Annotated in this window: 772 protein-coding genes, 23 tRNA genes, 6 rRNA genes, 1 other RNA gene and 1 pseudogene (2 of these 803 only partly in view); 457 read left to right on the top strand and 346 right to left on the bottom strand. The window is 52.6% G+C overall.

Annotated elements, in window-relative coordinates; genetic code table 11:
- Nucleotides 1–531, top strand: partial view of an NAD(P)/FAD-dependent oxidoreductase gene (locus tag ACQ66Q_RS11130; RefSeq protein WP_430456868.1) — the end only. 732 nt of this gene lie to the left of the window's left edge; only the last 531 of its 1263 coding nucleotides appear in the window; the start codon falls outside the window, past its left edge; the stop codon is at nucleotides 529–531.
- 4 nt (nucleotides 532–535) lie between these two features.
- On the opposite strand, the gene rarD is transcribed toward ACQ66Q_RS11130, so the two are convergent.
- A complete protein-coding gene (gene rarD / locus ACQ66Q_RS11125; protein ID WP_430456867.1) occupies nucleotides 536–1426 on the bottom strand; it encodes an EamA family transporter RarD in 891 nt (296 codons plus the stop codon).
- A 279-nt stretch (nucleotides 1427–1705) separates the two neighbouring features.
- Entirely contained in the window at nucleotides 1706–2161 is a 456-nt protein-coding gene (locus tag ACQ66Q_RS11120; RefSeq protein ID WP_430456866.1) for a thioesterase family protein, read from the bottom strand.
- Nucleotides 2162–2399: 238 nt separating this feature from the next.
- Here ACQ66Q_RS11120 and ACQ66Q_RS11115 point away from each other — a divergent pair, with 238 nt between their 5' ends.
- The 3 genes from ACQ66Q_RS11115 to ACQ66Q_RS11105 all read left to right on the top strand — a co-directional run bounded on the left by ACQ66Q_RS11115 (nucleotide 2400) and on the right by ACQ66Q_RS11105 (nucleotide 5647).
- Nucleotides 2400–3089 carry a heavy metal response regulator transcription factor gene (locus ACQ66Q_RS11115; protein ID WP_430456865.1) on the top strand — a complete coding sequence of 230 codons (690 nt, stop codon included), beginning with the start codon at nucleotides 2400–2402 and terminating at the stop codon, nucleotides 3087–3089.
- Nucleotides 3073–4497 (top strand): heavy metal sensor histidine kinase, encoded by a 1425-nt coding sequence (locus tag ACQ66Q_RS11110; protein WP_430456864.1) that lies wholly within the window; start codon nucleotides 3073–3075, stop codon nucleotides 4495–4497. Before ACQ66Q_RS11115 ends, ACQ66Q_RS11110 begins: the two co-directional genes overlap by 17 nt.
- Nucleotides 4498–4687: 190 nt before the next feature.
- Nucleotides 4688–5647: an aspartyl/asparaginyl beta-hydroxylase domain-containing protein gene (locus tag ACQ66Q_RS11105; RefSeq protein WP_430456863.1), complete on the top strand. Its 960-nt coding sequence runs from the start codon at nucleotides 4688–4690 to the stop codon at nucleotides 5645–5647.
- 62 nt (nucleotides 5648–5709) lie between these two features.
- Here the strand turns inward: ACQ66Q_RS11105 and ACQ66Q_RS11100 are convergent, their stop codons facing one another.
- The gene (locus tag ACQ66Q_RS11100; protein ID WP_430456862.1) at nucleotides 5710–7521 is read right to left on the bottom strand and encodes a M61 family metallopeptidase; all 1812 of its coding nucleotides are present in this window, start codon (nucleotides 7519–7521) and stop codon (nucleotides 5710–5712) included.
- 300 nt (nucleotides 7522–7821) lie between these two features.
- Here ACQ66Q_RS11100 and ACQ66Q_RS11095 point away from each other — a divergent pair, with 300 nt between their 5' ends.
- Entirely contained in the window at nucleotides 7822–8337 is a 516-nt protein-coding gene (locus tag ACQ66Q_RS11095) for a PAS domain-containing protein (protein WP_430456861.1), read from the top strand.
- Nucleotides 8312–9787 (top strand): methyl-accepting chemotaxis protein, encoded by a 1476-nt coding sequence (locus tag ACQ66Q_RS11090; protein WP_430456860.1) that lies wholly within the window; start codon nucleotides 8312–8314, stop codon nucleotides 9785–9787. Before ACQ66Q_RS11095 ends, ACQ66Q_RS11090 begins: the two co-directional genes overlap by 26 nt.
- Nucleotides 9788–9848: 61 nt before the next feature.
- Here ACQ66Q_RS11090 and ACQ66Q_RS11085 read toward each other — a convergent pair whose 3' ends face one another.
- From ACQ66Q_RS11085 to ACQ66Q_RS11045, 9 genes are all read right to left on the bottom strand, one after another.
- Entirely contained in the window at nucleotides 9849–16595 is a 6747-nt protein-coding gene (locus ACQ66Q_RS11085; protein WP_430456859.1) for an Ig-like domain-containing protein, read from the bottom strand.
- Between the two features lie 701 nt (nucleotides 16596–17296).
- Nucleotides 17297–19003 carry an ATP-binding cassette domain-containing protein gene (locus ACQ66Q_RS11080; protein WP_430456858.1) on the bottom strand — a complete coding sequence of 569 codons (1707 nt, stop codon included), beginning with the start codon at nucleotides 19001–19003 and terminating at the stop codon, nucleotides 17297–17299.
- Nucleotides 19000–20799 (bottom strand): thiol reductant ABC exporter subunit CydD, encoded by a 1800-nt coding sequence (gene cydD, locus ACQ66Q_RS11075; protein WP_430456856.1) that lies wholly within the window; start codon nucleotides 20797–20799, stop codon nucleotides 19000–19002. Before cydD ends, ACQ66Q_RS11080 begins: the two co-directional genes overlap by 4 nt.
- A complete protein-coding gene (cydX, locus tag ACQ66Q_RS11070; protein WP_208933096.1) occupies nucleotides 20765–20878 on the bottom strand; it encodes a cytochrome bd-I oxidase subunit CydX in 114 nt (37 codons plus the stop codon). The genes cydD and cydX overlap by 35 nt, the downstream gene beginning before the upstream one ends.
- A 15-nt stretch (nucleotides 20879–20893) precedes the next feature.
- Nucleotides 20894–22030, bottom strand: coding sequence for a cytochrome d ubiquinol oxidase subunit II (gene cydB / locus ACQ66Q_RS11065; protein WP_430456855.1), 1137 nt, complete (start codon nucleotides 22028–22030; stop codon nucleotides 20894–20896).
- A gap of 1 nt (nucleotide 22031) precedes the next feature.
- Nucleotides 22032–23588, bottom strand: coding sequence for a cytochrome ubiquinol oxidase subunit I (locus ACQ66Q_RS11060; RefSeq protein ID WP_430456854.1), 1557 nt, complete (start codon nucleotides 23586–23588; stop codon nucleotides 22032–22034).
- A 434-nt stretch (nucleotides 23589–24022) separates the two neighbouring features.
- Nucleotides 24023–26428 carry a GH36-type glycosyl hydrolase domain-containing protein gene (locus ACQ66Q_RS11055; RefSeq protein WP_430456853.1) on the bottom strand — a complete coding sequence of 802 codons (2406 nt, stop codon included), beginning with the start codon at nucleotides 26426–26428 and terminating at the stop codon, nucleotides 24023–24025.
- A complete protein-coding gene (locus ACQ66Q_RS11050; protein WP_430456852.1) occupies nucleotides 26428–27861 on the bottom strand; it encodes an MFS transporter in 1434 nt (477 codons plus the stop codon). Before ACQ66Q_RS11050 ends, ACQ66Q_RS11055 begins: the two co-directional genes overlap by 1 nt.
- Before the next feature lie 73 nt (nucleotides 27862–27934).
- Nucleotides 27935–28465: a gluconokinase gene (locus ACQ66Q_RS11045; protein ID WP_430456851.1), complete on the bottom strand. Its 531-nt coding sequence runs from the start codon at nucleotides 28463–28465 to the stop codon at nucleotides 27935–27937.
- 177 nt (nucleotides 28466–28642) lie between these two features.
- On the opposite strand from ACQ66Q_RS11045, the gene ACQ66Q_RS11040 reads away from it, so the two are divergent.
- The 8 genes from ACQ66Q_RS11040 (at nucleotide 28643) to ACQ66Q_RS11005 (ending at nucleotide 34571) form a co-directional block, all read left to right on the top strand.
- Nucleotides 28643–29686: a LacI family DNA-binding transcriptional regulator gene (locus ACQ66Q_RS11040; protein ID WP_430456850.1), complete on the top strand. Its 1044-nt coding sequence runs from the start codon at nucleotides 28643–28645 to the stop codon at nucleotides 29684–29686.
- A 112-nt stretch (nucleotides 29687–29798) separates the two neighbouring features.
- Nucleotides 29799–31298, top strand: a complete 1500-nt coding sequence (locus tag ACQ66Q_RS11035; RefSeq protein WP_430456849.1) for a serine hydrolase — start codon at nucleotides 29799–29801, stop codon at nucleotides 31296–31298.
- 9 nt (nucleotides 31299–31307) lie between these two features.
- On the top strand, nucleotides 31308–31700 hold the full coding sequence (locus tag ACQ66Q_RS11030) for a DUF6249 domain-containing protein (protein ID WP_430456848.1): 393 nt from the start codon (nucleotides 31308–31310) through the stop codon (nucleotides 31698–31700).
- Between the two features lie 9 nt (nucleotides 31701–31709).
- Entirely contained in the window at nucleotides 31710–32270 is a 561-nt protein-coding gene (locus ACQ66Q_RS11025) for an RNA polymerase sigma factor (protein ID WP_430456847.1), read from the top strand.
- Nucleotides 32270–32500, top strand: a complete 231-nt coding sequence (locus ACQ66Q_RS11020) for a hypothetical protein (protein WP_430456846.1) — start codon at nucleotides 32270–32272, stop codon at nucleotides 32498–32500. Before ACQ66Q_RS11025 ends, ACQ66Q_RS11020 begins: the two co-directional genes overlap by 1 nt.
- Nucleotides 32501–32595: 95 nt before the next feature.
- Nucleotides 32596–33462, top strand: a complete 867-nt coding sequence (locus ACQ66Q_RS11015; protein WP_430456845.1) for a hypothetical protein — start codon at nucleotides 32596–32598, stop codon at nucleotides 33460–33462.
- A 39-nt stretch (nucleotides 33463–33501) separates the two neighbouring features.
- Complete coding sequence (locus ACQ66Q_RS11010) at nucleotides 33502–33723, top strand: hypothetical protein (protein WP_430456844.1); 222 nt, start codon at nucleotides 33502–33504, stop codon at nucleotides 33721–33723.
- A 62-nt stretch (nucleotides 33724–33785) separates the two neighbouring features.
- Nucleotides 33786–34571, top strand: coding sequence for an alpha/beta hydrolase family protein (locus ACQ66Q_RS11005; protein ID WP_430456843.1), 786 nt, complete (start codon nucleotides 33786–33788; stop codon nucleotides 34569–34571).
- A gap of 28 nt (nucleotides 34572–34599) precedes the next feature.
- Here the strand turns inward: ACQ66Q_RS11005 and ACQ66Q_RS11000 are convergent, their stop codons facing one another.
- The 17 genes from ACQ66Q_RS11000 to ACQ66Q_RS10920 form a co-directional block, all read right to left on the bottom strand.
- Nucleotides 34600–35784, bottom strand: a complete 1185-nt coding sequence (locus ACQ66Q_RS11000; protein ID WP_430456842.1) for a metallophosphoesterase — start codon at nucleotides 35782–35784, stop codon at nucleotides 34600–34602.
- A gap of 22 nt (nucleotides 35785–35806) precedes the next feature.
- Nucleotides 35807–36376 carry an HAAS signaling domain-containing protein gene (locus tag ACQ66Q_RS10995; RefSeq protein ID WP_430456841.1) on the bottom strand — a complete coding sequence of 190 codons (570 nt, stop codon included), beginning with the start codon at nucleotides 36374–36376 and terminating at the stop codon, nucleotides 35807–35809.
- A gap of 1 nt (nucleotide 36377) precedes the next feature.
- Complete coding sequence (locus ACQ66Q_RS10990) at nucleotides 36378–36755, bottom strand: PadR family transcriptional regulator (RefSeq protein WP_430456840.1); 378 nt, start codon at nucleotides 36753–36755, stop codon at nucleotides 36378–36380.
- A gap of 199 nt (nucleotides 36756–36954) precedes the next feature.
- Entirely contained in the window at nucleotides 36955–39777 is a 2823-nt protein-coding gene (locus ACQ66Q_RS10985; protein WP_430456839.1) for a DUF2339 domain-containing protein, read from the bottom strand.
- Between the two features lie 137 nt (nucleotides 39778–39914).
- Nucleotides 39915–41744, bottom strand: a complete 1830-nt coding sequence (gene glmS / locus ACQ66Q_RS10980; RefSeq protein WP_430456838.1) for a glutamine--fructose-6-phosphate transaminase (isomerizing) — start codon at nucleotides 41742–41744, stop codon at nucleotides 39915–39917.
- Nucleotides 41745–41746: 2 nt separating this feature from the next.
- Nucleotides 41747–42538, bottom strand: coding sequence for a DeoR/GlpR family DNA-binding transcription regulator (locus tag ACQ66Q_RS10975; RefSeq protein ID WP_377245261.1), 792 nt, complete (start codon nucleotides 42536–42538; stop codon nucleotides 41747–41749).
- Nucleotides 42539–42632: 94 nt separating this feature from the next.
- Entirely contained in the window at nucleotides 42633–46490 is a 3858-nt protein-coding gene (locus tag ACQ66Q_RS10970; RefSeq protein ID WP_430456837.1) for a two-component regulator propeller domain-containing protein, read from the bottom strand.
- Between the two features lie 122 nt (nucleotides 46491–46612).
- On the bottom strand, nucleotides 46613–46765 hold the full coding sequence (locus tag ACQ66Q_RS10965) for a hypothetical protein (RefSeq protein ID WP_430456836.1): 153 nt from the start codon (nucleotides 46763–46765) through the stop codon (nucleotides 46613–46615).
- A gap of 221 nt (nucleotides 46766–46986) precedes the next feature.
- Nucleotides 46987–48399 carry an HDOD domain-containing protein gene (locus ACQ66Q_RS10960; RefSeq protein ID WP_430456835.1) on the bottom strand — a complete coding sequence of 471 codons (1413 nt, stop codon included), beginning with the start codon at nucleotides 48397–48399 and terminating at the stop codon, nucleotides 46987–46989.
- Between the two features lie 143 nt (nucleotides 48400–48542).
- Nucleotides 48543–48860, bottom strand: coding sequence for a DUF2288 domain-containing protein (locus tag ACQ66Q_RS10955; RefSeq protein ID WP_430456834.1), 318 nt, complete (start codon nucleotides 48858–48860; stop codon nucleotides 48543–48545).
- A 35-nt stretch (nucleotides 48861–48895) separates the two neighbouring features.
- Nucleotides 48896–50260 (bottom strand): sigma 54-interacting transcriptional regulator, encoded by a 1365-nt coding sequence (locus ACQ66Q_RS10950; protein WP_430456833.1) that lies wholly within the window; start codon nucleotides 50258–50260, stop codon nucleotides 48896–48898.
- A gap of 1 nt (nucleotide 50261) precedes the next feature.
- The gene (locus ACQ66Q_RS10945; protein ID WP_430456832.1) at nucleotides 50262–50840 is read right to left on the bottom strand and encodes a hypothetical protein; all 579 of its coding nucleotides are present in this window, start codon (nucleotides 50838–50840) and stop codon (nucleotides 50262–50264) included.
- Nucleotides 50841–50842: 2 nt separating this feature from the next.
- The gene (locus ACQ66Q_RS10940) at nucleotides 50843–52255 is read right to left on the bottom strand and encodes a sensor histidine kinase (protein WP_430456831.1); all 1413 of its coding nucleotides are present in this window, start codon (nucleotides 52253–52255) and stop codon (nucleotides 50843–50845) included.
- 127 nt (nucleotides 52256–52382) lie between these two features.
- A complete protein-coding gene (locus tag ACQ66Q_RS10935; protein ID WP_430456830.1) occupies nucleotides 52383–52850 on the bottom strand; it encodes a hypothetical protein in 468 nt (155 codons plus the stop codon).
- Nucleotides 52834–54849 (bottom strand): M64 family metallopeptidase, encoded by a 2016-nt coding sequence (locus ACQ66Q_RS10930; protein ID WP_430456829.1) that lies wholly within the window; start codon nucleotides 54847–54849, stop codon nucleotides 52834–52836. Before ACQ66Q_RS10930 ends, ACQ66Q_RS10935 begins: the two co-directional genes overlap by 17 nt.
- Before the next feature lie 178 nt (nucleotides 54850–55027).
- Nucleotides 55028–55222, bottom strand: a complete 195-nt coding sequence (locus tag ACQ66Q_RS10925) for a hypothetical protein (protein ID WP_430456828.1) — start codon at nucleotides 55220–55222, stop codon at nucleotides 55028–55030.
- A 512-nt stretch (nucleotides 55223–55734) separates the two neighbouring features.
- Nucleotides 55735–56964 carry an adenosine deaminase family protein gene (locus ACQ66Q_RS10920; RefSeq protein WP_430456827.1) on the bottom strand — a complete coding sequence of 410 codons (1230 nt, stop codon included), beginning with the start codon at nucleotides 56962–56964 and terminating at the stop codon, nucleotides 55735–55737.
- 405 nt (nucleotides 56965–57369) lie between these two features.
- Here ACQ66Q_RS10920 and ACQ66Q_RS10915 point away from each other — a divergent pair, with 405 nt between their 5' ends.
- The 5 genes from ACQ66Q_RS10915 (at nucleotide 57370) to ACQ66Q_RS10895 (ending at nucleotide 63639) form a co-directional block, all read left to right on the top strand.
- Complete coding sequence (locus tag ACQ66Q_RS10915) at nucleotides 57370–58281, top strand: ABC transporter substrate binding protein (protein ID WP_430456826.1); 912 nt, start codon at nucleotides 57370–57372, stop codon at nucleotides 58279–58281.
- Between the two features lie 14 nt (nucleotides 58282–58295).
- Nucleotides 58296–59831 carry a sensor histidine kinase gene (locus ACQ66Q_RS10910; protein ID WP_430456825.1) on the top strand — a complete coding sequence of 512 codons (1536 nt, stop codon included), beginning with the start codon at nucleotides 58296–58298 and terminating at the stop codon, nucleotides 59829–59831.
- A gap of 95 nt (nucleotides 59832–59926) precedes the next feature.
- Nucleotides 59927–62065, top strand: a complete 2139-nt coding sequence (locus ACQ66Q_RS10905) for a TonB-dependent receptor plug domain-containing protein (protein ID WP_430456824.1) — start codon at nucleotides 59927–59929, stop codon at nucleotides 62063–62065.
- 1 nt (nucleotide 62066) lies between these two features.
- Nucleotides 62067–62825: a citrate/2-methylcitrate synthase gene (locus ACQ66Q_RS10900; protein WP_430456823.1), complete on the top strand. Its 759-nt coding sequence runs from the start codon at nucleotides 62067–62069 to the stop codon at nucleotides 62823–62825.
- Complete coding sequence (locus ACQ66Q_RS10895; protein ID WP_430456822.1) at nucleotides 62803–63639, top strand: hypothetical protein; 837 nt, start codon at nucleotides 62803–62805, stop codon at nucleotides 63637–63639. Before ACQ66Q_RS10900 ends, ACQ66Q_RS10895 begins: the two co-directional genes overlap by 23 nt.
- Nucleotides 63640–63737: 98 nt before the next feature.
- On the opposite strand, the gene ACQ66Q_RS10890 is transcribed toward ACQ66Q_RS10895, so the two are convergent.
- The 9 genes from ACQ66Q_RS10890 to ACQ66Q_RS10850 all read right to left on the bottom strand — a co-directional run bounded on the left by ACQ66Q_RS10890 (nucleotide 63738) and on the right by ACQ66Q_RS10850 (nucleotide 75086).
- On the bottom strand, nucleotides 63738–65522 hold the full coding sequence (locus tag ACQ66Q_RS10890) for a thiamine pyrophosphate-binding protein (protein WP_430456821.1): 1785 nt from the start codon (nucleotides 65520–65522) through the stop codon (nucleotides 63738–63740).
- 103 nt (nucleotides 65523–65625) lie between these two features.
- Nucleotides 65626–68079, bottom strand: a complete 2454-nt coding sequence (locus ACQ66Q_RS10885; protein ID WP_430456820.1) for a two-component system response regulator — start codon at nucleotides 68077–68079, stop codon at nucleotides 65626–65628.
- 371 nt (nucleotides 68080–68450) lie between these two features.
- Complete coding sequence (locus ACQ66Q_RS10880; protein WP_430456819.1) at nucleotides 68451–69296, bottom strand: alpha/beta fold hydrolase; 846 nt, start codon at nucleotides 69294–69296, stop codon at nucleotides 68451–68453.
- A 191-nt stretch (nucleotides 69297–69487) separates the two neighbouring features.
- Nucleotides 69488–70456, bottom strand: a complete 969-nt coding sequence (locus ACQ66Q_RS10875; protein ID WP_430456818.1) for an extracellular catalytic domain type 1 short-chain-length polyhydroxyalkanoate depolymerase — start codon at nucleotides 70454–70456, stop codon at nucleotides 69488–69490.
- Nucleotides 70457–70548: 92 nt separating this feature from the next.
- Entirely contained in the window at nucleotides 70549–70983 is a 435-nt protein-coding gene (locus tag ACQ66Q_RS10870) for a hypothetical protein (RefSeq protein WP_430456817.1), read from the bottom strand.
- Nucleotides 70984–71025: 42 nt separating this feature from the next.
- Nucleotides 71026–72084: a tetratricopeptide repeat protein gene (locus tag ACQ66Q_RS10865; RefSeq protein ID WP_430456816.1), complete on the bottom strand. Its 1059-nt coding sequence runs from the start codon at nucleotides 72082–72084 to the stop codon at nucleotides 71026–71028.
- Between the two features lie 391 nt (nucleotides 72085–72475).
- A complete protein-coding gene (locus tag ACQ66Q_RS10860; RefSeq protein WP_430458550.1) occupies nucleotides 72476–73084 on the bottom strand; it encodes a LysE family translocator in 609 nt (202 codons plus the stop codon).
- Nucleotides 73085–73297: 213 nt separating this feature from the next.
- Nucleotides 73298–74083, bottom strand: coding sequence for a LytR/AlgR family response regulator transcription factor (locus tag ACQ66Q_RS10855; RefSeq protein WP_430456815.1), 786 nt, complete (start codon nucleotides 74081–74083; stop codon nucleotides 73298–73300).
- A complete protein-coding gene (locus ACQ66Q_RS10850) occupies nucleotides 74070–75086 on the bottom strand; it encodes a sensor histidine kinase (protein ID WP_430456814.1) in 1017 nt (338 codons plus the stop codon). The genes ACQ66Q_RS10855 and ACQ66Q_RS10850 overlap by 14 nt, the downstream gene beginning before the upstream one ends.
- Before the next feature lie 503 nt (nucleotides 75087–75589).
- Between ACQ66Q_RS10850 and ACQ66Q_RS10845 the strand changes: the two genes are divergently transcribed.
- Nucleotides 75590–76270: a hypothetical protein gene (locus tag ACQ66Q_RS10845; RefSeq protein ID WP_430456813.1), complete on the top strand. Its 681-nt coding sequence runs from the start codon at nucleotides 75590–75592 to the stop codon at nucleotides 76268–76270.
- A 422-nt stretch (nucleotides 76271–76692) separates the two neighbouring features.
- Here ACQ66Q_RS10845 and ACQ66Q_RS10840 read toward each other — a convergent pair whose 3' ends face one another.
- On the bottom strand, nucleotides 76693–83892 hold the full coding sequence (locus tag ACQ66Q_RS10840) for an Ig-like domain-containing protein (protein WP_430456812.1): 7200 nt from the start codon (nucleotides 83890–83892) through the stop codon (nucleotides 76693–76695).
- Between the two features lie 671 nt (nucleotides 83893–84563).
- A tRNA-Leu gene (locus tag ACQ66Q_RS10835) sits at nucleotides 84564–84650 on the bottom strand.
- A gap of 552 nt (nucleotides 84651–85202) precedes the next feature.
- Between ACQ66Q_RS10835 and leuA the strand changes: the two genes are divergently transcribed.
- From leuA to ACQ66Q_RS10805, 6 genes are all read left to right on the top strand, one after another.
- Complete coding sequence (gene leuA, locus ACQ66Q_RS10830; protein ID WP_430456811.1) at nucleotides 85203–86774, top strand: 2-isopropylmalate synthase; 1572 nt, start codon at nucleotides 85203–85205, stop codon at nucleotides 86772–86774.
- A gap of 24 nt (nucleotides 86775–86798) precedes the next feature.
- A complete protein-coding gene (leuB, locus tag ACQ66Q_RS10825; protein ID WP_430456810.1) occupies nucleotides 86799–87869 on the top strand; it encodes a 3-isopropylmalate dehydrogenase in 1071 nt (356 codons plus the stop codon).
- 10 nt (nucleotides 87870–87879) lie between these two features.
- A complete protein-coding gene (leuC, locus tag ACQ66Q_RS10820; RefSeq protein WP_430456809.1) occupies nucleotides 87880–89295 on the top strand; it encodes a 3-isopropylmalate dehydratase large subunit in 1416 nt (471 codons plus the stop codon).
- Nucleotides 89292–89894, top strand: coding sequence for a 3-isopropylmalate dehydratase small subunit (gene leuD, locus ACQ66Q_RS10815; protein ID WP_430456808.1), 603 nt, complete (start codon nucleotides 89292–89294; stop codon nucleotides 89892–89894). Before leuC ends, leuD begins: the two co-directional genes overlap by 4 nt.
- Before the next feature lie 264 nt (nucleotides 89895–90158).
- Complete coding sequence (locus tag ACQ66Q_RS10810; protein ID WP_430456807.1) at nucleotides 90159–92360, top strand: tetratricopeptide repeat protein; 2202 nt, start codon at nucleotides 90159–90161, stop codon at nucleotides 92358–92360.
- The gene (locus ACQ66Q_RS10805; RefSeq protein WP_430456806.1) at nucleotides 92357–92857 is read left to right on the top strand and encodes a hypothetical protein; all 501 of its coding nucleotides are present in this window, start codon (nucleotides 92357–92359) and stop codon (nucleotides 92855–92857) included. Before ACQ66Q_RS10810 ends, ACQ66Q_RS10805 begins: the two co-directional genes overlap by 4 nt.
- A gap of 38 nt (nucleotides 92858–92895) precedes the next feature.
- Here the strand turns inward: ACQ66Q_RS10805 and ACQ66Q_RS10800 are convergent, their stop codons facing one another.
- On the bottom strand, nucleotides 92896–94536 hold the full coding sequence (locus ACQ66Q_RS10800) for a S41 family peptidase (RefSeq protein ID WP_430456805.1): 1641 nt from the start codon (nucleotides 94534–94536) through the stop codon (nucleotides 92896–92898).
- 176 nt (nucleotides 94537–94712) lie between these two features.
- Between ACQ66Q_RS10800 and ACQ66Q_RS10795 the strand changes: the two genes are divergently transcribed.
- Nucleotides 94713–95870 (top strand): HD domain-containing phosphohydrolase, encoded by a 1158-nt coding sequence (locus ACQ66Q_RS10795; RefSeq protein ID WP_430456804.1) that lies wholly within the window; start codon nucleotides 94713–94715, stop codon nucleotides 95868–95870.
- A gap of 7 nt (nucleotides 95871–95877) precedes the next feature.
- Here the strand turns inward: ACQ66Q_RS10795 and ACQ66Q_RS10790 are convergent, their stop codons facing one another.
- On the bottom strand, nucleotides 95878–98883 hold the full coding sequence (locus ACQ66Q_RS10790; protein WP_430456803.1) for an EAL domain-containing protein: 3006 nt from the start codon (nucleotides 98881–98883) through the stop codon (nucleotides 95878–95880).
- Nucleotides 98884–99084: 201 nt separating this feature from the next.
- On the opposite strand from ACQ66Q_RS10790, the gene ACQ66Q_RS10785 reads away from it, so the two are divergent.
- A complete protein-coding gene (locus tag ACQ66Q_RS10785) occupies nucleotides 99085–100437 on the top strand; it encodes a DUF2252 family protein (protein ID WP_430456802.1) in 1353 nt (450 codons plus the stop codon).
- Here ACQ66Q_RS10785 and ACQ66Q_RS10780 read toward each other — a convergent pair.
- From ACQ66Q_RS10780 to ACQ66Q_RS10770, 3 genes are all read right to left on the bottom strand, one after another.
- Complete coding sequence (locus ACQ66Q_RS10780) at nucleotides 100411–101004, bottom strand: DUF1826 domain-containing protein (protein WP_430456801.1); 594 nt, start codon at nucleotides 101002–101004, stop codon at nucleotides 100411–100413. The two genes, ACQ66Q_RS10785 and ACQ66Q_RS10780, sit on opposite strands and share 27 nt — an antisense overlap.
- Nucleotides 100970–102178, bottom strand: a complete 1209-nt coding sequence (gene zigA / locus ACQ66Q_RS10775) for a zinc metallochaperone GTPase ZigA (protein WP_430456800.1) — start codon at nucleotides 102176–102178, stop codon at nucleotides 100970–100972. The genes ACQ66Q_RS10780 and zigA overlap by 35 nt, the downstream gene beginning before the upstream one ends.
- A 153-nt stretch (nucleotides 102179–102331) precedes the next feature.
- Nucleotides 102332–104161: a M4 family metallopeptidase gene (locus ACQ66Q_RS10770; protein ID WP_430456799.1), complete on the bottom strand. Its 1830-nt coding sequence runs from the start codon at nucleotides 104159–104161 to the stop codon at nucleotides 102332–102334.
- Nucleotides 104162–104399: 238 nt separating this feature from the next.
- On the opposite strand from ACQ66Q_RS10770, the gene ACQ66Q_RS10765 reads away from it, so the two are divergent.
- Entirely contained in the window at nucleotides 104400–105026 is a 627-nt protein-coding gene (locus ACQ66Q_RS10765) for a trimeric intracellular cation channel family protein (protein WP_430456798.1), read from the top strand.
- An 87-nt stretch (nucleotides 105027–105113) separates the two neighbouring features.
- Here ACQ66Q_RS10765 and ACQ66Q_RS10760 read toward each other — a convergent pair whose 3' ends face one another.
- The 7 genes from ACQ66Q_RS10760 to ACQ66Q_RS10730 form a co-directional block, all read right to left on the bottom strand.
- Nucleotides 105114–105857, bottom strand: coding sequence for a TerC family protein (locus ACQ66Q_RS10760; protein ID WP_377245384.1), 744 nt, complete (start codon nucleotides 105855–105857; stop codon nucleotides 105114–105116).
- A gap of 171 nt (nucleotides 105858–106028) precedes the next feature.
- Complete coding sequence (locus ACQ66Q_RS10755) at nucleotides 106029–106781, bottom strand: substrate-binding periplasmic protein (RefSeq protein ID WP_430456797.1); 753 nt, start codon at nucleotides 106779–106781, stop codon at nucleotides 106029–106031.
- Between the two features lie 19 nt (nucleotides 106782–106800).
- Nucleotides 106801–108567, bottom strand: a complete 1767-nt coding sequence (locus ACQ66Q_RS10750; RefSeq protein WP_430456796.1) for a FimV/HubP family polar landmark protein — start codon at nucleotides 108565–108567, stop codon at nucleotides 106801–106803.
- A 135-nt stretch (nucleotides 108568–108702) separates the two neighbouring features.
- Nucleotides 108703–109533 carry an outer membrane lipoprotein-sorting protein gene (locus ACQ66Q_RS10745; protein WP_430456795.1) on the bottom strand — a complete coding sequence of 277 codons (831 nt, stop codon included), beginning with the start codon at nucleotides 109531–109533 and terminating at the stop codon, nucleotides 108703–108705.
- A gap of 1 nt (nucleotide 109534) precedes the next feature.
- Entirely contained in the window at nucleotides 109535–111850 is a 2316-nt protein-coding gene (locus tag ACQ66Q_RS10740; RefSeq protein ID WP_377245396.1) for an efflux RND transporter permease subunit, read from the bottom strand.
- Nucleotides 111847–112653: a TetR/AcrR family transcriptional regulator gene (locus ACQ66Q_RS10735; protein WP_430456794.1), complete on the bottom strand. Its 807-nt coding sequence runs from the start codon at nucleotides 112651–112653 to the stop codon at nucleotides 111847–111849. The genes ACQ66Q_RS10740 and ACQ66Q_RS10735 overlap by 4 nt, the downstream gene beginning before the upstream one ends.
- 97 nt (nucleotides 112654–112750) lie before the next feature.
- The gene (locus tag ACQ66Q_RS10730) at nucleotides 112751–114208 is read right to left on the bottom strand and encodes a TrkH family potassium uptake protein (RefSeq protein WP_430456793.1); all 1458 of its coding nucleotides are present in this window, start codon (nucleotides 114206–114208) and stop codon (nucleotides 112751–112753) included.
- A gap of 188 nt (nucleotides 114209–114396) precedes the next feature.
- Between ACQ66Q_RS10730 and ACQ66Q_RS10725 the strand changes: the two genes are divergently transcribed.
- The 6 genes from ACQ66Q_RS10725 (at nucleotide 114397) to ACQ66Q_RS10700 (ending at nucleotide 121768) form a co-directional block, all read left to right on the top strand.
- The gene (locus ACQ66Q_RS10725) at nucleotides 114397–115896 is read left to right on the top strand and encodes a YifB family Mg chelatase-like AAA ATPase (RefSeq protein WP_430456792.1); all 1500 of its coding nucleotides are present in this window, start codon (nucleotides 114397–114399) and stop codon (nucleotides 115894–115896) included.
- A gap of 180 nt (nucleotides 115897–116076) precedes the next feature.
- Nucleotides 116077–117114 carry a sensor histidine kinase gene (locus ACQ66Q_RS10720; RefSeq protein ID WP_430456791.1) on the top strand — a complete coding sequence of 346 codons (1038 nt, stop codon included), beginning with the start codon at nucleotides 116077–116079 and terminating at the stop codon, nucleotides 117112–117114.
- Nucleotides 117111–118238, top strand: coding sequence for a sensor histidine kinase (locus ACQ66Q_RS10715; RefSeq protein ID WP_430456790.1), 1128 nt, complete (start codon nucleotides 117111–117113; stop codon nucleotides 118236–118238). Before ACQ66Q_RS10720 ends, ACQ66Q_RS10715 begins: the two co-directional genes overlap by 4 nt.
- Entirely contained in the window at nucleotides 118204–118932 is a 729-nt protein-coding gene (locus tag ACQ66Q_RS10710) for a LytR/AlgR family response regulator transcription factor (protein ID WP_430456789.1), read from the top strand. Before ACQ66Q_RS10715 ends, ACQ66Q_RS10710 begins: the two co-directional genes overlap by 35 nt.
- Nucleotides 118933–119225: 293 nt before the next feature.
- Nucleotides 119226–121199 carry a M6 family metalloprotease domain-containing protein gene (locus ACQ66Q_RS10705; protein WP_430456788.1) on the top strand — a complete coding sequence of 658 codons (1974 nt, stop codon included), beginning with the start codon at nucleotides 119226–119228 and terminating at the stop codon, nucleotides 121197–121199.
- A 224-nt stretch (nucleotides 121200–121423) separates the two neighbouring features.
- The gene (locus tag ACQ66Q_RS10700) at nucleotides 121424–121768 is read left to right on the top strand and encodes a DUF3718 domain-containing protein (RefSeq protein ID WP_430456787.1); all 345 of its coding nucleotides are present in this window, start codon (nucleotides 121424–121426) and stop codon (nucleotides 121766–121768) included.
- Between the two features lie 196 nt (nucleotides 121769–121964).
- Here ACQ66Q_RS10700 and ACQ66Q_RS10695 read toward each other — a convergent pair whose 3' ends face one another.
- Together ACQ66Q_RS10695 and ACQ66Q_RS10690 are read right to left on the bottom strand one after the other, a co-directional pair.
- Nucleotides 121965–122552 carry a PEP-CTERM sorting domain-containing protein gene (locus ACQ66Q_RS10695; protein WP_430456786.1) on the bottom strand — a complete coding sequence of 196 codons (588 nt, stop codon included), beginning with the start codon at nucleotides 122550–122552 and terminating at the stop codon, nucleotides 121965–121967.
- Between the two features lie 188 nt (nucleotides 122553–122740).
- The gene (locus ACQ66Q_RS10690; protein ID WP_430456785.1) at nucleotides 122741–125908 is read right to left on the bottom strand and encodes an SNF2-related protein; all 3168 of its coding nucleotides are present in this window, start codon (nucleotides 125906–125908) and stop codon (nucleotides 122741–122743) included.
- A gap of 235 nt (nucleotides 125909–126143) precedes the next feature.
- Between ACQ66Q_RS10690 and ACQ66Q_RS10685 the strand changes: the two genes are divergently transcribed.
- Nucleotides 126144–128240 (top strand): amidohydrolase family protein, encoded by a 2097-nt coding sequence (locus ACQ66Q_RS10685; RefSeq protein WP_430456784.1) that lies wholly within the window; start codon nucleotides 126144–126146, stop codon nucleotides 128238–128240.
- 111 nt (nucleotides 128241–128351) lie between these two features.
- Here ACQ66Q_RS10685 and ACQ66Q_RS10680 read toward each other — a convergent pair whose 3' ends face one another.
- The 3 genes from ACQ66Q_RS10680 to ACQ66Q_RS10670 all read right to left on the bottom strand — a co-directional run bounded on the left by ACQ66Q_RS10680 (nucleotide 128352) and on the right by ACQ66Q_RS10670 (nucleotide 130289).
- Nucleotides 128352–128786: a DUF3429 domain-containing protein gene (locus ACQ66Q_RS10680; RefSeq protein ID WP_430456783.1), complete on the bottom strand. Its 435-nt coding sequence runs from the start codon at nucleotides 128784–128786 to the stop codon at nucleotides 128352–128354.
- A 112-nt stretch (nucleotides 128787–128898) separates the two neighbouring features.
- Complete coding sequence (ubiA, locus tag ACQ66Q_RS10675) at nucleotides 128899–129759, bottom strand: 4-hydroxybenzoate octaprenyltransferase (protein WP_430456782.1); 861 nt, start codon at nucleotides 129757–129759, stop codon at nucleotides 128899–128901.
- Nucleotides 129756–130289: a chorismate--pyruvate lyase family protein gene (locus ACQ66Q_RS10670; protein ID WP_430456781.1), complete on the bottom strand. Its 534-nt coding sequence runs from the start codon at nucleotides 130287–130289 to the stop codon at nucleotides 129756–129758. Before ACQ66Q_RS10670 ends, ubiA begins: the two co-directional genes overlap by 4 nt.
- 246 nt (nucleotides 130290–130535) lie before the next feature.
- Here ACQ66Q_RS10670 and ACQ66Q_RS10665 point away from each other — a divergent pair, with 246 nt between their 5' ends.
- Complete coding sequence (locus ACQ66Q_RS10665) at nucleotides 130536–130958, top strand: flagellar basal body-associated FliL family protein (RefSeq protein ID WP_430456780.1); 423 nt, start codon at nucleotides 130536–130538, stop codon at nucleotides 130956–130958.
- A gap of 12 nt (nucleotides 130959–130970) precedes the next feature.
- Here the strand turns inward: ACQ66Q_RS10665 and ACQ66Q_RS10660 are convergent, their stop codons facing one another.
- Both ACQ66Q_RS10660 and glpE read right to left on the bottom strand, forming a co-directional pair.
- Complete coding sequence (locus tag ACQ66Q_RS10660) at nucleotides 130971–131795, bottom strand: rhomboid family intramembrane serine protease (RefSeq protein ID WP_430456779.1); 825 nt, start codon at nucleotides 131793–131795, stop codon at nucleotides 130971–130973.
- Nucleotides 131796–131800: 5 nt separating this feature from the next.
- Entirely contained in the window at nucleotides 131801–132124 is a 324-nt protein-coding gene (gene glpE, locus ACQ66Q_RS10655) for a thiosulfate sulfurtransferase GlpE (RefSeq protein ID WP_430456778.1), read from the bottom strand.
- Between the two features lie 160 nt (nucleotides 132125–132284).
- Here glpE and ACQ66Q_RS10650 point away from each other — a divergent pair, with 160 nt between their 5' ends.
- The 6 genes from ACQ66Q_RS10650 to ACQ66Q_RS10625 all read left to right on the top strand — a co-directional run bounded on the left by ACQ66Q_RS10650 (nucleotide 132285) and on the right by ACQ66Q_RS10625 (nucleotide 139453).
- Nucleotides 132285–132749, top strand: coding sequence for a hypothetical protein (locus ACQ66Q_RS10650; protein WP_208933034.1), 465 nt, complete (start codon nucleotides 132285–132287; stop codon nucleotides 132747–132749).
- A gap of 114 nt (nucleotides 132750–132863) precedes the next feature.
- The gene (locus tag ACQ66Q_RS10645; protein WP_430456777.1) at nucleotides 132864–133061 is read left to right on the top strand and encodes a DUF2256 domain-containing protein; all 198 of its coding nucleotides are present in this window, start codon (nucleotides 132864–132866) and stop codon (nucleotides 133059–133061) included.
- A gap of 72 nt (nucleotides 133062–133133) precedes the next feature.
- Nucleotides 133134–134129, top strand: a complete 996-nt coding sequence (locus ACQ66Q_RS10640; RefSeq protein ID WP_430456776.1) for a hypothetical protein — start codon at nucleotides 133134–133136, stop codon at nucleotides 134127–134129.
- Nucleotides 134130–134260: 131 nt separating this feature from the next.
- Nucleotides 134261–135133: an HDOD domain-containing protein gene (locus tag ACQ66Q_RS10635; protein WP_430456775.1), complete on the top strand. Its 873-nt coding sequence runs from the start codon at nucleotides 134261–134263 to the stop codon at nucleotides 135131–135133.
- 397 nt (nucleotides 135134–135530) lie between these two features.
- The gene (locus tag ACQ66Q_RS10630) at nucleotides 135531–137012 is read left to right on the top strand and encodes an MFS transporter (protein ID WP_430456774.1); all 1482 of its coding nucleotides are present in this window, start codon (nucleotides 135531–135533) and stop codon (nucleotides 137010–137012) included.
- A 23-nt stretch (nucleotides 137013–137035) separates the two neighbouring features.
- Entirely contained in the window at nucleotides 137036–139453 is a 2418-nt protein-coding gene (locus tag ACQ66Q_RS10625) for a glycoside hydrolase family 15 protein (protein ID WP_430456773.1), read from the top strand.
- Between the two features lie 127 nt (nucleotides 139454–139580).
- Here ACQ66Q_RS10625 and rlmF read toward each other — a convergent pair whose 3' ends face one another.
- From rlmF to ACQ66Q_RS10610, 3 genes are read right to left on the bottom strand one after another with little or no spacing between them, the layout of a single operon-like run.
- Entirely contained in the window at nucleotides 139581–140522 is a 942-nt protein-coding gene (gene rlmF / locus ACQ66Q_RS10620; RefSeq protein WP_430456772.1) for a 23S rRNA (adenine(1618)-N(6))-methyltransferase RlmF, read from the bottom strand.
- A complete protein-coding gene (locus ACQ66Q_RS10615; RefSeq protein ID WP_430456771.1) occupies nucleotides 140522–141184 on the bottom strand; it encodes a substrate-binding domain-containing protein in 663 nt (220 codons plus the stop codon). The genes rlmF and ACQ66Q_RS10615 overlap by 1 nt, the downstream gene beginning before the upstream one ends.
- Nucleotides 141130–141654, bottom strand: coding sequence for a LacI family DNA-binding transcriptional regulator (locus tag ACQ66Q_RS10610; protein ID WP_430456770.1), 525 nt, complete (start codon nucleotides 141652–141654; stop codon nucleotides 141130–141132). The genes ACQ66Q_RS10615 and ACQ66Q_RS10610 overlap by 55 nt, the downstream gene beginning before the upstream one ends.
- Before the next feature lie 427 nt (nucleotides 141655–142081).
- Here ACQ66Q_RS10610 and ACQ66Q_RS10605 point away from each other — a divergent pair, with 427 nt between their 5' ends.
- The 4 genes from ACQ66Q_RS10605 to ACQ66Q_RS10590 are packed head-to-tail and all read left to right on the top strand — an operon-like array spanning nucleotide 142082 to nucleotide 145309.
- Entirely contained in the window at nucleotides 142082–142969 is an 888-nt protein-coding gene (locus ACQ66Q_RS10605; RefSeq protein WP_430456769.1) for a MipA/OmpV family protein, read from the top strand.
- On the top strand, nucleotides 142969–143355 hold the full coding sequence (locus ACQ66Q_RS10600; protein WP_430456768.1) for a DUF3019 domain-containing protein: 387 nt from the start codon (nucleotides 142969–142971) through the stop codon (nucleotides 143353–143355). Before ACQ66Q_RS10605 ends, ACQ66Q_RS10600 begins: the two co-directional genes overlap by 1 nt.
- Nucleotides 143355–144047: a response regulator gene (locus tag ACQ66Q_RS10595; RefSeq protein ID WP_430456767.1), complete on the top strand. Its 693-nt coding sequence runs from the start codon at nucleotides 143355–143357 to the stop codon at nucleotides 144045–144047. Before ACQ66Q_RS10600 ends, ACQ66Q_RS10595 begins: the two co-directional genes overlap by 1 nt.
- Nucleotides 144048–144049: 2 nt before the next feature.
- On the top strand, nucleotides 144050–145309 hold the full coding sequence (locus ACQ66Q_RS10590) for an ATP-binding protein (protein WP_430456766.1): 1260 nt from the start codon (nucleotides 144050–144052) through the stop codon (nucleotides 145307–145309).
- Between the two features lie 36 nt (nucleotides 145310–145345).
- Here ACQ66Q_RS10590 and ACQ66Q_RS10585 read toward each other — a convergent pair whose 3' ends face one another.
- On the bottom strand, nucleotides 145346–146023 hold the full coding sequence (locus ACQ66Q_RS10585) for a DUF3334 family protein (protein WP_430456765.1): 678 nt from the start codon (nucleotides 146021–146023) through the stop codon (nucleotides 145346–145348).
- Between the two features lie 310 nt (nucleotides 146024–146333).
- Between ACQ66Q_RS10585 and ACQ66Q_RS10580 the strand changes: the two genes are divergently transcribed.
- The 3 genes from ACQ66Q_RS10580 to ACQ66Q_RS10570 all read left to right on the top strand — a co-directional run bounded on the left by ACQ66Q_RS10580 (nucleotide 146334) and on the right by ACQ66Q_RS10570 (nucleotide 149710).
- A complete protein-coding gene (locus ACQ66Q_RS10580; protein ID WP_430456764.1) occupies nucleotides 146334–147815 on the top strand; it encodes a hypothetical protein in 1482 nt (493 codons plus the stop codon).
- A gap of 23 nt (nucleotides 147816–147838) precedes the next feature.
- Nucleotides 147839–148396 (top strand): sugar O-acetyltransferase, encoded by a 558-nt coding sequence (locus ACQ66Q_RS10575; RefSeq protein ID WP_430456763.1) that lies wholly within the window; start codon nucleotides 147839–147841, stop codon nucleotides 148394–148396.
- A gap of 135 nt (nucleotides 148397–148531) precedes the next feature.
- Nucleotides 148532–149710: a multidrug effflux MFS transporter gene (locus tag ACQ66Q_RS10570; RefSeq protein ID WP_430456762.1), complete on the top strand. Its 1179-nt coding sequence runs from the start codon at nucleotides 148532–148534 to the stop codon at nucleotides 149708–149710.
- Here the strand turns inward: ACQ66Q_RS10570 and dusC are convergent.
- Complete coding sequence (gene dusC, locus ACQ66Q_RS10565; RefSeq protein ID WP_430456761.1) at nucleotides 149694–150638, bottom strand: tRNA dihydrouridine(16) synthase DusC; 945 nt, start codon at nucleotides 150636–150638, stop codon at nucleotides 149694–149696. The genes ACQ66Q_RS10570 and dusC overlap by 17 nt on opposite strands.
- 91 nt (nucleotides 150639–150729) lie before the next feature.
- Between dusC and ACQ66Q_RS10560 the strand changes: the two genes are divergently transcribed.
- Nucleotides 150730–151644: a substrate-binding periplasmic protein gene (locus ACQ66Q_RS10560; RefSeq protein ID WP_430456760.1), complete on the top strand. Its 915-nt coding sequence runs from the start codon at nucleotides 150730–150732 to the stop codon at nucleotides 151642–151644.
- Nucleotides 151645–151680: 36 nt separating this feature from the next.
- Complete coding sequence (locus ACQ66Q_RS10555) at nucleotides 151681–151878, top strand: hypothetical protein (protein ID WP_430456759.1); 198 nt, start codon at nucleotides 151681–151683, stop codon at nucleotides 151876–151878.
- Here ACQ66Q_RS10555 and ACQ66Q_RS10550 read toward each other — a convergent pair.
- The 8 genes from ACQ66Q_RS10550 to ACQ66Q_RS10515 all read right to left on the bottom strand — a co-directional run bounded on the left by ACQ66Q_RS10550 (nucleotide 151853) and on the right by ACQ66Q_RS10515 (nucleotide 166259).
- Nucleotides 151853–152779 (bottom strand): endonuclease/exonuclease/phosphatase family protein, encoded by a 927-nt coding sequence (locus tag ACQ66Q_RS10550; protein WP_430456758.1) that lies wholly within the window; start codon nucleotides 152777–152779, stop codon nucleotides 151853–151855. The genes ACQ66Q_RS10555 and ACQ66Q_RS10550 overlap by 26 nt on opposite strands.
- A 70-nt stretch (nucleotides 152780–152849) precedes the next feature.
- The gene (locus tag ACQ66Q_RS10545; protein ID WP_430456757.1) at nucleotides 152850–153074 is read right to left on the bottom strand and encodes a hypothetical protein; all 225 of its coding nucleotides are present in this window, start codon (nucleotides 153072–153074) and stop codon (nucleotides 152850–152852) included.
- A gap of 83 nt (nucleotides 153075–153157) precedes the next feature.
- Entirely contained in the window at nucleotides 153158–155788 is a 2631-nt protein-coding gene (locus tag ACQ66Q_RS10540; protein ID WP_430456756.1) for an alpha-amylase family glycosyl hydrolase, read from the bottom strand.
- A gap of 7 nt (nucleotides 155789–155795) precedes the next feature.
- Nucleotides 155796–157295, bottom strand: coding sequence for a tryptophan halogenase family protein (locus ACQ66Q_RS10535; RefSeq protein WP_430456755.1), 1500 nt, complete (start codon nucleotides 157293–157295; stop codon nucleotides 155796–155798).
- Between the two features lie 269 nt (nucleotides 157296–157564).
- Nucleotides 157565–160378 carry a TonB-dependent receptor gene (locus tag ACQ66Q_RS10530; protein ID WP_430456754.1) on the bottom strand — a complete coding sequence of 938 codons (2814 nt, stop codon included), beginning with the start codon at nucleotides 160376–160378 and terminating at the stop codon, nucleotides 157565–157567.
- Between the two features lie 448 nt (nucleotides 160379–160826).
- Nucleotides 160827–162266 carry a capsule assembly Wzi family protein gene (locus ACQ66Q_RS10525; RefSeq protein WP_430456753.1) on the bottom strand — a complete coding sequence of 480 codons (1440 nt, stop codon included), beginning with the start codon at nucleotides 162264–162266 and terminating at the stop codon, nucleotides 160827–160829.
- 166 nt (nucleotides 162267–162432) lie between these two features.
- Complete coding sequence (locus ACQ66Q_RS10520) at nucleotides 162433–164505, bottom strand: M13 family metallopeptidase (protein WP_430456752.1); 2073 nt, start codon at nucleotides 164503–164505, stop codon at nucleotides 162433–162435.
- Between the two features lie 128 nt (nucleotides 164506–164633).
- Nucleotides 164634–166259, bottom strand: coding sequence for a methyl-accepting chemotaxis protein (locus ACQ66Q_RS10515; RefSeq protein WP_430456751.1), 1626 nt, complete (start codon nucleotides 166257–166259; stop codon nucleotides 164634–164636).
- 153 nt (nucleotides 166260–166412) lie between these two features.
- Here ACQ66Q_RS10515 and ACQ66Q_RS10510 point away from each other — a divergent pair, with 153 nt between their 5' ends.
- The 6 genes from ACQ66Q_RS10510 to argA all read left to right on the top strand — a co-directional run bounded on the left by ACQ66Q_RS10510 (nucleotide 166413) and on the right by argA (nucleotide 174927).
- Nucleotides 166413–166826: a DUF350 domain-containing protein gene (locus ACQ66Q_RS10510; RefSeq protein ID WP_430456750.1), complete on the top strand. Its 414-nt coding sequence runs from the start codon at nucleotides 166413–166415 to the stop codon at nucleotides 166824–166826.
- Between the two features lie 10 nt (nucleotides 166827–166836).
- Nucleotides 166837–167430 carry a DUF1190 domain-containing protein gene (locus tag ACQ66Q_RS10505; protein ID WP_430456749.1) on the top strand — a complete coding sequence of 198 codons (594 nt, stop codon included), beginning with the start codon at nucleotides 166837–166839 and terminating at the stop codon, nucleotides 167428–167430.
- An 11-nt stretch (nucleotides 167431–167441) separates the two neighbouring features.
- Nucleotides 167442–168596, top strand: coding sequence for a glutathionylspermidine synthase family protein (locus tag ACQ66Q_RS10500; protein ID WP_430456748.1), 1155 nt, complete (start codon nucleotides 167442–167444; stop codon nucleotides 168594–168596).
- A 298-nt stretch (nucleotides 168597–168894) separates the two neighbouring features.
- Nucleotides 168895–171978, top strand: a complete 3084-nt coding sequence (locus ACQ66Q_RS10495; RefSeq protein WP_430456747.1) for a glycosyl hydrolase family 18 protein — start codon at nucleotides 168895–168897, stop codon at nucleotides 171976–171978.
- Nucleotides 171979–172041: 63 nt separating this feature from the next.
- Complete coding sequence (locus tag ACQ66Q_RS10490; RefSeq protein WP_430456746.1) at nucleotides 172042–173241, top strand: lytic polysaccharide monooxygenase; 1200 nt, start codon at nucleotides 172042–172044, stop codon at nucleotides 173239–173241.
- A gap of 363 nt (nucleotides 173242–173604) precedes the next feature.
- Complete coding sequence (gene argA, locus ACQ66Q_RS10485; protein WP_430456745.1) at nucleotides 173605–174927, top strand: amino-acid N-acetyltransferase; 1323 nt, start codon at nucleotides 173605–173607, stop codon at nucleotides 174925–174927.
- Nucleotides 174928–174960: 33 nt separating this feature from the next.
- On the opposite strand, the gene ACQ66Q_RS10480 is transcribed toward argA, so the two are convergent.
- Nucleotides 174961–176037, bottom strand: coding sequence for an FAD-dependent oxidoreductase (locus ACQ66Q_RS10480; protein WP_430456744.1), 1077 nt, complete (start codon nucleotides 176035–176037; stop codon nucleotides 174961–174963).
- 170 nt (nucleotides 176038–176207) lie between these two features.
- Between ACQ66Q_RS10480 and ACQ66Q_RS10475 the strand changes: the two genes are divergently transcribed.
- Nucleotides 176208–177665, top strand: coding sequence for a hypothetical protein (locus tag ACQ66Q_RS10475; protein WP_430456743.1), 1458 nt, complete (start codon nucleotides 176208–176210; stop codon nucleotides 177663–177665).
- Between the two features lie 52 nt (nucleotides 177666–177717).
- Here ACQ66Q_RS10475 and ACQ66Q_RS10470 read toward each other — a convergent pair whose 3' ends face one another.
- Together ACQ66Q_RS10470 and proB are read right to left on the bottom strand one after the other, a co-directional pair.
- The gene (locus ACQ66Q_RS10470; RefSeq protein WP_430456742.1) at nucleotides 177718–178989 is read right to left on the bottom strand and encodes a glutamate-5-semialdehyde dehydrogenase; all 1272 of its coding nucleotides are present in this window, start codon (nucleotides 178987–178989) and stop codon (nucleotides 177718–177720) included.
- 1 nt (nucleotide 178990) lies between these two features.
- The gene (gene proB / locus ACQ66Q_RS10465; RefSeq protein ID WP_430456741.1) at nucleotides 178991–180103 is read right to left on the bottom strand and encodes a glutamate 5-kinase; all 1113 of its coding nucleotides are present in this window, start codon (nucleotides 180101–180103) and stop codon (nucleotides 178991–178993) included.
- Between the two features lie 219 nt (nucleotides 180104–180322).
- Here proB and ACQ66Q_RS10460 point away from each other — a divergent pair, with 219 nt between their 5' ends.
- Nucleotides 180323–180964, top strand: coding sequence for an OmpA family protein (locus tag ACQ66Q_RS10460; RefSeq protein ID WP_430456740.1), 642 nt, complete (start codon nucleotides 180323–180325; stop codon nucleotides 180962–180964).
- A gap of 252 nt (nucleotides 180965–181216) precedes the next feature.
- On the opposite strand, the gene speE is transcribed toward ACQ66Q_RS10460, so the two are convergent.
- Nucleotides 181217–182077, bottom strand: coding sequence for a polyamine aminopropyltransferase (gene speE, locus ACQ66Q_RS10455; protein ID WP_430456739.1), 861 nt, complete (start codon nucleotides 182075–182077; stop codon nucleotides 181217–181219).
- Nucleotides 182078–182206: 129 nt separating this feature from the next.
- On the opposite strand from speE, the gene speA reads away from it, so the two are divergent.
- From speA to ACQ66Q_RS10440, 3 genes are all read left to right on the top strand, one after another.
- The gene (speA, locus tag ACQ66Q_RS10450) at nucleotides 182207–184090 is read left to right on the top strand and encodes a biosynthetic arginine decarboxylase (protein WP_430456738.1); all 1884 of its coding nucleotides are present in this window, start codon (nucleotides 182207–182209) and stop codon (nucleotides 184088–184090) included.
- A gap of 242 nt (nucleotides 184091–184332) precedes the next feature.
- A complete protein-coding gene (locus ACQ66Q_RS10445) occupies nucleotides 184333–185223 on the top strand; it encodes an acyltransferase (protein WP_430456737.1) in 891 nt (296 codons plus the stop codon).
- Complete coding sequence (locus tag ACQ66Q_RS10440) at nucleotides 185223–186173, top strand: acyltransferase (protein WP_430456736.1); 951 nt, start codon at nucleotides 185223–185225, stop codon at nucleotides 186171–186173. Before ACQ66Q_RS10445 ends, ACQ66Q_RS10440 begins: the two co-directional genes overlap by 1 nt.
- Here the strand turns inward: ACQ66Q_RS10440 and ACQ66Q_RS10435 are convergent.
- Complete coding sequence (locus ACQ66Q_RS10435) at nucleotides 186170–187354, bottom strand: methyltransferase (RefSeq protein ID WP_430456735.1); 1185 nt, start codon at nucleotides 187352–187354, stop codon at nucleotides 186170–186172. The genes ACQ66Q_RS10440 and ACQ66Q_RS10435 overlap by 4 nt on opposite strands.
- 89 nt (nucleotides 187355–187443) lie before the next feature.
- Between ACQ66Q_RS10435 and ACQ66Q_RS10430 the strand changes: the two genes are divergently transcribed.
- The gene (locus tag ACQ66Q_RS10430) at nucleotides 187444–187830 is read left to right on the top strand and encodes a response regulator (RefSeq protein ID WP_430456734.1); all 387 of its coding nucleotides are present in this window, start codon (nucleotides 187444–187446) and stop codon (nucleotides 187828–187830) included.
- Nucleotides 187831–187863: 33 nt separating this feature from the next.
- Here ACQ66Q_RS10430 and ACQ66Q_RS10425 read toward each other — a convergent pair whose 3' ends face one another.
- The 3 genes from ACQ66Q_RS10425 to ACQ66Q_RS10415 all read right to left on the bottom strand — a co-directional run bounded on the left by ACQ66Q_RS10425 (nucleotide 187864) and on the right by ACQ66Q_RS10415 (nucleotide 191008).
- Nucleotides 187864–188841 (bottom strand): FHA domain-containing protein, encoded by a 978-nt coding sequence (locus ACQ66Q_RS10425; protein ID WP_430456733.1) that lies wholly within the window; start codon nucleotides 188839–188841, stop codon nucleotides 187864–187866.
- The gene (locus ACQ66Q_RS10420) at nucleotides 188832–190097 is read right to left on the bottom strand and encodes a S1 family peptidase (protein WP_430456732.1); all 1266 of its coding nucleotides are present in this window, start codon (nucleotides 190095–190097) and stop codon (nucleotides 188832–188834) included. Before ACQ66Q_RS10420 ends, ACQ66Q_RS10425 begins: the two co-directional genes overlap by 10 nt.
- Before the next feature lie 65 nt (nucleotides 190098–190162).
- A complete protein-coding gene (locus ACQ66Q_RS10415) occupies nucleotides 190163–191008 on the bottom strand; it encodes a tetratricopeptide repeat protein (protein ID WP_430456731.1) in 846 nt (281 codons plus the stop codon).
- Between the two features lie 376 nt (nucleotides 191009–191384).
- Between ACQ66Q_RS10415 and ACQ66Q_RS10410 the strand changes: the two genes are divergently transcribed.
- Both ACQ66Q_RS10410 and ilvN read left to right on the top strand, forming a co-directional pair.
- A complete protein-coding gene (locus ACQ66Q_RS10410; protein ID WP_430456730.1) occupies nucleotides 191385–193121 on the top strand; it encodes an acetolactate synthase 3 large subunit in 1737 nt (578 codons plus the stop codon).
- Nucleotide 193122: 1 nt separating this feature from the next.
- Nucleotides 193123–193614 (top strand): acetolactate synthase small subunit, encoded by a 492-nt coding sequence (gene ilvN / locus ACQ66Q_RS10405; RefSeq protein ID WP_377245611.1) that lies wholly within the window; start codon nucleotides 193123–193125, stop codon nucleotides 193612–193614.
- Between the two features lie 66 nt (nucleotides 193615–193680).
- Here the strand turns inward: ilvN and ACQ66Q_RS10400 are convergent, their stop codons facing one another.
- A complete protein-coding gene (locus tag ACQ66Q_RS10400; RefSeq protein ID WP_430456729.1) occupies nucleotides 193681–194967 on the bottom strand; it encodes a cation:proton antiporter in 1287 nt (428 codons plus the stop codon).
- A 332-nt stretch (nucleotides 194968–195299) separates the two neighbouring features.
- Between ACQ66Q_RS10400 and ACQ66Q_RS10395 the strand changes: the two genes are divergently transcribed.
- The 3 genes from ACQ66Q_RS10395 (at nucleotide 195300) to ACQ66Q_RS10385 (ending at nucleotide 198451) form a co-directional block, all read left to right on the top strand.
- Nucleotides 195300–195572 (top strand): hypothetical protein, encoded by a 273-nt coding sequence (locus ACQ66Q_RS10395; protein ID WP_430456728.1) that lies wholly within the window; start codon nucleotides 195300–195302, stop codon nucleotides 195570–195572.
- Nucleotides 195573–195583: 11 nt separating this feature from the next.
- Nucleotides 195584–197533, top strand: a complete 1950-nt coding sequence (locus ACQ66Q_RS10390) for a hypothetical protein (protein ID WP_430456727.1) — start codon at nucleotides 195584–195586, stop codon at nucleotides 197531–197533.
- 135 nt (nucleotides 197534–197668) lie between these two features.
- Complete coding sequence (locus ACQ66Q_RS10385; protein ID WP_430456726.1) at nucleotides 197669–198451, top strand: peptidylprolyl isomerase; 783 nt, start codon at nucleotides 197669–197671, stop codon at nucleotides 198449–198451.
- Here the strand turns inward: ACQ66Q_RS10385 and ACQ66Q_RS10380 are convergent.
- The 4 genes from ACQ66Q_RS10380 to ACQ66Q_RS10365 form a co-directional block, all read right to left on the bottom strand.
- Nucleotides 198383–198628, bottom strand: a complete 246-nt coding sequence (locus tag ACQ66Q_RS10380; RefSeq protein ID WP_430456725.1) for a cysteine-rich CWC family protein — start codon at nucleotides 198626–198628, stop codon at nucleotides 198383–198385. The two genes, ACQ66Q_RS10385 and ACQ66Q_RS10380, sit on opposite strands and share 69 nt — an antisense overlap.
- A gap of 14 nt (nucleotides 198629–198642) precedes the next feature.
- Entirely contained in the window at nucleotides 198643–199269 is a 627-nt protein-coding gene (locus ACQ66Q_RS10375) for a GntR family transcriptional regulator (protein WP_430456724.1), read from the bottom strand.
- Nucleotides 199266–200486, bottom strand: a complete 1221-nt coding sequence (locus tag ACQ66Q_RS10370; RefSeq protein WP_430456723.1) for a benzoate/H(+) symporter BenE family transporter — start codon at nucleotides 200484–200486, stop codon at nucleotides 199266–199268. Before ACQ66Q_RS10370 ends, ACQ66Q_RS10375 begins: the two co-directional genes overlap by 4 nt.
- Nucleotides 200487–200555: 69 nt before the next feature.
- On the bottom strand, nucleotides 200556–200804 hold the full coding sequence (locus ACQ66Q_RS10365) for a GNAT family N-acetyltransferase (protein ID WP_430456722.1): 249 nt from the start codon (nucleotides 200802–200804) through the stop codon (nucleotides 200556–200558).
- A gap of 105 nt (nucleotides 200805–200909) precedes the next feature.
- Here ACQ66Q_RS10365 and ACQ66Q_RS10360 point away from each other — a divergent pair, with 105 nt between their 5' ends.
- The 5 genes from ACQ66Q_RS10360 to ACQ66Q_RS10340 all read left to right on the top strand — a co-directional run bounded on the left by ACQ66Q_RS10360 (nucleotide 200910) and on the right by ACQ66Q_RS10340 (nucleotide 207524).
- Nucleotides 200910–203669, top strand: a complete 2760-nt coding sequence (locus tag ACQ66Q_RS10360; RefSeq protein WP_430456721.1) for a tetratricopeptide repeat protein — start codon at nucleotides 200910–200912, stop codon at nucleotides 203667–203669.
- A gap of 250 nt (nucleotides 203670–203919) precedes the next feature.
- Nucleotides 203920–204984, top strand: a complete 1065-nt coding sequence (locus ACQ66Q_RS10355; protein WP_430456720.1) for a collagen-binding domain-containing protein — start codon at nucleotides 203920–203922, stop codon at nucleotides 204982–204984.
- A gap of 218 nt (nucleotides 204985–205202) precedes the next feature.
- A complete protein-coding gene (purT, locus tag ACQ66Q_RS10350) occupies nucleotides 205203–206387 on the top strand; it encodes a formate-dependent phosphoribosylglycinamide formyltransferase (RefSeq protein WP_430456719.1) in 1185 nt (394 codons plus the stop codon).
- Between the two features lie 134 nt (nucleotides 206388–206521).
- Complete coding sequence (locus tag ACQ66Q_RS10345) at nucleotides 206522–207220, top strand: AAA family ATPase (RefSeq protein ID WP_208932955.1); 699 nt, start codon at nucleotides 206522–206524, stop codon at nucleotides 207218–207220.
- Nucleotides 207177–207524 carry a ribbon-helix-helix domain-containing protein gene (locus ACQ66Q_RS10340; protein WP_430456718.1) on the top strand — a complete coding sequence of 116 codons (348 nt, stop codon included), beginning with the start codon at nucleotides 207177–207179 and terminating at the stop codon, nucleotides 207522–207524. Before ACQ66Q_RS10345 ends, ACQ66Q_RS10340 begins: the two co-directional genes overlap by 44 nt.
- 149 nt (nucleotides 207525–207673) lie before the next feature.
- Here the strand turns inward: ACQ66Q_RS10340 and ACQ66Q_RS10335 are convergent, their stop codons facing one another.
- Nucleotides 207674–208033, bottom strand: a complete 360-nt coding sequence (locus ACQ66Q_RS10335) for a hypothetical protein (protein ID WP_430456717.1) — start codon at nucleotides 208031–208033, stop codon at nucleotides 207674–207676.
- A 329-nt stretch (nucleotides 208034–208362) separates the two neighbouring features.
- Here ACQ66Q_RS10335 and ccoG point away from each other — a divergent pair, with 329 nt between their 5' ends.
- The 8 genes from ccoG (at nucleotide 208363) to ACQ66Q_RS10295 (ending at nucleotide 215093) form a co-directional block, all read left to right on the top strand.
- Nucleotides 208363–209772: a cytochrome c oxidase accessory protein CcoG gene (gene ccoG / locus ACQ66Q_RS10330; RefSeq protein WP_430456716.1), complete on the top strand. Its 1410-nt coding sequence runs from the start codon at nucleotides 208363–208365 to the stop codon at nucleotides 209770–209772.
- A 125-nt stretch (nucleotides 209773–209897) separates the two neighbouring features.
- The gene (locus ACQ66Q_RS10325; protein WP_430456715.1) at nucleotides 209898–210884 is read left to right on the top strand and encodes a serine/threonine protein kinase; all 987 of its coding nucleotides are present in this window, start codon (nucleotides 209898–209900) and stop codon (nucleotides 210882–210884) included.
- A 93-nt stretch (nucleotides 210885–210977) separates the two neighbouring features.
- Nucleotides 210978–211616 (top strand): thiol:disulfide interchange protein DsbA/DsbL, encoded by a 639-nt coding sequence (locus ACQ66Q_RS10320; protein WP_377245665.1) that lies wholly within the window; start codon nucleotides 210978–210980, stop codon nucleotides 211614–211616.
- A gap of 18 nt (nucleotides 211617–211634) precedes the next feature.
- Nucleotides 211635–212282 carry a thiol:disulfide interchange protein DsbA/DsbL gene (locus ACQ66Q_RS10315; RefSeq protein WP_430456714.1) on the top strand — a complete coding sequence of 216 codons (648 nt, stop codon included), beginning with the start codon at nucleotides 211635–211637 and terminating at the stop codon, nucleotides 212280–212282.
- Nucleotides 212283–212301: 19 nt separating this feature from the next.
- A complete protein-coding gene (locus ACQ66Q_RS10310; protein WP_430456713.1) occupies nucleotides 212302–212949 on the top strand; it encodes a thiol:disulfide interchange protein DsbA/DsbL in 648 nt (215 codons plus the stop codon).
- Between the two features lie 156 nt (nucleotides 212950–213105).
- A complete protein-coding gene (locus ACQ66Q_RS10305; RefSeq protein WP_430456712.1) occupies nucleotides 213106–213711 on the top strand; it encodes a hypothetical protein in 606 nt (201 codons plus the stop codon).
- 600 nt (nucleotides 213712–214311) lie between these two features.
- Nucleotides 214312–214812: a hypothetical protein gene (locus ACQ66Q_RS10300; protein WP_430456711.1), complete on the top strand. Its 501-nt coding sequence runs from the start codon at nucleotides 214312–214314 to the stop codon at nucleotides 214810–214812.
- A complete protein-coding gene (locus ACQ66Q_RS10295; RefSeq protein WP_430456710.1) occupies nucleotides 214809–215093 on the top strand; it encodes a hypothetical protein in 285 nt (94 codons plus the stop codon). Before ACQ66Q_RS10300 ends, ACQ66Q_RS10295 begins: the two co-directional genes overlap by 4 nt.
- A 98-nt stretch (nucleotides 215094–215191) precedes the next feature.
- Here ACQ66Q_RS10295 and ACQ66Q_RS10290 read toward each other — a convergent pair whose 3' ends face one another.
- The 4 genes from ACQ66Q_RS10290 to ACQ66Q_RS10275 are packed head-to-tail and all read right to left on the bottom strand — an operon-like array spanning nucleotide 215192 to nucleotide 219096.
- Nucleotides 215192–216127, bottom strand: a complete 936-nt coding sequence (locus tag ACQ66Q_RS10290; RefSeq protein ID WP_430456709.1) for an alpha/beta hydrolase — start codon at nucleotides 216125–216127, stop codon at nucleotides 215192–215194.
- Entirely contained in the window at nucleotides 216127–217314 is a 1188-nt protein-coding gene (locus ACQ66Q_RS10285) for a serine hydrolase domain-containing protein (RefSeq protein ID WP_430456708.1), read from the bottom strand. The genes ACQ66Q_RS10290 and ACQ66Q_RS10285 overlap by 1 nt, the downstream gene beginning before the upstream one ends.
- The gene (locus ACQ66Q_RS10280; RefSeq protein WP_430456707.1) at nucleotides 217307–218725 is read right to left on the bottom strand and encodes a peptidoglycan DD-metalloendopeptidase family protein; all 1419 of its coding nucleotides are present in this window, start codon (nucleotides 218723–218725) and stop codon (nucleotides 217307–217309) included. The genes ACQ66Q_RS10285 and ACQ66Q_RS10280 overlap by 8 nt, the downstream gene beginning before the upstream one ends.
- The gene (locus ACQ66Q_RS10275) at nucleotides 218719–219096 is read right to left on the bottom strand and encodes a BlaI/MecI/CopY family transcriptional regulator (protein ID WP_430456706.1); all 378 of its coding nucleotides are present in this window, start codon (nucleotides 219094–219096) and stop codon (nucleotides 218719–218721) included. Before ACQ66Q_RS10275 ends, ACQ66Q_RS10280 begins: the two co-directional genes overlap by 7 nt.
- A gap of 246 nt (nucleotides 219097–219342) precedes the next feature.
- Here ACQ66Q_RS10275 and ACQ66Q_RS10270 point away from each other — a divergent pair, with 246 nt between their 5' ends.
- From ACQ66Q_RS10270 to ACQ66Q_RS10260, 3 genes are read left to right on the top strand one after another with little or no spacing between them, the layout of a single operon-like run.
- Complete coding sequence (locus tag ACQ66Q_RS10270; protein WP_430456705.1) at nucleotides 219343–220053, top strand: response regulator transcription factor; 711 nt, start codon at nucleotides 219343–219345, stop codon at nucleotides 220051–220053.
- A complete protein-coding gene (locus ACQ66Q_RS10265; RefSeq protein WP_430456704.1) occupies nucleotides 220050–221303 on the top strand; it encodes a sensor histidine kinase in 1254 nt (417 codons plus the stop codon). Before ACQ66Q_RS10270 ends, ACQ66Q_RS10265 begins: the two co-directional genes overlap by 4 nt.
- Nucleotides 221304–221363: 60 nt before the next feature.
- On the top strand, nucleotides 221364–222917 hold the full coding sequence (locus ACQ66Q_RS10260; RefSeq protein WP_430456703.1) for an amidohydrolase family protein: 1554 nt from the start codon (nucleotides 221364–221366) through the stop codon (nucleotides 222915–222917).
- 6 nt (nucleotides 222918–222923) lie between these two features.
- Here ACQ66Q_RS10260 and ACQ66Q_RS10255 read toward each other — a convergent pair whose 3' ends face one another.
- On the bottom strand, nucleotides 222924–223772 hold the full coding sequence (locus tag ACQ66Q_RS10255; RefSeq protein WP_430456702.1) for a M23 family metallopeptidase: 849 nt from the start codon (nucleotides 223770–223772) through the stop codon (nucleotides 222924–222926).
- A 627-nt stretch (nucleotides 223773–224399) separates the two neighbouring features.
- Between ACQ66Q_RS10255 and ACQ66Q_RS10250 the strand changes: the two genes are divergently transcribed.
- Nucleotides 224400–227024, top strand: a complete 2625-nt coding sequence (locus ACQ66Q_RS10250) for a TonB-dependent receptor plug domain-containing protein (protein ID WP_430456701.1) — start codon at nucleotides 224400–224402, stop codon at nucleotides 227022–227024.
- A gap of 765 nt (nucleotides 227025–227789) precedes the next feature.
- On the opposite strand, the gene rrf (ACQ66Q_RS10245) is transcribed toward ACQ66Q_RS10250, so the two are convergent.
- The 5 genes from rrf (ACQ66Q_RS10245) to ACQ66Q_RS10225 all read right to left on the bottom strand — a co-directional run bounded on the left by rrf (ACQ66Q_RS10245) (nucleotide 227790) and on the right by ACQ66Q_RS10225 (nucleotide 232848).
- Nucleotides 227790–227904 (bottom strand): 5S ribosomal RNA (gene rrf / locus ACQ66Q_RS10245).
- An 82-nt stretch (nucleotides 227905–227986) separates the two neighbouring features.
- Nucleotides 227987–230869, bottom strand: a 23S ribosomal RNA gene (locus ACQ66Q_RS10240).
- A 202-nt stretch (nucleotides 230870–231071) separates the two neighbouring features.
- Nucleotides 231072–231147, bottom strand: a tRNA-Ala gene (locus ACQ66Q_RS10235).
- Nucleotides 231148–231160: 13 nt separating this feature from the next.
- A tRNA-Ile gene (locus ACQ66Q_RS10230) sits at nucleotides 231161–231237 on the bottom strand.
- A gap of 86 nt (nucleotides 231238–231323) precedes the next feature.
- Nucleotides 231324–232848 (bottom strand): 16S ribosomal RNA (locus ACQ66Q_RS10225).
- Nucleotides 232849–233399: 551 nt separating this feature from the next.
- Here ACQ66Q_RS10225 and ACQ66Q_RS10220 point away from each other — a divergent pair.
- The gene (locus ACQ66Q_RS10220; RefSeq protein WP_430456700.1) at nucleotides 233400–233936 is read left to right on the top strand and encodes a gamma carbonic anhydrase family protein; all 537 of its coding nucleotides are present in this window, start codon (nucleotides 233400–233402) and stop codon (nucleotides 233934–233936) included.
- A gap of 68 nt (nucleotides 233937–234004) precedes the next feature.
- On the opposite strand, the gene ACQ66Q_RS10215 is transcribed toward ACQ66Q_RS10220, so the two are convergent.
- The gene (locus ACQ66Q_RS10215) at nucleotides 234005–234253 is read right to left on the bottom strand and encodes a DUF1488 family protein (protein WP_430456699.1); all 249 of its coding nucleotides are present in this window, start codon (nucleotides 234251–234253) and stop codon (nucleotides 234005–234007) included.
- Nucleotides 234250–235065 carry a shikimate dehydrogenase gene (aroE, locus tag ACQ66Q_RS10210; RefSeq protein WP_430456698.1) on the bottom strand — a complete coding sequence of 272 codons (816 nt, stop codon included), beginning with the start codon at nucleotides 235063–235065 and terminating at the stop codon, nucleotides 234250–234252. The genes ACQ66Q_RS10215 and aroE overlap by 4 nt, the downstream gene beginning before the upstream one ends.
- Before the next feature lie 15 nt (nucleotides 235066–235080).
- On the opposite strand from aroE, the gene ACQ66Q_RS10205 reads away from it, so the two are divergent.
- Nucleotides 235081–235533 carry a group II truncated hemoglobin gene (locus ACQ66Q_RS10205; RefSeq protein WP_430456697.1) on the top strand — a complete coding sequence of 151 codons (453 nt, stop codon included), beginning with the start codon at nucleotides 235081–235083 and terminating at the stop codon, nucleotides 235531–235533.
- 6 nt (nucleotides 235534–235539) lie between these two features.
- On the opposite strand, the gene hemF is transcribed toward ACQ66Q_RS10205, so the two are convergent.
- Nucleotides 235540–236457: an oxygen-dependent coproporphyrinogen oxidase gene (gene hemF, locus ACQ66Q_RS10200; RefSeq protein ID WP_430456696.1), complete on the bottom strand. Its 918-nt coding sequence runs from the start codon at nucleotides 236455–236457 to the stop codon at nucleotides 235540–235542.
- A gap of 119 nt (nucleotides 236458–236576) precedes the next feature.
- On the opposite strand from hemF, the gene purE reads away from it, so the two are divergent.
- On the top strand, nucleotides 236577–237065 hold the full coding sequence (purE, locus tag ACQ66Q_RS10195; RefSeq protein ID WP_430456695.1) for a 5-(carboxyamino)imidazole ribonucleotide mutase: 489 nt from the start codon (nucleotides 236577–236579) through the stop codon (nucleotides 237063–237065).
- Nucleotides 237065–238219: a 5-(carboxyamino)imidazole ribonucleotide synthase gene (locus tag ACQ66Q_RS10190; RefSeq protein WP_430456694.1), complete on the top strand. Its 1155-nt coding sequence runs from the start codon at nucleotides 237065–237067 to the stop codon at nucleotides 238217–238219. The genes purE and ACQ66Q_RS10190 overlap by 1 nt, the downstream gene beginning before the upstream one ends.
- Before the next feature lie 44 nt (nucleotides 238220–238263).
- Here the strand turns inward: ACQ66Q_RS10190 and ACQ66Q_RS10185 are convergent, their stop codons facing one another.
- From ACQ66Q_RS10185 to ACQ66Q_RS10165, 5 genes are all read right to left on the bottom strand, one after another.
- On the bottom strand, nucleotides 238264–238803 hold the full coding sequence (locus tag ACQ66Q_RS10185; RefSeq protein ID WP_430456693.1) for a topoisomerase DNA-binding C4 zinc finger domain-containing protein: 540 nt from the start codon (nucleotides 238801–238803) through the stop codon (nucleotides 238264–238266).
- Nucleotides 238804–238914: 111 nt separating this feature from the next.
- Nucleotides 238915–239388: a DUF494 family protein gene (locus tag ACQ66Q_RS10180; protein ID WP_430456692.1), complete on the bottom strand. Its 474-nt coding sequence runs from the start codon at nucleotides 239386–239388 to the stop codon at nucleotides 238915–238917.
- Nucleotides 239381–240478: a DNA-processing protein DprA gene (gene dprA, locus ACQ66Q_RS10175; RefSeq protein ID WP_430456691.1), complete on the bottom strand. Its 1098-nt coding sequence runs from the start codon at nucleotides 240476–240478 to the stop codon at nucleotides 239381–239383. Before dprA ends, ACQ66Q_RS10180 begins: the two co-directional genes overlap by 8 nt.
- 67 nt (nucleotides 240479–240545) lie before the next feature.
- Entirely contained in the window at nucleotides 240546–241001 is a 456-nt protein-coding gene (locus ACQ66Q_RS10170) for a hypothetical protein (RefSeq protein ID WP_430456690.1), read from the bottom strand.
- Between the two features lie 144 nt (nucleotides 241002–241145).
- Entirely contained in the window at nucleotides 241146–241691 is a 546-nt protein-coding gene (locus ACQ66Q_RS10165; protein WP_430456689.1) for a LysM peptidoglycan-binding domain-containing protein, read from the bottom strand.
- 132 nt (nucleotides 241692–241823) lie between these two features.
- Between ACQ66Q_RS10165 and def the strand changes: the two genes are divergently transcribed.
- From def to trkA, 4 genes are read left to right on the top strand one after another with little or no spacing between them, the layout of a single operon-like run.
- Nucleotides 241824–242330 (top strand): peptide deformylase, encoded by a 507-nt coding sequence (gene def / locus ACQ66Q_RS10160; protein ID WP_377245778.1) that lies wholly within the window; start codon nucleotides 241824–241826, stop codon nucleotides 242328–242330.
- Between the two features lie 11 nt (nucleotides 242331–242341).
- Entirely contained in the window at nucleotides 242342–243304 is a 963-nt protein-coding gene (gene fmt / locus ACQ66Q_RS10155; protein WP_430456688.1) for a methionyl-tRNA formyltransferase, read from the top strand.
- Nucleotides 243301–244602, top strand: a complete 1302-nt coding sequence (gene rsmB, locus ACQ66Q_RS10150) for a 16S rRNA (cytosine(967)-C(5))-methyltransferase RsmB (protein WP_430456687.1) — start codon at nucleotides 243301–243303, stop codon at nucleotides 244600–244602. Before fmt ends, rsmB begins: the two co-directional genes overlap by 4 nt.
- Nucleotides 244599–245975 carry a Trk system potassium transporter TrkA gene (gene trkA, locus ACQ66Q_RS10145; RefSeq protein ID WP_430456686.1) on the top strand — a complete coding sequence of 459 codons (1377 nt, stop codon included), beginning with the start codon at nucleotides 244599–244601 and terminating at the stop codon, nucleotides 245973–245975. The genes rsmB and trkA overlap by 4 nt, the downstream gene beginning before the upstream one ends.
- Before the next feature lie 153 nt (nucleotides 245976–246128).
- On the opposite strand, the gene pepQ is transcribed toward trkA, so the two are convergent.
- Entirely contained in the window at nucleotides 246129–247451 is a 1323-nt protein-coding gene (gene pepQ, locus ACQ66Q_RS10140) for a Xaa-Pro dipeptidase (protein WP_430456685.1), read from the bottom strand.
- A 66-nt stretch (nucleotides 247452–247517) separates the two neighbouring features.
- Nucleotides 247518–249434 carry a transglycosylase SLT domain-containing protein gene (locus tag ACQ66Q_RS10135; protein ID WP_430456684.1) on the bottom strand — a complete coding sequence of 639 codons (1917 nt, stop codon included), beginning with the start codon at nucleotides 249432–249434 and terminating at the stop codon, nucleotides 247518–247520.
- A gap of 174 nt (nucleotides 249435–249608) precedes the next feature.
- Here ACQ66Q_RS10135 and fadB point away from each other — a divergent pair, with 174 nt between their 5' ends.
- The 5 genes from fadB (at nucleotide 249609) to ACQ66Q_RS10110 (ending at nucleotide 255290) form a co-directional block, all read left to right on the top strand.
- Nucleotides 249609–251762, top strand: coding sequence for a fatty acid oxidation complex subunit alpha FadB (fadB, locus tag ACQ66Q_RS10130; RefSeq protein ID WP_430456683.1), 2154 nt, complete (start codon nucleotides 249609–249611; stop codon nucleotides 251760–251762).
- A 17-nt stretch (nucleotides 251763–251779) separates the two neighbouring features.
- Nucleotides 251780–252946 carry an acetyl-CoA C-acyltransferase FadA gene (fadA, locus tag ACQ66Q_RS10125; protein WP_208932514.1) on the top strand — a complete coding sequence of 389 codons (1167 nt, stop codon included), beginning with the start codon at nucleotides 251780–251782 and terminating at the stop codon, nucleotides 252944–252946.
- A gap of 123 nt (nucleotides 252947–253069) precedes the next feature.
- A complete protein-coding gene (gene tusA / locus ACQ66Q_RS10120) occupies nucleotides 253070–253327 on the top strand; it encodes a sulfurtransferase TusA (RefSeq protein ID WP_377245809.1) in 258 nt (85 codons plus the stop codon).
- A gap of 63 nt (nucleotides 253328–253390) precedes the next feature.
- Nucleotides 253391–254440, top strand: a complete 1050-nt coding sequence (locus tag ACQ66Q_RS10115; protein ID WP_377245812.1) for a GGDEF domain-containing protein — start codon at nucleotides 253391–253393, stop codon at nucleotides 254438–254440.
- Between the two features lie 103 nt (nucleotides 254441–254543).
- On the top strand, nucleotides 254544–255290 hold the full coding sequence (locus ACQ66Q_RS10110) for a MerR family transcriptional regulator (RefSeq protein ID WP_430456682.1): 747 nt from the start codon (nucleotides 254544–254546) through the stop codon (nucleotides 255288–255290).
- Nucleotides 255291–255336: 46 nt separating this feature from the next.
- Here ACQ66Q_RS10110 and ACQ66Q_RS10105 read toward each other — a convergent pair whose 3' ends face one another.
- The 5 genes from ACQ66Q_RS10105 to ACQ66Q_RS10085 all read right to left on the bottom strand — a co-directional run bounded on the left by ACQ66Q_RS10105 (nucleotide 255337) and on the right by ACQ66Q_RS10085 (nucleotide 262928).
- Nucleotides 255337–258015 carry a M14 family zinc carboxypeptidase gene (locus tag ACQ66Q_RS10105; protein ID WP_430456681.1) on the bottom strand — a complete coding sequence of 893 codons (2679 nt, stop codon included), beginning with the start codon at nucleotides 258013–258015 and terminating at the stop codon, nucleotides 255337–255339.
- A 171-nt stretch (nucleotides 258016–258186) separates the two neighbouring features.
- Nucleotides 258187–260241, bottom strand: coding sequence for a glycine--tRNA ligase subunit beta (glyS, locus tag ACQ66Q_RS10100; RefSeq protein WP_430456680.1), 2055 nt, complete (start codon nucleotides 260239–260241; stop codon nucleotides 258187–258189).
- A gap of 2 nt (nucleotides 260242–260243) precedes the next feature.
- A complete protein-coding gene (glyQ, locus tag ACQ66Q_RS10095; protein ID WP_430456679.1) occupies nucleotides 260244–261158 on the bottom strand; it encodes a glycine--tRNA ligase subunit alpha in 915 nt (304 codons plus the stop codon).
- Between the two features lie 190 nt (nucleotides 261159–261348).
- A complete protein-coding gene (locus tag ACQ66Q_RS10090; RefSeq protein ID WP_430456678.1) occupies nucleotides 261349–262554 on the bottom strand; it encodes a M56 family metallopeptidase in 1206 nt (401 codons plus the stop codon).
- Nucleotides 262554–262928: a BlaI/MecI/CopY family transcriptional regulator gene (locus ACQ66Q_RS10085; RefSeq protein WP_430456677.1), complete on the bottom strand. Its 375-nt coding sequence runs from the start codon at nucleotides 262926–262928 to the stop codon at nucleotides 262554–262556. The genes ACQ66Q_RS10090 and ACQ66Q_RS10085 overlap by 1 nt, the downstream gene beginning before the upstream one ends.
- A 531-nt stretch (nucleotides 262929–263459) precedes the next feature.
- Here ACQ66Q_RS10085 and ACQ66Q_RS10080 point away from each other — a divergent pair.
- Entirely contained in the window at nucleotides 263460–264347 is an 888-nt protein-coding gene (locus ACQ66Q_RS10080) for a hypothetical protein (RefSeq protein WP_430456676.1), read from the top strand.
- A 101-nt stretch (nucleotides 264348–264448) separates the two neighbouring features.
- On the opposite strand, the gene gyrB is transcribed toward ACQ66Q_RS10080, so the two are convergent.
- From gyrB to dnaA, 4 genes are read right to left on the bottom strand one after another with little or no spacing between them, the layout of a single operon-like run.
- Nucleotides 264449–266866 carry a DNA topoisomerase (ATP-hydrolyzing) subunit B gene (gyrB, locus tag ACQ66Q_RS10075; protein WP_430458549.1) on the bottom strand — a complete coding sequence of 806 codons (2418 nt, stop codon included), beginning with the start codon at nucleotides 266864–266866 and terminating at the stop codon, nucleotides 264449–264451.
- Nucleotides 266850–267962 carry a DNA replication/repair protein RecF gene (recF, locus tag ACQ66Q_RS10070; protein WP_430456675.1) on the bottom strand — a complete coding sequence of 371 codons (1113 nt, stop codon included), beginning with the start codon at nucleotides 267960–267962 and terminating at the stop codon, nucleotides 266850–266852. The genes gyrB and recF overlap by 17 nt, the downstream gene beginning before the upstream one ends.
- A gap of 3 nt (nucleotides 267963–267965) precedes the next feature.
- On the bottom strand, nucleotides 267966–269069 hold the full coding sequence (dnaN, locus tag ACQ66Q_RS10065; RefSeq protein ID WP_430456674.1) for a DNA polymerase III subunit beta: 1104 nt from the start codon (nucleotides 269067–269069) through the stop codon (nucleotides 267966–267968).
- A 12-nt stretch (nucleotides 269070–269081) separates the two neighbouring features.
- A complete protein-coding gene (dnaA, locus tag ACQ66Q_RS10060) occupies nucleotides 269082–270452 on the bottom strand; it encodes a chromosomal replication initiator protein DnaA (RefSeq protein ID WP_430458548.1) in 1371 nt (456 codons plus the stop codon).
- Nucleotides 270453–270889: 437 nt separating this feature from the next.
- Between dnaA and rpmH the strand changes: the two genes are divergently transcribed.
- From rpmH to mnmE, 5 genes are all read left to right on the top strand, one after another.
- The gene (rpmH, locus tag ACQ66Q_RS10055; RefSeq protein WP_084164225.1) at nucleotides 270890–271027 is read left to right on the top strand and encodes a 50S ribosomal protein L34; all 138 of its coding nucleotides are present in this window, start codon (nucleotides 270890–270892) and stop codon (nucleotides 271025–271027) included.
- Nucleotides 271028–271080: 53 nt separating this feature from the next.
- A complete protein-coding gene (rnpA, locus tag ACQ66Q_RS10050; RefSeq protein WP_430456673.1) occupies nucleotides 271081–271419 on the top strand; it encodes a ribonuclease P protein component in 339 nt (112 codons plus the stop codon).
- Nucleotides 271371–271628 (top strand): membrane protein insertion efficiency factor YidD, encoded by a 258-nt coding sequence (gene yidD / locus ACQ66Q_RS10045; protein WP_208932530.1) that lies wholly within the window; start codon nucleotides 271371–271373, stop codon nucleotides 271626–271628. Before rnpA ends, yidD begins: the two co-directional genes overlap by 49 nt.
- An 8-nt stretch (nucleotides 271629–271636) precedes the next feature.
- The gene (yidC, locus tag ACQ66Q_RS10040; RefSeq protein ID WP_430456672.1) at nucleotides 271637–273277 is read left to right on the top strand and encodes a membrane protein insertase YidC; all 1641 of its coding nucleotides are present in this window, start codon (nucleotides 271637–271639) and stop codon (nucleotides 273275–273277) included.
- Nucleotides 273278–273353: 76 nt separating this feature from the next.
- Nucleotides 273354–274718, top strand: coding sequence for a tRNA uridine-5-carboxymethylaminomethyl(34) synthesis GTPase MnmE (mnmE, locus tag ACQ66Q_RS10035; protein ID WP_430456671.1), 1365 nt, complete (start codon nucleotides 273354–273356; stop codon nucleotides 274716–274718).
- 45 nt (nucleotides 274719–274763) lie between these two features.
- On the opposite strand, the gene ACQ66Q_RS10030 is transcribed toward mnmE, so the two are convergent.
- The 3 genes from ACQ66Q_RS10030 to ACQ66Q_RS10020 form a co-directional block, all read right to left on the bottom strand.
- Nucleotides 274764–275315, bottom strand: coding sequence for a YbhB/YbcL family Raf kinase inhibitor-like protein (locus ACQ66Q_RS10030; RefSeq protein WP_430456670.1), 552 nt, complete (start codon nucleotides 275313–275315; stop codon nucleotides 274764–274766).
- A gap of 80 nt (nucleotides 275316–275395) precedes the next feature.
- The gene (gene trxC, locus ACQ66Q_RS10025; protein WP_430456669.1) at nucleotides 275396–275845 is read right to left on the bottom strand and encodes a thioredoxin TrxC; all 450 of its coding nucleotides are present in this window, start codon (nucleotides 275843–275845) and stop codon (nucleotides 275396–275398) included.
- A 130-nt stretch (nucleotides 275846–275975) separates the two neighbouring features.
- The gene (locus ACQ66Q_RS10020) at nucleotides 275976–277829 is read right to left on the bottom strand and encodes a DEAD/DEAH box helicase (protein WP_430456668.1); all 1854 of its coding nucleotides are present in this window, start codon (nucleotides 277827–277829) and stop codon (nucleotides 275976–275978) included.
- A 167-nt stretch (nucleotides 277830–277996) separates the two neighbouring features.
- On the opposite strand from ACQ66Q_RS10020, the gene mioC reads away from it, so the two are divergent.
- The 17 genes from mioC (at nucleotide 277997) to ACQ66Q_RS09935 (ending at nucleotide 293422) form a co-directional block, all read left to right on the top strand.
- A complete protein-coding gene (mioC, locus tag ACQ66Q_RS10015; RefSeq protein WP_430456667.1) occupies nucleotides 277997–278449 on the top strand; it encodes an FMN-binding protein MioC in 453 nt (150 codons plus the stop codon).
- Nucleotides 278450–279041: 592 nt separating this feature from the next.
- A complete protein-coding gene (gene mnmG, locus ACQ66Q_RS10010; protein WP_430456666.1) occupies nucleotides 279042–280931 on the top strand; it encodes a tRNA uridine-5-carboxymethylaminomethyl(34) synthesis enzyme MnmG in 1890 nt (629 codons plus the stop codon).
- 23 nt (nucleotides 280932–280954) lie between these two features.
- Nucleotides 280955–281572, top strand: coding sequence for a 16S rRNA (guanine(527)-N(7))-methyltransferase RsmG (gene rsmG, locus ACQ66Q_RS10005; RefSeq protein ID WP_430456665.1), 618 nt, complete (start codon nucleotides 280955–280957; stop codon nucleotides 281570–281572).
- 19 nt (nucleotides 281573–281591) lie between these two features.
- Nucleotides 281592–282386, top strand: coding sequence for a ParA family protein (locus ACQ66Q_RS10000; RefSeq protein ID WP_430456664.1), 795 nt, complete (start codon nucleotides 281592–281594; stop codon nucleotides 282384–282386).
- 20 nt (nucleotides 282387–282406) lie between these two features.
- Complete coding sequence (locus ACQ66Q_RS09995) at nucleotides 282407–283294, top strand: ParB/RepB/Spo0J family partition protein (RefSeq protein WP_430456663.1); 888 nt, start codon at nucleotides 282407–282409, stop codon at nucleotides 283292–283294.
- A 47-nt stretch (nucleotides 283295–283341) separates the two neighbouring features.
- Nucleotides 283342–283815, top strand: coding sequence for an ATP synthase subunit I (locus ACQ66Q_RS09990; protein WP_377245880.1), 474 nt, complete (start codon nucleotides 283342–283344; stop codon nucleotides 283813–283815).
- 2 nt (nucleotides 283816–283817) lie between these two features.
- Nucleotides 283818–284609 (top strand): F0F1 ATP synthase subunit A, encoded by a 792-nt coding sequence (atpB, locus tag ACQ66Q_RS09985; RefSeq protein ID WP_377245883.1) that lies wholly within the window; start codon nucleotides 283818–283820, stop codon nucleotides 284607–284609.
- A 52-nt stretch (nucleotides 284610–284661) separates the two neighbouring features.
- Nucleotides 284662–284895: a F0F1 ATP synthase subunit C gene (gene atpE, locus ACQ66Q_RS09980; protein WP_208932544.1), complete on the top strand. Its 234-nt coding sequence runs from the start codon at nucleotides 284662–284664 to the stop codon at nucleotides 284893–284895.
- Between the two features lie 49 nt (nucleotides 284896–284944).
- Nucleotides 284945–285415 carry a F0F1 ATP synthase subunit B gene (atpF, locus tag ACQ66Q_RS09975; RefSeq protein WP_208932545.1) on the top strand — a complete coding sequence of 157 codons (471 nt, stop codon included), beginning with the start codon at nucleotides 284945–284947 and terminating at the stop codon, nucleotides 285413–285415.
- A gap of 12 nt (nucleotides 285416–285427) precedes the next feature.
- Nucleotides 285428–285961, top strand: a complete 534-nt coding sequence (gene atpH, locus ACQ66Q_RS09970; protein WP_208932546.1) for a F0F1 ATP synthase subunit delta — start codon at nucleotides 285428–285430, stop codon at nucleotides 285959–285961.
- 14 nt (nucleotides 285962–285975) lie between these two features.
- Nucleotides 285976–287517 carry a F0F1 ATP synthase subunit alpha gene (gene atpA, locus ACQ66Q_RS09965; protein WP_430456662.1) on the top strand — a complete coding sequence of 514 codons (1542 nt, stop codon included), beginning with the start codon at nucleotides 285976–285978 and terminating at the stop codon, nucleotides 287515–287517.
- A 55-nt stretch (nucleotides 287518–287572) separates the two neighbouring features.
- Entirely contained in the window at nucleotides 287573–288433 is an 861-nt protein-coding gene (atpG, locus tag ACQ66Q_RS09960) for a F0F1 ATP synthase subunit gamma (protein ID WP_377245889.1), read from the top strand.
- A gap of 38 nt (nucleotides 288434–288471) precedes the next feature.
- The gene (gene atpD, locus ACQ66Q_RS09955; RefSeq protein WP_208932549.1) at nucleotides 288472–289857 is read left to right on the top strand and encodes a F0F1 ATP synthase subunit beta; all 1386 of its coding nucleotides are present in this window, start codon (nucleotides 288472–288474) and stop codon (nucleotides 289855–289857) included.
- Nucleotides 289858–289880: 23 nt separating this feature from the next.
- Nucleotides 289881–290297 carry a F0F1 ATP synthase subunit epsilon gene (locus tag ACQ66Q_RS09950; RefSeq protein ID WP_208932550.1) on the top strand — a complete coding sequence of 139 codons (417 nt, stop codon included), beginning with the start codon at nucleotides 289881–289883 and terminating at the stop codon, nucleotides 290295–290297.
- Nucleotides 290298–290496: 199 nt separating this feature from the next.
- A complete protein-coding gene (locus ACQ66Q_RS09945; protein ID WP_430456661.1) occupies nucleotides 290497–291018 on the top strand; it encodes a hypothetical protein in 522 nt (173 codons plus the stop codon).
- 88 nt (nucleotides 291019–291106) lie between these two features.
- The gene (gene glmU, locus ACQ66Q_RS09940; RefSeq protein WP_430456660.1) at nucleotides 291107–292471 is read left to right on the top strand and encodes a bifunctional UDP-N-acetylglucosamine diphosphorylase/glucosamine-1-phosphate N-acetyltransferase GlmU; all 1365 of its coding nucleotides are present in this window, start codon (nucleotides 291107–291109) and stop codon (nucleotides 292469–292471) included.
- Between the two features lie 60 nt (nucleotides 292472–292531).
- On the top strand, nucleotides 292532–293422 hold the full coding sequence (locus ACQ66Q_RS09935) for a TraB/GumN family protein (protein ID WP_430456659.1): 891 nt from the start codon (nucleotides 292532–292534) through the stop codon (nucleotides 293420–293422).
- Here the strand turns inward: ACQ66Q_RS09935 and ACQ66Q_RS09930 are convergent.
- Nucleotides 293385–293603, bottom strand: a complete 219-nt coding sequence (locus ACQ66Q_RS09930) for a hypothetical protein (protein ID WP_430456658.1) — start codon at nucleotides 293601–293603, stop codon at nucleotides 293385–293387. The two genes, ACQ66Q_RS09935 and ACQ66Q_RS09930, sit on opposite strands and share 38 nt — an antisense overlap.
- A gap of 131 nt (nucleotides 293604–293734) precedes the next feature.
- Here ACQ66Q_RS09930 and ACQ66Q_RS09925 point away from each other — a divergent pair, with 131 nt between their 5' ends.
- Entirely contained in the window at nucleotides 293735–294154 is a 420-nt protein-coding gene (locus ACQ66Q_RS09925; RefSeq protein WP_430456657.1) for a VanZ family protein, read from the top strand.
- Nucleotides 294155–294162: 8 nt separating this feature from the next.
- On the opposite strand, the gene ACQ66Q_RS09920 is transcribed toward ACQ66Q_RS09925, so the two are convergent.
- Nucleotides 294163–295551 carry a sigma-54-dependent transcriptional regulator gene (locus ACQ66Q_RS09920; protein ID WP_430456656.1) on the bottom strand — a complete coding sequence of 463 codons (1389 nt, stop codon included), beginning with the start codon at nucleotides 295549–295551 and terminating at the stop codon, nucleotides 294163–294165.
- A complete protein-coding gene (locus ACQ66Q_RS09915; protein ID WP_430456655.1) occupies nucleotides 295548–296966 on the bottom strand; it encodes a sensor histidine kinase in 1419 nt (472 codons plus the stop codon). The genes ACQ66Q_RS09920 and ACQ66Q_RS09915 overlap by 4 nt, the downstream gene beginning before the upstream one ends.
- 311 nt (nucleotides 296967–297277) lie before the next feature.
- On the opposite strand from ACQ66Q_RS09915, the gene ACQ66Q_RS09910 reads away from it, so the two are divergent.
- Nucleotides 297278–297754, top strand: coding sequence for a hypothetical protein (locus ACQ66Q_RS09910; protein WP_430456654.1), 477 nt, complete (start codon nucleotides 297278–297280; stop codon nucleotides 297752–297754).
- Nucleotides 297755–297876: 122 nt separating this feature from the next.
- Here the strand turns inward: ACQ66Q_RS09910 and ACQ66Q_RS09905 are convergent, their stop codons facing one another.
- The 5 genes from ACQ66Q_RS09905 to ACQ66Q_RS09885 form a co-directional block, all read right to left on the bottom strand.
- Complete coding sequence (locus ACQ66Q_RS09905) at nucleotides 297877–299733, bottom strand: M2 family metallopeptidase (protein ID WP_430456653.1); 1857 nt, start codon at nucleotides 299731–299733, stop codon at nucleotides 297877–297879.
- A gap of 177 nt (nucleotides 299734–299910) precedes the next feature.
- Nucleotides 299911–301074, bottom strand: coding sequence for a trans-sulfuration enzyme family protein (locus ACQ66Q_RS09900; RefSeq protein ID WP_430456652.1), 1164 nt, complete (start codon nucleotides 301072–301074; stop codon nucleotides 299911–299913).
- A gap of 172 nt (nucleotides 301075–301246) precedes the next feature.
- Nucleotides 301247–302263, bottom strand: a complete 1017-nt coding sequence (locus tag ACQ66Q_RS09895) for an isopenicillin N synthase family dioxygenase (RefSeq protein WP_430456651.1) — start codon at nucleotides 302261–302263, stop codon at nucleotides 301247–301249.
- Nucleotides 302264–302740: 477 nt separating this feature from the next.
- Complete coding sequence (locus tag ACQ66Q_RS09890; RefSeq protein ID WP_430456650.1) at nucleotides 302741–305620, bottom strand: TonB-dependent receptor domain-containing protein; 2880 nt, start codon at nucleotides 305618–305620, stop codon at nucleotides 302741–302743.
- Nucleotides 305621–305857: 237 nt separating this feature from the next.
- A complete protein-coding gene (locus ACQ66Q_RS09885; protein ID WP_430456649.1) occupies nucleotides 305858–306004 on the bottom strand; it encodes a hypothetical protein in 147 nt (48 codons plus the stop codon).
- A 155-nt stretch (nucleotides 306005–306159) separates the two neighbouring features.
- Here ACQ66Q_RS09885 and ACQ66Q_RS09880 point away from each other — a divergent pair, with 155 nt between their 5' ends.
- Nucleotides 306160–307113, top strand: a complete 954-nt coding sequence (locus tag ACQ66Q_RS09880; protein ID WP_430456648.1) for a LysR family transcriptional regulator — start codon at nucleotides 306160–306162, stop codon at nucleotides 307111–307113.
- Nucleotides 307114–307365: 252 nt separating this feature from the next.
- On the opposite strand, the gene ACQ66Q_RS09875 is transcribed toward ACQ66Q_RS09880, so the two are convergent.
- Complete coding sequence (locus ACQ66Q_RS09875) at nucleotides 307366–307950, bottom strand: GNAT family N-acetyltransferase (protein WP_430456647.1); 585 nt, start codon at nucleotides 307948–307950, stop codon at nucleotides 307366–307368.
- A 77-nt stretch (nucleotides 307951–308027) separates the two neighbouring features.
- Here ACQ66Q_RS09875 and ACQ66Q_RS09870 point away from each other — a divergent pair, with 77 nt between their 5' ends.
- The 4 genes from ACQ66Q_RS09870 (at nucleotide 308028) to ACQ66Q_RS09855 (ending at nucleotide 311558) form a co-directional block, all read left to right on the top strand.
- A complete protein-coding gene (locus tag ACQ66Q_RS09870) occupies nucleotides 308028–309368 on the top strand; it encodes an NAD(P)/FAD-dependent oxidoreductase (protein WP_430456646.1) in 1341 nt (446 codons plus the stop codon).
- 94 nt (nucleotides 309369–309462) lie between these two features.
- Nucleotides 309463–309666, top strand: coding sequence for a hypothetical protein (locus ACQ66Q_RS09865; RefSeq protein WP_430456645.1), 204 nt, complete (start codon nucleotides 309463–309465; stop codon nucleotides 309664–309666).
- A gap of 144 nt (nucleotides 309667–309810) precedes the next feature.
- On the top strand, nucleotides 309811–310641 hold the full coding sequence (locus ACQ66Q_RS09860; RefSeq protein WP_430456644.1) for an ABC transporter permease subunit: 831 nt from the start codon (nucleotides 309811–309813) through the stop codon (nucleotides 310639–310641).
- On the top strand, nucleotides 310638–311558 hold the full coding sequence (locus ACQ66Q_RS09855) for an ABC transporter ATP-binding protein (protein WP_430456643.1): 921 nt from the start codon (nucleotides 310638–310640) through the stop codon (nucleotides 311556–311558). The genes ACQ66Q_RS09860 and ACQ66Q_RS09855 overlap by 4 nt, the downstream gene beginning before the upstream one ends.
- A 22-nt stretch (nucleotides 311559–311580) precedes the next feature.
- On the opposite strand, the gene fdxA is transcribed toward ACQ66Q_RS09855, so the two are convergent.
- A complete protein-coding gene (gene fdxA / locus ACQ66Q_RS09850) occupies nucleotides 311581–311904 on the bottom strand; it encodes a ferredoxin FdxA (RefSeq protein ID WP_430456642.1) in 324 nt (107 codons plus the stop codon).
- Between the two features lie 190 nt (nucleotides 311905–312094).
- Here fdxA and ACQ66Q_RS09845 point away from each other — a divergent pair, with 190 nt between their 5' ends.
- The gene (locus ACQ66Q_RS09845; protein WP_430456641.1) at nucleotides 312095–313720 is read left to right on the top strand and encodes an NAD(P)/FAD-dependent oxidoreductase; all 1626 of its coding nucleotides are present in this window, start codon (nucleotides 312095–312097) and stop codon (nucleotides 313718–313720) included.
- Nucleotides 313721–313783: 63 nt separating this feature from the next.
- Complete coding sequence (locus tag ACQ66Q_RS09840) at nucleotides 313784–315499, top strand: hypothetical protein (protein ID WP_430456640.1); 1716 nt, start codon at nucleotides 313784–313786, stop codon at nucleotides 315497–315499.
- A gap of 62 nt (nucleotides 315500–315561) precedes the next feature.
- Here the strand turns inward: ACQ66Q_RS09840 and ACQ66Q_RS09835 are convergent, their stop codons facing one another.
- Entirely contained in the window at nucleotides 315562–316014 is a 453-nt protein-coding gene (locus ACQ66Q_RS09835) for an Lrp/AsnC family transcriptional regulator (RefSeq protein ID WP_430456639.1), read from the bottom strand.
- Nucleotides 316015–316132: 118 nt separating this feature from the next.
- On the opposite strand from ACQ66Q_RS09835, the gene yjeH reads away from it, so the two are divergent.
- Together yjeH and ACQ66Q_RS09825 are read left to right on the top strand one after the other, a co-directional pair.
- On the top strand, nucleotides 316133–317362 hold the full coding sequence (gene yjeH / locus ACQ66Q_RS09830; protein ID WP_430456638.1) for an L-methionine/branched-chain amino acid transporter: 1230 nt from the start codon (nucleotides 316133–316135) through the stop codon (nucleotides 317360–317362).
- A gap of 220 nt (nucleotides 317363–317582) precedes the next feature.
- On the top strand, nucleotides 317583–319496 hold the full coding sequence (locus ACQ66Q_RS09825) for a prolyl oligopeptidase family serine peptidase (RefSeq protein ID WP_430456637.1): 1914 nt from the start codon (nucleotides 317583–317585) through the stop codon (nucleotides 319494–319496).
- 77 nt (nucleotides 319497–319573) lie between these two features.
- On the opposite strand, the gene ACQ66Q_RS09820 is transcribed toward ACQ66Q_RS09825, so the two are convergent.
- The gene (locus ACQ66Q_RS09820) at nucleotides 319574–320200 is read right to left on the bottom strand and encodes a LysE family translocator (RefSeq protein ID WP_430456636.1); all 627 of its coding nucleotides are present in this window, start codon (nucleotides 320198–320200) and stop codon (nucleotides 319574–319576) included.
- A gap of 158 nt (nucleotides 320201–320358) precedes the next feature.
- Between ACQ66Q_RS09820 and ACQ66Q_RS09815 the strand changes: the two genes are divergently transcribed.
- Both ACQ66Q_RS09815 and ACQ66Q_RS09810 read left to right on the top strand, forming a co-directional pair.
- Nucleotides 320359–320874, top strand: a complete 516-nt coding sequence (locus ACQ66Q_RS09815) for a DUF1993 domain-containing protein (protein WP_430456635.1) — start codon at nucleotides 320359–320361, stop codon at nucleotides 320872–320874.
- A gap of 115 nt (nucleotides 320875–320989) precedes the next feature.
- Nucleotides 320990–322225, top strand: a complete 1236-nt coding sequence (locus ACQ66Q_RS09810) for an MFS transporter (RefSeq protein WP_430456634.1) — start codon at nucleotides 320990–320992, stop codon at nucleotides 322223–322225.
- A 26-nt stretch (nucleotides 322226–322251) separates the two neighbouring features.
- On the opposite strand, the gene ACQ66Q_RS09805 is transcribed toward ACQ66Q_RS09810, so the two are convergent.
- A complete protein-coding gene (locus ACQ66Q_RS09805; protein ID WP_377245986.1) occupies nucleotides 322252–322482 on the bottom strand; it encodes a hypothetical protein in 231 nt (76 codons plus the stop codon).
- 164 nt (nucleotides 322483–322646) lie between these two features.
- On the opposite strand from ACQ66Q_RS09805, the gene ACQ66Q_RS09800 reads away from it, so the two are divergent.
- The gene (locus ACQ66Q_RS09800) at nucleotides 322647–324074 is read left to right on the top strand and encodes a diguanylate cyclase (RefSeq protein WP_430456633.1); all 1428 of its coding nucleotides are present in this window, start codon (nucleotides 322647–322649) and stop codon (nucleotides 324072–324074) included.
- Nucleotides 324075–324234: 160 nt separating this feature from the next.
- The gene (locus ACQ66Q_RS09795; RefSeq protein WP_430456632.1) at nucleotides 324235–325860 is read left to right on the top strand and encodes a methyl-accepting chemotaxis protein; all 1626 of its coding nucleotides are present in this window, start codon (nucleotides 324235–324237) and stop codon (nucleotides 325858–325860) included.
- 27 nt (nucleotides 325861–325887) lie between these two features.
- On the opposite strand, the gene ACQ66Q_RS09790 is transcribed toward ACQ66Q_RS09795, so the two are convergent.
- The 4 genes from ACQ66Q_RS09790 to ACQ66Q_RS09775 form a co-directional block, all read right to left on the bottom strand.
- The gene (locus tag ACQ66Q_RS09790) at nucleotides 325888–326973 is read right to left on the bottom strand and encodes a metal-dependent hydrolase (protein ID WP_430456631.1); all 1086 of its coding nucleotides are present in this window, start codon (nucleotides 326971–326973) and stop codon (nucleotides 325888–325890) included.
- A gap of 62 nt (nucleotides 326974–327035) precedes the next feature.
- Nucleotides 327036–327764, bottom strand: a complete 729-nt coding sequence (locus ACQ66Q_RS09785) for a substrate-binding periplasmic protein (protein ID WP_430456630.1) — start codon at nucleotides 327762–327764, stop codon at nucleotides 327036–327038.
- A gap of 182 nt (nucleotides 327765–327946) precedes the next feature.
- Nucleotides 327947–328777, bottom strand: a complete 831-nt coding sequence (locus tag ACQ66Q_RS09780; protein ID WP_430456629.1) for a hypothetical protein — start codon at nucleotides 328775–328777, stop codon at nucleotides 327947–327949.
- A 45-nt stretch (nucleotides 328778–328822) separates the two neighbouring features.
- Nucleotides 328823–329173, bottom strand: coding sequence for a hypothetical protein (locus tag ACQ66Q_RS09775; RefSeq protein ID WP_430456628.1), 351 nt, complete (start codon nucleotides 329171–329173; stop codon nucleotides 328823–328825).
- Between the two features lie 110 nt (nucleotides 329174–329283).
- Between ACQ66Q_RS09775 and ACQ66Q_RS09770 the strand changes: the two genes are divergently transcribed.
- Nucleotides 329284–329592 (top strand): hypothetical protein, encoded by a 309-nt coding sequence (locus ACQ66Q_RS09770; RefSeq protein ID WP_430456627.1) that lies wholly within the window; start codon nucleotides 329284–329286, stop codon nucleotides 329590–329592.
- A 45-nt stretch (nucleotides 329593–329637) separates the two neighbouring features.
- On the opposite strand, the gene ACQ66Q_RS09765 is transcribed toward ACQ66Q_RS09770, so the two are convergent.
- Nucleotides 329638–329952, bottom strand: coding sequence for a helix-turn-helix domain-containing protein (locus ACQ66Q_RS09765; RefSeq protein WP_430456626.1), 315 nt, complete (start codon nucleotides 329950–329952; stop codon nucleotides 329638–329640).
- 7 nt (nucleotides 329953–329959) lie between these two features.
- Entirely contained in the window at nucleotides 329960–330358 is a 399-nt protein-coding gene (locus ACQ66Q_RS09760; RefSeq protein WP_430456625.1) for a hypothetical protein, read from the bottom strand.
- A gap of 301 nt (nucleotides 330359–330659) precedes the next feature.
- Here ACQ66Q_RS09760 and ACQ66Q_RS09755 point away from each other — a divergent pair, with 301 nt between their 5' ends.
- The 4 genes from ACQ66Q_RS09755 (at nucleotide 330660) to ACQ66Q_RS09740 (ending at nucleotide 335687) form a co-directional block, all read left to right on the top strand.
- Nucleotides 330660–331622 (top strand): M14 family metallopeptidase, encoded by a 963-nt coding sequence (locus tag ACQ66Q_RS09755; RefSeq protein WP_430456624.1) that lies wholly within the window; start codon nucleotides 330660–330662, stop codon nucleotides 331620–331622.
- On the top strand, nucleotides 331619–332299 hold the full coding sequence (locus tag ACQ66Q_RS09750; protein WP_430456623.1) for a DsbA family oxidoreductase: 681 nt from the start codon (nucleotides 331619–331621) through the stop codon (nucleotides 332297–332299). The genes ACQ66Q_RS09755 and ACQ66Q_RS09750 overlap by 4 nt, the downstream gene beginning before the upstream one ends.
- Nucleotides 332300–332490: 191 nt before the next feature.
- Entirely contained in the window at nucleotides 332491–335124 is a 2634-nt protein-coding gene (locus ACQ66Q_RS09745; RefSeq protein ID WP_430456622.1) for a M1 family metallopeptidase, read from the top strand.
- Complete coding sequence (locus tag ACQ66Q_RS09740; protein WP_430456621.1) at nucleotides 335121–335687, top strand: DUF6942 family protein; 567 nt, start codon at nucleotides 335121–335123, stop codon at nucleotides 335685–335687. Before ACQ66Q_RS09745 ends, ACQ66Q_RS09740 begins: the two co-directional genes overlap by 4 nt.
- On the opposite strand, the gene ACQ66Q_RS09735 is transcribed toward ACQ66Q_RS09740, so the two are convergent.
- The 4 genes from ACQ66Q_RS09735 to ACQ66Q_RS09720 form a co-directional block, all read right to left on the bottom strand.
- The gene (locus tag ACQ66Q_RS09735; protein ID WP_430456620.1) at nucleotides 335684–335884 is read right to left on the bottom strand and encodes an alternative ribosome-rescue factor A; all 201 of its coding nucleotides are present in this window, start codon (nucleotides 335882–335884) and stop codon (nucleotides 335684–335686) included. The two genes, ACQ66Q_RS09740 and ACQ66Q_RS09735, sit on opposite strands and share 4 nt — an antisense overlap.
- Before the next feature lie 194 nt (nucleotides 335885–336078).
- Complete coding sequence (locus tag ACQ66Q_RS09730; protein WP_430456619.1) at nucleotides 336079–337422, bottom strand: serine hydrolase domain-containing protein; 1344 nt, start codon at nucleotides 337420–337422, stop codon at nucleotides 336079–336081.
- A 237-nt stretch (nucleotides 337423–337659) separates the two neighbouring features.
- Nucleotides 337660–340965, bottom strand: a complete 3306-nt coding sequence (locus ACQ66Q_RS09725; protein WP_430456618.1) for a M1 family aminopeptidase — start codon at nucleotides 340963–340965, stop codon at nucleotides 337660–337662.
- Nucleotides 340962–341837, bottom strand: coding sequence for an ATP-binding cassette domain-containing protein (locus ACQ66Q_RS09720; RefSeq protein WP_430456617.1), 876 nt, complete (start codon nucleotides 341835–341837; stop codon nucleotides 340962–340964). Before ACQ66Q_RS09720 ends, ACQ66Q_RS09725 begins: the two co-directional genes overlap by 4 nt.
- 217 nt (nucleotides 341838–342054) lie before the next feature.
- Between ACQ66Q_RS09720 and ACQ66Q_RS09715 the strand changes: the two genes are divergently transcribed.
- Both ACQ66Q_RS09715 and ACQ66Q_RS09710 read left to right on the top strand, forming a co-directional pair.
- Complete coding sequence (locus ACQ66Q_RS09715) at nucleotides 342055–343632, top strand: sensor histidine kinase (RefSeq protein WP_430456616.1); 1578 nt, start codon at nucleotides 342055–342057, stop codon at nucleotides 343630–343632.
- Nucleotides 343629–344354, top strand: coding sequence for a LytR/AlgR family response regulator transcription factor (locus ACQ66Q_RS09710; protein WP_430456615.1), 726 nt, complete (start codon nucleotides 343629–343631; stop codon nucleotides 344352–344354). Before ACQ66Q_RS09715 ends, ACQ66Q_RS09710 begins: the two co-directional genes overlap by 4 nt.
- Before the next feature lie 81 nt (nucleotides 344355–344435).
- Here ACQ66Q_RS09710 and ACQ66Q_RS09705 read toward each other — a convergent pair whose 3' ends face one another.
- Both ACQ66Q_RS09705 and uvrA read right to left on the bottom strand, forming a co-directional pair.
- Nucleotides 344436–346550 carry a hypothetical protein gene (locus ACQ66Q_RS09705; protein ID WP_430456614.1) on the bottom strand — a complete coding sequence of 705 codons (2115 nt, stop codon included), beginning with the start codon at nucleotides 346548–346550 and terminating at the stop codon, nucleotides 344436–344438.
- Nucleotides 346551–346726: 176 nt separating this feature from the next.
- A complete protein-coding gene (gene uvrA / locus ACQ66Q_RS09700) occupies nucleotides 346727–349558 on the bottom strand; it encodes an excinuclease ABC subunit UvrA (protein WP_430456613.1) in 2832 nt (943 codons plus the stop codon).
- 260 nt (nucleotides 349559–349818) lie between these two features.
- Between uvrA and ACQ66Q_RS09695 the strand changes: the two genes are divergently transcribed.
- From ACQ66Q_RS09695 to ssb, 3 genes are all read left to right on the top strand, one after another.
- On the top strand, nucleotides 349819–350955 hold the full coding sequence (locus tag ACQ66Q_RS09695; protein ID WP_430456612.1) for a diguanylate cyclase: 1137 nt from the start codon (nucleotides 349819–349821) through the stop codon (nucleotides 350953–350955).
- A gap of 89 nt (nucleotides 350956–351044) precedes the next feature.
- Nucleotides 351045–352403 carry an MFS transporter gene (locus ACQ66Q_RS09690; RefSeq protein ID WP_430456611.1) on the top strand — a complete coding sequence of 453 codons (1359 nt, stop codon included), beginning with the start codon at nucleotides 351045–351047 and terminating at the stop codon, nucleotides 352401–352403.
- Between the two features lie 14 nt (nucleotides 352404–352417).
- On the top strand, nucleotides 352418–353092 hold the full coding sequence (ssb, locus tag ACQ66Q_RS09685) for a single-stranded DNA-binding protein (RefSeq protein WP_430456610.1): 675 nt from the start codon (nucleotides 352418–352420) through the stop codon (nucleotides 353090–353092).
- Nucleotides 353093–353479: 387 nt separating this feature from the next.
- On the opposite strand, the gene tpiA is transcribed toward ssb, so the two are convergent.
- Nucleotides 353480–354262 (bottom strand): triose-phosphate isomerase, encoded by a 783-nt coding sequence (gene tpiA, locus ACQ66Q_RS09680; protein ID WP_430456609.1) that lies wholly within the window; start codon nucleotides 354260–354262, stop codon nucleotides 353480–353482.
- Between the two features lie 81 nt (nucleotides 354263–354343).
- Here tpiA and ACQ66Q_RS09675 point away from each other — a divergent pair, with 81 nt between their 5' ends.
- The 6 genes from ACQ66Q_RS09675 to ACQ66Q_RS09650 all read left to right on the top strand — a co-directional run bounded on the left by ACQ66Q_RS09675 (nucleotide 354344) and on the right by ACQ66Q_RS09650 (nucleotide 363438).
- The gene (locus ACQ66Q_RS09675) at nucleotides 354344–355294 is read left to right on the top strand and encodes an aldose epimerase family protein (RefSeq protein ID WP_430456608.1); all 951 of its coding nucleotides are present in this window, start codon (nucleotides 354344–354346) and stop codon (nucleotides 355292–355294) included.
- Nucleotides 355295–355403: 109 nt separating this feature from the next.
- Nucleotides 355404–358166 carry a TonB-dependent receptor gene (locus ACQ66Q_RS09670; RefSeq protein ID WP_430456607.1) on the top strand — a complete coding sequence of 921 codons (2763 nt, stop codon included), beginning with the start codon at nucleotides 355404–355406 and terminating at the stop codon, nucleotides 358164–358166.
- 129 nt (nucleotides 358167–358295) lie between these two features.
- Entirely contained in the window at nucleotides 358296–359825 is a 1530-nt protein-coding gene (locus tag ACQ66Q_RS09665) for a tryptophan halogenase family protein (RefSeq protein WP_430456606.1), read from the top strand.
- Nucleotides 359822–360589 carry a SapC family protein gene (locus tag ACQ66Q_RS09660; RefSeq protein WP_430456605.1) on the top strand — a complete coding sequence of 256 codons (768 nt, stop codon included), beginning with the start codon at nucleotides 359822–359824 and terminating at the stop codon, nucleotides 360587–360589. Before ACQ66Q_RS09665 ends, ACQ66Q_RS09660 begins: the two co-directional genes overlap by 4 nt.
- Nucleotides 360590–360640: 51 nt before the next feature.
- Nucleotides 360641–362098 carry an SLC5 family protein gene (locus tag ACQ66Q_RS09655; RefSeq protein ID WP_430456604.1) on the top strand — a complete coding sequence of 486 codons (1458 nt, stop codon included), beginning with the start codon at nucleotides 360641–360643 and terminating at the stop codon, nucleotides 362096–362098.
- Between the two features lie 455 nt (nucleotides 362099–362553).
- Complete coding sequence (locus ACQ66Q_RS09650) at nucleotides 362554–363438, top strand: hypothetical protein (protein WP_430456603.1); 885 nt, start codon at nucleotides 362554–362556, stop codon at nucleotides 363436–363438.
- A 60-nt stretch (nucleotides 363439–363498) separates the two neighbouring features.
- Here ACQ66Q_RS09650 and ACQ66Q_RS09645 read toward each other — a convergent pair whose 3' ends face one another.
- On the bottom strand, nucleotides 363499–365457 hold the full coding sequence (locus ACQ66Q_RS09645; RefSeq protein WP_430456602.1) for a beta-galactosidase: 1959 nt from the start codon (nucleotides 365455–365457) through the stop codon (nucleotides 363499–363501).
- Between the two features lie 158 nt (nucleotides 365458–365615).
- Here ACQ66Q_RS09645 and ACQ66Q_RS09640 point away from each other — a divergent pair, with 158 nt between their 5' ends.
- Complete coding sequence (locus tag ACQ66Q_RS09640; RefSeq protein WP_430456601.1) at nucleotides 365616–367763, top strand: alpha-galactosidase; 2148 nt, start codon at nucleotides 365616–365618, stop codon at nucleotides 367761–367763.
- A 69-nt stretch (nucleotides 367764–367832) separates the two neighbouring features.
- Here ACQ66Q_RS09640 and ACQ66Q_RS09635 read toward each other — a convergent pair whose 3' ends face one another.
- A complete protein-coding gene (locus ACQ66Q_RS09635) occupies nucleotides 367833–368534 on the bottom strand; it encodes a FadR/GntR family transcriptional regulator (RefSeq protein ID WP_430456600.1) in 702 nt (233 codons plus the stop codon).
- A gap of 169 nt (nucleotides 368535–368703) precedes the next feature.
- Between ACQ66Q_RS09635 and ACQ66Q_RS09630 the strand changes: the two genes are divergently transcribed.
- Nucleotides 368704–369465, top strand: coding sequence for an SDR family NAD(P)-dependent oxidoreductase (locus ACQ66Q_RS09630; RefSeq protein WP_430456599.1), 762 nt, complete (start codon nucleotides 368704–368706; stop codon nucleotides 369463–369465).
- Nucleotides 369466–369530: 65 nt separating this feature from the next.
- On the top strand, nucleotides 369531–370439 hold the full coding sequence (locus ACQ66Q_RS09625) for a 2-dehydro-3-deoxygalactonokinase (protein WP_430456598.1): 909 nt from the start codon (nucleotides 369531–369533) through the stop codon (nucleotides 370437–370439).
- Nucleotides 370440–370492: 53 nt separating this feature from the next.
- On the opposite strand, the gene glpD is transcribed toward ACQ66Q_RS09625, so the two are convergent.
- Entirely contained in the window at nucleotides 370493–372010 is a 1518-nt protein-coding gene (gene glpD / locus ACQ66Q_RS09620; protein ID WP_430456597.1) for a glycerol-3-phosphate dehydrogenase, read from the bottom strand.
- Between the two features lie 112 nt (nucleotides 372011–372122).
- Nucleotides 372123–373601: a glycerol kinase GlpK gene (gene glpK, locus ACQ66Q_RS09615; RefSeq protein ID WP_430456596.1), complete on the bottom strand. Its 1479-nt coding sequence runs from the start codon at nucleotides 373599–373601 to the stop codon at nucleotides 372123–372125.
- 188 nt (nucleotides 373602–373789) lie between these two features.
- Here glpK and ACQ66Q_RS09610 point away from each other — a divergent pair, with 188 nt between their 5' ends.
- Nucleotides 373790–374743 carry an SMP-30/gluconolactonase/LRE family protein gene (locus ACQ66Q_RS09610; RefSeq protein WP_430456595.1) on the top strand — a complete coding sequence of 318 codons (954 nt, stop codon included), beginning with the start codon at nucleotides 373790–373792 and terminating at the stop codon, nucleotides 374741–374743.
- Here ACQ66Q_RS09610 and ACQ66Q_RS09605 read toward each other — a convergent pair.
- From ACQ66Q_RS09605 to ACQ66Q_RS09580, 6 genes are all read right to left on the bottom strand, one after another.
- A complete protein-coding gene (locus ACQ66Q_RS09605; protein ID WP_430456594.1) occupies nucleotides 374686–375963 on the bottom strand; it encodes an alpha/beta hydrolase family protein in 1278 nt (425 codons plus the stop codon). The two genes, ACQ66Q_RS09610 and ACQ66Q_RS09605, sit on opposite strands and share 58 nt — an antisense overlap.
- Nucleotides 375964–376023: 60 nt before the next feature.
- Nucleotides 376024–377175 (bottom strand): galactokinase, encoded by a 1152-nt coding sequence (galK, locus tag ACQ66Q_RS09600; RefSeq protein ID WP_430456593.1) that lies wholly within the window; start codon nucleotides 377173–377175, stop codon nucleotides 376024–376026.
- A 13-nt stretch (nucleotides 377176–377188) separates the two neighbouring features.
- Entirely contained in the window at nucleotides 377189–378214 is a 1026-nt protein-coding gene (locus ACQ66Q_RS09595) for a UDP-glucose--hexose-1-phosphate uridylyltransferase (protein ID WP_430456592.1), read from the bottom strand.
- Nucleotides 378201–379229 carry a UDP-glucose 4-epimerase GalE gene (gene galE, locus ACQ66Q_RS09590; RefSeq protein WP_430456591.1) on the bottom strand — a complete coding sequence of 343 codons (1029 nt, stop codon included), beginning with the start codon at nucleotides 379227–379229 and terminating at the stop codon, nucleotides 378201–378203. The genes ACQ66Q_RS09595 and galE overlap by 14 nt, the downstream gene beginning before the upstream one ends.
- An 802-nt stretch (nucleotides 379230–380031) precedes the next feature.
- Nucleotides 380032–381438 (bottom strand): sensor histidine kinase, encoded by a 1407-nt coding sequence (locus tag ACQ66Q_RS09585; protein ID WP_430456590.1) that lies wholly within the window; start codon nucleotides 381436–381438, stop codon nucleotides 380032–380034.
- Nucleotides 381428–382870 (bottom strand): sigma-54-dependent transcriptional regulator, encoded by a 1443-nt coding sequence (locus ACQ66Q_RS09580; RefSeq protein WP_430456589.1) that lies wholly within the window; start codon nucleotides 382868–382870, stop codon nucleotides 381428–381430. Before ACQ66Q_RS09580 ends, ACQ66Q_RS09585 begins: the two co-directional genes overlap by 11 nt.
- Before the next feature lie 201 nt (nucleotides 382871–383071).
- Here ACQ66Q_RS09580 and ACQ66Q_RS09575 point away from each other — a divergent pair, with 201 nt between their 5' ends.
- The 10 genes from ACQ66Q_RS09575 (at nucleotide 383072) to ACQ66Q_RS09530 (ending at nucleotide 397646) form a co-directional block, all read left to right on the top strand.
- On the top strand, nucleotides 383072–384328 hold the full coding sequence (locus ACQ66Q_RS09575) for an efflux RND transporter periplasmic adaptor subunit (protein ID WP_430456588.1): 1257 nt from the start codon (nucleotides 383072–383074) through the stop codon (nucleotides 384326–384328).
- Nucleotides 384329–384356: 28 nt separating this feature from the next.
- Nucleotides 384357–385058: an ABC transporter ATP-binding protein gene (locus ACQ66Q_RS09570; protein ID WP_430456587.1), complete on the top strand. Its 702-nt coding sequence runs from the start codon at nucleotides 384357–384359 to the stop codon at nucleotides 385056–385058.
- 1 nt (nucleotide 385059) lies between these two features.
- The gene (locus ACQ66Q_RS09565; protein ID WP_430456586.1) at nucleotides 385060–387474 is read left to right on the top strand and encodes an FtsX-like permease family protein; all 2415 of its coding nucleotides are present in this window, start codon (nucleotides 385060–385062) and stop codon (nucleotides 387472–387474) included.
- A 417-nt stretch (nucleotides 387475–387891) separates the two neighbouring features.
- Nucleotides 387892–391089 carry a TonB-dependent receptor gene (locus tag ACQ66Q_RS09560; protein ID WP_430456585.1) on the top strand — a complete coding sequence of 1066 codons (3198 nt, stop codon included), beginning with the start codon at nucleotides 387892–387894 and terminating at the stop codon, nucleotides 391087–391089.
- Between the two features lie 125 nt (nucleotides 391090–391214).
- Complete coding sequence (locus ACQ66Q_RS09555) at nucleotides 391215–392813, top strand: tryptophan halogenase family protein (RefSeq protein ID WP_430456584.1); 1599 nt, start codon at nucleotides 391215–391217, stop codon at nucleotides 392811–392813.
- A gap of 18 nt (nucleotides 392814–392831) precedes the next feature.
- A complete protein-coding gene (locus ACQ66Q_RS09550) occupies nucleotides 392832–393560 on the top strand; it encodes a SapC family protein (protein ID WP_430456583.1) in 729 nt (242 codons plus the stop codon).
- Nucleotides 393561–393564: 4 nt separating this feature from the next.
- A complete protein-coding gene (locus tag ACQ66Q_RS09545; RefSeq protein WP_430456582.1) occupies nucleotides 393565–394269 on the top strand; it encodes a DUF6445 family protein in 705 nt (234 codons plus the stop codon).
- A gap of 132 nt (nucleotides 394270–394401) precedes the next feature.
- The gene (locus ACQ66Q_RS09540) at nucleotides 394402–394977 is read left to right on the top strand and encodes an RNA polymerase sigma factor (protein ID WP_208932658.1); all 576 of its coding nucleotides are present in this window, start codon (nucleotides 394402–394404) and stop codon (nucleotides 394975–394977) included.
- Entirely contained in the window at nucleotides 394970–396058 is a 1089-nt protein-coding gene (locus ACQ66Q_RS09535) for a FecR family protein (RefSeq protein WP_430456581.1), read from the top strand. Before ACQ66Q_RS09540 ends, ACQ66Q_RS09535 begins: the two co-directional genes overlap by 8 nt.
- 100 nt (nucleotides 396059–396158) lie before the next feature.
- Complete coding sequence (locus ACQ66Q_RS09530) at nucleotides 396159–397646, top strand: sugar porter family MFS transporter (protein WP_430456580.1); 1488 nt, start codon at nucleotides 396159–396161, stop codon at nucleotides 397644–397646.
- Nucleotides 397647–397701: 55 nt separating this feature from the next.
- On the opposite strand, the gene ACQ66Q_RS09525 is transcribed toward ACQ66Q_RS09530, so the two are convergent.
- A complete protein-coding gene (locus ACQ66Q_RS09525; RefSeq protein ID WP_430456579.1) occupies nucleotides 397702–398859 on the bottom strand; it encodes an MbnH family di-heme enzyme in 1158 nt (385 codons plus the stop codon).
- Nucleotides 398850–399560, bottom strand: a complete 711-nt coding sequence (locus ACQ66Q_RS09520) for an MbnP family copper-binding protein (protein ID WP_430456578.1) — start codon at nucleotides 399558–399560, stop codon at nucleotides 398850–398852. Before ACQ66Q_RS09520 ends, ACQ66Q_RS09525 begins: the two co-directional genes overlap by 10 nt.
- A gap of 119 nt (nucleotides 399561–399679) precedes the next feature.
- Here ACQ66Q_RS09520 and ACQ66Q_RS09515 point away from each other — a divergent pair, with 119 nt between their 5' ends.
- Nucleotides 399680–402370, top strand: a complete 2691-nt coding sequence (locus ACQ66Q_RS09515) for a choice-of-anchor B family protein (RefSeq protein WP_430456577.1) — start codon at nucleotides 399680–399682, stop codon at nucleotides 402368–402370.
- 124 nt (nucleotides 402371–402494) lie between these two features.
- Nucleotides 402495–403370, top strand: coding sequence for a DMT family transporter (locus tag ACQ66Q_RS09510; RefSeq protein ID WP_430456576.1), 876 nt, complete (start codon nucleotides 402495–402497; stop codon nucleotides 403368–403370).
- Nucleotides 403371–403429: 59 nt separating this feature from the next.
- Here ACQ66Q_RS09510 and ACQ66Q_RS09505 read toward each other — a convergent pair whose 3' ends face one another.
- From ACQ66Q_RS09505 to ACQ66Q_RS09485, 5 genes are all read right to left on the bottom strand, one after another.
- Entirely contained in the window at nucleotides 403430–404515 is a 1086-nt protein-coding gene (locus tag ACQ66Q_RS09505; protein WP_430456575.1) for an acyltransferase family protein, read from the bottom strand.
- Entirely contained in the window at nucleotides 404512–405192 is a 681-nt protein-coding gene (locus tag ACQ66Q_RS09500; protein ID WP_430456574.1) for a glutathione S-transferase family protein, read from the bottom strand. The genes ACQ66Q_RS09505 and ACQ66Q_RS09500 overlap by 4 nt, the downstream gene beginning before the upstream one ends.
- 71 nt (nucleotides 405193–405263) lie before the next feature.
- Nucleotides 405264–406007: a hypothetical protein gene (locus ACQ66Q_RS09495; RefSeq protein ID WP_430456573.1), complete on the bottom strand. Its 744-nt coding sequence runs from the start codon at nucleotides 406005–406007 to the stop codon at nucleotides 405264–405266.
- A gap of 80 nt (nucleotides 406008–406087) precedes the next feature.
- On the bottom strand, nucleotides 406088–406594 hold the full coding sequence (locus tag ACQ66Q_RS09490; protein WP_430456572.1) for a DUF2059 domain-containing protein: 507 nt from the start codon (nucleotides 406592–406594) through the stop codon (nucleotides 406088–406090).
- A gap of 66 nt (nucleotides 406595–406660) precedes the next feature.
- Complete coding sequence (locus ACQ66Q_RS09485; RefSeq protein ID WP_430456571.1) at nucleotides 406661–407548, bottom strand: LysR family transcriptional regulator; 888 nt, start codon at nucleotides 407546–407548, stop codon at nucleotides 406661–406663.
- Between the two features lie 154 nt (nucleotides 407549–407702).
- Between ACQ66Q_RS09485 and ACQ66Q_RS09480 the strand changes: the two genes are divergently transcribed.
- The 4 genes from ACQ66Q_RS09480 to ACQ66Q_RS09465 all read left to right on the top strand — a co-directional run bounded on the left by ACQ66Q_RS09480 (nucleotide 407703) and on the right by ACQ66Q_RS09465 (nucleotide 411190).
- Nucleotides 407703–408356 carry an NAD(P)-dependent oxidoreductase gene (locus ACQ66Q_RS09480; RefSeq protein ID WP_430456570.1) on the top strand — a complete coding sequence of 218 codons (654 nt, stop codon included), beginning with the start codon at nucleotides 407703–407705 and terminating at the stop codon, nucleotides 408354–408356.
- Between the two features lie 148 nt (nucleotides 408357–408504).
- Nucleotides 408505–409995, top strand: a complete 1491-nt coding sequence (locus ACQ66Q_RS09475) for a methyl-accepting chemotaxis protein (RefSeq protein WP_430456569.1) — start codon at nucleotides 408505–408507, stop codon at nucleotides 409993–409995.
- Nucleotides 409979–410464, top strand: coding sequence for a DUF6436 domain-containing protein (locus ACQ66Q_RS09470; protein ID WP_430456568.1), 486 nt, complete (start codon nucleotides 409979–409981; stop codon nucleotides 410462–410464). The genes ACQ66Q_RS09475 and ACQ66Q_RS09470 overlap by 17 nt, the downstream gene beginning before the upstream one ends.
- Before the next feature lie 105 nt (nucleotides 410465–410569).
- Nucleotides 410570–411190: a glutathione S-transferase family protein gene (locus ACQ66Q_RS09465; RefSeq protein WP_430456567.1), complete on the top strand. Its 621-nt coding sequence runs from the start codon at nucleotides 410570–410572 to the stop codon at nucleotides 411188–411190.
- 29 nt (nucleotides 411191–411219) lie between these two features.
- Here the strand turns inward: ACQ66Q_RS09465 and ACQ66Q_RS09460 are convergent, their stop codons facing one another.
- Entirely contained in the window at nucleotides 411220–411567 is a 348-nt protein-coding gene (locus tag ACQ66Q_RS09460) for a putative quinol monooxygenase (RefSeq protein ID WP_430456566.1), read from the bottom strand.
- Between the two features lie 83 nt (nucleotides 411568–411650).
- Here ACQ66Q_RS09460 and ACQ66Q_RS09455 point away from each other — a divergent pair, with 83 nt between their 5' ends.
- The 4 genes from ACQ66Q_RS09455 to sbcC all read left to right on the top strand — a co-directional run bounded on the left by ACQ66Q_RS09455 (nucleotide 411651) and on the right by sbcC (nucleotide 418049).
- Complete coding sequence (locus ACQ66Q_RS09455; protein ID WP_430456565.1) at nucleotides 411651–412442, top strand: acyl-CoA thioesterase; 792 nt, start codon at nucleotides 411651–411653, stop codon at nucleotides 412440–412442.
- Between the two features lie 61 nt (nucleotides 412443–412503).
- The gene (locus ACQ66Q_RS09450) at nucleotides 412504–413382 is read left to right on the top strand and encodes a CPBP family intramembrane glutamic endopeptidase (protein WP_430456564.1); all 879 of its coding nucleotides are present in this window, start codon (nucleotides 412504–412506) and stop codon (nucleotides 413380–413382) included.
- A gap of 60 nt (nucleotides 413383–413442) precedes the next feature.
- Complete coding sequence (sbcD, locus tag ACQ66Q_RS09445) at nucleotides 413443–414711, top strand: exonuclease subunit SbcD (protein ID WP_430456563.1); 1269 nt, start codon at nucleotides 413443–413445, stop codon at nucleotides 414709–414711.
- Nucleotides 414711–418049, top strand: a complete 3339-nt coding sequence (gene sbcC / locus ACQ66Q_RS09440; protein WP_430456562.1) for an exonuclease subunit SbcC — start codon at nucleotides 414711–414713, stop codon at nucleotides 418047–418049. Before sbcD ends, sbcC begins: the two co-directional genes overlap by 1 nt.
- Before the next feature lie 23 nt (nucleotides 418050–418072).
- Here sbcC and ACQ66Q_RS09435 read toward each other — a convergent pair whose 3' ends face one another.
- Nucleotides 418073–418432: a hypothetical protein gene (locus tag ACQ66Q_RS09435; protein WP_430456561.1), complete on the bottom strand. Its 360-nt coding sequence runs from the start codon at nucleotides 418430–418432 to the stop codon at nucleotides 418073–418075.
- A gap of 160 nt (nucleotides 418433–418592) precedes the next feature.
- Here ACQ66Q_RS09435 and ACQ66Q_RS09430 point away from each other — a divergent pair, with 160 nt between their 5' ends.
- The 5 genes from ACQ66Q_RS09430 to ACQ66Q_RS09410 all read left to right on the top strand — a co-directional run bounded on the left by ACQ66Q_RS09430 (nucleotide 418593) and on the right by ACQ66Q_RS09410 (nucleotide 422659).
- Nucleotides 418593–419330, top strand: coding sequence for a sporulation protein (locus tag ACQ66Q_RS09430; protein ID WP_430456560.1), 738 nt, complete (start codon nucleotides 418593–418595; stop codon nucleotides 419328–419330).
- Between the two features lie 141 nt (nucleotides 419331–419471).
- Entirely contained in the window at nucleotides 419472–419831 is a 360-nt protein-coding gene (locus ACQ66Q_RS09425; RefSeq protein ID WP_430456559.1) for a DUF3019 domain-containing protein, read from the top strand.
- Nucleotides 419828–420529: a response regulator transcription factor gene (locus tag ACQ66Q_RS09420; RefSeq protein ID WP_430456558.1), complete on the top strand. Its 702-nt coding sequence runs from the start codon at nucleotides 419828–419830 to the stop codon at nucleotides 420527–420529. The genes ACQ66Q_RS09425 and ACQ66Q_RS09420 overlap by 4 nt, the downstream gene beginning before the upstream one ends.
- Nucleotides 420526–421755, top strand: coding sequence for a sensor histidine kinase (locus tag ACQ66Q_RS09415; RefSeq protein WP_430456557.1), 1230 nt, complete (start codon nucleotides 420526–420528; stop codon nucleotides 421753–421755). Before ACQ66Q_RS09420 ends, ACQ66Q_RS09415 begins: the two co-directional genes overlap by 4 nt.
- A 58-nt stretch (nucleotides 421756–421813) precedes the next feature.
- A complete protein-coding gene (locus ACQ66Q_RS09410) occupies nucleotides 421814–422659 on the top strand; it encodes a substrate-binding periplasmic protein (protein WP_430456556.1) in 846 nt (281 codons plus the stop codon).
- A 36-nt stretch (nucleotides 422660–422695) separates the two neighbouring features.
- Here ACQ66Q_RS09410 and ACQ66Q_RS09405 read toward each other — a convergent pair whose 3' ends face one another.
- Nucleotides 422696–423784: a sugar-transfer associated ATP-grasp domain-containing protein gene (locus tag ACQ66Q_RS09405; protein ID WP_430456555.1), complete on the bottom strand. Its 1089-nt coding sequence runs from the start codon at nucleotides 423782–423784 to the stop codon at nucleotides 422696–422698.
- A 271-nt stretch (nucleotides 423785–424055) separates the two neighbouring features.
- On the opposite strand from ACQ66Q_RS09405, the gene ACQ66Q_RS09400 reads away from it, so the two are divergent.
- The 3 genes from ACQ66Q_RS09400 to ACQ66Q_RS09390 are packed head-to-tail and all read left to right on the top strand — an operon-like array spanning nucleotide 424056 to nucleotide 428055.
- On the top strand, nucleotides 424056–425138 hold the full coding sequence (locus tag ACQ66Q_RS09400) for a sensor histidine kinase (RefSeq protein WP_430456554.1): 1083 nt from the start codon (nucleotides 424056–424058) through the stop codon (nucleotides 425136–425138).
- Entirely contained in the window at nucleotides 425119–425715 is a 597-nt protein-coding gene (locus ACQ66Q_RS09395) for a response regulator (protein ID WP_377246233.1), read from the top strand. Before ACQ66Q_RS09400 ends, ACQ66Q_RS09395 begins: the two co-directional genes overlap by 20 nt.
- A gap of 60 nt (nucleotides 425716–425775) precedes the next feature.
- Nucleotides 425776–428055 carry a M14 family zinc carboxypeptidase gene (locus ACQ66Q_RS09390; RefSeq protein WP_430456553.1) on the top strand — a complete coding sequence of 760 codons (2280 nt, stop codon included), beginning with the start codon at nucleotides 425776–425778 and terminating at the stop codon, nucleotides 428053–428055.
- A gap of 52 nt (nucleotides 428056–428107) precedes the next feature.
- On the opposite strand, the gene ACQ66Q_RS09385 is transcribed toward ACQ66Q_RS09390, so the two are convergent.
- The 4 genes from ACQ66Q_RS09385 to ACQ66Q_RS09370 form a co-directional block, all read right to left on the bottom strand.
- Entirely contained in the window at nucleotides 428108–429406 is a 1299-nt protein-coding gene (locus ACQ66Q_RS09385; protein ID WP_430458547.1) for a putative bifunctional diguanylate cyclase/phosphodiesterase, read from the bottom strand.
- A 9-nt stretch (nucleotides 429407–429415) separates the two neighbouring features.
- Nucleotides 429416–432067, bottom strand: coding sequence for a PAS domain S-box protein (locus tag ACQ66Q_RS09380; protein WP_430456552.1), 2652 nt, complete (start codon nucleotides 432065–432067; stop codon nucleotides 429416–429418).
- A 193-nt stretch (nucleotides 432068–432260) separates the two neighbouring features.
- On the bottom strand, nucleotides 432261–433001 hold the full coding sequence (locus ACQ66Q_RS09375) for a DUF481 domain-containing protein (RefSeq protein WP_430456551.1): 741 nt from the start codon (nucleotides 432999–433001) through the stop codon (nucleotides 432261–432263).
- Complete coding sequence (locus ACQ66Q_RS09370; RefSeq protein ID WP_430456550.1) at nucleotides 432998–433846, bottom strand: mechanosensitive ion channel domain-containing protein; 849 nt, start codon at nucleotides 433844–433846, stop codon at nucleotides 432998–433000. Before ACQ66Q_RS09370 ends, ACQ66Q_RS09375 begins: the two co-directional genes overlap by 4 nt.
- 93 nt (nucleotides 433847–433939) lie before the next feature.
- Between ACQ66Q_RS09370 and ACQ66Q_RS09365 the strand changes: the two genes are divergently transcribed.
- Nucleotides 433940–434467: a DUF1285 domain-containing protein gene (locus ACQ66Q_RS09365; protein ID WP_430456549.1), complete on the top strand. Its 528-nt coding sequence runs from the start codon at nucleotides 433940–433942 to the stop codon at nucleotides 434465–434467.
- Nucleotides 434468–434488: 21 nt separating this feature from the next.
- Here the strand turns inward: ACQ66Q_RS09365 and hemN are convergent, their stop codons facing one another.
- Complete coding sequence (hemN, locus tag ACQ66Q_RS09360; protein ID WP_430456548.1) at nucleotides 434489–435850, bottom strand: oxygen-independent coproporphyrinogen III oxidase; 1362 nt, start codon at nucleotides 435848–435850, stop codon at nucleotides 434489–434491.
- A 119-nt stretch (nucleotides 435851–435969) separates the two neighbouring features.
- On the opposite strand from hemN, the gene ACQ66Q_RS09355 reads away from it, so the two are divergent.
- A complete protein-coding gene (locus ACQ66Q_RS09355; protein ID WP_430456547.1) occupies nucleotides 435970–437250 on the top strand; it encodes an amidohydrolase family protein in 1281 nt (426 codons plus the stop codon).
- 69 nt (nucleotides 437251–437319) lie between these two features.
- Here ACQ66Q_RS09355 and ACQ66Q_RS09350 read toward each other — a convergent pair whose 3' ends face one another.
- The 4 genes from ACQ66Q_RS09350 to ACQ66Q_RS09335 form a co-directional block, all read right to left on the bottom strand.
- Nucleotides 437320–438627, bottom strand: coding sequence for a M20 metallopeptidase family protein (locus tag ACQ66Q_RS09350; RefSeq protein ID WP_430456546.1), 1308 nt, complete (start codon nucleotides 438625–438627; stop codon nucleotides 437320–437322).
- A 240-nt stretch (nucleotides 438628–438867) separates the two neighbouring features.
- Nucleotides 438868–439338: a DUF2489 domain-containing protein gene (locus tag ACQ66Q_RS09345; RefSeq protein ID WP_430456545.1), complete on the bottom strand. Its 471-nt coding sequence runs from the start codon at nucleotides 439336–439338 to the stop codon at nucleotides 438868–438870.
- A 6-nt stretch (nucleotides 439339–439344) separates the two neighbouring features.
- On the bottom strand, nucleotides 439345–439914 hold the full coding sequence (yihI, locus tag ACQ66Q_RS09340; protein ID WP_430456544.1) for a Der GTPase-activating protein YihI: 570 nt from the start codon (nucleotides 439912–439914) through the stop codon (nucleotides 439345–439347).
- Nucleotides 439915–440608: 694 nt separating this feature from the next.
- Nucleotides 440609–441235 carry a c-type cytochrome gene (locus ACQ66Q_RS09335; protein ID WP_430456543.1) on the bottom strand — a complete coding sequence of 209 codons (627 nt, stop codon included), beginning with the start codon at nucleotides 441233–441235 and terminating at the stop codon, nucleotides 440609–440611.
- Between the two features lie 171 nt (nucleotides 441236–441406).
- Here ACQ66Q_RS09335 and yihA point away from each other — a divergent pair, with 171 nt between their 5' ends.
- On the top strand, nucleotides 441407–442048 hold the full coding sequence (gene yihA, locus ACQ66Q_RS09330) for a ribosome biogenesis GTP-binding protein YihA/YsxC (RefSeq protein ID WP_430456542.1): 642 nt from the start codon (nucleotides 441407–441409) through the stop codon (nucleotides 442046–442048).
- Between the two features lie 755 nt (nucleotides 442049–442803).
- Here the strand turns inward: yihA and polA are convergent.
- Nucleotides 442804–445599, bottom strand: coding sequence for a DNA polymerase I (gene polA, locus ACQ66Q_RS09325; RefSeq protein WP_430456541.1), 2796 nt, complete (start codon nucleotides 445597–445599; stop codon nucleotides 442804–442806).
- Nucleotides 445600–446154: 555 nt separating this feature from the next.
- Here polA and ACQ66Q_RS09320 point away from each other — a divergent pair.
- Together ACQ66Q_RS09320 and ACQ66Q_RS09315 are read left to right on the top strand one after the other, a co-directional pair.
- Entirely contained in the window at nucleotides 446155–446553 is a 399-nt protein-coding gene (locus ACQ66Q_RS09320) for a c-type cytochrome (RefSeq protein WP_430456540.1), read from the top strand.
- Between the two features lie 278 nt (nucleotides 446554–446831).
- Nucleotides 446832–449429: a sensor domain-containing phosphodiesterase gene (locus ACQ66Q_RS09315; protein WP_430456539.1), complete on the top strand. Its 2598-nt coding sequence runs from the start codon at nucleotides 446832–446834 to the stop codon at nucleotides 449427–449429.
- Here the strand turns inward: ACQ66Q_RS09315 and rep are convergent.
- Both rep and ACQ66Q_RS09305 read right to left on the bottom strand, forming a co-directional pair.
- Complete coding sequence (gene rep / locus ACQ66Q_RS09310; RefSeq protein ID WP_430456538.1) at nucleotides 449403–451418, bottom strand: DNA helicase Rep; 2016 nt, start codon at nucleotides 451416–451418, stop codon at nucleotides 449403–449405. The genes ACQ66Q_RS09315 and rep overlap by 27 nt on opposite strands.
- On the bottom strand, nucleotides 451393–451557 hold the full coding sequence (locus ACQ66Q_RS09305; RefSeq protein ID WP_430456537.1) for a hypothetical protein: 165 nt from the start codon (nucleotides 451555–451557) through the stop codon (nucleotides 451393–451395). The genes rep and ACQ66Q_RS09305 overlap by 26 nt, the downstream gene beginning before the upstream one ends.
- Before the next feature lie 113 nt (nucleotides 451558–451670).
- On the opposite strand from ACQ66Q_RS09305, the gene ubiK reads away from it, so the two are divergent.
- The 5 genes from ubiK to ACQ66Q_RS09280 all read left to right on the top strand — a co-directional run bounded on the left by ubiK (nucleotide 451671) and on the right by ACQ66Q_RS09280 (nucleotide 455233).
- Nucleotides 451671–451931: a ubiquinone biosynthesis accessory factor UbiK gene (gene ubiK / locus ACQ66Q_RS09300; protein WP_430456536.1), complete on the top strand. Its 261-nt coding sequence runs from the start codon at nucleotides 451671–451673 to the stop codon at nucleotides 451929–451931.
- A gap of 9 nt (nucleotides 451932–451940) precedes the next feature.
- Nucleotides 451941–452093: a hypothetical protein gene (locus ACQ66Q_RS09295; protein ID WP_208932701.1), complete on the top strand. Its 153-nt coding sequence runs from the start codon at nucleotides 451941–451943 to the stop codon at nucleotides 452091–452093.
- The gene (locus ACQ66Q_RS09290) at nucleotides 452077–452871 is read left to right on the top strand and encodes an alpha/beta hydrolase (protein ID WP_430456535.1); all 795 of its coding nucleotides are present in this window, start codon (nucleotides 452077–452079) and stop codon (nucleotides 452869–452871) included. The genes ACQ66Q_RS09295 and ACQ66Q_RS09290 overlap by 17 nt, the downstream gene beginning before the upstream one ends.
- A 106-nt stretch (nucleotides 452872–452977) precedes the next feature.
- A complete protein-coding gene (locus ACQ66Q_RS09285; RefSeq protein ID WP_430456534.1) occupies nucleotides 452978–454498 on the top strand; it encodes a catalase in 1521 nt (506 codons plus the stop codon).
- Between the two features lie 141 nt (nucleotides 454499–454639).
- Nucleotides 454640–455233, top strand: coding sequence for an ankyrin repeat domain-containing protein (locus ACQ66Q_RS09280; protein WP_430456533.1), 594 nt, complete (start codon nucleotides 454640–454642; stop codon nucleotides 455231–455233).
- 12 nt (nucleotides 455234–455245) lie between these two features.
- Here the strand turns inward: ACQ66Q_RS09280 and ACQ66Q_RS09275 are convergent, their stop codons facing one another.
- Nucleotides 455246–455593, bottom strand: coding sequence for a RidA family protein (locus ACQ66Q_RS09275; protein ID WP_430456532.1), 348 nt, complete (start codon nucleotides 455591–455593; stop codon nucleotides 455246–455248).
- A gap of 217 nt (nucleotides 455594–455810) precedes the next feature.
- Here ACQ66Q_RS09275 and ACQ66Q_RS09270 point away from each other — a divergent pair, with 217 nt between their 5' ends.
- On the top strand, nucleotides 455811–456251 hold the full coding sequence (locus tag ACQ66Q_RS09270) for a hypothetical protein (RefSeq protein ID WP_430456531.1): 441 nt from the start codon (nucleotides 455811–455813) through the stop codon (nucleotides 456249–456251).
- Between the two features lie 108 nt (nucleotides 456252–456359).
- On the opposite strand, the gene ACQ66Q_RS09265 is transcribed toward ACQ66Q_RS09270, so the two are convergent.
- Nucleotides 456360–457175: a DUF2884 family protein gene (locus ACQ66Q_RS09265; protein ID WP_430456530.1), complete on the bottom strand. Its 816-nt coding sequence runs from the start codon at nucleotides 457173–457175 to the stop codon at nucleotides 456360–456362.
- Between the two features lie 316 nt (nucleotides 457176–457491).
- On the opposite strand from ACQ66Q_RS09265, the gene ACQ66Q_RS09260 reads away from it, so the two are divergent.
- The 3 genes from ACQ66Q_RS09260 to ACQ66Q_RS09250 all read left to right on the top strand — a co-directional run bounded on the left by ACQ66Q_RS09260 (nucleotide 457492) and on the right by ACQ66Q_RS09250 (nucleotide 461978).
- On the top strand, nucleotides 457492–459303 hold the full coding sequence (locus tag ACQ66Q_RS09260; protein ID WP_430456529.1) for an assimilatory sulfite reductase (NADPH) flavoprotein subunit: 1812 nt from the start codon (nucleotides 457492–457494) through the stop codon (nucleotides 459301–459303).
- Nucleotides 459303–461021: an assimilatory sulfite reductase (NADPH) hemoprotein subunit gene (gene cysI, locus ACQ66Q_RS09255; RefSeq protein ID WP_430456528.1), complete on the top strand. Its 1719-nt coding sequence runs from the start codon at nucleotides 459303–459305 to the stop codon at nucleotides 461019–461021. Before ACQ66Q_RS09260 ends, cysI begins: the two co-directional genes overlap by 1 nt.
- Before the next feature lie 222 nt (nucleotides 461022–461243).
- Nucleotides 461244–461978 carry a phosphoadenylyl-sulfate reductase gene (locus tag ACQ66Q_RS09250; protein ID WP_430456527.1) on the top strand — a complete coding sequence of 245 codons (735 nt, stop codon included), beginning with the start codon at nucleotides 461244–461246 and terminating at the stop codon, nucleotides 461976–461978.
- 54 nt (nucleotides 461979–462032) lie between these two features.
- Here ACQ66Q_RS09250 and ACQ66Q_RS09245 read toward each other — a convergent pair whose 3' ends face one another.
- The 4 genes from ACQ66Q_RS09245 to ACQ66Q_RS09230 all read right to left on the bottom strand — a co-directional run bounded on the left by ACQ66Q_RS09245 (nucleotide 462033) and on the right by ACQ66Q_RS09230 (nucleotide 465426).
- Nucleotides 462033–462779, bottom strand: a complete 747-nt coding sequence (locus ACQ66Q_RS09245) for an outer membrane lipoprotein-sorting protein (protein WP_430456526.1) — start codon at nucleotides 462777–462779, stop codon at nucleotides 462033–462035.
- A 128-nt stretch (nucleotides 462780–462907) separates the two neighbouring features.
- Complete coding sequence (locus ACQ66Q_RS09240; protein WP_430456525.1) at nucleotides 462908–464125, bottom strand: FtsX-like permease family protein; 1218 nt, start codon at nucleotides 464123–464125, stop codon at nucleotides 462908–462910.
- 14 nt (nucleotides 464126–464139) lie between these two features.
- The gene (locus ACQ66Q_RS09235; protein WP_430456524.1) at nucleotides 464140–464841 is read right to left on the bottom strand and encodes an ABC transporter ATP-binding protein; all 702 of its coding nucleotides are present in this window, start codon (nucleotides 464839–464841) and stop codon (nucleotides 464140–464142) included.
- Between the two features lie 24 nt (nucleotides 464842–464865).
- Nucleotides 464866–465426, bottom strand: a complete 561-nt coding sequence (locus ACQ66Q_RS09230; RefSeq protein WP_430456523.1) for a hypothetical protein — start codon at nucleotides 465424–465426, stop codon at nucleotides 464866–464868.
- A 277-nt stretch (nucleotides 465427–465703) separates the two neighbouring features.
- Between ACQ66Q_RS09230 and ACQ66Q_RS09225 the strand changes: the two genes are divergently transcribed.
- Nucleotides 465704–467176, top strand: a complete 1473-nt coding sequence (locus ACQ66Q_RS09225; RefSeq protein ID WP_430456522.1) for a S41 family peptidase — start codon at nucleotides 465704–465706, stop codon at nucleotides 467174–467176.
- Here ACQ66Q_RS09225 and ACQ66Q_RS09220 read toward each other — a convergent pair.
- Nucleotides 467173–469425 carry a winged helix-turn-helix domain-containing protein gene (locus ACQ66Q_RS09220; RefSeq protein ID WP_430456521.1) on the bottom strand — a complete coding sequence of 751 codons (2253 nt, stop codon included), beginning with the start codon at nucleotides 469423–469425 and terminating at the stop codon, nucleotides 467173–467175. The genes ACQ66Q_RS09225 and ACQ66Q_RS09220 overlap by 4 nt on opposite strands.
- Nucleotides 469426–469582: 157 nt before the next feature.
- Here ACQ66Q_RS09220 and ACQ66Q_RS09215 point away from each other — a divergent pair, with 157 nt between their 5' ends.
- The gene (locus ACQ66Q_RS09215; protein ID WP_430456520.1) at nucleotides 469583–471061 is read left to right on the top strand and encodes a serine hydrolase domain-containing protein; all 1479 of its coding nucleotides are present in this window, start codon (nucleotides 469583–469585) and stop codon (nucleotides 471059–471061) included.
- Nucleotides 471062–471080: 19 nt separating this feature from the next.
- On the opposite strand, the gene ACQ66Q_RS09210 is transcribed toward ACQ66Q_RS09215, so the two are convergent.
- The 4 genes from ACQ66Q_RS09210 to ACQ66Q_RS09195 all read right to left on the bottom strand — a co-directional run bounded on the left by ACQ66Q_RS09210 (nucleotide 471081) and on the right by ACQ66Q_RS09195 (nucleotide 475513).
- Nucleotides 471081–471932 carry a LytR/AlgR family response regulator transcription factor gene (locus tag ACQ66Q_RS09210; protein WP_430456519.1) on the bottom strand — a complete coding sequence of 284 codons (852 nt, stop codon included), beginning with the start codon at nucleotides 471930–471932 and terminating at the stop codon, nucleotides 471081–471083.
- A complete protein-coding gene (locus ACQ66Q_RS09205) occupies nucleotides 471929–472987 on the bottom strand; it encodes a sensor histidine kinase (RefSeq protein ID WP_430456518.1) in 1059 nt (352 codons plus the stop codon). Before ACQ66Q_RS09205 ends, ACQ66Q_RS09210 begins: the two co-directional genes overlap by 4 nt.
- Nucleotides 472977–474215 (bottom strand): hypothetical protein, encoded by a 1239-nt coding sequence (locus ACQ66Q_RS09200; RefSeq protein ID WP_430456517.1) that lies wholly within the window; start codon nucleotides 474213–474215, stop codon nucleotides 472977–472979. The genes ACQ66Q_RS09205 and ACQ66Q_RS09200 overlap by 11 nt, the downstream gene beginning before the upstream one ends.
- A 131-nt stretch (nucleotides 474216–474346) precedes the next feature.
- Nucleotides 474347–475513 carry a tetratricopeptide repeat protein gene (locus ACQ66Q_RS09195; protein ID WP_430456516.1) on the bottom strand — a complete coding sequence of 389 codons (1167 nt, stop codon included), beginning with the start codon at nucleotides 475511–475513 and terminating at the stop codon, nucleotides 474347–474349.
- Nucleotides 475514–475693: 180 nt separating this feature from the next.
- Between ACQ66Q_RS09195 and sstT the strand changes: the two genes are divergently transcribed.
- From sstT to cysQ, 6 genes are all read left to right on the top strand, one after another.
- Nucleotides 475694–476926, top strand: a complete 1233-nt coding sequence (sstT, locus tag ACQ66Q_RS09190; RefSeq protein WP_430456515.1) for a serine/threonine transporter SstT — start codon at nucleotides 475694–475696, stop codon at nucleotides 476924–476926.
- Nucleotides 476927–477189: 263 nt separating this feature from the next.
- Nucleotides 477190–478599, top strand: coding sequence for a siroheme synthase CysG (gene cysG / locus ACQ66Q_RS09185; protein ID WP_430456514.1), 1410 nt, complete (start codon nucleotides 477190–477192; stop codon nucleotides 478597–478599).
- A gap of 84 nt (nucleotides 478600–478683) precedes the next feature.
- The gene (cysD, locus tag ACQ66Q_RS09180; protein ID WP_430456513.1) at nucleotides 478684–479586 is read left to right on the top strand and encodes a sulfate adenylyltransferase subunit CysD; all 903 of its coding nucleotides are present in this window, start codon (nucleotides 478684–478686) and stop codon (nucleotides 479584–479586) included.
- Nucleotides 479586–480995 carry a sulfate adenylyltransferase subunit CysN gene (gene cysN, locus ACQ66Q_RS09175; RefSeq protein ID WP_430456512.1) on the top strand — a complete coding sequence of 470 codons (1410 nt, stop codon included), beginning with the start codon at nucleotides 479586–479588 and terminating at the stop codon, nucleotides 480993–480995. The genes cysD and cysN overlap by 1 nt, the downstream gene beginning before the upstream one ends.
- A 17-nt stretch (nucleotides 480996–481012) precedes the next feature.
- Nucleotides 481013–481642 carry an adenylyl-sulfate kinase gene (gene cysC, locus ACQ66Q_RS09170; RefSeq protein ID WP_430456511.1) on the top strand — a complete coding sequence of 210 codons (630 nt, stop codon included), beginning with the start codon at nucleotides 481013–481015 and terminating at the stop codon, nucleotides 481640–481642.
- Nucleotides 481643–481657: 15 nt separating this feature from the next.
- Nucleotides 481658–482440: a 3'(2'),5'-bisphosphate nucleotidase CysQ gene (gene cysQ, locus ACQ66Q_RS09165; RefSeq protein WP_430456510.1), complete on the top strand. Its 783-nt coding sequence runs from the start codon at nucleotides 481658–481660 to the stop codon at nucleotides 482438–482440.
- A gap of 11 nt (nucleotides 482441–482451) precedes the next feature.
- On the opposite strand, the gene ACQ66Q_RS09160 is transcribed toward cysQ, so the two are convergent.
- The gene (locus tag ACQ66Q_RS09160) at nucleotides 482452–483843 is read right to left on the bottom strand and encodes an erythromycin esterase family protein (RefSeq protein ID WP_430456509.1); all 1392 of its coding nucleotides are present in this window, start codon (nucleotides 483841–483843) and stop codon (nucleotides 482452–482454) included.
- 288 nt (nucleotides 483844–484131) lie between these two features.
- Between ACQ66Q_RS09160 and ACQ66Q_RS09155 the strand changes: the two genes are divergently transcribed.
- Nucleotides 484132–484560 carry a hypothetical protein gene (locus ACQ66Q_RS09155; protein ID WP_430456508.1) on the top strand — a complete coding sequence of 143 codons (429 nt, stop codon included), beginning with the start codon at nucleotides 484132–484134 and terminating at the stop codon, nucleotides 484558–484560.
- Nucleotides 484561–484672: 112 nt separating this feature from the next.
- Here ACQ66Q_RS09155 and ACQ66Q_RS09150 read toward each other — a convergent pair whose 3' ends face one another.
- On the bottom strand, nucleotides 484673–486019 hold the full coding sequence (locus tag ACQ66Q_RS09150; protein WP_430456507.1) for a sodium-dependent transporter: 1347 nt from the start codon (nucleotides 486017–486019) through the stop codon (nucleotides 484673–484675).
- A 335-nt stretch (nucleotides 486020–486354) separates the two neighbouring features.
- On the opposite strand from ACQ66Q_RS09150, the gene ACQ66Q_RS09145 reads away from it, so the two are divergent.
- The 4 genes from ACQ66Q_RS09145 (at nucleotide 486355) to ACQ66Q_RS09130 (ending at nucleotide 492456) form a co-directional block, all read left to right on the top strand.
- Entirely contained in the window at nucleotides 486355–487098 is a 744-nt protein-coding gene (locus ACQ66Q_RS09145; RefSeq protein WP_430456506.1) for a substrate-binding periplasmic protein, read from the top strand.
- Between the two features lie 76 nt (nucleotides 487099–487174).
- On the top strand, nucleotides 487175–487867 hold the full coding sequence (rsuA, locus tag ACQ66Q_RS09140) for a 16S rRNA pseudouridine(516) synthase RsuA (protein WP_430456505.1): 693 nt from the start codon (nucleotides 487175–487177) through the stop codon (nucleotides 487865–487867).
- Between the two features lie 309 nt (nucleotides 487868–488176).
- Complete coding sequence (locus ACQ66Q_RS09135) at nucleotides 488177–489262, top strand: efflux RND transporter periplasmic adaptor subunit (RefSeq protein WP_430456504.1); 1086 nt, start codon at nucleotides 488177–488179, stop codon at nucleotides 489260–489262.
- Nucleotides 489262–492456: an efflux RND transporter permease subunit gene (locus tag ACQ66Q_RS09130; protein WP_430456503.1), complete on the top strand. Its 3195-nt coding sequence runs from the start codon at nucleotides 489262–489264 to the stop codon at nucleotides 492454–492456. The genes ACQ66Q_RS09135 and ACQ66Q_RS09130 overlap by 1 nt, the downstream gene beginning before the upstream one ends.
- 6 nt (nucleotides 492457–492462) lie before the next feature.
- Here ACQ66Q_RS09130 and ACQ66Q_RS09125 read toward each other — a convergent pair whose 3' ends face one another.
- Nucleotides 492463–492927: a GNAT family N-acetyltransferase gene (locus ACQ66Q_RS09125; RefSeq protein WP_430456502.1), complete on the bottom strand. Its 465-nt coding sequence runs from the start codon at nucleotides 492925–492927 to the stop codon at nucleotides 492463–492465.
- Nucleotides 492928–493104: 177 nt separating this feature from the next.
- On the opposite strand from ACQ66Q_RS09125, the gene ACQ66Q_RS09120 reads away from it, so the two are divergent.
- The 4 genes from ACQ66Q_RS09120 to ACQ66Q_RS09105 all read left to right on the top strand — a co-directional run bounded on the left by ACQ66Q_RS09120 (nucleotide 493105) and on the right by ACQ66Q_RS09105 (nucleotide 498712).
- On the top strand, nucleotides 493105–493779 hold the full coding sequence (locus ACQ66Q_RS09120) for a putative 2OG-Fe(II) oxygenase (RefSeq protein WP_430456501.1): 675 nt from the start codon (nucleotides 493105–493107) through the stop codon (nucleotides 493777–493779).
- Nucleotides 493780–493919: 140 nt separating this feature from the next.
- Nucleotides 493920–494912: a catalase family peroxidase gene (locus ACQ66Q_RS09115; protein ID WP_430456500.1), complete on the top strand. Its 993-nt coding sequence runs from the start codon at nucleotides 493920–493922 to the stop codon at nucleotides 494910–494912.
- A 130-nt stretch (nucleotides 494913–495042) separates the two neighbouring features.
- Nucleotides 495043–496836 (top strand): alpha-amylase family glycosyl hydrolase, encoded by a 1794-nt coding sequence (locus ACQ66Q_RS09110; protein WP_430456499.1) that lies wholly within the window; start codon nucleotides 495043–495045, stop codon nucleotides 496834–496836.
- Nucleotides 496837–497077: 241 nt separating this feature from the next.
- Complete coding sequence (locus ACQ66Q_RS09105) at nucleotides 497078–498712, top strand: sensor histidine kinase (protein ID WP_430456498.1); 1635 nt, start codon at nucleotides 497078–497080, stop codon at nucleotides 498710–498712.
- A gap of 22 nt (nucleotides 498713–498734) precedes the next feature.
- Here the strand turns inward: ACQ66Q_RS09105 and ACQ66Q_RS09100 are convergent, their stop codons facing one another.
- Entirely contained in the window at nucleotides 498735–498998 is a 264-nt protein-coding gene (locus ACQ66Q_RS09100; RefSeq protein WP_377246390.1) for a DUF1289 domain-containing protein, read from the bottom strand.
- A gap of 520 nt (nucleotides 498999–499518) precedes the next feature.
- Here ACQ66Q_RS09100 and ilvG point away from each other — a divergent pair.
- From ilvG to ilvA, 4 genes are all read left to right on the top strand, one after another.
- Nucleotides 499519–501201 (top strand): acetolactate synthase 2 catalytic subunit, encoded by a 1683-nt coding sequence (gene ilvG / locus ACQ66Q_RS09095; RefSeq protein WP_430456497.1) that lies wholly within the window; start codon nucleotides 499519–499521, stop codon nucleotides 501199–501201.
- A 2-nt stretch (nucleotides 501202–501203) separates the two neighbouring features.
- Nucleotides 501204–501479 carry an acetolactate synthase 2 small subunit gene (gene ilvM, locus ACQ66Q_RS09090; protein WP_208932749.1) on the top strand — a complete coding sequence of 92 codons (276 nt, stop codon included), beginning with the start codon at nucleotides 501204–501206 and terminating at the stop codon, nucleotides 501477–501479.
- 246 nt (nucleotides 501480–501725) lie between these two features.
- Complete coding sequence (ilvD, locus tag ACQ66Q_RS09085) at nucleotides 501726–503576, top strand: dihydroxy-acid dehydratase (RefSeq protein WP_430456496.1); 1851 nt, start codon at nucleotides 501726–501728, stop codon at nucleotides 503574–503576.
- Between the two features lie 150 nt (nucleotides 503577–503726).
- On the top strand, nucleotides 503727–505271 hold the full coding sequence (gene ilvA / locus ACQ66Q_RS09080; protein ID WP_430458546.1) for a threonine ammonia-lyase, biosynthetic: 1545 nt from the start codon (nucleotides 503727–503729) through the stop codon (nucleotides 505269–505271).
- Between the two features lie 208 nt (nucleotides 505272–505479).
- Here ilvA and ACQ66Q_RS09075 read toward each other — a convergent pair whose 3' ends face one another.
- Nucleotides 505480–506043 carry a hypothetical protein gene (locus tag ACQ66Q_RS09075; protein WP_430456495.1) on the bottom strand — a complete coding sequence of 188 codons (564 nt, stop codon included), beginning with the start codon at nucleotides 506041–506043 and terminating at the stop codon, nucleotides 505480–505482.
- A gap of 302 nt (nucleotides 506044–506345) precedes the next feature.
- On the opposite strand from ACQ66Q_RS09075, the gene ACQ66Q_RS09070 reads away from it, so the two are divergent.
- Nucleotides 506346–506546, top strand: a complete 201-nt coding sequence (locus tag ACQ66Q_RS09070; RefSeq protein WP_430456494.1) for a hypothetical protein — start codon at nucleotides 506346–506348, stop codon at nucleotides 506544–506546.
- 60 nt (nucleotides 506547–506606) lie between these two features.
- Here ACQ66Q_RS09070 and ACQ66Q_RS09065 read toward each other — a convergent pair whose 3' ends face one another.
- From ACQ66Q_RS09065 to ACQ66Q_RS09045, 5 genes are all read right to left on the bottom strand, one after another.
- A complete protein-coding gene (locus ACQ66Q_RS09065) occupies nucleotides 506607–509255 on the bottom strand; it encodes a type I restriction endonuclease (RefSeq protein WP_430456493.1) in 2649 nt (882 codons plus the stop codon).
- Nucleotides 509256–509759: 504 nt separating this feature from the next.
- Nucleotides 509760–510374 carry a HEPN domain-containing protein gene (locus tag ACQ66Q_RS09060; RefSeq protein ID WP_430456492.1) on the bottom strand — a complete coding sequence of 205 codons (615 nt, stop codon included), beginning with the start codon at nucleotides 510372–510374 and terminating at the stop codon, nucleotides 509760–509762.
- A 166-nt stretch (nucleotides 510375–510540) separates the two neighbouring features.
- Nucleotides 510541–511011 (bottom strand): hypothetical protein, encoded by a 471-nt coding sequence (locus ACQ66Q_RS09055; RefSeq protein WP_430456491.1) that lies wholly within the window; start codon nucleotides 511009–511011, stop codon nucleotides 510541–510543.
- A 116-nt stretch (nucleotides 511012–511127) separates the two neighbouring features.
- The gene (locus ACQ66Q_RS09050) at nucleotides 511128–512504 is read right to left on the bottom strand and encodes a flavin monoamine oxidase family protein (RefSeq protein WP_430456490.1); all 1377 of its coding nucleotides are present in this window, start codon (nucleotides 512502–512504) and stop codon (nucleotides 511128–511130) included.
- Between the two features lie 55 nt (nucleotides 512505–512559).
- On the bottom strand, nucleotides 512560–515748 hold the full coding sequence (locus ACQ66Q_RS09045) for a hypothetical protein (RefSeq protein ID WP_430456489.1): 3189 nt from the start codon (nucleotides 515746–515748) through the stop codon (nucleotides 512560–512562).
- Nucleotides 515749–516142: 394 nt separating this feature from the next.
- On the opposite strand from ACQ66Q_RS09045, the gene ACQ66Q_RS09040 reads away from it, so the two are divergent.
- Nucleotides 516143–516484, top strand: coding sequence for a hypothetical protein (locus ACQ66Q_RS09040; RefSeq protein ID WP_430456488.1), 342 nt, complete (start codon nucleotides 516143–516145; stop codon nucleotides 516482–516484).
- A gap of 29 nt (nucleotides 516485–516513) precedes the next feature.
- Here the strand turns inward: ACQ66Q_RS09040 and ACQ66Q_RS09035 are convergent, their stop codons facing one another.
- The 3 genes from ACQ66Q_RS09035 to ACQ66Q_RS09025 form a co-directional block, all read right to left on the bottom strand.
- Nucleotides 516514–517551, bottom strand: coding sequence for a methionine synthase (locus tag ACQ66Q_RS09035; protein WP_430456487.1), 1038 nt, complete (start codon nucleotides 517549–517551; stop codon nucleotides 516514–516516).
- A gap of 38 nt (nucleotides 517552–517589) precedes the next feature.
- Nucleotides 517590–518609: a DUF1852 domain-containing protein gene (locus ACQ66Q_RS09030; protein WP_430456486.1), complete on the bottom strand. Its 1020-nt coding sequence runs from the start codon at nucleotides 518607–518609 to the stop codon at nucleotides 517590–517592.
- 318 nt (nucleotides 518610–518927) lie between these two features.
- A complete protein-coding gene (locus ACQ66Q_RS09025) occupies nucleotides 518928–519095 on the bottom strand; it encodes a hypothetical protein (RefSeq protein ID WP_430456485.1) in 168 nt (55 codons plus the stop codon).
- 550 nt (nucleotides 519096–519645) lie between these two features.
- On the opposite strand from ACQ66Q_RS09025, the gene ACQ66Q_RS09020 reads away from it, so the two are divergent.
- Together ACQ66Q_RS09020 and ACQ66Q_RS09015 are read left to right on the top strand one after the other, a co-directional pair.
- Nucleotides 519646–519981 carry a hypothetical protein gene (locus ACQ66Q_RS09020; RefSeq protein ID WP_430456484.1) on the top strand — a complete coding sequence of 112 codons (336 nt, stop codon included), beginning with the start codon at nucleotides 519646–519648 and terminating at the stop codon, nucleotides 519979–519981.
- Nucleotides 519982–520069: 88 nt separating this feature from the next.
- Nucleotides 520070–520900 (top strand): substrate-binding periplasmic protein, encoded by an 831-nt coding sequence (locus ACQ66Q_RS09015; protein ID WP_430456483.1) that lies wholly within the window; start codon nucleotides 520070–520072, stop codon nucleotides 520898–520900.
- A gap of 19 nt (nucleotides 520901–520919) precedes the next feature.
- Here ACQ66Q_RS09015 and ACQ66Q_RS09010 read toward each other — a convergent pair whose 3' ends face one another.
- The 4 genes from ACQ66Q_RS09010 to ACQ66Q_RS08995 form a co-directional block, all read right to left on the bottom strand.
- Nucleotides 520920–521390, bottom strand: coding sequence for an FKBP-type peptidyl-prolyl cis-trans isomerase (locus ACQ66Q_RS09010; protein ID WP_430456482.1), 471 nt, complete (start codon nucleotides 521388–521390; stop codon nucleotides 520920–520922).
- Nucleotides 521391–521526: 136 nt separating this feature from the next.
- Nucleotides 521527–522168, bottom strand: a complete 642-nt coding sequence (locus tag ACQ66Q_RS09005; RefSeq protein WP_430456481.1) for a hypothetical protein — start codon at nucleotides 522166–522168, stop codon at nucleotides 521527–521529.
- A 90-nt stretch (nucleotides 522169–522258) separates the two neighbouring features.
- Nucleotides 522259–523779, bottom strand: coding sequence for a serine hydrolase domain-containing protein (locus ACQ66Q_RS09000; RefSeq protein ID WP_430456480.1), 1521 nt, complete (start codon nucleotides 523777–523779; stop codon nucleotides 522259–522261).
- On the bottom strand, nucleotides 523776–524672 hold the full coding sequence (locus ACQ66Q_RS08995; protein WP_430456479.1) for a TrmB family transcriptional regulator: 897 nt from the start codon (nucleotides 524670–524672) through the stop codon (nucleotides 523776–523778). The genes ACQ66Q_RS09000 and ACQ66Q_RS08995 overlap by 4 nt, the downstream gene beginning before the upstream one ends.
- 214 nt (nucleotides 524673–524886) lie before the next feature.
- On the opposite strand from ACQ66Q_RS08995, the gene ACQ66Q_RS08990 reads away from it, so the two are divergent.
- The 3 genes from ACQ66Q_RS08990 (at nucleotide 524887) to ACQ66Q_RS08980 (ending at nucleotide 527605) form a co-directional block, all read left to right on the top strand.
- Nucleotides 524887–525420, top strand: a complete 534-nt coding sequence (locus ACQ66Q_RS08990; RefSeq protein ID WP_430456478.1) for a PH domain-containing protein — start codon at nucleotides 524887–524889, stop codon at nucleotides 525418–525420.
- A complete protein-coding gene (locus ACQ66Q_RS08985) occupies nucleotides 525410–526828 on the top strand; it encodes a PH domain-containing protein (RefSeq protein ID WP_430456477.1) in 1419 nt (472 codons plus the stop codon). The genes ACQ66Q_RS08990 and ACQ66Q_RS08985 overlap by 11 nt, the downstream gene beginning before the upstream one ends.
- Nucleotides 526829–526933: 105 nt before the next feature.
- A complete protein-coding gene (locus tag ACQ66Q_RS08980; protein WP_430456476.1) occupies nucleotides 526934–527605 on the top strand; it encodes a hypothetical protein in 672 nt (223 codons plus the stop codon).
- Nucleotides 527606–527739: 134 nt separating this feature from the next.
- Here the strand turns inward: ACQ66Q_RS08980 and ACQ66Q_RS08975 are convergent, their stop codons facing one another.
- Nucleotides 527740–528498, bottom strand: a complete 759-nt coding sequence (locus tag ACQ66Q_RS08975; protein WP_430456475.1) for an SDR family oxidoreductase — start codon at nucleotides 528496–528498, stop codon at nucleotides 527740–527742.
- Between the two features lie 119 nt (nucleotides 528499–528617).
- On the opposite strand from ACQ66Q_RS08975, the gene ACQ66Q_RS08970 reads away from it, so the two are divergent.
- Both ACQ66Q_RS08970 and ACQ66Q_RS08965 read left to right on the top strand, forming a co-directional pair.
- Complete coding sequence (locus ACQ66Q_RS08970) at nucleotides 528618–529505, top strand: LysR family transcriptional regulator (RefSeq protein WP_430456474.1); 888 nt, start codon at nucleotides 528618–528620, stop codon at nucleotides 529503–529505.
- 99 nt (nucleotides 529506–529604) lie between these two features.
- Nucleotides 529605–530465 carry a hypothetical protein gene (locus ACQ66Q_RS08965; protein WP_430456473.1) on the top strand — a complete coding sequence of 287 codons (861 nt, stop codon included), beginning with the start codon at nucleotides 529605–529607 and terminating at the stop codon, nucleotides 530463–530465.
- 45 nt (nucleotides 530466–530510) lie between these two features.
- Here ACQ66Q_RS08965 and ACQ66Q_RS08960 read toward each other — a convergent pair whose 3' ends face one another.
- The 4 genes from ACQ66Q_RS08960 to bla all read right to left on the bottom strand — a co-directional run bounded on the left by ACQ66Q_RS08960 (nucleotide 530511) and on the right by bla (nucleotide 533966).
- Entirely contained in the window at nucleotides 530511–530825 is a 315-nt protein-coding gene (locus ACQ66Q_RS08960; RefSeq protein ID WP_430456472.1) for a hypothetical protein, read from the bottom strand.
- A 318-nt stretch (nucleotides 530826–531143) separates the two neighbouring features.
- The gene (locus tag ACQ66Q_RS08955; RefSeq protein ID WP_430456471.1) at nucleotides 531144–532136 is read right to left on the bottom strand and encodes a branched-chain amino acid aminotransferase; all 993 of its coding nucleotides are present in this window, start codon (nucleotides 532134–532136) and stop codon (nucleotides 531144–531146) included.
- Between the two features lie 248 nt (nucleotides 532137–532384).
- On the bottom strand, nucleotides 532385–533086 hold the full coding sequence (locus ACQ66Q_RS08950) for a substrate-binding periplasmic protein (RefSeq protein ID WP_430456470.1): 702 nt from the start codon (nucleotides 533084–533086) through the stop codon (nucleotides 532385–532387).
- A gap of 115 nt (nucleotides 533087–533201) precedes the next feature.
- Nucleotides 533202–533966, bottom strand: coding sequence for a subclass B1 metallo-beta-lactamase (gene bla, locus ACQ66Q_RS08945; RefSeq protein ID WP_430456469.1), 765 nt, complete (start codon nucleotides 533964–533966; stop codon nucleotides 533202–533204).
- A 200-nt stretch (nucleotides 533967–534166) separates the two neighbouring features.
- Here bla and ACQ66Q_RS08940 point away from each other — a divergent pair, with 200 nt between their 5' ends.
- Nucleotides 534167–534676 (top strand): hypothetical protein, encoded by a 510-nt coding sequence (locus ACQ66Q_RS08940; protein WP_430456468.1) that lies wholly within the window; start codon nucleotides 534167–534169, stop codon nucleotides 534674–534676.
- Nucleotides 534677–534906: 230 nt separating this feature from the next.
- Here the strand turns inward: ACQ66Q_RS08940 and ACQ66Q_RS08935 are convergent, their stop codons facing one another.
- On the bottom strand, nucleotides 534907–537477 hold the full coding sequence (locus tag ACQ66Q_RS08935) for a serine hydrolase (protein WP_430456467.1): 2571 nt from the start codon (nucleotides 537475–537477) through the stop codon (nucleotides 534907–534909).
- Between the two features lie 235 nt (nucleotides 537478–537712).
- On the opposite strand from ACQ66Q_RS08935, the gene ACQ66Q_RS08930 reads away from it, so the two are divergent.
- The 5 genes from ACQ66Q_RS08930 to ACQ66Q_RS08910 all read left to right on the top strand — a co-directional run bounded on the left by ACQ66Q_RS08930 (nucleotide 537713) and on the right by ACQ66Q_RS08910 (nucleotide 541570).
- Nucleotides 537713–538156 (top strand): YybH family protein, encoded by a 444-nt coding sequence (locus ACQ66Q_RS08930; protein ID WP_430456466.1) that lies wholly within the window; start codon nucleotides 537713–537715, stop codon nucleotides 538154–538156.
- An 11-nt stretch (nucleotides 538157–538167) separates the two neighbouring features.
- Complete coding sequence (locus tag ACQ66Q_RS08925; RefSeq protein WP_430456465.1) at nucleotides 538168–538512, top strand: YciI family protein; 345 nt, start codon at nucleotides 538168–538170, stop codon at nucleotides 538510–538512.
- A gap of 30 nt (nucleotides 538513–538542) precedes the next feature.
- Complete coding sequence (locus ACQ66Q_RS08920) at nucleotides 538543–539799, top strand: RNA polymerase sigma factor (protein WP_430456464.1); 1257 nt, start codon at nucleotides 538543–538545, stop codon at nucleotides 539797–539799.
- 79 nt (nucleotides 539800–539878) lie between these two features.
- On the top strand, nucleotides 539879–540916 hold the full coding sequence (locus ACQ66Q_RS08915) for an alpha/beta hydrolase family protein (protein ID WP_430456463.1): 1038 nt from the start codon (nucleotides 539879–539881) through the stop codon (nucleotides 540914–540916).
- Between the two features lie 96 nt (nucleotides 540917–541012).
- Entirely contained in the window at nucleotides 541013–541570 is a 558-nt protein-coding gene (locus tag ACQ66Q_RS08910) for a TlpA family protein disulfide reductase (RefSeq protein ID WP_430456462.1), read from the top strand.
- A gap of 21 nt (nucleotides 541571–541591) precedes the next feature.
- On the opposite strand, the gene ACQ66Q_RS08905 is transcribed toward ACQ66Q_RS08910, so the two are convergent.
- Nucleotides 541592–542284, bottom strand: coding sequence for an aspartate/glutamate racemase family protein (locus ACQ66Q_RS08905; RefSeq protein WP_430456461.1), 693 nt, complete (start codon nucleotides 542282–542284; stop codon nucleotides 541592–541594).
- A gap of 132 nt (nucleotides 542285–542416) precedes the next feature.
- Between ACQ66Q_RS08905 and ACQ66Q_RS08900 the strand changes: the two genes are divergently transcribed.
- Complete coding sequence (locus tag ACQ66Q_RS08900; RefSeq protein ID WP_430456460.1) at nucleotides 542417–542764, top strand: FKBP-type peptidyl-prolyl cis-trans isomerase; 348 nt, start codon at nucleotides 542417–542419, stop codon at nucleotides 542762–542764.
- Nucleotides 542765–542780: 16 nt separating this feature from the next.
- Here ACQ66Q_RS08900 and ACQ66Q_RS08895 read toward each other — a convergent pair whose 3' ends face one another.
- The gene (locus ACQ66Q_RS08895) at nucleotides 542781–543428 is read right to left on the bottom strand and encodes an RDD family protein (protein ID WP_430456459.1); all 648 of its coding nucleotides are present in this window, start codon (nucleotides 543426–543428) and stop codon (nucleotides 542781–542783) included.
- 139 nt (nucleotides 543429–543567) lie between these two features.
- Between ACQ66Q_RS08895 and ACQ66Q_RS08890 the strand changes: the two genes are divergently transcribed.
- The gene (locus ACQ66Q_RS08890; RefSeq protein WP_430456458.1) at nucleotides 543568–544911 is read left to right on the top strand and encodes an MATE family efflux transporter; all 1344 of its coding nucleotides are present in this window, start codon (nucleotides 543568–543570) and stop codon (nucleotides 544909–544911) included.
- Between the two features lie 96 nt (nucleotides 544912–545007).
- On the top strand, nucleotides 545008–545658 hold the full coding sequence (locus ACQ66Q_RS08885; protein WP_430456457.1) for a LysE family translocator: 651 nt from the start codon (nucleotides 545008–545010) through the stop codon (nucleotides 545656–545658).
- 95 nt (nucleotides 545659–545753) lie between these two features.
- Here ACQ66Q_RS08885 and ACQ66Q_RS08880 read toward each other — a convergent pair whose 3' ends face one another.
- Genes ACQ66Q_RS08880 through ACQ66Q_RS08865 form a run of 4 tightly spaced genes read right to left on the bottom strand, consistent with a single transcriptional unit; the run spans nucleotide 545754 to nucleotide 553403 of the window.
- Nucleotides 545754–547997 carry a CHASE2 domain-containing protein gene (locus ACQ66Q_RS08880; protein WP_430456456.1) on the bottom strand — a complete coding sequence of 748 codons (2244 nt, stop codon included), beginning with the start codon at nucleotides 547995–547997 and terminating at the stop codon, nucleotides 545754–545756.
- A 9-nt stretch (nucleotides 547998–548006) separates the two neighbouring features.
- Nucleotides 548007–550880 carry an Ig-like domain-containing protein gene (locus ACQ66Q_RS08875; protein WP_430456455.1) on the bottom strand — a complete coding sequence of 958 codons (2874 nt, stop codon included), beginning with the start codon at nucleotides 550878–550880 and terminating at the stop codon, nucleotides 548007–548009.
- Between the two features lie 11 nt (nucleotides 550881–550891).
- Nucleotides 550892–552091, bottom strand: a complete 1200-nt coding sequence (locus ACQ66Q_RS08870) for a FecR family protein (protein ID WP_430456454.1) — start codon at nucleotides 552089–552091, stop codon at nucleotides 550892–550894.
- Nucleotides 552081–553403, bottom strand: a complete 1323-nt coding sequence (locus ACQ66Q_RS08865; protein WP_430456453.1) for a tetratricopeptide repeat protein — start codon at nucleotides 553401–553403, stop codon at nucleotides 552081–552083. The genes ACQ66Q_RS08870 and ACQ66Q_RS08865 overlap by 11 nt, the downstream gene beginning before the upstream one ends.
- A gap of 494 nt (nucleotides 553404–553897) precedes the next feature.
- Here ACQ66Q_RS08865 and ACQ66Q_RS08860 point away from each other — a divergent pair.
- The 6 genes from ACQ66Q_RS08860 to ACQ66Q_RS08835 all read left to right on the top strand — a co-directional run bounded on the left by ACQ66Q_RS08860 (nucleotide 553898) and on the right by ACQ66Q_RS08835 (nucleotide 560499).
- Nucleotides 553898–555422: ribosomal RNA gene (locus tag ACQ66Q_RS08860) — 16S ribosomal RNA — on the top strand.
- Between the two features lie 86 nt (nucleotides 555423–555508).
- Nucleotides 555509–555585, top strand: a tRNA-Ile gene (locus ACQ66Q_RS08855).
- Nucleotides 555586–555598: 13 nt separating this feature from the next.
- Nucleotides 555599–555674: transfer RNA gene (locus tag ACQ66Q_RS08850), tRNA-Ala, on the top strand.
- Between the two features lie 202 nt (nucleotides 555675–555876).
- Nucleotides 555877–558759: ribosomal RNA gene (locus tag ACQ66Q_RS08845) — 23S ribosomal RNA — on the top strand.
- Between the two features lie 82 nt (nucleotides 558760–558841).
- Nucleotides 558842–558956, top strand: a 5S ribosomal RNA gene (rrf, locus tag ACQ66Q_RS08840).
- 907 nt (nucleotides 558957–559863) lie between these two features.
- Nucleotides 559864–560499 carry a hypothetical protein gene (locus ACQ66Q_RS08835; RefSeq protein ID WP_430456452.1) on the top strand — a complete coding sequence of 212 codons (636 nt, stop codon included), beginning with the start codon at nucleotides 559864–559866 and terminating at the stop codon, nucleotides 560497–560499.
- Between the two features lie 251 nt (nucleotides 560500–560750).
- On the opposite strand, the gene ACQ66Q_RS08830 is transcribed toward ACQ66Q_RS08835, so the two are convergent.
- Both ACQ66Q_RS08830 and ACQ66Q_RS08825 read right to left on the bottom strand, forming a co-directional pair.
- Nucleotides 560751–560942 carry a hypothetical protein gene (locus tag ACQ66Q_RS08830; protein WP_430456451.1) on the bottom strand — a complete coding sequence of 64 codons (192 nt, stop codon included), beginning with the start codon at nucleotides 560940–560942 and terminating at the stop codon, nucleotides 560751–560753.
- A gap of 204 nt (nucleotides 560943–561146) precedes the next feature.
- Complete coding sequence (locus ACQ66Q_RS08825) at nucleotides 561147–561839, bottom strand: DUF2726 domain-containing protein (protein ID WP_430456450.1); 693 nt, start codon at nucleotides 561837–561839, stop codon at nucleotides 561147–561149.
- 178 nt (nucleotides 561840–562017) lie between these two features.
- Here ACQ66Q_RS08825 and aceB point away from each other — a divergent pair, with 178 nt between their 5' ends.
- Entirely contained in the window at nucleotides 562018–563610 is a 1593-nt protein-coding gene (gene aceB, locus ACQ66Q_RS08820; protein ID WP_430456449.1) for a malate synthase A, read from the top strand.
- A 101-nt stretch (nucleotides 563611–563711) separates the two neighbouring features.
- Here aceB and ACQ66Q_RS08815 read toward each other — a convergent pair whose 3' ends face one another.
- Nucleotides 563712–564650, bottom strand: coding sequence for a LysR family transcriptional regulator (locus ACQ66Q_RS08815; RefSeq protein WP_430456448.1), 939 nt, complete (start codon nucleotides 564648–564650; stop codon nucleotides 563712–563714).
- A gap of 204 nt (nucleotides 564651–564854) precedes the next feature.
- Between ACQ66Q_RS08815 and ACQ66Q_RS08810 the strand changes: the two genes are divergently transcribed.
- Nucleotides 564855–566450, top strand: a complete 1596-nt coding sequence (locus ACQ66Q_RS08810) for an isocitrate lyase (protein WP_430456447.1) — start codon at nucleotides 564855–564857, stop codon at nucleotides 566448–566450.
- Nucleotides 566451–566716: 266 nt separating this feature from the next.
- Here the strand turns inward: ACQ66Q_RS08810 and ACQ66Q_RS08805 are convergent, their stop codons facing one another.
- Entirely contained in the window at nucleotides 566717–566950 is a 234-nt protein-coding gene (locus ACQ66Q_RS08805; RefSeq protein WP_430456446.1) for a hypothetical protein, read from the bottom strand.
- A gap of 131 nt (nucleotides 566951–567081) precedes the next feature.
- On the bottom strand, nucleotides 567082–567966 hold the full coding sequence (locus ACQ66Q_RS08800) for a TIGR00730 family Rossman fold protein (protein ID WP_430456445.1): 885 nt from the start codon (nucleotides 567964–567966) through the stop codon (nucleotides 567082–567084).
- Nucleotides 567967–568094: 128 nt separating this feature from the next.
- On the opposite strand from ACQ66Q_RS08800, the gene ACQ66Q_RS08795 reads away from it, so the two are divergent.
- The gene (locus ACQ66Q_RS08795; protein WP_430456444.1) at nucleotides 568095–569501 is read left to right on the top strand and encodes an MBL fold metallo-hydrolase RNA specificity domain-containing protein; all 1407 of its coding nucleotides are present in this window, start codon (nucleotides 568095–568097) and stop codon (nucleotides 569499–569501) included.
- Between the two features lie 43 nt (nucleotides 569502–569544).
- Here the strand turns inward: ACQ66Q_RS08795 and ACQ66Q_RS08790 are convergent, their stop codons facing one another.
- Nucleotides 569545–570030, bottom strand: a complete 486-nt coding sequence (locus tag ACQ66Q_RS08790; protein WP_430458545.1) for a prephenate dehydratase domain-containing protein — start codon at nucleotides 570028–570030, stop codon at nucleotides 569545–569547.
- A gap of 74 nt (nucleotides 570031–570104) precedes the next feature.
- Here ACQ66Q_RS08790 and ACQ66Q_RS08785 point away from each other — a divergent pair, with 74 nt between their 5' ends.
- Genes ACQ66Q_RS08785 through ACQ66Q_RS08775 form a run of 3 tightly spaced genes read left to right on the top strand, consistent with a single transcriptional unit; the run spans nucleotide 570105 to nucleotide 577517 of the window.
- Nucleotides 570105–573047, top strand: a complete 2943-nt coding sequence (locus ACQ66Q_RS08785; protein WP_430456443.1) for a bifunctional diguanylate cyclase/phosphodiesterase — start codon at nucleotides 570105–570107, stop codon at nucleotides 573045–573047.
- A gap of 15 nt (nucleotides 573048–573062) precedes the next feature.
- Nucleotides 573063–576203, top strand: a complete 3141-nt coding sequence (locus tag ACQ66Q_RS08780) for an amidohydrolase family protein (protein WP_430456442.1) — start codon at nucleotides 573063–573065, stop codon at nucleotides 576201–576203.
- Between the two features lie 15 nt (nucleotides 576204–576218).
- The gene (locus ACQ66Q_RS08775; RefSeq protein ID WP_430456441.1) at nucleotides 576219–577517 is read left to right on the top strand and encodes an amidohydrolase family protein; all 1299 of its coding nucleotides are present in this window, start codon (nucleotides 576219–576221) and stop codon (nucleotides 577515–577517) included.
- Between the two features lie 146 nt (nucleotides 577518–577663).
- Here the strand turns inward: ACQ66Q_RS08775 and ACQ66Q_RS08770 are convergent, their stop codons facing one another.
- Nucleotides 577664–578068: a translation initiation factor gene (locus ACQ66Q_RS08770; protein ID WP_430456440.1), complete on the bottom strand. Its 405-nt coding sequence runs from the start codon at nucleotides 578066–578068 to the stop codon at nucleotides 577664–577666.
- A gap of 191 nt (nucleotides 578069–578259) precedes the next feature.
- Here ACQ66Q_RS08770 and ACQ66Q_RS08765 point away from each other — a divergent pair, with 191 nt between their 5' ends.
- The 3 genes from ACQ66Q_RS08765 to ACQ66Q_RS08755 all read left to right on the top strand — a co-directional run bounded on the left by ACQ66Q_RS08765 (nucleotide 578260) and on the right by ACQ66Q_RS08755 (nucleotide 581110).
- Nucleotides 578260–578937, top strand: a complete 678-nt coding sequence (locus ACQ66Q_RS08765) for a GAF domain-containing protein (protein ID WP_430456439.1) — start codon at nucleotides 578260–578262, stop codon at nucleotides 578935–578937.
- A gap of 90 nt (nucleotides 578938–579027) precedes the next feature.
- Nucleotides 579028–580218 (top strand): aromatic amino acid transaminase, encoded by a 1191-nt coding sequence (locus ACQ66Q_RS08760; protein ID WP_430456438.1) that lies wholly within the window; start codon nucleotides 579028–579030, stop codon nucleotides 580216–580218.
- Between the two features lie 115 nt (nucleotides 580219–580333).
- Nucleotides 580334–581110 carry a substrate-binding periplasmic protein gene (locus tag ACQ66Q_RS08755; RefSeq protein ID WP_430456437.1) on the top strand — a complete coding sequence of 259 codons (777 nt, stop codon included), beginning with the start codon at nucleotides 580334–580336 and terminating at the stop codon, nucleotides 581108–581110.
- A gap of 78 nt (nucleotides 581111–581188) precedes the next feature.
- Here the strand turns inward: ACQ66Q_RS08755 and ettA are convergent, their stop codons facing one another.
- On the bottom strand, nucleotides 581189–582850 hold the full coding sequence (ettA, locus tag ACQ66Q_RS08750) for an energy-dependent translational throttle protein EttA (protein WP_208932469.1): 1662 nt from the start codon (nucleotides 582848–582850) through the stop codon (nucleotides 581189–581191).
- Nucleotides 582851–583040: 190 nt separating this feature from the next.
- On the opposite strand from ettA, the gene ACQ66Q_RS08745 reads away from it, so the two are divergent.
- Nucleotides 583041–583394: a DUF2750 domain-containing protein gene (locus tag ACQ66Q_RS08745; RefSeq protein WP_430456436.1), complete on the top strand. Its 354-nt coding sequence runs from the start codon at nucleotides 583041–583043 to the stop codon at nucleotides 583392–583394.
- A 65-nt stretch (nucleotides 583395–583459) separates the two neighbouring features.
- Here the strand turns inward: ACQ66Q_RS08745 and ACQ66Q_RS08740 are convergent, their stop codons facing one another.
- Complete coding sequence (locus ACQ66Q_RS08740) at nucleotides 583460–584236, bottom strand: polyphosphate kinase 2 family protein (protein WP_430456435.1); 777 nt, start codon at nucleotides 584234–584236, stop codon at nucleotides 583460–583462.
- A 141-nt stretch (nucleotides 584237–584377) separates the two neighbouring features.
- On the opposite strand from ACQ66Q_RS08740, the gene ACQ66Q_RS08735 reads away from it, so the two are divergent.
- From ACQ66Q_RS08735 to ACQ66Q_RS08725, 3 genes are read left to right on the top strand one after another with little or no spacing between them, the layout of a single operon-like run.
- The gene (locus ACQ66Q_RS08735; protein ID WP_430456434.1) at nucleotides 584378–584977 is read left to right on the top strand and encodes a PepSY-associated TM helix domain-containing protein; all 600 of its coding nucleotides are present in this window, start codon (nucleotides 584378–584380) and stop codon (nucleotides 584975–584977) included.
- Nucleotides 584978–585009: 32 nt separating this feature from the next.
- Nucleotides 585010–585504, top strand: a complete 495-nt coding sequence (locus ACQ66Q_RS08730) for a DUF2271 domain-containing protein (RefSeq protein WP_430456433.1) — start codon at nucleotides 585010–585012, stop codon at nucleotides 585502–585504.
- A 31-nt stretch (nucleotides 585505–585535) separates the two neighbouring features.
- Entirely contained in the window at nucleotides 585536–586336 is an 801-nt protein-coding gene (locus ACQ66Q_RS08725) for a DUF4198 domain-containing protein (RefSeq protein ID WP_430456432.1), read from the top strand.
- A gap of 89 nt (nucleotides 586337–586425) precedes the next feature.
- Here ACQ66Q_RS08725 and ACQ66Q_RS08720 read toward each other — a convergent pair whose 3' ends face one another.
- Complete coding sequence (locus ACQ66Q_RS08720) at nucleotides 586426–586629, bottom strand: PA3496 family putative envelope integrity protein (RefSeq protein WP_208932464.1); 204 nt, start codon at nucleotides 586627–586629, stop codon at nucleotides 586426–586428.
- Between the two features lie 268 nt (nucleotides 586630–586897).
- On the opposite strand from ACQ66Q_RS08720, the gene ACQ66Q_RS08715 reads away from it, so the two are divergent.
- The gene (locus ACQ66Q_RS08715; RefSeq protein ID WP_430456431.1) at nucleotides 586898–587455 is read left to right on the top strand and encodes a glutathione peroxidase; all 558 of its coding nucleotides are present in this window, start codon (nucleotides 586898–586900) and stop codon (nucleotides 587453–587455) included.
- Nucleotides 587456–587561: 106 nt separating this feature from the next.
- On the opposite strand, the gene ACQ66Q_RS08710 is transcribed toward ACQ66Q_RS08715, so the two are convergent.
- Nucleotides 587562–588326, bottom strand: a complete 765-nt coding sequence (locus tag ACQ66Q_RS08710; RefSeq protein ID WP_430456430.1) for a glycosyltransferase family 25 protein — start codon at nucleotides 588324–588326, stop codon at nucleotides 587562–587564.
- Between the two features lie 165 nt (nucleotides 588327–588491).
- Here ACQ66Q_RS08710 and ACQ66Q_RS08705 point away from each other — a divergent pair, with 165 nt between their 5' ends.
- Both ACQ66Q_RS08705 and ACQ66Q_RS08700 read left to right on the top strand, forming a co-directional pair.
- Nucleotides 588492–589235 carry a sulfite exporter TauE/SafE family protein gene (locus ACQ66Q_RS08705; protein WP_430456429.1) on the top strand — a complete coding sequence of 248 codons (744 nt, stop codon included), beginning with the start codon at nucleotides 588492–588494 and terminating at the stop codon, nucleotides 589233–589235.
- A gap of 73 nt (nucleotides 589236–589308) precedes the next feature.
- Nucleotides 589309–589524: a YgaP family membrane protein gene (locus ACQ66Q_RS08700; protein ID WP_430456428.1), complete on the top strand. Its 216-nt coding sequence runs from the start codon at nucleotides 589309–589311 to the stop codon at nucleotides 589522–589524.
- Nucleotides 589525–589591: 67 nt separating this feature from the next.
- On the opposite strand, the gene rnhA is transcribed toward ACQ66Q_RS08700, so the two are convergent.
- The gene (rnhA, locus tag ACQ66Q_RS08695; protein ID WP_430456427.1) at nucleotides 589592–590059 is read right to left on the bottom strand and encodes a ribonuclease HI; all 468 of its coding nucleotides are present in this window, start codon (nucleotides 590057–590059) and stop codon (nucleotides 589592–589594) included.
- Nucleotides 590060–590124: 65 nt separating this feature from the next.
- Here rnhA and dnaQ point away from each other — a divergent pair, with 65 nt between their 5' ends.
- The 6 genes from dnaQ (at nucleotide 590125) to ACQ66Q_RS08665 (ending at nucleotide 592813) form a co-directional block, all read left to right on the top strand.
- Nucleotides 590125–590826 (top strand): DNA polymerase III subunit epsilon, encoded by a 702-nt coding sequence (dnaQ, locus tag ACQ66Q_RS08690; RefSeq protein WP_430456426.1) that lies wholly within the window; start codon nucleotides 590125–590127, stop codon nucleotides 590824–590826.
- Nucleotides 590814–592316 (top strand): TIGR03503 family protein, encoded by a 1503-nt coding sequence (locus tag ACQ66Q_RS08685; protein WP_430456425.1) that lies wholly within the window; start codon nucleotides 590814–590816, stop codon nucleotides 592314–592316. Before dnaQ ends, ACQ66Q_RS08685 begins: the two co-directional genes overlap by 13 nt.
- Before the next feature lie 106 nt (nucleotides 592317–592422).
- Nucleotides 592423–592499: transfer RNA gene (locus ACQ66Q_RS08680), tRNA-Asp, on the top strand.
- A 17-nt stretch (nucleotides 592500–592516) separates the two neighbouring features.
- A tRNA-Asp gene (locus ACQ66Q_RS08675) sits at nucleotides 592517–592593 on the top strand.
- 24 nt (nucleotides 592594–592617) lie between these two features.
- Nucleotides 592618–592694 (top strand) — tRNA-Asp (locus ACQ66Q_RS08670).
- Nucleotides 592695–592736: 42 nt separating this feature from the next.
- Nucleotides 592737–592813 (top strand) — tRNA-Asp (locus ACQ66Q_RS08665).
- Between the two features lie 129 nt (nucleotides 592814–592942).
- On the opposite strand, the gene hmpA is transcribed toward ACQ66Q_RS08665, so the two are convergent.
- Genes hmpA through ACQ66Q_RS08650 form a run of 3 tightly spaced genes read right to left on the bottom strand, consistent with a single transcriptional unit; the run spans nucleotide 592943 to nucleotide 595641 of the window.
- Complete coding sequence (gene hmpA / locus ACQ66Q_RS08660) at nucleotides 592943–594142, bottom strand: NO-inducible flavohemoprotein (RefSeq protein WP_430456424.1); 1200 nt, start codon at nucleotides 594140–594142, stop codon at nucleotides 592943–592945.
- Between the two features lie 25 nt (nucleotides 594143–594167).
- Nucleotides 594168–595334 carry an NnrS family protein gene (locus tag ACQ66Q_RS08655; RefSeq protein WP_430456423.1) on the bottom strand — a complete coding sequence of 389 codons (1167 nt, stop codon included), beginning with the start codon at nucleotides 595332–595334 and terminating at the stop codon, nucleotides 594168–594170.
- A 55-nt stretch (nucleotides 595335–595389) separates the two neighbouring features.
- Nucleotides 595390–595641, bottom strand: a complete 252-nt coding sequence (locus ACQ66Q_RS08650) for a hypothetical protein (RefSeq protein ID WP_430456422.1) — start codon at nucleotides 595639–595641, stop codon at nucleotides 595390–595392.
- A 187-nt stretch (nucleotides 595642–595828) separates the two neighbouring features.
- Between ACQ66Q_RS08650 and norR the strand changes: the two genes are divergently transcribed.
- Entirely contained in the window at nucleotides 595829–597415 is a 1587-nt protein-coding gene (gene norR, locus ACQ66Q_RS08645) for a nitric oxide reductase transcriptional regulator NorR (RefSeq protein WP_430456421.1), read from the top strand.
- A 114-nt stretch (nucleotides 597416–597529) separates the two neighbouring features.
- Nucleotides 597530–598468: a chemotaxis protein CheV gene (locus ACQ66Q_RS08640; RefSeq protein ID WP_430456420.1), complete on the top strand. Its 939-nt coding sequence runs from the start codon at nucleotides 597530–597532 to the stop codon at nucleotides 598466–598468.
- A 69-nt stretch (nucleotides 598469–598537) separates the two neighbouring features.
- Here the strand turns inward: ACQ66Q_RS08640 and iadA are convergent, their stop codons facing one another.
- The 6 genes from iadA to ACQ66Q_RS08610 form a co-directional block, all read right to left on the bottom strand.
- Complete coding sequence (iadA, locus tag ACQ66Q_RS08635; protein WP_430456419.1) at nucleotides 598538–599713, bottom strand: beta-aspartyl-peptidase; 1176 nt, start codon at nucleotides 599711–599713, stop codon at nucleotides 598538–598540.
- 12 nt (nucleotides 599714–599725) lie between these two features.
- A complete protein-coding gene (gene yfcC, locus ACQ66Q_RS08630) occupies nucleotides 599726–601189 on the bottom strand; it encodes a putative basic amino acid antiporter YfcC (protein ID WP_430456418.1) in 1464 nt (487 codons plus the stop codon).
- A gap of 4 nt (nucleotides 601190–601193) precedes the next feature.
- Complete coding sequence (locus tag ACQ66Q_RS08625; RefSeq protein ID WP_430456417.1) at nucleotides 601194–602999, bottom strand: cyanophycinase; 1806 nt, start codon at nucleotides 602997–602999, stop codon at nucleotides 601194–601196.
- A 61-nt stretch (nucleotides 603000–603060) separates the two neighbouring features.
- The gene (locus tag ACQ66Q_RS08620; protein ID WP_430456416.1) at nucleotides 603061–606036 is read right to left on the bottom strand and encodes a TonB-dependent receptor; all 2976 of its coding nucleotides are present in this window, start codon (nucleotides 606034–606036) and stop codon (nucleotides 603061–603063) included.
- A gap of 218 nt (nucleotides 606037–606254) precedes the next feature.
- Nucleotides 606255–607160, bottom strand: a complete 906-nt coding sequence (locus ACQ66Q_RS08615) for a response regulator transcription factor (RefSeq protein WP_430456415.1) — start codon at nucleotides 607158–607160, stop codon at nucleotides 606255–606257.
- A 242-nt stretch (nucleotides 607161–607402) separates the two neighbouring features.
- Entirely contained in the window at nucleotides 607403–609961 is a 2559-nt protein-coding gene (locus ACQ66Q_RS08610) for a glycoside hydrolase family 3 protein (protein WP_430456414.1), read from the bottom strand.
- Between the two features lie 394 nt (nucleotides 609962–610355).
- On the opposite strand from ACQ66Q_RS08610, the gene ACQ66Q_RS08605 reads away from it, so the two are divergent.
- The 16 genes from ACQ66Q_RS08605 to ACQ66Q_RS08530 all read left to right on the top strand — a co-directional run bounded on the left by ACQ66Q_RS08605 (nucleotide 610356) and on the right by ACQ66Q_RS08530 (nucleotide 629310).
- On the top strand, nucleotides 610356–613322 hold the full coding sequence (locus ACQ66Q_RS08605) for a TonB-dependent receptor (RefSeq protein ID WP_430456413.1): 2967 nt from the start codon (nucleotides 610356–610358) through the stop codon (nucleotides 613320–613322).
- 177 nt (nucleotides 613323–613499) lie between these two features.
- A complete protein-coding gene (locus tag ACQ66Q_RS08600; RefSeq protein WP_430456412.1) occupies nucleotides 613500–615071 on the top strand; it encodes a tryptophan halogenase family protein in 1572 nt (523 codons plus the stop codon).
- Between the two features lie 28 nt (nucleotides 615072–615099).
- Complete coding sequence (locus ACQ66Q_RS08595; protein ID WP_430456411.1) at nucleotides 615100–615837, top strand: SapC family protein; 738 nt, start codon at nucleotides 615100–615102, stop codon at nucleotides 615835–615837.
- Between the two features lie 3 nt (nucleotides 615838–615840).
- Nucleotides 615841–616902 (top strand): cupin-like domain-containing protein, encoded by a 1062-nt coding sequence (locus tag ACQ66Q_RS08590; RefSeq protein WP_430456410.1) that lies wholly within the window; start codon nucleotides 615841–615843, stop codon nucleotides 616900–616902.
- Between the two features lie 53 nt (nucleotides 616903–616955).
- Nucleotides 616956–618461, top strand: coding sequence for a tryptophan halogenase family protein (locus ACQ66Q_RS08585; RefSeq protein ID WP_430456409.1), 1506 nt, complete (start codon nucleotides 616956–616958; stop codon nucleotides 618459–618461).
- A 1-nt stretch (nucleotide 618462) separates the two neighbouring features.
- Entirely contained in the window at nucleotides 618463–619170 is a 708-nt protein-coding gene (locus ACQ66Q_RS08580) for a DUF6445 family protein (protein ID WP_430456408.1), read from the top strand.
- 246 nt (nucleotides 619171–619416) lie between these two features.
- Nucleotides 619417–620751, top strand: a complete 1335-nt coding sequence (locus tag ACQ66Q_RS08575; RefSeq protein ID WP_430456407.1) for a GH1 family beta-glucosidase — start codon at nucleotides 619417–619419, stop codon at nucleotides 620749–620751.
- Between the two features lie 87 nt (nucleotides 620752–620838).
- A complete protein-coding gene (locus tag ACQ66Q_RS08570) occupies nucleotides 620839–622167 on the top strand; it encodes a glycoside-pentoside-hexuronide (GPH):cation symporter (protein WP_430456406.1) in 1329 nt (442 codons plus the stop codon).
- A gap of 76 nt (nucleotides 622168–622243) precedes the next feature.
- Entirely contained in the window at nucleotides 622244–623245 is a 1002-nt protein-coding gene (locus ACQ66Q_RS08565; protein ID WP_430456405.1) for a LacI family DNA-binding transcriptional regulator, read from the top strand.
- A 22-nt stretch (nucleotides 623246–623267) separates the two neighbouring features.
- The gene (locus tag ACQ66Q_RS08560; protein WP_430456404.1) at nucleotides 623268–624299 is read left to right on the top strand and encodes an SMP-30/gluconolactonase/LRE family protein; all 1032 of its coding nucleotides are present in this window, start codon (nucleotides 623268–623270) and stop codon (nucleotides 624297–624299) included.
- 47 nt (nucleotides 624300–624346) lie between these two features.
- Complete coding sequence (locus ACQ66Q_RS08555) at nucleotides 624347–625156, top strand: substrate-binding periplasmic protein (RefSeq protein ID WP_430456403.1); 810 nt, start codon at nucleotides 624347–624349, stop codon at nucleotides 625154–625156.
- A 192-nt stretch (nucleotides 625157–625348) separates the two neighbouring features.
- On the top strand, nucleotides 625349–626383 hold the full coding sequence (gene hppD, locus ACQ66Q_RS08550) for a 4-hydroxyphenylpyruvate dioxygenase (protein ID WP_430456402.1): 1035 nt from the start codon (nucleotides 625349–625351) through the stop codon (nucleotides 626381–626383).
- Nucleotides 626380–626949: a VOC family protein gene (locus tag ACQ66Q_RS08545; protein WP_430456401.1), complete on the top strand. Its 570-nt coding sequence runs from the start codon at nucleotides 626380–626382 to the stop codon at nucleotides 626947–626949. The genes hppD and ACQ66Q_RS08545 overlap by 4 nt, the downstream gene beginning before the upstream one ends.
- Nucleotides 626950–627208: 259 nt before the next feature.
- Nucleotides 627209–627499, top strand: coding sequence for a high-potential iron-sulfur protein (locus ACQ66Q_RS08540; RefSeq protein ID WP_430456400.1), 291 nt, complete (start codon nucleotides 627209–627211; stop codon nucleotides 627497–627499).
- A 221-nt stretch (nucleotides 627500–627720) separates the two neighbouring features.
- A complete protein-coding gene (folM, locus tag ACQ66Q_RS08535) occupies nucleotides 627721–628485 on the top strand; it encodes a dihydromonapterin reductase (RefSeq protein ID WP_430456399.1) in 765 nt (254 codons plus the stop codon).
- Between the two features lie 24 nt (nucleotides 628486–628509).
- Nucleotides 628510–629310, top strand: a complete 801-nt coding sequence (locus tag ACQ66Q_RS08530; RefSeq protein ID WP_430456398.1) for a CLCA_X family protein — start codon at nucleotides 628510–628512, stop codon at nucleotides 629308–629310.
- A 15-nt stretch (nucleotides 629311–629325) separates the two neighbouring features.
- Here the strand turns inward: ACQ66Q_RS08530 and ACQ66Q_RS08525 are convergent, their stop codons facing one another.
- The 4 genes from ACQ66Q_RS08525 to ACQ66Q_RS08510 all read right to left on the bottom strand — a co-directional run bounded on the left by ACQ66Q_RS08525 (nucleotide 629326) and on the right by ACQ66Q_RS08510 (nucleotide 634583).
- Nucleotides 629326–631086 (bottom strand): lipase family protein, encoded by a 1761-nt coding sequence (locus tag ACQ66Q_RS08525; protein WP_430456397.1) that lies wholly within the window; start codon nucleotides 631084–631086, stop codon nucleotides 629326–629328.
- Between the two features lie 126 nt (nucleotides 631087–631212).
- Nucleotides 631213–632580, bottom strand: coding sequence for an ATP-dependent RNA helicase DbpA (dbpA, locus tag ACQ66Q_RS08520; protein WP_430456396.1), 1368 nt, complete (start codon nucleotides 632578–632580; stop codon nucleotides 631213–631215).
- Between the two features lie 108 nt (nucleotides 632581–632688).
- Nucleotides 632689–633630, bottom strand: a complete 942-nt coding sequence (locus ACQ66Q_RS08515) for an alpha/beta fold hydrolase (protein WP_430456395.1) — start codon at nucleotides 633628–633630, stop codon at nucleotides 632689–632691.
- A gap of 284 nt (nucleotides 633631–633914) precedes the next feature.
- Entirely contained in the window at nucleotides 633915–634583 is a 669-nt protein-coding gene (locus ACQ66Q_RS08510) for a Bax inhibitor-1/YccA family protein (RefSeq protein WP_377248266.1), read from the bottom strand.
- Between the two features lie 129 nt (nucleotides 634584–634712).
- Between ACQ66Q_RS08510 and nhaR the strand changes: the two genes are divergently transcribed.
- A complete protein-coding gene (gene nhaR, locus ACQ66Q_RS08505) occupies nucleotides 634713–635612 on the top strand; it encodes a transcriptional activator NhaR (RefSeq protein WP_430456394.1) in 900 nt (299 codons plus the stop codon).
- An 11-nt stretch (nucleotides 635613–635623) separates the two neighbouring features.
- Here nhaR and ACQ66Q_RS08500 read toward each other — a convergent pair whose 3' ends face one another.
- From ACQ66Q_RS08500 to ACQ66Q_RS08475, 6 genes are all read right to left on the bottom strand, one after another.
- Entirely contained in the window at nucleotides 635624–636835 is a 1212-nt protein-coding gene (locus ACQ66Q_RS08500; protein ID WP_430456393.1) for a methyl-accepting chemotaxis protein, read from the bottom strand.
- Nucleotides 636836–636986: 151 nt separating this feature from the next.
- Nucleotides 636987–637994: an isocitrate dehydrogenase gene (locus ACQ66Q_RS08495; RefSeq protein WP_430456392.1), complete on the bottom strand. Its 1008-nt coding sequence runs from the start codon at nucleotides 637992–637994 to the stop codon at nucleotides 636987–636989.
- A 195-nt stretch (nucleotides 637995–638189) separates the two neighbouring features.
- Nucleotides 638190–639869, bottom strand: coding sequence for a hypothetical protein (locus ACQ66Q_RS08490; protein WP_430456391.1), 1680 nt, complete (start codon nucleotides 639867–639869; stop codon nucleotides 638190–638192).
- A 5-nt stretch (nucleotides 639870–639874) separates the two neighbouring features.
- On the bottom strand, nucleotides 639875–640276 hold the full coding sequence (locus tag ACQ66Q_RS08485; protein ID WP_430456390.1) for a DUF3192 domain-containing protein: 402 nt from the start codon (nucleotides 640274–640276) through the stop codon (nucleotides 639875–639877).
- 195 nt (nucleotides 640277–640471) lie between these two features.
- Entirely contained in the window at nucleotides 640472–641830 is a 1359-nt protein-coding gene (gene ppnN, locus ACQ66Q_RS08480; RefSeq protein WP_430456389.1) for a nucleotide 5'-monophosphate nucleosidase PpnN, read from the bottom strand.
- A gap of 43 nt (nucleotides 641831–641873) precedes the next feature.
- Complete coding sequence (locus tag ACQ66Q_RS08475; protein WP_430456388.1) at nucleotides 641874–643424, bottom strand: GGDEF domain-containing protein; 1551 nt, start codon at nucleotides 643422–643424, stop codon at nucleotides 641874–641876.
- Between the two features lie 558 nt (nucleotides 643425–643982).
- On the opposite strand from ACQ66Q_RS08475, the gene ACQ66Q_RS08470 reads away from it, so the two are divergent.
- Entirely contained in the window at nucleotides 643983–645746 is a 1764-nt protein-coding gene (locus ACQ66Q_RS08470; protein ID WP_430456387.1) for a M61 family metallopeptidase, read from the top strand.
- A 52-nt stretch (nucleotides 645747–645798) separates the two neighbouring features.
- On the opposite strand, the gene queF is transcribed toward ACQ66Q_RS08470, so the two are convergent.
- Complete coding sequence (queF, locus tag ACQ66Q_RS08465; protein WP_430456385.1) at nucleotides 645799–646644, bottom strand: NADPH-dependent 7-cyano-7-deazaguanine reductase QueF; 846 nt, start codon at nucleotides 646642–646644, stop codon at nucleotides 645799–645801.
- A 69-nt stretch (nucleotides 646645–646713) separates the two neighbouring features.
- On the opposite strand from queF, the gene syd reads away from it, so the two are divergent.
- Nucleotides 646714–647253 carry a SecY-interacting protein gene (syd, locus tag ACQ66Q_RS08460; protein ID WP_430456384.1) on the top strand — a complete coding sequence of 180 codons (540 nt, stop codon included), beginning with the start codon at nucleotides 646714–646716 and terminating at the stop codon, nucleotides 647251–647253.
- Between the two features lie 19 nt (nucleotides 647254–647272).
- On the opposite strand, the gene ACQ66Q_RS08455 is transcribed toward syd, so the two are convergent.
- Together ACQ66Q_RS08455 and ACQ66Q_RS08450 are read right to left on the bottom strand one after the other, a co-directional pair.
- Nucleotides 647273–648043 (bottom strand): DUF2310 family Zn-ribbon-containing protein, encoded by a 771-nt coding sequence (locus ACQ66Q_RS08455; RefSeq protein ID WP_430456383.1) that lies wholly within the window; start codon nucleotides 648041–648043, stop codon nucleotides 647273–647275.
- Nucleotides 648043–648351: a hypothetical protein gene (locus ACQ66Q_RS08450; RefSeq protein WP_430456382.1), complete on the bottom strand. Its 309-nt coding sequence runs from the start codon at nucleotides 648349–648351 to the stop codon at nucleotides 648043–648045. The genes ACQ66Q_RS08455 and ACQ66Q_RS08450 overlap by 1 nt, the downstream gene beginning before the upstream one ends.
- 173 nt (nucleotides 648352–648524) lie before the next feature.
- Here ACQ66Q_RS08450 and ACQ66Q_RS08445 point away from each other — a divergent pair, with 173 nt between their 5' ends.
- The 3 genes from ACQ66Q_RS08445 (at nucleotide 648525) to ACQ66Q_RS08435 (ending at nucleotide 650014) form a co-directional block, all read left to right on the top strand.
- Nucleotides 648525–648896: a DUF3192 domain-containing protein gene (locus tag ACQ66Q_RS08445; RefSeq protein WP_430456381.1), complete on the top strand. Its 372-nt coding sequence runs from the start codon at nucleotides 648525–648527 to the stop codon at nucleotides 648894–648896.
- Nucleotides 648897–649025: 129 nt separating this feature from the next.
- The gene (locus ACQ66Q_RS08440) at nucleotides 649026–649676 is read left to right on the top strand and encodes a GNAT family N-acetyltransferase (protein ID WP_430456380.1); all 651 of its coding nucleotides are present in this window, start codon (nucleotides 649026–649028) and stop codon (nucleotides 649674–649676) included.
- The gene (locus ACQ66Q_RS08435; protein ID WP_430456379.1) at nucleotides 649676–650014 is read left to right on the top strand and encodes an Mpo1-like protein; all 339 of its coding nucleotides are present in this window, start codon (nucleotides 649676–649678) and stop codon (nucleotides 650012–650014) included. The genes ACQ66Q_RS08440 and ACQ66Q_RS08435 overlap by 1 nt, the downstream gene beginning before the upstream one ends.
- Here ACQ66Q_RS08435 and ACQ66Q_RS08430 read toward each other — a convergent pair.
- The gene (locus tag ACQ66Q_RS08430) at nucleotides 649994–650290 is read right to left on the bottom strand and encodes a DUF3301 domain-containing protein (protein ID WP_208932346.1); all 297 of its coding nucleotides are present in this window, start codon (nucleotides 650288–650290) and stop codon (nucleotides 649994–649996) included. The two genes, ACQ66Q_RS08435 and ACQ66Q_RS08430, sit on opposite strands and share 21 nt — an antisense overlap.
- A 92-nt stretch (nucleotides 650291–650382) precedes the next feature.
- Here ACQ66Q_RS08430 and ACQ66Q_RS08425 point away from each other — a divergent pair, with 92 nt between their 5' ends.
- From ACQ66Q_RS08425 to ACQ66Q_RS08410, 4 genes are all read left to right on the top strand, one after another.
- Nucleotides 650383–650727 (top strand): YqcC family protein, encoded by a 345-nt coding sequence (locus ACQ66Q_RS08425; RefSeq protein WP_430456378.1) that lies wholly within the window; start codon nucleotides 650383–650385, stop codon nucleotides 650725–650727.
- Nucleotides 650714–651511 carry a tRNA pseudouridine(65) synthase TruC gene (truC, locus tag ACQ66Q_RS08420; RefSeq protein WP_430456377.1) on the top strand — a complete coding sequence of 266 codons (798 nt, stop codon included), beginning with the start codon at nucleotides 650714–650716 and terminating at the stop codon, nucleotides 651509–651511. Before ACQ66Q_RS08425 ends, truC begins: the two co-directional genes overlap by 14 nt.
- Before the next feature lie 470 nt (nucleotides 651512–651981).
- Nucleotides 651982–652500, top strand: coding sequence for a carboxypeptidase-like regulatory domain-containing protein (locus ACQ66Q_RS08415; RefSeq protein WP_430456376.1), 519 nt, complete (start codon nucleotides 651982–651984; stop codon nucleotides 652498–652500).
- A gap of 63 nt (nucleotides 652501–652563) precedes the next feature.
- Nucleotides 652564–654924 carry a TonB-dependent receptor plug domain-containing protein gene (locus tag ACQ66Q_RS08410; protein WP_430456375.1) on the top strand — a complete coding sequence of 787 codons (2361 nt, stop codon included), beginning with the start codon at nucleotides 652564–652566 and terminating at the stop codon, nucleotides 654922–654924.
- A 229-nt stretch (nucleotides 654925–655153) separates the two neighbouring features.
- On the opposite strand, the gene dapD is transcribed toward ACQ66Q_RS08410, so the two are convergent.
- The 3 genes from dapD to map are packed head-to-tail and all read right to left on the bottom strand — an operon-like array spanning nucleotide 655154 to nucleotide 659439.
- A complete protein-coding gene (gene dapD / locus ACQ66Q_RS08405; RefSeq protein ID WP_430456374.1) occupies nucleotides 655154–655978 on the bottom strand; it encodes a 2,3,4,5-tetrahydropyridine-2,6-dicarboxylate N-succinyltransferase in 825 nt (274 codons plus the stop codon).
- Between the two features lie 9 nt (nucleotides 655979–655987).
- Nucleotides 655988–658612, bottom strand: a complete 2625-nt coding sequence (gene glnD, locus ACQ66Q_RS08400) for a bifunctional uridylyltransferase/uridylyl-removing protein GlnD (protein WP_430456373.1) — start codon at nucleotides 658610–658612, stop codon at nucleotides 655988–655990.
- A 32-nt stretch (nucleotides 658613–658644) separates the two neighbouring features.
- On the bottom strand, nucleotides 658645–659439 hold the full coding sequence (map, locus tag ACQ66Q_RS08395) for a type I methionyl aminopeptidase (protein WP_430456372.1): 795 nt from the start codon (nucleotides 659437–659439) through the stop codon (nucleotides 658645–658647).
- A gap of 248 nt (nucleotides 659440–659687) precedes the next feature.
- On the opposite strand from map, the gene rpsB reads away from it, so the two are divergent.
- The 18 genes from rpsB to tilS all read left to right on the top strand — a co-directional run bounded on the left by rpsB (nucleotide 659688) and on the right by tilS (nucleotide 680311).
- Nucleotides 659688–660416 (top strand): 30S ribosomal protein S2, encoded by a 729-nt coding sequence (rpsB, locus tag ACQ66Q_RS08390; protein WP_430456371.1) that lies wholly within the window; start codon nucleotides 659688–659690, stop codon nucleotides 660414–660416.
- Nucleotides 660417–660519: 103 nt separating this feature from the next.
- Nucleotides 660520–661392, top strand: a complete 873-nt coding sequence (gene tsf, locus ACQ66Q_RS08385; RefSeq protein WP_430456370.1) for a translation elongation factor Ts — start codon at nucleotides 660520–660522, stop codon at nucleotides 661390–661392.
- 166 nt (nucleotides 661393–661558) lie between these two features.
- A complete protein-coding gene (pyrH, locus tag ACQ66Q_RS08380; RefSeq protein ID WP_208932338.1) occupies nucleotides 661559–662299 on the top strand; it encodes a UMP kinase in 741 nt (246 codons plus the stop codon).
- A gap of 83 nt (nucleotides 662300–662382) precedes the next feature.
- Nucleotides 662383–662904 (top strand): ribosome recycling factor, encoded by a 522-nt coding sequence (frr, locus tag ACQ66Q_RS08375; protein WP_377248479.1) that lies wholly within the window; start codon nucleotides 662383–662385, stop codon nucleotides 662902–662904.
- Between the two features lie 93 nt (nucleotides 662905–662997).
- The gene (uppS, locus tag ACQ66Q_RS08370; protein WP_430456369.1) at nucleotides 662998–663765 is read left to right on the top strand and encodes a polyprenyl diphosphate synthase; all 768 of its coding nucleotides are present in this window, start codon (nucleotides 662998–663000) and stop codon (nucleotides 663763–663765) included.
- A 5-nt stretch (nucleotides 663766–663770) separates the two neighbouring features.
- A complete protein-coding gene (locus tag ACQ66Q_RS08365; protein WP_430456368.1) occupies nucleotides 663771–664631 on the top strand; it encodes a phosphatidate cytidylyltransferase in 861 nt (286 codons plus the stop codon).
- Nucleotides 664631–665827, top strand: a complete 1197-nt coding sequence (gene ispC, locus ACQ66Q_RS08360; protein WP_430456367.1) for a 1-deoxy-D-xylulose-5-phosphate reductoisomerase — start codon at nucleotides 664631–664633, stop codon at nucleotides 665825–665827. The genes ACQ66Q_RS08365 and ispC overlap by 1 nt, the downstream gene beginning before the upstream one ends.
- Nucleotides 665827–667179, top strand: a complete 1353-nt coding sequence (gene rseP / locus ACQ66Q_RS08355) for a sigma E protease regulator RseP (RefSeq protein ID WP_430456366.1) — start codon at nucleotides 665827–665829, stop codon at nucleotides 667177–667179. The genes ispC and rseP overlap by 1 nt, the downstream gene beginning before the upstream one ends.
- A gap of 26 nt (nucleotides 667180–667205) precedes the next feature.
- Nucleotides 667206–669698, top strand: a complete 2493-nt coding sequence (bamA, locus tag ACQ66Q_RS08350; protein WP_430456365.1) for an outer membrane protein assembly factor BamA — start codon at nucleotides 667206–667208, stop codon at nucleotides 669696–669698.
- A 25-nt stretch (nucleotides 669699–669723) separates the two neighbouring features.
- A complete protein-coding gene (locus ACQ66Q_RS08345) occupies nucleotides 669724–670239 on the top strand; it encodes an OmpH family outer membrane protein (RefSeq protein WP_208932332.1) in 516 nt (171 codons plus the stop codon).
- Nucleotides 670239–671288, top strand: coding sequence for a UDP-3-O-(3-hydroxymyristoyl)glucosamine N-acyltransferase (lpxD, locus tag ACQ66Q_RS08340; RefSeq protein ID WP_430456364.1), 1050 nt, complete (start codon nucleotides 670239–670241; stop codon nucleotides 671286–671288). Before ACQ66Q_RS08345 ends, lpxD begins: the two co-directional genes overlap by 1 nt.
- A gap of 41 nt (nucleotides 671289–671329) precedes the next feature.
- A complete protein-coding gene (fabZ, locus tag ACQ66Q_RS08335) occupies nucleotides 671330–671782 on the top strand; it encodes a 3-hydroxyacyl-ACP dehydratase FabZ (RefSeq protein WP_208932330.1) in 453 nt (150 codons plus the stop codon).
- Nucleotide 671783: 1 nt separating this feature from the next.
- Nucleotides 671784–672554 carry an acyl-ACP--UDP-N-acetylglucosamine O-acyltransferase gene (gene lpxA, locus ACQ66Q_RS08330; protein WP_430456363.1) on the top strand — a complete coding sequence of 257 codons (771 nt, stop codon included), beginning with the start codon at nucleotides 671784–671786 and terminating at the stop codon, nucleotides 672552–672554.
- 69 nt (nucleotides 672555–672623) lie between these two features.
- Complete coding sequence (lpxB, locus tag ACQ66Q_RS08325; protein WP_430456362.1) at nucleotides 672624–673784, top strand: lipid-A-disaccharide synthase; 1161 nt, start codon at nucleotides 672624–672626, stop codon at nucleotides 673782–673784.
- On the top strand, nucleotides 673781–674371 hold the full coding sequence (rnhB, locus tag ACQ66Q_RS08320) for a ribonuclease HII (RefSeq protein WP_430456361.1): 591 nt from the start codon (nucleotides 673781–673783) through the stop codon (nucleotides 674369–674371). Before lpxB ends, rnhB begins: the two co-directional genes overlap by 4 nt.
- 30 nt (nucleotides 674372–674401) lie before the next feature.
- Complete coding sequence (gene dnaE / locus ACQ66Q_RS08315; RefSeq protein ID WP_430456360.1) at nucleotides 674402–677869, top strand: DNA polymerase III subunit alpha; 3468 nt, start codon at nucleotides 674402–674404, stop codon at nucleotides 677867–677869.
- A gap of 17 nt (nucleotides 677870–677886) precedes the next feature.
- A complete protein-coding gene (gene accA, locus ACQ66Q_RS08310) occupies nucleotides 677887–678843 on the top strand; it encodes an acetyl-CoA carboxylase carboxyl transferase subunit alpha (RefSeq protein ID WP_430456359.1) in 957 nt (318 codons plus the stop codon).
- A gap of 46 nt (nucleotides 678844–678889) precedes the next feature.
- The gene (gene tilS / locus ACQ66Q_RS08305) at nucleotides 678890–680311 is read left to right on the top strand and encodes a tRNA lysidine(34) synthetase TilS (RefSeq protein ID WP_430456358.1); all 1422 of its coding nucleotides are present in this window, start codon (nucleotides 678890–678892) and stop codon (nucleotides 680309–680311) included.
- Between the two features lies 1 nt (nucleotide 680312).
- Here tilS and ACQ66Q_RS08300 read toward each other — a convergent pair whose 3' ends face one another.
- Both ACQ66Q_RS08300 and ACQ66Q_RS08295 read right to left on the bottom strand, forming a co-directional pair.
- The gene (locus ACQ66Q_RS08300) at nucleotides 680313–681251 is read right to left on the bottom strand and encodes a GGDEF domain-containing protein (RefSeq protein ID WP_430456356.1); all 939 of its coding nucleotides are present in this window, start codon (nucleotides 681249–681251) and stop codon (nucleotides 680313–680315) included.
- A gap of 139 nt (nucleotides 681252–681390) precedes the next feature.
- Nucleotides 681391–682530 (bottom strand): patatin-like phospholipase family protein, encoded by a 1140-nt coding sequence (locus ACQ66Q_RS08295; RefSeq protein WP_430456355.1) that lies wholly within the window; start codon nucleotides 682528–682530, stop codon nucleotides 681391–681393.
- A 185-nt stretch (nucleotides 682531–682715) separates the two neighbouring features.
- Here ACQ66Q_RS08295 and ACQ66Q_RS08290 point away from each other — a divergent pair, with 185 nt between their 5' ends.
- The 3 genes from ACQ66Q_RS08290 (at nucleotide 682716) to ffs (ending at nucleotide 684410) form a co-directional block, all read left to right on the top strand.
- Nucleotides 682716–683579, top strand: a complete 864-nt coding sequence (locus ACQ66Q_RS08290) for a DUF3014 domain-containing protein (protein WP_430456354.1) — start codon at nucleotides 682716–682718, stop codon at nucleotides 683577–683579.
- The gene (locus tag ACQ66Q_RS08285) at nucleotides 683576–684166 is read left to right on the top strand and encodes a lysophospholipid acyltransferase family protein (RefSeq protein ID WP_430456353.1); all 591 of its coding nucleotides are present in this window, start codon (nucleotides 683576–683578) and stop codon (nucleotides 684164–684166) included. Before ACQ66Q_RS08290 ends, ACQ66Q_RS08285 begins: the two co-directional genes overlap by 4 nt.
- A 147-nt stretch (nucleotides 684167–684313) precedes the next feature.
- An RNA gene (gene ffs / locus ACQ66Q_RS08280) (signal recognition particle sRNA small type) lies at nucleotides 684314–684410 on the top strand.
- 48 nt (nucleotides 684411–684458) lie between these two features.
- Here the strand turns inward: ffs and rsmS are convergent.
- Nucleotides 684459–684662 carry a pleiotropic regulatory protein RsmS gene (gene rsmS, locus ACQ66Q_RS08275; protein ID WP_430456352.1) on the bottom strand — a complete coding sequence of 68 codons (204 nt, stop codon included), beginning with the start codon at nucleotides 684660–684662 and terminating at the stop codon, nucleotides 684459–684461.
- Nucleotides 684659–684955 carry a late competence development ComFB family protein gene (locus ACQ66Q_RS08270; protein WP_430456351.1) on the bottom strand — a complete coding sequence of 99 codons (297 nt, stop codon included), beginning with the start codon at nucleotides 684953–684955 and terminating at the stop codon, nucleotides 684659–684661. Before ACQ66Q_RS08270 ends, rsmS begins: the two co-directional genes overlap by 4 nt.
- A gap of 186 nt (nucleotides 684956–685141) precedes the next feature.
- On the opposite strand from ACQ66Q_RS08270, the gene ACQ66Q_RS08265 reads away from it, so the two are divergent.
- The gene (locus tag ACQ66Q_RS08265) at nucleotides 685142–686242 is read left to right on the top strand and encodes a tryptophan 2,3-dioxygenase family protein (protein WP_430456350.1); all 1101 of its coding nucleotides are present in this window, start codon (nucleotides 685142–685144) and stop codon (nucleotides 686240–686242) included.
- Here ACQ66Q_RS08265 and ACQ66Q_RS08260 read toward each other — a convergent pair.
- The 4 genes from ACQ66Q_RS08260 to dinG are packed head-to-tail and all read right to left on the bottom strand — an operon-like array spanning nucleotide 686239 to nucleotide 690582.
- On the bottom strand, nucleotides 686239–687165 hold the full coding sequence (locus tag ACQ66Q_RS08260) for a histone deacetylase family protein (RefSeq protein WP_430456349.1): 927 nt from the start codon (nucleotides 687163–687165) through the stop codon (nucleotides 686239–686241). The genes ACQ66Q_RS08265 and ACQ66Q_RS08260 overlap by 4 nt on opposite strands.
- A complete protein-coding gene (priC, locus tag ACQ66Q_RS08255) occupies nucleotides 687165–687770 on the bottom strand; it encodes a primosomal replication protein PriC (RefSeq protein WP_430456347.1) in 606 nt (201 codons plus the stop codon). The genes ACQ66Q_RS08260 and priC overlap by 1 nt, the downstream gene beginning before the upstream one ends.
- Nucleotides 687770–688549: a sulfite exporter TauE/SafE family protein gene (locus ACQ66Q_RS08250; protein WP_430456346.1), complete on the bottom strand. Its 780-nt coding sequence runs from the start codon at nucleotides 688547–688549 to the stop codon at nucleotides 687770–687772. The genes priC and ACQ66Q_RS08250 overlap by 1 nt, the downstream gene beginning before the upstream one ends.
- Nucleotides 688550–688551: 2 nt before the next feature.
- Nucleotides 688552–690582 (bottom strand): ATP-dependent DNA helicase DinG, encoded by a 2031-nt coding sequence (gene dinG, locus ACQ66Q_RS08245; protein WP_430456345.1) that lies wholly within the window; start codon nucleotides 690580–690582, stop codon nucleotides 688552–688554.
- Between the two features lie 421 nt (nucleotides 690583–691003).
- Between dinG and ACQ66Q_RS08240 the strand changes: the two genes are divergently transcribed.
- The 3 genes from ACQ66Q_RS08240 (at nucleotide 691004) to ACQ66Q_RS08230 (ending at nucleotide 699124) form a co-directional block, all read left to right on the top strand.
- Nucleotides 691004–693943, top strand: coding sequence for a TonB-dependent receptor domain-containing protein (locus ACQ66Q_RS08240; RefSeq protein WP_430456344.1), 2940 nt, complete (start codon nucleotides 691004–691006; stop codon nucleotides 693941–693943).
- 605 nt (nucleotides 693944–694548) lie between these two features.
- On the top strand, nucleotides 694549–697413 hold the full coding sequence (locus tag ACQ66Q_RS08235) for a TonB-dependent receptor domain-containing protein (protein WP_430456343.1): 2865 nt from the start codon (nucleotides 694549–694551) through the stop codon (nucleotides 697411–697413).
- Nucleotides 697414–697519: 106 nt separating this feature from the next.
- Nucleotides 697520–699124: a sulfotransferase gene (locus ACQ66Q_RS08230; protein ID WP_430456342.1), complete on the top strand. Its 1605-nt coding sequence runs from the start codon at nucleotides 697520–697522 to the stop codon at nucleotides 699122–699124.
- A 21-nt stretch (nucleotides 699125–699145) separates the two neighbouring features.
- On the opposite strand, the gene ACQ66Q_RS08225 is transcribed toward ACQ66Q_RS08230, so the two are convergent.
- Nucleotides 699146–700984: a tetratricopeptide repeat protein gene (locus tag ACQ66Q_RS08225; protein WP_430456341.1), complete on the bottom strand. Its 1839-nt coding sequence runs from the start codon at nucleotides 700982–700984 to the stop codon at nucleotides 699146–699148.
- Between the two features lie 81 nt (nucleotides 700985–701065).
- Entirely contained in the window at nucleotides 701066–701443 is a 378-nt protein-coding gene (locus ACQ66Q_RS08220) for a hypothetical protein (protein ID WP_430456340.1), read from the bottom strand.
- Between the two features lie 281 nt (nucleotides 701444–701724).
- On the opposite strand from ACQ66Q_RS08220, the gene ACQ66Q_RS08215 reads away from it, so the two are divergent.
- The 11 genes from ACQ66Q_RS08215 (at nucleotide 701725) to ACQ66Q_RS08165 (ending at nucleotide 712289) form a co-directional block, all read left to right on the top strand.
- On the top strand, nucleotides 701725–702093 hold the full coding sequence (locus ACQ66Q_RS08215; RefSeq protein ID WP_430456339.1) for an HvfA family oxazolone/thioamide-modified RiPP metallophore: 369 nt from the start codon (nucleotides 701725–701727) through the stop codon (nucleotides 702091–702093).
- A 1-nt stretch (nucleotide 702094) separates the two neighbouring features.
- Entirely contained in the window at nucleotides 702095–702928 is an 834-nt protein-coding gene (locus tag ACQ66Q_RS08210) for an HvfB family MNIO-type RiPP peptide maturase (RefSeq protein WP_430456338.1), read from the top strand.
- Complete coding sequence (locus ACQ66Q_RS08205; RefSeq protein ID WP_430456337.1) at nucleotides 702928–703662, top strand: HvfC family RiPP maturation protein; 735 nt, start codon at nucleotides 702928–702930, stop codon at nucleotides 703660–703662. Before ACQ66Q_RS08210 ends, ACQ66Q_RS08205 begins: the two co-directional genes overlap by 1 nt.
- A gap of 331 nt (nucleotides 703663–703993) precedes the next feature.
- On the top strand, nucleotides 703994–704542 hold the full coding sequence (apt, locus tag ACQ66Q_RS08200) for an adenine phosphoribosyltransferase (RefSeq protein WP_208932306.1): 549 nt from the start codon (nucleotides 703994–703996) through the stop codon (nucleotides 704540–704542).
- Nucleotides 704543–704595: 53 nt separating this feature from the next.
- Nucleotides 704596–706887 carry a DNA polymerase III subunit gamma/tau gene (gene dnaX / locus ACQ66Q_RS08195; protein WP_430456336.1) on the top strand — a complete coding sequence of 764 codons (2292 nt, stop codon included), beginning with the start codon at nucleotides 704596–704598 and terminating at the stop codon, nucleotides 706885–706887.
- 98 nt (nucleotides 706888–706985) lie between these two features.
- Nucleotides 706986–707312, top strand: a complete 327-nt coding sequence (locus ACQ66Q_RS08190) for a YbaB/EbfC family nucleoid-associated protein (protein ID WP_208932304.1) — start codon at nucleotides 706986–706988, stop codon at nucleotides 707310–707312.
- 24 nt (nucleotides 707313–707336) lie between these two features.
- Nucleotides 707337–707939, top strand: a complete 603-nt coding sequence (recR, locus tag ACQ66Q_RS08185; protein ID WP_430456335.1) for a recombination mediator RecR — start codon at nucleotides 707337–707339, stop codon at nucleotides 707937–707939.
- Between the two features lie 177 nt (nucleotides 707940–708116).
- Complete coding sequence (gene htpG / locus ACQ66Q_RS08180; RefSeq protein ID WP_430456334.1) at nucleotides 708117–710039, top strand: molecular chaperone HtpG; 1923 nt, start codon at nucleotides 708117–708119, stop codon at nucleotides 710037–710039.
- Between the two features lie 259 nt (nucleotides 710040–710298).
- Nucleotides 710299–710943 carry an adenylate kinase gene (gene adk / locus ACQ66Q_RS08175; protein WP_430456333.1) on the top strand — a complete coding sequence of 215 codons (645 nt, stop codon included), beginning with the start codon at nucleotides 710299–710301 and terminating at the stop codon, nucleotides 710941–710943.
- Between the two features lie 207 nt (nucleotides 710944–711150).
- A complete protein-coding gene (locus ACQ66Q_RS08170; protein ID WP_430456332.1) occupies nucleotides 711151–711528 on the top strand; it encodes an MAPEG family protein in 378 nt (125 codons plus the stop codon).
- Nucleotides 711522–712289 carry an alpha/beta fold hydrolase gene (locus tag ACQ66Q_RS08165; protein WP_430456331.1) on the top strand — a complete coding sequence of 256 codons (768 nt, stop codon included), beginning with the start codon at nucleotides 711522–711524 and terminating at the stop codon, nucleotides 712287–712289. The genes ACQ66Q_RS08170 and ACQ66Q_RS08165 overlap by 7 nt, the downstream gene beginning before the upstream one ends.
- A 57-nt stretch (nucleotides 712290–712346) precedes the next feature.
- Here ACQ66Q_RS08165 and ACQ66Q_RS08160 read toward each other — a convergent pair whose 3' ends face one another.
- On the bottom strand, nucleotides 712347–712853 hold the full coding sequence (locus ACQ66Q_RS08160; protein ID WP_430456330.1) for an Hsp20 family protein: 507 nt from the start codon (nucleotides 712851–712853) through the stop codon (nucleotides 712347–712349).
- A 145-nt stretch (nucleotides 712854–712998) separates the two neighbouring features.
- Nucleotides 712999–713601 carry a thiol peroxidase gene (gene tpx, locus ACQ66Q_RS08155; protein WP_430456329.1) on the bottom strand — a complete coding sequence of 201 codons (603 nt, stop codon included), beginning with the start codon at nucleotides 713599–713601 and terminating at the stop codon, nucleotides 712999–713001.
- Between the two features lie 136 nt (nucleotides 713602–713737).
- Here tpx and ACQ66Q_RS08150 point away from each other — a divergent pair, with 136 nt between their 5' ends.
- Both ACQ66Q_RS08150 and ACQ66Q_RS08145 read left to right on the top strand, forming a co-directional pair.
- Nucleotides 713738–714772 (top strand): response regulator, encoded by a 1035-nt coding sequence (locus tag ACQ66Q_RS08150; protein WP_208932295.1) that lies wholly within the window; start codon nucleotides 713738–713740, stop codon nucleotides 714770–714772.
- A 2-nt stretch (nucleotides 714773–714774) separates the two neighbouring features.
- A complete protein-coding gene (locus ACQ66Q_RS08145) occupies nucleotides 714775–715734 on the top strand; it encodes a sensor domain-containing diguanylate cyclase (RefSeq protein ID WP_430456328.1) in 960 nt (319 codons plus the stop codon).
- A gap of 50 nt (nucleotides 715735–715784) precedes the next feature.
- On the opposite strand, the gene ACQ66Q_RS08140 is transcribed toward ACQ66Q_RS08145, so the two are convergent.
- The 4 genes from ACQ66Q_RS08140 to ACQ66Q_RS08125 form a co-directional block, all read right to left on the bottom strand.
- Nucleotides 715785–717290, bottom strand: coding sequence for a SpoVR family protein (locus ACQ66Q_RS08140; RefSeq protein WP_430456327.1), 1506 nt, complete (start codon nucleotides 717288–717290; stop codon nucleotides 715785–715787).
- A 16-nt stretch (nucleotides 717291–717306) separates the two neighbouring features.
- Complete coding sequence (locus tag ACQ66Q_RS08135) at nucleotides 717307–718575, bottom strand: YeaH/YhbH family protein (protein WP_430456326.1); 1269 nt, start codon at nucleotides 718573–718575, stop codon at nucleotides 717307–717309.
- A gap of 24 nt (nucleotides 718576–718599) precedes the next feature.
- Nucleotides 718600–720522: a PrkA family serine protein kinase gene (locus tag ACQ66Q_RS08130; RefSeq protein WP_430456325.1), complete on the bottom strand. Its 1923-nt coding sequence runs from the start codon at nucleotides 720520–720522 to the stop codon at nucleotides 718600–718602.
- 232 nt (nucleotides 720523–720754) lie between these two features.
- The gene (locus tag ACQ66Q_RS08125; RefSeq protein ID WP_430456324.1) at nucleotides 720755–721339 is read right to left on the bottom strand and encodes a Fe-Mn family superoxide dismutase; all 585 of its coding nucleotides are present in this window, start codon (nucleotides 721337–721339) and stop codon (nucleotides 720755–720757) included.
- A gap of 238 nt (nucleotides 721340–721577) precedes the next feature.
- On the opposite strand from ACQ66Q_RS08125, the gene ACQ66Q_RS08120 reads away from it, so the two are divergent.
- Nucleotides 721578–721919 (top strand): Grx4 family monothiol glutaredoxin, encoded by a 342-nt coding sequence (locus ACQ66Q_RS08120; RefSeq protein WP_430456323.1) that lies wholly within the window; start codon nucleotides 721578–721580, stop codon nucleotides 721917–721919.
- A 53-nt stretch (nucleotides 721920–721972) separates the two neighbouring features.
- On the opposite strand, the gene rnt is transcribed toward ACQ66Q_RS08120, so the two are convergent.
- Entirely contained in the window at nucleotides 721973–722641 is a 669-nt protein-coding gene (gene rnt, locus ACQ66Q_RS08115) for a ribonuclease T (protein ID WP_430456322.1), read from the bottom strand.
- A gap of 208 nt (nucleotides 722642–722849) precedes the next feature.
- On the opposite strand from rnt, the gene ACQ66Q_RS08110 reads away from it, so the two are divergent.
- The gene (locus ACQ66Q_RS08110; protein WP_430456321.1) at nucleotides 722850–723755 is read left to right on the top strand and encodes a flagellar protein MotY; all 906 of its coding nucleotides are present in this window, start codon (nucleotides 722850–722852) and stop codon (nucleotides 723753–723755) included.
- Nucleotides 723756–723807: 52 nt separating this feature from the next.
- Here ACQ66Q_RS08110 and mnmC read toward each other — a convergent pair whose 3' ends face one another.
- Nucleotides 723808–725691 carry a bifunctional tRNA (5-methylaminomethyl-2-thiouridine)(34)-methyltransferase MnmD/FAD-dependent 5-carboxymethylaminomethyl-2-thiouridine(34) oxidoreductase MnmC gene (gene mnmC / locus ACQ66Q_RS08105; RefSeq protein ID WP_430456320.1) on the bottom strand — a complete coding sequence of 628 codons (1884 nt, stop codon included), beginning with the start codon at nucleotides 725689–725691 and terminating at the stop codon, nucleotides 723808–723810.
- Nucleotides 725692–725867: 176 nt separating this feature from the next.
- On the opposite strand from mnmC, the gene fabB reads away from it, so the two are divergent.
- From fabB to purF, 10 genes are all read left to right on the top strand, one after another.
- On the top strand, nucleotides 725868–727082 hold the full coding sequence (gene fabB / locus ACQ66Q_RS08100; protein WP_377248043.1) for a beta-ketoacyl-ACP synthase I: 1215 nt from the start codon (nucleotides 725868–725870) through the stop codon (nucleotides 727080–727082).
- A gap of 176 nt (nucleotides 727083–727258) precedes the next feature.
- A complete protein-coding gene (locus tag ACQ66Q_RS08095; RefSeq protein ID WP_430456319.1) occupies nucleotides 727259–728368 on the top strand; it encodes a 4-phosphoerythronate dehydrogenase in 1110 nt (369 codons plus the stop codon).
- A 15-nt stretch (nucleotides 728369–728383) separates the two neighbouring features.
- Nucleotides 728384–729403 (top strand): aspartate-semialdehyde dehydrogenase, encoded by a 1020-nt coding sequence (locus ACQ66Q_RS08090; protein ID WP_430456318.1) that lies wholly within the window; start codon nucleotides 728384–728386, stop codon nucleotides 729401–729403.
- A 327-nt stretch (nucleotides 729404–729730) separates the two neighbouring features.
- Nucleotides 729731–732778 carry a FimV/HubP family polar landmark protein gene (locus ACQ66Q_RS08085; protein WP_430456317.1) on the top strand — a complete coding sequence of 1016 codons (3048 nt, stop codon included), beginning with the start codon at nucleotides 729731–729733 and terminating at the stop codon, nucleotides 732776–732778.
- A 255-nt stretch (nucleotides 732779–733033) separates the two neighbouring features.
- The gene (gene truA / locus ACQ66Q_RS08080) at nucleotides 733034–733807 is read left to right on the top strand and encodes a tRNA pseudouridine(38-40) synthase TruA (RefSeq protein WP_430458544.1); all 774 of its coding nucleotides are present in this window, start codon (nucleotides 733034–733036) and stop codon (nucleotides 733805–733807) included.
- A gap of 200 nt (nucleotides 733808–734007) precedes the next feature.
- Nucleotides 734008–734880, top strand: coding sequence for an acetyl-CoA carboxylase, carboxyltransferase subunit beta (gene accD / locus ACQ66Q_RS08075; RefSeq protein WP_377248028.1), 873 nt, complete (start codon nucleotides 734008–734010; stop codon nucleotides 734878–734880).
- A gap of 6 nt (nucleotides 734881–734886) precedes the next feature.
- Nucleotides 734887–736164, top strand: coding sequence for a bifunctional tetrahydrofolate synthase/dihydrofolate synthase (folC, locus tag ACQ66Q_RS08070; RefSeq protein ID WP_430456316.1), 1278 nt, complete (start codon nucleotides 734887–734889; stop codon nucleotides 736162–736164).
- On the top strand, nucleotides 736161–736958 hold the full coding sequence (locus tag ACQ66Q_RS08065; RefSeq protein ID WP_430456315.1) for an SPOR domain-containing protein: 798 nt from the start codon (nucleotides 736161–736163) through the stop codon (nucleotides 736956–736958). Before folC ends, ACQ66Q_RS08065 begins: the two co-directional genes overlap by 4 nt.
- A gap of 61 nt (nucleotides 736959–737019) precedes the next feature.
- Nucleotides 737020–737523 (top strand): CvpA family protein, encoded by a 504-nt coding sequence (locus tag ACQ66Q_RS08060; RefSeq protein WP_208932279.1) that lies wholly within the window; start codon nucleotides 737020–737022, stop codon nucleotides 737521–737523.
- A 6-nt stretch (nucleotides 737524–737529) separates the two neighbouring features.
- Nucleotides 737530–739041 carry an amidophosphoribosyltransferase gene (gene purF, locus ACQ66Q_RS08055; protein WP_430456314.1) on the top strand — a complete coding sequence of 504 codons (1512 nt, stop codon included), beginning with the start codon at nucleotides 737530–737532 and terminating at the stop codon, nucleotides 739039–739041.
- Nucleotides 739042–739096: 55 nt separating this feature from the next.
- On the opposite strand, the gene ACQ66Q_RS08050 is transcribed toward purF, so the two are convergent.
- From ACQ66Q_RS08050 to ACQ66Q_RS08035, 4 genes are all read right to left on the bottom strand, one after another.
- On the bottom strand, nucleotides 739097–739696 hold the full coding sequence (locus ACQ66Q_RS08050) for a Yip1 family protein (protein WP_430456313.1): 600 nt from the start codon (nucleotides 739694–739696) through the stop codon (nucleotides 739097–739099).
- A gap of 134 nt (nucleotides 739697–739830) precedes the next feature.
- Nucleotides 739831–740589 carry a tRNA isopentenyl-2-thiomethyl-A-37 hydroxylase MiaE gene (miaE, locus tag ACQ66Q_RS08045; RefSeq protein WP_430456312.1) on the bottom strand — a complete coding sequence of 253 codons (759 nt, stop codon included), beginning with the start codon at nucleotides 740587–740589 and terminating at the stop codon, nucleotides 739831–739833.
- Nucleotides 740590–740600: 11 nt separating this feature from the next.
- Nucleotides 740601–741359 (bottom strand): UDP-2,3-diacylglucosamine diphosphatase, encoded by a 759-nt coding sequence (gene lpxH / locus ACQ66Q_RS08040; protein WP_430456311.1) that lies wholly within the window; start codon nucleotides 741357–741359, stop codon nucleotides 740601–740603.
- The gene (locus ACQ66Q_RS08035) at nucleotides 741352–741846 is read right to left on the bottom strand and encodes a peptidylprolyl isomerase (RefSeq protein WP_430456310.1); all 495 of its coding nucleotides are present in this window, start codon (nucleotides 741844–741846) and stop codon (nucleotides 741352–741354) included. The genes lpxH and ACQ66Q_RS08035 overlap by 8 nt, the downstream gene beginning before the upstream one ends.
- A 149-nt stretch (nucleotides 741847–741995) precedes the next feature.
- Between ACQ66Q_RS08035 and cysS the strand changes: the two genes are divergently transcribed.
- On the top strand, nucleotides 741996–743375 hold the full coding sequence (gene cysS / locus ACQ66Q_RS08030) for a cysteine--tRNA ligase (protein ID WP_430456309.1): 1380 nt from the start codon (nucleotides 741996–741998) through the stop codon (nucleotides 743373–743375).
- Between the two features lie 111 nt (nucleotides 743376–743486).
- On the opposite strand, the gene folD is transcribed toward cysS, so the two are convergent.
- The gene (gene folD / locus ACQ66Q_RS08025; protein WP_031571740.1) at nucleotides 743487–744344 is read right to left on the bottom strand and encodes a bifunctional methylenetetrahydrofolate dehydrogenase/methenyltetrahydrofolate cyclohydrolase FolD; all 858 of its coding nucleotides are present in this window, start codon (nucleotides 744342–744344) and stop codon (nucleotides 743487–743489) included.
- A 244-nt stretch (nucleotides 744345–744588) separates the two neighbouring features.
- On the opposite strand from folD, the gene ACQ66Q_RS08020 reads away from it, so the two are divergent.
- The 4 genes from ACQ66Q_RS08020 (at nucleotide 744589) to ACQ66Q_RS08005 (ending at nucleotide 744995) form a co-directional block, all read left to right on the top strand.
- Nucleotides 744589–744665: transfer RNA gene (locus tag ACQ66Q_RS08020), tRNA-Pro, on the top strand.
- Between the two features lie 35 nt (nucleotides 744666–744700).
- A tRNA-Arg gene (locus ACQ66Q_RS08015) sits at nucleotides 744701–744777 on the top strand.
- 29 nt (nucleotides 744778–744806) lie between these two features.
- Nucleotides 744807–744882: transfer RNA gene (locus tag ACQ66Q_RS08010), tRNA-His, on the top strand.
- 36 nt (nucleotides 744883–744918) lie between these two features.
- A tRNA-Pro gene (locus ACQ66Q_RS08005) sits at nucleotides 744919–744995 on the top strand.
- A gap of 238 nt (nucleotides 744996–745233) precedes the next feature.
- Here the strand turns inward: ACQ66Q_RS08005 and fadE are convergent.
- Nucleotides 745234–747696 (bottom strand): acyl-CoA dehydrogenase FadE, encoded by a 2463-nt coding sequence (fadE, locus tag ACQ66Q_RS08000; RefSeq protein ID WP_430456308.1) that lies wholly within the window; start codon nucleotides 747694–747696, stop codon nucleotides 745234–745236.
- A 225-nt stretch (nucleotides 747697–747921) separates the two neighbouring features.
- Here fadE and ACQ66Q_RS07995 point away from each other — a divergent pair, with 225 nt between their 5' ends.
- Nucleotides 747922–748695: a class II glutamine amidotransferase gene (locus tag ACQ66Q_RS07995; protein ID WP_430456307.1), complete on the top strand. Its 774-nt coding sequence runs from the start codon at nucleotides 747922–747924 to the stop codon at nucleotides 748693–748695.
- Nucleotides 748696–748716: 21 nt separating this feature from the next.
- On the opposite strand, the gene ACQ66Q_RS07990 is transcribed toward ACQ66Q_RS07995, so the two are convergent.
- The 8 genes from ACQ66Q_RS07990 to ACQ66Q_RS07955 all read right to left on the bottom strand — a co-directional run bounded on the left by ACQ66Q_RS07990 (nucleotide 748717) and on the right by ACQ66Q_RS07955 (nucleotide 755253).
- A complete protein-coding gene (locus tag ACQ66Q_RS07990) occupies nucleotides 748717–749487 on the bottom strand; it encodes a DUF3108 domain-containing protein (protein WP_430456306.1) in 771 nt (256 codons plus the stop codon).
- A complete protein-coding gene (gene purN / locus ACQ66Q_RS07985) occupies nucleotides 749474–750118 on the bottom strand; it encodes a phosphoribosylglycinamide formyltransferase (protein WP_430456305.1) in 645 nt (214 codons plus the stop codon). The genes ACQ66Q_RS07990 and purN overlap by 14 nt, the downstream gene beginning before the upstream one ends.
- Before the next feature lie 2 nt (nucleotides 750119–750120).
- Nucleotides 750121–751173, bottom strand: coding sequence for a phosphoribosylformylglycinamidine cyclo-ligase (gene purM / locus ACQ66Q_RS07980; protein WP_430456304.1), 1053 nt, complete (start codon nucleotides 751171–751173; stop codon nucleotides 750121–750123).
- A 126-nt stretch (nucleotides 751174–751299) separates the two neighbouring features.
- Nucleotides 751300–751707: a hypothetical protein gene (locus ACQ66Q_RS07975; protein ID WP_430456303.1), complete on the bottom strand. Its 408-nt coding sequence runs from the start codon at nucleotides 751705–751707 to the stop codon at nucleotides 751300–751302.
- Nucleotides 751708–751709: 2 nt separating this feature from the next.
- Nucleotides 751710–752612 (bottom strand): LysR family transcriptional regulator, encoded by a 903-nt coding sequence (locus ACQ66Q_RS07970; protein WP_430456302.1) that lies wholly within the window; start codon nucleotides 752610–752612, stop codon nucleotides 751710–751712.
- Nucleotides 752613–752629: 17 nt separating this feature from the next.
- Nucleotides 752630–753595, bottom strand: a complete 966-nt coding sequence (gene cmoB / locus ACQ66Q_RS07965) for a tRNA 5-methoxyuridine(34)/uridine 5-oxyacetic acid(34) synthase CmoB (RefSeq protein WP_430456301.1) — start codon at nucleotides 753593–753595, stop codon at nucleotides 752630–752632.
- Nucleotides 753582–754343 carry a carboxy-S-adenosyl-L-methionine synthase CmoA gene (gene cmoA, locus ACQ66Q_RS07960; RefSeq protein ID WP_430456300.1) on the bottom strand — a complete coding sequence of 254 codons (762 nt, stop codon included), beginning with the start codon at nucleotides 754341–754343 and terminating at the stop codon, nucleotides 753582–753584. The genes cmoB and cmoA overlap by 14 nt, the downstream gene beginning before the upstream one ends.
- Nucleotides 754344–754413: 70 nt before the next feature.
- Nucleotides 754414–755253 (bottom strand): DUF72 domain-containing protein, encoded by an 840-nt coding sequence (locus ACQ66Q_RS07955; protein WP_430456299.1) that lies wholly within the window; start codon nucleotides 755251–755253, stop codon nucleotides 754414–754416.
- A gap of 98 nt (nucleotides 755254–755351) precedes the next feature.
- On the opposite strand from ACQ66Q_RS07955, the gene ACQ66Q_RS07950 reads away from it, so the two are divergent.
- The 19 genes from ACQ66Q_RS07950 to rlmC all read left to right on the top strand — a co-directional run bounded on the left by ACQ66Q_RS07950 (nucleotide 755352) and on the right by rlmC (nucleotide 771932).
- The gene (locus tag ACQ66Q_RS07950) at nucleotides 755352–758141 is read left to right on the top strand and encodes a transporter substrate-binding domain-containing protein (RefSeq protein WP_430456298.1); all 2790 of its coding nucleotides are present in this window, start codon (nucleotides 755352–755354) and stop codon (nucleotides 758139–758141) included.
- A 133-nt stretch (nucleotides 758142–758274) separates the two neighbouring features.
- On the top strand, nucleotides 758275–760056 hold the full coding sequence (gene aspS, locus ACQ66Q_RS07945) for an aspartate--tRNA ligase (protein WP_430456297.1): 1782 nt from the start codon (nucleotides 758275–758277) through the stop codon (nucleotides 760054–760056).
- Between the two features lie 114 nt (nucleotides 760057–760170).
- Nucleotides 760171–760914, top strand: a complete 744-nt coding sequence (locus tag ACQ66Q_RS07940) for a YebC/PmpR family DNA-binding transcriptional regulator (RefSeq protein WP_377248476.1) — start codon at nucleotides 760171–760173, stop codon at nucleotides 760912–760914.
- Nucleotides 760914–761435: a crossover junction endodeoxyribonuclease RuvC gene (gene ruvC / locus ACQ66Q_RS07935; RefSeq protein ID WP_377247962.1), complete on the top strand. Its 522-nt coding sequence runs from the start codon at nucleotides 760914–760916 to the stop codon at nucleotides 761433–761435. The genes ACQ66Q_RS07940 and ruvC overlap by 1 nt, the downstream gene beginning before the upstream one ends.
- A gap of 47 nt (nucleotides 761436–761482) precedes the next feature.
- Nucleotides 761483–762106 carry a Holliday junction branch migration protein RuvA gene (gene ruvA, locus ACQ66Q_RS07930; RefSeq protein ID WP_430456296.1) on the top strand — a complete coding sequence of 208 codons (624 nt, stop codon included), beginning with the start codon at nucleotides 761483–761485 and terminating at the stop codon, nucleotides 762104–762106.
- Between the two features lie 15 nt (nucleotides 762107–762121).
- The gene (ruvB, locus tag ACQ66Q_RS07925) at nucleotides 762122–763135 is read left to right on the top strand and encodes a Holliday junction branch migration DNA helicase RuvB (RefSeq protein ID WP_430458543.1); all 1014 of its coding nucleotides are present in this window, start codon (nucleotides 762122–762124) and stop codon (nucleotides 763133–763135) included.
- Between the two features lie 664 nt (nucleotides 763136–763799).
- Entirely contained in the window at nucleotides 763800–764486 is a 687-nt protein-coding gene (tolQ, locus tag ACQ66Q_RS07920; RefSeq protein ID WP_430456295.1) for a protein TolQ, read from the top strand.
- The gene (gene tolR, locus ACQ66Q_RS07915) at nucleotides 764486–764917 is read left to right on the top strand and encodes a protein TolR (RefSeq protein WP_208932258.1); all 432 of its coding nucleotides are present in this window, start codon (nucleotides 764486–764488) and stop codon (nucleotides 764915–764917) included. Before tolQ ends, tolR begins: the two co-directional genes overlap by 1 nt.
- 1 nt (nucleotide 764918) lies before the next feature.
- Nucleotides 764919–765863, top strand: a complete 945-nt coding sequence (gene tolA / locus ACQ66Q_RS07910) for a cell envelope integrity protein TolA (protein ID WP_430456294.1) — start codon at nucleotides 764919–764921, stop codon at nucleotides 765861–765863.
- Between the two features lie 17 nt (nucleotides 765864–765880).
- The gene (gene tolB / locus ACQ66Q_RS07905) at nucleotides 765881–767236 is read left to right on the top strand and encodes a Tol-Pal system beta propeller repeat protein TolB (RefSeq protein WP_430456293.1); all 1356 of its coding nucleotides are present in this window, start codon (nucleotides 765881–765883) and stop codon (nucleotides 767234–767236) included.
- A gap of 42 nt (nucleotides 767237–767278) precedes the next feature.
- Entirely contained in the window at nucleotides 767279–767785 is a 507-nt protein-coding gene (gene pal, locus ACQ66Q_RS07900; RefSeq protein WP_208932255.1) for a peptidoglycan-associated lipoprotein Pal, read from the top strand.
- A gap of 18 nt (nucleotides 767786–767803) precedes the next feature.
- Nucleotides 767804–768673 (top strand): tol-pal system protein YbgF, encoded by an 870-nt coding sequence (gene ybgF, locus ACQ66Q_RS07895; RefSeq protein ID WP_430456292.1) that lies wholly within the window; start codon nucleotides 767804–767806, stop codon nucleotides 768671–768673.
- A gap of 260 nt (nucleotides 768674–768933) precedes the next feature.
- Nucleotides 768934–769009, top strand: a tRNA-Lys gene (locus ACQ66Q_RS07890).
- 23 nt (nucleotides 769010–769032) lie between these two features.
- A tRNA-Lys gene (locus tag ACQ66Q_RS07885) sits at nucleotides 769033–769108 on the top strand.
- 17 nt (nucleotides 769109–769125) lie between these two features.
- A tRNA-Lys gene (locus ACQ66Q_RS07880) sits at nucleotides 769126–769201 on the top strand.
- 20 nt (nucleotides 769202–769221) lie between these two features.
- Nucleotides 769222–769297 (top strand) — tRNA-Lys (locus ACQ66Q_RS07875).
- Nucleotides 769298–769391: 94 nt separating this feature from the next.
- Nucleotides 769392–770450 carry a quinolinate synthase NadA gene (gene nadA, locus ACQ66Q_RS07870; protein WP_430456291.1) on the top strand — a complete coding sequence of 353 codons (1059 nt, stop codon included), beginning with the start codon at nucleotides 769392–769394 and terminating at the stop codon, nucleotides 770448–770450.
- A 118-nt stretch (nucleotides 770451–770568) separates the two neighbouring features.
- Nucleotides 770569–770658, top strand: a tRNA-Ser gene (locus ACQ66Q_RS07865).
- 158 nt (nucleotides 770659–770816) lie between these two features.
- Nucleotides 770817–771932, top strand: coding sequence for a 23S rRNA (uracil(747)-C(5))-methyltransferase RlmC (gene rlmC / locus ACQ66Q_RS07860; RefSeq protein ID WP_430456290.1), 1116 nt, complete (start codon nucleotides 770817–770819; stop codon nucleotides 771930–771932).
- Between the two features lie 6 nt (nucleotides 771933–771938).
- Here the strand turns inward: rlmC and ACQ66Q_RS07855 are convergent, their stop codons facing one another.
- Nucleotides 771939–772463: a SixA phosphatase family protein gene (locus tag ACQ66Q_RS07855; RefSeq protein WP_430456289.1), complete on the bottom strand. Its 525-nt coding sequence runs from the start codon at nucleotides 772461–772463 to the stop codon at nucleotides 771939–771941.
- Nucleotides 772464–772559: 96 nt separating this feature from the next.
- Here ACQ66Q_RS07855 and ACQ66Q_RS07850 point away from each other — a divergent pair, with 96 nt between their 5' ends.
- The 6 genes from ACQ66Q_RS07850 to ACQ66Q_RS07825 all read left to right on the top strand — a co-directional run bounded on the left by ACQ66Q_RS07850 (nucleotide 772560) and on the right by ACQ66Q_RS07825 (nucleotide 777028).
- The gene (locus ACQ66Q_RS07850; RefSeq protein ID WP_430456288.1) at nucleotides 772560–773258 is read left to right on the top strand and encodes an energy transducer TonB; all 699 of its coding nucleotides are present in this window, start codon (nucleotides 772560–772562) and stop codon (nucleotides 773256–773258) included.
- A 66-nt stretch (nucleotides 773259–773324) separates the two neighbouring features.
- Nucleotides 773325–773939: an RNA polymerase sigma factor gene (locus tag ACQ66Q_RS07845; RefSeq protein WP_430456287.1), complete on the top strand. Its 615-nt coding sequence runs from the start codon at nucleotides 773325–773327 to the stop codon at nucleotides 773937–773939.
- Nucleotides 773926–774624 (top strand): hypothetical protein, encoded by a 699-nt coding sequence (locus ACQ66Q_RS07840; protein ID WP_430456286.1) that lies wholly within the window; start codon nucleotides 773926–773928, stop codon nucleotides 774622–774624. The genes ACQ66Q_RS07845 and ACQ66Q_RS07840 overlap by 14 nt, the downstream gene beginning before the upstream one ends.
- Nucleotides 774625–774722: 98 nt before the next feature.
- On the top strand, nucleotides 774723–775238 hold the full coding sequence (locus ACQ66Q_RS07835; RefSeq protein WP_430456285.1) for a M48 metallopeptidase family protein: 516 nt from the start codon (nucleotides 774723–774725) through the stop codon (nucleotides 775236–775238).
- Nucleotides 775225–775683 (top strand): gamma-glutamylcyclotransferase family protein, encoded by a 459-nt coding sequence (locus ACQ66Q_RS07830; RefSeq protein ID WP_430456284.1) that lies wholly within the window; start codon nucleotides 775225–775227, stop codon nucleotides 775681–775683. Before ACQ66Q_RS07835 ends, ACQ66Q_RS07830 begins: the two co-directional genes overlap by 14 nt.
- 70 nt (nucleotides 775684–775753) lie before the next feature.
- Nucleotides 775754–777028 carry a serine hydrolase domain-containing protein gene (locus ACQ66Q_RS07825; protein WP_430456283.1) on the top strand — a complete coding sequence of 425 codons (1275 nt, stop codon included), beginning with the start codon at nucleotides 775754–775756 and terminating at the stop codon, nucleotides 777026–777028.
- Nucleotides 777029–777103: 75 nt separating this feature from the next.
- Here the strand turns inward: ACQ66Q_RS07825 and rlmA are convergent, their stop codons facing one another.
- From rlmA to ACQ66Q_RS07800, 5 genes are all read right to left on the bottom strand, one after another.
- Nucleotides 777104–777919: a 23S rRNA (guanine(745)-N(1))-methyltransferase gene (gene rlmA, locus ACQ66Q_RS07820; protein ID WP_430456282.1), complete on the bottom strand. Its 816-nt coding sequence runs from the start codon at nucleotides 777917–777919 to the stop codon at nucleotides 777104–777106.
- 60 nt (nucleotides 777920–777979) lie between these two features.
- Nucleotides 777980–778453: an SRPBCC family protein gene (locus ACQ66Q_RS07815; protein ID WP_430456281.1), complete on the bottom strand. Its 474-nt coding sequence runs from the start codon at nucleotides 778451–778453 to the stop codon at nucleotides 777980–777982.
- Between the two features lie 110 nt (nucleotides 778454–778563).
- Nucleotides 778564–778956 carry a VOC family protein gene (locus ACQ66Q_RS07810; protein WP_377247906.1) on the bottom strand — a complete coding sequence of 131 codons (393 nt, stop codon included), beginning with the start codon at nucleotides 778954–778956 and terminating at the stop codon, nucleotides 778564–778566.
- 21 nt (nucleotides 778957–778977) lie between these two features.
- A complete protein-coding gene (locus ACQ66Q_RS07805) occupies nucleotides 778978–779613 on the bottom strand; it encodes a response regulator (protein WP_430456280.1) in 636 nt (211 codons plus the stop codon).
- Complete coding sequence (locus tag ACQ66Q_RS07800) at nucleotides 779610–780803, bottom strand: sensor histidine kinase (RefSeq protein WP_430456279.1); 1194 nt, start codon at nucleotides 780801–780803, stop codon at nucleotides 779610–779612. Before ACQ66Q_RS07800 ends, ACQ66Q_RS07805 begins: the two co-directional genes overlap by 4 nt.
- Before the next feature lie 172 nt (nucleotides 780804–780975).
- On the opposite strand from ACQ66Q_RS07800, the gene ACQ66Q_RS07795 reads away from it, so the two are divergent.
- From ACQ66Q_RS07795 to ACQ66Q_RS07780, 4 genes are all read left to right on the top strand, one after another.
- Nucleotides 780976–781725 (top strand): hypothetical protein, encoded by a 750-nt coding sequence (locus ACQ66Q_RS07795; RefSeq protein WP_430456278.1) that lies wholly within the window; start codon nucleotides 780976–780978, stop codon nucleotides 781723–781725.
- A 37-nt stretch (nucleotides 781726–781762) separates the two neighbouring features.
- On the top strand, nucleotides 781763–782089 hold the full coding sequence (locus tag ACQ66Q_RS07790; RefSeq protein WP_430456277.1) for a DUF440 family protein: 327 nt from the start codon (nucleotides 781763–781765) through the stop codon (nucleotides 782087–782089).
- Nucleotides 782090–782141: 52 nt separating this feature from the next.
- Nucleotides 782142–782759: a HutD/Ves family protein gene (locus ACQ66Q_RS07785; RefSeq protein ID WP_430456276.1), complete on the top strand. Its 618-nt coding sequence runs from the start codon at nucleotides 782142–782144 to the stop codon at nucleotides 782757–782759.
- A gap of 94 nt (nucleotides 782760–782853) precedes the next feature.
- Entirely contained in the window at nucleotides 782854–784110 is a 1257-nt protein-coding gene (locus ACQ66Q_RS07780) for a dienelactone hydrolase family protein (protein WP_430456275.1), read from the top strand.
- Here the strand turns inward: ACQ66Q_RS07780 and ACQ66Q_RS07775 are convergent.
- Nucleotides 784080–784880, bottom strand: a complete 801-nt coding sequence (locus tag ACQ66Q_RS07775) for a S1/P1 nuclease (RefSeq protein ID WP_430456274.1) — start codon at nucleotides 784878–784880, stop codon at nucleotides 784080–784082. The two genes, ACQ66Q_RS07780 and ACQ66Q_RS07775, sit on opposite strands and share 31 nt — an antisense overlap.
- Nucleotides 784880–785716 (bottom strand): 23S rRNA (adenine(2030)-N(6))-methyltransferase RlmJ, encoded by an 837-nt coding sequence (locus ACQ66Q_RS07770; protein ID WP_430456273.1) that lies wholly within the window; start codon nucleotides 785714–785716, stop codon nucleotides 784880–784882. The genes ACQ66Q_RS07775 and ACQ66Q_RS07770 overlap by 1 nt, the downstream gene beginning before the upstream one ends.
- Before the next feature lie 141 nt (nucleotides 785717–785857).
- Between ACQ66Q_RS07770 and ACQ66Q_RS07765 the strand changes: the two genes are divergently transcribed.
- Nucleotides 785858–786838 (top strand): tRNA/rRNA methyltransferase, encoded by a 981-nt coding sequence (locus ACQ66Q_RS07765; RefSeq protein WP_430456272.1) that lies wholly within the window; start codon nucleotides 785858–785860, stop codon nucleotides 786836–786838.
- Between the two features lie 109 nt (nucleotides 786839–786947).
- Nucleotides 786948–787475, top strand: a complete 528-nt coding sequence (locus tag ACQ66Q_RS07760; RefSeq protein WP_430456271.1) for a GAF domain-containing protein — start codon at nucleotides 786948–786950, stop codon at nucleotides 787473–787475.
- A gap of 67 nt (nucleotides 787476–787542) precedes the next feature.
- Here ACQ66Q_RS07760 and ACQ66Q_RS07755 read toward each other — a convergent pair whose 3' ends face one another.
- The 3 genes from ACQ66Q_RS07755 to ACQ66Q_RS07745 all read right to left on the bottom strand — a co-directional run bounded on the left by ACQ66Q_RS07755 (nucleotide 787543) and on the right by ACQ66Q_RS07745 (nucleotide 789739).
- Complete coding sequence (locus ACQ66Q_RS07755) at nucleotides 787543–788310, bottom strand: DUF4097 family beta strand repeat-containing protein (protein WP_430456270.1); 768 nt, start codon at nucleotides 788308–788310, stop codon at nucleotides 787543–787545.
- A 221-nt stretch (nucleotides 788311–788531) separates the two neighbouring features.
- Nucleotides 788532–789164: a lytic transglycosylase domain-containing protein gene (locus ACQ66Q_RS07750; protein WP_430456269.1), complete on the bottom strand. Its 633-nt coding sequence runs from the start codon at nucleotides 789162–789164 to the stop codon at nucleotides 788532–788534.
- A 5-nt stretch (nucleotides 789165–789169) separates the two neighbouring features.
- On the bottom strand, nucleotides 789170–789739 hold the full coding sequence (locus tag ACQ66Q_RS07745) for a YkvA family protein (RefSeq protein WP_430456268.1): 570 nt from the start codon (nucleotides 789737–789739) through the stop codon (nucleotides 789170–789172).
- A 177-nt stretch (nucleotides 789740–789916) separates the two neighbouring features.
- On the opposite strand from ACQ66Q_RS07745, the gene ACQ66Q_RS07740 reads away from it, so the two are divergent.
- Nucleotides 789917–790579, top strand: coding sequence for a M24 family metallopeptidase (locus ACQ66Q_RS07740; RefSeq protein ID WP_430456267.1), 663 nt, complete (start codon nucleotides 789917–789919; stop codon nucleotides 790577–790579).
- A 10-nt stretch (nucleotides 790580–790589) separates the two neighbouring features.
- On the opposite strand, the gene ACQ66Q_RS07735 is transcribed toward ACQ66Q_RS07740, so the two are convergent.
- Nucleotides 790590–792233, bottom strand: a complete 1644-nt coding sequence (locus ACQ66Q_RS07735; protein ID WP_430456266.1) for a hypothetical protein — start codon at nucleotides 792231–792233, stop codon at nucleotides 790590–790592.
- A gap of 275 nt (nucleotides 792234–792508) precedes the next feature.
- Between ACQ66Q_RS07735 and ahpC the strand changes: the two genes are divergently transcribed.
- Nucleotides 792509–793072 carry an alkyl hydroperoxide reductase subunit C gene (gene ahpC / locus ACQ66Q_RS07730; protein WP_430456265.1) on the top strand — a complete coding sequence of 188 codons (564 nt, stop codon included), beginning with the start codon at nucleotides 792509–792511 and terminating at the stop codon, nucleotides 793070–793072.
- 241 nt (nucleotides 793073–793313) lie between these two features.
- On the top strand, nucleotides 793314–794858 hold the full coding sequence (gene ahpF, locus ACQ66Q_RS07725) for an alkyl hydroperoxide reductase subunit F (RefSeq protein ID WP_430456264.1): 1545 nt from the start codon (nucleotides 793314–793316) through the stop codon (nucleotides 794856–794858).
- A gap of 125 nt (nucleotides 794859–794983) precedes the next feature.
- On the opposite strand, the gene ACQ66Q_RS07720 is transcribed toward ahpF, so the two are convergent.
- Nucleotides 794984–796048: an MBL fold metallo-hydrolase gene (locus ACQ66Q_RS07720; RefSeq protein ID WP_430456263.1), complete on the bottom strand. Its 1065-nt coding sequence runs from the start codon at nucleotides 796046–796048 to the stop codon at nucleotides 794984–794986.
- Nucleotides 796049–796217: 169 nt separating this feature from the next.
- On the opposite strand from ACQ66Q_RS07720, the gene ACQ66Q_RS07715 reads away from it, so the two are divergent.
- Nucleotides 796218–796820: a TetR/AcrR family transcriptional regulator gene (locus tag ACQ66Q_RS07715; protein ID WP_430456262.1), complete on the top strand. Its 603-nt coding sequence runs from the start codon at nucleotides 796218–796220 to the stop codon at nucleotides 796818–796820.
- 9 nt (nucleotides 796821–796829) lie between these two features.
- Here ACQ66Q_RS07715 and ACQ66Q_RS07710 read toward each other — a convergent pair whose 3' ends face one another.
- The 12 genes from ACQ66Q_RS07710 to hisG all read right to left on the bottom strand — a co-directional run bounded on the left by ACQ66Q_RS07710 (nucleotide 796830) and on the right by hisG (nucleotide 809546).
- Nucleotides 796830–798746, bottom strand: a complete 1917-nt coding sequence (locus tag ACQ66Q_RS07710; RefSeq protein WP_430456261.1) for a hypothetical protein — start codon at nucleotides 798744–798746, stop codon at nucleotides 796830–796832.
- Nucleotides 798739–800598, bottom strand: coding sequence for a hypothetical protein (locus ACQ66Q_RS07705; RefSeq protein WP_430456260.1), 1860 nt, complete (start codon nucleotides 800596–800598; stop codon nucleotides 798739–798741). Before ACQ66Q_RS07705 ends, ACQ66Q_RS07710 begins: the two co-directional genes overlap by 8 nt.
- 75 nt (nucleotides 800599–800673) lie before the next feature.
- Complete coding sequence (locus tag ACQ66Q_RS07700; RefSeq protein WP_430456259.1) at nucleotides 800674–801288, bottom strand: PH domain-containing protein; 615 nt, start codon at nucleotides 801286–801288, stop codon at nucleotides 800674–800676.
- 142 nt (nucleotides 801289–801430) lie between these two features.
- Nucleotides 801431–802111, bottom strand: coding sequence for an NAD-dependent epimerase/dehydratase family protein (locus ACQ66Q_RS07695; RefSeq protein WP_430456258.1), 681 nt, complete (start codon nucleotides 802109–802111; stop codon nucleotides 801431–801433).
- A 150-nt stretch (nucleotides 802112–802261) separates the two neighbouring features.
- Nucleotides 802262–802906, bottom strand: coding sequence for a bifunctional phosphoribosyl-AMP cyclohydrolase/phosphoribosyl-ATP diphosphatase HisIE (hisIE, locus tag ACQ66Q_RS07690; protein ID WP_430456257.1), 645 nt, complete (start codon nucleotides 802904–802906; stop codon nucleotides 802262–802264).
- Nucleotides 802903–803676: an imidazole glycerol phosphate synthase subunit HisF gene (hisF, locus tag ACQ66Q_RS07685; protein WP_377247831.1), complete on the bottom strand. Its 774-nt coding sequence runs from the start codon at nucleotides 803674–803676 to the stop codon at nucleotides 802903–802905. The genes hisIE and hisF overlap by 4 nt, the downstream gene beginning before the upstream one ends.
- Nucleotides 803658–804410: a 1-(5-phosphoribosyl)-5-[(5-phosphoribosylamino)methylideneamino] imidazole-4-carboxamide isomerase gene (locus ACQ66Q_RS07680; protein ID WP_430456256.1), complete on the bottom strand. Its 753-nt coding sequence runs from the start codon at nucleotides 804408–804410 to the stop codon at nucleotides 803658–803660. The genes hisF and ACQ66Q_RS07680 overlap by 19 nt, the downstream gene beginning before the upstream one ends.
- Nucleotides 804411–804424: 14 nt before the next feature.
- The gene (gene hisH / locus ACQ66Q_RS07675) at nucleotides 804425–805075 is read right to left on the bottom strand and encodes an imidazole glycerol phosphate synthase subunit HisH (RefSeq protein ID WP_430456255.1); all 651 of its coding nucleotides are present in this window, start codon (nucleotides 805073–805075) and stop codon (nucleotides 804425–804427) included.
- 2 nt (nucleotides 805076–805077) lie between these two features.
- Nucleotides 805078–806148, bottom strand: a complete 1071-nt coding sequence (hisB, locus tag ACQ66Q_RS07670) for a bifunctional histidinol-phosphatase/imidazoleglycerol-phosphate dehydratase HisB (protein ID WP_430456254.1) — start codon at nucleotides 806146–806148, stop codon at nucleotides 805078–805080.
- Nucleotides 806148–807269, bottom strand: coding sequence for a histidinol-phosphate transaminase (gene hisC / locus ACQ66Q_RS07665; protein WP_430456253.1), 1122 nt, complete (start codon nucleotides 807267–807269; stop codon nucleotides 806148–806150). Before hisC ends, hisB begins: the two co-directional genes overlap by 1 nt.
- On the bottom strand, nucleotides 807270–808634 hold the full coding sequence (hisD, locus tag ACQ66Q_RS07660) for a histidinol dehydrogenase (RefSeq protein WP_430456252.1): 1365 nt from the start codon (nucleotides 808632–808634) through the stop codon (nucleotides 807270–807272). It abuts the gene before it with no gap.
- A 3-nt stretch (nucleotides 808635–808637) separates the two neighbouring features.
- Nucleotides 808638–809546 carry an ATP phosphoribosyltransferase gene (gene hisG, locus ACQ66Q_RS07655; protein WP_430456251.1) on the bottom strand — a complete coding sequence of 303 codons (909 nt, stop codon included), beginning with the start codon at nucleotides 809544–809546 and terminating at the stop codon, nucleotides 808638–808640.
- Nucleotides 809547–810079: 533 nt separating this feature from the next.
- On the opposite strand from hisG, the gene ACQ66Q_RS07650 reads away from it, so the two are divergent.
- From ACQ66Q_RS07650 to tsaB, 3 genes are all read left to right on the top strand, one after another.
- Nucleotides 810080–810415: a hypothetical protein gene (locus ACQ66Q_RS07650; RefSeq protein ID WP_430456250.1), complete on the top strand. Its 336-nt coding sequence runs from the start codon at nucleotides 810080–810082 to the stop codon at nucleotides 810413–810415.
- A gap of 148 nt (nucleotides 810416–810563) precedes the next feature.
- Nucleotides 810564–812504: an ATP-dependent DNA helicase gene (locus ACQ66Q_RS07645; RefSeq protein ID WP_430456249.1), complete on the top strand. Its 1941-nt coding sequence runs from the start codon at nucleotides 810564–810566 to the stop codon at nucleotides 812502–812504.
- 18 nt (nucleotides 812505–812522) lie between these two features.
- Complete coding sequence (gene tsaB / locus ACQ66Q_RS07640) at nucleotides 812523–813218, top strand: tRNA (adenosine(37)-N6)-threonylcarbamoyltransferase complex dimerization subunit type 1 TsaB (RefSeq protein WP_430456248.1); 696 nt, start codon at nucleotides 812523–812525, stop codon at nucleotides 813216–813218.
- 14 nt (nucleotides 813219–813232) lie between these two features.
- On the opposite strand, the gene ACQ66Q_RS07635 is transcribed toward tsaB, so the two are convergent.
- On the bottom strand, nucleotides 813233–813391 hold the full coding sequence (locus tag ACQ66Q_RS07635) for a hypothetical protein (protein ID WP_430456247.1): 159 nt from the start codon (nucleotides 813389–813391) through the stop codon (nucleotides 813233–813235).
- Between ACQ66Q_RS07635 and ACQ66Q_RS07630 the strand changes: the two genes are divergently transcribed.
- From ACQ66Q_RS07630 to ACQ66Q_RS07615, 4 genes are all read left to right on the top strand, one after another.
- Complete coding sequence (locus ACQ66Q_RS07630) at nucleotides 813390–813716, top strand: hypothetical protein (protein WP_430456246.1); 327 nt, start codon at nucleotides 813390–813392, stop codon at nucleotides 813714–813716. The genes ACQ66Q_RS07635 and ACQ66Q_RS07630 overlap by 2 nt on opposite strands.
- A gap of 115 nt (nucleotides 813717–813831) precedes the next feature.
- The gene (locus ACQ66Q_RS07625) at nucleotides 813832–814602 is read left to right on the top strand and encodes an SDR family NAD(P)-dependent oxidoreductase (protein WP_430456245.1); all 771 of its coding nucleotides are present in this window, start codon (nucleotides 813832–813834) and stop codon (nucleotides 814600–814602) included.
- Nucleotides 814599–815141 carry a DUF2878 family protein gene (locus ACQ66Q_RS07620; protein ID WP_430456244.1) on the top strand — a complete coding sequence of 181 codons (543 nt, stop codon included), beginning with the start codon at nucleotides 814599–814601 and terminating at the stop codon, nucleotides 815139–815141. The genes ACQ66Q_RS07625 and ACQ66Q_RS07620 overlap by 4 nt, the downstream gene beginning before the upstream one ends.
- Nucleotides 815131–815661: a chalcone isomerase family protein gene (locus ACQ66Q_RS07615; RefSeq protein ID WP_430456243.1), complete on the top strand. Its 531-nt coding sequence runs from the start codon at nucleotides 815131–815133 to the stop codon at nucleotides 815659–815661. Before ACQ66Q_RS07620 ends, ACQ66Q_RS07615 begins: the two co-directional genes overlap by 11 nt.
- Before the next feature lie 34 nt (nucleotides 815662–815695).
- Here the strand turns inward: ACQ66Q_RS07615 and ACQ66Q_RS07610 are convergent, their stop codons facing one another.
- Nucleotides 815696–817054 carry an alkaline phosphatase gene (locus tag ACQ66Q_RS07610; protein WP_430456242.1) on the bottom strand — a complete coding sequence of 453 codons (1359 nt, stop codon included), beginning with the start codon at nucleotides 817052–817054 and terminating at the stop codon, nucleotides 815696–815698.
- 363 nt (nucleotides 817055–817417) lie between these two features.
- Between ACQ66Q_RS07610 and ACQ66Q_RS07605 the strand changes: the two genes are divergently transcribed.
- The 6 genes from ACQ66Q_RS07605 to ACQ66Q_RS07580 all read left to right on the top strand — a co-directional run bounded on the left by ACQ66Q_RS07605 (nucleotide 817418) and on the right by ACQ66Q_RS07580 (nucleotide 824353).
- Entirely contained in the window at nucleotides 817418–818017 is a 600-nt protein-coding gene (locus ACQ66Q_RS07605; RefSeq protein WP_430456241.1) for a Slp family lipoprotein, read from the top strand.
- Nucleotides 818018–818078: 61 nt separating this feature from the next.
- The gene (locus ACQ66Q_RS07600) at nucleotides 818079–818840 is read left to right on the top strand and encodes a class I SAM-dependent methyltransferase (RefSeq protein ID WP_430456240.1); all 762 of its coding nucleotides are present in this window, start codon (nucleotides 818079–818081) and stop codon (nucleotides 818838–818840) included.
- Nucleotides 818841–818850: 10 nt separating this feature from the next.
- Complete coding sequence (locus tag ACQ66Q_RS07595) at nucleotides 818851–819708, top strand: alpha/beta fold hydrolase (protein WP_430456239.1); 858 nt, start codon at nucleotides 818851–818853, stop codon at nucleotides 819706–819708.
- Between the two features lie 198 nt (nucleotides 819709–819906).
- Nucleotides 819907–821559 carry a long-chain-fatty-acid--CoA ligase FadD gene (fadD, locus tag ACQ66Q_RS07590; RefSeq protein ID WP_430456238.1) on the top strand — a complete coding sequence of 551 codons (1653 nt, stop codon included), beginning with the start codon at nucleotides 819907–819909 and terminating at the stop codon, nucleotides 821557–821559.
- 122 nt (nucleotides 821560–821681) lie between these two features.
- Nucleotides 821682–822827, top strand: a complete 1146-nt coding sequence (gene rnd, locus ACQ66Q_RS07585) for a ribonuclease D (RefSeq protein ID WP_430456237.1) — start codon at nucleotides 821682–821684, stop codon at nucleotides 822825–822827.
- A 167-nt stretch (nucleotides 822828–822994) separates the two neighbouring features.
- Nucleotides 822995–824353 carry a DUF4397 domain-containing protein gene (locus ACQ66Q_RS07580; RefSeq protein WP_430456236.1) on the top strand — a complete coding sequence of 453 codons (1359 nt, stop codon included), beginning with the start codon at nucleotides 822995–822997 and terminating at the stop codon, nucleotides 824351–824353.
- Between the two features lie 69 nt (nucleotides 824354–824422).
- Here the strand turns inward: ACQ66Q_RS07580 and minE are convergent, their stop codons facing one another.
- The 3 genes from minE to minC are packed head-to-tail and all read right to left on the bottom strand — an operon-like array spanning nucleotide 824423 to nucleotide 826209.
- On the bottom strand, nucleotides 824423–824686 hold the full coding sequence (minE, locus tag ACQ66Q_RS07575) for a cell division topological specificity factor MinE (protein WP_430456235.1): 264 nt from the start codon (nucleotides 824684–824686) through the stop codon (nucleotides 824423–824425).
- 2 nt (nucleotides 824687–824688) lie between these two features.
- Nucleotides 824689–825498 carry a septum site-determining protein MinD gene (minD, locus tag ACQ66Q_RS07570; protein ID WP_208932199.1) on the bottom strand — a complete coding sequence of 270 codons (810 nt, stop codon included), beginning with the start codon at nucleotides 825496–825498 and terminating at the stop codon, nucleotides 824689–824691.
- A 12-nt stretch (nucleotides 825499–825510) separates the two neighbouring features.
- Nucleotides 825511–826209, bottom strand: coding sequence for a septum site-determining protein MinC (minC, locus tag ACQ66Q_RS07565; protein WP_430456234.1), 699 nt, complete (start codon nucleotides 826207–826209; stop codon nucleotides 825511–825513).
- A gap of 167 nt (nucleotides 826210–826376) precedes the next feature.
- Here minC and ACQ66Q_RS07560 point away from each other — a divergent pair, with 167 nt between their 5' ends.
- The 5 genes from ACQ66Q_RS07560 to ACQ66Q_RS07540 are packed head-to-tail and all read left to right on the top strand — an operon-like array spanning nucleotide 826377 to nucleotide 829731.
- Nucleotides 826377–826658 carry a YcgL domain-containing protein gene (locus ACQ66Q_RS07560; protein WP_430456233.1) on the top strand — a complete coding sequence of 94 codons (282 nt, stop codon included), beginning with the start codon at nucleotides 826377–826379 and terminating at the stop codon, nucleotides 826656–826658.
- A gap of 33 nt (nucleotides 826659–826691) precedes the next feature.
- Nucleotides 826692–827855, top strand: coding sequence for a lytic murein transglycosylase (locus ACQ66Q_RS07555; RefSeq protein ID WP_430456232.1), 1164 nt, complete (start codon nucleotides 826692–826694; stop codon nucleotides 827853–827855).
- A 10-nt stretch (nucleotides 827856–827865) separates the two neighbouring features.
- Nucleotides 827866–828561, top strand: a complete 696-nt coding sequence (locus tag ACQ66Q_RS07550; protein ID WP_430456231.1) for a fumarylacetoacetate hydrolase family protein — start codon at nucleotides 827866–827868, stop codon at nucleotides 828559–828561.
- The gene (locus ACQ66Q_RS07545; RefSeq protein WP_430456230.1) at nucleotides 828558–829058 is read left to right on the top strand and encodes a YcgN family cysteine cluster protein; all 501 of its coding nucleotides are present in this window, start codon (nucleotides 828558–828560) and stop codon (nucleotides 829056–829058) included. Before ACQ66Q_RS07550 ends, ACQ66Q_RS07545 begins: the two co-directional genes overlap by 4 nt.
- A gap of 31 nt (nucleotides 829059–829089) precedes the next feature.
- Complete coding sequence (locus ACQ66Q_RS07540) at nucleotides 829090–829731, top strand: mechanosensitive ion channel domain-containing protein (protein WP_430458542.1); 642 nt, start codon at nucleotides 829090–829092, stop codon at nucleotides 829729–829731.
- A gap of 88 nt (nucleotides 829732–829819) precedes the next feature.
- Here the strand turns inward: ACQ66Q_RS07540 and ACQ66Q_RS07535 are convergent, their stop codons facing one another.
- On the bottom strand, nucleotides 829820–830779 hold the full coding sequence (locus ACQ66Q_RS07535) for an L-threonylcarbamoyladenylate synthase (RefSeq protein WP_430456229.1): 960 nt from the start codon (nucleotides 830777–830779) through the stop codon (nucleotides 829820–829822).
- Between the two features lie 156 nt (nucleotides 830780–830935).
- Complete coding sequence (cysZ, locus tag ACQ66Q_RS07530; protein ID WP_430456228.1) at nucleotides 830936–831652, bottom strand: sulfate transporter CysZ; 717 nt, start codon at nucleotides 831650–831652, stop codon at nucleotides 830936–830938.
- 144 nt (nucleotides 831653–831796) lie between these two features.
- Between cysZ and smc the strand changes: the two genes are divergently transcribed.
- The 6 genes from smc (at nucleotide 831797) to ACQ66Q_RS07500 (ending at nucleotide 844477) form a co-directional block, all read left to right on the top strand.
- A complete protein-coding gene (smc, locus tag ACQ66Q_RS07525) occupies nucleotides 831797–835252 on the top strand; it encodes a chromosome segregation protein SMC (RefSeq protein WP_430456227.1) in 3456 nt (1151 codons plus the stop codon).
- 21 nt (nucleotides 835253–835273) lie between these two features.
- Nucleotides 835274–836083, top strand: a complete 810-nt coding sequence (gene zipA, locus ACQ66Q_RS07520; RefSeq protein ID WP_430456226.1) for a cell division protein ZipA — start codon at nucleotides 835274–835276, stop codon at nucleotides 836081–836083.
- A 462-nt stretch (nucleotides 836084–836545) separates the two neighbouring features.
- Nucleotides 836546–838063, top strand: a complete 1518-nt coding sequence (locus tag ACQ66Q_RS07515) for a M20/M25/M40 family metallo-hydrolase (RefSeq protein ID WP_430456225.1) — start codon at nucleotides 836546–836548, stop codon at nucleotides 838061–838063.
- Nucleotides 838064–838559: 496 nt separating this feature from the next.
- Complete coding sequence (locus ACQ66Q_RS07510; RefSeq protein WP_430456224.1) at nucleotides 838560–841793, top strand: TonB-dependent receptor; 3234 nt, start codon at nucleotides 838560–838562, stop codon at nucleotides 841791–841793.
- A 156-nt stretch (nucleotides 841794–841949) separates the two neighbouring features.
- Nucleotides 841950–843977 carry an NAD-dependent DNA ligase LigA gene (gene ligA / locus ACQ66Q_RS07505; protein WP_430456223.1) on the top strand — a complete coding sequence of 676 codons (2028 nt, stop codon included), beginning with the start codon at nucleotides 841950–841952 and terminating at the stop codon, nucleotides 843975–843977.
- Entirely contained in the window at nucleotides 843977–844477 is a 501-nt protein-coding gene (locus ACQ66Q_RS07500) for a DUF2919 family protein (RefSeq protein WP_430456222.1), read from the top strand. Before ligA ends, ACQ66Q_RS07500 begins: the two co-directional genes overlap by 1 nt.
- 16 nt (nucleotides 844478–844493) lie before the next feature.
- Here the strand turns inward: ACQ66Q_RS07500 and ACQ66Q_RS07495 are convergent, their stop codons facing one another.
- Nucleotides 844494–846113 (bottom strand): response regulator, encoded by a 1620-nt coding sequence (locus tag ACQ66Q_RS07495; RefSeq protein WP_430456221.1) that lies wholly within the window; start codon nucleotides 846111–846113, stop codon nucleotides 844494–844496.
- A gap of 172 nt (nucleotides 846114–846285) precedes the next feature.
- On the opposite strand from ACQ66Q_RS07495, the gene ACQ66Q_RS07490 reads away from it, so the two are divergent.
- On the top strand, nucleotides 846286–846984 hold the full coding sequence (locus ACQ66Q_RS07490; protein ID WP_430456220.1) for a hypothetical protein: 699 nt from the start codon (nucleotides 846286–846288) through the stop codon (nucleotides 846982–846984).
- A gap of 175 nt (nucleotides 846985–847159) precedes the next feature.
- Here the strand turns inward: ACQ66Q_RS07490 and ACQ66Q_RS07485 are convergent.
- The 4 genes from ACQ66Q_RS07485 to ACQ66Q_RS07470 form a co-directional block, all read right to left on the bottom strand.
- Nucleotides 847160–847235: transfer RNA gene (locus ACQ66Q_RS07485), tRNA-Val, on the bottom strand.
- A 20-nt stretch (nucleotides 847236–847255) separates the two neighbouring features.
- Nucleotides 847256–847331: transfer RNA gene (locus tag ACQ66Q_RS07480), tRNA-Val, on the bottom strand.
- Between the two features lie 22 nt (nucleotides 847332–847353).
- Nucleotides 847354–847429, bottom strand: a tRNA-Val gene (locus ACQ66Q_RS07475).
- A gap of 24 nt (nucleotides 847430–847453) precedes the next feature.
- A tRNA-Val gene (locus tag ACQ66Q_RS07470) sits at nucleotides 847454–847529 on the bottom strand.
- A gap of 252 nt (nucleotides 847530–847781) precedes the next feature.
- On the opposite strand from ACQ66Q_RS07470, the gene gltX reads away from it, so the two are divergent.
- The 3 genes from gltX to ACQ66Q_RS07455 all read left to right on the top strand — a co-directional run bounded on the left by gltX (nucleotide 847782) and on the right by ACQ66Q_RS07455 (nucleotide 850745).
- On the top strand, nucleotides 847782–849194 hold the full coding sequence (gene gltX / locus ACQ66Q_RS07465) for a glutamate--tRNA ligase (RefSeq protein WP_430456219.1): 1413 nt from the start codon (nucleotides 847782–847784) through the stop codon (nucleotides 849192–849194).
- A 106-nt stretch (nucleotides 849195–849300) separates the two neighbouring features.
- Nucleotides 849301–850206 (top strand): DUF481 domain-containing protein, encoded by a 906-nt coding sequence (locus tag ACQ66Q_RS07460; protein WP_430456218.1) that lies wholly within the window; start codon nucleotides 849301–849303, stop codon nucleotides 850204–850206.
- Nucleotides 850206–850745 (top strand): hypothetical protein, encoded by a 540-nt coding sequence (locus ACQ66Q_RS07455; RefSeq protein WP_430456217.1) that lies wholly within the window; start codon nucleotides 850206–850208, stop codon nucleotides 850743–850745. The genes ACQ66Q_RS07460 and ACQ66Q_RS07455 overlap by 1 nt, the downstream gene beginning before the upstream one ends.
- Before the next feature lie 179 nt (nucleotides 850746–850924).
- Here ACQ66Q_RS07455 and serA read toward each other — a convergent pair whose 3' ends face one another.
- The 6 genes from serA to ACQ66Q_RS07425 all read right to left on the bottom strand — a co-directional run bounded on the left by serA (nucleotide 850925) and on the right by ACQ66Q_RS07425 (nucleotide 858165).
- Nucleotides 850925–852151: a phosphoglycerate dehydrogenase gene (gene serA / locus ACQ66Q_RS07450; protein ID WP_430456216.1), complete on the bottom strand. Its 1227-nt coding sequence runs from the start codon at nucleotides 852149–852151 to the stop codon at nucleotides 850925–850927.
- Between the two features lie 74 nt (nucleotides 852152–852225).
- Nucleotides 852226–852882 carry a ribose-5-phosphate isomerase RpiA gene (rpiA, locus tag ACQ66Q_RS07445; protein WP_430458541.1) on the bottom strand — a complete coding sequence of 219 codons (657 nt, stop codon included), beginning with the start codon at nucleotides 852880–852882 and terminating at the stop codon, nucleotides 852226–852228.
- A gap of 275 nt (nucleotides 852883–853157) precedes the next feature.
- On the bottom strand, nucleotides 853158–854246 hold the full coding sequence (locus tag ACQ66Q_RS07440; RefSeq protein WP_430456215.1) for a calcium/sodium antiporter: 1089 nt from the start codon (nucleotides 854244–854246) through the stop codon (nucleotides 853158–853160).
- A gap of 196 nt (nucleotides 854247–854442) precedes the next feature.
- A complete protein-coding gene (locus ACQ66Q_RS07435; RefSeq protein WP_430456214.1) occupies nucleotides 854443–855801 on the bottom strand; it encodes a hypothetical protein in 1359 nt (452 codons plus the stop codon).
- A 127-nt stretch (nucleotides 855802–855928) separates the two neighbouring features.
- Entirely contained in the window at nucleotides 855929–857743 is a 1815-nt protein-coding gene (locus ACQ66Q_RS07430) for an ABCB family ABC transporter ATP-binding protein/permease (protein ID WP_430456213.1), read from the bottom strand.
- A 137-nt stretch (nucleotides 857744–857880) separates the two neighbouring features.
- Entirely contained in the window at nucleotides 857881–858165 is a 285-nt protein-coding gene (locus ACQ66Q_RS07425) for a pyrimidine/purine nucleoside phosphorylase (RefSeq protein ID WP_377247700.1), read from the bottom strand.
- A 249-nt stretch (nucleotides 858166–858414) separates the two neighbouring features.
- Between ACQ66Q_RS07425 and ACQ66Q_RS07420 the strand changes: the two genes are divergently transcribed.
- Nucleotides 858415–859746: a diguanylate cyclase domain-containing protein gene (locus tag ACQ66Q_RS07420; RefSeq protein WP_430456212.1), complete on the top strand. Its 1332-nt coding sequence runs from the start codon at nucleotides 858415–858417 to the stop codon at nucleotides 859744–859746.
- Nucleotides 859747–859840: 94 nt separating this feature from the next.
- Here the strand turns inward: ACQ66Q_RS07420 and ACQ66Q_RS07415 are convergent, their stop codons facing one another.
- Nucleotides 859841–862105 carry an Orn/Lys/Arg decarboxylase N-terminal domain-containing protein gene (locus ACQ66Q_RS07415; RefSeq protein ID WP_430456211.1) on the bottom strand — a complete coding sequence of 755 codons (2265 nt, stop codon included), beginning with the start codon at nucleotides 862103–862105 and terminating at the stop codon, nucleotides 859841–859843.
- A 410-nt stretch (nucleotides 862106–862515) separates the two neighbouring features.
- On the opposite strand from ACQ66Q_RS07415, the gene ACQ66Q_RS07410 reads away from it, so the two are divergent.
- Nucleotides 862516–863628 carry a type 1 glutamine amidotransferase domain-containing protein gene (locus ACQ66Q_RS07410; RefSeq protein ID WP_430456210.1) on the top strand — a complete coding sequence of 371 codons (1113 nt, stop codon included), beginning with the start codon at nucleotides 862516–862518 and terminating at the stop codon, nucleotides 863626–863628.
- Complete coding sequence (locus tag ACQ66Q_RS07405; protein WP_430456209.1) at nucleotides 863625–864848, top strand: retropepsin-like aspartic protease; 1224 nt, start codon at nucleotides 863625–863627, stop codon at nucleotides 864846–864848. Before ACQ66Q_RS07410 ends, ACQ66Q_RS07405 begins: the two co-directional genes overlap by 4 nt.
- 7 nt (nucleotides 864849–864855) lie before the next feature.
- Here ACQ66Q_RS07405 and ACQ66Q_RS07400 read toward each other — a convergent pair whose 3' ends face one another.
- From ACQ66Q_RS07400 to ACQ66Q_RS07385, 4 genes are all read right to left on the bottom strand, one after another.
- Entirely contained in the window at nucleotides 864856–865605 is a 750-nt protein-coding gene (locus tag ACQ66Q_RS07400) for a DUF3307 domain-containing protein (RefSeq protein WP_430456208.1), read from the bottom strand.
- On the bottom strand, nucleotides 865598–866236 hold the full coding sequence (locus ACQ66Q_RS07395; RefSeq protein ID WP_430456207.1) for a hypothetical protein: 639 nt from the start codon (nucleotides 866234–866236) through the stop codon (nucleotides 865598–865600). Before ACQ66Q_RS07395 ends, ACQ66Q_RS07400 begins: the two co-directional genes overlap by 8 nt.
- A 287-nt stretch (nucleotides 866237–866523) precedes the next feature.
- Nucleotides 866524–868425 (bottom strand): alpha-amylase family protein, encoded by a 1902-nt coding sequence (locus ACQ66Q_RS07390; protein ID WP_430456206.1) that lies wholly within the window; start codon nucleotides 868423–868425, stop codon nucleotides 866524–866526.
- Nucleotides 868426–868542: 117 nt separating this feature from the next.
- Entirely contained in the window at nucleotides 868543–868818 is a 276-nt protein-coding gene (locus ACQ66Q_RS07385; protein WP_430456205.1) for a hypothetical protein, read from the bottom strand.
- Nucleotides 868819–869078: 260 nt separating this feature from the next.
- On the opposite strand from ACQ66Q_RS07385, the gene ACQ66Q_RS07380 reads away from it, so the two are divergent.
- From ACQ66Q_RS07380 to ACQ66Q_RS07370, 3 genes are all read left to right on the top strand, one after another.
- On the top strand, nucleotides 869079–869246 hold the full coding sequence (locus tag ACQ66Q_RS07380) for a hypothetical protein (RefSeq protein WP_430456204.1): 168 nt from the start codon (nucleotides 869079–869081) through the stop codon (nucleotides 869244–869246).
- Nucleotides 869247–869294: 48 nt separating this feature from the next.
- The gene (locus ACQ66Q_RS07375) at nucleotides 869295–869669 is read left to right on the top strand and encodes a hypothetical protein (protein WP_430456203.1); all 375 of its coding nucleotides are present in this window, start codon (nucleotides 869295–869297) and stop codon (nucleotides 869667–869669) included.
- Nucleotides 869670–869807: 138 nt separating this feature from the next.
- Complete coding sequence (locus ACQ66Q_RS07370) at nucleotides 869808–871523, top strand: M28 family metallopeptidase (RefSeq protein ID WP_430456202.1); 1716 nt, start codon at nucleotides 869808–869810, stop codon at nucleotides 871521–871523.
- 106 nt (nucleotides 871524–871629) lie between these two features.
- Here the strand turns inward: ACQ66Q_RS07370 and ACQ66Q_RS07365 are convergent, their stop codons facing one another.
- From ACQ66Q_RS07365 to ACQ66Q_RS07355, 3 genes are all read right to left on the bottom strand, one after another.
- Nucleotides 871630–872358: a hypothetical protein gene (locus ACQ66Q_RS07365; protein WP_430456201.1), complete on the bottom strand. Its 729-nt coding sequence runs from the start codon at nucleotides 872356–872358 to the stop codon at nucleotides 871630–871632.
- Nucleotides 872359–872466: 108 nt separating this feature from the next.
- The gene (locus tag ACQ66Q_RS07360) at nucleotides 872467–875325 is read right to left on the bottom strand and encodes a M16 family metallopeptidase (protein ID WP_430456200.1); all 2859 of its coding nucleotides are present in this window, start codon (nucleotides 875323–875325) and stop codon (nucleotides 872467–872469) included.
- Nucleotides 875326–875445: 120 nt separating this feature from the next.
- Nucleotides 875446–875775 carry a YciI-like protein gene (locus tag ACQ66Q_RS07355; protein WP_430456199.1) on the bottom strand — a complete coding sequence of 110 codons (330 nt, stop codon included), beginning with the start codon at nucleotides 875773–875775 and terminating at the stop codon, nucleotides 875446–875448.
- Between the two features lie 223 nt (nucleotides 875776–875998).
- Between ACQ66Q_RS07355 and ACQ66Q_RS07350 the strand changes: the two genes are divergently transcribed.
- The 9 genes from ACQ66Q_RS07350 (at nucleotide 875999) to ACQ66Q_RS07310 (ending at nucleotide 887551) form a co-directional block, all read left to right on the top strand.
- Entirely contained in the window at nucleotides 875999–877267 is a 1269-nt protein-coding gene (locus ACQ66Q_RS07350; protein WP_430456198.1) for an efflux RND transporter periplasmic adaptor subunit, read from the top strand.
- 20 nt (nucleotides 877268–877287) lie between these two features.
- Nucleotides 877288–877998: an ABC transporter ATP-binding protein gene (locus ACQ66Q_RS07345; protein WP_430456197.1), complete on the top strand. Its 711-nt coding sequence runs from the start codon at nucleotides 877288–877290 to the stop codon at nucleotides 877996–877998.
- A gap of 10 nt (nucleotides 877999–878008) precedes the next feature.
- Nucleotides 878009–879307: an ABC transporter permease gene (locus tag ACQ66Q_RS07340; RefSeq protein WP_430456196.1), complete on the top strand. Its 1299-nt coding sequence runs from the start codon at nucleotides 878009–878011 to the stop codon at nucleotides 879305–879307.
- A 3-nt stretch (nucleotides 879308–879310) separates the two neighbouring features.
- Nucleotides 879311–880504 (top strand): FtsX-like permease family protein, encoded by a 1194-nt coding sequence (locus tag ACQ66Q_RS07335; RefSeq protein ID WP_430456195.1) that lies wholly within the window; start codon nucleotides 879311–879313, stop codon nucleotides 880502–880504.
- Nucleotides 880505–880507: 3 nt separating this feature from the next.
- On the top strand, nucleotides 880508–881842 hold the full coding sequence (locus ACQ66Q_RS07330; protein ID WP_430456194.1) for a sigma-54-dependent transcriptional regulator: 1335 nt from the start codon (nucleotides 880508–880510) through the stop codon (nucleotides 881840–881842).
- The gene (locus tag ACQ66Q_RS07325; RefSeq protein WP_430456193.1) at nucleotides 881832–883157 is read left to right on the top strand and encodes a sensor histidine kinase; all 1326 of its coding nucleotides are present in this window, start codon (nucleotides 881832–881834) and stop codon (nucleotides 883155–883157) included. The genes ACQ66Q_RS07330 and ACQ66Q_RS07325 overlap by 11 nt, the downstream gene beginning before the upstream one ends.
- Nucleotides 883158–883237: 80 nt before the next feature.
- On the top strand, nucleotides 883238–883969 hold the full coding sequence (locus ACQ66Q_RS07320) for a dienelactone hydrolase family protein (protein WP_430456192.1): 732 nt from the start codon (nucleotides 883238–883240) through the stop codon (nucleotides 883967–883969).
- A 101-nt stretch (nucleotides 883970–884070) separates the two neighbouring features.
- A complete protein-coding gene (locus ACQ66Q_RS07315) occupies nucleotides 884071–886041 on the top strand; it encodes an alpha/beta fold hydrolase (RefSeq protein ID WP_430456191.1) in 1971 nt (656 codons plus the stop codon).
- 211 nt (nucleotides 886042–886252) lie between these two features.
- Nucleotides 886253–887551, top strand: a complete 1299-nt coding sequence (locus tag ACQ66Q_RS07310) for a hemolysin family protein (protein ID WP_430456190.1) — start codon at nucleotides 886253–886255, stop codon at nucleotides 887549–887551.
- A 37-nt stretch (nucleotides 887552–887588) separates the two neighbouring features.
- Here the strand turns inward: ACQ66Q_RS07310 and ACQ66Q_RS07305 are convergent, their stop codons facing one another.
- On the bottom strand, nucleotides 887589–887987 hold the full coding sequence (locus tag ACQ66Q_RS07305) for a hypothetical protein (protein WP_430456189.1): 399 nt from the start codon (nucleotides 887985–887987) through the stop codon (nucleotides 887589–887591).
- A 65-nt stretch (nucleotides 887988–888052) separates the two neighbouring features.
- Nucleotides 888053–889933: a DUF885 domain-containing protein gene (locus ACQ66Q_RS07300; RefSeq protein WP_430456188.1), complete on the bottom strand. Its 1881-nt coding sequence runs from the start codon at nucleotides 889931–889933 to the stop codon at nucleotides 888053–888055.
- Between the two features lie 122 nt (nucleotides 889934–890055).
- Here ACQ66Q_RS07300 and ACQ66Q_RS07295 point away from each other — a divergent pair, with 122 nt between their 5' ends.
- Complete coding sequence (locus tag ACQ66Q_RS07295) at nucleotides 890056–891291, top strand: MFS transporter (protein ID WP_430456187.1); 1236 nt, start codon at nucleotides 890056–890058, stop codon at nucleotides 891289–891291.
- Here the strand turns inward: ACQ66Q_RS07295 and ACQ66Q_RS07290 are convergent.
- The 3 genes from ACQ66Q_RS07290 to yegD all read right to left on the bottom strand — a co-directional run bounded on the left by ACQ66Q_RS07290 (nucleotide 891254) and on the right by yegD (nucleotide 894836).
- Complete coding sequence (locus ACQ66Q_RS07290; RefSeq protein WP_430456186.1) at nucleotides 891254–891979, bottom strand: pseudouridine synthase; 726 nt, start codon at nucleotides 891977–891979, stop codon at nucleotides 891254–891256. The two genes, ACQ66Q_RS07295 and ACQ66Q_RS07290, sit on opposite strands and share 38 nt — an antisense overlap.
- A gap of 6 nt (nucleotides 891980–891985) precedes the next feature.
- Nucleotides 891986–893404, bottom strand: a complete 1419-nt coding sequence (locus ACQ66Q_RS07285) for a DEAD/DEAH box helicase (RefSeq protein ID WP_430456185.1) — start codon at nucleotides 893402–893404, stop codon at nucleotides 891986–891988.
- 124 nt (nucleotides 893405–893528) lie between these two features.
- Nucleotides 893529–894836: a molecular chaperone gene (gene yegD, locus ACQ66Q_RS07280; protein ID WP_430456184.1), complete on the bottom strand. Its 1308-nt coding sequence runs from the start codon at nucleotides 894834–894836 to the stop codon at nucleotides 893529–893531.
- Nucleotides 894837–895001: 165 nt separating this feature from the next.
- On the opposite strand from yegD, the gene ACQ66Q_RS07275 reads away from it, so the two are divergent.
- From ACQ66Q_RS07275 to ACQ66Q_RS07260, 4 genes are all read left to right on the top strand, one after another.
- Complete coding sequence (locus tag ACQ66Q_RS07275) at nucleotides 895002–895595, top strand: FlgO family outer membrane protein (protein WP_430456183.1); 594 nt, start codon at nucleotides 895002–895004, stop codon at nucleotides 895593–895595.
- 27 nt (nucleotides 895596–895622) lie between these two features.
- Complete coding sequence (locus ACQ66Q_RS07270; protein WP_430456182.1) at nucleotides 895623–896339, top strand: FlgO family outer membrane protein; 717 nt, start codon at nucleotides 895623–895625, stop codon at nucleotides 896337–896339.
- A gap of 1 nt (nucleotide 896340) precedes the next feature.
- Nucleotides 896341–897141: a FlgO family outer membrane protein gene (locus tag ACQ66Q_RS07265; RefSeq protein WP_430456181.1), complete on the top strand. Its 801-nt coding sequence runs from the start codon at nucleotides 896341–896343 to the stop codon at nucleotides 897139–897141.
- A gap of 117 nt (nucleotides 897142–897258) precedes the next feature.
- A tRNA-Arg gene (locus ACQ66Q_RS07260) sits at nucleotides 897259–897334 on the top strand.
- Between the two features lie 2 nt (nucleotides 897335–897336).
- On the opposite strand, the gene ACQ66Q_RS07255 is transcribed toward ACQ66Q_RS07260, so the two are convergent.
- The gene (locus tag ACQ66Q_RS07255; protein WP_430456180.1) at nucleotides 897337–898530 is read right to left on the bottom strand and encodes a flagellar assembly protein T N-terminal domain-containing protein; all 1194 of its coding nucleotides are present in this window, start codon (nucleotides 898528–898530) and stop codon (nucleotides 897337–897339) included.
- A 158-nt stretch (nucleotides 898531–898688) separates the two neighbouring features.
- Here ACQ66Q_RS07255 and ACQ66Q_RS07250 point away from each other — a divergent pair, with 158 nt between their 5' ends.
- The gene (locus tag ACQ66Q_RS07250; RefSeq protein ID WP_430456179.1) at nucleotides 898689–899141 is read left to right on the top strand and encodes an LPP20 family lipoprotein; all 453 of its coding nucleotides are present in this window, start codon (nucleotides 898689–898691) and stop codon (nucleotides 899139–899141) included.
- A gap of 57 nt (nucleotides 899142–899198) precedes the next feature.
- Here the strand turns inward: ACQ66Q_RS07250 and flgN are convergent, their stop codons facing one another.
- The 3 genes from flgN to flgA all read right to left on the bottom strand — a co-directional run bounded on the left by flgN (nucleotide 899199) and on the right by flgA (nucleotide 900511).
- Nucleotides 899199–899630 carry a flagellar export chaperone FlgN gene (flgN, locus tag ACQ66Q_RS07245; protein WP_430456178.1) on the bottom strand — a complete coding sequence of 144 codons (432 nt, stop codon included), beginning with the start codon at nucleotides 899628–899630 and terminating at the stop codon, nucleotides 899199–899201.
- Complete coding sequence (flgM, locus tag ACQ66Q_RS07240) at nucleotides 899627–899953, bottom strand: flagellar biosynthesis anti-sigma factor FlgM (RefSeq protein WP_430456177.1); 327 nt, start codon at nucleotides 899951–899953, stop codon at nucleotides 899627–899629. The genes flgN and flgM overlap by 4 nt, the downstream gene beginning before the upstream one ends.
- 75 nt (nucleotides 899954–900028) lie before the next feature.
- Nucleotides 900029–900511 carry a flagellar basal body P-ring formation chaperone FlgA gene (flgA, locus tag ACQ66Q_RS07235; protein WP_430456176.1) on the bottom strand — a complete coding sequence of 161 codons (483 nt, stop codon included), beginning with the start codon at nucleotides 900509–900511 and terminating at the stop codon, nucleotides 900029–900031.
- A 352-nt stretch (nucleotides 900512–900863) separates the two neighbouring features.
- Here flgA and ACQ66Q_RS07230 point away from each other — a divergent pair, with 352 nt between their 5' ends.
- The 23 genes and pseudogenes from ACQ66Q_RS07230 to ACQ66Q_RS07120 all read left to right on the top strand — a co-directional run.
- Nucleotides 900864–901793: a chemotaxis protein CheV gene (locus ACQ66Q_RS07230; RefSeq protein ID WP_377247592.1), complete on the top strand. Its 930-nt coding sequence runs from the start codon at nucleotides 900864–900866 to the stop codon at nucleotides 901791–901793.
- A 17-nt stretch (nucleotides 901794–901810) separates the two neighbouring features.
- Nucleotides 901811–902641, top strand: a complete 831-nt coding sequence (locus ACQ66Q_RS07225) for a CheR family methyltransferase (protein ID WP_430456175.1) — start codon at nucleotides 901811–901813, stop codon at nucleotides 902639–902641.
- A gap of 110 nt (nucleotides 902642–902751) precedes the next feature.
- Nucleotides 902752–903150, top strand: a complete 399-nt coding sequence (flgB, locus tag ACQ66Q_RS07220) for a flagellar basal body rod protein FlgB (RefSeq protein WP_430456174.1) — start codon at nucleotides 902752–902754, stop codon at nucleotides 903148–903150.
- Complete coding sequence (flgC, locus tag ACQ66Q_RS07215; RefSeq protein WP_208932143.1) at nucleotides 903150–903563, top strand: flagellar basal body rod protein FlgC; 414 nt, start codon at nucleotides 903150–903152, stop codon at nucleotides 903561–903563. Before flgB ends, flgC begins: the two co-directional genes overlap by 1 nt.
- A 10-nt stretch (nucleotides 903564–903573) precedes the next feature.
- Nucleotides 903574–904266, top strand: coding sequence for a flagellar hook assembly protein FlgD (locus tag ACQ66Q_RS07210; RefSeq protein WP_430456173.1), 693 nt, complete (start codon nucleotides 903574–903576; stop codon nucleotides 904264–904266).
- Between the two features lie 22 nt (nucleotides 904267–904288).
- Complete coding sequence (gene flgE, locus ACQ66Q_RS07205) at nucleotides 904289–905629, top strand: flagellar hook protein FlgE (protein WP_377247580.1); 1341 nt, start codon at nucleotides 904289–904291, stop codon at nucleotides 905627–905629.
- Nucleotides 905630–905782: 153 nt separating this feature from the next.
- Nucleotides 905783–906526, top strand: coding sequence for a flagellar basal-body rod protein FlgF (gene flgF, locus ACQ66Q_RS07200; protein WP_430456172.1), 744 nt, complete (start codon nucleotides 905783–905785; stop codon nucleotides 906524–906526).
- Nucleotides 906527–906549: 23 nt separating this feature from the next.
- Complete coding sequence (gene flgG, locus ACQ66Q_RS07195; protein WP_377247574.1) at nucleotides 906550–907338, top strand: flagellar basal-body rod protein FlgG; 789 nt, start codon at nucleotides 906550–906552, stop codon at nucleotides 907336–907338.
- A gap of 15 nt (nucleotides 907339–907353) precedes the next feature.
- The gene (flgH, locus tag ACQ66Q_RS07190) at nucleotides 907354–908031 is read left to right on the top strand and encodes a flagellar basal body L-ring protein FlgH (RefSeq protein ID WP_430456171.1); all 678 of its coding nucleotides are present in this window, start codon (nucleotides 907354–907356) and stop codon (nucleotides 908029–908031) included.
- A 15-nt stretch (nucleotides 908032–908046) separates the two neighbouring features.
- A complete protein-coding gene (locus tag ACQ66Q_RS07185; protein WP_430456170.1) occupies nucleotides 908047–909135 on the top strand; it encodes a flagellar basal body P-ring protein FlgI in 1089 nt (362 codons plus the stop codon).
- Nucleotide 909136: 1 nt separating this feature from the next.
- Entirely contained in the window at nucleotides 909137–910351 is a 1215-nt protein-coding gene (locus ACQ66Q_RS07180; protein WP_430456169.1) for a glucosaminidase domain-containing protein, read from the top strand.
- Between the two features lie 32 nt (nucleotides 910352–910383).
- Complete coding sequence (flgK, locus tag ACQ66Q_RS07175; RefSeq protein ID WP_430456168.1) at nucleotides 910384–912414, top strand: flagellar hook-associated protein FlgK; 2031 nt, start codon at nucleotides 910384–910386, stop codon at nucleotides 912412–912414.
- 6 nt (nucleotides 912415–912420) lie between these two features.
- On the top strand, nucleotides 912421–913647 hold the full coding sequence (flgL, locus tag ACQ66Q_RS07170) for a flagellar hook-associated protein FlgL (RefSeq protein ID WP_430456167.1): 1227 nt from the start codon (nucleotides 912421–912423) through the stop codon (nucleotides 913645–913647).
- Between the two features lie 395 nt (nucleotides 913648–914042).
- A pseudogene (locus tag ACQ66Q_RS07165) lies at nucleotides 914043–914855 on the top strand (flagellin).
- 239 nt (nucleotides 914856–915094) lie between these two features.
- Nucleotides 915095–915925 carry a flagellin gene (locus tag ACQ66Q_RS07160; protein ID WP_430456166.1) on the top strand — a complete coding sequence of 277 codons (831 nt, stop codon included), beginning with the start codon at nucleotides 915095–915097 and terminating at the stop codon, nucleotides 915923–915925.
- A 223-nt stretch (nucleotides 915926–916148) separates the two neighbouring features.
- Nucleotides 916149–916979, top strand: a complete 831-nt coding sequence (locus tag ACQ66Q_RS07155; protein ID WP_377247553.1) for a flagellin — start codon at nucleotides 916149–916151, stop codon at nucleotides 916977–916979.
- A 186-nt stretch (nucleotides 916980–917165) separates the two neighbouring features.
- Entirely contained in the window at nucleotides 917166–917987 is an 822-nt protein-coding gene (locus tag ACQ66Q_RS07150) for a flagellin (protein WP_430456165.1), read from the top strand.
- A gap of 657 nt (nucleotides 917988–918644) precedes the next feature.
- Nucleotides 918645–919469, top strand: a complete 825-nt coding sequence (locus ACQ66Q_RS07145) for a flagellin (protein ID WP_430456164.1) — start codon at nucleotides 918645–918647, stop codon at nucleotides 919467–919469.
- A gap of 133 nt (nucleotides 919470–919602) precedes the next feature.
- The gene (locus tag ACQ66Q_RS07140; RefSeq protein WP_430456163.1) at nucleotides 919603–919959 is read left to right on the top strand and encodes a flagellar protein FlaG; all 357 of its coding nucleotides are present in this window, start codon (nucleotides 919603–919605) and stop codon (nucleotides 919957–919959) included.
- 17 nt (nucleotides 919960–919976) lie between these two features.
- Nucleotides 919977–921422, top strand: a complete 1446-nt coding sequence (gene fliD, locus ACQ66Q_RS07135) for a flagellar filament capping protein FliD (RefSeq protein ID WP_430456162.1) — start codon at nucleotides 919977–919979, stop codon at nucleotides 921420–921422.
- A gap of 15 nt (nucleotides 921423–921437) precedes the next feature.
- A complete protein-coding gene (gene fliS / locus ACQ66Q_RS07130) occupies nucleotides 921438–921878 on the top strand; it encodes a flagellar export chaperone FliS (protein ID WP_430456161.1) in 441 nt (146 codons plus the stop codon).
- Complete coding sequence (locus ACQ66Q_RS07125; RefSeq protein ID WP_430456160.1) at nucleotides 921875–922174, top strand: hypothetical protein; 300 nt, start codon at nucleotides 921875–921877, stop codon at nucleotides 922172–922174. The genes fliS and ACQ66Q_RS07125 overlap by 4 nt, the downstream gene beginning before the upstream one ends.
- A 396-nt stretch (nucleotides 922175–922570) precedes the next feature.
- A protein-coding gene (locus ACQ66Q_RS07120) for a 6-hydroxymethylpterin diphosphokinase MptE-like protein (protein ID WP_430456159.1) crosses the window boundary here: on the top strand, nucleotides 922571–922746 show its start. It continues 2626 nt past the right edge of the window; the window shows 176 of its 2802 coding nt (coding positions 1–176); its start codon is at nucleotides 922571–922573; its stop codon lies beyond the right edge, outside the window.

Genomic DNA, 922746 nt, shown 5'->3' with positions numbered 1-922746 from the left:
CAGATGGCGCAGCAAATCCGCACACCGCAGCTGGTGATCAGCGCCGGCGCCTGGTCGCATCAGCTGTGCCGGCAACTGGGCTGGAAAGTGCCGCTGGAAGCGGAGCGTGGTTATCATCTGATGACCCAAAGCCGGCCGCTGCAATGTCCGGTCAGTTCGCTGGAACGCAAGTTCATTATGACGCCGATGCAGCAGGGACTGCGGCTGGCCGGTACTGTCGAATTTGCCGGGCGCAACAGCAAACCGGATTACCGCCGCGCAAAGGTGTTATTGCGCCACGCCAATCAACTGTTGGCTGAACCAACGGCGGCCGATCCGCAGGCTGAACCCTGGGCAGGTAACCGACCCTCGTTACCGGATTCATTACCGGTGCTCGGCGCCTGTCCGAAGCTCCCGGGCGTGTTTTACAACTTCGGCCATCAGCATCTGGGGCTGACCTGGGCGGCCTGTAGTGCAGAGATATTGCTGGCCACCATCCGTGGTGACAAGCCGGCGGTGGCGGTCACGCCCTACCGCATTAACCGGTTCTGAAGCTTTAGCGCGGGCGGCGCAAATGCCGCCAGGCGTCGAATGAATACAAGCCTAACGCCGCCCAGATAAAACCAAAGGTCAGCAGTTTGCTTGGATCCAACGCTTCGTTGTACAGAAACACGCCAAATACAAACATAAAACTCGGGCCTATGTACTGGAAAAATCCCATCGTTGACAGCTGCAGCCGTTTCGCCGCCGCGATAAAACACAGCAAGGGCAATGTGGTCACGACACCGGCGGCAATCAGCCACAGATTCAGACTGAGCGGGTTTTGTGTCAGATTGGCATAAGGACTGTCGGCAAACTGCCACCAATAGCACAGCGCCAGGGGCATCAGCAGTAGCGATTCAATAAAGAGCCCGCTGATAGCATCGGTCGCCAGTTTTTTCCGGAACAGGCCATACAACGCAAAGCTACCGGCCAGCACTAAGGCGATCCATGGCAAAGAGCCAAAATGGATCAGCTGCAGCACGACACCACCAAACGCCAGCGCCACCGCGGTCCACTGCAGTGGCCGCAGGCGCTCGCCGAGAAACACCATACCCAGCAGCACATTCAGCAACGGATTGATGTAATAACCAAGACTGGCGTCGAGCATATGCTGATTGTTGACGGCCCAGATAAACAAGCCCCAGTTGCCAGCCAGCAATAACGCGGTCCCCAGCATCGCTGCCACCATTTTGGGTTGCCGTAACACTGCCGCCACTTTTGGCCACTGTTGCAGCACCGTCAGCACAATGGCCAGTAGCAGGAAAGACCAAACAATACGGTGTAACAAAATTTCCAGGGCCGGTACTTCGTCGATCTGTTTGAAATACAAAGGGGCTATGCCCCAGAGGGTATAAGCGGTCGCAGCAAAAGCGCCGCCGATTTTTTGTTCGCGTGTCAGTGACATTCGGGGGTTCGCCTTGCACCCGCCCTGCGCTGAATTATCCGATATAAAACGGCGGGCCGGCAAAGCAGGTATTTTAGCGGATGTCAGAACACACCGATACCAAAGCCGGGGCAACGGACTGTTTATTGTGGGCAACAATAAAATGGCGTGGGAGCCCGGATTCGCTGTGATGTCGGCGGCAAGCCAAATTTTTGGCTTGCCGAAATCCCTCCCCCGGCCTTCGCCAGAGGCGAAGGCGTAAAAACGGCAACAGGCAACGCAGGTTGCCTTTTGCCGTTTTTACCCCACCAGATAGGTCCCGGTGCCGAGGGCGATGTGTAGACCTTCGTTGTTGTGCAGTTCCATCCGGCAGACACAGACTTTATTACCGGAGCGGATCACCTGTGCTGTGGCGATAAACTCGTCGCCACGGCCGGGACGCAGATAGTCGGTGCGGATGTCGATGGTGCTCATCTTACCGAGCTTGGCTGCGAGCTGACTGTGATCAGTCGTATCAAGCCGCACCAGCGCACTGGACACCGCCATGATGCCACCGACCACATCTAGCACTGAGGCAATGACGCCGCCGTGCAGAATCTGCTGCAGCGGATTGCCGACCAACTCAGATTTCCACTGAAACCGGACTTCAGCGCGCTCCGCCGAGAACTCAGTCACGCGCAAACCCAATAGCTGATTAAACGGCATTTGCTCGAATACCGAAGCGATAAAAGGCAGTAAATCGTTGGTTTGCATCATCAGACTCCACATTGGCCTGCACGCAAGCCCGACACACTTTCACTGGTACGAGCAGTTAAATTACTGTGCGGCAACGTCGCTGTAAAGCGCTCAGTCAGAGACCATCCCTCTTATCGCAGTAGCAAGATGACAATATTGTCATCCGGCAGTCATCTGGTTGTCGGCTGCATCAGGCCATCTTAAGCTGTTATGCTGAGCTGTAACTGGTGGCCGCTGCCATTGTCTGAAGAGAGTCACAATGCGTTTATTGATCGTCGAAGATGAAATGAAAACCGGTGATTACCTGAAACAGGGGTTTATCGAAGCTGGTTTTAATCCCACGTTGTGCCGTAATGGCCTCGATGGCCATCATCTGGCGATGACGGAAGACTTTGACCTGATTATTCTCGACGTGATGCTGCCGGATGTTGATGGTTTGCGCATCGTCAAAGCATTGCGTCAGGCAGGTCGCCACACGCCGGTCTTGCTGCTGAGCGCGCTCGATACGGTCGATGACCGCGTGCGCGGACTGGAACTTGGCGCTGACGACTATCTGGTCAAGCCATTTGCATTTAACGAATTGCTGGCCAGAGCGCGCACTTTGCTGCGACGCGGCCAACTGGCGCCACAGTCTGACCGGCTGCAAGCTGCGGACTTAGTGCTGGAAGTGGCTAAACGCCGTGCCAGCCGGGCCGGCAAAAAACTTAATCTGACGCCCAAAGAATTCGCCTTACTGGAATTATTGCTGCGCCGTGCCGGTGAAGTACTGCCACGCACCCTCATCGCTAGCCAGGTTTGGGATATGAACTTTGATTCAGACACCAACGTCATCGATGTCGCAGTACGCCGATTGCGCAGCAAAGTGGACGATGACCATGCGCTGAAGCTCATTCATACGGTGCGAGGCATGGGCTACAAGCTGGAGGTGCCGGATGACGACGCCTGCTGAACAGCAAACATCAACGCCAACACGGCCATTATCAATGGCCACCCGGGTGCTGCTATTTGTCGCGCTGGCCGTGCTGCTTTGCGCCGCGCTACTGGCAACGATGCTACAAAATTCAATTGAAGCGCATTTTTCCGAACAGGATGCCGGTGAACTGCAGGCTGTCGCACACTCCGTCTTGCATACGTTGCAGGACCCAACGTTAGGCCCGCAGCAACATCATGCCAGCCTGCATCAGGTATTGACTGGTCATCATCAAACTTATTACCTGGTGCTGGATGCCAATGAAAAACCGGCCCTCAGTGCCGACGGTGCCGATCTGACACCGTTATTTAACCTGACCAGTGCGGTCGAACAAATCACTCCCGCCGATTTAGTCAGCTGGCAACAAGCAGAACACACTTATCGCGGTGCCATTTTGCAGGGACCAAACGGCATCCGCATCGCGGTTGCTATGGAAATGGAATTTCACCTGCACTACCTGCATCTGCTGCGTTGGACTTTATGGCTGACTATCGCCGGTGCCGTCGCGTTGATTTTACTCGCTGCCTGGTTTGGTGTACGCCAGGGCCTGTTACCGCTGCGTCGCCTCAGCAGTGATATCCGTCAAATCAGCGCTGAAGACTTACATGTGCGGCTGGAACCTGGTCAGGTTCCGGTGGAACTGGCCGAACTGGTACAGAGTTTTAATCAGATGATTGAAAACCTGCAGCAAGGGTTTGCCCGCTTGTCGGAGTTTTCTGCCGATATCGCCCATGAACTGCGCACGCCACTGAGTAACCTGATCACCCAGACGCAGGTCAGCTTGAGCAAAGAACGTACGCTCGACGAATACCGCGAATTGTTGTATTCGAACCTGGAAGAACAGGAACGGCTGGCCCGAATGGTCAGTGACATGCTGTGGCTGGCGAAAACCGAGCATGGTTTGCATAAACTGCAGCTGGAGCCGGTTGCACTGGCATCACTGTGCCAGCAGCTATTTGAGTTTTTTGAAGTGATCGCCGATGAAAAAAACGTGCAGCTGCACTATGAAGGTCCGGCGCTGACCATAAACGCAGACAAGCTGATGCTGCAACGCGCGTTGTCGAACTTGTTATCCAACGCCATCCGTCACGCCGCAGCGCACAGCACTGTCCGGATCAAGGTGACCTCTGGGATCACTCAGGTAGACATTCGAGTTATTAATCAGGGGCTTGTCATCGCAGCTGAACACTTGCCGCGTCTATTTGAACGTTTTTACCGCGCCGATCCATCCCGACAACGCCACAGTGAAGGCGCCGGTCTTGGTCTCGCGATGGTGAAATCCATTGTCGAACTGCATGGCGCCCAAATTAACGCCTGTTCCGTTTTAAAAAACAGTCAGGAACCCAATCAGGCACAAACCGAATTTGTGCTGCACTGGCCACAATGAATCATGCTGGACAGATGGCCCTGCTTGCGGCAAAGTTAAGGCTATCGGGCCTTTGTCCAACGCTGTCATTACAATACAACAGCTTTGTGCTGAACTGAAAGGCCAGATCCACCACGAAAATAAATCCGGACGATCCGCCTGCCAGCGCTGCACGTATCGTCACAAATAAGAATAACAACAGGGATTTTTTATGCTATTCACGCTATTTATCGTCTGCTGGTTTTCCGCTTCCATGTTCTATGTGTACCAGCTGCGCGGCGATGCCCGTTATCAAAGTTTTAGTCAGTATTTACGCAAGAGCTGGCCTATTTTCGCGCCATTTAACTGCGTGTTGTATCTGTTTACCAAACGCAAAGCGCAAGGTGCTTACATTGACCCCGCCCAATATAAAAATCTGCATCTAATCCAACAGAATTACCCGGTCATTCTGGCGGAAGCCAAAGCGCTGTTTGAAAACAAAGCCTTTTGCCAGACCAATGAACCTGGTAGCCCAGGTTATTACGACGTTGGTTTTCGTACCTTTTTCAAGTACGGCTGGAGTAAGTTTTATCTGTGCTGGTACGGCTATCAGCATGAAAGTGCAAAAAAGAGCTGTCCACAAACGCTGGCTATTCTGCAGCAAGTACCAGAAATTAAAGGCGCGATGTTTTCAATTCTGCCGCCGAATTCCCAGCTCACTATTCATTCGGACCCGCTCGCCTGTTCATTGCGTTATCACTTTGGTCTGATGGTGCCGAATTCACCGGACTGTTTTATCAATGTGGACGGCAAAGCCGCGCACTGGCGCGATGGAGAAGCCTTTATTTTTGATGAAACTTTCCCGCATTTTGTCCGGAACGACACCGACCAGTATCGTTTGATCCTGATGTGTGACATCGAACGCCCCATGTACTGGCCAGGCCGGTTGTTCAATTTCTTTTATGGTTTTCTGGTGCGTACCACCGTCGTGCCGAACACGGCAGAAGATAAAGTGGGTAAAGCCAGTGCCTTGTTTGCCAAAGTGTCGCCACTGCTGGGCCAAGGCAAAACCATGAAAAAAACCAATCCACGCTTATACAAAGTAGTGAAATACAGCCTGAACACCACACTGCTGGTGCTGTTTTATCTGCTGCTGCATGGTATTTATCAGGTGGTTGCCAGCGTGATTTGACCCCGTCGAATCTCAGCGACAAAAAGGCCGGTTTTAAACCGGCCTTTTGTCATTAATACGCCCTAAAGCTTTTTCGTGCCCAGCCAGGCATCGCGTCGCTTCACACTGGCGCGGCTGGCTTTATTGTCTAGGCTCAGCTGTAACGTTGGATCGGCAGCGACTGTGATATTGACGCTATGGTCCTGGTCAAAGCGACGGAACTTCAGTGCCAGCACATCACCGGGCCGAGCTGCTTTCAACGCCGTATCAATATCCTCTCCCGTGCGCAACCGGACAGCTCCCAACTGCAACAACAAATCGCCATCGGTGATACCAGCACTGGCCCAGGGGCTGCCATCACGTGACACAGATTGCACCTGCACCGCATCACCAAATGTATTCAGCGTCAGTGGCCCTAACCAGGCTTTATCCGGATGCGCCGGGCTCAGCGTTAAGCCCATTTGCGCAAACAACGCGGTAAAGTCCGGTAAGGCCGGTCCCTGAATACTGTCACGGAAAAATGCGGCGGCAAAGTCAGCATCACCGCTGACTTCAGCCAATGCCTGCTGAATATCGGCCAGCTGATACGGCTGTTCCGGTTTGCCAAAACGTTGCCACATCAGTTGCATCAGCGCATCAAGATCGCTGTTGTACTGCGTGCGTAACGTTAAATCCAGTGCCAGCGCCACGACTTCGCCATAGGTGTAATACGACAGGAAATGATTGCCATAGTTGGTTTTATCGACGGCGACACCGGCATCAACAAACACCGCTTGCTGACTCACTGCCGCAGGCCCGGACCAGCGCCGCGCCGGCGTTTGCAACGTCTGGTTGAGTGGCTTTTGCACTTTTTCCAGATAGGTATCCAAATCAAAGTGACTGCTGCGTTTGAGCGCCAGCTTGCCGTAATAGTTAGTGAAACCTTCGGCAAACCAGAGAGCATCGCTCATATTGGTCTGGCTGTAGTCAAACGGCTCCAGGTTTTTTGGCCGGATCCGTTCCACATTCCAGGCATGGAAAAATTCGTGAGAGATGGTTTCAATCTGGCTGAACTCGGCCTGCGCCAGCGAGCTTTCGCTGGTCACTACTGTTGAATTACGATGTTCCATGCCATCGCCATCCACACCCGGCAGGTAGTCGGCGATAAAGGTGTAACGCTGATTGGCAAAATCCGGCAGCTCGCCAAAAATCGCCTGCTGCTGACGCACCACCGCCTGAGTTTTTTCTAACAACACTTTGGCCTCGTCGGCAGTACCGGCATGATGCAGCGCCAGTTCAATCTGATAGGTTTTGCCGGCGGAGGGCTGGCTAAAACTCAGCAGCTGATGCTCACTGATCTCGAGCGGACTATCCATCAGATAGTCCAATTGCGGTGCCGTAAAAGTGCCATCCGGCTGCGGATACAGCTGCGTGGCCGCACGCCAGCCGGCCGGCAGCGATTTGAGACTGACTGTGGCCGGTTTTGCCCGCAGCGACGGCGCAAACAACAGCGATGCCGGTATATTCAGGTGCGCATGGCGGCTGTCGATCTGGTTGTAAGTGCCGTCGGCATGATTGCCAAACAACAGATAACTGACCTGGACTTCGCCCTGATGGCCACTGACTTGCCAGCTGGTCGGCGACAGCCGCTGCAGCGTCAACGGATTACCCTGACCATCCAGCGCTTTGAGCGCATAGATATTTTTGGCAAAGTCATGCCGGGCATAACGGCCTGGTGACGCGGAAGACATCTGCAGCAGCAAAGGCGACGCATCTGGCGCGACAAAACGCGCGCTGATTGCCACCTGATGGCGATCGTGCCCAGCCAAATCCAGCTGATAATGACTGTCGGCCAGCGCTGAACCCGTCAGGCCCGCCAGTAACAATGCCAGCGTACAACGATTCAATAACAACATGATGCTCCTTGTTCAGCAATCAGGCATTGGTTGCCGGATGTTGCCCTGCAATGACACCAGTTAATCACAGCGCGGGCCTGTGCCGCAAAGCATTTAAACGGCCTGAGCTGTGATTGGTCGCAACGAAGAAAATGTTTGAAGCCCTTGATCTGCATCAGATCTTTGGGGAATAGCACCCAACTCAGAATTTAATTCCTCTACAATTTCGGCACAAACTGCACCACCACAACACAGATCATCGCTTTGGCAGGCTGAGAAGCGCAGCCGTCATGGCATGCAATGCAGGGAGAACCACCATTTATGCATCAAAAATCGCCATTGACCGGACGGGAGGTCAGTCTGGACGACGAGTCCTTTATCGTCACCAAAACAGACCTGAACGGAATTATCGGCTACGCCAACCGTACCTTCATGCAGATATCCGGCTACCGTGAAGCAGAACTGTTGGGGCAGCCACAGAATATTGTGCGCCATCCCGACATGCCCAAAGGCTTGTTTAAATTCATGTGGCAGCAAATCGCGGCCGGTGAAGAATGCTTTGCCTACGTCAACAACAGAGCCAAAAACGGTGACAACTATTGGGTCTTCGCCAATGTGTCACCGGTATTTAACGGACAACGCCGCCATACCGGTTATTTTTCCTGCCGCCGCAAACCCAAACGGGCCGCGGTCGACAAGGTGATGCCGATTTACCAGCAAATGCGACAAATCGAACAACATAACCCGTCAGACCGCGGCGAACAATCGATGCGGTGGTTAATTCAAATGATTGAACAGGACTTTGGCAGTTATGAAAAATTTGTTCTGGGGCTCTAAGTTTGCATTGCTGCTGGCCAGCTTTAATCTGATTTTACTCCTGATCCTGGCGCTCAACAGTATCCCGGCTGTGCCGTGGTTTGTGTCCTGGGGTCTGTACGGACTGACGGTCATTGCCAGTCTGCTGGCATTCCGGCGAGTCGCGGTACCGCTGCGGGTTCTGCAGCAAATTCGTGATATTTTGAAAAATGCCCGCGACGGCGATTTCAGCGCCCGCATCACGCAAGTGCCGAACATGGGCGAAGTCGGCCAGGTGGCATGGGAAGTTAATGAGATGTTTGACCAACTGGAGACTTATTTCCGTGAAGTCGGCACTACTTTTGCCCGGGTCGAACAGGAACGTTTTGGCCGGCCAGCGCAGTCAGACGGTATGTGTGGCGGTTTCCATCAGTCGTTAATCGATATCAACAAAGCCATTGAGCACGTCGAACAGAATTACCGCAATGTGGTGAAAAACCGGTTGTTGTCCTCGATGCAGTCGATGAATGCTGTGAATACCAAAGGCAATTTGCAGATGACCCAGCAGGATTTGTCACAAATCACTGACCAAATTGTGCAGATAGGCCAGATCGCAACCGCGACTGCAGAACGGGCAACCGATAGCAGCAACACGATCCAGCAAGTGCTGGTGAGCTTTGCGGCGAACAAACAACGGACTGAACAAAGCCGTGATGCCGTGATAGCGCTCAACGCAATGGGCGCGCAAATTAATGGCATCCTGGATCTGATTGGCAATATTGCCGACCAAACCAATCTGCTGGCGCTCAATGCCGCCATTGAAGCCGCGCGCGCTGGCGAGCATGGCCGCGGTTTTGCCGTGGTGGCGCAGGAAGTAAAAACTCTGGCCGAACATACTAAAAAAGCGACTGGTGATATTAATCAGGTGGTTGGTCAGTTCCAACGCCAAAGTGAAGGTATTTTGCATCATCAGCAACAACTCAATGACAGTGCCGGCGTCATGATGCAGCAACTGGATTCACTGCAGCAAAGCTTTGTTGCCTTGGCCGCAAACGCCGAACAAGCGCAGCAACAAGTGCAAAAAGCCCGCATTACCACCTTCACTTCGCTGGTCAAAGTCGACCATATTGTCTACAAACAAAATGCCTATGCCGCCTTTAATGCCGGGACTCAGAGCCAGGAAGCCACCGCCGTGAAAGTCGACCACCAACACTGCCGGATGGGTAAATGGTATCAGGGGGACGGCCTTGCTTTATTTGGTCATCTCCCAAGCTACCGTGCGCTGGAGCAACCTCACCAGCAAGTCCATCACAGCGTACATCAGATGCTTGATTCAATTGATTTGGACTGGCAACGCGAGTCCGCAGTGCAGGAACATATTCTGAGCTGTTACAGCAATATGGAAAGTGCCAGTCAGGCGGTGTTTGTTGGTTTGAATGCACTGCAGCAGGAAGCACAGGCTGAATTTGACGCCAGTCCGGCGCATAACTAGCCCTAGTTCTGCCAGAAAAAAGCCGCTGACTACAGCGGCTTTTTTGTCAGACACTGTTGTGTCAAAACCGATAACTGAGCGTGAACTGCAGCACACGCACGTCTTCAGGCGCCAGCGCGATCTGCTGCCAGCCAACACCGGTCACCCAATGCGCATTGGGCAGATATTGCAGCGCCAGTCCGTAATACAGATCTGTACCATCGGTTTTACTGTGCAGCGTCGAGCCGTTCATACTGCTGTCAATATCACTTTGCCAGGCCATCAGACCGAGTGGCAGTTGTAAGCGCCAGTGTTGTTGCTGCCACAGCCCAATCCGCACGCCGGTAAACAGGCCATCGCCTAACACCGGGGTCAGACTTTGTACGGCCTGATGATATTGCGCCGGCGTCAGGGTTTGTGTGCTGAGCTCGACACTGGCATCGCCCAAATCCTGATACCCCAGTTCCAAATCCAGTCTCTCCAGCCAGCGCCATTGCAGGCTCAGACTCAGCGCGGTATCGCTGTCATCCAGATTTCGCAGCGTGCCGGAAGGTAGCCCTGCCAACACACTGTGGTCAGCCTGACTGGCTTTGCTCTGCCCCACGCCCAGCTGAAGTCCGAAATCGGCCGCCTGCGCCGCACCGCCGCATAACAGCAGTGCCAGCAGCCGATATCGGCGGCCAAGTCCCAGCACTAACAACAAGCCAGCCCCGAGCACTGACATTGCGCCCCCTGAGGATTTGTTACTGACCGTGACAGCCTGATAGGCCGTTACCGTGATACTGACCTGGCCGGTCGCCTCACCGCCAAAGCCATCGCTGATGCGGTAACTGACAACATCGACGCCTGCGAAGCCGGCTTTCGGCGTGTAACGCAGCCGGTTTTCACTGTCGATGGCCACGCTGCCGCTGGTCGCAGTGGCGCTCAGTACTTTCAATGGATCGCTGTCTGCATCGCTGTCGTTACTCAGCACATTGATGCTGATTGCGGTGCGATCATCGGTCGCGGCACTGTCGTTGACTGCCGATGGCAGGTTATTGAGTCGAACCGTGATGGTCAGTTCACTGCTGCCAGTCCCGCCTTTGCCGTCGGTAACGCTATATACCACCACATCAGTACCGATAAAATCCGGCGCCGGTGTGTAAGTCAGTTTGCCGTCGGCTTCGATTTTCACGCTGCCGAAGTTAGCCACCGCCTGACTGACGCTGAGTTTGTCATTGTCAGCATCGGTATCATTACTAAGGACATTCACGCTAACCAGCTGATTCATCCGCGTGGTCGCCGTATCCGCTTTTGCCTGAGGCAGCTTGTTACTGCTCAGTAATACTGCAACTCCGCCAGGATCGACAATCGCGGCATTGGCGATACCGTCAGCATCATTTGGTCCACCATCTTCAACAGTGACCAGCACACACCAATGGCCTTCGGTCAGGCCGGCTGTATAGACGGCATCCCCCGGCGGCGGACAGAAGCCACGCTCACCCGGCGCAGATCTGACATGGTTTTTACTGTTGCTGACGAACTCTTTCCAGCCAGTCTCGTCGCTGAATTTGCGATACACCGCATTGGCCGGTACCGGCAAGCGTTGTGGCAGCACCAGCTGGTAACTCTGACCGATTTGCGGCAGGCCATAGGCGATAAAATCATAGATCCCGCCAATATTCACCGCAGCAGTGTCGGTTTCCACCTCCAGCAGCCCTAACTCGAGCCCGCCACTACTGGCCAGAATCGATTGCTGACCGCGGCGCAGACAGGCCCCCGGTTCACCTTCGGCCAAAAATGCAGCTTGCTGTGTATCAGCTTCCGGCACCACATTACATTCACTGATACTATCTTTGTAATCCGGAATGCCGTCACGATCAACATCGGCGAAACCTTCCTGATTATCCGGAATTAAATCGCCGTCAGTGTCCGTGTTACCTAACACCGGCAAGCTCGCCTGCACGACCAGATAGAGCTGTGCGGTGGTGCTGCGAACTGGCGTGCCGTTGTCACTGACCTTCAGGCTGATCGGATATACACCAGGCGTTACTGTGGCCGGATCAAAGCTACGACTGGTAGTAATGTCACCGCTTAGTGTCAGATCAGACTGCCAGCTCAGCGTTAACTGATCACTGGTATTGGCATCAGTTGCATTGGCCGTTAAGGTCACCAGCCCGCCATTTTTGCTGACCGTCAGACGCGCTTCGCCTTGCTGGCTTGCATTCAGACTGACTACCGGCGCCACATTGGCTTCGGTGATACGGATGGTACTGCTACGTTGCGCGCCGCGATTCACACTATCGTTCAGCGTGATTGTCAGGTTTTCATTGTCGTCGGCCAGACCATCGTCAAGTACGTCAAACTGCAGGACAGTGCTCTGACCGCTACTGATCGTGGCAACGCCGCTGACCAGGGTATGGTCATTACCGCCGGCCGTCCCTGAGACGGTATAAGGTACCTCTACCGGATATTGCGGCGCAGGGCCATTTAGTATGACTTCTACATTGACACTGCTGCCTTCAACCACCGTCTGATCTTTGCTGAGCGACACCAGCGGCTGGACGCGCACCTGTTGCATTTTGGTCGCGGTATTGCCTGCCGCATCAGTGGCCTGCCAGTACACCTGATGTAGCCCTGGTGCATAGAACAAGGAGCCATTAATCAACGCGACGCGCAAACGCCGGCCAGCATTGTCAACAGCTGTCGCGGTCCCCAGTGGCACCCGGGTAAACAGTGCTGTGGCATTGATGGCGATATCAGCCGGTACCGTGATCACCGGCAATACGGATCCTGGCGTGCCGGTGATGGTCAGGTTCACCGTGGCAGTTGCCAAACCTTTTTTGCCGTCACTGACACTGTACTGCAGGGTCACAGGCCCGACGTACTGCGCAGGAGCGGTGAAGTTCAGGTTGTTGCCGGCGATAGTTACAGTCCCAAGCCCGGTGGAAGCACCGGCCAGCTGCAATGTATCGCCATCGGCATCAGTGTCATTGCCAAGTACACTCAGACTGTATTGATCATTAGTGCTGCGTGCGATGGTCAGATTGTCATCGATAGCCAGTGGCGCATCATTGACCGGTGTGACGGTCAGACGATAGGTCGCAGGTTCGGAGCTTAACCCAGCATCTTTGACCACAAAGCTCAGACTGTCTTCGCCGCTGAAATCTTTTTGCGGTGTATACAGCCACTCTTCACCACTCTGTTGCAAGCTGCCGTGTTTCGGCTGGGTCTGGATTTGGACTGTCAGCGGGTCACCATCGGCATCGGTGCCTCCCAAATCAATACTGGCCGGCTCATCTTCGTTCAGCGTGCTGCTGCCTGGTGTCGCGACTGGCGCCGTATTGGCAATCACCTGCAGATTAAACGCCGGCAGGCTGGTGCTGACTTTGCCGTCGCTGACACTGATCACAATACCGCTGGTCGTCCCGGCATCCGTTTGCGCCGGCGTGCCGCTCAGACTGCCGTTACTGGTACTGAAACTGGCCCAGCCGGGTTTGTTGTTAATACTAAAGCTCAAGGTGTCATTGGCGTCCGCATCACTGGCTGACGGCGTGAAGCTATACGCCGTTCCCGCTTTGACACTGGTCGCAGGCGTGCCGCCAATCACCGGCGCTTTGTTGCCTGTTTGCACTGTAATACTGAATGCCGGCAAGCTGGCACTGGCTTCACCGTCACTGACACTAATGACAATACTGCCACTGCTGCCCACATCCGTTTCAGCAGGAGTTCCGCTCAAGGTGCCGGTACTGCTGCTGAAACTTGCCCAGGCCGGCACATTGCTGGCGCTGAACGTCAGGGTTGTGCCGGTATCGGCATCACTGGCTGTTGGTGTAAATGCATAAGCCACATTTGCCGTTGCCGTTGTGGCCGGACTGCCGGAAATCACCGGCGCGACATTCAGACTGGCCGGGACCACCGCGTTGGATGCTGCTGAGGCACTGCTTATGCCGGCTGCATTCGTTGCTGTGACGGTAAAGGTATAACTTTGACCTGTGGTCAGGCCGCTAATAGTCGCCGGAGAAGCCGCGATATTCACCGGCGTGCTGGCTGGTGTGCTGTTGACGGTGTATCCGGTAATAACGGCACCGCCATTTGACGCCGGCGCAGTGAATGTCAGACTGGCACTGGTTGCTCCTGTCACTGTGGCAATCCCAATCACCGGCGCCCCCGCTACCACCGCATTCACCGTAAAGCTACGGCTGACCTGAGTGGCCGCCAGATAGCTGCCATTGCCCGCCTGGTCGGCGTTAATAGTACAAGTGCCGGCAGTGACAAAGGTCAGAGCGCCGCCACTGGTGCTAGTACAAACCCCGGTAGTACTGGATGTGAAAGCCACAGTCAGGCCGGAATTTGAAGTGGCCGTCAGCGTGGGCGTAGTGCCAAAGTTCTGCGCGCCCGGATTATTAAAGGTGATGGTTTGCGCTGCTTTTGGCGTAACGCTGTTCGAAGCCACGGACGCAGCCCCAGTGCCAGCGCTGTTCGTTGCTGTCACAGTGAAGGTATAAGCCTGACCATTGGTCAGCCCGGTGACGATAATCGGTGATGTCGCACCTGTGCCGGTCAGTCCGCCGGGATTGGCGGTCACTGTATATCCACTAATCGTCGCGCCACCGGTATTCACCGGCGCGGTAAAGGCGATACTGGCCTGTGTATCACCCGCAGTGGCCGTTGCCGCTGTAGGCGCCCCTGCCACGACCGCCGTCACAGTAAAGCTTCGACTGACCTGAGGCGCAGCCAGGAAGCTGCTGTCACCCGCCTGGTCCGCGTTGATAGTACAAGTCCCTGCCGTGACAAAATTCAGCAAGCCACCCGAGGTGATAGTACAAACCCCGGTGGTAGATGAGGTGAAAGTGACGGTCAGACCGGAGGTTGAAGTCGCCGTCAGTGTTGGTGCTGTACCAAAGTTCTGCGCGCCGGGATTATTGAAAGTTATGGTTTGTGGCGATGCCGGCGTAATAGCGTTTGATGCCGCAGACGCGCTGCTCGTCCCGGCACTGTTCGTCGCTGTCACACTAAAAGTATAAGCCACGCCATTGGTCAGCCCGGTCACGGTAATGGGCGAGCCGGCGCCCGTGCCAGTCAAACCTCCCGGGTTCGACGTCACAGTGTAACCGCTGATATTGGCACCGCCATTGCTGGCTGGTGCGCTGAATGCCACTGACGCTTGTGTATTGCCAGCTGTGGCGCTGCCGATAGTGGGTGCACCAGGCACTATGGCATTGACGGTAAAAGTCTGAGGCACTGTTGGCGCGGCATTAAAACTGCCATTGCCGGCCTGTTCGGCGTCAATTGTACAGCTACCCGCAGTAACAAAAGTCAAAGCGCCGCCAGATGTAATAGTACAAACACCTGTGGTACTGGAGGTGAACGTCACCGTCAGGCCAGAATCTGAGGTCGCTGTCAGCGTTGGCGTTGTGCCGAAGGTCTGACTTCCCGGATTGGCGAACGTAATCGTTTGGTTTGCCTTCGGCGTCGCTGAATTAGATGCTGCGGAGGTCACGCTGGTACCAATCGCATTAGTCGCCACCACGGTGAACGTGTAAGCGGTTCCGTTGGTCAACCCGGTGACCGTGATGGGTGATGTGGTAAAACCATTGCCGCCGGCCGTGATACCCCCGGGGTTCGACGTGACGGTATAGCCGGTAATGGCTGAACCACCATTATTGCCCGGTGCGGTAAAGGCCACCGAAACCTGCCCATCACCCGCTGTGGCAGCACCAATAGTCGGTGCATCCGGCGCTGTTGGAATGGCCACTGTGTGTGTGGTGCCGCTGGTATAAGCGGCGGGACCAGAATTACCGGCAGCATCGCTGATATTGGTTGAACCGTTCAGATTGATTTTAATAGTGCCGTTGCCACTAATGCTGCTAACGGTCACTGTGACACTGGAACCACTGTTAGCTGAGACACTCGCGATAGTGCCGGTGGCTCCACCTGTAGTGCCGAGCGCAAAGTCATCGGTCGAAATGCCCGTCACCGATTCACTGAAATTCACCGTAAAATCGACGCTGGTATCAGTCGATACTGCACCACCGACTGGGGCAGTACTGGTAACTGCTGGCGTTACACCATCAATGACCAGCGCTTTGTTATTACCTAATGAATTGGCTGCACCGGGCGAGGCCAGTGTCAGCGTGGCGTTATTACCAGCCGCGTCACGGATGGTGCCACTATTCAATGCCAGCGCATTGGTTGCGACGTAATCAAGGTCGCTGCTGTTATCAGCGCTTTGTACTGTGTAGTTGAAAGTTAATGTCGAGCTGCCGCTGCCACTGCTGTAATTGATAGTGCGGTCTGTCGCACCGGTTTCCAGTGTCAATTGCGGCGTGCCTGTCACTGTGACCGACTCATCAAAATTAACTTGGACACTGATGCTGTCACCGGTTTTGTAGGTGCCATTGGCAGTGCTGGCAGTGACACCACCGACTGTAGGTGCAACACCATCGACCACAATACTTTTGTTAGCACCCAATGAATTGGCAGCGCCGGGGCTTGCCAGCGTCAGCGTCGCATTATTTGCCGATGCATCTTCAATGTCGCCGCCATTTAACGTCAGCGAGTTGGTGGCGACATAATCCAAATCCAGACTGGTATCGCCGGCCTGAACAGTATAATTGAACGTCAATGTTGAGGTACCGCTGCCGCTACTGTAATTGACAGTCCGATCGGAGGTGCCGGTTTCCAGCGTTAATTGCGGAGTACCAGTCACCGTCACGTTCTCATCAAAGTTCACCTGAATACTGATGCTGTCACCGGTTTTATAGGTGCCATTGGCGGTGGAAGCGGAAACGGAAGTTACTGTTGGAGATGTGACGTCTACTTCGGCGAAATTAAGCTCGTCCAACATCACTGTTAAATATTTACCATCGGCAATGGTAAAGCGAACTTCATCGATATTTGTCCAACCACTGCCAAAGGTTAGTAAACCAGCGTTGGCCGAATTTGATGAACTTGATTCTTCGGCAGGGGTTGTTTGCCGATCATAAACAATCGCAGAACTACCAGAACCATAAGTTCCGTCAGCTGTAAAATTTACGACTGCTGAAACAACTAAACTGCCATCATTGTAACCACCAATGGTATATAGTTCAGAGGTGTTGGACCCCCCTCCCCATATTTCTGCCCGCAACGATACCATTTTGAAATCATCGACATTGTTAACGGATGCAAACTTGAAAAAAGTTGTTGACGGATCACCCACCCAGGCTGAAGTAATGCCGTTACCAGAGCCCAACGTCGGTAAATTGGCTGTTATAGCTGCTATAGAGTCAACACGGAGCTCGTCACTAGATGCGTCTGTCGAATACACAATACTGTCAAATGTAATAGAAGGATTCGACGTGTTGGCTGAAGATTGTGGAGTTATCGCATCGAAGTTTTGATCTGGTGGGGCGGCTGCCCAAGCTGTAGCACAAAATAAACCGAGGCAAAACGATAAGATTCTACAGAAGTCCATTACGTGTGGTCCTGTCGCTGTCCAAAGAACTTACAGTGTAGCTATTGCCTAAAAATTAGCATGCCAAAATTAAACAAGTATCGGTACATGCTTCAGCACTGGCAAGTCGTGGCTTGATCCACTCTGTGATGCAGGGACCACTCTCTGTTAAACACCTGATCCTGCTGTTGCTGATGGCTGGCGATGATCAAAATGCCATGCTGTTGAAAGGCCGCCAGTCGCTGCAACAGTTGTTGTGCCAGCTGCTGTTGCAAGCCGGCGAAGGGTTCGTCGAGCAGCAATACCGCTGGTTTTTGTAGCAGTAAGCGCGCTAAGGCAAACCGCTTTAATTCGCCGCCGGACAAACCGACGCCATAGTCGCCGAGCACGGTCAATAAGCCCTGATTTTGCCGCGCCAGCCAGCCATCTAAGCCAACCGATGTCAGCACCTGTAGTAGTTCTTCGTCCGATGCGGACGGTTTAGCGAGGCGCAAGTCTGCCGCCACCGACAAGCCAAACAGATAAGGCCGCTGCGGCAGATAACCAAGCTGTTGATACAACGCTGCGGTGGGCCATTGCTCAAGTGCCAGCCCCTGCAACAATATGGACCCTGTTAAAGCCGGTATTTCCGCCGCCAGCGTTTGCAGCAAACAACTTTTGCCGCTGCCAGACGGGCCTTTTAACAGCACCACGTCACCTTGTTGAAAGCTTGCACTGACCTCGCCGAGCGGTTGTTGAAAGCCAAACTGCAGCTGCCGGATGTCCAGCGTCACGCCATGACTTAAATCTGGCGCCGCTGCCGCAGCGACATCCGACGATGAACAGACCGGCGCTGCCAGTGCATTGCAACGCTGCTGCGCAGCGCGGAGCTGACCATAGCTTTGTGGCAGCAGTAGCAATGAAAACAATAGCTCGGACAGCCCCAGCCATGCGAGCACCAGGCCAAGCCATAGCGGCACCGCAAGCGGAAATGGTTGCTGTGCGAGCAGTGCCGTCAACATCGGCCAGCATAAAGCTGCGAGGCCCGCCAAGATCAGCAGCTGCAATAACCACTGCGCTGCCAGCTGGCCATATTGCTGCCGTTGTTGTAATTGCAGCACCTGTTGATCGAGCTGGATAAACTGCTGTTGACGCTGCTGCCAATGGCCCGTGGTTAATAAAGTGGTCAGCAATTGCAGATTTTCCAGCAGCAAGCCACGCCGTTGCCCCTGCAACTGCACTTCGGTAGCCGCTTGTTGCACCGGCCCGCTTGTGCCTTTTTGGGAGACAACCACAATCGACAGCGCCAGAACCAGCAACAGCGCTGCGACCGGCCAAAAGGCGTCGGGTAACAGCACCAATAGCAGAAACAAAAAAGCCGCGCTCAGTAAGCTGGCATAACCCAATGGATTCAATAACCGCAACGGCAGCTGGTCCAGCACATCGATATCAGCAATCAGTCGCTGCAAACGGTCACCGCCGGCCAACACGGTATCGCCACTTTGCTGCGTCCCGTTTTGCTGAGCCAGAGAGACAAACACCTGCACCCGCAGCGCTGCCAGCAAACGCAGCACCAAGGCATGCGACAACACCCGTTCGCCATAACGACCGGCGGTGCGCATGATGGCAAACAGCCGGATCAAAGCGCCGGGTCTTAAATAGTTAAAACTGGCGCCAACGCCGGCTGCCGCGGCGGCGCTGATAAACCAACCGGACCAGGCCAGCAGTGCCACAGTGGCAAATACTGTCAGCACGCCCAGACTGAAACTTAAGCTCCAGCCGGCTTTGTGGGTCCGCCACAGATCCCGTAAGCGGATCTGTCCGTGTTTGTGTTGCTTCATCCGACCTCCCCGAGCGGTTGTCGGCCGATGATCTGCCCTTGTTGTAACAACAAAGCGCCGTCCAGGAAGCTCAGCTGCTGCCACTGATGGCTGGCGATCAGCAGCGTACGGCCCAAACTGAGTTGCGCCAGCAACACCGCCAACTCAGCGGCAGTGTCCTGGTCCAGCTCGGCAAAAGGCTCATCCAGCAACCATAAGGCCCGATCCGCCAGCAACAGCCGCGCCAGACACAGCCGCTGCTGCTGTCCCCCGGATAAGCCCTGCCCGGCTTCGCCTAATAGATAGTTAAGCGCAGTAGCCGCGCCCAGTTCCACCAGCAACCCTACCTGTTGCAGCGCAGCGGTCAACACAGTATCAGTGGCGCCAGGCAAGGCCATTCGCAAATTCTCAGCCACAGTGCCGGCGAACAATTCCGGTGTTTGGGTTAAATAACTCAGTTGCGACCAAAGCTGTGGTCTGTTGTTGGCTGCAAACTGCTGACCGGCAAACTGATAGTCGCCGTCAAAGTCGGCAAAACCGGCCAGTAATTGTAATAACGAAGATTTGCCACTGCCGCTGTCGCCCTGCAGCAGCAAGCGCTCACCCGCCCTGATGTGTAATTGTGGGATCACTAAGCGCGGCTTGGCCTCTGTGCCAAGCCGGATCTGCTGCAATTGGATCAGTGGCGTGTTTTCGCTGGGTAAACTGACGGAGAACTCACGCTCAGTTGCTGGACTGTCGACTTGTAGCGATTTCATCGGTAATGACGGCAGCAACCAAAGCGGTTTAAGCGCCAGCGCCGCGGCTTCAGCCTGCGCTTTGGCATGATAATCAGCGCCGAGCTGGCGCAGCGGCTGATAAAACTCCGGCGCCAGCAACAAAATAAACAACGCCGGCGCAAAAGCCACCGGCACTTCACCTTTAGCCCAGGGCAATTCGCCCAAAAGTCCAAGGCCTAAATACAACGCCACCAGCGCGATGGCGAGCGAGGCAAACAATTCCAGTACTGCCGTCGACAAAAATGCCAGCCGCAACACCTGTAATGAACTTTGCCGATAGCGCTCTGTGGCATGCTCCAGCTGCGCGGTCGCCTGTGGGATCGCATTGAGCCGGCGCAGCAGCGACAACCCCTGCAAAAATTGCCAGAGCCGGGCGCCCATCCGGCCTAATTCTGCCAGTTTTTCACTGCTGGCTTTGCTGGCCTCACGCCCCACCAGAATCATAAAAAGTGGCACCAGCGGTGCAGTGATCAGTAATAACATCCCGGCTAACAGGCTGTGCCAACATACGACGATGGCAATACACAGTGGCGTCCAGATCACCTGAAACAATTGGGGCCAATAGCGGCTGATATAACCGTCCAACGCATCGATTTGTTCGGTCAATAAGGTCGACAACAAGCCGTCACTGCCAAAGCGTTGCCGCGCCGGGCCTTGCGCCGCCAGCCGGTTGAGCAATTGTTGGCGCAGGTCAGCCCGTAACAAACGACTGCTTTGTTGCGTCAGCCCATCGCGCAGCAGCAGACACAGCTGGCGCAGCACAAAAGCCAGCGCAAACTGCCACAATAATGAAAAAGGAAATTCCGGCGCAGGCGTTGCCGTTAAAAGTGCTGCCGCCGGCAGAGCAGCAGCCAGCATGGCATCGGCCAGCAGCGCCAGACACCACATCTGCCAAAGCAACAGCGGCACTGACAGTGCCGCTGCAAACACAGCCAGCAGTAGCCTGGGCCGATGAGGCTTCAGCCACTGCTGTAATAAAGGCAGCGCGCTATTCAGAACGGGCTTATTCAGAACCCTGATCCTCTTCGGCGTAGCCATTTAATTCCAGCCACATCGCATTGATGATGCCAAAAGAACAGGCCAGTAATACTCCTAAAATCCAGGCGAAATACCACATGATGTTGTCCTTTTTTTAATATAAAGAATGGCTGTTGTCACGGATCTGCTGCTCATTGAGCCGGCCAAACATCTTGATGTAACTCCAGATGGTATAACCGAGCACAATAGGCACAAACACACAGGCAACAAAGAACATAATTTTTAATGTCAGCTCACTGGATGTTGCATCCCACATGGTCAGACTGTGGTTCGGCATCGAGCTGGATGGCATGACAAAGGGGAACATCGAGATGCCACAGGTCAGGATCACGCCGGCCTGACCTAATGAAGTCAGCAGGAATGCCAGCGCGCCTTTACCAGCTTTGCTTAGCAGGCCGCTCAGCGCAAATGCAGCAACACCTAATGCCGGTGCCAGCCACAACAGTGGATAACTGGCATAGTTCTGCAACCAGGCGCCACTGCGCACTTCCACGGTTTTGCTGACGGCGTTATTAATCGCATTGCTATCCAAAGCGCTGGTAACGACATAACCATCAATGCCGGCATTGAGCCAAACCCCGGCCAGCACAAACAAAGCTGCTGCACCCAAACCGGCAATTAACCCCACGGTTTGACTGCGTTTCAGGATGTCGCCTTCAGTTTTCATCTGCAGGTAAGCCGCGCCTTGGCTGACAAACATCAGTAAGCTCAGCACGCCCACCAACAACGCAAATGGGTTTAACAGCGCAAAGAAGCTACCGGTATATTTGATACGCAGCAGTTCGTCAAAATGGAACGGCACGCCTTGTAACAAATTACCAAAGGCCACGCCAAAAATGATTGGTGGCACGGCCGAGCCAAAGGTCAGCGCCCAGTCCCAGTTGCTGCGCCAGGCCGGATTTTCCAGCTTCGAGCGGTAGTCAAAGCCAATCGGACGCATAAAAAGTGCAGCAAGCGTCAGCATCATCGCCAGATAAAAACCACTGAATGCGGTGGCATAGACCGGCGGCCAGGCAGCAAACAAGGCGCCACCAGCGGTGATGAGCCAGACTTGATTACCGTCCCAGTGCGGCGCGACGGCATTAATCATCACCCGCCGCTCCATGTCGTTTTTACCGACCACTTTTAACAAAGCGCCGACGCCCATATCAAAACCGTCGGTAATGGCAAAGCCGATAAACAGCACGCCAATCAATAACCACCAGATAAATCTTAAAAATTCGTAATCCATGTTACACCTCAGTCGCTTTGCCGGTTTCGAAATCGTATTTGCCGGTATGCAGGCTGGACGGGCCTTTGCGGGCAAAATGCTGCATCAGCCAGACTTCGATAATCAGGAAAATGGTATAGAGCACAGTGATCAGGATCAGACTGGTCCAGATCTCGGCCGGGGTTAAACCAGACGCCGCCATATGGGTTGGCAGCACTTCACCGACCGCCCAAGGCTGACGACCGTATTCCGCCACAAACCAGCCGGCTTCACAGGCGATCCACGGCAATGGCAGACCAAACAGGGCAGCTTTTAATAACCAGGTTGGTTTACGTTCCAGTCGTTTGGCGCTGTAGTAGAAACTCAGGGCAAAAATTACCAGCATGGCAAAACCGGCCGCGACCATGATGCGGAAGCTCCAGAACATCGGTGCCACCTGCGGAATACTGCCATCAACTGCCGCCTGAATTTGCTCTGGCGTGGCTTTACTTGGGTCTTCAGCATAAGCGGTGACTAACAGGCCATAGCCTAAGTCTTTTTTCACGCTGTCAAACGCGGCTTTGGTCTCGGCAGAAGTATCGCCGCCGCGCAGCAGGCGCAATAAGCGGTAGGCTTCGATGCCATTGATGATACGGGCGCGGTGCTGCTCTTTTAAGTCTTTCAGACCACTAACCGGTTCATCCAGTGAGCGGGTCGCAATCAGACCGAGTGCATAAGGAATTTTCACGGCATAGTCAGTGGTTTGCGTTTCGCTGTTTGGCACGCCAATCACGGTAAAAGACGCCGGCGCCGGATGGGTCTCCCATTCCGCTTCCACCGCTGCCAGTTTCACCCGCTGCACGTCGCCGAGCTCATAACCGGATTCATCACCGAGCACAATCACCGACACAGACGCCGCCAGACCAAAGGCCGAGGCAATAGCAAAACTGCGGCGGGCAAAGGCTAAATCGCGGCCTTTAAGCATGTACCAGGCCGAAATGGCCAGCACAAACATCGCGCCTGTGACATAACCAGCCGACACGGTATGGACAAATTTGACCTGCGCCACCGGGTTAAAGATGACTTCGCTGAAGCTGGTCATTTCCATCCGCATCGTTACATAGTTAAATTCGGCACCGACCGGGTTTTGCATCCAGCCGTTGGCAATCAGAATCCACAGCGCCGACAGGTTAGAGCCTAAGGCCACCAGCCAGGTCACAGCTAAATGCTGCACCTTGCTTAACCGGTCCCAGCCGAAGAAAAACAGGCCAACCAGCGTCGATTCAAGGAAAAACGCCATCAGGCCTTCAATCGCCAGCGGCGCGCCAAAAATATCGCCGACATAATGCGAGTAATAAGACCAGTTGGTACCGAACTGGAATTCCATCGCGATACCGGTAGTGACCCCCAGCGCGAAGTTAATGGCAAACAACTTGCCCCAGAACTTGGTCATATCGCGGTAAATTTCTTTGCCGGTCATCACATAAACCGATTCCATGATCGCCAGTAAAAACGTCATACCGAGCGTCAGCGGCACAAATAGGAAGTGGTACATTGCCGTAAAGGCAAACTGCAAGCGCGAGAGTTCGACGATATCCATCCACCGTCTCCTGTGGGGTTAATTTACTTAATCATTTACTAATGTAAGCGCTGTCTTGCAAAACGGCGACGCTTAACTGCCGGGTTATTGATCAACATCAAATTTGCCATCACAACAGCGCTGGCACCGCGAGGTTCTGTCGCAACAAAGCTCTGTTGCAACACGGCGGCGTGCTGTACTTCAGCGCCAGACTATTGTCCGCCGCTTGCAGGGTTTAAACCTTGATTAGAATCAAACATGAGGGGTAAAAGCACATGCTGCGACAATTTGCCACAGCAGCGCTGCATCCCTGCGAACTGTGGCTAAGTATTGGAACAGCTTCAGATTTTTGCAAACTTGCATGGAAAACAATAGGTATCAGTCTGCAGGATTGCAGACCTTGCTCTGGCAAAGCAGCTGGAATGAAGTGCTGCTGTCGGACCTGTTGCGCCTAATCACAGCGGCAGTAACACCCGCAGCCGGTAAATCCGGCCGGAATGGATCTCTGGCAGTAAATTGTCGGCCAGCAGCTGGTTCTGCAGATAAACCTGTTGCGCAGCGATGCCCGTCTGGCGGCTAAAACTGCACTCGATCACCGCGCCACGAAAACGCCGCGTGACGGTCGCCTGTGGCCAATGCGCTGGCAATTGCGGTGCGATACGCAGGCCCTTGCCTTCGCCTTTGAGGCCAAACAGATGTTCAATCAGGCAACGATACAGCCAATGCACAGTGCCGGTATTCAGCAGCTGACTGGAACGGCCGGCGGTACGCGGGTATTGCGTAAAAGCCCCCCGATAATAATTCGGCAAAAACACCGGCAACTGACCGCGCTGACGCTGATCGGCCTCATCATCAGATGGCAGCATCTGGCGCAGCACCTGAAACGCGCGGTCCGCGATGCTCTGATCCGAATCGCCCACCTGATATAAGGCATACAAATAAAAGGCGGCGGCGTGGTTATAGACAGAACCATTTTCGGCCGAACCGGGGAATTTTTGCGTGACCCGGCCGACATCGTCGCGCATTGCGGTATAAGCTGGCGCCAGCATTTGCACGCCGTACGGCGTTTGTAGCTGGGCTTCGACCGCCTGCAGCATTGCCTGCTGTTGCGCCGGATTGGCCGCGCCGCTCAGTAGCGCCCAGCTTTGTGGATTTAAGAAAATGCGGCCTTCCGCATCTTTGCTGATGCCAAACACCACATCATCATCGGTGATGCCACGGCCATACCACTGGCCGTCCCACAGATACTGATTCACTGCCTGATTAAAGGCAGTCGCCTTGACCCGGTATGCTGCTGACAGCTCGGTTTCGCCCTGGGTCTCACATAGATCGGCCCAGGTATTCAGCGCATAAGCGGCCGCCAGACTGAGCCAGCCCGACACCCCATGGCCTTTGTAGCCGACCATATTCATCGGGTCGCACCAGTCGCCCTGTTCAATGTAACTTAAACAGCGGTCGTCTTTTTTCTGCCAGAGCCAGGCCATGGCGCGGTGCAGGTGTTCACGCACAGTGGTCGTGCCGGCAGCGGTTTCCTTATAGCCGACTTGTTCGTCCAGCAAGGACCAGTCGTTGGTTTCATCGAGATAAGCGCGCAGGAATAGCGGCAACCAGACACATTGGTCAGTATGCGGCACCTGATTGATGTATTTGAGCTGGGCGTCAGGGTGCAGCAAAATCCCGTCCGGCATTTCACCGCTCTGATGCTGTTGCGACAATGCGGTCAGCAAGGCGGCTCTGGCCACGTCCGGCGCCAGATAGGTCATGCCCATGTGGTCCTGCAGATAATTACGCGTCTGCGGATCTGTGGTCAGCCGGTTTACATCGCCGTGGTAATAGACCTGGCGCGGTAACCACTGATTGACGAAGTTATCCAGCCCGCTGTCCGGTGTACTGATCTGAATGGCCGGGGTGATGGCCGCCTGCTGCGCCCGATACGCCTGCACTGCCGCGGTAAAACCGTCCGCGGCCCCTGAAACAGCAGGGCCAAAAAAACGCTGCCGGATGGCGGCGATCTCGGCATGATCTCGCGCCGGACCAAAGACAAAGCGGTACAACTCGGTCGCGCCGGGCGACAGCACCACATCATATTGCAGCGCACAGGCCGGCGTTTCATAGTCGGCGCAGCCGTTCCTGAGCATCGCCGCTGCAACCCCGTCTGGTGCCGCCAGCCCACCTTCGCCTTCAAACTGTTGCTGATTAGCTTCCCACGCCAAAGGCGCGCGTTCTGCCAGTAAAAAGGTCTGATCTTTAAAGTCTTTTTGTTTGAAATAATCCGGATATTTCTGATACGGCGTCACGCTGCTGCACACCACCGCCTGCAATGCCGGCTCATAACGCCCGCCCTGATTCATCCAGGACATATAACCGACCGGAAAATAAGGATACAGGCTGAGCCGGCGCGTCGCGGTCCCCAGATTCCGCACTCTGAGTTGCCACAACTCCAGTGGTGCATCCGGCGCCAGGCTCAGTCGCCACTCCAGCCGCAAGTCATCACTGAGTTCCAGCTGCCAGCAGATATCCGCCGCGCCGGCAGAAAAAACAAAACTCGCGACCGGCTTGCGCACCGGTTCATAAGGTACAGACCACAGCGCGCCGCTGTCTTTGTCTTTGACATAAACAAAACGGCCCGGATGATGCGCGTAATACGGCTGCTCTGGCTGCATAAAAGTCTTGGCTTCCAGATTCGGCGCATGGGCATATTTGGCAGGCTCCGGCTGCATAAACTGCGCGGTGGCGTAACCGCGACAGTTCAGTTGCACCAGCATGTGTTTATTCCACAAAAAAGCCGTGGCCTGTGGCATGGCGGTGGCACTGAATAACTGATAACGCTGCCCCGCAGCGTCCGGACTCATCAAAGGCATCAGGATTTACTCATTACATCATCTGCATCGACAGCAGGCAGCCCGCGTCGCGCCGAGAGCTCCGCCTGGATCTGGCGCAGCTGCGCTTCGGTCAACGGATAAAACCACATCACAGCGGCAGCGACGAGCGCAACCACACCGGGGATCACCGACATCAGCCACAAAATACCTTGTTGCGAGCCGGCATTTTGTGTCGTATTTGCCACGTATCCGAGTAACGCCAATAACCAACCGATACAGGCTGACGCCAGCGCACCGCCAAGTTTTTGCGAAAAAGTCGCGGCGGAAAACGTCATCGCCGTGGCCCGCCGGCCGGTGCGCCATTCATTGTAGTCGGCGCTGTCGGCATACATCGAAAACGCCAGCGGCGACTTGGGCCCCAGCACAAAACCAATCGCCAGATTCAGCGCAAACACCGCACTGATATTATCCGGTGGCACAAAATACAGCGCCAGCGACAACAGGCCAGCCAGACTCATCAGGCCCATCATCAGCGTTTTTTTATCGAAAAACCGCGTCAGCAGCGGCGTCGATGCCGCACCCAGCGCCAATGCCAGCATATAACTGGACAGGAATTCACCGACCAGCTGCGGCTGCTGCAGATAATATTTGAAGTAATACACAGCGCTGCTGGCGCGCATCGTAATGGTGATCATGATCACCAACGCCAGACAAAACAGCACCAGCCAGGGTTTGTTGCCGGCCAAATCACGGATATCCTGCCACACCGGCACCGGGGCGCTGCTGACCGGCTGGATGCGTTCGCGGGTACTGGCAAAAGTGCACAAAAATAGCAAAGCTGCGGCGAGGCCAAACAAACCCATCGTCAGTTGCCAGCCCAGCACGTCATCGCCTTGCCCCAACCAGGGCACCAGCTTCGGCGTCAGATAAGTCACCAGAATGCCGCCGGTAAAACCACCGATAAAACGGAAACTGACTAGCGTGGTGCGCTGCTGGCTGTCCGCAGTGATCACACCGGACAGCGCGGAATACGGAATATTGATGCCGGTGTAAATCAGCATCAGCAGACTATAAGTGCAATAAGCCCAGATTAACTTGCCGTCAGCATCGAGGTCCGGCGTGGTATAGGTCAAGACGCCGGCACCGGCCAGTGGCAACGCCAGCCATAATAAATAAGGCCGGAATTTACCAAAACGGCTGCGGGTCCGGTCAGCAATGGCGCCCATCATCGGGTCGGTAAAGGCATCAATAATTTTGGTGATCAGCATCATTGTGCCGGCGGCCGCTGCCGAAATGCCAAATACATCAGTGTAGAAAATCAGCAGAAACGCTGAGATATTGGCCCAATAGAAGTTAAAACCGATATCGCCGACACCATAACCGGCTTTTTCCCAAAAGCGCAGCGGCTGGGCCGCAGGACTGTATGGCTGGGATTGCGAGTCGCTGACTATGTTGTCCGGTGTGGCAGTCATGACAAAAAACCTGATGTGCTGGGCATGGTTAGAACTCCGTTATTTTGTTAGCGCAATCATTCATTTTTTCTGCCTACCCCAGCGCAAGACCAATTCGCTTTAACTGGTCTGAAAGCGGCAATTGCAGGTCCAGCCACAACACATCGGGTTCCAGCGCTGGTACCTGCATGGTCCTGAGCTGGCTTTGTAACATCGAGGCCGGCATAAAATGCGCCGATCTTTGGCTTAAGCGCTCTGCCAATACCGCCGCAGGGCCATGCAGATAAACAAAAAGCGGGGCCGCAGCGGCAGCACGGATCTGCGCCCGTTGCTGTTGAATAAGGCCCGAGTAACTCAGTACGGTCTGCAGGCCTTGATTTTTCTGCTGCTGCAGCTGCTGACACAACAGTTCGACCCATTGCTGGCGCAGCGCCGGCGACAACGGCTGACCGGCCGCCATCATCTGTTTGCCGGCATCGCTATGAAAATCATCGCCTTCCAGATAGGTCCAGCCGAGCGCGTTGGCACAATGTTGTGCCAGCGTAGATTTGCCGCTACCGGCCACGCCCATCAGGATCAGCGTCTGAATTTTCGCTGTATCGACCATCTCTGTTCTGCCTGCCATACCGCCGGGTTTGCCACTGTCTAACCAGTGCTCACCGGTCGCATTGAAGATTGTTGAAACGCTGTTCAGCAGCTTAAATCAGGCAAAATGTTAGCGCAACCATTTTGCTTGCAAGTGGAATTTCTATTAAGGTGTGCAGAGATTTGTTGACCATGTAGCGCAAGCAGGCCCACGCCGATGAACCGTAAACCCAATTTAAAAGATGTGGCTGAACTGGCCGGTGTCAGCGCGATTACGGTGTCACGGGTGTTAACGCATCCGGATAAAGTAGCAGCCAAGTCACGGCAAAAAGTCGAACAGGCAATTGCTGAGCTGGGTTATATCCGCAACCACGCCGCCAGCGCACTGGCGTCTAACCGCTCCGGCGTGCTGGCCGTGATCATCCCGTCGTTGTCGAATATTGTGTTTAACGAAGTGCTGCAGGGTATCTACAGTGCGGTCAAACCGCACCAGTTGCAGGTCATTCTGGGTGATTGTCATTATTCGCCGCTGGAAGAAGAAAAGCTGATCGCCACCTTGTTAAGTCAGGCACCGGAAGGGCTGATCCTGACCGGCACCGATCAGACCGACTATGCCCGAAAACTGCTGCAAAACGCTGGTATTCCGGTGGTTCAGCTGATGGAGCTGACGGATAACCCGATTGATATCAATATCGGTTTTTCCCATTTTGCCGCCGGCCAAGCGATGACTGAACATTTGTTGGCGCGCGGGTATCGTCGCATCGGCTTTCTTGGTGCCCGGATGGACCCACGTACTCAGCATCGGCTGGCAGGCTTTCGCAAGGCAATCGAGGACTGGAACACCGCAAACAACGCTGAAAACTCAGGCGCTGAGCCTAGTTCCGCATGCTGCGAGCCGTATGTCGTCACGACCAGCCAGTCATCGTCGATAAAACTCGGCGGCCAACTGCTGCAGTCTGTGATGGCCGAATCTGCCGGCCAGTGTGATGCCGTTTTTTGTTGTAATGACGATTTGGCGCTGGGTGCTTTGTTTGCGGCGCGGCAAATGAACCTGCGGATCCCGGCAGACCTTGCCATCGCCGGTTTTAACGACCTCGAAGCCTCAGCGTTAGTCGACCCCGGCATTACCAGCGTCGCTTCCCCCCGTTTCGCCATGGGCCAGCAGGCAGTAGAACTCATCCTGCAAAAAGCCAGCGGCGCTCAGACAGAATTCTCCCCGCTCGACGTGGGTTTTAGCATTATGGTACGCGGCTCGACCTGAGCGCGCCGAGCACAAGCCCTGCATCTTTTTCGCAAAAATATTCACCAAAGTGAAATCCAAAGCCAATCCGGCGTGCATCTAAGTTTCAGCATATTTAACCGGAGAACCCAAGATGCTGAAACTCACTTTATCCCTGCTCACAGCGGCAGTATTCAGCCTGTGCTGTAAAACCGCAGAAGCGGCACAGACGTCATATACCGCAGAATCGCTGCATCAAGCACTGAGCGATAAAGACGCAGAATTTTTCCAGCGCGGTTTTAATCAATGTGATCTGGCATACCTGGAAACTACGGTCAGCGCGCAGCTGAAGTTCTACCACGACCGCGGCGGCTTTCAGGATAAACCGCTGTTTATGCAAAGTGTGCGGCAAAACCTCTGCAGCGACCCGGCGCATAAGCCTATCCGCAAATTGGTTGCCGGCAGCTTAAAGACTTTTCCGTTATACAAAGATCAACAACTCTATGGCGCTATCCAGCATGGCGAACATGAGTTCTATCTGCGCGAGCCAGGCAAAGCCGACCGGCTGACCGGCACTGCCCGCTTTACTTCGGTCTGGCTGCAACAAGGCGACAATTGGATACTCAGCGATGTGCTGAGTTATGACCATCAAGACCCTGTAGCTGAGGCCCCGAACACTGGTAAAACAGTTACAGAACCGTCCGCCGCCTTGATCGAAACCTTATTAAAACAACATCAGGTGCCGGCGCTTGGGCTTGGTGTGATTAGCCAGGGCAAATTGCAGTCGGTGCGCGTGTTTGGTGAATTACAACAGGGCGTGCCCGCACCGGCCAATACGGTGTTTAAAGTGGCGTCGCTGACCAAACCTATTGTCAGCCTGTTAACCTTACGACTGGTGGCAGCTGGCAAACTGAGCCTCGATGAACCGCTGGCGCGTTATTGGGTAGACCCGGATGTCAAAGCCGACCCACGCCATCTGTTGTTAACGCCACGGCTGGTGCTGACGCATCAGAGCGGTTTTGCTAACTGGCGTTACCTTGAGCCCAACAAAAAACTGCAATTTCAGTTTCAGCCCGGTACGCAACATCAGTATTCCGGCGAAGGCTTTGAATATCTGCGCAAGGCACTGGAAGCGAAATTTGGTCAACCGCTGGAGCAACTGGCGACACAATATGTATTTAAACCGGCCGGCATGACCGATACGCATTTTTACTGGACCGCCGATGTCGACGAGCAGCGCTATGCCCGCAATCACGATGCCAAAGGCCAGCTGCTGCCGCTGGAAAAATACAGCACTGCCAATGCGGCGGCGAACTTGCTGACCACTGTCGAAGACTACAGCAAGTTCCTCGTGTTTGTGCTGGCGCAGCAACAAGAGATGCCGGCCTTGTACCAGCAGATGCAGACTATCCAGGTGAAGCTAAAACCCAATAATGGCGTTGGCCTTGGCTGGGAAATCTTCTCCGGCTTCCCCGCTGGAGAATCTCTGCTGCTGCATACCGGCAAAGATCCGGGTGTATCCACCGCCGCGATGCTGTTTCCGCGCAGCGGCAACGGTTATGTGATTTTTATGAATGGCGACAACAATGCCCCGGTGCTTGAACAACTGCTGCCGCAGTTGTACCTTGGCGCTGAACTGTGGCAACGAAAGTAAGTACAACAAATGAACGGACAAGAATGGGCCGAGATCCTGGTACCTTTAATTTCCTTCAGCGCACTGGTGGCGCTACTGGCGTTGTTATTGTTGTACAAGTACAAGAAAAAGAAGCTGTTTCTGCAGATGGTCGAACGCACTCTGCATCAGCAAGCGCCGCTGCCGCCGGAGACTATCCGCGAAGTCGCCAACCACTTTTTCTCTGCTAACCGCGACTTACGCAAAGGTATTTTTTTACTGGTGCTGGCGCTGGCCATTCTGGCCTTTTCTGCGCTTGCCGATTTTCCGCAGCGCGGCAATCTGGATTTAAATGACGCCCTGAACGGCATCGCCATGTTGCCGGGGCTGCTGGGTCTGGCGTTTTTACTGCTGGCATGGCTTGACCGCCAGCGGCCGCATTAAGCCAGCGCTGTGGCAAAACCGCCATCCAACCGACCAGCGCTGCAACAGGCGTCGGTCGAACAGCTGGTCGCTATCGTGCAAGTCGCCGGCGACAGCGCGGCGTTTAACGAATTATTTGGCCGGTTTGAGCGCAAACTGCGGGCGTTTTTATTGTATAAATCCAGCGACAGCAAGTTTGAAGTCGATGATTTAATGCAGGAAACTTATGTGAAGGCCTTCCTGCATATCGGCCAGTATCAGCAACAAGCCGAGTTCTCGACCTGGCTGTTACGCATTGCCATCAATGAGTTATTGCAGGCCAAACGGGCACAAGGCATTTTTGCCCGGCTGAAGCAGCGTTGGTTTCACAGTGAACCAGAAACACAGAGCCATACCGATCTCAGCGCTGAACAGCGCGATGCGGCATCTTTGCTGGCATACCTCAGCGATGTACAGCAGCAAGTGTTTGTCTGTGCTGAATTTTATGGTTACTCACAAAGCGAAATTGCCGAAAAATTGCAATTGCCACTCGGCAGCGTTAAAACCTATATGAAACAGGCGCGTGAAGCGCTCGACAGGATAAACCGCTGATGTTGAAACTGAAATGGCAACAACGACTGCGCCTTGTGCTCTGGCAACAACGGCGCCTGCTGATCCTGAGCAGTGCCAGTCTGCTGGCTGGGCTGCTAATGCTGGCCGGCAACGCCATATTGCTGTCGTTGGCACCGGCATTACCGACCATCGCAGCACCGCTGCTGACGCTGGGTCAGCTGGGCATTGCCGGGCTTTTAGTCACACTGATACTGATTGCGGCAGATTAGTCGGTCTACCGCCGCTAGCACGATGAGAAAAAACTGCCGTGATTTGCCGGTTTGCAGTACCATCAGATTTTTAACGGTATCGTCGGGGAATGGATATGACTCTCTCTCGCTGCTGGCTGCTGTTTTTATTGATTGGCGCTGCGCCGGTGTGGGCCAATACCCCTGCCACTGCTGCCGTTGAGTTGCACCATTATGATACTGAATCTATCGCGCGACTGAATGGCGGCGACAGCGACGGCTCCGCCGATATCGACACAAACCTGTTGTTGTTTAAAGCCTTAGGCGATGTACCTGCCGTGCGTGAAATGCCACTTGCCCGTACTGACCACATGATGGAGCAGGGTTTGCGGGTCTGTTCACTGAACCGGGTGAAGAACAAATCGCGGGATGCCAAATTTCTGTTTTCACTGCCGGTCAATTTTTATCTGGGTTATCAGCTATACCAGCATGCCACTACCGACCCCTTGCCGGCATCGCTGCTAAACGGCAAAAATCAGATCCGCAGTCTAAAACAGCTGATGCAGCATTATCCGCACAATCAAATTGTCATCCCGAAAGCCTATTCATTTGGTGATGCACTGGACCAGGCGGTCGCTGAAATTCCGGCCCGCCAGATCACGGCCATTTCGACGTCACATTACTACCAGCATTTTGTTGCGATGTTTGAGGCCGGGCGCGCTGATTTTATTCTGCTCTATCCAACTGAAATCCAGGCTTATCTGCAAATGACTCCGGCGCTGCAAGTCCGGCATTATCCGCTCGCGCAGGCGCAGCAGTACACCACAGGCCACATGATGTGTGCGGATACCATACAAACCCGCGAGTTTGTCCGCCGCGTCGATGCCGCCCTGCGTAAACTCTATCGCGACCCGTTATTTATCGAAGCAAACAGCCGCACGCTAGCGGCAGCAGAAGCAGCACAAATTCGCCGGGCGATTCGGGCACAAGCAGCGGCCAAATAAACCTTGTACTTGGTTGGCGCCGCTGCAAAGGACGCGAATATGTTAGCATTGCCGGTAAAAGACCATGTTGCTTACACCTCGAGTCTGGCAAGAAGGTCTATTTTGGCAACTCGAAAAATGAAATCCCAAGCTGATCGCCCTCATCTTTCCAAAGATGTCGTCGTACAGCAGACGTATATCCCTGATCTGACCGGCACAGCACAGAGCCACTCCCCCTGTGATTTGCTTATTTTGGCGACTCATCACGATGGAACCCTATGAAAAAAATTAACTTCACTGTGCCTGCGTTTATTTGCGCTTTATTGCTGCTGAGCGGATCCTGCATGGCTGAACCAACGGAATACGACACCAAAAAAGTCGAATATAAAAATCTGATTGCCAAGTTATACCTGCCAAAGACCAGCAAAAAAGTACCTGTCGTCATCGCCTTTGGCGGCTCAGATCCAAGCTGGGGCATGGCGGATGCGAACGGAGAAATGATGGCCAGGAATGGCATAGCAGTGATTGGGTTGGTGTATTTCAAAATGGATCCGTCGTTGCCACCAACGCTGGATCATATTCCGCTGGAATACTTTATCGACGCCATCAACTATGCAGAAACAGTCCCGCAAATTGATGCAGCTAAAATTGGCGTTGTCAGTGGCTCCCGCGGTTCTGAACCCGGCTTTTTAATCTCAATCCTCGACCAACGCGTCAAATCAGTAGTGATCACGACCCCAAGTCATGTCGCCTGGGGTGGCATGACCACAGCCAGTTCTGCCTGGACCTATCAGGGCAAAGATATCCCGTCGATGCGCTTGCCGGATATCGCAAACGTGCCGCAATTGCAGCGTTTTGCCAAAGCGTTGGAAGACCAGGAACAGGTGCGCAAAGCGATGTTTGCCTTTGAAAAAATCAATGGCCCGCTGTTGTTAGTATCGGCTTCCAATGACCAGATTTGGCCTTCGACCCTGATGTCGAAGCAGATTGTCGATTATTTAAAGGCGAAGCAATTTCCCCATCAGGTAGACCACAAAATCTACCCAACCGGCCACGGGTTCAGCAGCAAAACCGCACCGGAAATTAAGCAGATGATCATTGACCATTTTGTCCGGACGCTGAAAAACTAAACTGTGGTGCAAACTCATCAGCCTTAAATCACAAAGCCTCAGCGCTGCCATCGTCCAGCAAGCGGAAATATTGGCCGTCACGGATTAATAATCCTTCGCTGCTACGCGGTGGGATACTGCCGCGATAATCGCGTGGCTGGCGCACATTAATCGCCAGCACTTTGCCTTCGAACAAACTCTGCACCCGACGCTGTGGTGTATGACCCACCACCACAGCACTGGCGCCGAATGTTGCCAGCGTCTTTTCAACTTCAGCCTGTGTGAGATCCGCTTCGAAATAACCGCGATACCAGGATGGGCCATACCGCGTCGACAGCAAATATTCAGTATCACCGGCCGCAGGCGCCGGAAAATAGGCAATGCGATAATGCGCCCGCACTATGCGATTCACATCTTCCAGCCGGTAATTCAGCGATGCCAACTTTGGATGCAGACCGCCATGCACAAACAGATGACCATTAATCAGTTCAGCGCTGTTTTTGCTGGCAAGCCAGCGGCCGAGCAGACTGTTTTCGCCATATAAATCAATTTGTTGTTTACCCAGCACTGTGGCGACAAACTGGTATTTTTTGTCAGCCGTCTGAAAGTTACCCTGCAGGTTTTTAATCTCATGATTGCCCAGAATGTAATGCACAGTGCCACCCTGCGCCCGCGCCGCCTGTTCCAGCTGATAAATCAGCCACAACACCAGCGTGGTGGAAGGTCCGCGGTCGGTCATATCACCGAGTAAAACCAAGTGGCCTTTGCCGAAGGTCCAGTTCAGTTTTGCATCGATAACCCGGTGTGCCTGCAAAAAATCCCGCAGTGTTTTATAGGCACTTTCGATATCAGAAATGGCCAGAATGGCTTCACCATCCTGATAACGCTGTGGCGGTGGGATAAAGCTGCCGTCGGGGCGCCGGTCCGGACTACTGCCGTCGATGGTCAGGGCAAAATGTTGATCTTCCAGCGGAAAATACACCTGGGTCTGTACCTTTGCCGCCAGCGGCAAACTTCGCTGCTCCAGAAAAAAGCCAGTTTCGCCATCGCCGCGGATAAAGTTCAGCTGCATCTGGTCGCCGGCGAAAAAAACGTGCGGGCCTTCGCCGCCGACCTTATAAGCCCGGCGGTCGTCACCGTAGTCAATGTCGATACTGAATACCACTGCAAGGCCGAGCGCCAGACACAATAGGACAAGGCTGTTGTGCGGCTTGTTGCAGCGCAGTTTCATCATTAATTCCTTTTAAGTCATGCACTCACATATGCTGTTTCAGCACGCTCAGCACTTTGCGGGTCAAGAGCGCAACACCAATCGCAAGCGCCGTAGCCACCGGCACTATCCACCAGCCCATCACCTCTGGCGTGGCCATCGGCGGCACAGAGACAAATCCTACGACGATGCTGTTGCCGTGCGGCGTCGACCAGACCCCGACCGATTCTGGCAGCAGAAATTTCGCCCCGGCGACAAACAACAAAGCGAACGCCATGCTGAAACCAAATACCGCCATGGCGAAATACAGACTGGCGGTGACGCTTTTTTTCACGCTTTGGATAGCTCTGAAGCCCAGCGGCGGTGGTGCACCTTCTTCGATGTGCGCGACATATAACGCCGCCAGCTGTCTCGCATTGCCAAAACCGCTCAGGATCGCAGCAACATCAGCGGTTTGCCCGGCCGCGGTCTGTTGATCCATCACATCAAATAAATGGCTTTCAATTTCACGGATCACTTCCTGCGCTTCATGTGGTGCCAGCCGCACCAGATAGCGGCGTAACTCATTGAGATAGCTGTGGATCATCTCGTTATGATTCAATTCTGACTGGTGCATCTCAGGCTCCTGTTTTTTGCAGCGGTTGCGGGCCTGGGTTGGCCAGCAGAAATTCAATGTCGGTGACAGACTGGCGCCAAAGCCGGGTCAGATCGGTCAGTTTTTGCGTACCCAGTGGAGTCAGCTGGTAATACTTGCGCGGTCGGCTGTCGCCTTCCTGCACCCACTGTGCATCAACCAATTCGTCGCGTTTCAGCCGATCCAGCAGCGGATACAAAGTGCCTTCCGTGATCGTCGTCGACGGCAGACTTTGCAGTAATTTCAGCAGTTCCAACCCATACAAAGTGCGTTGCTGTAACGCCGCCAGAATGGCCAGTTCCAGCGTGCCTTTGCGCAGCTGCACTTCCCATTTCTCCATCAGAGCTTCAGTCGCTTGCATATTTCACCTGTATCAGACCGGCGCGCCGGCTTGGCTATGTATTCAATCATACCTTGCACTACAAGGTATGATGCTGAGCATACTCTCGCTATCAATAAAGATCAAGAGTGTAAAAAATCAGTGATAACAGAGGGATGGACAGGCAAAAAGTCAGTCACAGCAACACTGCAACTGACTTTTGTTTGGGATGGATTCAGGTTTAATTGGCGGCTGAAGTGGCAGCTGCAGCCTTCGGCATCGGCGCTTTAATGCCAATCAATACGGTCAGGCCACCGACGGTGATAAAAGATACGATCCGGCTCAGTGAACCGGCATCGGCCAGGTCCACCAGAAACAGCTTCACCAGCACGACGGCGAGCAAGCCGGCGCCGGATTGCCAGCGCAGCCGGTGCGCCAGTAAATGACCACGCAACATCAACACCAGTGCCAGCAACGTCCAGCCGACTGACAAGCCCAGCTGCACTTCACTGCTGTGCCAAAGCGGGTCAAATTGCCAGGGTAATTGCAAAGACAGCTGGATCGCGCGCACCAACAGCGTGGTTGCGCTGAGAAACGCCAGCGCGGCCAATAGCTTGGCCGAAAACTGTGATTTGGCTGTGGACTGTGGCATTGCCACACTTTGAATTGCCCGCCATTGCAACACGGCCACCGCTACCGCGCCCAACATCACCAGATCTGGCAGATTCAGCAGTGGCCAACCGGTCGCCGGCTCGAGCAGACTCCAACTCCACAGCAGTAGCAACCCGCCAAGCCAGGGCAAAGGCAGCCGCGTTAAAAACAGCTTCGGCGCTGCCGGATGCGGCCAGCGCTGCTGCACCGATAACCACAGGCATAACAACATCGGCAGAGCGACGGCAACAAAAAACAGCGCCAACATCTGCTGATTATCCAGTTGCCAGCTGTTCGCGAGATACCGCGCCTGCCACACCACTAAAGCCCCGACCAGCCAGGGCATCGCCAGTAAATACAGTGGCTTCGGTGTTTTGACAGACAATAACCAGCGATAATGACTAAACAGTACTAAGGCCAATGCCACCATACCGGTCAAAGACAGCACCGGCTGCCAGCTGGTGGCGTCAAGCTGACGGACGAATTCGGCGCCATACCAGCAATACAGTAGTGGTAACAACAACCAACCAAAGCGCTGAAACGTCGGTAAAGGCCAGCGCTGATAAAGAAATGACGCCAACCCCAACGACAAGGCCGCCGCGATAATTTGCCACAGATGCGGCTGAACCAGATGACCATCCAGTTCGGCAAAAAATGCCAGATGCCAGCACAACCAACCGAGGCCAAACCACAGCAACGTCAGGTTGTTTTCGCCAGGCAACAGAGGTGTTGCCGCCGGTTTACGATCGTGACTCAGCGACAGCAACAATAGCGACACTGCCAGCACCAGGATGTTGATAAAATCGCCGTTGAGCAGCCACAAATTACCGGTCTGTACCGGCAATTCGCTGGCAAAAGCCAACAGCGCGCCGGTCATCAGCAAATAAGCGCCGGCACGGCTGGCACGGCTTTGTTGCTGAAACCCCAGCCAGCATAAACCCGCCGCTTCCAGCGCCCAGCCAAACGCGGTCCAGCTGGCACCTTGGGAAAATGGCAATACTAACGAGGCGAACATCAGCGCGAGACCAAGCTGGATCTGGCCAAAGCGGCGTAAATCCTCGCGTTGCTGACGGCGCACCAGTCCATACATAGCGGCATAAATCAACGCATACACGGCGGCACTGAGGCTGTCGCCCTGACTCCAGTGCTGGGTCAGCAACAGCTGCTGACTAAAAGATAACAACGGCAGGCCAAACACCAAACTGCCATCGATAAAACCCCGGCTCTGATGCCCCTGGCGCAATGTAAACCAGTAGCCAATCAGCAGATACATCAGGAAATAAGCAGCGAAAAACGGCTGCACCAGCGCATAGTCAGCACTGTGGTAATTAAGTAGCTGCCAGCTCAGCGCGATGGCGAAAGTCGCAATAAAACCGGTCCAGTTCAGCCAGCGCCATTGCCGCAACCAGGCCATCAGCAACACGCCGACGTTTAGCAGCCCGTAATAACTAAACAGCGCAACAAAGCGGTTAGAGCCGTCCGACGTCAGTAGTGGCACCAAAAAACCACCGGCTGTGGCCAGGATCGCCAGCGCCTGCGATTGTTGCAGCAGCGCCAGGCCGCTACCGGCCAGTACCGTCAGCAACATCAGCGCAAAGGCCGTGCTGGAATCGATCATCGGGTAATATTTGCAAGCCGCAAACAAAGTCAGGTACACCACAGCAAAACCGGCGCCCTGCAGCAGCGCTGCATTATTGCCAAGGCGGCCGCGTTTCCACCAGCCAACGCCAACCAGCCCAACCCCGCACAGGCCAATAAACCCCAGCCGCAGCTCCATCGACAACAAACCTTGATGGGCAAAATAGGTAGCGAGAAAACTGAGTCCTAAAAACAACACCGCAAGGCCGGCCAGCACCAGCGGACTGACATTGCGGAACAAATCAAACAGTGGCTGTAAAACTGACGGTGAGGACATTGTTGCAATCTGCTGTTGCCAGGCGGCCGCATTCCGGGCGCCCTCCTCCTCGCTGTCGGCCGGTTGAGGACGGTGGCGGGCCAGGTCCGTCGAAGGCGCGGTTTCTGTTGAGCTCGTTGATACAGAGGTCACTGCGGTTTGCGGAGCAGCGTGCACCGCAAGATCTGGCGTCAATACGCCCTTTGGATCGGCCCAGGTACCGGACACTGCGTCGCGGCTGGTGCTGGCTGACGCTGTTGCAGCAGATGAAGTCGCTTGGTCAGGCTCGTGAGGCTCTGGTTGCTGTACTACCGTCGCATTTGGACTGGAGCCCGTCAGCTGACGGTGCAGTGAAGCCACTTGCAGCTGCAAGGCTTCAAGCTGGCGCTGTAATTCAGCCGTCTTGCGCCAGGCATCTAACGCCAGGCCCAGCGCCAGACCAAGGGCCGCACCGCTGAAAGTATCCCCCTCCAGTGCGCCCAGGCTATAACCCGCGATCAAGCCAATCAATGCCCACATACTGTGACGTCCTTGCTACTGACCCGTGGATCCCTACCATAGCACCGGACTTTCCGGTTCAACAAGTAGTCTGGCCGCTGAATTCAAACAATAAAAAACCCGGCACTAAGCCGGGTTTTTTACAATAAATCAGTAACTTACTCTACAGTCACCGACTTCGCCAGGTTCCGTGGCTGGTCGACGTCTGTGCCTTTGATGATGGCGACGTAGTAGCTCAGCAGCTGCAGCGGGATGGTGTAGATGATTGGTGCGATCAGTGGGTGCACGTGTGGCACGTTGACGACACGCTGCGTGGCGTCTGACTTAAAGTGTGCGTCAGCATCGGCGAACACATACAAAATACCGCCACGGGCACGCACTTCTTCAACGTTCGACTGCAGCTTTTCCAGCAGTTCGTTGTTTGGTGCAACCACGATGATTGGCATTTGTGCGTCAATCAGCGCCAGTGGGCCATGCTTCAGTTCACCGGCAGCATAAGCTTCAGCGTGGATGTATGAAATCTCTTTGAGTTTCAGTGCACCTTCCATCGCGATTGGATATTGATCGCCGCGGCCTAAGAACAGTGAATTGTGCTTGTCAGCAAACTCTTCTGCCAGCTTTTCAATGCTGCCAGCCAGTTCCAGCGTTTGTTCTAACTTGACTGGTAATGAGCGCAGCGCTGCGACCATTTCTTGTTGCTGTGCTGCGGTTAAACCATTGTATTTACCAATCGCCAGCGTCAGCATCGCGAGGCCAACTAACTGCGTCGTAAAGGCTTTTGTAGACGCCACGCCAATCTCAGCACCGGCACGGGTCATAAAGGCTAAATCAGATTCGCGCACCAACGAAGAACCGGCCACGTTACAGATAGTTAAACTGCCAACATAACCTGCTTCTTTGGCCAGACGCAGCGCCGCTAAGGTGTCGGCTGTTTCGCCAGATTGAGAAATACTGACTAACAAGCTGTTTGGCTGCACAAAAGATTTGCGGTAACGGAATTCAGAAGCGATTTCGACGTTACAGGAAATGCCACCTAACGATTCCAGCCAATAACGCGCCACCATGCCAGAGTGGTAAGAAGTACCACAGGCAACGATTTGCACGTGTTTTACTTTCTTAAACAACTCAGCCGCGCCGTTACCAAAGGTTTCATCCAGCACCGATTCATTGCTTAAGCGGCCTTCCAGCGTGTTGTTGATGGCATGCGGCTGCTCGTAGATTTCTTTCAGCATAAAATGGCGGTATTGGCCTTTGTCACCGGCGTCATATGTTGCGCTCGATTCAGTGACAGCGCGTTCTACTTTTTCACCATTTTTGTCATAGACCGCGACGCTGAAACGGGTAATTTCCGCCACGTCGCCTTCTTCTAAAAACATAAACCGACGAGTAACAGGCAATAAAGCCAGCTGATCAGAAGCGATAAAGTTTTCGCCGATACCCAGGCCAATCACCAGCGGGCTGCCTGAGCGCGCGACCACTAAATGCGATGGGTCGGTTTTGTCCATCAGCACGGTGCCGTAGGCGCCGCTGAACTGTTTCACCGATTTTTGTACCGCAGCCAATAAAGAACCAGCAGTTTTGAATTCTTCTTCCACTAAGTGCGCAATGACTTCAGTATCAGTATCGGAATTAAATACATAGCCTTTGCTTTTCAGCATTTCGCGCAGCGGGCCGTGGTTTTCGATGATGCCGTTATGCACCACAGAGATTTTGTCGGAGACGTGTGGATGCGCGTTACGCTCAGATGGTTCACCGTGGGTGGCCCAGCGCGTGTGCGCGATCCCGGTGCCGCCAACAGTCGGGTTTAACTTCACCGCGTCGGACAGTTCTTTCACTTTGCCTAAACGGCGGATGCGCTGCAGCTCACCGGTTGGGCTCACGACGGCAACGCCGGCTGAGTCATAACCACGGTATTCCAGACGACGTAAACCTTCGACCAGAATGTCGACGACGTCACGTTGCGCTACTGCGCCTACTATTCCACACATATTTACTCCGATGTCGTTTGTTCAGTTGAAACAGGGGCACAGATCACCCGGACGCCCTGCTGTTCTATTTGCCTTTTTGCCGTGTCGGGTAACTTGTCGTCTGTTACCAGGATTTTTATCGACGTCCACGGTAGTTCGAGATTATGAATTTTGCGGCCGATCTTATCCGATTCCACCATCACGACCACTTCACGCGCCACTTCCGCCATCACCCGGCTTAAGCTGGTCAGTTCATTAAAGGTCGTGGTGCCGCGTTGTAAATCGATGCCATCGGCACCAATAAACAGCTGGTCAAAATCGTAGGCCCTCAGCACCTGTTCCGCCAGCTGGCCCTGAAAAGACTCAGACTGTGCGTCCCAGCTGCCGCCGGTCATTAATAACTTGGGTTCGTGTTCGAGTTCACGCAGGCTATTGGCGATGTACAGCGAATTGGTCATCACCACCAGGCCTTGTTTGGCCGACAGCTCCGGTAGCAAGGCGGCGGTGGTGCTGCCACTGTCGAGAATAATCCGGTAATGGTCTTTAATCAGCGCAGCTGCTGCTTTTGCCAGCGCCTGTTTGCGGGCAGAAATGGTTGAAGGGCCCGCTTCACTGATCAGCTCATGCGGCAACTGCACGGCACCGCCGTAGCGGCGTAACAACAAGCCATTATCTTCGAGCGCAGTTAAATCTTTGCGGATAGTCACTTCTGATGTTTCAAACCGCAGTGCCAAATCATCGACACTGACTTCGCCCTGTTCGGCCAGCAAATCGAGGATACTGCGGCGTCTTTGTTGGGTATTGCGTTTATTCATCAGTGTGAGTGCGCTTAAATTTCGGTTTAAGTTTCGTTTCGAAAGATATTCTATCCATTCGAAATATTATTGCAAGCTTTTCGCCTTGCAGGCGCTAATCTGGCCGGCGCAGCATTGGCAGCAAGATGCGGTAGCTCAGACCCTGACCGGCTTCACTGCGCGCCTGAATACTGCCGTGCAGTTCGACCGTCACCAGATTGTAAATAATGTGGCTACCCAGCCCACTGTAGCCCTGATGACGCTTGGTCGTAAAGAAGGGTTCAAACAATCTTGGTAACAGCTCTGCAGGCATGCCCTGACCGTTGTCCTGGTATTGAATCAAAATCTGGGATCCCTGTTGGCTGAGCTGTAACCGTACCTGACGATCTGCTTGTTGCGGTAAAAACGCATGCTGCAGCGAATTCATCAGCAGATGTTCCAGTAACCGCGCCAGAATGCCGGCGTCAGCCACCAACACCAGACCGGGTTGTGGCTGATAATCGACGGTACATAAGGCTTTTTTCAACTCTGGTTCCAGCGCCATCAGCACTTCAGCAAAATAGCTGCTGAGTTCCAGCTCACGCACACTGATCGCCGCTCGGTCGACCGCAACCTGTTTAAAACTCTGCACTAGTGCTGCAACGCGCTGCGTGTTATTCACCAGCATCTGGCAGGTGGCGGTGGCCCCTTCCAGATAGTCGTTAAACGCTTGTACTGTCAGTCGTTTATCTTGCTGCAGCTGGTTAATCTGCGTCAATTCATGCTGCAGATGGCTGGCGGCGGTGACGCAAATGCCAAGCGGTGTGTTGATTTCATGTGCCACACCGGCCACCAGACCACCCAGCGACGCCATTTTTTCCTGCATCACCAGTTGTTCACGAGTTTGTTGCAGCCGGTGCACGACATTGGCGTTAGCGACCGCAATGGCAATGGTGCTGCATAAGGTGCGCAGCAAATCGGTTTGCTCATTTAAAAACGCATATTGTTGCGGGCTTTGTACGGTCAGACAGCCTATTTGTTCGCCTTTGACACTGAGTGGGAAATACAACACCGACTGCATCGCTGCCCCGACCAGCGGCGTCGGCAGCTCACGCAGATACAATAAAAAATCTTGCCGTGTGCGCGTCTGGACCTCGCGTTGCTGGGCAAAACAGACGGCAGCCAGGTTGGACTGGCCCTGCAACATCAGCTCAAACGGCGGCATCAACTGACCATTCTCCACCCAATGGCCGAACTCCAGCACCTGTTGCTCATCTTTGTACACGCCGATCGCCAGCACATGCACATCCATCAGGTCATTCAGACTGCGGTGCACCAGCAACAATATTTCCTGCAAATCCAAAGACGCGGTAATTTGCCGCGCCACCGTTTGCAGTAATGATAAATCGCGATATGAGTTACTGAGCGCCTGATGCTGACTTTTCAGTTCGCTGGTGCGCTGGTCTACGACTTTCTCCAGCCACATCCGAGTTTTGCGCTCGTGCCGCAGCCGGTATTGCATCACAAACCAGATCAGACTCAATGTCAGTAGTACCATCAGACCTTTAAACCACCAGGTCAGCCACCAGGGCGGCAGAATGTCGATGTTGATCTGATTGGCAGATTGGTCGGCCCAGCTCTGGCCCGGCGAACGCGCCATCACTTCAAATTGGTAACGACCCGGCGCCAGCCGTGTATAGGTGGCCACCGGATTAACCGCATCGGTTTCGATCCAGTCCCGATCAAAACCAAGCAACCGGTAGCGGTATTGCATCGACAACGGATCGACAAAATTCAGTGCCGAAAAATGCAGACTGAACATGTCCTGCTCGTAACGTAGCTGAATTTGCTCGGCAAATCCCGGCGCCCTTTGTAGCATCGTATCAGGACTCCCAACCTGCACCTTACGGTTAAACAGGCTAAATCCGGTTAACCGTACCGGCAAAGCAGTATCTGGCTCCAGCAGTTTTTTGGTTGGGTAAATATCCAGTCCCTGACTACCACCGCGATATTGCCGCTGCTGCGGGTCAATAAACCAGGACCCAATCCAGGTTGTACTTTGAAAGCCATGCATCTCGCCGAATTGCACCAGACCACCCGGTAGCAGTTTATTGCGATACAACATTAAAAACTGCGGCGCTGCTTCCAGGTATTTGTCATGGTCGGCCGGACTCAGATACGCCTTAAAACCTTCAACGCGGTCGGCCTGCTGCGACTGATATAACACGCGGTGGTTAATATTGCCGGCGCGGATCCACAGGTGGCCACCTTCCGGATAAATCAGCTGAATGCCATCAAACCTCAGACCAGAACCGTCAGAAGCCTGCCAGCTCTGCAGCTGGCCGGTATTTTTGTGCAGCCGGACCAGCCCTTGATCCGCCAGGCCAATCCAGAGGAAATCCTGTGCATCGCTGGCCAGAATAGAAACCACGGCATTATTGAGCGCAACGCCGGGTCTGACTGTCTGCTGAAAATGCCGGACCTGCCCCTGCTCCAGCAAAAACAAGCCTTCACCCCGGCTGCCAATCCACAACCGATCAGCGCTGTCCAGATGCAGGTTACCGATATGCGGCTGCGGCCCGTCGCGTAACGACTGCAACTGCCACTGCCGGGTCGCTGGCTCAAAGCTGAACAAACCGGCATCGGTACCGATATAGACCAGACCGTTCTTAGCCTGCACCACTTGCCGCGCCAATGTCGGTTGTTTACTCAGTCCCGGCAACACCGGCAGTGGCCAGCGTTGCACCACATAACGTTGCAGATCAAGTTCAGCCAAACCGGCATCACGATTGGCCAGCCAGATTTGCTGATCAGAGAAATACCAGATGCCAAAGACATCGCCATGTGCCAGCAACTTGTTGTCACCCGGGCCAAGCGGAATGTTGCGCACCTGCTGCGCCTGCGCCGACAAACCAAACACACCCACCGGGGTTTTCAGCCACAGTGTGTGTTGTTGATCAAACAACATACCGGTCAGGTTGTTACTCGGTAACTGATAACTCACCAGCGGATTGGCTTTAAACAACTGCCAGCGGTCACTGCCGGCAGGTGCGTACCACAGCCCTTTGTCATAACTACTGACCCAGCGCCCGCCGGTCCGGTCAAAACCGATATCGGTCAATAAGCCATGTTGCAGCAAAGCTGGCTGATTGCGCTCGGGTCGTAAAATGCCGCTGGCGCTATCGAACTGATACAAACCGCCGCCATAGCTGGTCAGCCAGATCTGGCCTTGGGCATCGGCAGCAATTGCTGTCACTGCGGCTGTAGTTAATGCGGAACTATGCACACTCAGCAGTTGTTTGTGGCCTTGCTGCGGATGCCAGCGGATCGCACCGCCTTGCAACACACTGCGGTTACGCAGTGGCGCATTGCCGGTGCCAATCCATAAATAGCCGCTGCTGTCGCGAAACAACGCATTGATATACAAGCTATCCAGTTCATTTAACGGCAACGGCAGCGCCACAGTTTCCAAACGGGCATTGTCTGGATCCCAGCGTAATAGACCACCGCCATAGGTACCGACCCATAACTCGCCGGTAGGGTCCTGATACACCACTGAAGTTTCAACTTGTTGTTGCTCGCCGGGTAAGGTCGGTAACGGCACCCGGTTGAATTGTTCAGTCGCCGGATTAAAACGATTCAGCCCGCCATAACGGGTGCCAATCCATAGGATCCCCTGCCGGTCGACCAATAGACTGGATACCCAATCTGCTGACATTGTGTTGGTTTTGGCCGGATCGGCCTGATAAGCTTTGATTTGCTGGCCGTCAAACCGATACAACCCATGTTGTGTACCGACCCACAAAAAGCCTTGTTGGTCCTGCGCCAGCGCTGTCGCTTGGGCAAGTTTTGGTGAAACCCGGGTTAGATTCAGAAAACGGCTATACACCTCTGAATGCTCAATGCTGATACTGCCAGTGGTCGGTGCCGCGGCCAATCGCAGTGAAACGCTGTATAACAATATGATCAGGCAGTAAATCCGCCAGTTCAGCATCAGTATCTATCCGGATTAAAAGCAACTTTGACCAGTATTGTTGCTTTTTCCTGCGTGCGCAATCAAAGATGCACCTGACACTGCCTGCGCGGCTCATCCTCACATAATGAGCTAGCGCGCAGTCACATTCGGATCGTCGCTACAAACAGCAGCATCAACAGGATCCAACCTGTTACCAGCACCAGACTGCGCAGATCCAGCCGGCGAAACAACCACCAGTCTAGCCCGCACAGTAACAACGCAGGCCAAATCACCCATAAACTTAATCCCAGCATTTTGCCCGCTCCTGTGGCTAAATCCTGCGATCAAAATAATTTAAATGAGAATTATTTGCAATTAGAAAAAAGACCAGTTAAGGTATGCAACGTCAGGATGACACACCGATTCTTGCCCGGTGCATGGAGGGATCCACTCCACGGTAGTCCCAGTCTCTGATTGGGTGTTTGCTGTTCTGCAGTGACTTTGCGGGGGACGTTTGCGCCGTCCCCCGTTTTTTTTATTCGCTGGTTTTGGCTTCACTTTGCTGCAATAACAACGTCAACAATTGCGCTGTCAGTTCAAATTCTGTTTGCTGACGCTCATCCAGACTTTTGCCGGCGGCGTCGGCATATAACAAGCCAAATAAGCGTTTATCCACGCGCACAGACGCGACAAAACAATCGCCGTCATAAGGCAGAAACTGTTGCAAGGCTCCCAGCGCCGGCGCGCATTGTTGCTTTTTATGCCAACACATCTGGTCCTGCCGCAGCAAGTCGTACAACACTTCGCCTTTGTGCAATTGTTCCAGCGAAATAGCGGCCTGATTACGCCACAGCTGGGTGTCCCGGCCGGCAACATAACTAGGCGCAAAACTTTTACTCTGATAATCCATCAGTAGCAGCGCTACTCGCGGCAAGCCGACGCCTTCCTGCAGACAAATCACGGTGGCATGCAGCAGCCGCGACAAGCTGTCGTTGACCCGTTGTAATTTCAGCAAAGTATTCAGCTGGGTACTGAATTCATAGCCGGTGCGCTCCGGCTCTTCACTGTGCGCCAGAATTTGCGCCCGATTTGGCAACAACGGCACCAGGCCTTCAGCGTTGTATTGATTGGCAGTCAGCGCAGCTTCTTCGGCCATCAGCAACACCTGCTGCTGACTTTCTTCGAGCGTCAGCTGGCAGATCTGAGCCACTTGCGCCCAATTTTCCAGCATTTTGGCGCTTTGCAGGCCAGCACTGAGGTGCACGCTGATACTGTCGGCCAGATTAACCAGTGCACCAACAGAACCGCTTGGCACACTTTGTTGCACCGCTTCCAGGATAAAGTCGCCGAGTTTCCATTCTTTCACCAGTTCCCGGCTCAGATGGTCGATGCCAACACCCAAAAACTTCATCGCAATGGCATGTTCATCGTCAGGATATTCGCGGCATTCACGGACAAAATTCTCTGCCACCGGTTCGCGTGTGGCCAGCAAGGCCAATTTACCGATATGACGCAATAAAGCGGCAATAAAGACCAATTCACGCTTCGCTGCATCGGCCCGCGGTACCAGCGCCCGGGCCTGAACAGCGGCGTGAAATGACTGACTGAGTTGTTGCAGCAACAATTGGCGCGGCTTGCCTTGTAAAAAGCTGTCGATCAGGCTGCTGGCCAAAGTGATGTTTTTGATTTCGAGAAAACCCACCTGGATAATAGCGCGGGATACGGTTTGGATCGGCTTGCCCGACCTGTTGTAATGCACGGCATTGGCGACACGTAACACTTTGGTGGTCAGGCCGGCATCCCGCAGCACAATCTTTGCCAGATCATCGGCATTGCCTTCGTTGCGTTCATCCAGCTGACAAACTTGCTGCACCACCAAATCCAGTGCCGGCATTTGCTGGTTCAGGATTAATTTCAGCCAGGCTTGCAGGCCCCTGATCTCACTCATCGCGAACGTCTCTCCCAACACCGATACTGCTGATATTGCAGTGTAGTTGGAAATACTACCGGCCGGCCATCGCCCCAGTTGGACAAAGCGCAGACACCAGAGGCCTGTTGATCTAAAACCACATCAGCAAAGCACAACAAACCCTAATGAATATGTTTGTCCTGCACCAACACCCAGGGCGATACCACCACGGCCCATAATTCGGCGCTCTGCTGATGCCAGTGGCTGGCACGGGCGTCCTCAACGCGTTGCACCTGACCTGATTGTAACCAGCCTCCTACCAACGCTTTGTCATCAATGGCAAAGGCATAGGCCACTTCGACTAAATCAAGGCCGGCGACCACTTCAATCACTGCGCCGGCGGCATAAAACTTCTGCAATTCATGCCAGTGGATCCGCGCCGTTTCGCCGGTAATTTTGGCCTTGAGGACGGCGGGTTCGGTTTCAAAATTGTCGTGCATCTTTCTGTCTCACTACGTGATTACTTATCACTGCGTTATTCCGGATCGTCGCCTTGCTCGGATACCTGTGCAGCACTTAATTCATGTTTTTTCAGTAACTTGTGGAAGTCGGTCCGGTTACGGCCAGCCAATTCTGCCGCCCGGGTGACATTGCCTTCGGCCATTTTCAGTACCCGCACCAGATATTGCCGCTCAAACTGGTCACGGGCTTCGCTCAGCGTTGGCCAGAAACTGCGGTTTTGTTCCAGCGCCTGGCTGACCAGTGCCAGGCTGACCACCGGATTGCTGGTCAGTGCCACGCATTGTTCAACCACGTTCACCAGCTGGCGCACGTTACCCGGCCACTGTGCAGTGACCAGTGCCTGCATCGCATCTTCGGAAAACCGGTTGACCTGCACGCCATGACGTTCTGCGCTTTGCTGTAACACATGGCGCGCCAGCAAGGGGATATCTTCAGCCCGCTCACGTAACGTCGGCAATTGCAGGTTCACCACATTGAGCCGGTAATACAAATCTTCGCGGAAACTCTGTTCCTGCATCGCCTGCTTTAAATCGCGATGCGTGGCAGAAATCACCCGCACATCAATCGGAATAGACTTGGCACTACCAACCGGCCGAATTTGTCGTTCCTGCAAAGCCCGCAGTAATTTCACCTGCAGCGGCAATGGCATATCACCGATTTCATCGAGAAACAAAGTGCCGCCGTCGGCTTCACGGAATAAGCCGGCATGTTCGGTCACTGCACCGGTAAAGGCGCCTTTGGCATGACCAAATAACTCGGATTCCAATAAATGTTCTGGCAAGGCGCCGCAGTTAATCGCGACAAAATTGCGCCGGGCGCGGGGACTGGCCTGGTGGATCGCATTCGCCAGCAACTCTTTACCAGTACCGCTGGCGCCGGTGATCAGCACACTGACATCCCGTTGCGCTACCCGATACGCCTGGTCCAGCACCTGTTCCATCGTTTTGCTGCGCGTAACAATGGCCTGGCGCCAGCTGTCTTTGCTTGGCACATGGGATTGATTCACCGCTTTTTGCAGAATATCGCGCAGCTCGACGTTGTTCAGTGGCTTGGTCAGAAAACCAAACACACCGCGCTGTGTTGCGGCGACCGCTTCCGGAATTGAACCATGCGCCGTCATCAACACAACCGGCAGCCCTGGACTACGCTTGGCGATTTCATCAAACAGCGCCATACCGTCGAGGCCCGGCATGCGCAAATCACTGAGCACCACATCGACCGGATGTTTTGCCAGCAACGTTAGTGCGGTTTCGGCGCAGTCGGCGGAAATGACCTGATAACCTTCACCTTCAAGGCGCAGTGTCATCAGCCGTAATAAACTCGGGTCATCATCAACCAGCAATAAACGGGCATTGTTACCTGTGTTGGTGCCTGTCACGTTAACCTCCGCCTGACTGGTTCAGCTTGGCTTCGATTTGGGTCAACGCCTCAATTTTCTTCTGTAAATCGGCATTTTGTTTTTGCAGCTTATCCAGATTGTCCTGCTGCTGACCATTCAGCCGGCTCAGCGCTTTGACTGCAGATTCTGACTCCAGCAGTTTCTGGTTAAAGGCGTAGTCCCAGCGCAGCAATGCTGCGAGTCCGGCCGGCAGCCGGCTCAGCTGTTCACTAAGCTGATTTTGCGCCCGAAACCGCACGGCATAAGGTGTGTCGGGATGAATGCGTAACAGCAGGCTCTGTAACTCGCCCACCGGCGTTTTTTCCAGAGTTTTGGCTACAGCGTCGCGCTGTGCACCGTTCATCTGCAACACATCTCCGCGATAACTTTGCCAGGCACCCAGTGTCGCTGCGTCATCTAACAACGCCAGCTGCGGCTTCACCGGTGCCGGTTGTTCTTTTGGCAGTTCCACTACTTTTTCTGGCGCCGGTTTTGGTTTTAAGATCACCGGCAATGGCGCCGGCACACCCTGACAACCGACCAGCAGTAGACTCACCCCAAACAGGGTCCACTTATTCATACTTATTCCTCAACCATAGGCAGGCGGACACGAATACAGACGTCGGCATAATTCACATCGACAATCTCAGCCATGCCCCCCAATAATCGCGCGCAATCGGACACAATCGACAGCCCCAGACCGGAGCCCTGCACCGCGTCAAAACGGGGTGCTTTACCGCGTTGAAACGGTTCAAACAGCTTGGCTCTGAGCTCTGCCGGGATTGGCGTACCGTTATTCGCCACATCCAATAACATAAATTTTTCGTGTGGCCGCAAGATCACCCACACCGGGCTACCCTCGCCACCATAGGCCTGCGCGTTATTAATCAGATTATCCAGAATACGCCGAAATAACATCGCGTCGGTATAAATCCGCGGCAGCTGACAGTCCAGCTGGATAAATTGCTGGCGCTGTTGCAACGACAGAGCATGATCGGCAAAACAACTGTCCAATAACTGCGTGCTGTCATGCCAGCCAAATTCAGGTTTTGCTTGCTGTAACAACCGGTTGTAATCCAGCAATTGTTCCGTCAGCTGACTCAGCCGGTCCGCACTGCCATTGAGCAGAGTCACCACTTCCATCTGCTGCGCGTTCAGCGGGCCCACCAGCTGTTCACTCAGTAAAGCACAGCCTTCTCTGATACTGGACAACGGTGTTTTCAGTTCATGTGAGGCATGACGCAGCAAAATAAGCCGCAACGCTTCCAGCTGCTGTAACCGCGAAGCCAGCCAGCGCAGCTGCTCGCCAAGCTCGGTCAGCTCGCGTGGCCCGACGACTTGTTCATGCGGAAAATGATGACTGGCCTGACCGATAGAGCGGATCATCGTATCCAGTTGTTTGATTGGTGAGGCGATCCGCGCTTGCGCCCACAGCACTAACAACAGGGTCAATACCACCAGCGTCACCGATTGCCAGGCCAACTGATTTTGCGCATCCACGACAAAGTTTTGCTGCGTTTGCAGCCGTTGCTCCAGCCGCTGCCAGATCTGCTCTGTCAGCTGCTGCTGTTGTTGCCTGAGCGTCAGCAAGGTCGGTGATAATTCTTCATTACTGGCATGCAGAAAATTCTGCAATAACGTAGTGACTTGCGCGGCCTGGGCCTGACACAGCAATGGCGCGTCCAGATCCAGACAAACCTGCTGCAGCATTTGCTGATAATTCATTAAATGTGTGGTTGCCAGCCGGCTTAAAGAATCGGTGCGTAAAATACCGAACTGGCGCACCGCCCGTTCGATATCAATCACCAGGTTTTGCATATTCTCGGCGCGTTTCACACTGTCGACCGAAGACTCCGCCTCGGCCACAGCAAACCGGCTGACATCCGACAAGGCGCTGTTACTCTGCCATAACAATACCGCCAGCGGGATCAACGCCAGGAAAAAACTTAATAAGATAAATTGCCGCAATGAGGCCGGCTGGATAGGACTTCGCATGCCGAAGGCTCCGCATCAATCAGGCGCAACAGGCGCCGGTCTGGGACTCTGGCGCCTATCATAGCGGATTTGTATGCGACAACTCACGGTCAATTCTGTAGTTTTGTCGGCACGACCTGACAACGGCTTATTTTAACTGCAGTTCAGTGGCAAATTGCTGTAACGACAGCTGTTGTTGCGGGCTGCTTGCCTGAACCGGCTGGCCCGGCGTTTCTGCCCATTGCAGATGCAACAAACTGGCATCCGGTTGGGCCGGCAGCACCAGCATGAAATCACCTTTATCACGCACGACAAACTGATGACCTTGCGCCGACCCCGGCAGCATCGGCACCCGGATGATGCGCGGATCATCCATCGACACTTGCTGCAGCACTTTGCCGTCAGCATTTTTCAGACTGACCGTCACAGCGCCGGTTTGGCTCAGTTGGCTGGTCCGGCGTTGCCCATCCGGGATCTGTACCCGTTGTATTTGTTGAATTTCGCTGCCATTGGCATCAAAAGCCACTTTGACCACCCAAAACTCAGCAGCGCTTAACGGTGCAGCAACGCAGAGATAGAGGCCCAGCACACTGACGAACTTATTGGATTTGAACATTCCATTGAACCTCTTTGCTAACCAGCGCTGGCGCTTTGATTAAACCGCTGATATCGGTGATCACGGCGGTTATCTGGTAATTCTGTTGTTGGTCCTGACAGCAGCTGATGTCGGTTTTGTTCTCAAACTGCGGCATGACCTGACCATTTAAGTACCACTGCACTTTTTGCTGAGCGCTGCCAACGGACAGCGCAAACGAAAACTGCTGATTCTGGCCGCGCGCCTGCACGACTTGTTGCTGTTGCGGCTGCCGGCTGTGATACATGCCAATGTTCTGGTACAGCTGATTGACCCAGGCTTCACCGTTCACTTCACCAATCGGCTGGCCAAGCGCCAGCATAAAACTGTTATCTTTGGGCCGGTAAAAACCTTTGCTGCTGTAATAACCGCCTTCAAACAATCCAACACCGGTCTGGCCGGGCTGTGTGGGTACTTTTGAAGGATCACTGAACCAGTGCCGCCATTTCACCTGAGTTAAATCAGTTAGTTGCGTGATATTGGCATAGCAGTTTTCGCAATAACCCGGTAAATACAAATGCGCAGTGGCGTCGTCGACGTACTCATCGGCGAGACGGGCAAAGGTGTGCCCCAGTTCATGGATAGCAACGTCCACAGCGCTGTCATGCAGTGTATAAGTTGAAAGCCGGCCGCCAGCGCCACCATATTTTGTGCTGTTGCCAACCACCAGTACAAAATCAAACTGTGGATAGTGCTGCAAGACGTAGCTGAAAACTTTGCTGTCATTGACACAATACAACCGGTCTATACCGGCGCAGCCAAAGTTGCCATCAAATAGCGTATCAACGCTAGTATTTGTCGACGGATCATCAGCGCCGCTTTGCGCAGAGACCGCATCCAGCACGTGCAGGCTCCAGCCATCACGGTGGGTGCCTATTTCTTTACTGTTGAAGAATATCTGGCTGAATTTAACCGCGGCCTCCCGCAGTTTTTGTTGCTCTGCGGCGGTGAACCCGTCGCCGACAATGACCAGATTTAACCGGTTGCTTTGCACCGGTCCGACTAAGGTACGCCCCGTGTTATTGCCATTGGGGATCGCGAGCAGGACCTTTTGTTTGAATTGTGTCGTGGCACCTTGTGAGTCCGTTGCCTGCAGGAGTAACTCGGTGTCAAGTGCCGTGGTGCGCGCAAGCACCTGTAATGCTGCGCCTGTCGCAGTAGTATTCAGCCGGAATAACTCTGGTTGCGTATTACTCAGTACTACAGCATCTCCATCGACATCTTCGATGCTGTACTGCAGTGGGTAACTACGTCCTGCATCCAAAGGTGTAGGAAGTGCTGTCATCGTTAATGTTGGGGCATCATTGACCGGCGCCAGCGTGATCTCCGCCTGAAATGGCACTGCAGCACCTTTGGCATCAGAGACCTGTATTTGTAGCGCGATTTTGCCGTGGAAATTTGCTGTCGGTTTCAGACTGATGGCACCGGCGGGACTGACAGTGACACCAGCATTGGCGGGCGTGGTACTTTGCAAAGCGAATGTCAGCGGGTCTTGGTCCGCATCAGTCGCCTTGAGCTGAAAATTCGCAGCCACATCTTCCTGGCCGGAAAACTGCTGCAGCAGAGCCACTGGCAGGTCATTGACGTTTTGGATACTGAGCCTTGCAGTGGCAGCGACTGGCGTATTTTTACCGTCGCTGACAGTGAATGAGAAACTGGCTTCGCCGGCAAAATCAGCGGTCGGCTGGTACGTAAAGCGGCCATCCGGTTGCAGTGTCACCAGGCCTTGCGCCTGACTCTGGCTGGTCAGCTGATAACTCAACGCGTCATTGTCAGCATCGCTGGCACTAAGCTGCGCTTGCAGGCTGCTGTCTTCGTTCAGTTGGAATGTATTTGTCCCCGGTACAGGCGCAACATTTTGTGGTGTGGGCGGTGTTGTGGGCTTGCTGTCTGCTCCGCCCCCGCCACAGGCCGCCAGAATGCTCAGACTTAACAGGCAAAATCCAAATTGCCAGCGCAAGCGGAACGAAGATCGTTGCATGCAAAACCCTCCATGTCTGTTTCAAAATTGTTATCAGAATAGCCTATCACAGTTCATCGTCGCCCGATCACAGGTCTGAGTAGTTCTTGCTTTGTGCGTTGCAGTTTATGTGAAAGCAGCAAACTGCGGACGAAAAAAAACCGGTCAGTTGACCGGTTCTTTCTGAAAGCGCTGCCGCTTATGCGTTTGCTGTCACACCAGCTGTACGTGCTTTACGCACTTTTGCTGCCTGACGGTTATATGCGTCTGTGAATTGCGCCTTTTCCAGTTTACGTACGGCTTCACCGTTGACGTCGATTTTGCGCAGATAAGTTACAAACACAAAGGCATTAACCACGAAGAAAGCTGCTGCTGCGATTAAAAATGTGTCCATCTTACACCTCATTACATCACCGGATTCTGACCGGTTTTAAGACTGTGATTACCGTTGGTTTCAGGTAAAAAACGGAAGTGGAACTCGCTGTATCACTTGCGTTATTTACCTGCTTGATAATCTATATGCAGACGGCGTGCCAACTTAAAAACAAATATATATGTTATTGTTTTAAAACACTTTTATTAGGTTTAACTCCATAAGATCGCTGGGGCGGCGCTGTGGGGATCTGAGGATCTGTTGCTAATTAGCGACAGCAAAAAGCAGACAAATATTTTTCACATATAAATCAATAACTTACCATGTATCTTTTTTGCGACAGTTTTACCATCGCAAGGAAAATCAGGATAATTGTCATTAATTTCAATGATTTAAACATCATCACTTTCCACGAAATATACACATTCCGGCCTGAACTACCGCTTATCGGCTAAACCAGACAGCAGCAGCGTTGGTGATGAGAAAGCACAAAAGCGCCGGATGGCGCTTTTGTATTGTGCGAAAAAGCAGACTTAATTGATAAAACCGTACTTGCGTGACACCACATCAAAGTAATTCAGGCACTGCTTGGCATATTCACGTTTTTCCACATAACTGCCCGGAAAAAAACTCTTTTTGAAACCATATGCCACCATGTCTTTGAGGCGTTTCAGCGGAATATCAAAATTATCGACGGCCAGCTGATACTCGCGGCTGACGGTGGTATTCGACACCAGCCGGTTGTCAGTACAAATCACCGTCGCAATGCGGTTTTCCAGCATATCTTTAAACTTATGTTGTTTGATGTCGGTGATCGCCGGATTGGTTTGCAGGTTTGACGTCAGGCAGACTTCAATCGCAATACGTTTATCGGCAATGTATGAGGCCAACTCTTTGATATATTTCTGTTTATCGACGATTGTCGGATCTTTGATCATTTCCGGGATAAACATGGAATAACCGTGGCCTATCCGATCGGCATAACATTCAGTAATAGCTTCAAACACCGATTCTGCGCCGTAAGCTTCACCGGCATGCAAAGTTTTCAGCAAAAAATGCTGGTGAGCATATTCATACACTTCTTTAAAATTGTGCGCCGGAAAACCGGACTCCTGTCCGGCCAAATCCAGTGCCACTATCGGGATCCCCGCTTCATCGCGTAAACGCACACTGGCACGTACCAGTTCCATCGCCGCCAGTTTAATCACCTGCATCGGCTCAAAATCACGCATCAACTGAAACAGGTTGGTGTAATAAGGTGAAAAGCCTTTGCCGCTGAACATGCGCATCGCGCAATTGATAATCCCATAAGCAAAAGGCGGTCTGTGGCCATGCTGAACCTGATCATGTGCATTGTATTCATGCATGGCCCGTTTCAGCCCATTATTGACCGTATGCATGATGCGGTCGAAATCTATCCCGATTGCCGGATCCATCAATAACTGTGGCGCAAACCGGACTTCAATGTAGTTCACGCCTTCGGCCTGGTTATCCAGCGCCAGTTCGTAGGCCGCTTGCTCCAGATTTTCCAGATCGCGCAGCACACCGCAGGTGTATTGGAAACCATGCAGGTATTCACCTAAATTGTTATAGCGCTCTTTAAACACCAGGGCTTTCATCCCTTCTACCGTATTCGAAGGCAGGATTAGTTTGCTGCGCTGCGCCATCTCAATCAGCGACTCCAGACGTAGACTGCCATCCAGATGCAGATGTAAATCAGACTTTGGCATTTCTTTAATAAAATCAGCGGAATAAAAAGGCATGGCTGTTCCTGGAGCTAAAAATACGACTGGTTCTCATTATAATAGTTTGAACTGACGACTTCGCAGAAACAATGAAAAAAGTAGTAAAACGGCAAAGACGCCGCTGAGACATCAAGCTTTTCCGCTGACCCCTGCGACAAAACCTGGCGACAAAGCCGGGCCACATCTGCTGGGCGTGAGTCTGCTTAGGCGCCAGACTTTTGCGCGAAGCGCAGGCAAGCTGAATCCAGAAGTTTCACGCAAAGCTAAGTAGCTAATATTTCAGATAAAGTTGGAACTAGTCGCGATCTTGCAGGATTTTTTGACAAATGGATACTTTCTGGCCCAATATTGGCTGTTAAGTTCAAAATGACACTTTAATCATGCTCGATTGGCGTGTGAAAATTGCTGAGTCAAAAGGATTTTATGCGTCGTAAGGCTGCCTATACCATCAGCATTTTGATATCAGCGATGATGGCTGTGGCCAAACCGCTCGCTGCTGATTTGACGGTGGTCTATACGCAAGTCAAAGCGCCCTACAATGAAATTTTTGAGCAAATCATCCGCGGCATTGAACATCAACAACAAGATGGGCTGCAGCTCTATCCGCTTGATGGCAAATCACCTTTAGAAAACACTGCAAAAGAATTGTCGCGGGATCCGACCAATCTGGTCATTGCCTTGGGTAAAAGTGGCTATCAAGTCGCACAACAAATTCAACAAACCAATAATGTCGTCGTCAGTGCTCTGCCTTTGCAACCTGCCGGCATCGCAGGCATCAGCTTGTTGACCGACCCGAAAGTTTTGTTCACCTCGTTAAAAATGCTTGCTCCGGCCATTAAAAAAGTCCATGTGGTGCACACCGACTCCAGTCGCTGGCTGATCCAAATCGCGGTGGCGCAAGCCTCTGATTTTGGTATCGAAGTCATCGCGGACGAAGTAAAAGACCTGAAAGATGCGGTTAAAACTTATCAGGACCTATTGCAAAGTATCGATCCGGCCAGCAACGCAGTTTGGTTACCGTTCGATGCTATCACCGCGAATGAACAAGTTATTTTGCCCCAAGTGCTTGAATTAGCATGGGAGCGCAACATCGTCTTGTTTTCTAGCAAACCAGAACACGCCAAGCGCGGCGCTCTTTTCTCAACTTTTCCCGACCATTTTGAGTTAGGCCGTGAACTGGTCATCTTGGTGCAACAACTGCAGCAAGGAAAAGCTGCAGCGACCGTAATACCGCTGCAACAGGTGCAGCTAGCAGTCAATCTGCGCACCGCAGCGCATATTGGCATGGAGTATAAACAGGAAGTTTTACGCCAAATTCCGATTACATTCAGATGACCGTTAAGTAGACAATGCCACACACTGTTAAACCAACCCTGATGCGCCAATTACTGCGCCTGCTGCTGCCAAGCATGTTGGTGTTGGTTGGCACGCTCGGCGTGCTATTTGTGTTGCTGACTTCACGGTTTTCCAACCAGCAGATGCTGTCGAATACTGAACAACTGGCGCGTTCTTTTGCCGAACAATCGGTGTTAGCCATGTTAACCGGCAGTACTGTAAATGCTGAGCCAGTGCTGCAGCAAATGAAGACATTTCCCGACTTTGTCGGCGCGGGCCTTTGGAGCAAAGAAAACCAGTTGCTGGTATGGCATGGTGACACAAAAACAGCCGACACTTTCAAGCGTCTGTTGGCAGAGCCAGCCACAGATGAGATACGGATTTGGCAACTTGATCAGCTGGTATTTCTGGCCGCCGCTGTCAAGGTACAGGCAGGTGCCGAGCATGCGGAAGCTGAGCTGTCACTGGATGCCCCTTCAAGTTTGCCATTGGGCTATGCCTTACTGGTATTCAGCAAAGCACGTTTGCAACAGCAAATTGGCAATAGTCTGTTGATTAGCCTCGGGGCTGTTGCTCTGGCTGCCCTGATCATTTTATGGTTTATCAGCAATTGGGTGCAAAAAACCACTTTGCCGCTCAGGCAGTTATCAGAGCGGATGCAAAGTGATGATTTCTTACGCCAGGCCAGCTCGCCAGTCAGCGGCGGTAGCTCAGAGATCCAGCATATCAGTCAGGCCTATCAGCAGATGGCGGCAGCTATTATTGAACGCGATGAAGCACTTCGAATACACCAGCACAAACTTGAGACGCTGGTTGAGATCAGGACCCGGGAGCTTACCACTGCGCGGGATGCAGCATTGACCGCCAGCCGGCACAAATCTGAATTTCTGGCCAATATTACTCATGAACTACGCACGCCACTGCAATCAGTTATTGGCTATATTGATTTGGTCAACGAACAGCTTGAGTTTACTGACTACGCAGACCTGACTGACGACCTCAACAGGGCGCAACGTAATGCAGAAAACTTATTAAAGATGATCAATAGCTTGCTGGATTTTTCCAAAATTGAAGCTGGTAAAATGGAGCTACACCTGAGCCAGGTACGCGTGTCGCAGGTGATCCAGCAGTGCGTCGACCTGATCAAACCCTTGCTGCAGAGCAATCAATTGCAGCTGGATATCAGCAACAAAGGGTTGGAATTGTGGACTGATGGGGAAAAACTCCTGCAAGTATTGGTCAACCTGATGAGCAACGCCTGCAAATACACCCAATCAGGCCGTATTACTTTACGTGTACACGAAGACGGCAATCACTGTGAGTTCAGTATTGCCGACACTGGTTGCGGTATAGATCCACAGCAACTGGAACATATTTTTATGCCCTTTTATCAGGTTGATGGCAGTCAAAGCCGGCGCAGCGGTGGTACAGGCCTGGGCTTAGCCATCACCAGGCAATTTGTTGAATTAATGGGTGGCTCAGTCACGGCATTGAGTCAGTTGGATCAGGGTTCTGTTTTCATCGTTCGAGTCCCGATATCAAAAACATAACTCTATATAAATCAATAGATTCTGGACAATTAAATCGATTCATGTTGATACTCTGTATTGCAGCGCAAGATGGTTCGGCTTAAAGGAAACATTTCATGAAGCTTAATTTGTTCGTTCGCGCAATGATTTGGATGGCGGGTAGTTCAGCTTTTGGCGCCATGGCAGTCAACCAGGATATGGCACAAAATGAACTGGACGATTTTTATGGTGAAGTCGACGTCGTCAGCATTGCCACCGGCACGAAGAAGCGCATAGACAAAGCTCCGGCCGTGACGACATTAATAACCGCTGATGACATTGCCCGAATGGGCGCCAGCCATCTCGATGAAGTGCTCGAAATGGTGCCAGGTCTGCATATTTCGCCTTCGACCATCAGCCGGTTAGATTCCGTATATTCGATTCGGGGCATTCAAACTGGTTTTAATCCGCAAGTTTTAGTGCTACTGAACGGCACTGAGTTTAAAAACAGTTTCTCCGGTGGTTTACCTTATACGTTTCGCTTTCCAGCCAACGTGATAGAACGGGTTGAAGTCATCCGCGGCCCCGGCACCGCCGTTTATGGTGCAGATGCCTTCTCAGGCGTGATCAATATTGTCACCAAAAACTTAGCTGAAACTGCCACGAATGCCGGGATGCGCGTGGGTAGCTTTGCCAGCCGTGACGTCTGGCTGCAAACGGGTGGGGAATGGCAAGATATTGAATTAGGCTTTGCCCTCGAACATCAACAGTCCGATGGCGATCCAGACCGTGTAGCAAAGTCGGATCAACAAACGGTATTTGACCGGATATTCCGTACCGCTGTGTCGAAAGCGCCCGGCACTTTAGCGACCCGCTACGATATTATTGATGCCCACACCAGCGCCAAATTGCAGAATTGGAAATGGGAACAATGGTGGTGGCAACAACGCGATGGTGGTTTAGGCCCCGGCGGTGCACAAGCATTGGATTCCACGGGTTATCAAAAATTCCGCGACTATCGCAGTAAACTCACGCATTCGCAGGATCTCAGCAGTCATTTAACCTGGACCAATGATCTGTCCTATATGGACGCCCGCAGCGAAACCTACTTTGTCCTCTTCCCTGCCGGTGCCAAATTACCTATTGGGGCTGATGGCAACATCAATTTCGCCCAACCCAATGGCCTCGTGACTTTCACCGACGGCTACATCGGCAGTCCACACGGCAATCACAAAGACAGCCGTTTTAACAGCATCTTGAATTACAAAGCGGTGAAAGATCACGAAATACGCTTTGAACTTGGCTGGTTCGAACAAAAGCTGACACCGCGTGAGTATAAGAATTTTGGGCCCGGCGTCATTGATGGGAAAACCCCAACAGTCAACGGGACCTTAACAGATTTAACCGGCAGCGATTACATCTATGTCAAGCCGGTCAGCCGCACCAACCGCCACCTGAGTGTGCAGGATATCTGGCAGTTAGCCTCAGATTGGGAAATCACCTATGGGGTGCGGTATGACTATTTCTCTGATTTCGGCTCAACCGTCAACCCACGCGCGGCTGTGGTGTGGAATACCGCACACAATTTAACGACCAAGCTTTTATACGGTAGTGCGTTCAGAGCGCCCTCGTTTAATGAATTGTTCCTGCAAAACAACCCAACGGCTCTGGGTAATCCGGCGCTGGATCCGGAAACCATTGATACAACGGAACTGGTGTTTGATTATCAACTGAACTTTGACAATCACTTAGTCCTCAACATGTATCGGTTCAAAGCGAAAGATTTAATTGATAAAGCACCAGTCCCTGGTACTTCGTTTTTGCAAACAGCAAACGTCTTTGATTTGGATGGCAAAGGTGCAGAATTTGAATGGACTTATCGACCAGCAGCACTGTGGCGCGTCGACTTCAACTTTGCCTATCAAAACACCGTCAATGCCGCAACAGACCAAAGAGTCGCCAACGCTCCCGGTAAATCGGCATCTTTGCGGCTTTATTATGACTTAAACAGCAACTGGCAAGTGTCGGGCTGGGCACATTGGATTGCTGATCGGCGCAGAGCCACCACCGACACACGAGCGCCACTGGCTGACTACCAACTGTGGAACTTGTCACTGAATTACCAACCGGGCAGCAGTCCTTGGCGGGTAAAAACCTCAGTGCGAAACCTGTTCGATAAATCAGTATATGAGCCAAGCGGCACCGCTATCAGTAACGATTTCCTGATGGAAGGCCGTAGTCTGCACCTTCAGGTTAGCTATAACTGGCAACTCTGAGATGACTAAAGACTTTGTTTACGCCAAGCAAGCCAGTACACAAATCACCGCAGAAGTCGCGGCGGCAGATAATCCTTATGGAGCGGTGCAGCAACACATTTTCGGCTATGAACTAGTCGAACTGATGCAAAAGCGCAGCTTTACCGACGTGTTGTATTTATTACTGACCGGCGAGCTGCCAACCGCAGCACAAGCCCAATTACTGACACGGTTACAGATCGCCTTGTGTAATGCCGGCCCACGCCATCCGGCCACCCGCGCAGTGATGACTGCAGCCATCAGCAAAGCACGGCCAGAACATTTGCTGCCGATTGGTTTACAAGTGCTGGGGGGCGAACGTCAAGGGGCCGCAGCGGTTGCCGAAGCCTGGCAAGCACTGCAAAACTGTCTGACACAGAATGATTTCCAACCGGCGCAACAGCCACTACCGGCAGGTTTCGGTCAGGTGTATGCCGGCATTGACCCACTTCAGGCACGCTTACTGGCACAGCTCAGCAGTTTGCCGGCCGCAGGCCCGGCCCTGCGGCTATGCGAGCAACTGCAGTCGCATTGGCAGTCGCAGCAGCAAGGCATCTTAGACGTCGGTTTATGTGCGGCTTGTTGTTTAGATTTGGGTATCGGTAAACGCGAAAGTATTGGGCTGTTTCAGCTGCTGCGCGCACCGGGTTTGTTGGCCCATGGTATGGAACAAACCCACAGACCGATCACAGACTCGCCTTTACTGTCGGATGACGACTATGAATTCCAACAAGACCAATAAATACGCCTTATGGGACGCCCGCCGCGGCCGCATTGTCACCAAAATTGGGAAGTGGGTTGGTGGCGACGATGTGCAGATCCGGCAGTACTCGTTATTGCATGATTTGTTTATGCAAAAGAGCTACATGCAGGTCTTGGTGCTGAACGCAACCGGACGCCTGATCAGTGCTGAACTGGCCTGTTGGCTGGAAAATAACTTTATGGTGATGAGTTATCCTGATGCGCGGATTTGGTGCAATCAGGTGGGTGCTTTTGCCGGTCAAATGCAGACCAGCCCGAGTGCGGCAACAGCGGCAGGCTGTCTGGCCGCCGACTCCCGCGCTTATGGCGGCAGCCTGACTTCCAGGTTGGCCATGCAGTTCATTCAGCGCACAGTACAACAAATTCAAGCCGGCATGACGTTAGAGGAGCTGGTGTCCAGTGTGCCACTTCGTCACGGCAAACCTGCCATCATTGGCTTTGCCCGCCCTGTATCCCGCCATGATGAGCGGATAGAGCCCCACCGCAACATGACGACTGCTCTGGGATTTGCCGATGGCCCGCATCTGACGCTGGCAAATCAGCTTTCAGACTATTTACTGGCGACCTATGGCATGGGTATCAATATTGGTGGCTACACTGCCGCGTTCATGTCAGATCAGGGTTTTACACCGGACGATGTTTACCGGATTAAAAATCTCTGTGTGGCAAGTGGCGTCACGGCCTGTTATATCGATCAATTGCAGCAACCGCAACATAGTTTCCTGGCACTGCAGTGTCAGGACGTCCGTTACGATGGGATAGCGCCGCGCACTGTGCCTGAGCGGGAACTTTAACGCTGTATGGCCCGCATCACACACTTTGAGCTCCACCGGCCCAAAAGCCTGGTGGAGCAATGCTGAGTTATAGCCCGATGGCTGTCGGACAAGCTGCACTACCCGCCCGGTGTCATCGATACATTTTGCAGACTTTGCACGCGTGACAGCATCGGTGGGATCTCCTCCCGATCAATCCGCACATCCAGCAAGGTTGGGCCATCGCCAGAAAAGATACTATTTAGATCAATAAGCTGTAGCTGCTCGAACGATTCAATCACAACGGCATCTATACCCATAGCCTGGGCCATTTGCGCATAATTCACGCGCCCGAGCTCAAATCCAACCGCTTCGGCGTTGCCCAAACGCTGACCATGCATCACCATCCCCATCACGCCATCGTTGAGTACGATAAACAAAATTGGCAGGTTTTGTTGTTTTGCCACGGTGATTTCCTGCGCGCTCATCAGGTAAGCACCATCGCCGGTGACACAAATATGCGGTGAACGGCTGGCATCACCGAGCGCCGAACCGATAACGGCGCCAATAGCCCAAGCCATGGAACCAAGTCCCATCGCGATATGAAATTTGCCGTTGCACTCGGGACGTTGATAATAATGGATCGCCCAGGCCCAGGCATTGCCGGCATCGGCAAAGAAGCGGCTATCCACCGGTAGCGAACGGGCAAGGTGACAAAACAACGTTTGTGGTTTTAATGGCACGGATCTATGTGTCATCGCATCCGCATCGCGCCAGACGCTGCGACCGCCCAGTGCATTCAGGTCGGCAACTCCGCCAAAATCCGGCCAGCATTTCCCCCATTTTTTCTGTGCTTGCTGCACTTCATCGACCAACTTCTTAAAAATGGCCGGCAAAGATCCGCAGACATGCAGGCGGGCCATTGGTGAACGGGTGAAATGTTCAACACTCGAATCAATATGGATCAGCCGGTGATTAATCAATTCTTCCGACCAGCCACTGGTTCCGAGCTCTCCCAGCGCAGCACCAATCGCCAGCACCAGGTCGAGTTTTCCATCGACATCAGACAACAGCTCAGCAGCGCTGCTATGGCCGGCAAAACCGAACACGCCCCGGTACAGCGGGTGCGTTTCGTCGACCCAGCGTTTGCCCATCGGACCTGATACAAACGGTGCGTTTAGCAATGTTGCAAGTTGCATGATTGAGGAAGACGCATCTTTACAACCGTCGCCGATAAACAAAGCGATATGCTTGGCCTGAGACAATTCCTGGATCAGTTTTTCCAACCCGACCTTATCGGTCAGCTGGAATTGTTGTGTCAACAGTTCTGGTTTTACTTTTGGCAAATAGCCGGCATCGGCACGCAAAATATCGGAGGGTATTGAGATATGCACAGGCCCGGCCGGAATTCGGCTACTGGCCATCACTGCCGCGATCAGTTTGTTTTCCAGCTGCTCCTGGTGGCTAACCAAAGAGTTATAACGGGTACAGTGGCGGAAGATACCGACAATGTCGATGGCTGCGCAGGATGAATCCTGCAAAGCGCGCCGGCCGAATTTTGGCAATGGCGTTTGGGCGGTGATCACCAGCATCGGCACGTTGTCTGCGTAGGCACTGGCAACACCGGTCAACAAATTGGTGGCGCCTGGACCGGTGGTCGCACAGCAGACGCCCAATTTGCCGGTTTCTCTGGCGTAACCGTCTGCCATAAATGCTGCGCCGGCTTCGTGTCGGGCAACCACTGCGCGCACGCCGCCGCGTCTTTCACTGCGGGCTAGTGCATTAAACAGTGGCTCTATCGCGCCTCCGGGCACGCCAAACACATATTCAACACCCAATATATTTAAATATTCGACCAATAGATCGGCATAAGTCACTAATTCCTTGTCTATCCGCTGTCCTTGCTCCACTGAAAGATCATGCATTGGATATACCTTATGAATCGTACCGAGGTGCTGTTACCTCAGCTATAGGGTATATCACAGAAGTGGTTAAAATTACAGCAGACGCACTAAGTAAGGCTATGAATTAGAAAGTCTTTTCCAGAAGATCAATCGGCATCGGTTTACTGATATGGTAACCCTGCGCATAGTCGACACCGAGTTGTTGCAGCAAGGTCAGAATTTGTTCATTTTCGACAAATTCAGCAACCGATTTGCGGCCCAGTGCATGCGCAATTTCGGCCATGGCTTTGACCAGCACAAAATCCATCGTGTCCTGATGCATGTTTTTGACAAAAGAACCGTCAATTTTAATGCTGCTGGCGGGCAGTTGTTTGATGTAACTGAAGGTACTAAATCCGGTACCAAAATCGTCGATAGAAAATTCACAACCCAATCGGTTCAATTGATTAAACATCGCGCAGGTACCGGCAATATTGTTCAGGCTGGCGGTTTCTGTCAGTTCAAACACCACACGACTGGGTTCGACCTGATACTTCAGCAGCGTTTGTTCAATCCAGGGTACCAGACGTTCGTCACGAAACGCCTGCGCTGACAGGTTGATGGCGACTTTTTTCAACACCGGATGACAACTCATCATCTCAATGGTTTTACCAATGACCTGATGATCCAACAGATTGATGTCTTCGACCTGTTCCAGCGCCTGAATAAACTCACCGGGGTAGACAATGTGACCGTTTAAATTTAAGCGGACTAAGGCCTCGAAGTAGACTATCTCGCCAGTACGCACGCACATAATGGGTTGAAAATGCATGACAATTTGATCGTTCACTATGGCTTCACGTAACTGCTGCGCCCACTGTAACGAGTTGCGCAACTTGTCACTGGCTGCATCGCTGACGCTATAACAATGTGCTCTGTTGCGGCCTTTGGCCTTGGCAACATACAAGGCGATATCTGCTTGTTGTAAGTAGACTTGGGCATCGGGCTGGCTGCCGTCAACAATGGTCACACCAATACTGCAGCTTAAGGTATACACCTTATCCATTAAGCGATAGGGTTGCGCATCTAGCGCAACACAAAGCCGCGTGGCTAATTCGTTGGCCTGCTCTAAGGTTTTGGCAGGTGATATCACGACAAATTCATCACCGCCAACCCGGCATAACAAATCTTCAGCGCTGAGCCCCATTGCTAACCTGTTGGCCACTTCGCGTAAAATAGCGTCGCCCTGTGAATGGCCATGGGAGTCATTCACCACCTTGAAATGGTCCAAATCAATATACATTAAGGCATGGGATTGTTGGTCGCTGGCCAGCGCCGCAATGCGCATCAGCTCTCGATCACTGAAGTGGCGGTTGTACAGGCCGGTCAGCGGATCGTGCAACGCCAGATGTTGCAGTTCTTGCTCCGCTTTTTTCCGCTCATCAATGTTTTCTAAAGTCACGGTGACACCTGAGATTTTATCAGGCAGCGCCGCCATATTCAGTGACATCCAAAAACTCGGCTGCGCCAATTGCAGTTCCGAGCGCCACTGTTCAAGGTCGCCTGCACATATCGCGGCCAATTGAGCCTGCACCAGCGCCTGATCTGCCGGCCGCAAAAAATGCAGAAAGGATGCGGGGTCGGCCACAGCACTACGCGCTGTCAGGTCGTACCAGGCCCGGTTCGCAAACTTAATAGTGCCATCGCTGGTGAGCTCCATTAACACCGTAGACACGTGATCGAGGACGCGCTGATGCACTTCCGACAGGTCGCGGTAGCGCTCTTCGCTGCCGGCCAGTTGCTGCACTTTTTGCTTAAATTGTTCGTTACTGATCAGGAAATCTTCGCGCATCGCTGCGACGTCAATCACACGGCGCAGTTGTTCTGCGCGAAACGGCTTATTCACAAAATCAGCGGCGCCTTGCAGCATCATTTGCTCGGCTAATTCAATGCCGCCATGCGCTGTCATCACGACGACCGATTGTTTCGGATTCAGCCGCATAATTTCAGCTAATACTTCCTGACCATTCAGCTCAGGCAGCATCACATCCAGCAACACTAATGCATAACTGCGGCTACGCTGGTACATCTCGACGGCTTGCGGCCCGGTGACTGCGATCTCAACGTCATAATTTGGCAGCACAATTCTTTTCGCCAATTCGGCGATATCAGCATCATCTTCGACAATCAAAATGGTCTGACGCTGTTGTAAGCGTTGTTCAGCTTGTTGAAAACGCGCAACAATTTGCGGTATTTGCTCGATCTGCTCTTTTGGCAGTACCAAATCGATGCCATAAGCCCGGGCGGTCGTTTCAGTGATCCGTTCACAGTAAGTAGCACTAAGCAGAATAATTGGGGTTTTTTCTTCACATTTCAACACGTTGGCTCTAACCAACCGCGCGAGGCGCCAGCCATCAATGCCACCGATCTCAATTTCCGTTAAGATCAGATTGACGTGTTTTTGTTTGAGTATCGCGATAGCGTCGGCGCTGTTATTCACAACGATGAGTTGCAAGGCTGCAGATTCAGGCAAGAACTGCCGGACAGTCTCTTGCATCTGCTCGCCAGCTACCAACAACATCACATACTTAACCTGCACTAGCCATTCACCTTAACTATGGTTTGGTTTTGCACAAACTTTGTGAATAAAGGACGAGCATATCTTCAAGCAACTCTGCGACGCAAGCAGATTCATTGTCTGGAGGCCGTCCTTTGAGATGCGCGGAAAGCCTGTATTGCACCGAAGCCGCACACACATACAACAACCGATCCTGCGCTAGTGTTTTTACCAGACAACAGTGCGCTCAAGCCTGCGACCAAATAACCTGAAGTTTCTGCGTGTTAGAAACGGTCAGCGCAGCCCTTTTCAGCAAGGGCTGATTAAAAATAGTCGGCTTTAATCGATATGCATACATGCATGGATCAGGCCCGGAAAGTCGCCCATGATCACTGAACACTAATCAGTGAACGCTAGCCTTTTGGGATCAGACTTAAAATTGCGTCCACCACCGCGCCTGGAATTTGTTCCTGTACCCGATGATTTGCCACAATAGTGCGGACTTCGGCCTGTGGATAGATTGTCCCCATCCGCTGCTCTGCGGCTTCAGGGTCGAGTGCCCAGACGCCAAAATCTTCGGCATAGATGACGCCATTTAACAGATTTTTGACTAAACCTGCTGATTTGGGTTGCGGTGCTGCCGTTTGGGTCACCAGCCGGATCATCGGTTTGCTGAAGGTCGCCGGATGTTGCAGCAGATATTGGCCCATGCTGTTGATGTTGGCGATTTCCAGACGCGTGGCTTTTGGCGCAAATACCCAAAGACCTGCCCGGGTGTACCATGGAAATTCAGTGACAGGTTTCACCAATCCAAGCGGCAGCGCGTCGACTAATAACAGGGCATCCACTTGTTGCGGAAAACGTTTGGTAAACACCTGCGCATATTGCCCGCCCAGCGAATGCCCAATCAGCACATATGGCGGCGACAATTTTTGCTGTTGGATCAGGTGTTGTAATCTGGCCGCCGACAACGCCGGGCTGAGCGCTGCTTGTTCTGATTCACTGCGCCCGACACCAGGGCGATTGTAGAACAGCAAATCACAGCAATTACTTAATCCTTTAGCCACGCCTTCCCAGGTCTTCAGATCAAGCATCAAACCATTTTCAAAAATAAGTGTGGCGCGTGGCTTGGCAACGCGAAGCGCTGCATATTCAATTTTTTCGCCGGCAAGGTCGGTGATTTTGGGTTGTAACAGCGGCGCTGGCTGTGCCTGTTGTGGCGGGGCATCCGAGGCACTGGAGCAAGAGATGGTGGTCATCAACAATGCCAATAAACAGAAAACTCTATGGCTTGCAGCGATACGGCTGTGTCTCTGACACGCGCTATGACCTACTGTGTTTAAGGGTTTGAAGTACATAAAAATCCTGATTTCCCTATAAGAAACAGCGGCATTTGTCCAGCAGACACCGCTTGGTAAAACGCCTGAGCGTTCTGACAACATCCTCTTTGTTAAAGTTTCTGCCGCGCAAAGAACTGCCAAATCAGCTCCGGGCCATTGGGTTCCATCGGCGATGGGCCTAAGATCCGAGGCCGTTGCCAATAGGGTTGTGGCATGCCGTGCCCGCCGTCCACGATGGTGACCAGTTCGACTTCAAAGCGGCCGTCATCCTGCCATTGCATACTCTGCACATTCTTCACGCCGGGCAGCGGAACTTCACGTTTTGCTGCCAGTCGCAGCTTATGCTGTGTGACAAAAAACTCTGCCGACGCTGCTGAAGATAAGACCTGACCGTTTTGAAAAAACATGCCCCACAATTCAACTTCACCACCGCTATAAGGCACTATGGTGTCGGCGGTCCCGTTCATCATCATCACAGAAGCACCTTGCTCGACCGGCTTACATTTGAAATTGTCGGGCGCCGGGACATTGGCAGACACCGCAGCCACAGCGCGAAACCGATCCGGCGATTCCAGCGCTAAGCGCAATGACATAAAGCCGCCCGCGGACACACCAGTGGCAAACACCCGGCGTTGATCAAAACCATGTGCGGCAATCAGCGTGTCGACTAATGTATTCAGATAGTGCACGTCATCGAGTTCACGCCCATTCACCAGAAAGTCGCCGGTTTTGCTGCAGTCGTTCCAGTCAAAGGATTTACCACTTGGATAGACGACAGCGAATCCATGCTGATCGGCGAGACGTTCAAAGCCATAGCCGGTTTCGCTGCGGATTTGCGCGCCATTTTGACCAGAGCCATGCAATACCATCACCAGCGGTGCGTCTTTGGCCAAATCCTTCGGCAGATATAACCGGTAAGTATAAGTTTCGCCGTTCACCGCCAAGGTGGCTTTTGTGAGCGTACCGGTCAGTAGCGGCTCCTCGGGGTCTGGCGTATAAACGAAATAAACGAATAAACCTGCACACAGCGTGACCAAGAACGTGAGGCCAAGCAGGATAAAACGCAGCGCTTTTTTCATGATGCACTTCACTCAGGTTTGTTAACGAACAGGATGGCTGTAAAAACCAGCAGCCGTGTGTCCGGCGGCTGCTACAACACTGACTTTATTGATTACTTCGTCACTGCTGACTTCGGGCTCAACCATGGTGTGCCCGGCTGTTTCACATAATGCTGCCAGACATAAGACCAGGGCATCACCAGATAAACCAACACCACCATGCCGATCGCAATCACATTGGGCATCAGTTTGTCATCGAAGGTGCCATTGAGGAATAAAGGCAACGGTACAGTGACGAGCCAAATCGTTTTCCAAATTAGTTCCCACATCAGGATAGGCAACATCTGCAATGGATAACGAATGCCCAAGGCGCATAATAACCAGAACGCGCCCATCATCGAGGTCTGTACCGTTTGGGCACTGCCCCATGTGGCGAACGGTTTTTCTGCGGCGAATACACTTGGCCACAGGGTTAAAGAAAGTCCGATGACCACCAATAAATACATGGCCCGCAGCGCATAAATTTGATATTTGGGAACTTCGTTCATGTTGTGACTCCAAGATGTCAGTAAAATCGTTGCAACCGCGGGTTATTTCGAGCCGAAACCAGGGTTTTTTAATGCTTTTAACTGGTCTTCCACATCTTCACGGCTTTTTGCCGATAATGGCGGCATGAACGCCAATGCTTGTTCAAATGAAGCGACCGCTTTCTTGTTGTCGCCCAATGCCTGCCAGGTTTGGCCCAACCGGTAATGGACAGCCGCTGTCGCATTAATCTGCAGAGACTTTTCTAACGATAACAGGGCATCTTGTGGTTTGCCTTGTTCCAGTAACGACCGACCAAGCCCAAGATAAGCCGGAGCAGAATCCGGGTGGTGCTGCACCACAGCTAACAAGACTTTTTCGGCGTCGGCGAACTGCTTTTCTCGGTTTAATGTCAAGCCGATTTCTACTAACAGGTCGCGCTGCAGCTTCACAAGAGTAGTGTTATTGTCAGTGTTGACAGCCAAAGCACCTGTGCAGGCTTTTTCAAACTCTTCGTCATACAGATCGAATTTTGCTTGCAGTAATTTTGCGATTTCCGGGTTAGTTTGGTGGCTGGCGCGGATCAGCTTTTTCGCGCTGGACGTGCTGCCGCCCATTAAACCCGGCACTTCCAGGTAAAACGACGTCAGCGACATGGCAGCGTTATAGTTGGCCGGATCTAGTGCAATCGCTGTCTTAAAAGCATCGCGAATGGTGCCAAGCGAACCCACAGCATCCATCATGTCGCCTTTTTCCGCTTTGGAACCCAACACATTGCCAAGCGCTTCATGACATTCAGAATTTTTCGGGTTGTGCGTTATGCATTGCTCCGCCATTTTGGCTGCGTCGTCAAAACGCTTCACGTTGCCCCCAAGCAAAATTAAATCAATGTTGCCAACCAAAGCATCGGCATTATTTGGCTCGATGGCGAGTTTTGCGGCGACAGCCGTCTCAACTTCGGCATATTTTTTCGCGTCGATAAGCGCTGTATATTCATGCGCATGTGCTGACTGCAGGCCCGACATAGCGGTCAGCAACAGAGCGCAGGCGACTGCTTGACCAACAACGGATTTACGAACAGTAATATTGCGCATAGTGGTGTATTCCCAGATGAAATTTTTCATAATTCCAAAGAATCCAACAGGTTAGGTTGTCTCTTTGCCATATATCCGATAGGTGCAGTGTCGCTGTTCGGCAAAGTGCCGGCAATCAACAAGGGACGACTGACGGTTTGGGAGTCTTAGACAACGAAAAAGCGTGGCTGGGTTGCAGGGGCTTACTGTTGGTCATCTAGTGGCCGGATGGCATGACCGGTATGAGTCACTCTGAGTCTGGCAATTGCCAACGACAACGCGCAGCGCATTTGAACGGTTGGTGATTACCTATGAGCGAACTGCGGACATGAAACTGGGGGGACGCCACGTGGTGGCCAGCGTATTTTCCGAATCTCAGTGATTGCCTCAGCGCGACAAAACACAAAAACTCATAACTTTACTGAAGCACCGTCAAGCGCGATTAGACGTCTTTGCGCGCGAACGCTAAGCGCACAGCTAAGCCGATCATGATGATGCCACTGCAACGATACAGCCAAATCAGTGCCTTTGGTTTTGCACGAAACCAGACCGACAGACTGCCGGCAAAAATCGCCACAGGCCCTTTGATCAGGAACGTCAACGCGGCAAACACCAGTCCAAGGGCCAGGATCGACAATGTTGGATTCGTAGCGCCCGGCACGACAAATTGCGGAAGAAAGGCAAAATAGAACACAGCAATCTTTGGGTTGGTAATATTGGAGGCAGCGCCCGTGATAAATTGCCGGGTCAGCGATTGCGGCTGAGATGCTTCGGCAGAAATCTGTGCACTGCGTGTCAGCAGTAGCTGAATACCTAAGTACAACAAATAGGCCCCGCCAACCAGCTTTATTGCAGTAAACAACCACTCAGAGGTACGCAGTAAAGCCCCAAGACCTGCTGTCGCCAACAATGTGTGACCGAGTAAGCCAAGACTCACACCTGCCGCTGTCGCTATACCCGCTTTCGTTCCATGGGTTATCGATCTCGACATGACCAGCAACATATCTTGGCCAGGAGTAGAAATAACTGCCACAGCAGCCAGCAGAAACATGAACCATTGCGCTTCAATCATGAGCTGTGCTTCCGAAAGAGCCGGGCAACGTCTGCAAAACACCACTGATGTCTCTGCGCAGCACTGCCCGCCAGTAATAGGTATTTAAATTACCTTAGCGCAGAGAGTACATAACTACAATGCGGCGCTCTGTCTCGAAACTTTCTTAGACAGTGGTTTGTTGATGATCAGAAATATGTGCAACCACTCCCCTCACATCTGCTTAAAATGGTGCAGATAGCTGCGGCTGACCGGCAGGTTTTCGCTGCGGCCTTTTAAGTAGACGGTGGCGGTTTCGTTGTCGCCGCGAATGACGTGGCTGACGCGGTCCAGATTGACCACGACTGAGCGGTGGATTTGCACAAAGTGGCTGGCATCCAGCTGTTCGACCAGCTCTTTCAGTGGTGTGCGGATCAGGGCGACGGCGGCCTTGCCTTCGTGGTCGCGCCAGCCAACCAGCGTGTATTTTTCATCGGAACGCAAGAAATCAATGTCGCTGACGGCGATCATCCGCACCGACTGGCCGATGGATGCTTTAATCCAGCGTAACGGTTCTGGCGCGGCTTTTTTCTGTAACCGCGCTTCTAATTTGTCCAATAACAGATCGATATCAGGCGCTTCCTGCGCCGTGCCTAAGCGTTCGCGCAGCCGCAGCACCGTTTCTGCCAATCGGTCCTGAACCACGGGTTTGACTAAATAATCTAATGCGCCCTGGGTAAAAGCTTCGACGGCATATTCGCTGTAGGCGGTGACAAACACCAGATGCGCACCGCGGCCAATTTGGCGTGCGGCCTCAATGCCGGTCATGCCCGGCATGTGGATATCCAGGAAACATACGGTGGGTTTATGCACCTGATACTGTTCCACTGCTTCGCGGCCATTACGCGCCTGCGCGACGATAGTTAATTCGGGCCAGGTCGCCGCAAGCATCCGCGCTAACGCACTGCGCAGCAAAGGTTCATCGTCGGCGATTAACGCGGTTGGCTTAGTTGGCAGCATATGATGCTCCTGCAGATGCGGCAGTTGGTGCAGTCACGGCAGGACTCCATTGCGCCGGAATGTTGATATTGACACAAAAACCATGTGGCTCCAGTGCCGTCAGGCTGAGTTGGGCCTGACCGGCAAACACCAACTGCAGGCGTTCCCGCAGATTAGCGAGGCCTGTGCCTAAGCCCTGACTCGCCTGCTTATCACTTAACCCAACGCCGGTGTCTTTCACCTCAGTCAGACAACGACCGTCTTGTAACCGCACCGAAACGTCAATCCGACCGCCTTCTTCACTGGGATCGATGCCATGGCGGATAGCGTTCTCCACCAGCGTTAACAACGTCATCGGCGGGCATTGCACGGCCAGAGCCTCGGGTTCAGCGTGGATCGCAAACTGCAGCCGATCAGGCATCCGCATATGCATTAATTCAAGATAAGCCCGCACCAACTCTAATTCTTGCCCCAACGTGGTGGCACTGTTATGCAAATTGGGCACGGCCGCGCGTAAATAGGTGATCAAACTTCCCAGCACTTCGGAGGCCTGTGAAGAGCCGGAATCGACCAGTTCACGCACGTTGGCTAAAGTGTTAAACAAAAAATGCGGCTCGACCTGCGCCTGCAATAAACGCAGCCGAGAATCCAGTGCATCTCTGGCTAACTTGCTACGTTCCAGCTCAAAAGACAACGCCTGGCGCTGCGCCTGGCCGCTGATATGACGGTACAGCGCCGACATCGCAATCCACGGTGACACTACCAGACCGATGAACAGCAAAATCGCAAAGCCAAACATTTTTTTCGGATCCGTACTCCACACTTCCGGATGGGCAAGGTTGGTCACGGAAATGATCAACACAGCCGCAAAAGGTGCCACGACCGCGACCGCTAACACCTGCAACACCCAGCGCGCCATCCAGCTCGGTAATTTTTTTGGCCAGCGCTCGAAGATGCCAAAAGCGAGCAATTGCACGCCGCCGAGCATCAGCAGACGGATTGGCGGTATTACCCAGCTGGACACAAAAATGGGGATCCACAGCGCGCTGAACAGCACACAGACCAAAAGCAATAAGCGCAGTCGCTGCCAACCAAATATCGGCGGAGGCGCTGGCGGGGTCGACGCTAATGAAACAGCAGGTTCATCATGTTGCATAGTTATACGCGCTCTAAAGTGTCAGCAGAATTTTTCATTGGTAATCTCGCTGCGTTTAGCAATGAGGGAATACGTCTAGCTTACACTGCAAAGCACTAGCAGGGATGCCCTCAGATGATGGCTGACGCCTTGGTTGGCGTAAATGACGCTATCGGCAGATGAATGACGGGCGCTTTCCGGTCCGGAACAATGAAGCCGCCACAATGTAAACACAACTATATAGCCGCAGCAAAGACCATCGTTTTCGTCATCTGTCAGCATAGAACGTCGTCAGGTCTGTCCGATCCGCAGTTCATCAATAGCAGCGCCGAACTACGTCCTGAAGTGGCTTATTCTGTCAGCATCAAATCTGCAACGACAAAAGGTTATTTATGACGTGGATCCATATTATCGCGGGCTTAGTGGCCATTTTGGCTGGTGCAATGGCGATGATTGCCGCCAAAGGTTCACCGCTGCATCGCAAAGCCGGCAATATGTTTACCATGTCGATGCTGATCATGACCGGCAGTGCCGCGATTGTTTCATTCTTCCTGCGCACCGACCATGTGACTGGCGTGGTTGCTTTGGTCACTGCCTATTTGGTGGGGACATCCTGGTTGGTCGTTAAGCGCAAAGTCGCGGATAGCTATCGGCTGTTGGCCGGCCTTGCTGTGGTCGCGGCGATAGTGGGTGTGTATTCACTGAGCCTATGGTTCAATTTTGTCGAAGACCCAAAAACTCTGATCACCAGAAACAGCCCGCCCCAGACATTGGTCTTTTTCGGCGTAGTTAGTTTGTTATGCGCAGCGCTGGATCTGCGTTTGTTACGGGCCGGCCAAATAGTGGGTGCGCAGCGTTTGGTAAGGCATTTGTGGCGGATGTGTTTTGCCATGTTGATTGCCACCGGGTCTTTTTTCGCCGGTCAGATGCAGGTATTCCCGGCGATTGTGCGCAAGAGCACATTGTTGGGGCTGCCTGTCCTGCTTATCCCGGTGCTGTTGGTTATCGTGACAACACTGTATTGGCTGGTGCGGACTTTATTGAAGCGCAAGCGCGTTAAAGCAAGCGCTTAAAGCTCAGCTTTTTGGATGACCAGGACATGATAAACATGACCGGTTATTGGCTTTGATTCGGACTATGAGGTTGTGGCTGATGGTCTGGGAGAAAATCTGGACTGTAAAAACCACAAGGGGTCAGCAGAAGTGGTGCCCGGGGCCGGACTTGAACCGGCACGCCCTTTCGAGCGAGGGATTTAAAAGCAACAATCCAAAAAATAACACTACAAAACAATCACTTACAATAAATAAGAAAGTTTAGAGCGCTTTTGGGGGGAGAGCCAATGCGAATACTCAACGTAAATCTGGTCAGTCAACCCAGTTTCTATATCCTAACTACCACACACTATTGAATCACAGCAACTCTGCTGAATAATGAAAGACCTGCATTATGAATTAAAAATGCAGGCCTTCTTTTTCAGCTATTAATACTCACTACTTCAAAATCGGTAACTGATCGTAAACTGCAGCACCTGAACATCTTCCGGCTCCAATGCTATTTGCTGCCAACTAACCCCGGCAGCCCAATGCGCGTCATGCAGATATTGCAGGGCCAGGCCGTAATAGAGGTCAGTCCCGTCCGTTTCACTGTTCAATGTGCTACCGTTCATCGTACTACTCAAATCACTTTTCCAGCTGTGCATGCCCAGCGGTAACTGCAATCGCCAGCCGTATTGCTGCCATAAGCCAATCCGCAGGCCAGCAAACACACCATCACCAAGCACCGGCGTCAGCTGCTGCACGGCCTGATGATACTGCACCGGGGTCAAGGTGTCCGCTGCAATGTCGGCCTCGCCTTCGCCAAGGTCCAGATAACCGACTTCGGCGTCCAGCCGCTCGAACCACTGATACTGCAGGCTCAGACTGAACGCCCGGTCCGAATCATCAATACTACGCACAGCGCCGGCTGGCAGCGCCTGTTGCAGCGCAGAACCCGACTGCGAGACCTTACTCTGCCCGGCCCCCAATTGCAGCTGCCAGTCGCCGGCCTGTGCCAAACCGGCCAGCGGCAGTAACAACAGCACGCCGTACCGACGTCCTAATCCCAGCAGCATCAGCACCGTCAGCCACAGCGCTGACGTCGCGCCACCGGAGGACTTGTTGCTGACGGTGACCGTCTGGTATGCGGTCACCGTGACACTCACCTGACCACTAGCCTCACCACCAAATCCGTCACTGATGCGATAACTGATTGTATCCGTACCGCTGAAACCGGATTTTGGCGTGTAGCGCAGCCGATTGTCGGTTTCGATAGTGACCGTGCCGGTCAGCGCGCTGGCACTGACCACTTTCAGCGGGTCACTGTCTGCATCGGTATCATTGCCAAGCACATTGATGCTGATAGCCGTACGGTCATCGGTCGCTGCCGTGTCAGCTCCGGCAATTGGCTGGTTATTCAGCCTGACTGTCACAGTCAACTCGCTGCTGGAGGTGCCGCCTTTACCGTCACTGACGCTGTACACCACGACATCTGTCCCAACATAGTCTTTCGCCGGGGTGTAAGTCAGACTGCTATCAGCCTCTATTTTCACCACACCGAAATTCGCCACCGCCTGACTGACGGTCAGCGCGTCATTGTCCGCATCCGTGTCATTGGCCAGAACTTTCACCATCACCGCCTGATTCATCCGCGTGGTGGTGGTGTCAGGTTTGGCCTGCGGCAGTTTATTCGAACTGACAGGCACTGCAACACCACCCGGGTCCACAATCGCTGCATTGACTAAACCATCAGCATCATTCGGCCCGCCGTCTTCGACTGTCACCTGCACACACCAATGATTGGCACTTAAGCCTGCTGTGTAAGCAGCATCACCCGGTGGCGGACAGAAACCTTTTTCGCCCAGCGCACTGCGCACATTATTTTTGCTATCGCTGACAAATGCCACCCAACCTTCTCTGTCGTTATATTTCCGGTATACAGCGTTGGCAGGAACAGGGGAACGTTGTGGCAGAATCAACTGATAACTCTGTCCGGCCTGTGGCAGGTCATAGGCGATGAAGTCAAAAATACCGCCTATATTCTGCGCAGCTGTATCGGTCTCAATTTCCGTGTTGCCGAGCTCTAAACCACCGCTGCTGGCCAGAATCGATTGCTGGCCACGACGCAGGCAGGCTCCAGGCTCACCTTCTGCCAGGAACGCCTGTTGCTCCGTATCCGCTTCCGGCACTACGTTACATTCACTGATGCTGTCCTTGTAATCCGGCAGGCCATCGCGGTCTTCGTCAGCAAAGCCTTCCAGATTATCTGGGATCAGGTCACCATCCGTATCTGTGCTGGTCAATGCCGGCAATGACTGCTGCACTACCAAAAACAGTTGGGCCGTGGCGCTCTTCGCCGGACTGCCATTGTCTGTCGCCGTCACACTGATCGGGTACACTCCCGGCGTCAGCGCAGATGGGTCCACACTGCGGCTGTTGGCATCGACACCGGACAAAGGCAACGTAGATTGCCAGCTCAGCGTCAGCACATCATTGGCGTTGGCATCCGTCGCTACAGCATTCAGCGCGACCAGGCCACCGTTCTGGCTCACCGTCAGCCGGTTTTCGCCTTGTTGGCTCGAATTCAGACTCAGCACAGGAGCCACGTTATTTTCAGTGATCTGCACGGTCGTGCTGCGCTGCGACCCGGCATTCACACTGCCGAGCGTGATAATGATATTTTCACCGTTATCACTGACCGCATCGTCCAGTACATCGAATTCCAGGCTGGTACTGAGACCACTGCTGATTTCGATAGTACCGCTACTAAGCGTATGGTCGTTGCTGCCAGCGCTGCCTGACACGGTGTAAGGCACTTGCACCGGATAGCGCACGGCCGGGCCATTGAGCAACATTTCAACACGCACAGCACTGCCTTCACTGACCACCTGATTTTTACTCAGGGATACCAGAGGATTCACCCGGACCTGTTGCGTTTTGGTCGCGGTATTGCCTTCAGCATCGGTTGCCTGCCAGTACACCTGATGCACCCCCGGGGCGAAGAACAGCGAGCCGTTCACCATCGACACCCTTAGACGCCGGCCATTTCTGTCAACGGCGGTTGCAGTCCCAAGTTGCACCCGGGTAAAGAGCGCGGTGGCGTTGACTTCAATATCCGCCGGTACAGTAATGACCGGCAGCAGGTCACTGGCTGCGCCGGTGATTGTCAGACTGACAGCCGCGGTGGCAAGACCTTTTTTGCCATCACTGACACTGTATTGGAGTGTGACCGGGCCTGTATATTGTGCCGGCGCGGTGTAATTGAGGCTGGTGCCGCTGACAGTGACAATCCCGACCGCAGCCGAAGCGCCGGCCAGCTGCAGCGTGTCGCCATCAACATCTTTGTCATTGCCAAGCACGCTCAGCACATATTGGTCGTTATTGCTTCGCGCCAGACTCAATACATCATCCACTGCGACCGGAGCATCATTGGCTGGCGTGACGGTCAGGTTGTACGTTGCCGGCGCAGAGCTTTGCGTGGCGTCTTTGACAATAAAGCTCAGGCTGTCCGCACCATGGTAGTCTTGCTGTGGCGTGTACAACCAGGCGTTACCGCTTTGCGTTAAAGTCCCGTGTTGTGGTTGCGACTGAACCTGCACCGTCAGGACATCCCCATCAGCATCTGTGCCTCCCAAATCAATACTGGCCGGCTCATCTTCGTTCAGCGTGCTGCTGCCTGGTGTCGCGACTGGCGCCGTATTGGCAATCACCTGCAGATTAAACGCCGGCAGGGTGGTGCTGACTTTGCCGTCGCTGACACTGATCACAATACCGCTGGTCGTCCCGGCATCCGTTTGCGCCGGCGTGCCGCTCAGACTGCCGTTACTGGTACTGAAACTGGCCCAGCCGGGTTTGTTGTTAATACTAAAGCTCAAGGTGTCATTGGCGTCCGCATCACTGGCTGACGGCGTGAAGCTATACGCCGTTCCCGCTTTGACACTGGTCGCAGGCGTGCCGCCAATCACCGGCGCTTTGTTGCCTGTTTGCACTGTAATACTGAATGCCGGCAAGCTGGCACTGGCTTCACCGTCACTGACACTAATGACAATACTGCCACTGCTGCCCACATCCGTTTCAGCAGGAGTTCCGCTCAAGGTGCCGGTACTGCTGCTGAAACTTGCCCAGGCCGGCACATTGCTGGCGCTGAACGTCAGGGTTGTGCCGGTATCGGCATCACTGGCTGTTGGTGTAAATGCATAAGCCACATTTGCCGTTGCCGTTGTGGCCGGACTGCCGGAAATCACCGGCGCGACATTCAGACTGGCCGGGACCACCGCGTTGGATGCTGCTGAGGCACTGCTTATGCCGGCTGCATTCGTTGCTGTGACGGTAAAGGTATAACTTTGACCTGTGGTCAGGCCGCTAATAGTCGCCGGAGAAGCCGCGATATTCACCGGCGTGCTGGCTGGTGTGCTGTTGACGGTGTATCCGGTAATAACGGCACCGCCATTTGACGCCGGCGCAGTGAATGTCAGACTGGCACTGGTTGCTCCTGTCACTGTGGCAATCCCAATCACCGGCGCCCCCGCTACCACCGCATTCACCGTAAAGCTACGGCTGACCTGAGTGGCCGCCAGATAGCTGCCATTGCCCGCCTGGTCGGCGTTAATAGTACAAGTGCCGGCAGTGACAAAGGTCAGAGCGCCGCCACTGGTGCTAGTACAAACCCCGGTAGTACTGGATGTGAAAGCCACAGTCAGGCCGGAATTTGAAGTGGCCGTCAGCGTGGGCGTAGTGCCAAAGTTCTGCGCGCCCGGATTATTAAAGGTGATGGTTTGTGCCGCTTTTGGCGTGATGCTGTTTGATGCCGCCGAAGCAGGGCCGGTACCGGCTGAATTATCCGCCGTTACAGTGAACATATAAGCCTGACCATTGGTCAGCCCGGTCACGATAATCGGTGATGTCGCACCTGTGCCGGTCAGCCCGCCGGGATTCGCGGTTACTGTATATCCACTAATCATCGCGCCACCGGTATTCACCGGTGCGGTAAAGGCGATACTGGCCTGTGTATCACCCGCAGTGGCCGTTGCCGCTGTAGGTGCCCCTGCAACGACAGCCGTCACAGTAAAGCTTCGACTGACCTGAGGAGCGGCCAGATAACTGCTGTCACCGGCCTGGTCCGCATTGATAGTACAAGTCCCCGCCGTAATAAACGTCAGAGCGCCACCGCTGGTGATAGTACAAACGCCGGTGGTACTGGAAGTGAAAGTAACAGTCAGGCCAGAGTCCGAAGTGGCAGTCAGTGTTGGTGCTGTACCAAAGTTCTGCGCGCCGGGATTATTGAAAGTTATGGTTTGTGGCGATGCCGGCGTAATAGCGTTTGATGCCGCAGACGCGCTGCCAGTCCCGGCACTGTTCGTCGCTGTCACACTAAAAGTATAAGCCACGCCATTGGTCAGCCCGGTCACGGTAATGGGCGAGCCGGCGCCCGTGCCAGTCAAACCTCCCGGGTTCGACGTCACATTGTAACCGCTGATATTGGCACCGCCATTGCTGGCTGGTGCGCTGAATGCCACTGACGCTTGTGTATCGCCAGCTGTGGCGGTGCCGATGGTGGGTGCGCCTGGCACTATGGCATTGACGGTAAAAGTCTGAGGCACTGTTGGCGCGGCATTAAAACTGCCATTGCCGGCCTGTTCGGCGTCAATTGTACAGCTACCCGCAGTAACAAAAGTCAAAGCGCCGCCAGATGTAATAGTACAAACACCTGTGGTACTGGAGGTGAACGTCACCGTCAGGCCAGAATCTGAGGTGGCCGACAGCGTTGGCGTTGTGCCGAAGGTCTGACTTCCCGGATTGGCGAACGTAATCGTTTGGTTTGCCTTCGGCGTCGCTGAATTAGATGCTGCGGAGGTCACGCTGGTACCAATCGCATTAGTCGCCACCACGGTGAACGTGTAAGCGGTTCCGTTGGTCAACCCGGTGACCGTGATGGGTGATGTGGTAAAACCATTGCCGCCGGCCGTGATACCCCCGGGGTTCGACGTGACGGTATAGCCGGTAATGGCTGAACCACCATTATTGCCCGGTGCGGTAAAGGCCACCGAAACCTGCCCATCACCCGCTGTGGCAGCACCAATAGTCGGTGCATCCGGCGCTGTTGGAATGGCCACTGTGTGCGTGGTGCCGCTGGTGTAGGCGACAACTGCATTACCTGCATCATCTATTACGTTGGTAGATCCAAGATGATTCAGTTTAAGCGTGCCATTCCCTGCAATACCAGTTAGCTGAATCAGAATACTGCTACCAGAATTCGCCGATACGTTGTTAATAGTGCCTGTAGCACCACCAGTTGAGCCCAATGCGAAATCATCTATCGAGACGTTACTGACCGATTCACTGTAGTTGACTGTGAAGTCAACACTGGGGTCTGTGGACTGAGCTCCACCATCGGGTACTGAACCAGTCACCGTTGGCGCAATGTTGTCGACTGTTGCATTACTGCTATCTGCAACAGTTGTACTATTCCCTGCATTGTCTGTAGCGGTGACGGAAGCGTTACGGTTTATTGCATCAATAGCACCTGCAACAATGGTGTATGTAGCTGTCCAAGTGCCTGAGCTGTTCGTTGCTGTAACAGATGCTCCTCCGCCAAAAGCACTAAAATTCATGGTCACACTACTAATAGTGTCTGCATTGTTGTCTCCGCCAGCGGTGTTGTTCCAGCTCGCAGTGACAGTATCGCCAATTTTAAATGCTCCGCCGCTACCGGACGCCCCGGAAATACTAATGTTCCCATCACTGACGGTGGGAGTCTGATTATCCAGCGTTGCATTCGAAGTATCTGCAGTCGTCGTACTGCCGCTGGCTTTAGTCGCCGTTACACTGACATTGCGATTTGTGGCATCAAGAGCCCCGGTAGGGATCACGTATGTTGCAGTCCAGGTATTGCTGCTGTTAGTCGCAACAACTGCTGCACCACCCCCAAACTGGGAGAAATCGACGGTAACGTCGGTGATACCGCTATTGTTATCCCCACTCCCGGTATTATTCCAGATGACCGTGACGGTATCTCCGGCCCTGAACGCGCCACCACTGCCACTCGCACCACTAATACTAATTTTTGCATCTGTCACTGTGGGGTTCGCACTAATCACATTATTAGTTACGGGTTTGTTAGAGAAATTTACACCACTGTTCCCTGAGAAATCTAACATAGCGCCAGTGTCGGTGAAATCCAAAGTCAGCGTAGTACCCTGTGAAAGCGCCGGCGAAACGTTGAGTGTCAGTACCGTACTGTTGTGAGTGTTGTAGCTGAGTGTCCGGGTAACACCGCCTTCTCTGAGCGTAAAATCAGCTCCATTACTGTAATAATCAATGTCTTCATCATATGTAATATCAATCGTGGTCCCTGCAGAATTAGTTGCTGCGCTGACAAACTGCGGCCCTGTCGTATCAGGCACTGTACAGGTCACTGTAACGTTGATAGTTCCACCATTGGCAATGTATTGCTGAGTTGTGAAAGTTATCGGGCTGGTTGTACAACCCGTTGCCTGGGCAAAATTTGCATGGTTATAAACAACTGTGAAATACCCTGCTGTGCTACCAAGGTTGACTGCACTATTGGTCACATTACCGCTGAGATTCAGCCGTGCATTACCGCCATTTGGAACTTCATCGTAGTTACCGTCATTTCTTGCAGTGTTGGACCGAAGGAACATGACCTGACCCGGTGCAGGATTCCCACGGGCAAGATACTCAGAATGGGTCTGATAGGTGACATATGCAGTAATTGCTGCATGCGCTGCACTAAAATGAAAACTAATGATTAAAATCAAAAACTTAAAGAGATTTCGATAAAAACTCTCGTAGTTAGCATCCGGCATGAGTGTCTCCAATAGTGGAATTTACCTATCTATTTGTAGACCAATAATCGGACTATATCTAAAAGTTCATACACGATTCGTTTGTTGAGGTATGTGTCGAACAAGCCAATTTTTATAAATCCGGCAACCTGATTCCAAAAAAAAGATCCCCAGAATTGATACAAATTCTACGGCGGAAGGGTTGCAGTGTATGCGTGATATCAGGTTTTCCTGCAAAGCTGCAGAGTATTTAACGTCTTTGTAAAACAAAAAACCATGTCAGCTCAGGTCTGCGGGTCTTCGTTAGTGATGAGTGTGTGGAGCCCTGTGCTGCTGGTTATCGTGACAACACTGTATTGGCTGGTGCGGACTTTATTGAAGCGCAAGCGTTCAATCAGCAGCTCACAAGCGTAAGTGTTTGGTATGCCGGCTTTTATGGATAAGCCATTCAGGGATTAAAATACGATCAAAGGGAATTTATCAGCGGGTTTGGCACAACGATTTAAAACAAATGAGGAAACAAGAAGTGGTGCCCGGGGCCGGACTTGAACCGGCACGCCCTTTCGAGCGAGGGATTTTAAATCCCTTGTGTCTACCGATTTCACCACCCGGGCAGAGTCGCATGTGCAGGCGCACTTGGCAGAACGGCGGCGATTTTACGCTGGCTTTTACCTGAATGTCATGTGCTTTTTGCGCCTTCCGCCAAATTTTTGCCTGAATTGCTGATTTATCAGCCACTGCATCACCACTCGGTCGCTCAAACTACTGCTCCGATCTCAAATTTAGCCATCCAGAAATCTATATAAAAACCAACAGCTTAATAATTCATCAGCCAAAAGTTGTATCCATTTAGCCATCTATACTGTTGCAATCAACATTTTGGCGTGATATTACTAGAAACGCTGCAGCTTTGTTCAGATGTGTATCTGCAGCACCATGCGCCGGCAATGATGGCCAAGCGCCCGAAAAAAGACAGAGTAATGAATCACTTAAACACTATGACCGCCATTCTCCTCAGCCTCCTCGTGCTCCTAATCGGACCTCGGGGTGTTGTGCATTGGTCGTAGTGTAAATACGGATCCAGCAAACAAACCCCGAGCCACAGGCCGGGGTTTTTTGTTACCTCAAGGTCTGATGGGTGAAAATTTCAGCAAGAGGAACAGGACATGAGCAGCGACAACAAAATCTGGATTTTTGATACCACATTACGCGATGGCGAGCAGGCGTTACGGGCCAGCTTAAGTCATAAACAGAAAATCCAGCTGGCCCATGCCATTGCGCGCTTAAATGTCGACGTGATGGAAGTGGGTTTCCCGGTGTCATCGCCGGGTGATTTCGCCTCGGTACAGGCGATCGCCCAAAGCGTCAAAGGCCCAATCATTTGTGGCCTGTCACGCGCAGTATTCGCCGATATCGACGCTTGCGGTGAAGCTTTAAAAGACGCCGAGCGCCGCCGTATTCATACCTTTATTGCCACTTCCCCGCTGCACCTGCAATACAAATTACGTAAAACCTTAGAGCAAGCCACGGAGCAAGCGGTTGCCTGTATCCAGCATGCCCGTCGCTATACCGACGATGTTGAATTCTCCTGTGAAGATGCCGGCCGCACGCCAATTGATGACCTGTGCCGTATAGTGGAAGCGGCCATCAAAGCCGGCGCCCGCACTATTAATATTCCGGATACCGTCGGCTATACCATTCCGAACGAATTTGGCCTGATCATCAGCCAGCTGATGCATAAAGTGCCGAATATCGATCAGGCGCGTATTTCAGTGCATTGCCACAACGATTTAGGTCTGGCCGTAGCGAACAGCATCAGCGCCATTCAGGCCGGTGCGCGGCAAATTGAATGTACCGTCAACGGTATCGGTGAACGGGCTGGTAACTGCTCGCTGGAAGAAGTGGCGATGATTATCAAGACTCGTGGTGATTTCCTGCCTTATTACACCGATATCAAAACCACCGAGATTTACCGCTCCAGCCACCTGGTCAGCCAGATTTGTCACATGCCAATTCAGCCGAACAAAGCCATTGTCGGCGAAAACGCTTTTGCCCATAGCTCCGGTATTCACCAGGACGGCGTATTAAAAGCGCAAAACACTTATGAAATCATGTCGCCGGAACAAGTCGGCATCCGCACTAATGAGCTGAACCTGACGTCGCGCTCTGGCCGTGCCGTGATCGCGCACCGCTTAACCGAAATGGGTTACAGCAAAGAAGATTACGATTTAGACCAGATTTATCAGGCGTTTTTGACGCTGGCCGACCAGAAAGGCCGGGTGTTTGATTACGACCTGGAAGCCTTAGTGTTCTTCCAGAATCTGCAGGATGACGACGAGCATTATAAGCTGGCGTTTTTAAGTTCCAGCACCCATACCGGCCACGTCGCCAGTGCAACTGTTGGCCTGACTGCCGGTGAAGAAACCTTCACGGAAGCCGCCACCGGCAACGGCCCGGTCGAAGCCGCGTTCCAGGCTATTCATCGCATCGCCAAACTGGACCTGAAAATGGTCGACTACAACCTGCAAGCCAAAGGCGAAGGCGAAAACGCGCTGGGTCAGGTCGACATCATTATCGAATATCAGGGCCGGCGTTATCACGGCGCGGGTCTGGCCACCGACATCGTGCGTTCATCCGTGTTGGCCTATGTGCATGTGCTGAACCTGATTGAACGCAGCAAACGCATTGATGCGGTGAAGCTGGCGCGTAAAAACGCCGACAGCGCCATCGAAAAATAATTCGCTTTAACTTTTTTGAGACAGATGATGAAGACTTACAACATTGCAGTATTAGCCGGTGACGGCATAGGCCCGGAAGTGATGGCAGAAGCGTTAAAAGTGCTGGACGCCGTCAGTCAGAAATTTGCATTTACGGTCAAAACGCAAAGCGCATTAGTCGGTGGTGCCGCCATTGACGCACACGGTGAAGCATTGCCTGCGGCAACCTTAGAGCTTTGCAAACAGAGCGATGCGATTTTATTCGGTTCGGTCGGTGGCCCAAAATGGACCAGCCTGCCGCCAGCCCAACAGCCAGAACGTGCGTCGTTGTTACCGCTGCGTAAAACCTTCGACCTGTTCTGTAACCTGCGTCCGGGCAAGATTTACCCGGCATTTGCCGACTTATCGCCCATTCACCCGCGCACCAGCTCTTTAGGTATGGACATTCTGTGCGTGCGCGAACTGACCGGCGGGATTTATTTTGGTGAAAAAGGCCGTACCGACACTGCCGCTTTCGATACGCAGACTTACAGCGTGGCGGAAATTGAACGCATCGCCCGCGTCGCTTTTGAAGCGGCCGGCAAACGCAGCAACAAAGTCACCTCGATTGATAAAGCCAACGTGCTGGCCACCAGCGTGTTATGGCGCGAAGTGGTCAGCCGTATCGCCAAAGATTATCCGGCTGTGGCGCTTGATCATATGTATATCGATAACGCCGCGATGCAGCTCATTCGTTCGCCGCAGCAGTTCGACGTGCTGCTGTGCGACAACCTGTTTGGCGACATTTTATCCGACGAGTTAGCTGCAATTGCCGGCTCTTTGGGTTTACTGCCATCTGCCAGCCTGAACGGCTCGAACTTTGGTTTGTACGAGCCAGCCGGCGGCAGCGCACCAGATATCGCAGGCCAAGGCATTGCCAACCCGGTGGCGCAGATTTTAAGTGCGGCACTGTTGCTGCGCTTTAGCTGTGGCGAAGAAGCCGCCGCCCGCGCCATCGAAACTGCGGTCGAACAAAGCCTGGAACAAGGCATTGTTACCCGCGACATTAATCCGGCCGCCGGTTACAACACCCGCGACATCGGCGACGCCATCGTGCGTTTTATTCAGGCAGCTTAAGGAGTCAGCGATGGGCCAGACCTTATATCAGAAGATTTATCAGAGCCACGTGGTTGGCGCGTTAAACGGCAGCACCGATTTATTGTTTGTCGACCGCCATCTCATTCATGAAGTGACCAGCCCGCAAGCCTTTGCCGGCCTGCGTCAGGCTGGTCGCCCGGTGCGCCGGCCGGATTTAACTTTTGCCACGATGGACCATAACACCTCGACGCAAGTGCGCAGCTACGATGCGGCCGGTGAGACGTCGCGTAAACAGCTGGAAGCGTTAGCGGCCAACTGCGCGGAAAACGGTATTGAACTGCTGGATTTGTATCACCCGGATCAAGGCATCGTGCACGTGATTGGCCCGGAACTGGGCTTAACCCAGCCCGGCATGATCATCGTTTGCGGTGATTCACACACCTCGACGCACGGTGCTTTTGGCGCTATCGCCTTTGGTATCGGCACCTCAGAAGTTGAGCACGTGCTGGCGACGCAAACCTTGCCACAACAAGTAGCGAAAACACTGAAAGTTGAAGTGACCGGCACGCTGTCGCCTTTTGTCACGCCAAAAGATGTGATTCTGGCGGTGATCGGTGCGCTTGGCACAGCCGGCGGTAACGGTTATGTCGCAGAATTCTGTGGTGATGCGATCAAAGGCATGACGATGGAAGGCCGGATGACGCTGTGCAATATGAGCATCGAGATGGGCGCCAAAGCCGGTCTCATCGCACCGGATGCCACCACTTTTGCTTATCTGCAAGGCCGCAGTCACGCGCCGAAAGCCGAACACTGGGATGCAGCCGTCAGTTATTGGCAAAGCCTTTACTCTGACGCCGATGCCCAGTTTGATAAAGTGGTCCAGATCGACGGCAGCCAAATCCGGCCGCAAGTGACCTGGGGCACCAACCCAGAGCAAGTGATCGCGATTGACCAGCCGGTGCCGGCACCGGAGTCTTTCACTGATCTGATTAAAGCCGACGCCGCCCGCCGCGCGTTAAGTTATATGGGCTTAGCGGCCGGTCAGAAACTGACAGATGTCGCCGTTGACGTGGTGTTTATCGGTTCCTGCACCAATAGCCGGATTGAAGATTTACGCGCAGCCGCCGCCGTTGTGGCCGGCAAAACTGTCGCCTCGGGCGTGCGCGCCTTAGTGGTACCTGGTTCTGGCCAGGTCAAACGTCAGGCCGAAGCCGAAGGCTTAGCTGACACTTTTAAAGCCGCCGGTTTTGAATGGCGCGAGCCGGGCTGCTCAATGTGCCTCGGCATGAATGACGACCGCGTCGACGCCGGTCAGCGCTGTGCCTCGACGTCTAACCGCAACTTCGAAGGCCGTCAGGGCCGCGGCAGCCGCACGCATTTAGTCAGCCCAGCCATGGCGGCGGCGGCAGCTATCGCTGGCAAATTTGTCGATGTATCAACGATTTCTAACGGAGCATCCGCATGAGTGACATCTTCGCCAAGGGCCTGGTGTGCCCGCTGGATAAAAACAACGTCGATACCGACCAAATCATTCCGAAGCAATTTCTGACGTCGGTCAGCCGCGACGGCTTTGCCGAAGCGCTGTTTTTTGACTGGCGTTATCTGGCCGACGGCAGCGCCAACCCGGAGTTCGTACTGAATGAACCGCAGTATCAGGGCGCTTCTATTCTGCTGACGCGCGCCAACTTTGGTTGTGGTTCCAGCCGTGAACACGCGCCATGGGCGATCCAGCAATATGGCTTCAACGTGATCATCGCCGAAAGTTTTGCCGATATTTTCTTCAATAACAGCATCAACAACGGCATGTTGCTGATTAGCTTAAGTGCGGCCAATATCGATTTCCTGTTTAACCGCAGCAAACAAGGCCCGCAGCAATGGCAAATTGATTTGGCCAATCAGGAGATCCTGCTGGGTAATAACACAGCGATTGGTTTTGCCATAGATGCTGATGTAAAACAGCGTCTGCTGAGCGGTCTGGATTTTATCGGTGCCAGTGAAACCCTATCCCCGCAAATCGACGCTTATGAAGCGCAACGTCGCAGCGCGACGCCCTGGTTAGGTTAAGCTGCAACGCCCTTTACGATGTGCTGCCAGTGGCAGCACATCGCTGTTTCCTCTCCAATTTTCAGCATCTCTCCTGCATTTTTTTTAAGCTTCATTTACAGTTCACACAACTGCTTTCCAACAACGGAAAATACCCGAATATTATTTGGTAAAACAAAGACTTCCTGACTATCCTCGAACGATGGTGCCCGAACCATCATCTGAGTTCAAATCAGGGTCTGTGAAGCTGTCGGAACCCGGGACCAAGCGCAGGATAATCCGACAGTGCAAACCGAAAATCTGACGATTTTGTTTGTTGATATCGCTGGCTTTACCGCCACCACCAATCGTCAGTCACGCCGGCAAAATGCCTCCTTGCTACAAAATTTTGAAAGCCTGCTGAAGCCACAAATCAAGAAATTTTCCGGCCAGTTAGTCAAATCAATTGGCGATGCGTTATTGCTGAGTTTCCGCTCCCCGACCGATGCCATGCTATGCGCCTGCCGCATGCAAGACCGGCTGGCACTGTATCGTCAGCAACACCCCGACGAGCATCCGATCGTGATCCGCATCGCCGCCCATCTCGGTGAAGTGCGGATCGCCCGGCACGATATTTTTGGCGAAGCGGTGAATCTGGCCGCCCGAATAGAAGCCGTCACGCCGCCTGGTGAAATTTATCTATCGGAAGCTGTTTATCTGGCAATGAATAAAACCGAGGTGCCGGTCGAAGTCGCAAGTAAATTCACTCCGGATGGATTTGATCATGAGATCCAGTTGTATAAAGTCCGGAAATCAAATGAAAGTCAGCTTCCTTACGGATGCGACCCCAGTACTATCATCCCACTGAAATCCAAAATTGGTTACGCCTACGCCTTAGCCGGCATGATGATTTGCATTTTGAGTAGCTTCATCTGGTTCAGTAACCAACCGATGGCACAAAACAAATCAGTACCGATCATTCCCCCTGAATTGCCGGTTCAGTTTGTTCGGGTTTCGGTGCATCCGACAGATGCAGCTATTTTTAGCCCTGAGTTACAAAGCGAGATGAAACAACAGCTAGAACATGCTGTCAGGCATAGCGACGGATTCTACCCCAGCGATGAATACACTCATAACAGCGCGGTAGATACCGTTGAAGTCACTGTCAAAGCAGGGAATTTTCCGAAACCGTCTGTCGTGACTCTTCAGTTAAAAGGGAAGCGTGAAAAATTACAGTTGGACTGGGACACCACACAATCCGAAGCCTTACTTCAGCAAAGTGCTCACTTTGTGCAATCGGTCCTTACCAACAAACCAATTGATGCACCCAAGTACAAACAACGGCTTGCTCCAGATGTCTTCCAGCAATACCTAAAAGCAAAGGATCTCTATTTAACTGGTAAGCAGTTGATGCAGGCGGCTCCCTATTGGCAAGCATTGACTATTTTGACTCATGAAATGCCACAAATCCTTGAGTTTCAACCCGCTGTTACTTGCCTGTGTAATACAGCTTTGGCTCTGCAAAAATTGGACGAACCTGAAAGTAAGCTAGAAACAGCGCTACAACAGTGTTCTTCACTAAGCGGAGCTAAAGACGCCGACGCCTTGCTCGCATATGGCAATTATTTGATGCACAGCAACAACTTCGAACAAGCTGAAGCAGCATTCAACCACGCGATTACGCAAGACCCTGGCCTTGCTGATGCATATAGTGCTCTGGCAAGCCTTTACCAACAGCAAGGTGAACAGCTCGAAGCAGAGCGCATCTATCAACTTGCCATTCGTAAGCAGCCAAACCACTGGCATCCACTACAAGCATTAGCTGTATTTCACCTCGAACGCGGCAGATTTGAAGAGTCACTCCGATTGTTTCAACAGGTGGTTCAGTTACTCCCAGACAATTCCACAGCTTTAACTAATCTTGGCACCGTTTACTTACTACAGGGCCAGCTACAAGCTGCGGCCGAGACCTATCAAAACGCATTGCGGCTTGGGAATGATGCAGACACTCAGTCTAACCTGGCAACCGTTTATTACTACTTAGGCCGACTTTCTGAATCCATTCACTTATACAAAAAAGCTCTAGAACAATCACCTGAGCGATACGAATTACACGGCAATTTGGCGGACGCATTACGCCAAAGCGGAGCAAAAGACGCAGCGCAGCGAAGTTACAAACAAGCATTGTCCTTACTGCTGAAAAGGCAGCAATTAGACGCCCGTGAATTGGCGTTAAAAGCTCACTACTCTGACTTTTTGCAAGACTCCAGAGCAACACTATGGATGGAAGAAGCCCGCAGTTTGGATGCTGAAAACGCTGAAGTTTGGCTACTAAGCGCACAAATGTACTTACGACATCAAGACAAAAACAACGCAACACTTGCGGCCAGTAAGGCTGTGGAATTCGGATTTTCCTTCAAATTATTGTCAATTGACCCTGATTTGTCCGCGATAGCCAATGACAGAAATTTTCAAAAATTTTTACAACATGAAAGGAGTGCACTATGAAAAAAGTTCTAATCGGCACGATCTTAACTGTTTTGGTTTTCTCTGTGCAGGCCCAGCAGAGACCTAACGAAAAGCCAGACAAAGCACACTGCAGAAACAATGATAAGGAACAAGTGGTCACCATCATAAAAGACAATACTGGTGCATATAAAATAAAACATAAAAAAAGATTCAAACACTGCTTAGTAAATAACTCTGGAAAAGATGGAACGATCATTTGGAAATTTAAGAAGGAAATTCCAGAATGCCAAAACAATCCCAATTCTTGTACCGTGACCTTCAATAATTATGACCAAGGAGCAAATCCTGTTAGTTGTTATTTTGACAACAACAGCAACTATAACTGCAAATCAGATCTCAATACGTTAAAAAAACATTGTGATGATGAAGACGACGAGGGAGTTGCAACAGGAATGTGTGTCATTGATTACACCATTACAATTGATGGTAAAACAATTGACCCCACACTTTTAATTAAGCCAAGACCTACCAATTAAGAAACGGCTGCAGAAGCAGCCGTTTTTTCTCTACCTTATCAATCTTGAATAGGCTGACGAATACTAACATCGCGCAGTTGATGTTCTGTGCGTGGATCACGGATCGCCAGACCATCGCTTTGCAGTGGCGCTGCAGCCGAGGCGGCTTGTTGGGCTGCTGCTTGCTGTGTCGCCGTCACCACCGGACAACTGTTGTTGCCAGCATAAAACAGTGCCGTTTTCAGCATGCCTTCCTGCGCGTCGCCAAGCGGTTTGCTCAGATCATCAGCCACCGGACAGCCTTTGATATCCGCAGCAAAGCGTGGTGCCACAGCTGGCGTGAAGCCATCGGCATAATCACCGAAACCTTTGGCATTGCTGCCACTGAACTGAATAGTGAAATATGTGGTACCGCAGTTGTCGGTTGGGTAAAAACCATACGGCTTGCCACAGGTTTTACCGCCGATCTGGATCACTTCCACGTCGACGCCGCGCAGTGCATTGATAAAGGCTTCGCTGGCAGAGCAGGTGTTGTCAGTGGTTAATACAAAGATCCGGTTCAGGCTTAAATTGGGTAACGTCTGACTGGTTAAGCGTCCGGCGGTATAATCAATGCCTTTGCTATAAAACGGCGTCGGCTCCAACGCTTCACCAGTAACTGGATCTGTCGTCGGATACTTGTCATTAAATTGCAGCTTATCAAAATAACGCGACTGGATTTGGTTTGGACCGCTGACCATATAGCCAAATTGCGATGCCAGCGCCAGCAAACCACCCCCGTTGTAGCGCAGGTCCACCACCAGCTCGTTCACCGCGGCGGTGCGGAACTGTTCAACCGCACTGATTAACTGCGGCTGGGCGGCAGCGATGTGGGTATTAAACTGCAGATAACCGACTTTTTTATTGCCACTTTGCAACACTTTGACGTTATGCACCGGTACGGTGGATACATCAGCGGATACCAGCGTGTAGGACCGGCGCACACCATTGGCGTCGGCAAAAGTGAACTGGTGACTTTCACCAGCTTTGGCCGGGAATAACGCGGCATTCAGTTTATTGACACCATCTTGGGTGTTATCGTTAACAAAATCGACGCCATCCACTTCCAGTAATTTCGAACCACGGCCTAACGACGCCGTTGCCGCCGGACTGCCTGGCTCGGTGTACGCCACACTTAACTGCCGTGGTGGCCGGGTCGACGCAAAAATCCACTCGATGCCATAGCCGCTGCTAACCGCAGACTGCGTCTGCTTTTTATACTCGGCAGTGTCCTGATAAAAATGGAAATTGTCTTTCTGCGCACCGGAATCAGTTTTATTACCGCTTTTCAGCAGGTCAAAATAAGCCAGTGTACTGTAGTTGGCCGGATCCAAATCAGGCAGTTCTTTGTACCACAAATAGGTTCTATTGCTCCAGGAGCGCTGCCACAGCTTTTCATGCATCGCCGTGCCGGCTTTATCCGGATAGGCCGCACCACTGAATGGATCGGTGCCGGTGCGTGGCGCCGCGCAGAAGTTTTGCAACGTTGATTCAGCCGCATATTGACCGGCAACCCAATTGGGTGTTGTTGGTGTTGTGGTGCCGGTTCCCGGTGTAGTGCCTGTATTCGGTGTGCTGCCACCCGATGTCCCGCCGCCGCCGCAACCACTTAACAGGGTCAGACTCACTAACACAGCACTGCTGCATAACCACAGTTTCATAACTCACTCCTGATCTTTGAATTCCATAATTTCACTGGGCGAATGATAACAAAAAGTTACGAATAAAGTTAATCACTTGCTTTATATCAACGAGGCTTAATTTGACCCGGTCAAATAGTTGCAAAAATCGCCAAAGCTTCCGACACTGCAGACTAGTGCGTGCAAGGAGTATTGTAATGACCAGTCTGGCACCGAGCCAAATCCTGCAATTGTTTCAGGGCGAAGGCAGCGTCAATCAGCGTTTAGCTGCGTTACATGACCGTGTACTGCAAACCATGCCAGCTATCAGCCGGATCGCCTGCGCCTTGTATGAACAACCCAATGACCTGCTGAAAACTTTTATCAACAGCACCCGCGAAGGTCAAGCCATCAGCGGATACGAAGCCCGCCTCAATGACTGTGGCGATCTGAAAGTTCTGGCCAAAAATGCCAGTTGCCGCGTAATAGACGATATCCCGCTGCAGGTGCAGCCCGGTCATCAGCATTCTGACTGGTTGTTGTCACAACCCTATCGCAGCTCCTTTACTGTGCCTATGTACGACAATGGTGGCTTTTTAGGTTTCATCTTTTTTGATTCGGCACAGCCCGGTTATTTCGATGCGCGGGTGCAACGAGATCTGCTGCTGTACTGCAATCTGATTAATATGGCGTTATCAGCCGAACTGTCTGCGGTGCGCGCTGTGCTGGTATCCGCGCAGGTCGCGCGGGAGTTTGTTGATTTGCGCGACTTTGAAACCGGCGCGCATTTAGAACGGATGGCGCAGTATGCGCGGCTGATCGCCAAAGCGGTCGCGGCTGAATATCAGCTAACGGATGAAACCATCGAACATATCTATCTGTTTGCACCGCTGCATGACATCGGCAAAATCGGCATTCCTGATCAGATCCTGCTCAAACAAGGTCCGTTGACTGCAGCTGAGCGTGCAGTGATGCAAACCCACGTCGAAAAAGGCGAGCAGTTGATGCACAAAGTGATTGGCGATTTTGGCCTGCATCACTTACCTGACTCACAAGTGATGCACAATATTGTGGCCTGCCATCATGAATTTCTTGATGGCTCAGGTTATCCACGTGGCTTACGTGGCAACGAGGTGCCGATAGAAGCGCACATCGTTACAGTGGCAGATATCTTTGATGCGTTGACCAGTCTGCGCCCATACAAGAAACCCTGGAGTGTTGAAGCCGCACTACAGGAACTGCGGCGCATGGCCGGTGTGGGTCAGCTGGATGCAGTGTGTGTTGAAGCGCTCGCAGGGCAAGTCGCCGCAGCACAATGGATAGTGCAGCATTATGTCGATGTGATCACACCGGCAGAAGCAGCGGCTTCGACCTAACAGCGGCTCACCCGACCAACTGCCGCCAGTCCTGCCGGGCTTGCCACTGGGTGATCCATCCGGCCACCTGAGCTGCCGGCATCGGTTTGGCTACACCATAACCTTGTGCCAGCTCACACCCAAGCGCCAACAAGGCACTGGCATGCGCCATCGATTCGACCCCCTCAGCAATAACTTCCCGGTCAAATACCTGTGCCAACTGCACGACGCCAGAGACGATATTGTGGTCGTCCGGATCTTCCAGCATATCGCGGACAAAGCTCTGATCGATTTTCAAACAATGCACTGGTAACTGGCGCAGATAGGTTAACGAGGAATAGCCGGTGCCAAAATCGTCCAAAGCAAAACGCACTCCGAGCGCCTGACACCGCAACAGGGCCTGTCTGGCGGCGGCTAAATCCTGGATCGCCGTGCTCTCGAGGATCTCGAGTTCAATCTGATCCGGGGTCAAAGCTGGCCATTGCTGCAGCAATCCAGTCAGTTGCCCGGCAAAGTCTTCCTGCAGCAAATGACTGGCGCTGATATTGATACCGACCTGAAGCCAGATCCCCTGTGACAACCAGTCCGCAGCCTGAGCAATTCCGGTTTGCAGCACAAATTGGCCAAAACGGTTTTCCAGTTCACTGCCTTCGATAAACGACAAAAACGCCGCAGGCGCCAATAACCCCCGCTGCGGATGTTGCCAGCGGATGAGCGCTTCCATGCCAACCACAGCGCCGCTGCGAAGATTCACTTTCGGCTGATAAAACAAGACAAACTGCTGTAATCGCAGCGCTTCTTCTAACTGCTCCAGCATCATCCGGTGTTCCTGCGCTTCGCGTTCGTGCGCCGGGTCAAACCATTGTATGCGGTTACGCCCGGCTTCCTTCGCCTGATACATGGCTTTATCGGCGTGTCGCAGCAGCGTATCGGGGTCGGCATTATCATCCGGGTATAAACTGACACCGATACTACAGGTCAGCGCAATCTCTATGTTATCCAGCAGCAGAGGCCGGTTCACGGCTTGCAACAACCTTTTGACGATATGATTGCCTTCGGGCAGTGCCGGCATGTCAGATAACAACACGACAAACTCATCGCCACCCGAACGGGCCAGCGTGTCATCGTGACGCAGCGCGCCCTGCAGCTGATGACTCAGCGCCAACAATACGCGATCACCAAAAGCGTTGCCAAACTGCTCATTGATTTGTTTAAAACCATCGATATCGATCAGACAGGCAGCGCAGCGTTGCCCCATTTGTAAGGCGCGGATCAGTGTCTGATTAAAGCGGGTTAACAATAAGCGTCGGTTTGGTAAGCCCGTTAACGCATCAAAATTGGCGACTTTGTCCAGCTCGGCGGCATGAGCCTTCAAGTGACTGATATCGGAAAAAATTCCAATGTACTGGCGGATCTGACCTTGTGCACCACGCACCACTGAAATCGACAACATTTCGGTATAAACCACGCCATTTTTGCGTTTGTTGATGATTTCACCACGCCAGAAACCGTGTTGCTGCAATTGCAGCCACATTTGCTGGTAATAGGTTTTTTCATGCAGACCCGACGACAAAATCGCAGGTGATTTGCCCTGCACTTCGGCAGCACTGTAGCCGGTGATACGGCAAAAAGCAGGATTGACCCGCATGATCTGGTTATCCGCATCCACCAGCATGATGCCGTCATAACTACCGGCAAACATCATCTCCGCCAGTCGCAAGGCTTCTTCATTCTGCCGGCGCTGCTGAATATCAGTATGAGTTCCCGCCAGCAGCTGCGGTTTGCCATCCGGCGAAGTGGTGACGATTTTGCCGCGCGACAGGATCCAGCGCCAGCTGCCATCTTTGCAACGGGCGCGAAACTCTGCTTCATGCATCGGCTTCACCCCATCCAGGTGTTGTTGAATCGATTCCATCATTTGTGGATAATCAGCCGGGTGCAGCAGCTCAGGCCAATGCTCCGGTTGGATCTGCATTTCACCGGGCAAAAACCCCAACATGGTTTCAAAACGCTCGCTGACCTGCATCCGCTGCTGCTGAATGTCCCACTCCCAAAAACCTTGTTCAGAGCCTTCCAGCACACGCTGTAGCAAGCGTTTCTGCCCGACCATCACTGTCACATCCCGGGCAATGCCAAAAATACCACTGAGCTGCTGGCGATGATCAAACAGTGGCCCCTTACTGACCGAGTACAGCTGGCTGCTGCCATCGGCTTGCTGCAGTTGCTCCTGAAAATGCAGCACCCTGCGCTGTTGCATGACTTTGGCATCATTTTGCTGCCAGCTGACAACCTGGGCCGGATCTGCCAGCTCCACATCGGTACGACCAATAATTTGCCCGGCTTCCAGGCCAAATGCGCGGCAAGCCGCCTGATTCACCAGCTGATAACGACCGACGCTGTCTTTGGTAAACACCACGTCATCGGTACCTTCAATGACCGCGTCCAGTAAACGCTGCTGATGCCCGGCCTGCCGGGCCGAATTGCGCAACAACTGACACAACCAGCTCACCGTGACGCCATTGATAATTAAAAACAGCCACTGCAATTGAATGTACAAGCTCTGCTCGGCACCGGTGAGAGCCCATCGGGCGATCCAGGCGACGGCCATTGTCGACAGTAAAGTGGCAAATAAACCCGGACCAAAACCACCCAACACGGCCGCCAGAATGATTGGCAACAGCTGCAAAATCATCATGGGTTTTTCGGCAACATCAACAGGTAACAGTAAGCGAAAGGAAATCATCAGACTCACCAACAAGCCAGCCACCAGATAATCACGCAATTTGCTTTGGCGATGAGTCAGTGGCAAGACGTTGGTTTCAGGATGGAAAGACTGCGGTACGTTTTTCAGCGCTAACGAGAGTCCTACTGCAGTCACCAATACAAACAGCATGCCCTTGAGCATCGAAACCATCAGTAATTGTTCCGCGCTGATCACCAGCAGCAACAGATGATCGGACAGGAAAATCCAGCTTAGGGCTAACAGCACATAAGCCAAAACGACAGCGACAATGTATTTTTGGCGATGAGACAAAGTACAGACTCAAAACTGGGACAATGCGCAAGAATAATGGACAGCCCGGCTTCCTACAAGTTTCGATAGCGGATACAGCAGCGGTCGGACCATTGGAATAAACCGATGTTCTGTTACAAAAAGCCTGCATCAAACTGTCGTCAACCAGCGAAAACTGCTTTAGCATCAATGCATCGCAGTCATAGAAATGGAGATATTCAGATGCAGCGTCTGCAACAACTGATCGCCGAATTCAGTCGGACCGATCAGGTCGACCCCAGCCAAAGTATTCTTAGTAAACATCAGAAAATGGCGTTAAACCCATTTCGTTTTTTGCGCGGCAGTTCCGGTTTGTTTTATGCGGATATTCAGTCAGGTCTGCTCAAGCTGCCGCCAGCACTGGTGCAGCAGGTGCCATTCACCACAGTCATGGGCGATTGTCACATCTCCAATTTCGGCTTTTTCACCGAAGATGGCAGTTATGGCCAGCGGGTGATTTTTGCGCCGAATGATTTTGATGACGCCTGTATTGGCCCGGCGGTGTGGGATTTAAGCCGCTATATCATCAGCCTGCTACTGGCCGCCGACTATTGTCAGGGCCTGACGTCAGGGCGCTATCAGAGCGAAGATGCGCCGGATTTGGCCGGCTTAACTGCCGCCAGCGCTGATGACGCCAAAGACGCTGCCCGTAGTTTCTTACAAAGCTATTTAGACTGCTGTGCAGCGGTGGCAAAAGATGCCGAATTCCGTTTCAGTACTCAGGATGATTTCCCGAAAAATCATGTGCTGAAACCATTCCTGAAAAAAGCGATTAAGCGCTCCGCCGCCGGCAGCGATTTTCTGCAGAAAAGCACACTGGCAAAATCGGTTGATATCTCCGCCAGACCGCTGCAGTTTAAAGCTGATGCCGGCAAATTCAGCCGGATTGATGCTGAGCGTTATCAGCAGCTGAAGCAGGCGTTTGCGCCTTATGTGCATGATGAGATCCTCGACATTGTGACCCGACACGGTGCCGGTACCGGCTCGCTGAATATGCAGCGCTATTACCTGCTGGTGGGGCCGGCAGATCTGAGCTCAGATGCCGATTTGGCGCTGTGTCAGGTGGTCGAAGTGAAGCAACAGCGCCGCTCTGCGCCGTTGTTTTTCTTTCCGGATTTAAGCCCAGTGAACCGGCTCAATGACGCGCATTTGACTGTCGATTGTCAGCGCCTGATGCAGCGCCGGCCGGACTCAGTATTGGATGAAGTACAGTTTGAAGGCGCGCACTATCTGGTACGCTCGCTGCATCATGCCAACGTTGATGTAGACCCGGAAGATGTCTGTTTACAGCCGCAGTCGCCCGGCAAAGCGCTGAGTCAGTTTTCCGCAGCCTGTGGTCATGCGCTGGCACTGGCGCATAACAGAGCGGACCGTCGCTCTGCCCGATTTGCTCAGCAAATGCTGGGGGTGATGGCAACCAGCCATGATGCCCTGTTACAGGCCTGTACCGACTATGCCAGCCAGCAACAACAGGATTGTCAGTTACTGGCCACGCTGTTGGCGCAAACGTCAGAGCGGGTCGAGCGTCAGCAATAAACGCGCAGCCATGCCAGGCGGTGAGCGGTGCCAGACCGCAGCCGCCGCTGGCCATGCCGAGCCTTTTAACAACGCGCTGTCGCCAACATTTAAACAGCCGGTTTCATCGTCATCTTCCGGGCCGGCCCGCCATTCGGTCGCAGGTCCGGCATAAGTCACCAACATCCGCAGCGCCACATGATCAGTATGAAAACGCGGGCACATAGCGCTGTGTAATGCTTTGAGCCGCACACCAAGATGCTGAGTATCCATCAGACATGTCAGCATCTGTGCCTGCAAAACGATATCCTGACACAGTGCGTCACGACCCGGCATGTCCGGCACCGCATACTGCAACAACGCCGGCAAATCAGCGAGGTGAGTCTGGCGCTGCAACGCAAAAGCCGGACGCGCCGCTAACTGCGCTGCACACCATAATAATTCTGTATCCAATTGCCGCTGCCACACGGCCAGATTCACTTCCGGCAACAGAATATCGCTCAGTACCTCAATGTCTGAACTTTGCCGGATCTGAGTCCCGAGCGGCTGAAACTCAGTGAACATCATCTTGCTGAAATGGATTGTCATACAGGCGCCAGGCCGCAGGCCCTGCAGCGTACTCTTCGTCAGTTAACAGACAATTGGCCAGTTGGCGACGCATCACAGCCTCATCCAGCCCCTGGCCGATAAAAACTAACTCCTGGCGGCAATCGCCATAGTCGCCACTGAACTGGGCCTCAATTGCGGCCCTGCTTTCCGCATCATCCGGCCATTCCTGGGCAGGGACGGCAAACCAGAACAAACCTGCCATGCCATAACGCGCAATGCCGCCGGCCTGATGCCATTGCCAGGCATATTCAGGTTGGGCTGCCAGCCAGAAATAACCTTTTGAGCGCAGTAAACGGCCTTGCGGCCAATCCTGATGGAAAAACTGATGCAGACGCTCTGGATGAAACGGCAATCTGGCGACAAAACTAAAGCTACTGATGCCATATTCTTCAGTTTCCGGCTGCTGTTCGCCACGCAACACCTGCAACCAGCCTGGCGCTTGCTGCGCTTTGGCAAAATCAAACAAGCCGGTGCCCAGCACTTTGTCCAGTGGTACCCGGCCATGCTCAGCATATTCAATCCGGGCCGATGGATTGAGCTGGCGCAGTACTGCCGTCAACGCATCCAGCTCGGCTTGGGTGACCAGATCGGTTTTACTGACCACCAGCACATCACAGAACTCCACCTGATCAATCAACAGATCTGCGACGGTGCGCTCGTCGTCTTCACCCAGGTGTTCACCACTGTCCGCCAGTAAACGGGCTTGTTGATACTCGGCGATAAAATTCACTGCATCGACCACTGTCACCATAGTATCCAGCCGGGCGATATCAGCGAGTGTCTTGCCGTCTTCGTCGGTGAAAGTAAAAGTTTCAGCGATAGGTAAGGGCTCGGAAATGCCGGTGGATTCAATCACCAAATAATCAAAGCGCCCTTCCCGCGCCAATGCTTGCACTTCGACTAACAAATCTTCCCGCAAAGTACAGCAGATACAGCCATTGCTCATCTCGACCAGTTTTTCTTCGGTCCGATGCAGCTGAATTTCTTTTTGCACGGCATTGGCGTCGATATTCAGCTCACTCATATCGTTGACGATCACCGCGACCTTTAAACCGGCGCGGTTTTGCAGAATATGGTTTAACAAGGTGGTTTTACCGGCGCCTAAAAAGCCCGATAACACGGTGACTGGTAACAATGGCGGTTGGTTATGCATCACAGCAGCCTGCTTGATTTTAAGATATGTTATACTATAACAATATCTACATCGATGCCAGCCCATAGCTGTTGCAACCCCAATGCAGACTCAACCCGGTTGGTCTGAAAAAAAAGCCCGCGCTGCGGGCTTTTTAGATGTTGCCAGAGACCGTTATTGATACGACCAGGTCTGCGTCACACCGCTGAAACTGCTGTAGGCGCGCAAGCCGACGTGCCAGACACCGGCTTGTGGATTATTAATCACACAACTCTCCGCATTACCGGTTTTATAAGGCCGGCACTGATAGGTGCTGGTCGTTGGCTGACTGCCGAACCGGACATAGAGATCAGCGTCACCGGTGCCACCGCTGATCGTCACCGTCAGTTTGGTTTTGCCAGCTGGTACTGTGATGGTGTTGCGGGTCCAGTTACCGGTTGTTGCTGCCAGATTTGGCAGGGAACCGGAAGTGCCATCTGGTGGTGTCACAGTGCCACAGTCAGTGGTGGTGACGCCTACTGCACTGAATGCGGCCTGCACATCGGCCGTGTTGTAGCCTTTATCTTTGGTCGCCCGGCAGACACCGTTGGCGCCGCTGACGAAAGTGGCATTGGCTGTCCAGTACACCTGATTGGCCACAGTGAATACTTCGAAGGCTTTGCGGGTATTCCAGCCAGATTTATTCGCTAGCAGGTAAAACGCTTTGTTAAACACGCCTGAGCTGTGATGAACATCCATGCCACTGGTGTAGTTGCTGGCATGACCAATGGATCGGCCATCTTTGGTCGGGTCGTCCATATAGCGCAAAGCGCCTGTACTTTTGAAGATGTCGGCGCCGACCTGCCAGTCATTGCTGCCTTTCATAAAATATTCAGCCGCTTCACCGGCCATATCGGAAAACGCTTCGTTAATACCACCCGATTGTGCGCTGTAGACCAGGCCAGAGTTGAACTCGGTAAAACCATGACTGACTTCATGCGCCGAGACATCGAGACTGACCAGCGGATAAAAACGACTGGCGCCGTCGCCGAAGGTCATCTGGGTACCGTCCCAAAATGCATTTTCATAACTACTACCGTAATGCACCCGCATTTTCAGCTTTGTATTCAATGGATTGACGTTGAACCAGCTCTTATACAAGTTAAATACTACGCCACCAAAATAGTGCGCATCATTTAATGGTGCATAGGCACCGTTAATGGCCTTAAACGTATTGTTCGGACAGGTAAACTGGTGAATGGTGCCGCCCGACGTGGCGCCATTAAGGTTGATGGTATCAACATTGACGTTGCTCATCCGGCAATTCGCATCGACATCCAGATAACCGTAGGTCGTACCATATTGGTATTGACCGGTTTTGGTATTGCCACCAGGGCCGGTGGCATTGGCGTGGGCAATGCCGTCCCAGCTTTGCAGCACTTTGCCGCTATTGGCGTCAATGATGCTGTATGGTCGGCTTGGGTGCTGACCACGTTGCGTCACATAATGCGTGATATAGACCAAGCGGGCGGTGTCATTCTGGTCCAGATAAACCCAGAGTTTGGCATTGGCGGATTGTGCTGACAGTTCGGCCTGCAGCGCTGTTTGTTCCGCTGCATCGGCGGCCTGCAGACTGTCACCGCCGCGACTGGCCAGAATAGCCTGCTCCGGCGCCAGCGCTGGTTTGGCATTGGGCAAGTCATCTTCAATGCCGGTGACTACAGTGCCGCTGATATCTGCATACTGACCATTTGCATTAATGGCCGCCACATTGTGGCCCCACACCGGAATACCGCGGAATTGTTGTTGGTAGCGGCTTTTGGTTTTGCCGTCAAAACGTTTGATTTGTTGCAAAGCTTTAAAGCTCATCGGCTCAGCGCTGCGATCGTCCAGCGTGCCGTCAAGACTGCTCAGTGCCTGACCATTCAGAATGCTGGTCGCCGGAACGACCTGCGCAGCTTGCAGTGGTGCGCAGAACGCCAGCGTGACGGCCAACGCCAATGGGCTCAGATGTTGTGGTTTCATGAGGTTTCCTCTTGTATGTTTTTTATTTCAATGTTCCTGAATACTGCGAAGACTCGCCGCAGCCCAGCAACCATAGCCAAGAAAAAACCCACGAAATTAACATCAGGTTAATATCAGTAATTTATAAATTCCTTATCAACTGCCCCTACTCAGGTGGTCATACAGAAGGCCGCAGTCCAGCGCTGCACCGGCCGCCATTCTGCGTTAAGATGGCTGTTTTTAGTCTGAGGGACCGCGGATGGAACAGCTTTTTCACTGGTTTGATTTGATGGGGATCGGTGTATTTGCCATCGCTGGCACGCTGGCAGCATGGCGAAAACAAATGGATGGTTTCGGCGTGATAGTCCTTGCAACAGTGACTGCGATTGGCGGTGGCACTATCCGGGACCTGATCCTCGATGTGCCGGTGATTTGGTTATCGGACAACAGTTATTTTTACGCGATTTTTGGCGCAACGGCGCTGACTATTCTGCTGGTACGTAAACGCCTGACTATCCCCAATAATGCGCTGCAAATTGCCGATGCGATAGGTCTGGCATTTTTTGTCGTGATGGGCGCACAAAAAGCGCTGGCGTATGGTACCTCGGACTTTGTTGCGATCATGATGGGGACTATGAGTGGTGTCTGTGGCGGCATGATCCGCGATGTATTGTGCCGGGAGATCCCGTTAGTATTTCGGGGAGAATTGTACGCAGTGACCTGTATTTTTGGTGGTCTGGTGTATACCCAGCTGCTGGCCCTGCAAGTAGCACCATTACCCGCGATGCTGGCCGGTATGCTGGCCTGTCTGTTGTTGAGGCTCGCTGCCATTCGCTGGCACCTGACTATCCCGGTGTTTGGCCGCAGCGGCCGGATCAGCAAATAATCAGCGCAAAATGGCGGTCGTTGCACTTTGCCGGTAAAACAAAAAAGCCCGCATCGCGGGCTTTTTTAATCAACTCAGCACAGATCGTTACGGCAGATCTTTATGCAGCTGTACTGGGGTAGATTTTTTGCGCAGACGGATGTTAACCATCTCGACGCAACAGGAGAAGGCCATCGCGAAGTAGATATAACCCTTCGGTACATGCACATCAAAACCTTCGATCATCAAGGTGACGCCTACTAAAATCAGGAACGACAGTGCCAGAATTTTAATGGTCGGGTGCGCGTCAACAAAATCACCGATAGGTTTGGCAGCAAACATCATCACAGCGACTGCGGCGATAATGGCAATCGCCATAATTTCGATGTCATTGACCAGGCCCACAGCTGTGATCACCGAGTCCAATGAGAACACGATATCGAGGATCATAATCTGGATCAGTATCATCATCAGATTGTTGGCAACAACTTTCGGCGCACCAGGCTCTTCCTGGGCACCTTCTAAGCTGTGGTGAATTTCTTGCGTCGATTTTGCCAGCAGGAATAAACCACCGCCAATCAGGATCACGTCACGTCCAGAGATGTCGTTCCCGAGTACAGTGAACCAGGTTTCGGTTAAACCCATCACCCAGGAGATAGAAAACAACAGGGCCAGACGGGCAAACATGGCCAGGCCTAAACCGAGACGACGGGCAAAAGCGCGTTGTTTCTCTGGCAAACGTCCGACTAAAATTGATAAAAAGATAATATTATCAATACCTAATACGATCTCCAGCGCGGCCAGAGTGCCCAAAGCTATCCAGGCCTCCGGGCTTGAAATCCACTCAAACATATCAAACTCACATCTATAGCTAAAAAACTGGGGCTCAGTTTACTTGTGAAGCCCGTGCCTGCCAAACAAAACGTGATATTTCGGGCTGCCCGCCCAATGCGGCAAGTGCCGGACTCAGACTGCTGACTGGCAAAAAACACCGGATCGTGCCTGCGGCCATCAGGCGTTACCTTAGGGTGCTTTGAGCTGTGAGCGATGTTCCAGCAGCTGATATTTTTGTTTCAGCTGCTGGATTTCAAGCGGATGTCGCTGCAGAAAACGATTAAATTCGATGATGAGTTCCGGCTTATTCACGCTGGATAATAAAAATGGCAACTCGGTAAAAGGCAGCTGCTCCGCCGCGACTAATGCCCCTGATTGCCCCTGTCGGCGCAGATATTCATTCGCCACATTCAATTCAATTGAAGCACCATGCACCCGGCCTTTTAACACCAGTCCAAGTGCCGATGCACTGTCGGCGACATCCACGATACGGAATTTGTAACGGGGCTGAAGCTCCAGCCAACGGTGTGGGGCAAAGCCATGGATCACGGCTAAAGACCGAAAATTTTCCAGCGGCATCTGACGGTTTTCCGGTAACACCATAGTGCTGCCCAGTGTGTAAATCACCGGGTCGCTGAAGGTTTTACTGTATTCAGCCACCATGTATTGCTGCCAGTTCGGATTATCCGGATAAACCACATCGATGTTGTTGTTGGCTTCCTGGTAAAGCCGTTTCACCGGCAGCGCTGTAAACCGGATCTGCACACCGTTTTTTTTACCAAACAGTTGCATCAAATCATAGAAATAACCGCGCTGCTGACCGGCACTAAAATCGTAATGCGGATAATAGTCAATCTGTTCAATGCCAACGACTATGGTGCGGGGTTCGGCAGCAACCAATGCAGACCAGCACAACAACACGCTTGCCAGCCAGTGTTTCATACTACACACCCCAGAATCCTTAGAAATAGTAATCAAAGCCTAACTGAATATAGTCGTCCTGACGTAACCACCAGGTTGGTTGTTGGATAGACACCGCCTGAAAAAACCAAGCGTCTAGCCGCAGTCTGATATTGTTACTAAACCGCATCGACGCTTCTAACATACCGCTACGGGTCCCGCCGCTTTGCAGGTCTTGTGCGATACCGAATAATAACTCACTGCCGGCTTCGTCATTCAGCGCGATACGCATCCCGGCAAACAGGTCGCGTTGGCCGGGCACCGGAGCCAGCGCTCCGCGATTGTCATACTGATATTCCAGCAGCCAGCCAAGGTCAACGGCCGAATCAAAGGCGCCCACAGTGGTGTATTCAAACCCTGCCACTGCGGCACTGAATTGCTCAATATCACTGCTGCGCCGGATCGCCTCCAGTTTCCAGATCCAGCTGTCGACGATCCATTGCCCTTCCCCACCGATCTGCCGCATCTGTTCGTAATACGGCTGCAAAGCTGCGCCCTGCGCCACCGGCAGCCAGCGCGGGTCACGATTGGTGCCGCTGAAGTAAGACAACGCGATATCAACCTGTTCAATCTGCTGACTGTAACGCAATGCCCAGTCCAGGTGCCGTTGTTTGCGATCGGACTGATACACCGCATCGTCAGCCAGCACCGGAATGGGTAAACGTAAGCGGCCTTCGGCACCACTTAAAGTGCGTTCACGGAAATACGGCAGCACAAAGCTCTGCAAATTACCCCAGTCGCCGCTGAGTGTCAGTTGTGCCAGTGGCTGGCCAAGTTTGGATTCACCGTCAATAGCATCAACCCAGTCGGTCTGATTGATGATATCAACCAGATGGATAGACTCAGTGACACCCCAGAAAATCTTGTCAACGCCGGCTTTAAACTCCCAGCCATCTCCGACGGTCAGCCAATAAGCCTGACGTAAATCCACCAGATGGCGTTCACTGTCGCGTTGGTCCAAGCGTAAATACGGACTGATGCTCCAGCTGCTGCGTTCATCTTCAGACTGCCAGTACCATTCGACTAAAGCACTGCCACTCAAAGCACTACGGCTTTGGCCCTGCGCGCCGCGACTCGAAAACCAGCGCCAGTCCAATCCCAACGTGGTGTCGGTTTGCAGCCGTTCGCTCCAGTCTGTTTCGGCTTCCCGGACTGGCAGCGCTACCGGCGCTTCGGCAATATCCGGTGCAGGTCGCGGTGAAGGGGTTGTTGGCAGATCTGCACTGTCCGCGACATCAGTCACTGCTGGTGCAATAGCTGCGGTAGCCGGCGCAGTCTGTTGAGCGGTGCGTTGCTTGCTCTGTTGTTGGACCTGAAGGGCTAAGGCCGCGGTGGCCTGTGACGACAGACCGCGTGATTTGCGCTTGGTTGGCGCAGCGTTTAACGTGCTAGCGACAGTGGTGCCAGCGGAATGACTGCCGCCCGCCTGTTGCCGCGTGGCAACCCATTGCCGCCAGCTTTCGGCATCGGCCTCAACTTTTTGTTGTGCCGTGACCAAATCCACCGCGGCAATTTCAGACTCTGTCGGCAGTTCCAGCACAGCGCCAAGTTTGACATGATGCACATTATTGCCGATAAACGCGGTCGGGTTTTTCTGTTGCAACGCGATGATCGCCTGATACATCGAATACGGTGCATCACCCCGGGCGGCGCGGGCAAGACTCCACAAAGTATCTTTTGTCGTGACAGGCCCAAGCGTGGCAGCCTGCAGCGGTGCAGTGGCGGTCAAAGCCGCCACACATAAAACCCAACAGATGTTTAATTGCATGATTCAGTTCCGGGATCTGACACTGCCGAGGTGAACGCTGTTTTCAGCATGGTTGAATTCTGCAGCTTTACCAACTGCACAAAAGAAATCACTCAGCAATTCTCAGGCCAGTCCGATGACCGGCCCAATCGGCAATCAACGACTACGCTGCAGCGCATTGGTATCAAAGTCGGCATCGGTCCGGCCTTTACCAAATTCAATATCCCTCACCAGCAGATCGGTACTTTTGCCGGTCTGGTGATTAGTCATCTGCAGCTTCAGCGGCCGCCAGTACTTATTCAGATATTGTTTGTAATCCGACATCACCAGCGTTTTTAACAAGGCATTTTTACGATCATAAAACTCGATTTTGCGTGCGCGGTATTCCGCCTGATCAAGCCAGACCACACTTTTGCTGTAGCCGGAAAATTCATCGACCGGCACTTGCTCTACAACAAATACTGCTTCGCCATCTAAGGTGTCGTCGCGCAGCCAGGTGAATTTGAATTTCGCCAGTTCAAACGAACTTAAGTCTTCATAGGCAAACTCACTGGCCATAAAAGGGCCGGATTTATTGCGGGATGCGATGCGTTTAACCCGTTTGACCGACGGCAGATATAACCATTGGTCGTCTGGTTTACCGGTGTGTGAGTGGTTCAGAAAAGCCGTGCCCCGCACGTCTTTCGGCTCATCAAAAATCGTCAGGCCTTTGTCACCGTCATTGGCCACTTCCAGGCTGATACTGCGGATCTCGCGTTTATTCTCTTCACCCTGAGCATTACGCAGCACCATGGTGGTTTTCGACTCACTGTCTTTCCAGCCTTCATCCCGCGCCACCCGCTCTTTGGCAATAGTCAGACCTTTGCCGCCATCATCGGCTGCCACCGGCACACCGCTAAGCGCGGCGCTGAGCAGACCAAGACACAATACAGCCGGCCAGAAGCGCTGTAGCGGTTTTGCGAGGTTGGTGTGATGCACTTTATTCATATCAGACTCCGTTCGTATCAGCTGTCGATGACAGTGTTTTATAGGGTTTGCGGTCCAGTTTCAGCAGCACCGCCGGTAAAAATAAGAAATCAACAATCAGCGCGATCAGCAGAATAATGCCGGTCAACAGGCCCATATCAGAATTCAGCCGGAAATCAGATAACAACAACACCGAGAAGCCGATCACCAATACGACTGTGGTGACAACTAAGGCCCAGCCCACGCTATGGAAGGCATAACGCACCGCGTCTTCGGCGCTACGGCCCTCCTGACGGGCATGTTGATATTTGGCCAAAAAATGCACGGTATCGTCGACGATAATGCCGAGACTCATTGACGCCACCACCGACAAGCCCAGATTAATCTCACCGGACAACAGCTGCCAGACACCAAAGCCCAACAGCGCCGGCACCATGTTAGGCAACAAACTGATGGTGCCCAGTTTCCATGAACGCAGACTCAGCATCAGCAGCCCCGAGATCAGCACTGCAGCCAGCGGCAGGCTTTGCATCATGCTGGCCATATTGCGCTCACCGATATGCGCAAACATCAGCGCGGTACTGGACGCTTCGATCTGATACTGCGGATATTGCTGGCGAAACCACCCCAACGCCTTGTCTTCAATAGCAGTCATTTCTTTGCTACCGAGGTTTTGCATCGTAATGCCAACCTTAGTGGCACTTTTATCCAGATCCAGCTGATTACTTAAATCCAGACCAAACGGCAATGACATTTCGTACATCAATAAATACTGCGCCGCCAGCTCCGGGCTTTCCGGCAGGCGATAATACGCCGGGTCATCGCCATGCATACTTTTGTTCAGCCGTTTATAGGTGTCACTGATCCGGCTGACATGCTTCACTTCCGGCAGGCTTTGCAGGTAATCACCAAAAGCATCAATGGCTGCGATAAAAGCCGGCTCGTTGACACCGGATTCAATGCCAGTTTCGATGGAAAAATCCATCAACGATACGCCGCCGAGACGCTCTTCCATTAAATCAACAGCCTGACGGTACTCCGTGTTCTGCGAAAAGTATTTAACCGCTTCATCGTTAATCCGGTTTTGCATAGTCAGATAACCACCAAGCAGGGTTAGCACGACAGTACCAACCAAGATCGGGCCAGGCCGGCGAATGACAAATTCAGCCAACGCATCCATGCCGGAAAAATCTTTAGAATCATGGCCTGAACTGATTGGCAGTAAAGCCAGTAACGACGGCAGTAACAAAATAGTCAGTAGCCAGGCGATCATCACCCCCACCGCCACCATATTGCCGAAATCGCGTAAAATCGGCACTTCCGAGAAATTCAGTGTGACAAAACCTATCGCGGTGGTGGCACTGGTGATAAATACCGGCATCGCGTTCAACAGCATCGCCTGGCGGATAGCTTCAGGTTTGGCATGGCCCTGCCGCATCAAAAACTGCGTCGACGCAATCAGATGCACGCTGTCAGCGACCGCCAGCGTCATCACCAAAGTTGGCACATTGACCGTCGCGGTACTTAAGAACACGCCGGCCCAGCCGGCCAGCCCGAGCGTCGAGGTAATGGTCAGAATGATGATGATTACCACAGCAAAAGCGGCCAGTGCAGAACGCAGCATCAACGCCAGGATTAGCACTATCGTGACAAACATCATCGGCACCAGCAGGCTGGCGTCATGTTGCGCTTCGGCAGTAAAAGCATTGTTCAGTGCAATGACACCGGCCAGTTTAAATTGTACGGTCGGATGTTCTGCTGCCAGTTTTTCTGTCAGCGCCGCCACGTGGCTGTATACATCTGCCACTTCCTGATTCTGGTTTTTTTCCGGTAGTTGCACCGTAATATTCACCGCGGTCATCAGGCCATCTTCCGATACCAGCCGTTTGACTAGCGCGGGTTCATTCAGCACAACATTCTTGATTTTGCTTATCTTTTCTTCGTTTAAATCTGCCACATCCAGCAACAAATCTTCGACCAGCAAGTCGTCATCCTGTGCTTCGGTGTGCTGAAAATTGGTGATGGAGTCGACCCGCAGTGAATAAGGGGTTTGCCAGGCGGCGTCGGTCAGTTTTTTCACCACCGTTAATACTTCAGGGCTGAACACGTCGCCCTCGACCGGCACCACCGCCACCAGCATATTGTCGCTTTTATTAAACTGCGCCTGCATCCGTTCAAACGCCTGCATCTGCGGGTTGTCTTGCGAGAAAAAGATGCGGAAATCACCGCGGAAATACAGATTCTTCGCCCCGATACTGAACAACACTGTCACCAGCAGCACCAGTGCAATGGCCAGCCAAGGCCGTTGCACCGAATAATCTAACCAAGGATGTTTCATGCCTGCTCCTGCTTACGTGGCGATAATAGGGGGTCCGTGCCATCGGCAATTTGACTGCCGAACATCTGGCCAATCTGCTGCCAGCTTTGCTGGTAATCCCAACCGGATGACAGTGGCAACCAGCCCATGCCATCAAACAATAAATTGATACTGTGTAAATTAACTTGCGGCGCGGCCAAACCGGCAAAAAGTCCGAGCTGGCGCAGCGGTACAAACAGTGCGTTGCACCCAAATGCCAGCGCCCAGTTGATAAAAGACCATTGCTCCAGCGATACGCCCACTGGCAGCTGCAGACTGCCATCGTCCAGTGCGTCTGACAGCACATGCTGACAGTATTGCAGCAACTGCATTTCCAGTTGCTGGCGCTGCTGCAAGCGCGCTGGTGAGCTTTTTTCCATCACGCCCGGCGTCGCTGCACTAAGCAGACATAAAAACAACGTCGGCTCCGCAGCACTGAATTTGTGATAAGCATGATGTAGCGCCAAAGCACGCTCGCGGCTATGGCCGCTGAAGGTACTGGCGTGCTGAAACAACTGTAATAACCGTTGCAGAGAATCGACACTGAGCGCAGTCAGCACATCTTCTTTACTGGAAAAATGGTTATAGAGGGTGCCTTTCGAGACATCTGACAAGCTGGCGAGGCGGTCCATGGTCAGACCGGTGAAGCCGTCCTGACGCAGGACCTGCTGCGCCAGCTCCAACAACTGCTGTTCACGTTGCTGCCGCGCTTTGCTGCGGGGCGTTGGCGACAGTGCAACGGCGGGTGCCGCAGCGGGAGTCAAAGAAGACTTCACATCTGTCATCTGTCGATCCGTGAAAAGTTGACGGATCGTCATTTTAGGTGAAAACAACAGCAACGCAAGGCAAATAGACAAAAATCTGCCGGTGCCGCCAGCGGCGTTAAAAACGCCAGTACATCGGGGTAAACAACAACAGCACGGTCAGAATTTCCAACCGGCCCAATAACATACCAAAGCTGATCAGCCATTTGGCGCCATCAGGTAAACTGGCAAATGTGCCATCCGGTCCAATTACCGGCCCCAGGCCCGGACCAACATTACTGATCGCGGTCGCCGCGCCAGTCAGCGCCGTGACAAAATCCAGCTCATACATTGATAAGCCCAGTGCCAAGGCGCCTATTGAAGCAAAATATATAAAACAAAATGCCAGTACTGAACCAAGCAGCTGGTCATTGACCGGTTTACTGCCATATTTCTGTACCCAGACCGCATTCGGATGGACCAGCAGTTTAAATTGTTTAATCAGCAACAGGCCGGCAAGCTGCGTACGGAATATTTTCAGGCCGCCGGTCGTCGAACCAGAACAACCACCGGAAAAAGTCAGATAAAAGAAGATGATCAGCGCCAGGCCACCCCAGGCTGCATAGTTTTCACTGGCATAACCACAAGTGGTGATAATCGAAATGACGTTAAAAGTGGTATGGGTCAACGCGTCGAGCAACGGCCTGTCATTGTGATGATGCTGATACAACGTCAGCAACACTACACAAAACGCGGTGATCGACAAAAACGCCCGCACTTGTGGATCCCGCAATAACAGCCACTTATGGCCGCGCAAAGTGCCAACCAGCAGGACCAGCGGTAACGCAGACAGCAGCATAAAGACGGAGGCGATCCACAGCAATTCCGGCTGATCGTTAAAATGACCAAAGGATGCGTCATAGTTGGCAAAACCACCGGTGGCGACCGTCGTCATGCCATGGGTGATCGCATCAAATCCGTTCATACCAAACAGATAAAACAGCGTCATACAGCTGGCCGACATCGTCAGATAGACCACGCCAATCATCAGCGACAAACTGGAACTACGCGGCAGGATCTTCTCGGAAATATCCGAGTTTTCCGTTTTAAATAACTTCATCCCGCCGATTTTCAATGCCGGTAAAATGGCAATCGCCATCACGATAATGCCGACGCCGCCAATCCACTGCAGCACCGCACGCCAGAACAACAAGCCACGTGGCATGGTATCAAGGCCTTTGAGTACCGTAGCACCGGTGGTGGTGATTGCCGACACCGTTTCAAACACGGCGTCGACATAGCTGATGCCAGGCAGCACCAGCACAAACGGCAAAGTAGCAAATAAACAGATCGACACCCAACACAAGGTGGTCAGCAAAAATAGCTGGCGTTTCATCAACACAAAGTCGTGGCGGCCTTTGTACACCAAGCTGTAACCCACGCTGATCGTCAGCAGGCTGCTGGTCAGGTAACTCCAGAAACTTTGTTCATTAAAATACACTGCAACACCGGCGGTCAGCAGCATAAACATCGACAGGATCACCAGCAGATATCCGATCACCCGGTAAAACAGATAACGACTTTTTGCAGTTTGCACTTCTGTGATCATGGAGGCCCGGGCGAAATACGTCAGAAAAAACAGCTGAATGACTGATAAGGGGCCAGTGTAGCGGCTTCCGTGAGAAGAAGAAAGTCAGTGCGCCGACCGGTGTAAATCAACAAATTTATTTGCAATATATTAACCTTTTGCTAAACAGTTAAGTTTATCCCTTCGCAAGGATGTGTATGACACTGGCGCTGATCCACAGCAGGGCACGACTGGGGCTGGACGCTCCGGCGGTGACGATTGAAGTGCATTTGTCGGCTGGTTTGCCGGCGTTTCAATTGGTCGGTCTGGCGGAAACCACAGTGCGGGAAGCCCGGGACCGGGTGCGCAGCGCCCTGCTGACCTGTGGTTTTGACTTTCCGGATCGCAAAATAATCGTCAATCTGGCCCCTGCCGATTTACCCAAAGAAGGTGGTCGGTTTGATTTGCCGATCGCCATTGGCATTCTGGTCGCCAGCGGCCAGCTGCCCGCCTCTGCAGTAGGAGACACCGAATTTTATGGCGAGTTGGCGCTTTCCGGTGAGATCCGGCCTATTGTCGGTGAAATTCCACTGGCACTCGCCGCACAACAAGCCGGGCGCTCATTATTGTTGCCGATGCAAAACGCCATCGCAGCGCAGCAAATCCCTGACGCCGGTGTACTCGGCGCCTGGCACCTGCTACAGGTGCACAGCCATTTACTCGGTCAACAGGCATTGCCCGCCATCCCGGCACCAGTCGCGACACCTATAAATAACCCACTGTGTTTATCGGATGTTAAAGGCCAACAACATGCCAAACGGGCGTTAGAAATCGCTGCCTGCGGCTCGCATAATTTAATGATGTACGGCCCGCCTGGTACCGGCAAGTCGATGCTGGCGCAGCGTCTGCCCGGTATTTTGCCGCCGCTGACTTTCAGTGAAGCACTGGAAAGTGCCGCCTTGTATTCAATTGCCGCGTTGCCGGCGCCCGGCGGTTTTCGCCAGCGACCGTTTCGTCAGCCCCATCACACCAGCTCGGCACCAGCGCTGGCCGGCGGCGGTAAATTACCCAAGCCCGGCGAAATTTCGCTGGCGCATCATGGCGTGTTATTCCTCGATGAACTGCCGGAATTTCAGCGCCACGTGCTGGACGCGCTACGTGAGCCGCTGGAAACCGGCGTGGTACATATCTCCAGGGCCGGTCGCCAGGCCGAGTTTCCGGCGCAGTTTCAGTTGGTGGCAGCGCTGAACCCGAGCCCAACCGGGCATCACTTGGATGGCCGCGCCAGCAAGGAACAAATTCTGCGCTATCTGGCACGTATTTCCGGTCCGCTAACGGACCGCATTGATTTACAGCTTGAAGTGCCGTTATTGCCGGCCGGCCAGCTCAGTCAGGCCCAGACTGGCGACAGCAGTGCTCAGGTCGCGGCACGGGTATTGGCCGGGCGAGAACGTCAGCTGAGCCGTCAGGGCAAACCGAATGCCCGCCTCAGCAGCGGTGAGTTAGAACGCAGTTGTCCACTGCACAGCGCCGACAGCATCTTTCTGGAGCAGGCAGTGCAGCAACTGCAGCTGTCGAGCCGCAGCTTTCATAAATTATGGAAAGTCGCGCGGACTGTGGCCGATCTGGCCGATTGTACCGAGATCGACCGATCGCATTTACTTGAAGCCCTGAGCTACCGGGCTTTTGACAAATTGCTGCGCTATTTGCGTGAATAAGGAGGCCTGCGTGGATAAACCTGATCATAGTTGCAGCGCCGGACAAACCACAGTGTAACAATTAGGTTTCCCCGCTTATCCCTGCTCGTCCCAGCGCGGCCTCCGCTGAACCCGCACTTGCCCTGCACCCGGTCTTTGTTCATATACTGGCAGCCAACAGCCACCGCAGAGCCATCACAAATGCCGTTGGATTTAGCCCGTTTATTTCGTTTTAACCTGTGGTTCTGGTGCGCAGTCGCTTCGTTTGAAGTGATAAACCTGCTGCTGGAAGTGCTGGTGTGGAAGGAAAAACTCGAACTGAAATATTTTTTGTTGTCGATGGGCGCTTTAGTCGTGCAACTGGGCCTGACTAGCGCACTGATAACGGTGGCCAATCGCTGGCAGTTGTCGGCATTACGGTTATTTCTGGCTACGGCCGTGCTCGCGCTCTGCTACATCCCGCTGTTTAACTACGCCAGTATGTCGCTGTGGCAAAAATATGATTTTCATCTGAATTTATTACTCGGGCAGCTCGACACCCATGCGTTGGAAATTTTTGTCTGGGCGGCCGGTTTTCTCAGCTTTAACCGTTATTGTCAGCAGCAGGCTCAGCTGCAGGAATCACACCGGCTGGCGCAGAATATTCAGCAACTAGAATTACAGGCATTGCGGCATCAACTGAATCCGCATTTCACATTTAATGCACTGAATTCGGTTTGTGCGCTGCTGGAAGCGGAACGGTTTGACGACGCCGAGCTGATGTCGGAACAACTATCGACCTTTTTACGTTATTCGCTGAGTCACTCGCCCGATTCGTTGGTGCGGCTGGCCGATGAGCTGGGCGCGATTGAAGCCTATCTGACGCTGCAGAAAACCCGTTTTGGCGACAAACTGCGGGTGGACTGGCAAGTTGATGAACAGGTGAAACAACAACTGGTGCCGGCACTATTACTACAACCACTGGTAGAAAACGCGATCAAATACGCGGTGGCAGCCCGGCAAAATGGCGCCACAATCACCATTATCGGTAGTCAGCAGGACGGGCAGGTTCAGCTGTCGGTGCAGGATGATGGCCCTGGTGAGCAAACGCAGGCCAGTCACGGCACCGGCGTGGGCCTGCGAAATATCCGCGACCGGCTCTATCAGCACTTCGGCGAGAAAGCCCAACTGGTCGTACAAAGTCTGCCGGCCGGTTTTGTCGTTGCCATCGCGCTGCCGCAACAACAGAGTACATCATGATAAGCCCGACACCCGCAGCGACGCTGCAGCTGACCCGTTTCTGGTTCTGGCACAATCTATATTGGCTGGGTTATTTGTTAGTGAAATACACTCATCTGAGCTTGCTGATCCCACTGCAACAAGAAGCCTCGTTCCCGTATCTGGCCACCTATACGCTGATCACCGTGATTAATATTAGTGTCACCGGCTGGCTCGGCGCGCGGGAACTGGCGCGGCCGATCAGTCCGCAGCAGCAACTGAAACGCCTCGCGCTGTATCTGGCGCCATTGTTATTGCTGCTGATCCCGCTGCGACAATATCTGCTGACGCATTATGCGATGAAAAGCGGGCCCGACAGCATCACGCACTGGAGCCATTATTTTATCTTGGGTATTCAGTTGGTGTTATTGCCACTCTGCGGCTGGATCGGCGTATTTTTGCTGATGAAGCTGAATTTTTTCACGCTGCAGCAGCTGGAAAACCGCCAGCAATTGTTGCGACAAGCCCGCCAGGCCCGGTTGAAAGTGCTGCGGTATCAGGTTAATCCGCATTTTATGTTTAATACGCTCAATGCGCTGAATTCCCTGATCGTCAGCCGCAAAGGCTTTGCCGCCGAAGATTTAATTCAGCAGCTGTCGGCATTTTTACGGCACTCACTGAAGAATCAGGATGATCAGTGGGTGCCGCTCAAAGAAGAGTTGCAGGCGCTGGAGGCTTATCTTGCCATTCAGCAGGTCCGCTTTGGTGAACGCTTGGTGCTGGAATGGCAGCTTGATCCGGCATCTTCTGCTTTGTTGCCTGCACTGCAACTACCTACTTTATTGTTTCAGCCGTTGGCCGAACATGCCATTTTGGCAACTGTCGCCGAACACAGCGGCCCGATCCATTTACAGGTCGTGTTGCAACGCACCGCGCAATCTTTGTTATTTGCCATTCAGAGCGAAGCGACCGATCCACAAGCGCCAATCTGGCCTGAGCACTTAGTGCCGGCCAGTCTGCAACAACTGCGCGAACGACTGGAACTACTATTTGGCGATCGAGCCAGTCTGACTTTTTTAAAGCCGGCCAGCGGATTTTACGCCCGGCTGAATTTACCATTGGAGGTGTTATATGCAGCCCATCCGGCTGGTGATCGCGGACGATGAACCGCTGGCGATCAGTAATCTGAAAGCCAAACTTGCCAACTATCCGAACCTGCAAATCGATGCCTGTTTTGATAACGGCGACGACACGCTGACTTATTTACAGCAGCACCAAGTCGATTTGGTGTTTCTGGATATTCAAATGCCGGGGCTCAAAGGCATCGACATCCTGAAGCAATTGAACAAAGCATCGGCATTAAGTCCGCCACTGTTGGTGCTGGTCACAGCTTATGAGCAATATGCCTTTTCAGCCTTTGAGCATTTTGCTTTTGATTATTTGCTAAAGCCGGTATCGCGCCAGCGCCTGGCGCAGTGCCTGCTCGATGTGCGGACCACGCTGGACAAAAACCAGCCGCTCAGTGCAGTGGCGCAGCCGCATAAACTGACCTTCCGTACCGGCGCGTCAACGCTATTGCTGGATGACATCGATGTGCGAGTAATTGAAGCGGCCGGCAACTATATGTGTGTGCAGACTTTGTCAGAGAATCTGGTGATCCGGGAAACCATGAAAGAATTGCTGCAGCGGCTACCGGCGCATTTTGTGCAAATTCACCGCTCTATTCTGGTCAATCTGCACCATGTGCACAAAGTGAAAACCCACCACAACGACTATCAGTTCACTTTATCTGACGGCAAAGTGGTCAGTGCTTCAAGACGTTACAAACAAAACTGGGAAGGCCGGCTGGCCGAGCTCTAACCTGCCTGGCCCTGGTACTGTGAGCTGATGTGGCTCTACCGGGATTGGCCCTAAAAATCTTCATTTTGTTTCAAAAATAAATATTTTCGAATAACGAAGGCTTTTGAAGAATAAAAGCCTGTTCCTTTTTCATTCGAAATTCAAAAAAATATCACAGAAATATCATTTTTTTGCCGTCGTTGTTCCCGCTTTGCCTGGCCAAAACCGACTAGTCTGGAGCCGGATCTGCTAACACAGACCGTCCAGTAGCCACAGAGCTGCATCATCCAACATTTTGCAACAGGAACACCGCCATGCCTTATACATTTCGCCTGCAGGCTTTTTCAGCTGCCTGCTCAGCAGTGCTATTAAGTACCGTGCTGACCAGCACAGCCAGTCTTTGGGTCAGTACAGCCCAAGCCGCAATCCCTTATGCCAACCAGCCCTTTCAGTTCCGCCAACCCGGCGGAAACATGTTAACGATCTATTTGTCCGGCAACAGTTTTTTCGCCGAACAACGGTTAGCTGACGGCCGGTTGGTGATCTACGACGCGCAGTTAAAGGGTTATGCCTATGGCCGCGTCAGTGCCGACGGTAACAGCATTGAATCAACCGGACAGCTGGCGTTACCGCCGGCCAAAGCCAAAGCAGATCAGCCGGAGGCTACAGCAGAAACATCGATGCTGCAGGCAGAACCGGGTTTATCCGCCGCCGCCAGAGCTGCCTTGGTGAAACAAGCGCAACAACAGTTATTCGGTCAACTGCAACCAGAGCACACAGCGCATTTGCATGACGAACCAGCTGACGACGCCGCGGTGTTGGCCACAGATATCAGTACCAGCGCTTTGCCGGCTACCGTCAAAGGCCTGACCGTGATTATTCAGTTCCCGGATCAGGCCGGTACCATCAGCAAAACTCAGGTCGAGAGTTTCCTCAATGACCTCAATTACAGCGGCTTTGGCAATGCGCAGTCGGTACGCGGTTATTTTCGCACTGTGTCGGCTGGCAAACTGGATTATCAGAACAGCGTGACGCGCTATTACACCGCAAAGAAGAACAAGGCCTATTATGCCGATAACAGCCAGTCGGCATCGGTGCGGTCAATGGAGTTGATCTCGGAAGCGTTAAACTGGCTGGATAAAACTGAAGGCTTTGATTTTTCTACACTGACCACCAACAGCAGCAAACAAATTCTCGGGCTGAATTTCTTTTATGCCGGTGAAGCCGACAGCGCCTGGTCCAAAGGCTTATGGCCACATATGGGCGGTCTGTCGCCCAAATTCTGTGCTGACGGCGTCTGTACGTCGCGTTATCAAATCACCAACATGGGCAGCAATATGGCCATCGGTACTTTTGTCCACGAAAGTGGCCATTTGTTATTCGGTTGGCCCGACTTGTATGACTACGACGGCAGCTCTGAAGGCTCAGTCGCCTCATTTTGCCTGATGGGCTATGGCGCCATTGGCGCGCAGAACAAATTTAAACCGACGCCGCCGGTCGGCGTCTTACGTCATCTGGCTGGCTGGGACAGCGTGATTGAACTGAACCCGAAACTGAATAGTCAGGCGCCGTCTGGTTTGCTGAGCCATACCTCAGAAAGCCATCAGCTGTATCGCTGGAGCAATCCGGCCAATACCGCAGAAGCGTTTTATCTGGAAGCCATTCACCAGAGCGGCCAGCAACAATACCAGCCAGACCAGGGCCTGGCAGTCTGGCACGTCGACCCGAGCGGTGATAACTCCAATGAATGGAAACCTTATATCCAGATGGAGCACGCCGACGGCAAGCGCGACCCGGAAAACAAACGCAATCGCAGTGATGCCACCGACTTATACGACGGTAACAGCAGCGCTGAATTTAACCGTAATTTCCCCAATGCGCTGACCAGCAAAGGCACCAACAGTCTGTGGTGGAATGGCACCGATTCAGGGTTTGCGTTGGCGCAGATCAGCACACCGGCACCGACCATCAGCTTTTCGTTGGTGGCAGCGGCCAACGGAGAAACCTACAGCGGCACCCTGGCCAGTGGCGCGCAGGCGATAGTGCCAAACAACAGTTATTTTCAGTACGGTGGCGGCACTATCCGGCTGACACTAACCGGGCCGGCGACCGCGAATTTTGATTTATACCTGCAGCGCTGGAATGGCTCCAGCTGGGTCAATGTGGCGCAATCCACTTCAGGCACGGCAAAAGAATCATTAAGTTATGCGGCCAACAGCGCCTATTACCGGGTACTGGTCAAAGCAGTCAGTGGCAGCGGTAGTTACACGCTAAAACTGGAGAAATAACCGCTACGCCACGATCGCCCGACGCGATCGTGGCCATTTTTGCGCCAAACATCGGCCTTTTATCCCGGCCAAATCAGCGCTGGTCACTTCATCACCTGCCCGCTGCCTGCCATCCCTTTTGCTCAGACAACCCGTCCGATCCACCCGACAATACCGCCATCACCGCGCTTGTACTGACGACGCGGCCAGCACCTGAGCCAGCCAATAACCCCGAGGGATACGCAATGAACACCATGACTTTATTACGCAGTGCCGCATTAACCATCACAGTTGCCACCAGTCTGGCAATGCCCGCCACCGCCAGCAAAGGCGATCTGTCTTATATCGACCAAGCCGTGTTGAGTGTCTGCGTGGAAGCCGCCCAGGACGACGCCTTTGGTCTGGTAAAAACCTTAAAAGCCTATCGCATCAGCAAAGACAACGCGGTGAAAAAAGTGGTGTGTAACAGTCAGCCGCTGGTCGACTTCGCCCGCACTGAACAGGCACATAAAGTGGTGAAACTGTTAACGCCGGTCGAGAACCGGATCAATGGCAATGTAACAATTAAAGATGTGGATGCACCGCTTTGAAAGCGGTTGGCCAGCTAAATCACCCGCAAGGTATTTGCCCTGCGGGTTTCCCTTTTAATCACGATGATCGGTCTCAATTGTCAGGGACTCAGTTTGCAACAACCGCTAGGGCGTGTTGCACGGGTAACACACCAAAGAAAAAGCCGGACAAGGATCCGGCTTTAGCAGTACAAAACGCGTTGCAGCGCGTTCGTGTTTACTTCTGGCGACGACGGCGCAACATAAGACCCGCAAAACCTAAACCCATCAGCGCCAGAGCGCCAGGGGCAGAAACGGCTTTTGTTTCTTCATTAAAAGTGAAATCGTCCATAGCCCAGTGGCTTTGATTCGTTTCTTTATTGAAAATGTGCAATTGATCAATATCGTTCCAGTTTAAACCGATCCACAGTGGATTTTTTGTATCCAGCGCAAATTTTTGGCTGCTATATAACAGATTGCCGTTTTTATAACCTGAAAACCAAATTGATTGATTCTCCCACGCAGATGTCCAATAAGCACCGTTGAACTTAAAAGTACCTGGGCCAGCTAAGCTAATAACATTACCGCTTTTGGCATACCAATTTAATACAGTCATTGAGCCAGACACCGTACCCAAATCATAACCGGAGCCTGGGTGATAATTTTTATGAATTGCATAAATCCCTTGACCACCACTAGTCCAGTTAAAACCGGCATACCCATTACCAACCGGAGCAAGGCTCGAAAGATCTTCGAAATCAACTACTGTCGCTTGAGCATTAAGGGCTACAGCGGCCAGCAGACTTACAATCAGCTTGATTTTCATATCATTTCCTTTAATTAGACAAACGGATGCTTTGATGTGTCATAGCAATTGACGTGCCATAAAGGCAAAATTGTAATTCATTGATTTACAAATAAATAATATGATGAAACAAATAATTTTACACAAATAGTAAAAATAACTGACACATTGTGCAAAATAAAGTCCGATTCTTGAAGCCTCCGACAATCTCAACCATCGCCGAACAGCGCCAGTAAATCCATCGCGCTGCCTTGCCATGGCTGACCTTGAGTGCCGGCGAACAGCTGATCAGCAAGGCCACGTTTGTATTGCTGCATCTGCTGCACTTTTTCTTCGACGGTGTGGCGGGCGATCAGCTTATAAACAAACACCGCCTTGTCCTGGCCGATGCGGTGCGCACGGTCGGTCGCCTGATTTTCCGCTGCCGGATTCCACCATGGGTCATAGTGAATTACAGTATCTGCCGCGGTTAAATTCAATCCGGTGCCGCCGGCTTTGAGGCTGATCAGGAAAATCGGATTGTCGCCGTGTTGGAAATCGTCGATTTGTTGTTGGCGGTTTTTGGTCTGGCCGGTCAGTTTGCTGTACGGGATGCCGAGATACTGCAGTTCCTGCTCGATTAAGCCCAGCATACTGGCGAACTGACTGAACAACAGAATTTTACGGCCTTCTTCAATCATCTCGGGGACGTTGTCCCTGAGCCATTCCAGTTTGGCGTTATGTTTAACCGACTGCGCCTGTTCAATCGGCACCAGACGCGCATCGCAACAGGCCTGGCGTAGCTTCAGCAATGCATCGAGGAATTCGATTTGACTGGCCGCCACGCCTTTTTTCAGGAACAGCTCCCGCACTTTGGTTTCCATCACCAGCCGGATACTTTCGTACAAATTGCGCTGGTCATGCTCCAGTTCCAGCAACTGGATAATCTCGGTTTTTTCCGGTAGCTCGGTCGCGACCTGATTTTTGGTGCGGCGCAGCATAAAAGGCGCAATGCGTTGTTTCAACGCATTGGAACGTTCCATATCGCCTTGTTTTTCAATAGGTTTACGGAACACTTGCTGGAAATAGGTTTCAGTGCCCAGCAGGCCCGGCAACACAAAATCAAACAAGGATTTCAGCTCACCCAAATGATTTTCCAGCGGCGTGCCGCTCAGGGCGAGGCGGAATCCGGCTTTGAGTAACCGCACTGCTTGTGCCGCCTGACTACCGGAGTTTTTAATATGCTGTGCTTCATCCAGCACCACCAGGCTAAAACGCAGATGCTGGTAGACCTTGATATCGCGCACGATCAGCGGATAAGTGGTGACCAGCAAATCATAATCACCCAGTTGTTCAAACAAATGCTGACGTTTGCTGCCATAGATTTGCAGCACCCGCAGTTCCGGCGTGAACCGTGCCGCTTCCTGCTGCCAGTTGCCGAGTAAACTGGTCGGACAGACAATCAGCACGGGCTCATTCAGCCGGCCGGCTTCCCGTTCACTTTGGATAAAACTAAGCGTCTGCAGGGTTTTACCGAGCCCCATGTCGTCGGCCAGAATACCGCCAAGGCCATAGGTACGCAGAAAACTGAGCCAGTTCAGACCTTGTTGCTGATAAGGCCGCAAAGTCGCCTGCAGCCGCGCCGGCACCGGAACTTCAGCGATGCCATCAAACTGCTGCAGCTGGGAACTTAAATTCGCCACCCGGCTGGCATTGAGGTATTTCACTTCGGCCGCGCCCGGTGGCGGTAAAATTGCCGCTTTGTAGTCGGGCAGTTCCAATTCCAGCGGGTCTTTTTGCAGGTTCAGCAGCTCGACAATAGTGTCGATCAGTGGCTGGATTAAACTCACCGGCAATGCCAGCTGGCCTTGCGGTAACTTCAGCCAGATTTCCTGCTGCGCAGTCGGCAGACCATATTGACGCAACCACTGCGTGATCAACGGCAACAGCGGCACTTGCACGCCATCAACCTCCACTTCAATGGCGACACCGAAACCGCCTTTGGCTTTGTCCTGCACTTTCAGATAAGGCCGGTCGCTCAGAATGGCCTGATTAAAATTGCTGTCCTGCTCGACGCGCCAGCCGGCGTCGCGCAGTTCCGGCAAGGCTTGCAGCAGTTGTTGCCATAACAATGGGTTGTCCGGGCCTTCGCCGGTGCCGAAGCTGGCTTTATCTTTGGCCGGATCCAGCTGGACCAGCCCAAGTTCAGTCAGTTGCTCCAGTGCCTGCACTTCGATATGACGCTGACGTTTGATAAACAGCCGTTCGTTATTGTGTTGAATTTCGGTCTGATGCGCCGTTAAATCCAGCGGCAGCCGATGGCCGCCGTAATCAAAACTGAGCAGCGCTCTGTCCTGACCGCCATCGGTCTGGCCCAGTTTTAACACCGGAACTGCATCGGCTTCGAGCCGGCTTAAGCCGACTCCACGCGGGATGGGCAGGCTGACATTGGCAAACAACTGCTGCAACCGCACCAGACTATCGGCCGCTGCATTGGCCGGTACCGGCGGCATCCGCGATAACAGCTTCAGCTCGCGGCCACTCAGTTCAGTGTCCAGCAGTCCCAGCTGATAATTGCTGGTGTCGAGATAACAAGGCGGTTGGGTGTAAATCACTTCCAAATCAGCATCGTCGCCTAAATCCCATACCAGCGTGTAACCGTCTTTGCCCGCCAGCCAGTGCAATTGCAGCGGGCGTGCTTTGCTCCAATGCAACGGATGCCGTGCTTCGCCAAAATAACAGCGGCCGGTCGCCATGATTTGTTGCAACAGCGCATAACCCCAGTCATCTTCCAGCAGGGCCTGATCTTTTAAATTCTGTGCGCGGAATAAATTCAGCAGCCGAAAGTCCGCTTCTTCAATCCAATATGGCTGTAAATAACCGGAGAAATCCTGGGCGCTAATCGCCGTGCCTTTGCTGTAACCGCCTTTTTTACTGCTTTTGACGCGCCGGGGATACAACTGCAGACCACTCTGGCCGTAGCTAAGAATATAAAGCACCACTTCGCGCAGCTTGTTGCTGTCTACTGACTGACCGGTCTGACGCTCGGCGTCCGCGAACCATTGCGTCAGCTGGCGCAGTGGCAATTGCTGCAAATCAACCTGCTGATGCTCCCATGATTGTTTCAATTTCAGCAACACAGCCAACACATGTTTACAACGACCGCCGACTGGGCAACTACAGGAATCCGTCAGAAACCAATCACCATCCTGTTGTTTTAACGACAAATATTGCCGGTATGGCGCCAACGCTTCGCCCCAGACCTGTGCACTGATCGACGATAAATCTTCGTTGTACTCCAGTTTGATCACTTTACCCGCCTGCCAGTAGGCACGCGCACGCTGAAAGGTCGCAGGATCAAACCAGAGTTGTAATTGCACAGGACTTATCGGAAACACAGCAGGGTTATTCCTTCACGGAAAAAAGGCAAACCGCTAGTCTACCGCAATGCAGCATGATGCCAAAGCGTCCAGCCGGATCTTTGGTCGATTTCTGCAACTAAGCACTGTCCGGACTGTTACAAAAAGCGACCAACGACCGGAAAAGTCCGGTCATATTGGCTGAGTACATTGCGTACCATTGGCCAAATTGCATTATGCTGGCTGCTCGAGCGAGAAAAACCGGGAACATCTAATGAAAATCAAAACCCTCAGCTTGCTGACGATGCTGGCTTTTGCCCAGCAGGCGTTGGCGGCAGAACAAACCAAATACACCATTTTGGTCGACAACGGTGTCAAAGCCGGTGAGCAGATTGTCGATATCAACGACAACGGCGAGACCTCAGTCCGGTTTATTTTTAAGGACAACGGCCGCGGGCCGGAAATTAACGAAACCATTAAGCTGAATAAAGACGGCTTTATCACCGACTATCAGGCCAAAGGCGCAACAACCTTTGGCTCCGTCGTCAATGAGACTTTTAAAGTCGAAGGCGGCACAGCCCGCTGGAGTACCGGCAAAGAACAAGGCAGCGCCAAATACAGTCAGAATGCGATGTATCTGCCCGTTGATGGTACGCCGCAGCTGGCCACTATTGCTATTGCGGCCATGGCGAAAAGCGGTAAAAACAGCCTGCCATTACTGCCAAGTGGCACGCTGCAACAGCAAGTTGCTGGCGAGCTCATCGTCGAAAATGCCGGTGAAAAACAACAAGTGCAGTTGCTGGTCCAGACCGGCGTTGGCTTTGAACCGAATTTTGTCTGGGCTACTAAAGGCGAAAAACCACGGCTGTTCGCCAGTATCGCCCCCGGTTATCTGACACTGATTGAAGAAGGCTGGCAAGGTAACGCCGACGCGATGCTGGCTCTGCAGCTTAAAGCCGAAACTCAGTTGCTGGAAAAAATGGCCACAGAGCTGCCAAAAGAACTGCACGGCCTGACCGTCGTGCGCAATGCGCGGATCTTTGACAGCGTCACGCTGCAGGTCGGTACGCCAAGCGACATTTATCTGCTGCGCGGCAAAATCACCACAATAGTGCCGGCTGGCTCGCTACAAAGCCCGGTGCAGCATGAAATCGACGCCGCCAACCGCATCGTAGTGCCAGGTTTGTTTGATATGCATGGCCACATTTCACGCTGGGAAGGCCCATTACATCTGGCCGCTGGCGTGACCACACTGCGCGATATGGGTAACGACAACGCCAATATGCAGCTGATGATCGATGAAATTGCTCACGACCAATTGCTGGCTCCGACCATAGTGCCGACTGGCTTTCTCGAAGGCGAAAGCCCGTACTCGTCACGCAGCGGTTTTGTGATCAAAGACTTAGCTGGCGCTAAACAGGCGATTGACTGGTATGCCGCGCATGGTTATCCGCAGCTGAAAATCTACAACTCTTTTCCGAAAGCCATCTTAAAAGACACTGTCGCCTACGCGCATAGTCGCGGCCTGCGCGTCAGTGGCCATGTGCCGGCATTTTTAAAAGCGGAAGATGTCATTGCGGCCGGTTTTGACGAAATTCAGCATATCAACCAGTTACTGCTGAACTTCCTGGTCAAGCCAGAAACCGATACCCGTACGCTCGAACGCTTCTACCTGCCAGCGAAACAAGTGGCCGATTTAGACCTGCAAAGCAAAAAAGTACAGGATTTCATCAAATTACTGAAAGACAATAACCTGTCAGTCGACCCGACACTGGCGACTTTTGATTTCCTGAAAAAGGTCGACGGTACTGTCGGTGAACCCTGGCGCGCCATTGTGAAAAACCTGCCGCCAGATGTGCAACGCGGCTATGCCCGTGCCGAACTGGATATTCCGGATGACGCGACCGCAGCCCGCTACGCCAAGTCCTACGCCAAAATGGTTGAGTTCGTCGGCATGATGTACAAAGCCGGCATTCCGGTGGTGGCAGGAACTGACGAACTGGCCGGTTTTACTTTGCAAGGTGAGCTGGAACTGCTGGTCAAAGCCGGTTTAACCCCGGCGCAGGCGCTGCAGGTAGCCACGTTAAACGGCGCGAAATTCAGCAAAGTGGCTGAGTCCAAAGGCCAGATCAAACCTGGCTTTGATGCGGATTTATTGCTGGTGGACGGCGACCCGACAAAAAATATCGGCGATATCCGGCAGTTGGCGTTAGTCGTCACGCAAGGCAAAGCCATGGTGCCATCGCAGATTTACCAGCGTATTGGTGTGCAGCCTTTTGCCAAAACCACAGTGACTATCCGTGATTTTGCTGAACCTGCCGGCAAAGCCGCCAGTGGTGGCGCCAGAACCGGGCATCGGCATATGCATTAAGTCCGCAACATGGCGAACCATCGATAGACAAAACAAACCCGGCAGCCGCCGGGTTTGCTTTATGCACAGGACGTGCGGTAAGTCGAAATTGCAACAGCAATATTTTGGAGTTTACATCAACAAAAACAGCAATAAAGCGGCATGACAGCCGACCACAACTGTGGTCAGTTGTTTGCGCAGCTGCAAATAGGCCGGGTGGTATTGTTGATCGAGCTCAAACCAACGCTCACCTAAACGCAACACCACAAACAATAACAACTCGACGCTGAGCGTCGCGGCATTCGGTAAAAAGCCTGCGAGAAAACTCAGTACCGGCAAACTGACGGCGAAAACGGCCAAAGGCCAAACGGACAAGCGCTGCGACCAGACCGGCCACAACACTCCCGCCATAAAGCCCAGAATAATGGCGCTGTAGCGCTGAAACATCGCCAGCGCGTCAAAGCCCGGTACCGGGAAAAATGTCAGCAGACTCAGTGCCAGAAACGGCAACAGACCGAGATAACCGAGGATATGTAAAGCGGGCATAGTGCTCTTGGAATTGGCCATTTAGAAAACCTTACGGCAAAGCGCTGCATTTGGATCGCAGTACCATAACATCTGTGTATGTCAGGATGTGTAGAAGCCGGCAGAATGCCTGAAAAATGCACTCAACAGTCAATCACTGCCCCAGCACAATGCCAGCAAACAACACCGCCCCCACATAATGATTATGCAAAAAAGCGCGGAAACACCCTTCTCGGCCCAGGCGTGCCAGCCGGTGCTGGTAGAAAAATAACAGCAGCACAATCAACAGCGCATAACTGTAAGCTTCGCCGAGCCCGGCCAGCTGACCGGCAAACTCTAACAACGCCAGCGTACCAAGTTGCAATAAAGCGATGATCCAAAAGCCATAACGACCAAATAACCGCGCGGTCGATTTCACACCAATTTTTTCATCGTCGGCCTGATCAACCATCGCATAAAACGTATCGTAGGCAACTGTCCACAGCAGGTTGGCGCTATACAACACCCACACCAGCAACGGCAACTGGCCCTGAATGGCCATAAAACTCATCGGCATGCCCCAGCTAAACGCCGCTCCCAGCACGACTTGTGGCAGGTGCGTGACCCTCTTCATAAAAGGATAAATCGCGGCGAGCAGCACAGCGACACCGCTTAACAGTATTGTTTGCCAGTTCAGAAACAGCAGCAGGCTGGCCGACAGCGCCAGTAACAGCGCGAACAGCTGCAATGCCTCGGTACTGCTGACGCGACCAGCTGCCAATGGCCGGTTTTTGGTACGCTCAACCGCGCCGTCAAAATGGCGATCGGCATAATCGTTGATAACACAACCGGCAGAGCGCATCAGCACCACGCCAAGGCCAAACACCAACAACATCGTCAGACCCGGATAACCATCAGCGGCCAGCCACAAAGCCCAGGCCGTTGGCCATAACAGCAGATAAATGCCAATAGGCTTATCTAACCGCATCAGTAGCTTATATTCAGGCCAATGCGCGAGAGTCAGTTGCCAGCTCATACTCTGATAAACTCCGATAAAGCAGGTAAATACAGCTCCTGCACCAATAATTCATGTTGCGACAAGGTGAAAAAGGAACGGCGGCCCCAAAGCTGTGGCAACACGCCAAGTCCGGGCAATTGCAGCCCTTCTGCAAAATCAGCAATTTCGATAGCGCTGCGGTTGAGCTGTGGCTGGGTGAAAATATAATGACCCAGTGGCACAGCACCAAGCGTTGCCAAAGGTTGCAGCGCCAGCACTGTGTGATCAGGCAAAAAACTCTGCGCGTAGATACAGGGCTGCTGATCGAGCAATAACACCACTTCCCGCAACAGTCCGTGCCGGGTATGCCAGCGCTGCTGTAAAAATGCAGGGAGTTCAATGTTTTGTTGTCGCACTAAATTCAGGCTAAATGCGCGACCGGTACGCTGCAAACGGGCAGTTAATGAACCGGCTTCCAACAACCAGTCCAGCCAAATTGGCGCAACCCCTGCTGGTATTTTTTCAGACCAGTTTGCCTGCCAAATCGGCGCCATATCGACATCACTCAATCAAACACCTGTAATACCGCAGTCACATCAAGGCGGGCATCATAACAAGTTCTGCAGTCAGATTTCATCCGGCAAAGCGACAGCAGCAAAAACGCCTTTGACAGTGCGGGCAAAATCAACCATAAATCCAGACAGCGCCATCAACAATGTTGCTGATTATTTTCTCTACCCCCCTGCACTCTGAGGATAGTGTTCTGCAGTGCTCTCGGGTAAACTTGTTAACAAATCACTTAAACGGACTCTGCTGTGTTAGCCAACAAGACTCTTTTCGGCCTTATCTTCCTGTTGTTCGTGCCTGTTGTTTTCGCTCAGGATGCTGCACCGGCAGCGGCACCAGCCCAGCCTAAAGTGGTGTACCACGGCTTTGACCCTGATATCGTTACAAACTATGTCTCTGACAGCCAAAAGTCGCTGGGTTATGTCCGGGTCACAATGGAATTGATGATTAAAGATGAAAAATTTCTGCCGATGATTGAACATCATGAACCGCTGATTCTGGATGCCATTGTTGGTGTATTTGGCAAAGAAATGGATACGACGATTAAATCGTTACAGGGCCGCGAAGAAGTCCGGATGAAGATCCTGCAAAAAGTGAATGAATTACTGAAAAAAGAAACAGGCGCGGAATTGGTACAGGACGTGTTATTCACCAAATACCTGTACCAGTAATCTGTTTATCAGTCAGCGATGCGGGCGCCTTGCCAGCATCGCTACTGCCATGCCACAGACAAAACCGCTCAGGTGTGCCCAGTTCGCCGTATTGACCCACAGCAGATCAGCAAATCCCAGTGCCAGGAAACCCAGTGCCATCACCAGATCTGGCTTCGACAGTTGTAACGGCTGAGTTGGAAAGCGCCAGCCATATACCCAGACAAAACCAAAAATCGCATAGACGACGCCAGACAGACCGCCAAAATTGGGCCCGACCAGTAAAAATTGCGCTGTATTGCTGATAAACCCAGCCAACAGCGTCAACCATAACAACTGCCGGCTACCCAGCCATACTTCCAGCCGACCACCGTAAATCCACAGCGCCAGCAAATTAAACATCAGATGCGATGCTGAAAAGTGCAGCAGCATTGGACTCCACCAGCGGTAACTCAGCACTTCGAGTTCATCAGCCTGAAAAAATCTCAAAGATTCAAACACCTGCTGTGGCCAAATCTGCAGCGCAATAAACACCAGCAACGCCGGCAGACTCAGCAGCCAGACTATTGGACCGGTTTGTTGCAAAAAACCTTGTCCTAATGCTGCCAAACCGCTGTTACCGGTTTGCGCGGCAGGCTGGCTGCGTTGCCAGGCGGCATCACGATATTTGTCCAGTTCCGGCTGTTGCAAAAACTGCTGCAATTCAGGCTCAACTGCCGCGACATCAGCCTCCTCGCAGTACAGCTCGGCATGCAAAGCGCTGTGTACCACCACACTGACAGTCCAGTGCCGGCTCAGGCAATAATCAGCAAAGGTCTGAGCCGCGGCGGCCGAATTGAGTACTGCCAGTTTGTGCATGCCGGTTATTCCTGCAAGGCCGCAACAGGATATTGCCCGCGCCAGCTCTCGAAACCGCCATCCATGCTGTATACAGTGTCAAAACCTTGTTCGGCCAGATACTGCGCTGCTCCCTGGCTGGAACGACCGTGATAACACACCACCACCACCGGCGTTTCAGGCGGCGTTTGTTGCATAAATTGATGCAAAGTACCGTTGGTCAGATGGTAAGCACCGGCGATATGAGCGCTGGCAAAACTCTGGTCATCGCGGATATCGGCAATGACGACCTGACCGGCTTGCAATGCGGAAAATGTATCGCTGGTTGAAATGTGTTTAAATTGACTCATAACAAAGTTGACTCCAGTGATTGGCTGCGCGCATGGTAGCCCAGCTGTGACAAAAGATCAGCACCCCGGGCAACAAAGCCACCTTTGCTGTAAATTTATGCTTCTGCAACACGGCGGCCTTAGGTACAATAGCCGGCCTGTTGTGTTTTGAGTGCCTGCCATGTCTGACAATCGCCTGTTTTTAGTATATGACCCCGCCTTTGACGATATGGATGCAGAAGGCTGCCCAGCCTTTGGTTACGTGCTGTTATTTAATGAAGCAGACGCTGATTTGTATAAATCCGGCGAAAATCCGCCGTTTGCCGCAGTTTCGTTACTGTTTACCGACCATGCCGACGAGAGCATCAGCGGCGATTTACTCGGCTGGGCGCAACTGGATGCACCGGAACTGCAGGATTTTCCACTCGGTTATTTCTTTATGTTGATGGAACAGGCCGCTCAGGTGGCGATTAACGCCTATCGGCAAGTTGGTCATGTGCCGGACCGCTTGATCGCATTAAATATGCCCGAAGACGACCTGATCCAATTTGATGTGCAATTTGCCAACCTGCAACTTGAAGACAAAGACGCCGAAGTGCAACTGGCGCAACAGATGATGGCTGGCCGGCCTTATCTGGATTCATAAACTCTCGCCGTTTTGTTGCCGCACATCCGCCGCACATCCGTTTCCTGTCATAGCACGTACCTGAATACCATTATCTAAACGCTATTGCGCACTGACTGACACGACGCAGACTTTTTGTGCTGCACGTGCGTCGGCGCCATACTTTTCAGTTCAGGAGCGATTCAGTTGCCGCATCACAAATTGGCATTACCTGAAAAAATCTGTCCGGTTTGTCAACGACCTTTTAGCTGGCGTAAAAAGTGGCAACGGGACTGGGCAATGGTGAAATATTGCTCAGAACGTTGTCGGCGCCAGAGCAAAGGTCTGACCTGATCTGAGTCAAATCGCGCATACAGTAACCATCAGGCTAATCTTAGTTAACCAAATAATCACAAGGGCTTACTGATGAAAACTGCTTTATTGCTCTGCGCGTCGATTTTCTCCGGATTGCTGCACAGTCAGACCGACGTATCCGCTGCACAAATTCAGGGATGGCTGGAAAAAGACCAATTCAACAACATTGAAAAACACGTCACTGCGATGCCGACCTTCGCCTCAGATGTCTTGCTGCAACAAGCGCATGCTCAGGCACTGATTGGGCTAGAGCGCGCTGAAGACGCCGCTGATTTTCTGCAAAAAGCCCACAAAGCTTTCCCTAAAGATGCAGATTTGCTGCAACTGGCGGCGATGAATCAATTTACGCTGGCGCAACAAGCCAGCATTTTTTCAGCTGCTGGCCATGCCAAAGATGGTCTGGCGTTGTTAAAACAAGCGGTGCAGCTGGCGCCGGAAGATGGCGAGTTGCAGCTGAACCTGATTGGTTTTTATTTGCAGGCGCCCGGTATTGCCGGTGGTGATGAAGACGAAGGCAAAAAACTGGCAAAAGCATTGGCGGACAAAGATCCGGTGGCAGGCCCGCTGGCGCAGGTCTTGGTACTGAACAGTGACGACAAGACTGACGAAGCGTTAAAAGTGATCGATAGCGCGCTGCAACAACAACCGCAACAATCCCGTCTGCTGGCACAAAAAGCCGCCCTGCTGCTCGGGAAAAAACAGGCGGCCGAAGCGGCAGCTTTATACCAGCAGGCTGCGCAATATGCAGAAAAACCAAAGCAGAAATTCAGCTATCTGTATCAGATTGGCCGGCTGGCTGCAGTGGAACAACAGGATAAAACCGCCGGCAAACAGGCCCTGCAACAGTTCATTGAATTTTATCAGGACGGTGAAAATCAACAGCTGCCCTGGGCCCGGGTACGCTTAGCGCAAATTCATCTGCAGGAACAGGACAAAGCGTCCGCAGAACAAGTGTTGCAACCGGTTCTGGCGTTGAATGACAAAGAAGAAAAACTGGAAAAAGAACTGAAAACGCTACAAAAAGAGCTGAAAAAACTGAAAAGCTAAATCAACTCAGCCTGCGACCGGCGGTTTGCCAGACCCGCCGGTTGCGTCCAATCAGACACTGCAGTTCGCTCGCAGAGCGGATATACTAGGCTCTATTCAGATCAGTCCTTTGCCTTCCGGAGTCTGGCTATATGGTCAAACCTATTGATATGAAAGCGGTCGAACAAGCACTCACCGGTTTCACTATTCCCCCACAACCTGAAGTCCTGCTGCGTATTAAGCAAGAACTGGAACGCGAAGATCCAGATATCAATACCATCGCGACGTTGATCAACATGGACATCGGTATCGCCGGTTTTACTCTCAAAGTTGTAAACTCGGCCTATTTTGGCCTGCGCCGGAAAATCAGCTCGATTGAACATGCCTGCAAGTTTCTTGGCTTAAACCGCGTCGTCAAGCTGGTGTCCAGTGTGGTGCTGCGCTTTACCCTCAGCGACGGGCAGTCCGACCCATTTACTTTGCGCCAGTGGAACAGCGCGATGGATGTCGGCAGTGCGGCGATGTTAATCGCACAGCATTTGCGGCTCGGCTCCGAATGTGCCGACGATTGTTATTCGATTGGCCTGTTCCACAACGCCGGCATGGCGCTGATCCACGCCCAGTTCCCGGACTATCCGAAAGTCCTGACCGTCGGACTGAGCAAACAAATGGCCTTTGCCGAAATTGAACAGCGTTTTTTTAATACCAGCCATGAAATGCTGGGTTTTATGATTGCGCAAAGCTGGGGCCTGGCGGCGGAGATCAGTAATGTGATCGCCTATCATCATCAGCCTGAATTGATGTTGCATTCGACCGATTTGTACGAAAAAAGGCTGTTTGCCATTTTAAAACTGGCGGAACATATGGTCGGCGAGCAAAGCAGTTTATTTGGTGTATCCGATGACAGCAGCTGGGATGCCATTGCTGATCTGGTGCTGGACACACTTGAGCTGGATGAAATGCACTTGTTAGATCTCGGCGATTTTCTGCTGGAAAACGGGGTCGAGAACCAGTTCCATCGCTGAACCATACCGCAGCCCCGCTGCACCAGAATCTGTCAGACCGGCCCCATCGGCCGGTTTTTTTGTTTCAGACTGGTGCAATCAGCCCGGTGTTAACCGGCACCACGCCTCATTTCGCCGCATCCCGATCAGTTGAATACGTATTCATGTTGTTGTAGCCGGCAAAGCAAGTTATCAAAGACAGCTGGTTGTCTGCCTGCATGATTTTTTACCCTGCACGCACTACCCACAGGTTCCTGGAAACACAGTTGCGGGGAGCATCGACTCCCCTTTTTTTCTGCGTTTTATCTGACATATTCTGCGGAAAACCAGAGGCTTAACCGCATTCTGCTATGCTGGATCCGGAGCCACAGGCCCATATAACAACAGAGCACAAACCATCTAATCACGGGGAATCATTATGCAGCAGGCCAAACCCAATCTGAGTTTCTGGCAGATCTGGAACATGTGCTTCGGCTTTTTAGGCATTCAGTTCGGTTTCGCTTTGCAAAACGGCAACGTCAGCCGCATTTTTCAAACTCTGGGCGCCAGTATCGACGAATTGCCGATCCTGTGGATCGCCGGCCCGCTGACCGGTTTGTTGGTGCAGCCGATTGTCGGTTATTACTCGGATCGTACCTGGAACCGGCTCGGCCGGCGTCGGCCTTATTTCTTTTACGGCGCAGTCCTGACCACGATGGCGCTGTTTTTCCTGCCGAATTCGCCAAGTTTGTGGATGGCCGCCGGCATGTTGTGGATCCTCGACGCATCCATCAATATCACGATGGAACCATTCAGAGCTTTTGTTGGCGACAACCTGAACGAAAAACAACGTCCGCTTGGCTTTTCCATGCAAAGCTTTTTCATCGGCATCGGTGCAGTAGTCGCTTCCGCCCTGCCATATATGCTGACCAACTGGTTTGAAGTGGCCAATACTGCAGCGCCGGGCGAAATTCCAGACTCAGTCCGTTATTCCTTTTATGCCGGCGGTATTGTGCTGTTTATTGCGGTGCTGTGGACCGTGATGCGCTCCACCGAATACAGCCCGACGCAACTGGCCGCCTTTGGCGAGGCCCATGAAGAAGAAGTCGCCGGCGCCAACCAACGCCGTTATTGGCAGCCTGGCACCATTGCCAGCATAATCGGCGTGCTGTCACTGGCTCTGGTCTGGCAGTTCAGTCTGGATCAGCAGCTCTATATCCTTGGCGGCGCGATACTGGCCTTTGGCCTGCTGCAATATTGGGTGTCCGCAGCTAAGGGCAAAGGTCACTTTGGCATGGTGGTACAGATTGTCGATGACCTTTACCAAATGCCGGGCCGGATGCGCCAGTTAGCCGTCGTGCAATTTTTTTCCTGGTTTGCGTTGTTTGCCTTATGGATTTATACCACCGCAGCAGTGACGTCGGTGCACTATGGCAGCTCAGATCCAACTTCTGCCGCTTACAACGACGGCGCCGACTGGGTTGGTATGTTGTTCGCGTTTTATAATGGCTTTGCCGCGCTGGCCGCATTGGTGATCCCGTACATTGTCCGTCGCACGTCGCTGCAAATCGCCCACTGTATCAATCTGGTCCTCGGCGCTGCCGGTTACCTGTCGTTTTTAATCATTAAAGACCCGGCCCTGTTGTGGATCTCGATGATTGGCGTCGGCTTTGCCTGGGCTTCAATTTTATCTTTGCCTTACGCGATGCTGGCTGATGTGCTGCCAGCCGGCAAAATGGGCGTGTACATGGGCATGTTTAACTTTTTTATCGTGCTGCCACAGCTGCTGGCCGCGACTATTCTGGGTTCGCTGGTCAACCATTTGTTTAATGCCGAAGCGATTTATGCGCTGGCGCTGGGTGCCGCCAGCCTGCTGATCGCTGCGGTTTATGTGCTGACCGTGAAAACTGAAACCCGCTGAGACAGCGCTACAGGATCTTGATCATGAAAAAATTTTTTGCTCTGACCGCGCTAAGTAGCGCTTTGTGGCTGACCGGCTGCCAAAAAGCGCCGGCCCCGGGCGTTGCAGCAGCGCCGGGGGCTCCGGGTCAGGTGTCAACCTGGTCTTATGCCGGCAAAACCGGTATCGGTACCTCCTACGAGCAATATCAGCACGGTGCCTACAGTGACAAAGCTGCCACCGGTGCCGTCTCAAAAGTCTGGTTCTCGTTGGCGCAAGGCATTCTGACCGAGACCATGGCGGGCCTGATCCATCAGGCGCAGCTGCGTGAAATGCAGTTGATAGTGCAGGGTAAAGATTTTGTCGACGAAGAAAAAACGGCCACCATCAGCCACATCGATTATCTGGCGAAGGATGCCGCTGGTCGGCCGCTGTCGCTGGCGTATCAGGTCGTCAATAACGCCAAAAACGGCCAGTATCAAATCGAAAAGCAGTACTTCACGGACCCGGCTGGTCAATCGATGGTGGTGCGGACCACTTTTAAAGCGCTCAGCAACGGTTTGACGGTGTATTCCTACGTCGACCCGGCACTGGCCAATACGGGCAGCAATGACAGTGCAAACTGGTCAGACGGCGTCTTACAGGCGCAGGATGGTAACAGCAGTCTGACGCTGTTGACTGTTCCGGCGCCGGTGAACGGGACTGTTGGTTTTGTTGGCGTATCGGATGGTCTGAGTACATTAAAAAGCACGGGACAATTTAGCGCCTATGCCAGTACCGGCGACAGCAAGGGCAACGTCGCCGCGCTGATGCAGCATGCCACGCTGCAGCAAGGTGAATCCGCCAGCTGGACGCAGGTTATCGGATTTGCAGAAAATGCACAGCAAAGCCGCGCCCAAGCCCAACAAACGCTGGACCGTGGCATTGACACTGTCCTTGCCAGTTACAACGGTGACGGTGACGCCATCGGCTGGAGTGATTATCTGCAAAGCCTGCCAGCGCTTGCCGGCCTCAGCGCGCAAAGTACTGATCAAGGTAAATTGTTATATGCCAGCGCTTTGGTACTGAAAGCTCAGGAAGACAAAACTCATGCCGGCGCTTTGATTGCGTCGTTATCCAATCCGTGGGGCGAAGTGAAATCGGCCGAGCAGGCCCAAACCGGTTACAAGGCGGTCTGGCCGCGCGATTTTTATCAGGTCGCGATGGCGTTGCTGGCGCTCGGTGACAGCGAAAGTCCAAAAGTGGCGTTTCAATATCTGCAAAAAGTACAAGTGAATGCCAATACACCGGGTTATCAGGGCACACCAGGCTGGTTCCTGCAAAAAACCCATGTCGACGGCACGCTGGAATGGGTCGGAATTCAGCTGGATCAGACCGCGATGCCGATCATGCTCGGCTGGCGTTTATGGCAGGACGGGGTCCTCAGCGATGCGGAAATCACCACCTGGTACCACAGCATGCTAAAACCTGCCGCTGACTTTCTGGCGCATGGCGGCAAAGTCAAACTGGACTGGAATGACATCGAGCTGAAAACACCGGCAACTCAGCAGGAACGCTGGGAAGAACAATATGGTTATTCACCGTCAACGATGGCTGCCATCATCAGCGGGTTGGTCAGTGCCGCCGATATCGCAGCAAAAGCAGGTGACAGTGCAGGTGCAGCGCTCTATCAGCAAAAAGCCGACGAGTTTGCCGGCAAGCTGGAAGCGCTGACCTACACCGAACAGGGTCAGCTAAAAACCGCGCCTGGCGCTGGCCCATATAGTGACGGTAAATATTATCTGCGGATCAACAGCAATGAAAATCCGAACGACAACAGCGCACTGGAGCTGCGCAACGGCCAGGCCGACACCCGCGAAGGCAGTGTGGTCGATGGCGGTTTCCTCGAGCTGGTGCGTTATGGCGTGCGCAAGGCCGACCATCCGGCCGTGCTCGCGACTTTAGGCGAAATGGATGACCTGACTTTGCCGGACTTGACCCGCGTACGTTATGAATTCCAGACCGCAGCCGGTCAGACCGTCTCTGGCTGGCGTCGGTATGGTATCGATGGTTATGGCGAGGACATTGTCAGCGGCGAAGCCTATGCCAATGGTCCGGGGCAAACCAATACCGCCGGACAACGCGGCCGGGTCTGGCCATTTTTCTCCGGCGAGCGCGGTCACTATGAACTGGCCCGGGCATTGATACAAAAACCGCAGCTGAGCGAAACCGAATTGGCGCCACTGCGCACGCAGTACGTCGGCGCGATGGAACATTTTGCTAATGAGGGCCTGATGCTGCCGGAACAAGTGTTTGATGGCGTGGGTAATAACAGCCATTACCAGTATCAGTCCGGCGAAGGGACCAACGGCGCAACACCATTGGCCTGGACGCACGCTGAGTACATCAAACTGTTACGTTCATTGCAGGACCAGAAAGTGTGGGACCGTTATCCGCTGGTAGAACAGCGTTACGCGAAATAACCCTGCGACTCTTTGCTGGTGCGATGGGCTGGTGCGATGCACCAGCACGACTCTCCCGCTCCCGGTTTGTTGTGGCGATGCAACGAGCCGGGAGTTTTTCTTTGTTCTTTGGGTACCGGTTATAGTTTCAGCAGCGGCGCCAGCGATGTTGCCGCCACAATGCCGCCAGTTCCGGCGTCAGAAAACTCCAGGCCAGGATCCGGCTTTGTTTGTTGCCTTGCGCCATCGCAATAACCTGAACCTGAGTCGCGCCTAATTGCTGCAGTTGCTGTTGCAGTTTTGCCAGATGTTGTTGTTTTGATACCAGCGTGGTGAACCAATACACCTGATTGGCAAAATCTTTACTTTCCGCCAGCATCTGACGTAAAAACACCGGCTCACCGCCGTCACACCACAGCTCGTTGGCCTGACCGGCAAAATTTAATGGCGCCTCGTTACTCAGACCCAAGTTGCGCTGTTTACGCGCACTGCCCGCCGCTGCGGCAGCCGGACTGTCGTGAAATGGTGGATTGCATAATGTCAGATCTAGATAATCACCGGGCTTGATCACGCCATGAAAAATCGCCTGTGACTTCTGCTGTGCTCGCAGGCCTATCTGGCGCTGCAGACCGTTTTCCTGGATCAGCTCTTCGGCATTGGCCAGCGCCGTTGTATCAATATCGCTGCCAATCGCCTGCCAACGCAACGCAGTTGCCGCCAGCAAGCAGTAAATCAGATTGGCGCCGCAGCCAATATCCAACAACTGCACTGCGCTGGCCGGGACTTTTTTGCCTTGATGGCTGTCGGTCAGCAAATCCTGCAGGTAAAGCAAATAATCCAGCCGCCCCGGCACTGCCGGACACAGATAACCCGGCGGGATCTGGTAGTGCTGTAAATTAAATTGCCATTGTAACAGCGCAGTATTCAGCAGCTGCACCGCCTCAGGATCAGCAAAGTTCAGCGTATCCCTGCCATCAGGCGTGCTTTTCAGGTGCGCGGTCAGGCCGGGTTGCAGTAGAGCCAGCTCCGCCAAAGGATATGATGCCGCAAACGGGTTGCGTGGGTGCAGGGTGGTTTTGATCGGGGTCATCAGGAAGCACTGGTGACCTGCGCGCTGCCACATGAGCGCCGCACAATCATTTTCGGTTCGATTTCAGTCTGATTGATGCTTTCCTGCGCAATCAGTTTCAACAGGTTGACCACCAACATTTCGCCGGCCAGCGTGGTGTTTTGCTGAATAGTCGTTAAGGCCGGCGTACAGAAACTGGCCATAGGAATATCGTCAAAACCAACGACCGCCACATCTTCCGGCACGCGCAGACCAGCGGCCTGCACCGCTCGGATCACACCAATTGCGATCAAATCACTGGCGGTGAAAATTGCCCGCGGACGATGTCCGGCGGCAAATAACTGCTGAGTCGCACTGTATCCGGCCTGTTCGGTGGAGATGGCATCAAATTGCGGCACATCCTCTGGGCTAATACCATGTTCTACCAGGACGTCCAGATAACCCTGATAGCGCTCAAAAAATTCCGGCGCGTGATCTGAGGCTATGCCAATAAAGGCAAAACTGCGATAACCAAGCTCCCACAAATGCGTCGCCGCCTGACGACCACCTTCCCGATTGTTACTGCGGATAGTGAACTCTGGATGCCCCTCGACCTGCGCGCCCCAGCAGACAAAATGGGTTTGTTGAGCTAACAGTTGCTGCAGCTTTTCTTCGTAGTCGATGTAATCGCCGTAGCCAAGCAAAATAATGCCATCAGCTTTTTTGCTGTCTTCGTAATCAGCATGCCAGTCATTGCTAAGCTGCTGAAAAGAAGTAATAAATCATGACCGCGTTTGGTGCAGGCCCGGGTGATGCTACCCAGCATGGATAAGAAAAACGGATTGATTTGTGAATCGTCGACGGTAGGGTCTTCAAACAACAACAGCGCCAGCGTGCCACTGCATTGTTTACGCAGATTGCTGGCATTTTTGTCGACTTTATAATTCAGTTGTTTGGCGATCGCGAAGATTTTATCTTTGGTTTCCTGATTGACCGCCGGACTATCCCGCAATGCGCGGGATACTGTCGATTGTGACACGCCCGCCAGATAGGCAATATCAAACGAAGTGGCTTTTCCTTTCATACCGCAAAATTCCCCATAGGCCTGCAACGCCAGGTTACCGCGGGTCTGCACAATCGCGCGACGAAACCCGTGCACGGCCAGACCTGACATCAGGCTGCTAAGGTGCCACAACAGGCTGCTGCGGGCAAGCAAACTGGCGGCATAAAAACCTGGCTAGGGCCAGGTTCAGGCATTACTTGCGGTGATTTGAGCGGGTTTAGTGCTGAGCTGCTGGGACACCGGATTAACTTGCGGTTGGCTGACATGTTGGGGCGGCGATGTATGTACACAAGAGCCCAGCATATTCAGCACCAGAAAAGCCATGATCTGTAGCCGGCAAAACCGCCCTGGGGCAGGTGCATCAAATTCGTTTTGCACTGTGTTTCTCCATTCACAAAGCGTCGGGCCAGTCTATGCAAGACATCCGGATGCTTCTGTGACAATTCCCCGGCCAATTTGTGAAACAATGTTATTTTTGCTGCCTCACATCTGCCGCGATGCTAAAGTGCCGACAATTGCAGCACCACAGGCTCTGGTCATGATGTTACGGGCATTGTACTTAATTATTCTGGTTTTGGGTGTCTCTACACCTGTACAAGCCGACTGCACGGCCGCCAACGAAACGGAACCATGTATCGCCAGCGAGCAATGGCAGTTTAGTCTGGCCATGGGCGCCGGATATCGTTCCAATCCACTTCACGGCGGCCACAATATTCCACTCTGGCTGATGCCAGATCTCAGTTATTACGGCGAGCACTGGTTTTTTGACAATGCCACGCTCGGTTATAGCTGGGAACTCCGACCTGACCTGCAACTCAGCTTGGTCAGCCGCTTGAACGAAGAACAAGGGTATTTCCGTCGACGGTCTCCCGTCAACCTGTTTGAATCACAATTTATCTCTGATATGGGTGTGGCAGGTCCGGTACAAAAAGTGGCGACGAAACAAGAACTTTCTATTTCACAAGCAGACAAAAGACCATTAGCACTCGATGGTGGTCTGCAGCTCAACTGGTTTTTACCCGGACTGCATCTTAAATTGAACTGGTGGCACGATATCAGCCAGCAATATGATGGGCAGCATCTGCGGTTGGCAGCCAGTACAGGCTGGCACAGCCGCATTGGTGAATGGCAATTTGGTGCAGCACTGGCATGGAAGGATCAGCACTTAATGCATACTTATTATGGTCTGAACGCACAGGAAGGTGACGGTCTGGAATACCGTGCTAAGGCCAGCTGGCAACCCGAAATCAGTCTGCAATGGCAATATCCGCTCACTGAACGCTGGCAATTATTAAGTTTATGGCGTTATCGCTGGCTTAATGCCGATGTGGCAATACCGGCCGAGCCCGGCAGGATGCAGAGCCCTTTGTTGCAGGAATCTGCGGTTAAAAGCTGGTTTGTCGGCTTCAGTTACCGGTTTCTCTGATGCGGGCTGTGGTTTTGTTCACGATGCTATGGAGCGGTCTGGTGCAGGCGATGCAGTCAGATGCGCAATGTGATCGCGCTTTGTGTTGGCAGGTGCAGCCCGTAGTTTGTATCGCCAACCAGACTGCGGATAGCTGTGCACTGGACTTTCAGCTGTCGTGGCAACATCCCCACCCCATTTCCGTCTGCGCAGAGCTGGCCGGACAATCATTACATTGCTGGCAGCAACAAACTTCCGGTCGGCTGCAATATCAGGCGCAACTGGATGGCCCGGGTCAACTTCACTTGCTGGTCGATGGCAAGATGCGCCTGAGCCGGCAATTATCGGTTTTAAGTCGTCAACCGGATCGCAAACGCCGGTTAGTCGCCCCCTGGAGTGTGTTCTGATGAGTAAAATCCTGTTAGTCGAAGATGACCAACGCCTGGCTAGTCTGGTCCAGAGCTTTTTGCAACAACACGGTTACAGTGTCCAAATCTGTGACAACGGCCTGCGGGCCGAACAAGCCTGTAAAGAATTCGGCCCGGAGCTGGTCGTGCTTGATTTGATGTTACCAGGCCTCGATGGCTTCGCCGTCTGCCGGGCGCTACGCGGCTGGTATCGCCAGCCCATTCTGATGCTGACGGCCAAACAAAGTGATATCGACCAGGTGTTGGGGCTGGAACTGGGCGCTGATGATTATGTGATTAAACCGGTCGAACCTCGGGTGCTATTGGCCCGCATTCATGCGCTGCTGCGCCGCACTCAGGGTGGCACCACAGCCGATCAGCAACGCCTGGAATTTGGCAAACTGAAACTGAATCAATCAGCCCGCGAAGCCTACTATGCGGAGCAGCTGGTAGAGCTGACCAGTTACGAATTTGACCTGCTGTGGATGCTGGCCAAACACGCCGGTCAAACCGTGCGACGCGAAGCCATTCACAAACAAATCATTGGCCGTGAATACGATGGCCTGGATCGGACGGTGGACGTACGCGTGTCGCATTTGCGCCGGAAACTGGGCGACAACGCTGAAACGCCATTCCGGATCAAAACAGTCTGGGGCAAAGGCTATCTGTTTGTCGCCGACGCCTGGAACTGAGCATGCGCCGGTTATTCCTGCGATTTTATCTTTTTATCTTGTTGGTATTACTGGCGATCGGCTGGTCGGTCGAACGGTTGTGGGAACAAAGCCAAAGCCCGGATTTGCCGGGCTGGGTCGAGCTACTGGGTCAAAGTCTGGCCTATCAGCTGACCACCCCTGATCTCAGCGCCGAACAGGTTGCTGCCCAGCTGAATCTGCCACTCCAGACGCTGCCCGCCCAAAGTATTGCCTGGTCTGACGCCGAACAACAGGCGCTGGAGCGTGGCCAGCTGGTGCCACTGTTCAGTGATAACCAGGTGTACTTTTATCAGACGCAGCAAAATCAGTTGCTACAGTTTGGTCCGGTGCAGGTGGAAGCGCCGGTACACAACACTTACCTGTTTACCCTGTTATTTTTTCTGTTGCTGGGTGTAGCGCTGGCCGGCTGGCTCTGGCCGGTGGCCCGCGATATTGAACGACTACAACGCCAGTTACACCAGTTTGGTCAGGGCATGCAGATGCCGGATCCACCGCTGCCGGACAGTTCATTACTGGCCCCTATCGCCCGTAGCGTGCGCCAAATGGCCAGCCAAATCATCCGGTTGATGTCGCTGCAACGCGAAATGACGCATGCGGTCTCCCATGAATTGCGCACACCATTGGCACGCCTAAAATTCGCGCTGGAGTTACAGCCATTGGCTGAGAGCGAAAAACAGGCGATGCAACAAGATCTGGCCGAGCTTGACCAACTGGTCGACGAAATGCTGGATTACGCCCGGCTCGAAGCGCAAACCGTCCGGCTGACTTTTGAAGAGGTTGACCTGGTCGAGCTACTGGAAAATTTGCTGGAAAAACTGGCACCGTTGCCTGGCGCACCCATATTGCTGCAGCGCCCGGCCCGCTTGAGATGGACCTGTGATGGTCATTATCTGGAACGGGCGCTGCAAAATTTACTGTTGAATGCCAAACGATATGCCCGCAGTCAGGTGATGTTGACCGTGCAACAGCACAGCAACCGGCTGCATTTGGTGGTCGAAGATGATGGCCCGGGCATACCGCCCGACCAGCGTGAAGCCATATTGCAGCCGTTTGTCAGGGTCGATCAAAGTCGCAGCCGCGACAAAGGTGGTTTTGGTCTGGGACTGGCGATCGTCAGCCGCATTGTCGGCTGGCACCAGGGTCGGTTGTGGATCGATGACTCACTGCTCGGCGGCGCCCGCTTCAGCCTGTCATTGCCGGTAGATCCGGCCGGCAGCAAAAAAAAACCGCGGTCTGAATAACCGCGGTTTTGCTTTTATCCTGAATAATCTGTCGGATTACAACCCGAGATTGGCGAGGAAATCATCATCTACAGCATTGCCTGCGGCCGGAGTTGCATCGGCACTGGGCTGACTGTGGGCATTGGCCAGAATGTCATCGACATTCTCTTCTTCGGCCGTTTCAAAGTCATGTAACTGAATAAATTCGGTTTTATCCATCGCCAGTTCGAGATAAAAAATGTTGTGTAATGGCGTGTTAAAAGTAACGCGGCGCGCTTGTGGCTGATCCAACTGGGTATTGATCAGGATCTGTACCTGCTTGTTGATCGCCATCATTTTTGGTTGGCTTTGATTGATCGACGTCTGTAGTTCCTGCCGCACGCGATTGGTAAAGTCACCAACGATTTGGTTCATCAGCTCACCCATCACGTTACCGACTTCATCGGACGTGTGGAACTGCGCCAGTTCAGTTTCCGGCATCCCCATACTCATCATATATTTGCGGTAGATTTCCATCGCGGCTTCTGCCGTGAAGTTGATCACCACCAGACCAGAAAAACCACCGTCAAACAACACAAAACAGCCTAAATCCGGGCGTAAACAAGTTTTGTGGATCTTTTGCACCATCGGAGAATAGGCGATTTGCGAATTGCCGGCGGCGGCAAACACCTGTGTGACCGACGCACAAAGCGTAATCAATACATCGTCGGTGTTCAGTACTTTATTCTTTTTCATGAAGGCTCCTGTTTGGGCCAGATTTCAGCTGCGTGATTATCATCAGGTCTGATAGTCACAGAAACACCGCATCAATTAAAAAATGGTGTTCCAGAACAACTTAGCAGATGGACGTCGTTCTGGAATACTATGCCAGCAAGCTGCAAGGCGCAACTTTGTTATGCAGTTCCGCAGCAACGCCACTACCGCATTGTGCATCGGCGGTGCAACAAAAACTGGCAGCGACTGCGTCTTCCCTTCCCGTCGGACTGGAGTTCAGCTATGGTGTAGTTTTGACACGCCCCAAGCACCAGTACAGAGACCAGTGTGGATGACCACCGATCCCAAGCCCCCCGTTGAAAATAGTTACAGCAAGAACTTAGGTAAGCTTATCAGCGGTTTACTTTCGGGCTCTCGCTTCCAGCTGTCCGTCTACGGTACCGCTGCACGTTTTTTCAGCCGCGACGAGCAAGACAGCGCAGAAATTGCCGCTTTGCAACAGATCTGGGAACAAAGTCAGGCGCAACTGGCGCAGGCCACTCGCAAAACCGAAGCAATGCTGATCGCTGACGTCCAGCAAAAACGCCAGCAATTGTTTGACGCCGAATATCGTTATGAGCAACTACAACAGCAACGATACGCGCAGCTGTACCTGTTGTGTCAGCAGTTGCTGGAGCTGACCGAAGGCCAAAACCGCCAGGAAACCATTTTACGTTCTTCCCGCCTGCTCGGCACGCTGCAGCTGCTGGCGCCAAGTGAAGGCGACGGCATGGCGGCGATGCAACAAAAATATAAGCCGTTTTACAAAGCAGTGCTGAGCCTGCGCCTGCTCGACCATTTGCTCGAACAAAACCTGATCACCAATAGTTATATTCTGAAAAAAGTCACTCAGCGCCAGCAGATGCTGCAGTTGCCAGATCAGCAGGCTTATTGTCCGTTTCGCGATGACGTGCAAATCCCGCTGCTGATGGCCGTGTTGCTGCAGGATGTCGGCCATTACCATCCAGACGCGATGCGGCTGTTACAGGCCGACGGCAGCCAACCCAGTTATCGTTTACAGTTCAACAGCATAGAGCGGCAAGAATTCCTCGAGATCAGCCTGCAGGCCAGCGTACGTTTTTTACTCAAAGGTATTGGCATGCCGACCTACCGCGGCAACTCAAAAAGCGAGCGTGCTGAATATCAGCAGAACGAACAGGAAAAAATGGCTTTCGCCGCTACCGTACTGCGCACCGCCGGCGCGCCTGGCAGCGGTGTAGGAAATTTGCTGCGCATTCCGCAGGTCTATGCCTCAGCAGTACTGCCGGGCCGCGCACGTTTTGTCTATGAATCACTGCCCAAAGTCGCTTTGATCTTAAAAAATGGTGCCCGTGCCGGTCAGTATGACGAGCGGATGGTCGACCAGCTTTTGACCATCACCGGCATTTTCCCGCAAGGTTATGGCATTGTTTATTTGCCGAAAGATAAAACCACAGCCAGCGCCGAACGCTACGAATTTGCCATCGTCAATTCGTTGTATCCGCCAAGTCCGGAAACGCCGCTCTGTCGCGGTGTCACGCGCAATTTGCGTTACCGTACCTCCGGCACCAACCTGGCAGTCAGCGTTGATCACAATTTGTATTTTAAACCGGCGCGGCAAAAGCTGGCGGTGATCCCGGAAGCACGTTTGCAAGAGATCCTCAGCAAGCTGTCCTCGAGTTTTGAACCGGCGCAGTTGCGCCATTTTTTGCCGCGCTGCTGGCACCCCGATGAGTTTTTTGCCGATCCGAAGCAGCAAAACCTGTGGAACCGCAACGAGCTGCAACAAAACTAAAACCTGCTAAGCGAATCTCTGAAATGACTTCTGAACGTGAAAAAATGGCGCAACAACAGTGGTTTGACCCGCGCGACCGCGAACTTGCTGAACTGCGGCGCCGCGCCAAGCAGCTGTGTCGTCAGCTCAATGACCAAGGCCCGGAACCATTTAAAGCGCACCAGCAACTGGCCAGACAGCTGTTTGGCAAAGTTGGCAGCTGTTACATCGAGCCGGATTTCTGGTGTGATTACGGCGTGAACATCGAACTGGGGCAGCGTTTTTATGCCAATCATCATTGTGTGCTGCTGGACGCTGCCACTATCCGCATCGGCGATGATGTGATGCTCGGCCCCGCCGTACAGATTTATACCGTCAGCCACCCGCTGGCTGCCAGTGAGCGGGTCACCGGCATCGAACAAGCGCTACCGGTGCAGATCGCCGATCGGGTCTGGATCGGCGGCGGTGCTGTTATTTTGCCCGGCGTGTGTATTGGCGAAGGCGCCGTGATCGCGGCCGGCACTGTGGTTAATCGTGATGTGGCGCCATACACGCTGGTGGCCGGACAACCGGCACGGCTGATCAAAGAGCTGCCGCGCTGAGCATTGCTCACAGTCCTGCGCCCCTGACAATTCACAATTATGCGCTGAAGTGCGGATTTCCTTTCGGCTTTTACGATCATTCAAGCGCTATTGATGCGGTAAAATATCAGTTTTTCCGAACAGAGAAAGACTGAGATGGCGAACCGTCCCTCACTGGCGCTGATCGCGCTATTTGCCTCAGTGGTGGCTGTAACCCCGCTGGCGATTGATATGTACCTGCCGGCGATGCCGCTGTTAAGTCAGGCACTGCAGACCGATGCCGGCGCTGTGCAGCAATCCCTCAGTATCTTTCTGGCGTTTTATGCGATTGGCATGCTGCTGTTTGGCCCGCTGGCTGACGCGATTGGCCGGCGCACGCTGGTCTTGTTTGGTCTTACTGGTTTTGTCGCCAGCAGTATCTGGCTCAGCCAATGCACCAGCATTGAAAGTTTCCTTGTTGCTCGCGCTTTGCAGGCCTTCTTTGGCAGCGCCGCTACCGTGGTGGTACCGGGCATGATCCGCCAGCTGTATCAAGAACATACCGCTAAAGGCATGTCATATGTGTCGATGATGATGATGCTGGCACCGCTGCTGGCGCCGGCGATTGGCAGTGGCGTGCTCAGCATCGCGGACTGGCGCTGGATCTTTCTGACGCTGGCCGGCTATGGCTTGTTGATCCTGCTGTGCAGCTGGCGATTTTTTCCGCCGACGCATCCGGACAGCAAGCGCAAACCGGAGTTTTTCAGCGCCTATCGCACGGTATTAAGCCGCAACATGGCGCAGCCGTTGATCGCTGTGTCGATGTTCGCCTCGTTCAGTTTTTTCTGTTTTCTGACTGCAGTTCCATTCATCTACATCGGCCATTTCCACGTGGATACCACCACTTTCAGTGTGCTGTTTGGTTGTAATGTACTGGCGCTGATCGCGGCGAACTTTGCCAATGCCCGACTGGTGGTAAAGCATGGCAGCGCACGTTTACTCCACATCGCTTTTACCAGCGCGGGGATCTGGGCATTGTTGCTGACATTGCTGGGTATCATTGACGCGCCGTTATGGGCAGTCGTCACAGCCATTATTCCACTGATGGCGAGCCTCGGGATTTGTGCCACCAACGCCGATGCGCTGATCCTGATGGAATTCCCGGAGCATTCCGGCACCGCCACAGCAGTGATTGGCACCTTGCGCTTTGGTGCTGGGGCGGCAGCCGGACCATTGTTAGCGCTCGGCGGCCAGACGTCGGTACTGCCATTTGCCGTGCTGATGCTAAGCGGTGTCTGTGGCATGGGGCTGGCATTGTGGTTCAGGCGGGTTCGCGGTGCTATGCGGACTGCCTGAGGTGTTGTTGCAGTAACAACACGATATCAGCGCTTTTACGCAGCAACCGCAATTGCTGGAACAACACTTCCGCTTGCGGATACTGCAAACGCAGATAACTGAACCATTGTTTGATGCGGTTGCTGTAATACAAACCTTTGTCACCGGCAATTTCGTACTCGGAGTAACGCATCAGCATCTCCAGCACCTGCGGCCATGGCATCAGTGGTACGCCGTCACGAATGCGCAGCGCCAGGTTCGGCTGCGCCAGCGCGCCACGCCCGAGCATAATATCGCTGCTGCCAGACTGTTGCCGGCACAGCTGTGCATCGGCTGGTTGCCAGATCTCGCCGTTGGCGATCACCGGGATCGTAATGACTTTGCGGATTTCGGCGATCCAGGGCCAATAGGCCGGTGGTCGATAGCCATCGGCTTTGGTACGCGCATGCACGGTCAGCTCTGAAGCGCCAGCTTCAGCCAACGCGCGGGCGTTATCCAGCACCAGACTGGTATCATCAAAGCCAAGCCGCATTTTAGCGGTGACCGGAAACTCTGCCGGCACCGCAGAACGCACAGCCTGCATAATGCGGTACAACGTCTCGGTTTCTTTCAGCAACACCGCTCCGCCTTTGCTTTTGTTCACCGTTTTAGCCGGGCAGCCGAAATTCAAATCGACGCCAGGCGAACCAAGCGCCACCGCCCGCGCGGCATTTTCAGCCAGCCATTCCGGTTCCTGGCCAAGCAGCTGCACCCGCACCGGTGTACCCGCCGGCGTTTTGCCGCCATTGAGTAACTCCGGACAAAGCCGGGTAAACACCCGGCGTGGCAATAGCTGGTCAACCACCCGGACAAATTCGGTGATGCATAAATCAAAGCCACCGATCTGCGTCAACATGTCGCGCATCAGATGGTCGACAACCCCTTCCATCGGGGCCAGAATAATCCGCATATTTGCGCCATTTCTCGGAAAAAGGGCGACATTTTAGCCAGAACCGCCGACAATTACCAAATATGCAGATAAGACCAGTCGATTGGCCTGAATGCCGGATAATGAAGGTGGTGGCCTGCCATGCTGGTCGATGGCGAATACCTGTGAGATTGATGTGTTGAAACGACTGATTTTAATGGTGATGGTACTCGCAGGTTTTGCCTGTCCGGCAGCGGCGCGGGCAAAACCTGACACCGTTTGCCCACAACCGCTGCGGGTCCATCTGGATTTACATGCTCCCTCAGCCTATTACGACCCCAGCGGGCAACTGCGTGGCATGGACGTTGAGATGGTACAGGCCATCATGCAGGCCGCCGGTTGCCAATGGCGCTGGCATGTCACACCAATGACCGGCGCCAGAATTATCAAAAGTCTGCAGGACGGCGATATTGATCTGATGATCCGGGCTTCCAAAACACCAGACCGCGACCGTTTTGCCTGGTTCAGCCAGCCGTACCGGCAGGAAATTGTCGGCTTGTACGCTAGAGTCCGTAGCGATTTGCCACAAACCCTGACACTGGCCGACGCGTTGCGGCTCGGCTTACGGTTGATTGGCCCGGCCAGCGGTTGGTATGGCATCGAGTTCGAACAATACCGCAACCGGTTTCGGCAGGAAAAACGCTATACCGCCTATCCGGATGCCAAAATCGGCACTGAGCTGCTATTTGCCACGCCCAGTCGCGGTGAGCTGGTGTTGATTGACGCCGACCTGTTTTATCATTTTGTTGGGCCGGATCGGGTGATGGATATCCGCCAGGCCAGCCCGAACCTGCATATCACCCCAGCGCATCTGATGGCCAGCCAGAAAACCGTCGGCCCCGCGACCATGGCAGCCCTGAATAAAGCCATCCGGCGGCTGCAACAAAGTGGCGAATTACAACAACTGGAACTCAGTTACCGGCCACAACTATTGCGCGACCAGCTTGATGGACAAGCAAAGCTGGGCGCGGCGCACAGGATCCGCTAAAATAGCCTTCTTTAAGATTTATACCGGAACCCTGCCATGTGCTCAGCCAAAGCCCTGAAGAAGAAAATCGCCAAACGTGCCAAACAAAAGAAAAATATTCAGGTCAAAAACTCAATCCGGCTGAAACATAAAGCCAGCGCCGAAGCCGATGTTGCCGCAGCAACCACAGCAGATCCAGAGCAGGTAACGTCCTCTGACCATGCGACTGCTACGCCGGCGACGACTGAGGCCTGATCGCCCGCAACTGAATTTGCACCAGCGCGTGGTCACTGCTGTAACCGTCGCGCGCAAACTCCGGCCGGACTAAATGCTGATCGACCACCTGATAAGTGCTGACTTCACCACAAGCATGATGATGGCGCGGGTCAAACGCAGCCGACACCAACAGATAATCCAGAACTTGCCCGGCCGCGCCATAATAATGGGTTGCGGGTCTGGTACCAGCGACCGCTAAATCAGCACTGTCCTGCAGCATAAACAATGGTCGTTGGCTGCGATCGACTGCCAGCAATGGCTGTAACAATGCCGAACTCAACACATCATTAAAATCACCGGCCAGCACTAATGGCTGCGCCTGACAGCGTGTGGCAAGGGCCTGCGCCAGCAAGGCCGCTTCATGGCCACGTTGCAGCTCAGAAACCCACAGCGCAAGCGCAGCGTCCGTCAGCTCCGCCGGGCGGCGTGATTTTAAGTGCACACTGGCGATAAACACCGGGCCAAACTGCGGGGTCTGGATTTGCACCAGCAGCGGACTGCGACTGAACTGGAAGCTGGTCAGGCCCAACTGCGCCAGCGCCGCCGGACTGGCCGTGACCGCTTCAGTACTGAGAATTGGATACCGGCTGGCAATGGCCACTACCGGTTTGTTGAATACATGCTCGTCGACCAGTGCCGGCGCTTCTGCCGTGGCGAACCAGTGATAACCCAGCGGGGCTAATAATTGCTGTAAAGCATCGACGGAGAACACCTCTTGCAGCGCCAGCACGTCTGGCTGCTGTTGTTGCAGCAAGTTTTTGAGCCAGCTGGTTTTTTGCTGCCACTGCGCCGCAGAATAAATATTATCCCACTCGTAACAAGCCAGCGGCGGCGCGGCAAAATTCAACAGATTTAATGTCGCTATACGCAGATCAGTCATGTCCGGACTCCTCAACACGGACGCTGTCGGATCTCAGCAAAATAACACAAAGCTGCCGATATGCTGCGGCTTAATGTACCCGGATAGCCGGGTTAATCAGGAACAATAAGCGGTCCAGATTCAGTTTGTCGTAGGGCATGAAGCGGCTGGGTTTGCCGGGGCGTTCGATGAGCAACGCTTGGTCCAGAAAGGTTAGACAGGCATTACAGGTATGAATTTTTTGACCATCCACGTCAAACCGGCATTGGCTTAACTGCAGGAACTGTATGATCCGGCTGCGGATTTTTGACATCATCAATATTTCCCTCCATTTATCACCAGTGTCTGGTAACCAACCAGACCTGAGGTGTGACTGAGGAAAACCACTGCAGTTCCCGCTTATTTTATGGTCAGACCTGTCGTCTGTTCGTCAGGCCGATCTGTCGCGGCTACCGGCTGCAGTTCCAGCCACAGATCATCGATCACTTTGGGCGCATCCAGCTTCGACGCTTTAAAATTCCACGGTGATGGCGTCAGCCCGATCTCGCGCAACACGCCTTCACCGGTCTTATCCCAGCTCGACAGATAAATTTTTGCCCCGTCCCAGCCCGGCAGCCCGAGAGCAGCCGCATCGTAACGGATCTTGATCAGCCCTTTGGCAGCATCAACCTGCAGCTGCGGCGCGGCACCAAGCTTTTTGCCGGTCGCGCTGCGGCTGGCACCTTCGGCATTAAACACCGAGTTGCCCCAGCCAAACAGGAAATGCCCCAACTGCCAGTTCAGCTGCTGCGGCATTGCCCGCCCTATTCCGGGTAGTTGCTGAGCCGATGGCAACTGTGGCGCACCGGGTACATGGAAAAACAGCGCCAGATGCACATTGTCAAAACCGTTGGCGGGTGCCCAATACTGACTGATTTGCTGCATTTGCAGTTCCAGCTCCAACACATTGCCACCAGCCCGGGCCCGCAGAGCACGGATATCGCGTTGCTGCTGCGAATGTTGTTGGGTCGGGCCGGTGTAACTGCCATCAAACCCATGATCATCGCCGGCCGGATCTGTCACATCGGCCTGCCAGCTGGCGTTGGCGACTTCCGTCTGAAATTGCCATTCGCGGCTCAGTGCGCCGGTTTTCGGCTGATACAGTTGCAATCGCTGCTGTTGCCGGCCTAAATCCCGCACCGGCAGTAAAAACCGGAAAGAGCCATCAGCGGCAGCTTTGACTGCTGCCAGCTGCTGCAGTTGCCCGTTCAGCACCGGCAGAATAGGCACCTCCGGCTGGTCAGTATGACCCTGTACCCAGACATCCTGCTGCAGCGTCCCTTGCGGTAGCGAGTGCCACTGCAATACCGGTGCAGTACTGACCGGACTGACACTGCTACCAGCCTGCGGTTGCAACACCAGCACAGCACGGCCCGGCAGTTCCAGCGTCAGTTCTCCGGCGCTGTTCGGTTGCAGCGGTGCCGACAAGGCACCCGGACTTTGCCACAGCACTTTGGCCTGCTGACTGCCCAGCGCCAACGTACTGAGCAAGCGCGGACTGTCGGCGGTATTCATCACCACCACTGAGGTCTGACCGGCGGCACGCATCTGATAAGCCAGGATACCGGCGCCCTGCGCATCGGCCTGCATCAGCTTAAACTCGCCGCGGCTGAATAACTTGTGCTGTTTGCGTAAGTCCGCCAGTTGGCGAATCTGTTGATACATGCTGTGCTGGCGATTAAATGCATCGCCTGTCGCGCCCCAACCACCGGCAAACATCGCCTGACGCGTTTCTGGCAGCTGCTGTTCGTCGCCCTGATAAATCACCGGAATCCCCGGAATGGTAAACAGTAAGGCATAAGCCTGCAGGAAAGCCGCCGGACTACCGGCCGCCAGAAAACGTTTGGTATCGTGATTATTCAGGAAGGTTGGTAGTAAATGAGGCTGCGGAAACTGACTGACATGTTGCTGCAAGCGATAACCGAGCTGCGCCGGCGGCTGGCCTTCTGCCAGTACCTGATTCAGCTCAAAATACAGCGGAAAGGCGATGACGGAATTCAGCTCAGGCTGCGTTGCACTTCCGAGAAAACGCCGGATTTTCTGTTCGCCGTCGGCCTGAAACGGTTTAGACGCCTCAAACACTTCGCCAAAGGCGAGAAAATGCTGCTTGCCCAGTTCACGCGCTTTCGCCAGCACGCCATCCGGCGCATGCAGGAAATCCTGCCAGAATTCGTGTTCCACATATTTCGCCGTATCAATCCGGTAGGCATCGACGCCGGCCTGTTCCAGCCAATAACGGTAACTTTGCTTCAGCGCCTGACGCACCCGCGGATTGGCGGTGTTTAAATCGGCCAGGGTCGCCAGCTGGTAATTAAATTCCTGGCCCGGTACGGTCGGATCGCTGATCGGCGGCGTCCAGTGATAAATATTGGCGTTGGCCTGTGCAGGATCTAAGCGGTTGATTTGGTGAAATGGCGGCTGCAGCGGCGCTGGTTGGCGACTGTGTTGGCCTTCATACAACACAAAGTTTCTCGCAGTATCTTTGGCATCATATGGTCCGTCATAGCCAAAGAAATTACCGGTATGATTGACCACAATATCCTGGATCAAATACATACCACGGCCATGTAATGCCCGCGACAACTGTTGATAATCCGCCAGCGTGCCATAGTGTGCATCGACGCTTTGAAAATCTGTCGCCCAATAACCGTGATAGCCGGCATATTGCGCTTTGTCGCTCCACCACTGATTCGCCACCGGCGGTGTCAGCCACAACGCGGTGGCGCCAAGGCCCTGAATATAATCCAGTTTCTGCCTGATGCCTTTGAGGTCGCCGCCACTGTAATGGCTGGATTTAGCCGGGTTAAATTCACCGGCGCCTTGATCGTTGTTGGTCGGGTCGCCGTCGGCAAAGCGGTCGGTCAGCACAAAATAAATCACCTGATCGCGCCAGTCCGGTGACTGGACCTGCAAAGGACCATCGTTCGCCTGCACGCCGGCACAGACAGCCAGCATCAACACAGCAGCAATACAGTTTGGGCCTGTCGCCATCTTCGCCTCAGCGCGTACAGAAGTTGATAAAGTCCTGATGCGGCGGCATCCGGCTTACGGTCAGCTGCATCACGGCTTTGAGGTTATCCAGCAACTCTTTTAATGCTTTTTCATCGATAGCATTCGCCATACTGTGATAATCCGCCGGCATCACGCCCTGCCCAATCATCACTTGCTGCCAGGCGATCTCGGAAAACAGTTCGTCCTGCTCGCGCTGCACCATGCCAGTTTCTCGGAACATCGCCATTTTGCGGCGCAGACTTTCGGGCACTTCCATCCGGGCGCAGTCCAGCCAGTACTGGCTGTCGGTGCGTTCATTCAGTTTGTAATGCAGGATAATAAAGTCGCGGATTTGCTCGAATTCAATCTGCGATAAGCGGTTAAATTCATCGCGCATCGCCGGGGAAATACCGTTATTGGGGAAGAACTTCAGCAGGCGCAGTATTCCGGACTGGATCAGATGAATACTGGTGGATTCGAGCGGCTCGAGAAATCCGCTCGACAAGCCAATACTGACTACATTGTGACTCCATTGCTTGCGCCGGCGGCCGGTTTTAAACGAAATCTTCCGCGGTTCTGCCAGCGGTTCACCATCCAGATTGGCCAGCAAAGTCGCTTTGGCTTCTTCATCGGTGCAGTATTTTGAGGAATAGACAAAACCATTGCCGATGCGATGTTGCAGCGGAATGCGCCACTGCCAGCCTTTGGCATGGGCAATAGATTTGGTATAAGGCGTGATGGGGTCAACTGAAGCACAAGGCACCGCCAGCGCGCTGTCGGCCGGCAACCAGTGGCTCCAGTCTTCAAAACCGGTGTTGAGCGTTTTTTCAATCAGTAATGCATGCAAACCGCTACAGTCGAGGAACAAATCACCATGGATTTGCTGCCCGTCATGCAGTACCAGACTGGCAACATCGCCGCTGTCGGCATGGCGCAACACTTGGCTGACTTTGCCTTCGACCCGACGTACACCGAGATTTTCACTGAACTGGCGTAAAAACTGCGCGTACAGACCAGCATCAAAATGATAGGCGTAAGATAAGCCAGGCAGATTCACCCCATCGATTTTATTCAGATGAGCAAATTTGTGTTGTACCGCCGCCTGATAGGCCAGCGAAAAATCCCAGAAATCATATGACATTCCAAGTTGCTGGCTGCGCACCCAGAAATGATGGAAATTACAGCTCGGAAATTCTTTGCCGATGCCGCCAAACGCATGCATATAGCGGTCGCCAACCTGGCGCCAGTTTTCAAACTCGATGCCGAGTTTGATGGTGCCTTTGGTGGCCCGGACAAAAGCTTTTTCATCTATGCCCAAGGCTGCATTAAACGTCATGATCGGCGGAATAGTCGCTTCGCCGACCCCCACAATGCCAATCTCATCGGATTCGACCAGCGTGATGCTGATCGATTTGCCGAGTAATTTGACCATTAACGCTGCGCTAATCCAACCCGCAGTACCGCCACCGAGGATCACGACCTGTTTAATTTGTTGGGGTTGTTGCATACGCACTCCGCACTGATTTCACGATACCGACAGCATAAATAAATTGCCCGGAGCAATTTTTAACAACGCGATGCGCTGGTCCGTACTTTCTGTACATCGCCACAAAGCTCTGGGTACCACGTACCTGCATTTTGCCATTTGCAGAGCAAATGGCGTTCATCAGGCGAAACGCCAAACTGTTGGCGTTTCAAAATCCCTGATTCACTATACCGTCCTTCTCTGTACATAAAAAAAGCCCCGGCGAACCAGGGCTTTGATTGTGGCAGAAATTACAGCTTATAGCTGAAGCCTAACAGGTAGGTGCTGCCGTATTCCTGATAGTCACGGATTTTCAGCGCAGAACCTTGTGTTGACACAAATGGTTCGTCCGTTAAGTTCTGACCTTGCAGGAAGATTGACAGACCATCGAGGTCTTTAAAGCCGGCTTCACCGAAGTCAAAGCCGATTTGGGCATCAACAATCGTCTCGCCTTCGATATCCACTTGTTGCGTATCGAAACCGATACCGTAGACGTCGCCTTTAAAGTCACCGCGTTTACGCGCGCTGACACGGGCCTGGAAGCCATTGTTTTCATAGAAAGCAGTGGCAGAGATGATTTCTTTCGACAGACCTGGCAGTTCGAAGTCTTTACCCAGCGGATCCTTAATATCCTGCTCGACTGAGGTATAGCTGGCGATCACACCAAAACCGTCCAACATTTCAGTCACGATATTCAGTGGTAAAGTCACTGAGAACTCAGCACCTTGCAGCGTACCGCCACCACCATTCACTTTACCTGAACCGGTTGCGCGTGAGGTTGCTGGCACTTTGCCAGTACTTGGATCTGCAACACCAGCTAAATCAACCTGATACTTACCGTCGAAGATCCATTCGTTCAGATCTTTCCAGAAGTAAGCGACAGAGAAGTAACCTTCATCAGAGAAATAGTTCTCGTATGATAAGTCGATACCCAGCGCTTCTTTAGGCTCCAGCAGCGGGTTACCACCACTGATGCTCCAGTTGTTACCATTGCTGTCAACCTGCTGGCTGTAGGTTGCACCTACAGAAGAGTTCATTTCATCCAGACGCGGCCGTGACATGGTTTTGGCGGCACCAAAACGTACTGACTGGTTTTCTGCTACATCAAAAATCAGGTTCAGGCTTGGCAACACATGGTTGAAGCTATGGTCGATGTCGGTTGGTGATGCCACGATCAAACCGTTCACACTACCAAAAGCGGTGCCTTGTGAATCTTGCTCAGTTTTCACATAACGCACGCCAACGCTACCTGTCACCGGAATACCACCGACTTCAGCTTCTAAATCGGCTTGTGTGTATAAAGACAGCACATCTTCGTTCACAGTCCAGGTTTTAAATGAGTGGCTCTGATTGGTCAGGCTCTCGGCGGTTAACACATAATAACCGTCGTTCAGCATCGCACCTGAATCATAAGCAATCATGTTGCCCATACCGATGAAATCCAGATTGACAGTGCCCATCCGGTACTTCTCAGGCACAGTCACCATGGCTGGGAAGTCTTTTAAAGTCATGAAGTAACCTTCAGACTTTTTGTCTTTTTCACGGGTTTTAAATGACGCGCCATAATGCATTTTGGTAAACATGCCGGCATCTTCCAGCATCTGCGTGGCCGCCAGTTTAAAGGCACTCATTTCGTCATCCACGGTTGGCGCGTTGATAAAACCGTCTTGTGCCGTGTTCTCATACAGATCGTTGCCGACCACACCAAATTTCTGGTTAAGTGCGGTACTCCAGCCCCAGCTGCGTGGGCCACCCAGTTTAATCAGGTTGTAATCGCCATAGTTCAGGCTTGGCGTAAACACAGCGCCTGAGTTACCTGGACGGAATTCATAGCTCAGGTTGTCACCAACACCCAGCTTGTCACCACGGCCGGTACCGGCGTAGCTTTCAAAGGACCAGATTTCGCGTTCAACGGAGGAGTGGCTGGCGTCGAAGTTTAACGTCCAGTCATCATTCAGGTTGTAATCGGCGTTAAAGCCAAACGCGTTCATTTTGGCGTCGCGGTTTTCCAGATCGTTACGCACAACCAGATATTCATTGCTGACTTTTGCTTTGGTCACAAAGCCGGTGGCCGGATCCACAGCAAGCGCTGAAGAGCCACGGTTGTAACCCCAGGCGAATGGAATTTCGATACCGCGCAGAATTTTTTCGTCAGAGAAATCAACATACAGCGCGTCAAACGTCATTTTCAGTTTGTCGTTTGGTGCCGCTTCAACCACTAACAGCGCTGAATCACGGTCCAGCACAGATGAGCGCACAAACGGCTTGGCGCCACCTAATACAGAGTAGTTTTTGCCATCAACTGAAAAGTCAGGATAGCCCCAGGCGTTCCAGCGTTTTTCCTGGTTTGGCGAGCTCATTTTTGAATACGCAAAAGCCACACCAATGGTGTCATTGGCGAATTTGTCGATGTACGAGAACGTGCCACGGGCACCGGCATCTTTACCATCCGGGTTCAGCTTGTCCAGGCTGGTCATTTCGTACTGGCCGTTGAACTGAATAGTACGCTCGCGGCTTAATGGTTTGACCGTCTGCATGTCGATCACACCGGCGATGCCTTCAGCTTCCAGTGTGGCGTTTGGCGTTTTATATACAGTCACGCCGCTCATGATTTCAGACGGATATAAATCGAATTCTACGCCGCGGTTGTCACCGATAGAGACCTGCTCACGGCCGTTGAATGTGGTGGCACTTTCGTTTTCACCGAAACCACGGATACTGACGCGGCTGGCGCGACCGTCCAGACGCTGTGACGCCAGACCTGGCAGACGGGAAATAGATTCTGCAATACTGGAATCCGGTAACTTACCGATATCTTCGGCAGAGATAGATTCAACCACGTTGGTTGAAAAGCGTTTGGTGTTGATGGATTCAACTACTGAACGGCGGAAGCCTTTGATTTCGATAATTTCGACAGCTGCTTCTGCTTTGGCCTTAGCCCGTGCTTCAGTTGGTGTGAGTTTTTTCGCGGTATCTGCAGTTGTTTCTTGCGCTGCAAAGCCTGATGCACTGAAACCGGCCGCAGCCAGTGCCAGTGTCAGCAAGTTGAGTTTGTAATGTTTCATTGCCCTTCATCCCCGGTGTGGTGTTTCATAGTTATTTGGTTGCGTGCTCCATACCCAGGGGCATGAAGGATGACAACTATGCTATTTCTATGTGGAAGCTCACCCCGATACAACATGAATACGTATTCATAATCATGCTTTTGCGCTGCAGCAGTGCAACTTTCTGAATTGCTGCACCTTGCTTGTGCAAAACCGGACCTTCAGCCAACGCTTACGCGTCAGAGTGCACCGAAATGTCCCGCATTTGAGCCCTGTCCCATGTAACGAATAGCACAGAATTTGTGAAAAAAATGACTGATTTCAAAGGAACGGACGGAAAGTTTAGGCAGGGTTTAAACGGCGGCTGTCACTGTCACAGATCCAGCCGGCGAAAAGAGGGCAATCTGCCGGTCAATCACCGGCAAATTGCATACGTATGCAATAGCTCAGGCAGAGATTATGCAAAAGGTCAGAACTGGCGGTTCCAGCTCAGGAATAGTTCAGTCTGCCAGTCACGTTGTTGACTGGCTTTGTCCAGCGTATTGCTAAACTCCAGGCCCCATTTCCACTGATCTGCATGGTCGCGCCATTGCTGCTCAGTGCGCCATAACAGCACGGTACGGGCCGGCAATTGCGCTTGGGTCCATTGAGACGGTAAATCGACCCGGGTGCCATCGACATTGAGCCGCAACCAGGCCAGTTTGTTGTGCCAGCTGGTTGAACTGTCCAGTTGCGTCAACATCCCCAGATTCAGTGCCTTGCTGTCATTGTCATACGAAGTACCGAATGCCCGGCCATACCGGCGGTAACCGTCATGATGTGTCGAATGCTCGTAATAACAGTTGAATTTACGGTCATTACTGCAGTCGATAGCGGTATCAATGATTTCCAGATAAATCCGGCTACTGAGTGGCCGGACGTAAGTATCGAGCCCCAGCTGATAAGACACTTTGTAGAGCTGCAATGTCTTGGTGCTGACATCATCGGCGATAGCTGACCAATACACACCAAACGGCTGATCGAGCAAACTGGTGGTCCAGCGCAGATCGTAACCGGCCAGCATATTTTCGGCCCCTTCCAGCGTACCGCCACGGAACAGACCGTCAAACCAATCGTTCAGGCCATTGCCGTAGCCCTGGCCGCCGTAGGTCATGACCCAACTAAAGCCCATTTCCAGTGAGTTCAGCGGTTTAATGCCAAGTCTGGCCTGCCACAATTTGGCATCAGGCACCTGAGCCCGACTGCTGAGCTGACCAAAGCTGGTGGTAAAAGTCCAGGCTGGCAGCCAGTCCTCTGCCGCTGCGGCACTGGAGTTCCGGCTCAGCGTCACCGCCGGCACAGGCCGGGCATTGGTCGACAGAATCGCACTGGTATCAAATGACGGGCCCCAGTATTTTTCCAGCGCACCGGCACTGACAATCCAGTTGCCGGCTTTAACCGCCACATAGCTGCCGTCCAATCGGGTACGATTCTGATCAAACGGCTGGCTGACCTGACTGACTTGCACGCGGGCACTGATGCGATCGGTTTGGTAGCTGCCGCTGGCCTGTGCCTGAGCTTTATCCCGCAAGGTATCGCCAAAACGCACCACCGCAGGTTGTTCTGTTTCGCCGGCAAGGCTCAGACTGGCCTGCACGTCACGCCGATCGCGCTGCCACAGCATCATCACGCGGTGGAAGGCATCACGCAGATCCGGTGCTAAGGCGTTGGCATCCACACTTTGCAAATCCTGCACAATACCGCTCCACATCAGCGGATAAGTATTGATGGGCTGCCGGATATGGCCTGAATCGGCTAACAGCTGGATATCGTTACGCAGCGCTAAATCATCGGCTTCAATCCACCAACCGGCGGACGCCGATGCAGACATCACCGCAGCACAGCTAATTAATACAGAGAGCAGTTTCAAAATGAATTCCCTTCGCAAAAAGTTGCAGCGATTATACACAGCCGTTTGCGCCGGCCAAATGACTCAGGACGAACACCGAACAATTTCGCTACATTTTAGCGGCAGCGGTGCCGTATAAAAACAAAACGGGACGCAAGTCCCGTTTCCATCATCAAGCGTCAGATGTTTACCAGATCTTCACCCGGACATCGTCCGGCCGGTACATACCGTCACCAGGCTTCACGTCATAGGCCTGATAAAATTCCGGCATATTCGACAGCACGCCTAACACACGATACATGCCTGGCGAATGTGGTCCGGTGATGATTTGCTGACGCAGCGCTTCATCGCGGAACTTAATCCGCCAGACCTGTGACCAACCGATGAAAAAGCGCTTTTCACCGGTAAAACCGTCGATCACCGGCGCCGGTTTGCCAGCAAGTGAGTTCTGATAAGCCCGGTACGACACAGTCAGACCACCCAGATCAGCAATGTTTTCACCAAGCCCCAACGCGCCTTGCAGGTGTAAATCATCAATCGGGTTAAAGGCGCTGTATTGGTCGATCATCTGCTGCGCACGTTGTTTAAACTTCTGTTCATCGTCCGGCGTCCACCAGTCGCGTAAATTGCCATCCCCATCGGAACGCCGGCCCTGATCGTCAAAACCATGGGTAATTTCATGACCAATCACGCCGCCGATAGCGCCATAGTTCACGGCGTCGTCGGCTTCGACATTAAAAAATGGCGGCTGCAGAATAGCGGCCGGGAACACAATTTCATTCATCGTCGAGCTGTAGTAGGCATTGACTGTTTGTGGAGTCATGCCCCAGTCCGTGCGGTCGACCGGTTTACCAAGACGGCCGGTATTGCGCTGGTATTCACAGGCGCTGCTGCGCTGCATATTGCCAACCAGATCGCCGGCTTTCACTTCCAGACAGCTGTAATCACGCCACACATCCGGGTAACCAATTTTGGTATTAAATTTCGCCAGCTTCGCCTGCGCCTGTTGTTTGGTTTCCGGACTCATCCACTCGAGACCGTTGATCGATTGCTCAAACGCAGCGCGCAGATTTTTAATCAGCTGTTCCATCCGCGCTTTGGCTTCTGGTTTGAAGTGTTTTTCCACATACAGTTTGCCAACCATAAAACCAAGCGCTTCATCAATCGCTGCGACCGCACGTTCTTCACGTGGTTTTTGTTGCTGCAGGCCGTTTAGCGCGCGGCCATAAAAATCAAAACTGGCTTGTTCAAAGCCGCTGGCCAATAAGGCGGCGTGACTGCGGATTAAATGAAATTTCAGATACAGCTGCCAGTCAGCCAGACTTATTTGGCTCTGTAATTTGGCAAATTCGCTGAGATATGTCGGTTGACGTACCACCAGACTGTCAATGGTCGGCACGCCGGCGCCTTGCAGGAAACCAGCCCAGTCAAAACCAGGTGCCGCAGTGGCAAGCTCCGCCGGGGTCATTTTGTTATACGTTGCGGTGCGGTCACGATTCTGCACACGGCTCCATTGAATAGTGGCCAGTTGTTGCTCAATGGCATAAATCCGATCTGCCGCCGCCGTGCCGTCCGGCCAGCCGGCCAGTTCCCAGAATTTTGCGATCATCCAGCGATACTGCTGTTTGATTTTTTCTGCTTTTTCGTCCGTTTTCAGATAGTTATCCCGATCTGGCATGCCAAGGCCAGATTGATTCACCAGACTGATATACTGCGTGGAGTTTTTTTGATCCTGACCGACAAACAAGGTCACTGGCGTGCCGTAGCGCTGGGGTTGCAGTTTGCCCCACAATAACGCCAAATCTGCCGGTGTTTTTAATGCATCAATCGCGGCAAGATCGGCGTTTAACGGTGTCAGGCCCAAGGCGTCAATCGCTGCCGTGTCCATAAATGCGCGGTACAAATCACCGATTTTTTGCGCATCAGTACCCAATTCCGCCGGTTTGGCCGCTTGTTGCTGCACCAGCTCCAGCACATGTTTCTCCGCGTTATAGCGCAGCTCGTCAAAACTACCCCAGCGCGATTTGTCAGCCGGGATTTCAGTTTTAGCCAGCCAGTTGCCGTTCACATAGCGGAAAAAATCTTGCTGCGGTTTCATCTGGGTATCGAGATTGCCCAGTTCAATCCCCGACTTCAGTGCAACCGTTTCAGTCTGCGCTGATGCCGCAGGCGCTGCAGAATCCGGCGCTTTGCCACAACCGGTCAGATGAAGAGTCAGCGCCGCTGCAACGGCCAGCGCAATAATAGTTTTTTGCGACATAAAAGATTCCCGGAACGAACAATGAAATTCGTTCCGAGTGTAGTGAGCCTGATCTGAATGTCCAGCGGGTCAGGTGACTCGGTGGCCGGTTCTGCGACAGACAGAACAATAGCCGCTATGAATGCAGGTCAGACTTGAAATTCGGCGGCCTGCAGACGTAACCGAGATGCCAGTTCGGCCAGTGTTTCACTGGCATCAGCGCTTTGCGCAGAGCTGCGGCTGACTTCGCAAATGCTGCTGTTAAAATCCGTGATATTACGATTTATCTCTTCTGCAACAATAGTTTGCTGCTCAGTTGCAGTGGAGATTTGCACGTTCATATCAACAATCGCTGAGATCGAGTTTTTGATCTGTTCCAGCAAAGTGCCGGCCTGTTGTGCATTATGCACACTGCCCTCGGCATGGCCTTGCGACTGCGCCATGGCATTGACTGCGTCGCGGGCTGAAGCCTGCAATGTGTCGATCATACTGCGGATTGATTCCGTCGCTTGCTGGGTATTGGTCGCCAGCGTGCGTACTTCGTCTGCCACCACAGCAAAACCACGCCCCGCTTCACCTGCCCGCGCCGCTTCAATCGCGGCATTTAATGCCAGTAAATTAGTTTGTGCAGCAATGCTTTGGATCACAGAAAGCACCTGACTGATTTTGTCAGACTCAGTGCTGAGCTGGCCAATGACCGCGCTGGCACCATTCACCGTTTCTGATAACCGGGTAATGGCCGTGATATTGGCCGTCACCTGCTGCACACCTTGTTGCGCCTGCACATCCGTCAAATTGGCCTGATCTGAGGTATTTTGTGCACTGTTAGCAACTTCCTGAATGGCTGCTGACATCTGGTTAACTGCCGTGGCGATCATATTCGCTTGTTGCTCCTGTTCAAACGCCGTTTTACTGACCTGATGGCTGATAGTACTCATTTCTTCCGACGCCGCCGCTAATTGCACGACCGCATTGGATAAGTCGGAAAAGAACTGTTGCATCCGTCCGATGGTCTGATTAAACGCCAAAGCCGTGTCAGCGATCTCATCCCGCCCGGTGACTGCGGCGCGCAGGCGCAGGTCCGAGTTGGTGCCGACCGTCATAATGGTGGTCTGCAGACTCGACAATGGCCGCTGAATTGACCGCTTCACCAGCACCGACATCAGCACTAACACCATCCCAACCAGCAGCACGACACAAACAAATAACCAGACGGTATTATCGAGCGTCTGATGTGCCTCTTCGGTAAAACGGCGGGATTCACTCAATTGCAAATCGATCAGCTTCGTCAGCGAAGCACTCAGCGGATCGGCACTGGCATACAAGGTCTCATTAAAACTCTTTACCGGTTCTTGCGTCAGCTGATTATCCGCCAGTAATTGCCGGTACTGCGCCAATTGTGCGCTCCATTGCGCGATGTCGCGTTCGGCGACCGCCAGCAAGCGTTGCTCCTCATCCGTCATCTTGGTGACGCGATAGGCTTGCCAGGCTTTTTCTGCTTCCTCTACTGATTGTTGCAAGATTTGCAGGGTCTGGCTGGCATCCAATAACCCGGCACGGTGTTTATGCAGGGTATCGACGATGGTGACAGCATAAGCATCCGACACCTGCTTGATTTGCTGCAATGGTTTCACCCGGTCGTGGTACAGGCTGTCGACTCCGGTTGCTAATAACTTCATGTTATACAATGACAACAGACACATCAGCACCAGCGCCGTCAATGGCAGTGCCGCGAGCAGCACCAAGCGGCTTCGCACTTTCAGTTGATTTAACATTATGAATACTCCGGAATTGGCATTGAGACGGATCTTTCTGAGCATAGCTCAGCAATATCTAAATGCGCGCCAGCATGGTCAGTGATTGCGTTTCCAATGAATTTTCAGGATGATAGGGAAAATTCGTTTATTTACATCGACAAGGATTTCCCTATGCCTGATTCCATTCTCGCCTCGATTGCTGGCCTGCCCGCTTTCCTCAGTTTTTTTGTGCTGGCGATTTTGCTGGTGCTGTTGTTTTGCCGCTTTTACAGCTGGGTGACACCGCATGACGAATTAGCACTGATCCGCGCCAATAACCCGGCAGCCGCTATTGCTTTTGTCGGCGCATTAATCGGCTTTGCACTGCCACTGGCCAGCGCAATTGAACATTCGGTGTCGCTGGCAGATTGTGCGATTTGGGGGGCTTTCGCTTTAGTCATCCAGATTGGTACTTTTGTCGCAGTGCGGTTAACCGTGCGCCAGTTGCCACAGCGGATTAGTGAGGGCGAAATTGCCTCAGGCATCCTTGCTGCCGGTGCATCTATCGCAGTAGGCCTGGTGAACGCAGCCAGCATGACATTCTGACGGAGGCACTATGAACAAAGCAGTGAAACGCAGTAAAAAAGCCGCTTTAGTCCTGATGGTGCCAGCGACTGGGTTTTTCCTTGCCAGTTGCAGCACGGAAGAGCCGGTACCGAGCGCCGTCTACAAAAACGCCGAAGAATGTGCCGCATTTTATAACCCACCGGAAAGCTGCAAAGCTGAATTCGCCAAAGCCGAAGCGTTGCACCAGCAAGTGGCGCCGAAGTATCAGACTCAGGCCGAATGTGAAGCCGACTTTGGTGCCGGTAATTGCCCGGCGCCTGCGGCACCAGTACCTGGACAGCAACAGGCCAGTTCTGGCGGCGGTTTTTTTATGCCGATGATGATGGGCTTCCTCGCCGGTCAGATGCTGAATAAAAGCAGTTCGGCCAAACAATATGTACCAACGCAACCGTTGTATAAATCCAAAGACGATTTGTCGACTTTTCGCACCGCCACAAATCAGCCGGTGGCGCGTCAGACCGGTCCGGTCAGTGTAATGCCGTCCCGTATGCAGGTGGCGCCGGGGAAAATGGCATCACGTGGCGGTTTTGGTGCACAGGCGCAACGGCGTAGTGACCAGCAAAGCGCCTCCTCCGGCGGTTAAGGATTGAATCAATGAAAAAGCTACGGATAGCCGAACGGCCGGGTTGGCGCAGTTATGCCGAATCGGTTGGCTTTAATTTTCACACCTTTGACGGTGAACCTTATTGGGACGAGTCAGCTTATTACCAGTTCAGCCTGCAACAGATTGAACAGGATTTAGAAGGACCGACCGAAGAAATTCATCAGATGGCATTGTCGCTGGTACCGGAAATTCTGGCCAGCGAACAGTTGTTACAACAGCTGGATGTACCAGCGCCTTATTGGGATTGGATCGCTGCCAGCTGGCAAAGCCAGCAACCACATTTATACGGCCGGTTAGACCTCGCCTATGACGGCAACGGTCCGGCCAAATTGCTGGAACTGAATTACGACACGCCAACCTCGTTATATGAAACCGGTTTTTTCCAGTGGGTTTGGCTGGAAGATCAGCTGATGCGCGGCAAACTGCCTGCAGGCGCCGATCAGTTTAACTCTCTGCAAGACCAGCTGGAACACCGTTTTGCCACGCTGAACCTGTTGCAACCGGTCTATTTCAGCTGTGTCGCCGACAATATCGAAGACAAAGGCACTGTGCATTATCTGATGGATATTGCCATGCAGGCCGGCATCGACGCGCGTTTTCTCGGTTTGGATCAAATTGGTGAGATTAACGGCCAGCTGGTGGATACCGACAACTACCCGCTCCAGTCGCTATTTAAACTGTATCCATGGGAATTCATGCTGCGGGAAGATTTTGGAACGCACCTGAAAAGCAGCAACACCCGTTATCTGGAACCGGCCTGGAAAATGTTGTTGTCGAACAAAGGTATTTTGCCGTTGTTGTGGCAGAAATATCCGAATCATCCCAATTTGCTGCCGGCGTTTTTTGACACAGAACCCGCCGCCACGCTTGGCGCTGGCTGGGTGCGTAAACCGTTGTATTCACGCGAAGGCGCGAATATCGAGCTGGTGGACCATCAGGGCCAACGGCTGCAGGTTGACGGCCCGTACAACGACAGCGGTTTTATCCGTCAGGCCTTTCACCCGCTGCCAAAATTCGGCGACAGTTATACACTGATCGGCTCCTGGCTGGTTGGCGACAGCGCCGCTGGTATCGGTATTCGGGAAGACAATTCGCTGATCACCAAAGACAGCTCGCGGTTTTTACCGCATATCATTCTGGACTGAATCCGGTCCATGCCCGCGACGGCTGCCCTGCAGCCGTTTGCTTAAACGGCAAAAAAGTAAGCAAATCACACACCTGCCCTGATATCAAAAATTAATCAGATAAAAATCACATTCTTGTCTGAAAGCTGATTTTGACAACGCTGTCATTTGTTTCATCTTGATGGCAGCAAAACAGGCACTCTTCCATGGACAGCGCACACAAGGATCAGTGCAGCACAGGGATTCAGTGAAAAAGCACCCCAACGCCCGTCATGCTACTGAAAACAAAATAAATCTAAATCAACAGGCAGGACTTGATATGCAAACTCAATTGATCACGGCTCGCCGACTCGGCTGGTTGTGCGGCGTACTTTATTGCACGCAGCTACAGGCAGCTACTGTCAGCTGTACCAACCTGGAAAGCTGGCTCGCCAGTAAAGCTTACAATGGCGGCTCGACAGTCCAGCATGAACAAAAGGCCTATAAGGCTAACTGGTGGAATCAGAATAAAAACCCGGCGCAGTATGCCAATCCGTATCAGGAATGGACCAAACAAGGCGACTGCGAAGGCGTGGTGGCAAATCAGCCGCCACAAGTCAGCCTGACTGCGCCTGCGGCAGGCAGCAGCCATAGCGCCGGCACCGTGGTGACGCTGAGCGCCAACGCCAGCGATGCCGATGGCAGCGTCAGTAAAGTGGAGTTTTATGTCGATAATCAACTGGCCGGCAGCGACAACAGCGCGCCATACAGCCTGAACTGGACGGCTGTTGCCGGCAATCACAGCGTCTATGCCAAAGCGACCGACGACAAAGCGACCAGCAGCCAGACGGCGCCGGTCAGTTTCAGCGTCAGCGCCGGCACGAATCAACTGCCAACAGTCAGCATCACAGCACCAGCCAACAATGCCAACCTGAATACCGGTGAAACTGTCTTATTCAGTGCCAACGCCAGCGATGCCGATGGCAGCGTTGCCAAAGTGCAGTTTGTGTTAAACGGCACTGTGATTGCGGAAAAAACCGCGGCCCCTTACAACAGCAGCTGGACCGCTGTCACCGGCAATCAGCAACTGACTGTGCGGGTGATTGATAATCTCGGCGCGCAAAACCAAACCAGTATTCAGTTCAGTGTCAGTAGCAGCCAAACCGGCCACGCCGCCTGCCGGCCTGATGGTCTGTACCAGACGCCGGGGCTGGATGTGCCTTATTGCACCATCTACGACCAGCAGGGGCGCGAGAAAATGGGCGCTGACCATCCACGCCGGATCATTGGTTATTTCACCAGCTGGCGCACCGGTAAAAATGGCCAGCCGGCCTATTTGGCCCATAACATTCCGTGGGACAAAGTGACGCATCTGAACTACGCCTTTGCCCATGTCGACGCCCAACACAAAGTGTCGATTGGCAACCCGCAGGCCCCCGACAATGCCGCCACCAATATGGAATGGCCTGGCGTGGCCGGTGCGGAAATGGACCCGCAGTTCAGCTACAAAGGCCATTTCAACCAACTGAATAAATTTAAAAAACAGCATCCGGGCGTGAAAACCCTGGTGTCGATTGGTGGCTGGGCCGAAACCGGTGGTTATTTTGCTGACAACGGCAACCGTATCGCCAGCGGCGGTTTCTATACCATGACCACCAATGCTGATAACTCGGTGAATGTGGCCGGCATTAACACCTTTGCCGACTCGGTGGTCAGCTTCCTGCGCACTTATGGCTTTGACGGCGCCGACATCGACTACGAATATCCGTCCAGCATGAAAGACTCCGGCAATCCGGATGATTTTGCCATCTCCAACGCCCGACGCGCCGGTCTGATGGAGTCTTATCAGGTGCTGATGAAAACGCTGCGGGAAAAACTCGACGCTGCCGCTGTCGCCGACGGTAAACACTATTTACTGACCATCGCCTCGCCATCGAGTGGCTATCTGCTGCGCGGCATGGAAGTGTTCCCGGTCACGCAGTATCTCGACTACGTCAATATCATGAGCTATGACCTGCACGGTGCCTGGAACCAGCATGTCGGCCCGAACGCCGCGCTGTTTGACGATGGCCGTGACAGTGAATTGCTGGTGTGGAACTACTATCAAAGCGCGCAGTATCAGGGCCTCGGATACCTGAATACTGACTGGGCTTATCATTATTTCCGCGGCGCTATGCAGGCCGGCCGCGTCAATATCGGCGTGCCCTATTACAGCCGCGGCTGGCAGAATGTCAGTGGCGGCACTAAAGGCTTATGGGGCAAAGCGGCGCAGCCGAATCAAAACCAGTGCCCACCAGGTACCGGTGGTTCACCACAAAACCAGTGTGGCGCCGGTGCTGTTGGCATCGACAATCTGTGGCATGACAAAAACAGCCTCGGCGCGGAAGTGCCGGCCGGTTCTAATCCGCTGTGGCATACGCGCAACCTGCAGCTTGGCAAAGCCGGCTCTTATGCCGCCGCTTATGGTCTGGACCCGGCGACAGATCCAACCGACCGCCTGACCGGTGTCTACCAGCCGCAATACGACCCGACGCTGGTCGCCACCTGGCTGTGGAACGACACGAAAAAAGTGTTTTTGTCGGTTGAAGATGAAGAAAGTATTCAGCAAAAAGCCAACTACATCGTCAACAGGGGCATCGGTGGTGTGATGTTCTGGGAATTGGCCGGCGACTACGGCTATGACGCGGCCAAAGCCGAATATGGCATGGGTTCCGACCTGACCAGCATCTTCTACCAAACCTTTAAAACTGCGGCACCTTATGGCAATAAACGCGACCCGAAACCGCTGCCGGCACAAAGTCTGGACCTGCAGGTTAAAATCGACGGCTTTAAGCTTGGTGATGCCAACTATCCGATCAATCCAAAGCTGACGCTGAGCAACAAATCGGGCCAGACGATTCCGGGCGGCGCCAAGATCAGCTTTGACGTGCCAACCGCCAGCGGTGACAACTTCAGCGATCAAAGCGGTTATGGCACTAAGGTCATACAAAGCGGCCGCAACAGCAGTGGCAATAACATCGGTGGCATCCAGCAGGACTTCCACCGCGTCGAGCTGACGCTGCCGACACACAGCCCGCTGGCAGCAAACGCCAGCACTAGCATCACGCTGAACTATTACCTGCCGATCCCAATGCCATCGAACTGGCGCGTCAGCGTCGGCAGCCAGAGCTTTGCACTGAAGCAGGAATATCCACAATTGCCTGCCGGCGCTATCTCCGGAAATGGCAACGGTGGCGGCGACAACGGCGGCAGTTGTGCCGGCGTGCCTGCCACCGTCAATGACTATCCAAACTGGCCACGCGGCACCTATGCAGCCGGCGGCGACTATCTGCGCTATCAGGGCAAAGTTTATAAAGCCAACTGGTGGACCCAGGCCGTGCCTGGTTCCGACAGCAGCTGGACTTTTGTCTGCAACAAGGCCTGACCCAACCTTTGATCCCCAACCGACAGACCGCCGCAACGGTCTGTCATTTCAGGAGAACATCTGATGAACAAGTTCTATACAGGCGCCAGCGCGCTGCTGTTGCTGCTGGTCGCTCAAGCGGCACAAGCCCATGGATATGTCGAATACCCCAAAGCCCGCCAGCAAATCTGTAAAGACGACGGCGGCTACTGGTGGCCGGCCGATGGCTCAGGCATTCCGAATCTGGCCTGCCGTGCGGCTTATCAACAATCCGGCGGTTATGCACTGACGCAACACCATGAATATTCAACCAATGTGCCGGATTATCACAACCAAACGGCAGTGCGCGCTGCAGTAAAAAATGGTTTGTTGTGCGCCGGTGGCGACAGCCGCAAATCCGGCATGGATGTGCCGTCCGCACACTGGCAGCGCACAGTGATTGATTTGAAAACCACGCCACAGCTTCGTCTGCGTTTTCGCGCCACCACGCCGCATAATCCCAGCTTCTGGCAGTTCTATCTGTCCAATCCGGGTTTTGATGCGGCCAGCGCGCAGCTCAGCTGGGAGCAGCTAACGCTTATCCATCAGCAAACCGACGTGCCGGCCGTCAGTGGTTATTACGAAATCGACGTACCGTTGCCAAAGAACCGCAGCGGTAATGCCGTGTTGTATACCCGCTGGCAACGCCAGGATGTAGTCGGAGAAGGCTTTTACAATTGCTCTGATCTGCAGTTCAGCAATGGCGACAGTGGTAGCGGCAATTGGTATGACAAAGGCGCTTATTTAAGCGCGACTCAGCTTGGCAGCCCCGGAGAAACCGCGTTATTGCGGGTGTTTGATAGCAACGGTCAGGAACTGCTGCAAAAATCCCTGCTGATCAGCAGTGCCAATCAGACCGGCCAGCAATGGGCCTGGGAGCTGGCCCAACAGGTCAATGCAGTCCATAGCGACCTGCTGCAGATCGGGGTACTCAACAACGGTCAGATCAGCCTGCAGCAACCGATCGGCAGCAACCGGTTATATCTGAAAAGTGCCACCGGTTATGCCAATCTCGACTTAAAACCAGCGCAAACCGGCCAGACTTGTGGCGGCATTGATCCGGCGAAAATCTCGGCCTGGCCGAACTGGCCACGCAAAGATGTAGCCAACAGACCGAGTTTTGCCGCCAGCGGCGACTACATGTCTGATGCCGGTAAGTTGTATCAGGCTAAATGGTGGACTCAGAGTAAACCCGGCAGTGACGGCAGCTGGCAGTTTGTCTGTAGCTTCAGTAGCAGCGCCTGATCACGCAGTTTTGCGACGCAGGCGCAGGGATGCGCCTGCCTTTTAGATGGATATGCTGATTTTGTGGATAATATTTCAATCAGATTAACTGAAAGCCCAGAGAGTGAATACATTTTTAGCTTAATCAATGCTTTAGTCTTACAGCTTTGCTACAGTAAAAACCAGCCAAATAATTGTTGGATATTTATCCACTTTTCTATTAAAGTACGCGCCAATTCCTATCCTGCTCAGTTCCCGCCGTCTGCGTTCAGCAAACTGCGGACTGACAGTTATACTGCAACCAGTCATATCGCTGTCATACAAAGCGCTTATGACTGAGCTCAGCTGCACTGAGCCACTTTCACAGAAGGACACAAACAGAGCGTGCGTACTACTGAACTTGTTGATGGATTCCGCCAGTCGGCCCCTTATGTCAATGCGCACCGCGGCAAAACCTTTGTGGTGATGCTGGGCGGTGAAGCCATTACGCAACCTGGTTTTCGCAGTATTATCAATGATATCGCTCTGCTTAATACGCTGGGTATTAAAATTGTGCTGGTATATGGTGCGCGGCCGCAAATCAATGATGCGCTGACGCAGGCCGGCCTGACCGCGCATTATCACAACCGTATCCGAGTCACTGACGACGATTCATTTCAGCTGATTAAGCAAATCGCCGGCGCGCTGCAACTGGATATTACGGCACGGCTGTCGATGAGTTTGTCCAATACGCCGATGCACAATGCGCAAATCAACGTGGTCAGTGGCAACTTTGTCATCGCACAACCATTGGGCGTGGACGAAGGTGTCGATTATTTCCACAGCGGGAAAGTGCGCCGTATCGACGTCGCCGGTATTCGCCGCCAGCTCGACCAGAACTGTATTGTGCTGATGGGGCCGATTGCGGCCTCAGTCACCGGCGAGAGTTTTAACCTGACCGCCGAAGAAATTGCGACTCAGGTTGCGATCAAATTAAAAGCCGACAAAATGATTGGCTTCAGCGACGATGGCGGCATCATTGACGAAGATGGCGAAATTATTGCTGAATTAATGCCTAATTTTGCCGAAAGTACGCTGACAGACCTGGAGCGTGGCCAACGCGCCTGTACATCAACATTGGCGTTCCTGCATGCGGCTATCACCGCTAGCCGCGCCGGTGTGTCACGTTGTCACCTGGTCAGCAGCACGATGAACGGCGCACTGTTACAGGAGCTGTTCTCGCGTGATGGTATCGGTACTCAAATCGTCACTGAAGCGGCCGAACGCCTGCGTCTGGCTACGATCAATGATATCGGTGGGATTTTGGATCTGATCCGGCCGCTGGAACAGCAAGGCTTGCTGGTACGCCGCTCCCGCGAGCAGTTGGAAATGGAAATCGACCAGTTTGTGGTGATTGAACGCGACGGTCTGGTGATTGGCTGCGCGGCTTTGTATCCGTTTCCGGAAGAGAATGTTGGTGAATTTGCCTGTCTGGCGGTGCACCCGAACTACCGCGATGCTGACCGCGGCAGCCTGCTGCTGAAACACATTATCAGCCTCGCCCGCCAGCGTAAGTACTACACCTTGTTTGCGCTGACGACACGTAGCATCCACTGGTTCCTCGAACACGGCTTCGAACTGAAAGACGTCGCCGATTTACCAGCCAAAAAGCAGCAGCTGTATAACTATCAGCGCCGCTCCAAAATCCTCGCTCTGGATTTAACCTGATTTTTGCCAACGCTATGATGCGCAGGGCAACAATCAAACCCCGCCCTGCACTTGCGCGACGACTTGTTTTGCTAAAGCCCGCGCCGTTGTCCACTTGCCGCCATTGACCGTCAGGATCGCTTGTTGCCAATGCATTGCATATTCGCGACTGGCTTTGCTGGCGTCATCGGCGCCGGCAAGTAATGGTCTGACACCGGCAAATTCACGCTGAATGTCACTGTCAAAACGCCGCGTGACAAAATAATGGTTATACAGCCGTAACAGATAGCTGCGTTCTGCATCGCTGCACTGAATAGGCTCACTGAGTTGTTGCCGCACTTCGGTGGTGCCCAGCAGCGTCTGACCTTTAAACGGTAATACAAACACAATCCGCGCTTCGCCCGGCACTTCCAGCATATGACCATAGCGGCACAACGGCGGCAGCAATAAATGACTGCCGCGCACCAGATCCAGCGCCTGTTGCACCGGTAATGCTGATTGTTGCAGTAGCTGGTTGGCCCAGGGACCGGCGACATTAATCACACGGTCAAACTGACGCCATTCACCGCTGGCAAGCTGCAACTGACCATCGGCCTGTAACGCCAGTACCGGACAATGGTCGTGGATCCGAACACCCTGCTGACGGGCCTGTTGCGCCACCCAAAGCCCCAGCTGCTGGTCGTCCATCTGGCCGTCAAAAAACAAAAAAGCGCCGAGTAAACCAGCCGGCTGCAAGTCAGGACTACAGCGTAATGTCTGCTGAGCATTGAGCCAGCGATGCCGGCCAATCCCTTTGCGCCCTGATAGCAGATCGTATAGCCACAGACCGATTTTTAGTTGCCAGCGCGGCCGCCGGCCACTGCGGTAGATGGGATACAGGATCGGCAAACGCCGGGTCAGATGCGGTGCTTTTTTGATCCACCAGCGCCGTTCATGCAGCGCTTCGTGCACCAGCCGGAATTCACCTTGCTCCAGATAACGTAAGCCGCCGTGCAACAATTTACTGGATGCCGCACTGGTCGCCTGCATCAGGCCGTCGCGTTCAAACAACTCCACCTGATGGCCTGCCAATGCCAGCTGCCAGGCTGAAGTCACGCCATTGATGCCACCGCCGATCACTGCAATAAACACTGGGCGTTTTCCTTTACTAATTAATTGTTTAAGAAAAGCAAAATTAACCCCGCTTGTCTAATTTTCCGGACAGATCACCCGCCTGCTGCGCTGGCGGGGCCTGAAATAACAGCTACAGTTGTGTCATTATGGATTTTTACTGTACCTGAAAAGGCAAAGGATTTTCCGGCATGAATCAGGCCTTGTACGGCGCAAATGCGGCCACCAAAATTATCAAAGAACTACTGAGCAAGACCTTTGATAACAGCACACAAGGGCTGTCGATGTATGAACAGGCGGCCTGGTATTTTCAAGGCCATGAACAACGCAATATCGATCAGCTGCAACAACAAAAAACCGATCTGCAACGCCGGCTGGATGATGCCAGTAAAGGGGCCCGCCATAAGCTCGAACTGAAACTGAATGAGACCAGTCAACAACTGAAAGACAGCCTGAAACAGCAGCAGGATCATCGCATTGATCGGATCCGACAACTAAAAGGCATTGCGCGTCAGGTGGTGGAACTGGTCCAGGGGGATACGCCGGAAGAATCGCGGCAGCTCGCCGCGCGGGCCTTGGGCACTATCCAGTTGATGTCGCCGACATACGGCAAAAATATTGCGGCGACCAATCAACGCCACAAACATTTGTATAAAGCCATTCTGGCATTGTTGTTGTTGCAGCAATTACTGAACGACCAACAAATCAAGAATCGGTATGTGCTGACCAAAGTGGCAGATTCACTAAATACCGCGGCCGATACTTCATCTGCTTTTATTGAAGAAGTGCAGATCCCGCTCGTGATGGCTTGCCTGCTGCAAGACATCGGCCTGCAGCACCCTGAAGTGCAACAGTTACTGCATGGCCCAGATGGTGACGCCGACCCTTATCGGATCTTGCCCGCCGACACCCGGCAGCAGTTGTTACAAATCAGCTTTGCGCAAAGCCAGCTGTATTTGCAGGAAGGTCTGGGCCTGGACCAGTACATTGGCAATTCACGGGCTGAACGTGAACTCTTTATGATGGTTGAAGAGGATAAACAGGCCTTTACGCTGCATTTACTGCGTTCTGCCATTACACCGGAAGATGGCATCGGCAACCTGCTGAAGATCCCACAGGTTTACACGTCGGTGGTTTTACCATCGAAACAGCATTACAGCTACGACAGTCTGCCAAAAGTCGGGCCGCTGCTTAAAGCCGGCGTGGAAAAAGGCTGGTATCCGGCCGCGGTGGTGCAAAGCCTGCTGACCGTGACCGGTTATTTCCCGCAAGGTTATGGCATCACCTACATTCCAAAGGACTCGGACAAACGCGATCTGGACCGTTATGAATATGCCATCGTCAACGGCTTGTACCCGCTGGAACCGGAACAACCGGTGTGCCGGCAGGTCACCCGCAATCTGACCTTTAATACCTTCGGCATCAATGTGGTGGTCAGCGCCGAAAACAATCTGTATTTCCCGGTCGCGCAGCAAAAGCTCGAACGCATCAGTGAAGAGCGCCTGCGCGAGATCTTAAGTAAGCTGGTGTCGAACTTTGAAGAGCGGGTGAATACTGACCTCATTCCCAAATGCTGGAATCCGGACGAGTTTTTTTGTTATCTGAAACATCAGAATTTATGGAACCGTAACGACACCATCCGCAATTAATCAGATGGCAGGTGGTACCAGCCGCTGCCAGCAGACAGCGGCTGGTCAAAAGTTAACTACGCACCTGTCCGTCCCCGATGACGATGTATTTTTCCGTCGTTAACGACTCCAACCCCATCGGGCCATAGGCATGTAGTTTACTGGTGGAGATGCCGATTTCTGCCCCGAGCCCCAGCTCGCCGCCATCGGAAAACCGCGACGAGGCATTGACCATCACCACTGCGGAGTTGATCTGTTTCAGAAAGCGCTGCGCCCGGCTGATGTCCTGGGTACAAATCACTTCGGTATGGCCTGAGCTGTGCTGTTCAATATGCGCAGTCGCATCGGCAAAACTAGCCACCACCCGCACCGACAAAGCCAGCGCCAGATATTCCGTGTCGTATTGGTCAGGCCCGGCCGCTTGCGCCGCGCTGAAATAGCCCAGACTGCGCGGGCAGGCAAATACCTGCACTCCTTTTTCTGCCAGTGCCGCCCCAACCAAAGGTAAAAATGCCGCCGCGATGTCCTGATGGACCAGCAAGGTTTCCAGCGCATTACAGACGCCTGGCCGCTGCGTTTTACCGTTCAACAACAGCGCTAAGGCTTTGTCGGGATCTGCCGCTTTGTCGACAAACAAATGGCAGATCCCTTTGTAATGTTGGATCACCGGAATGCGGCTGTTGTCACTGACAAAATGGATTAAGCCTTCGCCGCCACGCGGGATCACCAAATCGACGTAGTCTTTTTGTTGCAGCAGTTCCAGCAAAATAGCGCGGTCCGGGTCAGGTAACACCGCAATCGCGGCTGGATTGATCTGATGCTGCTCAAGCACTTGTTGCAACACTGCAGCAATCGCCAGACTGGAATGCAGGGCTTCACGACCGCCCCTTAAAATCACCGCATTGCCGGATTTCAGACACAAAGCGCCTGCATCTGCAGTCACGTTCGGCCGGGCTTCATAAATCATCGCGATGACACCGAGCGGAATTCGCATCCGGCCCACCTGGATGCCATTAGGCCTTGGTGCCAGCTGCCGGATTTGCCCGACCGGGTCTGGTAACGCCGCAATTTGCCGCACCGCCGTCGCTAATTGCAACAACCGCTCTGCAGTTAATAACAGCCGGTCCTGCATCGCCGGCGCCAGCTCTTTTTCCCGTGCCGCCGCCATATCGAGTGCATTCGCTGCCAGAATGGTCGGTGTGGCCTCAATCAGCGCTGCGGCCATATCGCTCAGGATCTGGTTCTTTTTCGCCTCTGACAGCTGTGCCAATTGCCGGCTGGCAGCTTTGGCCTGCACGCACAGCGCGACCACGTCAAATCTGCGGCTTTGTTCTGCGGACTGCATGTTAAGCTCCCTGTAAAACGACTAAATCATCCCGGTGCACCGCCACTTCGCTTGGGCAATAACCCAGCACGGCGGCAATTTGATCACTGTGGATGCCTTTGATTTTGTTCAGTTCGGCCGCATTATATTGACTGACACCTTTGGCAATTTTGCTGCCATCCGGTGCCAGTAACCAGACTGCGTCCCCTTTATCGAATTCGCCCTGCACCTGGCTGACGCCTTTAGCCAGTAAGGAAGCGCCTTTATGCTGTACGGCCTGCGCCGCCCCTTGATCCAGCCAGACTTCGGCGCTGGCTTTGCTGGAATGCAATAACCAATGTTTTTTCGCGCTGAGTGTAGTTTGCCGGGCCGCGAACAAAGTGCCGACCGCCTCGCCATTCAATAATGCTTCAAAACTCTGGGCGCGCTGGCCATTGATAATCAGCGTTTCAATACCGACGGCAGTGGCTTTGTCGGCAGCCTGTAGTTTGGTCACCATGCCGCCGGTGCCGGTACTGTGATGACTGCCACCGGCCATTGCATAGATGTCTGCCGTCAGTGCTTCAACACGGGGGATTAAGCAAGCGGTGGCGTCGGTGCGCGGATTGGCTGTGTATAAACCATCGACGTCGGAGCAGATAATCAGCGCATCAGCTTCGACCACAGACGCTACCATCGCTGCCAGATTGTCGTTATCACCAACCCGCAACTCTTTGGTGGCGACGGTATCGTTTTCGTTGACGATCGGCAGTGCGCCGTGGCTTAACAGCGTGCGCAAGGTATTATCGATATTCAGGTAGCGCCGACGGTCAGCCAGATCGGCATGGGTTAACAGAATTTGCGCACAAGGCCAATCGAGCAGCTGGCTCCAGGTCGCCATCATCTGCGCCTGACCAATAGCAGCCAACGCCTGTTTGACATTGATCGGCAACGGCTGATGGGTAAATTCGATGGCAGAACGACCGGCGGCCACGCTACCGCTGGACACCAGCACCACTTCAACGCCACGTAATTTGCATTCACTGATAAAACGGGCGATAGCCAATAAATAGCGGGTTGAAGTGCCTTTCCCTGCCGGTGCAATCAAAGCACTGCCCACTTTGATCACAATCCGTTTCCAGCTGAACCCCGCCATTTGCCTGCATCTCCGACTTTGTTTAATTAAGCGGCAGCTTAACTGTTTAGCCGTATACATGTCCAGAGCACCGATCAGTTTAAGCAGCGCGGCCAACAGCGCCAACCACAGGTTAAACGGTGGTCCGTACAGGGCTGATTCAGCCATAATTCAGCGGGGCGACGCCAGACTCGGTCGCATCTATCTCTTTTCTCTCATATAAACCCACAGGATTCTCTGATGACTTTTTATCGCCTGACTGCTCTTGCCGCTGCTGCCAGCCTGACACTGGCCGGTTGTGCCCAGTTCCCGCAGGACAATACCACCCGGGGTGCCGCTATCGGCGCTGTCGTTGGCGGTGTCGCCGGTAAAGCGACTGGCAATCACAAGAATAAACGGGTGGCATTGGGCGCAGTGCTAGGTGCGCTCAGTGGCGCCGCGATTGGCCGTTATATGGATAACCAGGAGCAGGCGCTGGAAGAACAGCTGGCCGGTTCAGGTGTACAGGTCAAACGCGAAGGCGACGTGCTGAAACTCGAGATCCCGTCGCAAATTACCTTTGCCTCCGGTCGTAGCGACATCCGCGCTGAGCTGTATCCGGTGCTGAATGACATCGCGAAAGTACTGGCTGAATATGACAAAACCCTGCTGGTGATCACCGGCCACACCGACGATACCGGTGGTCGCGAGCTGAACCTGCGGTTATCCCAGGCGCGGGCGGATACGGTGAAAAACTACCTGAGTGCACAGCGCATTGACGATCGTCGATTAGTCACTCAGGGCGCAGGCCCAGACCAGCCGCTGGTTGCCAATACGTCCGAGCAGAACCGGGCGAAAAATCGCCGCGTTGAAATTCAGATTGAGCCGCTGACCGGTCAGTAACACCGGCTGATTTTTGTCCCCAGGGGTGCAGGTTGTTTGATGCATCCCTTTTTTATTTACCCAAAATGTTCCTGCAGTTTTATTATTCACCACAAAACGCTCCGTGCGTTTGCCATTCGCAGAGCGGATGGCGTTCGTCAGGCGAAACGCCAAATTGTTGGCGTTTCGAAAGCCCTGCCTCTCTATACCGTACACCCTGTACATAAAAAAACGGCCGCTGTCTGGCGGCCGTTTTCCTGGTAAGAAGGTAACTCAGGGCTTTAACTCACGACGCATAAAGTTTGGCAGCGCCAGCGACGCCTGATGAATGTCGGCGTTGTAGTATTCGGTCGCAAAACCCGGATTTGTCGCCGCTTCACGGCGAAAACCACTGAAGTGTTCATCTTTCCGTGCCATAGTGCAGGTCCACCAGCCGCTGGGATAGACCATTTGCGGGAACTGCAGCGTTTGCAGCTCGGCAAAACCAGCGTCTTTCATTGCCTGGCGCATATCGTTCAGCAGTTGCAGATGGATCAGCGGCGATTCGCTTTGTTGCACCAGAATGCCGCCCGGTTTTAATGCGGCAAAACAGCTTTGGTAGAAGGCGCGGTTAAACAAACCTTCGCCCGGACCAATCGGATCGGTTGAATCAACAATCACGACGTCGACGCTTTCAGGCGCCGCATCACGCATATACTGAATGCCATCGGCGAACAGCAGTGTGGCGCGCGGGTCATGATTCGAGGCACACAGTTCCGGGAAAAACTGTTCCGCCATTCGCGTCACTTGCTCGTCGATATCAATTTGCGTGACCTGTGTGACTGATCGGTGTTTCAACACTTCGCGTAATGTGCCGCAGTCACCGCCGCCGATGATCACAACGTTGCGCGGATCCGGATGTGTGAACAATACCGGGTGGCTCAGCATCTCGTGATACAGGAAATTGTCACGTGTTGTCAGCATAATGACACCATCGATCACCATCAGATTGCCAAAATCGGTGGTCTTATAGATTTCGATGTGCTGGAAAGGTGACTGAACCTCAGCTAATTTTTGCTCGGTTCTTAACGAAAACGCACTGCCGCTTGGCGCGAAGATCTCGGTAAACCACTGTTGTGAATTGAGTTCTGACATTGATCCACTCCGGGTAATGATTCAGGGGCTAAATATTTTGCCAGTGAAGCCGGCGTGAGACAAACTTTTCATGTTTTTTTGCCGCCGATACGAATAAAATGGCGGCCTATTTTTTCTAAGGGCACGACAATGGCAGAATGGGGTATCGACAAAGCAAGATCTATTTATAACGTTGCAGTCTGGAGCGAAGGCTACTTTGACGTCAACGCCAATGGCGATCTCATTGCTTATCCGGATCAGGATCACAGCAAGCCGGGCATTAGTTTCCCGGAACTGACAGCACGTTTTAAACAAGAAGGTCTGACTTTACCAGTGCTGGTGCGGTTTACCGACATCCTGCAGCACCGGGTTGAAACCTTAATCAGCTCTTTTGCCAAAGCAAAATCTGAGCGGGAGTATCAGGGCGAATACACCGCTGTTTATCCAATCAAAGTAAACCAGCAATATTCTGTGGTGAAAAAGCTGGTGCACACCAGCAATAAAGTGGGTCTGGAAGCCGGTTCAAAACCTGAACTGATGGCGATCCTGGGCGTCACGGAAAAACCGCTGAAAATCGTTTGTAACGGTTACAAAGACAGTGAATTCCTGCGTCTGGCGACTATTGGCCAGATGATGGGTCACACTGTGTATGTCGTCGTGGAAAAATTATCTGAACTGAAAACGCTGCTGCGGGAAATCGACAGCCTGGGCGCTGCACCGATGATCGGTATTCGCATCAAGCTGAACTCAGTCGGTAAAGGCAAATGGCAAAACACCGGCGGGGAAAAAGGTAAATTTGGCTTAACTGCAACACAAGTTCTGCAAGCCATTGATATCTTAAAAGAAGCTGGCAAGCTCGACCTGTTACAACTGGTGCATTTCCATATCGGTTCGCAAATTGCCAATATCCGCGACATCCACAACGCGATCCGTGAATGTGCCCGTCACTACGCTGAACTGCGCACGCTGGGTGTACCTATCACGACTGTAGACGTCGGCGGTGGTCTCGGTGTCGATTACGAAGGCTCGAACTCACGTTCAGCCTGTTCGATGAACTACACCATGTATGAATATGCGCGGAACGTCGTGTTTGGCTTAAAAGAAGTTTGTGACGAATACGACCTGCCGCATCCGAACATCATCACTGAATCCGGTCGCGCCATGACTGCACACCACGCTGTGCTGATCACTGATGCAATCGACGTTGAACGCGCACCAGGCCTGCGTTACCTGCCGGAGCCATCAGAAGATTCACCACAAGTGGTTTGGGCGCTGTGGGATTCCTACCAGAACGTCACGCCACGCTCTGCCGTCGAAGCCTATCACGATGCCGTACATTACTTCACCGACGCGCATGCGCAATATGTGCATGGTTTGCTGACGTTAAAAGACTGGTCGTTGCTGGAGCAAATCTACTTTGCCACCATCAACAAAGTGAAGGACATGCTGGACCTCAGTTCACGTTCGCATCGTGAAATTCACGATGATCTGAACGAAAAACTGGCCGACAAGTTGTTCGTCAACTTCTCGTTGTTCCAGTCGATGCCGGATGCCTGGGGTATTGATCAGCTGTTCCCGGTGATGCCGCTGGAGCGGATGAACGAACCACTGGACCGCCGCGCTATTATTCAGGACATCACCTGTGACTCAGATGGTGCACTGAAAAGTTATGCCGATGGCAATGGTATCGAAAGCAGCCTGCCGCTGCCGGAATACAAAGAAGATGAGCAATATCTGATTGGTATGTTCATGGTCGGCGCCTATCAGGAGATCCTCGGCGATTTACACAACCTGTTTGGCGATACCGATTCGGTGCACGTTGAACTGAACCCGGACGGTACCTATCACCTCGGCAACGCCATCAAAGGCGATACTGTCGCCGACGTGCTGCGTTATGTGGCGTTTGATGCGGAAAAACTGATTAACTCTTACTCAAATCAGTTAGGTCGCAGCAGCCTCAGCGCTGACGCTCAACAAGCGATGCTGGATGAACTGAAGGCCGGTGTTTACGGGTACACCTACTTCGAAGATTAAGGTAGACTGTACAGGTCGGAGCAGTTCAATTGCTCCGGCTGACGTATATACCCAATATCAATGCCGTTGCGGCAAGGCGGCAAGTGAACGAGACACCATGAGCATAGCTGTCTATGTGACTGGTGCGAGGAACGCAACCAGCGCCGCCGCAACTGCAAGGATGAAGGGAAAAATAAGAGCAGGCCAGACTTGCTCTTTTTTTTGACATTGCCGACCGAAATTTCACCTCATGGAGAGAACTGATGCTGCATTTCTTGCCCAAACCACTGATTGGCTTGGTTTCTTTCTTGTTGTATATCGGCAATACCTTATTCTGGGCCGTCCCTATTTTGTGCCTCGCCATTTTAAAACTGCCACCTATTCAACGTTGGCAAACCTGGATGACCTGGCTGCTCGACAGTTGCGCCAGCGCCTGGATCTCCGTCAATAACTGCACGACCGCACTCTTTACCCGCATCCGCTGGGATATCAAAGGTCTGGAAACCCTGAGCCTGAAAGACTGGTATCTGGTGGTGGCCAACCACCAGAGCTGGGTCGACATTCTGGTGCTGCAAAGAGTATTTAACCGCCAAATTCCGTTCCTGAAATTTTTCCTGAAAAAAGAACTGATTTATGTGCCGGTGATCGGCATTTGTTGGTGGGCGCTGGATTTCCCTTTTATGAAACGTTACAGCGCCGCTTTTCTGGCCAAACATCCTGAATTAAAAGGCAAAGATGTCGCGACTACGCGAAAAGCCTGTGAGAAATTCCGTTATAAACCGGTGTCTGTGATGAATTTCCTCGAAGGCACGCGCTTCACTCCGGAAAAACATCACAAACAACAAGCGCCCTTTGCGCACCTGCTAAAACCCAAAGCCGGCGGCATCTCTTTTGTGTTGAACGCCATGGGCGAACATCTGCACAAACTGTTGGACGTGACCATTTATTATCCCAAAGGCTCACCGAGTTTCTGGGATTACATCAGCGGTAAAGTGCACGACATCCGGGTACGGGTGCGGGTGCTGCCGATTGACCCCAGCTTGATTGGCGATTACGAAGACCCACAGTACCGGCAGCAATTTCAGCAATGGGTCAATCAGCTGTGGCTGGACAAAGACCTGCAGTTAGCCGCGCTGAAGAAGGAGTTGTACTGATGCTATCCTTTTTGCCCGCACCGCTGATTTTATTGCTGTCATTGCCGTTGTTTACGCTGAACCTGACAATATGGGGTTTGATTGTCACTTGTTGTGGCATGTTGAAACTGCTGCTGCCAATGCCAGCGGCCCGGCTGAAAGTCTCTAAAGTAGCGCATTGGGCGTACCGCCACTGGTCGCTGCACAATCGCCAACTAATTGAGTTATTTAATAAAGTCGAGTGGCAACTGGAAGGTGAAGCGCAGCTGTCGCCACAGCGCTGGTACTTGCTGATCTCCAATCACAAAAGCTGGCTGGATATTCCGGTGCTCAGTCAGTTCGCTCTGGACCGTATGCCGGAACCGAAATTCTTTTTAAAAGAAGAACTGAAGTGGGTACCATTTATCGGATCAGCGTCCTGGGCGCTAGATATGCCGTTTATGAAACGCTACAGTCAAGCCCAGATCCGCAACAATCCGGCGCTACAGGGTAAAGACATCGAAACCACCCGCCAGTCTTGTGAAAAATTCCGCCAGCAGCCGACCACTATCATCAATTTTGTCGAAGGCACCCGCTTTACTGTCGCGAAACAGCGGCTGAAAAACAGCCCATTCCGGTTTTTACTGCCGGCCAAAGCGGGTGGCATTGCCTTTACGCTGGCCAGCATGGGACCGTTATTTGATGCCGTGCTCGATGTCACGCTGATTTATCCGGATAATCCGCGCCACGTGTTGGTGGCGATGTTACTTGGCCGGTTGAAACGCGTGGTGATCCATGTCGAGACGTTACCGATTGCCGGGCCTGTGAACAGCCAAATCATTGGTGATTATTTTCAGGACGAGGTATTTCGTCAGCAATTTCAGCTGTGGCTGAATCAGCGTTGGTTGCAAAAAGATCAGCGCATCGCAGCCTGCCTGGCCGCGACCGACAATGCGTTAAAACCTCGGATCGACTGCGCCTCTTCACTTTAACCTTGGCGGCATTCCGCCATGTTGACCGCCTGCAGCAGCAGATTGCGTGGCGTCAGCTCAGGCGCACAGAGCTCAGACAGGCTGACCTGATAACCCTGCGCCTGCAAATACATGGCGACATCGAGCACCAGCCACAGCTCCAATGGCCGGCGAAACAGATGTTGCACCAGTTCCAGCCGGCGCTGTTGTAGCAGCGCCCGCTCTGCCCTTTGCACCAATTCAGGCAACAGCGCGGTTGGCGGTAGCTCCAGTTGATGCTCCGCGCCGGCAAAGAGCAGAAAATCATTAAGCTTGCCGCTGAACCAATGTTTTCCAACGGAACGTAGCGGTTGATAATCAAGACCAAGCTGCCGTCGCCACTGCCACCAGAGCTGGCGCCAGAGCATTTCTGTCTGCGACAAACGAGCGACGCGCTCCCCACCGGTACAACTTTGTTGCACCGCCAGACGTAAATCTGCCTTGCTCAGGAAGAGGTCACTTTGCTGCGCCTGCACTGACAACGGCTGGTAGTGCGCGGCCTGCTGCAAATGGTAACAACATGGCACCAACGCCAATGCGGCGCAACCGGCCCGCACCGCTTCCCGCGCCGCCACCCGATGCAACTCGCCACAGGCGTGTAACGCCACCACTTGTTGCGCTGGCTGCAGATAAGGTGCAACCGGTTGCTGCAAGACGTCGATATGCACAAACCGCTGCTGCAAACCCAGCTGTTGCGCTTTTTGCTGCCCGGCATCACACAGACTTTGCTGCCATTCCAGGCTCACGACCGGAGCCTCGAAGGCATAACTGATGACTTTACCCAAATGGCCCTTACCGGCGCACCATTCCAGCACCGGCCGTTTCATCTGCCCGACACTGGCAGCAAGCTGGGTGATTTGCTGCCATTTGCGGCCGCCAATATCAGTACTGAGCCAGAATGGCAGCGGCAGGTTAGCGTCCGGTTCGCGCGGCAACTCGGGTAATGCCGCAAATAACGCCGGGAAAAATCCGGCAAAATGCTGACGCTGCAAGCTTGGGCTGGCGTCGATCGCGACACAATCCGCCAGCGTAAACTGCTCCAGCAACGCCACGAGTTCATCAGGAAACGCTGCCGGCCAGTCCGCCAGCATGGGCTGCAGCTGCCAAAAATCACGCTGCTGACTCAGTACTTGATCCAGCTTCAGCCACCAGCCGGTAAACATCAGCAGGACTCCAGTGATTGCATCACAGACTGGCATTGGCCCCAACCTTGTGACAGACTGAAAAGACCAGCCTGATAAAAGGGAAAATGATGACAGAACTGAAAAAAATCATGCATGTGGAAGATGATCCCTCGATCCAGATGGTGGCCCGGGTGGCACTGGAAGCCGTCGGCCATTTTGAAGTCTGTACCTGCAGTGGCGGTATGCAGGCGCTGGAGCAATATCCGGTATTTTTGCCACAGTTGATCCTGCTGGACGTGATGATGCCGGGGATGGATGGCCCCAGTACATTAAAACAACTACAGCAACAATTCGATTTAAGTCAGGTACCAGTCGTGTTTATGACTGCCAAAGTACAATCCAGCGAAATCGAATCCTACAAAGCGCTCGGCGCCAGTGATGTGGTAGTCAAACCTTTTGACCCTATGACTCTGTCGGAACAAATCCGCCAAATCTGGCAACGTCAGCAACGCTGAAGCTGCCAGATCACTGAGCGCAGCCGCGCCGTTTTATTGCGCTGCAGGTTCCTGCCGGGCTTCGTCAGTCAGCCGGAATAACTCGGCACTGTCTTTCGAAAACTCGGCACTGCTGACCGGTTTATTCAAATAAAACGTCAGCGGCATCAGGCTGTTATCGAACCGAGGCTGCAGATTGTTCTGATTTTCAAACAGCAGCGACACGGCAACTCCCTGCAAACTCAGCAACAAACCGAGGCTGGTCGCCAGAGCGATTTTCTTTAGCGCCGAAATTTGCAACGCCAGATAGAAGTTGGCTGTCAACAACATGATCACCAACGAGGTCTGGCCGATATCACGAAGCCACACCACCGCCGTAGCGCCATCCAGACTGAAGTTCAGCACCGTCATTAACGCTTGCCAGCATTCCATCATCACCACGACCGCAAAAGTCAGTCCCAGCTGTGGCAAAAAGCGCGCTTCGTGCTGGTTAATCTTCGCCCAAATCGCCAGTAAAGCGGGCCACAACGCCAGCCCCAGCATCAGCAGTGGCAGATTCAATAAGTTCCGCGACCAGCGACTTTGCCCCAGTTCCGGCACATTCAGCCAGACACTGAACAATTCCTGCGCCAATAAAAATAACGCCAGTAACACAATTAATGCCGGATGACCAAACTGCTGAAGGCGTTGTTCCAGGCCGTTGTATGGCAACGCCGGCGGCACCGGGTGATGTTCATCATAAATTCTGAGCGCCTGCTCACCCAGCCAGCACAACTGGCCGCTTTGTAACTCGGTCGCTTGCGCCACCGGCACCGCGGGTTCAACAAAACTCCCGTTCAGCGACGCCAGATCCACCAGCTGCCAGCGGCCTTCTTCCGACAAGACCAGCTCAGCATGATGCGGACTAACGTGTTTGTCGTATAACACTAAGTCGTTGTTAAAGGCCCGGCCCAGCGCTATACGCGGTTGGCCAAACCGATGCCGTTCAATCACTTTGTGCTGTTTATTCAGTACTTCAATAATTACTGCCATGACACAGCTCCGCTGAATTTCTGACTAAAAGCACGGGCAGTGTCCTGACTAACGCCGGACAGCGTGTAATGACTGATCAATCCCTGTTGTTGATGATCTAACGATGCAGCCAGATATAACACGTCATACAGACCGGCATAGGCACGGTATGCGCGCACACAATAGATAGTTTTGGCGTGTTGCCCGCCAGGTTGCTGCACCACCTGATGTTGGCATTCAAATGCCGTCACATCTTCTTTTAACGCCTGATTGTCAGCGTTGGCGCGGGAAATATTCTGTTCATACAACGAGAAAAACTGCAGCGGATGTAAATCCTTGCCTTCCAGCCATTCAAACTGCATTTCGACGCGACCTGAGGTGAAATGCTGCGACAGGAAAATTTCCTCACTTTGGCTACAGAAAGCCGTGACCTTCTTCAACACCTCTTTGTCTTTTTCGATGTTGGACTCTCCCCAACAACGGACAAAAGGTACCACTTCGTCCGGAACTTTACCGATGCCAAAATCTTTGAGCTTCCAATCGGCATTCAGGATTTGGCTGAACATCGATTGTTGGCTAGCCAATAGTTGTCGTTCGATATCAGCACGCAAATCTCTGCTTTGGCCTTCTTGCTGAAAACGAGCCAGCAGCCGTTGCAATGCTTCGGCCGGAACCAGGAAACCCAGTTGATTACCGGCCGACGCCACATTGACGCCGACAACCTGGCCGTTGGCATCTACCGCCGGCCCGCCACTCATGCCGGAATTTACCGCACCGGTAAAATGGATGCGTGGATAAAAACTGTATTTCTGCAGGCCGTTGTATGTACCTGGCACCAAAATCATGCCCAAATCATGCGGATTGCCCAGCGAATAAATGGTCGCACCCTGCACCGGCTTTTGTGGTTGGATTTGAAACGGATGCGGAGCACGGTAATCGGTGCTGACTAGTGCCAGGTCGTTAATCACATCAACCGCCAGCACCTGTAAGGCGCCCTTTTGCTGCGAAGAGTTCAGATACTCCAGCTCGAATTTTTCCGGCGCTAACACCGCTTCCGACACCACATGATAATTGGTGACAACTAAAGCCGGATCTGCCAATACAAAGCCGGTCCCAATTGCCGCTTTCGCACCAGAGGCCCGCTCCAGCACCCGAACCTGCAATAGTGATGGTTCAAACCGGGCAAACAGTTGCTCTGCTGAATCGGCCCTGCCCTGGGCACTGCAAAGCAGCAAAAGCACTGACAACACCGCGCAGTAAAATGTCTGCAAGCGCATTGAATTTCCTTGTGATTTTACCCGCCGTCAGACGGATATGAGAGCGCCGCTGCGACAGCGGCCGATTAATACAACAAACTATACAGCTTGCGCCGGTATTCACCTGCCAGTGCGTCGCCTTTGGGTAACACAGCCAACATATCTAACATTAGCTTCTTACTGTCACCAAAGTTCAGATCCTGCTGCAGAATGCTGAATAATAACGCTAAAGCGTCGGCAAAGCGCTGCACTTGCTGATATTGCACCGCCAGTTGTTGCTTCAGTTGCAAGTTGGCCGGATCAGCCGCCAGCTGTTGTTCCAATGCTCGGATCTCCGGGCTTTCGGCCGCTTGCTGCGCCAGTTCGATCAACGCTTTGACCTGATGATACAGAGCATCCTGATCGGCCAGCAGCACGGTAGAAATCAACTCTTCCGCTTGCGCAGTCTGGCCAAGCGATGCGGCGCAATACGCCAGCTGCAGCCGCGCATCGACCCGTGCCGGCGCCAGTTGCAAAGCCTGCTTCAGCAGTGGATAGGCTTGCTGCCATTGTTGTGTTTCTAACAGCGGCTGTGCCTGTTGCAGCAATAAATCTTCCGGTTTGGGTAAATACGGCTCTAAACGACTGCGGATCTGCCCTTCAGTTTCAACGCCAGCAAAGCCATCGACCGGCTGGCCATTGCGGATAAACAACACCGTTGGTAATGACCGCACGCCAAACTGCATCGCCAGTTGCTGCTCAGCGTCACAATTCACTTTGGCCAGCACCAAATGCTGCGGATAATCGCCAGCGATTTTTTCCAGCACTATCAAAATCTGCTGACAAGGCTCGTGCTGCTCAACCCAAAAGTCGAAAATCACCAGCTTCTGCTGCGACAGCTCCAGCAGTTCACGGACATTATCAAAACTGACGTCAATCTGATTACTCAACACGGATAAAATCTCTGTAACTATGAAACTCTGCTTACTATGTGGCTGCGCCCCTTGATTTGCAAGGGATTGCCCTGACTTTCTGCCACAGATTGCACCGTATAATCAGCAGAGACTCTGGCAAAAAAGAGCTGGCAAGGCCGGACCAGATCCCGTAAAGTACCAACCAGCGAGCCTGCCCATAAAGCCGCCCAGACTGCCCAGTGCAGCTGAGGCGTGACCAACGATAAAGGCCGTAGTTTGATTTTTTTCACCGCCTTACCGCTGTGAATTCCCCACGTAAGCAGAATTACTTGTCCACAGACAAGAACCACCCCGGCATGCCATTTTGGCTGCACGGGAAACCTTTGCCTACGCAAACTATGAGACCTGAGTAAAAATGAGCCAACAACACCAACCAGAACTGCTGTCTGGCGGCGCCATGCTGATTCGGGCCCTTCGTGATGAAGGAGTCGAATTCGTTTATGGTTACCCCGGCGGTGCCGTGTTACATATCTACGATGCGCTGTTTCAGCAAACCGAGGTAAAACATGTGCTGGTCCGTCATGAGCAAGCCGCCACCCACATGGCGGATGCCTATGCCCGTGCCAGCGGAAAAGCCGGCGTGGTGCTCGTCACCTCAGGCCCAGGCGCCACGAATGCCGTCACCGGTATTGCCACCGCTTATATGGATTCTATTCCGATGGTGGTGATCTGCGGTCAGGTGATGAGCCACCTGATCGGCGACGATGCTTTCCAGGAAACCGATATGCTTGGCATCTCGCGTCCTATCGTCAAACACAATATGTCCGTGCGAAACCCGGCCGATATTCCGGCGCTGGTGAAAAAAGCCTTTTATATTGCCCAAAGTGGCCGTCCAGGTCCTGTGGTGCTGGATATTCCAAAAGATATGACGATGCCGAACCAAAAGTTCCCATACGAATATCCAAAAGATATCAAACTACGCTCGTACAACCCGAATGCCAAAGGCCATCCGGGCCAAATCAAAAAAGCGCTGCAAACCTTATTAGCGGCGAAAAAACCGGTGCTGTACGCTGGTGGCGGCGTGATTTTAGGCCAGGCTTCGGCTGAATTAACCGAACTGGCGCAGAAACTCAATCTGCCGGTCACCAATACACTGATGGGACTGGGTGCCTACCCTGCAACAGACCCGCAGTTTATCGGCATGCTCGGGATGCATGGCACTTATGAAGCCAACCAGGTCATGCACAATGCTGACGTCATTTTTGCTGTCGGCGCCCGTTTTGATGACCGGGTCACCAACGCAACGAAAAAATTCTGCCCGAACGCAACGATCATCCATATCGATATCGATCCGGCCAGTATTTCCAAAACCATCATGGCGCATGTCCCGATCGTCGGTCTGGTGAAGCCGGTGCTGCAGGAAATGCTGCATCAGCTGGAAAAACACGGCAATACGCTGGATCAGGCCGCGCTTGGCCAGTGGTGGCAGCAAATCGGGCAATGGCGTGAAGTGCATGGCGGCCGGTTTGAACATCGCACTGACCTGCTGAAACCACAGGCTGTGATCGAAGCGGTCTGGCGTCACACCAAAGGCGATGCCTATGTCACCTCGGACGTCGGCCAGCACCAGATGTTTGCGGCACAATACTACAAATTCGACAAACCAAACCGCTGGATCAACTCTGGTGGCCTCGGCACCATGGGTTTTGGTCTGCCGGCCGCGATGGGCGTCAAGCTGCATTACCCGGAAGCTGAAGTGGTCTGTGTCACCGGCGAAGGCTCTATTCAGATGAATATTCAGGAGCTGTCGACCTGTAAACAATATGGTCTTGGCGTCAAAATCATCAATCTGAACAATGGCTACCTCGGTATGGTGAAGCAGTGGCAGGACATGAACTATGACTCGCGCTACTCCAGTTCTTACATGGATTCACTGCCCGACTTCGTCAAACTGGCTGAAGCTTATGGCCATGTCGGCATCCGCGTGACCAGCCCGGAAGAGCTGGAACCCGCGCTGGAAAAAGCATTCGCGCTGAAAGATAAACTGGTGTTCCTCGACATCCATGTCGATCCAAAAGAACACGTTTACCCGATGCAGGTACCAGGTGGTGCCATGAATGACATGTTCCTGAGCAAAACGGAGCGGACTTAACATGCGCCATATTATTGCGGTATTGCTGGAAAACGAATCCGGCGCCTTAGCCCGTGTGGTGGGTTTGTTTGCCCAGCGCGGTTACAACATTGACTCGCTGACGGTCGCGGCAACGGAAGACCCGACCATGTCACGGCTGACGCTGGTGACGCGGGGTGATGATCAGGTCATCGAACAAATCACCAAACAGCTGCACAAGCTGATTGAAGTGGTCAAACTGGTCGATTTGAGCGAAAGCGCGCATATCGAACGTGAACTGATGATGGTGAAAGTTAAAGCCAGCGGCGATCAACGCGAAGAAGTGAAGCGCTGCGCTGATATCTTCCGCGGCCAAATCATCGACGTCTCGCCAACCACCTACACCATTCAGGTGGTCGGCACGTCGGACAAACTGGAAGCCTTTATTGAAGCGATGTGCAACACACAGATTCTGGAAGTGGTTCGCACCGGCGTATCTGGCATCTCGCGGGGCGAAAAAGCGCTGTCGCTCTGAACAAAGCACAACTGAAAAAGCCGGCGAAAACGCCGGCTTTTTGTTATTTGATGAGTGCGATTGCCGTTACTCAGTCTTCAGCGCCGCATTTAAAGGCGGTACCGGCGGTTTGTTATCCGGTTTGGCCATATGCCGGCCATACACTAAATGGAACAGCGGCGAGGCCATCAACGTGGTGACAATCGCCATCAGCACCATAATGGAGAACAAGCCTTGTTCGATCACACCATACTTGAGTGCAATGTTGATGATGATGAGCTCCATCAGGCCACGGGCATTCATCAGCGCACCAACCGCCATCGCAGTGCGGTTATCCGCACCACCAATGCGGGCAGCCGCCCAGCAGGCCACGCCTTTGGCAAAAATAGATGCCGCCAGAATAGTTAACGCGATCATCATCACATCAGCCGATGCCAGCACATTCAGCTGCGTTTTCAGCCCTGAATAGGTGAAGAACATTGGCAGTAACACAAACACTGTCACTTTTTGCAGCCGCGCGGTGACGAGTTCAGTCAGCTTGCCACGAGGCATGGCGATACCGAGCAGGAAACCACCAAATACCGCATGCAAACCAACCCATTCCATCGCATAGGCCGAAATCGAAAACAGCACCAGCACTAACAATAACTGTGCAGCTGTCAGCACACCGGTGTGCTCAACTTTATCCGCCAACGGCTGCAGCCAGCCCCGCACTTTAGTCAGCATCAGACTGGCATAGAGCACACCGCCGACCGCCGCTTTAATTGCCAGCAGACTGCCCCCGCCAAAGCTGGCCAGCACAACAGCCATCACAACCCAGGCCGCCGCATCATCAATAGCGCCGGCAGCCAGTGCCAGAGTGCCCAGAGCAGTGCCGGCAAGACCGCGTTCATAAATAATCCGCGCCAACATCGGGAACGCGGTGATTGCTATCGCAGCGCCCATAAACAAGGCAGCGTTGGCATAGGAGATATTGGCAGCAAACAAACCCGGTTCTTCCAGCAGCCACAGACACAGCAGCGCGCCGACACCAAAGGGCACTAACATACCCGCGAGACTGACGCCTATCGCACTGCGGGCATTTTTCCGAAACAACTGCGTATTAAATTCCAGTCCCACCAGAAACATGTACAAACCGACGCCGAGCTGCGCGCCGAAATACAGAATGGACATGGTCTCGGGAATAAAAATGCTTTTTTGCAGATCTGGCCAGAACAGACCAAATAATGACGGGCCTAACACCACACCGGCGATCATTTCGCCAACCACTTTCGGCTGACCGATAAACTTGGCCAAATAACCAAATACCTGTGCGGCCACAATAATCAGGGCTAGCTGCGGCAAAAACGCCAGCGCTAAATCGACGTAACTCATCTGCTGTACTCTCTTTATCTATCGATAATACTGACTTGAAGGTGTTGTGGGTGATGTTTGCCGATCATCGTGTCAGTGTCTTTGCACTGATCTTTACATTGGCCACCAACATACAGATCAGCATTCTGCGCCGCAAGCGCGAAAATCAGCCCAAGTTTTAAGTAATTGATTTCCATTTGAACAATATGTCGCGGAACCAACCAGCCCTGCATCCATCATTTTGTTTCTAGATCGCCAACAAATTTCCCCGGCGCCCTTAAAGATCCGCTGGGCAGCGCAGGCCAAATCTGGCATGCTGCAGCCTTTATCGCGCAGCATGGAGACAGCCGGACATGAGTCAGGACAACGGCGATCAACTCGATCAGCAACTGTTATTCGAAGTCATTGAAAATCAACTGGCAGATGGTTACCCGTTGAAAGTAAAAGCAACACTGATGCGCCTCTGTATGACCGGTCATAGCCGGGAAGATGCATTAGAATTAATCGCCTGCGCCTTAGCACCGGAAATGTTTGCCGTCGTTGAACAACAGCAGGAATTTAATCTGCCACGTTACGAAGCACATTTGGACCTGCTGCCGCAAACCCCCTGGATTGAGCAAGACTGAGCCTGCCCCCGTTGAAACTATTGCGCTGGCATGCGACTGCCACCCTGTTTTGTTTGTGCTGGTTGCTCAGTGGCTGCCAGCAAACGCCTACCGCCGCGAAGATCGCAGTACCGCCAGCCGGTCAGTTGTGGGTCCGCACCGCCGAAACACTGCCTGCTGCCAGCGCGCTCCCCCCCTATGAAGATTTATATCTGAGTTTTTTAGCCAGCAAACAAGTGCACCTCAGCGCCCAAAGCTGGCGCCAGATGCAGGACCAGTTGATGCGCACCGACATCAGCCAATGCCTGACTTTGCCCTGGCTGGAATGGCAACGGCAAAATCTGCTGAATCTGGCCTTTTACCGGCTGGCATTAAACTGTTATCAAGAACATCAACAACCGGAGCAACAGCGCAAATTTCTGGCTTACCAGAGTTACCTGCGCGATGGCATCCTGCGCAGTGGCAATGGCAAAGCCAGTTTCTCCGCCTGGCGGATCAGTACTTTTGCCGACGCACACGAATTACTCGGCCTGCTTGGCATGCAAATGCAGGATTATCATGCCGTGCTCGGCGCTTCCGGCAACAGCATGCATTACGAAGTGCATGCCTATGACCCTGCCGATAATCAGCTCAAAGTCGTATTTTTTGAAAACCAGCGTTACCTGCACGCCATTGACGGCTTGCCTTTTCCTTTTGTCGGGTTGGTGGATGGCTGGCGCAAAGAATTATTGCCTGAAGGGGCCAAAAGCAATCCGGCGATGATGGTCGCACTGGCCAGCGTGCTGGCAGAAGAAGGCAAATATGCCGAGGCCGAACGTTATTTATTAACTGCGATTGGGCAAGGCTCTCTGCAAGCCAGAGTGTCGCTGGCAGAGCTGAGTTTATTGCCCGGCATCACCTTGCAAACTAGCAAAGGACAATGCCTGGGCTGGCTGACGGATGCAGCCGATCAGGATTATATCCCGGCACTGCAGCTGTTGAATTTACTGCACCAGCAGCAACTGACCGGCGGTAAACACCAGCAAGCCAGCCAGGAACTGGTCGCCTATATCAACGAAAAATCCGGACCTGGCCATGCCGAAGTGCAGTTAGCCCGTTACCTGCTGCAAGGCAAACTGGTCAAACGCAACGCTGCCGCCGCGATCACGCAATTGCAGCTTGCCGCCAAAGCAGGCCACCCGGATGCGGCCAGTTTTGCTCTGCTGGCCCAGCTTGAACATCAGCAATTGCCACCCGCGACAGCAACAGCACAACTGAAACAACTGGCAGAACAAGGCAGTACCACCGCTGCATACCTGTATGTGTCTGATCTGATGCAACAGGCTGATTTATCCGCAGAGCAGCGCCAACAGGCACAGCAATTGTTACGTCAGGCGATGCTGTCATTTCATCCGGAAGCATTTTATTTGTATGGGTATGGCCTGGAACGCCAATGGTTCAGCGAACCGGGCCGCACTGCAGCGGATTATTACCGGCAGGCTGCGGAGCGCTACTTTGGCCGCGCGATGCTGAAACTCGGCAATATGTACCGCGATGGCGATCAGGTTGCGGCCGATCCGCAGCAAGCCAGTCGCTGGTTTTTTCTATGTACCCGTCAGGGTGTGGCGGCTTGCGCTTTCCATGCCGGCGTGATGTTGGATGATGGTGAAGGTATTCCTGCAGATCCGGCCGGTGCTGTGCGTTTTTATAGCTTTGGCGCTGAACAAGGCTATGCGCCGGCGCTCAACCGGTTGGCATTACTCTATCTGTTTGGTAAAGGCACCAAAGCGGACCCGGCCAAAGCCGTCGATCTGCTGCAACAAGCCGCCGGCAAAGGCAGCATCAGCGCCAGTTATTATCTGGGCCTGCTGTATTTTGAAGGGAAAGTCGTCAGCCGCAACCTGAATAAAGCCCACCAGTATTTTGAACAGGCACGCGAACATCCGAACGCCCGTCATTATCTGGACAACTGGCAACAACTAAGCACACAGCCGGCAAAATAGCTGGCTGCCTGAATCACCGCTTTGGTGCGGATTACAGCATTCTGTAGTCAATTCGTCACTAAATGTAATGCTGCTCGCGGTGGCAATCGGCCGTCAGTTAAGCTGATGGTCATTTCTTGATGGAGAGAACCCCTGATGTCAAAGATCCTGCGCCCGCTGCCGCTCGCCGCGTTATTAACTTCTATGTGTATTGCCCAGCCTGCGCTTGCGACTGTAGTTTTGGTGAAAACCAGCCTGGGTAATTTTGAAGTAAATTTGTTTGACCAGACGACGCCGGCCACTGTGACGAACTTCCTCAGTTACGTCAAAGCCGGTAGCTACAACGGTACTTTTATCCACCGCAGCGAACCCGGTTTTGTGATCCAGGGTGGCGGTTTTAAATACAGCGGTAACAATGCGTCGCCTTTTAGCGCTGTTGCCCAACAAGCACCGGTGCGCAACGAACCAAAATGGTCAAACGTTCGCGCCACAATCGCCATGGCCAAAGTTGCCGGCGATCCAAACAGTGCAACCAATCAGTGGTTTATCAATCTGGCCGACAACAGCGGCGGCAACCCGCAACTGGATCTGCAAAACGCTGGTTTTACTGTGTTTGGCCAAATCACCGGCAACGGCATGGAAATAGTCGATGCGATCGCCGCGTTACCAAACAAACTCAATGCCAGTTTTAACGGGGTGCCACTGCGCAATTACACCAGTGCTGATGCCACAGCCCAACGTGCAGTGACGCAGGACAACCTAGTGTTGATTGAAAGCATCAGCGTGGTGAACAGCGAAGTGAACAGCGCAAGCAGCCTGAATCCCAAAGCCAACACCGCCATTCTGCAGCAACAAACGAACAGTGGCAGCTCAGGCGGAGCCTTTGGCTTTGTACTGCTGGGCCTCGGCGCTTTGCTGGCTGTCGCCCGCCGCCGTTAATTCGGTCAGGCACGCCGGACAATAACAGACCGCAGCTTCCGCTGCGGTTTTGTTTATTGCCAGCGGCAATAGCGGCAGCTGCCGGCACCAACAATCCGTGGCGCCGCTGACCACCGCACACTGATTCGGCCGGCCGCAGCGCGGGCATATCGAAGCATTCACTTGTGGATCAATCATCGTTTGCTCCTGATTCATACCAGTGCCAGATGTTGTTGTAACGTCGTCGCAGCGTCGGCAATATGCCGTTGCAATAATGCCACGGCCTGCTCCGGCTGGTTGTCCCGTAACAACTGCAGCAGTTGTTGATGCTCGGCAGCACTTTGTGCAGCATAGCCCAGACTAACCTGCTGAAAACCCAGATACATTTCCACTTTCAAATGCAGCTGCTGCAGCAACTGCAATAACGTCGGCATTGCACAGGGCTGATACAGTAACTGATGAAACTGCCAGTTCAGCTCGCCATGGCGCAAAGGATCGGTTCCCGCCTGCGCTGCCGCGCGCAGACAATCTTCTGCCGCCCCCAGAATAGCAAAATTCAGTTGCGGGATCGCCAGACGCAGTGCCAGCGGCTCCAGTTGCTGACGGATCAGACACAGCTCCTGTGCTTCCGCTGCTGACAGTGGCGGGACCATCAGGCTGGCTTTGCCGGCACTGACCAACCAGCCTTCAGCCGTAAGACGGGCCAGCGCGTCACGCACCGGAATGCGGCTGGTCTGATAGTAGTCTGCAAGGGTTTGCTGTTTCAGCGGTCGGCCCTGCGGCCAAATCCGGCGGCGGATATCATCACGGATCTGCAGATACAATTCGGCTTTATTCATCGCACCCGCCACCGTTGCAACACTAACACCAACACCCCAAGCACCAGCCCCCAGAATGCCGATGCGATGCCAAAGAAGCTGACACCCGACGCAGTCAGTAAAAACGTCAACATTGCCGCCTCCCGATAAGGTCCGTCGTTGCTGACGACAGATAAATTTGAGGCAATAGTAACCAGCAATGCCAGCCCGGCCACTACCGCCACCAGTGCCGGCGGAAAGGCTAAAAACAAGGCAACAATAGTCGACCCGGCCAAACCGGTCAGCAGATAAAAAATGCCGGCGGCAATCCCGGCGCGATAGCGTGAAGCTGGATCCGGATGCGCTTCCGGCCCACTACAAATAGCGGCAGTGATCGCGGCCAGATTGATAGAAAAATTGCCAAACGGCGCGGTAACCAGCGTCAATAAGCCGGTCGCCGTTAAGATTGGCGACACCGGCGTCTGATAGCCCTGACTGCGCAGTACCGCAAGGCCTGGCACGTTTTGCGACGACATCGTGACCAGAAATAGCGGCAAGCCGACACCCAGCAGTGCCTGCCAGTTCCACGCCGGCCACACCCACTCCAGCTGCACCAATGCAGGTTCAAGCTGTTGCACCGACCACTCGCCGCGCAACAAGGTGAACACCACGCCAGCCAGCAACACCAGCGGAATGCTGTAACGTGGCCAAAAGCGCCGGCTTAACACAAACAGCACCACGCTGCCGATCACCAGCAGCGGCGCTTGCGGTAAATGCCGAAAAATACCCAGGCCAAACTGCAGCAAAATGCCGGCGAGCATGGCGGCAGCAAGGGGAAGCGGTAACGCTCTGGTCACGCGATCAAACCAGCCGGACAGGCCCAATAACAACGTCAGTAACGCACTGAACATAAACACACCGACGGCCTCCGCCAGGCTGTAGCCGGTCAGACTGGTCGCCAGCAAAGCGGCACCTGGTGTCGACCACGCCGTTAAAACCGGCGCTTTAAAGTACCAGGAGAAGCCGATGCAGGTCACACCCATAGCAAAACCAAGGATGCCAATCCAGCTGGCGATTTGTGCCGCATTTGCACCCGCAGCGGCCGCGGCCTGAAACACAATCGCCACCGAACTGGCAAAGCCAACCAGCACAGCGACAAAACCTGCCACCCAGTGCGAGCCGCTCCAACCAGCAGGCAGCGCCCCCCCCTGTAGTGACGACTCATTCGGTGGGTCTTGATGTGGTTGTGGTCGGGTCATCAGCTGCTGCCTTCTTTAAATTTGCATACACTATATAAATTTGTATACATTTTTCAAAAAATGCAAGTTTTATAGCGCCCGCGCGACATAACTACAGCTGGCGTGGATCTGCAGCTGCTGTTGTCGCGCCCAGGCCAAAGCTGCCTGGGTCAACAGCGCGGCGATGCCATGCCCGCGCAACTCTGGTGGCACAAAGGTGTGGTAAAAATCGACGGCATGGTGGCCGTTGATCTGCAACAACCGGTAGTCCAGCCGCGCTTCGGCCAGCCCGGTCTGGTAGAGAAAACAACATTGCTGCGGTCGGTGTTCTACCTGCATATCAGTGCTCCTATTTATTCCTTTTGCTGCCGGCGACAGACAAACTTTGCGCATGACAACGCTATCAATTAAAGTGAGCGTCAGCCCGGCTGTGAAGGAATTGTAATGAAACTGCGTTTACTTGCTGTGATGGTTGCCCTGATGGCGCAACCGGTTTTTGCTGCGGATACTGCAGCAGCTTATTATGAAAAGGCCCGTCAATACAGTCAGCAACAGCAATGGCGTGAAGCAGAGCTGGAACTGCGTAATAGTCTGCAACAAAATCCAGCCTATTTACCGGCCCGGCTGATGCTGGGACAAGTGCTATTAAAGGCCGGCAACTGGAGCAGCGCTGAAAAAGAATTACAGCTCGCGCTGGATGGCGGCGCGGCAACAGAGCCGCTGATTTACGATTTGATACGTGCTTTGCTTGCCCAGCAAAAGTCCAATGAAGTGGCATTTCTGCTGGACCGCTACCCACAGTTCAAAGCACAGCCGGCGTATCAGCTGATGCGTGCCAATCTGCACAAAGCTCAATATCAGTATGAAGAAGCCGCGACGCTGTATCAACAAAGTCTGAGTCAGGCCGATGCAGCGCTCGCCGATGAAATTCGCTTTCAGCTGGCTGAGCTGCACCTGAAACAGCAACAATTTTCACAGATCCCGCCGCTGCTGAGCGCTATCCGCACCGATGGTACTTTTGGTAAAAAAGCACAGTATTTGCAGGCACAACTGTATTTAATCCAACAACAGCGCGACGAGTCGCTGAAGATTTACCAGCAAATGTTGAGCCGCGACGACGGCGATGCCATCGCGCTGCTGGGAAAAGCGCAGGTCCTGCAGCAACAAGGAAAACTAGCTGAGGCATTAAACGCCATCGTCAGTTATCGCGAAAAATACCCGTATAACCCATATGGTCAGTTGATCCACGCCGCACTGATTGGGCTGCAGGGTGATGACAAAGAACAAAACCGGATGTTGCGTCAGGTTCAGATGCAACTGAATAATCTGCCGGAAAACGCCAAAGAACAAGAAGATGTGTTGTTGCTTGCCGCGACGATGGATTTCAGTCAGGAAAAGTTTGAGCAGGCGATCCTGAAACTACGCCGCGCACTGAAATTGTACCCGGCAAACTATCAGGTCCACCAACTGTTAGCGCAGAGTTACCTGCAGCTCGGTGATGCCAAAACAGCGGGCGGCTTCAGCCGGCAGGCGCTGGAACTGAATCCGGCTGATTTTCAACTGTATTTATTAGGCGCCGCCGTCGCTCGGGCCCAGCGTGAACCGGCCACTGAGCTGAAGTTGCTGCAACAAGCCTTTAACGCTTTTCCGCAACAGCCCGAGATCCGCAAAGCTTATGTACAAAGCCTGCTCAGCAATAATCAAAGCGCAGAAGCCCGGCGCTTACTGACTGAACAAGGAGGCAGCAGCCAGCAGGCCGATCTGATCGTACTGGGCTATTTGCAGCTGGAACAAGGCATGCTGAATGAGGCCCGCCAGACCGCCGCTGATTTACTACAAAGCGACCAGTCTAAGGTAGAAATTTTCCAGTTGGCCGGTGATGTCGCAGCCAAATCCGCAGATGCGGGCCTTGCCAGACAGTTCTTTCAGCAGGCGCTGACACTGGATGCAAACTACAAACCCAGTCTGTTATCACTGGCGAGTCTGGCCTTGCAACAGCAGGACTGGAACAGCGCGATGCAGGCCTACCGTACGCTGCTGCAAAAAGACGCTGCCGACCCTTTGGTGTTGCAGCTGATGGCCGACGCCGCGCTACGCCTCGGTAAAGCGCCGGATGCTATTCATTATTTACAACAGCTGGATCAACAGGATTTGAAACTGGTGCCGGCGCGAATGGCACTGCTGGAACTGTATCTGCAAACCAATGCGTTAGCAGAGGCCAAAGCACTGGCTGAACAGCTGACAGAACAAACAGATATCAGCACTGACCTGTATTTTGCCAAAGCACGGCTGGCGTTGCAGCAGCAGGATTTAGCCGAAGCAAAACGCCTCAGCGAGATCCTGTATGGCCTCTGGTACGATCAATCCTGGCGTCTGCGTGACCTTGCCGATTTGCAACTGCGTAGTCAGGACAACAGCGGTGTGGCCAAAACGCTGACCCGGCTACAGGCACTGGATGTCGATGAAGCCAGTATCGGTTTGTTGCAGGCAAGGCTGGCGCTACTGGAACAGCGTTTTGCTGACGGCATGAAGTTGCTGCAAAAACTGCAAAGCAGTCTGGGCCAGCAACCTGCATTTGCCGAACTGAAAGCACATTTCCATCTGGCGCAAGGTCAGGATCAGGCCGCTGCGGCGCTACTGATCCCGCTGTTCAAACAATCCGGCGATCAACGCCATCTACTGCTGTTACTGCGTGCTCAGCGCCAGGATCCCGCAGCCATTCAGCAACTGCTTCGCGACTGGTTAAGCCAGCATCCGACCGATTTAAGCGCAACGATGTTATTGGCGGAGCAACTGGAATTGGCAGGGCTGCCAGACCAGGCCCGGACCTTGTATCAGCAAAGCCCGCTACTGGACAGCCAGGCCGTGCTGCAAAACAATCTGGCGGTATTGCTGTTTGATACCGATCCGCAACAGGCATTAAAACTGGCACAGAAAGCCCATCAGGCGATGCCGGAACAGCCGGATATTCTCGATACTTATGGCTATGCGCTGGTCAAAGCGGGGCAAGCTGAGCAGGGACTCGGCGTATTACGTGACGCCGAGATCCGCCAGCCCAATTCAACTCTGCTGCAGCTGCATATTGCGGCAGCGCTGCAGCAACTAAAAAGGCCGGAAGAAGCGCAGGCTATCCTGCTCCAACTCAAAGACCGCACACTCAATGCCGCAGAACAACAGTTGTTGCGGCAATTAGAGAAAAACTAAAATAGGCACAGTCAGTAAAGAAATGTTCTGAACTGGCTGAATTCACCAGAGAACACTAGGTTCTGTTGCCTATTCTTTGACGAATATATTGAATTAGCATGATCTTATATTATTGATCATTATCAATAATATATTTGAAAAGCAGCTGGTAAGCTGATTCACGAAAATTTCAAAAAGACAGCGTTGTCAAAAGCAGGTCTGATCAGGTATCATTGCGCAAATTTTCAGCAGCATTTTGCAGGAGTCTGCGATGAAGTTAGCAGTTGTGTTAAGTCTGGTTGCGGCCAGCCTGTGCAGTATGGCCAGTCAGGCCGGTGGTATCAGTCTGGGTCAGGCTGCAAACTACAACGTATTTGTGAAAGAAAACTTCAGTGCCAGCTCCTCTGATACTGAAGGCGCTGCAGCCATTGGCGGTAATTTACTGGTCAACGGCGGTTACGACTTTGGTTACGTCAACAGCAGCGCGCCAGCGACAGTCACAGTGGGTGGCAATGTGGTGAAATCTGGCGAGGGTTACCTGAATGTGTATGACGGCGCCGCCAACACTAAACTCGGTGATCTGGTCTACGGTGGCAGTTACACCGTCAGCAAAGGTGGAGTGGGCTCCGCATCCACCACCAAAGCACCTTCCAGTGTTGATTTCAACAGTGCTTTTACCCATCTGAACAAGCTGTCAGACGAACTGGCGGCGAAAACCACCCCAGCCGTTGGCGTCAACCGCAATACCCAGGACGGTGTACTGGTGTTTACGCCAGCCAAAGTCACGACTGATAACGTGTATGTCTTTAACGTCACTCAGGACGATCTGAACCAATTCCATACAATCCGCGTCGACAATGCCAACATCAGCAAAGATGCTTTAATCGTGTTCAATATGAGCAACCCAAACGGTACTCAGGCCAAAAACTGGACACCACAAGCTAAATGCGCCGTCGGCCAGAAAGATTGTATGTCCCTGACGCAGGTTCGTTATGAAGTGGGCGCGCTGAACAGTAATAGCCCGGCCATCGCCAACCACGTGCTGTTCAATTTCAACGGAATCAATGATCTGCGCATCTCATCTTCTGTCTACGGCTCGATTCTGGCGCCTAAAGCGGCTGTATCTACCGAATGGGGTGTGATTTGGGGTCAGGTGATGGCGAAATCCTGGAGCGGTAATCAGCAAGTGAACTGGTCACCATTAGACATTCCGCCAGGTGGCAACACCAGCGTCAGCGCTCCGCACCCGACCGCGTTGTTACTGCTGCTCCCTGCCCTGTTTTGGTTCCGCCGCCGCACTGGCACGCGTCTGCCACAGGTCGCTATGGCCAGCTAAACTGGCCTCTGAGTCACCATCAAACGGACCTGTCGGTCCGTTTTTTTCTGCATTATTCATGACATATCAACTCGGCAGGCGCCATTTTGGGCAGCGGCCTAACCCAATGTGTGGCGGCAAGCAACGAAATGCGGCAAACACCGCAATAAAGGTTGAAAAACCCAGCCTGATCAGTAATCTGAAGCCCATAGCCGAAGCAATGAACATCGAGAATAATCATGCCGATGATTGGAACTCCCGGCAGCCCGCGCAGCACCAAAGTGTTGCTGTTGGGCTGTGGTGAACTGGGTAAAGAAGTTTGCCTGGAACTGAAACGTTATGGCTGTGAAGTGATCGCCGCCGACCGCTACCCCAATGCACCGGCAATGCAGGTCGCCGATCGTCATTATGTGATTTCAATGCTGGATGGCGCCGCACTGCGTCAGCTGGTGATCCGCGAAAAACCGCATTTTATCGTGCCGGAAATTGAAGCTATTGCCACCGCCACCCTGCTGGAATTAGAGCAAGAGGGATTTTGCGTGATCCCAAGCGCCCGGGCGGCACACCTGACGATGAACCGGGAAGGCATCCGGCGCTTGGCTGCAGAAGAACTGGCGCTGCCAACGTCCCGATATCGCTTCGCTGACGATCACCCGAGTTATCTGGCCGCCGTTGCTGAAATTGGGTATCCCTGTGTGGTGAAACCAATTATGTCATCGTCCGGCAAAGGCCAGTCGGTGTTGAAAAGCCCAGCAGACCTGCAGCCTGCCTGGTTATATGCCCAGGAAGGCGGCCGTGCCGGTAAAGGCCGGGTGATTGTTGAAGGCTTTGTCGATTTTGATTACGAAATCACCTTGCTGACTGTGCGCACAGCGGATGGTCAGACGCAATTCTGTGAACCTATTGGCCACCGGCAGGAACGAGGCGACTACCGCGAATCCTGGCAACCCCAACAGATGTCAGCTGCAGCACTGGCAAGCGCCCGCGACTATGCCAGCCGCATCACCGCAGCACTGGGAGGCCGTGGTTTATTTGGTGTCGAGCTGTTTGTTAAAGGCGACGATGTTTGGTTTAGCGAAGTATCACCGCGCCCGCATGACACCGGTATGGTCACGCTGATTTCGCAGAATTTATCTGAATTTGCGCTGCATGCCCGTGCGATCCTCGGCCTGCCAATCCCAACAATCCGTCAGTACGGGCCTGCAGCATCCGCTGTGTTATTAGTCGCCGGTCATTCCAACCAGATGCAATATGGCAATCTGGCTGCGGCGCTGAGTGTTCCGGATACCGAATTGCGCTTGTTTGGCAAACCAGAAGTGCAAGGCGAACGGCGTTTAGGCGTTGCACTGGCGCTCGGCGAGACCACCGACCAGGCGGTCACCAAAGCCCTGCACGCGGTCGCGCAGATTAAGGTTCAGTTGTAAAAACAGACGGTGGCTGATTAAGCCGAATTCTCCTACACTGTAAACGGACCGCCTGTTCCGAGGCAGTCTGCACAACCTGCAGTTCTGCAAAAGCAGTGCTGAATTGTTTTGGTCGCGACTAAGAGGGAAGCTCCATGATTTTGTTAGTTGGCGGTGAGAAAGGCGGCAGTGGCAAAAGCTGTCTGGCGCAGAATATCGCGGTGTATTTTTCCAGCCTGAAAAATGCCAATGTCATCCTGGTCGATTGTGACCCGCAACGCACCACATCTGACTGGGTACAGGAGCGCCATTTGTCGCCCCAGGTCCAGTGGATCAATTGCGTACAGATGTACGGGAAAATCCGTTACGAATTAAAGAGTCTTGAGCACCATTATGACTATGTCATCGTCGACTGCGGTGGTCAGGATAGCGTGGCGTTGCGTTCAGCCATGTCAGTTGCCTCCCATGTTCTGTTGCCGCTGCGACCGAAACGGCGCGATCTGAAAACCCTGGAGCATCTGGAAGATCTGGTCAGTAACTGTAACGTGGTCAATCCGGATATGATTGTCGCCTGTGTACTCACGCAGTGCCCTTCACTGCCAAACCAGGGTGGCCGCATTCTGGAAGCAAAAGACGTGGTGCGCTCATTCAGCCTGCGCGTGCTCAACTCAGTCACTTTCAGCCGCAATATTTATGATGACAGTGAAGAAAAAGGCATGTCGGTGATGGATACAGAACCTGACGGTAAAGCCGCCAGTGAAATCAAAGACATCATTCAGGAATTATTGGCAATGAAGGCGATACAAGAAGATGGCATTGACCGATCTGAAAAAAAATTCAACACGATCGAATAAGCACGCTTTTTCCGTCGATGAATTTATTGCCGACGCTGAAAATTATGCGATGGGTAAACCGCAGATTGTCAGTGTCCGCCAGGTTGCCGGCGATGAACTGGAGCCTTTAATCAACAAAGGTCCGATGCGCCATGCGACTTTTACCTTAAGCGAAGAGGCGATCGGCGTGTTGAATCAGCTTAGTCTGGAAACTGGCGTGTCAAAGTCAAAGCTGATCCGCCAGTTGATTCTGAATGTCGACGCGCAAAATCACAGTGTCGTGATCCAAAGCGGTCAGGCGGTCGTGGTCAAGAAGGTCGAATAAATTCGTTAATGGCGGGCTGATGCTGTGCTGTAAAGCGGTCTGGTGACCGCTTTTTTATTCGCTGCGATTGCTGGCATCGACTTTAAATCCCGGAGCCTGGCTTTTGGCAAAACCGATCCGGTTGGTCTGATGCCTGTATCACCAGACGATTAACGTAATCCATGTTCGAATTCTTTGATCGTGCTACAAATCCGGTTTTGGGTTTCGCCAAAAAACAACGGATTAAACTGTTTTTCTTTGCAATACGCCTGATAAAACGTAATCAGTTCAGCCCGGCTTGATGTAATACGTTTCAGTTCTGCTTGCTGTTTCTGTCCAAGCTCCGCCGAAAAACTGGCAAATCGTGCATCGATAGTGCGCAGGACCTGCTCACCATGTACCTGGCTGGCATTGCCTGCAGTTTCTGCAAACAGACCGTATAGCTGGTCTTTGTAAGGTTTTAACCGCGGATGATCAGAAAAAGTTGCAACCAGCAAGATTGCTACAACGACCCACAAAAATTTCTTCATACTGCCCCCACATTGTTTAACAGCCATTCTACGCCGATCAGAACGTCTGACAACAGGCAAAACCCAGCTGCACACGACGTTTACATACAACCACGACTTGCATGTAAACATTATTTACACTTCAATAAGCTGTCTACGCTAAGCCTCAGAAAACATGAGCTATATCAATTGGTCTGCATATTGCTTGATGCATCATTCAAGTTCAGATTGATCCCTGCTATATCCATCAATTCAGCAGGGACTTTGGACAAGCAGCTGGCGGTAACTGCTATACTCGCAAACCTGCCAGACTGTTACTGCAGTTTTTACAGCAAAAAAAGAGGTACCCCTTGGACCAGCAACAACGAATTCCGGTCAAAGTCGACATGCACAACCCAAAAGCGCCGGATCATTATCCGTCGCGGGATCGGATCTATGTCCGTGCGGTAAAAGGGCTGCATCAGCGTCTGCGCCGTAACATGGGTTTTGTCTTTATGGCGATGTTTTTTCTGCTGCCATGGTTACAGTTTGAAGGCCATCAGGCCGTGTTGTTCGACCTCGACGAGCAGAAATTTAATATCTTCGGCATGACATTGTGGCCACAGGATTTCACCATCATGGCGTGGATTTTTGTGATCGGCGCCTATGCTTTGTTTTTTGTTACCACTTTCTACGGCCGGGTTTGGTGTGGCTATATGTGCCCGCAAACGGTCTGGACTTTTATTTTTATCTGGTTTGAAGAGAAAATTCAGGGCAGCCGCAACAACCGGATGAAGTTGGACAAAGATCCATGGAGTGGCCAGAAAGTATTGAAAAAAGGCCTGACCCATTTCGCCTGGCTGGCATTTTCACTGCTGACATCGTTGATTTTTGTCGGTTACTTCACACCGATTGATCAGTTGTTTATTGACTTCTTTACCGCACAGGCAAGTTTCTGGTCTGTGGTTTTTGTGCTGATTTTTATGTTCTGTACTTACGGGAATGCAGGCTGGATGCGTGAAATCATGTGTACGCACATTTGCCCATACGCCCGCTTCCAGTCGGCCATGTTTGATAAAGACACCTTTACCGTCACCTACGACACCGCCCGTGGTGAAAATCGTGGCCCGCGTTCGCGTAAAGATACCGAATACAAAACCAAAGGCTTGGGTGACTGTATCGACTGTAACTTGTGTGTGCACGTCTGTCCGACCGGTATCGATATCCGCAACGGCCTGCAGTATGAGTGCATCAATTGTGGCGCTTGTATCGATGCATGCGACGATACTATGGATAAAATGGGCTATGCGAAAGGCCTGATCAGCTACACCACAGAGCACAGCCTCAATGGTAAACCGACCAAAGTAGTGCGACCAAAGCTACTGGGCTATTTTGTTGTATTGTTGGTGGTATGTGCCGCATTCGGCTGGACTTTGTGGACACGATTGCCGGCTGAGCTGGATGTGGTGCGTGACCGCGGCAGCCTGTTCCGTGAAACGGACGAAGGTCTGATTGAAAACACCTATACCTTGAAGATAATCAATAAATCGCAGCAAGAACAGACGTTCAAACTGAGCTTTACTGGTATGGATAAGGTCAATTGGCTCGGCATCACCGAAGTGACGATAAAAGGTGGAGACACGGCCAGTGTACCAATTAGTCTGTCAGCCGATCCGGCAGACATGACCAAGCCGATGACTGATATTGAATTCAGTATCGAAAATGCCGCTGACGCAGAAGTCCGTTTGTCGCAGCGCAGCAACTTCTTTTCGGCGCGATAAGCGCTTAGTCTCAGGATAAAGCCGCCACCAGGCGGCTTTTTTATGCACAGGATGTACCGTATGCAGCGCTTGCCCAGCCACGGTATGATGCCCAACCCAATAGATCACTGCGCCGGAAATCCATGATGTCTGCCAATTTTCACTTTCACCAGTTACAGCCTGATCTGTTGCTCGATGCGTTAGAGAGTTACCACATTCGCCTTGAAAGCGGCCTGATGGCATTGAACAGCTATGAGAATCGGGTCTACCAGTTCAAGGCCGATGATATGCAACGCTATGTGGTGAAGTTCTATCGCCCTGAACGCTGGACGGCTTTGCAGATCGCCGAAGAACATCAGTTCTGCCGCGATTTACAGCAGGCTGAGCTCGATATCATTGCGCCTTTGCAGTTTGATGGACAAAGCCTCTTACAGTATCAACATTATTATTTTGCCGTATTCCCCAGTAAAGGCGGCCGGCCGTTCAGTGCCGAACAGGATGAACACTGGGAACAGTTAGGTACCTTGCTTGGCCAGCTGCATCAGGTCGGCGCCGCCAGCACTTTTCAGCATCGGCCAACGCTTCAGGTCCAGACAGAATTACAACAAGCCCTGCCACAACTGCTGCAATGCCCGCTGATGCCAGCAGCACTGCGTCCCCAATATCAACGTACGCTGGAACAACTGCTGCATACTATTCAGCAATTACCTGCCGTTAAGTGGCGCTCCCGGCGTATCCACGGTGATTGTCATGCCGGTAATATCCTGACCGACCAACAGCTGTTTTTACTGGATTTTGACGACTGCCTGCAAGGACCAGCGGTGCAGGATTTCTGGATGTTATTGTCCGGCGATGAGATGGAACAGCGGATCCAACTTGAAATACTGACTGAGCAATATCAGAACTTTACTGATTTTAACCAGTCAGAACTGGCGTTGATTGAACAGCTGCGGTGCCGGCGTATGGTGTTGTACATGGTATGGCTGGCCAAACGTTGGGCGGATCCGGCCTTTCCTTTGCATTTCCCATGGTTTGCACATGAGGATTACTGGCAGCAACAACTGCAGCAGTTACAACAACAGAACCTGCGGCTGCAACAGCCGACACTGAGATTATATCCATATGATATCTGACAGATGCCGGTTACAGAGGCTATACAGCAGAAATTGCTTCAGTGTAAGCTGTGCGCCATCACATGTTGTTTAACGGATTTACTGGAATTTGTTATGAAAAAACTGTTGTCATTTATTCTCGCATTTTGTCTGGTACCCGCGGCGCTGGCGGTTGGTGGACCTTATGAAGAAGGCACGCATTACGAAGTGATTGCTGAGCAAGGCACGGCTAAACCTGAAGTGAAAGAATATTTCTCCTTTTATTGCCCACACTGTTTTGCCTTTGATCCTTATGTGAAAAGCCTGGAAAAATCGCTGCCACAAGGCACCGTATTGAAAAAGTACCACGTCGATTTTATGGGACAGGCCAAGCAAGAAATTCAGGCCGGATTGACGCAGGCGATGATTCTGGCCAAAGCCAAAGGCAAAGGCGATGAAGTCAGCAAAGCGATTTTTGAGCATATCCACGTCAAACATCAACCCTTTGCTTCTGCTGCTGATATCCGCGCTGTAGTTGTTGGTGCCGGTCTTGATGAAGCCATTTATGACAAAGAGATCAATAACTTCGTGGTGAAATCTCAGACCAAACTGATGCAAAAGAGCCAGGCCGATGCTTCCAAAACCAAAGTACTGGACTCTGTGCCGACTTTTATCGTCAACGGTCGGTATAAAATCATCAATAAATCGCTGGATACCTCGAACACCGAGCAGGATTTCAAAGCCTTAGTGCAGCATCTGCTGGCAAAACCATAATCAGACGGAGCTGTTGGCATGTTCAAAGTGTTCGCAAAATCCATCGTGCTGTGTGCAGGTCTTGCATTGACTGCATTCAGCCATGCTGCCGGAAGCTATCTCGAAGGAACACACTACGAAGTGGTCGCGGAACAGGCAACCACGAAACCCGAAGTGAAAGAGTTTTTTTCGTTTTATTGTCCGGCCTGTTTTGCATTTGATCCATACGTCAATAGTCTCGAAAAGTCATTGCCGGACGGTACCGTTGTTAAAAAGTACCATGTTGATTTTATGGGTGCAGCCAGCAAAGAGATCCAGGCACAGCTGACGCAGGTGCTGGTTCTGGCGAAAGCCAAAGGCAAAGGTGCAGAAGTTGGCCAGGCGTTGTTCAACCACATCCACGTCAAACGTCAACCATTCGCCTCCGCTGAGGACATTCGTGTCGTTGCGACTGCCGCAGGCATAGATCCGACGATTTATGACAAAGAAATCAATAGTTTTGCTGTGAAGTCTCAGACTAAACTCATGCAAAAAGAACAAGAACAGTTCAGCAAATCCAAAGTCTTGAATTCAGTCCCGACGATCATCGTCAATGGTCGTTATAAGATCATCAATCAATCTCTGGACAAGACCAACACCGAGCAGGATTTCAAAGCCTTAGTGCAACATCTGCTGGCAAAACCATAATCAGTTAAGGTATTCAGATATGTTCAAACCATTCTTTCAAGCCATTGTGTTATGCGCAGGTGTTGCTGCAAGTGCGATTAGTGTCGCTGCAACCACTTTTACCGAGGGCAAGCATTACGAAGTCGTCGCCGACACCGCCACAGCTACGCCTGTGGTCACTGAGTTTTTCTCGTTTTACTGTGGCCATTGTTTCGCCTTTGAGCCTTTAGCCAATAAGCTGGCCGCCAGCCTGCCAAAAGGCGTCAAGTTTGAGAAAAACCATGTCGACTTTATCCAGGCTAGCCCGCCTGAAGTGCAAAACAGTCTGGCTCGCGCCTACCTGGTCGCCCATAATGCTGGCAAAGGTGAAGAAGTTGCTGGCATGATTTTTCACTATATCCACCGCCAGAAAGCGAACTTTGCTTCCGATGGCGATATCCGCTCCTTGTTGCTGGTGAATAATTTCGACAGCGCTACCTTTGATAAAGGCTTTAATAGCATGCCGGTTTTAGCTGCTGCCAACAAAATGAAAGAGCAGCAGACCTACTGGACTGAAAAGAAAGTACTGACAGGGGTGCCGATGTTGTTGGTCAATGGCAAATTCAAAGTAAAATTTGACGGCCTCGATGAGAAAAATGCCGACAAAGAGCTGATTGAATTGCTGGCCTACCTGGCGGCTAAGAAATAATATTCTAAGTATCCAACGCTTTTTAGTACTGACAAAAACCGGTTTTACGCCGGTTTTTTATTTCGCGGCCCGACCACCTGCAAATTTACAATATTTCACAACTCAGCAAACAAAGCTCGTTTAAGTTAACTTCAGTCTATTCCATTCTGAGGGCTTATGATGAAATCTTGGCTTTTGAGTTTTTCGCTGTTATGCGCTATTGCGGGCTGTGGTGGTAGTAATTCAACGGCCAAGCCAATCCCTGAGCCAACAAAGCAGCATCAACCTGGCAAGTATTTGTTTGCCGCTGTTTATGAAAATCATTCTTGGCTACATACCCGAAAAGGTTTTGTGATCAAAGGCAACGGCGATCTGTATTATTTTGACCTGTCTGATACTACCGCAACATTACCCGCTGCCGAGCAAGCCAGTGAAGCTGAGCTGACCCGTTTCTTTGAAGCTGCGCGGTTTGAATTTGTGCAGACGGTGCCCGCAGAACAACTCAATCAGTTATGGCTGCAAGGTCGGGACCTTAGTAACAACACCCTTGGTAAAGAACAAAGCAGCTGCCGTGATGCGGGGAAATATCAATATCTGATGTTTCAGCCAGTAGGCAATCAGCAATACCGCCAAGCGCTGATCTATCAAACCGGCGACTTTCGCCGTGAACAGCAGGATAGCAAGGCGGAGCTATTGAAAGATTATCTGGTGAAACAAGCTGTGAAACTACAGATTGCCTACATACTGGACCCTGATGGCAATAACTGGTGTTCGGGACTTTAATCAGCATGAAAAGCAGCAATCCGCTGTTTTTTGTACTTTTACCTGAAAATATCAGATCTTTATCAACTAATTCCCGCGCAGAAGTGCGCCAGCTTGATTGTTTTTCACACTTTTAGTCACTTATAGTTCACAAAAAACATATCAGCGCACCATGCTGCGCTTAATCACAAGTCCAATCGGGTGACAACTATGAACGATCTGAGTATTCAGGGCAGCAGGGCATACGCGGTCGCGTATGCATCTAACGACGCTAAAACCCAGGCAGTGGCGCCGACGACAACAACCACGTCAACCTCCGGCCAAAGTAGCAGTGATAAAGTGTCTATAAGCGCAGCAGCTCTCAACAAGTTTCAAAGTGAAACAACATTAACCTCGTCAGTGACCTCAACCAGCGGTGGCGAGCCAGAGGCTCCAGGTTCCGGCAGGACTGAAACAGCTCAAAGTGGCGGTAGTACTCCGCCCCCACAAACCCCGCCAGTAGTAACACCGTTTAATGGTGAAGGCATAAGACCTCCTGTTTGAAAAATTTTCAATCAAATTAGGCTAAATATAATATCAAATACATAACATCTGAGACACTAAACAATGCTGAGTGGGAATTTGTATGAATCGCTCAAAGATATAGGTGATGCTACGAGCGTTGTTTATGCTGCTCTGTTTTTGCTTGCATTTTTCTTTGAAAAGAAAATGAGTTCTGCTACGGTGGCACTTTTAGTTCTTTGTTTGACCAAAGGAATTGCAATTTTGTTGCTTCCTTACTTATTAACAGTTGCTTCAGAGCCTGGGATACATAATAAGTTTGCGTGGTATGGGTCGTGGATGTTCTTAAACGTACTTTGCATCGTATTAATTTCGAAGTTTCATATCGCAAATCAGATAAGAGCATCAAAAGTAGCACTTACGGTATCTTTGGCCTATGTTGCATTTACAATAATACAGGCTATTGATTTCATCGACAGAGCAACTTTAGACAACGGATTCTTTGCGACTGCTTATCAAATAAGCATTCCAACAATTAATATTGGACTCATCCCGCTAATTTGTTATTTCTGGCTACAAGATTTCCGGAAAGTAGCCTTGCACAACAGGGGAATTAAATGAGCTTTGTTTTGATACTAGCAAGCATTAGCTTGGTCGTACTGGCACTAGCTGCTCACATAAAGCTGTTAGCTCTCGCAGGCGAACCCCAAATCTATGCCGAAGTCGCCAGCGAGCTGCAGCAGCGGGCGCATGATTTATTGGTGCGTAAAGATCATATTGAAGCGCGTGCTAATCTCAATCTGGTCGAAGAAAACGAACGCTGGAAAAATGATTTGGCGCAGTATATGGAAGATTATGAGCAAGAGGCTCTGGCGCGCCGGCGGATCCATCTGGGTCATTAAGTAGCCAAGAAGTCAGGCTGATTGAGCTCTGAACTTGTCAAAAAACTAAAGGCAGCCTGAGTTCGGCTGCATTTTTGTATTTGTTGCTGGGCACAGCATTAACCGCCGGTATAAGGCCCCGCCCCTGGCAAAATCTCCAGCATGGCGCGCGTGACCATCGACGGAAATACGGTCAGATGATCTTCGTCTGCCAGCACCTTCGCCTGCACTTTCAGACCGGGCTGTTTGGCTTGTCGCACTAACAGTGCAAACTGTTGCATATCACCGACCAGGTCAGTTTCAGCATAATGTCTTGCTGTCGGGCCTGGCTGTTCAAAACTGCCACTGTACAAGCGGATATTGGCCATAGCTGTCTTTGGCATGGCGGCCAGCAGTGTCGGCGCGGCCTGCAGCAGCTGCTTTTTGTCAAACCACAGCGAAGGACTGCTCAGTACGTAGTGACTGAACAATGTTGGCTGATGCAGGACCAGATAAGCACCAAATAAACCGCCATAAGAATGACCGAGATAAATCTGCCGCTGTGGGTTAATCCGGTATTGTTGCTGCAGCAACGGTAATACCTGCTTCGCGACAAACCCGGCAAAGGCTGGCGCGTTGCCATAAACCGTGGCGCCATAGTCTTCACCAGGCAGAGCCGGGCGGGCTTTTACATTCGTTGGCGTGTAATCCCGGCTGCGGCTGGCAACTGGCGTTTCAGTGGCCGGATAAGCCAGCCCCGCCAGAACAAAGTCTTCGATATTCCGGCCTTGTTGCCCCACGCGGTTGCGGATGCTGCGGATCAGCGGGAACGCATAAGGCGCGTCGGTCACCAGTAATAATGGGCAGGCGCTTTTGCGCTGCTGACAGGATGGCGGAACATCCACCCACAGCGGATAACTGCGCCCCTGAAATTGCAGCTCATGCACTGCGGTACCGGCTAAGCTGACAGACGGCGGCGTTTCTGCAGCTTCTGCCGTCACACAGAACACCAGAGCCAACAACGAATAGCGCAGGGTTTGTCCGAGTTGAGTACCTGGCAGCTTATAGCTCGACATTATCTTGCCCCTTTTTTCGCGGTGCCATGCTTGTGTTTTGCCAGCTGCGGTCCGGGCAACACTTGCTGCCAGAACCAGCCTGCCAGTTTGCCGGTGACATCGGCTTCAGCGTTGGTCAACAGCACCAGGCCATAACCGGTCGCGGGCGAATAAGCGATATAAGGCCGGTAACCGTCGACCACGCCGGCATGGTAATACAGCTTGTCCTCGCCATACTGCACCATACGCCAGCCACGGCCGTACCACGCACTGGCATTGCGATATTGCTGCCAGACCGGCCAGCGCGGCTTCCCTGGCATTTTTACCAGCGGCTGTTGCAGCTGACTGAGCAGTGCCGGCGAAAACACTTCTGGTCGGTGTCCCAGCATCGCAATCAGGTACTGCGACAAGTCCCGTGCACTGGCATTAACGCCGGCAGCGGCTGGAAAACGATAGAAATTGGCTTTAGGCTTCACAGTGCGCCAGCCTTTGCCACCACGTTGATGCGGCAACGCTTTGTTGCGGCTGGCCAGCAAACCGGTCAGACCGTACGACGCAGTATGCATTTGTAGTGGTGCAAACACTCTTTCACTGACCAAAGTTTCATAAGGCTGGCCGGTACTTTGCTCTGCCGCGCGGCCCAATAATCCAAACAACACGTTCTGGTAGCTATAACAACGACCTGGCGGGCACACCGGCGCCAGCTCAGCCAACCGCGGCAGAATTTGCGCCGGAGTTTGGTCGGCTTCTATCAGGTCCTCAAAAGCATGTGCCCAAAAACCTGAGCCTTGCGACAAAATGGTTTCGACACTGACTTTTTCCTCAATCGCCGCGGTTTTCAGCTGCAGTTCCGGCACATAAGCCTTCAACGGTTGCTGCAAATCCAGCCGGCCCTGCTGGGATAACTGCACCATGATATTGCCAGCAAAAGTTTTCGACACCGAGGCTAACCGGAACACAGTGTCTGCATTGACCCGGGCGTTGTCGCCGACGGCGCGTACGCCATAGCTACCAAGCGCCAGCACCTGGTTCTGATACACAATGGCATAAGCACCGCCAGGAACTTTGGCCTGCTGCAGCTGCTGATTAAACTGCTGCTGGAATTGCGGCAATAATGCCGGATCTGCGCTGGCTTCAGCCTGCGGCATGGAGGTGATCCAGCCCAGTGCAGCACAAATCCATAGCTGTAAACGGTACTTCTTATTCACCCGTCGCTCCTTGCAGCTGGTCCAGTGGCAATACTGTTGCCGGATCAATCCGCTGCCCATTTAATAACAATTCCAGATGTAGATGCGGACCGGTAGTGCGGCCTGAATTCCCCAAAGTACCAATCACCTGACCGGCATCAACCTGCTGACCAGGCTGCACGTCGACCCGATCTAAATGCGCAAACATCGACTGATAACCACCGCCATGGTCCAGCAGCACCACATTGCCGAGATTGGCGTGCAGACTGCCAGTGCCAGCCAGCAACACCCGGCCCGCTGCCACGGCTTGCACCGTGGTGCCACGCGCGGCGATCACATCGACGCCACTATGTGGTTTGTTTTGGCGGAAATTGTGCACTTCACCATACCAGGAGCCCACTTTGCCCTGCACCAACGGCGCCAGCCACTGCGAAGGGGCTAGTCCGGTCAGTTCAGTTTTAATCGCCCATGCCGGCAGGCACAGCGTACAGATCGTGGCGATGATCAGTCTGCGCTGCCAGCGTGGCAACGCCGGGCCTGGTTGCATGATTTGACCAAGCCGGTGCTGCAGCACTGCGCCGCTGCCACTGCCGGCACAGGCTTGCAACCAACGGCCGGCTGGCGTCGCCTGATGCTGCGCGCGGATCGCCTGCAATAAAGTTCTGGCATACAGCGCACGCTGTTTGGGTTTTTGCCTCAGCACCCAGCCATCGACCTGCGTTTCCATCGCTTGCTGGAAATGCCGTTCCAGCAGACGCAGTGCAGGATTAAACCAACACAAGGCACACAGCAGTCTCCAACTTAATAACCACAATGGATCACGGCGTTGCAGGTGCTTCAGTTCATGCCATAACAGTAACTGTTGCTGAGCTGGGGTCAGCTGCCAGAACCATTCCGGCAACCACAACACGGCACGCCGGATGCCACTGACAAACAGGCTGCCTCCGACCGGCAACTGTTGCAGCTGCAACGCCGGGTATTGGCCCAGCATGCGCTGTAGTGCCGGATCGTCCTGTATTGCAGGTTGCAGCATCTGCAGCGGCAACGGTGCCGATAACCGATAGAGCGCGCGCCACAAACGCCACTGTCGTGCCATCAACAACAACGAAATCAATGAGCCAAGCGCCAACAGCAGCGTCGCCAGTTGTGGTAACAAGGCTTGCAACGGCTGCTGTTCCACCCAGCCTGGATGCGCCGGCAACGCCAGAAACGGGCTGATCCCGTGATCAAGTTGCTGTGACCAGTGCTTCGGCAAATGGACAGCACTGTCTGGCCAGGGCAAAAATGGCAGCAGCGAAACCAGCAGCAGCAAAGGCGCCAGCGCCGGCCAGTTTGACAGCGCAGAAAAACGCTGGGCCGCGCGTTGTAAGCACCATGCGGCGATGGTGCTCAGCAGCACCCAGCAAAATAACGCCAACAGCAGATTCAGCATGAATCACCGCCTTGCTCCAGCTGCTGTAGTTGTTGTTCTAGTGCCTGGAGATCGTCAGCTGTTAATAACCGGCTGTCGGCAAACATGGCCAATGGCATCGGTTGTTTCAGCTCCAGCACCCGGCTGGCAAAATCCTGCGCTAATGCGGCCAGCGTTGCCACTTTCGTCACTTGGGCGCTGTAGCTGTTCTGATTGCCTTGTAACTCTGCCGCCAACAACCCCTTGTCGACCATTCGCTCCAGCGTTTTGCGTGTTGAGGAATAGCTCCAGCCTAAGACATCGGCCAACTGGTCATGCAATTCGCGGCCGGTTTGCGGCTGCAGCTGCCATAGCAATTTAAGAATTTCCAGTTCAGGTGCTGTTGGTTGCATCGGCGTGTCCTGCCTGTTCAGAGATGACCAAATACTGCGACAGATGTCGCAGATTGGCAAGCAAAAATTGCGACAGATGTCGCAGATAGATGTTGAATGTATAAAACAACAGCAGCTACAGCGGTTTCCCCTGCCAAATTTGACAGATTTTTCACGCCGGCCACGTTATGCTGAATACTTCCTGCAATAACAAGCTGGCCGCTACGGCGCTCAGCCCTGCTGCAACGACCACCAGCGAAGAGACAGATGTCAGGCACCGCATTTAATCCCGCTCCACTACATATCCTGCTGATCGAAGATGAGCCGGCATTGGCGCGCAATATCGTCGATTACCTGCAAATGTGCGGTCATCAGACAGATTACGCTGCCGATGGCCAACAGGGTCTGCAATTAGCACTGCAGCAGCATTTTGATGTGATTTTGCTGGATCTGATGTTGCCGCGACTGGATGGCCTCAGCCTGTGCCGGCAACTGCGCCAGCAAGCCTCGCGGCATACTCCCGTGCTGATGCTAACGGCGCGCGACACGCTGGATGACAAAGTGCAGGGCTTTCACGCCGGCTCCGATGATTACCTGACCAAACCTTTTGCGCTGGCCGAACTGGGGCTACGCTGTCAGGCGCTGGCGCGCCGCACACAGCCACAGGACTATTGCCTGAGCATCGGTCCGCTGACGCTGGATCGGCGTGCCCATCAGGCCTGGCGCGACGGTCAGTTGCTGCAACTGCACCCGCTTGGCTTTCAAATCCTGCAACTGCTGGCTGAAGCGTACCCGGCGCTGCTCAGTCGTCAGCAATTGTCAGAACGGCTCTGGCCGGACGACGCACCGGATTCTGATGCTCTGCGCAGCCATATTTATCTGCTACGTCAACAGCTCGACAAACCCTTTGCCAACGCGCTGCTGCATACCGTACATGGTGTTGGCTTTGTACTGCGCCTGTCCGAGACCTTGCCATGAGCCGCAACAGCATCGTGGCGAAAACTTCACTGACACTGCGCATTCGCGCCGCATTTTTGTTACTGGCACTGGCCTGCGGTCTGATGTTTGCCCTGCTGAATCTGATTTTTGTCTACACCACCGAAGATGCGTTTTTTTATCAACGTCTCGATAGCGAGATCGCGAGGCAGCAGCAGTTGCCGGCGCCGCAACCACCGCTGGATCCTCATTTGCAGCTATATCGAACGCAGACAGAATTTCCGGCCGATCTGGCGGCGGCCTTTACGCAACAACCAAAAGGTGCTGAGTTTGCCGGTGAGCAAGGCCGACATTATCATCTGCGTCGTTGGGTGCATCCTTCCGGCAATACACAGCTGTATCTGGTGATGGAAGTCAGTCAACAACTGGTGGTGCGGCCTTTTCGCCACATTATGTTCAGCATCTATGGTGTGTTACTCAGTGTATTCCTGCTGCTGGCGCTGGGCCTTGGCTGGTATCTGGCACGCCGCGCCAGCCGGCCGCTGCAACAGCTGGCCCTGTTGGTACAGCAGGACCCGCTGCCACTGGGCTTTGCCAGCCAGTTTCAGGATCAGGAAATCAGCCTGTTGGCGCATAAACTGGAGCAAAGCATGCTGCGGCTGCAACAGTTTGCCGAGCGCGAGCGCCAGTTCAGCCGTGACGCCAGCCATGAACTGCGCACCCCGCTGGCAGTGATCCAGAGCAGCTGCGAGTTATTGCTGCTGAACCCACCCGCCGATGCCGACGCCGCGCGCCGCCTGCAACAGATCGCCAGCGCCTGCAGCCAGATGCATCTGCTGATCCAAAGTCTGTTACTGATGGCACGCGAGGCCGACGCTGCTGCCGGCAGTCCGGTCGATCTCGCTGCGACACTGCAGCAACTTTGGCAACAACAGCAACAATGGCAACCGCGGCCTGAACTAATTTTGCAGTTACAGCTGCCAGAGACGCTGACTTTTTTGGCACCGCCTGAATTGTTGCGGCTGCTGTTGAGTAATCTGCTGCAAAATATCTGGCGCCACAGTGCCGCTGGCACTGTGTGTATCAGTGCCGGTGAATGCTGGCTACAGTTGAAAAATCCGCGCACCACAAATCCAGGCGCTGCCAGTGCCTTATCCGGCTTTGGCCAGGGTATTGCACTGCGGTTGGCGCAGGCTTGTGCGCTGGACCTGCACTGTGAAGCGACACCGCAGTTATGGCGCAGCCGGTTGTGCTGGCGAATTCAGCAGGTTAAGCCGGTAGCGCCGGTTTGACATAAATTTCACCTGATAACCTGCACACTATGGTCTTTGCCTGATCACTGTGGAGCACCCATGTTACGCCGTATCCTGTTATCCATCGCCTCGCTGTTGGGCCTGTTATTGCTCAGCGCAGCGGTGATGATCCTATCGCCAATGCCAGACCCGCCGGGCCCGACCGACAGCCACCCGCGGATTGTGCTGGACCATGTTCATATCATCGATACCCAAAGCGGCCAAGTGCAGCGCAAGCGCGCGATTTGGATCAACCAGGGCCGCATCGAACAGATCACGACAGCAGGCGTCACGGCGGCAGAGGGTTATCATTATGTGTCCGGCAACGGCCACTATGTAGTGCCTGGCCTCTGGGACAACCATAGCCATAGCCTGAAGTTGTCACCGCAACTGCATCATCCGCTGTATCTGGCGCATGGCGTCACTTACTTGCGCGATATGTCCGGTTGTATGACGGGCGCAGACAGCTTGCTGGCCTGCGTAGCAGAGCGCCAGCGCTGGACCCAACAAGCACAAAACGGTGCACGCAGTAGTCCGCTTTATCCTCAGCAAAGCAGCTTTGCTATTAATGGTGGCGCTGAAGTGCCGGCTGATTTTCCGGCCTTTTTACGCCTGCAAAATGCGGCCGATGCCATCGCGTTGGTCCGGCATTATCAGGCGCATGGCGTCGATACATTAAAGACTTACGAATTGTTAAGCACGCAACAATATCAATGGCTCAGCCAGGCCGCAGCCAGCGCCGGGATGCAACTGGCCGGACACCAGCCCTGGCGCGTCACGCTGGCCGATCTGATCCAGGCACGTCAACATAGTGTCGAACATGGCCGGTTATTTTTATTTGAATGCTCGGCCGTCGCCATGCAGCTGAAACAGCAGCCAATGCGGGCAGGACTGATCAACAGCGACGTCTGGCGCCAAATTCTGCAAAGTCAGGATCCGGCGCTGTGTCAGCAGAAAATGGCAGCGATGGCCAAAGCGAGGGTTTGGTGGAGCCCGACTTTATTGACGCTGCAACTGGGCGCCCGCGCTGCGGATCCAGCGTTTCGTCAGGACCCGCGGCTGGCGCAAGTGCCCTGGCTGCTGCGAAAACTCTGGCAAGCCGACGCCGATGGGATGCAACGTCGTGGTCTTGATCAACAAGGCCGGCTTGTCCATGCAGATCTATTAGCTCTGGCGCAGCAGCAGCTCGGACAAGCTGTGGCGCTTGGTGTGCCGATCCTGGCCGGTACAGATACGCCTGACAGCTTTGTTTTTGCCGGCAGCAGTCTGATTGACGAACTTGCGCTTTATACCAAAGCCGGGTTGACGCCGTTACAGGCGCTGCAAAGTGCCACGTTAGGGCCGGCACAATACGCCGGTGCCGCCGCACACGCAGGCACTGTAGAAGTGGGGAAAGACGCAAACCTGCTGCTCATTGCCGACAATCCGCTGCAGCAGATCGAGGCGCTGCGTCAGGTCGAGGGGCTTGTTCTGGCCGGGTATTGGTACGACAAAACCCAGCTGGACGCCTTACAAATCTTTAGCACTGAACGGGCTAGCAGCATAGCGCTAAACCTGCAGCTGCTCTGGTCCGCATTGCAAAGCGAGCAATTTCGCCAGCAATTTGCAGATTAAACAGCGTTAATCGCCGGCACTGGCCGCTTTGGCGGAGCTGGAGCCGGCTTTGCTTTTGGTAGCTTTGACCGGAGTCGCGGTTTTACCGGTTTTGCCATTTGTCACAGCAACCTTGCTGACTGGTTGTTTCGTTTTGTTGGATGTCTTGGACTGCGATGTTTTCTTCGAAAGCTGTGCTTTTTTCGCCGATGTCGCTTTCGCCACTTTGGTGGTAGCGGTGCTACTTTTCACCGCTGCGACACGTTTCTTGGCTGACTGCTGGTTGGCCGCCACCTGACGCTGCATTTCTGCCATCGCGTGTTTACGTTCCTGCGGGCTTAACGGCAACAGCGCAATCGGATCCTGCGGCACGCTACCGCGCCACAGTTCAAAATGCAGATGCGGCCCGGTGGCGCGACCAGTTTGGCCGACGAGGCCAATCTGCTGACCGGCTTCTACCCACTGACCGAGCTGCACATCAAGCCGCGACAAATGCGCCGACAGACTGGTCAGCTGGTCGCCATGTTCAATCAGCACCGCATTGCCGAAGGCTTCACTGAGGCTGCTGTTATCGGCGCTTAACACCACGCCGCTGCTTGCAGCAAACACCGGAGTGCCGCTTGGCGCCGCGAAATCAACACCGTGATGCTGGCGATTGCGGCTTTTAATGATGTAGCGGGCAAACGAGGCGCTGATGCGCGCGCCTGGCAACGGATGGACGAAAGTCACAGGCCCACGCTGATGCTGCGTCACAGTTTTTTCCGCTACTGGCGGTGGTGCAACAGGCGGTGCGCTGGCGCAGCCTGCCAGCAGACAGAGCCAGCCCAACATCAGACCCGCGCCGCGCAGACGCCGGTTTTGCATAAATAAACGCATAGAGTTCGATTCCGGCCAACTTAAGGTCAGCGTCTGGGTTGAAGGCTTTGCACGCCGACGCTAAAAGCAAGGCGTAGCTTTGTTGTCAGACAGTGTCGCTGGATCAAGGACTTCCGGCAAGCCAACAACGCAGATCTGCTTATTTTCCGCTCTACTGATACAACAATTGCTGATTAACTTTTATCTGTTATTCCATTTGGATATATGAAAATCGAATGACAGCGCTTGTCATGATATAAAAAATCGCTACAATGCGCGACATCTGGACGGCTAAACATCCGCCGCCATCCAGAAGAGAGATTCACCCTGCACATGCTCACCGGTCGACCGGAAGCCTGGAAATCGTAGTAAGAAGGATTCCGACCATGTTGCCAGTTCAACAGTTAAACATTGCCCACAGCAGTGGCAATCCAACCCCAATCAGTTGCCTGCTATCAGCACGAATGTGTTGCTGATCATCTGACGTGCCAGAACTGCATTGCTGATTTCGGCGCAGTCTTCGGCCACCCCATTTGTTGCTGACTGCTACGGCAGTCCATTTCGCTGAGATGTTCATCATGGCATGGCGCTGTCCAGAATCAGCGACGCCATGAATGCGCTCAGCCCTAAATTTTATTGAGGTTTATCATGCGTTTTACCCCACATTCCCTGACGCTGCTCGCCAGCGCCATCGCTGTTGCCACGCCTGCAATCGCCACCACTGCTGCAGAAAACGTTGCTGCAGAAAGCAAGGTTGAGCGGATCCAGGTCACAGGTAGTTTTATCAAACGCAGCCAGCAGGAAGATGCCACACCGCTGCTGCAAATCGACGCCGACGCTATTGCTGCCAGTGGCAAAGTTACGCTGACCGAAGTGCTGCGCGATCTGTCGGTCAATTCCGGCAACAGCTTTGACGAGCAATATACCGGCAGTTTTTCCGCCGGCTCCGCATCCATTGGCTTACGGGGTCTCAGCCCGAAAAACACGCTGGTGCTGGTCAACGGTCAACGTCTGTCCAACTACGGCTTTGCGCTCAATACGCAGGACACTTTTGTCGACCTGAACGCTTTACCTTTGAGTGCGGTGAAACGGATTGAAGTACTGAAAGACGGTGCCTCATCGGTCTATGGTTCTGATGCCATCGCCGGTGTGGTCAATATCATTTTAAAAGAACAAATCACAGATACCGAGCTGTCGCTCAGTACCGGTCGTGCCACACAGGGTGGCCTGGAGCAATATGGTCTGGGCCTGTCGACCGGCATCGGCGAGGTAGCACAGGATGGCTATAACCTGAGCCTGACGCTGGATTGGTTTGACCGCGCCCGCCTGGATGCCAGTGAGCGCGACTTGTTGAAAACCGGCGATTTCCGCCACTTACCGGGTGGCAAGCTGGCCGGCTGGAGCGCACAGGGCGCCAACTCGCTGGCGAATCCATCGTTACCGCAGGCACTGGCCAACTGCCCGACTGGCAGCGAAAAACGACCATGGAATGATTTCACGCCAGGGCGTAAAGGCGAAGTCTGTGCTTTTAACGCCCAGCCTTTTAATACGCTGCAGCCCGAAGTGACACGCAGGCAATTATCGCTGCAAGGTACGGTGGCGCTGGGCGAAAACCTGACAGGCTTCGCCGAGTGGTTGTACAGCGATAATGATTCAGCGATGTTGTTTGGCGCGCCGCTGACCGTCGGTAGCGGCCTGCGCGCATACAATCCGGTGAACGGCACGCTGACCGATATTCCAGTGTTGATACCGCTGAATCACCCGGACAATAGCTCTGGCAAACCGCTGGCGATCGAATACACCTTTTTTGACTTAGGTCCACGCACCAAAGCCAACAGCCAGCAGTTCAGCCGCGTGCTGACCGGGCTGAAGTATCAGGGCGATGTCTGGGATGCGCAGGTGCAACTGCTGCAATCATTCAGTCATCAGCGTGAATATGTCGACAACTTCGTCAATCGTTATGAATTCGAAAAAGTACTGAAAGAAGGCAGCTACCGCTTTGACGGTCGCCAGAATAGTGCTGAAGTGCTGAACCGGTTACGCTTACAAACACGCCGGCCTGGCGAATACGAAATTAATTCGCTGAACGGCAGTGCCAGCCGCGATCTGTGGGATAACGACTATGGCACAGTGGCAATCGCCACCGGTTTTGACCTGCGTAAAGAACGGATGGATGCCGGCACGTCACCGCAGGTATTGTCCGGCACCGAGCTGCGCCCGGCTATCAACCTGGTCAAAGGCGAACGCACGGTCAGCGCAGCTTTTGCCGAACTGAGCTTGCCGCTGTATACCGATTTAACCGCCAGTATCGCGGGGCGTCTTGATCATTATGACGATTTTGGCCGGGCATTCTCGCCAAAAGCCGGCGTGCATTATGTCCTGGCGGAAGATTGGTTGCTACGCGCATCCTGGTCACGTGGTTTCCGTGCACCTTCTTTGCCGGAAATTGCCGACAGTAATACCATCAGTTACGGCACTGTGATTGACCCGAAAGATCCGCTGGAGCCTGGCAGTCGTCGCGGTTACACCCAGGTCCGCGGCGGCAATCCACTGCTGCAACCGGAACGCTCGACTAACAGCAACGCTGGCGTGATCTGGTCATTCAGTAAACAAGGCAGTGTGGGCATTGATGTATTCAGCATTGAACAGCAGGACATTATCGCCGGCGACAGCGCGCAATATGTGGTAGACCACCCGGAACTGTATGCCGATCGCATTCTGCGTGATGCACAAGGCCGCTTACAGATCCTGAAAAACCAGTACACCAATCAGGGCAGCCGCGATACCCGCGGTGTCGATATCGACTTTAACTACCGCTTTGATCTGAGCAATGGTCATAGCCTCAGCCTGAAAACAGTTTGGTCACATTTGCTGGATTACAAACAAGCACTGGTCGCTGGGCAACCGGTACTGGAAGGCGCGGGCAATAATCAATTTGGTGCTTTACCGGCCTGGAAAAGTAACAATAGTCTGATTTGGCAACACAACGACTGGCAAGCCAGCCTGACTGCCGCGTTTAGCAGCGGCTATCAGCAGAAAGTGGCTACTGCTGCAAGTAATCCGGGCCTGCGCAGCGACATCAGCAGCTTCACGCAGTGGGACAGCCAGTTGAGCTACCGTGGTTTTGCCAACACGCAAATCAGCTTTGCCGTACAGAACTTACTCGATCGTGACCCGCCGTTTGACCCAAGCGCCGGCAGCGATTATACCGACACCACGCAATACAATTTACGCGGCCGCCAAATCAGCCTGACGGCCAGCTATCAGTTCTGATCTACCACTGATTTTTGTAACGATACCAAGTAAAAAGCCCACTCGAACGAGTGGGCTTTTCCTATTTTGGCCGCTTTGTTACATTTCGTGGAGTTCAAGGCAAGCAGTTAACAGGTTTGCCTCGAAACCCCAACTTCGCTAGACCATTCTTCGAGAATTCAGCGTCAGAATGTTAGAAGAGTAACACTGTTAGCTTCTCGAATTCCCTGACTACTGGCGATTCGGATTACACGATAACGTACAGACTCCCTCGCGGAGCGAGGGTGTGCTCATCAGCTGTGTGACAGCCAGCAACGCAAAACTGTTTGCGTTTCGAAACCCCTGATTCGCTGTACTACTCTCCAAGTACTTCATCGCCAGGATCGCAGTAAATAAAAAAGCCCCAGTCTTTCGACTAGGGCTATTTTATTTATTGGGAGCCTTCATGCCCTTCGCAGAGCTCTAGTGTGTTCAGCCGGAAGAACGCAACATTGGTTGCGTTCTTAAACCCCGGCTTCACTGTACTACCTAGCATGGGATTGTCCCACTCGGGCAATAGACCGTCAGGATGCCATAAAGCAAAAGGCCCACTCGACTGAGTGGGCCTTTTGGCTTTATTGGGAGCCTTCATATCCCTCGCGGAGCGAGGGATTGTTCCGTCGGAAGAACGCCAAACTGTTGGCGTTCTTAAATCCCGCCGTCACTGTACTACTCTGCGCTCAGTAAACCGCCGGATTCTAAATACAAAAAACCCCGCTCTCTGAGCGGGGTTCTTTTGTATTGGGAGCCTGGCGGTGTACTACTCTCGCATGGCAACTGCCACACTACCATCGTCGCAGCTGCGTTTCACTTCTGAGTTCGGAATGGATTCAGGTGGTTCCACAGCGCTATTGCCACCAGGCAAAAACTGTTTGTCTGTCTTTAACTAAGTAAGCTGATCATTCGTTTCACAACAACATGCGCTAAAACAACTTGGGCGTTGTATGGTTAAGCCTCTCGGGCAATTAGTATGAGTTAGCTTAACGTGTCACCACGCTTCCACACCTCACCTATCAACGTTGTGGTCTCCAACGACCCTTATGTGTGCTCAAGGCACAAGGGATGACTCATCTCTTGGCCGGCTTCCCGCTTAGATGCTTTCAGCGGTTATCCGTTCCGAACGTAGCTACCGGGCAGTGCCATTGGCATGACAACCCGAACACCAGCGGTTCGTTCACTCCGGTCCTCTCGTACTAGGAGCAACTCCAATCAATCATCCAACGCCCACGGCAGATAGGGACCGAACTGTCTCACGACGTTCTAAACCCAGCTCGCGTACCACTTTAAATGGCGAACAGCCATACCCTTGGGACCGACTTCAGCCCCAGGATGTGATGAGCCGACATCGAGGTGCCAAACACCGCCGTCGATATGAACTCTTGGGCGGTATCAGCCTGTTATCCCCGGAGTACCTTTTATCCGTTGAGCGATGGCCCTTCCATACAGAACCACCGGATCACTAAGACCTACTTTCGTACCTGCTCGACGTGTCTGTCTCGCAGTTAAGCTGGCTTCTGCCTTTGCACTAACCGTACGATGTCCGACCGTACTTAGCCAACCTTCGTGCTCCTCCGTTACTCTTTAGGAGGAGACCGCCCCAGTCAAACTACCCACCAGACACTGTCCGCAGTCCCGATTAGGGACCTACGTTAGAACATCAAACATACAAGGGTGGTATTTCAAGGACGACTCCATCAGAACTGGCGTTCCAACTTCATAGTCTCCCACCTATCCTACACATGTAGGGTCAATGTTCAGTGCCAAGCTATAGTAAAGGTTCACGGGGTCTTTCCGTCTAGCCGCGGGTATACGGCATCTTCACCGCAATTTCAATTTCACTGAGTCTCTGGTGGAGACAGCCTGGCCATCATTACACCATTCGTGCAGGTCGGAACTTACCCGACAAGGAATTTCGCTACCTTAGGACCGTTATAGTTACGGCCGCCGTTTACCGGGGCTTCGATCAAGAGCTTCGCTTGCGCTAACCCCATCAATTAACCTTCCGGCACCGGGCAGGTGTCACACCCTATACGTCCTCTCTCGAGTTTGCAGAGTGCTGTGTTTTTAATAAACAGTTGCAGCCAGCTGGTCACTGCGACTCTCCGATGCTTACAGAGCAAGTCTTTCACATTAGAGAGCGTACCTTCTCCCGAAGTTACGGTACTATTTTGCCTAGTTCCTTCACCAGAGTTCTCTCAAGCGCCTTGGTATTCTCTACCTGACCACCTGTGTCGGTTTCGAGTACGGTCAACAGTACCTGAAGCTTAGAGGCTTTTCCTGGAAGCGTAGCATCAGCAACTTCACCACCGTGGTGGCTCGTCTCGTATCTCAGCATTAAGGAACCGGATTTACCTAATCCCTCTGCCTACGTACTTTCACATGGACTACCAACGCCATGCTTGCCTAGCTTTCTCCGTCCCCCCATCGCAGTACTGTCGGTACGGGAATATTAACCCGTTTCCCATCGACTACGGCTTTCGCCCTCGCCTTAGGGGCCGACTTACCCTACCCTGATTAGCATGGGATAGGAACCCTTGGTCTTCCGGCGGGGGAGTTTTTCACTCCCCTTATCGTTACTTATGTCAGCATTCGCACTTCTGATACCTCCAGCAGACTTCACAATCTACCTTCGCAGGCTTACAGAACGCTCCTCTACCACTTGCACATAATGCAAGTCCACAGCTTCGGTGCATGGTTTGAGCCCCGTTACATCTTCCGCGCAGGCCGACTCGACTAGTGAGCTATTACGCTTTCTTTAAAGGGTGGCTGCTTCTAAGCCAACCTCCTAGCTGTCTATGCCTTCCCACATCGTTTTCCACTTAACCATGACTTTGGGACCTTAGCTGGTGGTCTGGGTTGTTTCCCTTTTCACGGCGGACGTTAGCACCCGTCGTGTGTCTCCCGAGTAGTACTCATTGGTATTCGGAGTTTGCAAAGGGTTGGTAAGTCGGGATGACCCCCTAGCCTTAACAGTGCTCTACCCCCAATGGTATTCGCTCGAGGCGCTACCTAAATAGCTTTCGAGGAGAACCAGATATCTCCCGGCTTGATTAGCCTTTCACCCCTATCCACACGTCATCCCCTAATTTTTCAACATTAGTGGGTTCGGTCCTCCAGTTAGTGTTACCCAACCTTCAACCTGCACATGGATAGATCGCCGGGTTTCGGGTCTACGCCTTGCAACTATTCGCCCAGTTAAGACTCGGTTTCCCTACGGCTCCCCTATTCGGTTAACCTCGCTACAAAACGTAAGTCGCTGACCCATTATACAAAAGGTACGCAGTCACCCCACAAGGAGGCTCCCACTGCTTGTACGTACACGGTTTCAGGTTCTATTTCACTCCCCTAACAGGGGTTCTTTTCGCCTTTCCCTCACGGTACTGGTTCACTATCGGTCAGTCAGGAGTATTTAGCCTTGGAGGATGGTCCCCCCATGTTCAAACAGGATGTCTCGTGTCCCGTCCTACTCGTTTTCATTCATAACAACGCTTCGTGTACGGGGCTATCACCCTGTATCGCTCATATTTCCAGATGATTCCACTGCATTGCTATCAACTTAAGGGCTAGCCCCCTTTCGCTCGCCGCTACTAAGGGGATCTCGGTTGATTTCTTTTCCTCGGGGTACTTAGATGTTTCAGTTCTCCCGGTTCGCCTCGTATGACTATGTATTCATCATACGATAGTGTGTAAACACACTGGGTTTCCCCATTCGGACATCTGTGAGTCTAACGTCTCTTACCGACTTCTCACAGCTTTTCGCAGGTTAGCACGTCCTTCATCGCCTCTGACTGCCAAGGCATCCACCGTGTACGCTTAGTCACTTAACCATACAACCCCAAATTGTCTTCGGTTCGTATGTTGTTGTGAGTAAGGTTCACAATAAAATTGTTGACCTTATTTATTACTTTCTATCAGCTTACCTAATTGTTAAAGAGCAGTATGAGCGTAAAGCTCAAATCACAACACACCGTGGTGCATTCTGATTTGAACTCAAACAGTTGTTTTCTTCGCTTATGATTTCACAAGGAATGGTGGAGTTAAGCGGGATCGAACCGCTGACCTCCTGCGTGCAAGGCAGGCGCTCTCCCAGCTGAGCTATAACCCCATACAGGCGATATTGGTTGGTCTGAGTAGACTCGAACTACCGACCTCACCCTTATCAGGGGTGCGCTCTAACCACCTGAGCTACAGACCAGCCGTAACCGCAATGGGTCTTACTGTTTGCTCTACATGACAATCAATCATCTGTGTGGACACTTCGTTAAATCTGTTCGCTTTTGGTAAGGAGGTGATCCAACCCCAGGTTCCCCTAGGGTTACCTTGTTACGACTTCACCCCAGTCATGAATCACAAAGTGGTAAGCGCCCTCCCGAAGGTTAAGCTACCTACTTCTTTTGCAACCCACTCCCATGGTGTGACGGGCGGTGTGTACAAGGCCCGGGAACGTATTCACCGCAACATTCTGATTTGCGATTACTAGCGATTCCGACTTCACGCAGTCGAGTTGCAGACTGCGATCCGGACTACGATATGCTTTAAGAGATCCGCTCACTGTCGCCAGCTTGCCTCCCTCTGTACATACCATTGTAGCACGTGTGTAGCCCTACTCGTAAGGGCCATGATGACTTGACGTCGTCCCCACCTTCCTCCGGTTTATCACCGGCAGTCTCCCTAGAGTTCCCGACATAACTCGCTGGCAACTAAGGATAAGGGTTGCGCTCGTTGCGGGACTTAACCCAACATTTCACAACACGAGCTGACGACAGCCATGCAGCACCTGTCTTACAGTTCCCGAAGGCACCAAAGCATCTCTGCTAAGTTCTGTAGATGTCAAGAGTAGGTAAGGTTCTTCGCGTTGCGTCGAATTAAACCACATGCTCCACCGCTTGTGCGGGCCCCCGTCAATTCATTTGAGTTTTAATCTTGCGACCGTACTCCCCAGGCGGTCTACTTAATGCGTTAGCTGCGCTACTCACGGTACAAGACCACGAACAGCTAGTAGACATCGTTTACGGCGTGGACTACCAGGGTATCTAATCCTGTTTGCTCCCCACGCTTTCGCACCTGAGCGTCAGTGTTGTGCCAGGGGGCCGCCTTCGCCACTGGTATTCCTCCAAATCTCTACGCATTTCACCGCTACACTTGGAATTCTACCCCCCTCTCACACACTCTAGTTTTCCAGTTTCAAATGCAATTCCCAGGTTGAGCCCGGGGCTTTCACATCTGACTTAAAAAACCGCCTACGTGCGCTTTACGCCCAGTAATTCCGATTAACGCTTGCACCCTCTGTATTACCGCGGCTGCTGGCACAGAGTTAGCCGGTGCTTCTTCTGCGAGTAACGTCAAAATTAGCAGCTATTAACTACTAACCCTTCCTCCTCGCTGAAAGTGCTTTACAACCCGAAGGCCTTCTTCACACACGCGGCATGGCTGGATCAGGCTTGCGCCCATTGTCCAATATTCCCCACTGCTGCCTCCCGTAGGAGTCTGGACCGTGTCTCAGTTCCAGTGTGGCTGATCATCCTCTCAAACCAGCTAGGGATCGTCGCCTTGGTGAGCCATTACCCCACCAACTAGCTAATCCCACGTAGGCGCATCCGATAGCATGTGGCCCGAAGGTCCCACACTTTGGTCCGTAGACATTATGCGGTATTAACAGTCGTTTCCAACTGGTATCCCCCTCTATCGGGTAGCTTCCTACGCATTACTCACCCGTCCGCCGCTAGGTCCGAAAACCCCGCTCGACTTGCATGTGTTAGGCCTGCCGCCAGCGTTCAATCTGAGCCATGATCAAACTCTTCAATTAAAAGTTTTTTGCTGCCGAAACAGCTGCTCAGTTTACTGACTAAATAAATTGACTATATAGTCACTCAACTGAAGATTTTATTCGTATCATGCGATACATCTTCAACGAGTGCCCACACAGATGATTGATTGCTAATTGTTAAAGAGCGTGCTTCGACTTCGAAGCGGGAGGCGTATCTTACACTTCCCAGATTTTAAGTCAAGCAGAAAAATTTACTATTTAAATAAACTACTCTGCTCAACCTACTTACTTGCCTTACTTGCGATTTCAAGGCTTTCACCCCAACCTCGCTGCGAGGCGGCCATTTTAGTCAGTTTTTAATTCGTGTCAAGCGTCTTTTTATCGACTATTTTTCACTTTTCAAACTCACCCGGCGTTTCGCGTTTCGCTTCACCCCGTCGGCATGGCGCGCATTATAGGTCGTTTTAAATCTCGCGCAAGCCTAAATCTAAGAAAAGTTGTGCTTTTGCGATCGTTCGAGTGAAATTTCAACGAAAGGTGTTTTTTATACACAAATGTCGCATAATTCCGCAGCAGATGAGGAGTTTAAGATGTCGATACGATCATATAAAGGTGTGAGTCCGGCACTGGGTGCCAATGTTTATGTTGATGAATCAGCAGTTTTAGCCGGCGATATCGTCTTAGGAGATGATGTCAGCATCTGGCCTCTGGTTGCGGCGCGCGGTGATGTGAACTTTATCCGGATTGGTGCACGTTCCAATGTACAGGATGGCACGGTATTACATGTGTCGCGCCCGAGTAATAAGAATGCTGATGGTTCACCACTCATTATTGGCGACGATGTCACTGTGGGTCATAAATGCATGTTGCATGGCTGTCGTCTTGGCAATCGGATTCTGGTTGGCATGGGCGCCATAGTGATGGACGACGCTATTGTGGAAGATGATGTGATTATTGGCGCCGGCAGTTTAGTCCCGCCAGGCAAACGTCTTGAAAGCGGCTACTTATATGTCGGCAGCCCGGTCAAACAAGCCCGGCTACTGAATGATGCAGAGCGGGCATTTCTGTCAGCATCGGCGCAAAACTATGTGGTGCTGAAAAACGAGTATCTGGCAGAAAAGGAATAAGTGGCTACCTCTATATAGTAGTGAGGTAAGAACGCCACTATATAGAGGTGAAGATTAGACGCTGTAGTTCAGACAGAACCATCCAGCCATAAGTTGCCATTCGGGTCGAGCTGGCCCCGCTTTAACGCCAGCTCAATCTCATCTTCCCAAAAAAAGCTGTCTTCACGGACTTGCGCCAACCAGGCTGCTCCCGTCCAACCTTCCGGCATGCGGATATACACAGAGTTGCGTAGCCCGCTTTGTAAGATTGAACAGCGCACTGCAAGAGCAGCTTCATCAAACTGATGGTCATGATTAAAAATCAGTTGTTGGTTCATCCGCGCAGCAGCTCCCTTAATTTCATCAATACCGGCTCTACATCCGGTTGCACACCACGCCAAATAGCAAAGCTCTCAGCAGCCTGTGAAACCAACATGCCTAAACCGTCGGCGGTTTGTGGCACCCCTTGCTGATGGCACCATTGTAAAAACGGCGTAGGTTCAGCGCCATACAACATGTCATAGGCTAACTGGCAGTATTCGAGGTGTTGCTCATGTAGTGGCGGGCGTTCTCCCTGTAAACCACTGGACGTCGCATTGATCAGTAAATGCCAGCGCTGTTTCGGCACTTCGGCATAACTACCGGCACTGACGCGCGGGTCAAACAGTTGTGCGATTTGCTGCGCTTTGGGCACGGTGCGGTTAGCCAAATGGATATGTGCAACCCCTGCATCCAGCAATGGCTGAATCACGCCTCGGCTCGCGCCCCCCGCTCCTAGCAGCAACACATTAGCCCCTTCCAACAAGGCATCCTGGCGCAGTAAATCGGCAACCAAACCCGCCCCATCCGTGTTATCGCCACACAGGCGTTGTTGCTCATCCAGATATAAAGTATTGACTGCGCCCGCCAGCTGCGCCCGCTTACTCAGCACCTGTGCTAATGCAAAAGCCTGCTCTTTAAAGGGCACTGTGACGTTGCCCCCACGGCCCCCCTCGGCAACAAAGTGCTGCCAACTGTCGGCAAAGCCATCGAGCGGTGCTAAAATCGCCTCATACGTTAGAACCTGACCGGTTTGTTCGGCAAACCAGCGATGGATCAGCGGAGATTTGGAATGTCCTATCGGATGACCAAAGACGGCATATCGATCCACAACGAAGCTCCCATCATGCTAAAGAAGTTAATTCAAATGTTGTCGCCAAAAAATCCTACACACCCGACACCGCAACAAACACCGTATCAGCTAATCGGTGGCGAAGACGCGACCCGCCGTCTGGCAAACCGCTTTTACGATATCATGGCCACGGCCCCTGAAGCGGCCGAACTCTATGCAATTCATCCGCTGCCACTGGATACCATCCGCCAGAAATTCTTTGAATTTTTGTCGGGTTGGCTCGGTGGCCCCGGCTTGTTTGAACAGAAGTATGGTCACCCCAGGCTACGGATGCGCCATATGCCTTTTACTGTCAATCCGACGCTGCGCGACCAGTGGATGTTTTGTATGGACCAGGCATTACTTGAAGTGGTGGCTGATCCGGTTCTGCGCGGTGGCTTAAGCGAAGCACTAGGCCAACTGGCCAGCCACATGATCAATCGGGATGAACAGGGCCAGCCACGTTAAACACACTTACTGACTGATACCGAGCCAATCCTGTGGCTGCAGATAGCGCTGATACAACAGCGCTTCTGCCGAACCTTCGGCTGGTACAAAACCATATTCCCAGCGCACCAGCGGTGGCATCGACATCAGAATTGATTCGGTCCGACCACCGCTTTGCAAACCAAATAAGGTCCCACGGTCAAACACCAGGTTAAACTCAACATAACGACCGCGGCGGTATAGCTGGAATTGGCGCTGCGCATCGGTGAATGGCGTCTGCTTACGTCGCTCGACAATCGGCTGGTAGGCGTTGATAAAAGCTTCGCCAACGGAGCGCATAAACGCAAAACTGCGCTCGAATCCCCACTGATTTAAATCATCAAAAAACAAACCGCCGACACCACGCGTTTCACCCCGATGTTTCAGGTAAAAATATTCATCACACCAGGCTTTGTATTTTGGATAGACATCGGCGCCAAAAGGCGCGCAGCAATCAAATGCGACCTGGTGCCAGTGCCGCACATCGTCTTCAAATGGATAAAACGGGGTCAGGTCAAAACCGCCACCAAACCACCAGACTGGATCTTCGCCATCTTTCTCGGCGATAAAAAACCGTACGTTAGCGTGACTGGTTGGTACATATGGATTGTTCGGGTGAATCACCAACGACACGCCCATGGCCTCAAAGCGCCGGCCCGCCAGTTCTGGGCGATGCGCCGTCGCCGATGCGGGCATTTTGTCACCAAAAACATGGGAGAAATTCACGCCGGCCTGTTCAAACACCGCGCCTTTGGTCAAAACCCGGCTACGTCCGCCACCACCTTCAGCCCGCTCCCAACTGTCTTCGACAAAACCAGCAGAGCCATCGCATTGCTCCAATGCTGCGCAAATCTGCTCCTGCAGCTGCAGTAAAAAAGCTTTGACGGCGTGTTTATCAACGGACATATCGGCTCCCGTTTGGTGCTTCCGACAGAAGACACTGGTGAAAAATTTTCCTGGCAACGGCCAGATGGCTATAATAGCGCCCTATTATGCCAGCACCTGGCGGTTTTGAGGAAACAGCAATGAAAGTCGGTATCATTATGGGCTCCAAATCCGATTGGCCTACCATGAAAAACGCAGCAGACATGTTAGACAAATTCGGCATCGTTTATGAAACCACTGTTGTTTCTGCGCACCGTACCCCGCACTTACTGGCTGAATATGCCGGTAACGCCGCCAGCCGTGGCTTAAAGGTGATTATTGCCGGTGCCGGCGGTGCAGCTCACCTACCTGGGATGGCGGCTGCCTTCACTTCATTGCCGGTACTGGGCGTCCCTGTTCAATCCAAAGCGTTAAAAGGCATTGATTCATTACTGTCTATTGTGCAAATGCCAAAAGGTGTTGCTGTGGGCACCCTGGCGATTGGTGATGCCGGTGCTGCAAACGCTGGTTTATTGGCCGCACAAATCCTGGCGACCAGTGATGACAGCCTGCTGGCAAAAATTGATGCATTTCGCCAAGAACAAACCGACTCCGTGCTGGCGCACCCGAACCCAGCCGAGGAAGCGTGATGAACGTATTAGTCATGGGAGCCGGACAACTAGCACGGATGATGGCACTGGCTGGCGCGCCGCTGAACCTACACGTCACAGCGTATGATGTGAATTCTGCCAAAGTACAACATCCGGTGACCGGTGAAATCTATCCACTTTCTCTGGAGCAAGCCGTGGCTGCGGCAGATGTGGTGACTTCAGAATTCGAACATATTCCGTATCCGGTGCAGGCCGTGTGTGAGGCCAGTGGTAAATTCAAACCCAATAGCACCGCCATCAAAGCCGGTGGTGACAGACGTCAGGAAAAAGCCTTGCTGGATGCAGCTGGCGTCGCCAACGCAGGCTACCGTATTGTGCAAACTGAAACTGAGTTCATGCTGGCTATTAATGAACTCGGTTTGCCATTGGTATTAAAAAGTGCGTTGGCTGGTTATGATGGTAAAGGCCAGTGGCGCTTAAAACATGCAGAAGATGCAGCCTTGGTCTGGGCCGATATTGCCGCGTTCATGGCTGGTGCGGATCACAGTTTGCCACAGGCGATTGTTGCCGAGAAGTTTGTCCGGTTTGACCGCGAAGTCAGTCTGGTTGGTGCGCGCAATGAACACGGCGACACTGTGGTTTATCCGCTGACAGAAAACCATCACGTTAATGGCGTCTTGTCGGTGTCGTTGGCGCTACCGTCAGATCAAGCTTTGCAACAGCAAGCCAAACAAATGTTCGACGCTGTCGCTAATCAGCTGCAGTATGTCGGCGTGCTCGCACTGGAGTTTTTTCAGGTCGGCGACCAATTACTGGTCAACGAAATTGCCCCGCGGGTGCATAACTCAGGTCACTGGACGCAACAAGGCGCCGACACCTGCCAGTTCGAAAACCACCTGCGCGCTGTCTGTGGACTGCCACTTGGCAGCACTGCACTGGTGCGACCAACAGTGATGGTGAATATTCTTGGCGAAGACTCTGTTAATCCGGCAATCCTGAGCCTGCCTTCGTGTCACCTGCACTGGTACGGCAAAACCAAACGCGCTGGCCGTAAGATGGGACACATCAATATTTGCGGGGCGACGGCAAAAGACCTGGCAGAACGGTTCAGCACCTTAAGTGCATTGCTGCCTGAAAGTAGTTTTCCGGAAGTGGCGCAAATGGCGGCCAAACTACGCGAACGCACGAAATAGATCTAACAAAAATCAAAGGCCCACACGGGCCTTTTCTTTTGCTTTCAACGCGGCTGTACAGCCTGACATTTACGACTGGCGCAAATCAATTTCACCCCACTCGCCGCTGGCTTTTCCGCCAGTAAGCCGAAACCACAGCTCTGGCAAGTGCCGGCCACCGGTCTGAAATTCAACACAAAATCGCATTTTGGATATTGGTCACAGCCATAAAAGGTTTTGCCGAACTTGCTGGTGCGCTCCACTAGTTTACCGGTTTGACACTGTGGGCAATGCACATCCTCAACCACCACCGGCTCTTCGTGCACAATAAAATGACAAGCAGGAAAATTGCTGCATCCGATAAACATGCCATAGCGGCCATTTTTGACTGCAAGCGCTGAACCACAGCTTGGACAAGGCGTGTCTTCCAGCAATTTGACGATGGTGCTTTCATGCGGATGCAAATTCTGAATATAAGTGCAGGCCGGATAATTGCTACAGCCCAAAAACGGACCGTGCTTGCCGGATTTCATCATCAGTTCGTGCTGGCAGACAGGGCAAAGCTGTTTCTGTTCGGGTATAGCGAATAACGGTTGGTCGGACATACGTCAGCCCATCGGATGCGGTTTGACCATTATCGCACAGACCCGCATGAAAAAAGCAACGCCGGTGAAACCGGCGCTGTAGAGCATCAAAAAATAGCGGTTTGATTTGACTTAATGCAGCAGACCGGTCGGTTCTTCAAAGATTAAATCTTCCATCTGGGCATAAGCCGATTCATGCCCGGGGGCATTAAACAGCACCATCAACACCACCCATTTCAGATCTTCCAGGCTGACTTCTGCACTATCCAAATCCATTACGCGGTCCAACACCATTTCCCGGGTTGGCAAATCCAACACGTTGATTTGCTCCAGAAACAGCAAAAAACCACGACATTCAGCATCAAGCTTTTGCAGCTCTTGCGGCGTAAAAACCCGCACCGCTGTCGAAGTGGTTTTGGTCAGATAGGGTTTAACATGACTTTCTTGCAGCTGGGATAAATTTTCCAGCCAGCGCAGGGCTTTGAAGATGTCATCATCGTGAAATCCGGCTTTGACCAGTTCTTTGGTCAAATCGGCCTGGTTGACGTAAATTTCCGATTCGTTGTGGATGTAATTCTCAAACAGGTAGACGAGGATATCAAACATGACTAGGTCCCCTCACTCGAATGTAGCCACCAGGTACGGCTGCCACTGCACCACTTAATTCAAGTTGTTGCAAGGCAATGGTTACGTCGGCTACCGGCATTGCTGCGCGATCTGCAATCAGGTCTATTGCAGTTGCCTCATCTCCTACGTTAGCTAACAAGCCATCGTCGGACAAGTGCGGCAAACAACTATTTTTTTCAACCGAGCTGCGGATTAAATCCGCAACCAGCTGAGGTGCCAACTCTTCTACGATATCGGCGACCGAACGGGTAAGTTTAGCGCCGTGCTGAATGAGTTCGTGACAACCCGCTGCTTGCGGATTGCGGATCGATCCCGGGATGGCAAACACTTCACGATTGTAGTCGGCAGCATAATGCGCACTAATCAGCGAGCCGCTTTTTTCCGCAGCCTCGACCACTAAAGTACCAAGGCTTAAGCCCACCACAATCCGGTTACGGATCGGGAAAAACTCCGGTTTGGCATGCTGTTGCGGCAAAAACTCTGACAGCACAGCGCCATTGCCAACGATTTGCTGATGCAATCCCTGATGTTGTGGTGGATAGACAAAACATAAGCCATGTCCCATCACGGCGATGGTCTGACCCTGCACACGCAAGGCGCCCTGATGCGCTGCACCATCGATGCCACGCGCCAGGCCGCTGGTGATCACAAAGCCCAGCGCGGCCAGTTCAGCGGCAAACTCGAGCGCCAGCTGTCGTCCAGCGGGTGTTGGCCTGCGACTGCCCACGATGGCGATTTGTGGTTTACTCAGCACCGTCGGATCACCATGGCCGAACAATCCCAACGGCGGATGTTTGATTTGATTTAATAAAGGCGGATAACGCGGGTCGGTATAAGGCATAAACCAGTGGTTGGGGCTGGCTTCAAGCCAACGTAGCGCCGCATCAGCTTTTTTCTGCGATTGTTGCAGATGCAAACTCTGCGCGCCGGAAAGACCCAGTTGCTGCAACTGAAATGTGGATGCCTGACACAGCTCGGCGATTGATATGGCCGGACTGAGCGCCGCCAGTTTGCTGACATCCAGCCCTGGTACCGCCATCAGTCGCAGCCAGCAGTTGAGATCGTCCATGATCTCCCCCTATTGGCCTACCCGCCGCATTGGCAGCTGCGATGCTGCAATGACCTCGGGTGAAAGATTACAGGTCGCCGATCATGTCGCCGACCCGGATTGGTTTTTTCGTTCCTGTGACGATAGCAAAGCTGGTGCGTTCTGCCACTTTAAACACCATCAGTTCACCGATTTGTTCTTTCGGCATCTCGATGCGGTCACCGTCAATACCACCCATAATCTTTTGATATTTCGATGCATCTGACATGTAGACAGGACCACGACTCGAATCCACCACAGTGGGTGACTGACGGGAAATTGAAAACATATAACCCGCTTTGAGTCCATCCTGCTGGCCTTTATTCAACACAACAATGTCCCAGCTGGAAAACTCCCGCAGATCTGAGGTGGTGTCGATGATAGTGCCAGCTAAAGGCTGCTCTGGTTTTCGCATCATAAAAAATGCCGGCAGGCTTTGTCCGTCTGCCGCAGGAATTAAGCGGTCACCCTGGCGGATCTCTTGTTTCACATCCAGCACGGACACTGACGCCGGCTGATTGATTTCAGCGCCGCCAGCACGGAATGCGCGGGCCGTGCCAACCAGAATCGTTTCATAACCGAGGATCTCTTCGGTCTGTGGGTCGATATATGCTTTCCCTTTGCGATAAATGCCGTATGCAGCGTCTTGTTACAATTGGCCACGCACATACAGAATATGCCCCTGGCTGGCATTTTTCACGTGGTCGTCCGCCCCTAAAACATAGGGCAGGCTGTCAATCTGCTCTGCCGACAACGACTGCTCATAGGTCAAAAATGGCCGAATCATCATCAGCGGGATTGTGGTGATTGCTTTGGTGTTCTTTAGCGATTTGCGGGCCTGTGGCGACAATTTCCGAATGCCTTGAGTGGCGGTACCGTCAGCTGCCGCCGGTGACACTTTGATTGCATTACCATTCACCGACAATATCGGCCGGCCATCCTGGTCATAACTCAGACTAAGCACGTCGCCCGGATAAATCAGGTGGGGATTTTCCACCTGTGGATTGAGCTTCCACAGCTGTGGCCACAGCCAGGGTTGCTGCAGATACAAACCAGAAATGTCCCACAAAGTATCTCCTTGTTTGACAGTGTAACTCTTGGGAGCATCAGGCTTTATAGCGAGAATATCTGCTGAGACAGACGTCGTCAGACAGAACAACAGGGCGGCGATTGAGCTTGTTATTGTTTTGAGCATGCCAGTTTCCTTCGGCTCGGAACTGCAGTAATTATTGCACAGAATGCATAGGAAGCTGTTATTACAGCGATTTAATGGCTAAAATTGAACCATAACACAGATATATTCACAAAGCATAATTTTGTAGGTGCCATGGCTGTTCTAACCGTTTTACATTATCCCGACGAGCGTCTGCGGACGATTGCCAAACCTGTTGCGGCAGTAACCGCAGAAACCCGTCAGCTAGTTGCTGATATGCTGGAGACTATGTATGCCGAAAATGGCATTGGTCTGGCAGCCACGCAGGTCAACGTGCATCAGCGTGTAGTGGTGATCGACCTGTCTGAAGATCGCAATCAGCCTCAGGTATTTATCAACCCGGAAATTACCGAAAAAAGCGGCGACACCACCTATGAAGAAGGTTGTCTGTCAGTACCGCAAAACTACGCCAATGTTGAACGGGCGGCCGAAATCACCTTAAAAGCGCAGGACACCGATGGCAACTGGTTTGAAGTGAAAGCAGACGGCCTGCTGGCTATTTGTTTGCAACACGAGCTGGACCATCTGGTCGGCAAACTGTTTATCGACTATCTGTCGCCGTTAAAACGCGATCGCATTAAGAAAAAGCTGGAAAAACAAGCCCGCGCCGCTAAAGCCTGACAGGAAACTCCGTGACCACACCGCTTCGTATTATTTTTGCCGGCACGCCGGATTTCGCTGCCCGCCATCTGCAGGCCCTGCTCGATTCTGAACATCAGGTCATCGCAGTCTACACCCAGCCTGACCGCCCGGCCGGACGTGGCCAGCAGCTGCAGGCCAGCCCGGTCAAACAGCTGGCTCTGACCCATAACATTCCGGTGTTCCAGCCGAAGTCACTGAAAAAGGCACCGGCGCAGCAACAACTTGCCGCGCTTGATGCTGACCTGATGGTCGTGGTTGCCTATGGCCTGATCCTACCGCAAGTGGTGCTCGATACGCCAAAATTGGGCTGTATCAATGTGCATGGCTCATTGCTGCCGCGCTGGCGCGGTGCGGCCCCAATCCAAAGAGCGCTGTGGGCCGGCGACGCAAAAACCGGCGTTACAATTATGCAAATGGATGCAGGTCTCGATACCGGCGCCATGTTAAGCATCGCAACGATGCCCATTGAAGCCACCGACACCAGCGCCACATTGTATGAAAAGCTGGCCGTCGTCGGGCCAGAAGCGCTGGTCGCAGCGCTGCAAGACCTCCCTGCGTTACAGGCGAAAGCCGAACCGCAGCAAGACAGTGCCGCCAATTACGCCGAAAAACTCAGCAAAGAAGAAGCCCAGCTCGATTTCAATAAAACGGCCGCCGCCCTTGAGCGCGAGATCCGCGCGTTTAATCCATGGCCGGTCAGCTACTTACAATTGGCTTCACAGCAACTGAAAATCTGGCAAGCCCGGGTAGAAACCGGCGCAGCGCAACCAGGCCAGGTGGTGCGGGTCGATAAAAAAGGTATTGCGATTGGTACTGCCGACGGTTTGCTCGTCATTGAGCAACTGCAGCCGCCGGGCAAAAAAGCCATGGCGGTAGTCGACTTCCTGAATGGCCGCGCTGACTGGTTCCAGGTGAGTCAGCAACTGCAAGCTGCACCGGAACAGCCACAATGAGCGCAAACTTACGCGCGACCGCCGCCACCCTGTGTTATCAGGTGGTTGATCAGGGCAAATCGTTATCCGACGTCTTACCTAAAGCCCAGCTGTTATTCAACAATCCGGCCGACAAAGCCCTGCTGCAGGAAATGTGCTTTGGCCTGATGCGCCAATTACCGCAGCTGGATTTTGTCTGCCAGCAACTGATGAGCAAGCCGTTGGTGAAACAGCTGCGCCCATTGCAGTTTCTGATTTATCTCGGCATTTATCAGCTGAAGTTCTTGCGCATTCCGGACCATGCGGCGGTAGGTGAAACCGTTGAAGCAGCGCGGTACTTAAAAGGTCAGTCGATGACCAAGCTGATTAATGGCGTTTTGCGTTCGGTGCAGCGTCAGCCGGAATTATTTGAATTCGCCGACGCGCCGCTCTCCGTGCAAACCAATCATCCGTCCTGGCTGGTGCAGGCACTGCAACAGGCCTATCCCCAGCAATGGCTGGAGATTATCGCTGCCAACCAGCAAAAAGCGCCGCTGTGGCTGCGGGTGAATACCAAACGCTGCTCAGTCGAGAAATTCACCGCGGATTTAACGGCGATGGAGATTGGCTTTAGTCAGCCGGTGCCGGAAATGCCTCAGGCGATCCTGCTCGATAAAGCCTGTGATGTGACTATATTGCCCGGTTATGTCTGGGGCTTCTTTGCTGTACAAGACCTCGCAGCACAGTATGCCGCAGTATTTCTGGCGCCGGAAAACGATGATCTGGTCCTCGACGCCTGCTGCGCACCGGGCGGTAAAACTGGTCACCTGCTCGAGCTGGCACCGGAAGCCCGCGTTCTGGCGCTGGATAAAGATCCGGCCCGACTGGTTCGGGTGCGGGAAAATCTGGCACGGCTTGGCCATGAGGCGGTGATCAAAGCTGCCGATGCCGCGGAACCCGGCCAATGGTGGGATGGTCAGCAATTTGACCGCATTTTGCTGGACGTGCCTTGCTCGGCTACCGGCGTGATTCGCCGCCACCCGGATATCCGCTGGCTGCGGAAAAAACCGGATATCGCAGCGCTGGCTTTGTTACAACAACAAATTCTGGCGGCGGTCTGGCCAACGCTGAAACCCGGTGGTGTGTTACTGTACGCAACATGTAGTGTGTTGCCTGACGAAAATCAGCTGCAGGTACAACGCTTTCTTGATGCGCAGCCAGATGCTCAGGCTATTCCGCTCAGCACCAGCCATACCGCCAGCGAATGGCAATTATTTCCGGGCCAGTCTCAGGCCGATGGCTTCTTCTACGCCAAATTGCAGAAAAAGGCGATTGCATGAAAATCATTATCTTAGGCGCAGGTCAGGTCGGTGCGACGCTGGCAGAGAATCTGGTCGGTGAAGAAAACGACATCACTGTCGTCGATATCAATGCCGAGAAACTACGAGCACTGCAGGACAAATTTGACCTGCAGGTGGTGCATGGCCACAGTGCACACCCGGATATTCTGAAAAAAGCCGGCGCCGAAGATGCCGATATGATTATCGCGGTCACGAACAGCGACGAAGTAAATATCGTCGCCTGTCAGGTTGCCTACAGCATTTTTAACACGCCAACCAAAGTGGCGCGGATTCGCACTAACCAATACATCAAATACCGCGACAAGCTGTTTAATAAAGATGATTTACCGGTCGACCACTTTATCGCACCGGAAACCTTAGTTACCGACTATATCCGCCGGCTGATCGATTACCCTGGCGCACTGCAAGTGGTTGAATTTGCTGGTGGCAAAGTCAGCTTGGTTGCGGTTAAAGCCTACTATGGCGGTCTGCTGGTCGGCCATGCCCTGTCGACGCTAAAAGAGCACATGCCGCATATTGATGCCCGGGTCGCAACCATCTACCGCCGCGGTCATGCCATTAAACCCATTGGCACCACGATCATCGAAGCCGATGATGAAGTGTTTTTTGTCGCTGCCACCAAGCACATCCGCGCCGTGATGAGCGAACTGCAGAAGCTGGAAAACAGCTACCGCCGTATCATGATCGCCGGCGGCGGTAACGTCGGTTATGGCCTCGCCAAGGCGCTGGAGAAAACGCATAGCGTTAAGCTGATCGAACGCAGTAAAGAGCGGGCCGAATATTTATCCAGTGCGCTGGAAAACACCGTGGTCTATGCCGGCGACGCCTCAGATCCGGAGCTGTTACAGGAAGAAAGTATCGACGAAGTAGATGTGTTCCTCGCCGTGACCAACGACGACGAAGCCAATATCATGTCGGCGATGCTGGCTAAACGGATGGGCGCGCAAAAAACCATGGTGCTGATTAAACGCAGCGCTTATGTCGACCTACTGCAAGGCGGCGAAATCGATATCGCCGTATCGCCGCAACAAGCGACCATTTCAGCGCTGCTGACCCACGTGCGGCGCGGTGACATCGTCAACGTTTATTCGCTGCGCCGTGGCGCAGCAGAAGCGATCGAAGCCATTGCGCACGGCGACAGCACCACTTCCAAAGTGGTCGGCCAAACCATCGGCAAAGTGAAACTGCCACCAGGCTGCACCATCGGCGCTATCGTGCGCGGTGAAGAGGTGTTGATCGCCCACGACAATATCGTCATCGAAACCGACGACCACGTGATTTTGTTTTTGGTCGACAAAAAGCACATCGGTGAAGTGGAACGGTTATTCCAGGTCAGCGCGTTTTTCCTTTGACCTGGCGCGGTCAGAGGCGCTGTTGTTTTGTTGTTTCTGACCTTCTGTTTTGCTTGGTCGGCAAAAATCAATATAACGAATACGTAACACAGTAAAACAAATTAGGGACTGAACCGCAGGGTCGCAGGGGCAAAGCCCCTGCAACCTAACGGCTTAAGCCAGCCCCAGATCCCGCGTCATATTCTCATTGCGTTCGCGATGCACGATGACGTTGTCTTCGATGCGGATACCACCAAATTGGCGGAAAGCATCAACTTTGCGCCAGTTGATGTACTTGCCCTGCTCGGTTGCTTTTAGATCCGCCAACAGCGAATCGATAAAATACAGGCCGGGTTCGATGGTGAACACCTGACGCGGTTCGATCAAACGGGTGCAGCGCAGGAAGGGGTGATCTTCCGGTGCCGCTACATGGGTGCCGCGTTCGTCCGCCATAAAACCACCGACGTCGTGTACCTGCAGGCCCAGATGATGGCCGATGCCGTGCGGGTAAAACGTCCGGCTGATGCCGCTTTCGACTATGGCTTGTGGCGATAACTGTACGAAATCAAAGTCTGCCAGCACCTGCGCGATCAGTTCATGCGATTTTAAATGCACTTCGGTGTATTTGATGCCGGGTTTTAAAGTATCCACTAAAGCCAGCTGTACCGCATTCATACTGTGGATCAGCGCCTGGAATTCATCATCCCGCGCGCTGTAGGTGCGGGTAATATCGGCCGCATAACCGTGAAAAGACGCGCCGGCATCGATTAAAAACGAGTGATGCTGCGCCGGTTTTTGCCGCGACAACACGGTGTAATGCAGAATCGCAGCGTTTTCATTCAGCGCAATAATGTTGCCGTACGGCACTTCATTCTCGCCCTGCTGCACGGCAGCCAGATAAGCCAGCTGAATATCAAATTCACTGCCACCATTGCGAAAACATGCTTCAGCAGCGCGATGGCCTTCGACTGCAATCCGATTAGCTTCGCGCATACAGGCCAGTTCGTAATCGGTTTTGTAGCCACGGAAATAATGCAGATAACTCAGCACGCCTTCCGGATTAAGCTGACTAAATCCCAACGCGCGCGCCAGCTCCAATTGCTCACCGAGATAAGCCACATTGGCTTTATCGTACGGCAGCAGGCTTTCCACTTTGGTCGGTTTATCAATCAGCTGAATATCAAAAAACCCAGACCAGAAGTCATTCGGCGCATCCGGCACTTTGTGCCAGAAATCGACCGGCAGATAAAACACCAGTTTGGGTTTATTGACGCCATCAACAATCAGCCAGCAATGCGGATTGTCGACAACAGGTAACCAGGCTTTGAATAACGGATTGGCCTTAAACGGATAATCCATATCATCAAGGAATTGGCGCTTGGCCTGACCTGAGTGGATCACCAGCGCATCCAGACTCTCACGCGCCAGGACGGCCTTAGTGCGTTGTTGCAGTTCAAACAAATGGGCGGCGTATAGAGCCTGATATGCTGGGCGCATCGGTATGTCCTGTTCGTTTTTTGCCATAGATTAACATAAAATCAGCAAACGTCAGACCGGCAGCAATCAGCCGGTCTGACCAACTTTCATCGTTGCCAGCGGCGCAAAAACATCCTGTTCCTGATTCATCCGGATATTATAAATCTGGTAATAGGCTAATACCGCTTTGACGTATTCACGGGTTTCTTTAAACGGAATGGTTTCAATCCAGACATCCAGTTCCATCTGACGATGTTTTGGGATCCAGCGCTGGACGTTACTAAAACCGGCGTTATAACTGGCCGTGGCAAACACCAGATTATTGTCGTTGGCACGCAGCAAATACCGCAGATAATCGGTGCCCATATCGATATTGGTGTTGGGGTTATACAGCGCTTCCGCTTTGACATTGCGACCGGCGATATGCTTGGCCGTGCGCGGCATGATTTGCATCAGACCTTGCGCACCGACGGGCGATTTTGCCGTTGGAATGAAGGTACTTTCACGTCGGGTGATCGCCATCGCCCAAGCTGGATCCACTTGCGCCGCTTTCGAGTGTTTTTGAATTTCTTTGTTGTATACCATCGGGAAACGCATTTCGACATCATCCCAATAACCAGCGTCGGCCAGCGCAAAAATCGCCCGGTCATACCAGCCATTGTCATAGGCCAGCTTGGCAGCGCTCAGTTGCTGCTGTGGCGTGCCGTATTTTTGCAGGAAGGTCAGCTCACGTTTGGCGGCATTGGGCCGGCCCAAAAGCTCCCACTCGCGCATCCGTTGCATGCTGTCACTTTTGCGAAACGCCTGATACTGCTCTTTGGTCACCGGTACTGGTTTATGCGCCAAACTCGGTGGCAGGCCCAATTTTGCTGCCGCCATAAAGCCGTAATAACCGCGGGTTGCCGCCAGTGCAGTCAGCATCTGCTTGCTTTGTTCCGTTTTGCCGCTTTGTTCATAGGCCCGCGCCAGCCAATACTGCCAGCTGTCATCTTTGCGGGTTTCTTCCGGTAACTCGTTCAGGACTTCAATGACCCGCGGCCATTGTTGCTGACGTAAATACCAGGTGATCTGCCACTGCAGAAACAGGTCGTCTTTCAGTTCCACCGGCACCATCGCCAGGAACTTCGCCGCACGGCTGTCATCTTTACTGGCGAGCGCGATCGCAAAATTACGAGCCACATCAATACGTTGCGGCTTAGTGAAATGCGGGTCCATTTCGTAACGCGCCCACACGGCTAACGCCTGATCCGGTTTTTTCCATACCAGCTTTTTCAGGCCAAAGGTCAGGATCTCGCGCTCCCACGGGTGTTTCAGCGGCAAAAACTTCTGCCGGCTGACCAGAGCAGGCTCTTCCAGCACTTGTTTCCATTTATCGCCGAGATATTGCAGTTTGGCCGGCAGCAGAGTTCGCAGGTACGGAATGATCCGGTCGTCGCCGCCGTCCGCAGCTTTGACCAGACGCGCCCACACCACTTCCGGCGTGCGTTGACCGGCTTTTTGCCAGCGTTTAAACAAAGCGTCACATTCTTTTGGCAGCGACTCGCCATCCAGCCACAGATGTGTCACATCAGGCCACACCGACGCCGGTGATTCATTTAACAGCCGTAGTTGCAGCGCAGCACAATCCAACACTGTATCTGTGCCCATCTGGTAGTGTTTCAGAAACGGCTGCGTCAGCTGCACGCCGGCCAGATACAACAACCAGCGTTTTTTCAGCGGCCATTCCAGCGGAGTACCCTGATGTTGCTGCAGAAATTTTTGTACCGCTGCAGTGTCACTTAACGTGCGGCTGATGTATTCCAGTTCGATATAAGGTTTCAGTGGATAGGCATGTAAATCGCGCAGCATTTTCTCCGCCTGTGCCAGCGGTACTTTGTGAATTTTTTTCTCTGCCTGCAGAAAACGTTCGCGCAATACGGTATCTGACGGCGCGGCCAGTGCGGGCAACAGCAAACCACCACACCATAACGTCAACACAGCAAACCCGGACTTCAATTGCCCCATGTTTCGAAAATCCACCTATAGTTAGTTGGTTGTCGCTGGCTGATTCAAACGCTTGTTTAAATAACGGTTGAATTTTTTCCTGAACCGCGACACACTGCTTGCGCACAAGACTCATCTGACCTGTTGCGACGATCCCAAAAGTATCTGTCACCTACGCGACGAAGGAGAACATCCATGATCTACCAGAGTTCCAGCATTACCGTGCAATACATTGCCGACGGTATTGCCGAGTTTACCTTTAACGCGGCCGGCTCGGTCAATAAATTCGACCAGCAGACGCTGGCGGACTGCCGCGCGGCCCTCGACATCCTCTATAAAGACAGCGCATTAAAAGGCCTGATTTACACCAGCGGCAAAGACGCCTTTATTGTCGGCGCTGATATCACTGAATTCCTTGGCACCTTCCAACAAGCAGAAGAACAATTGGTGCCCTGGATTAAACAAGCGTCAGACGTGTTTGACCTGGCCGAAGACCTACCAGTACCAACCGTTTGCGCCATCAAAGGCTTTGCACTGGGTGGCGGCTGTGAGTGGACTTTAACTGCTGACTACCGCGTCGCTGACACTACCACCAAAATCGGTCTGCCGGAAGTGAAGCTTGGCCTGATGCCTGGCTTTGGCGGCACCGCCCGTCTGCCACGCATCGTCGGAGCTGACACTGCGATGGAATGGATCACCACCGGCAAAGAGCGCGGTGCTGAGCAAGCGTTAAAAGAAGGGGCGATCGACGCCGTCGTTGCACCGGACAAATTAACAGCAGCAGCCTTATCAATGGTGCAGGATGCCATTGCTGGCAAACTGAACTGGCGCAAGAAACGTCAGGCCAAACTCGAGCCACTGAAACTGAATAAAACTGAAGCCATCATGAGCTTCAGCACTGCTAAAGGTATGGTATTTGCCCAAGCCGGCAAACATTACCCGGCACCGATGATGGCAGTGGAAACGATTGAAAAAGCCGCCCGCCTCGACCGCGCAGGCGCTGTTGCGCTGGAAAATGCCGGCTTTGCCAAGCTGGCGAAAACTACAGCAGCCACCGCGCAAATCGGTTTGTTCCTGAACGACCAGCTGATCAAAGCCAAAGCTAAACAAGCCGGTAAACAAGCGACCAAAATCATCAAAAAGGCCGCGGTGCTGGGCGCCGGTATTATGGGTGGCGGTATTTGTTATCAAAGCGCTTCCAAAGGCGTGCCGGTCGTGATGAAAGACATCAACGACAAAGCGCTGGAACTGGGCATGGGCGAAGCCATTAAGCTGCTTGGCAAACAAGTTGAGCGCAAAAAGCTCGATGCTGCCGGCATGGCCAAAGTCGTCGCTTCAATTCAGCCAACACTGTCGCTGGAACCGGTGAAAACGGTAGATATCGTGGTTGAAGCTGTCGTAGAAAACCCGAAAATCAAAGGCGCAGTGCTGAAGGAAATTGAAACTGTGGTAGCCGCTGATGCGATTATCACATCTAACACCTCCACCATTTCGATTAATTTGCTGGCCGCCAACCTGACCGACCCAAGCCGGTTCTGTGGCATGCACTTCTTTAACCCGGTGCATCAGATGCCACTGGTCGAAGTCATTCGTGGCAAAGATACCTCAGATGCAACCGTTGCTGCCGTGGTCGCATACGCGGCCAAAATGGGTAAATCACCGATTGTTGTCAACGACTGCCCTGGCTTCTACGTCAACCGCGTGTTGTTCCCGTATTTTGCCGGTTTCAGCAAGCTGCTGCTCGATGGCGCCAGCTTCGCGCAAATCGACAAAGTGATGGAGAAACAATTCGGCTGGCCAATGGGCCCGGCTTATCTGCTGGACGTGGTGGGCCTCGATACCGCACATCATTGTACTGACGTGATGGCTGACGGCTTCCCAACCCGGATGGCGAAACTTGAAAATGACCCGGTCAGCGTGATGTATGCTGCCAACCGCTATGGTCAGAAAAATGGCCTCGGTTTCTATGCGTACAGCAAAGACGCCAAAGGCAAACCGAAAAAAGATCTGGATCCGGCGGCGACCGCACTGCTGGCTAACGTCGCTGCTGCGCCGCGTGAATTCAGCGCCGATGAAATCATCGCCCGCACCATGATCCCAATGATTAACGAAGCGATCCGTTGTCTGGAAGAAGGCATTGTCGCCACCGCAGCTGAAGCCGATATGGGCCTGATTTACGGCTTAGGTTTCCCTCCGTTCCGTGGCGGTCCGTTACGGTACGCCGATACGATGGGGCTGGCCAATTTCGTGGCACTGGCTGACCAATACGCCGACCTGGGTGAAATCTATCAGGTCACAGACAAAACCCGCGCCATGGCTCAAAACGGCCAGGTGTTTTATCCGGTTTAATGGCGGAGAAATTGAAAATGAAACAAGCCGTTATTGTTGATTGTATCCGTACGCCGATGGGCCGCTCTAAGGCCGGTATTTTCCGTAACGTACGGGCGGAAGAACTGTCTGCTTATGTGATGCGCGGTATTCTGGAACGCAATCCGGGCCTGGCACCGGAAGAAATTGACGACGTGATCTGGGGTTGTGTCCAGCAAACGCTGGAACAGGGTTTTAACGTCGCGCGCAACGCGGCGTTATTGGCCGGCATTCCTCATTCGGTCCCGGCTGTCACTGTCAACCGGCTGTGTGGCTCGTCAATGCAGGCGCTGCATGATGCCGTCCGTTCGATTCAGTGTGGTATGGGCGAAGTGTATTTAATCGGTGGTGTGGAACATATGGGCCACGTACCGATGACCCACGGCGTTGATTTCCACCCGGGTCTGGGTGTGTCTGTCGCTAAAGCGGCCGGCATGATGGGGTTAACCGCTGAACTGTTGGGTAAAATGCATGGCATCAGCCGCCAGCAGCAGGACGAGTTTGGTGCCCGCTCGCATCGTCTGGCGCAAGAAGCCACAGTACAAGGCCGCTTTAAAGCCGAAATTCTGCCGGCGCTCGGCCATGATGCCGACGGCGTGCTGAAGCTGTTTGATTATGACGAAGTGATCCGGCCGGAAACCACAGTCGAAAGCCTGGCCGCGCTGCGCCCGGTGTTTGACCCGGCCAACGGCACTGTCACTGCAGGTACCTCGTCAGCGCTGTCTGATGGTGCTTCTGCCATGCTGGTGATGAGCGAAGACAAAGCCAAAGCTTTAGGCCTGAAAATCCGCGCCCGCGTCATTGGCATGGGTGTGGCCGGTTGTGACCCGTCGATCATGGGTTATGGCCCGGTGCCGGCGTCGAAAAAAGCGTTAAAAGCGGCCGGTCTCGACATCAGCCAAATCGACTTCTTTGAGCTGAACGAAGCTTTTGCTGCACAGGCACTGCCGGTGATGAAGGACTTAGGCTTGCTGGAAGTGATGGATACTAAAGTGAACCTCAATGGCGGTGCTATTGCGCTCGGTCACCCGCTGGGTTGCTCCGGTTCACGCATTTCCACCACGCTGATTAACGTGCTGGAAAGCAAAGATGCCCGTTACGGCCTGGCGACCATGTGTATTGGTCTGGGTCAGGGTATCGCCACTGTGTTTGAACGCGTCGAATAACCCAATTTTGACCGGATGACAAAGGCAGCTCAGGCTGCCTTTGCTTTTTAGCAGGCCGATATTTGAAATCGGTCGCACGCATCGTTACGATAACGCCTTTAGACTTTGACCGGAGTTTTGCTGATGTCCCCTGCTGCTGATGTGTTTTCCAATGCTGACCAGCAACTTGATGCTTTGGGTTTACGTTGCCCGGAACCTGTGATGATGACCCGGCTGACTATCCGCAAAATGCAAACCGGTGAGACCTTACTGATCATTGCTGATGATCCGGCCACGACCCGCGATATTCCGGCTTTTTGCCGCTTTATGGACCATGAATTACTCGCAAGCGACACCAGTTCGCTGCCATATCGCTATCTGCTGAAAAAAAACACAGCCTGACATTGTGTTTTACCGCTGCTTTCCTCAATACTGGGGACATTCACAGCGGAAGGAAACTGCTTAGTGCCCATCTCCCGCGCCAGCCTGGCCGAAGCGTTGTCGGTTGAACAAAATCGTCGCCGCTACATATTGCTGTTCGTAAGCTACATCACCTCCGCCATTATGCTGGTGCTGGGTTTGCGTCACTTGTTGAGTGAAGATTATCTGCTGCAGTTTATTTTGTTTGGTTGTGCTTTCAGTTTTTTACTCAATGCCGCCTGGTTTCACGCAAGCCAGCAGCTTGAAACTGCCTGTTTGGTTGAAGGGGTGCTGGTCGCCGCTTTTGTCACGGGGCTGGTGGTGCATGGCGGCTTCGAAAGTACCGCCTTGTATTGGGTATTTCCATTTCCGCCGATTTTATATGGTTTGCTCGGCCGCAAACGCGGCACTTGGCTGAATCTGGCGTTGTTGCTGACTTTGGCGGTGGTGTTGTATGGGCCTGATCTGGGACAAGCGCAATACCGCGCTGCCGAAAGCAGCCGGTTTCTGGCGTCTTTACTGACGCTGATCCTGGCCTGTGGCATCAATGAACACTTCCGTGAACGTAGCCATCACAGCATGGATTTGTTGCAGCGCAGCAAAGACAACCAAGCCAATACTGATGCGCTGACCGGTCTCGCCAACCGGCGTTTTCTTGATCAGAGCATGCCACATTATTTGCAGCAACAACCCGAGTTGCTGCTGCCGATGGCGTTGATCCTGGTCGACCTCGACCACTTTAAACATATCAATGACAGCTTCGGCCATGCCGAAGGTGACAAAGTGTTACAACAGATCGCCCGGCTGTTTCGCAGTAAATTGCGCCAGCCCGATATCGCCTGCCGTTATGGTGGTGAAGAATTCCTGCTGCTGTTACCGCACACTCAGCTGAGTGACGCGACCCGCGTCGCCGAAAAAATCCGCCAAAGCGTTGCCCAGCAACGTTTTTTGCCGCAACACCCGGAACTGGTGATCACCTGCAGTTTTGGTGTGGCCGTGCTCAGTGGCAGTGACGACTTTGACGAAGCGCTGCGCCAGGCCGACCAACTGATGTATCAGGCGAAGGCCGATGGTCGCAATCTGGTGCGAAGCTGAGCATTGCTGATCCGCTGAAATTTCTGCAAAAAATCCCGCTATAACTACTTGCGTCTGACGTTACGTCAGGCTGCAGACTGCCCGCTGTAAACAGGAGTCGGTTATGTCAACTTACAGCATTAGTCAGCTCGCCGCGCTTGCCGGCGTTAGCGTCCGGACCCTGCATCACTATGATGCGATCGGACTGCTGCAACCGGCTGGTCGCAGCAGTGGTGGCTATCGGCTGTACAACGAGCATCAGGTGCTGCAATTGCAGCAGATCCTTATGTTTCGCGAGCTGGAATATCCGCTGGCACAAATCCAGCAGATCATGCAGACGCCAGACTATGACCTGATCCACTGTTTACGCCAACAACAGCAGCTGCTGGCCGGGCGGATCGCACATCTGCAACGGCTGCAAAGCATGCTGGATTTTACTATCCAACAGCAGGAGTCTTCAGCGATGACCACGTCATCCCAGTTATTTAATCAATTCAGCCAGGCGACCTTGCGCGAAGAAGCAGCAAAGCGCTGGGGCGAAGCCGAGATCCGCCAGAGCGAACAGCAACTGGCGCAGTTAAGCGCGGAACAACAGCAACAGCTGGCGCAGGAAGGTGAACAAATCGCCCGGGGCTTAGCACAATGTCTGCATTTACCGGCCGATGCCGCCGAAGTACAGCTATGGGCCGTGCGCCAGCATCAGTGGCTGCGACAGTACGGGCCGTGTCCGTTACAGCGTCTGGTAATGCTCGGTGATTTATACGTCAGCGACGCGCGTTTTCAGGCTTATTACGACAGATTTGGCGCCGGTACTGCGGTGTTACTGCGTGACGCGTTGCACTGGTATGTCGCCAGTCAGTCAGCACCGTGATGCGCGCACAAATCGGGGCCAGTCTGAATGACTGGCCCCGATTTTTTTAACGCAACGGTGACGCATTGGCGGCACCGCGGAATACCGCATTGATATACAACAAGTGCATGCCATCGACATAAGCGCGGAAATTGGGCTCCTGCGTAAAGGCGATAATTTGGCCACGCCCCAGTTCCTGCACCATCACCACGGATTTTTGCGCTATTTGCAGCCGGTTTTCATCCCAAACAAATCCACCCGCCAGCACTTTGTCGGCACTATCAAAAGTCACGACGTTGCGACCCTGGTCGATCGACAGCGGTGTATAAATCTGATTGCCGACATAAATGGTTTTGACCTGTGGCGGCACCGCAGCGGTCAGCCAATGGTTTTGGTCAACGCGGGCATTGGCCATAAAGCCCGGCACCCAATCCGGATCAGCCTGCCAGGGTTCCAGTAACTTCTGATAATCCGATTCTGCTTTTAGTAAAGTACCAGGCACCTGCGTCTTGTCCTGCGGTTTTTTCCGCTCGCTGGTCTTAAATTCCTGTTTGCTGGCCAACAACGGCTCTTTGCCCTGTAACAACCATTCATTGGCATTACCAAGCGCTATCAGCACGCCGCCGCGCTGCACAAACTGCCGCAGCAATTGCTGACCGCGTTCACCCAATGCGTTCTGGTAGCCCGCCCGCGATGAAGGGAGGATCAGCACGTCATACCCTTGTAACGCAGATTGTAGCATTTGCGCTGGCCGCATGGCCGTGACCGGATAACCGATAAATCGTTCCAGCACAAAGCGGGCGCTACCGGCGCTGAGTGGGTCCGTGGGCTCATCCCAAGCCATGGCGATATTCACTTTGGGGATCAGTTTCACCTGTCCTGAGCCAAAGTTCGGCCCATCTAACACCCAACTGTTGCTTATCCCTTCAACCTGAGCACCAGACCGTCCAGCCAGCTCACCAATCTTTTCTGCCAGACCCGGGTTATCCGCCTTGCTCAAAATCAAAGTACCAGCCGGATACTGTTTACCGTTCTGATGGGTGAACGCCACGTCCGCACTTTTAACTTTGAATCCCTGCTGCAAGGCAGCACTCATCAACCGCGCGGCAGCCATATCGCCCCAGGGCACCAGATAACCATAGGTAGCATCGGTCTGACTGACCTGCCCTGGGATGAGAGTCTCAGGCCCAACCGCGGCAGCGCTGACTTCGACCGCACTGCTGCAACGGTTCACCGTCAGGTTATACATCTGCGGTAACGACCAGGCTGTCACGTCGTAAATTTGATCTGGCAGATTGTTGGCGCGACGCTCTTCCTGCTGTTTGATAAACTTCGCATCCATCGGTACTGAATCATCCAGCACAGCGCGGATCAGCTGATATGTCGGCTGGGCGGTATTCACCAGATAGGCTCCAGCCTGATAAGACTGGCCACAGGCGCGGAAATCTTCCTGCGCCTGCTCCACCCGGATACCGTGTTGCGTTAACACGCCCATCAGCTTCTGATGACCGGCTTTATCGCGACTGGCCGGGAAAATATAACTACCGATGCCGTCTTTATTGCCTTGTTTCAGCGCTTGCTGCCGATACTGATAAAAACGCTGCAGCAGTTCTTTGCGCTTAGTGGCTGCGGTTTCAAGGGTGGCGGTATAGGCAATAAAGTTACGCTGCACCCCGTCGGCAAAAGTGACCACGGAGCCATCCTGTTTGCGATAGGCATGACCGCGGGCAGATCCCATCTCGTAGGTCATCGCAATGCTGCCGTGATACAGCGGCCAGCTGGCACCATAGCCCGGGAAAAATGCATCAAAAATTTCTCGGGTGAAATAGTCGTAACCGAGCTCATCAAACTTTTTCGCATTGTTCTGGCCGAACCACTGCAGCGTCTCGCGTTGTGACGCCAGAATAAACGGATTATAAGGTTCCGCTTCCGGGCTGAAGTAATAACTCTGATCGCCGCCCATCTCGTGCGAATCCACATAAACCAGCGGGAACATTTGCTGCAATCGTTTCACCCGCTGCTGAATTTCCGGTTGGGTCAGTGCGAGCCAGTCCCGGTTCATATCAAACAGATAGTGATTGGTGCGGCCATTCGGCCAGGGCTCGTTATGCTCAGCCGAAAAACGGTCGGCTGAATGCACCAGACCTGCAGTGGCGTAATAACGGCTGACAAATCGATGATGGCCGTCTGGATTTTGCAGCGGCTCGATATACACCAGGGTGTTATCGAGAATGTGTGCGGCTTTGCCACTTTGTTCGGCGAGCAGGAAATACGCCAGCGCCATGGCCGCATCGACCGGGCTGATTTCATTGCCATGCAAAGTACTGGACACCCAGACGCTGGATGGCAGATTCTGCAGCAACTGTTCGGCAGACTGATTTGTCAGCGTCCGTGGGTCAGCCAGCCGCCGCATATCGGTTTCGATTTGATCTAAGGCGCTCAGATGCGCAGGCTTGCCAATCACCACATAAAACAGCGGCCGGCCCTGAGCACTTTTGCCATATTGCACCAATTTCAGCCGGTCCGGCGCGGCCTGCTGCAGCTGGCGGAAATAGTCCAGTACCGCCGCAGGTTCAGTGATCCGGCTGCCCAGCGCATAGCCCAACGCCTGTTCCACCGTCGGCACCGCTGTGTTGTATTGACTGCCAGGAAAATATGGCAAAGCGGGTGTAGTATCACTGGCCAGCGCCAGTCCGGTGAACAATTGGCCCGTGAATAGGCATAAAGCAGGCAGGATCCGTCGCATCAAATTTGGCTCTTTTTGCTGAGAAAAGATCAAACTAAAGTGTCCCGGTAACAGCGGCAAGCCTTGTACAAAGTTTATGCGACCAGCCGGCGCTTTGCTGCGATTGAACTGCCGGCAATACAGCTAAAAAAATCCCCGCAGTGCGCGGGGATTTTTCCAATCGGAAGGTCGTTATTGCAGCACAGCGATATCTGCGACTTGCAGGAACAGCGCACGAAGCTGCGCCAACAGCGCCTGGCGGTTTACCCGCACTTTGGCGTCATCGGCATTGACCATCACCTGATCAAAGAACTGATCGACCACATCGCGCAGCTGCGCCAGATGGGCCAGACCTTCGCTGTAGCTATTCAGGCTTTGCTGATAAGCCTGCTCAGCCACAATGGCGTTGTACAGGGCTTTTTCCGCGTCTTCGCATAATAACGTTGCATCCACAGTGGCCGGAATGTCTTCGGTCACTTTGGCCAGAATGTTCGCTACGCGTTTGTTTGCGGCTGCCAATGCCAGCGCAGCGTCCAGCTTGCGGAACTCTGCAACGGCTTTGACGCGGCGATCAAAGTCGGCTGGATTGGTTGGCCGGCGTGCTAACACCGCCTGGATCACGTCGATGCCATAGCCTTCGCCTTCATACCAGGCGCGGAACCGGCCTAACATGAAGTCCAGCACTTCATCTGCGACCTGGGCATTGGAAAGCTTGTCGCCAAAAGTGGTTTGGGCAAAACCAATCACGTCGAGCAAATCCAGTGGCAGCTGTTTCTCCACCATGATGCGCAGTGCACCAATGGCGGCACGACGCAGCGCAAATGGGTCTTTGTCACCCTTTGGCGCCTGACCGATCCCAAAGATACCAACTAACGAGTCAAGCTTGTCCGCAATCGCCACCGCACAGCTGACTAACTGGCCTGGCAATGCATCACCGGCAAAACGCGGCATATATTGCTCGTTCAGCGCCAGCGCGACCGCTTCGGCTTCGCCGTCGATGCGCGCATAGTGCATGCCCATAATGCCCTGCGTTTCCGGGAATTCACCGACCATGTTGCTCATCAGGTCGGTTTTCGACAGCAAACCAGCCCGTTTTGCGTGCTCGACATCGGCACCGATCTTGCCGGCAATGTAACCTGCCAGTTCACTGATACGCTGTGATTTCTCCAGCAGTGTGCCGAGCTTTTGCTGGAACAACACAGTACCCAGACTTTCCAGCCGGTCTGCCAGTTTGGTCTTTTTATCCACACCAAAAAAGAACTGCGCGTCGGTCAGACGTGGCCGCACCACTTTTTCGTTACCCGAAATGATTTGTTGCGGGTCTTTGCTGGCAATGTTGGCGACAAAAATGAATTTATTCAAAAGCTTGCCGGCTGTATCTTTCAGCGGGAAGTACTTCTGATTGTCTTTCATTGTCGACATCAACGGCTCTGGCGGTACTTCGAGGAAGCGTTCTTCAAAAGAACCCACCAGTACTACCGGCAATTCGACCAGCGACGCCACTTCTTCCAGCAGAGCGTCGTCCATTTGCGCCACGCCGTTTAAGCTGGCAGCGGTCTTTTCGACTTCGGCTTGGATAAAGGTTTTACGCTTGTCGTAATCGGCCACAACATAAGCCTGCTCCAGCGTGCTTAAGTAAGCATCTGCATGGGCAATTTCGACTTTGGCCGGCGCATGGAAACGGTGGCCATGCGTGACGCGGCCAGCAGCTTTACCCAGAATAGTCGCAGGTACCACATCGTTGCCGTATAGCATGATGATGGTGTGAACCGGACGGATAAACTCAGCGTCGTTGGCGCCCCAGCGCATTGGCTTGGCGATCGGCAGTTTAGCCAGTGCAGTGGCCACGACTTGCTCCAGCAGCGCAACAGTCGCCACACCAGTGACTTTGGCTTTATGGATGAGCCAGGCACCTTTGTCCGTTTCTAAACGTTCGGCTTCTGCCACCGTGATGCCATTCGAAGCAGCCCAGGCTTGTGCCGCTTTGGTTGGCTCGCCATGGGCATCAAAGGCACCGGCCAGTGCCGGACCGCGTTTTTCGACGATTTTATCGGCTTGCTGCGCAGCCAGTGCATTGACCCGCACGGCCAAACGACGTGGCGCGGCATACCATTGGCTGTCAGCAAAACCCAGACCCAGTTTGGTCAGTTCATCCAGGATGTTTTGCTGCAACGCCGTTGCTAAAGTTTTTAACGACTTCGGTGGCAGCTCTTCAGTGCCAATCTCGACAAAAAAATCTTGTGCCACGATCAGGCCTCCTGCTTGGTGTTACGGCATAACGGGAAGCCGAGCTTCTCACGTGCCGCGTAATAAGCTTCCGCACAGGCCTTAGCCAGAGTCCGGACACGCAGAATGTAACGCTGGCGCTCAGTCACCGAAATGGCGTGACGGGCATCCAGCAAGTTAAAGGCGTGTGAGGCTTTCATTACTTTTTCGTAGGCCGGCAGCGGCAGACCCAATTCAATCAACTTATGGCTTTCCGCTTCATACTGATCAAAAGCAGCAAACAGCGCTGGCACATCGGCGTATTCGAAGTTGTAAGTTGATTGCTCGACTTCGTTCTGGTGGAACACGTCACCGTAAGTGATACGCCCCATCGGACCGTCGGTCCAAACCAAGTCAAAAATGCTGTCGACGCCCTGAATATACATCGCCAGGCGCTCTAAACCATAAGTGATCTCACCGGTTACCGGGCGACATTCGAGGCCACCGACTTGCTGGAAGTAAGTGAACTGCGTCACTTCCATGCCATTGAGCCAGACTTCCCAGCCTAAGCCCCAGGCGCCCAACGTTGGCGATTCCCAGTTGTCTTCAACAAAGCGGATGTCATGCACCAGCGTATCGATGCCCAGTTCACGCAGCGAGCCTAAGTACAGCTCCTGAATGTCGGCTGGCGACGGTTTCAGAATGACCTGGAATTGATAATAGTGTTGCAACCGGTTTGGGTTTTCGCCGTAACGACCATCGGTTGGACGACGGCATGGTTGCACGTAAGCGACGTTGCTTGGCTCCGGGCCAAGCGAACGTAAGAAAGTCATCGGGTGGAATGTACCAGCACCCACTTCCATATCCAGTGGCTGCACAATGACGCAGCCCTGACGAGCCCAATAATCCTGTAATGCCAGGATCAGGCCCTGAAAGGTTTTAATATCGTATTTGTGCATAGAAAGCGCACCTGCTCAGCTATTTCGGCAATAAAGACCGGAAAGTATACCGATTTGTGCGGCTTTTCTGTAGCGCAATGGCGTGGTTTTTCCGCGCTTTTTCTGCCCATGCCTTGATCAGACATTGGATCCAGACAAAACAGCAAAAGAGCCCGTGGCCCCTTTGCTGTTTTGACTGTGACTATCGCGTTTAATGCTTTGGTGTTACCTCCACCCGCTCCATATCAGCCGGTACCGGGTCCATCGCAAAATCGAGTTGTACTTTTGCTTTTTTCATACCGCTCGCGGATGGGCTATAGACCCATTGCTGCAACGCCTTGATTGCTACTTTATCAAACACCTGCGCCGGCACTGATTTGATCATTTGCACATTCTGCACAGTGCCGTCCGGCTGAATATCAAACTCAGCCACGATATAGCCTTCAGTTTTTGCTTGTACCGCTGCGAGAGGATACCGTGGCTCCACACGCATAGTTGGTTTCATGTCTGCTGCCCCGTCTGCTGCCTGCACTGGCTGTTGTAGCCATAACGTCGTGCCGACTAAAGCAATCAAGGTCAGCGCCAGCGCCGTTTTGCTAAAACCCTGCTGGCGTTGTAACAATTGCAGCCGTTGTTTCATCATTTTTTTGTCTCCATAGTGGTTGGTGAGCAGTTGCCAATCAGCAGCGCTGCTTTGGGTATTGCTTGGTAGATTGCGCAGTAGCGCATAACTGTAAGCAATCTTTTGCTGGAGGCTGGCAGACACTAAAACTAAAGCATCACAAGCCAGCTCCTGATCCTGCCGGTAAGCGCGATACGCCAACCAGCTCAGCGGATGGAACCAGAACAGCATCAGTAACAACAACGCAAGCAGGTTGGCGTGGAGGTCGCCACGACGCCAGTGTGTCAGCTCGTGTTGTAGTACCAATTGCTGTTGTTCAGCGTCAAAACGCTGCAGGAAGTCAGCCGGTAACAACACCGTTGGCTGCCAACACCCCGTCACATAAGGCCCCTGTTGTTCACTGCTAAGTTTGCAGGTCATTGTGGTGCCTGCGGCGGTAAACAGGGTGGCCGTCTTGATCTGACGGCGGATGCGCTGATATTGGCGCCATATAGTTATCACCATGACACCAACGCCACAGCTCCAACATATCAACAGCAGCAAAGACCACTGAAAGTGCGCTGATAAGTCCTTACTGAGCTGGTGCATATTCCGCTGAACCTGATAGACGGCGGTCTCAGCAACCGGGGTCAGCTGGAATGGTAGTAGCGGCCATAACAGCAAGAGTGGTACCGCAAGCCAAAGACTGTATTGCCAGCGAGCCCCCAGCCAGCGCAACACCAGTGGTCGCGCCAATAACAGAGCAGACAGCAGCAGTGTCAAAGGCAACATCTGCGTCAGTAGCCAGTTCAGCATTATTTCTGCTCCTGTTCCCACTTGGCGATCAGTTGTTTCAGCTCGGCCACGTCGTCAGCCTTTAGTTGCTGATGCTCAGCAAAACCCGCCACCAGCGGTGCAAGGCGGCCGGATAACACCCGCTGGATAAAACTCTGACTTTCCCGCAGTTGGTAGTCAGATTGTTGCAGCACCGGGAAATACAAATAAGCGCGGCCGTCTTTTTCGAAGCTGACGGCTCCTTTACCGACCAGGCGGTTCAACAGAGTTTTCACCGTTTTTTCGTGCCACTGACTGGCATCTGCCAGTTGCTCCACTACCTGATTTGCCGTCTGCGGCGCCCGCTGCCACAACACTTTCATCACTTCGAGTTCCGCCTGACTGATCTCTTTCATTTTTAACTCCGGCTTTTTGTCACCTATAGCTGCGACCTTGCTTGAACTGAGACAACTAACATATTACACATGTAATACATTTAATATTACACGCGTAATCAATTAGCGCAACAGGGTAGCTGCAGATTATTTTTCAACCGCTGCCATTGCAAGGCAGCAACTGTCAGAGCTATTTTCCCGTGGGTCAAAAAAAAGAGGACGTGAGGACCACCTCACCACTCCAGTTTACCCGAGGACGGCCCCAGCCAGATGTGAGGAGCCGTTCACATGGCCATATCGTATTCTGCTTAGCTATGTTTAGTCGCCGCAGCTGCTTTTGAAGTGCGATAGGTGTTATGCATGCGCTTTTCAGATGGATTCAGTCGTTTATTGTCCGGCGGATTTGCGCTGCTTGTTCAATATAAAATAGGGTCAGCGTGATGGGGTGCGCTATCAGACAAGGCCCTACCAAATAAGGCTTTATTTCGCGATGCGGGCGACAAGCGCACTGATTTGGGTAATGCTTAGCGGGGTATTTGGCGAGGCGATCCGATGAGTGAAATTGTCCCAATCCGGCAGAGTTTTCGTGCGCTGTTGTGGAGCTGCTTACTGTTACCATCCATGGCGCTAACAGCTGAAGTCCCCGACAGAACGATTGTCTATGCCCGCCCTATTCAGGATGGTGACAGCAGTCAGTTGTATCAAGTCCGGCTGTTAGCTGCGGCACTGAATAAGATGGGCATTCGACATCATTTAGTCGCGTCGGAGGTGCCAATGGTACAAGGCCGCTCCTTACGCACGGTCGCAGAAAAACATGGTATTGATGTGTTCTGGAGCGTCACAACCACAGAACGCGAGCAGTTACTGGCTCCGGTCAGGTTCCCCATTGACAAAGGGCTGTATGGTTGGCGCATTTTGTTGCTGTCGCCACAACAGTCACAATCAGGTGCAACGCTGTTGCATTTCAACGACCTGAAAAAGTTGTTACTGACCCAAGGCCATGACTGGCCCGATACCGAAATCCTACGGTTCAATAAACTTAAAGTGCTGCCTTCAAACCAGTATTCGACCATGTTCGAAATGGTTGCAAACAACCGAGTGGATGCCTTTCCTCGTTCTGTGCTTGAGGTTTGGCGGGAGCTTGCTGAAGCAAAGGTGCAGTTACCGGTTGAAGCAAGTCTGGTACTCTATTATCCAACAGCTTTGTATTATTTTTTCTCGCGCGAGCAACAAGAATTGGCACATCAGGTCGAACAAGGCTTGGAGCTTATGCTGCAAAGTGGCGAATTCGAGGCGATGTTTATGCAAGAATTTGGTGACGCTATTGCCCGTTCAAAGCTGGCCGAACGTCAACTGATTCAATTACGAAATCCTCTATTACCAGCAGCGACGCCACTAGATCGTGCTGAACTTTGGTATAAACCGACAGAGGTCCAATAGACCACGCCAGCCTGCCTATTCTTTCCCGCGTAGTACCGTCAGAATTCCGCATAAAAAAAGCAGACCGAAGTCTGCTTTTTTATGATGCTGAACCCAGCGTTTTAGACATCGAGGTTCGCTACACGTAATGCGTTTTCTTCGATAAAGGCACGACGCGGTTCTACTTCATCACCCATCAATGTATTAAACAATTGATCGGCGCCAATCGCGTCTTCGATGGTGACCCGTAACATACGGCGAGTATTTGGATCCATCGTCGTTTCCCACAACTGTTCAGGGTTCATTTCGCCTAACCCTTTATAGCGTTGGATATACAGACCTTTTTTCGACTCTGTAATGAGCCAGTCCAGGCCTTCGACAAAATTGCTGATTGGTTTGATTTTTTCACCACGGCGGACATAACCACCATCTTCAATTAGGTCACGGATGGCATCGCCTAAAGCAGCGATCCGGCCGTAATCAATTGACGTGATAAAGTCATAATGCAGCACATATTCATTGTCGATACCGTGCTGGCGGATCACAATTTTTGGTAATGTCAGATTGCGCTCGCGGTCTTCGGTCACATCAAAGGTGTAACTGGAACCATCACCTTCTTTGTCTTGCAGACGTTTGGCCAGTTTGGCAACCCACTCTTTGGTCAGCGTTGCGTCTTTTAACATGTCTACTGTAATACCAGGAACGTAAACCAGTTCATTCAGCAGATTTAATGGGATCTTGCGACCCAAACGATCGATGGTAATTTTACATTTGTAGTACTGGCTGACCAAAGCCTCCAGCGGCGCACCGCCAATGCCAGGAGCATCGGCGTTGACATGCAACGTTGCTTCGTCCAATGCCAGTGTCGTCAGGTATTCGGTCATCGCAGTATCATCTTTGATGTACTGCTCTTGTTTGCCCTTTTTCACTTTATACAGTGGTGGCTGAGCGATGTAGATATAACCGCGCTCAATCAGTTCAGGCGTCTGGCGATAGAAGAAAGTCAGCAACAAGGTACGAATGTGAGAACCGTCGACGTCCGCATCCGTCATCAGGATGATGCTGTGGTAACGGGTTTTGTCCGGATTGTATTCTTCCCGGCCAATACCACAACCCAATGCCGTGATTAGCGTGCCTACTTCCTGTGAAGAAATCATTTTGTCGAAGCGAGCTTTCTCCACGTTCAGGATTTTACCTTTCAGTGGCAGAATAGCTTGGTTTTTTCGATTACGGCCCTGCTTGGCAGACCCGCCCGCAGAGTCACCCTCTACCAGATAGAGTTCAGACAACGCCGGGTCTTTTTCCTGACAATCGGCTAACTTACCAGGTAAACCAGCAATATCCAGTGCGCCTTTGCGTCTTGTCATTTCACGCGCTTTACGCGCTGCTTCCCGTGCACGGGCCGCATCAACAATTTTAGTAACGATGATTTTGGCGTCGTTCGGGCTTTCCAGCAGATATTCGTTGAGCTTCTCGTGCATAACACTTTCAACTGCAGATTTCACTTCGCTGGATACCAGCTTATCTTTGGTCTGCGAGCTGAATTTTGGATCGGGCACTTTCACGCTGATAACAGCAGTTAAACCTTCACGGGCGTCATCACCAGTCGCTGACACTTTCATCTTCTTGGCATAACCCTCAGCATCGATGTAAGTGTTCAACACTCGGGTTAATGCCGAACGGAAACCCGCTAAGTGAGTACCGCCATCACGCTGTGGAATATTGTTGGTAAAACAATAGATGCCTTCCTGGAACGAGTCATTCCACTGCATCGCAACTTCAACGGTAATACCGTCATCCCGTGAGGAGCAAAAGTAGAACGCTTTCGGGTGGATCGCGGTTTTTGTGCGATTTAAATACTGCACAAAAGCTTCGATACCGCCTTCGTATTTAAAGTGGTCTTTTTTGTCATCGCGTTCGTCACTCAGAATAATGCTAACGCCTGAGTTTAAGAACGACAATTCACGCAGTCGTTTTGCCAGAATGTCGTAGTGGAAATTGATATCGGTGAAGATTGTGTCACTTGGCCAGAAACGAATTTCCGTACCGGTACTATCAGTCTCACCAATTACTTTTAATGGTTCGTCGGGTACACCCAGGCGATAAATCTGGTTGTGCACCTTATTTTTCCGGCGAATCGTCAGTTCGAGTTTGTCTGACAGCGCGTTCACGACCGATACACCTACACCGTGCAGACCACCGGATACTTTGTACGAGTTGTCGTCAAACTTACCACCGGCGTGCAATACCGTCATGATGACTTCAGCTGCCGACACACCTTCTTCATGCATATCGGTTGGAATACCACGACCGTTGTCGCGGACTGACACTGAATTGTCACTGTGAATCGTGACAAATACATCGCTACAATAACCAGCTAATGCTTCATCTATTGAGTTATCGACTACTTCGAACACCATATGGTGCAAGCCTGAGCCGTCATCGGTGTCCCCGATGTACATACCAGGTCTTTTGCGAACTGCATCTAAACCTTTCAGTACTTTAATACTCGAGGAATCGTAATTATGTTCTTCGGCCATCATTATCCGTCCGTTTTATCTGCCCGTGTTCCACGTGGAACAATGCCGCATCCTGGGTCAGGTGCGGCAAAATCTGGTCAGGTTCAATTGCAGTAATAAATACCTGCGATTGGAGTTGAGCTAAAAATTTGAAGATCTGGCGTTTAGATTGGTCATCCAACTCAGACGCCAGATCATCGATTAACAATAAGGGCTGTTTATGCCCCCGCTGCGCAATCACGTTACTCTGAGCCACTTTTAGTGCAAAGAGCAGAACTTTCAGCTGACCGCGAGACAATAAGTCGTCCACATATTCGCCATCAACTTTTAAGCGCAAATCTGCTTTTTGCGGTCCCAGTTGGCTATAACCGGCTTTCAGGTCACTACTGAAGCCGTCTTGCAGTTGCTGCGATAGCTCTGCAGCTTCACCACTGCGAACCTGCCAGCCAGGCGCCAACTCAAGCTGTAAGCCTGCTAAGCTCGGCACATCTGCCGTCAACGTCAACAAGACGCTGGATAGGGTCTGCAAGTACTGTTGGCGTAACTGCTGCAATTGCACTGCAAGTTCCACGTATTGTTGATCCCAATATTGATATTGGGCTCCATACGCTTGTCTGCTTTTTAATAAGGCATTTCGCTGTTTTAATACCTTATGAAAACGCAGCCAGACATCGTAGAAGGAAGGTTCCACGTGGAACAATCCCAGATCAAAAAACTGCCGTCGCTCTTTCGGTCCACCGAAAAACAAACGAAAGCTCTCTGGCTGAAGCAATTGCACTGGCAATAAACTGGCACAATCAGCCAATCGCTGTACAGCTTCGCCGTTTAAACGGACCTGCCAGTCACCTTGTCTATCCCGTTGCATTCCCAATGCGATCTGTTGCATCGACCAATCAACACGCGCAAATAAGGTGTATTGCGCCTGCTCGTGCCGAATCACTTTATATGGCTTGCCGGTACGGAACGACCGCCCATGTGCCAACAGGTAAATCGCTTCTAATAAGCTGGTTTTGCCGCTGCCATTGGCACCATAAATCAAATTCCAGCCTGGATGAAAATCCAGCTGCGCCTGCTTGATATTGCGGAAATCATGCAGGTGCAACGAAGTTAATGCCATGCGTCAGAGCCGCATTGGCATCACGACATACAAGGCACCAGGGTTGCCAACCCCTTCGACCAACGAACTGGAATTGGCATCACTTAAATGCATCACCACCAGATCTGTATTGAGCGTATTTAATACATCCAGCACATAACCGACGTTAAAGCCTATCTCAAGGGTGTCGCCGTTGTACTCGACCTCGATCACTTCTTCAGCCTGTTCATGCTCAGGATTGTTCGCAACTATCTGCAATTCTTGTGGATTCAGTGTAAACCGCACGCCACGATACTTTTCGTTAGAAAGAATAGAAGCCCGCACACAAGCATCTTTTAATACCGAACGATGCGCGGTAAGTTGGCGCGAACTATTACGCGGCAGTACTCTGCGGTAATCCGGGAAACGGCCATCAATCAACTTACTGCTGAAACTAAACTGGCTATCCATCAGCCGGATATGGTTCTGACCAATACTGAGACGGATCAACTGGTCATCCGCAGCTAACAAACGCATCAGTTCTAAAACACCTTTGCGCGGAATAATGACCTGCTTTTGCTGACCTGCAGTGACGCCAAGCTCCATCGAACTCAACGCCAACCGGTGACCGTCTGTGGCAACAGTGCGTAACGTGCCGTTATCTACTTCAAACAGCAAACCATTTAAGTAATAACGCACATCCTGGTTTGCCATCGAAAAAGCAGTATCTTCCATCAGCTTACGCAATTGAATGCGGCTCAGTTCGAACTCAACTTCACCTTGCCAGCTTTCCAGATTCGGATAATCGTTGGCACTCAGTGTCGCCAGGGTAAATTTACTTTTCCCGGTGCTGACCACACAATTATCGCCTTGCAGTTGCAACGTCAATACACAGGACTCTGGCAAGGACCGGCAGATATCTAATAACTTTTTCGCTGGAATAGTGACTCGTCCGGGAGTGATGACTTGCTGCGGAAAGGCAGCAGCAACCAGTTCAATCTCCAGATCTGTCCCGGTCAACGCAATCTGGTCCTGCGTCACGTCAAGCAATACGTTGGACAGAATAGGCAAAGTATGCCGGCGCTCAATAGCACCAGACACCATTTGTAAGGGTTTTAATAAAGCGTCACGCTCAATAATAAAATGCATAACAAGTCCCTATTAAGATGACAATGTCCGGATTAAATTTTGAAAATCTTCTTTAATTTCATGAGTTTCTTCTTTCAAAGACTCAATCTTCCGGCACGCGTGCAATACGGTTGTGTGGTCCCGGCCGCCAAATGCATCACCAATCTCCGGCAAACTGTGATTAGTAAGTTCTTTTGACAACGCCATCGCCATCTGCCGCGGGCGAGCAACCGAACGCGAACGTCGTTTGGATAACAAATCAGCGACGCGGATTTTATAATACTCAGCGACTGTCTTCTGAATATTTTCTATTGTTACCAGCTTGTCCTGTAGCGCCAATAAATCGCGCAACGACTCACGAACAAAATCAATAGTGATTGGGCGACCAGTAAAATTGGCGTTGGCGGTGATACGGTTTAACGCACCTTCAAGCTCGCGAACATTCGAGCGCAGCCGTTTTGCGACAAAAAATGCCACTTCTTCCGGCAATCGGATGTTATTTTCCTGCGCCTTGCGCATCAGGATCGCAACCCGGGTTTCCAACTCTGGTGGCTCAATGGCGATGGTCAGGCCCCAACCGAAGCGACTCTTCAGGCGCTCTTCAACACCATCAATTTCTTTCGGGTAGCGATCTGAAGTCAGGATGATTTGCTGGTTACCTTCAAGTAACGCATTGAATGTGTGGAAGAACTCTTCCTGTGACCGATCTTTTTTTGCAAAAAACTGAATATCATCGATAAGCAATGCATCGACAGAGCGGTAATAACGCTTAAATTCTTCGATCGCATTATTCTGTAGGGCCTTGACCATATCTTGGACAAAACGCTCAGAATGCATGTAAATAACTTTTGCATCAGGCTTTTTTGCCAGGATCCCGTTGCCAACAGCATGCAACAAGTGCGTTTTACCGAGACCGGTTCCGCCATACAAAAACAAAGGGTTATAGGCTGTGCCCGGATTGTCAGCGACCTGACTGGCAGCAGCGCGCGCCAACTGATTCGACTTACCTTCAACGAAATTCTCAAAGGTATAGTTCGCACGCACGTTACTGCGCACAATAGTTTTTGGTGCAGGTTCTGCTACAGCAGCGGACGCAGCAGGAGCGGCTGCGACCGGCGCAAGCCGGCTACTGCTGATCGGACTAACTTTGGGCGCCTTCTGACTGCTGCCGACTTCAAAACGCAGACGGGGAGAATGATCACCACAATAGTCATGGATCAACTCATTGATCCGGTTCAGATATTTATCGCGAACCCAATCCAGCACAAAGCGATTTGGTGCATAAAGCGTTAATGCGTCATGAGAACTGTCGGCCTGCAGCGGGCGGATCCACATACTGAACTGTTGTGCTGGCAGTTCAGACTGCAACGCTTCCAGGCAATTTTGCCAAACTGACTGATACACCATATCTCCATCAGCCTCGAATAATTAGTATTGGACAAGGCAGGTGTTAGGGAAAGACCCGCATTATGAGCCGATCTTATCCACAACTGCAATATTGACTTTTTGAAAAAGTGAATGATTCAAGGAGTATCAACATATAGTGTTGTTTTATATGCTTTTTTATCTTTTAGACAATTTAATAATACCATCAAAACTACTGCTATTTTTCTGGTATATCAGTGGCCTTAATATAGATTCATGCACATATTATCCCAGAATAAAGCTCAGCCTGTGGACAACTGTGAAAGATCTGGGATCTGAGTGGGAAATAACCAAGGATCGCATTGACAAGCGGGGGCAGAATACTTAGAATTCGCGCTCTTTTTTAAATCTCTGCGTTTTGGTACTTACTAAAACTCAGATTCAGTTAGTAACTATCGACCGGACGGACGAAGAAAATGAGCAAAAGAACCTTTCAACCAAGCGTTTTAAAACAGAAACGCAACCACGGTTTCCGTGCACGCATGGCAGATAAAAATGGCCGCGCAGTATTAGCACGTCGCCGTGCGAAAGGCCGCAAGCGCTTAACTGTCTAGTCAGTTATTTAAAGCGCTGCGTGGTCAGCTATACCTTCAGCAGGGAGTTACGTTTGTTAACTCCCCGCGAATTCGACAATGTATTCCAGAACCCGTTCCGGGTCGCTTCCCCACTCTTCACTATCCTGTGTAAAGCCAATCAATCTGAACATCCACGGATTGGTCTGACGATCGCTAAAAAACGTGCTAAATTGGCCGTCCATCGGAATCGCATCAAACGTTGTGCCCGTGACAGTTTCCGGCTGCATCAGCACGAATTGCCACCGGTCGATATGGTGCTGATGGTGAAAGGCGATATCAGCAACACTGACAACGCAGAGCTACACCAGCAACTGGAGCGCTTATGGAGCAAAATCGCCCGCCAGTACAAAGCTATCCAACCAAAATCCTGATCACAGCGATTTATGGTTATCAGCGATGTATTAGCCCGCTGTTCCCGCCCAGCTGCCGTTTTACTCCCAGTTGCTCACATTATGCTGTTGAAGCATTACAACGCTTTGGCGTGATAAAAGGCAGTTGGTTAACCACCCAACGTCTATTAAAATGTCACCCTTTACATCCGGGTGGTGAAGACCCAGTTCCTGACAAGCAAAAGAGATAAGCTCACACATGGAATCGCAACGTAGTTTATTAGTGATTGCCTTTGCAATCGTCAGTTTTTTTCTGTGGCAAGACTGGCAGAAAGATTATGGTCCAAAGCCAGTTGTTCCGGCTCAATCCGCAATCAACAGCCCTAATGCCAGCGCCGAACCTCAGTTGTCCGCCTCAGGCCCACTGAGCAATCCCACTTCAACGACTGCAGCGGTAACAGAAGGCAAAGTCATTGAAGTCAATACTGATGTGCTGAATGTCAAAATTGATACCCGTGGCGGCGATATCGTTGGCCTGGTGCTGCCAAAATACACGCTGAGCCTGGAAGACAACACGCCATATCCGTTAATGCGTCAACTGAACGGCTTCAACTACACAGCGCAAAGCGGTCTGTTAGGTGACGGCCCTGATGAGAAACGCACTGCCAAACCAGTGTATAGCGTCACTCAGGATAAATTCGTTTTGGCTGATGGCCAGACAGAGCTGAATGTCAGCCTGAAACTGGAACACAACGGCCTGCAAATTGAAAAACGTTATACCTTCAGCGCAGGCAAATATGATGTCCGGGTTGATTATATCGTGACCAACGCCAGTACCGGCAGCAAAGTCATTCAGCCTTATCACTATCTGGCGCAAACCATCGAGAATGGTAAAGATGGCAATATGATGATGCCGGTATATCGCGGCGGTGCCTTCTCCACTACTGAACAACGCTACGAAAAGTTCGCCTTTGAAGATATGCAGGACCAAAACCTGGATCTGGCCACTAAAGGCGGCTGGGTCAGCATGCTGGAACACTATTTTGTCTCCGCCTGGGTACCGCAAGCTGAAGAACAGAATCAGCTGTTCAGTCTGGTCAATAATAACGAAGGTATTATTGGCGTCCGTGGTCCGCAAAGCAGCATCGCTGCCGGCGAAAGTAAAACACTGACCGCAACCTTCTACGCAGGTCCGAAAGATCAAGCCAGCCTTGCGGCAATTGCACATGGTCTGGATCTCACAGTCGATTACGGCTGGTTATGGTTTATCTCTCAACCACTGTTCTGGTTGTTGCAGCAAATCCACACTCTCGTCAGCAACTGGGGTGTCGCAATCATTGCCATCACACTGCTGATTAAACTGGCCATGTTCCCTTTGACGAAAGCCCAGTACGAGGGTATGGCAAAGATGCGCAATCTGAAGCCAAAAATCGACGAGCTGCAGGCGCGTTATAAAGACGACAAGCAGAAGATGGGCCCGGCGATGATGGAACTGTATCGCAAAGAGAAAGTAAACCCGATGGGTGGCTGTCTGCCAATGCTGATCCAGATGCCAATCTTCCTGGCGCTGTATTTTGTGTTTGTCGAAAGTATTGAATTACGTCAGGCACCGTTTATCTTCTGGATCAAAGATTTATCTGTAATGGATCCATATTTGGTACTGCCAATTCTGTACATCGTCAGTATGTATGCGATGCAGAAGCTGACGCCTGTCACTGTGACAGATCCGATGCAGCAAAAAATCATGTTGTGGATGCCGGTCGTATTTGGTCTGTTTTTCATCATTTTCCCAAGTGGCCTGGTGCTGTACTGGGTGGTCAGTAACCTGATCTCACTGGCGCAGATGCTATATATCTACAAGGGTATGGAGAAAAAAGGCCTACACGTACGTAACGCCTGAACATCCTGATCGAATGCACAATGGCCGTTACACTTGTAATGGCCATTTTTTTATCTGAAGTGAAGAGGAATAGGGTATGTATGCCACTGATACCATCGCAGCACAAGCCACAGCGCCGGGACGCGCCGGGGTTGGCATTATCCGGGTTTCAGGCCCGCAAGCTGTTGCAGTCGCACAGGCGGTATTAGGCCGCGTGCCGAAAGCCCGTGTGGCGGAATATCTGCCCTTTCTCGCTGCTGACCGATCTGTATTGGACCAGGGCATCGCGCTGTACTTTCCGGGGCCAAATTCTTTTACCGGCGAAGATGTATTGGAACTGCAAGGCCATGGCGGACCAGTATTACTCGACATGCTATTGCGGCGTATTCTGCAAATTGCCGATTTACGCATCGCCCGCCCGGGCGAGTTTTCAGAACGGGCATTTTTAAACGACAAACTCGATCTGACACAAGCTGAAGCTATTGCTGATCTCATCGATGCCAGCAGCGAACAGGCTGCCCGTAGCGCGATGCAATCATTGCAGGGCGAGTTCTCCCGGCAAATCCACGCCTTGGTGGAAAAAGTTATTTACCTGCGCATGTATGTTGAGGCCGCCATTGATTTCCCGGACGAAGAGATTGATTTCCTGTCCGATGGCAAAGTGTCTGGCGACCTGGCCGTCATTCGCGCCGATTTAACGCAGATCCAAAAACAAGCCACTCAGGGCAGTATTCTGCGTGAAGGCATGAAAGTAGTGATTGCCGGCCGACCAAATGCCGGTAAATCCAGTTTACTGAACGCGCTGGCCGGACGTGAAGCCGCCATTGTCACAGACATCGCTGGCACCACCCGCGACGTGCTGCGCGAACATATCCATATTGACGGCATGCCTTTGCATATCATTGATACTGCAGGTCTGCGCGAAGCTACTGACAAAGTAGAACAGATTGGTATCGAACGCGCGTGGCAGGAGATTTTGCAGGCAGATCGGGTACTCTTTATGGTCGACAGTACTACGACAGCGGCAATAGATCCGGCCGAGATCTGGCCCGATTTTATCGCACAGATCCCACCGGAACTGGGGATCAGCGTGATCCGGAATAAAGCTGATTTAACCGGCGAGCCGGTCGGTGGCGAAGAGAGTGGCAAATATCCGTTATTTCGCTTGTCGGCTAAAGATAAGACCGGGCTGGATGCCCTTCGCGAGCATTTAAAAGCCTGCATGGGTTTTGAAACCGGGAATGAAGGCAGTTTTATTGCCAGACGCCGCCATCTTGACGCATTAGCCCGCGCATCTGAACACCTGTCCATCGGTGAGCAGCAATTGCATGATCATCTGGCCGGCGAACTGTTAGCAGAAGAATTGCGCCTGACGCAGCAGCACTTAAATGAAATTACCGGCGAATTCAGCTCTGATGATCTGTTAGGCCGGATCTTTTCCAGCTTCTGTATCGGAAAATAAGCAAAAAAAGCCGGCAATCAAGCCGGCTTGTCCCACATGAGCGTGTTAACGGGCATAGGTTGCCGTTAATGTCGCTTTGGCCAGCGCACTGGCATTAAGCATAAAACCCACTACGGCAGCACTGGCGCCATCAGGAACACCCAAAGCTACCGTCGGCAACGCCCAGACCGTAAACTGATAACGATGCATGCCATGGCCCTCTGGTGGACAAGCACCACCAAACTCCTTAATACCATAGTCGTTATTAAAGGAACGGCAGCCGGCCGGTAACGCGCCGTTACCAGCACCACGGGCCAGTGCGTTGACATCCGCCGGAATATCTAACACCAACCAATGCCAGAAACCAGAGCCGGTCGGCGCGTCCGGATCGTAAACCGTCACCGCAAAACTCTGAGTACCGGCAGGCGCGTGATGCCAATGTAATGCCGGTGATAAATTAGGTCCGTCACAACCAAAACCATTGAATTCAAATGTTTTTGCCATGAAATGACCTTCCTGAATATCTGGGCTGGTCAAACTGAATTTATTGCTTTGCATCAAAACTCCCTCGTTGGTCATTTGCAACTGAGCATAACCCAGCACCAACTTATCCGACATAAAAAGGAACCGCCGTTATTGTTTACCCATTCAGACCGTACTAATGGAGACCGGGCATCATTACCTGACCAAATAGTTACCTACTGCTCCATCTGCTGTGATATGGCGCTGCGGTGTTGTTGTAACCACTGATAAAACTGCTGTTTTGGCAATGCGCCGGCAAGTTGGGCAATCACCTGCCCTTTGTGCAACAGCATCAGTGTTGGGATCGATCTGATTTGAAACTGTGCCGCTAACTGCTGCTGCGTTTCGGTATTGATTTTACCGAAGCGTAAACCCGGCTCAAATTCGCGTGCTGCCTGTGCAAAAGTCGGGGCAAAACTCTGACAGGGTCCACACCAGTCTGCCCAGAAATCCAACACGATCGGCAACTCTGATTTTTGCACCAGATTAGCAAAATTTTCTATGGTGATATCAACCGGGCTGCCGGTAAACAAACTCAGTCTGCATTTACCACACACCGGAGCTTGACCGAGCCGGCTCGCTGGAAAGCGGTTCAGACCGGCACAATGGGGACAGGCGACAATCATGATGGGATCCTCATTAGCTTTGTGATGATCTGGGGATTATCAGCAGAACATCAAGGGACAAAACGAGGATCCGAAAAACAAAAAACCCCGCAAACGCGGGGTCTCTGACTACCAACAAAACCAGTTAGGCTTATGAGCCTTCGCGGGTCCGTGGTTTTTTCGGTGCAGCACCCGGCCGTGGGCCAGTACCTGCCGCTGGAGCACCACGATCTGGACGGTCGCTACGCTCGGCACGATCAGCACCGCTACGTTGATAACGTTCCGGCCGCTCGCCACGCTCTGAACCTGGACCACCAGAATCTACACTGATATTCAGTTTTTGTTTCCGTACATAGACCTTTTTCAGATGCTGAAACACTTCTGTTGGCATATCGCCTGGTAATTCGACTGTTGAGAAATGATCAAACAGTTTGATATTACCGATAAACTGGCTATCAATATTGGCTTCATTGGCGATAGCACCAACGATATCGCCGGCACGAACGCCGTGCTCTTTACCAACTTCGATCCGGTAGTTGATATAGTTGCCTTGCAGCTCACGACGTGGTGGGCGTGGACCACGTTCCGGGCGATCACCTGAACGCTCAGGACGGTCGCCTGTACGCGCCGGACGATCTCCACGTTCAGGACGCTCACCACGTGCATGCGGCTCACGGATCTCAGGGAACTGGCCAGCAACATTTAAAGGCTGACCTTTTTGTGCCATAAACAACAGCGCAGCGGCTAAATCAGCATCTGTTGTTTCCAGTTTTTCCCGCCAGTCGTTAATTAAGTCCTGGAAAAAGCTTAAATTTTTCGCTTCGATAGTGTTTGCCAGCAATTCGCGGAACGATTCAATCCGGCGCTGTTCGATCACTTGGCCTGTTGGCAACGACATTTTTTCAATTGGCTGACGGGTAGCAAGTTCAATAGTGCGCAGCAAACGACGTTCACGTGGTGACACGAACAGAATCGCCTTGCCTTCACGACCAGCACGGCCGGTCCGGCCGATACGGTGGACATAAGCTTCACTGTCATAAGGAATATCGTAGTTAATAACTAAGCTGATCCGTTCAACATCCAGACCACGAGCAGCAACATCAGTTGCAACAATCACGTCGATCTGGCTGGCTTTTAAGCGGCGAATAGTTTGTTCGCGGTTGGCCTGGTTCATATCGCCATTGAGGCAAGCGACTGCATAACCGCGAGCACCTAATTTTTCGGCAATTTCCTCAGTCGCACTCTTAGTCCGAACGAAAATGATGCTGGCATCATATTCTTCGCCTTCTAATACCCGAGTAAGTGCATCCAGCTTTTGATTTCCGTCCAGCATCACATAACGTTGGGTGATGCGCTCAACAGTACTGGTTTTAGATTCAATCTTGATTTCATGCGCATTTTTCAGATGCTTCTGCGCGATGGCACGAATTTGCGATGGCATCGTTGCAGAGAACATTGCAACCTGACGACCGGCTGGTGTCGCATCCATGATGGTTTGTACGTCATCAATAAAGCCCATCCGCAGCATTTCATCGGCTTCGTCCAACACGATGGCACGCAGTTTATCCAGCTTTAACGTACCCCGATCCAAGTGATCAAGAATACGACCTGGCGTCCCCACAATTACTTGCGAGCCACGTTTTAATGATTTCAGCTGATTGGTATAGCTTTGACCACCGTATAACGGCAGCACATGGAATGCAGGCATAAAGCGGGCATAAGCCTGAAACGCTTCTGCAACCTGGATCGCCAGCTCGCGGGTTGGTGCCAACACCAGGATTTGTGGCTCGTTCTGTGCGGGATCAAGCCGGGCCAGTAATGGCAATGCAAAGGCGGCAGTTTTACCGGTACCGGTTTGTGCCTGGCCTAATAAGTCCTCACCAGCTAACAGTTTTGGGATTGCGGCCGCCTGGATAGGAGACGGTGTTTCGTAACCCAATTCTGTGACCGCGCGCAACAATGGTTCTGGCAGGTCAAGCTGGGAAAAAGTCAGGGACTCGGACATATGTTGTATTAACCTCAATAACACGCAGGCGCTTCAAAGGTATGTGCTATTGTAGTTTTACTGAGCCTGCATTGCAGTAAAAATACCCGGCGCCTGTTGTGAGCGATGCTCAACAGGCACAAATTCCAGTAGTATAGCCAATCATTTAACTGACCAGAGACGTACAGATGATTGAGATCCTCGTGGGCAGCCAAATGGGCGCTGCTGAATACACAGCAGAACAAGTGGCTGAAACACTGGTACAAGCGGGATTTCCTGTCAGATTACATCTGACGCCCGTATTAGAACAACTGACCAGAAGCTCAACCTGGTTAGTGATCACCTCGACCTATGGTGCGGGTGATCTGCCCGATAACATCCAACCCTTTGCGGATCAATTAGCACAAGATCAAACAGATCTTACCACAGTTTCTTATGCCGTGATCACTTTAGGTGACTCCAGCTATGATACTTTTTGTCTGGCTGGCAGCAAAATAGCGGAATTGCTGGCAAAAAATTCAGCTAAAAATTTAGATCTGAGTTTGCAAATTGATGCACAACAAGCTGATTTACCAGAAGACCTGGCGCTTGCTTGGTTACCACAATTGATCTCAAAACTCTCAGCATCATCAGTTGGCTGATCTATCAGTCAGATCCTTCGGATAAAAAAAGGGGGACCAAAGTCCCCCACAAATACACAAGTCACTGTCCAGAAACTGGATATCTAACGGTGGAATGTTGGCAGCTAGAACCAACAACGCCGATCATCAGGGTTTAAGAATCAATTTACTTAATATTCTTCTGATAAATCACTGATAAAAAGCGGATCCAGCTATACAGGGTTGTCCACAGACAGATCCCAACTTGATCACATCTGTGGATAAAACATGAATAACCCAGTGTATAAGCTGATGTTATCCTCTTGATGAAATTATTCGCATTTCCACCTGTGGATAAATAGGCCATTTGATCACAGGTTGATCCGATACAGATCCGGATCAGATCACAGCTTAGATCCTTCATAAGATCCTGATCCTACGAGGGAAAAAAGGCTTATCAACCAGAAAACGCCTCTATAGTAGTAAGAATAATAAGAAAGATCTCTTTAAAGATCTTCTTTATATATATGGATCGCATTGGATCCTGAACTCGTTTAAAACATTCCGTTTCATCGAGGATCTGAGGTACAATGCGTGCCCTTTTTTATGCTGTTGCAAAGGCGATGAGGCAGATATGTTGTTTCAACAAAGTTACGATGTGATTGTGGTCGGTGGCGGGCATGCCGGCACTGAAGCTGCTTTGGCAGCTGCCCGTATGGGTATGCAAACCCTGTTGTTAACCCATAACGTTGAAACGTTAGGTATGATGTCTTGTAACCCTGCGATCGGTGGGATCGGCAAAGGCCATTTGGTCAAAGAGATCGACGCCTTAGGTGGTGCAATGGCTGTTGCAACGGATCGTGCCGGGATCCAGTTCCGCACACTGAACAGCTCAAAAGGCCCTGCGGTACGTGCCACAAGGGCTCAAGCGGATCGGCAACTTTACCGCGCAGCGATCCGTACAATTCTGGAAAACCAACCAAACCTGCAGATCTTTCAGCAAGCCTGTGATGATCTGATCGTAGAAAATGATCAGGTGACCGGTGTCGTCACTCAGATGGGTTTGAAGTTCCAGGCAAAAGCAGTCGTGCTGACAGTCGGAACTTTCCTCGCTGGTCAGATCCACATTGGTTTACAAAATTACAGCGGTGGTCGTGCCGGCGATCCGCCATCAGTGGCGCTGGCCCGACGTTTGCGTGAATTACCATTCCGGGTCGGCCGGCTGAAAACCGGTACTCCACCACGGATTGATGCCCGCAGTGTCGATTTCAGCAAAATGCAGCCGCAGCCAGGTGATACACCACTGCCGGTCATGTCATTTATTGGCAAACAAAGCGATCATCCACGCCAGGTCCCCTGTTACATCACCTACACCAACGAACAGACACATGACATCATTCGTGGTGGCCTGGATCGTTCGCCGATGTATACCGGTGTGATTGAAGGCGTTGGACCACGTTATTGCCCTTCGATTGAAGATAAAATCAATCGTTTTGCGGACAAAGATAAACACCAGATCTTTATCGAGCCGGAAGGTCTGACTACACACGAGTTGTATCCAAACGGCATCTCCACCAGCCTGCCATTTGATGTCCAGCTGGCATTGGTACATTCGATCCCGGGTCTTGAAAATGCACATATCACCCGCCCTGGTTATGCCATTGAATATGATTTCTTTGATCCGCGGGATCTGAAAAAGTCACTGGAAACGAAATACATCAACGGCCTGTTTTTTGCCGGTCAGATCAACGGTACCACCGGCTATGAAGAGGCTGGTGCACAAGGCTTGCTGGCCGGTCTTAACGCGGCTTTGCTGGTGAAAGAACAAGATGCGTTTGTACCGAGTCGCGACCAGGCTTACCTCGGAGTGCTGGTTGATGATCTGACAACTCTGGGTACGAAAGAGCCCTACCGGATGTTTACCAGCCGTGCTGAATACCGGCTGATGCTGCGCGAAGATAACGCCGATCTGCGTTTGACCAGCAAAGGCCGCGAGCTGGGGCTGGTTGATGATGTGCGCTGGGCGGCGTTTAACGAAAAAATAGAACAGATTGAACTGGAGCGTCAGCGTCTGAAACAGAGCTGGATCCACCCACAGCACGCGTCACTGGCACAAGTGAATACCCTGCTGAAAATGCCATTAAGCCGTGAAGCCAGTCTGGAGGATCTGATCCGCCGACCTGAAGTGACCTACAAAGATCTGATGCAGATTGAGGGCGTTGGTCCCGGGCTGGCCATGCAGGACGCGGCTGAACAGGTTGAGATCCAAATTAAATACGAAGGTTATATCAATCGCCAGCAAGACGAGATCGCCAAGCAGGAACGCAACGAAAATACCCGTTTGCCAGCCGGCTTCGATTATTCTGTGGTGAAAGGTTTGTCCAATGAAGTGGTACTGAAACTGAACCAGGCGCAGCCTGAAACTATGGGTCAGGCCTCACGGATCTCCGGTATTACGCCAGCGGCGATTTCATTATTGCTGGTCTATCTGAAAAAACAGGGTCTGTTACGTAAATCGGCGTAAGTCAGTCTGAGTCGGGACGCTACATGTTTGAAAAACTGAAAAAACTGGTCGCACAAACCGAGCTGCAATTATCGGACCTGCAACTGCAACAACTGGTGCAGTACGTCCAGTTACTGGATAAATGGAACAGCGCCTACAATCTGACGTCAGTGCGTGACCCGAACGAAATGCTGGTCAAACACATCATGGACAGTCTTGCGGTGGCGCGATACCTGCACGGTGCACGGATCATCGATGTGGGTACCGGTCCTGGTTTGCCTGGTGTGCCACTGGCGATTTGTTGCCCGGATAAAGAATTTACTTTGCTGGACAGTCTGGGCAAACGTATCCGTTTTCTCAACCAGGTCAAGTTGCAGCTTGGTCTGAAAAACATTCAGCCGGTGCAGAGCCGGGTTGAAGATCACCATGAACTTTATGACAGTGTAGTCAGTCGTGCATTTGCTTCATTAAACGATATGCTGCATTGGTGTCAGCATTTACCGGTGCACGATGGCCAGTTTCTCGCCATGAAAGGCGCGCAGGCGCAGGAAGAAATTGCAGCTTTGCCCGATTTTGTTAAAGTTGTCGGCAATGTCGAACTGACAGTGCCAGAGTTGGTCGGCCAACGTTATCTGCTGGTGCTGGAAAAAACAGCAGTCTGAATAAGGACTAGGGATCTTTGTGGGAAAAATCATCGCGATAGCCAATCAGAAAGGTGGTGTGGGTAAAACCACGACCGCAGTCAATCTGGCGGCATCTATGGCCGCGACCAAACGCAGAGTTCTGTTGATTGATTTAGACCCACAGGGCAATGCGACTATGGGTAGCGGGGTCGACAAATACGAAGTCCATGCAACTGCCTACGAACTGCTAGTTGATGAAAAACCATTGCCAGAAGTCGTAGTGAAGGATACCGCGGGTGGTTATCACCTGATCGCCGGCAATTCGGATGTGACCGCAGCCGAAGTCCGCTTGCTTGACGTTTTCGCTCGCGAACTGCGCTTGCGTAACGCCCTGAAAAATTACCGCGACCAATACGATTTTATTTTTATCGACTGCCCGCCGTCACTGAATATGCTGACCGTCAATGCGATGGCGGCTGCTGACTCGGTATTGGTGCCGATGCAGTGTGAATATTATGCGCTGGAAGGCCTGACAGCACTGGTAGATACCATCAATAAACTGGCTGCTGTGATCAATGCCGATCTGAAGATTGAGGGCATTCTGCGAACCATGTATGACCCACGCAATCGCCTGGCTAACGATGTCTCTGAGCAGTTGAAACGTCACTTTGGCGAAAAAGTCTACCGGGCAGTGATCCCGCGCAATGTGCGACTGGCCGAAGCGCCCAGTTTTGGCACGCCGGTGATGTATTACGACAAAAGCTCAACAGGAGCCAAAGCTTATCTGGCTCTTGCCGGCGAAATTCTGCGCCGTGCCGACAAAAAACAACAAAAAACCACCCCTGCGGTGTGATGTGAAGGAATGACCTGCGAATGTCTTTGAAAAAACGTGGCCTGGGCCGGGGTCTGGATGCTTTGCTAACGACCGGAAAACCTGTTAGCGCAACTGAAAGTCAGGTTGAAAGTCGTCAGTCCGAGTTACAGAACTTGCCGGTCGAGTGGTTGCAGCCAGGTAAATACCAGCCCCGTAAAGACATGTCGCAAGATGCGCTGGAAGAACTTGCGAGCTCTATCCGCGCGCAGGGCGTGATCCAGCCGATAGTGGTGCGTCCGGTCGGTACAGACCGCTATGAAATCATCGCCGGTGAACGACGCTGGCGTGCATCACAGCTGGCCGGTCTCGCTGAAGTGCCTTGCATGCTTAAAGACGTACCGGATGAAGCTGCTGTCGCTATCGCGCTGATTGAAAATATCCAGCGTGAAGATCTGAACGCGATGGAAGAAGCCGTTGCATTGCAGCGTCTGCTCAGTGAATTTGAACTGACTCATCAGCAAGTGGCTGATGCTGTTGGTAAATCCAGAACCACAGTGACGAACTTGTTGCGGCTGAACCAGTTGGCGGATGAAGTTAAAACCTTGCTCGAGCATGGCGATATCGAGATGGGCCATGCTCGCGCCATCCTGGCGTTGCCGGCTGAACAGCAGCCTGACACCGGTCGGGTAATTGCGGCCAAGCAGCTGACGGTGCGCGAAGCGGAAAGCTTGGTCCGGCGCTTGCTGGAACCTGTCCCGGTGAAAGAAAACAAGGCAAAAGACCCGGATGTCGCGGCATTAGAGTTGCGTCTGAGTGAACGATTTGGTGCGCCGGTCAGTATTAGTTACAACCGCAAAGGCAAAGGTGAATTAGTCATCAATTACAGCAGTTTGCCTGAATTAGACGGTATCTTGCATAAATTGGGCCTTCCTGAGACTGAAAATTAACCGGTCAGCTTTCAGTAAGTTCGACATTCGTAGGATTGGCGCGGCTTTTGGTTGCAAAAAAAAGGCAGATAAGTATACTTGCGCGAGCTTTTTGTACTGTTGTTTTGCATTTATTCAGGTGGTGCTTTGTGCCTTTAACCACAACAAAACAACGTTATAAACTGATTTTTAAGACGTTTTTGTGGCAGTCGCTGGCGGGATTTGCTTTGGCGGCGCTGTGTTTAGCAGCTTGGGATAAGCTGGCCGCAAAATCTGTTCTGATAGGCGTTTATTGTGTTGTTGTGCCGCACAGTCTTTTTACGTGGTACGTGTTTCGCTTCCGTGCAGACATCCAGCCTGATCTGGTGCTGAAATCGGTCTACAGAGGCGAATCACTAAAATTTTTATTGTTGGCGTTGTTAGTCGCAACAGCGCTGAAACACGCTCTGATGATCCCTTGGTTGTTTTTTGGCGGACTGGTGTTCGCCCTGATCATGCAGGCGTTGTTACCGATTTTGATTAACTACGATAATTGGGACTAACGATGGCATCTGGTGAGCTTACGAGCAAAGACTATATTACCCACCACCTGACCAACTGGAGCGTCGGCGAAGGTTTTTGGACCGTTCATGTCGACACCTTAGGCTGGTCAATCTTTATGGGATTGATTTTCCTGTTCTCTTTCCGCGCTGTGGCAAAAACTGCCAACGCCGGTGTACCAACTAAATGGCAATGTGCCGTTGAGATGGTTGTTGAATTCATTGACAGCACAGTCAAAAGTACTTTCCACGGTAAAAATCCAATCATTGCACCACTCGCACTGACAATTTTTGTCTGGGTGTTGCTGATGAACCTGCTGGATTTAGTGCCGGTTGATTTTATTCCATGGACTGCCCAACAGATTGGTGCTGCCATGGGTTATGACCCGCATGACGTTTACATGAAAGCAGTCCCAACGACTGATTTAAACATGACCATCGCATTAGCGCTGGGTGTGTTTATCCTGATGATTTACTACTCAATCAAAATGAAAGGCATCGGCGGCTTCATCAAAGAGCTGACCACCCAGCCATTCAACACGCCTTGGTTATACTGGTTCAACTTCATTCTGGAAGTGGTTGCCTTACTGGCCAAGCCTCTGTCTCTGGCACTGCGGTTATTCGGTAACCTGTATGCTGGCGAGCTGATTTTTATCCTGATCGCGATGACCGGGTTGTATCAGCTGCCAATGCATTTTGTCTGGGCCGTGTTCCACTTGTTGGTTATTCCGCTGCAAGCGTTCATTTTCACCATCCTGACGGTGGTGTACTTGAGCATGGCGCACGAACACCACTAAGAAAGATTTCTTTTTAACTTTAACTTTAACATTAGTAACTTTGGAGAACGTTATGGAACTCGTTATCGGTTTAAAATACATCGCAGTAGCTCTGTTAATCGGTTTAGGTGCATTAGGCACAGCAATCGGTTTCGGTACTCTGGGCGGTAAATTCCTCGAGTCTGCAGCTCGTCAACCAGAGCTGGCTCCTAGCCTGCAAGGTAAAATGTTCGTTGTAGCAGGTCTTATCGACGCCATCGCGATGATCGGTGTTGCTATCGCGCTGTACATGCTGTTCGCAATTTAATTGGTCGCGAACCAGAACATTTACTTATGTCATTTAAGGAGAAGCGGTCGTGAATATTAACGCCACTCTCATTGGTGAGTTAATCGCGTTCCTGGTGTTTGTACTCTTCTGTATGAAGTATGTATGGCCACCAATTATCGGTGCGATTGAAACTCGTCAGCAAAAAATCGCAGATGGTCTGGCCGCGAGTGATCGCGCCGAACAAGACCTGCGGTTGGCGCAAGAGAAAGCAAAACAACAGCTGATCGACGCAAAGGCGCAAGCTTCTGTTGTCATCGACCAGGCGAAAAAACGCGAAGCGCAGATCATCGAAGAAGCTGCGGTTAAAGCGCAGGCTGAACGGGAAAAAATCCTGGCTCAGGCTAAAGCTGAAGTCGACGCTGAACGCATCCGGGCGAAAGAAGAACTGCGTAAGCAGGTCGCTGCCCTCGCCGTTGCCGGCGCAGAGCGGATCCTTCAACGTTCAATTGATGAAGCTGCTCACAGCGACATCCTGGATAAACTGGTTGCAGAACTGTAAAGAGGAAGAGCCATGTCTGAACTGACGAATGTCGCTCGTCCTTATGCCAAAGCGGCGTTCGACTTTGCGGTCGAACAAAACGCTTTGGCGGCCTGGGCTGATATGCTGTTTTTCGCTGCGGAAGTTGCGAAAAATCCAGTAGTCGCCGAGCGCCTGCAAAGCAACAGCGCTGCCGAAGCACAGGCAGCCTTTTTCATCCAGGTTTGTGGTGAACAGCTAAATGCACACGGTCAGAACCTGATTAAGGTCATGGCAGAAAACCAGCGTCTGCCGGCACTTCCTGCCGTACTGGACGGTTATCTGGTGTTAAAAGCTGAGTACGAAAAAGAAGCCACTGTTGATGTGGTTTCGGCAACTGTACTGAGCACTGCCCAGCAGGAAAAACTGATCGCGGCGTTATCCAAGCGTTTAGCCCGCAAAGTTAAGTTGAACTGTAGCGTAGACCCGGCTGTTGTCGGGGGTATGTTAATCAAAGCCGGTGATATGGTTATTGATGGCTCAGTTCGCGGTAAATTAGACCGTTTAGCCACTGCGCTGCAGTCATAATTGGGGATTAGAGCATGCAACTGAATTCCACTGAAATCTCTGAACTGATCAAACAACGTATTGAACAGTTTGCAGTTGTCAGTGAAGCTCGTAACGAAGGTACTATCGTCTCTGTAACAGACGGTATCATCCGCATCAACGGTCTGGCTGACTGTATGCAAGGTGAGATGATCGAGCTTCCTGGTAATCGTTACGCTATCGCACTGAACTTAGAGCGCAGCTCAGTTGGTGCCGTAGTGATGGGTCCATATGCGGACCTGCGCGAAGGTATTAAAGTAAAAGCCACTGGCCGGATCTTAGAAGTTCCGGTTGGTCCTGGTCTGTTAGGTCGTGTGGTCAACACCCTGGGTGAACCAATCGACGGTAAAGGTCCGGTTGACGCAGCTGGTTTTGCACCAGTTGAAAAAATTGCACCAGGCGTTATCGACCGTCAATCGGTTGATCAGCCGCTGCAAACTGGTTACAAATCAGTCGATGCGATGATCCCTATCGGCCGTGGCCAGCGTGAGCTGATCATCGGTGACCGTCAGACCGGTAAAACGGCACTGGCAATCGACGCGATCATCAACCAGAAAACCACTGGCGTGAAATGTATCTATGTTTGTATCGGTCAGAAAGCATCGACCATTGCAAACGTGGTACGTAAGCTCGAAGAGCACAATGCCCTCGCCCACACTATCGTGGTCGTGGCGTCTGCTTCTGAAGCTGCTGCGCTGCAATTCCTGGCGCCATACTCTGGCTGTACCATGGGTGAATACTTCCGTGACCGCGGTGAAGATGCACTGATCGTATACGATGACTTGTCAAAACAAGCCGTTGCTTACCGTCAAATCTCTCTGCTGTTACGTCGTCCACCAGGCCGTGAAGCTTACCCAGGCGACGTATTCTATTTACACAGCCGTCTGCTGGAACGTGCATCACGCGTCAACGACAACTACGTTGAGCGTCTGACCAATGGCGAAGTGAAAGGCAAAACAGGTTCTTTGACCGCATTGCCAATCATCGAAACTCAGGCTGGCGACGTGTCTGCATTCGTTCCAACCAACGTGATTTCAATCACTGACGGTCAGATCTTCCTCGAATCAGGCCTGTTCAACGCCGGTATCCGTCCAGCGGTTAACGCTGGTATTTCGGTATCACGGGTTGGTGGTGCTGCGCAGACCAAGATCATCAAAAAGCTCGGCGGTGGTATCCGTCTGGCGTTGGCACAATACTCAGAACTGGCTGCGTTCGCGCAGTTCGCTTCAGATCTGGACGATGCGACCCGTGCGCAGCTGGACCACGGTCAGAAAGTAACAGAACTGATGAAACAGCTGCAGTACGCGCCAATGGGCGTAGCTGATATGGGTGTTTCGATTTTTGCCATCGAGAAAGGCTTTATGAAAGACGTCGAAGTTGCCAAGATCCTGGACTTCGAAGCGGCACTGCTGGCTTATATGCACGCAGAGCACGGCGCGTTCATGGCTGATCTGAACAAATCCGGTAACTACAACGACCAGATCGAAGCGACCATCAAAGGCGCAATTGAGAAGTTTAAAGCGACTCAGACCTGGTAACTGATGCGGGTGATGGCGACATCACCCGATACGTTGAAATTTTCGGAGATTAGTCATGGCCGGCGCAAAAGAGATAAAAAGTAAGATCGGGAGTATTAACAATACTCGCAAGATCACCAGCGCTATGGAAAAGGTTGCGGTCAGCAAAATGCGCAGAGCGCAGGAGCGAGTCGCACACAGCCGTCCATACGCTGAAGCTATGCGCAAAGTGATCGGTAATATCGCAAACGGCACTATCGAATATCGTCATCCGTATTTAACGGAGCGCGATGTGAAAAGTGTTGGTTACATTGTGATATCTACAGACCGTGGCCTTTGCGGCGGCCTGAATACCAACGAATTTAAGCGTGTGGCACAGGACCTCAAAGCGTGGAAAGAAAAAGGCGTCAAAGCTGAGTTTGCCGTGATCGGTAACAAAGCAACTGCCTTCTTTAAACGCTTCGGTGGCAAAGTGCTGGCGCAGCAGACGGGTTCAGGCGATACACCACGTTTGGCTGATGTCATTGGTTCTGTTCGGGTCATGCTGAATGCATATTCAGAAGGCCGGATTGATCGTTTATATGTGGTTTACAACAAGTTTGTGAACACCATGAAACAAGAGCCAGTGATCGAGCAACTCTTACCTTTGCCAAAAGCAGAGATGTCAGCCAGAAAACACAGTTGGGACTACATTTACGAACCAGATCCGAAGGTTATCCTGGATCAGTTATTGGATCGTTTTATTGAGTCTCAGGTTTATCAGGGCGTTGTAGAAAACGCAGCGAGCGAGCAGGCAGCGCGGATGGTGGCAATGAAGGCCGCTACCGACAACGCCGGCAGCCTGATGGACGAACTGAAACTGGTTTACAACAAGGCACGACAGGCAGCCATTACGCAGGAACTGAGCGAAATCGTCGGCGGTGCTGCAGCTGTTTAATGCTTGGTTAACAGGTTTGAGAAATTAGAGGAATTAACATGAGTCAAGGTAAGGTAGTCCAAATCATTGGCGCCGTTGTGGATATCGACTTTCCACAAGATGCGGTACCTGGTATCTATGACGCGTTAAACGTAACAAGCGGCGATCTGGCTGGTCTGGTACTTGAAGTACAACAACAGCTGGGTGGCGGTACTGTACGTGCCATCGCGTTAGGCTCCACTGACGGTCTGCGTCGTGGTGCTGAAGTTGCCAACACTGGCAAAGCCATTCACGTACCAGTTGGTAAAGCCACACTGGGCCGTATCATGAACGTACTGGGCGAACCAATCGACGAAGCTGGCCCAATCGGTGAAGAAGAGCGTATGCCAATTCACCGCGCAGCACCAAGCTACGAAGACCAGGCCGCTTCTAACGCACTGTTAGAAACCGGTATCAAGGTTATCGACTTAGTCTGCCCGTTCGCTAAAGGTGGTAAAGTAGGTCTGTTCGGTGGTGCCGGTGTAGGTAAAACCGTTAACATGATGGAACTGATCCGGAACATCGCGATCGAGCACAGCGGCTACTCAGTATTCGCCGGTGTTGGTGAGCGTACCCGTGAAGGTAACGACTTCTACCACGAAATGAACGACTCCAACGTTCTGGACAAAGTATCACTGGTTTATGGCCAGATGAACGAGCCGCCAGGAAACCGTCTGCGCGTTGCACTGACCGGTCTGACAATGGCCGAGAAGTTCCGTGACGAAGGCCGTGACGTTCTGTTCTTCGTTGACAACATCTACCGTTACACGCTGGCCGGTACTGAAGTATCTGCACTGTTAGGCCGTATGCCTTCAGCAGTAGGTTACCAGCCAACGCTGGCGGAAGAGATGGGTGTTCTGCAAGAACGTATCACGTCGACCAAAACTGGTTCTATCACGTCCATTCAGGCCGTATACGTACCAGCGGATGACTTGACTGACCCGTCACCAGCCACCACGTTCTCTCACTTAGATGCGACCGTTGTACTGAGCCGTAACATCGCTTCACTGGGTATCTATCCGGCGATCGATCCACTGGACTCAACTTCACGTCAGCTGGACCCACTGGTGATCGGTAAAGAACACTATGAAGTGGCCCGTGGCGTGCAGTCAGTGCTGCAGCGTTACAAAGAACTGAAAGACATCATCGCGATCCTCGGTATGGACGAACTGTCAGATGCAGACCGCACGACAGTATTCCGCGCCCGTAAGATCCAGCGTTTCCTGTCACAGCCATTCTTCGTTGCTGAAGTATTCACTGGTTCTCCAGGTAAATACGTTTCACTGAAAGATACTATCCGTGGCTTTAAAGGCATTCTGGACGGTGAATTCGATCACATGCCAGAACAAGCCTTCTACATGGTTGGTTCTATCGACGAAGCGATCGAAAAAGCGAAGAAGCTGTAATTTTACAGCTTTAGGAGAGCGAAATGGCGATGACAGTACAGTTGGACGTGGTAAGTGCTGAAGAGCGTATCTTCTCCGGCCTTGTTGAGTCCATTCAGGTTACTGGTAGCGAAGGTGAGCTGGGTATTTTACCCGGTCACATTCCACTGCTGACTGGCATCAAGCCAGGCATGGTGCGGATCGTAAAACAATTCGGTGAAGAGCATTTGATCTATGTAGCCGGTGGCGTACTTGAAGTACAACCGCATACGGTGACAGTGCTGGCCGACGTGGCGATCCGCGCTGAAGACCTGGACGAGCAGGCAGCGCTGGCGGCTCAGAAAAAAGCCCAGGAAGCGATGCAACATGCCGGCGCCGACTTCAACTATGCAGAAGCGGCGGCCCAGTTGGCCGAAGCGATTGCCCAGTTGCGTCTGATCCAGAAACTGCGCAAAAAGTAAGTTGTTTCTTGCTGAAAAAGCCACCTGCGGGTGGCTTTTTTTATGCGCGCGGTCCATGGCGCTGACCTTTCAGGCCAACGCGCTGCGTTGTTAAAAATTGCTCCAGTCAATTTTTTTATGGCTGATAGTTTATGTTAACCTGCTAGTTACATCATTCAATTCAGATTTCTGATAAAACGCTTACAGGAGCCGTACGCGGATGGAACAAGGTGAAAAACGCAGCATTCACTGGGAAAAATGGACTGCCGTCGGCACTGTGGTGATGGCGGTGTGCGCTTTACTCACATCGTTGTGGCAGGGATATACGCTGCAGCAACACAATAAATTGTCATTAAGACCCTATCTGGAATTTGAAGCTAACTTTCAGCGAATGCCGGATAAACGGATCAGTTTCGAGCTGTTGGTGAACAACAACGGCATTGGCCCTGCGAAAGTCACGCAAATGAATATCTGGCTCGAAGGCAAGCTGTTGTCGTCAACGCATCGGATTTGGCCAACGCTGAAAGTTGCGGCGCCGACCGATTGTTTGGGGGCTGGTAACGTGGCGCGTTTCTACAAAGTCGATGATCAACAGATGGTGATCAGGGCGGAAGAAAAATGTCTGCTGACCGACGCAGAGTACCAAAAACTGCAGCAACAGCTGCGGATTGAGCTGACGTATCAGTCATTGTATGGTGACAGTTATCAGGTGAGTTGGGGGGAGCCGGCAGCGCGCGGTTAAGATGCGCGGTTGATGCATCCGATAGCGCTGCTATTTACCTGCTGTTCGGTTAGAATCGCCCAATAACATTCAAAAAGGATTGGCTCAGATGGCTTTAAACGTCGTGATCCTGGCAGCCGGTAAAGGCACCCGGATGAAATCAGCTTTACCAAAAGTCTTGCACAAGGTCGCAGAGCGGCCGATGGTGCAGCATGTGATCGATACTGCGCGTCAGCTTAATGCGGCACAAATAAACCTGGTGTATGGCTATGGTGCAGAGCAGCTGAAGGCCGGTTTAGGTGAGCAGCCATTAAACTGGGTACTGCAGGCTGAGCAGCTGGGCACAGGTCATGCGGTGCAACAGGCGCTGCCACACGTCGCCGATGACGATGTGGTGCTGGTGTTATATGGCGATGTGCCTCTGACCCGATTAGAAACACTGCAGCAACTGCTGGCAGCACGCAGCGAACATGGGCTGGCGGTGCTGACTGTTCATCTGCAAAACCCTACCGGTTATGGCCGGATGGTGCGTGAAAACGGCAAAGTCGTGGGCATTGTTGAACAAAAAGATGCCAACGCTGAGCAGCTGAAAATCACTGAAGTAAACAGTGGCATCATGGCGGTACCAGGCAAACAGCTGAAAAGCTGGCTCGGCAAACTGCAAAACAATAACGCGCAGGGCGAGTTCTATTTAACCGACATTATCGCGATGGCGCATGCCGAAGGCGTGGATATCACGACGGCGCATCCGGCTAATCCGATTGAAACCGAAGGCGCGAACAACCGCGTGCAGCTGGCGCAGCTGGAACGGGCTTACCAGACGCGGCAGGCTGAAGTACTGATGCTGAACGGCGCGAATTTACGGGATCCGGCGCGCATAGATGTGCGCGGTGAAGTCACTGTGGGTTCGGACGTGATGATCGACGTCAACGTTATTTTTGAAGGCAAAGTCGTATTGGGTAATGGTGTGGTGATCGGTGCCAACTGTATCCTGAAAGACTGTACTGTCGGTGACAATACCGAGATTAAAGCCAATACCATGGTGGAGTCGTCCACTATTGGTGCCGATTGTTCGGTCGGGCCTTTTGCCCGGATCCGTCCAGATTCAGTGCTGGCGGACGACAGTCATGTCGGTAACTTTGTTGAACTGAAGAAAACCCGCCTCGGCAAAGGTTCCAAAGCCAATCACCTGACTTATCTCGGTGATGCGGTGATCGGCAGTAAAGTCAATGTCGGTGCCGGCACTATCACCTGTAACTATGACGGCGCCAACAAGTTCCAGACGACGATTGAAGATGGTGTCTTTGTCGGTTCCAACAGCTCGCTGGTGGCTCCGCTGACACTCGGCCAAAACAGCACCGTTGGCGCAGGCTCGGTCGTGACACACGATGTGGCCGCCGATGAGTTGGTCGTGGCACGGACTAAGCAGCGCCATATCAGTGGCTGGCAACGGCCGCAGAAAATCAAAAAGTAATCCCAATCAGGCCAGTCAGACTGGCCTTTTTTTCGGTGCCGCCGGTACAGGAGTGGTCGGATGTATAAAGCGTTAGTAAGTGGCGTTCTGCTGCTGTGTAGCCTGCTGGCCCATGCCGAAAGTTCGGTCTGGCGTGTCAGCAAAGGCACTGATCAGCTGTGGATTGGTGGTACTGTGCATTTATTGCCGCCGGCGCAGTATCCGTTACCGGCCGAATTTGACGCTGCGTATCAGCAAACCGATGTGTTGGTGTTGGAAACGGACCTCAATAAAATGCAGGACGCCGGCAATGCCAGTTTGATCCAGCAATATTTGTTGTATCCGACCGGTACTATGCTCAGCATCAAATTGACAGCCACAACCCGCCAGCAATTGCAGGCGCTGTTGCAAAAACATAGTCTGACCGTGCCGCAGATTGAACAGTTTAAACCTGGCATGTTAGTGACGCAGTTAACTCTGTTGGAGTTGCAACAACAAGGCTTCAGCTCGCCTGGGGTTGACCAGCATTTTCTGACGCTGGCAGCGCAACAGAAAAAAACGCTGAAATATCTTGAGCCGATTGAGTTTCAGCTGAAGTTGCTGGGTGATTTAGGCACTGGCCGGGAAGATTTGTTTCTGCAGCATGCACTCAGTGATGTTGAACAGAGTGCTGATCTGATGGATAAAACTTTAAGTGCCTGGCGTGCCGGTGAGCTTGCTCAGGTCGAGCAGCTGGTATTGGCGCCAGTGAAGGCAGCTGATGCCCAGACTTATCAGCAAATGTTTGTGAGTCGTAATCAGGCCTGGTTACCGCAAATTCAGGCGCTGTTTGGCAATAAGGAGCAAGAGCTGGTGCTAGTGGGGTTAGGTCATTTAGCCGGTTCTGACGGCCTCTTGGCTTTGCTGCAACAGGCTGGTTATCAGGTTGAAGCAGTTAAAACTGCGTCATCACCTGACAAAACCACTGAATAGGTAACGTCAGCAACTCTAATTGTGGTGCTGCAAAGTAACTATACAGGCCGAGTCTGCTTTCCAGTAACAGCAACAAAGCATTGGCAAACAGCATCGCCAGAATAAACAACATAAAAACCTGGCCGGCCTGACGCCAGCCGGGTGACTGGATGAGGTCTGAATTGACAGTATTTGGGGCCACGATGAATATCCTTTCGTATGTTGGATCTGAGCTTTGGTCGCATTAGTACGAAAAAAAGTTTATGCCGGATGCGAAAATAAATCGTTTTTGTTGTGACCATCGCGCATCACCGCGGGATGACAGGGGAAAATATGCGTTGGTTACCTGCAGTTGCGTTTTTTAGTTTTCTGATTTGGGTCATAGTGGCAGCAGATTCAGGCCGGCAGAATTACTTTCTGCAACTGGCGGCATCTTTGCCTTATGGCGACAAAATTGGTCATGTTTTGTTATTCGCTGCGCTCGCTTTACTGCTGAACTTTGCCACGAAAGCCCGGCAACTGGCGGTAGGACCGGTTCGGTTATATCTGGGTGTGGTGCTGACTTTAGGTTTTGCCCTGCTTGAAGAAGGCAGTCAGCTGTTGTTTCCAGCCCGCAGTTTTGAACTGCTGGATATCTTGGCTGATTTGCTCGGGGTGACGCTGGCAACCTTGCTGACTAAAGCGTTTTATCAGCTCAGAGGTCGCTATCGCCAACGTCGCAGCATGACGATACAGGCTCAGACCGACGATTGAACTCAGGCTCAGCCGGTTAATCCAAATTTCTCCAGCCGGTACAAAAAAGCTTTGTAGGGCAGTTGCAACAAGCGCGCGGCCTGCGCCTTATTGCCATCACAACGCTGCAGTGCCTGTTGCAGACAACTTTTTTCCAGCGTCTCAAAAGCCAGCCCTTCTGACGGCAGGATAAAGCCTGAGGTTGGAGCTTGCCCGGTGTCCGCCTGTAAACCCGCCAGCAATTCCAGTTCATCCTGCAGCAGCACATAACGTTCAATCCGGTTGGCCAGTTCGCGGACATTACCGGGCCAGCGATAGCCGAGCAGTTGCTTCAGTGCCTGTTTACTCAGCACCGGCGCCTGCTGCTGATAACGCTGTTGATGTTGCTGCAGAAAATGCTCCAGCAATCGTGGAATATCTTCACTGCGCTCGCGCAGTGCCGGCATATGCAGTGGCACCACGTTCAGGCGGTAAAACAAATCTTCGCGAAAACGACCTTCACGGACAGCGACGGCCAAATCCTGATGGCTGGCGGCGATGATCCGCACATTGAGTTTAATTTCCTGATGACTGCCGAGGCGGGTCACTGTGCCTTGTTGTAACAACCGCAGTAGTTTGGCCTGCAAGCTCAGCGGCAGTTCGGCGATTTCATCCAGAAAGAGTGTGCCGCCTTCGGCCGCTTCAAATTTGCCGGCTTTGGCTGCATGCGCGCCGGTAAATGCGCCTTTTTCCGCACCAAACAATTCGGCTTCCGCCAGACTTTCCGGAATAGCGCCGCAGTTCAGTGCGATAAAGGGCCCTGGCCGGCGCGGTGATAACTGATGTAGTGCGCGCGCCGCCAGCTCTTTACCGGTGCCGCTTTCCCCGCTGATCAGCACTGTCACATCTGTGCCGGAAATGCGCTGAATGCGCTGAAACAGCTGCTGCATACAAGGGGCGTGGCCGATGATATCGACCAGTTGTTGCTGTTCACTGAGCGCGGCACTCAATTGCTGATTTTGTTTACGCAGGCTGCGGGCGCGAAGGCCTTTACGCACTGCCAGCAATAATTCCTGCCGCTTAAACGGCTTAGCCAGATAGTCGTCGGCGCCGGCCTGAATAGCCTCGACCGCATGACTGACCGAGCCATAGGCGGTCGCAATGACAAAACCGAGCGTTGGATAATGCGCTTTGCAATAATCCAGCAGTTCTAAGCCGCTCAGGCTGCCCAGTTTCCAGTCACTGAATACCAGCGCAATGTCCGGTTGTTGCTGCAATTGCAGGATAGCCGCCGGCACGCTGTCGGCATTACAGACGCGATAACCTTCCGCCTGCAATAATTCGCTGACCAGCTGGCGTTGGCTATGATCATCTTCGACCACCAGTAGCTGCGGTTGCTGTAACGACAGCGCTTGATGGGTCTCTTGGGGCATGCTCATAAACAAATCTCCGTGCCGAGCCTGATCTGTGCCAATACGCCACCTTCAGGTCTGTTGTGCAGGCGGATATCACCCTGGTAATACATCTGCAGCAGCCGCTTTGCCAGATAAAGACCCATACCGGCACCTTCGGCTTTGCTGCTGATATGCGGCTGAAACAGGCTGGCGGCGACTTCTGCACTCAGCCCAGGCCCCTGATCGCTGACTTCAAAATAAATGCCGTCGGGTTCGCGCCACAACTTCAGGCAAACCGAACCCGGCTCTGGGCTGGCTTCTACCGCATTGCTGACCAGCACATGCAGAATAAAACGCAGTTCTGCTTCAGCGCCGCGGCAATACAGCGCTTGCGCCGCCAGCTGCAGTTGTTGTGCGGAGAATTCCAGACAAAGGTCCTGTAGCACAGTTTTCAGTGCAACCGACGCGCTGCGGTCGACACCCTGACAGCTCAGTGTCAGCAAGGTGGTCAGCGTGCGGTTGATATGCTGCATTTTTTGTTCAATTAACTGCTGCAATACCGGGTCACTGCCGGGTAGCTGTTCGAGCGCCAATGCCATGGTGTGGATTGGGTTGCGCAGCGCATGAACCAGGCCACGGCTGACTTCACCCAGTTCCACCAGTTGTTGCTGGCGGGCTAGTTCGGCCTTTTGTTGCTGCAAGGCCGCGAGCTCAGTACTGGCCTGATTAAACTGCTGCAGTGCCAGCCGATATTCTGCCAGCGGTGCATCGGTGTCCAGCTGAATACCAGCTTCGCCTTGTGCCAGTGCACGAAAGCCCCGCACCAGTTGCTGCAACGGCTGCAACAGACGCGAGCCAAACCACAACAGTAGCAGCAACGCCAGCGCGGTGGTCAGCGCCAGCGCCAACAACTGGTAGCCCAAGTACTGACTAATCAGCTGCTGACTGGAACCACTGGTCTTTAAGCGGAACTGACTGACCCAATGCTGCGGCGCTGTGCTTTGCTGCTGTAATTCGGACAAGGTTTGTTCCAGCTGCAGGTTTAAGTCGAGATCGACCGGCATCGGCTGTTTTCCATCAACAGGCCCCTGTTGTTTCATCTGGACGATGGTGATGCCATTCTCCAGTTTTCGTACCTCCACTTGCCGCTCCGCAGGCGTGGTTGGCGTAGCGGCGGTCTGTGCTTGAGGTTGTTGCTCTGAATGTGAGGATGTTGGCTGCCGCGAGCCATCATCACTACTGAAAACCTGCACCGCGCTGTCGGTGTTAAAGACAAACTGATGCTGCAGCTTTTCAGCGGTGCGGGCCAGAATGATCCGGCTCAGCGCCTGACTTTGTTCACTGAGCTGTTGCTGCAGTTGCTGTTGAAACCACCACAGCGTCAGCGCCTGACTGAGCCCCAGCAGCACAAACAGACCACAGACGCTCACGATCACCGCTTTTGGCATATTAAATGACATGAATCTTCCTGCTGCTGAGTTTGGAATGAACCTGTACTCGTTGTTATCGCAAGTTCAGTGCCAGTGCAATTGAGTAATTCACATTGATAACGCACTGAAATAAAACACTTTTTAAAGTATGTCAGGCGAGCTGACGCTCAGCATGGCTGATATCGGCAGATTGATCTGCTCATTTCGGGATATTTTCACTGTATTCGCAAGTACCAAATTCTAACTACTTGAAAATTAACAAGAAAAATTATGGCATCAAACTTCCTATAGCTATGCGTCTGAGTCCGCAACCGGACTCTTTTTCCCCAAGGAGCAAAACGATGAAAAAATCTACTCTGCAGCTGATGGTGTTTCCGCTGTTGCTGTTGTCTTTGACCGCCTGTGCTCAAGCCGGTGCCAGCCCGGAGCCAGCAGAAAAAGTCACACAAAAAAAACAAACTAAAGTGTTGGTGCTGAATGATGCGGACGGCAAAACATTTAAATGGGACAGCAGCCAAAGCCCAGCCGAGCTGGATAAAGCGCTGGCGGACTTGCCGGCGGAAAAACGCGATAAAATCCGCAGCATCATCGAACAAATGAAATCCAACACACCGGGTGAACCTCATTTGCTGGTGAAAACACTCAACGGTGACGATCTGGACCTCGATATCAAAGTGATCACCGATAAAGTCGTGATGCATAAAATGGTGGCCGGTGAAGGTCATGAGTTTGAGCTGGTGAAAAAATTACTGGCCAGCGGCAAATTCAGTAAAGAACAACTTCAGGAGTTACAAAAGCAGCTCGACAATAAGTTCTGAACTGCCCTGCAGCTACGTCTGGAAAGCCTCGATCCGGCGCTGCGCTGGCTGAATGCGTGTCTGACAGCATAAAAAAGGGCAGCCGGCGCTGCCCTTTGCTTTCACAACGCAATCAACTCAAATTACCAGCCACATTGGCGGCCTTTGTTTTGTTCGTCGAGGTAACTTTGCAGCGGCGCAAAGTAGGCCTGGATCGCTGAGGCGTCCATATCCGGTTTACCGGTCAGGGTTGCTAACGCGTCCTGCCACGGTTTGCTGGCACCCATTTCCAGCATGGCATTCAGCGCTGTGCCGGCTTCTTTGCTGTTATAAATTGAACAGCGATGGATAGGGCCGGCATCTTTGGCGATTTCACACAGCGCTTTGTGGAACTGGAACTGCAGAATATGCGCAAGGAAATAACGGGTATAAGGCGTATTGGCCGGCACATGAAACTTGGCGCCGGCATCAAAATCAGCTTCAGACCTTGCCAGCGGGGCTGAAACGCCCTGATATTTCTCCCGCAGTTTCCACCAGGCTTCGTTATATTGCTCTGGTTTCACCTGACCGGAAAACACCTGCCAGCGCCACTGATCGACCAACAAACCAAAAGGCAGGAAGGCCACTTTATCCAGCGCCATTTTCATCAACAAGCCAATGTCTTTGGATTCGTCCGGTACTTGTTCGAGCAAGCCAATTTGCTGCAGGTACTTGGGCGTGACCGACAACGCGATGGTGTCACCAATGGCTTCGTGGAAACCGTCGTTGGCGCTATCCTGATAAAACACCGGCTGATGTTTGTAGGCGCGTTGATAGAAGTTGTGCCCCAGTTCATGGTGAATGACCGCGAACTCTTCACCGGTTTTTTCGATACACATCTTGATGCGTAAATCGTCTTTGGCGTCTAAATCCCAGGCTGAGGCGTGGCAAATCACGTCGCGATCACGCGGCTTGGTAAACTGCGAGCGGGTCCAGAAAGTTTCCGGCAGCGGTGCAAAACCCAAAGAGGTAAAGAAGCCTTCGGCGCCTTTGACCATTTTCAGCTCGTCGTAGCCTTTGTCCGCCAGCAGCTTGGTGACGTCGTAACCTGGATCTGAGTTCTCTGGCGCCACTAGATCATAAATATTGCCCCAGGTTTGCGCCCACATGTTGCCGAGTAAATGCGCTGGGATTGGTTTGTCCTGCGGCACTTTGTCGGTCCCATATTTTTCGCCGAGTTTAGCGCGGACATGGCAATGCAGCGCCTGATACAGCGGCTTCACGGCGCCCCATTGTTTATCCAGTTCCGCCGCAAATGCGTCGGCATCCATATCATATTTAGAGCGCCACATCGCGCCGGTATCGGTATAACCGAGTTCACGAGCCCCTTCGTTAGCGAGCTCTACCTGCCGCACATATAAAGGTTTCATCGGGGCTGCGGTGTCGTGCCAGCCTTTCCACATTTCCAGCTGTTCATCAAAACTGCGTGAACTGGCCATCACGGCCGACATTTCACCGAGCGCCATTTCTTTGCCGGCGGTCGTGGTGTATTTACCTTTGCCGTACATCGCGTTCAGTTTGGCGACAATGCCCGCCAGTTCTTCGGTTTTGGCCGGATCTTTGGGGGCGGCTAAAGTCAGTGCCAGTTTCAGTTTATCCAGCTGGCGGCGGGTGTCGGCATCGACCTGAGTGTCATTGAAACGCGCCGCTTCGTTGGCCAGCGCGACCACAGCTTCGGTCAGTTTTTTGTTGTAATCAGCGGACAGCGCTTCAGTGTCTTCAGTGATGTAGGTATTGGCGATCCAGTCGGCGCGATTGACTTCGAGCAGTAACTGGCGGGTTTGTTCGGACGCCTTGGCGACAAACGCTTTGGCTTCTTCTGCGGTTGGTGTGGCGGTTGCTGCTGCGGCCTGAGCCGGCGCGACCGGCGTATCCGTGGCTGGTTTACTGGCTGGCTGACAACCGAGTAAAGCGCCGGCAACCAGCACTGCGATTAACGTAGGTTGGAAAGATGTTTTCATAAGTGTTCCTGAGTTTTTATTATGAGGCTCTTGAGCCTTGCCAGTATTGGCTTGCAGGGAGGTGAAAGCAAATCTGATCAGTGTGACGAAATTGACAAATGTGACGGCAGGATAAAAAAAGACCGGGCTGGTTGCCCGGTCGGTATCGTTAGTGGTGGGTCTGCATACTGAGGAGACTCAGACCTTCGCCAGCGCCTGCGCTAAATCCGCCAGCAAATCTTCGATGTCTTCGACACCAATGCTTAAGCGTATCAGGTTGTCGGTGACATTCGCGCGGACGCGGTCTTGCGCCGTCATCGCGGCATGGGTGGTGCTGGCGGGGTGACAGGCCAGACTTTCCAGGTCGCCTAAACTGACGGCCTGCGCGAACAGGGTCAGGTTGTCGAGCAAGCGGGCGCAGGCGTCAAAGCCGCCATGAAGTTCCAGCGCCACCATCCCGCCAAAACCAGCTGCTGTATCAGCAATGGCCTGATGGCCTAGATGAGACGGTAAACCCGGGAAATACACTGCGCCGACTTGAGGCTGCGCAGCGAGAAACGCAGCGACGGCTTTGGCGTTGTCGCAGTGTGCCCGCATCCGCAGTGGCAGCGTTTTCACGCCGCGTTGCAGTAAATACGCTTCTTGTGGCCCCATCGGCACACCGATATGTTTCAGCGCTACAGTACGCACGCGCTGGATCAGTGGGCCGTTACCGGCAATCACACCGGCGATAATGTCGCCATGGCCACACAGGTATTTGGTACCGCTATGCATGACTAAATCGGCGCCAATGCTCAGTGGCTGAAACAGGGCTGGGGTCAGGAAGGTGTTATCACAGACGGTAATAGCACCGATTTGTTTCGCCACAGCAATGATTTTGCGGCTGTCGACGACCTTCAGCGTTGGATTGGTGACCGGCTCCCATAACACCAACTTAGTATTTGGATTGTGGCGGCTGACAAAATCATCGTCTGAGCTGTAACTAACTACTTTGACGCCGGCACGCACTAAGGTATTGCGTAAAAACGCGTCAGTGCCGCCGTAGACCGGGTCGATAAAGGCGACTTCATCACCTTGTTGCGTTAGCGCGTAGACAATCGAACTGATCGCTGCCATGCCGCTCGCAACCACCACGGCTTCATCAGCGCCTTCCAGTGCCGCCAGTTTCTGTTCCAGTGCACTCGAAGTTGGGTTGGCAAAACGGCTGTAGATATAACCCGGATTTTTACCAGCAAAGCGGTCTTTGCCTTCCTGCGCGGTGCCATAGCTGTAAGTACTGGTCAGATAGACCGGGGTATTTAACGCGCCGGTGGACGGGTCTGGTTGTTGGCCGGCATGAACTGCCAGCGTTTGCATTTTCATTGGGAATTCCCTGTAAAAAAGAGGGCGGATTGGCGCTTGCACAGGCATTGGCGCAATCGTTAACAAAAAGGTCTGCGAAGTGCGGCAAGCCTAACCAATCCAGCAAAAAAAACCGAGCCATCCGGACGCGCAGCTTGCTTGGTGGCTGCGCCCGATGGGCTTGTGGCAACTGTTAACTGGCGTTTGCCAGCTCCGGATAATGACGGGCTGCGACATCGCGATGCGAACGTAGCCGGCCTTTGAGTGTGTTATCGCCGACCTGACGCAGCAGCGGATTGGCCGGATCTGTCGCCGGTCCTTGCGCTTCTGCGGCGAGTTCGGCACTCAGTGGCAGCAGCGGAACTGTGGCATCCAGCTGCGCCGCCATAAAAAATGCCACTGAGTAGCGGTCTTGTTGTTCTGGACTGGTGACGCGGTGCGTGGTGGCTTTCAGGTAGCCATTCGACGCCATCTCCAGCAACTCGCCGATATTAACGACAAATGCACCTGGTACCGGTTTGGCCCGTACCCAACCGTCGGCAGTTTCAACCTCGAGGCCAGCCTGTTGGTCCTGCATTACCAGCGTCAGATAACCCGGGTCTTTGTGCGCGCCAACGCCCTGTTTGCTGGCATTCGCAGCAGCCACAGGATAACGAACTATTTTCATATGCTGATACGGGCCTTCCTGGCCATTCAGACCGGCAATAGTGTGATCCAGTGCATCGACCGGCAATGCCAGCGCTTCTAGCATGGCGCGCAATAAGGTGACAGTGACGTCGGTCAGCTGCTGCTGAAAAGCCAGCAAGGCAGGTTTCAGCGCCGGCAAGGCCGTCGGCCACTGATTCGGCCCGACTAAACGGCGCCACAGTGCATTGCTGGTAGGAAGGCCGACGACTGCGTCTTCACGCATGATGTCAAACTGCTCACGCTGGTCTGGTTGACCGCGGGTCAGCTCGCCGTTTAAGCGGGTGTAACCACGAAAGTGCGCCGAGTTCAGCATCTGCACCTGAGTTTTCTCCGCCAGCGGCAAGGCAAAAAATTCTCGGCCGAGCGCCAGCACCTGTTGTTGGGTTTGTGGGCTGATGCCATGACCGGTCAGGTAAAAAAAGCCGACATCCCGCGACGCAACACGCAGCTGGCGTAAAAACTCCGCCCGGTGTTCCCCATGGTATTGCGCTAAATCCAGCATAGGTAAAGTGGCTGTGGTCATGATCAACTCCGCATCTTCAGTTTGCCGCAGTATCAGTACGGCGGTAATTGCGGCGCATTTAACCAGCAGATGAAGTGTTGAAAAAGCAGCAATTGCTGCTTACTCAGATGTTTTGGTTATAACCGGATGTCTGGGCGTTTAGCGGTTTGATTAATATTCTGGTTATATGTGATAACGCTGGGTATTACAGCGTCAGATAGGCGTGTGCTCTATTTTAACCATTTGAAAAATAATGACATTTGTGGGTAACTCTGACATGTTTGGCATGCTCAGCGGCCAGACTTTCAGACTTCTCTATACAACCACGTCGACTTATTCAGAACAAAGTAGCATAAGCCACCCTGGTGTCTTGTGATTAACCGTTAGCCGCGGGCCGGCCATAACGGCAATCCGCGCATTCCGTTCGGACTGTGTTCGCAAATATTGCAGATAAAAAAGGCGGGGAACTCCCCGCCTGATTAGTTCATTTAACCGGACTTACATTTTGTAAGACACTGTGGTGTAGAAGAACTGGCCGATATTGTCGTAGCTGGCTGAACCGGTACCTGTACCAGTCGTTACGCCTGGCAGGTTGCGGTCAAACAGGTTGTCGATACCAACGCTCCAGTTCACGCCGTTTTCAAACTGGTAACCCAGGCTGATGTCGGTGATGAAGTAGCTGCCGTAGCCCATGATGTCAACCGGATCCGGGTTGGTTACCAGGTCCTGATCAGAATACAGGCTGACTGCGCTTAAGTGACGGGTTTTCCAGCTTGCAGTCCAGGCATCACGAGCGTAAGAAACTGTGAAGTTTTCCTGCCATACCGCTTCACCTTCAGTGCCGGCGTTCTGTTCAAACACAGACGGATTGTCTTGGAACGAGAAGGTTTTGCGTGAATCCAGGTAAGTGCCTAACAGTTTGGTTTTGATACGACCGCCAGCGGCGTCAAAATCATAACCAATTTCAAAATCAACACCTTCCGCGGTTTGCGCGGCAACGTTCTGCGTGATCGAGGTGATCAGCTTCAGTTCGCGGCTACTAGCGTCGCGTTTGATCAGCGCACAGAACTGGTTGTTGATACCACTTGGGCTATCGACACACTTGTTCAGAATGTCTTGTGCAGCCACTGATGAAATGGCGTCGTCGATATCAATTGACCAGTAGTCGACAGTGAATGTCAGGTTCTCAATCAGCTCTGGCTGATAGACAGCACCGACAGTATAAGAGGTTGATTCCTCTGGTTGCAGATTTGGGTTGCCGCCAGATAAACCTTCAATCGTGGACGCTGTTGCTGTCGGGTCGAAGTTCACTGGAATACCCAGTGCCTTACAGTTTTGAACACGCAGCGCGCTTTGATTGTACTCTTTGCCACATGGATCGTAGACGCTGAAATAAGTCTGATTTTGTGGGCCATACAACTCACCGATGTTTGGCGCACGCAGCGCCACTGAGTAAGTTGAACGTACGCGGACTTCGTCAGTCACTGTCCAGTCCAGACCGGTTTTCCAGCTGGTGGCATTGCCGATAGAGCTGTAGTCTGCAACACGAACTGCGGCATCAAAGGTCAGATCCTGGATCAGGAAAACGTCAGCCACGAGCGGGGCGGTGATCTCAGCAAAAGCTTCTTTGACGTTGAATTTACCGTGTTCTTCCTGCAGCGCGTTTAAGAAAGTTGCGCCTGTGGCCGCAAAAGCGTCTGGTACTGAATCACTTTGCTCATGACGGAATTCGGTACCGGCAGCAAAACCAACCATACCGGCTGGTAATTCAAACAAAGCGCTGTTGGCTACGCTGGCGTTAACAACTTCTTGCTGAATAGTGCTGGTCGAACGTGAGTTCGTGTTAAACCAGGCGCTGGCAGCCGGGTTTACTGCACCATTACCAAACACGCTGGTCGGTACACAGCCAGCAGCACGAGCTGCAGCATCGCGACAGACGATGTTGCCATTGCTGTCTTTGACTGCATCAATCGATTGCGCGAAGTTTTTCCGGATCAGGTTGTTGAAGTTTTCCTGTTCCAGTTTAGTTTCGCCATAGACCGCATAGGTCTCATAGCTCCAGTCATCGTTCAGGTTACCGTCCAGTGAAATCACGGCACGGTTGGTGATCCGGGTGTTATTTTCCATCCGGCGACCGGCGTCTTTGTTAAAACGGTGCAGATAGACAGCATCCAAATCGTTTTTAGCCATCAGAGCAGCTAAAGTCGGGTGAATGTAAGGGTTGTCTGCTTTCATTTCCAACGCAGTGTCATATTCGAAGAATGATGGCTGACCGGCGCTGTCACCTTTACTGACGACATGCTTCACTTCCGCGCTTAACATGTGGTCGTCGTTCAGTTCATAGTTCGTTTTTGCATTGAAGTTGTAACGTTTAAACTCTGGCTGTAAGTCCTGGTATTCTTTCAGGTCCAGCAGATCACAGTTGCTGCAGCGGCCCCATTCACCATAGGTAGTGCCAACATTCTGCAGGCGGACAGAACCATCTTTGTTAAAGGTGTACCAATTCAGTGCATCGCCTTCTTCCAGATAGAAGTTGCCGTTCACTGAACTGTCATACCATCCGGTATTTGGCAGCGTGATACGGTCCGGAATACCGTCATGAATGGTGGCGCCTGTGACCGGGTCTTTTTTGTCTTTGCTGGCGGAGTTGCGAACGTTCATATAAGGCGTGCGGGTTAACGAACGCTCTTTCGCGTTCAGGACGCGTTGGCCAGACACTTCAGCGGCAAATGCGGCGTTACCGCGACCACCGGCATAATCGCTGCCGTAAGAGAAGTTAAATTTGTTGTTGTTGTATGGATTGTCATTGGCTTTGCCGGCCGTGGCACTGACTTCCAGGCCTTCAATATTTTTCTTCAGCTTGAAGTTGACCACGCCAGTAACCGCATCGGCACCGTAAACAGCAGAAGCGCCGCCGGTGATGATTTCAACGGATTCGATCCAGGCGGTCGGAATGGTATTGGTATCGACAGAAGCAGAGCCTGCGCTTGATGAAACATGGCGTTTACCGTCAACCAGCACCAACGTGCGGTCTGCGCCCATGCCACGTAAGTCCAGCAGGTTTAAACCAGCAGTACCGATATAGTTACCTGAGTTGGCCATTGAATAGGTAGAAGCCAGTGCTGGTAACTCGTTTAATACTTCACCGATGTTCAGTGCACCGGTTTCCATCAGTTCAGTACCAGAAATTGACGTGACAGGTGACGGAGCAATAGCGCCTTCGCGCATGATGCGGGAGCCTGTGACCTGAACGCGTTCAACCGGCTCAGCTGCGGTGGTTTGCTGCGCGATAGCTGCGGTGCTTAATAATGCTGCAGAAGTGGCTGCGGCTGTCAGACTAAGTCTGATCGCCTGAGTTAATAATGGATGACGGAACATGTGTACCTCTGAATGCCTGCCGTGCCCGATCCTTTGCAGGACCAGTAGCCGGCGAGTTCTGTTTTGACAAAATTGCCCAAACCTGGGGCGGCGGATTCTATAGAAAAAATGGTTAAAGACCAGACCGAATGCGGTCAATGCCATTTATCCATGCGTTAATTGCACAAAAAACACACGCGCGATGTGTTTTTTGGCAATTAAGTGATTATTGTATTAACAAAATATTTATTAAACATTTCATTTGTAACATTTTGTCTCATCGCATGGGGCGGCATGTTCATCAGGCGGTATCACTTCGGCTGGCGCCTGCTTGCTGCTGGTGACCTGATAGCCGTCCATTTCCAGTAATCCTTTGGCGATCGCATATAAAATCTGCAGAAACATCACTTTTCCTCCACTGAACAAATTCTGCACAATGATACGCATCGCAGGTGGTGCTGATTAGCAGGTCATTTCAGGACAGATTGTTTCCAACAAGAAACAATCAGGCTATTTTTCTTTTGATACACTAGCCGAAATGATCTGCTTTGGAGGTTCTGATGTCATTGCTGCAACGCTTAAGTGATATGGCGATTTTCGCCCGGGTGGCCGAAACCGGCAGTTTTACCCAAGCAGCCGTGGCGCTGCAAATGTCCAAAGGCGCGGTCAGTAAGGCTATCAGCCGGCTGGAGCAGCATTTATCGGTGCGGTTGTTGCAGCGCACTACCCGGCAAATCCGTTTAACCGCTGAAGGTCAGGCGTTTTTTGCCTATTGCCAGCAAGTGGTGCGGCAGGCCGATCAGGCAGAGCATCATCTGGATGAAATGCGCGACGAACCGGCCGGCACCATCCGCATCAGTGTGGCAGTGACTTATGGCAGCAAAATCATCGCGCCTTTGTTGCCAGAGTTGTTGCAGCGTTATCCGAAATTAAGAGTGGAACTGGATTTAACCGATCGGCTGGTTGATTTGGTCGGCGAAGAAGTGGATGTCGCGATCCGTTTTGGCCGATTGGTCAGTTCTAGCCTGATCGCAAGGCCGCTGACTAAGTTGCCGATAGTGTTGGTCGGTGCGCCGGCTTATCTGGCGCAAGCCGGTATCCCACAGCATCCGCGGGACTTAACCCAACATAGCTGCCTCAGTACTGACAACAGCCCGCAAGAGCGTTACTGGCGCTTTACCGATCAAGGTCAGCCGCTGGAAGTGCTGACGCAGGGCCCGCTGCACGCCAACAGCAATCGTGCGCTGAAACCGGCAGTGCTGGCCGGCGTCGGTCTGATGTACGTTACGCGGTATCAGGTCGCGAATGAAATTGATGCAGGCCGGTTGGTGCCGATCCTGACCGAATATATGCCAGAGCCGTTACCTGTACACTTGGTGTATCCGCATCGGGTGCATATGAAAGCCGGCGTGAAAGTTGTGCTGCAGTATTTGCAATGCCGGCTCAGCCCGCAAACACATTGCCAGAGCACCACACAAGCAGTGGCAGAACGTGTGGTTGACCTCGCCAGTTAAGCAGAAAAACTCATTGTAAGCGCTTGCATAGCACCGAGCGCTCTGTCATATTAAAACTTCATGTAACCGCTTACATTTGCTGTGTTGCGTCCCGGCACCGGCAGTTTGACAGGCATAAGCGGGTTCCACGTGAAACGGTGTGATGTGTTGTCTGTATCCTTGATACCGACCTTGGCCAAGTCAGTTTCCGGCTCCCCCGCAGTTTCCTCTGCCTGCCGTTTGTCATCCCGGCAAACAGAGGAAACTGTTTTTTCAGCGCAGTCGCAACAGCATTTCTGCAGCATCACAATGGCAATCAAAGCCACAGCGCACACATTCATAACCGTTCAGACTGTCTTCGCGCCACTTGTCCGGATGGATCTTGACTAGCTCACCACCATGTTTACTGAAATACCTTACGGCTGCATTGCCCGGACTTTGCACCCACAAATGGGCCACGCCGGCTAACGCCCCTTGAGCGATAAAAGCCTGTATTGATAACTTCAACAAAGCGCCGCCGATGCCACTGCCTTGCAGATCAGGCCGCACCGTATTGCATTTGAAATAACCCACTTGCGCCACCGGGATCCCCCATAGTGTCGGACTACACCATTGATCTGGCTGCCATTGGCCGGGCGCAAAGGCCAGCCTGAAGCCAGCTAAGCCCTGACTGTCCAGCGCCACTACGCCGGCGTTGTGGTGGTCTTTTTGGCCCTGCTGATAATAAGTATTGATGAGCTCTGCCGTGAGATAGCCATCGCCGTGTACCTGATTGCCCAAAGCGATGACCGCAGCAAAATGCGCCGGTGACAGTGGTTGATATTCGATGGTGGCGTTGCAGTGCTGAGCCTGTGACATAACAGATCCGAATGGCTTGGAAATTACGTTTTATCTTGCCATGATGCATCAGGAATTGCAGTAATCAGGGTTTTCTTATGTACGATCCGCTTCACGACTTTTCACCTGGCCAGGGTCAGCCGTATCCCGACAGTTACTGGGCTGCGCATTCAGGGCCAGCGCCAGCGGATGATGGCGCATTGACGCAGGATTGCACTGTTGATGTCGCGATTATCGGCGCCGGTTATACCGGTTTATCTGCGGCTTATCATCTGGCGACGGAACACGGCGTCAAAGCGCTGGTATTGGAAGCGAATCAGACTGCCTGGGGCTGCAGCGGCCGTAACGCAGGTTTTGTGCTGAAATCCAGTGGTCGCAAACCCTATGCCCAGATGCAGAAGCAATGGGGTGAAGCGGTAATGCGTGGGGTTTATCAGGAATTTAATGCCGGTTTGGACCGGGTGCGCCAGCTGATCAGCCTTGGCATTGATTGTGATCAACAGGAGCCTGGTTATCTGCGGATGGCGCATAAACCGTCGATGGTGCCGACATTGCAGGCGCAGGCCCGTTTGCTGCAGCAGACCTTTGGTGCCGAAGTAGAGCTACTAAGCCGCAGTGAGGTGCATCAGCAATATGTCGCGGACCAGCAAAGTTTTGGCGCGTTACGTTTTGCCGATGCCTTTGGCGTCAATCCACTGAAATTGGCCTGGGGTTATCAGCAATTGGCCCGCAGCGCCGGTGCGATGATCCATACTGCCAGTCCCGTGCAACAATGGCTGACCGATGGACGCACACAGGTATTGCATACGCCACAAGCCGTGGTGCGGGCCCGCAAGGTGATCCTGGCGACCAATGGCTATACACCGAAGCAACTGCATCCGGGTGTGCAATCCCGTACTTTGCCGGTATTGTCGCAAATCATCGTCACTGAGCCACTTAGCGCGGCCCAGCTGGCGGCCTGTAATCTATTGACCAGTCAGGTGGTCATGGATACCCGGGCTTTGAAATACTATTACCGAAAATTACCCGATAACCGGATTTTGTTTGGCGGGCGTGGTGCTATTACCGGCCGGGATGCGGAAAATCCGTTTTATGCTGAGCGTCTGCTCGAGGTGTTAAAGCTGAGCTTCCCGGCATTACACAATCTGCGTTATGACTACCAGTGGTCCGGTTGGATTTGCATGTCATTGGATGATATTCCCCATATTTATCAGGCCGATGCGCATGCTGATGTGGTGTACAGCATGGGGTATTGTGGCAGTGGTTTGTCATTTTCAGTGCAGGCAGGGAAACGGCTGGCGGATAAAGTGATGGGGCTGGCGCAACCGGATTTACCATTATTTCAGTCAGCCCTGCCGAAATTTCCATTGGCACCGCTGCGCCGGGTCGGTCAGTGGGGTTATTTCCACTACGGAAAGCTAAAAGACCAATGGTGGTGATTATTTAATCTACGTAAATTTAGTAAATATATTGTTGCAATGCGTTTGGGCTGGCGCTATGGTGAGATCTCTTCATGGATTAGGAGATGTCACAATGGAATTGTTGACTATGGACTGGTCAGGCTTTGTCCTCACATTTTTCTTCATCTACGGTTTTTATGCGCCTTGTCTGCTGACATTGCTTGATCAGCAGTATGGGCTGCGACAGCGTTTATTCGCATTATTACCCTGTTTGTTGTTGTCATGGTTCGGTTATTGGCTGAGTCAGCGCCAGTTGAAATATGGTGATTTACTGTGATCTGGTGTGAAAATGACTAATTTTTAGTTATTTTTTGTCATCAGGTATGGTATTTGAAAGATAAACTTATTTGATTTCATTTAGTTAGCACTTGGTACTATCCTTGCCAAACAGAACAATCTGAACTGTAAAAAGGAAGTCCTTATGCCCGGTCCCTTGCCTCTGTTGTTCCGCCAGACCTGGTTGTACAGCCGTTTCGAACTGCATCGTTTATTCATGACCCCCAGGGGCTGGTTTGCGCTGGCCGCTTTTACCACTATCTGGTATTTCCTGCTGCGTTATCCAATCTATCAGGCCAGTGTGCAACTGCAGGAACCTGAGATCCAACAAATGCTCAGTGGCATGCTGGGCATGGTGGGAATGTACAATCTGCTGAACTGGTCATTGCCGGAGTTATCGGTGTACTGGGCCATGACGGTATTTTTTATGCCGTTGGCTGTGATGTTCTCGGCTGCCGATCAGACCTGTACTGACCGCTCGCGTGGCACTTTACGTTTTCTGACGTTACGTTCCAGTCGGGACAGTATCTTTTTTGGCCGCTTTATCGGACAGCTGCTGGTGCAGGCGCTGCTGATTGGCCTGAGTCTGCTGGCGACATTAGTGCTGGCAGTATGGCGTGTTGGTGAATTGCCGCCGGCGGCACTGAATGCGGCTTTGCTGATCTGGCTGAATTTGTTGATTGTGTTAATGCCTTTTACCGCACTGATGGCGTTGTGCTCAGCGCTAGTGCGCTCCAGCCGGCTGGCGATCAGTCTGGCGATTGTCAGTATCGGCGCAGTGGCCGGTGTCTTGGGTTACCTGGTTTGGCACTTCCCGGATCTGCGTGCGGTGCTGGAATATCTGCCCGGTGCCCAATTGCCTATGTTATTAGGTGCTCAGGGCTGGGATACGCTGAAACACAGCGGGTTACCTTTGCTGCAGACGGTGGTGTTGTTAATTGCCGGTCGTTTCGTGATGCAGGAGAAAGCATTATGAGTTATCTGATTGAAGCGAGAAATTTAAGCAAATCTTTTGGTCAGAAAACGGTATTGCAGGATCTGACCTTCAGTCTGCCGGCCGGTGAACCTATTGCGCTGATTGGCCCGAATGGCGCCGGTAAAACCACTTTATTCAGCTTACTGTGTGGTTATCTGCCGGCTAGCAGCGGCGAGTTAAAAGTACTAGGTCACAAACCCGGCAGCAGCGCCTTGTTTGGTCGGGTCAGTGCCTTGCCGCAGGATGCGATGCTGGACCCGAATTTTTCTTTACTGACCCAGTTGAGCTTTTTTGGTCAGCTGCAAGGCATGAGCAAATCAACCGCGGTGGCAGAAAGTCGGCGCGTGCTGAGTCTGGTTGACCTCGCAGCGAACGCAGAGCAAAAAGCCACTGCGCTCAGTCACGGTATGCGCAAGCGGGTCGCGATAGCACAGGCGCTGATGGGCAGTCCGGAGCTGGTAATGCTGGATGAGCCAACCGCCGGCCTGGATCCGGTCAATGCGCTGCAGGTGCGTCAGCTGATCGCCAAATTGTCGAATGAAGCCAGTTTTATCATCAGTTCGCATAATATTTTTGAATTGGAACGGCTGTGCGGCACCGTGTTGTATCTGGAGAACGGCAAGCTGGTGCAGCAGAGTCAGGTGCATAGCGCGTCGACTCAAGGCTATCTGACGCTGACTTTGGAAGCTGGCGCGCAAACTGATGTACTACCGATCCTCAGGCAGTTACCCGGCGTGATCAGTGTCAGCGATAGTCAGAAACATGAGTATGTGTTGCAGTTTGATGCCGAGCTGGCACCCGACTTTGACTTAACGCTGTTAATGGCGCTGCGCCAGCACGGCTGGCGTTACCGCATGCTGACCAAAGGCCAGACGCTGGAACAACAGTTGTTTGCTGTGACAGCAAAACAGGCCTGAAGCCGCCGGAGCAACGATCTGGTCAGGTTTGCAGATATTTCAGTTTGTCCGGCACGCCGTTCCAGGCGTCGGCGTCGGCTGGTGCCGGCTCAACTTCGGTGATGTTGGGCCAGATCTCACTGAGTTCGGCATTCAGCTCCAGAAATGCCTCCTGACCCGGCGGTAAAGCATCCTGCTGATAAATCGCCTGGGCCGGACACTCGGGTTCGCACAAAGCGCAATCGATACACGCGGTTGGGCTAATCACCAAAAAATTTGGTCCGGCAAAAAACGCATCAGCCGGGCAGACGGCCACACAGTCGGTGTATTTGCATTTGATGCAATTGTCAGTTACTACAAAGGCCATGACAGCGTTTCCTGAAGTTAATGCCGGTTGGATCCGGCGAATTGTAATGCAGCGCATTGAAATTACAAGCGCCGCAAGACCGGCAGAAAACCGGACAAAAGTGCCGGTTTGACGTAAAATAGCGGTTTTATTTCTGCTTTGTGAGCGAAAGCGTGCTGCGTTTTCGCCATGACACCAACAGGAAAGTCCAATGATCCGCATTAACGAATTAAAACTGCCACTGAATCACAGCGAAGCCGATTTACCTGCCGCCATTTGCGCCCGGCTGAAACTGCAGCCTGAACAACTCTTACAATTCACCGTGTTTAAACGGGGTGTCGATGCGCGGAAAAAATCCGATATTCAGCTCACTTACACCTTAGATGTCGACACCGATCACAATGCGCGGGTATTGGCAGCATTTAGCAAAGATGAACAGATCCGCCCGGCACCAGATACCAGCTACAAGTTCGTCGCCAAAGCACCGGAACAACTGACCGAGCGACCGATCGTGATAGGACTCGGGCCTTGTGGCCTGTTCGCCGGTTTATTGCTGGCGGAAATGGGCTTTAATCCAATCATTGTGGAGCGCGGCAAAGAAGTGCGCGAGCGCACCAAAGACACTTTTGGTTTCTGGCGGAAAAAACCGCTGAATACGGAATCCAACGTGCAGTTTGGTGAAGGCGGTGCCGGCACGTTCTCCGATGGCAAACTTTACAGCCAGGTCAAAGATCCGAAACATTATGGCCGTAAAGTCATGAGTGAGTTTGTCAAAGCTGGTGCGCCTGAAGAAATCATGTACGTCAGCAAACCGCATATCGGTACTTTTAAGCTGGTGACGATGGTTGAAAAAATGCGCGCGCGCATCATCGAACTGGGTGGCGAGATCCGCTTCAGCACCCGCGTCGATGACATTCTGCGGGACGGCGAACAACTGACTGGCGTGCGGCTGAGTGATGGCAGCGAACTATATAGCCGTTATGTGGTGCTGGCGGTTGGTCACAGCGCGCGCGACACCTTTGAAATGCTGTTTAAGCGCGATGTTTACATTGAAGCCAAGCCGTTTTCGGTTGGATTTCGCATCGAACACCGCCAGTCGATGATCGACGAATGCCGTTATGGTACCAGCGCCGGCCATCCGTTATTGGGGGCGGCGGATTATAAATTAGTGCATCACGGCAGTAACAACCGCACTGTGTACAGTTTCTGTATGTGTCCGGGCGGGACTGTGGTTGCGGCGGCGTCGGAAGAAGGCCGTGTGGTCACCAATGGCATGAGCCAATACTCGCGCAACGAACGTAATGCCAACAGCGCCATTGTGGTCGGCATCGATCCGGAACGTGATTTTCCCGGTCATCCGCTGGCGGGTATTGAGCTGCAACGCAAACTGGAAGCGCAGGCCTTTGTGCTGGGCGGCAGCAATTATGATGCGCCGGCGCAGCGGGTCGGCGATTTCCTCGCCGGGGTGCCTTCAACTGAATTCGGCGACGTGTTACCCAGTTATACGCCGGGCGTCAAACTGACTGACTTGTCAGCAGTGTTGCCAGATTTTGTTATTGCCGCGATTCGCGAAGCGATCCCGGCATTTGATAAACAAATCAAAGGATTTGCGCGCGAAGAAGGTTTGCTGACCGGCGTGGAAACCCGTACTTCATCACCGATTTGCATCAAACGCGGCCCAGACTATCAGAGCCTGAATACCAAAGGGTTATTTCCAGCCGGTGAAGGTGCAGGTTATGCTGGCGGTATTCTGTCAGCAGGTATTGATGGGATTAAAGTAGCCGAAGCGGTTGCACTGGCCATGTTGGGACAACCGGTGCCGACGGGCCGTCGCTAACAACATTCAACAGATCTGATGCGTGACCGGCGCAACTACCGGCGATTAACGAAGGAGTAAGGAATGCGGAAAAGTTTGATCGCTGCAGCCGTGATTGCAGCAGGGGTATTTGCCTGGTACAAATTTGGCGCGCCGCAAAGCGCAGGTCAGCTGGGTGCACTGGACTATGTGCCAGCCGACACCGCAGTATTTTCCGCCCAGCTGGAGCCGGTCGATCTGCCGAGCTATCTGAGCAGCATCGGCATGGGGCCGCAATATTACAGCGCTGCGGCGCTGGAGCAGCTGGATGCGCAGCTGCAGGCTGCCCAGAGCAGTAGTGAAAAATTTGTGCTTGCGTTGGGCCGGCAGTATTTATCTGCACTGGCAACACCAACGGAAATCAGTGTGAAGACCGGTATCAAAACCCAGATGCGCAGCCTGCTGTATTTGGTGGGGGTGGCGCCAGTACTGAAAGTCGAGCTGGGTGATGAAAAAGCTTTTTGGGCCATGTTTGATGCGATTGAACAACAAAGTGGTCTGAGTCATAGTCCTCAGCAGCTCAGTGAGCAAAAGTACCGGCAGTACAAACTCAGTCATGAAGAGCTGACGCTGGATTTATTGGTCAGTGTCAAAGATGGTTGGGCGACGTTAACCCTGACCTCTGACAAGCTCGATCCGTCTCATCTTGCCATCGCGCTGGGTACGCAAAAACCGGAACAGAGCCTGCAAAGTACCAAGTATTTACAGCACATCAGTAAAAAATACGAGTTAGATCAGGGTTCTGTTGGTTATGTCAGCAGCCTTGAACTGAGTAAAGTGCTGACTAGCAAAGACGGCAACCGACTGGCGAAAGATGTCGAAGCCATTATGGGCACTGAGCTTGGTGTGGCATTCGCGCCATGGCGTGAAGCCAATTGTCAGACCGACGTCGCTGCTATCGCGACCAGCTGGCCGGGTTTGTTCGCGTCGAACCGTTTTAACATCGCTGCGGCAGCGACCACAGTACACAGCAAATTACTGATCCCAACGGAAAACACGCAAACGATCGCCGCACTGGAACAGTTGCAGGGGTTTATCCCGGCAGGTTTAGGTGAAATCAGCGGTCAGACTGCGTTATTGGAAATGGCGCTTGGCATCGACGTTGGTCAGCTATCGGCTTCTGTCGGCAAGTTATGGGATAGCCTGACCACGACGCAGTATCAGTGTGCGCCACTAGTGGAATGGCAACAGGCGCTGAAACAAAACAACCCGATGCCGATGTTGATGATGGCTGGGATGGCCGCCGGTGTGCAGGGGCTGTCACTGAAAGTGAATCAGCTGGAAATTGACGCGGTGCAACAAGTCCCTAAAACGGCTGATGCGTTGTTTGTGCTCAGTGCCAGTAACGTGAAGCAGTTGTTTGACAGCGTAAAAGCGCTGCAACCTTCGTTAGCGAGCGTGGAACTGCCAGCCGCCGGCGAAACCTTGCCACTTGCAGACAAAATTCCTGAACTGGCCATGCTGGGTATTAAGCCAAGCCTGATGGCGTCAGAGCACCATCTGATGATTTTCAGCGGTGATAAAGCACAGCAGCAAGCCAAAGAACTCAGCACGCAGCCGCTGAGTAAATCGGGTCTGTTGGCGTTTGGTATGGATTATCAGCAGTTCTTCAGCGTGTTAAAAGGCACACTGGAAAGTACTGGTGAGCCGGTACCAGCAGAGCTGGCGCAGCTGATGCAAACCAATATGCAAGTGGGTATGCAGATGAAAGCGGTGCCGCAGGGCATTCTGCTGCAGTCGACGATGCAAATGGCTAAATGAGCTAACATTCGCTGAAACTGGCCCGCGTGCGGGCCTTTTTTGTCGGTGTGTTGCGCCGCAGTTTATGCCGGCACTATAGACATTTCATCAGTTTGCGGAGTAAACCACTGGCTCATCACCATATGGGTTCTGATCCGCACAATATCCGGGTGCGCATCAATTTGCTCACGGATATGATGCAGACGTTCCATGCTGTCAGCTTCGACAAACAGCATCAAATCGACCTCACCACTGATACCGTGACAGGATTTCAGTTCAGAAAAACTGCGTAAAAATGGGATCAGCTCCTGACAGCGTGCTGCTTTGTGTTGCAGTTCAAAATAGGCCCGGACTTTAGCTTCTGTGGCAGCGCCTAACACGACCTGATAGCCCAGAATGACTTTCTGCTGTTCTAACTTGCGGATCCGTTCGGTAACCGCACTGCGCGACAGATGCACGGCCGCAGCGATGTCGGAGACGCTTTGTCTGGCGTTTTGCCTCAGCTGTTGCAGGATCTGCTGATCAAATTTATCCACTTGTGGCTACTCCGGTGAAATTGCCGGTTGCTCCGTCATTTTGACGGTAAGACCTGACAAACTGGCGGCGTTGGCTGCGTTACAATGCATTTTTCTGCTATTTGAACGGAAGCATCCGATGAAAGCAACAGGCGGTATTGGCCGTTATCAGGGCGCAGCGTTGCTCGCGACGACATTATTGGGCACCGGTGTCTTTATTTTGCCGCAAGTGTCGTTACAGCAAGCCGGTGGTGCGGCGATTGGCATCTGGTTGGTGCTGACCTTGTTGGCGGTGCCGATCACTGTCATTTTTGGTGCGCTGGCCGGCGCCATCCCAAATGCCGCCGGTCCTGCTCATTTTGTCGGCGAAGCCTTTGGTGCTGTGGCCGGGCGGGTAATGGGGCTGCTGTTTTTGCTGGTGGTGCCGGTCGGTGGCTCCGCGGCATTGTTGATGACCTGGTCATTCATCGAGCCCTGGTTTGGTGCGCAATATCAGTTAAGCGGCCAGTTGTTGTTTCTTGGTGTGTTGTTCGCGTTAAACCGGGTTGGCTTCCAGTTGTCTGCCCGCCTGCAACTCGGATTAACGCTGGCTATTGTCGCCGTCGTCTTGCTGCTGCTCGGGGCGTTTTTCTGGCAAGGCGCACCGCTCACGGCGCCCATACTGGAATTGCCAGCCTGGAGCGGTATCAGCGCCGCGCTGGCGCTGGGCTTCTGGAGTTTTCTTGGGGTTGAAGCCATGACCCACCTGGCACAGGATTTTCGCGATCCGGCCCGCGACATGGTACCGGCGCTGCTCATTGGTTTATTGCTGGTTGGCCTGATCTATCTTGGCTGCAGTGCTTTGTTGTGGGCTTTGGCTGCGCCAGGGGAGTCGCTGACGATGGCACAAGCCTTTGATCGGCTTTGCGGCGGTTATGGACAGTGGGTCATCGGCATTCTGGGTCTGTGCAGTGGTCTGGCAACGGTCAATGTCTACACCGCAAGCGTGGCTCGGCTGACCTGGAGTTTCAGTCAGCAAGGCGTGTTGCCGGCCTGGTTTCAGCCACTGAACCGACATCAGGTGCCGGAACGGGCTTTGTATTTGATCATCGGCTTGATGGCTGCCGTGATCCTCGGGTCTTCGCCATTTCCGCAACAGCTGGAAGCGCTGATTGGCTGGGTTAACGGTGTGTTTGCGGTGATTTATCTGGCGTCTATGTTGGCTGCACTGAAGTTGTTGCCAAGCCGCTATCGTGCGACGGCCATCGTCAGTGCCTTGTTGTGTCTGGGTTTGATGCTGACCCTGGGGACGTTGTTGTGGTATGCCGTGGCAATTATGCTGCTGACCACGCCATTGCTGTGGTGGCAGCAACGCCACCGCCAACTCTGACGGCTACATATAAATTCTGATCCCGACAGTTCATTTGCTGAAATAACCGCCTTCGGGCGGTTTTTTGATCTTCAGCCGCCGATTTGCTACATCGCACTATGCGATGTTAAGTTTTTGTTTTAAACATTGTGCCTGCTGCTTTTTTGCTCTAGTTTGGCTACAACGACAGTTGTCGTGACAGCCTCTTTGTTACTGCCAGACTACATATAAAGGGAATGCTATGAAAACAATGAGTTATCCACTATTGGCCCTGACAGCCAGCTTATTGCTGGCGTGTGGCAAAGCGCCAGAGGTGCCGGCCACCCCTCAAGCAGCAGCTGCAGCGCCGGTAAAATTAAGTCAGTACACCCCGGAGCAGTTTTACGCCACCAAATCTTATCTGGGCAACGATATCAATGCGAGCGGTGACGCGATGCTGGTGGCCTCTGACGAAACCGGCGTGTTCAACCTGTATAAAGTCAGCGTGGACGGCAAAAACTGGCAACCACTGACTCAATCCACGACCGATGCCATCATGCCGGTCAGCTGGTTCCCGCAGGACGACCGGGTGTTATACAGCGCCGATCAGGGCGGCAACGAGCTGGACCATCTGTATGTGCGTGAATTAGATGGCTCGGTGAAAGACCTGACGCCGGGTGACAAACTCAAAGCAATGTTTGTCGACTGGGCCGCCGATGGCAGTTTTTATGTGCTGACCAACGAGCGCGACGCCAAATTTTTTGACCTGTATAAATATGATGGCAAAAGCTATCAGCGCAGTCTGGTCTACCAGAATGACGCCGGCTATGACGTGGCCGGTATCAGCCCGGATGGCCGGTATCTCGCCGCGATTAAGTCGCGCACCAATGCTGACAACAATGTGCATTTAATTGATTTATCAGCTGAAAAACCAACAGAAACGCTGGTGACTCCCCATCAGGGCAATATCACCCATCAGGTTTACAGTTTCAGCCGTGACAGCAAAACGTTGATTTTTGGCACTGATGAACAATCAGAATTCAGTCAGGCGATGGCGTTTGATATTGCATCCGGCAAAGCCACACTGTTTAGCAAAGCCGACTGGGACATCATGTATATCGGCTTTAGCAAAGACAATAAATTCCGCGTCGAAGGCGTCAATGCCGATGCCGCGACTAAAGTGACGATCGTGGATCAGCAAAGCGGTCAGCCGCTGACGTTGCCGGCATTACCGGCCGGTGACTTACGCAGTGTTGAATTTGCTGATGACGGCAAGACGCTGAGTTTTTATCTCAATGCCGACAACAGCCCATCCAATCTGTATGTCTGGACTATCGGCAGCCCCAAAGCAGAGCGGTTAACGCAGGCACTCGACAAAGCCATTGATGAATCTGTGCTGGTCGTCAGTGAAGTGGTGCGTTTCCCAAGTTTTGATGGCCTGCAAATTCCGGCGCTGTTGTACAAACCAAAACAAGCGACCAATACCGCGCAAGTCCCGGCATTGATCTGGATCCACGGTGGTCCTGGTGGTCAGTCGCGCACCGGTTACAGTGCGTCTATTCAGCATCTGGTGAATCAGGGTTATGCGGTGCTGGCGGTGAACAACCGTGGCAGCAGTGGTTACGGCAAAACCTTTTTCCACCTCGATGATTTAAAACACGGTGAACATGACTTACAGGACATCGTCTACGGCAAAAAATATCTGCAGTCGCTGGATTGGATTGCTGACGAGCGCATCGGTGTGATGGGCGGCAGTTATGGCGGTTACCTGACGATGGCGGCGATGGCGTTCACTGACGAGTTTAAAGTTGGTATTAATATCTTTGGCGTGACCAACTGGGTGCGGACACTGGAGAGTATTCCGCCCTGGTGGGAATCGTTCCGTGAATCTTTATATGCCGAACTTGGCGATCCGGCCAAAGATGGCGAGCGCTTACGCCGTATCTCGCCGGTGTTTCATGGGGATAAAGTGAAAAAGCCGGTGCTGGTGGTGCAAGGCGCCAATGACCCGCGGGTCTTGCAGGTTGAAAGTGACGAAATGGTCGCCGCAATCAAGAAAAACGGTGTGCCGGTGGAATATGTATTGTTCCCGGACGAAGGCCATGGTTTTGTGAAAAAAGCCAACCGCATCAGTGCACAGCAAGCTTATTTGAAGTTTTTACAGACGCATCTGTAACAGCAAGATCCCGCAAATAACAAACAGCGCCAAAGGCGCTGTTTTTTTATGCACATCACGAGGCGGCATGGAAGCCGCTACGGCAGGCTGGTCACCAGTTTTAAGCCCAGTAATCCCATCACAGTGCCGGCAGTACGGTCGATACCGGTTTTAAATTTCAGATAAGCCTGACGCGGCGCTTCCGCCGACAATAAATACGCCACCAGAATGTACCAGCCGCCATCGATCACCAACGCCAGCAGCGGCAGGACCGCGTAAAACCAAAGCGGAATGGTGGCCGGCAACAATGCTGAAAACACACTGGCAAACACAATCGCCGTTTTTGGATTGCTGAGCTGCGTCAGCAAACCGCTGAAAAAGGCGCGGCGCAGGCTGATCATCGCGACCGGGCTCTCAGTCTGCACTTGCAGTGGCGCTTTGGCGCCGCGGAATATCAGATAGCCGAGATACAGCAGATACAAACCACCCACAACTTTTAACGCCCAGAATGCCATCGGTACCGCGGTCAGCACAGCATGCACGCCTAACAGGGCCAATACAGCAAAAGTTCCGGCACCGAGGCCCATGCCACAGGCGGTCGCCAGACCATGGCGGCGCGACAGGGCAATTGAATTGCGGGCGACGACAATAAAACTCGGGCCGGGGCTGACGGCGCCGACCGCTAAAGCACTGGCGATCGCCAGTGCAGACCAGATTGCATCCATCAGTGTCCTCAAAGAAATAAGCCAAAACAGCAGAAGCAACAAATTACCCTGCACAGTTACGTGCTGCAAGTGACGAATCGCTGGAGCAGCAGCTTGAAATTGCCGAACCGCGCGCCCATCTCTGCTGCACAGGCATCGGGCCTCAATCGGAGAGAGATATGATTTACCAACTGACAGTGCCACAATTCAGCAAAATGCTGGATAACCTCAGCGTCATTTTGCAAAAAGCGGCGGCCTATGCCGATAGTAAAAAATTTGATGTGACAGTGCTGCTGAATAGCCGGCTGGCACCAGATCAGTTTGCTTTGATCCGTCAGGTACAAATTACCTGCGATACCGCAAAACTTGGCGTTGCGCGTTTAACCGGTACTGTCGATCAGGCACCAAAACATGCCGACGACGAGACCACGCTGGAGCAGTTACAACAGCGCATTCGCGATACACAGGCGTATCTGGCAACCTTCAGTGCGGCTGATTTTGCCAATGCCGCGACACAAGTCATCACCCAGCCACGCTGGGAAGGCAAAACGCTGAGTGGCGAAGAGTTCCTGCTGCAACATGTGATCCCGAACTTCTATTTCCACCTGACCACGACCTACGCCATTTTGCGTCACAACGGCGTTGATGTCGGTAAAAAAGATTATCTGGGCCCAATGCCGTATCGCGCGGCCTGATTCGATTTATCTTCAGATTGAACCCGCTGCGGCCTGTGTTGGTCGCAGCGGGGCGTTCCGCGCTTGCGCCTGTCACGGGCGCGATTTAGCATAACCTCCCCACTTTGGAGTCGTTATGTCTTCGTCTGCTGTTTCTGTTCGCTACGCCCATCCGCAGGCTGTGCTGTGGGTTGTTTGCCTGATTGGTCTGATTGCCGTCGCAGGCATCGCTTTACCCTATCCTATTCTGGCACCGCTATTCGCCGCGACGGCACTGAATGACTTTAATCACTGGCTGGGCATCGCCCCGGAAATTCTGTTGGGCATTGCGCTGGCCGCCAATCCGCTGGGCATGTTGTTTGGTAGTGCAACGCTAGGTGCATTATCCGATCATTATGGCCGGCGGCGGGTGTTGGCATTGTCGCTGGCGCTGGCGGTGGCAGGGTATTTAGGCTCGGCCTGGGCGCTGTCGGCCGAGTGGTATCCGGGTTTTGTGTTGTTTCGTTTTCTGACCGGTTTGTGTGAAGGCTCGGTCAGCATCTGCCGGGCTATCGCCGCTGATTTACATCCGCAAATTGAACGCACAGTGGCGATTAGCTGGATGAACAGCGCCTTATATGCGGCCTGGCTGGTAGGGCCTTTGGTGGGCGGGCTAACCATGCATCTGGGTGCGCATGTGCCTTTTTTGATCGCGGCCGCAGCGATGCTGCCTTGTTTACTAATGCTGTATTTCCTGTTGCCGCCGGACTTAGCGCCGCAGCAGCATCAGCCATTCTGGCAGCAATTACGCCAGCACAATTCGCTGGGATTAGTCCGTTTACCGTTGCTGCGCTGGGTTGTCGCCGCGCAGTTGTTGTACACCATCGGGCTGAACGCCTTTTATGAATACTACCCGCTGTGGTTGGTCGAGCAGCAGCAATTCACCGGGCTGCAGATTGGCTTGATCACCGCGGTATTGTGCGCCGTGATGACGACCGTCAGTGCTGTCGGTATGGCGAGGCTTGGCAATCGGCTGCCGGCACTGCGCAGTGCGAAAATTGCCGCGGTCAGTGTCGCGCTGATGCTGTTCCTGTTGCCATTTACCAGTGGTCAGCTGGCCTGGCTCTGGCTGGTGCTGTGTGGCGTGCCCAATGCGATGTTCAGCGCCTGGTTTCAGGTGTACTGCACCGAGCATTTTGGCGAGTTGGGGCTTGGCCGGGTGATGGGCTTACTGACTTTATTGATGTGTACCGGCAACGTGATTATCGCACTGGCCGGTGGTGTGATCGCCCTGTTTGGTGCCAGCTGGATCCTCTGGACTGGTTCAGTGTTTATCGCCCTTGCTGGCCTGATGCTGGTGCGGGAGCAGCGGCGTGCTGCCGGCATGGCTTGAAGTCTGAAATACGTGGGACGCCTTTATTATTTGTCGCGCTCTGATTCGCGCTTCATCAGCAGGATCGTCAGGTAGATTTTGGTCGGTAATGACAGAATCAGCCCCAGCGCACAGCACAAACCGATCAGAATGATACCCTGCACGCCCATGGTTTCATGCAGTTTTAACCCTGACCACAGATAATGCCCCAGTACTAACAGGCTAATGCCACACAACATCACTATCTTCAGCAGCCGCAGTGTTTGGCGCTCGGTCATGGCAAATCTCCTATCAGGCATTTCTAATGTAGACGGTTTCAGCTAAGGTTGGTTTGATATGAATCAGCAAATCAGCCTGACCGACGCGGCGGCACAGCACCGCATCGGACGTTAACGCTGCACCGTCTGATTTCCTGCCTCTTGTGTACATTGCGGGGTCTGGTATGAGCCGCTGGGTTTGCTGGTTATTTTTATTCGCTGTCGCGCAGCTGCCAGCCCAACCACTGGTGCTGACCGACGCGCAGCGCGATTATTTGCAGACCAAACAAAAACTGCGGTATTGCATAGACCCAAGTTGGCCGCCATTTGAAAGTGTTGGCCCAGACGGCCAACATCGCGGTATGTCGGCAGATTACGTCAGTTTTTTCCGCAGCCAGTTGCCGATCCCACTCGAATTGCTGCCTACGGCAAGCTGGCCCGATTCAGTAGCCGCCGCTGAGCAACGACGTTGTGATTTATTGCTGTTGGCGATGCCCACGCCGAGCCGGCGTCAGTTTATGAACTTCACTAAGCCTTATCTGGTGATCCCCAGTGTGATTGTGACCCGGACTGAACACCCCCGGGTCAAAAGCGTCGCAGAGCTGGGGAATGCTCTCTATGGCATTCGCCGTGGTTTTGGCTTTGCGGAACTCTATCGCCAGTTCCATCCGACGCTGCAGTTGGTCGAAGTGCAGAGTTATGAAGAAGGACTGCTGATGGTGCAAAGCGGCCAGTTGACGGGCATGTTTGGCAATATGGGCAGCCTTGGTTATCTGTTGCAGCAATACAAGATTACCAATCTGAAAATTGCCGGCCGGCTGCCAGGTGACAGTGAACTGAGTATTGCCAGCCGCAACGATGAGCCATTGCTGCATGAAATCAGTCAGTTATTAATCGAACAGATAGATCCGGCGTTACAACAGCAAATCGACAATCATTGGCTGTCGGTGCGCATGGAGACCTCTGAGGATTACCGGCTGGTGCTCAGCGTGACAGCGGCCGCCTTGCTGGTGCTGTCGGCGCTGGTCTGGGCTTATCTGCAAGTGCGGCGGCTGAATCGGCAGCTGCTACAAGCCAATGTCCGGTTGGCCCATCAGAGCCTGCACGATGGTCTCACCGGCTTATACAACCGCGCATTTATGGATGAAAAATTACCGGCTTGTCTGTCGTTGTGTCAGCGTGAACAGATACCGCTGACACTGGCAGTGTTAGATCTGGATCATTTCAAACAAATCAATGATCTGCACGGCCACTTGTTTGGTGATCAGTGCTTACGCCAGTTTGCGACCTTGTTGCAGCAACATTTTCAGCGGCCGGCAGATATGCTGGTGCGGTTTGGTGGTGAAGAATTTGTGCTGGTCAGTGTGGGGGGAGATGAGACCACCATGGCGCAAATGCTTGAGCAGTTCGTCACCGCACTGGCGGCTGTGCCGGTGGTTCTGGCCCAACAAACGAGTTTTTTAACCGTCAGTATTGGCTGGCTTTGTCAGGTGCCGGCGCGCGGACAGACCGCCGCGCAGTGGCTGAATCAGGCGGATAAAGCGTTATATCAGGCGAAAGCCAATGGTCGTAATGGGACGGTACAAACAGAGTGGGTTTGCACTGAACACTGACCGTGTCCACGCAAATTACAACAAAATAGTTGTCGAAAACAGCAGCAAGTAATTACATTCTTATCTCTGCTCTACACTAATTTCGTACTGTGCTTTTTGCGCTTGTGTTTGAAAACGTGCGGTTGAAACACAGATTTCAGGCTTTTTACGGGGAATTATTATGGGAATTCGATCTACGGGTATACGCAATCGGTTGCTGGCTGGTTTCCTGATTCTGGGCGCTATGGTGCTGGCGCAGGGGCTGATGTCATTGCGCACTATGGCTGAGCTGCGGGCCGTCACGGTTGAACTGGAAGTCAATACAGTTCCCAGCCTGGAGACGCTGGCCGACTTGAACCTCACCGCCAGTCGTTTGCGGATTTTCACCTTACGGTTTTTAATTGCAGAGGGCGCTGATGCACAAGCGCCATTAAAAAGCCGGATTATGGAACTGCGCGATGAACTGGTGGCGCAAAAAGAGATTTATACCAAGCTGATTTCTATTCCTGGTGAAAAAGAGGAATTCGACCAGTTTTCAACTGCGGCAAAAAACTATATGGCGCGCCAACTCGACGTGATAGCCCTTGCTGAAGCCGGGAATAAAGCGGAAGCGGTGGAGCTGCAAAATACGGTGATGAGCGGCTTTGCTGACCAGATAACCGCGTCTTTACTGAAATTGAGTGACATCAACAGTGGGCATATGAAAGAAAGCTCCGCAGAATCGGCAGGGTCTTATAGCAGTAGTCAAATGGTGAGCTGGTTCCTGATTGCGTTGTCTGTACTGGCTGCTTTTGCTATCGCAGTGATGCTGACGAACAGCATTACGAATCCTTTACAAACCGCTGTGCAGCTGGCCGGCAAAATTGCCGACAGCGACCTGACATCCCGCATTGACAGTAGCGGCAGCGATGAACCGGCCCAGCTAATGCAGGCGCTGGCGCGGATGCAGCAGAATTTACGCGACACACTGGCGCATATTGCGAATTCATCCAATCAGCTGGCCTCGGCTGCGGAAGAATTGAACTCGGTGACTGAAGACAATTCCCGTGGCTTACAGCAACAAAATGATGAGATCCAGCAAGCCGCGACGGCCATTACTGAAATGAGCTCAGCGGTGGATGAAGTGGCGGAAACAGCGCTGCGCGCCTCAGAGAGCTCCACCGAATCGGCCCGTAATACCGAGTTTGGTAAAACGCAGGTGCAGCAAACCGTCAATGCGATTATTCACATGAACGAAGATGTGGCACAAAGCGCGCAAGTAGTGCAGGAACTGGCCTTGCAGGCGCAAGATATCGGCAAAGTGCTGGATGTGATCCGCGCTATCGCTGAGCAAACCAACCTGCTGGCGCTGAACGCTGCGATTGAAGCGGCGCGGGCCGGCGACGCCGGCCGCGGTTTTGCTGTCGTTGCGGATGAAGTGCGCGCACTGGCAGCCCGCACCCAGTTATCGACCCGCGAAATCGAAGAGATGATCAAAAAAATCCGTGCCGGCACCAGCACTGCCGTGCAAGCGATGCAACAAAGCGGCGAAAAAGCCAGCCAGGCCTTGTCCGTCGCGGAAGCTGCCGGCAAAGCGCTGGAGACGATCAACAGCCAAATCACCAGCATCAGCGATAACAATCTGGTGATCGCCAGTGCTGCTGAAGAGCAGGCCAAAGTCGCGCGCGAAATTGATCGCAATATTGTCAATATCAGCGATCTCGCTGCGCAGACCGCCGCCGGCGCCAATCAGACCAGCGCTTCGGCACATGAGTTATCGCGCTTGGCGGTCGAGCTGAATTCACTGGTCAGTAAATTTAAAACCTGAAGTGAAACAACCGGCCCGGATGCAACTTCAGCCGGTTGTTTGTGATCGCTTTTCATCACCCTGACAAGGCTGTTGTGCGGCTTGTTGCAGCGCAGTAGCCGTGTCGGCTTGCGGATTATAGAAGGCTGTCGTCTGCTGGCCGCTGGCACGCTGATACAACCATCTGAGCGCCAGTCCTATCTGGCCCTGCTGTCCGGCGCTGCTGAGCTGACAAGGCGCTTGTAAGTGGCCATCGGCATCGCGGCGAAAGGCAAAATGAAAACTATAGTTTGGCGCCAATCCCATCCGTAAGTCTGCCAGTAACAGCGCCTGCGGCGTGTCGGTTAACACGACATATTTATGACTAAACCGCGTCAGCTGCGCGATATGGCGGTTGTGCTGCCATTGTTGTAACAGCGCTTGATCGCGCGGCCAGCTGCGCCAGACAATCGGTGCCCCGCCGTCCGCCAGCGCATAAAAGCCTTCATGAAAGTGAGTGGGCCCGAGCACCAGCACTTGCCAGACTTGCGTATTAAATGGCGTCGCAGTGACCAATACTGACGTCGGATCGGCATCCGCCGGAATCTGTTGCAACGCCAGTGTTTTCACATGCTGCTGTGCCAGCAAACCAAAACCTAAATACAAAGTACTGAGACCGAGCATCCAGTCATTGCTGCGCAGCGATTGCCGTTTTAGCGCCCGCACCAGCCCGATTAACAGTGGCAGCGTATAAAAAACATCAATCACAAACACACTGCCAGTGCCAAAGGGCCGGTCACTGAATGGCTGTGCCAGTTGAGTACCATAGATGGTGAGGGTGTCGAGCAACGGATGCGTGATCAGAACGGCGAAAATGGCCCACCAGCAGCGGCCAAAGCTTGTCAGAGCCCCGGTGATAGCACGCCATAACCAGGCCAGCGGCCAGCAGGCCAGTGTCAGATAAAACAGACCATGGCTTTCAGCGCGGTGGCGTGTCATTTCACTGATCGGGTCGTCAAATTGCACCAGAACGTCAAGATCCGGCAGAGTCCCGGCGATGGCACCCAACAAGGCCGACTTCCACAGCGGCTGGCGGCGGCGGAATACCGCAATACTGACGGCGGCACCTAAAGTGATTTGACTGAGCGAATCCATAATTCCCCGAAGCTGACCAGTAAAAGCTACTTTACGCTAGCATCCGGTGGCTGGTTCAGCGATCAGAATGGCGGTGAACTAACTTGTTGGCAAGCCGGAGTTTGCTGGCTTTTCACTTGTTGCCAAGCCTGCCGCAGTTGTTGCAGCAAAGCCGGCTTGGTCGCCGGGTGGGCGGCGAGGAACAGATATTTCTCCAGCGCGTGTGCGGTGAAAACTCGGCGCAACTGTTTGCCCTGATTGGCCAGTTGCGCCACGTAAACATCAGACACCAGCATTAAATCAATGCGCCCCAGCTCCAGCATTTGTTGCAGCTGATGATTGTGGCCCACGACCACCAGATTCCGGCTTTCGCGAAAACCCTGTTCGCGCAGATAGCGATAATTGGCCTGGCCGTTTTCGACACCAACCACATATTTCAGTGCAGCATTGATATTGTCTGCTTTGACGTCAGTGCGATTGGCGCCGGTATAAAACGAAATCCGCATCGGGCACAAAGGCGCAACCCACGCAAACTGGCTTTCGCGATCTTCGGTGCGCAATAGCGAAAAAATCAGCGTATCAGGTTCACTGCCCGCTGTTTTATACGCACGCGCCCACGGCATCACGTCAATCTGATAGGGTAATTTGGCGGCCTGCAGGATCTGGCGCACAATGTCGACCGACCAGCCATGCAGTTCGTCGCCAGATTGCTGCTGATAAGGCGGAAACACTTCAGTGACCAGATGAACCGGCGCGGCCTGAAGCCAAAAACTGCACAAAACGGTCAGCCAGATGCTGTGTCGCCATCTCATAAAACATTCTGATTTACCCTGCGTATTTTTTAGCATAGGAGGCGGATCCGCCAGTTGCCAGTATTGCTCCTGACTGTACCGAAGTCGGCCGATTTTCATCAAAAAAATGAAAGTAATTCGTGTTTAAATTCCAGTCGTGATGGGGTGATGTTGTTGATTTGTAAATTGCGCGGAGTGAGAACTTAATTGGGGTTTGCCAGTGCTTGTAACCAGTATTGCAGGCCTTGCTGGCGCTCATCCGGTGCCAGTGGTTGCAGCATCAGCTGCTGATATTGCTGTTGCGTGGCGAGCGTGCGGATTGCCTTATTCAGTAGCATGACGATTTTTTCCCCCTGAGCTGAGCGGCTACAGGCAAAGTGCACCAGATTAAAAGACTCGGCTTCGGTCAGTCGCCAGTAACGCAGGCCATGACTATGGCGCTCGACGATTTTCGGATATTCCAGCATCAGGTCAACAAAGCCTTTTTGCAACATGGGTAACATGCTACCGACATACTCACCCGCGGTGCTTCGGGTATACAAAGCCGCTTTATGTTGCTGCAACACGCCATCCAGCGCTTCACCATAGCTGCGGTTCATTTCGACGCCGAGTAAGGGCGGCCGGTGTAGGCTCAGTAATTGTTGCAAACTGAGCCGGCCGGTCGGGTCACTCAGTTGCTCCAATTGCGCTTGCCAATGCGAGCCGGGCAAACTGACCAAGGTGATCGCGCTTTCCAGCATGTAAGGCACAGTAAAAAGAAAATCGCGTTGTCGCGTGGGTGTCTTGCGCAGCCAAGGGATGCAGGCGTTGCCGGCGGTCTTGGTCCATTCACGTGCGCGGTTACGGCTGATCTCGACCAGAGAGTACGGGGACGGGTATTGTTGCAGAATACGCAGTAATATTTGCGCTTCAACCGGTTGTTGACCGGCCCTGGGCTGCAGGCTGGCTAGCGTGTCGACCAGCTGCAGTGGTTCAGCTTGTGCCCAGTGCCAGGGAAGCAGCAAACACAGACAGTAACAGTGAAACCACTTCATTCAGGACCTCCGTCAGACCACCGGCGTCCCGCCTGTCCTGCCGCATCAGTTCCGAGATTGATGCTGCTTTTTCAGTTTAACCAATTGCTGAATACACAGCAGGTATGCGATCAGAAAACCCAGATTCATGCCGCCAATTGCGCGTTCTGTGATGGGCCAGCCGTACATCTGCGTACAAATTTTCACCAGCGCGGTCAGGATCACAGCAAAAACTATTGTCAGCATAGTCTGGCTTTGCACGAACTGCCCCAAATAAGCCAGACCCAGACTCATCAGCATGTACTGCAAATGCAAAGGATCCTGATACAGCGTGCCTTTCATCACAGCGGTAAAAGCTAAGGCAACAAAATAGCTCAGCACGAAAAAATAACTTAAATAACGGGTTGCCTGCAGCATGATGGCCTCTTGGTGTGCAAAAGCGGCATTATGCCAAAATTCTGCCGGTTCGTCGGCTCTTCCGTAGCATCGGCGTATTCAACTAAGATGGCGGCAGACAAGGAGGGCTGATGCAAACAGTGATCACCGCGATTTTTTTTCTGGCTGCTTTGGTGCTGTTATTGGCAACAGTGTTGGCCCCTGTGTATCTGATCTGCAAAAGTCTGCAGCAGCTCTATCCACGTTATTTCCCGTGGCCAGCATGGCGCTGGACGGGTATCTGCCTGCTGCTGGCGCTTGGTTACAGCGCCTGGCAGCACAGCTTTGATGATATTTGGCGGCTGACACAAAGCCTGTTGATTGGGTCTTTGGGCTCCGCCGCGGTGCTATTACCGCTGGCCGGATTGTGGCGCTGGTGGCGCCTGCTCCGGCCCGAGTGACACCTGCAGCGCTGACAGGAGGAGTGGTTCAGTGTTGTGAAATTGTCAGTTGCTGAGCAGTAGCGTCAGTAACATGCCGGCCGTCAGACCCAGTGCAAAAGCGCCACCAATCCATAACGACATCCGCGGCAGCGGCCCGGTCGGATTCAGTTCGTCGGTGTTGTCGGCGCGTGCCAGCAATTGCTCACGGTCGATGACAAAAGCTGCAGCCAGCGCTTTACAGGTTTCCAGCGAACCAACGCCCTGCATTTCAACACGCTGCACTGTACGCAGGCTGACGGCACAAATGTCGGCAAGCTGTTGCTGGGTCCAGCCCCGTTCATTGCGCAGCTGTTTAATCAGGTGCAGATTCAATTGCATAGTGGCCTCAATACTTCAATAGCCAGAACAATGCAAAGCCAAAGCCAAAGGCAAATCCACCGATGGTATACAACACGAATTGTTGCAGCGCCTGGCGGCGTTTGGGGCCTGGCTGTTTAAGCATCGCCATATAGTTAATCTGGTCCGTGTCGACCAGCTGCTCATCCACTAACAACTGAATGTCATAGGCACCACGTAACACTTTTGTCGCCAATTTTATTTCGGCCGGCTTGCCATCCAATACAAATTGGTAGTTGCTGTGGCAGGAAAGCAGATTCCATTTGTGCTCCAGTAATTGCTCGTCCAGATACAGCCATTCACGGCCACTGAACAGGCAGACTTCAAGGCGGATCACATGGTCGGCGTAATCAAACACACTGATCATCCGGGCATTGTTTGTGCTCATTGGCAGATTTCCTTTCGTTGGGCGGACACAGCAATATTGCTTGAGCTTGTTGTAATCTGAATCCGGCCACGGCGTGACGACAGTCATGCGTCATGGCACGTCACTTTTGTGTCATTGCTATGTCATAGCCATGTCATGGCGTGCACTGTCAGCTGACAGTGATGCTGTCATATTATGTAATGCGATGATTAATAACAAAAAATGCTTCGTGATGCCAGCGCTGTTCCCATCGGCCTGTTTTCCGTCCGCGCGGCGATGGTATAGTACGGCTTTGTTTTTTCCTGCTCCGGAGCTTCCCGCAATGACTGAATCTGTGCAACGTATTTACGCTATTGGTACTGTTGGCACCCCTTGGGGCGCTGCGGAAAGAGCTTTTTGGCTCAGCCAGCAGCCGGTCAAACGCAGTTACCAGACCGAAGTCTTAGCGCCGTTGCAGCAGCTACTGACGACTGCCGCGCTGGCGGACTGTGCCGAGCTGCAGTGTTACGGCACGCTCGATTACAACTCGCACCAGCTCGGCACTTATCCGCTCTATGCCGTGAAAAGCCGCCATATTGATAGCAGTAAACCGCTGTTATTAGTCACCGGCGGTGTGCACGGTTATGAAACCAGTGGCGTGCAGGGCGCGCTGCTGTTTATCCGCGAACATTTTGCCCGCTATGCCGCGCAGGCCAACCTGTTGGTACTGCCATGTATCAGCCCCTGGGGTTATGAAACCATCAACCGCTGGAACCCGGACGCCGTCGACCCGAACCGGTCTTTTGTTGCCGGCGGGCCATCGCAGGAAGCCAATGCGGTGCTGGCATTACTCAGCCAATTCCCGGCGCCGCTGGTGCATATCGATTTGCATGAAACCACCGATTCAGATAACAGCGAATTCCGGCCGGCCAAAGCGGCGCGCGACGGCACTGTGAATACCAACTGGAATATTCCGGATGGGTTTTATCTGGTTGGGGACACTGCAAAACCGCAGCCGGAATTTCAGCGTGTGATGATTGCAGCCGTCAGCAAAATCACCCATGTGGCGGAAGCGGATGACACAGGCTGCCTGATTGGCGAAGCCCTGCAGCAATTTGGCGTGGTCAATTATCCGAAAAAATCACTGGGTCTGTGCGGTGGCATGACCGATGCGGTTTATGTCACCACGACCGAAGTGTATCCGGACAGCCCGCGCGCCACACCGTTGCAATGCAATCAGGCGCAGGTCGCGGTGATTTGCGCCGGTTTTGATTACGCCTTAGCGGCGACCGGGAGCGCGGTATGACCCGGCTGCGGATTGATTTGGTCTCAGATATCGCCTGCCCCTGGTGCGCCATCGGTTATGCCCGCTTACAGCAAGCGTTGCAGAGTTTACACGGCACTATTGAAGTGGATTTACACTGGCGCGCTTTTGAACTGAACCCGGATCCGGCGTTAGTGCCAGAGCCCATTCTGCCGGCGCTGTGCCGTAAATATGGGGTGCCAGAGGCGCAAATGCAGCAGTCGCAGCACATGTTGATGCAACTAGCGGCCGGGCTTGGACTGAATTTCAGTGGCATGGAACAGCGGCTGACCTGCAACACCTTTGACGCGCACCGGCTGCTGAAATGGGCGGCCGCTACTTATCCAGCCGCAGCAGCGCAAAGCGTATCGGCACAAACGGCGCTGAAACTGGCGTTGTTTGAGGCCTATTTTGGCCGTGCCGAACAAATCAGCGAGCATGATGTGCTGCTGCGCTGTGTCGCTGCGACCGGGCTGGATACTGGTGCTGCGGCGCAGGTGCTGGAGTCGACGCAGTTTGCGGATGAAGTGCGTGCCGAAGAAGCGGCCTATCAGCAAGCCGGCATCAGCTCAGTACCGGCTTTTGTGATCAATCAGCGTTATCTGATCTCTGGTGCGCAGGAGCCGGCACAGCTGGCACAAACATTGAAACAAATCGCCGCCGAAGCTGCCGGCGCCTGATCCGGCGCCGCGTTTCTGTTATTTCAACGCAGCCAGATTGCACTTAAGCGCAGTCTGCTGCGGATGACAAAAATAATGAGTGACCTTACATTTATTTTTCATTATGTTAACTGCCACTGATCTCCCATTTGATCGTCACCGCTGCAGCCTGCGCTGTAAAGCTGTTTGACCCGGCAAGGATTTTAACCCCGATGACCCACTTATTCTCAAAAACACGGCTGGCTTTGGCTGTGACTACTGCTTTGTTTTGTTCAACGGCGCTTTTTTCTGCGGGCAGCACTGCCGCCAGCCCTGTTGAGCGCGATGTATTACCGGCCGGCGCCAGCCCGCAGTTGTATCAACTGACCATTGATCCGGATTTACAGAAACTGACCTTTCAGGGCGAACTGACGCTGGATTTTAACGCCACGCAGGTGCTTGAGGAGCTGGTACTCAACGCGCTGGATTTAACCATCATCGACGCCAGCCTCGATGGTAAAAAGGTCGATACCGAAGTCGTCGCCGAAACGCAAAGAGTGCATTTCAAAGCGCCGGTCAGCGCCGGCAAACACCAGCTGCGCGTGCGGTATCAGGGCAAAATTTACGAACAGTCGGCTGGTTTGTTTGTCACCGATTACAGCAAAGCCGATGGCAGCAGCGGCCGGATGTTATCCAGCCAGTTTGAGCCGGGCGATGCGCGTAAACTGGCGCCGATGTGGGATGAGCCTTCACACAAAGCCATTTTCAAAATCAGTATTATTGAGCCCAAAGGCCAACTGGCCTTGTCGAATATGCCAGAACAGCGCCGCCAGCCATTAGCGGATGGCCGCGCCCGGGTTGATTTTGCCCAGAGCGTGAAAATGAGCAGCTACCTGCTGTACGTCGGAGCCGGTGATTATGAGCGCATTTCCGGGCGCTCCGGCGGCATTGAACATGGTGTGGTGGCGAAAAAAGGTGATGCCGTCAAAGGCACTTTTGCCTTGAACGCTTCCTATCAGCTGCTGGATTATTACAACGACTATTTCGGGGTGCAGTACCCGTTACCGAAGCTGGATCACATCGCCGTGCCGGGGGCCGGTGGTTTTGGCGCGATGGAAAACTGGGGCGCCGTGATGTACTTCGAAGGCACCTTATTACTCGATCCGCAATTCTCCAACACCAGCGACAAGCAGGAAGTGTTTGCCGTGGTCGGTCACGAAATGGCCCACCAATGGTTTGGCAATATTGTCACGATGCAGTGGTGGGATGATTTGTGGCTGAACGAAGGTTTTGCCTCCTGGATGGAATCCAAAGCCAGTCAGCATTTTTATCCGCAGTGGCATGCTGAATTAGGCGCCGTTGGCTCACGCAATTACGCCATGTTCCAGGATGCGCAGGAAACGACCCACCCAATCGTGCAGCCGGTACGCAATCTAGCAGAAGCCAATGCAGCTTTTGACGGCATTACCTACTCCAAAGGTCTATCGGTTATCACCATGCTGGAAGCCTATCTTGGCGAGGAGGCGTTTCGTGCTGGTGTGCGTGCTTACATGCAAAAACACCAGTATGGCAATACGGTCACCAGCGACTTGTGGCAGGCCCTGGCGCAGGCATCAGGCCGGCCGGTTGAAACCATCGCCAAAGATTTTACCAACCAGATTGGCGTGCCTTTAATCACGGCCGTCAAAGCGGAATGTCAGCAGGGCAATACAACGCTGACCTTAACGCAAGGCCGTTTTGGTCTCGATGCTGCATCAAAACAACCGCAACAATGGACAGTACCGGTGACAGCGCAAGTGGCCGGTCAAGCCGCCGCCCGCGCTGAAATTCGCGGTGATGCACCGCAAACCATGACGGTGCCGGGTTGTGGGGCTGTTACGGTCAACGCCGGCCAGACCGGTTATTACCGGGTTGACTACAGCGACGCGTTGTTCGCCGACGTGGTGAAAGGTTTTGCCCGGTTACCGGCGGTAGATCAGCTGGGTTTGTTAAAAGACAGCGTGTCACTGGGTTACGCCGGTTACAGCGACATCAGCCGCTATCTGGCGCTGACGCAGCAACTGCCGGCTGACGCCAACCCCATTATTGCCACGGACGTGGTCGAACAACTGGAAGGCTTTACCGACTTATATCGCGGTCTGCCGGGTGAGCAGGCTTACAAAACTTTTGCGCTGAAAAAAGCGCAGGCGTTGTTTGCCAAAGTCGGCTGGGAAAAGCAGGCCGCTGAATCAGACAATACCAGTATTTTGCGCAGCAGCCTGATCGGAGTGCTGGCGGATCTGGGCGATGAAGCCGTCATTGCTGAAGCACGCAAACGATTCGCTGCCAGCCAGACCGATAAATCGGTATTACCTGGTGATTTGTATGGCGTCGTGCTGAAAATTGTCGGCACTCAGGCTACAGCTGCAGACTTTGCTCAGCTGAAAACGCTGGCTGCCAATACCAGTAACAGCACGGAAAAACGTCGTCTGCTGGGTGCGCTGGCTTCCGCCAAAGACGCTGCACTGGCGAAACAGGCATTGGCATTGATTCTGACCGATTTAACGCCAAAACAATTTGGTCCGGGTTTATTAAACCGCGTGGCGCTGGAACATACCCAGTTGGCGTACGATTTTTATCTGGCGAACCAGGCGGCTTTTGATGAGCGCTTAGACCCGCTGCGTCGTGACGGTTTTGATGCGTCGCTGTTGGGCGCTGCCCGCGATGCGGCCACAGCGAGCTTGCTGCGGCAAAAAGCGGCGATTGCCACGACCAAGCCGGTAAAAACCGCATATCAGGAAGCTGCCGCCGGCATTGAACGCCGGCTGGATCGGGTCAAACGCATCCCGGCGCAGGTCGATGCCTGGCTGAAAACGCAGCAGCTGTGAGCCTGTTGCAACAGCCCGGTGTAGGCAATCCACAGGCGCGCTTGCGCGTCTATGTCGCCAAAGCGCCGCCGATGGCGGAATTTGCCACGCTGGAGCACTGCGTGGCGTTGTTGCCCGGCCAAATCGACCAGATTTATCAGCACTGCGGCAATGGCTGGCGCAAGGTGTTTAATGTCTACGCCAAGCTGGTGTGGGCATTGCCTACGCCCTGGCAGCCGGATTTGCACGGTGCTCTAAGCTGGCAGCAATGGCGTGATCAGTCGTTGTTGCAGGCGGGATCGGATACGGCGTTGTTGTTTGGCCAAACAGGATTTGCGGCATCAGACTGCGGCATAGACTCAATCCATATCATTGCTGGCCGGCAGCACGCGCGTGATTTACTGGCGCAAGGGCTGTTACCTGAAGCATTGACCGGCGGCTTAGTCTGGCTCGATGATGAATTCGCCGTGGCAAAGCGGATGCGGCTGGTGGTGTGTCCCTATCTGGATTACCGGCAGCTCAGTGATGTGAAAATCGCGCGGTTGGTTGCATTGATTCGACAGTGGCCGACGATTTCAGATTAATGGTGACAGAATAGCAGGCAAGAAAAAGGGGCGGAATCTTGCGATTGTCGCCCCTTTTTATCATGCCGGTTATACGAACCTTTGCCTTTTTTCGCTTTGACCACCCGGGTTCTGAACAGCGGGCTGGTGATCACCGCTTTGAGCATATTGTCCTGAATTTCGCCGCGCTGATGCTGATGCGGCAGTGGTTTTTTCATCGTCAGACTCCTTATTGCTGTTGACGTTCTGGTTAAAAAACCAGCGTAGTATAACCACAGTGCAGCAGAACCCAAAATGCTATTGTGCAGACCTTTGTCTACATATCCTCATTCCTAAAAGATATCGGTGACATTGGCAGGCGCAGATCCCGAATATTACCCTTGGCTCGCCTGCATTCAAATTGCCGCACAGGCTATGGCACCGTTGTCACCTCACGTTTTCCGGTCTGGCCGTATAGGCTAAGCCGCAAATCTGCACCATTGCCTGCAAAACTAATGCGCACGGCCGTCGCTGCGTGGATAAATTCAAATGGCGCCCCCTGGATTGGGGTCATGGCATACCGATCTCCATTCGGAAATAGCAGCGTTAATGCCTGATTTTCGTAGACGACGGATACTTTAACTTTTGGCTGGGTAAATTCATATTGCCCGGTTAATGATTGCAGAGCTTTGACCGGCAACGCTTTGCGCCGGACCTGCTCCTCACGGAACTCGGGCCAATGGTAGACGCGGGACATCGCGTTGAGGAATTCGTGGCCAAGATCTGAGCCGCTATCGGAGTTGCTCATAAAGACGGCACCATCGCCTGTGCTCAGGTTGATTGTCATACCGGCACGGTAGCCAACAGTACCGCCGTAATGGGTGATAAACATCTGATCACCCGCGCCAATCAAACGAAAACCATAAGCGTGGCCATCCACCGGTTTGGCCAATAGTTCCCGGATACTGGCGTGGCTGAAGATCTTACTTTCCCCCCGATAGCCTTTCCAGATCTCAAGCAAAAATATCGAAAGGTCGCTCGGTGTCGCCCATAAACCAGCAGCTGCTTGTTCAGGATGATTGTGCCAACCACCTGGTACGCCGCTGCCATCGGCCCGATAACCGAATGCGGCGCTAGTGTGGTTGGCGCTCGGCAACGGCTGGGTAAAATCGGCCTGTTTCATGCCGGCAGGAACGAACAGCCATTGGCGCATCAGCTGCTCGAATGGTTGATGTAGCTGGTCTTGCAGTGCGATTTCCGCCACGGTGTAGCCGCCACCGGAGTAAGCCAGTTGCGTGCCAGGTGTTGTCAGCACCTCGACCTTGCGCGCATTGCTGGGTGTTTCGGCGCGAACAGTTTGCTGATCAGTGGGTAGTGACTGCAGTTGTGGGTAACCGGCATAACCACCGGGTGTGATGCCGGCGGTATGGGTGAACAAGTTCCGCAACGTCACCGGTTGCGCATCGGTTTGACGACCAGCCGGCAAATGGTAGGACTTGAGATAGGTTTCAATATTTTGGTCGAAATCAATCAGACCTTGCTGTTTCATCCGCAGTGCGGCCAACACCGTGACCGGTTTCGACAGAGATCCAGCCTGAAACAGACTGCCACAACCGGCAGCTGCGCCACCGATCTTTAGTTCACCCCAGGCTTCAGTCCAGTCTAGTTTTCCTTTGTGGATCGCCGCGACAGACAAGGCGGGCACTTTGTGCCAGCGCATGCGTGTTGCGATGGGCTCTGCGAGGCTTTCATTGGCAAATACTACGCTGGGCAACATGTTTTGAACAAGCTGCTGCTTGCGTGGTAATGCGTGGTCCGCAACAAAACAGGCGGTGCCGGGGTGAGCCGGCGCTGCGTTAAGCGGGAGGCCAGCAACTGCAGGGCAGGCAAGTCCAGCAACAACCAGTCGCACCAAGTGATGTTGATACATATCCGCTTCCTTCTTCGTGAAAACTACATGAGTTGTGTTGGCGCTGGCCTAAAGTTGCTATCTGCCGCTAACATTTTGGATTTGTTACTCTGCCAACAATGGCCTGACATCAGTCCCGAGCAACAGCTGTTCGATCAACGGCTGTGCGCTGGCCGGACTTTGTGCCCGCAGCGCCCGGACAAAATCCATCGAACTTGCCGGCGTTGCCGGATACCGGTGTTGCTGCCAGAGCTGACGCAGGGCCGCAATGATCACCGCATCACCGAGTTCTGCTCTGAGCTTGGCAAACACCAGTGTGGCGCGGGAATACTGATCATAAGACTCGTCGGCATCAATCAGACTGCTGGCGGCCGCCAGACTGCCGGCCTGCGCCCGCGCATAGCGTTGTTGCTCGTAATCGACCAGCCCTTGCATCGCCGCGCGGCCAAACCTTTGCTCCAGCAGCACCAGTTCCGCGTATTTAGCCAGCGACTCAACCAGAAAAGCGCCATCGCCGGGTACCCCATTGCCGATGCCATGACCAAACCACTGATGCGCCGTTTCATGTGCAGCGCGCCGGTAGACCTGGCTAAAAGGCGCGTCTGCACTTGGCTTGGCCCGCACACCGACCCGATGATTGATCAGCACCAGCTGTGGCAACGCGTAGCCGGTTGGACCTATGTCCGGCATGATCACCAGCCGCAGTGCGTCGCCCGGATAGGCGCCGATCTGCTGCGAAAACCATTGCACTGTGTCACGCATCGCCTGCATGGTTAAATCGGTGGCAGTATTAAATTCCGGGCTGTAAATCTGTAACGGCACGCCTGCCGCAGTGCTGCTTTGCTGCTGCCAAGGCACTGCGATCAGTGCCGGCAAATTGCGCACCGGTGCATGCGTGCGGTAGTGGAAAAACTGCAGCCCTTCGGCTTGCCAGCTATTGAGTAAAGTGCCGGCGGCGATGCCTTGATAACCAACTGGCACTGCGATGGTGGTGTCGAGGATGGCCCAGTCATAGCGTGCACTGGCCGGTGTCGCCTCTGCGGCCAGCACCGAAGGTTGCCGCTGCGCAGCCGGCAACGCAGCAAGACCAAAGCGGGCGCGGTCGGCGTCGTCACGCAGGCGTAATTCCGGCACAAATCCGAGCTGCGGCAATAGTTGGAGTAGCCGCAGATAGCTAAATTCCGCCCTTAATACCTGATGGTTAGGCATTGCGGCGATGGCTGGTTGATCTAATTCCAGCCGGATCTGCAGTTCAATGCTGGCTCCAGGCGCCAGCGCCGGTTGCAGCGTAAAAATCTGCTGGCCCAGCGCAGCGTCGATGCTTTCCGCCTGTGCACCTTGCAGTTGCAGGCTTTGCAGCTCAGCGCCGAACTGCAGGCGTGGAAACCCCAGCAATAGCTGTGAAATGGCGGTCGGATGTGGATTGTGCAGGGTAATAGTTGCGCTGATGCTGGCCTGTTGTGCCTGAGGTTGCAGGCTGGCGCTGAGTTTGACCTGGCGTACCATCGGTTGCGGGACTGTCTGCCAGTGTTGGTATTGTCGCTCATAGGCGGCTTGTTTCGCCTGGCGCTCGTCGCGGCTTTGCAACGCGCCGGCCTGGTCGAGTTGTTGATGCAATGACCCGCCTTGCATCAGTGTCAGCACGGCGCATAAAGCGGCACCGGCGGTCAGCGGCGTTAGCCTGGTGGCAAGCTTGTTCCTGCTGAAACCGGTGCCGCGATGATAAAACTGTAAGGCCAGCGCAAACAGGCTGAGCGCCAACAAAGCCCACAGCAGCAGGTATGGCCAGAAGCCGCCGCTGCTCAGATCACCGGCAAAAGTTTGTGCTGTGTTGCCTAAAGCGCCCTGATAGCCCCACAAACTATCCGGCAACGCCAACTGGCTTTGGCCAACGCGCCAGAGCTGATGCTGCAGTTGCAGCATGGCCGGCAGCGGGGACAGGCCAAACGCCAGCAGGCCGGCAACCGCCAGATTGGCCCACAGTGGCTGGCGTAACAACGCATGGCAGGCCAGCAATAACGTCGCCCAGACCCACAACGGCAGCACTAACAATAAGCCTTGCTGGCCGTATTCAAGCAGGTCCAGCGGCACCTGCAACAGCACTTGCGCCAGTGCAACAGCCGCCAGACTCAGCACGACCAGTAGCAGAACCAGCCCGTATAACACCACGAACTGGCTGGATAACAACAGCGCCGATGGCACCGGGGTGGCGGCGATCAAACCATCGATGCGCTGCTGGCGGTTCAGCCATGCCACTTGATAGACCCAGAATGCCAGCAACAACAGGCCAAAGCGTGGGACCACATCGCCACTGACCCGGTTGATCGCGTCCCGGCTGTTCGGCAGTAACTGGCTGAAATGTTCGGCATAACCCAAACCTGTGTAGACCTCGCTGAAAATCAGGCCGCACAGCGCCAGTAAAGCCAGTAGCGTACTGCGTTGCCAGCAGAGTTGTTGCCATTGCAGCTGTATCAGACCGCGAAAGACCGGCCAAAAGGTCAGCGCGCCGGGCGGGCAAGGCTGATACTGACCCTGTGTCTGATTTTGTAGCAGGCCGTTTGCCGCAGCGCTTTGTGCAGCTGAGCGCATCGACAGCGCCCTGCGCCGATGTTCCGGTTGTGGCAAAGCGGATGTCCCGGGCCGCAGCGCCCGCCAACAGATCCAGGCGGCAAGACTGACAATCAGCATGCGATTCAGCCAAAAGGTCATCTCAAGCTGCAGCAGGCCAGCCGGTATTGCGCCTTGTTGTTGCAGTTGCGCCAGCAGCGGGCTTAGCGCATACAGGTCCAGATACAGCATCAGCTGACTGAGCAGCGGCGAAATCGACTGGCTGTTCGCCATCAGCGGTGACCCTGTTGCTGCCGCCAACAGCATATAGCCGAGCCAAATCCCTGCGCCTTGTAAATAAAGCGCCAGCGGCGACTGACTGTGACGGCTTAACCACAAGAACAGCGCGACCAGCAATGTGATGGCCGGCACTTGCTGGACCAGCAACAGGATCAGCGACCAGCGCCAAATCTCGCTGCTATCCGGCAGCCCCTTCGACATCACCAGCGCCACCATCACGAGGAAAATCAGCTGCATCGCCATACCACTGAGCCATAAACCGGTGGCGCGCACGGCCAAACGCTGGCGCAGGCTTTGCGCGCTGACGTCAATCAGGGCGCTGATGCCATGCTGGCCATCACGGCAGAACGCCAGCGGGGCCAACACGGCAAGCAGCAGCGGCTGAATGGACATCAGCAGCATGCTATGACGCAGCAACAGCGCCTTTTCCGGCTGCGCATCGATAGAACCCGGATTCAGATTGACCAGCGCGGCAAAGGCCAGCGCCAGCAACAGGCAGAGCCAGAATTGCGGCTGCACCCGGTAAAACCGCCATTCGTTGTAAAGCAGGGCCCCGAGCTTCATAACGCACGCTCCACTTGAGCCTGGGCCAGTGCCAGAAAATAGCGGTCCTGCAACGTGGCCTCAACCGGTTGAAAATCCGGGCCGGGACTTTGCGGCGCAAACACACGCAGCAGCGGGATGCCGCGCTGGTAGCTGCGCTGCAGCAGTTGCGCCTGTGGCGGCAGGGTGATCGCAGCGCCATATGCCTGCCAAATTTGTCCGTTGAGCGGGCTGATTAAACCCTGCGTGTCGCCTTGCAGCACAATCTGGCCCTGCAGCAGGATGGCGACCTGCGGACAAAGCTGTTCGATGTCATCGACAATATGGCTCGACAGCAGCACCAGCCGGTCACGGCTGATCTCACAGAGCACGTTATGCAGTTGCGCGCGCTCTTGTGGATCCAGTCCGGCGCTCGGTTCATCAAGGATCAACAGTTTCGGGTCGCCGAGCAGTGCCTGCGCGATGCCAAAGCGCTGGCGCATGCCACCGGAAAAGTGCGCCACCGTTTTGCCGGCCACTGCGCTGAGGTTGGTCAGCGCCAGCAACAGGTTGATCTGTTCACGCCGCGCTGTGGCCTGATGCAGGCCTTTGAGCACGGCGATGTGTTCAAGCAGCGCCTGACACGACAGATGCGGGTAGACGCCAAATTCCTGCGGTAAATAACCGAGTTGCCGGCGCAGCCGCTCCGGCTCCTGTTGAACATCAATGCCATCAAACAGCAGCGTGCCGCTGTCGGCGCTTTGCAGCGTGGCAATAGTGCGTAACAAACTGGATTTACCGGCGCCATTGGGCCCGAGCAGGCCAAATAGCCCACGGCCTGCCGTCAGGGTAAGCTGACGTAGTGCCTGGGTGCCGTCGGCATAGGTTTTGGAGAGTTGTTGGATCTGTAACATCTGGCTGCTTCTTGCTGTGGTCAATGCCGTTGAGGCTAAAACCACAGCGCGGTGCGGCTCAAGCTGGCAATGACCAACCGGCCTGTTGGGATGACCAAGTCAAAAAAACTGCAGGAAATCGCTTCGTCAGGCTAAAACCGGTTTTTGTCAGCGGACAGATGACAATCCCGCTGGCGGCAGGCAGCATAAGGCCATCACCCTTGGACTCTCTGTACTGATGAAATTTGCTGATCTGATAAAAACGGACCATCTGTTAGCGCTATTGCCGGTGCTGCTGGCCTGGCTGTGGGCGCTGATGTCGCCGCAGATGTTGCCGGCAGATGTGGCCGCCTATAGCCAGATCCCGCCGTTATGGACATCAGCATTGCTGTCGGTGCTGCTGTATTTGCCGTTGCTGTTTGCTCAGGGCTGGCTCAGTGTATGCCTGCAACCGGGCGACGGCTCAGCGATGTCCAGACGACACACTACAACGCTTGTATTGATATGGTCCGCCGCTTTTCTGTTATATCCGGCGTGCTGGTGGTTTTGGAGCCACAGCAGCGTGCTGGCCTTTCGCTTCGAGGCAACAAACTGGCTATTGGTTAGCATGTTGTCGTTATTGTATTGGTGTCATCTGGCTTATCAGCGCCGGCAACACAGTGGGCCTTTGACCGGCTGGTCGCGGCTCTGGTCACTCGATGCGGTGCTGCTACTGTTACTAGGCCTCTGGACTCTGCTTTGGACTTGCCTGATGACTTCCCATCCTCCCGGCTTTGCCGTGCAGCCAATCCCGGTGCGTGTTGACTGGTCGCTGATAGCTGCACAACCGGGGGTGTGGCTGTGGTATCTGTGGCAATTTGCCATCATGGCCGCAGCGATGTTTGGCTGCTACTGGCTGACGCGCTATCAGCTGATCCGCCGGTTGCTGGCGCGGCACGGGCTGTTGCCTTTTGTGCTGCTGAGCTTATTGTTGATCCTGTGTTGTTACGCGCCACTGGCCTGGTTGTTACTGCAATTGCCGATGAATCATGGCGTTGCAGTGCCGGCCGTACCGGGTGGCAGTCAGAACCCGTTTGACTGGTACAACTTCAATTTTATGCTGCTGCAGTGGCTGCTAACGACGCCTTTGATCCTGGCCTTTGAACGCCAGCAGCAGGACAGCGCTTTGGCACAGCTGCGTCATCAGCAGGTCCGCACTGAACTGCAATTACTGCAGCAACAAATCAATCCGCATTTTTTGTTTAACACGTTAAATAACCTGTATGCGCTGTGTTTGCTGAAATCGGACGCGGCACCGCAGCTGGTGCTGAAGCTGGCGGATTTGCTGCGTTATGTGGTGTATCAGGGCCAGCAGAGCCAGGTCACATTGCCGCAGGAGTTGGATTATGTGCAGCATTATGTTGATTTGCAGCAACTGCGGGTCAGTAACAAAACCAGTCTGTTGACCGATTTCCCCCCAGCGCAAATCCATTGGCAGCTGCCACCGCTGTTACTGATCATGCTGGTAGAAAACGCCTATAAACATGGCGTGGAGACGAGCGCCGCGGTCAGTCAAATCTGGTTGTCCGCCACAGTCAGGCAGCAGCGGCTGGTGTTCATTTGCCGCAATACGCTGCCAGAGCAGGCTGCAGGCGCGACTAATGTGAACGCGACTAATACAAACACGATTGGTGCGGGCATGGGGCTGGAGAATCTGCGCCGGCGTTTGCAGCTGTTGTATGGCACTGACTTTTTATTGCAGAGCGGTCCGGCCCCGGACAATCCGTTATGCTGGCATGCCGAATTACAGCTGCCACTGTGGCCGGAGCTGTCATGAGCACCCCATTGAAACTGTTGATCGTCGACGACGAGCCGCTGGCGCATCAGGTGTTGCTGCATCACCTGGCGGCGCATGCTGATGTGGTGGTGCAGGGTCACTGCTACAGCGCCGCGGAGGCAATGGCCGTGCTGGCAACCCAGCCAGTGGATCTGATTGTGCTGGATATTCAGCTGCCGGTACTGACTGGTTTACAGATGCTGAAGCTGTTGGCAGAGCCGCCGCAGGTGGTGCTGGTGACGGCTTATGCCGAATTTGCGCTGGAAGGGTTTGCGCTCGATGTCACCGATTATTTATTGAAGCCGGTCAGTGGCGAGCGGCTGGCTTTAGCGATGGATAAAGTGCGGCGGCGGGCCGGTTTGCTGGCGCCTGTTGCCGTGCCCGCAGCTGCCACGCCTGCGGCAGAGAGCGCGCACATTGTGCTGAAAGTTGACCGCGAATTACGCCGCTTTGATTTGAAGACGATTTGTTGTTTTGAAGGTTACGGTAATTACGTGAAGGTTTGGCAAGGCGAGAAAATGACGCTGGTCAGCGCCACGCTCAAAGCTATCAGCGAACAGACCGCTGACTATGGCTTTGTCCAGGTACATAAATCTTTTCTGGTGAATCCGCAGCAGGTGCAAAGTCTCGACAGTCAGAGCCTGCGGCTAAGCAACCTACAGCAGATCCGTATCGGCGAGGCCTTTAAAGAACAAGCGCGGCGTATCTTCACGCCGCGCTGAGTCATGCCTATTAATCAATGGGTTATAGGTAGGTACGTGCAAGCGCAGCGCCGTCGTACGATCAGAGCCCGTCGGTCATCACTACAACCACGCCGCCAATAAGCCCTGGCGCCAGAACACCCAGGTCGCGACCACAATCACGATTAAAATCAACCACAGGCCTGAGTTACTTTTCTCTTCAAACGGGTCGGTCAGTGAACGGCTGGAACCCGATGGCAAGCTTGCCAGCGCGGTTAAGCGGGTACCAAACTTGATACTGAGTTTGGCGTTGGTATTCACTGCCCAACCGTTGGCATCCAGCAATGGCGCCAGATTACGCGCGCGCAGTTTAAACCAGGCTAATAACATCGACGGGCCGGAAATAAACAACACGATCCCAAGCAGCGCCAACGGCATTTGCCACCAGACCAACCCGAGGAAACCGGTCACGACGGCCGCCAGCGCGGTACCGATGGCACCAATGGCTAAACCAATGGCGGCAAAAATACCGGCAAATTTAGCCACATCAAAAGGTGCCGGCGGTTTGGCCGGCGCCGGCGCTGCGGCCACTTTAGCGGCATCACCGACGCCGGCGGCACTTTGTGCTTCAATTTCTTTATCCTTGGCGGCGGCGAATTTCTGGATTTGATCAGAAATCATCCGGCCAATGCGCTGATACGGCGTGAAGAAGGCTTCGCGGATACTGATTGGATTGCTGACAATCTGGGTCACAGTCGCATCCCAGTCGACACCGGCGCGGTCATAAAACACACCGTTGCGGCCGACCATAAGATTGCCGGCATCGCCGGCGGTCATTGCGGCGACGATAGATTTTTTCTCACCGTTGCTGCGCACACAATCGATATATAACAAGTACATGCCGCTTAAACCGGCCAGTTTGGCGTGTTTGCCGGCGTCGTTGACGTTCAGGCACAAATCACAGCTGCGCCCGTCAATATACAAGCGACCATTCTGGAAAATCGCTGGTTTTTCCAGACTATAGAAACTCTCAAAACTGACGAAATTACGCAGTAAATCGCGTAATGAGGCCTGATAGCGGATTAACTTGTCGACATCCAGCACTGATTCCGCTTCGGCCTGTTGCGCCAGATCCTGGCTAATTAAGTCATTGGCCGCAGCCAGCACCTGCGCGTCAAGGCATGCCGCTAATAACTCAGGCGCCAGAGTGGCGGCCTGGCTGACCGGCCGCAGCGCCTGCCAGTCGGCATAAGGCTGCAGCACGTCAGTCAGTTGCTGCCAGTCTTTGCTGTTGATGTGTTTCACTTCGCCCCACAGCGCGCCGGTCAGTTCGGCCAGTCGTGCAAGCGCTTCGGCCCAATGCGGGTGCACGCCTTTGTGCAGCGCCAGTTTGCCATCGGCGCTGACTGCTGCGAGTGGCAAATGATTCGTGTCGCTGGACGCCTGAGACAACAGCTGACGCGACAGCGCAGCATAATCTTCGGCCGTGCCATTCAGCGCCACTGTGGCATTGGCGTCATACGCCGCCAGCTGACAACGGGTGAAGTAGTCGGTCACTTTGGCGTGCAGGCTGCTGTGCAGCTGCCAGGCTTCGTCGGTGGCTGCACCCAGCGTGGTCTGGATGTCGGCACCGCTTAGTTGCCATGCAGTAAAAGCTTGGCCGTCGGCGACAAACAGATCCAGCTGTTCCTGATTAATCCCTGGGGCACCACTGCGATCTGTGCTTTGAATGCCGAGCTCAAGCAGTGTGTTGATCAACTGTTTCAGCGCGTCGCTGTTGGCTAGTTCCGCCGTGATAATGCCATCGCCATTAAGCTGATCGGCCGGGAAAATCAGCGACAGATCGGCTGTGTCATCAACCGTCAGCTCTGTTGCATCGGTTTTACCGAGGTTTTGTAAAATACGTTTCGCCGATGCCAGCAACTTCTGGCCAGCTTCGTTTTGACTGCAAATCGCGCCTAACGGCAACGCCTGCCCGCTGAGTAATACTTCTGGTTGTTGCAGTACTGACAAGGCCCAACTCACTGCCGCCTTGATTTCATCAATCCGTACCCGGCCATCATTGTCGCTGTCTAGGTAGGCCATGGTACGCGAGTCAAACTCCAGTCCTTTGACCGGACAGCTCAACGCCGCCCACAGTTTCGGGTCCAAAGACGACAGCTGTTGCCAGTCCTCAATTTTGTCCAGTCGTACCTGATCAAAACCGCCGGAGCGGAAAAAACGCCATTGATGTGCCATGCAACTTTCCTTATGAAATGACGTGGCGCCAGCCCAACCCACGTGGCGCCCGAAACGGATGTCTCAATATTTCATTGTTTGCGCAGCGCCGCAACCGGAACGGCCTGAAAAATGGCAGGAAAATCAGCGGGACTTTGTTATTCCCGCTCATCACAGCTATCGCCTTCCTGCGCGGGTCAACCCCTTGCCAGCAAAGGCTTCAGATACTGTCCGGTGTAAGACTTGTCGCAATCTGCCACTTGTTCCGGGGTGCCGGCGATCAGGATTTCGCCGCCGCCGCTGCCGCCTTCCGGACCTAAATCGACAATCCAGTCGGCGGTTTTGACCACGTCCAGATTGTGTTCGATCACCACCACGGTATTGCCGGCGTCGCGCAGTTTATGCAGCACGTTCAGTAATTGCTGAATATCGTAAAAGTGCAGGCCTGTGGTCGGTTCGTCGAGGATATACAGCGTTTTGCCGGTATCGCGCTTACTTAGTTCGCGCGCCAGTTTGACGCGCTGCGCTTCACCGCCCGACAACGTCGTCGCCGACTGGCCGAGTGTAATGTAGGTCAGGCCCACATCCATCAGCGTCTGCAGCTTGCGCGAAATCGCCGGAATGCTGTCGAAGAATTCGCGCGCATCTTCCACCGTCATTTCCAGCACTTCGTGAATGTTTTTGCCTTTGTATTTCACTTCCAGCGTTTCACGGTTGTAACGTTTGCCTTTGCAGACATCACAAGGCACATATACATCTGGCAGGAAGTGCATTTCGACTTTGAGCACACCGTCGCCCTGACAGGCTTCGCAGCGTCCGCCTTTGACGTTAAAACTGAAACGACCGACCTGATAGCCGCGCGAGCGCGCTTCCTGGGTGCCGGCGAATAAATCCCGCACTGCCGTGAAGATACCGGTGTAAGTGGCTGGGTTCGAGCGTGGTGTGCGGCCGATCGGGCTCTGGTCGATGTCGACACATTTATCAAAATGCTCCAGGCCTTCAATGGCGCGGTGCGCGGCCGGGTCGTCGCCCTCGCCTTTATTTAGCACTTTGTGCGCGACGCGAAACAGCGTGTCGTTGATCAGTGTCGATTTACCGGAACCGGACACACCGGTGATGCAGGTCAGTACGCCAAACGGAATGGTTAGATCGACATTTTTCAGGTTATTGCCGGTGGCACCTAATACTTTGAGCTCTTTGCCTTTTTTACCTTTATGCCGCGTGTCTGGCACGGCGATTTTGCGCGTGCCGGATAAATACTGGCCGGTCAGCGATTCAGGCGCCGCCTCGATGTCTGCCAAAGTGCCCTGCGCGACGATATAACCACCGTGCACGCCGGCGCCCGGGCCGATGTCGATGATATGGTCGGCGAGACGCACCGCGTCTTCGTCGTGTTCGACCACAATGACGGTATTGCCCAAATCACGCAGGTGCGTCAGCGTACCTAATAGGCGGTCGTTGTCACGTTGATGCAAACCTATCGACGGTTCGTCCAGTACATACATCACGCCAACTAAGCCGGCGCCAATTTGACTAGCCAGACGAATACGCTGCGCTTCGCCGCCGGACAAAGTCTCGGCGCTTCTGGATAAATTCAGATAGTTCAGGCCAACGTTGACCAGAAACATCAGCCGGTCCTGAATTTCTTTCAGGATCTTTTCGGCGATTTTGGCTTTTTGGCCGGTCAGTGTCAGTGCGGTGAAAAACTGATGGCAATCACCGATCGAAAGCTCAACGATGTTGGGCAAATTGGTTTTACCGATAAACACATGGCGCGCTTCTTCGCGCAGGCGCGAACCTTCACAGACCGGGCAAGTGGTCGTCGCCAGATATTTCGCCAGCTCTTCCCGTACGGCATTGGATTCGGTTTCGTGATAACGCCGCTCCATATTCGGCAAAATGCCTTCAAACGGATGTTTGCGTAGCACGATGTCGCCACGGTCGTTTAAGTATTTGAACTCAATCTCTTTACGTCCACTACCACTTAAAATGGCCTGTTGCTGTTCCGGTTTCAGGCTCTGAAACGGCGCGTCGACGTCAAAGCCATAATGTTCGGCCAACGACTTCAACATCTGGAAATAATAGAAATTGCGTTTATCCCAGCCGCGGATGGCGCCGCCGGCCAGGCTTAATGCGGCATCGACAATCACTTTATTGGCGTCGAAATATTGTTTCACGCCCAGGCCGTCACAGGCGGTACAGGCACCGGCCGGATTGTTAAAGGAAAACAGTCGCGGCTCGAGTTCTGCCATCGAATAACCACAGGTTGGACAGGCGAAATTGGCGGAGAAAATCAGCTCTTCAGCCGATGGGTCGTCCATCGACGCCACTTTCGCGATACCACCGGATAACTCCAGCGCCGTTTCGAAACTTTCGGCCAGACGCTGCTTAATATCATCGCGCACTTTGATCCGGTCGATCACCACTTCGATGGTGTGTTTTTTGTGTAAGTCGAGTTTTGGCGGATCGGATAAATCACAGACTTCGCCATTGATACGGGCGCGGATATAACCCTGGGCCGCCAGATTTTCCAGCGTTTTGACGTGTTCGCCTTTGCGTTCCTGTACCACAGGCGCCAGCACCATCAGTTTACTGCCTTCCGGGAATGACACCACTTTGTCGACCATCTCGCTGATGGTTTGCGCGGCCAGCGGCAGATCGTGAGTCGGGCAGCGCGGCTCACCGACGCGGGCAAATAACAGCCGCAGATAATCGTAGATTTCGGTAATAGTGCCGACGGTTGAACGCGGGTTATGTGACGTCGATTTCTGTTCAATCGAAATAGCCGGCGACAGGCCTTCAATATGATCCACATCCGGTTTTTCCATCAGGCTGAGGAACTGGCGGGCGTAGGCCGACAAGGATTCGACATAGCGGCGCTGGCCCTCGGCGTACAGCGTATCAAAGGCCAAAGACGATTTACCCGAACCGGACAAGCCGGTGATCACAATCAGTTTGTCGCGTGGAATTTCCAGCGAAATATTCTTCAGGTTGTGAGTACGGGCGCCGCGGATGTCAATTTTGTGCATAAAGTTCTCAACTCAAAAGGTCAGTCAAAGTGCCCGCTTAGGGTCAGATGCGGGCCGGCAGCGGCATCGGTCAGGCGACTATGCGTCATGCGGGCTGTCGGATCAGTATTGGCGTTGATTATCAGTGTAGTACTGTATATAAATACAATTGTTTGAGCAAGTCAGATGTCGGGGAAGTCGGGCTTACAGTTGCATTTGTCAAACGTGGCGCCTAAGGTGAATTGTTAACGTTTTCTGCTACAGGTAGTTCGACCAAAAACATGACGACAGAACAGATTTACACTTTGGCCATGATGCAACTTGCGCTGGTGATTTTGCTTGCCAGTACAAGGGTAGCGCCGCCACAGCAGGATGTGCGCAGTTTACGCCTGTTCCAGATCTCTGTTGGCTGTGATGCACTGAGCTGGTTGTTTTATTTGTGGCCCATGCAGCCGATGTTGTTGTTGATCTCCAGTCTGGCCGCGGCAACCAATTTCTGGTTACTGCTGGCATTTGCTTTGAGCCGCTGTAATAAAGCGGTGCCCTGGCCATTGTTGGTGCTGATGATCCCGCTGCAGGCAGGTATTTATACCTGGCTGAATCTGCACGGCATGGAATACGCCGCTTTGCATTTTATGACGCTCATTACAGCGCTGGTGGCGTTGCCGATTGCGTGGTTGTTCTGCTTTCAGAAACAAAACCGCACAGTATCGGATCAAGGTTTTGCCTTGGTCATGTTGTGCTGGTTTTTGGTTTGTGTGTTACGGACAGTGACAGTTGAGTTTCATGAAGACTGGATTTTATCGGGGTATTTGGTGTCGCAGGTACTATGGCCCGGCATTTTGGCGGCCTACGGTTTGATGGCCATCACCGGCTATCTGGAAGAAACGCAGCAGCGACTCCGGGCCGAGGCTGTGCATGATCCGTTAACCGGCCAGTTAAACCGACGCGGGTTGAATGAAGCGGTCGCGGCTTGCTTATCGTACTTACAAAGAAATCAGCAACCGGCGGCATTGTTGATGATTGACCTTGACCATTTTAAGCGGGTCAATGACCAGTTCGGCCACGACGGTGGCGATGTGGTGTTGGTGCAGACGGCAAAAGCCATCAAAACAATGCTGCGGCAAAGTGACGTGCTGGCACGGTTTGGTGGCGAAGAGTTTTTGATTTTTCTGCCGGCAGCGAACCTGCAGATGGCGACGACCACAGCACAGCGTTTGTTGGAAGGGATCCGCCAACTAGAGTGGCCTGCGTCGATGCCGGAAGATTATCAGCTGACCATCAGTATTGGTGTCAGTGTGTTTGGGCCGGATTATGATTTTGGCCGTCAGCTGCGCCTCGCCGATCAGGCACTGTATCGCGCCAAACAGAATGGGCGCGACCGCATCGAATTCGCCGGCATTGCTGCCGACAACTGAACGCCTGTGTTACAATCATCCGCTCTTTTGTCGCCACGCTTCTTTCTCTGCCGCTGGCGCTGTCTGAACCGATTTGAGATCCATCACTGATGCAAAATTTAACCGCACTGGAACGGCGGGCAGCGATTTCGCTGGCGCTGGTATTTGCGTTCCGTATGTTGGGATTATTTATGCTGATCCCGGTGTTTGCAATCTACGGCAAAGACCTCATCGGCTTTTCGCCGTTTTGGATCGGCCTCGCCATTGGCGCTTATGGGCTGACTCAGGCCATCTTGCAGATCCCAATGGGCTGGTTGTCGGACCGGATTGGCCGTACCCCGGTAATGTTACTCGGTTTGACGATGTTTGCCGTGGGCTCAGTGGTCGCGGCGCTGGCAGAATCTGTGTATGGCGTCACCATCGGACGTATTTTGCAGGGCATGGGCGCCATTTCCGGCGCTGTGCTGGCATTGGCGGCCGACGTCACCCGCGAAGAGCAAAGACCCAAAGTGATGGCGGTTATCGGTGCGACGATCGGCTTGTCTTTTGCTGTGTCGATGATTGCCGGCCCGGCCATTGCCGCGGCTGGTGGACTCAGTGCTATTTTCTGGTTTACCGCTGCGCTGGCGCTCGCCGGCATCGTGATAGTCCTGACCATAGTGCCGAAAACCCAGCAGCAGGCGACCGACAGCGAAGCGCTGGCCCGCCCTGGTTTTATTGTTGAATTGTTCCGCCATCCACAGCTGCGTTTACTGAATCTGGGTGTGCTGGTTTTGCATTTATTACTGACGGCAATCTTTGTCGTGCTGCCATCGCAATTAGAGGCCGATGGTTTGGCTGCCCCGCAACACTGGCAGGTGTATTTACCGGTATTTGTCGCGGCTTTTGTGCTGATGGTGCCGCTGATGATCTTGTCGATGCGGCGGCAACAAGAAAAAGGTTATTTTTTATTCGCGATCGGCTTGCTGATTGTAAGTTTATTGTTAATGATTAATGGCGGGTTGTGGCCATTAGCGATCGCGCTGTTGCTGTTTTTCACTGGTTTTAACTATCTGGAAGCCAGTATGCCGGCGCTGGTGTCGCGAATTGCACCGGCGGGTCAGAAAGGCACTGCGATGGGGATTTACGCCAGTCTGCAGTTTTTTGGTGCCTTTTTAGGCGGTGTGCTGGGTGGCATTATTTCCGGCCAGTTTGCGGCAGCAAGCGTGTTTGCCCTCGCTGGCGGAATTGGTTTAATATGGCTTTTTCTGGCTCGCGGCATGCAAGTCCCGCAGCGAGCCCAACGCTTATCTTATCTGGTTGGTGACGTCGATGACGCCGCAGCCAAAACGCTGGTCAGCCAGCTCAGCAGCCTCAACGGCGTGCTGGAAGCGACAGTGGTCGTCAACGAACAACGCTGTTATTTAAAAGTCAGCTCTACTGGTTTTGACCCTAAACAGGTCGAAGCGCTGCTGAGTCGTCACAGTTAATCAGGAGAATGCGCATGGCGCGTGGAATTAATAAAGTCATTTTGATCGGTAACTTAGGTGCAGATCCTGAAGTTCGTTACATGCCAACCGGCGGTGCAGTGGCCAATATCACCATTGCGACTTCTGAGTCCTGGACTGATAAACAAACCAATGAGAAAAAAGAACAGACCGAATGGCACCGTGTGGTGATCTATCAGCGTCTGGCCGAGATCGCCGGTGAATACCTGCGTAAAGGCAGCAAAGTTTATATTGAAGGTCGTCTGCGTACGCGGAAGTGGCAGGATCAGCAAGGCGTTGAGCGTTTCACGACTGAAATTATCGCCAACGAACTGCAAATGTTAGACGGCCGTGGCGAAGGCCAAAGCGCCCAAATGGGTGGCGCACCAGCTATGGGTGGCGCGGCAATGGGCGGTATGGCTGCTCCGGCACAAGCCTATCAGGCACCACAAAACCGGGCGCCACAGGCAGCTCCGGCGGCGCAGCAGAATTACAACCGTGCACCAGCTGCAGCCCAGCAAGGCTTTAACCAGCCAGCTCCTGCTGCTGCACCAGCCTACAATCAGGCGCCGGCACAACCTGCTTACAATCAGCCACAACAAGGTTTTAACCAGCCACAACAAGGCGGTTTTGGCCAGCAACGTGGTCCGATGGAACCGCCAATCGATTTTGATGACGACATTCCGTTCTGATCTTTCGTTTCAGCATTGCAGTGTAAGCAAATCCATTGCTTACACTGCGTTTATGCCATTTTTGTTGTGTAGGGGCTGTTGACGTTTGGTGGTTCAGTTTTGTTCGAGTTGGTGGCGTTTTGGGCGCGAAACGAGGCGCGTGGCATAGTGATTCTATGTGAGCAACGAGTGACAAAGCCCAAAGCGCCACCAAACGAACCCTTCGGGCAGCGTTTGGCAGCTCTTTCTGCGGCGTTAGTGCTCGTTTGTGTAGAATAACTACACGGCTCTCGCACTGCCTTGCATAAAAAGCTGCCAAACTGCTGCAAAAATAAACACCAAACGTCAACAGCCCCTAGTCTGCGCGAAACAAATCACTACTTTATTCAGCTTAGGCAGACGCTGTTTTCAGGCGGGTACCAACGGTGTGACCGCATGAACCACCGCGTGACACAGCGCATTAAAAGCGCCAGCCTGTAAGCTACCGCTACCGACCAGCACTCCATCAATATCGTCTTGCCGCAGATATTCGCCGGCATTCTGATTATTCACACTACCGCCATACAGAATGCGGATGCGCTGACAGTCTGCTGCGCTATACCAACGCTTTAGCATCAGGCGGAGTTGCTGATGCATTTGTTGTGCAGATTGCGCCGACAACGGTTTACCTGAACCAATAGCAAACACAGGTTCATAGGCCAGCACCAAAGGCCCTGCTGTTGCTTGACCGTCAAGTACTTCAGCCAGTTGTCGCATCAGTACCTCACATGTTTGGCCCTGTTGGTGCTCGAGCGCGGTTTCGCCGACACACAGTACCGGCGTGATGCCCTCTTGCCACAAAGCGCTCAGCTGCCCCCGGCGTGCACTGGCCGTTTCATCGAACCACTGCCGCCGCTCCGAATGGCCAATCAGCGAATAAGCCACCTGAAATTCACTGAGCATCGCCGCCGACACCTCACCGGTGTACGCGCCGCCACGAAACGCAGAAACCAGTTGTGCCCCGGCCTGCACCTTACTTTGCAGCTCAGCGCGTTGTTGTCTGAGCTTTGCCAGATAAGGCAGCGGCACGCATAACACCCGGCATATCTCAGGTAAATCAATCGCGCTGACACTGGTTAACCAGTCCGTTAATGCGGCTTCGCTGCCATGCTGTTTCCAGTTTGCCATGACCAATGGTGTTCTGGTTTTCATAAAATCCTTGTCATACACCTAATTATCGTATAAATACTATATAACGATTTAGCACGATACAAGCACCACCGGAGACGTTTTTTGTTTGAGATCAGCACCCCGCAGGGATTGTCGGTAAAAATCAGCGCGATTGGCGCCACGGTCTGCTCTATCAAGCTCGATGGTCAGGAATTGACGTTGGGTTATGCCGACGAATCTGCTTATCTGCAGGATGCGTTTTATTTAGGTTGTACCGTCGGGCCTTATGCCAATCGCATCCGCAATGCCAGTTTCTGGCTTGGACAACAACAGGTTAATTTAACTGCCAATGACGGCGAGCACTGCCTGCATGGCGGAAAGACCGGCCTGAACCGCTTGCGCTGGCAATTAGAAACACATGAGACCGATCAGCTTACGCTGAGCTGCAGCGCGGCGCGCGGCGACGGCGGCTTTCCCGGCAACCGGCAGTTTCGTTGCCATTTCAAAGTGCATCAGACTGAAGTGCAGCTGCGGTTTGAAGCCACGACAGACGCGGCAACGGTGCTGAGCCTGACGAATCATTGTTATTTCAGCCTCGATGCACAAGCACAGAACATTGATACGCACAGTCTGCAGTCGCCGTTGTTACAGGTGCTGGACAAAGATGCGACAGGTATTCCAACCGGGCTTTTATTGAGCTGTGCTGAGCGTTATCCCGGTCTCGCTGCCGGCGAGCAACTGAGCCAGATGTTCCGTCAATCCGGTGCGCTGGACCATTGTTTTGTCGTGCAGAACGCCGACAAAAGCATGCAGCCGCTGGCGACGCTGACGTCGCCTGATCAACAGTTGAGCCTGACGGTCCTCAGTGATTTGCCGGGGGTGCAAATTTATAGTGGTGACGCCTTAACAACACCTTTTACGCCCAGACAGGGCATCTGTCTGGAAGCACAATATTGGCCCGATGCGCCGAACCAGCCAGAGTTTCCGTCACCGGTCCTACTGGCTGGTGAAAAATATCAGCATCAAATCATTTACCGTTTTGCCCGCCAAAACGGCTTAGATTCGAATGATTAATCAGATAAAAAAGTTGCAGTTGGCGCAACTTTGCAGTATTTATATGATAAATATTCTAATAAGAAGTTTTAGTTAAAAACACAACACTAGACAATGACAGGGGAGTTCGATGATGACCAGAGCGAATACATTCGCATTTAAACACTCGGCAGTCTGCCTTGCCGTAGCCGGCGTGCTCAGCACTTATTCGGTTGCGGCACAAACGACAACGGCAGATGCGGCCAAAGCACAGCAAACTGAAGTTGAAGTAATTGAAGTCCGCGGCATCCGCAGCAGCTTGAAAGCGTCGATGCAGGACAAAAAAGAATCCAGTCTGGTATCAGACGGTATCGCGGCAGAAGACTTAGGTAAGTTTCCGGATCTGAACGTAGCTGAATCGCTGCAACGGATCACCGGCGTGTCGATTGACCGCAGTGGTGGTGAAGGTCAGGCGGTGACTATTCGTGGTTTTGGTCCACAGTTTAATACTGTGCTGGTCAACAATCGCCAGATCGCGACCGACAGTAACGGCCGTGAATTTAACTTCGACATTCTGGCAGCAGACCAAATCACCGGTGCTGATGTATTCAAGAGTAACAGCGCCCGGCTGCAAGAAGGTGGTATCGGCGGTACGATCAACGTAAAAACCGCTCGCCCTTTTGATTATGACGATTTCCGCATCGCAGGTTCCGTCAAAGGCATGTACGAAAGCCTGTCAGAGAAAACCTCACCGGCCGCTTCTGTGTTACTGACCCGCAACTGGGATGATAAATTCGGTGCTTTGTTAGCGCTGAGCCATCAGAAACGTGATGTGCAGATCAACCAGATTGCCACAGCCGGCTGGCGCTCAGGCCAGACAATCTCCAACAAACGCGACGGTGTTTTGTTCACTAATGCTTATATCCCACGCAACTGGGACCAGATTATTGACCAGCAGGAGCGGACGCGTGATAACGCCAGTCTGGTGCTGCAATATGCCCCGTCAGAAGATGTCACTGTGACCATGGATGGTCTGGTTTCCCGTTTTGAAGTGGATTCAACCGTGACAGATTTGGCCTCTTGGTTTGAACCGGATCGGGTCGGCAGCGCAACTATTGACCCGGCCACCGGTACTTTGCTGACTTTCTCACAAGATGTTGGTCTGCATCAGGGCAGCGGCGATCCGGCAACGGATTTCGTGTCGCATACCCGTAACTCCCGCGACATCAGCACCAATGCCTTTGGCCTGAATGTCGAGTGGAAAATTACCGAACAGCTGACAGCGAATTTTGATGCGTCTACATCAAACGCCGAAAACGACCGTGCTGGTCGTGACCGCTTTAACGTGGTCGGCATGATCAACAGCTATGCCTTTGATGGCACCGGTTCAGTGCCAACCGTCAAACATAACGGTTTTGGTGGCAGTACGCTGCCAGCGGCCAGCCTGGCGCGCATGCACTATAACGAAAAAGGTAACCAATTCTCAGATGAAGATGAAGTTACTGAATTAAAAGCAGATTTTGAATACGTTGCCGAGAAAGGCGTATTCCAGAAAGCAAACTTTGGTGTTTACAGCCAAGAGCGCGAAAAATCCAGCTTCCAGATCTATGGCGGCCAGTGCTTCTACTGCGGCTATGCCTTACCTGCTCCGGTCGATACCATTAAATTCCAACCGTTCACCGCGAAGAACTTCTTCCCGGGTCTGATCAATACGTTCTACAGCTATGACGGCGATGCTGTGGTGAAATACCTGGCCGATAGCGGTCATCCAATCACGACGACACTGCAGAATAACCGCTATACCATCAATGAAGACGTGACCAGTCTGTATATGGATTTCACGCTGGCTTATGACCTCGGTGATATGCCGCTGACCGTGAACCTCGGTGCCCGTTATGCCGAAACCTCCGTTGACGTGGCCGCGGTGCAGAGCTTTGTTGTGGACATCGTGCCTACTGCTGACGCGACCTTGTTCCAAAACGTGTTAGGCCCTGCGACCAACATCAATCAGGGCACCAAATACGCCAACCTGTTACCAAGCCTGAATATCAAGCTGGAAGTTCAGGACGACATGATTGTCCGTTTTGCGTCTTATGATTCACTGACTCGTCCGACGATGGGCCAGATGTCTCCTGCGACCACCTTCAACGAGCCACGCCGGCAAAACCTGACCGCCAACGGCGGTAACCCGGCACTGAAACCGTTCCGTGCAGAGAACTGGGATCTGGCCTACGAATGGTATTACCAGGATGCCAACATGTTCAGCTTCACTGTGTTCAATAAAGAAGTTGAAGACTTTATTGTGACGCTGACCGGTCATGAAACGTACAACATGACGGCGCGTAAAGGCCCACTTTACAACTGTGTCAGCGCACCGCTGTGCAGCAGCAGTGTAGTGCCGACAACGGCAGAGCTTAATGGCGCGAGCGAAGTGTATACCGTCAGCCGGCCACAAAACGGTGAGTCTGCCCGTATCACCGGTTATGAAGCTGCATTGACTCATATGTTTGATAACGGCTTTGGTGTCACCGTCAACGCGACTGTGGTCGACAGTAACCTGAACGTCGGTGCCGATACCACGCAGAGTTTTGCGCTGGAAGGCTTAGGCGATTCACAGAACTTTATTATGTTCTACGAACAGGGTGACTATCAGGCCCGTATCGCGTTTAACAACCGTGAAGCCTTCCTGCGTCAACTCGATAACGGCTTTAACGGCGAGCCGATCAACACTGAGCGTTTTGGTCAGTGGGATATCAGCGCCAGCTACGACGTGAACGAGTATCTGACCGTGTTCTTCGAGGGGATTAACATCACCGAAGAAGAGCTGGTCCAGACCGGTCGCTTCAAAAACCAGATTTACTCTGTCGAGGATAACGGCTCCCGCTATGCGGTAGGTGTGCGAGGGGCATTCTAAGTCCCGTTCCTGTGGCTGGGTCTTGTTGACCCAGCCTTTTTTTGATCGCAGGTTTTTCAGTGCAGGCACTGTTGGCTCGTGGTCAGGATCGCGCAATACTGCTGTACTCGCGTTTAAATCGGGTTACCTATGACACAAGCTATCACCAATATTGTGGTGGTGGGGGGCGGCACCGCCGGATGGCTGGCGGCCGCGCTCATTGCCTCTTACCATCAAAAACCAGATGGCCCGGCGTTATCGATCACCTTGATCGAATCGGCCGATATCCCGACTATTGGGGTCGGTGAAGGCACCTGGCCGACGATGAAAAATACCCTGCAGCAAATCGGTTTGTCCGAAAAGGACTTTTTCCGCAGCTGCCATGCCGCATTTAAACAAGGCGGTAAGTTCGTCAACTGGTGCGAAGGCACCGGCGATTTTTATTACCATCCTTTTACCGTGCCGCTGGGTTATGGCCGCCTCGACGTCGCGCCTTATCTGGCGGACATTCGCGATTATGCCCGCCAGTCCAATATGCAGCATGAATTATGCGAAGCCGGCAAAGCGCCGCGTCCGGTCAGTGAAGGTGAGTATCAGGGCTCATTGAATTATGCCTATCACCTCGACGCCGGCGCTTTTGCCGATGTACTGAAACAACATGCCAAAACCAAACTGGGTGTGTTGCACCGCGTTGCCACTGTCGAGCAGGTGCTGTTGACCGATGATGGTCAGATCGCCGCGTTAAAACTGAATGATGCTGCCACGCCGGTCACCGCCGATTTGTATATCGACTGTACCGGCATGGCGTCACTGCTGCTTGGCAAAACACTGCAAGTGCCGTTTATGTCGGTTGAGCATCAGCTGTTTAACAACAGAGCGCTGGCGCTGCAGGTGCCTTACGACCAGCCAGACGCGCCGGTTGCCAGCCATACTATTGCCACGGCACAAAACGCCGGCTGGATTTGGGATATCGGTTTGTCGCATCGTCGTGGCACCGGCCATGTCTATGCCAGCAAGTTTTTAAGTGATGACGAAGCGGCCGCGAATTTGCGCCGTTATGTCGGCGCGGCAGCGGCCGATTTGGAACCGCGTTTAATCAAGTATCAGACCGGCTACCGCGAACGCTTCTGGCAGGGCAATTGCGTCGCCATTGGCTTGTCGGCCGGATTTGTCGAACCACTGGAAGCGACGGCCATTATGCTGGTGGAAGTGTCGGCCCGTTATGTCGCGGAAAACCTGCCGGCGGATCAAAGCCTGATGCCAGTGGTGGCAAAACGCTTTAATACGCAGATGCGTTATCGCTGGCAGCGCATCATCGATTTCCTCAAGTTACATTACATGCTGACCAAGCGCACTGAGCCATATTGGCAGGCGCATCTCAATGTCGAAACCTGGCCGGAGTCTTTGCAGGAAGATTTGGCAGTCTGGCGTTATCGCGGTCCGGCCGTCAGTGACTTTCAGGGGCCACTCGAATTATTTCCGGCTGCCAGTTATCAGTATGTGATGTATGGCATGGGCTTTAAGCCTGATTTTTCCCGCCAGGCCCATCTGTACCGGCAGCAGGCGCAGGCGGAGCAAATCCTGCGGCGTAATCAGCAACTGACGCAACAATTGCAGCAAAGCCTGCCATCGAACCGGGAATATCTGCAGCGCTGGCTGGCGCAAGGGAGCATGACATGAGCCGTTTTCTGACACCGCAGCAACTGGCCGCGCAACAACTTGGTTTAGTGCCGGATGCTGGTTTGGTCTATGCCACGCGCGCGCATTTATTGCCGCTGACCGTCGCAGATGTCAGCAGTATGGTTTGTGATTTTCCGGTATTGCTTAGCCGCAATAGTGAGGACGGCACCGTGATGCTGTCCGCGCTTTGCAGCTTTGTGCCGGGGCACAACTTGCTGGCGGATGCACAAGGTTGGCATGCGGTATACCGGCCTTTAGCCTTGCAGGCTTATCCCTGCTATTGCCTGCTGCAGGATGGCCAGCGCCAGTTTGTGTTTGCCGCCGATCCACAAGTGCTGCAACCGGCAGCGCTGCCACTTTTTGCAGACGACGGTGCCGCCGATGCCGGTGCACAGCGGCTGATGCAAAATGCGCAGGAACTGTACGAGCAGGAACGACGCACTTATCTCAGTCTGCAGCAATTGCAGGCATTGAAATTACTCAGACCCATTGAATTGCAGTTGCAGCCGGAGCAAGGCGAGTTACAGCGCATCCGGGGTCTGATGACCATCGATGAAGATCAGCTGCACAGCCTGGATGCCACCACGTTAAAAACGCTGCAGCAGACCGGCAGCCTGCAGCTGGCACAAAGTCTGTTGAATTCGTTGTTGCAACTGAACCGGCTGATCCAACGCCACAACCAAAAAGCAGCGCTGGGCCAACCGGGCTTTCACCGGATCCAGCAGTTAAAAATTGAAATAGATCGCGATAGCGGATTTTTATGATACCGCGCCCAATTGGCGGTATTTTTTGCGTGTTTTTCCCGGAGAGATGTTATGTCAGATAGTGTGTTGCAGACTGCGGTCTTTGTGCTGGTTTCTGCACTGATAGGGGTGTTGACCTACCTGAAATGCCGCGGTAAGTCAGACCGCAGCGGGTCGCAGAATCGTGAGTATTTCCTCGCCGGCGGTGGCCTTAGTTGGGTTTTTGTGGCGGGCTCTATTACGCTGACCAACTTAAGTACTGACCAGTTGGTGGGTATGAATGGCAACCAGATGGCGCTGCTGGCGGTGTGGGAATTCTCCGCCATCATCGGCCTGATCATTCTCGCCAAGGTGTTTATTCCGGTTTATTACCGTTATGGCTGTACCACGACCACCGAACTGTTAGAGCGGCGTTATCATAACAAACACATCCGCGCTGTGATTGGTGGTTTGTTTTTCCTTGGTAACGCTTTGATTTACATGCCGGCAGTGATTTACTCCGGCGCCTTGCTGATGCAAACGATGTTTAAGGTCGATATTCCGCTGATTCAAATTGCTGCGGTGTTTGCCTTAGTAGGCGCTGCGTACGCATTTTTTGGCGGCCTGCGTGCGGTCGCTGTGTCTGATACTTATAACGGAGTATTGGTGTTGGGCATGGCCCTGCTGATCACTTTCCTCGCGCTTTATGCCATCAATTTTGACTTCAGTGGTATTCCGGCAGAGCGTCTGACGCTCATCGGCGATGAGAATTCGCCGGTGCCATGGCCGACCTTGCTGACCGGGATGATTTTTATTCAGATGTATTATTGGGGCACCAACCAGACCATTACCCAACGGGCGATGGCAGCGCCGACGATGGAAGAAGCGCAAAAAGGTGTCTATGCCGCCGCATTGATCCGCTTCTTGATCGTGCCGGCGATTGTGGTCTTACCGGGCATTGTCTCTTACAAGCTCTATGGCGACATCGGTGATACAGCGTATGGCCGCTTAGTGGGTGATCTGTTGCCTCCGGTGCTGATTGGCTTGTTCGCAGCAGCCATGGCTGCGGCTGTGTTATCGACCTACAACAGCCTGCTGAACTCAGCGACTGCACTTTATGTTTGTGATATTCACGAAGCCTATGTCAGCGACAAACCGAATGTGGTGAAACTGAGCGCCTGGGTGACGTTGCTGCTGAGTGCCCTGACGTTGATTCTGGTGCCGGTTTATCAGCAGGCCGACAGTATTATCAATCTGCTGCAGCAGTTAAATGGCTTACTGAGTATGCCAATCCTGTCGATCTTTATCGTTGGGTTGTTGTTTAAAGATGTTGATGCACGCGCCGCCATTATTGCGGTGATCTTTGGTGTGTTGTTCTACGGCAGCCTGACGTTTGAATTCTCGCCGCTCTACACCACTGTGCATTACATCCATCTGATGGCCATCACCTTGTTCAGCTGTGTGGCGGTAGCACTGCTTAGCAACAGATTTATCTTCGGCAAACAGCATCGCTGGGCCGGCAAAACCCTGGAACTGCCTGCGTCTTCGTAGGCGGATGGCTCCGTTAGCCGGCTTAGGCCGGCTTTTTTTATGTGCCGACGATAGCCGCCATCTGATTCACTATCCACGAGCAGTTTAGTGCCAAAAGCGGACATTCTTTAATTATCATGTACGGCGTGTGACGCCCAGCGGGCTTCGCTTGCGCGTACCTACTCGCTAATTAAGATCGTAGGTACCGGCAAGCGCAGCGTCGCCGTACATTACCCAATATTCGATGACTGCAACTCGCTCAAGCAGTCATCCCAAACTCCACCAAAGCCAGCAGCTGCAGAGTGAGCGCAAGTGGCATTTCCTGATCACATTCCTCAACATTAGTACTGTGGGCTAACTGCTTCATTATTTGGTATTTTGTTAACTTGAATTGCACTTTGAGTTACGATGCATTAACTGCTTGTACGTGGTTTTTGCGGTGATACAAACGATAGTGAGTAGATAAAAGACCGCGCGTGACAATTTATAAACAAGGACAGTTACAAATGATAAAAACGGTTTTTGCAGCCACTGTTGCTGCACTTTTGACTTTTACCGCATCAGCCACTGCACAGTTTACGTATGCTCCAACATCAAGAGATGATGTTGGTTTATATCTCGGCGGCCAATTCTGGCAACCTGACGCAACTGGTGTTTTGGGTGCAGAAAATACGCGCGTTGATTTTAATTTAAAAAAACAACAGCACATTCAATATTTTATTGACGTTAAACACCCTGTTGCTGCGTTGCCTCATCTGCGTATTTCCACAACCCAACTGGATACTTCAGGTCAAACCACGTTGACGCAACAGTTTGGCTTCAGCGACAAGACCTTTCCTGTTGCGGCTACAGTTAATGCCAGCTTTAACGTCAGTTATATCGATTACACCTTGTACTATGCATTGTTTGATAGCGACAAATTTTCCTTTGAGGTGGGCTTCAGCGCCAGAGATTTGCATGGTGATGTGACGGTCGCCGGGACAACCAAAATATCTCATGATCCTTGTAATGATCCGAATCCTGCTCCCAATGACCCTTGTATAGATTTGGGAAACAATGCAATTTCCAGTGGGACAATAAAAACGGACAACATCAATCCGATGTTGTTTGTCGCGACCAGTGTTGCTTTGCCGTCCACTCAGTTAAATGTATTTGCTCAAGCTGATTTTTCATTACTCAATGACCATCGACTTTCTGACTATCAACTGGGTTTCAGTTACGATCTGCACAAACTGATGCGGGTAGATCTGCAGGTGACCTTAGGCTATCGCGTCGTGAACATGGCGTTCGAAAATTTAAACAGTCTATATACCGACCTTGCATTTAAAGGTGCTTTTGTTGGTTTGATTGCCCACTTTTAGCAGCAGCCCGCGAAAAAAAACCGGCGTTTAGGCGCCGGTTTTGTTGGATGAGCTGTAGTGTCAGCGGTAAATCGCGACACCGTAGCCGTCCAGTGTGGCGCTGCCGAGCAGCCATTGCGCGTTTGCCGGGACCGCAACTTCGTTGGGGCTGGCGCTGTAATTAAACAGGAAGTTCAAGCCGCCACGGCGCGCCAGACGCGCATCATGTGGCAGCACTAAAGTTTCCACGCCGGCTTGTTTCGCTAAATCGGCAAACAAGGCTTTGAGGAAGTCATCACAGCTGACGGTGGCGACATAGACAGCGCGCTGATGCTGCGCGACAGCGGGCAGGCCGTCATGATAATGCGCCAGCACCTGGCAGGATGGTGGCACTTCCAGCTCTTCACGCCAGCATTGGCTCTGATACTGTTTTTGGCCGATGAATAGTGGCTCAGCGCAATCTGGCCGGATGGTTTCCACCGACAGCACTTTGACCGGGACCAGCGCCTGCAACAAACCCGGCGCTAATTGTGGCACCAGCTGGAATTCCGTAGTTTTACTGCCGGTGCGCGGACCAAACACCAGCACAGCGTCGCTGTCCTGGCAACGCTGCACAAATTCAGGCCGAACCACTGGCATACAAGGCACCAGCACCAGTTTGTAGCCGGTTAAATCTTGCTCCGGCGAGACAAAATCGACATCAACACCAAGCTGACGTAACGCCGAATACCAGGCAAATTCGACTTCCTGCTGATTAAAACTATCGCCCTGACGCTCGATTTCACAGACCCACTGGTTTTCGGTAGTGCTGACCATCGCCACACTGGCTTTGACTTGTTGCTGCAGCAGGTCCGGACACAGCGCCAGCTCACGCACCAGCTGCTCGATTTCCGGCCAGGCGGCGGCTTTGGAATTGTCGATGCGTTTTAAACCTGCATGCATCTGTTCCTGCGCAAATGGTGCCTGACGCCAGCGGAAGTAACTGACCACATCGGCGCCGTGGGCAAAAGACACCCAGGACCACAACCGCACCATGCCAGGTTCCGGCCGCGGATTGTGCTTGGCCCAGTTCACCGGGCCCGGTTGTTGTTCCATGATCCAGAAGTGTTTGCCGGTCAGGCCACGCGTCTGGTCAAAGTAATAGCTGGAAAAATCCGGGTGGCCGGTACGCATATAAGGTTTAAACATCGCCGCGCCGCGCTTAGCGAAAAACAAATCAGAGCGGCCGAGCGGGTAGTTGTCGAAACTGGCAAAATCCAACGGCTTCGCCAACGCATAGTTGTCGGTCTGGGTGTCGACCATTGGGATAAAGTTGTGCGTAACGAAGCGGCCCGGCGCATAGGCGCGAATGATCCGCACCATCTCGTCATGAAAGTGCACTACCTGGTCTGAACTGAACCGGCGATACGCCAGCTGATGGGCCGGGTTGGTTTCTGTGACGGCCAGAATCGGCAGCTCGATTTCGCCGAAATGGCGGTATTCCATCGACCAGAATACATTGCCCCAGGCGCTGTTCAGTGCGTCGATGTCGCTGTAGTGCTGCTGACACCAAGCGCGAAACGCGGTTAATGCCGCCTCGGAACCGCTGTGGGTGGTGTCGTGACAGGCCAGTTCGTTGTCGGTTTGCCAGCCAACGACCGCCGGATGCTCACCATAGCGTTCAGCCAGTACTGTGGAAATGCGCATCGCTTCACGGAAATAATCCGGGCTGGAGAAGTCGTAATGACGGCGTGAGCCAAAACCACGGCTGTGACCGGTTTTGACATCGACCGGCAGGATCGACGGATAGAGGTCAATCAACCATTTCGGCGGCGTGGCGGTTGGCGTACACATCACCACTTTTAGACCGGCGTCGGCTAAAGTGCTGATGGCGCGGTCGAGCCAGTCAAACCGGTATTGACCCGGGCTTGGTTCCAGCCGCGACCAGGCAAACTCGGCGATCCGCACATAACGGATGCCAAGCCCATACATTTCCGCAGCGTCCTGCGCCCACATTGATTCAGGCCAATGCTCCGGGTAATAACAGATTCCTAACATCATATGCTCCTGCCAGAAAGTGCTGCGATGACCAGAACAGCATGGCTGATCTGTGTTGCAGCGGGCGATAAAATTGTTTTGTATGATATATAGTATTTGATGGCGATTCTATAGTTTAATGTATGCTGTTTTTGCTTTCTTTTGGCTCTGAAGGAAATGTTATGCCGGCTTTACCGCAATTTGTTCGTCTGGACAGCTCCCGTCTGACTTTTATGCTTGATTGCCGTGGCCGCACCCCGGCGCTGTTGTATTTCGGTAGTCGGCTCAGTAGCACCACCACCCCACAGATGCTGGCGTTGTTGCACACCCGGCAGGAGGCTAAATGTTCTGTTGTGGACGAGGCCGCTATTGGCCTGACGCCGTTGTCCGCCGAAGGTTTCACTGGTGCGCCAGGACTGGAGTTGTCGGATCACAGCGACGGCTGGGCCTTTGGCCCGACGCTGGCTGAGCTGGAGCAAAGCACCAGTGCCGATGGTCAACAGCAGGTTCGTTTGGTCAGTGTCGATGCCAAAAGGCAGCTGCAGCTGACTCATCTGATCCGACTGGATCCGGACAGCCACGTGTTGAGTCTGCAGACATCGCTGCAAAACCTTGGAACCATGCCCAGAGCACTGCATTGGTGCGCGGCCGGCACTATTTTATTACCAGACCATCTGCAGGAACTGACCAGCTTCGAAGGCCGCTGGTCTAACGAATTTCAGCGCCAACGCCAGCCATTGGCGCTGGGCAGTTTTGTCCGGCAGAACCGCAAAGGCAAAACCTCGCACGATACCTATCCGGCCTTGCTGGTGCACAGCCACACCACAACCGAGCAGGCCGGTGAAGTCTATGGCTTTCTTCTGGGCTGGAGTGGCAACCACAGTCTGCGCGCTGAACTGACGGCGGAAGGCCGCAGTTATGTGCAGTTTGGTGAGTTATTGCTGCCGGGCGAAGTCACGCTCGCTGCCGGTGACAGCTACCAGAGCCCGTGTTTATATCTGAGTTACGCTGCCGCAGGCTTTAGTCAGCTATCGCAGCAATTTCATCAGTTCGTGCGCAGCCACCTGTTAAGCAAAGCGCAGCAGCAAAAAGCCCGCCCCGTGCATTACAACACCTGGGAAGGCATTTATTTTAAGCATGACACCGACACCCTGATGCAGCTGGCAAGCCGCGTGGCGCCGCTCGGTGTTGAGCGTTTTGTCCTCGACGATGGCTGGTTTATGGGGCGGCGCGGCGATTTTGCCGGCTTAGGCGACTGGCAGGTGGACCCGGCCGTGTATCCGCAGGGGTTGGGGCCGTTGATTGCGCATGTAAATTCACTCGGCATGGAATTTGGTCTGTGGTTCGAACCTGAGATGGTGAACCCGGATAGTGCCTTGTTCCGCGACCATCCGGATTGGGTGCTGGGCACTGCCAACAACCCGCAGATGCGTTTTCGCAATCAACTGGTACTGGATGTGAGCAGGCCGGAAGTCAGCGCCTATCTGTATGAACAGATCCATAGCTTATTGGTGCAGCACCCGCAGATCCGTTATATCAAATGGGATATGAACCGCGATCTGAATCACCCGGGCGGCGCCGATGGCAAACCTGCCGTACACCGGCAAATTCAGGCGGTTTATCAGCTGATTTCCCGCTTAAAAGCCGCACATCCCGGTCTGGAGATTGAAAGCTGCTGCTCAGGTGGTGGCCGGGCCGATTACGGCATTCTGGCGCATACCGATCGGATCTGGACGTCGGATTCCAACGATGCGCTGGACCGGCTGAATATTCAGCGCGGCTGTTCGTTTTTTCTGCCAAACGATGTGATGGGCGCTCATGTCGGGCCGCGCGATTGCCATATTACCGGCCGTCGCGTCAGCATCGAGATGCGCTGTGCCGTGGCACTGTTTGGCCATTTTGGCATTGAAATGGACCCGCGGGAGCTGACCGATGCCGAGGCACAAACCCTGAGTCAGGCCATTGCGTTTTATAAAGCCGAGCGCAGTTTTATGCGTAGTGCCTTGTTGCAGCGGCTGGATTCCGACGGCGACAGTATTAACTTTGGCCTCGTCGCACCGGACCAGCGCCGGGCGATTTTTGCCTATAACCTGGTGAAAGAAACCGGCCGGACTATGCCGCCCCGCTTGCGTTTTACCGGCCTCAATCCCCAGGCGCTTTACCAGCTCACACTGGCGTGGCCGTCGCAGCTCAAAGAGTATTCACCGTCCGTGCTGCAAGTGGTGCCTGGTGAAATCTTTAATGGTGATGCACTGATGCGGTTTGGCATGCAGATGCCTATTTTGCATCCACAGTCTTCGCTGATTTTTGTGCTGGAGCAGCAAGACTAAAACAAGAAGCCCGCTGCTGCGGGCTTTTTGCTGTCTGCTGATCATCAGTCGTCGGACTGTGTTGGGTGCTTATTCGAGTTTCGATTCAATCAACTGAATGGCTTCTTCCAGCAGCACTTCCACCGTATGGCGTGCCTGCTTTGGATCGCGCGCCTGAATAGCGCGCAGAATGTCACCGTGCTTTTGCACGTCGGCGCCAGGCACCCCTTTGATTCTGTTGGTGTAGCGAATACTGACACGCAGCGCGGTGCTGATAAATTCGGTCAGCTGCAGCAGGAATCTGTTGTTGCTGGCGGCCAGCACAGCACTGTGAAAAGCAATATCTGCGTCCAGCGGATCGTCCAGACCTTCGTCAGCGTCGGCCATCCGCTTCAGTGCTTTTTCGATGTTCTGGATCTGCGTTTCGGACGCGGAAGTTGCGGCTAACGCAGCGGCTTGCGGTTCCAGCACAACGCGGACCTGAGTGAATTCCAGCAGCAGCGATAAAGATGGTTTGCTACTTAAAATCCAGCGCAGTACATCGGTATCAAACATATTCCAGTTGCTTTCCGGCAGCACGCGAATGCCTTGTTTAGGCCTGGATGTCAGTAAGCCTTTGGCAGATAACATTTTTACCGCTTCGCGCGTGGCGCTGCGGCTGACATTATGCCGAATGCAGAGTTCGGCTTCCGAAGGCATACCGCTGCCCACCGGATAAACGCCCTGCACGATGGCCAGGCCAAGGTCGTGCGTCAGCTGATGGGTCAGATTCTGAATGGGTTCGTTTTTCATCGGTGTGGTCCGTCCGGCTATGTGGGATATATCATATTAAAATACACCAGACTGTGATATAACTTTTTACAATGTTTCTGGTGGCAACTGCGATTCTGGCTTCAGAGTATTCTGACCTGCGCAGATTGCGAATTCTCTATTAGCTGAATTTCAGATTGAAAACAAAAGCATGACAGCTCAGTACTCTTGTTTACGCGATAAAGCCGTGTTTATCACCGGTGGCGCCACCGGCATCGGCGCGACCATGGTTCGTACTTTTGTGCAGCAGGGCTGCCGTGTCGCATTTATCGATTTAAATGCCCAGGCTGGCGCCAACCTGTTGGCCGAATTACCAGCCGGACAGGCACGGTTTACTGCGATTGATGTGACAGACGTGACTGCACTGCAGCAGGCGATTGCCGACGCAGCAGGTCACTGGGGCCGGCTGGATGTGCTGGTCAACAATGTTGCCAATGATCAACGGATGCCGACTGCGCAGGTTACACCGGCCAACTGGCGGCAGTGCCATGCGGTCAATCTGGATGCGGCATTTTTTGCCACGCAGGTCGCCCTCCCGTTTTTACAACAACAATCCTCCGCCTCTGTGATTAATTTCAGTTCGGTTGTCGCAGTCACCGGCAAAGTTGATATGGCCGGTTATGTCACGGCCAAAGCCGGTCTGATTGGCCTGACCAAGGCGTTGGCACGCGAAGCCGGGGGATTTGGCGTCCGCGTCAATGCGGTATTACCCGGATGGGTCCGCACGGAGCGGCAACTGAACAGCTGGTTTACGCCAGAGCAGCAACAACGCTGGCTCGAAGAAAGTGCGCTAAAACGTTTTATTCAGCCGGAAGATGTCGCCAATCTGGCGCTGTTTCTGGCGTCTGAACAAAGTGTGATGATCACCGGGCAAGCGATCCAAATCGACGGCGGGATTAGTCTCAGTGACTGAGCCAAACTTCATTGCCATCGACTGGGGCGCCAGCCAGTTAAAAGCCTTTTTATGTCAGCCTGACGGTGTGCGTACTGGCCAGTGCCAGCGGACCGGGCGTGGCGGCCGCGCGTGGCCAGTTTCGTCTGACGCTGTTAGAGGCGGTCGGTGACTGGTTGCGGCAGGATCCGGCGCTGGTAGTCTATATGGCTGGTCATATCACCTCGTCTTTAGGCTGGTATCAGACTCGCTATCTGAATACGCCTTGTTTACCGCAAGCGTTGTTACCCGCGTTAGTACAGGGACAATGTCCGGATATGGCGTTGTGGCTGTCGACCGGCTTACGTTGCGCCTTACCAGAAGGGGGACACGATGTGATGCGCGGCGAAGAAGTGCAGTTGCTGGGTTTATTGCAGCTGGCTCCAGAGCTGCGCCACGGCCGGCGCCTAGTGTGTTTACCCGGCACACATACCAAATGGGTCTGGCTGGAAGACGGGCAGATCCGCCACTTCCGCACCAGTATGACCGGCGAACTCTATGCGTTACTGACGCAGCACAGTGTGTTGCTGCAACAAGCTGAAAACTTGGGCGAATTTTGTACAGAAAGCTTTATCCGTGGCTGCCAACAGATGCGCGGCACTGCCGGTCTGCATTGGTTGCATCAGCTATTTACGGTCAGAACTGAACAGCTGTTTAGCGGTTTAACGCCACCGCAAGCCAGCGCTTATTTGTCCGGTATTCTGGTCGGTGCTGATGTGCAGGGCTGGCAGGTCAATGAACCTTGTGCCGGCGCAGACTGTGATGTGGTGCTGGCAGGTAATTCGCAGTTGAATTTTTGCTACCGTGAAGCGCTGCAGCTGGCAGGATTCCGGGTGCAGACTTTTGATATCACCGACGCCACATTGGCAGGTTTCGGCTGGCTGGCGCGTGAACAGCGCAAGTCGGGTGTTGTTGCGGTGCCTGTGGTGGCAGATGGCAGCTGCCAGGTTGGCTAACAGAATAAGAAGAGCGAAAAGCCGGCATCGAGCCGGCTTTTTCGTCGATGGGTTCAGGCAACTTTACCGCTTTGTTGCCGCCTTTCGATAAAGGCTTGTAGACGCAGTTGTTGGGCGCTATCGAGGCGCAAACCCAGTTTGGTGCGCCGCCACAGAATATCGGCGGCATTGTGCGCCCATTCGTGGTTCAGCAGATAAGTGACTTCAGCCTGATACAGGCCATGACCAAAGTCTTCGCCTAAATCGGTCTGATTGCTGCAACCACCCAACAGCTGAGAAGTCAGGGTGCCGTAACTCCGTACATAGCGTTGCAGGACGGTGGCCGGGACAAAATCATAGCTTTGCGACAATTCCCGTAATAACGCCGCCTGACCGGCAAAGTCACCTCCCGGTAACGGCAGCTCTGCAGTCCGGCAAGCACCAATATGCGGGAAAAACGCTGCCAGTCGGTCAACAGCAGCCTGCGCCAGTTTGCGGTAAGTGGTAATTTTTCCACCAAAGATCGACAGCAGTGGCGCAGCGCCCGCCGGTGCATCAAGCTCCAGTTTGTAATCACGTGTCACTGCCTGCGCACTATCGGCTTCATCATCCAGCAGAGGCCGCACGCCGGCGTAACTATGGCGGATATCCTGCCGGCTGATCTTGCGGCGGAAATAGCTATTACTGATCTGCAGCAGGTAGTCGGTTTCGGCATCGCTAATGGCGACTTTGGCCGGGTCGCCCTGATAGTCGACATCGGTTGTCCCAACCAAGCTGAAGTCGTCTTCATAGGGGATCACAAACACAATCCGCTGATCTTCATTTTGCAGAATGTAGGCCTGTGGGTCATCGTGTAGCTTCGGCACGACAATATGGCTGCCTTTGACCAGCCGAATTTTTTGCGGCGTAGGCCCCGGCAGTGTTTGTTCAAATAAGCTGGCAACCCAAGGACCTGCGGCATTGACGACGGTGCGGGCCTGAATATGCCGGATTTGCCCGCTGTGCTGTTCAGCTAACTCCGCCTGCCACAACGCCCCTTCGCGCTGCACTAACTGACAACGGGTCCGGGTCAACACAGTGGCACCATGATACTGGGCCGCCATCGCATTCAGTACCACCAGACGGGAATCGTCGACCCAGGCATCTGAGTATTCAAAACCACGCCGGATAGTGGCGACCAGTGGATCGGTATTGCCAAAGCGAATCCCGCGCGAGGATGGCAGGGTGACACGCCGTGCCAGATGGTCATACAAAAACAGGCCGAGCCGGATCAGCAGCGCCGGGCGCAAGTGTGGCTGGTGTGGTAACCGAAAGCGCAGAGGCCAGATAATATGCGGCGCAACTTTCAACAACACTTCGCGCTCTGCCAGTGCTTCGCGGACTAACCGGAACTCATAATGCTCCAGATAGCGCAAGCCGCCATGGATCAGTTTACTGCTGTTGGACGACGTTGCGGCGGCCAGATCCTGCTGTTCACACAACAGAACTTTCAGGCCCCGGCTGGCAGCGTCTGCGGCAATACCGCAGCCGTTGATGCCACCACCGATGACCAGCAGGTCATAAAGTTCTGCGCTGGAATTGTTGTTCATCATCACTTTTCTTATTTATAAGATAAATACCATAATAAACAGTCAATACGCGGCAAGCAAGGCGTCAGATTGGTTTAACTGCTCGGATTAGTTGAGAGAATGCGGCGTGAGCGGCTTAAAGCCGCACTTTCGCCACCGCATGTTGCCACTGGTGATACAAATGATTGCGTTGTTCGGCGCAGATCGACGGCTGAAAACGTCTTTCACAATGCCACATACCAGCCAGTTGCTCGGTCGACTGATAAATACCGGCCTGTAAACCGGCCAGATAGGCGACGCCCAGAGCTGTGGTTTCGGTGATTTGTGGCCGCTCGACTACGGCACCGAGAATGTCGGCGAGGAAACTCAGCACCCAATTGTTTTTCACCATGCCGCCATCGACCCGCAGCACATTCGGCCGGATGCCGTCACGTTCCATCGCTTTTTGCAGATCTTTGGTTTGGTAACCGACGGATTGTAGTGCGGCCGCCACAATGGAGCTGATGCCGGAATCCCGGGTCAGGCCCAGAATAGCGCCCCGTGCATTCGGGTCCCAGTACGGTGCGCCAAGGCCGGTAAAGGAAGGGACCAGAAACACGCCATGGTCGAGCGGAACGTCTTTGACCATCGCCTCACTTTCGCCGGCGTGGCGCAGCAGTTTCAGTCCTTCGACAATCCACTGCATAGTCGCGCCGGCCATAAAGATACTGCCTTCGATGGCATAAGTGGCTTTGCCGTTCAGCTGATAGGCAATAGTCGTCAGCAACCGGTTTTCCGATCTGAGTGCTTTGTCACCGGTATTCAGCATCAGAAAACAGCCGGTGCCATAAGTGCTTTTTGCCATTCCGGTGTCAAAGCAGGCGTGACCAAACAGGGCCGCCTGCTGGTCGCCGGCGATGCCATACACCGGGATCTGTTTGCCAAAAATCTCCGGCGCCGTCAGGCCGAAATCAGCCGACGAATCCATCACTTCGGGCAGCATGACGGATGGGATGCCAAACAGACTCAGCAGCTCTTCGTCCCAGCAGTGTTGGTGAATGTTGTACAACATGGTCCGCGATGCATTGGTCGCGTCAGTCCGGTGCACTTGACCGCCAGTCAGACGCCACAACAGAAAACTGTCGACGGTGCCAAATAACAAGTCTCCGGCGGCAGCCCGTGCGGCAGCGCCCGGCACCTGGTCCAAAATCCAGCGGATCTTGGTGGCGGAAAAATAGGGGTCCAGTAACAAGCCGGTTTTCGCCGCTATCAGTTCGTTGACGGCCTCGCTCTGTAACGCTTCACAATAGGCCGTAGTGCGGCGGTCTTGCCAGACAATGGCCTGATAAACCGGTTCGCCGGTGTGACGGTCCCACACCAAAGTGGTCTCACGTTGGTTGGTAATGCCGATGGCGATGACCTGTTGCGGTTCAATCTGCAAAGTGGCCAGCACCTGCCGGCTGCAGTGCAGGACACTTTGCCAGATGTCCTGCGGGTCATGTTCAACCCAGCCATTGTGCGGATAATGCTGAGTAAAACTCTGCTGCTCAGTGGCAACTGGCTGGCCTTCCAGATTAAACAAAATGGCCCGGCTGCTGGTCGTGCCCTGATCAATGGATAAAATATAGTTCTGCATTTTACTTAATCATATTTATAATATAATAAAGCCTAGCTTGCCGTCTGAATGCGTGGTTGGCAACTGTTTTTTGTGGCAAATGCCTGCATTGTTTTTGTGCGTTGAGCTAATTTCTGGTGCAATGCTCGCTATGTTCTGCGGTGTTTTCTTGATATTCTCGAGCGCTGAAACGTTTCAGGGATGTTGAGATGAACGCAGTTACCGCGATATTGCAGCAGCGCGTTCCAGTGCAGAATGTACTGGGAGAAAACGCATTGTGGCATCCGCTATTGCAGCGTTTTTACTGGGTCGATATTGAAGCCGCCCGCATGCACTGGTTAAGTGCAGATCTGCGTCAGGTGCACCAGCTTGCATTGCCGGAGCGGATTGGTAGCTTTGGTGTGCTGGATGCCGGTGCAGATGCGCCTTACCAGTTCGTGCTGGCATTACAAAGTGGCTTTGCCCTATATCACCCGCATACCGGTGCTTTACGCTGGTTGGCCCGTCCTGAACGCCACATCCGTGGCAACCGCTTTAACGATGGCCGTACCGATCGTCAGGGACGATTCTGGGCCGGATCTATGGTCGAAACCCAGTATCAGACACCACAGTGTGGCGCTTTGTATCAACTGAACCGCCAGGGCCAGGCTGTACGGCATTTGCGCCAGCTGCAAATTTCCAATGGCCTGTGCTGGAGCCTCGATGGCCGGCGCATGTATCACGCCGATTCACCCCGTCATCAGATTTGGCAATATGAATTTTCCACCGAACAGGCAACGTTAAGCCAGCCACGCTTATTTGCTGATTTTGCCGAGAATGCCTCGCCGGATGGTGCGACTATAGATGCAGAAGATCATGTCTGGAGTGCGCTCTGGGGCACCGGCACTGTGGTCCGGCTGAACCCGCAGGGACAGGTGTGCCTGACCTTAACCTTGCCAGTGTCACAGCCGTCCAGTGTGGCGATCGGGGGCGAACACGGCGATTTGTTGTTTGTCACGACATCCCGCTTGGGCCTCAATGCCCGGCAGCTGGCTGAGCAACCTGCTGCCGGTGATGTGTTCATCTATCAGTTATCCAGACCCCTGGCTGTGCCTGAGTCCGTCTGTCATTTAGAGCCGGAATGGCTGGCCGAACCTTGTTGCCAGGACATGCCGGTGTTGTAACGCGCCGGCAAACCAGTCCAGCCTTTCCCTTCATCAGAGCGGCTTTGACCTGTTGGCAGCAACTTACAGGCGTCGGCTTTTTGCTTGAGCTGACAGTCCAGCATCGCCAGAACAAAATGCTGATTCAGCCGGTTGATCTGATGGATATCCCAGGCCGGTTCGGCATAGTGACCATAATCCCCTTCACTGTCTCGTGCCGCCATCGGTGCCGGATGTGCCGCAATATTGTGGCGGGCACCATTGTAAGTCAGCAGAAAACGCGCTGGACTGCCACTGTGCTGAAACAGCTGCACTATGCCCTGATAGCCGGAAATATCATCCTGATCGCCGGCGATGAACAACATAGGGGTCTGGATTTTTGCCAGTGATTTCGGGTCAAACAGCTGATACTGGCCGCCCCATGGCGCCAATAAAATGCCTGCTTGCCAGCGTGGATCTGCTTTGACCTGACCGGCGTTGCAGCTATTGAGCTGCGTGCGCAGTGCTGCGATCTGCGCCGGCTGCGAAGCGCCGGTCAGCTGCTGCACCATCGCATCCTGGAATTGATAGCAGGCCCCTAAAGTACTGAGCGCGCCAAAACCCCCCATCGAATAGCCAATCAGGCCAGCTTTGTCAGGGTTGGTGTGGGCAAACAGCGGGCTTTTCGCCGACATCAGGTAATTCAGTGTGGCCTGCTGGTCGCGTGCCCGGTGATATAACGTACTGAAAAAGCCGGAAAAAGGTGCTTTGGCAAAATCAACTTCGGCATTGGTGGAGTCGGTGTGATCGATCCCGGCGACGATATAACCGTGACTGGCTAAATGTTCTGCCAGGTAAAACATCAGGCTGCGATAACCGGTATAGCCATGCGAAATGACCACAACCGGCAGCGCTCCGGTGCCGGTCGCCGGTGCCGCGTCGCGAAAGGCGGTGCCGGCAATGCTAAACGCTTTGCCACTGCGGGTCTGATTTTGATATTGCGCCGGTACTGCCTTGCCGGGAGTGGCCGGGTACCAGAGTTCCAGTGTCAGTGGTCTGGTATATGGCTGACCTGAGCTGACTTGTAAACTGTCCGCGATCTCGATTTTGCTGGTCCTGACGCCGACCGCGTAAGGACCAGGCTGGCTCAGCACCGGTGCGGCATCGGCCGGGATTTTGTCATACAGTTGTTCGGCAGCCTGCGCGCCAGACCAACTGATCAAGCCAAACAACACACCAATCCGGATTGGGACAGTCAACATAGAGACTCCTTTATTTTGCGCCGGGCGGGCAGGCCCGACGGGCTTGAAGATAAATAGCGTTCAATCGGCAAACATTTGCACGGTCAGGCCGGCGCCGGCCTGACAAACGTAGACATCGGCGTTCAGACCAAAACGCGCCTGATAATGCGCCGCAACCGCCTGTTCCACCAAAGCCACATCCTGCTGCGCACAGAGACAAATAATTGCGCCGCCAAAACCGCCGCCGGTCATCCGCACCGCGCCTTTACTGCCAAGCGCATGCTGACAAATCTCGACCAGGCCATCAGTCGCCGGTACTGTCACTTCAAAATCATCGCGTAAAGACTGATGGGAAGCCTGCATCAACAGGCGTAACTGCGTCATGTCGCTCTGTTGCAGCGCGTCGACTGTAGCCAGTACCCGGGCATTTTCACTGATGACATGATGCGCTCTTTTATATTGCTGCACTGTCATGTCCGCCTTGTGTTGCTGTAACAGCGCCATGCTGGCCTCGCGCAATGTCGACACCCCCATGATCGCCGCCGCCTGCTCACAATCCTGCCGCCGGCCGTTGTATTCACTGTCGACCAGTTTGCGCGGGTAATTCGAATTGACAATGACCAGCGCCAGCTCGGGCGGAATCGCGACTGCGCGGGTGGCCAGTGTTTCGCAATCCAGCAGCAGCGCGTGGCCGGCCGTGGCCTGAGCGGAAATCATCTGGTCCATGATGCCGCATTGGCAATTCATAAACTGGTTTTCAGCCTGCTGGCCAAACAGCGCAAGTTGCGCCGGGGTTAACGCGAGCCCCGACAACTGATTAAATGCACCGCCGATGGCCACTTCCAGCGCAGCCGATGACGACAATCCGGCCCCTTGCGGCACGTTACTATCAATCAACAGGTCGGCGCCGGTCAGCGTAAAACCGGCTTGTTGCAGCACATAGACCATGGCGCGAATGTAATTGCCCCACTGTGACGGCCCTGGTGTGATAGGGGCCTGCAGCGAAAAGCGGTCAGATTCACCTGGATAATTTTGTGAATGCACCACGATCTGCTGGTCAGTGCGGGCGCGAAACAGCACCTGAGTGCGGAAGTTCAGCGCTGCCGGAAACACGTAACCGAGGTTGTAGTCGGTGAATTCACCAATCAGATTCACCCGGCCCGGCGCACTGGACAGTCCGTCCGGCGTCGCGGCATAAAGTTGCTGGAAAGTGTTGATAAAGGCTTGGCTCATAGACAAAAGATCCCTAAAAACTGCGGACTGCGCTGACTTGGCGCAGGATGGCGGCGGCGGTTTCCGGCGTCAGATCTCGCTGGCTTTCTGCCATCATCTCGTAGCCGACCATGTGTTTTTTCACCGTTGCTGAACGCAGCAGCGGCGGATAAAAGTGTGCGTGTAAACGCCAGTGCGAGTGCGGCTGGCCGTCAGCCGGCGCATTGTGCCAGCCCATCGAATACGGGAAGCTGCACTGGAAAACATTGTCATACCTGCTGGTCAGTTCTTTCAGGATCTCGGCCAGACTTTCAACCTGTGCGGCGTCCAGCGCGTCGATGTGCTGAATATCGTCTTTGCACAGCAACAGCGTTTCAAAAGGCCAGGCCGCCCAATACGGCACCACCACCAGCCAGTGCCGGTTTTGGCAGACGATCCGATCTGTCTGTTGTTGTTCTTTGACAACGTAATCTGCCAGCAGCGCGCGGCCATGCGCTTGCAGATAAGCGGCCTGATGCTGGTCTTCCAGCTCAATTTCGGTTGATAAATGCTGATGGGCCCAAATCTGACCGTGCGGGTGCGGTTGCGAGCAGCCCATGATGGCACCTTTGTTTTCAAAGATATGCACGCAGGCAAAACGCTCCCGCAGCTCGCGGTAATGCTGTTGCCAGGTCTGGACGACGGCGACCAGCGCCGGAATGGACATTTCAGGCAAGGTCAGATGGTGCTCAGGTGAAAAACACACCACGCGGCATTCACCGTCAGTAACCTGATGCTGGAACAACGGATCGGCCACGACAGCCGGATCTGCGGCTGAAGGCATCAGCGCGCCAAAGTCGTTGGCGAACACATGGGTGGTGGCATAAACCGGATTGGTCTCGCCGTTGGCTCTGGTATTGCCCGGACACAGCGGGCAGTCGGCGTCAAAGGCTGGCAGTTGCCCGCTGGCTGCCGCTTCTGTTGCACCGAGCCAAGGCCTGTTATTGCGATGCGGGGAAACCAGCACCCAGCGGCCGGTTAACGGGTTTTTCCGCCGGTGCGGTTGATCAAATGCTGTCATCGGAAGGCTCCAGACCATGAGGATATTGGGTTTGCCAGCGCCAGCTGTCTTCAGCCATCCGGCCAAGGTCATAGCGGGTGCGCCAGCCGAGTTGCTGTAAGGCTTTGCCGGCGTCGGCATAACTGGCAGCGATATCGCCGGGGCGGCGCGCGCTGAATTGATAAGGAATATCGCGACCGGCTGCCGCGCTAAAAGCTGCAATCAGCTGCAGGACTGAATCACCTTTGCCGGTACCGAGATTAAACGCATGAAAACCGGTTTGTGCGCGCAGGCGCTGATAGGCGGCGACATGGCCTTCAGCCAAATCCATCACGTGAATGTAATCGCGCACGCCGGTGCCGTCCGGCGTCGGATAATCCTGGCCATACACGGAAACAAAAGGCCGGCGGCCGACAGCGGTTTGGGCCACATAAGGCATCAGATTATTCGGAATGCCGCGTGGGTCTTCACCAATCAGGCCGCTGGGGTGGGCCCCGGCCGGATTAAAATAGCGCAGTGCGATGGCCAGAAATCCCGGCTGGGAGTGGCAAAGGTCCTGCAGCATCTGCTCGGCCATCACTTTGGTCCAGCCATAAGGATTGGTCGCGCCGAGCGGATGTTGTTCCGTCAGCGGTAAAAACTGCGGGTCGCCATACACAGTCGCGGAGGAGCTGAAAATCAAGCGCTGACAACCGGCTTGCTGCATCTGTTGCAACAAATTGAGCGTGCCACCGACATTATTCTGATAATACCGCAGCGGTTGCTGCACGGATTCGCCAACCGCTTTGAGTGCCGCGAAGTGAAACACTGCTTCTGGCTGATATTGCGCAAACGCCTGCTGCAATGCGGTCGTATCCAACAAGTCAGCCTCAATAAAATCAAAGCGTTGACCACAGATTTTTTCTAACTGGTCCAGCACCAGCCGGCTGCTGTTACTCAGATTGTCGTAAATCACCGGGCGAAAGCCGGTCTGATGTAACGCAATACAGCAGTGACTACCGATGTAACCCAAGCCTCCGGTCACCAGAATACGCATCTGAAATTTCCTTAAAATTACTTAAAAAGATTATATGTATTATAAATACTATATATCAATAGCGGTTGGTATATTTGTTCAGTGCTGCACTGTTTGATTGTGGCGGTGAACACTTCAGTGGTTGAATTTTGCTTGCGGTAACGTTGGCGGCGAGCTGTAGGCTTTTTGCTGGCGAGGGTGAATGCCTGGGAGTTGAAGTTCTTAGTCCCAACGGCGCTCAACGGAATAACACCGGTTTCTCAGTGTGATGTCGCAGTTGCCTATCGGCAGAGACGACAAATAACCAGACTCCTGCTTTATGTCAGTGATTTTTTGAGGTTTCTGGCAACAAGGGCGTTCAGTGTCAAAGTTAACTGGAGCAATTCACCTGAGCGTACAAATAAGTCAGAATGAAATACGGCTCGATTTGGACTACGGGAGCAAAAAAATAACATGCGAAATTTTTTTCAAACCAACCACTTAATTAGTGTTCGTTGTGTGACCACAGTAGGTTGAAGCATTTTATAATGTAAAACGGTGTTTAAGCCCGATAGGTGATACTTTTGGTAAGGTCAGCTCTTAAAAGTGGCCGAAATCCGGTATTAACGGTGCTTCTCACGTTATATTCTTCGGAAAGGTTAGTACTACCATTTTGAGGCGGAATATTTGCTTTTCTTCGTGTAACTATCTGTTTTTAATGAGATTGTGTAGTCGGTTCAGATGCTCACCTGTTTAAATCCTTCCTTTTGAGTTGTGCCTGCCGGCTCGTCTTGTACCATATTGCGCAATAAGCCGCATAAAAACGCCAGCGTCCCGAACACTATCAGCCCATCATCACCCGAAAACAGGCGCCAGTTGAGGTCGGGACATGTACCAGGTCGCCACCATGCTGGCGTATGATTTGTCGGGCAAGCGCCAGACCAATGCCGGAACCTTGTGGTTTAGTAGTGAAAAAAGGCACAAACATCATACTGGCGGTTTCCGCCGTGATGCCGGGGCCGTTGTCGCGGATCTCGATCATCGTTTGCGCATCATTCAGCGGGGCTAAGGTCAGCAGTATCTGCGGCGGGGCGACAGGTAAAACGGCAGTATGCTGCTGGGCCTGTTGCCCTAAAGCGTCGACGGCGTTTTTGACCAGATTGATCAGCACTTGCTCGAGTTGGGCCGGGTCATGCGCCACCACGCGGTTATCCAGCAGTTGCTGTACCAGTTCAATTCCGAGACTCTGGCACTGGCTTTGCCATAACTGCGCAACTTGATGGACCACATCGCCAAGCGGTTTGTAACTCAGTATTGGTGCTGGAACTGCGGCCACTTTGCGGAAATTTTGAATAAATTCAACCAAGTGCGCTGTGCGTCTGCCGAGTGTCTGCAGTGCCATTTGCACGTCTGCTTTATCACTTTCATCAGCAAAACACAGCCCGTCGGGCAGCAATTGCGCACAACTTTGTGCAATCGACGCCATCGGGGTGATGGAATTGGCAATTTCGTGAGTCAGGACCCTGGTGAGTTTATTGTAAGCTTCTTGTTCGCGTTGATTTAATGGTTGATGGATCGATTGTAAGGTCGCCAGACAAATCGCTTCACCAGCGATCTGCACTGGGTTTAACATCACGGCAAGCGTATCGGGTTGGTCACCGCGCCACCACGACACCGTCGAATGGCGCGCAAGGGGTTGGCGCTGTGCCGGGTTTGGCGTGTTCAGACCGATGTCCGCAACAGGTTCAACCGCTCGTAAAGGCTCGCCTATCAAGCAGCGGCGCAGTGGATCGGTCAACTGGTCAATATGAGTCAGCCGCTGGCCGAGCAATCTTGCCGCGGCAGGGCTTTGCTCTATGACCCGGCCGTCTTGATGATAAATCAGCAAGGAGAGTTCAGTGTGCAGCAGCACATGCCGCAAAAACTGCGCCTGGGCTTCGGCTTCGATACGGGTTTGCTGCAAACGTTCTCGCGCAGATTCGTAGGATTGTCGTAGCAGATGATGAGCCGGCAAGCCTAAGGTATGGTCGCCATTGGCGAGCGCCCGAAACATCTGGATCGGCAGTTGCTGTTGCCGCCAATATAGCCGCAGCAATAGCCCCATCCACAGCAGCGTCAACAGCGTGCATACCAGCAGCATTGCGCTGGCACCTTGCTGCAGCCACAACCACATCGCCAAAGCGCCGGAACCAGACAAGGCCAGCGCCAGCAGAATGATGTCAGCAATATGCGGGGTGCGTTTAAAGACCATATTTTTCCAATCGCCGGTACAAGGCGCCACGTGTTAATCCCAAGGCCTTGGCGGCATGGCTGACATTGCCCTGGAAGTGCTTCAGTGCCGCCAATATGGTTTGATGCTCGACCTGCTCCAGATTAAACAGCGGCTCTGTGCTGTGGTCTGCTGGTGTGCTGCCGGGGAATACCTGCGGCTGTATCGTGCTGTGGGCCAGCGCCACCAGATCACCCGCCGATGCTGTATTGCCAATCAGCAAAGCCAGATCTGGCTCACCGCCGTCGGTTAAAATCACCGCGCGCTCAATGGCGTGCGCCAATTCGCGGATATTACCAGGCCAGGGGTAGCGTTGCAGTTGCGCCAGCAGCGCCGGGCTGAAATACAGTTCTTTTTTGTATTTGCGGCCAAAGTGCTGCAGGTAGTGGTCAACCAGTAACGGAATGTCATCGAGGCGTTCGCGCAAACTCGGCAAACGTACTTCGATGGTGTTGATCCGGTACAGCAAATCCTGACGAAAACGCCCGGCCGCCACGGCTTGCGGCAGCGCTTCATTGGTGGCGCAAATCAGCCGGATATCGACCGGTACGGGCTTGTCTGCGCCCAGCGGCGTGACCTGGCGATTTTGCAGCGCTGCCAATAGTTTCATTTGCTGTTCCAGCGGCAAATTGCCGATCTCATCAAGAAACAAACTGCCCTGATGCGCCAGTTCAAAGCGGCCGACCCGATCGGCGCGCGCGTCGGTAAAGGCGCCTTTTTTATGACCAAATAACTCGCTTTCCAGCAAACTGCCGGCCAAAGCGCCCATGTCCAGACCGATAAACGGGCCGTTGGCGCGTAAGCTTTGTTGGTGAATGGCGTGCGCCGTCAGTTCCTTGCCAGTGCCACTTTCCCCAGTGATCAGGATATTGGCATCGGTTTGTGCGGCTTTTTCAATGATGGCCAGCACTTGTTGCATGGCAGCGCTTTGCCCCAACAACGGCTGTGCGTTCGCGCGATGGTCGCCGGCCAGCACCTGGCTTAACCCTTTGGCCTGCCGGCTTAATTGGGCAAGCGCTTTTTTATCCTGCGCATGGGCGCAGGCGGTCGCAACGGTCGTCAGCAGCTGATCGTTTTGCCACGGCTTTGGCATAAAATCCGTCGCGCCACATTTAATCGCTTCGACCGCCAGATGCACGTCGCTGTATGCGGTCATCAAGATCACCGCGATCCCCGGGTCCAGGCTTTGAATTTTTTTCAGCCAATAAAACCCTTCCTGGCCGCTGATGGCGTCGCGATGAAAGTTCATGTCCAGCAGCACCACGTCTACGGCTTGAGCGGCCAGAGTACTTTCCAGAGCAAAGGGGTCTTGCAGCGTCAAGACCTGCTGATAATGCTGTTTCAGTAACAGCCGCGCCGCAAGCAACACATCGGCGTTGTCATCGACGATCAGCAGAGTGGCAGCATGTTTCATTGCAGAGTCCTTGCCCGCTTCAAGTGTCCATTAATGGACAATTTCTGAAAAACCCACTGTACCACCAGCGGACACTTTTACCGACCATTTTCATATGGAAATTTGTAAATGAATGAATTATATGAAAAATATATTCTGGCACAACAATTGTTTTACTTATGACATCTCATGCCACCGTCACGCTGACCACAGGATGCCATCATGGACAAAAAAATTGCCAAACCCCGCTGGAAACAACAACTGCGGCCGATCGCAATTGGCATACTTGCGCTTGGTATCGTCGGTGTTGCCTATGGCTTCAGTCAGCACAGCGACACGACACAGCGGCAGCATGTCAGCGCACAAGGATTGCAAATCAGCACCGTCAGCCAGGGCCAGTTTGCGGACACTCTCGCGGTACGCGGTCAGGTGATGCCAAAAACCACGATTTATCTCGACAGTATCGCTGGCGGCGTGGTGGAGCAACGCTTAGCCGAACATGGCGATTTTGTGCAAAAAGGCCAGCCGCTGCTGCGACTGAGCAACACGGCTTTGCAACTGGAAGTGATGAGCCGTGAAGCGCAAGTGACCGAACAGCTGAACTTTTTGCGCAACACTCAAATGACGATGGAAACCAATCGCTTAAACCTCAAACGCGATTTATTGGACGTCGAGCTGCAAATTCGTCAGCTGACGCGCCGCCTGCAACAAAGCAAGCAGTTGCAACAACACAATCTGATTGCGGCCGAGACTTTGGCGCAGCTGGAAGACAACCTGAAGTTCTATCAGGAGCGCCGCAAGTTGGCACTTGAGCAGCAAGCTCAGGAAAACAGTATTCGCACGCAGCAATTGGCGCAATTAGAAGACAGTGCCCGGATGCTGCAAACCAATCTGCAATTGGCGCGCAGTAACCTCGACAACCTGTTGGTGAAGGCGCCGGCGACGGGTTACTTAAGCGAGTTAAATGTCGAAGTGGGTGAATCGAAAGAACGCGGCGCGCGGCTGGGACAAATCGATTTACCCGGTGAGTACAAGCTGGTGATTCAGCTGGATGAATTCTATTTGAATCAAATCAGCCGTGACATGAAGGTGCAGTTGCAACTGGATCAACAATCGATTGAAGCCAGCATCAGCAAGGTTGATAGCCGTGTCACCAACAATCAGTTCACCGTCGAAGTCGCTCTGCCAGCGAGCGCGAGCACTTTGCGTCGTGGCCAGAGTGTTGACGCTGACATCGTACTTGGAGCGGCAAAAAACAACGCTACCTTATTGCCCCGTGGAGCGTTTTTCGCCAGCAGCGGCGGCAATTGGGCCTATGTACTCAGCGGTGATGGCGACCACGCCGAGCGCCGCGACATCCGTTTAGGCAAACGCAATCAACAGTTTTTTGAAGTGCTCGATGGCTTGCAGCCAGGCGAGCGTGTGATCACCTCGGGTTATGGCAGCTTTGATAAAGCGACCGTGCTCTCTATCGAATAACATCCAATTGAACTTTCAAGGAGTGACCATGATTCAGCTCACGCATATTCAACGGGTTTTTCGCACCGAAGACGTTGAGACAACTGCACTGCAGCAGATTAATTTGACCATCAGCGCCGGTGAGTTTGTGGCGATTATGGGCCCGTCAGGCTGCGGCAAATCCACCTTATTATCGATTTTAGGCCTGTTGGATAGCCCATCATCGGGCAGCTTTCTGTTTGCCGGACACGAAGTTGCGCAGTACAGCGAAAAGCAGCTCGCAAGCCTGCGAAAAGCCAATATAGGTTTTGTTTTTCAAAGCTTTAATTTAATTGATGAGTTAACTGTTGCTGAAAATGTCGAGTTGCCGCTGCACTATCTCAACATCGGCAAAGCGGAGCGTAAAGCGCGCGTAGCCGCCATGTTGCAGCGGGTTGGCATCGACCATCGTGCCGACCATTTGCCGCAACAGTTATCGGGGGGGCAACAGCAACGGGTCGCAGTAGCACGCGCCTTGGTGATCCAACCCAAACTGATTTTGGCGGATGAGCCTACAGGGAACCTCGATTCCAAAAACGGTCAGGACGTGATGAACCTATTGCGGGAACTCAACCGTGAAGGCACTACCGTGGTGATGGTGACGCATTCAGAGCGGGAAGGCGCCTATGCCGATCGCTTAGTCCGGATGTTGGATGGACAAATCCTGTTAGACCGTGCCAATCATTCAAACGTCAGCAGTGAGGTCGCCTAACATGTGGTTCAATTACTTGATCACTGCTCTGCGCGCTTTTTCGCGGCATAAACTGCATTTTTCACTGAATATCGCTGGTTTAACTTTAGGCTTGGCTGCGGCCATTTTGATTGCGTTGTATGCGCGGCATGAAGCCTCGTATGACCAATGGCTGCCGCAGGCGCAGCAGGTGTTTCGGGTAGAACAATACATAGTGCCGCTCAACGGCGGCATCCCGATCGTCAACAAAAACACCATGAACCGGCTGCGCGACCTGGCGGGTATTGACGATGTGTTGTTGGTCGAGCCACTGGCCGCGACCGCTGAATTTCGTCTTGGTGAAAACAGCTATCGGTTAACCGGCATGATGGGAGCCTCGGCCAATTTGCCGCAGTTCTTGCCATTAACTGTATTGGCAGGAGATCTGAATAAAGCGCTGGCGACGCCGGGCCAGTTAGCGATCAGTCAGCAGTTGGCGGTTCGGTTGTTTGGTCAAAATACCGCCTGGCAACAAGTGATCGGGAATACGCTGCAGCAAGGTGAAACCCGTTGGACTATTGCGGCGGTGTTTGCCAACTTGCCGGCAAACACCCACTTCGCGTTTGACGGTGTGTTCCAGTTAAAACCATTTCGTGAGCAATACAGCGCTAACAATGCGTATGCCTATGTGCGGTTGCACGAAGGCGTGGACGTGGCGACTGTGCAGCAACAACTGGCACCCGCTTACGTCAAGATTGCTTACCCGGGCGAGTCGCCGGACATGGTAAAAATAAGTTTGCAGCCGCTAACCGGTATTCATTTAAATGGCAACAATCGCCTGGAGCTGAAAGTCAGCGGTACGCGCAGTAACCTGTGGATTTGTATCGGTTTAAGTGTGTTGCTGCTAGGGCTTGCCGGGGTCAACTTCGTGAACATGAGTATTGCACAATCCGCGCGCCGTGCTAAAGAAGTAGGAGTCCGTAAAGCGATGGGCGCCAGCCACTGGCAAATTATCAGTCAATTTTTGGTCGAGAGCGTGCTCATCACTTTGATCGCCGGTGTGTTGGCTTGCGCGGCTGCTGAATTATTATTGCCGTGGTTTAACGGTCTGGTTGAGCGCCAATTGGCGTTGACGTATCTGTCCGACTTTGGGGCGGGCTTACTGCTGATCTTGCTGCTGACCGGGGTGATTGCTGGCGCTTACCCGGCATTTTTTATGGCAGCCTTTAGCGCCAAACGGGTACTGAGTGGCGATTTGCAACGTGGCAAGACGGCGGTGTTGGTCCGCAAGGGGTTGTTAACGCTGCAATCTGCCTTGTCAGTAGCCTTGATCATCGCGGCGGTATTGCTGCAGCAACAATTGCATTACCTGCAAAATTTGCCTGTCGGTTACGAGCGGGCAGGTCGTATTCAAGTTGCTGATATTCAAAGTGAAAAAATTCTGAATGTCGCCAATCCGCAATTGATGCAACGTGTCAAAGCTATTCCTGGCGTGTTGGATGTTGGCGCTGTGGATATTCCCATCACCGGTAGTTTTAACTCGTCGATGCCGCTGAACAGTGACAATGGGGTGCTGACCGAACAAATGATCCCATTGATTGGTGTCGGCTACCGCCCGGTCGAGTTGTTAGGATTGCAATTACTCGCTGGTCGCGATTTTTCCGAAAGTACTGCCAGTGACTGGTATCACGAGCCGAATGAACAACTCGGCCAGGCCAGTATTTTGTTGACACAAACCTTGGCCCGCCAAGCGGGGTTTGCTTCTGCCCAAGATGCAATTGGCCATCTGTTTTCGGCAACGGATTCACAGGGTAAGACTTATCAATTCACTGTTGTTGGCGTGGTCAGTGATATCAAAGTGGGTTCGACCCGCGCTAATCAGGCTGCGCCCGTGCTGATTTGCGGTTACACCAATAACTGGTACAGCAAATTACTGCTCAAGGTCGACATGGACCAGCTACCCGCGATCCGTGTTGAACTCAGCAAGGTGCTGGGGCAAGCGCTTAACATGTATGCGCCGACGATTGAAGTGCTGGCCGAAGATTACAAGGCTATCTACCGTAGTGACGAACGTACTGCATTATTGGTAAGTATTTTCAGTGGCTTAGCTATAGCACTGGCCTGTTTTGGTGTGTTTGGACTGGCATCGTTCTCCGTGCTGCGGCGGCAAAAAGAAGTGTCGGTACGCAAGGTGTTGGGCGCGTCACGCTTATCGATTGTGAACCTGTTGGCCAGCGAATACCTGACGCTGGTGGCCTTGAGTGTGGCGATTGCGTTCCCGCTGACCTGGTGGCTGGTGCAAGATTGGTTGGCTGGTTTTAACGACCGCATTGAACAATCTGTAATGGTGTACTTGCTGTCAGCGCTGATTGTCGCGGCGATCACCTGGTTTACCGTTGCGAGCATTGCGTTTAAAGCGGCAAGCAGTCGCCCTGCCCAGGTCTTGCGCTGCGAATAACGGTCATGCCGCGATGCACATCGTGGCTCCTCAACTGAAGATGGATCGAACGGAGATCAGGCCCCTGATCTCCGTTACTGCCGTCCACAGCCGACGCTGATAGCATCGTTGTAGCGTCGCTATCGTGGGTCCTTGCTTGAAACTTCCCGGTAATTCAGGTTTGATGAGAAATTGTCATTCTGGTGCAACAGTGTCACCGGTCTGGTGCAGGCGTTGTCGAAGCCTGATTGTCAGTGCGCCATGCAAATCAACCTGACCTTGCATGCATAAAAAAAAGCACACAATAAAAACATAATAAAAACAACAAGATCGACTTAGGCCGGGGAGAGGACACACCAATTGTTTCACAGCTTGTTTAAAAGGATATGGCGGAAAATTCGCGCTCTGTCGTCTTGGTTCTCTGCATGGCGTAAGCACATGCGGGGGGGATATCGACGCACGCGACGGCCTTTGTTGTCATTGCTGCTGGTCTGCAACTTATCTGCTGCAGCGCTGGCGAATGAAAAGCCGTCTGAGATTGCTTTCAATATTCCGGAACAAAGAGCCGATCTCTCGCTAATCAGTTTTGCTGAACAGGCTGACATCACCTTGCTGTTTCCCATCGACAAGATGGCAGGCAAAGTGACCAATCCGCTGCGTGGTCAGTACAACCTCGACGAAGCCTTGCGCATTCTGCTGCAGGGGACCGGTCTCAAGCCGGTGATTAGCGAAAGTGGGCAGGTATCTATTTTGATAGATCCGACTTTCGAGAGTAATGACGACATGGCGAACTATAAGAAAAACAAAGTGGCAACGGCAGTGATGGCAGTAGTCAGCACAGTGGCAGTATCACCAGCTTTTGCGGCACAGGAAAAGGCAGAGACAAAAACAGAAGTGATTGAAGTGCGGGGTATCCGTGGTGCGCTTGGGCGGGCGATGGATTCCAAACGCGAAGCCGGTGGTGTGGTGGACTCCATTTCTGCCGAAGACATTGGTAAGTTCCCGGATACCAACTTAGCGGAATCGCTGCAGCGCATTACCGGCGTGTCGATTGACCGTTCCGGTGGTGAAGGCCAACTGATCACCGTACGTGGTTTTGGCCCGGAATTTAATACAGTGCTGGTCAATGGCCGGCAAATGGCGTCGGAAAACCAAAGCCGCGCCTTTAGTTTTGACACTATTGCAGCGGAATTAGTCCGTAGCCTTGATGTGCACAAAACCTCCACCGCGACGCAGCAATCCGGTGGTATTGGTTCGACCGTCAACGTCAATACGGCCCGACCTTTTGCTATCGGTGGTTTTAAAGTCGCCGGTAGCATCAAAGGCGTGTACGAAGAAAACAGCGAAAAAACCTCGCCACAGGTCTCTGGCCTGATCAGCGATACCTTTTTAGACGGCTCAGTCGGCGCTTTGCTGGCTGTGTCGCATCAGCAGCGCGATACCCGGCTGAATCAGGCACAAATTGATGGTTGGCTGGAAAACGTTGGCGTGCCAAATCCAGTCACGCAAAGCGGCGCTGCCTACAGCGGTAATATTTTCTCACCGCGCAACTACGACCACAAAGTGACGTTTGAAGAGCGCAGCCGTACCAACGCTAATCTGGTGTTGCAATACGCACCGGCCGACAATCTGGAACTGACCGCTGACGCGCTCTATTCCGATTTTGACGTTGAGGCAGATACCACGTCCTATGGCCACTGGTTTACCGCGCCGAATATCACTGGGTTTGGCGGCGCCAAAGGCCCGGTGGTGGATGCGAACGGCACTGTAGTTGACCTGTATCAGGAAGTGGGTCTGGCGACCGACATGCACGCGAAGAAATTTGATCGCCTGACCGATACGCTGTCGATTGGCCTGAATGCCGATTGGGACGTCAGCAACAACCTGAATATGAAATTCGATTTCAGCCATTCCAGCGCTGAGCGTGAACCGAACAATGGCCGCGGAGACCAGCTATCGCTGATTGGTTATGCCAACCGCGTCCGTTTCCAGCTTGACGACAATATTCTGCCGTATGCCAGCGAGTTTGCCGGCGCCAATCCAAACATCTACAGCGGCCAGCAGGAACTGAATGGCACCGCTTATCAACCGGGCGTGAAACCGGATGGCGTGTCGAATCACCTGGATCCGAAAAACAGCCGGGCGCACGTGATGTTACGTCGTGGCTGGGCGGTGGAAGATGATTTGAATCAGCTGCGCTGGGATGGCGTCTGGAATGAAGATGCGGCCAGCGGTTTAACCAAAGTGAAATTTGGTGCTATGTATTCGACTGAAACCAAGAGCCTGGAGCGTTGGGATAACGAAGGTGTCGGTATTCACTGTACTTTCTGTGGCTATCCGGACAAACCGAACATGGCCGGTTTCCCGCAATATGTCTTTAATGCCGGCAGTGATTTCTTAAGCGGCGTCAGTGGCAGTGGCCGGATGCCAACCTCGTGGCTGGCGCATGATGGCGAAGCCAACTTTGCTTTCCTCGAACAATATGCGGCCTCGATCGGCAAGCCGATCAGCTTTGATGCGGTCAAACGCAACAAGTCGTTTGAAGTCGGTGAAGATACGGCATCGCTGTATCTGGAACTGGATTTTGAAGGCTCGTTAGCCGGTATGCCGTTAACCAGCACCGCCGGTGTGCGTTATGAGCGCACCAGTGTCGATGTGGACGGTACCGATGCGCCGGTCAGCGGTCTGCGTATCCTCGATGAAACCGAGATGCTGGCGCAATTCGGTGCTGCGCAGCCGATCAAAGAAAGCTCGAGCTATGAAGCCATTCTGCCGAATTTCAGCGTCAAACTGGATATTTCCGACGACCTGGTGGGCCGCTTCGCTGCGTCTCAAACTTTGACCCGGCCGACGCTGGAAAGCATGTCACCAGTCACTGTGATTGGCACCACCCGTCAGGGCGGCGACTTAACCTCAACTTCAGGTAACCCGGAACTGCAACCGTTCAGCGCGACCAACCTCGACCTGTCGCTGGAATGGTATTACAGCGATGCCAGTTATCTGTCGGGCGGTTATTTCCGCAAAAACGTGTCGAACTTCATCATCAACATCACCGAAGACAAAACCTTCACGCTGGCCAATGGTGGCCTGCTGACCGATCCGTCGACCGGCACCAATTCAGGCGCGCCGGATAGTGCTGACAGCACGGCAGTCTTTAGCAATACGCTGCCAAGCAACGGTGAATCGGCGATTGTCGACGGCTTTGAACTGGCAGTGCAACATACCTTTGAGTCGGGTTTTGGTGTGATGGCGAACGCGACACTGGTCGACAGTAATGCCGAACTGGATCCGGCGGATATCAATCAGGTGTTTGCGTTAACCGGCCTCAGTGATTCGTACAATCTGGTAGCGTTTTATGAGCAAGGCCCACTGCAGGCGCGGGTTGCCTACAACTGGCGTGATGCTTTTGTGCAGTCGCTGACCCAAAGCAACGGCGACGGTGTGGTCATTGTCGAAGACTATGCGCAGATTGATGCCAGTGCGAGCTATGACATCACGCCGGATTTGGCCGTCGTCATTGAAGGCATCAACCTGACCAATGAATACGTGCACAAACGCGGTCGTTTTGCCAACCAGCTGTTATTGATTGAAGACAGCGGCCGGCGCGTGGCCTTTGGTGTGCGCGGTTCATTCTAACCGCTGTTGTTGTGTAATTCTGATGTAGTAGTGACGCAGTGACCACCGATCCCGGGGTGGTCATTGCGGTTGTTTCGGAGTCAGTTCGCTGACTCCATTTTTGCGATGCAAAGCAGGAAGTACCCATGCAATCTCAGCCCCAACACAAAAACAACAACACAGCAGAGAACCCGATCCAGACCGTCGTGATCGTTGGCGGAGGCAATGCCGGTTGGCTGACCGCCGGACGCATTGCGGCCAAACATAACTGTCAGGCTGGCGCGATCAGAGTGGTTCTGATTGAATCTCCTGGCGTGCCGCCGATTGGCGTTGGCGAAGGCACCTGGCCGACGATGCGCAGCACCTTGCTGGCGCTTGGTATCAGTGAAACCGAATTTATCCGTGAATGTGACGCCACCTTTAAACAAGGCGCCAAGTTTGCCCGTTGGGTCAATGGCGCGACTGACGATTTTTATTACCATCCGCTGGTGCTGCCGCAGGGTTTTGGCAAAGCGGATATGGCGGCTTATTGGCTACAAGGCAAAACCGCCGCCGATCTGGCAGGCCCACTCAGTTCCTTTTCCAACGACTTATGCTATCAGGAAGCCATTTGTGAGCAGGGTCTGGCGCCGAAAACCATCCGGCATGCTGAATATGCTGCCGTCGCCAATTACGCCTATCACCTCGATTCCGGCAAGTTTGGTCTGTTTTTGCAGCGCCACTGCATCGAAAAACTCGGCGTGGAACATATTCAGGATGATGTGATCGCCGTGCAAAGCGCTGACAATGGCGACATTGCCGCCGTGCAAACCCAGAACCATGGCCTGATCGCCGGTGATTTGTTTGTCGATTGTACCGGCTTTAAATCGTTGTTGTTGGGCGGGCATTATCAGGTGCCGTTTAAGCGCTGTGACGACGTGCTGTTTATCGATACGGCGCTGGCGGTGCAGGTGCCGTATCAGAACCCGGACGCACCAATCGCCTCCCATACCATTTCGACCGCGCAAGATTGTGGCTGGATTTGGGATATCGGTCTGCAGCACCGCCGTGGGGTTGGTTACGTCTATGCCAGCCGTTACTGCAGTGAACAACAGGCGCGGGACACTTTAGCGGCGTATGTCGGGCCGCAAATTGCGGACCTTGCGGTGCGCAAGATCCCGATTGTCAGTGGTCATCGCCAGCACTTCTGGCAGAACAACTGTGTCGCGGTCGGCTTGTCAGCCGGTTTCCTCGAGCCACTGGAAGCCTCGGCGCTGGTGCTGGTGGAGTTGTCCGCACAGATGATTGCCGAGCAACTGCCAGCCACCCGCGGCGTGATGGATATTGTGGCGCGGCGGTTTAATCAGACCTTTTTATATCGCTGGGACAAAATCATCGATTTTCTGAAGCTGCATTACATTCTGAGTCAGCGCAACGACAGCGCCTTCTGGCGTGACAATCGCGACCCGGCGACTATTCCGCAAAGCCTGCAGGATTTGATGCAGTTGTGGACGCATCGTGCGCCGGGCGATTTGGATTTCACCAGCAATAATGAAGTGTTCCCGGCCGCCAGTTATCAGTACGTGTTGTATGGCATGGGATTTCGCAGTGACACCACCCGCCTGCGCCATCAGCTGAATAACTGGGATTTTGCCACAGCGCAGCTGCAGCAAAACCGCAAAATGATCGATCAGGCGCTGACGTTATTACCGACGCACCGCGAGCTTATCAACAAAATTCGTCAGTATGGTTTTCAGACCATCTGAGCAGCAGGAAAGTTATTCATGGCACATTTAGTTGCAGTAGAACCGGCCCGGCATCAACAGCTGTATGTCTTGCCCGAGCAGATTGATGCGCATGCCGCCGGACAAAATCTGATCCCGGTGGTGCCGGCCGAGCTGAGCCATGTCGCTACACAGTTGCCGCTGGTACTGGCGAAAAATGGCCAGACCGGTCAGTTTGTGTTGGCAGCATTGACCGGCTTTGCCGCCAACGAGAATTTACTGATGCAGCAAGGTCGCTGGCAGGGCTTATATCTGCCGCTACAAATCCAGCGGCAGCCGTTTTTTGTCGGCAAGGCAACGCCGGAAGCCGACGATTATGTGGTCTGCATCGACATGGACAGCCCGGCCACCGGGCAGAACCAGCCGTTACCAGCCGGCGCTGAGCTGCTGTTTTTGCCCGATGGCAGCGAAACTGAGTTTTACCGGCAGGCCAAGTTACGCTTGGTTCAGCTGCTGCAGGGTGAACAACAACGCGATGCGCTCATTGAGATGTTACTGCAATGCCAGTTGTTACAGCCGATGTCGCTCGACATCACTTTTGCCGACCAAAGCACGACGCGGCTGAACGGTTTGTACAGTATCGACGCGGACAAGCTGGCGGCGCTGGCGCCAGAGCAAGTGGTGCAGCTGCATCAACAGGGTCATTTAGCGGCGATCTATGCCATCCTCGGTTCGGCGGCACAAATCTACGGCTTAATCGCGCGCAAAAATCAGCAGTTGGCGGGTTAAACCGATGCAAAGCGCAGCCTCTGTAGCGCCAAAACCTGCGGTGCTTTGTCAGCTGCTTGGCACTGAGCAGACGCCGTTATTGGTGATAGACCATTTATTTCCGGCGGGTGACTGGTTAAGGCAGCAAGCGCAGCACGGCGTTTATCAGGCCGACCCGGCTAATTTTTACCCGGGCGTGCGGGCGCCGACGCCGCAGTCGTATCAGGATGCGCTGCACAACCTGCTACCTCTGCTGCAACAGGTGTATGCGCCGCAGGCGCAGCAAGTCCGGGTGCTCAGTTCGGCGTTTTCGCTGGCCTGTACGCCGCCGGAGCAGCTAAAGCCGATTCAGATGTTGCCGCATTTTGATACGGTGGAACCGCATCAGCTGGCGATGGTGCATTATTTGTGTGATGCCAGGCAGGGCGGCACGGCGTTTTATCGCCATCGTTATACCGGTTTTGAGCGGATCAGCGCAGAGCGCCTGCAAAGTTATGCGCCGGTGCTGAAACAACAAGCGATGGCGGCCCGGCTCCATGAAGCGCCGCGTTATATGCACGGCAGTTCTGCGCTGTTTCAGCAAATCGGTGAGGTTGAGGCCTGCTTTAACCGGGCGGTGATTTACCCGGGCAATCTGTTACATTCAGGGAATATCAGGGAGTTGAGCGCAGCGGCTGCCGATCCGGCGCAGGGCCGCCTGACCATCAGTAGTTTTTTGCAATTATTTTAAAAATATTTACGGTCGTACTGGCGGATTTTCCCCGGCTGTTTCGTCTGTAGCTGATAAGCAGATTCGTTGCATAGAACAACAACTGCAAATTTTGGCCTGATAACCAATAAAAAACAGAAAAAACGGGGAAAAATGTCAAACGATTCATTATTTTACAAGATCTATCTGGCATCGCGGCGTGGCATTTACCGCGCGGTGTCCAGAATAGTTCCGCCGCACGAAATCGAAGACATCGTGCAGGAAACTTATGTGCGGATTTGCCAGATTGAAGATAAAACGCAAATTAGCTCGCCGAAATCTTTTATGTTTACCGTCGCGCGCAATCTGGCGCTGGATTACCACAAACAGGCCAATGTGCGCCATGTGGACCACGTCGAAGACGCTGAACTGCTGGACCAGCTATTATCAGACAACTGCCGGGATGAAGTGTATGACCAGGTCTTGTCGGGCAGCGAGTTTGGCCATTTTTGTGAAGCGGTACGGCAACTGCCGTTGCAGTGCCGCAAAGTATTTGTGCTGAAAAAGGTTTATGGCTATTCGCAGCGGGAAATAGCAGCCAATCTACGCATCAGTGAAAGTACAGTCGAAAAACATATCGCCACCGGGTTAAAAAGTTGCACGCTGTTTATGCGTAAAGCAACGGGTGGCGAAACCGGACAGGGCCAGCAACACGCGAAGCGACAATCAAGAGGAGGATCCTATGAGTAATATTCACCAGATCCATCTGCAGTCGAAACGCCAGCAATCAGTGCTGGAAGCGCAGCGTCTGGAACAGGCCTGTGAATGGATCGCCCGGATAGACCGGGAACTGCAAACTGAAGAACAACAGGCGTTACAGCAATGGCTGGCGGCGTCTGCGTTAAACCAGCAAACGCTGTTTGAAGTCGCCAAACTATGGGACAAAATGGATGCGCTGAGCCGGTTATCTGACTTGTTTCCGGCGGTAGAGCCGAAAATCAGTCAACAGCGCCGGCCACTGAGTGGTCTGGCGGTGGCCGCCTCTGCGGCAGCGGTACTGCTGCTTGGCGCGTTTTTCTATCGGGGTGATCTGAGTCAGTTGAATACAGACCCATCCTCTGCCGTGGTGGCGATGGAGGCGACTTATCAGACGCGCGTTGGCGAAAACAATACTATTGAATTACCCGACCACAGCAAGCTGGTGCTGAATACCAATAGTTTTGTCGTGGTGCGCTATAGCGCGGGCGCCCGGGTGATTGAACTGCAGCGCGGTGAAATCAATATCGACGTGGCGCATGATACATCACGGCCACTCAGTGTCATTGCCGGTGGCAAGATCATTCAGGCAGTCGGCACGGCGTTTAACGTTGATTTACGGCAGGACCATGTTGAACTGATTGTCACTGACGGCAAAGTATTGGTCGGCAGCAATGCCGGTGTCGACATGCCAACGCCGCAGGCACTGGCAAAACGGTTGCCACAAACCGCTTTGGCCATTTCCAAAGGCGAGCGGGTTGATTTGGACCCTCGTGGTAAAGCGCGCGAACAGGTGCAGAAAATCGACGCGGTGGAACTGGCTGCTAGTTTGTCGTGGCGCTCCGGCAATCTGATTTTCCGCGGTGAAAATCTGCAGGATGCGCTGGCTGAGATCAGCCGTTATACCGATATTCAGTTTGAGCTGGCCGATGATGCCAAGCTGAAAACTATCCATGTCGCCGGTATGTTTAAAACAGGTGATGTGAATGGCTTGCTGGAGGTCTTCCGCAGTAATTTTAACATCAGCCATGAGCGGCTGAGTCGCGACAAAATTCTGCTGAAATACGCCGGCTAAACCGCAAAGGTTAACAAGCGCTGGTACCGCACTGTCTGCGCGCAGTCCGGTACCAGCCTCCACACCGCTGTCTTCAATCGCTTGATAAGGAAACGACCCGATGACGTCATCCGTCACTGGCGCGCCGTCGCGCCCGCTCTCTTCACACTGCGAGCACTCTGCACGCCCGCACTCTGCCCGCCAGAGCAGCGAGCCGCCCGCCAGTTCGGCTGGCACGCTGTTGTACATCACTTTTATCTCGGCAGTGGCCGCGATTGGCGGTTTCCTGTTTGGTTTTGACTCGGGCGTGATCAACGGCACTGTCACTGCGCTCAGCAAAGCCTTTCAGTCTGATTCTGTCGCCACCGGTTTTAATGTGGCCTCGGTGTTATTGGGCTGCGCGCTCGGCGCTTTACTGGCAGGGCCGGCCGCGGATCGCTATGGCCGCAAACCGGTGATGCTGATCACGGCGCTGGTGTTCGCCATCAGCGCCTGGGGTTCAGGCGATGCCAACAGCGCCGCCGAATTTATCTGGTACCGGCTATTGGGCGGACTGGCGATTGGCGGGGCATCGGTGCTGGTTCCGGCTTATATCTCTGAAGTGGCACCACCAGCCTATCGTGGCCGGCTGGCGACTTTACAGCAACTGGCGATAGTGCTGGGCTTGTTTGCCGCCTTTGTCAGCAATTACCTGATCGCGGCGAGCGCCGGCAGTGCTGAAGCCCTATTCTGGCTCGGGTTACCGGCGTGGCGCTGGATGTTCTGGATGGAACTGTTCCCGTCCATCTTGTTTTTACTTGGCGTGTTTTTTATCCCGGAATCGCCGCGTTATCTGGTGGCGCAAGGCCGGCTGCTACAGGCGCAGCAAGTATTCAGCCGGATTTGTCCGGGCAGCGAAGCGGCACAAATCGCTTTGGTGCAGCAATCTTTGGCCGGTGAAACCAAACCGGGGCTGGCGGATTTTCTTGTAGCCGGTAGCCGCAAGGTTCATCCGGTGATCTGGGTTGGTATTGCCTTGTCAGTGTTTCAGCAATTTGTCGGCATTAATGTGGTGTTTTATTACGGTGCAGAGCTGTGGCAAGCCGCCGGTTTTGATGAATCACAGTCACTGTTCATTAATATCGTGGCCGGCACCACCAATATTGTGTCCACTTTTGTCGCCATTGCGCTGATTGATAAAGTCGGCCGCCGGCCTTTGTTACTGGTCGGCAGCGCTGGCATGTTTATCAGCCTGGCGGTATTGGCGATTATTTTTGGTACTGCCGGCCTCGATGCTGCCGGTAAACTGCAGTTGACCGACCAAACCGGTTTGCTGGCACTCGTTACGGCGAATTTGTTTGTGGTGTTTTTTGGCATCAGCTGGGGGCCGGTGGTCTGGGTGCTGCTTGGTGAGATGTTTAATAACCGCATCCGTGGTGCGGCGCTGGCGGTGGCTGCCAGTGCGCAGTGGCTGGCGAACTTTGCGATCACGATGACGTTCCCGATCTTATTGGGTTCGGTTGGCCTCGCCGGAGCTTATGGTTTTTATGCGCTGTCGGCGCTGATCAGTCTGTTTTTTGTTATGCGTTTTGTCAGCGAAACGCGCGGCAAACAACTGGAAGAGATGTAACGCAAGTACCGGCAGGGTTAGTTCAGGCTTCAGGGTTGGGACCTGAAGTCTGGCTTTATTGGGCCGGCCACGGATCGGCATAGGCTGGGTTGGTAATAAAATGCGGGTCGGTCAGGCTTTGTAAAAAGGCCAGCACGGCGGCCCGCTCTTCCTGTGTTAAATCAAAACCTTTCACAAAATTGCTTTTGGCCGGATGCAGTCGACCATCGCCTGTCCATTGCCCCTCGCGGGTATTGCGCCCACCTTGTTGATACAAATCAAGCACCTGCTCCAGCGTCGCGACACTGCCGTCATGCATATAAGGCGCGGTCAGCGCGATGTTGCGCAGCGTCGGTGCCCGAAAGCGACCGTCATCATCGGGTTGCATCGTTAGTTCAGCTAAACCGCGATCTTTATCCGGATAACCTTGCCCTGCCACTTGCTGGCGGCCGGTGAAATATAAGCCGGTATTGTGAAAAGGCCGCCGGTCTAGCGGCTGCTTTTCATGGCTGGTCGACTGGGTGAAGTTAAAACCGCCGTGACAATGATGACATTCCAGCCGTTCCGAGAAAAACAGATTCATGCCGTCGATTTGCTGCGGCGTTAAGGCGCTGTCATCGCCTTGATAGGCATAGCGGTCAAACGGTGCCTGTAGCGAAATCAGACTGCGGACAAAGCTGGCGAGAGCCTGAGTTACGCGCTGGAAATTAGCGTCTTCATCGCCAAAAGCGTCGGCAAACAGCGCCGGATAAGGCCCACGCTGCAGTTGTTGCAGCACTTGCTGTTCATGGCCGCTGATGCCGAGTTCAACCGGCTGCTCGCCGAACATCGGGATCAGCAGCTGCTGTTCAATCTGCTGCAGATCCGGGTGCGCCCAGGTCAGCGTTTTGTTGTAGGCCACGTTGACCAGCGCCAGCGCATTACGCCGGTGTCGCTCGCCGGTGCTGCCGGCGGAAACAGCCTGAGGTTCGGCAAAGGCAAAGGCCTGTTGATGGCAACTGGCACAGCTTTGCTGGCCATTACCGGATAAGGCTTTGTCATAAAATAAATACCGGCCCAGTTCAGCTTTGGCGGCGGACATCGGATTTTCTGCTGGTACTGCGGGTTTCGGAAAGCCTTCAGGCAGTGGCCATTGATACGGCTGTGGCGCCGGCGTGCAGCTGCCAAGCAATCCGACCAGCATTAGCAAGGCCGCGGCTTTTATCACTGCGGGCGGGCTTAGCGTCATTGCCATAAGCCTTCCACGGCGCTGGCGCCAACACCGAGCCGCGGCAATAACTGCTGGCAACTGCGGGTTTGCCGATCCGACATACAGGAATTCTCCCCGTTTGCGCCAAAATCCTGCAGCAAGGGCGCGAGGTCAAGGACCAACTGCGGCTGCCCGCTATACTGCAAATTGACTTGTATTTGGTTGGGCTGCTGGCAAGGCGTGGTTGGAGCACGCATCACACTGGGGCCGCTGCAGCCGGTAGAGCCCAGATGCAGCGACCAGTTGGCGGCGCCGGTCAGATCGAGCCGCAGGAATTTATAGCCGTGTTGCCAGCTCCAGTGCATATCGGTTTGCTGCAGCGGCGCTTGTGCCTGTAACGGATTCTGATGATTCAGTGGTGCCGGCACCCCCAACGTGAAGCTAAGTGGACCTGGCGTTAAGGCAGTTGCCAGTGGAATGTGCCACTGACCAGCGTCGTTGCTCTGGCAGTCGATGCCAAGCAGCACCAGCCTGTCATTGCTGTAAGGTCCTGGCGTCAGCGCAATTGGCTTAGTCTGGCTGAAATCGCTTAAAAACAGCTGTAACTGCGCCAGCTGAAACGTCTGGCCGTTCAGCGTCAGGTTGGAATCGCAGCGCAGCGGCTGGCCTTGCCATTGCAGCTGTAATTGCAGTGGTGCCGAGCTTTGCGGTTGGCAACCGGTCAGGCAGGTCAGCAGAAAAATCATACAAAAATTAATAATTTGTTTACTGTTTTGCATTTTCGTATTTATATAAAGCTTTGGGATCACAGTAACAAAACCTTGGTAAAACGCAACGCTTTTACCTGCTTCGCCGGAGTCATCACATGTCACATCGCCCAACTTTTCGTCAGATCACTGTGCTCGCCAGTTTGCTGTTTAGCGCAGCGGCCTTCAGCCATGCTGAACATGACCGCGCCCGCTTTGTGACGCCGACCGGCAAAGATGCGGGGCGCTGTGACAGCCCGGTGCGCGCCTGTCAGAGCATCAGCTACGCGGTACAGCAAGCCAGTAAAGGCGACCGGGTGTTGGTGGCTGAAGGGACATATCAGGTGCAAAGCGCCGACGATTTATTTTATCTGAGCAGCAAGCTGGTGCCGGTGCTGGGCGGTTACAACAAGTTTGACCATTTCCTGGACCAGGCTCCCGGCATCAACCCGACCATTCTGACCGGCGTACCGGATGCTTATATCGGCCAGCTGCAGCTGCAAGGATTTGTCGTGGTCAACGACGGTTTCGCGCAGCGTTTTGCCGATAGTGCCGCGCTGGAACATACCCAGCAGCAACTGCAGCAAAGCCAGGGGCCCACGCCTTGTGTCGATGGCAAAGCCGGCATTTATCCTTGTAAAAACATTGATTTGGTCAGCCATATTGCACTGACCGACATGAAGCTCAAACCGAATTCTGCCAATAATATCTGGGGTCATACCGACCTCAATACCGGCACTGAATACGCCATTATCGGCCTGGATACCGGCACTGCGGTGTTCAGTCTGGCCGATCCGGCCTCGCCAAAAGAAGTGGGCAGTATTGCCGGCAGCCGCACGCTGTGGCGCGATATGAAAGTGCTGCAGTTTTACGATAACAGCCTGGCGCGCTGGCGGGCTTATGCCTACGTCAGTTCGGAAGGTACCGACAATATTCAGATTATCGATTTGAATCAGCTGCCGGTTTCGGCACAGCTGGTGTCGGCCGATCAGGCGGTGACGTCGGCGCATAGCCTGTATATCAGCCATGTCGACTACACAACGAATACAACGCTGGAAGGGCTAGAGCCGGCACTACATATTGTTGGACAAAAAGCGGTCGGTGGTGCTTTTACCAGTTACGGTCTGAAAAATCCGACTACGCTGACGCCTTATTTTCTGCACAGTAATGGCACCCGGGCCGACTATACCCATGATGCGACGTCGATGCTGATTGAAGACAGCCGCGCCACGCAGAGCTGCCAGCGTAGCGCCTGCAGTCTGCTGATTGATTTTAATGAGAAATCGGTACGGCTGTGGAACATCAGCGATTTAACCGGTGCTGGTGCGCTTGCAGAATTGACTTACCCACAAGCCAGTTACGTGCATTCCGGCTGGTGGACGGAAGATAAGCGGTACGTGTTTATTCACGACGAGTTGGATGAGACAAACTTTGGCCTCAATACCACGATCCGCGTGATGAACGTCGACAACCTGCAGCAGCCGGTCATTGTCAAAGAATGGACGGGCCCGACAGCAGCCATTGACCATAACGGCTATGCCCGTGGTAACCGCTATTATTTTTCCAACTACCAGCGCGGCACCAGCATTCTGGATATCAGCAACCCATTGAATCCGCAGGAAGCCGGTTATTTTGACTCCTTCCCTGCCAGTGACAACGCCGCCTTTAACGGCGTTTGGGGTACTTATCCGTTTTTGCCGTCGGGGCTGATTATTTCTGCCGACATCAACAGCGGTTTGTATGTACTGCGCGATCAGACAAGGCAAAGTGCCGCCGGTCAGGTCAGTTTTGCTACTGCCGGCAGTTCGGTCAAATCGGGTGAGTCGGCAGTGCTGAGTGTACGCCGGCCGGCCGGCAGCGGCGCTGTCAGTGTCGGCTGGGAGACGTTAAATGGCTTTGGCCTGACGGGGCAACTCACGCAATTGGCCAAAGGCCGGCTGAGCTGGGCGGCCGATGACCATGCGGACAAAACGATCCGTATCGCGACCAGCACGCAATGGGCCGGCCATGCCAGCTTTTTTGTCCGTTTGTTTGATCCGCAAAATGGTCTGACGCTGACCACGCCGTCTTATCATCAGGTGACGGTCGGCAGCGCTGCAGCGCAACAAGGTGCGGCCGGTTTTCAGCTCAGCACTGTGACGCTGGAAGAAAATGCTGGTCCGGTCAGCGTCAAAATTGGCCGCTTTGCCGGCAGCAGCGGCGCGCTTACCATCAGTTATCAACTCAAAGATGACAGCGCCAAAGCCGGCACTGATATTCAGCAAATTAGCGGCGAACTGAGCTGGGCAGACGGCGACACCGCAGATAAGTCCATCACGCTGTCACCGATTGACGACAGCCTGCTGGAAAACGAAGAACAGCTGACCTTGCAGCTCAGCGGCACTGTGGTGGCGGACCGCGCCAGCTTGTTGGTGAAAATTCGCGACAACGAACAAAACCGCAAGCCGGAAGTGAAAGTTGGCTTCCCAACTGAAGTGAATGCCGGTGCCCAGGTCACGTTAAAAGCGGAAGGGACAGATCCGGATGGTGATGCGCTGACTTACAGCTGGACGCAGGTCAGTGGCGACAGCGTGACCCTGAGCAATGCGGCGACCGACAGCGCCAGCTTTGTTGCACCAAATCGTGACGCCGATCTGCAATTTAGCATCAGCGTGATGGATAGTCGTGGTTTGGGTACTGTGGTGACCTTTTCGATTAAAGTGAAAGGCACTGTCACCACGACGCCAGTCAATAATGGCAGTTCCGGTGGCTCCGGCGGGGCGCTGGGTTTTGCCGTGTTGTTGCTGGCATTGTTCAGACGCCGGATTTAACTCACTTCATCATGGCAGCGGCCGCTCAGCTGCTTTTTCCGCAGACTGAGCGCGCCGGGCCTTTGACCTTGCTGTGTGCAGCTAACCACTGTGATACGCTTGCGTTTTTTGCCGGAGTATCGCTTTGTCTCATTCTACGCAACCGCAAGACCATCCGGTTAAAGGCATTCTGGCGATGCTGCTCGCTGTGCTGATGTTTTCCGGCATGGACGCGGCGATGAAAACGCTGACCGAACATTACAGCGCCATGCAAATCACCTTTTTCCGCGCTGCCTGCGCCTGGCCTTTTATTGTGCTCTGGTTAGCCACCACAGGCCGGTTACAGCATTTGTTGCAGGCGCGCTGGTCCTTGCATCTGCTGCGTGCGGTGCTTGGCATTGTGATGCTGGCGTCCTTTATCCATGCGGTCAGTTTGTTATCGCTGGCAGACACTTACAGTATTTTCTTTGCCGCACCTTTGATCATCACGTTGCTGTCGGTTTGGTGGCTGAAAGATCAGGTGAATAGCCGGCAGTGGGTAGCGATTGTCATTGGCCTCGCGGCGGTGATTTATATGCTTAAACCGTCCGGTGACGGCTTGCTAAGCCTCGGTGCGCTGATGGCGCTGCTGTCGGCCCTGTGTTACGCCATTTCAGCGATCACAGTGCGGGTGCTGGCGAAATCGGATTACGCCGGCAATATGGTGTTCTGGTTAATGACGATGATTGGCATCGGTGCCGGTTTGCTGGCATTGCCGGACTGGCAGCCGCTGCAATGGTCACTGTGGCCGTATTTTCTGGCGATTGGTATCACCGGCGCTATTGGCCAGGTATTTATCACCGAAGCGTTCCGGCTGGCGCCGCCTTCGGTCATTGCCCCTTTTGAATACACCGCGCTGGTCTGGGGTTTAGGCTTTGATATCGTGCTATGGCAAGTCTGGCCCACCGCCAGCATGCTGCTGGGGGCGGCCGTGATTATGCTCAGTGGGCTTTATCTGATTTGGCAGCAACAGCGCAGTTAAGCAGGGGACAACGGAGTCTTACCGCTTAAAAAGACTCCGATCTTCCAGAATACACAAACTTAACGTTGCCACACCCGCGTAAGCTGCATACCCAGCCAATTGCGCTGCGCGGCTCTGGCCGATTCAATGTGCCGGCTGATCAGCCAGATCAAAGCAGGTACCAATACTACGGCCGACACAATTGCTGCAGCCAGATGTTCTGTCGCCGGAAAAACAGCTTTCACCAGATATAACAATGGCATATGCAACAGGTACAGCGAAAAGGTATGGGCTGATATTTCCCTGATCCAGCGCTGAACCCTGGCTGATATATTGAAGTCGACGGATTTGCATATTTTGTTCGCGCACAAAATATGGATAACGATACACACCGTTAAAAAATAATCAGTGAAAAAATGTTGCGCAGTTTCCAGCAACAGACTTTGTTGCATCCATTGTCCGGCAATGTTGGCAGTCACGTTAAAGCTGTGCTCCCATCCATCAGTTGATCCGACCGCGATGGCCATCACAGACAAGCAAAAACCGATCACTGCAACTGGCAAGCTAAACTGCAGCCGGTCTTTTATCCGGAAGCACCAGACCCCGGCCAGCCATACCGGCAGGTACAATAAAATACTAAACCCCATCAACAGCAGAATTGGCAGCAGATAAAACCAGCGACGCCAACCGGTCATGTAAAAAACCACGCCAAAGAACAGGTAATACAATACTTCGTATCCCATTGACCAATATGGCATATCAATGAGAATTCTCGTTTCCATCCAGCTTTGATTGGTAAATGTCAGGGCGCTGAAAAGAGTTTGCCCCATGCTGGAAAATGTCGGTTGGAGATCGGTAATACTTGCCGGGTTGTAGGCTTGGGTAAAGGCATAGATCATAAACGTCAGCAGAATAGCCGGCACGGCAACTGAATAAATCCGTACCGTTCTGTTGATCACATAGTCAAATGCCGATTCTTGTTTTTCCGTGCAGACAAATGCTATGACAAACCCGGACAGGACAAAAAAGAACACAACAGCCTCATGGCCAAAACCGGCCAGCTGCCAGAAATAGCCATCAACAAAGTGTGGCAGATGTGACAAGAATACCAGTGCTGCTGCGATAAACCGAAATACGTCAAGATACAGCGATAACTGCCTGTTCATAATCGCAGGTCCGCCACCAATAGGCCATGCCGCAGTGGTTCCGCTTCGTGCGATGGCTCGCGGTATGGGTCTGCCAATGCGGCTTGTTGCCACGCCAACATGCCTGATAACTGCAGCAACCGGTCAACATAAGCCTGAGCCGCGGCGGGTAACGGCAAGCCGTAACTTTGCACCCGAAAGGCCACCGGCGCAAAAAAGGCATCGACGGCGCTGAACGCACTGCCAGCCAGAAACGGGCCGCCAAATTGCTGTAAGCCTTGTTGCCACAATTCGCTGATCCGGTCCAAATCGGCTTGTAACGCCGGGCTGATTTGCTGCAGTTTTACCCGGATACCCACGCTCATTGGGCAGGTGCCGCGCAAGGTGCTGAAGCCGGCGTGCATTTCGCTGGCGGCGCAACGGGCAAAAGCACGGGCTTTGCTGTCCGCCGGCCAGACACCCGGATGCCGCTCGGCCAGATACTCGATAATTGCTAAAGATTCCCAAATCACCTCGCCGTCGTGATGCAGGCAGGGTACTTTGCCGTTCGGTGCAAAATGGCGGAATTTCGCATGGTTCACCGGCCCGTCAAAGCGGCTGTGTTGTTCAGTAAATGCGATGCCGAGTTCCGTCAGCAGCAGCCAGGGCCGCAAGCTCCACGATGAATAGTTTTTGTCGGCGATAAAAAGTTGATACATAGCGTGTTCCTGCGCAGGCTAAAACAGCGTAAGAACATACGCTGCGTGACAAACGGATTCAAGCCTGTCGCTCAGCGTGGTGGCGGCAGTAACGGCGCAGGCGGCTGTAACACCGGATAACTTTGATAAAAGCGCTGCAATTCGCCGCTTTTCCCCAGCTGTTGGATCCGTAGATCCCAAAATTGCTTTAACTTTCGGCCTTTATCGGTAGGACTGAAACCGGCATAGACCGGCACTGTGGCCAGCCATTGTTGCTGCAGACCGGATTTTTGCAATTGCTGCTGCAACTCAGGGGTGGCTAGATCGCCGCGCTCGGCCAGGTAGACATCAATCCGGCCCGCCAGAAGCAATTGGATAGCGTGCGCCGGGCTGTCCACTTCATAGCCCTGATTATTGATCTGCAGCGCCGCGCCGTAATTGTATGATTTTTCCCAGCCCAGCTGCAGTGACGACAGCCGGGGTTTGCTCAGATCGGTCGGGTGTAGCCGGACGGGCTGAAACACCGCCAGTAAGGTATCTGCATCATAAGGTAAATTGGATGACTCCAGCGCAAAGGCCTGAATATCTGCCTGCGTCAGACCAAAAGATAAATCAGCCTGACCGCGTTGCACGGCGAGCCAGGCGCGGCCCAGGTGGTTATGCCGGATCACCAGCGGATATTCAGCAGCAGGTAACACCAACCGTGCCAGCGCAAAATAAGCACCAGAGCCGTCAGCATTGGTAAAGCCGGGCCACAGACTGGTTTCAATAATCACCGGATGGGCAGACAAACCACTACTCAGGCAGAGCAGCAGGACGCTGCAAATATATTTCATGGCTGGCTCCGGCAGCGTAGAAGGAGCAATAAGCCAAGGCTAGTTCAGCCGGCCGCGATTTACCACGGCCGCTGCGGGGTTTATTCATTCGTCGCTTTTTGCTGTGCGGCTTTGCGTTGTTTCGATTGTTTCTCAATCAATGCTTTCATTTTTGGCACTAATTGCTGCATCTGCTGCTGCATCATCACCATGGTACCCTGCATCAGCTCCGGCTGACGTTTCAACATTTTCTGGCCGGCCTCAGACTGATAAAACGCGATAATATCCTGCAATTCGTCTTCGCTGAACACGTTGCCATATAACGCAATCATCGGTTCTTCCATCTTGTCCCAAGAAAGCTCCGTCCGGACTAAGGCGTTTACTTCTTCCATATATTGCTGCATTTGCTGAGCTTGTTTCGGGTCAACACCACCGGCTGAAAGCATCTGTGCGCTCATCTGATCCATGTTTTGATAAGCCTGGTCCATCATATTGGCTGCTTCGGTGACCTGCAGGAATTTTTCAATGGTGGCACGGGTGGCGGGTTCTGCCTGAGCCTGCAGGCTGAACAGCAGGGCTGCGGCACAGCTGAATAATTTCATACGCATTCGACTTCTCCTTATCGGTTGGTTGCAGATGTTACTTTGCTGGAAATATAACAATTTTGCAACCCACTATCTATGCTGCAGACGCTGTTGTAACAGTTCGACAAAACGCCGCACTTTTAACGGGCGATGTGGGCCTGGCGGATAGACTGCAAAAATGCCACCGGCTGGCAAATGCCAGTCTGGCAGCAAGTGCACCAGCTGCCCGGCTGCGATCAGTGGTTTTGCCGTGTAGTCCGTTAAAATCCCCAATCCGGCATGTTTTAATAACAACGCCTGAATACTGGCGGTGGAACTGACTGTGAAGCGGCTGTGAAACTGCAGCTCGGCCAGTTGGTCGGCCTTGCGCATGGACCAATGCAATGGCGTGCGTAGCTGGTTAAAGGCAATCAGTGAATGTGTGCTGAGATCTGCCGGTTGCTTTATCGGCGGGTGCTGCGCCAGATATTGTGGCGTGGCCAAAAGCCACTGATTAAAGTCACCCAGTTTGTGTGCTTTTAAACTGGAATCGCGTAGCCAGCCGCCGCGGATCGCTAAATCTATCCCTTCGCGCACTAAATCACGCACCTGATCGCTGCTGCGCAGTTCGATCTGCAGCGCCGGATGTAACTGGCTGAATTCCAGCAGCACCGGTAACAAAATTTGATTGGCATAATCTTCCGGTGCAGTCAGCACCAGCTTGCCACTCAAAGCAGTATCGGGGTGCTGCAGCTGCTGCAATTCACGTTGCAGCTGATCAAAGAGCGGCAGGCATTGCGCCACCAGCTGCTCGCCGGCTGCAGTCAGGCTGACCTGCCGCGTGGTGCGGCGAAACAACGCGACGCCAAGCTGTTGTTCCAGCGTTTTAATTTGCAGACTGATTTTGGTTTTAGTGCAGCCCAAGCGTTCGGCGGCTGCGGTGAAGCTGCCACTCTGGGCGAGTGCCTGCACCAGTTGCAGACTGTTTAAATCCAGCATCTGTGCTCCTGCGATGTGATTGTTTTGATAATCATGACAGTGAATTGCAGATTGGGCTATTTTTCATCATTAATCAACCGCCGATAATAGCGTTCATAGCGGTTCGCACCAGCGGGTGCCGGCCAACATCAGCCACAATTATCGGAGTGAAATTATGCAAATCGTCATTATTGGTGCCAGTGGATTTATCGGTAGTGCGTTAACGTCAGAAGCCTTACAACGTGGTCATCAGGTTCGGGCTCTGGTGCGTGATGCCGGCAAACTGGCCGCGTTACAGCAACAATATCCACAGCAACTGCAAGTGGTCAGTGTCGACGTACTCGACAGTCAGGCGCTGCTGCCATGGCTGCAGCAGCAACCTCTGGTGATCAGTGCGTTCAGTGGCCACAGTGATGCTGACGTGTCCGGCTATTACCAGCGTGGTTTCGCCAGCATTCTGCAGGCCGTCAAACAAAGTGCTGTTGGCCGTTTTTTGTTGGTTGGTGGCGCGGCATCTTTGCAATTGCCGGATGGCAGTATGTTACTGGACAGCCCGAATTTCCCGGCAGCTTACCGCGGTTCGGCTGAAGGCGCTTATGCTGCGCTGCAGCAACTGCAGTCTGAAACGACTCTGGCCTGGAGCTATTTATCACCAGCTGCTGAGATTTTCCCGGGCGCTGCCAGCGGTCAATTCCGTTTAGGCGGCGACATGTTGCTGACTGACGCAGAAGGCCACAGCCGGATCTCGACCGGCGATTACGCAGTAGCAATGCTGAATGAAGCCGAGCTGCCGGCCCATACCGGTCAGCGTTTTACAGTGGCGTATTAAACCCACGCGGCTGATCAGTTTTTACTTTCGGGACGTAATTTGGCAGGCACCACACAGAATGAAGCCATTATGCTAGGCTGATAGTCGTGTCTGCCCCTCAGACTGAACCGCACTACGTAGATGCGGCCAGTACGTTTCCGGAGTTTTTATGCAATATCATTTTCGTGCCGAAGCCTTTCAAATCGCTAACTTTGTCAATGCCGGACTGTTGGTACTGAGTCTGGTATTCAGTTTTATTTTTGGCAGCTGGCTGCCCACGCTGCTGATTGGCTTGCCTGCAGCGCTGATCCCCTGGTTTTTATTAAATTCGCTCGGTGATCAGCAGTTAACGCGGATCTCTTATGGCATCAGTTACATGCTGTTTGCCGCGCTGCAAATCCATTTATCGCAAGGCATGCTGGAAATGCACTTTGGCATTTTTGTCCTGTTGGCCATTCTGATCGCATTTCGGGATTATCTGGTGGTGCTCAGTGCTGCCGGGTTTATTGCGGTGCATCATTTGTTATTTATGTGGCTGCAGGCCGGTGGCAGCTCGGTTTTTGTCCTGCCGCCGGCTGAACTGAGTCTGGAAATTGTGTTGTTACATGCTGCTTATGTCGTGGCTGAAAGCGTGGTGCTGGTAATTATTTGCCGCAACAGTCTGAAAGAGGCGCAACAGGCTGAGTTTTTCCTGCAAACCACCGAGAAAATGGTCGATGCGAACGGTCGCATCTGGTTGCACAGCGGCAAACCTGAGATCGAAACCCGGCTGACCCGCAACTTCAGCAACGTGATGACCACTTTGCAGGATACGGTGAAAACCATTGATTCGGCAGTCACTACCCTGACCAAAGAGACCGAAATTCTGGTTTACGAAGGCAGTACTTTATCCAATCGGATCAGCAATAAATTGCAGGAAGTGGAGCGGATTGCGACTGCGACGGAACAAATGTCGATGTCGATCCAGGAACTGGGCGAATCTGCCCGTGAAGTGTTAGTGCTGGCACAGGATTCGTCAGTGGCATCCAACGACGGGAAAGCCGTAGTGGATAAGACAATTAGCAATATCAACAACTTGTCTGGCACGCTGGAACAAACCAAGGTCAAAGTGAATGGCATGGCCAGCTCAACGTCGGAGATTAAAGGCGTGTTGGATGTGATCCAGTCCATCGCGGAACAAACCAATTTATTAGCGTTAAATGCCGCGATTGAAGCGGCGCGCGCCGGTGAGCAGGGCCGTGGTTTTGCTGTGGTGGCTGACGAAGTGCGGAACCTGGCCTCGAAAACTCACAAGTCGACCGACGAAATCAAGCAAATGATTGCGCGGCTGGTACAAAGCAGCAACGAATCCGTCTCGGCGGTGGAACAATCGCTGCAACAGCTGCAGGCCACGGTCAGCACCGCCAGTGAAAGTCATCAGGTGCTCAGCGGCATTCAGCAGCGGGTAGAACAGGTTGTCGGGTCGGCGGATTTGATGTCGCGCACTTTAGAGCAGCAGGGTCTCGCCAGCGCCGAGATCGCCCGCTCGACCGCTGAACTGATTACGCTGGCCAGTGAACAGCAGGTACAAGGCGCTAAAGTGACTGAAATTGCCCATCATGTTGAAGCTATTACCGGACAATTGAGTCAGCGGGCTGAACGTTTTGTCCACACCAGCTAAGCAGGCACTGATCGCGCTGCTGTTGCTGGGCTGGGCTTTAGCTTCGCTTGGCACACTGGCGTGGTTTGAACAACAACATTACGGTGTGTTTGACCCGGCGGGGCAGTTGCAGCAGCTCGATGCTGGCCGTCGGATCCCCGCTGACAATGTGTTAATCGCGGTGATTGATCCCGATTGTTATTGTGCCCGCGCCGCGCGGGCACATCTGCAGCAGTTAAAGCGCCAGCAGCCATCATTGCAACTGCAGGAACTCACACCGGAGCAGTGGCGCGCGCAAGGCCCGGCGCTGCCGGCAACACCGTTGGTGTTGTGGTATCAGCAACAACAACTGCGTTACGCCGGGCCGTTAGCGCAAGGCCCGATCTGCAGCAGCGACAACGACTTATTGCTGCCGTTGATACAGGGGCGGCAGTGGTTGGCCGGTGTCTGGCTGAATTCAGAGACCGTTGCCTGTCGTTGTCCGGCGTAAGACGGGTGAAAATTGCCATCAGCTGACCCTGCTCACTCTGTTTTTTGTCACGCCACTGCGGCATGCTGGCCGTCCTGACCAAAGCGCTAGCCAAAGGAGTGACAGATGAACCACCCACAACTGAAATTATTTCATAACCCGCAAAGCCGTTCGGCTGGCGTACGGATCCTGCTGGAAGAGCTGGGTTTGGCGGCAGAATTTGAACTGGTCGACTTTAAAGCGCCGGAAAAAAGTCCTGCCTTGCTGGCCGCCAATCCGCTGGGCAAAGTGCCAACCTTGATCGCCGACGGGGTGGTGGTGACTGAACAAGTTGCGATTTACCAGTTTCTGGCAGAATTAAAGCCGGAAGCCGGCTTAAGTCCGGCGGTTGGTGAGCCACTGCGTGGATCTTATCTGCGCGCGCTGGCATTTTATGGCAGCAGTTTTGAGCCTGCGATGATCGACAAAGCGCTGAAGCGCGATGCCGGTCAGCGTGGCATGAGCCCGTATGGCGATGTGGCTGCGGTGGAGCAGTGGCTGCGATCGCAGTTAAGTGTTGGCCCATGGTTCCTGGGGGAGCGCTTTACTGCGGTGGATTGTCTGTGGGGCACTGCGCTGGGCTGGATGACGCAGTTTGGTCTGCTCGAAGCGACGGCGGAAATTAGCGCGTATCTGCAACGATTCGCCGCCCGGCCTGCGGTACAACGCGCCCGCGCTTTAGATCAGGCGCTGCTTGCTGGCCAATAACGCCGGTGAACCTGAGCATGCGCCGGTTGTTACAGCGCCGGCGCGTCGTACTGTTCTGGTTCGTCGCTGTAGACACAAACGTTCCAGTCTGCAGCGAGACCATCTTCTGCCAGGCAATAGGTCTGGAAAAACTGCTGGATCTCAGCGCGCTGACAATGCGCTTCAAACGCCGCCATGTCGGCCCAGATTTCGTTAAAGACGATGGAGAAACCAGTACCCGGCGCAAAGTCGGAGCTGATCTGCCGCGTCACGCGATATTGCAGACAACCATCTTCGCGCAGCGTGTTGGGCTCTAACCCCTGTAATACGCGGAATAACTCAGCTTCTTTGCCAGCCTTTGGCTGAAATTGAGCGAGGCAATAAACTTTTTTTGACATAACGGGTTCCTTTTCGGGACGGACTTGAGCGTGGTATAACACTGGTAGGGCCAGACGTTTGGCCAAAAGCAGAGGAATCTATCATGAAGTTTGCTGATGTGATGCAACAATTCGCCGCGGTTGCGGCCGATGAGCGGGTGATCGATGTGCCGGCCCATTGGGGTCAGGGCCGCGCCGTATTTGGTGGTATGGCAGCTGCGCTTGGCATGGCGCATCTGCAGGGCGCGATCCCGGCGGGTATTCCGCTACGCTCTGTCTCGGTGTCTTTTGTTGCGCCGCTGAACAGTGGTGAGGCGACGGTGCGCCGGCAGATTTTACGCCAGGGCAAATCGGTGGTGCAGGCGCAGGTTGAGATCGTGCAACAAGGCCAGGTTGTTTTGGCCGCACTGGCCAGTTTTGGTGCGCCACGTCAGTCGGCCCTGCAGGTTGCGGCGCCGCGCGCGCCTGAGTGGCAAACGCCCGGCATCCGCTTGCCGGACAGCGACATGGCGCCGGAATTTACCCGGCATTTTGATTATCAGATCCAACAAGGCAACGCCCCGTTCAGCGGCGGCAAAAGCCGTACCCTCGGTGGCCAGATCCGCTTTCACGGTGACGGTCAGTCGCAGGTTGGTGTACCGGAACTGCTGGCACTGGTCGATGCCTGGCCGCCAGTTAGTCTTGGCCTGATGCAAGGACCAGCGCCGGCCAGCTCGCTGACCTGGACACTGGAATTATTGCCGCAGGCCCAAACGTTCAGCGGCAGCGACTGGTGGTCTTATCTGGCCAATATCGAACATGGCGCCGATGGTTATCATCATATCGAAGCCAAATGCTGGGCGCCGGATGGCTCATTGCTGGCGATCAGCCGGCAAACCGTGACGGTGTTTGCCTGAAATTCACGCTCTAAGTTGCTGAATTTGTTAAGCTGGGCAGCGTTTTTCATGGAGGAATAGCATGACGCTGTTTGCATTTGTCGCGCTGGCACTGGCGATGTTGACGCTTGGGTTCAAAGTCCGGTTGCCAGCCGGCGCGCTGCCACTGGGATCTTTAGGCTTTGCCTTGCTGGCGTTAGGGCTGGCTTGGCAGGCCCAGCTGGTCTCACTCAGTGCAGCCGCTGTATTGTTGCTGCAAGCTGCGTTAGCGCTGTGGCTGGTTCTTTGCAGTGCGCCGCGTTGGTTCACGGGCGCCGGCTGGGTGCTGCTGATACTGCTCGCGCTGGCGACTGCGCTGCATTGGCTGCCCGGCATGCAGAACCCGTTGCTGGTCGATGCACAGCAACTGACACCCGACGCTATCCCCTATACGCTGTACGCCAATTTTGATAAAGGCTGGGCCGGATATTGCCTGCTGTTTGCGTTGTGGCCAACCCAACAACAAGGCGATTTATGGCAGCGCTATCGGCGTGGCTTCTGGCCGGTATTGCCGCTGACGGTTATTGCAGCGCTTGGGCTGGCATTGGGTTTTGGGCTGGTGCAGTTTGCGCCGAAACTGCCAGAGTTCTGGCTGAGTTTTGTTGCCTGTAATCTGCTGCTGACTTGTGTGGCGGAAGAAGCGTTGTTCCGTGGCCTGCTGCAACGGCCGCTGCGCGATTCTTTGATAGGGCGCGGTGTCCACCAAGGTGCTGCGGCCTGGTTGGCTATTCTGCTGGTGAGCCTGTTGTTTGGCCTGGCCCATCTCGCCGGCGGCTGGGCTTATGCCTGCGTGGCGGCAGTCGCCAGCCTCGGTTACGGCTGGGCCTATCAGCGCAGCGGCCGCATAGAAGTGGCGGTACTGACGCATTTTGCCGTCAACTTGGTGCATTTTTCCTTGCTGACGTATCCGATGCTGCGCTGATCTGCGGCCATCAGGTATCATCAGGATTTTGCTGCGCTACTGACAGGGATCTTCCGGCCTATGCTTCGCATTTTGCATACCTCCGATTGGCATTTAGGCCAGTTTTTTATCGGCAAAAGCCGTGAAGCCGAGCATCGTACTTTTTTCCGCTGGCTGTGTGACACCATCAAAACACGGCAGATTGATGTGTTGCTGGTGGCCGGTGATATTTTTGATACCACCACCCCGCCCAGTTATGCCCGCGAACTCTATCATCAGCTGATTGTCGATTTGCAGCCGCTTGGCGTGCAGCTGGTGTTGCTTGGCGGCAATCACGATTCGGTTGCCGTATTAAAAGAAAGTGCTGAATTACTGCGTTGTCTCAACACTTATGTGATCCCCGGTTATCAGTGCGATCCGGCGCAGCACCTGCTGGTGTTAAAAAATCACGACGGCAAGCCCGGCGCAGTGCTGGCGGCAGTGCCTTTTCTGCGGCCACGGGATCTGTCGCAGCGCGATGATTTTCGCAGCAGCGCCGGTGTTGAAGCCGGTGAAAAACAGCTGCAATTGCAACAACAAATCAGTGTGGTGTATCAGGAGCTTTATCAGGCGGCGCAGATGCTTGCCAGCGAGTTATCGCCCGATACGCCATTGCCGCTGCTCGCTACCGGTCATTTAACCACGGTCGGCGCCAGTAGCAGCGAGTCGGTACGCGAGATTTACATCGGCACGCTGGATGCGTTTCCGGCCAGTGGTTTTCCGCCTTTTGCCTATGTGGCGCTGGGTCATATTCATCAGGCGCAAAAAGTCGGTGGTACTGAACATATCCGCTACAGCGGTGCGCCGCTGGCGCTGAGTTTTGACGAAGCCCGTCAGCAGAAATATTGCCTGGAAGTTACGCTGGACCATGCAGATGTCAGTATCGAAGCACTGCCGTTACCTTGTTTTCAGCCGCTGTTGTCGCTGAAATCGGACCTGACCAGCCTGCCGGCCTTATTGGCGCCGGCATTGCAAAGCTTAAGCGCCGGCCAGCGCTTGTGGCTGGAACTGGTGCTGACCGGCGACAGTGCGTTGTTATCCGACGTGCAGGTACAGCTGGAGCAATTGCTGGCGCCGTTACCGGTCGATTTATTGCGCTTGCGCCGGCAGCGGCCGGTCGATGCGGCCACCATCGCCGGCAGTGGTCTGAGCTTGCAGGAACTGACTACTGCCGATGTGTTTGCCGCCCGGCTGGCGCAGGAACAGCTTTCTGCTGAATTACAGCTGCGCTTGTCGCAGTTACATCAACAGGCGTTGGAACTGTTACAGCAGGCCGACGCCGCGGTTGGCGCAACGGGAGAGCCGGTCTGATGCGGATCCTGTCAGTACGCTTACAAAACCTCAATTCGCTGCGTGGCGAATGGTTTATCGATTTTCGTGATCCGGCCTTTGCCCAGAGCAATTTGTTTGCCATCACCGGCCCGACCGGCGCCGGCAAAAGTACGCTGCTCGATGCGATTTGCCTGGCGCTGTATCATCAGACGCCACGCTTAAAAGTGCTGAGCCAGACCAGCAATGAGCTGATGAGCCGTCACACCGCGGAATGTATGGCCGAAGTGGAATTTTCGGTGCATGACCAGCAGTACCGCGCGTTCTGGAGTCAGCGTCGCTCGCGCGGCGCTATCGACGGCAATCTACAGGCGGCCAAAGTCGAACTGGCCCGTGCCGATGGCGAGATCCTGACCGATAAATCCAATGAAAAACTCAAATTAACCGAGCAGCTGACCGGCCTGGATTTCGCCCGGTTTACCCGCTCGATGTTGTTGTCGCAGGGCAATTTCGCTGCGTTTTTAAATGCCAGTGCCAATGAACGTGCCGAGCTGTTAGAAGAGCTGACCGGCACTGAGATTTATGGTCAGTTATCGGTGCAGGTGTTTGAGCAGTGCCGCACGCTGAAACAGCAGCAGGAGATTTTACAGGCGCAACTGCAGGGCATCGCGTTGTTATCAGCTGAGCAGCTGGCCGCACTGGAAGCACAGCAACAACAGCTGCAGACCGACAGCCAGCACAGCGCGCAGCGCCTCGATGCGTTGCGTCAGGCGCAGCAGTGGCAACAACAGCTGGCACACAGTCAGACGCTGCAGCAAAGCGCAAGCGCGCAACTGACGGAAGCCGACGCCAGGGCTGAAGCGGCAAAAGTGGGTCTGGCCAAGCTGGAACTGCACCAACAGGTGGTGCAATTGCGGCCGGGTTATCAGCAGTTATTGCAGCTGCGCGAGCAACGTACGCAGGCGGAGCAGGAACTGGCTGGCAGCAGCAGTGCGTTGGCGCAGCTGTATCCGTTATTCGCGGCCGGGCGGGCGTTGGGGCTGGCCGACAGTGAGCAGCAAAACCAAAGCCTGCAACAACAGCTGCAGCACAGTGACGCTGAGCTACAGCAACTGACGTTACAACTGAGCCAGCAACCGGATCCGACCGTGCTGGCGGCGCAGCTGGCGCAGCAACAGGCCGGATTCACCAGCTATCAGCAGCAACAACAGCAGCTTGACACGCTGCGACAGCAGCAGCCTGCACTGGAACAGCAGCTGCAGGCCTGCGTCACGCTGGCCGAGCAACATAAAACAGCATTACCGGCCCTGGAGGCGCAGCTGGCCAGTGCCCAACAGCAGGCGCAGCAGCTGGCCACTGAGCTCGGGCAGTTGGATCCGCGGCACTTGCAGCAACAGCTGAATCAGCTGCATCCACAGTTACAACAGCTGCAAACGGCTGCCCAGCAGGCCGCGCAGGGTTGGCAACTACAGCAGCAGTTGCAGGCCTGCCAAACCGAACAAGCGGAACTACAGCAGCTTCGCAGTCAAAAACGTTTGCAGTACAAAGAGCTACAAGCCAGCCTCAGCGATAAAGAAACCATACTGGCGCAGCAGCAACTGATTAAAGAACTGAGTGAATACCGGCAGGCGTTAAAAGCCGGCGAAGCCTGCCCGCTGTGTGGCAGTGCTGAACATCCGGCGGTCACGCACTATCAGCAGGTTGAACCGTCCACCCAGCAGCAACAGGTGTTGGCCCTGCGCCAGCAACTGGAACAACTCAGTAACGAAGGCGCTGCGCTGACTGCGCGGCTGGAAGCGTTGCAACATCAGCAGCAACAGATGCAGCAACAACTGAACCAGCTGCAGGTGGCGCTGAGCGACGCCCAGCAACAATGGTTTGCTCAGGGGCAAAGTTCGGCGTTTGATGACGCGGTGGTGCAATTACAACAACAGATCCAGGCGTTCCAGCAGCAGGCCAGCAGTGCACAACAGCTGCAGGCGCAACAGCTGGTGCAGCAAACGGCAGTGCAACAGGCGCAGCAACAGTTGCAGCAGTTACAAGGTGCGCTGGAGTTACAACGCCAGCAGTACCGGCAGTTGCAACAGCAACAACAACAGCTGGCAGCTCAGATCGAACAATTGCAGCGCAGTCAGCAGACGTTGTTGCAGCAACTGGCCGGCGCGCTTGGCTGTGCTGGCGAAGAGGCGCTACTGCAACAGGCGTTGCAACAAGGCGCCGCGCAGCTGCAGTGGATCCGGCAGCTGCAACAGCAGCAGCAGCGGACTCAGCAGCAGCATCAGCAGATTCAGCAACAGCTGCAACAGGCGTCGCAGCAGCTTGCAGCATGGCAACAATTACAGGCTGTGATCCTGCCCGAGCAGCCGTACAGCAGCGAACCGCCACAGCCACAAAGTCTGCAGTTATGTCAGCAACAGGCGCAGCAGATCGAGCGGCTGCAAACCAGTGCCGCCTTGCAACAGCAGCAGCTCAGTAAATGGCAGCAACAAAGCGCGCAGTTGCAACAGGACTGGTTACAGCAGGCGCAACAGGCCGGTGTTGCCAGCGAAATGGCGTATTTGATGGCACAACTCAGCGATGCGCAAAAAGCCGAACTGGAAACGCAACAACAGCAGATCCAGCAGGCGCGCACTGAAGCCAGCGCGTTATTGCAGCAAGCGCAGCAGCAGGAACAACAGCTGCGTGCCTCAGAGCCGGCAGATGCCGCGCACGCCGATCTGGCGAGTGAACTTAGCGCTGCAGCTGAAGCGCAACAACAGCAGTTACAGCAACTGGGCGAGCTGAATCAGCAACTGAAACAACAGCAGGAACTGGCACAGCAACAGGCCGGGTTATATCAACAAATTCAGGCGCAGCAGGCGCTGTATCAGGACTGGCAACAACTGAACAGCCTGATTGGCTCCGCCGATGGCGCTAAATACCGCCGGTTTGCCCAGGGCCTGACACTGGCGCAGCTGGTGCTGCTGGCCAACCGCCAGTTGCAACAACTGCACAGCCGTTACCAGCTGGCGCGAAAAGCCGACAGCGAACTGGAACTACAGGTGCTGGACAGCTGGCAGGCCGATAGTGCACGCGACACCAAAACCTTATCCGGTGGCGAAAGTTTTCTGGTCAGTCTGGCGTTGGCGCTGGCCTTGTCGGAACTGGTCAGCCATAAAACCCGGCTGGAGTCGCTATTTCTTGATGAAGGTTTTGGCACGCTCGACCCCGACACGCTGGAAAACGCGCTGGCGGCGTTAGATCAGCTGCAATCGGGCGGCAAAATGATTGGCATTATCAGCCATGTCGAAGCGCTGAAAGAACGTATTCCGGTGCAAATTAAAGTGCATAAACAAGCGGGTGCCGGCTGGAGTACGCTGGAATTGCCGCAGGTCTGGTAAGACACAAAACTGCGGCTCGACCATTATTCCTGAAAGCGATTCTGGTAACGCAGCCGCCAGATCAACAGGCCGCACAGACACAGGATAAAAGCGGACGGGTACAAAAACTCGTTGTCGAAACGGAAGTACAAAAACGCACCGATGCCGAAGTACAAAAAGGGTTGCAGTTCATACAACCAGAATGGAATGTGGAACAAACCATCGCCGCCAGATTTGTGATTGAGTCGGCGCCGTTCGGCCCGCATGATCCAAACTAAGGCGCCGGCATTGATCAACAATACGCCGGCCCAAGCGCCAATCGGGTGTGGTAACAAGGCAAAACAGGCGACACCGGCCGCTAGATATAAGTAAGGCAAACTTTCATAAAGCTGTGACGGCAACATCTGAATACCTCAGCGACAGCGGGAAACTTCCTGTGTTGTACTGCAATTAGCTATAAAAGTAAAATCTGTTAACAATTGAATCTTATTTGCAACTTGCAAAAGCACGATAGCGGCCATAAATACACTGTAGTGATAAAGTCGTCATGCAGAAATGGACTATATGATGTTAAAACAACTACTGGCTTCTGCCGGGATCGGCGCTTGTAAAATTGATACGCAGCTGGCCAATAATCAGTGTGTGCCGGGTGGCAGCCTCAGTGGTCAGATCCTGATCCAGGGTGGCGCGGTCGCGCAGCAAATCAATGGCTTTAGTCTGGCGCTGATGACCCGTGTCAAAGTCAAAACCGACAACGGCGAGCACTATCAGAATTTTTGTCTGCAACGTTTTCGCCTGAGCGAAGCGATGTTGATCGAAGCCGGTGCCCGGCACCAGCTGCCATTTGAACTGCGCCTGAGTGCTGAGCTGCCGGTGACGCATCTGCCGCATCATTCGGTCGGTAAAGTCTGGTTATGTACTGAAGCCGATATCGCGATGGCGCTGGATCCGTCGGACAACGATTTATTGCGTATTGATGCCTCGCCATTAGTGCTTAATTGCATCAGCGCCATGCTGGAGTTGGGGTATCAGCTGCAGAAAGTTGATGTGGAAAAAGGTTATCTGCAAGTGCCGGGCAAGCGCAGCCAGAGTGGCTGTTATCAGGAATTTGAGTTCCGGCCGCGACAGTGGTTGTCTGGCATTAAAGAAGTCGAACTGTCTTTTATTCCGGATGGCGCCGACACCTTGTTGCTGGTCGAAGTGGACCGCAGTTTCCGCGGCGACAGCTACCGCACCGTGCGCTTAGCGCCACACGCCAGCGTCGCACAGGTGCAACAGGCACTGCGCAACATTCTCGGTTAAACCTGTCACGATTTTTGTGTTGCAGACGCCGCTTCGGTGGCGTTTTTTTATCCGCCGCCCACAGGGACCAACCCTTGCACAGTGCCGAATTCACCGGTACAACTAACAGCATGTTTTTAATCTGAGCCTGTGGGAAGACTGATGAGACTTGTGCTGCTGTTGCTCCTGCTGTCGCCGGCCCTCTGCAGTGCCAACGAATTTGTGCTGACGCCACTGATTTGCGTGCAGCAGAAATACCACAGCTGCGCGATCCAGCTGAAAGTACGCTGGCAACAGGCCAAGCCGGCCTGCTTGTATTTGCCACCACAGACCGAACCATTGTTATGCGGGCCCGCCGGAATCCAGCAAGAGCTGGCGCTGCAACTGACAAAAGACAGCCGTTTTGAGTTACGTGCGGCTGACAGTCCGCAAGTATTGGCCCAGCGCACGATTAAAGTGCTGACCATCGATTTTAATGCCGGCGATAAACTTCTCAAACGCAGCCGCTGGGGCACACAATGAGTCGCCAACATATTTTGCTGGTCGAAGATGATCAGGAACTAGCGCGGCTGGTGGTGGATTATCTGCACAGTGAAGACTACACAGTGGTTAGCTGCAGCAATACGCTCAAAGCGAAAAAGCTGTTAGCCACTCAGGGCTTTGACCTGATGATTTGCGATGTCATGTTACCGGGCAGCAGCGGGTTTGAGTTGGTGCAGCAAATTCGCAGTCAGTTTAAAGGGCCGATTTTGTTTATGACGGCGCAAACGACGGTCACCGCGCAATTGCATGGCCTGGAACTTGGCGCCCAGGACTATCTGCTCAAACCGATAGACCCCCGCTTATTATTGGCCAAGATCCGCGTTTTTCTGCCATTACCGCAGCAACAGCAGGTAGCGAATCCACTGCTGCAACAAGACAATCTGCGCATCGATAAATTGTCAGGCCATGTCAGCCTTGCCGGGCAACCGTTGAATCTGACCAATGCCGAACTGCAATTACTGATCACTTTGCTGGAACATTTTCCGCTGGCGGTGTGCCGCGAACGGCTGTTCCGGGAGCAACTGAACCGGGAGTACGACGGCACCGATCGGACCATTGACGGCCGGGCCTCGCGACTGCGGAAAAAACTGCAGGCGGTCGATGCACGCTGGAATATCCGCAATGTCTGGGGCCAGGGTTACAGCATCAGTGTCAACGCCGAAGGAGACGCCGGATGAGCGCAACCTTATTGCGGTTTTATATCGGCGTGGTGCTGATGGTTTTACTGTTGTTTTTCAGCCTGAACCAGCTCTATAACTGGGTCTATCAAGGCGATGATATGACCGTCGCAGCCCGGACTATGCTGCACAATGTCTATCAGCACAGTCAGGCCGAGCATCAACTGAATTGCCGTCTCAGTATCGACGATGATTGTGCCGGGAGCCTGTATGTCGTGATCCCAAAAGACCTGTGGCAACCTCAGCCCGGCGTCAGTTACGGCATTGAAGTTCTGCGCGACGGCGACGGCAATGCCTCGATGTGCGCGGAAATGAGTAATGGCGATTTGATGTGTCTCAGCCAGCTGAATCTGCCACAAGGTGCGGATTTCACCATTGATTTGGTTCACGTATTTTTAGTGTTGCTGCTGTTGGCATTGTTTTGGTTCAGCCGCAATGTGTTTAAGGATGTGGAAACCTTGCGGGTCAGCGCCTTACAAGAGATCAAACAGGGGCGCCTGCCTGACTTCCGTTTGAGTACCCACTCTTATCTGCAACCTTTGGCGCGTTCGTTGACGCGGATGAATCAGACCATTACGAACCTCAACCAGCTGCAACGGGAAATGGCCGATACGGTTTGCCACGACATTAAAACGCCGCTGGCGCGGCTGCGTTTTATCATGCTGGGGCTGGAACGGCAGATGAACGATGGTCAGTACGCGCAGGTGCAACGCAATCTGCAGGAAATTGAAGACAATGTGTATGACTATCTGCGGCTGGCGCAACAGGATTTTCGTGCTGATCTGGAACTGAGTCAGGTCCGGCTGAGCGCGGTATTGCCGGAGTTATTGGAGAAATTTCGCGCCAATACCGAACACGAACTGACCCTGCACGGTGACAGCGATTTGACGATTCAGGCGGACGCCAAGCTACTGTGCCGGGCTCTGTCTAACTTGCTGAGTAATGCTTTGCGTCATTGTCAGCATCAGGTTCGGATCGATTTAAGCTTAGACGGTCAAGATTGTCGCATTGATATCAGTGACGATGGTGCCGGTTGGCATCGTGATGTACAGCGCGATGACCTGGTGCCGCATCATGGTATTGGTCTGGCGATAGTGCGACGGGTCGCGCATCAGCATGGTGGTGAACTGCTACAACTGGAGCGGCCCGGCGGCGGCGCCATCGCCCGGCTGCAATTGCCGGTGGGGAGTGCGGATACTGGTGCGGCGACAGCTGCTACGCCATAATAGCGGGGTTTATAGTCCGTCTGGTGCGTATCACAGGATACCCCGACAGGAGACAAAGTTGTTTAGGATCCCTCTGACTCAATTCGCCGCGGCTTGTCTGTGGAGCTGTATGCTGCTGACACCAGCGGTTGCAATGGCTGCGCCAAAATCTGCCGTGCAGACTGTGTATTACGGGGGTAATCAGCGTCAGGATTATTACGTTGAATTACTGCAACTGGCGTTGAGTTACCCAGGTAATCACGACTATCAGTTAAAAGCTTCAGACCTGAATCTGCCAAAACAACGTGCCTTTGATCTGATGAATGCGCACGGTGGTATTGATGTGCTGTTCGGCAGTGTGAGTGAAGAGCGCCTGCGGCAATACCGCGGCATCCCTTTCTCCATTTTAAAAGGTTACAACGGTTGGCGAGTTGCACTGATTCACCGGCAAACGCCGGATATCTTACGAGGGATTCACAGTAAGCAACACCTGAGTCGGCTCACGGTCGGTCAGTTTCTGACCTGGAGTGACACGCAAATCCTGCGTCGGAATGGCCTGAAAGTCGACACCAGCACCGATGGGAACGGTCTGTACGGCATGCTGGAGCGCGGCCGCATCGATTATTTTCCGCTGTCAGTGTTAGAGGTTGCCTACGAGCTCAGTATTCACCAGAATCCACAACTGATGATTGATCCGCAACTGCTGATTATCTACCCAACCGCCACCTGGTTTTACGTCGCCAAAGACAACACCGCGCTGGCAGACGCATTGCTGCAAGGCCTGCAACAAGCTGAACAGGACGGCAGTTTCGATAAGCTGTTCCAGCGCTATTTCGGCGACGCATTACAGCGGCTGCAGCTGGAGAAACGTACCCGCATCATGCTGGAAAATCCGTTGCTACCGGCGCAAGTGAAGGTTCAATAACCGGTAGTGGGCCGCCACACCGGTTAGTTGATAGTCTCAGGCTCTGACCGCATAAAAAGGTTTTATAGCTGCAGCAAAACCTTTGGTATGCGCGGCCTGAAGTGCATCAATGTCATAACGCCAGTTGGCCTCGACAACCCAGACCATGTCTGCACTGACAGCAACATCCCAACCAATAGTTTTCAGAAAAGGCATGGTTTTGTGCGCGGCAAAGACCGTTGCCAGCACTTCCTGCCAGCGCGGCAACATAAAATTTTGCAAGGTGATACCAGTTAGCGGGTGCTGGCTGATTTCTGCCATCACAGGCCAGGTTTTGTTGCAGACAATTTTCGTCGACATTAATCGCCCTTCGTTGACATCAACCGCTGCAATCAGATTGCCGCTACTGCCATGGCAGAAGCTGTCAGTTTGATTGTTGCCGTTGATGATCCGGAAAAAAGAGCCAATAGCGCGGATTTCTCCCTGCTCCATTGCTGTGACCACCCGAATAGTGGACAGGTGGGGTGAGCCTGTCAGTTGGCGGATGCTGGGATGATTGACCAGTTGCGGCTGCACTATCATCGGAATACCGCTGCGGACCAACTGAAATACCCGATGAGCAAAACTTTGAATTCTGCTGTGCCCTTGCGCGGTGATCACAACAGCGCCTTGGCGGACAAAGGCAAATGCATGCTGGCCATGGGAGCCGCGTTGTGGCTTGACGAAATACTGGCCATCCGGCAGAAACTGGCAAAGTTGGTCTGCCGAATGCAGCAGAGGTGTGCCTTGCTGCTGTTCGCTGTCTGGAGCGCACAGCAGACAAGTGAGTTGTGGTGTCGGCAGATGATGTTGCCAGCAATGCTGATAAAACGCGTGTTTGTCGTCGGCTAACTGACGGCCGTATACCGAAGCCTGACTGGCCAGGACCCGCTTAAAGGGTTCATTTTGCAGAAATTGGGACCACTCACGCAGCGCGACCCGTGGCAATTGATAAATGGTAAAATCACGGGCGCCGAGCCCATACTTCAACCGGCAATAGATGGGTGCCACAATCAACCACAACCCGCTGATACTGCGGATTTGGCTGCACGCATAGCACGTGGCCTGAATATAATCCCTTAACACACAGATCCATTTGTTGCTCATCAGACACTTCCTTGTTCTGGTTATTTATTGATCAACTCTCAGTGTAGCTAAAACAGAGAAATTGGCGAATATCGATGAGAAGCCGGATCCATGGTGAGTCAGGCAGCTAACAGCAAATTGCTGGCCGGCGATCAGGTATTCCTGGCCTCAGTCGGGCGTGCAGATGACAAATGTCATTCCGATCCGCTGACAAGCCGCATTGTTGCCAGGGGCGGAGCTGAGTTAAGCTGCGATCAATGGTAAGGCGTAGCCGTGATCTCAGGAGGCAACGATGTCGGTACAATTAGATGGCAAGTGGAGCTGGGTGTATCTGATAAACCTGGTGTTTTATCTGGTACCGCTATTTTATCTGCCGTTGGCGCCCTGGCAGATTGCGGTTGCGGTTGCGGTGTTGCTGGTCTTTGTCTGGTGTTATTTTTGGGCGTACCGCGTGCCGACCCGGCAGATGCATTGGCCGGTACTGGCGATGCTGACGTTGTCGGTCGGTGTGACGCCATTGAATCCCGGCAGTATTTCGTTATTTGCGTATATCGGCTTTTTCCTCGGTTTTGCCTGGCCGTTGCGTCAGGCGATTGCCGCGGTGACTGCGGTGCTGCTGATCATGGTGGCACTCAATAGTTGGCAGGGTTTTAAAGGACCGTATTTTTTACTGTATGGCGGTTTGTTGCTGGTCGGGGTCGCCAGTTTCGGTTTGCTGGAGCGACAACGCCAAATTCGTTTACGCCAGCAGCAGCGCAGCCAGGAAGAGATCACGCAGCTGGCGCAAATGGTGGAGCGCGAGCGCATCGCCCGCGATTTACATGACATTATGGGCCACAGTTTGTCCAGTATTGTGCTCAAAGCCGATCTGGCGAAGGCATTGCTCAAAGCCGGTAAAGCCGAGGATGCCGCCCTGCACCTGACTGAACTGGCACAAGTGGCGCGCGATTCGTTGTCACAGGTGCGTCAGACCGTTTCCGGTTATAAACATAAAGGTTTGCTGGCCGAAGTCAGCAATCTGGCGCAGCGCCTGCGTGAACATGGTTTTGCCGTGACGCTGGACGGCGAAGTGCCGAAACTGGCGGCGCGGGAAGAGTCGGCGCTGATCCTGGTGCTGACCGAGTTGGTCACTAATATTCTGCGCCACAGCAAAGGCGATAGTTGCCGCATCAGTTTTCGCGAACAGGACGGCGGCTGGCTGATGGAAGTGGCCGACAACGGCGAAGTGAAAAGCTTTGGTTTTGGCAATGGCCTGACTGGTGTAACCGAGCGACTGAACGCCTTGCAGGCAAAACTGGATTATCAACTGGATGCCGGCTGTAAGTTACAGATTTGGCTGCCAAAAGGAACTGAACATGCGAATTTTACTGGCTGAAGATCAGGCCATGGTGCGCGGTGCGCTGGCGTCTCTGCTGCGCTTGTCCAGCAGTCACGAACTGGTGGAAGCCGCTGACGGCGACAGTGCACTGAAACTGCTGAAAACTGAACATTTTGACGTGCTGCTGACCGACATCGAAATGCCGGGCCGCAGCGGGCTGGAATTGGCCGCCTGGTTGCAGCAACAACAAAGTAAAATCAAGGTGATAGTGATCACCACGTTCGGCCGAAGCGGCTACGTGCGCCGGGCGCTGGATTGCGGTGTCAGTGGTTTTTTACTGAAAGACGCACCGGTTGACGATTTATTGGCTGCCATCGATAAAGTGCTGGCCGGCAAGCGGGTGATCGACAGTGAGCTGGCGCTGCTGGCGCTGGGGGAACAGGATCCGCTTAGCGACAAAGAACGCCGCGCGCTGCGTCTGGCCGGCGAAGGCAAATCCACCGCCGAAATTGCCACGCTGTTATTTATCGCCGAGGGCACGGTGCGCAATTATTTGTCCGAAGCGATGGCCAAACTCAACGCCGTGAACCGGGTCGAAGCGGCGCGGATTGCGCAGCAAAAAGGCTGGCTCTGAGATTTCCAAGGGCCAGACAACGTGTTAACTTCAGGTTAAATTCACCGCGAGGGGCGCGTTATGTTGTTGTCACCGGTTTCTGTTGTTGCTGCCAGTCTGTTCAGCGGTCTGGCCGTTAGCCCACATCAATCAGTGTCACAGCTGGCCCATTTGCAGCAACTCAGCCATAACAACGCCATGCAGGTGCGGTTTGCCAGCCCGGAGCAGGCACGGCTCGCCGCGATCAGTTTGCATGATGCGCTGCTGGCCGGTCGTTGGCAGGACAGCACGCTGATCCTGCAACTGGATGCGCAGGCGCAAGCCCGGCTGGCACCGCATGCGGTGTCGATCACGCCGGCATATGTCTGGCAGCAACAGCAAAGCGCCATCCAGCCGCAGGCCTTGCCGGACGGCGCCAATACGATCCCCGGTTATCCCTGTTATGCCACAGTGGAACAAACCTACAGTCAGGCTGAACAGCTGGTGCGTGACTATCCCGACTATGCCAGCTGGCAAAAGATCGGCAGCGGCTGGGCACAAACAAAAACTGCCAACGGCTATGACCTGTATGTGCTGAAGATCAGCAACCGCAAAGCCGGCCCGGTCAACAAAGCCAAACTATTGATCAACAGCGCCATTCATGCCCGCGAATATGCCACGGCGGCGCTGACACTGGCCTTTGCCAAAGACTTGCTCAGCAAAGCCGGCAGCGATGCCGATGTGGACTGGATGCTGCAGCAAAATGAAGTCCATCTGGTGCTGCACACCAACCCGGAAGGCCGGAAAATTGCCGAAACCGGCGTGTCCTGGCGCAAAAATATCAATGACACGTCCTGTAACAGCAGCACCTTTGGTGTTGATCTGAACCGGAACTTCAGCTTTGGCTGGTTCAGTATTCCCAACGGCAGCAGCGCCAACAGCTGTGATTTGACCTACCGCGGCACAAAAGCCGGTTCCGAGCCGGAAGTGCAGGCGCTGGAGGCCTATGCCCGCAGTCTGTATCCGGATAAACGCGGGCCGGCGCGCACCGATGCTGCTCCGGCGGACACGGCTGGTATCCATCTCGACATCCATAGTTATAGTGAACTGGTGTTGTGGCCCTGGGGCGACACTGAAACACCAGCGCCCAACGGTACGGCGTTAAAAGCGCTTGGCCACCGGCTGGCCTGGTTTAACGGCTACGTGCCGACCCAGTCGATTGGCCTGTACCCAACCGATGGCACCAGTGATGGCGTCAGTTATGGTGAGCTGGGCGTGGCCGCGATCACCTTTGAGATTGGCACGGCGTTTTTTGAAAGCTGCGCCAACTACGAAGCAAATGTGTTGCCAGACAATCTGCGGGCCTTGTATTACGCGCTGCGGGTCAACACTGCGCCTTATTTGCTGCCGGCCGGGCCGGATTTGACGCAGCTGAGCCTGAATACCACGGCGGGCAAGATCCCGCGCAATCAGTTGCTGCAGCTCAAAGCGGTGGCCCGTGACAATCAATCCAGCGGTTTTAGTGGCGGCGTGGCCAGTCAGCCGATCAGTCAGGTTGAATTGACGCTGGATCAATGGCCGGAGGTGGCCGGGGCTAATACCGTCGCGCTTGCTGCTGCCGATGGCAAATACGACAGCGCCAGTGAAAGCATTAACCATCTGCTGGACGTAACCAGCCTCAGTGAAGGCCGGCATACGCTATACCTGCGTGCCAAAGACAGCGCCGGCAATACCGGGCCTGTGTACGCGCAGTATTTTACTGTAACCGCGCCGGTGGAACTGGTGTTACCCGAGCCGGATTTCAGTGTGGAATGCCAGTTCCTGCGTTGCCAGTTCCGCAACACCACGCTGCGGGATGCCGCAGTGCCGCTGCAGTTCAGTTGGTTGTTCAGTCCAAATGCCAGCAGCAACGAGACGAATCCGGTGTTTACTTTCCCGGCCCCAGGCAGTTATACACCGGCACTGACGGTGCAAGCCGATACACAAAGCCCGCCACCGGCAAAGTCACGCAGTAAAACGCTGCAGGTCTTTGCTGAACCAGTGCTTGAACTCAACAGCAGTTGCCAGGCACTGAGTTGTAGCCTCAGTGCGACGGCCAGCAGCGCCAACGGCGCGATCAGCAGTGTGCAATGGACGGTGAATAATCAGACGCTCAGCGGCACTAGTGTCAGCGTGACGTTCAGCGCCGCCGGCACTTATCCGGTGGTGGCGCTGGCGACGGACAGTGCCGGGCAGAAAGTGCAGAAAGCGCTGAGTATCAGCGTCACAGCGCCCGTCGTCGTCACGCCGGCAGAACCGCAAGCCAGTCAATCCTCCGGCGGTAGTGTCGGCCTGACTTTGCTGGGCTTTTTGGCGTGGTGCGGCTGGCAACGCCGGCGCTGAGCCTGCGCGGCTCAAAAAAACAGCGCAGCGGCGTCAGCAGATCCATCTGGTTTTACGACACCAGATGGATATTTTGTTTGCCTTGTTGTTGTTCCAGTAAGGCTTGGAACTTATCGGCTGGGATCGGCGGGCTGCAGAAATATCCCTGATATTGATCACAGCGTTGTTGCTTCAGGAATTCCAGTTGCTGCGCGGTTTCTACACCTTCAGCCAGCACTTTAAAGCCCAGGGAATGGGCGATACCAATGATGGCGGTAGCGATCGCCATATCGTCTTTGCTATGCGGAATATCGTCGATAAACTTTTTATCGATCTTCAGCACATCGAGCGGGAAGCGTTTTAAATAGGCCAGCGACGAATAACCAGTGCCAAAGTCGTCGATTGCCAGCCGGATCCCGAGGCCGCGCAGGTCGTCCAGCACCTGCACCACCGTTTCCTGATTTTCCATCAACGCGCTTTCGGTCAGTTCCAGTTCCAGACAACGCGGTGGGAATCCGGTGTCGTTCAGCACCTGGGTGACTTGTTTACGCATATCAAAACGTTTGAACTGGGCTGGCGATACGTTGACGGCCAATGTCAATTTCGGCAGACCGGCCTCCAGCCATTGTTGACCTTGCCGGCAAGTCTCAGTCAGCACAAACTCACCGATCTCATTGATCAGGCCACAGGCTTCGGCGATTGGAATAAAACGCATCGGCGAAATCATGCCTTGTTCCGGATCAAACCAGCGTACCAGCGCTTCGGCGCCCATGATCCGGCCGCTGAGAATATCGATCTGTGGCTGGTAAAAGACGCGTAAATGGCCGGCTTTGATCGCCTTACGCAGCTGCGCTTCTACCGTCAGCCGATCGCGCGCTGCCAGTGTGTAAGCATCTGAATAGAATGTGAAAGTATTGCGACCTGCCGCTTTGGCTTTATATAGCGCCGCATCAGCGCCTTGTAGTAATACCGTGGTGTTATCGCCATGGTCCGGGAATACCGCGATGCCAATGCTGGCACCGAGCGTGATTTCCACGTCGTCGCTGAGGTTCCACGGCGCGCCCATATGCTGGATCAGTTTATTGGCAACCACCGCCGCATCTTCTGCCTGCAGCAAAGACGGCAGTAAAATGGCAAATTCGTCGCCACCCAGCCGGGCCACCACATCGAGATCCCGAACTTTCTGTTTTAACCGGCTGGCCACCTGCAACAGCAATTCGTCGCCATAACGATGGCCGTACGAGTCGTTGACGTCTTTAAAGTGGTCCAGATCCAGCACCAGCACGGCACAAAACAGTTGATCCCGCCGTGCCGTTTTCAGCGCTTGTTCGACCAGCTGCAGGAACAGCTGCCGGTTGGGTAAATGCGTCAGTTCATCATGTTAGCTGAGGAACATCATTTCCGCTTCAGTGGCGCGGATCTCAGATAAGTCGGTGAAAACGGCGGCGTAATGGCTGATTTGCTGGGTTTCATTAAACACTGCACTGATGCTGAGCTGTACCGGCAATACGCTACCGTCTTTGTGTTTATTAAAAACTTCGCCTTGCCAATAGTTTTGCTCGCGCAGTTGTTGCCACATTTGCTGATAAAATTCGTCGCTGTGTTGTCCTGAACGCAACATGGCCGGTTTTTGGCCCACCAGTTCAGTATCGCTGTAGCCAAATAACCGGACCAGTGCCGGGTTCACTGAGATAATCACTTCATTTATATCGGTGATCAGAATACCTTCGCGGCTACTGTTAAATACGGCATCAGCGAGGCGCAAATTGGCTTCCTGTTGTTTTCGTACCGATAAGTCGATATCCATACAGAAGATTTGCGATGGCCGGCCCGGCAGCTGCACCACGGCATGGCCAGAGAATACCTGCACCGGTTCGCCGCCTTTTCGTTGCAACATCAGCTCACCAGCAGGTAATGGCACACCGGATTCAGCCATTGCTCTGACTGCCGCGCTGACATCCTGCCGCATCGGCGTGGGAATAATCAGATCAAGCAAACTTTTACCCAGCGCTTCTTCTTTGCTGTAGCCGTATAACACTTCACTGGCTTTGTTCCAGTAAAAGGTGGTGCCATCGGCCTCATACCCCTGAACTGAAATCTCCGGCGTATTATCAAGCAGCGTGCGAAAGCGTAATTCGCTTTCAATCCAGTGTTGCTCGGCCTGCTTTTGCATCGTGATATCTTCGAGCTCCAGCAAGACATGGGTGACCTGATCTTTGCGGTCGACGATGGCATATAACGAACTTTCCAGCCAAAGTGCAGTATTGTCCGCTAACAGGCGGTGATCTTGCCGGACGACTTTCTGATGGCCGGCTTTTAACTGTGGCAAGACGCTGTCTAGCCATTCTTGCTGGTCGTCAGGCAGAATGTCTTTGAGTGGCGGTAACTCATCCAATAACGCGGCTGGGATAGAGCTAAGTTTGATAAAGCGTTGATTAAAATATTGTATTTCACCATTTATCCCGCAAATCACAACGCCAACCGGGCTTTGTTCAATCGCTTTGGAAAACAGTTCAAGCCGGGCTTTGGCGTCACTGCGTTCCACCAGAAACGCTGCCAGACTGGCGGTGAACTGGATTAAATCGCGCTCTTCCGGGGTTGGGTCACGTTTTTCTGCCAGATAAATGCCAAAAGTCCCCAGCAACTGACGTTCTGTATCAAAGAATGGCGTGGACCAGCACGCCTGCAGCCAGTCATAAGGCGCGATCAGATCCTGAAAATTCAGCCATAACATATCGTTATGCACGTCGGCTACATACACCGGCTGTCCAGTGGCAGCTGCAGTGCCGCAGGAACCGTTGCCATAGCGGATCGGTAAGCCATCGACTTTGTTATTGTATTCTGCGGGCAGGCTGGGGCCAGCGGCCACCCGCATCACTTGGTTCGGTAAGTCGGCCAATAAAATCGAGCCGCGCAAATGCGGCAGCTGTTGTTCAATAAATTTCACCAGTTCGGTCAACAGATCGGGCAGCGCAGCATCATCCAATAATCGATGAAGCAGATAACTCTGCGCTTGTTGTTTCATTTGCTGTTGTTTGCGCTCGCGAATGTTCTGCCAGCAAATGACCAGCACAGTGCCGTCCTGTGAACGGGGTACCGGGATCGCCCGATAAGCTGTTGGTAAGGTGTCGCCCTGCAGATTGATAAACAAGTCGGCTTCGCCGCTGATTTGCTGCGGTTGTTCCAGCGCTTTATGGATCTCGCGCCACAGCGCCAGCGCAGCTTTTTGCTTGCTGACCAGCGTTTGCAATGGCAAGCCAATCAGTTGGCTGATATTGGCGTAACCAAGCTGCTGCTGAGCCGCCTGATTGACAAAGGTGATTTCCGCATTGCGATTGACGCCGATAATGGCATCACCTGTGGCATCCAGCAGCAACTGCACCTGCGCCATACTGGCCTGCAATGCCATCAGCGCCTGTTTGCGCGCATTAATATCTTCGACCACCGAGACAAAATAACACTGCTGCGGATCGGTGCTGCGATGAAAGGAAACCGATAAATGGGCCCAGATAAACAAACCATCACGCCGCCGATAGCGCTTTTCCATCTCAAAGCTTTCACGCTCACCCCGGACCAGCGCATCACATAGTTGTAAATCGTCAGCCAGATCGTCGGGGTGGGTTAGATCCTGAAAAGTGCTGCCAGCCAGATCGGCCGGTTCGTATTGCAGCATTTGTGCAAAGCGTTGATTAACCTGAATAAAATGGCCGGAAACGGCCACATGCGCCAGACCTACCGCGGCTTCGTCGAAAGTACTGGCCAGCTTTTGCTGCACCTGCCTGGTGAATAGGGCTTTGTCACGGAGTTGCCAGAATAAGGCCAGTGGCAGCAGGATGGCGAACAGTGGTAACAACCAGCCCAGTGTCTGGTGCAGCGCTGCGGCCTGCGCGGCCGATAGGTAGCCGGCACTGAAAGCCGGATCCTGGCTGAACCACCACAGGCCCGCCACACCCAGATAAATAATTAATAGCAGTAAAAGCGCTGACTCAAAACGGCGGTTTGCACGATCGGCTTGCGTTGCTGAATATGCCATCAGTGGTCTTCCCTGTCATTGCAACCCACACAGCATCCGGGTAGGACTGTGCCAATACTTTGTTCCGGCACCGAATGCTGGATCTGGCTGGAAAGGTCTATGAATGAAGCATAGCCGAAGCCCGTCGTTCGGCAAATCAGGTACGGCAAGACGCCAACAGCCGGCGTCTTGCCCTGACATAGCGGTCAGATAATCAGAACGAATACACCAGTGTCAGCGAAGTTTGCGTATCAGTGTTCTTTTTGCCTGCCGGAACTTCAGAGTCATGCATCACGGTAAAGGCTGCTTTCATTTGCATGCTACCGTTAATCCGGGCGCTGACTGAGGTTTCCGACTGCGTTCTTTTGTTATCAGAACCGGCCTCAAGGCTCAGCAGCTGGCGGAAGGTCGCGCTGTCAGAAATCACCCAGTCCAGACTGCCGGCCGTGCGCACCAGCGCCCCTTTTTCTGTGATATCACCGCTGGTTTTACCGGTGTAATAACCAGGACCGATCTCTGCGTCAATACTGATGCCATCGCCCTGATATAAACGGTCGCCATAACCGGCCGAAATCAGGCTGTACTTGGTGTAAGCGCCAAAGTCATCTTCGGTATGTGAGCCGAAAATAAACAGTTTGGCGTGATCAGTATCGAGTTTGTAACCGGCTTTACCCGACGCAAAATAACGCTCGGCCGATTTTTCGCTGAAGCGGTTGCCGTTCACATCAGTTTTTTCATCTTCTTTAAAAAAGGCGCTGAGCACATATTCATTGCTCCACTGCACCATTTCTTGTTTGGCATCAATTTTACCGGTCACCGAGGTGCCTTTGGTATTGCCGGACGTGGTGATAGCACCCAGTTCAGCTGAGGTGCTCCAGCCCAGTTTGGTGTCATCGGCCGCCTGAACGGACAGAGAGGTTGCTGCCAGCGCAGCCAGCATTAGCGGATATTTCATGCTTCATCCTTATGAGGTTTCATATGCAAAGACATTTGTGGAAAAGGAATTTCGATACCGGCGGCATCGAACTGTAATTTGATTTTTTCGAGCGAATCCCAGTACACCGCCCAATAGTCGGTGGCTTCGACCCAGGGCCGGACGATCAACTGGACCGAAGAGTCTGCCAACGCACCCACGGCAATCACTGCCGTCGGCTCTTTTAGCACGCGGCTGTCGGCTTGCATGATGTCGTGCAGGATTTGTTTGGCCAGACGCAGATCGGAGTCGTAGCTGATGCTGATGGTCAGGTCGATACGGCGGCGTTTTTCGGCGGAATAATTGACGATAGCGCCACCGGTGATCTGTGAATTTGGCACGATGATTTTTTTGTTATCACCGGTTTTAAAAATAGTCTGGAAAATATCAATGCGTTCTACCACGCCGCTGATGCCGGCCACTTCGACCAAATCACCGGATTTAAACGGCCGGAACACAATGATTAGTACGCCTGAGGCGAAATTAGATAACGACCCTTGCAGCGCCAATGCCACCGCCAGACCGGCGGCACCGAGGATCGCCAGGAACGACGCGGTCTGGATCCCTAATTGCGACAAGGCCATCAGCGTCACAGCGATCAACCCCGCCGCGTAAACAATACTGGATAAAAACGACACAACGGCGCGGTCGACATGGCGTAGCAGCAACGCTTTGCCCACCAGGCGCGAGACACCAAGCGCTACCCAGCGACCGATATAAAAGATGACAATAGCGACCAACAGTTTCAGGCAGAAACCGATGATCAAATCCTGATTTTTCTGCAGAAAAGTTAAACTCTGCGTAATTACCTGCACTTCTTGTTGCATAACTGCATCCTCATGAGGGTCTGTCACGGCGGGGTCGTACAATATGCTAACATCATTGACCCACTTTGGCAGACGCATTTTTGTTGGAAGGCTATGGACTTATTTGCATTACAACAGCAGCTTGGCGCTCTGACAGACTACCCGCTGGAGCAGTGGCACCCTGCTTTTTGCGGGCCGGTGCCGATCCGCATCGATCGCGATGGCAGCTGGTATTTTCATGGCAGTCCTATTCAGCGACCAGAACTGGTGCGGCTATTTGCGGCGGTGCTGACTTGTGTCGACGGGCGATATCTGCTGACGACTCCGGCGGAGCAAGTGCAGATCGAAGTTGACGATGCGCCATTTTTATTGGTCGACGCGTTATGGCTGGACGATGGCCGGCTGCAACTGACTACCAATCTGCAGCAGAGTTTTATCGCCGGGCCGGACTGTCCGGTGCTGTTGCAACCAGAAGCCGGCAACGGCCAGTTGCTGCCTTATCTGCAATTAAAACGCGGCTTGCGCGCCAAATTCAGTCGGACTTTGTATTACCGGCTGGCGGAGCAGGCGCAAGAACAAACCGTTGATGGCCAGTGTCAGTACTGGCTGCATAGTGGCACTTACCCGTTTCGGTTGGGCTAAAACCGTTGTATTCAAGCGCGTTTAAATAACCTTGGAATAACTGTGCTGCTGCGCCAGCAAATAAGCATCAAAAGCCGCAGCGATGATCCGCACCCAGGGCCGGCCACGCTCTGTCACTTCCAGCAAATCGCCTTGCCAACGCACCAGGCCATCGTCAAGACAAGGTGCCAGCTGGGTCAGTGACCCGGCGAAATAATCCTGAAAATTTATCTGCCATTGCTGCGCCAGAGCTTGAGTATCCAACACAAAATTACACATGATGCGGGCTATTAAATCTGCCCGGATTTGGTCATCCCGGCTTAAAGTCAGGCCTTTATCAATGGCGAGTACTTGCTGTTGTTCCAGCGCCTGATAATAACCTTTCAGCTCTTTTTGTTGTTGCCAGATCACATTGCCGACCTGACTAATCGCCGATACACCAAGGCCAAGCAAGGCATCGCAGGCATCTACGCTGTAACCCTGGAAATTACGGGTCAACTGATGCGCCTGTTGTGCTTGGGTCAGTGGGTCTGTTGCTTTGGCAAAATGGTCCATACCGATGGCGACAAAACCGGCTTGTTGCAGATGGTCCATCGCCAGCGCCAGTAAACCGAGTTTTTCGCTGGCGCCGGGCAACGCGGCATCGGGAATTTTCCGCTGTGCGGCGAATCTCTCAGGCAAATGCGCGTAGCTGAATAACGAGATGCGGTCCGGATCTAAAGTGACTACTTGTGCCAGCGTTTGGCTGAAAGTCTCAGCTGCCTGATGTGGCAACCCGTAAACAAGATCCAGATTCACTGAGCGGAATTGCAGCTCACGGGCCGCATTAACCAGCGTTTCAACCATGCTGTAGGGCTGAATACGGTTGATGCTCTGCTGCACTTGCAGATCAAAATCCTGCACGCCAAAGCTGACGCGGCTAAAGCCGAGTTCGCGTAACAGTCTGAGCTTGTCGACATCACAACTGCGCGGATCAATTTCGATGCTAAGCTCAGCTTCGGGCAAAAACTGAAAATGCTGACGCAGTAACTGCATCAGCCGGCGCAGCTGTGTTTCGTCGAGATAAGTCGGGGTACCGCCGCCAAAATGCAGTTGGTGGACTTGTTTCGCCGCACAGGCCGGTTGGTACTGCGCCATTTCGGTGGCCAGCGCATCGAGGTAACGGTCAGCTTTGCTTTGATCGCGACTGATCACTTTGTTACAGCCGCAGTAATAACAAAGTTCACGACAAAATGGCACGTGCAGATAGAGACTCAGCGCCGGGCCAGTGTCTGCCAGTGTCTGCAAAGCACGCTCAGGTGCAAAACCGCTACGCAGCAACAACGCCGTGGGGTAAGAGGTGTAACGGGGGCCTTTGACGTTGTACTTTTTGATCAGGGCTTCGTCCCGGAATGTCGTCATCATATCGCATCTGCCACAGGGGAAATGGCGTCAGTATAAAGACTGTGTTGAAGTGCATATTGATCCAACACAACAGATTGGACTTTCAATAAGAGGCGCAGCCTCATAACCCGGGAACAACAATGAACAAAATAACCACTGCAATGCTGCTTGCTGGTCTGTTACCGCTGGCGGGCCAGGCGGCGACGTTGATCCACGCCGGCACTGTGATCACAGCGGAAGGCGACCAAATTCTGCAAAAACAAACGCTGGTCGTCGAAAACGACCAGATCAAAGCCATTGAAGCCGGTTTTCGCCAACCTGCAGCCACAGACACCCTGATTGATTTGTCCAAACAAACCGTACTGCCGGGCCTGATGGATATGCACACGCATTTTTCTTACCAAAGTAGCCCGGGTGCCTATAGCGAAGGCTTCACAATGAATGAAGCGGACGTAGCGTTACGCGGCGCGACTTATGCCGAAAAAACACTGCTGGCCGGTTTTACCACAGTGCGGGAATTGGGCGACAGCCACCTGATCAGCACTGCATTGCGTAAAGCCATCAATGCTGGTTATGCCAAAGGTCCACGTATATTCACTGCAGGCAAATCTATTGCCACGACTGGTGGACATGCCGATCCGACCAATGGAGTGGCTTACTTGCGGATGGGCGACCCTGGTCCGGACGATGGTGTGATCAATGGCGCGGATGATGCGCGCAAAGCGGTGCGACAACGCTATAAAGAAGGCGCGGACCTGATTAAAATCACCGCAACCGGTGGCGTGCTCAGCGTCGCCAAAAGTGGCATGAATGCGCAGTTTAGCGACGAAGAACTGGCGGCTATTGTCAGCACCGCGAAAGACTATGGTTTCACCGTTGCGGTACATGCTCACGGCAAAGAAGGCATGGAGCGGGCAATTAAAGCCGGTGTCAGTTCGATCGAACACGGCACTTTTATGGATGACAACACCATCAAGCTGATGAAACAGCACGGGACCTATTTTGTGCCGACGATCAGCGCCGGTAAGTTTGTCGCCGAAAAAGCGAAAGAGCCCGGGTATTTTCCGGAAATGGTGCGGTTAAAAGCGGCCACTATCGGGCCTTTAATTCAGGCTACTTTTACCAAAGCGCAGAAAGCCGGCGTCAAAATCGCCTTTGGTACTGATGCCGGTGTTGGCATGCATGGTGATAACTGGCGAGAATTTGTTTACATGACCGAAGGCGGCATGTCGGCGCATCAGGCTATTCTGAGTGCGACCATCGAAGGTGCGCGCCTGCTGCAAATGGAGCAAAGCCTGGGTAGTCTGAAAGCCGGCAAAATGGCCGATATCATTGCCGTGCCGGGCAATCCGCTGCAGGACATCAGTGTGATGGGCAAAGTCAGTTTTGTGATGAAAGCCGGCAAAGTCTATAAGCAGTAACAAACGGTAAAAAGTAAAAAAGCCGCAGTATTGCGGCTTTTTTTATCTACATGATGTACAGGATCAGCGTTATTTCTGCAGTAAATCGATGGCAGCGGCAGTCATCGCCTGCACACCGGCCTGAATCGCCGGCTCGGCTTCCGGCGCAAATTTGCTGGTGTGTGTACCAGCGACTTGCGCTTTGCCAGCTTTAGCTTGTGCTAGCAAGCCGGCAGGAATGACACCAACATTAAATAACACCGTTGGAATTTGCTGTCCCTGCAGGCTGTATCGGGCAAAATCTTCGCTGCCCATAATCGGAAAACCATCATTGACCCGGTCAGAGCCGAGAGCCGCAGTGATTGCAGCTTTGACCTTTAGTGCTAGCTTTTTATCATTGATGTTGGCCGGGCCTGTTTCGGTTTCAATGATTTTGACTATGGGTTTGCGTTCCGCCGGTAAGCCATTGCTGACCGCGATGCCTTCAGCGGCATGCTGAATACCTGCCACAATGATGTTCATCGCTTTTTCGCTGTGCGCCCGGGTGGTCAGCTCAAGTTTGATTTCATCGGGGATGATATTGCGTTTGGTACCGCCATGGATGCTGCCGACGGTGACGACTGCGGGGTCGAGCGGGTCTTGGTTGCGGCTGACGATGGTCTGGATTTGATTGATAAACTGCGCGGCCATCACCACCGGATCTTTGCCACGATGGGGCGCGGCACCGTGACCGCCGACGCCGCGGATGGTGACATCAATGGAAGTGACCGCTGCATGCGTCGCGCCGGCGTAAACGCCAATCACCCCGGTCGCCAGGCCTGCCGACACGTGCATGGCCAATGCCATATCCGGTTTACCAAAACGTTGATATAACCCATCACGCAGCATCGCCTGTGCGCCATCCAGAGTTTCTTCAGAAGGCTGGCCGACCAGCACCAAGGTGCCTTGCCATTCGCTACGCCGGGCTGCCATTTCGCGCGCAGTGCCGAGTAATGTCGTGGTGTGCAGGTCGTGGCCACAAGCGTGCATCACACCGACCTGCTGCCCTGCGGCATTGGTGCTGGTGACTTTGCGGGCGTAAGGCAGATTGGTCTCTTCGACAATCGGCAAGGCGTCCATATCGGCGCGGATCAGCAGCCGTGGGCCAGGGCCGTTTTCTAACACTGCAACAATGCCATGCGCCTGTGACTCATCTTTGTATTTGCCAATGCCTGTAGTGACCTGAAATCCGGCTTTGCGCAGCTCAGTCGCTAGTAATGCGGCCGTGTTAGTCTCAAAGTGCGATAACTCAGGGTGAGCGTGCAGCTGCTGGTAAAAGTCGAACAGCGCATCAGCCAATACTGGGACTGGGGGAGCAAAGACCAGGCAGAGTGCCGTAGCAAACCAAGAAGATTTCATCGTATTTCCTTTTCGACTCTGTGGGACAGGTGCCAGTAGCTGCCAATTGGTCTGGTGCCGCAGCAATGGTCATACTAGGCGCTGTGTGGAAAAGAAACAATTAGTCCTGTGGACCTGCCGGTGACAAATTGGGCAGTTCTGGGCTTCGTAGTCAATGCGTTACGTGTCGGCGACCTTCGGCTTTTCAGGTATCAGACAGAACAGCAGGCAACAAAAAGCCGCTGTTTAGCGGCTCATGTCTCAGTGCACTGGTTTTAGAATTTCCAGTAACTGGCGGATATCTTGTTTAATCGACTCAGCCAGCTGTATTTCGGTTTGCTGACGCAGATGATCGAGCCGGCGCAGCTCTTTTTTGTCGAGTTCTTTGCGGGCTTCATGCGTCGGCATCGCCTTGACGCAGTCATACATCGCAAACAAACCGGGGTAACGACAGGCTTGTGCCAGCTCCGGCTGCAGATTCTCCAGCAACACCCAAATCCGCAAGCCAGCTTCAGACAGTTCGCATTGGTCTTCCAGCGTGGCCTGGCCAATCAGCACAATACTGTCGAGCAGATACTGCTGATGTTCTGCCTGCTTACGTTGGTGCTCTGATTTGGCTTGTTGCTGCTGCAATTTTTGTTTTTGCAGTTGCGACAATAAACGGCCGAGATAAAACGCCAATGCGCTGACAATCAGCACACCGAAGCCCAGCAAACCCCACCAGATAGTCATTGTATGTTACTCGCCCAGTAAATCTTTACGCCAGTCAGTACGCTCAAACTCTGCCAGCGGATCCGCATCTTCTGCAGCGGCATCAGTCTCGTCTGATTCTTCGTCTTCATCCAGACCCAGCAACGTCAGCAATTCGGCATGACGGGCGGTTTTGGCATTGAAGTACTTGGCATCTTTACCAGTCAGAATTTCGCCGTTTTCGACGCGTTCGACCAGATCCAGCAGCTTTTCATCCTGCTCCAATGCCGCGAGTTCCTGTTCCGGTGGCAACGCAATGACTTTGACTTTAGCCAGTTGGGCTTTAGGTTTGAAATCTGGCGTTTGTTGTAGCAGTTTTTGTTCTGCTTCATTTACGTGCAGCTCAATCGGCTTTTTGCTGCCGTGGCGCGGATCTTTATTGGCCGGACCGCTTTGTTGTGATTTTTCCGGCTGTGGGGCATTGCGGCTACCGGATTTTAAACCAGCACCTTTTTTCTTGGTCTCGACCGGACGCTCGCGCGTTTGCCGTGCTTCGGCTGCGGGTTTGTGGCGATTGCCAATCTGACCGCTGGTGCGGGACTTTTTGATGCGTGTCATGGTGTGTACCTGTAGAAAAGGGCGCGTATTTTAACCAGTTTTTGTCACAAAGCCTATGGCTTTATCGGTGATCTCGGCGGGAACATTGCAAATCAGACCGTAAAAAAACAAAACGGCGATAACTTAAAGCCATCGCCGTCTGAAAAGTTGTGCAAGCAGCACTGAATTTTGTTATGTCGTCCTAACCGTTGCAGACACCCTGTCTGGTCAGTTTCCATATATTGTTGCGTCGCTTCCGTGCAAAAATTGTTATTCGCGATCGTCCTAATACTTTTTTCGTCTTCCGTGGGGCTCGCGTTAAAAACGCCGACATCAGTGATGATGCCATTTAAAATGTACTAAAGCACAGCTGCTTTCCATGCAAAACTTCCGTTTTGTCTTATTGTTACCAAAAGTAACGGTGTTTAATTTACTCCGATTGGGCAGAATGGCAAGACTGTGTTTAAAAAAAAATCAGAAAAAAAATGAACCAAAAATTAATGTCAAATAAATTCAGATGTTTGACGTTAATTTTGCGACGACACGCCCATCTTATCTGCAAAGTTTCAGGTGTATATCTCACGCTGCTTGTGAGATATATCTCACAAGCAGGCACGGGGCGCGTTGCTCGTGCTGAGACAATATGTTGTGTTGAATGGCAGAATAAAAAAAACCGGAGCTTGCTCCGGTTTTCTTTTGAGCAGGACGCCTGTGCTTAATGCAGACCGCCCAGGTATTTTGACAACACTTCAATGTCTTTGTCAGTCAGCTTGTGTGCAGTGTCGCGCATCATGCCATTGAGATCATTCGCGCGCGTACCGGCACGGAAACTCTCAAGCTGTGTTTTGATGTACGCGGCGTGCTGGAAAGAAATTTTCGGGAATCCCGCCAGACTGTGACCAACGCCCCGTGGGCCATGGCAAGCGATACAGGCTGGAATACCGCGCTGCATGTCACCGGCGCGGAACAATTTCTGTCCGGCTTCTACCACGTCTTCTGGTGTTGTGCCTGATTTCATCGTTTGTGATGCGAAATAGGCCGACAGATCTTTCATATCTTGATCAGACAATGCCGCGACCATGCCGGCCATCACTGCGTTATTGCGACCTTCTTTACCACCCGTCGCAGCGCCCAGTTTAAATTCTTTCAGTTGTTTATACAGATAGCCGGCATGTTGCCCGGCAATTTTTGGATACATATCGGTTGGGCTGTTACCATCTGGTCCATGACAAGCCGCGCAGGTGGCAGATTTTGCTTTACCTGCTTCAACGTTGCCTTCAACCGCAGCAGCCTGGCCGGCCAACCCTAATAAAAGCATGACTGGAATTGCAATTTTTCTCATGTTTAATTGTCTCTGTTCTGCGTGACCCTGCCCAACAGCAGCAGGCTTAGAAGATAATAACCCTATTTTTTATGCCTATTTTACACGAAACCCGCAGTTAGAAAATCCCAATACTTATGCAGATTATTGATTTCCGCTAAACTATAGCCAAATTTAAGTCCGGAGTATGAAGTGTACAAAGCAATATTTAACTACCAGCAAACACGATTTCTGACCAGTGCCCCCGATATTCGGGCCTTGCCGGACGATTCTGGCATTGAAGTGGCGTTCGCAGGACGATCAAATGCAGGGAAGTCCAGTGCACTGAATACGCTGACCCGGCAAAATAGTTTAGCCCGGACCAGTAAAACACCAGGCCGGACCCAACTGATCAACACTTTTCATTTAGCCGAAAACAAACGATTGATCGATTTGCCCGGCTATGGATTTGCCAAAGTCCCGTTGGAAGTCAAAGAGAAATGGCAGAAGTCGCTGAGTGAGTATCTGATTAAGCGGAAAAGTCTGAAAGGCATCGTAGTGCTGATGGATATCCGCCACCCGCTGAAAGATTTGGACCAACAGCTGGTGCATTGGGCCGTGCAATCCGGTTTATCAGTGTTGATCTTATTAACGAAGGCCGACAAATTAAGTCCGGGTCCGCGGAAAAAGACGTTATTAGAAGTGCGGGACGCCTCTATGGCCTTTATGGGGGATGTGACGGTTGAAGCGTTCAGTTCGTTGAATAAATTTGGTTTAACTGAGCTGGAGCAAGTGCTGGATCGTTGGTTCAGTGATGAGCCGGTGGAAAGCACCTCACCTGACGCATCTCGCTGATTATTTCTTTACACAGCATCAACCGGTCCCGGTTGGTGCTTCTGCTTTAAATGTCTATTTCAATTGCTATCGTCAGACTGATTCGGTACTGACTGCCTTTTCGTGTGCCCCAAAAAAGAAAAAACCGGCGGTTCAGAGAACAGCCGGCATAGCAAACGGGGAGAAGCTATTTAATAAATTTCAAATCAACAGGGTGTCTTACGAAGAAGACGAGGCCATTATACAGCAATTTTCCGTTGTTTGAAGTATTTGCTCTAAAATATCTAATAAATTTTCAGAAAAAGACAAAAAAAAACGCCCCACTGCAAGCAGTGGGGCGGCTAAATAAGCCTACTTTCTATGTAGAATCAATCACTAATGACTGAAACTACCGAAAGATAGAACATCTTACCTCTGTACCCTACGCCTTTGATTCTACCCATGGCGGTTTAAAAAGCAAGCGTATTTCGTAATAAAATTACAATTATTGGTCGTTTTTTCGTCTTTTGCTGAATTTACGTAATAAAACAACCTTTTAGCTGATGTCAGGCAAAGCGTTGTCTGTCAACCAGTGCCAGCCTGCGTTCTGAGTGGCTTTCTCTGATACTTCTTGTTGTCGGTTCGCGTATTGGCTTGGTGTGCAACAGAGGGTAAAAAAAAGCCCCGGCAATTGCCAGGGCTAAATGGGTGTCGTACCAGGAACGGGACATGTTCACCGTTAATCAGAGTGGTCTCTTCCAGGAAAGTTCAGCAAAGTGCTGAAAATTTCCAAGTTTTTAATGTGCCTGATCCCAGTTATCGCCAGAACCGGCTTCAGCCAGCAATGGCACGTCCAGTTGAACAGCATCCTGCATCAATTGCACCAGCTTGCTCTGATGATCAGCCAGCGTCGCCGCACTGACTTCAAACACCAGTTCATCGTGCACTTGCATGATCATCAGGATCTCTGCCGGATCCTGCTGTTGCAGATAGGCGTCCACACTGAGCATGGCGCGTTTAATAATATCGGCGGCAGTACCTTGCATTGGTGCGTTGATCGCCGCCCGCTCTGCACCTTTACGTCGACCCATGTTTTTACTTTGGATCTCCGGCAGATATAAACGCCGACCAAACAGGGTCTCGACATAACCCAATGCATGCGCCTGCTCGCGCGTGCGTTCCATATAAGCTAATACGCCGGGGAATCGGGCAAAATAGGTATCAACATAGTGCTGTGCTTCGCCGCGGCTGATATCGAGTTGTTGGGCCAGGCCAAAAGCTGACATACCGTAAATCAGACCGAAATTCACCGCTTTGGCACGGCGACGCTGTTCAGTGGTCACCTCATCCAGGCCTACACCAAATACTTCTGCAGCAGTCGCTCGGTGGATATCGCGGCCTTGGGCGAAAGCATCCAGCAGGGCTTTGTCCTGTGACAGGTGCGCCATGATGCGCAGTTCAATTTGCGAATAGTCGATCGCCAGAATTTTCTTGCCAGCCGGAGCGATAAAAGCCTGCCTGATGCGGCGGCCTTCTTCAGTACGGATTGGAATATTTTGCAGATTGGGCTCGGTTGAGCTCAAACGGCCAGTGGCTGCTACCGCCTGATGATATGACGTGTGCACCCGTCCAGTCGCCGGATTAATACTGTTCGGCAGCTTATCAGTATAAGTGGATTTCAGTTTGATCAGACTGCGGTGTTGGATAATAACCCGAGGTAATTCATATTGTTGTGCCAGTTCGACCAGTACATCTTCGGCGGTCGATGGTACGCCGCCCGGCGTTTTCTTCAGCACTGGCAGTTTCTGTTCATCAAACAGAATTTCCTGCAACTGTTTTGGCGATGACAAGTTAAATACTTTGCCGGCGGCTTGATGCGCCTGGATTTCCAACTCACTGATCCGCCCGGCCAGAAATTCACTTTGTTTACCCAGTAATGCTGCGTCAATCAGTACACCGTTGCGTTCCATGCGTGATAAGACGCTGAGCAGTGGCATCTCAATGTCGCGGAATACTTTCGCCGGGCCTTCGGCCTGTTGTAATAACGGCCACATGGCTAAATGCAGCTGCAATGTGACGTCCGCATCTTCGGCGGCATATTCAGCGGCTTTTTCCAGCTCAATCTGATTAAAAGTCAGTTGTTTGCTGCCTTTACCGGCAATATCTTCAAAGGATATTGGCTGATGCTGCAGGTGACGCTCGGATAAACTATCCATGTCGTGGCGGCCGGCAACACTGTTCAGCGTATAGGATTCAAGCATGGTGTCGAAAAAAATGCCATTTAATTCAATACCATAGCGAGCCAGTACGCTTTTATCATATTTCAGATTCTGGCCCACTTTTGCAGCCTGCGGATCTTCCAGCCATGTTTTTAGCGTGGCCAGTACCGCATCGCGCGATAACTGCTCCGGCGCACCGAGATAGTCATGCCCGACCGGTAAATACCAGGCCTGACCCGGCGCGATGGCAAATGACATGCCGACTAATTCGGCCTGCATATAATCAAGACTGGTGGTTTCAGTATCAAAGGCGACTAAAGGCGCATTTTGCAGTATGGACAGCAATTGATGGAAATCAGTCTCGGTCAGGATGGTCTGGTACTGACTTCGGTCTATTGCAGAAGCAGGGGCTACAGCGGTTTCAACTACCAGGCTGCTGTCGCTGCTTGCTTCGGCAGAACCAACCGGAGCCTCAACCGCGGCATGTTTTTGCTGGGTCAAAATTTCGCTATGCCAACGCTTAAATTCACAGGTGGCAAACAGCTCGGCCAATAACGCCAGATTGGCAGGCTCTACGTGTAGTTCATGAAATGCCTGTGGCAAATCGACGTCGATTTTGATCGTCGCCAGCTGATAAGACAGTTCAAGCTGCGCCTGATGCTCACGCATTTTTTCGGCGATAGTTTTGCTGCCGCGAAAACCAAGTGCAGCGATGTCATCCAGCCGGCGGTAGAGCTCGGCAATGCTGCCAATGCCCTGCAACATGGCTTGCGCTGTTTTTTCACCGACTCCAGGCAAACCCGGAATATTGTCGGCTTTGTCGCCCATCAATGCGAGAAAATCGATGATGAGCTCAGGTCCGACGCCAAATTTTTCTTTGACGCCTTCCGGATCCAAAATAGTGTCGGTCATGGTATTGATCAGCGTGACATGGGCGTTGACCAGTTGTGCCATGTCTTTGTCGCCGGTGGAAATCAACACATGCCGGCCTTGTGCGCTGGCCGTCGCAGCCAGCGTGCCAATCACGTCATCGGCTTCCACGCCAGAAATACACAAAAGAGGCAAACCCATAGCCCGGATGATCTGGTGCAGGGGTTCTATCTGGCTGCGCAGATCATCCGGCATCGGCGGCCGGTGTGCTTTGTAATCGGCATACATCTCATTGCGAAAGGTTGGGCCTTTGGCATCAAACACCACCACCATTTGCGTCGGGTTGTACTGGCGCAGCAAACTTTTCAACATGTTGACGACACCATAAATGGCGCCGGTGGCCTCGCCGCGGGAATTAGTCAGATGTGGTGGCGAATGGTAAGCACGAAACAGGTAAGAAGAACCATCGACCAGGATCAGGGGATCAACAGGGATCTGCGGCATAGCAGGGACTCCGGGAAAATTTTGCCAAGAATGCCATAAGCGTTGCCAGACAACCAGTCAAAACACCAATAGGCTCTTGTGGATATCTTGTGAGTAAGTCTGTGAAAATTTTTTTGACAAGCGAATGTACACCGTCGATAAAAATCGACAGCGTGAAGATAAAGTGATGTTTTTTAAGAAAAAACTAAGGGGGAGACAACCGGGCCCTTGTTATTATTCTTTACTTCCTGATTGTGGAAAAAAGATTTTTCCACCTCGCTGACTGGGTACGTATTAGTGTCAAAATTTGAGACACAAAGCAGGCAACGGGAAAACAGACTACCAAAACCACAGCGAATGCAAAGCAGAAAAAACAAAAATAATTTGCTTGATTTGATAGTCAGTTTTCGCTGCATTCGATTAAGGATCCGCACAGATCCGTCTCTTGATCCGGTTTTTTGTTATAGATCACACTGATGCGACAGATGTTCGGTCGCAGGGCTTTCACATTCTGCCAGCGCAACGCTATAATGCCCTGAAATTTGTAAGGCATTTAATCCCCGGGGACCCCGATCAATGAAAAAAATCACTGTTGCTGTGGCCATGCTGAGTTTTGCCGTACTGGCGCAAACACCAGCGGAAGACAAAAACCTGGAAGAGTTAAAAGCGCGCATTGCCCCAGTTGGCCAGGTGTATCTGGCAGGTTCAGAGCCGGTAGCGGCAAAACCAACAGGTCCACGCACTGGTGAGCAAGTTTATCAGGGCGCTTGTTTTGCCTGTCATGCCACCGGCGCGTTAGACGCTCCGAAAAAAGGTGATGCGGCAGCCTGGAAACCACGTTTGGCACAAGGGCTGGAGACGCTGCACAAACATGCGATCGACGGGATCCGTGCGATGCCACCACGTGGTACCTGTGGTGATTGTTCAGACGATGATATTCTCAATGCAATCAAATTCATGACGGAAGGCGTGTAACCCATCCGTAATAAAAAAACCGCCGGTAGGCGGTTTTTTTTCATCTGCGTTCTGGCCTGTTCAGGCTGAACTGCCCTGCCAGATCCGCTCTGCCGTTTGCATTATATTTACGCAAGTGCTGGTTATTGCAAACATGTCTTCAACAATAACAAAAACGTCTAAGAATCCAGCTGGAAATTGCCAGTGCGCTCTTTCCTCTGTTTAATCTTTGTGCATAATAGGACCGGTTCTGTATAAAGATCCGACTACCGGATCAATAACGAAAAAAAGAGCGTCCGTTGAAGGAATTAACTCCACGCGCATCGAACCGGCAGCATTCCGGCCAAATTCGTCGCCTGACATCTCTGTTAAAGAAATACCAGCTTGCCTATGCGGTACAGCAGGCATTGCTGAATTTGTCAGAGCTGGCCAGCACCCTGACCGATATGGCTCAGTTCTATCCAAAAATACATAGCCTTGTAAATCAACATCTTGCCGCAGACAATTTTTTTGTTGTGTTAATAGACCCGCCCAGCGGCCGGTTTCAGGTGGAATATTACGCCGATGAAATGGATTCGCTGGATGCCAGCCAGCTGGATCCTGCCGACTTTGCCAAAGGCATGACCGGCTATGTTTGTCGGACCGGTCAGCCACTGCTATGTGACGCTGATAAATTCCGCCAGTTGATTGCAGCCGGCGATATCGAATCCCAGGGCACTCCCAGTCACCATTGGTTGGGCGTGCCATTGCGCCGGGGTCACTTAGTGATCGGCGTGATGGCCGTGCAACTCTATGAAGAGGGCAGGCTTTATGAACAACATGACGTTGATTTACTGACAGAAATTGCGATGCATACTGTGACAGCCATCGACCGGGTGAAAAGCCGCGAGTTGCTGGAGCAAACGGTACGTGAGCGCACCCGCCAGTTACAAAATACTAATTTGTCGTTGCAACGCGAGATCCGTGAACGCAGCAATGCGGAAAAGCTGCAGGCGGCGTTGTATAAAATCTCCGAACTGACGGCGACTGAGCCGGATATGACGGCTTTTTACCGGCAAGTGCACCAGATCCTCAGTAGCCTGATGCCTGCCGACAATTGCTATATCGCTTTGCTGGATGAAACTGGTAAATCACTGAGTTTCCCTTTCTTTGTGGATCAATATTGTCCGCCGGCGACGGAACGACCGCTACGCAAAGGCTTCACTGAATATGTGTTGCGGGTGGGCGAAGCCCGGCTGATCAACAAAGAACTATCAGATCTGTTAGTGGCGCAAGGCGAAGTGATCCGGCTGGTGCAAGATAATGCCGGCAGTCCGCTACCGCATTCCACCAGCTGGTTGGGCGCTCCCTTGCTGATTGAGCAACAGGCTTTAGGTGTGATTGCCGTGCAGTCTTATTACCAGGATTATATCTATGGTGATAACGAACTGAATATCCTGCGTTTTGTATCGCAACATATCGCTGTGGCTATTCAGCGCCGCCTCAACATCGAACAGCAAAAACTGCATCAGGAAGATCTGGAACGCAAGATCTTTGAACGCACCCGTGAACTGCGCCAGACCAATTTGTTTTTGCGTCTGCAAGTTGAAGAGCGGAAAAAAGCTGAAGAAAAGTTATTCCACGAAGCCAATCATGATGCCTTAACCGGTCTCGCCAACCGGCAGATGTTTATGCTGCAGCTAAAGCAAAAGTTTGCGCTGCGTAATCGCGAAACAAATCTCAAATTTGCGCTGCTTTTCATCGATTTAGATCGGTTTAAACTGATTAATGACACCATGGGCCACCATGCCGGTGACGCCTTTCTGATTGAGATCAGCAAACGTTTATTACTGACCGTACGCGAACATGACTTGGTCGCCCGCCTGGGCGGCGATGAATTTGTCGTGTTGCTGACACAATTACAGCAAGAAGCCGATGCAGAAGATGTTGCTGATCGCATCATCGAAGCGGTGCGCCAGCCGATGGAATTGCAGGGCCAAAGCCTGTATTCCGGCGCGTCGATCGGTATTGCGCATTATGATGCCAGTTACACCAATGCGGACGGGATGTTACGGGATGCTGATGCAGCGATGTATCAGGCGAAATCTTTAGGCCGGAATCGTTTTGTGATTTTTACCGAATCGATGCGCCAGCAATTACTCCAAGAGTTATCACTGGAACAGGCACTGCATCAGGCTATCAACGAACAGCAGTTTTCTGTCGCCTACGATCCAATCATATGCAGTGAAAAACATCATACGCTGGGTTATGCCGCCCGGATGCAATGGCAGCACCCTAAATTAGGGTTGCAGCAAGATTTCTGTCAGCAAGCCGCGCAGGCGGGCGTGCTGGCTCAAATTGAACTGCAGCTGTTACAGCAAATTCTGGATTTACTCTGCAGTCAGCCGCAACCCGCAGTGATTTGTCTGCCCTTGTGTGTACAGCATCTGACCCATCCGGTGCAGTTTGACCGTTTGCAGAAGCTGCTGGCTGCCCGACCGCAAGTACTGCATCGGTTGAGCCTCGGGTTTGCTGAATTTGAGCTTATGAAGCTGAATAACACCGCGCTGAGTTATCTGCATAATCTGAAAAGATTGGGGGTGCGGCTGACGCTGGAAAACTTCGGCGCCGATATGATGCCGCTTGGTATATTGACCGGTTATCCGTTTGATTTTGTTCGGTTAGAGGCCAGTTTTTGTCGCAGTCTGCTGCGCCAGAGCCAAAAACGACAGTTGCTGGATTTGCTGATCACACTGGCGCAAAACTACAAATTCCGCATCATTGCCGACGGCATTGACGATCACGCGGTGCGTGAGCTGCTGGTCAATGCCGGTTGTTGTTACCTGCAAGGCCAGCTGGTGAAACAGTTACAGCCTTCGCAGCAAGAAGAATCAGTCTTTCTTCAGCAACTGGCGTAAACGGTCCAGATGGGCCAGGCCGGTTTGCTGGCGCTGTTCTTCCGTTTTCACCGGTGCCGCTTTCGCCCACTCCAAATCATCCTGCGGTAATTCGTCAAGAAAACGGCTGGGTTCTGGTTTTATCACTTCGCCATATTGCCGCCGTTCGCGGGCATAGGTAAAAATCAGTTCGCGCTGGGCGCGGGTGATCCCGACATAAGCCAGCCGGCGTTCTTCTTCGACATTGTCTTCATCAATGCTGGTCTGGTGCGGCAAAATGCCCTCTTCCATCCCGACCATAAAGACATAGGGAAACTCGAGGCCTTTGGAGGCATGCAACGTCAGCAGCTGTACCTGATCAGCATCGTCCTGCTGTTCCTGCCGCTCCATCATGTCGCGCAGGGTCAGTTTGGTGACGACCTCGGCCAGGGTCATTGGTTCGTGTTCTTCATCGCCTTTGAGCATTTCGGTGATCCAGCGAAACAGCTCATTGACGTTTTTCAGCGCCATTTCTGCCGCTTTCGTGCTGGCACTGGTTTCAAACAAATAGGCTTCGTACTGGCTTTGGCGGATCAAATCCCGCACGGCTTCCGCCGGCTCAGCCCGGACCGCGTTGTCTGCCAGCGCGACTATCCAGTTGGCAAAATGGCGCACACAAGCCAGGCTTTTCGCGGACAGTGCGTCTGACAGTTCCGGCGCACAACAGGCGTCAAACAAGCTGATATGTAGCTGATTGGCGAGACTACCGATCTTCTCCAGCGTCGCTGCACCAATTTCGCGTTTGGGGGTGTTGATGATGCGCAGCAGCGCGTTGTCGTCATCCTGATTCACCAACAGGCGCAGGTAAGCCATGATGTCTTTGATTTCACTGCGGGAAAAAAACGAGGTGCCACCGGAAATTTTGTACGGAATGCGGTTGGTCATCAGCGCTTTTTCGAACACGCGGGCCTGATGGTTGCCGCGATACAAAATGGCATAGTCGCGATACTGGCTGCGGTTTAAAAAGCGGTGCGAAATGATTTCTGCCACCACTTTTTCCGCTTCGTCTTCTTCGTTGCGCGTCGGCAACACTTTCAGCGGTACGCCATAACCCAGTTCACTGAACAGCGCTTTGTCATATTCGTGTGGGTTGTTGGCGATCAGAATATTGGCGGCTTTCAGTATGCGCTCGCAGGAGCGGTAATTCTGCTCCAGTTTAACCACGCGCAAATTGGGGAAGTCTTTACCGAGTAACACCAGATTCTGCGGTTTGGCGCCGCGCCAGGAGTAAATCGACTGGTCATCGTCACCCACTACGGTAAAGCGCTGGCGTTCGCCAACCAGCCATTTCACCAGTTCGTACTGACTGGTGTTGGTGTCCTGATATTCATCGACCAGCAAATAGTGGATCTTCTGTTGCCAGCGTGTCCGCACCTCGACATTGGACGCAAACAACAAAGTCGGCACCATAATCAGGTCGTCAAAATCGAGGGCATTGTAGGCGCGCAGTTGCTGGGCATATTGCGCATAAATGTTGGCAAAACTAATCGATTGGGCGTCGGTTGCGCGGGCCAGCGCTTGATGCGGCAGCATTAAATCGTTCTTCCAGCTGGAGATTTTGCTTTGCAGCGCGCGCAGTAAATCTTTGTCGCCGAGCAGTTCGTTTTCCGTCAGTTCTTTCAGCAGTGCCATGCTGTCCTGATCATCGAACAAAGTGAAATTGGCTTTATAACCAATGGCTTTGTGTTCTTTTTTGATGATCTCAAGGCCCAGTGTGTGGAAGGTCGATACGGTCAGTCCGCGTAATTTGGTCCGGTCGAGCGTATGCCCAATCCGCTCTTTCATTTCGCGGGCGGCTTTGTTGGTAAAAGTAACCGCAGCGATATGCCGCGCCGGCACCTCGCACTCTTCAATCAGATAAGCAATTTTATTGGTGATCACCCGGGTCTTCCCCGAGCCGGCGCCAGCCAGTACCAGACAAGGTCCGGCGATGTATTTCACCGCGTCATTTTGTTGCGTATTCAGTTTCATCAGAGTTTTCAGTCACAAAAAGCCGGGTGGTCCGGTCAGGCGCCGCTCGCAGCAGGCAGATGGCGCTTTGGTGGTCGCGCAGCTGGTCGCGCACCTTGTCGCATAAGAGGGCGCTAGTGTAGCCCAAAGCAGACAGCATCAGAAGATCCGGCATTTTAATTCAGCGGGTCAGCCTTGAAAAAACAGTCGCCAGCGCCATGTACAGCCCTTACACTGAGGCATCAATCACGACCTCAGTTCAGGGAGTCTGACATGCTGGATCCGAAGAAAATTGAAGACATTGCGCGCCAGATCGGTGCGTCCATTCCGCCAAAATTCCGTGAAGTGGCCGACGATGTCGAAAGCAAAGTCAAAGCCGTACTGCAGGCCAAACTGAGCTCACTGGATTTTGTCTCACGGGAAGAATTTGACGTGCAGCGCCAGGTGTTATTGCGCACCCGCGAAAAGCTCGAAGCGCTGGAACTGCAGGTCCAACAACTGCTGGCTGCTCAAGCCACTGATAAAACTGAATAAGGAGCTATCGTGGACGATTTTGACCTGGATTTAGACCATCTGGATTTTGACGCCGCCGCAGAAAACAACGCGGCAAAACTGGCCGCAGCAGACGCAGCTGCCGCTGCGGCAGAAGCGTTACCGGACGAAGACGATTGTGCCGGCGGTGCCTGTAAAATCTGACCTGATCCCAAGGCTAGTCGCCGCGCAGGCCTGCAGTCTGCTGTTAGGCTGGTCCGCGCCAGGTTTGGCCGCCACGGCAGACTGGCAGCGGATCCACAGCCCGCAACTGCAATACGACCTGCAATATCAGGTGATACCGAGCCCCGGTTACCAGCCAGGTGATCCGGTGCTTTATGTCACAGATGGCGCCTGGTATGCCGATCCGGGCCAACTGCCTGAGCTGATCCGGCAACTGCGTCATGAAAACAAGATCCGACCCTTGTTACTGGTGTTGGTGGATGCGCGGGATCCGGCGGATTTATCCGTCAACCGGCGTCACCAGCAATTTATGTGCAATCAGCAGTATGCGGCGTTTTTCCGCGATACGTTGCTGCCCTCCATACAAACACAATATCAACCATCGACTGCGCGAACAGACCGGGTGATCCTGGGCTTGTCCTTTGGCGCTATTAATGCCGCCTGTTTTGGCCTGTTGCTGCCCAATCAGTTTGGCAATCTTGCTATGCAATCGCCCGGCAATAAAGACCATCTGGCGGTTCTGACTAAACTCTATCAACAACAGCCACTGTTGCCACTAAAGATATCGTTGTCCTTTGGTACCCTGAACGACAATCTCGGCGCCGGCCGGAAATTCCATCAGGCTTTGCAGCAAAAAGGCTATGCGGTGGCCTACCAGGAAGTCCGTTTTGGCCATAACTGGCACAACTGGCAACCTTTGCTGGACGACATATTGCTGCATTTTTTCCCGCCAGTGTCTAAGTCAGAACTTACCAGTTAATCGTTTTTAGCGATTGCATATATTTATTTATATCGTTTTTTAAATTCATGTAGTGACCCTAAGCTGATCAGGCAGGAAAGAGCTGACTCAGACAGAGGACAACAACATGTACAAAAAAACGTTAGTCGCGTTAGCGATACTCACTCAGGTAAGTGGTAGTTTCGCCCTTCAGGCGCAAACTCTGACTAAAGACAATGGCGCACCGGTCGGTGATAACCAGAATTCCATCACTGCAGGTCCAAACGGCAGCACCTTGCTGCAAGACGTGCATTTAATCCAGAAATTACAACGCTTTGCCCGGGAGCGTATTCCTGAGCGTGTCGTGCATGCCCGCGGTACCGGTGCGCATGGCGAATTTGTTGTCAGCCAGGCGATTCCGGATTTAACCATCGCCAGTCTGTTTGCTGAGACCGGGAAAAAGACGCCGGTATTTGTGCGGTTTTCGACTGTGATCCATGGTAACCACAGCCCGGAAACGCTGCGCGACCCGCGTGGTTTTGCCACCAAGTTTTATACCGATCAGGGCAACTGGGATTTAGTCGGGAATAACCTGCCGGTATTTTTTATCCGCGATGCGATCAAGTTCCCGGATATGGTGCACTCGCTGAAACCGTCACCGGTCGATAATCTGCAGGATCCGAACCGCGTGTTTGATTTTATGTCGCAAGATCCGGCCTCGACCCACATGCTGACGCAAGTGTATTCAGACCTTGGCACGCCGGCCAGCTACCGTGAAATGGACGGTTTTGGTGTTCACGCCTTTAAATTCGTCAACGCCAAAGGCGAAACCACTTATGTGAAGTTCCAGTGGAAATCACAACAGGGCATCAAGAGCCTGAATGCAGATCAGGTTGCCAAAGTGCAAAGCATGGACTTTAACCACCTGACGCGTGATTTATACAAAGAAATCAACGCTGGCAATTTCCCGAAATGGGACCTGTACGTGCAAACGTTGAAACCTGAACAGTTGGACGACTTCAGTTTTAACCCGCTGGACGCGACCAAAGTCTGGCCCGGTGTGGCAGAGACCAAAGTCGGCACTATGACGCTGAACCGCATGCCAGATAACTTCTTCCAGGAAACGGAGCAGGCCGCCTTTGCGCCAGCCAACCTGGTGCCTGGCATTGAGCCGTCAGAAGACCGTCTGTTGCAGGGCCGGGTATTCAGTTACAGCGACACGCAAATGTATCGCCTCGGTGCGAACCATCAGCAATTGCCGATTAACCGGCCGCTGGTTGCTGTCAACAGCAACAATCAGGATGGCGCGATGAACTATGGCAACACCAAATCGAATGTGAACTATGAACCGACCAGTATCGAGCCAAAACCAGCACTGGCAGCTGCCCGCGCTGTGGCCACGCCGCTGTCGGGCACTGTGCAGCAGCAAATCATTGCCAAGACTGACAACTTCAGTCAGGCCGGCGATTTCTACCGCCAGTTGGACAAAACCGCGCAGCAGAACCTGGTACGCAATCTGGCCGGTGATTTAGGCGCGGTCCGCGATAGCACCACTAAACACAAAATGCTGGCGCATTTTTACAAGGCCGATGTGAATTACGGCATTGCGCTGACCAAAGCGGTTAAAGGCGATATCAAGACTGTGAAAGCGGTGGCGGCAACACTGTAAGCCGTTGGTCCGGTCCCGTCACAGGCAGGAGTGGCGGGACCTTCTGAGTTTTAAGTCCTGCGGGGCCCTTTGGCTCCTTCCTGCAATTAGGGTTGGGCTTCGCAGGCATTTTTTGGTCAGAACAGCTCCGGGAGATTTCAGATGAAAACAAATCGACAGCTGGTCGCAGCATTATTCGTGTTGATGTTCGCTGAAGTAGCAGCAGATCCGTTGCAGCCTTCAGCGCAGATGGCACCAGCAAAGGCCACAGAACAGCGCGTGACTTCGCAGCAGGAAGCCACGCTGGCCGAATTAAGCCGCTATTTTTTTGCTGCCGCGCGTAGCGGTGAAACGGCGGTATTAAAAGAGTTCTTACAAGCCGGCTTTCCGGTCGACACGACCAATGAAGGCAGTTATACCGCGCTGATGATCGCTGCTTATCAGGGCCAGGCTACTGCGGTGGACTTATTGCTAAAGGCCGGCGCCGATGCCTGTATTCGCGATAAAAGAGGGCATACTGCCTTAATGGGTGCGATGATCAAAGCCGAGTGGGGCATTGCCAGGCAGTTATATGCCATTGATTGCGATCAGCAGAATACCGCAAAAGCAACAGACGCCATCACCGACAAAAGCCAGATGACGGCGGCGCAATTTGCGGAAAAGTTTGGCCAGAGTGAGAAATTCAAAGCGCTGGCAACCCAGTTGCAATCTGCAGAAGCAAAGCACGCTTCGACCTCTGCCGCTGGTCAGCCCTAAGCGCAGTTTGGTTTAACCGCGAAATGCGGTGACTTTGATCTCGATTTTCCAGGCCGGATCAGCCAAACGCGCTTCGACTGTGGCGCGGGCCGGCGCCTGACCGATGGCAACCCAGCTATCCCATGCCTGATTCATGCCGGTGTAATCCGCCATGTCTGCCAGATAAATAGTGGCGTCTATGATATCCGCTTTGCTGGCACCGCAGTCCGCCAGTAAGGCATCAATTTGCGCCAGTACATCGGCAGTCTGGCCCTGAATATCCAGGCTGGTGTCATTTGGCACCATGCCGGCACAAAAAATAAAACCGCCGGCGATCACGGCTTCGGAATAACGGGTCCCCGGTAAAATACGCTGAATCATGGTTGTTCTCCGTAGAAGTTGCGCTGTTTTAACAGGCGGCGATCCGCTTGGCAAGGGTTACTGCAGCAGCGGTTACACTGCTGAAATCAGACCAAGCGCAACAATCAACCTCAATAATTGGCAGTTGCATCAGGTAACTGATCACGGGAATATACGCCGGTTTTACATTGACGCTTAAGGTTGCATAGTGATGAGTAACGCTTCTCCCGGATTGACGATGAATAAATGGCTGTTATTGCTGCTGGTGACACTGGCTTTTGGCCTTAGTGGCTATCAGCGTTGGTCGCAACAGGACTGGCTTGCGCTGGGGGCGGTGGTTGTCGCCTGGTTGATCGTGATATGGCTGATCCAGCGCCATCGCAAGCAAGGTGCTGCAGTGCTGGCGGTGGAAATCACTTCTTTGCTAGCAGAACTTCAGCTGGACGGTGATTTACTGAGAATTGCCGGTGAAAGTTGGCCACGCCAGGCGATTTCACAAGTGGAAATGGGCGTCATTGATCAGCAGCGGGCCTATCTGTATCTGACGATTGAGGCTGATCCAGAACCTGCTGCAACGGCAGCGCAGACCCGTAAATTCTTAATTCCTTATGCCGAATATGAACTTGTCCGGCAGCAATTGACTACGGCACTGCCCAATACGCACTGGCTGTTGCCTTAGGCGCCCGGATTTTCCGCATACCGTCCTTGCTGGACATAAAAAAAGCCCCGCTTTGGGCGGGGCAACGGGTGTTGAGAGTATTCAGCAAACTCTCGTGGGAAAAAAACCTTATTCAGCGCTGTTAGTTTTCGCGGTATCAACATGGTTTTCTTTGGTTGAAACCTGAATTAAATCAAACTGCTGCATCGCCGGTACTTTAGCTTGAATTTGCGCTTCCAGACCGTCTAACTGTTGCAGCGAGCTGCAGATTTGCTGGCCACGCGCTTCCAGTTGCTCGCCGCGGACATTCATATCTGCTTCCAGCTCGTCGCCAAATTTTTCCATTTTCTGGCCGAATGCTTCCATCCGCTGGTCAAAATTGCCTTCACCGCTGCTCATGGCTTTCCCAACCAGCATCAGCGCATTGCCGGTGATTTCAGCGACTGATTCTTCAATGGCTTTGGACATTTCGTCGTCAAAGCCGTTGTCAATGCCCGCCAGTTTGCTGCCGTTGATGCGGATACTGTTGTCGCTGCGCAGCAAAATTTGGTCAAGGTTGGTGCGCATCTTGTTCAGCGCCCGATCGATGTTGGCTTGCGCTTCACCATTGTCGACTTCAAATTGGGCCATCACGCGGGTCAGCGCTTCGGAAGCCATCGACACGGCGTCGGCAACCAGCGTCACCGTTTGTTCCGCATTGTTGCGCAGGCCGGCCTGATATTGCTGTAATAACACGGCGGTGGATGCATCGGTATCGACTGATTTATTGTTGATCCAGAGTTGACCCTGATCGCTGATGCGCCACAGCGGATTGTCGCTACGCAGCAGCTGCACATCGGCGCGTTGCACTAATAAATCGTCGTGTAATTCCAGTGAGCAGTTCTGCTCAGATTCGTGGGCCATGGCAATCGAGCTGAATAAAGTGGCAGCAATTAACAGTTTCATAAGTCCATTCCTTCTTCATTGTGTGTGATGACGTCAGGACTGGTCCGGCTGAACCTATGCTGACTGTTACAGATACTTGGACATCGCAAAGGCTGTGCCAAACATTATGCTATTGATTTAAATGATTAATGTTATTTGCCTCTGCAGAGGAGGTAGTCATCGGGTGGTATTTTTCACCAATATTTAGCTAAATTCTCACTATCGCCAGACAGTATTGGTATATAACCAAATAGAATAAGTGGTGCAGATCAATTCTTTATTGTTTAGCCGTCTATATGGATAAAATAACGACAATTTTGATAGTACAGGTGTCGTTATGCCGTTTACTTCACTGATCGCACCAGCCAGCCCGCTTAGTGCGCAGCAAGTTCAGGATTTACAGAAACTAGTCGGCCAGCTCAATCCAATTCAGCAAGCCTGGGTCAGTGGTTATCTGGCGGCAGCTGCCCAGCTCGCTTCCGGCACTGCCGTAGCCGGCGCTGCTACAGCACCGCAACAGGCTGCAGTGCTGACCATTTTATATGCCTCGCAAACCGGCAATGCCAAAGGTGTCGCCAGCAAAATCAAAGCAGCGGCCGAAGCACAGGGTGTCGCAGTGCAATTGCAGGACATTGCGTCCTACAAAACCAATGGCCTGGTGAAGGATAAATTCCTGATCATCGTCACCTCGACTTACGGCGAAGGCGAACCGCCGGAATCTGCGGTCAGTTTCCATAAATTCCTGTTTGGTAAAAAAGCGCCAAAACTGCCGGATCTGCAATACGCAGTGCTGGGCCTTGGCGACACCAGCTATGAATTTTTCTGTAAAACAGCGCAGGATTTTGATGAGCAGCTCGAAGCGCTTGGCGCAAAACGCCTGTTCGCCCGTGCCGATCTGGATGTCGACTACGCCGATGCCGCAGCCAGCTGGCTGCAAGGTGCGTTAGCAGTATTCAGCCCGCTGTTAAAAGCCTCCGGCGCTGGCAGCGCGCAAGTGATTGCCTGGCCTGGCAGCACCACAACGTCCGGCAGCCACAGTCCTTATGACAAACAGCATCCGGCGTTGGCCGAACTGGCGCTGAATCAGAAAATCACCGCGCGCAATTCAACCAAAGACGTGCGTCACATTGAAATTTCCTTAGCCGATACCGGCCTGACCTATCAGCCAGGCGACGCGTTGGGCGTGTTTTTTGATAACGACCCGGCGCTGGTTGATGCCGTGCTGCAAGCGACCGGCACCGCGGCCGATGCCGAAGTCAGTTTTGGCGGTCAGACGCTGACGCTGCGGGACGCTCTGCAGCGTGAATTAGAGCTGACCCAGGCCTACCCGTCTTTTGTCGAGAAATATGCCGCAGCGACCGCGAACAGCGAACTGCAGCAACTGGCGAGCGATAAAACGGCATTACGCGCGTATCTGGCCGAGCGCCAGACTGCCGACGTGATCCTGCAACATCCGGCCTCGTTAACAGCCCAAGCCTTAGTCGATTGCTTGCGTAAAGTGCAGCCACGGCTGTATTCAATTGCCTCCAGCCAGGCTGAAGTCGGCGAAGAGGTGCATTTAACAGTTGGTGTAGTGCGGTTTGATGCCTTTGGTCAGACTCATTTAGGTGGCGCTTCGGGCTTTTTGGCCGAGCGGCTGGAAGAAGGTGGCAAGCTGCGGGTCTTTGTCGAACACAACGACAACTTCCGTCTGCCGGATCACGACACGCCGGTCATCATGATTGGTCCTGGCACTGGTATTGCGCCGTTCCGCGCCTTTTTACAGGAGCGGGATAATGCCGGCGCGACCGGTCAGAACTGGTTATTCTTTGGTAACCCGCACTTCACCCGTGATTTCCTCTATCAGGTGGAATTACAGGACTATTTAAAACGCGGCGTGCTGAGCAAACTGGACGTGGCCTTTAGCCGTGACCAAGCGCAGAAGGTGTATGTGCAGGATAAACTGCAGGCCAAAGGTGCCGAAGTCTGGAGCTGGCTGCAACAAGGGGCGCACCTGTATATTTGTGGTGACGGCAACCGGATGGCCAAAGATGTCCATCAGGCTTTGCTGCAGATCGCCGAGACGCATGGCGGCCTCAGCGCTGACGCGGCCGCAGACTATTTCGAACAACTGCGTGAAACCAAACGTTATCAGAAGGATGTGTATTAATGAGCCAATATCCAATTAACCCTGATCTGCAGGTGCAGGGCGCGCTGTCTGATAACGAGCGGTTAAAAGCCGAAAGCCATCATTTACGCGGCACTATCACCACAGACTTAAAAGATGAAATTACCGGCGGTTTCACCGGTGATAACTACTTAATGGTGCGTTTTCACGGCATGTATCAGCAGGATGACCGCGATCTACGTGCTGAGCGTGCCGAACAAAAGCTCGAACCGCTACACAACGTGATGCTGCGGGCGCGGATGCCTGGCGGCATCATTAAGCCGGAGCAGTGGTTGGCTATCGACAAGTTCGCCAGCGAAAAAACCCTGTACGGCAGTATCCGCTTAACGACGCGGCAGACGTTCCAGTTCCACGGTGTGTTTAAGCCAGACATTAAGCCAATGCATCAGATGCTGAACAGCATTGGTATCGATTCGATTGCCACTGCCGGCGACGTGAACCGCAACGTACTTTGTACTTCGAATCCGGTCGAATCAGTGCTGCACCAGCAAGCCTATGAATGGGCTGTGAAAATCTCTGAGCATTTGCTGCCGAAAACCCGCGCTTACGCCGAGATTTGGCTGGATGAGGAAAAGGTCGAAACGACCGAAACCGAACCGGTGTTAGGCGATACCTATTTACCGCGCAAGTTCAAAACTACCGTGGTGATCCCGCCGCATAACGATATTGACGTGCATGCCAACGACTTAAACTTTGTTGCCATCGCCGAACATGGTCAGCTGGTCGGCTTTAACGTGCTGGTGGGTGGTGGCCTCGCCATGACGCACGGCGACAAAGGCACCTACCCGCGCCGCGCTGAAGATTTTGGCTTTATCGGCCTCGAACATGTGCTGAAAGTGGCCGAACACGTGGTCACAGTGCAACGTGATTATGGTGACCGGGTTAACCGCAAAAATGCCAAAACCAAGTACACCATCGACCGCATCGGCGTCGAAACCTTTAAGCAGGAAGTGGAAAAACGCGTTGGTGTCGCATTCCAGCCAAGCCGGCCTTATACCTTTACGCATCGTGGCGACCGCTTTGGTTGGGTTGAAGGCATTGATGGTAAACACCATTTGACGCTGTTTATCGAAAACGGCCGTTTGCTGGATTACCCTGGCAAGCCGCTGAAAACCGGTGTGTCGGAAATTGCCAAAATCCATAAAGGTGATTTCCGTATGACGGCGAACCAGAACCTGATCATCGCCGGCGTTGCCGCTGCTGATAAAGCACAGATTGAGGCGATTGCCCGCGCGCATGGTTTGATTGAAGACAGCGTCACCGAGCAGCGCAAAAACTCGATGGCTTGCGTGTCGCTGCCGACTTGTCCTTTAGCGATGGCTGAAGCCGAGCGCTATTTGCCGACTTTAGTCACACATGTTGAAGGCATTCTGGCTAAACATGGTGTGGCGAACGATCACATTATCTTACGTGTGGTCGGTTGCCCGAACGGCTGTGGCCGCGCCATGTTGGCGGAAGCCGGCTTAGTCGGCCGTGGCCCGGGCAAATACAACCTGTATTTGGGTGGCAACACCGCCGGTACGCGGATTCCGAAGCTGTATTTGGACAACGTGGCCGAAGCGGAAATTCTGGCAGCACTCGATACACTGATTGGCCGCTGGGCGCTTGAACGCCATGCCGGCGAATGTTTCGGTGATTTTGTCATTCGGGTTGGCGTTGTCGCGGAAGTCAAAGTCAGCAAAACCGACTTCCATGCGTAAATAAGCCGTAGGGGTAACCCTCGCGGTTACCCGCCATACAACGGAGTCGGCAGGCACGTGAAGGTGCGGGTAGGTACGGTAAGCAAAGCGCCACCGTACGTTTATCGCCACCGTACATTGCCTGCCAGCCCAAAAACACAGCCATCACGCATCGGTTTGGTCAGCGGTAGGGGTAACCCTCGCGGTTACCCGCCAAACAAACGAGGCAATACAGGTAAATAAATGAGTTATCAGCAGATTTTACAGCTGGACCCGGCCGCGCAGCAGCAAGCTTTAGCGGCGCTCAACCAACAGCTGGCCGCACTGTCGCCCGCTGAACGGGTCGCTTTTGCGCTGCAAGAATTACCGGGCCAGCATATGCTGAGTTCCAGCTTTGGCATCCAGGCGGCGGTGATGCTGCATCTGGTGACTCAGGCTAAAGCGGACATCCCGGTGGTGCTGACTGATACCGGTTATTTATTCCCGGAAACTTATCAGTTTATCGACGAACTGACCGCCCGATTACAGCTGAATCTGCAGGTGTATCGCGCCGATCTCACGCCAGCCTGGCAGGAAGCGCGCTTTGGTCAGCTCTGGACCACACCGGAAGGCCTGAAGCAATACAATCAGCTGAACAAAGTCGAGCCGATGCAACGTGCATTGCAGGAGCTGAACGTCAGCAGCTGGTTTACCGGCCTGCGCCGCAGCCAGAGCAGCAGCCGCACTGATACGCCGATTGTCGGTATTCAGCGTGGCGTGTTGAAGATTAATCCGATTGTCGAATGGACCAACAAAGATATTTTTTATTATCTGAAAGACCACAACCTGCCCTATCACCCCTTGTGGGAGCAGGGCTATGTCTCAGTCGGCGACACCCATTCCAGCGCACCGTTGTCGGCCGGCATGAGCGAAGAAGACACCCGCTTTAATGGCATGGGCCGTGAATGTGGTCTGCATGTCGCCGGTGACGGTATCTGAAACGTAAGCGCCTGCGCCGGTCTGGCCGCAGGCGTGTTGATCTCTGGCTAAAGGTTATATCGCCTGCACAGTACTGAGTGCCTGCGGATTAAATAACCGTGCCGGCAAGGCTTGTGGCGTCACTTTGTCGTAATGCAGCACCGTCACGTCTTTGCTGTGCATCCGGTCCAGCAGTTCCATCGCGATAACGCGGGGCGCTTCACTGTTGCTGCTACGGACAAAGCGGGCGGATTTGGCCTGTTTACCGGAGGGCAGATAAAACTCGGCCCGTAGCGGGAATCGGTCGTTGCTGCTGACCCACAGTTCAATCCGTTGATAACTCAGGCCTTCGCGCTTGGCCTGCAAGCTGAGCTGAATACCTTCACTTTGCTCATCAGCGGCCACCAACTGGTAATCCTGTTGCCAATTCAGCGTTGCGACATCACCGCTGGATGCTTCGCCCATCAGCTTTTGCAGCGGCGTGATGCGCAGCGCGCGGCGGCTGCCCGGCAGTTGCAGCCAGAATTGCTGGTCCTGCAATAACACTTTCTGCCCTTGGCTGGTGCCTCCTGTGAAAATCACCAGTGATTTGCGATCTTCGCCGGACAACAGCTGATACGGCTGCATTTTTTCGCTGCGACCAGCTTTGATGGTTTCAATCCGGCCTTGCAGCACAAAACTTTGTTGTGGCCCGCGAAACTGTTCGGCAGTTGCGAGATATTGCTGCGCCTGCGGCAGTGGTAATTCAGCTGCAGTGGCACTTTGCAGCAACAGGGCGCCGCACAGACACGCGGCGAAAAAATTCAGAGTTTTTTGCATCATCAAATCCTTTGTTCTGGGTGACAGCAAGTAGCTTAAGGGCTTCGTTGCGCTGACGCTGGCTGGGCCGACAGACGGTTGGTTGGCGCGCCAGACTGTGAGTCCCAGACTGTGCGCTGTTACGACTTGCCTCAGACAAACCCCAACGCTTCCACTAACGGCTTACGCGCGGCACTCAAGCTGGCTTTCAGTGCGAACAGCATACAAACAGCCATCAACACCAGACCGGCATAGAGGGTCAGTTCAGCGCTGAAACTAATCATCAGCGGGTAGCCCTGACTGGAGCCCGGCGGCGGTGGCATCATCACTTCAAACTGGCGCAGTAATTCACAGCACAACAACGTAGACAGCGTGGCGGCGACAGCGCTGAATGCACCCAACAACAAGGCTTCCAGTACGAAGTTACCGACGATACGACTGCGGCGCTCGCCAAGCGCTGCCATAGTGCCAATCTCGCGGGTGCGCTCAGTCACTACTTGTGAAATGCCATGGCCGACGGCGAATAACACCAGCAATAACATCAGGATGCCGAGAGTGCCGAAGATGCGGTTGTACAGGTCGCGCACGGCTTTAAACACAAAGGCGCGGTCTTGCCAGGGCGTGACTTTATTATCCGGTACCTCGTTTTGCAGCGCGGCCACCAGTTCATTTTGCTGTTGGTCATTGAGCAGGTAGATATTCAGTTCGCTGATTTTGTCGCTTTGCAGCAATTGCTGGCCTGCTTGGATCGGCAGATACAACTGGCGTTTATCCAAATCCGGCACGCCGGTGGAGAAGATGCCGACCACCACCACATCTAACGCATTTAATGCGCCAGTGCTGGTGGCTGACATTAGGCTCAGTTCGCTGCCGACTTTGGCTTTTAGAATGGCCGCAAGACCTTCACCAATCATCAGCGGGATGTTGTCGTCGGGTTTGCTGAGATAGGCCGGTGGCAACACGCCGCCCGCTTTGACCCTCAGGAACGGGCCTTTTAACTGGAACTCGCTGCCATCGACACCACTACCAAGGAAAATCGTCGATTTTTCGCCGTTAGACACCAGACCGGAAAACTGTAAGCGAGGTAACACCGCTTTGACATCGTCACGCGCCAGCAGCCGCTTTTCCAGCGCAGGGTCGCGCTGGATGCCGTGTTGCAGCGGCACATCTTCGTTATCGAGGAAATAATCCGGGTGACTCAGCGTCAGATGGCCCAAATCGCGGGCGGCTTTTTCGGCCAGTGACTGATAGGTAAACAGGGCAAAACCGGCCCCTAGCAGCACGGCGGTCATCGCCGCGCTGCAGACCATGCCGGTAAACAAAGTGCGGCGGCGGTGGCGCCATAAATTTAAACATGCAGCATGCAACATGATGATTCTCCTTGTTAGCTGGCGCGGCGCGCGGGTTGAAGGCTTTGCGGCTGATTTTCCACCAGCACGCCGTCTTTGAGGGTTAATAACCGCGAGCAGCGCTCGTACAGCCGTGGGTCGTGGCTGGCTATTAAAAAAGTGGTATTGGCATCGCGGCCAAGTTGCTGCATCAAATCAATCACTTGCGCAGCGCTGACGCCATCGAGGTTAGCCGTCGGTTCGTCGGCAATCACCAGTGGTGGCGCTTTGACTAAAGCCCGGGCAATCGCGACGCGTTGTTGTTGGCCGCCGGAGAGCTGATCTGGCCGCTGGCTGGCAAATTTGCCAACGCCAACCGCCTCCAGCAGCGCCATGGCCCGTGCGCGGCGTTCGGCTTTGGCGACGCCGAGCAGCTGCAGCGGATATTCAACGTTTTCCAGCGCAGTCAGCACCGGCAGTAAGTTATAGCGTTGAAAGATGAAACCAATGGCCCGACAGCGCAGTTGGGCCAGAGCGGCCGGCTCTGTTGGCACTGGCTGCTGATCCAACCAAATCTGGCCTTGCGTTGGCGTGTCGAGCAGCCCGAGCAGATTCAGCAAGGTGGATTTACCGCTGCCGGACGGCCCACATAACGCGACCATCTCGCCGGCGCAGATCTCGGCGCTGACATCTTTTAACGCGGTGTTTTGTGACAAACCGCTACCGTAGGTTTTGCTCAAGTGTGCGAATTTCAACATGGCCTGCTCCTTGTGATCACCGCATTACTGTGCGCTTTGCTGTTGCCAGGTTTTTGCCAGCGTTTCGTCACCAGCTTTGCTGGCGGCTTTGGCGCCACAGCTATACAGGGCTTGTTGCGCCGCTGTTGGTGCGAAACCAAATGCCGGGCTTTGAATCTGGTTTTTCAGCAGGGCATAACCTTCGTCAAAGCGGTTAAACAGGTCGGGCAAATTGATAAAAGTGCAACCGGCGATGGTATGGACCTGCATAGTCACTATGGCTTGGGCGCGGTCCTGCGGATTTAACTGGCGCAGCGTTTTATCCAATTTGCTCAGGCCCTGTTCGGCCGCCTTCATTTTGTTCCACGGCAGCATGGCGTGCTTGGCTGACGCCGTTTCGACAGCACCTAACATGGCCTGCAACTGCAGATCTTCCGGCGCCGCAGCGCTGGCGGTGGTGAGTTTCTCAATGGCTTGTTCATTCGCCGAAGCATCGCCCTGTACACCTTGCTGATAAATGGACATCCAGTTATTCGCCATGGCCGGAGCAGCCAGCATCAGTGCAGAGGTCAGTAACATCGGGCGGAAAAAGTGAGTCGTATTCATGTTGTCTCTCCTGAGTTGAGGCCGGTTGAGCAGAGTGATAGCAGCGGCCTGATGGAGTGACTTTAAGGGCTTAACTAACCCGCTGCAGGATGAGCTGACAAACGGGCAAAAACGGCGCTGAATGGTAAAAATGGCGGCTGGATGGTGCGATGGGCGGATGGCTGTCAGGCCGGTGACATGGAAAAAATGCTAAAAAATTGCAACAGTAGCCAACTTTTCTCTTTAGCAATACGACCAAGCCGGCAACACTTACAGACGTCACCTAAGGACAAATAAAATGACCGCGCGCCCTCTGCGTCATGTCTCCACCGCCCAATGGCTGAAAAAAAATCACAAAATGTTAGGGCGCTCCTTTGTGTTGTGTTGCAGTCTGCTGGCGTTCACCACGTCGATGCAAACGCGTGCCAATGCTGAGCCGACGACCAAAGTGACAGCAAAGACCGAGCTGTTAAGTCCGGTGCAACTGCAAGCTGATTTGGCCAGTTTGCAGGAATTTATCGCAGCGACCCACCCGGACATCAGCCACTCAGCTGATCCAGCGCAGTTGCAGCAGATGTTTGAGCAAATAAAAGCACAGCTGACCAGCCCCATGAGTGCCGCCGAATTCTGGCTGCAAACCGCCCGGTTAAATCCATTATTCAATGATGCACACTGGTCGGTAAATTTGCCGGACACGGCAGATGTAGCCCAACTTGCTAAAACACAGGGACTGTTCCCACTGGAACTGCAGGTGCGGCCAGATGGTGAAATGTTGGTGCTGGCGCAGGCTGGCGGAAAAAAATCGCCATGGCAGGGAGCGGTGATCCAGAAGATTAACGGCGTATCTGCTGCGCAGATCGGCCGGGAATTACTGGCACTGCGTCATGGCGATACGCCGCTGAATCGAGCCAATTTGCTCGGGCCGGTCTTTCAGCTGTTTTACGCCACCAAATTTGGCACTCCGGCACAATTCGAATTGCAGCTGGAGTATCAGGGCAAAGTTCAGGCAGTGACGTTAGCCGCCAGCCGCGAGACTGCCGTCATTGGTAAAACCGCTGTCAGTTTTGCCGACAATTTCCATTACAAAGCGCTGAATACCAACGCTGCTTACATGAAAATCGGCAGTTTTGATTGGGAAGATGATAAGGCCGTCGCGGCTTTTACCAAAGATACTTTCAGTAAAATCAAAGCCTCCGGCGCCAAAACACTGATCATCGATGTGCGGGAAAATCGTGGCGGCAACGATTCGGTCTGGATTGACCATCTGCTGCCGTATCTGGCTGATCAGCCGTTCCGGGTCGGGTCATTCGGCCGGAAAAAAGTCATCGCCAGCCGCGCCTCCGAGGCAGAGCCTGCGGGGTTAGTTGTTGATATGGAATATAAAACCTGGTTTCCGGCCGATCTGGACAATCCGCTGCGGTTTTCGGGGCAAGTTTTTGTGCTGATTGGTCGACGGACATATTCTTCGGCGGTGCAGTTCAGCAATGTGATGCAGGATTTTGGTTTTGCTAGGCTGGTTGGTGAAGGCAGCTATGTGAGATCTCGTAGTACCGGTGGTATTCAGTTTTATCAGTTGCCACATAGTAAACTGCAGATCATCGTGCCGCGGTTTTGGTTGGCCCGGCCATCGGGCGGCGTTTCAGCACAATTGCTGACCCCGGATTGGTTGTTACCGGATGATGCCACTGCACCGGATGCGCTGATTGACGCTGTGGTTGACGCAGTGGCGGCGAAACAGCAGCGGTTGACTGGTGCTAAAACCCGCTTCTAATGCTGACTAAACCTGAGTGTATGAATATCTTTTTCGGTACTAAAAGTGCTGTACAGCACTTGATGCGAAGTAATATCGGAAATCTCACGACCGGAAATGGGAATATCTGCCAGTTTGCGCGTTTGCCGGTCCGCGACGTCAAGGAACCAGACACTGGCTTGTGCCAGTGCTGGCTGTGTCTGCGGGCGTTTATCCGTCAGCAGCAGATAAATGCCGTCTGCTTTAGCAATGAGCTGGCGGATCTGCTGATTCGCACCGGCCTGAAATAACACTGTTGAGGTGCTGCTCTGCGGATCTTGTCCGGTTCCTGCGCCGGTCGCAGGGCCGGTCGCAGGCTCACTGGTGATAGTCAGCTGCTGAGCGTCCGCCTGAAACCACTGCTGACCGACGAACAACTGATCCTGATTGCTGGCAACCAGCAATTGCTGCTGTGCGCTCGCCACGTCAAACAACAACCAGCGATTTGCCGGTTGTGCCGGTTGTTTCAGCAATACCCTTGCCGGATGGCCTAACCATTGAGTGGGTTGGCCTATCACAGAGTCAAAATGCTGCGGCTTGGCGTCTCCTAGCTTGACGATGACCAACCGTTGATTGCGGGCAAATGCCAGGTGCTCACCATCGGCCGACCAGACGGGTTGAGACAGTGCCAGGTGCTGGTCCGGATTGGCGTACACCAGCCGCTCTTGCTGAGTCTGCAGGTCCTTTACAAAAATCTGGCTGTAGCCATTTTTGTTTGAGACATATGCCAGTTGCCTGTTATCGGCTGAAAAACTGCCTTGCCAGTCATGCCGGGATGACGAGGTCAGTTGCTGTGGTTGGCCGCCAGCCAGCGGCAGACTAAACAGATTGCCATTGATATTGGCCTGGGTATAGCTGATGTGCCTGCCATCCGGTGACAGTGCCGGATAGTGAAAATGTGCATAATTTTCAAATATCACCTTCCTGAGTTGTTGTACCGCATCCAGATAAAACAAGGCCTTGCCGTCACTCAGCAGATAGCCGCGGGCTGCCTGGTGGTAGGTGAGAAAGTACCAGTTGGCATCAAGCGTCAGATAATCGGTAAGTACAGCCGTGTCGGTTGATAGCAGTTTAATTTGTGAACGTTGCTGCTGGTCAAATCCCAGCACTGCAATGCGCGATTGGTCGGGCGCGGGCGCAATGCGGTAAGGGCGGAACTGATCCGTTGGCGCTAACAATAAGCTGAGCTGGTTGGTGGCCAAATCAGCCCGGTATAAGCGTGCGTCACCCTGTTGTCTGGCGAGGAAATACAGCTGGTTGTTGTCGGTAAAAAAAGGGCTGTACAGGCGGCTGTCTGCCAGCGAAAAAAGTGCGTCAGGCTTCAGTAGTATGTCCTCTGCCGCGACCGGCTGGCCGGACAATTTGGTATTGGCGATCGGCAAATTGGAAAATTGCAGCTTGCCCGCCTGCTCAGTGGCAATGAGCAGGGCTGTTGTGCCCGCTGCAGTCGCCATAAGCCCGGGTGCAAAGGCAAAAAATGTAATTTGCCGGTCGCTCTGATAAAGCAGCCTGTGTTGGCGGCGATCAAGTGTCGCCAGCCATAGCTCGCTGCTGACCCCCGGCTTATCGGGATGCTTCAGATAAACCACAGCATTGCTGTCGGGGGTAAACTGGCTGAAACTCTCCGGAGCAGCTGACGCGGTCAGCGGTTGCAGGTCTGATACCTGCCAGGACTGGTTCTGGTTGACTGGTGCTGACCAAAGCCACCACAACCCCGGTACCAGTATGCAAAGCGCAGTGATAAACCCAGTCCAGCCGATTGGCTTCAGACGCCGCGCTTTGACAATTGCCGGTATGGCTTGAACCTGCAGGCTGGTCGTGGCAATACGCGGACTCTGCGGATCGTCAATCAGCGCTGGTCCGGCAGCCGGTTGCGACTCAATGTGTGCATGCAAAGAGTAACCCCGTTTCGGGTGGGTCCGGATCAATGACTTGTCGGCGTCAGAAAACAGATTGCGCAACTGATTCACTGAACGCCGCACGGCAATCGGGCTATAAATCGACCTTGGCCAAACCTCGGCAAAAATCTGTTCGGCGCTGACCGGTTGCCCCATCGTGCGCACCAGCACCAGTAATACCGCCATCACTTTAGGTTCCAGTGTTTGCACCCCTTCGGGCAAAAAGACTTCACCTGTAGCTGGTAATACCCGGTTGCCATTGAGGGTAAATCCACAGTGCAGCGGCGTCTGTGACAGATCAGTGGTTAGATTTGCGCTGGCTGCATTATTCAACTATTTGATTTCCTTATCTTATTCATTCCGAATCTTTTCTGTACCAAAACAGAAGCATTTCGCCATCGCCATAAAGTGGCCGCTTGCGGACACTGAGATGCTCTTGCTGGCGGGCCGCCAGTTTCATCTACCGATACTACCAACAGGACCTTTATTGATGCTAGCCACCCCACTTAAACTTCATATTGTGTTAGTGCATTGTTGGATTGCCATGCTGATGCTGCTACAGAGCGGCCTCGCCATGGCAATGTCCGAAGATGACAAAGTGCTCGCCGGTACTAAAATCGCCGCCGCGATGCAAATGCTGCAAAGTGACGACGCACAGGCCGTCAGCCGCTACGTCGACAATGAGCTGCATCCGGATACATTGCAGAGTTTTGCCGGTAGCGGGCGCGAACGTTATATCGCCTTTCTTAGTGATATCAAAAGGTTTCACCGCTCATTGCAGCTCGAATCTGCACCGCAACTTGAACTACGCAATGGTCTGCAGCAAGTGTCTGCCCATCTGCGTTCTGCCAATACTGAACTGAATTACCTGTTGCAGCTGAATTTATCGGCGCAGCCGCCTTTTAAAGTGACCATGGTGGACCTTTTTGATGCTCCGGCCAAAACGACGGCCGGGGCAAAACTGACCAGGCCACAGCTGGTCAGGCAACTGGCCGATTATGTGGACCGGCTGGCCGGCCGTGGTGTTTTTTCCGGGGCTGTGTTGTTCGCTGATGAGCAGGGCGTGCTATATCAGAGTGCCAGCGGTATGGCAGATTTGCGTTTTCAGGTGCCCAACAATGTTGATACCCGCTTTAATCTTGCTTCTATGAATAAGATGTTTACTGCGATCAGCATTCTACAGCTGGCACAGGCCAACAAGCTGTCGTTGCAGGACAAACTGGTCCGGTATGTTAATCCTTCCCTTTTCGCTTCCGCAGACTTTCAGCACATTACATTACAACAACTGTTAAGCCACACCGCCGGCATTGGCTGGCCTGATTATCCTGATCAGCTCCACAATCAGTACCGGCAGCTGCAGCAATTCCGGCCCTTGCTGAAACATCTGCCACTAAGTGCCAAACCTGGTAGCCGTTATATGTACAGTAATGAAGGCATGTTACTGCTGGGTATGGTGATAGAGCAGGTCAGTGGCCTGTCTTATGATGCTTATGTGCAGCAGCATATCTATGCCAAAGCCGGCATGATGGCCAGCGGCAACTTTGATATTGACGGAGTGACGCCAAATATGGCGATGGGTTACACCTATTCGGCGCAATTACAATCAATGCAAAGCAACTGGTTTGTGCACGGAGTGAAAGGCAATTCTGCCGGCGGCGGTTATTCCACTGTCGGTGATTTATACAAATTTGCCAAAGCGTTAACCGGCTATCAGCTGTTATCTGCTGAACTGACACAAGCCGCGATTAGCGCCAAACCGGAACTGAACGCCCGCAGTTATGGCTATGGATTCTCGGTTCGCCGCGGCAGCAATGGTGTTGTGGTTGGTCATGGCGGCGATTTTATCGGCATCAGTTCGGGCCTGCGCATCTATCGTGACAAGGGGCTCGTCCTGATAGTGCTTGGGAATCAAAATTTTGCCAGCGACCCGGTTTTTGCTAAAGCAGAGGCACTGTTGCAACAACTGTAAGCCTGTCCTTTATCAGTTATTAATGCTGCCGAAACAAATGCTGATAAGCGCGGCTGACGGCAAGTTCCGTCGGGTTGTTTTTCAGCACTAGTGTCATGTGGCCAAACTCGTCGCGTTCGACTTTCAGGATGCTTTTGACCCGGACTATGCAGCCGCGGTGAATGCGCCAGTACAGCTGCGGGTCGAGCTGTTGCTCTAAGGTGGCGATTGAGGTGCGGATCAGGTATTGCTGGCCGGCGCTGTCCACTGTGGTGTATTTGTCTTCGGCGAGGAAAAAGTCGACATCGGCGACATCCAGCAGATGAATAGTGTCGCGCTGGCTGGCCTTGATCCAGCGCAGTGGCTCTGTCTCAGACGTTGCAGCTTTTACTTCCGGGGCTTCGTTCAGCGGCGGCGTTCCTGCAGCTGTGGGTAGCAACTGGCTCAACAGCTGTTGTAAATGCAGCAGATTTGCCTGTGGCTTTTGCTGCTGGCTCAGTCGTTGTTGCAAGCGTGTGATGCACTGCTGCAGCCGCCCTTCTTCTAAGGGCTTTAACAGATAATCCACCGCCTCCAGTTCAAAAGCACTGACCGCATGCTGGTTATAGGCCGTGCTGAACACGACTAAAGGCGGCGCGGGTAACCGGCGTAACTCGCGTAATAACTGCAGACCATCTAAGCCTGGCATCTGAATATCCAGAAAAGCGACGTCGAACTGTTGCTGCTGACACAAAGTTAATGCCACAGCGCCGTCTTCGGCCAATGTGGTCTGTGCTTCTGGCCAGAATTCTGCCAGCAGTGCCTGCAAATGGCGGCGTAATAACGGTTCATCATCGGCAATTAACAGACGTGGAGCCGCAGGATTTACACTCGAATTCAGACCAGTATTCACAACGGGATCTCCAGACGGACAATGGCCTGATGGTCGGCCAGCGTTAAAGTTAAACCAGACAAATCGCCATATCGTTGTTGCAGCCGTGCGCGGGTATTACTGAGGCCAATGCCTTGTCCCTGATGACAGCCTTGCGACGGAATGTCGCTAACGGACGGGATCGAGTTGCTCAGCACACAACAAAACTTCTGCTGTTCAACAAAAAGCCGGACTTGCAGCTGACCGCCGCTACGCACCGGTTCAACGCCGTGCTGCAAGGCGTTTTCTAACAAAGGTTGCAACAGCACCGGCGGAACCTGCAGTTGCAGTGGCAGGTCGTCGCTTTGTTGCCAGTCCAGCTGCAAACGCTCACCGAGACGAATTTGCTGAATTTGCAGATAAGCGCGGCTGAAGCTGATTTCATCGGCCAGCGGCACCAGCTGAGCGCGGGTCTGGTCCAGACTTTGACGTAACAAGGTCGTTAAGGCGGCCAGCATCTGACTGGCCTGTTGTGGTTCAATCCGGATCAACGCCTGCACATTGGCCAGCGTATTAAACAAAAAATGCGGTTCGATTTGCGATTGCAGCAGTTTCAGCTGTTGTTCCAGCAGCTGTTTTTCCTGCTCCGATTGTTTCAGCGCGGTTTGCATCAGCTGTTGTTGTAATTGAAAGCGTTGATCCAGCAGATAATAAAACGCCGTCATCGCCACGCTGACCACCAGTACGATGCCGAGCAGCGACAAGTCAAAGCCGGGTTTAAACTCCTTGCCGGCTGCACTGAGCTGCCACCAGGTCCAGCCCAACGGCAAGCCAAACCAGAGCACTCCGGCCAGCGCCAAGGCGAGAAGTGTATTGAGTGTCATTGACAGTGCAGGTCTGTTGCGCTGCAGCCAGCGGATCGTTGTGCGCATGGTCAGGCCTATGCCGTTGGCGTAAACCAACTGTAGCCACAACGGCCCCATGCCAAATAACGTGAACAGCAGTGCCAACAAAGAACAAGGCACAATCAGGTTTAGTTGATCGCGCCAGAACGGGGGTTGTCCTTTGCAATGGACGGGTGGGCTGTCAGAAGGCATATTGGGCTCCGGCCACGACTTCGTGTTTTTTGCCAAGCAGACGGAAGCTGCTATCGGCAGGGCCAGCGAAGTGCTTGATCCCTAAGTTAATTTTAAACTGATCGCTGACACTATAACTGACAGCCCCTGAGATTAACAATCCTGTTACCGCCGGTTGATACAGCAACGTCAGTGACGGGTGCCAGTCGCCTTCAGCGCGCAGATGCAGCAACCATTGTTGCCGCGTCAGCTGGCGGCCACTGAACAATTGCAGACTGCTTTGTCGTTCCAGCGTGTGCAGCGCCGGGCCTTGCAGCCGTTGTTGCAGCGCCTGCCAGTCCCTGTCGGCGCTGGCCTGACCGTCATAGCTATATTCCAGTATCAGATTCCAGCCGGCGGCAGCGGTGTAATTCAGGCCGGTACTGAGCTGCCAGGCACCTTGTTGTTGCAAAGCATCAGCCAGCGGGCGATCGATGCCGGTTCCGACTCCGGCGCCAGCCAGCTGTTGTGACGTGGGCCATTTGATCCAGTGATTGGTCCAATAGTGCTGCTGCCAAAGCAGGCTACCTTGCAGCGCCAGCCCTTCATTGAGCACCCAGACCTGACTGGCGCCAACGCGCCAACCGATGTCCTCGTCATAATGCGCGAGCGCCTGCCACTCCAGATCGCCAGCCTGCTGGTAATAACGCGCGCCACAACCGGTGCTGGCGGGCAGAGTTTGGCCATAGCGGCGAAACACTTGTTCCGTCTGATTACACATTAAAGTCCAGGCATTGTCGGCACCAAACCAGTCGGCAGCCGCTTGCCAGACGCCTGGTGCGACGACGGTGTAGAGCGCCAAAGTGTCGGTTGGCGAAAATAAATCCAGCGGCCGCAGGCCATAATTCACGTCAAAATCGCGTTTGCGTTTGCCGGCACTAAAACTCCAGTTGCCCTCGTCGATGCTCCAGTAAGCTTCGGAAAACTCCAGCTTTTGCTCCGATCTGGCGCTGGCCGGTTGCTGCGGATCTGTGCGCCACAATGTACTGGCGAGCTGAAATTGCTGGTTTGCGCCGAGCTGGCTTTGCCATTGCAGATCGAGGGTCTGCAGCAGCAATTGCTGATGCTGTGGCCCCCGTAACAGGCTGTCGCCTTTGGCGTTGCTGCCGAGTACACGGTATTGCAGATCCGGCTGTGCCGCCTGCACGCTCGTGCTACAACTGAGGCTGCAGCTCAATACCAGAGCCATCATTGAATACCACTGCGACATAGCGCCACTCCTTTTCTGTCAGTTCGGCCTGGGGGAAAGGCTGGGTGGTCAGAATAAAAGGAGTGGGCAGATGCTGCAGTGCGCACTGACCAAAGGTCAAAAACGCCGACCAGCTGCTGCAAAACGACTATTTACATAGTCCGTAGCATGGCCAGTTTGTGCTCTAGTAACGAACGTTTTTCTGGCTCGTAACTATATTCCAGCGCCTGTTCCAGTAGCTGTCGCGCGGCTTGGTATTGATGATTTTTCAGATAGTGCCGTACCAGCGCCTGGTTCGCTTGCAATAAATAGGGCACTCGTTTTTGTAAGCGCTGATAGAAGCCGATCGCCAGCGCCTCGCGACCAGCTTGCTCTGCCTGGACGGCCTGAATATAAAGCTCAAAAGGATCGTCGCTGTCGGCCAGCGCCAGTTGCTGTTCTAACTGCTGTACCAGCGGTTGGTCGCCTAACTGCGTGGCCAGTACCTGATAGTTGTGCAGCAGCGCCAAGTGCTGCGGTGCCACGGCAAGTCCATATTGATACCATTGCTGTGCCAGCTCAGGCTGTTGCTGGCGACGTAATAACACCGCCATCAGGTTTATTGCCGGGACGAATTGGTCATCCTGCTGCAGGCTGGTCTTGATCAGCGCATAGGCCTGGTCATACTCGCCACGCAGTAAAGCTTCCGCCGCCAGATTGTTGTACACAGTCGCTTTAAAACGAGAGTCGCTGAGAAAATCGCCCTGATAGCTCAGAGGACCGCGGAAGTAATCGATGTAAAGCTGACGGATCGTGTTGGAATCCGGGTCCGCGTTCAGGTAGCTGCGCACATGGGTGGCCTGAAGCAACAAATCGCCACGGATATCGATGACAGGTTCGCGGTACGTGGCGCGAAAACGCAGGTCGATACCAGCCAAATCGGCCAGTGCTTTGGTCAGCAATGCCAGACTAACGCAATTGGCGGAGCCGCTGCGCATCACCTCGCTGGCGCTGGTGGTGCTGCCGTTAAACTGAAACACAGCCAGCACGTTTTGCATGTAACTGTACAGGCGGTATTCCGGCGTTTGATCTGCATAACGCGGGTGATGGAAATAGCTGAGGAAATCCTGTTGTTGCGCTGCAGTCAGTTGCGACAGTTCCGCTAGGTCCGGTACAGCGGCGGCAGTAGCGAAAATCTGCGGCGGGATCTGCGGTGCTTTCGCTCGTATCTGCGAATGCACGACTGCATTCGCCTGCTTGGCCTGGTTTGCTGTAGCCAGGGGGACTTGTTGCGCGCAACCGGCCAGACAGATACTCAGGAATAACGCCATCAACCGCATGAACAGACTCCGTCATTATTTTTCATATTGTTAACACAGGCGCAACGCTGAATTCCAGCGGAAAATTGCCGGTACTCGCCGCATTCGTCGCAGAGTTTCGGCAGCACTATGCTGGTCAGCCTTGCTCCGCCCGTTCGGACACGGCAGAATCAGGCAGTACTCCAATTGGAAATTCCGATAATGACAACAAAAACAACAGTATCAGGCGCTGAAATCCCGAAAAAGGGCTTTTTCGCCCATTTTGGTTTAGTGCCGCAAATTTTATTGGGCATGATTTTAGGTGTCGCGCTGGCTAGCTGGTCGACGGAAGCCGGCCAGTCGGTCGCCATGCTGGGCGCGTTATTTGTCAAAGCGTTAAAGGCGGTCGCGCCGATCCTGGTGTTTGTGCTGGTGGCATCCGCCATTGCTAACCGGAAAATCGGTGGTCAGGCGAAAATGAAACCGGTGCTGGTGTTGTATTTACTCGGTACCTTTTTGGCTGCGCTAACTGCAGTCGGCGCCAGTTTTCTATTCCCCAGTAGTTTGATCCTCAGCGACGCCCAGCAGGCCGTCACTGCACCAGAAGGCATTGGTCAGGTGCTCAAAGGCATTCTGTTTCAGGCCGTCGACAACCCGGTTAATGCGCTGCTGACCGGCAACTTTATTGGTGTATTAACCTGGTCCATCGGTTTTGGTCTGGGCCTGCATCATGCCAATAGCACAACGAAAAAAGTATTCAGTGATATTTCGCACGGGGTTTCGCACCTGGTGACACTCATCATCCGCTTGGCCCCGATCGGTATTTTTGGTCTGGTGGCAGAAACAGTCGCCACTACCGGTTTTGCCGGCCTAGCCAGTTACGGCCATTTATTGGCAGTGCTGGTCGGGTCGATGGCGGTGATTGCCTTTGTCGTGAACCCATTACTGGTATTTATCACAACGCGACGTAATCCATATCCGCTGGTGCTGACGTGTTTACGTGAAAGCGGCATTCCGGCATTTTTCACCCGTAGCTCCGCCGCCAATATTCCGGTCAACATGATGCTGTGTGAAAAGCTGAAACTGGATGAAGATACTTATTCAGTATCGATCCCGCTCGGTGCCACCATTAACATGGCCGGTGCGGCGATCACCATCACAGTGCTGACACTCGCTGCCGTGCACACCTTAGGCATCCCGGTCGATTTTGCCACCGCGATGCTGTTAAGTGTGGTTGCTTCAATCTGTGCTTGTGGTGCCTCTGGCGTGGCCGGGGGGTCTTTGCTGTTAATTCCACTCGCCTGCGGTCTGTTTGGTATCCCGGCTGAAATTGCCATGCAGGTAGTTGCAGTTGGTTTTATCATCGGTGTGGTGCAGGATTCCTGCGAAACTGCGCTGAACAGCTCAACTGACGTCGTGTTTACTGCCGCCGTCAGTCAGCGCGCTGGCGCTTAAGTTGTTACTGCCAGGCCGGTATCAATAGATGCCGGCCTGTTACTCCGATTTAGCCCTGCCAGCCTGAGTCCTGCTTAAAGTCCGAAAACCAAGCCGCTAATTCCTTTTAGTTATATCTGAGCCGATTTGCTTCTTGGATTCAGGACGTTTAGACGTCTAATATCGCAGCCATGTTGGATAACCCCGCTGTGTTTTACTGAAATGCAGTATGGTGTGTCGATGATCTGAGCCTGACTAAGGCAAGAGCCCGTGGGGACCTGAGCGTGCAGTATTTACCGATTTTTACTGATTTGACCGGCAAAGCCGTGCTGCTGATAGGCGGTGGCCATGTCGCTTTGCGTAAAGCGCGTGCGCTGCTGGATGCCGGCGCGGTGCTGACCGTGGTGTCACATCAGTTTGAAACGGAATTTCAGCATTGGTCCACACAGGGCAAAGCCGTGCTGCTGCAGGGCGACTTTCAGCCTGAGCAAATTTCTGGTCATTGGCTGGTGATTGCCGCGACCGACGATGACGCAGTCAATGCGGCGGTGCATCAGGCCGCCACGGCACGTCAGGTCTGGGTCAATACCGTTGATGATCAAGACAAATGCGAGTTTATTTTCCCCTCCATCATTAACCGTGCGCCTATTCAAATCGCGATTTCCAGCGGCGGCACTGCGCCCGTGTTGGTACGCCGGCTGCGCGAACAGTTGGAAACGTTATTACCGCAGCACCTGGGGCCTTTGGCTACGCTGGTCGGCAAGTTCCGCAAAAACGTGCAGCAGAAGCTGGACAATTTTGCTGCCCGCCGCCAGTTTTACGAACAGGTATTCAGCTCGAAAGTGGTGAGCTTGCTGCAAAGCGGCCAGCCACAGGCCGCCGAAGATACTTTGGAACAAATGCTCGACGGCCATCAGCCACTGCGCGGTGAAGTTTTTGTCGTTGGCGCCGGCCCAGGCGATCCGGAGTTATTGACGCTCAAAGCGTTGCAGCTGATGCAACAAGCCGATGTGGTGGTGTACGACTATTTAGTCTCAGCACCGATTATGGCGCTGGTACGCCGTGACGCCGAGCTCATCTGTGTTGGCAAAAAAGCCGGCGCGCACTCGGTCGCACAGGAGGAAACCAACGCGCTGTTGGTGAAGCTGGCACTGGAAGGCAAAAAAATCTGCCGGTTAAAAGGTGGGGATCCGTTTATTTTTGGCCGGGGCGCGGAAGAAATCGAAGTGTTGTTGCCGCATCAAATTCCGTTTCAGGTGGTGCCGGGCATTACCGCCGCCGCTGGTTGTGCTGCTTATGCCGGCATTCCGCTGACGCACCGCGACTATGCGCAGGCGGTACAGTTTGTCACCGGACATTGCCAGAAAGACGGCAAAGAGCCGGACTGGCAAAGCCTGAGCCGGCCGAACCAAACCTTAGTGATTTATATGGGCCTGATGAAATCGGCACATATTCAGGCGCAGCTGCTGGCTGCAGGCCGATCAGCAGACACGCCGGTTGCGATTCTGGAAAACGGCACCCGACCAGAGCAACGCGTGTTCACTGGCACGTTGGGGCAACTGGCAACATTGATTGAGCAACACCAGGTGCAATCGCCGGCATTGCTGGTGATTGGCGAAGTGGTGGCGCTGCAGAAAAAATTGGCCTGGTATGGCGCGCAAACACCGCGTGCGCAGATCACGCCGCTGAATTGATGCAGAAACAACTGGCGCAGAACTGATGCTGCGCAGCAGATCAAACTGATTGAATTGAATAGTTTTTATAGCAAGGTAACTGATATGCCGACCCTAACGCACTTACAACAGCTCGAAGCGGAAAGTATTCAGATCTTCCGTGAAGTAGCGGCCGAATTTGATAATCCGGTCATGCTGTATTCGATTGGTAAAGACTCGTCGGTGCTGCTGCATCTGGCGCGCAAAGCTTTTTATCCGGGCAAGATCCCGTTCCCGCTGCTGCATGTCGATACCGACTGGAAATTCCGCGAGATGATCGCGTTTCGGGATCGCTTGGCTAAAGACTACGATTTTGAATTGATCGTGCACAAAAACCCGGAAGGTCTGGCAATGGGCATGAACCCGTTCACTTTCGGTAGCGCTAAACATACAGACGTGATGAAAACCGAAGGCCTGAAACAAGCGCTGAACAAATATGGTTTTGACGCGGCCTTTGGTGGCGCACGCCGGGATGAAGAAAAATCCCGCGCCAAAGAGCGGATCTACTCATTCCGTGACCAGTACCATCGCTGGGACCCGAAAAACCAGCGGCCTGAGCTGTGGCATACCTATAACGGTCAGGTCAATAAACGCGAAAGTATCCGCGTGTTCCCGCTGTCCAACTGGACTGAACTGGATATCTGGCAATACATCTATCAGGAAAACATCGACATAGTGCCGCTGTATTTTGCTGCGCACCGCCCGGTGGTTGAACGCAATGGCACCATGATTATGGTCGACGATGACCGGATGCCGCTCAATCCGGGCGAAGTACCGGAGCAGAAACTGGTGCGTTTCCGCACTTTAGGTTGTTACCCGCTGACCGGTGCTGTCGAGTCGGAAGCGACGACGTTAACCGGCATTATTGAAGAGATGTTGTTATCGCGTTCCAGTGAACGGCAAGGCCGGGTCATTGACAGCGATTCCAGCGGGTCGATGGAAAAGAAAAAACGTGAGGGCTATTTCTGATGTCAGTGGCAATTGAACTCGAACAGCTGGGGATCGAAGAATACCTCAAGCAGCAACAGCACAAATCATTGCTGAAGTTTTTAACCTGTGGCTCGGTCGATGATGGCAAAAGCACGCTGATTGGCCGTTTGCTGCATGACAGCGCACAGATTTATGAAGACCAGCTGGCGGCTTTGCATAAAGACAGCAAAACGCATGGCACCACCGGTGAAGCCATTGATCTGGCGTTACTGGTCGACGGTTTACAGGCTGAACGTGAGCAAGGTATTACCATCGATGTGGCATACCGGTATTTCTCCACGTCCAAACGCAAGTTTATCATCGCCGACACACCGGGCCATGAGCAGTACACCCGCAATATGGCAACCGGCGCTTCGAACTGCGACCTGGCGATTATTCTGGTCGACGCGCGCTACGGCGTGCAGGTGCAGACCCGCCGCCACAGCTTTATCTGTTCGCTGCTGGGCATTAAGCAGTTTGTCGTGGCCATCAATAAAATGGATCTGGTGGGCTTCTCGGAAGCGCGTTACGACGAGATCCGCCAAGAGTATTTAGCTTTCGCGGCGCAGCTGCAGGTGCCGGATATTCAGTTTGTGCCGCTGTCGGCGTTAAACGGCGACAACGTGGTCAACCGCTCGGCACAAGCACCTTGGTATCAAGGCCCGACGTTGCTGGCACTGTTAGAAGATGCGCCGGTGACTGGCTTTAATCATGCGTTTGAAGCGCGCTTGCCAGTGCAGTATGTCAGCCGGCCGAATCTGGACTTCCGCGGTTTTGCCGGTACTGTCGCATCCGGCAGTTTTAAAGTCGGTGATGCCGTGGTTGCCTTGCCGTCAGGCAAAGGCTCAGTGGTGAAATCCATCGTGACTTTCGATGGCGAATTGCCTGAAGCTTTTGCCGGTCAGGCGGTGACTCTGACGCTGACCGATGAAATAGACATCAGCCGTGGTGATGTGATAGTTCCTGCGCAGCATCATGCCGGCGTGTCGAACCGGATTTTGGCCAAAGTGGTGTGGATGCACGAAGAACCACTGACTATCGGCAAGCAATACAACATCAAACTCGGCACGAAAAAAGTACCAGGCACAGTCACTGCCATTGCGCATAGCATTGATGTGAACACGTTGGAAGAGCATGCCGCTACCGAGCTGAGTCTGAACAGTATCGCGCTGGTTGAGCTGGAACTGACCGAAGCCGTGGTATTTGACCCGTACAGCAAGAACCGCGACACCGGTGGCTTTATTTTTATCGACCGGATCAGCAATATCACCGTCGGTGCCGGCATGGTCGACAGCGCGCTGGCGTCAAACAGCAGCCGTGCTGAGTTCAGTGCTTTTGAGCTGGAATTTAACGCCTTAGTGCGTAAACATTTCCCGCACTGGCAGGCAGTTGATATTAGTAAGTTGTAATAGAAGGCAAACAGCAGATGGGTCAGGATCCAGCGTCAATCAACGCCAATAACATCGTTTGGCAACAACATGCCGTCAGCCGCACCGAGCGCGAAGCGCAGAAACAGCAACAGGCGGTGGTGTTGTGGTTCACCGGCTTAAGTGGTGCCGGTAAATCGACCGTCGCCGGCGCTTTAGAGCAGGCGTTGCTGCAGTGCGGTGCCCACACCTATCTGCTCGATGGTGACAACGTGCGCCATGGTTTATGTGCCGGTTTAGGCTTTAGCGAAGCCGACCGCAACGAGAACCTGCGCCGCGTTGGCGCTGTGGCGGGGCTGATGCTGGATGCCGGCTTGATCGTACTGAGCGCCTTTGTCTCGCCGCTGCGTAGCCAGCGCGATGCTATTCGCGCCAGTTTGCCGGAAGGCCGTTTTATTGAAGTGCATGTGGCAACCTCGCTGGATGTTTGTGAGCAGCGTGACGTCAAAGGCCTTTATCAGAAAGCCCGTCGTGGTGAAATCGCCAATTTCACAGGTATTTCAGACCCTTACGAAGCGCCGCTACAGCCGGAGATTAGCCTCGACACTGGTGTCCTGTCACTGGATGACAGTGTACAGCAGTTGCTGAAATTACTGCAGCAACGTGGCATTATCCAGCCACAATCCTGACAGGGACATATGTGAATGTTAACGACACCCGCTGAGCTCAGCCATTGGTTGCCACAAATCCGCCGCATCAGCATTGATGCTGGTCATGCTATTCTTGAGATTTACAATCAGCCGCAAGCCATTGATGTGCAACATAAAGCCGATGACAGCCCGCTAACCGCGGCCGATTTAGCCGCGCATCAGCTGATCATGCGCGAATTGCAGGCGCTGACACCGCACATTCCGGTGTTGTCCGAAGAAGCCGCAGATATTCCGTGGAGCGAGCGCCAGCACTGGCAACGCTTCTGGCTGGTCGACCCGCTGGATGGCACCAAAGAATTTATCAAACGCAACGGCGAATTCACCGTCAATATCGCACTGATTGACACCGGTGAGCCGGTACTCGGTGTGATCCATGCGCCGGTGCTCGGCAAGACTTACAGCGGCGCACAAGGGCTGGGAGCCTATGTTGCAGACGGCAGCGGTGAGCGCGCGATCCAGGCCATTGCGCCAAAAACCGGTGAAACGGTGCGGCTGGTCGGCAGTAAAAGCCACTATCAGCCTGAAGTTGAGCCGTATCTGGCGCAGTTTCCGCAGCATGAACTGGTGGCTGTTGGCAGTTCGTTAAAGTTCTGTCTGGTCGCCGAGGGCGCTGCGCACATCTATCCCCGCTTTGGCCCAACCATGTTATGGGACACCGGCGCCGGCCATATTATCGCCACCGCCGCCGGCGCTAGCGTCAGCTATGACGGCATCGAAGGCCCGGCTTATCAGCGTGAAAATCTGCGCAACGGCAATTTTGTCGTGCGGGTGGCTTGAGTAGTCCTCGTTCATTGCCCGGATAGATAGCGCGGTGCTGTGTTGTTGCGGATCACCAGCACGGCGTCGAAGCTGCGCGCCAGATAAGCCCGCTGTTCCTGCGCGCCCCAGTCTTTGTAAACATAGAGCTGATGTAACCAGTCGTCGCCCTCACCCGGCTGGTCGGTTTTGGGCAAACGCATAAAGCTAACCGGATGATTCAAATGCATAAACAAGCCCTCCAGCGAAGTGGCTTGATGCGGCGTGACCGCCGTGACATTGCGGTTATTGTCGGCTTGCTGACCTGTCAGCATAAATAATCCGATAGTAAAGAGTTCATCCTGCCATTGCTGATGCAAGTGCATGCCCATCACTTTTTCATTACCGCTGCGCAGCCGCTCCCAGGGAAAGTCTTCTGCAATATGGGCGTTATGTGCCCAGACCAGCATTTTTTCCTGCGGGTAGCGGCGCTGCAACAGACCGGTGATATTCGCCGCCATGCCCAGATCCCGCGCTTCAATCCAGCGGCCGTTTTTGTTGGCTTCGTTTAATTGCGAGTCGATAGCATGCTGATTGGAAATCATCAGCAAATAAGCGAGCTGGCCTTGCGCAGATGTCAGCCCGTCCAGCATGGCGGCAGCCTGCGATAAGCGGGTTTTTAGGTCAGCATGTTGCGCTTTCACTCTGGCACAGGCGGCTGCATCATTGCGAAAACAACTGACACCATCTTTTTGTAATGAAAGGACGTCCAGTGCCAGATTGATGATGTCTGTGCGTTGAGATGCAGTCAGGCTAGCCAGCGCTTGTTGATAAAAACTGCGCATCGTTGATTCGTTTTCAATACCGCTGAGTTGCGGATCAAAGCCTGCCAGCCGTAACGGCCGGTCTGTGTTTTGTGTCTGTTTGATATAGCGAAATAACTCCAATACCTCTTCGGTATGCCAGACGCCAAAAATACAGGAATACATCAGGACATCAGCTGCCACTGCAGCTTGTGGTTCCAAACCCTGGTTGCAGGCAAACATCGAGCTTTCAAAGGCGATCAGATTAAATCCATGGTGTTGATGCAAATACTTAATCAGCCGGGTTTTCAGCTGGTTCATTGAGCCTGAACCATGGCTACTTTCCCCCAGCTGCACAATCCGTGCTTTGCCAATCGCATCTGCAATGGGTTTGAGTTCGGAAAAATCCTGGTCTTGTGTCAGTGATTGCAGCGCGACAGCCTGCTGGCTGACAAACTGCTGTGCGCTGTTCAAATTAGTGGCTGGCGGAGTTACTGGTGTCACCGGAAGCGACGCTGCGCTGTCGCCTCCGCCGCAGCCAGTGATCAGCAAACAACAAAAAAAAGACAGACTCAGTGCCAGTTTTCGGTTTGGTTTGTGTTGAAACTGGTGGGTCAAACGACTGATGCGGATAGTTGTCATAGCTCCCTCTGACGCTGCGGCGTTGTACAGATTTTATTTAAACATCAGGTGAAATAATGGGCAACTACGTAATTAAAATGTTTATTTTTAAGCAGGTTACTACCGGAAATGCAAGCATCAAGACCTGCAAGCCTGGTCTGCAGTCGCTGTGTCGACTCGACCAAAGCAGGGGGAAAAAATCAGCAAATAATACTGTTTTTCTTTACAGCAGAAGACGATAATAGAGATCTCACCCGACAGCATCTGTGGTGCATTGTCTGAGGGTGGTATGCGACCCCGAGGATCGGAATGGTACTGTTACGTCACCTGCATAAAGCGCCTTTGCGTGTGCTCCGGTTACAACGTCGCAAAAGCATGATGCGGATCCGCTTTAGCATGATCCGGCTGCAATGTGCGTTGTCGCAGGAAAAAGCTGAAACCAAGCAGATGCTGCGTATTTACCAGAATTATGTGACCGGGCAGGTCAGTAAGGCTGAATTGCAGCAAGCCAATTCTCAGTTAGCCGACGTGCTGCGTGCTACAGGCTTGGGAGTCTTCGCGATTCTGCCGTTTGCCCCAATCACGATTCCCCTGATCGTTAAATTGGGCCGTAAACTTGGTATTGAAGTGATGCCAAGTGCTTTTGCACCCAAAGACAAATATCTGCATCCAGGCAAATCGAGCAAAGCGCTGTCAGGCCCTGCGACAGCCAAGCCGATTAAGAAGACTGAGAGTTGAGTGGATGTTCAGGTGCTGTTTTTACCGCACCAGTCAGCAGAAAATAACAAAGCCAGCAAATGCTGGCTTTGTCTTAGATGCACGTCTTGCACTTACACAGCGCCAACAGGCATCAGCCTTTAATTGTCATGTAAGCAACAATCGCAATCAACAGTGGGGCAACCACTGCAGCCAGCAGGCGATAGCCTGACAGCACGTGTTTATGCATTTCGTCCTGCAGGATTGGCTTGATTTTGTGCCAGATGGCCCAGCCAACAAACACGGCGGCAAACATACCGCCCAGTGGCATCAGCAGGTTCGAAGCGACGAAGTCCATCAGGTCAAACGGCGTTTTGCCAAAGACTTTCATGCTTTCGGCCATGCTGCCAAACGACAGTGCCGCTGGTACACCCAGAATGACGTAATTGGAAACAGCCACAATTAATGTTGCGGTGCGCCGTGCCATGCCGTATTCATCAATCAGGAAAGCAACCGCTGGTTCGAGAATCGAAATCGATGAAGTGACTGCGGCAAACAGCAACAATGAGAAAAACACCAGCGCCAGTAACTGGCCACCGGCCATTTGTGCAAACAGGGCTGGCATCGTGATAAAGGTCAGGCCAGGACCCGCTGCAGGATCGACATGGAAGGCAAATACCGCCGGCAGAATCATCAGGCCAGCCAGTACAGAAGCCATAGTCGCAAGGCCAGCAATCCACAAACCTGCGTTGACAATTTTGGTTTCTTCGCTCAAATAAGAGCCGTAAGCGATCATCAGACCGGCGCCGACCGACAGCGAGAACACCGCAAGACCCAGCGCATCTAATACCATCTTAATCGACAGTTTGCTCCAGTCCGGCGTTATAAAGTACATCACGCCTTCCATCGCGCCTGGCAGCGTCAGACTGCGGTACACCAGGAATAACATCAACGCGAACAACACTGGCATCAACACCTTACAGATCCGCTCGATACCCGCTTGTACACCGGCGACCACAATCAGCGCCGTGATGGCCATAAAGCCGGCGGTGTAAATGAGGGAGGCTGTCGGATCGGCAATAAAGTTGGTGAAGGTATCACTTAATATTTTGGCGTCAGTGGTTAAGATGTCGCCTTTGACCGCCTCGACAATGTAGGCAATGGTCCAGCCACCGACGACACAATAAAAGCCGAGAATTAAATAGACACAGAGTACCGAGATCCAACCGGCCCAATGCCATTTGCCTTTGCCAAGCACCCGGTAAGCCGAGGTGGCAGATTTTTTGGCGCTGCGGCCAATCATCATTTCCGCCAACATCATGACGACGCCGACAGAAAACACACAAGCCAGGTACACCAGCAAAAACACGCCGCCGCCATTGGCGCCTGCGACATAAGGGAATTTCCAGATTGCACCCAGGCCTACTGCTGAGCCAGCTGCGGCCAGAATAAAGCCGATGCGTGAGCCCCAGTTGCCCCGGGCGATTAATTGATCAGTCATGATGTTCTCGTCGGTGAATCATTCGTTTTAATAATTATGTGGGTTGGTAGGCAACCCCGGTCCTGCTGTTGCGCAGAAGTCAGACAGAGGCAGCAGCAATGTAGAGGAAAGCGCGGGGTAAATGCAACCAAAAAACGCTGAGAAAAGCCGCGCTGCGGTTAGCAACAGGTTAGCAATGCAGCAGGTCATGGTTTTCTGCGGCAGCAGGCGCCAGTGCAGGGTTGGACCAGTTTGTCCGGTTTTCATTTGCTACAAACCGGCAACATTTGACCGGCTGGCGTATCGATGCGATGACAGCTAAGGTTAAAACCGGGAGTCCAGTGGAGTGGCAATGCATGCGGAATTGGTGGTGGTTTATTCTCTGGTGCTGGCTGAGCCCGGCCACCGCCACAACAGTGGTGACGTTGTATGCGTACCACAATGCGCCGCCCTTTGTGATCAACGCAGAGAATGACACTGGGCTGAATTATGATCTGATCCGCGCACTCCAGCAGGAATTGGGCGACCAGTATCAACTGAATCTGCAGCAAATCAGCCGGCCTGAACTGAATCAGCGGCTGGCGGCACGATTACCGACCATTGCCTTGTGGACCAACCCGGCCTGGTTTGTGGCAGATGCAGGGCCTTACCTCTGGTCTGGCACTTTATTCAGCGATCGCGAAGTCTTTGTCTCGCCATATCAACATGCACATAAAATTCAGCAGCTTAATGAACTGACCGGCAGCCGGATTGGTGCTATCCGCGGTTATAGCTATCCGGGTTTGAATGAGTTGATTGCCGAGGGCAAAATCCAGCGCATTGATACCGATTCGGACAAAGAAAATCTGACGCGCTTGCTGGAAAAACAGCTGGAGCATGTAGTGATCACACGCTCCAGCTTTTTATATTACGGGCGGCAAACCCAATATCTCGGTAAGCTGAAAATTACCGGTCAGCCTTATCCGGCCTATCGCCGGCAAATTCTGTTTACCCGGGATTATCAGCAGCTATATCCAGAGTTTGAACAGGCATTGCAGCGACTGACGTTGCAGAAATACTGGCTGGACCGGCTCAGCCTGTACGGCTTAAAACCGCTGTAATAGCAGCCTGCCGCTGCTTGCAGGTGCGCGGACGCCTCAGTACACTGACGCCCCCACCGTCATGGACCATATACCAATGCGTTTAGATAAATTTGTCTGTGATTGCACCGGACTGACGCGTAGTCAGGCTGGCAAACTGATCCGTCAGGGCGAGATCTTGCTTAATGGCGTGTTGTGCAAACAGCCGGCGCAGCAAATCAAAGCCAGCGATGTTGTTTTGCTGGATGACGAGCTACTGCAATTGACCGGGCCGCGTTATATCCTGCTGCACAAACCAACCGGTTATGTCTGTTCGACTGACGACCCGGATCACAACACAGTGTTTGTGCTGCTCGATGAGCCTAACGTCGAAAAACTGCATACCGTCGGCCGGTTAGATTTAGATACTACAGGCTTGCTGCTGATCACCGATGATGGCCAGTGGTCACATAAAATCAGTAGCCCAAAACATCATTGCGCCAAAACCTATCGCGCTTGGTTAGCTGATCCGGTCGAAGACAGCGCTATTGCCTTGTTTGCTGAAGGTGTGATGCTACGCGGCGAAAAAGATCTGACCAAACCGGCACAGCTGGAAATTGTCAGCCCGACCGAATGCCTGTTGACCATTCATGAAGGCCGTTACCATCAGGTCAAACGGATGTTTGCCGCCATTGGCAATAAAGTGGTACGGCTGCACCGCGAACGTGTAGGTTCGCTGGCGCTGGACGAAAGTCTGGCCGAAGGTGAATATCGTTTTCTGAGCGCGGACGAAGTCACCTCATTTAAGTAAGCTTCTAATTTGTAATAAGTATTTAACCCTGACTAAGCGTCAGGGTTAAATACTTTGCGCCTTGCCCCAACGATCCCACATCATTTGATCTCGACTGCTTTTTATTAATCTGGTTTTTCGGTTCGATCCAGCTGTAGGCAGGTCACTTTCTAATTAGAATTTTCTAATATATACTTATATTAAATTTATCTAATGCAGTGTGTGGCGACTATACTGTTCCTGCCTCAGGGAACTATGTCGGGGAGCTATGCCAGAGCACCAGCGAATGGAAATGCTACACAGCAGCAACGCAATACATTGGGAGGCAATATGCAGATGAAAGAACTGGGACAGCAGCTAAGTGCGTCATTGACCGCGCTTTTTACTACGCTTGTCATTGCCATACAGCCGGTGGCAGCGAGCGCAACAGAGTGGCATACGCTAACACCGCAGGCGCAACCGGTATGGCTGGAATTGCCGGCGCTGGTCGAAGCGGTGGCGCAATCGACCATTTCAGCTCAAACCTCAGGCCGCATCATTGAATTGCCATTTGATGTGAACGATCTGGTGCCGCAGGGTGCGGTGGTGGTGCGTTTTACCGATACTGAACAAAAAGCCCGGCTGGCGCAGGCTGAAGCGGCGCTCAGTGAAGCGCAGGTGCGTTTTACCGAGCAGGACAAAGAGCTGAAGCGGGTGCAGCAAATTCATCAGCAGGGGCTGGTCGCCAAAGCTGCACTGGATTTGGCACAGGCCAACTTTAATGCCGCCAAAGCCCGCCAACAACAAGCCAGTGCCGCTGCCAGTGCAGCAAAAGAGCAGCTAGAGCAAACCGTGGTGCGAGCGCCTTACAGTGGGATTTTACAGCAGCGACTGGTCGAGCTGGGCGAACTGGCGACGGTCGGCAAACCATTGTTGGTCGGCCTGAGTCTGGAACACTTACGTTTAACGGCGCAGTTACCGCAACAACAATTACAGGCTGCGCGGCAAAGTAACGCGGCCGAGCTGCAATTGGTCAATGGCAGTCAGCTCAGTCTGGGCGCGCCGGATCTGACCATCGCCCCGCAAGGCAATGCGCTCAGCCATAGTTTTCTGCTGCGACTGAAATTACCAGTCGCTGATTACAGCGCCCAGCAACTGTATCCGGGCAGCTGGACCACACTGAAACTGCAAACCGGCAGTCAGCAGCAATTACTGTTACCAGCCAGCGCCGTGTTATGGCGCGGTGAAGTGGCGATGGTGTATCTGCAGCAGCCATCCAAGCCGCAGTTACAACCGGTGCGGGTGTTACGACTGCATCAGCAGCAATATCAGCTCTTATCGGGTCTCAGTGCCGGGCAGAAGATAGCGTTGGATGCGCAGGCGATGCTGCAAAGCCTGCAACCGGCGGCTAATGCGACAGTGCAGGAGTCAAAATAATGCAACTGGGCATCTCCGGCCGTTTAGCGGCAGCCTTTAAACAAAATCAGATCACGCCACTGCTGGCGCTGGTCAGTTTGTTGCTCGGGCTGTTTGCGGTGCTGGTCACACCGCGTGAAGAAGAACCGCAAATTGAAGTGACATTTGCCAATGTATTTATTGCTTATCCCGGCGCTTCGGCTGCCATGGTGGAGCAGCAAGTCGCAGTGCCGGCGGAAAAAATCATCGCCGAAATTGCCGGCGTCAAACATGTGTATTCAGTGTCTGAACCTGGCCGTACTGTGCTGACCGTGCAGTTTGAAGTCGGCGAAAAACGCACCGACGCCTTAGTGCGCTTATACAACGCTTTTTACGCCAAAGCCGACTGGCAGCCCGCAGCCGCCAATATTGGCCCAGTGCTGATTAAACCCAAAGGCATCGATGATGTGCCGGTGTTTGCCGTCACGCTGTGGAGTAAAAACCCGCAGCTTGGCCGCGCTGAATTACAAGCCGCCGCCAATCTACTGGAAGAACAGCTGCAGCAAGTACCCGGCAGCCGCGATATTTATACGATCGGCCGTCAGGCCGAGCAGGTCAGCGTGCGGCTGGACCCAGCGCGGTTAGGCGCTTATCAGCTGTCGTTACCGCAATTAAGCCAAGCGTTACAGCAAGCAGGGACAGTGCGCAGCAGTCAGGCGATGCTGGCGCCGCAACAGCTGGTGCAGCTGGAAAGTGGCAGTTTTTTATCCAGCGCCGATGAAGTGGCGCAGCTGGTGGTTGCAGTGCGTAGCGGTACACAAGGTGAATTGCTACCGGTTTACTTACGCGACGTTGCCGACATCAGTCGCGGTGTGGCTGAACCTGATACCTATGTGCAGCATCTGCAGCCGGTTGGTTCGGATAATAACGCAGTGAGTTCTGCTGCCGTCACTGTAGTCGTGGCGAAACAACCGGGTTTTAATGCGGTGGATGTCACTGCTGCATTACAGGACAAACTGGCACAGCTGCAACAGAGTTACTTAAGTCAGGATATCGAACTCAGTATCAGCCGCGATTATGGCCTGACCGCCAAAGATAAAGCCGACACGCTGATCCATAAACTTGTTTTTGCCACCGCTTCGGTGGTGTTGCTGGTCGGTTTCGCACTCGGCAAACGCGAAGCCATAGTCGTCGGTGCGGCTGTCGTGATCACGCTGGCGCTGACGTTATTTGCATCCTGGGCCTATGGTTTTACGCTGAACCGGGTGTCATTGTTTGCGCTGATTTTCTCTATCGGTATTTTGGTCGACGATGCCATTGTCGTGGTGGAGAACCTGCACCGCCATTGGCTATTAGGTGGCAAACCGCTGTCTGAGGCGGTGCCGCTGGCGGTCGAAGAAGTCGGCAGCCCGACTATTCTGGCCACTTTCACCGTCATCGCCGCATTGCTGCCGATGGCTTTTGTCAGCGGTTTGATGGGGCCTTACATGAGCCCTATTCCGCTTAATGCCAGTATGGGCATGCTGATCAGTCTACTGGTCGCCTTTATTTTCACGCCCTGGTTATTCCTGAAAATGTTTGCCAACCGCATGCCGGCAGCCGGCGCACACCATGCACAGGATGAAAAACTCGAGCATTTCTTCCGCCGCCTGATGCAGCCGATGCTGCGGGCGCGGGCAGGGCGCAGTAACCGGGTGAAACTGCTGGTGGGCTTACTGGCCGCGATCACGATGTCGGTGCTGCTGGTGACCAGTCAGCAAGTGGTGCTGAAAATGCTGCCGTTTGATAACAAATCTGAGTTTCAGGTGGTGGTGGATTTGCCTGAAGGCAGCACGCTGGAGCAAACCCAGGCCGTGCTGAATCAGGTGAGTCAGGCGCTTTTGACCTTGCCGGAAGTCACCCATTTACAGACTTACGCCGGCACCGCCGCCCCGATGAATTTTAACGGCCTGGTACGGCAATATTATCTGCGTCAGCTGCCCTGGCAGGGTGACGTGCAGGTCAATCTGCAAGACCGCCATCAACGCGACGAGCAAAGCCATGCTATTGCGCTGCGAGTGCGGCCGCTTTTGAGCAAACTTGAACAAACAACAGGCGCCAGCATCAAGCTGGTGGAAGTGCCACCCGGACCGCCGGTGATGGCGCCACTGGTCGCCGAAGTTTATGGCCCGGATTATCAGGCACAGCTCAAAGCCGCGACGCAGCTACAACAGCAGTTTGCAGCGACACCTCTGTTGGTTGATATTGACAGCACGGTCGAAGCGCCGCAGCCACGCTGGCAGTTGGTGGCGGATCAGCAAAAAGCGGCGCTGCTGGGCGTGTCAGTCGAGGCGATTAATCAGACTTTACAGATGGCCGTATCCGGTCATACCGCTACTTTTGTCCGTGACGACCACAAGCGCCAACTGACGCCGGTCGAGCTGCAACTGGGCGAAGGCGTGCTGGCCAACTGGACAGCGCTTGGCCAGTTACCGGTGGTGAGCCAAACCGGCCAGCTGATTGCGTTGTCTGAACTGACGCGCAAAGTCGAAACCACGCGGGAAAACACGATTTATCGCAAAGACTTACGCCCTGTGGTGTTTGTTACAGCCGATCTGGCCGGTGGCCCGGACAGCCCGCTATACGGTATGCTCGATGTCAAAGCTACGCTGTCACAGGGCGACGCCGCGCCTACCCAGCAACTGTTCAGCGTGCCAACGGATACCGACCAAATCAGTATCAAGTGGGACGGCGAGTGGCAAATCACTTTTGAGACTTTCCGCGACATGGGTATCGCTTATGGCGTCGGCCTCATCATGATTTATTTGCTGGTGGTGGCGCAGTTTAAATCCTACGGCGTGCCGTTGATGATCATGGCGCCTATTCCGCTGACGATTATTGGCATTATGCCGGGCCATTGGCTGCTCGGCGTGCAGTTCACTGCCACATCGATGATTGGCATGATTGCGCTGGCCGGTATAATCGTGCGTAACTCGATTTTGCTGGTCGATGCCATACAACAACAAACGTCAGCCGGTGTAGAGCTGGAGCAAGCAGTGGTGCACGCTTCAGCGGTGCGGGCACGGCCCATTATCCTGACCGCACTGGCGGCGATGTTAGGCGCGATGTTTATTCTGGACGACCCGATCTTCGGTGGTCTGGCGGTGGCGCTGATTGCCGGCTTAGGCGTGTCGACGGTGCTGACGCTGGTGGTGATCCCGGTGGTGTATTACGCCTATCACTATCAGCGCGTTTGATCCTGCCTAGAAAAAATCATACTGCATCACCGCAACCCAATGGTTCTCATAGAACTCGCGGTGATGCAGCTCCCAGCCCAACTTTTCGTAAAACGCCTGCTGGTCTTCGGTAAACAAATACAGCTTCCTGAGCTCGCGCTGGCGCGCTTCTGCCATCACCTGCTTCACCACTTGTTTGCCTAAGCCTTTGCCGCGTTGTAGCGGGTGAATATAGATATTGGCAAGCCAAGGGCTTAACTGTTGATTCGTCGTCATATCCGATAGCAACAAAGACGCAGTGCCAATCGCTGCACCCTGTTCATCCAGTAGCACCCAGGTTTGCGGTAGTCCATCCTGCTGCAGCGACTCGCGCAGGTCAGCGGCGAAATCCTCCACCGATTTATGCGGGAATAAAGCGTGCCATTCATCAAAGTGCCAGCTTGCGATAGTCGGGATAAAGTCAGCACATTCAAGCAGATTCAGCAGTTGCATCGGGCGTTTTGATCTTCAACAAATTCAGTTGCCGCAGTTTAGCAGAGGCCTGATGATTTCAGAATAATCTTAATTGATTCAGTGGTTAAGCGTTAAAAAAAGGTTGCATAGCCCATTGGCACTTCGAGACAACTGTTGATAAGATCGCGACAGAACCTATGGAAGATTGGCGCAAACATGTATCAGTTACTGCAGTTGTTTCCGAGCCAGGTACTCAAAGTAACCTGGCCGCAAGCGCAACGTTTAAATCCGGCATTAATTGCTGAAGTGCTGAACTTGAGGGGCCAGTTACCTTCAGTCAGTAAAACTAATGTCGGTGGCTGGCATTCACCTTCGGTGCTACAAGAGCGGAACGAACCGGCGCTGCGTGAGTTTACCGACACGCTACCCGCTCATTTGTCGGCCTGGGCGCAACAATTTTTCGCCCTCGAGACACCACTGGACCCGGAACTATGGCAAATGGAGATCTGGGCGAACTGCAATGAAACCGGCCATTTTAATAAAGCGCATGATCATTTCCGTAGCGGCGTTGTCGTCAGTGCATTTTATTATGTGCGTTGTGGCGGCGCCGGTGTCGGCGGCGAAACAGTGTTTATTAATCAACAAAGTTGCCCGCTGAATATTCATAGTCCGGTGCCGTTACGTGAGCAGAGTTTCGCCGTGACGCCCGAAGATGGCGATATGTACATCTTCCCGAGCTGGCTGGGGCACCGGGTGAACCCGTATCTGGGTCAGCAAACCCGGATCAGTCTGGCGCTGAATGCCTGGCATCCGGCACTGAATGTGCGGAAAAAAACCGATAAACAGCGTTTTGCCGGATTACGGCAGGTGCTGCGGAAAATCCGTCGTTGATGCCATACCGACAGCTTGGAGCAGATAATTTCGGGCTGTCATCTCTGATATCGGGCGGTTGACCGCAGTCCCTGCACACAAATGCCCAAAAGGCCGGTCCGGTGGGCTACAAGCTATCTAGCTCAATTGCCCAAGGACTAATGATGATGCCCCTATTAAAACCACGGTTAAAACCGCTATGTGTCGCTACGTTGCTGAGCCTGGCAGTGCCCGTCGCTGCTGAACCTGCCACAGCACCGGAATTTATTGATACCTTTGCCAAAATTTTTGGAGAACATCCCGGCGTGCGCAAAGGCCACGCTAAAGGTATTTGTGTCGCCGGCGACTTTCAGGGTGCTGCGGCCATCCAACCCTATAGTAAATCTGTGCTATTCAGTGGTGATACTTACCCGTTACTGGGGCGTTTTTCGATGGCCGGTGGTAATCCCAAAGCCGCCGAAAACAGCCGCTCACCGCGTGGATTGGCGCTGCAAATCAAGCTCAATAATGGCGAGCTGCAGCATTTCGCGCTGTTGTCGACGCCGATGTTTGGCGCCAAAGATCCGGAGTCATTTCTTGGTCTGTTAAAAACGCTGATCCCAGGCCCAGACGGTAAACCAGACATGGCGAAAGTGGCAGCCTACCGCGCCGCTCATCCGGATACGCAGGCGCAGGCCAAATATCTGGCCAGCACACCACCGCCGGCCAGCTATGCCAATACGCCATATTTTGGCCTGCATAGTTTTATGCTGAGTAATCAAAATGAGCAGCAGCAGGCGGTGCGCTGGCAGCTGCAACCGGTCGATGGCGTGAAAGGGTTAAATGCAGCTGAAATTGCCGCCAAACCCAGCGAATTCCTGCAACAGCGACTGGCAAAGCAGCTCCAGCAGGGGCCGGTGCAATTTAAGCTGCAACTGGTGTTGGCCGAAGCCGGTGATAATTTGCTCGACCCTTCAATCGTCTGGCCTGCGTCGCGCAAAACGCTGGATGCCGGTTTGGTGACGCTGCGCACGCAGGGTGACAATGCCTGCGACAGCATCAATTTTGACCCTAATGTGCTGAGTAACGGCATCAGCCCCAGTGCCGATCCCATCCTGGCGATGCGCTCGGCAGCCTACGCGATTTCCTTTGGTAAGCGCCTGACCGGCCACTGATTTTTCTGGCGAAACTCACCAAAGCGAAAGCCACTGCAAACGTATGCAGTGGTTTTGCACCAAAGCGGTGCTATTCGCGGTACGCTGACTTCGACTAAGCTGAGGCGGTCTTTATTTACCGGAGCCGCCCATGGCCAAATCAACGCTGCGTACCGCCTTTTCCCCTGTCGCTTTTGCCTGTCGCCATGCTGTACCTGCACTGAAGGTTTCCTTGCTGGTTGCGTTGTTGTCAGCCTGCCAGCCAGCGCCTGAAGCCAGTAAGCCTGTTAGCGCGGTTGTCACTGCGCCAATGACCACCGAAGCAAAAACCAGCCAGACGCAGACTGCCGCAGCCACCAAACCCTGGTGGCAGGACGCGGTGTTTTATCAGATTTGGCCACGCAGTTTTGCCGACAGCAACGGCGATGGCACCGGCGATTTTAATGGCATCGCACAGAAGCTGCCGTATTTGGTGGATTTAGGCGTCAATGCGCTGTGGCTGACGCCGATGTTTGCAGCACCGAGTTACCACGGCTATGACTTTACCGAGTTTTATCAGGTCGAAACGGACTACGGCAGCCAGCAAGAATTCAAAGCGCTGATTGATGCAGCCAAAGCAAAAAATATTCGTATTATCCTCGACTTAGTGATTAACCATATCTCAGACCAACACGATTGGTTCAAACGTTCCGCCGCCGGTGAAGCGCCGTATAAAGACTACTTTATCTGGCGCAAAGACCTGCCAACCGACGGCTGGGGCCCGGCCTGGGATGCCAGCAAAACCGACCCTAAAGTGGTCTGGCATTATCATGAAGGCCGTAAAGAATACTATTACGCTGCTTTTGGCGCATCACAGCCGGATCTGAATCTGACCCATCCGGAAGTGGTCGCTGAGATGAAAAAAATGGCGAAATACTGGCTGGACATGGGCGTAGCAGGTTTTCGCTTAGACGCGGTGCGTTATGCCATTGAAACCGGGCCGGATGGTCAGGCCGATACTGCGGAAACTATTGAATACTGGAAAGATTTCACCCAATACGTCAAAACGGTGCAGCCCGATGCGATGCTGGTCGGTGAAGCCTGGGCCGACCTGCCGGTCGCCGCCAAATACGCCGGCGATGGCAAAGCACTGGATGCCGGTTTTGATTTTGAATTTGGTTATAAAGTGCTGGAATTGCTGCAAGGTAACGGTGGGGTCAAAGCTGAATTTGGCACTATGAACAATGCTGCCAGTGCCGCCGCGACCGAACCATTGTTGCAGGCCAATTTCAACGCGCGCAAAGCCGCCGGTGTCGCCATGGGGTACTTCAGTCCGTTTTTAACCAACCACGACCAACCGCGGCTGGGCTGGCAGTTACAGGGCGATCAGGCCAAAGCCAAGCTGGCGGCCGCGATGCTGCTGACCTCACCCGGTAGTACTTATCTGTATTACGGCGAAGAAATTGGCCTGAATCAGGCGTCGGATGCTGAACATATTCAGCGCCGCGCGCCGATGCTGTGGGACCAAAGCCCGCAGGCTGGTTTCACCACTGCCGCCAATGCCTGGGTGCAATCAGACCAACTATTCCCGCCGCAGCGCGAAACCAGCTGGTGGGCGCCGTTCCTGCAAGCGCAGCTGGCCGCAAAAGTGACGGTGGCAGACCAACAGCAGGACGCCAAATCACTGTGGTCGCTGTACAAATTCCTCATCGCGCAAAAACAACAACGCGCAGAGTTTGGCGTTGCCGGCAGCTATGAAGCAAAAGCGCTGAACGGCGGCAAATTGCTGCAAATCAGTCGCGAACTTGCAGGGAAAAAGAGCATTGTGTTGCTGAATCTGTCGGCAGAGCCACAGGCGGTTCCGGCTGAATTACTGCAGGATAACAACTTGCAAAACGGCTGGAACGAAGCCGCTGCCGACGCCACACAGCTGGCGGCCTGGCAGCTGCGCAGCTGGTTTAACTGAGCATCCGGCAGCGGTTCCGACCGCTGCCATTTTCCGGGTTTGGTGCCCTGGTTCCGAGCTAGTCCCCCGGTCCCCTGTGACTGATGTTGGTCGCACCCCATTTGTGTGGTAGTGCAGTGACAGCGGACTTTTTAAAGGGCCGGGCGCCGCTTCTGTCGCAGCTTTTGGTTTTTCGCTGGCAATCTGGCTGCGGCGTTCTACCTTTAACGTTTCAGTCGTTGTGAATAAGCGAACTCTAACATTGCAGCAGTCCAATATACCTTCCTGGTTACAACAGCAAAAACTCCAAATCACCGGCCAGTTTCTCGACTCGTTATGGCGCGATTTATTAATCCTGACGGCGGTGGTGTTGCCGGTGTCATTGTTGCGGATCTTCCAAACAGGCTGGCTCAATCTGTACGCCGTACATCTGACCATTGCCACAGTCGTCATTGTCACGGCGCTGAACCGGCAACGTTTATCAGTACAGTTAAAAGGCTTTTTGATTATCACCGTGATGCTGGTGTTGGGCGCGGGTGGTTTGTACAGCTTTGGTCTGGCGGCCAACGGTACTTTCTGGTTGATTTGTGGCTGCCTCATCACCGGTTTTTTGTATTCAGCCCGCACTATGTATTTGGTTTGTGCGTTGGCGCTGACCATCTTCCTGACGATTTTTGCCGGCTATAGCAGCGGACTGCTACATACCCAAACCAATCTCGATGTATACATGCAGAGCATCAGCGCCTGGCTGAATTTCCTGCTGACCGCGGTGATGATGGTGTTTATCCTGCATCGCGCGGTACAGGCGCAACAACAGCAATTGATGGCGGTGACACAGCATCAGTACCGGCAATGGCTGGATGATTTACCGCTGGCGCTGGAAGTGGTCGACCTGCAGCAGAAAACTTATTACCACAATCACGCTGCCAGCCGTTTGTTTGGTCAGGATAGTCAGGCCGGCGTGCCGCTGCAGATGATGGCGCACCTGCGTGATAAAACCAGCGGCATGCCAATGCGGGCTGCTCAGTTACCGGCGATGGCGGCACTGCGCGGTGAAAACCTGTTTATCGATGCCGCGTTGCTGCAAACCAGCAGAGGTGAGACTGTGGTGCGCTGCTGGGGCTGGCCCGGATATCTTGAAACGGGTGAGATCGGCTATGGCATCACCGTATTTGAAGACATCAGCCGCCAGGCGCTGGCTGAACAACATAAAAACGAATTTATCGCCAACGTCAGCCATGAATTGCGCACCCCACTGACCGCGATCCGTGCCAGTATCGGTTTAATTATGGGCGGCGCTTTGGGCGACATTCCAAAACGCGCCGAAGAAATGGCACGGATCTGCCAGCAAAATTCCGAGCGGTTGTTGTTTTTAGTCAATGACTTACTTGACCTGCAAAAGATTGAACAAGGCAAGCTGGAAGTGACTGCGATCCCGGTTGATGCCAGTCAGTTACTGCGCGCCTGTGCGCAGAATCTGCAGGGATATGCTGAGGAATTTGGCTCCAAAATCCTGTTTAACGACCAGGCGCCGCATGCGGTGGTGAATCTGGACCCGGACCGGCTGCAGCAAGTGATTGCGAATCTTTTATCCAATGCCGTGAAGTTCTCGCCAAGACATAGCGTGGTGATGATGTGGGCGCGCTGCGAGAACCATCAGCTGATTATCGGCGTACAGGACCAGGGGCATGGCATTCCGGCCGCGCAGCAGAGTAAAATTTTTGAGCCTTTTGTACAGCTGGAGCCGCAACCTGATCAAAGCCATCCCGGCACCGGTCTTGGTTTGTCGATTAGTAAAAAACTGGTGGAATATATGGGCGGGCAGATTAGTTTCAGCAGTCAGGAAGGCCTCGGTACTACCTTTGAATTGCGCTTTGCGTTGCTGGTTAATCCTTAACAGCCGCCGATGAATACTGGGCTCAGAAACCAAATAAATCTGGTGTCGAGGGCGGTTGATCGGCTTCGAGGCTGGCGTCGGGTTTACCGGCCAGCCGCGCCGCGTCACGCCGGGCGCGGCGTTGTTCCAGCAGTTTCAGAATGCGGGCGCGTTCGGCGGCCGGTTTCTGATGCCAGTTAAAGCGTTCATCCCGCGAGCGCAGACACCCCATGCAATAACCGCGGTTATTGCTCTGGCACACCCCGATACAGGGGTTGGGTAAGTCAAACAGCTCGAGTTGGTCCATAGCACCTGATGTGGTGGCAGCGCCGGCCTGAATCGCGGATCCCTTGAGTCTACCCAATCTGCAGCCACACTGCCAAGCCGCTGAGCTTGTTGATTCTGTCGCCAAGCCCTGTACAAATGTTAATCCATGGCCGTTTTGACGGCTGATTTCGCCAAAACGGAAAATAACTGTTGACTTAGGCCATGCAGACGGCTATTTCTAATAGCGTTTCGCTATGACCAAGTTGTCATCGCCATTTTCAGACATATAACCAACAGAGTTATTGCTACAAACATTATGCGTAAAACAACCATCCTGAACATTATTGTGGTCCTCGTAAACGTGGTGATTATTAGTCGCCGCGGGGGCTGCTGTTTGGGACTGAGACCGTAAAATAATCAGATTCCAACAAAACCCCCGCACCGCAAGGTCCGGGGGTTTTGTACTTTCTGGGCCTGTGAAAAACATGCAGGCGGCGGGAATTGGCGGATTAGCACAGCGACGACAGCCGGCACGGGCCGGACAGACAGAGGATACGGGTATGACAGGCGCAGAATTGGTAGTGAAATTATTAACAGAGCACGGTGTACATTCCGTGTTCGGTTATCCGGGCGGGGCTATTATGCCGATCTACGACGCGCTCTATCAAAGCCCGGTCAAACACTACCTGTGCCGTCACGAGCAAGGCGGCGGTTTCAGCGCCATCGGTTATGCCCGCGCCAGCGGTCAGACAGGCGTTTGCCTCGCCACTTCCGGCCCTGGTGCGACCAACCTGATCACTGCTTTAGCCGATGCGCTGCTGGATTCGGTGCCGGTGGTTGCCATCACAGGCCAGGTGTCACAAGCGGTCGCCGGCACTGATGCCTTTCAGGAAGTCGACGTATTGGGCCTGAGCCTGACCTGCACCAAACACAGTTTTTATGTACGCGATGTCGCCGATTTAGCGGCGACTTTGCGCGAAGCTTTTGTATTAGCCCAAAGCGGCCGCCCTGGCCCGGTACTGGTTGATATCCCAAAAGACGTGCAGTTGGCGCCAGTGGATTACCAGCCGCTGCATTTGACCACAGCGACTGCTGCGCCAGATTGCTCCGGCCTGGCCACACAGATCGCTGCGGCCCGCACGCTGTTACAGCAAGCGCAAAAACCGATGGCTTACATCGGCGGCGGCGTGCATATGGCCGATGCGCTGCCGGAACTCAATGCCTTTTTAACCGCCACCGGCATGCCGTCGGTCACCACGTTAAAAGCGATGGGTTCGGTAGAAAAAACCAATCCGTTGTATTTAGGCATGCTCGGCATGCACGGCACGCAGGCGGCAAATATCGCCGTGCAACAAACTGATTTGCTGGTCTGTTTAGGTGCGCGTTTTGATGACCGGGTGACTGGCAACCTGAAGAAATTCGCGCCTGAAGCCAAAGTGATTCATATCGATATCGACCCTTGTGAGATCAACAAGTTACGTATTGCTGATGTTGCGATGCTGGGCGATTTAAAAGCGCTGTTACCTGCAATGACAGAGCCCGCCATCACAACAGCTGGTGATTACAGCCAATGGCAGGCGCACTGCAGCGCGCTCAAGCAACAACACGGCTGGCGCTACGACCATCCGGGCGAGCGCATCTTCGCGCCGTTATTACTGAAACAGCTGAGCGAACGCATGCCGGACAATTCGGTGGTCAGCTGCGACGTTGGCCAGCACCAGATGTGGGTGGCGCAGCACATGCGCTTTAACTCGCCGCGCAATCATTTATCCAGCGGTGGCCTCGGCACTATGGGCTTTGGCTTGCCAGCGGCGATTGGCGCCAAAATCTCGCGGCCGCAGGATACCAGCGTGCTGGTGACCGGCGACGGCTCTTTTATGATGAACGTGCAGGAACTGGCGACCATTAAACGCTTTCGCCTGCCGGTCAAAATCGTTGTGATCGACAACCAGCGCCTTGGCATGGTGAAACAATGGCAACAGCTGTTTTTCGCCGGCCGTTATAGCGAAACGGATTTATCCGACAACCCGGATTTTGTCTCTTTAGCCGCTGCTTTTGCCATTCCCGGCCACAGCATCAGCCATAAAGACGAAGTGGAATCGGCCTTAGACGCCATGTTCAGCTGGCCAGGCCCATATTTGTTACACGTACGCATCGACGAAACGGACAACGTCTGGCCATTAGTACCGCCAGGTGCCGCCAACCACGACATGATGACCGACTTACCCCAGTGGGAGGAATAACCATGAGCAACGCAGCCAAAAGCCACCAGCATACTTTGACGATCCACACCCGGCATGAAGCCGTCGCGATTGAGCGTTTATTGCAAGTCACGCGCTACCGCGGTTTTACTTTGGCCGGTCTTGAATTAAAGCCGCTGGCTGATTTGACTGGTTTACTGATAACCTTAAGCGTGGTCAGCGACAAGCCGATTAGCCTGCTGGTCAATCAGCTGAATAAACTGTACGACGTGCTGGATCTGGAGCTGCATCAGGCCGAAGCCGGTGCGCTGCGGGCGTGAAAAATGCCCAATGCAAAGACGAAATTGATGTAGGGGCGGGGTTCACCCCCGCCCGCAACGGGCGTGAAATCCGCCCGTTAAAAACGTAAAAAAACAACAGCACGGGCATCCAATAACCGCCCGGCATGATCACTGCCACAGGCAGTGACGTTACAACCAAGTGGCCCTGAACCCAAAACCCGATGCTGGCGCATTCATCTTTCCAAACGCCGCATCATTAAATTTGCCTATGCAGGAGTAAATTGCATGCCTAAATTACGTTCAGCCACGACCACCGAAGGCCGCAATATGGCGGGTGCCCGTGCCTTATGGCGCGCCACTGGTGTCAAAGACACCGACTTTGGTAAGCCGATCATCGCCGTGGTGAACTCGTTCACCGAATTCGTGCCGGGCCATGTGCACCTGCGCGATTTGGGCAAACTGGTGGCAGAAGCCATTGAAGCCGCCGGCGGTATCGCCAAAGAATTTAACACCATCGCCATCGACGACGGCATCGCCATGGGCCACGGCGGCATGCTGTACAGCCTGCCGTCACGCGAAATCATCGCCGACTCAGTCGAATACGTCGTTAACGGTCACTGCGCTGATGCGATGGTATGTATCTCCAACTGCGACAAAATCACGCCGGGCATGTTAATGGCCGCGCTACGTCTGAATATCCCAGCGATCTTTGTTTCCGGTGGCCCGATGGAAGCCGGTAAAACTAAGCTGTCGGACCAAATCATCAAACTCGATTTAGTCGATGCGATGGTGTCTGCCGCCGATCCGAAAGTATCAGACGAAGACAGCGAAAAAATCGAGCGTAGCGCCTGCCCAACGTGCGGTTCTTGTTCTGGCATGTTCACCGCTAACTCGATGAACTGCTTAGTGGAAGCTTTAGGTTTAGGCCAGCCGGGCAATGGTTCGATGCTGGCGACCCACGCCGACCGCCGCGAGCTGTTTATCAGCGCTGGTACCCGCATTATGGACCTGACGCGCCGCTGGTATCAGCAAGACGACGCCAGCGCGCTGCCGCGTTCAATCGCCAATAAAACCGCCTTTGAAAACGCCATGATGCTGGATATCGCGATGGGCGGCTCCACCAACACAGTGCTGCATTTACTCGCCGCCGCCATTGAAGCTGAAGTCGATTTTGGCATGGCCGACATCGACCGCTTGTCGCGCATCGTGCCGCATTTATCCAAAGTGGCGCCGTCGACGCAGAAATACCATATGGAAGATGTGCACCGCGCTGGTGGTGTGGTCGCCATTCTGGCCGAGTTACAGCGCGCTGGCCTGGTGAACCCGGACACGCCGCATGTCGCCGGCAGTTCGCTCGGTGATGTATTAAGCCGTTTTGATATCGTTACGACGCAAGACCAAGCGGTCAAAGACTTCTACCGCGCCGGCCCGGCCGGCATACGCACCACGCAGGCGTTTTCGCAAAACTGCCGCTACCCGACACTGGACGATGACCGTGAAAACGGCTGTATCCGCAGCAAAGAACATGCGTATTCGCAGGACGGTGGCCTGGCCGTGTTATTCGGCAACCTGGCGCCAAACGGCTGTATCGTCAAAACCGCCGGTGTAGACAAAGACAACTTGGTGTTTAACGGCGTGGCGCGTGTGTTTGAATCGCAGGACGACGCAGTGACCGCCATTTTAGGTGGCGTGGTCAAAGCCGGCGACGTGGTGGTCATTCGCTACGAAGGGCCAAAAGGTGGCCCGGGTATGCAGGAAATGTTGTACCCAACCAGCTACTTAAAATCGATGGGCCTCGGCAAAGCCTGTGCTTTAGTCACCGACGGTCGCTTCTCTGGCGGCACTTCGGGCCTGTCGATTGGCCACGTGTCACCGGAAGCAGCCAGCGGCGGCGCTATTGCGCTGGTCGAAGATGGCGACGGCATCGACATCGATATCCCGAACCGCAGTATTAATATTCGAATTTCTGACGAAACTCTGGCGGCGCGCAAAGCCGCGATGGACGCCAAAGGCAAACAAGGCTGGAAACCGGTGGACCGCACCCGTTACGTCAGCCCGGCTTTAAAAGCCTATGCCTTACTGGCGAGCTCGGCCGACAAAGGCGCTGTGCGCGATTTGTCCAAGCTGGAAGACTAATAGTTTCAGGCCGGCGCTGTGGGTATGAAGCCACAGCCCGGTTCATCAGAAAGGCGAGAAAAAATGACTGCGTTACAACAAGTGCCCGTGTCTGTTGCAGAAAAGGGCGCTGCTGCACTCCATGCCCATCCGGCAGACGAACGCGCTGCTTTGCAACAACATTATCTGCGCGAAATATTACTGTCGCCGGTGTATCAGGCGGCTGTCGAAACCCCGTTGCAGACGATGCCAAAACTGAGCAAACGCTTAGGCTGCCAGGTCGAGCTAAAACGCGAAGACCATCAGCCGGTGTATTCCTTTAAGCTGCGTGGCGCTTTTCATAAGCTGCACAAAGTAGCGGCCAAAGCCACGGCTGCCGGTACTTTGGACAGCACGCGCGTCATTTGTGCATCCGCCGGTAACCATGCGCAGGGCGTGGCTTTGTCAGCCAGCAAACTGGGCCTGCATGCCACTATTGTGATGCCGATCACCACGCCGGAAATCAAAGTCAGCGCGGTACGCGGTTTTGGCGGCAATGTGTTGCTACACGGCACGGCGTTTGACGAAGCCAACCGCCACGCCATCGAACTGGCGAAAAACACCGGCGCCATTTACATTCCGCCGTTTGACGATGTCGATGTCATTGCTGGGCAAGGCACTGTCGCGAAAGAACTGCTGACGCAAAACAATCAGTTAAGCGCGGTATTTATTCCGGTTGGCGGCGGTGGCTTGTTGGCCGGTATGGCGGTGTATATCAAAGCCGTGCTGCCGAATGTGCGGGTGATTGGCGTAGAGCCGGACGACGCCGCCTGTCTAGACGCCGCACTCAAAGCCGGTGAACCTGTCACGTTGGACCGGGTCGGCCTGTTCGCCGACGGTGTCGCAGTCAAACGCATCGGTACTGAAAATTTCAAATTGGCCCAGCTGTTTTGCGACGAAGTGGTCACAGTCTCCAGCGACGAAATCTGCGCCGCCATCAAAGACATCTTCGAAGACTTACGCGCCGTGGCCGAACCGGCCGGTGCTTTGGCTTTAGCGGGCCTGAAAAAATACGCGCAGCAACATAGCCAGACCGGTGATGTGACTGAACAGACGCAGCTGGCGGCGGTATTAAGTGGCGCAAACCTGAACTTTGACACGCTCAGATACGTGTCCGAGCGCTGTGAACTGGGTGAGAAAAAAGAAGCGGTATTCGCCGTGACTATCCCGGAAGAAAAAGGCAGTTTCCGCCGTTTCTGCCAGACGCTTGGCGGGCGCGCTATCACCGAATTTAACTACCGCTACGCCAGTGACAACAAGGCGCATATTTTTGTTGGCATCAAACTTCGAAACGGTGCACAGGAACTGGCACAAGTCACGCAAGCACTGACCGACGCCGGCTACCAGTTCCAGGATTTATCCGACGACGAACTGGCCAAACTGCACGTCCGCCACATGGTCGGCGGCATGCCACCGCGCCTCGTCAATGAACAAGTCTACCAATTCAACTTCCCGGAATACCCCGGCGCCCTGATGAACTTCCTCAACACCCTCGGCGAGAAATGGAACATCACCTTATTCCACTACCGCAACCACGGCGCTGCGACTGGCGATGTGTTGGCTGGGTTTGAGATTGCTGATCCTGCCGAGATAAAAGGGCATTTAGAGGCTTTGGGTTATCCGTATCAGCTGGTTAGCGGGAATAGCTCTTATCGGACTTTTTTGACAGCGCAGTAGGGGCGACCCTTGTGGTCGCCCGTGTATCTGCAATTTTCCGAATGAACGCCATTCGCACAGCGAAGGGCTGGCGAAAATCTGAGACTTTGCTGGTTGATTGCCATGCTCCTTCCATTGATGTTGAATATAACCTCATGGTTTAAAACAACATTGCAATGATGGGTAGCGTCGTGCAGTCTAAGATGCCAGCAATTTGGTTTAGGAATAATCATTCTAAGTATTCGGTTGCAAGCTTAACCGAACACTTATCACCAATGCGCTGGAAGAACATATTGCCAAATTTTTTTGTGCGGAATACGTAGTAAAAACCAGACTGCTGTCTGTACAGAGTCGGGTACCGGTCAACAACATGATGAGGCGTTTTCATTGTGACCGACCATTTTTCGGGTCTTAGGTTGGCCCAATTCACCTGTCCAATAAATGGCTTATCTGTTTGGTCGGCTAATCTCTCATATAAGATAAATGTGTTGTTGCTTGTAACCTCAGACCTGAAGTGCTTCTTTTGCCACTGTGCACTCGGTCCATTATAAAAGCGATCATCCACTTCATAGCAGCCAACAATACTGTCTTTTGAAATTTGAACTGGACTTAAGTACCAGGATAAAAAAACCAGTGATCCGAAGAATAAAAATGGAATACTCCAGATTAAAATTATTTGTTTTAAGTGATAGCTATCGCGCGTTCGATATAGCTTCCATAAATGGCTAAGGGTATGTACTGCCAAAATAATTAGCAGTAGCCCAAAGAAAAATATCCAGACGATGGCGAGCATTCAATACCCATAAGCGATAACAGATGTTTTGATCTGCTTGTAATTGTTTCGGATTATTGTGAACTACTAAGATGCAAGTGACAACAAAGTGTAGTATTTGTTTGTATTAAGTTTCGATACGGTACGCGGGATCTGGCGTAAGTAATGCCAGTGATGAGGGACGCCGGTTATCAGTTCCAGGATTTATCCGACGACGAACCGGCCAAGTTACATGTGCGCCACATGGTCGGCGGCATGCCACACCGCGCCTGAACAACGAACAAGTCTACCAGTTCAACTTCCCGGAATACCCAGGCGCGCTAATGAACTTCCTCAACACCCTCGGCGAGAAATGGAACATAACATTATTTCACTACCGCAACTACGGCGCCGCCATCGGCGATGTATTGGCAGGCTTTGAGATCGCTGACCCTTCAGAAATTGAAGGGCATTTAGAGGCTTTGGGCTATCCGTATCAGTTGGTCAGCGGGAATAGTTCTTATCGGACGTTTTTGAGGTGTTAAATAGAGGGTAGACATGTGGCTACCCTGTGTTGAAGGCTAATCTGATATGTAAGCGAAATACTATGCAGATTTCAACTTAAATCTGTGATGTTCAGTGTTATACGATACTACCTCAGCATTGATCCAATCGCCGACTTCAAGATTGTTTATTTCATTTGGAGTATGCAAGTCGGACTTATGGATCATACCTGTACCATCTATTCCAAATTCAACAAAAATACCATACTTTTGAATGGAAACAACTTGAGCGCTAACATGGCACCCTTTTGGATAATTAGAGTTAATTCTTTCGAAAGAATTTAAGGACTCATCGCTGTTTGCAATTAGGGTCACATACTCATATATTTCTTTTATTTTATCGCTGGGATGTACACGACCTAAATCAATTGCTTTTGCTGCACCGAGAGAAAATTCTGCTTTATACTTTAACAAATACTCTGTAAGTGTTTTCGCATTTAGGATGGCTGTTTGTTTGCTATCAGCCTTAAATGTTCCGGCCCCTATGATATTATCTCGAATTACTGTTGCTGGTTGGTTCTCTCTAAATAAAGTGTCTTCAGCTACCACTGATAGGTAATTAATGTTTTTTAAAAGTTCCAAGTGAATAAAACCTGAAGCAGCAATGCATATTAAATCTTCTTTTTTTATTTCTCTGTTCTGAGATTCTGAAACTATGCATCCACTTTTAGCAAGTGTACATATTTCATTGTAGCATCTGGGATGAGAGTGACCTAGAATTTGAAGAGTCTTTAGAACTTCAGAAACTTTATGGAATCCTTTAGTTTTATTTGGTCCATAATCTCTGTATTTTTGGCTCAAAATTTCAAGTATAGAGATTCTGACGAATGGGTCTGGCAGATCGTCATCTTCGTCAGAGTTGAATAAATTTTGAATATGTGACTCTGTGTCGCTATAATATTTTCTGTTGCCTTTTAAAAGTATTCTAGATATTAAATGTTGAGGTATTTTCACTTCGCCTTGAGATTGTCTTATTCTTAATATATCATCTTCACTTATATGCCCGCTTTTGCAAAAATCTAGAACCATCTCTAAGCCCTTTCTTATGTTTCTACCCGCAAGACCTATAATTATCCTTCTGAAAAATTTATCTTGAAATAGTGTTGTTATTACCGATCTTATATAAATCTCAACTTCTTTATACTTGCACTTTACTCTTGTGCCGTTACTCAGATGGTAATGGAAATCGTCATTTCGTCCACTAATCTCTTTAGATAAATACTGCAGCCTTGAATATATTACTTTATCTAGTAGTGGTGGATCGATTCTAAAGACTAAGTCCTTTATTACGGTATCAAGAGGAGGTTGGTCTTTAAATTGATCATACGTCGTATCGCGAATTGGTAGAAAAACAATACAGTCATACTCCTTTTTTAGCCAGCTAGATACTTCAAACATAAGGAGTTGGTCTTCGTTATTCCCTTTATCACAGTTGTCGAGTATTACTATTGTGCTTTTTTTAAGGTGTTTCTCTAGGTAGTGAATGTATGAAGATAATGTGTCATCGGAGTTATTTTGTAAGGCTGTTAGCTCCTGAAATATAGCTTCATTATATTTATCTGTGTTATCTTTAAGTAATGAGGCCCGGCCTTTTTTTAGTTTGTTTAACTGTCTTTCATAAATTTTGTATAATGTATCGATTTCTTCGAAATCTATATTGGAGTTATTTTCTTGTATTTTCTCTATTGTTTTTTTGCTTACCCATTTATATATCAAATCTCTCTGAAGCGGGGCCTCATTTAGGTTGATGTTTACCCATTCAATAGAATCCTTCATGTCGCTTGGAAGTGCTAGTACTCTTAAGTAGTCTGTGAATGTTGATTTTCCAGATCCAACGCTTCCTATGAGTAAGCAAACTTCGTGCTTTAGCTTTTTGTGTTTTGAAAGTTTTTCTATTATTTCACTTGGTTTTTCTGTGTTATCTATTTTTGTTGATATTTTCTCATAAGCTGGTATTGAAGCGCGGACTATTTTTTCGATTGGTGCAATATGAGACATTTTGCGCTTAGATGTAACGTAGGCGTTAGTGACTATATCAGTTCGCTGCTTGGTTGTTACAGGGTTGAATAGGTGTCGATATTCTACAGATATATTTGATCCGAATGAGTTCTCTCCAACAGTCTCATTTATAACGGAGTTCCCACCAAGCATATGCTTTGGTTTAAAATACTTAGACGATTTTTTTATCTTATTTAAGATCTTTGAACTTTTTTCAGTTAATGACTGTTTGCAGATTATAGATTGTATCGAGTTGTATACTTCAGTCGTGGGGTGTATTTGTTTTCTTAGTATTTTTGCAGTCGGTTCAGAACTATCCCAGCTGCCTATGTGGAGTTCAACTCCGTCAGTAACTATTATTGTTTCACATGGGTTTACATCCGCAGGGTAAGATGAATTGATTTCTGAAGCGTAGAGTCTTGCTTCCCTATAAGCGTCATCTAATTGCCCAGGGGCTTTTGCTTCAATAATCGCTACGGGAAGCCCATTAATTATTATAACGTAATCTGGGTAGTATATTTTTTGTTTTATTCCTTTGTCGATCTTAACTTTTCTTATGTTTTCCTTCGTGTGTATATCTTCTTCGCTATAGCCAAGGCCAACAGGCTTAGGTGCTGTAAGTAGTGGATATATGAATTTTTGTTCGACATCACTTTCAGTAGAGATTGTTATGCTTTTAAATTCCATGTTCATTATTTATCTCTAATTTTTAATTATAATTTGGAGGTGTTGTTGCATGCTTTCTGCTTGTAAGAATCAAGCGTTCATGCCAACTTGCCATAATGCTTTTTGCCGAGAATAACAATGGGTATAAATTGCCCCACGCCTCTTGTTGTTCTTTCTTTTCTTACTACTGACCTTACCTTTATTGCGTGTTCAACCTGCACTGTTATTGTCACCAAACGCCTGCTATCGCGGTAAACTGCAGAACTATTATCTTGCTTCAATTCGAAAAAATTCTTTATCTCGTCTTATGTTAGATTGTTATGTTTCCAACTTGCTTCCATTCGCTTCACTTTTATTTTGCAAAATATTTCGAATGTGGGCGGTTGTTTCGGGGCAGAGGCTGACGGCACGTAAATCGGCATGTTTAACTGGCGTGCCGTATGTGTGCAGCGAAACGGACTGCTGATTTTTATTGCGTATGATAGGCCATCGTTTCATCTGTGCTCTCTGCCTTAAGCCAGAAATCCGATACTATCCAACTGTCACTTTCACCAACTCACGAAAAAAACGAATCGCCTTATCCAGTTCATCTCGTTTTACCAAATGCGGATTTATCGGGTCGTGACTTGACCGTCCCTGATGCACCACTTCTCCGCGCAAGGACAGGTATTTATTCAGTTGGGTACATACAGCTTGTTTATCGAAGTTATTCCAATGCCATTGGTCAGTAATATCATGCTGAAGAAACTCCAGACTCAGTTGTCGTACTTTATGGCTGTTTGGGTTATTCAGTTGGTTGATAGATTCAGTGAATTTTTTCTGGATATAGTCACCAGCAAAACTGCCTTTTAGCGCGATCAGCTTTTGACACATCTGTGTTTTCAGCCAGCTTTCAATAAAAGTTTCCCAGGCAGTTAATGTCATCACCAGCGCGGCGCGTTTTAGCACTTCATTGGCTTGTTGCTCAGGTTTGGGTAATTTGTCGAATAGCTCAAGCAGCCGGTCCCCGCTTTGAATAAAGAGAGCAATTGCTGTGTCAAAAATAGCAGTGGGGTTTTCCGGCGCGGCAGGTGTTGCCGTTGCAGTCTGAACCATCCATGTCCTCCTGATTGCCATAGCTGCTACTTCAGGCAGGTGGCTTGTCACAATTTAACCAAATTAAATCAGCCAACGGCTACTGACAAGATTTATATCGGGACAAAGGTTAATTAATTAGTAACATGAGTAGCATGGATCGCCGCGCGCCGGCAGTTAACCATAGCGCCAAGGTCGCCTACAAAGCCAATAAGGGCTATTAGCAAACACCACTCTTTCACTTCGCCCCTTTATGTTTAGCGTTCCAGGCGTTGAGCAACACAGGCTCTGCCGCTTTTTCAACACAGGCGGTGACTTTGGTTTTGTCGCTGTCGAATTGGTTTTGACAGTCTTTGGCGACAGCAAATAATGCGGCCGTTGCTGTGTCTGTATCGATGTCGGTTATTTCGGTCAGGCAGAGATTAAAAAAGTACTCACGGGCGGCGACCGGTTTGAGGCCGTCGGTGTTGTAGCTGAATTTCAGTAAGTGTTGCGGCAGTTCTTGTTGCCAATAGCCGGCGGGGGCGGTGGGATAACGTTTTTGCAGCTCGGCTTCTGCGCCCTGACGCGGGAAGCCGTCAGCGCGCACTGTTATCATGAATTCCACCAGATCCGCTTGTTGTGTGCACAGGGTGCGTCCTTCAGTAGCGTTGGTTGCGGTGGCAAACTGTAGCGCCAGCAGGCCCAAAATCCCTTTGTATCTGTTCATTCCTATCATCCTGAATAGTTGCTCTGCCGCCATGTTGGCAACAAGTAGATGAATAATCTAACAATCGGCACTTTGGTTGTCGATCTGCGGGAAGCTCAGGCTGCTAAATATTCCCCTTATCCCAACATCTGTGTTGCCACCACCAAACCCGATAAATAAGCGCCGTGGGCGGTGCCGGCGTAGTCGGGGTGGGTGGCTTCGCCGGCGAAAAACACTTGCTGGCCAAGTGGTGCGGCGAGGTGCTGGCGCATTGCCGGTGTTGCACCGACCGCGAGAAATGAATAGGAACCGTAACTAAACGGGTCTGAGGCCCAGCGGGTGATTTGATAACTCTGCGGCGCCGGGATTTGGTTGCCGAATATGGTTCGTAGCGTGGCCATGGCGCTGTCGACGATTTGCGGGTCGGTCAGTGCTTCGATAGCTTTGCCCTGATCGGCGGCGTTAAAGCCAAGTAATACCGGCTTGCCGGTTGTGCGCAGTAGGCTGACCCATTCGGTCCATTCGCCGTGGCGGGGGGATATATATTCCAGCCAGTCGACATCGTCCGGCCAGAAGGCGCGGTCAAAGCGCAGATAACATTTATTCAGCACGCCCATGCCCAGGTTGCGGATGGCGGTTTTTTTGGTCGGCGGTAATGGCGGATTAAATTGCAGTTGGTTTTTCTTCAGCACGCCAAGCGGCACTGTGACCAGCACCTGGTCTGCCTGCCAGCGTTGCTTTGACGTAGTCACTTGTACGCCAGCAGCGCTCCAATTAATGGCCTGCACCACCTCAGCCAGTTTGATCTGCAGGCCCGCCGCCAGATGATTGCTGATCAGCTGATAACCCTTAGCAAATAACACGTCTTCGCCGGCAAAAACTTTGCCGCTGTCATGCCAGAATGCCGAAAGCTGGTCGGCGCTGCCGGCGAATTCCTGTTCCAGCGTGCCGGACAGAATAAAATTGAGCCAGTCGGTATCTTGCCCGGTCAGCGTTGCACTGAGCTGTCCTGATCTTAGTGCTGCCAGCGCCGCGCGCACTGAGCTGTCCTCGTCTTGCTGCTGCGCCTGCTGTAGCAGCTGTTCAACCTTTTGCTTCAGCGCGTCCAGCCGTTTTTCATCGGCAGCACTGAGTGGCTGGCCGTTGCTGTGATAGACCACGCTGCGCTCGTAACTTGTTTCCAGCCGTGTGGCGTTGATCTCATCTGCCAGCTTGCTTAACGGATTGCCGTCGACACCGTGGATCCAACTGGCACCTAAATCGACTGGTAAATCCGGCCACTGTTGGCTGGTCCAAAGCCGCCCGCCAATGCGGTCACGCGCTTCCAGAATGGTGACGTCATGGCCATGGCGGCTTAATTCACGGGCGGCGGCAAGACCAGCCAAACCGGCGCCAATCACCAGAATACGTTTTTTGCCGGTCGCTCCGGCTGGCCCCAACAGCGGCCTTGCCAAGGCCGGGTTGCTGGCCAGCAGCAACAAACTCAGTAAGCGTAAAAAATCACGTTTTTGCATGCAGATACCTGCTACTTGCCTCAGGTCATGATTGCGCTAACTGTAGCTGCCGCACCTAACCGCCGCAAAAAGAAGTGCCAGCAGTGGGTTGCCACCAGCGGGCGGCGCTGGTTAACAAACGCCGTCGGGCGGCTAACGCCAAACCAGAGAGTAGTAACCAAAAATGCACGGCACCACCGGAACTGTTTTCTGTGACCGGTTTTGCCGGCTGGGTCGGTTCAGTCGTCCCGGTGCCCGGGTTACTGACCTGATTGGTGTGCCTGGATGCATCGTGCGGATAGGCGTCTAACCAGTCAGTGACACCATCATTGTCGTCGTCGTTATCGGCGTTATCGCCGGTTTTATCCTGATCTTGGTCCCGCCATTCCAGCGCGTTTTTCAGAAACAAGTCGGCCGTATCCACAGCTTCATCGTTGTCATCATCTGGGTCGGCATTGTCGCCGAGGCGGTCGCCATCAAAGTCAGCAAATTCATCCGGATGCAGTGGGAAAACGTCATCTTTATTCAGGACGCCGTCTTTGTCGAAATCACCATCATCGAGGTTGGCCGTGACATAAGGTCCGCCAAAGCTGGGTAACTGCAACTTACTGCCAATAAAGATGCGGCCCTGCGCTGCGACGACCGGTAACAGGTTATTCAGGTCGGCAATACGCTGCGAATAAATGTCCACGGCAGTTGTATCCGTCAGCGAATAGCGACTGAGCTGTTCGACATAATTCAGGTTAGAAATAGTGCGGTAGGTGGTCAGATAAACATCCTGTCCCACCTGCGCATGCAGGGCAAAATTGAACGCGCTGAGCGGTTGACCAATAACGATGGTACCCGCGCCGCTGCCATCTGAACGCCAAAGCCTGATTTTGTCGCTGTCATCTTTACCGCTGAAGAATAAATAGCGGAAATCCGGGGTTACCGTTAAATGGTTGAAGCCTTCATTCGGGCCGGTTGGTGGTGGCAGTTTCAGCAACAAGCCGGTGCCCGCCGCTGTGCCATTACTGCGATAAATACTACCGCCGGAAATATAGGCAATACCATCGGAAAAACGCACAAAATCATAGACATCCGTCAGCTCGCTCAGGGCTGTCAGCTGCTGCTGATCCCAATACCACAACTGCTGGCGGGTCTGCTGTTGTTGCAGTGACGCCGTCACAACAAAAACGCCAGCCGCGTTGGCGCTCAGTTGACTTATAGAGGTCACCGTACTTTCGGGATCTTTGGGCACACTAAAGACCACTTTGGTGCCTGCGGCAGTGCCATCGGTTTTAAAGACTTGAGTCGTGAGTTCAGGGGTGTCAGTGCCAAACACATCGAGAGTGAAATAAAGTTCGTTGTGCAGCTGAGCCGTTTGGTTGATGAGGCTGGTGTTGAAGATCGTTTTGGCGAAGCTGGTAATCGCCTTGGTGCCGGCTACAGTACCGTCGCTGACCCATAACTGGCAGCTGTAGTCATAGATGGTGCCCACCGGTGCCTGAAAATAAAACAGGTTGCCGATGCTTTGTTCCTGGAAACGATGAGGCCTGTTGTTTTCGCAGCTCTGTTGCACGGCCCCCAGAACTTTAGAAAAAGTCCCGTTTTGTTGGTGGTAAAACATCAGGTCATAGGTTGCTGCCTGGTCGTTATTACGGACCCACAGATAGACGCCATTGCCGGACACAATCATAGGCCTGGTAAAATCAATATAAAACTCCGGCCACTCGGCGATAAAGCTGCTGCGCAGGGTGCTGGCATCGGTTTTCCACAGCTGTACATCCAGCATATTGCCCTGAGTGGAGCCTGTAGATTTGTACCATTGGTGGTCGAGCAAATGAAACACACTGCTGCCGTTAGCTACCATCTGGCCGATATGGGCCTTGGGCAGGCCAAAGCCTAAATCTTTGCTGAGCACCGTACCTGGCGCTGTGCCATCGCTGCGCCAAAGTTCCAGGCCAGTCAGTTCGCTGTAACCGGAAAAATAAAGAGCGTCTTGTACAAAAGCCCAACTGTTTTTCTCCCACAGAGGATGTGGCACGCCAGCATCGGAGATTTTAGCAGTACCGGCTTTGGTGCCGTCACTGACCCAGAGTTCGGTGGTGGGGACCGCTGGGGCAATCAGGTCATATTTATAACGCAACAACAACAGCTTATTGCCTTTGCTGCCCATAATTTTATGGTCGAAGAATCTGGCATTTTCAAAGGCATAAACTTCTATTGGTTTATTGGTGCCATCCAGTTGCATCAGTTTGTCGTGTAGACGCTGGCCGTTGGCTGTTTTGAGGGTTACTGTGAAGAAGATTTTGTCTTTTAACACCGTGAAGTTTTTGGGCTCAGCCAAAAGCTCCATTTCAATCTTTTTTCCTGCACCTTTGCCATGCTGAGGGATGACAAACAGATCGGTGGTAGCAATCAGCATATTGTCGCCGTCGCTGGCGACTGCCTGCACGATGTTGTTGTTGAGGGGCTGTTTAACGGCATATGAGCCTTCTTCGGTGCCATCGGCATACCACAGCTCGGTCTTGGTCTGCAGTACCACCCCATCCCGGTAGGGTTTCAGGCGCTCACCACTGTTAATCTCCGGGCTGGCTGCCTGAAAGATCACGGCTTTGTTTTGACTGTTGATGGTCCAGAGCGCGTGTTTGCCATCCGCCGCGGTGGCAATAAAAAACAATTTATTGGCGCTGGTCTGGAAGTTCTGCGGTGCTGCATAACAGGTTGTACCTGTGCACAAGGTGACTTCCTCAGTGCCTTCGGCAGTGCCATTGCTGCGCCATAAGCCGGTTTTCTGGGTCTTATTGTTAATCGCCGGGAAATAAACATAACCGCCGACCAGACTCATTTTATCGGCTTCGTTCATCACATCGGAGTTTCGCAATGAAGGCAGTTCGTGCAGAATTTTTCCGTCCAGATCTGCAATGACCAAGCCTTTGCTGTAGGTGAAATAAAGGATCCTGTTATTCGCGACATAATAAGGGCGGCTGGTTTTCTCGGTATAAGAATTATCTCCAACTACCCGCACTACGATGTTCGTTTTGGTATCTAGCCGCCAGATATCGTTCGAGCCAAACGCATAACGTTCCGACTTAGGTAACGACAGATTGGCAGTGCCGTTGGCAAAAAACAGGTATTGGTCATAGTGCTGGTAGTGAACCGGCGCGGTGGAGTCTGCTTTTGCAATACCACGGTTGGGGTCTAGTTCATAGATGGGTTGTGTGGCGGCGAACAAGCTGGCGCAGAAGCCGAGCAAAAGTAAGGCTGATAGGAGTTTGCGCATTCAATATTCCTTTATTTACGCTGAGCACAATGCAGCATTTGTGCTGCTTAGCCTTCCATCCGCACCGGACCTGCAGAGGAGCCTTGGCAGTGTTCCTGTAACTTAAATGAAGATACTGCGGACAAACAAGTCATTTGTTTACAAAAAATTGATATTTTTGCGATGTCTGAGGTGACAGGTGCATTCATGCTATCAATTGCTTTTGGCCTATTAATGGAGCTGTCAGCTCACAACCGCTTCCTTTGGCGCTGCTGGCTGAAGTTGCAGAGAAGCCTTCTGTGAATCTGTTTTACCCGACCAGGCTGCCCAGCCTTCAATAGTTTGCATGTTACCAGTTCAGATAACATTCATTTTCAAGCGGTTAGCTTCAAATTTTTCACCATATGGACATGTCATGACAACATTATTCCGCTTGTGCCTTTTGTTAACTCCGCTTTGTTTCACCGCCTGTACTATTCATAAAGTTGGCAAACACACTGCGGTCACTCTCGATACTGGCAATGACGTGGTGGATGCCGCGTCTTATGTGGTGGCGGGCGCGAAGTTGCAGAAGAAAATCCACGCCGAAAAACTGCGCAATGGCGAATTAAATAATCCGAACGACCCGGTGGTGAAGCAGATGAACGCTGCTTTCGAAAAAGCCAAAGACCGTAAACATGGCCTGGTGCCGGTGCAGCAGGATAGCGCCGACACCAGCCTGGTGATCAAAAAGACCAGCCAGTCGGGCGGTGGTTAGTCGGCACAGCGTCGCGCCGCCCCCAAAAGCTATTCAGCTGCTCCCCGCAACTCCCGCCGCACCAACTCCGCCCCCGCTTGCAACGCCTGTAACTTGCCCCGGGCCACTTCGCGCGGTAGTGGTGCCATGCCGCAGTTAGTGCAAGGGTACAGCTTATCGGCGTCAACAAACTGCAGCGCCTGGCGCAGCGTCGCGGCCACTTCTTCCGGTGTTTCAATGGCATGGCTTGCCACATCAATAGCACCAACCATCACTTTTTTGCCGCGGATCAGTGCCAGCAGTTCCAGCGGCACGCGCGAGTTATGGCATTCCAGCGAGATAATATCGATGTTGGATTGTTGTAGTTTGGGGAATATTTCTTCGTACTGCCGCCACTCTGAACCTAAAGTTTTTTTCCAGTCGGTGTTGGCTTTGATGCCATAGCCATAACAGATATGCACTGCGGTCTCGCACGGCAGCCCTTCGATGGCACGTTCCAGCGCGGCGATGCCCCAGTCATTCACCTCGTCAAAAAACACATTAAAAGCCGGTTCATCAAATTGGATGATATCGACGCCGGCGGCGACCAGTTCGTGCGCTTCTTCATTGAGGATTTTGGCAAATTCAAACGCCAGTTCTTTGCGGCTTTGATAGTGCGCATCAAACAGCGTGTCGATCATCGTCATCGGGCCTGGCAGCGCCCATTTAATCGGCTGCGTGGTTTGGCTGCGCAAAAACTTGGCATCTTCGACAAATACCGGTTTGGTCCGTGATACCGGCCCGACGACAGTCGGCACGCTGGCGTCGTAGCGGTTGCGGATACGCACGGTCTGGCGTTGTTGGAAATCGACACCGGCTAAGTGTTCAATAAAGGTCGTGACAAAATGCTGGCGGCTTTGTTCGCCGTCACTGACGATATCAATGCCAGCTTGTTGTTGTTCGTGCAGCGCCAAACACAGCGCGTCCAGTTTACCGTGATGCAGCTCGTCACCCTGCAGTTTCCAGGGCGACCACAAAGTTTCGGCTTGGGCCAGCCAGATGGGTTTTGGCAAACTGCCGGCAGTCGAGGTGGGGAGTAATTTTTTCATAGCAAATTCCGGATTAAATTGACGTGGTGAATCGCGTTTTATTGGCTGAAACTGGCAGACCACTGCGCCAGCACCTGCTGATAAGGTTTAATAAAATGCTCTTCAGCAAATAGGCCTTGTTTGACCGCGAGTCGGCTGCGCTCTTCCCGGTCGTACACAATCCGGGTGAGCGAATGTGCCTGGCTGGTCAAATTCGGCTGATAACGCAGTCCAGCCACGGCATGAGCGTTGTAGATTTCCGGCCGGTAGATTTTCTGAAAAGTTTCCATCGTACTGATGGTGGCAATCAGCTCCAGATTGCTGTAGTCATTCAGCAAATCGCCAAAGAAATAAAACGCCAATGGCGCGACGCTGTTGTCCGGCATGAAGTACCGCACGTTCAGCCCCATCTTTTTAAAGTACTGTTCGGTCAGCGACGTTTCGTTTGGCAGGTATTCAACCCCCAACACCGGATGATGATTGGCGCTGCGCTGATAGATTTTGTTATCCGACACGCTCAGGCAAATCACCGGCAATTTATGGAAGTGCTGCTGATAAGCCTTTGAGCTGACAAAGTGGCGGAATAAGCGGCCGTGCAGATCACCAAAATCAGCCGGAATGCGGAATTGCGGCTGGTTTTTATTGTGCGCCGGCAGCAACACACTGAAGTCATAATCGCGCACATAAGAAGAGAAGTTATTGCCAACCAGCCCCTCAATCCGTTCCTGCGTGTGGTGGTCAACGATGTTGGTTTTCAGCACTTCAATCGACGGAAAGCTGTTGCGCCGATTTTCGCTCCGATCTGCGGGCAAGGCGTGTTCGGCAGCCGGCGTTGCCAGCAGGATATCCACCGAAATAATGTCCAGTTCAACCGAATAACGCTCGCTGGCGGGGTTATCCCAATGCGCCAGCGAGTTAAAACGTTTATTAATCATCGCCAGCGTATTGCGCAGGTTCTGCTGACGCTGCGCGCCACGGGCCAGATTGGCAAAGTTAGTGGTCAGCCGTGTGCTGTCGGATGGATGATAATGCTCATCAAAACCAATACTTTTAATCGAAAATGTGAAATCTGCTTTCATCTGATCTGCTCTCCCATGATTGGTCAGTCCCGCTGCACTGCTGGCTGCGACACCGGAACTTGCCGCTGTGGCTATTTAACTTTTGCACGGCGTTGTCGCGAAGATGCCACCTGCGCCGGTTAGTTTTAGATAGCCAGACGTCTGGCGGCTGCTGTTAATTGACTGTTATACGTGGCTGGCGTCGGGAAGAAAAATGAGAAATGCTTTGTTCTGCTTGAGCAGAGCTCAAGCAGCGTGATTGGGCTATTTGCGCTTGTATGCGCCGGGTAATCCGGCGCACAGTCATGGCTGGTGTTGAGGTGTTGAGGTGCTGAGGTGTTAAAGGTCAGTTTTCAGCGACAGCATGGCCAGGCCAGAAACCAGGAGTAAAGGTAATAAAATCAATTGGCTAAACAAATCCAGATCGGTCCGCTGACTCAGCCACAGGATCACTGCACATTGCAGCATAAACAACGACAAGCTAATGATTTTTCTCAGGTTAAACATAACGGTTCCTTTGTTCTTGATATCAGTGTCCACACTGACGAGTACAGAAGTTTGTTTCTGTTTTATGGACGTAAAGGCGTTAAGCCGTCTAGATCTCCACTGAATTGTAACATTATCACGTTACCTGTTTGTTACAAGTTGTGACCAGCTGCAGAAATAATCACCAGAATAGTGCTGGTCATGCCAGCTGCAGGCGTTCAAATAATTGCAAACGTTAGTACATAAGGAGATGCAGCAGAACATGCTGTGTGACCGCGGCTGTCTGCTGATGTCAGGGGATGGAAAAAAGCAGGCCTGCCAGGAAGGCCTGCGCAGAGATACTCAAGGCAACAGCTTTTGCAGTGCCGGGCCTATGGCTTTTTCCACCAGCCAGTTAAAGCCCGCAGAGAAAAACGCTACCAGCTGTTGGTTACAGTCAGCTTTTCCGGTTATAAATGAGTCGTTGCAGTTTGTGAGCAAACGGGTGCAAATGTTCACATAGCAAATAATGGCATCAGACACCTGCCGCCATGGCGGGCCTGAAGTTTTACTCTGACAAAGGAATGGGAAGATGGATACTGACAATGCCATGTTAAACGCGCAATACGTCACTGTTATGAATCACGGCGGTTTTATCATGAGTTTTGCCGTCAGCCGGGCGGACGGGGCACAGGCCGGAGCTACTGAATATTATCCGGTGCAGCAAACCCGGAGTGTGGATTTAGCCACTTTACGGTTTGGTGCTGAACAGCAGCCGCTGGAGCCGGGGGATGAGGTCTGTCCGGTCGTGTCAGTGGTGGCCGGTGTCAGCAAAACTGGCCCTGCCATGCGTTATGCAGCCAATAGCCAACAAGCGGTGTATGTGGTGACCGGGACCCCGCTGACCTGTGACATCAGGCGGTACTGAATCATGCCGCACTTCGGCTACTCGCCACCGTCCCGAGCGTGCTGCTTAAGTGTTGCCGCTGCAAATGGGCACATAGAAGGTCTCCTGCATGGTGACAGGCAGTAAAATAGCGGTTTTGTCTGTACTGACGGCAACCATGCTGCTGTGTGCGTCTGGCCGCACCAAAGCTTGCGAACTGCGTTTTGCCTTAGACACCTCATTTCCGCCGCATATCGTGCTGGCCTCACAACAACCTGAAGGCTTAAATGTACAGATGATCCGGCTGCTGGCGGCGCAAGTTGGCTGCAGCGTCCGTTTTGTCCGTTCGCCCTGGGCGCGCGCGTTAAAACTGCTGCAACAGGGCGAGATTGATGTGGTCAGCCAGCTGACCTATAACCAGACCCGTGCCAAAGACATCGCTTTTATTGGTCCGCACCATCAGGAGCGGATGTGGCTAATCGCAGATCCAGCGAAAGTACCACCGCTGCGTCAGCTGGCCGATCTGCCGCAATGGCCGGCCAGTTTGTTAATTGCCGTGCTCAACGGCGGTTATTTTGGTCCGCAGTTACAACAGCTGCGCGACGATCCGGTGCTGCAACGGCGTTTTTATCCGATGGTGTCCAATCAGGACAAACTGGCGTTACTGGAGTCGGGGCGGGTACAGGCGGTACTTGAAGAAGAGCTCGCCTGGTTCTGGCGGGTGAAAGGTCAGGCAACTGCCTATCGGCCGATGTTATTGGTCCATGCCGATCCGGTCTATTTTGGCTTCAGTCGTGTCTCAGTCAGCCCGGAGCTGCTACGAAAACTGGACGCCGCCTGGCAGCAGTTGTACCGCGATGGTCAGCTGCAACAGATCCGCGATTATTATCTGGCGGCGCCTGCCGCAGCTGGCAACACTGCGGAGATCAGCAGAATGCCGGCGCCAGCCCCACATTTGTGAATCGCATCAGCTGCCTAAGTTATTCAATCGCCAGCAGTTCTACGTCAAAAATCAGCACAGATCCCGGTGGGATTTTGCCGGCGCTGCGGCTGCCGTAGCCCAAATCAGCCGGGATAAAGAAGCGGAATTTGTCACCGGTTTTCATTAACTGCACGCCTTCAGTCCAGCCTTTGATCACGCGGTTTAACGGAAAGCTGATCGATTCGCCGCGTTCGACCGACGAGTCAAACACTGTGCCGTCGGTCAGCGTGCCGTGGTAATGCACGTTGACGGTAGAGATTTCAGTCGGGTGTTTAGTGCCGCTGCCTTGTTGCAGAATTTCATACTGCAGGCCAGATGCTGTGGTTTTGACGCCGTCGCGGCTGGCGTTTTTCGCCAGAAACACTTCGCCCTGTTCGATGTTTTGTGTGGCGATTTTCTGGTTGTTGATGTTGTTGTAGAAGTAATACAGCACCGCCGCGGCGATGATTACGATCAGGGCTATTTTCATCACATTTCCTGTCTGTTTAACAGACGATTGATAATAAGTTCAACAGGTTTGCGCTATCATATGGGCAATTGCTGCGTCGGTCAAAGCGCTGTTTCGCAGCAAAATGCCTTTTGATCCGGTTTTTTACCGAGCCTGTTCATGCTTTCGCCATACTGCTGCGACGCGCCTGTTGAAAGCCAAAGCCGAAGATCAGCAACATGCCGAGCACCGACGGCATTAATTGCGACCAGGGTTGCCAGTCGCGTAATACATTGCCGGCTAAAGCTGACAGCATCGCAAAAATTGAAGCAATCATTTTGTACAGATGCTCGTAACGCCACAATCGGGCATGCCACCAAGCTGGAAACAGCCAGCGCAGGCTGTCGTATAACAAAATGCAGCACAGAGCGCCGAGCGTGGACCACAACACGGCCGGATCGCCCTGATGGTGCGCCAGCAAGATCGGGGTCAGCAGTAAAGCGCCTGCTGCCGTCAGCGCGGTCCAGCAAGCGTCTTGCAACGCCGGGCCTTTAGCCTGGGTATAAATCACCCGCCAACCGCTGAGCAGCTGATAGCCGACCAGCACAGTTAAGACGGCAAACAACGGCAGGAAACGAAATAGCAGTAACCCAGTGGCGGCGGAGATCACCACCACTGCGGTAAAAAAGCCGAAACGGCGGCCCCAGCGCCGGTGCTCTGCGCTACCTTTGGGCCGCATCAGCAGATAAAATCCAATCAGGATGGCCACAGTACCGCTGCCGATATGCAGCAGGATATTTGCCAGATGTGCCAGATCCATCAATCATTTACCTCGCAGTTTTCATTAAAATAATGTTAATAAATTCCACTGTAAAGACTTATTGCGATCAGGCCTGAAGCTGTTGGTGCTTCAGCGTTGTTTGATAAAGGTCATACCGCTGAACGTCAGCTGGCGGACCGCGCCATTTTCCACGGCAAAGGTTAATACGTCGCCGGAATTGGGCACTAATTCCAGCCGCAGCGTATCGGGCTCATCAAAGCCAGTGGCGACGGCATCCAGCGCGCCCCAGCGAAAGACCAGTTGCTGCTGTGGGTTCAGGCTGACGGTCATTTCACCCAGTTGCGGATGTAAATAGCGGCCGCGGTAGGCGTCACGTGGCAGGGTTAACAGCGTTTTACGCCCTTGTATTTTTTGCTGTTGTGCCTGTTTCATCTGTGGCAGTTGCGCCAGTTTTTCCTGCAGTTTGGTAAAACCAGCCTGAACCCGTGTTTTGGTGCCGCTGTCGCCGAGCAGCAGGCCGTAACAATAATCTGCAATCAGGTTATTCAGGTCGCGGCTTAGCAGGTCTTCGTTAAGCAAAATCACCAGGCCCATCTGCTGTTCTGGCAGGAACGACAGATGCGCGCTGTAGCCGGGAAATCCACCGAAGTGATGCAGCATAGCCTGGCCTTTATAGGGCCCGGTATACCAACCCCAGGCGTAGCCGTTGCGCTGAAAATCACCGTAGCTGCTGTCGGTACTGATTTGGGCTTGCTGGGATTTTGTGATCACCGCCGCGGGTAACGGGCTCTTGGCTGCCGGCATTTGCGCCAGCAGAAATGTGGCCAAATCGCCGGCCGTGGCGAACATACCGCCGGCTGCGTGCATCGTCGTATCGGTTTTTTGCAGGTACAGTGGCTCGGCGGTTTTCATCAGGGAATACGGCAGCGCCAGCGGCCACTGCGCGGCTTTGCTTTGGCGGGCGCTGCTGTGTTGCATCTTCAGCGGGTCGAAAATCAGCTGCTGCAACTGTTCCTGCCAGGCGACATCGCTGGTTTGATCCAGCCACAGGCCGGCGATGTTATAGCCGATATTACCGTAGCGAAATTCGCCAAGTTTGGCCTCAGGGTCTGGTACTGAAGCTGCCACCAGGTGAGTCATACTCTCCATGTTATAGATACCGCTGTATGCGCTGGCCCATACCAGCGGCTGATTATCGAGGCCGGATTGATGAGTCAGCAGCTGGCGCAGCGTGATGCGGCTGGCATCGACGTGCTGAAATTGCTGCTTGGGCCACATCTGCTGCAGGCTTTGCTCCAGATTGACTTTGCCTTGTTGCGCCAGCAGTAAAAAGGCCAGCGCAGTGAATGGCTTGGTGGCTGAAGCGATATAAAACGCCGTGTCGCTGCTGACGACCTGCCGCCGCTGAATATCGGCATAACCGCCGTGGTGCTGATAAATCAGTTTGCCGTTGTGCACCAGCGCGATGGCGCTGCCAAAGGGCAGACCGGCCTGTGTTTTGATACTGGCGATGGCTTGTTCCAGTTCGGCAAAATCCTGCGGTTGCAGTGTCTGCGCCGGCGTCATTGTGCTGACTCCGCTGGTGAGTAACAGCAGCAGGCCACGCGACAGTGCGCTAAAAGGTTTGGCTCGGGTGAAGCGGAATTTCATTTGTTTTCTCCTTGATCTGGCTGGCTGTTTTGGCCGGTATTGGCATCTAGTCGCGCCGCGCTATAGCGTTGATTAAATTGGTTAAACACCTGATTTTCTGTACTAAAAGGATGTAAGTGTGCGGTGTCTGCGAGGATTTGCCGGGAGCGCGCCAAATCATTTTGCGCCAGGCTTTGCTTCAGTTCGGTCAGGATCAGCTCGTAAGTCAGGCCACAAAACAGGCTCATATTCAGCAGCGCGCTGCGGCTTTTAAAGGCTTGGATCACGCGGCTGAGATCGGCGCTGAGCAGGCCAATGACAAAATTATTGCCGTCGGCCACCAGCTTAAAACTGACATCGGCGGTTTTGCCATACACCTCGCGGCCATTGGCGCGCAGCGTCAGGTGCACCCCTGGCAGTTCTGCCGGTTCGTAGATTTTCACCCGCACTTCGACACCACGGGCTGCTGCGGCGATTAATTCCGCAGCCAGTAAAGGCACTGCCGCCGGCTGCAGATCGGCCAGTAACAGGCCTTGCGCGTCGCGGCACAGCTGCCGGCTGTCATACAGTAACTGATCCGGATTTTTCAGCTGATACACACCTTCCTGCGCATCCGGTGCCGGTAAACTTTCCAGCTCTGTCGCCAACTCGCTGAGGGTCTGGCTGAACTTGCGCTGTTCATGGTCCAGCAACTGGCGCCAGGGCACGGCTGCATAGCGTTTTTGATCCTGCTGCAGCTGCAATACCGCGCCTTTCTGATGCAAGGATTCCAATGCTTTGTAGACGTTCGCCACCACTTTGCCGACTTGCTTGGCAACGGCATAACCGGTCATATCGCCATAGCGCAGCAGCGCCAGATAAATATCAGTTTCAAGGGCAGTAAAACCCAGCTGTTGTAACCGGACCGTGCTCATCGGGGCTTCCTGTAACGGGCTGCTTATTTAGTAGTATTAAAAACTACTACTAAAATTTTATGGACGCAACAGGTCAATTTGTAAGCAGGTTTGACCGGGGTGGGATAGCTTTGACTTTCGCAACACAATTGTTAACAACAGTTAATTGTCTGCTTGCCGCTGCAGCGAATTTTCCGCAAGATACGGTATCTGCTGAAAAAATTCTGGAATGGTGATGGCGAACCAATTACTCGACGCGGCTTTTATACAGGATGAGTGCCTCAGTGCACCCTTGCCGCAAGACTGGCAGCATTTACCCGAAGCAGCACTGGGCAAGCGACGCTGGTTCTGGCTGGGCCTGACGCTTGTGGTCCTGCTGGCTTTGGTGGCACTTATTGTGTTGTCTGAGGGGGAATTGGCGTTATACGCGATACTTGGTCTGGTGTTGTTATTCGGTTTCCTGCTGCAGCTCTGGTTGCCATTACAGCTGACCCGGACGCGGTTTCTGCTGCGCCGGCAGGATTTTTTGCTGGAGTCCGGTGTCTGGTGGCGCCAAGCGGTATTGATCCCGCTGACACGGGTGCAGCATGTCACTGTCAGTCAGGGGCCGCTGCAAAAGCAGTTTGGCCTGGCCACGCTCAAAGTGTTTACTGCCGGTGGTTTGCAGGCGGAAGCGGCACTGTCTGACATTGACTATGAGTTGGCGCAGTCGCTGTGCCAGCAGCTCAGCCAGCTGATCCCGCAGGAGGAGCGCGCGGATGCAGCCTGAATCCGTAGAGGAATCCAGCCCGTGGCAACGGGTTTCGGCCTGGGCGCTGGTGCCATTATTCTGCAAGTCGGCCTGGGAGTTTTTTGGTTTAATCGTCGGTGGTGCGTTTTTGTCTTCGCGCGACAAATACGCGGCTTATATGCCTTATGTGCTGGCTCTGTTGGCGTTGCTGGTATTGGGCCGCGCCATTATCGGCTGGCGGTTTAGCCGGTTTCGGGTCACCGCGCAGGGCATTGAACTGGAAAAAGGCCTGCTGCACAAAGAAAAGCTGCTACTGCCACAAGCGCGGGTGCAGGAGCTGCAGGTGCGGCAACCGTTTTATTTCCGGCCTTTGCGGCTCTATGCCGCCAGTATCGACAGTGCCGGCAGTCAGAAGCAGGAATTCGCCCTGACCGGTTTGTCTGAAAGTCAGCTGACGTTGTTGCAGGGCCAGACCAGCACCGCGCCGGCCAGCGGCTCCACGCCGTTTTACCGGATTTGGCTCGCGACTTTATACAATGCTTATTTATGGCTGCCGCTGGCGGCCGTGTTCGGTATGAGTCAGCAGTTTAAAGATGCACAGGGTCTTCAGTGGCTGCTAGAGACCAGCGAGGCGCTGCTGGCGCAATACGATATTCAGCACAACCTGTTGCTGCAGGTATTCAGCGGTCTGATGTTACTGGCCCTGGTTGCACTGGTGCTGGCATTGATGACCCTGATTTGGCTTTACCCGCAGCATCTGCTGCGTGATGCCCGCAAGTTGCAGCTGACGCAGGGTTCTGTGCTGAAAAAGTCGCTGCGGATCTCCAGTCCGCGCGTGCAGCTGGTGCTGGTGAATCAGCCCTGGCTGGCGCGGCTGCTGGGGCACTATTCGCTGATCTTTCATGGCTTTGCCAGCAATCAACAACAAAGTAAGTTTGCGGTGCTGGGGCAAACGGCGCCGGAACTGGACACGGAGCTGAAGGCACAGCAGTTATTGCCGCTGGCTGAAGTGCAGGGCGCGGATTTACAGAAGTTTGTGCCGGTGTATTTTCGCCGTCAGGCCTGGTGGTCCGGGCTGGGCTTGCTGGTCGTCACCGTACTGCTCTGGCAGTCCAATATCCCGCCGCTGTGGTTCAAAGCACTGGTGTCGCTCGCGCTAAGCAGCTGGTGGCTACTAGAACTCTGGCTGAATTACCGCTGGCATGGTTACCGGGTGCAAGGTGATGTGCTGTATCTGTGGCAAGGCGGTTTTGGCCGGCGCTGGTACATGTTGCCGCTGCGGCAAGTGCAGCAGGTCCGGCTGCAACAAACGCCGTTTTTTCAGCAACACCAGATGGTGCGCCTGCAGCTGCAAACCGCCAACGGCAATCTGACTTTGGCTGCTATTCCCAATACAGAAGCGCAGCAGCTGTACGCGCAGGTTTTGGCGCTGCAGTATCCGGAGTGAAGGAACCAGTTTGAAGGAACCTGAGTGCAGCAACAGAAAGCTGTTGCTGCTGGATTTTTTTCAGGCCCCTTCCTGGCGGCTCGATTTCAATTCATGGAGTGAAGCATGTTTTTTTATCGCAACAGATTGCCGCATCAGGCACAAATACTGACGCTGGGGATTTTTCTGACCGCAGCGGTGCTCATCAGTGTGTCGCAGCTGCATTTGGGGCTAGGTTTGTGGCTGATGTTTATTTTCGCCTCAGCCACTTACTGTACAGTGCAGTGTGCCAAACGTTTTTCGGGCTTGACCAATGGCAATAAGATTTTGCTCTCGCTGGTTGTCCTTGCCTTAGGGTGGAAGATTGTCCGCATGCAGGGCGCCATTGCTGTGCCCAGCGATCTGGCAACGGCAATGAACGCTGACCTTTATCTGTTGTGGAGCTATATCGCGCCAATCTTCAGCGCATTTTTATTGGTGATGATCATTCTGTCACCAGCATCGCAACTGACTGCGCTGCAGATCCGCGACCGACGAACACTGAATAAATTATGGTGGCAGCAAAGCGTCAGCAGAATGTCGAAAGTTTTGTTTTATACCACGATGTTATTGCTGGCTTTGATGGCGGTATCGACTGTTGTTGATCAGGTGTCGGACAACGCCTGGTCCGGTTATTTAGACGCAGATTTATCGATATTCCTGCCAGATCTGCTGTTGCACCTGCTCGGTTTGATGTTCTATGCCGAATTGCTCGCCGGCAACAGCTCAGCGCGAAAGGCCGTCTCTGGCGCTGCTTAGCGGCAAAGCCGGCCGCTGAATCAACTTACATCGCTTCATCGCAACATGGATGGCGGCGCTGTGCTGGCACGGCTGTTTGCGGCAAGCCCAGCGGCGCTATCCATTCGTTACCGAGCTAAATACTCGCTGCTGAATTAAAACTCCTGCACGGTCGGGCGCAGTACAATTTCGTTGATATCAACATTGTCCGGCTGTTCGATGGCATAGGCTACAGCGCGGGCGACAGCGTCGGCCGGGATTTGATTTTGCTGGTAAAACGCCTGGACAAACTCAGCGCTAGCGCCATGGCTGCTGCCGTGTTTCAGTTCGGATTCGACCGCGCCCGGCAGAATCGTCGTGGTGCGGATATGGCCACCGACTTCATGGCGTAAGCCTTCACTGATCGCCCGCACCGCAAACTTAGTGCCGCTGTACACAGTGCCGCCCGGGCTGAATACTTTGACGCCGGCCACCGACGAAATATTAATAAAATGGCCGCTGTGCTGTGCTTCAAATACTGGCAATGCAGCGGCGATGCCGTACAACACGCCTTTGATATTGATGTCGATCATCCGGTCCCATTCGTCGGTGCGGCGTTCGCTCATCGGCGCAATCGACATCAGCCCGGCGTTGTTGATGATGACATCCAACCGGCCGTAACTGTCGATTGCCAGCTTGACGGCAGCCTGCAGATCTTCCGCTTTGGTGACATCCACCACCTGATATACCGCGTCGCCGCCGGCGGCCTGAATATCGCTGACCAGCTGCGCCAGCCGGTCGGCACGGCGCGCCACGACCACCAGTTTAGCGCCACGGCTGGCTAACAGCCGGGCGGTACTTTCACCTAGACCACTGCTGGCACCGGTGATTAACACGACTTTCTGACTGATGCCTGGATGTTGCTGAGTATTCATCTGTTTTTGCTCCGCTATAAGTGGGTTCTGATTAACGACAACGGCAGTTTAATCGGCGTGAACTTGCGTTAGAATGGAATAGTTAAGCTTTCAGAATTCCATAAATCGGAATAATAATCATGGCGCTGAATAAGCTCGAATGGCTGCGGATCTTCTGCAGTGCGGCGGAACTGGGGAATTTTAAAGCCTGCGCGGTCAAGCTGGCGTTATCGCCGCAAGCCGTGACGCGGGCGGTGCAGCAGCTGGAACAACTGACCGGCGAAGTGCTGTTTCACCGCAATACCCGGCAGGTGCGACTGACGCAATTTGGCGAACAACTGTATCAGGATGGCCGGCTGCAGCTGGCACAGCTGGAGCAACTGTTCAGCCCGCGACTGGCGACGCAGGACGCGCAAGGCTTGGTGCGGCTGGCGGCACCTGCTGCACTGCGGCCGATTTTAACTCCGTTATTGCTCGAGTTTGCCGCACTGCATCCACAGATCCGGCTGGACGTACGTTTATCGGATCAGCACAGCGATGTAGTCGATGAACAAATTGATTTAGGCATCCGCGCCGGCTTGTTGCGGGATCAGAGTTTTGTTGCGCTGCAGGTGTCCGAAGTGGCGCTGTATCTGGTGGCAAGCCCGGCCTATCTGGCGGCTCATGGCACGCCTTCGGACCTTGCTGCGCTCAACAACCATCAACAAGTCAGTCTGCTCGATGCAGGGACCGGCCGGCCCTGGGCCTGGTTTTTCCGTGACGGCGAGATTTATCAGCCGCGACAGGTGCGTCTGCTGGTCAATGACGCCGAACAGGAACTGGCGGCAGTGATTGCTGGCCTCGGCATTGGGCAAATCGCAGATTTTCTGGCAAAACCGATGTTGACGCGTGGCGAGCTGGTGCGCCAGTTGCCTGAGCAAGAACCGACGCCCTGGCCTTTGTCGCTCTACCGGCCACAACGCGGCCCGGTGCCGGCGCGCGTGCGGCTGTTATTCGATTTTCTCCGTGACCAGTTGCGTAGTGGTTAATTGGTTATCCTTGCATGCCGCTTTGTTGAGCGCGCCGGTTTCATTGCGATTCAGCCTGTTTTGTCGCACACTATTTGGTGATGCGAAACGGGGTTCAAGATGAAACAATGGTTATTGTTGATGTTTGGTTGCGTTCCGTCAGCCTTTGCTGCTGTGGTTGAAGTGCCAGCGCAATTTCGCTTGTACAGCTACGACGCCAAGTACGTGAATGCTATCAATCAGCGTGTATCTCATACCATCACAACCGATACGAACCAATTGTTATTAGAGCAATTCTCCAGAGCTGTGACTGTGACTGAACTGCCGTTCGCCCGGATTGAGCTGGAAATGCAAGGCGCTGGCGTGCATTGCACCCTGGATCGGATAAAAACGCCCGAGCGGCAACAAAAGTATCTGTTTTCCTACCCGGTCAATTTCTACCTGGGGTACCGCCTGTATCAGCGGGCGGACCTGACGCCACTTGGACGGCCAGTACTGAATGAGCAGGGGGAGGTTGCCAGTCTGAATGCATTGTTTATCGATGACCCCCGCAGCCGGTTGCTGGTTTCAGCTCATTTTTCCCTTGGTCCTTATTTAGATGCTGAGATCGGTAAAGTCCCGGCGGGCAAAAAAATTGTGGTGACCACCTCCGATTACTACCAACAGTTTCTCGGCATGTTTTTGGCAAAACGCGCTGAATACGCGGTGCTGTTTCCGACGGCTATCCAAGAGCATTATCATGCTGACTTACCGATGCCGGTGCGAAGTTACACCATTGCCGGCTCGCCAGCGGTCGTTGCAGGTCATTTGATGTGTAACAAATCTGCGGAAAGTGAACGTTTTCTGCAGCAGGTCAATCTCGCATTATTGGAGCTCTATAAGGAACAGGCGTTCCTGCAGGCCCATCAACGCTATATGTTGCCTGAGGATGCGGCGCTCGTAGCCCGGCTGATCCGGGCGGGCCATGTTGACCAATATTGAAATTTGGTTAAGCCCTGCCTGTTCGTTGCTGTTTCGGAGGCTCTGTTACTCGGGGATGATCTCAATCTGCGGCGCATGCTGACGGATAAACTGTTCCACTTGCGGCAGTTCATTTAGTGGAAATAACCATAATTGGCCGCCGTTCCACGCCAGTTGTAAAAACGCTGGCCCCTTTTTGCTCTGTTTTCCAAGCACCAGCTTTTGTACAGTGGCAGGGAAGCTGAAGCCTGCGATGCAGATGTGCTTATCCTGAACGCTTAAATCAGTCAGCAGGCTACGGGCAGTCAGCTGCGGCAACACTCGCGCACGCAGGTAATTTCCTGCCGCAATCAGCAGGGCGCAGAGGTAAAAAGCAATCATCAGCGGTTGCTGGCGTTCCCATTGGCTAAAAATGAACGCAGCTGCCAGGAGCCCAACGAGCAAAGCAAACAGCCATTTGCCGCTGGCGCTCAGCGAGTGCCATCCGGCAGATATAGCGCTTAACCCTGGTTCAGTGGCCTCACCACGAAAATCTTTTTCTCTATAATTCAATATGTTCAATGTTAAACATCCATTTATGTAAACAGGATGTTTAACATACCGAAGACTGTGCAGCGCTGCAAGCCAAGCCTCGTCGCGGAAAAAACAAAGCAGGCTCAGGGCCTGCTTTGTTGTGGTCGTCTGTCAGATATGATGACGTCAGATTTTGGTCAGCCAGCCGTGTTTATCTTCGGCTTTGCCCCACTGGATATCGTTCAGTGCCTGACGCAGACGGGCTGTGGTTGGGCCTGGCTCACCGCTGCCGACTTTGTATTCAGTGCCACGGTGGATCAAGGTGCCAACCGGTGCCAATACTGCGGCAGTGCCTGACAGCGCTGCTTCAGTGCCTGGTTTGGCGGCACGTTCCAGCAGTTCGTCCACTGTCAGATCGCGCTCAGATACTGTCATGCCCAAATCGCGTGCCAGTGTCAGGATTGAATCACGCGTCACGCCGTGCAGGAATGACGCATCTAGCGCTTTGGTGATGATTTCATTGCCGTCGATCAACAGGAAGTTGGCCGCGCCGGTTTCCTGAACATCGCCATGCGGGCAGAACAACACCTGGTCAGCCTGATGTTTTGCTTTGGCTTGCATCGTTGGTTGCAGCGCGCTGGCATAGTTACCACCGCTTTTGATCATGCCCATGTGCGGCGCGCAGCGGGCATTGTCTTCTAACAGCAGGCGCAGCGCGCGGCTGCCACCAGCGAAATAGTCACCGACCGGTGATAACAATACATACAGCATTGACGTCAGCGTTGGCGTTGCAGCTTTGCCGATCGCAGGTTCGGTACCGATATGGGTTGGGCGGATATACATTGAACCTGGTGGCGTTGGTACGTCGGCAGCGAAGTGGCGCACAGCGTCCACAATCATCTGGCTCAGCAGCGCTGGTTCGAATTTAGGTAAAGATAATAACTCCGAGCTTTGCAGCATGCGGGCGACGTTTTTATCCATGCGGAAAATGGCGATAGTGCCATCTTCGTGGCGGAATGCTTTTAAGCCTTCAAAACAAGTACTTGCATAGTGCAGCACATGGGCGCCCGGATGCAGACTGATGCTGTTTGCCGGGACAATGGCCGACGGCCCCCAGGCATTTCCATCAAATTGGGCCATTGCCATTTCAGGCATAAATACACTACCGAATGCTGCCATTTGTTCTTTCCTGCTGATGACTGAGGGCCAGATTGACTGGCTGATTTAGCTTGAGTTATTGATTCACAGAGGGTTTCACACAACGCGTTTCGCACTAAGCTCGCAGATGGAACAACATCAGCTGGCAGGGCGACACACGGAAAAACGCCGTCGAAATCGTTGTACACTTTCGCCGCATTGTAACCAGCCTGCTCGAATTCGGCATCAACTATCTGCGAGTCTAAACATCCGGAAGTGTAAACAAAGGCTTATCGCACCGACTGGGCCAGCACCGCATCAACCCGCAGCATCAAACGGGCGGCTTCGGGATGTTGGCGCGATAACGCCAGATGCACCGGTAACTGCTCTAACGGGTCAAACACCAGCATCGGATTTGCCAGCGCCATCTCGCTGGCGTGATAACAGAGGAAATAATCGTAGCGGCCACTGAGTAATAACCGGAACGCATCAGGCTGATTGCTGATGTCGTAACGTTTCACGGCAAAAGCTGCCAGTTCTGGCCGTTGCTGCAGAAATGTAAAGCGGGTTTCGCTCAGCGCCAGATAAGGGTAGTGCTGCAACTGGTTCACAGATGTCATCCGCTTGGTCGCGCGCAGCCGTACGACCCCAAGTTCCACCGCATACACCGGCAACCGGCTCAGGTGAAACTGTTGGGTTTGCTGACCGGATGGTGCAACAACGGCAGTAAAATCAATGTCGTTTTCTAATGCGTTTAAGCCACGTTGCAGCGAATAAAACTGGAATTCCGGCTGAAAACCGGCGGCAGTTAACACTTTGCGAACCTGAATGATACCAAGTCCGTCCGCTTGCCTCTGCGGATTACTGAATTCATAGGGCGGCAGATCGGAATAAAAATAGGTCACTGGTTCAGCATGGCCGGGTCCGGCCAACAGCAGAACCAGGCTGGTTTGTAGCAATAACCACCGGATGCGGGATAACAACAGCAACATCAGTCGGACTCTGACAATCAAAAGGGTATGTAAATAACCTTAGACGATGGACGCGTCGGTGCGCTGTTTTTCACCACACTGTACTGATCCGGCTATGGCACGGCCGGCCAAGTATTCAGCGCTTTGAAAATAAGGCCAGCGAATAGTCCAGCAATTGCAGATCACCGACATTGCCATGGCCTGGCACTACGACAAGCGCTTGCGGATATTGGGCTTTAAGCCGTTGCAGGCTAACTGGCCAGGCGGCAACGTCAGCGTCGGCAATATTGCCAAGGCCCGGATACCGCGGAGCTTTCACAAAACAGCCGCCGTGTAACAGCTGATACTGTGGCAGCCACAGCACGATATTGTCGGCCGTATGGCCTGGCCCCGGATAAAACCATTGTACAGGGCCATCCTGATAAACCCCGCCCGGTGCTAAATCAGTCACCACCTGCAGTGGTGCGATCTGCTGTTCTGCGGCAATAGCGCCGGTTTGTGTTGTGACCTGTAGCGGAATGCCCCGTTCCGCCAGTGCAACAACCCCACCGGTGCGATCATCATGGGCATGGGTTGCAATGGCTTTGCGTACCGGCTTTTTCAGCACCACATCAATCCAGTGCAATAAATCGCGGGTTGGATAAAAACCCCAGGCGGTATCCAGTAACCAAATGCCGTCTGGCGTCTCGAGGATCAGGCCATTGGCGGTGAACACGGCACCGTTGCTGAGCTTTTGTTCTGTCCGGTGCAGCCATAACCCTGCGGCCAGTTGCTGTACCTGCAGTTGCGGCGACAGCCGTCGGACCGGATAGGCCGATGGCAGCTGCAGCGTCGGTGCGGCATGTGCCAGAGCCGAGCTGATCAGCAGCCATGTGGTAAATAGCAAAGTGCGTGTTTTCATCAATGGTGCCCCGATTAGATCGTCTTTGGTCTCAATCATTTGATTATGCAGACTTTAGTCAATTTCTGTCACCGCCATCGTTAGCTGTGTTCCTGTTTATGCGAATTTTATCAGATTTTTATCACTATAAAAGGTACAGGCCCAGCTAGATTGTCGGGGCCTGAACTGATCTCAGGTTTCTTTTTTCAAGGAGATTGAATATGGAACAACAATCATTGGTTTGGTCGTTACCGGTACAAAACGTCAATGCCAGCCGCAGTACTATTCAGGGTTTGCAGGACTATAAAAACCGCTTCTGGGCTATTGGTCTCAATGGGGACACCTTACAGCCGGACGGCTTTCTGAAGTTCTTTAGTGACCGCAGCCTGCCTTTTGCATATTTTGTGCGTAGTCAGGGCTTGTCTATTGGCACTGAGTCTGCTTATGACAGCAATATCAGTACCTTACAGGCATACATCCAACAACAGATCAATGCAGAAGCCGATTTGGTGAACGCGATCATTGGTCAGCTGAAGGACTATCAGGCGCGCAACTGGGCGATTGGTTTAAATGGCGATACGCTGCAGCCGGATGGTTTCGTCAGCTTCTTTGGTCAACGTCAGCTGCCATTTGATTTTTATGTCCGCAGCCAGGGCGTTGCCTTAGGTGAACCGAGCGCCTACAACCACAACATCCTGACGTTGCAGCAATATCTGCAACAACTGCGCTAAGCGCACCGACACAGGGGGGGGGCTGCAGCAGGCAGTGCTGCTGCAGGATTTGCAGCCGGGTTTGTCGTCCCGGCTTTTATTTTCAGGCAGAAAAACGAACGATGTTTTGATGCAGTTGCTGGTGTTGCAGAGCCAGCCGCAGTAAAAAGGTCTTTTTCGTGGCGTCGCAGCAGCAACAGGCCCTGCTTAATGCACAAAAGGCCCTGCCCGTTAGCTGGGCTCTTTACCATTTACAGACTCAAGCCATGCCGGTACAGCTTGGCAGCAACCTGCAACATCGCTTGTTGCCAGGCCTGGGATTTAGTCTCATCTGGGGCCAGCCAGTATTGCCCGTCGCCGTTGAGTAACAGGGCAAAACCTGTTTCAGTCGCTTTGTTGTAATACATCATGCTGCTGGCGCCAACAAACAAACCATTGTGACCGACATAGTCCCCGCTGCGCTGCCAGAACCAGCCCGGAAAATCCTGACCTGGCGTAAAAGGTTGGTCCCAGCCCAGCATCTGTTGACGGCGGGCTTTGCTCAGACCTGGTAATGCCTGTGCCGGTGTTTCGCTGGCGATGGCAGCCAGATAAGTGGCCAGATCCCGCGCCGAACTGTGCAGCATACCGGCGTAATAATCGGAGGAGGCATAACGCGGCAGCGGCATCAGCGCACCTTCCGCTGTCGGCAGGTACAACGTGGCGGCGTTGCGAAAATCCTGCTGTGGCCAAAAGGTATTGTGCAATTGCAACGGCGCCAGGATTTCGCGCGCTGACCACTGGGCAAAAGGCTCTGCCGTCAGTTGTTCCAGCGCCACACTGGCCAGTTCAGCGCCGACGTTACTGTAGTTTTCGACTCCGGCGGCAGCAAAGTTTGCACTGTGATACCAGGCGCCGCCAGGTTGCAGATAACCGGCCAGGAAACGTTGATGCGAAGGTTCCGGCGTGCCGCACTGGTTTGTGTCCCGCAATTCCGTGCCGCGCAATTGGTCGAGCAACGAAGTCCCGTCCTCAGTGCTGTAGATGGCGCAATACAAAGTACCGTCCTGATCGATGATGCCGGATTGATGCTGCGCCAGCTGCAGCCAGCTTGGATTGAAGCTCTGACCATCCGGCCGTTGCAGTAAAAACGGCAAAGCTGGTAACGGGTTGTCGACGGCGATATTCAGTTTAGCGATGGCAGTGCCCAGCAAGGTTTTACTGATCGACGCCACCAGCGTTGGAGTGTCGGCGGTCATGGCGGTGTTGCTTGCAACATCGGCCAGACCGTCAGCAAAGGTGGCAACCACTTTGCCGTGACGCACGACGGCTGCAGCCAAACCTGGTTGGTTAAATTGCTGGCGGAACTGTCGCATCGTAGTTTGCACGTCGCTCGCCGACGGCGCTTGCGCCGCCGGTGCCTGCAACAATTGCAAGGCACGGTCTAAGGCACTGACACTTTGCAACGCCGCGTCGAGGCTCAGGTATGGATAAGTTGCAACATCGGGCAATACGCCCTGGACTTCCAGCAATTGCCCGGCCGGATCCTGATAGCGCTCATTACTCAGTGTCAGGGTCCAGTCATTGGGCAATTGATGCGTCAGTGCGTCGGATAACGAACCGTGTGTTGGCTCGCCGACAATAGTGGCTTGTGGCAGACTTTGCAGTGCCAGCGTCAGCACTTCGCCGGCACTGACGGTGGAGCCGCCGGCCAGCACCTGTAATGGTTTCAGATAGGGTGTAGTCGAGGCTGCCAGTTTGAGCTGGTGCTGGCTGCCGCTACGCAGGCCCTTGCTGCCGATGACTCTGGCTTCGGCGTTAAACTGGCTGGCGATCTGCAGCGCGACGGCATCAAAACCGCCCTGATTAAACCGCAGGTCGAGTACCAGGCCTTTGGTTTGTGCCAGCCATGGCTGCAGTTCCTGCATTGCCGCCGCCGCTGTGTTGATATCGTCTTTGGCAAATTGCAGCCAGACGCTCGGCGCCGTCGACGTCGGGTCCTGCTGGCTCAGGCCCGACAGTTGATTCAACCGCAGATAACCGATCTCACCCGGTAGCATGCCATATTGCAGGGCGGCACTGGCCTTGGTCTGCTGTAAGCCCGGCGTCAGGAGCAGGGCATCAGTCTGCTGTTGCAGCAACTGATGATACAACTCCAGCTGACTGAACAGGCTGTCGCTGTCGCCGGCTGCACCATCGGCTTCGACCTGCGCGAACAGGCCACGCCGGGCATAACCTTGTATCGCCGGCTGGTCCGGACTGCTCAGTACCAGATGTGCATCGCCGAACCTGGCAATAATTTCCTGATAATACTGTTGCTGCTGTTCCGCACTGGCATTGGCAAATTTCGGCTGGTAGTCGCGATACAACTGTTCCCAGTTGAGCTGGCGTTCTGTCGTGAAGGCGTAATATTGCTGAATGTCCTGCCAGAAAAATTCGAAGTTTTTTGCGCTGTCCTGCTCGCCGCCTTGCTCATTGTTGAGTGGTTGCAGGCAACTGGCCGGCAATTGCTGCAGGCGCTGGAACCGGCCAAACAATCCCGGGTCCTGCGCCAGACTGAGATCATTACCATCCGCGCTTAATTGCAGTTGGGGTTTCAGCGCCTGCGCTTCAGCAGCCGGATGTTCGGCCTGGCGCACACAACCAAATTTGTTCAGATTAAAGATCTGCAGCCGGTTTTGTTCCAGCTGCCAGACGATGCCATAACCGGTTTTTTGCCAGATGCCGTGCACCGTGGGTTTGTCGGCCTGCAGCACTTTGGTTTTTTCGTGGTCATTACAGCCGCTGAGTAAAGCCAGCGCGCAGCAGCCGGTCAGAATAGGTTTGATGTACAAGCGTTTCATCCGCAGTCCTCCTGAAAAAGTGCAGGCAGTGTAGCGACTGGCCTGCGTACAGACTGTCGGAGCTTTGCTGCGGATCTGTCAGCGTTTGTAAGCGATTTGAAAACTCTGCAAGAGGTCTTATCAGTAGAAAAAGTCCGGCCGGACTGTCGAAAGCTCAAAAGCAGCAACGACCAGTACTGAATGTTGGCGCAACACACGGCGCGACACACTTCCATACACACCTAGGAGCACCCTGATGCACAGTATTGAACCGACCCTGAGTCATTTACAACACGACATTGACCAATGGCTGCAAGCAATAAAACGCAGCGATTTGGCAGCGATCCGCAGTCATTATGCGGAAGATGTACGGGCTTTTGATGCGATCAAACAGCTGCAGTTTAAGCAGGCTGACTATTTTGCACACTGGCAACAATGCCTGGAGTTTTGCCAGAATCATGTTGCTTTTGACTTGCAGGATATTCAGATCCGTCACAGTGCTGACCTTGCCATCATGCATGCGTTGTTATACTGCGCCGGGAGCAATGACAAAGGCGAAGTGCAGGGCTGCTGGATGCGCGTGACGCAGGGCTGGCAGCAACACCAGGGCCAATGGCGGATTTTCCACGACCATTTTTCTGCACCATTTGATATGGTAACTGGGGCCGCGTTGTTTGATCTGCAGCCTGACGCCGCCTGAGGAACATAGCGATGAAATATTTATGTCTGGTCTACAGCGACGAAAAACTGCTGCACTCACTGCCGGAAAGCCCAAAGGACCCTGAGTGTTTTGCTTATGCCGCTGCGGTACAGCAAAGTGGCCGCATGCTGGCGGCTGAGGCGCTGCAGCCAGTGGCCAGTGCCACCACAGTGCGGGTGCGCGCCGGTAAAACCTTGTTAACCGATGGCCCTTTTGCCGAAACCAAAGAACAGCTGGCGGGTTTTTATCTGGTCGAAGCGCGGGATTTAAACGAGGCAATCATGCTTGCTGCGGGTATTCCGGCGGCGCGGGTTGGCTCAGTGGAAGTGCGACCGGTGCGTGAGCTGGATGTCTGAAGTGGCAGCGGTCGCCACAGGTGTGAGCTAATGACTACCGCAGTAACGCCGGCAGCCATTGCTGCATTGTATCAGCAGCATTCGCGCCGGGTGCTGGCGACTTTAATCCGCTTACTCGGCGATTTCAGTCTGGCCGAAGACGGCTTACAGGAAGCATTCGCTGCTGCGTTGCAGCAATGGCCAGAGCATGGACTGCCGGACAATCCGCTGAGTTGGTTAGTATCAGCCGGGCGCTTTAAAACCATCGATAAACTGCGCAGCCAACAACGTCAACATGCGACGGCAGCAGCCTGGTTACTCGAGCAAGGCGAAGACGCTGGCCTGGTGAATGAAACTGAGCGGCCGGACGACTCGGCGCTGCTGCAAGATGATGAGCTGCGGCTGATTTTTATCTGTTGCCACCCGGCGTTATCGCCGGAGGCGCGCCTGGCGCTGACGCTGCGCGAAGTCTGTGGCCTCACCACCGAACAAATAGCCCGCGCTTTTTTGCAAAGCCCGGTCACAATTGCGCAGCGCATCGTGCGGGCCAAACAAAAGATCCGCGACGCCGCTATTCCTTATGAAGTACCGCAAGCCGCCCAGTTGCCGCAGCGGCTCGATACGGTTTTAAAAGTCATTTATCTGCTGTTTAACGAAGGTTATAGCCAAAGCAGCGGTGACAAACTGCTGTGTGCGGAACTATCGGCGCAGGCCATCCGGCTGGCCCGGCTGTTACAACAGCTGTTGCCGGATGACGGCGAAATCAAAGCGCTGCTGGCGTTATTGCTGCTGCAGGAAAGCCGGCGTACAGCGCGGCTGGATGCTGGGGGCGATCTGGTTTTATTGGCGGAGCAAAACCGGGCGCTGTGGGATCAGCAACTGATCGCTGAAGGCGTACAACTGACGGAGCAGGCGCTGTCCGGGTCTCGCTTTGGTCCTTATGCGCTGCAGGCAGCCATTGCGGCACTGCACGCCGAAAGCCCGGCCGCTGCGAAGACTGACTGGGCGCAAATCGTCGCACTGTATGATGTGTTACTGCGGCTGGAACCTGGCCCGGTAGTCGCATTAAACCGTGCAGTCGCCATTGGCCAACGCGACGGCGCGGCGGTGGCATTGCCGTTGTTACTGGCGCTGGAACAACAAGGTGTGCTGAGTAGTTATCATCTGCTGGATGCCGCCTTGGCCGACTGCTACCGACAGCTGCAGCACGGCGCGCAGGCCCGACAGTATTATCAGCAGGCGCTTGGCAAAACCAATCAGGCCGCAGAACAACGCTTTCTGCAAAAAATGCTGAAAATGTGTATTTAACGTAAATTAATCGCTTCATCCTGCAGACTCCCGCTGTTATCCTATGGTCCGGAATTAAAATGGGAATGGAGTTATCCTGATGAAGTTAAAGCATTTATTATCTTTTTTTTGCCCTGCTGTTTTTCTGTTTTCCGCCAGTGTGGTACAGGCTGCTGCGCCAGTCACCGCAACGCCTTTCCAGCCACTGATGCTCCATTCTAAGGATTGTTTTTCCGGGCCGGTCAGCAGTTATGATGGTTTCGTCAGTATGTTAAAGCGCATGTATCCAAACAACCCGAATATCGGTGCGATGCTGCATAAGTCGATACCACGTGCCATGTTTGAGCTATTTCAACAACAGCTGCACTGCGAACAGTTTGTTTATGATGTTGATGGTGTGAAAGCAGTCGGATATCTGATCCTGCCAAAGGCGGCGCCTGCCAAATCTCTGCCTGTGCTGGTGTATAACCGCGGTGGTAATGGCAAAACTGGTTCGTTGGTTTTTATGAATGTCATGAGTCAGTTGATGTCGCTGGCAGCACAAGGTTATGTCGTGTTCGCCAGCAACTACCGGGGTGAGCATAACCAGTTGAATTTACCGCCGGAACAAATCGGTAAAGACGAATTTGGCGGCGCCGATGTGGCCGATGTATTGGCATTTAAAACGCTACTGACAAAAGTGCCGGCGGCGAATCCTGAACATGTGGCGATGATGGGGCACAGCCGTGGTGGCATGCAAACCTGGCTGGCGGCCAAACAATGGCCAGAGCTGGACGCGCTGGTCATTATCGCCGGGGTGACGGATTCAGAGGCCTTGTTGCAATTCCGCCCTGAGATGGAAAATGTATTCAAGGCGCGGATTCCGGATTACGCCAGCAATAAAACCGCAGCTTTACAGCAACGCTCCGTCAGTTTTTTCCTGCCACAAATCCGTGCGGATTTACCGGTGATGATCGTGCACGGCGATCAAGACAAGCAGGTTGATGTCAGCAATGCGCATAAGATTGCACAGCTGCTCAGCGCACGTAAACAACCGCACGAGCTGGTGATAGTGCCAGGCGGCGACCACAGTTTGCAAAAGCAAATGCCGGAATTGCGTGAGCAGATGGACCAGTTTATCCGTCAGCAGCTGCGCTAAACCATGGCCTTGCCGACCCGACAGATTTTCGAAGCTTTTGCAGCGGCTTAGCCTTAAGATGGTTTTTCACAACGATACAACAACAGAACGGAGTTGATGATGCGCAAAGCGGGAACAGGCAGGGTCGGGATTGTATGCAGTGTGCTGCTGAGCCTCAGCGCCTGTAGTCAGACACCGGCAGCTGTTGCAGCAAAACCAGTTACGGCAGCGCGGCCTGCAATAGCAACGGCAACGCCCGCTGCTGCCGCTGCATTCGCTATTCAGCCTGGGGCACAGCTGCCATGGCAGACGCTGCGCACTATCGACGGCAATGAAGTTACAGTTGCGCCGGGTAAACGGCAGCTGCTGCTGTTTTTTGCCACCTGGTGCCATGACTCGCAGCGCGCGATGACCCAGCTGATGGCGTCGGATCTGGTGCGTCAACAAGACCTGCAAATCATCGGCATTGGCCGCGAAGAGCAACTCCCGGCACTGCAGAAATTTCGCAGCGAATATAAGCTGAACTTTGCGTTGGTGGCCGACCCGGACCGGGCGCTGTACCACAAAGTCGCCAGCAAAGGCATTCCGCAATTGGTAACGGTGGCGGCGGACGGCACCATCCAGCAGGTGCTACTCGGCGAAGTGCCGGATGCGATCGCGCAGCTGCACTGGTAAAGGCAGATCTAGCCTTACCAGTTAATCGCTCAGCATCCAGTCCGCTGCAGTGCGGGCATGGATGGCGGTGGTGTCAAATAAGGGCACTGCCGCATCTTCAGGCTTCACTAACAAGCCAATCTCAGTGCAGCCCAGAATCACCCCTTCGGCGCCGGCTGCGACTAAATCCGCAATGATGCGCTGATAGGCAAGACGGGAATTCGCGTTGATCTGGCCGAGACAAAGTTCTTCGTAAATCACCTGATGTACTAGTTCACGGTCGGCCTGCTCCGGGATTAATACGTCGATACCTTGCTCCGCCAGACGTGCTTTGTAAAAGTCCTGTTCCATCGTAAAGCGCGTGCCTAATAAACCGATACGCCGCAGGCCCTGCTGGCGGATTTGTTGCGCGGTAGCATCGGCGATATGTAAAAACGGCAAAGGTGTCGCTGCAGTGATCGCCGATGCAACTTTGTGCATAGTATTGGTACATAGCACCAGACCCTCAGCACCGGCGCAATGCAAAGCCTGTGCGGCTTCGGCCAGCAATCGCCCGGCCTGTGGCCAGTCGCCACTGCGTTGCAATGCTTCAATTTGTTGAAAGTCAACGCTGTACATTATTACTCTGGCGCTATGTAAACCGCCGAGTCGCTGGTTCACCTGTTGATTAATCAGCCGGTAATACGGCACTGTCGATTCCCAGCTCATGCCGCCAATCAATCCGAGCGTTTTCATCTGCACACCTTTATTGAGTTGAATTGCCATTATTGGTATCACAGCAGATCTAACTTGTCACAGCGCCCCTTGTAACAAGGAGTGTGCGCCTTACGTTATACTGCCGCTTTTTGGACAGAAGGTAGATTTGCCATGGCGCTGACAGAGCTCATCATCGAAGACCTGATCCCAGGTTCCGGCAACACAGTGAAAAAAGGTGGCGCGCTGATCAAAGCACATTATCGCGGTTATCTGGCAGACGGCACTGAGTTTGATTCGTCGTACCGGCATGGCGCGCCGTTTGAAACGGTACTGAGTAAAAATCGGGTGATCCAGGGCTGGGTGCAAGGGCTAATTGGCATGCAGGTTGGTGGCACCCGTAAATTACAGGTGCCTGCCGCGCTGGCCTACGGCGAGCGGCAAATCGGGACTATGATCCCGCCCAATTCCGACCTGACTTTTGTGATCGAACTGCTCGAAGCGTTGAACCGGGACGACTAAACCGGCTGCGCCATGATTACCGTTGTGGGTCCGTTTCGGCGGTGGTCGCGGTAGCTGCAGCTGAAGCGTCGGTGGGCGCTGCCGGCGCTGCAGTTTCAGTGTTCGACTCGTCACCACGATAACAATAATACACCTGAGTGCCGGCAATATGGTCATGCAGACAACGCCGGTCTTTGCGGAAAATCAGCAGTGGGTCCAGCAATCCGGTCAGCCACTGGCCAATCACCGGGACAAAAGACAATAAGATCACCGGCAGATAGCGCCACAACACAATATGCTGCAGGCTGGCTTTTTCTCCGTTTAGCATCTCAATCCGCATGCCAAACTCAGCTTTGCCAATGGTCTGGCCATATTTGTGCAGTAAATAACCGTGCAACGCCAGATAAACCAGGATCGCGTTGGCCGAGTTGGCGAGCAGCAGTGCCGGTGTCGGATTCTGAAAGGCTTCTAATCCCATGTACCAAAAAAACGGTGCCGAGGCCAATACCTGTAACACCAAGTCAATCAACGATCCCAACAAGCGATCTTTACGACTGGCTGGCTGACCGGCTAGTCGCGCATTCGCTGGCGCATCGACCGATGACACTGCAGCAGCGGACGGCTGCGCAGTCTCTGCAACTTCCTGCTGTTGGTCTAAAGGCATAGTGGTTTCTTCCTTGCTCACATCACAACTCCCGATCCTGCGTTTGCGCTGAATGTATCGGGCTTTGCACAGCCTGACAATCATTTCCTGTTACAGCGCGGCAGATGCAGTGTTTTGCGGTATACGGCATACTAAGCCTCTGATTCCAAGGACATTCAACATGACTGATCTAACGCAGGGCTCGGTATCCCGACATTTAATCAATATGGCCACGCCGATGATGATCGGCATGCTGGTGCAGGGCCTGTATTTATTTGTCGATATGTATTTTGTTGCCAGCATCGGTCCTGCCGCCGTCGCTGCAGTCGGGGCCGGTTCAGCGCTGATGTTTCTGGTATTGGCACTGACGCAGATGCTCAGTGTCGGCACTGTCAGTCTGATTGCGCGCGCTACCGGCGCTGGCGACCATGTGTATGCGAATCAGGTATTCCGTCAGTCGATGTTGCTGGCCGGATCATTGACCGCGCTGACCTTGTTGGCAGGTGTTTTATTACAGGATTTTTACCTACAGACGGTTAGTACGGATCCGGCGGTGCGTCAGGCTGGCGCTGAGTTTTTACAATGGTATCTACCCGGGTTGGCACTGGCATTTGTGTCGACTGCAATCGGTTCTGCGCTGCGGGCTGTCGGGGTGGTGAAACCGGCGATGGTGATCCAGTTGTTGACGGTGTTGTTGAATTTAATTCTGGCGCCGGTGCTGATTTCTGGCTGGGGCACAGGCTGGGCGTTGGGCGTGGCCGGCGCAGGACTGGCCAGCACGCTGGCGTCGGCGGCAGGGCTGGTGATGTTGTGGCAATATTTCCGCCGCTGTCAGCATCAGGTACTGGATACCAGTGCCGGCTGGTCGCTGCAATTGCCGGTGTGGCGCCGCTTGCTCGCCATCGGTTTGCCGGCTGGTGGCGAGTATGCACTGATGTTTTTATTCACCGCTTTTGTTTATTGGGTGATCCGTGATCTGGGCACTGATGTGCAGGCGGCTTTTGGTATTGGCATGCGGATCATTCAGGCGGTGTCGTTGCCGGTGGTGGCTCTATCCTTTGCCATACCGGCCATCGCCGGGCAAAACCTCGGTGCCGGTTTGTTGCTGCGGGTGCACCAGACGATGCGCGCGGCACTGATGCTTAGTGTCGGTCTGATGTTATTGATCTTTTTGTTCAGTCAGCTGGAAGCAGAAAGCCTGATGCGCTGGTTCACCCAGGATGCCGCAGTGGTGTTGGCCGGTGTCGTCTTTATCAAAATTATCTCGTGGAATTATCTGACCTCAGCAGTCGTACTGACTTGCTCAGGTATGTTTCAGGCGCTCGGCAATACCTGGCCGTCGTTGCTGAGTTCAGCGGTGCGGCTAGTGTTGTTTGTCGGACCAGTGCTGTGGCTGAGTCAACAGCCTGCGTTTACGCCAACGCAGGTTTGGTGGTGTTCAGCGCTCAGTGTACTGGTGCAGGGCCTGCTTAGTTTCAGCTTGTTGCAATGGCAGTTGAAGAAGATGCATCAGGCTGCCGTTTGATGTCTGCTGATTTCGCCTGACAGGTTCAGGAAACAATCAGATTACCGGCCGAGACTCGTGGTGTGTCGATTGCTGTTTTACAATCGACGCACTTCGATGAGCACAGGCAGAGATTTGATGGCGCCGGAACAATGGCTTAGTTTTACCGCAGTGGCGCTGGTTGCCACATTGACACCAGGCCCTGCGGTGCTGTTTACCATGCAAAATGCGCTGACGTCCGGCAGCAAACCCGCCTTTGCCGGCGCGCTTGGTAATGCCTGCGGTCTGCTGCTGGTATCGTTGCTGGCATTTGGCGGGGTGAGTCTGCTGTTGTTGCAGTCTGCGCTGGCATTTAGCGTGTTAAAAATCTGTGGTGCTGCTTATCTGCTCTATCTGGCCTGGTTGCAATGGCAACAGGCCAAAGCAACAACATTAGCGCCGGCGCAACTGGCGCAACGACCTGCCAATGCCGGCTGGTTTGGCCGTGGTGTTGGTGTGGCACTGACCAATCCAAAAGCCTGGTTATTTATCAGTGCATTGTTTCCGCAATTTATTGATGTGACTGAACCCGCCGCGCCGCAGTTTGCCGCTTTGTCGCTGATTTTTGTCAGTTGTTCGGTGCTGGCGCATTCGTTGTGGCTCAGTCTGGTGCGCTGGGGAGTCGGCACCACACCTAAACCCCAGGTGCGGCGTCAGCTCGGTCAGGCCCAGGCGTTGTTGTTGGCACTGGTAGGGCTGAGTCTGTGCTGGACCCCGTTGCCGTCTTAAGGAATCACGCTTGTTTGTTTAGCCTTGGCCTCCGCACGGTATCCTGAAATGTTGCGGAGGCTTTTTTATGCGCTGCCATCCATGGCGCTTACCTGCTAGGAATGCTGATGGCTGCCATCCCAATCTGCGGCCGGCGGTGTGTGACAAAAAACGCTGATGCGTTGCAGGTACAAATTAATCAGTGGGGCCAGATCCAGCGACCTGCTGCAGTCCTGAAGCTGGCATATCTGCAAGTTCAGGTCCTGCAACTGCAATTGTGCATCGGCAAAATCCTGACCGAAATAGGCATCCAGTGCCTGCTGTAGTAATTGGCACTGACTGCGCTGTGTGGGCGTCAGATCCGCCGGTAGTGGCAGATAAATCCGGATCGGGATCTGTTTGCCTTTCACCCGGACGTTATCAACCAGCAGATAATCAAACTCCGGCGCCTCTGTCTTGGTAAATTCACTGACCAGCAACGGCACGCCATAATATTTGGTCAGCCCTTCCAGGCGGGACCCCAGATTGACCGCGTCGCCGATCACGGTGTAACTGCGGCGAAAATCGGAACCCATATCGCCGACATTCATTTCACCACTATTTATACCGATGCCAATCCGCGCAACAGGTTGACCTGCGGCCTGAAAACTAAGGTTCAGCGCTTCCAGTGCCTGTAACATGGCAAAAGCTGCGGCCAGCGCTTTGCTGGCATGCGCAGGCTCCGCCAGTGGCGCACCCCAAAATGCCATCACCATATCACCGACATATTTATCTATCGTACCGTCGTGCTGCTGGATGGCGCGGGTCAGCGCGGTGAAATATTGATTCAGCCAGAGTTTTAGTTGCTGTGCTGACATTTGCTCCGAGATCGTGGTAAAGCCGCGAATGTCACAAAACAGCACTGATAATTGTTTTTTCTCCCCGGCCAGACTGACAGACCCTGGATCGGCAAGCAGGCGCTGAATATGTGCCGGTGGCAGATACTGATCAAACACCGCATTGATTTGTTTGCGTCGTCTGGTTTCACTGACAAAGCCGTAACTGATGAAATAGACCGACAGCGAGCTGATTAACAGCAATGGTGACAACAGAGGCAGGTCCAGCATCTGTGTGCGCCACAGCCACAGGTTCAGACTGATCGTCAGCAGGAGCAAGGACAGCGTGGTGGCCGCGCTGCCAAGTGGGCCTAGTCTTGGAAACAACCAAAGGCATAACAGGCCGGCCAGCAGTAACTGCAGCAATGTGGCGCCGGCCCACCAGTCCGGGCGGTAAGGCAAGGTTTGTGGCGCCATCAGACCGTCAAATACGGTGGCGTGGATCTCAACGCCGGGAAAGTTCAGCGCGGTCGGGGTCGCCTGCAGATCAGCCAGACCAGTCGCCGAAGTGCCGACAAACACCACCGCCTGGTCAAAGCGCTGGTCGTTGATCCGACCTGCCAGTACATCGGCAGCAGAAGTGTAGGGATAATGCCGGGCACCGCCACGGTACGGGATCAGGATCCGGCCTTGTTGGTCGGTACGGACCAGATTGCTGCCGATTTGTACGCCTTGTAAATATGCCTCACCGTTGTGCTGCAGCCAGCGTGGCTGTACCTGATCCAGTAAGCTGTATACCCGAAATGCTTCCAGTGCTAATGATGGATATAGCTGTTGATCCAACTGATGGAGCAGGGCCACCCGGCGGACAAAACCGTCGGCGTCTTCCTCGGCATTGATAAAACCCTGGCCCCGTATCGCAGTGGCCAAAGTTGCGATCGGTGCTGCGAAACCGCTGAACGGTTCAAACGGGGTGGTGCCGGCAGGACGGTGCTGTGCGATGCTGTTTGCTGCCTGACTGATCTGACCGGTGCGAAGGCTGCCATGGCGATGCAGTAGGTTGGCCAGCACGACTTCGGTGGCATGCAAGGCGGTAGCAAAACGCGCATCGGGGTCGAGCTGGCTGGCATGTTGCAGTAGATCCTGGTGTTGTGCATCGGACAAAGTGGCTTGCCGGGGCCAACTTTGCAGTGCGTGCAGCGCCGCATTGGCTTGTGGCTCTGAAAACAGCACGTCATACACCACCAGAACAGCGCCGGCTTTGGCCAGTTTCTCGGTCAGTTTGACAAAATGTTGGCGATCCCACGGCATCCGGCCGATTTCGTGCAGGCTGGCTTCGTCGAGATCAACAATCTGAATGTTACTGACACTGCGCGGCCAGGGCGGCAGATATTGTACTTTGGCATCGTACAGCAGACCCTCCAGCCGTTGCAGGCTGTGCTCTAGACCTGGTGGTGCTGACCATTGCAACAGTAACACCGCGGCAAAGATCAGCAGTGGAATAGATTGTCTGGCCAGCCAGCTTGTGAGTCTGCGTTTCGTCATTGCCCGCCTTTATTGGACATTGATCACCACTGTGTTCTGGCTGTTGCCGCCAAAAGCGCCGGTCAGCTGATAGGTGAAACTGTCCCGCCCGCTGAAGCCGCCATTCGGTGTATAGCTGAAGCTGCCGTCTGGTCGCAGGATCACACTGCCATTGGCCGGGCCGCTCAGCAACGTCGTCGTCAGTGTTGGCACCACGCCCTGATTGGCGAACCCCAGTTCATAAACTTCGCCATTGGTGGATGACAGCCATAGTCTGGCGCCATCGGCGCTGACCGCCAAACCGCTGATGCCGCTAATTCCAGCCGGTAACTGCAACAATCGCAAGAGCTTACCAGTGCGGTCAAACTCAGCCATGGCTGACTGAATACTGCTGACCAGCAGAATATTGCCGTTATAAGGGTTGATATGCAGGTCGCCATAGCTGACGCCATAAGAATGTTGTGCAGTAATCAAGTTAAAACTACTCAACACCTGGCCTGTGATCGGATCGATTTGCGCCACAATATTGCCGACCCCTGCCGCAGGCACATTGTCCTGCAGCAACCACAAGGTTCGGCTCACCGGATTATATGCACCGCCAACGACATGGCTGGCGCCAAACGCGGTGTCAAGCCGCGCCAGCAGCGCCCCCGTCGCCGGATTGACCGCATAAATCTCAGTGGCATTGGTTTCACCATTAAAAATCAGCAGGCTACCCTGCGGAATTTGGCTGTCTTTGAGCACAAAGGCTTGCGCTGTGATATCCAGATCGACGTCATTCGCGGGTTCGCCTTGCATCGGCAGATTGCCCTGGCTCACACCCAGCCGGTCGATCAACTGGACCGCCGCGCCAAAAGCCGGATACAGATATAAATCCTGCTGATACTCATTGATCGACAAACCGACCAGCGAACCCAATCCCGGGTTCAGACTGTGCCGGATCGCTAATTGATTGCCCTGACGCAGCGCATTACCTTCGAGGTCGTTTGCCAGTAAACCAGGCGCAGCGACATTCAGGGTTTGGCCGGCACTGGCCGCATACTGATCTGCGGCGGCAGTGGGTGGCACTGGTCCGGGATTGTCCAGCGCCGAGCCCAGGATGGTAAAGGACAACCGGTCCAGTGGCGCCTGGATTTGCGCACCTGATACCCGGCCAACCTGGCCGATACTGCAGGGCAATCCGGCCGGTAAACCGCTACAGCTGGCGGAACTCTGAATAAAAGCACCAAAATTCAATGAATCGTTAAATGGTGTCGCAGGGTAAACGCCACTGAATTTGCCGCCGCTGTCTGGAAACAAGCTCAGCTCAAAGCGCGCCTGACCAATCGCAATAAATTGCAGGCTGTTGCTATTTGCACTGACCGATCTTGCCAATACCGGAGTTGCTGCCACACCCGGATATGACATCACAAAGGTGTAATTACCTTGTTGGCCCGGCACGTGGCCGCTTTGTGCGGCTTCGACATAACGCCCTTGCATCGAACAGCGGGTATCGACCAGTTGGATACAGTCGCCGATGCGGTACAGACCGGTACCAATCTGACTGCCAGCCGGATCTTCGCCCTGACCGATATACAGGAACTCGCCAGTCATACTGAGCGAGTTACCGGTGATATTGCTGATCGCCAGATTCACCTGCAAGGTGACAGTGGCTTGCGCCGTTCCCCCTTTGCCGTCACTTAGCTGATAGGTAAAACTGTCAGCGCCGGTAAAATTCTGGTCCGGCACATAACTGAAACTACCATTGGCAGCCAATGTCAGAGTGCCGGACTGTGGCGGCGTTAGTGGGGTGGTATTCACCGTCAGGACATCATTGTCCGGATCCGTGTCGTTACTCAGCACGCCTTGCGCAGCAGACACCTGCAAGGTTTGATTACTGGTTGCGCTGTAACTGTCAGCCACAGCCACGGGGGGATTATTCGGCGCCGCTGTCACCACAATGCTGACAGCGGCCTGAGCGCTGCCACCTTTACCATCGCTGATCCGATAGACAAAATTGTCGGTGCCGCTGAAGTTCTGATTCGGCACATAACGGAAGCTGCCGTCAGTTGCCAGGGTCAGTGTGCCCGATTGTGGCGCTGTCAGCGGGGTCGGATTGACGCTCAGCGTGTCATTGTCTGGATCTGTGTCATTGGCAAGCAGACCCTGCGCCGCAGCAATCTGTAGAGCTACATTTGCAGCCGTGCGGTAATTATCTGCGACAGCAAGTGGTGGCTGATTCGGCGCCTGTGGTGTCGGGATCAGCAATTCGCTTGCTAGCATCGACTCGCCACTGCCTTTGATCGCAGTGATCAGCAAGTAATAAGCTTTCGCAGGGTTCAGACCGGAGAATTTTTCCGCCGGGCCTTTGACGGCCAACCGGGCCTGACCATCCGGTAATTGCCGGTAGTTGCTGCGGTTGACGCCAGAGACACTCGCCAGATAAAGGTTGTAGCGCAGGACTCCAGGCACCGGATCCCAGCTGATATCCAGGCTGACACCATCAGCTCTGCGCTGGGCTTTCAGGCTGCTGGGGCCCGGCGGCTGCCAGTTGACACTGACGCTGGCGACCGCGTTGCTGTTGCCGCCATTATCGGTCACCCACAGTTGCAGTTGTAATAAGCCGGGACTCGCACCAAAAGTGGCTGGATCAATATTGCCAAGAGTCGCGCTGAAATCATTACCCGCACAGGGACGGACTGCCGGACACAGTTCGAGCTGGTGCGGGTTTTGGTTATTGCGGATAAATACTCTGGCCAGACCGTCCGCGTCTTGCGCTTGTACAGATACCAGCAGCGGGCCGGCAATGGCACTGGCAGGCTTCGGCTGAATAAAGCTGCCACTGCTGTCAGCGGCTTGCACTGTGGCAGACCAAAGCAAGGCGCCACAAAGCAGCTGGCAGATCACTCGATGGATGTTCAGCATAGTGCGTCTCCTCAGGGCTGTTCGGTCAGCACAAAACCGCCATCGAGCCGTATTGTCGGATTCTCGAGTTCATACAAACTCAGATTACCCAGCACGGCATTGGCGTCATTAATCAGCAGGCCACTGAGACTCCCATTCGCCAACTGATTGCCGTGACTGGCGACATGAATACTGAGATCCAGCGACTGACGACCAAACACGCCACTGAACACTGCAAACCACTCGCCACCTGCATCGCTAAAAGACAATTGGCCGGCCGGCACCCAGGCGTTATCAAAATCAACTTGCATCGACATGCTGAGATCGGACAGAGGGCCCGCGCTGCTAATGAAACTGTGGCTACTCAGATGATCGAAACTCACAGTGCCGCTGCGGCTGATGGTGTCCATCGGCTGCAAACCCCAGCCGGCGGTCAGCTGCTCGTTGTCATAAAAATCCCGGCCGCTGGCATCAGCTGCCAGTATCCCGCTGCCAGACCATTGTTTACTGTGATTAGCATGGTCAGGCGGTGACGCAAATTGACCGGCATATTCGGGCGCGCCGGTCAGCGTCAGCGTTTGACCGACGGCGAATAATGCTGGGGCACGGATCAGAAATTCGACTGCACCGTCGGCTCGCACAATGGCAAACCGGAAAGGCTCAGTCGGGCCTAATGAAAAACGCTGATTTGCGCCTGGAACCGTGACATGGATATCAATAATGCCGTCCCAGCCTGCCAGATACAGATCACCCTGCTGCAATCTGGCTTCATAATGTGTGCCGCGGACGCCAATACTGGCGACTGGCGTATTCAGTTCGTAGGATTGACCGGCTTTAGGTAAGGTCCCGGTAATAGTGCGCAGGCCACCTTTGAGCAGTTCCATTGTCACTGTGCTGCTGGCATTGCCAGCATCGACCTGATAATTGTTGATCGCTAATGTGGTGTCCGCCTGTATCGACAGTAATGCGCCATCAGTCATCCGTAACTGACTACTGCTGTCCGTTCCGGTACTGACCACGTCAATGGGATATACCGGTGACAGTCGTTGCAACGGTCTTATTTGCAAGTCTGCTTTGGCGTCGACCCGGCCGCGCGCCATGATAGTTTTGCCGGCTGGTTCTGCTGTGGTTACTTGTTCTTCGGCCTGACCTGGGCTCGTAAACAGCACAAATGTAGTGAGTAACAACATCAGGATGACGTCATGAACATATCCGCCGGATCTAGAATGCATAACGGACTCCTATGCCGCCGCGGCTGCGACGATATTGGTAGATAGCGATACTACTGTTATTACGCAGATGGCTGAGCGTGGCCAGCACGCGCCAATCCTCGTCGAATTTGTAGCTTAGCTCCAGCTCGGCCTTGTAGTAGCTGTCGTCCCGCAGTTCAGCAAACAAAGGGTGCGGTTCATCATAGGCGCCACTGAGATAATCCAGCGACAGATTGCTGAGCCATTGGTCGCTCAGCATTTGTTGCCAGCGATAACCTAATCCGAGATAGTCGCGACTGTTGAAGTCGGTGCGGCGTACATCACTGTTTTCCTGGCCCCAGCGTAAGTGAAATTTATGCTCAGCCTTACCACTGCGGGTGCTGAGCCAGCTCTCAGCCTGCAGGTGAGTCTTATCCAGTGCGAGCAGTGTTGTGTAGCGCTGCCGGGCATAGGTCAGATCGAGACCCAACTCAGTCGTCGTATTGATCGGCCGACTGATGGTCGTTTTGATACCCTGATAATCCAGATAACTATCACCATCCAGCCGGATCGGCCGGTAAAACAGCTCTGCCAAAAGCTTGTAACCTTGCCAGCGGGTCTGATAGCCGGCGACTGCACTGGCGTAGGTGCGGGAGAACACACTTTCTTCACTATATGTACCATGCAGTAATGCTGCCGACAGATAAAATGCGGAATGCTGGTCACGCGGCAGGGTCCAGTTCAGCTGTGCCTGCAATTCAGTAAAGCTGCTGCTTTGTTCCCGGCTTTGTTCAAATAGCCGGACCTGGCCGAGCAACGGGATCAATACAAACTCGTCGTCGACACCACTATTAGGGTTTGTGTCGCTACCGGCATTTATTTGTAGCCAGTTTTGCCAGTAGCCCTGTGAGGGGTCTTGCTGCGAACTGATACGCTGCAGATAGTTATGTACCAGACGGCTGGCATCTTCCGGCAAGGCGGTTTTTTCCAGCTGCCGGAGCTCGCGTTCAGCCGCGGGTAAATTGCCGAGTTCGAAATAGCTGACCGCCAGAGCGAGGCGGATGTCGACTGATTGTGGCTCCGATTGTAAAGCCCGCTCCAGCGCAAACACCGCCTGATGCAAATGACCGGTACCTCGTGCTGCCAAAGCATATAAATAGTCGAACCTGGGTTCACCTTCTTGCGATGTTAGTAGCTCAGTCGCTTGCTGCCAGGCCGTCGGATAATCCTGTTGCCTGAGCAATGCTTCCAGTTTAGCGAGTGACTCTGGAGTGCTGGCCCGTGCCATCACCGGAAGTAACATCAATAACGCGAACCACCAAACCAGCCGGTGGTGCAGATGTTTGTGTGTCATTGTGAGTGCTTTTGCTAAAAGCTGAGGGGTTCTCGAAGTCTAGACTTTAACTTTCAGATGGGAAAACCAAGCGGGGATATTTTTCCTGATGCCCAGAGATCCAGAAAGATCCTGCCGGATCTGGCAATTTTTGCCCAGGATCGTACAGGAAAACAGCAAAAAACACGGTTTCGGTGAAAAAACCATCAAACGATCATCATTCTGTCAAAAAGATCTTGTGATCGATTCTGATCTCTCTATAATGCGCTCCATCGACAGCGACGACGGATTCGGAAACGAAGAAGTTAAACGCCAAAGATTCTGAAAGTGGTTGATTAACAACGACTTTCGCCGTTAAGTAAAACGGCAGCTCTTTAACAATTAGCAATCAATCATCTGTGTGGGCACTCGTTGAAGATGTATCGCATGATACGAATAAATCTTCAGTTGAGTGACTATATAGTCAATTTATTTAGTCAGTAAACTGAGCAGCTGTTTCGGCAGCAAAAAACTTTTAATTGAAGAGTTTGATCATGGCTCAGATTGAACGCTGGCGGCAGGCCTAACACATGCAAGTCGAGCGGGGTTTTCGGACCTAGCGGCGGACGGGTGAGTAATGCGTAGGAAGCTACCCGATAGAGGGGGATACCAGTTGGAAACGACTGTTAATACCGCATAATGTCTACGGACCAAAGTGTGGGACCTTCGGGCCACATGCTATCGGATGCGCCTACGTGGGATTAGCTAGTTGGTGGGGTAATGGCTCACCAAGGCGACGATCCCTAGCTGGTTTGAGAGGATGATCAGCCACACTGGAACTGAGACACGGTCCAGACTCCTACGGGAGGCAGCAGTGGGGAATATTGGACAATGGGCGCAAGCCTGATCCAGCCATGCCGCGTGTGTGAAGAAGGCCTTCGGGTTGTAAAGCACTTTCAGCGAGGAGGAAGGGTTAGTAGTTAATAGCTGCTAATTTTGACGTTACTCGCAGAAGAAGCACCGGCTAACTCTGTGCCAGCAGCCGCGGTAATACAGAGGGTGCAAGCGTTAATCGGAATTACTGGGCGTAAAGCGCACGTAGGCGGTTTTTTAAGTCAGATGTGAAAGCCCCGGGCTCAACCTGGGAATTGCATTTGAAACTGGAAAACTAGAGTGTGTGAGAGGGGGGTAGAATTCCAAGTGTAGCGGTGAAATGCGTAGAGATTTGGAGGAATACCAGTGGCGAAGGCGGCCCCCTGGCACAACACTGACGCTCAGGTGCGAAAGCGTGGGGAGCAAACAGGATTAGATACCCTGGTAGTCCACGCCGTAAACGATGTCTACTAGCTGTTCGTGGTCTTGTACCGTGAGTAGCGCAGCTAACGCATTAAGTAGACCGCCTGGGGAGTACGGTCGCAAGATTAAAACTCAAATGAATTGACGGGGGCCCGCACAAGCGGTGGAGCATGTGGTTTAATTCGACGCAACGCGAAGAACCTTACCTACTCTTGACATCTACAGAACTTAGCAGAGATGCTTTGGTGCCTTCGGGAACTGTAAGACAGGTGCTGCATGGCTGTCGTCAGCTCGTGTTGTGAAATGTTGGGTTAAGTCCCGCAACGAGCGCAACCCTTATCCTTAGTTGCCAGCGAGTTATGTCGGGAACTCTAGGGAGACTGCCGGTGATAAACCGGAGGAAGGTGGGGACGACGTCAAGTCATCATGGCCCTTACGAGTAGGGCTACACACGTGCTACAATGGTATGTACAGAGGGAGGCAAGCTGGCGACAGTGAGCGGATCTCTTAAAGCATATCGTAGTCCGGATCGCAGTCTGCAACTCGACTGCGTGAAGTCGGAATCGCTAGTAATCGCAAATCAGAATGTTGCGGTGAATACGTTCCCGGGCCTTGTACACACCGCCCGTCACACCATGGGAGTGGGTTGCAAAAGAAGTAGGTAGCTTAACCTTCGGGAGGGCGCTTACCACTTTGTGATTCATGACTGGGGTGAAGTCGTAACAAGGTAACCCTAGGGGAACCTGGGGTTGGATCACCTCCTTACCAAAAGCGAACAGATTTAACGAAGTGTCCACACAGATGATTGATTGTCATGTAGAGCAAACAGTAAGACCCATTGCGGTTACGGCTGGTCTGTAGCTCAGGTGGTTAGAGCGCACCCCTGATAAGGGTGAGGTCGGTAGTTCGAGTCTACTCAGACCAACCAATATCGCCTGTATGGGGTTATAGCTCAGCTGGGAGAGCGCCTGCCTTGCACGCAGGAGGTCAGCGGTTCGATCCCGCTTAACTCCACCATTCCTTGTGAAATCATAAGCGAAGAAAACAACTGTTTGAGTTCAAATCAGAATGCACCACGGTGTGTTGTGATTTGAGCTTTACGCTCATACTGCTCTTTAACAATTAGGTAAGCTGATAGAAAGTAATAAATAAGGTCAACAATTTTATTGTGAACCTTACTCACAACAACATACGAACCGAAGACAATTTGGGGTTGTATGGTTAAGTGACTAAGCGTACACGGTGGATGCCTTGGCAGTCAGAGGCGATGAAGGACGTGCTAACCTGCGAAAAGCTGTGAGAAGTCGGTAAGAGACGTTAGACTCACAGATGTCCGAATGGGGAAACCCAGTGTGTTTACACACTATCGTATGATGAATACATAGTCATACGAGGCGAACCGGGAGAACTGAAACATCTAAGTACCCCGAGGAAAAGAAATCAACCGAGATCCCCTTAGTAGCGGCGAGCGAAAGGGGGCTAGCCCTTAAGTTGATAGCAATGCAGTGGAATCATCTGGAAATATGAGCGATACAGGGTGATAGCCCCGTACACGAAGCGTTGTTATGAATGAAAACGAGTAGGACGGGACACGAGACATCCTGTTTGAACATGGGGGGACCATCCTCCAAGGCTAAATACTCCTGACTGACCGATAGTGAACCAGTACCGTGAGGGAAAGGCGAAAAGAACCCCTGTTAGGGGAGTGAAATAGAACCTGAAACCGTGTACGTACAAGCAGTGGGAGCCTCCTTGTGGGGTGACTGCGTACCTTTTGTATAATGGGTCAGCGACTTACGTTTTGTAGCGAGGTTAACCGAATAGGGGAGCCGTAGGGAAACCGAGTCTTAACTGGGCGAATAGTTGCAAGGCGTAGACCCGAAACCCGGCGATCTATCCATGTGCAGGTTGAAGGTTGGGTAACACTAACTGGAGGACCGAACCCACTAATGTTGAAAAATTAGGGGATGACGTGTGGATAGGGGTGAAAGGCTAATCAAGCCGGGAGATATCTGGTTCTCCTCGAAAGCTATTTAGGTAGCGCCTCGAGCGAATACCATTGGGGGTAGAGCACTGTTAAGGCTAGGGGGTCATCCCGACTTACCAACCCTTTGCAAACTCCGAATACCAATGAGTACTACTCGGGAGACACACGACGGGTGCTAACGTCCGCCGTGAAAAGGGAAACAACCCAGACCACCAGCTAAGGTCCCAAAGTCATGGTTAAGTGGAAAACGATGTGGGAAGGCATAGACAGCTAGGAGGTTGGCTTAGAAGCAGCCACCCTTTAAAGAAAGCGTAATAGCTCACTAGTCGAGTCGGCCTGCGCGGAAGATGTAACGGGGCTCAAACCATGCACCGAAGCTGTGGACTTGCATTATGTGCAAGTGGTAGAGGAGCGTTCTGTAAGCCTGCGAAGGTAGATTGTGAAGTCTGCTGGAGGTATCAGAAGTGCGAATGCTGACATAAGTAACGATAAGGGGAGTGAAAAACTCCCCCGCCGGAAGACCAAGGGTTCCTATCCCATGCTAATCAGGGTAGGGTAAGTCGGCCCCTAAGGCGAGGGCGAAAGCCGTAGTCGATGGGAAACGGGTTAATATTCCCGTACCGACAGTACTGCGATGGGGGGACGGAGAAAGCTAGGCAAGCATGGCGTTGGTAGTCCATGTGAAAGTACGTAGGCAGAGGGATTAGGTAAATCCGGTTCCTTAATGCTGAGATACGAGACGAGCCACCACGGTGGTGAAGTTGCTGATGCTACGCTTCCAGGAAAAGCCTCTAAGCTTCAGGTACTGTTGACCGTACTCGAAACCGACACAGGTGGTCAGGTAGAGAATACCAAGGCGCTTGAGAGAACTCTGGTGAAGGAACTAGGCAAAATAGTACCGTAACTTCGGGAGAAGGTACGCTCTCTAATGTGAAAGACTTGCTCTGTAAGCATCGGAGAGTCGCAGTGACCAGCTGGCTGCAACTGTTTATTAAAAACACAGCACTCTGCAAACTCGAGAGAGGACGTATAGGGTGTGACACCTGCCCGGTGCCGGAAGGTTAATTGATGGGGTTAGCGCAAGCGAAGCTCTTGATCGAAGCCCCGGTAAACGGCGGCCGTAACTATAACGGTCCTAAGGTAGCGAAATTCCTTGTCGGGTAAGTTCCGACCTGCACGAATGGTGTAATGATGGCCAGGCTGTCTCCACCAGAGACTCAGTGAAATTGAAATTGCGGTGAAGATGCCGTATACCCGCGGCTAGACGGAAAGACCCCGTGAACCTTTACTATAGCTTGGCACTGAACATTGACCCTACATGTGTAGGATAGGTGGGAGACTATGAAGTTGGAACGCCAGTTCTGATGGAGTCGTCCTTGAAATACCACCCTTGTATGTTTGATGTTCTAACGTAGGTCCCTAATCGGGACTGCGGACAGTGTCTGGTGGGTAGTTTGACTGGGGCGGTCTCCTCCTAAAGAGTAACGGAGGAGCACGAAGGTTGGCTAAGTACGGTCGGACATCGTACGGTTAGTGCAAAGGCAGAAGCCAGCTTAACTGCGAGACAGACACGTCGAGCAGGTACGAAAGTAGGTCTTAGTGATCCGGTGGTTCTGTATGGAAGGGCCATCGCTCAACGGATAAAAGGTACTCCGGGGATAACAGGCTGATACCGCCCAAGAGTTCATATCGACGGCGGTGTTTGGCACCTCGATGTCGGCTCATCACATCCTGGGGCTGAAGTCGGTCCCAAGGGTATGGCTGTTCGCCATTTAAAGTGGTACGCGAGCTGGGTTTAGAACGTCGTGAGACAGTTCGGTCCCTATCTGCCGTGGGCGTTGGATGATTGATTGGAGTTGCTCCTAGTACGAGAGGACCGGAGTGAACGAACCGCTGGTGTTCGGGTTGTCATGCCAATGGCACTGCCCGGTAGCTACGTTCGGAACGGATAACCGCTGAAAGCATCTAAGCGGGAAGCCGGCCAAGAGATGAGTCATCCCTTGTGCCTTGAGCACACATAAGGGTCGTTGGAGACCACAACGTTGATAGGTGAGGTGTGGAAGCGTGGTGACACGTTAAGCTAACTCATACTAATTGCCCGAGAGGCTTAACCATACAACGCCCAAGTTGTTTTAGCGCGTGTTGTTGTGAAACGAATGATCAGCTTACTTAGTTAAAGACAGACAAACAGTTTTTGCCTGGTGGCAATAGCGCTGTGGAACCACCTGAATCCATTCCGAACTCAGAAGTGAAACGCAGCTGCGACGATGGTAGTGTGGCAGTTGCCATGCGAGAGTAGTACACCGCCAGGCTCCCAATACAAAAGAACCCCGCTCAGAGAGCGGGGTTTTTTGTATTTAGAATCCGGCGGTTTACTGAGCGCAGAGTAGTACAGTGACGGCGGGATTTAAGAACGCCAACAGTTTGGCGTTCTTCCGACGGAACAATCCCGAGCTCTGCGAGGGATATGAAGGCTCCCAATAAAGCCAAAGGGCCCACTCAGTCGAGTGGGCCTTTTTGCTTTATGGCATCCTGACGGAATATTGCCCGAGCAGGGCAATCCCATGCGAGGTAGTACAGTGAAATCGGGAATTCGTGAAGCCAACAATTTGGCTTCACGCCGATTGAGCAATCCCGAGCTCTGCGAGGGATATGAAGGCTCCCAATAAAGCCAAAAGGCCCACTCAGTCGAGTGGGCCTTTTGCTTTATGGCATCCTGACGGTCTATTGCCCGAGTGGGACAATCCCATGCTAGGTAGTACAGTGAAGACCGAAACAGACAACGCCAACAGTTTGGCGTTGGCCGGTCTGAACGCCCTGAGCTCTGCGAAGGGGTTGGCTTTAGAACTGCACACAATTGTGCAATCGTCTGGCTGACACACAACGACCGAGTAATCCCGAGCTATTAAGGCACCTCATTGGGCGAAAGTTGTCAATGAACTTGGCTTCTATGAGACCAAGACCGGAAATTATTCATTGAGCATAATTAAACTGATGAGTATGACAGAGTAAATGTTGTGTAAGTTGAGTAAGTAGAATGGCGGTAAAATTGATACTTTTGTTTCCATATTAGTATCTGATATACGACAGTGTGGCCCTGTTCAAGGAAAAATAATGATATGAAAATGATAAAAAAGTGATAACAGGAAAATTAATCTACGCCGCTTGCCGCAATGTTCTAAATTTCCGGAGCTAATCCTAACCACTGAGGAAAATATCATGAAATGGACGTTTCGGTACGCGATTTTTTTAATGTTAGTCACCACTTTTACTGTCTTCAGCGATGAAAATCGATTTACGGATGCATTTCAATATCGCTGTGAAAATCCTGAACAACCTAGCTCGGCCCCCTTTTTGAAGCACTTTTCACCCCATATGCTTGAATACGCAGTGGATATTGATTTTGTTGTAAAGCAGACAGGTGTATGTACATCGCTATTAATCGCATTGATTGAACAACAATCAGGATTGATTCGTCAGCAGACCAACTTACGTAAACCTTGGTCAAAACCATTTGGCGAGTTGTCAGAGAAGTTTGGTTTTATTGCGCAACTCGTTGATGTAGCAAAAAAACTACGTGAATTGAAAAATCGCTCTTATTCTGGTTACCTGCCAGCTCACGAAAAAATGGCTTATTTGTTTAATGTTGAGCTACCAAAGGGAACACCAAAACGCTTACTTCAGGATGGCAAACGGTTAGATTTCCAGATCCTTTACCGAGATATGTTTATGGTTGAATACAGACCGATGACATATCTACACAGCAGTGATTTCGGTCTGCGGCAGGACCTTTTACTTCGGGGTTGGCAGTTTCGTCAGAACCTGGTCAGATCCTTACTCGCAATTGCCAGATAATTAATGCTTAACGTCGTGTAGTAAAATCAGAATTATCAGAACAAGTACAGAAGAGTTTTACTGGTAGCGGTGATATTGGATGCGTATCGCCGCAGCAGTAGCAGACATTTATACTGCAATCCAGAATCATCGGTATCCGTACCTTGTAATCTTTACCATCGACGAAATTAATAATAATCCCACGGGCAACACACATGATGCACATATAGCTCTGAATAAAAAGCGGACCTGCATAGACAGATCCGCTGTTATCAAACCATCACATCGATATTTTTGCCCAGATTACCAACCGGAGATACGGTGGCCGTTGGCGCTGCAACTGTTGCACTTTGTATTAATTGCATTGTCATCTGAGCTTCTTGTTTCTGCTGAGTTTTTGCTAATGCAGCACCCAACATTTCGTAGCTTTGACTTACAGCCAGGCTACCGATGCTTTCAGTCATAGTTCCTCCCATGCCGTTACATCCTTAGAATTATCGGCAGTAATGCTATCAGCTTGAGCCATCTTCATAAACATTTGTAAATAACTGCAAGGAGGCCAAAACAGCAATAAAAAAGCCCCGTTTGTTGCAGCAAACGGGGCCGGGGGCTTTTCGCTAGGAGTGACTTATGATATTTCCAAAGCGTCAAGGTTCTGTTGGACTTGGTCAGCCTATCTGGACCAATGCCGTAGTATTCGGTTTCATCGTCTGTGCAGGAAGTGCTGGTGTCAGCGGTCTGACTGGGCGCGTCGGCCCTTTTTTCACTGTGCCTTTGACGACTGGGGGTGCTGCCATCGGTATATTTCCGAGCTTCGCAGCGAGCCCTTGTTGTATATCGGCCACTGTGTAGCCAGCTTTAATTTTCATGCGGATATATGGAATGCCACTCGCTTCGAGTGCACCGCTGACAAACCAATCGGGTACGGCTTTGTGTCCGTCTTTGTTTGCATTGTTGACCAGGTCAATCACTGCGACAATCGACATGTCATCGTTATTGCACAACACATAGTCTAAGTATTTTGCATTGAGTTTAAGCGACGCTGCGCGTCGGGTTTTGCTGTCTGCGTTGTCTTTCAATTCGAGGATATCTGCCAGCTTTACCCGATTAATAATTTTGTATTGGCCACCAACAGCGCGTTCCAGCAAGTGTAAAAATGAACGCTCAATATGCGTAAATAACTGAGTCTTCTTATGAAATGGAAATGGATTTCCATGATGAATAAACCGGTTTACAACCAACGCAGCCAATACAGCCAGCGCTACCAGCAACAAAATGATCAGTTCCATAGTCACCTCAGACAAAATTTTGACGTTCAGCAGAAACGGCGAAGTACCGTGCAGATGTAAAGCAGAAGTCATGCCAGAAAGTTAGTGGTGCGATGCATTGGCTCATAATATTCAGTGATGCCAGCCATTGTTAGCATTAATGGCTGTGATGCATGAAAACGGCCTATAGTGCAGCAACAACTGTTAGCCCGTTTTACGTGATAAAAGTGCGTCGCAGCGCACAGCTAAGCCAACTCCAGAGGAAACACCGATGACCATTTGCGCAGGATTGACCATTAAAGGTCCGCTTAATGCGGAATATCAGCAAATTCTGACAGAAGCCGCCTGTGGCTTTGTGACGGATCTGGTAAAGGAGTTCCGGCCTGAACTGCAGCAGCTGCTGGCACAACGTCAGCAAGTGCAGGCAGTCTATGATCAGGGTGGATTGCCAGACTTTCTGCCTGAAACTAGCCATATTCGCCAAAGCGACTGGAAAGTGGCACCGATCCCTGCCGATTTACAGGACCGCCGTACTGAAATCACTGGCCCGGTCGACCGTAAAATGATCATCAATGCACTCAATGCCGATGTAAAAGTTTTTATGGCCGACTTTGAAGATTCGCAGGCCCCCAGCTGGAATGGCGTCATTGAGGGTCAAATCAATCTGCGAGATGCCAATTTGGGGACTATTCATTACAGCGACCCGCAATCCGGGAAGCAATATGCGCTTCGCGACAATCCGGCGCTGTTGATTGCGAGGGTGCGCGGCTTGCACTTATGGGAGCGTCATCTTGAGGTTGATGGTGTCCAAGTCCCGGGCTCATTGGTCGATTTCGCCCTATATTTTTTCCATAACTATCAGATCCGCAAGCAAAAAGGTACAGGTGTGTATTACTACCTGCCAAAACTACAAAGCCATAAAGAAGCGGCTTGGTGGGATAAGGTATTTCGGTTTACGGAAGCCCGTTTCCAGCAGCCTATTGGCTTTATTCGCGCCACTGTGCTGATCGAAACCTTGCCGGCCGTGTTTGAAATGGATGAGATTTTGTATAGTCTGAAAGATCATATAGTGGCGCTGAACTGTGGTCGTTGGGATTATATCTTTAGCTATATCAAGACTTTAAAAAATCATCCTGACCGCGTTCTACCAGATCGGCAAGTTGTAACCATGAATCAGCCGTTTTTAAGCGCTTACTCCAGATTATTGATTAAAACCTGCCATCAACGCGGTGCGTTGGCAATGGGCGGAATGGCGGCATTTATCCCCGCCAAAGATCCGGCAGCTAATACAGCTATTCTGCAAAAAGTGACGGCAGATAAATCACTGGAAGCGAATAATGGTCATGACGGCACCTGGGTGGCACATCCGGGTCTGGCGGCAACAGCCAATGCAGTATTCGATGCCAAGCTAGGAGACAAGTCGAATCAACTCCATGTATTGCGCGAACAGGATGCCCCGATTACGGCCGCGGACTTGCTGCAACCCAGTGAAGGGGAGCGCACGGAAGCCGGGATGCGGATTAATATTCGGGTCGCACTGCAATATATTGCCGCCTGGATCAGTGGCAAAGGTTGTGTGCCCATCTACGGTCTGATGGAAGATGCTGCGACTGCAGAAATCTGCCGCACCTCGATCTGGCAATGGATAAAACATGGTAAGTCATTGTCAAACGGGCAGTTAATTACCAAAGCCTTATTCACATCGATGCTGGCAGAAGAGTGTGACGTGGTGCGGGCTGAAGTTGGTATTGAACAGTGGCAACAACAATCCTTTGACAAAGCCGCGGCTTTATTGCTAAGTATCACCACAGCTGATGAGTTGGTGGACTTCCTAACCCTGCCAGCGTATGAGCTTTTAGTGTAACCCGAAGCAAAGAGGGGCATCCCAACCGCCCCTCTTTTTTTATTCGCGATATGACGTCAGCACAAAGATCCGGTGACAGAAGCTTTGTGTTTACTTCTGTTCTAACTCAATTCTTCCGCAATTTCGACAATGAGCCGGCGCAGCCAGATATGGCTGGCATCCTGATGCAGCAACGGGCTCCAAATCATCTTCAGTTCAATCGATGGAATAGGGAATGGCGGATCCAGTACCTGCATGCTGGTATCGTTGCGGTACAGCATCGCTGCACGGTACGGCAAGGTTGCGATTAAATCTGTCTCGACAGCAAGGTGCATAGCTACATGATAGTTGCGGGTAAATACGCTGATGTTGCGCTGTTTACCAAATTTCGCTAATGCTTCGTCCACCCAACCCAGTTTCTGTACATCCGCGGGATCCATACCAACCCCAACACCAAAACCGGTTTTGCTGACCCAAATATGCTGTCCTTTCAGATAGGTATCTAAATTGAAGTTCTGCAAAATCGGGTTTTGCTTGTGTACTAGGCAGGCAAATGCATCTTTCCAGATAGTTTTTTGGTGGAATGACTGCGGGAGTTGGTCAAAGCGGTTAATCGCCATATCCACTTTACCGTTTTCCACATCATGAAAGGTCACATCAGACGGCGTCATGATATCCAGCGAAGTACCTGGCGCTTGTGCTCGCAAACGCTTCAGTAGGGCCGGGATCAGCGTTGAGGCCGCATAATCGCTGGCCATAATACGAAACACCCGATGGCTGTGCACAGGCTCAAATTCTTTGTTGGGCTGTAGGGTTTCCTCAAGAGTCAGCAATACACCGCGCACGACAGGTGCCAGCTCTTTGGCACGCTCTGTTGGCACCATGCCGTCTGAGGTGCGCACCAGGATCGGGTCATTCAGCAAGTCGCGCAGACGCTTCAGGCCATTGCTCATCGCCGGTTGGGTGATGTTGAGCTGATTGGCGGCCCGGGTGACATTTTTCTCCCTGAGCAACATATCCAGATAGACCAGCAGGTTTAAGTCGATTTTGCTGATATTCATCAAATCCCCCCGAGAAATGGTTGTAGTGACGGCAGATGCTGTCGTTTGAATATTCATATAATGAATGATGAGCATCAGAAAAATCAACTGGATGAATCGCTTTCTTGAAACCTATAGTGAAACGCAACAGCGCAGGGCACAAGAAGTTCTGCAGAGCTGTATAAGGAACGAACCCAACAGCCCGAACCCGATGAGGATGCAGTGATGTCAGCCTACTTACAGAAAGTCCAGCAACTGGAACAAAGTGTCAAAGCCAATGGCAGCGCCTGGAATGCAATCAGCGCTGAATATGCGACACGGATGCAACTGCAGAACAGATTTAACAGCGGACTGGAAATCGCTCAGTACACCGCAGATATCATGCGCCGTGACATGGCCGAATACGATGCCGACAGCGCAAGCTACACCCAATCATTGGGTTGCTGGCATGGCTTTATTGGTCAGCAGAAACTGATTGCTATCAAGAAACATTTTGGCAGTACGAAAAAACGCTATCTGTACCTGTCGGGTTGGATGATTGCCGCACTGCGTTCCGAGTTCGGGCCACAGCCTGATCAGTCGATGCATGAAAAAACGGCGGTACCGGCGCTGATAGAAGAGCTGTATACCTTTTTAAAACAAGCGGATGCCCGTGAATTAGGCGGTTTATTCCGTGAACTGGATGCCGCCCGTGCTGCAGACCAGCAAAGCAAAGTCACGGAGATCCTGGCGAAGATCGATAATTTTGAAACGCATGTCGTGCCGATCATCGCGGACATTGACGCTGGTTTTGGTAATGCCGAAGCAACCTACTTGCTGGCGAAGAAAATGATCGAAGCTGGCGCCTGCGCCATTCAGATTGAAAACCAGGTGTCGGATGAAAAACAATGTGGTCACCAGGACGGTAAAGTCACAGTGCCCCATGCTGATTTCCTCGCGAAGATTAACGCTGTTCGTTACGCTTTTCTGGAGCTTGGCATCGAAAACGGCATTATCGTGGCACGCACGGATTCATTGGGTGCCGGTTTGACCAAGCAAATTGCGGTGACCAACGAGCCGGGTGATTTGGGCGACTTGTATAACAGCTTTTTAGATGGTGAATACATCCAAAGCGCAGCTGACATTCAAAATGGTGATGTTGTAGTAAAAGCCAATGGCAAACTGCTGAAACCAAAACGGTTGGCCAGCGGCCTGTTTCAGTTCAAAGCTGGATCTGGAGTTGACCGCGTAGTACTGGACTGTATTACCTCGTTGCAGCATGGCGCAGACTTACTGTGGATTGAAACGGAAAAACCACACGTTGGCCAAATCGCCGAGATGGTTGACCGGATCCGGGCCGTCGTACCGAATGCCAAGCTGGTCTATAACAACAGCCCGTCGTTTAACTGGACACTGAATTTCCGTCAGCAGGTATTTGATGCCTGGGCGGCGGAGGGCAAAGATGTTGCTGCTTATGACCGCGCCAAGCTGATGAGTGTCGATTACGACACCACAGCACTGGCTCAGGAAGCTGACGAACGGATTAGAACCTTCCAGGCGGATGGTGCCAAACGTGCCGGTATCTTCCATCACTTGATTACGTTGCCGACCTATCACACTGCGGCTCTGTCGACCGACAATCTGGCCAAAGAGTATTTTGGGGCTGCGGGTATGCTGGGGTATGTTAAAGGCGTCCAGCGTCAGGAGATCCGTCAGGGGATCGCCTGCGTAAAACACCAGAATATGTCAGGGTCGGATATCGGCGATGACCACAAAGAATACTTTGCCGGGGAAGCAGCGTTAAAGGCCGCCGGTAAAGATAACACCATGAATCAGTTCTGAGGGGCGCTGATTTGTAACCGGCCGGTAACTGTAGACAGGTTGCCGGCAATTGCTGAAAAGTGTTTTACGTGGTCGGGTGAATCGACTGTTGGCAGCCAAAGATTGGCTGCCTTTTTTTATGTACAGGAAGTACGGTACACCGAAAATGCAGGAGCAATTTTCGGTGATTCGGGCCATCCATGGCACTCACCTTTCAGGCCAACGCTTTGCGTTGTTAAACATTGCTCCGGGCAATTGTTCATGCTCACAGAGGGACGGTTTCCTGCTCAGGCGCTGAATTCGCCTTGCGGCTGCAGATTCAGCAATAACTGGCTGAGGCGCACTTTGTGATAAGGCAGATGACGCTCAGCTTTGCCTGTTTTGACCAATACCAGCGAATGTTCCTGAAATTCGACTAAAGCCCGCGCCGTGCGGATTTGGTTGCCATGACGGCTGAAAGGGACCTGCGCCAGCGCCAGGCGTTCACACAATAACAGCTTTAACATCCGTTTATCATACATCTGTACGTCTCCGCTCCACTGCAAACTACGGTCAGGTGATGTCCTGATGCCGCGCAGTCTATCGGCCAGAGATGACAGAAAATTGAATGTCGCCGTGTTAAGTGTTTAAAAAACGTTCAGTTAGTATTCCTTCAAGCGGGGGGCAGCTGATAGTTCTCACAAATGACCTGCCAGGCCGCTTCAGCCGTGTCGACAAAACGGATTAATGCCAGGTCCTGCGGGCTAATCAGGCCTTCTTCGACTAACAGCTCAAAGTTAATCAATTTGCGCCAGAACTGCTCGTCAAACAGCACGACCGGTACTTGGCTGGCTTTGCCGGTTTGCAGCAATGTCAGGGTCTCAAACAACTCATCGAGGGTACCAAAGCCGCCAGGAAAGGCGACTAAAGCGCGGGCGCGTTGCAGAAAGTGCATTTTCCGGATGGCAAAATAGTGAAACTGAAAACAGAATTCCGGCGTGATATAAGGGTTCGGTCTTTGTTCGTGGGGCAACACGATGTTCAGGCCAATACTCTTGCCACCGGCCTGATAAGCGCCGCGATTGGCAGCTTCCATCACACCGGGACCGCCACCGCTGATAATCATCAATGCTGACTTCGGACATTGCTGGCTGTGCCGTGTCACTAACTCGGCAAATCGCTGTGCTTCAACATAATAACGGCTATTGCGGACTTGTCGTTTGGCTTGCTGCACCAGCTGTTCATTGTTGCTGTCGTCGGGTGCCAGAGTGCAGTGTTGCTGCGCCGCAGCCAACTGTAATGCTGCTTGTTCCGGCGACAGAAAGCGGGCACTGCCGAACACCACTACTGTTGCCTTGACATTATGTTGCTCCAACACCAACTGTGGTTTCAGATATTCCAGCTGCAACCGGACCGGTCGCAGTTCGTCCTGCATCAGGAATTCGCTGTCGGCAAATGACAGACGGTAAGATGGATGGTCCTGTAGTTCCAACGCCTGCGTCAGCGCTTCACTTGCCGAACCTAGGTGGCGTTCATCCAATGGATTCTTTGTTGTCATAAGAGAGTCCTGCCTGTTTGCCTATCCCGGCCCGAATGAAGTGTCACAAACCTATTGTTTGATCTAGCCTAACATGTCCTGCCCGTTTTTGGTGTAAGTTCAAAGCGTCAACTCAGAAGGAAGCTGTCATGCCACTCGATGCCCGATTAACGTTTTTAGGTGCGGCCCGTCAGGTCACCGGGTCCTGTTATTTGCTGCAATGGAATGGCAAAAATGTGCTGCTCGACTGTGGCATGGTGCAGGGCGGTGATCAGGTCACAGATTTACAAAAGTTTCGTTTTCAGTTCAGACCCAAAGACATTGATGCGGTGATTTTGTCGCATGCACATATTGACCATAGCGGTTTGCTCACTTTGTTAGTTGCCCGTGGTTTTCAGGGGAAGATTTTCTGTAGCGAAGGCACGGCCGGTCTGCTGCCGATTTTGTTAAAAGATGCGTTTCAGCTGTATAGCAAAGATTTGGAATGGCAGAACAAACAACGGGCCCGTCAGGGGAAACCTGAGCAGGACCCGCTGATGAGCCTCAAAGATGTAATCGCCGTAACGGAATGTTTGGAACCTTTGCCTTATCAGCAGGACATCGATGTGCTGGAAGGTCTGACGCTACGCCTGCACGATGCCGGCCATATTCTGGGATCGGCGATTGTCGAGCTCTGGATTAAAGGCCACAAAGCGATGCGTCATCTGGTGTTTTCCGGTGATCTCGGCAATCCGGCCACAGTGTTGATGCATGATCCGGCAATGATTAATAGTGCCGATGTGGTGCTGATGGAAAGCACCTACGGCGATCGAGACCATCAATGTCTGGATAACACGCTGGAAGAATTTGCTGCAGCACTGGATACCGCATATAAAGGCGGCGGCAATGTGTTTATCCCGGCCTTTGCACTTGGGCGTTCGCAGGAAATTCTGTATTACTTGGGGTTGTTATACCACCAGGGCCGGCTGAAACAGCGGATGGTGGTGCTCGACAGCCCGATGGCGATAGAAATCACTCAGATCTACGACAAGCTGATCAAAGAGTTTGATCACAAAGACACCCAGCTGTTTGCCCGTTATGGCGCAAAAGATCTGAAATCCTTTTTGCCGATCCTGCATCTGACCAAAGATGTAGAAGAGTCGATGGCGCTGAACCGGATCAATCAGGGAGCCATTATCATTGCCGGCAGTGGCATGTGTAACGGTGGCCGTATTCTGCACCACTTCAAACACAATCTGTGGAAGAACGTCAACCATCTGATTTTTGTCGGTTTTCAGGCGAAAGGCACGCTGGGGCGCCGGTTGATTGACGGTGAAACCCGCGTCAAAATTCTGGGGCAGCCAATAGTGGTGCGGGCGGCGATCCATACCATCGGAGGCTTCTCGGCCCATGCCGGACAAAGTCAGTTACTGGCCTGGGCTCAACACATTGGTGGTCAGCCGCAATTTTATTTGGTGCATGGTGAACCGCAAGCGCAGGATGCTTTAGCGGAGAAAATGCGGGACAGTGGGCTCAAGACTGAGATCGCCCAGATTGCGCAGCAGATCCAGTTGTGAATTGACGCGACCGGCCCTCAATCAGGCCGGTCGCTGACTGCTGTCAGGCTGAAGTGACGACTGTGGGCGCCACATCTTCACTCGGATAACAGCCCAGTACTTTGACAAAGCGGGTGATGCGATTGAGTTCATCAAGCGCCCGTTTCATTGCGTAGTCATCCAGATTGGCGAACACGTCAACATAAAACATCTCTTCCCATGGATTGCCCGGAATAGGCCGCGATTCCAGTTTGCCCATACTGATCCCGTGTTGTTTCAGTACGGTCAGCGCGTCAACCAACGCGCCAGGCTGTTGGCCGGTATACATGATAAAAGTAGTTTTGGCTGGGATCGCTTTGGCCACATTGATTGGCTTCCGGGCAACCACAATAAAACGGCTGACATTGTCTTTTTGATTGGCCAAATCCCGGCCGAGCACTTCGAGGCCATAAAGTTTGCCGCCTTCTTCGCCGCCGATGGCGACCACGGACAGATCCTGTGCCTGGCGCACGCGGTTAAAGGCATCGCTGGAGGCGTCGCAATATTCAATTTTGATACTGCTCAGTGTTTGTAAGTACTGGCTGCACTGGGCTCAATTCTCTCAGCATTAAATTCTCGGCACTGGTGTTTCTACTGACAGTGCTGGCCAGCACTGTGATTGCTTTTGCCATGTTGGCGCTGCAGCAGGATGTGTTGATTAATCAAGAACATGCTGAACTGGAGCAAACCACCACTCGCTATGCCAGACAACTGGATAACGAGTTCTGGCAAAAAGAAAAAAAGGCCATCAGCGCGAATCAGGTGGTGACGCGTTTTTTTCAGCAACAACAATTTACAGCAGAGCATCAGGCTGAAGCTTACGCTGATGGCAGTTTACGCAGCAAAGATGACCTTTCTGCGGCATTTCAGCAGCAACAGAAGTTTGTTAGCAAACCACATGGTTATTTCCAGCAGACAGGCCAGCTTTGGCAGCAATTAGCCCCAGTGTTGCTGGAAGATTTTTTTAACTTCTATTTTATTTCCAAAGACGGTTTCATCCGCATTGCGCCTGCCGATTGGGCGTTGGAGATCCCGGCCGATCATGATTTTAAGCAAGATGTCTTTTTTAACATTGCCACACCGGCGATGAATCCGGCGCGGTTGCCGCGTTGGACCCCTCTCTATTACGATTCAATCTGGCAGAAATGGATGACCAGTCTGGTGATCCCGGTGTACATCAATGATGAATTTGTTGGGATCACCGGCACGGATCTGGTGCTGGACGACATTTTTGCCAATCTTGGTCAAATCGCGCAGTGGGAGCCGGGTCGTCAGGCGATGTTGTTTGATGGCAAAGGCAATTTATTACTCGATGCGCAGAATAGCCTGCAACGCCAGATCGCCAAACCGCAAATGAATCAACTGGCGGAGGGGGTGAAACCGCAACAGGCTGAGTTACATCAATTCATGCAACAAGTGCTGAAACGGCCAACAGCGCAGGCGCAGATCAGTCGCGAAGTCGAAAGTTATGTGACCTCGACGGCACGGATCGATCGGCTGGATTGGCATGTGATGCTGTATCACGCCAAAGCCGACGTGGTCAAAGGACTGCAGGATTACCGCAACAAAGTGGTGTTGCTGTTTTTGTTAGTGGCCCTGATTGTCGCACTGGCGCTGCAATTTTTTATCTATAAATTTGTGCTCAAACGTCTGACTAATCTGGCCAACGCGGTGCAACGGCTGTCACACAGTGACGGTGTGCGCATTGAACTGGATGATCGCTCCGACGAAATCGGCTTGCTGAACCGGGCTTTTGCCCGAATGTCGGATGAAATCACGCAGCTGATTGCCGGTCTTAATACCCGCATTCTTGAGAAAGAAGAAGCAGAGCGGGCGACACGTAAGCTCAGTAAAGCCGTGGCTTTTTCCAGCTCCGGCATCGTGCTGACTGACAGCAATCTGGTGGTTGAATACGTCAACCCATTCCTGCTGGAAATGATTGCCGCGGAGCCGGAGTCGGTACTCGGTAAGTCACTGCATCTGCTGTTTGCGCAGGAGATGCGTTTTGTCGGCGAAGATATTCTGCAGAGCTTGCAAGAACGTCATCACTGGCGTGGCGACATGTTACTGCAGCAAGGTAACAAACAATTCTGGGCCAGTCTGGCCATCGCGCCCATTCGCGATGACAAAGGCGATGTCAGTAACTATGTCTGCGCGATGCAGGACATTTCGTTTATCAAAGAAAGTCAGCGCAAAATGGAGCAACTGGCTTACTACGATGTGCTGACCGGCCTTGCCAACCGCAGTTATTTCCGGGATCAGCTCAGAAAAGCCATTGCAATGGCGGCACGGGGTTATTACCACTTCGCGCTGTTGTATTTCGATTTGGACGAATTCAAACGCATCAACGACACCTTAGGTCATGATGCGGGTGATGAATTGCTGAAAGAAGTCGCGCGAAGACTGATCAGCCGTTTGCGTGAAGAAGACACTATCGCGCGGCTGGGTGGTGACGAATTTGCGGTGATTTTAAGTGGGATTTCTGACAAAAAATCAGCGGCATTGATCGCGGAAAACCTGCAACAGGCCTTTGCTCAGCCAGTGCGGCTGGCCGGCCACGATGTGGCGATCAGTGCCAGTATCGGTATCACGATCGCTCCGCAGGATGCCGATGAAGAAGAGATGTTACTGAAACATGCCGATTTGGCGATGTATGAAGCCAAAGCGCGCGGCAAAAATACCTATCATTTCTTCAGCCAGGAACTCAATGACGCCGCCAATGACCGGCTACATATTGAAAATCAGCTGCGTGAAGCGATTCGGGAGCAGCAGTTCCTGTTGTATTACCAACCAAAAATCGATATTCGTACCAACGAAGTCAGAGGTTATGAAACGCTGCTACGTTGGCTGCGGCCGGACAACACCATGGTGCCGCCGCTGAAGTTTATTCCGGTGGCTGAATCAACCGGCCTGATTGTGCAAATTGGTGAATGGATTTTATGGGAAGCCTGCCGCTTTCTGGCGCGCCAGCATGCGCGGGGCCAGCTGATCACTGTGTCGGTGAACCTGTCAGCCCGCCAGTTTACTGATCAGGATTTACCTGGCCTAGTGGAACGGGTGCTCAAACGTACGGGCGCACTGGCTGAATATCTGATCCTGGAAATTACTGAAAGCATGTTAATGGGCGATACCGATGCGGCCATTACCCAGCTCAACGAGTTAAAACGACTCGGATTGGCTTTATCAATCGATGACTTTGGTACAGGCTATTCGTCGCTGAGTTACCTCAAGCGCTTCCCGGTGGACGAACTGAAAATTGACCGATCTTTTGTCAAAGATATCCCGGACGACAAAAACGACATGGACATTACTGCGGCCATTATTGCAATGGCGCAGAAAATGGAATTACGGGTCGTCGCAGAAGGGGTGGAAACCGCAGAACAAGTGGATTTCCTGCTGAATAATGCTTGTTATCTGGTGCAGGGTTATTACTTCAGTATGCCATTGGCGGAGCAGGAACTATCCCGGCTGAACTTCAGCGTTGTCAGTCAAAAAACTACACAAGATACAGAAAAAACAATAACTTAAATCAGGAACATCAGAATGAAGCCACTTCGTTTATCGCTGCTCAGTGCAGCGGTTGTCTGTGCTGTTGCGCCAGCATGGGCCGATCCGACGCAGCCTTTGCAGGGCATTCGTGATAACAGTGCCCAGTTGCTGGCCTTTACCGGTGCTGTGGTGCATACCGAACCCGGTAAAACACTGACGAACGCCACAGTGTTAGTGCAAAGCGGCAAAATAACCGCAGTCGGTACCGATCTAAAGATCCCTGCCGGTTTTCAGCAAATTAACGTTGCCGGTTATCACTTGTATCCGGGGTTTATTGATCTTTACAGTCAGTATGGCGTGGAAAAAGCTGCTGCCGTATCGCACGGAAGTCTTAGTGATGGCCCTATGTATCAAAACGCCCGCAAAGGCGGGAACGCGGTAAACGCTGCTATTCATGCTGAACAGCGCTGGGCTGATACATTTAGCCCGAATGCCGATGACGCCAAAGCATTGCAACAACAAGGTTTTACTGCGGTGCAGTCGGCGCGGCAGGACGGTATTTTCCGCGGCCAGGCCCTGCTTGCTTCGACCGGCAAAGGTTTACCGGGTGAGCTGATTTTAAAAGCCGATGGTCAGCATTTTATGTCATTTGATCCGGGTAGCTCAAAACAGAGCTATCCGTCATCGTTAATGGGTAGTATCGCGCTTGTGCGGCAGACGCTGGCGGATGCGCAGTGGTATCAGCAGGCCTATGGCAAGACAGACTGGCGATTATTCCGCGAACCGGCTCCTTTTAATGCTGCCCTGGCAGCGCTTGGCCAGTTGAATCAAAGTGGTCTGGTGTTTGAAATCAGCAATGAACGCAATTTGTTGCGTGCTGACAGCTTATTAAAAGAATTTAATCTGCCGAAAGTCGCGCTGGTCGCTTCTGGTTATGAATATGTGCGCGCGGCGGAAGTGAAGAAAACCGGCCGTAACCTGATTGTTCCGGTGGCCTATCCTGCTGCTCCCGCTGTCGGCAAACTCGATGACCAGCTGGATGTCAGTCTGGCAGATTTACGTCATTGGGAACGCGCACCTACCAACCCGGCTGCGTTGGAAAAAGCCGGGGTTAATTTTGCGCTGACTACCCATAAACTCGATGACAAAACCAAGTTCTGGCCGAATGTGCGCACTGCCATCAAATATGGCCTGAGCACAGAAAAAGCGTTGGCGGCATTAACTACTGTGCCGGCTGAACTGATTGGCATGCCGGGACAGCTCGGTCGCATCGCCAGCGGTTATCAGGCGGACTTAGTCGTCAGTAAGGGCGATTTGTTTAAAGACGGTGAGATTGTGGCCACCTGGAACCGTGGTGTCGAAACGCAGTTTAAACCGCTGCAAAATGCCGATGTTGCCGGCGATTATGCGCTGAACATCGCGGGCAAAGCCTTAACACTGAACTTAAGCGGTGCTTTGGGCAAAGTGGAAGGCAAAGTTGTTCCCGTAGCAAAAGCAGGCGAGAAAGACGCTGATAAAGAAGCCAAGCTGGAAAATCTCAGTGTTGACAAGCAACAAGTGCAGTTTGGTTTTAGCCTGAAAGATCTGGAAGCTGGTGACGGTGTAGCGCTGTTTAGCGGTTCGATGGCCGGCAATCTGTTGCAGGGCACGCTGCAGCTGCCGGATGGTAGTCAGCAGGCGCTGACCTTAAGCCGTCAGGCGGCAATTGCAAAAGCCGACGAGAAAAAAGCCGATGATAGCAGCTTGCTGTCGCAACTCAGCCTGCCGAATCAGGCCTATGGCCTGACCAATGCGCCACAACGGCAAAACGTACATATCAAAAATGCGACGGTCTGGACTTCCGATAAAGCCAGTAAGCTGGAAAACACCGATGTGATTGTACGCAATGGTGTCTTTACCGACATTGGTAAAAACTTAAAAACGCCTTCTGGTTTTGTCGAAATTGATGCGACCGGCATGCATGTCACCGCAGGTATTATCGATGAACACTCGCATATTGCGATTGAATCCGGTGTTAATGAAGGTTCTGACGCGGTGACTTCAGAAGTCCATATCGGCGACGTATTAAACCCGGATGATATCAATATCTATCGCGGTTTAGCTGGTGGTACCACCACTGCGCAATTATTGCACGGTAGCGCCAACCCGATTGGCGGTCAGGCCCAGGTGATCCAACTGCGTTGGGGTGTGTCACAAGAAGCGCTGAAATTTAAAGCGGCGCCACCGAGTATCAAGTTTGCGCTCGGTGAAAACGTCAAACAATCGAACTGGGGTGATAATTACACCAGCCGTTATCCGCAAAGCCGTGTTGGTGTAGAAACCACTATTCGCGATGCGTTCCAGGCCGCCAAGGAATACAAAGCCGCCTGGGCTGCTTATGACGATTTATCTTCGTCTGAACAGAAACGCACTGTGCCGCCACGCGTCGATTACCGTCTGCAAACGCTGGTGGAGATCCTCGATAACAAACGTTTTGTCCATACGCACTCATATGTCGCTTCAGAAATTCTGATGCTGATTAAGCTGGCCGATGAAACCGGCTTTAAAGTCACGACTTTCACGCACATTCTGGAAGGCTACAAAACTGCCAAAGAGATGGCGGCACATGGTGCCAGCGCCTCGACTTTTGCTGACTGGTGGGCCTACAAAATGGAAGTGAAAGACGCGATCCCAACCAACACTTGTCTGATGGCCGATCAGGGCGTCGTGGTGTCGGTAAACTCGGACAGCCCGGATTTACAACGCCGGCTGAATCAGGAAGCGGCAAAGTCGGTGAAATACTGTGGCATGTCGGAAGAGGAAGCGCTGAAGATGGTGACCATCAATCCGGCGATCCAACTGAAAGTTGACCAGAAAGTCGGTTCTATTGCTGAAGGGAAACAGGCTGACTTTGTGTTGTGGTCAGAGCATCCGTTGTCAGTCTATGCCAAAGCGATGCAAACCTGGATTGACGGCACCAAATACTATGATCGCAATGTCGATATGGCGCTGAATGCTGGAATTGAACGCGAGAAGCAACAGCTGATGCAAAAAGTATTAAAAGCACCGGAAGATCGTAAAGCGGGTAGTGGTGGTGAAATGAAAAAACCAGAGCCAATCTGGCACTGTGAAGACAACGGCGATTATCTGGATCTGGCCTTTGGCCGGGTGTCAGCTGCGCATCAACACACTCATCAGCACAATCAGCAACACTAAGCAAAGGAGCTTCAGATGACTTTTAAAATGAACAGCCTGTCGCTGCTTTGCGTAGCAGCTTTCGCCGCACCGGCACTGGCGACCTCGATAGTACCTGCAGCGGCGCAGCAAGGTGCTGTCCTGCTGAACGATGCGACTTTACATACCGTCAGTAATGGCGTGCTGGAAAACACCGATCTGCTGATTGTCGACGGTAAAATCGCCGCGATCGGCAAAGATCTGGCTGCACCTGCCGGTGGTACCGTGGTTGAACTGCAGGGCAAGCATGTCTATCCCGGCCTGATTGCACTCGCCAACCAGCTGGGTTTGGTGGAGATTGAAGCGGTCCGGGCCACCGACGATACCCGTGAAGTGACAGATACGAACCCGGACGTGCGGGCGCAAGTTGCCTATGATGCGCAATCGGAAGTGATCCCTACTGTGCGTTCGAACGGCATCAGTTATAGCCTGGTGTTTCCGGCCGGTAGCCTGCTGATGGGCCAAAGCAGCCTGATGCAACTGGATGCCTGGAGCTGGCAGGATGCGACGGTTAAAGCCGGGGTGGCTTTGCATATCAACTGGCCTAATGCCAGCGTGCTGAGCTCGCCGTGGAATCCGAAAAAACCGGAAGAACTGGCCAAACAAAACGCCGAAGATTTACAAAAGCTGTATGACACTATGGCGCAGGCCAAAGCTTATGTTGATGCGAAAAATGCTGGCGCCATCAAAGCACTGGATTCGCGTTGGGAAGCGATGATCCCGGTATTCAGCGGTGAAAGAGCGGTCTTTGCTCATGCGGAAGATGCCCGGCAAATTCGTCAGGCGATTGCGTTAGCTGACAAATATCAGTTGAAACTGACCATTGTCGGTGGTCGCGACAGCTGGCGGGTGGCAGATGAGCTGGCGGCGCGCAAAGTGCCGGTGATTTTTGGCTCGCCATTTGGTATTCCGGAGCGGGATGACGAAGCAGTAGATACCGCTTACACCACACCGGCGAAGCTGGCCAAAGCCGGAGTGACGTTTGCCCTGGCGATTGGCAGCTACTGGGATAGCCGCAATCTGGCGTTTGGTGCAGGACAAGCAGTGGCCTTTGGACTTGATAAAGAACAGGCGCTGGCCGCTGTGACGTTAAATGCAGCGAAAATTGCTGGTGTCGATGACAAGCTGGGTTCTTTGGAAGTCGGCAAAGCGGGTACTGTTGTGGTGTCAGAAGGTGACATTCTGGATTATCGCAGCAGCAAAATCAGCCAGATGTGGATTGATGGCCGCGCAGTTGATTTAAATAACAAACAAAAAGATCTGCATCAGAAATACCAGCAACGTTATAGCCGGTAATTTTGTTGAGGTGTTTTGCTGAGAAAAGCGGCTTCGGCCGCTTTTTTTATGGGCTGCACGAGAGCAAGACTTCTTCTGGCCTTCACCGGAGGTTCGGGTGTTCGCCGGGCATGCAGCCAAGCAGTTGGCTGCACGAAACCCCGTTTTTACCCCCCCGACCACTTGTGTTTGTAGCCGAGTTTAGTGAGTTCTTGTTGGATGACTTCGCGTTTGTCGCCCTGGATTTCGATGATGCCGTCTTTGACCGCGCCACCGCAGCCGCATTTCTTTTTCAGCAGCGCGGCAATTTCGGCGAGTTTCTCTTCTGGTTCTGCGATACCGGCGATGGTGATCACGCCTTTGCCGTTACGGCCTTTGGTTTCGCGTTTGAGGCGTAAGCAGCCGTCAGCAAAGGCATGTCCTGTCGATTTTTCCGCTTTAGGCGCTTCAATGCGGCCGCTGTCAGTGCTGTACACCAGGCTGTCGCCGGTTGGTGTTGCTGGTTTTGCCGTGGACTGGCCACCTAATTGTTGCTGCCAATCGGCTAACGAAATTTTTTTCGAACTCATCATCAGTTCCGTCTTGTGGTGTGCTGTTGTTCAGCCGGGAATCGTGGCAAGATAATGCAACACAAGGCGCACAGCAATGCTTCCGTTTTATTCTTTACGGTTGCTGGCGTAAACGCTGAATTTCCCCGCACGGTCTTGGATTTTTGCCTTATTCTGGTAGACTGCGGCGGCACTTTTTAGAAATCTGGACGGCTATGCCTATTCAATCTTATCTTTCTCGTTGTGGCTTCAGTGCAGATGCCTTTTCCGCTGACTTTTATCAGCAAGTGACCGATTTCCAGCAGCAACTGGCGACATTAACGCCGGCAGCTGAGGTGAAATGGCAGTTCCGGGTGCCTGAGCTTGGCGAGGGCGGCAGTTGTTCGTTGTTTGGTCAATTGGCGGATGAGCCCTATGACTTAACCCCCATTCTGGGCGGGCAAACAGATGCTAACCAACAGTTACTGGCCAAAGCCACCGCCATCGTACAGTTTTATCAGGCCAACAGTGCCAGTCACTGGTTTGGGGTATATCAGCGTAGGAATAACCCTGCTGGCGAAACGGTGTTGGTGAAACTGGCTTATTTTGGCGCAGAAAGCCGGGCTGAGTTTCCGCTGACCGCTGAATTCGCCGCCATCAGCAATAACAGTACCGTTGGTTTGTCAGGCCAGGGCCGGATCATCAACGACGTCGCGGCTTATCTGGCGCAAGGTGGCGAGTATTACACTTGTGACCCAAAAGTGCAGGCGGAAGCTTGCCTGCCATTGGTTGACGCCAACGATGCCGTGCTCGGCATCATCGATTCCGAAGCCTTTACCCAGAATTTATTTGCTGGCAAAGAACTGGCGCTGCTGATCGCAGTGGCGCTGACCTTGCCCGCGCTTTTGGCCTGAGAACATCAGACCACAAGGCCATAAGGCTGAGGTTATGCTTCAGTCACAGAATTATTAACAGTATCAGCAACAGTAACAGGTGAGCACTTTATGTTTTCTCGTTTACAGCCGGTAGCGACAGATCCGATTTTGGGTTTAATGGCCGCTTACAAAGAAGATCCGAATCCACTGAAAGTTGACCTCGGTGTCGGTGTCTACAAAGACGAAGCGGGCCATACGGCTGTGCTGGAATGCGTGAAAAAAGCTGAAAAATTGCGGTTGGACCTTGAAGACAGCAAAACTTATATCGGCATGGCCGGTGATTTGAGTTTCAACGCCCATATCGAAAAACTGGCGTTTGGCCCGCATAAGGTGTTGCTGGAAGGCCGCACCACGACTGCACATACCCCAGGTGGTACCGGTGCACTGCGTGTCGCTGCTGAATTTATCAAAAAAGCCAATCCGGATGCGACCATCTGGGTCACCAACCCAACCTGGGCCAACCACATTTCGATGTTTCAGGCCGCTGGCCTGAAAGTCAAAGAATACGCCTACTACGATTACGACACCAAAGGCCTGAAAGAAGATGCGATGTTTGCCGACCTCGCGACTGTGCCGGCCGGTGACGTGGTATTAGTGCACGCTTGTTGCCATAACCCAAGTGGGATGGACCTGAACTTCGCGCAGTGGCAGAAATTTACCGCGCTGGCTAAAGAACGCGGTTTTACGCCGTTAGTTGATATGGCGTATCAAGGCTTTGGTTTGGGCCTCGATGAAGACACGCAAGGTTTACGTTATTTGGCGAACGAAGTGGAAGAGCTGATCCTGTGTACGTCCTGCTCGAAAAACTTCGGTTTGTATCGCGAGCGGATCGGTGCTGTGTCTATTGTGGTCGACAGCAATAAAATGCTGGAAACCGCGCGGACCAATCTGTTAGCGGTGGTGCGCAGTATCTATTCAATGCCACCGGCGCACGGTGCCATTATCGTCAGCCATATTCTGGATAGCGCGGAACTGACCGCGTTGTGGCATCAGGAACTGGCGGTGATGCGTAACCGTATCAACGACTATCGTCAGCTGATCATCGACAAGCTGCAAGCAGAAGGCGTGCAGCAGGACTTCAGCTTCATCACCAAACAACACGGTATGTTCAGCTTCCTTGGCATCAACAAGGAACAAATCGAACGGCTGCGTAAAGAATTCAGTATTTATATGGTCGGTTCCAGCCGCGTCAGCATTGCCGGTCTGAACCATAGCAATATTGATTATTTTGCCAAAGCAGTCGCGACAGTACTGAAATAAGGTTGCGGTGACGCCTGTACAGGCCGTCGAAAACCCTGACAAAGGCAACTTAACGGTTGCCTTTGTATTTTATGCTGTTTAAGGTGAAGTGAATTCAAACAGAGGAGTGCGCAGGGTGCGAAGTTCTGCAGTAGGGGCATGGAAGCAGTTCAAGTCAGCGGTGTTGCTGAGTACTTTATGCTGCACTTTGCCGGTTGTTGCCGAGCCTTTGCGCGTAGTACTGGAATTATCGCCGCCACATCAAACCCTCGAAAGCGGCAAAGTCGGCGGCCTGACCACTACGGTCGTCGAGGCGATGCTGCGACATGCCGGTTTGACCCCCGTCTATGAAGTGTATCCCTGGGCCCGGGCATTTCGCATCGCCGCAACCACGCCGGATGTGCTGATTTACAATATGGCACGTACGCCGGAGCGCGAAGCCCAATTTGAATGGATTGGTATTGTAAACAGTTATAAGTTTGGCTTGGTAAAACTGCGTGAGCGCAAAGATATAAAGGTCAGCCAGCTGGCGGATATCAAACACTATGTGATAGGCGCGCAGCGCGATGACTTCTCTGCGGAGTGGCTCAGAGACGCGGCGAAGCAACCACCGAATAAGCTGGAACTGCAACCGGATGTCATCGAAACCTGGCGTATGTTGGTAAATGGCAAGCTGGATTTGATGATTGACGATCCGAAGGCAATTGACGACATGCTGGTTAAATACAATCTGGCGCGCCGTGACGTTGAATTTGTGATTTTCCCAAAAGAATTAGAACAACAGACCTGGATCGCACTGAAAAAGGGCTCGTCACCGGAATTAGTGCAACGGCTGCGTTTGGCCTATCAAAAGATAAAAAGTGACGTTGCTCATCAGAATGTGATGGGGCAGGTGGTCACCAAAACACATTAGCTTTTCCTGTCAGGCTATAAAAAACAAAAATCCCTGCTGTCGCAGGGATTTTTATACTGACGGATCCGTCGTTACCGTTTAAATCTTCTTGTACTTGATTCGGTGCGGTTCGGCAGCTTGGGCGCCGTAAGTCGCTTTTAACCAGGTCTCGTAGTCGGAATAGTTGCCTTCGAAGAAATTCACTTTACCTTCGTCACGGTAGTCGAGGATGTGCGTGGCGATGCGGTCGAGGAACCAACGGTCGTGCGAGATCACCATGGCGCAGCCCGGGAAATCCAGGATGGCGTTTTCTAAGGCGCGAAGTGTTTCCACGTCCAAATCGTTGGTTGGTTCATCGAGCAGTAACATGTTGCCGCCGGCTTTAAGCAGTGCCGCTAAGTGCACGCGGTTGCGCTCACCACCGGACAGTTCGCCGATAAACTTCTGCTGGTCGTTGCCTTTGAAGTTAAAGCGGCCAACATAAGCCCGGCTTGGAATAGTGAAGTTACCAATCTGCAGCATATCCTGACCGTTGGAAATTTCCTGCCAGACGGTATTTTTCGGGTTCATGCTGTCGCGGAACTGGTCGACGCTGGCCAGCTGCACCGTTTCACCGACTTCAATAGTGCCGGCATCTGGTTGTTCTGCACCGCTGATCATGCGGAACAGCGTCGATTTACCGGCACCGTTGGCACCGATAATGCCGACGATGGCGCCTTTTGGTACGCTGAAACTTAAATCGTCAATCAGTACGCGGTCGCCATAGGATTTGCGCAGGTTTTTCACTTCCAGCACTTTGTCGCCTAAGCGTGGTCCTGGCGGAATGAATAACTCGTTGGTTTCGTTCCGTTTCTGGAAGTCCTGGCTTTGCAGTTCTTCAAAACGCGCCATCCGCGCCTTGGATTTGGCATGGCGGCCTTTTGGATTGGTGCGAACCCATTCCAGTTCTTGCTTGATGGAACGCTGGCGGGCGTTTTCGGTTTTCTCTTCTAGCTGCAGACGGGCATCTTTTTGTTCCAGCCAGCTGGAGTAGTTGCCTTGCCATGGAATACCTTCGCCGCGGTCCAGTTCTAAGATCCAGCCGGCGACGTTATCGAGGAAATAACGGTCGTGCGTGATGGCAACCACAGTACCGGTGTAATCGTGCAGGAAGCGCTCCAGCCAGGCGACAGATTCAGCATCTAAGTGGTTGGTTGGTTCGTCCAGCAGCAGCATGTCTGGTTTTTCCAGCAGCAGGCGGCAAATGGCGACGCGGCGGCGTTCACCACCAGACAGCACCTTGATTTCGGCGTCCCACGGCGGCAGACGCAGGGCATCGGCAGCGCGCTCTAAGATATTGTCGAGGTTGTGGCCGTCTTTGGCCTGAATGATCGCTTCCAGTTCGCCTTGTTCGCGCGCCAGCGCATCAAAATCTGCGTTCTCGTCAGCATAAGCCGCGTACACGGCATCAAGCCGGCTGAAAGCGTTTTTTACGTCAGCGACGGCTTCTTCCACCACTTCACGCACGGTTTTGCTCATATCGAGCACCGGTTCCTGTGGCAGGTAACCAATGTTGATGCCGGCTAATGGTTTAGCTTCACCGTCAAACTCGGTGTCGACGCCGGCCATAATACGCAGCAATGAGGATTTACCTGAACCGTTTAAACCCAACACGCCGATTTTGGCGCCTGGGAAAAACGATAATGAAATATCTTTTAAAATCGTACGCTTAGGTGGAACCACCTTCGACATCCGATACATTGAATAAATGTACTGAGCCATGGTTGGAGCTGTCCCTTCAGGAAGAATGTTGCGAATTGTACGTCATTTTTTTCGCTGACGGGAACCTTGCACGCCGACAAAATCAATCCACAGTGAAAAAAATCCGATGCCAAGCAGCGCAGCTTCTGGGATAATCAGTTAAGCACTGCCGGACATTTCCGTTTCGGTAACACAACACAGGACTTCAATCATGGCTGAATATGCACACGATCCGGTATTTCAGGGCTTTATCGCCGAAGCGCGCTCAGAAGCACAAGTTTGGGTACTGACACATGGCGAAGATTTACTGGTCGTGGAATCAGTAGAATTTGAAGACACCGACGTAATGCCGTTCTGGTCAAATGAAGCTGCTGCTCTGGCGCATTGCAGTGAAGAATGGGCAGAGTACAAACCAGAAGCCATCCCGCTGGATATTTTCTGTGACGGCTGGTTGAAAGAAATGTACGACGACGGCGTATTGATCGGCACGAACTGGGACAGTGAATTAAATGGCCCGGAAGTAGAACCCCGCGAAATTCTCGAAGCGCTGTCTCAGCTGCAATAAGCAGTTGTCGCTATCCAGTCAACACCCGGCATTGTCCGGGTGTTTTGTTTTTGACAAGGACTCATTTATTCAGCATGCGCCGGGCCGTCACTGTGAGGGCTGGTTCCGGCAAAAAACGTCGTTACCGCGGCTGGTAATAGTGGTGGTGTCATGCTCAGGTCTTTACTGAATTCTTGCTGTAATAACTTAAACACTGCCAAGCGCGCCTGGTCTTTATCATTGGCATCTATCAGCTGCCAGGGCGCGTGTCGTGTCGAAGTACGGGTAAACATTTCGTCACGGGCCAGCACATAATCTTCCCAGCGCGCGCGGTTACGGATGTCTTCTGCGGTCAGCTTCCATTGTTTTGCCGGATCCTGATAGCGTTCGGTAAAACGTTTGAGTTGGGTTTCCGCGCTGATATCCAGCCAAATTTTCACCAGCACAAAGCCTTCTTGCTGCAAAGTCTGTTCGAAGGCGTTGATTTGGTCGTAAGCGCGTTGCCAGACCTCTGCTGCGGCCAGCTGTTCCACCCGTTCGACTAACACCCGGCCATACCAGGACCGGTCAAACACCGCCCAATGGCCTTGCTGTGGCACCCGTTGCCAAAAGCGCTGCAGCCAGTGTTGCGTGCGTTCCGGTTCATTCGGCGCATTGGTTGGCCAGACATGCAACCAACGCGGATCGAGGCACCAGCCCAGCCGGCGGATGATGCCACCTTTGCCGGCCGCATCCGGTCCTTCCAGCACGACCACAGCACCGCGTTGCTGACGGCTCATCGCCTGTTGTAACAACACCAGCTGATGCTGCAGCGCTGCCAGTTGATGTTCAGCATCCTGGCGTGAATTCTTTTTACCCGACATCTGGATTTCCTTGTCATAAAGCTCAGCCTGCAGTGTGGCAGAGATCGGATTTTTTTTCCGGATCAGTTTGATTACCACGCTATTGCAAATAAGAATGAATCTCAGTAACATTCAGCCAATTGAAAAACGGAGTGAAAACTGTTGTCGCGTGTTCTGCGTTGGTTACATATCTATATCTCGATGACCGTGCTGGTGGTGTTTGTATTTTTTGCCCTGACCGGCATCACGCTGAATCATCCGGACTGGCAACTACAGGCCGGCAAACAAAGCGACAGCCGACAGCTGCAATTACCAGCCGCATTGACTGGTCTTGAATTCAGCGCTGATCAGCTGCAGCAGGCAGAACAGGCTAAACAAATCGCTGATTGGTTGCGGGCGGAACACCAGATCCAAGGCGCCGTGTTTGCGTTTAGTTATGACCCGGATGAGCAACTACTTGAGCTCGACTTTAAACAACCCGCCGGTTTTGCCAATGCCCAAATTGCGCTGGACAGCGGGGTCGTGGAGCTTACGGCTGAGTTTGGTGGTTATCTGGCGCTGCTGAATGATTTGCACAAGGGCCGTTATGCCGGCACCGCGTGGAAATGGCTGATTGATGTGGTCGCCATCGCTTGTCTGGTATTTGCGCTGAGCGGCTTTTATTTATTGTGGCGCCAGCCGGCGCGGCGTTGGCTGGGTGTGCAATGTGCACTGACCGGCGCCGGTGTGATGTTGTTGGTTTATCTGGCGGCCCTGCATTAACAGGCTGTCTTTTTACAGAGGTTGGGGATTTGATGAGAAAAGTCAGCTTGGCGCTGGTGTTAATGTCCGGTCTGGTTTTACCGGCAACAGCCAGTGAACTGGAGATCGCACTGCAACTGCCAAAGATCAGCGAAGGGCAATACCATCGGCCTTATGTTGCGGTATGGGTTGAGGACAGTAGCGAGAAATCGGTACGTCTGATTGAGATCTGGCGGGAAAAACCGGATTGGATCAAGGATTTACGCCGTTTCTGGCGTAAAACTGGTCGCGCGGACCAGCCGCTGGTAGACGCCCGTACCGGCGCCACTAAAGGCCCGGGCCAATATCGGCTGCGTTGGGACGGCAAAGACGATCAGGGCGTTGCAGTACCAAACGGCGAATATCAGCTGGTGATTGAAGCGGCACGTGAACATGGTGGCCGTCAGCTGGTGAAGCAGAAATTTAATTGGGACGGCACTGCCGTTGCCGTCAGTGTCGCCGCCGGTAACGAGATCGGTCAGGTGCAGCTCAGCCGCAAAGCGCCTTGAGTCTACCGCTTTACAACAAAGGAAATTCACAATGAAAACAGTTCGTTTACTGACGTTGACTTCATTATTCGCTGCCTCGACAGCGCTGGCGCATACGATGAATGTGCTGCCAAGCCACTATGTCCAGTCAAAAACCGGTGGTTTTGTCACCGTCGATCTGTTTGCCAGCAATATGACGTTTCAGGCTGATAAAGGCGTTGGCGTAGAAGGCTTTAAAGTGGTGTTACCGGATGGCTCCATCGCGAAACCAACGGCGGCCGTGCAAGGCAAACGCAAGTCGATTGCCGATGTTGAACTGGCAGTTGCCGGCACCTACCGACTGGAAATGGGCGGTCAGCCGCGTTATTTCACCAGTTACAAAGTGGGTGGTGAGCAGAAACGTCTGATGGGTGACAAGCAAAAAGCAGCGAAAGAGCTGCCAAAAGATGCGACTGACGTGGTGACTACCCAAGGCCGCAATCGCGCCTTGGCGTTTGTCACCGTCAACGCCCCAACCGACGCTGTACTGAAAACGACAGGCCAGGGCTTGGAATTCAGTTTTGACCGGCACCCGGCAGATATCGTCGCCGGTGAAGCGGTTACCGTGACTTTGACGCTCAATGGCAAACCGGTTGAAGGCATCAAAGCGGACCTGTCTTTTGATGGTGAGTTATACCGCAATGATCCGGCGCGCCAGCATCTGGTGACGGATAAAGCGGGCCAGTTCAGTTTCACCCCGGCCAATGCCGGTCGTTACCTGTTGGAAGCGTCTGCTGAAGCGCCGCTGAAATCGGACAAAGCGGATAAAATGCGGGAAGGGTTTACCCTGAGTTTTGAAGCGGCGTTACCGTAATAGCACTTTTAATTCCGGCATAAAAAAAGAGGAGCAGTGCTCCTCTTTTTAAGCAGCTGCCTGCCGACACAGGCTGCTGTTTTTACCGGTTAACCGACCAGGTCGATTTCCAGCTCGTCTTCATCGTCCAAATCCAACATCTGCCGTAAGCGTTTTTGCTCCATCAGATCATCGATCCGACGTCTGGCTTCAGTTTTATGTTTGTTTTTAGCGTCTTTGTTGCTGATCTTTGCCAGCTTGATGTCGGCGCCTGCATCGGCAGTGCCATAGTCCCCTGCAATCATTTCGGCCATATTTTGTGACTTCCCTGGGTTATTCTTTTTTCGAGCCGCCCTCGTTTTAGTCCTATTTCAGAGACTGCTAAAGAGATATATTTTTATCGTCATGACAAAAATATTAAATCGATGCGCTAAGTAGTTGCTCTTTATCGCAGTTCAGCCTGCGCTGGTCGGATCCACCGTCAGATCTGTCGGATCGTTCGCTGGAAATTTGCACAATGGCGGATCGCAGCAACGATCTTTTTATGCGATTCAGCGTATCATCAGAAAAAAAGGAGGGGTTATGCGTGCTTTCAAATTAGTGTCGTTGGTTTCGTTACTTGGCTTAGGTCTGGTCAGTGGTCAGGCGGCCGCGGCACAGTGCGGTGATGTGCTCAATCATTCGATGCAGCAATTACGCACGAAAGAAACCGTTGATTTATGTGAGTCCTATCAGGACAAAACGCTGTTGATCGTCAATACCGCCAGTAAATGTGGTTTTACGCCGCAATTCAAAGCGTTACAGGCTCTGTCTGAGAAATATGCCAGCAAAGGTCTGGTGGTTTTAGGCTTCCCGTCTGACGATTTTATGCAGGAACATAACGACGAAGCCAAGACTGCAGAAGTCTGTTACATCAACTATGGTGTGAAGTTCCCGATGTTCTCCACCAGCCCGGTGCGCGGTGATGATGCCAACCCGGTATTTAAAGCGCTGATCGCCAAATCCGGCGAAAAGCCAAGCTGGAATTTTAATAAATATCTGGTTAGTAAAGGCGAGACAACAGTTAAGCATTTTGGTAGCAAAGTGAGTCCGGATGATCCGGCCTTTATCGCTGAACTAGAAAAGATGCTGGCGCAGTAATATTGCCACTATCGATGATAACGCCCGCAACCATTGCGGGCTTTTTTATGCACAGGAAGTGCGGTTCATCGACAAGACAAGAGCAAGTTTCGGTTCAAGCGATGGGCTATTTCACTTCGACTTTGTTCAGGTCGCCCGATTGAAAACGCCAACGCTGCCAGGCCACCTGCAAGCGGTATTTCAGATTACGCAAAGCTGTGGTGTCGCCTTTGCGCGTGCCGCCGCTGATTTGGTTGATCACACTGTCGAATTTTGTTGATGGCCAGATGGTGTAGGGCAGCAGCGAAAACAACTGCAGATCAAGTTCGGCGCCGAACTGCAAGTCTAAATCGACCGGTCGAAAAAATTTGCTGCGTTGCAGCATCTTTCTGGCGCCACTTTGGCTGATGGCATAACCGGTTGCACAGTTCGGAACCCGTTTAAAATTCACCAGGTCAAAACCATCGCCAACTGCCTTGCGGGCAAAGGCCGGGGTGTCCCGATCGTCGGATAATTTGATGTGGTCCCAGCCATCGAGCTTGCTGATTTGCGTCAGTGCAGCGGGAAACCGCGCTTCGACATCAATGTCATCTTCCAGCACAATCGCGACCTCAATATTCTGATCAACCATCAACTGCCAGACTCCGCGATGCGACAGATAGCAGCCGATTTCACCCGGTGACAAAGAACGGCGGAAATACTGCAAATTCGCTGCTTTGTCATAGCAGGCATCTACTTCTGCAGTGCTCAGATCTTTGCCATAAACCCCACGAAAGCGCTGCGCAGTGATGCCAAGCGCCTGCAATTGCTGTTCTGCGTGCTGATAACGCTCAGGGGAGCTGTCGAGGTTGATGATAAAGACTGGGATCTGAGCGAAAGCGGATTGGGTCATGAATAGTCCTGCGACAAAAGGCAAAAGTGCTAGTGTAAGCAAATTAAACCACGCACTCCACGTAATTTACGTCCCGCTTATTTGGCGTGGCTTGAGTTCTGTAAAGCACTGCCTTAGTATTGAATTTAGTTATTAGTATAGAACTTAAAGAAATAAGGAGCGCCCATGAGCTGGGGAATGCCATTGTTGGCAGCTTTGCTGATCGGGCTGACGCTTGGGCTATTTGGCTCTGGTGGTTCTATTCTGACGGTACCTGTACTGATCTTTTTGCTGGATATGCCGGAGAAGCTGGCAATCAGCACCGCGCTTGGCATTGTTGCACTGATTAGTCTTGGCGCAGTGACCCCTTATTTGTGGCGCCGTCAGGTCGCAGGAAAACTGCTGGCGCAGCTTGCTGGTCCCGGCATTATGGGCGCTGCAGCCGGCGGTTATGCCAGTCAATGGCTGCCGGCATTGCTGCAGTTATTCGTGCTCGCAGCACTGATGCTCATTGCCAGCCTGAATATGTGGCGCAGTCAACCGCTGCAGGTGCGGTTGCAACAACAGTGGCAGGTGATGCTGACAGGGACTGCTTTGGGCCTGATCACAGGCCTGATTGGCGTTGGCGGCGGTTTTCTGCTGGTGCCCTTGTTGTTGGCGATCAGTGATCTGCCATCTCAGCGAGTGGTGGCAACCAGTCTGGCATTGGTATTTCTGCAAAGTTGCAGCGGTTTTATCAGTATGTGGTGGAGCCAACCGTTGCTAAGGCCGGATCTGTCACTGGTCGGCAGTTTTGGCCTGATTGGTGTGGTGGGCAGTCTGTTTGGCCTGCTGGCGCTGCAGTATTTACCGCAGCAGAAGTTCCGGCGGGGCTTCGCGTTGTTTTTGCCGGTGCTGGCCCTTGCCTTAGTGTTACAACATTGGCACTAAGCGCGAACCTAGCGCACAGACAACATTGTTTTTATCTATTATATTAGAATTAATTAATTTACTGGAGGTGTTTATGACAGTCGAAAGAGCGTTATTAGTGTTTGCCGGAAGTATGGTGTTGTTGTCTGTGTTACTGACCTATTTTGTTCACCCGAACTTTGTCTGGCTGACCGTTTTTGTTGGTGCCAACATGGTTCAGAGCGCTTTTACCGGTTTTTGTCCGGCGGTGATGGTGATGAAGAAATTAGGCATGCAAACAGAAGCACAACAAGCCTGCTCAGTGCGGTGAGTATCAGCGTGCGCTGGACCCGCGTGCTGACAGGCTTTGTCTGAACCGGCTTGTTGGGAAAAGACAATCAGGTCCGGCTGAAGCCCGGATCTGGTTGTGTGGCCTGGCTGGTTGCTGCTTCACGCGCCAGTACATCACAACGTTCGTTTTCAGGATGGCCGGCATGACCTTTGACCCAATGCCAGCGGATCTCGTGCGGTTGACAAGCAGCGTCCAGCCGTTGCCATAGATCTTTGTTTTTCACCGGATCTTTGGCGGCCGTACGCCAGTTATTGCGCTTCCAGTTCACCAACCATTGCGTGATGCCCTGGCGCACATATTGGCTGTCGGTTGAGATATCAATTGAGCAAGGGCGTTTCAGGCTTTCCAGCGCTGCGATCGCAGCCATCAGTTCCATCCGGTTATTGGTGGTCTCAATAAAACCGCCGGATAACTCTTTGAGATGCTGCTGGTATTTCATCACCACACCATATCCACCAGGGCCCGGATTGCCGAGGCAGGAGCCATCGGTGTAGATTTCAACAGTTTTATGCATCAAGGCTTCCCAGCTTCAAAAACGGCGTATACTCTAGCGCAAAAAGCGCTGAAAAACGATTCTTCATGGCAAAACGTCAGATCATCCTCGATACCGAAACCACAGGTATCAATCCGCAGGAAGGACACCGCATCATTGAGATCGGTTGTGTTGAGATGTTCAACCGTCGCCTGACTGGGAATAACTTCCATGTGTATTTGAACCCGGACCGGTTTATTGAGCAGGAAGCGATTAATATCCACGGCATCACCAACGAATTTGTCGCAGACAAACAGCGGTTTCGTGACATTGCCCAGCAGTTTTTTGAGTATGTGCAGGGTGCTGAACTGGTGATCCATAATGCCGCGTTTGACGTCGGCTTTATCAACCACGAATTTAAATTGCTGGCCGCGCCGCTGCCTCCCATCGATACCGTCTGTGGCATTCTCGATACGCTGAAACTGGCGCGGGATTTACACCCGGGCCAGAAAAACAACCTCGATGCCTTATGCCGGCGTTACGACATTATCAACAGCCACCGGACTTTTCACGGCGCTTTGCTTGATGCCGAGATCCTGGCCGATGTTTATCTGGCGATGACCGGTGGTCAGGTCAGCCTGAATTTGGCCAATAACAGTGGCAATGAACAAAACAATCAGCAGCAGGTTGGACTGGTGCGGCGGGGCGCGCTGAAAGTGGTCAGCGCATCAGGCGACGAACTGGCTGCGCATGAAAAACGGCTGGATTTAGTGCAGAAAAAAGGTGGGTCTTGCCTGTGGCGCAGTTAAAGTGGCTTTCTTCGTTGTTGCTCGGTGCTGTCTTATTGGCGCCACAAACCCTGGCGCAAACCAGCAAAACTGAGGCAGCAACTACCCCTGCTGCCGCAGCACCGGCAGAGAAGCAGGTCATTACCGAGCTAAAAGATATCGCCGGCACCAACAGTATCCCGTTGCTCGGTAACCGTTTTCGTATTGATTTCGCGGTCGATGAAGTGACGCTGGTGTTTTTCCGCAAAAAAGGCGCGCCTTCCGTAGTGTTGGTGCGGCCGGATGGCAGCAAGGTCTATGCGCGTACTGCCAAAGATAATGGCATGCAGTGGTTTGATGACAAGACTTATGACCTGGTCAAAATGACCAAGCCGACGCCGGGCCCCTGGCAGGCCATTGGCGAGATCCTGCCGGAAAGCCGCATTATGGTGCTGACGGATATTGGTCTGGATGTGGATACACTGCCAACAGACCTGATGGTTGGCGAAATCTTTAAAGTCACTGCAAGACTTAGCAACGGCGGCAAGCCAGTGAACGTTAAAGATTTCCGCGATATTCTGCAGTTGGATGTCTTATTGTTCAGTACACAAAAACCGGGTTATGACAATTCCAATGCCACAGTACTGAATTTCACTTCTTTTGCCGATGACGGCAAAAATTATGACGAACGACCCCGCGACGCTATTTTTACCGGCGAATTTAACCTGAAAGTTCCGGCCGGAGAATGGCTGCCGAAGTATCTGGTAAAAACGCCGCTGTATACCCGGGAGCTGATGCAGGACCCGGTGCTGGTGATCCGCACGCCAATTAAAACGGAAGCAGTCGAGAGCCTGTCGCCGGATGAACCACATCAGGTGACCTATCAGGTTACTGAAGGTCCGATCAATGCAGATTCATTAATAGTGCAGGGCCGGCTGCGTTATCCAAATGGCGAAGTGCAGAGTTTTTCGCTAGGAGAGCAATCAGGGGATAAACGGACGTTACGAGTGGCCAATGCCGGCGTCGGTACCTATCGCGTCGAGCAAATGCTGTTTGGCAAAACCAAAGCCGGACGCGAATTTGTCATAAGTATTCCGGAATACACCTTTGCGGCGGTTGGGCCCAAGATCGCGGTACCGGAAGTCCCCGTGGCTGAAGCGGCAACGCCGGCAGATGCTGCTGCGCCGAATCCAACCGGGACAAGCGTTGTCGCAGCAGAAACGGAAACACCGGCAGAACCGCCGGCCGAGTTTCCGCTTGGCCTGGTGATTGGCGTGAATTTGTTGATCCTGATTGGTGGTGGCGGCGCAATTTTGCTGACGATGAACGCCAATGCGCAAAGAACCGTCAGTATGCTGTTGGCTAAAATGAATCCGGCGGCGTTGCTGAAGCGGAAAAAAGCCGATGCCGGCGATACGACACTGGCGAGTATGGAACACAGTTCCGTGGCAGATAGTCCAGCAGCGGTGAAAAAATCACCGAAAAACAAAGCCTCTGATGATATTTTGGACCTTTCGTTACCGGATGATTAAGCTTTAGCCAGATCCGGCAAAAAAGAAGTTGACGGGTCTGGGGCAGAACCGTATTATTCCCGCCGCAACGCAGCATCCCCAACTGATATGCTGTAATGCAAGGCTTGGAGCGGTAGTTCAGTCGGTTAGAATACCGGCCTGTCACGCCGGGGGTCGCGGGTTCGAGTCCCGTCCGCTCCGCCACTTTTCGATGCTTCTTCGGAGCGGTAGTTCAGTCGGTTAGAATACCGGCCTGTCACGCCGGGGGTCGCGGGTTCGAGTCCCGTCCGCTCCGCCACTTGCATCGAAAGCTTCTCTGTACGGAGCGGTAGTTCAGTCGGTTAGAATACCGGCCTGTCACGCCGGGGGTCGCGGGTTCGAGTCCCGTCCGCTCCGCCAATACAGAAGCAATTAGTCCTGAGCAGTAGCTCACTCCAGCGCGGAGCGGTAGTTCAGTCGGTTAGAATACCGGCCTGTCACGCCGGGGGTCGCGGGTTCGAGTCCCGTCCGCTCCGCCACTTTACTGAGCTGAACATCAGTAAAACAATAGCCAGCCAAGTGCTGGTTTTTTTGTGCCTGCGATTCTGTCTGATCTATTGAAACCCCCGCAACGCGAAGCCGCGGAGGTTTTGTCACTTGTTTTCCGATCACAACGCCTGATGTGGGCCAAACACTTCATAGTGGATACTGGTTGCGGCGACGCCCAGTTGTAACAATTGTGTTTTGACAGACTGCATAAATCCGGCAGGACCACACAGATAAAACTGACCCTGTTGGCGCGGCAGCTGGTCCCGGCGCGCGATAAGATCCATCAATCCTGCCGTGACCTGACCCGTTTGCAAATCGGCCACAGTGGCCTGCTGATACCAATAATGCTGCTGCAGATTGTCTTGCTGCTGGGCAAGGCTATGCAGCCGGCTGACGAACGAGTGCTGAGCGCGATTTTCACAGGCGTGTAAAAACCAGACTGGCGTGTTTTGACCAGCCGCCACCAGCGTTTCCAGCATTGCCAACATCGGTGTCAGGCCGACACCGGCGGAGATCAGCACTGTAGGCGCAGGCTCTGGCTGCAGATAAAAATCGCCGGCTGGCGGCAATAATTCCAACACGTCACCGACCTGAACCTCGTCATGCAGATAATTCGACACCAGACCGGGTTGCGGTAACGTTTCGCGTTTGACGCTGATGCGGTAGGTCCGGCCGTTGGCTTGATCGGACAGTGAATACTGGCGGATCTCGATATTTGCCGCCATTGCCGGTTTCACTTTGACGCCGAGATACTGGCCAGGCAGGTAATCCAGCACCTGTTGTCCGTCCACAGGTGCGAATACCAAGCTGCATACCAGCTCAGACTCCATGGTTTTACTGATAACTTTAAAAGGTCTTGGGCCATACCAGCCTCCGGTTGCGCTGCGTTTTTCCATGTAAAGTTGCTGTTCGCGGCCACTCAGAATGCGGGCCAGCACGGCATAAGCTGCGGTCCAGGCCTCAACGACTTCGGCGGTGAATGCATCAGGCGCCAGTTCTGTGAGCGTGGCGATCAGGTGATGACCAACAATGTCGTAGTGTTCCGGCTGAATAAACAGGCTGGTATGTTTATTGGCTACCCGTTCCACGACCTCGCGTAGCGTCGCCAGATCATCGATATGTCGGGCATATGATGCCACTGCACTGAACAGCGCAAACTGCTGGCGGCCACTGCGTTGGTTACTCTTGTTAAAGATGTCCAGCAGCTGGGGCTGGGCATTGAACATGCGATTGTAGAAATATTCAGTCACGGCGACGCCGGCACTTTCCAATAATGGCACTGTGCCTTTGACCAGACGGATCTGTACTGCAGTTAACATAAAAACCTCTAGGGGTTGGAGATAATCAGCCCGGCCGGCCATCCAGCCGGGCTGTGGTCAGGATGGGCCAATAGACCCAGGTGAAAATAGTGAACGCGCATAACCACAGGCCGGCACTGCTGTACCAGCTCAGGTGCGGTTGGCTGAATAAACCCGCTGCGGCGCGCAATACGCCACTGAGCGTGATCAGAGCAAAAGCCAGCGCCAGCAGGCGGCTGACTTGCAACGGGCGGCCGGTATGGCCAAGCGCGACCCGCGCCATCATCGCCAGCATCATGCCGGCCATCGCCGAGATGCTGACGAGATGCAAAGCGTCTTTAAACAGGGCGGGCCGGGGCAGCGCTGGCGGTGCAGACAATAAAGCGAATGCCATCAGCGCCAGGCCAAAAGCCAACGCCAGATAAGCAAGATGCAAAGACCACAAAAGCGGCTGCGCCAGCAGCTTCGGCGTGAACCAATAACCCAGTCGTAGCAGATGAAGTAGCGCGCACAACAGCATCAGCCAGCCCGGATTCAGCAAAGACCACCAGATACTGCTGATAAACCCAAGTGTGCCAGCAACTGCGCTGACGAATACCAGCAAGTCGAGCCGCGGCGTCTGACACTGCGCGGTGTTGGTCGCTCTCGCGGTAAAAAACGGGATCACCCGACCACCTAGTACACCCATCAGCAGACCAAACAGCAGGATCATGCTGTGTCCCAGATGTAGCGCCAACAGGTAATGGCCATCTGTACTTTGTTGTAAAAACAATAAGTTGAGCAGCGCCATGCCAGCCAGCACCAGCAAAAACTGATAATTGCGCCGGCTACGGGCCTGCCAGAGCTGGCGGCTGAGTGCGCCAATACCTAGCAGCCACCAGCTGCCTTGCACCAGCGCGAGCAGTAGCAGACTCTGTCCGGTGGTGGCAAGGGGATCAGTGAAGGCCAGTAACCGAGCGAGCAGCCACAGCAGACTCCAGCCAAATAACCAGCGGCTATTCAGTGCAGGAATTTGCGTCCAGTTTTGTGCCGCAGTTAACAAAAAGCCGACGGCAACAAACGCGGCGAAGCCAAATAGCATTTCATGTACATGCCACAAAGGACCGCTTAAGCCGGCGGCGCCTTGAATCACGCCAGTTAGCTGTGCCAGCCACAGACTGATGGCGACTATTGCCCAGCAGCCGGCCAATAAAAAGGCGGGCCGAAAGGGCATGGCCAATAGCGGGAGGGATGAGGTCGCTGGCTGCAGGTTGTCAGGGCGCATCATCTCAGCACACTTCCCGTGCCAAGCCATATAAGGCGATACAACGGCAGACGTAGCAGATCTTAATCAGGGTGGCACTGACGATCAGCAGCACATGACTAACGACAACTTGCGGTAGTGAAAAAAACTGCTCAAACGGATAACAAATCAGCACCGTTGCGATAAACAGACAGACTGACAACAATAAGCCCCAATTGGCAGCGCGCAATAACGACAGGTAGACTGGCTGATGGGATAAGCTTGATTCCAGTAACATAAACACCTCAGAACTGATTGATTCTGCCTGAGCTATTACAGTTAATGTGCCAACTATTATAATTTAAACAAATCATATACTTAATTGATTTTTGTGCTTGAATGATGTCGTTTTGACACGATAAGAAAGTTGTCTAAATGACATGGTTGTGTCAATTTGTTTGGGGTCAATAAAGCAGAGCAGGCCGATGAACATCGACAATCATTTGTTATTAGAAGTGGCTTTAGATCTGGCCAACAGTATCAACACCGAAGATCGTTTTGACCGCCTGCTGAGCAGTATCCGCAAAGCGATCCGCTGTGATGCGGTGGCTTTGTTGCGTCTGCAACAGCAGGTGCTCATTCCGCTGGCGATCCAGGGGCTGGCTGCGGATACGCTGGGCCGACGCTTTTTACTCAGTGAACATCCACGACTGGCTGCGCTATGCCGGGCCGAAGGGGTGCATCGCTTTCCGGCAGATTGCCCGTTGCCCGACCCATATGATGGTTTATTGCTGGCGCATAGCGGCGAGTTGCCGGTGCATTCCTGCATGGGATTACCGCTTTACTCCGATGGACAACTGATGGGATTAGTCACCATCGACAGCATGCAGCCCGGTGCTTTTGATCACATCAGTGATCGCACACTGGCCCTGATCGCCGCATTATCGGCCGCGACGTTAAAAACAGCGTTAGAGCTGGCCAAACTGTCGTTGCATGCGCATCAGGCCAAGCAGCTGGTGGAAGAGCTGACGCAGGAAGCGCTGTTAAAAGATGGCGGCGAACTGATTGGTCAGAGTGTCGCGATGCAGGCGCTGCAGCATGACATCAACCTGGTTGCCAGCTCGGATTACACTGTGCTAATCCTGGGCGAAAGTGGCGTCGGTAAAGAACTGGTGGCGCGTACGGTGCACAAAAAGTCGGCCAGACATCGTGGGCCATTGGTTCATCTGAACTGCGCGGCCTTGCCGGAAACGCTGGCGGATGCCGAGTTATTTGGTCATGCCCGCGGTGCTTTCACCGGCGCGGAGCGCGAACGACCCGGCAAATTTTTACTGGCCGACGGCGGGACCATTTTCCTCGATGAGATCGGCGAATTGCCGCTGAGTATTCAGAGTAAGCTGCTGAGAGTGCTGCAAAGCGGCGAGATACAACCGGTCGGTAAAGATCAGGTGCAACAGGTCAATGTGCGGATCATTGCCGCCACCAACCGCGATCTGCAGCTCGAAGTGCAGCAGGGCCGCTTTCGCGCCGATTTGTATCACCGGCTGTCGGTCTATCCGCTGACGGTGCCACCGCTGCGTCAACGCCGGGAAGATATCCTGTTATTGGCCGGCTATTTTATCGAACAGACCCGGCGCAAACTGGGTGTACGTCAGCTGAAACTAAGCCCGGCCGCAGCGCAGGCACTGCAAGCTGCCGCCTGGCCCGGCAATGTCCGTGAACTGGAACATGTGGTAAGTCGTGCGGCATTAAAAGCATCAGGACGGGAAGGGCGTCATGGCATCCTAACAATGCAGGCTGAAGATCTGGCACTGACATCCGCTGCCGTTTTGACCACATCAGCGCCGGATGAAAGTGTCGCGGTGCAGGCGTTGACTGATTTAAAAACTGCGACTGCTGCATTCCAGCGCCAGTTGATCCTGCAGACGCTGGCGCAGACCCATTGCAACTGGGCGGAAGCGGCGCGCCGCCTACAACTGGACCGGGCCAACCTGCAGCGGCTGGCGAAACGGCTTGGGATCAGCACAGGGCGGATGATTCAGACTGAGCATGGTGGCGCGGCAGCAAGATAAATTCCTTGTCGGAAGTCAGTATATCCGCCGGAAAACTTTGCTATGTTTAGCAATAGGTTATATATCATTAGTTTTATCAGTTCAGTATCAGAATCGTAGCCGCGCGGAGGGCTCATGAGCAGTTTATTAACCAGTATCGATTCAAAGACCAATATGGTCGGAAAAAACCGGCTTGAGCTGTTGTTATTCCGGCTGAATTCCGCGCAGTTATTTGGCATTAACGTGTTCAAAGTACGGGAAGTTTTAACCTGTCCCGAGTTGTCGGCCCTGCCGGGAGCGCATTCGCATGTGCGCGGCATTGCGCACTTACGGGGTGAGCCAGTCACTGTGATTGACCTGAGTCAGGCAACCGGTGGTCAGCCCATCATGGATCTGTCGACCGCTTATATTCTGGTGACTGAGTACAACCGTAATACGCAGGGCTTTTTGGTGGCGGGTGTCGACCGGATTGTCAGCAGCAGCTGGGAGCAAATCCATCCGGCGCCACAAGGCGCGGGCAAAGCGCATTATGTAACGGCCGTGACTGAAGTCGACAAAAAGCTGGTGCAAATTCTGGATGTGGAAAAAGTCTTTAACGAGATTTCGCCGGCAGACGAGACGGTCAGCGAATCGGTCAAAGAGAAATCCAAAGATGTTGATTTTAAAAACCTGGTGGTGCTGGTGGCCGACGATTCGGCGGTGGCGCGTAATCAGGTGAAACGGGCCTTGTCATCCATCGGGGTTGAGATCCAGACCGTCAATGATGGCCGCTCGGCACTGAACTGGCTGAAAAATCTGGCCGATGAGATTGGCGGCGATATCTCGCACAAAATGCCGCTGTTGATCTCGGATATCGAGATGCCGGAAATGGACGGCTACACCCTGACTGCCGAAGTCAAAGCCGATGAGCGGCTGCGCAATATTCACATCGTACTGCACTCATCGTTAAGCGGTGTGTTTAATCAGGCGATGATTGAAAAAGTCGGTGCGGACCAGTTTATCGCCAAGTTCCACCCAGACGAGCTGGTGTCGGCGGTGCAGAAGTGGATGTCAGATCGGGCGCCACAGGCGTAGTAAATCAGTCCGCTTTGGAAAACAAAACAGCGCCCATCGGCGCTGTTTTGTTTTGCCGCAGATAGCGGATCAGACAAACAACGAGTCGCGTTGCACCTGTACCGGCAGACTGCCGTCGCTATAACGCCAGATGCCTTTACACATCACGGCGCGGACCGCCAAAGTTTCTTTATCCAGCAGCACTAAATCGGCGTCTTTGCCGGTGGCCAGCTGACCTTTTTGTGGCAATTTCAGCACCCGCGCCGGATTTGTGGTGGCGACGCTGAGCGCAACCGTTAAAGGCACACCAAGCCTGACCGCTGCCACTACTTCTTCCAGTAAACTGGCGATCCGACCGATGCCAAGGCCAATAAATTGTTGTTTATCGTCAAACAACGGCAACGATGCATTGGCATCTGACGAGAAGGTGATCCGGCTACAATCTAACCCCTGTTGCCAGGCCTGATGCAGTGCTTTGGCGCACTGCACTTCGCCGGCTGCCAGTTCCTGCGGTGTGGTACTGGTGGTGAAATCGATCCAGCCGCCGGCATTTAAAAAAGCAAAACCTTGTTCCACCAACTGCTGATTACGGTTCATATGCGTCGGATAAAACTGGGTCAGCGGAATATCGCTGCTGGCCGCGACATCCAGCAACAACGACACTCCTGCTGGCGCAGGTCCGACATGCACGCTGACGATGCCGGCTTTGCCGGACAACATACCGCCAACGCGGGCTTCGGCGGCCAGTTTTTTCAGCTCGTCTGGTGTTGGCTGCGAACTGCGGTGGTCGGCAATGGCTACTTCACCGACGCCGATAAACTTGTCAATCAGCAGCAAATCTTCGCTGATGGTCGGAAACAACGTACGCACCGGAATTTGATAAGACCCGGTGTGGCAATAACAGCTCAGGCCTTCTTCCGTCAGCGCATGGGCTTTGGCCAGCAGGTTAGTCAGTGTGCGGGTGATGCTGTCGGTGCCGAGCACACCGACCAGTGTCGTTACACCACTTTTGAACGCATCATCGGCAGTTAATTCCGGTGTGCGGGTGCGAAAGCCGCCTTCACCGCCACCGCCAATAATATGGGCCAGCGAATCGACCAAACCTGGCACCAGATAACAGCCGCTGGCGTCCAGCTGCTGTACTGCGCCGCCGTGAATATCAATAACGTTATCGATATTCGCAATACGCCCACCACTAACCAGCACTGCCGGCGTGCCTATGGCTTGTGGGCTAAAAACTTCTGCATGTTGGATCAGGGTGATCATAGGATCCCTCAGTTAAAAACCAATCCAGACGGCAATTGCCATGGCGCTCATACTCATCAGCGTCAGCAACAGCCACAACGACCACATGGCTTTGAGCCAGCGGCTGAATTCGACACCGGCAATCGCCAGCGTGCCCATCAGCGCAGGAGAGGTCGGATAAAACAAATGGGCCAGACCATCACCGAGCTGAAACGCCAGCACGGCGGTTTGACGCGATACGCCAACTAAATCCGATAACGGCGCCATCAGCGGCATCGTCAGCGCTGCCTGACCGGAGCCGGAGGTGACCAGAAAATTAAACGCACTCTGGAACACCAGCATACCTTGCGCCGCCACCATCGAACTGTGACCATCGATAGTGCTGGCAGCGTGTTGCAAAATGGTATTGATCACTGACGGCTTGGCCGGATCTGTGCCACCCAGCAGCAACAAAATCCCCTGGGCGATCCCGACAACCATGGCGGCCGGTAATAGCTGCGCCGCGCCAGTTTTAAAGGCGTCAACATAGTCGTTGGTGCGGCCATGCTGCGGCAAAAAAAGCCGGGCCAATAACGCTGACACACAGCCAATGACTAAAAACTGACTGGCGATCTCCCGCAGATAATAACCTTGCGTCACCACGCCCCAGACCAGCCAGACCATGCCAGCAGCAAAACACAGCACAATCAGCAGATGCGGCCAGGCAAACTGTTGCTCCAGCGCAAAAGGCTGGGTTTGTGTGTCGCCGTGCTGATGTTTACGCAGTCGCTCGGCCCGGGCCATCATCCACAGAATGTAAATCAGCGTGAACACCAGCCACAGGATCATGCGAAAACCAGCGCCCGACAACGGCGGTAAGCCGGCAATACTTTGCGCAATGGCGACTGAAAACGGGTTCATCCAGGATGTGGCAAAACCAACCTGAGTGGCGCCGTAGGTGAGCAGCACGCCGGTGATGGCGTCATAGCCAAGCAGTTTGACCAATGGCACCAGAAACACCGCAAAAGCCATCGCTTCTTCACCCATGCCAAACACCGCGCCGCCCAACGAGAAAAATAGTGCCATCACTGGCAATAACAGCCGGGCTTTGTGCTGCAGCCGGTTAATCAGCCATTTCAGCATTTCGTCAATGGCGCCGGTTCTGAGCACGATACCAAAACTACCACCGACCAGCAGGATAAAGACCACCACGCCAATCGCGGAGCCGGAGCGGCTGCCGGACGTCATGCCATCAAAAAAGGCGCTGAAAAAGCCGGTTTGCTCACCGGACGCAAACAGCGGCGCTAACGAGGCTTCACCAACGGCCTGATAACTGCCAGCCTGCAGCAAATGGCGGCCGGTTTCGGCGTCAAGCCTGGTTTCAAACTGACCGGGCGCGAGCAGGGCGGTCAGCAATAACGCCAGCAACAACACGCCACCGACAATAAGCAGCGTATCGGGCATCTGCCAGCCGCGGTTTGGGCTGACAGGTATTGATGAGGAGGAAGATGTTTGCATCTGGCTATCCTTTGGTTGCATTCAGCTGCAGACTAAGCGGCTGCGCCAGATAATGCCAGCGGCCGTCGTTGCGTTGACAGGCCATGGCCTGGCCGTCACTCCCCAGCTGCCAGCGCACGGACAGGCCCGGCAGCGCCAACGGCGCATAGGCGTCTGCATCAACCTGAGTCGCTGGCTGGCGGGATGGTGTGCCACAAGACAACTGACCCTGATATTGCACCTGCCTGCTTTGTTCCTTGCTGCCTTGTCCCGCGCTTTGCTCGGTTTTGCTGGCCGGTTCTTGCTGCCAGTGCAACTTATCTCCTGGTAACAAGCGGCTGACACGAAGGCCGGCTACGCTGGCGGCGCCTGAACTTAGGGTTAAATCGCCCTTGGCTGCGGTACGGTCAACGATCCAGACAGCGCCACTGCCATGAACTTCCAGCATGGCGTCCTGGCCATTGCCATCCCGATCCGGCGCGAAGCGGGCACGCAGCACTGTGGCTTCATCGACGCCAAAACCTGCCGGCGCTTTGGCATCCTGCACCAGACGTAATAAGCGTCCTTCGCGGTTGCGTTCGCGAAAATGCGTGTCGGCGATGCCGAGACTAAACAGCTGCAGGCCGCCTTGTGGCCGGTAGGTCAGTTGTTCGTCGGCCAGCACTTGGCCGCAGCTTTGGCTCAGCCGGCACAACGGCGCGTCGATATCATGCGCCAGCGCACCATGCTGCAGGGCATGCGCACTACGACCGCCACTTATCATTGCAATGTCCCCGAGCGGTCGGCCGGATTGCACTGCATTACCGGCGCTGGAACCGCCGAGCGGCACGGCGGCAAAACGCACCCGCTGCAGTAACCGCTCGACCAGTGGCAACCAACGACCGTCCGGGCCGGTCAGGGCGCGTAAGGTCAGCGACTGATCGCCGCCATTGATAAACACCACATCGGCTTGCTCTACCAAATCGGCCATCGCTTTCGGATCGCGGCACAATTGCTGTTGTTGAACCGCCAGTTCCGGATAACGCTCGGCACGGCGCAGCTGGCCCGAATGCTTGAACCGACCCGCTTCAATCGCGCTGCAATCCCAGGGTTGTGCTTGCTGACTGAGCGCCGGTTCCAGCGGCAACCAGTCGACGTCAGCACCTGCGGCCTGAAATAGTTGCTGATAATAATCGACCCATTCATAGGGGTTGTAGGAAGACGCGGTGATCAGTAGTAAGCGCGGTTTTTGCGTCACCGGTGTTTGTGGCTGACGCAGCTGACGGCGTTCACGCGCCGAGGCGACAAACCTTTGGAATAAGTCCTGCGTGACGGCATAAGTGCCTGGCCAATAGACCGCCATCCGGGCGGTGCTGCCGTCCGGGCGCTGTGGCCTGATCTCACAGCTATCTTCAATGGCGCTTTGCTCGTCGCCATTGAGCTTCAGTTGATCTGCGAGTTGCTCCAACTCAGCAGCGCTTTGGATTTGGTCCCGCTTGGCGCCAAGTGCCTGCAACACTTGGAGACGTCGTGCCTGTGGAGCCGCATCAACCGGCCAGTGCGGCAGTTTTTGCAGCAGCTGCAGGCTTTTATTGTCGCAGCGAAATGTTTTGCTGGTTTGCGCCTGTTGCCGGGCAAAAAACTGCTGCGCGGCAGCCAGCTGTGACGCCTCACAGTATTCCGGTTCGACGCTGGAGCAAATCCGCTCGCCACCGCCAAACAACCATAATTCTTTGCCGGGCAAAGCTTGCGGCCCAGCGACAGCCGGTACTGCAACTGCCTGTGTTGCTGCGAATAGCAAAAGTGACAGCGCCGGCAACGCAACAGCGTGCCGCTTCAAAGGAACTAACATGAAAACTCCGGAAAAAAGACCAGCCGCCGCGAAGGCAACAAAATGCGGCGGCTGGTGCTTGTTAAAACGAATAACGGGCGGTCAGACGCACTGATCTGGGCGTCTGGTAGTTCAGGTCATGCAGGAAGTTCGGGTTACGGCCCGTATCTTCGAGTGACACATCGCCTTGTTCGTCATACTCGGTGACTTGTTGACTGTTCAGCAGGTTATACACCTGCATTTGCAAACGCAGCCCAGGTACTTTGACCGGCTGATAGGTCAGACCTGCATCCAGGCTGTAGGTCCATGGCGTGCGGCCATATTGACCACGCTGCGTCAGGGTTTGCTCACCGGCTTCATTGCGGCAATAGAGGGTCGAAGCGGCATACCGTTCAAATACTTCATATTCCGGGTCGTCGACATCAAAGGCCGGATAACCGAAACAGCTGACTGGGCGGCCCGATTGCACTGCCAGATTCGCGGAGACTTCCAGCTCATCGGTCAGCTCATAGCCACCAAACACCTTAAAGCTGTGACGGCGGTCATTCGACAGATAGCCATCGGTGCCATCAACAAACATTTTGTGGTCGAAGTCATTGGTCAGGCCCGGTGATTCTGCTTCAAGGAAGCTGTTGACCAGCCCTTCGGCATTGCCTTTGCTGTAGGCGAGGGTGTAGCTACCCTGCAAATACCAGCCATCACTGCGGCCGCGTTCAAAGAAGAATTCCAGTGCTTTGTAGGTGCGTTTGTATTCTTCCAGCTGCAGATAGTCGTTCGAAACTGTGACACGTTTCAGTTCGCCGTCGCCGGCAACGTCCATATCCATCTCCAGGTCGCGGCCCGGGTTGACGATGATACAACTGGCGAGGCTGTCCGGATCAAAATCGCTGTAGCCTTGGTCGTCGGCGAAATCGATAAAGGCCTGCCGGCCGCAATAATCGTCGACGCCGTTTTTCACTTCACGGGCGATGGCTTTCACGCCGCCGGTCCAGCCGTCAAATAACTCGCGCTGGTATCCGACGATCAGTTCGTCCTGCAGCATCGGTTCTAAGTCCGCAGAAGCAACAGTCGCCGGTGCTGGCGCTGTGTTGCGGCCGCTGGTCAGCGTATCGCCGAGCTTCTGACCAAGCTGGCGTGGCGCTTTCGTCACCGGATCGACGGTGCCGTCATACAGGTAATATTCAGTGGTGACATATTGCCAGTTCGACGCACGCACGTTGGTATTGGCAGCGATCGGGATAAAATAGCGACCGGCGTTGGCGAAGACTTTGGCGCTGCTGTCTGAGTTGACATCCCAGGCAAAGCCTAAACGTGGTGCCAGCATATCTTTGGCATCAACAAAAGACACACCGTCGCTATTGAGGTTATCAAAGGATTCATTGCGCAGGCCGGCGTACAGCATCAGGTCGTCGGTGACATGAAAACTGTCCTCGAGGTAAATCGCATCGTTTTTCACTTCGTAGCTACCGGCCGGTGAACTGCGCGTGCGTTTGCGGACCACATGTGCATTTGGCGCGACGTTGACGCCATTCCAGCGGTCGGCAAATGGCAGCGGGGTGTAGCGACGGTAGAACACGCCACCGGAGTATTCGGCGCCGGCACGGTCTGAGGTGAAAGTCTCACTGTCATAACCAAAACGGATGGTGTGGGCGTCTAACGTCCACTCGCCGTCGATGCGCAGTGCTTTACGCTCATCGGTATTGGGGCCAAAGTTCAGCGTCCGCACGTTGATTTCGTTCCAGCAGCCGACGTCGGTAATGTCATCGGTGTCTTGATCGTAGACGTCGACCAGCGGACATTCATTGCCTGGCAGCGGGTCTGGGGTGACATAAGCGGCGTCGGTTTTCAGATAACCGTACATCACGCCTAAGTTAAAATTGTCGGTCAGCTGACCGGTGTATTTACCGATGACAATATTGCCGCCATCACGTTCTTCATATTCGGTGCGCAGATTGCCGTGTTGGCCGGTGTAATATTCGTCTTCGTTATTACGATAGGTGGTGTAACTGGTTTTATTCACATTGCGGATGCCGGTCAGCTCGAAAATATGGCTGTCGGTGATATACCAGTCCAGTTTCAGTAAACCATTCGGGCTGGTGTTTTCAGTCGCGGTGCTGTTGTCTGATGAGAAGTAGTCAGCGCTTTGTTTTTTGCCTTCGACCAGGCCGTAGATAAACAACTTATCCTGGATCAGCGCGCCGCCGCCCCCGACGCTATACACCAACTTATCTTCTTCGTCATCTGAGCGGTACGCCGAATAGTAGCTATTTTCGCCTGGCGCAATGCCCGGCACTTTGCTAACTACATTTTTGCCATGACCGGCGAGGCTGGCCGGATCCCAGACCACAGAGCTGGTGAATTCCCAGTCGTTACTGCCGCGTTTGGTGACAATGTTAATGACGCCGCCTAAAGCGCGGCCATATTCAGCGCCGTAACCACCGGTTTTAACCTGCTGCTCGCCGATGGCATCAAACGGCACTTTGCCGTAAGACAAAAAGGTACGCGCATTGGTGACGTCAAAGCCATTGATGTAGTAACCGTTTTCTGCCACAGAAGCGCCGCCGAACGAGGCGAGATTACCAAAGCCGCTGTCGCCACGCACAGTGCCTGGTGCCAGCAAAGCCACATCAGAAATATCACGGCCAACAGGCAGCATTTCCAGTTGCTCGGCACTGAACACTGTGCTGGATTCGACCGATGAAGTGTCAATCGGATTGATGGCGCGGCCTTGTACTGCAATGCGTTCAATATCGCCGTCGGCGAAACTGACCGGTGTACCGGTGCCCAGCGACACTGTCACTTCGCGCGCGATACCGGCGTTTTCAACTTTGTAGCGACCGCCCGGTAACTGGCTGAACTGGAAACGACCGTTTTGGTCGACCTGGATCTGACGTTTCAGGCCGGTATCCAGATTATGCACTGTGACAGTGCTGCCTTTGGCTGCCTGACCAAAAATTGAGCCGACGGACAAGTCCGCCTGGGCGGCAGGGGCCAGAGCCAGTGCGACCAGCGAGGCCAGCGCAGTTTTTTTGAGAATGTTCAAAGGATTGCGTTGCATAGGTTCTCCAGTGTTGTGCCTGTCTGTGCTTGCCTGATATTTATTGATGTGACCACCCGGACGGCGCAAAACGTCTGGTGCGGGGCAAACCAACCCTGATATTAGTGGTCAATATCGGGATCAGAAATATCCCCTTAGGGATAGAGGGCAGGACTGAGTCAGCCGGTAACAGAGCTTTCCTATTGCTTAAGGAATAGACAGTCGCTGCAACGCTGAGGTCACAGCGCAGCGATTGGATGGCTGGGCTCTTGTGCCTGCTGATAACTGTGCAGCGGATCTTCCGGTAAGCCGGGGCGGGCAAATGGAATGCAGTTGATAAATAACGAGAATAATTCAGCTTGGGAGCCAATCTCCAACTTGCGGTAAATGTTCTTGCGGTGGATTTTGACCGTGCCGTCTGAGGTTTGCAGTTTCTCTGCGGTCAGTGCCGAGGAATAACCGCGCAGCAGATACCAGAGCACATCGCGCTCGCGCGGGGTTAACAACGAGCTGGCAAAATTACTCAGCGTCGCTTCAACCTGCAGATGGGTTTGGTCTGCACTATTGGCCATTGGCAGCGGTGTTGCCAGCTGATGATGCCGCAGCAGCGCCGCGTCGATGATCGGCATCACCATGTTCAGCGCCTGCACATCGGCACGGCTGAAGGTATTACTGTTGATATTGCGCTGCATAAAAAAATTCAGCGCGGTGTTGTCGTCAATCCGCCATAACACATCAATCGAATCGGCCACGCCAATTTTGCTATAAAACGCCGTGTAATAACTGCTTTGATAAAAATCATCCGGCGCCACGTCGGCCAGCCAATAGGTGCCGCTTTGGCAGCCTTTTAAAAACAGCTGATATTGTGGGTCGAGCGCATAAGGCCCGGTGGAATAAATGTCGGCATGCAGGCTGCGGTCAAACGGATGGAAACGATGGAGCAGGCTCAATGGTTTTTGCTGGCGGTAAAACACCAATAAACCGCTGGAATCAACCGGACAGACCGCTTCGAGCACATCCAATATCGCCGCAAAAAAGCTCGGTTTGCCCAATTGCTGCCACAGCGCCACCTGCGCATCGAGCATCCGTTGATCCCAGATCAGCGCCAATGAACCCCGATGATAAACTTCCGATTTCCCGCGCACCGTGCCTCCGTGTCGACTGCTGTGAATTAGCCGCTGCTGAAGCATTACCTTAACGTTTTTTTCGCGCTGTGCCTATAAGCCAAAAGGCGGGTTTGAGATGAGCATTTTGATTTTATCGCTGGACAACAACTCAGGTTGATGAGCTGAAATTCGGTCGGCACTAAATAGATACAGCGGCTTGCGCCGCTGTATCTGGTTCTGGATCTTCGGGTTCTATCGAAGACCAGGATGCGCCGGTCAGATCACTGACAAGACAAACTGGCTTTGCCGGCCATACCCGGTACCAAGCGAATATCGGATAGCTGGACTTTGTTAGCGGCTTTACTGCTGAGCACAAAACTTTGCTGCACTTTGCCAAAGTCCGTGCCCTTAAAGCAGGCGAGGTCGATACTTAGCGTCTGCCAACCGGTTTTGCCTTTCAGTAGTGGTGTCAGATCCACAGTGCCGCCACATTGCTCACCACAGCCAAGGCCCAGGCTCAGCGCCTGCACGGCCTGCAGTGGATTGATTTGCAATTCAAGCACGGCATTGCTCTCACGATAGCCACGTAAATCCCGTGGGAAGTTACTGGCAAGGGCCAGCGCATTTTGAGCTTTGCCGCCAAAGCTGATTTCACGGCCATCTTCCTGCACGCGCCGGTCGATGGATTTGTAGCTCAGATCGCCGAGCGTCTGCACATTGGCGGTGACCGGAGCCATTTGGCTGCCGCTGCTGAGCCAGAATTGCCACGGTGCCTTCGCTGCCCGTTCAAACAATGGCAATGGATCTTGCGCGCCATTGCCGCCGGCGGCTTGTTCTGACAGTGGTTTGCTCAGCGGTCCGGCGTCTTTGCTGGCGTAGCTTAAGCCAAAACCATAAGGCAATAAAGGCGTTTGGCCATCACCGCTGTTGACTTTGAATTGGGTCGGATGTTGCGGCCAGCTAAAGCTGAGCTTACCCTGGAAGTCATATTGCACTTTGCCCGCGGCGGTTTTCAGTAACACGTCGGCGATGCCGGCGCCTTCACTGCCCGGCAACCAGGCGGCGACAAAAGCGTCGGATTGGTTCAGCTCTGGATTGACCCACAGCGGCCGGCCGCTCAGGAACACACTGACGACTGGGATGCCTTGTTGTTTCAGCGACTTCAATAACGCCAGCGCTATTTTGTTGCCACGCTGGAACTCAAAATTGTCGATATCGCCGTTGCCTTCGGCATAAGGCTCCTCACCGAATACCACCACGGCAACATCGGGTTTTTGCTGGAAGCTGCCGTCTTTTGACAGCATCACCTGACCACCGGCGGCTTTCACCTGGCTGGCAAAACCCTGATAAATCGAGCTGCCGCCCGGGAAATCGGCATTGACGTTACCGGTGCCTTGCCAGCTGATCGACCAGCCACCGCTTTGCAAGCCGATGTCATCTGCCGCTGGGCCGGTCAGTAGGATCTTCGCTTTCGGTGATAATGGCAGTAGTGACTGATTATTTTTCAGCAATACCAACGATTTACGCACCGCATCGCGCGCAACAGCTCGGTGCGCTGCAGCACCAATTAATTCAGTTTTACCAGATAAGGCACGTTTGGCCGGGCCCGGCCGGTCAAACAAACCGGCGCGTAGTTTGACGCGCAGGATACGCCGTACCGCATCGTCAATCCGGCTTTGCGCAATCTCACCACTTTTCACCTGCGCCAGCAGATTGTAATACAGCGGTTTCCATGCGCTGGTCGGCACCATGTAAATATCGAGACCGGCATTGGCGGCCTGAGCACAGTTCTCATTGGTGCAACCCGGAATTTGTCCATGGCCATTCCAGTCGCCGACCACCAGGCCGTCAAAACCAAACCGTTCTTTGAGGACTTGGGTTAATAAATAAGGGCTGCCGTGGTTTTTCTCACCATGCCAGCTGTTAAAAGATGCCATCACGGTTTGCGCACCGGCCTGCAGACCACCGACATAACCCTGGGCATGGATATCGATTAACTGTTGTTCGCTGGCGATGTTGTCGCCCTGATCGACGCCGCCTTCAGTGCCACCGTCACCGAGGAAGTGTTTGACGGTACTGATCACATGATGGTCGGTCATAAAATCGCGGCCGGGTTCACCCTGTAAGCCTCGCACTATGGCGGCAGCATAATCGCGCACCAGCGCCGGGTCTTCGGCATAGCCTTCATAAGTACGGCCCCAGCGGTCGTCTTGCGGCACTGCGACTGTCGGCGCGAAGATCCAGTCAATGCCGGTGGCCCGGACTTCCACCGCCGTGGCGCGGGCGATTTGCTCAATCAGTTTGGGCTCACGTGCGGCACCGAGACCAATATTGTGCGGGAAAATGGTGGCGCCGATCACGTTGTTATGGCCGTGGACCGCGTCTGTGCCCCACATAGTTGGAATAGTACTGCCGTCCTGACTGGCGTCGACCGAGGCCTGATACATTGCATCCGCCAGTTTGATCCAATCGGCTGGTGTGGCGTGTTTGTTATTGGCCGGGAACGAGCCACCGCCATTGAGGTAAGAACCAAAGCCATATTTGCGCATGTCTTCAACGGTGATATCGCGGATCTCCGGCTGGATCATCTGGGCGATTTTTTGCTCGAGCGTCATGCCAGCGAGAATTTTTTCCAGCCGTTGTTCCAGCTTTTTGTCCACAGGCACGGCAGAAGTCAACGCAGGCCAACGCTGAATATCCCGATCTTTAGCGACTGTACTGTCCGCATTTGCTACGGCAGTGGCACTGCCTGTGGTTAAGGCCAGAGTCACAGCCAGCGCTACAGGAGCAATCCGGCGACGCGAGGGCAGTGAAGTGAATTGGAACAGAGCTGGCAACATAAAAATCCCCGTGCAAAAGTTGGCCCTGAGGCAAGCTGCTGCGGGCAGCGCTGCTGAATAGACCAGTCAATGAATAAATGGAAGCGCTTACAGATATAGCATCGTTTTTCCAGAGGGCCAAGTGCTTTTTCCGCCTGACTCCGCGTCAATCCCAGCACAATGGGCGTCTATTGCTGTCTATTATGTAACCGGTTACTGGTATATAAAATCATATTAAACAATGAGATAACATGGGTTACGTTTTTTGTATTGACGCATTATAAAAAATCAACTAATGTCCTGAAAGCGCTTTCAGAAGTGTGTCAGGGCAGTATCAACACCAAAGAAAAAGGCGCAACGTCTCGTCAGCAGACGAGCAAAAAAAGCCAGAAAACACAGTCGACAGGGAAACCAAATGAATCCAACTACATTTCACAAGAGCAGACTCGCCACCAGCATTGCGCTGGTGCTTGGCGTTGCAATGCCCGGCTATGCAGCTGCAGATGACGCTGCAGCGGCCAAAGAAGACAAAATCGAGGTGATTACGGTCACCGGAATTCGCGGCAGTCTGATCAAATCGATGGACACCAAACGCGAATCTGAAGGCATCCTCGATGCTATTTCGGCGGAAGATATCGGTAAGTTCCCGGATACCAACCTGGCAGAATCGCTGCAGCGGATCACCGGTGTGTCGATTGACCGCGTCAACGGTGAAGGCAGTAAAGTCACTGTGCGTGGTTTTGGCCCTGACTTTAACCTGGTGACATTAAACGGTCGTCAGATGCCAGTGACCACAGGCTCACGCTCTTTTGATTTCGCCAACATTTCTTCTGACTCCATCAGCGGTGTTGAAGTCCATAAGACTGCTTTAGCGTCTAACCCGACTGGTGGCATCGGTTCAACTATCGATGTACAAACGCTGCGCCCGCTCGATTCGCCGGGCACAAAAGCCATTGCCAGCGTCGCCGCAGTAGATGATCGTTCTACCGACAAAGGCAGTGCTACACCTGAAGTGTCAGCGCTGTATTCCAATACATTTAACGACAACAAATTCGGTATTTTGCTGTCAGGTTCCTATCAGGAACGCGAAAGTGGTAACCAGCAAGCGAACGTCGGCACTGGCTGGCGCAGCTTCTTAGGTAAAGTGGATGATAACTGGGGCGCCGGTACTGCAGAATGGGGCGGTGTACCACAAGGCAATCAGGTCAACCGTCCAAGTGCTGACGAAGTGTACTCAGTGCCACAAACCACTATCTACAAGTTTGAAGAACAACAACGTAAACGCACTAATGGCCAGTTAGTGCTGCAATACAGCCCGCGCGATGACATCAAAGCGACGCTGGATTACACCTACATGCGTAACGACATCGACACGCAATACAACGACGTGTCGGCCTGGTTTACCTTTGCGCCTTCTTCCAGCGTCTGGACTGACGGTCCTGTATCATCGCCACTGGTTTATTCCGAAACTTACGATGCGAAACAAGACTTATCAATGGGTGCCGGTGACTACGGCGTGCGTAACGAAAGCGGTTCGTTGGGTTTCAACCTGGAATGGGAAGTCAACGACAAGCTGAACCTGACGTTCGACTTGCACAAATCTGAAGCCGAAAACAAACCAAACAGCCCGAATGGCTCTAACAGCAGTTTAAGTACGGCTGGTTTTGTCCGCACTTATGCAGCCACTGATTTCAGCGGTGATTTACCGGTGCTGGCAGTGGGTGGTGGTAACGCCGTAACGCCTCAGGATATGCGCGTGACAGGTTCTGTATTCGGTAATGCCCGCAACAAATCTGAAATTGACCAGGTGCAGTTTGACGGTGATTACACCCTGAATGACGAATCAAACATCGATTTTGGTATTGCGCTGACCACCGTTGACAACCATTCACAGTCCGTCAACGTGCAGCGTAACGATTGGGGTGGAGTGGGTAAAGCCGGTGATTTAGATCCAAGCTGGTTCCCGGCAGAAACCATCCACGACAAATTCACCGCCAATGGTGGCAACTTCTCAGCGTTTACCGGCAAGAGCTTTGATGTCCTGAACAAAATCTTTATGTGGGATTTTGAACGGGTTCGGGCGCAGGCTGAAAAGCTGTACACACCGGCCGGTTACAAAGGCAAAGGCGACTGTGGCACTGATTTCTGCCCGTCGACAGACTACGCCAGTGATACTGACCGTTACACCGAAGAAGAATCACAATCGGCTTATGTGCAGTACAACTATCGGAATGACTGGAAAGGCAAGCCATACGATCTGCATGTGGGCCTACGTTATGAACAAACCGACGTGACTTCGACTTCTGCAGTCGCTGCTTATGACCGCGCAGACTGGATCGCTGATACCGAGATTGCTCTGCATGCCAGCGGCAAGCGCGAATTCCAGACCCAAACCGGTGATTATGATTACGTATTACCAAGCATCAACTTCAATATCGAAATCGTTGAAGATGTGATGTTACGGGCTGCATACAGCGAAACTATTGGTCGGCCGGATTATGTGTCTATTCAGGGCGGTACTGTAGTCGGCACGCTGGCGAACCGTTCAGGCGGCAGCGGCTCTTCAGGCAACCCAAGCCTGTTACCACTGGAATCACAGAACTATGATTTCTCTGCCGAGTGGTATTATGCCGAAGCAAGTTATTTGTCAGCCGGTTATTTCCGCAAAAACGTGACGAACTTTATTACCAACCTGAAAGTCGATTCGACCATTTACAACCTGGCGAACCCGGCGGATGGTAAAAAGTATCGCGAAGCCTTAGCCGCAGTTGGTGCTGATGCGGCGGCGATCCGGAACTGGATCTTTGCGAATTACTCGAAAGATCCAAGTGTCAACGTTGCCGGTAAAGTCATCAGCGGTAAAGCCGGTGAAGACAATACGATGATCTTCAAAATCGACACCCCATCCAACGGTGCAGAAGAAGAAACCATCGACGGTTGGGAATTTGCCATTCAGCACGCCTTTGGTGAGACCGGTTTTGGCACTATCCTGAACTACACCATGGTGGATTCGGGCGTTGAATATGACAACTTTATCCTGAAAGACCAGCCGGCGCTGGTGGGCTTAAGTGACACCGCCAACGCCATTCTGTTCTATGAGAACAATGGCTTGCAGGCGCGGATTGCGTATAACTGGCGTGATGAGTTCCTGAACTCCCGCGGTCAGGATACCGGTGCGAACCCGAAATATACTGAAGCTTATTCACAAATTGACGCGTCGGTCAGCTATGACCTGCCGCAAGTCAAAGGCTTAACCGTGTATCTGGAAGCGCTGAACATCACCGACGAGTACATCCGTGTGCACGGCCGTGCTAAAGAGCAGGTGCTGAACCTGACTGAAGCAGGCTCTCGTTACAGCATCGGTGCCCGTTACAGCTTCTAACCGAAGTTGTCACTGGTGAAGTGAGACAGCAGGTGCATAGGATTTGCCCTGCTGAATTGTAAGCGCTCTCTTGTTTGCAACCGCGGTTTGTTGCATGCTGCAGAGCGCTTTTTTTTCGGCTGTATTCTGCTGAATGCGCCATTCTCTACTCATAAAAAGTTGTAAAAGGTCACGCCGATGCCAAGCTGTCCTCCTGCGAAAACTGAAGTGCTGATTGTTGGTGGCGGAGCCGCCGGCTGGTTGACGGCTGCGGTGCTGAGCGCAACGCACAATCTTGACGAGGGCGTGCTGGCGCAGCAACCCCGTGTCCAGGTGACTGTGCTGGAATCGCCGGATGTGCCAACCATTGGCGTTGGTGAAGGTACCTGGCCTTCGATGCGTCAGACCTTAAAACTGATTGGTCTCTCTGAAACAGAATTCTTTCGTTGCTGCGACGTCAGCGCCAAACAAGGTTCATTGTTTGTCGACTGGTTAAAACCGGGCAGCAGCTATTTACACCCATTCACGTTACCGTCCGGCTGGCCCGAATTTAATCTGGCGGCTTGCTGGTTGCCATTTGCCACGGACATCGCCTTTGCCGATGCTGTCACCACGCAATATCAGCTCAGCCGTGCCGGTTTTGCGCCGCGGTTGCCGCAGGCGCCGGATTATCAGCCGGTGCTCAACTACGGCTATCACTTAAACGCCGGCAAATTTACTGCGCTGTTGCAGCGGCATTGTCAGGACAAACTCGGCGTGCGGTATATTCCGGCGCACCTGAAAGAAGTGGTGCTGCGCGGTGATGGCGCTATCGACAAGCTGCTGGCGATGCCGGCAGGCCGTAATGATCTTGCTGCTTATCAAGCGGATTTGTATGTCGACTGCACCGGCATGCAATCGCTGTTATTGGGCCAGGCGCTCAAGACACCGCTCAACAGTGTCAAACATATTCTGTTTAACGACCGCGCATTGGCGGTGCAGGTGCCATATCCGGATGCACAAACACCGATCGCCAGTAATACCATCTCGACGGCGCAGCACAGTGGCTGGGTCTGGGATATCGGCTTGCCGACCCGGCGTGGTGTCGGATTTGTCTACGCCAGTGACTATTGCAGCGACGACGAAGCCGATGCGTGCCTGCGCAGCTATTTAACGCAATCCGCCGGTGCGGAACTGGCCGCAGCAGCCGAACCGCGCAAACTGCAATTTCAGCCGGGTTATCGCAACGGCTGCTGGCAGCAAAACTGTGTTGCGGTCGGGATGGCGGCCGGTTTTATTGAACCGCTGGAAGCCTCGGCACTGGCGTTGGTGGAGTGGAGTGCCAAAACGCTGGCAGCAGCTTTACCGCTGGACGTGGCGCTATACCCGCTGGCGGCGGCGAAAATGAACCGGACTTTTCTGCGTCACTGGCAACAAATTATCGAGTTTCTGAAGCTGCATTATGTGCTATCAGAACGCGACACGCCGTATTGGCGGGCACATCGTGAGACAGCTTCGATCCCACAGACTTTGCAAGACCAGCTGCAATTGTGGCAGCAGCAAGTGCCGCAACCGCTGGACTTTGCTTATCAGGATTTGCTGTTTCCGGCCGCCAGCTATCAATATGTGCTGTATGGCATGGGCGCACTGACGCAGACATTGGCGGCTAAGCCGTCACAACAGGCGAAAGCCCGTGCGCTGTTCGCGCAAAATTATCAGGATTTAACCAAGCTGCAGCAACTGCTGCCGGACAACCGGCAATTGCTGCAACAGCTCGCAATGAAAAATTAAAACGAAAACAAAGAGAGAAGGATAAAGCATGACCCAGCCTGTGTTATTAAATGCCGCCGACCACGCAGATGTGCGTGTGATCACGGCCCGTGGCGCTGAATATGGCGACAATCAGTGGTTCGCTACCACGTTCCCACTGGAAATGCGCAGTTGTGCCGCCTGTTATCCATTGTTTTTCTTTAAAGATACCCAAAGCCAACAAATATATCCGGTTGCGCTGTTTGGATTTCAGCACGGCGAGAACCTGTTTTTGCAAAGCGGCTGGCAGGAGCAATATTTGCCACTGTCCGTACGCCGTCAGCCATTTTTAATTGGCCGTCAGCAAGTGCGTGAAGACGGCATGGTGCGGGAACAACGGGTACTGCATATCGATTTGGACCATCCGCGCGTTTGCCGTGGTGATAATCCAGGCGCCGCAGAGCCCCTGTTTCTGCCTTATGGTGGTCAGACGCCGTTCCTGCAGGACATGGCTGGTCTGCTGGAAACGCTGCACCTTGGCATGCAGGATGCCAACAACTTTGTTGCGTTGCTGGAGCAATATCAGTTACTGGAGCCGATTACGGTGAATGTCACGCTGAAAGACGGCAGCAGCCATCAGCTGGTTGGCTTTTTGACTATTGCTGAAGAGCAGCTGGCGAAACTCGATGGCGCGGCGTTGGCGCAATTACATCAGCACGGCTACCTGCAGGCGATTTATCTGATGATTGCGTCACAGGCGCAGATCCGTCAGTTGGTGACACTGAAAAACCAACAGCTGGGATTGTAAAATATGCAGCCGGTTGCCGAACTCACGCTCAGTACAGCGCATGGCGCAGAGTCGGGCAGAATGCCCGATGCGGCGGCGCTGGCGGCGATTTTAGCCGGTGTCGAAGCGCCGCTTGTGCTGCGTGGGCTATGCCGGCACTGGCCGTTGACGCAAGCCGGCTTGCAAAGCCCAGCTGCAGTGCTGGCATTGCTGCACGGCTACAGTGCTGGTTTGCCGGTAACCGCTTGTTACCTGCCGCCCGAAACGCGCGGCCGGGTGTTTTACAACAAAGATTTTTCCGGTTTTAACTATCAGGGCGGGCCGCTGCCGTTTGCCGATTTGTGTCAGCGTCTGCTGGACCCGGCACTGGTGCAAAGTGGCGCTTCGATTTACATGGGCTCGACTGAAGTCGGCCAGTATTTTCCGGGGATCCGCGAACAACATCAGCTGCCGCTTGAAGGTTTGCTTAATGGGGGGCCTGGCGCTTCGCAGGCGCTGGTCAGTATCTGGCTCGGCAGCAAAAGCCGTATTGCCGCGCATTATGATTTCCCGCACAACCTGGCTTGCAATCTGGTCGGGCATCGACGCTTTACCTTATTTCCGCCGGAACAGGTCGTGAACCTGTACCCGGGGCCAATGGAGTTTGCACCGGGTGGGCAGGATGTCAGTCTGGTTGATTTCGCCGCGCCGGATTACTCGCGCTTCCCACGTTTCTCGCAGGCGCTGGCCGCAGGTTTTCAGGTCACGCTGGCCCCGGGCGACGTACTCTTTATGCCGTCGATGTGGTGGCATCATGTTGAAGCGCTCGATGAGCTGAATTTATTGCTGACCCACTGGTGGCGCGACACGCCAGCCTATCTGGGACGGCCCAACAACGCCTTGTTAAATGCCATGCTCAGTATCCGGCATTTACCCAAGGCCCAGCGCAAAGCCTGGCAGGCGTTGTTTGACTATTACATTTTCGCCGATGAGCCCGCTGGCGGCGCTGAATTGCCACCGGCGGCGCAGGGCTTATTGCGCCAGCCGCTGGATGAGGCGACCGCGCGAGCGCTCAGAAGCCTGATTATTCAGAAATTACAACGATGACTATTCAGAGACTGAAATAGCACAAATCACAGCAACTTTGACAGGATAGGCAGATGCAAAACAACAAACAACGGGTGGTGATCGCCGGTGGCGGCACTGCAGGCTGGATGACCGCCGCGGCCCTATGCAAGCTGATGGGTAAACAGCTGGATGTGACCCTGATTGAATCCGACGAAATTGGTACTGTCGGTGTCGGCGAGGCGACTATTCCCACTTTGCATCTGTATCATCGTCTGCTCAATATCAATGAAGCGGACATGATGGCCGCGACCAATGCCACTTTTAAGCTCGGCATCATGTTTGAAAACTGGCGCGATGTTGGCAAAGACTATCTGCACTCCTTTGGCTTTTTAGGCAAAGACTGCTGGGCCTGTGGTTTCCAGCATTTCTGGCTCAAAGGCCGCGACATGGGCATCGCCAGTGACATTGGCGATTATTGCGCCGAGCATCTGGCGGCGCGGGAAGGGCGTTTTGCGGCACTGGCCGGTCAGGATCAGAATCACGCTTACCATTTTGATGCCAGCCTCTATGCCAAATTTCTGCGCGGTATCGCAGAAACGCATGGCGTTAAACGCATCGAGGGGAAAATCGCTGAGGTGCAACAGCATGTGTACGGCCAGCAACATCCGCAGAACGGTTTTATCAAAGCACTGCTGCTGGAGTCCGGTCAGCTACTCGAAGGCGATTTGTTTATTGATTGCACCGGCTTCCGTGGTTTGCTGATTGAACAGACTTTAATGACCGGTTATGACGACTGGACGCATTGGTTACCCTGTGACAGTGCTGTCGCGGTGCAGACGATGTCGACCGGCACACCGGTGCCTTATACCCGCTCAATTTCCCATCCGGCGGGCTGGCAATGGCGCATTCCGCTGCAAAGCCGCGTCGGTAATGGTCTGGTTTATTGCAGTAAATATCTGTCCGACATGGATGCCAAAGCGCTGCTTAAAGCCAATGTGCAGGGCGAGATGCTGACCGAGCCCCGGCTGATTAAATTCCGCACCGGCACCCGACGTAAACACTGGAATAAAAACTGTATCGCGATTGGTTTGTCGAGCGGATTCCTCGAGCCGCTGGAATCAACCAGTATTCACCTCATTCAGCGCAGCATTATCCGCTTGCTGCAGATGATGCCGGCCGGGGCTGTGGTGCAGGCCGATGTTGATGAATATAACCTGCAGACCAAAATCGAGATGGAGAACATCCGCGATTTTATTATCCTGCACTACAAAGTGACGGAGCGTAACGACAGTGCTTTCTGGCGCCATTGTGCCGCGATGGAGATCCCGCCGTCGCTGGCGCACCGCATCGAGATGTTTGGTGAGGCCGGTAAAGTCTACAAATTCGCCCAGGAACTGTTTGGTGAAAGCTCCTGGATCCAGGTGATGCTGGGGCAGGGCCTGACACCAAAACAGCACCATCCGATTGTGGATTTGATGCCGCAGTCGGAGCTGGCGCAGTTCCTTGGCAATATCAAAACCAATGTGGCACGGCAGGTTCAGGCCTGGCCGCCGCACTATGATTTTGTCCAGCACTACTGTAAAAGCCGGATGATGTGAGGTGTATGTTTTTAACCCACAAGCGCAGCTGCATTGGCTGGAATTAGGCCAAAGCCGCACCCGCGCTTTACTGATTGATGATGCGCTGACGGATCTGAGCCAGATCCGTCAGGATGCAGTTGGCGCAGCATTTCGCGAAGACAAAGGCTCTTATTACCCCGGTATTCGGGCTGAGCTGCCGCAAGCCTACGCCCGCTGCCTGCTCGAAGCGCTGTATCCGTTGTTACTGCAATTGGTGCAGCCGCCGCCGGAATACCGCCTGATCCCACAGCAATGGTACTTGTCGTTGCTGACCACACCGGCAGCGCAGCTATTGCCGCTGCAGCGTTTACCGCATTTTGATAAAGCCGAGCCGTTGCATCTGGCAATTTTGCATTATCTGGCCGATGGGCCGCACGGTGGCACCGGTTTTTTCCGTCACGACGCTTCAGGTGTTGAAAAAATTACGCCGGCGCAGCAGCAAGGATATTTCAGCCAGTTGCAGCAGCAATTGACCATACAGGGCGGTACTGCGGCCGGTTTTCCCGGCGCAGCAACACCACATTTCACTTTGTATCAGCAGCTGGCTTATAAACCGAACAGGCTGTTGGTCTATCCCGGTCACTTGCTGCACTCAGCGTTAGTAGAACCGGGCACAGACTTGTCGGCAGATCCGCTGCAAGGTCGTCTGACTGCCAATCTGTTTGTGCAATTTCAACCCAAGCGTTGATGCGCAATTTAACCTGACGTTTAGTTTATATTGAAAGCGCTAACAAAGTGCGGGTTTTACGCCGATTTCTGACTAAAAGCAGCGAAATTTCAATCTACTCTCGATGTCTGCTTGACCATCTGGCAAGCAGTTGTTACATTCATTTGAAAGCGCTTACAAAATAAGATCTGTCACCTGTTGCCGTTGAGCAGCGTGGCGGAATACCCCGTACAGGGGATCAGACAAGTGGATAGCCAAGAGACGACAATGACATTACAACTGCCGGCGGATTCCCGCATTTTAGACACCGATTTTGTGTTTGGTGTAGCCACTTCTTCATTCCAGATTGAAGGCGGCCAAGACAGCCGTTTGCCTTGTATCTGGGATACCTTTTGCGCGACGCCAGGAGCCATCCGCGATGCTAGTCATGGCGCTGTGGCTTGTGACCATATTCGGTTGTGGCCGCAGGACGTGCAGCTGATCAAGTCGCTGGGCGTCGATGCGTATCGATTGTCGATCGCCTGGCCGCGGGTGATGCAGCAAAACGGCGAACTGAATCCAGTTGGTGTGGCGTTTTACCGCGACCTGCTTTGCGCATTAAAAGCCGAAGGCATCCGCACTTTTGTCACTTTGTATCATTGGGATCTGCCACAGTATTTAGAAGATCAAGGCGGCTGGCGCAATCGCGACACTGCTTATGCCTTTGCGGACTATGCCGACAAAATCTCCGCAGCACTGGCTGATTTAGTCGATGCCTGGGCCACGCTGAACGAGCCGTTTTGCAGCTCATACCTTGGTTATGAAATTGGCGTACATGCGCCAGGCCTGAAAAACAAAGGCTGGGGCCGGCAAAGTGCGCATCATTTGCTGTTAGCGCATGGCCTGGCGATGCCAAAACTGCGTAACAACGCACCAAAGGCGCAACACGGCATCGTGTTAAATTTCACGCCTTGTTATGCCGAAACTGATGCGCCGGCTGACGTTGCTGCGGCAGATCTTGCCGACCAGTATTTTAATCAGTGGTATATCAAGCCATTGTTTGATAAGGCTTATCCGGAGTGCATCAACACCTTGGCCCCTGATGAACAGCCACAGATCCTGCCTGGCGATTTTGATATTATCGCGGCGCCGCTGGATTACCTCGGAATCAACTTCTATACCCGTCATGTCTATCGTGCTGATGAAACAGCAGGTTTTGTTGTGGTTGACCAGGCAGGCGCGCCGAAAACCGATATTGGCTGGGAAATTTATCCACAGGCATTTACCGACCTGCTGCTGGATTTGCATCGCCGCTACCCGTTACCGCCGCTGTACATCATGGAAAATGGTGCTGCTGGCGCGGATGAGCTGGTTGATGGCGTGGTGCAGGACGACATGCGGCTTGGTTATTATCAGCAACATTTACTGGCACTGGATAGCGCGATCCGGCAAGGTGTGGATGTTCGTGGTTATTTTGCCTGGAGTCTGATGGATAACTTCGAATGGGCCGAAGGCTATCTGAAACGTTTTGGTATCGTCTATGTCGATTACTCGACACAACAACGGGTGATTAAACAAAGCGGGCTGGCGTTTCGTGACCTGAGCTTAAGCCGCAAAGGCTAAGCGCATAACATAATAAAAAAACGGCGCCAACGATGCGCCGTTCGCAAATAAAACTAAAACAAATCAACAACTTTGACAGGGTGGCTTATGCTCAGTAAGCGGGAGAAGATCGCATACGGTCTTGGTGATACCGCCAGTAATATCGTGTTCCAGACGGTCATGATGTTCCTGACTTATTTTTACACCGATATTTTTGGCCTGGCGCCGGCCTATATCGGCTTTATGTTCCTCGCGGTGCGGATCATTGATGCGGTGACAGATCCGATCATGGGCGCTATCGCCGACCGCACCAACAGCAAACACGGCAAATTCCGGCCTTATATCCTATGGGGCGCCATCCCTTTTGGCATTTTAAGTGTGCTGGCTTTTACCACGCCGGATTTGTCTGATCAGGGCAAAATGATATACGCCTTCGTCACTTATACGTTGCTGATGCTGGTCTATACCGCAGTTAATATTCCTTATTGCGCTTTAGGTGGTGTGTTAACGGCAGATCCGCAAGAGCGGGTATCGGTGCAATCTTACCGCTTTGTCTGTGCTTTTATCGGCGGCCTGCTGGTGTCCGCTTTGACCTTGCCACTGGTCGATTATTTAGGTGCTGGTGATAAAGCCAAAGGATACCAGCTGACCATTCTGCTGATGAGTGTGGCTGGTGTTCTGATGTTTTTACTTTGTTTTGCCGGCACCAAAGAGCGGGTGCAGACTGTAGTCGAGCGCAAAACTAACTTCCGCGAAGATTTCAAAGCCTTGTGGCAAAACGACCAGTGGCGCGTGTTGTCGGTGGCCGCGTTGTTCCTGTTGACCGGCAATGTGCTGAAAAACACCATGGCCATCTATTACGTCAAATATTACCTCGGTGCACCGGATGACATTACGTTGTTTATCACCCTGGGCATGCTCGGTAGTATGGCTGGTTGTATGTTTGCCAATCCACTGGCAAAGAAGGTCGAAAAAGTGAAGGCTTACATTGGTTTACAGCTTGCGGCTGCGTTTTTCTGTGCGCTGAGTTATTGGGTTGCGGCTGACCAGCTGACGGTTGCTTTTGTCGTCTTTATCGCCTGGAACTTCTGCTTTAATGCAGCAACACCGTTGTTGTGGGCAAAAATGGCTGACACGGTTGATTACGGCGAATGGAAAACCGGCATCCGCACCACCGGCATGGTGTATTCATCGATTATTTTCTTTATCAAACTGGGTTTAGCACTGGGTGGTGCCGCAGCCGGTTGGTTATTGGCCGGGTATGGTTATCAGGCTGATACGGCACAAACTGATGAAGCAAAAAATGGCATTTTGTTGTCATTCACTTTGTTCCCAGCAATTGGATCGGTGATTGTCGCGATCGTGATGCGCCGCTACCTGCTGGACAGCGCCAAAATGACCGAGATCCAGTTGGAATTGAAGCAAAGCGCCAGCTGAAATTGCCGGGCAGCAGTGGTCAAAAAGCTGATACTATTCGGGTTATGCAACAATAGCTTGGGGATTAATCACACAGATGGCTACGATTTACGATGTCTCACTGCGCGCCGGCGTGTCGCTGGCCACAGTGTCCCGGGTGATTAACAAAAACAGCAATGTCAGCGATAAAACCCGGCAAAAAGTACTGGATGCCATGGCCGAGCTGGATTACCGGCCCAATACCATTGCCCAGTCGCTGGCCTCGAATGTGTCGAATAGCGTTGGCGTGTTAGTGTCGCAACTCGACGGTCCGTATTACGGTCCGATGATGGCCGAAATTGAAGCGGCACTGCGCGCGCAAAATAAACACGTGATCATCGCCGTCGGGCATAGTGATGCCACCGTGGAACAGGACAGTGTCGAGTTTCTGCTCAGCCGCGGATGCGATGCATTGATCCTCGATGTCGAGGCCGTTTCTGATGACTATCTGGTAAAGCTCAGTCAGCGCTCTGTGCCTATTGTGCTGATCAACCGCTACATCCAGGCGATGGAGCACCACTGTATTTACCTCAATAACGAACTGGGTGGCTATCTGGCGACCCGGCATATGGTGGATTTAGGTCATCGTAGCATTGCTTATATCTCCGGCCCGAAAAACAAACACGACGCGATGGAACGACTGGTCGGCCATCAACGGGCTTTAGCAGAAGGTGGTCTGGTATTTGACCCCGCGCTGTATATCGAAGGTGATTATAAAGAAGAGGGTGGCGAAGCCGGCATGCTGGCGTTGTTACAAACCGGCAAGGCATTCAGTGCCGTCGTTTGCGCCAATGATCAGATGGCATCCGGCGCTATTGCCGTTTGTTTGCAACGTGGTTTGGTGATCCCGCGCGACTTGTCGGTGATCGGTTATGACAATGTTCCTTTTGCAAAATACATTTCACCTAAGCTGACGACAGTCAATAACCCAATCCATGAGATGGGCAAGATGGCGGCTTTGTGGGTGTTACGCCATGTCTATGCTGATGAGCAGACCCTGGTCAATAACGTATTTGAACCTGAACTGGTCGTCCGCGGCTCAGCCATTCGCGCGCAATAACTATTTTTTGGAGAGAACACTGATGACTCTGTCCCGCCGGTTTGCTCCGCGTCTGTTAGCTGCCCTGTTGTTGCAGGTCGCCGGAATGTCTGCTGTGCAAGCAGCTGCCGGCTGGCCGGCCGAATTGCCACAACAGCCTGTTGAAGTGCGGGATGCGGCGATGCTGCAAGTGATTAGTGCCGATGCGAAACTGGAGATCCTGTCGACGGGGCACCAGTGGGCGGAAGGTCCTGTCGCAGAGCCCGGCACCGGTGCGGTATTGTTTTCCGATGTTCCAAAGAATCAAATCTGGCGCTGGTCAGCTGCGACAGGCTCAACCTTGTACCTGAGCCCGTCCGGCGCCACAGGCCACCAAAAATCAGCACTGAGTGAAGGCAGCAACGGTTTGATTTTTAATAAAAAATCGGAACTAGTGCTGGCACAGCATGGCGATCGCCGGTTAGCGATCCGCACCGCCCAGCAAGGGCAACAAGCAAAGTTCCGCAGCTTGACGGAGCAATATCAGGGCAAAGCGTTTAATAGTCCAAATGACCTGATTGAACTGCAGGATGGCCGTTATTTATTTACTGATCCGCCATATGGTTTAAAAGACGGCGATCGATCTCCTGACAAACAACAACCGCATAACGGCGTCTATCAACTCGGCACCGATGGTGGCGTGAGCTTAGTCAGCGCCGGATTAACCCGGCCTAATGGCCTCGTGGTATCGCCGGATGAACAATATTTGTATGTGGCGAATTCAGATCCGGCCGCTGCACAGTGGTGGCGTTTTCACCGCGATGCGCAGGGGCAGTATCAGGATGGCCAACTGTGGCTGGATGTCACGGCCGAAGTAGCCAAAGCGCCGGGGCTACCGGATGGTTTAAAAGTCCTGCCGAATGGCATTTTACTTGCCACCGGACCCGGCGGGGTCTGGGTGATCAGCCCAGATCGCAAAGTGCTTGGACGCATCAACACCGGTGTTGCTGCGGCGAATGTCGCGCTCAGCAGCGATCGGCATTATCTCTATATCACTGCTAGTCAGTATTTACTGCGGATCAAGCTGAAAACTTAATATTGGCGTCTTTGCCTGCATGGTTTTTGTGCAGGAACTCTGGCATAGTGCAATTTAGATCCGCAGTTGTCACGGTGACCGCGATGTGTCGTTTTTTGTGCACTGTTCTGTTTTTTCTCACCTGCCCTCTGTATGCAGGCTCCACGCTGCATCTGTTGACCGAGCATTTCCCGCCTTATAACTATCAGGACGGTAACCGCATTACCGGCATTAATGCTGAAATTGTGCACCGGCTTTGTGAGATCTCGAATACCGAATGCAACATGCAGATGTATCCCTGGTTACGTGCTTATGAGTACGCCCTGCAAGACCCAAAGGCCGGTTTATTCACCACATCCCGTACACCGGAGCGGCAAGCAAAATTTCAGTGGGTAGGGCCTTTGGCGTCGTCCCGGGCTTTCTTGTACCGGCTGAAAAACCGACCCGAAGTCAATCCGCAAGACCTCGCACAAGCCCGCCAATTTGGCATTGCGGTAGCCCGCGGTGATGTGTATGAAGAATTTTTATTAAAAGCTGGTTTTGTCAGAGGGAAAAACTTATTGGATTTTCCTTCAAAATCAGCGCCAATCGGCTTATTCCTGCAAGGCAAAGTAGATCTGATCATTGGCTCTGAGCTGGTGATGCCAGCCTGGCTGGCGGCACATAAAGCCACTATTGAGCAGGTGGAGCCGGTGATTGAACTGGAAACCAAAGGCGACAACTATCTGGCGTTAAATCTGGCAGTCCCGCCGGAACAAGTGAAAGCGTTACAGTCTGCGCTGGATGAGATGAAACGCAGTGGCGAATATCAACGGATTGTCGCCCGGCTTTTTGTCGAAGCGATGCCCGATGTGCGTGCCAATAATATAAAGAAATAGCTATTAATATTCTGATTTTAAATCAAAATATTTTACTGGCTGACAGTCTCTGTCACGGATCGCTGACAGTATAAAAACCACCGTTTTGACTTGTCTTCAGCCAACTTTGATCTGCATCAACAAAATGACTGCGCTTGGCCGTTATCGTGAAGTGGTTATTGAATTTACAATATATTCACTTTTGAGGCGCATATGCAGCACAATCCTCTGGGCTTACGTGGGATCGAATTTACTGAATTCGCCGCAGCCGACAGCCACTACTTACATCAGGTGTTCCAGGCTTTTGGTTTTTCCAGAACCCGGCAGTTCAAAGGAAAAGTCATTGATTATTATCAGCAAAATGACATTCATATTTTGCTGAACCGTGAGCGCAGTGGCTTTTCGGCGGATTTTAGCCGCAGTCATGGTCCGGCGATTTGTGCGATGGGCTGGCGGGTTGATGACGCGGTCGCTGCCCGACGGATTGCGATTGAACGCGGCGCTCGTGGCGCAGAGCCGGCATTAACCGACTTGCCATATCCATCTATTTACGGCATCGGCGACAGCCTGATCTATTTTATCGATCGTTACAGTGTGGCGGATTCTATTTATCAACGTGATTTTGAACCGCATGACGAACCGGCCATTGTGGCGGATCTGGGCTTCAGCTGTATCGATCATCTGACCAACAATGTGGTGAAAGGCACGATGCAGTATTGGGCCGATTTTTACAAACAAGTATTTGGCTTCACTGAAGTGCGTTATTTCGACATCAAAGGTCAGCAAACTGCATTGCTGTCTTATGCACTGCGTTCACCGGACGGCAGTTTTTGTATTCCGATCAATGAAGGCAAAGGCGATGATCGCAATCAGATCGATGAGTTCTTGCGCGAATACAACGGCCCGGGTGTGCAGCATATTGCGTTCTTGACCGACAACATTTTGGATTCACTCGACAAATTGGATCATCAGGTGATTGATACGCTGGATATCCATGAGGACTATTACGCCGAGGCTTTTGCCCGGGTGCCGCAGGTGCGCGAAGACAAGCAACGCATTCAGCAGCATCAGGTGTTGGTGGATGGTGACGACGATGGTTATTTGCTGCAGATTTTCACCAAGAATCTGTTTGGGCCGATTTTTGTTGAGATTATTCAGCGTGTCGACAATCTGGGCTTTGGCGAAGGTAATTTCCAGGCATTGTTTGAATCGATTGAGCGGGACCAGCAAAAACGGGGGTTGTTATGAGCGCGCCAACGACCAGCAATATCCGGATCTGCCAGATCCATCATGTGGCCTATCGTTGCCATGATGCCCGCGAAACGGTGCAGTTCTACCATGAGGTGCTCGGCATGAACTTTATGCTGGCGATAGCCGAGGACCGGGTGCCCTCGACCAAAGCACCGGATCCTTACATGCATGTATTTTTAGATGCCGGGCAGGGCAATATTCTGGCGTTTTTTGAACTGCCGAATTCACCGCGGATGGGGAAAGATCCGCATACGCCGGACTGGGTGCAACATATCGCGCTGCAAGTCGAGGATGAAACCGCATTGCTGGCGGCAAAAGCCGAACTGGAACAACGCGGGATCAACGTCGTCGGTCCCACCAACCATGAAATCATACGTTCCATCTATTTCTTTGACCCAAACGGTCATCGGATTGAACTGACCTGCGTCACGGCGACACCGGCAATGCTGAGCCAGTTGGATGCGGTGAAATGGCAGATGCTGGAGCAGTGGTCGCAAACCAAACGTGCACCGAAATTGGCTGCCTGGTTACATCAACAGGAATTTACCGAGCCTGTGCTCTGACGTCTGGCCTGCAGATTGCGACAGAGTTTTGCTGCTGAATAAGCGCGGATCTTGTTGAATCCGCGCTTTTTTTTGCCAAAATCTGCGCCGGATCAACATTTGCGACGAGCAGAGCTGGCAAAATCATCCATACTGCAGCTCGGACCGTATGTGATGTGGATCTGGGCGCAAACCAGATTTCGACTGCAGTTTCTGCCAACTATCAATCGACAGCAAACACCAATAAGACCTGATATCTACCGTGCAACAGGAGCAAGAAATGTCTCAATTTGATCGTCGTTCCTTTTTAAAATTATCTTCAGCCACTTTGATTGGCGTCACTATGGGCGGCGTCAGCCTCAATGCAGTGGCGCAAGAAGCCGTCAAAGCGGATGATCCGATGGCCGTTGCGATGAAATATGTCGCGAAATCTACCACTGCCGACCAGACCTGCGGCAACTGTATGCATTATGCAAAAGATGCGAAAGGCGACAGCGGCGGCTGTGCCATCTTCAGTGGCAAGCTCGTTGCGAAAGCTGGCTGGTGTGCAGGCTGGATGAAAGCCGCTTAACCGAAGCCGACGTCTCATCGATAAAAAAGCGCCACTTGAACTGGCGCTTTTTTTTCTGCCTGTTATTTGTACAGGAACTGCAATCAGTACAGTAAGGTACTGATCAGGTGTGATCATTCCGGCGACAGACTGCGTATATGCCGCGCTGTTGGTTGTCGCCGACCTCGCCGGTAGCAGCCAATATCTGGCATAATTCAGTGAAAATCTGCTCGGGAGTATGTATGACGGGAATGGTTTTGATCACCGGTGCGGCGCAGCGCGTGGGATTACATTGTGCACTGGGTTTGCAACAGGCTGGCTATCAGGTGGTCGCTACTTATCGTCAGCCAAAAGCTGGTGTTGAGCAGTTATGTCAGGCTGGTGTGATTTGTTTGCCGCTGGATATTCAACCTGATACAGATTTGGCATTGCAGGTCAGTGAGCTGGCTCATACCGTCAGCGCTTTATGTCAGCAGCATCAGCTGCCACTTCGTGCGTTAATCCACAATGCTTCCAGTTGGGCCGGCGAGTCTGGAACGGGTGAAAACCTGCTGGACCAGTTAAGAGCTGATGCGGCGGTATTTGACGACATGTTCCGTATTCATACCAAATTACCTTATCTGCTAAGCCGTGCGCTGGCGCCGCTGCTCGCTACTGCGCAACCACAAACAGCTGATATTATTGCGATCAGTGATTTTGCTGTTACCACCGGCAGTTGTAATCATATGGCTTATGCCGCTTCCAAAGCCGCACTGGAAAATCTGGTGTTGTCGCTGGCGCGTCAGTTGGCGCCGCAAGTGAAAGTGAACGCGATAGCGCCGGCCTTGTTGATGTTCAACGAAGGGGATAGCGCAGACTACAAAGCCTATACGCTGAAAAAATCGCTGATGGAAATCGAGCCGGGGCCTGCCGAAGTGCTGCAGAGCATTCTGTATCTGCTGCAAAGTCGGTATATCACGGGCCGGGTGCTGGCCTTGGACGGTGGCCGCCACCTAAAGCTGCCGTAGCAGCAGATGCAGTCTCAGGCGTCTGTGCCGCGAATTCAGCGGCCTTATTTTCGCAATGGCCCCGAACATCGCGCCGGTGCCGATGTCAGTTTCGGCGATATCGTTAAAATCTTTGATTTCCGGCGAATTAAAATCGGCCGCTGGGTTACGCCCTCAGAAACCCAGCTGGCGGCCAATCTGTTTTTTGATGCGCTATCGGATCTACAGCTGTTGTTGCAGGTACCGGCTCAGGTGATTTCGCTGAACGGTTCGTTGGCGCTTAGTTTTGGCACTGGCGGGGAACCCGGCAGTTGCGCATTTTACCAGCCACATGGCCGGTTGCTGGCTTTGGCCAAAAATGCCGGAGGCGGCTCCTTAGCCCACGAGTGGTTTCATGCGTTTGACCACTATATTGCCAGCCGGTTATGTCGCGACGTTAAACCCGGCGATTTCGCCAGCCGCAGCTGGCTGAATGGTGCGCCGATACAACCGCATCCGCTGAATCAGTTGCTGGCAGCGGGTTATGCCCATTGTTTAGTTGCCGCGGACGGGCGGGAGCCATCGGCATTGTTTCAGCGCGCTGCCGCTGCCGACAGGGCACGCAACATGTTGTATTACGCCTTGCCGGAAGAACTGTGCGCCCGCGCTTTTGAAAATATGCTGCAGCGCCAGAGTCTGCAGAACAGTTTTCTGGTCAGCGGCACGGTCTGGCCAGAGCGCCGGCTCAGTGCGGAACAACAAATGCGCGCCGCTGTGTATCCCGATGCTGCAGAAAGCAGCCTGCTGGCAGGACACTGGCTGCAGTATTTCCGGCTGCTGGGTCAGGCACTATCCAGAGTTGACTAAGCCAACCCCCTGCATTCAGCGCGGTTTTGCCAGCAGCTGCAGATATCCTTTCATCTTATGATCATCCAGATGCTGACGCAGCGCGGTCTCGGCCTGATCCGGGTTGCACAACACCTGATCCAGTAACATCAGCCAACGCGGTGGGTTGAGCTGCAGTTGGTCCAAATCATCGAAATAATATAACTGGCCGCTGTGGCGATAGTCTGGCAGTGGCGGCAGTTTGGGCACGATATCGCGCTGGTTCACATAGCGCCGGTAAAACGGCAGCAGTTGTTGCGTGATCGCCTGTGACAACTGCGCATCACCGACTTTAGGTTGGCCAAAAGTCACTAATCCTGCCAGCTTTATGCCACTGATTTTACTCAGCTGCAGCGCCAATAATACCGCCAGCGCACCGCCTAAACTGTGGCCGGTGATCCACAGCGGCCGTTCCAGCCCGGCGTTTGGTTGTTGTTCTTTCAGGTCGGCCAGAATGACATTTGCCTGTGTACTAAAGCCCTGATGTGCTTTGCTATTGCCGCCTTCTGGCCATGGCCGTAGCGGGCATTGCGCATCGGTGCGGATATCTGCCAACTTGCCTTCGGTTCCTCGGCAAATCAGCACGTCGTATTCAGCGCCGCGCGCGTACAGATATTGGGTATCTTCGCCAACCGAACGCAGCGTGCCGCTCAGTAAAAAAGTCTGCAGTTCCAAATCCAGTTGCGGCCCATCCAAATAGACCAGATCTGACAATCGGGCCAATTGCAGGTCCATCGCCGAAACGGGATTGGCGTGGCCGGACACCGCAACCAGGGTTCCGCTATTGTTTGTGACTACTGTTGCAGTGACACTGGCAGCGGAGGTCTGGGCTTCAGCCTCGTTATTTGCGTGGTTGTCGGGACGGAATTTCTGTTTTACTGCCATCAGTTTCTGCAAAATATCAAACCAGAATGGCGCGCCGAGAGACAGGGCAAAGGCCGTCAGCAGATAGCCAATCCAGGTCAGCGGAGCCGAAGGTAGGACAGCAGCATCATCGTTTCGCCCTAACAATGGCGCGGTTTGCGTCAGTTGCTGCTTCAGCGTCATTGTGTCCATGCAGCTTGACTTGTCTTCCCGGCATAATTCAGCAGCCAGTTGCGGGTTTGCCGCCAGATTTTCGGCAAGCAGCACAGCTTGCTGGCGCGCCACCGGGTCCGAAAATAGTTTTTGATATAAGGCAATGGAATCGACATTCATCCCAATGGCGACCCCCATGCCAATAATTAGCTGCAGGATCCCCAGTTTGCGTTTAAACCAGCCGACAGCACGGTCACAGCGGTCATTGAACCAGTCTTGCACTAATATCTGAAATTGTTGCGGATCGGCACTGGCCTGATGCCAGAAATACAGCAAACTGCTGCGGGTTGAGGATGGCGGGAGGCGTTCCAGCCGTTGCTGGATCTCCAGCGGTGACTGGCGCAGTTGCAACAGCGGTGCGCCGAGCTGCTGCTCCAACAATACTTCAATGGCGATATCGGCGGGAATATAAGACGGTAAGCCAAACCCCAACCGTAACCAGATCTTTCTAAGCGCACTATTTGGCGCATCATATTGCATCAGCTGGCGGATACGCGGATGCAGATACAGTTCTCTGGTATTGGTTTTACCTACCAGACCGGTGAATACCTGGCGTAAATTACGCCCCCGCATACCGGCAGCCTGGCTAATGCCTTCGCCAATGGCAGTGACCAATAAACTGAGTGTCAGATAGATGCCAACCAGTCCGATAAAAGCATCGAGCATGTCCAGACCAGACATAACAAATTCCCTGTGTCGCTGAATCGATGTTCGAGCTTAGCCTGAATTTGCCGGACTTCCCAGTGCAGGAGGAGGGGGGAAGCAGACGCCGCGATGCAGCGTCTGATAGAACACTTTAGCGGCTGATTAACAGATGCGGCAGCGGAAATTGCGGCCTTTGATGCCAGCACTGATCAGCTTCAGTGCATGTTTGGCCTGATGGGCAGGCACTGCGACATAAGAATGGAACTCCGTTACCTGGATTTTACCAATCTGATTGCCTTCGATTTGCTGGTCAACAGTCAGTGCACCAACGATGTCGCCAGCGCGGACTTTGTGTTTTTTACCACCGTCAATCCAGATCGCAGCCATCGCCGGAGTGCGCGGCGCCCGCTGTAACAGGCTTGCATCAGGCAAGGCCAGCAGTTGTTCGGCTGCAGGATACAGGTCGGCCAGCAACGCGCGTTTGTAATCATCGGCCGGCGTCACCAGACTGACGGCCAGACCTGAGGCGCCGGCACGACCGGTGCGTCCGATGCGGTGCACGTGGGTCTCGGTGTCGTGTGCCAGCTGGACGTTGACCACCAGATCCAGTCCCTGAATATCCAGCCCGCGCGCCGCGACATCGGTCGCCACCAGCACGTTACAGCTTTGGTTACTGAACCGGATTAGGGTCAGGTCGCGGTCGCGTTGTTCCAGATCGCCATGTAATGCTAAGGCACTAAAGCCCTGATCGACCAGGTACTGCCACAGGTCATGACATTCGCGTTTTTGGTTGCAGAACAACACGGCAGAAACCGGTTGATGTTGTTTGAGCAGCAGTTCGACCGCCTTAAAACGGTCGTTATTGCTGATGGCGTGAAACTGTTGATCGATGGCCGGTTTGTTGTCGGCTGTTTCGATTTGCACCCGTGCCGGCTCAGTTAAATAGCGGCTGGCTAATTGTTCAATTTGTCGCGGGAAGGTGGCGCTGAACAGCAGCGTCTGCCGGTTTTTCGGTGTTTGTTGCACGATGGCATCGAGGCTGGGGGCAAACCCCATTTCCAGCATCCGGTCGGCTTCATCCAATACCAGCAGATTCAAATCCTGCAGCTGCAATGAACCTTTTTGTAAATGTTCTTCAATGCGACCCGGTGTGCCGACAATGATGTGGGCGCCATGTTCCAGACTGCCTAGCTGTGGACCAAAAGGGACGCCGCCGCATAAGGTCAGCACTTTAATATTGTGAATGGCGCGGCCCAGTTTACGGATCTCTGTGGCGACCTGATCGGCCAGCTCGCGGGTCGGACATAACACCAGACTTTGAATACGAAAGCGTTTGACGTCGAGTAACTGCAGCATGCCAAGGGCAAAAGCTGCGGTTTTGCCTGAGCCGGTCTGCGCCTGCGCGATCAAATCCCGGTTGGCCAGGATCAGCGGTAAACTGGCTTGTTGTACCGGTGTCAGTTCGGTAAAACCGAGGTCATTCAGGTTTTGTTGCAATTCGGTTTTCAGGGTTATTGCAGTTGGGTTCATCAGTCACTCGGCGCAGGGAAAACAGCGGCGCAGTGTATAGAATTTCACCGGTGGGTCAATGCTTTTTTCTATGCTCTCTGCCGGGAAGCTATCACCGGCAAACCGGCGTCAGCTATGACGCACAGGCGCTGAGCGCAAAAACTCAAATAATGCGTTGTAATACAGCTGTGGTTGGTCAAGCCAGCCATAGTGCGCGCAGTTTGGCATCAGCACCAGCCGGGCATTGCTGAAACTCCCGGCGATAGTTTTTGCCGTATCGACGCTGATAATATCCTTTTCCCCCTGCAGGACCAGCACCGGCGCCTCAAAGGTCTTAAATTGCTGTTTCAAATCAAAATGCATGTTGTCGAGATCGGCAAATACCAGACTATTGATAGTCATATTCACGACTTTAAGCCGGGCCGCAATCAGCGACGCTTTGGTTTTGTCGATGACATAGGCGTTGGCACGCAATTGAGCCAGCTTGTCGCGAGTCGATACTGAATCATCGCCACTGCGTTGGCGCAGCTGATACATCTGCAGTTTTATCTGTTCTTCCAGACTAAGATTTTGCAGCAATCGTTCGGCGATTTGATCACGGAATTGCAGATCCAAACCACCGGATGAAGAAAAAATTAACTTCTGAATGTGTTGCGGATATTTAGCCGCATACGCAGCACCCAGCATGCCGCCAAACGAATGGCCAAGAATAATCAGTTTGTCATGCTGCAAATGCTGACGCAGATGTTCGATGTCCTGCACCATCAGCGCCAAGCGGATATTGTCAGCATTGATTGCAGGCAATACCGAACGCCCTGTACCACGTTGATCAAACAGGATGGACTGGAAGCCTTGTGCGGCAATTGCTTTGGCGACCGGTTCAAAGCCAGCGCTGTCGAGACCTGGTCCGCCATTGATGATGAGTACCGGCTGACCATTGCCAAAAGTTTGGTAATAGATGCCTTGTGCCATGCCTGAGCTGCCCGGCAGTGTCTCAGCTGTTACGGCGACAGAAAACAGCAGCGCACAACTCAGCAGTAATAGCCGCCCCAGCAGAAACTGATTCAACATGACAAAAACCCCAGTCTGATCCAAAAAATCGCGAGGCTAAGCTAACAGCTCCGGGTTCGAAAGTAATCAGATGGCATGGCAAGGCTTTGTAACAAGAGTTGTCGGACCTTTACAATATCGTACATCCTGTCCCCCCAAAAATTGCTCCTGCATTTTCGGGGTACCGTACATCCTGTACATAAAAAAAAAGCCCCCGAAAAACGGGGGCAAAGAGCGGGTGTCGAGTTGCTCAAGGGTCTTACTAACGGAACATGAAATGGAACAGGTCTAACAATAAAACTCAGTTACTCATCGCTGTTCATAAATCCCAGCAGCTGCAGCAAGCTGGTGAACAGGTTGAAGATTGATACAAACAAGCTGACTGTTGCCATGATGTAGTTGGTCTCGCCGCCGTGGACGATTTCACTGGTTTGATACAAGATCATGCCAGACATCAGCAGAACAAACATGGCTGACACTGCGAGGCTCAGAGCCGCAATTTCAAAAAAGACGGCACCCAGGCCGGCCAGGAAAGCGACCAGGATGCCAACGGTTAGGAAACTGCCCATAAAACTAAAATTGGTCTTTTTGATCAAAGCGTACGCTGACAATGCAAAGAATATGGCTGCAGTGCCCGCCATCGCTAACATGACAATTTCACCGCCATTTGGCAGCGACAGATAACGGTTGATGATCGGGCCCAGGGTGTACCCCATAAAGCCGGTCAGACCAAATACACCGACCAGCCCCATGGCGCTGTTGCGGAATTTGGTCGTGAAAAATAACAAACCGAAGTAACCGACCAGTGTGATCAGAATGCCGGGATGCGGCAGATTCATGCTGGCGCTGATGCCGGCCATCACTGCGCTGAACGCCAGTGTCATCGCCAGCAAGGAATAAGTATTGCGAAGAACTTTGTTGGCCTGTTCGACGCCGAGAGCGCCGCTATAGGCCTGTTGATGATATGTCGTCATATGCACTCCGGATTGAAATGAGCTGTTGCCAGCCGGTTTTAACTCTCTGCATTAAAACAAAGATTGTACTATTCGGTAAAATCGAATATACCTAATTGCAAATCAGTTTATAACTTACATGGTGAAGCTATGACACCGGTCAATTTTAATCAGCTGTACTATTTTTATCTGGTTGCAAAAGAGGGCAGCATTGCCAGAGTCAGTGAACAGCTGCATGTAACTGCACAAACCATCAGTGGCCAGCTGGCGGCGCTGGAGCACAGCACCGGCACCGCCTTATTTGTCCGCAGCGGGAAGAAATGGGCGCTGACCGAACTGGGCCGGGTCACTTACCGCTATGCCGAGGATATTTTCCGGCTGGGGGATGAACTCAGAACTGTGCTCAAAGGCCACCATGGTGTGCAGTGGCAGACATTTACCGTCGGGGTCACCGACGTGTTACCCAAAGCCTTTATTTACGAGATGTTGCGACCAGTGTTTACTTTGCCGGAACAGCTACGGTTGATTTGTGTCGAAGGTGATCAAAACCAGTTGCTTGCTGATCTGGCGTTGAACAAGCTGGATCTGGTGTTAACTGATCAGCCACTGTCGCCTTCCAGCCCGCTGAAAGCCTACAGTCACCAAATTGTTGAGTCTGGCACCAGTTTTTTTGCCACTCCGGTTTTAGCTGCTGTATTAAAACGCACCAGTTTCCCGGCCTGTTTACATCAGCAGCCACTGTTGTTGCAAAGCAAAAGGTCGATCATCCGGCAGCGGTTGGATGCCTGGTTTTCCCAGCATGCCGTGAGTGGTCAAATAGTGGCGGAATTTGATGACAGTGCACTGATGAAAGCGTTTGGTCAGCAAGGCTTAGGTATTTTCTCTGCGCCTAGTCTGATTGAAGCGAAAATCTGCCGGCAATACGAGGTGGAAGTCGTAGGGCGCACCGATCAGGTGAAAGAAGTTTTTTATGCGATTTCGCCGGAGCGTAAGCTGACGCATCCGGCGGTGTTGCAATTAGTGCAGGCGCTGGCTCAGAGCTCAAACTGAGCGAGTGCCGGTTAATGGGCAAATCGACCGAGCTGTTGCTGGGTTTCCGCGGTCGCTTTTAATAGGGTCTGCCCGGCGGTTTCAATCGATGACATCTGCTGATAAGCATCTGTGGTGCCTTGCTCTATGGCACTTAAATGCTGGTGAGTTTGCTGATAGCTGCGTTCTAAATCCAACACAGAACCGGTGATCTGCTGTACACCCTGTTTCGCTTGTGCCAGTTGCTGTTGCAACTGGGCAAATTCGCTGGCGGTGGCACCAATTGACTGCTGGGCTTGACCCGCTTGCTCATTCAACCGTTCAGATTCTGCCCGGGTGTCGCGAACAAGGCGTTCCATATCATTGAGGAAACCAGATATCTGCCGCGTCGCCTCATTTACTTTGGCCGCCAAAGTGCGAACTTCGTCTGCAACCACAGCAAAACCTCTTCCCGCATCGCCGGCACGCGCTGCTTCGATGGCCGCATTCAGTGCCAGCAGATTGGTTTGGTCGGAAAATGTCTCAACCATTTGCAGAATTTGCCGCACATTTTCCGAATTCTTTTGCAGGCCTTCGACAGTGGCGCCAAAGGTTTCCAATAGTTGCACTATGCCAGATAACTGCGTCGAAATGGCGGTCATACCGTTGCTGGCATCTGCCGCTTTAGTCACTGTGGTCTGTGCGACCTGATTCATCTGATCGCCAGTGCTGACAATGGCTGCCAGCTGATCCAGCACGTGATCACTGTCACTGCGGATTTGTTCACTACGTTGTTCTGTCGCCAGCAGATGACTGCGGGTGGTTTTCACTGCACCGCTGACTTGCTCGTTGATCTGGTGGGTATGTTGGGCCTGATGATGCAATTTGGTCAGCAACTGTGCCAATTGGCTGACAAATTGATTGTATTCCTCGGACAGCGTTCTGAACTCATCATAAGTAAACGCTGGCAGACGGTGATTTAAATCTGTGCCGTTCTGATTGGCTTTTTGCAGCGCCAGTACCAGCGCCTGTACTGGTCGCACAATCAGATAAATCAGATAGCCGATGGTGAACAGGAAAGCGCCGGTGCCCAGTAGCAACGTGGTCCACCAGGCACTGCTGGCACTGCCGGTGTCCGGATAGGCAAAATACAGCGCTAACCAGAAAATGATGGTCAAAAAGCCGATATTACCGATGATTTTTTTGCTGAGACTATCAAAAAAGGTGCGCTCTACCGAGGTATACAGACTTGAAAACCAACCCATGCCAGACTCCCGCTAACTGATTGTGACTGTTGCAGAATTTACCATAGCAAAGTTTCAGCAGTTTGCGGTAAATCAGGCTTCGCCCCGATTGGTCATTTTTTTGCGACAAAAAAGGCTGCACAGAGGCAGCCTTATCCGGTCAAGGCGGGGATCAGAGACGTTCCAGCACCGCTTGCGTGAAATCTGTGGTGCCATGTGTACCACCCAAATCCCGCGTCGTACGGTCACCGGTCGCGATGACGTCTGTCACGGCCGCCAGGATTTGTTGCGCTTTGTCTTTCATGCCCAGATATTCCAGCATTTGGATTGACGCCAGGATCACTGAGCTTGGGTTCGCGAGGTTTTTACCAGCGATATCCGGCGCACTGCCGTGTACCGCTTCAAAAATAGCGCAGTCTTTACCGATGTTTGCACCGGGCGCCATACCGAGACCACCCACCAGACCTGCGCACAGATCGGACAGGATGTCGCCAAACAAGTTGGTGGTAACGATGACGTCAAATTGTTGCGGGTTCATCACCAGCTGCATACAGGCGTTATCCACGATCATTTCTACAGTTTGAATATCCGGGTAACGTGCGGCGACTTCACGCGCTGTTTTCAGGAACAAACCAGACGTCGATTTCAGGATGTTGGCTTTGTGCACAATAGTGACTTTTTTGCGTTGTTCGCGGCGGGCCAGTTCGAAAGCGAATTCGACAATACGTGCCGAACCTTCGCGGGTCACAATACTCATTGCTTCGGCCAGTTCACCGTCGTTTTTCACCACCTGACCGGCACCTGAGTACATGCCTTCGGTATTTTCACGCACGGTGATGATATCGATATTGTCATAACGGGCTTTGGTGCCTTTAAAGGAAATGACCGGGCGTACGTTCGAATACAGATTGAATTTTTTGCGCAGCGTCACGTTGATGGACGTGAAGCCTTCGCCAACTGGTGTAGTTAACGGACCTTTTAAGGTGATTTTATTGCGGGCAATCGCATCCAGCGTACTTTGCGGCAGCAGTTCGCCGGTTTTTTCCAGTGCAGTCAGGCCGGCATCGACATACTCGTACTGAAAGTTACAACCGACTTTGTCCAAAATGGCCGTCGCTGCATCAACGATGCTTGGACCGATGCCATCACCTTTGATGACCGTAATAATTTGTGCGCTCATAAGAAACCTTCGTGGTGGAATTGGCTGAAACAGAATGCCGGAGTCGCGGGCTCTGATGAGCCTCTGGTCTGAGGTCTGGACTCCAACGGAAACAGCCGGACTATAGCAGTTTTCGTCATTCGTTACCAGAATGGCATGGCAGTGGCACTATAAGTGTTGGAAATAGTGGATATAGCGGAAAATGATGAAAGAAAACTACATTTTAGGCTGGAGTGGCCAAAAAGCCTGGCATTGCTGCTGGAGTTGCTCCAACCAATGAGCCAAAGAGATGGCTGGTAAATCAAGAGCATGCCGACTGTTTTTATATAGCGCTTCCAGTGTATCCGGCTGCGTGGCGGCCCCCCAGAAATACAATTCCGTTAAGACCCAGCCAAATTGTAACAGCAGCTGCGCGGCTTGCTGCTGGCTATAGTCAGCTTGTAGTCCCGGTGTCGTGCGAAAATTCAATACGGCATCTTGCCATAACATTTTTGCGCCGGTCGCAGCCAGTAACTGTGCGGTTTGCCGCAAGCTTTCTGCATCCTGCCAGATTAAAGTTCGGCATTCGCTGACGATAGAGGCGTTGTTTCGACCAGGCCGGTGTAATGGCTGGTGCCGCAATGCTTCGTGTTGCTGCAATTGCAGGTTAAAGCAACCGGCGATCAGCTTTGCCTGGTTTGGCGTTAAATCAACGCGTCGGGTCTGGCCGGCCAGTAACTGCAGCGCCTGACTGAATACCGTGTCGAGCTGCTCAAACCACTGCTGCCAGGGTTGTGCACAGAGCGCTGTTTGTTGTGCCAGCCAGGATTGCCGAAGCAAAACCGGCAGTTGCTCACTGCCGATTAAAGCCAGAGCGTGGCGCAGATCTTTAATCGGAGTATGTTGCCGGCTGAGTTCTGACGCTGCGTTACAGAGTAACTGGCAAAATGCCGGATGTTCCTGTAAAAAACTGACCTGACGGCTCACTGACCAGTCTGGATTCAGTTGCTGGATCAACGCCAGAGACATCGGCTCCGGATCTGCGGTTTCCAGCAGGTCTTTGGCCTGGCGAATTAATAAACTTAACCAGCTTTGGTCTCTGCACACCCGTGGTGGCAATAATTGCATGCCTGAACCGGCCAGCGCAACGGGTTCGGCACTTAAGCTTTTTAGGTTTAAATCAAATAGATAACCACGAAGTTGCGGCTCGGCTTCGGTAATAAATGCTACGGCGCCGATACTGTCACTACAAAAACGGCCTAGTTGATACAACTGGGCGCCACTGCGGCTGAGGATCTGCAGCAAGGTCAAAGCAACGCCTTCAGACTGACGCCACAACTGCCGAAACACGGTTTCAAAGCCCACTTTCCCTGTCGTGGTGGTTTGGGAAAGTGGCAGCGTCAGCTGATATGCCAGTACCAATACCGCCGCCAGTGGATCCTGTTGCCAGATCGACGCTCTCTGGCGTACACGGCAGCAACTGGCAAAGAGCTGCAGCCAAATCGCAGGTAAATGCGCCTGATGACTGCGTAAAGTGATTAACCAAGGATCTGTAAGCTGTGTTGGTTCAGCTTCATCATTCCCGAGCATCTCAGTCTTGAGTCCGCAAAGTCCGGCAAAGCTGGCGCTGAGCACCTGCTCTTGCAGTGACAAAGGCCAGCGACTGTGAGAGGCGATCACCAGAATCACCACCGCCTGTTTTAATGCCAGATTCGCCAGCGCTGAGTGGCTGGCGGATGCCAAGGCCAGCTGAGCCTGCATCAACACCGGCTGTTGCTGGTAAAGCTGACAGAATTTTGGCGCTATCTGGTCGCAAGCTAATTGGAGCCGATCTGATGCTGCCAAAGCTGACGCTTGAGGATACAACCGATCCAGATACTGATACAGGCTATGTAGCTGTGTGACTGCGTTGCTCATCGTGATCAGGGCCTGCCTGGCTGCATCTGCAGAAATTGCTGCTGTGCAGCGTCACCCACGGCAATCAATTGCCGGTTACGGTATAACAACGCTGTACACTCGACTTTGGTGGTGATGCCATCAGAAATATCACGCTGCGTGCGGTAAAATACCAGTTGATACAAGTCAGCATCGCTTTGGTATGCTTCAGTGATATCGGGTCCGCCCAGTTTGTGTTGAACCTGATCTTGTTGCACTACAGTAGTTAAATCTAAGTTACTGATAAATTTGCGGTTAAATGCTTCACGATCGGTCCAGACCATATCGGCCGGGTCGTCCTGATAGAAGTTCAGCGCAAGCCAGGTTGCCAGCGGATAGATTGCCAGCAGTGCAGATGTAAGCAGGACAATTTTAATGTGTTTTTTCATTGCAGCTCCGTCGCTTTGGGGCAGCAAACGTTGAACCAGAATCATATAACCCGACAATGCATTGTTCAGAGGTCATCACTTATACAATAAATCGGCCAATTCTCTGAAATGGCGCGAATTTGTCACTATACCTGGCTAAAACAACTCCGGCGCCTGGAAGCGCCGGAGAGGGAGTTCAGTCCGACGGATGCCCGATCAGCGGCTGATTTGATAGCAGGGCACGTATTTACTGCCTGGCAATTTCATCCGGCCCTGGGCAACAAAAGCTTCCAGCAGCGTATCCATTAACTCCATCAATGCCGGCTCACCGGACAAGATAAAGGGCCCTTGCTGCGCGATAGCTTTGATCCCTTCATCTTTGACGTTGCCAGCGACAATCCCGGAAAATGCCCGGCGCAAATTGGCGGCAAGACGAGCTTTATCCTGATTTAGATGTAAATCGAGACTGGCCATATTCTGATGTGTTGGTGCAAACGGATGCTGGAAATCGTCGTCGATTTGCAAGGTCCAGTTAAAATGATAAGCGTCACCGGCTGACTTCCGGTATTGCCGGACTGCCTGACAGCCTTGCTTCAGCTTTTGCGCAACAGCGGCCGGGTCGTCGATAATCACTTCAAACAAATTGAGCGCATCTTTACCGAGAGTCTTTTCGATAAAGCTGGTTAACTCAGTGAAATAGGCTGCGCTTTGTTTTGGTCCGGTTAGGATCACCGGTAAAACCTGTTGGCGGTTATTTTCATGCAACATAATGCCGAGCAGATATAGCAGTTCTTCGGCTGTGCCTGCGCCACCGGGGAAAATGATAATGCCGTGTGCACTGCGGACAAAAGCTTCCAGACGTTTTTCGATATCTGGCAGGATCACCAGTTCATTAACAATCGGATTTGGCGGTTCGGCAGCAATAATGCTGGGCTCAGTCAGCCCCAGATAGCGACCGCTGCTGATCCGTTGTTTGGCATGACCAATAGTGGCACCTTTCATCGGGCCTTTCATTGCGCCGGGACCACAGCCGGTGCAGATATCGAGCCCACGCAATCCGAGCTGATAACCCACTTCTTTGGTGTACTTGTATTCGGTTTCGTTGATTGAATGGCCACCCCAACACACGATCATATTTGGTGTAGCGCCGGGCGCTATGACCTGAGCATTGCGCAGAATATCAAACACGGCATGGGTAATGTGTTCGCTGTTGTGCAAATCGAGCTGTTTTGTGTCAGCGCCCAAACGGGTGTGATAAAACAAGATGTCACGCAAGACCGCAAACAAATGCTCGTGGATACCTTTGATCAGCTCACCATCAACAAAAGCACTGGCTGGTGGATTAAACAGTTCAATTTTGATACCGCGTTCGCGGGCCACCAAATTCACAGCAAAATCTTTGTACTGGTCATAGATCTCGGCCGAACTGTCGGTATGGCTGCCGACGTTCAGCACTGCAAGGCAACAATTGCGGAATAGTCTGAAGGTTTCACTGTGTGCATGTTGCTTCAGCTGATCGACTTCCAGCTGCGACAACAAATCCATCGCGCCTAACGGGTTTAACTGTACATGCATCGGTTGCTCCTTGAACTGCAGCGGGGGACAGCAGCGCACAGGATCAGGATTTAAGAATAACCTGATCCCGGCCTTGCCGCTTAGCTTCGTACAGCGCTTCGTCTGCGCGATCAAAAGCTTCCCGGCCTTCGTCTGTGGGTTTAAGTTGGGTCGCCCCAAAAGAAATGGAAATAAGGACGTTGGTGTCTTTGAATTTAAACGGGATCCGTTTGATTTTCTCCCGCAGAATGTTCAGCGGGGCTTCCAGTTGTTCCAGCGGGGTTTCCGGGAACAATAAAATAAATTCTTCGCCACCATAACGGGCGATGAAATCGGCTTCACGCATACTTTGTTTCAACGCACGGGCGATGACTTTCAGTGTTTTGTCGCCGGCACTGTGGCCGTAGCTGTCATTGATGTTCTTAAAGTGGTCAACATCTGCCAGCACAACAGACAGTGGTGTGTTGTAACGTCGACTGCGTTTCAGTTCGAGTTCGTAACGCTCATCGAACGCGGCCCGGTTGGGTAACTCAGTCAGTGCATCCTGCAGACTGCGGAATTTTTGTTCCGCCAGCCGTTTTTTGAATTGCTTGGCTTCTTCTTCCAGTTCTTTCAGCCGCGTATCCATTTCTTTGACTGATGCTAACAGGATCTCACGTTCTTGTTTTTCCAGCGTTTCTTTGTCTTTTAACGACAGGCTCAACGTGTTGAGTTTGTCGGTAACCAGACGTTGCAGCTGTTCCAGCGATGTGGCTGATTTTGTTTCATGGCTCAGGACTGCAATCTGCTGTTCGATCTGCTGATTCAGCAACGCCATTTTGTCGCGGATGTTATTGGTCGATTTCAGCGATGAAACCAATGAATTCTGTACGCTGGTCAATGCATCATTGAGTTTCAGCAGGAAATGCTGCGCAGATTGGCGCTCTTCGTTAATGCTGGAGATAATAATTTCGATAGTGCGTAAACATGCTTCCAGCAATTTTTCGATGCTGAGTTCACCCAACAGACTCAGTCGGATCGTATCAATCGCTTTGGCATGAGCGCCCTCAAATGCCAGTTCACTGAGTAAATTGGTCAGCTCAACGGAAATTTGCCGGCAGATCCGCTCATACCGGCTGTTGTCTGAGATGTCCTCCAGCTCCATGCTTTGCTTTGCATTCAACGCCAGCTGGTAGAGCTCAGTCAGATGCGTTAAGTGGGGCATGTAGGCATGAATGGTCGGCGCAGGTTCTTCGACCCGGCTCAGTAAGTCACGCAGATCACGACGTAGTTGGTTTGGTAAACCGCGTTGTTTTTGCAACAATTTTCCGGCTTCACTGATGGTCAGTTGGGCCTTTTTAACTTCTTGTTGCTGTTTAGTGTCCAACGTTTTCAGATGCTCAGAGGTCGCATCGATTTGCGGTAACAACTTTTCCAGGTCAGTGCCATTGATTAGCTGCTGCCGGAAACGGGCCAGTCGGTTGTCGAGCTCGACATCGATGCCTTTACAGACCAGCGACAAACGGGCGACAAACTGCGTCAGAATGGTGAACTGACTTTCATAGGTGTCTTCCAGCTGTTTGCGGGCTTTCACGGCAGTAGCAAGTTGTTGCTTGAGAGATTGTTCGGAATCCACGACTCAGATGTTCCCGTCGGTAGCGGCAATGAAGACTGGCCTAAGTATATCGTTAAAGCGGAAAAAGCACAGTCAAAAAATCGGCTGATTGCTGAGGCTGTCTTGTAGGTTTTTCTACAGATTCAATATCTTGTCTTACTGATGTTCGTTGCGGTCTGTTGCGGAATGTTTTCTTTCGAAACGAAACATATGGTGCTGGCACAAATAAATAAAGCCGGGGCTTTTGCAGCCTCCGGCTCTATTTATTTCGTCAGCAGCGGGGCTGATCGAATTATTTTTTTGTCAGGTAGTAGGGTAACCAGCTTTGCTCTTCAGCATCGGTAAGCATGTTCATAACAACTTTCCTATATCAGCATTATAACAGCATTCGGGTTGGGTTGATGTGTCTGGCACCAACGACGAATATTTAAACATATTTCGATTCGAAAGTAAAAGCTATTTCGTACTATTACATGTTGGGTTACATAAATTTTGGCAGCGAAATTTGCCAGCTTTAACGCAAAGCACTGGTTTCCTGGCTGGGATTTGCATAGTCTTGGATAAAAATCAGGAGTTTATATGCGCTATTTAGCTTTATTGTTCGCTGTGCTGCCGTTGTGGGCTTCGGCCGCAGTGGAATATCAGATCAAAATTACCGATCCCGATCAGCATTTGGCTGATATCCAGATCAAAATGACCGCGGAGCAGGCAGGGGCCTTTTCATTGAAACTGCCGGCCTGGCGCAGTGGGAAATATCAGATCCTCGATTTAGCAAATGGCGTCAGACGCTTTGAAGCGCGTTTAGCCAACGGGCAACCGGTGCCGGTCGAAAAAACTGAGAAAAGCACCTGGCAATTACAGTTGCCGGCCGCCGGCGATATCGTGGTCAGCTACCAGATTTACGCCAACGAATTGAACCAGCGGACCCGTCATATTGACGATACCCATGCCTATATTAATTCGTCTGCGTTTTTGATGTATCACGATGCGCAGCGTAAAGATCCGGTGACCGTCAGTTTACAAGTGCCAGAAGGCTGGCGCAGTACTTCAGGCATGACCCGTACCGGAGCACATAGTTTTAAAGCGGCTGATTATGATGTATTGGCCGATTCGCCGATTGAAACCGGTATCCATCAGAGTTTCACTTTTAAAGCCGACGGCCGCGACTACGAAGTGGTGTTTTGGGGTCAGGGTAATTTTGACGCCGCACAAACGGTGAAGGACCTCGAAAAAATAGTGTTGCAGGCCGGCAGTATCTGGCAAGGCTATCCGTATCAGAATTATTTGTTTATCGTGCACGCCGCCAGCGGCGCGCGTGGCGCAACGGAACATCTGAATTCGACCGTGATCCAGCGTGACCGCTTCAGCTTTCGCAAACGTGAACATTATCTGGAATTTTTGTCGACCGCAGCGCATGAACTGGTGCACACCTGGAACGTGAAAGCTTACCGGCCTGCTGAGTTGGTACCTTATGATTATTTACAGCCAAACTACAGCAAACTGTTATGGATCTCCGAAGGTTCCACCAGCTATTTCCAGAACCAGTTATTACTGCGGGCAGGGCTGATGACGCCGCAAGAGTTTTATACCGACTTAGCCAAACGTTTAAAACGGTTTGAACGCACCCCAGGCCGGGAGATCCAGTCGGTGGCGCAAAGTAGTTTTGACAATTGGATCAGCCTCGGTGGTGACCATGCGGACAACTTTAGTGTGAACATTTATAGCGAAGGTTATCTGGTGAGTTGGATGCTGGATCATTTTCTGATGAATAACAGTGGTTTAAGATCAAATTACCGAACGTTGCACAATGAGTTGTACCAGCGTTTTGGCAAAACAACGGCGTTTACTGCGGCGGATGTCCAGAAAATCGCCGAGGATTTGACGGGGCAATCGTTGGCTGAATTCTGGTTAGAACAAGTTGAAACGCCTCTGGAGCTCGATGCAGAAGCATTGCTAAACGCGGCTGGTTTGCAGTTGGTGAAACCAAAGCCGACAGAGCCTTTTACCGGGCTGACCGTACAGGCTGATAAAACTGGTGCAGAGGTAAGCAAAGTGGAGCGTGATTCACCAGCCTGGCTGGCAGATTTTTCCGTCGGCGATCAAATCATCGCGCTGGATGGCCTGCAGTTACAAACCGAGCTTGCTGAGCGGTTAAAAGATTTTCCGGCGGGTAGCGCTATCAAAGTGACACTGTTTCGTGATGGGCGTTTGCTGGAGCGACAGTTGACACCGAAAACACAGCCTGCCGGTAGCTGGCAGATAGTACCGGTTGCCAAGCCGACCCGGCAGCAGAAGGCCTATTATCGGGCTTGGTTGGGGGTAGATCTGCCTCCGGCTAAATAAGCGTAACGGACCACAAAGTAAAAGCCCGCAGTGCGGGCTTTTTTGATCCGTGTTATTGGCGGGTTAGGCGGATGTTTGGTGGTGTATAAGGCACGCTGGAGCGTAGTGGATTGATGTCCAGGCCGCCGCGACGGGTGTAGCAGGCGTAGACCGCCAGAAATTCTGGCTGGGCTAATCGCCAGATATCGGTATAGATCCGCTCGACACACTGTTCATGGAATTCATTATGCTGGCGGAAGCTGATCAGATAGCGCAATAAACTTTCGTGTGACAAACCTTTGCCTTTATAATGGATAAATACACTGGCCCAGTCTGGTTGCGACGTGATCAGGCAATTTGATTTCAGCAGATGCGAATGCAATTTTTCTTCAACTGGTTCAGCGCTGTCGGTTAGTTGCAGCAAGGTGCCATCATATTGATATTGTTCGATTTCGATATCCAAATCATCAATACATCGCCCTGGGATCCAGGTGGGTTGGAATGCGACCAGTTCATTGACATGGTGGATGGTGACTTCCACCGTTTTACCAGCACACAGCGATAAATCCTGTTGCAGGGTTTGATAGACCTGACTGATATCGCGAAACCGGCTTTGATTAAAACTGTTCAGATAAAGTTTAAACGATTTGGATTCAATCAGATTCGCTGAGTCGAAAGGCACTACGACGGTCAGCAGCGCCACCATTGGTTTGCCTTTGCTGTTGAGCCAGGACAGCTCATAACCGTGCCAGATATCGTGGCCGACAAACGGCAGTGCGTCGTCAGCAGCAAGACCAATCGCATCGCGCGCCAACTGGCGTGGTACAGGTTGTAGCAGACTGGCGTCATATTGGTCGGCATAGGCGGTTACTTTACCCAGGCTCAGATGGGCAAGGGCGGCTTCAGTTTGTTTTGTCATGGCTTATCCGAAAAGCATAAAATGGTGAACGGGATAAAATTCCCAGTTTATCACAGGAAGCAAATATCGATGTCTGAGTTACAACAGCAGTTGCTGCAACTGGCGCAACAAGCCCGGCTAAAGGCGGAACAACAAGGCGAAATTTTGCGCGCATTTGCCGATCCGGCCGAAGTTTCACCGGCGCAATATGGTGAACCAAGCAAAGATCAGGTCGGCTGGTGGCCTGTAGCGCAACATGACCCGCTGGACTTTACCGGATTAGAACAAGGCCTTGGCCTGACCCTGCATCCTTCTGTGAAAGACTTTTACGCAACTTTATGGGGCGCGGATCTGCCGGTCAGTCATCCACGCGGTCCCGCCAGTTTGTTGTTACTATGGCATTCGGGCGATTTTATCCGCTTACAGCAAAATCTGATTGCACATGTCCTGATGAAAAGACGGCTGAAACAACGTGAAACAGTGTTTTTTGCCGTGACCGATGAAGAGGATTCGATGTTGTCGGTGTTAAATAGCACCGGCGAAGTCTATCTGGAGCAGACCGGGCAGGAAGTCAAACAGTTGCTGGCACCGGATTTACTCAGTTTTTTGCGTCAGCTGAGTCCTGCCTGATTGGGTCGTGACAGCAAACTCAGCCCTGACATTGCCAGGCAATATTGCTGAGCAGCTGGCAGCGGTTGCAGCGAAAATCAAACAGATCGTGCCAGGGCTGTTCCTGCAACCATGACCCGCTGCAGCCCGGACAACAACGGCTTGCTTCAAGGCTGCAGTCCGCACTGACACCGCGATACAAGGCGTAATATACCGGTTTACCAGTATGGGCACTCAGTGTTTTGGCAAAACGCCGGCCTTGCATATTTAAGGTGCTGCGAAAACTCTGCAGGGCGCGCTCAGCCGGTTTTAGCAGCACACTGTGGTGCTGCATCTGGATCTCGTCCAGCGCCTGATATTGCAGCTGCCAGCGGATTAAATCTTCAAAGCCGGTCTGTACGCCTAAACGGTATAGTGGTACCGGGGCAAAATGTTCCGCGCAATACAGGACTGAATTCATCTGGGCAAAACGGCAGTACAGGATATAACTGTCTGGCTGCTCGCAAGGGTCGGTGTGATTGGACATCAAATCAATCCCCATGATCAGTACTTTGGGGTATGACAGCCCAGCCTGCTGCAGTGCTTGCAGCGCCTTGTGGCCCGATTGGCTATGATATTCGGCTTGCAACGCATTTTTTTCTGGTAACACCACCCGACTGACGAACTGTTCCTGCTGGAATGCTGTGGGAAACTCGCGGCCGAGGATTTGGCCCTGAAAAATCAACGCTTCCAAATACACACGGATCGCAGTTTCCGCAGCTGCATAGCTGGTATCGCCAATGATCCGGAACTGAAGTTCGGCGCTGTACATCAGGATTTTTCCTGCAGCAACGTCAGAATAAGGTCCAATTTCGCTTCAATCCGCGCCAAATCCTGTCTGATGGCTGTGTCATAGGCGTTATCTTTGCCGTCAGCGCTGGATTTAGTTACGGCACCGGGTTCTTCTGTAGATTTTGTCAGCGGGCTGCCCTGAGCGCGCCAGCTCTGGTAAGCGCTGAATAGCTCTGCCGGGTTGATGCCGCCGCCTAGCCGCGCCCGCACCAGTGCAAGACTTGGCGACTTACCTTCCTGTTGTAGTTGAGTGGCAATAACACCAATCCGGTTTTGTAATGTGCTCATCAGAATCGTTACATTGGCTAAATATTGGTTTAATTTACCACTTTAATTGTGCTGAGTGCGAGTGTGGTGGTTTAACTATTTGAATTTAAATGATTAAATAGTTGGCATTAGGATTGCTGAGCGAGTTTATCAATTCAGTCAGCGAATTGTTTTTTCAGAACTAAGGAAAATATATGCATGCATTTTTTAAATTAATCACCGCAGTTGCAGTGATCAGCAGTTTGTCAGGGTGTGTTGTGGCTGTCGGTAATGATGATTTTGATGATGACGATGATGGCAACAACTGGCGCAAGACGCAGCAGTACAACCAGAATTATGTCAGCGGGCTCAAAACAGGTACTGAGATTGGCGCCGTCCGGCAAAACCTCGGCACTCCGGCTTTCAGTGAGTCCTTTAACAAACAGGGCGAGACAGTCGAAGTGCTGTTTTATCGCACCCATCACAGTCACAGTGATGGCATGACCAGTAAAGATGAATGTACCGCACTGATTTTCAAACGGGGTTTATTAGTTGGTTGGGGTGACAAGGCCTATCAAAACCTCTGAACAAGCTGGCCATGAGAAAGCGCCGGGTGCAGAGCCCGGCGTTTTTTTGTCGACACCTGATCGAGGCACAAACTTGCAGTTCCGATTCGCCCTGCTATCGTCAGTGGAACTATAAAAAAGGGGCGTGGTATGAACCAGTCAACACCGCTGGATTTTTCCAAATGTCGCATTGAGCAACTCAATGCCGAACAACTCAGACAAGCCAATTCTATTCTGTATAGCGCCTACCACGACGATCCCTTATTTATGCAGATTTTTCAGGCAGAAAAACCGGATTTTGAAGCCAGATTACGGGCCGCGATCAGAGAAGAAATTGCCACATTCTGGGATAAACAACAGCCGGTTTTGGGCTTGTTTTGTGATGAGCAATTGCTGGGGGTGGCTTGCCTGACTGAGCCAGATGCCGGATTTCAGGGCGAGCGCCTCTGGCATTGGCGGCTGAAAATGTTGCTGACGGCAGGATATTTATCCAGCAAACAAATGCTCGACAAAGAACGCAAAGTACACGATGCAATGCCTGCATCTTCCTACCATATGCTGGCGTTTATCGCCCGAAACCCGGCTTACCATCACCCAGAGGCCATGGGGCATTTTTTAAAAGCAATTGATCATTGGGTTGACCAGCATCCGGGGTCAGAAGGCGTCGGCGTTTTTGTCACGCTGGACAAATACCTGCAGTTTTTCCATCAGGACCAATATCAGGTCGTCGGTCAACTTGACTTCCAGCAGGTCAGCGGTAAATTGCTGTTTAGAAAACGGCAACAACTGCAGGAGTCCTGATGACCACGCCCGAGTTTCAGCGTTTCAGTGAGTTTTATCCATATTATCTTGGCGAACACCAACACCCACTGTGCCGGGCACTGCATTATTGTGGCAGCACATTGGTGTTGGTTATTTTGGGTTATGCACTGTGGACTGCCCAATGGGCATTATTGTGGTGGTTACCACTGGCTGGATATGGCTTCGCCTGGGCCGGGCATTTTTTTGTCGAACACAACAGACCTGCGACTTTCAAATACCCGTTTTACAGCCTGCTGGGTGACTGGGTCATGTATGCTGAGTTCATGACCGGCAGATTGGCAACGCGTTTGACCGCATCAGACCCGAAAGGGCGGTAGTTTAAAGTCCGCTAGGCGAAGGCCTTTCATCCACAGTTCTGCTTGGTAGCGGCTTTCACCATCTCCACTGAAATCAATCAGATATAAAGTCCGTAAACCAGATCTCTGGCTTATCTTGACCCAGCGGTGACCGTCACGTGCACAATCGAGAAACTGAACTTGCTGTTGCTGGCACAGTTGCCGCGCTAACGCAGTAGCGCGTTCGTCTTGCCGGCGTTGTAGTAAAAACAGATAAGCGACCAGCATCAGCGCCAGTAAAACCGCAATTGAACTCATAAAGGTTCCTCCCTGCGACGATCATGTGGCTGCTCATCAGTAAAAGCAAGCACTGTGCTAAAATCCGCAGCCTTTCTTCCGGGGAGCTTCCGATGAAGTATCAACAGACCCAAGCGATATTACAGGCCATTGAGGCTGAATTACGACGCCTGCAGCTGTGGACTGAGCTGCCGCCCAGCGCTGCTGCGCTTGCCAGCCAGGCACCATTTTGTTGCGATACGATGCCACTGCAACAATGGTTGCAGTATGTTTTACTGCCAAGGATGCAGGCGCTGATTGATGCGCGGCTGCCGTTGCCGGGTCAAATCAGCATTTGCCCGATCGCCGAAGAAGCCTTTGCAGGTTTAGAGGAAAGGGCATGGCCGTTGATTAATCGCATCGCCGATTTGGATGAGTTGTTAAGTGGCCGACGGGAGCAACAGGTTGCAAGAGTCTGAAGTCAAACCTCCGTTGGAGATCCTGTATCAGGACCAGTGGCTGGTCGCGGTCAATAAACCTGCCGGCATGCTGGTACATCGATCATTCCTCGACAAACATGAGACAGAGTTTGTCATGTTGCGGCTGCGTGACCAGATTGGTCAGCATGTGTTTCCACTACACCGGTTAGACCGACCAACTTCAGGCGTATTGTTATTTGGCTTGTCTAGTGAGATCGCCCGAGTCATGGGAGAGCAACAGCATCTGTGGCAAAAGACTTATCTGGCTGTGGTGCGTGGACATCTGAAAGAGGCGCTGCTGCTCGATTATGCGCTGAAAGAGCAGCAGGATGCGATTGCTGATAAGTTCGCCCGTCAAGACAAAGCAGCGCAGTCGGCACAAACGGCAATTTGGCCTTTACAACATATCGAATTACCCTTTGCTGTCGGTCGTTATGCAACAGCGCGTTACAGCTTACTCGCATTACAACCGTTGACCGGACGTAAACACCAACTGCGCCGCCATTGTGAACATCTGTTTCATCCAATTATTGGCGACACTACTCATGGTGATGGCAAGCACAATCAGTTGTTCCGTCAACAGTTCAGCTGCGCTCGTTTACTTCTGCACGCCGCCCGGCTTAGCTTCTGCCATCCAGTTTCCGGTGAGACGATTTCGTTATCAGCACCTTGGCGAGATTTTGCTGCATTATTGCTCCAGATTGGCTTCACGTTCGACGAAGATGACTTCATCCGCCAATTCCCGGCAATGAACTATGAGTTGCTACCCCGACGGCAGGATTAAGGAAGAATCTGGATAATTACCTGATTATGGCGGCATGAAGTAAGTTTTAAACTGACATTGAGTCAGTTCAAACCGAATATCGCAGAATTTTGTTAATTGGACGCAGCCGCGCGCCTTGTTCGATGTTAAATAATGATAAATAAATGAAAAAATTAATATGAACCAATTTTTTTGTTTCATGCAGTCTGACTGATAAAGACGGATATAAAAAACGTTTAGTTACATAATCTTACGAAAAATATCTAACGTTTTTTTTTAATAATTCCGACTCTCAGGTATGGCAAATTCTTGCCGATTTTGTGAACAGATGTAATTTGAATGGAAAAATTACGCAGTTTTTCCATTTTTTTTGCATCTTTATAGTACCTTTAATGGGTAATTGGTCTGTGTACAGCCGGAGTAAGTTCATGGTAATACTAGGTAAGGAACGGAAAGTTCCTAGATAACAACAAATTGGAGAATAAGAAATAATGAAATCCAACAACGGAACATGGCGCTTTAAGCGCTCGCTGGCTGCGCTGGCGGTATCTACAATCCTTGGTATGTCTGGTGCAGCTTCCGCTGCAGGCTCTACAGGTACTGTTATTGGTGCAATCTCAGGTGTCCCTGCTAACGGTTACACAGTCACTATCAAAAACCCTGACATCGGTTTCAGTCGTGAAATTCAGGTCGATGCTTCAGGTTCATTCCGTTTCCCACAACTGGCAATCGGTGAATACGAAATCGTTGTAACAAAAGGCGGTACGCTGGCCGGACAACAAAAAGTCCGTGTCACCGTTGGCGGTACTGCGAATGCCCGTTTTGACTTAGGCGCTCCATCAGGCGTTGAACGCATTGAAGTCACGGGCGCCCGTGTTTCTGCAGTTGACCTGACCAGTGCTGACTCAGGTCTGACTATTGGTGAAGTTGAATTTGATCGTCTGCCAGTTGGCCGTGATATCACATCAGTTGCCCTGCTGGCGCCGGGCACCATCAAAGGTGAATCATAGTTTGGTAACCTGGCGTCGTTCTCAGGTTCTTCAGTTGCTGAAAACGTTTGTTATATCAACGGTATGAACGTCACTGACCCAGATAAAGGTTTAGGTTGTGGTTCTATCCCGTTCGAATTCTATAAAGAATTCCAGGTAAAAACTGGTGGTTATTCAGCCCAGTACGGCCGCGCAACCGGCGGTGTGATCAACGCAGTATCAAAATCTGGTACTAACGAATTTGAATTTGGCGCGACTGCCTATTATCAGCCAGATTACCTGGGTGACGGCACTGAACTGACTAACTACGCTGGTGCAGTGTTCCGCGATACGACCAAAAATGAATACACTGAAACCAACGCGACGATTTCAGCTGCGGGTCCAATCATCAAAGACAAACTGTTCTTCTACGCTATTTACAACCCACGTAGCTTTGAACGAAAAGAAGCTTATGCATCAAACGCCCGGACTACTGCAACCAACCGCTGGCGCGAAACGGACAGTAACGATGCATTCTGGGGCGGTAAAGTAGACTGGGAAATTAACGACTCCCACCGTTTGTCACTGTTTGGTTTCTCGAACGACCAAAGCCGTGACCGGACTCAGGTCAACTACAACGCGCTGACAGACACTGTTACCACGCCAGCAAACCGGATTTTCTCTGACGAGATCCAAGAGGGTGGTACCAGCAGTTCATTAAGCTATAGCGGTACTTTCAGCGAGACTTTCAACGTTTCTGCCATGGTTGGTACTTACAAAACTGAATCGAGCGTGATCCCGGGCAACACTGAATGTCCTTCAGTCACTGACTCGCGTCCAAACCAAGCCAGCCCACTGCTGTCCTGTGGCTCGGGTACTGGTATCGACAGTAATGAAATCGAACGTGAAATCCGCCGGGTTGACTTCGAATGGGCCTTTATGGATGGCCATTTATTACGTTTCGGTTATGACGGCGAAGAAATTAAAGCGAACCACATCACTGCTCCGGCAGGCGACGGTACTTACGCCTATAACACTATTGCCGCTGGCGCGACCATCGGTGGTACTGACTACAAAAACAACACAGGGGCTGCACATGACTATGTGTCAAAACGTGTGTTTGCCGGTGGTGGTGCATTCTCTACTGAAAACTATGCAATTTACGTAGAAGATCAATGGACTATCAACGAACAGTGGTTTGCCACTATTGGTGTGCGTTCAGACGTCGCTGAAAACAAAGGTAAAACCGGTGTCACCTTCGTGAAACTGGATGACCAGATTGCACCACGCCTGGGCCTGACTTACGATCCAAACGGCGATGGCAGTTCTAAAGTATTCGCGAACTATGGCAAGTACTTCTTCCCAATTCCGGTGAATACTAACTACCGTACTGCTTCTGGTATCCGCGATGTGACTGAATACTACCGTTTCACTGGTGTCAATTCAGCCAACAACACGCCAACTGGCCTGACCCTGTTAGATACGCACATCAACGGCACCGGTGCGATTCCGGATCCAATTCTGTCAGCAGCACCTGAGTATTCAGCACAGTCTGTCACTGAATACATCCTGGGTTACCAACGTGAACTGAACGAAGAATATACCGCAATGGTGCGTGGTACTTACCGTACTACTGACAACATGGGTGATGACTACTGTGACCGTGAAATTGACCCGACAGGCGATGGTAACATCTGTACACTGTTTAACCCGGGTAAAGGTCACACCTTCGGTAAAGACGAAAACGGCGACGGTAAAGTCGATCCGGGTTCAGTGAAGTACTACTCAGCTGAAGCATTGGGTTTACCAGAAGGCAAACGTGATTATGCTGCAATTCAGTTCGAACTGAGTCATCGTGCAGAAAACCTGTCGTGGACAGCGCAATATGTATGGTCACACAGCTATGGTAACAACGAAGGTGGTGTGAACTCTGATAACTATCAGACAGATACCGGCGTATCTTCATTCCTCGACTTCAAAGCCAGTGCTGAAGGTTCAAACGGCAACCTGCCAAATGACCGTCGCCATGCGTTCAAACTGTACGGTTCATACTCACTGACTGATAACTGGAGTGTAGGTCTGAACTCTTCACTTGTTTCAGGTCGTCCGGTCTCTATGCGTGGTCTGAGCTTCCCAGTGAATAGCCCAATTCCACAACCAGGTTACGGTGATACGTACTACGTCTATAACTCAACGACCAAAACTTACATCTTTAACCCACGTGGTTCTAAAGGTGAAACTCCTTGGCTGTTTAACTTAGATGCATCAGTATCTTATGCATTTACTTATAACCAGTTGGCAGGTCGTGTCAGCTTAGACATGTTCAACGTGCTGGATACTCAGCAGGTTCAGTCAGTTAACGAACTGGGTGAGACCGTCTCCGGTACTCAGAACCAATTCTACGGCATGGCGAACTCGTTCCAGACTCCACGTCAAATCCGGCTTGGCGTGTCTCTGGACTTCTGATGAGTTAAAACAGAGTGCGTTTGTATAGATCGCACTCTGTTTGCGTTACCCTACAACAAGTGATTGTCAAAGCCCGCTGTCCCTCCCTCAGCGGGCTTTTTTTATCTGGAGGGAAGGGTGATGCAGCCAACAGGCAGGCGAGATTAGTGCTGACTTGATGATGTGGATCCGCCGCTTGTTACGGGCAAAAAAAAGCCCCGCATTTGCAGGGCTCTTTCAGACCAGCGGGTTAGTCAATACTACGTAACAACGCATTAATCCCGACTTTGGCGCGGGTTTGCGCATCAACCTTTTTCACGATGATCGCGGCATACAGGCTATGCGTGCCGTCTTTTGACGGAATAGAACCTGGCACAACTACAGCGCCGGCTGGTACGCGGCCGTAAGTGATTTCGCCGGTTTCACGGTCAAAGATCCGGGTGGACTGACTGATATAAACACCCATCGACAACACCGCGCCTTCTTCGACAATGACACCTTCGACCACTTCAGAGCGGGCACCGATAAAGCAGTTGTCTTCGATAATGGTTGGATTGGCCTGCAGCGGCTCCAACACGCCACCGATGCCAACGCCGCCGGATAAATGCACGTTTTTACCAATTTGGGCGCAAGAGCCAACGGTCGCCCAAGTATCGACCATTGTGCCTTCACCGACATAAGCGCCGATATTGACGTAAGAGGGCATCAGTACGACGTTTTTAGCGATATAGCTACCTTTACGCACGGCGGCAGGTGGTACCACACGCACGCCTTCAGCAACAAACTGTTCATGGCTGTAGCTGGCATATTTCATTGGCACTTTGTCGAAAAAACGGTTTTCAGCACCATCCATCACCTGATTGTCGTTAATGCGAAACGACAACAGTACCGCTTTTTTCAGCCACTGATGGGTCACCCATTCACCGGCAATTTTTTCCGCAACACGGGCCTGGCCGGAGTCGAGCAGAGCGATTGCGTTGTTCACTGCCTGACGGACTTCGTCACTGACGGTGGATGGAGTGATCGACAAGCGGTCTTCAAATGCTTGTTCGATAATGCTTTTTAAATCAGACATGGTGGTTCTTCAGCCTTCTGTAACATCTGTGAGTTGTTCCACCAGCACCCGGCGCAAAATCGCCTGCTCGTCAGCCGATAACGCCTGGTCCTCGCGGGTTGAAATCATAAAAAAGTCTTCGGCACGTTCGCCGATAGTGGTGATTTTGGCGGCATGGATATTAATCTCGCACTGCGCAAACACCTGGCCAATAGTGGCAAGCAAGCCCGGCATATCCAGAGCTGCCAGTTCGAGCATCGTGCGGTGTTTATTTTTACCCGGTAAAAACACCACTTTGGGCGGCACATGGAAGGCTTTGAGCTGTTTGTTCACGCGCACTTTGGCGTTCAGTAGCAACTCGGGTTGACCGATCGCCTGTTCCAATGCCTTTTTAATACTCTGGATCCTGGAGGTGGACGTCACAGCGTTGCCGTTTTGTTCCAGCACGACAAAGGTATCCATGGCATAACCATCTTTGTTGGTCATGATTTGGGCATCAAAAATACTGACTTTTTTGCTGTCGAGTGCCGCGACCATCCGGGCAAATAGTTTGGGTTGGTCCGCAGTATAAACAAAGATCTGCGTGCCGCCGCGCATCGCGGTCGGGCTGACCAGCACCATCGGCTTGCTAAAATCCGTGTGCGCCAGTAAGTTTTCACTGTGCCAGGCAATCAATTTAGGATTGTAACGGGCGAAATAATCGGCTTTGAATTTTGCCCACAGCGGCAACACTTTATCTTCAGTAATACCGGTCTCTGCTAACAAACGCAGCGCTTCAGTCTGGTGCTCACGGATCTGATCACGCAGGTCCATCGGCTTTTCCAGACCGCGGCGGAAAGCCTTTTGTGTACCGAGATAAAGCTCACGCAGTAACGAGCCTTTCCAGTCATTCCATAGGTTGTCGTTGGTGGCCCGAATGTCAGCCAGGGTCAGGCAATACAGATAATTCAGCCGGGTTTCGTCACGAACTTTGTCGGCAAATTCGGCGATCACGGCCGGATCGTGAATATCACGGCGCTGTGCCGTCACCGACATCAGCAGGTGCTGTTCCACCAGCCAGACAATCAGTTTTGTATCAAATTCACTGAGTTTATGCATTTTGCCAAACTCGCGGGCATCGATAGCACCGAGTTCCGAATGGTCACCGCCACGGCCTTTGGCGATATCGTGGAAGATCCCGGCCAAATACAGCAGTTCCGGTTTTTCCAGCCGTTTGACTATATCCGTGCACAGCGGGAATTCGTTAGCAAACTCCGGTTCGGTGTAGCGATGCAGGTTTTTCAATAAGCGGTGGGTATGTTCATCAACGGTGTAAGCATGGAACAGGTCAAACTGCATCTGACCAACAATATTGCGCCAGGCTGGTAAATAGGCTGCAAGGATGCCGTGGCGGTGCATCAACGTGATAGCGCGGTCCATGCCTTGCGGATGGCGGATGATCGCCATAAATAAATCGCGGCAGCCCTGATAGTCCTGCAGATCGCCCATCAGACGGCGCCGCACTTGCCGTAACAGGCGCAATGTTTCGGAATGAATGCCCTGGATTTGCGGTTGTTCAGCAATGTGCCAGAACAACCTCAGAATATTTTCCCGTCGGGCGAATACGGCTTTGTCAGAAGCAAAAATTAAATGACCATGTTGTTCAAACACATCATCGAGCTTTTGCACTTTGAACTTACTGTGGCTTTTTAAGATGTTGCCTTCAAAGTGCTGTAACAGCATTTCGTTCAGTTCGCTGACCCGCTGCACGGTGCGGAAAAAGCGTTTCATCATCCGTTCGACCGAGGCTTTGCCGTCGTCACCAAAACCGAGCCAACGGGCAACGGCCGGCTGATAATCGAACAAAATGCGGTTTTCATTACGGCCTGCTTCCAGATGCAGCGCAAAACGCATTTGCCACAAATAGGCCTCACACTCCATCAGCTCCTGATACTCATCTTCAGTCAGATAATGGTGCGCAACTAACTCCCGCATGGTGCGGGTGCGGAAGTGTTTTTTTGCCACCCAGCCGACGGTCTGAATATCGCGCAGGCCGCCTGGATTGGCTTTTAAATTCGGTTCAAGGTTGTAGGCTGTACCATGATACTGCGCATGTCGGCCTTGTTGTTCATGGCGCTTGGCCTGAAAGAAATCTTTGCTCGGCCAGAAGTTGTCTTTGCTGACTTCATGCGACAGCTGCTCGAATAAAGGCTGATTACCGCAGAGAAAACGCATTTCCATCAGGTTGGTGGCGATGGTGATGTCGTCGCGGCCCAATGTCAGCGTTTCTTTGATGGTGCGTACGCTGTGGCCGACTTCAAGGCGCAGATCCCACAATACGGTGACAAACTGGCCGATCTGGTCTTGCTGCTCACGACTTAAACGCGATTCAGTCAGGATCAGTAAATCGATATCAGAATAGGGATGCAGCTCAGCACGGCCATAGCCGCCTACTGCGATTAATGTCAGGCTTTTATGCTGATGCAACTGATAATGGCGCCACAGCTGCTGCAGCACCTCGTCAATAAAACGGGCTCTTGCCCGCACCAGCGTCGCTACGCTTTGGCTGGCAGAAGCGACTTTCAGCCAGTCGAGAAAGTCACTGAAATGTTTTTTGTAACCGTCGAGGGTAAACTGGCCCGGGACTGTTTTTTCAAAGACCATAGCCGTTGTCATGCGCTGTTACCCTGTGCTGACAGGGACCGCGCTCAGGCGTCCGCTGTCAGGATCCGCTCAATAGTGTCATCTGATCGCAAGGTCAGAATTTCACAACCCGTGTCCGTCACGACAATCGTGTGCTCGAACTGAGCGGATAAACTACGATCTTTCGTTACAACCGTCCAGCCGTCTTTCAGTAATTTACTGTGACGTTCGCCGGCATTGACCATAGGTTCAACGGTTAGACACATGCCAGTTTTCAGCACATCACCGGTATTGGGCCGGCCGTAGTGCAACACTTGCGGGTCTTCATGGAAGATTTCGCCAATGCCGTGACCACAATATTCGCGCACGATCGAATAGTTATGCTTCTCGGCATGGACCTGGATCACATGGCCAATATCGCCGAGGCGCGCGCCGTTTTTGACCTTTTTCAGGCCAAGATACAAACATTCCTGCGTGACGCGGATCAGCCGTTCGGCCAGAATGCTTGGTTTGCCGACGACGAACATTTTGGATGTGTCGCCATGAAAGCCGTCTTTAATCACGGTGATGTCGATGTTGACGATATCGCCGTCTTTTAACGCTTTGTCATCCGCCGGAATACCGTGGCAAATCACGTGGTTGACAGAAGTACAAATTGATTTTGGAAAACCGTGGTAATTCAGCGGGGCAGGGATGGTCTTTTGCACATTGACCATATAGTCGTGGCAAATCCGGTCGAGTTCGCCGGTAGTGATACCCGGTTTCACATGCGGTTCGATCATTTCCAGCACTTCTGCCGCCAGACGGCCTGCAATGCGCATTTTTTCGATTTGTTCCGGGGTTTTGATCGTCGCGGCCATGGGGTGCTCTCTGCTGTAAAACTACACAATTCGTTGTGTTTACGGGGCGCCTATGGTATAAAGCGCGCCGCAATTTGGCAAATAAAGCCGACGAAATTCTGAAAAGAGCCGTCAGCGTCAATATTGCAAACCCAAACTTAAGTTAAACAACACACATACATCGTCACATAAGCCGGGGTGCTGAAGCTCGCTTCAGTCGGATCTATGGGATGTATGGAGGCCTAACCCCCCTTTAAGGAATTACTCAAATGGCTAAAGTTTCAATGCGCGATATGCTCCAGGCGGGCGTACATTTCGGTCACCAAACTCGTTACTGGAATCCAAAAATGAAGCCTTTCATTTTCGGCGCCCGTAACCGCGTTCATATCATCAACCTGGAAAAAACTGTTCCAATGATGAATGACGCACTGACTTTCATCCAGTCAGTGGCTGCGAAGAAAGGCAAAATCCTGTTCGTTGGTACCAAACGCGCTGCCTCTGAAGCAATCAAAGATGCTGCTAAACAAGCTGACCAGTACTATGTTAACCACCGCTGGTTAGGCGGTATGCTGACTAACTGGAAAACTGTTCGTCAGTCCATCAAGCGTTTAAAAGACCTGGAATCTCAGAGCCAGGACGGTACTTTCGACAAGCTGACCAAAAAAGAAGCGCTGGATCGTACCCGTGAAATGGAAAAACTGGAAAAGAGCTTAGGCGGTATCAAAGATATGGGCGGTCTGCCAGACGCTCTGTTCGTGATCGATGCTGACCATGAACACATCGCGATCAAAGAAGCCAACAACCTGGGTATCCCAGTGGTTTCTATCGTTGATACAAACTCTGATCCAAAAGGTGTTGATTTTGTTATCCCAGGTAACGATGACGCGATCCGCGCTATCCAGCTGTACCTGAGTGCCGTAAATGCTGCTATCGCAGAAGGCCGTGATAAAAACATCGAAGTTCAGGCTGAAGCCGACAACTTCGTTGCAGCTGAGTAATACAGCTGTATGGGGTCTGTCATCAGATTGACCCCATTCACCTTTTAATCTGACAGGGGCTTCGCCCCTGTTTGTCTAACCCGATTGAAACGAGGAATTCCCCATGGCCGTAACTGCCGGTATGGTTAAAGAATTACGCGAGCGCACTGGCGCTGGCATGATGGACTGCAAAAAAGCTTTAGAAGAAACCAACGGTGATATCGAAGGCGCAATTGAATTAATGCGTAAAAACGGTCAGGCCAAAGCTGCCAAGAAAGCTGGTCGGATCGCTGCAGAAGGTACTGTGCTGACTCGCGTTGGTAACGGTTACGCTGCTGCAATTGAATTCAACTGCGAAACAGATTTCGTTGCACGCGATGTTAACTTCCTGGCATTTGCTAACGCAGCTGCAGATCTGGCGCACGCCAACCAGCTGTTCACTGTGGAAGCGTTAAGCGCTGCCTCTTTGGGCGAAGCGACTGTTGAAGAAGCTCGCGCGACACTGGTTGCTAAAATCGGTGAAAACATCAATATCCGTCGCATCTCTGTAGTTCAGGGTGACGTGATCGGTCAGTACACGCACTCAGGCCGTATCGGCGTGTTAGTAGTACTGGAAGGCGGTAACGAAGACGTAGCAAAAGATGTTGCTATGCATGTTGCTGCAAACAACCCATCTTTCCTGACTCCAGACTCAGTTCCGGCTGATGTTGTGGCAAAAGAACAGGAAATCCAGATCGAAATCGCTATCAACAGCGGTAAGCCAAAAGAAATCGCTGAGAAGATGGTTGCTGGCCGGATGACTAAGTTCACTGGCGAAGTATCACTGACTGGTCAGCCATTCGTGAAAGACCCAGCTATTACTACAGGCGATTTCCTGAAGCAAAACGGCGCGAAAGCAGTCAGCTTCATCCGTCTGGAAGTAGGCGAAGGCATCGAGAAGCAGGAAACTGACTTCGCAGCTGAAGTTGCTGCTCAAATCGCTGCAGCGAAGAAATAATCGCGCTTCAGCATGACGCTGAAACCGACTACACTAACCGCGACTGGCTTGCCAGCCGCGGTTTTTTTTAAGTGAAACCTGTGGAAACTGCAGTCTTTCTGCCAGTACCGCCTCAGCAGTTTCATTGCATTCTATGTTTTTAACTGACCAGCATGATGGGGATCCTATGAGCATCAATCCAAAACCTACCTATAGAAGAATCCTGTTAAAACTCAGTGGTGAAGCCCTGATGGGCGATGAAGGCTTTGGTATTGATCCCAAAGTGCTGGACCGGATGGCCGCCGAAATCAAAGAGCTGGTCGAGCTTGGGATCCAGGTGGGTATCGTGATTGGCGGTGGTAACATTTTCCGTGGTGAAGGTCTGGCGAAGGCCGGGATGAACCGCGTAGTCGGCGATCATATGGGCATGTTGGCAACCGTGATGAATGGTCTCGCCATGCGTGACGCGCTGCACCGTGCTTTTGTTAACGCTCGTCTGATGAGTGCATTCCCGCTGAATGGTGTTTGTGACAACTACAGCTGGGCCGAAGCGATCAGCCTGCTGAAATCCGGCCGCGTGGTGATTTTCTCTGCCGGCACCGGTAATCCATTTTTCACCACAGATTCTGCAGCCTGTTTACGTGGCATCGAAATCGAAGCGGATGCTGTGTTAAAGGCGACAAAAGTAGACGGCGTTTATTCCGCCGATCCGGTAAAAGATCCAACGGCAACTTTATACGCCAGCCTGACTTATGATGAAGTTCTGTCAAAAGAGTTAAAAGTCATGGACTTAGCTGCGTTCACATTAGCGCGTGACCACAATCTGCAAATCCGTGTGTTTAACATGAATAAACCAGGCGCACTGAAGCGCGTGACGATGGGCGAAGCGGAAGGTACAGTGATCGACCACGCTGAAAATTTACAGTAAACTACCGGCACTTTTTTCGAGCCGACAGTACGCGAAGGAACAACCAAGTGATTAACGATATTCTGCAAGACAGCAAAACCCGGATGGATAAAAGCGTAGATGCGCTGAAAAACCAGCTGTCGAAAATCCGGACCGGCCGCGCTCACCCGAGCCTGCTTGATGGTATTCACGTGTCTTATTACGGTGTGGATACGCCGCTGCGTCAATGTGCCAACGTCTCTGCTGAAGACTCCCGCACGCTGATGATCACAGTATTTGATCGCTCGATGATCCAGGCTGTGGAAAAAGCGATTATGCAATCTGATTTAGGCTTAAACCCAATCGGTGCCGGCACCAGCATCCGGGTGCCGTTACCGGCGCTGACGGAAGAGCGTCGTCGTGATCTGGTTAAAGTAGTACGTGCTGAAGCCGAAGGCGCACGCGTTGCGGTGCGCAATATCCGTCGTGACGCCAACGCTGATTTTAAAGCGTTACAAAAAGACAAAGAAATCAGTGAAGACGATGAACGCCGCGCCGCGGAAGAAACGCAAAAGCTGACCGACCTGTTCATCAAAAAGATTGATGAAGTTCTGGCAGCAAAAGAAAAGGAACTCATGGAAGTCTGATGACTGTCCATGGCTGATGGAAAGCGCCGTGCAGACCCCTTCGCGGCGCTTTTTTGTTGATAAAAACAGCATTCAATGCGGATATTTCGACGGATGACTATTACAAGCTCGACGATGGATCAGGCGCTGCCCCGGCATGTCGGCATTATTATGGACGGCAATGGCCGTTGGGCAGAACGACAAGGCAAACCCCGGGTATGGGGCCACAAAAAAGGCGTGGACGCGGTGCGTCGCGCGGTGAGTTTTTGCCGTCGGCTGAACATTCCTTCGTTAACTCTGTTTGCATTTAGCAGCGAAAACTGGCGCCGGCCGGAAGACGAAGTCAGTAGTCTGATGGAACTGTTTATGTTTGTGCTGCAAAAAGAGATCAAGCTGCTGCACAAGAATCAGGTCCGGTTGAATATCATCGGTGATTTGTCGCGTTTCAGCACAAAATTACAAGCCAAAATCGCCGAAGCGCAAGCGCTGACTGCCGGTAATACCGGTTTAACGCTGAATGTGGCGGCAAACTATGGCGGACGTTGGGATATTGCTCAGGCGGCGCAGCAGCTTGCGCTGCAAGTAGCCGCTGGAACCCTAAAGCCTGACGAGATCAACGAACAGCTACTTGCCAGCCATATCCAGATGCACGACCAGCCTGAACTGGATTTGATGATCCGCACTGGTGGTGACATCCGCATCAGCAATTTTTTGCTATGGCAGGCTGCCTATGCGGAGCTGCTTTTTATTGATACCTTATGGCCTGATTTTGATGATCAGGTATTTGCCGATGCTATCGCCAGTTTTGTCAGCCGCGAACGACGTTTCGGCTGTACCGGCGCGCAGATCCGCGAGCTGGCAGCGGCAACTGGACAAGGATAATAGATTTGTTTAAACAACGGGTGATCACAGCTTTAGTGCTGGCTCCGCTTGCGCTGGGGGCGGTGTTTTATTTACCGCCGATCGGCTTTGCTATCTTTCTGGCAACGGCTTTTGCAGTGGCAGCCTGGGAATGGGCCGGTTTTTGTGGCTGGCATACCAGTAGCAGCAAAACCGCTTTTACCACGCTGATTGCAGTGCTGTATGGCGCCGTCTATCTGGTGACACCAGCAGCTCTACACTGGCCGGTGCAGACGAATTATACCGTGCAGGCCGTGTTATGGTTGGGCGTGATCTGGTGGTTGCTGGCTGTGTTGCTGGTGCTGAGCTTTCGCGTTTCCCAACGTTTCTGGGCAGGCAGCCAGCCTGTCAAAGCATTGATGGGTGTGCTGACCCTGGTGCCTAGTTTCACTGCGATTTTGTTAGTGCGTCAGGTTAATTTCGAGCAATCCAGCTTTACCGGCGCCTGGCTGATTTGTCTGATGTTGGGTCTGGTCTGGGCGGCAGACATTGGCGGTTACGTCATCGGTAAACCATTTGGGAAACACAAACTGATGCCCGATGTCAGTCCTGGCAAAACCCTGGAAGGTTTTGCCGGTGGCCTGCTGTTTGTATTGCTGCTGGTCGGCGTCGTTGCTGCAGGTCAGGGCTGGCCTGAACAAACCGGTTTATGGTTTGCTGCCGCAGTGATCCTGACATTGTTATCAGTGTTTGGTGATCTGTCTGAAAGTATGTTTAAACGTGTTGCAGGTCTCAAGGACAGTGGCAGCATTTTTCCAGGTCATGGTGGCATGTTAGACCGGATTGACAGTCTGACCGCCACTGCACCGCTGTTCGCAATTTTTGTTGCTATGTTTGGTGGTTTTTAATGCCAAAACAAGTAGTAGTGCTGGGCGCGACCGGCTCTATTGGCTGCAGTACGCTGGATGTGATAGCACAACATCCTGATTTGTATCAGGTGCTGGCACTGACAGGCGGTAAACGTCTGGATGTGTTGTTCACCCAATGTGTGCAGTTCCGGCCCAGATATGCGGCACTAAGTGATGCCGCCGATGCCGCTGAACTACAGCAGCAACTGCAGCAAGCAGGTTTGACGACTGAAGTTGTCGCAGGTGCCGACGCACTGGCAGAACTGGCAGCGCATCCGGATGCTGATGTGGTCATGGCTGCGATTGTTGGTGCTGCAGGCCTGCTGCCAACCCTGGCCGCAGTAAAAGCCGGCAAAACCGTGCTACTAGCCAACAAAGAAGCATTGGTCATGAGCGGCGAGTTGTTTATCCGCGCAGTACAACAACATGGCGCGACGTTGCTGCCGATCGACAGTGAACATAATGCAATTTTTCAATGTTTGCCCGCAGCGTTGCAGCAACATTGTTATCAGAGTGAACTTCAAACCGCGGGTATCGCCAAAATTCTGCTAACCGGCAGTGGCGGGCCATTTCGCCAGACGCCGCTGAATGCCTTTGACCAGATCACGCCGGAACAGGCTGTGGCCCATCCCAATTGGAATATGGGCAAAAAAATCTCGGTCGATAGCGCGACGATGATGAATAAAGGCCTGGAATTTATCGAGGCGCGTTGGTTATTCAACTGCGCTGTCAGCGATATTCAAGTGGTGATTCATCCGCAAAGCATCATTCACTCGATGGTGCAATATACTGACGGTTCGGTGTTGGCGCAGCTCGGTAATCCGGATATGCGTACACCGATCGCCCATGCTCTGGCGTTTCCTGCGCGGATCGCGTCCAATGTTAAACCGCTGAATTTCTTCGAAGTGCCGGCTTTTACTTTTGAACAGCCGGATGCTGCACGCTATCCATGTCTATATCTGGCGCAACAAGCCTGTGCGGCGGGCCAGGGCGCGACCACAGCGCTCAATGCTGCCAACGAAATCGCGGTCGATGCATTTTTAAACCGGCAGATCCGTTTTCCGCAAATAGCCGCGCTGAATGCTCAGGTACTGGCACATTTTGCAGCTAGCAAGGTGTCTGATCTTGAAGAAATTTTATGGCTGGACGGTCAGGCCCGTGCCTATTCGCTGAAGTTATTAAAGGATTGGTCCTGATGTTTGATTTTCTGTGGAACCTGCTGAGTTTTGTCGTAGCGCTTGGTCTGCTGGTTACTGTGCATGAATATGGTCATTTTTGGGTCGCGCGTAAAAACGGCATTCTGGTGCAACGGTTTTCGATTGGTTTTGGCAAAACACTGTTTAGCTGGCGTGATCGCCATGGCACCGAGTTCGTGATCGCGGCGATTCCATTAGGCGGTTATGTCCGGATGCTCGATGGCCGGGTCGACCCGGTGTTACCGCAGTATGCTGATCAGGCGTTCGACAGCAAGACAGTGCCACAACGGATGGCTGTCATTGCGGCAGGTCCCGCCGCCAATTTCCTGTTTGCCATTTTTGCGCTGATGTTGATGTACCTGATTGGCGTGCCAAGCCTGCGTCCGGTTGTTGCAGAGGTCACACCGGATTCGATCGCGGCCAGAGCCTATCTGCCGAACCAGCAAATTATTGCCGTCAATGGTGAAAGCGTGCAGGACTGGCAAGGCGTGCAACTGTTGCTGCTGGAGCAAATTGGCCGTGACAGCGTCACGCTGACGATGGCGGATGACAGTAACAGCCCTGGCGCAGATGTGCGGCTGGATTTAACCAGTTGGCAATTTGATCCTGAACGGGACTCGGTCTTTGGCAGCCTCGGTATGGTGCCGGTACAAGCGAAACCGCTGTTAGATGTAGGTTCAGTGCAGCCGGATAGTCCGGCCGCCGCGGCAGGGTTGCAGCTGAATGACAAATTGCAGGTCTTAGACGGCGTGGCGCTGACCGACTGGGCCAGTATGGTCAAAATCATCCAGAATAATCCGGGCAAAGCACTGTCGTTGCTGGTTGAACGGGATGGTCAACCTGTGACATTGACAGTGACCCCTGCATCGCAACTGACCGCAGATGGTTTTCATCAGGGCTTCCTCGGCGTGTCACCAAAGGTGCAGCCGGTTGACCCTCAGTACATTCAACAGGTGCAATATGGGCCGATAGAAGCGGTTTGGCAGGGCATACAAAAGACCTGGCAACTGGTGCGGCTGAGTTTTTCGATGGTGGGGAAGCTGCTGTTAGGTGACGTTTCCGTGAAACATTTAAGTGGCCCAATCTCCATTGCACAAGGTGCCGGTAGCAGTGCAGACCTTGGCCTGATTGCCTTCCTGTCCTTTCTGGCGCTGATTAGCGTCAATCTGGGGGTGGTAAATTTACTGCCGCTGCCTATTTTGGACGGCGGTCATTTAATGTATCTTGTCGTTGAACTAATACGCGGCAGGCCGGTCTCTGAGAAAGCGCAGGAGACAGGTTTTAAAATCGGAGCCTTCGTTCTGCTGATGTTAATGGGAATTGCGCTGCTCAACGATATTTCTCGTTTGTAATAACTAATCAAAAGTAGTCCAAAACAATGACAATTAAACGATTAGTAGCTGCGATGTGGCTGGCCTCTGCCAGCGCGTCGGTGCTCGCTGAACAATCATTTACTGTACAAGATATTCAGGTGGAAGGCTTACAACGCGTCGCTTTAGGTGCAGCCCTGAATAATCTGCCGTTTAACATCGGCGACACTGTTACAGAATACACTTTATCTAAAAGTATCAAAACGTTGTACGCAGCTGGCCATTTTGATGAGATTACAGTGCTGCGCGATGGCAATGCCATCATTTACCGCGTCAAAGAACGTCCAACCATTAACGCGGTGGAGTTCGACGGCAACAAAGACATCAAAGAAGAACAGTTACAGGAAAGTCTGACCAACCAGAAGATCATCGTCGGTGAACAGCTGGACAAGACAATTATCCGTGAACTGGAAAACGGTTTGACCGAATTCTTCCATGGTGTCGGTAAATACAATGCCAAAGTTGAGATCAAACTGACTTATCTGCCGCGTAACCGCGTCAATCTGAAACTGGAATTTAAAGAAGGCGATGCCGCCTCCGTCCGTCAGATCAATATCGTCGGTAACGAATTGTTCAGCGACGAAGAGATCATGAAAGATATCGAGTCGATGGTCGATTTGCCGTGGTGGCGTTTTATGTCATCCGACCGCTACCAGAAAGATACGTTAAAAGGCGATTTGGAAAAGATCCGCAGTTATTATCTGGACCGTGGTTACCTGCGGTTTGATATTGAAGCCAATACTGTTGCGGTCAGCCCGGATAAAAATTCCGTGTATGTCACTTTGCAAGTCAAAGAGGGCGTGCAATACAACATCAAAGGCATTGAGTTTGTCGGCGACCTGATTGGTCAGGATGAGCTGATTAAGGCCATGCTGCCGTTAAAAGACGGTCAGTTGTATAACGGCGCTTTGGTTACTTATACCGAAGAGAGCATTGCTAAGTTTCTGGCCAGCTTCGGCTATGCCAATTCTAAAGTGCGGACCAGCACCAATATTAACGATGACACCAAAGAAGTGGCGTTGTCGATTAACGTTGACCCGGGTAAGCGCGTCTACGTCAACCGCATTTCTGTGACCGGCAATTCAGCAACGAAAGACGAAGTCATTCGTCGTGAAATGCGCCAGATGGAAGGTTCGTGGCTGTCAAATGACCGGCTGGAAATGTCGAAGTTGTTTATCCAACGTTTGCCGTATATCGAAAAGGTTGAGTTTGAAACCAAAGATGTACCAGGTGTGGACGACAAAGTCGATGTGACGTTCAAGATCAAAGAACGGCCGTCAGGCAGCTTTAATGCCGGCGTGTCCTTTGGTAGTTATCAGGGCCTGGCGTTCCAGTTCGGCGTTGAGCAACAAAGCTTCCTCGGTAGCGGTAATTCAGCCGGCATCAGCTTCAACACCAATAAATATCAGAAGTCGGTCAACCTGTCATTTACCGATCCGTACTTCACCCTCGATGGCGTCAGCCTCGGTGGCTCGGTGTTTTATTCTGACTTCGACGGTAGCCGTGCGGGTCTTGAAGCCTACAACCAGAAGAGCTACGGCACTGGTGTTAACTTCGGCTATCCGCTCAATGATTTTAACCGACTGAATTTTGGCGCCAACGTGGTGTGGAACGAGATCAACTCGATCCAGGAATTTGACCAAATCCGCCATTTCCGTGGTGTTTTGATTGATTCAGCAAACCCGGATGCAGCTTACAAGTTCACTAACTATGAACTGTTAGCCGGTTGGGTCATGAGTACGTTAAACCGCGGGACTTTCCCAACCGACGGTACTTACCTGGGTGCCAACATCAAGGTGACGACGCCTAATTCGGATTTAACTTACTTCAAAACCAACTTCGAGGCGCGGCATTATATTCCGCTGAGCAGCGATCACGGCTGGTCATTCCTCAGCAAGCTGGAACTGGGTTACGGCAACGGCTACGGCGATAACAATGGTTACGACCATACTTTACCGTTTAACGACAGTTTCTATGCCGGTGGTCAGAACTTCCGTGGTTTTGAAAACCGCGTTATCGGTCCACGTGCAGTCTATCGTTACGTCAATGCGATCCCGGGTTTACCAGATCCATTTAACGGCACTTCTAGCGGGGGGCTGCCAAACTCGGCGAAATATGATACTTATCAGGTATCCCGCCGGTCATTCGGTGGTAACGCAATGGCGATTGGTACGCTGGAACTCATCACGCCAACGCCGTTCCTGAAAGAAGATTATGCCAACTCAGTGCGCACCAGTTTGTTTGTCGATGCGGGTAACGTCTGGGACACTGAATTTGACATTAACCGGTACACAGGTCTGACCCAGTCACTGGATTCGTCCTACTACCAGCCTGGTTTGCTGGATTATTCAGATGCAGGTATGATGCGCGCTTCAGCCGGTCTGACTGTGCAATGGATCTCGCCAATGGGCCCGTTAACCTTTAGTCTCGCGAAGATCCTGCGCAAATACGAAGGTGACGAGCAAGAGAACTTCAGTTTCAACATTGGTACTACATTCTAAAAATTAATTTGAGGTAATAGGAAACATGTTTAAGTCAGCTTTTTCTAAAACAGCACTGTTAGTTGCCGGTGTGATGATGGCCGGTGCTGTGTCTGCCAAAGAAATGAAAATTGGTTTTGTTGATGTGCGTGAAGTGTTCTCACAACTGCCACAAGCCGCCAAACTGCAAGAAACGATGAAAGCCGAATTTGGTGGCAAAATCGCTGAAGTGCAAAAACTGGAAAAAGACATCGCATTCAACGTTGAAAAATTCAAACGTGATGGCTCAACCATGAGCGACGAGCAAAAGAAAAAACTGCAGGAAGATATCGGTAAACAACAGCAACAGTATGAGCAACTGGCTCGTCCGCTGGGTGAACAAATCCGTGCTCGTGAAACTGAAGAGCGCAACAAACTGCAAGCTCTGATCAAATCTGCTATCGATCAAATCGCAGCAAAAGACCAGTACGACCTGGTGCTGAATGCTGAAGCTGCTGTATATGCCAAGCCAGAGTACAACATCTCTGCTGCTGTGGTTGCTCAGGTCAGCAAAGCGAAATAATGCCAGCATTTAGCCTGCATGAATTAGCTCAGCTGCTCTCAGCTGAGCTGCACGGAGACGGCGCTGAAATCATCAGCGCCGTTGCCACATTAGAAAATGCCGTCCAGGGTCAGATCACCTTTCTGTCCAACAGCAAATATCGCAAATATCTGCAGCAAACGCAGGCATCGGTCGTGCTGATTAGTGCTGCCGAACTGGAGTATTGCCCGGTCGCGGCATTAGTGGTGCCCGATCCTTACGTCGCTTTTGCCAAAGTCGCCCAATTACTCGACAACACCCCCCGTGCTGCTACTGCGATAGCACCAACGGCGCAGATTGATCCGACCGCGCAGCTGGGTATTGATGTTGCTATTGGCCATCATGCGGTAATTAGTGCCGGTGTGGTGATCGGCGATGGCGTGCAAATTGGCGCCGGCTGTTTTATCGGTGAAGGTGCAATCATCGGTGCCGGCAGTAAGATTTGGCCGAATGTCAGTATTTATCATCGGGTTCGTTTAGGCGCTGACTGTATCGTGCATAGCGGTGCCGTATTGGGTGCCGATGGCTTTGGTTTTGCCAATCAACGCGGCAACTGGCTGAAGATCCCGCAGGTTGGCACCGTCATTATTGGCGATCGCTGTGAGATCGGCGCCAGCACCACGATAGACCGCGGCGCGCTGGAAGATACTGTTATAGGCACCAACTGTATCATCGACAATCAGGTTCAAATCGCACACAACGTGCAGATCGGTGATCATACCGCCATTGCTGGCTGTACTGTGGTCGCTGGCAGTACTAAGATTGGCAAATACTGCATCATTGGCGGCGCCTGTGCCATCAATGGGCATATGGAGATCTGTGATGGTGTGCAGATCACCGGCATGTCGATGATTATTAAATCCATCACCGAAAAAGGTATCTACTCTTCGGGGATGCCAGCGGCCACCAATCTGGAATGGCGCAAAAACAGTGCCCGTTACCGGCAGCTGGATCAGATGTATCAGCGTTTACGCGAACTGGAGCAGCAAGTCGCTGCCCTGACGCCGTCAGCCGGCCCGAACGCGTCTTAAACGCCGGGCGGCAACGCTTCTTTTCAGACAGAGGAATCATTTTGGCTAATTCATTAAACACACTGGACATCCAGGAAATCATGGCGTTATTGCCGCACCGTTATCCGTTTCTGCTGATTGATCGGGTGCTGGATTATGTGCCGGGTGAGAGCCTGACCGCAGTGAAAAATGTCACAATCAACGAGCCAATTTTCACCGGCCACTTCCCGAATTTGCCAATTTTTCCAGGCGTGTTGATCCTCGAAGCGATGGCGCAGGCGACTGGTTTGCTTGGTTTTAAGACCGTCAGCGAGCGCAAAGAAAACGAATTGTATCTGTTTGCCGGTGTGGATGAAGCGCGGTTTAAAAAGCCGGTTGTACCGGGTGACCAGCTGATCCTCGAAGTGAAGTTTTTGGTTGAAAAACGCAACATCTGGAAATTTTACGCTGAAGCCAAAGTCGACGGTCAAATCGTTTGCTCAGCTCAGATTATGTGTGCCAGAAGAGAGCTTTAATATGATCCATCCAAGTGCGGTGATTGAAGCCGGTGCCCGCATTGGCGCCAATGTAAAAGTCGGCCCGTTTTGTTACATCGGCGCCGACGTTGAGATCGGTGATAATTGTATCCTCGAATCTCATGTGGTGATTAAAGGCCCGAGCCGTATCGGCACTGGCAACCACTTCTTCCAGTTCTGCAGTATCGGTGAAGCTTGCCAGGATAAAAAGTACCGCAACGAACCGACACAGCTGATCATTGGCAATGACAACGTATTTCGTGAAAACTGCACCGTGCATCGCGGCACGGTGCAGGACAAAGGCATTACCCAAATCGGTAGCCGTGGTCTGTATATGAACAGCAGCCACGTTGCGCATGACTGTGTGATTGGTGATGACGTAATTTTTGCCAGCGGCGCTCAGGCGGCGGGCCACGTGCATATCGGCAATTGGGCGATTCTTGGCGGTATGAGCGGTATTCACCAGTTTTGCCATATCGGCGCGCACGCTTTTATTGGCGGCGGCTCTATTGTGGTCAAAGACGTGCCGCCTTATGTGATGGCTCATGGCTCGCACGCAGTGCCACACGGCATTAACAGCGAAGGTTTAAAACGCCGTGGTTTTACCTCAGAAGTGATTCTGGAGATCCGCCGCGCATATAAAGTGCTGTACCGTCAGGGCCTGACAGTGCCGGAAGCACTGGCTGAGTTAAACGCTAAAGCCGCAGAGTTGCCTGATTTAAAAGCCTTCACTGATTTTATTGAAAACGCATCACGCGGCATCGTCCGCTGATGGTGGCGCCGGACTGCCCAGCTGCAGCTCCGGCAATCACCTGCTTCTTGTTTCAGGATGAACTCCTTGTTGAAAACGCCTCTTCGTATCGGTCTGATCGCCGGTGAACATTCCGGTGACATTCTTGGCGCTGACCTCATCCGTGCGTTAAAACAGCGCTATCCGGATGCTGAATTTTATGGCATCGGCGGTGAGCGTATGCGTGCGCAGGGCTTCCATGCTGTGTTTGATATGGAAGAACTGGCGGTGATGGGCATCGTTGAAGTGCTGGGCCGTCTGCCGCGCTTACTGCAGGTGCGCCGTGAGATCCTGGCGCATTTCAGCGTGCACCGGCCTGATGTTTTTATTGGCATCGATGCACCGGATTTTAACCTGCCGGTTGAACTGAAACTGAAACAAGCTGGCATCAAGACGATTCAGTATGTCAGCCCGTCGGTTTGGGCCTGGCGGCAAAAACGCATCTTTAAAATCGAAAAAGCGACCCATCTGGTGCTGGCGTTGTTGCCGTTTGAAAAAGCCTTTTATGATAAATTTCAGGTACCTTGCGCTTTTGTCGGTCATACCCTGGCTGATCAGATGCCGATTGTGCCGGATAAGACTGCGGCGAAAACTGCGCTGGGCTTTGCCGCCGGGCGACCATTACTGGCACTGATGCCCGGTAGCCGCACCAACGAAATCAAACTGCTGGCGCCGGATTTTTTCCGCGCTGCGGCCGCGTTGCAGCAACAGCAGCCCGATCTGCTGCTGGTCTGTAACATGGTCACGGCACAAAAAGCCGAGCTTTATCAGAAAATTAAAGCCGAAGTCGCGCCAGAATTGGACGTGACCCTGTTGATTGGTCAGGCACGTGACGTGTTGACCGCTGCCGATGCGGTCTACATTGCCTCCGGCACTGCGACGCTGGAGGCAATGCTGGCCAAAACGCCGATGGTGGTGGCATATAAAACCAACTGGCTGACTTTTCAAATTGCCCGACGCATGGTCAAACTGACGCATTTCAGTCTGCCAAACCTGCTGGCAGGGAAAGGACTGGTACCGGAGCTGCTGCAAGACGCTGTTACCGTTGAGGCTTTAGTCAGTCAAATGCAGCCGCTACTTGGCGCGAAAGGGCAAGATACTTATCAGGATTTTGTCGCGATCCACCAGCAGATCCGCTGTGACGCCAGCGCGACTGCTGCGCAGGCAGTAGCCGCATTACTTGAAACTTCCTCTGCAGGAACACAGCGATGAACAATGAATTTGTCCGGCCGCCCTTTACGCTGATTGCCGGTGTCGATGAAGTCGGCCGTGGTCCGTTGATTGGCGCTGTCGTGACGGCTGCCGTGATCCTCGACCCATCCAAGCCGATTGCTGGGCTGAATGACTCCAAAAAACTCAGTGAAAAGAAACGCTTATTGCTGGTTGAAGAAATTAAAGCCAAGGCTTTGAGCTGGAGTCTGGGCCGTGCTGAAGTAGAAGAAATTGACAGTCTGAATATCCTGCATGCAACGATGCTGGCGATGGAACGTGCGGTAGCCGGGTTACAGATCCAGCCTGAGTGGGTGCTGATTGACGGCAACCGCGTGCCAGACGGTTTAAAAGGCCGTGCCAGCGCGGTGGTGAAAGGTGATAGTCTGGTGCCGGAGATCAGTGCCGCGTCGATTTTAGCCAAAGTGGCGCGTGACGCCGAGATGACTGCCTTGCATCAACAGTATCCGCAGTATAATTTTGCCGGGCATAAAGGTTATCCGACCGCCGAACATCTGGCGGCGATCAAACAATTTGGTATCTTAGCCCAGCACCGCCGCAGTTTCCGGCCGGTGCGTGAGCTGTTATAACCACAGGCCAATAGCCGTGGCGGAGTGTTGATGGAACCGATTTTTGTACATCTGCGGGTGCACAGTGATTTTTCGATGATCGATGGATTATCGAAAATCAAACCTATTGTCAGCGCAGCGAAAAAGCAGGCGATGCCGGCTTTGGCGCTGACGGACCAGATGAACATGTGTGGTTTAGTACGGTTTTATTCCACTGCGCACGACGCTGGTATCAAACCTATCGTTGGCGCCGATCTCTTCGTACAACATCCATTCTTTCCTGGCGAAGCCTGCCGGTTGTTAGTCCTTGCTGCCGACAACGAGGGCTACCAGAATCTGACGATGTTGCTGTCGAAAGCTTACCTGCGTGGCCATGTCGACAACAAACCGCAAATTGACCACGATTGGCTGGCTGAACATCATCAAGGCCTGATTGTGATTTCCGGTGGCAAAGAAGGTCCGCTCGGCAAAGCGCTGATCAAAGGCAATCAGGGCAGCACCGATGCGCTGGTGCAGTTTTATCAGCAGTATTTCCCGGACAGTTTTTTCCTTGAATTGATTCGCACTGGCCGGCCAGACGAAGAGATTTATATCCAGCAGGCGGTGACGCTGGCGGAAAATACTGGCTTGCCGGTCGTCGCGACCAACGAAGTGGTGTTTTTGACGCCGGATGACTTTTCTGCGCACGAGATCCGGGTCGCTATTCACGATGGCTACACCTTAGAAGATAAACGTCGACCGAAAAAATACAGTGAATCTCAGTATTTACGCTCGGCTGATGAGATGGCCGCGCTGTTTCATGATCTGCCGGAAGCACTGGCCAATTCGGTCGAAATCGCCAAACGTTGTAACGTCACCATCCGCTTGGGTGAATATTTCCTGCCGGCTTTTCCGACCGGAGGCATGTCTGACGCCGATTTTCTGGTGCTGAAATCGCGCGAAGGTCTGGAAGATCGGATGCAGATCCTGTTTCCGGACGAAACGGTCCGTGCTGAAAAACGCCAGCCTTATGATGAACGTCTGCAGATTGAACTCGACGTGATCAACCAGATGGGCTTCCCGGGTTATTTCCTCGTCGTGATGGAGTTTATCCAGTGGTCCAAGGATAACGATATTCCCGTTGGACCGGGGCGCGGCTCGGGCGCCGGCTCACTGGTCGCCTATGCACTGAAGATCACCGATCTGGATCCGCTGGAATTTGACTTACTGTTCGAGCGTTTCTTAAACCCGGAACGGGTATCAATGCCCGACTTTGACGTCGACTTCTGTATGGATCGGCGTGACGAAGTGATCGAACACGTCTCCGACATGTATGGCCGTGAAGCGGTATCGCAAATTATTACCTTCGGTACTATGGCGGCCAAAGCGGTGATCCGCGACGTTGGCCGGGTGCTGGGGCATCCATATGGTTTTGTTGATCGCATCTCTAAACTGATCCCGCCGACCCCCGGCATGACGCTGGAACAAGCCTTTATTGAAGAGCCACGGCTGCCTGAGCTGTACGCGTCTGACAGCGAAGTCAAAGATCTCATCGATATGGCGCGCCGGCTGGAAGGGGTGACGCGTAACGCCGGTAAACACGCCGGTGGCGTGGTGATCGCGCCGACAAAAATTACCGATTTTGCCCCGGTCTATTGTGACGCCGAAGGCAATAACCCGGTTACCCAGTTTGATAAAAACGACGTCGAATATGCCGGTTTAGTCAAGTTTGACTTCCTCGGCCTGCGCACCCTGACCATCCTGCAATGGGCGGTCAATATGGTGAACGACCGGCATAAGAAAACCAATCAGCCGCTGGTTGATATCAACCATATTCCGCTGGTCGATCGTAAAAGTTACGACATGCTGATGAAGGCAGAGACGACCGCAGTGTTCCAGCTGGAATCACGCGGCATGAAGGATCTGATCCGCCGGCTGCAGCCGGACTGCTTTGAAGACATGATCGCACTGGTGGCGTTGTTCCGGCCGGGTCCTTTGCAGTCCGGCATGGTGGATAACTTCATCGACCGGAAACGCGGCCGTGAAGAAATTTCTTACCCCGATGCCACCTGGCAACACGAATCGTTAAAACCAATTCTGGAACCGACCTACGGCATTATCCTGTACCAAGAGCAGGTGATGCAGATCGCGCAGGTGCTGTCGGGTTATTCGCTTGGCGGCGCCGACTTATTACGCCGCGCTATGGGTAAAAAGAAACCCGAAGAGATGGCCAAGCAGCGCGATACCTTCCAGAACGGTGCGGCGGCCAATGGCGTCGATCCAGAATTGGCGATGAAAATCTTCGATCTGGTAGAGAAGTTCGCCGGTTACGGCTTTAACAAATCGCACTCTGCCGCTTATGCGCTGGTGTCGTATCAGACACTGTGGATGAAAGCGCATTATCCGGCTGAGTTTATGGCGGCGGTGATGTCGGCGGATATGGACAATACCGACAAGATAGTGACGCTGGTTGACGAATGTGAGCATATGAAGCTCAAACTGCTGCCGCCGGATGTGAATTCGGGGCAGCATAAATTCACCGTCAACACGGATGGCCATATCGTGTATGGTATCGGTGCAATTAAAGGCGTGGGTGAAGGTCCGATCGAAGCGATTATCGAAGCGCGGGATAGTGGTGGGCCTTTCCTTGATTTGTTCGATTTTTGCCATCGCGTGGATTTAAAACGGCTTAATCGCCGGGTGATTGAAAAACTGATCCTGGCCGGTGCGATGGACAGGCTCGGTCCGCATCGCGCATCAACGATGGCGACGCTGGAAGAGGCGATGAAAGCCGCGGAACAGCAAGCCAAAGCGCAGGCGATGGGGCAAGATGATTTGTTTGGCTCTCTCGCGCCTGAGCCGGAAAACTCGCAGCATGCTTTTAAACAAGTCCCGGTATGGCCGGATGAAGTTTGGCTCGAAGGTGAACGCGAAACGCTGGGCTTGTATCTGACCGGTCACCCGATCAACCGCTATCTGGCAGAGATCCACCATTATTCGACGGCAAGGCTGGTTGACTTTACGCCGACCCGACGCGATCAGACCGTGCATGCTTGTGGCTTAGTGGTGAACGTGCGGGTTTTAATCAATAAAAAAGGCCGGCGCTGGGCTTTGGTACAACTCGACGATAAATCGGCGCGGTTAGATGTACGTTTTTTCCCCGAACAGTTCGAGAACTTCGAGCATCTGCTGCAAAAAGACAAGGTTTTGGTGGTATCAGGACAGGTCAGCTTTGATGATTTCAGCGGTGGCCTTACAATGACCGGCCGCGAGGTGGTAGAGATCACCCAGGCCAGGGAAAAATGCCTGAAACATTTGTTTGTCAGTATTGATGCTGACAAACTCAATCCGGACAAGCTGCAACAGCTGCGGCAGGTCCTGAACGAATTTAAAGCCGGAACCGTGCCGGTCAAATTACGTTATCAGCGCCCGGAAGGCGCGGTGACACTGGCACTCGGTACAGATTGGTGGATCACACCCACAGACGCTTTGTTGCATCAGTTAAAACAATTAGCAACAATACAACTTGAATTTAATTAGGTAGGTAGTGACAGTCGATGATGCTGAATTATTTAGAGTTTGAGCAACCGATTGCGGAACTTGAAGCAAAAATAGAAGAACTGCGCAAAGTCAGCCGTAATGGTGAGTTTGACCTGGGCCTCGAAGAAGAGGTGAACAAGCTCAAAGAAAAAAGTCTGACGCTGACCAAAAAGATTTTTGCAGAGTTAGGTCCATGGCAGGTTGCCCAATTAGCCCGCCATCCGCTGCGTCCTTATACGCTGGACTACATCAAACATATTTTTACCGATTTTGATGAACTGGCCGGCGACCGCGCCTTTGCCAACGATCCGGCCATTGTCTGTGGTACTGCCCGTTTAGGCGATCGCCCGGTGATGATTATCGGTCATCAGAAAGGCCGCGATACTGCCGAGAAAATCAAACGCAACTTCGGTATGCCGAAGCCGGAAGGTTATCGCAAAGCGCTGCGCATGTATGAAATGGCTGAACGCTTTAAAATGCCAATTATCACTTTTATCGATACGCCGGGTGCTTATCCGGGCATCGGTGCGGAAGAGCGCGGTCAAAGCGAAGCTATCGCCCGCAACCTCAAAGTGATGGCTGGCCTGAAAGTGCCAGTACTTTGTACTGTGATTGGTGAAGGTGGTTCTGGTGGCGCACTGGCGATTGGTGTTGGCGACCAGGTCAACATGCTGCAATACAGCACCTATTCGGTAATTTCACCGGAAGGTTGTGCCTCGATTCTGTGGAAAAGCGCTGACAAGGCTCCTTTGGCGGCCGAAGCGATGGGCGTGACAGCACCGCGGATCAAAGAACTGGGGCTGATTGATGACATCATCAATGAGCCGCTAGGTGGTGCACACCGGGCCCATGAGCAAATTGCGCAAAGTGTCAAAACAGCACTGCAACGCGACCTGGCCAAGCTGGATAAATTCTCTGTAGCCGAATTGCTGGACCGGCGCTATAAGCGTCTGATGTCCTTCGGTTATTGTTAATTTTGTGTATTGAGGAAAGCCGCCGTAAGGCGGCTTTTTTATCACCATGACCCAACAGCCGGCCGACGAATTGTCTGCAAATGCACCACCTGCGAATGAACTGCCCGCGAATGACGTGCAGATGCATTTACTGCAGCAACGGCTGCAGCAGGCGGTATTGGATGCAGTTCATGCGGTGCCAGCCCGTCAGGTGCTGCTCGCACTTAGCGGCGGCCTGGATTCAATGGTGTTGCTGCATCTGCTGGCAAACTTGCGGCAAAAAGCCGGCTTTTGTTTAAAGGTCGCCCATGTCCATCATGGCCTGCAAGCGCAGGCCGACGAGTGGGCGGCATTTTGTCAGGCGCAGGCAGCAATCCTACAGGTTGACTTTCAGCTATGCCGGGTGCAGCTAGCCGACCCCGCGCGTAATATTGAACAGCAAGCCCGCACCTTGCGCTATCAGGCGCTGGCAGAGCTGCTCACGCCGGACACTGTGCTGATGACCGCGCACCACGCTGACGATCAGCTGGAAACGGTGTTATTGGCGCTCAAACGCGGCAGTGGGTTGCACGGGCTTGCCGCGATTGCCGCACAAAAGCCTGTTGCCGGTACTCAGTTGGTGCGGCCACTGCTATCGTTTAGCCGCACTGAGCTGGAACAATATGCGCAAGCGCAGCAGCTGGCCTTTGTCACAGATCCCAGCAATCAGGATGATAGTTTCGATCGGAATTTCCTGCGCCAGCACGTGCTGCCATTATTGCAGCAACGTTTTCCGGCGATCAGCCAGACCACAGCCCGCAGTTGTCAGTTATTACAGCAAAGCCTTGAATACCAGCAACAGCAGCTGGCTACTGAGCTGACGCAAGTGCTGCGCCACGACCAACTGGATTTAACCCGGCTTGCCCAACTCGACAATCCGGCGCGGGATTTATTACTCAGACACTTCCTCAGCCGCTATGACCTGACGCCGTCTGCCGAACAAACCCGTGAGTTTGTGCAGTGCTTTTTACTGGCTAAAACGGATGCACAACCGCAGCTGCAGTGGGGCGACTGGCAATTGCGCCGCTTTGACGGTTTGTTGTACCTGCTTGATCAAAAAGCTCAGCAGCAAGCTGCGCAACCACCGGCAGAGGGGGCGTTGTTGATGCCGGAGTTACCACTCAATTGGCAGCACTGGCAGTTTTTATGGAATTGTGATGCAAAGACACCTGATGCGACCTGGTCCAGCTTACCGCTGGCCGTCCCTTTGGCAGCGCAACTTCGGCTGACGACGGGTCAGCTCAATCAGCGATTTGCAGCTGCCGGCAACGCGCACAGTAAAGCGCTGAAAGACTGGTGTAAGCAATGGAAAGTGCCGCCCTGGCGACGTGGCTCCATGCCGTTTATCATCGCCGGACAGCAAAACACAGTGGTCGCAGTGCCTGGTTTTGCCAGTCATTGCACGGCAGCACAAGCGGTTAGCTGGCTGCATTTTAAAGCGGAAGTTTAATTCAGGCGTTCATCACTTCTGCGATCGGCTTCGCGTGGATGGCTGCAGTGCGCACCGCATTTTTACCACTCTGCTTGGCGTCATATAACGCCGAATCGGCCCGATTAAACAATGTCTGGGTCGTTTCTTCCGCTTGGTGGGAAGCTAAGCCCGCGCTGGCAGATACACCAAATTTGACACAAATATGGTGCTGGCCAATGGCCTTCACCAGGCGATGTGCAACCAATTCAGCGCTTTGGGCATCTTCTGCAGTTAACAACACGGCAAATTCGTCACCACCAAAGCGGAACAAATTATCACTGGCACGCAGGGTACAGCGCATGGCGTCTGCGACGGCCAGCAACACTTCGTCACCGGCATGATGGCCGAAGTTGTCATTCACTTGTTTAAAGTTGTCCAAATCTAACAGGATCAGCACCATCGGCTGTTGCTTGCGCTCCGTCAGCTGCAGCGCTTTTTGGATCGCATCGTCAAAATACCGGCGATTGCCGAGGCCCGTCAGCGTATCACGCAGGGCCAGTTGCTGGAGCCGGGTGACAATCAACGCGTTGCGCAGCGGGAACAGCCATTGTTGTTCCAATTCCAGCAATTTGCGTTGTTGCATCGGACTGACCGGCAGTTCACTCTGATAAATCAGTTCAGCCAAACATTGTTCATTCAGCACCAGCATACTGCGGTATTCATGCGGGCCATTGCTGGAACCGGCGGCCTTAAACTCGCCGACGGCGGTGCACAGCTGCATTGCCGTCAATGGCAGAATTTTGCCGGCGGCCATCGAGAACATCTGCAATTGCTGGTTGAGTTCCAGCGTGGTTTGCAGTTGTTCCGGCAACGCCGAACTCAGTTTATTGGCGACGGCGGACCACAACGGGCTGCTGGTAATGCCGGCATAGCTGGGTACGTGTTGTAATGACATATCGGAAAAGCTGAACATTTCCATCAGCGACTCCCTGATGTGGATAATAGTTCAGCAAAGCACGTTTTGTGCCACTCAGCGTAAGTGTATGTTTAGAAATGATAATGTATGAAAGTGACGCCTGATAACCATGGCTGTAGCGGCAGCATGCTGCCGCAGATGACTAATTTTTGGCGGCGAGGAAAGTCATCAGTTCGTCCATTTGTTCCATGGCGTCCTGATAACCCAGTTCAATTAAGCGTTTGGTGAAGTTTTTTTCAAACAACAGATAACTGGCCAGACTGGAGTCAGAATGTTGTTTGATACCAATGTTGCGTAATAACGAGCGTATTGCCATCGGCAGCGCCAGAAAATGCTCGCTGGCCAGCGCATTAAAATTCACCGAAGGATTGATCAGGTAACTGTGTACCGGTTTGAGTTCGGACTGGATATTGTGTTGTTGCAACGTCTCCAGTGTTTTATTCACGCGCTGCATCCGTTCTAAATCGGCATTGAGCGTGTCAGAAAAGATACTGTCGAGCAAATGGCCGGCAATGGTGGACAAGTTCGGGTGATGGGGCATCTGTTGCAGATGTTCGCGCCGGCGGGGCTGCTCCAGACCGACAATCAGGATCCGGTCCGCGCCTAAATGGATCGGCGCGCTGAGCGGTGCCAATTGATTGACAGAGCCATCACCAAAATACTGCTGGTTGATGCGCACAGACGGCATCACCAGCGGGATGGCCGCTGAAGCCATCAAATGGTGAATGCCCAGCAATGTGCGTTGACCACAGCGGCGGGAGCGCTGCCATTCGCTGGCATTGCGGCTTTGAAAAAAGGTAATCGAATCACCGCTGTTGTAGCAACTGGCGGTGACTGACACGCTGTCGAGATAACCCCCCATGATATTGCGGTCCAGCCGTTTTAAATCCAGCATGTTATTCAGCAAGATCTTCAGTGGTTTGTTATCCAGCATCGACACCGGTTTATGATTGGCATAATCAGCCTGAAAAGCGCTCAGAAAACCGCGGACCAGATGCCAGGTGGCGCGGATATAATCGGAATAATACACCTGACCGGTATGAAAATTTTTCCACACCCATTCCAGCTTTTTGACGCCGAGCTGAAAGCAACTGGCATAACAGGCGATGGCGGTGCCATTGATCGCGCCTGCAGAAGTGCCGCAGATGATTTGAAACGGAATTTTGCTGTTGCGCGGATATTGTTGTGCTATCGCTTTGAGCACGCCGACCTGATAGGCCGCACGCGCGCCACCGCCAGTCAGTAAAATGGCGGTTTTTTGTGAATTTGTTTTATCTGTCATAGAGATAACAACATACGTCTGAATAGGCTAACTATTAACTATTGCATGGTTTTAAGCAATGCCATCACTGGTCGGGCTAGGTTGGCGACAAGATAAAATTGAAACTTTTCAATCACTTTAATAACTAAAACGACATGGTCTGCGTTAAAGTAATCTGAATAGGTTCACAAGGAGTCGAAGCGTTTATGTCGAATCAACCGAAATCTCGTTCTATATCCTGGATTGCACCGGTGTTGGTGTTGGTGCTGATCGCAGGGGCCGCCTGGTATTTATTAAAACCCGCCCCACAACCTGTGGTGACCGCTCCGGTTACAGTGCCGCCGGCGCCTGTAGTTCCAGTGCCTGCCACGCCTGAACCGGCGGATAAACTGACGCCGGTGCCGACAGGTGAAGATGGCCTGGCTGCTCAGGCTGACGATGCCGGCACTGATCTTGGCAGCGAAACTGAAGTCGCGGCCGCACCGGCGTTGCCGCCGCTGGACCAGTCAGATGCTGTGGTCAAAGAGGCGTTTTTTGGCCTGAAATGGCAACCTGGCCTGGCATCGCTGTTTTTAAATGAAGAGATGATCCGGCGTTTTGTTGTACAGGTCGACAATATCGCGCAGGGGCGTTTAATTGCTGAACAGGCGTTATTCAAAGGTCTCAGCAAAGACTTCGCCGCCAAGGCCAAAGGCCAGGGCTATACGCTTGATAAGAGTAACTATGCGCGTTACCAGCCATATCTGGATTTGCTGGAAAGTGTGCCACCGGAGCAGGTTGGCGCCTTGTATAAGCAGTTTTATCCGTTACTACAAGCAGCATATCTTGAACTGGGTTATCCGGATCAGCAATTTGACGACCGTTTACAGCAGGCGATTAAAATTTTACTTAACGCACCAGAGATCAGCGATGAGCCGGACCTGACGTTACCGTCCGTTCATTATGCTTTTGCCGACGCGGAGTTGGAACAGCTGGGTATGGCGCAGAAACAAATGCTGCGGTTAGGGCAGGCCAATCAACAGCGCTTCAAAATGTTGCTGGTGCAATATCAGTCGGTGTTAAAACGTTGAGTCTGCAGTTGCCTGAATTGGCGCCCGCATTGCCAAGACATGGCAGTGTCCGGGCGCAGCGACTGGGGTATTGGATCCTGCAGCGCCTCGGCTGGCAGGTCCGCGGTAACTTACCGGACCTGCCAAAACTGGTCGCCGCCGTAGCGCCGCATACCTCAAACTGGGATTTTATCGTCGCATTTTCAGCCAGTCTGGCGCTCGGAGTGAAAATCTCGTTTTTGGGTAAGCACAGTATTTTTATCTGGCCTGTGCGGAATTTTCTGCTGCGGTTTGGTGGCATTCCGGTCGAGCGCAGTCAGCGTCATGGTATTGTGCCGCAGCTGGTCGACACGTTTCAGCGCGAGCCTGCGCTGCTGCTGGGTATTGCACCGGAAGGCACGCGGCGGAAAGTGGCACAGTGGAAATCAGGTTTCTGGCATATTGCCAAACAAGCGAATGTCCCGATCCAGCTGATTGGATTGGATTTTAAAACCAAGTCGGTGGTTTTTGGCCCTCTGCTGCAACCCGGTGACAGTTTTGACGCCGATTATCCGCAAATGCGCGCGTTTTTTGCGCAGATGCAGCCACGTATTCCAGAAAACTTTTAACGCGATTTGACCGCTTGTGCTGAAGTTTTGTGCGAGCCGGCAGCTTTTTGTTGCCGCTGGCAGATTTTCGGTTGCAGGCTAAAGCGCTTTTGCGCATAATGCCGCCGCACTCATTGCTGACGCCCGTCAGCAACACTATGGTGGCCTTATTGGTCCTCCCGCAATAGTAGTTCGTGAACCCGGTCAGGTCCGGAAGGAAGCAGCCGCAGCGAATGATCTATGTGCCGGGATGTGGCTGGTAAGGCTACCACCCAAATTCCCCTGAAATTTATCTGAAATCAGCTGTGACAGCTTATTGCTGCGCTTGTTGCTGTGCTTGTTGCTGGTTTTGCAGCTTACGCTGAAAATCTCTGATCACTATGGGCAATGCGGCCAGCACAATGGCCGGGTCAAGCTGATGTTGTTCCAGCAGCATGATGAGGTCGACCGCCAGTTGCACTGCTGGCGGCGCTTGCTCTAGTGATGTATGGTCCGGAGATGGATGGTCGGTGGTCATGCTTCGGCAGGGGCAACCGGATCAATTTTTTTATTATCCGGGCTGTCGAGGAATGCTCTGGCTTTACTGACAGCTTCCTGCACCCGCGTCACCATTTCAAACCGCTCGGTTTGTGGCAGGTAAAACGCCATATCTACTTCATAACGAATGTATTTACACGGCAACTGATTCAGCACGATACAACACAAATCGGCCAGGTATTCACTGTCATGGTCATCACTGAGCCCGAGTTCACTGAGGTGATCCAGCATCAGTTTTTCATAATAATTATGGATATCGTCATGTAATTTCATCAACTACTCCCGCGAGTTGGGTTAAATCTGCCAGCAGGCCGCCGGTATCGACCCAGCATAACCATTAGTTGGCAAAAACGCCACCGGACTGACCAGCGTCATCTGGTTGGCACGTCTGCTGACAGACGTTGATGCTCAAGTTAGACTAGTTCGTCTTCCTCAGGGCCTAAGGCCGGACTTATAATAATGCAAAAAAATACCACCCCCTGCTACTACGGCGATTATCTGCAACTCGACAAAATCCTGGCAGCACAAGCGCCGGAAAGTGCCCGCTATGGCAATGAAGCGCATGACGAAACCTTGTTTATCGTGGTGCATCAGGTGTACGAGCTCTGGTTCAAACAAATTCTGCATGAATTAAAAGCGGTGCTAACCGTATTCGCTGAACCGGTGATCCATGACCAGCAACTGACTGGCGTGGTGCATAAACTTAAACGGGTTATTACCATCCAGCAGCTGTTAAATCAGCAGATTGGTGTGATGGAGACGATGACGCCGCAAGACTTCATGTCGTTTCGCGACTATCTGGTGCCGGCATCCGGCTTTCAGTCGGTACAATTTAAGATGCTGGAAATTGGTCTGGGCCTGAAAAGTGAATTCCGCATCGATTTTGACAAAAACTCGTTTTATAACCGCCTGAACGACAAAGACCGCGAGTTCCTGCAAAGCTTTGAAACCCTGCCATCGTTATTTGAGCGAGTACAAGCCTGGCTGGAACGGATGCCATTTCTCGAATTCGGCGATTTCAGTTTCTGGCAGATGTACCAGCAGGTCACTGCACAAATGCTCGATGAAGATCAGCAAACGGTTGAATCTATTGCCGCACTGGCAGCGCCGGAGCGGCAATTGCAGTTAGATGAGATTGAGCGCACCCGCGCCAAATTCAGTGCTTTACTGGATGCAGACAAATATGCGGAGCTTCAGCAGCAAGGCAGTTTCCGCTTAAGTCAGCGTGCCATGCTGGGCGCTTTGTTTATCAGTCTGTATCAGGAAGAGCCGGTGTTTAACCTGCCATTCCAGGTGCTGACCTGTCTGACTGAAATCGACGAAAACCTGACGATCTGGCGTTATAAACACGCGATGATGGTGCAGCGGATGCTTGGGACCAAAATCGGTACTGGTGGTTCCAGTGGCCATGACTATCTGAAACGCACGACCGAGAAAAACCGGATTTTCACGGACCTGTTCCATATGGCGACGTTTTTGGTGCCCAAAGCCAGTTTGCCGCTGTTACCGGCACCGGTGCGACGTCAGTTGGGGTTTTATTTCTCCGGGGATCCGGCCTAATCCCAATCCAATTGCTGCGCCGGCGCATAGACGGCGCAAGCAGCGCGGAATAATTGGCTGTGCACTGCGGTCAGTTTGCTGATATCTCGTTGGTAACCGCCGCCAATCACTGCCGCTACCGGGATCTGCAAGGCACGACAGCGCTCAAAGACAAAATGATCGCGCTGAAACACGCCTGCTGTGGAGACCTGCAACAGGCCTAAATCGTCATCCTGATGGATGTCGACGCCGGCATCATACAACACCAGGTCGGGTTGATGCAGGTGCAGTAGATAATCCAGACTGGTTTTGACCGCGTCCAGATAGTCCTCGTCGCCACAGTGCGTTGGTAAAGCAATATCCCAATTAGATTGTTGTTTGCGTGCCGGGAAATTTTTCTCGCCGTGCAGAGATGCCGTAATGATGGTGGGATCATCGGCAAACAGCAGGGCAGTGCCGTCACCTTGATGTACATCACAGTCGAAAATCAGCACTTTTTCGACACCTTGTTGCCGCGCGGCTTTTGCCGCCACGGCCAAATCATTAAACAGGCAAAAACCGGCGCCTTCTTCGGCAAAGGCATGATGATAGCCGCCACTCAGGTGCAGCGCGATACCATGGTTGAGAGCCAGTTGCATGGTGCGGACGGTGCCCCCAACCGATTGCAGACTGCGCTGCAGCAAAAATTCCGACCAGGGAAAGCCAATCCGTCGCATTGCTTTGCTGTCGAGTCGGCCATGACACAACGCATCGATATAATCTGGATGATGAACGAGGCCAAGTTGTGCCGCGGTTGCCGGCGGCGCATCCAAATCAAACCAGACTTCCGGCAGACCGACCCGCAATAAATGCTGATAAATCGCACGATACTTACCAATCGGGTAGCGATGGCGCTCAGGCAACACCAAATCGCTGTAGCATTCGTGGTAGACCAGCGGCAGCATCAGGATTTACGCCCACGCTGCTCGTACCACTGGATCTCGGCTTCCAAAGCACTGATGGCTTTGCGGCAACGGCCAAGCCGGGCATGCAAAGCCAGCTGCACGGCGGGTGGTTGTTGCTGCTGGGCGGATTCCTGCACCATGTCCTGCAAACGACGCTCAAAACCACGATATTCGGCCAACTGCTGATGCATGGCCTGCGCAGTGCCGCCCAGTTGCGCTAGTAACTGACCGGCCTGATGTCGCGCCACTGTTGCCGGTGCAGCTTTGCTGCGCGCTGCGCGCCATTTCGGCGCCTGTTCTTTTTGCCGAACATCCTGGCTGGAGAAGGCCTGCATCAGTGCCTGCACCTGTGCAGCAAGTTTTTCACACAACATTTGTTGCGATTGCAGAGCTTGCGGTTTATCTAGGTAGGTTTTAATCCGCTGACACAGCTGCATACTTTCTTGTACATAGTCGAGTAAATGGCGCGAACGGGTCTGAAATAACTGACTTGAAAAACAATCGCGTTGCTGCCAGTCCGGTAAATGCTGATCAAGCTTGCCAGCCCGTGCTGCCAGAGTCAGCAACTGGTGTTCGAGTTGTTGCAGCAGTTGCTGAGCCGCCATCAGATCTGACTCCATTGTTGCCACAACAGCCGGGTCGCAATCGCCATGACCATCAAAATAAACAAAGGCTTTATTAATTTGCTGCCAAAACGGATCGCTGTGTGGGCCCCAAGATAAGAACCGGCCATCAGGCAAATGCCCATCGCAATCCCAAGCTGGTAATGGATATGTCCTAACAAGCCGAAAGTGACTAATGCGACGCCATTGGAAACAAAATTCATGGTGCGGGCGAGGCCACTGGTCAGCAGCAGATTGATTTTATACAGCGCCATGCTGGACACCATCCAAAATGAACCAGTGCCAGGTCCGGCGATCCCGTCGTAGAAACCCAGCACGAATCCCTGACTGCGTTGGGTCCAGATATGCTTACGGTTTTGCAGCGGTAATTGCTGCTGATCATCACGTGGCACTTTAGCAAATAAACTATAAATGGCTGCCAGCAAGATTAATACCGGCAGAACTTTTTCCAACGCGCTTTTACTGATTTGATCCACCACCAGCACGCCGATACAGGCGCCAATCGCGGTTGCCAACAGTGCATGACGCCAGAAACCCGGGTCAAACAGCTTTTTCTTATAATAAGTGTAAGAAGCAGTCAGCGAGCCAAAAGTTGCGGCCAGCTTGTTGGTGCCCAGCACCAGATGAGGGGGTAATCCTGCAGTCAGCAGAGCCGGCACAGTTAATAGACCACCGCCGCCGGCAATGGCATCAATAAAACCGGCGATAAAGGCAACAGCACAGAGCAAAGCCAGCGTGGTGGGGTCGAGCAGTACTTCCATGATTATTCATCTATCTGACGTTGAAAGGGCGGCAGGGCATTTAACATGGCGCTGCCATAAGATTTGCTGACCAGCCGGCGGTCGAGGATCACAATCCGGCCATAATCCTGTTCCTGGCGCAGCAGTCTACCACAGGCCTGCACCAGTTTGCGTGCGGCGGCCGGTACTGCCAGAGTCAGAAAGGCATTGCCGCCGCGTTTGGTGATGGCTTCTGCCATAGCTGCTTCAAACGGCGAGGTGGGAACGGCGAAGGGTAATTTGGTGATCACCAGGTTGGTCAGTAGTTTGCCCGGCAAATCCAGGCCCTCGGAAAAACTCTGTGTGCCAAACAAAATACTGCCACTGCCGCCATCAATTTTACTTTTGTGCAGGTCGAGCAGCGCCTGCCGACTGGCTTCACCTTGCACTAACAGACTCAGCCCCTGCTGGCGCAAGGCTGCAGCGACCTGTTCCATTTGCCAATATGAGGCAAACAACACCAGATTGCCGGCATCGGGCTGTAAAAAACCAGCGAGACGGCGGCAGAGCTCGTCAGTAAAAGCATCTGCGGTGGGCTCTGTGTTCAGCCGCGGAATGTGGATCAAGCCGCGTTCGCGAAAAGCAAACGGCGAAGCGACTTCGAGCTGGCGCAGACCCGGATGATCGGTCAGGCCTAGCTCGCGGCTGATATGCGCAAAACTGCCAAGCGTTTTTAATGTGGCCGAACATAACAACACCGCCTGGGCCTGACTAAATAACAAATCTTCTAACTGAAAACTGACCGATAACGGGCAGGCATGACCACTGATATGCTGGGCGTCCGCTTCCAACCAGCGCGCCTGATTGACATGTTGTTGTGATTGGTTCCAGCAGGCCCAAAGTTCAGCCTGACTGCTGAATTTTTGTTGTAACTGACTCAGTTCCTGCTGCAGGCTGGCCAAAGAAGTGGTGGACAGTTTGCCGTCATTGGCCACTTCGAGCAGTAACTGAAACAGTTTGTCGATCGATGTCAGCACCTTCTGACTGCTGTCACGCAGCGGCTCTGCTTGGCGTTGCAGTAAATCCGGTAATATCGCATCAGCGAACCTGACATGGGGTTCATCGCCGGCTGCAGCGCGGAATAGCGCTGCGATTTGGCGTTGCACCGGTTGGTAGTGACCAAAAAACTCATCGGTTGCGTCAGCAAGCCGCAGCAACTCGCCAATGGCAGCATGTTGCGGCAACAGCTTGTTGAGCATTTGTTTCAGTTTTTGCACTTTGTCTTGCCACAGACTGGCTTCGCTGCTGAGTAACGCGCGTGCCGAGAAATAATCCCGGCCCACATCAGCCAGATGGTGGGCTTCATCAATGACGTAAATGCAGTCTTCGGGAGCCGGCAACACACTACTGCCGGCATCAAGGTCAGCCAATAGCAAAGCGTGGTTCACCACCAGAACCTGACTGTCATCAATTTCAGCGCGAGCCAGATGGAAAGGGCAGTTGCGGTGCGCGGCATGCTGCCGTGGACAGTGATAGGCATCGGCTTGTAGCAATTGCCAGCTGGTTTCCGGCAATGCTTCGGGTAGAGAATCGCGATCCCCCAGCCAGCTGCGGCTTTTCCAGTCCTCCAGCAAACGGGCCAACTGACCTAACTGCGCCTGGGCAAATAATTCAGGTTGCTGAATTTGCTGCTGCAGGCGCTGGATGCAGGCATAACGCTGGCGACCTTTAACCAGACTGAACTGGAAGTCTATGCCGCTATGTTTTTGAAAGAATGGTAAATCTTTATTCACCAGCTGTTCTTGCAGCGCTACCGTGGCGGTCGCAATCACTAAGGTTTTTTTCTGTGCCAGTGCCAATGGAATGGCGGCCATCAGATACGCCAGTGATTTGCCGGTGCCAGTGCCGGCCTCAATCAAACCAATTCGGTCGTGGTTGTGATAGCTACCGGCCAAAATATTGGCCATCTCAGCGACCAACTGATTTTGACCTGGCCTTGGCTGATAGCCCGGCAGGTTTTCTTTCATTTGTTGGTGAATGGAACGGATTTGTTGTTTCAGCGCATCGCTCAGCATAAGAAGATCTGTATGAAATTACAGTACGTCAGTCTAATGTGCTGAATGCCTCTGCGGCAAACTAATTTGCAGATTTCGAATGGTCAGACCAGATATTTGCGACAAAATTAATACCCATACAAATGTTAATTAATTCGCAAAATTTTGGTTTTTCTGCGAATGTGGTTCGTACGTAAGTAATTGTATCTGAAAATTAAATTGGGTTAAGCGGTGGTGATTTTGTTTTTGTTCACAAATGTAAGAACGGATGTCATGACCTGTTTGATGTGATGAAGTTCCCTGTAAATGCATTGACCTTAAAAATAAAATCCGATATTTATGCTGCCAGTATTGTGTTAGGTCCCGATACTTTTCGTTAATACGCCGGTATTAACTTTACAAATAGAATCACTTTCCTTAAGTGGTCCAGGGAGAAAAATCAATGTTTACAAATACCAAAGTTACCCACGCGGTTCGATTGGCACTGGTATTCGGTGCTGCTTCTACAGCTGCTCTGAGCACTAATGCTGTTGCTCAGGAAACTGAAGAAGCGAAAAAAGTAGAACGGATTGAAGTGACAGGTTCTCGTATCAAACGTACTGATATGGAAACCGCACAGCCAGTACTGGCAATCAGCCAGGAAGATATTTCTCGTTCAGGTCTGGTCAGCGTCGGTGACGTATTAAAAGAAATTTCAACCAACGGTGCCGCTTTAGGCTTACAAACCAACAACGGTAACACGGGTGGTGCATCGCGCGTCAACCTGCGTAACTGTTCATCAAACCGCACGCTGGTTCTGGTTAATGGCCGTCGCTGGGTGGCTGACCTGAATGGTGCAGTGGACTTATCAACAATCCCACTGGCTGCAATCCGCTCTGTAGAAATTCTGAAAGATGGCGCATCTTCAATCTACGGTACCGATGCAATGTGTGGTGTTGTAAACATCATCACTAAAAACGACTTTGATGGTGCAGAAATCTCTGCCTACAACGGTCAGACGTCTTTTGAAGATGGCAAACGTGAAACTTATTCTGCGACTTTCGGTACTTCTACCGAGAAGTCAAACGCCCTGATCAACGTCAGCTACACCAAGCAAGAGCCAATCATGGGCGGCGATCGTGAGATCTCTTCAGTGCCTATCTATGGTCTGCCAGCAAACGTTTCGATCAACGGCGGTCGCGCATCACCAACGACTCCATATGGTCAGTTCCCGGTCAATGGCGTATCGATGACGCTGGACCCGAGCAAAGCTGGTTGTGTTGCAAACAAAGTTTGTACTTCAACAGCTGACTTCAGACCATTTAACGGCAACACAGATGGTTATAACTTCGCACCAGTGAACTATATCCAACAACCTTCTGAAACACTGTCTCTGTACGCGCAAGGTGGTTATGCCATCACCGATACACTGAACTGGAAAACAGAAGTACTGTTCAACGAGCGGACTTCAACTGCACAGCTGGCGGCTCAGCCATTAAGCGGCACGCCAATGGTGGTTGACGCAGCCAACATGTACAACCCGTTCAAAACCCGTATTTCTGGTGCGTCTTTCCGCCCAATCGTTTCTCCACGTGTATTTGGTGCAGAAGTGGATACCTGGCGTTTTGGTACCAGCTTAGATGGTGAATTTGAACTGGTAGACCGCACCTTCACTTGGGATGCGGCAGCGACTTACTCTGACAACTCATTCGTTGCACTGAAAGAAGGTTTCTTCCACTCGGGCCGTTTCACTACAGCGATGGGTCCATCTTTCGTGAATGCGCAAGGTGTACCGACTTGTGGTACCGTGGCTGCGCCAATTGCTGGTTGTGTGCCATTTAACGTATTCGGTGGTCCAACAGGCGTAACACAAGCCATGCTGGATTATGTATCTGTAGCACCACGCGACTTAGCTTACGCCAAAATGTGGGACTACTCGGCCAACATCACCACAGACCTGTTTGAACTGCCAGCTGGTATGGTTCAGGTAGCTGCTGGTACTGAGATCCGCCGTGAATCAGGTTTCACCAGCCCAGAGCCGCTGACTGTATTAGGTCAGGTATTGGGTGATAACGCTGCAACCCCAACCAAAGGTGGTTATGGCCTGAAAGAAGTGTACCTGGAAGCAAACCTGCCATTACTGGCAGATATGACCATGGTTGAAAGTCTGGACCTGTCAGTTTCTACCCGTTATTCAGATTATTCTACCTTTGGTGACACCACCAACAGCAGCTATAAACTGACTTACCGTCCAACATCTGAAGTGATGTTCCGCGCCAGCTTTAACGAAGGCTTCCGTGCGCCATCCATTCAGGAACTGTACCAAGGCATGAACGACTCGCGTCCAACCGCGAATGATCCATGTTCAACGCCACCAGCAGGTTCAGCACCAATTGCTGCCGATATCGCTGCACGTTGTGCCGCAGCCGGTGTACCAGTTGGTTTCGTGCAGAAACTGCCTCAAATCCAGGCAAAAGTAGGTGGTAACCCAGATCTGCAACCAGAGACTTCTGAGTCATGGGCCGGTGGTGTGGTGTATAGCCCAGACTTCATCGAAGGTCTGAGCCTGACATTAGACTGGTATAGAATCGAAATCGCTAATGCGGTTGGTTCATACAGTGCACAACGTGTATTTGATGGTTGCTACAAAGAAGGCGATGCCAAGTACTGTCAGCTGTTAACTCGTGACAAAACTGGTGCTCTGAACGGCAACATCGGTGAAGTTGACTTTATGGCTCTGACCAACCAGAACTTCAAAGGTGGTTCACATGTAGAAGGTGTCGACCTGAACATCGATTACCGTTTCACCACTGACTACGGTACCTGGCGCATCAACAACGATAACGCTTACGTGATCTATGATGGCTCACTGGGTAAACTGAAACGTGGTGAGCTGACTCAGGACGGTTCTTTGTCTTTAGGTAACGCTTCAGGTCGTCTGACTGCTGGTGCGTCTGGTGGTGGTACAGCTTACCGTCTGAAGTCAAACACGACTCTGACGTGGAGCAAAGATGACTGGAACGCATCTGTCACAGCTCAGTACCTGGGTAAACTGACCGAAGAATGTAACCTGGTTATCGGTGTTGCGAATGGTCTGAAACAACCAGCACTGAAAAACCTGTGTTCAAACCCGGACGGTACCCGCATGGGCTACACACTGTCTAATGGTCAGCCAAAAGAAGTACCAAACGAAGCTTGGGCAACCAACGAGCTGAAAGCGACTGTGTACTTCGACGGTCAAATCGGCTGGACTTCACCTTGGAACAGCGATATTTCAGTTGGTGTGCGTAACATTTTCGACAAAGAACCACCGGTTGCTTACTCAGCATTCGCGAACTCTTTCGACCCGAACTACCGTACACCAGGCCGTTTCTACTACGTGAGCTTCACTCAGAAGTTCTGATAGATTCAGCATTGAACTGTTAAAAAAAGCCGGCTGATGCCGGCTTTTTTATTGAAAGCAGTTTTAGCGCTTCAGTTGCACATAGCCTTTTGGTATTGATTTGACGACAGTTGGACTGTGTTAAAAGCGCAATAAGAACTGTTATCAGTCATACACAAGAAATTTAGCGCTTTGAACTCAGAATTGTAACAATGTTCTGCAGATTTAATCTGTACTGAATTTTTTACACGGTTAAATTTCAAGCAAACAGTCATACGGCTGAAAAATTCATTTAATCACTGCTAAAAATCGGTAATTTACCAAAAAAGCCCGCCTAGTTAACAGATAAAAAACATAATTACCCGTTATTGTTTTCCTTTCATTCGAATCTTCGCATATTCCCTGTAAGCGGCACGACTACTGGCTTGGCGAATAGTTCCCTGTATCTGCAAATCTCTGTGGGAATTTGTGTAAAAGCGGTTGACCCGTTTAAAAAAATACTCTTATTATCCAGTGGTCAGTTTCCGTGCATAGCGGAAAAAATTGCCCGAACTACCAGTATGGCGGGTAATGCCAGTTGACTTACAGACAACAAAATCACTGCTAAGTGGTCCAGGGAGATAATAATGTTTAGTAACAATAAAACAGCAAATGCCGTGCGTATTGCCCTTGCATTCGGCGCAGCTTCAACAGCAGCCTTTACCTCAACTGCTGTGTCTGCTCAAGAGCAGACTGAAGAAGCGAAAGACAAAGTAGAACGTATCGAAGTTACAGGTTCACGGATTAAACGTACCGACATTGAAACTGCCAGCCCGGTACAAATCACTTCTGCGGAAGACATCAAACTGTCAGGCTTCACCAAAATCGAAGATTTGATGAACAGCCTGCCGCAAATCGAAGCGTCAGAAACTTCATTCCAGGCTAACGGCGCCTCAGGTAACGCGACACTGGACTTACGTGGTCTGGGTGCTCAGCGTACATTAGTGCTGGTCAACGGCCGTCGTCTGCAACCAGGTGGTATCTACAACGCCGGTGCAGCTGACGTTAACCAAATCCCTTCAGCCCTGGTTGAGCGCGTCGAAGTGCTGACCGGTGGTGGTTCAGCCACTTACGGTGCGGATGCGGTTGCTGGTGTTGTTAACTTCGTGATGAAAAAAGATTTCGAAGGCATGGAACTGACCTTAGGTGGTTCAGGTTACCAGCATGACAACGACAACAAATACATTCAGTCTCTGATGGACAAACGTAAGTTCACTTACCCTACAGGCAGCTCAGGTATTGACGGTAAGACCGGCAATATCGACCTGACTCTTGGCGGTTCATTAGGTTCAAAAGGTCACGTGACTGCATATGCAACTTGGCGTCAGGTTGATGAACTGCGTCAGGAAGCCCGTGACTATTCAGCCTGTGCCTTAAACAACGCCGGTGATGCTTGCGGTGGTTCAGGTAACGCGGTAGTGCCTAACTTCTACTTCTACCCGGTAGTTAACGGTGCTACTAACTATGACAAGGAACAGTTCTGGACGCTGAACTCAAGCAGCCAGTTCATTCCTTCAGTAGGTAACATCTACAACTACGCACCTATCAACCACTTCATGCGTCCGGACGAGCGTTACACTTTAGGTGCGTTCGCCAACTATGAAATCAGCGAATATGTTCGCCCCTACTTAGAAGTGTCGTTCATGAACGACCGTACTGTGGCGCAAATTGCTGAATCAGGTACTTTCTACGCGGAAGAATATCATTTAGATATCAACAACCCGTTGTTCAGCGATGCACAACGTGGTCAATTCCGTACCGCGTTCGGTAACGACGTGAAAACAGTTGCCGCTTATATCGGTAAACGGAACACAGAAGGCGGCCCACGTCAGTCAGATCTGGAACACACCTCTTTCCGCGTGGTCACTGGTACTGAAGGTATCATCAACGATACATGGTCTTATGACGTGTCATTCCAGCACGGTGTCACCACTTCTGGTGTTGCTTACCTGAACGACTTCTTCGGCCCACGTATCGCTCAGGCGTTAAGTGCTGAAGGTGCTGATCCATGTACTGGTTCATGTATTCCTTACCAAGTATTTAAGTATCAGGGTATCACTGGTGCTCAAGCAGCTAACCTGACAGGTACTGCAGTCATGAAAGGTGTGACTTCAGAAACAATCCTGAACGGTTTCGCATCAGGTGAATTGGGCTTTACTCTGCCATCTCACTCAATGCCAGTCGCTGCTGTAATCGGTGTTGAACACCGTGAAAACAAATTCGAACGTACTGCGGACGAAGTATTTGCCAAAGGCTTACTGTTAGGTCAGGGCGGCCAGACTCCTTCTATCGAAGGTGGTTACACCGTGAAAGAAGTGTTCGGTGAATTAAGCATCCCGCTGGTTGAAGAAGTTGGTATCTTCAAAGATGTTACTTTAGGTCTGGGTGGTCGTTATTCAGATTACTCAACTTCAGGTAGCGAGCCAACTTACAAAGCTGAACTGGACTGGACTCCGATCGACGACTGGAAAATCCGTGCCAGCTACAACCGTGCAGTTCGTGCACCAAACGTTGGTGAACTGTTCGCACCGCAAACCAATGGTCTGTGGGGCGGTACTGACGGCTGTTCAGGCGCAACTCCGAAATACTCAGCTGCACAATGTGCGCTGACCGGTGTGTCTGCAGCACAGTACGGCAAAATTTCTGCCAGCCCGGCTGGTCAGTACAACGGCGTATTCGGTGGTAACCCGGATCTGAAACCAGAAGTTGCAGATACCATGTCTTTCGGTATCGTTGGTCAACCACTGGATAACCTGAACCTGTCAATCGACTACTGGGATATCCAACTGGATGAAGTTATCGGTAACGTGTCTGCTCAGCTGACTGTTGACCAGTGTGCTACGACAGGTGCTGCTGCGTTCTGTAACAACATCAAACGTGCTCCTACAGGTAGCCTGTGGTTAGGTAACGCTGGTTTCGTTCAAGCAACGAACATCAACTTAGCCAGCCGTCACTGGCGTGGTATTGACGTTAGCTCTAACTACGAACAAGAAGTGTTCGGTGGTAAACTGACCGTCAAGATGATCGGCTCTATCAACATAAAGAAAGAGTACGAATCACTGCCAGGTAACGACTCAGCCACTTATGACTGTTCTGGTAACGTCAGCATCGACTGTTTCGCTCAACCAAAATGGCGTCACACTCTGTCAGCAAGCTACACCACAGGTGACTGGTGGTCAGCTACTGCGAAATGGCGTTACTATGGTCAAGTTGACTACGAGGGAACTACTGATAAGTTGATCCCAGATGGCATCAGCGCTCAGAGCTACCTAGACTTAGTTGGTTCATTCGATCTGAACGACCATGTTAGCTTACTGGCCGGTGTGAACAACGTACTGGACAAAGAACCACCAATGGTTGGTCTGACTCTGTCTACAAACGCGAACACCGTATCAGGTTACTACGACACTCTGGGTCGTTACCTGCACGCCAGCGTAACAGTTCGCTTCTAATCGAAGTTGAACGATGAAAAAGCCGGCTTTTGCCGGCTTTTTTTATAGATAAATAGCGCTGAATTTCAGCGGTAGCGACGCGTTTTTATTTTCTCCGGATTTTTTCATGAGCAACGAACTTCATCTGCAGGCATTCCTGCAGCTCGCCCCGCGTGCATGGCAAGCGTTGCGACAACAGCAATATGATCTGGTCGCTGATTTCCTGCAGCAGCATTCATTGGATCATCCGCAGTGGCGCGTGTTGGCACTGGAGCTGGCGTTGGCGCGCGGTCAATCCGTTCAGGCCGACCAGCTATTTGCCCAGATCTGTCAATCTGATACCGATGTGAGTGCGGTGGCACTGCGGATGGCACAGGTCTATCTGACACAACGCCGGCGAGGCGATTGCCGCAAAGCTTTGCTTGAAGTGGCGAAGGCACCACTGGCAGATGCCGGTTTTTACCGGGCTGTGGCTGCAGTATTCAGTGCGCTGGACGATCCGGCGCAGGCCTTACCCTGGCTGGAGCAAGCCGTACGCTGGCAGCCACAGGATGCCGCGCTGCGTTTTGACTTGGCGCTGGCACAGTTTTTCCTGAATCAAATGACCGCGGCTGCACAAAATCTGACGCAAGTCCTGCAGCAGCTACCACTGGCCGGTAATGTGCTGCATTTGCGTTCTGCCGCGCGCACGGCAAGCGATTCTGATAATCATATTGCTGATTTGCAACAACGGCTGGCGGAGCCTGGGCTCAAGCCACAAGATGCGGTTGGCGCGGGTTATGCGCTGGCGAAGGAGCTCGAAGATGTCGGGCAATATGCCGCAGCGTTTGCAGCGTTGCGTCAGGCCACGAGCTGGAAACGCCAACAAATAAACTATGACGCTCACAGTGAATTCGCGACTTTTGCCGCGATGCGGCAGCATTTTACCGAAGATTTTTTTGCCGGCAGCCGCGAAGACTTAGCCTCTACTGCAGCCAGTCATGCGCTGAAACCAATTTTTATTCTTGGCATGCCACGCACCGGCACCACTCTGGTAGAACGGATCCTGGGGCAACATCCGGATGTGATTTCCATCGGTGAATTTCCGGATTTTCCGCTGGAAGTTGGCGCGCTGGCCCAGCAGGTCCAAGGGGCATCATCCCGCGTGGCCGCCGCGTTGCAAATGGATTATGCCGAACTGGGGCAACGTTATTTACGTCAGGCCGCTGACATGGCCCAGGGCAAACCGATTTTCATCGACAAATTGCCGTTTAACTTTATTTATGCCGGACTTATTAAGAAGGCGTTGCCACAAGCCCGCATTATTCATCTGGTGCGTGACCCGCTCGATACCTGTTTTGCCGTGTATAAAACGCTGTTTAATCAGGTCTATTCTTTTTCTTATCAGCTGGATGAGCTGGCAGATTATTTTATCGAATACAAAAAACTGATGGCGCATTGGCACCAGGTGTTGCCGGGGCAAATTCTCGACGTGCACTATGAACAAATGGTGGCTGAACCCGAAGCGCAGGCCAAACGTGTTTTGCAATGGTGTGATTTGCCCTGGCAGGACGACTTGCTGCAGTTTCATCAGGCGAAATCGGCGTCAACCACCGCCAGTGCAGCGCAGGTGCGCCAGCCTATCCATAACAAATCGGTGCAGAAATGGCGGGCATTTGCTAACGAGCTGGCACCGGTGCGGCAACGTTTGTTTGCTGCCGGACTTATTGATGCCGATGGTAATCCTTGCTGATAGCGGCGGCAACGTCGCTACTCAGGCCGGCATAATGTCACAGGGTGCGGTCAATCTGTATGCATTGGCACTGCTGGTCTGGAACGGATAAGTACCGTGCCAGACAAAACTCGGGAATAACACCACCAGCCCTGGTGTCGGGCAAATCGCCTTTGCGACGTCTTCCCGCTCACCCAGCAACAGGGAAGTCTCACCAAGTTTGAGCCAACCCTGACGCAACGGGTCATCTGGCTGAATACAATCAGGCAACTCCAGATAAGTGCAGGCAGATAACCAACCTTGCGGATGGACGTGATTGGTATGAAAACCCTGGTCGGCCAACCGGACTGACCAACTGCCGGAGAAACGGAATGTCCGGTTGTTTCGGCCGAGCAATGGATGCTCAGCATCTTGCGGCAGACGCTGCAGGTATTCGTGGATCCGCTGCTCCAGTGCGCCGCGAAATTGCTGGATCACCGGGTCTGGTTCAGACAAGAGCCGCCCCAAAGTCTGCGTGCCACCACGGACGCTCTGATCTAATGGCTGACGCGTACTGGTATGCAGTCGCCGGATCACCGGATTAAGCGCTGCCAGAAATTCTGTCAGATTTTGATAGCCGGGCGGCGTTGGCAGCGGGCGAGCGTCAATCAACGTTGAGTAGTTATTCAGCCAGTCGGTTTTTGCATTGCCCTGCAGACGCCAGCAAGTTCCCAAATAAGCCCAGATTTCCTGATCCTGCGGACTCAGCTGTCGGGCTTGCTGCAATAACTTTACAGCATGGTCCAGTTGCTGCAGCCGAATGGCATAGTTGGCCGCATCAATGAGGGCCCGAACCCGGAATGCCGGCGGTGTTTGCTGATGTTGTAATGCTTCGGCGGTCAGTGCCGCGGCCTGAGCAATATCACCGGTTTTCGCAACTTGCACGCCGAGTGCATGCAACAAATCGGGCAGACGGCCATGCAACTGCAGGCCGGCCTCAAGTAGCCGCGTGGCTTGGCTATTGTCGCCTGATTGGATCAACAATGTGACCAGACAATAACGCAGCGCCAATGCCCCGGGCTGTGCCTGCAGCGTCTGGTTGGTTAACTGCAGAAACTTTGTCAGATTTTGTTGTTCCCAGTACAGCTGATTGAGCGCCTCGTGGGCGCCGATATGCAACGGTTCCAGCGCAATAGCTTGCAGTAACGCGGATTCAGCATGCTGATCCTGACCTAGATCGTGTTGCAGACAGCCCGCCATAAAATGCAAATCGGCCTGTTGTGGCGTCGCAATCAGCATTTGCCGGATGATATCAGCAGCGGCGCCAGCTTGTTGTTGGTCGCGCAGTAATTGCGCTTTTTGCCATAGCAACTGCGACTGCGCAGGCCAGCGTGTTAAGGCCTGGTCTAATGTTTGTAGAGCTGTCGTGACTTGTTGCAGTTGTGCCAGTGCATTGGCGAGTGGTGCATAACTACGCGGGTCATCCGGCCGCAGTTGCTGGGCTTTTTGCAAACGTTGCTGAGCCAGGGCTGGTTGCTGTGTCCGTAACGCCAGCAAACCAGCATTGAGCCAGGTATCCGCCTGTTCGGGCGCCAAATTCAACGCTCGTTGATAAGCTTGTTCCGCTTGATCGATCTGCTCCAATTGTTGCAACAGATTGCCATAATTGGACCAAACAACATTTTGCGCTGGCGCTGCTGCCAGACTGCGTCTGAACCATTGTAACGCCTGATCCGTTTGACCTTGCTGACGTGCACATAAGGCCAGCAGATGCAACGCATCGGGCTGTTCCGGTACCAGCTGTAAGACTTGGTGAGCGCATTGAGCGGCGCGGTCCGGCTGACCCTGACCAAAAGCGGTAATGGCAGCCTGAAGAAATTGCTGAGCGTGCATAATCAACATTAAGTTCAACGCAGAATGTGACTAAATTAACAGAAAACAGGGCAAAGCGGCCAGCCGGATTGGACGACCACTGTGTCCATTTCAGCTGAGGGCCCGACTTTTGTTTTCGTGTAACTGACGTTCACAGCGGGCACAGCGTTGTCTGGCCGGGTCTTGTTGCAGTAACTCTCGTTCGATCCGTGCTTCGCAATCTGAACAAAGACCATACAGGCCCATATCCATCTGACTCAGCGCAGCCTGCACTAATTCGAGCCTGCGGCTTTTTTGTTCCAGCTCAGGCGTCAGCCAATGCCGTAACAACTCTGGCCAGTGGCTCAAGGCCTGATGCTCAAGTTGCAATAATAAATGATTGAATTCGCCGGCATGATCACGTTGCAGGTAGGAGAAAATATCTCCGCGCAGCTGCTGAAGTTCCTGTTGTAACTGATCACGTAATTCCGGAATGAGAGACTTGGGCATAAGATCCTCAGCGGTGAAATAATGATTGAGGCTGCAGTGTGGCAAAAGACGGCGGTGTTTGTGCTGATACAGATCAAAGCGAGCTGCAGTTCCCCAATTTTTTCTGCATAACCGCCGGTCACCGGCAAATCCCCGTTGCTGGCCTGCTTGCCCTTCCGGTCCCGTTAAAATTTTACTATGCTCGGCGAAAGTAAAATTCAGTGACGTCGGTCTGCTGTGTTATCGGTGGCTATCAACCGGTAGATCAAAACAGTATTCAAAACAACAGAAGGAATTAGCAAATGCAGCAACAGCAAAAAGTCAAAGCAGCTTTAGGTGGCCTGATGTTATCCGCACTGGCCGGTTTAAGTGGCACCGCTCAGGCGTTTCAGGCAACTGAACTGAGCTCTGGTTATCAGCAGTCACCTGATGGCGCGGCACAACAAGCGGCAGATCCAAAAGCTGGCGCGGAAAAAGCTAAAGAAGGTAAATGCGGCGAAGGCAAATGTGGCGAAGGTAAATGCGGTGAAGGCAAGAAAGCCGACGCCAGCGCCGATAAAGCCAAAGAAGGTAAATGTGGTGAGGGCAAGTGCGGTGAAGGTAAGTGCGGTGGCGACAAAAAAGCCGGCACAGACAAAGCTAAAGAAGGTAAATGCGGCGGCATGAACTAAGATGCTGCCGATCCAAGGCGTGGGACTGGGGCTGCGGCGTGAGCTGCTGGCCCCGTTGCAACAAGGCGAGCAGGGCATTGATTTTATCGAAGTCGCACCGGAGAACTGGATCCCCTTTGGTGGCCGGCTGCAACGCCAGTTTGCGGAGGTCGCGGCGCAATATCCGCTGATTTGCCACGGTTTGTCGCTGTCTATTGCTGGGCCGGATCCGCTGGATCTGGTCTTTCTGAATCAGCTGAAACAGTTTTTTCGTCAACATCAGGTGCGTTTGTATAGCGAGCATTTGAGTTATTGTTCGGGGCAAGGACATCTGTATGATCTGATGCCGGTGCCTTTTTGTGCTGAAGCTGTTGACTATCTGGTCCCACGCATACGCCAGGTGCAGGACGTGTTGGAGCAGGAGCTGGTGCTGGAGAATATCTCTTATTACGACACGCCTGCATCGACCTTGTCTGAGCTGGAATTCCTGGGCGAAGTGCTGGAGCGGGCAGATTGTGGTTTGCTGCTTGATGTGAACAATGTTTATGTCAATTCGGTTAATCATAGTTATGACGCCAGTGCTTTTTTGCGTGCGCTACCGACCCAACGCATTCGCTATTGCCATGTAGCAGGTCATTTACGCCAAAGTGCTGACTTACTGATAGATACCCATGGCAGTGATGTCAATGACACGGTCTGGGCTTTGTTAGCAGAAGCTTATGCTGTGCATGGTGTTAAACCGACATTATTAGAGCGCGACTTTAATCTGCCGCCTTTTGCTGACTTGATGACGGAAGTTGAACAGATCCGTCAGATCCAGCGGCAAGCATCGCGGCTCAGCAGCGGGGCTGCCTGATGCACAGCTTTCAACAGCAACAGCTAGCCTTTATAAACCGGATCAAAGATCCAACCGCGCCTTTGCCGGCTGGCATGCGACCTGAACGGATGGCCGTCTACGAAGAGTTGTTTTTTAACAATCTACAGAGTTTTGTTTCCAGCGCTTTTCCGGTGCTGCTGTCGATTGTTTCCGCAGCACATTGGCAAGCGTTGTGCCGGCAGTTTTTCCGCGAACAGCCGCTGCATAGTCCTTATTTTCTGCATATTTCCCAAGCTTTTCTGCACTGGCTACCGCAGGTCGAAGAACAATTGCCAGTGTTTGCGCTGGAACTGGCTGAATATGAATGGCTGGAACTGGCATTGGCGACTGATATCGCGATGGTCGCGTCAGGCTGGCAATTTGATCCTGATACCGCCTTGGCTTTGTCGCCGCTCGCGCGCCTGTGCTGTTATCAATATCCGGTACAGCAAATTTCAGTTCAGTTTCAACCGACTGCGCCGGCGGCACAACCGGTGTTCTTGCTGTTGTACCGCGATCATGCTGATCAGGTGCGCTTTCTCGAACTGAACGCCTGGAGCGCCGCATTGCTGCAGTTGATGCTGGCAGAACCTGGTCAGCAAATCAGCACCTATCTTGAGTGGTTGCAGCCTTATGTTCCGCAATGGGACAGCGACCAGTTATTGGCCGAGGTGACGCCTTTGTTGACCGATTTTGCCTTGCGCGGCATTGTCACTGCTGCGGCCGAAAACTAGCCTTCAGTGCCGGTATCGTTGACCTTAGTTCCGACCAGAATTTTTCCGATAAAAATGCGCCTGGCCGCCGTGACAATCACTGGCTATTACCAGACTTTTTCATTAAAATCGAAACCCCTTATTTTGCACTGGAAAGACGTCGATGGCTGACGAGAATTTTAAAGACCCATTCAGCGTGTTGCATTTGTTAGGCTTTATCGCTGTGTTTGTGTTGCTGTTGTGCCAACTGCCTCTGGTAACCTGGTTGCGCATTGTAGGCTAAGCCGAGCGACCAGACCGAAAAACCGCCTGCTGGCGGTTTTTTTATCGAATTTAATATAGAGATTTCTCCATGACGCATACCGAATTAAGCCGCTTACTTGAACAAGTCATCAAGTCAGTACAGGACTATCCGAAACCAGGCATTTTATTTCGCGACGTGACCAGCCTGATGCAGGATGGCGCCGCCTTTGCCGCCGTGATTGACCACCTGAAACAACATTACAGTGGGCACGGTATCACCAAGATTGTTGGCACAGAATCGCGCGGTTTTATTTTTGGTGCCCCCTTGGCTTATGCTATGGGAGTGGCTTTTGTGCCGGTGCGGAAACCTGGCAAACTGCCGCGTGAAACCATCGCGGAAAGTTATCAACTGGAATACGGTCAGGACACACTTGAGATCCATTTGGATGCGATCGCGCCAGAAGATAAAGTCCTGTTAGTTGACGATTTATTGGCGACTGGTGGTACTATTGATGCCACAACCAAACTGGTCCGTCGTTTAGGCGGTCAGGTCACGGATGCAACTTTTGTAGTGAATTTGCCGGATCTTGGTGGTCAGCAGCGTCTTGAAGCGCTGGGTCTGACCATTCACAGTCTGGTTGATTTTCCGGGACACTAAGCCCGATCTGCGTGCAGGCAAACAGCCGGCGCAACTTCCGACAAGGTGAATAGATGAGTTATCAGGTGCTGGCGCGCAAATGGCGGCCACAGAATTTTGGTCAGCTGGTGGGGCAGGAGCATGTCAAAACTGCACTGACACACGCGCTGACGCAAAACCGTCTGCACCATGCCTATCTGTTCACCGGTACCCGCGGCGTTGGTAAAACGACCATCGCCCGCATCTTTGCGAAAAGTCTGAACTGCGAACAAGGTGTGACGGCCACGCCTTGTGGCATCTGTAGTGCCTGCACCGAAATCGATAAAGGTTTTTTCGTCGATTTAATGGAAATCGATGCGGCGAGCCGCACCAAAGTGGAAGATACCCGAGATCTGCTGGACAACGTGCAATACGCACCGACCCGCGGTCGTTATAAGGTGTACCTGATCGATGAAGTGCACATGCTGTCCAAACACAGCTTTAATGCGCTGCTGAAGACACTGGAAGAGCCTCCGCCGCATGTGAAGTTTTTACTGGCAACCACAGATCCGCAAAAACTGCCGATCACTGTGTTGTCGCGTTGCCTGCAATTCAGTTTAAAAGCCCTGTCACAAAGCCAGATCAAACAGCATCTGAGTTATATTCTTGGCGAGGAAGGCATTGCTGCCGAAGAAGAGGCGCTGGCGTTACTGGCGCGCGCAGCCAAGGGCAGTTTGCGGGACTCTCTGAGTTTAACCGATCAGGCGATTGCGCAAACCAACGGCGATATCCGCCTCGGCGCGGTGCGTGAAATGCTCGGTTTCCTTGAGCAAAGCTGGGCTGAGATCCTGCTGCAAGATGTACTGAACCGTGATTTAGCGTCAATGCAGGCGCATATCCAGCAACTGGTCAGTAGCCATAGCCATTTTCAGGCGGTGCTGGATGACATGTTATCGCTGTTACATCTGGCGGCGTTGTCACAGTATCAGCTCAGTGCCTCTGAGCTGGCGCTGACTGAGTCTGCTTTTGTCCGGGCTGTTGCCAAGACGCACGCGCCGGAATCGATTCAGCTCTATTACCAGTTATTGTTATCCGGCAAACGCGATTTGCCTTATGCGCCAGAGCCGCGCATTGGTCTTGAGATGGCGTTGTTACGCGCTATCGCTTTTGTACCGGCCAAAGCGGGTGCAATGCCGGAAGTCAGTGCCGGCCGCGCAGCTGCGTTGTCGGCGGCGCAGGTGGCACCAGCCCAAGTAGCAGCGGTTTCTCCGCCGCCGGCGCAAGCCCAGATGCCGCAGCTACAAGTTGCGCAGCTTGAGCCTGAGCCAGTGCTGGCGTCTGTTGAGGTGCCACCAGCCGTTGCAGTAACGGACGCAGTGGCCGCACCAGCACCAGACAGCGCTATCGATTCAGTTACAGCCAGTATTCTGGCACGTCGTGGTCTGCAACGGGCGGCTTCGAACGAACCAAAAAAGTCTGAGCGCCAGCAGGCGCCGGTCGTGTTACCCCCCAGAACAACTTCTGTTGTTGCTGCGCCATCGCCTTCTGTTGTTTCTGCTAAGCCGGTGCAAAGCCCCGTTTCAGTGCCCGAAACAAAGGCTGCGGCCGCCAGTTTGGAACAGCCCAAGTCAGTCGATATCCCGCCATGGGATGAATTGCCTGCGTCGCCAACAGCGGATAAAGCCGCAGATCCTGATCCGATGGAGGACGAAGTCCCGGTTGTAAGACCTTTTGTTCCCCCTGTTGCGTCTGAAGATGATGCGGACCCGGCAGAAAGTGCTGATAGTGTTGAAGGCGCTGAGCAATGGCAATGGCAACAAACCTATACCGAGACGCCGGTGCAGCCGATCCGCCATGCCTTGCTGGAAAGCCTGGCGGTGCCCGATCTGCCCGACAATCTCGATTTTGCCAGCGAAACCATCGCTGAAGTGCAGACGGTTGCAGGCACAGATGCCGACCTGACGTTTGATGGCCAGATCCACGCCGGCAACTTTGCCGTACGCAGTAGCAGTCAGGTCGATGCCTGGGCGCAGCGCATAGACAGCCTGCGTATTGGTGGCCTGATGCGGTTGTTCCTGTTACACAGTAGTATGACGCTGGATGGTAATCAGTTAACTCTTCGGGTCAGTAGTTCGCAGCGTCATCTTGATTCGGAGCGTAATCGCGCGCAATTACAGTTGGTGCTGGCAGAGTCATTTGGCTTGCCACTGAGCGTCGACATTGAATTTGTCGATGAGGTCCCGGCCAGCCCACAGGCGTTGCAACAGCGGATAGATGCGGCGCGCCGGCGTTATGTGCATCAGGTGTTGCAGGAAGACCCGACATTAAATGCCATCGCCCGAGATTTTGCCGGTGAATGGTTACCTGATAGTCTGGAAGTATTTTAATTCACCAGTCCGCGTCTTCGGCACGGGCGGAATCTTGTAATTTTGCGGCTTTGTGATTATCTTGGCCGCCATTATCAATACAGCTGAGAGTACAGAATATGTTTAAAGGTGGCATGGGTAACATCATGAAACAGGCGCAGGCGATGCAAGAAAAAATGCAGCGTGCGCAGGAAGAAATCGCCCGGCTGGAAGTGACCGGTGAAGCCGGCGCTGGCATGGTCAAAGTGACGATGGCTGGCAATCACAATGTGCGCCGGATCAGCATCGACGACAGTCTGATGGCTGATGACAAAGAAATGCTGGAAGATTTAATCGCTGCGGCGATCAACGATGCGGTGCGCCGGGTCGAAGAAACCAGTAAAGAACGCATGGCGTCAGTGACCGGTGGTATGCAGTTACCACCGGGCTTTAAAATGCCATTCTGAGCCGATTGATCACTGAGGTGAAGCATGGGTAAACATACGCCGTTAGTGCAAAAACTGATTGATGCGTTAAGGGTACTGCCATCAGTAGGCCCGAAGTCAGCGCAGCGTATGGCCTACCAGTTGCTGGAACGCAATCGCGAGGCTGGTTTACAACTGGCCTCAGCATTGCAATCAGCCATGACCAAAGTTGGCCACTGCCAGCGTTTTCGCACCTTCTGTGAAGGTCAGATCTGTCAGATCTGCGCGCATCCCATCCGCGGCCAGAGTTCTCTGCTCTGTATCGTTGCCAGTGCTGCGGACTTATTTGCCATTGAACAAACCGGCTTATTTGCCGGACGGTATTTTGTGCTGCGCGGACAACTATCTCCCCTCGATGGTGTAGGACCGGCGGAATTGGGTCTGGATGCTTTATCACAGCAACTGGGTCAGGGCAAAATTGAAGAAGTGATCCTGGCGACCAACCCGACAGTGGAAGGTGAAGCTACTGCATTTTATATCGCCGAACTGTGCCGTAAGCACCGGGTGCAGGTGTCACGTCTGGCCCAAGGCATGCCGGTAGGTGGCGAACTGGAATTTCTCGACGGCAGCACTTTGTCGTATGCATTGAGTGGCCGCAAGCCTTTCTAATCAAGGTTTATCCCTCCAGTATTGCTGGGTTACCATCGTCGTCTATTACTGCACCCCCTTGAAAAACAAATGACAGACCCCAGATCTGAACCCGGAAATGACAGGCGGGGCTAGTTCGGAGCATTTGTGTATCTGCACCGGTCCGCGCTGACGAATTTAGTGTGAAAGGAGCGGTAAATGACTGAAACAACACAAAAACAAACCCATGGCTTCCAGGCCGAAGTCAAACAGTTGCTGCAACTGATGATCCATTCTTTGTATTCAAACAAAGAAATTTTCCTGCGTGAACTGATTTCAAACGCTTCAGATGCGGCGGACAAACTGCGTTTTCTGGCACTGTCTGACAGCAGCCTGTATGGCAACGAAGGCGATTTACGCGTGCGCGTCAGTCTGGACGAAGCTGCCAAAACGATCACCATCAGCGACAACGGTATCGGCATGACGCGTGACGAGGTAATTAGTCACTTAGGCACTATCGCAAAATCCGGTACTAAAGAGTTCTTCTCGCAATTAAGCGGCGACCAAAGCAAAGATTCCAAGTTAATCGGTCAGTTTGGTGTTGGTTTTTACTCTGCATTTATCGTGGCCGACAAAGTCACAGTACGCACGCTGAAAGCGGGCGCGGCGCCAGACAGCGCGGTTGAGTGGGAATCGGCCGGTGAGGGTGATTACACACTGGCAAGCGCTGATAAAACCAGCCGCGGTACTGAGATTGTGCTGCATCTGCGTGACGGCGAAGGCGAATTCCTCAGCAAATGGAAAGTCGAGAGCATTATCACCAAGTACTCAGATCACATCTCTATCCCGGTAGAAATGTGGGAAGAGGGCACTGCTGAGCGTGAAGAAGACGGCGAGAAAATCCCGGCCACTGAAGGTCAATGGAAAGCAGTGAACAAAGCGACTGCGTTGTGGATGCGTGATAAGTCAGAAATCAGCGATGACGAGTACCAGGAATTCTACAAACACATTTCGCACGACTGGACGGAGCCGCTGAGCTGGAGCCACAACAAAGTTGAAGGCAACACCAACTACACCAGTCTGTTATACGTGCCGAAAAAAGCGCCGTTTGACTTGTGGAACCGCGACGCCCGTCACGGCCTGAAACTCTATGTGCAGCGCGTCTTTATCATGGATGATGCTGAGCAGTTTATGCCAAGTTACCTGCGCTTTATCAAAGGTGTGTTGGATTCCAGCGACTTGCCGCTGAACGTGTCACGCGAAATTCTGCAGGACACCAAAGTGACGCAAAGCCTGCGTAAAGGCTGTACATCACGTGTGTTGAAAATGTTGGAGAAGATGGCGAAGGCCGAAGATCAAAGCGAATATCAGTCGTTCTGGGATGAGTTTGGTCAGGTATTAAAAGAAGGCCCGGCCGAAGATCACGCCAACAAAGAAAGCATTGCCAAACTGCTGCGGTTCAGCTCAACGCATGTTGATACTGCTGTGCAAAGTGTTGGTTTAGAAGCTTATGTTAGCCGGATGAAAGAAGGCCAGGATGAGATTTATTTCCTGGTGGGCGATAGTTTCGAAGCGGCTCAACACAGCCCGCATCTGGAAGTATTCCGCAAAAAAGGTCTGGAAGTGCTGCTGTTATCAGATCGCATCGACGAATGGCTGATGCAGCATCTGACTGAATTTGATGGTAAAAAACTGCGTTCAGTTGCCAAAGGTGGTTTGGATCTGTCGAAGCTGGACGACGAAGACACCAAAAAAGCGCAGGAAGAATCGGAAAAGCAATTTGCGACCGTGGCAGAACGCTTTAAGACAGCGCTGGGCGATCAGGTCAAAGATGTCAAAGTCAGCCATCGCCTGACTGACAGCCCGGCCTGCGTAGTCACTGACGAGTTCGATATGAGCACGCAGATGATCAAGCTGATGGAATCTGTCGGCCAGAAAGTACCGGAAGTGAAGCCGATTTTCGAACTGAACCCAGAGCATCAGCTGGTGCGCCATATTGCTGACGTGCAGGACGAAGCCCAATTTAAACAATGGGCCGAAGTGCTGTTTGAGCAGGCGTTGCTGGCAGAACGTGGCAGTCTGAAAAATCCGGCGACATTTGTCAGCCGCTTAAACAGCCTGTTGTTATCACTGGCGAAATAATCTGCAGCTTGGATCAGACAAAACCCGGCTTGTGTCGGGTTTTGTCATTGTGCAGTGCAACTATCGTCGAATAGTGTTTTGCTACATTCTTTGTGCATACTGCGGCTGTACCGGATCTGCCGGGTTATTAGTACTAAAGTCGGCTTGCCAGTGGCTGCTCTGAGCAGCCGACAAATACCTTGTCTGCTGACTGACATTATGTAAAGATCCAGCGCTTATGACATTTGGAACCGTTTCTGAAAAAACCGAGGTTTTTGGTATGCGAATTATTCTGTTGGGTGCACCGGGTGCCGGTAAAGGAACACAGGCACAGTTTTTGATGAACAAGTACGGTATTCCGCAAATCTCCACCGGGGATATGCTCCGTGCAGCCATCAAAGAGGGCACTGCAATGGGCCTGGCTGCCAAGCAGGTGATGGATGCCGGTCAGCTGGTATCTGATGAAATCATCATTGGTCTGGTGAAAGAGCGCATCGCCAAGCCAGATTGCGCCAAAGGCTTTTTGTTGGACGGTTTCCCACGCACAATTCCGCAAGCTGATGCGATGAAAGACAACGGTGTGCTGGTTGACCACGTCATTGAATTTGACGTGCCGGACGATGTGATTGTTGAGCGCATGAGCGGTCGTCGTGTACATCCGGCGTCAGGCCGCGTTTACCACGTCACTTACAATCCGCCAAAAGTGGCCGGCAAAGACGATCAAAGCGGTGAAGATTTGGTGATCCGTGATGACGACAAAGAAGAAACCGTGCGTAAACGCTTAGGCGTTTATCATGAACAAACTGAGCCTCTGGTCGGTTATTATCGTCATCAAGCAGAACAAGGCCTGACGCACTACCATCATTTAGATGGCACACAGCCGGTAGAGGCTGTCAGTACTTTCCTGAGTAACCTGCTGGGTTAATCTGCTGCAATGATCAAAACCAAAGCCCACTACTGTGGGCTTTGTCGTTTCAGAGCGTGCAAAAACCGCAAGATACTTCAGGGGATAATCGGGTATTATGCCCCTTAGCAGTCAGCACAGAGAATCAAGATACCGGCTGCTGACTCTGGCACTCAGGTATCGCCGGGTGTTTCTATATCTGATTCAATTATCATTATCGGGGTGGACATGATCACAGCAATCTATGCTGCAGTTTTGGCAGTGATGTATGTCGTACTGGCTTTAGCAGTCGTGCGACAGCGCTTTAAATTACGGGTAGGTTTAGGTGACGGGCAGCAACCAGAGCTGATTAAAGCGATTCGGATCCACGGTAATTTTGCCGAATATGTGCCGCTGTTGCTGGTGATCATGTTGATTGCCGAACAACAGCAAGCGCCGGCATGGCAGTTACATTTGTTGGGCGCGCTGACGCTGGGTGGTCGCCTTTTGCATTTAACCGGATTGAGTCGCTCCAGCGGGACCTCCATTCCTCGGTTTTTGGGCATGATTTCAACTTTCACTGCCTTACTGTGTGGCGCGGCGTTTTTGCTGATCAAAGCATGGTAAAACAGCTTGGTAATGGCAGATCGGCCTTAATGCTGCACAGTTCGATGTCCAGCCATCCCCAGTGGCTCGCCTTAACCAGTACGCTGTCTGCAACGCACTGCTGTTCCCTGCCGGATCTAGCCGGTTATGGTGCAGAGCCGTTACCTACCATGCAACCATGGTCGCTGGCGGCTGAAGCGGACTTGCTGCTGGCGGATTTGCCGGACACACTAAAGGCGCAGCCGCTTGATTTGATTGGCCATTCTTATGGTGGCGCTTTGGCCTTGCATCTGGCCCGTACGCAAAAACTACAAATCCGTAAACTGGTCTTGTTCGAACCCGTGGCTTTTCATTTGTTGCCACAGTTGCCGGACGCCAGTGCGCTGTGGCAGGAAGTCCGGGCCCTGGCTGATGCATTGCCGTTGCTTGAGGCGAACCAGGCTGCAGAGCGCTTTATTGATTATTGGCAACACAACGGTTTTTTTGCGGGCCTGCCAGGACGAATGCAACAGCAGCTGGCGCTGCAGGTTGCCAAGGTCAGCCTCGATTTTCAGGCGCTAAGTCAGGAACCGGCTAGTCTGGCTGATTATGCGGACAGAGTGAAAAGTCCAGTGCTGCTGCTCAGCGGCAGCCATAGCCGCCAGTCCGCTCAGCGCATTAGCGCAGCGCTGCGAGGCGTTTTGCCTGATGTCCGCTTACAACGGCTGGAGTGCGGTCACATGGGGCCTGTAACCCATCCGGATTTGGTGAACAAACCTATTGCAGAGTTCCTTTTGGCCTAAAAAGAACAAAGCCGCTTCATGCGGCTTTGTTTTGTCAATCAAGCGCTAACAGCGGCACTATACAGTGCCGGTTGGTAATTGCCCTGCGTCCTGGACCAACTCAGAATTCGCGGCAGTTTGCTGTGTCAGCACAGCGGTTGGCTGGCCACTGTGAATAGCGATTTTACGTGGCTTCAGCGCATCCGGAATTTCACGCAATAACTCAATGTGCAATAAACCATGATGCACAGTTGCGCCGGTGACGCGGACATAATCTGAAAGCTGGAACTTGCGCTCAAAATTGCGCTCAGCAATGCCTTGGTGCAGGAAACGACGGTCTTCCGTTTTATCACCTTTTTGGCCACGTACCAGCAGCGTATTGCGCTCGGTGTCGATGCTCAGTTCGTGCGGTTCAAAACCGGCCACGGCCATCGTGATGCGGTACTGATCCTCACCGGTCACTTCAATATTGTATGGCGGATATGCCGGCTGTTTTTCATTGCGGGCAGCGGCGTCCATTAAAGTCGCCAGATGGTCAAAACCGATAAATGAACGATAAAAAGGACTGAAATCAAAAGCGTGCATAGTCAAACCTCACTAATTTCTTTATTAAGCAAATCAGATGTTTAATAGCCTACCCAGATGGCGAAGGCCGGGATACAGAAACCCGCAATGCGGCATTTCCATATCCCTGTAATAAGGTCTGGCGTTATTTTTTCAAGCGGAACTATCAGGATTTTTTTTGCGCAAATTGTTTTAGTGTGGTTAAAGCGGCGGTGTAATCAGGTTCCTGCGACAACAGAGGCACCAGTTGCTGATACACCAATTTGCCATTGCGATCGACGATTAACACGGCACGGGTTAACAAGCCCATATCTTTGATGCGAAGACCATAGCTGGAGCCAAAATCGCCCCAGACCGCATCAGACAATACCAACAGCTTATCGACCTGTTCTTTCTGACAAAAACGTTTTTGCGCAAAAGGTAAGTCATTCGAGATGGTCAGGATCACCACATCTGCTGGCAGATTGCTGACTTCTTCATTAAATTTTTTCGTTTGGATCGAACAGACGCCGGTATCGAGGCTGGGAACAGTACTAATCAGCACGGTTTTCCCGGCAAAGTCACTGAGCTTGACCGGTTTAAAACTGGCATCAGCCACTTTGAAATCCGGAGCCAGCGTTTGCAGACTGACCGGCGAGCCCTGCAATTCCAGCGGGCGCTCACCGGCTTTCACCTCTGATAAGCGCACTGGCAAATTTGCCGTCAGATCAGCGGCCTGTAGCCATGGTGCAGCGAGGACGAACATCGTGGCGAGCACGGGCTTGAACATAGCGTTTTCCTTTTAAAAAAGTATGGAATACAGAGACTAACAGCGAAAAATTCACAGAGCAAAAGTGTTGTCTGGTTCGCATATTACGAACGTAGACGCTACACTGGTTCATATCCCTCTGTGTGGTGAGTCATGAATGGTAGCAGCAGTCTTAATCTGTGATGATTCGAATTTAGCACGAAAGCAAATGGCGCGTAGTCTCCCAGCAGACTGGCAGGACAAAGTCAGTTTCGCCGGTCATGGTCAGGAAGCGATGGAAGTGCTGAAACGCCAGCCCATTGATCTGTTATTCCTCGATCTGAATATGCCGATCCTTGACGGCTATGGTGTGTTGCAGGCGATCCAGGCCCAGCAAATTCCGGTCAAAGTGGTGGTGGTATCCGGCGATATTCAACCCGAAGCCCGGGAACGGGTGTTGTCTTTTGGTGCACTCGATTTCATCAAAAAACCTGTCTCTGCGGAAAAATTGCAGGAAGTACTGCAGCAGTTTACGTCAGTTCACACAGCACAAGACAGTCAGAAAGTGCTGGATCGTGCCTTTGCTGCGAACCATCACAGCAGTATGAACTTTGCACTGGATCCGGTGTTGCGCGACGTGTTTCAGGAGCTGACCAACGTTGCGATGGGCCAGGCCGGTGATTTACTGGCGCGTTTATTGAAAGTTTTCGTCAAACTCCCAATTCCCAATGTCAATGTGATTGAAGTCAGCGAATTGCATATGGCAATCGCGTCTGTCGAACAAAAGCAGACGACATCAGCAGTGTGTCAGGGCTTTATTGGCGGTGGCGTGTCTGGTGAAGCATTGCTGATTTTAAATGACTCTAGCTTTGCAGATATTGCCAAGCTTTTGAATTATGAAGGCAAATTAACCGCAAAAACTGAACTCGAGTTGCTGATGGATATCGGCAATATTTTGATAGGCGCTGTGCTGAAAGGTTTAGCTGAACAAATCGACATGTCATTCAGTCAGGGGCATCCGGTTGTTCTTGGTCAACATGCACCGGTCAGTGAGATGATCAAAGCCAATGCCCGTCGCTGGAAACGAATGTTGGCTATCGAAATCAGTTATGGCATTGAGAATTACAATATTAATTGTGATTTGCTGCTGCTGTTCACTGAAGACAGCATTAAAACACTGAATTACAAAGTCGAATTTTTGTTAGAAGAGTAACTATGCAAAATATCAGTCCCGAAGTTTCCGAAGTGCATTGGCTGCTCGACATGTTTCAGACGGTTGATGTGGGCCTGGTGGTCTTGACTGCCGATTACAAAATTCAGGTCTGGAACGGCTTTATGGAAAACCATAGCGGTCTGACGCCTCGTCAGGTCCGCGATCGGTATCTATTTGATTTATTCTCAGAAATCGATGAAGACTGGTTACGCCGTAAGTGTGATCCGGTGATCCTGCTGAAGAACCGTGCTTTTACCATCTGGGAACAACGTCCTTTCATTTTTAAATTCCGCAATTACCGGCCTATTACCGGTGTCGCGGATTACATGTATCAGAACAGCACGATTTTTCCAATTACGGACGTTCGTGGCGTGGTGACACATCTTTGTATGATTATTTATGACGTCACTGACGTGGCGACCAGCCGACTGGAGCTGGAGTCGATGAACGGCCAGTTACGCCAGCTGTCAAAAACAGACTTCCTGACCGAACTGAATAATCGCGGGACCTGGGAAGATGCGCTGCAAACTGAATTCAAACGGCTCAAACGCAGTGGTCATCAGGGCACATTGCTGATGTGTGACATCGACCACTTCAAGCGGATTAATGATGGATATGGCCACGCCGCCGGCGATGTGGTGATCCGTCAGGTCGCGCAGGCTGTGAAAAAGAACCTGCGTGAAACCGATGTGGCGGGTCGTTATGGTGGTGAAGAGTTTGCGGTGTTGCTGGTGGATACCACTGCGGATCAGGCGTTGTATTTCGCTGAGCGTTTACGCAAAACGGTTGAATCGATGTCGATGGAATTTAATCAGCAGTTGCTCAAAGCGACAGTCAGCGTCGGTGTCGCCGAATACACGCCGGAGATGCTAGAACATCGGCAGTGGATTGAAGCTGCTGATAAAGCGCTTTACACATCAAAGGCGGACGGCCGTAACAGAGTCACAGTAGCCGCGAAATAATGTTGCTGGTGCAATCACGGGCAAAAGAGCGCCGGCATCAGCCGGCGTTTTCATTCCGGCGGCATCATGCCGAGTGTTTTCGTGCTGTTATCTTCGTTTAATTGCTCCAACTTGACGGTAAATCCCCATAAACGATGCAAATGCTTCAACACATGCGGAAAGCTATCTGCCAGTGGCACCCGCTGGTTGGGCACAAAGCGCAAAGTTAAAGAGCGGTCGCCGGTCACATCAACATTAAACACCTGAATGTTGGGCTCAATATTACTCAGGTTGTATTGTGCCGACAGCATCTGCCGCACTTTCTGATAACCGGGGCCGTTATGAATAGCCGCCACTTCCAGTTGTTGCTCCTTATCGTCGTCAACAATGCCAAACAAATGGAAATCCCGAATGATTTTCGGCGACAGATACTGGCTGATAAAACTCTCATCTTTAAAATTCTGCATGGCAAAATGCAGCGTTTCGATCCAATCAGAACCGGCAATATCGGGAAACCATTCTTTATCTTCGGCGGTCGGTGCTTCACAGATCCGGCGCAGATCAGTGAACATGGCAAAGCCGAGCGCATAAGGGTTAATACCGGAGTAGTACTTCGAGTTATAGGCCGGTTGATACACCACATTGGTATGGTTATGTAGCACTTCCAACATAAACTTATCTGTGACCAGCCCCTCATCATACAGATGTTGCAGAATGGTGTAGTGCCAGAACGTTGCCCAGCCTTCATTCATCACTTGGGTCTGCTTTTGCGGATAAAAATATTGCGATATTTTCCGCACAATCCGGACGATCTCCCGTTGCCAGGGTTTGAGCAGCGGGGCGTTTTTTTCAATAAAATACAGGATGTTTTCCTGTGGTTCTTTTGGATAATGCTGCTCTACCGGTTGATTAAACTGCTCTTTGTTCGGGATGGTCCGCCACAACTGATTGACCTGCGATTGCAGATATTTTTCCCGATCCTGCTGACGGCGTTGTTCTTCATCCATCGAGATTTTTTGCGGTCTTTTGTAGCGATCGACACCATAATTCATCAAAGCATGGCAGGAATCTAAGATGTCTTCGACTTCACTGAGGCCATACTTTTCTTCACAGTCGCTGATATATTTTTTCGCAAACACCAGATAATCGATGATGGAAGACGCATCTGTCCAGGTTTTAAACAAGTAGTTGTTTTTAAAGAAAGAATTGTGACCGTAACAGGCGTGAGCCATCACCAAAGCCTGCATCGTGATGGTGTTTTCCTCCATCAGATAGGCGATACAGGGGTTTGAGTTGATGACGATCTCATAGGCGAGGCCCATATTGCCTCGTTTATAGTTTTGTTCCGTCTGGATGAATTTTTTGCCATACGACCAGTGGTTATAACCAATTGGCATCCCGACACTGGAATAGGCATCCATCATTTGCTCTGCAGTGATGATCTCAATCTGGTTCGGGTAATAATCCAGCTTGTAAAAACGGGCAACCCGTTCGATTTCAGTCTGATACTGCGTCAGTAATTCAAAATTCCAGTCGGGACCATCAGACAACGGCGCTATTTTCTTTTTTGCCGACATAAAAGACTCCTTGTATTCAAGCCGCCTGCTTTTTAAACAGCTGGCGGAATACCGGGTAAATATCGCTGACCTGGCGGATCGGCTGAATGGCAAAATTATCAAACTGGCTGAGCAGTTTGTCGTACTCAACCCAAAGACTCTGGTGTGGACGTTGAGTGATTTCAATGTAAGCGTAATAACGCACCAGTGGCAGCAGTTGGTCAGACAGCAATTGCGAGCACTGTGGGCTGTCGTCGGCCCAGTTATCACCGTCTGAGGCCTGGGCTGCGTAGATGTTCCATTCAGTTGGGTCGTAGCGTTCTTTCACCACGTCAACCATCAGTTTCAGTGCGCTCGACACTATGGTACCGCCAGTTTCCTGCGAGTAGAAAAACTCGTGCTCATCGACTTCTTTTGCCTGAGTGTGGTGCCGGATATACACCACCTCAACATTTTTATAGCTGCGGCTTAAAAACATATAGAGCAGGATATAAAAGCGTTTCGCCATATCTTTGGTGGCCTGATCCATCGAACCCGACACATCCATCAAACAAAACATCACGGCTTTGCTGGTCGGTTCCGGCCTTTTGGCAAAGTTGCGAAAGCGCAGGTCAAAGCTGTCAATAAAAGGGACTGCATCAATACGGCGACGCAATTCTTCGGCCTGTGCTTTTAACGCCAGCAACTGGTGCATATCCGGGACTGGCGCAGCTTCGAGCAGCGTGATTTGTGCCTCGATGTCCTGCAGTTGTTTCTTTTTGCCTGCGGACATCGCGACACGGCGCGCCAGCGAGCCTTGTAGTGACCTGACTATGTCGATATTGCTGGGCACGCCTTCAGAGCGATAGCCGGCCCGCACATTTTTATATTGCACCAGTTTATCGAGCTGATTCTTGCGTAAATTCGGCAGCTCTAAGTCTTCGAACAATAAATCGAGGTATTCGTCTTTGGAGATTGAAAAGACAAACTCGTCTTCACCTTCGCCGTCCGCACTGGCGTCACCCTGACCGGAACCACCGCCCTGACCACCGAGGGGCCTTTTGATCCGATCGCCTTCACTGAACTGATCATTGCCCGGATGCACCCGTTCACGATGACCACCGCTGCCTTGATGAAAAAAGGGCTCGCTGATATCCCGCCCGGGGATCGAGACGCTTTCGCCTTTGTCGATATCGGTGACACTGCGTTTGCTGATCGCATCGGACACCGCTTGTTTGATTTGTTGCTTATAGCGGCGGATGAACCGTTGCCGGTTCACCGCACTTTTGTTTTTGCCGTTCAGGCGTCGATCGATAAAATGCGCCATAGTACCTCCGGCTTAACAACAGCCTCATTGCGACTTCCGGACCCGCAGGTACCATTCAGACAACAAACGGACCTGTTTGCGCGTGTAGCCTTTTTCCATCATCCGATCGACAAAATCGTCGTGTTTTTTCTGATCATCAGTGGAGGTTTTGGCATTAAACGAAATTACCGGCAGCAACTCTTCAGTGCTGGAGAACATTTTTTTCTCGATCACAGTGCGCAGTTTTTCATAGCTGGTCCAGGTCGGATTTTTGCCGTTGTTTTTTGCTTTGGCCCGCAGCACAAAGTTGACGATTTCATTGCGAAAATCCTTCGGATTACTGATCCCGGCTGGTTTTTCAATTTTCTCCAGTTCGGCATTGAGGGCGGAGCGGTCAAACAACTGGCCGGTTTCCGGATCGCGGTATTCCTGGTCCTGGATCCAGAAATCGGCATAGATCACGTAACGATCGAAGATGTTCTGCCCGTACTCTGAATAACTTTCTAAGTAAGCGGTCTGGATTTCCTTGCCGATAAATTCGACATATTTCGGGATTAGATAGCCTTTTAAATGTTCCAGATAGCGCTCCGCCACATCAGCCGGGAATTGCTCACGTTCAATCTGCTGTTCGAGCACATAAAACAGATGCACCGGATTGGCTGCGACTTCGGTACTATCGAAGTTGAACACCCGCGACAAAATCTTAAAGGCAAACCGTGTCGACAGGCCGGTCATGCCTTCATCGACCCCGGCATAATCGCGATATTCCTGATATGACTTGGCTTTGGGATCGGTATCTTTCAGACTTTCGCCGTCATAAACCCGCATCTTCGAGTACATGCTGGAGTTTTCCGGATTTTTCAGCCGTGACAATACCGCAAATTGCGCCAGTGAGGTCAGCGTGCCTGGTGCGCAGGGCGCGGTTTTCAGCTCACTGTGCTCCAGCAGTTTTTCATAAATCCGCACTTCTTCTGACATGCGCAGGCAATACGGCACTTTGACGATATAAACCCGATCCAGAAACGCTTCGTTGTTCTTGTTATTGCGGAAGGTCTGCCATTCTGACTCATTACTGTGCGCCAGAATAATGCCTTCAAATGGCAGCGCGGCGAGGCCTTCTGTGCCGTTGTAATTGCCTTCCTGCGTCGCGGTCAGCAATGGATGCAGCACTTTGATCGGTGCTTTGAACATCTCGACAAATTCCATCAGGCCCTGATTGGCGCGGCATAAAGCACCTGAGTAGCTGTAGGCGTCCGGGTCGTTCTGGGCAAAATGTTCGAGCATGCGGATATCGACTTTCCCAACGAGCGAGGCGATGTCCTGATTGTTTTCATCACCGGGTTCGGTTTTGGCGATGGCGACCTGGTCCAAAATGGACGGGTATTTTTTCACCACACGGAACTGACTGATATCGCCGTTAAATTCGTGTAGCCGTTTACTGGCCCAGGGCGACATAATGGTTTTCAGGTAACGTTTTGGAATACCGTATTCCTGCAGCAGGATATTGCCGTCCTCGTTTAAATCGAACAGACACAGCGGGTGGTCATATACCGGTGAGCCTTTCAGATAATAAACTGGTACCTGCTGCATCAGTGATTTCAGTTTTTCCGCCAGTGATGATTTCCCGCCGCCGACCGGGCCGAGTAAATACAGAATTTGTTTACGCTCTTCCAAACCTTGTGCCGAATGTTTCAGGTAAGACACGATTTGCTCAATCGCATCTTCCATGCCGTAAAATTCGGAAAAGGCCGGATAGCGGGCGATGACCCGGTTGGAGAACAACCGGCTCAGTTTGGGGTCTTGTGCGGTATCAGTAAATTCTGGTTGACCGATGGCCATCAGTAGACGCTCGGAGGCGCTGGCGTAACAACTTTTGTCGTTTTTGCATAGCGTGAGATACTCCGAAATACTGTACTCTTCTTCGCGTGCTGCTTCGTAACGAGACTTGTAGTGCTCAAAAATGCCCATAATGCACCTCCACAAACAAAACTCTGAAAAACGGATAGCATTTAAAGGTTAGACAGGAAAAATTGAACTCGCCGCTCTAATTACAAGAAATATCTGCAATTTTCGACGAGCTGCTGCTGACCCAAAGCGTTGTTGCGCTAAGCGTAGTTCAGGGATACGGGAAGACATGACCGCGGATCGGAAAAGAAAAAACCCGGCACAGGCCGGGTTTTTTGTAACTGGCAAGGATTCGTTACTTGGCGAAGTTCGCGCTGGCGAATTCCCAGTTAACCAGAGTCCAGAAGGCGTTCAGGTAAGTTGGGCGGGCATTACGGAAATCGATGTAATAAGCGTGTTCCCACAGGTCAACAGTCAGCAGGGCAGTGACGCTGCTGTCGGTCAGTGGCGTGCCGGCGTTTGATGTGTTGACCAGGTCAACAGTGCCGTCTGCTTTTTTCACCAGCCAGGTCCAGCTTGAACCGAAGTTGTTTACTGCTTTGTCGTTGAATGCAGTCTGGAATGCTGCAAATGAACCCCATTTGGCATTGATCGCATCAGCTAAAGCGCCGGTTGGTTCACCGCCACCTTGTGGTGACAGGCAGTGCCAGTAAAAAGTGTGGTTCCAGATTTGCGCGGCATTGTTAAAAACCGGGCCTTCTGAAGTCTTGATGATGTCTTCCAGTGATTGACCGGCGAATGCAGTGCCTTCAATCAGGGAATTCAGTTTTACCACGTAAGCGTTGTGGTGCTTGCCATGGTGGAATTCCAGAGTTTCAGCGGAAATGTGTGGTGCTAAAGCGTCTTTAGCATATGGTAATGCTGGTAATTCAAAAGCCATTCTATTTCTCCATCGGCGTTGTTTAGTGGTTCTGCATCGCGTAGACTACAAAACCCGAGTAAATTACTCAAGTTTTACCAGCTGATTGTCTTCACAATCATTCGATTGCCAGCCTCGCGTTGATGTTCTGTTCTGCAGCCTTAGTTTTTGGGGCAATTCAGCAGATCTCAAGTGGCGACAGACAATTCCTTTGGTAAAATGCCGTAAAATTTTTCATATCGTCGCTGCAGAGGTCCTGATGGAAACTATCGACAAAATCAAACAACAACTGGCGGATAACCCAATCATTCTGTACATGAAAGGTTCGCCAAAACTGCCAAGCTGTGGTTTTTCGGCACAGGCTTCACAGGCGCTGATCGCTTGTGGTGAGCCGTTCGCCTTTGTAGATATTCTGCAAAACCCGGATATTCGTGCTGAGTTACCTGCTTATGCCAACTGGCCAACGTTCCCGCAGCTGTGGGTAGAAGGCGAGCTGGTCGGTGGTTGTGACATTATGCTGGAAATGTTTCAGCGTGGTGAATTACAGCCGTTGATCAAAGAAACCGCCGCGAAATACAAAACAGACGACAGCGCAGAATAAACTTGCACTGCAGATAAAACAAAACCGCCGCGGCGGTTTTGTTGTTTTCAGGCTTATTCGGTTTCGGCATCATCCGTTTCGGCGTCATTGCCGAAAAATGGCGGCGGCCAGCCGCCCAATTGCTGCCAGCGATTGACAATATGGCAGAATAACTCAGCCGTCCGCTCCGTATCATACAAAGCGCTATGCGCTTCTTTACCGTCAAACGGGATGCCCGCTGCCTGACATGCTTTTGCTAAGACAGTCTGTCCCAGCGCCAGCGCCGCCAGCGTAGTGGTATCAAAGGAGACAAAGGCATGAAACGGCGAACGCTTAATGTTATTACGCTCAACCGCCGCATTTAAAAACCCCTGATCAAAAGCCGCATTGTGCGCTACCAGCACGGCACGCTGACAACCGGCATCTTTCTGACCTTTGCGGATCACTTTGAACATTTCCGTCAGTGCTTCGCGTTCGTCTACAGCGCCGCGCAGCGGATTAAAAGGATCTATACCGTTGAACGCCAGCGAGCTGGGGTTCAGTACTGAGCCTTCAAAGGGCTCGACATGGAAATGCACGGTCTGATCTATGCTCAGAAAACCCTGTTCGTCCATTTTCAGTGTGCTGGCAGCGATCTCTAACAGCGCATCGGTTTGGGCGTTAAAACCAGCAGTTTCGACGTCAATAACGACCGGATAATAGCCGCGGAAGCGTTGGGCAAAAAGTGTCGTGGTCTGGCTCATCGGCAGGATCCAGTCAAAAAAAGAGCCGCAGTATGCCAAAAAAAATGCACTTCGTCTTGCTGTCGGCACAGGCTTTGCTAATTGTTTTGACAGCAACGGTGTCGTGGGCGCATGTTCAAGTTGAAACAGGGCGTAACAAACCACTGCTGCGTCCGCAGAGATGCCGGCGAAGTATCTGGATCTTCACCAGTTTATTGGTAACTGACTTATGAATGCAGCAAAAAAACTTTGTGGTGTGCTATGCGCGCTGACGATGGTCAGCGGCAGTGAAGCGGCAATCAACCGGCAAAATGTGCGGCAATATACTGCCACATTGGATAATTCTGCCTGGTCGGTGAAGACTGCCACAGCGCTGCGCTGCGAACTGGTGCATGCGATTCCGCAATTCGGTGAGGCGCGTTTTGTCAGTACTGCCAATAAAGAATCAAACCTGTTATTTCAATTAAAAATGCAGCGTCAACCGGATAGTTATAGTCTGGCGGAAGTGTTATCGGTGCCACCGAGCTGGCGCGCAGGCGAGCAGGCGAAAGCGCTGGCGGATCTGAAGCTGTTAAAGCAGTTTGATGGCGATTTACCCAAGCAGCAGGCCTGGACCATGCTGACAGAACTTGAACAAGGCTTCAGTCCGACCTTTTATTTTGACGACTGGTACAGTCCTTTTGACAAAATTTCTGCGCAGCTCAATCCGATCCATTTTGGCATGCCATATCAGCAATTCAGTCAATGCATGTCCGGCTTGTTGCGTTTTACTTTTGATGATATCGCTTTAACTGTACTTAATTATCAGAGCAACAGTGATGCGTTGACGCGCGAATCAGAAGCCCGTTTGCAACAAATTGCGGAATATCTGAAACATGACAAAGCCATTGCGTCGGTCGATATTGACACTTATACCGACAGCTACGGTGGCCGCTGGATTAACGACGAGTTATCGCGTAAAAGAGCCAAAGCGTTAAAAGCCTTTTTGGTGACTGCTGGTATTGATGAAAAAGTGATCCGCACAGAAGGGTTTGGTGAGAAGCGGCATGTCGCGCCAAATGACACGTCTCGTGGCCGGGCCACCAACCGCCGTGCGGTGGTGCAGCTGGTGCGTGCTGAAGCGCCACGGTTGTAAATTCTGCATAGGCATCTGCAAAAAAGCCCTGAAGATGCAGGGCTTTTTTGATCTAGAGCGCAACCCGTAATTTATTAAAACGCGCAGCGCTGACCAGCTGCTGTAACTCGTCTGGCAGCGGTAACGGTTGCCGACACAAACCAGCAGCCAAGTGTTCGGCCAACAGCGGTGCAAACAACAATCCACGGGCGCCAAGCCCACCCAGCACATACAAATTTTCAGCCACTTCACCGGCGATCGGCAGATGGTCCGGCACCGTCGCGCGCAAGCCGGTTTTTGCCGATTGTACAGCTGCATCGGCGAACCACGCGGGTTGTTGTAACACGGTATTGACCAGAGCCAGATTGACGGCATCGTCGGCTGCTGTTGTCAGGGTATCGCGGCTCGTCCGGTCAAAAGTGGCGCCAACACAATGCTCTGTGGCATATTCTGCTGTGTCTGCCGGCGTGATATAGCCCTGATGACAAATCACAGTGCGCAGCGATGCCATCTGGGGGGCGCGGACATGCGACACCTGGCCACGCACTTGATTCAGTGGCAAATGACGGGTAGGCGCAAATTGCGTTAGGTCGACGCCATTACAAAGCACCAGCTGACGGCTGCGGATATGGCCTGTTGAAGTGTCGAGGTGCCATCCTTCATCAACGCGATGCAAAGCCAGAACTTCGGTACTGGCGCAAAAACTAAACTGAGGCTGTTGCATCAGCCACTCAAGCGCGGCCTGACAAAAACGCTGCGGTGCGATCCAGCCGCCATCGGGATAAAATAACCCCTGATACGGCAGCTTGAGTCCGGCAATATCGCTACAGCCTTGTGCGTCTAACGCCTGAAAAAAACCAACCGGCCAGGCGCTTTCCTGCTGGATTTTTGACTGACGCAGCGCCAGTGCTTCGGTGCAGGCCAGTGTTAACACGCCACAAAATTGCTGCGGAAAATCAAACCATTGCAATAACTCCCGATAACGCCGGCTGGCAAAGCTATAAGCACTGGCATGAAAACGGGAGACCGGGCTGAAGCTGGTTTGCAGTTGTGGATATAAGGCACCTTGCCGGTTATGGGAAGCGCCTTGGGCAATAGTATCGTCTTTACAAAGCAAACGAACCTGACGACCGCGCTGCACCAAAGCTAATGCCGTTAAAATGGCTGCAATACCTCCACCAACCAGTGTGATGATGTCATCTGAGACTGGTAGTGCCGGAGCTGTAGCTTCTGCAGCGATAACACCAACCGCCATTTCGCGTTTACGGCCAAATCCTTTGACTTTCTTTACCTGAAAACCGGCACTTTGCAGGCCACGCCGGACAATGCCCGCACTGGTGAAGGTCGCCACTGTCGTGCCCGGGCCACTAAGTCGTGCCATGCCGCTAAACAAGCTGTCCTGCCACATATCCGGGTTTTTGCTCGGGGCAAAACCGTCCAGAAACCAGGCGTCAGCCAGGTTGGCCAGCGGCAAGGCCGGCAGATTGTCTTTGATATCGCCAAGCCATACATCCAGTGTGACAGTGCCTTGATCAAACTGTAGCCGGTGGCAGCCGGCAAAAGGCCTTGGGTATTGCGCTAACAGCTCAGCGACAAGCGCAGCCAGACTCGGCCAGGCGGTTAACGCCTGCGTCAAATCACTGAGAGTGAGAGGGTATTTTTCGAAAGTGGAAAAATGCAGCTGCTGGCAGTGCGCTGCAGGATGCGCAGCGCGAAACTGTCGAAACGCCTGCCAGCACACCAGAAAATTCAAACCGGTACCAAAACCGGTTTCGATCACATGGAAACAGCGCTTAGGTAGCTGATGCCAGCGCTCTGGTAGTTGATTGTTGTGCAAAAACACAAACTGAGTTTCGTCGAGCCCGCTTTCGTTAGAGAAATAGACGTCGTCAAACACATTGGAAACCGGCGTGCCTTGTTCGTTGTAACGTAACGTGGCGGGTTGGATCTGACTCATCAAAAAGCCCGTAATCAGAAAAAAATTGCACGAATGGGCGTATTTTAACTTGTTTGTCATGCTGGCGGCTAATAGTGTGAGCAGGTGAGTGTACAACTGTGCGCTGAAATTGGACCAGTTGGCGGAAAAAAGCCCGTACAATGGCCGCGAAAACTATTTTTTACGCTGGAGTCAGAATGAAAAGAGCGGTAATCACCGGATTGGGCATAGTTTCAAGTATCGGTAACAACAAAGCAGAAGTATTGGCCTCATTACAGGAAGGCCGTTCCGGCATCAGCTTTGCGCAGGAATTTGCCGATTTTGGGCTGCGTTCTCAGGTCTGGGGTCAAATCAATATTGACACTGCTGCTCTGATTGACCGCAAAGCGTTGCGTTTTATGGGCGACGCTGCAGCATATGCATACATCTCGATGGCACAGGCCATTGCAGATTCAGGTTTAACGCCAGAGCAAGTCTCCAATCCACGTACCGGTTTGGTCGTGGGCTCTGGCGGTGCTTCATCAAAAACCCAAATTGAAGCCGCAGATATTCTGCGTGAAAAAGGCGTCAAGCGGGTTGGCCCTTATGCGGTGCCAAAAACCATGTCATCGACTTGTTCAGCTTGTCTGGCCACACCATTTGAAATCAAAGGCGTAAACTATTCGATTAGTTCTGCCTGCGCCACCAGCGCGCATTGTATTGGTCATGCGGTTGAACTGATCCAGCTGGGTAAGCAAGACGTGATTTTCGCCGGCGGCGGTGAAGAAGTGCACTGGACTCTGGCGATGGAATTTGATGCGATGGGCGCCTTGTCGAGCAAATACAACGAAACACCAACTCAGGCTTCACGGACTTATGATGCGAACCGCGATGGTTTTGTCATCTCCGGTGGTGGTGGCATTCTGGTGATTGAAGAGCTGGAACATGCTTTAGCCCGTGGCGCCAAGATCTATGCAGAAGTGGTTGGTTATGGCGCGACTTCAGATGGTTATGACATGGTCGCACCGAGCGGCGAAGGCGCCGTTCGTTGTATGCAAATGGCTCTGGCCGATGTCAAAGCACCAATCGATTACCTGAACACCCACGGCACCAGTACGCCGGTCGGTGATGTAAAAGAACTGGGTGCTATCCAGCAAGTTTTTGGCGGGAAGAGCCCGGCGATCAGCGCGACCAAGGCGATGACGGGCCACGCGCTCGGTGCTGCGGGTGTGCATGAAGCGATTTATTCACTGCTGATGATGGAACATAGCTTTATCGCGCCTTCGATCAATATCGGTGAGCTCGACGCTGCGGCGGAAGGCCTGAACATCATCACGAAACCAACAGCGGCGACGTTAAATACCGTGATGTCGAACAGCTTTGGCTTTGGCGGCACCAACGCGACGCTGGTGATGCAAAAGTTTAACGGCTAAACCACGATAAGTTGTTGTCATAAAGCCACCTGCGGGTGGCTTTGTCTATTCTGGCCGGGTGAAATCTGCTGACTGCATGGCGCAGTGTCGGCGTTCTGACATAGAATGCGGCCCAGTTCAGGCCTGTTCAGCTTTTGGCAGCCGTCCTTTGCGGCCCGCCATTGATGGAGTTTCCGATGAAGATTTACGCCGATGACAATATGCCGCTGGCCCGGGAGTTTTTCGCCGAACTGGGGGATGTTACTTTGTTCTCCGGTCGCAATGTTCAAGCAGCTGAACTTACAGATGCCGACATCCTGCTGGTGCGCTCGGTCACGAAAGTGAATGCGGCCTTGCTCGATGCCAATCCCAACCTTCGCTTTGTCGGCACGGCCACCATCGGCACCGATCATCTGGATCTGGCTTATCTGCAAGCGCGTGGCATTGTTCATACCAACGCACCGGGTTGCAATGCCCAGTCCGTGGTGGAATATGTGCTGAGTTGCCTGTTTATCTTGGCAGAGCAACAGGATAAAGCGCTGACAGACTTCACTGTCGGTGTGGTCGGCGTCGGCCAAATCGGCAAACGACTGGTTGCCGCATTACAGGCACTTGGCCTGACCGTGCTGCAAAATGACCCGCTGCGAGCAGTAGAGGCCGATTTCCCGCATCTTGACCTCGATACCTTGTTAGCCAGCGCTGATGTAGTCAGCCTGCACGTGCCACTGGTGCGTGGTGGCGCTTATCCGACTTTTCATTTATTAGATGCAAACCGGCTGGCGGCTTTGCCGGCCACGACAGCGTTGATTAACGCCTGCCGCGGCGAAGTGGTGGACAACCAGGCGCTGTTGGCGCAAGCGCGTGCCGGCGTGCGCCGGCCCTTGTTTCTGGATGTGTGGGAAAACGAGCCGGCGATTGAACAAGCCCTGCTACCGTATTGTGATATTGCCACTGCGCACATCGCTGGTCACAGTGTGGAAGGCAAAGCCCGGGGCACTGAAATGCTATATCAGTCGGTTTGCCAACTGCTCGGTATTGCCCCGACTCAGACACTGGCCCGGTTTTTACCGGCAGGTGCGATAGAAAAGCTGCAAATTTCGCCAAATTTTAGACTTTTAGATGTCCAAAATCTCTGCCGTATGTTATATGATGTCCGGCGTGACGATGCGCTGTTTCGGCAACATCTGGTCACGCACGGGTTTGACTGGCTCAGAAAGACCTACCCGCCACGGCGGGAATTCAGCTCAGTGTGCCTGCAGGGGCAGGTACCCGATTATTTAATTCGTTTAGGTTTTAGCCAGAAATAAAGGGGAACAAACCACATGGCTCAGCAATTTGACGTCGCAGTATTAGGCGCTACAGGTTTGGTCGGTCAGCATTTGATCGAGATTCTGCAGCAGCGCGATTTTCCGGTACGCAATCTTTACCCATTGGCCAGTAAACGCTCTGCCGGTGGCACAGTGACTTTTCATGGTAAACAGGTAGAAGTACTGGATGCTGAGACCTTTGACTGGACCAAAGCCCAAATTGGTTTGTTCTCAGCCGGCGGCAGTGTGTCGGCGGTTTACGCGCCAAAGGCCGCAGATGCCGGTTGTATTGTCATCGACAATACCTCGCATTACCGTTACGAAGCCGATATTCCTTTAGTCGTGCCTGAAGTCAATGCGCATGCGATTGCGGATTATCGCAACCGTAACATTATCGCCAACCCAAACTGTTCAACTATTCAGATGCTGGTGGCATTAAAGCCAATCCATGATGCCGTCGGTATCACCCGGGTCAATGTGGCGACTTATCAATCGGTCAGCGGTGCTGGCCAGCAGGGCATTGAAGCGCTGGCTGCAGAAACTGCACAACTGTTAAACGGTCGTCCGATTGAAACCACCGGTAAATTTTCGCGTCAGATCGCTTTTAACGTCATTCCGCAAATCGACGTGTTCATGGATAACGGCTACACCAAAGAAGAAATGAAAATGCATTGGGAAACCCAGAAGATCATGGGTGATGACAGCATTTCTGTGAATGCAACAGCGGTGCGCGTGCCGGCGTTTTACGGTCATGCGGAAGCGGTGCATATCGAAACCCGCTCGCCAATCAGCGTCGAGGAAGTCAAAGCCTTACTGGCGCAGGCGCCAGGTGTGGTGTTGCTGGAAGACAATGCAGAATTCCCGACGCAGGTCAGCCATGCACAGGGTCAGGACGATGTGTTTGTTGGTCGGATCCGCAAAGACTTGTCACACGATCACGGGTTAAACCTGTGGGTCGTCGCAGACAACGTGCGCAAGGGTGCTGCTACTAACAGTATTCAAATCGCTGAACACCTAATCCGCGATTATTTGTAATCGCTGCGATGTTCGAAAAGGCCCTGCGGGGCCTTTTTTATTTGGCGTTGCTGTGGCAGTTTTTTCACCATCCGCTGATTTATCGATTTTTGTTAAATGGTAGGAGTCCGATAGAGTTTGAGTGGTTGGGTGAGACGCGTGGCAACAGGAACCCGGCACTTAGCCTGCATCTTTTTGCCAATCTGGTTTAGAATCTGGCTGCAAACACTTAAAATGTGGAACATTGTTTGCAGAGCGACTATATCCAATGGCGGATACAGCACTCAGGCGTTCAGGCCGGATGCAGTGGGCATTTGGCTGGATCCAATGGTTGTTAGGGAATATTGCATGCTTCTGATGCGAATTTTGCTCATTCTGTTCACCGTCAATTTTATGACGGCGGCCTGGGCTGAATCGACGGCGCGCTTACGCGGTCCAAAAGAATTTGATACACCGGCGGTCACCCGGCTTGGACCTTTGTCTGCGCAGGATACTTTGTGGCGGCTGGCGGAACAGGCCCGGCCGGACAAACGCGTCAATATGTATCAGATGATGTTCGCGCTGTATCAGAACAATCCGGACGCTTTCCTCGACGACAACTTTAATCATCTCAAACCAGGCGCTTTCCTTGAAGTGCCCGGCATTCGCGACATTCTGGCTGTTGATCCGGCCATGGCGCAGCGTAAATCTGAAAATGATGACCGGATTTGGGCCGAAAAAATCCGCAAGGCTGCCCAGCAAAAACCGGAAGATCATTCTGCAAAACAAGTCGATATCGCCAAAGCGCAACAAGAAATCACCGACGAGCTGAATCGGGTCGAAGCGCAGCAAACTGAGCAGATGTCCGATTTACGCGATCGGCTTGGTTCATCGATGGCCAATGTTGAAACTATAGTGCAGGAAAATACCGCACTGAAGAAACAGCTCGATACTGTTGTCACTCAGCTATCTGGTGTGAAACAACAGCTGGATAAAGACAGCGAGATCCAAACACAGTTACAGCAGTTGTTGGCGCAACAAAGTGAAATGCTCGAACAGCAGCGCGAACAAATCCGCAAACAGCAGGAAGGGTTTAACTTTGCCGAAACATGGCAAAATCTTGCCAATAGTCCGGCCGGATGGATCCTCGCGGCAGCATTGCCTGCTGCAATGATCCTGCTTGGTGTTGTCTTTTTGATCCGCCGTAAGAGTCAGAAAGCGGCCGCAGTGGTTTCAGCTGCCACAGCAACGCCAGCACTCGATCCGAACTATCGTTCACCACTGCCGCCACTCGATGACAGTCTGGACTTTGATGAAAGCAGCCTGATCAATCTGGATGATTCATTACTCAATGACAATCTGAGTAGCGGGATCCGGCTGGACGATGACTTTGACCGGCCCGTGCGAAAATCAGCGGTTAGCAGCTTTGCTGATGATGACTTACTGGATGATCATCTCGACCTTGGCAACGATACCGGGAAAACTGCCAGTGCATTTGATCTGGACGATTTACTCGATGATCCGTTGGATATCAGTAGTCCTGCTCCGGCAAAGGCCGAACCATTTGACCCGGACAATATTCTGGCTGGCGATGCACTGAGTAACCTGCTGGCTGTCGACGAGCCAGAATTCGAAGCGAAACAAGCCTTTGATCCGAATAATATACTGTCGGGTAATGAGCTGAGCTCATTATTTGATAATCTGGTGGATGATGACGAAGATCCGGATGCGATATTTAATCAGGCGATGGCAGCGCAACAAGCGGCTGCACCAGTTGTCGCGGCAGAGCCGGACGACATATTGCCAGATCCTGCCGTGTCTGCAGCCGCATTAGCCTATGCCGCAGCCGAAGCGGCAGAATCCGATGAGTTGCTCGAAGAGATTGAACTGGATTTACCAGGCGATGAACCAACGCCTGCCAGCACATTGGCGCTGGATACCGATGACTTTGATATTGATGCGCTGGTTGCTCAGACTCAGGCCGCGACTCCGGCACCTGCCGCCAATCCGGCTCCGCCGCCCGTCACTGATGACGATGATTTTGATATCGATTCCCTGCTGGCAATGACTCAGGCTGAGGCGGCGCCGGGGACGGTGGAGCCATCAGTCGAAGCACATTTGTTACCGGATACTGAGCCAGATACTGACGTTGATGGCGGACAGTATGATAGTTCGGAGTTAGAGGCCTTTGCTGAGTCACTGGCCGACGAACAATTAGCTGAAAACGTCGACGCAGGAACCAGTCAGCACGCTACGTTTGATGCCGGGAATGTCAACGGGGTCAATGATGAGTTTGATGCAGACGATTTGATGGCTGCAGAAGACGAAGCAGGGTTGATTGACGAGCTCGATGAGATCCTGAATGAAGTGGCCGAGATCCGCGCGCAGTCGCAGCAATCCAAAGCGCAACTGGCCGAACTGGAGCTACCCGATGAGGCGCTGGCGCTGGCAAGTGCAGATTTTGCTGAAGCAGAGATCAGTGTGGCTGACGTCAGCGCGATGTTGAGCGACGATGCTGACGCGACCCAACCGACGGAAACCAATATCGCCACGCCGGTTGATTTGCCAACATCAGACATCTTTGCACCAGATGATGTTGATCCCCACGATTTTATTGATATCGAAGAGCTGTTACTCGACGATCATCCATCCAACCAGCAAGAAGCTGAATTAGCGGCTGAATCTGCTGCTGAGACTGAATATTTGTCTGAGTTTGCAGATTTAGAAGATGACCAAACCGGAATGCCCGACCTGCAACAAACGGATGATAACTCTGTCGCCCGGGTGTTTGAAGGACTCTCTTCGGTTGAACGGCCAAGTAAGGTATTAGACGAATACCCGGATCTGCAGCTGGACGAAAACGACCTGCAGCAAATATCGACGGAAGATTCGGACGAAGCGTTGGACCTGATGCTGGCGGAATCCAGCGCCGAACAAGAGTCATTGGCCGATCTTGAAGACGTCAATTTCGATGAGTTGTTGTCTGGTTTAGACGATTATGTCACGCCGGTAGCAGATCCGCAGACCGATCAGAATAAAGCTGCCGAAGTGCTGGCAGAATTGGAAGCACTGCAACAAAGCCAGAGCCGTTACAGTGCAGATGATGATGCTGTTGGGTTGCCTGATTTCGTCAATATCGACAAATTGCTGGCGGCAACTGAAGATCAGACTGAGCATGATGCCGAGCCACGCGCACTGAATATTGATGTGGGTTTGGCTGATTTTGAGGATTTGATTGCCGCAGATGAAGCGGGTGATGTCGATCACGCCGATGCCGGATTTGCCGGTCAGCTCGACTTGGTTCGTGCATACATCGAAATTGGCGATGCTGACAGCGCCAATCACTTAATTAAAGAAATCATGGCATCGGATGCGCCGGCGCATGTCAAGCAAGAGGCTTCTGGCCTGGTGTCCTGATGTCAGCATCTGGTTAAAAATAAAAAAGCGCTACGGCGCTTTTTTTGTTTTCAGAGTTGCCAGATTGGCACCGCGTAGTTCCAGGATGCCAAACTGTCAGCGTTAACTCTAGTGAACTCCAAATAGCGCAGTCAAATGCAGGCTATTGCAAAGAGGATGGGGTTTGCTGCTCAGGCAGTCGTGCATGTTTTGCTGCAATCTGACCGCTTTGGTATACTCGCCGCCGCTTAACCGGGAGGCTATATGCGCATTGCGATGGGGATTGAGTACGACGGTACCGGTTATTTTGGCTGGCAACGTCAGCGTGAAGTCAACAGTGTTCAGGGCGAGCTGGAAAAAGCGCTGAGTCAGGTTGCCAATGCGCCCGTTGAGATTTTTTGTGCCGGTCGCACCGACGCTGGTGTTCATGGCACCGGGCAGGTCATTCATTTTGACACCGATGCCAAGCGTGATATGCGCGGTTGGATCATGGGGGCCAATTCAAACTTGCCGCAAGGGATCGCAGTGCGCTGGGCGAAACCAGTGTCCGATGACTTTCATGCGCGTTTTTCCGCAACAGCACGGCGTTATCGGTATGTCATTTATAACCACAAATTTCGACCGGCCATTCTTGGTGCCGGCCTGAGCCATTATCATCAGGATATTGATGTTTCATTAATGCAGGCAGCTGCGCCGGCACTGTTAGGTGAACAGGATTTTTCGTCGTTTCGTGCCATTCAGTGTCAGTCCAATACGCCGTTTCGTAATGTGATGCATTTGCAGATCAGCCGCTATAGTAATTTCATCGTGCTTGATATCAAAGCCAATGCCTTTTTACATCATATGGTTCGCAACATTACCGGTAGCCTGCTGGAAGTGGGCATGGGGCGTCGTCCGCCGGAATGGATCGCAGAGTTATTGGCCGCTAAAGATCGCACGCTCGCCGCGGCAACCGCTAAAGCGGAAGGTCTATATCTGGTCGATGTCGATTATCCAGCGCATTTTGAAATACCGAAGACGGCGTTAGGCCCGTTGTTTTTACCGGATTAATTCACTGAACTTCAGTGAATTAATCCGGTCCAACCTGCCGGTCCATCGAGCCGGCATCTCAACTACTAAGACCAGTTTTTGGTATTCTGCGTATGGGCTTTGTGTTTTAATAACCGCCGTTTGCCTCAATTTCGCTGAATTTCTGTTAAATTCAGCACAACTGCACAGAATTATAAGCGCAGTCAGATATAGGAATTCTTATGAGTTGGTTAGAAAAAATCCTGCCCCGCACCTCGTCGTCTGCCCGTCGCAACATTCCGGAAGGGGTCTGGACTAAATGCACCGCTTGTGACGCAGTCTTATATAAAGCGGATTTGGATCGCCAGTTAGGCGTCTGTCCAAAATGTGATCATCACATGCGGATCAGTGCCCGGACCCGCCTCACCCAGTTTTTTGATGTCAACACGACGGTTGAATTGGCTGCAGAGCTGGAACCTCAGGACATTCTGAAATTTAAAGACAGTAAACGCTACAAAGACCGCATTGTTGCTGCACAAAAAGATACCAACGAAAAAGATGCCATGGTGGTGATGCGTGGTTCACTCAGAGGTATGCCTGTCGTCGCTGCCAGCTTTGAGTTCGAGTTTATGGGCGGTTCGATGGCATCTGTGGTTGGTGCTAAGTTTGTCAAAGGCGTTGAGTTTGCGCTGGAGCACAAAATTCCGTTTATTTGTTTCTCGGCATCGGGCGGCGCACGGATGCAGGAAGCGCTGTTCTCGCTGATGCAAATGGCTAAAACCAGTGCGGCGCTGGCGAAACTGAGTGAAGCCGGCCTGCCATACATTTCCGTGTTAACGGACCCGACCATGGGTGGCGTCTCGGCGTCGCTGGCAATGCTGGGTGATGTCAATATTGGCGAGCCGAAGGCGCTGATTGGATTTGCTGGTCCGCGCGTGATTGAGCAGACCGTCCGCGAAAAGCTGCCGGAAGGTTTCCAGCGCAGTGAGTTCCTGCTGGAACATGGCGCCATCGACATGATTGTTGACCGTCGGCAAATGCGCGATACAATTGCGCGATTAGTAGCAAAATTCATGCGGTTGCCGGCTCCGGACCAGGAGCATCGCGTCGCTTAAGGCGTTATGACTTCAACATCTGTACTGCAAAGCCAATCGTGCCAAAGCCTGGCCGATTGGCTTTGTTATATCGAACAATCCCATCCTATTGAAAAAATTGAGCTTGGCCTTGGCCGGGTGTCGCAGGTCGCCAGTCGTGGCGCTTTGCAACAATTGCCCGGGCGAGTGATCCTGATCGCCGGTACCAATGGCAAAGGCACCACAGCCCGCACGCTGGAACAGCTGTTGCTGGCGCAGGGATTCAGTGTCGGTGTTTACAGCTCGCCGCATCTATTGCAGTTTAATGAGCGTTTGCGCCTGAACGGTACCGATGTGGGTGATCAACTGTGGGTCGACGGACTGCGTCAGGTGGAAGCGCTGCGTCTGGATGTTGCGCTGACTTATTTTGAGTTCACCACATTGGCCGCTTTTGCCATCCTGAAGCAGCAGGCACCAGATTTTTGCCTGATTGAGGTCGGGCTTGGCGGTCGGTTGGATGCGACCAATATTGTTGATCCGGAACTCAGTATTGTCACCACTGTCGATTTAGATCATCAGGACTGGCTCGGCAACGATCGCGAAACAATAGGCAGGGAAAAAGCCGGTGTATTTCGCAGTGGCCGTTATGCCGTGGTCGGTGAACTGCAGATGCCGCAGTCTGTAGCAACGGTGGCTGCGGATCTGGGTGCCAGGCTGATGTGTGCGGGGCGCGATTTTAGGTTCGAACAACATGGCCAGCAGTTTGATTGGTACTTCGGCGCAAGCCAGTTGCTGGCATTGCCTGCGCCGGCGGTGCCGGTTCAGAATGTGGCGACAGCGCTGACAACACTCGCGTTGTTAAACGCACTGCCGGCAGAATCGGTGATCCGGACCGTATTGCAGCAGCTCACGCTGGCCGGGCGCATGCAGTGGCTGAGCCGCCAACCAGCCATTCTGCTGGATGTCGCACACAATCCGCAGTCTGCGCGCTATCTGGCGGCAGCGCTGGACCAGTTGGCTGATCAATATAGTCAGATCCATCTGGTTGTTGGCATGTTAAAAGACAAGGATATCCGCGAAGCGCTGGTTGCCTTCTGCGGGAATTCCTGGCGCTGGCATCTGGTGTCACTGCCGGGAGTCCGCGGCGCAGGCAGTGATCTGCTGCAGCAGGCCTTGCCAGCGACTGAACAAAGCTGTCAATATCGGCAGTTGTCCGATGTGTTAGCCTGCATCGAAGCGGCGTCTGCCGACGAGTTATTTGTAGTCTTTGGATCTTTTGTCACAGTCAGCGCCATGCTGAACCTGTGGCCACAGGAAAATGTATGACAGCAGTTTTTACCAACCGGCTGATTGGCAGTGCCATTTTGGTTGTCGCCGCCGTAGTGTTCTTGCCAGATTTGTTAGATGGTCAGAAGCAGGTCAATAAAGACGATTTTAAAGCCATCCCCGAGCGCCCGGAGTTTGCCGAAGTTGCGAAGCCTGCGGTGTTTAGTCAGGACCAGCATCAGGCCGCAAAAAATACCGCGATGGCTCCAGTCACTGATAATAGCCAGCCACTGGATGCGCCGGTATCAGGCGATGTAAAAGTCGCAGAGCCTGATTTGTCAGCGGGCGAGATAAATGCAGCCGCCGGTCAGACAGATCCGGAGCCAACCACAATGACACCGGCAGCGACGACAGTGCAATCATCGACGCAGCCGTCCACAACACCTCAATCAGCGACCACGCAAGCAGCTGTAGCAGCTGGCGGCAACGTGCAGGCGGCAACGTTGCCTGCAGACACGTTACCGGCAGAAATAACCACAACGGGACCCTCAGTTGCAGAAAAACCTGCTGAAGTCAAAGTAGAAAAGCCATTATCAAAGGCTGCGTTTGTGGTGAAAGTCGGATCCTTTGGTAAAGAGCAGAATGCCAATGCTCTGGTCAGTAAACTGAAGGCTGCCGGCCATAATGCGTTTACCCGTAAAATCGTTAACAGTCAGGGTGTGACCATGGTTAGTGTGCTGGTGGGGCCTGATCTAAAAAGGGACCAACTCGAAGCAAAGTTGACGGAGTTGCAGCAATTGGCGCAAGTGCCGAAGCTCAAAGTCAGCAGCTACCAACCGGTTGAAAATAACTAGGCAGTCCGGCGCGCCATTTGATAGAATGCGCGCCGTCCTCAAGCGTCCTTTTTGGTAGCAAATGGTTTGGGTTGATTACGCCATTCTGGCAATCATCGGATTATCGACACTGATCAGTCTAATCCGCGGCTTTGTGAAAGAAGCTATTTCGTTGATCATTTGGGTACTGGCCTTCTTTGTTGCCAGTCATTATTATCCCTATCTCGCACCGTTTTTCTCTAATATAGACAATGCTTTAATCCGTAATGCTGTTGCGGTGGGTATCCTGTTTATCTCTTGTCTGCTGATTGGCGGACTGCTGAATTTCCTGATTGGTAAGCTGGTGCAGTCAACTGGCTTAAGTGGCACAGACCGGCTGTTAGGGCTGGTATTCGGTGCGCTGCGTGGCGTACTGGTGGTGAGTGCACTGCTGTTTTTCCTGGATGCTTTTACGCCGTCTGCCAGTTCTGAGTGGTGGAAAGCGTCGATCCTGATCCCCGAATTTGATTTTATCATTGAGTGGTTTTTCACCTATCTGAAAGACAACTCGAGTTTTATGCAACAGACATCTGTTCTGACGAGGTAAGGTTCCATGTGTGGTATTGTTGGTATCGTAGGTAAATATCCGGTCAATCAGGCGTTGTATGACGGCCTCACCGTCTTGCAACATCGCGGTCAGGATGCTGCCGGCATAGTCACTGTGGACCAGAATCGTCTGCGTTTACGCAAGGCGAATGGTCTGGTCAAAGATGTATTTGAAGCGCGGCACATGCAGCGTCTGGCTGGCAATATCGGTATCGGCCATGTGCGGTATCCGACAGCTGGTTCAGCCAGTACTGCAGAAGCACAACCGTTTTATGTCAACAGTCCGTTTGGTATTGCCCTGGCACACAACGGCAATTTGACCAATGCCGATGAAGTTAAAGATCAGCTGTTTAATGACGCCCGCCGTCACGTCAACACCAGCTCTGATTCCGAAGTATTGCTGAATGCTTTTGCGCATGAATTACAATGCGACAACGCGCTGCATCTGATGCCGGATGCAATTTTCCGTGCTGTTGCCAGTGTGCATCGCAAAGTCCGCGGTGGTTATGCGGTGGTGGCATTGATCATCGGCCATGGTCTGGTGGCGTTTCGTGATCCAAACGGCATTCGCCCTTTAGTGATGGGCAAACGCGAAACCGAGCTTGGCACTGAGTATATGGTCGCTTCTGAAAGTGTTGCGCTTGATGCAGATGGTTTTACTGTGCTGCGTGATGTGATGCCGGGTGAAGCGGTCTACATTACTGAAGATGGCCAGCTGTATAGCCAGCAATGTGCAGAAAATCCGACCTATACCCCCTGTATTTTTGAATATGTGTATTTTGCCCGGCCGGATTCAACCATCGATAATGTGTCGGTGTATGCATCCCGTGTGAATATGGGGAAAAAGCTCGGCCAGAAAATCAAAAAAGAATGGGCGCATTTGGATATTGATGTAGTTATTCCTATTCCGGAAACAAGTAATGATGCCGCTTTGCATATTGCGCATGAACTGGGATTACAGTATCGCCAGGGCTATGTAAAAAACCGCTACATCGGCCGCACTTTTATTATGCCGGGACAGGGCGAGCGGAAGAAATCAGTCAAGCGTAAACTCAATGCGATCAAGCAAGAGTTTAAAGGCAAAAACGTGTTGCTGGTCGATGACTCGATTGTCCGTGGTACCACCTCAGGTCAAATCATCGAAATGGCGCGCGAAGCTGGTGCCAGCAAAGTGTATTTCGCTTCGGCGGCGCCTGAAATTCGTTTCCCGAACGTCTATGGCATTGATATGCCGTCAGCAAACGAGCTGATCGCTCATGGCCATGATGTGGAAAGTATCTGCAAAATCATTGGCGCCGACGGGCTGATTTTCCAGTCCCTGGAAGATTTGATTGCTGCAGTGCGTGAAGAGAATCCGGCGATTAAAAAATTCGAAACATCTGTGTTTGACGGTGTTTATGTCACCAATGACATCACTCAGGATTATCTGAATCGCCTGGATGCAGCCCGAAATGAAGATTCAATGGCTTTAAAAGCAGCAAATATGGCTGCTGATCTAGAACTGTATAACGAAAGTTAATCGGGTCAGAGCGAAGACACAAGGGAGCAATAGCTCCCTTTTTTTTGTGGATACGTCAATGCGTAAAGACAGGTGCGAAGCCTGAACTCCACAAGATAGCGGTCGCAGTTAACACACAGACTAATAAAATCAGCCCGCAGGTGACGACTGAGCTGGCATAGATAAACCCACGTTCTTCCGGGATATGCATCAGAATAGGCACGCCGACATACAGCAGATAGACCGAGTAAGACAGTCCCGCCAGTCCAACCAGCATGACAAACCAAAGCTCCGGATACAAAGAAGCCAGGCCGACCATAAATAGTGGGGTGGAGGTATATGAGGCCAGTTCAAGGGTTTGGGTATAGGTTGGTTCTGAACCAAAGGTATGAGCCATCCAGTGCGCCAGATAAGCCAGCGCAAACACACCGACAATCAGCGCGACATACATAGCAACGGCCAGCATGGCCGCACTTTCCGAGGTCAAACGAATTGGTTCACCCACACCGATACTCCAGCCGATATTGACGGCAGAGAAATAGGCACAGATGGAAGGGATCAGCGCAACCAGTAAAATGTGGGTCAGGCTGTATTTCAGACTTTCGTGGCGGTTATCAATAGTATGCCACTCTTCTTTTGGATGAGCGTATAAGCCCCATAAGTGGTTTAAAATCATTTTGGTTATCCTTGTCTACTGCTACAGGTGAGGTCTCAGAGTGACAACGGAACACTCGTACATAAGGTATGGCTAACAGAGACTGAGTCGTCAAGTAAGCTTGAAGAGATTACGGACCTACTGGTTCAACTGGATCAGACGGGCAGGCCACTGTGGAATTTAAAGTCCTGATCCGGGCTCTGGATCAGGTCTGCTTCAAGGCGCAGGAAATGTTGGATTCTGGGGGTGATATCAGTCTTTGAGATCTGCCGGGCTAATGTCAGATAGTCGTCAAAATGTCTTGCTTCTGAGCGGAGCAACGAAAGGTAAAACTGACTGAGTTCCGTGTCGACCACATCCGCTAGCGCTGCAAAACGTTCACACGAACGGGCTTCTATCAGGGCGCCGCAGATTAATTTGTCGACCAAAATTTGTGGTTCATGTGTTTTGCACGCGCTGATCAGGCCTTTGGCATAACGGCCCGCGCTGATATTGCGGTATGGAATATCGCGAGCCTGCATGATCTCTAACACCTGATAAAAATGATGCAATTCTTCGCGGATCAATAACACCATTTTGCCGATAATGTCGTCACTGTATGGTACATCGGGACGGCCGGCTAAATCGCGGCTCAATTTGACACTATTGCGAAGCGAGGCCGCATCGCCAATAAAACGGTAAGCAAAATCTTCAAACGGCTTCAGCCACTCCAGCAGCGCCATCGAACCTGCTTTATCTACGGCATATTTACGCAGCAATAGCATGGCAGTTTGCGCCGCTTTTAATTCGCAGAGTAAATGATCCTGCAGCAGCACCGCCAGCTGTTCAGGTTGTTGCGCTTTTTTGATCCATGCCTGTGGGGTTGGACACAACAAAAACTGGTGAATAGGGGCTAATAACTCAGAGTAATTCATCAGATTTATTCTCAGTCTGTCACAGGCTGTGATGGAATTAATGATGCAAAATGCAAGCGCCAGCCGGACGGACTCACGGCCAGATACGAACTTTGGCTATACCAGTCACCCAATACATAACGCCAGGCCGGTTGGCCATCAGTCAAATGTAGCTCGTGTACTGCCGGGCGATGCGTATGCCCGTGGATGAGATGTTGTACCTGAAATGATTGCATCACTTTAGGAACTTCAGCCGGCGTCACGTCCATAATCATCGACGATTTTGCCATTTTATCACTGGCACTGACCCGACGGGCTTTGCGACCCAGATGCTGGCGATACCACAATGGCGTATGCAAAATCAGCCACTGCCACCAGGGTTGATCCCACCAGCGGCGGAATTTCTGATAACCCAGATCCAGCGTGCACAAGCTGTCGCCATGCATTAACAGGGTAGGAGTGCCGTAAAAATCGACCACCGTATGCGGTGTTAACAATTCCATGCCCGCACGGCGGGCGTAGCCCTGTTTTAACAGAAAATCACGATTGCCATGGCAAAAATACACCGGAACGCCTTGCTCCGTCAGTTGCCGGATTGCTGCGGCGACTTGCTGTAGCAACGGTTCCGGATTGTCATCGCCAATCCAGACTTCAAACAAATCGCCGAGGATATACAGCGCATCAGCCTCGCGTGCGCGGCCGGCCAAAAAATGCAGAAAGGCCTGAGTAATATCAGGCCTGTCCGGACTTAAATGCAGATCAGCGATCAGCAGGGTCGAGCGTTCAGCCATGTAATTCGGCTTTCTCGAGCACGACGTTTTCAACCGGCACATCAGCGTGACCGAATTTACGGCCTGTTGCGACGGTACGGATCTTGTCAATCACGTCCATGCCTTCGACCACTTCACCGAACACACAGTAGCCCCAGCCACTGGCGTTTTTGCCACTGAAGTTCAGGAAACTGTTGTCTGCAACGTTGATAAAGAACTGGCAGGTTGCTGAATGTGGGTCGTTGGTACGCGCCATCGCGATAGTGCCTTTTTTGTTGGCAACGCCGTTGTCTGCTTCGTTCTGGATTTGACCTTTGGTCTCTTTTTGCTCCATGTCCTGAGTAAAACCGCCACCCTGGATCATGAAACCGTCGATAACCCGGTGGAAGATGGTGCCGTCGTAGAAACCTTCTGCAATATATGATTTGAAGTTTTCGACGGTTTTTGGCGCTTTATCAGCAAATAACTGCAGTTTGATAACGCCAAAGTTGGTATGAAAAGTAACCATTATTCATCCTCTTAAAAAAATTTGCGCTAGTGTACCTGATGCGCTGCGGAACACAAAGCAAGGATAGCTCAGGCCGGTAGGCGGTGTTACACTATCTCCTTTATCGCGGCCTGTTGCCGCCATGTTTTTTGTTATCCACTGAGGACTTTATGCTACAGATTTACAACACGCTGACCCGCCAGAAAGAACAGTTCAAACCTTTGGTCCCCGGCAAAGTCGGCATGTATGTCTGTGGTATTACCATTTACGATTTCTGTCACGTCGGCCATGCCCGCACTTATGTCGCTTTTGATGTGATGAATCGCTACTTACGTTTTTCCGGTTACGACGTTACTTATGTTCGCAATATCACTGATGTTGACGACAAAATCATTCGTCGCGCCAATGAAAACGGTGAAAGCTGTGATGCATTGACAGCTCGTTATACCGAAGCGATGCACGCCGACTTCAAAGCGTTAAACCTTCTGCCCGCGGATATTGAACCGCGGGTCACCACCCACATGCATGAAATCGTTGAGTTGATTCAGACATTGCTGGAGAAAAAACATGCTTACATCGCGGCCGATGGTGATGTGCTGTTTGATGTCAGTACTTTTGCCGAATACGGTCAGCTTAGTCAGCAAAACCTCGATATGCTGCAGGCGGGCGCCCGGGTTGAAATTGACCAGGCCAAAGACGATCCGCTGGATTTTGTGCTGTGGAAGATGGCAAAACCCGGTGAGCCAAGCTGGGAATCGCCATGGGGCGCAGGTCGTCCGGGCTGGCATATCGAATGTTCGGCGATGAGCGCCAAACACTTAGGTACGCATTTTGATATTCACGGCGGCGGTTCAGATTTGCAGTTCCCGCATCATGAAAATGAAATTGCACAAAGTTGCTGCGCGCACGGCACGCAATACGTCAACACCTGGATCCATACTGGCATGGTGCAGGTGGATAAAGAGAAAATGTCCAAATCACTGGGCAACTTCTTTACCGTGAAAGACGTGCTGGCGGAATACAACCGCGAATCTGTGCGCTATTTCCTGATCTCCAGTCATTACCGCAGCCAGCTGAACTATTCGGCGGAAAACTTGCTACAGGCACACGCGGCTTTGGGTCGTCTGTACACGGCGCTGCGCGGTGTGACGCCAGCAACGACTGTGGACCTGGATAACGATTATGTTCGTCAGTTTAATGCGGCAATGGACGACGATTTTAATACGGCGCTGGCTCTGCCTGTGCTGTTTGATCTGGCGCGTGAAATCAACAAAGCCAAAACCGATGATGCCGGCAAAGCTGCGGATTTGGCTGCATTGCTGATTAAACTGGGCGAGATCCTCGGTGTGTTGCAGGGCGACGCGGAGTCATTCCTGCAAGCCGGTGGTTCGGATGGGGATGTTGCAGAGATTGAAGCATTAATTGCCAGTCGCAATGCGGCCCGCGCTGCGAAGGACTGGGCTGCTGCTGATGCTGCCCGCGCTGCTCTGACCGCGAAAAATATCATTGTCGAAGATAAAAACGGCGTCACCAGCTGGCGACGTGGTTAATTTGGGTTCTGATGAATGAAAAAACGCGGCATCAGCCGCGTTTTTTATAACCATGGATGGTTGGTATGCCGCAAACGCAGGAGCAGTTTGTGGCGATTCCAAACCTTTAGCTTACATGTCATGAAACTGTTCGCAGGCTTCCAGCGTGTTTTCAATCAGACAGGCCACCGTCATCGGACCGACACCACCTGGCACCGGAGTGATGAACCGGGCATGTTGCACGGCTTTATCGAATTCAACGTCACCAACCAGCTTGCCGGAATCTAAACGGTTAATCCCGACGTCAATCACCAATGCACCAGGTTTGACCCAGTCACCCGGGATAAATTCAGGCTTACCGACCGCAACCACCAATAAGTCAGCGCGGCGAACCTGCTGTTCGAGGTTTTTGGTGAATTTGTGGCAGACTGTCGTGGTACAACCCGCTAATAACAGCTCCAGCGCCATTGGGCGGCCGACAATGTTGGAAGCCCCGACCACCACAGCGTCCATACCGCGAATTTGCACTCCGGTCGATTGCAGCAGCTTAATGATGCCCTTTGGTGTACAGGGCCGCAGTGCCGGCATGCGCTGGGCTAAACGACCAATATTGTAGGGGTGGAATCCATCGACATCCTTCAGCGGATTAATTCGTTCCAGAATGGTTGATGCGTCCAGGCCTGCCGGTAATGGCAGTTGTACCAGAATACCGTCGACGCTCGGATCTGCATTTAACTGGTCAATCAGATCAAATAACTGCTGCTGGGTCGTGTCGGCAGGCAAATCATGCGAAAACTGCACAAAACCGACTTCTTCACAGGCTTTGCGTTTACTACCAACATACACTTGTGAAGCTGGATCAGCACCGACCAGCACGACGGCAAGTCCTGGGGCTCGTTTGCCGGCAGCCAGTCGCTGCTGGACGCGCAACGCGACCTGATTGCGGGTTGCCTGCGCGATTGCTTTACCATCGATAATTTGAGCTGCCATGTCATCTGCCTGTGATCTGAAAAATATACGATGGCGTATTTTCTCACAGGCAATAGGGCAGCGCCAAGTCAATTGCCGGAAGCGCTTCAATTTGTTGATATTTGCAGCGGATTGCCGGTGATTTCTGCGGAAATTTCGTAGAAGGTTCAAATAATAAGCAAACGATTCGAAACGGCAAAAAATCGTTTGACGCTGCCTGAGGTGGGTTGTAATATTGCGCCCCGTTGCAGTAGTGTAACGAAGTCGGTGATTAGCGCAGCTTGGTAGCGCACTTGGTTTGGGTCCAAGGGGTCGCAAGTTCGAATCTTGCATCACCGACCATCTTTAAGTAGAGCGCTTCTGTGGCCGCGAGTTCTGCGTCCGTAGCTCAGCTGGATAGAGCAACGGCCTTCTAAGCCGTGGGTCATAGGTTCGAGTCCTATCGGGCGCGCCATTTACTTAAAGAGAACGTTGAAGTCAGCGGTGGCTGTAGCTCAGTTGGTAGAGCCCCGGATTGTGATTCCGGTTGTCGTGGGTTCGAGCCCCATCAGCCACCCCAATTCAGCGTGTAAGTTGGTAAAGAAGAAAAAAATGTCGGTGATTAGCGCAGCTTGGTAGCGCACTTGGTTTGGGTCCAAGGGGTCGCAAGTTCGAATCTTGCATCACCGACCATCTTCTCAGAGCCCGCAATTGCGGGTTTTTGCTTTTCTGAAATTCAGTAAAATCTCACAGCGTTTTTCCCTGTAATACCCTCAGGCCAGCTCAAGCGGTCACGCGTCAGCTCTGCTCACACCTGCTATGCATTTTGTCTCCATATGAGTGCAGAGCCGCGCCTATCAGCTGGCGTTTTGCCCATATCGCAGACAGAAAAAAGCCGGCGCAGAGGCCGGCTTAGTCGAGTCGGTCGGGATTAAGCGGCTTGTACCGCAGCTTTAGCGTCTGACTCTAACAGCGACTTATCCGCCATCATGTCAATCGGGTCAAAATCATCGACATTGATGGTTTTTAACCGGCCCACTTCGGCCACACGCAGCTTCTCGGCTTCTGCCTGGCTCAGCACACCAAGGCTCAAGCCTAATTCCGCCACTTCATTTAAGCGATAGAATGGCAGCTTTTTATTCGCCGCGTGCATCACTTTATCAAACAGCGGTTCGGCTGCCAGAATATCCGTCAGTGCTTTTTCCAGCTGACCCAACAGGTTGTTAGGTTCATCGGTCAGATACAGATGGGTTCCCAGCCGTGAACGCGCTTCGCATGGTGTTTGCATGATGCGGGCGACCTGATGTTCCACCTGATCACTCGGACGACGTAATGAACGGCCAAACGGGAATACCACGCGTTTAAACAAGATACCCACAGCGCGGTTCGGGAAGTTGTCGAACAACTCATCCAGTGCCAGCTGGGCACGGTACAGGTTGTCTTCACAGCCCCATTGCACCAGTGGCAGATCCTGCACCTGACGGCCTTCATCGTTGTAACGCTTCAGGATAGATGAAGTGATATACAACATACTCAGAATGTCACCAAGACGCGCTGAGATCCGCTCACGGCGTTTTAAATCACCGCCAAGCGTAGCCATCGCGATATCAGACATCAGCGCTAATGCTGAGCTGAAACGGTTCATTTGTTTATAGTATTTTGCCGTTTCATCCTGCACCGGTGCATGGCTGAAGGCACTGTTGGTCAGCGACAGCCAGAATGTCCGGAAGAAATTGCTGATACTAAAGCCGATATGACCAAACAAAGCACGGTCAAATGCGGTGACTGCTGCACGTTCATCTTCCAGCTGTGCGGCCTGCAGTTCAGCCAGCACATAAGGATGGCAACGGATCGCACCCTGACCATAAATGATCATGTTGCGGGTCAGAATGTTGGCACCTTCAACCGTAATAGCCACCGGTGCGCCCTGATATCCACGCGCCAGATAGTTATTAGGCCCCATACAGATGCCTTTGCCGCCGTGCACATCCATCGCATCGATGATGGCCTGACGCATCCGCTCGGTCATATGGTATTTCGTGATGGCAGAGATCACTGATGGCTTTTCGCCAAGGTCGATAGAACCAACAGACATCGTTGTCGAGGCATCAGACATGTAGGCATAACCGCCAATCCGCGCCATGATTTCTTCCACGCCTTCCATTTTACCGATCGGTAATTTGAACTGACGACGGATGCGGGCATAAGCGCCGGTTGCCAGAGCAACGGACTTGATACCACCGGTACTGTTTGACGGCAGGGTGATAGCACGGCCCACAGACAGACATTCAACCAGCATACGCCAGCCCTGACCAGCCATGGCAGGACCACCAATGATGTAATCGAGCGGTACAAACACATCTTGTCCCTGCGTTGGCCCGTTCTGGAACGGGACGTTTAATGGGAAGTGACGACGGCCGATCTTCACGCCTGCTGTGCTGACCGGGATCAAGGCACAAGTGATGCCTAAATCTTCTTTGTCACCGAGCAGATTATCCGGGTCCTGCAGTTTAAACGCGAGGCCCAACACTGTCGCGATAGGCGCCAGCGTGATATAGCGTTTGTTCCAGGTCAGGCGCATCCCGACGATTTCTTTGCCTTCCCATTCACCTTTACAGACCACGCCGAAATCCGGAATAGCACCGGCATCAGAGCCAGCTTCTGGTGATGTTAATGCGAAACAAGGGACTTCCAGACCTTTGGCCAGACGCGGCAGGTAATAATCCTGCTGCTCTTTGGTGCCATAGTGCTGCAGTAATTCACCGGGGCCTAACGAGTTTGGCACGCCGACTGTACTCGACAGGACCATGCTCTTACTGGTTAGTTTCTGCAGCACACAAGATTGCGCGTATGCAGAGAACTCAAGGCCACCATATTGTTTTTTGATGATCATGGCGAAGAAGCCCTGATCTTTTAAGTAGGCATAGACTTCCGGCGACAAATCAGTACGCTCATGCGTGACATGCCAGTCGTCCACCATCCGTAGAACGGTTTCAACCGGGCCATCGAGGAAGGCTTGCTCTTCCGCGCTTAAGCGTGGTTTTGGGAAATTGTGTAATTTGTGCCAGTCCGGGTTGCCACGGAACAAGTCGCCTTCCCACCAGGTGGTCCCGGCGTCGATCGCTTCTTTTTCGGTGGTGGACATTTCCGGCATGATTTTACGGTACAGTTTCAGCAGAGGCTTGGTGATGTGCTGCTGACGAATACTGGCGATATTCAGTGGTAACGCAACTGCGGCAAACAAGATCCAGCCGACCAGACCGACTGTGCCAAAGAAGCTGCCGAGGACTAACAAACCACCGATTGCTGCGGTAAACAGCGTCAGACTGGCTCTGTGGTAGGCGAGAATGCCAACCAGCACCAGCAGTAAAGCGATAAATACGAGTAATTCCATCTTGTTCTCCTGATAAGAGGTCTGACCACTAACAGCGATAGGGTATAAGTCTTAAAGGCAAGTTGCAAGTAGTTCCTGAGCAAGCAGATGCAGTTCCCGTCAAGTGTAGCTGAACAACTGTACAGTTTTGTGGATAACACTTTGGTTATACCGCAGAACTATCTCGCACTGGTCAGATGCAGATTGCGCTGATAGGCTGGCAGCACATCGATTTGGAAGGTTTTTATGTGTGAATTGTTAGGCATGTCGGCCAACGTACCGACCGATATTTGTTTTAGTTTTAAAGGGCTGCGTGAGCGGGGTGGCAACACTGGCCCGCACAAAGACGGCTGGGGTATCGCTTTTTATCAGGGCAAAGGCGTGTCGACTTTTAAAGATGCGGCGGCCAGTCATCATTCCCGCGTGGCGGAGCTCATCACTGATTATCCGATTAAAAGTAATGTAGTGGTCGCACATGTGCGGCAAGCTAATCGGGGGCGGGTGGCGCTGGAGAATACTCATCCTTTTACCCGCGAGCTATGGGGACGTTACTGGACCTACGCGCATAACGGTCAGCTCAGCGACTATAAACAGTTAGCGTGCGGCCAGTTTCAGCCAGTCGGCACCACTGACAGTGAACGGGCTTTCTGTTTTATTTTATCCGCTTTGGCAGAGAAGTATCCGCAGGGGCCAAAAAGCCGGCCGCTGCTGTTTGCTTTTGTAAAGAAGCTCTGTGATGGGCTGCGTCAACAAGGTGTGTTTAATTTATTGCTGTCTGACGGCGATTATCTGTTTTGTTATTGCAGCACTAAATTGCATCACATCACCCGGCGGGCACCCTTTGGTCTGGCCCGTTTATCGGATGTTGATGTTGATATCGATTTTACGCGGGAAACCACAGAGCGGGATGTGGTCACGATAGTGGCAACCATGCCGCTGACCTGCAACGAAGCCTGGCAAGCCATGACTGCCGGGGAAGCTATCTTATGGAAAGCAGGGGAGATGGTGCGCCGGTTTTAACCGGCGACCTGGCCATCCAGATTATTGACTGAACTGGTAACTTTGTAGCTGAACGTCAAATTGTTCAACTTTATCTTCGGCTTGCCACAGTTTGACGAGCAGATAATCCAGCTCAGGCGCAACCCAGGCGACAACCTGTTTATCCAGATTTTTGCCAACCCGTTCTACTCGGATGGTTTTGATTTTGCCTGCAGGTAGCGTCAACAACTCTTCGCCGGTGACTTTGTACTGGTAGCTGCGCGAGTCGCCATGTCTAGTCAACACATCAAAGCTGAATTCGGTTTTCCCTGCAGCCAGCTCGAGCACCAGCTGACTGTGATAACTCAGCTGATCCAACCATTGTTCGTTCCACTCGACAGTTTTAGGCGCTTTTTCTTTGCCGGTCAGTAATTCATGCTTGCTCCAGTCCAGATTCAACTCATAGTGACGACCCGGACCGGTACCCCAGCGTTTCAACTGATAAAAAAATGGCTGCAGCCGGCCATCTTTGAACACAAAGCGCGAACGTTCGTGGCGTTCATCTTTGAAGATCAACCAAGTGATATTGCTTTTATAACCCAGTTCAAAACCTTGCCCCCAGGGTTTGAGATAGCGCTCAGCATCGCCATGCACTTTGCCGGAGCGAAGCACCTGATACTTGGCAGTAAAAGGTTTCAGGCCGGCGGTTACAGTGGTGGCGGCTGCCGGCTGTGCAGCCGGCGTGACTACCGGGACTTGTTGAGCCATGGCTGGTGTCAGCAGGCTCAGGCAAAAAAATGACGCCAGAAGGCGCCATTGTTTATTCATCATCATCAGCATATCCATGCGGTGAAAGGATCTGGCCGTCCAACAATGCCTTATCGGCTTGTTGTTGTAAACGGTCCTGGCAAAACCAACGCACCACTAAAGGGTAGATCCGGTGTTCCTGTTCATGCACACGTGCAGCTACGCCAGCAGCGTCATCCTCCGGAAATACCGGTACTTTGGCCTGTAGCGCCACCGGACCGCCATCGAGTTCAGCAGTGACAAAATGCACGCTGCAACCGTGTACAGTATCACCGGCGTCGATGGCCCGTTGATGCGTATTCAGCCCCTGATATTTGGGTAACAACGACGGATGAATATTCAGTAACCGGCCGCTGTAATGCGCGACAAATTCTGGCGTCAGAATTCGCATGAAACCGGCCAGCACGACCAAATCAGGTTGATGCTGGTCAATGGTCTGGCACAGCGCCGCATCATAACTGGCGCGGTCTGCGAATTGTTTGTGGTCCAGCACCAGTGCCGGCACACCGGCATCAGTTGCCCGCGTCAGGCCAAACACATCTGCTTTATTGCTGATGACGGCGCTGACACGACCGGCAATAAAGCCGGCCTTGCAGGCATCGAGGATCGCTTGCAGATTAGAGCCGCTGCCCGAAATGAGCACAACGATGGATTTCATCGTTATGCGTTCACACCAGGGATCACGACTTGCGCATCACCACTGACGGCAGACTGGATTTCACCGATATGCCAGGCTTTCTCGCCGGCTTGTTGCAGCAATTCCAGAGCTTTGTTCAGGTTATCCGGGCTCACCACCACGATCATACCGACACCGCAGTTAAACGTCCGGTACATCTCATAACGGGTCACGTTACCTTGTTGTTGTAACCAGTCGAAAATGGCTGGCCACTGGTAGCTTTGTTCGTTCACGACTGCTTTGGTGTGCTCTGGCAGTACACGCGGGATGTTTTCCCAGAAACCACCGCCAGTGATGTGACACAGCGCGTGTACCGGCAGTTGTTTAATCAGATTCAGCAGGTTTTTCACATAGATGCGGGTAGGCGCTAACAGGTGGTCAGCCAGAGACTTTTCGCCCAGTAATGTTTCAGGAGACTGGCCGCTGACTTCGAGGATCTTACGCACCAATGAGAAACCGTTGGAGTGCGGGCCGGAAGAGGCCAGAGCGATCAGCTGGTCGCCTGGTTTGACCAGGCTACCGTCAATGATCTCGGCTTTTTCCACCACACCGACGCAGAAACCGGCAATGTCATAGTCGTCGCCATGGTACATGCCCGGCATTTCAGCGGTTTCGCCGCCAACCAGGGCACAACCAGACAGCTCACAACCACGGGCAATACCTTCAACCACGGTGGCTGCCGTATCAACGTTCAGCTTGCCAGTTGCATAGTAGTCGAGGAAAAACAGTGGCTCAGCGCCCTGAACCACGATGTCGTTCACACACATGGCCACTAAGTCGATACCGACGCTGTCATGACGGCCTAAGTCCATCGCCAAACGCAGTTTGGTACCAACACCGTCGGTTCCAGAGACTAAAACCGGTTCTTTATAACCGGCTGGGATTTGACACATAGCGCCAAAACCACCGAGGCCACCAATCACTTCTTTACGGGTAGTGCGCTTCACCGCACCCTTGATACGATCGACCAGCGCTTCACCGGCATCAATATCGACCCCTGCGTCTTTGTAACTTAATGAAGTTTTTTGTTCGCTCACGGTTATCCTCGATGGCTTGGTTAAATGGGGATAAAAAAACGCGCGCATTTTACCTTGTTTGCCGGCAAGACAAAAGGTTTAATCCGCGCGCGCCGGTACAGGACTGAGCAGTAGCGCTCAGCGTGGTCATTGCATGGCGTTGCTGATTGCCTGGCGTATGTAATCGTTGACGCTTAAATCAGGATTTTTTGTGACCTTGTGATAGACCAATGAGGCCAGCGGAAATTCTTTGCCATTGTAGTTCAGACTGACATAAGGCGCGGTTTCATCGCCGGTCTGATGCAGCCATTGGCCACCCACCACGGATATAAAAACCTGACCCAGATAGGCGCCAAAAATATTACACAGCGCAAACATATGCGCATCTGACATCCGCTGTTTTTGTTGCTGATGGGCGACGCTGCTCAGCAGTACATCGACCAGAGGCAAGGATTCAAGGCTAAGATCAAGTGTAACCTGATGATCTTCCAGAGCATAAGACACTGCATCTTTTGCACTTTGTAACATCAGTTCGGAAAGTTCGGTTGGTTTCATCTTCAGTGTCCTGTTTTGCCATGGGCCGCCAGAATGATCTGGCGCAGTTGCCGGCCACCCGGGCCTAATTTGTCTTCTTTGGGGATCACCAGCGACAGCGGAATTTGCCGCTCTGTGCTTTGTTTCAGTTGCAGTCGGACTAACACGCCGTCCTGCAACGCTTGCTGTACGATAAAATCTGGCAGCCAGCAAAAACCTAAACCGCGTTGCAGGATCACCATGGCTTCATAAAAATTGCCAACGGTCCAGCGTTGTTCCGCTTTGAGCCAGCCGGCATTCTCCGCCGGTTTTTGTCCGGTATCGCGGATCACGATTTGTAAATGCTGGCTCAACTCATCCGCATCCAGTGCATCAATCTGCGTCAGCGGATGCTCCGGCGCGCACACCAGCACCATTTGTGTGATGCATAACGGCTCACTCAGGTAACCGCGCGGGACAATCGGCGTTGCAGCGATGACTAAATCTGCTTTGGCCTCGAGGATCATTTCGGCGCTGCCTGTGATCACGGTATCGATGATTTGGATCCGGCTGCCACGACTGAGTGGATAAAATTGCGACAACGCCTGATACAGCTTGTCGCGCGGGTAGATAATCTCGACCGCCAGACGCAGCTCTGGCTCCCAGCCCATGTCAATATTGGCGGCCAGCAATTCCAGATCTTCAATTTGTTGCGTCAGCAAACGGGAGCGGCGTAACATCACTTCGCCGGCGGCGGTCAGAAATGCTTTGCGTCCAACCACATGTAACAGTTCCACACCTAGCTGGTTTTGCAGCTTTGCCACGGCATGGTTCAGGCTGGACTGGCTTTTATTCAGTAACTCTGCTGCTTGTGCGTAACCACCAGCATCAACCACTGCCTGCAGGATCCGCCATTGCTCCAATGTCGATTTCGGCCGGTACGGCATAAAATTCCTCTGACAGATCAGGCGGTTGCTACAATTACCGCCCGCAGCGGTGCTGGATAGCCTTCAATGGTCTTACTATGATCAGTCGAGTCGAGAAAATCAACCAGACTTTCATTTTGCATCCAGTCGGTGGCGCGCTGTTCTTCAATACTGGTCTGATTTAAATCGACCACGCGGATGTCGCGAAAACCGACGCGGGACAGCCAGAGTTCAAGTGCTGCCGTGCTTGGAATAAACCAGACATTACGCATTTTGGCGTAACGGTCGGTGGGTACCAGCACCGTCTGCGCATCACCGGGGACGACCAGCGTTTCCAGCACCAGCTGACCACCTGCACGCAGCTGGTTCTTCAGCTGCTGCAGGAAATCCAGCGGGGAGCGGCGGTGATACAACACTCCCATCGAAAACACCGTATCGAAGCTCTTCAATTCCGGCATGTCATCAATGCCGATGGGCAATAAATGCACCGCCGGATCCGGATAAAAATGTTTGATCGCCTGGAACTGACAAAAAAACAGTTGGCTTGGATCTATACCAACAACCAGCTCCGCGCCCGCACCGCGCATCCGCCACAAGTGATAGCCGCTGCCGCAGCCAACATCCAGCACAGTGCGATGCTGTAACGGCGCCAGGTGGGGCAGAACCCGGTCCCATTTCCAGTCACTGCGCCACTCGGTGTCAATGTGCAGGCCGTGAATGTCAAACGGGCCTTTACGCCATGGCATCAGCTGTTTGAGCAACACTTCCAGGCGCTGACGGGCGCCCTCGGACAGCTCTTCAGCCGCGCCAATCTGCACCGCTGACTGCAGGTTTACTTGTTCGGTTTGTGTTTTTGGCAGGTGATCCAACACTTTTTGCCATTGCTTAAAGTCACCATGCAGGGCTTCTTTGTACCAGTGGCTGAGCTGTGCCGGCAGCACATTGAGCCAGGGCGCCAGTTTGCTGTTGGCGATCAAGGCATAAAAATCATTAAACATTTGCATCGGCAGTACCTTGTTTGATCGCAACCATCGAGCAGAAATTGAAACATTGGAACCAAACGGTCGCGCTGACAAAACCTGCCGCCGCAAAACGTTGCTGATGTTGTGCCAGCGTGTCTGGCCGCATCACGTTTTCCAACGCGGTGCGTTTCTGACTGATCTCCAATTCGGAATAACCATTGGCACGTTTAAAATCGTGGTGCAGGTCAATCAGCAAGTCGTGCGTTACAGCGTCGTCAAACACCACTTTTTCGGACAGGATGAAAATGCCGCCAGGTTTCAACCCCTGATAAATGCGGGCAACCAGTGCATCCCGGTCCGCCTTTGGCAAAAATTGCAGCGTAAAATTACTGACAACCATGGCGGCATTGTCGATAGCCAAATTGCGGATATCCCCCAGCTGAACTTCCAATGGCACATCGCTGCGAAAAGCGTGTAAATGCATGCGACAGCGCTCAACCATCGCCGGGCTGTTATCGACCGCAATGATTTTACTGCTGCTGTCGCTGAGCTGCCGACGCATCGCTAAACTTGCAGCACCAAGTGAGCAGCCCAAGTCGTAATAATGGCTGTTGGCTTGCTGGTAACGCTGCGTCAGTTTACCGATGGTCTGAATAATGGTCTGATATCCAGGGACTGAGCGCTGGATCATGTCCGGAAAGACTTCGACGACATCAGCGTCGAAACAGAAGTCCTGCACCTGAGCCAATGGCTCAGCGTAAATTGCATCTTTTTGTATCATGTTTTGCATCACAACGCGGGATAAAAGCTGGCGAAATCAGCGGTCATAGTAGCAAAAAGCCGGTCGCTTGGGCACAACTTCAGAACAGGCTATTTTGGCTTGGGGCCAGATCTCCGGGCCACGGACGGAGCACTGGATGGTCTTCGCCACATAATTCAAACAATTCCCGGGCAAACTGCCGCGCCAACAATGGCGCACTGATATTGTCTTCGGTATGAAAAAATGCATAAGGTGTGCGGCCTTCATCGAGCCACTGTGCCATTTTATGCAGCCAAGGCTGATAAAAAGGCCGGTTGGCTGCCAGATTTGATACCCCAATAAAACGAAACATCGGGCCGTGCCCCAGCGCGCAAACGTGCACAGGGAGCCGTGGTTTTTTCTGCTGCGCATCCTGTAGCGCTGCACTCAGAGGTGCCTGCGCAAATAAAGCTCGACTGTCGAGAATGACCCGTTCGCACTCAGTTTGCCGTAACAACTGATGAAGCTGCTGTTCGGCGTCACCTTTGGTAAACAGCGCGGGATGTCTTACTTCAACGGCGACCGGACTGAACGACCGCAGCTGCTGCAACAAAGACGGAAAATCAGCATCGGCGGTTGCCAGATAATGGGCAGAGAGTTGTAAATGACACAAGCCGATTTGAGCACGCAGTGGCTGCAATAAGTCCAGCCATTGTGCCAGCGCAGCAGCACGTTCTGTGCCTCGCAGGCGGTGACTGATTTGTTGCGGCACTTTCAATGTGAAACGAAAACCCGCATCAGCATTTGCCTGCCAGCGTAAAACCGTGGCGGCTGAAGGATCGGCATAGAATGTGGTATTGCCTTCTACTGCATTGAAATATCGGCTGTATTGGGCTAAAAAGTCTGAAGCGGGACAACCGGCATCAAACAGGCTGCCGCGCCATTGATCGTTTGCCCACATCGGGCAACCCAGATAATACATAATAACAAGTCCGGCCTGGCTCACAGCGCCTGATGTTCAGAGAGTGCAATTTGAAGCATATCATAACGGTCATTTGTATGTTGTGCAGCCTGTGGACTGTGGCTGCACCGCTGAAAGCTGCAGATCCGGCGCTGGCATCCGGGCGGCTGGTTGTTGGCACCAACGACGATATTTACCCTTATGTCTACTCTGACAATCAACAGAAACCGGTTGGTCTCGTAATCGATTTGTGGAATCAGCTGGCAAATACCGCCGGTTTAACACTGGAGATCCGCGTGTTGCCCCGGGTCCAGCTCGCCACAGCGCTGGCTAATGGTGATATCGATGTCGTGGCAGGCTTGAGCCGTAACCCAGAACGTGAACAACAATATTTACTGGGACCGACGCTGGTCAACGTCTATAGCAACGTGTTTGTCCATCGGGACCTGAATAATGTTAATCAGTTACAGCAGCTGAAACCTTATCTGATTGGCGCTTTGCAGCAATCAGCCAATAGTGTCTCGTTGCAACAGGCGGTGCCGGGTCTGATAGTCCGTGAGTTTGCATTACAGGATGATTTATACAACGCCGCACTCAATGGAGAGCTGCGCGCTTTTACCGCGCAAGACCGCTTAAGTCCGCGTTTTGATCGGATTAAAGAGCTCCAGGAACAATTCCCGTTATTTCGCAAACTGCCGCTGCAAAAAATCGAACTGACGTATGCTATTTTGCGCAACCGACCTGAGCTGTCAGCGCATCTCGGCCAAGCGTATGCAGCGTTACCTGAAGGTTTTGTCGAAAAACTGGAGCGGCGCTGGCTCAGCGGCATCAGTGACGAAAATACCGTGCTGGTGGCAATGGCAGAAGGTAATCCGCCGCTGATGAATGTGACACCGAATGGATTGCCGCAGGGCTTGTTGGTTGATCTGTGGCAACTTTGGTCGGATCAAACGGGGATCCCGATTGCCATGGTCCCTGAGACCACGACGGAAGGTATAAAAACGCTGCGACAAGGCCGGGTCGATGCGCATATGGGGTTCCCGGTTGCAGGCAAAACTCCAGAAGGTGTCCGGCAGGTCTGGCCGGTCTATCGTCTGATGTCATCGTTTTATTACAGTGCAGGCCAGAAGTTCAGCGATATCAAGCAGGTCAATCTGCCCATCGGTGTCTTTGCTGCTGCGTCGTATGTTGAGAAATTACGTCGGGATTATCCGGTACTGCAAATCCGCAGTTTCGAAAAGCTGGAGGAAATGGTTCGGGCTTTTGAACGCAATGAAATCTCGGGTTTTTTTATTTCAGATTTAGTCATGCAACATCGGATCCTGCAAACGAACGCTAATGCCTACAAAAAACTCGAGCAACCACGCTACCAGACTGAACTGCAGGTTCTGGTGTCAGCCGACGACAATAAGTTGGCAGATAAAATCAGGCAGGGATTTCAGGCCATTACGCAAGACCAGCTGGAAGCCATTGAAAAACGCTGGCTGGCACGGCCTGAGACCGGATTTTACAACAGTTTTCGCCAGCAAGTGCCTTTGTCAGCCGAAGCACAGGAATGGCTGAAAAATCATCACAGTATCCGCGTCGGTGTGATGGCGAACTGGCCGCCGATGGAGTTTGTTGATCAGGATGGCGTGTTTAAAGGTGTGACGCAGGACATTCTGACTAAATTAAACCAGCGGCTTGGAACTGAACTGGTCGCGGTGACTTATTTCGATTGGCAGCAGCTGGTACAGGATTTCCTCGATGGCAAACTCGATATGGTTGCCAATATGGCTGATACGCCGGAGCGCAAAAAACAAGCAAATTTCAGTCTGAATTTCTGGCCTTCACAATGGGCCTTGCTGAGTCTCGGGCATACAGCATCAGTTGCATCGATGCGCGAATTAAGTGGCAGCTCAGTCGCTATCGAAAAAGACTACGACATCAATCTGTTACTACAGCAGCAATTCCCTGAGATTAAAATTGTGCCAACGTCACATTATGACGAGAGCCTCGAACTGCTGCAGCAGGGACAAGTCAATTTCGCCATCGACACGCTGATGGTCACCGGCGGCACTTTACGCAAACCAGAATACAGTAATCTGCGCATGCATTTGCCGCCAGACATGCCAGTGACGCCGTCATTGTTTGCCGTGCGTAAAGACTACCCGCAGCTTCTACAGATCATTGATCAGGGCTTGCGGACCCTGTCGGACGCTGACCGCACTGAGATCCGTAACCGCTGGTTCCTGCTGGATTTTGATCCTGATTTGGCGCAGGACCGGGTCTATACGCTGGTGTTACAGGTGGTCGGCGCGGGGATATTACTGTTTGCTGTGGTGTTTTTCTGGAATATGTCATTGCGCCGTGAAGTGGGGTTACGCCGTGACATGGAACAAAAAATGCGGTTTATGGCCACGCACGATGATCTGACGAAGCTCGCCAACCGAGCCTTATTGCAAGAGCGTTTGGAGCAGGCTGTTTTGCAACATGCGCGGCATCAGGAAAAGCTGGCGTTGTTATTCATTGATTTAGATGGCTTTAAAGCGGTCAATGACAGTTTTGGCCACGATGTCGGTGACGAACTACTGACCCGGGTCGCTGCCATGCTGAAATATTGTGTGCGCAAAAGCGACACAGTGGCCCGTTTTGGTGGCGATGAATTTGTCGTGTTATTAACCGGTCTATTAGATCGGGATGATGCGGCGATCGTGGCAGAGAAAATTTTGCTGCAATTAGCCGAACCGGTGCAACTGTCGGTCAGTCAGGCCAAGATAGGCGCCAGTATTGGCATCGCTTTGTATCCGGACGATGGCATCGACAGCAACAGTCTGTTGAAATCGGCAGATAGTCTGATGTACCTGGCCAAACAAAGCGGCAAGGGGCAATACCGATTCAGCCGCTGATGTGCATCGCACACTGTTGTGGCTTTCTGTCCAGATTGGCGATTTGGGGCCGTGACATTGTCGGTCATTTCTATATAATTGGCGCTCATTTTTCCGCTGTAAGCGCAGCTCGACCGGTTTAAAGGATAAGTACATGCGTAGCCATTATTGCGGTGCACTAACCGCGCAACACGTAGGTCAACAGGTTTCATTATGTGGTTGGGTCAATCGTCGCCGTGATTTGGGCGGGTTGATTTTCGTTGATCTGCGTGACCGTGAAGGTCTGGTACAGGTGTTCTTTGATCCGGATCTGACCGAGTTGTTCGCACAGGCCGCTGAATTACGTGCTGAATTTTGCGTAAAAATCGAAGGCAATGTCAGAGCCCGGCCGGATTCTCAGGTCAATGCTGACATGGCAACAGGCGCCGTTGAAGTGTATGCATCAAGCCTGACCATTTTAAATAAATCGCCGGCGTTACCGCTGGACTTTAATCAAAACAATTCTGAAGAGCAGCGGCTGAAATACCGTTATCTTGATTTGCGTCGCCCGTTGATGAGCGACCGCCTGAAGTTCCGTGCCAAGGTCACCAGCTTTGTCCGTAACTTTATGGACAGCCATGGTTTTATGGATATTGAAACACCGATCCTGACCAAAGCCACGCCAGAAGGCGCCCGCGATTATCTGGTGCCAAGCCGCACCCATAAAGGCCAGTTTTTTGCGCTGCCACAATCACCGCAATTGTTTAAACAATTGCTGATGATGGCGGGCATGGACCGTTATTATCAAATCGTTAAATGCTTCCGCGACGAAGATTTACGCGCAGACCGTCAGCCTGAATTCACCCAAATCGATATCGAAACCAGTTTTATGACTGCGGTTGAAGTACGGGCTGTGACTGAAAAAATGGCGCGTCAGCTGTTTAACGAGATGCTGCAGGTGGATCTCGGCGAGTTCCCGCAAATGACTTACAACGAAGCAATGCGTTTGTATGGGTCAGACAAGCCGGATCTGCGTAACCCAATGTCGTTTGTCGACATTGCGGATTTAGTAAAAGATGTTGAATTTAAAGTGTTTTCTGGCCCAGCTAATGACCCAAAAGGCCGGGTAGTCGCACTGAAAGTGCCTGGCGCTGCTGAAAAGGTTTCGCGGAAAGACATTGATGGTTATACCGCTTTTGTCGGTATCTATGGCGCCAAAGGTCTGGCCTGGCTGAAAGTGAACGACATCAATGCCGGCGTAGAGGGTATTCAGTCACCGGTCGCGAAGTTCCTGACTCCGGAAATTATTGCTGAAGTGCTGACACGTACCGGCGCACAAAATGGCGACCTGATTTTCTTCGGTGCCGACCGTTATAAAGTGGTGTGTGAAGCGATGGGTGCATTGCGCCTGAAACTGGGCGAAGAACTTGGCCTGACTGTGCCGGGCTGGCGTCCACTGTGGGTCATCGATTTCCCAATGTTTGAAGAAAACGATGACGGCAGCTTCTCCGCCGTGCATCACCCATTTACCTCGCCACTGGATACAGATGCTTTCCTCAATACGCCAATGGCTGAGTTAGAGCTGGGCAATTTGCTGTCAAATGCCTACGACATGGTATTAAACGGTACTGAACTGGGTGGTGGTTCTGTGCGGATCCATTCTTCAGACGTGCAGGCTAAAGTCTTCCAGTTACTGGGCATCAGCGATGAAGAAGCGGCTGAAAAGTTTGGCTTCCTGCTGGAAGCGCTGCGCTACGGTGCGCCACCGCATGCCGGTCTGGCCTTTGGTCTGGACCGTCTGGTGATGCTGATGACCGGTGCTACCTCTATTCGTGATGTGATGGCGTTCCCGAAAACGGCAACAGCTGCTTGTCCATTAACGGACGCACCAGGATTCGCCAATCCACAACAGCTTGCTGAGCTTAGTGTTCAGGTTGTGATTAAAGAACAGAAATAAGAAGCTGTGAATAAACAGTAAAACGGCGACTTTGGTCGCCGTTTTTATCTGTATCGCCGCGATACATTGATTGTTGGGCCGGAACTTTGTTTTCGGCTGATGAAGGAGACCATGATGGCCGGACATAGTAAATGGGCCAATATGAAGCACCGCAAGGCGCGTCAGGATGCCAAAAAAGTCAAAATATTCACTAAGTTGATCCGCGAATTGACCGTAGCGGCCAAACAAGGCCCGGATCCGGATGGTAATCCGCGTTTACGTACCGCCATCGCTAAGGCTTTAGTGAATAACCTATCGCGTGATGTGATAGATCGCGCGGTCAAACGTGGCGCCGGCGATAGTGACGGTGAGAACTTTGAAGAGCTGGTGTACGAGGGCTATGGCCCGAATGGTGTTGCTATCATCGTCGAAACACTGACCGACAATCACAAAAGAACCGTACAAGATGTGCGAAGTGCATTCACTAAATATGGTGGCAACTTAGGTACCAACGGTTCGGTTTCTTACCTGTTCAGTCGTCAGGGCATGCTGAGTTTTGCTCCCGGCGTCAATGAAGATCAGTTGATGGAGCTTGCACTGGATGCCGGCGCTGATGATGTGGTGATGCATGATGATGGTTCTGCTGAAGTGCTTACTACCCCTGAGGCTTTTGTCGACGTGAAAGAACGCTTAGAACAGGCTGGTTTAGTGGCGGAGCACGCTGAAGTCAGTCTGGTGCCGTCGACCAAAGCCGAAATCGATGCGGATACTGTGGTGAAATTCTTTAAACTGATTGATATGCTTGAAGATTTTGATGACGTACAAAACGTATATCACAACGCCGACATCGCTGATGACGTGCTGGCGCTGGTAGAATAGTGAATATTATTCTGGGGATTGACCCGGGGAGTCGGCTGACTGGTTACGGCGTGATCCGTCAGCACGGCAGCAAATTTGAATACATCGCCAGCGGCTGTATCCGGATGACGCTGACTGAGATGCCGGATCGGCTGAAACAAATCTTTGACGGTGTCAGCCAGATTATTCAGCAAACGAAGCCGACCGTGTTTGCGATAGAGCAGGTTTTTATGGCTCGTAATCCGGATTCAGCGCTGAAACTAGGTCAGGCGCGCGGTGCCGCGATCGTTGCGGCCAAATTTGCCGATCTTGAGGTCTACGAATACTCAGCCCGTCAGGTCAAGCAGTCTGTGGTTGGGACTGGTGCTGCTGCGAAAGAACAGGTGCAGCATATGGTCAGGTCTTTGCTAAAGTTGCCGGCAAACCCGCAGGCGGATGCCGCCGACGCCTTGGCTGTGGCATTGTGCCATGGCCATACGCAACAAAGTTTGATCCATCTGGCCGGCCAGGCCAGCAAGACGGTGCGTGGCCGCTTGCGTTAATGTAACTTAATACAAATCCTTCTAACGAAGTATTCAGGCAGGTATTCATGATTGGGCGGTTACGCGGTGTGGTGCTGGAAAAGCAGGCGCCGGAAATTTTATTGGAAGTGGGCGGTGTCGGTTATGAAGTTCAGTTGCCACTGACCAGTTTTTACAGTCTGCCTGCAACCGGTAAGGAAGCGGTTATTTATACTCATTTTGTCGTGCGCGAAGATGCACAGTTGCTGTACGGTTTCAGTTCGGTCGCCGAGCGCAGTCTGTTTCGGCAGTTGATTAAAGCGAACGGGATTGGTCCGAAAATGGCGCTGACTATTTTATCAGGCCTGACAGCCAGTCAGTTTGTCCGATGCGTGCAGGCCAACGATATCAGCACGTTAGTGAAACTCCCCGGAGTCGGCAAAAAGACAGCCGAACGGCTGTTAGTGGAAATGCGCGACCGGTTAAAAGACTGGGGACTCAATATTGACACTCCGGTCACCGATCACCTGGTGCTGGGCGATGATGAAGTCCAACAATTTGCATTGCAGGACAGTCCAGAGCAGGATGCAGTCGGCGCCTTGCTGAGTCTTGGTTATAGTCAATCTCAAGCCGCTGCGGCGGTTAAAAAAGTATTCAAATCAGAGCTCAGCAGCGAACAGCTGATCAAAGCTGCACTCAAATCAATGATTTAAGAAAAGGCCAGAATGATGATCGAAGCGGATCGCTTAGTAGCGCCGACAGCGCGCATTGAAGAAGAAGTGATAGATCGGGCGATCCGGCCCAAGTCGCTGGCCGATTACACTGGTCAGGATCACGTGCGGGCACAAATGGCGATTTTTATCGAAGCGGCACGGGGCAGGGCAGAGCCCCTGGATCATTTGCTTATTTTCGGTCCACCTGGTTTGGGTAAAACCACGCTGGCGATGATCGTTGCCAATGAAATGGGCGTGAATATCAAACAAACTTCTGGACCTGTGCTGGAAAAAGCTGGCGATTTAGCCGCACTGTTAACCAATCTCGAACCGAATGATGTGTTGTTTATCGATGAGATCCATCGGTTAAGTCCGGTGGTCGAGGAGATCCTTTACCCGGCGATGGAAGACTATCAGCTGGATATCATGATTGGCGAAGGGCCGGCCGCACGTTCGATTAAACTGGATTTGCCACCTTTTACACTGGTGGGTGCCACTACGCGTGCCGGCGCTTTGACCTCACCTCTGCGGGATCGGTTCGGTATCGTGCAGCGGCTGGAGTTTTATAAGACGGCTGAGCTTGCCACTATCGTACAGCGTTCTGCTGATTTTTTGAATTTACCGCTGGATCTGGCCGCAGCGACAGAGATCGCCCGACGTTCACGGGGCACGCCGCGTATTGCCAACCGCTTATTGCGCCGGGTACGCGACTACGCTCAGGTAAAATCGCAAGGCAAAGTCGATGTGGATATCGCCAATCAGGCGCTATTGATGGTCGATGTTGACGCGCATGGCTTTGACTATATGGACCGCAAGCTGATGCTGGCAATCATTGAAAAGTTTATGGGCGGACCTGTCGGTCTCGATAACCTGGCTGCGGCGATCGGGGAAGAAAAGGAAACCATTGAAGATGTCATCGAGCCTTATCTGATCCAGCAAGGCTTTATTCAGCGCACGCCGCGCGGCCGGATTGTGTCCGCGCATGCCTATCGTCATTTTGGTTTTGATCTGCCGAAACAGGACAGCTGAACAGGTTTAGATACGCCGCTGTGACCCCGCTGCGGCAAAGTCTTGCCATTTAATTTGCTGAATTTCAGACAAAAAAAACCCGCTCAGGGAGCGGGCAATGCAACAAGTTGAAGTAAGACTTCAAAAAATCCAGGGAACATGTTGAGCAACCCGGCAGATGGAACATCTACCCAATCGCTCTGTGAACTTCACTACAATCCAAAACCCTCGGTCTGGACCGTTGCGCTAGTGGAGAACACGCTGCGCATTCTAGAGATTTAGAATATTTACTTCAAACTAGAAAAATTGCCTCAATAAATTAGAATAACTAATGCGAATATTCATGCAGAATTCATGAATATTAAGTTGTAATAATTGGAAGTCAAGTATAACGCGTCTTACACGACAAGTTGAAATTGGTAAGACCAATGCTTGCATTAATAAAAGTACTGTTTATGATGTAGGCAGAAATTTACCGCCTGTCGTTCAAATCAGGCGATTCATCGAGGATTCAGGAACTTTCGCTGAATCTGCATGGACTGAATGGAACCGACGGTAGCCGGCTTTTGTCAGTTCTGAAATTTTTTTACGAATGCCGACAGTGCGCTGTTGAGTTAAACACGGGTGTCCAATATCATAGCGCCCAAATTTCTAGCCTTTTCCAGATGTTCAGAGGTGTTTCCCGGTGGCAGGCCAGCTTTCAGTCCTAAGTCTTATTCTCGAAGCCAGTATCGTTGTAAAAATCGTCATGTTGATACTGATGACCGCTTCTATTGTGTCTTGGGCCATGATCATTCAGCGCAATAAAGCGTTGAGCCAGGCGCTGGAAGAAAGCAAAAAGTTTGAGGACCGATTCTGGTCCGGAATCGACTTATCCAAGCTCTATAACGAAGTCAGTGCACGAGCCAGCGTGACGGGGATGGAATCTCTGTTCAAAGCCGGGTTTAAAGAGTTTGCCCGTTTACATAAAACGTCAGCACGCTCACCAGGTGCTGTGATGGAAGGAACACAGCGCGCAATGCGTGTAGGACTTTCCCGTGAAGTTGAACGTCTCGAAGCGCATTTACCATTTTTAGCGACAGTTGGCTCGATCAGTCCTTACATCGGTTTGTTTGGTACCGTTTGGGGGATCATGAACGCGTTTATGGCACTGGGGGCGGTACAACAGGCCACGTTGGCGATGGTAGCGCCGCCAATCGCGGAAGCGTTGATCGCAACAGCTATTGGTTTGTTTGCGGCGATCCCGGCCGTTATTGCATACAACAAATTCTCTCATAGCGTCGAACAGCTGGAAAATTCTTACGCGAACTTTGTTGAAGAGTTCTCTAATATCCTGCACCGCCAGGCTGTCAGCAGCGGAGACAGTCACTGATGTACGTGCGTAAAAAACGCCGGATGGTGGCGGAGATTAACGTAGTCCCGTATATCGACGTCATGTTGGTGTTGATGGTTATCTTTATGGTCACGACACCGATCATCACGCAGGGCGTGAAAGTCGAGCTGCCAAAGTCGAAGGCAGAACCCATCGAACAGATGAAAGACAACAAAACGCCTATTGTGGCGACTATTGACGAAGCAGGGCTGTATTACTTCGAAAAAGACAGCGTGCAGAAAGGCCCGTTTAATGCGGAAGCGTTGCAGGCGGAAGTCATGAGCACTCTGACGATTGAACCTGGTACTCAGGTCATTATCAAAGCCGATGGCCGGGTTGATTACAACTCAGTGATCCATTTACTCAACATGTTGAAAGAAGCTGGCGCCCCTGCAGTCGGACTGATGACTGAAGACGTGGAGTCTAAGTAAGATGGAACCAGCGTTTAAAAAGGCGCTGCAGATATCAGCGTCTCTTCATCTTGCATTGTTGTTGGCGATGTTTATCAATTTCAGCTTTTTTGATAAACATGAGGTGATTGAGGTGCCATTGTATTCGGCGTCAAATGCACCTTTGCAGGCCAGTGTGGTTGAAAACCCCAATCTGAAAGAAGCTGACAAGCCCACTCGCAAAAAGCCTGAACCAAAAAAAGAACCGCCAAAGCCTGAACCAAAACCTGATCCGGAAGAAGATCCGCAGGAAGAACTGCAAAAACAGGAAGAAGAGCGGAAAATTCAGGAACAGAAAGAGATTCAGGTCAAGAAGAAACAGGAAGAAGCCAAAAAGAAAAAAGAAGAAGCTGATCTGGCGTTGAAGAAGAAAAAAGAGAAAGAGAAGCTCGATAAGCAGAAAAAAGAAGAAGAACGTAAAAAAGAGCTGGCTGAAAAGAAGAAAAAAGAAGAATTAGCGAAAAAGAAAAAAGAAGAAGATCTGAAGAAAAAGAAAGAAGCAGAAGCCAAGAAAAAAGCGGAAGCACTGAAGAAGAAAAAAGCAGAAGAGAAAAAGCGCAAGCAAGAACTGGATAAGATCGCAGATGAAATGATGCAAGAGGACGAGTTGGCGGAAGAGGCTGACGAAGCTCGTCGGGCTGCTCGTCAAGGTCAGTTATTGACCGAGAAGCAGCGTTATGTTGCGATGATCGTTGAGCGGGTGCGTCAGAGCTGGTTTACTGACGACACGATGAATGGCAAAGAATGCGTCATCGAGCTCAAGTTAGCCAGCAATGGGTTTGTGACAAGCTTGAATGTGGTTGGTGGTGATGCAGGTGTTTGTAATGCTGCTGTCAATGCCATTAATCGGGTTGGTCGTTTCCCGATGCCGGAAGACCCTGAGTTAAATCAGCAATTCCGTGAATTGAAATTACCGTTTAAGAAATAACACAGAGACGAGACTATATGAATTTCAGATGGATAACGAAGTCAGTGATTGTTGCTGCGGCATTAATCGCCAGCTGTGCTCAGGCTTCATTGGAAATTATTATTACCGAAGGTGTCGACAGCGCCCGCCCTGTGGCTATTGTACCTTTTGCTTTTGTCGGAGCGACCAAACCGAATCAGGATATTGGTCAAATCGTGTCAGCCGACTTGATGCGAAGCGGTAAATTTAATCCGATCAATGCGATGCGGATGCCACAGCAGCCGCAAAATAGCAGTCAATTCAACGCTGCCGCATGGGACCGCACTGGTGTTGAAGCTGTTGTCATGGGAACTATTAAAGAAGTCGGGATGGATCGTTACACTATTAGCTACGAGCTGGTAGATGTAGTAAAAGCAAAAGGCGGTGTCGGTCAGCCGATGATGAACGCTGCAGGCCGAATCGTTGGTGGCAGCAACCATATTTTGCATGCCAGTGAAATCACCATTACCGGTAAACAATTCCGCCAGTATGCCCACCGGATGAGCGATGTCATTTATGAAAAACTAACTGGTGAGCGCGGCGCATTTTCAACAAAAATAGCTTATGTTCTGGTCCGTGATCGTCAGGAATATCGTTATCAGTTGGTCGTCGCAGATTATGATGGCGAGAATGAGCAGGTATTATTGCGCGCGAAAGAGCCATTAATGTCACCGAGCTGGTCACCAGACGGTACAAAATTAGCTTACGTCACCTTTGAACGGAAACAATCGCAGATTTATATTCAGGATGTCTATACTGCTCGTCGTAGTATCCTGACGTCTTTTAAAGGGATTAATGGCTCACCTGTGTGGTCACCGGATGGACGTAAAATGGCGATGACATTGTCAAAAGATGGCAATTCAGAGATTTACGTGATGGATATTGCCTCCAAAGCGTTAACGAAAGTTGCGCCGCACCGTGCAATTGATGTAGAACCTACTTGGGCTCCTGATGGAAAAAGCATTTTATTTTCTTCAGAGCGCGGCGGCCGCCCACAACTTTATTCTGTGGAACTGGGGTCAAACCAGGTTTCTAGGGTTACTTTTGAGGGTGAAATGAACTTGGCAGGCAAATATACGCCAAATGGTCAAGCAATAGTTATGGTAAACCGGACAAACGGTCAGTATAATATCGCCCGCATGGATAGAACTACTAAGTTTATGCAAGTGCTGACTCGGACCTATTTGGACGAGTCACCGAGCATTGCGCCGAATGGCTCAATGATTATCTATAGTACTTTGCATGGTAGTAATACCCAAGTACTGGCACTGGTGTCTATGGATGGTCGCTTTAAAGCAAGGTTGCCAGCTACCAATGGTCGGGTAAAATCCCCGGCCTGGTCGCCGTTTTTATAAAATACAAAAATTTGGTTAAATCGTAATACTAAGGACAACATCATGAACTTAAATAAAGTTTTAAAAGGTTTGTTAGTTGCTGTGCCAGTGCTGACTTTAGCTGCATGTAGCTCTAACAATGAAACTGACGCTGGCGATGCAAACGCAAACGCTACTCAGCCAGTAGTTGCAGATCAAGGCATGAGCGATGCAGAACAACTGCGTCAGCAATTAGAAGCCCTGCGTCAGCAAAACACTATTTACTTCGACTTCGACAAGTCTGATATCCGTTCTGAATTCGCTTCAGTTCTGGATGCACACGCTGCATTCCTGCGTGCTCGCACAACTATCTCTGTAACTATCGAAGGTCACACTGATGCACGTGGTACTCCAGAGTACAACATCGCACTGGGCGAGCGTCGTGGTCAATCAGTTCAGAAATACCTGGAAAACCTGGGTGTTGCTGCTGGTCAGATGTCAGTAGTGAGCTACGGTGAAGAAAAACCAGTTGATGCTGGCAACACCGAAGAGTCATTCGCTAAAAACCGTCGCGCTGTTCTGGTTTACTAATTTAAGTTGTGAGTTTGCATGACCGTTAAGACGTCGTTTGTTACTGCATTAACATTGCTTGCTACCGCTGTGGCTGCTGATCCTGCTCCTGTAGCAGATCTCAGTCGCAGCAGTGTTCAGGGGATTTCCACACAGACAGCTGTACGCAGTGGGTCAGTTTCGGAGCGGCTTGCTGCTTTGGAGCGTGTGGTTGAAGCCAGAGCAGCTGCTCAGCTTTCAATGCAGCAACAGCTCGAGACTTTATTAACTGAAGTCAGTGAGTTACGCGGGACGACGGAAGAGCACTCATACAAATTAGAACAGATATTACAGCAGCAGCGGGATATCTATCAGGAAATTGACCGCCGACTGGGTGGTGCAGCAGCGGGTACAACGTCTTCACAGACGACTGGCTCAGCGCAACAACCAGAAGCCGTAGTGCCGGCGGGCAATCCTGCAGCCGTTGTAGCAGCCGATGAGGCTGCTGCAGCGGAATCTGCAGTACCAACACCACAGCCAACCTCGGGTGGTGCATTAAACGAAGCGCAGGCCTATGAGCAGGCGATCAATTATGTGGTGAAAGACCGCAACTATACTGCGGCAATCCCTGCATTCGAAGAATTTATCCAGAATTATCCAAACTCTGAATACACCTCTACTTCTCATTATTGGTTAGGGCAGCTGTATTACCAGAAAAATGAATTCGCAAAAGCCAAAACGCATTATGAGCGTGTGGTAAAACAATTCCCGAACTCCAGTAAAGTTCCGGATGCATTATTGAAGCTTGGTTTAGTCGCTGATAAGCAGAATGATGCTGCAGCTGCAAAGAAATACTACAACCAACTGATAAAAAGTTTTCCAAAATCTAAGGCTGCAGCAACTGCAAAAGCCAAATTGGAATCCCGTTAAAACCGCCAGAGTGCGGTTTTTTCTTATCTGCAAACACCAACTCTTTCCGACGACCTGGTCTACTTTTTTACCTGAATGCTGATTTTTTCGGCAATACTGAACTCTCATTGTTGACGATACAATATTGTATCAACGGACCAGAACAGTTACTTCTTCGCCATAGTGCCGGACTTTTAAGCAGTCAGTGCGCGAAAACGATGTTTTTGCCAGATTTTGGTTGCACTGTGCGCGTAAATAAGTAAGATATGCGTCCTCGAGAGGGGTCATTAGCTCAGCTGGTAGAGCAGCGGACTTTTAATCCGTTGGTCGATGGTTCAAATCCATCATGACCCACCACCTTTCGCAGTTTAGTTTGAATTGGGTCATTAGCTCAGCTGGTAGAGCAGCGGACTTTTAATCCGTTGGTCGATGGTTCAAATCCATCATGACCCACCAATTCAGACAGTCAGATTGGGTCATTAGCTCAGCTGGTAGAGCAGCGGACTTTTAATCCGTTGGTCGATGGTTCAAATCCATCATGACCCACCAATCTGACACACCTCGTATGAGGGTCATTAGCTCAGCTGGTAGAGCAGCGGACTTTTAATCCGTTGGTCGATGGTTCAAATCCATCATGACCCACCAACTTCTGAATCATTGAATTGCAAAACCCGCACGTGTCTCTCTGCCATAAAGCTGTGTATAATACGCCACCTTTTTCTGCCCGGAGTTTATCCGCATGAATCAAGCGCTGCATTTTAACGAACTCGATTTTGTCTTCCCGAAAAAGCCTGTGCCACTGTCTATCGATGACAAGCAAGCGTACAAGGCCCGGATTAAAACCCTGTTACAGCAAAAGGACGCCGTACTGGTCGCACACTATTACACGGACCCGGAAATTCAGGCCTTAGCGGAAGAGACCGGCGGTTGTGTTTCTGACTCTCTTGAGATGGCCCGTTTTGGTAATGCGCATCCGGCAAAAACTCTGATTGTGGCCGGCGTTAAATTCATGGGTGAAACCGCCAAAATCCTGAACCCGGAAAAAACCGTGTTAATGCCCACGCTGGACGCAACCTGTTCGCTTGATCTGGGGTGTCCGGCCGATGCATTTGCAGCGTTCTGTGATGCGCACCCAGACCGTGTCGTCGTGGTGTATGCCAATACATCTGCTGCCGTCAAAGCACGTGCCGACTGGGTGGTGACTTCTTCTATCGCGCTGGATGTGGTTGAACATCTCGACAGCGAAGGCAAAAAGATTCTATGGGGTCCCGATCGGCATTTGGGTGCTTACGTACAGACCCAAACCGGCGCTGATATGGTCCTGTGGCAGGGCGCCTGTATCGTGCACGACGAATTCAAAGCCAACGCTTTGGTTGAACTGAAGAAGCAGTACCCGGACGCCGCTGTGCTGGTGCATCCTGAGTCTCCGGCGAATGTAGTTGATCTGGCCGATGCGGTAGGTTCCACCAGTCAGCTGATTAAAGCCAGTCAGACCATGCCCAATTCAACGTTTATCGTCGCCACCGATCGCGGGATCTTCTACAAGATGCAGCAAGCGATGCCGGACAAGACCTTTATTGAAGCCCCAACCGGTGGTAATGGCGCGACTTGCCGTAGCTGTGCGCATTGCCCCTGGATGGCGATGAATGGCCTGCAGGCGATTGAAGCGGCACTGACGGATACCGAAGGCCATGAGATCTTTGTTGACGCCGCGCTGCGTGAACAGGCGCTGGTACCATTAAACCGGATGTTAGGTTTTGCTAAAACCAACCGGGTTGCTGTGAAAGGTAATGCCTGAAGAATCAAAGTGCTGCGAAACTGCTGAATTTTACAGCGAATAGCGGCCCTGCGGTATTTTCCAGTTGCCAAGGCAACAGAATTTACCTAGTATGTCGGCGCTTGCTTCGGCAAGTCCCGGAGAGATGGCTGAGTGGCTGAAGGCGCACGCCTGGAAAGTGTGTTTAGGTTAACCCCTAACGAGGGTTCGAATCCCTCTCTCTCCGCCATATTCAACAAAAAGCCCCGCATTTTACTGCGGGGCTTTTTGTTTCTACAACCAACACTTTGCCAGAATGTAGTCTGTGTTGGTTCTCCCGATTATTCCATGCGCACTGGCGGTGGTTTTGCTAAAATCGCTGCTTTGAACCTGCATCGGATCTGAAATTTGTACTGCGAAGCTTTTGCCAGTGGCAAGTGTGTGTCTTGCCCGCATATCCATCAATCCTATTTGCAGCAGCTACAGCGCAAACAGGTGCAGTTGCAGCAGATTTTCCCTGGACTGCCGCTCGAGCTGCCGTGTCCAAGCGAGACTGCGGAGTTTCGCAATAAAGCCAAAATGGTCGTGATGGGTACCAGTCAAGCACCGGTGCTCGGGATCCTCAACGCCGAAGGGCAGGTTGATCTGACTGCTTGCCAACTTTATCCGGCTGGTTTTCAGCAAGCTTTTTCCCATCTGGTTGATTTTATCCGGTTAGTCGGGCTGGAACCTTATCAGTTGGACAGCCGGCGAGGTGAGCTGAAGTTTATCCTGTTGAGTTACAGCGAATTGGATGGTTGGTTGTTGCGGTTTGTTTTGCGCTCACAACATCATCTGGCGGCGATTCGTAAGCATTTGCCGACCTTACAGCAGCAATGGCCCACGTTGAAAGTTGTCACGGTGAATCTGCAACCGCAGCACAAGGCGATCCTCGAAGGTGAACAGGAGTTTGTATTGAGCGCCGAGGCGATGCTGCGCCAGCAACTCAATGATGTGGTGCTTTATTTGCAACCGCAGAGCTTTTTCCAGACCAATACTGCTGTAGCCGCCGCTTTGTATCAAACGGCCCGTGATTGGACCGCTGCGCTCAAGCCGGCTCGGATCTGGGACTTGTTTTGTGGCGTCGGTGGTTTTGCGTTGCATCTGACGTCAAGTGAAGTACAGGTCACTGGCATCGAGATCTCGGCTCCAGCCATTGACTGTGCCAGTCGTGCCGCGCACGAGCGCGGTGTCAACATTGATTTTCGTGCCTTGGATGCCACTGCTTTTGCCGATGCGGCGGCACAAGCGCCTGATTTGTTGGTCGTCAATCCGCCACGCCGGGGGCTGGGGGAGGCGCTTTGTCAGCGTATCGATGCGTTAAAACCCAAAGCGGTGTTGTACTCGAGCTGTAACCCCATCACTTTGGCAAAAGACCTGCAAAGTTTGCCGGCCTATCAGCCGCAGCGCGCACAACTTTTTGACATGTTTCCGCACACCGATCACGCCGAAGTTTTAGTGCTGCTGCAGCGCCAGGATGTCTGACCTGCCTTAGCGCTGGCAGATTGCCGGGATTGGCAATTGCAGGATCTGCAGCGACCACTCCTCACCGGCCCGGGTCAGCTGATAAATCCGGCCATAATCACTTTCCTGCAACGCCGGTGCAGCCAGCTGGCTCAACAGGGTTGCCAGTTGCGGCGTCGTGTTGCTGTGACCAACCACCAGCGCGTTTGTTGTGGTCTTGCGCAGCTGTGCGGCCAGTGCCGGTAAATCTTTTGCATCGTATTGCTGTAACTGCCGACCAGCTTTGAGGTTGGCTGCGGCGGTTTGTTGTGTGCGTTGAAAACCACTGTGGTAGAGCAGCGGCAGATTTACATCCTGCAGCAAGGTGGCTAAGGCATTCGCTTGCGCCTCGCCGCAGACAGACAGCGTGGGGTCTTTACTGAGATCGGCTTTTTCCGCATGCCGGACCAGATAGAGCTGCTGCATGTCGCCAGCCTGCGCTGTCGGTAGCCATAACGCGCTGAGCAACAAACCGGTGCCAATAGCTTTCGCTGCATGAAAAAATTTTAACACTGTGTTCACCCCTTTTTTTATTCTGCTGCGTCCAATCTCTGACACCGGAGCATCAGGCTTCGCCATGCGCCCGCCGGCGCCTTCAGGAGATGTATCATGACAACCATTTTTGTTTCCGACAATCGACAACTTGCTGCAGAGCTGTTGAGCCAGCGTACAGATTTGAACCCTTTAACCCCGCTGCCAGCGATTGGACGTGGCCTGACAATGGCCCTGGCTGCGGCATTGATTAGCTTTGCTTTGTTTCAGCTGATGGCCCAACTTGTTCAGTCGACAGCGCCTATCACACCTAAGGTCGATTCCGTCTTTGATGTCACTCCGCTGGTGCCGCGAGAGGAATCAGCGGCGAAAAAGATCATCCGTGAGATCCCACCACCACCAATGCCAGAGCTGGCACCGAAATTGGCATTACAACCAGCAGAAGGTCCGGGCGATTTGCTGGATGTTCCGCTTAGCGCCCAACAGCCGGTGTTGTCATTACCAGGGCCCACTTTAGAGACGCCGGCTGGCCATGATAAAGCCGCCACACCGCTGGTACGGATTGAGCCTAAGTATCCGCCGGCTGCTGCCCGCGATGGCGTGAATGGTTGGGTCCGGCTGCGTTTTAATATTGGCGCCGATGGCCGGGTCACGGATGTGCAGGTCGTGGCGGCAGAGCCTAGGCGGGTGTTTGATCAGGAAGCGATGCGCGCACTGAAGAATTGGAAATATCAGCCAAAACTTGAAAACGGTCGTGCCGTTGCGCAAAGTGATCTGGAGGTCCAGCTGGACTTCCGGCTTGATCAGCAAGATTAAAGATGATCAGATGCCAGCTAAAGCCGCAGTGGCTGGTTGCCGTGTATCGAGGCAGGGGGATGTTGTATGGGATGGAAATGGCTGAACCGGCTGGCAGTAGTTGGCCGCCCGCAGGCGGTGGGGATGATGCAGGCAGAGAGCCGGTTGTTGTTGCTGCAATACCAACAACAGCCCGATCCTGCGCTGCTGCAGCAGTTATTTTTGCGCTATGCCGATGCTTTGTATCACTTTTTGCTAAAACAAAGTGACGCCGAATTGGCGCAGGACCTGAGTCAGCAAGCCTGGGTTCAATTAATGTTGCATGCCGGCAGTTATCAGGGACAAAGTTCAGTCAAAACCTGGCTGTTCAGTATTGGCCGCAACCTGCTGATCGATGAGTGGCGCCGGCAACGCCCGCACGCAGAACCGGAACTATTGGAACAACTGAGCGATCCTATGGCAAAACCGCTGCAACAATTGCTGCGCGCAGAACAACTCGCAGATTTAGATCAGGCGATCCAACGGTTGCCATTGTTGCAACGCGAAGCCTTGCTGCTGCAACTGGAAGATTTTTCGTTGGCACAAATCAGTGAAATTACCGGTGCCGGTGCTGAAACCGTGAAAACCCGGCTCCGCTATGCGCGCCAACAATTGCAACACTGGCTGACGCCGGCTGAGGAAGAGAGCAATGACGACAGATAAATCAGTGCCTGTACCACCGGGATCTGCTACCGACAGTGCTGCATCGCCGGAAACAATTGCAGAGCAGCAACTGGATCAGACATTGCGGCGCTGGCATCAGCACAGCAAACAGCAACACCGACTGGATAGCGCACAGCGTCTTGCACTGCATCAGCTGGTCGTGCGGGAAAAACCGCTGCGCCGCAGCGGGCATTGGCAACGCGGTGTGCAGCAAGTGGGCGCGCTGGCTGCTTGTATTTTGGTGTTAGTGGTCTGGTTAACGCCGCCCGAATTAATGTACCAGATTGAGCAACAACAACAGGGTTTGTATACCATTCAAATCCATCAACTGGCGCCGGCAACAGCGCAACAACAGCCACAGACTGAGTCAAGCGGCTCCACGGCACAACAACGGCAGCAGCAATATCAGCTGGTGTATCAGGATTATCTGCGCAGCCAGCAACAGGTTGCCCGCACGGTCGCAGTTTGGCGGGAAGCGACAGCAGATGGCTGGCAGTTGCAGAGTTGTGATCATTTGCAAGTGCAGGTGCAGGCCGATTTATTGGCGGCACTTAAACAACAGCAAGCAGATCAACAGCAGTGGCACCAGCTGGAACAGAGTCGCTTTTTGCTGCTCACTACCGGTGCCCAAGGACAAATTCTGGCGTTAAAACCAGGTCTGGAACCGCCGCATTGTGCGATTTGATGTCCGTTGCGCGGGGCGCTGGCTTGGTCGGTCAGGCGGCGACAGGTACAATAACGTTTTAGCAGACGCTATTGCGGTGGCAGAGGGGCAAACAGCCGGTGGATTTACCTTATTTACGCCAATATCCGGAAACGATCCAGCAGCAGGTTCGGGCTTTAGTACAGGCCGGCACTCTTGGCAGCACATTAAAAAAACGCTATCCGGATGCTGTCCACGACATTCAATCGGATGCGCGCCTCTATGAATTTACCATGGCGCTGAAACAGCAGTTTATGCGCAGCTCAGCGCCCATCAGCAAAATTTGTTTTGATCCTAAGATCCATATCGTCAATAACGCGCTGGGGCTGCACAGCCAGGTGAGTCGGGTGCAGGGCAAAGCGCTGAAAAGCAAAAATGAAATTCGCGTAGCCAGCCTGTTAAAAACCTTGCCTTTGCCCTTGCTCAAAATGATTGTGGTACACGAATTAGCGCATTTGCGGGAAAAAGATCATAACAAGGCGTTTTATCAATTGTGTCAGCATATGGAACCCCAGTATCATCAACTGGAACTTGACCTGCGGTTGTTTCTAACCTGGCAGGATCTGGCTGGAGGAGCACCGGATGCAACCAACTGAGCATATTTTCGTCTACGGCTTATTGATGTTTCCGGAGATTGTTGAAGCCATCACCGGCCAACGGTATCAGATGCTGGATGCGGTGTTAGCGGACCATCAGCGCCGTGGCCTCAGTCAAAGCCCGCTCGATGCACCTGTGCCGGTGTTGACCGAAGCGCCGGGTCGTGTGCAACAGGGCAAACTGCTGCTGGACGTCGGTCCGGAAGCCGTCAGAGCACTGGATTTTTTTGAAGAGATTGATTCTGGTCATTATGTAAAAAAAGCCGTGCGGGTACAGGCCGCAGGGCAGTGGTATTCGGCATTCTGTTATGCGATTGGCCCGGTTTTAACACCTTATATTTCAGGTGACTGGCAACCGGAGTTGGTCAGTGAGGCGCAAAAAGCGCATTTTATTCAGCAAGTGATCCCGCAGATGTTGCAGGCATTGGCAACAACAAAAGCCTGATTTTGTTGTGACAGTGCTCTTCGGCAGGCCTGAGCTGCCCAGCTGTGACCGCGGGACAGGACATTCATCTATGTGGAAATTAACTGCAGTCGCAGGCCTGTTTTTGTGGGCTGGTTCTGTGCTGGCTGCCCCTTCGATCGACGAATTCGCCAATCAGTTTCATCGCGAATTTCAGCAAAAAATGCAAAAAAATCGGGTGCCCGGCGCTGTGTATGTCATTGTTAAAAATGACAAAATTGTTCGGGTCGGTGCTTATGGTGTCCGTTCGGTAGGCAGCAAAACGCCGGTGGACGCCAATACGATCTTCCGCCTGGCTTCAGTGTCAAAAACTTTTGCCGGTGCATTAGCGGCCCAGGCTGAGCATGAAGGTCGCTTTGACTGGAACGACCGCGTCACCCGCTATGTTCCGGGTTTGCAGTTCCGCAGTCAGGCGATGACAGCGCAACTGAAAGTCGAACATTTACTCGGACAAAATGCCGGTTTAGTCGACAATGCGTTCGATGAACTGATTGAAGCCGGTCAGACACCCGCACAAATCCTGCCTAAATTTCAGAATATCAATCCACGCTGTGTTCCTGGGCGTTGTTATGGCTATCAGAACGTGTTGTTTAGCCAGATTGAAACAGTGCTGCTGAAAACCACAGGTCAGCCTTATGAAAAGCTGATGGACCAGCGCATTTTTAAACCGCTGCAAATGCATACCGCCAGTGTCGGTTATGCTGGCTTCCTGGCCAGTAAAAACCGCGCCATGCCGCACATCGGTACACGAAAGGGCTGGGCTGAAACTAAAGTGGTACCGACGTATTACCGGGTCAATCCGGCCGCCGGCGTCAATGCCAGTGCGATGGATATGGGCAAATGGCTGATTGCACGCTTGGGACACAGGCCGCAGGTACTTTCGGCGGCCGTGCTGAAAGATATACAGACACCCAGGGTAAAAACAGCTGACAATCTGCAAGGCCGTACCTATGGGCCTTATGTGTCGACCGCACAATATGGTCTGGGCTTACGGATTTACCAATTTGGCCAGCATAAGGTGTATCACCATGGCGGACTGGTGCGTGGCTATCGCACTGATATGTCGTATTCGCCGGAAGCAGGCCTCGGCGTGGCTGTGTTGGTGAATGCACAAACTAATGCGGTAGCTGAGCTTGGCAGTTACTTCTGGCATGAAATGCTGGACACGCCGGCGCAAGCAGTGCCGGTACCGCCCAAAAAAGCCGCTAAAAAGCAGGTGAAGAAGCTGACCAAAAAGACGCAGAAAGCACCGGTGAAGAAGAAGCCGGCACCGAAAAAAACTGCTCAGAAAAACGCAGCTCAGAAAAACGCTGCAGCAAAAAAATGACGTACACAGGCGCTATGTCATTGATTTGATGTAGCGCCTTCAGTCACTTCTTTCGGGCACCACGGACCGACCTATCTAGTCTTTCTGATACAAATCGAGATAAAAATCCAGCTGGATCGCCGGCAATTGCTGGCAGAGCGTCTCACGCATTTGTGTGTTGAGTTTGTAGGCCAGCGGGATCATGTCAATCAGTTGCAGCATGGCCGCCGCATCAGGTGCTTGCCACAAACTTTGTAAGCGCTCACGGCGCACATGGTGAAAGCCTGTTTCGGCTTTCACCGTATCCGCATGTAGCCGGACTTCACTATAGGCTTGTTGTTTAAACTGCAGCAAATGCTCGGGTGCCGGACTCACTGTTAACAGATAACCGCCCGGGCGCAGCACTCGCGCCATTTCTGCGGCATCAGAAGGCGCATATATCCGCAACAGAGCAGCAAAAGCGCCATCAGTGAATGGCAGGGCATAACTGCTGGCAACACAACACTGCAGCTGTTTGTAGCGTTTGGCGGCATAACGGACTGCGGTTTTGGAGATATCGAGGCCATAGACCGTTAAACCTGGTAGCGCGTTGGCGAGTGCAGCGCTGTAATACCCCTCACCACAGCCAATATCCAGCAGCGCAGCGGGACTCTGTTGAACCTTGCCTTCTAGCACAGCAGCGAGCTGCTGATTAATCGCATTTGATAAAAACTGATAATGGCCGGCGTCCAGAAAAGCACGACGAGCCTGGATCATCTCGGCATTATCGCCCGGATCGAGTGACTTCTTTTGTTGCACCGGCAACAGATTGACATAACCTTCCCGCGCCATATCAAACTGGTGACCATGCTGACAACGCCAGGCGTTTGCTTGCTGGTTCAGTGTTTCAGCACAAAGTGGGCAACGATACATCTGATCTCCGGGGCTGGCGCAAAAGCGGCGATTATAGCCAAGGCCAGCGCGCCCCGCACCTTAATTCAGGATCTCGCCAGGTTGGTATTCGCGGTCATTCAGCTCTGCCATCAGCCCGGCAAAAATATGCGTCCAGCCTTCAATTAATTGCTGACGAAAGGGCGCCCACTGGCCTGATGTCTGGTGACTAAGCACCAGCTCACAGCCTAACGGATGGGATTGAAACTGCAGTTGCACCATGTCAGGTTCACCCCGACCTGGTTGGGTGCCACTCGTTGTGCAGCTGAATAACAATAAGTGAGGCTTGTGGATTTGGTGATATTCACCGGTGTGCACCCAAGTGCGGCCGTGTATCTGTTCTGTCACGCGGAATTGATGATTGGGTGCCAGTTCAAGTTGCAGATGGTGCATCCGGCCCTGCGGCGTGGCGAACATCCAGCGACCGGCCTGATGCTCGGCCAGCCAATGGTCAAATACCTGTGTGGGAGGCTGACGAAACAAATGACGCACCTGGACAAGCACCGAATCGACCATCACCCCACTCCTTGTTGGCTGCAGTTCCCGGCAGCAGTGTGCCGGTCTGCTCAGTGTAGGAGTGGGAATGTGACTTGCCCAAGTCAGGTTGATGATTTGTCACAAAAATATCAGCTATTTTTCCGTTCAATCAGGTCCCATAAGTTGCCATACAGGTCGGCAAACACGACAACAGTGCCATAAGGCTCCACACGTGGTTGTTCGTTAAACACGACACCTGCAGCCAGCATTCGTTGATAATCACGCGTAAAATCATCAGTTTGCAGGAATAGCCAGACACGGCCGGCGCCCTGACGGCCAATCAGCGCCTGCTGTGCTGTATCACTGGCGCGAGCCAGTAACAAAGCGGAACCACTGTCGCCCTGCGGCGCCACCACAACCCAGCGTTTTTGGCCTTGCGGAGTATTTTCTACCAGCCGGAAGCCGAGTTTCTGGCAATAGAATTCGATAGCTTCGTCATAGTCGCGTACGAGCAGACTCACGAGGGCGAGTTGTTGTTGCATGATGCAATTTTCCTGAAAGAGTTAATGCAATAAACCAAGGTCGATCGCTTTCAGCACCGCTTTGGTTCTGTCGCGCACGCCTAGTTTACCTAAAATGGCTGACACCTGATTTTTCACTGTGCCTTCGGATTTAAAGACGGCGGCAGCAATTTCCCTGTTACTGAAACCGGCCGCGAGCAGTCGCAGTACTTCCAGTTCTTTTGGCGACAAACTCTCCGCCTCAGTATGGCCGGCAGTGTCATTTCGGGCCTGCAGGATACGGTCGGTCAACGCCGGTTGCAACAAAGAGCCGCCGGCTGCGACGGTTCGAATGGCTTGAAGCAGGATATCTAAAGCCACATCTTTGAGCAGATAACCGCGGGCACCAGCCAGCATCGCTTCCAGCACTTGCTGATGATCATCAAAAGTAGTCAACATCAGCACCGGTACGCGGAGCTGCGCTTGTTGTAATAAGCGCAGCGCGTCAATGCCATTGACCAGCGGCATGCGGATATCCATCAACAGCACATCCGGCTGAAACTGTTGCACCAGCTCGACCACGTCACTACCGTCTGCGGCCTGTGCGACGACGTCTATCTCCGCGTCCAGCTGCAATAAGCTGATGATGCCCTGACGGACTAAAGTCTGGTCGTCAATCACAATCAACCGGATACTCATGCGATCTCCGCCGGTAATTCAATATCGATCTGCAATTGTTGCTGCTCATTCGACAGCAGCAGCTTGCCGCCAGCCTGTTCAATCCGCTCGCGCATACCGGTCAGGCCATTACCTTCATGCAGTGGCCAGTGTGCTAGCGCCCCGTTGTCGCGATAGCGGAAAAACAGCTGCTGTTGATGGGTCCACACCTGCAACTGTGCCTGCGTGGCGCCACTGTGGCGGACACTATTAGTCACCGCTTCCTGACTGACACGGAACAACAGGGCGGTTGACAGTGGGTCTGTCGGCAATCCGGGTGGAATTTGCAAATCTAACTGCAGTTGCGGCACATTCTGCGCCAGTGCTTTGAGTTGCAAAGCCAGCTGCGGCAGCGCGGGTTCGCGCAGTTGCGAGACGGTGTGGCGGATCTCCTGCAACAGCTGTTTGGCTAAATCATGGCAATGATTAATTTGCCCCGTCAAGGCTTGCTGTGGCGCATCTGGTGCTGAGTCATCTGCCACCAGCTGGCTGCTTTGGTAGCCTGCCACTTGCAGCTGGATCACCAGTGCCGTCAGATGATGACCGAGGCTATCGTGTAGGTCGCGCGCAATGCGCAGGCGTTCTGCATCGGCTGCTTGTATTGCCAATTGCGACTGTGCGGCCAACAGCGCCTGATGCGTTTTTGCCAAGGCTTCGCGCGCCAGTTTTTCCTCACGGGCTTTGCTCATGGCGTACATGGCAAAAAACTGAAAAGTACCACAGACCAGCACCATCAGACCTTCGCCAAGCTGCAAACCGTTCTGACTTTGCATGATCAGCACCGGCAATAACGCCGGCGCGATCATCAGATATAACCAGCGTGCCGGCACAAACCAGGGCAACAGACAAACCCATAACACACCAAGTCCGGCAGAAAAACCATTCGGCACCAGCACAGCCGTGGTTGTCATCGCAGCCCACATCAGCAACAACGCGACTGTTGGCGTGGAATGCTCTTCACAGGACTGACAATAAAAAAACAAGCCAATAAACAGCAATAAACTGGCTGCGCACAGCAGGCTGAGCGGATGCCAGTTGCCATAGGTGTGCATGGCGCCACTTTGCTGGATATAGGCAAACACCAACCAGCTCAGCACTGCAGCCAGATTTTCTTTTTGCAGCCAGCGCGACGGTGGTATATCCGTTGGCAAGGGGACAGCAGGGTGAGTCATCAGTAGCTCGTCGTTAGATCTTCCATCAGCAGATGCCGCAGTATGCGTGAGGGCAGGTTCTGCCGGCAATAGGCCGGAAGTCATAGTCACGATCGTGACTTCCGGCACTGTGGCACCGTCCGTTAAACCGGCATGCTGACTACAGTGAATCCCACAACAGCCTGGAGGGCCTATGCAAACTCTGCATCAGTATTTATTAATTCTGCACATTATCAGTGGTGTGTTGGCATTGTGCGTGTTCTGGGGGCCGATGCTGGCAAAAAAAGGCAGTCCCTGGCATGTGCGCAGTGGCCGCTGGTACAGTCAGCTGATGTATCTGATTTGTAGCGCCGGGATCCTGATGTGCACGCTGGTGCTGAGTGCGCCACTGACGGTGAAAGCGGCTGATTTATCGCCAGGGCAAGATCCCGTCAAGTTTGCGGCCGCTGTACGGCAAATGTCCGGCTTTTTATTGTTGTTGTGCCTGCTGGCACTGATGAATTTGCGCCAGGGATTATTGGCCCTGCAGGCTGGCCCTGCGCGGTTGTCTTTGCGCCACTGGACCCATCAGGGCTTGGTGGTCCTGACTCTGCTTTGCGCGCTTTGGACTTTGTGGCAAGCGCTGCCGCGTCAGTTTGTGCTGGGGCAAATCTTTGGTGCGATAGCCTTGTTTAGCAGTGTTGGCTGCTTGCGTTACATCCACCGTGCCAGCGTTGAACGCTCAGATCTGTTAAAAGAACATATCGGCAATATGCTGGCGTCTGCGATTGCGGTGTTTACCGCGTTTTTTGCCTTCGGTGGCCGCAAAGTGTTGGATCTTGGCCCGGAGCTGCAGTTGCTGAGCTGGATCCTGCCGTCGATTTTAGGGATTGGCGCCACGCTTTGGTACAACAGACGTTATGCAAAAGGCCGTGCAGGCCTCAAGACGGCAGCGGTGCGCTGAGATATACTGTACCGCTATTTATCAGCGGGGATGTGGAATGTCGGATAGTTTAGAACTCTGGTCGATGGATGAACTTTGTGATCATGCCTTTGCCATTTTTGAAGAACTGGCCAGTGAAAACCTGAGTCCTGAGGACTATGCACTGTACCAGCAACATTATGAAACGCTGGCTTATGTTGACCTGGTTCCTGCCGGTGAAGACTGGCTGGAACTGATTGGTGCCGAGTTAGATGCCGAACTGCATCTGGAAGCGCTGATTGGCCTGAGCGGCACTGATGGCGCCCCTGATCTGGTATTAGCGCGGATCCTGCTGAGCCGGGAAAAACACGACGCGTTGTGCCATGCGCAGTGGCGCGGACAATAAGCGGCGTGGACGATAAGCAGCGTGTGCAATAAGTGGTCATGACGGAGCAACAATGACAATCAATGCCATGTTGATCACGGCATCACAGCAAACTGTGACGCAATGGGCTGGCGGCGAAACCTGGCAGCTGGCGATTGCACCTGCTGGAGCAACAGTCGCAGCCAGAGATTTTCACTGGCGTTTTAGCACTGCCACTGTGTTGCAATCCGGTCCCTTTACTACCTTCGATGGCTACAACCGTTATCTGGCGATACGCAGTGGCGCTGGCCTCGATCTGGCAGTGACAGCTTCAGGTGCTCCCCAGCAGCTGATACAGCTGACCAGCCCACAGCATCAGGCCTGTTTTGCCGGTTCGGCACTAACCAGTGCCAAGCTGCTTGATGGTCCGGTGTGCGATATTAATCTGATGCTGTCCGTCGGCTTGCAAGGCGGATTGCGGGCGTTGCAACTTTTCGCGCAGCAACCATTCACATTAAATAGCCTGGCCAACGCCAGTTGGTTGCTTTTTGCCGATGGCCTGCCAGCAGGTCAGCAGATACAGGTACAAAGCGGATCGCAGCATTGGCTGTTAGCTGCTGGTGATGTGCTGGTATTGCCCGAAGCAAGCTGCATTTTATCAGCAACCGTTGATTGTGCCTTGGTCGCGGCCTGGATCGCCGCACGACCATAAAGTCAGTCGGTATTGATTGCTGAAATGATGAATTGTCTATCGGTGGCAAAATCTACTGGTACTCAGACGCTGTTTTTGGCAAGCTCAGGTTTAAATGAACTTTGGGACTGCCGGCATCATGCTGCTCCACACGCTGTTTCTCCGTGATTTGATGGTCTTTCGCGCCGCAGCCTGGTCTGGCAAGGGGGCGCTGATACTGCTGTTGATATTTGTATTGTCGGCTCTTGCGCCGGCAGTAGCGACGGAGCCCGCAACGACACCTAAAGTCAGCGACGCCGCAAAAGCTGAAGCCTCTGAGCCAGCGCTGCTGGCACCTGTGCTGCGCTGGCCGGCGCCGGATGGAACTTTTTCTGACGCTGCTGCGGCTAATTTTGCGTTGTGGCAGCGACAAGCGAAGGCGCTGCTCAATAACGCCTTATTACTGCCGCCGGCAGATCCGGCCTTGATCGCGGCAGCAACACGGATCAAGCCTCAAGACAAAACCAGTACCGAACAGTGGCGACTGCAGTTATGGCAGCCGCTTGACTTGTATCTGTATCAACCGGAAAACCTGCGCCAGAGCGCAGTGAATGCAGTGATCCTGTTGCATGATCATGGCGCCGAATTTCGCATTGGCAAAGATAAATGGCTGCCTGCGGGGCAAAGCAAGGCGCCAGAGCTTGTCCAACAATGGCTGCAAAAGTATTTTGATGGCGTAGCGATCGCCGAACTACTGCGCGCGCAGGGTTATCTGGTGTTGCTGGCCGATGCGCCGGGGTTTGGTGCGCGCGGGCCGCTGCAATATGCTGAACAGCAACAGCTGGCGGCGAATTTGCAGGCGCAGGGGGCAAGTCTTGCTGGTCTGATGGCGCGGGAAGATCAAGCCGCAGCGGCATTTCTGGCGCGGCAACCCGGCGTGAAGGGCATCGCCGCCGTTGGCTTTTCAATGGGCGGATTTCGCGCCTGGCAGCTGGCGGCTTTGTCGGCAAATGTGGACGCTGCGGTGAGTGTCGGTTGGCTCAATAGTCTGCAGTTTTTACGCGAACCGACCAATAATTTCAGCCGCGGTCAGACCGCCTTTTACATGATCCATCCGGGGTTATATCGGCAGTTGGATTTACCGGAGATCGCCGCGCTTAGCACGCCAAAACCGCTGTTGTTTTTGCATGGTGATGAAGATCCGCTGATGCCGCGGCATCAGGTCGAACTGGCGTTTAAACATATTCAGTTGCGTTACCGGCAGTGCGGTGCACCAGGCCCTAAGTTGCATGTGGAGCAGGGGCAGGGCCATCGATTTGGCCAGGCATTACAGCAGCAGATGCTGCAATGGCTGGCGGAACTTCAGTTGCCAGTGGCAGGCTGCAACAGTTGATCAAGCTGCCACGCCAGCCGCACCGAGGCCTGTAGCAGGCGTTGTTCGATCACCGGACCGTCGCGGTCCAGCTCTTTCTGGCTAAATAACATGCCCGGTTTGTATTCTCGGTAAATACGCCGGGTTTGTTCAAGAGATTGCTGTGCCCAGACCAGCGGTTGACCGCTTTGCCAACGCTGTACCGCCGTCGCTTGCAGCTTTGCCAGTTTGTCTGCCGCAAGCTGCGGATCATCTGGATAGCCCAGGCTTTTTAGCATTGCTGTATCCCAGACGCCATGCAGGTTCCAAGGTTGACCAAAATAATACAACGCTGTTTTATTGCCGCCGAGGTCATCGGCGTAACTGACATGCAAAGGCTGATGCAGGTCTGCGATAAAATGACTATAAAACAACAGCGCTTCAGCTTTTTGCCGGGTATGGCCGCTTTGTTTCAGCAGCGCGCTGTAGTGCTGAATCGCACTCAACAGGCAGCCTTTGGCAGCACAATCTGTCGTTTTTAGCTGCTGTTGCTGGCGTGGCACGTTCAGATAATGAAAAGCGGCAGTAAACTGATAAGCTGGCTCGCGTCGCACTTCGTCCGGCCAGACACAGCCTTTGGCAAACTGTTGTTCCGGTCCTATCGCTAACAAGGCATCAATCTGTTGTTTTGTGATGGGCTGAACCAACTGATAAGCCAAGTCGCAGACCTGCTGATGGCCGATGCTACCAAATGCCAGCGCTTTGGCCGGCACTAACAGCAAACAAAGCGACAACAAAAAACTGTACCGCATTATTCCTCCACCAGTTGCTGAACTGTCCACTGCACCTGAGCACCCAGCAGCGGCGCGATTTCGCTCAGCGCCTCGCGCATGTCATTGGCCAGCGTATATGGCGGGTTGATCACCAGCATACCGCTGCCGGTCATGCCAAAACCGCTGCTATCCGGCAGCGGGCACAGTTCAATGCGTAATTGATTGCGGATACCGGTTGTGACAATCGCATCAATAACGGCCTCGATACTGGCGCGTTCAATCACCGGATACCAGATGGCAAAAGTCCCTTGCGGAAAACGTTGTACCGCCTGCTGCAGGCCTTTGACCAGATCCTGATATTCTGTTTTCAGCTCATAGGGGGGGTCAATCAGTACCAGACCGCGTTTATGCAGCGGCGGTAACATGGCGCGCAGGCCGGCGTAGGCGTCCATCTTTTCGATGCGGCAGTGCCGGCGACCCTGAAACTGGGTTTGTAACAGCGGAAAGTCCGCGGGATGCAATTCGGTCGCCTGAATGCTGTCGCCGTCGCGCAGTAACAGCCGGGCAATACCGGGCGACCCCGGATAAAACTGCAGTTGACCGTCCGGGTTCAGTTCACGCACCAGATCCAGATAGGTCTGCACTGCGCTATTGCTAGCCTGGTGCTGAAACAGCTTGCCAATCCCGGTCTGGTATTCGCTGGTTTTAAGCGCCTGTGCACTGTCGAGGCTATATAAACCGGCACCAGCATGGGTGTCGTGGTAGCAAAACGGTTTATCTTTTTTCATTAAATACATCAGGATAGCGACTTCTACCAGATGCTTGATCACATCGGCGTGGTTGCCGGCATGAAAACTGTGACGGTAACTGAGCATAAATATTCCGAAACGGCGCAAATTGGCGCCAGCTTACTGCAGCCAATAACAAACTCAAGTCTTTCTTCGATACCGCGGCTTTTTGCGTTAAACTGAAGGCTTTTCCGGCCTGCAGGCCCGTCAGATACAGGATTTTTTATCGTGGCATATCCGCCGAAAAAACCGAGCCAGACCTCATCATCCCGTCCGCCCCGTCAACGTGATACTGATGGCGCCTTATTGCAAAAACCATGGAAAGGCGCTGCCGGTAAAAATACTGAGGCAAAGCCTGCGCATGCGCGCCCGGACAGTGGCCGCCGGCCAGACCGCACCGAACAGTCAACAAACGTGCGCGCAGCCAAAGTCGCTGTATCGGCAAAAGCCGTCTCACCCGCGCAGTTGAAACAACAAGGCCAGCATGAAAGCCGGGTGCTTGGGGAAAATGCTTGCCGGGTCTGTTTTAACGAGCGGCCGGATGCGGTGATCAAAATGTACCTGCATGCCGACTATGCACCGCGATTTGCTGACGTGATGAAATATCTGGCGGTTAACAAACGGGCTTATCATATTGTCGATAACGCTGAACTGGAGAAAGTCAGTGGCAGCCAGCACCATGGCGGCGTGATCTTCGTGGTGAAAAAGCGCGAAGCGATGTCAGTCGCAAGCTATCTGACTTTGCACCGCAAAAAAACAAAGGATTGTTTGTTGGCACTAGATGGTGTTGGCAATCCGCATAACCTCGGCGCTATCGCCCGCAGTTGCGCCCATTTTGGCGTCAGTGGCATTATCCTGACGGCACCTGAAGCCTTGCAATCCGGCGCCGCAGCACGCACGGCCGAAGGCGGACTGGAGTTTGTTGAAGCACTGCAGACCGACCATCTGCCACTGGCACTGAAGCTGTGTAAAGAAGCAGGGTACACGCTGATTACTACGTCAAGCCATGCCGGGGTGTCTCTGTACAACAGCCAGCTGCCAAAAAAGGTCGTGGTGGTGTTTGGCGAAGAGATGCAAGGTGTCTCCAAAGCGGTCGCTAACAGTGCCGAAATTGCCTTGCAGATCCCGGGTACAGGAAAAGTTGAATCATTGAATGTCAGTGTGGCGGCGAGTCTTATCCTCGGTGAATGGTATCGTCAGCAGCAATAGGATTAAGCGACTTGCCGGTGCGATGGGGGAGCCTGACAATTCCCTCATCTGCGGCTATAACTGAATTAACTCCGCTGAGCGGCAGCGGAGCTTGTTTGCAGGAGACTTTATGCTCGACCAGACGGCCTTGTTACTGCTGATTAAAGCATTTAAAGATCAACAAATCTCGGCTGAAGCGTTCTACCGGCAGCTGACCGAAACCATCACCAAACAACTGCATTGTTCCCGCGCCAGCCTGTGGCTCTATTCTGATGCGCTGCTCAGCGAAATTATCGCTGTCGATTTATACGACAGCAATGAAGATGCGCACTATCAGGGCATTGCACTACATGAAGATGATTTTGCGCCTTATTTCGAAGCCATGCGCAATGACGGCGGTATTAATGCCCCAGATGCCGCCACCCATCCGGCGACATCCTGTTTTAACGAAGCTTATTTTGAACCGAATGACATTCTGTCGCTGCTGGATGTTGGCATCCGCTACAACGGCCAGTTGGTGGGGGTGTTTTGCTGTGAGCAGGTCGGCAGTATCATGGAATGGAATGCCAGCCAGATCACGTTCCTGGAGCAGGCAGGCAAACTGATTACTTTTGCGTTAAAGCCACAATTACAGGAAAAGTTTGCCGCATTGTTTTAACCATTGTCGCGCTGGAAAACAAAACGGGGCATCAGCCCCGTTTTATCTCGAGAAGCACAGCCTTTTATCATTCGCGCATATGGTCATCCGGCACTGTGATCCGGCCTGAGATCTGCTGGTAGCTCAGCTCGCCCGAACCATCATCATCCACGGTGAGGCCACCGGCCTGAGCGACACGGATATCCCCCGAGCCATCTTCAATAGTCACGGTGCCTTGGACCTGATTAATTTCGACATCGCCTGAGCCATCGGTCAAGGTCAGAGTGCCGCCGATCTGGCTGGCGCTGATATCGCCAGATCCATCATCAATACTGACGTTGCCGCTCGTTTGCGCCAATGACAAATTACCCGAACCATCTTCAATTGTGACCTGACGACCGCCAGAGACCTGCAGATTACCGGAACCATCCGCGATCAGCAGATCACCGGTTAAGCCTTCAACCCGCGTATCGCCTGAACCGTCTTCCAGTTTCAGCGCAAATCGTTCCGGCACCCGTACCACTAAATCGACCGAAGCGTTATCAACATAGCCAAAAGACACTTGTTCTTTATTGCGGGCAACCAGCACGGCAGCATTGCCTTTTGCTTCCAGCGTCAATTCCAATTGGTCGATATTATCAAAATTGATGCGTGCTTCGACTTCAATTTGTTCACGGCCTTTTTCACCAATAATATGCAGATCGCCGGCTTCTGTCTCGGCGACCAGTTGTTGCAGATTGTTGGCATTGAGTTGTAACTGGCGGTTCTGAATATGGGCAGGCTCGTTCGCGCCGACATGGATCACACAGGCATTTAACAGCGTTAACGAACAAATAAGTGGAACAATCTTTTTCATGACACGTCCTTTTTAGTGAGAGTACAGACTCGTGAGCAAAAGCTATACCAGATAAAATATCTATAAAAATCATATTCATGCTGAAATCAGCGCCAAGGAGCGCTGTGTGTTTCACCAAAATTTAGGCAAATTGGTGATGGACTTCATAGGCTCTTAAATGGGTAGTCGCGCCGGCGTTTTGAATGGTTTAAATCAGCTGCAAATAAAATTGCCGTAGATATTTATAGTGTGGTGGACTGTTGCTGATAGCGACGCAACAGGATATCCACGCGTTGCAAATATGCGCGGGTTTCAGCATAGGGTGGTACCCCAGCATGGCGACTGACAGCACCGGGCCCGGCATTATAAGCCGCCAGTGCCAGACGGCGGTTGCCATTAAATTGCTGCAATAAACTGGCGAGGTAAGCCGCACCGCCCTGAATGTTTTGTCGCGGCAGCCAGACATCGCCGACCCCCAGTTCTTTCGCGGTATCCGGCATCAATTGCATCAAACCTTGCGCACCCGCTTTTGAATAGGCTCTGGGATTAAAACCGGATTCTGCATGGATCACAGCACGAAGCAGACTGGGTTCAAGCTGATACTGACGGGCTGCAGTCTGAATTTCCTGATGATATTGCTGTAAAAACAATGGGGTCGTATGAAAGTTAACACTGGATGTGACGCCACAGGCGAAACAGTCGTAGCGTAATACTTTAAAAGGACTGTCAGCGGGTGGCTTATCGCTAAAAGCGACAACACCATTTGGCTGGGTGTATTGATATACTTTTAGTTGCTTGCTGTGAGCCGGCACGCTGGCTAATAAAAGCAGGCAGGCGAGGGCGCCTGCTGCTGTTCTCAGAGTGCCTTGTCTCATCCGGTTTAGCGACGGAACGAGAATACTGAGCGGAAACCGCCACCACCGGTGCTGCTGCGCTTTTCGGCGCGTCGGCGACGTAACCAGGAATGCAGTTCCTGTTTCTTTGTTTCCAGCCAGTCAGCTTTGCTGGTTTGAGCGTCCGGGCCGCGGCGTTCGATTTCGTTGGTACGGAAAGTACAAAATTGGCTATATGCTTCAAAGTCATCAGCCAGTGACTGAACTACCAGCTCGATCATGATGGCATCATCGAGGAAACCCAGTACCGGCAGATGGTCGGCAATTAAATCTTCCGGTTTAGTGAAGTAGGCCAGAGCAGACAGTACGTCCAGCTTTTCTTCTTCAGTCAGATCCCAATCTGTGTCTTCAACCATCGCCACTAGTGTTTCGAGTTGTTTTAAACGTATGGCGACAAATTCTGGCACCTGATTTTGTACTTCACCTGCCAACGCTTTTGCGGCGTTCAGGATCTCCTCGCTGCTATGATGACTGACTACACGCTCAGTTTTTTGCATTAATTGACGGAAGTAATCTAAATCCTGCTCTTGCAGGTCAAAGCTGATGGTCAGTGCCATGGTCGTTCCCTTGTTTTTTTGTTCGGAGTTACAGTATAGAAAGCAGACTTCGCAGCGACAAGCAAAGTCAGCCCGGCTGATTATTGCGCTAAAAATTACATCAATTCAACAAAATAAATACGCGACGCTCTACAAGGGCGGCTATCATGGGCCTTTGCTGAGGTTTCGGAGTTTCAGATGCAAAATCAATCGCTTGCTCAAGCTGTGGGTCCTAATTTTTCAATAGCTGCAATGCAACAGGCGCAGATGCACGCCTTGCAGGTACTGCAGCAACTAGCTACTCAGTTGCAGCCAGGGATGACTGAACATCAAGCCTGCGCGCTGGCGCAGCAATTGTTGCAACAAGCCGGCGCTGAACAGCACTGGCACCCGCCTATTGTCAGGTTTGGTCGCAATACTGCGAAAATCTATAGCGAAGTATCAGATGCCACAGTACGGTTGCAGGCAGAAGATATCTTTTTTGTGGATATCGGGCCGGTGTTTGCCGGTCATGAAGCCGATGTCGGCGCCACTTTTTGTCTCGGGCACAATCCTGAGCAGCATAGAGTGCAACAAGCTGTGCATCAGGTGTTTGAGCAGGTTGCAATGCACTGGCGTCAGACGGGGTGTTCTGGCGAGGCCTTGTATCAGTTCGCTGCAGATGCGGCAGCACGATATGGTATGCAGCTGAATCATCAGATTAAAGGTCACCGGGTCGGCGATTTCCCGCATAAACTGTATGCCAGCGGTCAGCTGGGGAGTTGTGACGGCGAAGTCCGCAGTGGTATCTGGGTGTTAGAGATCCAACTGTTGGATCCCGCCACTGGCTTTGGCGGTTTTGTTGAACAAGTGTTGTTTTAACAACCTTTACTCAGGTTTGTTCCAGAGGCAGGTTGATGCCACGAAAACGCTGGATCCCCAACTGCTGCATCAGTTTGTACAAGGCTTGTCGCAAGGTCGGATTTTGTGGATCGTAACGCCTGGCTCGGCGCAGCATTTTGGCCGCAGCCAGCAGGTTATGCTGTTGCACGTACCGGGTCGCCATTTGCTGGTAGACGACGGCTCTGGTTGCTGCCGGAAAAACTAAATCAAAGGCGTGCTGGTGTAAGCAGCCAATAAATACCCGGTGGCAGTTGTCCAGCATCGACTGTATTTGGTTGTCAGCGTAAAACAGTAAATCGGCCGCCAGCTGAGTTTGCTGCAGGCTGTGGAATACCAGCGCGGCATGACATAGCACGTAAGCGGGTTGTTGCTGCCACTGCACCTCGCGTAAATGATCCTGGATTGACTGTAGCGCTTTTTCGCTGCTGTCGCGGAATTGCCAGACGTGCGCCTCCAGCAGATGCACTGAGACGCTAAAGACCGCCGCGGTTTTGTCTTGCCGAATTTGAGTCTGCAGCTGTTCAAGCTGACTGAACAAGGCGGGATGTTGCTCGGCGGCGCTATGCTCCAGCCGCCATAAAACGGCCCGGGTTTGCGCGATACTGAGCTCGACATACAATTCTCCCCGCACTGCTAAACGGCGTTTTCGCTCAATAAAATCCTGTGCCCGGTCAAATTCGCCAGCCAGCATCATGACCAGATGGACCAGTCGAACTAAATTGCTCGACATGCCGACCGCCGGAATTTTATTTACCACTTCTAACGCGGCGGCATAATCACGTTCCTGCAACGCCAGATAGATCAGCCAGAGTTCGCGGCGCTGCATGTAACGGGCGAGTTCTTCCGAGCTGTCAGTCAGAAAAGCCTGGCAGGCTGCCAAATCGCCGCGCTCATAGCGGACGCGGAATAGCGCCCACAATGCCCAACCTTGTTGTTCAGCAATAGGGGCTCTTAGCAGTGGAACGACGGCATCAAATTTGTGTAAGTCCAACAGCAATTGTACCCGTAGGCGCAGCAATACTTGCTCAAGGCCTGGTGGCAATGGCTGGCTTTGGCTGTGCAATAACAATTTCAGGCAATCTGCGTAGCGGCCAAGTCCGGCCAGCGTCAGCAACGGCCGCAGCAGCGGATAAAACAACACATGCTGCTTCAGCTCTTGATCTAAAGTGACCTTATTAAACGGTCGTTCCAGGTAGCTGATTAAATGATAAGGATATTCAATGGTATATTGTGCACTGTCATTTTGTTGCGCCATCAGGACCAGCCGGGTCCGATTCGGCAGAATACCGTGCTGGATCAGCTGATCGACAATCTCTCCCCCGGTTAAGTGGGTGTCGACGGCATAATCAAGGAAAATTATATCGACATTGACCGGCGTCTCGCGCGCGAGCAACTCGTCGATTTGCCGGGCGGTTTCAATTTTACGGATCCCCAGATTCAGCAGCATCTGTTTAAACAAATGCAATAGGTCAGGGTCAGCTTCAATCAGCAGTACCTGCAGGTCGAATAATTTGCTTAAGTCGAGTTTAAATTGCTTCATGAGCTGGTTGATGTCTGGCGGAATGCCGGAAATATCACGCTTAATCAAGGTGTAACATTCAAGCAGCTTAGACGCCACTATCTGATGTTGCAACGTGAGGGCCGAACTCGCCGGTTTGCTGAGATTGTTGGTTTTTCGCAAAAAACTCTATTGTGTTCTGCAACTTGCGACCCCATCTCCGTTGCAGTAGTAATTGTTGCAGTGTAGCGCTGTTAGATGGACAAAAAGCGGGAAGTTCATCGTTAAAATAGATTAGATGAATTCATTTTATTCGTTATACGCAATTGTCACACTGGACTACTATGCTTGCAACGCGATAGCTTTTGTAGACAAAGCATTCATATTAACCACAACATGGAGAACGACAAATGTCGATTATCAACAGCAAAATCAAGCCATTTAATGCTCAGGCTTTCCATCAGGGTAAATTTGTTTCTGTATCTGATCAGGACCTGATCGGCAAATGGTCTGTCGTTGTATTCTACCCGGCCGACTTCACGTTCGTTTGCCCAACTGAATTAGGCGACCTGGCTGATTTCTACCCGCAATTCCAGGAAATCGGTGTTGAAGTGTATTCAGTATCTACTGACACGCATTTCACGCACAAAGCGTGGCATGACGCTTCTGAAACCATCAAGAAAATCAACTACCCAATGGTTGCTGACCCAACAGGCACTATCACTCGCAACTTTGACGTGATGATTGAAGAAGAAGGTCTGGCGCTGCGCGGTACTTTCGTAATCAACCCAGAAGGCGTAGTGAAAGTTGCTGAAATCCATGACCTGGGTATCGGCCGTAGCGCTTCTGAACTGTTCCGTAAAGTGCAGGCTGCTCAGTACGTTGCTAACCATGACGGCGAAGTCTGTCCAGCTAAATGGACTCCGGGTGAAAAAACTCTGGCGCCATCACTGGACTTGGTTGGTAAAATCTAACTAAGCCTCATTCAAGGCATTGAATAATAACAGCCGGACTTTGTCCGGCTGTTTTGTTTTTGGCTGATCTGAACGCAGTCAGTGTGTTAGTTCAATCAATAAAACAAATTGAATGAATCCGTTTAATTCGTTTTATAAGATTGGTTATTTTGCCTAATATAGCTTTATCAAACAGAAACCCAGTTGCCGGTAAGTTGAACAACGGGCAACACCCAGCTTTCGTCATGAAGAGGAACTCAGCATGTTAGACAACAATTTAAAATCAGCATTAAAAGGTTATCTGCAAAACCTGAAAACACCAGTAGAGCTGGCGTTAGCAGTCGATCAAAGCGAAAAAGGCTTAGAGTTAAAAGCACTGGTTGATGATATCGCCAGCCTGTCGGAATTAATTGTCGTCACGCAAAACACTACAGCGAGCCGCGTGCCTTCGATGCAGGTTCGCTCACAGGCGAAAGGTACTGTGATGACCTTTGCCGGTGTGCCAATGGGCCACGAATTTACTTCACTGGTGCTGGCGCTGTTGCACTCTGGTGGTCATACCATCAAAGAAGAAGCTGCAGTGCTGGAGCAAATTGCTGCGCTGCCAGGAGCCCTGAATTTTGAAGTCTATGTGTCGCTGAGCTGCCAGACTTGTCCGGAAGTGGTTCAGGCACTGAATTTGCTGGCGGCCGTGAACCCGAATATCACCACGACTATGGTGGATGGCGCTGTATTCCCGCAAGAAGTTGCTAATCGCAACATCATGGCGGTACCAACGGTGTATTTAAACGGTGAGCAGTTCTCACAAGGTGCCATCAGCCTTGGCAATATTCTGAATAAAGTCGATGCGTCTGCAGCGACACGTCAGGCCGAAGCGCTGGCGAAAAAGGACAATTTTGACGTACTGGTGGTCGGTGGTGGCCCGGCAGGCTCGGCGGCAGCGATTTATGCGGCACGTAAAGGTCTGAATACCGGTGTGGTCGCAGAGCGTTTTGGTGGCCAGGTGGCCGATACTGTCGGCATCGAGAACTTCATTTCAGTCAAAGAAACTGAAGGGCCGAAGCTGGTGGCGAATTTAGAAGCCCATGTTCGTCACTATGAAGTCGACATTATGCACAGCCAGAAAGCCGTGAAGTTATCGCAAAACGAATTGTTTGAACTGGAGCTGGCGAACGGCGCCGTACTGAAAGCCAAAACCGTGATCCTGTCGACCGGCGCGCGCTGGAGAGAGATGAACGTGCCGGGTGAGAAAGAGTATCGCGGTCGTGGTGTGGCTTATTGCCCGCACTGTGATGGCCCGCTGTTCAAAGGCAAACGTGTCGCCGTGATTGGTGGCGGTAACTCGGGGATTGAAGCGGCAATCGACCTGGCCGGTATTGTCGAGCATGTCACAGTGCTGGAATTCGACAGCAAACTGCGGGCTGACGCTGTGCTGGTGAAAAAAGCGCAGTCGATGGGCAATATCGACATCATACTGAACGCACAAAGTACTGAAGTGCTGGGCGATGGCAGCAAAGTGACCGGCATCAACTATACCGACCGCGTCACAGGCGAAGCAAAACATGTAGTTTTAGCTGGCATCTTCGTGCAAATCGGTCTGGTGCCGAATACTGAATGGTTGCGTGGCACGTTGGAGCTGACCAATCGCGGTGAAATCATCGTCGACAGTCATGGCCAGACGTCAATGAAAGGGGTGTTTGCCGCCGGTGATGCGACTAATACGCCGTTTAAACAAATTATCATTGCGATGGGATCTGGCGCGACCGCATCACTGGGTGCTTTCGATTACCTGATCCGCAATTCTTAAGTAAGTAGCGTGTTCCTCAGCACAATCACTACAGTCAGCAATCAGTGTCATCCCTGATTGCTGAGTTCCCTGCCACCGCAGCCCCGCTGCGGTTTTTTTATTGTGATGTAAAGGAAGTAAGTTGTTTAAGCCGGAATTTGCAGTACGTTTTGATTCTGTGTCTGCACCGGCATCAGCGCGCGCCACCAGGCATGGTGCAGGGCAGGGGCGAAGCTCAGCTGCGATAAATCGACCGGTGCGCCAAATAATGGTGTCACCAGCTGGGCCTGATAGGCATCTGCCGCAAGCGCCAATCGTTCCAGCGGCTCATACCAGGCGTGCATCGCCAGATCAAAACTACTGTTGTGGATCGGCACCAGATAAGACGCCTGCAAATCCAGATGTGCGCGCAGACTTTGCTCTGGTTGCATGTGAATATCGGCCCAAAGTTCGTCGTAAGCGCCGGTTTCAACCATGGCGACGTCAATTGGCCCAAAGCGCCGGCCTATCTCGGCAAAACCACTGAAATAGCCACTGTCACCACTGAAGAACAGTCGTTTCTGGCTGGATCCAATGACAAAAGAAGCCCACAGCGTCTGGTTTTTGTCGTTTAATCCTCTGCCGGAGAAATGCTGCGCGGGAGTCGCGTGGACTGTTAAACCGGCAAATTCCGTCTGTTGCCACCAGTCCAGTACTGTGATCATATCGCTTGGCACACCAAAACGGCGCAAATGCGCATCAACACCAAGCGGCACAATAAAGCGGCGGGTTTTACTGATTAAAGCGCGGACGGCATGTTTATCCAGATGATCGTAATGATCGTGCGAGATCAACACAGCGCTGAGTTGAGGTAGTTCATCCAGTTGCAGTGGCAGGGCGTGGAAACGTTTTGGTCCCAGCCATTGCAGGGGGGACGCACGTTTACTGAACACCGGATCTAATAACAGATACTGGCCATCGAGGCGCAGCAGCACAGAGCTGTGGCTGATTTTCAGCAGAATGTCATGGTTGCCCGACAGATCCGCAGCTTGCACCGGAATTGTTTGGCGGGGTGTTTTGTCAGCCACTTTTTGCGTCAGATAGCGCCAGATGATCTGGCCAAGGGCCGCACTGCCATCCTGAGTTTTAGCGGTATTACGAAATCTGGCGCGCGCCGGGACTTGCGCGGTGCCGGATCGGAAAAGTGCACAAGGTTTATCTGCGATGCTCATCAGGGGCTCCTGCTGTGAGTGGCTGGCGTTGAATTATCAAAAGTAAACTACACGGTGTAGTTTAGTGTTGAAATAGCAAAAGTAAACTGCTTAGTGTAATATTTTCAGCAATTGTATTTTGCCGTGGCCGTGTGCTGCGGCATTGATGATGTTGAAAAAGAGGGTAGTGATGGAACCTGTAGGTCGTTCAGCGCAGAAGCGTCAGGCGGTGATAAATGCTGCATTGGCAGAATTTAAAGACAAAGGTTTTGTCGGTGCCAGCATGGACGCGATTGCCGAGCGCGCGCAGGTCTCCAAACGCACCGTGTATAACCATTTTGCCAGCAAAGAGCTGTTATTCAATGAAGTAACCAGCTCATTTTGGGTACGCAGTAAACAAGCGGCCAGTCTGCAATTTGACACCAGTCGCACAGTTGAAGATCAACTGCTGCAAATTGCCCGTTCAGTCTGGACTGTGTATCAGAGTGAAGAGTTGATCGAACAGGCGCGGATCGTCTTAGCGGAACTTATCCGACAGCCCGAGTTGGTGGAGCAGGCGTTAGCGCAGGTCAATGATCAGGAATGCGGACTCTTACCATTTTTGCAGCAAGCGGTGAGCGCCGGTGCATTACAAATCCCGGATATCAAAATCGCTGAAACACAGTTCTGGGGTCTGATGAAGAGTTTCGCCTTCTGGCCGGCGGTGTTCCGCTTTCATGATTTTTCTGCTCAGGCAGAGCAGGTGCTAAACAGCAATGTGCAGATGTTTGTCAGACAATATTTACACGGCTGAAATCCGCTTTTAAGGTTCCAGGCTTAGCATCGGGTTTGGCGTCATTGCAGTCAGATCCGGCAACTTAAACTGGGTCTGCAGTTGTTGAAATAACGCCGGTCGATATTGCTGCAGACGTTTTAAGCGTGACAAGTGCGACGGGCGCAACCTTTCGGTTTCCTGCAGAATATAAAACAGTGCCGGATGCAGTTTTTGCTGCAGGTAACTGGCATCCAAAGCCAAATCCAGCGCATCCGGGCCTAACGGATTTTGTTGCAGCGGTACTTTGGCGTTAATCAACAAACTCACAGCCTCAGCACTGTCGGCGAAAGCCTGCGGGTATAAATTGCGGCCACTGGTGTCGATGATGCCGAGGTCAAAGCCGTTTTGTTGCATGACCTGCCAGTGTTTAGTGCCTTCATAAGTCAGCATGTTCTCTAGCTGACTGACGGCCAGACCATTTGGCCAGTGCTTCGCCCACTGAGGTTGCATCGACAAAACAAGCAGTAAATCAGCGGCTTGCTTTGGGCCTGGGCTATTCTCGATGGCTTTGACAAATTCAGCTTCGGTGCTGGGCACATCACCATAGGATGTTGCCAATCCCGTATCCTGCTGTTGCCAGTAAAACGCCAATAATGCCGGGTCCTTTTGATGTAAAAGCTGCGGCAGTTCGCCGGCACTATGTTGTTGCGTTAGCTGGTCCAGCTGGTTAATAACTTCGCTTTCCGACCATAAGCCTTGCGCTGTTTGTTCAGCATCGTGCTCGGCCTGACATGCTGTTTTGATTTGTTGCTGCTGTTGGTCAAGTTGCTGATATTGCTTTAGCAAAGCGCGCAGCAGTTCCGGCGCAGGCAGACTTTGCAGTGGCAACAGCTGCTGGGCTTTGGCGAGGTTGATGAGATCTTCGTCATAGCTGATAAAACCAGGCTCCTGCAATGCGTGCACTTGCAGATAATGCCGGTTGTTTTTTGTTGTTTTGAGCTCAGCATGCAGTGGATAGCCTAACTGCTGCAGATACTGAATCGTTGCCTGCTGTTGAGCGCGCCGCTGTTGATAGCTCCAGCCTTGTTGCCGCCATGGGCTGCTAAACGCTATATCCATCGCGCTGTACAGTCCATCTTTACTGCTTGGCAGAATTTGATAGCTGGCCAGTAGCGTGAGCAAATCAGGTCTTAAAAAATACACCGCCTGATCTGCCAGATTTCTGAGTCCGATTCTGGCATTCAGGTCATCGGTTTGCTGAAGCAACAGTTTAAATTGGGGCATTGTCAGTATGTTTTCACCAGCCAGAAAGTCGTGATAGTCCCTTGGATGAAAGTGCAAACCTATAATTGCCTGCTCAAATTGCCCGATCCTTTGCGCTTGGGTCAAAAGAAAAGTTTTCGGCTGGACTGTTGTCAGCCGGCCGCCTTTCCGCTCTTCTTCGAACAACAAATTGACTTCAGGGGCGGAGCGCAGCAAAACAATTTTTTCCGCCGGCTCTTTTTGACGCAAAAGATTAAAAAAATCCAGATATGGTCCAATCGGTACACGAGGTAGTTGACTCTCTTCATAGCGAATCAGCATCTCTTGCAAATCAAGTTGTAATTCTGCCTGGCGCTGGCTCAGCGCTTTGTCTTGCGTAGGGCGGTCGCGCAGCATCAGTAATAACTGTTCAGGACTATCTCCTTGTTGCAGACGCTCATACAAATATTGCCGGATAGCCTCACGCTCAGGCGTTTTAAACCAGTCCTGATCTGGCAGCACTTGCTGGCAAACAGGCGTTGCTTTGGCTGTAGTTGCTTGCGCTGGGTGCGCTGGCGACTCAGCGGAAACAGACTGTGTCGCGACCGGGTTTGGCGCGGCAGCCTGTTGCCGATGAGGGGACGTTTGTTCTTGCGGCCAGAGCCAGAACCATAACACGCTGCTTAGCAATGCACTCAACAGCAGCGTGTGGGTTTTACTCATCGCTCACCGCGAGCACCGGGTTTGCTTCATATTGGGATAAATCATCGAGCCAGGCCAGTAATAGCGGCTCTTTGGCAAGCGCCTGCTGCAGAGTCGTAAAGACCTCAGGCTGATACTGCTGTAACCGGCGCAGCCGGCTCAGATGCGACGCTTCCGGCTTGCCAAGTTTCTGCATGATGGTCAGCAATGCCGGATGCAATTTTTTATCGCGATAGCTTTGGTCCAGCGCCACATCCAATGCATCTGGCCCCACAGCGGGCACATCGACCGCCACGCCTTCTTCGAGTAACAACGCCACCGCGTCGGCGCCAGCGGCAAAAGCCTGCGGATATAAATTGCGGCCATGAATATCCTGCAGATGCAGCGAAAAGCCGTGTGTCAGCAATTCACGCCAGAAAGAGGTGGTATTGCTTTGGCTTTGCAAAAAGTTTAAGTACTCAACGTCTTGTGGCTGCCAGTGCACTGCCAGTGCCGGTTCTTGTTGCAGATATTTCAGCGCGCGGCTTGCCCGGATCGGGTGCCCGGCGCCTTGCAGACGCGCGATCAGCCGTTCACGACCTGCTTGATCCAGCGCCGGAACATTCAGATCCTTCTTGGGCGTTGGCCACAGGCGATCCACTAATGCCGGGTCTTGTTGATGTAAAGCTGCGGCTGCCGCATTGGGGGAGATCTGGGCTTTCAACGCGCTTTGTACTGCCGCGCTGATTTGCGCATCTGTCCATAAACCTTCTGCTTGCCGTGCACTATCACGCATTTGCTGACAGCGCTGCCGGGCTTGTTCAAATTGCTGCTCTTCATGTTGTAGCGGCTGTAACTGTGCGGCGAATTCGGCGGGCACTTCAGCCGTAGTGACGGCTTCCAGCTGCTGCTCATTTGCTAAAGCTAAACGCGCCGGATCTTCAATGATCTGCCTGAAGTTGTCACGCCGAGTTCTGGGGCCATAGTTCCAGATGGAATTGACGGTTAATGCCGGAGCGCCATCTTGCTGCGTCAGCGCACCGTGCAGCACATAACCGCGCTGTTGCAGATAGCGGATGGTTTGCGAACGACTCACTTTATGAATAGAGGTTTGGTTGGGTTCAGACCGATCGACAACAGTAAAAGCTAAGTCCATTGCACTATATTGGCCACGGATTTCAGTCGGATTGATGTCGTAACTGGCCAACAGCGGCAAGAGATCGGCGCGCAGAAACATCACCGCGACATCCGCCAGATTCATGCCTTCCATGCGAAATTCGGCTGGTGCTTTGGTTTTTGCCAGCAGTAACTTCAGTTGTTGCAGGCTTACATGCTGTAAAGCCATCGCGTAATCCGATCCGCTCAGTTCAACGTCATCCAGTGCCTGCGTCAGCAATACCATGTCATCCGCTGCGGCCGACAGCAGCAGTGATTTTAAAGAGAATGGCGACGCCATGCCGTCTGGTGCAATCAGCGTCGCGTTAAACAACACAGAATTCTTGATTTGTTCTAACGCCTTTGCCGGTTCAACCAGCACTTGCTGCAGTTGCAGCAGCGTGTCGCGGTGCTCTGAAAGTAATTGTGGATCCTTTGCCTGACTGGTTAGCAGCTTGCGCTGTGCCAGTGCTAAATCTGGCAGATACTGTGCCGGTAATGCGCGTTGCAACTCGGTATAAGGCACCGCATCCTGCAACTGTTGCTGCAAATACAGCTGCAGTTGTTGCCTGAGCGGGGCGCGGCGCTCCTCAAATGCGTTGATATCGGGAAGCTGGCATTGCGCAGTTACGGTGGGCGCGCTCAATGGTTGATCAGACGAGGCAAGGGCCTGGCCCGTAGTTGCAACCACTGCAGACTGGTCTGCCGGCGCCAAGGCGTCGGCAGCTTCTGCGGTCACGCTGTCATCAGACCAAAACCACCAGCAGCTCGCCGCGATCGCGGCGATTGTAAAAACGACAGAGCGCCAGTTCATTTAGTTGTGGATAAAAGTTTCAAACACGCTGCTGTAATCTTTGCGATAGGCCTGCGCCATCGCATCGCTTAATGTGTCGTGATAAAAGCCATAGAGCTCACGCGCCTGCAGGGCGATATTCGCGCCTTCACCGCTCTGGCGGGCCACTGAATTGACCACATGCTGCAGGCTTTTTTCCACGGTTTGCAAATCGCGTTGCTCGGCTTCCATCAGTAAACTGATTTCGCTCAGTACTTTGTAGATATCTTTGAGCTGTTCGATATGCTCTTTATGCACATCGATGGAAAAATCGGTGCTATGAATGCGGAATTTCAGTTCAACGTCGAGGTCAATAGTGCCGGCGGTTTCCAGCAACACATTGCGGATGTCGGCATTAATATATTCGTAGCGTTTGAGCAGGCGTTTTTTACTGAGCGCCGTATTACCGTCCAGATGCAACAAAGCGAAGTTGGTGAAACAATATTCGTCGGTTTTGCTTTTGATTAAAAAGAATATTTTCTCGCCGGTTTCGTGCTTGATGTAGTCGTCGGCTTCAACTTTGCTGTAGTTTTCCGGGCTGATGACCCGGCCGATATCACTTAATCCCAGTGCTTCTGATGCGATTTTGCCAAACATCGTTAACTCCTTGTATTTTTATATTGATTTTTTATTCACTTCTAAGATTACCAAGTGACTGGATACGGTACAAGACTGCCAGGCCGATTTGACCAGTCGATGGCAGAACGTGTTTGCGGACAACTTGCCGCCCGCTGTATGGTCATGCGCTGCTGCCCCGATAGCGGCCATACTGCATGTTCTGCTGCATTTGATAAATTGCATCGGATCCAACAATTGTTGTTCCTGGCGCCGCTGTGGTGGCCAATTGCCACATCATCGCCGCAACCGCATCGGTTTTTACCGCGCGATACCGTTTTGGCACCACCGGACCCAGTAGTTTCGCAATTGCTACACCGAAGCGTTCAGCCAAGCGATTGTCAGGGCGCGGTCCACCATCCAGTAATGATGGCCGTACGATACCGAGTGATTGAAAGCCGAGCTCGCTCAGGTCTGTTTCAATTTGACCTTTGACCTGCAAATAAAACGACTTCGCGTGTGGATTGGCGCCGAGGGACGAGTTATAGACAAACACCGGCGTGCCGGCCTTCAGCATCAGCTTGGCGCTGTGCAGTACGTAATCGTGGTCAACTTCAATGAATCTGCTTTTGCTACCCGCTTGTTTCAGCGTAGTCCCCAGCGCGCACAGTGCCACGTCTGCTTGCCACCATGCTGCCTGTTCTGGCAATTGTGCGAAATTGACAATCGGATTGGTTAATTTTGCTGCCGGAGCAAGTGGCCGGCGGGTTGGTGCTATCACCTCGCTAATCTCTGGGTTCGCGAGCGCCTGGGCGAGCAGGTGTTGTCCGACTAAGCCTGTAGCGCCAAGAATAATGCATTTCATCAAGAGATCCTTGCGGTTCATGACTGGCCGTCATGTCTGATTGTGTCTACATCAGTTCGCTCTGGTCAATGGACTGCGTGCATGATGTTGCAGATCAGTGATAGCGGATGTCTGAGGCAACGGGCTTTGTGGCCCGTAGCCTCAGTTTGTTTATTGCTGATGACGGGCTTTGAGGATATCAATGACATCGTTGAGCGCAAGGTCTTGCGAGCGCAGCAGCACCAACAAGTGAAAGATTAAATCTGCGGCTTCATTTTTCAGCTCTTCACGATCGCCGGCCATCGCTGCCAACGCCGATTCCACACCTTCTTCACCGACTTTTTGTGCGATGCGTTTGACGCCACGCGCGAACAAACTGGCGGTGTAGCTGGATTTGGGATCTGCATGCTGGCGACTGGCGATTACCGTCTCTAAGTCGGTTAAAAAACTTAAAGCCGGCGCGTTGCTGTGCGGGTCATGCCAGCAGGTTTCGGTGCCGACATGGCAAGTCGGGCCGTCTGGCAGGGCAAGTGCCAGCAGGCTATCGTGGTCACAGTCGGCAGTTAAGCTTTGTAGCTTTAAGAAATGACCTGAGCTTTCGCCTTTGGTCCAGAGCCGGTTTTTGCTACGGCTGAAAAAAGTCACCCGACCACTTTGCAGTGTGGTAGCCAGTGCTTCGCTGTTGGCAAAGCCCTGCATCAGCACTTTGCCGGACACTGCGTGCTGGACTATTAATGGCAGTAAACCGTCGGCGGGCCATTTCAGCTGTTCCAGCTGGTCGGGCAGGGGCGCATTGGCGTCCAGAACAAAACTCATGGCCGGATCTCCACGTTGGCAGCGATCAGCGCTGCTTTTAAATCAGGGATAGCAATAATGCCTTTGTGAAATACCGATGCGGCCAGTGCGCCGTCTACATCGGCGTCACGAAACACGTCGATAAAATGCTGCACCGCGCCGGCGCCGCCTGAGGCAATCAACGGCACCTGACAATACTGGCGCACTAAGGATAACTGGGCCAAATCATAGCCTTGGCGCACGCCGTCCTGATTCATACAGTTCAGCACGATTTCGCCGGCGCCGCGACGCTGCACTTCTTCCACCCAGTCGAGCAATAACCAGCGGGTTTTCTGACTGCGCGATTCATCACCGGTGTACTGATACACCTGATATTGGCCGGTGGTGGCGTCAAAATAGCTGTCGATCCCGACCACCACACATTGCTGGCCAAAAGCGGCATTCAGCTCGCTGATGAGTTCAGGCCGCGCCAGCGCCGGGCTATTGACCGAAATTTTGTCGGCCCCAAGTTCAAGAATTTTGCCGGCGTCGGCGACGGATTTAATGCCTCCGGCGACACAAAACGGGATATCGATGACTTCAGCAATTTTCCGCACCCAGCTTTTGTCGACGACGCGGCCGTCGCTGGATGCGGTGATATCATAAAACACCAGCTCGTCAGCACCTTCTTCGGCATAGCGGGCAGCCAGCGGGACTATGTCGCCGATGATTTCGTGATTGCGAAATTGCACGCCTTTAACGACGACGCCATCGCGCACATCCAGACAAGGAATTAACCGTTTTGCCAGCATGCGATCGCCTCCTCAATGGTGAATTTGCCTTCCAGCAGGGCGCGGCCGAGGATCACGCCAGCGACCGGTGATGGCTGACCTGCCTGACCACGCAGACTGCGGATATGGTCAAGATTGCCAACACCGCCGGATGCTTGCCAGGCGATAGATGGGTATTTCGCCGCAAGTTCCTGATACAGCGCAACATTCGGCCCTTGTAAGGTGCCATCGCGGCTGATATCAGTACAAAGCACATGGCGGGCACCGGCGTCCAGCATGCCATCGAGCACCTGTTCCAGCACGATGCCGGAGGCCTCGATCCAGCCGTGGCTCGGCAGCGTTTTTTCGCCGCGCTCGTTAATCGACACATCAAGTGCGAGCACGATGCGCTCACCGCCATATTGTTGGAGCCACTGTTGCACCAGCGCGCTTTGCCGAATGGCCAAGGATCCAATCACCACGCGGCTGGCGCCGGCTTCTAACAAAGTGACTAAGTCGGCTTCACTGCGTACACCGCCGCCTACCTGCACCGGTAACGGGCTTTGTTGCATCAGTTCACGCAGCAGCGCGGTTTGGCGTTTACTGGCGTCTTTGGCACCGGACAAATCAACCAGGTGCAGCACACCGGCGCCCGCAGCGGCATAGCGGTCACGCAGTTCAAACGGCGTCTGGGTATAGTGAGTGGTCTGGTCATAACTGCCCTGATAAAGGCGCACGGTCTGACCATCAATTAAATCTATTGCCGGAATGATCATTGTTCTTCCTGTACTCAGTCTGGCGCGCGCAGCGATTGCGCATCCAGCTGTAAGAAATTCTGTAACAGCCGCGCACCGACTTTACCGGAGCGCTCCGGGTGAAACTGCATGCCGAGGAAATTACGCCGGCCAATCACTGCCGCAAACTTGCTGCCGTAGTCGCAGCTGGCGAGCATATAAGGCGAAGGCTGCACCGCAAAACTATGCACAAAGTAGACGTAATCTGCGGCGGTGATGCCCTGTAGCAGTGGATGCGCAGAGTGCTGAGCAGTGCTTTCTACCTGCAATGTGTTCCAGCCCATATGCGGCAGACGTAGCCCTTTAGCTTGGAGTGGCGCCACCTCTCCCGGGATTAAACCGAGGCAGGTCACATCGCCTTCGGCGGAGTGTTCGGTCAGCAGCTGCATGCCCAGACAAATACCGAGCACCGGTTGCGTCAGTTGCTGCAAGGTGCTGCGCAGGCCTTTGGCGTCGATGTTCGCCATTGCCTGTTTGGCAGTGCCAACACCCGGAATAATCACCTTTTCCGCGGCGCGGATCACGGCCGGATCGGCGCTGATTTGAACCTCTGCGCCCAGGCGCTGCAGTGCGCAGAGCACCGAAGTGATATTGGCGCAGCCGGTATCGACAATCACCAGCTGCGGTTGATTTGTTTGCTCTGCCATGATTAGAGCACACCCTTACTGCTCGGCAGCGCATCGCCGGATTTCAAAATGGCCTGACCTAAGGCCCGGCCGAAGGCTTTAAACAAACCTTCCACCATGTGGTGTTTATTGCCTGGCGATACCGACAAATGCAGCGTCATCAGCATGGCATCACAGAGACTGCGGAAAAAGTGTTCGACCATTTCCAGATTCAGTTCACCGACTTTGCCATCGCCAAGTGCAGCGTCAAATTTCAGCAGCGGCCGGCCGGATAAATCCAGCACCGCTTCGGCGCGGCATTCGTCCATTGGCAGCACAAAACCAAAGCGGTTGATGCCACGTTTGTCGCCAATCGCTTGTTTCAATGCCTGACCCAGTGCCAGTGCCGCATCTTCGACACTGTGGTGGTCGTCGATATGTAAGTCGCCGGTCACGGACAGTTGCAGCGAAAAACCGCCGTGGGTGGCGATTTGGTCGAGCATATGGTCAAAAAAGCCAATGCCGGTGCTGATTTGATTGCCGCCTTTGCGGTCCAAATCCAGCTGCACGCTGATATCGGTTTCACGCGTGGTACGGCGCACTGAACCTACGCGGCCGCGGCTTAGCAGCTGGCGGGTGATTTCAGCCCAGCCGAGCGTGGCGCGGTCGTAGCGAAACGATGGTAATCCCATATTTTCCGCCAGTTGCACGTCGGTCAGACGGTCGCCAATGACATAAGAGCGGCTGAAGTCGATGCGGCCTTGTTGCAGATAATCTTTGACCAAACCGAGCTTCGGTTTGCGGCAGCTGCAGTTGTCGCGCTCAAAGTGCGGACAAATCAGCACGTCGTCAAAGCGGATGCCTTGTGACTCTAACAGCTGCATCATCTTGTCATGCGGCGCATCAAAAGTGGGGCGCGGAAAACTGTCGGTGCCGAGGCCATCCTGATTGGTGACCATCACCAGACGGAATCCGGCATCCTGCAGTTTTAATAATGCCGGCACCAGCCCTGGCTCGTAGGCCAGTTTTTCTAACGAATCCAGTTGCTTATCAATTGGTGGTTCTTCCACCATAGTGCCGTCACGGTCGATAAATAAAATAGGCTGTCCGGCCATTATTGTTCCCCTGAACTGCGAGTAGTGGTTGCTTGTTGCGCACAAAATGTTTGGATCGCCTGCTCGAGCAGCGTCATTTCCGCCGGGCTGCCAATCGACACCCGAACGACCTGCGTGCAACCGAGCCGCTCTAAGCCGAGCTGACTGGATTGGTTGCGAATGAGGATGCCTTGGGCGGCAATGCCCTGCACCCAGGCTGCTGCATCGTCGACACCCAGCAACACATAGTTGGCATTGGAATTAAACACGCGGCGGACCTGCGGCAAGCTGGCGGCAAAACGGCTAAACGCAGTGCGCAGCTCGTTGATGGTTGCTACGCTTTGGCGCATCCGTTGTTGGCCGGTAACAGACAACGCCTGAGTGGCAATCTCGGCAACAGGCGCGGCGATTGGATATGGCGCAATCATTTTTTTCAGCGCGCTAATCACATCCGGGCTTGCTAAGGTAAAACCACAGCGCAGACCGGCGAGCGCAAAAGCCTTGGATAAAGTGCGCAGGATCACCAAGTTCGGATACTGTGCCAATAAATCCACCGTGGACGCCTCTGGCACAAATTCGATATAGGCTTCGTCAACCACCACTAAAGCGCTGTCGCGGTAAAACTCTAATAGATCAATGATTTGTTCCCGCGGGATCAAGTCGCCGGTCGGGTTGTTCGGGCTGCAGATAAACACCAGCTTGGTCTGCTGGCTTTGTTTGATCGCGGCTACATCCAACGTCAGCTCAGCAGTTAAAGGCACCACAGTGCGACCGACTTGATTACTTTGCGCACTGATGGCATACATGCCATAAGTGGGCGGGCAAATGACGATATTGTCGCTGCCAGGTTCACAGAAGCTGCGGATCAACAACTCAATACCTTCATCGGCACCACGGCTGACTAACACTTGCTCTGCTGCGACGCCGGCATAAGCGGCGTACGCGGCTATTAATGCCGGTGGCTGACAATCCGGATAGCGGTTAAAACTACCGTTTAACTGATACTCTGGTGCTAACGCGTTTTCGTTGGCATTCAGCCAGACGGAGCCACCGGACATCGACAAGCGCGCTGAGGCATAAGGCACCAGTGCTTTGACGCTGTCTCGGGCTAAATTACTGATACTGCTCATTGATTCGCTCACTTACTCACTCTCTTGCGGAATTGGGCTGAATTCGTCCTGCTGTTGCAGCTTTTTGCTCAGGCTTTTCAGCCTTAGCGTCACTGCATTGGCGTGGGCGTTTAAGCTCTCTGCGGTCGCCAGCGTGACGATGGCAGGGCCAATCGCCTGCAAGCCTTTGCTGGTCAGCGTCTGGACGGTATAACGCCGGTAAAAATCCAGCAGCGACAAACTGCTGTGATTGCGGCTGTAACCGTAGGTCGGCAGTACATGGTTGGTGCCGCTGGCGTAGTCGCCGGCAGATTCCGGGGTCCAGGGGCCAACAAAAATGCTGGCGGCATTTTTCAGTTGCGGCAACAGCTTGTCGTCTTGTGCGGTCTGGATGATTAAATGCTCAGGCGCGTATTGATTCGACACCTGCGCGGCTTGCGGTAAATCCTCCACCAGAATAAACCGGCTGTGATCCAGCGCTTTTTTCGCGATGATGGCGCGGGGTAACACCAACAGTTGGTCTTCCAGCCTGGCCATCGTATCTTTCAGTAATTTCTCGCTGGGGCTGAGCAGCATCACCTGCGAATCCATACCGTGTTCGGCCTGCGACAACAAATCTGCGGCGACAAAAGCCGGATCTGCAGTCTCGTCAGCTATTACCAGCACCTCTGAGGGACCGGCTGGCATATCAATGGCAGCACCCAGGGCGTCGCGTGATACTTGTTGTTTGGCTTCAGTGACATAGCGGTTGCCCGGGCCAAAAATTTTATCAACTTTGGCGATAGTGGCGGTGCCGTAGGCAAGGGCCGCGATCGCCTGAGCGCCGCCAATGGTGTAAATCTCGCGAATGCCACACAGCTGCGCGGCATAAACGATCTCCGGGGCGATATCGGACGCGAGCGGAGCGCCGGGCGGCGTGACCAACACGACACGACGACAACCGGCCAGCTGCGCTGGCACACCGAGCATCAACACCGTCGATGGCAATGGCGCGCTGCCGCCCGGGATATATAAACCGACAGCATCCATCGGCGCATATTTCAGCTCACAGACCACACCTGGTGTGGTTTCCACTACCAGATCCTGTGGCTTTTGTGCCGCATGGAATTTGCGGATATTGCTGTAGGCCAGTTCAATCGCGGCGCGGCGTTCATCGCTGAGTTTCCCCAGTAACAACTGCTGCTGCACGATGCTAAGTTCCAACGCATTATTGTCGATGCTGTCAAACTTCTGACTGTAGAACTTCAGCGCTTTGTCGCCGGTGTTACGCACCGCTTTGATGATGCTGGCGACTTGCTCCGGCAGTTCTTCGGCGTTTTTCAGTTTGGGCCGGCTCAATGCGCGGTTTCTGCCGGCATCGTCCAAATCGGCCCAACGGGTGATACGGATCTCGAGCATGATTTACTCCATCATTTTTTCGATCGGTAGTACCAGTATAGAACTTGCGCCCAATGCTTTGAGCTGTTCCATCGTTTCCCAGAATAAAGTTTCACTACTAACCACGTGTAAGGCCACCAGATCTTCGTTACCAGCCAGTGGCAATAAGGTTGGATTTTCTGCACCTGGCAGTAGCGCAATCACATCAGCCAAACGGGCGCGCGGCGCGTGCAGCATGATGTACTTACTTTCATTGGCCTGCATCACGCCTTGAATGCGTGGCATCAGTTTGGAAATCAGTTTCAGCTGTTTGTCGTCAGTCAGGTCGCGGCGCTGGATCAACACTGCTTTAGAACGATAAATCACTTCGACTTCTTTTAAGCCATTGGCTTCCAGTGTGGCACCGGTCGAGACCAGGTCACAAATTGCATCGGCGAGACCCGCACGTGGGGCCACTTCCACTGAGCCTTTTAAGTTCACAATACGGCAATTCACACCATTTTGTTTCAGGTAGCGATTGAGCAGGCGCGGGTAGGTAGTCGCGATAGTACGGCCCTGCAGGTCCTGAATAGACTGATAGTTTTCTTCCTGCGGCACCGCAATAGACAGCCGGCAGCCACCAAAATCGAGGCGCGCCAGCACAGTGTAATCGTAGCTTTCATTGTCAAGCTGGCGCTGCAGCGACATTTCTTCCAGCACGTTTTCACCGACAATACCAAGGTCGCAAACACCGTCCATCACCAGACCCGGAATGTCGTCATCCCGAACGCGCAGCAAATCGATGTCCATATTCTCGACGTGCGCAATCAGACGTTGCTCGCGCAGATTGATCTTCAGGCCGCAGCTGGTCAGCAGTGCCTGAGTGTCCTGTGACAGACGACCGGATTTTTGCATGGCGATACGCAGTTTTTTGCTTTCGATTAATGCGGACATCGGTATTTCCTCTGATTTAAAGTATAAAAACAACAGCCCCGGATCTCTCCGGGGCTGTTGTTACACACTTTGCACACCGGAGCTATCTGTCATTCATAGCCACCGGCCTCTCAGGCTTGGCTATGAGATCAGATGATGATGGTGGTGCAGTGTTGCAATTAATAACATGGTGAATGAGTTCCAGCTGCAAACGACGTCGTTTGACTGCGCTATTGATGTATACAACTTAAAGGTTTTTTTCTGCGACCGCAAGCCCGACCTGATAAGAAAATGCTGCAGTATTACTTGTGATGTTTTTGTATATGCATATGATAAATATCAATAAAACAAATTTACCCTAGAGCGGGAACCAAATTTCATCGAAAAATAACATCTCGTAAAATCGCCTGTAAAGTATATAAAATAATCAAGTTGTATAGTTTTACGGTTAAGCTGAACGCGCGATTTCAGTGATTGAGCTGCGGCGCTTTGTGCCGATACAACGATCAGTTACTCTGCTGTCAGCAGAGAAGAATATCGCCAGGGAGCCCATCATGGATGCCATTTTTCCATATCTGATCCGAAACACACCGGCGGCTGAGCCGTCACAACGTTTAATTGAACCGGTTAGCAAATACGCCCGGTTTAGTCCGGATGCACATGGCCATCATCATGAAATCTGGCAATACCGCGTCAGTGAACGGTATCCGCAGTCGCAACAAAAACAGTCACAGCAACAGCAGTCGAAACAACAGCAACAAGCGTCGCCTGAGCACTCAGCTGAACCTGTGGCCACCGCTGAGCCGCATTATTTACCTACCGGACATGCGGTGACGCCGGAAGCCGACCAACATGCCGATGCCGAAGGCCATCTCGACATTTATGTTTGAGGCGTGGCTGACGCGAAGTGTTTGGACCGCATCGTCGTCCTTTGGCATAATGCCGCCTTTACGCCGAACCCTGGGGTCTGCTTGTCCACTGCATCCGCTCTGCTGTTAATCGCTACTTGTCTGACGCTGCCTGGCGCCGGAGTCACTGATGCAGGCTGAAGTCAAAGCCGCTTTTGGGCCGGGTGGGGCGCTGGAGCGTGCGATCAGTGGGTTCCGCTCCCGGGATGCGCAACTCGAAATGGCCATCGCGGTGTGCGACAGTATCCGCGATGGTAAAGCGCTGGTGGTTGAGGCCGGTACCGGTACTGGCAAAACCTACGCCTATCTGGTGCCTGCGCTTTTAAGCGGCAAAAAAGTCATTTTGTCGACCGGCACCAAAAACCTGCAGGAACAGTTGTATTTGCGCGATTTGCCGCGTATCCAGGCCGCATTAGCGCAACCGGTGGCCACTGCATTGCTCAAAGGCCGCAGCAACTATTTATGCACCTTCCGTCTGACCCAGCATTATCAGCATGTGCCGGTGCAGGATGACGCGCTGATCCAGGATTTAAGCCTGATCAAAAAATGGTCGGCCGAGACCCAAAGCGGCGATATTGGCGAACTGACCTATATCGCGGAAGATTCCAAAGCGCTGCCTTATGTCACCAGTACCACCGACAATTGCCTGGGCAAAGACTGCCCGGATTTTGACGAGTGTTATTTGCTGAAAGCGCGCAAAAAAGCGATGAATGCTGATTTGGTGGTGGTCAACCATCATCTGTTTTTCGCCGATATGGCACTGAAAGATACCGGCTTTGGCGAATTGTTACCGAATATGGATGTGGTGATTTTCGATGAAGCGCACCAAATTCCCGACATCGCCAGCGATTATTTTGGCGAGACTTTTTCCAGTTCAGTGTTACTGGATTTGTGCCGCGACATCGATATCGCCTGCAAAACTGAACTACGTGATCATCCGCAGTTGGCCAAAACCGCCGACAAACTGGTCAGTCTGACCAAAGACTGGCGGCTGCTGCTGCCGGATGACCCGCAAAAAGGCAATTGGCGCGATCTGTATCAGAAACCGGATCAAAAGGTCGCCTTAAGCCGCATCAGTGACGTGATGCAAATGTTGTATCAGGTGCTCAAAGGCAGCCTCGGTCGCTCTGATCTGGTCGACAGCTGCTACGAGCGGCTGGCTTTGCTGCGCAACCGGCTGGAAAAATTACTCGACGTCGACAAAACCGGCATCAGTTTCTGGTTTGATACCAGCCGACGCCATATCAGTTTGCACTACACGCCGTTGTCGATTGCGGACAAGTTTCAGGAGCTGGTGTTTGACCAGCCGCGCTGTTGGGTGTTTACCTCGGCGACCTTGTCAGTCGACGGCGGCTTTGATCATTTTACCCGGCAAATGGGCTTAGGTGCGGCGCGCACGCTGCAGCTTGATAGTCCGTTTGATTATCCGAATCAGGCCATGTTGCTGGTGCCGCGTTATCTGCCGGAACCGACCGATGCGAAAATGGCGCAGGCGCTGCTGCAGCTGGCAGTCCCATTGATTGAAGCCAATGAAGGTCGTTGTTTTTTTCTGTTTACCAGTCACCGCATGTTGCAATGGATGGCGCAGCAGCTGCCCGACTATATCCGCCTGCCGGTGCTGGTACAGGGCAGTACCAGTAAACGCGTGTTGCTGGAGCAGTTTGTCCAGCTGAAGCATGCCGTGTTATTGGGTACCGGTTCGTTCTGGGAAGGCGTCGACGTTCGCGGCGATACGTTGAGCCTGGTCATTATTGATAAACTACCCTTTGCCTCTCCGGATGAACCGCTGCTCCAGGCGCGTAGTGAAGATGCACGGTTAGCCGGGCAAGACCCTTTTGCCGTGGTGCAGTTACCGCAAGCTGTGATCACGCTGAAACAAGGCGTAGGTCGCCTCATTCGTGACGTGTCCGACCGCGGCGTGCTGGTGATTGCTGATAACCGGCTGGTCAGCCGGCCTTATGGTGAAGTTTTTTTAAAATCGCTGCCGCCAATGCGCCGCAGCCGCAGTCCGCAGGCTGCGATTGAATTTTTAACGGCGATCCACGCTGATAGTGGATCGGAGCCGTCTTAAGCATAACAGGAGCTTGATGTGAAATTACTGGCGCTGGATACGTCCACCGAAGCCTGTTCAGTGGCGCTGCAATATAACGACCAACGACTGACGCTGGATGAAGTCTGCCCGCAGCAACATAGCAAACGCATTCTGCCGATGGTGCAACAGCTGCTAGCAGAATCAGACCTTGGCCTGAACCAGCTGGACGGCATTGTGTTTGGCCGCGGTCCCGGCAGTTTTACCGGTGTCCGGATTGGGGTCGGCGTGACACAAGGGCTGGCCTTTGGCGCCGATTTGCCGGTGTTTGGCGTGTCGACATTACAGGCCATGGCACAAGCTGCGGTGCGTCTGCACCAGGCTAGTCAGGTGATTGCAGCCATTGATGCACGGATGGCGGAAGTTTATCTGGCGCTTTATCAGCAAGACGCTGACGGCCTGATGCAGGCTGTTTCGGATGAACTGGCACGAAAACCGGCGGACTTGCCAGCGTTGGCGCTGCAGGGCGATATTTGGGCCGTTGGCACGGGTCTGGTCACTTATCCTGATGCTTTTAAGCAGTGGGCTGCAGATCAGCAGCTTCAGATCAGCAGTCAGGTCTTGTTGCCATCGGCGCAGGACATGCTGACGCTGGCGACTCCGGCCTGGCAGCAGCAATTGTTTGTTGCGGCAGAGCTGGCAGAACCGGTTTATGTGCGTGACGAAGTGACCTGGCAAAAACTGCCGGGGCGCTAAACCCGGGCTTGGTTTCATTCAGGTAAAAAAGCGGCAATAAATTGCCGCTTTTTATTGGGCTGTAAGCCTTGCCAGATAAGGTCTGCAGCCATTTTCACCGAAAGCTTGGCAACGGTCGTTTTCTGGTTATAATGCCTGATAACTGTCCATTTTTTCCTACGGATGTTTTGCATGTCAGTGACGCTCAGTCAGGATCTCAATCGTGCCGGTGGCCTGCGTCAGGTCAATGGTGGCGTGGGTCCGCGCGCGCTGAAAGATGCCACCGGAAGCCCGTCACAAAGCGCCTCGCAAAATACGCAAAATGCCACACCACAAGGACAGGGAGTCAAAAGCTCTGCCGAAGTGATGGCGCTGCTGGATACGGAGCAACTCAGCCGTGCCAGCTACGACGAGCCGGACCAACGCCAGCAAAAAGCCATTTCGGCTTATCAGGCTTTTGCCAGTCAGGACAAACGCGAGCAGTTACAGCAAATGTTTGCTGTTGATCTATACGCCTGAATCACTCTCTCCCTCTATCTCTCTATTGAACAATTCGCTGGTTTTTCATGCCGGCATCAATCCATCTGTGTCGAACCGCCGTAACTGATCCAAAGCATTACGGAAAGGATTTGTTATGCAGACTCAGTCTGTTTGTTTAGTGACCGGCGCCAGTTCAGGCCTTGGTCGTGCTATTGCGCTGCAATTTGCCCGCAGCGGCTGGCAAGTAGTGGCGTTGGCCCGTAGTCAGGGACTGCTGGAACAGCTGCGCAGAGAGCATGCTGGTATTGATATTTTGCCGGTTGATCTGACCGACAGCGCACAGCTAGCGGCCGCTACCGCAGAACTGTCCGCGCGATATGGCCGGCTGGATCAGGTCATTCTGAATGCTGGTACCTGTGAATATGTCGAGGCGGAGAATTTAGACCTCGGCGCATTTGAGCGTACTTTCTGTCTCAACGTACAGGCCGTAGTCGCCTGTACTAAAGCCTGGTTACCGCTGTTACAGGTAAGCACCATGCCAAGACTTGCCATTGTCAGCAGCCTGGCGCATCTGTTTCCGTTTGGCCGGGCTGAAGCCTATGGCGCCAGCAAAGCGGCCATCAGCTATTTTACCGATAGTCTGCGGGTTGATTTAGCAGATACCCCGGTCCAGGTGAGCCTGATTGAACCGGGTTTTGTTGACACACCCCTGACGCAAAAAAATGATTTCCCGATGCCGTTTTTACTCAGTAGTACCGACGCTGCCAGCCGGATTTACCGGGCGTTGGCGCTTGGTAAGTTACGTCTGCAGTTTCCGCTGCGACTGACCCTGAGCCTGAAGTTTCTCAATCTTTTGCCCTATGGCCTTCGGCAGAAACTGGCTGCGCGGATGGCCCGGCAAGCAGCCCGCGGAGCGTCGCAATGAACACATTTAGCCAACAGTGGTTGAGTTTCGCCGAGCCAGGCTGGCGTCAGTTATTGATTTTTAAAGCGGGGTGGTTAGGCCTGGTGTTACAGCCACTTTACAGCGCCGCCATTATTGCGTCGTTATTGCTGTGGTTTATCTGGCAACTGAAGCTTCCGCAGCGACAGGCATTACTGACATTGTGGGCCTCCGGGCTTTTGCTGGACCTGTTGTTAACGCTCAGCGGCTTGTTCCAATTTGATACGACCTTGCTGCCTTACTGGCTGGTATTGCTATGGGGCTGGTTCAGTCTGTTTTGGCTGATGCTGTTTTCGCGCTGGTTGCCAAGTCCGCTTTTAGTTGCACTATTTGGATTGGTTGGCGGACCTCTTGCGTATTGGGGCGGTGCGCAGCTTAGCAGCAGCCTGCAAATCATGGACGGTGCTGAATTCTGGCTGGTAATGGCGCCAGCCTGGGCCGCCTTGCTGTTGTGGTCACGCCAGACGGAAGCGTGGTGGCAGCAATATCATCTGAACAGGAGCCGGAATCATGTTAGTTAATCGCTTGGTGCGCGGCCTGCTATTTGGCAGCGCTTTGTTCACTTTAATCCCTGCTCAGGCCACCGAGACGCCGCTACAGACTGTCGGGCAGGGCCAGTTTAGCTATTTGTTCTGGGATCTGTATGAGGCGCGTTTAGCGACAGCGGATGGACAATTCAGCAACTACCAGCAGAACAAGCCGGTACTGCTGGAACTGACTTATCAACGTGATATCAGCAAAGCGGATTTTGTCGAAGCAACACTGGACCAGTGGAAAGCGCAGCAAGGCGCCTTAGAATCACGGCATCAGGACTGGGCTAAACAATTGACCTTGCTGTGGCGTGATGTGAAAAAAGGTGACCGGCTGGCCTGTTTATACCGCGCCGATGGCCTGGTTGAATTCAGTTTTAATGGTCAGTCTTTGGGCGTGGTGGCAGATCCGGCTTTTGGCGCTGAGTTTCTCGATATTTGGCTCGGCGCGAACACAACAGCGCCAAAATTAAGGCTGGCGTTACTGGGGCAAAATAAAAACGGCAGCTGAAGCTGCCGTTTTGCGCAAAAACTATCCGCTACTGTTATTTCTTCTCAATAAAATTCAGCAGCTTGCTGGCAATCGCTGTGTTGTCCTGGAAACCGGCAAATTGCTGCGCGTCTTTGCCATAGGCCAGCACCGGCACATCAATCGCGGTGTGGGCGCCGCTGGTCCAGCCGGTATTGGAATATTTGTCGATCAGTTTTTTCGCCTGTTTGGCCAAAGGTTCCAGTAAATCAGCTTCAGCTTCCAGCACGTCGGCTTCTTTGCGCCAGTCTTTGGCCGCATAAACCGGCGCCAGCTGATTGATTTGTTGGCTCAGTGCCTGCCATTCGCTGTCGGCTAACTTCAGACCAGTTTGCGCCAGCCAGACCTGTTTCTGTTCGGCCGCTTTGGCTTTCACTAATGATTTTGCCAATACCGGACCGGTTTGTTTCACCGCTTTGATCACATCGCGGTTCCAGGCATAAATGCCGTTCGCACCCAGTGACAGTCCACCGGTTTCGTGGTCGGCGGTGATCACCAGTAAAGTGTCCGGATTGGCATCAACAAAAGCTTTGGCCGCTTTGATGGCGTTGCCGAAATCATGCATTTCTGCCATGGCACAAGCCACATCGTTGGCATGGCCACACCAGTCAATCTGGCTGCCTTCAATCATCACAACAAAGCCTTTTTCTGCACCGCTCAGCAAGGTCAGTGCTTTTTCGGTCATCTGTACCAGCGGCTGTTGCACCGGGTTGTCTAAAGTACTGGGGAAACCAACCGGAGCTAATAAGGCCAGTGCAGGTAACGTTTTGATTTTACTGAAGTCCTGCCAGCTGTTGGCATACTGATAGCCGGCTTGTTTAAACTGATTGGCCAGATGACGGTCTTTACGCTCGAAGTAGCTGGTGCCACCGCCAAACATCAGATCTGCGACAAATTTGCCATCGACTTTGTTATCAAAATAGTCATTGGCAATTTCATCATAGGCTTTGCGGGTTTTGTTGTGTGCGACAAAAGCGGCCGGTGTCGCGTGGTTGATTTGCGCGGTGGCAACAATACCGGTGGCTTTACCCTGGTGCTTGGCGATCTCCAGCATCGTGGTCAGTTTATGGTGATCATGGTCAACGGCAATAGCCCCGTTGTAACTTTTAAACCGGGTCGACAGGGCGGTCGCGCCGGCAGCAGAATCGGTCACTATGGTGTCATCATCCGGGTATGTGGTGGCGACACCGACCCACAGTTCATCAAAAATAGTCGCTTCGACCGCTTTGGTTGCCGGGTCATCCATGTAATAACGGTACGCAGACAAATAAGCTGGCCCCATGCCGTCACCGATCATATAAATGATGTTTTTTGGTGCTGCCATCGCAGAGGCAGGCAGCAGAGCGGCCAATACAGCCAGAGAAAGTTTATTCATGATGGTTCGCCAGGGGTTGGGTTGGATAACTTTGATATTGGTGGAAACAGCGCCATTGTAGGGCTTTGCGTGTTGATTCGACAACAACTGCGATCAACGAAAGTCTGCATGCGGCAGGTGACAAAAACATGACCAGAAGAACTTTGCGGCCGCTCTTGCGTGACGCAAGTGTCTGACTTATTGTGCTATAACAAAATTTTCAGCGCTGCTGCAACTTTAGGCGCAGTGGCTGGGTCGAACTTCTGCCGGTTTCTGTAAATGGTCCAGTTCGCGGAACCCGGCAGCAAAGCGCCCGGTGTTGGCTGGGTGTTAGTATCAAAATGCTGTGGCATGCTACAGCGGTAAACAAGGATCTGACGTCGTATGAAATTTATCCCGATCCTCTTCAGTTCAGTATTAGTGTTAGCTGGTTGTGCCAGTTATCCCGAACAAGTCCGGGTTGCCGATGAGGCGGCTCTGGTCAGTTTTCCCGCCACGATAAAAGCCGGTTTGACCCAAGGGCCAGCCCGTTGGAGTGGTGTCATTGCCAAAGTGCAAAACAACAGCCAGAACACCAGGCTGGAAATCGTTTACTTCCCAAGTGGCGCGCATGGCCGGCCTTTAGTGGAGAAGAATACCGAAGGCCGTTTTGTCGCTTATGCCAAAGGCTTCCTCGATCCGGTGGTGTACCAGAGTGGCAAACAGGTGACCGTGCTCGGGCAATTGGCGCCGTTTGAGGCAGGCAAGGTCGATCAGTATCAATACAGTTACCCGGTGATTGAAGCATCAGCGGTATATTTGTGGCCAAAACAGCAGGAAACGACCCGGGTGGACGTTGAACCCTGGCCGCTGTGGCGCGGACCCTATCCGTACTGGGGCTATGGCTCCGGCATTCGGATCAGAACAACAATTCCAACAGGTGAAACACCGACACAAGGCCCGGCTCATGTTCAACATCAAGACCAAGGTTCGCAACAGCGTTAGTTCGGCTGTGTTCGTTTTGTGCTGTACAGTCTCTGTTGTCGAAGCGGCTGTACCGGAAGGCTTGCAACAGTGGCTTGATTCGCCACAGCGCAGCAGTGAAAACAAAGCGCGGGATCAATACCGGCATCCCGGTGAAACATTAGGCTTTTTTGGCTTACAGCCGACACAAAAAGTGTTGGAAGTGTGGCCGGCACGTGGCTGGTACACCGAAATTCTGGCGCCTTACCTGAAAGATCAGGGTGAGCTGACCATTGCCAATTTTCGTCACAATGACGGTTCACTGGAAGACGAAAGAAAAATTTTCTGGGCTAAATTGTCTGCGCGACTGGACGCTGATATCCGCAAAAATCCACAGCATTTTGGTGCGGTAAAGGATCTGGAGTTTGATCCGCCGGCGATGATGCAGCTTGGACCGGTTAATTATTATGACAAGGTACTGAGCTTTCGCAATTCACATATCTGGAATGAAGCCGGTTACCTGCTGGATGTTTATCGGGCCTTTTTTGATGTATTAAAACCGGGTGGAACTTTGGGGCTGGTCGAACATAGATCGAGCCGGTTGTCTGAGATCTCCAGCCGCGCCGGCGAAGGTTATCTGGATGAATACTATGTGATTTCGGTCGCACAACAAGCCGGTTTTGTGCTGGTTGAACGCTCCGAGATCAATGCCAATCCACTGGATACCAAAGATTACCCGAAAGGTGTGTATGCGTTGCCACCGACCCTGGCGATGGGAGAAATAAATAGAGCCCGTTATCTTGCCATCGGCGAGAGCGATCGGATGACGCTGCGCTTTATCAAACCACTGCCGACTGTGCAATAAGGCGGATTGTTTGTTTCCGCCAGTTGCTTATTCATTACCGTCCGGTCTGCAACTGGCGGGCTGGTATGCCGGTGCTGCGCCACTGACGCAGCCAGTGCTCTGTTTGCATGGTTGGCTCGATAACGCCAATTCGTTTTTGCCGCTTGCGCACAGCATGCCGGAATTGCCGTTGTTGGCGCTGGATCTGGCTGGACACGGTCACAGTCATCACCGCAGCGCGGATGCTCATTATTATCTGCTCGATTATGTCGCTGATATTGCTACTTTATGCCGGCAGCAACAGTGGCAACAGCTCACCGTAATCGGGCATTCGATGGGCGGTATGGTGGCGACTATACTGGCCGCCAGTTTCCCGGAGTTAGTCAGTAAGCTGGTGTTGATCGATAGTCTTGGCCTCATTACGACAGCGGCGGAGATGACTGCATCACAACTGCGTAAAGCGGTGATTTCGCGCGAGCAAAGCCATCAGAAGCAAAAACCTCAATATCAGTCTTTGGCCTTGGCTGCCGCCGCACGACAACAGCAAAGTGATTTTGATTTGGCAACTGCGTTGCTGCTGACCGAGCGCGGTTGTGCGCCGACTGCGACAGGTTTTAGCTGGCGGGCTGATTTAAAACTACGTGAAGTGTCGGCATTTCGCTTAACAGAGACTCAGGCGCATGCCGTGATCCGTAGTCTCAAATGCCCGGTGCTTGCGCTAATGTCGACGCAAAGCCCGGCTGAGATCCGTGTGGCGATCCAGCAATTTCAGGCTGATTATCCGCAACTTGAGCTGATTGAGTGTCCCGGCGGCCATCATTTGCATATGACGCATGCCAGCGTCTGTGCCAGCGAGATCCGACGGTTTTTGCTGGAAAAGCACACATAAATAGATATATTGGTTAAGCAGATTGTCGACAAAGCATCCATTATCGGCCAATTGTATATCAGAAAAAATTGTGGGATGATTGAGGATTAGAGTAAAAACTCAGAAGTCACTGTCTGACGTAAATATAATGCTGATCATTTGCATAAGCCGGTGAACATACCTATAAAAACAAATAGAAAAAATGACGAGGAGACGAAGGTGGAGAAAGTCTGGTTAAAGCGTTACCCGCCTGGCGTACCGGCAGAAATCAATGCCGATCACTACAGTTCGTTAGTAGATATCTTTGAACAATCCATTGCGACTTACGCTGACCGTATTGCTTACATCAATATGGGCAAGTCGATCACGTACCGTGAATTGGACCAGCATAGTCAGGCCTTTGCCGCGTACCTGCAAAAACTCGGGCTGAAAAAAGGCGATGCTGTCGCCATTATGATGCCAAACCTGCTGCAGTATCCGGTGGCTTTATTGGGCGTGCTGCGCGCCGGCTGCACTGTCGTCAACGTCAATCCGTTATATACGCCGCGTGAATTACAGCATCAGCTGAATGACTCGCAGGCAAAAGCGATTCTGATTGTGGAAAATTTCGCGCATACGCTGGCCGAAGTCCGCGCCAACGTGAAGCTCGACCACATTATTCTGACCAAAATGGGCGATATGCTCGGACTGTTAAAAGGTTCGATCGTCAATTTTGTCGTCAAGAACATCAAGAAGATGATCCCGGCCTATCAGTTACCAGGCGCCATCTGCTACAAACAACTGATGAAAGATGCACAAGGGCTTGTCTACCATAAACCCGAAGTGGTGGGTGAGGATTTGGCCTTTTTGCAATACACCGGTGGTACCACAGGTGTGTCGAAAGGTGCCATGCTGACACATCGCAATATGGTGGCCAACCTGGAACAGGTCGCAGGTTGTATCGGGCCTATTCTGAGCCCGGGTAAAGAGTTTATCGTGACCGCGTTACCGCTGTATCACATCTTTGCACTGACCGCGAACTGCCTGACCTTTATGAAGTATGGTGGCACCAACCTGCTCATCACCAACCCACGCGATATGCCCAATTTTGTCAAAGAACTGAGCAAATATCCCTTTACAGCGATCACCGGCGTCAACACGTTGTTTAACGGATTGCTGAACTGTCCGGGCTTTGCTGAACTGGATTTCAGCCGGCTGAAGCTGTCGTTAGGCGGTGGGATGGCGGTGCAAAAACCGGTCGCGGAACGCTGGCAGAAAGTCACGAAAACCCGTTTAGTCGAAGGGTACGGTCTGACCGAATGTGCGCCGTTGGTCACCGTCAGCCCGTTTGATCTGGATGGTTTTAACGGCAGCATCGGTTTACCGGCGCCTTCCACCCATATCAAACTGATCGACGATAACGGCGTGGAAGTAGCACCGGGTGAATCTGGTGAAATGCTGGTACAGGGACCGCAAGTGATGCGGGGTTATCTGAACCGGCCAGATGAAACTGACAAAGTAATGAAAGATGGCTGGTTATATACCGGCGATATCGCGCGGATGGATGAGCAGGGCTTTTTCTACATCGTCGACCGGAAAAAAGACATGATTCTGGTTTCGGGCTTCAACGTTTATCCGAACGAAATTGAAGAAGTCGTCGCGATGAATGACAAAGTGCTGGAAGTCGCCGCTGTCGGTGTACCGAACGAAGCAACTGGTGAAGCAGTGAAGATTTTTGTCGTGAAAAAAGACCAAAGTTTGACCGATCAGGAACTGATCGCCCACTGCAAAGAACGTTTAACAGGTTATAAAGTACCGAAGCTGGTAGAATTCCGCACAGAGTTACCCAAAACGAATGTGGGTAAAATTTTACGTCGGGAATTAAAAGGCTAAGTCCTTGTGATGAAAAACCGCCGGCAGGCGGTTTTTTTTATTCGGTATCAGTCGACGCTGCGCTATCGGCGTTGCCTCAAACGAATGACCATTGCTGACCGGCTGTCTAAAAGGATCAACTGATGAATTACCAGATGCTGACTGCGGATGCTGCGCTCGCAACTTATTGTGCCAAAGCAGCGCAAGCGCCTTATCTGGCGTTGGACACGGAGTTTATCCGCACGAACACATTACTGCCCAAGCTCGGCTTAGTGCAGCTGAATGATGGGGATAGTGTGGTGCTGGTTGATCCGCTGTGCATCACAGACTGGCAACCGCTGATTGAGTTATTAGCTAATCCGGCGGTACTAAAACTGGTGCATTCCTGCACTGAAGACTTAGAGGCCCTGGCATCCGTTGGTATCGAGCAGATCACGCCGTTACTGGATACACAGCTGGCGGCAGAAGTCATCGGCTGGGGCGGCAGCATGGGGTATGCCCGGCTGGTGGAACAGATGCTGGGTGTCATCGTCGATAAAACCGAATCCCGCACCGACTGGCTGGCGCGGCCGCTGGCCGAAACGCAGTTACAGTATGCTGCCAACGACGTCGTTTACCTGTTGCAGCTAACGCCGGCCTTATTGGCAGCGATACCCAGTGACCACGCCCGCGACATATTATTGGCGGAAGGTCGTTCACTGATCGAACGGCGCCAGCGCCAGATGCCGGCAGCGCTTAAATATCTGGAACTGAAAAACAGCTGGCAATTCGCTCCGCGCGAACTGGCGATCCTGCGGACCTTTTGCGCCTGGCGCAGTCAGTACGCTGAAGAGAAAGATCTGGCGTTGTCGCTGGTGATCAAAGATGCATTGCTGTACGAGCTGGCGCGACGTAAGCCACAGACGATGGAAGCGTTGAGTCAGGTCGAGGGCATGCAGGGCAGGGAACTGCGCCGGCACGGTCAGCTCTGGCTGCAATTTATCCGCGAAGCCAAAGCGCTGGCGCCTGTTGAATTGCCACAGACATTTTATTATCTCGACAGCTTCCCTGGCTACAAGCAGGTACAGCAACAACTCAGTGACGCGATTAAAGCCGCGGCAACTGCTGCGGGCATTCCGGCTGAAATTCTGTCGGTCAAACGCCAGCTCAATGAATACTTGAACTGGTGCTGGCGGGTGACTGACGAAGAGCGGCAGCAACTGCCGTTGCCAGAGTTTTTAGGCGGCTGGCGCCGTGACATCCTGTTACCGTATTTGCCGGTGCCACCCCAGGTACAAGCGTTGATTTAGTCCACACTTGATCTGGTCGAAAAATCGCCGCGTATACGCGGCGTTTTTTTATCCAGATCAGCAGATTTTATCGCATAAACCATTCATTTAATTGCATTCAATTGGTTGATCTCTCAGCGGATGGTCCTGCGTAAGCAGTCTGGTTTGATCAACAGAGGAACAATAAGATGCAATGGAAAAACTCTTTCACCATGCTAGCCCTGGGCGCTGCGCTGACTTTGAGTGGCTGTGGTAGCAGCGACAACGATGAGGCGACTCCGGTCGTGACGCCGACCGTCAGCCTGAAACTGGTGCATGCGGCGTCTGACGCCCCTAACGTCAATGCCACTTCAGGCGATGCGTTTAATGCCAGTAATATTGCGTTTGGTAAAGCCAGCGCCGCCAGCAAAGTGCCGGCGACCGGTCTTGGGCTGGCAGTCAGTGCGATATTGCCGGATAACAGCACCAGTGCTGTGTTAACCCCATCTTTAACCTTCACGCCAGGCCAAACTTATACCGCATACGCAGTCGGCAAAGTTGCGGATGGCAGTCTCAGTGCATTATTGGTCAATGCGCCGGATAATGCGCCAACCGCTGGCAATGCACTGCTGCAGGTTGTGCATGCTGCGGCAGGCGCGCCAACTGTTGATGTGCATTTGACCGCGCCGACAGCGGCATTGAGTAGCAGCACAGTAACGGCGACTTTGCCATTTAAACAATTCACCGGCGCGGTTTCAGTGCCGGCTGGCGATTATCGTATACGCATCACGCCGGCCGGTGCTGCTGGTACCGTCGTGTTTGATTCCGGCACTGTTGCTATTCCTGCCGGCGCCAATCTGCAGGTTGCAGCAATCAACAACCGGTTTGCCGGCCCGTCGCCAGTGTCTTTAATGACGGTAGATCCTACCGGTGCCACCGGCGATATAAAGGACATCAACAGCACCACAGCAGTGCGGGTAGTGCATGCTGTGGCTGATGCACCTGTAGTGGATGTACTGCTGAATAACAGCAAAGCGATCAGCAACTTGAAGTTTCCGGATTTTACCGGTTACGCTCAGCTGAAACCGGGCAAGTACAACGTCAAAGTGGCGGCTAACGCGGACAATTCAGTCGTGGTGATTAACGCAGATCTGGATTTGTCCGCCGGTAATTTCGCAACAGTACTGGCGACCGGTTCGTTATCAGCAAACAGCATTAAACCTTGGGTGTTGGCCGATACACCACGTCGGGTGGCGACCGCAGCGCAAGTCAGGATTGCCCACGCTTCTACAGTGGCCGGCAAAGTGGATATTTATGTGACCGCGAGCCGCGATATCAGCAGCAGTACACCGGCTTTTAAAGACGTGCCTTTCATGGCGGAGACTGGTTATGTCAGTTTAAAGCCTGGTAGTTATGTGGTGACTGTCACACCGACTGGCAGTAAAACTGCGGCGATAGGCCCAGTGCAGCTGGAACTGGCTGGCAATAAAATTTATACCGCAGTGGCACGGGACGGCATTGCTGGTGCAGCGCCTGGTTTGATTCTGCTGGATGATTTTAATCCATAAAGATCAGAGCGTTAACGCGTAAAAATATAAAGGGCAGCCAAAGCTGCCCTTTTGCTGACAAAGACCTGCTTAACCGCGTTTGTCTTCCGGGAAGGTCACGTTCAGTTCCAGCACCGATAGTTCGTCCGAACTTTTCTCTAAAGTGACAGAAACCTGATCATCGGCAATATCGACGTACTTGCGGATCACTTCCAGAATGTCGCGCTCCAGCTGCGGCAGATAATCCGGGCTGGTGCGGCGGCGACGTTCGTACGCCACGATGATCTGAAGCCGTTCTTTGGCCGTCGATGCGGTGTTTTTCTTCGAAGAACGGAAATAATCGAGTAATGACATGATTAACCTCCGAAGATCCGTTTCAGCAGACCTTTTTTCTCGACGTTCAGGAACCGGAACGGCACAGTTTCACCGACCAGACGCGATACCGTATCGAGGTAAGCCTGACCCGCATCGCTGTCAGCATCCAGAATAACCGGCTGACCCGAGTTCGACGCATTCAGCACGGCCTGTGATTCCGGTATCACGCCCAACAGTTTGATTGCCAGAATGTCGTTCACATCATCGACACTGAGCATTTCGCCTTTTTGTACACGCTCCGGGTTGTAGCGGGTCAACAGCAAGTGTTCTTTAATCCCCGGCAGGCCTTGTTCGGCACGGCGGGATTTGCTGGATAACATACCTAAGATCCGGTCGGAATCGCGTACAGAAGAGACTTCCGGATTGGTGACAACGATGGCTTCATCGGCGAAATACAGCGCCATCATAGCACCCGATTCGATACCGGCCGGCGAGTCACAAATAATAAAATCGAATTCGTCAGACAACTCGTTCAGGACGCGCTCAACACCTTCTTTATGCAGCGCATCTTTGTCACGGGTTTGCGAGGCCGGCAGAATAAACAGATTGTCCAGGCGTTTGTCTTTGATCATCGCTTGTTTCAGATTGGCTTCGCCGTTGATCACATTAACGAAGTCGTACACCACACGGCGTTCACAACCCATGATCAAATCGAGGTTACGCAAACCGATATCAAAATCAACGATCACAGTTTTGTGACCTTTCAGGGCCAGGCCAGTACCAATTGCCGCGCTGGTTGTGGTTTTGCCGACACCACCTTTACCTGATGTCACCACTATAATTTTTGCCATAGCACAAAGTCCTTAGAATAATTCTGCCAACATTAACTGTCCGTCCTGCAAACCAATACAGACTGGTTTCCCCCAGTACTCGCCTTGCAGGTTGTCGCTTAACCAATAGTTACCGGCAATCGAGATTAACTCGGGTTGCATATTGTAACAATAAATCTTTTTTGAGGCGTCGCCGCCAGCACCGGCAATGGCTTTACCACGCAGTGCGCCATAAATATGAATATTGCCGTCGGCAATCACTTCAGCGCCGGCACCTACAGTGCCACGGATAATCAAATCAGCGCCTTTGACATAAATCTGCTGACCGGAGCGGATGTTCTGCTCAATCGTTTTGTTCTCTGTCGTGATCACGGTTGGCGCCGCCGGCGCGGCAGGGGCTGCCTTGACCGGTTCTGCGATTTTCCCTGCTTTAGGCGGTTGTAATGCGGCTAAGCCTGCAGCATGGGCGGCTTTTTTTAATGCAGCATCGGCACCACAGACGCCGACTAAAACCAACTGTAATTCAGTGAACAGTTGTTTAATGGCATTGAAATCCGGGATTTGGTCACAGTTTTCAACACTGATCACGACCGGCGCCTGGGTAAAAAAGCCGGGCGCCTGGGCCAGTTTGTTGCTGAGTTCCTGACGCAAAGCGGCGACAGAAAAATCCTGACAATACAGTACAGATAAAGGAAACAAACTGCCTTTGAGTTCGATGATTGGATCAGACATAGCGACCATGTGAAAAAAGGTTAAAAAAAGTGGTCTGCACCAATTTCGTCAAACGTCGGAGCGACGTTTTTCCGGTTTTACCCGCCGGGCATCGGTTCGCAGATTTAGCGCTTCATGGTATAGTCTGCGCCCTTGTTAGGCAAGTTACCCGGAACAGAATTTCTGCCATGCTGAGCGCAATTTATAAGAGCCCGAAAAAACCTGAGACCTACCTTTATGTGCTGCGCCGGGACGATTTCAGTCAGGTCCCGGCTGCGTTGCTGGAAATGTTTGGTAAACCGCAGCTGGTGACGGTGCTGGATTTGAACTCGCGCGCCAGTCTGGCGGGTGCCGATCTTGAAAAAGTCCGGCACATGCTGACGGATACAGGCTATTACCTGCAATTACCGCCACCGCCGGAAGATTTGCTGAAAACTCACAAAAATTGGCTGGACGGGCAGGCCAATTAACCGGCTGCTCCGCGTGTTAAAAAGGATATGTTGTTGAACAGAATAATTTTTCTGACTGCTTTGGCGATGACTGTTGCTGCCTGTAGTCATGCCGGTCAGACCCCGCCGGTCAGTGTTGCTGCCACTAAACCTCAGTCGCCAGTTGCCGCCAAGGCGACACCCCAGCCAGCAACAGCAAAGCCAGCCGCAGTTGCTGCAGCGCCGCAAGCGGACAAAAACGCCGCCGGATTTGCGGTTTATGTCAAAGGCCTGCGGCAGGAGGCTGAAGCTGCAGGTTATCCAAAAACGTTGTTAGATCAGGTGTTTCCGACACTAAAATTCCATCATACCGTCGTCAAGGCTGACAAAGGCCAACCGGAATTTGTTGAAACCCTCGATACTTATTTACCCAAACGCGTCAATGCACAGCGCATCAAAATGGCGCGCGACGCCTACCGGAAGTATCAGGCTGAACTGGCACCGATCAGCGAAAAATACGGCGTACCGGCGCGTTTTATCGTGTCCTTGTGGGGACTGGAAAGTGCGTTTGGCCGCATTACCGGCAATTATTCAGTACCCTCAGCTTTGGCTACTATGGCTTATGAAGGTCGGCGTGAAGCGATGTTCCGGCGGGAGTTTTTCCTGGCGCTGGATATTCTGCGTGATGGTCATGTCACATTCGCCAGTATGAAAGGCTCCTGGGCCGGCGCGATGGGACATACGCAGTTTATGCCAAGTGCCTTTATGAAATATGCGCAGGATGGTGACGGTGACGGTCACAAAGATATCTGGACCAACCGGCTGGATGCTTTTGCGTCTATTGCCAGTTATCTGAAAACTGAAGGCTGGCAAAATGGTCAGAGTTGGGGGCGCCAGGTGCGCCTGCCGAAAAACTTTGATTATGCCCGCGTGATCCCAAAAGGCAGTAAAGATCGGGCGCAGTGGTTGCAGTGGTGGCGTGAACGCGAACTGCCGCTGAGCCAATGGCAAAAACTGGGAGTGCGTTTAGCCGATGGATCACCACTACCGACCTCTGCAATGAAAGCCGCGGTGGTGATGCCGGATGATAAAGATGGCCGGGCTTATCTGGCGTATCCGAACTATCAGGTGCTGATGCACTGGAACCGGTCTTATTATTTTGTCAGCAGTGTCGGTTATCTGGCCGATGAAATTGTCGCTAAACCTGCGGCAAAAAAAGCCGCGGCCCCAGCGCCGTAACGGAGTCGGTATGTGCTATCAACATCTTGATCTGCAAGGCAACGCGCTCGCACTGCCGGTCGGTAAAGTCGTTTGTATTGGTCAGAATTATCAGGACCATATCACCGAGATGAACAGCAAAACTGCGCCGGATGCGCTGTTTTTCTTAAAGCCGGCGACGGCACTGCGACATTTCAGCGCGCCGCTGGCCATCCCACATGACCGGGGCGCTGTCCATAATGAAACTGAAATTGCTGTGTTAATCGGTCAACCATTAACCGCAGCGAAGCCGGACCAAGTGATGGATGCCATTTGGGGTTATAGCCTGGCGCTGGATTTAACCCTACGTGATGTGCAGGCGGAGCTGAAAAAACTCGGCCGGCCCTGGGATATTGCCAAAGGCTTTGATGGCGCCTGTCCGGTGGCGGGCTTTGTGCCGGCGGCGCACGTAGCTGACGCGCAGGCGTTGACCTTCAGCCTGGATGTAAATGGTGAGCGACGCCAAACTGGCGATGCCACTCTGATGATCCGCGGCATTGCTCAGATGATCAGCGAAATGTCTGATTGGTTCAGCTTGCAGCCGGGTGACATCATTTTAACTGGCACCCCGGCGGGCGTTGGGCCTTTGATCACTGGCGATCAATTGCAGCTAACTTTAGATAATCATTTTTCGGTTCAGAGTCAGGTGAGTCACACCCCGGCACTGGCCGTACGGAGTGGCGTATGAGCCTTGCAGAAAAATTCTGGGAAACGAAATCCCTGATGGAAATGAACGACGAAGAGTGGGAAGCAGTCTGTGATGGCTGCGCCAAATGTTGTCTGAATAAATTTATCGATGATGAAGATGAAGACGCCGAAGGCCCGACTGATTTTATCCGCGAAGGCGAAACCGTACATTTCACCAACATTGCCTGTCAGTATCTGAACAGCAATAAATGCGAATGCGACTGCTATGAGCTGCGCACAGTGCTGGTACCGGATTGCGTCAAACTGACGCGGGAAAACCTGAAAGACATTTTCTTTATGCCAACCAGCTGCAGCTATCGCCGTCTGCAGGAAGGGCGGGGCTTACCGAGCTGGCACCCGTTGCTTAATGGTGGCAAAAAAAGCCTGATGCACAAGAAACAAATGTCGGTGCGCAATAAAACGATTTCTGAGCGGGCAGTCAGCATTGATGATTTTGAAGATCATATTGTGACCTGGCCACTGAATGATTTGGATTAAAACAGACGCAACCAAGGAGTCTTTGTAAGTGATGGATGCCAATCTGAATTGGATCGCTGAGCTCAAAACGCTGACTGAGCATTACAAACCAGAGATCGCCCAGCTGGTGATATCCGGTATCGTTTTGCTGTTATACGCCGTGTTAAGCCGGCGTATCGCGCCTTTTATTTACCGCACTATTGCCGCGACCATGCTGAAAGAGGAAATGAACCGCCGCGCGATGGTGGTGTTCCATATCCTGCTATTCCTGCTGTTAGTGGTCGTGCTCAGTATCATCTGGGGCATTGATATCAAAGGCTTATTGGTACTGGCCTCGTCGATGATCGCCGTGGTCGGTGTGGCTTTGTTTGCCGCCTGGAGTCTACTGAGTAATATTACGGCGTTTTTCATTTTGCTTGGTCAATCCAGTTTTGCGCAGGGTCGTACCGTCAAAATTGTTGATGGCAGCAATGCGATCGAAGGGACCATTGAAGAAGTGAATTTGTTTTCGACCACACTGCGCACCAAAGAAGGTGAATGTGTGGTGTACCCGAATAACCTGATTGTGTCCCGGCCGGTGTTTGTCACTGAACAACAAAGCTGTAAAACCCAATTAGTGAAGTCGGCAGAGCGCTGGCACACCAAACGGGAGCTGGCGCTCAAACACCGGCAAAAGCCGAAGTCTTTAAGTTAAAAAAAGCGCCGGTCAGGCGCTTTTTTGTCAACTGGAGCCACGGATAGCGCCAGCGCAAGGCGTCGTTGGTGCCGATGCGCCCCCTAGCTTAGCTACAAGCGCGGCGCAGCCGGTCGTTGACATCATCCCATTCCGGCGTTTGCGGTGGTTGCTCCAGATAAATCTGGCTGCCTGGCATCGCGTCCGCTTCAAACAGGCTGCGATACAATAAACGGGCATAACCGGCTTTGTCTTGTGGCATTTGGCGGCTGTGCGGCAGCGTTAAAGTGGCAAATTCAGCACTTTGATACAGGCAAATCACCGCTTCGCTGGATTGCTGCAGTGCGCTATGTAAATCGGCTTTGCTGAATATTTTCAGCGGCTTGCCCGGCTGATAATGCGCTTTGACATTGCCTGGTACGGCTACATTGTGTGATGTTGGCGTACTGACCGGTACCCCTAATACAGTTTCCAGTTCGGCCGCGCTGATCGGCCCTGCTCGCAGTACCTGCGGATGGTCGGAAGTTAAATCGACAATCGTCGACTCAAGACCAACACTACAATCGCCGCCATCCAATACCGCTGCAATTCGGCCATTTAAACCGGCCATCACCTGGCTGGCGCTGGTCGGACTCAGTTTTTTATATGGATTGGCGGAAGGAGCTGCAACGGCAAGACCGGTAAGTTGTAACAGTGCCAACAACACCGGGTGAGCAGGCATCCGGATGCCGATACTGTCTTTGCCACCCGTCACCACGGGGCTGACGTTGTCGGCTTTGGCTAACAACAAGGTCAGCGGACCTGGCCAGAATGCTTTAGCCAGCAACAATGCCTGCGGCGGAATATCACGCGCCCAGTCACTCAGTTGCGCCAAATCACCTATATGCACAATCAGCGGGTGATTGGCTGGGCGGCCTTTGGCGGTAAAAATTTTAGCGACGGCTTGCGGATTGCTGGCATCGGCGGCCAGGCCATACACTGTTTCTGTCGGAACCGCGACCAGCTCACCGGCTTGCAGCAACTTGGCTGCGGCATCCTGATCGGTTAATGCAGATAACAGTAAGGTCATAACAACTCCGGCGCAAAAATGGCCGCGTATGATACCGCAAAAGCAGGGGCTGCAGAAAGTACGGCAAAACGACTACGCGCAAGCAGTTGCGTTTGTGGGGGGCTGGTGAAAACAAAAAGCCCGCGAAGGCGGGCTGTTTTTTGTGTAGTGCAGGTGTCAGCGTTTGGCGTAATGCGCTGTTTTGTAACGGTCGACCCACATCGCGGTGGCGCCGCAGACGGCAATTGGCATCACCAGCAGATTCAAAAATGGCACCATACTGCCAATCGCGACCGTCATACCAAAGCTGTAGCTACCGGTTAAGTCACCGCGCAGCTGCTGGCGCATGGTATGAAATGGCACTTTGTGGTTGTCATAGGGGTAATCGCAATACTGAATGGCCATCATCCAGCTGGTGAATAAAAACCACAGCAACTGGCCAATCAGTGGTAACAGGAAAAACGCCAGCAAAAAGACGATGGCGCGTGGCAGGCAATACACAAATTTGGTCCATTCCCGGCCGAGCATGCGAGGCACATCTTTCATAAAGGCGGCAAACCCTTGTTCAGGCAGCGCCTGGCCGGTCAGATGCAGTTCAACTTTTTCACTGAGCAACGCATTAAAAGGTGCGGCGATAAAGTTAGCAATCATCGTGAAGGTAAACGCCATCGACAACACCACACTGAGCACCAACACCGGCCACAAGATGTATTCCAGAAAACTTAACCACTCCGGCACCCAGCCCATCAAATGATTCACCCAGCCCTGCACTTGCTGGATCAGATAAAAAAACGCGCCGGCGAATAGAATCAAGTTAATGCCGAGCGGGATCAGCACATAACGGCGTAGTCCTTTGGTACTGAGCAAACTAAGGCCCTGAAAGAAATAATGCATATAAAACTCCTGCATGAAGGCGAAATGGCCACTAGGGCCAGAGCTTATGAGGCAATGGCTTGATCTGCAATAGTTTTGCCGTGACAGGGGTACCTCATTTTGTTACAGTCTGTGAACCCTCAGCCCGGTTTCCAATCGTCTGGCATGCGCCTCAAACAGATCAAACTTGCCGGTTTTAAGTCTTTTGTTGACCCGACCCTGGTGCTGTTTCCAACGGCAATGACCTGTGTGGTGGGGCCTAACGGCTGCGGCAAATCCAACGTAATCGATGCCGTGCGTTGGGTGCTGGGGGAAAGCAGTGCGAAAAACCTGCGCGGCGATGCGATGACCGACGTGATTTTTAACGGCTCGGCGCAGCGTAAACCGGTATCTCAAGCTTCAGTGGAGCTGGTGTTTGAAAACACAGAAGGCCGGGTGCAGGGCAGTCTGGCTGATCGCAGCGAGATCTCCGTCAAACGCCTGGTCACGCGTGACGCGCAGTCGTTATATTTCCTCAATGGCAGTAAATGCCGCCGCCGTGATATCACGGACATCTTCTTAGGCACAGGCCTGGGTCCACGCAGTTATGCCATTATCGAACAGGGCATGATTTCCAAACTGATTGAGTCCCGACCGCAAGATTTAAGAGTTTTTATCGAAGAAGCGGCCGGCATTTCCAAATACAAAGAACGCCGCCGTGAAACCGAAACCCGCATCAGCCACACCCGTGACAATCTGGACCGGCTGAGTGATGTGCGCGAAGAGCTCGGCAAAAACCTCGATAAGCTGCGCCGCCAGGCCGCAACTGCAGAGCGTTACAAAGAATTAAAAGCGACAGAACGCCGGCTAAAAGCTGAGTTGACCGCGCTGCGCTGGTACTTTTTTAATGAACAACTGCAACAGGCTGAGCAGGCACTGGCTGTGCTGGAGACCGAATATCAGCAGTTTATGACTGAGGGTTCCGGCGCTTTTCGTGCGCTGGAACAACTGAAACAACAGCAGCAAAACCTGCGCGACAGCCTGGTCCAAACACAGCAGCGGTTTTATCAGCTCGGCAGTCAAATAACCGCACTGGAGCAACAACAGTTACATCAGCGCAGCCGGCGCCAGCAAATCCATGAGGAAAAGCGCCAGCTGCACAACGAGATTGAGCAAGGCCTTGATCTGCAAGTGGCGGAAGAACAACAACTGGGAGAGCTGGAAGCGTTGTTGCTCGAATTAGCGCCGACATTGGAATTGCTGGAACAGCAACATGATGAGTTGCAGCAGGCCTATCTGGACGCTGAACATCGCGGTGCCGATAGTCAGCGCGCCTATCAACAGGCGCAGCAACAGGCGTTTGCGCTGGCGCAGCAAATACAACAACTTCGACTGTCGGCGGAACACTTACACAATCAGATCCAGCGGGCGCAGCAGCAGGACGAGGCACTGGCAATCCAGCTGCTGACGTTGTCGCCACAGCCGCTACAGGCTGAATTGCAATTGCTGCAACCGCTGCAGCAACAACAACGCAGCCAATGTGAGACGCTTGCTGCAGGGCTGGCAGCAACCGAATTGCAGCTGGAGGCCGTGCAAAAACAGTTACAACAACGTCAGCTTGAGGCTAAAACCACCACACTGGAACTGGCAGCACTGGCGCAGCAATATGGCGTGCTGACACAACAACTGCGCCGGCTGGAAGCAGAACAACCACTGTTGCCTAAGCTGCAAATCGCACCTGGCTGGGATATCGCAGTGGCGGTGGCGCTGCAGGCGCTGAATTTCAGTCAGCCGGCGGCTGAATTCCCAGCCATTGCACCGGAACATCATCTGTTGCAGCCAAGCAGCGGCATTTTTGCCGCACCAGAGCCAGCGCCTGTGGCGGGTTTAACCACGCTGGCTAGTCAAATCGCGGCTGATGCCAGTGGGCAGAAACAAATCCCGGCGCAGTTCTGGCAAATCTTTTGTGTGCAGGATTACGCACAAGCGCTGCAGCTACAACCCAGCCTTGCTGCCGGACAGTCGCTGATCTGTCCACAAGGCCGTTGGCTCGGGCCAAACTGGCTGCTGGTGGCTGACCTGCAGGCCCGGCAAAATCCGCTGCAGCTGCAACAACAACTGGCACAGCTCACCGCACAACAGCAGACGCTTGGTGCAGCACAACAACAGCTGGAACGGGACGAAGTGCAGCTTTATGCGCTGCTCGACCAGCTGAGGCAAGAACTCAGTACCGGCCGCCAGACGCTGGCAACGGCGCAGCAGCAGCTGCAAAGTAGTGTGAATCAGCAGCAACAACTGGAATTTCGTCTGACGCAGTACACACAGCAGTCCACGCAGTTGCTGAAACAGCGCCAGCAACTGGCGGACGATATCGTGCTCTGGCAGGAACAGCAGGCGCAGCAGCAGGATCAATTATTGGTACTGGAAGAGGACGCCGCTCTGCAGCAGGACACACAGCGACAGCTGCAACAGCACCAAGATGCTCATCAGCAACAGCTGAGGCAACGGCGGGAACAGGAGCAGCAACTGAATCAGCAGCTGACCGCGCAGCGTCTGCAGCAGGTTAGTCTGGAGCGGCAATTAGAAGCAGCTCGGCTGCATCTGGTGCGCAGCAATAGCCAGCAACAAAAACTGCGCGAACGCCTGAGTTTACTGACCGATCAACTGGAATTACTGGATGAGCCTGATCTGGCCGCGCAGGAAGAACTGCAGGCGTTGATTTTAAGTCGCGATGATACTGGCGCCGGGAAATTGCGACTGGAGCAACAGTTGCAGCACACCGATGAGCAGATCCGTCAGACCGAGCAAGGCCAGCACGGCGTTCAGCAACAGCTGACCGCGCGGCAAAAGCAAATGGAACATCTGCGCCTCGATGCCGAAGGCTTCCGCGTGCGTGCCAACAACATGCTGGATTTGCTGTCTGAGCAGCAAGTGCAGCTCAAAGAGTTACTGCAGACGTTACCGGCAGATGCGCAAGAGCAAGTCTGGCAGAATAATCTGGAAAAAACTGCCGAAGCGCTAAGCCGGCTAGGACCGATCAACCTCGCAGCGATTGATGAATTTAATCAGCAGGATGAGCGGAAAAAATATCTGGATTTACAGCATGATGATTTAACCGCGGCACTCGAGACGCTGGAAACCGCGATCAAAAAAATCGACCGTGAAACCCGGCAGAAATTTAAAGCGACTTTTGATGCGGTGAATGAGGGCTTACAGACTTTGTTCCCGAAAGTATTTGGCGGCGGCAGCGCCTATTTAGACCTGACCGATGAAGATTTATTGGAGACCGGGGTCAGTATCATGGCGCGACCCCCTGGTAAAAAAAACAGTACTATTCATTTATTATCCGGTGGAGAAAAAGCGCTTACCGCTTTATCATTGGTGTTTTCTATTTTTCGGCTCAATCCGGCCCCCTTCTGTATGCTGGATGAAGTCGATGCTCCGCTGGACGACGCCAATGTCGGGCGTTTTTGTAACTTAGTCCGGGAGATGTCGGAAAGCGTGCAGTTTATTTATATCAGTCACAACAAAATTGCGATGGAGATGGCCGCTCAACTGATGGGCGTGACAATGCAGGAACCCGGCGTGTCACGTGTAGTTGCGGTGGATGTGGAAGATGCCGTCAAAATGGCACAGGCCTGATAACTAAAAGGTTAAAAAACAATGGCTGAAGAATTTCGTTATGCGTTAATTGTATTAGGTGTGTTGGCAATGGCTGGTCTGGCGTTACATGGCTGGTGGTCCGCGCGCAAGACGTCGCAGCAGGCCCAAAGCCGTTTTATGCCGGAAGAAAAATCCTCGGGAGCGCCTGAAGGGTTTGACGAATACGGCGTCGGGAAAAAACGCAAACTGGCGCCGGGAGAAAAACCGCAGCCCAAACCGGCACCGAGTGTGGCGCCTCGCAGCGATCGCCTGCGCGAGCCAGCGAAAAAATTCCGTGAAGAACGCGAAAAAACACCTGAAGTGCACGAAGAGCCATCGTTGTCATTCAGTGCTGACGATGATGTTGATGTCAGTCACGACACTCAGGTTGCCGACGAAGCCCCAAGTGAAGTGCTGATCCTTTATGTGTTATTGCCAGAAGGTCAGGAAATCAATGGCGCCATGTTGCTGCCAAGTCTGCTGACGCTAGGCTTTAAATATGGTGAGATGAATATTTTCCATCGTCATCAGGACAGCGCCGGCTCGGGTGGCATCTTGTTCAGCCTCGCTAATATGTTTAATCCGGGCACTTTTGATCTCGAAGAGATGGATAAACTGCAAACCCGTGGTTTAAGTCTGTTTATGACGTTACCTGGACCCGGTGAAGCGCTGCAAAGTTTTAACCTGATGCACAGTGCCGCCCGTAAGCTGTCGGATGAATTTGGTGGTCAGGTGCTGGACAACACCCGCAGCGTGCTGACGGTTCAAACCACCCGGCATTATGTGGAGAAGATCCGCGAATTCCAGCGTCAGCAGCTGATCCGCAACTGACGTTCATTGAGCAAATCCCCAAAAAACCGGCCTGGAGCCGGTTTTTTTATTCGCGCCATCCGTGGCGCTCACCTTTCAGGCCAACGCGTTGCGTTGTTAAAAATTGCTCCCGGCAATTTTTTATTCGCGCCATCCGTGGCGCTCACCTTTCAGGCCAACGCGTTGCGTTGTTAAAAATTGCTCCCGGCAATTTTTTTATGTCCAGGGATGAACGCCATTCGCTCTGCGAATGGCAAATGCAGGCACCTAGTAAGTGGTACCCAGAGATTGTCGGTGATCCGCGCCATCCTTGACGCTCACCTTTTAGGCCTGGGCAAAGAACCAAGCCCGCCTTGTCAGACAAATATCACCAAAATGTCATGTTGATATCCGGCAGATCTGTTCCTGCCGTCCATGGTTGTTTCGCAGCAGCTAACATGCGACTGCAACCACAGGTATAAATACAAAAATCAGGAACATGAAATGAAAAAAATGCCCATTTATGGCGCGCTGTCCGGCGCGCTTTTTTGTTTTGCAGTGCAGGCTGAACCGGTCTGGATCAGTATTGAACCTAAGGTATTACAGGCCTTGCCGGCGGTCGAAGTGCTGCAACAACAGCCCATCACACCGGCACAGTCTGTGTTGCAGGCCGGTCATCAGCAGCCTGTATTGGTACAGGTGGATGATGCCGATTTAGTGCAGTTGTCGGCTTATATCCACGACGAGCAACACCGCTGCGGCGGTTATATAGCTTATGACAGCCTGGAGCAGGCAGTAAAAGCACTGACGCAACCTTTGCTGGCGGCCAGCTTCACTGCGCCGCCATTGTCGCAGTCGACTTTGGTCAACACCCATCTGCCGCAGCTAAATCAGGCCGGCATCGCACAATTTATCAGTGACTTGAGTCAATATACCAACCGCTATTACACCACCAGCAGTGGCACTCAGTCGGCGGATTGGATCGCCAGTCAGTGGCAAGGTCTTGCTAATGGCAAGCCCTGGATGAAAGTGAGCCGGGTCAGCCATAGTGGCTATCCGCAGCGCTCGGTGCTCCTGGAAATCACCGGCAGTGAAAAACCGGATGAAATTGTTGTGCTGGGTGGTCACCTCGACTCGATTGTCAGTGGTGGCACCAGCGAAACGACCCGTGCACCAGGCGCTGACGATGATGCGTCCGGCATCGCCACGGTGACAGAGATTATCCGTGTACTGAGCAGTGCAGGGCTCAGACCTAAACGCACCATCCGTTTTTATGGCTATGCCGCTGAAGAAGTGGGACTGCGTGGCAGTAAAGACATCGCCACGGCAGCCGCCAGTTCGGCGCAGAACATTATTGCGGTGATGCAGCTGGATATGACCAATTTTAAAGGCTCTGTCGAAGACATCGTGCTGATGACTGACTATACCAATGCCAATCTGAACGGCTATCTGCAAAAATTGATCAGTACCTATCAGCCAGCACTACGCCATAGCACTGATATCTGTGGTTATGGTTGTTCTGATCATGCCTCCTGGCATAATGCCGGGTTTGCGGCGTCGATGCCGTTTGAAGCACGCTTTGCCGGCAGTAACAAAAAAATCCACACCGCCAACGACACGCTGGCCAACTCAGACCCAACGGCAATGCATGCGCTGAAATTTGCCCGGCTTGGCTTGTCATTTGTGCTGGAGCTGGGCAATGCGGGCAGCGCACTGCCGGATGGCACCAGCGGTAGTTTCCCCAATCTTGCCGCCACTAGCGGTAACTGGGTGTATAAAACTATCGTGGTCCCGGCTGGTAAAACCCAGCTGAATATCAATATGAGCGGCGGTAGCGGTGATGCGGACCTCTACCTGCGTCTTGGCGCAAACCCAACCACCAGCAGTTATCAGTGCCGACCCTATAAAACCGGCAATAGCGAAAGTTGCAGTATTGCCAATCCGCAAGCCGGAAACTGGATAGTAGGTGTCCGCGCTTACAGTAGCTTTAGTGGTGTGACCGTAAACTGGCAACAAAACTAACCAAGCCGTTGCAGATTGACAAAAAAGCTGCTGACTTTGTGCAGCAGTTTTTTGTTCCGTCAGCGCTCAGGCGTGTTGATGTCACGGCGTCACACGCCAATTTGCACAGAGTTGCATGACAAATTTGTTCAAGTCTTGGCGAGGGAGTATTTGCTGTCTCCTGTAGCTCGCGCAACTGTTGTGTGGCCCTTTCCCGCATCAATCAACGTCTGTTGCTATCGAGCTGTACTCGTATGGCAATTGAGATGTTAGATACTAACATGTTTATCTTGAGGTTTTTTTTCTGAAAATAGTGAAAATCGCCACAATCTCACAAAAGTATAGCAAAAAGTGGGAATTTATGAATTTTCATGATAGAAAGTAACATCAAGGCTGAGCATGTGGAGTTGTAATGTAAGCCTTGTTTGGGAAGCACAGGGCCATATCCGGCGGTTTAGCAAGGCTCACGCCACTGCCGGGTACGTTCAACAACACAAGCACAGAAGAGATAAAACCGATGCCAGATTTTCACAACAGTCACAATAGTCGAAACCATAATCAACGGGCCAAACTTAGTCTGGCCATATCAGCGGCTTTATTGGGGTTGACCCCCGCATGGCTGATTGCACAAGAATTACCTAAAAATGACAGCGCTGTCATCACTAAGAAACAGTCAACATCAGAACCTGCTCAAGTTGAAGTGATTGAGATTAAGGGCATTCGCGGCAGCATTATGTCGGCGCAGGATTTGAAGCGTTTTGCGGATACGGTGAAAGATGTCATCACGGCGACCGATATCGGCGCTTTGCCGGATAAATCAGTGACCGAGGCGTTACAGCGTGTGCCAGGTGTCACCATTGAACGGTTTGCTTCTTCCGACGACCCGAAACATTACGCGGACGAGGGGACTGGAGTTTTGGTGCGAGGCCTGGACCGGGTGCGCTCTGAAGTGAATGGTCGCAGTGCTTTTAGTGCTAATCCGGCTGGTGGTTTAAGTTATGAAGACTTCCCGGCTGAATTGCTGGGGTCGGTTGAAGTCGTTAAAAACCAGACCGCAGATTTAATTTCGGGGGGGATTGCCGGTACAGTGAACCTGGTTACCCGCAAACCCTTTGATTCCGATAAACAAATGTTCGCGTTTAACAGCAAGGCAAACTACGGCGATTATCGCAAAGAAGTGACTCCATCTTTTTCTGGTTTATTTTCTGATACTTGGGATACCAGCGCCGGTAAATTTGGTTTCCTGGTGGCCGCGTCAACATCTGAATATCAATCGCGCGGCGACGGTGTCGGGCTGGGGAATTTCCACTCGCGCGGCAGTTCATTTATGCCGACTACAGATCAGTGGGGCGGCATCACCGGCGTTGACCCACGCTCACCGGTTGATGGTCCGGCCTTGCCCGGCCAGCCAGCTGGTTCTGTTTGGCATGTCCCTGTTGCCATCCATTTGAGTACTGCAGATAACGACCGCAAACGTACAGGTTTTACGTCATCACTTCAGTGGGCAAACAAGGACGATACTATCGTTGCCACGCTGGAACATATCAATTCAGATGCTTCGCTGGAATGGAATGAGCGTCAGATTGGTCAGGCAGCGCAGGGCTTCCGGGGCTATATGGGCTCGTCTCAAAACTGGCGTGATGACAAGGCGAAAGGTCGTCCGTTGACGGTCGAGAATGGTTTTGTTACCTCAGGTGTGGCACTCGGTGTTAGCCCAGAGACGCCATTTTTCTATCGTAGTCGCTGGAATTACAACGAAAACTCAGTGGAAGATACGTCGCTGAATCTGAAAATTAAAGCCACAGAACGATTAAAACTGGAGCTCGATTATCAGCGCATTGATTCGGAAAAAGTGGTGCATAACTACAGCATGTCAGGTCAGACCCGCGGCAACCATGTGCATGTGGTGTCGCCTTATTTCCTTGATATGCGCGGCGAGCGGCCAACGGTTGAGTTTCTCAGCGATAACATTCTGACACCGGGCTGGTCGCCAAACAAAGATTGGAACGGCCCCGTCCCCAATCTGTTTTTGGGCAGCGGCATGGAACAGGAAGAACACAATACAGCCAAAGCCGACAGCTTTAAATTCAATGCGACCTACGAGCTGGATGGAGTCTTTACCAGTGTCAAATTGGGTGGTTTTTACACCGACAAAGATTTGACCGTGCGGGATACGGCGTATGAGGGCTGGTCAGCCATTGGGACGCCGTGGGACATGAACGACCGAAACGCTGCCGCAGCAGTTAACCGGCCGGAGTTGTTTGAACGGGTGGACTTTTCCAATTATTACAATGGAAAGGTATTGATGGGCAACGTTAATAATTTCTTGTTTCCCAAAATGAGCCTGGTGAAAAACTATGCCGAATCTTTGCGTCAGGGCTGTAAAGAGGGTTGGCACAACGCGACGCTCAGTAAAGCCAATAAAGGCGTTTGTACCGGCACTTATGTTCCTTACACGGATAAACCCAACCGTGTAGAAGGACCTTTTGCTGCTCACAACATCAGTTCGTCCAATGAAAAACGCACCGAGTTCTATCTGCGCGGCGATTTTGATCTGCCGGAGCAGGACATTCCGGTGAAGGGTAATCTGGGTCTGCGTTTTGTTAATTATCAACTGGAGTCCACAGGTGCCTTTGTCCAACCGACGACTGTAAAACGGGGCAATCCGGGCACGTCGCTGAACACCGTGATGCAAAAACCGGAATACAAGAAGTACTATGATTTGGCGTCTGGTGAATCGCAGTTAAGTACAGTCGAAGGCACTGATTACAGCGCGGTGTTGCCAAGCCTGAACCTGAGCTTTGAATTGGCTGACGATTTGGTCATGCGCGTCGGCGCTTCACAGGGTTTGTATTACCCGAGCCTGGTCGACGCACGCAACATCAGTCTGCTTGATTTGGACTACACTCGCCGGCTGAAAACACCTGGACAAGATCAGGATGAAGTGAATAACCCAGTGGTAGGACTTGATGATCTCGAAGTCACCGCGCTGGCAGGCAATCCGTATCTGGAACCGGAAGAGTCCATCAATCTGGATTTAACCACCGAATGGTATTTTGCCAAAGCTGGTTTTGTGAATGTTGGTCTGTTTCACAAAAAGCTCGACAACATCATCCGTAATCGCCAGTTCGATTTAGATATCAGCTACAAAGGTGTGAATTACGACGTATCGGCATACGGGCCTGCCAATACCGGCTCGGGGACCATCCAGGGCGCGGAATTCTCCTATTCACAGTTTTACGACACGTTACCGGGGTTGTGGCGTGGTTTAGGCTTACAGTTTAACTACACCTTTATTGACCAAAGTGGCCTTGAAGATCCGAATGAAATATCCAAAGGAACCCTGGGTTTCAAAGAAGATGGCAGCCGAGTTGACGACAATCGTAACACCTTTAGGGTATTCAGTGGCTTGCCGTTACAGGGATATTCCGATCAGAACATGAATATTGTCGGGATGTACGAGTTAGAGGCGTTGTCGTTCCGCTTGGCCTACACCTGGCGCTCTGAGTATCTGTTGACGCTGCGCGAATCTGAAGAATTTGTGCCAGCGTATGCGAAAGCGGCCGGCATGTTGGACGCCAGCTTCTATTACAGCATCAACGAGCATTGGAAAGTGGGGATTGAGGGCAGTAACCTGCTCAATACTGAGACGAAAACTGAGTACCAGATGAATCAGGCCGGTGACCGGACACAGGCACTCAGCTTCACTACCGACCGGCGTTATGCCTTAAGCGTACGGGCAGTGTTCTGATGTAAGATCCACAGCGAACAGCCCTGGTTTACTCCGGGGCTGTTTTTTCGCCAGACAGCTCAGGCACGGCCTGTTCCCGCATGTTTTGACCTTGCAAGCCGCCCAACAAATCCCCATGCTATAGGCCATCACTTATTGACCACCGAGCCAGGCCCGATGTCCGATCTGCAAACCCGCATTGATACCCTTCGTCACACGCTGAACCAGCATAGTTACCAATATTATGTGCTTGATAACCCCAGCATTCCGGATGCGGATTATGACGCTTTGTATCGCGAGTTGCAGGCGCTGGAGCAACAGCATCCTGAACTCATTACCGCAGATTCACCGACCCAGCGGGTCGGCGCTGCGCCTTTAGATAAATTTGGTCAGGTCACCCATCAAATTGCGATGTTATCGCTGGACAATGCCTTTGAAGCCGCTGATTTTCAGGCGTTTTACCAACGCATGGCCGACCGGCTCGATCAGCAGGTTGAATTCAGTTTTTGTGCCGAACCTAAACTCGATGGCCTTGCCGTTAGCATCCGCTATGAAGACGGCGTGCTGGTGCAGGCGGCCACCCGCGGTGACGGCTATACCGGTGAAGACATCACCAGCAATATCAAAACTATCCGGGCAATTCCGCTGAAGTTACAGGGCGATTATCCGCCAGTGCTGGAAGTGCGTGGCGAAGTCTTTATGCCGCTCGACGGCTTTGAAAAAATGAATGACAAAGCCCGGCTGGCCGGTGACAAGATTTTTGCCAATCCGCGTAATGCCGCTGCCGGCAGTTTACGCCAGCTGGACCCGCGCATCACCGCCAACCGGCCTTTAAGTTTTTATGCTTATGCGGTCGGCGCTGTGACCGATCCGGCGTTATTGCTCAACAGCAATAGCCATTATGCGCGCCTGCAGCAATTAAAAAGCTGGGGTCTGCCGGTGTGCCCTGAGATCCGCTTAGTGGCAGGTGCGGAATCGGCATTGGCTTATCACGCGAATATTCTGCAGCGCCGGGCCAGTCTTGCCTATGAAATCGACGGCGTGGTGCTGAAAGTCGACGATTTGCTGCAACAACAAAACCTCGGTTTTGTGTCGCGGGCGCCGCGTTGGGCTATCGCCTTTAAGTTTCCGGCGCAGGAAAAAACCACCCGTTTACTCGATGTCGAGTTTCAGGTTGGCCGCACCGGCTCAGTCACACCGGTGGCGCGGCTGGAGCCGGTCAGTGTCGGTGGTGTCACAGTGTCGAATGCGACTTTGCACAATCAGGACGAGATTAACCGGCTCGGCATCAAAATTGGTGACAGCGTGATTATCCGCCGCGCTGGGGATGTGATCCCGCAGGTCGTCGCTGTCGTGCTGGCTGAGCGGCCGCAGGAAGCACGCGATATTCTGTTTCCAACGGCATGCCCGGTTTGTGGCAGCGCCACTGAGCGGGTTGAAGGCGAAGCGGTGACCCGTTGTACCGGTGGTTTGTTTTGTGGTGCGCAGCGCAAAGAAGCGCTGAAGCATTTTGTCGCGCGCAAAGCGATGGATATTGAAGGCTTAGGCGACAAGCTGATTGAACAGTTAGTCGACGAACAGCTGGTACAAAGCCCAGTCGATATTTACCGGCTGGATATGCCGGCGCTGGTCGGACTGGAGCGGATGGGCGAAAAGTCGGCAATGAAGCTGCTGGCGGCGATTGAACAATCAAAACAAAGCACGCTGCCGCGCTTTATCTATGCGCTTGGCATTCGCGAAGTGGGTGAGGCCACTGCGCTGAATCTGGCGCAGCATTTTCGCAGCTTGGACGCGCTTCGTGCGGCGTCGCTGGACCAGTTGCTGGAAGTGGCTGATGTCGGTTCCGTTGTTGCCGGGCAAATTCTGCATTTTCTGGCAGAACCGCACAATCAGACGGTGATTGATGGTCTGATCGCCGTCGGCGTGCAGTGGCCCGATATTGCCGAAAAAGCCCAGACGGCACAGCCACTGGCAGGCCAGACGCTGGTGCTGACCGGGACTTTAATTGCGATGGGCCGTGATGAGGCCAAAGACAAATTGCAGCAATTAGGGGCCAAAGTGGCAGGCTCGGTCTCGGCAAAAACCAGCGCCGTGATCGCTGGTGACAATGCCGGTTCTAAGCTGGCCAAAGCTGAAGAACTGGGGGTTGCGGTCTGGACTGAACAACAGATGCTGGACTTGTTTAGCGAACATGGACTGCGCTGATGAAACAGTACCCGGATATTCCGCTGCTGGATCAGGATGGTCTGCACCGGGTGCCACTGCGTTTTTATGCGGTCTTGTTACTGCTGTTGCGGCCTTATCTGTGCTGGCTGGTGACGCTGGTGATGCCGGAAGCTGAACGCAAAGCTGTACTGAGTTTCTTCTATCCGCTGGCGGATGATTTTGTCCGCGCCGTGCTGATCGCGATCCCGGCATTGCTGGTGCTGGCGGCGGTCAGTCAGCGCGTGCCTTATGATAAAAAACAACGGCGGGGGCGGGCGAAAAAATTCTGGTTTGCGCTGTGGCGTTATGGTCTCTGGTTATTGTTGGCGGTGGCTTCTGTAGATTTATACTGGACTATTAGTCATTTACCGCCTTATGTAGCGTTGAATGCACCTGGTTTATTACTGATTGTGGCAGCGTTGGGATTAAGCGTGTTGTATTTGCTGCGCAGTAAACAATTGCGGCTGATTTTCACTGAATGGCCGGAAGATAAAAAGTAAAGGTATAAGTTCAGACTCAGCTTGCCAGTTGTTTTTGTTTCAGCTGGTCAAAACGGCGTTGTTGTTCTGGATTCAGTTTACCCAGTTCAATCGCCCGCAAACAGGCTTGTTGTAGCCGGCTGCGTTTGACCGGATCTACGGCGCCGGTTGGTGCCGTTAGCATGCTCTGTAATAAGTTCAGTGCGATGCCGGCGTTTCGCGGTAACAAACGAAAGGCATGTTCAAAGGCGCTTAATGCAGCCTGCCAGTTGCCATGCTGATAATGCATAACGGCGATGTTGTTCAGTTCACGTGGCGCCGTTGTCAGCTCAGCACGTTCCTGTTGTTCCTGCTGCAAATAGGTCTGCAAATACGGATCTGTCGGCTGTTGCTGACAGAATTCGCCGATTTTTTCAAACCAGCGTTTGGATGCCTGGGTCAGGCCGACTTCATGTAAAGCTTTGGCTCTGTCCAGCGCATCTTCGAGTGCGGTGATCTGCAGCGGCACTTCGTCCATCGTTTCCAGAATTTTCAGCGCTTTATCTTTCTGTGCGCGCAGATAATGTAACCGCGCCTGCAACACCGTTTGCTGCTCGTGGGTGTCAGACTGCGGGAAGGCATTGCGTAGCTGATTCAGTGCTTCTGTGGCCTGTTTGCTCAGTTTGTTGGTTTCACCATCTTCGTCCATCGACACTGCGTAATCAATGCAAGCACGCGCCAGGTTCAGGTACAGATCCGGTTGTTCATACATTGAATGACGGGCGAATTTCAGCAGGTCACGGGCCGATTTATACTGGCGCTCGTAGTCATGATTTAAGCGGGACAACTGCTGTAATTTTTGTTGGCGGAACAGGTTGCGGGGCGCCAGGTCCACCGCTTGCTCGAGGTGTTGTTGCGCTTGATCAAAGCTCTTGTTACGAAACTCCAGCTCAGACTGATATTCCAGCGCGACCAGCTTGGTATCGCGTTTGGTTGACATCCGCTCCAGCATCATGCCGACTGCGTCAAAATCCTCACAAGCAAATAAAGCGCGGACCAAGCCGATCTGGGCCCAGCTAAACGGCTGTACCGCCTGTACCGACTGATAAAACTTCACCGCATCGGCGGCATGACCTGATTGCAGCAGTAAATCACCTTTGAGTTTAAGCAAGGTCGGCACCAGTTTCGGTGACGGTGCATTCGCTAACAACTGGTCAAGTTCCTGCAGCGCTTTTTCTGGCCGGTTCGCATCCAGATATTGGTGTAGCGGGCGCAGTTCCTGTTTACGCTTCAACACTCGCTCAATGCGCTGCTGCAAGTCGCCGATAGTGTAAGGTTTGGCCAGAAATTCATCGGGCTGCAGTTCAATCACTGAATGGACCAATGACGGATCGGTTTCGGCACTGATAAAAATAAAACCGGTATTATGACTTTGCAGCTGGCGGGTTTTCAGTTCTTCGTACAGTTGAAAACCATCTTTGCCTTGCTGCAGGTTAAACGACAGGATGATTAAATCGAATTGCTGTTGCTGACACAACTGTAATGCCCAGCTGGCGCGGTCAGTCAGTTGTACACTGCTATAGCCGAGCTTTTCCAGCGCAAATTTCAGATAATTCTGCGCTAAAGCCTGCTCATCGATCACCAGAATTCGAATATCCCGGCTGAATGCCTGTTCCATCAATGCCCGTCAGTCAGTTACTGCAATGTGCCTACTATAGCAGGCGCTGAAATCGCAACAATACAAATCACAGCTTTGGGCTGAGCTTTTACAGAGTGTTTACAGAAGGTTACAGCTGGTGCGCGCGGTATTCTTTAGGCTGAACACCATTGCAAATCAATGGAGAACCCTGATGTATCTGAGTCGAATGATCCCGTTATCTGTCTGTTCATTGCTGGCGCTGACCGGCTGTGACAATGAATTTAAACTCGGTGCTGATGCGGACGTCGTCAGTTACAACTTTCAGCACGGCGCACAAAATTGGACTGCCGGTTTTGCCGATTATCCAAGCAATGACGCGGCCACTTATGAACTCGCCAGCGGTCTGCGCAACCTGCCGACCGGCTTTCAGGGCAGCGGTTTTATGCTCAGTGGCCATAACCGCAGTGACGATTTGTTTATGTTTATCAAACGGAAAATCAGCGGTTTATCACCTTCAAGCAAATACAAAGCACAGTTAAAGGTCACATTCCTCAGTAATGCAGGGGCGGGGTGCATGGGCATTGGCGGTGCGCCGGGTGAATCCGTCTGGCTGAAATTCGGTTATGCCGACAAAGAACCCAAACAAGATGGCTTCACATTAAATATCCCCAAAGGAGACCAGTCGCAGGATGGAGCACAAGCCAAAGTACAGGGGGATGTTGCTGTGGCAGATGCTAAATGTGATGGCTCGGTCTACAAAGCCAAAACACTGAAAAACAGCGAAAAAACACTAGACATCACCACGACCGCCGACGGGTCGGTCTGGTTGTTTGTCGGCACAGATTCCGGTTTTGAAGGCAAAACGACGTTGTATTACCAGAATATCGAAGTGCGTTTTACCCCGAAATAAGTATCAGATGTGGTGCTTTTGCCTGGCAGTCAGTCCCGTTGCCGGGCTTTTTTATGGGCGAAAGGTTCAGGGACGGGATGCATGGTGTTGCCAGAAGTATCAGAAAAAATCAGCGGGTGATGCGCAGCATCGCAAAGCAACAATTTGAAATGTATGGAAAATTTAAACGAAGATTTGGTGGATGCTACTGGGATCGAACCAGTGACCCTCGCCTTGTAAGGGCGATGCTCTCCCAGCTGAGCTAAGCATCCCGGGAATATCACAGAAGAATTGGTGGATGCTACTGGGATCGAACCAGTGACCCTCGCCTTGTAAGGGCGATGCTCTCCCAGCTGAGCTAAGCATCCTGGGGATATACTGTCGATGATATGGTGGATGCTACTGGGATCGAACCAGTGACCCTCGCCTTGTAAGGGCGATGCTCTCCCAGCTGAGCTAAGCATCCCGGGAATATCACACGACAACGTTATGGTGGATGCTACTGGGATCGAACCAGTGACCCTCGCCTTGTAAGGGCGATGCTCTCCCAGCTGAGCTAAGCATCCGTCCTAACGTTCGGCGGTCATTATAGGGACCGGGCTTTTTGTGTCAATAATATTTTGTGATATTACAGCCGGGTGCTGCAAAAGTAGGCGTTTTACCGGCGATTGCACAGCATTTGCACAAAGCCTTTGCTGAGAACGGCCAAGAGGCTGGTCGTCGCGTCGAACGGATAGCCCGCGGTCAGAATGGCAGACAAAACACTGTCAATATTGCTACAATAGCGCCCATTTTTCGACAGACCTTCTGGAAGCCTTATGTCTACTGTGACCCGTTTCGCCCCAAGTCCTACCGGTTACCTGCACGTCGGCGGTGCCCGTACTGCGTTGTATAGCTGGTTATATGCCAAAAAAACTGGCGGCAAGTTTATTCTGCGGATTGAAGATACTGATTTGGAACGCTCCACTCAGGCCTCTGTAGACGCCATTATGGACGGGATGAACTGGCTGGAACTGGACTGGGATGAAGGTCCGTATTATCAGACTAAACGCTTTGATCTGTATAAAGAAGTGGTTGCCCAGTTGCTGGCGGAAGGTAAAGCGTATAAGTGTTTCTGCACACCGGAAGAAGTCGACGCGATGCGTGAAGCACAAATGGCTGCCGGCGAAAAACCAAAATATAACGGCATGTGGCGGGAGCGCACCGACCACCCGGCCGACAAACCGTTTTGTATTCGTTTCAAAAACCCGCTGGATGGTGTCGTGGTTATCGACGACATGATCAAAGGCCGCATCGAAGTCGCGAACGCGGAACTCGATGATCTGGTGATCGCGCGTAGCGACGGTACACCAACCTATAACCTGACTGTCGTCGTCGACGACTGGAAAATGGGCGTCACTCATGTCATTCGTGGCGACGATCACGTCAACAACACCCCGCGGCAGATGAACATTCTGGCTGCTTTGGGTGCGACGTTGCCGAAGTATGCGCACGTGCCGATGATTCTGGGCGATGACGGTAAACGTCTGTCTAAGCGTCATGGCGCTGTCGGTGTGATGCAGTACCGTGACTACGGTTTCCTGCCGGAAGCGCTGTTGAACTATCTGGTACGCCTTGGCTGGTCACACGGCGACCAGGAGATTTTCAGCCGCGACGAGCTGGTTGAACTGTTTGATTTATCAGCCTGTAACCGCGCACCTTCAGCCTTTAATACCGAAAAACTGCTGTGGTTAAACCAACACTATATCCGCACATCGCCAGCGGCGCATGTAGCGAAACACCTGCAGTGGCATGTCGAAGATCAGAAACTGGATATCAGCAATGGGCCAAGTCTGGAACAGCTGATTGCCGTGCAGGGTGAGCGGGTGAAAACGTTAAAAGAAATGATCGAAGTCAGTCGCTATTTCTATGAAGACTTCAGTGTTTTTGAAGAAAACGCCGCGAAAAAACACCTGCGCCCGGTTGCTGCTGAGCCGTTAAAAGCCGTGCAGGCGCACCTTGCTGCACTGACTGAATGGACGGCAGAAGCGGTGCACGCTGCCATTAATGGCGCGGCAGAAAGCTTAGGCTTAGGCATGGGCAAAGTCGGCATGCCGCTGCGCGTTGCTGTGACTGGTGGCGGCAATTCGCCCTCACTGGATGTCACTTTAGCCTTGATCGGTAAAGACCGTTGTCTGGCGCGGATTGATCTGGCGCTGGCCTTTATCGCTGAGCGCGGTGAAGCTGCATAATCGATCATTTGCAGGCGAAAATACGCCCGGATAAAGCCAGTCAGTGACTGGCTTTGCTATTTCTCAGGCAGCAAGACTGCCGCTGTTTATTTAAAAAGAGTGTGTTGTGAAGAAGTTTTTATCGTTGGTAATTTTGACGGGTAGTTTGTATTTGGCACCGGCTCACAGCAATGCTGCAGAGCTGGAAAATAATGTTCAGGCCATCCCGCTTGGGCAATCCGCGTTGCCGCAGGAAAAGCTGCGCTCCGGCCAGACCTATCAGCAGTTAAAGGAAAATGCGTTCTCGACTGAATCTGCCTTTGGTGGTGACAAGGTGCAGACCATAGATCCGGACCGAGTCTGGGGCGGTGATGTTGAACTGGGCTTAGTGCTCAGTAGCGGTAACACCCAATCGACGGCTATTCGCACTAACGCCGAGTTGATGCACGAATTGACTGATTTCCGCAATAAATACCTGATCCAGACGCTGATCCAACGCAATAGTCAGTTTGACGAAGCGACCGGCGACAAAACCCGTTACACCACGGCGCAGCGGGTCAATCTGGTCGCGCAGAGTAATTATAAGTTTTACCAGAGTGAACACAGTATCTTCGGCCGGGCATCTTATTTAAACGACCGCTTTGGTGCTTTTGAAGAGCAGGGATCGCTAGCGGCCGGTTATGCGATGCGGGCTTACCAGCAAGGTGATGACTACCTTGATTTGGAAACGGGTCCTGGTATCGCTTATCAGCAGACCAGCGATAAAAACACCAGCAGCGGTATGATTTGGTGGGTCGCGGCCAACCTCGATTATCACTTAACTGAAAGCAACAGTTTCCGTCAGGCGCTGGAGTGGTCGGTATCACTCGATGGCAAAAACTCCAGCTGGCAAAGCCGTTCCAGCCTGACGTCACAGGTTAATGGCCGGTTGTCGATGCGGTTGAATTTCACTGTTAAATACGATTCAAACCCGGGGCAATTTCGGCAGAAGACCGATACTGAAACTTCAGCAACGCTGGTGTATTCGTTCTGATGCGCGCGTTTTTGGGGTTTAGTCTGATGTTGATGAGCGCTGCCAGCAGCGCTGCGGTGGATGCTTATCAATGGTTGCTGCCGGACAGTTATCAGCAGCAACCGACGGACTCTGTACTCAGCATCAACTTTAAAAATCCGCAGCAGGTCCTGCTGAACCTGACTTTTCATGTTGACGATGAATGGCGGGATGTACCGGCCGAAACCATGCGTGATGAGTTTATTGATGGCTTACTGGCAGTGCCCGGTGTGAAATCCGGTCGGCGTTTTGTGCTGAAGTTACCGGCTAAAACGCTGGGAAAACGCCAAATTCCGGCGCGGGATTTCTATTGTCAGGACTGGCAGGGGCCAGGCCTGAAAAAAGGCAGTAAGCAGATTGGCCGGATTTGTGTGCTGGCGCAGCAGGCACTGCGGGTGGTGGTCAGTCTGAATAGTCCAGCGGCGCAGGCAAAAAGCGCGGCAGAAGATTATCAGCTGGCATTATCGAGTGTAAGTTTCGATTGGGAAGCGCTGGTGCAGCTGCGCGATAGTCAGCCTTAACTTCAAACAGTTATTGCATGAGTTGCATGATGATTTGTGGTGGGTGTCGCGACGCTCGACCCACCCTACATACCAAGCTTGAAATGACGGGGTGTCGCTTTGCCCGAGCACCCCACACCTGCCGGAGCAAAGTGTAGGGGGCAATGAGCGTGCGAATTGCACCGATAAAAATCGACGTATCAGTGTAATACCCGGGCTTTTAACGTGCCCGGAATCGCTTTCAGTTCGTTCAATGCCTGTTCCTGGTCATCACTGTCGATATCAATCACCACATAACCGATTTCGGCGTTGGTTTGCAGATACTGACCTGAGATGTTGATGCCGTGACGGGCAAAAGCTTCGTTGATTTTGGTCAGCATGCCCGGCTGGTTTTTGTGGATGTGCAGCAGGCGCGAGCGGCCTTTGTGCTCCGGCAGCGACACTTCCGGGAAATTGACCGCAGACAACGTTGAGCCATTGTCAGAGTATTTCACCAGTTTACCGGCCACTTCATAACCAATGTTTTCCTGTGCTTCCTGGGTAGAACCACCGATATGCGGGGTCAGGATCACGTTGTCAAAAGCACGCAGAGGAGAGACAAATTCTTCGTCGTTGCCGGTTGGTTCCACCGGGAATACGTCGATGGCAGCGCCAGCCAGTTTTTTACTGTCCAGTGCTGCAGCCAAAGCATCGATATCGACCACAGTGCCACGCGAGGCGTTAATCAGAATGGAACCGGCTTTCATCAGATCCAGTTCCGCTTCGCCAATCATATTTTTGGTTTGTGGCGTTTCCGGTACGTGCAAAGTCACCACATCGGATGTTTTCAGCAGGGTAGAGAAGTCGACCTGAGTGGCATTGCCCAACACCAGCTTGTCTTCAATATCGTAAAACTGCACGCGCATGCCGATATTTTCCGCCATGATCGACAACTGAGTACCGATATGGCCGTAACCGATGATCCCGAGCGTTTTGCCACGGGCTTCAAACGACTGATTGGCAGTTTTCTGCCATTCGCCACGATGGGCAGCAGCGTTACGCTGTGGAATGCCGCGCAGCAACATGATGATTTCGCCCAGCACTAGTTCTGCTACTGAACGGGTATTGGAAAACGGCGCGTTAAACACCGGAATGGCACGACGTAACGCCGCGTCTAAATCAACCTGATTGGTACCAATACAGAAACAGCCAATCGCCGCCAGCTTCTGTGCTTCCGCCAGCACTTTATCGGTCAGCTGAGTGCGGGAACGGATGCCGATAAAATGCACGTCGCGGATCTTTTCAATCAGTTCCGCTTCATCTAATGAGGTTTTTAAGTATTCAATATTGCTGTAACCCTGATTTTTAAAGGTTTGCACAGCACTTTGGTGTAAGCCTTCCAGCAACAGGATTTTGATCTTGTCTTTGGGTAACGAGTACTTTTCCATCTTCATTTCTCTTAATGTTGCAAAATTCTGGCTCGGGCTTTGGTTGTTTTATTTATTTTTTATAAGTTTTTGAATTATTTGATCACGCGGGTGCCATCGGGGCCACCAACCAGCACTATATCTGCAGCGCGGGCGGCAAACAGCCCGTTACAGACCACACCGGTGATTTGATTGATTTGTTGTTCCAGCGTCAGCGCGTCGGTGATGTGTAAATCAAACACATCCAGAATGATGTTGCCGTTGTCAGTGACCACGGCTTCACGCCAGACCGGGCTACCGCCGAGTTTTTGCAGCTCACGCGCCACATAGTTACGGGCCATCGGAATGACTTCAACCGGTAATGGAAATTTGCCCAGTACGGCCACTTCTTTGCTGGCATCGACAATACAGACAAACTGCTGCGCCACTGCGGCAACGATTTTTTCCCGGGTCAAGGCAGCGCCGCCGCCTTTGATCATGTGCCGGCTAGGATTGATTTCATCGGCGCCATCGACATACACGCTGAAGCTGTCGATGTCATTGAGATCGAATACCGCAATGCCGAGCGCCTGCATTTTTTCTGTGCTGGCGATGGAGCTCGAGACTGCGCCTTTGATTTCATCTTTGATGCTGGCTAACGCGTCGATAAAGTGATTCACAGTGGAACCAGTACCGACACCAACAATGCTGTGACGGGGGACAAATTCCAGCGCCGCCCAGGCAGCGCGTTTTTTCATTTCATCTTGCGTGATTGTCGGTTGAGTGCTTAGGGTAGACATCGGACTGCTCTTTCACGTTTAGCCATACAGACGGATATTATATCGAAAGCAGGGGCGGGCAAAAGCGCAATTTTAGTTCCTGCTGATAAATTCGCTGAATACTGGGTATGGCGATGGCATTAGTCGCGCTATCTGCGAAGTTTCAGTCAGATGTTGGTACTGAAGCCGCTGTACTATGCAAAAAGACGCCGCCAATAAAAACGCCGCAACTGTATGCGGCGTTTTTGTTTAAGCGTTGGCCAGAGAGATTAGCTGGCGACCTGTTTACGGCGCTGGCGGAAGTCGTTCAGCAGTGACAGCACCACATAGACACCGATGACCGGAATTAAGCCGTAGACGATATAATCTTGCAGCTGTGGCAGGTATTCCATTTTCAGCGTCAGCGCCACCAGATACCAGGTGTAGGCGACATAAGCGGTCAGGAATAATGCGCCTTCAATGCGGTTCAGGATGGCTCCGGCGAAGAAGAATGGCACACATAACAGCGCAACAGCCAGCATCACCGGAATATCCAGTTGTGACATTTGTTCGCCAGCGACCAATGGAATTGGTGATACCAAACCGGACAGACCCAATACACAAAGCACGTTAAAGATATTGCTACCCACCACGTTGCCGACTGCAATATCACGCTCACCGCGAATGGTGGCAACAATTGAAGTCACTACTTCAGGTAATGACGTGCCCGCAGCGACAATCGTCAGACCAATAACGGCTTCATTAACGCCCCAGGCAGTGGCCAATGCAATGGCACTTTCAACCAGCCAGCGTGCACCTAGCACCAGTAACGCCAGGCCACCCACCACAAATAACAGGTTTTGCCACATTGGATGTGGTTCTTTCAGCATGGCTTCAACTTCGTCGTCGCCACTTTCAGCGCCTTCAGCACCCTGCGCTTTGCCTTGCTTAAATAGGAAAAAGGTATAAGCCACTAAACCCGTGACTAACACGGCACATTCAATTTTATCTAATTGCAGGTCGCGGACCATCCACATCACCAGAAACGACACGCCTACCATGATTGGAACGTCTTGACGGATCAGTTGTTTGGAAATCACCAGTGGCATAATCAGTGCGGCAACACCGAGGATAAACAACACGTTAAAGATATTACTACCCACGACATTCGCAATGGCCAGTTCAGCCTGACCGGCGTATGCGGCTTTCACGCTGACCGCCAGTTCAGGTGCGCTGGTACCAAAAGCGACGACTGTTAAACCAATCACCAGGCTGGGAACACCAAAAGCGCCTGCCAGCCGGGCAGCTCCTTTAACCAGCAGGTCTGCACCAGCCACTAATAAGATCAGGCCAAGGCCCAGAAATAACCACGTCATCATGTTGTATCTACCTGTTTGAAATGTTTAGAAACAAATGCGGCAAGACTACGGGGATGTGCTCTGAAACTCAATCAAGATTAACCTGAGTGGGCCACAGTTTTGTTCGAAGTTTGCCTGAACACAGCATAGCTGGTTCCACAGAACAAAAACGGCACCCTGAGGTGCCGTTTGATATGTTAACAAAGGTCGAGCTGAATTACTTCGCCAGTGTCAGTTTAAAGCCGCTTAACGTGTTTTGCTCTTTTTCTGCCACCAACAGATAGTTGCTGCCACTGACCAGCTTGGTCAGCTCGGTCTGTGCCAGCAGGATCTTGTTGTTGTTATTGTCCTTGTGCACCACATACATCGTATATTCGCCAGCCGGCAGGGTCACGCTGGTTTGTGAGGCGTAGTTCAGCGTGGTGACGTAGTAGGCGGTATTTTCCATCGTGTAGCCCGGTTTGACGAAATACAGGCTGACCTGATCATAATCCGGAATGGTATTCACTGCATTAAACACAAAGTCATAGACCTGCGGCGTTTTCGAATCTGTCACCGTGATCGCGGCGGCTTTCTCTGCGGCATCCTGATAAAACACCACCGATTTAACGGCGCCCTGGCTTAACGTCATCAGGCCATTACGCATCACCAATGCACCTTTATCATCGGTCAGACTGACACGATAATCGCCGGCAACCACTTCGGTGTACGCACTTAACGTGTCGATGGGCAGTTTGGCAATGGCTGGTGTCGCCGTCAGATCGCCAAGGAACACACTACCGGTACCCGTGCTGTTCATCGAGTTATAGATGCGAAATTGGGCGTTACTGGTGATATCTTCCAGCGTCGTCACTGAAGTTGTATTGCCAATCAGGTCCAGCGCCAGTTTATTGCCCGCCGATGGACCTGTAGCACTGCGTAGTACCAACAGATATTCGGTTTCATAACTCAGCGTCACAGCATCTGACTTAAACAGCACTGTTTTGTCGCCACCTTTGGTGACATAAAAAATGTAGCTGCCGGTGTCATAGGTCTGGAACTGAGTCAGACCTTTGTAGCTGGCGCTGTTGACCAGCTTGGCGTCGGAAAATGCCTGATCGTCTTCAGAAATATATAAATCGTAGCTGTTGCTGTTATTGACCAGATCCAGCATGGCAACTTTGAATTGGTCATCTAATTCGTCGTCGCGGCTGAATTTAAAAGTCAGTAATTCCGGGCTGTTGAAATCACCCAGCATGGCTAAAAAAGTTTTTTCGCCGTCCGTGAGTGTTACTTTGTCAGTGCGCACTGTGGCGGTTTCGCCACTGGCCGGTGTCCAGTTTAATTCCAGATCATAACTGCCACCTTCCATCGTCACCAGACTGGTGGCATCGGCAAATGTGGCAGAACCGATGGCGATTTCATCATCATCCGACTCAATCAATTGCAAAGCGGTGTTGGCGCTGTTGGCAGAGCCGTTGTAAAACTGGATGTAAGAATCAGGGTAGGTATCAGAACCACTGCTATCTGAACTGCCGCCACATGCGGTCAAAGTGAGGCTGCTGATGGCCAGCGCCAGAATACGTAATGTCGACATAACTGCTCTCTATTGACAGGAAAACCTGGGTTTAAACGCGCCAATAGGAGCAGATTTCGCGACTTAAGTTTCTGATTTTACCGAGCTTTACTGCGCTTAATTTAAGTTAACCTAAAGCGTCGGTAGCTTAATCTAATGTGACACCTTCTTCATGTTGCTGCAGCGCCCATAACGCGGCGTATCGACCTTGTTGCGCCAGCAGTTCTGCGTGGCTGCCACTTTCCACCAGCTGGCCTTGTTCCAGCACCAGGATGCGGTCGCAATCCACCACGGTCGATAAGCGGTGCGCGATAACCAGCGCAGTATGTTCGCGTGATGCCGCGCGGATCGCCGCCATCACGGCCTGCTCACTGTGACTATCGAGGGCTGAGGTGGCTTCATCAAAAATCAGCAAGGGACTGCGTTTGAGTAAAGCCCGCGCGATAGCGATCCGTTGTTTTTCCCCACCTGAGACTTTCAGACCACGTTCGCCGACCAGCGTGGCGTCGCCTTGTGGCAGCTGATTGATAAAATCGCGCAGATGAGCGGCGTCAATCACCGCATCAATGTCGGCGTCCGTTGCATCGGGGCGGCCATAGGCAATATTGGCGCGGATGCTTTGGTTAAACAACACGGTATCCTGCGGCACTATGGCGATGTTGCGGCGCAGACTGTCGAGCGTGACGCTGCGGATATCCGCGCCATCCAACAGGATTTGCCCGCTTTGCAGATCGTAAAAACGGTATAACAACCGCGCCAGGGTACTTTTACCGGCACCGGAACTGCCGACAATAGCGACACGTTGCCCGGGTTCAATAGTGAAACTCAGCCCATTCAGGATTGGCCGCTCCGGCTGATAAGCAAACGCGACATCACGGAATTCGACCCTGGCTTGTTGCAGGTGCAATGGGGTTGCGTCAGGTTCATCGGCAATGGCTGGCGCGCGTTTGAGCAGCCCCAGCATGTTTTCAAGATCTGTTAAGGCGCGGCGAATTTCCCGATAGACAAACCCGAGAAAGTTCAGCGGCATAAACAGCTGCAGCATATACGCATTGACCATCGCCAGATCACCCAGTGTCAGCTGTTTGCCGGCAACGCCCTGAGCGGCCAGCAGCATCATCAGCGTCATCGCGAGCGCAATGATCAGTGCCTGGCCTGAGTTCAAGAAAAACAACGACATGCGGTTTTGTAATCGGGCTTTTTCCCAACCCGCCAACGACTCGTCATAGTGGCTGGCTTCATACTTTTCATTATTAAAGTACTTCACCGTTTCGTAGTTCAGCAGGCTATCCACAGCCTGGGTATTGGTGCTGGAATCGGCCTGATTGGCGGCACGGATAAACTGACTCCGCCATTCGGTCACCCGCACTGTGAACAGGATATAAATGGCCACTGCGACGGCCGTGATCACGGCATACCAAACGGAGAACAAATTCCAGAAAATCAGCGCGACCAACACGATTTCAAGCACAGTCGGCACAATGTTAAACATTAAAAAGCGCATTAAAAACGACAGGCCATTAGTGCCGCGTTCAATATCGCGACTGATGCCGCCTGTCTGGCGGTCCAGATGAAAGCCCAGTTCCAGCCGGTGTAAATGGATAAAGACTTTGAGGCCTAATGCCCGCATTGCATGTTCAGTGACCCGACCAAACAATGCATCGCGCACTTCACCAAAAAGCACCGAGCCAAAGCGCAATAAGCCATAACCGAGGATCAACCACAGCGGCAACAACGCCAGCGCATTTAGGCTGGGATCCAGCGCATCGATTATCAGTTTGAGACCATAAGGCAGCGCCAGCGTCGCCGCCTTGGCGGCGATCAGCGCCAGAATTGCCCCGAAGACATGCCAGGGAAAAGCTGCAAAATATGGGCGCATGTAGCGGATAGTTTCACTGAGGCTGGCGGCTTCTTGCCGACGGCTGGGTTCCGGTTGTTTGGCTGTAGAGCGCATACCGCGCATGCGAAGTCCTTAAGACGGGAAAAGTCAGGGCTGTATTGTGCACGCAACAGCAGCAAAGCAGAAGGGTCAGGGATACCGGGGCGCTGAAAAACAACATCCCGGTAAAACCGGGATGTTCAACACTGGCAGCAGGGGGATTAGTCCGCGTAAGTGCAGAGATAAGCGGTGTCCGTCGCAACTTGCAGCTGGAATTTCTGTCCGGCCGCTACTGCGAATGATTGACCACGGCTAAAGGTTTGCCACTGGCTTTCACCTGGCAGCAGCACCGTCAGCGCGCCGCTGACAATGGTCAGCACTTCATGCTGACTGGTACCGAATTCATATTCGCCGGGCGCCATCACGCCAACAGTGGCGGGTAATTCCTCACCGGCAAAAGCGATTGATGTCACTTTGCCATCAAAATATTGATTTACTTTAAACATGAAGTCCTCTGAATTTTATTGCAACTGCAGGCAGTAAACCTGAAAAGTTCGCTGCTGAAAAGAGAAATATAGATGTTTGGATGGCTGAAATGTTTTGGGGTTGCTTTCAGCGCGACAGATGCCTGATCAGCGCCGTTGTAGTGACGCTCAACGGAAATACAGCTGTGCTACTATCAGCAGCAACAAGCGCCGGCTGTTGATGCAGACTGGCGGATCACCTCATTCAGGCTGAACGGAATCCAATTGGATATGCAAGACCCACTGTCAATCGACTTACCTGTAGCACCTTCGTACCAGGCGCTCGGCAGTTATATTGATTTATTACTGGATTTGATTTGTGTGGTCGATGCGAGCGGGCGTTTTGTTTATGTCAGTGCCAGCGTCAGCCGGATCCTCGGCTACAGCAATACAGAGCTGCTGGGGCAGGCGATGCTGGATTATGTCTGGCCGGCCGACCGCGAACGCACGCTGGCGCAGGCGGCAAAAGTGATGTCCGGCGAAGCCGGCATGCATTTCGAAAACCGCTATCGCCACAAAGATGGTCATGCTGTTCATTTGTCCTGGTCAGCCCGCTGGTCGGATGCTGAACAAGTTCGGGTGGCCGTGGCGCGGGATATCAGCGACATCCGCCAGGCCCAGGCCCGTCAACGCGCTGTGTATGCGATTGCCGAAGCGGCACAGCTCAGTGCAGATCTGTCGGATCTCTATCAGCACGTTGTGGTCATCGTCGCGGGACTATTACCGGTGCGGCATTTTTTTATCGCATTGCCCGAACCGGATGGCAGTCGCTGGCAACTTTGTTATCAACAACATTGGCCGCAGGACAGGCAGCAAAGCACGGCGGAGTTGGCGGATCTCGATCGGTTGTGTCAGCGGGTGGCACAAAAAACCTCATCAGATCAGCTCGCTGAAGGTATTGGCAATGGCTGGTTTGGTTTGCCACTCAAAGACGGCAGCGATTTACTCGGCGTATTGTTGTTACATCCGGGGGAAGGCGTGCATTACAGTGCGGCCGATCTGGAATTACTCAGTTATGTCACAGTGCAAATTACTGCTGCGATTTCACGCAAAACCATGCTGCTGCGCCTGCAGCAGTTGGCGCTTTATGACAGCCTGACCGGTCTTGCCAACCGGACTTTGTTGCTAGACCGGTTACAGGCGGCGTTACAACGGGCCAGCCGTGACGAGCAGCCACTGGCATTGCTCTACCTGGATCTGGACCGTTTTAAACAGGTCAATGACAACTTTGGCCATCCGGTCGGCGATTTGTTGTTACAACAAACTGCAGAGCGCATTGTGCACGCGGTCCGGCAAACTGATACGGTCGCTCGTTTTGGCGGCGACGAATTTGTGATCTTACTGGAGCACCTGCATCAGCAAGATACGGCGGCAAAAGTGGCAGAAAAAATCCGTTCGGCGCTGACGGCCCCATTTCTGCTGGCCGGTCGGCAATTACAGATTGCTCCCAGTATTGGTATTGCTTTGTTTCCCGATCATGGCTCTGACAGCCGGCAATTATTGTTGCATGCCGATGGTGCTATGTATCGCGCAAAGCGTCATGGTGGTGATCGCGTCGAATGATCGTGTCGAGTGAGCAGAACACAAGCAACCTGATTGATATTTCGATAAAAAAACGCCGGCAACTGCCGGCGTCTTTTTCAATGAAGTCTGATATTTAGACTTTCACACAGTCGACGTAATACACCAGTTTGCCATCTTGTTGCATCGTGCTGAGACCGTGAATGTAGGTCTCAAAGCCCGGGAACTTGTGGTTAAACTCGCGGGCGAACTTCAGGTAGCTGACGATGGTCTCGTTAAAGACTTCGCCCGGTACCAGCAGCGGAATGCCTGGTGGGTATGGCGTTAACATCACCGCGGTGATACGGCCAGTCAGTTCATCCAGCGGCACCCGTTCAATGCGTTTGTGCGCCATGCGGGCAAAGGCATCGGCTGGTTTCATCGCCGGTACCATCTCAGACAAGTACATCTCTGTGGTCAGCTTGGCGATGTTATTGGCTTTGTAAATCTCGTGGATCTGGTCACACAGGTCTTTTAAGCCGATGCGCTCATATTGCGGAAACTTGGCGATAAATTCCGGCAATACGCGCCACAGTGGCGCATTTTTGTCGTAATCGTCTTTAAATTGCTGCAGCGCGGTCACCATGGTGTTCCAGCGGCCTTTGGTGATGCCGATGGTGAACATGATGAAAAACGAGTACAGGCCGGTCTTTTCAATGACGACGCCATGTTCAGCCAGGTACTTGGCCACAATCGCAGCCGGAATGCCGCTATCGGCGAAATTGCCGTCAACGTTTAAGCCTGGCGTCAGAATAGTGGCTTTAATCGGGTCGAGCAGGTTAAAGCCTTCGGCGATATCACCAAAGCCGTGCCAGTTTTCGTCGGCATGCAGCATCCAGGAAGCACGTTCATCGAGGCCTTCGTCGGTTAAATCGTCCGGGCCCCAGACGCGGAACCACCAGTCGTCGCCGTATTCCTGATCGACTTTGCGCATCGCACGACGGAATTCCAGCGCTTCGTCTAACGACTCTTCCACCAGCGCCGTGCCGCCTGGCGCTTCCATCATGGCAGCAGCCACGTCACAGGAGGCAATAATGGCGTATTGCGGGCTGGTCGACGTGTGCATCAGATAGGCTTCGTTAAACAGATGGGTATCGAGCTTATTCTGATTGGCGTCCTGTACCAGGATTTGCGAGGCTTGTGAAATACCGGCCAGCAATTTGTGGGTGGACTGCGTAGCGAATACCATCGACGTATCACAACGTGGACGGCCTTCACCGATCGCATGGTAATCACCATAGAAGTCGTGGAATGCCGCGTGCGGTAACCAGGCTTCGTCAAAGTGCAGCGTTTCAATCTCACCGTCGAGCAGCGTTTTAATTTCTTCAACGTTATACAAAATACCGTCATAGGTACTTTGCGTGATGGTCAGCACGCGCGGTTTGACGTCTGGATCTTTCGCCAGAATTTCACGGATAAACGGGTTCGCTTCCATCTTGCGGCGAATGGTCGCAGGTTCAAATTCGCTGCGCGGAATCGGGCCGATAATGCCGTAGTGGTTGCGCGTTGGCATCAGGAACACCGGCACTGCGCCGGTCATCATGATGGCGTGCAGAATCGACTTGTGACAGTTACGGTCAACGACAACGATATCACCCGGTGCCACTGTGCTGTTCCAAACGATTTTGTTTGAAGTGGAAGTCCCGTTGGTGACAAAGAACAAATGGTCGCAGTTAAAAATTCGTGCGGCGTTGCGCTCGGAGGCAGCCACCGGCCCGGTGTGGTCTAACAGTTGGCCAAGCTCATCCACCGCATTACAGACGTCCGCCCGCAGCATGTTTTCACCAAAGAACTGGTGGAACATCCGGCCGACCGGTGATTTTAAGAACGCCACGCCGCCAGAGTGACCCGGGCAGTGCCAGGAGTAAGAACCGTCCTGCGCATAATGGGTCAGGGCACGGAAAAATGGTGGTGCCAGGCCATCCAGGTAACTTTTTGCTTCGCGGATGATGTGACGCGCCACGAATTCCGGCGTGTCTTCATGCATGTGAATAAACCCATGCAGTTCGCGCAGAATGTCGTTTGGAATATGGCGGGCGGTGCGGGTTTCGCCGTACAGGTAAATCGGAATATCCGGGTTACGGTGACGGATCTGTTCGACAAAGCTACGCAGTTGCGCCAGCACCGATTGGGCTTCTTCGGCACTGCCGCCGCCGAATTCTTCATCGTCGATCGACAGAATAAAACCGGCAGCGCGGCTTTGCTGCTGGGCGAATGAGGTTAAATCGCCATAGCTGGTGTAACCAACCACATCCATGCCGGCCGCTTCGATGGCACTGGCCAGTTCGCGAATACCAGATCCGCTGGTGTTTTCAGAGCGGAAATCTTCATCGATGATCACAATAGGAAAATAAAAACGCATGGGCGGTTCCTCTACAGGGACTCCAACAATAGGAGCGGCACCTGACTGCACAGATATGCAGTTTTGGCTGGCAAAATGGGTTTGAAATTTGCTTCGGTCGATCCGACTTGGACCCGACATCAGGCCGGGTTGGAAAACCTGCACAAGATACCTGAAATCTGGTTTTTTTCCAGTGAAAATCTGATGAATGCAGCAAAATCGCCAAATTGGTTGGCCTGAGGTACGCAGCAGGCCGGCACCGTGTTTGGCCGCAGTTTGGTCTGGTTATAGATATGCGTATTTAATGCTTCAACATGCAGTTGCTGTTATCGGGAAAGGTTGTGTGGTGATCTGGCGGCGTGGGCGCTGATTTGACACTTTTTTCACATCTGCGCTGCCACAGTCTGCAGGAGTGAAAAAGGAGCTGAATCATGTGGAAGAAAATATTGCGGGGCGTGGCGCTTGGATTATTACTGCTGGTGGTATGTGGTGCCGGGACTGGCTGGTGGCTCGCAGGCCTGTTTGACGCCGAGGTGGATCAGGTTGCGCTGCAACGGACCGTGCCGGAGCAAGTCCCATATCTGCAGCAATTGCCGCCAGCCAGCCGCGGCAGAGTGCTGGCGGTGGTCAGCAGTACGGCGCTGTATCCGGCAGCCGTCGTTGAAGGCAAGGTGAAAAAAACCGGTTATGAACTGACTGAACTTGCCCGGTTTTATTGGGTGCTGCGTGCCAATGGTTTTACCGTGGATATTGCGAGTCCCAACGGTGGTGACGCGCCGCGCGTGCTGGATGGCGATGACATGGGCCAATATGACTATGCCTTTTTAAATGATGCCGCAGCGATGGGCAAAGCGCGCGCGACACTGCGGCTCGCTGATGTCGACCCGGCACAGTATCAGGCGGTCTATTTCGTCGGTGGCAAAGGTGCGATGTACGACTTCCCGGACAATCCCGATGTCGCCCGGCTGCTGCAGGCCATGCTGGACGCTGACAAACTGGTGCTGGCGGTCTGCCACGGTCCGGCAGCGCTGCTGCAGACGCAGCGTACGGCCGGGCCATCCTGGCTTACCGGCAAAAAACTGACGTCCTTTACCAATGCTGAAGAATTGCTGCTGATGCCAGAAGCGGAACAGCGGTTTGGTTTTTTATTACAAAGCAAACTGCAGCAACAAGGCGCTGAATTCAGCGAAGGGCACCGTTATCTGCCGAATCTGGTGGTAGATGGCCAACTGATCACCGGCCAGAATCCTTGGTCAGTCTGGGCGCTGGCTGAAGCGGCTGTGACTGTGCTGGGGGCAGAGCCGGTGCCACGCCCGGTCAGTGCCGAAGAACAAACGATGCAATTGCTGCACACTCTGGCACAGCAAGGGGAACAGGCGGCAACCGCGCAGATCCCGGAATTATTGCAACAAGGCGCGCTGCAACGGGATTTGTTAGTGATGATGGCGCTGGTATCCGCGCTGGCGGGTGACTGGAATGAAGCCTGGCAGCGCCTGCAGCTGACTGTTGCCGTCAAGGCCAGCCAGCAGGAGGCGACGCAGTGAAGTGCATCGGCTGTCAGCGGTTTTTGTTGTTGTCTTGTGTGATCTTGCTGCTTTATGGCTGTGGTATTGCCAACAACTTACGTTTGCGACAGGCCAATGATGGCCTCAGCATGCATTGGACCGCCAGCACGCAGTCTCAGCGGTTGCCGGCGCAGTTTGAAGGTTTTCGGCCTTTTATCCGGGTGCGTGTCAATCAGCAGACTGAATTGATGCTGCTGGTGGATTCCGGTGCCGCATTTACCGTCCTTTGGGATACCGCCGCTGTGCGGCAACTCAAACTGGTACAGGGTTATCCGCTGGAGGTCGGCGGCTTTGGCACTGACAAAGATGCCAGCGCATATCAGTCGACTTTAGCGTTAGTAGATCTCGGACCTGCCCGGTTTGAGCAGGTCCAGGTGGCAGTGGTTCCGCTCGCCGCCAGCAGTTATTTTTTGCAACCAGATGAAGCGGTGTTTGACGGGGTTTTGGGTTATGACCTGATGCGGCATTTTAGCTGGGAGTTCGACCGGATGGCTGGGCGCATCATGTTGTCGTCACAGCCTTACTCGCCAGGGCCAGAGCAGCAGATGCAGCCGTTTGAGCTCAGCTGGCGGAAAGTAGTGGTGAAAAGCAGCATCCAGCTCAATAGCACAGTGCGGTTAGCGCAAGACGTGCTGCTGGACACCGGCAGCCGGCATTTTCTGAAGATCAATGCTTTGTACCTGCAGGAGCATCAGCTGAATCTAGATGGTCCGCTGCGGGAAGGCGCTGATTTCGGCCTCAGCGGCCGTCATGCGAACTTGCGCGGGCAGGTCCGCAGTTTACAGCTCGGTGCGGTGCAACTGTCGCCGGTGCCGGTGAATCTGATGGCGGCGGATGATGCAGATGACTGGTGGCTGGTCGGTAGCGGCGTCCTGATGCAACATCAGTTAGTGCTGGACTACCTGAGCGGTCAATGGTTATTGCAGTCACAGCACGATGCGTCTTACCAGGCTCAGAGTAATCTGACGGGCCTGGAGCTGCGCAAACTGAGCAATGGTTTTTTTATCGTCAGGGACAATCTGAATCCGCAACTACAGGGTTGGTTAGCGCCCGGCGATCAGATTGTCCGGATTGCCGGCCTTGCAGCAAACGAGGTGAATGAATTGCGCTGGATAGAACTGAGCAGCACAACAGGCAGCCTGCAGCTTTGCAAAGCTGCCGCAACGAAGGATTGCCGGGACATCCTGTTGTCGCCGTGAACGAGGTTCAGGCCATGCCACTAAGCAACCAACGCACAATCAGGCCGATGCCCAGACTGATGCTGACGCTGAGTAAAGTGCCGAGTAACACGTACTCGGTCAGCTTCATGTCCTGCGCCCGCGACAGATCGCCAAAGCGGAATACCGATTTGGCGGCCAGCATAAAGCCAATAGCACCAAATTGATCGAGCAGCACAAAAGTCAGAATCAGGCCACGTTCCAGCATCCCGATATAATGGCCGCCAGAGAGCAATCCCTGCATTGGCAGGCTGAGCAGTTCGGGTCGCCAACTGCGCAGCAATTGCCCGATCAGTACGGACGTTGGCGTCAGCACCAGCAGATAAGCGATGAGCAAGACTGCCGTGTGTTCCGGCATGGCAGGCGGCCACCAAAACCAGTTTGCCGTGTAAGCAGACCAGAGCAACAGCAGCACAACCAGATGGGCCAGCTGATCGAGTAAAAATGCCATCAGGCCATTGCTGCTGTAAGACTTGGCGACATCAATCAGGTAGTGGCTAAGGCCAATCATCAGCGCCAGTGCAACCGCCATCAGACTGTCGTGACTCCAGCCATAGCTCCATTGCCAGGTCAAAATCACTGCGAGACTCAGTCCCATATGCACTGAAACATGCAACTGTAATTTGGGTGATTTCCAGTGCCATTGCAGCCGGTCTTTGACCCAGCTCAGCGGTTGCAGATAAAAATCGCCCAGCACATGCGCCAGTAACAGCAACAATAACAAATCCAGTTCACTCATCACGTGGCACTCCATCGGATGGCTGATAGCGATTGCTGAAATAATCAACAACCTGAACAATTAAACTGTATTGCGCCTGATTCAGCAAATGGGTGATGTTTACGCGGGATGTATTAAAGAAAACGGCCAGTTGCTGATGTTGCGGGCGTTGTTGCTGCAGATACGCCAACAGCACGGCCGCCTGGCGTGCGGTCAGTTGTTGCAGTTGTACCGACACCAGCTGCAACAGCAGCTGTTCGGCGGTACTCAGCGGCTGTTGCAGATCGAGCCACTCCCAGCGGGTTTGCTGCAAATCGTCGAGCAATTGGCCGGATAAAGTAAACGCCTGACCGGTCGACTGGTTTAAATCAGCCCGCAGTTGTTCCGCTGGCGCCACCGCGATTGCAATACGGGCGTCGGACTGCAGACTGATCAGGGTAAGCCTGGTTTGTAAGGCTGCGTTAAACGCCAGCTCAGGCAGAGTAGCAAGCTGAAAACCATCACCGCGATAGACAACAGGCGTGGCGACGCCCGCAGGACAAAACTTTGCCAGGCATTGTTGCAGTGCCTGCATCAGCAGCGGGTAACGGCTGGCGTCGACTGCAGAAGACCGCACCAGATCACCGGTCAGGATCGCATATATGTTCATCATTCGCTCCGGGAGTCGCCGCTCCGTAACTTGCAAATAAGAGAATCGCGAATAACAGAGTCGCAAAAAAGAGCGTCGCGAATCAAACAGCTTACAGCGTGGGCGGCGTACCAATCAGAGCATAGCGATTTTATGGAAGTAATCAAATTTAATTACATTAATCCATGTAATCATATTTAATTACATCTTAAGGTGAAACTGCCGGCGTTTACCGGCAGTGCTTGCCGCCTGCAAGGACAAGCCAGACACGGTGAAAAAAGCCGTGTCCGGGATCTGAGGCGTATTAGGGGCTAAGGCTGCAGCAACACCAGCACACTGTTGGCTTTCACGGTCAGCGGAACCACCGCAACGCCGGAGTCCACCTGTAGTGTGTAGGCATGACCACTGAACAATTCAGTCAGCGCGACCGGGCCACGGGTCAATTGCCATTGTTGGACTAAATCTGCCGGTAATTGCAGTTTGAAGCGGGACGCTGAGTCGGCGAAATTAGCCACCACAATCAGCCGCTGCTGCGGGTTGCTGCGGGCAAAAGCCAGCATTTGTTCACTATAACCAGGCGTTTGTAAATGTTGCTGATGTAGCGGGAATAACTGGCCGCGCAGCGCAGGCGCTGTGGCGCTGAAGTGCAGCAGCTTAGCGTAAAATTCACGCAGATCGCGTTGTGCCGGCGTCAGATTACCACCGTCAAAACGGCCACCATTGAGCCAGCCCTGATGCGCCGGCACGCCGGCATAGTCAAAAATAGTGGTGCGGCTTGGCTGGCCAAAACCACTGGCTAACGCACCGGCTTCGCCCACTTCCTGACCAAAATACAACATGGTCGGCGCAGTTCCAATCAGCGTGGAGACCACCATGGCCGGTTTACCTTTTTCCGCGTTGCCGGCAAATTCCGGGCTGGCAATGCGTTGCTCATCATGGTTCTCCAGAAATTTCAGCATGTGGCCATCGATATCGGCCACTTCCAGTTGCCTGGCTAGCACCTCAGACGCCGAGCCTTTGCCTTGCATCAGCAGCTTCAGACTGTCGTAAAACCCAACTTTGTCATACAGATAATCCATTTTGCCCAACTGGATATAATCCCGGTACAACTGTGGCTGATACACTTCGGCCAGTAACAAGGCATCAGGTCGCTGTTGTTTGATCTGACTGTTTAAATAACTCCAGAATTCGACCGGCACCATTTCGGCCATGTCATAGCGAAAGCCATCGACCCCCAGCGCCAGCCAAAACTGCGTGATATCACGGAATTTTACCCAGGAATCCGGTACTGTTTTGCCTTGCCAGAAGGCGACATGTTCGCTACTGCTGCGGCCGGCAAAATCGGCCGGCAGGCGATCAAAATCGTAACTGCCGTCTGGTTTGACGCCATAGTTAATTTTGACCGTTTCATACCAGTCATTAAAATCTGGTTGCGCGGCGCGGGCGCCATTACCCGTCCATTTCGCCGGATTTTCGTCAAATTTGCCGTCCGCCAGTGGATGCGCTTCGCCACCCAATGGCTGAAACCCGGCCGGCAGCGCCGGCAGGACAAAAGGCTGTCCCGGTACGTAATAGAAGTTATTGTTTTTGGCATATTCTACGGACGTATCGTCATCGGCACCAAAATCGCGGACCCCGGCAGGCTTCCCCAAAGACTGATAATGCCTTGCCACATGGTTCGGCACTATATCGATCACCACTTTGATGCCATGCCGATGCGCCCGGCTGAGCAAGGCCCTGAATTCATCCATTCGCCGGGCCGGATCGACTGCCAGATCCGGATTGACGCTGTAGTAGTCTTTCACCGCATAGGGTGAGCCGGCACGGCCTTTGACCACATCCGGATCATCGGCACTGATGCCATAAGCACTGTAGTCGGCGATTAACGCATGATGGGGTACGCCCGTCAGCCACAGATGCGATACACCCATTTGTTTCAACGCCAGCAGGGCAGCGTCATTGATGTCATTAAATTTGCCGACGCCATTTTGGGCGGCGCTGCCCCAGGGGATATTGGCCGGATTGTTGTTGCCAAATAAGCGGGTAAACGCCTGATAAACAACTATTTTACCGACTGGTTCGGCGATAGCTGATGTCGATTCCTGCACGGATGCCGGCACCGCAGCCGGCACCGATGCTGAAGGGGCGGGGTTACAGGCACTGAGCAGCATGGCTGTGCCGCAAAAAGTAGCTAACAAATTGAATTTCATCATGGTTTTTCATTTTTTCTTTAAATCCGGATACGGCATGCTATCACGCCGACCGCTGGCATCGCAGCGCTGTGCATACGTTTGCATGTTCCGGCCGTGTGCATTTATGGATTGTTAGCGCTATGGATTGTAGCGCTGGTCCAGCGTATCAATCAGCTGCAGCAGATACAGATTATCCACCGCGCCGGGTCGCTCCAGCTTGCAGCTACCGGTTTCTGTTAACACCAGTACCGCATCGCCGCTGGTAAAATAGACATGATGGCCAAAAAAACTCACCGCCACTTCCAGCCCGTGCAGACGATAACCACAGCCAAAAGGCGTGTCAGCCACCACACCAAAGTGTTCTGTCGTGGCAAAAACCCGCAATAATTTTTGGCTGGGTGGTAAAGTGGACATACGGGCTAACCTGAGCCTAAACCTGGATGATGATCACTGACCCTAGCATAGTTCAGCTGATTTTAACCTGCGTCTTTACGGCGTGTTGATGTTTGGTGGTTAAGTTTTGTTCGAGGTGGTGGCGTTTTGGGCGCGAAGCGAGGCGCGTGGCATAGTCATTCTATGTGAGCAACGAGTGCCAAAGCCCAAAGCACCACCAAACTGCTGCAAAAACAAACACCAAACGTCAACACGCCCTAGTACATACCGGAACATTCAAGATGAAATTTACACCGTTGTTTTTAGTGGCCACATTGTTTGCTGGCAGTTACAGCGTGACGGCAACAGCCGCTGATGCTGCTTTATTGCAAGCCCTGCAGCCTTATTGCGGCAAAGCTTTTGCCGGCAAGTTAATCAGCCAGTCTCCAGAAGATGCGGCGATGGCCTAGCAAGCTTTGATTGTGCATGTCGCGGACTGTCGCAATGGCGAAGTGCGGATGCCGTTCCATGTCGGAGAAGACCGTTCCCGTACCTGGGTGTTGCGCGCATTGCCGCAAGGTTTACAACTCAAACATGATCATCGGCATCAGGACGGCAGCCATGATGAGTTGACGATGTACGGTGGTACATCTGCTGATCCTGCGAATGCATTGACGCAGAATTTTCCTGCTGATGCCTACAGCAAGCTGATGTTTCAGGCGCTTGGCAGAACCGCTGCGCCGGCGAATGTCTGGTCTTTCACACTGGAACCGGGCCACACGCTGACTTACCGTTTAAGCCGGCCCGGCCGCGAATTTGCCGTTGCCTTTGATTTAACCCGGCCGGTTGCACTGCCGCCGCCGGCCTGGGGCGCTGCGGCTCGTACACGCTAACGAATGGATGCGATTAACTGTGGCCGGTCTGAGATCGGTCACACTGGTACTTCAGCGCCTGCTTTAGTAACATCAGAGCGCTGTCAGTCCGATGGCAACCCCATAACGACAACAATCACCTCAGGTGATGGAGATTTTATGAAACCACAATTCTGGTTTTCAGGAACATGGTTAGCGCTCAGCGCCTGCCTTGGCCTGGCGGCCTGTCAAAAGCAGCCGGAACCGGCGGCAGCGACAGCGGCCCCGGCTGAAGCGGCAGCCGCGACAGCAACCACAACGCCCGCAGCACTGCCGGACACCGAGTTCAACCCCAAGCTTGCTGAATACATCAAAACCTTATCGTCTGACGATTTCCAGGGCCGCGCGCCAGCCACCAAAGGCGAAGAAAAAACCCTGGCCTATTTGTCTGAACAGTTCAAACGCATTGGTTTAAAACCACAGCCGGACGGCACATACATTCAGCCGGTACAGCTGGTGCAAATCGATCCAAAAGAAGTGTCAGCAATGACCTTCAGTGGTGACAAAGCGCCGGCGCCGTTTAAATACCGCGACCAGATGTTTACCTGGACCACGCGCGTGACTGAATTCAGCGAAATCAAAGATTCAGAGCTGGTATTTGTCGGTTATGGCATCGTCGCGCCGGAATACGACTGGAACGACTACGAAGGCCTCGATGTCAAAGGCAAAACCGTGGTGATGTTTGTCAACGATCCGGGTTATGCCACGCAGGATCCGAAACTGTTCACCGGCAATGCGATGACCTATTACGGTCGCTGGACTTACAAGTTTGAAGAAGCGGCCCGTCAGGGCGCTGCCGGCGCGTTAATTGTGCACGAAACCGATGCCGCCTCTTATGGCTGGCATGTGGTTGCTGGTGGTTCTGCCACCAAGTTCGACCTGATTAATCCAAACAAAAATGCCGATCGCACCGCCATCGAAGGCTGGGTCACAACTGAATCGGCCAATACTTTGTTTGGTGTCATTGGTGAAAACATCGAATCGATGCGCAAAAAAGCGCTGAGCAAAGATTTTGCGCCGATCCCACTTGGCATCAAAGCGTCAGTGTCGGTGAAAAGCAATGTGCGTGAGCTGACTTCCGGCAACGTCGTTGGCATCATCGAAGGCAGTGAAAAACCGGATGAAGCCATTTTATATATGGCGCACTGGGATCACCTGGGCCTTGATTTCGCCAATCCGACTAACAAGGTGTTTAACGGCGCGCAAGACAATGCTTCCGGTACCGGCGCGTTAATCGCCATGGCGGAATATTATGCGGCGCAGCCGAAACCAAAACGCTCGATCGCGTTTGTCGCTGTGACGGCGGAAGAGCGCGGCCTGCTGGGTTCTGCCTGGTATGCCAAACATCCGGTGTTCCCGCTGAACAAAACAGTCGCTGGCATTAACATGGACGTGATCAACGTCGATGGCCCGATGAAAGATATGACGGTAGTCGGGTTTGGTAACTCCGAGCTGGAAGTGCTGCTGAAAAAGTACACTGAACAACAAGGCCGCTATATCGCCCCGGAAAACAACCCGGCGGCCGGTTCTTACTACCGCTCAGATCACTTTAATCTGGCGAAAAAAGGCGTGCCGATGTTGTACGCCAAAGGTGGGGTAGACAGTGTCGACCACGGCAAAGAGTGGGGCATCAAACAGCGTGAAGAGTTTAATAAGTGCTGTTACCACAAAGTGGAAGACGAGTACAAAGACAGCTGGGACCTGCGTGGTGCACAGCAAGACATGTTCTTGTATTACCGCGTGGGCCGCGAGCTGGCAGATGATACCAGCGCCTGGCCGAATTGGTATGAAGGCAAAGAGTTTAAAGCTGCCCGCGATGCGTCTTTAGCGCAATAACGGATACGCTTATGAAAAATCCCTGCCTGGCAGGGATTTTTTTATTCTGCGCACCGCAAATCGCGGCCTGTACGCAGCGCAGCGCGCAGTCTGATCGCGCTCCGGCTCAGTCATCCAATGCGGGCTGTACCGGTTTGGGCAAAGGGCGTTTATCTTTGGCACCGGCAACAGTTTTTTTCAGTACAGTCGCCAGTGGTTCTAATAAATCGCTATGGCGCTGGTGCAGATAATGATACAAACCAGCGCGAGCCAGTGTACCTGGCAGCATTGAGATGCCGGCCTGCTCAGTTTTGGCGGGCAGAACACTTTGCACCGATTGCTGATCTTCCAGTAACACGTCGATTTTGCCCTGCACCAACATACCTACCGCTTGTTCGAGCGTAGTCACCGGCACTGGATGGCCGGCATACTGCAGTTGACTGGCCAAGCGAAAACCACGGACAAATCCGACCCGGACGTTTTTCATCAATATCCAGTCGCGTAACATGTTCTTCTGCTCGGTACGGACAAACGCCAGCAATTCAATGCTGGCGAGCTGTACCGGCACTTGTCGCAACTGGGGAAATTCGTGCTGCACCCCATCGATGCGGAATAATTCGCCGTCATACAGGCCGCGATCGGTCATTTGTAACGATCGCCCGGCCGGTAACCGTACCACTTGCATCTGGTAACCGAGTCTGCTGTAAGCCCGTTGTAATTGTTGTTCGATTTGGTTGGATAAAGTCGACTTACTGAGACTGGTTGCGATCTGCAGCGTGTGCGGCGCTACGTCTGCAGCATGCAGCGGCATGCTCAACGTCAGTGCCAGAATCAACCCGCGGGCAAGTTGCAGCATCCAGTCTCCTTTTGCACGTGCTGATGAGATGACTATACCGATCTGACGTCATTCTGACAGCAGCTACTGAATAAAGCCCGCGTGAGCGGGCTGTACTATTCAATCTGTTCAGAACTTATAGTTTTCTACCGGCATCCCAAGTTTTTCCAGTTGTGGCCTGATTTGCGCCGCCGGCCCGACAATCACCACGCTGAAGCTGGCTGGATCCAAATGACGTTTCGCCAGTTGATTCAGCTCATCCAGCGTGATGTCACGGACGATTTGATTGCGCTGCGTGGTAAAGTCACTGGCCAGTCCATACTGCAGAATGGCCGCCATAAAGCCGAGTTTAGCCCCCGGGGTTTCATAAGCCAGCGCGTCGGCCTGATTAATGGCTTTGCGCATAAAATCTAGCTCCTGTGGTGTCATGCCTTGTTGCTGGTAACGGCTTAGTTCCTTAAAAAACTCCTGCACGGATGCACCGGTTACATCGGCTCTTACTGCGGCTGACGCCTGATAAATCCCGGCATAGCGATCGGCACTGAAATAGCTGGTGGCGCCATAGGTATAACCTTTTTCCTCACGCAGATTCAGGTTGATCCGGCTGTTAAAATTGCCGCCAAGCACAAAGTTCATCAGGCCTGAGCGGAAGTATTCGCCGGTAAAGTCACGGCTGAGACTGCGTTTAACAATACGGATCTCGGACTGCGGCGCGTCAGGTTTATCAATCAGATAAATAGTGCCGGTTTTAGCTATAGCATCCGGGATTTGTACGTTGCGCGTTGGCGCATCACCTGACCAGCGCTGTAAGCGCAGTTGCAGCTCGGCCACTACCTGAGCCTGTGGCAGATCAGACACCAGAATCAGCTCAGCATGCGCTGGTTTTAACAGCCGCTGCGCATAAGTTTTGATGTCGGTTATCTTCAGTGCGCTGACCGATTGTAATGTGCCCTGATTCGGATAGGCGCTGATATGGTTGCCATACATCAGCTGCTGTACCGCGCGGGATGCGAGGAAACCGGCGTCTTTTTCCGAATGCTGAATGAACTGCAGAGTTTGTTGCTGGGCCCGGCTGAAGTCTTCAGTGTTAAAAGCTGGCAACAGCAGTTTTTCCATCAGCAGATCCAGGGTTTGCGGCAGGTGTTTGCTGAGGCTTTGCACGGACACTTCCAGATATTCGTCACCGGCGGAAAAACTGATGCTGGCGCCGAGCTTTTCCAGTGCCAGACTCATCTGCTCTGTGGTTTTGAGCATGGTGCTTTCATCAAGCATAGCCGCCAACAACTGACTGATCCCGGCCTGCTGCGGCGTTTCATCGTACAGACCCAGCGGTACCCGCAGCAGTAATGACGTGGTCGGCGTTTCATGGCTTTGCGCGCCAAGTACGCGGATGCCATTGCTGAGTTGTTGTTGCCAGGTCGCCGGCAAGCCTACGGCCGGATTGGCGCCGGCGCCAGGGATCTTGCTGCGATCCAGCGAGTCTTGGGTGCGGCGTAGTTGTAAATCTTCGGCTTTGGTGGTGGAAGGGCCGCCAAAATCATGCGTCACCGGCGTGAAGTTGTCCGCTTTTGCAATCAGCTGGCGCTGGCCTTTGGGCACCACACTCATCACCACCGCCGCTTTGCCTTTGAGGTATTGCTGATAGACCCGCTCTACATCGGCTTTGGTCACGCGCTGATAACGCGCTAAGTCAGCAGCAGCCAGATCCGGCTCACCAAAAAAGGTTTCATTAGCAGCCAGCCGGCTGACTTTGCCTTCCACGCTTTGCAGCGCAAAAATACTAGCCGCTTCCATTTTGGCTTTGACCTTGTTCAGGTCGTCGTCGGTGACGCCACGTTGTTCAAACTCCGCCAGACTCTGACGGATTTGTTGTTCGGTTTCGGCCAGCGATTGCACGGCACCCGGCGCGGGCAGGGCGAGTAAAGTGAACTCGCATGCCAGTTCCTGACAGCCATGCCCGGTTTGGGCCTGCACAGCTTTTTGTGTTTTCACCAGATTTTTGTACAGCAGCGAGTTATTGCCGCCGCCCAAAATCTCGGCGAGGATATCCAGTGCCGCTTCATCGTCATGGCGGGCATAAACCGTCGGAAATGCCATATACAACAGCGGCAAGTGCACATTATCTTCCATCGAGACATACCGGTCAGCAGTTAAACTGACAGCCGTTTTGGCGGTCGGCGCCACTTCAGGTCCGCGTGGTATGGCAGCAAAATATTGTTGTACCAGCGGTAGAATATCTTCAGCTTTGACGGCGCCGCCGATAGTCAGGGTGGCGTTATTCGGGCCGTACCAGCGCAGGAAAAAGGCTTTCACATCATTGACATTGGCGCGGTTTAAATCAGCCATATGCCCAATGACCGGCCACGAATACGGGTGGCCATCCGGATAAAACGCCTGGGCGACCCGCTCAGACAAGCGACCATAAGGCCTGTTATCGACACTCTGACCCCGTTCGTTTTTCACCGTTTCCCGTTGTACTTCAAATTTCTTTTCGGTGACGGCATCGAGCAAAAAGCCCATTCGATCGGATTCCAGCCATAAGACTTTTTCCAGCTGATTGACCGGCACTGTCTGGTAATAATTGGTGCGATCGCTGTTGGTCGAGCCGTTCATCTCACCACCGGCTTCGGTGATGATTTTAAAATGTTGTTCATCTGCAACATGCTCAGAGCCCTGGAACATCATATGTTCAAAAAAATGCGCGAAACCGGATTTGCCGGGTTCTTCCCGCGCTGAGCCAACGTGATAAGTCACATCGACATGCACCAGCGGATCGGACTGATCTTCATGCACCACGACGGTCAGACCATTGGCCAGGCGATACTTTTTATACGGGATAGCAACACTGCTGCCGGATACGCTGGCATCTTTGATTAATTCAATACCGGCAGGGAGTTGGCTGGCGGCCTGTTGTGGCGATAGCGCGGCTTGCTGACAACCGGCCAGCAACAGGCTCAGACTCAGCACAGATAAAGTAAATCGTTTCATGAAGGCTCCGGAGCGGGGCTGCAACCTGGGCAGCGCCAACAATGCAATGAAATCGGCGAACACCGGCCTGCACAGGCTGGCATGCGACTACTGTAAAAGTTTGAAACAAAAAGGCAACAATTAACTGGCGTCCGTTGCCGGGATTGCGACACTTTTCAGCGGGGTTGCGGCCAACGGGCCGGCGACAGTCAGCCAGGGCACAATACGCCAGCTGGTGACCAACCCTTGCTGCACATAAGGATCGGCTGCGGCAAACGCTGCGATCTGTGCCTGATCATCGGTTTGAAACAACAGCATCGCGCTTTCAACCGGATCACCCACAGCGCCCCCAAGCAGCAGCAGGCCCTGATCGGCCAGCTGCCAGGCCAACTGCAAATGGGCATCGCGAAATTCGCCTCGTCGTTGCAGATAGTCTGCGCTCAATTGATACAGCAATAAATAATGCGCCATCAAGACCTCCGGTCTGCTGTGAATGATGTGGCTGTCCGCGCTATGGCGTCAGCATGGATAGCGGACAGAAAAAGTGTCCGCGGACAGTCTGAAAATAAAATAAATAAAAGTAAGATGTTGAAAATAAACAATTAAATATCTGGCACGCCAACTGCAATACTTCTTGTCATCAACAGCACAAAACGCAGTTTTCGCTGCAGATGGCCAAAGGATAAGACGATTTATGATCAAAGGTACAGAGCAACAGGACGTCAGGATTGAAAAAGCGCACAAAACGCCGGTACTGAAACTGGTCGTGGCATTTGGCGTGATCAGCACCTTGTTGTGGGGCAGTTATCAGCTGATGTTTTCTACCGGTGCCAATGCGGCGATGGTATTGGCGCGCAGCGATGTGCAGCTGGCAACAGTCAGCCGGGGCGATTTTGTCCGAGATCTGGCGGTACAGGGCAAAGTGGTGGCGGCCAATGCGCCAACGCTGGTCAGTCAGCAGGATGGGTTGGTGCGTTTTATCAAACAACCGGGCGAAGCCGTGACCATTGGCGATTTGTTAGCGGTGGTGGAAAGCCCTAGCTTAGAAAACGAAGTCAAACAACAGCAAGCGCTGTGGTTATCGATGCAGTCAGAACATGAACGCGCCAAGCTGCTGGCCCGCGAACAACAACTGGATATGCAACAAATCGAAAGCAGTGCAAGGGTCAATCTGCAAGCGGCCAAACGCGAATTGGCGCGGGCTGAACAGTCGATGCAGCTCGGTGTCATGCGTCAGATTGATTTGGATATCGCCCGCGACAAGCTGGCGCAGACCGAACTGGAATACAACCACGCCAAGGCCAAAGTCGCGCTGGCGGCTGACAAACTCAGTTTTGAACAGAAATCCGGTGAACAAGGGCTGGCACGTCAGGCCTTAGTCGTGGCCGAGCTGGAACGTAAATTAGCCGCGTTACAAATCAAAGCGCCGGTCACCGGACAGGTCGGTAACTGGCTGGCCACGCAACAAACCCAGGTGTTAACCGGTCAGGGCCTGCTGACCGTGATTGACCTCAGCCAATATGAAGCAGAGCTCAGTGTGCCGGAGAACTATGCGGCGGAACTGTCACCGGGCCTGCCGGTTGAAGTGACGCTGAACGGCGAGAAACTCAGTGGCCAGCTGTCGCATGTGGCGGCTGAGGTCAAAGACAGCAATGTCACAGCCCGGGTCCGGTTTGCTGATCAGGATGCCAAAGCACTGCGGCAAAACCAGCGTGTGTCAGGCCGGATTGTATTTGACGAACGCAAAGATGTGCTGCGGGTGGCGCGTGGTGAATTTGTCGCCAGCGGCGGCGGCCGCATTGGTTACCGGCTGGAACAGGATGTTGCGGTGCGCACGCCGATTGAGCTGGGCGCGTTATCTGTGCAGTGGGTCGAGATTTTAGCGGGGGCAAAAGAGGGGGATCAGCTGGTGATCTCCAGCCTCAGTGAATTTAAAGATGCCGAGCGGGTCCGGCTGAACTAATCCAGAGAAGGAAAATATCAATGATTAAAATCAATAGCTTAAGTAAGTCGTTCCGGACTGAGCTGATTGAAACTCAGGCGCTGAAAAACATTCAGCTGCATGTGACTGAAGGTGAGTTTGTTGCATTAACTGGTCCATCAGGTTCAGGCAAATCAACGTTGCTCAATGTGCTTGGCACACTGGAGAGTTTTGATGGCGGTGATTATCTGCTGGATGGTCAGTCGGTCAAAGGCCTGTCGGATAAGGCGTTATCCGCGTTACGTAATGAGAAAATTGGCTTTATTTTTCAGGGCTTTAACCTGATTAAAGATTACAGCTTGTTCGACAATATTGAATTGCCGCTGCGCTACCGGGGCTTTGCTGCCGCCGAACGCAAACGCCGGGTCGAGCATGCGCTGGAGCAGGTCGGACTCGCGGCGCGGCGTGATTATCATCCGAGCCAATTATCCGGCGGTCAGCAGCAACGGGTTGCGATCGCCCGCGCTATTGCCGGCCAGCCGCGCATCCTGCTCGCGGATGAGCCGACCGGTAACCTGGACTCGCTGATGGCGCGTCAGGTCATGGAATTGCTGGAACAAATCAACCGCGACGGTTGCACCATTCTGATGGTGACGCATGATCCGGATCAGGCCCGCCGCGCTGGCCGGCAGGTGCAGATTGTCGATGGCCAGCTCAGCGATGCCGCGATGTATGACCCATTGCAGCACGCGTCCCCAGTCGCTGTGGCTTAAGGAGAGGGTGATGGAACAGTTTCTGTATTACCTCAAAGTCAGCCTGAAAAGCATTCGCCGAGCGCCTTTGCCGTATAGTCTGACCATCCTGATTTTAAGCCTGGGGCTTGGCGTGTTTTTCGCCAATGCGACTTTTTACTACCGGCTGAATCTGGATCCTTTGCCGCATAAAAGCGACAAGCTATTTTTCCCATTTATGAACCTGGTGCCTTACGAGTGCCAGAACTGTGAACCACCAAATGTGCTGAGTTACAGCAATGTGCAGAAGCTTGGCGCCACGGATATTCCGTCCGCTAAAGCGGCGATGTATAGCGCCGATGGCTATTTGCGTTTAACACCGCAACAGCCGCCAATGCCGGTCAAAATCCGCCTGACGCAACCGGATTTCTTCCGGATGTTTGAAGTACCGTTTTTGCATGGTTCGGTCTGGCCGGATGCCAGCGCCAGAGCCGAAGTGATTTTAAGCCGGCAGACTGCCGAGAAATTGTTTGGTGACACCAATGTGGTCGGTCGCCGCCTGACGCTGGATGACTTTGAATACACAGTCTCGGCGGTGCTGGCGGACTGGGCCATGTTGCCGCGTCTGTTTGATGCCAATAATAACAATCACTTATCCGAAGTTGAGGATATCTATCTGCCGCTGGAAACCGGCTACGACCGCAATTATCTGTCGAATTCGCAGTCATCCAGTTTTCAGGACGCCGACTACCGGAAGCTCGCTACCGATGGGCGCACCAAAGCCATCCATCAGCTGCAGTTTTGGGTCCAGCTTGACACTGTCGAACAACAGCAAGCCTATCGCCGGTTTATGGCCAATCTGACCGCTGATGAGAAAAAAGCCGGCCGTCATCCCAGTACCATCAACAATAAACTGGTCGGAATGCGCGATATCGTGGTGCATTTCAATAAAGACGGCGGCGATATCAAAGCCTTTGCACTGGTGACCCTGTTGTTTTTGCTGGTGTGCCTGTTTAATGCCAGTCATTTGTCTTTGAACCGGTATTTATCCAACCAATATGAAATCAGTTTACGCCGCGCTTTAGGTGCCAGCCGCTGGCACATTCAGCAACAGGCGCTGGCCGACGTGTTGTTGATGGCAAGCATTACCTCTGTGGCGGCTTTGTTGATTGGTTACAGTGGCATCAGCCTGATGAATGAACTGCTGCCGGCGAACCGGTTGTTTTCCAGTTGGGATTGGACGCTGTTGTTGAGCTTGCTGGCCGTGACCTTGGGTTGCTGCTATCTGGTCACCTTGTATCCATCTCTGCGCGCTTCGTTTGGCGCGCTGAATCAGCAATTGAAGGAATAAGTCATGATTTCGCTGCATTTAATTTTTAAATCGATGTTACGCCGCAAAGTCGTCACCAGCCTGTTGCTGGTACAACTGGCACTGACGCTGGCGTTGTTATCCAATAGTAGTTTGCTCGCGTTGCAGACCTGGAACCAGCTGAGTCAGCCGACAGGGTTGGATTTAGATAATATTTTGTATGTGTCGCTCAAACCTACCAGCAAAAACCTGCAGGAATATCCGGCCTTTGCTGATTTGTTGGAACGCCAGCTGGCGGCGGTGCGGCAAATGCCGGGCGTCGCCGCCGTTTCGTTTACCAACCAGTCGCCACTGATGGAAGGTGGCTCGAATGGCAACGTCAATGACGAAAATAACCGCGAAAACAATACGCAAAGTGTGCCGCAATATACGGTATCGCCGGACTTCTTAAAGGTGTTGCAGCTGGATGTTTTGGAAGGCGAGATCCCACAAACCATTCAGGCCTGGGATGGCGAAAGCACAGTGCCGGTGGTGCTGACCAAAAGTCTGGCCGAACGGGTATTTCCCGGAAAATCAGCCATTGGCCAACTAACCAACGGTGGCCCTGTTGCGGCGGTCATTGAAGACTTTTATGGCCAGCGTAGTGCTGAGCGGGTGATGTATAACCGTATTCAAATCGCGCAAATTTATGGTGTCGCTTGGGGCTACGGCATTATTTTGCGGGTTGAACCTGGCCAAGCGAAACATATCCGCAGCCAAATTCCGGACGTGCTGAAAACTGCTGATGCGAATATCGAGATCTTCTCTGTACGGACTATGGATGATCAGTTACACCGGATGTTCCGCAATGAGTTCGGTCTGGCTACGCTGCTGGCTGTGTTAAGTGGCCTGATGTTGTTGGTATCGATGATCTCCAGTTACAGCAACGCGCACTTTAATGCGCTGAAACGCCAACAAGAAATTGGCATCAAACGGGCGCTCGGCGCCAGCAAACAAGGCATTTTGTTGGAAATGCTGACGGAAAACTGGTGTACCACAGTCGCAGGTGCTGGCATCGGGATCGTGGCGGCCTGGCTGCTGAATCAGGCACTGGCACTGGTGATCAGTATCCCGGCGTTACCGATTTGGCTGCCGTTGGCTGCAGTGCTGATGCTGATGCTGTGTGTCACGCTGGCTACATGGTATCCTGCCAGAATTGCAACGCAAGTTTCTCCGGCAACAGCAACTAAGACTTTGTAAGTTATGGCAAAAATACTGGTTATTGATGACAACGAGGCGGTGCTGACCGCCTTGCTGACGCTGTTTCAGCTGGAAGGGCATCAGGTCTGGACCGCGACTGAGCCCGGCTCAGCGCTGGCATTACTGGCGCAGCAACCGTTGGATCTGGTGTTGCAGGATATGAATTTTGCCAAAGGTGAAATGACCGGGCAGCAAGGCAAAACGCTGTTTTATCTGTTACGTGCGCAATATCCGCAGATCCCGGTGGTATTAATGACCGCCTGGACCGCACTGGATATGGTGGTGGAGCTGGTCAAAGCCGGCGCCTGTGATTACATCGCCAAACCCTGGGACGACCAGCGCCTGCTGATGACAGTGCAAAATGCGTTGAAACTGAAGAAATTGCAGGATCAGCAGCGGGACACTGAACGCAAACAGCAAGAACGGCTACAGGCATTTATCGGCAAGGATCTGTGTGGGCTGGTGTTTGCCAGCACCGCGATGGAGCGGCTGCTGCAAATGACGCTGCAGCTCGCGCCCTCGCAGGCGGCAGTGCTGATCACCGGTGAAAACGGCAGCGGCAAAGAAGGCATCGCGCAGATTTTGCATGCCAACTCGCCGCGCTCTGGTAAAGCACTGATCAAGGTCAATATGGGCGCGTTGCCGGCCGATTTAATGGAAGCCGAGTTGTTTGGTGCTGAAGCAGGTGCTTACACCGGCCTGACTAAAGCCCGTATCGGCCGGTTTGAGGCGGCGGACGGCGGCACCTTATTTCTCGATGAAATTGGTAATCTGTCGTTAAGCGGTCAGATGAAATTGCTTAGGGTGCTGCAAACCGGTGAGTTCGAGCGGCTTGGGTCCAGTGTGACCCGGCGGGTCGATGTGCGGCTGTTGTCGGCAACCAATGCCGATTTAACCAAAGCCATTGCGCTTGGCCAGTTCCGCCAGGACTTGTATTACCGCATTAACGTGGTGCAATTGCATGTGCCGGCGTTAAAAGAGCGGCAGGACGATATTCTGCCACTGGCGCGGTTTTTCTTAGCCGGCGAAAAGGCCCTGAGCCGGGACGCTGAAACGACGTTGTTGCAATACCCCTGGCCCGGCAATGTGCGCGAACTGCAGAATGTGTGTCAGCGTGCGTTATTGTTAAGTCACGGTGTGCAGATCAATCCGGCAGATTTGGGGCTGGAGGCTGATAACAGCAGCAAAAATCGCGCGCTGGACGATATCGCCCGGCAGGATATCGAACGCGCACTGCACGTACATCAGGGCGTTGTGTCACGCGCGGCGAAAGCACTTGGCATCACCCGGCAAGCCTTATACCGGCGAATGGAGTTTTATGGGATCGATGCGCCTTAAACTAAGCCGGCGTTGGCTGGTCGCGCTGATCACGCTATTGCTGGCAGGTTTTGCTCTGTTGTTGTGGCAACTGACACCTCCGTCTTATGCACTGTGGGGCGGCTATGCCGCATTTACGCTGGCGCTGGTGTTGCTGATCTGGCGTTATTTGCAGCAACTGGACCTGGAAGTGCTGGCGCTGAATCTGCAGGCTGACAGTCTGCGCGATCAGAGTTTTAATCTGGCGGCGAACAGTGAGATCCTGGGTGAACTCAAACCATTGGCCAGCGCGCTCAATGACATGTCAGCCGAGCTGATGCGGCAGCGCGCCACCCTGTATCAACGTGAGTTATTACTCGACACCGTGTTACAAACCAGTCCCAGTGCATTGATCCTGACCGACGAGGGCGGGCGTGTGCTGCTGAGTAACCCGGCGGCACGGCATCTGCTGTGTCAGGGCCGTAAATTTGACGGCAGTCTGCTCAGCAAAGTGCTCGCGGACTGGCCGGAATTGCTGCAGGCCTGTCAGCGCGCGCAACAAGGCCTGATCCACCTGGGGGATGCGCAAAGTGTCTGGCATTTATCGGTCAGTCCGTTCCGGTTGAATCAACGTCAGCACTGGTTGTATCAACTGAAGCCGATGACACGGGAATTTAAGCAGGAAGAAGTCAAAGCCTGGAAAAAACTCATCCGGGTGATTGGGCATGAACTGAATAACAGCCTGGCCCCGATGTCATCGCTGGCTTTTTCCGGCGCCCGCCTGCTGAGCCAGTCCAGTGCTAAGGATGAGCCAGATAACCAGCAGCTGGTGCAGATCTTTGCCCATATCGGCGAGCGTTGTCAGCAGTTAAACGGTTTTTTACAGGGTTATCTGAATTTTGCAAAACTACCGCCGCCAGTACCATCATTAGTTAATTTTCCAAAACTTATCAATACATTACAAAATCAGTATGAATTTGAGTTGCTGGGCGATCTGCCCCGGCATGATTGGTATCTGGACGGCGCGCAGCTAACCCAGTTGTTACTCAATCTGCTGAAAAATGCCCAGGAAGCCGGTGCCAGTGGCTGCGGCACCACACTGAAACTACAGGAATTCCCGCAGCAGCTGGTGCTGGAGTTACAGGATGATGGTGGTGGTGTCAGCGCAGAAGTCCTGCAGCATGCCTTGGTGCCGTTTTACACCACTAAGGTACAGGGCTCGGGCATTGGCCTGACCCTATGCAGCGACATTATGGAGTCACATGGCGGCAGTCTGCAGCTGTTCAATCAGCCACCGGGTCTATTAGTCCGGCTGATCTTTCCGCGTATCACTGATACAACTCCGTCACAGCCATAGTCGCTGTGCTTTGCAAAAGCCATGGCAGCTATTACACTGCCTGCTGCCAATTTTAGCCATCAAGACATCCAGAGGGGTTTATGCAGGTTCAGACATCTGTTGTTGATTTAACCACGCCAACAGGCCCGATGCGGGTTGCGGTCTATCAGCCCAAAGCTGACAAGCCTTGCCCGGCGGTGTTGTTATATTCAGAAATATTCCAGATCACGGCGCCAATCGCACGGATGGCGACGCTACTTGCCGGGCAGGGCCTGTTGGTTTTGGTGCCCGAAGTATTCCATGAACTGAATCCGCCAGGCACAGTGCTGGCGTACGATGATGCCGGTAAAGATAAAGGCAATCAGGACAAATGGACCAAACCATTAGGTCAGTACGACAGCGATAATCAGGCGCTGATCGGATATTTGCAGACGCTGACACACTGGGATGGTCGGGTCGGCGCGATGGGCGTCTGTATTGGTGGTCATCTGGCGCTGCGGGCCGCTTTACAGCCGCAGGTGCGGGCTGCGCTTTGTTTGTATCCGACGGATTTACATAGTGACACGCTGCCTGCCGGCAATGCTGGCCAGACGTTGGCGCGGGTTGGCGAAAGCAATGCACAGTTGGTGTTTGTCTTTGGCCGGCAGGATCCGCATGTGCCGGAAGCGGGCCGGCGGCAAATCCAACAGCAGCTGCAACAATCCGGTGTCAGTTTCGACTGGCACGAAGTCAATGCCGAACATGCCTTTATGCGCGATGAAGGCGAACGCTATGACCCGGCTTTAGCTCTATGGATGTATCAACGCGCCCGCGAGCTGTTTTTGCAGATGTAAGCAAATAGTGTTTTGCAATTTCCGGCTGTTTGTTATTTATTTGTATATAGTGTTTGTTTAAGCACCTAATAAATATCAACACGTCACAAAAGGATTTGTTAATGAATTTATCTGCGTTATTTCGCCGGAGCATGCTTGCTGCATGCATCGGGCTGTTCAGTACACCTTTGTTGGCCGCAGCGCCTGATCTGCCGGCTTTACTGACCAAAAATCCAACATTATTCGATTTTAAAATTTCACCGGACGGCAACTATCTGGCGGCAAAAACATACAGCAATAACAAAACCGCCTTGGTATTTTTAGATGCCAAAACATTAACGATGCTGAGTTCGTTGCCGATGGGCGGTGACTTACAGGTCGGTGAGTACCAGTGGGTGACTGATAAACGGGTGATTTTCAAGATCACTGCATTACGGCCATGGGAAAAAGAACCGGTGCATACCGGCGAATTATATGGCGTCAATGTCGACGGCAGTAAAAAAGGCCTGTTGTTTGGTTATCGCGCTGCTGAGCAGCAAGTGGGCAGCAATTTCAAAAAACGCGTGGCCAGGGATGCCTACGGTGATTTTATCGACATGGTACCTGATGAAAACAATCGGGTACTGATTAAAAGTATCCCGGCAACCTCAGATGGCGAAGCCTATCCGGAAGTGTTGGCGATGGATATTTATAACGGTCGCACTCAGAGCCGGGGGCGACTGCCGACACCCCTAGCCGATGTGGTACCTGGGCCAAATGGCCGGCCCCGTGTTGCAGCTGGTGTTAACCGCAATCATCAAAAAGAAGTGTTTATCCGCGCAGCAGACAGCAGCAGTAACGACTGGGAAGCGATGCCGTCTCAGCAATACGGCAATACATTTAATCCCATTGCGATGACAGCTGACAATAAATCACTTTATGTCATTGATAATCGGCAGGGCGGTCTCGATGGTGTACACAAGCTCAATCTTGATACGGGTAAGTACCAGGAGGTATATACCGACGCTAACGTCGATGTGACGGAGACTATTCAGACCACCGACGAGCGGGGTGTTTATGGTATCCGGATTGATGATGGCCGGCCGGCGTATCTGTTGCTGACGAATGAGCATGCCGAGGCCAAAATCTTTAAAGAGTTGCTGGCAACCTTTCCTGGTGAAAAAGTCGATATCACCAGCCAAACCCGTGATGGGCACAAATGGATAGTGTATGTCAGTTCAGACGTGAACCCAGGCAGCTATTATCTGTACGACAATCAGAAAGTATCGCTGTCGAAACTGGCGGATGTTAGTCCAGAACTAGCTGGTACGACTCTGGCGCCGGTTGAGCCAATTCAATTCGCCGCCCGCGATGGCCTGAAAATTCATGGTTATCTGACCAAGGCACCGAAGCAGTCAGCCGAAAAACCGATGGTGGTGCTGGTACATGGCGGCCCGCATTTTGTTCGTGACAGCTGGGAGTTCAATGCCGAGGTTCAGCTGCTGGCTTTGAGTGGCTACAATGTGTTGCAGGTCAATTACCGGGGATCCGGTGGTTATGGTCAGGCCTATCAGCGTGCAGGATACCGGCAGTGGGGCGGCCTGATCCAGCAAGACATCATTGACGGGACCCAATGGGCGGTCAGTCAGGGGCATGCCAAAGCCGGTAATATTTGTCTGATGGGCGCCTCTTTTGGCGGCTATTCAGCGGTGCAAGCCGCGACGCTGGCGCCGGATCTGTACAAGTGCGGTGTCGCTGTGGCGGGTGTCTATGACTTGTCAATCATAGGCAAAGAAGGTGATGTGCCCCGAGTCTATTTCGGTCAGGCCTATCTGAACGAAGTCTTAGGCCAGGATGAAGCGCAGTTGGCGCAATTTTCACCGACACATCAGGCTGGCAAATTGAAAGCGCATTTACTGATTATTCACGGCGCCCGCGATGAGCGGGCTCCAATTGCACATGCAGAGCGGTTGAAAGCTGCGTTGGACAAAGCCGGTAAAGCCTATCAGTGGCAGATTTTTGATGATGAAACCCATGGTTTTTATGGCGAAGAAAATCAACAAAAATACTTCCGGATGGTCCAGCAATATCTGGGCGCTCAGCTAAAGCTTTGATGTGTGACAGAGGTAAAGGTCGCAGTAGTGATGACTGCGGCCTTTATGCATTTTGATAACCAGCTGAAATAAAACGTATAAAAGCCTATACTGCCAGCACAGGGTGAAACTCTGGCTTGTATGACATTCCAATGGCATTTGTCATGGACGTGCAATACAGGTGTCAGACAAGCCTGCTACTTTGCGGGCGGGACCAGTAAAAGGCAGATCTATGTCGTTATTTGAACATATCTTCATCATCGTATTGCTGATCACCATCAGCGCATTTTTTTCCATGTCCGAAATTGCGCTGGCAGCGGCTCGCAAGTTGCGCCTGCGCCAGTTAGTGGCTGAAGGTGAAGCGCGCGCCAGTAAAGTCCTTGAATTACAGCAGCATCCAGGTAATTTTTTCACCATTGTGCAGATTGGCCTCAACGCCGTTGCGATCCTCGGCGGTATCCTCGGTGAGGCAGCTTTTACCCCTTATATTGCCGATTTATTGCGCGACACTTATAACGGTGTTTGGCTGGAAAATATCAGCTTTGGCTTGTCGGTATTGTTGGTGACAACGTTGTTTATCTTATTTGCTGATTTGATGCCGAAGCGTCTCGCCATGTTGGCGCCTGAGCAGGTTGCTTTGGTTGTGGTACGGCCAATCCTGACGCTGCTGGTGGTGCTAAAACCGCTGGTATTTTTATTCAACAGCGTCGCGAATCTGGTGTTTCGGTTGTTCAATGTGCCGATCCACCGTAAGGACCAAATTACGCCGGAAGATATCATCTCGATGATGGATGAAGGCGCCGAAGCTGGAGTGTTGCAACAGCAGGAGCATAAGCTGCTGGAAAACGTATTTGATATGGACCAGCGTACCGTCACATCGGCAATGACCCCGCGCGAAAGTCTGGTTTATTTTATCCTGGGCGAAGCCGAAGACAGTATCCGCAAAAAACTGCTGGATTCGCCCCATGCGCGCTTTTTGGTTTGCGACACCAGTCTGGACAGGGTGGTCGGATACATTGAATCGCGCGAACTGCTGGTACAGGTGTTAAACGGTCTGCCGATTTCGATCACACATCCGGGCATGCTCCATACGCCGTTGATTATTCCGGACACCTTGTCGTTGTATGAAGTGCTGGAGCATTTCAAAAGTAGTGGTGTTGATTTTGCCGTGATCCTGAACGAATACGCGATGGTGGTTGGCATGATCACGCTCAAAGATGTGATGAGCATCGTGATGGGAGAATTAGTGCATTCGGAAGAGGAACAAATCGTTAAACGGGATGATGATTCGTGGTTGGTCGAAGGCTTAACGCCGCTGGATGACGTAATGCGGGCCTTGGAAATTGACGCCTTCCCGGATCAGCAAAACTACGAAACCATTGCCGGTTTTATGATGTATATGCTGCGCAAAATTCCAAAACGTACCGATGCGGTCAATTACTGTGGCTACAAATTTGAAGTGGTAGATATCGATAGCTATAAAATCGACCAGTTACTGGTGACCAAAATCAAAGCAGAAGACAAAGCCTGAACCTGTTCAGGCTTTGTTTTACCATCGGAAACTGCGGTCAAAACAGATAACGATACAGACTGGCGCCGGCCAGGATCAGATAGCTGACTGCAACCGTGGGTTTCAGTGCCGCTTGCAGGTAGCAGCCAATCAAACCGCCGACGCCCGGCCGCTCCGCCAGCCAACTGGTTTGCCACTGGCAAGCAATATCCTTACCTTCGCGCAGCGCCGCTTCTAATGCCAGTAACCGCGTGCCGGCGCGGTCTTGCTGTGCTTTCCACAGGGCTTCGTTGAGCCAGCAAAAACCAATCAGACCAGCCTGCAGCACGACACTGCTTTCATTTTCAACGAGAGCCAGCCACAGGCTCAGGCACAGCAGCCGCAGCCACAACGCGTGTTTCTCCATTTGATCATAACTTTGCTGCAATTGCAGCCATTCCTGTTGTGTTGCGTGCATTACGGCCGTCCTGTGTGATGAAATACCAACCAGCCTGCGGTAAAAATACAGGCTGGTCAAGCCTATTACTGCTGCTGGAGCTGCTGCTGGATCCACTGATCAGTTTGTTGTTCCAGGATAAGCATCGGCATCGCGCCGCCGAGCAACACCATGTCATGGAAGGCCCGGATGTCAAACTTATCGCCCAGCGCCTGACGGGCTTTTTCCCGCAACTCGACCAGCTTTAACATACCGAGTTTGTAACCGAGCGCCTGACCCGGCCAGGCCATATAGCGTTCAATTTCGCTGATCACATCGGAGGACGCGGTACCGGTGGTGTCGGCCATATATTGGATCGCTTGCTCGCGGGTCCATTTTTTCGCGTGCAGGCCGGTATCGACGACCAGCCGTACTGAGCGGAACAGTTCAGCCTTCAGCCGGCCTAAATCGCCGAACGGATCATTTTTGTACATGCCCATTTCTGCTGCAACCAACTCGGAATATAAGCCCCAACCTTCCGCATACGCATTGTATGGTGCGATACGCTGCAGCAATGGCAATTGCTCCTGTGCCAGATTCAACGCGATCTGCCAGTGATGGCCAGGATTGGCTTCATGGTAGGTCAGTGTTTTTAAATCAAATTTGGCGTTGGCTTTCATGTCGGCCAGATTGATCCAATAGATGCCAGGTTTGCTGCCGTCGATGGCCGGCGAAGTGTACTGACCACCAGCAGCGCTGTCCTGCACTTCAACCGGAATGCGGCGTACTTCGACTGCATAGGGCGGGCGGGTTTTAAACTGTTCGCTGATGCGGCCATCCATCTCTTTGATATAGCCGTTTAAATCCGCCAGCAGCTGGGCGCGGCCGGCATCTGAATCTTCATATAAAAAGCGTGGTTCTTCATTTAAGGCCGCCATCCGATCGCCAACACTGCCTTCGTTGTAACCGTTGGCTTTAAGGATTTTGTCCATGGCTTTGCTGATACGAGCCACTTCGTCCAGACCCACCTGGTGGATTTGTTCCGGTGTCAACGCTGTGTCACCTAACTGGCGCACTGAATAGGCATAAAAATCACTGCCATTCGGTTGTGCCCAAATGCCAGCTTCGGCACGCGACGAAGGCAATGCAGCTTTCACCTCATCATGTAACTGCTGATAGGCCGGTGCGACCACAGTGCTGATCAGTTCGGCGGCCTGGCTCAGATATTGGGTTTTGCTGGCGGCGTCTATGTCGGTGGTTGCATTGAGTTTTTTCTCGAAATCCTGATACAGCGCATGGGCTTTTGCATCCGTTTGGGCATAAGTACTGAGAATTTTGCTCGATTTATCCAGCAGCACGCGAGGTGGTAACCAGCCAGATTTTTGGTCTGTGGAGAATTTATCGCTGACTGAACGCAAGGCCGGGCCAAATTGTTCCAGACGTTGTAGATAGTTTTGCGCGTCGGCGGCGTTCTTCACTGGGTGCGAATTTAACAAGGCGCCCGGCATATCAATGGTTGGGCCATTGATTTGATTAATAATAAATGGTGAATGACCCATCCAGATATCGATGTAACCTTGCGGAAAACGCGGGTCGCCGGCGTAAAAAGCCAGAATATTGGCCATGACTTGCTGGCTGATGGCGTTGGCAGCTAATTCTGGCAGTGGCAGAGCACTCAGTGCTTTGGCATTCACAGCCATGCTTTCACGCAGGGCATTTTCCGCGCTGCTGTTATAAAACTCCATCTCACCGGCAAAGGCTTTGCCAACCTGACTTTCTGACAAACTATACGCTGAAGCACTGAGTGGACGCGCCTGAAACAAGGCTTGCGTTGCCGCCTGATAATAATCGGCTGCATAAGGACTGGCGGTTTTGACGGCTGGCGTGGCTGCGACGGGTTGCGGCTGGCTGGCACTGCTGTCGGCCGCTGGCTGACATGCGCTGAGTAATCCGGCGGCAATCGCGACGGTGAGTAAAGATAAACGCATCAAAAAGTCCTCAGAGATCAATTATGCAAAAGTCGTTATGATACACCTTTTCATCGCAACATCAGCACGGCTGGCCGCTGTAACACCACAGTCTGACCGGATCTGCTACGGAGTATTTACAGATGTATGGCAAAGGCAGCCGGCAGTACCGGCAAATCACCGGAGTCCTGAGCTTTGCTGCTGTCGTGGTCTTTGCCAATCTGCACGCGTTACAGCCACTGCTGCCTGAACTGAGCCGGTTGTTTGTGCTGACGCCGCTGCAGGCCAGTTGGAGCTATGCTATCGGTACGCTGACGCTTGGTTTGTCACTGCTGTTTTACAGTGCCGTGTCCGATGCGATTGGCCGGCGAGCCTTGCTCGGTTTCAGTCTGATTGGCATGACCTGCAGTACCCTGTTGCTAACGCAGGTCGAATCTTTTAGCGCACTATTGTGGGGCCGCGCCCTGCAGGGTTTTTTTCTTGGCGGCTTACCAGCCATCGCCGTGGCGTACATGGGGGAAGAACTGGAGAAACCCGCGTTGTTCACCGCGGTTGGCCTCTATATCAGCGCCAGTTCTTTGGGCGGCATTTCCGGGCGGGTTCTGGCAGGTTTCAGTGCAGAACTTGGTCACTGGCAATGGGTATTCTGGTTGTGGAGCCTGCTGTCACTGGGATTGCTGTGGGCATTCTGGCGTTATCTGCCGGTGTCGCAGCATTTTGTTCGCAAAAAGTTTTCGGCACGTCAGGCGCTCAGCGACAACTGGTATCACCTGCGGCAAAAAGTCTTGTTGCTGACGTTTCTGCTCGGCGGGCTTAATTTTTTTATCTATCTGAATCAATATACTTATATTGCTTTTGTGCTGGCTGAGCCGCCTTATTCGCTCAGTTCCGGCTGGATCGGTTTGTTGTTTCTGACTTACCTGACCGGCACTTTGGGCTCGGCTATTTCGGGCAAAGTCGCGCGACGGATGTCGATCCCGCATGGCATGGCGCTTGGGGTTCTCATTATGATGGCAGGTTCCATCTGTACGCTGTTACCGGGGATCCTGTGGATAGTCGTCGGTTTTTTTATCAGCGCTTTTGGTTTTTTCTTAACGCATAGTCTGGCGACCAGCTGGGTCAATCAGCATGCAACACATGCCAAAGCCAGCGCCAGTGCGCTTTATCTGGTGTTTTATTATCTGGGGGCCAGTACCGGAGGCTTGTATCTGCACTGGTTCTGGCAATGGCAAGGCTGGATGGGCGTGGTGCTGGGGTCTTTAATCGGCTACGGCGTGGCGTTGTGGCTTTGCGCGATGTTGCGCAACTTTCGCTTGCCTGTGGCCCACTTCGATTCTGTGGTTAACAGCTCGCCGCCAGTGCCACCTGCTGTAGATTAAGTTCCTGCAGTTCACCGGCTTTAAGATCGGGCAAGGCCAGGGCGCCAATCCTGATGCGCTGTAGCTGCAGTACTTTTAACCCAAGCTGCCTGCACATATAACGAATTTGCCGGTTTTTGCCTTCGGTCAGGGTCAGTTGCAGCAGCGCAGGGCCCGGCAGCTCAGCCAGACAGGGGCGTGCCTCAATCCAATGCGGTCCCGCCTGATAACGCAGACCATCGCGCAACTGCTGCAACATCGTATTGCTGACCGCTTTGTCGACCTGGACCTGATAGGTTTTCTGATGCTGCTGCGCCGGGTGCAATAAGCGCTGTGCAAAAGTGCCGTCATTACTGAGCAATAACAAGCCACAGCTGTCTTTATCGAGCCGGCCTATGGCAAACACGCCCGCAGGCAGGTGCTGCAATATTGTGGCGATGCTGTGCGGATCTGATGCCCGGACATTGCAGTCGACGCCCACAGGTTTGTGATAGGCCCAATATTGCCGTGGTGGCACGGCGGGTAACGGCAAGGCATCGAGCAATAACTGGCTGTCATTTGGCAGCCAGTGGGACAGTTTAAGTGGTGCAGAGGCGGCAGGGACCAGACTCAACCGGCTGGCGTCGAGCAGCGCCTGTTGCGAAGCCGGTGGGATCCCGGCTTCGGTCAGGCGTTGCCATAAACGCTGGCGCGGCTGCTGGCTTTTCATGCCGGATTAAGCAGACGTACCTTGTGGTTTACGCGCCGGTGCTGGCCGGTTTTGCTGCGGACGTGGGCTGTTCTGGCCTGCGCCTTGTGGTTTACGTTGACCTTGTGGCTGACCCGGACGACCACCAGGCCGTGGTGCGGTATTGCCATCAGCGCCATTGGCGGCCGCTGGTTTACGCGCCGGACGTGGAGCACCTTGCCGAGGCGCAGCCCGTTCACCGGCCGGACCTTTTGGCTGTGGGCGTGGTGGGCGTGGCGGACGTTGAGTCAGCTCTTTATCGTTCAGCTGCAAGGACGGATCAATAGTGATGCTGCCTTGCGGGATCTTCATGCCAATCAGCTTTTCTACCTGTTTCAGCTGGCTGACTTCATCCGGATACACCAGTGACACCGCCAGACCGGTCATACCGGCACGACCGGTACGGCCAATACGGTGGACATAATCAGCTGGGCTGCGTGGCAGCGTGAAGTTCACCACGTACGGCAGCTGGGCGATGTCGATGCCACGCGCGGCCACATCAGAGGCAACCAACACACGGATCTCATTGGATTTAAAACCGGCGAGGGCTGCGGTGCGGGCATTCTGGCTCTTATTACCGTGAATAGCCGCGGCACTGATGCCGGCTTCATTTAACTTGTCGGTCAGGCGGTTGGCTTCATGTTTGGTCGCCATAAATACCAGCACTTGTTTCCAGTCATTTTTAGCGATCAGCTGGATCAGCGTGGCTGATTTCTGGCCTTTGGCGACCTGATACACCTGCTGTTCAACTTTTTCTGCGGTACTGTTTTGCGGCGCCACACTGATGGACATCGGATTGTGCAGCAGTTTGTTGGTGAACTGTTTAATGTCATCAGAGAAGGTGGCAGAGAACAGCAGGTTTTGCCGTTGCTTTGGCAGTAACGCCAAAATTTTCTTGATGTCGTGGATAAAGCCCATGTCCAGCATGCGGTCAGCTTCATCCAGCACCAGCGTTTGCACCTGATTGATTTTCAGGGCGTTCTGGCCAATCAAATCTAACAAACGACCTGGGGTTGCGGTCAGAATATCAACACCGCCACGCAATGCCTGCATTTGTGGGTTGATGGACACACCACCAAACACCACCAGATGTTTCAGTTTTGGCTGCAGGTGTTGGCTGTATTTTGCCACTTGTTCACTGACCTGCGCGGCCAGTTCGCGGGTTGGGGTCAGAATGAGTGCGCGAACCGGGCGCGGATGCGTCGCCGGTTGACTCATCAGCTGTTGCAGGATCGGCAGTACGAAGCTGGCAGTTTTGCCGGTACCGGTCTGGGCAGCAGCCATCAGATCGCGGCCACTCAGCACCGCCGGGATGGCTTGTTGCTGGATCGGAGTAGGCGTGCTGTAACCAGCATCAGTAATTGCCTGTAACAGCTTCGGATCTAAATTTAACGCAGAAAACGACATATCAACCCCAGGTAGCACAGCGCGCCGGGGTGGGGCTGTACGAAAAAGTCGCGCATTCTACCTTGGATGCCGGGCGCTGGCTATCTTTGTGTCAGGATTTCGCCGATCCGACATTCCTCTATCCTCAAGCAAAATGCAGGGCTGCTAATGTACAGAGACCTTTACCGACCGAACCGAAGCGATCTCCGGCGATTAGCGGGACATCTGGCAATAACTGCTGCAATTGTCGCTTGACTCCGCTCGCCGCTGAAGCGCCGCCGGTTAAAAAAATCTGGTCAGGAACAACTCCGGCTGCCGTCAGGCAATCACTGATCAGCACTTTTAAACTGTTCATTTCGACATAAAGCGCATGATCGAGCATCGCATTGTCCAATTCAGTACCAAGGCCAGGGTGTAACCGATCCAGATTGACCTGTACTTTGGTTGCCGTCGCGAGACTGATCTTGGCTTGTTCCGCTTGTTGCACCAGATAATAACTGAGGTGCTGCTGATACAAAGTTTGTAGCAATGCCACCTGTGCAGGCGCTGCGGCTATTTCCAGTAGCTTGCTGATCTCTTTTGCGGTGGCAGGTTGATAAAACTGCTCCTGTGCATAGATATCGATGATGTTGACTGCATCACTGAACAAAGCCGACGGCAGCGGTTTACCGCTTTGCGCCAGACTGCCGCGGCCTAATAATGGCATCAGGCCATAAATTGCCAGTTTGATATCCATATCGACGCCGCCAAGACGCCGGCCGGCGTGACTGAGTAAATCGGCACTACGGTCAGCCTGATGCGCGTGATTTGGGCCTAAGCGGATTAAGCTGATATCAGACGTGCCCCCTCCAATATCGACGACTAACACCAGTTGCTCTGACGTTAGCGTACGTTCATATTCAACGGCCGCTGCGACCGGTTCATAGGCAAACTGCACTTCGCGAAAACCGGCACTGGCCGCTGCGGCACGCAGCAACGTCTCGGCGCGGGCATCACCGTCGGCGCCATCAATACCCTGAAAATGCACTGGCCGGCCGATCACGGCATATTCGGCATGTTGTTGGCTACTTTGATCCGCGCATTGGTGAATGTGTGACAACATCAGACCACACACTTGCTGGTAGAGCTGAGTTTGCAGCGGATTGAGTCTTGAACCCAACATCGACTTGGGCGAGCGGATAAAAATACCGCCGAGAGGATCGGTGCTGTAGCGGTCGTGTGCGGCCTGGCCCAACAACGCCATCTGTGGTTGGCGCAACAGCTGTGCCAGTGAAGGCTTTTTCTGAGTGTCGTCATCAACGTCATAACTTTCCGGCCATGGCAGGTATAACGCCGAGCTCAGGTAAGAAGAGCCGGCTTCCAGTGCCAGCAATTCCGGTTGACGCGACAGGCTGAGTCTTCCGGCTGTGCAGTTAGAGGTACCAAAGTCGATACCGAGATAAGATGAATGCATAACGTGCTGGCCCTTAAGCTTTGCGCCAAAAAAGCGCCGCAGTATACCGAAGCCGCCAACAGACCCCAAATTTCTGCCGGATAATTTTATTCTGACTGACACTCTGGCAGGTTTTTTGCTGAATCTTTGGCAATTCAGCGGTTTTTTTATTTGTCCGGGGGTTCCATGCGACATTCCTGCTTGATCCTGCTGGCCCTGAGCGCCAGTTTGGCGGCTTGCCAGCAACAACCAGATCGGCAAGAAACTGCCGCGTCCGTGCAGGATGTGGCCGTAGGACCAATCTTGATGTACACCGAGCGGCTGGCTGGCAGATTATTTGCCGGAGTGCAGCCTTTGCCCAAGGGCGCGCTCGCTGTCGTTAGCTTTACCGAATTGCGCAGTCTGACGCCGGATCCATATAACCTGTCACAGAATTTGCTCGGATTACAATTGCAGGAGAGCATGATTGCAGTGGCTTCACAGCGTGGTTATCAGGTCAAAGAGTTGCGAGCGGGCCAGGCCGTTGAAGTTTTCAGCGATCATGAGCGTTTGCTGACCCGTGATTTAACTGAACTGGCGACACAACAGGCTGTGCGTTATGTCATCGTCGGAACGCTAAATCAGGCTGAACAGTACACTACAGTTAATGCCCGGATGGTCGATATACAAACCAATACCGTTGTGGCTGCGGCGTCAGACCTTATTCCGGCTGAAGTGCTGGGCGCTACTGAACAAGTGCAGCTGCGGCAACAAAAGTTATATCGCCAGAGTGACAATTAAGGTCGCCGGAATCATTTGGAACCAACTATGAAAAAAATTCACAGTCTTTTGTTGTTATGCCTGACAGTGTTATCCGGTTGTGCCAGTTGGGAGCGTTATTCGCTGCTAACCGGCGGAGATGACGCTGGTTCGGAAGTCGCTTTACAGGGCCCGGCGAAACAGTCCGCAAAACCGCAATATTATGTCAGTCCCGGATTGTATGACGGCGAAGCCTATCAAGCCACGCAGCAGGCTACACAAAAAATGCAATCGCAATATCAACCACAAGCTGCAGTCAATGTGAATCATTATGTGCAAAGCATGATGCATGATTTAGTCGCCAATCTTGATCTGGTGAATCCGCAAATGGTGATAGGCATGACCAGTTTTGTTTACCTGGACGGTCCTTATGATCAAACTGATTTGCTCGGCAATCAGTTGTCTGAGAGTTTTATGCATGAAGTGCATCAGTTTGGTCTTGGCGTGATCGACTTCAAAACCACCGATTACATCCGCGTGACGCCGCAGGGCGATTTTGTCTTCAGCCGTGATTTCATGGAACTCAAAGAAGAACAGCCGATTGAGTTTGTGCTTGGTGGCACTTTAGTGCGCCACCAAGGCGGGACTTTGATCAATGCGCGGCTGGTGTCCGTGGCCAGTAAAAAGGTTGCTGCAACTGCACAGGGCTTTATCCCACAACAGGTTGTCGACGCACTCTATCAATCTGGTGGTGCAGAAAAACTGTTACTGAAGCAGGGTGAATAAAATGAAAAAAACGGCATTGAGTTTGTTTTTACTCGGTTTGTCCGGCTGTGCTCAGTGGTGTGAGTGTGACAAACATAGCCGTGCTACATCTGATTCGGACACGACAGTCGCAACCGAACAGTCTAGTCCCACCGCTGTTGGCACTGATGGTTACGTGCTGCAAGACAAACCGATGGCTGAAGCAGAACCGGTCGGAACCATTACCAGACCCTCGCAGCTTGATATGGTTGCCAACGACCCAAACGCCCGGCCATTTTTACCTGTTGCAACAGCTCAGCCAAGGCTGACCCGCAAGATGCTGCCGTCGGAGTTTCCAGTTGCAGTTGAAGCGGGTGCCATGCTGGCATCACCATACCCACATCTGCAGCATAGTAAGAAGCAGCTGACAGATTATGCCGGCCAGCTTGGTTTTAAACTGGCCGCATTTGACGTGTTAAAAGGCGCTAAAGTGGGCGTGACCAGCTTTGTTGAATTTGATGACAGTTTGCAACACAGCAATGCGCTGGGCAATCAGTTCGCCGAAGCCATGGCGACGACACTGCCACAACACGGCGTGGAAGTGATTGATTTTAAACTAACTAAAAAAATCACCGTCAGCCGGGAAGGGGATTTTGCCTTGTCGCGTGACGTCCGCCAGTTATCAGAAAAAGCTGGCATGGATTACATCCTGGTGGGCACTCTGGTGACAACGCGCCGGGGTGTACAAATTAACAGTCGAGTAGTGTCGGTCAGAGGCCAGCAAGTGGTCGCAGCAGCATCAACCTTGTTACCACATCTGGTATTACAACAAATTCAGCCATGAAATCGATGATAGTCAGGTAAATCACAGATGCCTGTTTATACAGGCGCTGATTATTTAATCTATTGATTTCAGAGCGATTCACAGCACTGTGACCATCTGTTAGACTCTTTGCTCTGCTGCCTCGTAGTTAAACTGGATATAACGGGTGCCTCCTAAGCGCCAGTCGTGAGTTCGAGTCTCGCCGGGGCAGCCAGTTTAGTCTTCTGTGATATCTGCCTCATCGCCAAAATCGTCAACTGGTTTGCGGTTCGGCATTGCCAAATCTCCCGCTTGAATGTTGGCGAGTAAATCGGCATTTACACTTTCCGCCCATGCCGCTTCACTACTCAGTTGTGTAATTTTCACCGTCAGCTCGGTGACTGCGAGTAAAGGTTGGATCCGACCAAAGCTATCGGGGATTTCGCGGCGATGGACCAGCTTGAAAGTGTCACCAATACTGGCGCCATGTGCTTTGCCAATACTCAGTAGGACTTGATTTTGTTTCACTTGTATCACTTCGGCCTGCAGGGGTTCACAGCGGATAGCTTCTTCAACATCCATGGCCGCTGCGTTTAAAATTCGTTCCGCTGCCTGACCATAAGGTGTCTCCCAGAACCGGTGATAGTCTGGATCGAGATTGGTTGATTTCCGGTAGGGCCACAGAGCTGTGGTCTGGTATTTTTGACTGAAAACTGTTCGTTCTTCAGCTAAATCAAATACTTGCACTTGCAAATGGTAATAGCGGTCCCGATCAGCGTCAGTCCAGAACGTCCAGTTGGTTCCTGTGGTGCCACCTAACGAAACGTCGTCAATACTCGCGCTGAGCACATATCGGGCGCCAAGCTGTTGTTGCAGTGCTTTACGTTCGAGGTAACTTAAAGCAGTAACATCGATAGGATTGTTGTAGGCGGCAGGCCAGCTGCTATGGCCAACCTCTTCCAATTTACTGCTAAATACCTTGCCACTGACTTTACCAATATTAAACAGGTCGCCCACAATCGCTTGTTCGGGTATCGCCAGTTTGAAGGGAGTGATCAGTAATTTTTTGCGATAGGCCAGCGTTGGGCAAATCGCTTCTGTTGGCTCAATATCAGCGCGGATAGTTACTTCAAAATAACCATCGCGCGTCATTTCTGAAACTAACTGCACATTTTGAACTTCACCACTACTCTCAACCTGCAGACTTTCTTGCGTCAATAATCCGTCAGTAACTTGTTGGACACTACGGATACTGACACCAGCAAACAGCAAAGCGCGCTTTACTGCATCTTCAGTCGCCTGGGCGCGTGCTGTCGCTTCATCACCCTGCCTGATCATTGCCCGGCCGGTAGTTTCATACCACTGGGCAGTCGCTGGCAAGGCTGAGATCCCGAGCAGTGCCGGGACCCATAATTTGGCTGATGATGACATAACACAACTCCGCATTCCGATATTGGACTGATTAAGCAAAGACTATGCCTTAGCTGCGGAATTTCTCTAGGTACTGCAGTGTTGGCGTGATTTCTGCAAAGTTTATGCAGTCATGTGCTGGAATTGTTTGCCACACATCATTTATCCGGAGAGTTCAGATGCGCATTGTGTTTATCTTCCTCAGCTTGGGACTGCTGTCTGGTTGCAGCATGTTTTATGACCGTGAAGTTCAATGGGAAACAGTTCCACCCAAGACATTTCCGGTGATTAAAGCGGTCGGCTACGCTCCGTTAGCGGAGCAAAAAGCGGATAGTGCGGAGCAACGTATGCTGATGGCGATCAAAGCATCTAAATTAGAAGCATACCGCGAGCTGGCAGAACAGGTTTACGGCCAGAAAGTGGATTACAAAGTAACCATGCAGCAGGCGGTGATTGGCAATGACAAGTTGAAAGCGTCAGTTCAGGGGATTATTAAGGGCGCCCGCGTCGTAAAAACCTATCCGGTTGGCGAATTTTATGCCACAGAGATGGAATTGGATTTCAAGCAAGTATATGAAATTTATCAGAATTCATCGCCAGTAAGACGAATCAAGTCAGTTAAATATTATTAAGTGTGATAATTATTCGGTGTGATAAAGAACAGAAGTGATACAGATTGCCTGATCTTATCAGGCTTTAATGCCTTTGCCGACAGAGTCAAGGGACGGTTTACCTTTAGCGTTATAAGTAAGCCCTGACTTACCGCGTTGTTGCAGTAACTCATGTTTAAAGCGTTCAATTTTCAGTTGGCTTTGCTCTAATGTCAGCCGGTTGATTTCATTTTGTTCTTTGCACAGCAGCAACACGCTATCAATGCTACGTATCTGGCTGATCAATGGCTGAGCTGTTTTCAGCTGGGGTAATTGCGGGTGGCTGGCGATCTGTTGGTCCAACTGCTGGATTTGTTCAAGCCGTTGCAGTTTGACAGCAGAGTTTTCTTCAAGGGCGGTAATATCACGATTGCTGATGGCGCTGAGCTCTTGCTTCAAAAGCAACAAAAGCACTTCGAGGTGCTCTTGTTGTTGAGTCAGTAAGGAGAGGACAGGGGGCTGACTGTTCATTTTTTACCGAACAACTCGCCTTCAAATTGCACGATGCGACGTGCTAACTGTTCTACGTTCACTTTATATTTGCCTTCAGCAATCGCCTGCTTGATCTCGTCAACCTTTTTATGGTCGATGCCCGAACTATTACTGGCTTTTTCCTGAGCTTTGGTAAATTGCTGCGCCTGACTAGTCAAAGACACAGAATCCTGACGTTGTGCAGGTTGACTAATAGCAGTCTGCTGCTGTGCAACCTGTTGTTGTTTCTGAATATTTTGGTCAACTTTATCAGTTTTCACTGTGGTGGTTGCCGGCACCGTTTGATTCACATTAATAGACATTTTGACACCCCATTGACCTGCTGGCCTCTTCCTTGACCATTTTAACGGCAGCTCCTGCTGAAACTTTAGGACTATTTACAGATTTATCGCGACTCTTTTCACTGCAGTGACGCTGGCCTGAACCTTGCGCCCCGAATTCAGATTTTGTACCTGAATGTTGTCGCCTAAACTGCCGTCTGATAACGCTTTGCCGCTGGTTGCAACGATCAGACTACCAGAGATCCCTTCAATTGTAACCATATCTCCCTTACATACAAGGCAAAGATCCTGCAGAGTTAATATCTGGCCACGGCTGAGTGACCTTTTAGTCCTGGCTCCGTCCAGCAGTTCAGGATCTGTTACAACAGCGCCGCGACTAATGAGCTGGTCTCTGGTTTCCAGTTGGATCATTTCTTTGCTCAGAATGACACCGGGAGCCAATTGCCGGCGGCTTACAACTACCTCCTGCATTTGACTTACCTTTGCACTTAAATAGATTTGCCAACCCAACTCGGTTTCACACAGTACTTTAATGCTGTTCTGAGTTTGCAACTTCGGATTTACCAGACTGAATTGCAAAGGAACAGCACATTCCCGCTCCTTACTGCGCGTGTCCAACGGATGCACGCGGATTAAAGCCTGTTCCGAGCCTGCGTTTTGCTGCAGCCATTGTTGGGCTGCGGCAGTCAATTGATCCGGTGAATATATTTCAGCAGAGGCCACACCATGCTGCAATCCGAGCAACAGGGCCAGTGTACTTAACTTGTTGAACTTAAAATTGTCGTACATTTTCATAAGGTTTCGGCTATGCTTTATCGACAAAGGGGAATAACATACAGTTCTTTGTATTTTCAGTACTTTGCTGCAGATACTCTCTACTTACCCGTAGGTCTGCAAGAATCGATCCGAACTGTTTTGCTTGGAGTCTTAAATGGCGAGTATTCTTGATTCAGTCAATCAGCGCACCCAATTGGTCGGACAGAACCGGTTAGAGCTATTACTATTCCGTCTTGCTGGCCGTCAAAGATTTGGCATTAACGTATTTAAAGTGCGTGAAGTTCTGCAGTGCCCACCGCTGACTGCAATCCCAAAACGGAATAAGTTCGTCAGAGGGATTGCTCACATCCGTGGTCAGACTATCTCGGTCATCGACCTTAGTCTGGCGACAGGCGGGCGGCCGATTGAAAATACTAAAGACAGCTTTATTATCATTGCAGAATATAACCGGTCCGTGCAGGGATTTCTGGTCAACTCAGTTGAGCGCATCATCAATATTAATTGGGAAGCGATTATGCCTCCGCCGAAAGGTACGGGCGGCCGGCAAAGCTATTTAACTGCAGTCACTGAGATCGATAAAGAATTGGTTGAAATTATCGACGTCGAAAAAATTCTGGAAGAGATCTCGCCGTCACCAACGGCAGTCAGCAATACCTTTGAAACTCAGACGATTCAGCAGGATCTTGGTGATCGGATTATTCTTATCGCTGATGATTCTGCAGTTGCACGAAATCAGGTGAAACGTGCATTAGACAGTTTGGGAATTGCAATGCATTTGGTGAAAAATGGCCGGGAAGCACTAACTTACCTGCAAGAAGTTGCCGCCCAGTGTGATCAGTCAGTGACTGAAAAAATCGGTTTGATGATTTCTGACATCGAGATGCCAGATATGGATGGCTATACACTGACTGCTGAAGTTCGTCTCGATCCTAAACTTAAGCCACTGCACGTCATTTTGCACACATCACTCAGTGGAGTGTTTAATCAGCAAATGGTACAAAAAGTTGGCGCTGACGACTTTATTGCCAAGTTTAATCCGGATGAATTGGCTGAGTCAGTACGTAAATGGTTGCATACTGAATAACTTGCGGAAACAGACGCGTGAATAAAGAGCTGCACGACAGCGAGTACAAAACCTTCCGGGATTTCCTTGAGCAGCAATGCGGAATTGTGCTTGGGGAGAATAAACAATATCTGGTCAAAAGCCGGCTTGGGCCTTTGATGATGCGTTTTAATCTTGAGAGCTTGTCTGAGCTGGTTAATAAGACACTGAGTCCGTTTGAACGCCAGCTCAGGTCAGCCGTAATTGATGCGATGACTACAAACGAAACTTTATGGTTTCGTGACACTTATCCTTATGAACTACTGAAAAAACAAATTTTCCCTGAACTTGAGAAAGACCACCGCAATGTCAAAATCTGGTCGGCTGCTAGTTCCAGTGGGCAAGAACCTTATTCAATTGCAATGACAGGTCTTGAATATCAACAAATGCGCCCTGCGGCATTTGGTTTGGGTGTTCACATACTAGGTACTGATATATCCAATACGATGCTTGAACATTGCCAACGTGCTGAATACGATGGTTTAGCATTGTCGCGCGGATTGTCGCCGGAACGCCGCAGTAAATTTTTTGAAGATAGTGGGAATGGCATGATGCGGGTGAAGGATGCAGCCAGACGTAATGTCAGCTTTCGACACTTGAATTTGCTGGATAGCTACACATTGCTCGGTAAATTTGACATAATTTTTTGCCGGAATGTGCTGATTTATTTCTCGCCTGAAGTGAAAGCAAAAATCATCCGTCAATTCGCGCAGGCTCTGAACCCAAAAGGGTTTCTTATATTGGGCGCTTCCGAATCTTTATCCAGCACCAACAATGACTTCGAGATGATCCGTTGTAATCCGGGGATCATCTACCGCCGCAAAAACTAGGTTTTGTTGACAGCAAAACCATTTTCCCTTTCAACACTGGTATAAAACTGACACTGCTGTTGGCCTGACTCTTGCTAACAAACTAATAAGGTTTGATGAAGGGGCAGGTCATGGCCATCAGTTTTAATAACGCATTTGGTTTACATGAGCAGGGGACGTTACTACGTGAACGTCGGACTGAGTTGTTGGCCAACAACATCGCCAACGCAGATACACCTGGCTACAAAGCACGCGATCTTGATTTTCATACTGCGCTGACAAATGCGCAGGCGCGACAAGCTGGATCTCTGCAGCAATCTGACGTCAATCACTTTGATATTTCCCCATCTACGCGCCACGAAGTGTTATTCCGCAATGCAGATCAGACCGACACGGGCGATGGCAATAGTGTGGATATCCATCGGGAACGTAATGCGTTTAGTCAGAATGCAATGGAATATCAAAGCTCCCTTCAGTTTTTAAACAGTAAAATTAGTGGGTTAAAGAAAGCTTTAGGAGGGCAATCCTGATGAGCTTATACAGAGTTTTTGATATTGCCGGAACAGGATTGACTGCACAGGCCCTGCGATTAAATACGACGGCCAGTAACATTGCCAACGCGGAGAGTGTCAGCTCAAATTTAGAGTCAACCTATAGGGGCAGACATCCGGTGTTTGCTGCTGAGTATGACAATGCAATGTCGGAGCAAGGCGCTGGTGTGAAAGTGCTTGGGGTCGTCGAGAGTGATGCGCCATTGAATAAAGAGTATAACCCGGCCCATCCATTAGCAGATGAGAACGGATTTATCTACAAACCAAACGTAAATGTGATGGAAGAGATGGCCAACATGATTTCTGCATCACGCTCTTATGATGCCAACGTGCAGGTCGCTGATGCAGCAAAACAAATGCTGAGCCGGACTCTGACCCTTGGTCAGCGTTGATAAGGAGTAAATGATGACCACGGTTTCCAATACTAGCGGTAGTAGTTATATCGATAGCTTAAAGGGTGTCACTGATGGCACAAAAAAAGAAGACAGCGGGGCGTTAACGCAGTCCGACTTTTTTGCCTTGTTGACACAACAACTGGCGTTTCAGGACCCTACCAAGCCCGTCGAGAATGATCAAATGATTGCGCAAATGACCAGCTTTACGATGGCAGATGGCATCAGTTCATTGAATACCAATTTCAAAGATTTTGCAGCCAGCATGAACTCAAATCAGGCATTGCAGGCATCTAGCCTGGTTGGGCGCAATGTCCGGGTGAATTCAGATACCCTGATATTCGATGGCACAAATAAGTCTTACGGCGCAATTGAGGTACCAGGCAAAACGACCTCAATGAAAGTCAGCATTTATGACGCCAGCGGAGCTCTGGTGAAAAGCGATACCGTATCAAACCCAGACGAGGGCAAGTTCGAGCTGGCATGGGACGGAACAAATGAAGCCGGTGTGAAACAAACAGCTGGACTGTACACGATGAAAATTGACGCGACCGTTGATGGCAAGAGTCAAAGTCTGGTGACATCGAGTTATGTACCCGTTGCGAGTGTCACACTCGGCACATCAACCGCAGACATGAAACTGAATTTGCTTGGCCTCGGCGCCAAAAAAATGTCGGACATTTTAGAAATTGCAGCAGGCTAACGCCTGACTATCGAGGTGAACTATGAGTTTTAATATTGCATTGAGTGGTCTGGCTGCGGCCCAGAAAGATCTGGATACCACCGCAAATAACATCGCTAACGTGAATACGACTGGTTTTAAAGAATCCCGCGCTGAATTTGCTGACGTGTACGCCGGTTCAATTTTTTCCCCAGGGCGCACTAAAGTCGGTGATGGCGTGACAACGTCTCAAGTCGCACAACAGTTCAGCCAGGGGGCTTTGAAATTCACGCAGAACTCACTGGATATGGCGATTACCGGCGACGGTTTTTTTGCGCTGACAGCTGATTTGGCTTCAAGGGATATGACTTTTACCCGTTCCGGCGCTTTTAAACTCAGCAAAGATAACTTTATCGTTGATAATAACGGCAACTTTCTGCAGGGGTATCCGGTAGATCCTGCCACTGGCTCTGCCAGTTCGGTCAGCCTGAGTACAACTAAACCGATCCAGATCCCAAGCACTGCTGGCGCACCGCGTTCGACTAACAATGTCTATATGACGATGAACCTGAATTCAACAATGACGGCTCCGGCCGGTGGTTGGCCGGCTTTTAATCCGACTGACAAAGCAACCTATAACAATGGTGCGACAACATCCACCACTGTCTATGACAGCCTGGGTGAACCGCATGTGTTGTCATTCTACTTCCGTCGGACTGCCACTGCGACAGACAATGATTGGGAAGTGTTCGCCGTGTTTGATGATAACACTGCAGCCCCCCCAGGAAACGCGACTAATGGCGCTTACTTTGGTACTGGTACCTTGCTGAGATTTGATGCCAATGGTCTTCCGGAATCGCCTACTTCTACCTCAATGCCTGACCTGGTGATCCCATCCGCGGCTTTAAACACAACTGCTTATTTAACGAATGGTGCTCAGTTTACTTCAAACCTGACGGTTAATTTTAGTAACTCTGCAGGGACGAATTTCCCAACGCAATATGCCAGTAAGTTCGAAGTGGGGTCTCTCAATCAGGATGGCACGACCGTCGGTCGTTTGACCAGTATTGATATCGATGCATCAGGCAAAGTAATGGCCAGTTATAGTAACGGCGATCAGACGTTCTTGTCTCAGGTCAGTATGGTGAAATTTGCCAATCCACAAGGGTTGACGCAGGCCGGCAATACATCGTGGAAACAAAGCCTGCGCTCGGGTGAAGCGCTGGCTGGTGAAGCCAATACCGGTACCCTCGGCGCTATCAACTCTTCAGCGTTGGAAAGTTCCAACGTCAACCTGACCAACGAGCTGGTTGACCTGATTGCTGCGCAGCGTAACTTCCAGGCCAACTCGCGGGCACTGGAAGTGAACAGCTCTCTGCAACAGACAGTCCTGCAGATCCGCTAATTCAGTCGTTACTTAAAAAACCACCTTCGGGTGGTTTTTTGCTTTGCGGCAACGGATTTTCGGCACTATGTTGCAGCAAGCCTTATCCGGCAAGCCTTTCTCATTATGGCACCATCCTTGCTTTAACTACTTGAGTACACAAGGGGGATCACTATGGATCGCATGGTTTACATCGCAATGACGGGCGCAAAAGAAAATATGAATGCGCTGTCAGTAAGGGCTAACAACCTGGCCAATGCCAATACCGTTGGTTTTAAAGCAGATTTAGCGCAAGCGCGTGCCATGCAGGCTTTTGGCGATGGCCAGCCAACCCGGGTGTTTGCGCTCACTGAAATGCCGAGTCAGAATTTTGACGCGGGTGAGATAAAAGTCACGCAGAACGAATTAGATGTGGCCATTCAAGGTGATGGCTGGTTTGCGGTTGAGGATGGTGAAGGTAACGAAGCCTATACCCGAGCTGGCAATCTGCAAGTCAGCGCACAAGGTTTTTTACAGACCTCATCAGGCCTCAATATTATCGGTGAGGGAGGGCCCATCGAGGTACCTCAGCCGATGAGCAAAATTGAGATCACTAAAGACGGTGGCGTCAATGTATTACCACGCGGAGCGCCTTCAACAGCAATGGTAGAAGTTGCCCGCATCAAGCTGGTAAAGCCTGAAAATCAGGACATGTTTAAGGGAAATGACGGTCTGTTCCGACGCAAAGACGGCGAAGCGGCTGAAGTTGACCCAACAGTGAATCTGCTCAGTGGTGCCGTCGAAGGCAGCAATGTCAACGCAGTCTCTGAGATGACTTATATGATCAACCTGCAACGGCAATACGAGCTGCAGGTGAAAATGATGAAGACGGCCGAAGATATGGACCGTCAACATAATCAGGTACTTCGTATCATCTAGAGCTTAAAGCTCAGGAGGACTCTATGCATCCGGCACTTTGGATCAGTAAAACCGGCTTAGACGCCAAGCAGCGCGACATTTCGGTGATTTCTAACAATTTGGCGAACGCCAGTACTGTGGGCTACAAAAAAAGCCGCGCTGTGTTTGAAGATTTGCTGTATCAAAACATCAATCAGCCAGGCGGTCGTTCCTCGCAGAACTCTGAGTTGCCAAATGGTCTGATGATTGGCGCCGGGACTAAAGTGGTCGCCACGCAGAAAAACTTCAGTCAGGGCAATCACATGAACACTGACAATGCGTTGGATGTGATGATTCAGGGTCCAGGATTTTTTGAAGTACTGATGCCAGACGGCACCATTTCTTATTCCCGTAACGGCCAGTTCACCACTGATAACGAAGGCAATCTGGTCACTTCCGGTGCAGGTTATCAGATCCAGCCGACTATCACTATTCCGCCTGAAGCCACTGAAATTACCATCTCCCAAGATGGTGAGGTATCTGTGAAGCTGCCTGGACAAGTGGAAAATGCCGTGCTGGGTCAACTCGTCGTCACTAATTTTATCAATCCGGCAGGTCTCGAACCAATAGGCCAAAACTTATTTAAACAAACCGGCGCCAGTGGCGACCCAGTACAAGGCGTGCCAGGAATTGAAGGTATCGGTTTTATTGTCCAAGGGGCATTGGAAGCATCCAACGTCAATGTGACAGAAGAGTTAGTCGGTTTGATTGAGAGTCAGCGGGTCTATGAGATGAACTCCAAAGTTATCTCCGCGGTAGACCAGATGCTGAGTTTTGCGATCCAGCAGCTCTAAGAGTAAGGGGGATTTATGCGGCAGTTATGGCTGGTGTTGTTGTGTTGGGGGTTGGCGTCTTGTGCTACCTATACGCCGGAAGCATTCCCGGATGATCCTGCTTTTGCGCCGCTACCGCCAGAACCTGCAGCGAAGCCGGTGCTAAATACCGGTTCTCTGTATGCCAATGGGGTGTCCAATGGTCTGTATTCCGATAATAAAGCCCGGCGTGAAGGCGATATCATCACAGTGGTGCTAAAAGAAAATACTCAGGCATCAAAAAAGGCTAAAACCGAATTTGGTAAGGACGCCAGTAATTCTGTTGATCCGATGATTGGTCTAGGTGGGCGTAACGTGTCTGTGGCGAACAATACTTTGCAGCTGGGGATTAATTCCAGCAGCGAATTTAAAGGCGATTCGAAAGCAGACCAGAGTAATAGCCTGGTGGGTGATATTTCGGTGAATGTGTTGCGGGTGATGGCAAACGGCAATTTGGTGATCCGTGGTGAGAAATGGCTGACATTAAACACTGGGAAGGAGTATATCCGTCTGACTGGCGTGATCCGGCCAGAAGACGTCGATTCGCGCAATACCGTTGAATCGACCAAGATTGCCAACGCCCGGATTGAATACAGTGGTACCGGCGCAGCGCACGGCGGGCAAGGTCCAGGCTGGCTGACCCGGTTTTTTTCAAGCGCACTGTGGCCATTCTGAGGCAAGGGGTAATCTATGTCTAAGTACCTGTTCAGTATGCTGTTGATCCTGTTTGGCACTGCGGCTCATGCAGCACGAGTCAAAGACGTTGCAACAGTCGAAGGAGTGCGGCACAACCAACTGGTTGGTTACGGTCTGGTGGTTGGTTTGCCGGGAACAGGCGAACAAAGCCCGTTTACTGAGCAAAGTTTTAAGACCATGCTGGCGAATTTTGGTATCAATTTACCAGCCGGCATGAAAGCGCAGATTAAAAACGTTGCAGCCGTTGCGGTGACGGCAGAATTGCCACCTTTTGCCAAGCCAGGACAGAATCTGGATATTACGGTTGCCTCAGTCGGCAGTTCCAAAGGTCTGCGTGGCGGGCAACTGTTGCAGACTTTTTTGAAAGGCCTGGATGGGCAGGTGTATGCAGTGGCACAAGGCAGTCTCATCGTGTCGGGTCTTGGTGCGGAAGGTGCTGATGGTTCACAAGTTGTAGTGAACACACCGACAGTCGGCCGTATTCCGAATGGCGCCACTGTTGAGCGCGAAGTGCCAACGCCGTTCGCGCAGGGTGATTACATCACATTTAATTTAAATCGTGGTGACTTCACTACAGCCAAAAATCTGACGGCAGCTATCAATCAGTTTATTGGTGCTGACACTGCGCGCACGCTTGATGCACGTTCGGTACAGGTGCGCGCGCCGCGCGACATCGATCAGCGCGTATCCTACCTGTCAACACTGGAAAATCTCAGTTTTGAACCAGCATCCGATGCCGCCAAAATCATCATTAATTCGCGTACCGGCACTATCGTGATCGGCAAAGACGTGCGGCTATTTCCGGCGGCAATCACGCACGGTGGCATGACTGTCACTATTGCAGAGAATCCGACCGTAGTGCAACCAAATGCACTGGCCGGCGGCCAGACTGCTGTCGAGCAAAATACTATTATTGATGTCCGGCCCGATAAATCGCGGATGTTTAAATTTGACCCAGGTACCACGCTGGATGAGCTGGTGCAGACTGTGAATGCAGTTGGCGCTGCGCCTGGTGACCTGATGGCCATTCTGGAAGCACTGAAAGAAGCTGGTGCTATCCACGGCGAACTGGTGGTGATCTAACATGGCCGCGCCGCAAGTTGATGTGTCGTATCACGACCTCTCCAGTCTGAATGATATCCGGGCTTTAGCCAGTAAGGATAAAGTTGGCGCGATCCGGCAGGCGGCACAGCAGTTTGAATCGGTTTTTATGGGCATGCTGATGTCGAGTATGCGCAAAGCCAACCAGACGTTTGAGGAAGATAACCCTTTAAACAGTCAGGCAACCGGATTTTATCGGGATATGTACGACAGTCAGTTAACTGCAGAGCTATCAAAAAAGGGTACGCTGGGACTAGCTGATCTGATGGTGCAACAACTAGCGCCGGAAGCTGCAAAAAGTAGAGCAGCGAGCCTGGTGCCCGCATCAAATCAGTTTTCTGAACAGACAGAAAAATCGTTGCCACTGGAAATGGTGATGCATGCCAAAGCACTCCCCAAGCATCAGGCGATGAAACTTGATGCAGAACGTATCATCTATCCGGCGCAGCATAGCATCGAGCCTAAATCTTCGACGGCGGTTGTCGCCAGTGAGGTGACCGGACAGACAGTGTCTCCGGTCTTTGCTGCTCCAGCCGTAGCAGGCTTGCATCAACTGGGAGCAGAGATTGTCGTCGCACAATCCATCGTTCCGGTAAAAGCCGGTCAGTCCTCCGTTACTACGATAGCACAGTCCACACCACCGGCGACTTCGGTTGTTACAGCCGTCGAAACAGCAGATCCACTTGCTGCGCTGCAAGGACCAGAAGCCGAGTTTGTCCGCAATATTTTGCCAGCAGCGCGCCAGGCGGCCCGTCAGCTTGGACTAGAGCCTTTGGCATTGGTGGCGCAGGCTGCACTGGAAACCGGTTGGGGTCAACGTATGTTAAAAGCCGCGGACGGCCGTGAGAGTTTTAATCTTTTTGGCATTAAAGCGCATGGCGAATGGCAGGGCGAAGTCGCCGTGGTTGATACGCTGGAATACCGGCAAGGAATTGCCCGGCAGGAAAAAGCAAAATTTCGTATTTATCAGGATGTTCAGGCCAGTTTGCAAGATTATGTAGATTTTATTCGCCAACAACCGCGTTATCAGGATGCCGTTGCGGTCAGTCATGACACGGCGAATTATTTCCAGCAGCTGCAAGCTGCTGGATATGCGACGGATCCAAATTATGCACAGAAGATTTTACAGGTGATGAATGGTTCTGTGCTTAAAGAGGTACGGAATTTGCTGAAAAACTCAGGTCAAACAGCGTTGTGAACCGGTGCAATGCGCCTGAACAGGAGTAAACCATGGCTGATAATTTATTAACAATAGGCACCTCAGGTGTCCTGGCCAGTACAGGCTTGCTCAATACCACCGGTAATAACATCAGTAATCTCAATAGCAAAGGGTATGTCCGGCAAAGCACTGAATATCAGTCTTCGATATTGGGGCTCGGCGTCGGCCGGGGGACTACCAACCGACTTGCCAATGAATTCTCCATGTTACAATTGCGTCGAGATACCTCGGCTTTGAGTTATAACCAGCAATTTCTGACTGAAGCCAGTCGGGTCGATACGTTGTTTTCCAATACGTCGAACAGCATTTCCAGTGGCATTTCGGATATGTTTAAGCAGCTGCAATCCGCCAATAATGATCCGGCGAATACATCGTCTCGCCAGCTGGTAATGGGAAGTGCTCAGACTTTAATCAGTAAATTTAATACCTTATCTAGTATTGTATTAGAGCAACGTACATCTATTAACCAGCAGCTGGGTAACCTGGTCTCTGCAGCAAATTCGCAAATCACCACCATTGCTGAAATGAATAAACAGATCTCGGCATATGGTACCGGCACCAACACACCGGTACCGATGGATTTGTTGGACAAACGCGATGAAGCATTACGTCAATTATCTGAGATGGTTGAAATCAGCACACTTGATGCAGAAAATGGTGAAAAGCTGGTATTTCTCAACACTGGACAGTCGGTGGTATTGCAGCACGGCAAATTCAGTTTGATGAGTGCTGTGGGCAATCCAGATCCCGAACGCAAAACTTTGCAACTGCAACTGGATTATAACAGCAATGTCATTGGTGAAGTTGAGAGCCAGACACTTGGCGGCAAAATTGGCGGTTTGCTGGAGTTCCGGGCGCAGCTGCTCGAACCGACCCAGAACAAACTAGGTCAGTTGGCGCTCGGTCTTGCCGATGCGTTTAATACGCAGAATCGGCTGGGGATGGACGGAAATGGTCAGCTCGGCAAAAACATTTTCAGTTTGGGCACTTATGGTGGTTATCCTCTGAAGAGCAATACCGGCTCTGGACTTGTGACTGCGACAGTCGAATCAGGTAAAGGGAAAGATGTTCCACCAAATGACTTACTGGTGACATTTACCGCACCGAATCAGTTTAAACTGGAAACTTTAGATGAGCGCGGCAAAGTGATTGCCGGCTCTGCGGTTACACAAACTATCACTGCATATCCTGCAACCTTTAATAGTACAAACGTGCCGGGCAATTTTCTGAATGGCTACGAAATCAAGTTGGATAACACTGCGGGTGCTTTTGGTAATGGTGATCAGTTTGTGCTGAAACCGCTAGGTGTTGCGGCTCAGAACGTTACCTTGCTAAACAGCCGTCCTGAGGATTTGGCTTTGGCCTCGCCATTGCGTGGAGAATTCAGCGTTAACAATCTGGGAAATGGCAAAATTGGTACAATCAACGTCACGAATACCAATCCTGCCAGTTCCCAGTTTACTTCGCCTGGCGATGTGAATGGAGAACCATTCACGCTGACGTACATTGGCGGTGAGCAATTTGAGATCCGCAATAGTGCGAATACATTGCTGGGGACTACAGCGGTCATGTCTGCCGGGAATTATAATAATCTGTTTAATTCTGCAGGTTTAACGACATATGGCTTTGACATGTCCATCTCAGGAGTTCCTAAAGCTGGTGATAAATTTACCTTAAGTTACAACACCGGTGGGCAGAAAGATAACCGTAACGGTCTGGCCTTGGCGCAATTGCAGGAAAAAGAAATTATCAGAAAAAATGCAGTTGCAGTTCCAGGTGCCGATAACCAGATGAGTTTGAACGAGGGTTATGGGGTAATGGTCGGTTTTATTGGTGAGAAAACCAGCCAGGTGAAAATTGCTACTGAGTCGTCCAAAGCCTTGTTGGCACAGTCTCAATCCTGGTATGAGTCCATTTCCGGGGTGAATCTGGACGAAGAAGCTGCGAATCTGATCCGCTTCCAGCAATCTTATGCTGCAGCGGCTAAGATTATTTCCACATCCCAAACCATATTTGACACGTTATTGGCGGCGGCGAGGTAGTAACAGATGCGACTTTCATTCAATCAGAAGTATCAGATCAATCTGAATGCGATCCTTAATGCACAGGAGAAACTGCAAACCGCCAGCGCTAAACTTGAGAAGCAAACTAAAATTCTTAGTCCATCCGATGACCCTTCGGGGTCTGCACGTGTCGTTGCGCTGGATCAGCAGATCTCTCAGGTTGGCCAATATCAGAATAACAGTGTAATGCTGAAAAATAGCTTGGGTATCGAAGAAACTGTATTATCAAGTCTCCGGACTTCCAGTGATCAGGCTCGTAGTCTGGTAGTGTCTCTCGGTAACGGCGCCTATTCCCAGCAAGATCGAAGTGCAATAGCCAAGCAACTAGATAATATTAAAACTCAAATGTACGACCTGATGAATCAAAAGGATGCCGCTGGGGGCTACCTGTTTTCTGGTTTCCAGCAAGAAACACAGCCTTATAGTTTTAACCAGTCTACTGGCATGTATGAATATAATGGTGATGAAGGGCAAAAAGCTCTACAGGTGTCGCCAACCGTCACAATCCCCAGCAATGACAGTGGTAAAGTGCTGTTCGAAGATGTCAATGCGAGATTCAAAACGACCACGGCTATAGTGGGGGGCGGTCTAACGACAGGTTCTATCAATGTGCAGAATCAGTCAGTATTCGATGATTTTTACCGGCAAAATTACGATGGACAGACACCAGCAAACAATAATTATCGTATGATAGTCGATGCCGCGAATAATTATGAGATCCGCCGCAATGGTGCCAGTCTTAGCCCGCCAGTGACGGGAGCCTATACATCTGGGCAAGCGGTTAGTTTTCAGGGTTTGAGCCTGCAAACTCAGGGAGCAGGGCCTGGCCAACTCGATTTTACTTTGCAGGCGCCGGAAAAGAAAAATGTGCTAAATACGCTCCAAGAGTTGGTCAACGCCATAGAGAAAGATCAGGCGATTGGCAGGCCGCTGTCGGAAGCGATTGCTGACGCTTTAGTACAAATTGATAATGCGTCATTGAAGATAGATGCGGGAGTATCAGGGGTCGGAGGACGCCAGAACGTCCTCGACAGTGTGTTCGAAGGGAATGAAGATTTGCAGATCACTAACAAAGCATTCCGCGCACAGATTTATGAAGTTGACTATGCCGAAGCGCTGACAGAACTGACTAAGCAGGAAACTGCTCTTCAGGCCGTGCAAAATACCTTTCAGCGGGTGACGAACACCAGTTTGTTTGACTATATCCGTTAAGTTGAGCTCTTAGCAGGGAGGCATTGATGTATGCCTTCCCTGTATCGCCAGCCTACTATTCTTGCAAGTTTGTCCATATTTCATCGCGTATCCCCTTTCAACGGCAAGTCTCTGCCACTGAATTGCCAACTCATTTCGAATGAAATATTAGGGGGGGGCGGTGATTTCGGCGTCAAATGCTGAAAAGAATCTGCTAAATACTCAATTCATGCCATTTTTGGCAATGTTTTGCCGCCTTTATAGATGTTTGACATTGCCCTGCAGCCCTTTTAAAACAAGGGTTTTTGCCAAAAATCGCTCAATAACTCTGCGCAATGGCCGTTATATAAGTATCAGCATTCAGAAGCATAAAATCAGCTGGTGATGTAGCAAAATGACACCAAGAGAAATTTATTATGGCTCTATTCGTCAATACCAATGTGTTATCGCTGAATGCTCAACGTCAGCTGATTAATTCAGGTAAATCATTAGATAGCGCGTTTCAGCGTTTATCTTCCGGTTTACGGATCAATAGTGCAGCGGATGACGCCGCAGGCCTGCAAATTGGTAACCGGCTAACTAGTCAAATTCAAGGTCTGGATCAAGCTATCCGTAATGCCAACGACGGTATTTCGTTGGCCCAGGTTGCTGAAGATGCGATGGATGAAATTACATCTGTAATGCAACGGATCCGAGTATTGTCGGTCCGATAGCAGAATGGTATCAACAGTTCTTCAGACCGGTTGGCATAGCAAAAAGATAAAAGCTGAAATCAGCCGGTCCGCGACGACTACGCAGGCTGGCGGTGTGAAAATCCTTGCTGGTAAATATTCATCCACAATTCTGGTCGGTGCCAATGCAGGCAAGAGGATTAGTATCAATATTTCCCGCACTGGCGGTGGATATGGCGCCTTCGGTTTGAGTTTGGCGACTATATCGATCGCCACGCTCGCTGATGCGCGCTAACGGCGATTGATAATGCGATTAATGCTATAGACGCCAAACGTGCGGATTTGGGGGCGATCTAAAATCGCTTTCAATCAACCATTCGTAATTTGTCTAGTAATGTTGAAAACGTGCCCTCTGCCCGCAGCCGGATCCAGGACACTGATTTTGCCAAAGAAACCGCCGAGTTGACGCGCGCACAGATTCTACAACAAGCCAGCACCACGATTCTTGTGCAATCAAACCAACGACCGCAACAGGCATTGTCCCTGCTTCAGAGCTAATAGGCTAAGCATCTAAGGTTGAAAAATGAGCAGATGCTCCTTTTTTAATTTTTTTCCTAAAGTTTATATTGATGATGTCGATACATTCGATTGGCGTGATATTGAATAGTTTTTGCCATAGTTAGATACAAGAAATTGTATATAAAAATTAAAGTTCACTGAGTTTTGGTCGATACATTAATTAAGCGGGCACATAAGTAAAGTAGCTTGCTAAATATAAAACTCAGGAGAAAAGTATCATGGCATTATTTGTCAATAGTAATATCTCATCACTGAACGCCCAGCGTCAGTTGATAAATTCAGGAAGATCCTTAGATACCGCATTTCAGCGTTTATCTTCGGGGTTAAGAATCAATAGCGCAGCCGATGATGCAGCAGGTCTGCAAATCAGTAACCGGTTGACTAGCCAAATTCAAGGTTTGGATCAAGCTATCCGTAATGCGAATGATGGTATTTCGCTGGCTCAGGTGGCTGAAGGCGCGATGGATGAAATTACAACTGCTTTGCAACGGATCCGCGTGCTGTCAGTACAATCGCAAAACGGGATTAACAGCTCGTCAGATCGGTTGGCTCTACAGAAAGAAGTTTCAGCGTTAAAAGCCGAAATCAGTCGGATTGCTACCACTACTCAGTTTGGTGGAGTAAAAATTCTCGACGGTAAGTATTCATCGAGCTTCTTGGTTGGCGCCAATGCCGGGCAAAGCATCAGCGTGAATATCTCCCGCACCGGCGGTGGTTATGGCACATCAGGTCTCAATCTTGCGACGATTTCTATCGCAACATTGACAGGTGCATCTACAGCATTGACTGCAATTGACAGTGCGATTAATGCGATTGATGCGAAACGCGCTGATTTGGGTGCTATTCAGAACCGTTTCCAGTCGACGATTCGTAATTTATCGAACATCGTGGAAAACGTGTCATCAGCACGCAGCCGGATCAGAGATACTGATTTTGCAAAAGAAACCGCAGAGCTGACTCGCGCGCAGATTTTACAACAAGCCAGCACTACGATCCTTGCGCAGTCAAACCAAAGACCGCAACAAGCATTATCTTTGTTGCAGGGCTAATAACAATAATAAGGTCAAATTAATTCTACGACTCCTGAGCTTTTGCTCATTGGCCACACTATATTGTGTGGCCTTTTTTATTCTGCATGCCCAGGAATAATTTAAATTATAAGTTTTGCATAAAAAATTAAAGAATGCTGCTAGTCATCCGATACATATACTGAGCGAGTTAAATAAAAAAGCAGTTCTCGCATAATCAATAATTAGTTCAGGAGATAGTATCATGGCTTTATTTGTCAATAGCAATATTTCAGCGCTCAACGCGCAACGTCAATTGATTAACTCAGGTAAATCATTGGATACTTCGTTCCAGCGGCTTTCTTCCGGTCTGCGGATCAATAGCGCTGCCGATGATGCCGCGGGCTTACAAATAAGTAATCGCTTGACCAGTCAAATTCAAGGGCTCGATCAAGCGATCCGAAACGCCAACGACGGGATTTCATTGTCTCAAGTCGCTGAAGGCGCAATGGATGAAATTACCACGGCCTTGCAGCGGATCCGTGTGCTGTCGGTGCAATCGCAAAACGGTATCAATAGTTCAGGCGACAGACTGGCTTTGCAAAAAGAAGTTTCAGCGCTCAAAACTGAAATTAGCCGAATTGCTACTACCACTCAATTTGGTGGTGTGAAAGTACTCGATGGTAATTATTCCTCGACCTTCTTGGTTGGCGCGAACGCTGGCCAAAAAATCAGTGTGAACATTCAGCGTACAGGCGGCGGCTATGGCGCGTCTGGTTTAAATCTGGCTACGTTGTCAATTGCCACGCTGACTGGAGCATCGAGTGCCCTCACGAAAATAGATAGTGCGATTAGCATTATCGATTCAAAACGGGCTGACCTTGGTGCGATCCAAAACCGTTTTCAATCCACTATCCGAAATTTATCCAACATTGTGGAAAACGTTTCTGGCGCTCGCAGTCGGATCCGCGATACCGACTTCGCCAAAGAAACGGCAGAGCTAACGCGCTCACAAATTCTACAACAGGCCAGTACCACTATTTTGTCCCAGGCGAATCAAAGACCTCAGTCGGCGCTATCTCTGCTGCAAGGTTAAACGGGAACTGGTTTGGGGCGCCTAACGCCCCGCACGATCACATGAGGTCTGGAGCATTCTTGAATTTTACGACCAGACCAGGGCAACGACTGATGACGTTATCGCCGCAATACAAATAGGCGATGACTGTCGAAGAAAAGAGGATGGCTTTTATGGCTATAAATTACACAACTGGAGGATGACACTATGTCATTATATGTAAACACTAACGTTTCAGCGTTAAATGCACAGCGTCAGCTGATTAACTCAGGCAATTCTTTAGACAACTCGTTTAAACGTTTGTCTTCAGGTTTTCGGATTAACAGTGCGGCCGATGATGCGGCTGGTTTGCAAATCAGCAACCGTCTCTCATCTCAGCTGAATGGTTTGAACCAGGGGATTAGTAATGCCAATGATGGTATCTCTTTATCCCAGGTTGCTGAAGGTGCCATGGATGAAATCACCACAGCGCTGCAACGGATCCGCACGCTGGCGGTACAATCTCAGAATGGTATTAACAATTCTGGTGACCGTGCCGCGTTGCAAAAAGAAGTCTCTGCGCTGAAAGTCGAAATCAGCCGGATAGCTACGACGACTCAGTTTGGTGGTGTTGAATTGCTGAAGGGGACGTACTCTTCCAAGTTTTTGGTGGGTGCAAATGCCAATCAGAACATCAGTGTGAACTTATCTAGAACCGGTGGGTTCGGCGCTTCTAGCTTAGTTGGTACATTGACAGTGGCTTCGGTCGGTACTGCATCGGCGGCTTTAGCAACAATTGACAGTGCAATTAAAGCGATTGATGGTAAACGTGCAGACTTGGGTGCGATCCAAAACCGCTTCCAGTCTACAATTCGCAACCTGAGTAACATCGTTGAAAACGTTTCAGGCGCTCGGAGTCGGATCAGAGATACTGATTTCGCTAAAGAAACAGCTGAACTAACGCGTTCGCAGATCCTGCAACAAGCTAGTACAACGATTTTGTCACAGGCAAATCAGCGTCCGCAGGCGGCTTTATCACTGTTGGGTTAAGCCAGTAGTTGGCAATGTCAGAGATGCTTCAGGGATGAACGCCGCTGCCCGGTTTCCGGTCAGCGGCGCTCTTATTTCTGCGATATGTACGCCAAATCATCAAAGATTCGGATACCCGAAAGCGTCACGAATCTAAATCACCAGTTCGCCCCAGACCATAGTCAAGCCATGCCATTTGACTAAAAGAACACCGCCAACCTCCCGTTGTTATCGTCCGATTTGACGTCATCATTGCAGCCATTAGCCATTAGCCATTAGCCAATGAAACAGTTTGCTGACGCTTTTGCTAGTTCTTGCCAGATGAATTTACCACTGCGTTCAGTTTACTTTGCCGATGCTGATCATTATGTAGAATACCACGCGATATTCTGCCGTGCGTTTACCCATCCTGATGTTGTTATGGCGAATTTCTGCCGTTTTTCTATCGAGAACTTAAAAGAGTGAAAATAATTACCGTTTATATCTATTTGATAAATATAGAAATAAATAACATTTTTTAAAAAATGGAAAAAAATTGCCTTTTTTTCCTAAAGTCCTGAAAGTTGTTGCCGATACCTCAGTTAAGCCAAATTGCAGTTTGGCGAAAATTGCGGGGATCCGCTTAATCAAGAAGTTGCTGAAGGTTTGCAGACCGGACCAACTTTTAAGGAGTGACTTATGGCTTTATCAGTAAACACCAACGTCTCGGCGTTAAATGCTCAGCGCCAATTATTAACTTCAGGCAATGCACTCGATACATCATACAAACGCTTGTCTTCTGGTTTTCGGATCAACAGCGCGGCAGATGACGCTGCTGGTTTGCAAATCAGTAACCGTTTAACGTCTCAAGTAAACGGCCTGAACCAAGCGATCAGTAATGCCAATGATGGTATTTCACTGGCTCAGGTTGCTGAAGGTGCATTGGACGAAATCACGAATGGCTTACAACGGATCCGAACTTTAGCGGTTCAATCACAAAACGGTATCAACAATTCAGCGGACAGAGCTGCGCTACAAAAAGAAGTTTCAGCGCTGAAAGTTGAAATCAGTCGTATTGCGCAAAATACCCAGTTCGGCGGCGTCGACATCCTAAAAGGTGGTTATTCTGCGAAGTTTTTGGTCGGTGCAAACGCCAATCAATCAATCAGCGTTAACATGTCACGCACTTCTGGCTTTGGTGCTTCTGGGTTAAGTATCGGTACTCTGTCGATTGCAACTGTTGGTGGTGCATCAACGGCATTGGCAAGTATTGACAGCGCAATCAAAACAATCGATGGTAAACGCGCAGATCTTGGTGCAATCCAAAACCGGTTCCAATCAACCATTCGTAACTTAAGCAACATCGTAGAAAACGTCTCTGGCGCTCGTAGCCGGATCCGCGATACTGACTTCGCTAAAGAAACAGCTGAACTGACACGGGCACAGATTTTGCAGCAAGCGAGTACAACAGTGCTGGCGCAAGCTAACACCCGTCCGCAATCTGCGTTATCTTTACTGGGTTAATTCTGGCTTTAACCGGCAAGGCGGACCTTAAGTTTCTGCCAAGCCGGCCGATAAGGGGTAATAAGTCATGAGCTCAGTCGACATGGGCGCAGCGGCTAGAACGCAGCGCAATGTACCGCCGCCACAGGATGTAGTGGCGTTTGACAAAGAGGTCAAGACTGCAAGCCGAACCCAACAGGAAGCAGCCAAGCTGCCGAATGATGTGGTTTCCGCCAAAGTAAAAGCTGAAGCTGAAGTTGCGCCAACGGGCGCAGAGCTTGGCGAGGCGGTAGAAAGCATTAACCAGTTTGTAAATGCACAGATGCGCACGCTGAATTTTTCAGTGGACGAGAACTCCGGAAAACCGGTGGTCAAAGTAGTCGACTTTGATACCAAAGATGTGATTCGGCAGATCCCGGGCGAGGAAGTGTTGAAAATGGCAAGTGCAATCAAAAGGTTGCAGGAAGATCTCGGATCAGCAACCGGTTTGCTGATCAATAGTACAGTGTAAAACATTGAGGACAAATCATGGCAATTCGAGCCCTAGGGTCTGCTTCAGGTCTAGACCTGGAAAGTCTGGTGACACAATTGGTGAAAGCCGAACGTATCTCCAAAGAAGACCGGCTTGAGACGGCAAAGAAGAGTCTTGATTCCTCGTTATCTGGCTACGGAAAACTGAAATCGGCAATGTCGAAATTTCAGGATGCAGTAAAGGCGTTGAGCCTTGATAATCTCAACGCCCGCACTGCGACCGTGAAACAACCGACGGATACTAAAACGTACATTGAAGCGACAGCGAAAAACACCGCTGCTGCTGGTGTTTTCGACATCAAGGTGAAAACGCTGGCAGCTGGTAGCCGTGTTGAGAGTGCAGATCTTGCCTATACATCAACTTCCGACGTAGTGAGTGCAACGGCTGGCGAATTAACGTTCGGTGCTGATGGGAAGTCATTTAAAATTGATGTAACAGCTGGCATGACATTAGATCAATTACGCCAGGCCATTAATAGCAAAAAAGATAACTTTGGCGTCAGCGCTAACATTATTAATGGCGGCGGTACTGTTGGCACCAAGTTGGTATTGACTTCGAATATTACCGGCGCGACCAACGATTTAACTATCACCAACAACAACGCTGCATTGGACGGTATTTCTACTGTTCCAAATAGTGGAGGTACTGCTGGCTTAACAGTAACCAAACCTGCAGCCAGTGCGGAAGTTATCATTGACGGTATCAGTACCTTTAGTAAAACGAATACTTTTACCAATGCGCTACAAGATACAGAGTTTAAAGTCCAAAATGTAACCCCAGATGGCAATAATGCCACATTGACGATTGCTACCGATAAAAAAGGGACTGAGGATAAACTCAAAGCATTTATCGATAACTACAATGCACTAGTTACCGAAGTTGAAGCATTAACGAAAAACCGCGTGTTAGGTCCAGATGGGAAGTCAGTCGTAACTGAAGGCGGCGCTCTAAATAATGATCCGACAGTTCGTAGTATGCTGAATATGGTGACTAGTGCGCTGGGTAAAAGTGTGCCGTCTGCGTCGGCAGGATTAAATAATTTGTACTCGCTTGGTATCACCATGACCAGCAATGGTCGCTTAGAAATCTCTTCGAGCAAAGTTGGCTCAACATCTGGCCGAGAACGGATGGACAGTGCTTTAAAAGATAATTTTGATGGAATTGCAAAGCTATTTGGCAATAGTGATGGATTTAACACAACCTTAAATGGGCTTTTGTCGCAATTCACGCAAAAAGGTGGGTTGTTGGAAAACAAAGAAACCTCTCTGAGAAACAATTTAACAAAAAACGCTAAAGATTTAGAGATACACAACCGATACATAGAGAGTTACGAGGCTACTTTACGGCAGCGTTACGGTGCGTTAGACACTCAATTAGGCCAGTTGCAGGGTACGTCTTCAATGCTTTCATCGCAATTGGCATCTTTACCTAGAAGTCGCTGAACACAGGAGTAGAACATGAGCTACGGTATCAACGCCTATAAATCTGTTGGCGTGAAAAACGACCTCGCGGTCGCAGATCCGCATCGTGTGATCCAACTATTAATGCAAGGCTCCCTGGAGAATATGGCCAAAGCGCGTGGTTGCATTGAGCGGAAAGATTTCATGGGGAAATCGCAAACCATGTCTAAAGCCATGAGCATTATCTCTGCTCTTCAGCAGTCTTTAGATATGGATGTTGGTGGTGAAGTCTCGCAAAACTTGTGGTCGTTATACGATTTCATGGTTAATCATTTGATGCAGGCGAGCCGTGAAAGCAGTATCGCTAAAGTAGATGATGTAATAGAAATCATGTTGAAAATTAAATCAGCTTGGGATTCAATTCCGGTTGCTGACCGTGAAACAGGTTATCGACTAATCCAAGACCGTGACACTCAGTCTGAGCGGGCCACTGCATGAGCTCGCTAGCTGCTGATATAAAATGTTGTCGCGAGGCAATCCAAAGCTTACTGACCTTAGAAAACTATGACACTTCAACTTTTAGCTCATTGTGGCAAACTTATCAGCATGCTCTGGTACGCTATTGCGAAAGCTCGCCTGCAGCAGATGCGGATTTGCTACAGAGTGAGTTAGATTGGGTTCAACTAGCGATTGCTCATGTAAATTCTGAGCGTACATCCATCAGTCAGCAATTAATGAACTTGCAGCAAGGACGTAAAGCTGTTGGCCAATATGGTCGCTTTCCCGCTGAATAGTAAACCCCGCCTATTCATCAACTAAACCCAACGCGGTTAGATGCTGTCTCGGTTCAATATAAACGTTGTAACCATTTGGTGGCGACATCAGCATCAATCAGTAATTGTGGTATTTCGGCTTCGCTGGGTTCGTCAAAAATTTGACATCCTTAATGTCGCTCACAGAGTTTTACCGCTTGCGAATTCTGCTGTTTCAATCAACATAAAACTTGCATCTCCCCGGCAAAATGATGTTTCGAATCAAGCTAAAGTACTGTTACATTACAGGAATATAGTCTTAATCACTGCAACGTAGCTCCGTTAGGCTTGGCCATTGGTCTGCTGATATGACTTGGCATAAAAATTGGAAATGTGGATCGCAGAAAAGGCGTTCTTAGAGGATTGTGGACTGAAACAATGCTTAAATTTATTCAATACCAACTATTAGACGACGCCGCTGCGCAGCTAGAGCTTGAAAAATCAGTTGCTGCAGATATCGCCCGTAATATAAAACAAAACATCGCGGCATTTCGCCAAAATATTCCGTCGTTGCTTGAGATTATTGAAAATCACAATTTGCAGCAGTACTCATT

The sequence above is a fragment of the Rheinheimera sp. genome, from assembly GCF_965283995.1.
GTDB lineage: Bacteria > Pseudomonadota > Gammaproteobacteria > Enterobacterales > Alteromonadaceae > Pararheinheimera.
Note: the sequence above shows the minus strand (reverse complement) of the source record. Positions and strands in the feature narration are given on the sequence as shown.

Coding starts and splice junctions, on each gene's coding strand:
- ACQ66Q_RS10725 (WP_430456792.1), top strand. CDS start 114,397: ATGACACTGGCGCTGATCCACAGCAGGGCACGACTGGGGCTGGACGCT.
- ACQ66Q_RS10985 (WP_430456839.1), bottom strand. CDS start 39,777: ATGTGGGCATTGATTGGCTTGATCGCGGGTTATAGCCTGGGCGCACTG.
- ACQ66Q_RS08950 (WP_430456470.1), bottom strand. CDS start 533,086: ATGTTGCTGTTGTTATCCCGCATCCGGTGGTTATTGCTACAAACCAGC.
- cysD (WP_430456513.1), top strand. CDS start 478,684: ATGCCGACCCTAACGCACTTACAACAGCTCGAAGCGGAAAGTATTCAG.
- rep (WP_430456538.1), bottom strand. CDS start 451,418: ATGAAACTGAATACGCAACAAAATGACGCGGTGAAATACATCGCCGGA.
- ACQ66Q_RS07830 (WP_430456284.1), top strand. CDS start 775,225: ATGCAACCAACTGAGCATATTTTCGTCTACGGCTTATTGATGTTTCCG.
- ACQ66Q_RS09160 (WP_430456509.1), bottom strand. CDS start 483,843: ATGACAACTATCCGCATCAGTCGTTTGACCCACCAGTTTCAACACAAA.
- ACQ66Q_RS07700 (WP_430456259.1), bottom strand. CDS start 801,288: ATGTTTGGCAAAATCGCATCAGAAGCACTGGGATTAAGTGATATCGGC.
- apt (WP_208932306.1), top strand. CDS start 703,994: ATGACGCATACCGAATTAAGCCGCTTACTTGAACAAGTCATCAAGTCA.
- gltX (WP_430456219.1), top strand. CDS start 847,782: ATGTCTACTGTGACCCGTTTCGCCCCAAGTCCTACCGGTTACCTGCAC.
- atpA (WP_430456662.1), top strand. CDS start 285,976: ATGCAACTGAATTCCACTGAAATCTCTGAACTGATCAAACAACGTATT.
- ACQ66Q_RS08090 (WP_430456318.1), top strand. CDS start 728,384: ATGGCTCAGCAATTTGACGTCGCAGTATTAGGCGCTACAGGTTTGGTC.
- ACQ66Q_RS11115 (WP_430456865.1), top strand. CDS start 2,400: ATGCGTTTATTGATCGTCGAAGATGAAATGAAAACCGGTGATTACCTG.
- dinG (WP_430456345.1), bottom strand. CDS start 690,582: ATGCTGAGCGATGCGCTGAAACAACAAATCCGTTCCATTCACCAACAA.
- ACQ66Q_RS10435 (WP_430456735.1), bottom strand. CDS start 187,354: ATGTTTACCGGCTGGTGGCTGAAGCTGGATCAAGTACTGAGTCAGCAG.
- ACQ66Q_RS09735 (WP_430456620.1), bottom strand. CDS start 335,884: ATGAAAAAACCACTGCCGCATCAGCATCAGCGCGGCGAAATTCAGGAC.
- ACQ66Q_RS10540 (WP_430456756.1), bottom strand. CDS start 155,788: ATGGCGACAGGCCCAAACTGTATTGCTGCTGTGTTGATGCTGGCTGTC.
- ACQ66Q_RS09265 (WP_430456530.1), bottom strand. CDS start 457,175: ATGAAACTGTTAATTGCTGCCACTTTATTCAGCTCGATTGCCATGGCC.
- ACQ66Q_RS09865 (WP_430456645.1), top strand. CDS start 309,463: ATGGAATTGTTGACTATGGACTGGTCAGGCTTTGTCCTCACATTTTTC.
- ACQ66Q_RS07650 (WP_430456250.1), top strand. CDS start 810,080: ATGGATGCCATTTTTCCATATCTGATCCGAAACACACCGGCGGCTGAG.
- ACQ66Q_RS10865 (WP_430456816.1), bottom strand. CDS start 72,084: ATGAAAAATTTCATCTGGGAATACACCACTATGCGCAATATTACTGTT.
- leuD (WP_430456808.1), top strand. CDS start 89,292: ATGAGTGACATCTTCGCCAAGGGCCTGGTGTGCCCGCTGGATAAAAAC.
- ACQ66Q_RS07300 (WP_430456188.1), bottom strand. CDS start 889,933: ATGCGTTTATCTTTACTCACCGTCGCGATTGCCGCCGGATTACTCAGC.
- ACQ66Q_RS09750 (WP_430456623.1), top strand. CDS start 331,619: ATGACCCGGCTGCGGATTGATTTGGTCTCAGATATCGCCTGCCCCTGG.
- ACQ66Q_RS08205 (WP_430456337.1), top strand. CDS start 702,928: ATGCACAGCTTTCAACAGCAACAGCTAGCCTTTATAAACCGGATCAAA.
- ACQ66Q_RS07425 (WP_377247700.1), bottom strand. CDS start 858,165: ATGTTTAAAGTAAATCAATATTTTGATGGCAAAGTGACATCAATCGCT.
- ACQ66Q_RS09840 (WP_430456640.1), top strand. CDS start 313,784: ATGCGGAAAAGTTTGATCGCTGCAGCCGTGATTGCAGCAGGGGTATTT.
- ACQ66Q_RS07320 (WP_430456192.1), top strand. CDS start 883,238: ATGCAGGTTCAGACATCTGTTGTTGATTTAACCACGCCAACAGGCCCG.
- ACQ66Q_RS07385 (WP_430456205.1), bottom strand. CDS start 868,818: ATGTCCACTTTACCACCCAGCCAAAAATTATTGCGGGTTTTTGCCACG.
- ACQ66Q_RS09475 (WP_430456569.1), top strand. CDS start 408,505: ATGCAATATCATTTTCGTGCCGAAGCCTTTCAAATCGCTAACTTTGTC.
- ACQ66Q_RS08835 (WP_430456452.1), top strand. CDS start 559,864: ATGAAATGGACGTTTCGGTACGCGATTTTTTTAATGTTAGTCACCACT.
- cydB (WP_430456855.1), bottom strand. CDS start 22,030: ATGGATTACGAATTTTTAAGATTTATCTGGTGGTTATTGATTGGCGTG.
- rsmG (WP_430456665.1), top strand. CDS start 280,955: ATGTTTGAAAAACTGAAAAAACTGGTCGCACAAACCGAGCTGCAATTA.
- ACQ66Q_RS09125 (WP_430456502.1), bottom strand. CDS start 492,927: ATGCAACTGCTGAATCTGCTTGAATGTGCTGACTTTATCCCGACTATC.
- ACQ66Q_RS08140 (WP_430456327.1), bottom strand. CDS start 717,290: ATGTCGGCAAAAAAGAAAATAGCGCCGTTGTCTGATGGTCCCGACTGG.
- uppS (WP_430456369.1), top strand. CDS start 662,998: ATGACTATTACAAGCTCGACGATGGATCAGGCGCTGCCCCGGCATGTC.
- ACQ66Q_RS10795 (WP_430456804.1), top strand. CDS start 94,713: ATGACCAGTCTGGCACCGAGCCAAATCCTGCAATTGTTTCAGGGCGAA.
- ACQ66Q_RS07250 (WP_430456179.1), top strand. CDS start 898,689: ATGCGCATTGTGTTTATCTTCCTCAGCTTGGGACTGCTGTCTGGTTGC.
- ACQ66Q_RS08640 (WP_430456420.1), top strand. CDS start 597,530: ATGAGCAGTTTATTAACCAGTATCGATTCAAAGACCAATATGGTCGGA.
- aspS (WP_430456297.1), top strand. CDS start 758,275: ATGCGTAGCCATTATTGCGGTGCACTAACCGCGCAACACGTAGGTCAA.
- glpK (WP_430456596.1), bottom strand. CDS start 373,601: ATGCAGAACTATATTTTATCCATTGATCAGGGCACGACCAGCAGCCGG.
- ACQ66Q_RS10250 (WP_430456701.1), top strand. CDS start 224,400: ATGCGTTTTACCCCACATTCCCTGACGCTGCTCGCCAGCGCCATCGCT.
- ACQ66Q_RS07775 (WP_430456274.1), bottom strand. CDS start 784,880: ATGCGGTACAGTTTTTTGTTGTCGCTTTGTTTGCTGTTAGTGCCGGCC.
- lpxD (WP_430456364.1), top strand. CDS start 670,239: ATGCCAGCATTTAGCCTGCATGAATTAGCTCAGCTGCTCTCAGCTGAG.
- ACQ66Q_RS09815 (WP_430456635.1), top strand. CDS start 320,359: ATGATTTACCAACTGACAGTGCCACAATTCAGCAAAATGCTGGATAAC.
- ACQ66Q_RS10740 (WP_377245396.1), bottom strand. CDS start 111,850: ATGAAACATCCTTGGTTAGATTATTCGGTGCAACGGCCTTGGCTGGCC.
- ACQ66Q_RS09120 (WP_430456501.1), top strand. CDS start 493,105: ATGTATCAGTTACTGCAGTTGTTTCCGAGCCAGGTACTCAAAGTAACC.
- ACQ66Q_RS09040 (WP_430456488.1), top strand. CDS start 516,143: ATGACAACATTATTCCGCTTGTGCCTTTTGTTAACTCCGCTTTGTTTC.
- ACQ66Q_RS09005 (WP_430456481.1), bottom strand. CDS start 522,168: ATGGATCTGGCACATCTGGCAAATATCCTGCTGCATATCGGCAGCGGT.
- ACQ66Q_RS08450 (WP_430456382.1), bottom strand. CDS start 648,351: ATGAGCACATTACAAAACCGGATTGGTGTTATTGCCACTCAACTACAA.
- ACQ66Q_RS08260 (WP_430456349.1), bottom strand. CDS start 687,165: ATGCTGCCGCTGGTCTACCACGAATGCTACAGCGATTTGGTGTTGCCT.
- ACQ66Q_RS07545 (WP_430456230.1), top strand. CDS start 828,558: ATGAGCCTTGCAGAAAAATTCTGGGAAACGAAATCCCTGATGGAAATG.
- ilvM (WP_208932749.1), top strand. CDS start 501,204: ATGAGCAACGCAGCCAAAAGCCACCAGCATACTTTGACGATCCACACC.
- ACQ66Q_RS08230 (WP_430456342.1), top strand. CDS start 697,520: ATGAGCAACGAACTTCATCTGCAGGCATTCCTGCAGCTCGCCCCGCGT.
- ACQ66Q_RS10875 (WP_430456818.1), bottom strand. CDS start 70,456: ATGAAAAAAGCGCTGCGTTTTATCCTGCTTGGCCTCACGTTCTTGGTC.
- ACQ66Q_RS10460 (WP_430456740.1), top strand. CDS start 180,323: ATGACTTTTTATCGCCTGACTGCTCTTGCCGCTGCTGCCAGCCTGACA.
- ACQ66Q_RS07755 (WP_430456270.1), bottom strand. CDS start 788,310: ATGAAAAAGATTGTTCCACTTATTTGTTCGTTAACGCTGTTAAATGCC.
- ACQ66Q_RS09805 (WP_377245986.1), bottom strand. CDS start 322,482: ATGACCGAGCGCCAAACACTGCGGCTGCTGAAGATAGTGATGTTGTGT.
- pal (WP_208932255.1), top strand. CDS start 767,279: ATGAACTTAAATAAAGTTTTAAAAGGTTTGTTAGTTGCTGTGCCAGTG.
- ACQ66Q_RS07355 (WP_430456199.1), bottom strand. CDS start 875,775: ATGGCGCATTATTTATTGCTGTATCAATTGAGCGCAGACTATCTGCAA.
- ACQ66Q_RS08890 (WP_430456458.1), top strand. CDS start 543,568: ATGACTGATCTAACGCAGGGCTCGGTATCCCGACATTTAATCAATATG.
- ACQ66Q_RS08710 (WP_430456430.1), bottom strand. CDS start 588,326: ATGACCCAATCCGCTTTCGCTCAGATCCCAGTCTTTATCATCAACCTC.
- ACQ66Q_RS10610 (WP_430456770.1), bottom strand. CDS start 141,654: ATGTCAGGTCTGGCCGTGCACGGGTTTCGTCGCGCGATTGTGCAGACC.
- ACQ66Q_RS10590 (WP_430456766.1), top strand. CDS start 144,050: ATGCGCCGGTTATTCCTGCGATTTTATCTTTTTATCTTGTTGGTATTA.
- ACQ66Q_RS09885 (WP_430456649.1), bottom strand. CDS start 306,004: ATGTTTCTGCAGATTTTATATGCGATCGCCAAAGGATTACTGGAAATG.
- truA (WP_430458544.1), top strand. CDS start 733,034: ATGGGGATTGAGTACGACGGTACCGGTTATTTTGGCTGGCAACGTCAG.
- ACQ66Q_RS08240 (WP_430456344.1), top strand. CDS start 691,004: ATGTTTACAAATACCAAAGTTACCCACGCGGTTCGATTGGCACTGGTA.
- folC (WP_430456316.1), top strand. CDS start 734,887: ATGACTTCAACATCTGTACTGCAAAGCCAATCGTGCCAAAGCCTGGCC.
- rsmB (WP_430456687.1), top strand. CDS start 243,301: ATGAGCGCAAACTTACGCGCGACCGCCGCCACCCTGTGTTATCAGGTG.
- ACQ66Q_RS09280 (WP_430456533.1), top strand. CDS start 454,640: ATGAAAACAAATCGACAGCTGGTCGCAGCATTATTCGTGTTGATGTTC.
- rnhB (WP_430456361.1), top strand. CDS start 673,781: ATGAACAATGAATTTGTCCGGCCGCCCTTTACGCTGATTGCCGGTGTC.
- ACQ66Q_RS07720 (WP_430456263.1), bottom strand. CDS start 796,048: ATGAGCATCGCAGATAAACCTTGTGCACTTTTCCGATCCGGCACCGCG.
- ACQ66Q_RS10545 (WP_430456757.1), bottom strand. CDS start 153,074: ATGATGTCAAAAATCCGCAGCCGGATCATACAGTTCCTGCAGTTAAGC.
- ACQ66Q_RS09260 (WP_430456529.1), top strand. CDS start 457,492: ATGCCGTTTACTTCACTGATCGCACCAGCCAGCCCGCTTAGTGCGCAG.
- ACQ66Q_RS09855 (WP_430456643.1), top strand. CDS start 310,638: ATGAGTTATCTGATTGAAGCGAGAAATTTAAGCAAATCTTTTGGTCAG.
- ACQ66Q_RS10510 (WP_430456750.1), top strand. CDS start 166,413: ATGCCTGATTCCATTCTCGCCTCGATTGCTGGCCTGCCCGCTTTCCTC.
- tolR (WP_208932258.1), top strand. CDS start 764,486: ATGTACGTGCGTAAAAAACGCCGGATGGTGGCGGAGATTAACGTAGTC.
- folM (WP_430456399.1), top strand. CDS start 627,721: ATGACGGGAATGGTTTTGATCACCGGTGCGGCGCAGCGCGTGGGATTA.
- ACQ66Q_RS07715 (WP_430456262.1), top strand. CDS start 796,218: ATGGAACCTGTAGGTCGTTCAGCGCAGAAGCGTCAGGCGGTGATAAAT.
- nadA (WP_430456291.1), top strand. CDS start 769,392: ATGAATCAAGCGCTGCATTTTAACGAACTCGATTTTGTCTTCCCGAAA.
- htpG (WP_430456334.1), top strand. CDS start 708,117: ATGACTGAAACAACACAAAAACAAACCCATGGCTTCCAGGCCGAAGTC.
- ACQ66Q_RS09950 (WP_208932550.1), top strand. CDS start 289,881: ATGGCGATGACAGTACAGTTGGACGTGGTAAGTGCTGAAGAGCGTATC.
- ACQ66Q_RS08605 (WP_430456413.1), top strand. CDS start 610,356: ATGAATCCAACTACATTTCACAAGAGCAGACTCGCCACCAGCATTGCG.
- ACQ66Q_RS10080 (WP_430456676.1), top strand. CDS start 263,460: ATGAGTGAAATTGTCCCAATCCGGCAGAGTTTTCGTGCGCTGTTGTGG.
- norR (WP_430456421.1), top strand. CDS start 595,829: ATGAACATCGACAATCATTTGTTATTAGAAGTGGCTTTAGATCTGGCC.
- ACQ66Q_RS10600 (WP_430456768.1), top strand. CDS start 142,969: ATGCGGGCTGTGGTTTTGTTCACGATGCTATGGAGCGGTCTGGTGCAG.
- accD (WP_377248028.1), top strand. CDS start 734,008: ATGAGTTGGTTAGAAAAAATCCTGCCCCGCACCTCGTCGTCTGCCCGT.
- ACQ66Q_RS08810 (WP_430456447.1), top strand. CDS start 564,855: ATGTCAGCCTACTTACAGAAAGTCCAGCAACTGGAACAAAGTGTCAAA.
- ACQ66Q_RS07580 (WP_430456236.1), top strand. CDS start 822,995: ATGCAATGGAAAAACTCTTTCACCATGCTAGCCCTGGGCGCTGCGCTG.
- ACQ66Q_RS07410 (WP_430456210.1), top strand. CDS start 862,516: ATGTGGAAGAAAATATTGCGGGGCGTGGCGCTTGGATTATTACTGCTG.
- ACQ66Q_RS09110 (WP_430456499.1), top strand. CDS start 495,043: ATGGCCAAATCAACGCTGCGTACCGCCTTTTCCCCTGTCGCTTTTGCC.
- ACQ66Q_RS07125 (WP_430456160.1), top strand. CDS start 921,875: ATGAGCTCGCTAGCTGCTGATATAAAATGTTGTCGCGAGGCAATCCAA.
- ACQ66Q_RS09375 (WP_430456551.1), bottom strand. CDS start 433,001: ATGAAATATCCGCTAATGCTGGCTGCGCTGGCAGCAACCTCTCTGTCC.
- ACQ66Q_RS09275 (WP_430456532.1), bottom strand. CDS start 455,593: ATGATTCAGCGTATTTTACCGGGGACCCGTTATTCCGAAGCCGTGATC.
- frr (WP_377248479.1), top strand. CDS start 662,383: ATGGATAAAAGCGTAGATGCGCTGAAAAACCAGCTGTCGAAAATCCGG.
- ACQ66Q_RS09350 (WP_430456546.1), bottom strand. CDS start 438,627: ATGAAATCTTCTTGGTTTGCTACGGCACTCTGCCTGGTCTTTGCTCCC.
- ACQ66Q_RS09785 (WP_430456630.1), bottom strand. CDS start 327,764: ATGAGATGGCGACACAGCATCTGGCTGACCGTTTTGTGCAGTTTTTGG.
- ACQ66Q_RS07160 (WP_430456166.1), top strand. CDS start 915,095: ATGGCATTATTTGTCAATAGTAATATCTCATCACTGAACGCCCAGCGT.
- ACQ66Q_RS10870 (WP_430456817.1), bottom strand. CDS start 70,983: ATGAACGAAGTTCCCAAATATCAAATTTATGCGCTGCGGGCCATGTAT.
- ACQ66Q_RS09495 (WP_430456573.1), bottom strand. CDS start 406,007: ATGAAATATATTTGCAGCGTCCTGCTGCTCTGCCTGAGTAGTGGTTTG.
- ACQ66Q_RS07955 (WP_430456299.1), bottom strand. CDS start 755,253: ATGTGGGCAAACGATCAATGGCGCGGCAGCCTGTTTGATGCCGGTTGT.
- ACQ66Q_RS08110 (WP_430456321.1), top strand. CDS start 722,850: ATGAATGCAGCAAAAAAACTTTGTGGTGTGCTATGCGCGCTGACGATG.
- serA (WP_430456216.1), bottom strand. CDS start 852,151: ATGGAAAAGTACTCGTTACCCAAAGACAAGATCAAAATCCTGTTGCTG.
- trxC (WP_430456669.1), bottom strand. CDS start 275,845: ATGATTGTCGCCTGTCCCCATTGTGCCGGTCTGAACCGCTTTCCAGCG.
- ACQ66Q_RS09425 (WP_430456559.1), top strand. CDS start 419,472: ATGAGACTTGTGCTGCTGTTGCTCCTGCTGTCGCCGGCCCTCTGCAGT.
- ACQ66Q_RS08970 (WP_430456474.1), top strand. CDS start 528,618: ATGGCGCTGAATAAGCTCGAATGGCTGCGGATCTTCTGCAGTGCGGCG.
- ACQ66Q_RS10385 (WP_430456726.1), top strand. CDS start 197,669: ATGTCAAAGATCCTGCGCCCGCTGCCGCTCGCCGCGTTATTAACTTCT.
- fliD (WP_430456162.1), top strand. CDS start 919,977: ATGGCAATTCGAGCCCTAGGGTCTGCTTCAGGTCTAGACCTGGAAAGT.
- ACQ66Q_RS10585 (WP_430456765.1), bottom strand. CDS start 146,023: ATGAAAAAGAATAAAGTACTGAACACCGACGATGTATTGATTACGCTT.
- ACQ66Q_RS07330 (WP_430456194.1), top strand. CDS start 880,508: ATGGCAAAAATACTGGTTATTGATGACAACGAGGCGGTGCTGACCGCC.
- ACQ66Q_RS11110 (WP_430456864.1), top strand. CDS start 3,073: ATGACGACGCCTGCTGAACAGCAAACATCAACGCCAACACGGCCATTA.
- ACQ66Q_RS11055 (WP_430456853.1), bottom strand. CDS start 26,428: ATGCCTTTGATGAGTCCGGACGCTGCGGGGCAGCGTTATCAGTTATTC.
- ACQ66Q_RS08300 (WP_430456356.1), bottom strand. CDS start 681,251: ATGGAAATGTTCAGCTTTTCCGATATGTCATTACAACACGTACCCAGC.
- ACQ66Q_RS08170 (WP_430456332.1), top strand. CDS start 711,151: ATGATCACAGCAATCTATGCTGCAGTTTTGGCAGTGATGTATGTCGTA.
- ACQ66Q_RS09870 (WP_430456646.1), top strand. CDS start 308,028: ATGTACGATCCGCTTCACGACTTTTCACCTGGCCAGGGTCAGCCGTAT.
- ACQ66Q_RS07840 (WP_430456286.1), top strand. CDS start 773,926: ATGACGACAGATAAATCAGTGCCTGTACCACCGGGATCTGCTACCGAC.
- ACQ66Q_RS10315 (WP_430456714.1), top strand. CDS start 211,635: ATGTTCAAAGTGTTCGCAAAATCCATCGTGCTGTGTGCAGGTCTTGCA.
- ACQ66Q_RS11105 (WP_430456863.1), top strand. CDS start 4,688: ATGCTATTCACGCTATTTATCGTCTGCTGGTTTTCCGCTTCCATGTTC.
- ACQ66Q_RS10895 (WP_430456822.1), top strand. CDS start 62,803: ATGAATTCCAACAAGACCAATAAATACGCCTTATGGGACGCCCGCCGC.
- rseP (WP_430456366.1), top strand. CDS start 665,827: ATGTTTGATTTTCTGTGGAACCTGCTGAGTTTTGTCGTAGCGCTTGGT.
- ACQ66Q_RS07390 (WP_430456206.1), bottom strand. CDS start 868,425: ATGATGAAATTCAATTTGTTAGCTACTTTTTGCGGCACAGCCATGCTG.
- ACQ66Q_RS09320 (WP_430456540.1), top strand. CDS start 446,155: ATGAAAAAAATCACTGTTGCTGTGGCCATGCTGAGTTTTGCCGTACTG.
- fadE (WP_430456308.1), bottom strand. CDS start 747,696: ATGGAATTACTCGTATTTATCGCTTTACTGCTGGTGCTGGTTGGCATT.
- ACQ66Q_RS08700 (WP_430456428.1), top strand. CDS start 589,309: ATGACAGTCGAAAGAGCGTTATTAGTGTTTGCCGGAAGTATGGTGTTG.
- ACQ66Q_RS10535 (WP_430456755.1), bottom strand. CDS start 157,295: ATGCAACAACCCCAACAAATTAAACAGGTCGTGATCCTCGGTGGCGGT.
- zipA (WP_430456226.1), top strand. CDS start 835,274: ATGGCTGAAGAATTTCGTTATGCGTTAATTGTATTAGGTGTGTTGGCA.
- ACQ66Q_RS09790 (WP_430456631.1), bottom strand. CDS start 326,973: ATGGATTCGCTCAGTCAAATCACTTTAGGTGCCGCCGTCAGTATTGCG.
- ACQ66Q_RS09505 (WP_430456575.1), bottom strand. CDS start 404,515: ATGAACAGGCAGTTATCGCTGTATCTTGACGTATTTCGGTTTATCGCA.
- ACQ66Q_RS09065 (WP_430456493.1), bottom strand. CDS start 509,255: ATGAACATGGAATTTAAAAGCATAACAATCTCTACTGAAAGTGATGTC.
- ACQ66Q_RS08770 (WP_430456440.1), bottom strand. CDS start 578,068: ATGATGAGTTCGAAAAAAATTTCGTTAGCCGATTGGCAGCAACAATTA.
- fabB (WP_377248043.1), top strand. CDS start 725,868: ATGAAAAGAGCGGTAATCACCGGATTGGGCATAGTTTCAAGTATCGGT.
- ACQ66Q_RS09820 (WP_430456636.1), bottom strand. CDS start 320,200: ATGGATGCAATCTGGTCTGCACTGGCGATCGCCAGTGCTTTAGCGGTC.
- ACQ66Q_RS09715 (WP_430456616.1), top strand. CDS start 342,055: ATGAAATTTGCTGATCTGATAAAAACGGACCATCTGTTAGCGCTATTG.
- purN (WP_430456305.1), bottom strand. CDS start 750,118: ATGAAATCCATCGTTGTGCTCATTTCGGGCAGCGGCTCTAATCTGCAA.
- ACQ66Q_RS07790 (WP_430456277.1), top strand. CDS start 781,763: ATGTCGGATAGTTTAGAACTCTGGTCGATGGATGAACTTTGTGATCAT.
- ppnN (WP_430456389.1), bottom strand. CDS start 641,830: ATGCATGTACAGTTAAACCCGTTAGGCGCGATGGATTTGTTGTCGCAG.
- ACQ66Q_RS07180 (WP_430456169.1), top strand. CDS start 909,137: ATGGCCGCGCCGCAAGTTGATGTGTCGTATCACGACCTCTCCAGTCTG.
- ACQ66Q_RS07800 (WP_430456279.1), bottom strand. CDS start 780,803: ATGACTCACCCTGCTGTCCCCTTGCCAACGGATATACCACCGTCGCGC.
- ACQ66Q_RS10215 (WP_430456699.1), bottom strand. CDS start 234,253: ATGAACCAACAACTGATTTTTAATCATGACCATCAGTTTGATGAAGCT.
- ACQ66Q_RS09995 (WP_430456663.1), top strand. CDS start 282,407: ATGTCTTTGAAAAAACGTGGCCTGGGCCGGGGTCTGGATGCTTTGCTA.
- ACQ66Q_RS10685 (WP_430456784.1), top strand. CDS start 126,144: ATGAAAATCAAAACCCTCAGCTTGCTGACGATGCTGGCTTTTGCCCAG.
- ACQ66Q_RS09490 (WP_430456572.1), bottom strand. CDS start 406,594: ATGCGTATGAAATTATTCAGCTGTGCCGCAGCCCTGCTGTTCAGCCTG.
- ACQ66Q_RS07825 (WP_430456283.1), top strand. CDS start 775,754: ATGTGGAAATTAACTGCAGTCGCAGGCCTGTTTTTGTGGGCTGGTTCT.
- syd (WP_430456384.1), top strand. CDS start 646,714: ATGTCTGAGTTACAACAGCAGTTGCTGCAACTGGCGCAACAAGCCCGG.
- rpmH (WP_084164225.1), top strand. CDS start 270,890: ATGAGCAAAAGAACCTTTCAACCAAGCGTTTTAAAACAGAAACGCAAC.
- fadA (WP_208932514.1), top strand. CDS start 251,780: ATGAAACAAGCCGTTATTGTTGATTGTATCCGTACGCCGATGGGCCGC.
- ilvD (WP_430456496.1), top strand. CDS start 501,726: ATGCCTAAATTACGTTCAGCCACGACCACCGAAGGCCGCAATATGGCG.
- ACQ66Q_RS08135 (WP_430456326.1), bottom strand. CDS start 718,575: ATGGCGCATTTTATCGATCGACGCCTGAACGGCAAAAACAAAAGTGCG.
- ACQ66Q_RS10475 (WP_430456743.1), top strand. CDS start 176,208: ATGAATCAGGCCTTGTACGGCGCAAATGCGGCCACCAAAATTATCAAA.
- ACQ66Q_RS07145 (WP_430456164.1), top strand. CDS start 918,645: ATGGCTTTATCAGTAAACACCAACGTCTCGGCGTTAAATGCTCAGCGC.
- ACQ66Q_RS09145 (WP_430456506.1), top strand. CDS start 486,355: ATGCGGAATTGGTGGTGGTTTATTCTCTGGTGCTGGCTGAGCCCGGCC.
- ACQ66Q_RS08870 (WP_430456454.1), bottom strand. CDS start 552,091: ATGCATTCTAGATCCGGCGGATATGTTCATGACGTCATCCTGATGTTG.
- tsf (WP_430456370.1), top strand. CDS start 660,520: ATGGCCGTAACTGCCGGTATGGTTAAAGAATTACGCGAGCGCACTGGC.
- ACQ66Q_RS09880 (WP_430456648.1), top strand. CDS start 306,160: ATGTCATTGCTGCAACGCTTAAGTGATATGGCGATTTTCGCCCGGGTG.
- ACQ66Q_RS07380 (WP_430456204.1), top strand. CDS start 869,079: ATGAAATTTACACCGTTGTTTTTAGTGGCCACATTGTTTGCTGGCAGT.
- ACQ66Q_RS09575 (WP_430456588.1), top strand. CDS start 383,072: ATGGACAAAAAAATTGCCAAACCCCGCTGGAAACAACAACTGCGGCCG.
- ACQ66Q_RS08905 (WP_430456461.1), bottom strand. CDS start 542,284: ATGAAAACGCTCGGATTGATTGGCGGCATGAGCTGGGAATCGACAGTG.
- ACQ66Q_RS08590 (WP_430456410.1), top strand. CDS start 615,841: ATGCAGCCGGTTGCCGAACTCACGCTCAGTACAGCGCATGGCGCAGAG.
- ACQ66Q_RS09730 (WP_430456619.1), bottom strand. CDS start 337,422: ATGTTGCCCAGCGTAGTATTTGCCAATGAAAGCCTCGCAGAGCCCATC.
- ACQ66Q_RS08190 (WP_208932304.1), top strand. CDS start 706,986: ATGTTTAAAGGTGGCATGGGTAACATCATGAAACAGGCGCAGGCGATG.
- ACQ66Q_RS07620 (WP_430456244.1), top strand. CDS start 814,599: ATGAACACATTTAGCCAACAGTGGTTGAGTTTCGCCGAGCCAGGCTGG.
- ACQ66Q_RS10970 (WP_430456837.1), bottom strand. CDS start 46,490: ATGCTGAACTGGCGGATTTACTGCCTGATCATATTGTTATACAGCGTT.
- ACQ66Q_RS10030 (WP_430456670.1), bottom strand. CDS start 275,315: ATGTCGGATAAGTTGGTGCTGGGTTATGCTCAGTTGCAAATGACCAAC.
- glnD (WP_430456373.1), bottom strand. CDS start 658,612: ATGACAACGGCTATGGTCTTTGAAAAAACAGTCCCGGGCCAGTTTACC.
- ACQ66Q_RS10845 (WP_430456813.1), top strand. CDS start 75,590: ATGACGTGGATCCATATTATCGCGGGCTTAGTGGCCATTTTGGCTGGT.
- ACQ66Q_RS07510 (WP_430456224.1), top strand. CDS start 838,560: ATGCCAGATTTTCACAACAGTCACAATAGTCGAAACCATAATCAACGG.
- ACQ66Q_RS07760 (WP_430456271.1), top strand. CDS start 786,948: ATGCTCGACCAGACGGCCTTGTTACTGCTGATTAAAGCATTTAAAGAT.
- ACQ66Q_RS09100 (WP_377246390.1), bottom strand. CDS start 498,998: ATGGACCAACTCGAGCTGTTTGACTTACCCAACCCCTGTATCGGGGTG.
- ACQ66Q_RS08720 (WP_208932464.1), bottom strand. CDS start 586,629: ATGGCCGAAATGATTGCAGGGGACTATGGCACTGCCGATGCAGGCGCC.
- ACQ66Q_RS10180 (WP_430456692.1), bottom strand. CDS start 239,388: ATGTTTGATATCCTCGTCTACCTGTTTGAGAATTACATCCACAACGAA.
- ACQ66Q_RS07210 (WP_430456173.1), top strand. CDS start 903,574: ATGATGACCACGGTTTCCAATACTAGCGGTAGTAGTTATATCGATAGC.
- ligA (WP_430456223.1), top strand. CDS start 841,950: ATGTCCGATCTGCAAACCCGCATTGATACCCTTCGTCACACGCTGAAC.
- ACQ66Q_RS08165 (WP_430456331.1), top strand. CDS start 711,522: ATGGTAAAACAGCTTGGTAATGGCAGATCGGCCTTAATGCTGCACAGT.
- ACQ66Q_RS07500 (WP_430456222.1), top strand. CDS start 843,977: ATGAAACAGTACCCGGATATTCCGCTGCTGGATCAGGATGGTCTGCAC.
- rpsB (WP_430456371.1), top strand. CDS start 659,688: ATGGCTAAAGTTTCAATGCGCGATATGCTCCAGGCGGGCGTACATTTC.
- ACQ66Q_RS10280 (WP_430456707.1), bottom strand. CDS start 218,725: ATGCTGAATCTGCTGTTGGCGTTATTTTGCTGGGTGCTGCTGAGCACC.
- ssb (WP_430456610.1), top strand. CDS start 352,418: ATGGCGCGTGGAATTAATAAAGTCATTTTGATCGGTAACTTAGGTGCA.
- ACQ66Q_RS10760 (WP_377245384.1), bottom strand. CDS start 105,857: ATGTTTGAGTGGATTTCAAGCCCGGAGGCCTGGATAGCTTTGGGCACT.
- ACQ66Q_RS08570 (WP_430456406.1), top strand. CDS start 620,839: ATGCTCAGTAAGCGGGAGAAGATCGCATACGGTCTTGGTGATACCGCC.
- hisD (WP_430456252.1), bottom strand. CDS start 808,634: ATGCTCGAGATCCGTATCACCCGTTGGGCCGATTTGGACGATGCCGGC.
- ACQ66Q_RS08900 (WP_430456460.1), top strand. CDS start 542,417: ATGGCGCTGACAGAGCTCATCATCGAAGACCTGATCCCAGGTTCCGGC.
- fadB (WP_430456683.1), top strand. CDS start 249,609: ATGATCTACCAGAGTTCCAGCATTACCGTGCAATACATTGCCGACGGT.
- ilvN (WP_377245611.1), top strand. CDS start 193,123: ATGCGCCATATTATTGCGGTATTGCTGGAAAACGAATCCGGCGCCTTA.
- ACQ66Q_RS11090 (WP_430456860.1), top strand. CDS start 8,312: ATGAAAAATTTGTTCTGGGGCTCTAAGTTTGCATTGCTGCTGGCCAGC.
- ACQ66Q_RS10710 (WP_430456789.1), top strand. CDS start 118,204: ATGCAGCCCATCCGGCTGGTGATCGCGGACGATGAACCGCTGGCGATC.
- ACQ66Q_RS10090 (WP_430456678.1), bottom strand. CDS start 262,554: ATGCTGAACTGGCTACTGACGCAGATGTTGCCTTTGACACTGCTGCTG.
- glmU (WP_430456660.1), top strand. CDS start 291,107: ATGGCTTTAAACGTCGTGATCCTGGCAGCCGGTAAAGGCACCCGGATG.
- yidD (WP_208932530.1), top strand. CDS start 271,371: ATGGAGCAAAATCGCCCGCCAGTACAAAGCTATCCAACCAAAATCCTG.
- ACQ66Q_RS09435 (WP_430456561.1), bottom strand. CDS start 418,432: ATGTTGCCGTCACAGCTTTATGAAAGTTTGCCTTACTTATATCTAGCG.
- ACQ66Q_RS07970 (WP_430456302.1), bottom strand. CDS start 752,612: ATGCCGTACCGGCCGAAATCGACATTGGAGCAATGGCGGATCCTGCAG.
- ACQ66Q_RS09900 (WP_430456652.1), bottom strand. CDS start 301,074: ATGAAAATGCAAACGCTGGCAGTTCATGCCGGCCAACAACCAGACCCG.
- ACQ66Q_RS09945 (WP_430456661.1), top strand. CDS start 290,497: ATGGAACAAGGTGAAAAACGCAGCATTCACTGGGAAAAATGGACTGCC.
- ACQ66Q_RS09240 (WP_430456525.1), bottom strand. CDS start 464,125: ATGTTGCATGCTGCATGTTTAAATTTATGGCGCCACCGCCGCCGCACT.
- ACQ66Q_RS09540 (WP_208932658.1), top strand. CDS start 394,402: ATGTCAAACGATTCATTATTTTACAAGATCTATCTGGCATCGCGGCGT.
- flgN (WP_430456178.1), bottom strand. CDS start 899,630: ATGAACAGTCAGCCCCCTGTCCTCTCCTTACTGACTCAACAACAAGAG.
- recF (WP_430456675.1), bottom strand. CDS start 267,962: ATGGCATTAACTTCGTTGCACCTGCATGATTTCCGCAATATCAAGCAG.
- proB (WP_430456741.1), bottom strand. CDS start 180,103: ATGGCGGGGTTCAGCTGGAAACGGATTGTGATCAAAGTGGGCAGTGCT.
- ACQ66Q_RS10580 (WP_430456764.1), top strand. CDS start 146,334: ATGACCACCGATCCCAAGCCCCCCGTTGAAAATAGTTACAGCAAGAAC.
- ACQ66Q_RS09660 (WP_430456605.1), top strand. CDS start 359,822: ATGAGCCGTTTTCTGACACCGCAGCAACTGGCCGCGCAACAACTTGGT.
- ACQ66Q_RS07695 (WP_430456258.1), bottom strand. CDS start 802,111: ATGAAATGCATTATTCTTGGCGCTACAGGCTTAGTCGGACAACACCTG.
- ACQ66Q_RS09760 (WP_430456625.1), bottom strand. CDS start 330,358: ATGAGCACAAACAATGCCCGGATGATCAGTGTGTTTGATTACGCCGAC.
- ACQ66Q_RS09500 (WP_430456574.1), bottom strand. CDS start 405,192: ATGTATCAACTTTTTATCGCCGACAAAAACTATTCATCGTGGAGCTTG.
- atpB (WP_377245883.1), top strand. CDS start 283,818: ATGGCATCTGGTGAGCTTACGAGCAAAGACTATATTACCCACCACCTG.
- ahpF (WP_430456264.1), top strand. CDS start 793,314: ATGTTAGACAACAATTTAAAATCAGCATTAAAAGGTTATCTGCAAAAC.
- ACQ66Q_RS10265 (WP_430456704.1), top strand. CDS start 220,050: ATGAGCCGCAACAGCATCGTGGCGAAAACTTCACTGACACTGCGCATT.
- ACQ66Q_RS09225 (WP_430456522.1), top strand. CDS start 465,704: ATGACCGCGCGCCCTCTGCGTCATGTCTCCACCGCCCAATGGCTGAAA.
- ACQ66Q_RS10305 (WP_430456712.1), top strand. CDS start 213,106: ATGATGAAATCTTGGCTTTTGAGTTTTTCGCTGTTATGCGCTATTGCG.
- ACQ66Q_RS10930 (WP_430456829.1), bottom strand. CDS start 54,849: ATGCAACGATCTTCGTTCCGCTTGCGCTGGCAATTTGGATTTTGCCTG.
- ACQ66Q_RS08490 (WP_430456391.1), bottom strand. CDS start 639,869: ATGAGCAACGCAGTCACACAGCTACATAGCCTGTATCAGTATCTGGAT.
- ACQ66Q_RS09895 (WP_430456651.1), bottom strand. CDS start 302,263: ATGACCACAGCCACTTTACCTATGCTGGATTTAGCGCAATACCATGGG.
- ACQ66Q_RS09825 (WP_430456637.1), top strand. CDS start 317,583: ATGAAAACAATGAGTTATCCACTATTGGCCCTGACAGCCAGCTTATTG.
- ACQ66Q_RS10920 (WP_430456827.1), bottom strand. CDS start 56,964: ATGCCTTTTTATTCCGCTGATTTTATTAAAGAAATGCCAAAGTCTGAT.
- ACQ66Q_RS07315 (WP_430456191.1), top strand. CDS start 884,071: ATGAATTTATCTGCGTTATTTCGCCGGAGCATGCTTGCTGCATGCATC.
- purF (WP_430456314.1), top strand. CDS start 737,530: ATGTGTGGTATTGTTGGTATCGTAGGTAAATATCCGGTCAATCAGGCG.
- ACQ66Q_RS11000 (WP_430456842.1), bottom strand. CDS start 35,784: ATGATGAAACTGCGCTGCAACAAGCCGCACAACAGCCTTGTCCTATTG.
- ACQ66Q_RS08295 (WP_430456355.1), bottom strand. CDS start 682,530: ATGACAGATAAAACAAATTCACAAAAAACCGCCATTTTACTGACTGGC.
- ACQ66Q_RS10445 (WP_430456737.1), top strand. CDS start 184,333: ATGCTGCATTTCTTGCCCAAACCACTGATTGGCTTGGTTTCTTTCTTG.
- ACQ66Q_RS07815 (WP_430456281.1), bottom strand. CDS start 778,453: ATGGTCGATTCGGTGCTTGTCCAGGTGCGTCATTTGTTTCGTCAGCCT.
- ACQ66Q_RS09550 (WP_430456583.1), top strand. CDS start 392,832: ATGGCACATTTAGTTGCAGTAGAACCGGCCCGGCATCAACAGCTGTAT.
- ACQ66Q_RS08470 (WP_430456387.1), top strand. CDS start 643,983: ATGCGCTATTTAGCTTTATTGTTCGCTGTGCTGCCGTTGTGGGCTTCG.
- ACQ66Q_RS09355 (WP_430456547.1), top strand. CDS start 435,970: ATGAACAAAATAACCACTGCAATGCTGCTTGCTGGTCTGTTACCGCTG.
- ACQ66Q_RS08980 (WP_430456476.1), top strand. CDS start 526,934: ATGTTTTTTTATCGCAACAGATTGCCGCATCAGGCACAAATACTGACG.
- ACQ66Q_RS09205 (WP_430456518.1), bottom strand. CDS start 472,987: ATGCCTTCTGACAGCCCACCCGTCCATTGCAAAGGACAACCCCCGTTC.
- rnt (WP_430456322.1), bottom strand. CDS start 722,641: ATGAGCCAGACCACGACACTTTTTGCCCAACGCTTCCGCGGCTATTAT.
- ACQ66Q_RS10680 (WP_430456783.1), bottom strand. CDS start 128,786: ATGGCCAATTCCAAGAGCACTATGCCCGCTTTACATATCCTCGGTTAT.
- ACQ66Q_RS07495 (WP_430456221.1), bottom strand. CDS start 846,113: ATGGAACAGGCATTCAGCCGGGATATTCGAATTCTGGTGATCGATGAG.
- dnaQ (WP_430456426.1), top strand. CDS start 590,125: ATGGCAAAACGTCAGATCATCCTCGATACCGAAACCACAGGTATCAAT.
- ACQ66Q_RS07550 (WP_430456231.1), top strand. CDS start 827,866: ATGTGCTATCAACATCTTGATCTGCAAGGCAACGCGCTCGCACTGCCG.
- pyrH (WP_208932338.1), top strand. CDS start 661,559: ATGAGCATCAATCCAAAACCTACCTATAGAAGAATCCTGTTAAAACTC.
- ACQ66Q_RS07645 (WP_430456249.1), top strand. CDS start 810,564: ATGCAGGCTGAAGTCAAAGCCGCTTTTGGGCCGGGTGGGGCGCTGGAG.
- ACQ66Q_RS10700 (WP_430456787.1), top strand. CDS start 121,424: ATGAACACCATGACTTTATTACGCAGTGCCGCATTAACCATCACAGTT.
- ACQ66Q_RS09860 (WP_430456644.1), top strand. CDS start 309,811: ATGCCCGGTCCCTTGCCTCTGTTGTTCCGCCAGACCTGGTTGTACAGC.
- ACQ66Q_RS07780 (WP_430456275.1), top strand. CDS start 782,854: ATGAACTTTGGGACTGCCGGCATCATGCTGCTCCACACGCTGTTTCTC.
- ACQ66Q_RS10800 (WP_430456805.1), bottom strand. CDS start 94,536: ATGAAACTGTGGTTATGCAGCAGTGCTGTGTTAGTGAGTCTGACCCTG.
- ACQ66Q_RS07850 (WP_430456288.1), top strand. CDS start 772,560: ATGACAACCATTTTTGTTTCCGACAATCGACAACTTGCTGCAGAGCTG.
- bamA (WP_430456365.1), top strand. CDS start 667,206: ATGACAATTAAACGATTAGTAGCTGCGATGTGGCTGGCCTCTGCCAGC.
- ybgF (WP_430456292.1), top strand. CDS start 767,804: ATGACCGTTAAGACGTCGTTTGTTACTGCATTAACATTGCTTGCTACC.
- ACQ66Q_RS09530 (WP_430456580.1), top strand. CDS start 396,159: ATGACGTCATCCGTCACTGGCGCGCCGTCGCGCCCGCTCTCTTCACAC.
- uvrA (WP_430456613.1), bottom strand. CDS start 349,558: ATGCACAAAATTGACATCCGCGGCGCCCGTACTCACAACCTGAAGAAT.
- ACQ66Q_RS10720 (WP_430456791.1), top strand. CDS start 116,077: ATGCCGTTGGATTTAGCCCGTTTATTTCGTTTTAACCTGTGGTTCTGG.
- sstT (WP_430456515.1), top strand. CDS start 475,694: ATGACAACAAAAACAACAGTATCAGGCGCTGAAATCCCGAAAAAGGGC.
- ACQ66Q_RS10410 (WP_430456730.1), top strand. CDS start 191,385: ATGAGCCAACAACACCAACCAGAACTGCTGTCTGGCGGCGCCATGCTG.
- hemF (WP_430456696.1), bottom strand. CDS start 236,457: ATGTCCGTTGATAAACACGCCGTCAAAGCTTTTTTACTGCAGCTGCAG.
- ACQ66Q_RS10205 (WP_430456697.1), top strand. CDS start 235,081: ATGCTAAAGAAGTTAATTCAAATGTTGTCGCCAAAAAATCCTACACAC.
- ACQ66Q_RS09035 (WP_430456487.1), bottom strand. CDS start 517,551: ATGAAAAAATTACTCCCCACCTCGACTGCCGGCAGTTTGCCAAAACCC.
- ACQ66Q_RS09155 (WP_430456508.1), top strand. CDS start 484,132: ATGGTACTGTTACGTCACCTGCATAAAGCGCCTTTGCGTGTGCTCCGG.
- miaE (WP_430456312.1), bottom strand. CDS start 740,589: ATGAATTACTCTGAGTTATTAGCCCCTATTCACCAGTTTTTGTTGTGT.
- ACQ66Q_RS11080 (WP_430456858.1), bottom strand. CDS start 19,003: ATGAAGCAACACAAACACGGACAGATCCGCTTACGGGATCTGTGGCGG.
- minC (WP_430456234.1), bottom strand. CDS start 826,209: ATGTCTGATCCAATCATCGAACTCAAAGGCAGTTTGTTTCCTTTATCT.
- ettA (WP_208932469.1), bottom strand. CDS start 582,850: ATGGCTCAGTACATTTATTCAATGTATCGGATGTCGAAGGTGGTTCCA.
- bla (WP_430456469.1), bottom strand. CDS start 533,966: ATGAAAACACGCACTTTGCTATTTACCACATGGCTGCTGATCAGCTCG.
- ACQ66Q_RS09395 (WP_377246233.1), top strand. CDS start 425,119: ATGCGAATTTTACTGGCTGAAGATCAGGCCATGGTGCGCGGTGCGCTG.
- ACQ66Q_RS07375 (WP_430456203.1), top strand. CDS start 869,295: ATGCCGTTCCATGTCGGAGAAGACCGTTCCCGTACCTGGGTGTTGCGC.
- dapD (WP_430456374.1), bottom strand. CDS start 655,978: ATGTCTGATTTAAAAAGCATTATCGAACAAGCATTTGAAGACCGCTTG.
- ACQ66Q_RS11020 (WP_430456846.1), top strand. CDS start 32,270: ATGTTGAAACTGAAATGGCAACAACGACTGCGCCTTGTGCTCTGGCAA.
- ACQ66Q_RS07340 (WP_430456196.1), top strand. CDS start 878,009: ATGGAACAGTTTCTGTATTACCTCAAAGTCAGCCTGAAAAGCATTCGC.
- hisIE (WP_430456257.1), bottom strand. CDS start 802,906: ATGAGTTTTGTTCTGGACGCCAATGCGCCCCTGCCCGACCAGCTGGAA.
- ACQ66Q_RS08830 (WP_430456451.1), bottom strand. CDS start 560,942: ATGACTGAAAGCATCGGTAGCCTGGCTGTAAGTCAAAGCTACGAAATG.
- iadA (WP_430456419.1), bottom strand. CDS start 599,713: ATGATCACCCTGATCCAACATGCAGAAGTTTTTAGCCCACAAGCCATA.
- ACQ66Q_RS07325 (WP_430456193.1), top strand. CDS start 881,832: ATGCGCCTTAAACTAAGCCGGCGTTGGCTGGTCGCGCTGATCACGCTA.
- ACQ66Q_RS10755 (WP_430456797.1), bottom strand. CDS start 106,781: ATGAAACACTGGCTGGCAAGCGTGTTGTTGTGCTGGTCTGCATTGGTT.
- ACQ66Q_RS08270 (WP_430456351.1), bottom strand. CDS start 684,955: ATGAAATTACATGACGATATCCATAATTATTATGAAAAACTGATGCTG.
- ACQ66Q_RS08120 (WP_430456323.1), top strand. CDS start 721,578: ATGGAAACTATCGACAAAATCAAACAACAACTGGCGGATAACCCAATC.
- ACQ66Q_RS07750 (WP_430456269.1), bottom strand. CDS start 789,164: ATGAGACAAGGCACTCTGAGAACAGCAGCAGGCGCCCTCGCCTGCCTG.
- ACQ66Q_RS09630 (WP_430456599.1), top strand. CDS start 368,704: ATGACAGCTCAGTACTCTTGTTTACGCGATAAAGCCGTGTTTATCACC.
- ACQ66Q_RS08410 (WP_430456375.1), top strand. CDS start 652,564: ATGAACGTCACTGACCCAGATAAAGGTTTAGGTTGTGGTTCTATCCCG.
- ACQ66Q_RS10395 (WP_430456728.1), top strand. CDS start 195,300: ATGAGTCAGGACAACGGCGATCAACTCGATCAGCAACTGTTATTCGAA.
- ACQ66Q_RS07560 (WP_430456233.1), top strand. CDS start 826,377: ATGCTGAGCGCAATTTATAAGAGCCCGAAAAAACCTGAGACCTACCTT.
- ACQ66Q_RS09245 (WP_430456526.1), bottom strand. CDS start 462,779: ATGATGCAAAAAACTCTGAATTTTTTCGCCGCGTGTCTGTGCGGCGCC.
- ACQ66Q_RS08935 (WP_430456467.1), bottom strand. CDS start 537,477: ATGAAACGCTTGTACATCAAACCTATTCTGACCGGCTGCTGCGCGCTG.
- ACQ66Q_RS10220 (WP_430456700.1), top strand. CDS start 233,400: ATGTCGATACGATCATATAAAGGTGTGAGTCCGGCACTGGGTGCCAAT.
- ACQ66Q_RS07255 (WP_430456180.1), bottom strand. CDS start 898,530: ATGTCATCATCAGCCAAATTATGGGTCCCGGCACTGCTCGGGATCTCA.
- polA (WP_430456541.1), bottom strand. CDS start 445,599: ATGCCGCAGATCCCTGTTGATCCCCTGATCCTGGTCGATGGTTCTTCT.
- ACQ66Q_RS10560 (WP_430456760.1), top strand. CDS start 150,730: ATGCCGGATAATGAAGGTGGTGGCCTGCCATGCTGGTCGATGGCGAAT.
- sbcC (WP_430456562.1), top strand. CDS start 414,711: ATGCGGATCCTGTCAGTACGCTTACAAAACCTCAATTCGCTGCGTGGC.
- ACQ66Q_RS07295 (WP_430456187.1), top strand. CDS start 890,056: ATGTATGGCAAAGGCAGCCGGCAGTACCGGCAAATCACCGGAGTCCTG.
- lpxH (WP_430456311.1), bottom strand. CDS start 741,359: ATGGCTGAACGCTCGACCCTGCTGATCGCTGATCTGCATTTAAGTCCG.
- ACQ66Q_RS07430 (WP_430456213.1), bottom strand. CDS start 857,743: ATGCGCGGTATGCGCTCTACAGCCAAACAACCGGAACCCAGCCGTCGG.
- ACQ66Q_RS08725 (WP_430456432.1), top strand. CDS start 585,536: ATGAAAACAGTTCGTTTACTGACGTTGACTTCATTATTCGCTGCCTCG.
- ACQ66Q_RS09595 (WP_430456592.1), bottom strand. CDS start 378,214: ATGACAGCATTTGATCAACCGCACCGGCGGAAAAACCCGTTAACCGGC.
- ACQ66Q_RS09345 (WP_430456545.1), bottom strand. CDS start 439,338: ATGACTATCTGGTGGGGTTTGCTGGGCTTCGGTGTGCTGATTGTCAGC.
- ACQ66Q_RS10110 (WP_430456682.1), top strand. CDS start 254,544: ATGTCAACTTACAGCATTAGTCAGCTCGCCGCGCTTGCCGGCGTTAGC.
- ACQ66Q_RS08650 (WP_430456422.1), bottom strand. CDS start 595,641: ATGTTACTGGAATCAAGCTTATCCCATCAGCCAGTCTACCTGTCGTTA.
- cydD (WP_430456856.1), bottom strand. CDS start 20,799: ATGGCTACGCCGAAGAGGATCAGGGTTCTGAATAAGCCCGTTCTGAAT.
- galK (WP_430456593.1), bottom strand. CDS start 377,175: ATGAGCCAAGCCTTTATCAACACTTTCCAGCAACTTTATGCCGCGACG.
- ACQ66Q_RS07345 (WP_430456197.1), top strand. CDS start 877,288: ATGATTAAAATCAATAGCTTAAGTAAGTCGTTCCGGACTGAGCTGATT.
- ACQ66Q_RS08345 (WP_208932332.1), top strand. CDS start 669,724: ATGTTTAAGTCAGCTTTTTCTAAAACAGCACTGTTAGTTGCCGGTGTG.
- ACQ66Q_RS10270 (WP_430456705.1), top strand. CDS start 219,343: ATGTCAGGCACCGCATTTAATCCCGCTCCACTACATATCCTGCTGATC.
- ACQ66Q_RS09925 (WP_430456657.1), top strand. CDS start 293,735: ATGCGTTGGTTACCTGCAGTTGCGTTTTTTAGTTTTCTGATTTGGGTC.
- ACQ66Q_RS10290 (WP_430456709.1), bottom strand. CDS start 216,127: ATGTCGAGCTATAAGCTGCCAGGTACTCAACTCGGACAAACCCTGCGC.
- ACQ66Q_RS10945 (WP_430456832.1), bottom strand. CDS start 50,840: ATGAATAAGTGGACCCTGTTTGGGGTGAGTCTACTGCTGGTCGGTTGT.
- ACQ66Q_RS08995 (WP_430456479.1), bottom strand. CDS start 524,672: ATGAGCACGGTCCGGTTACAACAGCTGGGTTTTACTGCCCTTGAAACT.
- ACQ66Q_RS09020 (WP_430456484.1), top strand. CDS start 519,646: ATGGATACTGACAATGCCATGTTAAACGCGCAATACGTCACTGTTATG.
- ACQ66Q_RS08620 (WP_430456416.1), bottom strand. CDS start 606,036: ATGCAACGCAATCCTTTGAACATTCTCAAAAAAACTGCGCTGGCCTCG.
- folD (WP_031571740.1), bottom strand. CDS start 744,344: ATGGCAGCTCAAATTATCGATGGTAAAGCAATCGCGCAGGCAACCCGC.
- ACQ66Q_RS11085 (WP_430456859.1), bottom strand. CDS start 16,595: ATGTTGGACGAGCTTAATTTCGCCGAAGTAGACGTCACATCTCCAACA.
- mnmG (WP_430456666.1), top strand. CDS start 279,042: ATGTTGTTTCAACAAAGTTACGATGTGATTGTGGTCGGTGGCGGGCAT.
- speA (WP_430456738.1), top strand. CDS start 182,207: ATGGCAGAATGGGGTATCGACAAAGCAAGATCTATTTATAACGTTGCA.
- ACQ66Q_RS08915 (WP_430456463.1), top strand. CDS start 539,879: ATGAAGTTAAAGCATTTATTATCTTTTTTTTGCCCTGCTGTTTTTCTG.
- ACQ66Q_RS09030 (WP_430456486.1), bottom strand. CDS start 518,609: ATGAAAGCAGATTTCACATTTTCGATTAAAAGTATTGGTTTTGATGAG.
- ACQ66Q_RS10940 (WP_430456831.1), bottom strand. CDS start 52,255: ATGCGAAGTCCTATCCAGCCGGCCTCATTGCGGCAATTTATCTTATTA.
- ACQ66Q_RS08065 (WP_430456315.1), top strand. CDS start 736,161: ATGACAGCAGTTTTTACCAACCGGCTGATTGGCAGTGCCATTTTGGTT.
- ACQ66Q_RS11015 (WP_430456845.1), top strand. CDS start 32,596: ATGACTCTCTCTCGCTGCTGGCTGCTGTTTTTATTGATTGGCGCTGCG.
- ACQ66Q_RS10470 (WP_430456742.1), bottom strand. CDS start 178,989: ATGCAGTCCGCAGAACAAAGCCGCAGATTTGACGTGGTCGCGCTGTGC.
- flgG (WP_377247574.1), top strand. CDS start 906,550: ATGCATCCGGCACTTTGGATCAGTAAAACCGGCTTAGACGCCAAGCAG.
- ACQ66Q_RS07400 (WP_430456208.1), bottom strand. CDS start 865,605: ATGAGTGAACTGGATTTGTTATTGTTGCTGTTACTGGCGCATGTGCTG.
- aceB (WP_430456449.1), top strand. CDS start 562,018: ATGACCATTTGCGCAGGATTGACCATTAAAGGTCCGCTTAATGCGGAA.
- ACQ66Q_RS09450 (WP_430456564.1), top strand. CDS start 412,504: ATGACGCTGTTTGCATTTGTCGCGCTGGCACTGGCGATGTTGACGCTT.
- ACQ66Q_RS08940 (WP_430456468.1), top strand. CDS start 534,167: ATGGAACAACAATCATTGGTTTGGTCGTTACCGGTACAAAACGTCAAT.
- ACQ66Q_RS08060 (WP_208932279.1), top strand. CDS start 737,020: ATGGTTTGGGTTGATTACGCCATTCTGGCAATCATCGGATTATCGACA.
- flgE (WP_377247580.1), top strand. CDS start 904,289: ATGAGTTTTAATATTGCATTGAGTGGTCTGGCTGCGGCCCAGAAAGAT.
- ACQ66Q_RS08485 (WP_430456390.1), bottom strand. CDS start 640,276: ATGAAAAAACACATTAAAATTGTCCTGCTTACATCTGCACTGCTGGCA.
- ACQ66Q_RS08985 (WP_430456477.1), top strand. CDS start 525,410: ATGCAGCCTGAATCCGTAGAGGAATCCAGCCCGTGGCAACGGGTTTCG.
- ACQ66Q_RS08095 (WP_430456319.1), top strand. CDS start 727,259: ATGAAGATTTACGCCGATGACAATATGCCGCTGGCCCGGGAGTTTTTC.
- ACQ66Q_RS09775 (WP_430456628.1), bottom strand. CDS start 329,173: ATGCTGCAGGCAACCCGTTATTTAAGTTATTTTTTCGTGCTGAGCTAT.
- ACQ66Q_RS10630 (WP_430456774.1), top strand. CDS start 135,531: ATGCAGCAGGCCAAACCCAATCTGAGTTTCTGGCAGATCTGGAACATG.
- ACQ66Q_RS09000 (WP_430456480.1), bottom strand. CDS start 523,779: ATGAAATTCCGCTTCACCCGAGCCAAACCTTTTAGCGCACTGTCGCGT.
- ACQ66Q_RS07155 (WP_377247553.1), top strand. CDS start 916,149: ATGGCTTTATTTGTCAATAGCAATATTTCAGCGCTCAACGCGCAACGT.
- flgM (WP_430456177.1), bottom strand. CDS start 899,953: ATGTCTATTAATGTGAATCAAACGGTGCCGGCAACCACCACAGTGAAA.
- ACQ66Q_RS09305 (WP_430456537.1), bottom strand. CDS start 451,557: ATGCTGTCTGCTTTGGGCTACACTAGCGCCCTCTTATGCGACAAGGTG.
- ACQ66Q_RS09640 (WP_430456601.1), top strand. CDS start 365,616: ATGCCGGCTTTACCGCAATTTGTTCGTCTGGACAGCTCCCGTCTGACT.
- ACQ66Q_RS10310 (WP_430456713.1), top strand. CDS start 212,302: ATGTTCAAACCATTCTTTCAAGCCATTGTGTTATGCGCAGGTGTTGCT.
- ACQ66Q_RS10275 (WP_430456706.1), bottom strand. CDS start 219,096: ATGCAACCAACAGCACCTGAACTGGAAATTCTTAAATTGCTATGGCAG.
- ACQ66Q_RS10555 (WP_430456759.1), top strand. CDS start 151,681: ATGTGCTCAGCCAAAGCCCTGAAGAAGAAAATCGCCAAACGTGCCAAA.
- adk (WP_430456333.1), top strand. CDS start 710,299: ATGCGAATTATTCTGTTGGGTGCACCGGGTGCCGGTAAAGGAACACAG.
- tolA (WP_430456294.1), top strand. CDS start 764,919: ATGGAACCAGCGTTTAAAAAGGCGCTGCAGATATCAGCGTCTCTTCAT.
- ACQ66Q_RS07310 (WP_430456190.1), top strand. CDS start 886,253: ATGTCGTTATTTGAACATATCTTCATCATCGTATTGCTGATCACCATC.
- ACQ66Q_RS08415 (WP_430456376.1), top strand. CDS start 651,982: ATGAAATCCAACAACGGAACATGGCGCTTTAAGCGCTCGCTGGCTGCG.
- ACQ66Q_RS08705 (WP_430456429.1), top strand. CDS start 588,492: ATGAGCTGGGGAATGCCATTGTTGGCAGCTTTGCTGATCGGGCTGACG.
- ACQ66Q_RS09905 (WP_430456653.1), bottom strand. CDS start 299,733: ATGAAAACATCTTTCCAACCTACGTTAATCGCAGTGCTGGTTGCCGGC.
- tpiA (WP_430456609.1), bottom strand. CDS start 354,262: ATGAAAACCAGAACACCATTGGTCATGGCAAACTGGAAACAGCATGGC.
- ACQ66Q_RS08525 (WP_430456397.1), bottom strand. CDS start 631,086: ATGTCTGGTCTGGACATGCTCGATGCTTTTATCGGACTGGTTGGCATC.
- ACQ66Q_RS08125 (WP_430456324.1), bottom strand. CDS start 721,339: ATGGCTTTTGAATTACCAGCATTACCATATGCTAAAGACGCTTTAGCA.
- ACQ66Q_RS09585 (WP_430456590.1), bottom strand. CDS start 381,438: ATGGTCTTTAAACGCACCCCGCATATTGCTGACATCATTCTGCTGGCG.
- ACQ66Q_RS07395 (WP_430456207.1), bottom strand. CDS start 866,236: ATGATGAACATATATGCGATCCTGACCGGTGATCTGGTGCGGTCTTCT.
- ACQ66Q_RS08545 (WP_430456401.1), top strand. CDS start 626,380: ATGAGCGCGCCAACGACCAGCAATATCCGGATCTGCCAGATCCATCAT.
- ACQ66Q_RS10990 (WP_430456840.1), bottom strand. CDS start 36,755: ATGCAAGCGACTGAAGCTCTGATGGAGAAATGGGAAGTGCAGCTGCGC.
- flgH (WP_430456171.1), top strand. CDS start 907,354: ATGCGGCAGTTATGGCTGGTGTTGTTGTGTTGGGGGTTGGCGTCTTGT.
- ACQ66Q_RS07440 (WP_430456215.1), bottom strand. CDS start 854,246: ATGATGACGTGGTTATTTCTGGGCCTTGGCCTGATCTTATTAGTGGCT.
- ACQ66Q_RS09610 (WP_430456595.1), top strand. CDS start 373,790: ATGAACGCAGTTACCGCGATATTGCAGCAGCGCGTTCCAGTGCAGAAT.
- ACQ66Q_RS08715 (WP_430456431.1), top strand. CDS start 586,898: ATGCGTGCTTTCAAATTAGTGTCGTTGGTTTCGTTACTTGGCTTAGGT.
- ACQ66Q_RS08885 (WP_430456457.1), top strand. CDS start 545,008: ATGAGCACAGGCAGAGATTTGATGGCGCCGGAACAATGGCTTAGTTTT.
- ACQ66Q_RS09045 (WP_430456489.1), bottom strand. CDS start 515,748: ATGCGCAAACTCCTATCAGCCTTACTTTTGCTCGGCTTCTGCGCCAGC.
- ACQ66Q_RS09580 (WP_430456589.1), bottom strand. CDS start 382,870: ATGAAACATGCTGCCACTCTGCTGATCGTCGATGACAACGCCGATGTG.
- tilS (WP_430456358.1), top strand. CDS start 678,890: ATGACCCAACAGCCGGCCGACGAATTGTCTGCAAATGCACCACCTGCG.
- ACQ66Q_RS10355 (WP_430456720.1), top strand. CDS start 203,920: ATGAAGTTAGCAGTTGTGTTAAGTCTGGTTGCGGCCAGCCTGTGCAGT.
- ACQ66Q_RS10695 (WP_430456786.1), bottom strand. CDS start 122,552: ATGAAAATCAAGCTGATTGTAAGTCTGCTGGCCGCTGTAGCCCTTAAT.
- ACQ66Q_RS09670 (WP_430456607.1), top strand. CDS start 355,404: ATGATGACCAGAGCGAATACATTCGCATTTAAACACTCGGCAGTCTGC.
- ruvB (WP_430458543.1), top strand. CDS start 762,122: ATGATCGAAGCGGATCGCTTAGTAGCGCCGACAGCGCGCATTGAAGAA.
- ACQ66Q_RS08540 (WP_430456400.1), top strand. CDS start 627,209: ATGTCTCAATTTGATCGTCGTTCCTTTTTAAAATTATCTTCAGCCACT.
- ACQ66Q_RS10375 (WP_430456724.1), bottom strand. CDS start 199,269: ATGAATAAAGCCGAATTGTATCTGCAGATCCGTGATGATATCCGCCGC.
- mioC (WP_430456667.1), top strand. CDS start 277,997: ATGATTGAGATCCTCGTGGGCAGCCAAATGGGCGCTGCTGAATACACA.
- fliS (WP_430456161.1), top strand. CDS start 921,438: ATGAGCTACGGTATCAACGCCTATAAATCTGTTGGCGTGAAAAACGAC.
- ACQ66Q_RS07290 (WP_430456186.1), bottom strand. CDS start 891,979: ATGAAAAGCCAGCAGCCGCGCCAGCGTTTATGGCAACGCCTGACCGAA.
- ACQ66Q_RS10965 (WP_430456836.1), bottom strand. CDS start 46,765: ATGCTGGGATTAAGTTTATGGGTGATTTGGCCTGCGTTGTTACTGTGC.
- ACQ66Q_RS10340 (WP_430456718.1), top strand. CDS start 207,177: ATGGCATTGACCGATCTGAAAAAAAATTCAACACGATCGAATAAGCAC.
- ACQ66Q_RS08160 (WP_430456330.1), bottom strand. CDS start 712,853: ATGCACGCTTTTGATTTCAGTCCTTTTTATCGTTCATTTATCGGTTTT.
- ACQ66Q_RS07770 (WP_430456273.1), bottom strand. CDS start 785,716: ATGCTCAGTTACCGTCACAGTTTTCATGCCGGCAACCACGCCGATGTG.
- ACQ66Q_RS09810 (WP_430456634.1), top strand. CDS start 320,990: ATGTCTTCGTCTGCTGTTTCTGTTCGCTACGCCCATCCGCAGGCTGTG.
- ACQ66Q_RS09690 (WP_430456611.1), top strand. CDS start 351,045: ATGCAAAATTTAACCGCACTGGAACGGCGGGCAGCGATTTCGCTGGCG.
- ACQ66Q_RS08740 (WP_430456435.1), bottom strand. CDS start 584,236: ATGTCGGGTAAAAAGAATTCACGCCAGGATGCTGAACATCAACTGGCA.
- ACQ66Q_RS08765 (WP_430456439.1), top strand. CDS start 578,260: ATGCCTATTCAATCTTATCTTTCTCGTTGTGGCTTCAGTGCAGATGCC.
- dnaE (WP_430456360.1), top strand. CDS start 674,402: ATGGAACCGATTTTTGTACATCTGCGGGTGCACAGTGATTTTTCGATG.
- ACQ66Q_RS08595 (WP_430456411.1), top strand. CDS start 615,100: ATGACCCAGCCTGTGTTATTAAATGCCGCCGACCACGCAGATGTGCGT.
- ACQ66Q_RS09230 (WP_430456523.1), bottom strand. CDS start 465,426: ATGAATACGACTCACTTTTTCCGCCCGATGTTACTGACCTCTGCACTG.
- ACQ66Q_RS07270 (WP_430456182.1), top strand. CDS start 895,623: ATGAAAAAAATTCACAGTCTTTTGTTGTTATGCCTGACAGTGTTATCC.
- ACQ66Q_RS08780 (WP_430456442.1), top strand. CDS start 573,063: ATGAAGCCACTTCGTTTATCGCTGCTCAGTGCAGCGGTTGTCTGTGCT.
- ACQ66Q_RS09370 (WP_430456550.1), bottom strand. CDS start 433,846: ATGCAACAAGAAGTGCAGGTAATTACGCAGAGTTTAACTTTTCTGCAG.
- ACQ66Q_RS08455 (WP_430456383.1), bottom strand. CDS start 648,043: ATGTACAGCGCCGAACTTCAGTTCCGGATCATTGGCGATACCAGCTAT.
- recR (WP_430456335.1), top strand. CDS start 707,337: ATGGGTAAACATACGCCGTTAGTGCAAAAACTGATTGATGCGTTAAGG.
- yidC (WP_430456672.1), top strand. CDS start 271,637: ATGGAATCGCAACGTAGTTTATTAGTGATTGCCTTTGCAATCGTCAGT.
- ACQ66Q_RS08575 (WP_430456407.1), top strand. CDS start 619,417: ATGACATTACAACTGCCGGCGGATTCCCGCATTTTAGACACCGATTTT.
- glpD (WP_430456597.1), bottom strand. CDS start 372,010: ATGATGAACAACAATTCCAGCGCAGAACTTTATGACCTGCTGGTCATC.
- minE (WP_430456235.1), bottom strand. CDS start 824,686: ATGTCATTACTCGATTATTTCCGTTCTTCGAAGAAAAACACCGCATCG.
- ACQ66Q_RS09545 (WP_430456582.1), top strand. CDS start 393,565: ATGCAAAGCGCAGCCTCTGTAGCGCCAAAACCTGCGGTGCTTTGTCAG.
- cysS (WP_430456309.1), top strand. CDS start 741,996: ATGCTACAGATTTACAACACGCTGACCCGCCAGAAAGAACAGTTCAAA.
- ACQ66Q_RS09935 (WP_430456659.1), top strand. CDS start 292,532: ATGTATAAAGCGTTAGTAAGTGGCGTTCTGCTGCTGTGTAGCCTGCTG.
- ACQ66Q_RS10765 (WP_430456798.1), top strand. CDS start 104,400: ATGGAACAGCTTTTTCACTGGTTTGATTTGATGGGGATCGGTGTATTT.
- ACQ66Q_RS08760 (WP_430456438.1), top strand. CDS start 579,028: ATGTTTTCTCGTTTACAGCCGGTAGCGACAGATCCGATTTTGGGTTTA.
- rarD (WP_430456867.1), bottom strand. CDS start 1,426: ATGTCACTGACACGCGAACAAAAAATCGGCGGCGCTTTTGCTGCGACC.
- leuA (WP_430456811.1), top strand. CDS start 85,203: ATGAGCAGCGACAACAAAATCTGGATTTTTGATACCACATTACGCGAT.
- ACQ66Q_RS10575 (WP_430456763.1), top strand. CDS start 147,839: ATGACTTCTGAACGTGAAAAAATGGCGCAACAACAGTGGTTTGACCCG.
- ACQ66Q_RS09430 (WP_430456560.1), top strand. CDS start 418,593: ATGATGTTAAAACAACTACTGGCTTCTGCCGGGATCGGCGCTTGTAAA.
- ACQ66Q_RS10255 (WP_430456702.1), bottom strand. CDS start 223,772: ATGCGTTTATTTATGCAAAACCGGCGTCTGCGCGGCGCGGGTCTGATG.
- ACQ66Q_RS08920 (WP_430456464.1), top strand. CDS start 538,543: ATGACTACCGCAGTAACGCCGGCAGCCATTGCTGCATTGTATCAGCAG.
- flgL (WP_430456167.1), top strand. CDS start 912,421: ATGCGACTTTCATTCAATCAGAAGTATCAGATCAATCTGAATGCGATC.
- ACQ66Q_RS10935 (WP_430456830.1), bottom strand. CDS start 52,850: ATGTTCAAATCCAATAAGTTCGTCAGTGTGCTGGGCCTCTATCTCTGC.
- ACQ66Q_RS09725 (WP_430456618.1), bottom strand. CDS start 340,965: ATGAAGCTCGGGGCCCTGCTTTACAACGAATGGCGGTTTTACCGGGTG.
- ACQ66Q_RS10880 (WP_430456819.1), bottom strand. CDS start 69,296: ATGACCACCATCTCTTGCTCCAGTGCCTCGGATGCCCCGCCACAACAG.
- ACQ66Q_RS07370 (WP_430456202.1), top strand. CDS start 869,808: ATGAAACCACAATTCTGGTTTTCAGGAACATGGTTAGCGCTCAGCGCC.
- ACQ66Q_RS08445 (WP_430456381.1), top strand. CDS start 648,525: ATGCATGCATTTTTTAAATTAATCACCGCAGTTGCAGTGATCAGCAGT.
- ACQ66Q_RS10490 (WP_430456746.1), top strand. CDS start 172,042: ATGAACAAGTTCTATACAGGCGCCAGCGCGCTGCTGTTGCTGCTGGTC.
- ACQ66Q_RS10335 (WP_430456717.1), bottom strand. CDS start 208,033: ATGAAGAAATTTTTGTGGGTCGTTGTAGCAATCTTGCTGGTTGCAACT.
- accA (WP_430456359.1), top strand. CDS start 677,887: ATGATGCTGAATTATTTAGAGTTTGAGCAACCGATTGCGGAACTTGAA.
- ACQ66Q_RS10915 (WP_430456826.1), top strand. CDS start 57,370: ATGCGTCGTAAGGCTGCCTATACCATCAGCATTTTGATATCAGCGATG.
- ACQ66Q_RS09560 (WP_430456585.1), top strand. CDS start 387,892: ATGCGGGGGGGATATCGACGCACGCGACGGCCTTTGTTGTCATTGCTG.
- ACQ66Q_RS09270 (WP_430456531.1), top strand. CDS start 455,811: ATGAATAAATGGCTGTTATTGCTGCTGGTGACACTGGCTTTTGGCCTT.
- ACQ66Q_RS10190 (WP_430456694.1), top strand. CDS start 237,065: ATGAACGTATTAGTCATGGGAGCCGGACAACTAGCACGGATGATGGCA.
- ACQ66Q_RS09645 (WP_430456602.1), bottom strand. CDS start 365,457: ATGATGTTAGGAATCTGTTATTACCCGGAGCATTGGCCTGAATCAATG.
- ACQ66Q_RS09520 (WP_430456578.1), bottom strand. CDS start 399,560: ATGATTTTTCTGCTGACCTGCCTGACCGGTTGCCAACCGCAAAGCTCG.
- ACQ66Q_RS09055 (WP_430456491.1), bottom strand. CDS start 511,011: ATGAACAGATACAAAGGGATTTTGGGCCTGCTGGCGCTACAGTTTGCC.
- ACQ66Q_RS08085 (WP_430456317.1), top strand. CDS start 729,731: ATGCTTCTGATGCGAATTTTGCTCATTCTGTTCACCGTCAATTTTATG.
- ACQ66Q_RS07810 (WP_377247906.1), bottom strand. CDS start 778,956: ATGCAACAACAACTCGCCCTCGTGAGTCTGCTCGTACGCGACTATGAC.
- ACQ66Q_RS08425 (WP_430456378.1), top strand. CDS start 650,383: ATGAAGTATCAACAGACCCAAGCGATATTACAGGCCATTGAGGCTGAA.
- ACQ66Q_RS08235 (WP_430456343.1), top strand. CDS start 694,549: ATGTTTAGTAACAATAAAACAGCAAATGCCGTGCGTATTGCCCTTGCA.
- hemN (WP_430456548.1), bottom strand. CDS start 435,850: ATGATGACGACATTCCGGGACGAAGCCCTGATCAAAAAGTACAACGTC.
- ACQ66Q_RS08955 (WP_430456471.1), bottom strand. CDS start 532,136: ATGGCAGCATTCGGTAGTGTATTTATGCCTGAAATGGCAATGGCCCAA.
- ACQ66Q_RS08500 (WP_430456393.1), bottom strand. CDS start 636,835: ATGGGTTGGTTTTCAAGTCTGTATACCTCGGTAGAGCGCACCTTTTTT.
- ACQ66Q_RS07150 (WP_430456165.1), top strand. CDS start 917,166: ATGTCATTATATGTAAACACTAACGTTTCAGCGTTAAATGCACAGCGT.
- ACQ66Q_RS08960 (WP_430456472.1), bottom strand. CDS start 530,825: ATGATTGCTTTTTACCTCTGCGCCCTGCTGATTGCGGCAGGAAATTAC.
- ACQ66Q_RS10295 (WP_430456710.1), top strand. CDS start 214,809: ATGAGCTTTGTTTTGATACTAGCAAGCATTAGCTTGGTCGTACTGGCA.
- ACQ66Q_RS07415 (WP_430456211.1), bottom strand. CDS start 862,105: ATGCGTTTTTATTTTCCTATTGTGATCATCGATGAAGATTTCCGCTCT.
- ACQ66Q_RS10495 (WP_430456747.1), top strand. CDS start 168,895: ATGCAAACTCAATTGATCACGGCTCGCCGACTCGGCTGGTTGTGCGGC.
- cydX (WP_208933096.1), bottom strand. CDS start 20,878: ATGTGGTATTTCGCCTGGATTTTAGGAGTATTACTGGCCTGTTCTTTT.
- ACQ66Q_RS10640 (WP_430456776.1), top strand. CDS start 133,134: ATGAAAACTGCTTTATTGCTCTGCGCGTCGATTTTCTCCGGATTGCTG.
- ACQ66Q_RS10650 (WP_208933034.1), top strand. CDS start 132,285: ATGTCTGACAATCGCCTGTTTTTAGTATATGACCCCGCCTTTGACGAT.
- queF (WP_430456385.1), bottom strand. CDS start 646,644: ATGACAAAACAAACTGAAGCCGCCCTTGCCCATCTGAGCCTGGGTAAA.
- ACQ66Q_RS11050 (WP_430456852.1), bottom strand. CDS start 27,861: ATGACTGCCACACCGGACAACATAGTCAGCGACTCGCAATCCCAGCCA.
- ACQ66Q_RS08150 (WP_208932295.1), top strand. CDS start 713,738: ATGGTAGCAGCAGTCTTAATCTGTGATGATTCGAATTTAGCACGAAAG.
- yegD (WP_430456184.1), bottom strand. CDS start 894,836: ATGCATTCATCTTATCTCGGTATCGACTTTGGTACCTCTAACTGCACA.
- ACQ66Q_RS07740 (WP_430456267.1), top strand. CDS start 789,917: ATGCAAAATCAATCGCTTGCTCAAGCTGTGGGTCCTAATTTTTCAATA.
- ACQ66Q_RS09400 (WP_430456554.1), top strand. CDS start 424,056: ATGTCGGTACAATTAGATGGCAAGTGGAGCTGGGTGTATCTGATAAAC.
- ACQ66Q_RS07635 (WP_430456247.1), bottom strand. CDS start 813,391: ATGCAAAACATCCGTAGGAAAAAATGGACAGTTATCAGGCATTATAAC.
- ACQ66Q_RS09365 (WP_430456549.1), top strand. CDS start 433,940: ATGGACTTATTTGCATTACAACAGCAGCTTGGCGCTCTGACAGACTAC.
- ACQ66Q_RS08880 (WP_430456456.1), bottom strand. CDS start 547,997: ATGACGAAACGCAGACTCACAAGCTGGCTGGCCAGACAATCTATTCCA.
- ACQ66Q_RS08035 (WP_430456310.1), bottom strand. CDS start 741,846: ATGGTTACTTTTCATACCAACTTTGGCGTTATCAAACTGCAGTTATTT.
- ACQ66Q_RS10185 (WP_430456693.1), bottom strand. CDS start 238,803: ATGTCCGACCAACCGTTATTCGCTATACCCGAACAGAAACAGCTTTGC.
- ACQ66Q_RS08815 (WP_430456448.1), bottom strand. CDS start 564,650: ATGAATATCAGCAAAATCGACTTAAACCTGCTGGTCTATCTGGATATG.
- ACQ66Q_RS09765 (WP_430456626.1), bottom strand. CDS start 329,952: ATGCAATTGAATCTGCACCTGATTAAACAGCTGCGCAATGAACGGGGC.
- atpG (WP_377245889.1), top strand. CDS start 287,573: ATGGCCGGCGCAAAAGAGATAAAAAGTAAGATCGGGAGTATTAACAAT.
- ACQ66Q_RS08795 (WP_430456444.1), top strand. CDS start 568,095: ATGCCACTCGATGCCCGATTAACGTTTTTAGGTGCGGCCCGTCAGGTC.
- glpE (WP_430456778.1), bottom strand. CDS start 132,124: ATGAGTCAATTTAAACACATTTCAACCAGCGATACATTTTCCGCATTG.
- ACQ66Q_RS10785 (WP_430456802.1), top strand. CDS start 99,085: ATGCAGCGTCTGCAACAACTGATCGCCGAATTCAGTCGGACCGATCAG.
- ACQ66Q_RS09460 (WP_430456566.1), bottom strand. CDS start 411,567: ATGTCAAAAAAAGTTTATTGCCTCGCTCAATTTCAGCCAAAGGCTGGC.
- purE (WP_430456695.1), top strand. CDS start 236,577: ATGAAAGTCGGTATCATTATGGGCTCCAAATCCGATTGGCCTACCATG.
- rsmS (WP_430456352.1), bottom strand. CDS start 684,662: ATGACCACCGACCATCCATCTCCGGACCATACATCACTAGAGCAAGCG.
- ACQ66Q_RS07615 (WP_430456243.1), top strand. CDS start 815,131: ATGTTAGTTAATCGCTTGGTGCGCGGCCTGCTATTTGGCAGCGCTTTG.
- hisB (WP_430456254.1), bottom strand. CDS start 806,148: ATGGCCGGACAGCCTATTTTATTTATCGACCGTGACGGCACTATGGTG.
- ACQ66Q_RS09415 (WP_430456557.1), top strand. CDS start 420,526: ATGAGCGCAACCTTATTGCGGTTTTATATCGGCGTGGTGCTGATGGTT.
- yjeH (WP_430456638.1), top strand. CDS start 316,133: ATGAAAGCAACAGGCGGTATTGGCCGTTATCAGGGCGCAGCGTTGCTC.
- ACQ66Q_RS11120 (WP_430456866.1), bottom strand. CDS start 2,161: ATGATGCAAACCAACGATTTACTGCCTTTTATCGCTTCGGTATTCGAG.
- ACQ66Q_RS10085 (WP_430456677.1), bottom strand. CDS start 262,928: ATGAAAGAGATCAGTCAGGCGGAACTCGAAGTGATGAAAGTGTTGTGG.
- ACQ66Q_RS11005 (WP_430456843.1), top strand. CDS start 33,786: ATGGCTGAACCAACGGAATACGACACCAAAAAAGTCGAATATAAAAAT.
- ACQ66Q_RS10715 (WP_430456790.1), top strand. CDS start 117,111: ATGATAAGCCCGACACCCGCAGCGACGCTGCAGCTGACCCGTTTCTGG.
- ACQ66Q_RS07745 (WP_430456268.1), bottom strand. CDS start 789,739: ATGGCACTGACCATCAGCTTTGACCTGCAAGAGCAGGATTTAGATTAC.
- trkA (WP_430456686.1), top strand. CDS start 244,599: ATGAAAATCATTATCTTAGGCGCAGGTCAGGTCGGTGCGACGCTGGCA.
- ACQ66Q_RS07455 (WP_430456217.1), top strand. CDS start 850,206: ATGCGCGCGTTTTTGGGGTTTAGTCTGATGTTGATGAGCGCTGCCAGC.
- ACQ66Q_RS09250 (WP_430456527.1), top strand. CDS start 461,244: ATGAGTTATCAGCAGATTTTACAGCTGGACCCGGCCGCGCAGCAGCAA.
- ACQ66Q_RS08800 (WP_430456445.1), bottom strand. CDS start 567,966: ATGACAACAAAGAATCCATTGGATGAACGCCACCTAGGTTCGGCAAGT.
- ACQ66Q_RS10570 (WP_430456762.1), top strand. CDS start 148,532: ATGGCGAACCGTCCCTCACTGGCGCTGATCGCGCTATTTGCCTCAGTG.
- ACQ66Q_RS07275 (WP_430456183.1), top strand. CDS start 895,002: ATGCGACATTCCTGCTTGATCCTGCTGGCCCTGAGCGCCAGTTTGGCG.
- ACQ66Q_RS10520 (WP_430456752.1), bottom strand. CDS start 164,505: ATGTCGCAAAAAACTATTATTGCGCTGGCCGTTGCAGCGGCGCTGACT.
- ACQ66Q_RS08495 (WP_430456392.1), bottom strand. CDS start 637,994: ATGAGCGCACAAATTATTACGGTCATCAAAGGTGATGGCATCGGTCCA.
- priC (WP_430456347.1), bottom strand. CDS start 687,770: ATGGCGGCTCAGCAACTGCTGCAACAACTCGAACACCAGTTGCTGACT.
- ACQ66Q_RS07335 (WP_430456195.1), top strand. CDS start 879,311: ATGATTTCGCTGCATTTAATTTTTAAATCGATGTTACGCCGCAAAGTC.
- yfcC (WP_430456418.1), bottom strand. CDS start 601,189: ATGCAAACATCTTCCTCCTCATCAATACCTGTCAGCCCAAACCGCGGC.
- flgK (WP_430456168.1), top strand. CDS start 910,384: ATGGCTGATAATTTATTAACAATAGGCACCTCAGGTGTCCTGGCCAGT.
- ACQ66Q_RS10260 (WP_430456703.1), top strand. CDS start 221,364: ATGTTACGCCGTATCCTGTTATCCATCGCCTCGCTGTTGGGCCTGTTA.
- ACQ66Q_RS11030 (WP_430456848.1), top strand. CDS start 31,308: ATGAACGGACAAGAATGGGCCGAGATCCTGGTACCTTTAATTTCCTTC.
- ACQ66Q_RS09455 (WP_430456565.1), top strand. CDS start 411,651: ATGAAGTTTGCTGATGTGATGCAACAATTCGCCGCGGTTGCGGCCGAT.
- ACQ66Q_RS09135 (WP_430456504.1), top strand. CDS start 488,177: ATGCAGATGAAAGAACTGGGACAGCAGCTAAGTGCGTCATTGACCGCG.
- ACQ66Q_RS08910 (WP_430456462.1), top strand. CDS start 541,013: ATGATGCGCAAAGCGGGAACAGGCAGGGTCGGGATTGTATGCAGTGTG.
- ACQ66Q_RS07285 (WP_430456185.1), bottom strand. CDS start 893,404: ATGTCGTTTTCTGCGTTAAATTTAGATCCGAAGCTGTTACAGGCAATT.
- dnaX (WP_430456336.1), top strand. CDS start 704,596: ATGAGTTATCAGGTGCTGGCGCGCAAATGGCGGCCACAGAATTTTGGT.
- ACQ66Q_RS07795 (WP_430456278.1), top strand. CDS start 780,976: ATGCAAACTCTGCATCAGTATTTATTAATTCTGCACATTATCAGTGGT.
- ACQ66Q_RS11100 (WP_430456862.1), bottom strand. CDS start 7,521: ATGTTGTTATTGAATCGTTGTACGCTGGCATTGTTACTGGCGGGCCTG.
- ACQ66Q_RS08655 (WP_430456423.1), bottom strand. CDS start 595,334: ATGCCCTTTCGGCCCGCCTTTTTATTGGCCGGCTGCTGGGCAATAGTC.
- ACQ66Q_RS09115 (WP_430456500.1), top strand. CDS start 493,920: ATGATGATGCCCCTATTAAAACCACGGTTAAAACCGCTATGTGTCGCT.
- nhaR (WP_430456394.1), top strand. CDS start 634,713: ATGACACCGGTCAATTTTAATCAGCTGTACTATTTTTATCTGGTTGCA.
- fdxA (WP_430456642.1), bottom strand. CDS start 311,904: ATGGCCTTTGTAGTAACTGACAATTGCATCAAATGCAAATACACCGAC.
- ACQ66Q_RS08930 (WP_430456466.1), top strand. CDS start 537,713: ATGCACAGTATTGAACCGACCCTGAGTCATTTACAACACGACATTGAC.
- ACQ66Q_RS07710 (WP_430456261.1), bottom strand. CDS start 798,746: ATGAGTAAAACCCACACGCTGCTGTTGAGTGCATTGCTAAGCAGCGTG.
- smc (WP_430456227.1), top strand. CDS start 831,797: ATGCGCCTCAAACAGATCAAACTTGCCGGTTTTAAGTCTTTTGTTGAC.
- ACQ66Q_RS10345 (WP_208932955.1), top strand. CDS start 206,522: ATGATTTTGTTAGTTGGCGGTGAGAAAGGCGGCAGTGGCAAAAGCTGT.
- ACQ66Q_RS09405 (WP_430456555.1), bottom strand. CDS start 423,784: ATGAGCAACAAATGGATCTGTGTGTTAAGGGATTATATTCAGGCCACG.
- ACQ66Q_RS10515 (WP_430456751.1), bottom strand. CDS start 166,259: ATGTTAAATCAACTGAAAGTGCGAAGCCGCTTGGTGCTGCTCGCGGCA.
- ACQ66Q_RS08225 (WP_430456341.1), bottom strand. CDS start 700,984: ATGTTGATTATGCACGCTCAGCAATTTCTTCAGGCTGCCATTACCGCT.
- ACQ66Q_RS07630 (WP_430456246.1), top strand. CDS start 813,390: ATGTCAGTGACGCTCAGTCAGGATCTCAATCGTGCCGGTGGCCTGCGT.
- ACQ66Q_RS10705 (WP_430456788.1), top strand. CDS start 119,226: ATGCCTTATACATTTCGCCTGCAGGCTTTTTCAGCTGCCTGCTCAGCA.
- ACQ66Q_RS08440 (WP_430456380.1), top strand. CDS start 649,026: ATGAACCAGTCAACACCGCTGGATTTTTCCAAATGTCGCATTGAGCAA.
- cysI (WP_430456528.1), top strand. CDS start 459,303: ATGAGCCAATATCCAATTAACCCTGATCTGCAGGTGCAGGGCGCGCTG.
- glyQ (WP_430456679.1), bottom strand. CDS start 261,158: ATGCACAAATACGATATTAAAACCTTTCAGGGCCTGATCCTGGCATTA.
- ACQ66Q_RS08865 (WP_430456453.1), bottom strand. CDS start 553,403: ATGACACACAAACATCTGCACCACCGGCTGGTTTGGTGGTTCGCGTTA.
- ACQ66Q_RS09770 (WP_430456627.1), top strand. CDS start 329,284: ATGCAAACAGTGATCACCGCGATTTTTTTTCTGGCTGCTTTGGTGCTG.
- ACQ66Q_RS08430 (WP_208932346.1), bottom strand. CDS start 650,290: ATGAGTTCAATTGCGGTTTTACTGGCGCTGATGCTGGTCGCTTATCTG.
- ACQ66Q_RS07365 (WP_430456201.1), bottom strand. CDS start 872,358: ATGCTGCAACTTGCCCGCGGGTTGATTCTGGCACTGACGTTGAGCATG.
- ACQ66Q_RS11040 (WP_430456850.1), top strand. CDS start 28,643: ATGAACCGTAAACCCAATTTAAAAGATGTGGCTGAACTGGCCGGTGTC.
- ACQ66Q_RS09745 (WP_430456622.1), top strand. CDS start 332,491: ATGACCCACTTATTCTCAAAAACACGGCTGGCTTTGGCTGTGACTACT.
- ACQ66Q_RS08600 (WP_430456412.1), top strand. CDS start 613,500: ATGCCAAGCTGTCCTCCTGCGAAAACTGAAGTGCTGATTGTTGGTGGC.
- ACQ66Q_RS08290 (WP_430456354.1), top strand. CDS start 682,716: ATGTCGAATCAACCGAAATCTCGTTCTATATCCTGGATTGCACCGGTG.
- atpD (WP_208932549.1), top strand. CDS start 288,472: ATGAGTCAAGGTAAGGTAGTCCAAATCATTGGCGCCGTTGTGGATATC.
- ubiK (WP_430456536.1), top strand. CDS start 451,671: ATGCTGGATCCGAAGAAAATTGAAGACATTGCGCGCCAGATCGGTGCG.
- ACQ66Q_RS09515 (WP_430456577.1), top strand. CDS start 399,680: ATGTCACATCGCCCAACTTTTCGTCAGATCACTGTGCTCGCCAGTTTG.
- ACQ66Q_RS08215 (WP_430456339.1), top strand. CDS start 701,725: ATGCAGCAACAGCAAAAAGTCAAAGCAGCTTTAGGTGGCCTGATGTTA.
- ACQ66Q_RS10370 (WP_430456723.1), bottom strand. CDS start 200,486: ATGACCCGACCACAACCACATCAAGACCCACCGAATGAGTCGTCACTA.
- ACQ66Q_RS10910 (WP_430456825.1), top strand. CDS start 58,296: ATGCCACACACTGTTAAACCAACCCTGATGCGCCAATTACTGCGCCTG.
- ACQ66Q_RS10365 (WP_430456722.1), bottom strand. CDS start 200,804: ATGCAGGTAGAACACCGACCGCAGCAATGTTGTTTTCTCTACCAGACC.
- ACQ66Q_RS09485 (WP_430456571.1), bottom strand. CDS start 407,548: ATGCTGGATTTAAACAGTCTGCAACTGGTGCAGGCACTCGCCCAGAGT.
- ACQ66Q_RS10380 (WP_430456725.1), bottom strand. CDS start 198,628: ATGATTGATCCACAAGTGAATGCTTCGATATGCCCGCGCTGCGGCCGG.
- flgC (WP_208932143.1), top strand. CDS start 903,150: ATGAGCTTATACAGAGTTTTTGATATTGCCGGAACAGGATTGACTGCA.
- ACQ66Q_RS07490 (WP_430456220.1), top strand. CDS start 846,286: ATGTATCTGAGTCGAATGATCCCGTTATCTGTCTGTTCATTGCTGGCG.
- ACQ66Q_RS07805 (WP_430456280.1), bottom strand. CDS start 779,613: ATGAGTATCCGGTTGATTGTGATTGACGACCAGACTTTAGTCCGTCAG.
- ACQ66Q_RS09215 (WP_430456520.1), top strand. CDS start 469,583: ATGCTAGCCACCCCACTTAAACTTCATATTGTGTTAGTGCATTGTTGG.
- ACQ66Q_RS07265 (WP_430456181.1), top strand. CDS start 896,341: ATGAAAAAAACGGCATTGAGTTTGTTTTTACTCGGTTTGTCCGGCTGT.
- ACQ66Q_RS10770 (WP_430456799.1), bottom strand. CDS start 104,161: ATGAAACCACAACATCTGAGCCCATTGGCGTTGGCCGTCACGCTGGCG.
- ACQ66Q_RS09535 (WP_430456581.1), top strand. CDS start 394,970: ATGAGTAATATTCACCAGATCCATCTGCAGTCGAAACGCCAGCAATCA.
- ACQ66Q_RS09800 (WP_430456633.1), top strand. CDS start 322,647: ATGAGCCGCTGGGTTTGCTGGTTATTTTTATTCGCTGTCGCGCAGCTG.
- cysN (WP_430456512.1), top strand. CDS start 479,586: ATGTCAGTGGCAATTGAACTCGAACAGCTGGGGATCGAAGAATACCTC.
- ACQ66Q_RS07995 (WP_430456307.1), top strand. CDS start 747,922: ATGTGTGAATTGTTAGGCATGTCGGCCAACGTACCGACCGATATTTGT.
- ACQ66Q_RS07950 (WP_430456298.1), top strand. CDS start 755,352: ATGTTGTGCAGCCTGTGGACTGTGGCTGCACCGCTGAAAGCTGCAGAT.
- ACQ66Q_RS09335 (WP_430456543.1), bottom strand. CDS start 441,235: ATGAGAAAAATTGCAATTCCAGTCATGCTTTTATTAGGGTTGGCCGGC.
- ACQ66Q_RS10400 (WP_430456729.1), bottom strand. CDS start 194,967: ATGAGTTACGTCGATTTAGCGCTGGCGTTTTTGCCGCAGCTAGCCCTG.
- ACQ66Q_RS08250 (WP_430456346.1), bottom strand. CDS start 688,549: ATGGAAGTACTGCTCGACCCCACCACGCTGGCTTTGCTCTGTGCTGTT.
- ACQ66Q_RS07990 (WP_430456306.1), bottom strand. CDS start 749,487: ATGATGATGAATAAACAATGGCGCCTTCTGGCGTCATTTTTTTGCCTG.
- ACQ66Q_RS07785 (WP_430456276.1), top strand. CDS start 782,142: ATGACAATCAATGCCATGTTGATCACGGCATCACAGCAAACTGTGACG.
- ACQ66Q_RS08825 (WP_430456450.1), bottom strand. CDS start 561,839: ATGACTTCTGCTTTACATCTGCACGGTACTTCGCCGTTTCTGCTGAAC.
- ACQ66Q_RS10105 (WP_430456681.1), bottom strand. CDS start 258,015: ATGCGACGGATCCTGCCTGCTTTATGCCTATTCACGGGCCAATTGTTC.
- ACQ66Q_RS10995 (WP_430456841.1), bottom strand. CDS start 36,376: ATGCACCAGTCAGAATTGAATCATAACGAGATGATCCACAGCTATCTC.
- ACQ66Q_RS09755 (WP_430456624.1), top strand. CDS start 330,660: ATGACTGAATCTGTGCAACGTATTTACGCTATTGGTACTGTTGGCACC.
- ACQ66Q_RS10780 (WP_430456801.1), bottom strand. CDS start 101,004: ATGACAATCCATTTCAGCAAGATGATGTTCACTGAGTTTCAGCCGCTC.
- ACQ66Q_RS09605 (WP_430456594.1), bottom strand. CDS start 375,963: ATGTTGACTGTCCCAATCCGGATTGGTGTGTTGTTTGGCTTGATCAGT.
- tpx (WP_430456329.1), bottom strand. CDS start 713,601: ATGTTCAAGCCCGTGCTCGCCACGATGTTCGTCCTCGCTGCACCATGG.
- ACQ66Q_RS08990 (WP_430456478.1), top strand. CDS start 524,887: ATGGCGAACCAATTACTCGACGCGGCTTTTATACAGGATGAGTGCCTC.
- rsuA (WP_430456505.1), top strand. CDS start 487,175: ATGCGTTTAGATAAATTTGTCTGTGATTGCACCGGACTGACGCGTAGT.
- ACQ66Q_RS08130 (WP_430456325.1), bottom strand. CDS start 720,522: ATGGGCATTTTTGAGCACTACAAGTCTCGTTACGAAGCAGCACGCGAA.
- def (WP_377245778.1), top strand. CDS start 241,824: ATGGCTGTTCTAACCGTTTTACATTATCCCGACGAGCGTCTGCGGACG.
- rnd (WP_430456237.1), top strand. CDS start 821,682: ATGAATTACCAGATGCTGACTGCGGATGCTGCGCTCGCAACTTATTGT.
- gyrB (WP_430458549.1), bottom strand. CDS start 266,866: ATGGCCGAAGAACATAATTACGATTCCTCGAGTATTAAAGTACTGAAA.
- ACQ66Q_RS08775 (WP_430456441.1), top strand. CDS start 576,219: ATGACTTTTAAAATGAACAGCCTGTCGCTGCTTTGCGTAGCAGCTTTC.
- cysZ (WP_430456228.1), bottom strand. CDS start 831,652: ATGCATTATTTCTTTCAGGGCCTTAGTTTGCTCAGTACCAAAGGACTA.
- ACQ66Q_RS09285 (WP_430456534.1), top strand. CDS start 452,978: ATGTACAAAAAAACGTTAGTCGCGTTAGCGATACTCACTCAGGTAAGT.
- ACQ66Q_RS07975 (WP_430456303.1), bottom strand. CDS start 751,707: ATGAAACCAACCGAACTTTCCGAACTGATGTTACAAAGTGCAAAAGAT.
- ACQ66Q_RS09130 (WP_430456503.1), top strand. CDS start 489,262: ATGCAACTGGGCATCTCCGGCCGTTTAGCGGCAGCCTTTAAACAAAAT.
- galE (WP_430456591.1), bottom strand. CDS start 379,229: ATGCGTATTCTGGTGACCGGAGGCTTGGGTTACATCGGTAGTCACTGC.
- ACQ66Q_RS10505 (WP_430456749.1), top strand. CDS start 166,837: ATGAACAAAGCAGTGAAACGCAGTAAAAAAGCCGCTTTAGTCCTGATG.
- ACQ66Q_RS10750 (WP_430456796.1), bottom strand. CDS start 108,567: ATGCAATTAAACATCTGTTGGGTTTTATGTGTGGCGGCTTTGACCGCC.
- flgF (WP_430456172.1), top strand. CDS start 905,783: ATGGATCGCATGGTTTACATCGCAATGACGGGCGCAAAAGAAAATATG.
- ilvG (WP_430456497.1), top strand. CDS start 499,519: ATGACAGGCGCAGAATTGGTAGTGAAATTATTAACAGAGCACGGTGTA.
- yihI (WP_430456544.1), bottom strand. CDS start 439,914: ATGACACGCATCAAAAAGTCCCGCACCAGCGGTCAGATTGGCAATCGC.
- ACQ66Q_RS09565 (WP_430456586.1), top strand. CDS start 385,060: ATGTGGTTCAATTACTTGATCACTGCTCTGCGCGCTTTTTCGCGGCAT.
- ACQ66Q_RS09890 (WP_430456650.1), bottom strand. CDS start 305,620: ATGTTCCGTCATCCATTATTAACTCAGGCGATCAGACTTAGTCTGACA.
- hmpA (WP_430456424.1), bottom strand. CDS start 594,142: ATGTTAACTGCAGTACAGATCCGTCTGGTCAAAGGCACAGTGCCATTA.
- ACQ66Q_RS07540 (WP_430458542.1), top strand. CDS start 829,090: ATGGATGCCAATCTGAATTGGATCGCTGAGCTCAAAACGCTGACTGAG.
- ACQ66Q_RS07605 (WP_430456241.1), top strand. CDS start 817,418: ATGAAATTTATCCCGATCCTCTTCAGTTCAGTATTAGTGTTAGCTGGT.
- ACQ66Q_RS08610 (WP_430456414.1), bottom strand. CDS start 609,961: ATGTTGCCAGCTCTGTTCCAATTCACTTCACTGCCCTCGCGTCGCCGG.
- ACQ66Q_RS10975 (WP_377245261.1), bottom strand. CDS start 42,538: ATGAATAAACGCAATACCCAACAAAGACGCCGCAGTATCCTCGATTTG.
- ACQ66Q_RS10135 (WP_430456684.1), bottom strand. CDS start 249,434: ATGGGGCAATTGAAGTCCGGGTTTGCTGTGTTGACGTTATGGTGTGGT.
- ACQ66Q_RS09150 (WP_430456507.1), bottom strand. CDS start 486,019: ATGACTGATCAATTAATCGCCCGGGGCAACTGGGGCTCACGCATCGGC.
- rnhA (WP_430456427.1), bottom strand. CDS start 590,059: ATGCATAAAACTGTTGAAATCTACACCGATGGCTCCTGCCTCGGCAAT.
- ACQ66Q_RS08220 (WP_430456340.1), bottom strand. CDS start 701,443: ATGCCCAAGTCTCTCATTCCGGAATTACGTGATCAGTTACAACAGGAA.
- ruvA (WP_430456296.1), top strand. CDS start 761,483: ATGATTGGGCGGTTACGCGGTGTGGTGCTGGAAAAGCAGGCGCCGGAA.
- ACQ66Q_RS09555 (WP_430456584.1), top strand. CDS start 391,215: ATGCAATCTCAGCCCCAACACAAAAACAACAACACAGCAGAGAACCCG.
- ACQ66Q_RS10500 (WP_430456748.1), top strand. CDS start 167,442: ATGAAAAAGCTACGGATAGCCGAACGGCCGGGTTGGCGCAGTTATGCC.
- ACQ66Q_RS09420 (WP_430456558.1), top strand. CDS start 419,828: ATGAGTCGCCAACATATTTTGCTGGTCGAAGATGATCAGGAACTAGCG.
- ACQ66Q_RS09915 (WP_430456655.1), bottom strand. CDS start 296,966: ATGTCATTTAATATGCCAAAAGCGGTGATCGTGAGCGTCTGTGGTCTG.
- ACQ66Q_RS08625 (WP_430456417.1), bottom strand. CDS start 602,999: ATGTTAGTTCCTTTGAAGCGGCACGCTGTTGCGTTGCCGGCGCTGTCA.
- ACQ66Q_RS08585 (WP_430456409.1), top strand. CDS start 616,956: ATGCAAAACAACAAACAACGGGTGGTGATCGCCGGTGGCGGCACTGCA.
- ACQ66Q_RS09525 (WP_430456579.1), bottom strand. CDS start 398,859: ATGGCAATGACGCTAAGCCCGCCCGCAGTGATAAAAGCCGCGGCCTTG.
- ACQ66Q_RS10660 (WP_430456779.1), bottom strand. CDS start 131,795: ATGCACAAACTGGCAGTACTCAATTCGGCCGCCGCGGCTCAGACCTTT.
- ACQ66Q_RS07845 (WP_430456287.1), top strand. CDS start 773,325: ATGGGATGGAAATGGCTGAACCGGCTGGCAGTAGTTGGCCGCCCGCAG.
- ACQ66Q_RS09875 (WP_430456647.1), bottom strand. CDS start 307,950: ATGTCACAGGCTCAGCACTGCAACGCCACCATCGAATATCAACCACTG.
- ACQ66Q_RS10635 (WP_430456775.1), top strand. CDS start 134,261: ATGGTCAAACCTATTGATATGAAAGCGGTCGAACAAGCACTCACCGGT.
- ACQ66Q_RS07185 (WP_430456170.1), top strand. CDS start 908,047: ATGTCTAAGTACCTGTTCAGTATGCTGTTGATCCTGTTTGGCACTGCG.
- ACQ66Q_RS10360 (WP_430456721.1), top strand. CDS start 200,910: ATGAAACTGCGTTTACTTGCTGTGATGGTTGCCCTGATGGCGCAACCG.
- lpxA (WP_430456363.1), top strand. CDS start 671,784: ATGATCCATCCAAGTGCGGTGATTGAAGCCGGTGCCCGCATTGGCGCC.
- ACQ66Q_RS10325 (WP_430456715.1), top strand. CDS start 209,898: ATGTCTGCCAATTTTCACTTTCACCAGTTACAGCCTGATCTGTTGCTC.
- tolB (WP_430456293.1), top strand. CDS start 765,881: ATGAATTTCAGATGGATAACGAAGTCAGTGATTGTTGCTGCGGCATTA.
- ACQ66Q_RS09570 (WP_430456587.1), top strand. CDS start 384,357: ATGATTCAGCTCACGCATATTCAACGGGTTTTTCGCACCGAAGACGTT.
- ACQ66Q_RS09010 (WP_430456482.1), bottom strand. CDS start 521,390: ATGAAAATAGCCCTGATCGTAATCATCGCCGCGGCGGTGCTGTATTAC.
- hppD (WP_430456402.1), top strand. CDS start 625,349: ATGCAGCACAATCCTCTGGGCTTACGTGGGATCGAATTTACTGAATTC.
- pepQ (WP_430456685.1), bottom strand. CDS start 247,451: ATGCGCCCAGCATATCAGGCTCTATACGCCGCCCATTTGTTTGAACTG.
- ACQ66Q_RS08145 (WP_430456328.1), top strand. CDS start 714,775: ATGCAAAATATCAGTCCCGAAGTTTCCGAAGTGCATTGGCTGCTCGAC.
- ACQ66Q_RS10890 (WP_430456821.1), bottom strand. CDS start 65,522: ATGCATGATCTTTCAGTGGAGCAAGGACAGCGGATAGACAAGGAATTA.
- ACQ66Q_RS07305 (WP_430456189.1), bottom strand. CDS start 887,987: ATGCACGCAACACAACAGGAATGGCTGCAATTGCAGCAAAGTTATGAT.
- ACQ66Q_RS09635 (WP_430456600.1), bottom strand. CDS start 368,534: ATGAAAAACGAACCCATTCAGAATCTGACCCATCAGCTGACGCACGAC.
- ACQ66Q_RS09390 (WP_430456553.1), top strand. CDS start 425,776: ATGTTGTTGTCACCGGTTTCTGTTGTTGCTGCCAGTCTGTTCAGCGGT.
- ACQ66Q_RS09015 (WP_430456483.1), top strand. CDS start 520,070: ATGGTGACAGGCAGTAAAATAGCGGTTTTGTCTGTACTGACGGCAACC.
- ACQ66Q_RS09235 (WP_430456524.1), bottom strand. CDS start 464,841: ATGTTGAAATTCGCACACTTGAGCAAAACCTACGGTAGCGGTTTGTCA.
- ACQ66Q_RS10440 (WP_430456736.1), top strand. CDS start 185,223: ATGCTATCCTTTTTGCCCGCACCGCTGATTTTATTGCTGTCATTGCCG.
- ACQ66Q_RS10550 (WP_430456758.1), bottom strand. CDS start 152,779: ATGACTGATCTGCGTATAGCGACATTAAATCTGTTGAATTTTGCCGCG.
- ACQ66Q_RS09050 (WP_430456490.1), bottom strand. CDS start 512,504: ATGCAAAAACGTGATTTTTTACGCTTACTGAGTTTGTTGCTGCTGGCC.
- ACQ66Q_RS07350 (WP_430456198.1), top strand. CDS start 875,999: ATGATCAAAGGTACAGAGCAACAGGACGTCAGGATTGAAAAAGCGCAC.
- ACQ66Q_RS10900 (WP_430456823.1), top strand. CDS start 62,067: ATGACTAAAGACTTTGTTTACGCCAAGCAAGCCAGTACACAAATCACC.
- ACQ66Q_RS10855 (WP_430456815.1), bottom strand. CDS start 74,083: ATGCTGCCAACTAAGCCAACCGCGTTAATCGCCGACGATGAACCTTTG.
- hisF (WP_377247831.1), bottom strand. CDS start 803,676: ATGCTGGCAAAACGGTTAATTCCTTGTCTGGATGTGCGCGATGGCGTC.
- dnaN (WP_430456674.1), bottom strand. CDS start 269,069: ATGCATTTTATTATTGAGCGTGACGCTTTATTAAAACCCTTACAAATG.
- ACQ66Q_RS11010 (WP_430456844.1), top strand. CDS start 33,502: ATGTTAGCATTGCCGGTAAAAGACCATGTTGCTTACACCTCGAGTCTG.
- ACQ66Q_RS07515 (WP_430456225.1), top strand. CDS start 836,546: ATGAAAAAAATGCCCATTTATGGCGCGCTGTCCGGCGCGCTTTTTTGT.
- ACQ66Q_RS10735 (WP_430456794.1), bottom strand. CDS start 112,653: ATGACAGATGTGAAGTCTTCTTTGACTCCCGCTGCGGCACCCGCCGTT.
- ACQ66Q_RS08730 (WP_430456433.1), top strand. CDS start 585,010: ATGAGAAAAGTCAGCTTGGCGCTGGTGTTAATGTCCGGTCTGGTTTTA.
- ACQ66Q_RS09480 (WP_430456570.1), top strand. CDS start 407,703: ATGCAAATCGTCATTATTGGTGCCAGTGGATTTATCGGTAGTGCGTTA.
- ACQ66Q_RS09070 (WP_430456494.1), top strand. CDS start 506,346: ATGAACTTCCTCAACACCCTCGGCGAGAAATGGAACATAACATTATTT.
- ACQ66Q_RS09665 (WP_430456606.1), top strand. CDS start 358,296: ATGACACAAGCTATCACCAATATTGTGGTGGTGGGGGGCGGCACCGCC.
- flgB (WP_430456174.1), top strand. CDS start 902,752: ATGGCCATCAGTTTTAATAACGCATTTGGTTTACATGAGCAGGGGACG.
- hisG (WP_430456251.1), bottom strand. CDS start 809,546: ATGTCCGCATTAATCGAAAGCAAAAAACTGCGTATCGCCATGCAAAAA.
- purT (WP_430456719.1), top strand. CDS start 205,203: ATGCCGATGATTGGAACTCCCGGCAGCCCGCGCAGCACCAAAGTGTTG.
- ubiA (WP_430456782.1), bottom strand. CDS start 129,759: ATGAGCTGGCAACTGACTCTCGCGCATTGGCCTGAATATAAGCTACTG.
- leuB (WP_430456810.1), top strand. CDS start 86,799: ATGATGAAGACTTACAACATTGCAGTATTAGCCGGTGACGGCATAGGC.
- ACQ66Q_RS09720 (WP_430456617.1), bottom strand. CDS start 341,837: ATGTTACAGATCCAACAACTCTCCAAAACCTATGCCGACGGCACCCAG.
- ACQ66Q_RS08875 (WP_430456455.1), bottom strand. CDS start 550,880: ATGCTGAACATCCATCGAGTGATCTGCCAGCTGCTTTGTGGCGCCTTG.
- ispC (WP_430456367.1), top strand. CDS start 664,631: ATGCCAAAACAAGTAGTAGTGCTGGGCGCGACCGGCTCTATTGGCTGC.
- ACQ66Q_RS09780 (WP_430456629.1), bottom strand. CDS start 328,777: ATGAAGTGGTTTCACTGTTACTGTCTGTGTTTGCTGCTTCCCTGGCAC.
- tusA (WP_377245809.1), top strand. CDS start 253,070: ATGTCCCCTGCTGCTGATGTGTTTTCCAATGCTGACCAGCAACTTGAT.
- ACQ66Q_RS10430 (WP_430456734.1), top strand. CDS start 187,444: ATGACAGAACTGAAAAAAATCATGCATGTGGAAGATGATCCCTCGATC.
- ACQ66Q_RS09795 (WP_430456632.1), top strand. CDS start 324,235: ATGGGAATTCGATCTACGGGTATACGCAATCGGTTGCTGGCTGGTTTC.
- cmoA (WP_430456300.1), bottom strand. CDS start 754,343: ATGCAAAACATGATACAAAAAGATGCAATTTACGCTGAGCCATTGGCT.
- ACQ66Q_RS11095 (WP_430456861.1), top strand. CDS start 7,822: ATGCATCAAAAATCGCCATTGACCGGACGGGAGGTCAGTCTGGACGAC.
- ACQ66Q_RS07610 (WP_430456242.1), bottom strand. CDS start 817,054: ATGAATAAACTTTCTCTGGCTGTATTGGCCGCTCTGCTGCCTGCCTCT.
- mnmC (WP_430456320.1), bottom strand. CDS start 725,691: ATGAGTCAGATCCAACCCGCCACGTTACGTTACAACGAACAAGGCACG.
- ACQ66Q_RS07680 (WP_430456256.1), bottom strand. CDS start 804,410: ATGATCATTCCGGCAATAGATTTAATTGATGGTCAGACCGTGCGCCTT.
- ACQ66Q_RS09705 (WP_430456614.1), bottom strand. CDS start 346,550: ATGGCACATCAATGGCGTTTTTTCCGCTCCGGCGGTTTTGATCAGGTA.
- ACQ66Q_RS09025 (WP_430456485.1), bottom strand. CDS start 519,095: ATGTTTAACCTGAGAAAAATCATTAGCTTGTCGTTGTTTATGCTGCAA.
- atpE (WP_208932544.1), top strand. CDS start 284,662: ATGGAACTCGTTATCGGTTTAAAATACATCGCAGTAGCTCTGTTAATC.
- ACQ66Q_RS08560 (WP_430456404.1), top strand. CDS start 623,268: ATGACTCTGTCCCGCCGGTTTGCTCCGCGTCTGTTAGCTGCCCTGTTG.
- ACQ66Q_RS11060 (WP_430456854.1), bottom strand. CDS start 23,588: ATGGATATCGTCGAACTCTCGCGCTTGCAGTTTGCCTTTACGGCAATG.
- dusC (WP_430456761.1), bottom strand. CDS start 150,638: ATGCGGATTATTCTGGCCCCGATGGAAGGGGTTGTCGACCATCTGATG.
- ACQ66Q_RS10960 (WP_430456835.1), bottom strand. CDS start 48,399: ATGAGTGAGATCAGGGGCCTGCAAGCCTGGCTGAAATTAATCCTGAAC.
- ACQ66Q_RS08510 (WP_377248266.1), bottom strand. CDS start 634,583: ATGACGACATATCATCAACAGGCCTATAGCGGCGCTCTCGGCGTCGAA.
- ACQ66Q_RS07360 (WP_430456200.1), bottom strand. CDS start 875,325: ATGAAACGATTTACTTTATCTGTGCTGAGTCTGAGCCTGTTGCTGGCC.
- cmoB (WP_430456301.1), bottom strand. CDS start 753,595: ATGCAAATGTTTAATGATTTTTATGCCTTGATCGCCAACAGCAAACTG.
- ACQ66Q_RS11035 (WP_430456849.1), top strand. CDS start 29,799: ATGCTGAAACTCACTTTATCCCTGCTCACAGCGGCAGTATTCAGCCTG.
- glmS (WP_430456838.1), bottom strand. CDS start 41,744: ATGTGTGGAATAGTAGGCGCAGTAGCGCAACGTGACGTCGTCGACATT.
- ACQ66Q_RS10625 (WP_430456773.1), top strand. CDS start 137,036: ATGAAAAAATTTTTTGCTCTGACCGCGCTAAGTAGCGCTTTGTGGCTG.
- ACQ66Q_RS10425 (WP_430456733.1), bottom strand. CDS start 188,841: ATGGCAGTAATTATTGAAGTACTGAATAAACAGCACAAAGTGATTGAA.
- cysQ (WP_430456510.1), top strand. CDS start 481,658: ATGTTAACGACACCCGCTGAGCTCAGCCATTGGTTGCCACAAATCCGC.
- ACQ66Q_RS09075 (WP_430456495.1), bottom strand. CDS start 506,043: ATGCTCGCCATCGTCTGGATATTTTTCTTTGGGCTACTGCTAATTATT.
- ACQ66Q_RS08805 (WP_430456446.1), bottom strand. CDS start 566,950: ATGTATGATAAACGGATGTTAAAGCTGTTATTGTGTGAACGCCTGGCG.
- atpH (WP_208932546.1), top strand. CDS start 285,428: ATGTCTGAACTGACGAATGTCGCTCGTCCTTATGCCAAAGCGGCGTTC.
- ACQ66Q_RS10165 (WP_430456689.1), bottom strand. CDS start 241,691: ATGCTCAAAACAATAACAAGCTCAATCGCCGCCCTGTTGTTCTGTCTG.
- zigA (WP_430456800.1), bottom strand. CDS start 102,178: ATGCATAACCAACCGCCATTGTTACCAGTCACCGTGTTATCGGGCTTT.
- ACQ66Q_RS08565 (WP_430456405.1), top strand. CDS start 622,244: ATGGCTACGATTTACGATGTCTCACTGCGCGCCGGCGTGTCGCTGGCC.
- ACQ66Q_RS09920 (WP_430456656.1), bottom strand. CDS start 295,551: ATGAGCATGCCCCAAGAGACCCATCAAGCGCTGTCGTTACAGCAACCG.
- ahpC (WP_430456265.1), top strand. CDS start 792,509: ATGTCGATTATCAACAGCAAAATCAAGCCATTTAATGCTCAGGCTTTC.
- ACQ66Q_RS10595 (WP_430456767.1), top strand. CDS start 143,355: ATGAGTAAAATCCTGTTAGTCGAAGATGACCAACGCCTGGCTAGTCTG.
- ACQ66Q_RS09465 (WP_430456567.1), top strand. CDS start 410,570: ATGAACCACCCACAACTGAAATTATTTCATAACCCGCAAAGCCGTTCG.
- dbpA (WP_430456396.1), bottom strand. CDS start 632,580: ATGAACCCAACTGCAATAACCCTGAAAACCGAATTGCAACAAAACCTG.
- ACQ66Q_RS09695 (WP_430456612.1), top strand. CDS start 349,819: ATGACGACAGAACAGATTTACACTTTGGCCATGATGCAACTTGCGCTG.
- hisH (WP_430456255.1), bottom strand. CDS start 805,075: ATGGCAGAGCAAACAAATCAACCGCAGCTGGTGATTGTCGATACCGGC.
- ACQ66Q_RS10605 (WP_430456769.1), top strand. CDS start 142,082: ATGATGTTACGGGCATTGTACTTAATTATTCTGGTTTTGGGTGTCTCT.
- ACQ66Q_RS10020 (WP_430456668.1), bottom strand. CDS start 277,829: ATGTCCGAGTCCCTGACTTTTTCCCAGCTTGACCTGCCAGAACCATTG.
- minD (WP_208932199.1), bottom strand. CDS start 825,498: ATGGCAAAAATTATAGTGGTGACATCAGGTAAAGGTGGTGTCGGCAAA.
- ACQ66Q_RS09655 (WP_430456604.1), top strand. CDS start 360,641: ATGTCAGATAGTGTGTTGCAGACTGCGGTCTTTGTGCTGGTTTCTGCA.
- cysC (WP_430456511.1), top strand. CDS start 481,013: ATGGGTCAGGATCCAGCGTCAATCAACGCCAATAACATCGTTTGGCAA.
- leuC (WP_430456809.1), top strand. CDS start 87,880: ATGGGCCAGACCTTATATCAGAAGATTTATCAGAGCCACGTGGTTGGC.
- map (WP_430456372.1), bottom strand. CDS start 659,439: ATGGCCGCGACGATCAAAACCCCGGAACAAATCGAAAAAATGCGCATT.
- ACQ66Q_RS09195 (WP_430456516.1), bottom strand. CDS start 475,513: ATGCGGTTGATGGCGTTATTCCTGAGTATCTGTCTGGCCGGTTGCGCG.
- ACQ66Q_RS08265 (WP_430456350.1), top strand. CDS start 685,142: ATGCAAAAAAATACCACCCCCTGCTACTACGGCGATTATCTGCAACTC.
- ACQ66Q_RS07420 (WP_430456212.1), top strand. CDS start 858,415: ATGCAAGACCCACTGTCAATCGACTTACCTGTAGCACCTTCGTACCAG.
- ACQ66Q_RS08925 (WP_430456465.1), top strand. CDS start 538,168: ATGAAATATTTATGTCTGGTCTACAGCGACGAAAAACTGCTGCACTCA.
- ACQ66Q_RS08050 (WP_430456313.1), bottom strand. CDS start 739,696: ATGATTTTAAACCACTTATGGGGCTTATACGCTCATCCAAAAGAAGAG.
- ACQ66Q_RS07435 (WP_430456214.1), bottom strand. CDS start 855,801: ATGTCGACATTACGTATTCTGGCGCTGGCCATCAGCAGCCTCACTTTG.
- ACQ66Q_RS10840 (WP_430456812.1), bottom strand. CDS start 83,892: ATGTTCCTTCGGTCCAACACTGCAAGAAATGACGGTAACTACGATGAA.
- ACQ66Q_RS09845 (WP_430456641.1), top strand. CDS start 312,095: ATGATCCGCATTAACGAATTAAAACTGCCACTGAATCACAGCGAAGCC.
- ACQ66Q_RS07625 (WP_430456245.1), top strand. CDS start 813,832: ATGCAGACTCAGTCTGTTTGTTTAGTGACCGGCGCCAGTTCAGGCCTT.
- ACQ66Q_RS11045 (WP_430456851.1), bottom strand. CDS start 28,465: ATGGCAGGCAGAACAGAGATGGTCGATACAGCGAAAATTCAGACGCTG.
- sbcD (WP_430456563.1), top strand. CDS start 413,443: ATGCTTCGCATTTTGCATACCTCCGATTGGCATTTAGGCCAGTTTTTT.
- ACQ66Q_RS10320 (WP_377245665.1), top strand. CDS start 210,978: ATGAAAAAACTGTTGTCATTTATTCTCGCATTTTGTCTGGTACCCGCG.
- ACQ66Q_RS09910 (WP_430456654.1), top strand. CDS start 297,278: ATGAAAAAATCTACTCTGCAGCTGATGGTGTTTCCGCTGTTGCTGTTG.
- ACQ66Q_RS10805 (WP_430456806.1), top strand. CDS start 92,357: ATGAAAAAAGTTCTAATCGGCACGATCTTAACTGTTTTGGTTTTCTCT.
- ACQ66Q_RS10955 (WP_430456834.1), bottom strand. CDS start 48,860: ATGCACGACAATTTTGAAACCGAACCCGCCGTCCTCAAGGCCAAAATT.
- ACQ66Q_RS08975 (WP_430456475.1), bottom strand. CDS start 528,498: ATGAATACTCAGCAACATCCAGGCATCAGTCAGAAAGTCGTGTTAATC.
- rlmA (WP_430456282.1), bottom strand. CDS start 777,919: ATGTATCGTTGCCCACTTTGTGCTGAAACACTGAACCAGCAAGCAAAC.
- ACQ66Q_RS10925 (WP_430456828.1), bottom strand. CDS start 55,222: ATGGACACATTTTTAATCGCAGCAGCAGCTTTCTTCGTGGTTAATGCC.
- dprA (WP_430456691.1), bottom strand. CDS start 240,478: ATGGACGATCTCAACTGCTGGCTGCGACTGATGGCGGTACCAGGGCTG.
- ACQ66Q_RS08435 (WP_430456379.1), top strand. CDS start 649,676: ATGACCACGCCCGAGTTTCAGCGTTTCAGTGAGTTTTATCCATATTAT.
- rlmF (WP_430456772.1), bottom strand. CDS start 140,522: ATGACCCCGATCAAAACCACCCTGCACCCACGCAACCCGTTTGCGGCA.
- ACQ66Q_RS09200 (WP_430456517.1), bottom strand. CDS start 474,215: ATGTCGCAGTGGTATTCAATGATGGCTCTGGTATTGAGCTGCAGCCTC.
- ACQ66Q_RS10860 (WP_430458550.1), bottom strand. CDS start 73,084: ATGTTTCTGCTGGCTGCTGTGGCAGTTATTTCTACTCCTGGCCAAGAT.
- ACQ66Q_RS07940 (WP_377248476.1), top strand. CDS start 760,171: ATGGCCGGACATAGTAAATGGGCCAATATGAAGCACCGCAAGGCGCGT.
- ACQ66Q_RS10420 (WP_430456732.1), bottom strand. CDS start 190,097: ATGCGCTTGCAGACATTTTACTGCGCGGTGTTGTCAGTGCTTTTGCTG.
- ACQ66Q_RS08745 (WP_430456436.1), top strand. CDS start 583,041: ATGGCTGAATATGCACACGATCCGGTATTTCAGGGCTTTATCGCCGAA.
- ACQ66Q_RS09380 (WP_430456552.1), bottom strand. CDS start 432,067: ATGGCATATTCAGCAACGCAAGCCGATCGTGCAAACCGCCGTTTTGAG.
- ACQ66Q_RS07230 (WP_377247592.1), top strand. CDS start 900,864: ATGGCGAGTATTCTTGATTCAGTCAATCAGCGCACCCAATTGGTCGGA.
- speE (WP_430456739.1), bottom strand. CDS start 182,077: ATGTCAGAACTCAATTCACAACAGTGGTTTACCGAGATCTTCGCGCCA.
- mnmE (WP_430456671.1), top strand. CDS start 273,354: ATGTATGCCACTGATACCATCGCAGCACAAGCCACAGCGCCGGGACGC.
- ACQ66Q_RS08965 (WP_430456473.1), top strand. CDS start 529,605: ATGAAACAATGGTTATTGTTGATGTTTGGTTGCGTTCCGTCAGCCTTT.
- ACQ66Q_RS08515 (WP_430456395.1), bottom strand. CDS start 633,630: ATGTTGAATCAGTTTCTGCTGGGGCGGCTATTACTGCTGAGTTGTGCG.
- ACQ66Q_RS07535 (WP_430456229.1), bottom strand. CDS start 830,779: ATGACCTTACTGTTATCTGCATTAACCGATCAGGATGCCGCAGCCAAG.
- ACQ66Q_RS09710 (WP_430456615.1), top strand. CDS start 343,629: ATGAGCACCCCATTGAAACTGTTGATCGTCGACGACGAGCCGCTGGCG.
- ACQ66Q_RS10905 (WP_430456824.1), top strand. CDS start 59,927: ATGAAGCTTAATTTGTTCGTTCGCGCAATGATTTGGATGGCGGGTAGT.
- ACQ66Q_RS08210 (WP_430456338.1), top strand. CDS start 702,095: ATGCTGCCGATCCAAGGCGTGGGACTGGGGCTGCGGCGTGAGCTGCTG.
- ACQ66Q_RS10530 (WP_430456754.1), bottom strand. CDS start 160,378: ATGAAACATTACAAACTCAACTTGCTGACACTGGCACTGGCTGCGGCC.
- ACQ66Q_RS10745 (WP_430456795.1), bottom strand. CDS start 109,533: ATGAATAAAGTGCATCACACCAACCTCGCAAAACCGCTACAGCGCTTC.